Here is an 898,539-nt window from a genome sequence, read left to right on the forward strand (position 1 = left end):
CCGGCTACAATAGCTCTAGATAAATGGCCGGTTTTTGCTGGCCGGAGCCTCTGTCCCGGCAATGCTGCTCAACATTTCCTCGTTCAGCAGTTCGAACTGGCGGCCCTGCCAGCGGATTGCCTTGGTCGCAATCAGGCGCTTGAGCGTCTTGTTGGTGTGGACCAGCGACAGGCCGAGTGCGTCGGCGAGATGCTGCTGCGTCAAGGGAAACGCGACGATATTGTCACGCGCCAGACCAAGCTCCCTCGCGCGGCCATAGATATGCAAAAGCACAAAGGCCACGCGTTCAAGCGCGCTGCGGCGACCGATGCTGACCAGATGCTGTTCAAGCATCTGCTCCTCGCGCGCCGCCAGCCAGGTGATGTCAAAGGCCAGGGTTGGGTACTGAGAGTAGAGTTCGTACAGCCGGCGGCGGGGCAGGACGCACAAGGTCAGCGGTGTTAGCGCCTCGACCGAATGCTCCATCTCCTCCATCACCGCGCCCTGCAGGCCGACCATGTCGGCAGGCAAGGCAAAATTGAGAATCTGACGGCGGCCGTCGTCGAGCGTTTTGTAGCGGAATGCCCAGCCCTCCAGCACGGTATAAAGATGCTCGCTGCGCGAACCCTCATGCAGGAAGCTCGCCCCGGGCTCGACCCGCAGCTCATCGATCTTGAATCGTTTGATGAATTCAAGCTCTTGCGGGGTAAACTCGCGCAAGCAGGGCAGGCGCCGCAGCGGGCATTGCTCGCATGGCGTGATGTGGCCGTTCGGCCTCGCGTTTCCGAGAATCATACGGGCCCCCGCCGACGCCCACTTCGCCTAAAGTCAGCCATGATGGGCCGGTAGATCGCACGGAAATTCAAGAGAGACTGTGTCTTATTTAAATGCACCCTACCGACAACAGATGGGACAAGCCTTGGGTTCCATTCAGGAACCGAGAAAGGTTGTCATCGTGTCAAGTTCGGAACGCCCACTGGCCGGCAAACGCGGTCTTGTGGTCGACGATGAGTTTCTGATCGCGCTCGACCTTGAGGCGTTGCTTCAGGACTCGGGCGCAGACGTCGTCTGCGAGGGCAGTCCCGAAAAGGCACGCGAAGCCCTCGACGCGGCGGGCTCGTTCGATTTCGCCATTGTCGATCTGCACATCGGCGGCGGCATCGACAGCGGGCTCTCGGTCGCCGCGCTGTTGCGCGAGCGTGGCATCCCCTTCGTCTTCCTGAGCGGCATGTCGAACAATGATCCGCAGGTCACCCGCTTCAATGTACCGCTGGTGGAAAAGCCCTACCGGCCGGAGGTGCTGGTGCGGACAGTCGCCAAGGTGTTGGCGGCCGGGGGCTAGTTCACGACCGGTCGCCCGGTCCGTCGGACAGCGGGACGTCCTGCATTCCCGGTCGCCGGCCCCAGCCTCCCCGTTGACCCCCGGGCCCGTTCCATGCGACCACCCCGGCTTCTGAAAAGAGCCGGAAATGACCGCCGATTCGAGCAAAACCGAGCGTTACAACGCCCGCGCCGCCGAGCCCAAGTGGCAAAAAGCCTGGGACGCGGCTGGCATCTACGCCACCAAAAACGACGACCCCCGCCCGAAATACTACGTGCTGGAAATGTTCCCCTATCCTTCGGGGCGCATCCACATGGGGCACGTCCGCAACTACACCATGGGCGATGTGGTGGCCCGGTTCAAACGGGCCATGAACATGAACGTCCTGCACCCGATGGGGTGGGACGCCTTCGGCATGCCGGCCGAAAACGCGGCGATCGACCGCAAGGTCCACCCCAAGGAATGGACCTACGCCAATATCGCGACCATGAAGAAGCAGCTCCAGTCGATGGGGCTGTCGCTCGACTGGGCGCGCGAGGTCGCAACCTGCGATCCGTCTTACTACAGACACCAGCAGCGCATGTTCCTCGACTTCCTCAAGGCGGGGCTGGTCGCGCGCGAATATCGCAAGGTGAACTGGGACCCGGTGGATCAGACCGTGCTCGCCAACGAGCAGGTGATCGATGGCCGCGGCTGGCGCTCCGGCGCGCTGGTCGAGCAGCGCGATCTGTACCAGTGGGTATTCAAGATCTCCGACTATTCGCAGGAGCTTCTTGAAGCCCTCGACACGCTTGATCGCTGGCCGGACAAGGTCCGGCTAATGCAGAAGAACTGGATCGGCCGCTCCGAAGGCCTGCTGGTCCGCTTCATGCTCGACGCGGCGACAACGCCGTCGGGCGAGACCGAACTCGAAATCTTCACGACGCGGCCGGATACGCTGTTCGGCGCCAAGTTCATGGCGATCGCGCCGGATCATCCGCTGGCGCAGGCCGCGGCGGCGAAGAATCCGAAACTCGCGGCCTTCATCACCGAGGCCAAGCATCTCGGCACCTCGCAAGAGGCGATCGACACGGCCGAGAAGATGGGCTTCGACACCGGCATTCGCGCCGTGCATCCGCTCGATCCGAACTGGACGCTGCCGGTCTATGTCGCCAACTTCATCCTGATGGATTACGGCACCGGCGCTATCTTCGGTTGCCCGGCGCATGATCAGCGCGACCTCGACTTCGTCAACAAATACGGGCTCGGCAATACGCCGGTGGTGCTGCCGCCAGGTCAGGACCCGAACACTTTCGTCGTCACCGACACCGCCTATGACGGCGACGGCACGATGTTCAATTCAAAGAACAATGTCATCGACCTCAACGGCATGACGCCGGACAAGGCATTCGATGCGGTCGCGAATCTGCTCGCCGCAACGACGCGCGGCAACCGCCCCGTTGCCCAGCGCCAGGTCAATTATCGCCTGCGGGACTGGGGTATTTCGCGCCAGCGCTACTGGGGTTGTCCGATCCCGGTCATCCACTGCGACAAATGCGGCGTGGTGCCGGCGCCGGTCGACACTCTGCCGGTCAAGCTGCCGGACGACGTGACCTTCGACAAACCGGGCAATCCGCTCGACCGTCATCCGACGTGGAAGAACGTGAAGTGTCCGAGCTGCGGCGGCGATGCGCGCCGCGAGACCGACACGATGGACACCTTCGTCGACTCCTCGTGGTACTTCGCGCGCTTTACCGATCCGTGGAACGAGACCGCGCCGACGACGCCGGCCGTTGCCAATGCCTGGATGCCGGTCGATCAATATATCGGCGGCATCGAGCACGCGATTCTGCATCTTCTCTATTCGCGCTTCTTTACCCGCGCGATGAAGAAAACCGGCCATATCGGCATGGACGAGCCCTTTGCCGGCCTGTTCACGCAAGGCATGGTCGTGCACGAGACCTATCGCGACAAAGCGGGCCAATGGGTCGAGCCGGCCAATGTCACCATCGAGGGCATGGGTGACACGCGTATTGCCAAACTCACGGCGACCGGCGAAGCGATCGAGATCGGTTCGATCGAGAAAATGTCGAAGTCGAAGAAGAACGTCGTCGATCCCGACGACATCATCGAGTCTTACGGCGCCGACACCGCACGCTGGTTCATGCTGTCGGATTCGCCGCCGGAGCGCGATGTCATCTGGACCGAAGAGGGCGTGCAGGGCGCCTGGCGTTTTGTGCAGCGCCTGTGGCGCCTCATCGGCGAAGTCGCCGACGTTACCGCGCCCGAGGCCAAGCCGGCGTCGTTCGGCGAGGACTCACTCAAGCTGCGCAAGGCGGCGCATCGGGCGCTCAACAATGTCAGCGACGACATTTCCAAGCTGCGCTTCAATCGCTGCGTCGCCCACATCTACGAATTCGCCAACGCGCTGTCGGATTCCATCGGCTCGGCCGAAACGGCCCCATCGCCGGATTTTGCCTGGAGCCTGCGCGAGGCCGGCGACATCCTGGTCCGGCTGTTCCAGCCCATGATGCCGCATCTGGCCGAGGAGTGCTGGGCGGCCCTCGGCCACAAGACCCTGGTCGCGACGCAACTGTGGCCGGAGGTCGAGACCGCCCTGCTGATCGAGAGCTCGATCACCCTGCCGGTCCAGGTCAACGGCAAGAAGCGCGCCGACGTCACCGTCCCGCGCGAGGCCGGCAAGGACGAGATTGAGGCTGCCGTTCTGGCCCTCGATGAGGTAAAGAGGGCATTGGACGGCAAAAGCCCGAAAAAGGTCATCGTCGTCCCGCAGAGGATCGTGAATGTCGTCGTCTAGCGCCCCACGCCTCGTCCGCACTTTCGCCCGGGTGGCCCTCGTCATGGCCCTCGCCGGCCTCACCGCGGGCTGCTTTCAGCCGATGTACGGCTCGGGCTCGAACAGCCCGGCCGCTGGCTCGTCCAACCTTGCCGACAAACTCTCTTCGGTCGAAGTGCTGCAGATCGAGGCTCCGAACGCCACGCCGCTCGCTCGCCTCGCGGTCGAGGTGCGCAACGACCTGATCTTCGATCTGACCGGCGGCGGCCCGGCAGCCTCGAGCGCCTACAAGCTCAAGATCCAGCTCGCCAGCAGCACGCGTCAGGTCATCGTCGACGTCAACAGCGCGCGGCCTGAAATCCAGAACTACGGCATCAACGCCACCTATTCGCTGATCGACGACGGCACCGGCAAGACGGTGTTCACCAGCACCACCTTCGCCCGCGTGTCCTACAACATCCCCGGCCAGCAGCAGCGCTTCGCCGGCGACCGCGGTTTGCGCGACGCCGAGAACCGCGCCGCCAAGGTGATCTCGGAAAACATCCGCACCCGGCTGGCGTCGTATTTCGTCGCGGGGACGTGAAACATACTCTGTCATGGCCGATTAGGCGGGCAGGGTATTGCCAATATTATCGGGATCACCGGGTCACGCCGCTTCGCGGCGGCCCGGTGATGACAACGCAATGACCGCCATCAAGGCCACCGATGTCGATCGCTTTGTCGGCAAGCCCGATCCGCGCATGCCGGTCGTGCTGGTCTACGGTCCCGATTCCGGCCTGGTGCGCGAGCGCGTCAACGCGCTGGTCAAGGCCTCGGTCGATGACGTCAACGATCCGTTTTCCTTCGTCCGCCTCGAAGGCGAAGACCTCACCGCCAATCCGTCCCGTCTGGTCGAGGAAGCGCACACCGTGCCGCTGTTCGGCGGCCGCCGCGCCGTGCTGGTGCGGCCGGGCTCACGCAACATCGCCGGCGCCGTCGAGCAGGTCATCGCCGCGCCATCGGACGAGTGCCGCATCATCATCGAAGCCGGCGACCTGAAGAAATCATCGCCGCTGCGGGCAATGGTGGAGAAGGCCAAGGCCGCCGCGGCGCTGCCCTGCTATGTCGATAACGCCGCCGCGCTCGGCCGCCTGATCGATGACGAAATGACCGAAGCGGGGCTGGCCATCAGCCTCGACGCCCGCAATGCGCTTATCGGCCTCATCGGCGGCGATCGCGCCGCCTCGCGCAATGAGGTGCGCAAGCTCGCCCTTTATGCCCGCGGCAAGGAGCGCGTCGAGATCGACGACGTGCTGGCGGTGGTGGCGGATGCCTCGGCGCTGGCGCTCGATGGTGTGCTTGACGCCACCTTCGCCGGCCGCACCGCCGAGGTCGAGACCGAATTCGGCAAGGCCCGTTCCGGCGGCTCCTCGCCGGCGGCGATCATATCCGCCGCCATCCGTCACGTCGCCAACCTGCACAAGATGCGCCTCGCCATCGACGACGGCGATTCGGCCGACTTCGCCATGAAGCGCGGCGCGCCGCCGATCCACTTCTCGCGCGAGCGCAAGGTCGGTGAGGCGCTGCGCCTGTGGTCGGCGACGGGATTGCTGCGGGCCATGAACCAGCTCGCCGAAGCCTCGCTCGAGGCCCGGCGCAATGCGGCGCTGGCCGAGGCCATTGCGCAACGTGCGCTGTTGTCGCTCGCTGTCAGCGCCCGGCGGCGCGAGGGTTAACGCACCTTCGCCGGCGCGGCGCGCGTGGCCTTCCTCCAACCTCCTCAAACCTATGCATTTTCTGCCCTAGGCAAGCGGCATCCGAGCGGCTAGTTTTGGTCGTTCGTCAAGGCCGCCATCATGCACCGCCTGTCCAATGTCATGAATGCGATGGTGCGCCGCGGGCCCCGTCCGGGCTCGTTCGAGGCCTATGGCATCGCGATTGCCTGCGTCCTCGCCGCCACTTTGGTGCGGCAGGTCGCCGATCTGCTGGCGCCGAATACCATCTACTTCGCCACCTTTATCCCGGCGCTGCTGTTCGCCGCGCTGATCGGCGGGCTGGCCGCAGGCGCGACCGCGACGCTGCTCGGCGGCTTCATTACCTGGTGGATGTTCTTCGAGCCGCGCTTCAGCTTCGAATTGGCAACGAAGAATCATCTGGTCGCCGTGACGCTGTATCTGTTCGCCGGCGCGCTGATCGTCTGGACCGCCAATCAGTATCGCGAACTTCTGGCGAAGATCGACGAAGAGGAAAAGTATCGCCGCATTGTCGTCGATGAGCTGAGCCACCGGGTCCGGAACAAACTCGCCACCATTTACGCCATTCTTCGCCACGAACTGCGCGACCAGCCGAATATTTGGGATACCGTCTCCGGGCGACTGCAAGCCTTGTCCGCAGCCGACGATTTTCTCAACCGTGATGAAAAGGCCGGTGTCGAGCTGACCGCGTTGCTCGGCATGGAGGTTGAACCGTTTGGGGTCGATCGTTTCACCTGCTCGGGCCCGCCGGTTCAGCTGTTCGGCAAGCTGCCGATGGTTCTGGCGCTCGTCTTTCATGAGTTGACGACCAACGCCGCCAAATACGGCGCGCTGGTCAACCCCGGCGGACACATTCACATCGTCTGGCAGATGAACGGCGACAGGTTTGAAATCGTCTGGACGGAAACCGGCGGGCCGACCGTCCGCCTCCCGTCGCGCCGCAGTTTCGGCAGCCATTTGGTCGAACGGAGCCTCGACAGTTTCGGCGGCGAGGCCCGGCTGGATTTCGTACAGCAGGGTGTGGTGTGCCGGATCAAGCTGCCCGGCACGCTGGTTCAGCTCGGCGACCGGCCCGCCGCCGGCTAGGCGCGCCCGCCCCGCGACAACGCGCCGTTGGGGACAGGCGGGGTCCCCGCCTTCGTCGCCCCTCCCGTCCGCATGACGGATTTGTTATCGATTCGGGACCGGGCACTCGCCGCGACGAAAGCGTCCCATGCTGCTGGTCAAGACCTATCTCGACAAGAGCGCGATCCACGGCCTCGGCGTTTTCGCTGCGGAGCGCATTCCCAAGGGCACGAAGATCTGGCGGTTCGTCGAGGGTTTCGACCGCTGCTACACGCCAAAGCAGTTTGCGAAACTGCCGAAGGCGGCGCGCGATTTCCTGTCGAACTACGCGTACCGGGTCGATGGCGAAATCCTGTTCACCGTCGATAACGACCATCACATGAACCACGCCGAAAAGCCGAACACGATTCTGCGCGGCGGTTATGTGATCGCGGCACGCACCATTCCCAAGGGTGCCGAAATCACGAACGACTACCGCGAGTTCGACCCTGAACTGTGCGCCGCGTTTCTCAAGACGCCGGCGAAGGCTTTGAATGGGAAGGCGATGAACGGCAAGAGCCATCCGAAAGTGAATGGCAAGTCGCACCCGAAGGCCAACGGCAAGCCGAGGCGGTAGCGATTGTCATGGCCGGGCTTGACCCGGCCATCCCGCTTAGGGACGCATCACTAGCAAACAACAAACTCCGTTCGCCCCCGCGAAAGCGGGGGCCAGTTCTTCATTGCTGAAACTTTAACAAGGTTTGGGTCCCCGCTTTCGCGGGGACGAACGGAGTGTGTGGCCAACGCGCTGTGCGAAACAAAACGGCCGGGCGCTCGCCCGGCCGTGATGACAAATCAAGACGTGACTGGCGCTAGCCGACCCCCAGCTTCCTCAGCACCGCGTCGAGCTGGTCGAGGTCCTTGTACTTGATCTGCAGCGTGCCCTTCTCGCCCTTGGCGTCGATCGACACATCGAGACCGAGCGCATCCGTCAGGCGCCGTTCCAGCGCGCGGATATCCGGGTCCTTCTGTTTGGCAACGCCCGCAGCGATCTTCTTCATCTGAAGATCCATCGTCGCATCGCCGGGCTTGGCGTTATCCTCGCGCACCCACTCCTCGAGCTGACGCACGCTCATGTTCTCGTCCACCGCCATTTCGGCGAGGACCTGCGCATTGGCATGGCCGACGAGGAGACGCGCGTGACCGGCCGACAGCTTGCCTTCACGCACCATGCGCTTGACCGGATCGGGCAGCTTCAGGAGGCGCACCAGATTGGCGACATAAGGCCGGCTCTTGCCGACGATCTGCGCCACCTGCTCCTGGGTGTGATTGCACTGCTCCATCAGCGCGACATAGCCGGCCGCTTCCTCGATGGCATTGAGGTCGGCGCGCTGCACGTTTTCGATGATCGCGAATTCGAGCGACTGCACATCGGTCGCATCGACAATGGCGATCGGCACTTCGTGCAGGTTGGCGCGCTGCGCCGCGCGCCAGCGGCGCTCGCCGGCGATGATCTCGAATTCGTTGTTCGGCAATTGGCGAACGACGATCGGCTGGATGATGCCGCGCTCCTTGATGGAGTCGGCAAGCTCAATGAGCTGCGCTTCGGTAAAGTCGCGGCGCGGATTGCGCGGGTTCGGATGCAGCTTTTCGACCGGCGCCTTGCGCGGACGGCGCGGTGAATTATCGGCGGCCGGCGAATCCTGCGCCGCTTCACCCATCAGCGAGGCAAGCCCTCGACCCAACCGCGAATGATCTGCCATCGCCGCCGCTCCTGATGCCATCGACTCACGCCTTTTCTTGTTGTTGTCGTTCGACTCGTTATCGTTATGTGCCGGCTCGCCGCCCTGCCCGCGGATGCGGGCATCGAGACGCTCCATTCGTTCGGTAACGCTCATGCCGTCATGCGGCGGGACGCTTCCGGTCCGGTTTCGCAAGGGCGGCTTGAGCGACACCTAGCCCGCTTTCAGCTCGCGTTCGCGCTGGATGATTTCGGTGGCGAGCCGCAGATAGGCTTCGCTGCCGACGCATTTGAGATCGTAGACCAGCACGGGCTTGCCGTAGGACGGCGCTTCCGAAATACGCACGTTGCGCGGGATCACGGTGTCGTAGACCTGCTTGCCCATGAACTGGCGCACATCGGCCACCACCTGGTTCGCCAGGTTGTTGCGCGAGTCGTACATCGTCATGACGATGCCGTGGATCGACAGAGTCGGATTGAGGTTCTTCTTCACTTCCTCGACGGTCTTGAGAAGCTGCGACAAACCTTCGAGCGCGAAGAACTCGCACTGCATCGGCACCAGGATCGAATTCGCCGCCGCCATGGCGTTGACGGTGATCAGGTTCAGCGACGGCGGGCAGTCCACCAGCACGTAAGTGAAGTTGAAGGCCGGCGAACCGTTGTTGATGTTGTTGAGCGCCGTGCGCAGCCGGAAGGCGCGGTCGCGCTGCTGGCCGATCTCGAGCTCGAGGCCGGACAGGTCCATGGTCGACGGCGCCAGATGAAGCTGCGGCACTGCGGTCGGGATGACCGCATCGCGCATCGGCGCCTGGCCGGTCATCACGTCATAGGTCGAGGTGCGGCGGGACTGATGCTCGATGCCGAGGCCCGTCGAGGCGTTGCCCTGCGGGTCGAGGTCGACGATCAGCACGTGTTCGCCGATCGCGGCCAGGGCCGTGCCGAGATTGATGGCGGTCGTGGTTTTGCCGACGCCGCCCTTCTGGTTGGCGATGGCGATAACGCGCGGGCCGGCGCCCGGCGTGGCGTTGGCCGAAATACCGGAAGCATTGGGTCGCTCGAACGGCACCACCTGCGGGCCGTTCGGGGGAAGGGTGTCGGGCGTGTCGGTCATTGGCCTGGTCCGATGCGGCTTTAAGTTGCAGGCTGCGTCTTTAAGTTGCGGACGATCACGACGCAGCCGTCGGGACTCGTTTTACTGGGCACTTTGCGAGCGTCCAGCTTCCAATATTTAGAGGCCTCGGTCAATTCAGTATCAACATCTAGTCCTTTGAGGAACAGGCCAGTGGCCCCCCGCTCAATGAGAGGAAACGCCTGATCGCACAGTGTTTTCAATGGGGCGAGCGCCCGCGCGCTCACCACATCCACACTGTTCACAGCACCGGCAACAAATTTTTCGATTCGTTCGGCGTGGACTTGCGCTGGCACGCCGGTTGCGCGAACGGCCTCGCGGAGGAAAGCAGCCTTCTTGCCGTTGCTCTCCACCAGGTGAACCATGGCGCCCGGCGTGTCGGCCAGCACGCAGGCCACCGGAATTGCGGGAAAGCCACCGCCAGAACCTAGATCGATCCAGGTCTTTGCGTCCGGCACCAGATCCATGAGCTGCAGCGAGTCCGCGATGTGCCGGGTCCAGATGTGCGGGATCGTGGAGGGCGAGATCAGGTTCGTCGTCTGCTGCCACCGCAGCAACAGTTCGACATAGATGGCGAGGCGCTGAAGTGTTTCACGTGAAACAGGCGTAAGGGCCAGCGCGCGCGCCTTGTCGCCGGCGAGATCGAGCCCGCCCTGCCCCGTTGCTTTGCTCACGCGCTTTGTGCGGCCGGCTTCTTGCCGCGGCCGCGCTTCACATGAGCAACGAGAAGAGTCAGCGCCGCCGGCGTGATGCCATCGATCTTGGCGGCGTGGCCGATGGTGCGCGGCTGATGCTTGATGAGCTTCTGCTTGGCTTCGTTCGACAGCCCGGGCAGCGACGCGTAATCGAAGTTCTCCGGCAATACGAAGCCTTCGTCGCGCCGATAGGCCTCGATATCGGCGTTCTGCCGGCTCAGATAGACGTCGTATTTGGCGTCGATCTCGATCTGCTCGGCAATCTTCGGCGCCAGACCGCCGAACTGCGGCCAGATGCGCGCCAGATCGCTGATCGCAATATGCGGATAGGACAACAATTCGAATGCTGTCCGCCGCTGGCCGTCCTGATTGAGGGTGAGGCCGTGCTTTTCAGCCTCGTTCGGCGTCAGCGACACCGAATGAGCGAAAGCGCGAGCGTCATCGAGGGCATCCTGCTTGCGGCGATGAGACTGCGCCCTCTTCGTACCCACACAGCCGATGGCAATGCCCTTGTCGGTCAGGCGCTGATCGGCGTTGTCAGCCCGGAGCCGGAGCCGATATTCGGCGCGTGAGGTGAACATGCGATAGGGCTCGTTGACGCCCCGGGTCGTGAGGTCGTCGACCATGACGCCGATATAGGATTCGGCTCGATCGAAGGTGATGGCTTCAGCGCCGGATGCCAGAGCCGCCGCGTTGAGACCGGCCAAAAGACCTTGTGCAGCGGCCTCTTCGTAGCCCGTGGTGCCGTTGATCTGGCCTGCCAGGAACAGCCCGGGCAGCTTTTTGGTCTCCAAGGTCAGCTTGAGCTGCCGCGGGTCGACGAAATCGTACTCGATGGCATAGCCAGGACGGACGATCCGGGTCTTTTCCAGCCCCGGGATCGAGGCGACGATGGCGGCCTGCACCTCCTCCGGCAGCGACGTCGAGATGCCATTGGGATAGACGGTCGTATCGTCCAGCCCTTCCGGCTCCAGAAAGATCTGGTGGCCGTCACGCTCGCCAAAACGGACGATCTTGTCCTCGATCGACGGGCAGTAACGCGGCCCGGTCGAAGCGATCTGTCCGGAGTACATCGGCGAGCGATGGACATTGGCGCGGATGACCTCATGGGTCGCCGGCGTGGTCCGGGTGATGCCACACTCGATCTGAGGAGTCGTGATCCGCTCGGTCAGCATGGAGAATGGCTCCGGCGGCGCGTCGCCGGGCTGCATCTCGAGCGCCTTCCAATCGATGGTGCTGCCGTCGAGCCGCGGTGGAGTGCCGGTCTTGAGACGGCCAAGCGTCAGACCGGCCCTTTCCAGGGTCTTAGACAGGCCCAAAGCCGGGGCCTCACCGACACGGCCGGCCGGAATCTGTTTCTCACCGATATGGATGAGGCCGCGCAGGAAGGTGCCGGTGGTCAGAACCACTGCGGCGCAGGCGATTTCCCGGCCGTCGGCCAGTCGAACACCGGCCACCCGGCCGGCCTTGACGATGAGATCGTCCGCCTCGCCCTGCACGAAGTCGAGGTTCGGCGTAGCCTTGATCGCGGCCTGCATGGCGGCGGCATAGAGCTTGCGGTCGGCCTGGGCGCGCGGTCCGCGGACGGCGGGCCCCTTGCGGCGGTTCAGAACCCTGAACTGGATGCCGCCCTGGTCCGCAACCCGACCCATCAGACCATCGAGGGCGTCGATCTCGCGCACCAGATGGCCCTTGCCGAGCCCGCCAATCGCGGGATTGCAGGACATGGCGCCGACGGTTTCGAACTTGTGCGAAATCAGCGCCGTACGCGCACCCATCCGCGCAGCCACGGCGGCGGCTTCACAGCCCGCGTGGCCGCCGCCGATTACGGCGACGTCGAATTGGATGCTCCTATCGGACATGCCCGTCCCTTTACCGGACGAGCCCAAAACGGTCAAAACCTTCGTCGCCCAATGTTTCACGTGAAACATTGGCGTCCTCATTTGCCGATGCAGAAATCCCGGAAAATGATGTCCAGGACGTCCTCGACGTCCACCCGCCCCGCAAGGCGTCCGAGTTCCATGGCGGCCTGCCGGAGCTGCTCGGCCAGAAGCTCTTCCTCCCCGCCGGTACTCCAAGACCGGTCAAGGGCGCCGTTCAAAATATGCTGCACTGCAGCAAGAATGTCGCGGTGCCTTGCGCGCGCCACCAACGACTGTTCGGCGCCGGCCAGCATCGTCGCCGCGAAGGATGAGAGACGGCTCATCAGCCGATCCAGCCCAAGACCTTCCGAGGCCGAAAGGATGAACTCATCTTCACTCGAAAACGAAACACCATATTCATTCTTATAAGCACTTGTTTTATCACTTAAAATACCCGTGGACAAAGACGGATTTCTTGATTCATTTATATTGACAGCGCTCGCCAAGGCTGCCCGAGAGCGGCCGGCCTGGGTGGCAGCCTGAGCGCCGCCTCTCCGACGCGGCGTGCTCTCGGCTGCGCTGGCGGCGCCGATCTTGGCTCCGCTCGCATTTCCCATTGTGCGCAGCATTTCCGCATCCATGCTGCGCACAAGATCGGCCTTGTTCCTGATCTGCCAAACCGGGACCGCGCGACCCGCCTCGGCCAAGTCCGGTGTCGGCGCGTCCGACTTTCCCGCACTCGCGTCGGTCACCCACAGCACCAGGTCGGCCGCGGCCGCCCGTTCGCGGGCCCGGCGTACTCCCTCCATCTCGACCGGATCGCCGGTCTCGCGAACGCCGGCCGTGTCGAGCAAAGTCAGCGGATAGCCCCCGAGGTCGAGATGCACCTCGATCACGTCGCGGGTGGTTCCGGCATAGGGAGACACGATCGCGACTTCGCGCCGCGCCAGGCGGTTGAGCAAGGTGGACTTCCCGGCGTTCGGCGGTCCCGCGATGGCGACGACCAGCCCGTCGCGCAGCCGCTCGCCGCGCCGACCATCGGCCAGCGCGGTGGCGATCTCGTCCCGCAATTCCTGCACGATCGCGAGTGCCGGCCCGACCAGATCCTCCGGCACATCGGCCTCGTCCGAAAAATCAATGCGGGCCTCAACCAGCGCCAGCGCGCGGACGAGCCGTTCGCGCCACGCTTCAGCGCGATCGCCGAGCTGACCTTTCATCTGTCGGAAGGCGAGCCGCCGCTGGGCTTCGGTCTCGGCAGACACCAGATCGGCCAGGCCTTCCACGGCCGTCAAATCGAGCTTGCCGTTTTCGAAGCCACGCCGCGTGAACTCGCCCGGCTCCGCCATCCGCAAACCGTCGATACGGCTGAGCGCATCGAGAATGCCGGCGATCACCGCCGGGCCGCCATGGCCCTGTAATTCGGCGACATCTTCGCCGGTCTCGCTGTTCGGCGCCGGAAACCAGAGCGCCAGCGCCTCATCGATGATTTCGCTGGATTCTGGATCGCGGATACGGGCGATCCGCGCCTGGCGCGGCGCCGGAATTTTCACGCCGAGCGCTTCCAGCGCGGCGCCAGCGCGCGGACCGGAAATGCGGATCACGGCAATGGCGGCAGGCGGCCGACCGGAGGAGAGGGCGAAAATCGTTGAGCGAGAAGAGTCCGGCATCATGCAGCAGGCAAACGCCCAACTGCGCCTCACGTCAAGACTGAGCGTCGCGACGAGGCATCAGCTCCGCTTGCCCACGTAAGCCATGCACTCAAGCTCCAGCTGCGCGCCGAGCGCGAGGCCGTTGCAGCCGAAGGCCGAGCGGGCGGGCAGCCGCCCCGGATCGAAATAAGTGACATAGACCTTGTTGAAGTCCGGCCACTTCGCCATGTCGGCCATCATCACCGTCACCTTGAAGACGTCGGCAAAGGAGAGGCCGTTTTCCTTCAAGACCGCGCCGATATTCTCCATGGTCTGACGCGCCTCGGCCTCCATGCCGCCCGGCACCAGCTCAAGCGTGCCCGGCCTGTTGCCGAGCTGACCCGACAAATAAAGCACATCACCAACCTGCACGGCCTGGCTGAAGGGGAGCTTGAGGGCCTGCGCCGCAGGTGAATTTATGAACTTCATGAACGTTCGTCCGCCCTTTGCATGCAAATCGACAATCTGCCGGAACATCGTATTCGTGCCAGCAGGCACTCTACGCAATTTCGCTTAATTGAACTTTGCCGAATGGCTGGTCTCATGAACCCAGCAAGCTCGGCCTGGACCGGCGGCAAAATATAAGCGGACAAACGATGACGAAATGCTTCTGGATGACGTCGGCGATAAGTCTCCTTCTGTTGGCCGGTTCGCCGGCTCTCGCGCAGAAGAACGATCCCGCCGTCGTGCGCACGACCACCGGTCCGCTGCGCGGCGTCATCCACGACGGCTTGCGCGAGTTCAAAGGCATTCCCTATGCGCAGCCGCCGGTCGGCGATCTGCGCTGGGCGCTGCCCAGGCCTGCCAAGCCATGGAAGGACGTCCGGGATGCAACGATGTATGGCGCGGCCTGCCCGCAGGTCTCGCGCTACGGCCTGACCGAAGCCAGCAACGATGAAGACTGCCTGACGCTCAACATTACCGCACCCTACGATGGCAAGCCTTCGCGCAAGAAGCCGGTGTTCGTGTGGATCCACGGCGGCGCCTTTGTGGGCGGCTCAAGCGCGCTCTACCCACTGGGCAATCTGGCCACGGCCGGTGATCTCGTCGTCGTGTCGCTCAACTACCGGCTCGGCGTGTTCGGCTTCATGGCGCATCCTGGTTTCGACAAATCCTATAACGGCGGCTACGGCCTCAAGGATCAGCGCCTGGCGCTGACCTGGGTGAAGAAGAACATCGCCGCTTTCGGCGGCGATCCGAACAACATCACTATCGCCGGCGAGTCGGCCGGCGGTGCCGGCGTGTGCATGCATGTTATTGCGCCGCAGGAAACGCGCGGCCTGTTCAACCGGGCCATAATGCAGAGCGCCGGCTGCGCCACGCCGATGCACACCGTGAAGGAAGCGGCCAAGATCGGCGAGGCCGTCGCCAAAGCGGTCGGCTGCACCGACGCCAAAACAGCCGTCGCCTGCATGCGCAAAAAGCCGGTGGCCGACCTGACCGCAGCGGCGAGCAAGGCCGGCGAAAGCGACCTCATGGCTTTTGAGCCAGCGGTCGGCGCCAGGACGGTACCGCTTCAGGCCGCGGAGGCGTTTCGCACCGGCCAGTTCGTGCGCGTGCCGGTGATCAACGGCGGTACGCGCGACGAAATGCGACTTTATCTCGCTTATGAAGTTCAGGCCGGCGCGAAGGTCACCGCCGACAATTACGCCGACAAGATCAAGGCAATCTACGGCGCCAATGCCGACGCCATCGTGAAAAAGTACCCGGCGGCGAACTATTCATCGCCGGCTGCCGCACTCGGCACCGTGATGTCTGACTTCCACCCCACGGTGGGACTGAACAACTGCATCTATCTCGAACAGGCCAAACTGATGCGCAAACGTGTGCCGGTCCATGAACTGGTGTTCGGCGATCGCGACGCGCCGCCAGTGACCACCGACCCCGGATTCGAAATGGGCGCCGTCCACTCGTCCGAGCTGCCCTATTTCTTTCCGCACTTCGACAACACCAGCAAGGTCGCGGGACCGGACCTGAAGCCGGCATCGCTGGCGATGGCGAAACAAATGACGGCCTACTGGACGAGCTTTGCCCGAAACGGCAAGCCGGTCGCAACGAACGGCCCGGCCTGGCGGCTGTTCAAGGCGGATGGCGACGTCATGCGCTTCGATCCGGGCAAGGTGGGGCCGTTCGATGCCGGCGCCGCGCACAATTGCGCCTTCTGGAAAACGCTGTATCCGGCCTATCTGACACAATAGGGTCGTTCGGCTTCACCGGCGAAGCGGCTGACGTCCCAAGCGCCGCTTCCCCTATCGCGATCGGTATTCATGCTCGATCTTCTCGCCTCCAGCATCATCGCGGTCTTCACCGGACTTCTGAGTGTCCCGACGCCAGCCGCGACGCCCATCGGTCTTTGGCAACACGCCGACGCGTCAATCGAGGCACGCTTCTATCCGTGCGGCGACAAGCTGTGCGCCCGCGTCACCGCGGCCAAGGCGAGCAATCGCTCGATCCGGAGCGGCACCATGCTGGTCCAGAACGCAGCCCTGACCTCTCACAATATGTGGGAGGGGCGGGTGCTGGATGTCGACAACGGCAATGTCGTTGCCGGCGTCATCACCTTGCACAGCCGCGATACACTCAACCTCAAAAGCTGCACGGCCTTGGTGTTCTGCCGCATCGACACCTGGAACCGCGTCAACTAATGGCTCATCGAAAACCGGCGGCCAGCGCCACAACTTTGCCGTCGAGCCCCAGGAAGCCGTGATGCGATTTGGCCTGGCAAGGATTGCCGACCGTCTGGCCGCCATCGAGCCAAGCCACGCGCGCCTTGCCGCCCGCCCATTTGATGAAAGGCTCAACGCCCGCCGGCTGTGTGAAGCGACAGCCATCCTGCCGATGATGAATGACGAGCGTGGGCGGTAGCCGTTCCGGTGACCCCAGAATACCCATGACGTGTCGATCCGGACCGGATTCGCGGCTGAGAAAGCCAGCGGTGAGCACAAGAGCGTCGGGCCTCGCGCCACGGGCGATGCCACCTGCCGCGCGCAAGGTGCCGCGGCTGGTCGCGATCACCGTCACCGGACTCTTGATCCCGCGCATGTAATTCACGGCCGCTGCGAGATCGACATTGGCGTCAACGACCAGCACGGCGAGCCCCTGCGCCTTGTAGGCCTCGCGCGTGCGCACCAGCTGATTGTTCTTGAGGTTGCCAATACTTCCGCCGGGACCCGCCTGCAGGTCGCCATCGCCGCCCGGCAACAGGATCACGCTGGCCTTCGGCGATGCCGGTTTCAGCAACACCGCCTTCGAACCGTCGATCGTCACGGTTTCATCTGCCCAAGCCGGGCTCGCCAAAGCGAGCGCCGCAGCAAAAGCCATAATGCACCTGATTGTCATATTCGCCCCCGCAATCTTTAACGCGTCATTCTCCCGAGCCTAGGCGAAGGCGCGTATGAAACAAACTGTGCCGCACTGCGCCGACGATTGTGCGCGGCACACGACAGGCATTGGCCGCCGTTCCTGCTAGACTCCGCGCAACGACAAAGGAGGAAACGATGGCCAGGACCATTTCAAAAGTTGCCTCGCGCATGGCTGCGGCTTCAATGCTTGTTGCCTTCTCCACGGCCGCTTTCGCCAATGACCCCACCGGGACGTGGGTGCGGCCTTCCACCGGTACGCAGGTGAACTTCTACAACTGCGGCAGCAAACTCTGCGCGCGCATCACGGCCGTCAAAGATCAATCCCGCAAGAATACGATCGGCACCGTCATCATGAAAGGCGCGGCGAAGTCGGGCGACAACACCTGGAAGGGCGACTTGCTCAATACCGAAAACGGCAAGACCTATTCCGGCGTCGTCACACTCGAGGGCGCCAATGCGCTGAACCTGAAAGGCTGCGTCGCAGTCGTCATGTGCAGTGGCGAGACGTGGCAGAGGGTGAAGTAGGTTTGTCCGTCATTCCGGGACGCCGCGGCGCCCTGGAATGACGATCACGGGGACATTTCCCGCCGTGACACGTTAGTGTGTCGCCATGACAGCGCCCTCGAATCCGCCCCACACCAACCGCCTTGCTGCGGCAACGTCGCCTTACTTGCTGCAGCATCAGCACAATCCGGTCGACTGGTGGCAGTGGGGCCCCGAAGCGCTCGCGGAGGCGAAAAAGTCGAACCGGCCCATCCTGCTGTCGGTGGGCTATGCCGCGTGCCACTGGTGCCATGTCATGGCGCATGAAAGCTTCGAGGACGAAGCCACCGCGGCGGTGATGAACGCGCTGTTCGTCAACATCAAGGTCGACCGCGAGGAGCGGCCGGACATCGACCAGATCTACATGAACGCGCTGCATCTGCTGGGCGAGCAGGGCGGCTGGCCGCTCACGATGTTCCTGACGCCGGCCGGCGAGCCGGTGTGGGGCGGCACCTATTTTCCGAAAGAGGCCAAGTTCGGCCGCGCGGCCTTCACCGACATTTTGCGCGAGGTGTCGCGGCTGTTTCGCGAGGAGCCGGACAAGATCGAGCAGAACCGCGCAGCCCTCATGGCGCGCCTCGCCGAGGCAGCACATCCGGCAGGCAAGGCCACCATCGGGCTCAAGGAGCTGGACGGGGCAGCACGGCAGCTCGGCAACGCCTTCGACAGCGTCCGGGGCGGGCTGCGCGGCGCGCCGAAATTCCCGCAGGCGGCGCTGTTCGAAATGCTGTGGCGTGCCGGCCAGCGCACCGGCGACGCGCGGTTCTTCGAGCTTTTCGACCTGACGCTGACCCATATTTGCGAGGGCGGCATCTATGACCACCTCGGCGGCGGCTTTGCCCGCTACTCCGTGGATGAGCGCTGGCTGGTGCCGCATTTCGAGAAGATGCTGTACGACAATGCCCAGCTTCTCGCCCTTCTTGCTGCAGCATGGACCCGCAGCAAAAACCCGCTCTACCGCGCCCGGGCGACCGAGACCGTCGGCTGGCTCAAGCGGGAAATGACCAACGCAAACAAGGCTTTCTGCTCATCCCTCGATGCCGATTCGGAAGGTGAGGAGGGCAAGTTCTATGTCTGGTCGCTGGCGGAAATCCGGGACATCCTGGGCGCGGACGCCGACTATTTCGCAGCGCAATATGATGTGACCGCCGAAGGCAACTTCGAAGGTCACAATATTCTCAACCAGCTCAAGCACTTACCGCGCACAATAGAGGACGGCGCGGCAGGGCGGCCTGGCGAGGCCCGGTTGGCCATGTTGCGCGGTAAGTTGGTGATCGAGCGTGAGAAACGTATCCGGCCTGGACTTGACGATAAGGTCCTGGCGGACTGGAATGGGTTGATGATCGCGGCGCTGGCCGAGGCTGCGACCGCGTTCGACGCGCCGGAGTGGCTCGTCATGGCGCGGCAGGCTTTCGACTTCGTTTCCGATCAAATGACGCACGACGACCGGCTCGGCCATTCCTGGCGCGCCGGGCAATTGCTGCTGCCGGGGCTGGCCTCCGACTACGCCTGCATGATCAAGGCGGCGCTGGCGCTCAACGAGGCGACCGGCCAGCGCGCCTATCTCGACCGCGCCGTGACCTGGCAGCAAGCGCTCGACCGGCACTACACCAATCCCGCCAATGGCGGCTACTTCCTCACCGCCGACGATGCCGAAGGGCTGATCGTGCGGCCGGCGAGTGCAAGCGACGACGCCACGCCGAACCCGAATGCCGTTGCCGCCGAGAATCTGGTGCGGCTTGCCGCGCTCACCGGCGACGATCAATGGCGCATACGGGCGGACGCATTGCTCGAGGGCATTCTGGCCGGCGCAACGCAGAACCTGTTCGGCCATGTGGCGCTGCTCAACGCGCTCGATTTCCGGCTGCGCGCCGCCGAAATCGTCTGCACGGGACCGGACGCCGAAACCTTCGCGCAAGAGGCTCTGAAGCTGCCGCACCTGTCCCGCATCGTGCTGCGCGCGCCGTCGGCCGACTCGCTTCCGCCATCGCATCCGGCACAGGACAAGGTGAAAGCGATATCGGGAAGTTCGGCCTTCATTTGCGTCGGCGAGCGTTGCTCGCTGCCGGTGACGGATCCGGGCAAGATCGCGGAGGCGGTTAAGGCGTTCTGATCAACCCGCCTTCTTGAGAACCTTAGCCGCGCCGAGCCACTGGCTCCACGGCTCCGGCGCGATGAGACCGCTGCTGATACGCACCGGCCAAATAACGTTGCTCGCATCCATACGGCCGATCACCGATGGTTTGTGCAGATGCTGGTTGTCCGGGTCGAGGCGAACGTCGAAGCCCGACGGCGCGCGGATCGTACGGCCGGCTAGCGCACGGCGCACCGCCTGTGTTTCCGTGGTACCGGCCGCGGTGACTGCCTGAACCCAGAGATTGAAACCAATCCATGTCGCTTCCATCGGATCGTTGGTCAGCGCCTTGTCGTCACCGGTGAAGCGGCGCCATTCGGCGATGAATGCGTGATTCTCCGGCGTGTCCAGGGTCTGCAGATAATTCCACGCCACCATGTGGCCGATGAGATTGCGTTCATGCAGCGCCGGCATTTCCGCTTCGCCCAATGACAGGCTCATCACCGGCAGAATGTCAGCATCAAGGCCCTGACGGGCGCGCTCACGGAAAAAATGGACATTGGAGTCACCCGACAGCGTGGCAATGATGGCACCGCCCTTGCCGCAGAACTTGCGGATGCGATGTACCGTGTCGCGCCAATCGGTTTCGTCGAATGGCGTATAAAGTTCGTCCACCGCATCGTCGCCGATATTATGCGCATCCTTGAGATAATTGCGGATGATGGCGTTGGTCGTGCGCGGATAGACGTAATCGGTGCCGACAAGGAAGAAGCGGCGGCGGCCAAGCTCGATCAGATGATCGACGGCGGGGAGGGCCTGTTGCTGCGGCGTCGCGCCGGTGTAGATGACATGCGCCGACTGCTCCTGACCTTCGTATTGGCTCGGATAGAACAGCAGGCCATTGTACTGCGCCAATACCGGCAATACCTGCTTGCGCGAAGCTGAGGTCCAGCAACCGAAAATGGCCGCCGCCTTGTGGTCGCGCAACAGCGCTTCGGCCTGGCCGGCATAGGCTTTGACGTCCGAGCGCGGATCGAGGATTGCCGCTTCGACCGGACGGCCGAGTAGGCCGCCTGCTTCATTGAGCTTCTCGATCAGCATTACCAGCATCTGCTGCAGCGGCCGCTCGCTGGCGGTCAGCGTGCCGGACAGCGAATGCAGGATGCCCACTTTGATCGAGCCGTGGTCAAGATCAGCAAAGTAGCGGCTGACCGACGCGGTCAGCGATTGCGCGCGGGCGATCAGATCATCGGCCGTGGACAGCACCGCATCGCCGGCCCCGGCGACATCGGAGACGACGGCGCGAATGCTCGGCAAGGTCTCGCTGACGGTGACGGCGACTTTGCGGGCATCAGTGCCGATGTGGTCCAGCTTGGCAATCTGCTGCTCCATCAGCCGGGTGACGTTTTCGTTGACCTGGCTCATCGCCGCAACACTCTGGTCAACGGCCACAATGGCTTCGGCTGCTTCGTTCACCGCGGCCTGAATATCATGGACCTGGGTCGAGACTTCCTTGGTCGCCATCTCGGTGCGGCGCGACAACTCCTTGACCTCGGCGGCGACGACCGAGAAGCCGCGGCCGGATTCGCCGGCCCGCGCCGCTTCGATCGTCGCATTGAGCGCCAGCAGCGAGGTCTGCTTCGCGATCGCCTGGATCAGCTTGATGACCTGTTCGATCCGCGCGGCGGCGAGCCCGAGGTTGCGCATGGTCTCGTCGGCGCGCGCCAGCTCGGTGACCGTGCGCGTGGTTGCAGCGCGGGCCTCATCCACCTGGCGTGACGAAGTGACCGCCAGCGCCTGCACGTCGCGCGCCGCAGCCGCAACGCCAGCGACTTCCTCCGCGGCCTGGGCGGCAGCGTCGGATGAATACATTACCTGCTGCGCCATCAGGCGATTGGTCTGCGCCAATTCATCGGCCGTGCCGCGGATACGTTCGCCGGCCATGGTGAAAGCATTGACGACGTCGTCGATGGCACGGCGGAAATTGCCAGTGAAAAAATGGCGGCCGGCATGATGCAGCCGCGCTTCTGTTTCGCGGCGGCTCTGATCGACCGACAAGGTATCGGCCTCGATCAAGGCGGCACGGATCTGGCTCGCAGTGTCGCCGAAGTTACGAATCGCGCCGTCGCCAAGGCGCTCCGGCAGGCTGGTATAGCGATCGCCGCCGGCAATGGCGCCGATCGAGGCAATGATCGCAGCCAGCCGGCTTTCGGCAAATGAACCGACAGCCAGCGCCCCGCCAAGACCGACAGCAAGCGCGATCCAGATCGAACCCGACAAATAGAACGCCGCAACGACGGCGTTGCAGACAACAAACACCGGCACCGCGATCCACAGGGCGGGCCGCGGAATTCGATTTCGGGCGGACATTCCAAACTCGATTTTCGGAAAGTTTCGCCTATCAAAGTCGCCCGAATATGGTTTCCAAATTCTTGTCGCAGGTGCGCAAACACCGCATCAATTGTCGGCAAACGCGCTCAAGTTTTAGGCGCGATTCCGATCACCGCTTCTTTGTATTCGTGTCGTGCGCCGCACCGTGCCTGATCGAGCGCCAATCGAGCGCCGCGATTTCGTCCTTGATCCAATCGCGGAATGCATCCGCGGCCGGCGGCCGTTTCCGGTTCTTGGGGCCCACCAGATAAAATGCGCGATTGGATCCCAGAGCCAGCGGAAACGGCATGACAAGATGGCCGCTGCGCAGATCGTCATAGGCCAGGATGTCGTAAGTCAGCAGCACGCCAGCGCCTTCGCAGGCGGCGTCGAGTGCATGATCGGCGCTATTGAAACGCAGGCCGCGCCGCAGATCCACCGCGCCTGAGCCCGCGGTTTTAAACCAGACGCTCCAATCCGGCCGCGCAACCGGTGCCGGAAGCGACTCGTCATGGATGAGGCGGAAACGCGCGAGATCGTCCGGCGAATGGATCGGTCCGTGCTTTTCCAGAAGCCGCGGGCTGCAAACCGGCACGAAGTACACGTCGGTCAGCAGGTCAAATTCGAGCGTGGCGTCAGGCTTCGGCGGCACCGCCATATTGCGCAACGCCATGTCGATGCCGTCATTGACGAAGTTGGCATTCGTGGCGGTCGCTGAAATACGAATATCGATGTCAGGATGGGCAGCCGCGAACCGATAAAGCCGCGGCACCAGCCATTTCGCTGTCAGGCCCGGCGAGGTGCTGAGCACAAGCACGCGCCCGCTCTTCGCGGCATCGAAAGAAGCCACCGCATCGCGGATATGGGCAAAGCCGGTTTGCAGGCCTGGATAGAGCTGCCGGCCGGCGGCCGTGAGCGCAATGGCGCGCACGCGACGCTCGAACAGCTTGACGCCCAGCATCTCCTCAAGAGCGCGGATCTGGTGGCTGAGCGCCCCGGGGGTGACGTTCAGCTCGCCCGCCGCCTGGGTCAGGCTCAAGTGGCGTGCCGCCGCCTCGAAAGCACGCAGCGCGGATAGCGGGGGCATGGCCATGGGCACCTCACACCTATGATTGAGGTTAGCTCAACTATCGCCTGAGACCTTATCCTTTGCCGAAAGGCCTTAATAGAGCGATTCTGGCACCATAGAGTTGAGCTTTACTCAACAGCCAGAGTCACGGAGGTTTGCCATGGCCATTGCTCGCCCGCTGGGATTTCAAGTGATCGCCTTGCCGTCGGTCCAAGAACCCAAGCCCGGTCTGCTGCGTCGCCTGTTCGACTCGCTGCTCGAATCACGAGAGCAACACGCCCAGAAGACAGTGGACGCTTATGTCGCCCGCAACGGCTCACGCCTCACCGACAGTCTGGAGCGGGAGATTGGCGAGCGTCTTCTGGACGGCGGCGTGAAATTTCGTCCGTAGGCAAATCCCCATCGCCTGTGCGGACCCCTCTCAACCGCACGCGCGCGAGGCCGCCCGTAGTTCCCCTCCGGGCGGCCTCACTTGTTTGCCGGAGACGCGTTCCGACCGCGACCGATAAGGTCGTGCGCAGTGCGCTCGAGCTCGCCGCGCAGAAACACGTGTGCTGGGTCGCTCTGGAAGCGCTGGTGCCAGACCATGTACATCGGCAGATCGGTGATACCGTCTTTGAGCGGAATGGCGGCCTGCGCGAAGGGCTTCATCATGCCGCCGCGCAACAGGCTCGGCATCGAGACCAGCAGATCGGTGCCCTGAAGGAAGGCCGGCACGCCATAGAAGTTCGGCACCTCGATCGCGATATCGCGCGCGATCTTTTTCGCCGCCAGCCGCCGGTCGAATTCCAGCCGTTCATTGTCCGGATAGACCACCGTGATGTGGCGCGCTTTGAAATAGGCATTGAGGTTGCGCGGCGCCGCGCGGCTCGCGGCGTCGTAGAAGCAGACATAGCGGTCGCGGAATAACAGGCGCTGGAATACATCGGTGGCAACCGGCGGCCGCGGCGTGATCAACAGATCGCAGCGTCCCTCACGCAGCATCTCGCCGCTCGGCAACCCGGAGGGAATGACGCGCAGGTCGATGCGCTCGGTCTGCATCGACAACCGCGCCAAGAGCGGCGGCAGCAACAGATCGCGCTGGAAATCATTGGCTGCGACGGTGAGCGACAGCCGCGCCGTCTTCGGGTCGAAGGCAGCGCCCTGGGCAAACGCCTTCATACCGTCGAGCAGGTCGCGCGCACGGGCTGCCAGCGAATGGGCGTGCGCGGTAGCGACAATGCCGCGGCCCGATTTGACGAACAGCGGATCGGCGACGATCGAGCGCAACTTATCGAGGCCGTGGCTGACCGCCGATTGCGTGACGCCAAGCCGGGACGCCGCGGCGGTGACCGAGCCCTCCTCGAGCACGGCCAGGAAAAGCCGCAGGTTCTGGCCATCGAGGGCCGAATAATCGATTTTGCTCATGTATTACATGATAATCATTCTATTTATCGGCGCTATCGAAATCGCTCATCCTGTCCCGAAGTCGGCGGCTCCTTATCCAGCCGCCATTTTTTATGGGAGCAGCTCAAGGAAACCCGATGAACATCCAGGGACAGCCATTCGTCGCCGACGAGCCGGGATCCGTGCATCCGCAGCACAATCCGCTCGAATTCTTCTCGCGCGACCGCGCGATGCAGCCGCCGGCCTATCAACCGATCTACAAGACTTCGGTGGCGCGTTCCCCGCGCCGCGCGCTTTTATCGCTCGACCAGTCGCTCGGCGACATCACTGGCCCGGTGTTCGGCCACAACGACATCGGCTTGCTCGATAACGACCTGATCCGCAACTACGCCAAGACCGGCGATCCAATCGGCGAGCGCATCATCGTGCACGGCCGCGTGCTCGACGAATGTGGACGACCGGTGCCGCGCACGCTGGTTGAATTCTGGCAGGCCAACGCCTCGGGTCGCTACCGGCACAAGAAGGATACGTATCTCGCGCCGATCGATCCGAACTTCGGCGGCTGTGGCCGCACGCTCACCGACGAGAACGGCTACTACTATTTCCGGACCGTCAAACCCGGCCCGTATCCGTGGCGCAACTACGTCAACTCATGGCGCCCCGCCCATATCCACTTCTCGATCTTCGGCACCGGCTTCATCCAGCGCCTGATCACCCAGATGTATTTCGAGGGCGATCCGCTCATCAAGATCTGCCCGATCGTCAATGTCGTGCCGGACAGGGACGCCATCGATCGTCTGATCGCACCCCTCGATGTCAACGCGGCGGTGCCCGACGACTGTCTCACCTATCGTTTCGACATCGTTCTGCGGGGCCGCCGCTCCACCTTGTTCGAGAACCGGCTGGAGGGAAACTGACCCATGGCGCAGCAACTTGCATACCTCAAAGAAACCGCGTCGCAGACGGCGGGTCCCTATGTCCACATCGGCCTCATTCCGCATATGGCCGGCTTCGACATCTTCCAGAACAATTTCGGCGGCGTGCTCGCCGGCGCCGATACGCCCGGTGAACCGATCGCCATCGAAGGCCGCGTCATTGACGGCACCGGCGCGCTGGTGCGCGATGCGCTCGTCGAAATCTGGCAGGCCGACGCCAATGGTCACTACGCCCATCCGGCGGACAAGCGGCAAGCCGCCGCCGGCTTCCGCGGCTGGGGCCGTACCGGCACCGATTTCGACACCGGCGTGTACCGCTTCGACACCATCAAGCCGGGCCGCACGCCCTGGCGCAACGGCAAGATCTCGGCGCCGCATATCAATGTCTGGATCGTCGCCCGGGGCATCAATATCGGTCTGCAGACGCGGATGTACTTCTCGGACGAAGAAGCCGCCAATGCCGACGACCCGGTGCTGAATGCGATCGAACACAAGAGCCGCGTGCCGACCTTGATCGCCAAGCGACAGGACAAGCCGGGCAAGGCGACCTATCTGTTCGACATCGTGCTGCAGGGCGACAACGAGACGGTGTTCTTCGACATCTGACGCGGCCGTACCGCAACAACAAAAAAGGCCGGGCGCAATGCCCGGCCTTTTCATTTCAGCGCTTAATCGGCGCGTTACGTGTTCATGCTCTCGAAGAACTCGGCATTGCTCTTGGTGTTGCGCAGCTTGTCGAGCAGGAAGTCGATCGCGTCCATCGTGCCCATCGGGTTGAGAATACGGCGCAGGACGTACATCTTCTTGAGCGTGTCCTTTTCCGTGAGCAGCTCTTCCTTGCGGGTGCCCGATCGCGTGATGTCGATCGCCGGGAAGGTGCGCTTGTCCGCGACCTTGCGGTCGAGGATGAGTTCGGAGTTGCCGGTGCCCTTGAATTCTTCGAAGATGACTTCGTCCATGCGGCTGCCGGTGTCGATCAGCGCGGTGGCAATAATGGTGAGCGAGCCACCTTCTTCGATGTTACGCGCGGCACCGAAGAAGCGCTTCGGCCGCTGCAAGGCGTTGGCGTCGACACCGCCGGTCAGCACCTTGCCGGAGGACGGCACCACGGTGTTGTAGGCGCGACCGAGACGGGTGATCGAATCGAGCAGGATCACGACGTCGCGGCCATGCTCGACCAGGCGCTTGGCCTTCTCGATGACCATTTCGGCAACCGCGACGTGGCGGGTCGCCGGTTCGTCGAAGGTCGAGGAGATGACCTCGCCCTTCACCGAGCGCTGCATGTCGGTGACTTCTTCCGGGCGCTCGTCGATCAGAAGAACGATCAGATAGCACTCGGGATGGTTCGCCGTGATGGCGTGCGCGATGTTCTGCAGCAGCACGGTCTTGCCGGTGCGGGGCGGCGCCACGACCAGCGCGCGCTGGCCCTTGCCGATCGGTGCGACGATGTCGATGACGCGGGCCGACAGATCCTTCTTGGTCGGATCGTCGTGCTCCATCTTCAGCCGCTCGTCCGGATAGAGCGGTGTCAGGTTGTCGAAGTTGATCTTGTGGCGCGCCTTCTCCGGGTCCTCGAAATTGATCGTATTGACCTTGAGCAGCGCGAAGTAACGTTCGCCTTCCTTGGGCGAGCGAATCTGGCCTTCGACGGTATCGCCGGTGCGCAGGCCGAAACGGCGGATCTGCGAGGGCGAGACGTAGATGTCGTCCGGGCCGGACAGGTAGTTCGATTCCGGCGAGCGCAAAAAGCCGAAACCGTCGGAGAGAACCTCGACCACACCTTCGCCGATGATTTCGATCTCCTGCGCCGCGAGCTGCTTCAGGATCGCAAACATCAATTCCTGCTTGCGCAGGGTTGAGGCGTTCTCGACCTGGTGCTCTTCGGCGAAAGCCAAAAGTTCGGCGGGGGTTTTGGACTTGAGGTCCTGGAGTTTCATTTCCCGCATGGGGGGTAGGATCCTTGAAAGGCAAACCGGGCTTGGTCCGAGAACCTTGGCCTTGAAAAATTCGGGGCCAGCGCCGAGTAAACAGTGGGAGTGAGTTCGCAGGTCTGGGGAGGCGCGGGGCTTTTCAGGAGAAGGTCCTGGAGCCTGCGACGGTTCCGAACGGCTCGGTTCCGGTACGCGACTTCATCCGCCTGCGTTCGGTGGGATGGTGCCAAGATAAGTGAGGCCGGGATTTCGCGCAAGGGGCGCAAGAAGGGCGAGGGGGCCGGCTCCCATCGCGGCTTCCCGTCAAGCCGGCCTAGAATGGTTTGACCACCACCATGATCACAATGAAGATCATGAGAAGCGTTGGTATTTCGTTGATAATACGAAAGAATTTCGCACTTTTGACGTTGCGGCCGGCGGCGAAATCCTTCGCCCAGCGGCCAAGAAACCCGTGAACTGCGCTCATGGCGACAACCGCCGTCAGCTTGGCATGCAGCCAGCCGGCGCTCAGCCAGCCGCCCTCCAGCATCAGCACCAAGCCGGCGATCCAGGTCACCGCCATGGCCGGCGTCATGATGAAATGCAGCAGACGATGCTCCATGACCTCGAAGGTCCTGGCCTGCTGCGAGCCCGGTTCGGCGCTGACGTGATAGACGAACAACCGCGGCAGATAGAGCATTCCCGCCATCCACGAGATGACGGCGACGATGTGCAGCGCTTTGATCCAGAGATACATAGTCGCTTTCTCGGCACGCCATTCTTCGAGGCGCGGGCTTTGCCCTCGCATCTCAGGACGACCTGATCTCACATCGGCGCAAGTCCGTCATCCAGAGCTGTGCCTCGAAGGATCACAGTCCCCGTTATCCCCGCACTCGCTTCAGCATCTGCTCGACATGGGCGATCGGGGTTTCTGGCAGAATGCCGTGACCAAGATTGAAGATCAGCGGCCGGTCAGCCATCGTCAGCACATCATCGACCTCACGATCGAGCGCCGTACCGCCAGCCAGCAGCGCAAGCGGATCGACATTGCCCTGAATCGGCACCCGTGGCTGCAGGATGTCATGCGCCAGGCTACGCGGAAACATCCAGTCAAGACCGATGGCATCGACGCCGGTCACTTCGACGTAAGGCAACGCCATTGCGCCGGCGCCACGCGGAAAACCGATGATCTTGGCGCCCGGAACTTGTGCGCGTACGCCGGCAACAATCTTTTCGGTCGGCTCCATGCACCAGCGATCGAACTGTTCTGGCGGCAGAATGCCAGCCCAAGTATCGAAAATCTGCACGCAATCAGCACCGGCCTTAAGCTGGCCGACGAGATACTCGATTGAACCGTGCACCAGACGATCGATGATGCGCTTGAAATTCTCCGGATCGCGATAGGCGAACAATCTTGCCGGCGCCTGATCGGAGGTCCCTTCACCGGCCACCATGTAGGTTGCCACGGTCCAGGGCGCCCCGCAGAAGCCGATCAAGGTCGTATTGTCAGGCAGCCCTGCCTTGACGCGCCGAACCGTCTCATAGACCGGCGCAAGCACATCGTGATCGACGCGATCCCGCAAGTCAGACAGCGCTGCCGCGTCCTTCATTGGCTCGAGCTTCGGCCCTTCGCCGGCAAGGAACTCGACCTTGCGTCCCAGAGCGAGCGGCATGACGAGGATATCGGAGAACAAAATCGCAGCGTCGAAGTTGAAACGCCGGATCGGCTGCAAGGTCACTTCAGCCGCAAGTTCCGGATTGAAACAGAGATCGAGAAAACCACCCGCCTTGGCACGTACCTCGCGGTACTCCGGCAGATAGCGGCCTGCTTGCCGCATCATCCAGACCGGCGGAATGTCCTGCGCATGACCTTCAAGGACACGCAGCAGGGGCTTTGTCCCCACGTGGTTCGCTTGCACGATGCTCTTCCTAAAGAATCCTTAAAATCTATTTGTAGTAGTAGTTGGTCGGTTGATTTGACTCATGACTCGCAGTCAACAATCTGTCCACTGCCTTGCCGGTCATGATTCAGAATCCCATCCTTTTCGCGGCGACGACATCCACGCCGAAAAGCGCTCCATTGCGCCATTTAAGCGACTTATCCAACTCTGTCCCCAGAGCACTGTCCACATTGGGACCCGCCCTGTCGTCCGATCTGCTTTCGTTCGTCCCCGAGGACGGCGGTGTGGACAAAAATTGACCTATCCCGCCGCGCCCGCTTACATGCCGGTCCCGGGGTCCAAACCATCCCCGGCAATCCACACTTTGCCCGGCCGCCATACAGATGTCCGATACAGGCTACTTTCATTTGCATCTGGTGTCCGACGCGACCGGCGAAACGCTGATCACGGTCGCGCGCGCCGCGGCCGCGCAATATGCCAATGTATCGCCGGTCGAGCATCTTTATCCGATGGTGCGCTCGAAGAAGCAGCTCGACCATTGTCTCGCCGAAATCACCGAGTCGCCGGGTCTCGTCCTCTATACCTTGCTCGAAGAGGATCTGATTCAGCTTCTCGAGGACAAATGCCGCGACCTTGGTCTGCCCTGCATGTCGGTACTGGGGCCGATCCTGCGCCTGTTCCAGTCCTATCTCGGTACCGAAACCATCCACCGCGCCGGTGCGCAGCACGTTCTTAATGCGGAATATTTCAATCGTATCGACGCCCTTAATTACACGATGATGCATGACGACGGCCAGCATGTCGCCGGCCTAGACGACGCCGACGTGGTCCTGATCGGCGTGTCGCGCACCTCGAAGACACCGACCTCCATCTATCTCGCCAATCGCGGTATCAAGACCGGCAACGTGCCGTTGGTGCCCGGCGTGATGCTGGCGCCGGAAGTCGAAAAGCTGACGCGCCCCCTGGTCGTCGGGCTCTATGCCAGCCCTGAGCGTATTGTGCAGATTCGCGAAAACCGCCTGCTCGGTTTGAAGGCGCACCGCGACGACGATCGCTATATCGACAAGGCCGCCGTTGCGGAAGAGGTCGCCTATTCTCGCCGGCTTTGCGCCAAGCACAACTGGCCGTTGATCGACGTGACGCGGCGCTCGATCGAGGAGACCGCGGCCGCCATTGTCAAACTGCTCGGCGAACGGCGGCGACAGCCGGCCTCGATGTAAATTGTCTGGTGTCACTCCGGTACGCAGGCGCTAGCGTCCCGGCCGACTCCCGAATGACGAAAGAAAAATCATGCCTCTCTGGTTAGGCCAGCAGCCATTGGTTCTTGCATCGAAGAGCGACATCCGCGGCAAGATTCTCGCCGCCGCGGGGCTGCGTTTCGGTATTCGGCCGGCCCAGATCGACGAACGCGCCGTCGAGGCGGACGCGAAAGTGAGCGACGCTCTGGCCGCCGCGCGGCTGCTGGCGCGGGCGAAAGCCATGGCGGTGGCCGCGCAAATGCCCGGTCATGTCGTGCTCGGTGCTGACCAGACTTTGGCGCACGGCTCGGCGCGCCTGACCAAGCCGGCCAGTCGCGAGGAGGCGTCGTCGCAACTGCGGATCTTGCGCGGCCGCACGCACGAACTGCATTCCGGCCTCGCAGTGGTGCGCGATGGCGAGGTGCTGTTCGAACTCGTCGATACCGCGCGGTTGACCATGCGCGACTTTTCCGATCGTTTTCTCGACGATTATCTCGATATGACAGGAGACGTTGCGCTGACCAGCGTCGGTGCCTATCAGCTCGAAGGTATCGGTATTCATCTGTTCGACCGCGTCGATGGCGATTACTTCACCATTCTCGGGCTGCCGCTGTTGCCGCTGTTGAAGTTCTTTCGCGACAGCAACATGGTCGATGGCTGAGAGACAAAAGCAATGTTTGTGCTTGGCCTGACCGGCTCGATCGGCATGGGAAAAACGGCGACGGCGAAGATGTTCGCCGACGAAGGCATACCAGTGCAGGACGCCGACGCCGCGGTCCATGCGCTCTACGAAGGCAAGGCGACGGCGCTGATCGAAGCGGCCTTTCCCGGGACGACAGCGGACGGAAAGGTCGACCGCGCCAAACTCGGCGCGATGGTCATCGGCAAGCCGGATGCGATGGCGAAGCTGGAAAAGATCGTGCATCCGCTGGTCGCGCGGGAACGCGACGATTTCCTGACCGGCGCCGAAAAGGCCGGCGCCGACATTGTGGTTCTCGATATACCGTTGCTCTACGAGACCGGCAGCGATCTGAACTGCGACGCCGTGGTGGTGGTCTCAGCGCCCGCCGAACTGCAGCGCGAGCGCGTCCTGGCGCGCCCCGGCATGACCGAAGAGCGTTTTGCCGCCATTCTGGCCAAGCAGATGCCGGATGAGCAAAAGCGGGCCCGGGCCGATTTCATCGTGGATACGTCGCGCGGTTTCGACGCGGCGCGCGATCAAGTGCGTGAGATTTTGCGCCAGGTGCGTAAGATGGCGAATCAGCAGTAAGACTCCACGCCCATGCGCGAAATCGTCCTCGACACCGAAACCACCGGCCTCGATCCCAATCAGGGGCATCGTCTGGTCGAGCTCGGCTGTGTCGAATTGCTCAATCGCATTCCGACCGGGCAGACGTTCCACGTCTATGTCAATCCGGAACGCGACATGCCGCTGGAGGCCTTCAATGTCCACGGCCTGTCGGCGGAGTTCCTGAGCGGGCACCGCAGGTTTGCGGAGATCGTCGACGACTTTCTCGCCTTCATCGGCGACGACGCGCCGCTGGTGATCCACAATGCCGAATTCGATCACAAATTCCTGTGCGCCGAGCTCAAGCTCGTCAAACGTACGCTGATCGCGCGCGAGCGGCTCGTCGATACGCTGGCGCTGGCGCGGCGCAAGCATTCTGCCGGACCTTACAACCTCGATGCGCTGTGCGGCCGCTATGGCATCGATAATTCACGCCGCACCAAGCACGGCGCGCTGCTCGATGCCGAGATCCTGGCCGAGGTCTATCTGGAGTTGCTCGGCGGTCGTCAGGCTTCGCTCGGCCTTGCCGAAAGCGTTGCGCCGAGTGTTTTCGCGGTCGGTGGCGCGACAACGGTACGCGCCCGCCCGGCGCCGCTCAAGCCGCGGCTGACCGACGCAGAGCTCGCTGCGCATCGCGAGTTCGTCGGCACGCTCGGCGAAGAAGCCGTATGGCGGAAGTATCTGTGAGCGGTCAGTTGCCGGCGGGCGGCTGCTGCGCGGCGACTTGTTCCATCTTCTGACGATACAGCGCGACGAAATCGACCGGATCGAGCAGCAGCGGCGGGAAGCCGCCATTGCGCACGGTGGTCGCGATGATCTCGCGCGCGAAGGGGAACAGCAGGCGCGGGCATTCAATCAGCACCACGGCGTTCAGGCTCTCCTGCGGCACGTTGCGAATGCGGAACACGCCGCCGAAAGCAAGATCGAAGCTGAACAGAAGGCTGCCGGCGTTCTCCGCCTTGCCGGACAGGTGCAGCACGACCTCGATGTCGGTGTCCGAGAGCGGCGCGGCGTTGACGTTGATCTGGATGCCGATCTGCGGCTGCTCGCCGGTGACAAGCGACTTCGGCGCGTTCGGATTCTCGAACGAGAAATCCTTGATGTACTGCGCCACGACATTGAGCTGCGGCACCTGCTCCGGGTTGCCGTTCTGAGCCTGGCCGCCATTCGTGGTCGTCATGGAAGTTCCCTCTGTTTTCGCGGCGGTTGGCTAACACGGCCCCCCGGACCGAACAAGGATGCCGGTCCATGTTGTCGCAGCCTCTGCGGAGACTTTCCCGGCATCGTAAATGCGGCGGATCAGCGCCCGGCGCCGTCGCGATTCTGGCCGGGCAGCCGCGGGTCGTCGACCCGGCGCCACTGCTCGGGCTCGAGATCGACCACGCCATCAGGCGACGCGACGGGCGGCCTGCGGCCAAGCGCCCCACCGAGGGCGTGCCAAAGCGGCACGAGCAGAACCAATAGCCCGATCGCGCCGGTGATCAATCCGGGGATCGCCAGCAGCAATCCGCCCAGCAGTGTCAGACCGCCGGGGCCGTCAGCGCTAAAAGCGGTGAAATCCTGCCGCGCAAAGCCATCGCGCATCGCCACGCGCACCCGCTGGACGTGGTGGCCGCCGGCCCAGCGCAAAATCACACCGCCGGCGAGCGAAAGGCCGATCAGCAGCGCCAAAGCAGGGACGAAGCCCCAAGCCGCGGCAAGGGCGACGAAGGCGGCCAACTCGGCCAGCGGCAGCGCCAGGAAGGCCAGCAACAGCCATTTTGCCACATTCATGGGTCTTCCTCTGATTGGCCGGCGATGTTGGCGTCTGCGCCATGATCGTCTAAGGTCCGGCACATCCAAAATGCGCCGCGAAATCGGCGCGAAACCTCTGGATCGGCGTGTCCGCGGCCTTAGATAAGGCGGGTACGCCCAATCGCCATTCGTCGGGCGGCCTTAATTCAAGAACCCGGAAGGCCGGACGTAGAGCTGCTTCCGGTACGGTAGCCGAAAGAATGCAAGACGTGTTCGATATCTACACCATCATCTTTCTGGCGCTCGCGGTGTTCATTTTCCTGCGGCTGCGCAGCGTGCTCGGTCAGCGCACCGGCCGTGAACGGCCGCCTTACGATCCTTATGCCGCACGCGAGCCGGTCCGTCCGGCGGGCGACAACGTGGTTCAGATTCCCAACCGGCCGACGGAAGCCACGCGTAAGCCCGATGACGCGGCCGCGGAATCGGCGCCGGTCGAGCGCTGGAAGGGCATTGCCGAAGCCGGCTCTGCCGTGGCCAACGGCCTCGATGCGGTGGCGGTGGCCGACCGCAGCTTCGACGTCAATCACTTCCTCACTGGCGCGCGCGCCGCTTACGAGATGATCGTCACGGCCTATGCCGAGGGCGACCGCCGTACCTTGCGCAATCTGTTGTCGCGCGAAGTCGCCGAGGGCTTTGAGGCGGCGATCACCGAGCGTGAAAAGCGCGGCGAAACCGTCGAGAGCCGTTTCGTCTCGATCGACAAATCTGTCATCACCAATGCGGAGGTGCGCGGTCGCAGCGTGCAGCTCACCGTACGCTTCCAGTCGAAGCTGGTAACGGCCACCCGCAACAAGGCGGGCGAGGTGATCGAAGGCAATGCCGAGAGCGTCACAGACGTCACCGACGTCTGGACCTTTGCGCGCGACGCCTCTTCGCGCGACCCGAACTGGAAGCTGGTCGCGACCGAAGCCGGGCAGTGACCATATGCCGGGGGGCGGGCTCAGCAATTCGGCAAGTGTTCTCGCCGCCGCCTGCTTCATCGCGGCCATTGCTTCACCGGCCAATGCCGTGACCTTGCCCAAAGCCGCTGTCGAGCCGGTCGAATTTGCCGCGCTCACAGGGTGGGACGATGACGACCACGCCGCCGCCTATGCGGCCTTCCTGAAGAGCTGTGGCGCCATTCGTCACGGCACGCCAAAGATGCGCAAGGCCAAGCCGATTTATGGCGGCCTCTACACCGCCTGTACAAAGGCCATCGCACTCGGCAAGCTCGACCGCGACCGGGCGCGTGATTTCTTCGAGCAGGAATTCCGCGCCTATCGCGTTGCCGCCAGCGGGCAGAGCGAAGGTTTCTTCACCGGCTATTACGAGCCGGAAGTGCAGGGCTCGCGAACGCGCACCGAAGAGTACAAGGTGCCGGTCTATACGGCGCCACTTGCCACCATCAAAGGCAAGGTGAGCAAGGTCTTCGGCCATCTCGATCGCACCCAGATCGAGGAGGGCGCGCTCGCCGGCAAGGGTCTGGAAATCTGCTGGGTGAAGAATCCGGTCGATGTTTTCTTCGCGCAGATCCAGGGGTCGACGCGCGTGCGCCTCGACGATGGCAAGACCATGCGGCTCAATTACATTGCCAGCAACGGTCATCCCTACACGCCGGTCGGGCGCTTCCTGATCGACCGCGGCATCATCGCCAAGGAAGACATGTCGATGGATCGCATCCGCGACTGGATGGAAGCCAACCCGGAAGAAGGCAAGGAGCTGCGGCGCAAGAACCGCTCCTTCGTGTTTTTCCAGGAACAGCCGCTCGCCGAGCATGAGGAGTGCATCGGCGCGCAGGGCGTACCGCTGACGCCGCTGCGTTCGGTTGCGGTCGACAAATCGCTGCATGTCTATGGCACGCCGATCTGGATCGACGCCGAATTGCCGATCGCCAGCGAAAGGCCGGAAACGCCGCTGCGTCGGCTCATGATCGCTCAGGATACCGGCTCGGCCATTGTCGGCCCGGCGCGGGCCGATATTTATTTCGGCTACGGCAACGACGTCGGCAGCATTGCCGGGCGCGTCAAGCAGTTCGGCCGCTTTGTCATGCTGGTGCCGCGCGAAGTGACGCTGTCGGGCTCCGGTGCGCTGGCCCGGGACGTTCCGCTACCCAAGCCGCGGCCAGGTGCGATTGTCGCCGGCATCGCGTCGCGACCCTGACAGGCCAGGCCCATGAGTCGCGATGGCAGGCGACGCGTTCTGACCTACGACGAACGGGTGTTGTGGTCGACGGTGACGCAGAGCATGAAGCCGTTGCGACCCGACGCAGCGCCGGCTGGTCCTGAGCCGGCGGCATCGGATGCGCGGCAACCTGTGCCCAAAGCCAAGTCGGAAGTGAAACCGCAGCCTCCCGAGACGCTGATCGCGCCGTCACCGCCGAAGCCTGCGCCGATCGCGCCACCTTTGTCACGCCGCGCCAAACGCAATGTCGCGCGCGGCAAGCATGAGATCGATGCGCGGCTCGATTTGCATGGCCTGACACAAAGCGAGGCGCATCATGCGTTGCTGCGTTTCTTGCGGACGGCGAGCGCGCGCGATGCCCGTCTGGTTCTGGTGATCACCGGCAAAGGCAAAGCCGGTAGCCATGACGAAGGCCGCGAACGCGGCGTGCTGCGTCGGCAGGTACCGCAGTGGCTGTCGCTGCCCGAGTTTCGCGATTATGTTGTTGGCTTCGAGGATGCGCATATCGCGCATGGCGGCGAAGGCGCACTGTATGTAAGGGTGCGGCGCGCGCGGGATTGACCGCAACAAGGTCAAGGAAACCGAACATGGCGAAGAAACGCACGAAGAAGCTGAAGACCAAAACCAGAGCCAAAAAGAAAACCAGGACAACAGCTGCACGGTCGGTGAAACGGCCGCTGTCGAAGAAAACAAAAAAGTCCGCGAAGAAGAAAACGGTCAGAAAACTCAAGAAGAAGGCCGCAAGCCGGAAGCCGTCGCCGCGGCAAGCGCTGATCGAGCGCGAACTGGAAGAAGGACTGATCGAGACCTTCCCGGCGTCCGATCCGGTGGCGCTGACCGATCCGACAACGACCATCAAGGACTAAGACGCGGCATTCTCAGGCCGTTGCTCGCCCGGCCCGTGACGGCGCCGCCGCGCCGGCCGCCGGCTTGCCTTGAACGGCGTATAAGGCTCGCGCAGCCGCGACATCAGGCGCGACACGCCGATCCAGATCTCGAAAACATCAGCTTCGATCTCGTCGTGCAGCCGACGGTCGCTGGCGACGGCCTGAGACGATCTTTGCTTGCGCGTCCTCATCTTCGCGATACCCCCTTGTCACCGCCAAGCCTTTCAACCGCAAGTATAGGTCGCGGGCAAATGCATGTGTCAAGAGTATTTTATATGCGACTTGACACAACCGTTCCGTCAGCTCGCTTCGGGCGCGGCGGCGAGCCGCATGATTTCCAGGGCGGCGATGGGCTCGCCGGCGCGCAATGGGATGATATCGGAACCCGCATTGAACAGGGCGAAACGCAGCACGCCCCTGAACCCCGGCGCAATCTGCAACGGTGCATTCAAAACGAGGCCGGCGGCGGACAGAGAGGTCAATCCGCCGAGTCGTCCAAGATGGTCGAGCGGCAGTTCGACGTGTTCGGCAGTGGTGGCACTGAGCAAGCCGCCCGGGCGCAGCGCGAAGACCCGTTTGAGTGACAGCGCCACTTTTCTGCCCTCGCTCACCGCCTGAGTGCCGAGGGTCAGATCAATCGAGGCGGGCCGCAAATGCCCTGAAATAAAGGGCTCGATGGCGATAATGCCATCGTGGACCGCCCGCGCGATCTGGTGATTGACGAGAATGCCCGAGATGGCCGCCCGCACCGGCGCGCCGTTTTCCGAGAACCACTCGCTTAGCCAATAGTCCGAACCGTGCCCGGTCAGACGGCCGAGCTTGCCGGCCATGGCCCGTGAAATCGCCTGCCGTCCGTTGATGATGTTGTTGACCGACTGCCGCGAAACGCCAGTCGCTTTGCTGACGGCCACCTGGTCGAGGCCGAGCCGCCGCAGTTCGGCGCGAAGATGCGCGCCCGGCGAGGCGCGCATGATCGTCGATTCGGGATCGGTCTTGCCCCGGCTGCTTGCGGCCATGCCCTAGCTCCCCGGCCAAGTTTTATTCCTACCCCGGCCGTTGTAAATGCGGGGTCAAAATTCAACCGATAATTGTAGCCGTAAACCCGGCGCGCCGCACAGCTCCCCCTGTGCGGGAGCCGCGGCCGCTTCGGGACGTCTGACAGAATTCGGCAGGCTTACAGGATGAACCGGGAGAGGTCGGCGTTCTTGGCGAGGTCGCCGATGTGTTTTTCCACATAGGCGGCGTCGATACGCACCGTCTCGCCGGCGCGGTCGGTGGCGGCAAAAGAGATCTCGTCGAGAATGCGTTCCATGACCGTTTGCAGACGCCGTGCGCCGATGTTCTCAATCGCACTGTTCACCGACACGGCGATATTGGCGATGGCGTCGATGGCGTCCTCGGAGAAATCCAGGGTGACACCTTCGGTGCCGAGCAGCGCGACATACTGCTTGATCAACGAGGCTTCCGGCTCGGTAAGGATGCGGCGGAAGTCATCGCGCGACAGCGCCTTGAGCTCGACGCGGATCGGCAGGCGGCCCTGCAGTTCCGGCAGCAGGTCCGATGGCTTGGAAATGTGAAAAGCGCCGGAGGCGATGAACAGGATGTGGTCGGTCTTGACCGGGCCATGCTTAGTGTTGACGGTGGTGCCTTCGATCAGGGGCAACAGATCGCGCTGCACGCCCTCGCGCGACACGTCGGCGCCGCCGCGGCGTTCGCTGCCGGCGATCTTGTCGATCTCGTCGAGGAAGACGATGCCGTTCTGCTCCACGGCGCGGACCGCCTCCTGCACAAGCTGGTCGTTGTCGAGCAGTTTGTCGCTTTCTTCATTGAGCAGAATCGAATGCGATTCTTCCACGGTGACGCGCCGCGTCTTGGTGCGGCCGCCGCCCATCTTGCCGAAGATGTCGCCGATATTGATGGCACCCATCTGCGCGCCCGGCATGCCGGGAATTTCGAACATCGGCATGCCCTGAGCGCCGGCCTGCAGTTCTATTTCGATTTCCTTGTCGTTGAGTTCGCCGGCGCGCAGCTTGCGGCGGAAGCTTTCACGCGTCGACGGGCCCGAACCCGGGCCGACCAGAGCATCGATCACGCGCTCTTCGGCGGCCTGTTCGGCGCGAACCTGAACGTCCTTGCGCTTCTTGTCGCGCGTCAACGAAATCGCGATTTCGACAAGGTCGCGCACGATCTGCTCGACGTCGCGGCCGACATAGCCGACCTCGGTGAACTTGGTGGCTTCCACCTTGAGGAACGGCGCGCCGGCCAGCTTCGCCAAACGCCGCGAAATCTCGGTCTTGCCGACGCCGGTCGGTCCGATCATCAGAATGTTCTTCGGCAGCACTTCCTCACGCAGCTTCTCGTCGAGCTGCTGTCGGCGCCAGCGATTGCGCAGCGCGATCGCCACCGCGCGCTTGGCGTCGTGCTGGCCGACAATGAAGCGGTCGAGTTCGGAAACGATTTCACGCGGGGAGAAGTCGGTCATGCGTCACGTACCATCAAAAGAGCGCGGCCGTCGGGCGTATCAATTTCACCGGTGCGCCTAAAACCGGCTTTCTCATAGGCGCGGATCGCGCGAGCGTTGGTGGGCTGGGGGTCTAGCACGATGCGCGGCGCCCCGGACTTCAGGAGGCTCTCACTGAAGGCGCGAATGAACGCCGAGCCATGGCCGCGCCCAACCATCTCTTCATCGGCGATGAACTGATCGAGCCCGCGCGTTCCGTCCGGCTGCGGACCGAAGCCCTTATGCCAGTCACCGATGCGGTAGCACTGCAGGTAAGCGAAAGGGCGATCGGCACAGGAGACGATGAACTGGCCCATGTCGTGATGATCGAGATCGCCGCTGACAAACTCAAAGGCGTTGGCATCGTGCCACCACGCGGCGACATGCGGCACGGTCAGCCAGTCGCGCACCAGCGGAAGATCGCCGGCATGCATCGGACGAAACTGGTAGGTGGACGGAGTCATCAGGCCGTCTTCAGCGACTCGATTGTGACATTGCGGTTCGTGTAGACGCAGATGTCGGCGGCGATATCGAGCGACTTGCGTACGATCGTTTCGGCGCTGGCATCGGTGTCGAGCAAGGCGCGGGCCGAGGCCAGCGCATAGTTGCCGCCGGAGCCGATGCCCGCGACGCCCGATTCCGGTTCCAGCACGTCGCCATTGCCGGTCAGCACCAGCGAAACCTGGGCGTCGGCCACGATCATCATGGCCTCGAGTCGCCGCAAATAGCGGTCGGTGCGCCAATCCTTGGCCAGTTCGACTGCGGCCCGCAGGAGTTGCCCAGGATATTGCTCGAGCTTCGATTCCAGCCGCTCGAACAACGTGAACGCATCCGCCGTGGCACCGGCAAAGCCGCCGATGACATCACCTTTGCCGAGCTTGCGCACTTTTTTGGCGTTGGCCTTGACGATGGTCTGGCCGATCGAGACTTGGCCGTCGCCGCCGATCACCACGGTGCCGCCTTTGCGAACCGTCAGGATCGTCGTGCCGTGCCAGGAAGGAATGTCGCTGGATGCCATGGATAAAACCCGTGATTTGCCAACATGTAGGCGTCCGTCATGGCGTATGCAAACCGCCCGATGGGTCGCAATGACGCACGCCGCGCCGCGCATTGACAACCCTGTCCGACTACCTAGATTTGGGGCATGATCACGCAAGCGCGTCACGCAGCACGCCGTTTTTCCCGCGCGGGTCACCTGCACGCAGGCAGGTAACCCGGGCGACGTCTGTCGTCCCGGGTCATTGCTGACATTCGTCATCTTCCATTGGCGCTTATCTTTGCTCTCACGCGAGGGCGCCACGCCAGCCTGCGAACGCTTTCATGAAATACGTGCCGTTACCTCCGGTGAGCATTCCGGAATCCGACCAACCTCGCCTCGACGAGGTTGTGCGCCAGGCCTCTGCGGATCGTCATCCGGTCGCGGCGTTTCTGGCGTGTGAGTTGTCGCGCGCCAGCGTGTTGTCCGCCCGCGACTTTCCCACCGACGCGGTGACACTCGACCGCTGGGTGGCGTTCCGCTCCGATCGCGGCTGGCGGCCGGAACGGCGCCTGCTGGTCTGTCCGCAGGACTACCGTCTCCCGGAGCTGCATCTGTCGGTACTGTCGCCGCTTGGTGCGGCGCTGCTCGGCCTGCGGGTGGGCAGCGAGATCGCCTACCAGAGCATCGAAGGCGTCAGGCACGTCGCCTGTGTCGAAAGCCTGGGCGGTCCGTCCCGGTCGCCGGTCGCCACGAGCCTCCATTCAATCTGAAGAAAGCGCAGCATCATGAACCGCAAGGAACTGCCCCCTATCACCTTGAGCCGGTCGGATTGCGACCGGCTGGATCGCCTCGCGAGCGCGGCTGCGTCGTCGCCGACGAGCGATTTCCTGGCGCGCGAAGTCGCCCGCGCCACCGTCGTGCCATCGGAAACGGCGCCGTGTGGCGTGGTGGCCATGGGATCGACGGTGACGTTCCGGGACGACACCACCGCCCAGGCCCGGACCATCACGCTTGTCTATCCGGACGAGGCCGACCTGGCGCACGGCCGGATTTCGGTCCTGACGCCGGTCGGTGCGGCCCTGATCGGCCTTCCGGTCGGCGAGTCGATCGAATGGCAGACGCCCGACGGTGGCTGGCGTTTGTTAACGGTGCTGCGGGTCGAATGACCCCTCGGGGGCGGCGGAACGGCCTCGCTGTGGCATAACCACGCAACCCCTGATAAAAGGCCGCCGAAACGAGGATTTAGCCCCGATGCGCACCGCCACCATCAAGCGCAAGACCAAGGAAACCGATATCGAGGTCACGGTCGATCTCGATGGCAAGGGCCGTTCGCAGATTGCGACCGGAATCGGCTTCCTCGACCATATGCTCGATCTTCTGGCGCGGCATTCGCGCATCGACATAACGGTGAAGGCGGTTGGCGATCTGCATATCGATTTCCACCACACCGCCGAGGATACCGGCATCGCGCTCGGCCAGGCGGTGAAGCAGGCGCTCGGCGACATGAAGGGCATCGGCCGCTATGCCGACGTCCACATGCCGATGGACGAGACGCTGACCCGCGTCGCCCTCGACATTTCCGGACGGCCGTTCCTGATCTTCAAGGCCGAGTTCGGCCGCGACAAGGTCGGGCAGTTCGACACCGAACTGGTGCAGGAATGGTTCCAGGCTTTCGCCATGAATGCCGGCGTGACGCTGCATGTCGAATGCCTGTATGGCACCAACGACCATCATATCGCCGAATCCTGCTTCAAGGGTCTGGCGCGTTGTCTGCGCAGCGCTGTCGCCATTGACGAGCGCACCAAGGACGAAGTGCCCTCGACCAAGGGCACGCTGGGTAACTGATGACGTCATCGTCCGCGAAAGCGGACGATCCAGCCTTTGCTTCGCGTATGACGGCTGGATGCTCCGCCTTCGCGGGGCATGACCGGGAATGTAACGAGTAGCCAATGCCCACTTACACCGTACACGAGCCGCGACCGCGCAAGAGCGAGAGCGTTGCCAATCCGGAACGTTTCGTCTTCGTGCGCGATGGCTTTCATTTCTGGGCCTTTGTGCTGCCGCCGCTGTGGTTCGTCGCCAAGCGGTTATGGCTGGCGCTGATTGTTTATGTCGTGATCTCGGTGGCGATCGAATTCGGCATGGCCTTCGCCAAGGTGCCGGGCGGCTGGCGCCTTGTGGTCGAGCTGATGCTCAGCATTGTCATCGGATTTGAAGCGGCAACCATCCAGCGCTGGACCTTGCAGCGGCGCCAATGGAAGACACTCGGTTTCGTCGTCGCCGAAAACGAGGAGCTCGCCGAGCGCCGCTTCTTCGCGGCCTGGGGCCAAACTGCGCCGGCAACTCCGGCCGCGCCCGCGCCGGTCTATGCGGCGCCGGTGCGGCGTGGTCCGCCAACATCTTCCGATGTCATCGGCCTGTTCCCCGAGCCGGGAGCGTCGCGATGAGCGTCGCTATTGTTGACTACGGCTCGGGCAATCTGCACTCGGCGGCCAAGGCGTTTGAACGCGCAGCGCGCGAGAGCGGGCATGACCAGCCGATCCTCGTGACCTCCAAGCCGGACGACGTGGCGAAAGCGGATCGCGTTGTGCTGCCCGGAGTCGGCGCCTATGCCGATTGCAAACGCGGGCTCGAAAGCGTGCCGGGCATGATCGACGCTCTGGAAGACACCGTGCGCAAGAAGGGTCGGCCGTTCTTCGGCATTTGCGTCGGCATGCAGTTGATGGCCGACCGCGGCCTTGAGTATCAGGTGACGCCGGGGCTTGGCTGGATTGCGGGCGAGGTCGACAAGATCACGCCGTCCGATCAGAGCTTGAAGATCCCGCACATGGGCTGGAACACGCTCGACCTAAAAACGATGCATCCGCTGCTCGACGAAATTCCGCTCGGGCCGGACGGCCTGCACGCCTATTTTGTCCACTCCTACGCGTTCAAACCCGCGCGCAAGGAAGACTTGGTCGCGCAGGCCGATTACGGCGGACCACTTACGGCCATCGTTGGCCGTGACAACATCGTCGGCACGCAGTTTCATCCCGAGAAGAGCCAGAAGCTCGGCCTGCGGTTGATTGCGAACTTTTTGAAATGGATGCCATGATTCTTTTTCCCGCCATTGACCTGAAGGAAGGCCTCGCCGTGCGTCTGGAGCAGGGCGACATGGCGCGCGCCACCGTGTTCCATCGCGATCCGGCAGCGCAGGCACGCGCCTTCGAGATGCAGGGCTTCCGCTATTTGCACATCGTCGATCTCGACGGCGCCTTTGCCGGCAAGCCGGTGAACGCCGATGCGGTCGATCGCATTCTCGAAACCATCGGTATTCCGGTGCAGCTCGGTGGCGGCGTGCGCGACATGGCGACTGTTGAAGGTTGGCTCGGCAAGGGCGTCGATCGCGTCATCATCGGCACTGCTGCGGTGCGCGACCCCGATTTCGTCAAGGAGGCGGCGAAGAAATATCACGGCCGCGTTGCGGTCGGTCTCGACGCGCGCGACGGCAAGGTCGCGGTCGAGGGTTGGGCCGAAGCTTCCGAATTGACCGTGCTCGACATCGCGCGCCGCTTCGAGGATGCCGGCGTGTCGGCGATCATCTACACCGACATTGCGCGCGACGGTATGCTCAAGGGCATCAACTGGGACGCGACCATCGCCCTGGCCGAAGCGATTTCAATTCCGGTCATCGCATCCGGTGGGCTTGCCTCGATGGACGATGTCCGTACGCTGCTGGAGCCCCGCGCGCGCAAGCTGGAAGGGGCCATTGCCGGCCGCGCCATTTATGACGGCCGGCTCGACGTGCCGGAAGCGCTGCGCATGATCCGCGATGCCGAGGCAGCCCACTGATGTTCAAGGTCCGCGTCATACCCTGCCTCGACGTCAAGGATGGTCGAGTCGTCAAGGGCGTCAATTTCGTCGACCTGCGTGACGCCGGCGATCCGGTGGAAGCGGCGGTGGCCTATGACGCCGCCGGCGCCGACGAGCTTTGCTTTCTCGACATCACCGCCAGCCACGAAAACCGCGACACCATCTTCGACGTGGTAACGCGCACGGCTGAAGCCTGCTTCATGCCGCTTACCGTTGGCGGCGGCGTGCGCACCGTCGATGACATTCGCAAGCTGCTTACCTGCGGCGCCGACAAGGTGTCGATCAACACCGCGGCGGTGACGCGGCGTGCTTTCGTCAAGGAAGCCGCCGAGAAATTCGGCGATCAGTGCATCGTCGTCGCCATCGACGCCAAGAAGGTGTCGAAGGATGATGAAGCGCCGCGTTGGGAAATTTTTACCCACGGCGGCCGCAATCCGACCGGGCTCGATGCCATCGCCTATGCGCGTGAGGTGGTGTCGCTCGGCGCCGGCGAAATCCTGCTTACGTCGATGGACCGCGACGGCACCAAGTCCGGCTTCGACATCGCGCTGACGCGCGCGGTGGCCGATGCGGTGCCGGTCCCCGTGATCGCGTCCGGCGGCGTCGGCAATCTCGATCACATGGTGGCCGGTATCCGCGACGGCCATGCCACGGCGGTTCTGGCGGCCTCTATCTTCCATTTCGGCGAATACTCGGTGCGTCAGGCCAAGGAATTCATGGCCAAGGCCGGTCTGCCGATGCGGCTGGATCCGTAGATCGTGTCATTTCGGGCTCGCGGACATCGTCCAGCCCCGGAATGACGGCCAATGCGAGAAATGCTAAGGACGCGTCCATGACCCGCTTCACTCTCGCCGACCTGGAAAAGCGTATCGAGGAGCGCGCGCGCGCCAGCGCCGAACAGTCCTATACGCGCGCGCTGATCGATAAAGGCGCAGCGCACTGCGCCAAGAAAATGGGCGAAGAGGCCTTCGAAACGGCCATAGCCGCTGTGCAGGAAGACAAGGGCCGGCTCGTGTCGGAAGCCGCGGATCTCATCTACCATCTCATGGTCCTGATGAAGGTGCGCGGCGTAACCTTGGCTGATATTGAAGCCGAGCTTGATCGGCGCACTGCGCAGTCGGGCCACGCTGAAAAGGCTTCGCGTCCGGGCGCATGACCCTGAAATGTGCGAACCGGTTTTCGGACAAGATCATGCGCGGCAATAAAGAAGCGACGTGATGGAACAGCGCACCGACAACAACCTTTCTCCCTATCGCAGCTTCTCGCGCGCAGAATGGGCGGCGCTGCGCGAAGATGCGCCGATGACGCTGACTTCCGACGAGGTGACGCGGCTGCGCTCGCTGCACGATCGTCTCGACATGAAGGAAGTCGAGGACATCTATCTGCCTTTGTCACGGCTCCTGTCGCTTTACGTCACGGCAACCCAGCGGTTGTTCCGCGCGCAGGAACGTTTCCTGGGCGTCGAAGACGAGAAGATGCCATTCATCATCGGCGTGGCCGGTTCGGTGGCGGTCGGAAAATCGACCACCGCGCGCGTGCTGCAGGCCTTGCTGGCGCGCTGGCCGGCTTCGCCGCAGGTCGATCTCGTCACCACGGACGGCTTTCTGTTTCCCAATGCCGTGCTCGAGCGCGAAGGCCTGATGGAGAAGAAAGGGTTCCCGGAAAGCTACGATCTGGCGACCTTGTTGCACTTCCTCTCCGACGTGAAGGCGGGCCGGCGGCCGGCGCGCGCGCCGATCTATTCGCACTTGATCTACGATGTGGTGCCCAACCAGTGGATCGAAGTGAATCGGCCCGACATTCTCATCGTCGAAGGCCTCAATGTCTTGCAGACCGGCCGTTTGCCGAAAGATGGCAAGGCCATTCCTTTCGTGTCCGATTTCTTCGATTTCTCGGTTTATATCGACGCCGATGAAGACGTGCTCAAAGGCTGGTACGTCGACCGATTCCTCACGCTGCGCGGCACGGCGTTCCGCGATCCGAAATCATACTTCCATCGCTATTCGGATCTGTCGGATGACGAGGCGGTGAAGACCGCGGTGTCGATCTGGGAGCGCATCAACCTCGTGAACCTGCACGAGAATATCCTGCCGACGCGCCAGCGCGCAGATCTCATCCTGAAAAAGGCCGGCTCGCATCAGATCGATCAGGTGTCGCTGCGAAGGCTGTAAGCCTTCGCGGCCGTCGGCCCCGCGCAACAGCTTGCGGTCAGTTAAGCCGCCCTGCGGCCGAGATCGAAGTGCTCGATATAGCGCTGCTTGATCACCGACACGGGCAGCACGATCAGCACGTCGGTGGTGCCGAATTCGTGATCCACCACGGCACCGTCTCCGATATAGGCGCCGAGCCGCAGATAGCCCTTCACCAGGGGCGGCAACTGACGCAGCGCTTCCTTCGGGTCGATCGATTCCTTGGAGATGCGATTCATCTCGACATAGCGCTCGGGCAGAGCCTGCGCGCGCCACTCTTCCGGCGCGCGGGCATAGTGATGCAGAAACGACAGCGGCAGCGCCAGACGCTTCGGCTCGGTGCCGTCGAGGCTGGCGCAGCCGATCATCACATCGCAGCGGTTCTGCGTGATGTAGGCATGGATACCGTGCCAAAGCAGTTCGACGGTCCGCTTGTTGCGGTACGGCGCCAGCACGCAGGAGCGGCCGAGCTCGAGGAATTGCAGGTTTCGGTGGCGCTCGATGAGGCCGCTGATGTCGAACTCGCCGGCGGTGTAGAAGCCGCCATGATCTTCGGCGAGCGCCTGTCGCAGGAGACGATAAGTGCCGACGACGGCCGGGCGGTTGCCTGGCGTTCCCTCGCGGGCGGCGTGGTCGAGCACCAGCAGGTGGTCGCAGATCGCGTCATAGCCATCGACGTCGCGGCGCGCAAACAAGCGACCCGGGTTCGGGATCGCCGTGCCTTCCTGGTAGAATACCCGGTAGCGCAGCTTCTGGGCCTGGCGTACTTCGGCGGCCGTCTGGGCAAGGCGGACTTCCAGCGAGCCGATCCGGCCGAGCGATTGCAGCGGGCGATGCGCCCGCGCCGCCCAGGCCTGCAGCCCGCCATAGGCCTGCAACGACGAGATCAGCCCGGGCGCCGCAGGAGCCGCGCGACGGCGGCTGAACGGATTACGCGTCGGAGTGGCGCTGTCGCGCATCATGGCTGGGTCCCTTTGGGAGCTCGTCATCATTGGCGTGTAAATGGGGTCCGATCCACCCCGATTTAAGACCGGCGAATCGCAACCTGACGCCACTGTTGCAGCGATACACCATGCCTCGAATACGGAATTATGACGATTTGGGGAAGCCTGATTGACACACTTCAGGCCGCAATCGAGCCCCGCCCGGCGAGCCGGTTGAGTTCGTCGCAGAGGCGTTGCCGGTCCAAGGGCTTGGTGAGAATGGCGTCCATGCCGGCAGCGAGGCAGGCGGCCCGGTCTTCGGCGTAGGCATTGGCGGTCAGCGCAAGGACGGGCACCGGGCGAAAGGTCTCAGGCGCAATGTCCTTCAGCTCGGCTTCGCGGGCGCGGAGGCGGCGGGTCGCCTCAAGGCCGTCCATGCCCGGCATCTGAATGTCCATCATGATGAGGTCGAAGGGCTGGCCGTTTTCCAGCGCGGTGCTCCAGGCGAGTACGGCGCCGCCGCCTTCGCCGACCGTGGTCACGCGATGGCCAAAACGCGTGAGAAGCGCGCGCGTCAGCATGACATTGATTGGATTGTCCTCAGCCAGCAACACGTTGAGCCCGCCGCCGGGCGGCGCAGCTGTCGCAGGAGCGGGCTCAGCCGTTTTGACCGGCTCGAAGCTATCCGGTCCGGCAAAGCGCGCGGCGAGCGAGGCGGCGCGCACCGGCTTGACCAGATAGCCGGTGAAACCCGCGGCCTTCAGGGCCGGCAATTCGGACCGCTCGCCGGGATTGATCAGCACGATGCGCCGCGTCGCGTTGCCGGCAATGTCGCCATGAGCACTCATCATCTTGGCGATCGGGCAATCGACGATCAGCGCGTCAAAGCTCTCGTCGGCGAAATGCTGCGCGACATCGGCGAGATCGCCGCTGTCGATCTGCGTTGCCATGCCCCAGGCATCGAGGCGGCGCGCCAGCACTTCAGCTTCGACATGCGCCTGCGCCAGGATCAGCGCGCTCTGGCCGCTAAGGTCGGGCGCCTTGAAGGCCGCGGCAGGATCGCTTTCCGCGGGCGGCAGATCGATCGAGAACGAGAAGGTCGCGCCCTGTCCCGGCGCGCTGTCAACGTGAAGCGTTCCGTTCATGCGCTCGACGATGCGTTTCGAGATCGCCAGTCCCAATCCCGTGCCGCCGAACCGGCGCGACGATGATGTATCGGCCTGCTCGAAATCGCGGAAGATGCGCTCCTGGTCTTCGGGTGCGAGTCCGATGCCGGTGTCGCGGACGGAAAAGCGCACAGCGCCTTCGTTGGCGCCGGGTTCGACAATGACGGTGACGCCGCCGGTCTCGGTGAACTTCACGGCATTGCCAGCAAGGTTGAGCAGAACCTGTCGCAGGCGTGCGGCGTCGCCGATGACGGCCGCCGGCAAGCGTTCGTCGATGAAGGAACAGATAGCGATGCCCTTATCCTGCGCGCGGGGTGCCAGCAGTTCGATGGTCTCCTCCACCAGCGGCAACAGCGTAAAGGCCGCGGGCGCAAGATCGAGCCGGCCGGCTTCGATCCGGGAGAAGTCGAGGACTTCCTCGATCAATGTCAGCAGCGTTTCGCCGGAGGCCTTTGCGGCTCTGGCGTAATTGAGCTGCTCTGGCGTAAGCGGCGTGTCGAGCAACAGATCGGTCATACCAAGGAGGCCGTTAAGCGGCGTGCGGATCTCATGGCTGACGGTGGCGAGGAAGCGCGACTTGGCGTGGCTCGCCGCTTCGGCCAGATCGCGCGCCTCGACGCGATCGGTGACGTCGCGGCCGACGCTCTGCGTTTCGGTGCCGGCCTCGCTGCGTACAGTAACGTCGCGCCAGGCGACCCAGCGTGGGCCTTGCGGCGTGTCGATCTTCTGGTCATGGGCGCGGGTGCCGTCGGCCAGCACGATGATCTCGCCCTGGTCGACAATGGACAGTGTGTCCGGCCGGCCGAGCACGTCGGCGCGGCTCTGCCCGGCGAACTGGCACCAGGCGTCGTTGGCGTAAGTGAGCAACCCCTGCGTATCGCGGCGCACGATCAGATCGCCCTGCGCCTCGAGCAGGCTGCGGGCGCGGACCTCGGCCTCACGAGCTTCCCAGAGCTGATCGGACAATTCCTCGACGCGGATTTCGAGATCGCGCTGCCGGTTTTTGCCGACGCGGCGGCGATAAAGAAGAAAGGCGATAGCGCAACAGGCGACCGCAAACAGCGCGCCGGTGCCGATGGCATAACTGTGCGGGTCGTAATCCGGGCTCGCCAGGCGGATGCCGGCAAGAAAGCCAAGCCCGCCGGAAACAACCGACAAGGTGATGACGGCCGACCGGCCGAATAGGATGAGCGCGGCGGTATTACGTGAGTGCGGCGTCGCGGCTCTGCGGGTTTTGTGTTGCGCCATGGTGGGGGTTATTTCACCCCGCAATCCTTGCCTTTCGATGGGCGCGAGGCCCGGCTTGCTGCTGGCGTCAAGTTGTGGTGAAGGTTGCGTTAATTCGGCAAACCTTACGGGCTCGAAAACGCGGATCAATGAATTGAGAGTGACTCAACGAGATTTATTCGTCATCAAAGAAGGTTGATTGTTTTGGTGTGGGCGCCGCCGCCACAAACCTCACAACTTCCAGCACTTTGTACGACGGTTCGCTTTTCTTACCGTTTGCGTCTACCTCTGTCGTGATTTGTAGGCTGACCTGATAAGCATCCTCGACCATGGCTCCTCCACGCTGCAGAGCTTCATGTGCAATACTTGTCTCGGAGATATCCGCATAAATAATTTCTTTTCCGAGCCGGAATCGCCAACTCGGAGCTCTCTCATCATAAACTGGAGAGTAAACACTGAGCCACGCAGGAGTTACCTCAATCTCGGGCTCGATTTCTTTAGCTTCTTCTAAGCCTATGTTGCAGGAAGCGACGATGTGCTCGACGTCATCTTCCTTAATTTCGTCTATTACCGTCTCACCTTCCTTGAGTTGCACCGTGTCAAAGCCATCATGTCCTAAGGGTAAGAAGGCGTCACGAGTCGCTCTCAAAGCCTTCGGGTTTTCCGAAAGTTTGTGAATGTGCTGATGAATGTGAACGGCATTACCATCACCTTGGATTCTGACTTCGACCATTCCGGTCTTGTCAGTGTCGATGAGCGGTTTGACCGATTCTATCTTTCGCCCACGCCGCCACTTCAAATAGCCGAGATAGGTCCCAGTAACCGCTACAGGCGGTCCGGCTACTATGCCGACCCACTCCAATACATTCTTGGCGGATTGCATTTGCTCGGTAGCGAGCAACTGCTTGACCTGTTCATATAGGCCGACAACGAGTTCGAAGTTAATGTTGAAACATTTGTGTTCAAAGTCAGAAACCACCAGAACTTTGGCAGTAGATTTCTTGCCGTTAAACTCAGAATTCGCCTCTCTAAGCAATCGTCCGAAAGCTAAAAGCGCGGGAGCTAACGATTGTACGTCGATAGAGTGATCATCAACGCGGTCTTTGCCCAGATAGGCGACAGAAAATTCATGCCTGCTCATGGCAGGCCCCGTATCATCATCACCCACGCGTTGTCCTCCCCCCAGAGCACAAGGGTGATGGTTGCACAACTTATGAGGGTTTGGAACTCCTGATACATAGATGTCTCAAGCGTATGATAAATAGCGTTAACGGCGGCTACGCCGCCCGCCGCAGATCGTCGGCGAGCGCGCGGTACGACAGGGCCTCGGCCAGATGGATGCGGCCAACGGTTGCGACACCGTCGAGATCGGCCAGCGTGCGGGCGACGCGCAACACCCGATGATAGCCGCGCGCGGAAAGCTGCATGCGGTCGGCGGCATCACGCAGCAGTTTGGCGCCGGCGGTGTCGGCGCGGGCGACGTCCTCGAGCAACGGGCCGCTCGCCTGCGCATTGCAGCGGACATGCGGCACGCCCCGCGCAGCATAACGTTCGACCTGGATGTCGCGGGCCCGCGCAACGCGCGTAGCGACGTCCCGGCTGCCTTCGGACGGCGGCGGCAGAATGAGATTGGCGGCGGTGACAGCCGGCACCTCGATGTGCAGATCGATGCGGTCGATCAACGGACCGGACAGCCGACCCTGATAGTCGGCGGCGCAGCGCACATTGGGTGCGCGGTTGCAGGCAAAGCCGGGGTCGTTGGCACGGCCGCAGCGGCACGGATTCATGGCGCCAACCAGCATGAAGCGCGCCGGATAAGTGACGCGATGATTGGCGCGCGCGATCGCGACCTCGCCGATCTCGAGCGGCTGGCGCAGCGAGTCGAGCACCTGAGCGGAAAACTCCGGCATTTCGTCGAGAAACAGAACGCCGTTATGGGCCAGTGAAATTTCACCGGGCCGCGCCCGCAAGCCACCACCGACCAGCGCCGGCATCGAGGCCGAATGATGCGGCGCGCGGAACGGCCGGCGGTTGGTCAGCGCGCCGCCTTCAATCTCGCCGGCCACCGAGGCGATCATCGAGACTTCCAGCAGTTCGGTGGGCGACAAAGGTGGCAGGATCGACGGCAGCCGCGCCGCCAGCATCGACTTGCCGGCGCCGGGCGGGCCGACCATCAGCAAATTATGGCCACCGGCGGCGGCAACCTCGAGCGCGCGCTTGGCGCTTTCCTGGCCTTTGATGTCGGCGAGGTCGAGCGGGGTGCCTTCGAATTCGCGGATCTTGGGCGACGGGCGTGTCAGCACCTGCGTGCCGCGGAAATGATTGGCGAGCTGGATCAGGGATTGTGCGGCGATGATCTCGATTTCGGGGCTGGCCCAGGCGGCTTCCGCGCCGCAGGTCTGCGGACAGATCAGGCCCTGACCGCGCGCATTGGCGCCAATCGCCGCCGGCAGCACGCCGGCGACGGGCGCAATCGAGCCGTCGAGGCCCAGTTCGCCGAGCACGGTGAAGCCCGACAGCGCATCGGGCGGAATAGCGCCGATCGCCGCCATCAGGCCGAGCGCGATCGGCAGATCGAAATGGCTGCCCTCTTTGGGCATGTCGGCGGGGGCAAGATTGACGGTGATGCGGCGGGCCGGGAGCGCGAGACCCGATGCGATCAGTGCGGCACGCACACGCTCTTTCGCCTCGGAAACGGCCTTGTCGGGCAGGCCGACGATGCTGAATGCGGGCAGCCCCGGCGCGACCTGCACCTGAACGTCCACGGCGCGGGCCTCAATGCCCTCGAACGCCACGGTTGCCACTCTTTGGACCATTTGCCCCTCGTCGCTACTTTGGAGTGTAGCGGAAACTGTGGAGAGAGACAAGAACATTTGCAGAACAAAACGACTCGATTAGGATATGCCCATCTCCTACCTCAACCGGAGTGAGTGCCATGATCGATCGCACCAGAATGCAAAACGATCTTCTCGAAGCCCGGCGCGCGCGCCTCGACGCCGAAGCCGCCCATCACGATGTCGAGGAATTGATCTGGGAGCTGCAGCATGTGCAGCTCGGCCGCCAGCGCGTTGTGTTTTCGATTGCCGGCTTCGAACAGGAAGCGGCTTAGCCGGCATCCGTGCGCAGACTGCGGTGCTGAGATATGGACATCAGCCCGCAGCGCGCGCTGTACGGCGAGACGAAGGTAGCATCGTGCGCCGCGTGGTGAATGGGCAGTAAAAAAAGAACATGTGTTGGCTATCTTAACTTAAACAAACGTCCGCGTTTTCGTAGAATTAATATCAGGCGTGTTTATTCGCTATCGTGCATAGGTAGACGAGTAGACCGTGACCAGTCCCGACAGTATTTCGCTTCACGCGCTGCAGTCCGAAATTCTCGAGGCCATGGTCAGGGGCGAGGGCTTTGAAGCCATCGCCAATCGTTTGTGTCTGCGCGCCGAAGAACTCGCACCGGGCGCGATCTGTACAATTGTCGGTGTCAATGGCGAAGGTCGACTCAAGGCCGTAGCGTCGCCAAGTCTGCCGACCAGTTATGGTGAGGCAATCACCGGCCTCGAAATTGGGCCCTCTGTCGGCTCCTGCGGAACGGCGGCCTATCTCGGTGAGCCGGTCGAAGTCGACGATATCTCCACAAGCCCGCTGTGGGCGCCATACAAAGACCTGGTTCTGCCACTCGGACTGCAGGCCTGCTGGTCATTCCCGATCAAGACCAGCGATGGCCGTGTCGCTGCGGCCTTCGGTTTCTATTTCAAGGACAAGCGCGGGCCGACCGTCTTCGAACGTTCGATCGTCAACACCTGCGTTCACCTGTGCTCCATCGCCATCGAGCATGCGCTAACGCAGAAGCGCAATCATGCGCTGGCCTATTACGACCAACTCACCGGACTGCCGAACCGGCGCAGCTTCGACGACATGATGTTCGACCGCATCGTGTCGATGGATCCCGCTTTCGGTCTGCTGGTCGTCGATATCGACAATCTCAAAATCGCCAATGACACGATGGGTCATGTCGTTGGCGATAGCCTGATTCAGGAAGTCGCGGCGCGGCTCTCGCAAATCGTTCCGAACGGTGCGAGCCGGATTGGCGGTGACGAATTTGCCGTACTCATCGACGGTTGCCGCAGCCATGCCGAGCTCGCCGCCGCGGCCGATCGGATCGTCGAAGCGATGAAAACGACGTTCGATTGCGCCGGCTATACCCTCACGCCGCAGATCACCATGGGCGGCGTCGTCTATGAAATCGACGGTGTCGATCCCGACCTGCTGCGGCAGAATGCCGACTTCGCGATCTACCACGCCAAGAGCGTCAACCGCGGCGGCTACGCGCTGTTCAAGCGCGACATGCGTACGTCGATCGCGACGCGCATGTCGACCATCCGCACCGTCGGCGAGGCGCTTAACGAAGAGCGCGTGGTGCCGTTCTATCAGCCGCTGATTACACTTTCCGACGGCACGATCCACGGCTTCGAGGCGCTGGCGCGCATCAAAATGGACAATGGCGCGATCGTTTCCGCGGGCCAGTTTCAGGCGGCGTTGTCGGATCCGAGCATTGCATTCCGTCTGACCGACCAGATGCTCCGCCACATCGCGCGCGACATGCGCGGCTGGATGGAGGGGGGCTTCAACGTCGGTCATGTCGGCATCAACCTGTCCACGGCCGATTTCCACCGCGGCGATGTCGAACAGCGGCTGCTCGCGGCCTTCGAGCCCGCCGGCGTGCCGCTCGACCGTATTGTGGTGGAGGTCACCGAAGGCGTGTTCATGGACAGCACCGACGACAAGGTCGTCCATGTCATCGAAAGCCTGCGCCGCAAGGGCATTACCGTTGCGCTTGACGATTTCGGCACCGGCTTTGCGTCACTGACGCATCTGATCCGGTTTCCGGTCGATTGCATCAAGGTCGACAAATCGTTCGTCGATCGCATGCTGACCGATCATCCGAGCCAGCTCGTCGTCGAACTGCTGGTCGATCTGTCGCGCAAACTGCACATGCACACGGTCGCCGAAGGCATCGAGACCCAGGCGCAGGCCGGTTGGCTCAAGGCGCTCGGCTGCAACACCGGGCAGGGTTATTATTTCGGCCGGCCGGTGGATGTCGAGGCGACGACGAAGCTGATGCGCGAATGGCAGCCGGGTTTCCCGCAGGCGGCCAGTCTTGCGGCCAAGAAAAAGCGGGCCTGACGCTCAGGCGCCGCTCTTCCGCTTCTTTTCGATCACGTCCCAGGTCATCACCGCCGCGTCCGGCCCGCCGAGATTTTTCACGGCACGGATACCCGTCGGCGACGTCACGTTGATCTCGGTCAGCCAGTCGCCGATCACGTCGATGCCGACGAAGATCAGCCCGCGCGACACCAGGGCCGGTTTGAGCGTCTCGATAATTTCTCGTTCGCGCGGTGTGAGGTCGGTCGCTTTCGGCGAGCCACCGCGCACCATGTTCGAACGAAGATCGTCTTCGGCTGGTACGCGATTGACCGCGCCGGCGAATTCACCGTCGACCAGAAGGATGCGCTTGTCGCCTTGCTTTACCGCCGGCAGAAATTTCTGGATCACCCAGGGCTCGCGGAAGGTCGCCGCGAACATGTCGTAGAGCGAGCCGAAATTAAGGTCGTCGCGGGTTATACGAAACACCCCGCCGCCGCCATGGCCGTATAGCGGCTTCATGACGATGTCCTGATGCTCGGCACGGAATGCCTTGATCTCCTCCTTGTCCCGCGTGATCAGGGTCGGAGGCATCAACTGCGGAAAGGACGTGACGAGAATTTTCTCGGGCGCGTTCCGCACCTCGGCCGGGTTGTTCACCACCAAGGTGCGGGGGTGAATGCGCTCCAGCATATGAGTCGTGGTGATGTAGGACAGGTCGAAGGGCGGGTCCTGGCGCAGCAGGATCACGTCGAAGCTGTCCAGGGGGACCCGCTCGGCCGTGCCGAGCGTGAAATGGTCGCCGGCCTTGTCGCGGACGGCGAGCGGCTCGACACGGGCAAAAAGCCGGTCGCCGACCTGGGCCATTCGGTCCGGCGTGTAGTAGCTGAGGGAATGGCCCCTAGCCTGGGCCTCGAGCAGCAGGGCAAAGGTCGAATCGCCCTTGATGTTGATCCGTTCGATCGGATCCATCTGCACGGCAACTTTGAGCGTCATGGGGGGCTTATCCGGCAGCCTTTGGATGCGCTACCAAAGGTTAAGGAAAACAGAAAGTTAACACATTAAGGCGAGGATGCGGGAACCCACGATCTATGCCGCGTTGAATGGGGCCGCAAGTGACTTTGCCGAAGCTTTCGATCGCCGCCAAGCTCTATGCGATCTTCGCATTGATGGCCATCACCGCCCTGGCGCTGTCGGGGTCGGCCATCATCAATGCCCGCCATTATGCAGCGCTTTCCGACCGCTACGAATCCGCGATCTCCGGTACCCAGAATATCGAACGTATCAATGGCCTGATTTACGCCGTGGTCGCCGAGTCCCGCGGCATCTATATGCCGAACGACGACCAGGCCCGGCGCCAGTTCGTCGACGGGCTCGGGTCGTTCCTGACCCGCATTGAAAACCTCATGGTCGAGTGGAAGAAGACTGTGGGTGAAGACGACGCGGCCCTGTTCGACCGCTTCTCAAAGCGAGTCGCCGAGTTCGTCGCCTATCGTCGCGAACTGATACGTCTGGCCGTCGAGGTCAATGCACAGTCCGCGCGCGAGTGGGGCGAGGCAAGCCGCGACGCCCGCAAGGCGCTCAACGCCGATCTGAATGCCTTGTCCGAACACTACTCCGGCCGGGCCGATCACGTTTACGGTCAGATCAACGGCGATATCGATCAGGGCGTATGGTGGTTGGCGGTGTTTGCGGCGCTGGCGGCCTTTGCCACGATTGCCTTGCTCTTCATCGCTCGCGGCATCGTCAAGCCGCTGACCGCAATCACGCGCGTGACCGAAGCCGTGGCCGGCGGCGCGCAGATCACGTCGATTCCGTACAGCAACCGCGAGGATGAGATCGGCGCCATGGCGCGTTCGATCGAAATCTTTCATCGCGCAATGCTGCACAATCGCGAACTCAATCAGACCGTGCTGCAGGACGCCGAAAGCCGCGCCGTCCGCCAGCGCGAGATCAGTCAGGAAATCACCCGCTTCTCAAGCGACGTCGAAATGACCTTGTCGGAGCTGGGACAGATCTCCGACCAGATGCTTGCCGCCTCGACCCAGCTGGCCAAGGCTGCCGACGACGCCACCGCCAAGACCGCGCGCGCGGAAAGCGCGTCCTCGGAAGCGTCAGCCAATGTCCGGGACATTGCCTCCGCCGCGGATCAGCTCTCGGCTTCGGTCAATGAAATCGACCGTCAGGTCGCGCAGTCGAATGCGATCGCGTCGAAGGCGGTCAGCGAGGCCGGCCAGACCAATCACGCGGTCAAGGAGCTCGGCGAGGCCGCGGCGCGCATCGGCGATGTCGTGAAGCTGATCACCGATATCGCGGAGCAGACCAATCTGCTGGCGCTCAACGCCACGATCGAAGCGGCGCGCGCTGGCGAAGCCGGGCGTGGCTTTGCCGTGGTCGCCGGCGAGGTCAAGGCGCTGGCGGGTCAGACCAGCCGCGCCACGGAAGAAATCAGCGCCCAGATCGCCGGCATGCAGCGTGCGACCACAACATCGATCGCGGCGATCAGCGCCATCGAACAGACGATCCGTGAGATCGGCAACATTTCCAGTGCGATTGCCGCCGCGGTGACGGAGCAGGGTGCGGCGACCAGTGAAATCGCGCGCAGTGTCGAGACTGCCGCGCAGCGCACCATCGAGACGGCCAAGGAAGTCAATCTGGTCGGCACCGCCACCGCCGACACCCGCGCCAGCGCCGGTACGGTCAAGGCCGTCTCCGACGATCTCGGTCAGGTTGCGCACCGCATCCGCTCGCAGGTTGATCAGTTCTTCGAGCGGCTGAGCGCTTAACGCTCTCGTCATTCCGGGGCGCTTGCGCGCAAGCGAACCCGGAATCCAGCTACATACTCCGCCGCGCTGTGTCTGGATTCGGGTCCGGCACTTCGTGCCGTCCGAGAATGACGTATTACAGTTCGAAGGCGCCCTGGATGTGTTGCGGCAGCTTGCCGGGCGCGATCAGGATGGCGTCAAAGCGCAAATCCTTGAACACGACCTGCGGATTTTGCGCCAGCCAGATCTCGGCGGCGGCGGCAATGCGCGCACGCTGGCGCGGCGTCACCGACTCCGCTGCTTCATCGAGCGAGGCGCGGGCTTTCACTTCGACGAAAATGACCGTGTGTCGCCGCCCCGCCACGATGTCGATTTCGCCGGCGCCTGAGCGAAAGCGCCGCGACAGGATGCGATAGCCTTTGCCGATCAGCCATGCCGCGGCGAGACTCTCGGCTGAAATGCCGCGATTGAATGCGGCCTGACGTTCGGGATTGGCTTCCGGCTTCTGCGCTTTTGGTCGCAGGCCCGGTACGCGCGGATGGCGCGGCAACGGGGGCGATGGCGTGCCGCTCTTTGCCATGCTCAGTCGCCCTGGTCTTTGCTCAGCTCGAGCGCGCGCTGATAGACATCGCGCCGCGCGCGGCCCGTGGCCGAGGCCACTTCGCCGACGGCGTCCTTCACCGACACGCGCGCGAGCGCATCGCGCAACATTGTGTCGATGTCGCTGTCGGCGGTTTGCCGGTCCGGTGGCGGTGCGATGACGATGACGATCTCGCCGCGCGTCTCGGCATCGCCGGCGTAGTGTTCCGCCAGTATTGGCAGCGGCGCGCGGCGAACCTCCTCGTGCAGCTTGGTGAGCTCGCGGCACACGGCTGCCTCTCGCAAGTCCAGACCCGCCGCGAGATCGGCAAGCGAGGCGCCAAGCCTCGGCCCGGTTTCAAACACGATCAGCGTTGCCGGAATCGCTGCCAGCTCCCCGATGCGCTTCTGCCGCGCGGCTTGCTTCGGCGGCAGGAAGCCCTCGAAGAAAAACCGGTCGCTCGGCAGGCCGGACAGTGACAGCGCCGCGAGCGCCGACGATGCACCGGGCACGGTCGTCACGGTGTGACCGGCATCGATCGCCGCGCGCACCAGCCGATAACCTGGATCGGAGACCAGCGGCGTGCCGGCATCCGAAACCAGCGCCACCGTCTGGCCCTGGTCGAGCCGGGCCAGAATCTTCGGCAAGGCCTCGTCCGAATTGTGCTCGTGGTAGGCCGTCAGCGGTGTCGCAATGCCGTAGCGTTCGGCGAGCTTGCGGGTGACGCGGGTATCCTCGCAGGCGATCATGTCTGCCGCGGCGAGTGTCGCCAAGGCTCGGAGGCTGATGTCGCCGAGATTGCCGATGGGCGTTGCCACCAGATAAAGGCCGGACTCGAGCGCCGGTGCCTCGATGTCAGTGCCCAAAGGCGCATAGCGCCGCGATGTGGTCCGCTCGGACATGGTCTTGCCGGTCATGGCGGCACTTTAGCGTCTTGCCGGGGCGAGGCATGGTTTTGTGCAGCGTTTTTGCGCAGCATTTCGCGTGGAGTTTTGCCTCGGCAGAAAAAGACGTGGGCAAATTGCCGAATTCCCTCGTCTTTTCATGATCTTAACTTTTGCGGGACAAAATGGGCGTTAGGGGTTACGACTCGACGATGATCCGTCGCGGATGAGGGAACGGGGTTTTTGGGAACGCGAACTGACACTCCGGGGGCAACACGGCGCAGTTTTGGCGAGGCGGCAATGGCCGCCGCGCTCTCTCTTCTTCTGGCCGCCTGTACGGGCGGCGCGCTCGACCGTCTGGGCGGTGAACCGCCTCCGGCCGCAGAACCGGTGCAGCCCGCGCAGATCGGCGCTGGGCAGGTTCGCGTCGGCCTGATCCTGCCGCTGTCGGCGCAAGGCAATGCCGGCATTGCCGCGACCTCGATGAAGAACGCCGCCGAAATGGCGCTCGCCGAGTTCAAGGAACCCAACATCCAGCTTCTCGTAAAGGACGATGGCGGCACGCCGCAGGGCGCGCAGGCCGCGGCCCAGCAGGCGCTCGCCGAAGGCGCCGAGATCATTATCGGGCCGTTGTTCGCGCAGTCGGTCAGCGCGGTCGGCGGCGTTGCGCGCCAGCGCAACATCCCGGTCATCGCTTTCTCGACCGATGCCAGCGTCGCCGCGCGCGGCGTTTATCTCCTGAGCTTCCTGCCGGAGTCGGACGTCAAGCGCATCGTCGATTTCGCGATATCGCGCGGCAAGCGTTCGTTTGCTGCGTTGCTGCCGGACAATGCCTATGGCGCGGTGGTCGAAGCTGCATTCCAGCAGGAAGTGGCGCGCCGCGGCGGCCGTGTTATCGCGCTGGAGAAGTATCCGCTCGATCCCGCGCGCATGGGCGAAGCCGTGCGCCGCATCGCTCAAGCGTCGAGCCGCGCCGATGCGATCTTCATTCCGGACGGCGCTGACGCCGTGCCGCAGGTGGTGCAGCAACTCGCGGCCAACAATGTCAATCTCAAGCGTGTGCAGTTACTCGGCACCGGCCTGTGGGACGAGCCGCGCATTTTCGAGACGCAGGCTTTGGCCGGCGGCTGGTACGCGGCGCCGGACAATGCCGGGTTCCGCAGTTTCGCGCAGCGCTATCGCTCGCGTTACGGTCAGGACCCGGTGCGTACGGCGACGCTCGCCTATGACGCGGTGGCTCTGGTCGCGGCGCTGGTGAAGACGCAAGGCGCCCAGCGCTTCAGCGAGCAGATTCTCACCAACGGTTCGGGTTTTGCCGGCATCGACGGCGTGTTCCGCTTCAAGAGCGACGGCACCAACGAACGCGGCCTTGCCGTGCTGCGCGTTGCGCCGGGCGGCGGCCAGCCAGTCAGCCCGCCGCCGAAGGCGTTCTAGGAACGCGCTGACGCGCGTTCCGGAATGACGTTAAGCCGCCAGATCCGCGACCACTGCATCGAGCAGCGGGAAGCCCGATGGTGTGACGCGCAGGCGGCCATCGGCCATGGTCTCGACCGCGCCACCATCCATCAAAAACGCCAGCCGGCTGGGATCGAGCGTGCGGCCCGACAACGCCGCAAAGCGCTTGGGATCGATGCCTTCGACGAGACGAAGGCCCATCAGCAGAAATTCGTCGGCGACTTCACCGGGCTGCAATTTCTCATCGACGGTGAGGCCGACGCCATTTGTATCGACGAGATCGAGCCAGGCTTCCGGCTTGCGCTCGGTCTCGGTGGCGTAGCGGCGGCCATCGACATTGAGCCGGCCATGCGCACCGGGACCGACGCCGGCATATTCATGGCCGCGCCAGTAAACGAGATTGTGCCGGCATTCGCTGCCCGGCCGCGCGTGATTGGAAACTTCATAGGCCGGCAGACCGGCATCGGCGCAAAGCTGTTGTGTAAGGTCGAACAGATCACGCGCCAGGCCTTCTTCCGGCATCACGAGCTTGCCGGCCTTGTGCAGGCCGAAGAACGGCGTGCCGGGCTCGATGGTGAGCTGATAAAGCGACAGATGCTCGGCGGCTTCCGCGATGGCGCGGTTGAGTTCAAGCGCCCAGGCCTCGAGCGTCTGGCGTGGCCGCGTGTAGATGAGATCGAATGAGTAGCGATCGAAGATCGAGCGGGCGACGGCGATGGCGGCGAGCGCTTCCTCGGCGCTGTGCAAACGGCCAAGTTCCTTCAACGATTGATCGTCGAGCGCCTGCACGCCGAGCGACACGCGGTTGACGCCGGCGGCGCGATAGCCGCGGAAGCGCGTCGCCTCGACACTGGTCGGATTGGCTTCGAGCGAAATCTCGGCGTCACCGGCGAGCGTCCAGTGTTTGCCGATGGTGTTGATAATGCCTTCGACCGTCGTTGGCTGCATCAGCGATGGCGTGCCGCCGCCGAAGAACACGGAGGATACCGTGCGCGGTCCGATGCGCGCTGCGGTGCCAGCCAGTTCGGCCTGTATGGCGGCGAGATAGCGCGTCTCATCGTAACCGCCATGGCGGACATGGCTGTTGAAATCGCAGTACGGACACTTCGACAGGCAGAACGGCCAGTGGACGTAAACGGCGAAGTCCTGATCGGGCGCAACGGTATTGGTTAACGACATGTAAACAATATAGGCCCGGACGCGCGTCGCGGCCAGCTAAACCGCAATTCGGCTGCGGACAAGTATTTAAAATTTTAGCGAATTGTCTTTGCCGCCAATCCGGTTCCGGAATGACTTACGGCTTCAAACACGCCGTCGCCAGCATCACGAAAGCGCGGGCACGGTGCGAAAGTCCCATGCCTTTGGGCGGCAGACCGTGCTTTTCGTCGGCCGTCATCTCGCCGAAGGTGCGGTCATGACCGACGGGCAGGAATAGGGGGTCGTAGCCGAAGCCCGCGGTTCCCTTCGGCGGCCAGACGATGACACCGTCAACGCGGCCTTCGAATTCTTCAACATGGCCGTCGGGCCAGGCAACGCACAATGCGGCGATGAAATGCGCGCGGCGCTGTTCCGGCGAGGTCGCGCCTTTCTCGACCAGCAGAGTCTGGATCTGGTTCATGGCGCCGCGGAAGTTCTTGTCGGGCCCAGCCCAGCGCGCGGAGTAGATACCGGGATCGCCGCCGAGCGCATCGACGCACAAACCGGAGTCGTCAGCGAAGGCCGCTTGGCCCGTCACCTTTGCGGCTGCCGATGCCTTGATGCGGGCGTTTGCGGCGAAGGTCGTGCCGGTCTCGTCGGGTTCGGGAAGATTGAGCTCGGCCGCCGATGTCGCCGCGATGTTGTACGGCGCCAGCAGCTCGCGCATCTCGGCGAGCTTGCCGGGATTATGCGTGGCAATGACGACGGAGCCTGTAAGCTGGCGATGCGCCACTAACCGATCGCCATTTTCTGCAGTTCAATGAGCTTGCCTGTGCCCTTGCGCGCCAGCGCGAGCAGCGCGAGCAACTGCTCTTCGCTGAACGGCTCCTTCTCGGCAGTGCCCTGAACTTCGATGATGTTGCCTGAGCCGGTCATGACGAAATTGGCGTCGGTATCGGCTTCCGAATCCTCGGCGTAATCAAGGTCCAGCACTGCGGTGCCTCTGAACACACCGCACGACACCGCGGCGACGTGATCGCGCAGCACCTTGGCATCGGTCTTGAACATGTCGCGTGTCTTCATCCAGGCGAGGCAATCGGCCAGCGCCACCCAGGCGCCGGTGATCGAGGCGGTGCGGGTGCCGCCGTCGGCCTGGATGACGTCGCAGTCGATGGTGATCTGGCGTTCGCCGAGCGCCTGGAGATCGACGATGGTGCGCACCGAGCGGCCGATCAGGCGCTGGATTTCGACGGTACGGCCGCCCTGTTTGCCGGAGGCGGCCTCACGGCGGGTGCGGCTATGGGTGGCGCGGGGCAGCATGCCGTATTCGGCAGTGACCCAGCCCTTGCCCTGACCCTTGAGCCACGGCGGCAGACGTTCCTCGAGGCTCGCGGTCACCAGAACGTGGGTTTCGCCGAATTTCACGAAGCAGGAGCCTTCGGCGTATTTGACCACACCTCGTTCCAGAGACACGGCGCGCATTTCATCAGGCTGGCGCTGGCTCGGACGCATGGGCTTGCTCCTCGTGATCGCATGAAAATCGCCGCCGGGCCTTGTAAGTGCGCCCGGCGGCGGCGGCAAGCAGTCTTATTTGGCCTTCTCGATTTTCGTCACGGTGAACTGGCCGTTGACGTTCTCAGCGTCGAACTTGATCTTGTCGCCGCTTTTGGCCTTGTCGAGCAAGCTCTTGTCCTTGACGGCAAAAACCATCGTCATGCCGTCATCCATCTCGAACTTCTTGATCGGCCCGTGCCGGATCGTGATCTTGCTCGCCGATGCATCGACCTTGGTGACGGTGCCGTCGATCATCGCCGTCTGCGTCAGGGCGGGTGAGGCGCCGAGCAGCCCGGACAGAGCCATCGCCAGAACAAGTTTCTTCATGTCGGTCTCCTAGGGTTGGTGATGCTACTTGACGCTCGCCGTGCCGTGCATGCCGGCTTCGTAATGGCCGGGAATGAGACAGGCGAATTCGAACGTGCCTGATTTCGTGAACCGCCAGAAAATCTCCGCCTTCTGACCCGGTTCGAGACTCTTCGAGTTCGGTTCGTCGTGTTCCATATGAGGAAACTTCTTCATCATTTCGGCGTGCTTCTTGTTGTCCTCAACGCTTGCCAGAATGAACTCGTGCTTCACCTCGCCTTTGTTCTCCAGCACGAAACGTATCTGTTCGCCCTTTTTGACCGCCACGCTGTTCGGTTCGAACCTCATCTCGCCTTCCTTGTCGGTCATGACGACGGTGACCGTGCGCGACGGCTTTTTCGGACTACCGGGGGCACCGGCCGCGTATGTCTCGCCGTGGGCGCCGGCGCCGGAAATGCCCGCGGCGGTGATGGCCAGCGCGGCGGCGATCGAGAGTGCAAGAGATTTCATGTCGTTGCTCCTTCAATGATTGCTGTGGCTTTTCGGTCCCGGTTTCACGACCGAGAGTTCGACATTGCTGGGATTTGCCGGGACGCCGCTGCGGCGGGTGGCGTCGGGAACGGCACCCTTGAACTCATACGCGACGGTACCCGGCGGATGCTTGTAGGGACCGGGATCGTTGTAATCGTCGCGCGCAAGGCCTTCGCGCACCTTCACAACAGAGAACATGCCGCCCATTTCCAGCGGGCCGAACTGGCCGAAACCGGTCATCATCGGCAGCGTGTTGTCCGGCATCGGCATTTCCATCGAGCCCATTTCCGCCATGCCTTCCGTGCCCATCGGCATGTAGTCGGGAAACATCTTACGCACCGCTGCGGTGAGATCCTTCTGCGGCGTGCCGATGAAGGTCTTCACGTCGTGCCCCATGGCATTCATTGTGTGATGCGATTTGTGGCAATGGATCGCCCAGTCGCCGGGCTCATCAGCGACGAACTCGATCGCCCGCATGCCGCCGACGGGAATGTCCGTCGTCACTTCCGGCCAGCGCGCGCTTTCGCGCACCCAGCCGCCGTCGGTGCCCGTCACTTCGAAATGCGGGCCATGCAGATGGATCGGGTGGTTCGTCATCGTCAGGTTGCCGACGCGGATGCGCACGCGATCGCCCTTGCGGACCACTAACGAATCGATGCCGGGAAACACACGTGTGTTCCATGTCCATAAATTGAAGTCGGTCATGGTCATGACCTTCGGTAGCGAAGTGCCGGGATCGATGTCGAAGCTGCTTAGAAGAAAAACAAAATCACGGTCGACGCGCCGCTCCTGCGGATCGCGCGGATGCACGACGATAAAGCCCATCATGCCCATGGCCATCTGCACCATTTCGTCGGCGTGCGGGTGATACATGAACGTGCCGCTGCGCCTGACGGCGAATTCATAGACGAAGGTCTTGCCCGGCTTGATGTGCGGTTGAGTCAGGCCGCCAACGCCGTCCATTCCATTCGGCAGCACGAAACCGTGCCAATGAACCGTTGTATGCTCTGGCAATTTGTTGGTCACGAAGATGCGCACCTTGTCGCCTTCGACGAATTCGAGCGTCGGACCCGGTGATTGACCGTTATAGCCCCACAGTCTGGCGGTCATGCCCGGGGCCAGTTCGCGTTCGACAGGTTCGGCGACGAGGTGAAACTCCTTCCATTCGCCGTTCATGCGCCAGGGCAGGGACCAGCCGTTGAGCGTGACGACCGGCTGATAAGCCGGGCCGCTGGTCGGCGCGAGCGGCGGCTGCATGGCCGGTGACGTCGTTGTCACGGCCTCAGGAATCGAGGCGGCCTGCACGCGGCCGCTGATGGCGGCAGCGCCGGCAAGAACAGCCGATGTGCCGATGAGGTTGCGTCGTGTGATCATGGTGTTGCTCCGTTCAATGGCCGGCCGGCTCGCTGGTGCCGGCCATCGCGGTTGTGTTGGATGACGAGTCGCTCGACGCGCCCGCGCCGCCGATCACGGCTGCCTGCAGGTCGGCGCTGGCGAGCCAGAAGTCGCGCAGCGCTTCGATGGCATTGGCGTTGGCAGCGATCCTCTGCCGCGCCTCTGTGAGCAAGGCGAAAACGTCGATCTGCATCGCACCGTAGCGAAGCATCAGTTCTTCCGAGATCGTATTGCGCAGCGGCAGTACGTCACGCTGGTAACGCGCTGCGACATCGTAGCTGGTGCGATAGTTACGATAGGCCTCGCGCGCCTCGGAACGGGCATTGACGGCCTTCTGCGCGAGCCGATTGACGGCTTGCATGTAGGTCTGCTCGGCTTCGCGTGCGCGCGCCTCTCCAAAATCGAAGAGCGGCACCTGCAAGGTCAGTTCGAAGCCGCTGTCGTGCGAGTGCTCGCCCGTCGTCCGTTCTTCCTTTCGCTTGTCGATGAAATCACCCTCAAGCACGTTGATGAAGCGGGTGGCCTTGGTGAGTCCGTAGGATTTCGCGAGCGAGTCGAGTTCGCTACGGGCGATTTTGAGATCGACGCGGCCTTTGAGCGCTTCATCCTCCACTGTCTTTATCGACGGCGGCCGGTTGGGTAGTGACGGTAGCCGCGCCGGCAACTTGAATGCGAGGTCCTTGCCGGAGACGCCGAGTGCGCGGACCAGCCGTTCGCGTTCGGACGTGGCGCGCTGCCGCGCCCGCGCAAGTTCGGTCGTCAGTTCTGTATGCAGCAATTGCTGCCGCGATTGGTCGAGCTTGTTCATCGCGCCGCTAGCCGTCATGCGCCTGGCAAGCTCGGCGGTTGTGGAAGAAGCGGCGCTTGACTGCTCAAGCAAGCTGGCTGCCTGCCGCGCCGCCACGGCGCGGTAGAACGCTTTTCGCGCGTCCGAGGCGACACGCAGCGTTTCGAGCGCGGCCGCAAGTTGCGCGCGATGGAAGCGCTCGGTGGCGATTTCCGCCCGCGCCGGCAATGTCAAAAGCGCGAGAATATTGGCGGCGATCTTTCGTTCGATCTCGATTTCCGCCGCGCCGGTGAGCCGCGAGATTGAAATCGACGGATTGGGCGGCAGCGATTGCTGCACGCGTTGCGCTTCCGCGATGCCCAACTCGTTGTAGGCGGCCTGCAGGCCGCGATTGTTGAACAAGGCGATCTGCACGGCCGTATCCGCGTTCAAGGTTCGCTTGAGCAGATCGTCGACCTTGGCACGCGCGGCCTCGGCCTCTTCGTCGTTGCGGATGGCGACGACATCCTTGCGTAAATGCCGCGCCGCGATGTCGGCCGTTACGCTCATGCCGCCGTCGGGCGAGAAACTTGCGCAGGCCGGCAGGAGCAGCAGGACCGAAAGAGATAGCAATTGCGTCTTATGACGCCACAGCGTCGACCGCCGTCCGAAGACAGAGGCCCGCGCGCACGTAGAGGCGGACATTCGAATTCCTCATCCGTCGATTGATGAAGCATGCGCGCGGCGGCTCACGCCACGCGACGGCCATGGTCAAATCGCGGCGAGGTTCCGCGGAGGCCTGTCGATGCGGCCGGAGCCGTGGCCCAGCAAGCTCGTGGCTGTTGGCAACGCTACTTGCGACAGGGCAAAAAACTGCGCGTCGAGAACGCCGAATACCACCGGGGTGACGGCCGATACGCAGAAGAGGCCGCAGCAGTCGGCGGGTGCGGTCTGATCGTTCCCGTCGGAAGCCGGCGCGGCGTGATTCGCATCCTCATGCGCCATTGTCGCGTGATCGCGGCCATCATGATGATCATGGCTCTGGGACGCGGCAGAGCGGTGGTGATCGGTCATTACGGTCAAGCAATGGGCGGCCGCGGCACTGCTGCTGGCGGCAAAGGCAGCGGTCGGCGCCACCAAAGTGAGCGCATAGAGCGCGACCGCCAAGGTCGCGGCTCGCTTCCGCCACTGACTGGTTAACCGCGCGAACAAAGGTCGAAAGCGTCCTGTTGAAGCCGAACCGGCAGCTCGGTACGGGGACAAAATGGCATTGTTGTGCCCGATCCTGCAAGCCTAGCTTGAATAGGGCAGTGGTAATGGTCAATTCTAGGGTAAGGAGTCAGCCCAGTGGCATCCCACGACGTCCCGATCGGCGCTTCACATGTCAGCCTCGCCGCGCTGAATGAGCGCTCGCGCGAGATTTTCCGCTCGATCGTCGAGAGCTATCTGACCACCGGCGAGCCGGTCGGCTCGCGAAATCTGGCGCGCATTCTGCCCATCACGCTGTCGCCCGCCTCGGTGCGCAACGTGATGTCGGACCTTGAGCATCTCGGTCTGGTCTTTGCGCCGCACACCTCGGCGGGGCGGCTGCCGACCGAACTCGGCCTGCGCTTTTTCGTCGATGCGCTGATGCAGGTCGGCGATCTCACCGAAGAGAGCCGCCGCAACATCGAAGCGCAAGTTGTCGGCGCCGGCAGCGGCAAGTCGGTGGAGGCGGTGCTGACCGAAGCGTCGCAGATGCTGTCGGGGCTGACGCGCTCGGCCGGCGTCGTGCTCACCGCCAAGGCCAATACGCGGCTCAAGCATATCGAGTTCGTGCGGCTGGAGCCGGAGCGGGCGCTGGCCGTATTGGTCGGCGAGGACGGGCAGGTGGAAAACCGCGTGCTCAACGTGCCTGCCGGGCTGCCGACTTCAGCGCTGATCGAAGCGGCGAATTTTCTCAATGCGCATATTCGCGGCAAGACCTTGTCCGATCTTCGCACCGAGATCGAGGCGACATTGGCGCAAGGCCAGGCCGAACTCGATCAGCTCACGCAGAAGATCATCTCGGCGGGACTGGCGAGCTGGTCGGGCGGCGATACCGAAGATCGCCAGCTCATCGTACGCGGCCATGCCAATTTGCTCGAGGACCTGCATGCGCTCGAAGACCTCGAACGCGTGCGCTCGCTGTTCGATGCACTGGAGACGCAGCGCGGCGTCATCGATCTGCTCGGCCGCGCCGAGGGCGGCGACGGCGTGCGCATTTTCATCGGCTCGGAGAACAAGCTGTTTTCGCTGTCCGGTTCCTCGACCATCGTCGCGCCATACCGCGATAGTGCAGGGCGTATTGTCGGAGTCATCGGAGTCATCGGTCCGACCCGCCTCAACTACGCCCGGATCATCCCGATGGTCGATTATACGGCGCGGGTAGTGAGCCGGCTGCTGTCCGGCTCGGGCCACTAAAGATTGGCATTTTAAGGACTTTTCCCCGGTTCGGGGCCGAAAAGCTTGATTTTTGACGTGGCAACCCTGATATCCGGGGAAACCTCCCATTAGTACGAATTGGATTGATCACGATGACGGACCCGACCGCGCGTAAGGCCGAGAACGAGAAGCCAGACGCCACGGTTCAGCAGACGCCGAACCCTGCCAATCCGAAGCCCTATGTGATGCCGGACGATCCGCAGGACGAGCAGGCCGATCCGCTCGTAGCCGCGCAACGCGAAGCCGCTGAGTACAAGGACAAGCTGCTGCGCACGCTGGCGGAGATGGAAAATCTGCGCCGCCGCACCGAGCGTGAGGTCGCCGACGCGCGCACCTACGGCATTTCCGGTTTTGCCCGAGACGTCCTCAACGTGGCCGATAATATCAATCGCGCACTCTCGACGCTGACGGCGGAAGCGCGCGACGCTGCCGATGCAGCCGTGAAAAGCGTTCTCGAAGGCGTCGAGCTCACCGAGCGCGAGCTTATCAAGTCGCTGGAAAAGAATGGCGTGAAGCAGTTCACGCCGCAGGGTGAGAAGTTCGATCCGAACAAGCATCAGGCCATGTTCGAAGTGCCGACCGCAGACGTGCCCCCCGGTCATGTCGCCCAGGTGATCCAGTCCGGCTACACGATCGGCGAGCGCGTGCTGCGCCCGGCGCTGGTCGGCGTGTCAAAGGCCGCGCCGAAGCCGGCACCGGCGAGCGACAATTCGCAGCCGAGCGGCGCCGGCCAGTAAGGCCGGCCTCTTCCGACAGATGACATGAAGGCCATGATCGCGCGCCGGGCGATACCGGCGCGCGTAAGTCTTTGTTTTTTCAAAGCCCGGCCTGCGGCAAGTTGTCGCTAGATTAGAACGGTTATAACCTATTGATTTGTAACGATTTTTCCGTTGACGGCAGTCTCCCTGCAGAACACAGTGCAGCGCAATTCACTGCGACAGGAGTCTGCCCATGTCCATCTTCACTGGCGCGACCACGCGCCTCGCGCAATTCGGCTTCACTGCGCTGGCCGTTGCCGCGCTCGTCGCTCCGGCGACCGCTGCGACCATGCAGGACGGCGTCAAGGCCTATAAGCCCTACATCGTCGAACGCATCGGCTCTGCCATTGCCGGCGCCAAGGAATTGCAGACGGCCGTGAAGGCCGGCGACGTCAAGGCGGCGCAGGCAGCCTGGATCAAGTCGCGCAAGGGCTGGGAGGCCATGGAGCCGGTGACGGCGGCCTATTTCGGCGATCTCGACAAGCTCATCGACGCCTGGCCGGACGGCAAGACCGGCTACCACGCCATCGAAGTCGTACTGTTCTCGGCCAACAAAACCGACGGCCTCGACCAGCCGGTTACGGAACTCCTCGCCAACATGGACAAGTTCGAGAAGCGGGTGAAGGCCCCGAACTTCGCCTTCACGTCGCAAAAGCTGCTCGAGGGCACTGCCAACCTCGCCTACGAAGTTGGCGAGGAAAAATCCGGCGGCGGCGAATCGCCTTATGCCGCGACCTCGATCATCGACATGCAGGAGAATGTCGCCGGCATCGAATTCGCCTGGAATTCGGTGTTCGCCGACACGCTGAAGAAAAAGGACGCCAAGCTCGCCGGCATCATCGACGAGCGCACGCAGAACCTGAAGAAGCTGGTCGGCGTCGCCGACATCAAGAGCATGGATGCCAAGAAGGTGCATATCGCCGGCGAGGAACTGGCCGCGCTGATGTTGACCGCCGCGCCGAAGCTCGGCCTCAAACCGTTCAAGGTCGGTGACGAGGACGAAGAGAAAAAAGAGAAGAAGTAGGACCGAGCGGGCACACCGGCGCCGGAGCCAAAAGATGACGATGCAGAAAACGATCCTGCCGATGGCCGCTGCCTTTATGCTGGCGGCCGCCGCGCCGGTCCTGTCGACCGCGGCGAGGGCAACGCCGGTGATCAGCAAGGATGCGACCTTGCCGGTCGGCAGCGAATTGAACGCGGAATTGCTCAACCAGCCGACCGAACTTTTCTCGATGGAGATGGCGGGCGGCAAGCGTTCCTATCTGTTCAATCTCGGCGACATGCTGTTTTCGTCATCTGCCATCTTCGGCGGCAAAGCGCGCGACGCCGGCATGAGCTGCAATTCCTGTCATCAACAAGGTGCCAGCAATCCGAAGCTGTTCGTGCCCGGCATGTCGAAGAAGCCGGGCACGTTCGATACGTCCGGCCCGTTCTTCAATGCCAAGGCCGACAACGGCGTGTTCGATCCGGTGACGACGCCGAGCCTGCGCGGCGCCAAATATCTGGCGCCCTATGGACATGACGGCCGCATCGCCTCGCTGCGCGAATTCGTTCGCAACGTCATTGTCAACGAATTCGCCGGTGCCGAACCATCGGGTCAGGTACTCGACGCGCTTGTGACCTATGTTAACGAGATCAGCTTTCTGCCGAACGGCAAAATCACTTCCGACGGAAAGCTGACCGCCAAGGCCCCGGATGCCGCGCGCCGCGGCGAAGCGGTGTTCAACAAGCCGTTCCGTCACGACGCGACCATGAGCTGCGCCACCTGCCATGTGGCCAATGCGGCCTTCGTCGATCGCAAGGTTCACGACATCGGCTCCGGCGGCTTCTTCAAGACCAAGACGCTCCTCAACGCCAGATTCAACGCGCCGTACTTCCATGACGGTCGCTACGACACGCTCGACGAAGTGGTTGCGCATTTCGACAGCCATTTCGATCTCGGCCTCAGCCAGGCCGAACGCAGCGATCTGGTCGCCTATCTCGACAGCGTCGGCGATGCCGACCGGCCGTTCACCCCGAATACCGTGGCAGCGGAAATCGACGAACTGGCCGACTTTGCGAGCGTGCTCGATGTCGCCATTCCAGCGCGCGATGCCGAGGTGATCCGGCTCACCGTTGATTCGGTTGGTGCCGAATGGCGAGAGGTCGCCGAGAAATTCCCCGACCAGAAGAACACATCCATCGACGGCGGCCTTGCTGAACGGCTCAAGGCGCGCGCCGCGGTACGCGACATGGTGCTGGCGCTGCGGCGCATTGCCATGGCCGCGCAGGCGGGCGATTTTGCGGAAGCGACAAGTATTTACGCCGAATACAAGCAGACCGTTGCAGCGGTAACGCCGTATCTGAGAACCGCGGAGCCGTGGTCTCTGTACAATCCGGCGGTTCATGAGCGGCATTTCACGGCGCTGCGCCGGCTCGCCGAATTGGCGAAATAAGGACGATTCAGCTAACGTCGTACTAACGGGCCTGGGGGTTTTATGTCTGCCGATTCAAAATTGCGCCGCTTGATCGCGGCGCTTGCCGCCGCTACTGCGCTGACCACCGTTGCGACAGGCGGCGCGTTCGCCAAGGACAAGCCCAAGGCGGAGCCCTCGATCTGGGAACGAGAGACGCTGACCGGCGATTGGGGCGGTCGCCGCACCGCGCTGAAAGAGAATAACGGCATCGAAATCACGCTGATTTACATCAGCGAAGTGCTCGGCGTCATGTCGGGCGGCATCAACCGCACTAGGAGCTATGAAGGCCGTCTCGAATTCTCGGTCGATACCGACCTGCAGAAGCTGATCGGTCTCGCCGGCGCCAAGACCCATTTCAAGCTGTACCAGATTCACGATGGCGGACGGAACGCGGCCGCCAATGTCGGTTCGATCGCCGACCCCAGCAATATCGATGCGCTTTCGACGACGCGCCTATTTACCGCCTGGTATGAGCAGAGTTTCGCCGACCGCTTCTCGTTGCGAGTCGGTCAGCTCGCAGCCGACGACGAATTCATCACCAGCCCGACCGCCGGCGGCCTGATTAACGGCACCTTCGGTTGGGCCGGGTTGCTGGCCTCCGACATCACCAATGGCGGCCCGGCCTATCCGCTGGCGGCGCCGGGCGCGCGGCTGGCGACGACCATCAACGATAATCTCACGCTGCTGACGGCGGTGTTCGCCGGCAATCCGGCGGGCCGGAGCAACTGCACGGTCACGGCGCAGGAGTGCAACGAGCACGGCCTCAATTTCGGACTCGTTGGCGGTGCGCTGTGGATGAGCGAGCTGCAATACGCGGTGAACCAGGGCAAAGGCGCGGTCGGCCTGCCGGCTGTTTATAAAGTCGGCGGCTGGTATTCGACCAACGACAGGTTTGCCGACCAGCGCTTTGGAGTCGATGCCGCGGGTGGGCGCGTGCTGCTGAGCGATCCGGCCTCGACCGGCGCCTATAATCACAAAGGCAACTGGGGCCTTTATGGCGTCATCGACCAGACGGTGCTGCAGGCCAGCGAACGCGCGTTGAGCCTGTTCCTGCGCGGCGGTTTCTCGCCGTCGGATCGCAATGCAATTTCCTATTACGTCGATGGCGGCGTCGGTCTGAAAGGACCGTTCAGCAGCCGGCCGAACGACACGCTCACTTTCGGCGTTGCCTATGCCAAGGTCAGCAAGGACGCGGCGGCGGCCGATATCGACGCCGGCAATGCCGTCGTGCGCAGCGAGGAAGTGGTGTTCGAGCTGAGTTATGCGGCGCAGCTGGCGCCGTGGTGGACGCTGCAGCCGGACCTGCAATACATCGTGCATCCCGGCGGCAATGTCGCGAACGCGAACGATCCCAACGGCGCGGCCATCAAGAACGCGTTCATTGCGGGATTGCGTAGCACGATCAAGTTTTAGTGCTTGTCATTCCGGGGCGCTGGCTTAAGCCCGCGCCCCGGGCTGACCGGATCAGCCTCGCGGCTCAATGCCGTCGCGGATGGCGCGGAAGCGGTTGAACATTCCGTCCCACTGCTGCTCCGGCGCAACGCCGACGATGCGCAGGAAGCCTGAACCGCCAAAACGTACCCACTGCACCAGCTTGACCGGCTTGCCGTTGACGCTTTCCGCCTGGGCGCGGATTTCATGGCCGGCGCCGTTCGAGATGCGCAGCGGTTCGGAGCTTTGCAGGCGCAGGTTCCGCAGCGGCGATTGCGCCAGCAGATCGGCGGCGAATTGCCCGCGATTGGCGGCATCCGGCGCGCCCTGGCCGATGGCGATGATCATGTAGGGATAGCTGGTGATGTCGTCTTCGACGCTGTCGATCAGGATCAAGCCGCCCGGCAACACCGACATCACGCGGAAGCCGGCCAGGTCATTGATCTTGAAGGGCATCATCGCGAGCTGCTCCTGCACCGGAGCCGGGCGGAAGGTGACGCTGCGCAGCGCGTCGCGCACCACCTTGTCGCTGTAGACGTCCATCGCCTTGTCGGGCACCTGCACGCTGACCAAAGTCGCAAGATCGCGCACCGGCCCGGTGGCCGACGACGCAATCAAAAACCATTTGTGAACCTTCTCGCCGTTCTCGGTGGCGGTGCCGGTCACCAGAACGCCCATGCCGGTCTCGAACGGGAAAGCCTCGCGTTTGAGGTTCTGCACCTCGGTCTGGCTTTGGGCGAAGGCCGAGCGTTCGAGGCCCTCCATCGCCGCCAGCGGCATGTCGAGGATGGTGATCGCGGCCTTGCGGTCGGCATCTTCAAAGCCGGGGAAACGGGTCGCCGGCGTCATCGTGGCGGGCGCGGTGAGGCCCACCCGAAGGCCGGGCGGGTACTGGGTCTGGGCCGCCGCGGGCAGGACGACGGCCACCAGCACGGCACAGAACGCCAGCAAGACAGCGAAAGACCGACGCGCCAATCGATGTGCCATGAGTTTCCGAAGTCCTGTCCGAATGTCCGATGGGTCGTTTGCCTAGCCGGGTCCGGCCCGAACGGCAACGGATAGGCTCCGGCCAAGGCTTTTTCGCGGTCCGTTGAGACAGTTAACCGGGGCGGCCGCTCGCATTTTCGTGATCGGCCCGCTTGCGGCCCCTAGGGCCCCTCCTATATGAGCTTCGAGCCGCTGAAATGGCGGTTATCGCTTATCCAGGGGGCTGGATCAGGGGTTCGCGGACGAGCCGCGGACACACCTTCGGGCGCCAAACAACCCAAGGGCAAATCCATGGGTTTCAGAGGCCCGTCCGGTCTGCCGCAATTGAGAGGTGTTTAACATGGGCAAGGTCATCGGAATCGACCTCGGCACCACCAACTCCTGCGTTGCCGTGATGGAGGGCAAAGCGCCCAAGGTCATCGAGAACGCCGAGGGCATGCGTACCACGCCATCGATCGTCGCCTTCACGGACGACGGCGAGCGGCTCGTCGGCCAGCCGGCCAAGCGCCAGGCGGTCACCAATCCGGAAAAGACGATCTTCGCGGTCAAGCGCCTCGTCGGCCGCCGCTACGATGACCCGATCATCGAGAAGGACAAGAAGCTCGTCCCCTACAAGATTACAAAGGCCAGCAACGGCGACGCCTGGGTTGAAGCCGACGGCAAGCAGTATTCGCCGTCGCAGATCTCCGCCTTCACCCTTCAGAAGATGAAGGAAACCGCCGAGGCTCACCTCGGTCAGAAGGTCGATCAGGCCGTCATCACCGTTCCCGCCTATTTCAACGACGCGCAGCGCCAGGCGACCAAGGACGCGGGCAAGATTGCGGGTCTTGAAGTTCTCCGCATCATCAACGAGCCGACCGCGGCCGCGCTCGCTTACGGCCTCGACAAGGCCAAGCAGGGCATCATCGCCGTCTACGACCTCGGCGGTGGCACCTTCGATATCTCGGTGCTCGAGATCGGCGACGGCGTGTTCGAAGTGAAGTCCACGAACGGCGACACGTTCCTGGGCGGCGAAGACTTCGACATGGTCCTCGTCAATTATCTCGCGGCCGAGTTCCAGAAGGAGCAGGGCATCGATCTGCGCAAGGACAAGCTTGCGTTGCAGCGCCTCAAGGAAGCCGCGGAAAAGGCCAAGATCGAGCTGTCGTCGACCACGCAGACCGAAGTCAACCTGCCGTTCATCACGGCGGATGCTTCCGGTCCGAAGCATCTGACGATTAAGCTGACGCGTGCCAAGCTCGAAGCGCTGGTCGACGACCTCATCCAGCGTACGATCGAGCCGTGCCGCAAGGCGCTCAAGGATGCGGGCGTTACCGCCGGCGAAATCAATGAAGTGGTCCTGGTCGGCGGCATGACACGCATGCCGAAGGTGCAGGAAGTCGTGAAGCAGTTCTTCGGCAAAGAGCCGCACAAGGGCGTCAACCCGGATGAAGTCGTCGCCATTGGCGCCGCCATCCAGGCCGGCGTTCTCCAGGGCGACGTCAAGGACGTGCTGCTGCTCGACGTGACCCCGCTCTCGCTCGGCATCGAAACGCTGGGCGGTGTGTTCACCCGCATCATTGACCGCAACACCACGATCCCGACCAAGAAGTCGCAGACCTTCTCGACCGCCGAGGACAATCAGAACGCGGTGACCATCCGCGTCTTCCAGGGCGAGCGGGAGATGGCGGCCGACAACAAGATGCTCGGCCAGTTCGATCTCGTCGGCATTCCGCCGTCGCCGCGCGGCATGCCGCAGATCGAAGTGACCTTCGACATCGACGCCAACGGCATCGTCAACGTGTCCGCCAAGGACAAGGCGACGAACAAGGAGCAGCAGATCCGCATCCAGGCTTCGGGCGGTCTGTCCGAGGCCGACATCGAGAAGATGGTCAAGGACGCGGAAAGCCACGCCGAGGAAGACAAGAAGCGCAAGGCCGCGGTTGAAGCCAAAAACCACGGCGAGGCGCTGGTCCACTCGACCGAGAAGGCGCTTTCCGAGCACGGCACCAAGCTCGCCGATGCCGAACGCGGCGCCATCGAGAACGCGATCGCCGACCTCAAGGAAGCCTTGAAGGGCGACGACTCCGACGCGATCCAGCAGAAGACCAATGCGCTGGCGCAGGCCTCGATGAAGCTCGGCGAAGCCATCTACCAGCAGGCGCAGGCCGGCAACGCGCCTGGCGGCGAAGCCGGTCCGAAGGACGACGTGGTCGACGCCGAGTTTACGGAAGTCGACGACGACAAGGGCGGCAAGAAGTCGGCCTGACGCAGCAGCTGAGACGCAACAAGAAACCTCGTTCCGAGAAACGCATCACGCGAATCGAAGAACGAGGTTTTCACTGTCCGGTGGGGATGATCTGAAGTGTCCAAGCGCGACTATTACGAGGTGCTCGGCGTTACGCGCACCTGCACGGAAGTCGAGCTGAAGGCCGCATTCCGCAAGCTCGCCATGCAGCATCACCCGGATCGCAATCCGGGCGACAAGGACTGCGAGCACAAGTTCAAGGAACTCAACGAGGCCTATGACGTGCTCAAGGACGGCGACAAGCGCGCCGCCTATGATCGCTTCGGCCATGCCGCTTTCGAGCAGGGCGGTGGTGGCGGGCAGCACGGCTTCGGCGCCGATTTCGCCTCGACCTTCTCCGATATCTTCGAAGATCTGTTCGGCATGGCCGGCCGGCGGGGCGGCGGCGGTTCGGGCCGTGAGCGCGGCTCCGACCTGCGCTACAACATGGAGATCACGCTCGAGGAAGCCTTCGCCGGCAAGAACGCGCAGATCAGGATTCCGACCTCGGTCACTTGCGAGGTCTGCTCCGGCACCGGCGCCAAGGCCGGCACCAAGCCGAAGACCTGTTACACCTGCGGCGGCGCCGGCAAGGTGCGCCATGCCCAGGGCTTCTTCACCCTGGAGCGTACGTGCCCAACATGCCACGGCCGCGGTCAGGTGATCGACGATCCGTGCTCGGCCTGCTCCGGCGCCGGCCGCGTGATGCGCGAGCGCACGCTGTCGGTGAACATTCCGGCCGGCGTCGAGGACGGCACCCGCATCCGCCTGTCCGGCGAGGGCGAGGCCGGCACGCGCGGCGGCCCGGCCGGCGACCTCTATATCTTCCTCTCGCTCGAGCCCCATGAGCTCTACCAGCGCGACGGCGCCGACCTGCATTGCCGGGTGCCGATCTCGATGGTGACGGCCGCGCTCGGTAGCGAGATCGATGTTCCCGCCATCGACGGCAGCGAAGCCAAGGTCAAAATTCCGGCCGGGACCCAGTCCGGATCGCGCTTCCGCGTGACCGGCAAGGGCATGCCGGTATTGAGGTCGAAACAAACTGGCGACTTATACGTTCAAGTCGCGGTGGAAACGCCCCAGAAGCTGACCAAGCGGCAGAAGGAACTGCTGGCGGAGTTCGAAAAGCTGTCTTCCGAGCATACCCAGCCTGAATCGTCCGGCTTTCTCAGCCGGGTACGAACTTTTCTGGACGGGCTCGGAAATCGGGGCAGCTATTCGGCCTGACCGGCTTGAGGCCTGACCACGGGTGCCCTATACCCCGTGACTGTTACGTGACATTATCGGGCAGTTCCTCGCCCGGCCCGGGTGCCCAGTCGCAAATGCAACCCCATCCAGTCGCCCGTGTCGTGAAGAAGCCGCTTCGTCTCGATGACGAGGTGCAATTCCTTCGGACCTGGTTTGAAAAGCCGCTACGCACCGGCGCGGTGATGCCGTCAGGCAAGCCGCTCGCGCGCCGCATGGCCCAGTGCGTCGATCCGGAATCGAGTGGTCCGGTAATCGAGCTTGGACCCGGCACTGGTCCGGTGACCGAGGCTCTTGTACAGCGCGGCATCGAACCAAAGCGACTGATCTTGGTCGAGTTCGATCCCGATTTCTGCCGCCTGTTGCGGACGCGCTATCCGGAAGCGACCGTGGTGCAGGGCGATGCCTACCGTCTGCGCCGTCTGCTCGAAGGCATCGTCCGCGAACCGGCGGCCGCGGTCGTGTCGGGCCTGCCGCTCATGACCAAGCCGCTGCGCACCCGCCTGCGCCTCATCTCCGACGCCCTGGCGCTGCTCAAGCCCAACGCGCCCTTCGTCCAGTTCACTTATGCGGTTGGCTCGCCAATTCCGAAGGACCTGCACGGCGTCTCCGGCAAACCGTCCGAGCTGATCTGGCTCAACGTCCCGCCGGCGCGCGTCTGGACCTATCGCGGCGTTTGAGATCGCCGCGTCGTCGTTCCTGTGACGACCAAGACAAGCGCGGCCACGATGGGTAAATTACCCGCTATGCCTGCGCCGAAAATTCTCACCTTCGCGGGATCGACCCGCATCGGCTCGCACAACGCCAAGCTTGCGGCTTTGGCGGCGAAGGAATTGACGCTGCTCGATATTGAGGTGACGCGTATCTCGCTGCAGGATTACGTGCTGCCGCTCTACGACGCCGATCTCGATGCGCGCAGCGGCCAGCCGGATGCCGCTTACAAGCTCAAGCACATGATCATGGCGCATCAGGGCGTGTTCATCGCCAGCCCCGATTATTCCGCCTCGGTGACGCCGCTTCTCAAGAACGCCATCGACTGGGTCTCGCACGTGCGTGAGCGCGGCGATCCACTCTATGCCGCGTTCAGGAACCGCGTTTTTGCCATTGCTTCGGTATCGCCCGAGCCGTCCGGCGGCCTGCATTCGCTGCAGGCGCTGCGGCAGATTCTCGAGATCGGCTGCGGCGCGCTGGTGATCCCCGAACAGCTCGCCATTCCGTCAGCCGACGAGGCCTTTGACGAGATGGGCAACATCGCCGATACCCACCTCGCCAACAAGTTTCATGCCCAGTTGTCGCGCCTCGTGGAGATGGCGCGGCTGGCGGGCTAGCGCGCGACATGGAGAATCCGTTGCCGATCGACCCGAAAGACCGCCTGATTGTCGCGCTCGATGTGCCGACGGTGAGTGATGCCGAGGCGATGGTGTCGCGCATTGGCCCGGCGGCGACGTTCTACAAGATCGGCTATCAGCTCGGCCTTGCCGGCGGCTTGCCCTTTGCCGCCGGCCTCATCGCGGCGGGCAAGCAGGTGTTTCTCGATTTCAAGCTGCACGATATCGGTAACACCATCACGCATGGCGTCGCCAGCGTCGCCAATATGGGTGCGACCTTCCTCACCGTGCATGCGTATCCGCAAACCATGAAGGCGGCGGCCGAAGGCGCGCGCGGCTCGAAACTGAAAATTCTCGCGGTTACCGTGCTCACCTCCTATGACGACAAGGATCTCGTCGAGGCCGGCTATGCGCTCAGCGTCGGGCCGTTGGTTGCCAAACGTGCGGCGCAGGCACGCGCGATCGGCATCGATGGTCTCGTGTGCTCGCCGGAAGAAGCGGCCAATCTGCGCGGCATTGTCGGCAATGACATGTCGCTGGTGACGCCGGGCATTCGTCCGGCTGGCAGCGCTGCCGGCGACCAGAAGCGCATCATGACGCCCGCGCGCGCGATTGCCGCTGGCGCCGATTATCTGGTTGTCGGCCGGCCGATCGTTGAGGCTGCCGATCCGAAGGCGGCCGCGGCAGCGATCGTCGATGAAATTGCGCAGGCAAAGGCACAACAGCAACAGCAACAGCAATAGCGGCGGAACGAGGAAACGACATGGCCAAGGCCTATTGGATCGCGCGCGTCGATGTTCACGATGAGGACGGCTACAAACCGTATTCGCTGGCCAACGCCGCGATTTTCAAGAAATACGGCGGGCGTTTCATTGTGCGCGGCGGCCCGTTCGAGGCGGTCGAAGGCCAGGCCCGCAACCGCAATGTTGTGATCGAGTTCGCCGACCTGGCCACCGCCAAGGCCTGCTACAACTCGCCGGAATACCAGGCCAACCTGAAAATCCGGCTGGCGCACTCCACCGGAGAACTGGTGATCGTCGAGGGCTATGACGGCCCGCAGCCCTGAGACGTGACAGGGGCCATCCTGCCCCGCTATACCCCTGCCGTCAGGTCCGGGAGCGTAACCGATGGCTGAAATGCGTTTGATCGTGACGGGAGCCGGCGGCCGCATGGGCCGTACGCTGGTCAAGGCCATTGCCGAGAGCAAGGATTTCACGCTTGCCGGCGCGCTGGAAGACGCGCGTTCGCCGCTGATCGGCTGGGACGCCGGTCACCTTGCCGGTATCGGCGAAAACGGGGTCAAGCTGTCGGGCGACATTGCCCCGCTTCTGGCCAACGCTGATGGCATTGTCGATTTCACCGCACCGGCTGCATCGCTGGAGTATGCGGCGCGGGCCGCTGCCACCGGCAAGGTTCACGTCATCGGCACCACCGGCATGAGCGCCGGCGATGATGGCAAGGTCGCCGAGGCGGCCAAGGGCGCGGTTATCGTCAAGTCGGGCAACATGAGTCTCGGTGTCAATCTCCTGGCGGCGCTGACCAAGCGTGTGGCCAAGACGCTCGACCAGATCTACGACATCGAAATTCTCGAAATGCATCACAATCAGAAGGTCGATGCGCCGTCGGGGACCGCGTTGCTGCTCGGCCGTGCCGCGGCGGAAGGCCGGCAGATCGATCTCAACCAACGTTCGGTACGTTCGCGCGACGGCCACACCGGCGCGCGCGAGCCGGGCGACATCGGCTTTGCCACTTTGCGCGGCGGCAGCGTTGTCGGTGAGCACACGGTGATGTTCGCCGGTCCCGCCGAGCGCATCGAGCTCACGCACAAGGCCGAGGACCGGATGATCTTCGCCCGCGGCGCGCTGCACGCGGCGCTGTGGGCGAAGAAGCAGAAGCCCGGTCTTTATTCGATGATGGATGTACTTGGGCTAAAGGATTTTTGAGGAAAGACGACCTTAACCCTGCATCAATGACGTGCCCGTCATCTCGGCCGGCTTGGGCAATCCCATCAATTCGAGCAAAGTCGGCGCGATGTCGGCGAGGCGGCCTTCTTTGACGACGATGCGGTTGCCGGCGCCCATCAGAATCAGCGGCACCGGATTGAGCGTGTGCGCCGTATGCGGGCCGCCGGTGTCCGGATCGACCATCATCTCGGCGTTGCCGTGATCGGCCGTGACGAGCAGTGCCCCGCCCATCTGTTCGATAGCCTTGGCGATTTTTCCTAATCCGGTATCGACCGTCTCCACAGCCTTGACCGCCGCCGGAATGCTGCCGGTATGACCAACCATGTCGGCATTGGCGAAGTTCAGCACGATCAGGTCGTATTTGCCTGACGTGATTGCTTCCACCGCCTTGTCGGTCAGTTCGGGCGCCGACATTTCCGGTTGCAGGTCGTAGGTCGCGACTTTCGGCGAAGGCACCATGATGCGGTCTTCGCCGTTAAAGGGCTCTTCGCGCCCCCCGTTGAGGAAATACGTGACATGCGGATACTTTTCGGTTTCCGCCATGCGCAACTGTGTGCGGTGCGCGGCGGCGACGACCTCGCCGAGGATGTTGGGAAAGCTCTGCGGCGGAAAGATCGTCGCCATCAGTTTGTCGAGGCCTTCGCTGTACTGCGCCATGCCGACAGCGGCGGCGACCTTCATCGTGCGGTTGCGCGCGAAGCCGTCGAAGGCTGGATCGAGGATCGCGTCGAGGATCTCGCGCACACGGTCGGCGCGGAAGTTGAAGCAAAGGACGCCGTCGCCGTCCTTCATGCCGCTGTAGTCGCCGATGGCGGCCGGGAGGATGAATTCGTCGGTGATCTTGTTAGCGTAGGCGTCGGCGATGGCAGCCTGCGCATCGGCAAAGCGTGCGCCTTCGCCCGACACGATGGCGTCATAGGCCTTCGACACGCGCTCCCACCTTTTGTCGCGGTCCATGGCGTAATAGCGACCGATCACCGTCGCGATCTTTGCCGTCGCCGGCAGCGCGGCGGTGAAGGTCTTGAGATAACCGGCGGCCGCTTGCGGCGGCGTATCGCGGCCGTCGGTAAGCGCATGCACGGCCACGGGGATGCCGGCGTCCGTCAGAATTTTTGCGAGCGCAACAGCGTGGTTCTGGTGCGAATGCACGCCGCCGGGCGAGACGAGGCCGACAAGATGGCAGGTGCCGCCGCTGGCCTTCAGCTTAGCAATCAGAGCGGTGACAGCCGGCGCCCTGGCGATCTCGCCCGAGGTGATCGCGTCGTCGATGCGCGGCAGGTCCTGCATCACCACACGGCCGGCGCCGATGTTGAGGTGCCCGACTTCGGAATTGCCCATCTGCCCGGTTGGCAGGCCGACGTCATTGCCGGACGTGCGCAGGAAACCGTGCGGACAAGTCGCCCAGAGCCGGTCGAAGGTCGGGGTCTTCGCCTCGCGAACGGCATTGGCGGTGGCGTCCTCGCGCCAGCCCCAGCCGTCGAGCACAACAAGCATGACAGGACGGCGCTTCTGCATTGGAAAATCCCGGTTTTAGTCAATTTCGGGGTTTTTGAAGGATCGCGGTTCTATCGTCAACTAAACCCGGAATAAGCTGGCGCAAGAGTACCGCCCCACTTAAAGGCCTTCGCAATGATCGATCCGCGCAATGTGCTCAGAACGGTCTGGACCGGGCTCGGTCACGACCCGACGGCGCTGGATCGTGTCGATCTTACCGGCGCCGAGCCGGTATTGCCGTCATCCTTCGCGGTCGGCACGGCGATGCAGGCGAGCGTCGCCGCCTCGGCGCTGGCCGCCGCCGAAGTGTGGAAAGCGCGCATGGGCAAGGCGCAGCGTGTCGGGGTCGACATGCGCGCGGCGGCGATCGCGGCGCGCAGCGAACGTTATCTGCAGATTGAAGGCCAGCCTGCGCCGGAGCTGTGGGACAAGATCGCCGGCGCCTATCAATGCAGCGATGGCCGTTACGTGCGGCTACACACGAACTTTCCGCATCATCGCGACGGCGTGCTGAAGCTACTCGGCTGCGCCTATGAAAAGGCTGCCGTGACCGAGGCGCTGAAGGGCTGGAAGGCATTCGACTTCGAGCAGGCTGCCGCCGACGCGAATCTGGTTGTCGCCGCGATGCGCAGCTTCGATGAATGGGACGCGCATCCGCAAGGCCAGGCGATCGCGCGGCTGCCGTTGATGTCGGTCGAACGCATTGGTGAAGCCGCGCCGCGCGGATGGCCGGAAGGTGCCCGTCCGCTTGCCGGCATCAAGGTGCTCGATCTCACCCGTATCATTGCTGGCCCGGTCGGCACGTTGACCCTCGCCGCGCATGGCGCCAATGTCATGCTGGTGACGTCACCTAACCTGCCATCGGTGGCGCCGCTGGTCATCGACACTGGTCGCGGCAAGCTCTCGACGCATATCGACCTGCACGACGCCCAGGGCCGCGACGCCTTCGCGGCCTTGCTGCGCGAGGCCGACATCGTGGTGCAGGGCTATCGTCCGGGCGGGCTTGCAGCGCTCGGTTTTGCTCCTGATGCTGCCGCACGCGTCAATCCCGGCATCGTCTATGTGTCGCTATGCGCCTATTCGCATGAAGGCCCGTGGGCCGGGCGGCGGGGCTTCGACTCGCTGGTGCAGACGGCAAGCGGCTTCAACGATGCCGAGGCGAAGGCCGCCGGCATCGAAGGGCCGAAGCCGCTGCCCGCGCAGATTCTCGATCATGCCTCCGGCTATCTGCTGGCCTTCGCCGCGATGACCGCGCTGCGCCGCCAGCGCGCCGAAGGCGGGTCATGGCATGTGCGCCTGTCGCTTGCGCAGACCGGCCGCTGGCTGCGATCGCTCGGCCGTGTCGATGGCGTCAACGCGCATGATCCGGCGCGAGGCGACGTGCTCGATTGTCTGGAAGAAAGCGATTCGGGTTTCGGCCGGCTGTCGGCGGTGCGTCATCCGGCACTGATGAGCGAAACGCCGCCGTATTGGTCGCGACCGTCGGTGCCGCTCGGCACGCACCCGCCAGCCTGGCCGTAAGCCTCAGCCGCTGCCGGCCATGCCGGCTTCCCAGCCGAGCATAGCGCGCTTGCGCGTGATGCCCCAGTGATAGCCGGTCAGTTCGCCGCTCTTGCCGATGACGCGGTGGCACGGCACCACGAATGAAATTGGATTCTTGCCGACGGCGGCGCCGACCGCGCGTGGCGCTTTCGGCACGCCGGCGCGCGTGGCAAGATCGGAATAAGTGGTGAGCTTGCCGAGCGGGATGGTGAGCAGCTTTTCCCAGACGCGCACTTCGAAATCGGTGCCGATCAATACGACGCGCAGCGGCTGGTCTTCCTTCCATTGCGCCGAATCGAAGATCCGTCGCGCGGTCGGCGCAGTGGCGGCATAGTCCTCGACATAGGTCGCGCGCGGCCAGCGCCGTTTCATGTCGTCGAGCGCGGCGCGCTCTTCGCCGGGATCGGCGAATGCAAGCCCGGCAAGTCCGCGCGGCGCCAGCATGACCAGCGCCATGCCGAAAGGCGAGGGATGATAGCCATAAGTCATTGTCAGGCCATCGCCGCCGGCCTTCCATTCGCCGGGCGACATCGACTCGTGGGTGACGAATAAATCATGCAACCGTCCGGGGCCGGACAGGCCAACTTCGTAAGCGGTGTCGAGTACGCTCACCGAGGCGCGCAGCAGCGCGCGGGCGCTGTCGAGCGTCAGCGCCTGCAGAAAAGCCTTGGGCGGCAGGCCGCACCAGCGGCGGAATAAATGATGCAGTTCGGTCGGCGTAACGCCGGCGGCGTCGGCAATCGCTTCGACTTCGGGCTGCGCGCGCCAGTTGCCGCGGATATGGGCGATGGCGCGGCGCACGATGTTGTAATCAGCCGCCGCGGTGGTGAGTTCGGCGAAATCGCCGAAGCGGCTCCTGATGGCCGGCTTTGTAGATGCAGTGGCGGTGCCTGTGTTCATACTGGTTATCTAAGGCGGTGACCGGAGGCGGGCCACCCGGTTTCTGACGTCAGGGTAGGGCCGTGCGCACCGGGCCGCGTTTGGCGTCGCCCAGCGCGCGCGTGAGGGCCTCGGCAAAACCGGCCTTTTCGTCGGGGCCGAGGAAACTGGCGATGGTGAGTTGCTTGCCATGGCTGACCAGAAACAGCCGGGCGATGCCGTATTCTTCGTACTCGTCTTTTTCGAGCCGCGCCCACAGCGGGTTGAGCGACCATTCGCGTGCCCGCCCGTTGTGACTGACTTTGCGCACCGTCAGCGCCGACGGCGTCACGGTGACTTCCTCGAAGGCGGCGGCGCGGCGATAGTTGATGCGGAAGGCGATGAACAGCAGCAGCACGTCGAGGCCGAAGAAGCCGAACACCGGCCAGGCACCCATGGCCAGGAAGGCAACGCCGGCAAGGAAGCTCGCCACCCCGAACGCCATCATCAGCACCAGGAAGCCGAGATTGCCCAGCGACCGGTGCGGTGTGATCACCGCATAAAACAGGGTTGGTTCGAGCGTGTCGCGATTGTCCGCCGTCATGGGGGCGATTATACCGGAAATCATGGCGAAAAAATCGGCCCGCAAAAAGGTTTCAGGCTCGGCTAAGCCCTCGGTGCAGAAGGCGCTGGCAAAGGCAAAAAAAGGCAGCGCGGCCAAGGTAAAACCGGCGCCGAAGCGTCAGCAGGCCGACCTCAAGGCGTCGCACGGCGTCTCGAAGCCGATGACGGCGGCGCAGATCCAAGAGGCCTTCCGCCGCTGGGAGGCCGCCAATCCCGAGCCGACCACGGAATTGACCTATACCAACCCGTTCACGCTGCTGGTCGCGGTGGTGCTGTCGGCGCAGGCGACCGATGCCGGGGTCAACAAGGCGACGCCGGCTCTGTTTGCGCTCGCCGATACGCCGGCGAAGATGGCGGCGCTGGGCGAAGACCGCATCCGCGATCTGATCAAGACCATCGGCCTGTTCCGCACCAAGGCGAAGAACGTGGCGATGCTGGCGCACATCCTCGTGTCGCAGCATGGCGGGCAGGTGCCGAGAACGCGTGAGGCGCTGGAAGCGTTACCGGGCGTCGGCCGCAAGACGGCGAATGTCGTGCTCAACACCGCGTTCGGCGAACACACCATCGCCGTCGATACGCACATCTTTCGCGTCGGCAACCGCACCGGCATGGCACCGGGCAAGACGGTGAATGATGTCGAAATGAAGCTCGAGCAGGTGATCCCGCCCGAGTACAAGCGCCATGCGCATCACTGGCTGATCCTGCATGGCCGCTACACCTGCATCGCGCGCAAACCCTTATGCGAGCGCTGCGTGATCGCCGACCTGTGCCAGTGGCCAGGGAAGACGGTGATGTAGGCTACCGTACTGGCTCGATCAGTTCGACACGTCGCCCGGCCAGCTTCTTTTGAATGTGGACCATGAAGGCCATGGCGAAAATCGGCGTCGCGAAATTCAGCAGCGGGATCGACACGAAGGCGGCGATCACCATGCCGGCCATGAAGACATAACCGGAATTGGCCTTGCGCATGGCCGTCGCCTCGGCGGGCGGCCGGAAGCGCATGGCGGCGAGATCGAAATATTCGCGGCTGAGCAGATAGGCGTTGGCGAAGAACAGAATAAGGAAGCCGAAGCCGGCAAACAGCATAAAGGGCAGCGCGATAAAATAAACGAGTAGCGACAGCAGCGCGATCTTGATGCCTTCGATGATGCCCGTCATCAGCGGCAGCGCGGTGCCGACTGGATCGACCGGGTAGTGCTCGCGCTCGACGGCGTCCGCCACCTCATCGACGAAGAAGCTGCCGACCAGCGCCGATACCGGCGGCATCAGGAAGACCGCGCCGGTGATGATGCCGAGACTCGCCATGATCGACAAAATCCAGGCCAGCGCCGCCCATACCGAATGCGACGCCCAACCGGAGGTCTGCTCGGCCCAGGTGGCGCCTGAATCGGCCAGGCCCGCCAGCAGGCGTTGTAGGGCAATGCCGATGATCACGATGATCAGCAGGGCAAGCCCCACAGCTTTGATCAGCACCCCGCGCAGCGGCGGCGTGAACATCTGGGCGAAGGCTTTGCTGGCGGCGTCGAGCATGGGGAAACAGTTAGGAACAAGCAGGCCGCGTGGCAAGTCCTTGCCCGTCAGGCCGCCGATTTCTCGGGCAGCTCATCCGCCGGCGCCAGCGCCACGGCGTCGGCGACCGGCAGATCAGCCCAGGCCACCGCTTTGTAGTCGAAGCCGCGCTCGATGGTCGGCTTCACCACCTGGAAGTAAGGCGAGATATCGAAGTCGCGCGGGGCGTAGAGGGAGGAGTGGCGGATTTCGAGGATTTCCGCGCGTTCGGCGTCAGATTCGGCACATGTGACTTTCGGCAGGATCGGATAGCGCACATATTCGAAGGCCTGCGCGATCAGCGCCGAGCAGATGATGCGCGTCGGATGGCCGGAGCCGAGTGCCAGCATGTGACGGCGGAAACGGCGCGGCACCGGCAGCGGAAATAGATAGCGCGCCAGATCGAGGATGTTCTTGACGTCGTAATCGAAGCCGATGCGCTCGCAGGCAAAGTTGCAGACACGGATGCGGTCGTCGTCGGACAGGCCCACCGGCCGGCAGATGCGCGTATGCGCGTTGCCGTATTTCGACAGCGGCACGGCGACGACGCCCTTGCCAAGCTCGGCTTCGACCAAGCTGAGGGCCTCACCCGACGGGGAGACGCGATCTCCGATCGGTCCGGTATAGAGCGCGGCGTGTGACCAGGTCGATTGCGTAAGATACTTGATGACGCCGGCGATGTGGCTGTTGCCTTCGATCAGCAGCACGTCACCGGGCCGAAGCGTCGCGGCCAGGGCGTCGGCGCGGCCGGGCGTAAACTCGTGATAGCCCGCTTCGGGCTTGCCGAGATAGCGGGCAATCAGATGCCCGATGCCGTTGCTAACCCACCCCATGACGTCTGTGCGCGTCCCCGCGCCCTCGCTGACACGTTCCCAATTCGACGATCGCGCTTTTCGCGTCTGGTTGTTGCATGAGCCTAGGCAAGACAGATTGCGAAACAGTTCCTGGTCTGCCGATCGGGGCAAGGATTCGTTAGGCACAAAAATGCCCGTTTTATCGGAATTTTTGTACTTTCTGGACGTTAGCCGGTAAGCTTTCACACACCATGTTGCTGCGTGGCGGCCGCCACCGTGCTAGCTCTTCGTCATGAACAAACCAAAAGCTCTCATCGCCTGGTCGAGCGGCAAGGACTGTGCCTGGGCGCTGCATGAGGCGCGCCAGAGCGGCGACTATGACATTGTCGGCGCGCTGACGACGGTGACGGACAGCTTCCGGCGCGTGTCCATGCACGGCGTGCGCGAAGAATTGTTGGCGGCGCAGCTTGCGGCCGCCGAACTGCCGTCGGTCACGGTACGCATCCCCTATCCCTGCCCGAATGACATTTATGAGCGCGAGATGGCCAAAGCGCTGGAGCGTGCGCGGGCCGATGGCGTGACCCATGTCATTTTCGGCGATCTGTTTCTCGCCGACCTGCGCGCCTATCGCGAGGAGAAGATGAAGTCCGTCGGCATGGCATGCGTGTTTCCGCTGTGGCAGCGGCCGACCCACGCTCTGGCGCGTGCCATGATCGCCGGTGGCGTCGAAGCACATCTCGCGGTGGTCGATGTGAGCAAGCTCGATGCGTCGTTCGCGGGCCGTCGCTTCGACGATGCGCTGCTCGCCGCCTTGCCTCCCGACATCGATCCGTGTGGTGAGAACGGCGAGTTTCACTCTTTCGTTGCCGCCGGGCCGATGCTCAGGCGGCGTATCGCCGTGAGCAAAGGCGAGACGGTGGAGCGGGACGGCTTCGCTTTTGCGGATCTGCTGCCGGCTGCTTAGCCGCGCAGCACGCCGCCGGTGCGCTTGGACACGTCCGCGACGATCTTCTGGCCGAGCGCGTCGATCTCGGCGTCCGTCATGGTTTTGTCGCTGGGCTGAATGGTGACGGCGATCGCCACCGACTTCTTGCCCGGCTCGATCCCCTTGCCTTCATAGACGTCGAACACGGCGACGCCAGCGATCAGCTTCTTGTCGGCATTCTGCGCGGCGCGCACGATGTCGCCGGCCTTGACCTGGGCATCAACGACAAACGCAAAATCGCGCTCGACCGGCTGGAACGGCGATAGTTCGAGCAGCGGCTTGGCGCGCGTCGGCTTGGCCTTGGTCGGCGGAATGTTGTCGAGGATGACCTCGTAGCCGACCAGCGGGCCGTCGATCTTCAGCGCGGTGAGAATCCGCGGATGAATTTCGCCGAAGTGACCGATGACATTTTGCGGGCCTATCTGGATGGTGCCAGAGCGACCCGGATGAAACCACGCCGGTCCGCCGGGCGCGATCTGCAGCGCCTGCATCGGCGCGCCGGCCGCGGCCAGCGCGGCGAAGGCGTCGGCCTTGGCGTCGAACACATCGATCGGCTCGGTCTTGCCCGACCAATGACGGCCGGCGCCCGCGGGTTTCGCCAGCGCACGGCGCACGCCGCTCGCGGCGATGAACTGGTTTTCCGGCTTGTCGCCCTTGAAGATCTGTCCGACCTCGAACAGCGCGACATCGGGATAGCCGCGGTCAGCGTTCTTCTGGGCCGAGGCGATCAGGCCCGGCAGCAGGCTCGGCCGCATATCGGAGAGTTCGGCCGCAATGGGGTTGGCGAGCGCCAGTTCGGGCTGACCGCCGCCGAACAACTCGGCTTCGCGCTTGGGCACGAAGGACCACGTCACAGCTTCGACGAGACCACGCGCCGCCAGGGCGCGCTTGGCCTTGCGGGTGCGCAACTGGATCGGCGTGAGAACGGGCTTGCGCGCATTATCGTCACGCGGGAACGGCGTCGAGGGTACGGCATCAACGCCGGTGATGCGTAGCAACTCCTCAACAATATCGGCACGGTCATGCACATCCGGTCGCCATGACGGCACTGCGACCTTGAAGCGGTCGCTTGGTCCGGCCACGAAGAAGCCGAGACGCTCCAGCGTGCGCCTGGCTTCGACCACCGGCAGCTTGATGCCGACCAGGCGCTCCAGTTCGCTTACCGGGTAATCGATGACGACTTCCTTGGGCTTCGGATTGCCGGCAACGACGATCTCGGACGGCTCACCGCCGCACAGATCCATGACCATCTTGGTCGCCAGTTCGAGACCGGGCACCATGAAATTCGGATCGACGCCGCGCTCGAAGCGATACCGCGCGTCGGTGTTGATGCCGAGCTTGCGGCCTGTCTGCGCGATGTTGAGTTCGTCCCACAGCGCCGATTCGATCAGCACGTCTGTGGTCGACTCGTCGCAGCCCGATTCCTCGCCACCCATGATGCCGGCGAGAGATTCGACGGCACGTTCGTCGGCAATCACGCACATGGCGGCGTCGAGTTCATAGGTGCGGCCGTCGAGCGCCAGCAGGGTCTCGCCATTCTTCGCGCGGCGAACCGTAAGATTGCCCGTCACCTTCCTGGCGTCGAACACATGCAGCGGGCGGCCGCGGTCGAACGTGATGTAGTTGGTGATGTCGACGAGCGCATTGATCGGACGCAGGCCGATTGCGGTGAGCCGCTTCTGCAGCCATTCCGGTGACGGTCCGTTCTTGACGCCGCGCACCAGACGCAGACCGAAGCCCGGGCACAGGATCGGGTCTTCGATGGTCACCTTCACTGGGCAGGGAAACTTGCCTTCGACGCGTGCCGGCGTGTTCTCGATGTACTCGCCGATCAAGGTGGCGCCGAGATCGCGCGCGATGCCGTTGACCGAGGTGCAGTCGGAGCGGTTCGGTGTCAGGTTGATTTCGATCACCGGCTCGGTGAGGCCGAGCACCTCGGCAAACGGCTTGCCGATCGGTGCGTCGGCCGGCATTTCGATGATGCCGTCGCTGTCGGCGTTGAAGCCGATTTCCGCGCCGGAGATCATCATGCCTTGCGATTCAACGCCGCGAATTTTGCCAACGGAAAGCGTAATGTCCTTCGCCGGGATGTAGGTGCCGGGCAGGCCGAGTACGGTCTTGAGACCCGCGCGCGCATTCGGCGCGCCGCAGACGATCTGCAGCGGCGTGCCGCTGCCGTTATCGACCTTGCAGACGCGCAAGCGGTCGGCGTTCGGATGTTGCACGGCTTCGAGGATCTGTACGACCTTGAACGGCTCGTATTCCTTGGTCTTGTCTTCGACATGCTCGACCTCGAGCCCGATCATGGTGAGCTTGTCGACGATCTCGTCGAGCGAGGCCGTGGTGGTGAAGTGATCCTTCAGCCAGGAGAGGGTGAATTTCACGACGAAAGCCCTCCCGCGAGCGTCGGGAAGTCGAGCGGGCGAAAGCCGTAGTGATTGAGCCAGCGCACGTCGGCCTCGAAGAAGGCGCGCAGATCATTGATGCCGTATTTCAGCATGGCGATGCGATCGATGCCCATGCCCCAGGCGAAGCCCTGGTACTCGTCGGGATCGAGGCCGCAATTGCGCAGCACATTCGGGTGCACCATGCCGCAGCCGAGAATCTCCAGCCAGTCATTGCCTTCGCCGAAGCGAATTTCGCCTTTGTCGCGGCGGCACTGGATATCGACTTCCATCGACGGTTCGGTGAATGGAAAGAATGACGGCCGGAAGCGCATCTTGACGTTGTCGACTTCGAAGAACGCCTTGCAAAATTCCTCGAGAATCCACTTGAGGTGACCGAGATGCGAGCCCTTGTCGATGACGAGGCCCTCGACCTGGTGGAACATCGGCGTATGCGTCTGGTCCGAATCGGAGCGATAGGTGCGCCCCGGGCAGATGACGCGGATCGGCGGCTTGTTGGCCAGCATTGTACGCACCTGCACCGGCGACGTATGCGTGCGCAGCAGCAGCCGCGAACCGTCGGGCTTCGGCGGGAAATAGAACGTGTCGTGCATTTCCCGGGCCGGGTGGCCTTCGGGAAAATTCAGTTTGGTGAAGTTGTAGTCGTCGGTCTCGATATCCGGACCTTCGGCGACGGCGAACCCCATATCGGCGAAAATCGCGGTGAGTTCGTCGATCACCTGGCTGATCGGATGCACGCGGCCGGCTTCGGCCTGCGCTTCGCGGACCGGCAGCGTGACGTCGACGGTCTCGGAGGCGAGACGCGCGTCGAGCGCGGCGGCGGCGAGGCTTTCCCTGGCGGCTGCGATCGCGGCGCCGACCTTGTCCTTGAGCCCGTTGATAGCCGGGCCCTTCTCCTTACGCTCGTCCGGCGTCATGGCGCCGAGCGTTTTCAGGAGCGCCGACACCGAGCCGCTTTTGCCGAGCGCGGCGACGCGGACGGCTTCGAGCGCCGCTTCATCCTTGGCAGCGCCGATGGCGGTGAGAAGTTCGGATTCAAGCTTGGCGATGTCGGACATGAAAACCCCATGCACCGTCATCATCCGCGAAAGCGGACGATCCAGTAACCCCCGCGCACGCGATTGATTGAAAGCCGGTGGTTACTGAGTCCCCCGCTGTCGCGGGGGACGACACCTTGTGGCTATTTAAGCGGTCGCCGCTTCGGCCTGCGCCGGCAGCGCGGCCTTCACCTTCTCGACGATGGCCGCAAAGGCCGCCGGCTCGTTGATCGCGAGATCAGACAGAACCTTGCGGTCGAGATTGAGGCCGGACTTGGTGAGACCGTCGATGAAGCGCGAATAGTTCAGGCCGAACGGACGCACAGCGGCGTTGAGGCGCTGGATCCAGAGCGCGCGGAACGTACGCTTCTTGCGCTTGCGATCGCGGAACGCGTACTGGCCGGCCTTCTCCACCGCCTGCTTGGCGATGCGGATGGTGTTCTTGCGGCGGCCGTAAAAGCCTTTCGCGGCCTTGTAGACTTTCTTGTGCTTGGCGTGAGCGGTGACGCCACGTTTAACGCGGGCCATGGGGAAACTCCTTCAGCTAATCTGGCAAACGGTTGGGTCAGGCGATCGGGAAATACGGTTCAGCCGTTGGGCAGAAAGTATTTCTTGATGTTGTCGCCGTCGGTCTTGAACAGCACAGCGGTGCCGCGATGCTCGCGGATCTGCTTGGTGGTGCGCTTGATCATGCCGTGACGTTTGCCGGACTGCTGGAATTTCACCTTGCCGGTCGCGGTGATTTTGAAGCGCTTTTTAGCGCCCGATTTGGTCTTCAGCTTGGGCATTTTGCTCTCCTGAAGGCCTGTGACTGGGTCACGGCCAAAATTCAGCCGAAGGCGAAAAGCCTCTGGCCGGTGCTCGGAATTGAGCGGGTATCGCCGCCACGGCAGCCCTTGTCGGCCGGTCGGCGAGAGCGCGGTGTATGCCAGAGCCGGGAAGAATTATCAACAGCCGCCGCCACGACGCGGTTCCGAGCGGTTAAATGCGACAAAAGTGCCAAAAATACAAGTAAATCAGAAGCTTATGGAGCCCAGCTGGCCTCGGCAACCGCTGGCACCCCGGCGCGTTACCGCCGGGGCGCGAAAGCTCCGTGCCATTGTCAGTTTCGGTGGGCGAAAGGCCCCTTTTTGGGAGATATGGCGTGACCCACTCAAAAATGGCGGCTTCGTTCGGCCCGGCCGGTTTCCCGGCTGCCGCGGCACTCGTCTGCGGCTGGTTGCTGGCGGCGCCGGCCCACGCTGCGCCGCATGACGGGCGCTGGAGCGTGGTCGTGATCACCGAGAAGGGCAGTTGCGACCAGGCGTATCGCTATGAGGTCGCTGTCAATGACGGCAAGGTGGAATATGTCGGTCGTGAGCAGGTGAATTTTTCCGGCACCGTCGGGGCCGGCGGTGCGGTCAAAGTGAATATCCGTCTAGGCGAGCAGGGCGCGACCGGCTCCGGCAAATTGTCCGGCAGCAATGGCGCCGGCACCTGGCAAGGCACCGGCAACAGCGGCAGTTGCGCCGGCCGCTGGGAAGCCGAACGTCGCTAGTCCGCAGACGGCCTGAAACGCAAAACGCGCCGGTTTCCCGGCGCGTTTGTCATTTGAGGTCGAGAACCAAAATCAGCGCGGCGCCAGCAGCATGACCATCTGGCGGCCTTCGAAGCGCGGTTCCGACTCGACCTTGGAAATCTTGTCGGTGTCTTCCTTCACCCGCTGCAGCAGCTTGTAGCCGAGTTCCTGGTGCGCCATTTCGCGGCCGCGGAAACGCAAGGTGATCTTGACCTTGTCGCCTTCCTCGAAGAACCGCTGCATCGAGCGCATCTTCACCTGGTAATCGTGATCGTCGATCATCGGGCGGAGCTTGATCTCCTTGATCTCGACGACCTTCTGCTTCTTGCGGGCTTCCGCGGCCTTTTTCTGCGCCTGGAATTTGTACTTGCCGTAATCCAGGATCTTGGCGACGGGAGGCGTGGAATTCGGGGCGATCTCGACGAGGTCAAGACCGGCCGCCTGGGCGAGCCCGATGGCGGTTTCAGTGGCGACGACACCCTTGTTGTCGCCAGTGGCATCGATCAACTGAACCTCGCGGGAGCGGATCTCTTCGTTGACGCGCGGACCATCCTTTGGGGCGGGCATCGCGGCTTTCATCGGACGACGAATGGCACTTCTCTCCTCTGTTGTTGAAACGGTAGGCGACTATAGCATCGGGCGCTTTTCGAGTCCAAAAGGCCGAGCCGCCGCTATTTGAAGATCGGTATAAAGTCGCGATAAGTCAACGCGGTTCCCGCCGGCTTTTTGGCTGCCCGCCGGCCAGTCCCCGGTAGAGCGCGAGCATGCGCCCGGCGGCCATCGACGCATCGAAATGGTCGATTACCCAGGCGCGGCCGCGCCGGCCCATGGCTGCACGGGCCTGCTCCGGCGTGGACATCAGCCGGAACACGGCGGCGGCCAGTGCCTCGGGGTCGCCAGCGGGGCAGCGGATACCGGTCGCCCGGTTGTCCGGCACCGCCGGCGCGGTCAGGACGACATCGGGGCCGGCGGCGAGATCGGATACGATCACCGGGCGGGCCATGGCCTGGGCCTCGAGCAGGGCGCGCTGCACGCCCTCGAGCTGGACTGCCGCCGAGATGACCACCGACGCGGCAGCATAGGCGGCCGGCATGTCGCGCACCGGCGCCGCCATGCGGACGAAATCCATCAGGCCGTGGGCCACGACCAGATCCCAGAGTTCGCCGGTGTAGGCGGTATTGCCGCGATCCTCGCCGACGAAGACGCAGACGAAATCGGTGAGGCCGCGGTCCTTCAGCGCCTTGATCGCCTCGACCACAACGTGATGGCCTTTGCGGCGGACGAGGCGGCCTGTCACCATGAATACCTTCGTCTCCGGTTCAACCCCGAAGGCACGGCGGATCGCGCTCACGCGCTCCCACGTCACCGCGGCGGGATCGAACGCCGCAAAGTCGATGCTGATCGGCACCACGGCGAGGCGCTGCCATGGCGTGCCGTAACGCTCGTGCACCAGCTCGGCGATGTCGTCGCAAGTGGCGATGACGCGGTCGCCGCGCGCCATCACGCCGTTATAGAAACGCTTGAGCGGATTGTTTTCGCTGAAGCCCTTGGTCCAGCCGGTGACGAAGGCAATGCCGCGGCGCCGGGCGGCCAGCGCCGCGCTCCACGCCCCGGCACGGCCCAGCGCATGAATGACGTCGCAGTCGCGGCGGCGCGCGATGCGCATCAGCGTCACCGCGTTGCGCAGCATCACGAATGGATTCTTGCTGGCGACATCGAGGGCGACGAACTCACCGCCGAGTTTGATGACGTCGCCGATCAAGCGACCCGAACGCGCCGCGACGATGGCATGATGGCCGGCGGATTTAAGAATACGCACCAGCTCGACCGCGCCGTATTCGGCGGAGCCTTCGTCGAGGGTTGGCACCACGATCAGGACGGTGATCGGCTTGGCGGCAGTCTGGTTTGAATTGGCCGGCGCCGGCGGATCGAGCGCGTCCGGCAACTGCGGCGCAGGGGACGCTGGAATTCTCGATGGTCCGGTGGAAGCCATGAAGCCTTTGCCGAAGCGAGAGGGAATGGATCGTCAGCGGTCGCGCGCCAGCAGCGATGTGTAGACACCGCGTATGGCCTCGGCGACGCTGGAGGGAGAGAACATGAATTCGGCGAACTGCCGCGCGCGGGCGCCGAGCGCCTCGGCGGTGGTGGCATCCAGCGCCAGCGCCGCGATCGTCGCGCGCGCCAATTCGTTGGCATTGCCGGGCCGCACGATCCAGCCGGTGCGCAAGTCCTCGCGCATGCGCGGCGGCGCCAGCACGTTTTCCGGCAGCGCTCCCACGGTGGTGGTGACGACGGGGCGGCCCATGGCCTGCGCTTCGGCAGCGGCGCGGCCGGTGAGCGGCGCCTCCAGTGACGGCACCACAACGACATCAGCGGCGGCCAGTGCCGTGCGCATGTCCATGCAGTGACCGACGATGCGCACCAGCGTATCGATGCCGTGCTCGCGCGCGCGCGTGGCCAGCGCGTGGCGATAGGCGGGATTGCTGCGGTCGTCGCCGACGAAGACGAAGCCGACGTTGCGGCTGCCGTTCGCCACCATCAGCCGCGCCGCGTCGATCATCACCATCTGGCCGTTCCACGGCGCGACGCGACCGGACACCAGCACGACCCGCATGTGCGGCAGCAAACCCCAGGTGCGGCGCATCGCGGCAATGCGATCGCTATTGACGAGAGTCGGCGACAAAGCCTCGGTGTCGACCGCGCGCGGGATGACGGTGATGCGGTCGGCTGGAATACGGTAGCGCTCGATCATCGCACGCGACACGTAGCTGGACGGCGCGATGACGCGATCGCCCAGCGCCAGCGGCCGCTGCAGGAAAGTTTGCAGCGAGGAGTTGGCGGGCAGCCGGTCGGGAAAGGACGTCACGGTATAAACCGGCTGCCGCGCGGTGGCGGCCAGCGCGCTGCGCGCGGCGGCGGCGCAATGCGCGTGCATGATGTCGATGCGTTCGCCGGCGATGAGGTGCTGCAGATGGCGCGTATTGCTGGTTACGCGCAGCGGATTGATCGTATCGGTGGTCATCGGCAGCCATTCGCCGCCGAAGGCGCGCAATTCACCGACCAGCGGGCCATCGCCGCCGGCCACGATGGCGCGGGCGCCGGCCTTGAGCAGCGTCAGTGCAATCTCGACGGCGGCCTGGCCAACGGCGTCGTCGCCGAGCGACGGGACCATTTGCAGGATGGTGGCGCCAGCAAGCGAGCGCGGGCGATCCTGCCGCGGCTGCGGAACGGGCTGCGGCCCCTTGCGTTGCGGGGCCAGTTGCGGCGAAAACTGAATGGCCAAGCGGTCTCTCACCCTCAACCGGTCTGTTCGCCCTCAAAGAGAATCATGAGCGAAATCCCAGTCACGAATCTGGCGGTCGAATCGCCTCACAGGACCATTGCCGTGCGCGCGCGCGAGAGCAAGGGGCAAGGCCATGAGAGGCCGGGCCTGGTCTGGCTCGGCGGTTTCAAATCGGACATGAAAGGCACCAAGGCGGTCGCGCTGGACGCCTGGGCGGAGGCCGAGGGCCGCGCCTGCCTGCGCTTCGACTATTCGGGCCATGGCGAATCGGGCGGCCGGTTCGAGGACGGCACCATCGGCCAGTGGCTCGAGGAGAGCCTTGCGGTGGTGACCCGTTACGCCAAGGGCCCGCAGGTGCTGATCGGCTCGTCGATGGGCGGCTGGATCGCGCTTTTGTTGGCGGCGAAGCTGCGCAAGTTAGCCGACGCGCCGCAGCTTGCCGGCATGGTGTTGATCGCGCCGGCGGTGGACTTCACCGAAGCGCTGATGTGGCAGGCCTTCAGCGACGACATCAAACGCGAGATCGAGACCAAAGGTTTCTGGACGCGGCCGTCGGAATACGACCCGGTCGGCTATCCGATTACCAGGGCGCTGATCGAGGACGGTCGCAAGCATCTGATGATGGGCGGCATGATCGAACCCGGTTGTCCGGTTCACATCCTGCAGGGCGTACAGGACCCGGACGTGCCGTGGCGTCACGCCGTCGAGCTGGTGTCGCGCATCGCGCGCGAGGACGTGGTGCTGACATTGATCAAGGACGGCGACCATCGCCTGTCGCGGCCGGAAGATCTGGAGCGGCTGATGAATGCGGTGGCGGAGTTCTAGAAATCTTGCCCCGGATGCGGCGCCGCACGAAGTGATGCGACGCAGATCCGGGGTCGCCAAAAAACACGGTGCTTGCAAGCATTAAGAAAGCGCGGCGCTCCACTCTTCCTGAACGCCCGCATCCTCATCATCGCGCTTCAACGCCTTCAATTCCTCGCGTCCCTTCAACCGGCTCAGCGCCCACACCGCCGCGCCGCGCACCAGCGGCGAGGCATCGCCGAGCAGACATTCGGCCTCGATCGCCAACGTTGCGTCGCCGGAATTGCCGATCGCATAGAGCACATTGCGCACGAAGCGGTCGCGGCCGGTGCGTTTGATTGAGGTCTTTGAGAACAGCACGCGGAATTGCGCGTCGTCGAGGCGGGCGAGGTCGGCAAGTTTCGGCGCGCGTAATGTCTCGCGCGCGGCAAGCTTGGCCTCGCGGCCGGCCTGCGCAAACTTGTTCCACGGGCACACGGCCAGACAATCGTCGCAGCCATAAATGCGGTTGCCCATCAGCGCGCGCAGGTCGCGCGGGATCGGGCCTTTGTGCTCGATGGTGAGATAGGACACGCAGCGCCGCGCATCGAGTCGATAAGGCTCGGGAAATGCCGCGGTCGGGCAGGCGTCGAGACAGGCGCGGCACGAGCCGCAACTGTCGTTCACGGCATCGTCGGCCGGCAATTCAAGCGTAGTGAAGATCGCGCCAAGAAACAGCCACGAGCCATAATCGCGCGACACCAGATTGGTGTGCTTGCCCTGCCAGCCGAGGCCGGCTTTGGCGGCGAGCGGTTTTTCCATTACCGCCGCGGTGTCGACGAACACTTTCACATCGCCGCCGGCATTCGCCACCAGCCAGCGCGCGATCTCTTTCAATCGCGCCTTGATCAGTTCGTGATAGTCGTCGCCTTTGGCATAGACCGAGATGCCGGCGCGGTCGCGCTGCTGCAAAATCCCGAGCGGGTTTTCGTCGGGGCCGTAGTTCATGCCCAGCATGATGACCGAGCGTACGTCCGGCCACAGCGCGAGCGGCGAGCCGCGGCGCTCGGCGGTTGTCTCCAGCCACACCATATCGCCATGAGCGCCGTCGGCGAGGAAGCGTTCGAGTCGCGCCTTGGCCTCAGGCACGGCATCGGGCCGCGTGATGCCGGCGATGTCGAAGCCGCGTTCTTTCGCGCGCGCGATCAGCGCGGCCTTGATCTCGGCAGGGCGTGTCAGAAGTCCAGGTCGGCGTAATGCTTGGCCGGTGGAATTCCGGCCAGCGTCTCGTTCAGCAGCGGACGGAAGGACGGGCGCGATTTCACCCGCGCGTACCAGACCCTCGCTGCCTCGTCTTCGTTCCACGGTACGTCGCCCAGATAATCGACGGATGACAGATGCGCCGCCGCCGCCAGATCGGCGAGGCTCAAGCGGTCGCCGGCCAGCCAATTCCGCGACCGCGCCAGCCAGCCGATATAGGCCAGATGATAGCGGATATTGTGCCGCGCGGCGCGCAAGCTCGCGGTGTCCGGCGGACCGCCGCCTTGCTCCAGCGTCATGTGGCGCTTGAAGACGCGTTCGGTCACCAGCGGACCGGACACCTCGGCATGGAATTTGTCGTTGAACCAGGATGCCAGCCGCCGGACCTCGACCCGTCCGCCGGATTCCATGGGTAACAAACCGTTAACGCCCTCGTCCACGGGGCGCGTTTCCTCGATGAATTCGGCGATGATCGCGGCGCCTGGCACCGGCGGGATGCCATCGGCGATCAGCACCGGAATCGTGCCGGCCGGATTGAGGATGAGGAACTCCTCGCGCCGCTCCCAGAACCGCTCCTCCACCAGGCGCGCGTCGATGTCATATTCGGCGAGGATCAGGCGGACAAAACGGGATAGCGGGCAGAGCGGTTGTTGCAGCAGGGTCAGCATGAAAGAGACCGGGGCGGGCAAATCGGGTGAGGCAGGGTCAGCGTGGCCCGACAAATCGGACCTCTGCTCTATATAACGAAACTCCTCCGCGCAAATTGGGCGTAAAGAATGGCGCCTGCCATCTTTTTCCAATTGCCATTGCGCCGGCTTCTAAGCCAAAAGCGCGGGCGTTCGTTCGCCGACCTCTCCCCGAACTGCCCATCCTTCGGAGTTATGCCTCATGTCTCTCGACGCCGCGAGCGGCTTGTTGTCGGGCCCCACTGTCGATCTGATCAAGGCCGCCATCCTTGGCATTGTCGAGGGCTTCACCGAATTCCTGCCCGTGTCGTCGACCGGCCATCTGCTCCTGATGGAAAAATTCATCGGCTGGGACGATGACGCCTTCGGCAAGTCTTTCGTCATCCTCATCCAGCTCGGCGCCATTCTGGCGCTGCTGACGATCTATTTCGGCCGCATCTGGTCGCTGGCAACCAACATGTTCACGCGCTGGGAGGCGACGCGCTTCGTCATCGGCATCCTGCTTGCCTTTCTGCCGGCGGCGGTGATCGGCGCGCTGGCCGGCAGCTATATCAAGGCCTATCTGTTCGATGTGCGTGTCGTCTGTATCACGCTGATCCTCGGCGGCTTCGTGCTGCTGATCGTCGACCGCATGAACCTCAAGCCGCGCCATCACGAGGCGACCGAGTTCTCGCTGCCGATGTATTTCGGCATCGGCGTCTGCCAGTGCCTCGCCATGATCCCCGGCGTGTCGCGCTCGGGCTCGACCATCGTCGCCGCCATGCTGTTCGGCGCCGATCGCCGCGCCGCCGCCGAATTCTCGTTCTGGCTGGCAATGCCGACCATGGTCGGCGCTTTCGCCTACGAAGCCTACAAGAGCCGCGCCGATCTCACCACCGATCACGTCACCGCCATCGCCGTCGGCTTCATCTTCGCGTTCATCTTCGGCATAATCGCGGTGAAGGCTTTGCTGCGCTATGTGCAGCGTCACACCTTCGCGCTGTTCGCGTGGTGGCGCATTCTGCTCGGCACCGCCGGCATCTTCGCGATGTATCTGGTTTAAAGGGTCGTCATTCCGGGTCCGCGCCTTTCAGGCGCGTTCCGGAAAGATCGGCTCAAACATTCCGCCGCTTGTCGCCGTAATCATCGTACAGAATATCGCGGCTGATCTCGCCGATGTTCTTCACGCCGGTAAGCGACATGGCGACACGAAGTTCCTCACCCATCAGGCTCAGCGTCTTGGCGACGCCGGCTTCGCCCATCGCGGCGAGTCCGTAGAGATAGGCACGGCCGATCAGGCAGCCTTTGGCGCCGAGCGCCAGCGCCTTCAGCACGTCCTGGCCCGAACGAATGCCGCCATCCATCAACACCTCAAGGCGATCGCCGACGGCCTCGGCGATGCGCGGTAGCACCGTCACCGTGCCCGGCGTGCCATCGAGTTGCCGGCCGCCGTGGTTCGACACAACGATGCCGTCGGCGCCTTCACTCGCCGCGATCTTGGCGTCCTCGGGGTCGAGAATGCCCTTGATGACGAGCTTGCCGGGCCAGCGCTTGCGGATCCACACCAGATCCTTCCACGACAGCGAGCGGTCGAAATTGTCGCCGCCCCAGCGACCGGCGGCCCAGATGTTGCCTTTCTGGCCGAGATAGTAATCGACATTGCCGAACGACTTGCGCTTGCCCAGCAGGACGCCGGCAAGCCAGGCCGGTTTGGTCATCATGTCAAACGCGTTGCGCGGCGTAAGTCGCGGCGGCACGGTAAGACCGTTCTTGATGTCGCAATGGCGCTGTCCCCGCATCGGCAAATCGACGGTGACGAACAGCGCCGTGCAGCCCGCATCTCTGGCGCGCTCGATGACCTGCTCGTTGAAGCCGGGATCCTTGAAGACATAAAGCTGGAACCAGAACGGGCCCTTGATCGCCGAGCGGACGTCCTCGATCGAGCAGATCGACATGGTGGACAGCGTCATGCGGATGCCGGCGGCTTCGGCCGCGCGCGCGGCCAGCATCTCGCCATCACGATGCATCAACCCGGTGAGGCCGGTCGGGGCGATGGCGATCGGCATCGCCACATCCTCGCCCAGCATCTTGGTCGTGAGATCGCGCGTCTCGGCGTCGATCATCACGCGCTGGCGAAAGCGAATGGCGTTGAGATCGTTGCGGTTGTTGGCGAGCGAGAGCTGGTCGTAGGAGCCGTGGTCGATATATTCGAAGATCGCCTTCGGCACCTTGCGCCTGGCAAGCTGGCGCAAGTCTTCAACGTTCGTAATGACCGGCATTTCACTCCCCGTTTATCGTCGTCGCGGCCCCGCCGGCTCTGCGGCCGGCTTTTGAACGGGGCGCGTCGTTCAGGCTGTCGCGCGATTCTTGAACTGGCCGGTCTTGCGGAAGCGCCACAGATAAGACGGCACGATCGCCTCGATCGGCTCCGGCGTGATGCCGATGCCGGGCAGCGTGCGCTTCTCCGCGATCGCGGCATCGGACACGACGTTGTCGGTACGCAGCATGTCGACCTGCCCCGGCGTCAGCGTCAGCGGCGACGGCGCGAACTGCAGGAGCTGCGCGTTGATCTTCGCCGCGAAGAACGGCAGCGGCACCAGCAGACGACGGCGCTCGATGGTGGCGAGGATGTACTGCATCAGTTCCTTGAAGGTCTTGACGTTCGGTCCGCCGAGTTCATAGGTCGCGCCCGCGGCGAGCCGGCCATCGACGGCATCGGCGATCGCGGTGGCAACGTCGCCGACGAACACCGGCTGGAACCGCGTCTTGCCGCCGCCGATCAGCGGCAGCACCGGCGACATGCGCGCCAGCGCGGCAAAGCGGTTGAAGAAATCGTCCTCCGGCCCGAACAGGATCGACGGCCGCATGATGACGGCGTCGGGCTGTGCCGCGAGCACCAGGCGCTCCGCCGCACCCTTGGAGCGGGCATAGCCCACGGCTGAATTTTCATCGGCGCCGATCGCCGAAACATGGATCATGCGCGCGCCATTGGCCGTGGCGGTGCGCGCCACCTGCTCGGCGCCCCGGGCGTGAACCGCATCGAAGCGCTGGCGGCTGCCTTCCTGCAGGATGCCGACCAGATTGATCAGCACCGACGCGTCGCGCGCGGCGGCCTCGATCGAGCCGGCGTCGCGAATATTGGCCTGGACGGCGTGGATCTGGCCGACCTTGCCGAGCGGCTGAAGATGGAAAGCGAGTTCGGGGCGGCGCACCGCAACCCGGATTCGGTAATCGCGCTTGGCCAGCGCCCGCACCAGATGCCGCCCGAGAAATCCCGAGCCGCCGTAAACCGTGACAAGGGTGTCGTTGTTGCTTCTGACGGTCATGTCCGCGCTCGCGTCGGTATTAAGAGGAAATCGGCCTTGCTTTGAGCCTTTATAGGCTGGTTGGGGGCCGCTTCAAGCCTGGCTTGAGCGCGCCTTGGCAGAGGAGCTGCGCGAGCGCGGCAGGCGCCACCGAAACCCTCAATTGACAAGCCGGATCATGGTCCTTACTAGACCCCGGCCCCTGCCCAGGTGGCGGAATTGGTAGACGCGCTGGCTTCAGGTGCCAGTGACCGAAAGGTCGTGAAGGTTCGAGTCCTTTCCTGGGCACCACGCCGCAGCGTTTTTTGATCGTTCGGCGCCGGATTTGGCGCTTGAAAATGCGGCCCTTTCGTCGTTTCTCCGGCGTAGGATAGCGATTCGGCGGGCGGCCCCTTGCGCGCGCCGCGCCTGAACAACCGGATTTGCGAATGACCGTCCGACTGCATCGCGGCGACCTGCCCAACCTCGACGCCTACAAAGGTGCCGTGGCCATCGATACCGAGACGCTCGGGCTCGATGTCAACCGCGACCGGCTCTGCGTCGTGCAGTTGTCGCCCGGCGACGGCTCGGCCGACGTGGTGCAGATCGCGGCCGGACAGAAGAACGCACCGAACATTCAGAAGCTGCTCGCCGATCCGGCGATCCTCAAGATCTTCCACTATGGCCGCTTCGACGTCGGCGTGATGTTCAACGCCTTCGGCGTCATGGCGGAGCCGGTCTATTGCACCAAGATCGCGTCGCGGCTGGTGCGGACCTACACCGACCGGCACGGTTTGAAGGATCTGACGCGCGAACTGCTCGGCGTCGATCTGTCGAAGCAGCAGCAATCCTCCGACTGGGGTGCGTCGGAACTCTCCGATGCCCAGGTGACCTACGCGGCAAGCGACGTGCTGTATCTGCATGCGCTGCGCGACAAGCTCGACGTCATGCTGGCGCGTGAGGGACGCACCGCTCTGGCGCAGGCCTGCTTCGGCTTCCTGCCCGAGCGAGTGAAGCTCGATCTCGCCGGTTGGGAAGACGAAGATATCTTCTCGCATTCGGTCAAGCCGGGCTGAACGCCGGCTTTTGAAGCATGGCGCGCCCGGATTTGCTTTTTTCCGCCGCGCAGGGGCCATATTCTCCCGGCAGCGTGCGGCGCGATCGGACAATATCCCTCTACGGGATGAAACAAGGAGCGCGGACGGCTTCCCAGCATGAACCGGGTCATCGCAGCCAAAGTCGATAACGAGACGGCGCGTGCGCACTGGGTCATGAGCCGCGCGCAAAGCGATCGTGCGTTCCGTGCTGCGCGGGGTCACAGCCGGCTGGTGCGGCTGCTGCGCGTCACCATTCCGGTTGCGATCGTCGTCATGCTTGTCGGCGCGTTTCTTGTCTCTTATTTCAACCCGGCGCGCATGTTGAAGGCGCTGCCGGTCAATCTCGACAATCTGGTCGTGTCGGGCACCAAGGTCACGATGGAAAAGCCGCGGCTGTCCGGTTTCACCAAGGATCAGCGCGCCTATGAATTCGTTGCCGAGGCGGCGGCGCAGGATCTGACCAAGCCGGACTTCGTCGAGCTGCGCAACATCGACGCCAAGGTGCAGATGGAAGACAACACGACGATGAAGATGACGGCGGCCACCGGCCTTTACGACACCAAGAAGGAAACGCTCAAACTTGAGCAGCAGATCTTCTTGTCGTCGGACTCAGGCTACAAAGGCCGTCTGACCGAAGCTCTCGTCGATGTGCGCACCGGCAATGTCGTGTCGGAGAAGCCGGTCGAGCTGGAAATGTTGCAGGGCATCCTCAACGCCAAGCGACTGGAAATCACCAATTCGGGTGACATCATCCGCTTCGAGAACGGCGTCAACCTGACCGTGATGCTCAACGGCCAGCCTTTGCCCAAAGAAAAGATCCCCGCGCGATGATGTTGCTTCGCAGTTTCAGTATCGCTGTTGTCATGCTGCCTGTTCTGGCCTTTGCGGCCGGCACGGCGCATGCGCAGACGCAGGCGCAACAGAACAAGGGGCCGCCCAACGCGTTGCAGGGCTTCTCGCAGAATCGCGACGAGCCGGTGCATATCGAATCCGCCACGCTCGAAGTCCGTGACAAAGACAAGGTCGCGACCTTCTCGGGCGATGTGCGCGTAAAGCAGGGCGACACCGCGATGCGCAGCCAGTCGCTGGTCGTGTTTTACGATCAGGAGGGCGGCGCTCAATCCGGCGGCAAACCTATGCAGGCCGCGACGGCCGGTCCCGGTGGCAATCAGAAGATCAAGCGGCTCGAAGCGCGTGGCGACGTTGTCGTTACGCAGAAGGAGCAAACCGCGACTGGCGAGACCGGAATCTTCGACATGAAGACCAACACCGTGACGCTCACGGGCAATGTCATCATGACCCAGGGCAAGAACGTGCTGCGCGGCGACAGGCTGGTGGTCGATCTGACCAGCGGTGTCTCGCGTGTCGAATCCGGCAAGAACAGCCGCGGGCGGGTGCAGGGCCTGTTTCTGCCGAGCGGCGGCGAGGCCGCGCCTTCGCCGGCGGGCCCTCGTGAGGCGCCGCAAGCGCCCAAACCGTCCCAAGGACCGCTGCAGCTGCGGCCGCCTAATTGAGCCGGCCGCATTTGCCCCCGCTTTCCGCAACCGGTAGACCGCCAGTCATGAGTCCGGCAGGACGATCCGAGCCTTTCGAGGCCGGGAATCAGCTAGGATTCTGCCGACAGTCTTTGTTATCGGCCGCGGCTTCCTGCTCCGGCCTTGTCACGCACCGCGGGGTCACCGGGTGAACATCATTTCGCTGTTTCGCCGCCGGCAGCCGGCGCGCCGTGTTGCGCCGCCCGCGAACGCGCCCATGGTGCGGCAGCCGCAGCAGCCCGGCCAGCAGGCGCCCCAGCAGGCCCGGCAACAACCGCAGCAACAGCAGCCTCAGCAGCCTCAGCAGCAGGCGCAGCGCAGCGGTGCGCGCCAGGCTGCACGCCATTACCTCGCCGCGCACAGCGTCGAGAAAAGTTTCGGTAGCCGCATGGTGGTCAAGGGCGTCACGCTCTATGTCCGCCGCGGTGAAGCCGTCGGCCTGCTCGGCCCCAACGGCGCCGGCAAGACCACTGTGTTTTATATGATCACCGGCCTGATCAAGGCGGATCGCGGCCGCATCGAACTCGACGGCTACGATGTGACGCCGCTGCCGATGTATCAGCGCGCCCGCCTCGGCGTCGGTTATCTGCCGCAGGAAGCCTCGATTTTCCGCGGCCTCAATGTCGAAGAGAACATTCGCGCCGTGCTCGAGGTGGTCGAGCCGGACCGCCGCCGCCGCGATGCCGATCTCAAGGCGCTGCTCGAAGAGTTCAACATCACCCGGCTTCGCAAGACGCCGACCATCGCGCTGTCGGGCGGTGAGCGCCGCCGCGTCGAGATCGCGCGGGCGCTGGCCACAAGGCCAAGCTACATGCTGCTTGACGAACCGTTCGCCGGTATCGATCCGATCGCCGTGGGCGACATTCAGCAGCTGGTCCGCCACCTGACCAATCGCGGGATTGGCGTGCTGATTACCGACCACAATGTTCGCGAGACCCTCGGCCTCACCGACCGCACCTACATCATCTATTCGGGCGAAGTGCTGATGGAGGGCCGGCCTGAGGATATCGTGAACAACCCCGACGTCCGCCGGCTCTATCTCGGCGAAGAGTTCAGAATGTAGCGGGCCGGCCGGCCTCGGCCGGGTACCGCCCAGAAAACGGGCAATACCGCACTGCGGAATCCCAGCTTCCCTGCCGGAGCAAACTGGTATAGCGTTCGCTGACGATTCAGAAGCAAGAATCGGACCAGTTTCCGCCGGGAAACCCTGAATGGCGTTGTCGCAACGACTCGAGTTTCGCCAGTCGCAAGCGCTGGTGATGACGCCGCAGCTGATGCAGGCCATCAAGCTGCTGCAGCTTTCGAGTCTCGATCTCCAGGCCTATGTCGACAACGAGCTCGAAAAGAACCCGCTGCTCGAACGTGGCAACGCTGAGGACGGCCCAGCCGAGGCGCCTGAGCATGGCGGCGACGCTGACAGCTTCAGCGACACCACAGGCGAGGGCGGGCGCGATGACGGCGCTCAGGAATCCGGACTAGAGGGCGCTCAGGACTGGATCGGAGCCGATCTGGAAACCAGCCGCTCCTCGATGGAACAAGGTCTCGGCACCGAACTCGAGAATGTGTTTCCCGACGATGGCGGCGAAAAGTCGGCGCCCGTGGAGGCGCCGCCGCCGGCTTATTCCGAATGGTCCGGCTCGGGTGGCGGGGGCGCCGACGACAGCGACTACAATCTGGAAGCCTTCGTCTCGGCCGAGGTGACGCTCGGCGATCATCTGGCAGCGCAGATGGCGCTGGCCATTGGCGACTATCGTCAGCGCATGATCGGCCAGTACCTGATCGATATGGTGGACGAGACCGGTTATCTCACCGGCGATCTGGAATCCGTGGCCGAGAAACTGGGCTGCTCGGTTGCCGAGGTTGAAGCGGTGCTGTCGGTGTTGCAAACGCTCGACCCGCCCGGCATTTGCGCCCGCAGTCTCACCGAATGTCTGTCGCTGCAACTGAAAGAGCGCGACCGTTTCGATCCGGCGATGCAGAAGCTGGTCGAAAACCTTCCGCTGCTGGCCAAGCGTGACCTTGCGGCTTTGCGCCGGCTCTGCGGCGTCGACGACGAAGATCTCGCCGACATGATCGCCGAGATACGAAGCCTCAATCCCAAACCGGGCCTCGCCTTCGGTACAACGCTGGTACAGCCGATCGTGCCGGACGTCTTCGTGCGTGCGGCGTCCGATGGAACATGGCAGGTGGAACTCAATTCGGACACGCTGCCGAAAGTTCTCATCAGCCAGAAATATCACACGCAGGTGTCGAAGACCGCGCGCAATGACAAGGACAAGGCCTATCTTGCCGATTGTCTGCAGACCGCGACATGGCTGGTGCGCGCGCTCGATCAGCGCGCCAAGACGATCCTGAAAGTGTCGAGCGAGATCGTGCGGCAACAGGACGGCTTCTTCGTCAAGGGCGTGCAGCATCTGCGGCCGCTCAATCTCAAGACCGTCGCCGATGCGATTGGCATGCATGAATCCACGGTGTCGCGCGTCACCGCCAACAAATACATGGCGACAAGCCGCGGCATTTTCGAACTGAAATATTTCTTCACGTCGTCGATTGCATCCGCCGATGGCGGCGAAGCGCATTCGGCAGAAGCGGTGCGTCATCGCATCCGCACATTGATTGACGCAGAGTGTCCCAGCGACGTTTTGTCTGATGACACGATTGTCGAGAAGTTGCGTGGCGCCGGCATTGACATCGCGCGTCGCACGGTTGCCAAGTACCGAGAAGCGATGCGCATTCCGTCATCGGTGCAACGCCGCCGCGAGAAGCAGGCAGCCAATGCGTGAGATGCACCGTTTGTCGCGCGCCGTCGTGTCGCGGGTGACGCCGTCAAGTCCGCGCTGCTGCAAAAGGTTGTCCGTCAGGGCCATTGACCTGGGGAACGATTCCAAGATGATATGATTGAGGCTGCTGGGAGTTACGACCGGCACCGCCCGGCGCCGGTCTGAGATAACGACAAGGAGGCCAAGCCTATGCCTTTACGCGTCTCGGGAAAGAACATCAGCATCGGCTCGTCGCTGCAGCAGCGCATCACCGACAGGGTCGAGGAAGCGACGGCCAAATATTTCCGCGGCGGCTATTCCGGGCACGCCACCGTCGGCCGCGACGGTTTCGGTTTCCGAACGGAATGCGTCTTGCATCTGGACTCCGGCGCCCTGCTCGAAGCGCAGGGCATTGCCGTCGATGCCTATGGAAGTGCCGATGAAGCTGCCACCAATATCGAGAAAAGACTGCGCCGTTATAAGCGGCGCCGGAAGGACAATCAGGCCCGCCGCGGCGGATGACGTGTCATACAATTCGGTAATTTGCAGCGATTCCAATCGCTTGCGCCCCATTGACGACGCCCGATGTCGCTCTTATGGTCCGCGGCCTTCATCCCTCAAACAACGCGACCCATCGCTCGCCGCCATTTCCGTTATCCGGACATGTCCATGACGCTTACCGACATCGTAGCGCCGGCCGCCATCATTCCGGCGCTCAAGGTCAATGGCAAGAAGCAGGCGCTGCAGGAGCTTGCTGCGCGCGCGGCCGAGCTGACCGGGCAGAGCGAGCGCGCGATCCTCGAGATTCTGCTGCAGCGTGAGAAGCTCGGCTCGACCGCGGTCGGCAACGGCATTGCCATTCCTCACGGCAAGCTGCCGAAGCTCGGGCGGCTGTTCGGGTTGTTCGCGCGGCTGGAGCGGCCGATCGATTTCGAAGCGCTCGATTCGCAGCCGGTCGACCTGATTTTCCTGCTGCTGGCGCCGGAAGCGGCGGGCGCCGATCACCTCAAGGCGCTGGCGCGTGTGGCGCGTCTGCTGCGCGATCCCGAAATCGCCCGCAAGCTGCGTGAATCCAGCGATACGGATGCGCTATACGCTGTTCTGGCAATGCCGCAGAGCAGCGCGGCCTGAACGGCATCGTCCCCGCGATGGGCGGGGACGACAGATCACCAAAGCCTGCCGCGCAAGATCAATGCACGCTGACGGCTTCGAGCTCGTTGCTCCAGGCGCTGGCGAGAGCGGATTCGCGCGTGTCGGTCAGCATGATCGGCGTGCCGTCCGCGGCATGCAGCGCGAACAGCGTCAGGCCGGGCGCGATCTGCGGCGCCTGCGGGAACATATTGGCGACGTCTTCCGAGCGGATCGGCCTCACATAAGCCAGCCGCCCGTCGCCCAGATGCGCCAGCGCATCCTGGGTGATTGCCGCCTCGTTGGTCGTGTCAGTGTCAGCCAGCTTGTACTCAGTCATGGCCCTCGATCCTTTCCAATGAACGCTTAACGCGGTCGAGTCCTTTTTCGTTGCTTCAAGGTTCCGTCATTCACAATCGCCCTGTTCCAGGGCGACATCACTCCAAGTCGTTGATCGCGATCGATCGGACGACCCGCTCCGGCTGCGGCCGGACCAGATCGACCGACAGCAACCCGTGCTTCAGGTCGGCACCCATCACCTCCATGCCGTCGGCCAGCACGAAGGTGCGCTGGAACTGACGCGCGGCGATGCCGCGGTGGAGATACTGACGGGTCTTGTCGTCCTGCTGCCGCCCGCGGATGACCAGTTGGCTTTCCTCGACGGAGACGTCGAGCTGGTCGCGGGTGAAGCCTGCAACGGCCAGCGTGATGCGCAGGCGCTCTGGATTGTTGTCCTCGCGCGGCAGACGCTCGATGTTGTAGGGCGGGTAGCCATCGGCCCCTTTGGCGACGCGGTCGAGCACACGCTCGATTTCATCGAAGCCAAGCAGGAACGGGCTGGAGAGTGACGGCACTCGAGACATGGTATCCAAAGTCCTCGCTTTGAAGCGACTTTGCGGTGAGGCCCCTTACGGGCACCCCGGGTCCGGACCCGGGATCCGCCCGGATTCGGCATTTCCGTCGGGGCGGCAACCGCCGCCCTGAATGCAGCTAATATGGGCAGACCCGGTTAAAGGTTCAAGAACAAGGAAAATCCGCCGGCAACGGGGATTTTTGCGGCCGCAACCGCCGGTTTTCCCCCGGATTAGCCCGTTCGGCCTGACCGGCCAGCCAAGGGCCTCCGCCCGTAACTCATCCCGCGCCACGAGGCTGGCGACCGCTTCTCATCGCTCGCGCGCGCGACATTGTCGTCCGCACACAGTGCGCTTGCGCGATCGACATGTTTAATAATCGCCGGCGATGCGATGTGATTTATAAACCGTCGCGCAAGGCGTCGTTCGATGACAGCGCAATAACAAACGGATTTCGATTTAACGAATTTCGGTTAAATCGCCCGCCGTATCGTGGTTAAATTAATCACGCCTGTTTGCCGTATTTGGCTAAAATTTTCCTAACAACCGCGCCAGTTCGTTTTTGTCTCGATAAGATCGCTTCGTCGCCGGATGTTTTCGTTCGGCCAGTCAGCGGAGCGTAACCGTGTTAGCGCGCAGCATTGATGACGATGCCCTGGGCCCCACCTTCGAAGAACGGCTGTTCAGCCGGGGCAAGACCCTCAGTATCGTTCTGGCCGTCGCCGCGATCGGCATCGCCGCTCTCGACCTCATGAATGCGAATGCGCTGACGAATGTCGCGGCGCTCATTCGCGACAGTCGTCTGCATTACGACGAACTGCCGGATCGCGTGCTCGCCGGCATTCGTCAGATCTCGATCTACAACGATCGCTCGTCGGTGGTCGTCGCCATTCCGCGCGATGTGCCGACGCCGAAGCCGGTCGCGCAGCTGCGTCCCGCACCGACGCTCAACGATCCGGTGAAGCTCACGCCCGTTGCCGCCGAGCGGCAGCGCCTCGCGCTCAACAAACCGGAGCCGGTGAAAACGGAAGCCGCCAAGGCGGCGCCAACGCGCACGCCGCGCACCGCCGCGCCGACGGCCGACAATGCGGCCGTCGCCGCGCTGGCCGACGTGAAGCACGCCGACGCCGTCGAACTCGCCATGCTGCAGCCGGCCGGCGACATGCGCCCCGGCATGGTCACGCTGGCCTCGCTGACGTCGGCGAGCCCGGCTGCCCCGACACCCGCTGTCGCGATCAAGCCGGACTACAGCCATGTCCCCGCGTCGCAGACCCAGGCCATGCTGCCGGCTGCCGACTATGACGACGCGCCGCCGGTGCGCCTTGCCAGCCTCAATGCCGGCGCGCTGCCGGTGAACTCTATGACGCCGGAGGCAATGCCGATTTCGCTGCCGCCGCTCAGCATGGTGCCGCTGCCGGTTCCGGCGCCGGGTGTGCCGCCGCCGTCGCCGGCGCAGCGCCTCAACCTGGACGACAAGGAATACGCCAAGGCGCAGCGCTGCCTCGCCAACGCCATCTATTGGGAAGCGCGCAGCGAGCCGGTGCGCGGCCAGATGGCCGTCGCGCAGGTGGTGATGAACCGCGTGTTCTCACCGTTCTATCCCAACGATGTCTGCGGCGTGGTCTATCAGAACGCCCACCGCCATCTGTCGTGCCAGTTCACCTTCGCCTGCGACGGCAAGCGCAAGACCATCACCGAACGCGGCCACTGGGCGCGGGCCAACCGCATCGCCAAGCAAACGCTTGACGGCCAGATCTATGTGCCCGAGGTCGCCAAGTCGACGCACTACCACGCTTCTTATGTGAACCCGATCTGGAACCGCGAGATGAAGAAGCTCGTGAAGTTCGGTCTGCACTCGTTCTACCGGCCCTATGCCTGGGGCACGGGCGAGGACATGCCGACCTGGGGCAAGCCTTCGTTGATCAAGACCGCGATGGCCAGGCACGAGACCGGCAAGAAGAAGTAGGGTCAGAATTGCAGGCGGGGATATGGAGTCCGGCTCTCGCTTCGCTCGGCCGGAATGACTCCGAAGGCTTCGCAACAGCCTGCTAAATCTTCAGCTTCAACAGCCTGACCGCATTGTCGCGGCCGATCTGCGCGCGCTGCGTCTCGGAGAGTGGTGCGCTGTCGAGCCATTGGCTGCCCTGGCGGATATCCTCGAACGGCCAGTCCACCGAGAACAGCACATGGTCGAGGCCGACCTCGGCCATGACATTCTGCAGCGCCGGTGTATGGAAGTTGCCGGCGGTCGTAATGTAGAAGTGCCTGCGGAAATAATCGCCGACGCCCTGTTTCGCGGCGTAGCGGTGCGGCAGTTTCATCCAGCCATTGCGGTTGTCGATGCGCCACAGCAGCGCCGGGATGCCCTCGCCGAGATGGCCGAGAATGATCTTCAGCCCGGGATGTGCATCGAACAGACCGGAGCCGATCAGCCGCAAGGCATGGATCGCGGTCTCGGCGCCGAAAGCCCAGTTCGGCCCCAGCATCCAGGGGTGGCCCTGATATTGCGGCGCGTGGGCCGGCAGCGGATTGCGGGGGTGCAGGTAGAAGGGCACATCGAGCGCTTCGACCGTCTCCCAGAACGAACGGTATTCAGGACCGTCGTAATAAGTGGCGTTGTCGGCGCTGCCAATTTGCGAGAAGCCATTGACGAGCGCGCCGACGAAACCGAGTTCCTTGACGCAGCGCGTCAACTCGGCCGCGGCGGCTTCCGGGCTTTGCATCGGCAGCGCGGCGAAGCCGGCAAAGCGCCCGGGATGTCTGACGATGACCTCGGCGAGCCGATCATTGGCCTTGCGGGCGACGGCGATCGCCGTTGCAGCGTCCGGGATGCCTTGCACCGCCGGCGCATTGAGCGACATCACCATCATGTCGATGCCGTTGGCGTCCATGTCGGCCAGACAACTGTCGGCATTGAGCAGGCGGCGCGACAGTTCGGGCCAGACCGGCGCAAAGGCGTGCGGCTCTCCCAGCGTCTCATCAATGGCGAAATGTTCTTCGAGTGCGATCTTGCCGTGCATGTCCGTCCGTCAGCCGTTCAGAAATTGCTCGGCATAGTGACAGGCCACAAGCCGCTGCGCCACCGGTCGCAGCGGCGGGCGCTCGGCGCGGCACAGATCGGTGACGTGCGGACAGCGCGCGGCGAATACGCAGCCTTTGGGCGTATCGAGCGGCGAGGGCACTTCGCCCTTGACGACATGACGCTCCGGCCTTTTGCCGCCCAGTGACGGCGTCGCCGCGATCAGCGCCCGCGTATAGGGATGCAAGGGCTTGTCGAAGATCGCATCCTTGGGTCCGTGCTCGACGGCGATGCCGAGATACATCACCAGCACATCATGGGCGATGAACTGCACCACCGCGAGGTCGTGCGAGATGAACATGTAAGCGAGGCCGAACTGATTCTGCAGGTCGGTCATCAGGTTGAGCACTTGCGCCTGCACCGACACGTCGAGCGCCGACACCGGCTCGTCGGCGACCACGATCTTCGGGTTGAGCATCAGCGCGCGGGCAATGGCGATGCGCTGGCGCTGGCCGCCGGAGAACATGTGCGGATAGCGCCGCGCATGATCGGGCCCGAGGCCGACGCGCCGCAGCATGTCGATGACCTTGTCGCTGCGATCTTTCGCGCTCAGCTTGGTATTGATGATCAGCGGGTCTTCGAGAATGGTGCCGATCTTGCGGCGCGGATTGAGCGAGCCGTAGGGGTTCTGAAACACGAACTGGACGGCGCGGCGTAAATGATGCCGCTCCTCGGTCGGGGCATTCAGCGCGTTGCTGCCGTCGATGGTGAGATCGCCGGATGTCGGCTTCTCGATCATTGTCACCATGCGTGCCAGCGTCGATTTTCCGCAGCCGGACTCGCCGACCACCGCCAGCGTCCTGCCGGACTGGATTTCAAACGAAATGCCGCCGACGGCGCGCAGCTCCTGCGGCGGCTCGAAATAGCCGGTCCGATTCTTGTAGACCTGCACCAGGTCTCTGGCGACGACCAGCGCGCTCATGCCGCTGCTCCCGCCGGTTTTGAAATGCTGGCGCGGTCGGCGGCGATCTTGGCGTCACGCTCGGCATCGCCCAGCGGATAGTGGCAGCGCACGGCGCCGCCGCTCCAGGCCCGCAGGTCGGGCCGGTCGGCAAAGCAATGCGGCGTGGCATATTGGCAGCGTGGTGCGAAGAGACAGCCGGACGGTCGCTCATACAGGCTCGGCACCGTGCCGGGAATGGTCGCAAGCTTGTCGCCGATGCGGTTTTCCGGGCGCGCGGCCATGAGCGCCGCGGTGTAGGGGTGCTGCGGATCGGCGAACAGCCGATCGGTCGCGTTCTGCTCCATCACCTGGCCGGAATACATCACGGCGACGCGTTGTGCCGTCTCCGACACCACGCCCATATTGTGGGTGATCAGGATGAGCGCCATGCCGCGCTCGCGCTGCAGGCTCATCAGCAGATCGAGAATCTGCGCCTGGATGGTGACATCGAGCGCCGTGGTCGGCTCGTCGGCGATCAGTAGCTTCGGATTGCAGGCAATCGCCATGGCGATCATGACGCGCTGGTTCATGCCGCCGGAAAGCTGATGCGGGTAAGCCTCGAGCCGCGTTTCTGGCGCCGGAATGCCGACCTGCTCGAGCAGTTCGACGGAACGTTTGCGCGCCGCCTTGCGGTCCATTTTTTCATGCAGCCGCAAGGCCTCCATGATCTGGAAGCCAACGGTGTAGCAGGGGTTCAGGCTGGTCGCTGGTTCCTGGAAGATCATCGCCATGTCTTTGCCGACGATCTTGCGGCGCTGCGCATCGCTCAAGGTGAGAATATTCCGGCCTTCGACGTCCAACCTGTCGGCGCGCACGATGCCGGGGTAGGGCACCAGCCCCATCGCGGCCAGCATGGCGACGCTCTTGCCGGAGCCGGATTCGCCGACAATGCCCAGCACTTCACCCTGCTCGACCTTGAACGAGACGCCGTCGACTGCGCGCAGCAGACCCTGCGACGAGGGAAATTCGACCACCAGATTTTCGATCTCGATTGCGGCCATCACGTCACCGCTTCAGCTTGGGATCGAGGGCATCGCGCAGGCCGTCGCCGAGCAGGTTGAAGGCGAGCACGGTGATCAGGATCATGATGCCGGGGAAGGTGACCACCCACCAGGCGCGCAGCACGAATTCGCGGGCGTCGGCAAGCATGGTGCCCCATTCCGGCGTCGGCGGCTGCGCGCCGAGGCCGATGAAGCCAAGCGCGGCGGCGTCGAGAATGGCGGTGGAGATACCGAGCGTCGCCTGCACGATCAAAGGCGCGGCGCAGTTCGGCAGGATTTCCTTGACGATGATCCGCAGGTTGCTGGCGCCGGTCAGCCGTGCGGCCGTGACATAGTCTTTGGCAGTTTCCGAGATCACGGTGGCGCGCACAATGCGCACGTAGTGCGGCAGCAGCACAATGGCGACCGCGATCAACGCGTTGACGATACCCGGACCCAGAATGGCGACGATGATGATGGCGAGCAGCAAAGTCGGCAACGTCAGCAGGATGTCCATCGCACGCATGATGACGATCTCGACGATGCCGCGGAAAAAGCCGGCGATCAGACCGAGAATGGTGCCGACAGTCACCGACAGCGCCACCACGGCGAAGCCGATCAATAGCGACAGACGCGCGCCATAGATGAGCCGCGAGAGCATATCGCGGCCGATGGCGTCGGTGCCGAGCCAGTAGCCCGGCACACCGCCGGCCTGCCACACCGGCGGCTTGAGGAAGACCTGGGTATTGGTCTGGATCGGCGAGAACGGCGCGATGAACTCGGCGAACAGTCCGAGTATCGCCAGCACGACGATAACGCCGAGTCCAATCACCGCGCCGCGATTGGCGCTGAAATAGGAGACGAACTCCACAAAGGGGTGCGGCGGGCCGGCATGGGCGGTGTGCGTCTTCGGCGCGGTGGTGGCGTTCGTCATCGCTGGTGCCTGATGCGCGGGTTGATCAGGCCATAGGTCATGTCGACCAGAAGGTTGATCGACATGATGATCGAGCCGATGAGCAGCGTGCCGCCCTGCAGCACCGGATAGTCGCGCCGGGCAATGCCGTTGATCAGCCACGAGCCGACGCCGGGCCAGGAGAAGATGGTCTCGGTGAGGATCGCGCCGGTGAACAGCACGCCGACCTGCAGACCGATCACGGTGACGATCGGAATCAGCGCGTTGCGAAAGGCATGGACCGTGACGACACGGAAGTTCGACAGGCCCTTGGCGCGGGCGGTGCGGATGTAGTCTTCACCCAGCACTTCGAGCATGGCCGAGCGCGTCATGCGCGCGATGACGGCGAGCGGCACGGTGCCGAGCACGATGGCCGGCAGGATCAAATGCGACACCGCCGAGCGGAAGGCGTCGACATCGCCGGCCAGCAACGTGTCGATGAGCAGAAAGCCGGTTCTGGTCTCGACGAAATAGAGCACTGCGATGCGGCCCGACACCGGCGTCCAGCCGAGTTGCACCGAGAACAACAGGATCAGCAGCAGACCCCACCAGAAGATCGGCATCGAATAGCCGGTCAATGACAGGCCCATGATGCCCTGATCGAAGATCGAATTGCGCTTCACGGCAGCAAGGATACCGGCGGGAATTCCGATCAGCAGGGCGAAGGCGATGGCGCACAACGACAATTCGACCGTCGCCGGAAACAAAGCGAGGAATTCCTCGATCACCGGCTTGTGCGAGACGATGGAGCGGCCGAGATCGCCCTGCGCCAGGCGCAGGAGATAATAGCCGTATTGCACGATGACCGGCCGGTCGAGGCCGTATTCATGACGAAGGCGGGCGTGCTCTGCGGCGTCGATGCCGCGTTCGCCGGCCATCGTCTCAATGGGGTCGCCGGGAATCAGGCGGACGAGGACAAAGACCAGCAAGGTGATGCCGATGAAGGTCGGGATCACCAGACTGACGCGCGTGAATAAAAAACGGAGCATGGCGGGAAGGCGGAGCGGCCGGTCGGGCCGCTCCGCCCTTGAGCCGTTTACTTCAGATCAACGCCGTAGAAGGTGTGACGCCCGAAGGGCGACAGCTTGAAGTCCACCACCTCTTTGCGCACCGGCTTGAGCTGCACCGAGTGCGCAATGGTGAACCACGGCGCCTGCTGCTTGAAGATCACCTGCGCCTGCTCGTAGAGCTTGGTGCGTTCGCCCTGATCGCTGACCGACTTCGCCTTGATCACGAGGTCTTCGAAGGGCTGGTAGCAGAACTTGGCGATGTTCGAGCCGTTGCCCTTGGCCGACGAGCAGCCGAGCAAGGTGTTGAGGAAGTTGTCCGGATCGCCGTTGTCGCCGGTCCAGCCGAGCTGCGCCATCTGGTGCTCGCCCGCCTGCGCGCGCTTGCGGTACTCGCCCCATTCGAAGCTCTTGATCTCGGCCTTGACGCCGATCTTGGCGAGGTCGGCCTGCATCAGCTCGGCGATACGCTTGGCGTTCGGGTTATACGGACGCTGCACCGGCATCGCCCACAGATCGGTCTCGAACCCGTTCGGGAAGCCGGCCTCCGCGAGCAGCTTCTTGGCGGCTTCCGGATCGTAGGGATCGTCCTTGATCGACGTGTTGTAGGACCACATCGTCGGCGGGATCGGGTTGATGGCCGGCACGCCGCTCGACAGGAACACCGCGTCGACGATGGCCTTCTTGTTCATCGCCATGTTCAGGGCTTTGCGCACGCGCACGTCGTCGAACGGCTTCTTGGTGGTGTTGTAGGCGAGATAGCCGATGTTCAGACCAGGCTGCTCGAGGATGGTGACGTTCGCATCCTTGCGAATGGCGTCGAGGTCGGCCGGATTCGGATAGGGCATGACATGGCATTCGCCCTTCTGCAGCTTGGCCCAGCGCACCGACGCATCCGGCGTGATCGAGAAGATCAGATCGTCGATCTTGGCCTTGCCGCCCCAAAACTGCGGGAACGCCTTGTAACGGATGATGGCGTCCTTCTGGTACTGCACCAGATAGAAAGGACCCGAGCCGATCGGCTCCTGGTCAACCTTCTCCGGCGTGCCGGCCTTCAGCATCGCATCGGCATATTCCTTCGACTGCACGCCGGCATATTCCATGGCGAGGTCGGACAGGAACGGTGCTTCCGGCGCATTCAGCGTCACCTTGACGGTGTAGTCGTCGACCTTCTCCACGGACTTGAGCAGCTTCGGCATGCCCATGTCGTTGAAGTAGGAGTGGTTGGAGCTGGTCACCTTGAAATACGGGTTCGACTCCTTCCACTGCCGTTCGAACATGAACAGGATATCGTCGGCGTTCATGTCGCGCGTCGGTTTGTAATTGGCGTTGGAGTGCCACTTCACACCCTTGCGCAGATGGAAGGTGTAGACGGTGCCGTCAGCGGAGATATCCCACTTTTCGGCGAGGCCCGGGATGACCTTGGTGGTGCCGCGCTCGAAATCGACCACGCGGCTGTAGATCTGGCTGTTGGCATCGAACGATGTGCCGGTGGTGTTGATGCCGGGATAGAAATTCTCCGGGCTGCCCTCCGAGCAGAAGACGAGCGTCTTGGCTGACAGCGGCGTAGCAAACAGCGTCGCTGTGATAGCAAGCGCAGACAGTGTGCGAATGTGTGGCATGGATCCCTCTCAAGGGCCGGGGAGGCGCCCCTCTGCGTCTCTAATCCCAGCCCACTGAAGGGAAATGCTAGCCCAAGGTTTCAGTGCCGTCACGTTAAGGCGTAGAAAACAACCTTGGCCTATTGGCCAATAGCCTGCGGCCGCGGAATACCTTGAAGCGATTGGTTCCCGGATCGCCTGTGGCGGCGGGGTGCGCCCGGCGGGGTTCAGAAGTCCAGCGGCGCGTTGTCGACGACTTCTTTCATCACGAAAAAGGTCCGGGTCTGCCGGACGCCCGGCATGGCGATCAGTCTTTCGCCATGCAGCTTGTTGAAGTCGGCGATGTCACGGATGCGAATTTTCAGAAAATAATCGAAATCACCGGCAACGAGGTGACAGTCGAGGATGAACGGCATCTTCCGCGCCGCCGCCTCGAAGGCGCCGAAGCTTTCCGGCGTCGAGCGATCAAGCACCACGCCGACAATGACAAGGGTTCCGCGCTCCACCTTGGACGGCGCGACCTGACCCCGGAAGTTCAGCAGATAGCCGTCGGCGATCAGCCGTTGCACCCGGCGGTGGCAGGTGGCCGCGCTGGTATGGGTGCGCGCGGCCAGTTCGGCATTGGAGATGCGACCGTCGGTCTGCAGCAGCTTGAGGATGCGGCGATCGACGCGGTCGAGATCGTCGGTCGTGGTGGCAGGGTCCTTCATCGCCATATCCAGGGTCTCGCGCGTGCTTGACGCTCGTCTCGGCGGCGCACCGGCCCTCAGCCGCTGCAATTACACCTATCGCAATGGCTGAACCGCGACAACGCGCCGGCGGCCGAGCCGGCCCGCGCGTGAAACATCTACTGGATAAGGGGAAATTGGTGGAGCCAGGCGGGATCGAACCGCCGACCTCCTGCATGCCATGCAGGCGCTCTCCCAGCTGAGCTATGGCCCCGTAACGGGAGGAGATGACTAGTCGGAAACGGGAGAAAAAGCAAAGGGTCCGATTAGTCCAGGCAACAGACCGGTCTTGCCGGTCTTATTGTTCCTCTTCCTTCTCGATGCCGTCGCCGATGATATCGGTGACGTCGTCATCGCCTTCTTCCTCTTCCTGGATGAAGGCATCGTCGTCAAGACCCTCGTCGTCGGCCTCGATTTCGTCTTCCTCGGCGACGATTTCGCCCTTCTTCTTGGGCTTACCCTTCTGCTCGTTGTCGGCGTCCTCGAGCGAGACGAATTCGGCGTCTGCGGTCTCCGGAACGATCGACTCGACCTCCTGCGCCTGAGCGGGGCGAGCGGCCTCGGGGCGTCCGCGCGACTGCGGCGGCGCGACGATGGGAACGATCTTGCCCGTGTAGGGCGAAATCACCGGCGACTTGCCCATGTCGTAAAATTTACGACCGGTATCCGGGCAGATGCGCTTGGTGCCGAGTTCGGTTTTGGCCACGTTCGAGCGTCCTAAGAAATGCCGTTGAAAATCATGGGTCGGATTGGCGCTTCACTTGGCTAGTTGCGAGGCCACTGTCAATAGCGGGAAACGGGCCGGAATTGGGCGGATGCCCCTGCAGGGTGACGCCAGGTTCGCCTGCATGGTAGACGGCGCCACGATTGCCCTTTTCGACGCGCGTTAAAGGATACCCAGCCTTGAGCGAGGCCTCCCTCACCCCCCTTTCCGCCCGTTCCGGTGGGCCCCTGACCGGCCGCCTCCGGGTGCCAGGCGACAAGTCGATTTCCCACCGGGCATTGATTCTCGGCGCGATGACGGTCGGCGAAACCACCATTTCCGGGCTTCTGGAGGGCGAGGACGTCCTGAACACCGCCGGTGCCATGCGGGCGCTGGGCGCCAAGGTCGAGAACCTCGGCGGTGGTACCTGGCGTATCCACGGCGTCGGCGTCGGCGGTTTTGCGGCACCAGCCGCGCCGCTCGATTTCGGCAATTCCGGCACCGGCTGCCGGCTGGTGATGGGCGCGGTGGCCGGCTGCCCGGTTACGGCGATCTTCGACGGCGATGCCTCCTTGCGAAAACGGCCGATGCGGCGAATCCTCGATCCGCTTGAGAAAATGGGTGCTCGCGTCCTGGATCAGGCCGAAGGCGGCCGTCTGCCGATGACACTTCGCGGCGCGACCGACCCGCTGCCGATCGAATACGAGACCCCGGTGGCCTCGGCGCAGATCAAGTCGGCCGTGCTGCTCGCCGGGCTGGCGGCGCCGGGCGAAACGATCGTCATCGAGCAGGAGGCCTCGCGCGACCATACCGAAAAGATGCTCAAGCATTTCGGCGCGAAGATCGTCAGCAAGCCGCATGGCGACCACGGCCGCCGCATCGTGCTGCAGGGTCAGCCCGAGCTTGAGCCCGCAAATGTCGCGGTGCCGGCCGATCCGTCCTCGGCGGCGTTTCCGCTGGTCGGGGCGCTGATCGTGCCGGACTCGGAGATCATCCTCGACGGTGTGATGCTCAACCCGTTGCGCACCGGACTGTTTACCACGTTGCGCGAAATGGGCGCCAAGATCGCCGAAGAGAACAAGCGCGACGACGGCGGCGAGGATGTCGCCGATCTGCGCGTGAGCTTTTCCGCGCTCAAGGGCGTCGATGTGCCGGCGGCCCGCGCGCCGTCGATGATCGACGAATATCTCATTCTCGCGGTGGCCGCGGCTTTCGCCGAGGGCGTAACGCGCATGCGCGGGCTCAAGGAATTGCGCGTCAAGGAAAGCGATCGCCTGGAAGCGACCGCCGACATGCTGCGCGTCAATGGCGTCAAGATCGAGATCGAGGACGACGATCTGATCGTGCATGGCATGGGCACGAACGGTGTGCCGGGCGGCGGCGAGGTGAAGACGCATATGGACCACCGCATCGCCATGTCGGCGCTGATGATGGGCCTGGCGTCAAAAGAGCCCGTCCGTATTGACGATTCGGCCTTTATCGCCACCAGCTTCCCGGGCTTCGTCGATCTGATGAAGGGCCTGGGAGCGGAGTTGTCGTGATCATCGCCATCGACGGGCCGGCCGCGTCCGGCAAGGGCACGATCGGCAAGCGCCTTGCCGCGCATTACGGCCTGCGTCATCTCGACACCGGTCTGCTCTATCGCGCCGTCGGCAAGTCCGTGCTCGATGCCGGCAAGACGCCGGACGACAGAAAAGCGGCCATCGCCGCCGCGCAATCGCTCGACCTCACGCGTTTCGATGAAGCGACGCTGAAAGGTGCGGAAGCCGGCGAAGCCGCTTCGCATGTTTCGGCAATTCCAGAAGTGCGCGCGGCGCTGGTCAATTATCAGCGCGCGTTTGCTGCGGAAAAGCCCGGCGCCGTGCTCGATGGTCGCGACATCGGCACCGTGATCTGTCCCGATGCTGACGTGAAGATCTTTGTCACCGCGGCGCCGGAAGTGCGCGCGACGAGGCGCGGCAATGAATATCGCGCCGCCGGCAAGGCGGTCGACGACGCCACGGTGCTTGCCGACATCCGCAAGCGCGACGAGCGCGACTCCTCGCGGGCCGCATCGCCGCTGCGCCAGGCCGACGATGCCGTGCTGCTCGACACCACGGCGATGGGCGTCGAGGAGGCGGTGGCCGCGGCGATTCGGATCGTGGAAGCGCGCCGGCGCGGCTAAGCTGCTGAAATCGCGATGCTATCCTGGAATCCGGTCCGCCCGGCGCGGCGCCGCCGAGTCGATTTCTCAAGCTTTAGAAACACTTATGACTTGCCGGCCCGGCCTGCCTTCGCTATATCCGCGCGCATCCGGGCCGCTTCAATTCAGGCGTTGAAGCAACCCGAGCGGGCCGAGGAGCGACACCAAACCGCCCCTCGCTGTTGGAGGACAAAAGCCCCGCTCGTGTTTCGGCGTTAAGCGTGCCCCGAACATCGATCCATCGTTCCGACCGTACGGCATGAGCGCCGGCTGTCCGTCTTCGCGCGGATAGTCGCCGAACGTCGTGCACAGACATTCGGCCCGTGCGGGCGGAACGCCATTTTCAAACACCGGCGCAGGCAAACAGGAGACTACATGGCTACAGCTGCTGCACCCACGCGTGAAGATTTCGCCGCGATGCTCGAAGAGTCCTTCAACCAGGGCAGCCCCCAGGAAGGGACCGTCGTTACCGGCAAGATCGTCGGTATCGAAAAGGACATGGCCGTCATCGACGTCGGCGCCAAGACCGAAGGCCGCGTTGCGCTGCGCGAGTTCGCCGCGCCGGGCCGCCAGGCCGAACTGAAGGTCGGCGACGAGGTCGAGGTTTATCTTGAGCGCGTGGAAAATGCGCTGGGTGAAGCCGTGCTGTCGCGCGACAAAGCGCGCCGCGAGGAAAGCTGGGGCAAGCTCGAGAAGAGCTTCAACAACAACGAGAAGGTGTCGGGCGTCATCTTCAATCAGGTCAAGGGCGGCTTCACCGTCGACCTCGACGGCGCTGTGGCCTTCCTGCCGCGCAGCCAGGTGGACATCCGTCCGATCCGCGACGTCACCCCGCTGATGAACAACGCGCAGCAGTTCCAGATCCTCAAGATGGATCGCCGCCGCGGCAACATCGTCGTGTCGCGCCGTACCGTTCTCGAAGAGACCCGCGCCGAACAGCGTCAGGAACTGGTGCAGAACCTCGAAGAGGGTCAGGTCATCGACGGCGTGGTCAAGAACATCACCGATTACGGTGCGTTCGTTGATCTCGGCGGCATCGACGGCCTGCTGCACGTCACCGATATCGCGTGGCGCCGCGTCAATCACCCGACCGAAGTGCTCAACATCGGCCAGCAGGTGAAGGTCAAGATCATCAAGATCAACCACGAGACGCACCGCATCTCGCTCGGCATGAAGCAGCTGCTGGACGATCCGTGGCAGGGCATCGAGGCCAAGTACCCGATCCAGGCCAAGTTCAAGGGCCGCGTCACCAACATCACCGACTACGGCGCGTTCGTCGAACTGGAGCCGGGCATCGAAGGCCTGATCCACGTCTCGGAAATGTCCTGGACGAAGAAGAACGTTCACCCCGGCAAGATCGTCTCGACCTCGCAGGAAGTCGAAGTTCAGATTCTCGAAGTCGATCCGGTCAAGCGCCGCATTTCGCTCGGTCTCAAGCAGACCATGCGCAATCCGTGGGAAGTGTTCGTCGAAACGCACCCGCCGGGCTCGATCGTCGAAGGCGAAGTCAAGAACAAGACCGAGTTCGGTCTGTTCCTCGGCCTCGACGGCGATGTCGACGGCATGGTCCATCTCTCGGATCTGGACTGGAAGCGTCCGGGCGAGCAGGTGATCGACGAGTACAACAAGGGCGACATGGTCAAGGCGCAGGTTCTCGACGTCGATGTCGAGAAGGAGCGTATCTCGCTCGGTATCAAGCAACTGGCCGGCGATCCGATGGCTTCGGGCACCGCGGGCGAGCTCAAGAAGGGCTCGGTCGTGACCTGCGAAGTCACCGCGATCAACGAGGGCGGCATCGAGGTGAAGATCGTCGATACCGATCTCACCGCCTTCATCCGTCGTGCCGATCTCGCGCGCGAGCGCGGCGATCAGCGTCCGGAGCGCTTCTCGGTCGGTCAGAAGGTTGACGCCCGCGTCACCCAGTTCGACCGCAAGACCCACAAGCTGGGTATCTCCATCAAGGCGCTGGAAGTCGCCGAGGAGAAGGAAGCCATGGCGCAGTATGGCTCGGCCGACTCGGGTGCCTCGCTCGGCGACATTCTCGGCGCCGCGCTCAAGCAGCGCGCTGCCGGCGAAGAAGAAAAGGCCTGATTACGGTTTCCGAGCCGTTACCGGCATGCAACGAACCCCGGAGCGAAAGCTCCGGGGTTTTTCTTTTCGACATTGTCGTGCCAAGAATGCGCGCAATTGCTAGTACCGGGTCACACAGGAGATTGCCGATATGTCGCTCGATGCCGATGCCATCGTCGATCGCCGCCGGCTGCGGCGCAAACTGACCTTCTGGCGCGTTGCTGCGCTGCTGATCGTGCTGGTCGCGGTCGGTATCGGCACGGCCATGATGATTCCCGGCAGCGGCATCAAGCCGGGTGATGACTCGATCGCCCGTATCAAGATTCAGGGCCTGATCCGCGGCAACCAGGACCGCGTCGATGCGCTGGAGCGGCTCGGCAAGTCGAACGCCAAGGCGGTCATCGTTCACCTCGACAGCCCCGGCGGCACCACGGCCGGCTCCGAACAGCTTTACGACGCGCTGCGCACCTTGCAGTCGAAGAAGCCGATGGTCGTGGTGGTCGATGGGCTGGCGGCTTCCGGCGCCTATATCGCGGCGCTCGCCGCGGACCACATCATCGCCCACGACACCTCATTGGTCGGCTCCATCGGTGTTTTGTTCCAGTATCCGAATTTTACCGAGGTGCTGAAGACGATCGGCATCAAGGTTGAGGAGGTAAAATCGTCGCCCCTCAAGGCTGCGCCTAACGGCTTCGAACCGACCAGCCCGGAGGCGCGTGCCGCCATCGAGGCCATCGTGCTCGACTCCTATGCCTGGTTCAAAGGGCTGGTGAAGGACCGCCGCAAGCTCGACGATGCCCAACTGACCAAGGTCGCCGACGGCCGCGTCTTCACGGGCCGGCAGGGCGTGCCGCTCAAGCTGGTCGACCAGCTTGGCAACGAAAAGACGGCATTGGCCTGGCTGGAGAAGGAAAAGAAGATTCCGGCCTCGACTCCGGTGAAGGATTTCTCGCTGGAGCCGCGCTTCCGCGAGCTGTCTTTCCTGCACGTCGCCGCCCTCGGCTTCGAGGCTGCCGGCCTGTCCGCGCTCGCTCAGCGGGTCGGGACCTGGAGCGGCGTGGCCGCGGTCGAAAGACTCAATCTTGACGGGCTCTTAGCGCTTTGGCACCCTTCGGCCTCCAATTGACCGAGCCAAAGGTAGAGGCGGCGTCCATGATCAAATCTGAGCTGGTGCAACGCATCGCGGCCCAGAATCCCCATCTCTACCAGCGTGACGTCGAGAACATCGTCAACGCCATCCTCAACGAGATCACCGGCGCCATGGCGCAGGGCGATCGCGTTGAACTGCGGGGTTTCGGCGCTTTCTCGGTCAAGCACAGGCCGGCTCGTACCGGACGCAACCCGCGCACGGGCGCGCATGTGTCGGTCGAGCAGAAGTCGGTTCCGTTCTTCAAGACCGGCAAGGAAATGCGCGAACGTCTCAACAAGCTCGACGGCGTTGCCATTCCTGACGACGACGTGGACTGAGCATCGGCCTCATCGCCCGTAAAAGCGGGTGATCCAGCGTCTGTCGCTTCTCAAGCCTGCATTGCAAAAGCCGGATACCGCGCTGTCGCGGGATATGACATTGCGGGTGTGTCCGCGCTATAAGCGTGCATGCTCCGCAAGATTGTCACCCTCATTGTCGTTGTACCGCTGGCGGCGGTGATCATCGCCTTCGCCGTGGCGAATCGCCATGCGGTGACCGTTTCATTCGATCCCTTCTCGGCCGCCAGTCCGGCCTACGCGGCCACCGTGCCGCTGTTCGTCCTGATCTTCATTCTGGTCATTCTCGGCGTCGTCGTCGGCGGTGCCGCCGCCTGGCTGCGCCAGTCGCAATGGCGGCGGGTGGCGCGCCGGCTCGATGGCGAGAATCGCCGCTTGCTGCACGAACTCTCCGTCGCTCGCGAGCAGCTGGTCACCGAGACGCAGCGCGCGGCGGCCGCCGAGAGCGCCGCCCGCGAGGTCGCCAAAGGTCTGGAAAACCGGCGTACCGAGGCCCCGGCCCTCGCCCCGCCGGGGCGCGCATGAACCCTCGCTAAGCCCTTGGCGACGGCGGGGATAAAACGTAGAACCCGCTGGCACCCATGGCACTGACGATCAAAATCTGCGGCCTGCGCACCCCCGAAACCCTTGATGTGGCGATCGAATCCGGCGCCGATCAGGTTGGCTTCGTGTTTTTTCCGCCGAGCCCGCGCTCGCTCGGCCTCGAGGCGGCGCGCCTGCTCGGCGCCCGCGCGCAAGGCCGTGCCCAGAAGGTGGCCCTGACCGTCGACGCCTCGAACGACGCCATCGCCGCGATCGTCGCCGCGCTCAAACCCGACATGCTGCAGCTTCACGGTAACGAAACGCCGGAACGCGTCGCCGTGGTGCGCTCGCGCTTCGGCCTGCCGGTGATGAAGGCGCTGCCGATCGCGACGCGCGCCGACCTGTCGCCGATCCGTGAATTCGACAAGGTTGCCGACCGCTTGCTGTTCGACGCCCGCGCGCCGCAGGATGCGACGCGGCCCGGCGGCCTGGGCAAGACCTTCGACTGGACCTTGCTGGCCGGGCTCAAGACCGGCGTTCCTTATATGTTGTCCGGTGGTCTCGATGCCGGCAACGTCGCCGAGGCGTTGCGCATTACGCGCGCGCCGGGCGTCGATGTGTCGTCCGGCGTCGAGCGCGCGCCCGGCGAGAAAGACCCCGACAGGATTCGCGCCTTCATTCGTGCGGCGCGCGCGGCCGATGCCGCGCTCGATGAAAAGGTGAGTGCAAAAGTAGGCCCATGACCGTACAGCAGCAGCCCAACTCCTTCCGCACCGGGCCCGATGAGCGCGGCCACTTCGGCATCTATGGCGGCCGCTTCGTCGCCGAAACCTTGATGCCGCTGATCCTCGATCTCGAGAAGGCCTATAACCAGGCCAAGGCGGATCCGGCGTTCCAGAAGGAGATGGACTCCTATCTGTCGCACTATGTCGGCCGTCCGTCGCCTTTGTATTTCGCCGAACGCCTGACGAAAAAATTCGGCGGCGCGAAAATCTATTTCAAGCGCGAAGATCTCAACCATACCGGCGCACACAAGGTGAACAACGTCACCGGCCAGATCATGCTGGCGCAGCGCATGGGCAAGAAGCGCATCATCGCCGAGACCGGCGCCGGCATGCACGGTGTCGCCACCGCCACTTTGTGCGCCAAATTCGGCCTGCCCTGCATCGTCTATATGGGCGCCGTGGACGTCGAGCGGCAGCAGCCCAACGTGCTGCGCATGAAGATGCTGGGCGCTGAAGTGCGCGCTGTCACTTCCGGTTCAAGCACCCTCAAGGACGCGATGAACGAGGCGCTGCGCGACTGGGTGACGAATGTCAGCGACACATTCTATTGCATCGGCACGGTGGCGGGGCCGCATCCTTATCCGGCGATGGTGCGCGACTTCCAGTGCATCATTGGCAATGAAACGCGCGCGCAGATGCAGCAGCTTGAGGGCCGCCTGCCGGATTCGCTCATCGCCTGCATCGGCGGCGGCTCCAATGCCATGGGGCTTTTTCATCCCTTCCTGGACGATCGCTCGGTCGAGATTTATGGCGTTGAAGCGGCCGGTCACGGCATCCCGTCGGGCCAGCATGCAGCTTCCGTCACCGGTGGCCGCCCCGGCGTGCTGCATGGCAACCGCACTTATCTGCTGATGGATGACGACGGCCAGATCACCGAGGCGCATTCGATTTCCGCCGGCCTCGATTATCCCGGCATCGGCCCCGAGCATTCCTGGCTCAACGACATGGGCCGCGTGAAGTTCTTGTCGGCGACCGACGATGAAGCGGTCGCTGCCTTCCAGTTGTGCAGCCAGCTCGAGGGCATCATTCCCGCGCTGGAGCCGGCGCACGCGCTGGCCCGGGTGTTCGACCTCGCGCCGAAGCTGCCGAAGGATCACCTGATGGTGGTCAACATGTCCGGCCGCGGCGACAAGGATCTCGCCAGCGTGCAGGCCTGGCTGGAGACCCATAAGAAATGACCACCCGTATCGAAAAGCGTTTTGCCGATCTCAAGAGCGAAGGCCGCGCCGCGCTCGTGACCTTCGTCATGTCCGGCGATCCGGATTACGAAACCTCGATGGCCATCATCAAGGCGTTGCCGAAGGCCGGCGCCGACGTGATCGAGCTCGGCATGCCGTTCACCGATCCGATGGCCGATGGTCCGTCGATCCAGGCCGCCGGCGTGCGCGCGCTGAAAGCCGGCCAGACGCTGAAGAAGACGCTGCAGATGGTGCGCGACTTCCGCAAGGACGAGGCCGCGACGCCCATCGTGTTGATGGGTTACTACAATCCGATTTACATCTATGGCGTCGACAAGTTTCTCGTCGATGCGAAAGAAGCCGGCGTCGATGGCCTCATCGTGGTGGACCTGCCGCCGGAAGAGGACGAAGAACTGTGCCTGCCTGCGCTGAAGGCGGGTCTCAATTTCATTCGCCTGGCGACGCCGACCACCGACGACAAGCGCCTGCCGGCGGTGCTGAACAACACCTCGGGCTTTGTCTATTACGTTTCGATCACCGGCATCACCGGTTCGGCGGCGCCGGACGCCACCAAGGTGTCGGCGGCGGTTCAACGCATCAAGAAGCACACCAAGCTGCCGGTGGCGGTCGGCTTTGGGGTCAAGAATGCCGAAAGCGCGCGCGCTATTGCGGCTGGTGCCGACGGCGTCGTGGTCGGCTCGGCATTGATCGACGCGCTGCGCAAGACGCTTGAGGCCGACGGAAAAGGCGGGCCGGCCACGGTCAAGGCGGTGACCGACCTCGTTGCCGACATCGCCAGGGGCGTGCGCGCGGCGGGGACAGTGGCGGCGGAATGATTGGGCAATCGTCTTCGCGAAAGCGAGGACCCGGTAACCACAATTCGTTCACAGTGGCGCAGTAGACAAAGACGGCTTACATCCGGCGGATACGGATCATCCGTTGATGATGACGCCCGAGCAAAACGCGAGCTTTTCGATGAACTGGATCAACAACGTTGTACGGCCGAAGATCCGCAGCATCCTGCGTCGCGACACGCCGGAAAACCTCTGGATCAAGTGCCCCGAGACCGGCCAGCTCGTGTTCTACAAGGACGTCGAGCAGAACCAGTTCGTCATCCCTTCGTCCGGCTATCACATGCGGATCTCGGCGCCGAAGCGACTGGCGACGATGTTCGATGGCGGCGAATTTGAAGACATCGCGCTGCCGGAAGTTCAGATTGATCCGCTGAAATTCCGCGATGAGCGCCGCTATGCCGACCGCCTCAAGGATGCCCGCACCAAGACGGGTTATCAGGACGCCGTAAAGCTCGGCATCGGCCGGCTCGAAGGCCAGATGGTGACGATCGGCGTGCAGGACTTCGATTTCATGGGCGGTTCGCTCGGCATGGCCGCCGGTGAGGCGATCATCGCCGGCTTGGAGACCGCGCTGCGCCGCGAGACGCCCTTCATCATGTTCGCGGCGTCCGGTGGCGCGCGCATGCAGGAAGGCATCCTGTCGCTGATGCAATTGCCCCGCACCACGGTAGCGGTGCAGTTGCTGCGCGAGGCCAAGAAGCCCTACATCGTCGTGCTGACCAATCCGACCACCGGCGGCGTCACGGCGTCTTATGCGATGCTGGGCGATGTTCACATCGCTGAACCGGGCGCGTTGATCGGTTTTGCCGGCCCGCGCGTCATCGAGCAGACCATTCGTGAGAAACTGCCGGCGGGGTTCCAGCGCTCGGAATATCTGGCCGAACACGGCATGGTCGATATGGTCGTGCATCGTCACCAGTTGCGTGCGACGCTCGGCCAGCTCTGCCGCCTGCTGATGAAGCAGCCGGCGCTCGTTCCGGGCAAGCAATTGCCGGCGGCGTAAGCTGCTAACTCAATTTGGACTGTCATCGTCCGCGAAAGCGGACGATCCTGTAAACTCGGTGCTTTCCTTCGAAAGCTGGTGTTTACTGGATGCCTGCTTTCGCGGGCATGACAGATAGAAACATGAACCCCGTCGACTCCATCCTCGCGCGGCTGACCGCGCTGCATCCCAAGCGTATTGACCTGTCGCTCGAGCGGCTGGAACGCTTGCTTGCGGCGCTGGGTCATCCGGAGCGCAAGCTGCCGCCGGTCATTCATGTCGCCGGGACCAACGGCAAGGGTTCGACCATCGCCTTTCTGCGCGCCATTCTCGAGGCTGCGGGCCTGTCTGTTCACGTCTATACATCGCCGCATCTGGTGCATTTCAACGAGCGTTTCCGCCTCGGACGACGTGGCGGCGAGGGCGTTCTCGTTTCCGATGTCGAACTGTCGGCGGCGCTGGAGGAATGCGAGCAGGCGAACGGCGGTGCGCCGATCACCGTGTTTGAAATGACGACCGCGGCCGGCATGTTGCTGTTCTCGCGCAAGCCCGCCGATGTGCTCCTGCTCGAGGTCGGTCTCGGCGGACGTCTCGACGCCACCAACGTCATCGACAAGCCGCTGGTCAGCATCGTCACGCCGGTGTCGCTGGATCATCTTGATTTCCTCGGCGACACGCTGGCCAAGATTGCCTTCGAAAAGGCTGGCATCATCAAGCAGGGCGTGCCGGTGGTGGTGGCGGCGCAGCCGCGCGAAGCGCTCGATGTGATAGAGCGCCAAGCCGCGCGCATGAAAGCGCCGATCCGCATCGCCGGCGAAAACTGGACCGCGACTGAAGAACGCGGCCGTCTGGTCTATCAGGACGACAATGGCTTGCTCGATCTGCCGGCGCCGAAACTGTTCGGCCGTCATCAGTTCGAGAATGCGGGGCTGGCGATTGCGGCGCTGCGCGCTGTGCCGACACTCAAGTTGGCGCCTGCGGCCTTCGAAACCGGCATTGCCAAGGCCGACTGGCCGGCGCGGCTGCAGCGCCTGAGCGCCGGACATCTGGTCGATCTTATCCCGCCGGGCGCCGAACTGTGGCTCGACGGCGGGCATAATCCCGATGGCGGCCGCACGGTCGCCGCGGCGCTCGCCGATATCGAAGAGCGCGTGTCGCGGCCGCTGGTGATGATCGTCGGCATGCTGGCGACCAAGGATGCGGCCGGCTTCCTGCGCAATTTCACCGGGCTCGCGCGCCACATGATCACGGTGCCGGTGCCGGGCGCCGATAAAGGCTTGAGTGCGGCGGATGTCGCCGAAGCGGCCAAGAGCGTCGGCCTGCCGGCGCTGGCACGCGGCAGTGTCGGGGAAGCGCTGGAGACGGTGCGCAAGCTGGATTTCGACGCGCCGCCGCGCATTCTCATTACCGGCTCGCTGTATCTTGCCGGCGAGGTGTTGCGCGAGAACGGCACCGAGCCGGTCTAGGCAAAATAAAACGGCCGGGCGAGCCCGGCCGTTTGCAACATCAATCGCATCGCGCGGAAATCAGACCGCGCCGTTGATCCACTGCTGCAGCTTCTGCTTCGGCGCGGCGCCGACCTGACGATCCTTGATCTCGCCATCCTTGAACAGGAGCAGCGTCGGGATCGACATGATGCCGTATTTGGCGGCGACGTTCGGGTTCTCGTCGACGTTCAGCTTGACGATCTTCACCTTGTCGCCGAGTGCGCCGGAAATCTCCTCGAGCGCGGGCGCGATCATGCGGCACGGGCCGCACCATTCAGCCCAGAAATCCACGACCACCGGCTCGGACGACTTCAGAACGTCCGCGTCGAAGCTTGCATCCGTAGTCTTGCCGACGGCCATGACGAGCCCCTTTTACTGTTGCAGGCGTCGACCGAAATCGCGCCGGAAATATTGCGAGGCCCGGAACGTATGGACGGGCTCCCGGAGCGTCAAGGCGCTATCGCGCGGACGTGACCGCCGTCAGGGCATGGGTCAGCGCGTCCTCCGAAAGCTCCATCAAATCAGCGACTTCGGTCCAGATCAGGGCGCAGCGGACGGCTTTTCCTGGGTACAATTTCGTCAGCACGGCGCGGTACAGCGCCAGTTGCCGGACATATTGGGGCGGCACCTCGGCCAGGGCGCGCGGCGCGGGGCGATTCGTCTTGTAGTCGGCGATCAGCACCCAGTCGGCGGTGACGATGAGGCGATCGACCTGGCCGTTGACCCGCCGGGTCTCGCCGTCGATGTCGACCAGGCCGACAATCGGGACTTCGGCGCGGCTGCCGGGCCCGAACAGGGCGCCGAAGCGGGCATCGTCGAGCACCCGCAGGACATCGGCGATCAGCGCGGCACGATCCGCCTCGGCAAGCTTGTCCCCCTCGCGGGCGACGTAATCCTGCGCCGCCTTGAGCCGCCGATCCGCCGGAATGCCCGGCAGCGACTGCAACAGCCGATGCGTGAGCGAGCCGCGCAGCATGGCCATGTTCTGCGCCTTGTTCTGTCCGTTCGTCGGCAGCGGTCGTGGCGCGCTTTCGTCGAAGCCCGACGGCGTGATGATGCGGGTTATTGTGTCGCGCGGCGCCTCGCGCTGGAGCCAGTCCGGCAAGACGATGGCAGGTGATGGTGGCTGGCCGGGCGTGGTGAGCTTTTCCTCTTGCGACGCCGACGACGCCAAGAGGTCGGCCTTGCGATAGCGCCGCACGGTGCCTTCGCCATCGCCGATCTTGTCGTCGGCCGTCTCGCGCACAGCAATCTCGCCCAAGGCGTTTTCGACGAGCTGATACCAGCAGCCGTCGGGAATCTTGCGGTCGCCCTTGATGCCGCAGACCACGAGGCGTTCGGCGGCGCGCGTCATCGCCACATAAAGGAGGCGGCGATATTCGTCGGTCGCTTCGCGCAATTTCGCTTCGCGCGCTGCCGCCATGGCGGCGCTGTCATTGGCCTTGCGACCCGACCACACCATCGGCGATGCCGCATCCGGCACCGCCTTGTCCGGTGTCAGGGTCAGCAGCTTTGGCGGGATGGCGCCTTCCGGCTTCGTCGTCGTATCGGCGAGGATGACGAAGCGGGCTTCGAGGCCCTTGGCGCCATGCACGGTCATGACGCGCACTTCGTCGCGCTCCATTTCCATATCGCGCTTCACTTCCGCTTCGGCGGCGCGCAGCCAGGCGACGAAGCCCTGCAAGGTCGGCGTCTCGCGCGATTCGTAATCGAGCGCAAGATTGAGGAATTCGTCGAGCGCGTCGGAAGCCTCGTGCCCGAGTCGCGACAGGAATTGTTTGCGGCCATCATGGGCGCCGAGCAGCCAGGCGTAGAAGGCAAAAGGCGAGAGTTCGCGCGCCTTGCCGCGCAGGACATCGAAACGCGCCGCGAGCTCGGGCCGCTGCGCGTGCAACGAAGCATAAAGACTCTTGCCCTTGCGATCCCAGGCAAGCTGTTCCAGCACGGCGTCGGTCAAACCGAACAACGGACTCTTGAGAATGGTGGCGAGCGCGAGATCGTCGTCCGGCAACAGCAGCGCATCTGCCAGCACCATCAGGTCCATCACCGCGATGTGCTGGGCGAGGACGAGGCGGTCGGCGCCGGCGACCGGGATGTTCGCCTGCTTCAGCGCGCGAATGACCGCCTCGAACAACGGCCCGCGCTGGCGCACCAGGATGAGCACGTCCTTCGGCGCCACGCCGTGCCGGCGCCACGCCGCAATGGTGTTGGCAATGCGCTCGGCAAGCTTGGCCGGCGCGCTGCGCGCGGTTTGCAGATCGAACGGTGCCTGCCAGGCCGGCTTCTTCTCAATGAGGTCGGCTTCGGTGAGATTCCACAATTCGACCAGGCCGGGCGCCTTGTCGGGCAAGGCTTCGTGGATGGGCGCGACATTGTCATCGCTCAGGCCGGCAAAGGCCGCGGCGCTGGCGAACACCGTATCAACCGCGCCCAGCACATTGGCGCCGGAGCGGAACGAGCGCTTGAACTCGATACCGGTAAAAGCCAGTTCGGCGCGCTCGTGCATTTGTGCGAATTGCCGGCGGTTGGCGGCGAACTCGCGCGGCGCGGCGCCTTGAAACGAGAAAATCGACTGCTTCTCGTCGCCGACGGCAAAGATGGTGCGCATGCGATCATGCGCGCCTTTGCCGGCGAAGAATTCGGACACGAGCGCCTTCACGATGGCCCATTGCTTGGGGCTGGTGTCCTGCGCCTCGTCGATCAGGACGTGATGAATGCCGCTGTCGAGCTTGTAATGCACCCAGGCGGCGCTTTCTTCGGTCAGCAGTTCCAGCGTCTTGTCGATCAGGTCGTCGTAGTCCAGCAGGCCGCGCCGGCTTTTTTCTTTCTGGAAACTGCCGATGACGGCATAGGCGATGGCAAACAGCGCCATGCTGCGGTCGCGCGCCTCGACGGCGCGCTTCCTCGTCAGCAGGGCCCAGACCCGGTCGCGCTCGCGCGTCAGGCGCTCGCAAATGTCGGGATGTGTTTTCTGCACGCCGCTGGTGGCGATGCGTTCGCGGGTCTTCTCCCGCGTGCCGGTGCAGAAGATGTCGAGATAGGTCTCGATGCGGGCAACGGCGTCGAGCGTGGCCAGCGAACGGAAGCGGCCACCCTGGTCCTTGTCGGTCTTGGTGCCGGTCTCCAGCACGGCGGCAACGGAGGGCCATTCGGACTGGATGAACAGGCTTTCCGCGAACAGCGCTGCGTCCACGGCCTCGGCGGTGTCGTCCGGCTTGAGGCCCAAAGCCTGCGACAACTGCGCTGTCGCGCCGTCTATGCCGCCTGCGGCTTCGATCCAGCGCGTGAGGCCGTCGCGCGCCCGGATGGCGTTGCGCACCATGTCCTGAAAGGTCTGGTCGGCGGCGGCGAGCACGGCCTTCCTGAGCGCGCGGCCGAGCGGCGTGTCCGGCTTCTGCGCCGCCTCCAGCAGCACATCCATCGTCAGCTTGTGCAGCAGCTGATGCTCGGTCGCCTCGTCCAGCACTTCGAAGCGCGCCGGCACGTTGGCTTCGAACGGAAACAGGTGCAGCAACTGGGTGCAGAAGGCGTGGATGGTTTGCACCTTCAGGCCGCCCGGCGTATCGAGCGCCAGCGCGAACAGCTGCCGCGCGCGCAGGCGCAAGGCCGGCGTGATTGTCCTGACGCCGGTCCTGGAGATCGCAGCGTCCAGCGCCGTGTCGTCGAGCACGGTCCAGCCGCGCAGCACGTCGAACACGCGATTCGCCATGTTGGCCGCGGCGGCCTTGGTGAAGGTGATGCAGAGAATGCGCGCCGGATCCGTGCCGTTCAGCAGCAGACGAATGACGCGTTGCGCCAGCACATGGGTCTTGCCGGAGCCGGCATTGGCCGACACCCAGGCCGATTGCGCGGGATCGGACGCAGACGTCTGCAGCGCGATGACGTCGGACGGAATGGCAAGCGGCTTGCTCATTCGCCGGCCTCCTCATCGAGACCGCCGGTGAGCGACCATTCCTTGATACGCGCGAGGTGATCGTAGGTGCCGTAGTGGTTCTTCCACATCGGATGGCGCAGCGACAGATAGGGGTTGTTCGGGTCGGCGAACTGCGCCAGCACCTTGGTCAGCTCGGCCAGCGCCTCATCGGCCTTCACGTCCGGCGCGCTGTCCTTGAATTTCACGGATCGTTCTTCGCCGGCTTCGACGCCGCCGCTCAATCGCACATACAGCAGTTCACTCACCGAGCCGCCGGCCGGGATATCCTTGAAGCCGCCGTCTCTCAGGATCGCGGCTTCGAGCGTGAGTTGCGGCGACAGGCCGGCGCTTACCTGATTGTCGGACGGCGGCGCGCCAGTCTTGTAGTCGATGATAGCGTAGCGGCCATCGGCGAGGCATTCGATGCGGTCGGCGCGCACGGTCAGCGTGAAGGTCTCGTTGCCGAACGGGATCGGGATGCTGCCGCCAACTTCAATCGAGAGCGCTTGCGCACCTGAGCGACGTTTGGCGTCGAACATCACGAACCATGCCGCGATGCGCTCGAAGCGCGGCCACCAGAAAGCCTTCGCTTCCGGAAAATTCTCCAGCGGCTTGAAGTGCCGTTGACCAATGTCGAGCAAGGAAGCCAGCGCATTGTCCGGCAGCTTGTCTTTATAGGTTTGGTCCAGTTCGGCGAGTGAGTCGTGAATGAAGGTGCCGCGCGCGGCGGCATCGATCGGCGCGTCGATATCGTCGAGCGGCTGCAGCTTCAGAACATGCCGCGCATAGATGGTATAGGGGTCGCGCAGCAGATCCTCGACTTCGGTGACGCTGAGGCGGCGCGGCCGCGCTTCGAAGGGCGGCTTCGGCGCCGGGCGCTGCGCCGGCGTGACGGTTTCCGCCTCATCGAGCCGGCGCGCCAGCGCGACATAATGCGCGCCGGTCTGCTGCGCGGCTTTCCAGCGGACGTCGCCCAGCACGGCGGCGAGGCGCTGCACGAAGCGCGAGGCGACGGTCGGCTCGCCGCCGAGTTTGGCGGGCCGCGACAGGATGACCTCGCGCGCGCCAAGCGCCTGCGCGAAATCGTGCGCCGACAGACCGATGCGCCGCTCGGGCAGATCGAGACCGAGCTGCCGCCGCATCGGCCGCGACAGCCACGCATCGGCCTGCGCTTCCGGCGGCCAGACGGCTTCGACCAGGCCGCCGAGCACCAGCCGGTCGACATGCTGCAAGCGGGCTTCGAGCAAGCCGAAGATGCGGACGCGCGCGTCGGCCGGGGCGCGATGGATGGTGCGGTCGGCGATGGCGAGATGAAACAGCTCGGCGTAGTCGGAGGCAGTGACATCGAGCGCTTCGGCCGTGGTCAGCTCGTCGAATGTGGTTTGCAGTTCGCGGGTCATGCCGCCGAGCGCGGTCAGCGCTTCGGCATGTTTGGCGGCGAAAACCCCGATCGGCTGCGCATCGGTCAACTGTTCAAGCGGCGCCATATGATGCTGGAGCGCCACCATCAATGCGCTGGCGGCATCGAGATCGGCATCGCTCAGCGCAAGACGTGGATCGGAGCGATGCAGGCCGCACGCCTTGCCGGCGCGGCCAAGTTCGATCTGGGCGCGGATATCGTCGAGCGCGCCGATGAGCCCCTTGCTGCCTTCCGTCGGACGGGTGCCGCGCAGGACGGCGCGCTCCAGCACGCTAACCGCATGGGGATCGAACGGACTTTCTGATTTATTTGCCGGATGCTTGAGCAGCGACAGCAGCGGGATCGGCGCGAATTTGTGGCGCGCGACATCCGCCACCAGGCGCGCGAACACGCCTTCGGGCAGATCGGCGAGCGACTGGCCGCGCGAGTCATCGACCGCCACATTCCAGCGCGCCAGCAGGGCCGCGACACGGCGGCCCAGCGCGACGTCCGGCGTCACCAAGGCGGCGGTCTTGCCCGGGGTCTCGACCGCCTCGCGCAACGTCACGGCAATGGCGAGCGCTTCTTCCTCGGCATTGGCGGCTTCGATGACGGCGATATCCTTGATCGCGGCATCGGCGCGCGTGCCGAAAGCCGTATCGTTCGGCAGCGCCTGCCAGAGCTGGCTGGCCAGCGCCGGACGCAAGGCTTCCGACGTGACGCGCTCGCGGCCATGCGGTGCCGGTTTTGCCAGCGTAACGATATCGGCGCGCATGATGCCGATGCGCTTGATCAGCGAGGCCAGCGCAAATTGCGGGTGACCATGGGAGGCATCGGTCTCGCTGAGGATCGCGTCCCAGCTCGTGTCATCGAGATCGGTGTCGAGGCCCGGCAGCACCACCGCGCCATGCGGCAGTTTCGCGATCGTGTCGAGCAAGGTCGCGGTCGCCGGAATCGAGCCGGTAGAGCCGGCGGCGATGATCGGATCGCTGGCTTTGGCGAGCCGTTCGGTCTCGGCCTTGATGAGGAGATCGCGGCGCTCTGCCGGTTCGATGCGGTTGCCACCGGCCAGGATCGCCGGCCATTGTTCGCGGATGAATTTGAGGAAGCCGAGCGTGAGGTCCCAGTAGCGGTCATGCTCGTCCGGCACCAGATCGTCGAGGGCACCCCACGGCACCTGTCGCGTCGTCATGTCGTCCATCAGCCGCGCCAGATCCTGCGCCAGACGAAACGCCGTGACCGGATTGCTGGCGACCAGCGGCACATGCCCGCGCTGCTTCGGCGCGATGGTGGTCGCCCATTTCAGGATCAGCGCCGACAGCGGCATCAGCCGCGACAGACCGCTCATGGCTTCGGGAATGGTGAGCGCCTGTTCGGGGAGTTCCGCCTTGGCGGCTTCGGCGAAAGCGATGTCGTCTTCGTCGATACCGCCGAGCGGCACGATGCGCGGCAGGATCGCGGCGTCGGTGCCGAGTTGCTTGAGAAAAACATCGCGGGCGACGCGGCAGGCGCGCTGGGTCGGCAGATAGAGCGTGGCGCGTGCGATTTCCAGGGGCTCGCGCGAGGCCGGATAACCCTTCACCAGCCGCCCGTCGAGCAGCGCGTCGACCAGCACCTCGAGGAACGGCGCCGACGCGGAGATGGTGAAGAGGTTGGGCTTCATGCGATGCAGTTTACACGAAAGCAACGGCCGGACCGTACGTCATTCCGGGGCGCGACGAAGTCGCGAACCCGGAATCCAGAGACAGATTCGGAAAACGTGCTTGGATTCCGGGTCCGCGCGTTGCACGCGCGTCCCGGAATGACAGGCCGAAATCCCTACCCCGTACTCTCCGCGATCGCCTGCTCGGCCAGCGCGATGGCGTCGGGCGTGCCGACATGCATCCACAGGCCTTCGAGGCGCAGGCCATAGAGCCGGCCGGCGTCGATAGCCTTGTCAAACAGGCGGGTCAGCGAGAAAGCGCCCTGCGGCGCGCCGTCGAACAGCCGCGGCGACAGAATAGCGGCGCCGGCAAAGACGAAGGGCGCGACCGCGCGTTCTTCCGGCCAGGCGAGTTGGCCGTCCGGCGCCATCGTGAAATCGCCGCGGCCGTCATAGCCGATGCTGCCGGCGGTGGGGGCAAGCAACAGCAGCGCGTCCATCGCCGCGGCGTCGAAGTGTTCGGCGAGCCGCGTCAGGTTCGGCTGTACGCCGTCGATCCAGATGGTGTCGGAATTGATGTGGAAGAATGGCTCGTCGCCGAGCAGAGGCAGCGCCTTGACCACGCCGCCGCCGGTGTCGAGCAAAGCATCGCGCTCGTCGGAGATGACAACCTTCGGCGCGGCGCGGGAGGCGACATGGCTCACAATCTGGTCGCCGAGATAATGGACATTGACGATCGCCCGCGTGACGCCGGCGGCCGCGAGCCGGTCGAGCACGTGATCGAGCAGCGCCTTGCCGGCGACCTTGACCAGCGGCTTCGGCATGGTCGCGGTCAGCGGCCGCATGCGCTGGCCGAAGCCGGCGGCGAGCACCATGGCGCTGTGCGGCGTGTCGATGCTCATGAGTCTTTCATGTCCGGTGCGGGAATGTGGGCGCCGTACCAATCGGCGAGCGGCGCCAGCGCCGGATGCGCCAGCGCGCGCTGCAGATAGGTCCATACGCGCGGCAGATGACGCAAATATTGCGGCTTGCCGTCGCGTTTGTCGAGGCGGGCGAAGATGCCGAGGATCTTGGAGGCGCGCTGCGCCGCCATCAGCGCATAGAGATGAACGAAGCGGTCGCGCACAAAGTCGTCCTCGGCCTCGCGGCCGCGCAGGTAGCGCACCAGCAACTGCACTTCGAGTTCTTCCGGTACATCGACGCGCGCGTCCTGCAGCAGCGAGGCGACGTCGTAAGCCGCCGGGCCCATCACCGCGTCCTGGAAATCGAGCAGGCCGATGCGCTGGATGCCGTCGCGCTGCGGCAGCCAGATCAGGTTGGGCGAATGATAATCGCGCAGCACCCAGGTCGGCGGTTCGATGAGCGCGGGCTCAAGTGCCTCGGTCCACAGCGTGCGATAGGCGGCGCGCAAATCCGGGCCGGGCTCGATGCCTCGGTGCGGCAGATACCAGTCGATCAGCAGCGACACTTCGATCAGCATGGCGGGAAGATCGAAGCGCGGCACGCGATGGCTGACGCCGGGTTCGACCGGCAGGTCATTCGGTCGCGGTTTGCGGTGCAGTTCGGCGAGCAGGTCGGTGGCGATGCCGTAGCGTTCGGCAATCGGCGCCGGCGGCTCGCCTTCGACCACGGTTTCCAGACCGAGGTCTTCGAGAACGATGAGGCCGGCGGCGCGGTCGGCGGCGATAATCGTCGGCGCCGACAGGCCATCGTCGCTGAGCGCGCGTGCTATGGCGATGAACGGCGTTACGTCTTCCGCAAGATGAGCAATGGCGCTGTAGGGTTTGCCGTTCTCGACCGGCGGACCGTCCGGGCGGCGTGGCGAATTCATCAGGATGAAGGTCTCGTCGCCGCGCGTCAGCCGCTCATACATGCGGCTCGAGGCATCGCCCTGCATGCGCGTGCGTGCCGCGTCGGCGAAGCCATGGGCGTCGAGAAAGCGGCGGATCGTGTCGATACGCTCGACGCGCGCGGCCAGCCTGCCGAGGCCGGTCACCTTGCAATGACGGAACGTATCGCCCTGGCTCGCATCGAGCATCAGCGCGACATTGATGCGATCCTCCGGCAAATGGCCGCGCGCGCGCTCCGGCCATTCGATCAGCATCACCGTGTTGTCGGCTTCATCGTCGAAGCCGAGTTCGGTCAATTCGTCCGGCCCGGACAGCCGGTAGAGATCGGCATGCACCAGCGCAAAGCGCGGCAGGTCGTAGCTCTGCATCAGCGTGAAGGTCGGGCTCGGCACCTCGGCATTTTCGTCGCCGGCCAGATGCCGGATGAAGGCGCGCGCGAAAGCCGATTTGCCGGCACCGAGATCGCCAAGCAGCGTGAGGACGTCGCCGGGCTCGACGAGATTGGCGATGTCGGCGGCGAGGCGCCGCGTTGCCTGCTCGTCATGAAGCGCTACGGAAAAGCTGTACGCGGCGGGCGAAGGGGCCATCGAATCATCCAAAAGTCGTGGTCTTTATAAGCGTAGCGCGGCGCCGGCCGCTAGGCAGCAGTGTCCGCCACCCTCACGCCTCGATTTGACCGCGCTTCGTCTTGATGCCGCCACGCATAAGGAATCGTTGCGGTATTCCTGCGAAGGGGCGTGCGTGACAGGAACGCGTGCCTAAATAACACGTTATCGATGCACGAGGGGTTTCGAACGAACAATTGGAGAATTCGCATGCGTAAATTCATCACTGGTCTTTCTGTCGCCGCGCTCATGGCTGCTGCCGCTGTCGCGTTGCCGACGGGGGCCAACGCGGAGGCTAGCCCCGGCACCGCAAATTACCCGCTGGCCGTTCCCGCCGTCGGCGTCGCGACCGGCGCGGTTGTCGGCTTCGGCCTTTATAACGGCTGGTTCGGTGCCGCCCCGGCGATCGCCGGCAGCGCGCTCCCCACCACCGCGGCCGGTGCGGCCACGATGGGCGGCGTCGCCGGCATCGGTGCTGTGGCGCTGATCGACGGTGTGTTGCAGCCGTGCCGCGGCTTCCACGCGCTGTTCGGCGCGAACAAGGATGCCTGCGTCAATGGTGAGTATGTCGGCTATCAGCCGCGTCCCGCCCGTTACGTTCGCTAATTACCCTCCCGGGTAAGCGTCGCGTTCGCGTAGCGTGAATGCGTAGGAAGACCCCTGTGGCTTGCCACAGGGGTTTTTCTTTTTACGCCGCGCTGCGTTTTGCTGCCGCGACCCTGGCGGCCGGCCGCTCTATGGGGCGGCTCTGCTGCTCGGCAGGGAAGACACAGGTGACTGTGGTGCCCTCACCAACAGTGGATTCGATCGTGACCGTGCCGCCGTGCAGCTCGACGAAGGAGCGCACCAGCGACAGCCCCAAACCGGTGCCGCGATGCTCGGAGCCGTTGGAGTCGGTTTCGAACAAGTCGAACACCTTGTCCTGACGCTCCGGCTCAATGCCCGGCCCGTGATCGCTCACGGCAAAGGTTACGGTGTCGCCGCTCCGGCTTGCGGTCAGCGTCACGGTGGTGTTCGGCGGCGAGAAGCCGACCGCGTTCGACAGCAGATTGAACAGGATCTGCTTGAGCCTCTTGGCGTCGGCGGTGAAGCTGCCGATGCCGGTGGCGGCCTTGATGTCGAGGACGATATTGTCCTGGATCAGGCGATCCTGAATGCCTTCGGCGGCTTCGAACATGCTGGCGCGGATATCGACCTGCGCCAGATTGAGCGTCATGGCGCCGGCGTCGATGGTGGCGAGATCCAGAATATTGTTGATGATCGCCAGCAGCGCGTTGGTCGAGGTGGTAATGTAACCGAGATATTCGCGTTGCTTCACCGTCAGCGGCCCGAATGCCGCGTCGCCGAGCAGGTTGGCGAAGCCGATGATGTTGGTCAGCGGTGAGCGCAGCTCGTAGGAGACGTGGTGGACGAACTCGATCTTGATCGAGTCCGCGGCTACCAGCGCTTCGTTGCGCTCGCGTAGCGCGCGTTCGACATTCACCGTGTCGGTGACGTCCTGGAAGGTAACGAGCGTGGCGCCGTCCGGCAGCGGCATGGTCGCCATGTCGATCATCATGCCGTCGCGGCGCTCGATGGTGGCGGCGACCGCCTCGCGATTGTCGATGCCCGTGACGGCGTTGCGCAAGGCGCGCCATACGGCGCCGTCGTCATGCAGCGCCTGCGTCCATGCGGTGACGGATTCGACATGCGGATGGGTATCGAGCGCCTCCGGCGTCAGCTTCCACATGCTCTGGAACGCCGGATTGTGCAGGCGCACGCGGCCGTCGGAACCGAACACGGCGACGGCTTCGCCGAGGTGGTCGAGAGTCTCGCTCTGCACCTTGATGAGCGCCTCATAGCGCCGGCGCATGTCCAGGCGTTCGGTGACGTCGTCATAGAGATAAGTGACGCCGCCTTCCGGATTGGGCGTCGTGACAACGCGCAAGGTGCGGTTGTCGGGCAGATGCCACATATGCTCCTTCGGCTCGACGGCGCGATAGGCCTCGTAGAGCTGCTGCTTCCACTGCTTGAAGTCCTGTTCTTCGGGCAGCTTGCGGGCACTGCGCAAGGTATCGAGCACCGCGGTGTCGGTCGGCGCCTGCTCCAGCATCGCCGGATCGAGGTCGAACAGGACACGAAATGCGGCATTATAAAAGGCAAGCTTGCGGTCGGCGTTGAAGATAGCGACGCCGGTGGCGAGCTGGTCGAGCACACGGCGATGGGCGTCCGTCATGCGCGTAAGCTCGGTGCGCATGGTTTCGGCTTCGGTGCGGTCAATCGCGATGCCGGCCGAACCGGAGGCTGTGGGCGCATCGATGACGTCGAAGATGCGCCGCTCGCCGGCGACGACGGCTGGCATACGCTTTGAGAAGGCCGCACCGTCGGCGCGCATGCGCGCGATTTCACCGCGCGCGGTGCGCTCCAGTAATTCCAGTTCGCGCTCGACGGCCTCGGCGGCGCTACGCGCCTCGACGGCGCGAGCGTAGGCACTGTTGGCAAAGGTCAGTCGGCCGGTGGCGTCGCGTGCCCAGACCGGCGCGGGCAGCGCTTCGAGCATCGCGTGCAAGGTCTGCAAATCCCCGGAGAGGCGATCGTGGCGGGTGGAGACCTGCACCAATTCGCTTTCGATGCCGCTGACATCGCGCAGCCGGAGAATGGCACGGCCGCCCAAGGCGCGCCCTTCGGCCTCGAGCGGACGGCCCGCATGCGTCGTCAGCGTCATGGTGAAACCGCGACCATCGCCGCGCAAGCGCGTGACGGCATCGTCAAGACGCTGTGCCGCCGCAGGCTCCAGCCAGGTTCCGAATGCCAGTACGCGCGGCGTGCTCGATCCGACGATAGAGACGTCGCCGATGATTTCCGGTTCGTCGGATGCCGCCGGCCAGGTGACGAGCACTTGCGGCTCCGACAGCAGCATTTGCCTGAGCCGGTCGATCTCGGCCTGCATCGTCATCGCTTCGTCGCGCGACACGGTGTTGCGGCGATGGCCGTAACGGCTGCGCGCGAGTGCGATAGTGGCGAGCACCGAGAAGCCGACGAGGCCGCCGATGATGGTCAATGTCGCGAAGTCATGGCGGGCGAACGAACCGCCGGCCTGTTCGATGACCGGTTGGGCGACGGCGACCTTACCGAATGCAGCCCAGGCGGCGACAATGAGCGCCGCGCGCGACACGGATGCCAGGAATCCGCTTCGCTTCGGACGAGAGCGTAACGCCCCGTTCGTCGTCCGGTGTGCTGCCGGCATTCCGATTTGCCCCAAGAAACCTATCGAGCGACGTATCGAACGACGCATCTAACCGCGCATGCCGGAGAATGCGGATGCGATCGACGCTATCGCTCGCGAATCATTGGACTTTACCCCTCAGGCGAGTCACGCCGAAAGAGTCCATAAGGGGAACGTGTCGGGGAGGGCGACGATTTAGCAGCGCGGCGCGGTCAGGCCTTGTGACGCGCCCGCCGGGTCATGTCGTCGACATTGATGCGGGCGAGCGCCAGCGAGAAGCTGCGCTCGGCTTCGGCCAGCGCCGGTTGGACGATATCGTTCACCAGACCCGAGGGCGGCACCGGCATATCGTCGCCTTCGTCGGTGCTGGAGGCGGCGCGGAGAATGTCCTCGGCGGTGATGTGCTTGTGTTCGCGGGCCAGTTCGTAACCGCCATGAGGCCCGCGAATTCCGCGGAGGATACCGTCCCGCACCAGTGCCTGCAGGACCGGCTCAAGATGGCGGGGCGGCAGTTTGTGGCGTGCGGCGAGCGCCTTGGCCGAAACCGGCCTGTCCTGGGCGTTCATAGCCACGTCGATAACGGCGGCAATGGCAAGAACGCCTTTGCGGGACACGAGCGGCATTATAGGCACCAACTGAAACTAATACCCGCGGTAATAGATTACAGTCAGTAATTCGTCCAGCACAAAGCTACAATTTTTATCTTCAACTCCCGGTCGAGCCGAATCCGCCGGAACCGCGAGCCGTATGATCAAGTGACATCACGGCAGCGAAGGTTGCGCGCGTCACGGTTGCAACCACGCACTGGGCGATGCGCATGCCACGGATGATCGTCACCGAATCAGTCCCGAGATTGATGAGCAGCACCTGCACCTCGCCGCGGTAATCGGCGTCGATGGTGCCGGGCGAGTTGAGTACGGTGAGTCCCTGTTTCATCGCCAGGCCCGAGCGCGGCCGCACCTGGGCTTCGAAGCCTTCGGGCAGCGCGAAGGCGAGTCCGGTCGGCACCAGGGCGCGCGCGCCCGGCGCAATGGTGATCGGTTGGTCTTCCGGCACGGCGGCGGTGAGATCGAAGCCGGCGGCGAGCGCGCTCTGATAGGCGGGCAGCGGCAGTCCTTCGCCGTGTGGCAACTGCATGATGCGGAGTTCGACGTTCAAGGTCTGTCCTTTCCGATGGCAGCCGCGATCTTCGCGATCAGCATCGCGGCGGCGTCTTCCTTGCTTTGCGACGGCCAGTCGTCAATGCCGTCGGCGCTGACCAGATGAATGGTGTTGCTGTCGCCGCCCATGATGCCGGTCGCGGGCGACACGTCGTTGGCGAGGATCCAGTCGCAGCCTTTCTTGGCGAGCTTGGCCTTGGCATTGGCGATGACGTTTTCAGTCTCGGCGGCAAAGCCGATCACCAGTGGCGGGCGACCTTGCGTGCGATGCGCGATGGTCGAGAGGATGTCGGGATTTTCGGTGAGCGCCAGTTGCGGCACTGCCGCGCCGGCCTGCTTCTTGATTTTCTGCTCGCCGGCATTGGCGACGCGCCAGTCGGCGACCGCGGCGGCGAAGATGGCGACATCGGCAGGAAGGGCCTTTTCGACGGCAGCCAGCATATCGCGGGCGCTTTCGACGTCGATGACATCGACATGGTCCGGCTTGCGCAGGGTGACCGGGCCGCTGATGAGCGTCACGGCGGCGCCGGCTTCGGCCGCGGCTGCGGCGATGGCGTAGCCCTGTTTGCCGGAGGAGCGGTTGGCGATGTAGCGCACCGGATCGATCGGCTCATGCGTCGGACCGGCGGTGATGAGGACGTGTTTGCCCTTGAGCGGCTGCGCCGCCGCATCCGTTTTGAGCAGCCGGTCGACCGCACCGGCAATCTCCAGCGGCTCGGCCATGCGGCCGAACCCGCGCTCGCCGCGCTCGGCCATCTCGCCGGCATTGGGGCCGATCAGCGCGACGCCGTCGGCTTTCAGTTGCGCCAGATTGCGCTGCGTCGCCTTGTGCGACCACATGGCCGGGTTCATCGCCGGCGCCAGCAGGATCTTCGCGCGCGTTGCCAGCAGCACGGCGGTGGCGAGGTCGGAGGCGAGGCCCTGCGCCATCTTCGCCATCAGGTCGGCGGTCGCCGGCGCGACGACGATAAGATCGGCCTCGCGCGCCAGGCGAATATGACCGACGTCGAATTCATGCTCGGCATTGAACAGATCGGTGTGGACACGCGAACCGACCAGCGCGCCGGCCGCGAGCGGCGTGACGAACTGGGTCGCCGCTTCGGTGAGAATGCAGCGCACCGCATAGCCGCGCTCCTTGAGCCGGCGGATGAGGTCGAGCGATTTGTAGGCGGCGATGCCGCCGCCGATGATCAGCAGCACGCGCAACGGGGTGGTTGCAGTCGCGGCGGCGCTGGCCGGAGGCGCTGCCGGTTGCGCCGGCGTCTCGGTCTCGCCCGCCGCCTCGCGCAAAATGCTGCGCACCTCGTCCTCGACCGAACGGCCGTTGCGGGCGGCGCGCAGGCGGAGCTGCTGCTTGAGGGCCTCGTCGAGTTGCCGGACGGTGAGCGATGCCATCGAATAACTCCAACAAATCAAAGGAATAAAGAAAAGTGATAGCATTGATGCCAATGCAATCACTTCGCCATCATAATCCGGCGCGTTGACAACCGCCATCCATCCTGTATTTAACAGCTAGGTTATTTAACTGATCGGCTAAATTCGATGCCCGAGACCGACCGCCTCAATGCCACTTTCGCTGCGCTGGCCGATCCGACGCGCCGCGCCATTCTCGCGCGTCTCGCCCTCGGCGAAACGTCGGTGCAGAAACTGGCCGAGCCGTTCGATATCAGCCTTCCCGCCATCTCGCGGCATCTCAAGGTGCTCGAGCATGCCGGCCTCATCAGCCGTGGCCGCGATGCGCAAATGCGCCCGTGCAAGATCGACACGGCCGGCTTCATCGGCGTCGATCACTGGCTCGAGGAATACCGCAAGCTCTGGAGCCAGAGCATGGACAAGCTCGAGAGTTATCTCGAGGTCATGAAGGCGCAGCAGGCGACGAGCCCGGCGCCGACCAGGAAATCCCGTTCGGTAAAGCGTCAAGGAGAAGGCCATGGCCGCAAAGACTGATCTCGATCTCAGCGATCCCGTATCCATCAAGGGCACGCGCGAGTTCGACGCGCCGGTCGCGCTGGTGTTCGCCGCTTTCACCGATGCGAAACATCTGTCGCAATGGTGGGGCCCGAACGGCTTCACCACCACGACCTCGCATTTCGATTTCCGGCCCGGCGGCACCTGGCGCTTCGTTATGCACGGGCCGGACGGCCGCGATTATGAGAACCGCGTCACCTTCGACGAGATCGAGGTGAACAAGCGCATTGCCTATCGCCATGGCGGCGGTGACGATGTCGAGCCGGTCACCTTCGCGCAGACGGTGACGTTCGAAGACATTGGAGGCGGCCGCACGCGTATCGTCTGGCACGGCGTGTTCCCGAACGCGCAGATGCGCGACTTCGTCATCAAGGAATACGGCGCCGACAAGGGGTTGCAGGAAACCACGGCGCGGTTGGCGGGCTATGTCGCCGCCATGGCGCGGAGCTAACGTCGTGACGCTGAAGCTCTATTATCACCCGCTATAGTCCTACTGCCACAAGGCGCTGATCGCGTTGTACGAAAACGAGGTGCCGTTCGAGCCCATTGTGGTCGATCTTGGCAACGAGGCATCGGCTGCGCCGATGCGCGCCTTGTGGCCGGTCGGAAAATTTCCGGTGCTCAGGGACGAACAGCGAGGACACGTCATCGCCGAATCGAGCGTGATCATTGACTATCTCGACATCCACTATGCGCGGAGGCGGATGATCCCCGCGGATGCCGATGCAGCATGGCAAGCCCGGATGTGGGATCGCTTTTTCGATCTCTACGTCATGGAGAAACAGGGCAAGATCGTCGAAGACAATCTGCGGCCCGTCGAGGCCCGTGATCCCTACGGAGTCGCAAAGGCAAAAGAAGCGATCGCAAAATCCTACGCGATCTTCGAGGCGAAGCTCGGCAACACTAGCTGGGCTTTGGGCGACGACTACTCGATCGTCGATTGCGCCGCATCGCCGGCGCTGTTCTATGCCAACTGCGCCGTGCCGATCGGCAAAACGACACCGAAGCTGGAGGCCTATTACCAGCGGCTGGTACGGCGCCCGTCATATTTTCGCGCCCTCAAGGAAGCCGAACCGTTCTTCCACTGGGTGCCGATGGATGTGAAGCCGCGTCTGCCGGTGGGTTAAAGCAGCGACATCAGCGCTTTGCGCAAGCTGTCGGCGCTGCCATGCGCGATCTTGAATTCAAGCGCGGTGTGGGTCTCGCGCCAGATCGGATAGGCCTGCGCCAGCAGCGCGCGGCCGGCCGGCGTGATGCCGAGCCGGCGGCTGCGCTTGTCCTGCTTGTCGACCGCGATCGTCACCAGTCCGCGCCGCTCCAGCGGCTTGAGGTTTGCGGTCAGGGTTGTGCGGTCCATCGCCAGAAGTTCGGCGACGCTGCCGATGGTCGGCGGCTCGGGGCGGTTGAGCGACATCAGCAGCGAGAACTGGCCGCTGGTCAGGTCGAGCGGGCGCAGCACGTCGTCGAAGCGCCGGGCCAGGGCGCGCGCGGTGCGCTGCACATGCAGGCACAAACAGGCGTCGCGGACCTCGATCGTCTTGTCGAACGGCAAAGCCGGCCGTGCGTCGACCTCGCGCGCCAGCGCAATGTCCGGCTTTTTGCCTTGTCGTATTGACATACCGGACATTATGTTGATATCAACGTATTTGTCAAGGCAAGTTCCGTCGTTGGAGCCGCCAATACACAGCGACAAACAGGTCGTCGCACCGGGAAGGAGATGACATGCAAGTTCTGCCCTATCTGAGTTTTGAAGGCCGCTGCGAGGAGGCGCTGGAGTTCTACAAGAAGGCCATCGGCGCCCGGGTCGAGATGCTGATGCACTTCAAGGATGCGCCGGCCGACGCGGGTGAGCCGCCCGAAGGCTGCGCCGGCCCGATGCCGCCGGCCGACAAGGTCATGCATTCAAGCTTCAGGGTCGGCGCCAGCGTTGTCATGGCGACCGATGGCATGGCGAGCGGCAAGGCGGATTTCAAAGGCATCTCGCTGTCGCTCAATGCCGACAATGAGGCGCATGCCGACAAGTTGTTCGCGGCGCTCAGCGAAGGCGGTCAAGTGCAGATGCCGATGGCGAAGACCTTTTTCGCCAAGAAGTTCGGCATGGTCGCCGACAAGTTCGGCGTCTGCTGGATGATCATTGCCGAATAACGACAGCAAACGGGGTGGGGCACAACAGGAGCAAACTCTGATGCTTGACATCAATAAGACGCTGCCGTCGGCCCGCACCCTGGCCGAGAACTGCGAGGTCCGCATCGAGGGCGAGAGCGCCGATTATCGCGCGGCGCGTACGGCGTTGCTCGTCGAGGAAATCGAGCTGCGCCGTCATATCGAGCGCGTCGCCGCAATGCGCCGCGCGCTGCCGCCCGGCGCCGAGGTGAAGAACTATCGCTTTGTCGGCGAAGGCGGCCCGACCGATCTCGACGGCATGTTCGGCGACAAGCAGACGCTCGTTGTCTACACCTACATGTACGGCCCGCAGCGCGCGCGGCCGTGCCCGATGTGTACCTCGCTGCTGTCGTCATGGGACGGCGAGGCGCTGGATATCATGCAGAACGTGGCGCTTGCCGTCACGGCACGCTCGCCGATCGACCGGCTGGTGCTCTTCAAGAAAGAGCGCGGCTGGCGCGATCTTCCTCTGTACAGCGACCCGTCCGGCGAATTCAGCCGCGACTTCCACGCTGTCGATGAAAATGGCGGCGATAACGCCGGCCTCCATGTCTTCACACGCCGCGACGGCACGCTGCGCCATTTCTGGAGCGGCGAGATGGACGGCACCACGGCCGATCCGGGCCAGGACCCGCGCGGCGCGCCGGACCTGATGCCGCTCTGGACGGTGCTCGATTGCACACCGGAAGGCCGCAGGCCGGACTGGTATCCGAAGCTCGACTACGGGCGCTGAGCGCGCGTCCCGGAAGAAACGAACAAGGAGAAAATAGATGGCTCTCGCCAAACAAAAGCTCTCGACCTGTCTCTGGTTCGACAAGCAGGCCGAAGAGGCGGCGACGTTCTACTGCTCGGTGTTCAAGAACTCGAAGATCGGCCGTACCGCCTATTATCCGGACACGGGTCAGGACATTCACGGCAAGCCGGCGAACTCGGTATTGACCGTCGAGTTCGAACTCGAAGGCATGCCGTTCATGGCGCTCAATGCCGGGCCGACATTCAAGTTCAACGAAGCGATCTCGCTCCAGATTCCCTGCAAGACGCAGGAGGAGATTGACTATTATTGGGACGCACTCACCGCCGATGGCGGTCAGGAAAGCCAGTGCGGCTGGCTCAAGGACAAGTTCGGCCTGTCCTGGCAGGTGTTCCCCGATTTCATGGGCGACATTCTGGCCGGGCCGGATCGTGCTGCGGCAAAGCGCACTATGGACGCCCTCATGAAAATGAAGAAGTTCGATATCGCAGCGGTTCAAAAAGCGTTCAAAGGTCAATAAGGGAGAAACACAGTGACTTATGTAGACGGATTTATCGTTCCGGTGCCGAAGAAGAAGGTGGCGGCCTACAAGAAGATCGCCGCGCTCGCAGGCAAGATCTGGATGGAGCACGGCGCGCTGTCCTACGTCGAGGCCGTTGCCGACGACGTCAAGCCCGGCAAATGGACGTCGTTTCCGCAGAGCGTAAAGCTCAAGAAAGACGAAGTCGTCATTTTCTCGTACATCACCTACAAGTCGCGCAAATCGCGCGACGCCGTCATGAAGAAGGTGATGTCCGACAAGCGATTGAAGATGGACATGTCGGCGATGCCGTTCGACGGCAAGCGCATGATCTTCGGCGGCTTCAAGTCGATTGTGGAGAAGTAGCGCCGACGAAATGCGGAGCGCTGCTTTACGCCGTTCGTCCCCGCGCGAGCGGGGACTCAGAATCTGGCGTTGAAGCTGGAACTGGATTCCCGCTGGCGCGGGAATGAACGGAGTTGGCCGCTATCGCACCAGCATCCACAAAATTATCCCGAGCAGCGCAACGATGGCCCACAGCGCCGCAGCGCTCGCGCGGTTGCGGCGGGCTTCAGCCTTGCCGATGGCTTCGACCGTTTCCGGCGCCAGTACCAGGCCGTTGCGCGTGATGTCGTCGACCTGATCGAGCAGCGTCCCCGCGCGTAGCAGCAGCGATGGCACCTGCGCGGCGAAGCTGCCGAGCTTGCCGGCGCCGGCCACCGCGTCTTCCAGCTTGCCGATGGGACCGAGATTGCGCGTGATCCATTCGCGCACCACCGGGTCGGCGGTCTTCCACATATCGAGCTTCGGATCGAATGTCCGCGCCACGCCCTCGACCACCACCATGGTCTTCTGCAGCAGGATCAGTTCCGGCCGCGTGCGCATGTCGAAAATGCCGGTGACCTCGAACAGCAGCGTCAGCAGCTTCGCCATCGAAATGTCTTCGGCGGTGCGGTTATGGATCGGTTCGCCAATGGCGCGGATCGCCTGCGCGAAAGCTTCGACCGAATGATGCCGCGGCACATAGCCGGCATCGAAATGCACCTGCGCGACGCGCATGTAATCGCGGGTGATGAAGCCGAACAGGATCTCGGCGAGGAAGCGGCGTTCCTTTGGTCCGAGGCGGCCCATGATGCCGAAATCGACCGCAACCAGCCGGCCGTCGTCATCGACGAACAGATTGCCCGGATGCATGTCGGCATGGAAGAAGCCATCACGCAGCGCATGGCGCAGGAAACTCTGAATGACAATGCGGCCGAGCGCCGGCAGGTCGAAGCCCTTGGCCTCCAGCGTGGCGCGGTCGTTGAGCTTGGTGCCGCCGATCCATTCCATGGTCAGCACTTCGCGTGCCGTCCGGTTCCAGTCGATCGACGGCACGCGGAAGTCGGGATCGTCCTTGGTGTTCTCCGCCATCTCCGACAGCGCAGCCGCCTCGAGACGGAAATCCATTTCCAGCCGCACCGAGCGGTCGAGCGTGTTGACCACTTCGACGAAACGCAGGCGCTGCGCTTCGGGAGACAACGCTTCGGCGTTGCGCGCGGCGAAGTAGAAGGCGTCGAGATCGACGCGGAAACGCCGCTCGACGCCGGGGCGCAGGATTTTCACCGCGACCGCTTTGCGCTCGCCGTTGTCGTCGATCTCGGCGCGATGCACTTGCGCGATCGAGGCCGCCGCCACCGACGGACCGAAGCTGGCGTAAGCACTGGAGACGGGCCGCTCCAGCGCCGCGGCGACCACGGCCTCCGCTTCGGCCTGCGGAAACGCCGGCATCTTGTCCTGCAGCGATTCCAGATCGCGCGCGATCACGGTGCCGACGACATCCGGGCGCGTTGCCAGGAACTGGCCGAGTTTGACGTAAGTGGGGCCGAGGCGGCGCAGCGCGGCGGCAAGCCGGCTCTGGCCATTGCGCGAGGATCGCCGTTCGATCAGCCGCGCCAGCGCGATGCCGGTGCGCGCCGGCATCGGCAGCTGCCTTGTATCGACCAGGCCGAACACGCCTTCGCGCGCGAACACATAGCCCGCGCGTGTGAGGCGGAAGAGGTGGGGAATGCCCGAGATCACAACTTCCAGCCCGAATGCATCGCCACGACGCCGCCGGTCATCGGCGTGAACGACACGCGGCGGAAGCCGGCATCGGTGATCATCTGCGCGAAGACCTTGGGCTTGGGGAATTTGCGAATCGATTCGACGAGATACTGATAGGCCTCGCGGTCGCCGGTGACGCGCTCGCCGACGCGCGGAATGACCTTGAACGAGTACAGCTCATAGAGCTTGTCGAGGCCCGGCACGTCGACCGATGAGAATTCCAGGCACAGGAAGCGGCCGCCGAATTTCAGGACGCGATGCGCTTCGCGCAACGCCTTGTCGATGCGCGGCACATTGCGGATGCCGAAGGCGATGGTGACGCAGTCGAAGCTCTTGTCCGCATAGGGCAGCTCCTCGGCATTGCCCTGCTCGAACGTGACCTGGCCGTCGAGGCCGCGCTTTTCGGCGCGCTCGCGACCCACCGCCAGCATTTCGGCGTTGATGTCGCAAACCGTGACGCGGGTGCTGGAGCCGCCGGCCTCGGCCACGCGGAAGGCAACGTCGCCGGTGCCGCCGGCCAGATCGAGGAGGGCAAAATCGCGGTCGCCTTTCGGCGGATTGACCGCCGTGACCAGTGCGTCCTTCCACGGCCGGTGCAGGCCGCCGGACATCAGATCGTTCATCAGGTCGTAGCGTTTGGCTACCGAATGGAACACGTCGTCGACCAGCCCCTGTTTTTCGTTCAGGGGCACGTCGCGGTAACCGAAATGGGTCTCTTCAGCCTTGGTCATCAGCCAATAATCCTTTGCGGGCAGGACCATAGCGCGCCGGCGCGCGGCACGCTATCTATCACGCCCGGAGCGGTAAACCATGCCCGAATTGCCTGAAGTCGAGACGGTACGCCGCGGGCTCGCCCCCGCCATGGAAGGCGCGCGCATCGACAAGGTCGAGGTGCGGCACCGCGGCCTGCGCTGGCCGATCGCCAAGGATTTCGAGAAGCGCATCGAGGGCCAGACCGTCGAGGGCCTCGGCCGGCGCGCCAAATATCTTACCGCCGATCTGTCCTCAGGCGACGTGCTGGTCATGCATCTGGGGATGTCGGGCTCGTTCCGCGTTGGCCACGAGTCCCGGCCGGGCGTCTATTATCACGAGAAGTCCAAGAGCGCCGCGCACGACCATGTTGTGTTTCACCTGTCGAATGGCGAGATCGTGACCTTCAACGATCCGCGCCGCTTCGGCTCCATGAAGCTGGTGGCGCGGGCCAAGTTCGATCAGGAGCCGTTGCTGAAAGACATCGGCCCCGAGCCGCTCGGCAATGAATTCGATGCGGCCATGCTGGCCGCGGCCTGTCAGGCCAAGAAGACGTCGCTGAAAGCCGCGCTGCTCGATCAGCGCGTCGTCGCCGGGCTCGGCAATATCTATGTCTGCGAGGCGCTGTATCGTGCGCATTTGTCGCCGAAGCGAATGGCCTCAACGATTGCCGACCGTAACGGCAAGCCGAACGACCGCGCGGTGGCGCTGGTCGTCGCCATAAAGGCGGTATTGAATGACGCCATCAAGGCCGGCGGTTCGTCCCTGCGCGATCACCGCCGGGCCGACGGCTCGCTCGGCGATTTCCAGCACAATTTTCTGGTCTATGACCGCGAAGGGCAGAAGTGCCCGGATGGCAAGGGCACGGTCAAGCGCATCGTGCAGAACGGCCGCTCGACGTTCTATTGCCCGACGTGCCAGAAGTAACTTGAATAGAGCAATAAACCGCCGGGAGAGTGCAATGGCTTACGAGAATATCATCGTCGAGATCAAAGGCCGCGTCGGCGTCGTCACGCTGAACCGCCCCAACGCGCTCAATGCGCTCAACCGCGCGCTGATCGGCGAACTCAGCCAGGCCGTTGTCGAATTGCAGAATAACGACGCCGTCGGCTGTCTGCTCATCACCGGCAGCGACAAGGCTTTTGCCGCCGGCGCCGACATCAAGGAGATGGCCGACAAGTCGTTCATCGACGCCTATCTCGGCAACTTCGCCGCCGACTGGCACGCGCCGACCAAGACGCGCAAGCCGGTGGTCGCCGCGGTGGCCGGCTTCGCGCTCGGCGGCGGCTGCGAGCTGGCGATGATGTGCGATCTCATCATCGCTGCCGACACGGCCAAATTCGGCCAGCCCGAGATCAAGCTCGGCGTCATTCCCGGCATTGGCGGCACGCAGCGCCTCACGCGCGCGGTCGGCAAGGCCAAGGCGATGGATCTCGTCCTCACCGGCCGCATGATGGATGCGGCGGAGGCCGAACGTTCGAACCTCGTCGCCCGCGTCGTGCCGGCGGCGCAGTTGATGGACGAGGCGATGAAAGTTGCCGACACCATCGCCAACATGTCGCTGCCGTCGGTGCTGGCGGCCAAGGAAGCGGTCGATGCTGCGTTCGAATCGTCGCTGGCCGAAGGCGTGCGCTTCGAGCGCCGTATCTTCCACGCGCTGTTCGCCACCGAAGATCAGAAGGAAGGCATGAAAGCCTTCGTCGAGAAGCGCAAGCCGCAGTGGAAGAACAAGTAGATCCGCCTCATCCTGAGGAGCATCGCGTAAGCGATGCGTCTCGAAGGATGGGCGGCCCATGGTTCGAGACGCGCTGCTGCGCAGCGCTCCTCACCATGAGGGCCGGTCTAAGGTTTTGCGGGGACGAGCTGGTTAGTGTCCGTTCATTTGCGGACACAAATAATCCGCACCACGGCATCGCGCGGGTTGGAGGCGGAAGCCGAAGGCTGCGCCACCTTGTGGGCATCGAGGAAGCTGCGGATCTGGTCGGCACGGACGAGGCGCACCGGCGGCACCGCCGGCTGAATGCTGGCGAGCACGGCGTTGCGCATTTCGGTGAGGCCGATGAAGCGCCCACCCGCATCGATCGCCGCGGCGCCTGAAAAGCCGGCCATCGGCACGGAGTCGCGCAGCTCAAGCGCGTTGCCGCCGGCCAGCTTCGCCTTGATTTCGGTGAGCCTGGTGTGGCCGCCATTCTCCTTCGGATCGGGAATGCCGGCGATGGTCACATCGCCTTTGGCCGCAGCCCCCTGACGCGGCAGCGCCAGCGGCGTGACGTCGCGCGCGCCATAGATGCGCAGCAGCGCCAGCCCTTTGTCCTTGTCTTCGGCAATACGCTCGGCATCGCCGAAGCCGCCGGCGACCAGCACCCGACAGCCTTGCGTCAGCCTTGCATCGGTAACGATGTGGCCCTGCGCACTGACGACAAGGCCGTTGCCGTAATCGACCGACTTGGCCAGCGTGGCGAAAGGTGCGCTGCGCGCCGGGAACGGCGAGAACGCCGCCGCCATCGCCACCATCACCGGAGCGACGATGCCTTCCATGGCCTGGTCGTAAAGCATGGTGAAGCCGCGCACCTCGCCATTGCGGATTTGCGCGCGCACCGAAAATTTCTTGAGGCCCTGCAGCCCGCTGATGAAGAAACTGTCGTCACGCAGGATGCTGTATTCGACCTTGCGCGTCGCGGGCTCCTGCTTCTCGCGTTCGAACAGCACCGATAGCTTGAGCGCGGGATCGGCGACGCGGAAAGTCTCGACCTGAACGTCGCCATAGCGCGACGACCAGTGCGTGCCGCGCGCCGCCTCCTTCGCCAGCGGTACCATCTTGGTCGGCAGTCCGATGCGAATGCCGGTTGCCGGATCGACCACGACATTCCAGCCGAACTCGTCCTGATAGGTCTTCGCCGCGCCGATGAGCTCGCTGCGTTCGCGATCGCTCAGCGTGCCGGTGACCTTGTAGTTCTTGCGCTTCTGGAAATTCTTGATGGCGACGGCGAGCGGATCGTCGCCGTTTTCGGCGGTGCCGGTGAAGTCGCCGGCCCAGAGCAGCGCCGCCTGAATCAGCAGGCGCTCATCGGCGGCGTTGCCATACAGCGTGTCGCCTTCCTTGACCTCATTCTTGAGGGCGTCCTTCAGCGTCGTGCCGTCTTTATCCGGCTCTTTGGGTGTCGCCTGGACGGATGCTTGCTTGACTGGCTCTTTCGCCGGCTCCGTGGCCTGCTCTTTCACTACATCCTTGGGTGAGGCCGGCGGGGACGCTGCGAGCGCCTTGAGCGCATCGGGCTTCGCCGGCGGCAGCACGACGGCCGGAGCGGGTTTGGTTTCAGTCGTCTTGGTTTCGGTTGGCTTGGTTTCGGCGGGTTTGGCCGGCTTGTCGGCAGCGACTTTCGGCTTGGCGGGCGCCGTCTCCGGACGGTGCGCAGGCGCTGCGTCTTCGATCGGGTAGGGCGCGGCGTCGGGCCCACCGGACTGCGCCAGCGCCACGCCGGCACTCAGGGCCAGCGCCGTTGCCGCAAAAAGAGGTCCGAAACGCATCGCCATTTACCCAACGCTAACCATTCGGGTCACCTTAGCCGAACAGCGAAGGGGTGCAACCTGAGCCGGTAAATTGCATTAACCGGCTCGTTTTGGCGCGTTTGAGTGTTAAATTGACGGCAAATGGCAAACCTTCCCCCGCTCAGTCGCGACGAACTCGAACGCTATGCCCGCCACATCGTGATGCGCGAGGTGGGCGGGCCCGGTCAGGCCCGGCTAAAAGCCGCCCGCGTGCTGGTGGTCGGCGCCGGCGGGCTCGGCGCGCCGCTGCTGCTGTATCTCGCCGCCGCCGGCGTCGGCACAATCGGCATTGTCGACGACGACGAGGTGGCGCTGTCCAATTTGCAGCGACAGGTCATTTTCACGACCGCCGATGTCGGTACGTCCAAGGCCGAGCGCGCGCGTGACGCCGTCGCCCGCCTCAATCCGCATGTGGCGATCGAAGTGCATAACGAACGTCTCAACGCCGGCAATGCGCTGCCGCTGATCGCCAGCTACGACATCGTCGCAGACGGTTCGGACAATTTCGAAACGCGCTATCTCGTCTCCGACACCTGTTTCGCCGCGAAGAAGCCGCTCGTCACCGCCGCGCTCGGTGTATTCGACGGTTCGCTCACCACCATCCGCGCGCACGAGCGGCGTGGCGACGGTATCCCCAATCCGACCTATCGCTGTCTGTTTCCGGAGCCGCCGCCGGCCGGCACAATTCCAACATGCTCGGAAGCCGGCATTCTCGGCGCGCTGCCCGGCATTCTCGGTTCGATGATGGCGCTCGAAGTCATCCGCGAAATCGTCGGCTTCGGCGAAGGCCTCGTCGGCCGGTTGCTGATGATCGACGCGCGCTCGATGCGTTTCGAAACGCTCGATTACGCCTGGGACAAGGACAATCCGCTCAGCGGTCATGATACGGCGGCAGCAAACTCGACCAGCGAATGGTGAATGGCATTAACCCGGCTGGCGGGTGCCGGCTGAGTCAATTTTATAGATAACATCCATTAACGCGTCCGTTGCCATCCGCTTAACGGCGGCCCAGCATTTTTCGGTCAAACTGAACTCAAATCCGGTCGAGCTTTTAGGTATCGGGAACCGGTGAGATAGAGTTCGGTGTCATGTCTCAACTGCAGTTCAGTCAGAGCCAGCCGCGCGATCGTGGTGTTGTCGATTGCGCCAAGTGCCATTCGCCGATTTACGTCGACAAGCCCGGCAGCGTCGCGATCGAATTTTCCGTGCCCTGTCCGAAATGCGGCCATCGCGGCATGTATTTCAAGCGCATGATGCGTGGGGAAAACGAACAGCCCGAGCGTCGCCGCACGCCGCGGGAGTGAAGATGCGGCCCGCGCGTCGCCCGCATGGAGCGAAGCGCAATGCGGGGCGGCCGCTCCCGGATTTCGCTGCGCTACATCCGGGCTACAAGCCGCGCTTCCTCACTTACAACATGCTCGGCAGGACGCGATCCGGCGGCCGGTGGCCGTCCATGAAGGTCTTGATGTTGATGATGACCTTCTCGCCCATGTCGACACGGCCTTCGACCGTGGCCGATCCCATGTGCGGCAACAGCACGACTTTGCCGGCCTTGGCCAGCTTCACCAGCTTCGGGTTGACCGCCGGCTCGTGCTCGAACACGTCGAGGCCTGCGCCGGCGATCTCGTCGGCTTCAAGCATCCGCGCCAGCGCGTTTTCGTCGATGACTTCGCCGCGCGCGGTGTTGACGATGTAGGATTCGGGCCGCAGCATCTTCAGGCGTCGCGCCGAGAGCAGATGAAACGTTGCCGGTGTGTGCGGGCAGTTCACCGAGACGATGTCCATGCGGGCCAGCATCTGGTCGAGGCTTTCCCAATAGGTCGCGTCGAGTTCTTCCTCGATCTTCGGCGCCACCTTGCGGCGGTTGTGATAATGGACCTGCAGGCCGAAGGCGCGGGCGCGGCGCGCCACCGCCTGGCCGATGCGGCCCATGCCGATGATACCGAGACGCTTGCCCCAGATGCGGTGGCCGAGCATCCAGGTCGGCGACCAGCCGTTCCAGTCCTTGTCCGACGTGAGCACCTGCGCGCCTTCGGCGAGGCGCCGCGGCACGGCGAGGATGAGCGCCATGGTCATGTCGGCCGTATCTTCGGTCAGCACGCCCGGCGTGTTGGTCACGGTGATGCCACGCTGAACCGCGGTCGCGACGTCGATATTGTCGACGCCGTTGCCGAAGTTCGCGATCAGCCGCAATTGCTCGCCGGCCTTGGACAGCAGTGCCGCATCGATCTTGTCGGTGACGGTCGGGACCAGCACGTCGGCGGTCTTCACGGCCTCGCCGAGTTCCCCTGCCGTCATCGGCTTGTCGTCGGCGTTAAGGCGGACGTCGAACAGCTCCCGCATCCTGAGCTCGATGGCTTCGGGCAGCTTGCGGGTGACGACGACGACGGGCTTCTTCTGTTTCACCATTGGCTTCGGAACTTCGATGGATTGGGTCGAAAAGCTCGGCGTTCAGGGCTCATTAACCGCACTGTCACAGACTGCCGCTCCGTGACCGCGAGGCTTCAAATTCCTTCCGTTTCCTATCAGATGGCCGAGACAACACAAAGTGTCCGAAGGCGCGTGGCCTTGAAGGTTGGCCGCGGCCTGGCGGGCGCCCTTCTGGCAGCCCTGTGCCTCGTTGGCGGTAATGCGGGGGCGGCGACCGACCTGCCGGCCGGCCCGGTCAGCGGCCTGCCGGTGCCGCGCTTCGTCAGCCTAAAGTCTGACAGGACCAATGTCCGCGCCGGCCCCAACAAGGACCAGGACGTGCGGTGGGTCTATACCCGTGCCGGTATGCCGGTCGAGGTCACGGCCGAATTCGAGAACTGGCGGCGTATCCGCGACTGGGAAGGCTCCGAAGGCTGGGTCTACCACTCGCTGCTGTCCGGCCGCCGCAGCGGCGTCATCGTGCCGTCGAAGAACGAGGAACTGGTGCCGCTTTATCAGGAGCCGGATGCCAAGTCGGGCGTCATGGCCCGCCTGCAGCCCGGCGTGCTGGCCCAGATCAAGTCCTGCGACGGCAACTGGTGCCAGATCGTCGGCAAGAGCTTCTCCGGCTACATCGTGCAGGAGCGCCTCTGGGGCGCCTATCCGCACGAGAAGATCGATTAGACCTCGACGTCGAAATGCTTGCGGAACGCCTGGCGGCCTTTCGTTGTCACGCTGACGGCGCGCGAGCCGTCGACGCGCCTGATCCAGCCGGACGTCAGGCAATGGGCGCACAGCGCCGCGCCCAGCGCGCCGCCGATATGCGGCCGTCTTTCGCTCCAGTCGAGACACGGCCGGCACAAGATGCGACTGCTCTTCAAGGGCTTGCTGCTGGACGGGCTACGCGTCTCGAGGGTGATGCCGAGTCGTTCGAACAAGGTCGCGCCGTCGGCCGTGACGATTCCGGCATCGGCGGTCAGTTCGATCTGACGGTTGGCGATCATCGAATCGGCAAGGGCGACGCCGAGATGTCCGGCGAGATGGTCGTAACAAGTGCGCGCGGCGCGCAGCGCCTGGTCGCGCGGCCCGGTGACCACGGGCTTGCGTCGCGCCGCGCCGGCCGCGACCTGCATGATGCTTTCCAGCATGCGCGCCACCGCCGGCGAAGCCAGCCGGTGATAGCGATGGCGGCCCTGCTTCTCGACGGCGATCAATCCGCCGGCGGCGAGTTTGGTCAGATGACCTGACGCGGTTTGCGGCGTGACATGCGCGACCTGCGCCAGTTCGCCGGCGGTCAGCGCGCGGCCGTCCATCAGCGCATGCAGCATGCCGGCGCGCGCCGGATCGCCCGCCAGACTGGCTATTTCCGTGAACGCGCCCTGGCTCGCCATTGGCTGTCTCCGTCGCGATGCGATGGCCGATACTCTAGCCGCTTTGCGCGCGCGATACTTCGGCCGCGGCCGTAACTTCGGGTTACGCGCGGCGCGCATGGTCGGCGCCATGACACGGCCATCGATCCTGACACGCCTGAAACTCTGGAACCGGCGCACCCGCACGCGCGGGCACTTGCGCGATTTACCGGACCATCTGTTGCGCGACATCGGCATTGACGATGCGGCGCGCGCTCGCGAATGCGCCCGGTGGTTCTGGCAGGGCGTTCCGACGGGAACGAGGCGCCAAAAGAAAACGGGCGCTGCTTGCGCGCGCCCGTCTGCAATCTCGCGATGAACGATCGCGCTTAGACCTTGCGCCGCAGCCGCACGACGACGTCGACGCGGGCGATCTCGTAGCCCGCCGGCGCGTCCGGCGTTTTGCCGACGATGACGTCGCTCGCCGGGATGTCGAGGAGCTCGTCCTCGCCTTCGACGAAGAAGTGATGATGCGCGGAAGCGTTGGTGTCGAAATAAGCCTTGGTGCCGTCCACCGGCACCTGACGCAGCAGGCCGACTTCGGTGAACTGGTGCAGCGTGTTGTAGACGGTGGCGAGCGACACCGGCACCTTGGCGCGGGTCGCTTCCTCGTACAGCGCTTCGGCAGTCAGGTGGCGGTCACCCTTGCCGAACAGGATCCAGCCGAGCGCCATGCGCTGGCGGGTCGGGCGCAGGCCGACGTCACGCAGCATCGATTTGACGTCGTGCCATGGGCAGCCCGTGAGCGAGGCGCGGTCGTGCGGCTCGGCGGTATCTGCCTTTGTGATGGGCAACATCATGGTCCGGGTTTCGGTCATCGTCTGCCAAGCTCTTCCACTGATTACGCTTCTGACAATCATTCGCAGGCGAGGGGGATGCTTGGCCGGAATATAATGATCCGAAGGCCTGGCGCCACGCTGCGGGAAACAGGAATACTCTCGTCTGGCGAGCGGTAAAACCCGTTGCACTTGCAACATACCGGAGGGGGTGGCGGGGCGCAACTCCGGAAGATACCGGAGAACGCCATTTTGCCGCGCCCATTAAGGGTTTAGGCGATAGTTTCGTCCTTAAGGCCGCCTTTGCCCCCTCAGGTCCGGTGTGTTACCCATTCGCCATTGAATTTGCGGTCCTCATCGCTGCGCCTCGACGGGAGGCCTCTGACGGCCGCCAGAGCGGGATTTTTGGACGATGACCGAGCGCCGTAGCAGTTTTGCCTATGAGGATTTGCTGGCCTGTGGCCGCGGCGAACTGTTTGGTCCCGGCAACGCCCAGCTGCCTCTGCCGCCAATGCTGATGTTCGACCGCATCACCGAAATCTCGGAAACCGGTGGCGAATTCGGCAAGGGCCTGGTGCGGGCGGAACTCGACGTGAAGCCGGACCTCTGGTTTTTCCTCTGTCATTTCAAAGGCGATCCCGTGATGCCGGGCTGCCTTGGCCTCGATGCGCTGTGGCAGATGGTCGGCTTCTTCCTCGGCTGGCTCGGCTCCCCGGGTCGCGGTCGCGCGCTGGGCACCGGCGAAATCAAGTTCAGCGACCAGGTTCTGCCAACCGTGAAAAAAGTCGTCTACGGCGTCGATTTCAAGCGCGTGATGCGCTCCAAGCTGGTGCTGGGCATTGCTGATGGCTGGTTGGCGGCCGACGGCAAGGTGATCTACAAGGCGAGCGATCTGAAGGTCGGACTGTTCCAGCAGGACGGTGCCTTGCAGCCGAGCGGCGCCTGAGCCGGTCCATTGCTGGGACTGCGGCGGCCGGGCACATCCGCTCTTGCGGTTTTGCCTCCAGCGGCCAATCTGTGTGCCAATCGCCGATATTTCGTGAAGGGAAATGACGATGCGACGTGTAGTCGTCACTGGGATGGGGATCGTCTCGTCCATTGGCAACAATACGCAGGAAGTTCTCGCCAGCCTGCGTGAAGCCAAATCCGGCATCACATTCGCCACCGAATTCGCCGAGCATGGTTTCAAGTGCCAGGTCTACGGCAAACCGACGCTCGATCCGTCGGGCATGGTCGATCGTCGCGCCATGCGCTTCCTGAGCCAGGCGTCGGCCTGGAACCACGTCGCCATGGATCAGGCGATCCGCGATAGCGGCGTCGAAGAAAAAGACATCGTCAATCCACGCACCGGCATCATCATGGGCGCGGGCGGACCGTCGACCGAAACGATCGTCGAGGCCGCCGACATCACGCGCAAGAACGGCTCGCCCAAGCGCATCGGCCCCTTCGCGGTGCCGAAGGCGATGTCGTCGAGCCCGTCGGCGACGCTCGCCACCTGGTTCAAGATCAAGGGCGTGAACTATTCGATCTCGTCGGCTTGCGCGACCTCCACGCATTGCATCGGCAATGCCGCCGAGATGATCCAGTGGGGCAAGCAGGACATGATGTTTGCCGGCGGCTCGGAGGATCTGAGCTGGACCATGTCGAACCTGTTCGACGCCATGGGCGCGATGTCCTCGAAGTACAACGAGACGCCGCAGACCGCCTCGCGCGCCTACGATGTGAGCCGCGACGGTTTCGTCATCGCCGGCGGCGCCGGCGTTCTGGTGCTCGAGGAGCTGGAGCACGCCCGCGCGCGAGGTGCGAAAATTTACGCCGAGCTCGCCGGTTATGGCGCGACCTCGGACGGCTACGACATGGTGGCGCCGTCGGGCGAAGGCGCGCAGCGCTGCATGCGGCTCGCGCTCGAGACCTGCAAGGTGCCGATCGACTACATCAACCCGCACGCCACCGCGACGCCGGTCGGCGACGCCAAGGAGATCGAAGGCATCCGCGCCGTGTTCGGCGACAAGTGTCCGCCGATCTCGGCGACCAAGTCGCTGTCGGGCCACTCGCTCGGCGCCGCCGGTGTGCAGGAGGCGATCTACACGTTGCTGATGATGCAGAACGGCTTCATGTGCGAGAGCGCCAATATCAAGGATCTTGATCCCGATTTCGCCGACATGCCGATCCTGCGCGAGCGCAAGGACAATGTCCAAATCGGCGCTGCGATGTCGAACTCGTTCGGCTTCGGCGGCACCAACGGCACCTTGGTGTTCAAGCACGTGGATGCGTAACAAACACTCCTTGTCATTCCGGGACGGCGCGAAGCGCCGGACCCGGAATCCAGAGGCAATCGCCTGTGTCTGGATTCCGGGTTCGCTCGCTTTGCTCGCACCCCGGAGTGACGTCAACGGTTAGAGGCTGAAGACGATGCCGGGTTTGATGGAAGGTAAGCGCGGGTTGATCATGGGGGTGGCGAACGACCACTCGATCGCCTGGGGTATTGCAAAAACGCTGCATCAGCACGGTGCGCAGATCGCCTACACCTATCAGGGCGACGCGCTCCTGAAGCGCATCAAGCCGCTCGCCGAGCAAACCAACTCCGACATTATCCTGCCCTGCGACGTCGAGGACATCGCCTCGGTCGACAAGGTGTGGGCGACGCTCAAGGAGAAGTGGGGCACCATCGACTTCTTTGTCCATGCCGTCGGCTTCTCGGACAAGAACGAACTGAAGGGCCGCTTCGCCGACAACACGCGCGAGAATTTCGTGCGCACCATGGTGATCTCGTGTTTCTCCTTCGCCGAGAGCGCCAAGCGTGCGGCGGAGTTGATGCCCAATGGCGGCTCGATGGTGACGCTGACCTATAACGGCGGCGATCGCGCCATGCCGAATTACAATGTCATGGGTCTCGCCAAGGCGGCGCTCGAGTCCTCGGTACGCTATCTCGCCGTTGACTTCGGTCATCAGAAAATCCGCGTCAACGCCATCTCGGCGGGTCCGATCCGCACGCTCGCCGGTGCCGGCATTGGCGATGCGCGTTACATGTTCGCCTTCCAGCAGAAATATTCGCCGCTCGGCCGCGGCGTGACGCTGGAAGATCTCGGCGGTTCGGGTCTGTATCTGTGCTCGGATTTGTCGACCGGTGTGACCGGCGAAATCCATTTCGTCGACAGCGGCTACAATGTCATCGCCATGCCGCAGCCGGCAGCGCTGCGCGAAGCCGGCGGTTCGGTCGAGAACGGCGGCTGACGCTCAGGCGGGCTTTCGCGTCCGCCGTCCCAGCGCCATCAGCACGATTTGCGTCGCGCCCATCGGCGCGAGGCTGCACGTCATGACTACGGTCCACATGGCCATTGTCGGCGGGGTGAGGCCGAGAATGCCGGCGGGCACGGGCGTATAGACCGGCACCAGCAGCAATCCGATGCACAGCGCCAGCGCGCCCCAGATCCACGGGTTGCGCAGGATGTCGTTCGACAAGAGCCGCGACGATGGATGGCGCATATCAAAGACATGCCAGAGCTGGGCGAAGGCGAGCGTCATGAAAGTCACGGTCACGACCGCCTCGTTGTCGAGGCCGAGCCAGAACCGGGCTGTGGCGAGCGCGGCGAATGTTGCGGCGGCGAGCCCGACGCTTTGCAGGCCGAGCGCCATCCAGTGCGCGCGCGATAACAGGGGCTGCTTCGGGTCGCGCGGCGGCCGCTTGAGAATGTCGCGGTCGCCTTCGCCGAGCGCCAGCGCAAATGCGGGAAACACGTCTGTGATCAGGTTCAGGTAAAGAATCTGCAGCGGCAGGATCGGCAGTGGCAAAGCGAACAGGACCGCAAGGCCGACCACCAGCACCTCGCTCAGATTGCACGACATCAGGTAAGCGACGAAACGGCGGATATTGCCGAAGATGATGCGGCCTTCACGGATGGCGCGGACGATACTCGGAAACGCGTCGTCGAGCAGGATCATGGCGGCGGCCTCGCGCGCCACATCGGTGCCGCGCAGGCCCATGGCGACGCCGATATCGGCCTGCCGCAAGGCCGGCGCGTCGTTGACGCCATCGCCGGTCATGGCGACGACCTCGCCGCGTTTCTGGAATGCGCGCACCAGACTCAGCTTTTCGCCCGGGCTGACCCGCGCGAAAATGCCGGCTTCGTAGAGCGCCGGGTCGCCGCTCTCGATCAGCCGCGCCACATGCCGGCCTTCGATCACATGTTGTGCGGCATCGCCCAAACCCACCGCGCGGCCGATGCTGCGGGCCGTCACGGCGTGGTCGCCGGTCACCATGACGACGCGGATGCCGGCCCGCCGGCAGTCTTCGATCGCGTCCGGCACATTGGCGCGCGCCGGGTCTTCCAATGCGATCAGCCCGGCAAAAGTGAGCGCCTGATAAGGCGCTTCATCGGCGCCGGTCGCCATCTTCATGGCGCAAGCGATGACGCGCAGGCCGTGGTGACCGAGATGATCGATGTGCTCGGTCCAGCCGCGGCGCGCGGCATCGGTGAGCGGCACGATGCGGCCTTCGTCATAGGCCGTGTCGCATGAGTTGAGCACGGCTTCCGGCGCGCCCTTGATGGCGAACAGATAGCCGTCGCCACTCTTGTGAACGGTGGCCATCTTCTTGGTCGCGGTGTCGAAGGCCTCTTTGCGAAGTTGCGGGGTCCGGTGCGTCAGGCGTTCACGGGAGAGGCCGCCCCGCAGGCCGGCGCGCAGCAGCGCCAATTCCATGGGATCGCCGCTGCCTTTGTCATTCTCGCCCTCAAGCACCGCGTCGTTGCACAGCACGGCGAGCCGCAGCAGCAGTGTCGCTTCCTCGTCGTCGGCGAGTTCTTTCTTCGGTTCATTGAGATCGATCTCGCCGTCCGGCACCCAGAGCCGGCGCACCGTCATGCGGTTTTCGGTCAGCGTGCCGGTCTTGTCGGTGAGAATGACGGTGGTTGCGCCCAATGTTTCGACCGCGGCGAGACGCTCGATCAGCGCATTATGTTGCGCCATACGCCACATGCCGCGCGCCAGTGCCAGGGTTGCGATAATCGGCAGGCCTTCGGGAATGGCGGCGACCGCCAGCGCAATCGACATCTCGATGATGAGGAACGGCTCCTTGCCGTTCCATAGCCCGATGCCGATCAGAACGGCGGCCAGCGCCAGCGTGCCCCAGACCAGTTGCAACGTCAGTCGCGCCAGCTTGCGCTCCAGCGGCGAGGCGCCGGGTTCGGATTCCTCGACCAGCCGCGACACTCGGCCGAGTTCGGTGGCGAGCCCGGTCGCCGTCACCACCGCGACGCCGCTGCCGCGCGTCACGGCGGTGCCCTTGAACAGCATCGAATGCCGCTCCGGCACACGCGCGTCGGCGGCAACGGCCTTGATCGATTTCTCGACGGCCACCGACTCGCCGGTCACGGTCGATTCATCCGCGGCCAGGCTGGAGGTGTCGACCAGCCGCATGTCGGCGGCCACGGCGTCGCCGGCCTCGATCAGCACGATGTCGCCGGGCACCAGATCCTCGGCGGCGATGGTGCGGACATGACCATCGCGCCGGACGCGCGCCGCATGGCTGCCCAGTTTGCGCAGCGCTTCGATCGAGCGCGCGGCTTTCAGTTCGGTGACGAAGCCGATCAGCGCATTGACGGCGAGCACGGCGAAAATGGCCAGGCCCTCCTCGATTTCCTGGAACCAGAAAGCGAGAAGCGCCGCGCCGCCGAGCAGATAGACCACGGGGCTGGTGAACTGGTGCAGCAGCAACAGGAGTGCGCTGGCCTCGCGCGTCGCCTCGATGGTGTTGGCGCCGGCCATGGCACGCCGCCGCGTTACCTCGTCTTCGCCTAGGCCGTGCTCGACGACCGCGCCCAGGCCGGCGAGCACGTCGCGGGCCGTCCGCGCGTGCGGGTTGTCGATGGCAAGCGGTCGCAGCGATGCGGCCATGAGGCTCGTCCTTTCCGCAGCAACCGGCAGGCGGGAAGAAGCATAGTGGCGAGCCAGCCGTACTCCTCCCTTGATGTCCGTCAACCGGATACCGCGCGGATTGTCGCAGCAATTCGTATCGCAAGTCGCTCTTGACATCATTCCTATATAGGACTATATACACCATCGTCCTGTTCCGGCCGGGGGCGCTGTCATGAGGCGTCGTTGCAGTGGGAAGAGGACGCGGTGCCCGCGGGCCTGGGACAACGCATCCCAGGCGCTCGGGCGGCGCCGGGGTTCCGCCCGGGGGCACTAGGACCCCCCGCGAGGAGCTCGCTGACGGTGTGTGCTACCCGCCCACAAAGGCGGATCAGCCGCCGAAAGCGCGGCCCGATGCGCCGTAACGACACCGCGATGGAGCGCCGCGGGGCGCAGCGTCCTTGCGATCAAGGGCGCGACGCACCGCAAGGTGCGAAATCAAATGGGCGCCTCGCGGCGCTCCATCCCCTCGGCATGTCCGAGGGAGAGAAAGAGGAAGGCGGCCCACCCCGGGCCTCAAACAACAGGGGCGATAAATCACGCGTCATTCCGGGCGCGCGTCCCGCACACGCGACCTCACTCAAGGCCGCAAGATGACCTTGCCCATCACCTTGCGCTCGGCGATTGCCTTGAGCGCCACGGCAGCCTCGCTCAGCGGGTAGACCGCATGCACATGCGACGACAATCGGCCTTCTGCGGCCCATGTGAGCAACTGCGCGGTGTTGGCGCGATGGCCGTCGGGATCGCGCTCGGTCCACGCGCCCCAGAACACGCCGAGCACATTGGCGCTTTTCAACAGGTACAGATTGAGCGGCACTTTGGGAATCTCGCCGGAGGCAAAGCCGATGACGAGAAAACGGCCCTCCCACGCGATCGCGCGCAACGCCGCTTCGGCATAAGCGCCGCCGACGGGATCGTAAATCACGTCAACGCCTTTGCCACCCGTTATGCGGCGCAGTCCTTCTTTCAGATCTTCCGCCGCGTAGTCGATGCCTTCGTCAGCGCCGTGCTGGCGCGCGAAGGCGAGCTTGTCGGGCGACGAGGCGCAGGCAATCACCCGCGCGCCCATCAGCTTGCCGATCTCGATCGCGGCAAGGCCAACGCCGCCCGAAGCGCCGAGCACGGCCAGCGTTTCGCCGGGCTCGATATGCGCGCGGTTCTTCAAGGCATAGAGCGTCGTGCCATAGGTGACGCACAGGCCGGCGGCGCGGTCGAAATCGAGCTCATCGGGGATCGGCGTCAGCAGTTTGGCGGGTACGGCGATTTTTTCGCGCGCCGCACCGTAGCCGGTGAACCCCAGGACGCGGTCGCCCGGCTTGAAGTCGGTGACGTCTGCGCCAACGCTTTCGACCGTGCCGGCGAACTCCGCCGATGGCGAGAACGGGAAGGCCGGCTTCGTCTGGTACTTGCCCTGGATGATCAGCGTATCGAAGAAATTCAGCGCCGCCGCTTCGATGCGGACCACGGCTTCGCCGGGCTGCGGTGCCGGATCGGGCAGGTCGGCGAGCTGAAGTTCGTCGGGAGTTCCATAGTGGGTGCAGAGCAGAGCTTTCATGGATATCCGCATGGCCAGGAGAGATCGGGCCTATGTAGCACAGGCCGCGCCGATGCCACGCCGGCAGGTAACCGAGGAGGCATGGCCCCATTAACCTTTGGCCGGTAAGGTGGCCAAAGAAGGCGATTTGGTGCCTTCACTATGCCGATATTGGCCCGTAGGCGGTCGGTATCTCCCCAAACCCAAAGGCGGCGTGCCTCGCGTCGTTCATTCAAACGGTAGGGCCCGAAGAGAATGAAACACCCCAGCCCCGCGATTGTTCTGACCACCGCTACCGCGGTGCTTGTGGCAATCTCCCTCAACCCCGCATTCGCTCAGAAGAAGGACCCGACGGAACAGGCCGTGCTGCTTGGCCAGTTCGGTGACTGGGGCGCCTATACGGCGACCCCCGGCGGCAAGAAGGTTTGCTTCGTCCTGTCGAAGCCCTCCTCGGCCACCACCGAACCTGCCGGCCGCAACCGCGACGCCTCCTATGCCTTCGTTTCGACCCGCCCGGCCGAGAATGTGAAGAACGAAGTGTCGCTCATCGTCGGCTATCCGCAGAAGCCCAATCACGATGCCAGCGCCACGGTCGATGCCAAATCCTATGTGCTGTACACGCAGAACGACGGCGCCTGGGTCAAGAATGCCGGCGAAGAAGCGCAAATGGTCGATGCCATGCGCAAGGGTTCGAGCCTGGTGGTGAAGAGCGAATCCGGGCGCGGCACCAAGACCACCGACACCTATTCGCTGCGCGGCGTCGCCGAAGCGCTCGACAAGGTCGCGGCGGAGTGTAAATAAGCGCCGCGCTCCCTATATAGGCGGCTGATCCCTGACCCTCTTCCCCAAGAAGAGGGTCAAGTTTTTGCCGGTTCCATATGTTAGATTGATGCCATGACACTCGCCGCCGAACAGCAGAAGGCCCCCGCCGGCTTCGTCGAAAAGGCGCCGCTCGAGGCCTACGTCGCGCCGGAAAAGCCGTCGCTGGTCGGCCTGTCGCGCGCGCAGCTCGCCGACGTATTCGGCGAGCTCGGCGTGCCTCCGGCGCAGCGCAAGATGCGCGCTCAGCAGTTCTGGCACTGGACCTATTTCCGCGGCGTCACCTCCTTCGACGACATGACCTCGATGTCGAAGGAGCTGCGGGCGCAACTCGCGGAGCGCTACACGGTCGATCGCCCCGAGGTGATCGCCGAGCAGGTCTCGGTCGATGGCACGCGCAAATGGCTGTTGCGGCTGCCGGGCGACAAGGATTCCAAGTTGCCGCACGATGTCGAGTGCGTCTACATACCCGACACCGAGCGCGGCACGCTCTGCGTTTCGAGCCAGGTCGGCTGCACGCTGACCTGCGCCTTCTGCCACACCGGCACCCAGCGGCTGGTGCGCAATCTCACCGCTGGCGAAATCGCCGGCCAGGTGCTCGCCGCCCGCGATCGTCTCGGCGATTGGCCGGGCGGCACCCGCCCCACCGATGGCGTCATTCCTTCGGGCGAGCGCTGCGTCACAAACATCGTCATGATGGGCATGGGCGAGCCGCTCTATAATTTCGATGCCGTGCGCGACGCGCTGCTCATCATGTCGGACGGCGACGGCATCGGCATTTCCAAGCGCCGCATTACGCTATCGACCTCCGGCGTGGTGCCGAACATCGTCAAGACCGGCGCCGAGATTGGTTGCATGCTTGCGATCTCGCTGCATGCCGTGCGCGACGATTTGCGCAACGAACTCGTGCCGCTCAATCGCAAGTATCCGATCGCCGAATTGATGGAAGCGTGCCGCAATTATCCCGGCGCCTCGAACGCCAAGCGCATCACGTTCGAATACGTGATGCTCAAGGGCGTCAACGATTCGATCGCTGACGCCAAGGCGCTGATCAAGCTGCTCAAGGGCATTCCGGCCAAGATCAATCTCATCCCGTTCAATCCCTGGCCCGGCACGAAATACGAGTGCTCGGATTGGGAGCAGATCGAGAAGTTCTCGCAGGTCGTGTTCGACGCCGGTTACGCGTCGCCGGTGCGTACGCCGCGCGGCCGCGACATTCTCGCCGCCTGCGGCCAGCTCAAGAGTGCGACCGAAAAGCTCTCCGCCCGCGAACGCATGGCCCTGCGCGCCATGGCCATGACGGATGAGTGATTCCTTCCCCGGGCGGGTGCATTACTTCGTGCCGCGCCCGGGACAAGTAAGAGTGTCCATGTCCCTCATCGGCCGCATCTTCATCATCTTCTTCGCCGTGCTTCTCGCCAGCATGGCTGCGGGTATTGCGATCGCCTTCGGCATTCTCGGCACGCAGTGGCATAGCGTGTCTGGCGATCCGGTCGAGCGCGTGTTCTTCTGGGGTACGGCCTTCATTGGTGCGACCGGCACCGGCGCGGTGAGCTTCCTACCAATGCTGATCCTGATCGCACTCGCCGAGACATTCAACATCCGCTCGCTCGCACTCAACATGCTCGGCGGCGCGGCGATGCTGCTGCTCGGATATTACGGCGCCGGCTTTGCGCCGCCGTCCTACGAGGAATCGATCGACCGTCCGCCGCCGGTCGTGTCGCACGATCTGGAAATCGCCGCCGCGGCCGGCGCGGTGTTCGGCTTGGTTTACTGGCTGCTGGCCGGACGCAATGCGGGCCGCTGGCGCGAGCGCCTCTAACGCGCGCGCGCCCAATCGAGCGCGTCGTCCAGGCGGTCATTGCCCCAGAACAGTTCGCCGTCCGCGGTGACGAAACTGGGCGCGCCGAAAATGCCGTGGGCGATGGCTTCGTCCGTTTGCTGCCGCAGTCGAAGTTTATTGTCATCCGCCTGCGCGCGGCCCATGACGTCGTCTGCATCACGGCCGAGCGCGCGGATGACTGAGGCGACGGTCTCTTGATCGCCGATGTTCTTTTTGTCGCCGAACTGCGCGCGATAGATTGCGTTGGTGAACGTCTCGCCCCAGCCTTCGTCGAAAGCGATGAGCGCAACGCGCGCCGGCAGGATGGTGTTCTGCGGAAATTGTGGCGGCTCGGCGAAGGGCAGGTCGAGCGCCCCGCAGATGCGCTCGAGGTCGCGCCACATGTAGCGGCCTTTGACCGGATAAAGGTTGAAGGGTGAGGTGGTCCAGCCGTTCTGCTTGAACACCGGGCCGAGCAGGAAAGGTCGCCAGCGCAGGGCCACGCCGCGCGCTTGCGCCAGGCGGCCGATCCGCGCTGCGGCGGGATAGGAATAGGTCGAGGCGAATTCGAACCAGAAATCGACCAATGGCTGCTGCGTCATGATGGCTCATTGTAGCCCGGCCGCTGGCGACTTTCCATTTCCGATGGCCTCGGCTAGACGGGCCGCGGACTTTCTGGTTTGCGCATGGTCCGGTCCGAAAACCGGTCCCCGCTTTTTCGGGATCATGCGCGAGAGGACTTCATGGGCCGCACCGGACTATATATCGCGCTTGGGATCGGTGTCGTGACGGGGCTGGTGTTTGGCCTGTTCCCCGAGCTCGATATCGCCATCTCCCGCGTGTTCTACGAGCATGTGATCGGTGGCAATCATTTCGGCTGGCGCATCTATCCGCCGCTGATGACGGCGCGCGATGCCGGGCTTTGGGTTGGCACCGTCATTATTTTCGGCGTGCTGGCCGCGCTGGCATTCAAGCTGGTGTTTCCGCAACGCCGCTCGCTCATATCCGGCCGCTCCGTTTTGTTCCTGTGCGCGACCATGGCGCTCGGCCCTGGCCTTCTCGTCAATGTCATCCTCAAGGACAACTGGCATCGCTCGCGGCCGATCGACGTTCCGCAGCTTGGCGGCACCGAGATTTTCACGCCGTGGTGGGACCCGCGCGGCGGCTGCGACAGCAATTGCGCCTTCGTGTCGGGCGATGTGTCCGGCGCGGTGTGGACCATTGCGCCGGCTGTGCTGGTGCCGCCGCCTTATCGCATCATTGCGGTCGGCGCGGCGCTGGCGCTCGGCACCGGCATGGCGGTTGTGCGCGTCATGGCCGGCGGTCACTTCACCAGCGATGTGCTCTTCGCCGCGGTCTTCACGTTTCTGGTCATCTGGCTTGTCTATGCGTTGATCTTTCGCTGGCCGTCGACGCGGCTCAGCGAAGACGAGTCCGAACGACGCCTTGAACGCTTCTCTGCGCGCTGCCGGCGCATGACCGGTTGGCTCAGTCATCGGGTCGCCACGGAGATCGCGGGACCACCGGGTGAGGCCGGCGACGATCCCAAGATCAAGCGCCGATCCGGCTGGTGGTAGGTTGCGCCGCGCGCACTGGTATTGCGTCCCGATTGGACTACAGTGCCAGTAGCGGCAAGACGGGCCGCTGATCGTCGGAGGCGCTGATGGCTGACGAGCAGGAGACCCTGCATCGCGTTCTGCAAATGAAGATCAGGGCGCTCGGCGATCCAGCGCAGGTGCTGTCGCTGGTGAAGAGCACCGCCCCGTTCTACCGGGCGCTCGGCGGCACCCAGGTCCGCTTCCTGCAGAATGTCGATGACCCGGCGCAGTTCGTGATCGAGGTCGAGTACGAAGCCAACGCCGCAATCGAACTTAACCGGCAGAAGATTTCGAGCGACCCGATGCTGCGCAGCTTCCTGCAGGGCTGGAGAACGTTGCTGGCCGGCTCGGCCGAAATGGACGTCTTTCAGGACGTCACCGACTAAAAAAATATGTTGTATATCAAAGCGTTATAGAGGCTTTGCGGGACCTGTCGCGCAGCCCTGTGGCGCACGCTGATCGCTTGCGCCGTGCCACAAGCGCCCTATAGTCCGCGCCAATCTTTCTCCCAGAACAGCAGGCAACGCGTATGGCGACGGACGGCAAGAAGCGGGACATCAAGAAGGTCGTTCTGGCCTATTCCGGCGGTCTCGACACCTCGATCATCCTCAAGTGGCTGCAGACCACCTACGGCGCCGAGGTCGTGACCTTCACCGCCGATCTCGGCCAAGGCGAGGAGCTTGGTCCCGCCCGCGAGAAGGCGCTACGCGCCGGTATCAAGCCCGAGAACATCTTCATCGACGATCTGCGCGAGGAATTCGTCCGCGACTTCGTCTATCCGATGTTCCGCGCCAACACCGTCTATGAAGGGCAATATCTGCTCGGCACGTCGATCGCACGGCCGCTGATCGCCAAGCGCCAGATCGAGATCGCGCACCAGGTCGGCGCCGACGCCGTCTGCCATGGTGCGACCGGCAAGGGCAACGACCAGGTCCGTTTCGAACTCGGCTATTACGCGCTCGATCCCTCGATCAAGATCATCGCGCCGTGGCGGGAATGGACCTTCAAGGGCCGCGACGAACTCCTGAATTTCGCCCGCGACAACCAGATCACCATCACCAAGGACAAGGAAGGCGAGGCGCCGTTCTCGGTCGATGCCAACCTTCTGCACTCGTCGTCCGAAGGCAAGGTGCTGGAAGATCCGGCCAAGGAAGCGCCGCCGATCGTCTATCAGCGCACCATTTCGCCGATGGAAGCCCCCGACAAGCCAACCGAAATCTCGATCGGCTTCAAGCGCGGCGATGCCGTGAGCCTTAACGGCAAGGCGATGTCGCCGGCCACCTTGCTCGCCGAGCTCAACAAATACGGCCATGACAATGGCATCGGCCGGCTCGATCTGGTCGAGAACCGTTTCGTCGGCATGAAGTCGCGCGGCGTTTATGAGACGCCCGGCGGCACCATTCTGTTGCAGGCGCATCGCGCCATTGAATCGATCACGCTCGATCGCGGTGCCGCGCATCTCAAGGATGAGTTGATGCCGCGTTATGCCGAACTGATCTACAACGGCTTCTGGTTCTCGCCGGAGCGCGAGATGCTGCAGGCCCTGATCGACAAGTCGCAGGAGATGGTCGAAGGCACCGTGCGGCTCAAGCTCTACAAGGGCAATGTCATCGTGACCGGGCGCGAGAGCCCGGCCTCGCTGTATTCCTCGACGCTCGTCACTTTCGAGGACGACAAGGGCGCCTACGACCAGAAGGACGCTGAAGGCTTCATCAAGCTCAATGCGCTGCGGCTGCGTACGCTCGGCCAGCGCAAGCGCACGCTCAAGGACTGACGATGAAAGGCGCGGTTTCTAAACTCGCATCGATCGGGCTGATTGCGGCGGCGCTCGCTGCCTGTTCGGGCGATGGTAAGAAGAATGCCGAGCCCGATCCGAACATCTTTCCCAAGGACTACAAGACCGAGGTCCTCTACACGCTGCAGCGCGACCTCGACGATCCCACCAATATTCGCGATGCTTTCATCACCGAGCCGTTCCTCACGCAAGGCAGCCGCGAACAACGCTACGCCGTTTGCGTACGCAGCAACTCGCGTAATATGAATCGCGAATATACCGGTATCAAGGACCGCATCGGCTATTTCTACGGCGGTCACCTCAACCAGTTGATCGAGGCGACGCCGGAGCAATGCGGCAAGGCGGCCTACAAGCCGTGGCCGGAATTGCAGACCATCTGCTTAAGCGACAAGGCCTGCAAGTAAGCGCCTTCAGTGCCGCGCGGCGGCTTCGACGGCCGGCGCCGGATCGGCGTCGGCGGACTTGAGTTCGGGCTCGAGCGGCCGGCCGCGGCGCTTCTTGTCCTCGATCTCGGCCGTGGTCTTCTGAATTTGCACGAAACGCACGGCCATGATCGGGTGCGTCCTGCCGCTGAGGATGCTTTGCGGTTGGACGAAGGCCATGCGCCGCCAGATTTCCTCGGTGCCTTTGGTGTCGTAGCCGGCGCGCGCCGCATAGTAGGCGCCAACATAATCGGCCTCGCGCTCGAAGCCGACGCTGTAGGCCATTGCTCCCAGCCCGCCAAATTGTTTGCGAAAGGCGCCACCTGTCGAGACGCCGCCGGCGAGAATGCCGACGTCGATCGCCGCGCCGGCCGCCGCGCCGACAATTGTGTTCCAGCGCTGCTTATCGAGATGGCCGAGTGTGGAGTGCGCCAATTCATGACCGATGACCAGGGCCAGTTCGGCGTCGGATTGGGTCAGTGCCAGAATGCCGGAGGTGATGAGGATCTTGAGATCGGATGCCGATGCATTGACCGTTTCATCAATGTGGTACTCGACCGGAATCGAGCAGCCCATGACGGGCGTCACCGTGACGGTGCGATCGACGCCGTCGCGGCGGACATCGAGTCGAACCGGGTCGGTGCCGTTCTCGGCGATCTTGCGCCACATCCAGTTGGCGGTTCCCCATAGCGGAATGAGGTCGCCGTTCAGCGCGGTGAGTTCATCGCCGGCAACAAGTCCGGCCTGCGCCGCAGGCGAACCCTCGACCACGGAAATCGCGGTCGGCCGGCTCCAGCCGATGCTCAGCGCTTCGCTGGCGTAGGACTGATACCGGCGCGGCAGGCTGCGCGGTGTCGCGGCGGTCAGCCCGATCTGCGCGGCGATACGATCCTTGCAGGCGGCGACATTGGCGGTGCGGATGCGGAAAGCGACCGCGTCCATACGATGCCGCTCGCTGTAATACCTGCGCAGTTGTGCGATCTGCTGCGCGCGCTGCTCGGCCGCAACGACGTCCTTGGCCATGTCCGGCAATTGCGCGACCGGTGCGGCGCAGGACGTCAGAAAACCAGACGCCCACACCGTCATCACCGCCACGCTGACCGGACGAGCCTGACGCAAAACGCTACCCCTGACTTTGTGGCCAAGGGTAGCGTCGCCCATTTTCTTGAATCAAGTATAAGTTGTAATAAGGTTGTATTTGGTTGTGGCGCTACGCCGAAGTCATTGAAACCTTGCGATTATCGCCAAGGTCCGGACGGGTGCCTGTGGCTGCCGCCACCATCATTTTGACCATGCTGACAATAGTGCCCGGTCCATCCCAGTATTCTGCTTCGGTCGGAGTAACTTTGAGAACGCGGATGTCGGGGTTATCTGCCGAATCCCACCAAGCCTTCGCGGTCGGCTCCCACAATTCCTTAATCAGCGCACGGTCGTTCGAAACTGTCGCCGTGCCCGACACCGATGCGTATTTCTGACTTCCGGTATCGGCGAAGGCGAGCGCGAGCTTAGGATAGCGTTCGATCTCGTCGTCCTTGTGATGTCGCACATCGGTCAGGAAGTAGACCATATTTTCAGCCCGACGCGATCTCGCATCCATCGGCCGGCTATGCAGGTTATTGCCGTCCCAGGTTGTGAGCATGCAGATGGAGATTTTCTCCATCATATCCCACACGCGTTCCAATTCGTTTTCCGCCATGAATAGTTCTCCTTTGCAGGATCAACGGGGAAGCGCCGCGTCCGTTCCGAGAACAACAAAAAGGGCGCCGTCTCGGCGCCCTTTTGTAGATGTGGCTGCAACCAGGGTCAGACCTGCCGATCGACCAGCGCCTTCTTGAGCTGCGCGATCTGCTTGGCCGGATTCAGGCCTTTCGGGCAGGCTTTCGAGCAGTTCAGGATGGTGTGGCAGCGATAAAGGCGGAACGGGTCCTCGAGATTGTCGAGACGTTCGCCGGTCGCCTCGTCGCGCGAATCCTGCACCCAGCGGTTGGCCTGCAGCAGCGCGGCAGGACCGAGATAGCGATCCGAATTCCACCAGTAGCTCGGGCACGAGGTCGAGCAGCAGGCGCACAGAATGCACTCATACATGCCGTCGAGCTTGTTGCGCTCTTCGTGGCTCTGCTTCCATTCCTTCTCCGGCGCCGGCGTTACGGTGTGCAGCCAGGGCTCGATCGAAGCGTACTGGGCGTAGAAGTTCTTGAGGTCCGGCACCAGGTCCTTGACCACCGGCTGATGCGGCAGCGGATAAATCTTGATCGGCGCCTTGGCGTCGTCCATCGCCTTGGTGCAGGCCAAGGTGTTGGTACCGTCAATGTTCATCGCGCAGGAACCGCAGACGCCTTCGCGGCACGAGCGGCGAAAGGTCAGCGTCGGGTCGATGTTGTTCTTGATCCAGATGAGGGCGTCGAGAACCATCGGGCCGCAATTATCGCGATCAACGTAATAGGTGTCGACGTGCGGATTGGCGCCGTCATCCGGGTTCCAGCGATAGATCTTGAACTCGGTCAGGTGCGTGGCGTGCGCGGTGCGCGGCCAGGACTTGCCTTCTTCGACCTTGGAGTTCTTCGGCAGTGTGATTTCGACCATGTCAGTAAACTCGCGCCTTTGGTTCGATGTACGCGATTTCGTTCGTCAGCGTGTAAGTGTGCACCGGGCGGTAGTCGATAGAGACACTGCCCTTCGCGTCGATCCACGCGAGCGTGTGCTTCATCCAGTTCTGGTCGTCGCGATCCGGGAAATCCTCGCGCGCATGGGCGCCGCGGCTTTCGGTGCGGTTCTTGGCCGAGTCCATGGTGACGCAGGCCTGCGAGATCAGGTTGTCGAGTTCTAGCGTCTCGACGAGGTCCGAGTTCCAGACCAGCGAGCGGTCCGTTACGCCGATGTCGGTCATGCCGCCATAGACTTGGTGGATCAGGTTATGACCTTCTTCGAGCACTTCGCCGGTGCGGAACACGGCGCAGTTGGTCTGCATGACCTTCTGCATCTTGAGGCGAAGCTCCGCAGTCGGCGTGCCGCCCGAGGCGTATCGGAAGTGATCGAGGCGGGCGAGCGCCTTGTCGGCCGAATCCTTCGGCAGGTCCGGCTGCTTCTCGCCCGGCGTCAGCGTTTCGGCGCAGCGCTGTGCGGCGGCGCGGCCGAACACGACGAGGTCGATCAGCGAGTTGGAACCGAGGCGGTTGGCGCCATGCACCGACACGCAGGCGGCTTCGCCGATCGCCATCAGGCCGGGAATAACGAAGTCGTTGTTGCCGTCCTTCTTGGTCAGCGCCTCGCCGTGATAGTTCGTGGCAATGCCGCCCATGTTGTAGTGAACGGTCGGCAGAACCGGGATCGGCTCACGGGTTACATCGACACCGGCGAAGATGCGCGCAGTCTCGGAGATGCCGGGCAGGCGCTCGGCGAGCACGGCCGGATCGAGATGGTCGAGGTGAAGGTAGATGTGGTCCTTCTCCTTGCCGACGCCGCGGCCTTCGCGGATTTCGATGGTCATGGCGCGCGAGACGACGTCGCGCGAAGCCAGATCCTTCGCCGACGGCGCATAGCGCTCCATGAAGCGCTCGCCTTCGGAGTTGACGAGATAACCGCCTTCGCCGCGCGAACCTTCGGTGATGAGGCAGCCCGCTGGATAGATGCCGGTCGGATGGAACTGCACGAACTCCATGTCCTGCAGCGGCAAGCCGGCGCGCAGCACCATGGCATTGCCGTCACCGGTGCAGATATGCGCAGAGGTGCAGGAGAAGTAGGCGCGGCCATAGCCGCCTGTCGCCAGAATGGTCTGGTTGGCGATGAATCGGTGCAGCGTGCCGTCGTCCATGTTCAGGGCAATGACGCCGCGGCAGCGGCCTTCGTCGTCCATGATCAGGTCGAGGGCGAAATACTCGATGTAGAACTCGGCCGCGTGCTTGAGCGACTGGCCGTACATCGTGTGCAGCATGGCATGGCCGGTGCGGTCGGCGGCGGCGCAGGTGCGTTGCGCGGTGCCCTTGCCGAAATGCGTGGTCATGCCGCCAAACGGGCGCTGATAGATCTTGCCATCTTCCTCGCGGCGCGAGAACGGCATGCCCCAGTGCTCGAGTTCGTAGACCGCGGCGGGCGCGTTCTTGCACATGTATTCGATGGTGTCCTGGTCGCCGAGCCAGTCGGCGCCCTTCACCGTGTCGTACATGTGCCAGCGCCAGTCGTCTTCGCTCATGTTGCCGAGCGAGGCGGCGATACCGCCCTGCGCCGCGACGGTGTGTGAGCGCGTCGGGAACACCTTGGAGATACAGGCGGTGCGCAGGCCGGCTTCCGAGCAGCCGACGACGGCGCGCAGACCGGCGCCGCCGGCGCCGACGACGACCACGTCGTAGCGATGATCTTCGATCGGATAGGCGCGGCCATTGATGGCGGGACCGCCGTTCATCTTACCGTTGCTGTCGGCCATCATCAGACTCCGAAGGACAATTTGAGGATGGCGAACGCCGAGGCGAGGCCGATGGCCACGCAGAAGAAGGTATTCAGCATCAAACTCAAGAATTTGTATTTATCGTCGTGGACGTAATCGAGGATGATCTCCTGCATCCCGATCCACATGTGATAGACGCCGGTCAGGATGAACAGCAGCATCACAATGGCGACGACCGGCGAGCCAAGGATCTGCACTGCGGCGGCGTGACTGCGGCCGAGCAGCGAAATCACAATGACGATCAGCGCGATCGACAGGAAGATGCCGGCAAAGCCGGTCAGGCGTTGATGCCAGAAATCGGCAGTGCCGGAGCGGGCGGGGCCGAGGCCGCGCACGCGGCGGGCCGGCGTGCGCATGTCGTGGGGAGCGTTCATCGCGGGCCTCCAACGGCGAGATAGCCGATGACCCAGACCACCAGCGTCAGAACGATCGAGCCGACGAGGGTCGCGACGGTGAGCCATTCGCGCTCGGCCGGCTCGAAGCCGTGCAGCGTGTCCCAGATCAGGTGGCGAATGCCGCCCAGCATGTGGTGCAGCAGCGCCCATGTGTAGCCGAACAGGATGACCCGGCCGATGAACGAGCCGATGAAGGCTTCAAACGTGGCGTAGGCGTTCGGGCCGGCGGCGGCGGAAATCAGCCACCAGGCCAGCAGCAGCGTGCCGAAATACAGCGCGCCGCCGGTGATGCGATGGACGATGGACATCGTCATAGTCAGCATCGGCCGGTAGATCTGCAGGTGTGGGGAAAGCGGTCGGGAACGTCGCGGCGCCGTTGCAGCGCCAGCCTTGAGATCGGCCATTGTCTTGTCTCCTCGCCCCGCCGTAGCCCTGTCGGCGGTCGCGGACGGTTGGTTACCCAAACTACAGATTTACCGCAACGCACTCGGGCGCGCGGTCCCCGCAGATTGGAGCTGGACCAAGTTAAACTTCTTCAATCGCGAAACTAAACCGGCTAAATTGCCCGGATCAATCCGTGTTTTACGTAGTTAGCCTTCGCATAATAAGAAGGATCGGCGGGCCTAGCCTATGCGCTACGACTTTACCGACTTGAGCCTTTTTCGGCACATTGTCGAGGCCGGCAGCATCACGCACGGCGCCGAACGCATGAATCTGGCGCTGGCGGCGGCCTCGACGCGCATCCGCAAGCTCGAAGAAGCTTTCGGCGCCGAACTTCTCACCCGCGGCCGGCAGGGCGTGGCGCCGACCCAGGCGGGGCGGACCCTGCTGCAGCATGCCCGTACCATCCTCGAGCAGTCCGAGCGGCTGCAGGAAGACCTTGGCGTCTATGCCGGCGGCCATGCCGGTCAGATCAGGGTGCTGTCGAACACCAATTCGCTCACCGAGTTCCTGCCCGAGGCGCTCGGCAGCTTTCTCGCCGCCCATCCCAATATCAGCGTCGACATCGAGGAGCGGCTTTCGGACGAGATCGTCGGGCTGATCGCCGAAGGTGTCGGCGACATCGGCATTGTCGCCGGCACCGTGGACGCCGGGGGGCTGACGACCTTCCCGTTCCGCAGCGACCGCTTCGTCCTGGTGGTGGCGCGCGGCCACGATCTGGCCAAGCGCAGCAAGATCAGTTTCGCCGAAACACTGGACTACAATTTCGTCGGCATCGATCGTGCCAGCGCCATCCAGCGCTTCCTCGCCAACAAGGCAAGCCAGTCCGGCCGCACTTTGCGGCTGCGCGTGCAGCTGCGTTCCTTCGATGCGGTGTGCCGCATGGTGGAAAATCACGTCGGCGTCGGTGTGGTGCCTCTCACCACGGCGCGCTGGGCGGCCAAGACCATGGCGATTCAGGTGGTCGAACTCACCGATCCATGGGCGCTGCGCAACCTCTCGATCTGCCTGCGCGATTACAAGGCACTGCCGCCTTACGCGCGGCAACTCGTCGATCATCTAAGAGAAGCGCGGCGGGAGAGTACGTGAGGCCGGCCGACTATCGCGGCATCAGCACCCAGTAATCCAAATCCAAGATCACCGCAGGATCGTACTCGTTGCCGATCTTGTAGGGGAAGTCGTCGCACGGCTTGTCCTTGGTGGCGACGGTGCGCAAGCGCAATGCGCCGACGTCGCTGCGGCCCGGTACATCGGCTGCGTCCAGCACCTCGCTCCAGGCAAACACCGTGAGGCCCGCCGTCAGTGGCGCGACATGGCGGCCACCATTGATTGCGGCGATATGAAAGGCATTACCGAGGCCGTTGAACGACAGCGCGCGTGCCAGCGAGATGGCGTGGCCGCCATAGATCAGGCGACCGCCGAACCGGCCTTTGCTCTCGGTGAAATGATCGAAGTGGACGCGCGCGGTGTTTTGATAGAGCCGCGTCGCAATCATGTGCTCGGCGTCTTCCACGGTCATGCCGACGACGTGATCGATCTTGTCGCCCTTGGCGTAATTGCCAAAACGATGCGGACTGCCGGCAAGTTCGGTGTCGTAGGTCTTGGCGTCCAGCGACGGGCAGGCGGCGCCGAGCTGTGCCGGATCGACAACCTTCGGCAGTTCTGGAACGTGTTCGCCCGGCGCAGGCGCCTTCTCGTCGCGTTTGCGCACCATGACCCAGCGCGCATAGTCCAGCACCGTGGCGCCGGTCTGATCGAAGCCGCGCGAGCGCACATAGACGATGCCGGTCTTGCCGTTGGAATTCTCCTTCAACCCGATCACTTCCGAGGCGGCGTTGAGCGTATCGCCGGGATAGACGGCCTTGAGAAAGCGGAAATCGGCATAGCCGAGATTGGCCACGGCGTTCAGCGAAATGTCCGGCACTGTCTTGCCGAAGACCATATGGAAGACGAGCAGGTCGTCGATCGGCGAACGCGGATAGCCGATGCGCTGCGCGAAGGTGTCGGCCGACTGCACCGCAAAGCGCGAGCCGAACAGGCCATTGTACAGCGCGACGTCACCGAGCGTCACTGTACGGGGTGTCGCGTGCTGGATTTTCTGGCCGAGCTTGAAGTCTTCGAAGAAGTTGCCGGAATTTGTCTTGCCGCTCACAAGTGACTCCTCTGGTCCCGTCGCGTCGGGACAGTACCAACAATCTTCCGGCGCGCCCATTGTTGCAAAGACCAAGGGCTATGGCCACCGGCAGGCGTCACGTCGGCTCATCAGGCGCGCGAGTGATCAGTCGCGCGCCGCGTTGAAAAGTGAGGTAGCTCCACAGCCAGCTGAAAGCGACGATGAAGCGGTTGCGGGTGCCGATCAGAAAATAGACGTGGGCGATGCCCCAGAACCACCAGCCGAAGTAGCCGCGCAGCCGAAAACGGCCGAGCTGCACCACCGCCGCGCGGCGGCCGATGGTGGCAAGATCGCCGAGATGCCGATAGCGAAACGGTTTGCCGGTATCGCGGCCGGCGATACGCGCGGCGATCACTGCGCCGACATATTGTCCCATCTGCTTGGCGGCCGGCGCGATGCCAGGCACCGGCCGGCCCGTGTTGTTGTTGGTCACAGCGGCGGCGTCGCCGATAACGAAGATGTCGGGATGGCCGGGTACCGACAGGTCGGCATTGACCCGGGTGCGGCCGGCGCGGTCGGCCTCGGCGCCAAGCCATTTGGCGGCGGGTGAGGCCATAACACCGGCAGCCCAGATGACGGTCGCGGCTTGCAAGCGCTGCGGACCGAGCTCGACGCCGCCGGCATCGCACGTCGTCACCATGGTATCGGTCATCACCGTCACGCCGGCTTTTGACAGCGTGACGCGCACATAGTCCGATTGCTCCGGCGGAAAGGCCGGCAGGAGGCGCGAGCCGGCCTCCACTAGCACAATGCGGGCATTGCGCGGGTCGATGCGGCGGAAGTCCATCGCCAGCGTTTGGCGGGCGATTTCGGCGATAGCGCCCGCCATCTCGACGCCGGTGGCGCCGCCGCCGACGATCACGAAAGTGAGCAGGCGGCGCTGCACCTCAGGGTCCTGCGCGATCTCGGCCTTCTCGAAGGCTATGAGAATCTGGCGGCGGATGCGGGTGGCATCGTCAATGCGCTTGAGACCAGGGGCGAACGGCGCCCAGTCGTCATGGCCGAAGTAGGAGTGCATCGCGCCGGTCGCCAGCACGAGATAATCAAACGGCATCTCGCCGAAATTGGTGATCAGCACCTTGCGCGCGGGATCGACCCCGAGCACCTCCTCCATCAGGACGGTGGCGTTTTTCTGCGCCCGCAGGATATGCCGGATCGGCCAGGCGATCTCGGCCGGCGACAAAGCCGCGGTCGCAACCTGATAGAGCAGCGGCTGGAAGCAGTGGTGGTTCTGCCGGTCGACGACCGTGACGTCCGCGGCTGCGTGGCGCAACGCCCGGACGGTTTCCAGCCCGCCGAAGCCGGCACCGACAACGATGACCCGGGGGATTTTCACGCTCATCACGATCTCCGTTCTGCGCCCGCGGAGAGGCTGAACCGCTCCCTCGCGGTTGCCAAGGGGCGGGGGAGGCATTAGCAATCCGCCAGTTTTGGCAGCGCGGGCGGGCCCGCTTGGCTGCAAGGAAACGCGCGAAACGCAAAAAGCGGCGTCCAAAGAAAGGCGAACAATGGCGACCCACAATCTGCTCCTGCTGCCGGGCGACGGCATCGGTCCCGAAGTTATGGCCGAGGTGAAGCGGCTGATCGAGTTCTTCAACAAAAAGGGCCCGAATCGCTTCGTCTACGAGGAAGGCCTGGTGGGCGGCGCCTCATATGACGCCGACAAGACTTCGATCAGCGACGTCACCATGGAAAAGGCCAAAGCCGCGGACGCCATCATCTTCGGCTCCGTGGGCGGTCCGAAATGGGCCGACGTGCCCTACGAGGCGCGGCCCGAAGCCGGCCTGCTCCGCCTGCGCAAGGACCTCGACCTCTACGCCAATTTGCGCCCTGCCGTGACCTATCCGGCGCTGGCCGATGCCTCCTCGCTCAAGCGCGAGCTGGTCGAAGGCCTCGACATCATGATCCTGCGCGAACTCACCGGCGGCGTGTACTTCGGCGAGCCGAAGACCATCACCGATCTCGGCAACGGCCAGAAGCGCGCGGTCGATACGCAGGTTTACGACACCTACGAGATCGAGCGCATTTCGCGCGTCGCCTTCGAACTGGCGCGCAAGCGCAACAACAAGGTGACGTCGATGGAAAAGCACAACGTCATGAAGAGCGGCGTGCTCTGGAAGGAAGTTGTGCAGCAGACGCACGACCGCGAATTCAAGGACGTGAAGCTCGAGCACCAGCTTGCCGATTCCGGCGGCATGCAGCTCGTCAAGAACCCCAAGCAGTTCGACGTCATCGTCTGCGACAATCTGTTCGGCGATATGCTGTCGGATATCGCGGCCATGCTCACCGGCTCGCTCGGCATGCTGGCCTCGGCGTCGCTCGGCGAAGTGGATCCCAAGACCAAGCGTCGCAAGGCGATGTACGAGCCGGTGCACGGTTCGGCGCCGGATATCGCCGGCAAGGGACTCGCCAACCCGATCGCGATGATCGCGTCCTTCGGTATGGCCCTGCGCTACTCGTTCGACATGGGCGCGGAAGCTGACCTGATCGACAAGGCGATCGCGGCCACGCTCGACAAGGGCATCCGCACCGCGGATATCGCCACCGCGGGCGAGAAGACGGTGAGCACCACTGAAATGGGCTCGGCCATTCTCGCCGAGATGGAAGCCCTGTCGGCTTAAGCCCGTTTGTCATTCCGGACGCCGCGTAAGCGGCGATCCGGAATCCAGAGCAGCAACGGACATCTATGTGTCTGGATTCCGGGTTCGCGCCTGCGGCGCGCCCCGGAATGACGACGAAGAGTTGTCCCGCAGTTCGCGGTGGGGGCTCGGCATGCCGAATTGCAGCTTGACGAATCGTGGGACCGTGACGCCATATATGGGCGTCACGGTCTTTTCGTTTCTACATATTGTAGGAACGGGAAGCTAAGAGGGAATCCGGTGCGCCGTCCGCGGCCAAGCCGGAGCTGCCCCCGCAACTGTAAGCGGCGAGTTGTCATCTTGAAGACCACGGTGCGATCCGGCGTTCACGCCGCCGCACCGTAGCAACGCCACTGATGCCAGTCGGTATCGGGAAGGCTGATGACAACAGCGACCCGCAAGCCAGGAGACCTGCCGTGACCGCTGAAAACGTCCACGGGCGGGGTGCCCCGGCGGGTCGCTTGTGCTCGTCCGCTTGAGGGGACGAGGCTCTCAGGCATCCCTCGGTCTCCTGCCCCAACATCACGGGGTTGCTGATGGCCTTCGCCTTTGACTTCGACCAAAACGGTCAGCTTGTTCCGCCCACGATCAATGCTCCCAGGCCGGTGCCGGTTCGCAGCGCCGAACGCGCGCCTGAACTTGCGCTGGTGCAAAAGCCGCATCCTGCGCCATTGCCGCAGCCACTCGCCCCGGCGCCGAAGCCGTCCGATCTTGAGCTCGACCGCTCGCGCGACGATCTGCTGACGACCTTCGGCAAACTCACGCTCAATGATCGCTATCTGCTCGCCGGCGAGAGCTATCAGGACATGTTCGCGCGGGTGTCCTGCGCCTTTGCCGACGACATCGCGCATGCGCAGCGGCTCTACGATGCGATGTCGCGGCTCTGGTTCATGCCGGCGACGCCGGTGCTGTCGAACGGCGGCACGACGCGCGGCCTGCCGATCTCGTGCTTCCTCAATGCCGTGCCGGATTCGCTCGACGGCATCGTTACCACCTGGAACGAGAATGTCTGGCTCGCCTCCAATGGCGGGGGCATCGGCACCTATTGGGGCAAGGTCCGCTCGATCGGCGAGAAGGTCAAAGGCGGCGTCACATCCGGCATCATCCCGTTCATCCATGTCATGGACGGCCTGACGCTGGCGATCAGCCAGGGTTCGCTGCGCCGCGGCTCGGCCGCGGTCTATCTCGACATCCATCATCCCGAGATCGAGGAATTCCTCGAAATTCGCAAGGCTTCGGGCGACTTCAACCGCAAGGGCCTGAACCTGCATCACGGCATCAATGTCACCGACGCCTTCATGCAGGCGGTGAAGGACAATGCCCTGTTCGCGCTGCGCAGCCCGAAATCGGGCGAGACGGTGCGCGAGGTTAATGCCCGCCAGCTCTGGCAGCGCATTCTGGAAACGCGGCTGCAGACCGGCGAGCCGTATCTGCTGTTCATCGATGCGGTGAACCGCGCCTTGCCTAAGCATCAGCGCGAACTGGGGCTGAAAGTCTCGACGTCCAACCTGTGCAGCGAAATCACGCTGCCGACCGGCGTCGATCATCGCGATGAGGAACGCACCGCGGTGTGCTGCCTGTCGTCGCTCAATGTCGAGACCTGGGATCAGTGGTGCGATGAGCCGTATTTCATCGACGACGTGTTGCGCTTCCTCGACAACGTGCTGACGCATTTCATCAATGTCGCGCCGGACGGCATGAAACGGGCGCGCTACGCGGCGCTGCGCGAACGGTCGGTTGGACTCGGCATCATGGGCTTCCACTCCTTCCTGCAATCGAAAGGCGTGCCGTTTGAAAGCGCGATGGCAAAGTCGTGGAATTTCAAGATGTTTCGTAAAATTCGCCGCGACGCTGATGCCGCGTCGGTGGCGCTGGCGAAAGAGCGGGGGCCTTGCCCCGACGCTATGGAGCGCGGCGTGATGGCGCGCTTCTCGCACAAGCTGGCCATTGCGCCGACTGCCTCGATCAGCATCATTTGCGGCGGCACGAGCGCCTGCGTTGAGCCGATCCCGGCCAACATCTACACGCACAAGACCTTGTCGGGCGCGATCTCGGTGCGCAATCCGCACCTGGCCAAGCTGCTGCGCGCCAAGGACGCCGACACGCCGGAGGTGTGGCAGTCGATCATCGAGCACGAAGGCTCGGTGGCGCATCTCGACATGCTGAGCGAGCAGGACAAGCTGGTGTTCCGCACCGCTTTCGAAATCGACCAGCGCTGGGTCATCGAGCTCGCCGCCGATCGCACCCCGTTCATCTGCCAGAGCCAGTCGATCAACGTCTATTTGCCGGCCGACATCGATAAATGGGATCTGCACATGCTGCACTGGACGGCGTGGAAGAAGGGGCTGAAGAGCCTCTATTACTGCCGCTCCAAGTCAATCTCGCGCGCGGCCTTCGTCGGCCAGCAGGGCGAGAAGGCATCGCCGGCTGAAGCGCTCACTACTCCCGTCCGCGCCGATTACGAGGAGTGCCTCGCATGTCAGTAAGCGGCGAAGGATTGGGCAAATTCAACCCCCGCACTCTGATCGGCACCGGCAAAATAGGGCTTCTGGAAACGACCGGCACCTACGATGTCGATCGTTATGCCTGGGCCTATGAATGCTGGAAGCGCCAGCAGCAGACGCACTGGATGGGCGAGGAGGTGCCGCTCGGCGGCGACCTCAAGGATTGGGCGTCGGATCGCGTAACGCCAAACGAGCGGGCGCTGCTGACGCAGATCTTCCGCTTCTTCACCCAGTCGGACATCGAGGTCGGCGACAATTATCTCAAGCGCTACATACCGATCTTCCAGCCGCTCGCAGTGCAGATGATGATGGCCGCCTTCACCAATATGGAGACGGTCCACATCGACGCCTATGCGTTGCTGTTGAAAACGCTCGGCATGCCGAAGACCGAATTCGAGGCGTTCCGCGATTATGCTGAGATGCGGGCCAAGGCCGATTACATGCACGAGTTCGGCGTCGAAACCGTGGCCGACGTGTCGCGCACGCTCGCCATGTTCGGCGCCTTCACCGAGGGCATGGCGCTGTTCGCCAGCTTCGCCATGCTGCTCAACTTCCCGCGCCACAACAAGATGAGTGGCATGGGACAGATCGTCACTTGGTCGGTGCGCGACGAGAGTCTGCATTGCGAAGGCATTATCAGGCTGTTCCATGAATGGAATCACGAGACCGGCGCGCTGACCAAATCGGTGGGCGATGACATTGTCGATGTCGCCAAGACCATGGTCGGGCTTGAGGAGCGTTTCGTCGATCTGGCTTTCGGGCTGGGTGGCATCGAAGGCATGACGCCGCAGGACATTCACGCCTACGTGCGTTACGTCGCCGACTGGCGGCTCACTCAGCTCAGGCTGCCGACGACGTTCGGTTATTTTGAGCAGACCGAGGGCGGCTACAACCAGCTCAAGCCACATCCTTTGCCGTGGCTCGTCGAAATCCTCAACGGTGTCGAGCACGCCAACTTCTTCGAGCAACGCGCCACGGAATATTCGAAGGGGGCGAGCCGCGGCAGCTGGGATGGCGATGAAGGCGTTTGGTCGCAATTCGACAGCGCCGGACAAGGACGGTCCTGACAACAAAAAACGCGGCCCGGTGGGCCGCGTTTTTCAATGCCGAAATGGGAGCTGGATCAGAACTTCAGCCAGGGGCCGTTGCGGCCTGAATCCCACGGACCCGGCAGCGGGAGCTGGCTCGTGCCGGCCGAGGTATTGTCGAGGATGCCGGTGGCCCGATGGTTCGGGTTCTGCGCGTAATCGAGGTCGTGGCGGCTGCCCGGCAGCACTTCGGTGCCCGGATCGAGATAAGAGCGCTTCTCGATGATGATGCGGGTGCGGGTCTTGCCGTCCTCGCCGCGCGTCACGACGACCGTATTATTGCGGTTCGAATAGGTCCGCTTCTGCGTGGTCTGCGCGTCGGCTGGCGCTGAGAGAAGCGCCAAAGCGCCAATTGCGGCGGCGCAGCTCACGGCAACGAACTTCAGGTGCATTTTCGACGTTCCTCAACCGATTCCTAGGTGGCACACTGTAGCCGTGTTCGGTTCGGCTTGATAGGGGGCCAAACGGCGGCGCGCGGCTTTGGCGCCGGCCGTTGCCAAAATGCGGCGGTTGCCAAGTCCGCTGTCCGTCTCGATAGTTTGCCCGATACCGTGTAACCGGCGAGCCCATCGGAAGCCCCATGGCCTTCGATATCCGTTCCGCACTGCCTGAACTGCTACCCCGGCTGGTCGCTTTCGCGCGCACCATTGTCGGCGATTCCGACGTGGCCCGCGATCTGGTCCAAGAGGCGGTGGTGCGCGCGCTGGCGGCCGGCCGGGCGCCGTCCGATAGGCTGGCCTTCCGCGCCTGGATGTTTGCCATCGTGCGCAACGCCGCAATCGACGAACTGCGCCGCCGGCGAGCCTCAAAAATCGAGTATGAGCCCGGCGTCGATCTCTGGCGCTACGACAATGCCAGTATTGCGAAGATTACCGTCGAGCGGGGGCTGCTGACGCTCAATCCAGAGCATCGGGAAATTATCGCCTTGATTGATATTGCCGGTTTCAGCTACGCCGAAGCGGCCGGAATACTGGAGATTCCAACCGGGACAGTGATGAGCCGTATCGCGCGCGCCCGCTCTGCATTGCTGGCCGCCATCGAGGCGAGTTCGCTGAGGCCGCTGAAGTCGAAACATGGCCACTAACGGATCCACACCTGACGCGACCGAGCGTCTGAATGCCTTGATCGACGGCGAATTGCCGGCCGACGAGCAGGCTGCCTTGGCCGATTGCATTGCCGCCGCGCCCGACCTCGCTCAGGCCTATGCGACGCTGGCGCGGCTGAAGGCCTGCGTTATTCAATCCGCTACCGAAGCCGACGTGTCCGGCATCGATGTGCCGCGCAAACCGTCGCGGCTGCTACCGATCGGCGCCGCAGCCGCGGCCGCAACGGCGTTGTCGATCGCGATCTTCCTGGCGATGCCGGCACGCGAGAAAACGGCGGCGCCGGCAGCCGATATCGCGTCGCTCGTCACCCTTGCCTCGTTGCCGGCGATGCCGGTCATTCCTGATCTCGCCAATGCCGGGTTGAGCCTGGTTGGTGGCGAAATCGAGCGAATCGGCGCAACGCCGGTGATGGTCGCGGCCTATCGTGGCCCGCGGGGCTGCCGGCTTGAATTGCGCGTCCATCCGGCGGCGATTGTCCTGCCGCCGACCGCCGGCACGATCCGCGCCGCCTGGACCGCGGGCGAGCTGGCCTACGAACTGGTAGCCTTCGGCATGCCGGATAGCCGCTTCGCGGCCGTCGTTGTTGCGGCGCAAGCGGCTACGCGCGCGGGACAGGTTCCGCGTGACGCCAGTACGCGTTTGCGCGAAGCGAGCCTGAAAGCCCCGCCCTGCCTCGGCTGACCGCTTCGCCCGCCATCGCGCGAGACCGGCACAAAGATGTTGGCCGGCATGGAATAAATTTCCAGCCTCATTCGTTTCTTCTTCAACGTGTCGTGGCGAGGGCCATGGCGCGACAAAAGCCGCCGCGAGCGGTGAGGGAGAGAAACAAATGTCGGAGAAAATCGAGCGTTCAATTGAGGAACTCTACCGCGACGATCCGGAGCGTGCCGATGCGCTGGCCTTCGGGCGCAAGAGCGGGCCAAACCGCCGCGGCTTTCTGGGAGGCGCGGGGCTGGCCGCCATGAGTGCCGCGGTCGGCGGAGCCATCCCCTTTGCCGCCAACATGCCGGGCGGCCTGATCCCGGCGGCCATGGCCCAGGGGGCCGCCCCGCCGGCGCCGCCGAAAGGTCCGATCTATCTCAATTTTCCAGGCAAGAACGACAAACTTGTCGTGATCGGCGAGCGGCCTCTGGTCGCCGAGACGCCGGAGCATCTGCTCGACGACGACACCACGCCCTACGAAAAGTTCTTCATTCGCAACAACGGCCAAATTCCGGACGAAGCCAAGGAGCCGGACAAGTGGAAGTTCACCGTCGAAGGCGAGGTGAACAACAAGCTCGAACTCACGCTCGGTGAGCTCAAGTCGAAGTACAAGGCTCAGACTCGCCGCATGGTGCTGGAATGCGGCGGCAATGGTCGCTCGTTCTACTCGCCGAAAGCAAGCGGCAACCAGTGGACCAATGGCGGCGCCGGTTGCGCCGAGTGGACCGGCGTGCGTCTCGGCGATGTGCTGAAGGCGGCGGGCGTGAAGCCGTCGGGCATCTACACGGCGCACTACTCAGCGGATCTGCATCTGTCAGGTGATGCCACGAAGCCAACCTTGTCGCGCGGCGTGCGCCTCGCCAAGGCGATGGATCCGGACTCGATGATCGTGTGGGCTATGAACGGCAAGCCACTGCCGAACATCCACGGCGGTCCGGTTCGTTTGCTGATTCCCGGCTGGCCTGGATCGGCATCGCAGAAGTGGCTGACCAAGATCGTCATCCGTGACAAGGAGCATGACGGTCCCGGCATGACCGGCACGTCCTATCGCCTCACCATCAATCCGATGGTGCCGGGCGACAAGGCCGATCCGAAGAACTTCAAGATTCTCGAATCGATGCCGGTGCGATCCATCATCACCAGTCCCGCCAACGGCACCAAGCTGCCGGCTGGCACGCGCGAGGTGAAGCTGCGCGGCGCCTCATGGGCCGGCGACTTCACCGTAAAGCGTGTCGATGTCTCGACCGACTACGGCGTGACCTGGCAACCTACCAAGCTGGAGAAGGGCAAGAACCGTTTCGACTGGCAGCGCTGGACCACGGCGGTGAAACTGCCGCGCGACGGCTATTATGAAATCTGGGCGCGCGCGATGGATAGCCGCGGCCTCATGCAGCCGCATGTGGCGCCGAACTGGAATCCGAGCGGCTATGGCGGCAATCCGATGCATCGAGTGGCGGTGCTGATCGCCTGAACGGTCTGGCGAACGCACCCACATGCGCCGGGACGGCAAGGCCGACCGGCGCGTGCTTTCCTGAGATGACCGAAAGGCCGACATCAATATGCGTGCGATCGTTTCTCTTTTATCCGCCGGCGCCCTGCTGGTGGCCCTTGCTGTCTCCGTCGTGGCGCAGCCCAAAACGTTTACGCCACGCGATGAAAGTCCGGAGGAGTTCGTCGCGGCGCCTGGGCGCGACGAGACCTTCTACGCCTGCACGGCCTGTCATAACTTCAAACTGGTTGCGCAACAGGGCATGAACCGGCGGCAGTGGGAGGACATCCTCGTCGTCATGCGCGACAGGCACGGCATGCCGGAACTCGACGCGAAGGATCGCGAGATCGTGCTGAGCTATCTCGAAGCCGCTTATCCGCAGCGCGAGCAGGAGCGCGGCGGCTGGCAGAACCCCTTTCTCAACCGCTGATCGAAGTCTAGCGATCGGTGCGGTGCACCGGCGGCGGGCCCATTTCCAGCGCCTTCCAGAGCGCCCGGTATTTGGGCGTCGGCGTCATGAGCGGGTCGCGCTGGCCACAATAGCTCCGGTTGAGCTCGGCATGCGCGAACAGCGCGCCGATCTTTGGTTCGCTGCCGGCGTAGAGCAGAGTCAGCCGGTCCAAAGCGCAGGACAGGGTGCTGTCCTGGACGAAACTGTCGCCCTGGCAGAAGCGGCCCGAGATCTGGAGCATCGGATCGTCATAGCTGCGCACGAAGCCGAGGCAGAAACGCTTGGCGCCTTGCGATGTCTCAAAGCGGGCCATGGCCAACGGGCCGAATTTCGTCGCCAGTGGCTCGGTTGCCGGCTTGATGTTGACCGGGCCGAGCGCCGCCGCGTCGCTGACGATGGCCTCGATTGGCGGTGCGAAGCGGGCGATCTCGCTGCCGGCGCGATAGATGGCGACCTCGAAGTAGGGCGTGAGGCCGTCCGGGTCCCCCAAGCCGAGAATGTCCTTGCGGCCGTCGCCGGCGGCGTGGCGGCGAATGGCATAGCGCTCGGGCTGACCGGCAGCCTCCGGAATGGACAGGGTGAAGGCCGGGAAGGGTTTGTCGATCTCGATCCAGTCCGATCGATCAACGGGAGCGATGGCAGTCTTCACCGGCGTCGATTGATAGAATTCGGCAGCAACGATGGACAACAGCACCAGACCACCCACATAAGCCATGAGCCTGACGGCATGGCCGGGCAGTTCGTCGCGCCAGGAATGCAGGGCCGGGTGCATGGTCGAGCCTCGCCTCGCGGGCCTCGGAAATAGCGCTTTCGCCTCTGTAACCGTTGTCAGAAACGCTATTCTCGCCTAGAAGCGCTGCCATCCGGTTGTTTCAATTCAAGCCAGACCGGGGAATTTTTTCGGAGAGTAAACAATGGGTTACAAGGTCGCCGTGGTCGGCGCCACCGGCAATGTGGGGCGCGAAATGCTCAACATTCTGGATGAGCGCAAATTTCCCGCCGACGAAGTCGTCGCGCTCGCCTCGCGCAAGAGCGTGGGGCAGGAATGTTCCTATGGCGACAAGACCCTGAAAGTGAAAGCGCTCGATCACTACGATTTCTCCGACGTCGATATTTGTTTGATGTCGGCTGGCGGCACCGTATCGAAGGAATGGTCGCCGAAGATCGCCGCACAGGGCGCGGTGGTGATCGACAATTCGTCGGCCTGGCGCATGGATCCGGACGTGCCGCTGATCGTTCCGGAAGTGAACGCGCATGCGCTCGAGGGCTTTGCGAAGAAGAACATCATCGCCAACCCGAACTGCTCGACGGCGCAACTCGTCGTCGCGCTGAAGCCGCTGCACGACAAGGCGAAGATCAAGCGCGTGGTCGTCGCGACCTATCAGTCGGTGTCCGGCGCCGGCAAGGAGGCGATGGATGAATTGTTCTCGCAAACCAAGTCAGTGTTCACGCTCGACGAAGTGACGACCAAGAAATTCCCGAAGCGCATCGCCTTCAACGTCATTCCGCAGATCGATGTCTTCATGGAAGACGGCTACACCAAGGAAGAGTGGAAGATGATGATGGAGACCAAGAAGATTCTTGATCCCAAAATCAAGCTGACCGCTACCTGCGTGCGCGTGCCGGTGTTCGTCGGCCACTCGGAAGCCGTGAACATCGAGTTCGAGAATCCGATCTCGGATGAGGAAGCACGCGAGATCCTGCGCAGCGCGCCGGGTTGTCTTGTCATCGACAAGCGCGAGCCGGGCGGCTACGCGACGCCGTATGAAGCGGCGGGCGAAGACGCGACCTATATCAGCCGCATCCGCACCGACCCCACGGTCGAGCACGGCATCGAGATGTGGGTGGTGTCCGATAATCTGCGCAAGGGCGCGGCGCTCAACACGATCCAGATCGCCGAGAGCCTGATCAACCGCAAGCTGTTGCAGGCGAAGAAAAAGGCGGCGTAATCTTCTCGCCCTTTACGAAAGGCAAATGGCCGGCATTGCGCCGGCCATTTTCTTTTGCGGGTTCCCGGATCAGAACGCCGGGTTCTTGAACGGCGCGTCGCTGGGATTGATCCGCACGAACTTCTTCTGCGCCGGGTCGTAGATGGACAGGTCGCCGGTGGCGACGCCGAAATAGGCGGCGTGGAGCTGCAGCTTGCCGCGCTCGACCAGGATGTTGATGCAGGGGAACGTCATCAGGTTGTTCAGGGTCGACACTGCAGTCTGCTGCTCCAGCGCCGTGAGATACTCGGTGAAACTGCGGTCGCCGCGCGGGCCGACGGCCTTGGCGGCCGGGGCAATCAGCTCGATCCATCGGCCGATGAAATCGCCGGGCGACAGTGGCGCCGCTTCCTCGGCATAGGCGCGGATTCCGCCGCACTGGGCGTGGGCGAGCACCACGATGTGCTTGACGCGCAGCGCCTGCACGGCGAATTCGAGTGCCGCCGAAACGGCGCGCTGCGCCCCGTCCGGCGTATAGGGCGGCACCAGGTTGGCGATGTTACGGGCGACGAACAGTTCGCCCGGCCCGGCGTCGAAGATGGCCTCCGGCGCAACCCGCGAATCGCAGCAGCCGATGACCATGATTTCCGGGCTTTGACCGCTCTCGGCGAGCTGGCGGAAGCGGTCCTGCTCGGATTTTAGCCGGCCGCCGGCAAAGGCGCTGTAACCCTCGATCAGGCGCTGCGGGAAGCTCATGGGTATCACTCCTGAAACCGGCGTTGCCTCCCATATCGAGGCGGGCGAGGCAAGCGGCGCTAATTATCCGGCGGTTGTGGCTTCAACCGGCATTGGCCGGTGCTTTTTTGCGAGTTCCGTCAGACCTTTGTAACCAGTTTCAGGCAAGCTTCGCCATTCATCGCGTGTTCAGGTCGAATGGACGACTGATAGGCTTCCATCAGGCTCATTTTTTATGCTGTCACCGACCAGGCCGGATCACGCCGAGCCGACTATTGCGCGTCCCCGCTCGCACGGATTTTCCGGCGGGCAGATCGCCGTGCTGTTCGCGGCCTTCACGCTGCTGATCTCGATTCCGATCTGGACCCATCCGCTGCCGCCGCTGTCGGATTACGTCAATCATCTGGCGCGCATGCAGGTGCTGGCGACCCTCGACAAGAATCCGCGGCTGGCCGAGTTCTACATGATCAACTGGCAGGTCATTCCGAACCTGACCATGGATTTCATTGTGCCGTGGCTGGCGCGCGCGGGTCTGAACATCTACGTCGCCGGTCAGATCTACATGGTGGCGATGTTCGCGCTGATCATGTCGGGCGCGCTTGCGCTGAACCGCACACTGATCGGTCGCTGGTCAACGACGCCACTGTTCGCCTTCCCGATCCTGTACAACTACGTCTTTCTCGTCGGACTGATGAACTATTTGTTCGGCATCGGCATCGCGCTGTGGGCGATGGCCGGCTGGGTGGCGCTACGCGATCGCGTCTGGCCGTGGCGCTATCTGTTGTCGGCGGCGAGCGTGCCGCTGCTGTTCTTCTGTCATCTGTCGGCGCTCGGCGTTTATGGCGTCGGAATTCTGTCTTACGAAGCGCTCAGGTTGTGGGAACGGCGTGGCGAGCCGTGGCCGGCGCGCATCGCCGAATTTGTCTGCGGCGGTTTGCCGTTCCTCGCCGCGGCGCCACTGCTTTGGGCGAGCCCGACTTTGGGCCTGGCCGGCAATCTCTACTGGGAGCAGCGCGGCAAGATCGACGGCCTGATGTATGTCATCGCCGATTATTCGGACATTACGGCCTTCCTGATCGTCAGCGTGCTCGGCGCCTCCATCGTCTGGGCGGTGCGCCACCGCGTGCTGCGCTTCCATCCGCTGGTCTATGTGCTGCTGCTGGTGGGCGGCATCATTTACCTCGCGCTGCCGCGTGTGATGTTCGACACCTACATGACCGATCAGCGCGTGCCGGTCGGCATCGCCTTCATGATCTTCGCCTGTGGCGATCTCGAATTGCGCCGGCGCCTGGTGCGCCGCGGCTTCATGGTTGTGCTGATCGTGTTGATGGCCGCGCGCCTGATCGAGATCGATTATAACTGGACGCAGCTGTCCGATACGACGAGCCAGCTCCGCGCGTCGGTGAAGCGCATCGCGCCGGGCTCCAAGGTGTTTGTTGCTTACTCCGATCGGTCGATGGGCGACGATGTCCGCGATCTCGGCCTCGTTCATGCCGCCTGCATGGCCACGATCGAACGTTCGGCCTTGGTGACGACTTTATTCACGGTGCCGGGCAAGCAGATCGTTCACGTCAAGCCGGCCTACGAGGACTTTGCCGATATTCATGACGGCACGCCGCCTTCGGTGGCGCAACTCATCGTCGCTGCCGAACAGCCGCAACCGGGCACGCCCGCATTCTGGCTGAACTGGACCAAGTTCGATTACCTCTATGTGCTCTTCACGGAGGACGACGCGCCCAATCCCTATCCGTCGCACCTCAAGCTCGTCGCCGACGGCGATCGCTTCCAGCTTTACAAGATCATCAAGCCGGGCGAGACGACGGATCGCCAACCGCAATATCCTGGCCGCTATACGGTGGGACAGCGGTAGATATCTCACCCCAAAGCGAAGAGGGCGCGCGCCGAGTTTGACGCGCGTCTTTTGCGCTCACGCCCAGATCGCCATCGGCAATCCGAACGTGTCCTGCGGTGGGTCTTGCGGATAAGACCGCGCCTCGCCGCGAAACAGGCGCTGCGCGGTGACGAGGCAGGCGAGTGCGTCGATCAGGTCGTCATCGCCGGCGCCCTTCGGCGCTTTCATCGTGGCGATGCCGGCGTCGATACCGGCCCCAACCAGTAGATTGCGGCGCAGATCGAGGCCCGGCGGATAGACGCGGCTCTTAACTTTTTTGGGCTGATCGAGTGCCCTCCCGCCGTTCATCATCACGAATGCAAGTTCGGGATGCGTCTCGAAGATGCGGCCCGCGTGCTCCTTGTGCCCGCGCAGGAAGGTATCGACCTCGGCGACCTTGTCGAGAATGTAGAAGCCTTGCTTGGCGAAGCCCTTGCGGTCGTCGGACGTTTCGCGGGCGATGGCGCAGGCGGCAAAGAAGCGCTCACGCGCGTCGGCCGGTTCCGGGGCCACGCTGGCCTCGACGGCAGGGCGCGACGGAATGCGGAATACGCTCGACCTGCGATCGCCGAGTAGCGCCCGCGCCTCGCGTTCGGCGAGACGCCCGCCGGCCGGGCTTCGTTCCGGCAGGCCGATCGGCATATCCACAGCGATGATCGCCGGCCGCTGGTCGCCCAAGGCAATATCGGCAAAACGCTTCACCACGCGCGGCGGCAGGATCGCGCCATCCGGCCGGGCGAAAACCGCCAACCATGCGCCCGGGCAGCCATCGACGCCGGCAAGCCAGATATCGTCGCTTGTCTTCGTGGTCACTGTCATGCCGCCTGCAGCCTAGCCGCTGCTTCGCATTGATCAAACTCAGACTGACGCTTGCGGAAATTCGGCTAAGATTGCTCCCGACAGTCAATGCCAATCGGGGAGCAACCATGACCATCCGTCCGCGCCGCAGCGTGCTCTATATGCCAGGCTCCAATGCTCGCGCGCTGGAAAAGGCGAAAACCCTGCCGGCCGACGGCGTGATCCTCGACCTCGAGGACTCGGTGGCACCCGACGCCAAGGAAGGCGCGCGCAAGCAGGTTGTCGAGACGGTGAAGGCCGGCGGCTTTGGCGCCCGCGAAGTCATCATCCGCGTCAACGCCGTCGACACGCCGTGGCACGCCGACGATCTCACTGCAGCGGCGCAGGCGGGGGCGGACGCCATTCTCATTCCCAAGGTGCAATCGGCCGAGACGCTGGAGATGATCGGCCGCCGGCTGCTCGATATGCATACGCCGGTTAAAACGCGCGTCTGGGCCATGATCGAATCGCCGCTTGCCATTTTCAACATCCTCTCGATCGCCGCTGAAGCGAGAGACTCCGAAGCGCGACTGTCTTGTTTCGTGCTCGGCACCAATGATCTGGCCAAGGACACGCGCGCGCGCCTGGTGCCGGGCCGGGCGCCCATGCTGCCGTGGCTCACCACGGTCATCGCCGCCGCGCGCATCCACGGCATTGAGGTGCTGGATGGCGTTTATAATGATCTGGGCAATGCCGAAGGTTTCGCCGCGGAATGCCAGCAGGGCGTCGAACTCGGCATGGACGGCAAGACGCTCATTCACCCGAACCAGATCGAGCCATGCAACACGGCGTTCTCGCCGACTGCGGCCGAAGTCGAGTGGGCGCGCAAGATGATTGCGGCTTTCGACCTGCCCGAAAACAAGTCCAAGGGCGTTGTGTCGATTGACGGCCGCATGGTGGAGCGGCTGCACGCTGAAATGGCACGGCGCACGGTGGCGATCGCCGAAGCCATTGCCGCGCGGGGGTAAGCATTCGGCCTCTGAAATAAGGAAGGCGCGGGATCGCTCCCGCGCCTTTTGAACTCAACAGCGCCGAAAAGGCCGAATTTAGTAGCTCGGCGTCTGACCGGTCGGCAGTTCGCTATTGGCGTTGCCGGCCTCTCGGTTCGCATAACCATTACCATTGGCGTAGCTGCCGCTGGCGTAGGCATAAGCGCTGGCCGCCGGCTGCTCCGGCACCAGAGCCGGCGTCGCCGGCTTCACCACGATCTGGTCTTCCAGCGGCGCTTCAACCGGCTGGGTCAGGCGGCGAGCGACGCCTTCGAAATTGGCGTTCTGGTCGATCGCCAGTGAGCGGTTATAAATCTCGCCATCGACCATGGCAGTCGATTGCAGCTTCACGACATTGCCGTGAATGGTGCCCTTGAAGGTGCCGTCGATGACGACGTCCTGAGCGCGGACATTGCCTTCAATATTGGCGCCCTTGCCGACCACCAGATGTGCGGCATGGATATCGCCGACGACGCGGCCGAACACTTGCACGCCACCGGTGGACACGATGTTGCCGGTGATCAGCAGCCCGGCGCCCAGCGTGGATACGATTTCACGCTCAGCCGTGCGCACGGGAGCGGCTGGCTTGACGTCGGGCGCGACGGCCTCTGCCGCCTTCACAGGGCGGTCGCCTTTGGTCGGGGAAAAATAACTCAACTCACTCTCCTGTCGTCTTGTCAGGTGGCAGCGTCGATGGGGATGGTGTTCTTTGCGAAACGAATAGGTCCGGCGCACCGGCATTTGCCTCGGTGGTGCGGCAGGACAATATTAACCAGATAGGCCGGGCCGTACAGGACAAGATGAATCTATCGCTAACGGCGGCGCCGTGACTGTCATACCGGCGTTAACTAGCGGCCTAAAATAGCGACCGCGGTGGCTGTCTCGCCGCAATGATCATGGCTAATATAGGCGTAGCGTAACCCGCGCCGGCGCATGCTGTTGACTGCGCGCGCCAGACAATGATCCGGCGAAGAAACATGATCGGCGACAAAGCCATGCAGGTCGCGATCGACCGTTACATCAAATTGGTTCGCCCGCAGGCGCAGGCCGAGCTGACGAAGGTCATTCGCGAGGCGATGGATCGTGGCGACTTGCGCGGCGGCACTATCGACACTGCGGTTCAACTGACCTGCGAGAAGATCGGCCTCAACGTCACGCTGTACGGCAAGGTCGAGCTTTAGCGCGATTCGGCTCTTCGGGCCGCCTCGAAATGACGGGTTGGTAGTCTGCAACGAAAAAGCCGCGCCCTTCGGCGCGGCTTTTGTTTGTAACCAGTCAGTGGCGATTTACGCCCACGGACGCGCCGTGGCTGCCTTTTGCTCGAAGCTCGAAATCTTGTCGGCCTTCTGCTTGGTCAGGCCGATGTCATCGAGACCATTGAGCAGGCAGTGCTTGCGGAAGGCATCGACGTCGAACTTGATGACGCCGCCATCCGGTCCACGGATTTCCTGCTTCTCCAGATCGACGGAGAGCGTCGCATTGGCGCCGCGGTCGGCGTCGTCGAACAGCTTTTCGAGATCTTCCGGCGAGACACGGATCGGCAGAATGCCGTTCTTGAAGCAGTTGTTATAAAAAATGTCGCCGAACGAGGTCGAGATCACGCAACGGATGCCGAAATCCATCAGTGCCCAGGGCGCGTGCTCGCGCGACGAGCCGCAGCCAAAATTGTCGCCGGCGACCAGAATCTTGGCGTTGCGATAGGCTGGCTTGTTGAGCACGAAGTCGGGGTTCTCGGCGCCGTCGTCGAGATAGCGCTGCTCCGAGAACAGGCCTTTGCCCAGGCCGGTGCGCTTGATCGTCTTCAGGTACTGCTTCGGAATGATCATGTCGGTATCGACATTGATGATCCGCAGCGGCGCGGCAACGCCTTCGAGGTGATTGAATTTTTCCATTGAATCGGCTCCCGGCCCCCATTTCAGGGCTGTTTGACCAGTTTTAAGGCCTTCAACGGGCCGGTCAACCGCAACTGGCGCGCCGGCGGCATGCGGCTGGCGAGGGCCTGCCGCCGACGCTAGAAATCATTAACCATCGCGGTTCCATACCACCGTTGGCGACGGAAACCGCCGATTCGGGGCTCAAGATCAGGTGGGGCAGGCATGAAATCGCGCGCACAGGGCTGTGCGGTTGCGTTTCTTGTGGTGGCGTTCGGGGTTAGCGGGGCAGATGCCCAATCCGTTTCCAGAAAGAATTCGGCCAGCCGGACCATCGGGGACACGGCTTCGCTGGAGGTCTACGCCGGTTATATGTCCGGCGAGTCCCGTGAACTGGTCATCGATGCCGGCACTGGCTTCGTCAACAGCGAACTGTTCTGGAAAATCAACAAGGCGTCGGTGATCGGCGGTGCCTTCACCTACAGTCCGCGGCCCTGGATGACGTTCAAGGTCAGCGGCTGGGTGCCGGCCAGCGCCGTCAACACTATGGACGATTACGATTATCTGGCGGCACCGAGCAACGCTTGGACCGACTTGTCGCATCACGACGACACCAGCCTCGATCATGCCTGGATGATCGACGCGCGCGTCGGTGTGCGGGTGCTGTCGCTGCCGCCGATGGCGCTTGCCGATCGGGGTGGCATCGAGGCCATTGCCGGATTCAGGCGCTTCAACATCGCCTGGACGGCAAAGGGCGGCAGCTTCATCTATTCGAGCGGTGGTGGCTTCCGCAACGACACGGGCAATTTCGCGCCCGGGCAGACGGTCATCAAATACGAGCAGTGGATGTACACGCCGTTTCTCGGCATCGGCGGCTCAGTCGGTTTCGGCCGCTGGTCGCTCGACGGCTCGTTCATCGGCAGCCTGTGGGGCGAGGGCCGCGACCGCGACGATCATGTTCTGCGCAGCACCCTGTTCACCGATGAGTTCTCCAAGGTGAAGATGATCGGCATCGACACCGCGCTGAACTATGCTGTGAACGATCGCATTTCGGTGTTCGGCCGCTACGAGTATCAGAAATACTACGAGGCGCGCGGCGCGAGCACGGCCAATGACTATGGTGCCGGCACAGTGACGGTGTCGCCCGGCGATGCCGCGGGCATGTCGCACTACTCGATGGTGGTGTCGTTCGGCATCAAGGGCCGGCTGTAGCCGCCGCGCTACTCGACGCTGGCCTCGATCGCTTCCATGTCCTCGTCCGACAGGCCGAAATGGTGGCCGATCTCGTGGACCAGGACATGGGTGACGATGGCGCCCAGAGTCTCCTCGTGCTCGGCCCAATAGTCGAGAATCGGCCTCCGGTACAACCAAACCATATTAGGCATCTGACCGGACACCTGACCCGCGGTCATGAATGGCAGGCCGATGCCCTGGAACAGGCCGAGCAGGTCGAATTCGCTCTCGGCGCCCATGTGCTCGAGCACTTCCTCGGTCGGGAAATCGTCGACCTGGATCACCAGCCCCTCGCACAGCGCCCGGAAGGTCTCCGGCAGGCGTGCATAGGCTGCCTGGGCCAGCGTTTCGATATCGTCGAGTGACGGGGCTCCCGCGCCGTACCAGCCTTCCGGATCGTCGATTTCGCGTGCCATCAACCCTATCTAGGCGACGCGGCGGGGGGAACCAAGTGTCTCATTCCAAGCCATTGACCGGGTTGCGGAATAGCCTGCCGTTAACTATTATGGCGGCTTCGGGAAAGGACACATCATGGCTCTGAAGTCGATCGGAACCGCCATCTTGGCCGCTGCGCTCATCGGCGCCGCCGCGACGCCGGCCGCGGCCGAGTTCTTCGGCTGCAAGGAGCCGCGCAGCAAGGTCAGCTATTCCTCGTCCGCCGACCGGCACGCCTTCGAGGCCTACAATCGCTCGCATCATTCGAGCCGGGTGACTTACGACAGCGCCCCGCGCCGCGAACGCAGCGCCGGGCTGTTCGCACCCTATAGCGCCCGCAATCAGCGCTGGTAATTATCAATGCGCCGCGTTCTCGCTCTCGCTTTGGTCGTCGGAACGGCCGCCGTCGCGGCGCTGCCTGCGTCCGCCCAGACGCAGCGCGGCACCGAAGTCGCGCAGGCGTCGCGCCAGCGCATCATCGTCACGCCGGGACGCACCACGCCCGGCCCGAACGCCAAACGCGAATGCCGCGCCCGCCTCGTCGAACAGTATCGCCCGAGCGGCACGGTGATCGTGCCCGTCATGCATTGCTGGTGGCAGTAACGAGTGCTTCTATAGTCCGCATGTAGCGAAGCGAAATACGGAAAGCAGATCCCGGATTGCGCTCCGCTCCATCCAGGCTACGAGAAAAACAAAAATGCCGCCTAAATCTCACTCCGCCAACTGAAAGAGCGCGAAGCGGTCGAGCTCTTCCTCGATCCGCCGCTTCAACTCCTTGCGCGGTGCAGTCTTCGGCCCGAGCCAGGTCCATTTCTGCATCAGCAATTTGCGCTGCTTGCGGTCGGTCTTGAGATCGAGTGCGGCAACGATCTTGTCGTCGACCAGCACCGGCAGCGCGAAATAGCCGAGCTTGCGTTTCTCCTTCGGCACATAGGCCTCGAAGCGGTGGTCGTAGCCGAAGAACAGATTGGTTCGCTTGCGCTGGATGATTAGCGGATCGAACGGCGACAGGATGTGCACCAGCCCAGACTCGCCTTCACGCTTGCCTTCAAGCGTCGCAGGCGCCGCCCAATGCTCCTGCTTTCCGGCACCGTCGAGCGCCACCGGCACCAGTTTGCCGCGCCGCATGTGCGCTTCGATCAGCTTGCGCATGGCAGGCTTGGCGGACGCATAGAGATGGCAAATTGAATCGAGACTGACGATGCCCTGCGAGCGTAGGGCGCGGTCGAGCAGGTAGGCCATAGTCTCGGTTGCTGTCGCCGCCTTCGGCAATTTGTCCCAGCCAAAATGCCGCAGCAGCAGATCATAGGTCTTGAGCATGCCGGTGCGCGCGGACACCGTCAGCCGGCCTTCATAGAAGCCGAGTTGCAGCGCCCGCTTGGACGGCTTGCGGCTCGCCCATTCGTGATCCTTCTCGCGCAACACATCGTCGTCGATGTCGCGGATCGACAGCGGCCCCTTTCTGATCAGCCGCATGACTTTGCGGGTGTCTTCCGGCTTCACGGATTCGAACCAGGCGCCGCGCTCGCGCCGATGACGTTTCATATCCGGTACGAAGAAGCCGATATCGCGCGTTGGCACATAGGCCAGGGCATGCGTCCAGTACTCGAACACGCTCTTGTCGATGCTTTGCGCGGTGCGCAGGTCATCACGCCGGTAGGCGGGGATGCGCGAAAACAGAATGTGGTGATGGCTGCGCTCGATGACGTTGATGGTGTCGATCTGCACATAGCCGAGCTGCGCAACCGCTTCGGCGACGGCGGCGGGTCCTCCGCCAAATGGTGCGCGCACATCCAGCCGCTGCGCCCGCAGCCAGACGCGGCGGGCGAGGGTGTTGCTGACGGTGATGGGTGTTGCTGACTTCTTCATCGATCGCGAGGATAACAAAAAGGTCTGCAAAATTTGAGGGCCTTTGACTTTCAGTCGTGGATGGCCGGGTCAAGCCCGGCGCAATTCGACCCGTGAATGCCAGGCGCGGCTGGTCGGGCAGTATCGGCCGAGCGGTTGCGCTTCGCTCCAGGTGGGCTACGGCCTACGAGAAAAACAAAAACGCCGCCCGATGAGGGCGGCGTTTTCAGTTTCAGTGTTTGATTGCGCTCAGCGCCACTCGCGCACGTCGACGAAGTGGCCCGCGATAGCAGCGGCCGCGGCCATCGCCGGCGAGACAAGGTGCGTGCGGCCCTTGTAGCCCTGACGGCCTTCGAAGTTGCGGTTCGAGGTCGAGGCGCAGCGCTCGCCCGGCGCCAGCTTGTCCGGGTTCATGGCGAGGCACATCGAGCAGCCCGGCTCGCGCCAGTCGAAGCCCGCTTCCTTGAAGATCTTGTCGAGGCCTTCGGCTTCCGCCTGCAGCTTCACCAGACCCGAGCCCGGCACGATCATGGCCGAGACATTGGCGTTGACCTTCTTGCCCTGCGCGATGCGCGCGACATCGCGCAAATCCTCGATGCGGCCATTGGTGCAGGAGCCGATGAAAACGCGGTCGAGCTTGATGTCGGTGATTTTCTCGCCGCCCTTGAGGCCCATGTAGCCAAGCGAACGTTCGGCCGCGACGCGCTTCTTCTCGTCGGCGATTTCCGACGGTACCGGCACCGTGCCGGCGATCGAGACGACCTGCTCGGGGCTGGTGCCCCAGGTCACGATCGGTGGCAGCTTGGCGGCGTCGAGCCTGATCTCCCAGTCGAAATGCGCGTTGTCGTCCGAGCGCAAGGTTTCCCAGTAGCGCATGGCCTGATCCCAGGCTTCGCCCTTCGGCGCCATGGGCCGGCCTTTCAGATAGTCGAACACCTTCTGGTCCGGCGCGATGAAGCCGGCCTTGGCGCCGCCTTCGACCGACATGTTGCAGATGGTCATGCGGCCTTCGATCGAGATGTCGTCGATCGCTTCGCCGGCATATTCCAGCGCATAGCCGGTGCCGCCGGCGGTGCCGATCTCGCCGATGATGGCGAGGATGATGTCTTTCGCCGTCACGCCCGGCGGCAGCTTGCCGTCGACGATGGCGCGCATGTTCTTCGACTTGCGCTGCAGCAGCGTCTGCGTCGCCAGCACATGCTCGACTTCCGACGTGCCGATGCCGTAAGCGAGCGCGCCGAAAGCGCCGTGCGTCGCGGTGTGGCTGTCGCCGCACACAATGGTCGTGCCGGGCAGCGTGAAGCCCTGCTCGGGGCCGATGATGTGAACGACGCCCTGACGCTTGTCGAATTCATTGAAGTAGGTGATGCCGAAGTCCTTGGCGTTCTGCGCCAGCGCGGCGATCTGCTCGGCGCTTTCCGGATCGGGATTGGGCTTGGAGCGGTCCGAGGTCGGCACGTTGTGATCGACCACGGCGAGCGTCTTCTCCGGCGCGTGGACCGGGCGGCCGGCGGTGCGCAGACCTTCGAAGGCCTGCGGGCTGGTCACTTCGTGAACCAGATGACGGTCGATATAGAGCAGCGCGGTGCCGTCTTCCTGGACATCGACGACGTGGTCGTCCCAGATCTTGTCATACAGGGTGCGCGGTTGCATGGCGGTGTACCTTTTCTGAAAGGAGCGGTTCTCGGGCTTTCGATGGCAGCAGATGCGCGCCAAAGCGCGCCGCGCCGATCAAAGGCCGGCTTGGACGGCAGCGGTCAGCCGACCGAAGAACCGCCAGGGCAGGCGGGTGTGGTCGGCGAGAATGATGCGCTGAGCCTTTAGAACCATGACAGGTTATATAGCGGCTCGGCGGGGCGGCGACAACGCGCCTCGGCAGGCTGAGAGCCATGCGCGTTTCTCCCGGTCCCGACGCCGGCGGCGGGCCGCCAAAAGAAAAAGGGCCGCACAAGGCGACCCTTTTCCGGCTATCCCCGAACAGCCGTCAATCTTACGAGGCCGCAGCTTCCGAGCCAGTGTTGCCGGTCGCTTCGACGATGCGGGCCTTCTTGCCGCGCAGCGCGCGCAGGTAATAGAGCTTGGCGCGGCGTACTTTGCCGCGGCGCACAACCTTGAGCGAGTCGATCGCCGGCGCGTAAAGCGGGAACACGCGCTCGACACCTTCGCCGTACGAAATCTTGCGCACGGTGAAGCTCTCGTGCAGGCCGCGGCCCGAACGCGCGATGCAGACGCCTTCGTAGGCCTGCACGCGGGTCTTGTCGCCTTCGGTCACCTTGACGTTGACCTGCAGGGTGTCGCCCGGGGCGAATTCCGGAATGGTCTTGTTGGCGGAAAGCTTCTCGAGCTGCTCTTTCTCGAGTTCCTGGATGATGTTCATGGCTCAAATCTCCGTCGGCAGCGCCAGCAACCGGCGCGCGGTTCAAGGCTCAAACTGAATGGGTTGCCGGGCTTTTAGACGAAAGAAATGGCGTTGTCATCACCCTATCCGTCATTCCGGGGCGCGGCCGGAAGGCCGTGAACCCGGAATCCATACCCCCGGCGCTGCGGACTACGGATTCCGGGCCTGCCCCTTGGGGCCGTCCCGGAATGACACCAATTAGGGCTTCTTGCGCGCCAGAAAGGCCGCCCAGAGGTCCGGGCGGCGCTCCCGGGTCAGCCGCTCGGCCTCGGCACGGCGCCAGGCGGCGACCTTGGCGTGGTCGCCGGAGGTCAGGATGTCCGGGATCGGCCGGCCCTCGAACACTGCCGGCCGGGTGTACTGGGGGTACTCCAGGAGGCCGTCGGAGAAGCTTTCCTCCACCCCGGAGGCTTCCTTGCCCATGACGCCCGGGATCAGCCGTACGCAGGCGTCCAGCAGGGTCAGGGCGGCCATCTCGCCGCCGGACAGCACGAAATCGCCGAGGCAGACCTCCTCCAGGCCGCGGGCCTCGATCAGGCGCTCATCGACCCCCTCGAAGCGGCCGCACAGGATCACCGCGCCAGGGCCGGCCGCCAGTTCGCGGACACGGGCTTGGGTCAGGGGCTTGCCGCGCGCGCTCATGAGCAGGCGCGGGCGCAAAGAACCTTCATTGTCGGCCGAAACGGCGTCCAAAGCGCGGGCCAGCACATCTGCCTTCATCACCATGCCGGGGCCGCCGCCAGCCGGTGTGTCATCGACGGTGCCGTGCTTGTCGGTGGCGTGGTCGCGGATTTGTCTGGCTTCCAGCGACCACAGGCCATTCGCCAGGCCCTTGCCGGCGAGGCTGATGCCGAGCGGCCCGGGAAACATCTCCGGATAGAGCGTAAGGACAGTGGCGCGCCACATGGTCATCACTCAATGATCGTCGGCAGCACGATCACGACCTTGCCGCCCTTGATGTCTACTTCGGGGACCACCGCATTGCTGAACGGCAGGAGCAGCGGCTCGCCACCTTGTGTCGTCGCGATTTCGATCAGGTCGCCGGCGCCGAAATTGTAGAGCGCCGTCACCTTGCCGAGCGCGACGCCTTCGGGCGACACGGCGGCAAGGCCGATGAGATCGGCGTGATAATAAGTGCCGTCTTCGTCGATCGCGGGCAGGCGCTCGCGCGGCACATAGAGATCGGTGTTGGTGAGCTTTTCGGCTGCGGTGCGGTCAGGCACGCCCGAGAGACGGGCGACGAAGTGATCCTTCGCCGCGCGCATCGTCTCGATGTCGAAGGTGCGCTTGCCGTCCAGCGTCTCGAACGGGCCGTAATCGGCGATCGCCGCCGGGTCCTCGGTGAAGGACCACAGCTTCACCTCGCCGCGCACGCCATGCGCCGCGCCAATGCGCGCGACGCATACGCGTCCGGACTTGTCGCTTTTCTCGGACCTCATGGTGAGGAGCGGCGCGCAGCGCCGCGTCTCGAACCATGAGCGGAGGAACTTCGGCGGGTCCGCGCCAGAAGCCCAAGCCTTGCGAAATCGCCGGCCATCAACGCTTCTTTCTTCGCCCGCGACCAGCCTTTGATCTGTCGTTCGGCTGCTATCGCGTTAGTAATCCGATCGAAGTATTCGCTATAGGCCAATACAACGGGTGTTCGCGTTTGGGTGTAGCCCGCGAAATGCCCGGCTTGCTGTTCTGCCACGCGGCGTTCGAGATCCGCTCGCGTCGTGCCGGTGTAGTAGCTGCCGTCGCTGCACCGAAGAATGTAGAGCCACGCACCCATTGGGCCTCGTCCTTCGAGACGGCCGGCTAACGCCGGCCTCCTCAGGACGAGGGTAACACAATGGCGAGCGATTGACCTCAGGCCGCCGGGGCCTTGGCGGCTTCTTCGGCCTTGGCCTTGCGTTCCTTGCGCGGCACGGCCTTTTCCGGATTGTTGCGCGGCGCGCGCTTGGCGACACCGGCCTTGTCGAGGAAGCGCATTACGCGGTCGGACGGCTGCGCGCCCTTCTTCATCCACTCCTTGACCTTGTCGAGGTCGAGCTTGAGGCGCTCTTCCTTGTCCTTCGGCAGCAGCGGATTGAAATAGCCAAGACGTTCGATGAAGCGGCCGTCGCGCGGCGAACGCGAGTCGGCGAGGACGATGTGATAGAACGGGCGCTTCTTGGTGCCGGCGCGGGCCATGCGGATAACGAGCATTTTCGGTTTTCCTTTCAGGTATCTCGATCGTTGATGTGTTGAAGTCGGTTATTTCTTTTTCCCGAAGCCCGGCAATCCGCCGGGGCCGGGGAATTTCCCGCCGAGACCGGGAAGGCCCGGCATGTTCGGCGGCAATTTCGGCATTGTCGGTGGCAAACCTCCGCCACCTGGCAAGCCCGGGGGCAACTGGCCGCCCGGCATGTTCTTGGCGATCTCGGCAAGTTGCTCCGGCGACGGCGCGGCGCCGCCGCCAAGGCCGAGCATCTGGCCGAGGCCGGCCATCGGGCCGCGCTTGTTGCCTTTGCCCATGGCCTTCATCATGTCGGCCATGCCGCGGTGCATTTTCAGCAGCTTGTTGATCTGCTCCGGCGAGGTGCCCGAGCCCGCGGCGATGCGCTTCTTGCGGCTGTTCTTGAGCAAATCCGGATTGCGCCGCTCCTGCGGCGTCATCGATTCGATGATCGCGACCTGGCGCTTGAGCAACTTGTCGTCCATGCCGGCGGCGGCGATCTGGCTCTTCATCTTGGCGATGCCGGGCATCATGCCCATCAGGCCGCCGAGGCCGCCCATCGACATCATCTGCTGAAGCTGGTCGCGCATGTCGTTGAGGTCGAACTGACCCTTGCGCATTTTCTCGGCGGTGCGCGCCGCCTTTTCGGCGTCGATATTCGCCGCGGCTTTTTCAACGAGCGAGACGATGTCGCCCATGCCGAGAATGCGGCCGGCGATGCGCGCGGGATCGAACTCCTCCAGCGCATCCATCTTTTCGCCGGTGCCGATCAGCTTGATCGGCTTCTGCGTCACCGCGCGCATGGAGAGTGCGGCGCCGCCGCGGCCGTCGCCGTCGACGCGGGTCAGCACGATGCCGGTGAGGCCGACGCGCTCGTTGAACGACCGCGCGAGATTGACGGCGTCCTGGCCGGTCAGCGAGTCGGCAACGAGCAGTACTTCATGCGGATTGGCCGAGCGCTTCACCTCGGCCGCCTCGTTCATCATCTCGTCGTCGAGCGTGGTGCGGCCGGCGGTATCGAGCAGCACGACGTCGTAGCCGCCGAGACGGCCGGCATCGAGCGCGCGCCGGGCAATCTGTGGCGGCTGCTGGCCGGCGACCACGGGCAACGTGTCGATGCCGGTTTCGCGGCCGAGTACGGCCAATTGCTCCATCGCGGCCGGACGGCGCACGTCGAGCGAGGCCATCAGAACTTTTTTCTTCTGACGCTCGGTGAGGCGCTTCGCCAGCTTGGCGGTGGTCGTGGTTTTGCCCGAGCCCTGCAGGCCGACCATCATGATCGCGACCGGCGGCGCGGCGTGCAGATCGATGGCATTACCAGAATTTTGCGCGTCGCCGCCCAGCGTGGCGACCAGTTGGTCGTGGACGATCTTGACGACCATCTGGCCGGGCGTGACGGATTTTACGACCGTGGCGCCGATCGCCTGCTTGCGCACATTGTCGACGAACTCGCGCGCGACATCGAGCGCCACGTCGGCCTCGAGCAGCGCCCGGCGCACCTCACGCATCGCGGCGTCGACGTCGGCTTCCGACAGCGCGCCACGGCGGGTGAGGCGGTCGAGAATGCCGCCAAGTTTTTCCGACAGTGAGTCGAACATTGCTCAACCTCGTCCGGAGGAGCGTCGCGCGAGCGACGCGTCTCGAAGGGCGAGGTCCCTCCGTTGTGGCTCATCCTTCGAGACGCCCGCCTTCGGCGGGCTCCTCAGGATGAGGCCGAAAAAACAAAACGACGCCCGAGGGCGCATCGCGCTGTCGGGCGGTGGCCTCCGGCCTCACGGGACCGGGCGGCGGGTCGAAAAGTCAGTCTCTTAGCGAGAACGGCCGGAAACTAGGGACCGGAGGGGGGCAAGTCAAGGCAAGTCTGGGGCCTGCGGGGTCCCGAAGGCAGGCCGCGACTCCTCTTTAAGTCGTTGTTTCAATTAATAAAAATTAAGGCGCCAGTTCAAAGGTCACGGAAATGGCGGCGCGCAGCATCTGCTCGCCGGGCGCCACCGGCACGGCGGAGGCGCGCATGGCCTGCACCACCGGCCGCGGCGGGTTGGAGCCTTCCTCGGCGATCGACGTGACGGCGCCGAGTTTGACGCCCGCGGCCTTGGCGTAAAGCTCGGCCTTGCGGCGCGCATCGGCGACGGCGTCGTCGCGCGCCTGATCGAGCAATTTCGACTGTTCGGACACGACGAATTCGATGCCGGACATCTCGTTGGCGCCGGCGGCGATGGCGCGGTCGAGAATGCCGGGGAATTTGTCGATCTCGCGGATGCGGATGGCGATCTGGTTGGTGACCTGGAAGCCGAGCAGCCGGGCCGGGCCGGCCTTGCCCTGTTCGTATTGCGGCTGCAACGACAGGCGCGAGGTCTGCACGTCGCGGTCGGCGACGCCGGCCTCCTTGATGGCCGCCAGCACATTGGTCATCTGCCGGGCATTGGCCTCGCTCGCTTCCCGCGCATTCTTGCCCTGGCTGGTGACGCCGAGGCGGATATTGGCGTTGTCGGGCGCGACGGCGACGGTGGCCTCGCCGGTGACAGTGATCGTGCGATCGGCGGCGCGGGCCGCCATCGGCGCCAGCAGCGGCACCATCATGGCGCCAGCGGCGATCGCGAGGCTCAGGGGAAGGCGGAACAGCGGTTTCATTATTTCACCGGCACGTAGACATTGATGATCAGAGAATTCGGATCGCTCTTGGCCGGATCCGATGTGAATTCCTCGATGAACAGATCCTGCGCTTCGAGGTTACGGTCATCGAGGTAGTTGGTGATCGCCTCATAGGTCGTGTCCATCGAATCGTAGGAGCCGCGATGGACGAATTTCAGCGCCTTGCCGGCCGGCGCCTTGCCCGAGGCGATATCGCCCTTCGGCGGATTGGCGAGCGGCTGCGCGATGATGACGCCGGCCTGGAACGAGAAGCCGGTGTCGTCGGTCTCGGTATAGATCGTGAGATACGGCCCGGCCGGCTTGATGTTCTGCTTGGTGAGGTAATCGTTCAGCGATTTGAAGGCGTCGATCAGCGTGTCGAAGGCCGTGTCCCAGTTGGTGTGGCCCTTGATGTAAACAAAGTTGCGGTCTGGAAGCTGCACCTCCTCGCCGAAGGCGTCGCCCGGCTGGGCCGGCAGCGGCGCGTGCGGCTTGATATCCGGCATCGGCGCCGCCGGGGTCGGTCCGGACTTGGGCGCGGAGGTGCCTTGCGCCAGCGCAAGTGGGCCCGTTGCTAGCCAGACTGCCGCTACCAGGGCAAGGCGCAGGCTCCGCGCTCCAGACATCGTGCGGTCTCCGTCCTTGTCGGCGATTCGCTTTGACAAAGCGATCCTATCACGGCCCCTAGCCAATGGGGCGATCTTTGGCCATATAAACCGGGCGAAACCCGGGCAGGGCCCCGGGTTTTCCAAAACCGCTGGCGGATCATGGGCGCACTTTCCAACAAGGCCTTCGTGAAGATGAACGGCATCGGCAACGAGATCGTCGTTGTCGATCTGCGCGCCGACACGCCGCGTGCCGCGCCCATCGCCGCGGATGAGGCGCGTGCTGCCGCGTCGCCTGCGGGTGCACCTTATGACCAATTAATGGCGCTCTATCCGCCGCGCACGCCCGGTACCGACGCCTTCATCCGCATCTACAACAATGACGGCTCCGAAGCCGGTGCCTGCGGCAATGGCATGCGCTGTGTCGCCACGCTTGTCTCGGATGCGAATGGCAAGTCCAAGCTGGTCTTCGAAACCGGTGCCGGCATTCTCAATGCCTGGAAGAACGACAACGGCCAGTTCACCATCGACATGGGCAAGCCGCGCTTTGCCTGGAACGAGATTCCGCTGGCCGAGGAATTCCGCGACACGCGGATCATCGAACTGCAGATCGGTCCGATTGATGCGCCGATCCTGCATTCGCCGTCGGTCGTCAACATGGGTAATCCGCACGCGATCTTCTGGGTCGACGATCCCTACGCCTACGATCTTGGGAAGTTTGGGCCGCTGCTGGAGAACCATCCGATCTTTCCCGACCGCGCCAATATCACGCTGGCGCATATCGTCGATCGCGAGCACATCGTCATGCGTACCTGGGAGCGCGGCGCCGGCCTGACACGCGCCTGCGGCTCGGCCGCCTGCGCCACCGCGGTGGCGGCGGCGCGTCTCAAGCGCACCGAGCGCAAGGTGCATATGACCTTGCCGGGCGGCGAGCTTGTCATCGAATGGCGCACCAGCGACGATCATGTGCTGATGACCGGGCCGGTGGCATTCGAATTCGAGGGCAGATTCGATCCGAAGCTGTTCGAGAAGGCGTCGTGAGCGTCGACGTCCTTACCTTCGGTTGCCGGCTGAACATCGCCGAATCCGAAGTCATCAGGCGCGAGGCCGCAGCCGCCGGTGTCACCGACGCCGTTGTATTCAACACCTGCGCCGTGACATCGGAAGCGGTACGTCAGGCGCGGCAGAGCATCCGCCGCGTCAGACGCGAGAAGCCCGACGCAAAGATCATCGTCACCGGTTGCGCGGCGCAAGCTGATGCCGCGCCGTTTGCTGCCATGCCCGAAGTCTATCGTGTGCTTGGCAACGAGGAAAAGTTGAGTGCCGATGCCTGGCGCGGCAATTCGCGTGTGGCGGTCGGCGATATCATGGTGGCGCAAGGCATCAAGGCGCATGGTGTCGATCACATCGACGGCCACACCCGTGCTTTCGTGCAGGTGCAGAATGGCTGCGATCATCGCTGCACTTTCTGCATCATCCCGTTCGGGCGCGGCAATTCGCGCTCGCTGTCCATCAATGATGCGATCGCCCAGGCGCGGCGGCTCGTCGCCAACGGCTATCGCGAGATCGTGCTGACCGGCGTCGACATCACCAGCTATCGCGATGGTGAACTCAAGCTCGGCGCGCTGGTAAAGCGGCTGCTGCGCGACGTGCCGGAGATTGCCCGGTTGCGCCTCTCTTCGATTGATTCGGTTGAGGCCGACGCCGATCTGCTCGATGCGCTCGCCAATGAACGGCGGCTGATGCCGCATCTGCATCTGTCGCTGCAGGCCGGCGACGACATGATCCTCAAGCGCATGAAGCGCCGGCACTTGCGCGCCGATGCCATCGCGTTCTGTAACGAGGTGCGCCGGCTGCGGCCCGATGTCGTGTTCGGCGCCGACGTCATCGCCGGTTTCCCGACCGAGAGCGAAGAGATGTTTCAGCGTTCGCTCGATCTGGTCGAGGAGTGCGGCCTGACGCAGCTTCATGTATTTCCGTTCTCGCCGCGGCCCGGCACGCCGGCAGCGCGCATGCCTCAACTCGACCGCACGCTGATCAAGGAACGCGCGCAGCGTCTGCGCAACAAAGGCGAAGCGGCCTTGCGCACGCATCTCGATGCGCAGGTCGGTGCCACGCATCGCGTACTGACCGAGCGTGGCGGCATCGGCCGCACCGAGCAGTTCACCGCTATGCGCCTCAATGCGCCGCTCGCGCCGGGGCTGTTCCTCGATCTCACCGTCGCCGGCCATGACGGCCGGCAATTGCTGGCGGCGTGATGATGAAACGGGTGGCGGTCGCTGCATGGATGGTGGCCGCTGCCGCAGGCGGCGCGATGGGGCAGGCCGCGCCGCCTTATGTCGGGCAATGGGCAGTCGAAGGCCCGGACGCCTGTCGCGACGGCAGCAATGACGATCTCAAGGCCAGCTTCAGCACCAGGCAATTGGAGTATTACGCCAGCACCTGTCGCGTGGTGTCGTCACGCCGGCTATCCCGCTCCGGCAATGCTGCGCATCGGCTCAAGCTGACTTGCGAGGGCGAGGGCATTCTGATCGTGCTCGACAAGACTGAACAGCGGCCGGATTTGCTGATGCATATCGACGCGGCGAGCTGGGAAACTTTGAGCTATCAGCGCTGCGCCGGCTGATCGTGTCCGCCGGGTGTACGGGCCGGCAATTTGCCGACGGCTTTCGGAGCGAAGAACAATGAGCGCGACTGAACATCTCATCACGACCATCGAACAACTCGAGGCCATTTACGGAAAGCCCCACGGCGCTTCCGTCGTCAAGGAAATCGACAGGATCGCTCCAGCCTATCGCAGGATGATTGAAGTCTCGCCTTTCGTGGCCATCGCCACTGGCGGCGAACTGGGGTTCGATTGTTCGCCCAAAGGCGACGCGCCGGGCTTTGTCCGCATTCTTGACGACAAGACCTTGGCGATCCCCGACCGTCCCGGCAACAACCGGATCGACGGGTACCGCAACATCATCCGTAATTCGCATGTCGCGTTGCTTTTCATGATCCCAGGGGTCGGCGAGACCTTGCGCGTCAATGGACGGGCTTCAATTTCGATTGAGCCGGACTTGATGCAGGGCTTCGCCGTCGACGGCAAGCTGCCGCGCAGCGTCATGGTCGTTCATGTCGATACGGTTTTCTTCCATTGCTCGCGCGCCATCGTGCGCTCGAAACTGTGGGATGAGGCGAGCAAGGTGGATCGCAAGAGCCTGCCGTCAACCGGCAGCATGATTGCAGAAGTGAGCGCCGGACAACACGGCGGCGAAGCCTATGACCTCGCGCTGCCCGCGCGCGTCAAGGCGTCTCTGTACTGAGCAAAAACACCTTTGAACTATTCCGCTTGCGCGGCCGGTGCCTCTGGCGTTCCGCCTTCGCGGGAAGGAACGAATTTGGCCGCGGTTTCGCCGCTCCAGCCGCACGCCGCCAGCAGCTCGCGCATATGCTCCGGCACCGGCGCTTCGACGGTGACCGCCGGCTTGTTCTTCGAGATCGGTACGGTGATGGCGCGCGAATGCAGATGCAGCGGCGTGCCGCCGGTGCGCGGCGCTGTGCCGTATATGGGGTCGCCGACAATCGGAAAGCCCATCTCGGCGGAATGCACGCGCAGTTGATGCGTGCGGCCGGTCAGCGGCTCCAGCGCCAGCCAGGTCATCGCGACACCGTCCTTGCCTTGGCCGCGCCCCATCACCTTCCACGTCGATGACGCCGGCTTGCCGGCCGCGTCGGGCTTCATCCACCAGCCCCGGCCTTTGTCGATTTCGGACAGCGCCATGTCGATACGGCCTTCGTCTTCGGCCGGGCCGCCTTCGACCACGGCCCAGTAGGTCTTGCCGACCTTGCCCTGTTTGAACAGCTTGCCGAGCAGGGCGAGCGCCTTGCGATGGCGCCCCAGCACCAGGCAGCCCGAGGTATCCTTATCGAGGCGGTGCGCCAGCGCCGGATCGCGCGGCAGGCCGAAACGCAGCACGCCGAAATAGTCTTCGAGGCTGTTGCCGCCCTTCGGCCCACGATGCACGGACAGGCCGGCCGGTTTGTCGACAACCAGCATCATGCCGTCGCGGTAGAGCAGGCGGGCGAGCATCTCGTCAGGGGACATAATTTCTTACCAATGGCCGCCGAAACGGGTATCAGGGGCGCGGCTCCCTGGGAACTGGCAATGAACGAGACGACGGAAAAGCAGAGCTGGTGGAAGCGCCTGAGCGGCGGGCTCAAGCGCACGTCGGCGTCGCTGGGAACCGCGATCGGCGATCTCGTCACCAAGCGCAAGCTCGATGCCGCCACGCTCGACGATCTGGAGAATGAGCTGATCCGTGCCGATCTCGGCATCGGCTTTGCGGCGCGCATTACCGAGACGCTCGGCGGCGGTCGCTATGAGAAAGGCATTGCTCCGGAGGAACTGCGTGCGCTGCTCGCCGGCGAGATCGAAAAGGTCATGGCGCCGGTGGCGAAGCCGATCGAGGTCACGGTGCAGCCTTTCGTGATCCTCGTCTCCGGGGTCAACGGCTCCGGCAAGACCACCACCATCGGCAAGATGTCCGCGCGCTTCCGCGCCCAGGGCAAGAAGGTGATGCTGGTCGCGGCCGACACGTTCCGCGCCGCCGCCATCGATCAATTGAAGATCTGGGCCGAGCGCACCGGCGCCAGCGTGATGGCCCGCACGCCCGGCTCCGATCCGGCGAGCCTCGCCTTCGAAGCCGTGACGGCCGCGAAGGCCGACGGCACCGACGTCGTGCTCATCGACACCGCGGGGCGTCTGCAGAATCGCGCCGAGCTGATGAGCGAACTGGAAAAGATCGTGCGCGTGATCCGCAAGGTCGAGCCCGCCGCACCGCATGCCGTGCTGCTGGTGCTCGACGCCACCGTCGGGCAAAACGCATTGAGTCAGGTCGAAATCTTCGGCAAGACCGCGGGCGTCACCGGCCTTGTGATGACCAAGCTCGACGGCACTGCGCGCGGCGGCATCCTTGTGGCGATCGCCGAGAAGTTCAAGCTGCCCGTGCATTTCATCGGTGTCGGCGAAGGTGTCGATGATCTAAGTGAATTCACTGCGCGCGATTTTGCCCGTGCGGTGGTGGGGATCGAGGATTGACAGAATCCTCATGGTGAGGAGCGCCCATTGGCAGGCGCAGCCTGCGTAAACTTGGCTGCGATGGGCTCGCGAACCATGAGGCTCATTCTTCGAGAATCGCTCCTTTGGAGCGCTCCTCGGGATGAGGGTTTAACGACAAGCGCTTGGAACGAAAAGATGGCCGACAAGAAACAACTCAACCCCATGCTCAAGCTGGCGCTCGATATCGGGCCGCTGATCCTGTTCTTCTTCATGAACTCGCGGCTTGGCATTTACTATGCCACCGGCAGCTTCATGGTCGCGGTGCTGATCGCGCTTGTCGTGTCCTATGTGCTGACCAGGCATATCGCGGTGATGCCGGTCGTCACGGCCGTGGTGGTATTGGTGTTCGGCGGGCTGACCTTGGTGCTGCACGACGATGTGTTCATCAAGCTCAAGCCGACCATCATCTATCTGCTGTTCGCCGGCGCCTTGCTGTTCGGCATCGTTTTCAACAAGCCGTTGCTCAACATGGTCTTCGACTCGGTGTTCCACATTACCGACGAAGGCTGGCGCAAGCTGACCTGGCGCTGGATGCTGTTCTTCGTCTTTCTTGCTGTGCTCAACGAGGCGGTGTGGCGCACGCAGACGACGGACTTCTGGGTCAATTTCAAGCTGTTCGGCTTCGTGCCGCTGACGCTGCTGTTCGGCATTGCGCAGGTGCCGCTGCTGAACAAATACGCCGCGCCGGAACGCAAGCCGTAACGCCGGCTCAGGCGGTCACGGCGGCGCGGTCGCGCAAATAGGGTTTGCGGAAGGCAAGAAAGCGCTTCTCGAGCAAGGTGTAGGACATCGCCGCCACCGGCAGGAAGGCGATGAAGGCCAGTGTCGCGATGAGCCAGGCGACATAGAAGTCGTCGGCGCTGCCGCTGCGGCCCCAGAATGTGTGGCGCAGGGCGACAATCGGGAAGAAGTGCAGCAAATAGATCGAGTACGACCACTCGCCGATTCGCGTCAGTACGCGATCGAGGGCGGCGGGAATGCGGAAGGTCGCGCCGTCATACCAGGCGATCAAGGCGCCGAAGGTGATGGCCTCGATCGTCGGGATGACAATCCAGATCGGATGCGGTGAGGGCGCGCCGGTGCGGTTATGGAAGCCGCCCATGGCGTCGAATTGCGTCCAGATGATCAGGAACGACAGCATCGAGATCGCGGCGATGGCGTTGAGCGCCGGCCGGCGCAAGGTGCCGGATAGGGTCGCAAACGCGAAGATCATGCCGAACACGAACTGGTCGATACGGCCGAAGATGGTCCAGTACGCGATGTGCTGCGCTTCGCCGAAGGTGATCCACCAGTTGATGCACAGCGCCAGTGCGCCGGCGACCACCAGCATCAGCGCGCCGGGGCCCTGGCGGCGCGTCAGCAACAGCAGCAGTGGAAACATGAGGTAGAAGTGCAGCTCGATCGCGACCGACCAGGCGCCATAGGGCCAGGTCGGCAGCAGGAAGCCGTAGACGAGATCGCTTGTCGGGATCGGCTTGCCGGTCAGCTGGCCGATGACGGTCCAGGCGGTGAGGCACACGATCAGCAGTGGCGCCAGCCGCATCGCGCGGTTCCACAGGAAGCGCGGAAAGTCGATGTCGTGCGGGCCGACCAGCTTGGCGAACAGATAGCCGGACAACGTCATGAACAAGGCGACGCCGGTGTGGCCCTCGTCGAACAGCGCCAGCGGGAAGATCGGCTGACTGGCATAGGGCACCGGAAATTCCGGCGTCATGTGCAGGAAATGCCAGACGAAGACCAGATAGGCGGCGAGGGCGCGCAAGTGGTCGAGCCGGGAGAAGTGCTGGCCGCTGGTCGAGCGCAAAAGGTTAATCCTTCCTGCCCACGGGACTGGCGTGGCGCAGGGGTATCACCGCCGGCTCTAACGTTTGGTTACGGCGCAGCGTGAATGGCGCTGCGGTTACGGCTGCTGCAGCGCTTTCTCGATCTGCGGTTTCAGCACGGCCTCGATATTCTGCGGCGTGATCGGTCCGACCAGCTTGTAGGCGATGCGGCCGTCGCGGCCGATCAGGAAGGTTTCCGGCACGCCATAGACGCCCCAGTCGATCGAGGCGCGGCCCTTCTCGTCCACGCCGACCGCGGTGAAGGGATTGCCGTAGCGGTTGAGGAAGCGCCGCGCATTGTCGGCGACGTCCTTGTAGTTGATGCCGACAATGTTGAAGCGCTTGTCCTTGGCGAGCGCGTCGAGCAGCGGCGCCTCGTCGTGGCACGGCACGCACCACGACGCCCAGACATTCACCAAAGTCACGTGGCCCTTGAGCATGTCGTCTTTGAGACCCGGCACCGGCTTGCCGTTGATGGCCAGCGCCTCGAGCGGCGGCAGGTCGGTCGGCGGCACTTGTTTGCCGATCAGCGCCGATGGCAGCTTCGACGGATCGCCGGCGATCAGCCCGAAATAGAACAGGGCCGCGATGGCGGCGAAAATGATCAGCGGCAGCGCCAGCACCAGGCTGCGCCGGCGCGGCGTGGTCTCAGTCGTGTGTTCGGCGGGGCTCATGCCTGATCCTCGCGTTGCGAGCGACGCTTGATGCCGCGGCTTTCCAGATCGCCGAGAATGCGCCGTTGCACGGCGTAGTCGCGCGCGATCCACCCGATCAGCCCGACGATCACGATCGCCGTCGCGATGTAAGCGACGAGGATGAAACCGGCATGAGGTCCGAGAGTCGCCATCACGCGCTTTTTCCTTTGCGCATGACCTTGTCGGACAATCGCTTCACACTTTCCCGGGTCATGCGCTTGCCGCCTGCATCATGCGCATGCTGCGGACGCGGCGGCGCAGGATCTCGTTGCGCATCGCGGCTATATGCAGCGTGAAGAACAGCAGCGTGAAGGCCAGCGCCATCGTCAGCAGCGGCACCAGGATCGACGGATCGATGGCCGGGCCGTCCATGCGCACGACCGAGGCCGGCTGATGCAGTGTGTTCCACCAGTCGACCGAGAATTTGATGATCGGAATATTCACGGCGCCGACCAGCGCGAGAATGGCAGCCGCGCGTGAGGCGCGGTTCGGATCGTCGGCTGTCCAGTACAAGGCCAGCATGCCGAGATACAGAAGGAACAGCACCAGCACCGAGGTCAGCCGCGCGTCCCAAACCCAGTAGGTGCCCCACATCGGCCGGCCCCACAGCGAACCGGTCACCAGGCAGATGAAGGTGAAGGCCGCGCCGACCGGCGCCGCCGCTTTCACGGCGACATCGGCGAGCGGATGCCGCCACACCAGCGTGCCCAGCGCGGCAACCGTCATCAGGCCCCAGCCCATCATGGCGAGCCAGGCCGACGGCACATGCAGGAACATGATCTTGACGGTCGCGCCTTGTTGGTAGTCGTCCGGCGCATAGGCGACGCGGTAGAGCCCGTAGGCGAACACGGCCACGGTCACGAGCGCCAGCCACGGCAGCACGCGGTTTGCCAGGGCGAGGAAGCGGGTCGGATTGGCGAGGTCGATCAGGGCCATGGGCGGATATCTAGCCAGCGCGGGACGGGCGGGCAATGAGGTGGGTCAACGCTGCGGTCAGGTCTTCGTTACTCATCGTCACTCCTGCCCCTGTCGCAGCGCCGCAGCGGCCGCCAGCGGGCCGAGCACCAGCGTGGCCAAAGACAGCGCGCACAAAATGGTGAAAGGAGGCCCGAAGGGGGCCGGCCCGACGATGGCAGCATTGGCGGCGGCGACGCCGAAAATCAGCACCGGCACCGTGAGTGGCAGCACCAGGATCGCCATCAGCAGGCCGCCGCGCCGCAAGGTCACGGACAATGCCGCGCCAATGAGGCCGATGAAGGTGAGCGACGGCGTGCCGGCGAGCAAGGTCAGCGCCACATAGCCCATTGCGGTGAATTCGACATTGAGCATCAGGCCGAGCACCGGCGTGATGACGACCAGCGGCAAGGCGGTGGTCAGCCAGTGCGCGATGGCCTTGGCGGCGACAGTCAGCTCCAGCGGCAAGCCGCTCATGGTCAGAAGATCGAGCGAGCCGTCGTCGTGATCGGCGGCAAACAACCGGTCGAGCGCCAGCAGGGTCGAGAGCAACGCGCCGATCCACAGCACCGCCGGGCCGATCCGCGCCAGCAGATTGAGGTCGGGGCCGATGGCGAAGGGGATCATCGAGACGACGACAAAGTAGAACAGGGCGCCCATCAGCGCGCCGCCGCCCACGCGTACGGACAGCCGCATGTCGCGGAGGATGATGGCGGTGAAGGCGGTCATGCCGTCACCCCCATCTTCAGTTCGCGCGGGGCGTCTAACCCGATCGGGCCATGGGTCGCGGCGACGATCATGCCGCCGCCGGCCAGATGCTCGCGCATGAACTGGGCGAGGCGGCCCTGTGACGGCGCATCAAGGGCCGAGGTCGGCTCGTCGAGCAGCCACAGCGGCCGCTTTACGGCGAGCAGACGCGCGATCGATAGCCGCCGCTTCTGCCCGGCGGACAGATAGGCGGCCGGCAGGTCGGCGAGGCTGCCGAGCTCGACGGCATCGAGCGCGGCGTCGGTCGCAGCCTCGTCCGGCGCGCCGAGGAAGTTCGTCCAGAATGTCAGGTTCTCGCGGACCGTCAGCGAAGGCTTGGCCGCGTCGAGATGACCCAGGTAATGCGCCTGCTCGGGCAGGCTGGATTCCTCTATGCCGCCGGTCAGCTCGATCTTGCCCTCCGCCGCGCGCAGTAAGCCGGCGATCACCCGCAGCAGAGACGATTTGCCAGCGCCGTTGCGCCCGGTCACGACCAGGGCCTCGCCGGCCGATACCGTGAAATTCATGTCGGCGAAAACCCGCCGTCCGCCGCGCTCACAGGCCAGGCTCTCGCAGAGGAGCTGCATCCGGTCGCTGTTCATCGAACCTCGCGCGTGCGGTTGCTTGTGACGGTCCGGAACAACAGCCTCAGCAAAATTGCTACCTTCTTACTCTGGAATGATCCCAGCCATTATGGCATCTGGCGTGAAAAGACCTTATAAGCCAGCCGATACGGCGCTGCGCTATCGTAAAAGTGCGTAGCCGAGTTCAAGCTGGGTGAATACTTCTTTCAGGCCAATGGCTTAGTGCCAAGGGCGCCCCGTCCGGATCGTCGTCCCCTCGCCGGGAATGGAAACACAATCATGACCTCTCTCGACAGCTTCAAATGCGCCAAGACCCTCAAGGTCGGCAGCAAGACTTACGCCTATTACAGCCTCCCGGTGGCGGAGAAGAACGGCCTGAAAGGCATCTCGCGGCTGCCCTTCTCAATGAAGGTGCTGCTCGAGAATCTGCTGCGCAACGAGGACGGCACGACCGTCACCAAGGAAGACATCAAGGCCGTCGCCGAGTGGATGAAGACCAAGACATCCACGCATGAATTCGCCTTCCGCCCGGCGCGCGTGCTGATGCAGGACTTCACCGGCGTCCCCGCGGTGGTCGATCTCGCCGCCATGCGCGACGCCATGGTGAACTTCGGCGGCGACCCGAAGAAGATCAACCCGCTGATCCCCGTCGATCTCGTCATCGACCACTCGGTCAACGTCAACTTCTTCGGCGACAGCAAGGCCTTCAAGAAGAACGTCGATGAAGAGTATCGCCAGAATCAGGAGCGCTACACCTTCCTGAAGTGGGCGCAGCGTTCGTTCGACAATTTCCGCGTCGTGCCGCCCGGCACCGGCATCTGCCACCAGGTCAATCTCGAATATCTGTCGCGTGTCGTCTGGACCAAGAAAGACAAGGTTACGATCGGCAAGAAGACCGCCGAGATGAACGTCGCCTATCCGGACACGTTGGTCGGCACCGACTCGCATACCACCATGGTCAACGGCGTTGCCGTGCTCGGCTGGGGCGTTGGCGGCATCGAGGCGGAAGCAGCGATGCTCGGCCAGCCCTTGTCGATGACGCTGCCGGAAGTGATCGGCTTCAAGCTGGTCGGCAAGCTGAAAGAGGGCCTCACCGCTACCGACCTCGTGCTCACCGTGACGCAGATGCTGCGCAAGCGCGGCGTCGTCGGCAAGTTCGTCGAGTTCTTCGGCCCGGGCCTGCAGCATCTGCCGGTCGCCGATCGCGCGACGCTCGCCAACATGGCGCCGGAATATGGCGCGACCTGCGGCTACTCGCCGGTCGATGACGACGCCATCCAGTTCCTCAAGGACACCGGCCGTCCGGCCGACGTGGTCAAGCTCGCCGCCGCTTACGCCAAGGCGCAGGGCATGTATCGCACCGCGCGCACGCCGGATCCGGTGTTCACCGACATCCTCACGCTCGACCTTGCCACCGTGCAGCCGTCGCTGTCGGGCCCGAAGCGCCCGCAGGATCGCATTGCGCTGCCTGACGTCGTCGCCGGTTTCACCACGGCAATGGAGAAGGAATACAACAAGGCCGCCGAGCTGAAGAAGCGCGCGCCGGTCGAAGGCCGCAAGCATGATCTCGGTCATGGTGACGTCGTCATCGCCGCCATCACCTCCTGCACCAACACCTCGAACCCGAGCGTCATGATCGGCGCCGGTCTGCTCGCCCGCAAGGCGGCGGCTTTGGGCCTCAAGTCCAAGCCCTGGGTGAAGACGTCGCTGGCGCCGGGCTCGCAGGTCGTCGCCGAATATCTCGCCAAATCGGGGCTGCAGAAGGATCTCGACAAGGTCGGCTTCAACCTTGTCGGCTTCGGCTGCACCACCTGCATCGGCAATTCGGGCCCGCTGCCGGAAGAAATTTCCGAGTCGATCAACAAGAACGATCTGGTCTCGGCCGCGGTGCTCTCGGGTAACCGTAACTTCGAAGGCCGCGTTAATCCGGATGTGCGCGCCAACTATCTGGCGTCGCCGCCGCTGGTCGTTGCCTATGCGCTGGCGGGCTCGATGTATGTCGATCTCACCAAGGATCCGCTCGGCACGGACAAGAAGGGCAAGCCGATCTATCTCAAGGACATCTGGCCGACCAACAAGGAGATCGCCAAGTTCGTCTCCAAGTACGTGACGAAGAAGATCTTCTCGGCGAAATACGCCGACGTGTTCAAGGGCGATGCCAACTGGCGCAAGATCGCGGTCAAGGGCGGTCTCACGTATGGCTGGGACGATCGCTCGACCTATGTGCAGAACCCGCCTTACTTCGAAGGTATGCAGCGCAAGGAAGTGCCGATCGACGACATCGTCGGTGCGCGTGTGCTTGGCCTGTTCCTCGACTCCATCACTACCGACCACATTTCGCCGGCCGGTTCGATCAAGGAGTCGAGCCCGGCGGGCACCTATCTGCGCGATCATCAGGTGCGCCCGATCGACTTCAATCAGTACGGCACGCGGCGCGGCAATCATCAGGTGATGATGCGCGGCACTTTCGGCAACATTCGCATCAAGAACCAGATGGTGCCGGGCGTCGAAGGCGGCGTGACGGTTCACTATCCCGACAAGGAAAAGATGACGATTTACGACGCGGCCATGAAGTACAAGGCCGAGAAGGTTCCGCTCGTCGTCTTCGCCGGCAAGGAATACGGCACCGGCTCGTCGCGCGACTGGGCTGCCAAGGGTTCGGTGCTGCTCGGCATCCGCGCCGTGATCACGCAATCGTTTGAGCGCATCCATCGCTCGAACCTCGTCGGCATGGGCGTGATGCCGCTCAACTTCGAGGAAGGCACCTCGTGGCAGTCGCTCGGTCTCAAGGGCGACGAACTGGTCACGATCCGCGGCCTCGAGGGCGACCTCAAGCCCCGGCAGAAGCTCACCGCCGAGATCACGATGGCCGACGGCACCGTGAAGAAGGTGCCGCTGATCTGCCGCATCGATACCCTCGACGAACTGGAATACTTCCGCAGCGGCGGCATTCTGCAATACGTGCTGCGTCAGCTCGCCGCCTGACGCTTCGCCGGTTCCGGACCGGAGTCTCACCCGCCCTCACTGCGAAGTGAGTGGCGGGTGATTTACTTTTGTCCCTATATGATGCGCGTCGCGTCGACCGGGGAATGCCGCCGAAATGAGATTGAACCGCCTGACCTTTGCTGCCGCCTTTGCTGCGGCGCTGGCTGTCGTGAACCCCGCCGCCGGTGGGGAGCCGAAAGCCGTGGTCGAGCTGTTTACCAGCCAGGGCTGCTCCTCCTGTCCGCCGGCCGACCGGCTGCTTGGCAATCTGGCGCATGATCCTGCCGTGATCGCGCTTAGCCTGCCGGTCGATTACTGGGATTACCTCGGCTGGCAGGACACGCTGGCGCTGAAGGGCCACGGCAAGCGCCAGCGCGCCTATTCGATCGCGCGCGGCGATGGCGCTGTCTATACGCCGCAAGCCGTGGTGAACGGCGTCGCCCACGCACTTGGCAGCGACAAGGCAGCGATCGAGGACGCCGTTATCAAATCGCGCGCCGGCAAGCAGGCGCTGACACTGGCAGTCAAAGCTTCGATCGAGGACGGCAAGATCGTCGTGAATGTGCCGGGCATGGATGGCGAGCCGCTGATCGCCGATGTCTGGCTGTGCCCGGTGACCGACAAGATCGAGGTCACGATCCAGCGCGGCGAAAATCGCGGGCAGTCGCTCAACTATTACAACGTGGTGCGGCGCTGGGTGAAGCTCGGCACCTGGAGCGGCAAGGCCGAAACCTTCACCATTCCGATGGCCGACATTCCGAATGCGAATTTCACGCTGTCGGACATCAATCACTTCGTCGTGCTGGTGCAGAATAGCACCAACGGCAAGCCGGCGCTGATGGTGGGCGCCGCGACCGTGGCGATGAAGTAATTCCACAGCGTCAATGTTGGTTGGTCAGGCGCGTCCCGAGAGGCGCGCCTTTTTTCGTGGCGCGCACATTTCAACTCTACGCGACAAAAAAATAGGACCGGCGGTTAAGCCGGCCCTGAGGCATAGGGGATTGAATCGAACGCTACTCAACTTGAACTCAATCGGCCCGGTCCGAAGACCCCCGGGGGGCTGGGGGGCTGAGGAATCCGGAGGTCGAACCGGACCGGGCCTTGAGGCAACGATGCATTTATCCCAAGCGGTCATGTCCGGCGATTGACCGAAATTGGGCGTTATTGTGGGAGGTCCTGACGAGTTCGTGATGGCGCGAGCGGGCTTTTTGGGCTGTTTTTGGCAGGCTTTTTCCGATTGGCGCGCTTGGCCGAAAACTGAAAGGTGCGATGCTGCCATTGAAATCAGGGGCTTGCGGCGCAGGGGCGGTGGCGCGATCATTGGACTGTCATATGAAGGGAGACCGCATGACGATCGGGTCCGGCGATAGCGAGCCCAGCCAGTTTTCGGGCGGCGGTGCCGCGGCACGCGGCCCCTCCGCCCCCAACCTGCTGGGTCAGGTCACCTTCAACCGCCGCGAACTCAATCGCATCCTCGATCTCTACGGCCGCATGGTCGCCGCCGGCGAATGGCGCGATTACGCCATCGACTTCCTGAAAGATCGCGCGGTGTTCTCGGTGTTTCGCCGCACGTCGGAAGTGCCGCTCTATCGCATCGAGAAAAATCCGAAGCTGGCGCAGCGGCAGGGCGCCTACAGCGTCATCTCGGCAACGGGTTTGATCCTGCGCCGCGGCCCCGAACTCGACCGCGTGCTGCGTGTGCTGGAGAAGCCGCTGCTGGCGCTGGCGAACTAGACATTACGCCGGTTCGCGGTCGCCTTTGCCGAGCGGCAGCTGCATCTGCACGGTGTCCAGCCAGCGGCCGAACTTGAAGCCGACCGACTTGAACACGCCGGCGGGCTGGAAACCGCATGCCTTATGCAGAGCGATTGAACCGGCCTGGTTCGAGTCGCCGATTACCGCCAGCATCTGCCGGAAGCCGGCATCGGTGGAGAGCTTGATCAGCTCCGCCATCAGCGCCTTGCCGATGCCGCGCTTCTGCATCTCCGGCGCGATGTAGATGGAATCCTCGACGGTGAAGCGATAGGCCGGCCGTTCCCGGAACGGTCCGGCATAGGCGTAACCGGCAACCTGCCCGTCGATTTCGGCGACGATGTAGGGGAATTTCCCGGCGCGCAGTTTCTCGTAGCGGCGCATCATCTCCGTTTCGTCCGGCGGTTCTAGCTCGAAGGTGGCAGTGCCAGTGCGCACGGCGTGGGCGTAGATGGCCGTAATCGACGGGATATCGGCGGGGCTGGTGGGGCGGATGTTCATGGAGGCACCACAAAAGAAAACGCCCCGGCTTTAGACCGGGGCGTTCCATCTCGCAACTGGCTCTGTCCGTTCGTTAGCGGCGATCGCCGAGGAAGCGCAGCATGAACAGGAACAGGTTGATGAAGTCGAGGTAGAGCGTCAGCGCGCCCATCACCGCCTTGCGGCCCGCGATGGTGCCGTCGTCGTTGACGTCGTACATCTCCTTGATCTTCTGGGTATCCCAGGCGGTCAGGCCGGCGAAGATCAGGACGCCGACGATCGAGATGACGAAGCCCAGGCCCGAAGAGCCGAGGAAGATGTTGACGATCGACGCCAGGATCAGACCGAACAAGCCCATGATCAGGAACGAGCCGATCGGCGACAGATCACGCTGCGTCGTGTAGCCGTACAGGCTCAGCGCGCCGAACGATGCCGCGGAGATGAAGAAGGTGCGGGCGATCGACGAGCCGGTGTAGACCACCAGGATCGACATCAGCGCCAGGCCGAGCAGGCCGGCGTACAGCATGAACAGGCCGAAGGCGGTGCTGGGCTGCAGCGTATGCACGCGGAAGCTCAGGAAGAACACCAAGCCAAGTGTTGCCAGCATGAGCACGATGGGCGTGAAGCCGCCGAGGATCATCTGGCCGAACGCGGTCGCGCCGACGATACCCGCCGGGGTGATGCGGATCGCATCGCCACCCGCGAGCTGGAAGGCAAAAAAGGCGACGACGCCGGTCAGAGCGACGCCGGCGGCCATGTAGTTGTAAACGCGGAGCATGTAGGCGCGCAGGCCCGCATCGATCTCCACGGAGCGCGCGGCAGTGCCAAAGCCGCGGGCAGCTACGTTACGGTCGAAGTCCGACATCGAAAGTTTCCTCTTCTCAGTGCCGGCGTTTGTCAGGTGACGGTGCCGGCTCGCGTCAGGCGCGGGTTTGAACTCGCGCTCGTGTTGTCGAATGTAATGGTTGGTGAGGTTCTACGCCAGATATGGCGGGGTGATGTCGGCCTCACCTTGCGGAATATTAACCTTTGCCGCCGGGGTGAATTCCCTCGACAAAACAAGGCCCGAGGGCCCCGTTTGACCCGGCGCGGCTGAATGTCGCTGGCAATCCAAGGCGTTAAGCGCGATTGGGTCAAAGATTGCGCAGCACCGGGGCCGGTTTCTGGCCAAGCGCCGAGAACGTGCCGGCCAGCCCCAGCACGACCGTGACCAGCACCGCGGCGAAGGTGGCGGCGAGCGCCGTCCCCAGCTGCCATGAAAACGGCAGGCGCATCAGCTCGGTCACAATCAGCCAGCTGGCGGCGGTGCCGCTGAGCACGCCGAACAGCGCGGTGGCGGCGGCGATCAGCAGATATTCGATGGTGTAGGCGCCGATCAGCCGCAGCCGGGTCGCCCCCAAAGTCTTGAGGATGACGGCGTCGTAGACGCGGTGACGGTGGCCGGCGGCAAGCGCGCCGCCCAGCACCAGCGCGGCAACCAGCAGCGTCAATGCCGAGGCGCCGCGGATCGCCAGCACCAGATTGCCGATCAGCGCGCCGATGGCGTCGAGGGCGTCCTTGACGCGCACGGTGGTGATCATCGGGAAATCCTGCGCCACGGCGCGGATAATCTTGTTTTCCTGCTCCGCGGTCGAACCGCCATTCGGATAGGTCAGTGTCGCCAGCCGCGTATGCGGCGCGCCGTCGAAGACATGCGGTGAGAACACCAGCACGAAGTTGATGCTCAGGCTCTGCCAGTCGACCGTGCGCAGATTGGCGATCTTCGCCGTGATATTGCGGCCGAGCACATTGACGGTGACGCTGTCGCCGACCTTGAGGCCGAGGCCGTCGGCGATCTTCTTCTCGAACGACACCAGGGGTTCGCCGCGATAATCGGCGGTCCACCACTGGCCGTCGGTCAGGCGCGAGCCGTTCGGTACCGTCGCCGAATAGGTGATGCCGCGGTCGCTCTGCAGCACCCACGCGGCTTCTTCCGACGGCTGGAGATCCTGCGCGTCGATGCCCTTGGCCGCCACGATGCGGCCGCGCAGCATCGGCACTTCGTCGAGGTCGGCGCCGGGGGCTTGTTTGGCGACGAAGGCGTCGAAGTCCGGCGCGCGCTCCGAGGGGATGTCGAGGAAATAGAACGCCGGCGCCCGCGCCGGCAGTTCCTTGGCGAACTGGCTGCGCAGATTGCCATCGATTTCGATGACGGTGACGAGCAACGCGATGCCGAGACCGAGCGACAATACGATGGTCGGCGTCAGTGCGCCGGGACGATGAATATTGGCGATGGCCATGCGCAGGCTGGTCGAGCGCGCGCGCGGCGCGCGGCGGGCAACCGCCATCACCAGCATGCCGACAAGCTGCAATAGCACGAAAACCGCGGCGGCAACGCCGACATAGATCAGCGCCACGCGCCGGTCATAGGCCAGCAGCACCGCGAGCGTGCCGAGCGCGGCAATCGCCAGCGCCGTTAGCGCCATATAGCTGCGACGCGGCCAGGACGGCTGCGCGGCGACGACGTCGCGAAACAGCGCACCGACCGGCACGTCATGGGCCCGGCCGAGCGGCCACATTGCGAAAGCGAGCGCGGTAAGCAGGCCGTAGACCAGCGACAGCACCAGCTCCGGCGCTTGAATCGCCGGCACGATCGGCAGTGGGATGATGGAGCCAAAAACGCCGACAACGATGAAGGGCAGCGCTGCGCCCAAAGCCGCGCCAATGGCGCCGCCGATCAGCGCCAGCAGGATTACCTGTGTGAGGTAGATCGCGAAAACGCGGCGACCGCTGGCGCCCAGGGCTTTCAGCGTGGCGATGGTGGCGCGCTTGCGGTCGAGATGGCTCTTCACTGCATTGCCGACACCGACACCGCCGACCAGCAGCGCGGTGAGGCCGACAATGGTCAGGAATTGCGTGAAGCGGTTGACGTTGCGCTCCAATTGCGGCGAGGCATTGGTGCGGTTGCGGATTTCCCAGCCAGCATTGGGCTGTTTGGCGCGAGCGTCATCGGTGACGGTCTTGACCTCGGTTTCGGTGCCGGCGCCGGGCAGCTTCACCTGATATTTCCAGCGCACGAGGCTTCCGGGCTGCAGCAGGCCGGTGGCCCGCAGCGCCTCTTCGTTGACCATCAGGCGCGGGCCGAAGCCGATGCCGACTGAAAGTTTATCCGGTTCGCTGGTGAGCGCGGCGCGGATGATGAAGTCGATATTGCCGACGGTGATGCGCGCACCCGGCTCGATGGCAAGCCGCGCCAGCAGTGTTTGGTCGGCGACCGCGCCATAGGCGCCGTCGCGTCGCGCCATCGCTTCATCGAGCGACATGTCGGGCGTGAGCGTGACCTTGCCGAACAGCGGATAAGCTTTGTCGACGGCTTTGAGTTCGACCAGCGTGGCATCGCCGCTGGCGACGCGCGACATCGCGCGCAGGCTGGCGGTGGTCGAGACCGCGCCGTGGCTTTTCAGGAAAGCCAGCTCTTCGGGTTTGGCTTCGCGCTGGATCAGGCTGAACGACAAATCGCCGCCGAGAATGACGCGGCCCTCGCGCGCCAGCCCGTCATTCAGGCTGGCCGCCAGCGAACCGACGCCGGCGATCGACATCGCGCCCAGTGCGATGCAGGCGATGAACACATAGAAGCCCGACAGGCCGCCGCGCATCTCGCGCAGCGCGTAACGAAGCGGCAGCCATCGCGCCAGGCGGCTCATGCGTGGCCGTCCACGATATGCCCCGAGCGCAGCCGCACGACGCGGCCGCATTTCTGCGCCAGCGCCGGATCGTGCGTCACCAGCACGAGCGTGGCGCCGTGCTTCTCGTAGCCAGCAAATAACAGCTCGACGATCTGCCTGCCGGTATCCTCGTCGAGATTGCCGGTCGGCTCATCGGCGACCAGGATCGACGGGTTCGGCGCCAGCGCGCGGGCGACCGCGACGCGTTGCTGCTCGCCGCCCGACATCTGCGCCGGATAGTGATGCAGGCGATGACTCAGGCCGACGAGATCGAGTTCGGCGCGGGCGCGGTCCAGCGCATCGTCGATGCCGGCGAGCTCGAGCGGCACCGCGACATTCTCGAGCGCCGTCATAGTCGGAATGAGGTGGAAAGACTGGAAGACGATACCGATGTTGCGGCCGCGGAAGCGGGCAAGTTCATCTTCGCTGAGCTCGCGCAGGTTCTCGTCGGCGACCTTCACGGTGCCGGTGTCGGCACGTTCCAGCCCGGCCATCACCATGAGCAGGGTCGATTTGCCCGAGCCTGAAGGGCCGACGAGGCCAATTGCCTCGCCCCTGCCTATATTCAGGTTGATGTCCTTGAGGATATGAACGCGGGCGGCATCGCTGCCGAGCGAAAGATTGAGGCCGGAGAGGGCAATGGCCGGTGCCGGCTCAGAAGGTGCTTTCATGAATCTCATTCCGATGCGGTGGCCGACATATGGGGAAGTTCTAGGCCCCGTCCAGCGGGCTGCGGCGCTATTACTCACGATAGTTTGCGTTTTAGGGCCGAATTGGGCCGCCGCGGCTGACAAACCCGTGAAGATCGTGGTCCTCGGCGATTCCCTGACCGCCGGCTATGGCCTCAATGTCCAGGATGCCTTCCCGACCAAGCTTGGGGTGGCGCTGAAGGCCAAGGGTCATGCCATCGAATTGATCAATGCTGGTGTCTCGGGCGACACCGCGACCGGCGGGCTGGACCGCTTTGACTGGTCGGTGCCGGCGGACGCCGACGCGCTGATCCTTGAACTCGGCGCCAACGATGCGCTGCGTGGAGTCAGTCCGGATGTCACGCGCGCGGCGCTCGACAAGATTCTGAGCAAGGCCGCCGAACGAAAGATTCCGGTGCTGATCGCCGGCATGAAGTCGCCGCCCAATATGGGCGCCGATTATGTGGCAAAGTTCGACGCCATCTTTCCCGAACTCGCCAGAACACATAATGCGCTGCTCTATCCGTTCTTCCTCGAGGGCGTCGCCGCCGACGAAAAGCTCAACCAGCGCGATGGCATGCATCCAAACTCGGACGGCGTGGACGTGATCGTGAAGAATATTCTGCCCAAGGTCGAAGAATTGATTGCGAAGGCGAAGGCCAGCTAACGCCCATCATGCCTCGTTTATTCACCGGCATCGAAATTCCATCGGGCATTGCCGAAGCGTTGAACATGTTGCGCGGCGGACTTCCGGGTGCGCGATGGATCGATCGCGAGAATTATCACATCACCTTGCGGTTCCTCGGCGATATCGACGATCGCATGGCGAACGATGCGGCATCGATCCTCGCCGATATCAAAAAACCGGCATTCGACCTGCATTTCGACGGGCTTGCGTCGTTCGGCGGCCGCAAGCCGCGATCGGTCTATGCCCAGGTCGCGGCGGCGCCGCCGCTGGTGGACTTGCAGGATGAGCATGAGCGGCTGATGCGCCGCATCGGCCTTGTGCCGGAAACGCGCAAATTCACACCGCATGTGACGCTGGCGCGCCTGCGCGGCACGTCGAGCCTCGATGTCGCGGATTATCTGTCGGCGCGCGGGTTTTTCCGCACTGCGCCGTTTCCGGTCACGCGCTTCGTGCTGTTCTCGTCACGCGCCTCAACCGGTGGCGGGCCCTATGTGGTGGAAGAGAGTTATTCGCTTGGCCCTGTCTCATCCTGAGGAGCGGCGGCAGACCGCGCCTCGAAGGATGGGCGGCCACCCGGTCTACGCCACCTTGAACAGCCGCATCTGGGCTTCGAGCATCGAACTGGCGATGCCGTGGGCATCTTCCATGGCTTCGAGCGCGATCGACATGGGCGTGTAGCGCGCGGCCTTCACCTCGCCGACAATGCTGCCGAAATCGAAGGTGAAGTCGGCTTCGAACTTGCGGGCGAGTTGCTGCATGCGGCGGTTGCCGGCGAGACAATCCATGCGCAGTAAACGAATGCCGCGGTTGCGCGACGACAACAGGATGCGTTCGAGCAGCGCGGTGCCGACGCCGTGGCTCTGCCAGTCCTTTTCGATCGAGAAGGCGGCTTCGGCCTCGTGGCTGAACAGCGGGCCGACCGGGCGCAGTTCGCCGGCGCCGCGCAAGGTGCCGTCGACGAAGAAGCCGAACACGATCACGCCGAAGTCGCGGATGCTGTGGGCGTGCTTGTCGATGAATTCGTCGGAGACCGCGCCGGAGAAGCGGGTGTTGCGGCTCTCGCGGTCGAGGCGCAGCAGGTGGTCGCGATAGGCGGCGGCCTCGGTTGGCCACAGCTTGCGGACAACGCCATCGAGGGGCAGGGGCTCGCTCATGTCGGTATTCCTCAGGTCAAAGTGTCGGCTTTGCCCCCCGACTCAATTTTTGTTTGCACGCATGTATATGGTGCATTGCAGCAAAAATACGATCCCTGCTTAGGGCGTAGACGGCCTCCATTGCGAAAAATGCATGGCTTACAACGTGTTAATAAAGGTTAACCGGCCGGTATTCACAGTGCTCAGGACGGAATGCTGCGGCTTTGCCGCGCAACATGCGGGCTTTTGCTGTGCGAGCAGCCAGCCTCAATGGGTGAGGCGATTTACAGCCGCGGCGGTACGCCTTAGCAGTTGCGGCATCGTCCCGCCGCCCCGAAACCTGCCCCTCGGTCATGAATCAGTCCTTTGCCAGCCGCTATGCCGCGTTGGTCGCCTCCGGAAAGATCGAGGCCGACCCGGCGCAGGCCGAACTCGCCCGGCACTATGTCGCGCTCGACCAGCGGCTGACCGAGCGGCTTCTGGCGCGCAAGTCGTCGTCGCTCGGCTGGCTGTTCGCCAAGAAGGCCAAGGCCGCCGTGGTGAAGGGCCTTTACGTCCATGGCGAAGTCGGCCGCGGCAAGACCATGCTGATGGACCTGTTTTACGAATCCACGCCGGTCGAGAAGAAGCGCCGCGCGCACTTCCACGAATTCATGGCGGACGTGCATGAGCGCGTGCATCGTTTCCGTCAGGCCATCAAGGACGGCAAGGTGCCGGATCAGGATCCGATCCTGCATGCGGCCAACGACATTGCCGACGAAACGCAGCTCATCTGCTTTGACGAGTTTCATGTGACCGATATCGCCGACGCCATGATCCTGGGCCGGCTGTTCACCAAACTGTTCGAGCGCGGCGTGGTCATGGTTGCGACGTCGAATCTGGCGCCGCGCGATCTCTATAAGGACGGGCTCAACCGCGCGCTGTTCGTGCCCTTCCTCAAGTTGCTGGAGCAGCAATGCGAAGTGGTGAGGCTCGATGCCCGCACCGACTTCAGGCTTGAGAAGCTCACCGGCGTCAATGCCTGGTACGTGCCGGCGGATGCCAAAGCGGAAGCGGCTCTCGACAAGGCCTGGCGCGATCTGGTCGGCCATGCCGAAGGCGCGGCGCATGAACTGGTGGTGAAGGGTCACATCGTTAATGTGCCGAAGGCGGCGATGGGCGTCGCCCGTTTCGATTTCGCCGATCTATGCTCGAAGCCGCTCGCAGCCTCGGACTTCCACAAGATCGCGCTGGAATTCCACACCCTCATCATCGACCGCATCCCGATCATGAATGAGTCGCGGCGCAACGAGGCCAAGCGTTTTATCATTCTGGTCGATACGCTGTACGATCACGCCGTGAAGCTGCTGGCGTCGGCCGAAGCTTCGCCGGAAAATCTCTACACCGGCACGGATGGCTATGAGGCCAACGAATTCAAGCGCACGGCGTCGCGCCTCTTCGAAATGCGCTCGCAGTCCTATCTGGGACTGCCGCACGGTCCGCGCACGGCGGAGAATGTCGATCTGGCGAAAATCGTCGATACCTAAAGGCTCGTCCAGATCAGCAGGGCGACGACGACAGCCATCAGCGCTGCGGCGCACCAGCCTAATGCGACCAACCAGCGCGGCAGCGCCAGGCCGGTTTCGCGCTTGCTCGATACAACGATCATCGTCGCCACCATGATGGGCACCGCGACGATGCCGTTGACGACGGCGGTCCAGAAAAGCATCGCAATCGGATCGATATTGGTGACGGCGAGCGCGGCGCCGCCCAATGTCGCAGCGGCGACGATCGCATAAAAGCCGATGGCGCGGTTGACGGGCAGTTCGAGGCTGCCGTGAATCCTGAAGATATCTGCGACGGCATAAGCGGCCGAGCCGGCGAGCACCGGCACCGCCAGCAGTCCGGTGCCGATAATGCCAAGCGCGAACAACGCAAAGGCAAACGAGCCGCCGACCGGGCGCAAGGCCTCCGCCGCCTGTGCCGCGGTATTGATATGGGTGATGCCGTTGGCATGCAGCGTCGCCGCCGTGGTTACGATGATGAAAAAGGCAATCAAGTTCGAAAAGAACATGCCGACCCAGGTATCGATCGAAATCGCGCGGAACGCGTTCGTTTCAACGCGTCGTTCGGACAGACTGCGGCGATGACTGAGGCGCGACTCTTCGGCTTCCTGCGACGCCTGCCAGAAAAAAAGATAGGGGCTGATCGTCGTGCCGAACACTGCGACGATCATCAGCATCGTGTCGCGATCGAACGAAATTGCCGGGACAAATGTTGCGCGGACGACCTCGCCCCACGGCACCTTCACGCTGAAGGCCGCCGCGACGTAGAACAGCAGCACCATGGTCATGAGCTTCAGGATGCCGGCGTAGCGGTGGTAAGGAATGAGGACTTCGGCGACGAGACAGATCACGCCGAACATCACGGCAAAGATCAGCGCGGAGCCGCCGGTCACCAGTCGCAGGGCTTCTCCCATGGCGGCGAGATCGGCGGCGATGTTGAGCGTGTTGGCGACGACCAGCGCGCCGATCAGCGGATAAAGTACGGCGCGTGGCAGAACGCGCGCGATGTTCGTCGCGAGGCCGCGGCGGGTTTGCCAACCGATCATGGCGCTCACAACCTGAATCGCGGTCATGAATGGCAGCGTCAGGAAAAGCGTCCACAGCAGCCCGAAGCCGAACTGGGCGCCGGCCTGGGAATAGGTGGCGATGCCGCTGGGATCGTCGTCGGCCGCGCCGGTGACGAGACCAGGCCCGAGCGCCCGCCAGACGGTTCTGGTCGAAAATCGGATCAGCGACATCGGAACAGGTCCTTCCCGACCCCTCTCGCCAGCTTATGGCACGGCCTTACGGCGCCAGGGGCACTGGATCAAAAACGGACTGGACTTTGGTCGAAAGCTTTGCTGGTATAATGTATACACGATAAGAAAACAGGGCGGGAATGTTGCTGCATTACAGCAAAATGGCTAAGCCATCGGCGGCCGCGCTCCGCGGCAGCAGCAAAGAGTTTTCCCATCATGGCGCGTAATAAAATCGCATTGATCGGCGCTGGCCAGATCGGCGGCACGCTGGCCCATCTGGTCGGCCTGAAGCAGTTGGGCGACGTCGTTATGTTCGACGTCATGGAAGGCATTCCGCAGGGCAAGGCCCTCGACATCGCCCAGTCCTCCCCGGTCAACAAATTCGACGCCAAATTCACCGGCGCCAACTCCTACGAAGCCATCGAAGGCGCCGATGTCTGCATCGTCACCGCCGGCGTGCCGCGCAAGCCGGGCATGAGCCGCGACGACCTGCTCGACATCAATCTCAAGGTCATGAGCCAGGTCGGCGCCGGCATTGCGAAATACGCGCCAAACGCCTTCGTCATCTGCATCACCAACCCGCTCGACGCGATGGTTTGGGCGCTGCAGAAGTCCTGCGGCCTGCCGCAGCAGAAGGTCGTGGGCATGGCCGGCGTGCTCGACTCGGCGCGCTTCCGCTACTTCCTGGCCGACGAATTCAATGTCTCGGTCGAGGATGTCACCGCCTTCGTGCTCGGCGGCCACGGCGATACCATGGTGCCGCTCACCCGCTACTCGACGGTCGCCGGCATTCCGGTGCCGGATCTCGTCAAGATGGGCTGGACCACGCAGGCCCGCGTCGATGAGATCGTCAAGCGCACCGCCAATGGCGGCGCCGAAATCGTCAACCTGCTCAAGACCGGCTCGGCCTTCTACGCACCGGCGGCGTCCGCCATCGCGATGGCGGAGAGCTACCTGCTCGACAAGAAGCGCGTTCTGCCCTGCGCCGCCTATCTCAACGGCGAGTACGGTATGAAGGACATCTATGTCGGCGTGCCGGTGGTGATCGGTGCCAAGGGTGTCGAGCGTATCGTCGAAGTCGATCTCAACGGCGGCGAAAAGACGGCGTTCGAGAAGTCGGCTGCCTCCGTGCAGGGTCTCATCGAGGCCTGCAAGAAGATCGCGCCGACGCTGGCGTAAATGATCGCCGTTGTCGCCCGCGCAAGCGGGCGATTCAGTCACCGCCTGCGTCGATAGAGATGCGAGAACCGGGAATACTGGATGCCCCGCTTTCGCGGGGCATCACAGCCTAGGGAGTTGGGGAGAGCCGGATGAATATCCACGAGTATCAAGCTAAAGCAGTTTTGAAGGAATTCGGCGTTCCGGTGCCGCGCGGCATCCCCGCCTTTACTGTCGACGAAGCCGTCAAGGCCGCCAATGAACTCGGCGGCCCGGTCTGGGTGGTGAAAGCCCAGATCCACGCCGGCGGCCGCGGCAAGGCCGGCGGCGTCAAGGTCGTCAAGTCGATCGACGACGTGAAGAAGGAATCGACCCGTATCCTTGGCTCGACCCTGGTCACGCACCAGACCGGCCCGAAGGGCAAGGTCGTCAACCGCCTCTACATCGAAGAAGGCTCGCTGATCGACAAGGAGTTCTATCTCTCCGCGCTGGTCGACCGCGAGACCTCGCGTGTCGCTTTCGTCGTCTCGACCGAAGGCGGCATGGATATCGAGGCCGTCGCGCATGACACGCCTGAGAAGATCATTTCCTTCTCGGTCGATCCGGCGACCGGCTTCATGCCGCACCACGCGCGCCGCGCCGCGCAGGCCTTGAACCTTACCGGCGATCTCGCCAAGCAGCTCGGCGACATCCTGCCGAAGCTCTACAATGCGTTCGTTTCCAAGGACATGGCGCTGCTCGAGATCAACCCGCTGGTGGTCACCAAGGACGCCAAGATCATCTGCCTCGACGCCAAGGTCGGCTTCGACACCAACTCGCTGTATCGCCACGCCGATGTGATGGCGCTGCGCGACATCACCGAGGAAGACGAGAAGGAAGTCGAAGCCTCGAAGTTCGACCTCAACTACATCGCACTCGACGGCCAGATCGGCTGCATGGTCAACGGCGCCGGCCTCGCGATGGCGTCGATGGACATCATCAAGCTCTACGGCATGGAGCCGGCAAACTTCCTCGATGTCGGCGGCTCGGCCACCAAGGAAAAGGTGACTGCCGCGTTCAAGATCATCACCTCCGATCCGAACGTGAAAGGCATCCTGGTCAACATTTTCGGCGGCATCATGAAGTGCGACGTCATCGCGGAAGGCGTCGTCGCCGCGGTGAAGGAAGTGGGCCTGAAGGTTCCGCTGGTCGTGCGTCTCGAAGGCACGAACGTCGAACTGGGCAAGAAAATCATCAAGGAATCGGGCCTCAACGTCACCTCCGGTGACGACCTGGACGATGCCGCGCAGAAGATCGTCAAGGCCGTGAAGGAGGCTGCGTAATGTCCGTCCTCATCGACAAGAATACCAAGGTCATCTGCCAGGGCTTCACCGGCAAGAACGGCACCTTCCACTCGCAGCAGGCGATCGCCTACGGCACCAAGATGGTCGGCGGCACCTCGCCCGGCAAAGGCGGCGGTACGCATCTCGATCTGCCGATCTTCGACACCGTCGCCGAAGCCAAGGACAAAACGGGAGCCGACGCTTCCGTCATCTACGTGCCGCCGCCGGGCGCGGCCGACGCGATCTGCGAAGCCATCCAGGCCGAGATCCCGCTGATCGTCTGCATCACCGAAGGCATTCCGGTGCTGGACATGGTGAAGGTGAAGCGCGCGCTGTCGGGCTCGAAGTCGCGTCTCATCGGGCCGAACTGCCCGGGCGTGATGACCGCGGGCGAATGCAAGATCGGCATCATGCCGGGCAACATCTTCAAGTCGGGTTCGGTCGGCATCGTGTCGCGCTCCGGCACGCTGACCTATGAAGCCGTATTCCAGACGTCGCGCGAAGGCCTTGGTCAGACCACGGCGGTCGGCATCGGCGGCGATCCGGTCAAAGGCACCGAGTTCATCGATGTGCTCGAGATGTTCCTAGCCGATCCGAAGACCACCTCGATCGTCATGATCGGCGAAATCGGCGGTTCGGCCGAAGAAGACGCCGCGCAGTTCCTCATCGACGAGGCGAAGCGCGGCCGCAAGAAGCCGATGGTCGGCTTCATCGCCGGTGTCACCGCGCCTCCGGGCCGCCGCATGGGTCATGCCGGCGCGATCATTTCCGGCGGCAAGGGCGATGCGAAGTCCAAGACCGCGGCGATGGAAGCGGCCGGCATTCGCGTGTCGCCGTCGCCGGCGCGCATCGGCAAGACGCTGGTGGAAGTGCTCAAGGGCTAAAGCGGCTCTTCAACCGGTCAGATCACACGAAGCGAGCGCCGCCAGGCTGATGCCGGCGGCGCTTGTCGTTTGGAGCCACACGCCCGTCGGCTTGGCCGCGAGCCCTTAGGGGCGCCCTCACAAAACATGACGGGGACGTAAACCGGTGGGTGATCCGGGCTCTCGAGCCCTTCGCCGGAACACAACCGCAAGATTAAGGGTTGGATCTTTGACACGCGGCGATTGGCCGGCGAACAGGCTGGCAAAGAGTCAGGCGGAGGTCCTGGTAATCAAATGAACTGATATTCAGTCTTATGCTTTTTTGGACTTAACTACGTCATAAATAGGTTTAAGAGTGAGGATCGCCGACGCAGGGGCGTAAAGCCCCGGAGCGGCCCGTCCGACAGAGCAGCTTCCGGTCCGGCAGGGGGATCGCGGGGCCGTTTACCGGATTGTCCCACGCAGGAAACGCATATTGCGCGGCAATTGCGCCGCGCCAGGATCAACCGACATGTCTCGCCAAGACGCCAACGCCGCCTTTGCCCACACTTCGTTCCTCTACGGCGGCAACGCCGCCTACATCGAAGACCTGCAGGCCCGTTTCGAAAAAGATCCGAGCTCCGTCGATGCCGAGTGGCGGACCTTCTTCGAGGCGCTGAAGGATAACGGCACCGATGTCGTCAAGCAGGCGCAAGGTGCGTCCTGGAAGAAGCCGAACTGGCCGGCGCGGCCGAGCGGCGATCTGGTCGCCGCGCTCGACGGACAATGGGCCGAGACCGAAAAGAAGCTCGGCGAGAAGATCGCGGCGAAGGCTCAGGCCACGGGCGTCAATCTGTCGAATGCCGACGTCATGCAGGCGACGCGCGATTCGATCCATGCGCTGATGTTGATCCGCGCCTACCGCATGCGCGGCCACTTCCACGCCAACCTCGATCCGCTCGGCATCCAGGCGGAGCCGAACGAAGAAGAACTGATGCCGGCGTCCTACGGCTTTTCCGAAGCCGACCTGGACCGCAAGATCTTCCTCGACAAGGTGCTTGGTCTGGAATTCGCGTCGATGCGCGAGATCATCGCCATTCTGCGCCGCACCTACTGCCAGACGCTCGGCGTCGAGTTCATGCACATCTCGAACGCCGCGCAGAAGGCGTGGATTCAGGAGCGCATCGAAGGTCGCGACAAGGAAATCCAGTTCACCCGCGAGGGCAAGCGCGCCATCCTCAACAAGCTTGTCGAGGCCGAAGGCTTCGAGAAGTTTCTCGACGTCAAGTTCACCGGCACCAAGCGCTTCGGTCTGGATGGCGGCGAGTCGCTGATCCCGGCGCTGGAGCAGATCATCAAGCGCGGCGGCAATCTCGGCGTGAAGGAAATCGTGCTGGGCATGCCGCATCGCGGCCGCCTCAACGTTCTCACGCAGGTGATGAGCAAGCCGCACCGCGTGCTGTTCCACGAATTCAAGGGCGGCTCGGCGACGCCGGACGACATCGAAGGCTCCGGCGATGTGAAGTACCACCTCGGCGCTTCGTCGGACCGCGAGTTCGACGGCAACAAGGTGCATCTGTCGCTGACGCCGAACCCGTCGCATCTGGAAATCGTCGATCCGGTGACGCTCGGCAAGGTGCGCGCCAAGCAGGAGCAGCACGGCGCGACGCCGGCCGACCGCACCATGGTCATGCCGCTGCTGATCCACGGTGACGCGGCCTTCGCCGGCCAGGGCGTGGTGGCGGAATGTTTCGGCCTGTCGGGCCTGAAGGGCTACCGCACCGGCGGCAGCATCCATTTCATCGTCAACAACCAGATCGGCTTCACGACCTATCCGCGCTACTCGCGTTCGTCGCCTTATCCGTCCGACGTCGCCAAGATGATCGACGCGCTGATCCTGCATGTGAACGGCGACGACCCGGAAGCGGTGGTGTTCGCCGCCAAGGTCGCGACCGAGTACAGGATGCAGTTTCAGCACCCGGTCGTCATCGACATGTGGTGCTATCGCCGCTTCGGTCATAACGAAGGCGACGAGCCGGCCTTCACCCAGCCGGTGATGTACAAGAACATCCGCTCGCGCCGCTCGACGCTGGAGATCTACTCCGAGAAGCTGATCGCCGAAGGCGTTGTCACCGAAGGCGAGATCGACAAGATGCGCGCCGACTGGCGCTCGCGCCTCGACGCCGAGTTCGAAGCGGGCCAGGCCTACAAGCCGAACAAGGCGGACTGGCTCGACGGCCGCTGGTCGGGCCTCAAGCCGGCGCAGGATGCCGACGATCCGCGCCGCGGCAATACCGGCGTCCCGCTCGCCGATCTGCGCGCCATCGGCAAGGCGATCACGACGGTGCCGAAGGACTTCAACGTCCACAAGACGGTGCAGCGCTTCCTCGACAACCGCGGCAAGGCGATCGAGACCGGCGAAGGCATCGACTGGGCGACCGCCGAAGCGCTCGCCTTCTGTACGCTGCTCAAGGACGGCCATTCGGTTCGCCTGTCCGGTCAGGACTCCGAGCGCGGCACCTTCTCGCAGCGTCATTCGGTGCTGTTCGATCAGGAAACCGAAAAGCGCTACGTGCCGTTCAACACGCTCGGCACCAGCCCGGCCAAGTACGATGTGATGAACTCGATGCTGTCGGAGGAGGCGGTGCTCGGCTTCGAGTACGGCTATTCGACCGCCGAGCCGAATACGCTGACCTTGTGGGAAGCGCAGTTCGGCGACTTCGCCAACGGCGCGCAGGTGGTGTTCGACCAGTTCATCTCCTCGGCCGAACGCAAGTGGCTGCGCATGTCGGGTCTCGTCTGTCTTCTGCCGCATGGCTACGAAGGCCAGGGGCCTGAGCACTCGTCGGCGCGCCTTGAGCGCTTCCTGCAGATGTGCGCCGAAGACAACATGCAGGTCGCCAACTGCACCACGCCGGCCAATTACTTCCACATCCTGCGCCGCCAGCTCAAGCGCGAGATCCGCAAGCCGCTGATCCTGATGACGCCGAAGAGCCTGCTGCGCCACAAGCGCGCGATCTCGAGCCTCGCCGAAATGGACGCCGGCACCTCGTTCCATCGCCTGCTGTGGGACGATGCGCAGTTCCTGTCCGGCGAGAAGATCAAGCTCGTCACCGACGACAAGATCCGGCGCGTCGTGCTGTGCTCGGGCAAGGTCTATTACGATCTTTACGAGGAACGCGAAAAGCGCGGCATCGACGACATCTATCTGCTGCGCGTCGAGCAGCTCTATCCGTTCCCGACCAAGGCGCTGATCACGGAGCTGTCGCGCTTCAAGCAGGCCGAGATCATCTGGTGCCAGGAAGAGCCGCGCAACCAGGGCCCCTGGTTCTTCGTCGACGTCTATCTCGAATGGGTGCTCAACCAGATCAACGCCAAGCATCGCCGCGCCCGTTATGCGGGCCGTCCGGCTTCGGCGTCGACCGCGGTCGGCCAGATGTCGAAGCATCTCGCGCAGCTCAAGCAGTTCCTCGATGAGGCGCTGGGCTGATCATCATCTGTCGTCTCCCACGAAAGCGGGGGACCCAGTAGTCACCGGCTGCGCCTGACGGCACCGACCGTGATTACTGGATCATTCGCTGACGCGGATGAGGACGGCAACCAGTTTGAACGCTAACGGACAAAGACACATGACTGACATCAAGGTGCCTACGCTCGGTGAATCGGTGACCGAGGCCACCGTCGGCAAATGGTTCAAGAAGCCCGGCGACGCCGTTGCAGTCGATGAACCGCTCGTCGAACTCGAAACCGACAAGGTGACGCTGGAAGTGCCGGCGCCGGCCGCGGGCGTGCTTGGCGACATTGCGGCCAAGGACGGCGACACTGTCGGCGTCGGCGCGATCCTCGGCACCATCAAGGACGGCGCGGCTGGCGCCAAGGCGGCCCCGGCCGCCGCTCCGGCCAAACCTGCCGCAGCCCCTGCTCCAGCTGCTCCGGCCGCCACGCCCGCTCCGGCTTCCGGCGCGACCAATACCGCGCAGGCTCCCTCGGTGCGCAAACTCGCCGCCGAATCGGGCGTCGATCCGTCGAACGTGGCCGGCACCGGCCTCAAGAACCAGGTGACCAAGGGCGACATGCTCGCCGCCATCGAAAAGGCTGCGTCGGCGCCGACCCCGGTCGCCGCCCCGGTGCAGATGCGGGCGCCGTCCGCGCCGGACGATGCCTCGCGCGAAGAGCGCGTGCGCATGACAAAGCTGCGTCAGACCATCGCGCGCCGTCTCAAGGACGCGCAGAACACCGCCGCCATGCTCACGACCTTCAACGAGGTCGACATGACCACGGTGATGGCGATGCGCAATCAGTACAAGGAGCTGTTCGAGAAGAAGCACGGTGTGAAGCTCGGCTTCATGGGCTTCTTCGTGAAGGCCTGCATCGCCGCGCTCAAGGACATCCCGGCGGTCAACGCCGAAATCGACGGCACCGATCTCGTCTACAAGAACTATTATCACATCGGCATTGCCGTCGGCACCGACAAGGGCCTTGTCGTGCCGGTGGTGCGCGACGCCGACATGCTGTCGCTCGCCGGCGTCGAGAAGAAGATCAACGATTTCGGCAAGCGCGCCCGCGACGGCCAGCTCAAGATCGACGAAATGCAAGGCGGCACCTTCACCATCACCAATGGCGGCATTTACGGATCGCTGATGTCGACGCCGATCCTCAACGCGCCGCAGTCCGGCATTCTTGGCATGCACAAGATCCAGGAGCGGCCGATGGCGATCGGCGGCAAGATCGAAGTGCGGCCGATGATGTATCTGGCGCTGTCCTACGATCACCGCATCGTCGACGGTCGCGAGGCGGTCACGTTCCTCGTGCGCGTCAAGGAGAACCTCGAGGATCCGGCAAGGCTGGTGCTGGATCTCTGATCCGCCTCATCCGGAGGAGCGCCGCAACGCGGCGCGTCTCGAAGGATGGGCGGCCACATGGTTCGAGACGCCACGCTTCGCGCGGCTCCTCACCATGAGGCCGATTTGGCGGCGCGATAAATAGGTTTGGAGCATTCATTCATGTCCTACGATCTCATCGTCATCGGTTCCGGACCCGGCGGCTATGTCTGCGCCATTCGCGCGGCGCAGCTCGGCCTCAAGACCGCGGTGGTCGAAAAGACCGCACTCGGCGGCACTTGCCTGAACATCGGCTGCATCCCGTCGAAGGCGTTGCTCCATGCCTCCGAACTGTTCGAGGAAGCCGGGCATTCCTTCGCCAAGATGGGCATCGGCGTCTCCGCGCCGAAGCTCGATCTCAAGACCATGCTCCAGTTCAAGCAGGACGCCATCGACGGCAACGTCAAGGGCGTGGACTTCCTGTTCAAGAAGAACAAGATCGAGACGCATTACGGCTTCGGCCGCATCGCCGCGCCGGGCAAGGTTGAGGTGAAGGCGGCTGACGGCAAGACGACGATGCTGGAGAGCAAGTCGATCGTGATTGCCACCGGTTCGGACGTCGCCAGGCTGCGCGGCATCGACATCGATGAGAAACGCATTGTGTCCTCGACCGGCGCGCTGTCGCTGCCGGAAGTGCCGAAGCATCTTCTGGTCATTGGCGCCGGCGTCATCGGCCTTGAACTTGGCTCGGTGTGGCGCCGCCTCGGCGCCAAGGTCACGGTGGTGGAGTTCCTCGACGGCATTTTGCCGGGCATGGACGGCGAAGTGCGCAAGCAGTCGCAACGCCTGCTTGAAAAGCAGGGCATCACTTTCAAGCTGTCGTCCAAGGTCACCGGCGTCGATTCATCCGGCAAGACGCTGAAGGCGACCATCGAGCCGGCGAAGGGCGAGGGCAAGGCGGAGATCATCGAAGCCGATATCGTGCTCGTGTCGACCGGCCGCGTGCCTTACACCGACGGCCTCGGCCTGAAAGAACTTGGCGTGAAAATGGATGAGCGCGGCCGCATCGTCACCGATCATTATTATGCGACCAGCGTGCCGGGTATCTGGGCCATTGGCGACGTGATCACGGGTCCGATGCTGGCGCACAAGGCCGAAGACGAAGGCGTCGCGGTTGCCGAAATGCTGGTCGGCCAGGCTGGCCATGTGAACTACGACGTCATTCCGGCGGTGGTGTACACGATGCCGGAGATCGCCTCGGTCGGCAAAAGCGAGGAAGACCTCAAGGCCGCCGGCGTTGCCTACAATGTCGGCAAGTTTCCGTTCACCGCGAACGGCCGCGCCAAGGCGAACCAGCAGACCGACGGCTTCGTTAAAGTCATCGCCGACGCCAAGACCGACCGCGTGCTCGGCGTGCACATTGTCGGTTCGGACGCCGGCAACATGATCGCTGAAGCCGCCATCGTCATGGAATTCGGCGGCGCCGCGGAAGATATCGCCCGCACCTGCCACGCCCATCCGACGCTGCCCGAGGCGGTGAAGGAAGCGGCCATGGCGGTCGCCAAGCGCGCGATTCATATGTGAGGTGATCGGCCTCATGGTGAGGAGCCGGGCGCATACCGGCGTCTCGAACCATGCCGCCGCCCATCCTTCGAGACGCGCCGCTTTGCGGCGCTCCTCAGGATGACGCGGAATAGACGCCTTATATCCGGCCACTCGGCGGCCTATATCGCTTGGATGCGCCGCTGGCTCCGCCCGCTCTGGGTCTTCCTCGCTCTGCTGTTCCTGTTGGAAGCATGGCTGTGGGATCATCTGTCGCCGGTGGTCGCCCGGATCGTCGGCTTCATTCCGTGGGCGGCGCTCAAACAACGGCTGGCGCAGGCGATCGAGCGGCTGTCGCCCTGGGCGACGCTGATTGTCTTCGTCCTGCCGCTTGTCGTGCTGCTGCTGCCGCTGAAGTTTATCGAAGTTTATTTTCTGGCCACTGGTCAGTGGCTCGGCGCCATCGCCGTCATCGTCGTGGCCAAGCTTGTCGGCGTCGGCGTCACCGCATTCATCTTTGATGCAACGCGCGACAAGCTGCTGCAGATGGCGTGGTTTCGCGCGCTCTATGAATGGATGCTGCGCGTGCGCGCCTGGGCGCACGCCGTTACCGAGCCGGTGCGTGTCCGCATGAGGGACATTGCCGCGATGATCCGCAGCGCGCGTGGCGGCCGCTTCCTGCGTTGGCTGTCGCGGCTGCGGCGCGCGGCGTTCCGGCGCGCCGCCTGACGAGGCTCAGTGCGCCGCGCTGGCGTGCAGCAGGAAATCGAGCGCGTGCGGTGCCCAGATGCCGAAGCACGTAAAGGCGAAGCCGATCAAGCCCGCAAGGCCTGACAGCCAGCCGAGCACCACCATGCCGGTGATGACCTCGGCCGAAGCCAGCACGATGCCGATCTGGAAGGCGGCCGAGCCAAATTCGAACTGGTGATAGCGCGCGAGCTGATAATCGCGCGTATGTTCGTACTTCTCGGCCTGCTCGCGCAGCTCCTTGCGGCCATCCTTCTCCTTGGGATCGGACTCGTAACGGGCCGCCGTTGCCCGCCAGGTCTCGACCTGCTTCTCCATCGCGGCCCTGATCTCCGGCTTGTCGATCGACGTCGCGATCGCCGAAAGATTGTCGGCGGCGGTGCGGATATTGGTCTGGCGAATGGTCTTGGCCTGAAAGAAATTCCAGGTGTCGGACGCCTTGATGTTGAGACTGATGCTTTCGGTCTGCGCGCTCTTGCCGAGCGTTTCGGAGAAGGCGAGAAACAGCGCCAGCACCGAAATCAGCAGCGCGATCTTTTTGTTGCCGCCGTGAGACGCGTGTTCGGCGTGTTCGGCATGTTCGAGGTTTTCGTGCGGTCCCGCCATGGTCGTCCCCTGTTTGGCCGGGACCATGATCGCAGTCCGCCGGGCGCGCAAGGGCGCGGCGGCGTTGTCGACGATGATATTATGATGACGCCCGCGGATGGGCGCTGGCATAAACTTCGAGTAAACGCGCGGTGTCGACCGCCGTATAGATCTGCGTCGTCGACAGTGAGGCGTGACCGAGCAGTTCCTGGATCGAACGCAGGTCGCCGCCGCGCGCCAGCAAATGTGTAGCGAAGGAATGGCGCAGCGCATGCGGTGTCGCCGTCTCCGGCAGCCCCAGCGCGCCGCGCAAGGTCGCCATCGCCAGTTGCACAATGCGTGGCGAGAGCGGGCCGCCGCGGGCGCCGAGAAACAGCGGGCCATCCGGCGGCAGGTCGTAGGGACACAGCGCAATGTAGTCGGCGATCGTTTTGGTCACCTGCGGCAACACCGGCACCATGCGGGTCTTGTTGCCTTTGCCGAGGACCGTCAGCGCATCCTTGCCATTGGCGTCGCTGCGCTTGAGGCCGAGCGCCTCGGAGATGCGCAGGCCGCAGCCATAGAGCAGCGCCAGCACGGCCGCGTCGCGCGCCAGCACCCAGGTCTCACGGTCCTCGCCACCGCGCAGGTCGATGTCGGTCATCTGCTTCGCCGCGGTCGCCGCCAGCGGCTTCGGCAAACTGCGGGCAAGCTTCGGTGCGCGGATGGCGGCGAGCGCGCCGACTTTGCCCTTGCCATTGCGCTCGAGGAAGCGGGCGAAGGAGCGCGCGCCGGCCAGAGAGCGCATCAAGGTACGGTTGCCGGCGCCGCCGGCCCGCCGCGCTGCCATGAAGGCGCGCACATCGGCCGGGGTGATTTTGGCGAGCACTTTGAGTGACGGCGGCCCGCCAAGGTGTTCGGCGAGAAAGCCGAGAAACTGGCCGACATCGCGCTCATAGGCTTCCAGCGTTTTTGGCGACATGCGCCGTTCCGCGCCGAGATAGGCGCGCCAACGGCCGATTTCGGCGGCCGTGTCGGGGGCGATGGCAAGCGGCAGTCCCATATAGGGCAGACTAGGAGCCCTTCCTTACCCTTCCTTAAAGACCCGGAATCGGCCAGACCCTTCCCATGGCTACACGCGTTGTCGATGTCCTGGTGCCGGTGGCGCTCGACCAGGCCTATTCCTACCGGGTTCCGGCAGGAATGGAGGTCGGTGTCGGCGACGTCGTGGCCGTGCCGCTCGGCGCGCGTGGCGAGACCGCGGGCGTGGTCTGGGCCGAAAACCCCAATCCGGCGCCCGGCCTGCACAATCGTCTCAAAGACATCGCGGCGAAGATCGACGTGCCGTCGCTCAGGCAAGAACTGCGCACCTTTATCGACTGGGTCGCCGGCTACACTTTAGCGTCGCGCGGCATGGTGCTGCGCATGGCCTTGCGCATGGGCGACAATCTCGGGCCAGCGCGCGAGCGCGTCGGCGTGCGTCTTGTCGGCCCGCCGCCGCAGCGCATGACCGTAGCGCGCCAGCGCGTGCTGCGCGCGCTCGAGGATGGCATGGTGCGCGCCAAGGGCGATGCCGCGCGCGAGGCTGGTGTTTCGACCGGCGTCATCGATGGCCTGGTCGATGAAGGCACGCTGGAAACGGTTGTGCTGCCGCCGGAGAAGGTGGCGCGCCCGCCCGACCCGGATTTCCGCAAGCCCGACTTCGCGCTTGGCCAGCTCGCCGCCGCGGATGCGCTGCGCACCACCGTCGATCAAGGCGGCTACACCGTGTCGCTGGTCGATGGCGTCACCGGCTCGGGCAAGACCGAAGTCTATTTCGAGGCGGTGGCGGAGAACATCCGCAAGGGCCGGCAGACGCTGATCCTGATGCCGGAAATCGCGCTCACCGGCCAATCGCTCGATCGCTTCACCGCGCGCTTCGGCACCAAGCCGGCGGAGTGGCATTCGCAACTGGCGCCGCGCTTGCGCGCGCGCACCTGGGCCGCGGTGGCGGAAGGCGACGTGTCGGTCGTGGTCGGCGCGCGCTCGGCGCTGTTTCTTCCCTATGCCGATCTCGGCCTCATCGTTGTCGATGAAGAACACGAGCAGGCCTACAAGCAGGAAGACGGCGCGCGCTACAATGCCCGCGACATGGCGGTGGTGCGCGGCTCCATCGCGAAGATTCCCGTGGTGCTCGCCTCGGCGACGCCCTCGGTCGAATCCGAAGTCAATGCGCGCAAGGGCCGCTATCGCCGCTTGCATCTGCCGGAGCGTTTCGGCGGCGCCAGCCTGCCGCATGTCGAGGCCATTGATCTGACGCGCGAAGGTCCGCCGCGCGGCCGCTTCATCGCGCCTCGCCTGGCCGAAGCCGTCCACAACACGCTGGAGCGCGGCGACCAGGCGCTGCTGTTTCTCAATCGCCGCGGTTTTGCGCCGCTTACATTATGCCGCGCCTGCGGCTTCCGCCTGCAGTGCCCGAACTGCGATGCCTGGCTGGTCGATCATCGCTTCCGCAAGAGACTGATCTGCCATCACTGCGGCTACAACATGCCGCCGCCGGATGCCTGTCCGAACTGCCACGCCACCGAAAGCTTCACGGCGGTCGGCCCCGGCGTCGAACGGCTGGAGCAGGAGGCGGCCGACCTGTTTCCCGACAAACGCATTCTCATTCTTTCGAGCGACGTCGTCGAATCGATGGAGCGACTTCGTCAAGAGCTTGACGATGTCGCCGACGGCAAGTTCGACATCATCGTCGGCACGCAGCTGGTGGCGAAGGGGCATCATTTCCCGAAGCTCAATCTGGTCGGTATCGTCGATGCGGATCTCGGCCTCGGCAATGGCGATCCGCGCGCGTCGGAGCGGACATTCCAGTTGCTGCATCAGGTGGTCGGCCGCGCCGGCCGCGAGGACAATCGCGGGGTCGGCTTTCTGCAGACGCACCAGCCGGAGCATCCGGTGATGAAGGCGCTCATCCTCGGCGACCGCGAGAAATTCTACGAAACCGAAATCGCGCTGCGCGAGGCGTCGGGCTATCCGCCGTTCGGACGGCTTGCCGGCATTGTCGTCTCCGCCGACAACAAGCACGACGCCGAAGGCTACGCCAAGGCTGTCGCAAAAGCCGCGCCCTATAACGAAACGGTGCGCGTGCTTGGCCCCGCCGAAGCGCCGGTTGCCGTGGTGCGCGGCCGCCATCGTTACCGGCTGCTGATCAAGGCGCCGCGCGAGTTCAACCTGTCGGCCTATTTGCGCGACTGGCTGGCCGTTGCGCCGAAGACGCGCGGCGGCATCAAGATGGACGTCGATGTCGATCCGATGAGCTTTTACTGATCCGTCATGCTGCCGCGCGCGCCGTGCGCTTGCCGGCCCACTGATTGATGATCAGGCTGCCGAGCACGATCGCAGCACCGAGCGATTGCACCAAGGTCGGCACGAAGCCGCGGATAACGGCATCGAGCGCGAAAGCGACCATCGGGATCAGCAGGAAGAACGGCGCCACGGCCGGCGCGCCGGCTTCTTCGACGCCGTGAAACCAGAGTGCGTAAGCAATCGAGGTGCCGATCAGCGCCACATAGGCGTAGGCGGCAATGCTCGCGATATCGAGCGAGGCCGGCACGTCGCCGATGAACGCCGCCAGCGCCGCCAGTTCGACGCCGCCGATCACGAGCTGCCAGGCGGTGAATTCGAGCAACGGAATGGGGCGGCCCCAGCGGTTGAGCAGAACGCCGCCCAGTGCCAGCGACATCGCGGCGATCAAGCCCGCGACCGCGCCGACGAAGTCGAGCACGATCTTGCCGCCGGTGAGCAGGATCATCACGCCGATGGCGCCGAGCACGACGCTGGTCAGCCGCAGCCAGGTCGGCCGCTCGCCGAGCAGTGGCCAGGCGATCAGGACGGTGATGATGGGCCCGAGCGATTGCAACGTGCCGGCGACGCCGCCCGGCAGCCGCTCGGCGGCGATGAACAGGAACGCGAACACGATCCCGCAATTGAGCGTGCCAAGCAGCACGACCTTGCCCCACCATTCGCGCGGCGGCAGTTCGTTGTAGAACAGAAGCAGTGGCAGGCCGCCACCGAGCGCGCGAATGGCGCCCGTGAAGATCGGATTGTGCGGCAAGACCATGCTGACGAAAATATAGGTCGTGCCCCAGATGGCAGCGGCGAGGGCGGCGGACAACTTGGGGTTCAGGGCTGAAAGCATCGGTCGAAAATACACCGCGGCCTGAGCCAAGCGGCGCGGGCGAGCGGATGTTTCCTTTTGAGATGATTATGCGGCCGCGGACGCGGCTTGATGACAGATCCCGGAGATAAGGCGGGCCGGCGCTCGGTGAAAGCCGCGGGCCTCGCGTCTGGCGCAGGGCAGCCCGTTGTTTTCGCCGGTTCGACTAAGGGCGGACGCAGCCGCCATCGTCATTCCGGGGACCGGGCTAAGCCAGGGAGCCCGGAATCCATACTCCGCAGCACCGGGGATCCGGAATGACGACGTGGCTTTCTACGTCTCGTGCAGCTTGCGTGCGCTGGCGACGCTGGCGGCGTAGCGCATGAGCGGCGGCTTGAGGCCGGTGGCGACGAGTTCATGCCGCACATTCGGCCGGGCGGCGGCGAAATAGACCTCGGTGCCGCCTCTGGCGAGCTTCTTGACGAAGGCATGCAGCGAGCGCGCCGCCGTGGTGTCGATCAGCGGCACGTCGGTGAAGTCGAGAATGAGCAGCCGCGGCGTGTGGCCGATGCGCTCCAGCGCGGTCAGCACATGCGCGGTGGCGCCGAAGAAGAAGGCGCCGCTGATGCGGTAGACCACCACGTCGCGCTCGCTGGCGGCATCGGCATCGTATTTGGTGCTGTCCGCCGTATCGGCGACGTCCTCGATGCCGCCGGCCTGGATATCGACCGACTCCGCCATGCGATGCAGGAACATGAACGAGGCCAGCACCACGCCGACCGCGATGCCGGTGAGGAGATCGACGAAAATGGTGAGCAGGAACGTGGCGAGCAGCACCACCGCATCGCCGCGCGAGGTGCGCATCAACGACCAGAATTCTTCCTTCTCCGCCATGTTCCACGACACGATGAGCAGCACGGCGCCGAGTGCGGCCAGCGGGATGTAGCCGACCAGCGGCGCCGCCACGGCCAGGAACAACAGCAGATAGCCGCAGTGGAAAATGCCGGAGAGCGGTCCGCGCGCGCCGGAGCGAATATTGGTCGCGGTGCGGGCGATGGTGCCGGTGACGCACATGCCGCCGAACACGACCGAGGCGATATTGGCGACGCCCTGCGCGCCGAGCTCCGCATTGGAGCGATGGCGGCGTCCGCTCATGCCGTCGGCGACCACCGCCGACAGCAATGATTCGATGGCCCCTAACAGCGCGATGGCGAAAGCATCCGGCAGCACGGCCTGCAGCTTGGCCATGCTGAAGGTCGGCAGCGACGGCGCCGGCAGCGTGCGCGGCACTTCGCCGAAGCGCGACGTTACGGTCGCGACATCGAGATGGAGGGCAAAGCAGATCAGCGCCGTCACCGCGATCGCGATCAGGAAGCCCGGCCAGGCCGGCCGGAAGCGGCGCAGGACGATAATGATCGCCAGCGCCAGCGCCGCAATGCCGACGGTCTGCCAGCTGATCGTCGAGATCGCAGCGGCAATCGCTTCGAGCTTGGGCAGCAAAGCGGACGGCTCATGCGCAATGTTGAGGCCGAGCACGTCGCGGAACTGGCTCGCGGCAATGATGACAGCGATGCCCGCGGTGAAGCCGACCGTCACCGGCATGGGAATGTATTTGACGTAGGTGCCGAGGCGGAGAAGAGCGACCGCCAGCAGGATCAGCCCGGCCAGGATCGTCGCCAGCGCCAGCCCGTCATAACCGTGACGCTCGACGATGGAGGCGACCAGGCCGATGAAGGCGCCCGCGGGGCCACCGATCTGGAAGCGGCTGCCGCCGATCAGCGACACGAAGAAGCCGCCGGCAATGGCGGTGTAGAGGCCGCGCTCGGGCGACACGCCGGAGGCAATCGCGATTGCCATCGACAATGGCAGCGCTACGACGGCGACCGTGAGTCCGGCTATGGCGTCGGCGCGCAGGTCGCGTACGCCATAGCCTTCACGGAAAACCGTGATCAGCTTGGGCATGAAGAGCTGCGCGAAGGTCGGCGGCGGAGCGACAGGCGAATGGCCGGACATGGCGAACCTTTTTTGGGAAAGTTCCATCAGCATCGCTCCCGAGGCGGCTGCTGCGCAACTCCGAAATACCCCTTAACGCCAGATAGGAATTAAGGCGTCAGCGTTGCTTTATGCCGCGGCTTTGTCGGCGGCATCGCCCGCCGGCAGCAGCACGCAGGCAGCAGCGGCGAAAATCAGAACGAAACCCACGATATCGGCCCCGGTCGGCCGTTCGCCGAGAATGACGATCGAGGCAGTGACGCCAACCACCGGCACCAAAAGCACGCCGATCGAGGCTGTCAGTGGCGACAACCGGCCAATGATCGACCACCACAGGAAATGGGCAAGGCCGACACCAATGACGCCGAGATAGACAATGGCGATGACCGCGTTGGTGCTGATCGGCCACAGCCGCGGCAGGCCTTCGAAGGCGAGGGCGCCTGCGAGCAGGAAGAAGAAGCCGAACAGCAATTGCCAGGCCGCATTGGCGAGTGCCGGCACCGAAGACCGCCGCCATTTCATGTAGACGGTGCCGAAGGCCCAGCCGATCGCTGCGGTGAGCGAATAGACGATAAAGACAGGAATGCCGTGCGCGAGCAGCGGCCAGATCAGGATGCCGATGCCGGCCACGCCGAGCGTCAGAGCAATCAGCCGCAGGCGGCCGAGTTTGTCGTGCAGCAGCAGCATGCTCAGGACGGCGGCCCAGATTGGCATCGTATAGATGACGATAATCGTGCGTGAGGTCGCGCCATTGAGCTGCGCGAAGGCCGAGAGGATGTGAAACGTCCCGACATTGAAGAAACCGGCGATCAGGACGTGGATGCGGTCGCGCGGCGGCACATAAAGATCGAAACCGGCGACTCGGGCGGCCAGGAACAGCGTCGCCGCGCCCCCGCCGACCCCGACCATGCGCAAGGTCCAGGGCTCGACCTCGCGGAGCGCGACTGCCGTGGCGATCCACACCAGACCCCAACAAAAGGCGAGCAGGACGACGGACAGGCGGGCGGTGCCGGAATCCGGGCCTCGCGGCGATCCGTCGGACATGATTCCTTCCCCAAAACCCGGTTTCGTCCGGGTTTCTTGCGCCGCGCCAAAATGCACGGGTTCAGTGTCTGTCCCGCCATATACGGATTCGGACTTTGGTGCTGCCGGCAAATCCGAAGGTCTGCCCTGCGACGGGATTGCCGTTCCGCCCGTGGCCGGCGGCACACGCGCTTTGCCGCAGCTTTTCTGGCCACCTCCGTGACGGCCCCTTGTTGCACCGCCCCCCGTCGCTGTGTTAGCTACCCCTCGATTTTAGAGGCCCGCCCGCGGGGGTTTGCCGGGCGGCCGAAAGATCGGAATTCCCTCTTGAATTCCAAAAGCTTGCGCCGCCCCTTCAGGCGACGGTGTCGGGCTTGTTTAAAGTCCTAAGAAAGAGCGTGACAGTGGCGGGCGAAGATCACCCAGTTTCAGGAATGGCGGGCCGCTATGCCGGGGCCCTGTTCGAGTTGGCGCTCGAGGAAAAGGCGACCGATGCGGTCAGGAAAGAGCTCGACCAGTTCGATGCTCTGATCGCCGAATCCGCCGACCTCAATCGCCTCGTCCGCAGCCCGGTGTTCGGCGCCGACGAGCAGCTCCGGGCGCTCAGCGCCATCCTCGCCAAGGCCGGCATCTCCGGCATCACCGCGAATTTCCTCCGCGTCATCACCACGAACCGCCGCCTGTTCGCTGTCCGCGACATGATCCGCGCCTATCGCGCGCTGGTCGCGAAGAACAGGGGCGACGTGGTCGCGAAGGTCACCGTTGCCGAGCCGCTCAACGACCAGAACAAGGAAGCGCTCAAGGGCGCTCTCAAGTCGGTCACGGGCGGCAAGGACATCGACATGGACGTCACGATTGACCCGGCGATCATCGGCGGGCTGATCGTCAAGGTCGGCAGCCGTATGGTCGACACGTCTCTCCGCACCAAACTCAATTCGATCAAAATTGCGATGAAAGAGGCACGCTGATGGATATCCGCGCCGCAGAAATCTCCAACATTCTCAAAGAGCAGATCAAGAACTTCGGCCAGGAAGCCGAAGTCTCCGAAGTCGGCCAGGTGCTGTCCGTCGGTGACGGTATTGCCCGCGTCTACGGCCTCGACAACGTCCAGGCGGGCGAAATGGTCGAGTTCGAGAACGGTACGCGCGGCATGGCGCTGAACCTCGAAAGCGACAACGTCGGTATCGTTATTTTCGGCGCCGACCGCGAGATCAAGGAAGGCCAAACCGTCAAGCGCACCGGCGCCATCGTGGACGTGCCGGTCGGCAAGGGTCTGCTCGGCCGCGTCGTCGACGCGCTCGGCAATCCGATCGACGGCAAGGGCCCGATCAAGGCCGATGTCCGCAAGCAGGTGGACGTCAAGGCGCCGGGCATCATCCCGCGCAAGTCGGTGCATGAACCGATGGCGACCGGCCTCAAGGCCATCGACGCGCTGATCCCGATCGGCCGCGGCCAGCGCGAGCTGATCATCGGCGACCGTCAGACCGGCAAGACCGCGATCGCGCTCGACACCATTCTCAACCAGAAGCCGCTCAACGCGCAGCCGGACGAGAAGATCAAGCTGTACTGCGTCTATGTCGCGGTCGGCCAGAAGCGCTCCACCGTCGCCCAGTTCGTGAAGGTGCTCGAAGAGCAGGGCGCGCTGGAATATTCGATCGTCGTCGCCGCCACCGCGTCCGACCCGGCCCCGATGCAGTTCCTGGCGCCGTTCGCCGGTTGCGCCATGGGCGAGTACTTCCGCGACAACGGCATGCACGCCGTCATCATCTATGACGATCTGTCGAAGCAGGCCGTCGCCTACCGCCAGATGTCGCTGCTGCTGCGCCGCCCGCCGGGCCGCGAAGCCTATCCGGGCGACGTGTTCTATCTCCACTCGCGCCTGCTTGAGCGCGCCGCCAAGATGAACGACGAAAAGGGCGCCGGTTCGCTGACCGCTCTGCCGGTCATCGAAACCCAGGCCAACGACGTGTCGGCCTACATCCCGACCAACGTGATTTCGATCACCGACGGCCAGATCTTCCTCGAAACCGACCTGTTCTATCAGGGCATCCGTCCGGCCGTGAACGTCGGTCTGTCGGTGTCGCGCGTCGGTTCGGCCGCGCAGACCAAGGCGATGAAGAAGGTCGCCGGCAAGATCAAGGGTGAGCTGGCGCAGTACCGCGAAATGGCGGCCTTCGCGCAGTTCGGCTCCGATCTCGACGCCACCACGCAGCGCTTGCTCGCCCGCGGTTCGCGCCTCACCGAGCTCCTCAAGCAGGCGCAGTTCTCGCCGCTGAAGATGGAAGAGCAGGTCGTGGTGATTTACGCCGGCGTCAACGGCTATCTCGACAAGTTCCCGGTCGCGTCGATCCGCAAGTTCGAGAACGGGTTGCTGTCGCTGCTGCGTAACGAGAAGACCATTCTGGACGACATCCGCAAGACCAACGATTTGTCTTCGGACACCGAAAAGAAGCTCAAGGAGCAGGTCGACAAGTTCGCCGCCTCGTTCGCCTAAGTTGGATCGTCGGGGCCCGGCATAAGGCCGGGCCACAGCGCGAAGCGCGTCTTCGCGCTTAAGCCGGTAGAAATAAGAGAGCCGAGAGAGCCGAAGAGAAATGGCGTCACTCAAGGACATGCGCGTTCGCATCGCCGCGACGAAGGCGACGCAGAAGATCACCAAGGCCATGCAGATGGTCGCAGCGTCAAAGCTGCGCCGTGCGCAGGCGGCGGCCGAAGCCGCGCGTCCCTACGCCGAGCGTATGGACCTGGCGCTCGGTAACATCGCCTCCGGCATGGCCGGTGCCGAAGGTGCGCCGAAGCTTCTGGCCGGCACCGGCTCCGACAAGGTTCACCTGCTGATCGTCGCCACCGGCGAGCGCGGTCTGGCCGGCGCGTTCAACTCGTCGATCGTGCGTCTGGCCCGCGAGCACATCAACCGGCTCCAGTCCGAAGGCAAGGAAGTCAAGATCCTCACCGTCGGCAAGAAGGGCAACGAGCAGCTCCGCCGCAACTACGAGAAGCTGATCGTCGATCGCATGGAGCTGCGCGGCGTGCGCACGCTCGGTTACGTCAATGCCTCGCAGATCGCCGACAAGGTTCTGGCGATGTTCGAGAAGGGCGAGTTCGACATCGCGACCTTGTTCTACGCCCAGTTCAAGTCGGTGATCTCGCAGGTCCCGACCGCGCAGCAGATCATTCCGCCGAAATTCGATACGTCGAAGCCGGCGACGGCGCTGGCGCCTTACGAATACGAGCCCGAGGAAGAAGAAATCCTCGGCGACCTGTTGCCGCGCTACGTGGCGACCCAGATTTTCCGCGCGCTGCTCGAGAACAACGCTTCGTTCTACGGCGCGCAGATGTCGGCGATGGACAACGCGACCCGCAACGCCGGCGACATGATCCGCAAGCAGACCATTACCTACAACCGTACGCGTCAGGCCATGATCACGAAAGAACTCATCGAGATCATCTCCGGCGCCGAAGCGCTCTAAGCGCACACGAATAGAGAGTAAGAGGACCGAACATGGCGACACAGGCTGGTTCCAACAAGTCGGGCAAGATCACGCAGGTCATCGGCGCGGTCGTCGACGTGCAGTTCGAGGGCCATCTGCCCGCGATTCTGAACTCGCTCGAAACCAACAACGGCGGCAACCGCCTGGTGCTCGAAGTGGCGCAGCATCTCGGTGAATCGACGGTGCGCACCATCGCGATGGACGTGACCGAAGGTCTGGTCCGCGGTCAGGAAGTCACCGACACCGGCCTGCCGATCGCCGTGCCGGTCGGCCCGGGCCTGCTCGGCCGCATCATCAACGTCATCGGCGAGCCGATCGACGAAGCCGGTCCGGTGAAGTCGGACGACCGCCGTCCGATTCACGCCGAAGCGCCGAAGTACACCGACCAGTCGACCGAAGCGCAGATTCTCGTCACCGGCATCAAGGTCGTCGATCTGCTCGCGCCTTACGCCAAGGGCGGCAAGATCGGCCTGTTCGGCGGCGCCGGCGTCGGCAAGACCGTGCTCATTCAGGAACTGATCAACAACGTCGCCAAGGCCCACGGCGGTTACTCGGTGTTCGCCGGCGTCGGCGAGCGTACCCGCGAAGGCAACGACCTCTATCACGAGTTCATCGAATCGGGCGTCAACAAGAAGGGCGGCGGCGAAGGCTCCAAGTGCGCCCTCGTGTTCGGCCAGATGAACGAGCCGCCGGGCGCCCGCGCCCGCGTCGGCCTCACCGGTCTCACGCTCTCGGAGTACTTCCGCGATCAGGGCCAGGACGTGCTGTTCTTCGTCGACAACATCTTTCGCTTCACGCAGGCGGGTTCGGAAGTGTCGGCGCTGCTCGGCCGTATTCCTTCGGCGGTGGGTTATCAGCCGACGCTCGCGACCGACATGGGCGCGCTGCAGGAGCGCATCACCACCACCACCAAGGGTTCGATCACCTCGGTGCAGGCGATTTACGTCCCGGCCGACGACTTGACCGACCCGGCGCCGGCGACCTCGTTCGCGCATCTTGACGCCACCACGGTGCTGTCGCGCGACATCGCCGCCAAGGGCATCTATCCGGCGGTGGACCCGCTCGACTCGACCTCGCGCATGCTGTCGCCGCTCGTCGTCGGCGAAGAGCACTATGCGGTCGCCCGTTCGGTGCAGCAGGTGCTGCAGCGCTACAAGGCGCTGCAGGACATCATCGCCATTCTCGGCATGGACGAACTGTCGGAAGAGGACAAGCTGACGGTGGCCCGCGCCCGCAAGATCGAGCGCTTCCTGTCGCAGCCGTTCCACGTCGCCGAAGTGTTCACCGGCGCGCCGGGCAAGCTGGTCGACCTCGCCGACACCATCAAGGGCTTCAAGGGCCTGGTGGAAGGCAAGTACGACCACCTGCCGGAAGCCGCCTTCTACATGGTGGGCAACATCGAAGAGGCGGTCGAAAAGGGCAAGAAACTCGCGGCCGAGGCCGCCTAAGTCTGGCTCTGGATGTTGCGCCGTCACCCTGAGGTGCAGGCGCAGCGAGGATGACGGATTGAGGTTTGCAAATGGCTTTGCACTTTGAATTGGTCTCGCCTGAAAAACTCGTCTTCTCGGGCGAGGTGACGCAGGTTGACCTTCCCGGCGCTGAAGGCGACTTCGGCGTGATGGAAGGGCACGCGCCCCTAGTGACCACGCTGCGTCCCGGCATCATGACCGTGTATGCCGGCGGCAGCGCGCAGACGATCGTCGTGCTTGGCGGCTTTGCCGAAGTGTCCGACAAAGGCCTTACCGTGCTCGCCGACACCGCCGACGCGGTGAAGGACTTCGATCGCGCCGTCATCGCCGCGCGCATCGCCGAGCTCGAGCAGCAGGCCACCAAGATGGAATCGGGCAACGAGCTCGACAAGATCATCACGCGGCTCGACCACTTCAAGGAAGTCGATCGCCATCTGACCGGCACCGCCGCGCACTAAGACGCGCGCATCGCCTGAATTCAAAACGCCGCCGGAGAATTCCGGCGGCGTTTTTCGTCAGGATGCGGCGAGGGCTTACGCCACTGTCTGTTTCACCGGCTCCATCGCGCCTTCGACGGTCGCATGCAGATGCGCGACCAGTTTGTCATCGAGCCGCAGGCGCGCCGCCAGCAGCGCGAGATAGGCGCGCTCCGATGGATTATCGACGTCGATGGCGAGCAGCGACACGGTGTAAAGCTCCGCGGCTTCTTCCGGCGTACGCGCGCAGCGCGCTACTGCATCGACATCGAGCGGGGCACGCAATTCGTCCATGACGAAGACCTTGTCTTCGGCGCCGACATTCATCTTGTCCATTTGCGCGAAGATGTTGGCCTGCTCGGCGGCGTCGATATGGCCGTCGGCCTTGGCGGCCGCGATCATGGCGCGCAGCAGGTTGCGCGCCAGCGATTGCTGGTCGGCCTCTTGTACCGGATTGAAGGGCGTATTGGCCGGCGGTGGCAGCAAAGGCGTCTCCGCCGCGGCCGTGGGCGAGGCCTGTTTGCCGGCCTTGTAGTTCTGATAGGCGCGATAGGCGAGCGCGCCGGCGACCGCCATGCCGCCATAGGTCAACGCGTTGCCGGCGAGCTTGCGGCCGCCCTTGGAGCCGAGCAGCAGACCGGCGAGGCCGCCGGTCAGCGCGCCGCCGCCAAAGCCGCCCAGCATGTTGCCGGCCTGTTGCAGCAGATCGCCGCCGCCACTTTGACCAAACGGGCCGCGGCCGCCGCCGAAACCTTGCTGATTGGGTCCGCCCTGATTCTGGCCGCCCATAAACTGGTCGAGCAGGCTTTTCGCGTCGAACATCGGATCTCCCTCATTGAAATCAGAGGGGGAGTTAGGAACCGATCGAGGCATTCAAAGGACGGTGCCATGCGGCGTAATGCCCCGCAGTGGCCATGAAACCTTCAGGCGAGCCGCGAAAACGATGCCACCACCTGCTCGTAGATCGGCCGCTTGAACGGGACGACGAGGTCGGGCAGCGATTTCATTTCCACCCAGCGCCAGTCGATAAATTCCGGCTTATGATGGCCGCCGCCGGGCGCGGTGATGTTGATTTCGCTGTCATTGCCGGTGAAGCGCAGCGCGTACCATTTCTGCTTCTGGCCGCGATACTGGCCTTTCCAGGCTTCGCCGACGATGTCGCGCGGGATGTCGTAGGCAAGCCAGTCGGCGATCTCGTCGAGCTTCTCGACGGACCTGATACTGGTCTCTTCGTAGAGTTCGCGCAGCGCGCCGGCGTATGGATCCTCGCCCTCGTCGATGCCGCCTTGGGGCATCTGCCAGACATGCGTGGCGTCGACATGTTCGGGCCCGCCTTTACGGCGGCCGACAAACACGAGCCCGTTGCGGTTGAGCACCATGATGCCGGCGCAGGGTCGGTAGGGCAGGGTGTCGTAGATCGTCTGCGAGATGTCTGTCATGCCGGGCTATATGCCGCCGATGGCGCGACGGTTCAAGGCGACTTGATCAAGTCGATTTGGACTTCGCCACAATCATCGAGATCGGCACCAGCACGAAGCCGCGGCTCTCGACCTTCGCCATCCATTCCGCGACGCGGGTGATGGTGCCCGGTTGCGCGTTGGCAATGCCGACAGCGGTGCCGCCTTCGCGGGCGACGATTTCCAGCCGCGCCAGCGCGCGCTCGATCTCGACCGGCGTCGGCACCGCGTCGATGACGATGTCGGCCTTGGCAAAAGCCATGTTGCGCGCTGCGGCGAGCTGTCCGGCGACACTGCGCTGCGAGGCGCCGCCATCAACGAAGATCAGTCCGCGCTTGGCGGTTTCGCTCAGCACCGGAGCCAGCGCGGATTCGGCGGTGAGGAAGCGTGCACCCATGAAACTCACGACACCGACATAACCTTGCATGCGGCTCATCAGCCAGTGCAGGCGGTCGATGTTCTGATCCGGCGTCAGCGATGTCAGCAGCGTCTGCGGGCCGGGATCGTTGTCAGGATACTCGAACGGCTCCATCGGCGTTTGCAGCAGCAGTTCATGGCCTTCGTCGCGGGCGCGCTCGGCCAGCCGCGCAACATCGACGGCGTAAGGCGCCAGCGCGAAAGTCGCGGAGGCCGGCAGCGAGAAAGCGTCGGCAGTGCCCGAGGCGCTGATGCCCATGCCGGTGAGGATGATGGCGATGCGCGGCCGGTCCTTGAGCGCGGGCGGCAGCGTGCGCGCCTGCGCAAAAGCGGCGAAAGGCTTGGCGCCATCGGGCCCGATCTTCGGGATCGCGCCGTAACGGATCTTCTCGGACAGCTTGGCGGGGTCGAAGTCGGCCTTGATGTCGGGTTTCGCATCGGGCCTGGCGTCCGGCTTGGCAGGCGTTGCCGCCGGCTTGCCGTCCGGACCTTTGACGGCGATGGCCTTGGCCATCGCCTTGTCGGCGCTGTCGGGTGTGCCGGTGCCGGGAATGACGACTTCCTGGCGCTTGCCGCTGGAGCCGTCGATGATGGTGACGGTCTTGGCGCCGTCCGGGGTTTTACCGGCGTCGGGGATTTTGGCGACCGCGCCACTGCCGGGGCCGTCGCGGTGGGCCTTCTCACGGCCGTCGCCCGGGTTGCCAGCGGTGTCGCCGGAGCCTTCCAGCCGGGTTGACACCACCGCCATCGGCTCGCCGCCGAGCGGGTCGTTGGCGACCATGGCCCAGCCGGCGACGATGACGCCGCCCAGCGCCAGAACGGCAGCCAGCATTTGCGGCATCCGTGCGGGCAGCTTCGGCAGGCGGCTTTTGGGTTTGTCCTGGCCGAGCGGGGCGTTCAGATCATCCGATTCCACGGCCCGTATCCTCGCCAGTGGTGGCCTTCGCGAATCATCGGCGCAGTCTATCACGCGGGCAAAACGGCAATTCTTAACGGTCCGCGCCACCCCGGTCCGGCGGGCCAACGAAAAAGGGCGGCCCGTCGGGGCCGCCCTTTCCGCGATCCGGTTGCCGGACCTTTAGTTCGGGATGCTGGCCTTGGCGCTCGGCGGGAACGCCGAGTTGACCTGAACGCCGCGCAGCAGATCCATTGCCATGTGCAGCGCCTTGTCGTCCTTCTCATCCTTCGGGATGTAGGACTGCGAGCCGGTCTGTTCCTTGCCCGGGTCGCCGGTGAGGTGGCCGCGCAGCGAGGCTTCGCCCTTGGTGTCGGTGCGGCTCTTCTGATCTTCCGGCACGTCCTGCAGCACTTCGACGTCCGGCGTGATGCCCTTGGCCTGGATCGAGCGGCCCGACGGCGTGTAGTAGCGCGCCGTGGTCAGCCGCAGCGCGCCGTTGCCGGAGCCGAGCGGGATGATGGTCTGCACCGAACCCTTGCCGAAGGAACGCGAGCCGAGCACGGTGGCGCGCTTGTGATCCTGCAGCGCGCCGGCGACGATTTCCGACGCCGAGGCCGAACCGCCATTGATCAGCACGATGACCGGCTTGTGGCCGGTGAGATCGCCGCCGCGCGCATTGAAGCGCTGGGTCTCTTCGGCATTGCGGCCGCGGGTCGAAACGATCTCGCCCTTGTCGAGGAACGCCGCCGACACCGAGATGGCCTGATCGAGCAGGCCGCCCGGATTGTTGCGCAGATCGAGCACGTAGCCCTTGAGCTTGTCGCCCGCGAGCTTCGACTTGATCTCGGCAATGCCCTTCTTCAGGCCTTCCGTGGTCTGCTCGTTGAACTGTGTCATGCGGATGTAGCCGATGTCGTCGCCCTTGACCTCGGTCTTGACCGGACGCACGCGGATGATGTCGCGGGTCAGCGTCAATTCGAGCGGCTTGTCGGCGCCCTTGCGCATGATGGTGAGGCGGATCTTGGTATTCACCGGCCCGCGCATCTTCTCGACCGCCTGGTTGAGGGTGAGACCCTGCACCTGATCATCGTCGAGCTTGGTGATGAGATCGTTGGCGAGGACGCCGGCCTTGGAAGCGGGCGTGTCGTCGATCGGCGACACCACCTTGATGAGGCCGTCTTCCATCGTGACTTCGATGCCGAGGCCGCCGAACTCGCCGCGCGTCTGCACCTGCATGTCGCGGAAGCTCTTGGGATCCATGTAGCTGGAATGCGGATCGAGATTGGTGAGCATGCCATTGATGGCATTCTCGATCAGCTTGGTATCGTCCGGCTTCTCGACATAGTCGGCGCGGACGCGTTCGAACACGTCGCCAAACAGATTGAGCTGCTTGTACGTGTCGGCCACCGCCGCCCGGGCGCTGGACCCGAACAGAATCGTTCGCGGCTGCACCGCGACCAGCGTCAGCGCGGCGCCAACTGCGGCACCAACCAGAATCAAGGAAGTCTTGCGCATCATCCGCGAACCTTTTCGCCTTCGCCAGCCGCCCACCATGGGCCTGGATCAACGGGGGTCCCGTTCTTACGAAACTCGATGTAGAGCACAGGTTGGCTGGAGCCTGACGCCAGAATTGCGGCGATATGAGAGCCAGATCCCATGACCGCGACAGGTTCTCCGGCCAGCACGAACTGCCCTAAGTCGACTGATATCCGATCCATCCCGGCAAGCAATATATGATATCCGCCGCCGGCATTCAGTATCAAGAGTTGTCCGTAGGACCGGAACGGCCCGGCATAGACCACCCAGCCGTCGGCGGGGGCCGTCACCTGCGCTCCGGCGCGGGTTGCCACGGTTAAGCCTCTTTCCGTTCCCCCGTTACCGTCGGGAGCACCGAAATTGCGCAATTTGACGCCATTAACCGGCATTGGAACCTGGCCGCGCAGCGACGCAAAGGCAATCGCCGGCGCCAGACGGCCCGGATCGCGGTAGGCGGACAGCGCAGGTCTGCTATCGCTGCGCGCGGCCTCTCGGGCCTCGCGGACAGCCGGGTCGAGGCTGGCCTCCAGCTTCGCGATCAATTCCTTGAGATCGCCGGTCTGGCGGGCCAGTTCGGCGGCCTTGGCGCGTTCGGCGGCCAGCGCCTGCTCGCGCTCGCCCTGCTGTTTCTGGCGCTCCTCGGTGAGCGCCGCGATTCGGACGCGGTCCTTGTCGAGGGAGGCGATCTCGGCCTTGAGCTTTTCACCCTCGGCGGTGATCGACTTGCGCAGGTTCAGCAGCTCGGAGAGGTCGGCGGCCAGCGCATCGACCTTGCCGCGCATGTCCGGCAATACCGCCCCCAGCACCATCGCGGTGCGGACCGCCTGCAGGGCGTCTTCGGGGCTGGCGATCAGCGCCGGCGGCGGCCGCCGGCCGATGCGTTGCAGAGCCGCCAGCACCTCGCCAATCACGGCGCGGCGGTCGTCGATCGATTTGCGCACGATGGCCTCGCGGGCCGCCAGCGGTTCCAGCCGCTGCTGCGTCGCTTCGATCTTGGCTTCGTTGGCGCGCGTGCGTGCCGCGGTGTCGATCAGATCCTGGGCCAGCTTGCGGCGGTCGGCGCTGAGTTCCTCGATCTCGCGTTTGAGCGAGGCTTCGGCTTCCGCCGACTGGCGTTGCTTTTCGCGCGCCGCCTCAAGTTCCTGGTCGCGCGCCTTGAGCTGATCGAGCGCCTGCGACTTGTCGATGGCCGGCACCGCAGTCTGCGCCAGCACGGCGTTCGGCAGCATCAGCGAGAGCGCGCAGCCGAGTGCCGCCCGTCGAAAACGGCGCGAATCAGGGGCGCTGCAAAAAGCGATCATCGCAACCACGTTACGCCGCGAAGGTTTACCGGCAAGTTCATTTTGTCTCGACCCGCCTCATCCTGAGGAGCGGCCGGAGGCCGCGTCTCGAAGGATGGGGCGGCTACATGGTTCGAGACGCTGCGCTACGCGCAGCTCGTCACCATGAGGCCGATCACACCCGGTGATAGGGATGCCCCGAGAGAATCGTCGTCGCGCGATAAAGCTGTTCCAGCACCATCGCCCGCACAAGCTGATGCGGCCAGGTCGCCTTGCCGAATGACAGGCGCAGGTCTGCCTTGTCGCGCAGGCTGGCGGCCAGCCCATCGGCGCCGCCGATCATGAACACGACGGCCGGCTTGTTGTTCTCGCGCCAGGTCGCAAGCTCGGTGGCAAAGGCCTGGCTGCCCAGCGCATCGCCTTTCTCGTCGAGCAGCACCACGGCAGCGCCCTGGGGGATGACATTGGCGAGCGCGATGGATTCTTCCATCATGCGCTTCATCGCTTCGTCGGCGCGGCTCTCACGAATTTCGACGACCTCGACCGACTTCCAGCCCAGCGAGCGGCCGCTTTGCGTCGCGCGCTTGGCATACCGTTCGGCGAGTTCGGATTCCGGGCCTTTAAGACGACCGATGGCGGCGACGATGATGCGCATCAGCAGACCTCAGGATGACGGATCCTCTACGCGCTCCACATGCTCTCGATGCCGTAGAAGGAGCGCACCTCGGGCCGGAAGACGTGAACCAGCACGCTGCCGGTGTCGATAACGACCCAGTCGCCCTGGCGCAGACCTTCGACGGCGATGCCGGTCATGCCCGAAGCCTTGAGATCCTTCACCACGCGATCGGCGATCGAAGCGAGATGAACGTTGGAGCGACCCGTGGTCACCACCATCGTCTCGCCGATCGAGGACTTGTCGGACAGGTCGATCACCACCGTGTCCTCGGCCTTCATCTCATTGAGGCTGTGAAGGATGGTCTTGAGCCATTTGCTTTCGGCCGCTTTCGGCTTCGCTGCAGTCGGCTTCGACTTGGCGGCAGACGCCTTGCTCGCCGGGGCCTTGGCTTTGACGGTCGCCTTGGCCAGCGCGCGCGGGCTTTGCTTGTTGCCGGCTTTTGCCGACTTCGAACTCTTTGCGCCGGCGCTCTTCTTAGCCCCGCCGGCCTTGGCGCCTGTGCGCTTGGCGGCGGATGAACGCGATGACGTTCGGGTGGTCTTCGACTTTGCCAGGGGAGATTGGTCCTTTTGCCGTGCTGAAAGGCGCGCGTTGAGGGGTTTGCGTGTCGCTAGATTAGCTTATCTGGCGCGGTTGCGGGAGGTCTTGCGGCGCGAAGCGGCCGGCTTGCCGCGCTTCGCCGCTGCGGCCGTCTTGAGTGTTCCTTTGCGAGCCACCTTGCGCGTGCTCTTGCGTGCCTTGGCACGGGCGGGAGCGCCGGCCTTGGCGGCGGTATTCTTGCTCGCTGCGGCTTTTTTCTTGTTCTTGCCGGCGACAGTTGTGCTCTGGGCACGCGATTTCTTCTTGCCGGCGGCTTTCCGGGTGGAGGTTTTCGGTGCTGCCTTGGTATCGCCCGCCGGTTCATTTTTGGCCGGTTCCACCGCAGCCGGCTTGTCGCGGATTGCGCGCAAGGCGGTCGAGGACAAGGTCGATTTCAGGCCGTGCAGATAGGTCCAGACCGGCGGCATGCGCTCGGGCAGCGAATTTGCCGCGGCTTCGGGAATGCGGAAGCGCGACAGCGCCTGAGCGGCGGTGCTGTTCGAGGCATAAAGACTTGGCCCGGGACGATCGACCACGACGATGGGAATGAGCTGGGCGATGGCGCGCCATTTCTGCCAGCGGTGAAAATGGCGCAGGTTGTCGGCGCCCATGATCCAGACGAAGCGCACGCGCGGGCAGCGCGCGATCAGCCACCCGATGGTGTCGAAGGTATAGCGCGTATTGATCACCGCTTCGATGCCGGTGACGTCGATGCGCGGATGGTTCGCCAGCTTGCGCGCGGCATTCATGCGGTCGGCGAGCGGCGATAGCCCCGACGTGTTTTTCAGCGGGTTGCCGGGCGTCACCAGCCACCAGACGCGGTCAAGCTGCAGCCGCTTCATCGCCAGCAGGCAGGCGTCGAGATGGGCGCGGTGCGGCGGATCGAACGTGCCGCCGAACAGGCCGATGCGCATGCCGGGGGCATGTGGCGGAATGATGCGCTCGATGGAGGGCAGGCGCTGCAACGCGGGCGGCGGCAAATTCACGATGTCACGGACGCGTCTGGCCGGTGCCGCGGATGCGGTACTTGAACGTGGTGAGCTGCTCGGCGCCGACCGGCCCGCGCGCATGCAGGCGTCCGGTGGCGATGCCGATTTCGGCGCCGAAGCCGAATTCGCCGCCATCGGCGAATTGCGTCGAAGCGTTGTGCAGCACAATGGCGGAATCGACCTGCGCCAGGAATTTCTCGGCCGCCGCCTGATCGGCGGTGACGATGGCGTCGGTGTGATGCGAGCCGTAACGCTCGATGTGATCGATGGCGTCGTCGACGCCGTTGACCACGCCTGCGGTAATGATGGCGTCGAGATATTCCGTCTTCCAGTCGTCGTCGCTCGCGGCCTTGACGCGCTTGTCCGCCGCCTGCACGGCATCGTCGCCGCGGATTTCGCAGCCGGCATCGATCAGCATGTCGATGAGCGGCTTGAGATGCGTCGAAGCCGCGGCGCGATCGACGAGCAGCGTTTCGGCTGCGCCGCAGACGCCGGTGCGCCGCATCTTGGCATTGAGCACGATTGCCTTGGCCATCGCGAGATCGGCGGCCTTGTCGACATAGACGTGATTGACGCCTTCCAGATGTGCGAACACGGGCACGCGCGCTTCAAGCTGCACGCGGGCGACGAGGCCTTTGCCGCCGCGCGGCACGATCACGTCGATATTGCCGTCAAGGCCGGTGAGCATCAGTCCGACCGCGTCGCGGTCGCGCGTCGGCACGAGTTGAATGGCGGCTTCGGGCAGATTGGCGTCGCGCAGGCCCTGCACCAGACAGGCATGGATGGCGCGGCTGGAATGCGTCGAGTCGGAGCCGCCGCGCAGGATCGCGGCATTGCCGGCCTTGAGGCACAGCGCGCCGGCATCCGCGGTGACGTTGGGGCGGCTCTCGTAAATGATGCCGACGACGCCGAGCGGCTCGCGCACGCGCTCGATGGTCAGGCCGTTCGGCCGGGTCCATGAATCCATCACGGCGCCGACCGGGTCGGTGAGATCGCGCACCACCTCGATGCCGGCGGCGATGCCCTCGATGTTCTTCTCGGTAAGGGCCAGGCGGTCGAGCATCGCGCCCGTCATGCCGCTGTTACGCGCCTGCGCGATATCCTCGGCATTGGCGGCCAGGATCGCGGCTTTCGAGGCGCGGATGGCTTTGGCCATGGCAGAAAGCGCGCGGTTTTTCTGCTCGGCCGGGGCGCGCGCGAGCGCACGGGCGGCCGCCCGGGCGTTCCGGCCGACAGCGGCCATCAGCTCCGTCAGGACGGCCGAATCGCCAGTCCCGTCAATGGCTTTCATGCCTTCAAAGGCTCTCGCAGGCGCGGTCATCGGCAGCAAAACCCGGCAAAATTCTAAAACGATCTCGATACCCGGGGGCCGGGCGCGGGAGGCATTCCTACCACGTCAAGTCCGATACGGCGAGATGGCCTGGAATCGCGGTTAGCCCTGGGGATGCCGGGGATAGCGAGGATAACTGCCCGCCCGCGGAAACCCATCAAGGGGCCTACATATTGTTCCGGCAACGTTCCTGACCAACAGCGCAGGCCTGCATTGCGTTTCTCAGGCCCGCCGCATGGAGGATGCGATGCCGACCCAATCCCAACGCCTGCCGGAGCGCTTTCCGGTCGGCACCAAATACGTGATCGAGGGCCGTCCCGGCCAGGTGCCGACGCGCTTCATCGAATTCCCGGACGGCACCAGGCTCAAGCTGCCGAAACGTCCGGCGCCGCAGAAGTCGGCTCCGGCCGGCCGCCGCACCCGCATCAAGGGCAAGCGCGGCCACTGAGCGCGTGCCATATGCGGGAAGGGGCTGCGCTAAATTCCGCCGCCCATGACGAGGTCGTCGCGGTGGACCATCACGGTGCGGCCGGTGAATCCGAGGATCGATTGCACGTCGGCCGATGAGCGGCCGATGATCTTGTCGGCGTCGGTGAAGTCGTAGGCCACCAGCCCGCGCCCGACTTCGGCGCCATCGGGCCCGCGCAGCACCACGGCGTCGCCGCGGCCGAAATCGCCTTCGATCCTCTTTACGCCCGCCGGCAGCAGGCTCTTGCCGCTGCGCAGCGCTTTGACCGCACCATCGTCGATATGCAGCGCGCCGCGCGGCTCCAGCGAGCCGGCGATCCATTTCTTGCGCGACGTCACCGGATTGGCCGGCGTCAGAAACCAGGTGCACGGCCCGCCTTCGGCAATGGCTTTCAGCGGGTTCATGACGCGGCCCGAGGCGATGACCATGTGGACGCCGGCGGTCGTGGCAATCTTGCCGGCCTCGATCTTGGTCACCATGCCGCCGCGCGACAGTTCGGAGCCCGATCCACCGGCCACGTTTTCGATCTCGGCGGTGATGCGCGGCACCACCGGGATGAGTTTGGCGTCGTTGCCCGGCTGCGGTGGCTTGTCATAAAGGCCGTCAATATCCGACAGCAGCACCAGCAAGTCGGCGCTCACCATGGTGGCGACGCGTGCGGCAAGGCGATCGTTGTCGCCATAGCGGATTTCGCTGGTGGCGACGGTGTCGTTCTCGTTGATCACCGGCACCGCGCGCCATTCGAGCAGCTTGTCGATGGTCTCGCGGGCATTGAGATAGCGGCGGCGCTCTTCCGTGTCGGTGAGCGTCAGCAGGATTTGCCCCGCGGTGATGCCATGGGCGCTGAGAGTCTCCGACCATGATCGCGCCAGCGCGATCTGGCCGACCGCGGCGGCGGCCTGCGCCTCCTCAAGCCGCAGCGGGCCGCGCGGCAGTTTCAGCGTCGCGCGCGCCGAGGCAATGGCGCCGGACGACACCACCAGCACGTCACGCTTCTCGCCGTGCAGTTTCGCGATGTCGTCGACCAGCGATGCCAGCCATGCGCGCTTGAGCTCGCCGGCTGCGGAATCGACCAGCAGCGACGAGCCGACCTTGATCACGATGCGGCGGAAGGAATGAAGTGAAGGCGTTTTCGGCATGGGTCTGTAGGACGAAGGGGAAGGGGAGCGTCAAGCGCCGGTTGGACCGGCTGTCTAGCACGGCCCGCCGCCTTTCGTCATACGACCCAATTGCCCGATCGACCCCTAAGAACCGCCTTCTTTCAGGGCCTTGCGCAGCGTGCCGACCGTGCCGGCCGCCACCGGCGGCGCGGCGTTGCCCCACACATTGCGCACATAGGTCAGGACGTCGGCGACCTGCTGGTCGGTAAGACGCCAGCCGAGCGACGGCATGGCCGGCGTCGTCGGCGCCGCGTGCGTAAAGGCGCCCTGGCTCCCGGCCAGCACGACACGGATCAGCGAGGTCGGATCGCCTTGCTGCACCACCGCGTTTCCGGCGAGGCGAGGGAAGAGCTGTGCCTGACCTGCACCGTTGCCGCCGTGGCAGGCCGAGCAGGTGTCGGCGTAAATCGTGGCGCCGGCCCGCATGCCGGGGGCATCGGCGGCAATCGGCGCCGGTGCCTGGCCCGGGGAGGACAGGTCCTTGAGATAGGTGGCAATGGCGCGCAGATCCGCGTCGGTCATCTTCGAGGTGGAGGCCTCGATCACTTCGGCCATCGGGCCCGAAGCGATGGTGCCGTGACCCGCGCCTGTCTTCAGGTAGGTCGCGATGTCGGCGGCGCTCCAGGAGCCGACGCCTTCATGTGCGTTGCCGGTAATGTTCGGCGCCAGCCAGCCCTGCAGGACAGTACCGCTCATGCCGCCTTTGTCGGCGCCGAGCAGCGTCTTCGGCGCGTGACAGACCCCGCAATGGCCTGCGCCTGCGACGATATAGGCGCCGCGATTCCACTCCGCGGATTTCGTCGGATCGGGCTTGAATTCGCCCGGCTTGAAATTGAGCCAGTTCCAGCCGGCGAGCAGCAGGCGGATGTTGAACGGAAACGGCAGCTGGTTCGACTCAACGAGGTTCGTCGCCGGCTGCAGTGTGCGCAAATAGGCCCAAAGATCGGCGATGTCGCGATCGCTCATCTTGGCGTAGGCGGGATAAGGCATCGCCGGATAAAGCCGCTTGCCGTTATGGCCGATGCCGCGCTTCATGGCGTTGCGGAAATCATCTTCGTTCCACGTGCCGATCCCGGTGGCGCGATCGGGTGTGATGTTCGGTGACACCAGCCGGCCGAACGGCGTATCGAGCGCGACGCCGCCGGCGAAAGGCTTGCCACCGGGCGCGGTGTGGCAGCCGGTGCAATCGCCCAGCACCGCCTGATAACGGCCGGCTTCGATCTGATCGTAAGGTTGTTCGACGGCGTGTGCGGCGCCGGCGGCGACGGCAAGCGCGGCGAGCGCAACGACCAGTGACCGTTTCATGTGCGTGCTCATGCCTGCACCAGCGCGCCGGGATTGCGCAGATATTTGTCGCGGATGGCATCGGCGGCCCAATAGGCCAGTGCGCCAACGGTGCCGGTCGGGTTCTTGCCGGCATTCTGCTGGAAGGCGGAGGCGCCGATGACGAAGACGTTCGGCACATCCCAGCTCTGCAGATACTTATTGACCGCGCTGGTCTTCGGATTGGCGCCCATCGTCGCGCCGCCGGTGTTGTGCGTGCTCTGATAGGGTACCGAATTCCACGACTTGGTGCGCCGCGCCTGGACGTATTGCTTCGGCTTTAGTGCCTTGGCGATTTCTTCCATGCGGTCGGAAACCCAGTTCGACATGCGGATGTCGTTGTCGGGGAAATCGAACGTCATGCGCATCAGCGGACGGCCGAAGCGATCCTTGTAGGTCGGGTCGAGGTCGAGGTAGTTGCCGCGCATGGCGTAGCTCGAGCCTTGCGAGGAGAAGCCGAAGGCGCGCTGGTAGTTGTCCTTGGTTGCTTTCTTCCAGGCGCTGCCCCAGCGCGGGGTGCCGGGCGGCGTCGGGCGGAAGCCGATCGGGCGGCCGTTGGTGGGGATGCAGTTGATGCCGGCGCCGCCGACGAAATTGAGCGCCCCATGATCGAAGACATCGCCATTGAAATCGTCCATGGTCTGGCCGAGCGCGCCGGCGGCGATGAACGGATTGAAGGTCTTGTCTTCGAAGAACATTTGTACGCCGGCATTGGTCTGGTAGCAGTAATTGCGGCCGACCGTGCCTTCGCCGGTTTGCGGATCGTAGATCTTGCCGATCTTCGACAGCATCATCAGTCGCGCATTGTGCAGGCCATAGGCGCACAGCAGCACGAGATCGGCGGGCTGTTCCCACTCGACGCCGGATGAATCGACATAGGTGACGCCCTTGGCCATCGTGCCGGAAGCATCGAGATTGACGTGCAGCACTTCGCTGTTGCAGCGCGCCTCGAAATTCGGCTTGCGCATCAGGACCGGCAGCACCGTGGTCTGCGCGCTCGATTTCGAATAGTTGGCGCAGCCGAAACGTTCGCAGAAGCCGCACATGGTGCACTGACCCATGGCGATGCCGAGCGGGTTGACATAACCCTGTGACAGGTTGGCCGATGGCGTCGGGAATGGATGATAGCCGAGCGACTTCGCGCCTTCAGCAAACAAGGTCGGCGCATAGGTCATCTGCATCGGCGGCAGCGGATAGTCGCGCTTGCGCGGGCCTTCGAACGGATTGCCGCCGGCCTGGATGCTGCCGTTGATATTGCCGGCCTTGCCGGAAATGCCGCAGAGATATTCGAAGCGGTCGTAGGCGCTTTCCAGCTCGTCATAGGTGACGCCCCAGTCTTCGATCTGGAGATCGGCGATGCGGGCGGCGCCGTAGCGTTCGGTCAGGTGGCTCTTGAGCGTGAAGTCGCTCGGATGAAAGCGCCAGGTGTGACCGTTCCAGTGCACGCCGGCGCCGCCGACGCCGGTGCCCGGCAGGAACGAGCCATAATCGCGCATCGGCAGTGCCGTCTGCGCTGTGGTGTTGCGCATGGTCATGGTTTCCTGCGCCGGCTGCAGGAACAGATCGCGGCGCACGGCATAGCGCAGTTCGTCCGGCGTATAGCCGATGTTGAAGTCGGTGGCGGTGTCGCGCCACGGGCCGCGCTCGATGGCGACGACGTCGAGACCTTGCTCGGTCAGTTCATGGGCGAGGATGGCGCCGGTCCATCCGAGGCCGACGATCACCACATCCTTGGCGGGGAGTTTGCGTGCCATTGTCGATACCTTTGGGCCTTAACTCTTGCGCGACCACGTCGGCGCGCCGGTGATCGACACCGGGCCGTGCGGATAGGGCAGGTTGTGCTTGCTGACATGGTCGCGATAATCGTACCGCGCGCCCGGGAAGCCGATCATCTTCCACGACACCATGTCGCGATTGCCGCCATAGATAGGATCGGCGAAGAAGCCTTCCATGGTGTTCTGCAGGAGCAGATTGAACAGGCCGGCGCCATTGATCTTGCCGAGATCGACCTTGCCGCCTTCGAGGTTCTTGAGAAACTCGTCCTGCTCCTGCGCGGAGAGTTCGGCAAAGCCGCGGTTGTTTTGAGTCTTGCGCAGGAAAGCGTCGATCGCCGCAAGGCCCGTGCGATAGCGCATCGCCGGTGTGGCTTCGCCCTGATAGCCCTGTGTCGGCAGGCCCGGTAGGAACGGGCCTTGCGTATAGAGGCGACTCGAATCGCCATATGAGCCGGCGAGTTGACGATCGATGAAGGCGGCGCAGCCGGCATCCTTGCCGCCCATGCTGAGATCGTCGGCCGGAATCAATCGATCGACGATGGCTTCAATGGCGCGCGCTTCTTCGGGCTTGAAGAAGTACCAGCCCGAAATCGATGGCTGCGGCGGCTCGCCGGCGAAGGGATGCCAGGGCAATTTGCCGGATATCGATTGCGCGTAAACGTGCGAGGCATATGTCGTGAAGGACAAGGCGGCGACGGAGGAGAGGAAGTAACGGCGAGTCGCTTTGAAGACCTTGTCATGCGACATTTTCATTACACACATTCAAATGAAGGATGCGCCGTTGATAGGAGCGCCAACTGCAACGCGTCAATTCGCGATGATGCATGGCTGCCATCTCGCCTTCTTCACCGAATTGAATAGTTTTGTTCATATCTGCATGAGCGAACGCGCGACGACAGAATGCGTTGCATGATCGTTATCGACGATGCCGACATGACACTTCAGTCATCGACCTTGGTCGTATGTTTCTACCGAACCCTCATCGCTGATGTCCGGTTCGTCACATGCATCACCTTAGGTTATGGCTTGGCGCGCGACGTGGCCGCGTTCATCTGAGCGGGCTCGTGTGATGCGGTTGTCACGCCGAGCCCGTGTCGCGCAGCGGCCTGGGATGGTATCGAGCGGCCATTTCGGGCGGGAAACACCCTTAAGTCATCTTGTTTTCTATGAAATCCGGCCTTTCGCCGGGTCGGAGCCGCGCCTATATTTCGCCAACAAGCATCCATCCGGACCGCGTAATGCCGTATCTGGTCTACTTGATTGTCCTGGTGATCTCGGCGGGCAGCGTGCTGTTCGGCGTCGAGTGGATGCAGGCGCCCATGTCGCCAATGCCGGCCTCGCCCTATGAGCTGCGCGCCGCCAAACTGCCGGCGCCGCCGGCTGTGCAGCAGGCCGCAACGAAGTCCGCGCCGGCCGAAACAGCCGGCAAGGCCGATGCGGTTCCGCCAGTCGCAGCCGCGACGGCGCAAGTTGCGCCTGTTGCCGCCGCGCCTCTGGCTGAGCCTGCGCCGCTGGTGGTGCCCGAGCCGCCGCCTGCCATTGTTGCCGCTGCGCCGCCGCCGGTCTGCGATGTGCAAGCCTGCGAGCGCGCCTATCGTTCGTTCACTGCGTCCGATTGTACCTATCAGCCGAGCGATGGCCCGCGGCGGCTCTGTACCAGGGGTACGCCGCCCGCGGCGCTCAGTACGCCGAAGCCGGACATCCGCGCCCAGGCGACCTGCAACATTGCGGCGTGTACGGCGGCCTATATTTCCTTCAACGCCGCCGATTGCACCTATCAGCCGAGCGACGGTCCGCGGCGTTACTGCGAGAAGTGATCGCCAGACGGAAAGATTCTAACGCTGCGCGACGCGCTCGCGTTTGACCGGCTCTTTCTTCACGGCGGGCTTGGCCTCCGCTTCCGCTTTGTCAGCGGCCGTTTTCTCGGTTGCCTTCTTGTCCGCAGCCTTCTTCTCCACAGACTTCATCTCGCCGCTGTCTTTATCGGCGGCTCTCTTGTCGGCGGCCTTCTTCTCGGCAACTTGTGCGTTCGCACGCAGCGGCGAGGCGACAGGCAATGGCAATTCGTCAGGTCCATTCCATGCCAGAAGGCCGGCGGCTTGCTGGCAGGGTGCGTCTTCCTGCAGTTTCTGCCCGGGATGACGCACGCTGGCCGTGCTCCAGTGCTCGACCGGTTTGCCGGTGATGGTCTTGACGTAGCCTTGCGTCTCGTCCGGCAGCTTCGATTTGCCTTTGGCGGCCAGCCAGTCGGCGACTCGCTTCGGTCCCGCATTGTAGGCCGCGGCGGCGAGGCCGAGATTGCCGAACTGCCGCACCAGCTTGCCAAGCAGACGCGCCGACGCCGGAATCGCCTGCACCGGATCGTAGGGATTATCGAGACCCATCAGGCTCGCGGTATCCGGCATGAACTGCGCAATGCCTTGCGCGCCGGCGGAACTGACGACCTCGGGCCTGAAGCGGCTTTCCTGAAACAGCAGCCGGATGAAGAACGGCGCCGGCACGTCGTTCTGCTGCGCGGCCGCGGTCAACGCATGGCAGATTTCATCTTCACTGCGCTCGACAACCGGCTTCGGGCGCGGCGGCAGCGGAATGCCGGCCGGTTCGCCGTTGTTGATGACGACGCCGGACGGCACCGGATACTCGGCGGCGAGATCGGGAACCAGCGTGGCAACTTCAGCGACGCCAGGTATATGCGTTTCGCTCTCGGCGGCGACGGCATCTGTCGGAATGGCGATGACGGCGCTGGCTGTTTCATGGTGTCGGATGGCTTCGCCAGCCGATGACGCGCGCGAAGCGCGCGAATATTCGTCCAGTGTCAGGCCCGGATTGGAACCGGTCGCGCTCGACCAGGTCACCAGGCAAAGGCAGACGGGCAGGAACAGCTGCCGCATGTCGGCACGTCTCCAGACTTCATGACGCGCGGCTTGCGCGACGCCAGCTGTCGAAGTGAAGGAACGGGTTTGCCCCTCTTCACGTCGTTCATGCGTGGCGATCGCGACGATAGTTGGATGCGCGCAAGTTTGAAATATGGCGACGGCTGCCGCGGCTTTGCCGCAGTTCCATCGAAAGGGTTTAGCGCTGTAAAGGTTTGGACGTTAACGCGCGGCCACACCAGGGCCGCGCGTGTCGTCAGGTCTCAAAACGTCAATAAACAACGACGCTTCTGATCGACTTGCCTTCGTGCATCAGGTCGAAGGCGTCGTTGATCTTGTCGAGCGGCATGGTGTGGGTGATCAAATCGTCGATATTGATTTTACCTTCCATGTACCAGTCGACGATTTTGGGGACATCGGTGCGGCCGCGGGCGCCGCCGAAGGCCGTGCCTTTCCAGACGCGGCCGGTGACGAGCTGGAATGGCCGCGTCGAAATTTCCTGGCCGGCGCCGGCGACGCCGATGATGATCGACTCGCCCCAGCCGCGATGGCAGCACTCGAGAGCCTGCCGCATCACCTGCGTATTGCCGATGCATTCGAAGGAGAAGTCGGCGCCGCCGCCGGTCAGATCGACGATGGCCTGCACCACCTTGTCGCGGCCGACCTCATCGGGATTGATGAAATGCGTCATGCCGAATTTCTTCGCCATGGCGACGCGCTCGGGGTTGAGGTCGATGCCGATGATCTTGTCGGCGCCGACCATGCGCGCGCCCTGCAAGACATTCAGGCCGATACCGCCGAGGCCGAACACCGCGACATTGGCGCCGGGCCAGACTTTCGCGGTGTTGATGACGGCGCCAATACCGGTGGTGACGCCGCAGCCGATGTAGCAGATCTTGTCGAAGGGCGCGTCCTCACGGACTTTCGCGAGCGCGATTTCCGGCAGCACGGTGAAGTTGGCGAAGGTCGAGCAGCCCATATAGTGAAACACCGGATCGGCGTCGCAGTGGAAGCGCGAGGTGCCGTCCGGCATCAGGCCCTTGCCCTGCGTGGCGCGGATCGCGGTGCACAGATTCGAGCGCTGCGACAGGCAGGTTTTGCACTGCCGGCATTCCGGCGTGTAAAGCGGGATGACGTGATCGCCCGGCTTCAGCGAGGTCACGCCGGCGCCGACCTCGCGCACGATGCCCGCGCCTTCATGGCCGAGAATGGCGGGGAAAATGCCTTCCGGGTCCGCACCCGACAGCGTGTAATAATCGGTGTGGCAAACACCGGTTGCCTTCACTTCGACCAACACTTCGCCGGCCTTCGGGCCTTCGATGTCGATGGTCTCGATGGTGAGAGGCGCACCTGCTTTCCAGGCAACTGCGGCGCGGGTTTTCATGGGGTGTTCTCCGGCTTCGTCCACAATTTGATGTGCCATCTATAAGGACGTGGTTGGCATACGCAACTCGCGTCCGCATTGTCAGTGGTCGATGCGGGAGTGCACCTTGCCACGGGGAAACAGCCCGGCAACCCAGTCGATGAAGACGCGCACGCGCGGCGACAGGCCGCGCGATTGCGGATAGAGCACAGACAGCGGCGTTGGTGACGGTGGATATTTCGGCAGCACTTCGACCAGGCGGCCGGCTTTCAGATCGTGGGTGACGTGATAGCGCGGCGTCTGGATGAGGCCGAGGCCGAGCCGGCAGAGTGCGATGCTCGTTTCGCCGCCGGTGACGTCGATCGTCGATGGCAGGTTGATCAGTTCACGCTGTCCCTTGACCATGAATTCGAGCGGCAGAATATTGCCCGTGGCCGAAGAGGCAAAGCCGATCATGCGGTGGCCCTCAAGCTCGGCCAGATTACGCGGCGTGCCGTATTGGCGCAGATAGGCCGGGCTGGCGATCGTGACTTCTTCCATCATCGCGATCTGCCGCGCCACCATGGTCGAATCGCGCAAGGTGCCGGCGCGGATCACGCAGTCGACGCCTTCGCGGACAAGATCCACCAGGCGGTCGCCTTCGCCGATGTGCAGGCGCAGGTCTGGATAGGCCTTGAGGAAGTGCGGCAGCTCCGGCACCACGACCCGGCGCAGCATGGAGCCGTGAACGTCGATGCGCAGTTCGCCACGCGGCGTGATCCCGCCAAAGGCGCTTTCGGCATCCTCGACCTCGGCGATGATCGACAGGCAGCGCCGGTAATAGGCTTCGCCTTCGGGCGTTGGGCTCACATGGCGCGTGGTACGGGCGAGCAGGCGGACGCCGAGCCGGGCCTCGATCTCCTTGATCGCGTCGGTGACGGTGGAGCGCGGTAGGCCGGTGTCCTGCGCGGCGCGCGTGAAACTGCGCCGTTCGACGATGCGCGTGTAAAGCCGCATGGCATCCAGTCGGTCCATGATTATCCGTATATTCCGGATAGTCATGCCGGTACAAGACGGATTATCCGGATAATCGGAAGAGCTATCTCCAGCGGCATCGGCGCGAGGCGCCTTTCACAGGAGACAGCCATGAGTGAAAACAACATCCAATCCGCCATCGTCACCGGCGGTTCGCGCGGCATCGGTGCGGCGATAGCGCATCGGCTTGCGGCCGATGGCTTCGCGGTCACGATCAACTATGCCGGCAATGTCAAAGCGGCCGACGAGGCCGTCCGCACGATCGAAAAAGCCGGCGGCCGCGCCATTGCGGTGCAGGGCGACGTCAGCGAACCGGCGGCGATACGCGCGCTGTTCGACGCGGCGGAGAAAGCCTTCGGCGGTGTCGACGTGCTGGTCAATAATGCCGGCATCATGACGAAGGCGCCGCTGGGCGAGGCCACCGATGAGGCCTTCGACCGTATTATGGCGGTCAATCTGAAAGGCACGTTCAACGGCCTGCGCGAAGCGGCAAAGCGCCTGCGCAGCGGCGGCCGCATCATCAACTTCTCGACCAGCGTGGTCGGCACCAAGCTGGAGACCTATGGCCTCTACACCGCGACCAAGGCGGCGGTGGAAGCGCTCACCGGTATTCTCGCCAAGGAACTGCGCGGCCGAAACATCACGGTGAATGCCGTCGCGCCGGGGCCGGTGGCCACCGAATTGCTGGCGGGTCTGACTCCGGAAACGCTCGCTTTGTTTGCCAAGGCTGCGCCGCTGGAGCGGCTGGGGCAGCCGGACGATATCGCGGGCCTCGTCTCGTTCCTCGCCGGGCCGGAAGGCGGCTGGGTGAACGCGCAGGTGATCCGGGCCAATGGCGGGCTGGTGTAAAAGTGGGTGCCATTCCGGGGCGGCCCGCAAGGCCGCACCCGGAATCCCGGCTTGTTGTTATGGATTTCGCGTTCGCGGCTTTCAGCCGCGCCGCGGAATGACGATCACGGCTGCCAGGTCGCCGGCTGCTTGGTCTTCGCCGTTTCCGTCTTGGTGGCCTTGCCGACGATCTTGAACAGCTCTCGCAACACGTCGGTGACGCCGGCGCCGGTCGCGGATGACAACGTGAATGGTGTCTTGCCGCAGGCCTTCTTCAGCTTGGCGAGCTGTTTCTTGATCTGCTCCGGCGTCATGGAATCGGTTTTCGACAACGCGACGATCTCGGGTTTGTCTTCAAGGCCGTTGCCATAAGCTTCCAGTTCGCCGCGCACGGTCTTGTAGGCGGCGGCGGCGTCGTCCTGCGTGCCATCGACGAGATGCAGCAGCACGCGGCAGCGCTCGGTGTGGCCGAGGAAGCGATCGCCCAAGCCGACACCCTCATGCGCGCCTTCGATCAAGCCGGGCAGGTCGGCGAGCACGAATTCGCGGTCGTCGACGCGCACGACGCCGAGCTGCGGGTGCAGCGTGGTGAACGGATAATCGGCGATCTTCGGCTTGGCCGCGGTGACGCGGGCGAGGAAGGTGGACTTGCCGGCATTCGGCAGGCCGACGAGGCCGGCATCGGCGATGAGTTTGAGACGCAGGCGGATGGTGAGTTCGATGCCGGGCTGGCCGGGGTTGGCATGGCGCGGCGCCTGGTTCGTCGAGGATTTGAAATAGGCGTTGCCGAAGCCGCCATTGCCGCCTTTGGCCAAGGTGATGCGGTCGCCGACCGCGAGCAGGTCGGCGATCAGCGTCTCGCCATCCTCCTCATAGATCTGCGTACCAGCCGGCACCTTGAGCACGATATCATTGCCGTTGGCGCCGTGGCGATCCTTGCCCATGCCGTTGACGCCGCGCTCGGCCTTGAAGTGCTGCTGGAAGCGGTAGTCGATCAGCGTGTTGAGGCCGTCAACGGCTTCGACGATCACGTCGCCGCCCTTGCCGCCGTCGCCGCCATTGGGGCCGCCGAATTCGATGAACTTCTCGCGCCGGAACGAGATGCAGCCGTTGCCGCCGGCGCCGGACGCGACATAGACCTTGGCTTCGTCGAGGAATTTCATGCCCCCGATATAGGTCATGGCGGGCGCGAAAGCACCTGTTACGGTAGTGAAATCGAGGAATTCCGCCGAGGGCTTCGCAAAACCGGCCGCTCCCGTATATACCGGGCGGGCCGGAGACCTTGTGAAATGACCGCCCCGACCTCGGACGCGCCCGCGCGTCCAACCCAGCTCGCCAAAGACCACACCCTCGCCGGCATCGCCCTGATGCTGGTCGGCATCTTCTTCTTCGCCGTCAACGACACCATGGGCAAATATCTGGTCGGCACGTATGCGGTCGGCCAGATCCTGCTGATGCGCAGCGCCGCCGCGCTGGTGTTCCTGACGCCGTTCATCCGCCGCGAGGGCCTCTCCGCTTTCACGAATGCGCCGCGGCCGTGGCTGCAGGTCTTGCGCGCCGTGTTCGCCACGTTCGAGGTCGGCTGCTTCTACTGGGCGCTGACCGGCATGTCGCTGGCCGACACCATGACCTTCTATCTCGCCGGCCCCATCTACGTGACGGCGATGTCGCCCTTCCTGCTCGGTGAGCATGTCGGCTGGCGGCGCTGGCTGGCGGTGCTGGCCGGCTTCGTCGGCGTCATGGTCGCGCTCGGCCCCAGCGGCGGCGCGTTCTCGCCGCATGCTCTGGTGGCGATCGCCGGCAGCCTGATGTTCTCGATCTTCATGGTCTGCACCCGTTTGGTGCGCGGCACCTCCGACGTGGTGCTGGTGACGACGCAGGTGGTGGCCGCGCTGGTGTTCGGCGCGGTGACGGCGCCGTTCACCTGGGTCGCGGTCACGTTGTTCGACGGCGCGATGCTGGCGCTGCTCGGCGTCGTGGCGATGATCGCGTTTCTCTGCATCAACCGCTCGATCAGCATCGCGCCGGCCTCGGTGGTGGTGCCTTATCAGTACACCACCATCGTCTGGGCCGTGATCCTCGGCTTCATCTTCTTCGGCGACATTCCCTCGACGCAGATGCTGATCGGCGCCGGCATCATCATCGCCGCCGGCATTTACATCTTCATCCGCGAGCAGCGGCTGGCCAAGCCGGCTGCCTTCACCGAACCGCCGCCGGCGTAACGCCCGTCAGGTAACAATCGCGTCGGCCTCGATCTCGACCAGCCAGCCGGGATCGATCGCCTGCACGATCTGGATCATGGTCGAAGCCGGGCGGATGCCGCGGAAGAACTCGCCATGGGCGCGGCCGGCGTCTTCCCAGTTCGACATCTCCTTGAGAAAGATGCGGGTGCGGATGACGTGCTCGCGCTTGCCGCCGGCGTCATTGATGGCTTTCTCGATGATCGCGAGACAGCGCAAGGTCTGGCCGTAGAGATCGCCGGGGCAGGCGACACCGCCGCCCGGCGCAATCGGCGCCGTGCCGGACACCGCGATATGCGGGCCGACGCGCACGGCGCGGGAGAAGCCGATCTTCTCCTCGAAAATGGCGCCGGATGAAACGAGTGTGCGTTGCATGGAAGACTCCTGCTTAATTTCTGTCCAACGAACTCGAATCCATACGCCGCAGCGGGATTATGGATTCCGGGCTCGCGGCCTAAAGGCCGCGCCCCGGAATGACGACGGAAATTAGTGCGCCTTCCCGCGCGCGGCCACTTCGTTGGCCAGCATGTCCGCCTCACTACCGAGGCCGCGCAGCCCCGCCGCGACTCCTTGCTGATCGGCGGCCGTGCGGTTCTGGCTGACCTTCCATTTGCCTTCGATGCGCGCGATCGGAATTTCGACGCCGACAATGCCCTTGATCTGCGCGGCAATGAAAGTGTCCGGCGCATCCGACACATTCCACGGCGCACGCTGGCCGCGCTCGTTATGCCGCGTCAGGTCGTCGATTTGTTGCCGCAGCCAAGCCGCATTGTCCATGACGCGCGGCGTGCCCCACGCGTGGACTGTGATGTAATTCCATGTCGGCACGACTTTGCCCGTCTCCTGTTTGGTCGGATAGAGCGACGGGCTGATGTAATGCTGCGGCCCCTGAAACACGACCAGACATTCGGAAACCGCGGCCAGTTCGGCGAGCTGCGGATTGGCGCGCGCCAGATGCGCGCGCAACGTGCCGCGCTCCGACGCGCCGGCGTCGATCAGGAACGGCGCCGGATTCGCCTGCAATCCGCCCGGTCCCGATGTGATCAGGAGGCCGAGCGGATGCGCCGCGATCAGCGCATGCTGAACGTCGATCCGGTCTTCACGAAAGTGGGGAGGTTGATACATGGCATCACCTGTCCCACCCTCACGAGACGCGCTTGATCGGCGCCCAGCCCTTGAGCGCGGACCAGATGCCGTGATCGAGCCGGAAGCGGTCGATCGGCGCCGACGACTTGATCGAGTGGATGCGGTACAGGCCGACGCCGGTCCACTGAAAGCCGCACTTCTCCAGCACCCGCCGCGACGCCGGGTTGGTCACGCGCGCGCCGGCATGCAGCGCGTCATAGCCAAGATCGGTGAAGGCGTAATCGACCAGCGCATGCACCGCCTCGGTGGCGTAGCCCTTGCCCCAGTGCTCGATGCCGAGCCAATAGCCGATCTCCGCGGCGCCATCCTGCTGCGCAATGCTGCAGGCGCCGACCACCGACTTGTCGCGCGTGATGAGATAGACACATTCGCCGCCCGGCTTGTTGGCGGTGGCAATGAAATTCTCTGCATCCGTCAAACGGTACGGATGGGGAATACGCGCTGTATTTTCGGCAATACGACGGTCGGCTGCGAGCATCGATACTGCTTTAGCGTCCGCGAGACGCGGCGCGCGCATAACAAGCCGCTCGGTCTCGAGGACGGGGATACTCGCTTCGCGAAAGCTGTCGCTTGGTATTTCTTCCAGCAGGGTCATGGCTCAGGCTCCAGTTTCGAACCCAGGCCAGCCCCGGGCTCTGAAATGCGATGAGGGGGAGCCGGTCACCCGTCTCCCCCTCTCAGAGCCTTGATGAGCCCTGCCGGTTCGACTTGATGACCGGCAGACCTCGATATTTGGTCTACCGTTTATTCGGCCGCAGCTGCCATCGTCGGGACGACGGAGATGTACGTGCGGCCTTTGGCTTTGGTAGCGAACTGAACTTTTCCATCGACGAGTGCGAACAACGTATGATCCTTGCCCATGCCTACATTACGGCCGGCATGCCACACGGTACCGCGCTGACGTGCAATGATGTTGCCGGCGATCGCGAGCTGACCACCGGACTTCTTCAGACCAAGGCGGCGACCATCAGAGTCGCGGCCGTTGCGGGATGAACCGCCTGCTTTTTTGTGCGCCATAGCTGGGCTCTCTCGAATTCCGTTACTTGCTACACCGATTCCTTGTCGGAATCACGTCACTATTTCTTACCTAAGGCGTCAGTCCGCCGCTTACGCGGCGGATTTGGCGGCCTTCTTGCGAGCGGCCGGCTTTTTGGCCGCTTTCTTTTCGCCTTCAGCGCCTTCGGCCGCTGCGGGCTTCGGCTTGGCGACGCGCTTCGGCTTTTCCGGCGGCGTCTTCGACGGCTTCTTGCCGTCGGTCAGGATTTCGGTGATGCGGATCACCGAGAATTCGTGACGGAAGCCGCGCTTGCGGCGCGAATTCTTGCGGCGGCGCTTCTTGAACGCGATGACCTTGTCGCCGCGCTCGTGGTTCAGCACCACGCCGGCCACGGTGGCGCCCGACACGGTCGGCGCGCCGACCTGCGGATTATCACCGCCGACCAGCAAAACTTCACCAAATTCAATCACATCGCCCGGTTCGCCCGCCTGGCGGTCGATCCGGATCACATCTTCAGCCACAACGCGGTACTGCTTACCGCCGGCTTTGATGACTGCGAACATCGTTTTTTTCCTTCGTGTTCAAATCCGCGTCTCAGCGCCCGGAGGCCCTGGACCGGCTTCTTGTCAGTCGGTTTGTTGTTTGTAATCAAGGGCTTGTGCCCTCGAACAAAGATGCGAGCCCAAAGGCCCGCATTCCGGCGGCTTTATGCCGGGGAAAACCGGCAAATGTCAAGGAAACAAGCGGGTTTGGGGGCCCGGTCGGCTTGCTGCCGGCACGGTAAAATGCCGGGCGTAGGCGGATGGCGTCGTCACCCCACCGTCGCCGTCACCGCGGCGCCGTTCTCCGCGTCGGCGGTATGGGCCAGCCGGTAGCCGACGCCCAGTTCGGTCACCAGGATTTTCGGCGAATCCGGCGCCGGCTCGATCTTCTGCCGCAGCTTGCGCACGAAGATACGCAGGTAGTGGGTGTCCTGCATGTGGATCGAGCCCCACACCTCCTTCAGGAGGTGCTGATGCGTGACGACATTGCCGGCGTGCTGCGCCAGCACCTGCAACAGGCGATATTCCTTCGGCGTCAGCGTCAGGCGCTGGCCATTGAGCGTCACGGTGCGCGAGGCCAGGTCGATGGTCAGCGGGCCGACCGTCACCGACGGCTCGCCCGAGGCAGCGCGCGACTGTCGGCGCAACGCCACGCGCACGCGGGCGAGCAGTTCGGCGATGCCGAACGGCTTCACGACATAATCGTCGGCCCCCATTTCGAGCAGCCGCACCTTCTGCGCTTCCGCCGAGCGGACCGACAGCACGATGATCGGCACGGTAGACCACGACCGGATGCGTTCGACCACATCGGAGCCATCCATGTCCGGCAATCCGAGATCGACAATGACGATGTCGATGGGCCGCAAGGTTGCGGCGCGGATTCCTTCGGTGCCGGTGCCGGCTTCATGCACAACAAAGCCGTTGAGCTCGAAGCCGGTCCGCAGGAAGCGGCGGATCTGAATCTCGTCGTCGACGATCAGCACGATGGGAGAGGGCTCACTCATCTTGGTCGCTTTCCATGGGGTGAACAGTTGCTTGTGCCACGGGCAATTCGATGGCGATCGTCGTGCCCCGGCCGGGACCGTCGCTGATGGCGTCCATTTTGCCGCCATTGGCGGCGATAAAAGCATTCGCGATCCAAAGGCCGAGGCCCGAACCGCTGGTGAGCGAGGCCGTGCGTTCGCCGCGCGCGAAGCGGTCCCAGATGTGCGGCAGCTCGGATTCGCTCAGTCCGGCCCCCTGGTCGCTGACATTCAGCACGATGCGGCCGTCACGGGCGCGCGCCGCCACCATGATCGTAGAACCCGGTGGCGAATATTTGGCGGCATTGTCGAAGACCTGGACCAGCGCCTGCTTGACCAGGACCGGATCGACATGGACCAGCGGCAGGTCCTTGGGCAGGTTGAGGCTCAAGGTGTGCCGCGACAGCTTCTTGCGGCAACGGTCCAGCGCCGAATCGAGAATGTCGCTGGGATCGGCCCATTCCATGCGCGGCTTCACGCCGTCGCTGGAAATGCGCGTGGCATCGATGAGGTTCTCAATGTCGTTGTTCAGGCGCTCGGCCTCGGAGCGAACGTCCTGCACCAGCGCCTGCAACTTGGGCTCGCCCGCCAGCGCCGGCGCGGTGCTGAGCACCGTGGCGGCGCCCATGATCGAGGCGAGCGGGGTGCGCAATTCGTGGCTGACCGAGCCGATCAGCGCTTCGCGCAACTGATCGGTTTCGGCGCGCATGCGGGCTTCGTTGATCGCCTGGGCGATTCCCAGCCGGTCGAGGGTGGCGGTTGCGTCGGCCAATACGGCATCAACGCGGACGCGCAGATCGTCGGCGTCGGAGTGGCCGTGCGACGGCCGGCCCAGATTGACGGCGACGAAGCCGAATTCGGGGTTTTTCGGCGAGACGGCGCGCACCAGCCAGGCTTCGCCATCATCGGCGACAACAGGATCGCCGGTCGAGGGCCGTCGGTCATCGGCTTTTTCGAGCTTCTCGATCTCGGCCAGCACCTGCGGCGGCACCGCGGCGTCGGCGCGCCGGCGCGCATTGCCGGCGGCATCGCGCGCGGTCGCGAACAGCACGACCTTGCGCTGGATGACCGCGGTGAGATGGTCTTCGATCGCGGACTGAATATCGGATACGTCGAAGGCGACGGCGATACGCCGCGAGAAGGCGTAGAGATCGCGCAGGTCGATTTCCCGTTTGTGCGACTTCTCAAGCTCGTTCTTGAGCCGGCTCGCCAGTTGGCTGACGACGACCGCCACAACGATATAGAGCAGGAGATTGATGACTTCCTGCGGGTCGCGGATTTCGAGCGAATAGAGTGGCGGGAAGAAGAAGAACGCGGAGGCCAGAACGCCGCAGGCCGATGCAAACAGCGCGGCGATGAGGCCCCAGCGCATCGCCGCGATCAGGACCGGGACCAGGTAGACCACGGTTCCGCGGGTCAGGCCGACAGACCAGACGAAGGTGAAAATCCCGGCCGTCACAATGCCGACCAGGCACAGCGTCAGCAGCAGGCCGCGCATTTCCTGGCGTAGACGGTGCAGCGATATGGTGAACGGCATGGCGGTCAGGGTACGGACGGCTTTTGGGCCCCCGCCGCCTATATACGCCCCTGACCCTTGTTTGTCCCGGCCATGTTGGGTAGATAGCCCCCGTCCCGGGCGCCGGTTCAGACGATTCATGACCGAGGGTCAGGGTTCCGGAGAGGTGGCTGAGCGGTTGAAAGCACCGCACTCGAAATGCGGCATACGGGCAACCGTATCGGGGGTTCGAATCCCTCCCTCTCCGCCAACTACTCGCTAAGTCATTGTTCCTGTATAAGCCTTTGTTATCAAATGTTTTCCGGCCGCCTAGTGGTACACACGGGTGGTATACATGGCTTTGCCGATGACGCGTCCCTGGAAGCATCCCAAGACCGGAATGTGCTGGCTACGCAAGCGCGTGCCGGACGATCTGCGTCTCCTGATAGGCAAGCGCGAGGAAAAGCGCAGTCTAGGCACGCGCGATTTTGCCGAGGCCAAAGTCCGTCTCGCGCAAGCCATGACGGAAGTCGATGCTAGGTAGCGCAATCTCCGAGCTGGCCCAAAAAAGCTGACCGAGATGGTGGCGCATGAAATTGCTGCGCCGATGTCCGATCAGGCTGTGGCTCAATTTCGCGATAACCCGTCTGATCAAAAGTTCTGGGACGTCCAGATTGGTGCAAAGCTCCGGGAGGTCGATCCTGAGCCGGATCTTCCAACTGATCGCGACGCGAGGGTGCTTGGGCTCCTCCTGCAGCGCGACACAATCCACAAAAAGCGCGAGATGCAGAACTTCTGCTTCAATCTTGCCGAACAAGCTCTTCTCAATCGCGGCCTTAGCGTGGATGACAACCGCGATAAGCTGGCGAGAGCTGTGGCGCATGCTCTTCAGTAGGCCAGTATTGAGCTTGCAAATCTCGCTGCCGGAAATTTGTCTTTTACCGGCGTCTCCCTGCACGACCACGGCCGCTCAGGCAATCAGGGTATGAAGAGCGCTGGCGCCAAGCCTGTCAAATTCCAGGCCCTCTATGATGGCTGGGCTGCTGAAAAAGCATCGGCCACGAGGACCAAATATTCCTGGAAGCGCGACGTTGACCGACTGACAGCATACCTAAAGCATGACGATGCCTCTCGCGTCATCCTCACTCAGTAGGATGAAATTGAAGGCTCGGCTAACGGCCTGTAAGCGTTTTTGAAGTCCAGTGGGTCATTGCTTTGAACCGTACGGAATTTCGCGCGCCGTACTCCCGGATTGACTTAGCGCAGCAGTTTATCTAGTAGTCTAGAATATAAGGTGGAGTGAACCGGCCGCAAGTATCTGAGGATGATTATCGAGTTGCCGTAGTAACTACAGCGCGGGGCTCTTCAGCGGGATGGAATGGCTCTCTCGCGGCGGGCCGGTTGCGGTCCCGTGGAAGAACCGGCGCGCTCCCACTTTATGGATCTATCCGGTGATGTTGAAGTCGTTGCTTTGGAATCTGCGGCCGCCAAATCGCACACTCGGCTTTCATTGTTGCGATCCTAGTGGGCCGGCACCTAGGAGCGGATCTCAGATATGAACCTCGATATTGCCCTGCTCCTCGTGCGCGAGGGAATCGCAGGGGGCGCGATTTATGCGCTGCTGGCGCTGGGGACGGTGTTGGTCTTCAATATCACTCGAATTGCGCTCGTCTCTTATGGCGATCTCATCGCATACTCGGCGCTCACCCTGGCGTCGATCCAGTCGAACAAACTCCCCGGGACGGTCTGGCTAGTCCTGATCCTGGCGGGGCTCGCGTTGCTGCTGGAAGGCATCGATCTTTATCGTCGCAAGCGATTGAGGGCGTCGTGGAGATCCCTCTTTAGGTATGGCGTGCTTCCATCGGCGCCTGTTGTCGTTGCCCTTCTGCTGCCAAGCTATGATGTGCCGATGGCGTTTCAGATCGTTCTTACGATCGCTTTGATCCTGCCGCTCGGTCCGCTCCTGTATCGCGTGGTGTTCCAGCCAATGCGCAACGCTTCGGTGCTGACCTTGCTGATGGCGGCGGCTGTCGTTCATTTCCCGATGGCCGGTCTTGCACTCTTGTTCTTTGGTGCCGAGGGATACAAGACGAAGGAATATATCTCAGGCAACATCAATCTCGGCGTCATAGATATTTCCGCCGAGAGCATCGTGGTCGTGACGGCGCTCGTATTCATTAGCGTTGCCCTATACGGCTTCTTCGAGAGAACCCTCTGGGGCAAGGCGCTCCGGGCAACTGCCGTCAATGCCATCGGCGCGCGGATTGTCGGCATTCGCGTTGCTTCGGCAGGTACGACGGCCTTCTTGATCGCTGCTGGACTGGCGGCGGTGACCGGAGTTCTGATTGGGCCGAGCCTCACCGTCTATTCCGATACGGGTTTTTTGATCGGTCTGAAAGGCTTCGTTGGCGCCGCGATCGGAGGCATTGCCAGCTATCCGCTCGCACTTTTCGGCGCGCTTCTGGTTGGCATTATGGATTCCTTTGCCTCTTTCTACTCCAGCGCGTTGAAGGACATCGCCGTTTTTGCGCTGCTCATCCCGATTGTTCTGTTCCGCGGATTTTGGATACGGTCCGAGGTTGAGGAAGAGGAGGACCTTTGATGCCGAACCGAACGGTGTTTTTGGTCATGGCGCTTGTGATCGCCGTCGGCGGCGCGCCATTTGTTCTGGGCAGCTTCTACATTGCACTGCTGAATTTCATCGGAATCTACGCCATCGTCGCCATCGGACTTGTCATTTTGACTGGCTCAGGCGGGCTGACGTCTTTCGGACAATCGGCCTTTGTTGGCCTTGGAGCCTATGCGACCGCCGTGCTGAGCGCGAAAATGGGCTTCTCGCCTTGGATTGGTTTGCCGGTTGCACTTTTGCTTTCCGCGCTCGTTGCCCTGATTTTGGGCCTGGTGACGTTACATCTGTCGGGACACTATCTGGCGCTCGTTACGCTCGCTTGGGGGATGGTGATTACCCTTCTGTTCGGCAACATCGAAGCGCTAGGCGCTCACACCGGTATCAATGACATCCCGCCATTGTTCTTTGCGGGGATCTCGCTCGCTCCCCAAGAACGGTTCTTCTATCTCGTTGCCATCTGCTTGGCCTTCGTCGTCGTGACGATGACATTCCTACTGCGATCGAGACAGGGGCGTGCGATTCGCGCGCTGCGGGGCGGCAAGACGCTTGTCACCAGCCTTGGCATCAATGAGTTCCGGATTCGCCTCGGAATCTTCATCGTAGCGGCGCTGCTGGCCGGGCTTTCCGGCTGGCTTTATGCTCACTCACAGCGATATGTGGGGCCCGATCCCTTCAGTATTCAAACCAGCATTGAATTCCTGCTCATGGCGGCCATCGGAGGCGCCGGCCATATCGCCGGTGCGCTTATCGGGGCCACGTTGTTCACGTCGCTTCATGCCGTGCTGCAGGATATCCTGCCCCTCTTCACCTCACGCGCCGGGAACATTGAAAAAATTGTTTACGGCTGCTTGTTCATTCTGGTGTTGCAGTATGCACGCTCCGGAATTGTCGGCATGTTCCCGCGCATCAAGCTGCACAAAACCCAACCCGCTAGGTCGGCCACCGATACGCTGCCACGGCGCGTTCTTCCGGCGCGCGGCGAGCCGCTACTTCAGGTGACGGACCTGACCAAACGATTTGGCGGTCTGACGGCCGTCGATAAGGTCAGCTTCGATGTCCGAGCCGGAGAGATCGTGGGCATGATTGGCCCGAACGGCGCAGGAAAGAGCACGACGTTCAATCTGATTTCAGGCGCGCTGCATCCCTCGCAGGGAGCCGTTACCTTTGCAGGGCACAATCTCACGAAGGAGCGGTCCGTCAACCTCGTCAATCTTGGGGTTGCGCGGACATTTCAACACGTCAAGTTACGTCCGAACATGTCGCTGCTTGAGAATGTAATGCTCGGCGCTTATGCGCGAACCAACACAGGCTTCCTCGCTGGCGCTTTTCGCTACGATCAGGCGGACGAAAGCAAAGTTCGGGCGGAGGCGTTCCGTCAGCTTCAACGGATCGGGCTCAGCGGGCGGGCGGAAGATCTCGTTAGCAGCTTGCCGCTCGGTCAGCAGCGCGCGGTGGAGATTGCGAGAGCGCTTGCATCCGATCCGATCATTCTGTTGCTGGACGAACCCGCCGCAGGCTTGCGGCGTTTGGAAAAGGATCAACTGAGCCAGCTCCTCAAGGACGTCTCGGCCGCGGGCGTGACCCTGCTTCTTGTCGAGCATGACATGGAGTTCGTCATGGGGCTCGTCGACCGCATTATCATGCTCGATTTCGGGCGCCAGCGCGCCATGGGTACGCCGGCCGAAATTCGATCCAATCCCGTCGTGCGGGAAGCTTATCTGGGAGCGGCCCAGTGAACCCGATCCTCAAGGTCCGCGACGCCCAGGTGAGTTACGGCCGGATCGCCGCGGTCCAAAGCGCCAATCTGGATGTCTGGCCCGGCACTATGGCGACCATCATTGGTGCGAATGGTGCGGGCAAGACCACATTACTTAATGCGACGGTCGGCCTCATTCCCGCGCTTGGATATTTCGAGTTCGACGGATATCCGCTCGATGTTCTTGACGTTGAGGATCGTGCAGAACTCGGCCTTTGCATCGTGCCGGAGCGGCGCGAGCTTTTCGGCTCCATGTCGGTCGAAGACAATCTGCTGCTTGGATATTATGTCCATCGTCGCGAACGCAGTGGATTGCGCGGCCGCCTGGCCGACGTCTTCGATTATTTTCCGAAGCTGGCAGAGCGACGGCATCAGCAGGCGGTGACTCTCTCGGGCGGCGAGCGTCAGATGCTCGCGCTCGGACGGGCGCTAATGGGACGACCCAAGCTGCTGTTGCTTGACGAACCCAGCCTCGGCCTCGCTCCTCTGATCGTTCAGGAGATATTCCGAATTATCCAGAATTTGAAAGCCGCGGGCGTGTCGATCTTGCTTGTCGAACAGAATGCGCGCGCGGCGCTGGAATGCGCCGACTATGGGTATCTCATGGAGACCGGCGAGATCACGCTTCACAGCGCGGCTGCCGACCTCCTGAATGATCCCCGCGTGACGCAGGCTTATCTGGGCGGGGCCTAGGCCGACCGCACTTTCGCTTGCTAACCGACTGGCTGGCCGCTTCGCTTTTGGCGGACGCTTGCCGGCTGGGCGTTTCTTTCAGCCATCGCCACTCGCAAAAAGAAAAGCGCCGTGGGAGTTGCAGGCGGCAACTCCCACGGCACGATCTTGCCGAGATGTCGGTGAAACAGGCGTCAGTCCACGGCGGCTTTGCCGTGCTCAATCACCAATATATTTCCATTTGCCGTCCTGGACGGTCACAAACACAACACTGTTGCTCCCGACGCCGTAAGGCTCGTTTGGCTCGAAGTTATAGACGCCGATGCTGCCCACGAGCCCACGGATTGTATGGAGCCGATCGCGAATAGCCAGACGAAAGCCCTCGGTTCCGGGTTTGGCCACCTTGAGAGCCTCGGCCGCAACCATTTTCAGGACGATGCCTGAGTCATAGGCGGTCGGGTTCTGTGTATCCGGCGCCGTCGTCGGGTACAGCTTCGCGAACTGGTCTGCGAGTTCAACCACAGCCTTTTTCGATGGGTTAGAGTCGGGGATCTGGTAGGGCACCGGAATGAGGTTGGACGCCGCGATAATGCCTTCCACCTTGGCGCCGCCGAGGCGAAGGAAGTCCTGCCCGACAGCCACGGGAGCATTGTACAGCGGTTTTGTGTACCCACGATCGCGCAACGCGACGTTCGGCAGCACGGCGGGGCTCCCCGAGGCGGCGATAAAAACGGCATCCGGCTGCGCGGCGACGATGCGCAGCGCCTGGCCGACAAAGCTGGTGTCGGCACGCGCAAAGCGTTCGTTGGAGATGATCTCGATGCCAAGCTGGTCGCACGATTTCTTGAAGTTCGCGAAGGCCGTGTCACCGTAGACATCGTTATAGCCGACATAGGCGACCCTCTTCATCCCGGTCTCTTTCATCCGCTTGGCGATACGGTCCACCCACATGCTGATCGGAGTTGAGACATTGATGAACCAGTAGCTTTTCTCGCCGAACAGATCGATGGCCGTGCCGGAAATGAGCGGCACCTTGAACTCGGCCAGCAACGGAGCAACCGCGTAACCTGTCGCCGCATTGGTGGGACCGATGAGTACATCGACGCGGTCTTCATTGATCAGCTTACGGACATTCCGGACTGCGTTGGACGGATCAGAGCCATCGTCAACGATGACGTAGCGCACCGGTTCGCCCGCGATCTCTTTGGGAAGAAGAGGCATCGTGCGCTGGAATGACGTTCCTAGCGCGGCCGCAGGACCAGTGAGCGAAAAAGTTCCGCCGACCACGATCTCGGCGCGGGCTTCAAACGCTGCCGCAGCAGTCGCGATTACACTCAAACAGGCAGCAAAAACAAGCCTCGTATGCTTCCTCATCAACGACCTCCCTTGATGTGGTTGTTATTTTCGAAACGCCCGCAGAAACCTTGCGCGGCCTCGCAATCCCACAAAATGGAACGTATTCTATTTTTTTCATGTCCTCAATAGCTTCGTAGCAGCCCGGGCAGAAGCGATTGCGGCCAGGGCAGCCGACAGACTTGAACGCGCTTTCAGGCGATGAAGTCCAATGCGGGTCGCCGGCTCAGCCGCGGTTGCGCGCTGACGGGTGCAACGGCCTTATCGGCACTAGGCGGCTATTGGTGAACATCGTAAGGTGCAACGATCCGAAACTCTTGCAACGATTGAATAATGAGCGGTTCATCATTTCGACGTAGGAATGGCTTTCAATCGGCTAGAAAAGCCGAGTCTGCCGGTACGAACAGGGCAAGGCGCCAGCAGGGAGTCGACAAAGTTGAGATCGGCCTGAAGATCGCTTTCATCCTGGCCAATGGGCCGGATGCCATGCATTTGGGCGATATAGCAAAAGCCGCCAACCTCGCCCCGAGTAAGGCGCACCGTTTTCTGGTCAGCCTCTGCCGCTCCGACATCGTTGAGCAGGATTCGATCGATGGCAAATATCGCCTCGGTGGCGGGGCGATTTCACTCGGTCTCGCGGCGCAGAACAGGCTCGACGAATTCAGGCTCGGCGAGCAGGCTCTTCGCGAACTCCATGAAAAAACGGGGAAAAACTCGGCGATTGTTGCATGGGGAGATCTCGGTCCGACAGTCGTGCGGCGCATCGAGCCCTTTGAACCCGTCACCGTTTCCTCACGGATCGGCAGCGCTATCCCAGTGTTGAATTCAGCGTCAGGCAGGGTCTTTGCGGCTTTTCTACCAGAAGCGGTGACTCGGCCCGTGATCGAGCGGGAGCTAAAAAATCGGATGCGGCCAACGTCCCGTGGCAAGCCCATCACAATGGCGCGTTTTGAGAAAGTTCTGGATGAAGTGCGGACCCGGAAAACGGCCGAAGTCTATGGCGATTTTTTCTCGGGCTTCGATGCTTTGAGCGCGCCTGTCTTTGACAGCAGCGGGCACGTACCAATGGTGTTGTCGATGCTTGCGACGGCGGGCGAGTTCTCCAGCGACCGCGCAGGAAAACATTGCCGTGACACGCTGGTGTCGGTGGCTTCGCGCTTGACCGCGAAGCTCGGCGGTACGTGGCCGCCATAGCGCAGCCGTCTCCGGCGCCGGCCGTCGCTTTCTGGTCGGCGCTGAAACCGACATCTCGCAGTTGCGAAATCCCGCGTCGGAGGATGGAACCGCTTTGCCGCGGTCACGACCGCCTCTTGCGCGCATGCTAAAACACTAGTATGTAACAGATACAAAAAATGGGAGGTGACGTATGAAGGGCTTTCGTTTGCTCCTGGCTTGGCTTGCGCTGACTGTCACGCCTGTGGTGGCGCTCGCTCAGGACAGTGCTCTCCCGGATTATTCGCCAGTGCTGCCTGCAACGAAGGCGCGTTTCTGGCCGATCGACCCCAATAAGGGATATGTCGTCCGTGAACTGAAGCCCTCGATCTTCATGATCACCGATGGGCGCTATCAGTCGCTCTTTGCGACCAGCGATCGTGGCGTCGTCCTCTTTGACGCACCGCCGTCCTTGGCGCGATATATCCTGCCGGCCGTCACGGAAGTGACCAAGCAGCCCATCGTGTCGATCGTCTATTCGCACGCGCACGTCGATCATATCGGCGGCGCTGGTCTGATAATGAAGCAAAATCCGCAGCTCGAAATCGTCGCTGAGGAAGGCGTGGCCCGTTTTCTCGGCGGCCAAAAAGATCCCAATCGTCCGGTTCCGACCAAGGTCTTCAAGGACCATACAACGCTCAATCTCGGCACCAGCACCGCGGAAATTAAGGTTGGTTACTGGCATTCTGCCCCGGGTGACCTGATGGTCTATTTTAAGGAGCAGAAGGTCTTAATGGCGATCGATACAATGACCGCCGGGCAGACCGTTTATATGAACTACAACCTGACCGAAAACATGGATGCTTACATGAAAGTTTTCGATCAGATGCTCGCTTACGACTTCGACGTTCTAGTCTCGGGGCACCGCAGCAATCCGGCCACACGTGACGATGTCGCTGTTATGAAGGGCTTCGTCACCGACGTCTACGAAACCGTGAAACGGGTCAATGCTGTCGACCGAAAGGCTTTGGTCGGGCAGGCCATCGCAAAGTATGGTCGCGACAACGGCTATCCAGTCGCCCGCGTTGTCGTGGATGCCGTGGTTGCCGATTGCGAGAAGGAAATCAACTCTCGTTGGCTGGACAAGATTTCCAACATCGACGTGTTCGCGGCGAGCCAGTGCCTCTCGGCGTTGAACTATTTTACATTCGACGTCGGCCCGCGCTAACGAAGTTCGCTCCCGCGCCCCGCGACCGAGAAAGCCGGCGCGGGGAAGCCGGACTAGCACCAAATAACGAAGAATAAAGGAGGCCGCCGAGAACGCGTCTCGAAAGAGAGGCTGCTGTCGCCGGTTTTGAGGAAGGGCAACTATTGAAAATGCGGAATTTCTTCGCGGCCTTCGCGCTGATCGCTCTCGCCATTGTGCAACAAAGCAACGTTGCGAATGCGCAGGATTGGCCGGATCGCCCAATCCGGATGATCGTCGGCTTCCCGCCTGGCGGTAGTCCAGATGTGGTGGGGCGCATTGTCGGCGAAAAGCTCTCGCAGCGGCTCGGACAGCCGGTCATCGTTGAAAACGCCGTTGGAGCGGCTGGCGTAACGGCAAGCGAACGCGTGTCGCGGTCCGCTCCGGATGGCTACACCATGATCATGCTGACCGGAGCGCATTCGGGCACCGCAGCGATGCGCAAGAAACTACCCTACGACGCGATTAATGCGTTCTCCATGATATCGATGGTGACGGCTTATCCATTGGTTCTCATGGTGGCGCCCGATTCGCCAATCAAGTCGTTTCCCGATTTGCTGGCGCGCGCGAAGGCGGCGCCCGATACGATCAAATATGCGTCCAATGCGCCGGGCAGCGCCCACCATTTGCTGGGGGAGTGGATTAACATCGAGGCCCACACGACGATGGTGCCGGTGCCTTATAGGGGAGCCGCGCAGGCTCTTGTTGATCTCCTGGGTGGCCGCGTCGACTTCATGGTGGACACTGCGACTACGGCAATCGAGCCCATTCGCAGCGGCCAGGTGAGAGGGCTCGCGGTTGCCTCGCCACAACGTTTTCCATTGCTCCCGGACGTGCCGACCGTGGCTGAGGTGTTGCCCGGCGTGGAAACCATGTCGTGGCTCGGTCTCGCCATGCCGGCAGGAGCTCCATCGCCAATCATCGATCGTCTGAGCAAGGAGTTGAAGGCGATTCTGGATGAGCCCGACATGAAGCAACGCTTGTCTCAACTGGGTGGCGTACCAAGTTGGACCACGCCCGACCAAATGCGCGATCGAATTGCCGGTGAGATTGCACGGTGGAACCGTGTGATTGATGAAAAGAAGATCGAGCGTCAGTAGCCCTTTGCCGCAGGCTAGCGCCAGAGCAGGCGACGGCTGCGACAAACGCAATTGACACTACAAAGATGCTAGAATATTAGCAAGCTTCGCACGGTAGGCATGCGCATTGTGGGGGCGCTCCAAACCGCGAAACTTTTGGTGTCGGTGATAGGCATACAATGACACCCATCAAGATGCTCTATCGTGGACTGAGGCTCAATCCGCAAGGCGTAGCGATCGCGGACGGCGCCCATCGTTTGGCATATAGCCAGCTGGTCGAGCGAATGGAGGCTTTTGCGGTCTTCCTGCAGAAGAATCTCTCTCGGAAACAATCGCGCGTGGGGATTTGTGCGCACAACAACTGGCAGCACGTCGTTGCGATGTTGGGCGTCTTTGCCTCAGGGCACATTTGGGTGCCGCTGAACCCGCGAAATTCGCGCGACGAACTCGCCGGCATTGCTGCCGCTGCAGAGCTGTCGCTGATCGTGACAGATGCTGACTTCCTGTCGCTCTTCGCGGACCTGAAATGCCCCCTCGTCGTAGCCGCAGGGGGGGCAACAGGCAATGACACGGTCGTTGCCATTTGTGAGCGCCATGCGGGCTGTCAACCAGCCGATATCACCGATCCGCACGATGGAATCATGGCCATCAAGTTTACCGGTGGAACGACAGGCAGCCCGAAGGGAGTTATGCAGCCTTATCGCGCCTTCATGAGCTGCATTGCGAGCATGCTCACGGTCTTCGGCTTCACCGAAAGTGAGCGAATGCTTGGTATTGCGCCGCTGACCCATGGCGCTGGCACATTTCTTCTACCGGTTCTGGCGGTGGGCGGCTGCACCGTCCTCCTGGACGGAGCCAAGGCGCCGAAGATCTCGGACGTGATGCTTCAGGAGGGCATTACGGCGAGTTTCATGCCTCCAACCCTGATCTACGCTCTGTTGGATTATGCGAGCGCGAATGGCATCCGCTATCCGGAGTTGCGTCATCTAATCTACGGGGCGGCGCCCATGTCGGCAGCCAGGATCATGCAAGCTCAGAAAGTGCTGGGGCCATGCCTCGCCACGATTTATGGCCAGACCGAAGCGCCAACCATGATTGCTGCGATGACGGCGCGCGAGCTATCGGACGAGAAGAACATCGGATCCGTTGGCCGGCCATGCCCCTACAACGAGGTCCAGATTATGGGCCCGGATGGCGCACTTCTGCCGACGGGTGAAACGGGCGAAGTGGTGGTGCGCGGCGATCTTGTCATGCGGGGTTATCTCAATCGTGACGACCTGACCGAATCCACGATCGTCGATGGATGGCTGCACACTGGAGATCTTGGCGCCTTCGATGAGCGCGGTTACCTGACGCTGAAGGGGCGGCTCCGTGACGTCATTATCTCCGGCGGCTTTAATGTCTACCCGACGGATGTAGAGGCGGCTTTATCAAAGCACCCCGCGGTGCGGAATGTTGTGGTGATTGCGCGCGCCGACGATTACTGGGGCGAACGTGTTGAAGCGGCCATCGTCAGTTCCGAAAAGGCCGCCGTGACCTCGGACGAGCTCATTGCCTTTGCCAGATCCCAAGTTGGACCGGTTCGTGCTCCAAAGGCCATTCATTTCTTGAAAGAGATGCCGACGAATCCGGTGGGTAAAATCACCCGTCGGGATGTTCTTTCGGTCGTCGAATCCCTTGAGAAGGGGTGCGTTTGATGTCGTCTGCCACGCAGGTTTTCATTGTCGGTTCGGGTATGACCGGGCTCGGCAAACAACCAGAAAAATCGGTACGCGAATTGGCAGCCATCGCTGTTTCAAAGGCGCTTGCCGATGCAGGGCTCGCCGATGCGACAGCGATTGAGGCGGCCTGGTTCTCCAACACGCGACAGGCATTGCTGGAAGGCCAGAATGGCATTCGGGGCGAAGTTGCGTTGCGCGGCATCGGCATTGCCGGCGTGCCGGTAACCAACGTCGAGAATGCCTGCGCCAGCGGTAGCACGGCACTGTTGAATGCCATGGCCTATCTCAAAGGCGGCTTTGGCGAGGTGGCGCTGGTTGTCGGCGCGGAGAAAATGTTCTTTCCGGAGAACCGCCAAGGGATGTTCGCCGCCTTCAAAGGCAGCACCGACATCGTTCATTTCGACGAGCAGCTCGAACAGATTCTGGCCTTGGCGAACGGAATGCCTATTCCGGCTGGCGTGCAGCCTGCAGCCGAGCGCAGTGTGTTCATGGACATCTACGCGGCCTTCGCGCGCTATCACATGGCGCGGTTTGGCACGACCCAGCGTCAGATTGCGGCGGTGGCATCGAAGAACCATCACCATTCAGCCCTGAACCCAGACGCTCAGTATCGTTTCGATATGACGATCGACGAGGTTCTCGCAGACAAACCTGTGTCATGGCCTTTCACTCGTGCGATGTGCGCGCCGATCAGCGACGGTGCTGGCGCGCTAGTCCTGTGTACGGGCAGCGCGCTTCAACGTTTCAACACCAAGCGGGCGGTGCCGGTGGCGGCGTGTGCGCTGACGTCGTCGACCACGCGCCAGGCGGATGATCTGGATAACCACCTTGGTCGCCGGTCGGCCCTGAAGGCTTACGAGCAAGCCTCAGTCGGGCCGCAAGACATGTCATTGGCCGAAGTGCATGACGCGACTGCTTTTGCGGAAATCCTCCAGGTCGAAAATTTGGGATTCTGCGCGCGCGGCGACGGTGGGGTTTTGACCGAGTCCGGCCAAACCCGTCTTGGCGGGCGCATCCCGGTCAACCCGTCTGGCGGTCTTTTGTCCAAAGGTCATCCGATTGGCGCCACCGGCATCATGCAGGTCCATGAGCTCGTCACTCAGCTGCGCGGCGAAGCTGGCGCCCGGCAGGTGCCCAATGCGCGCTGGGCGATCGCCGAGAACGGCGGTGGCTTCCTCGGCTTCGAAGAAGCCGCGACAGCGGTCACTATTCTCGGCGGCAAATGATCGAAGACGCAATCGTTAGACAGGATCGGAAGCTCTCATGAAACTAACTAGCTTTGTCACCCAGGATGGCCGTGAAAGCTGCGGTATCGTGCTCGGGGACGCCGCGAAACCCGAAGGTATTGTCGATCTTGGCGATCGGTATTCAAGCTTGCGGCAATTGCTCGCTGACGAGCAGGGAGTTGGCTATGCCCGCAGTCGCCAGGCGGATAAGCCGACGATCGCGTGGGGAAGCGTCCGATTGCTGCCCGTGATTACGAATCCCGACAAGATCCTCTGCGTGGGCGTTAATTACGCGAGCCACGTGAAGGAGACCGGGCGGGAAATGCCGCCGAAGCCCATGATCTTTACGCGATTTGCCGAGACGCAGGTGGGCGCCAATGAGGATATGGTTTGCCCGAAGGTCTCCGAGCAGTTCGATTACGAAGGCGAACTGGCTGTCGTCATCGGCAAGCGCAGTCGTTATGTGTCCCGCGAGCGTGCAATGGAACGGGTCGCCGGCTTTTCCTGCTATAACGACGGAAGTCTCCGGGACTGGCAGCGCCACTCCCAGCAATTCGCGCCTGGCAAGAATTTCCCGAAAACGGGCGCCTTCGGTCCATGGCTGGTGACGACCGACGCGATGCCGGAGCTGTCGAAGCAGAGCTTGAAAACGCGGCTGAATGGACGAGAGGTTCAGAGCGCGACCCTCGATGATCTGATCTTCGATGTGCCGGAACTGGTGTCCTACTGCTCGTCCTTCATCACCCTCGAGCCGGGCGATGTCATCATCACCGGCACGACCGGCGGGGTCGGTGCCTTCCACAAGCCGCCGTTGTGGATGAAGGCTGGCGACCAGGTCGAGGTCGAGATTTCCGGCATCGGCATCTTGCGGAACGGAATCGTCAAAGAGGCGGCAGACTTCGCCATCTAGCTCACTTCTGTGCCGTGAATCGGGGGAATTCCATGAGCTATCTCATTCGTCAGATGGGCCACATTGCATTGGCAACGCCCGATCCTGAAGGATCCGCGCAGGATCTTGCCGAGATTTCGGGCCCGCGTATCATCGACCGCGCCGGTCATATGGTGACGCTGTCGTGCAACAGCCGCCGCCATGAGGTTGGTTATTTCAAGAGCAGCAGGAAAGCCGTCCTCGCGGTCGGTCTTGAAGCGTTGAATAAGGACGCGGTTGATGAAGTGCGCCGGCGCGCGTCGGCCCATGGATGCGATATTCTGTCGGACCGTTCGTACTTTCCGAATATCGAAAGCGTCGTGCGTTTTCGGACGCCGCACGGCATCATCTTTGAGGTGCACACGCCCGTGCCGCGGGATCAGAGTGCGCGGTACAGTGGACACTGTGCGCACCCTGTTCGCCTCGAACACGTCAATGTCCGTGTCGAGGATACGAAGAGCTTCGGCGCCTTTTGCGAAACCGTGCTGGGCATGAAGCTGTCGGACCGCACGACCAACGATGAATTGCTTTGGTACAGGGCGGCCGATGGCTTTCATCACACGCTTGCGGTCGGCACGGGGGAAGCAAAACTGCATCACTACGGCTTCGATGCGAACTGTTTCGAGGATATTGCCAGTATCGCTGACATGCTTGTTCTCAAGAATCGCAAGATGCTGTGGGGACCGGGACGGCACGGCGCGGGCGACAACATCTTCAGCTACTATTCGGATCCGAACGGCTGCGTTGTCGAAAACTCCATCGAGATGGAGCGCATCGACTGCGACACGCTGTATGTGCCTCGCACGTGGTCACTTGGGCCGGAAAGCAAAGTCCGAAATCTCTGGGGGCCTCTAGAGGGGCCGGACTACAGGGCCGGGGGCGTTCCTTTCGCGTCTGAGCCGTAATCCGGCGAAGCGGCCTCAGCATGCGAAACGGAAAGCAGTTTCTGGATCATCTGGCGGCCAAGCCACGCGAAATCTGGGTTTTGGGGGAAAGGGTTGAGGACGTTACGACTCATCCCGCTCTGGTCCACCCGGCGGCGCAGATCGCAAAGCTGTACGATCTGCAATGCGATCCCGCCACTCCGGAACTGAGCTTCGAAGGTCCACGCGGTCGTGCCGGTACAGCTTTCATTCGGCCTGCGTCTTCCTTTGATCTGGCCAAGCGGCGCGAGGCTTTCGCGGCGTATGCCCGCTCAACCTTCGGCTTGATGGGCAGGTCCCCGGATTTTCTCAACTGCTCGGTCATGGCGCTGGCGGAAGCAGCCGATTTCTTTGCCCAGGGGCGGCGTGAGTTCGGTGACAATATCGTTCGCTTCTATGAGGAGGTCCGGGACAAGGACCTGTTTCTCACACACGCCCTGACGACCCCACAGGGGGATCGCTCCAAGACATCATCGCAACAGAGCGACGCTTTCTTCCATCTAGGCGTGGTGCGCGAGACGTCCGCTGGAATTATCGTCAGTGGCGCGAGGACACTCACGACGCTTGCTCCTCTGGCTGACGAAGTTCTGATTTACAACATTCCGGGTTTGCGACCGGGCGACGAAAAGCATGCGCTCGCATTTGCGCTGCCCATCGATACGCCCGGCATTACCCAGATCATGCGTGAGCCGTATGACACCGGAAAAAGATACGGGCCGGATCATCCGCTCGCCTCCAATTTCGAGGAGGCGGACTCGCTGTTGGTATTCAAGGATGTCCTGGTGCCCTGGGAGCGCGTGTTTCTCCTGGGGGACGTTGGACTTTCTAACCGTCTCTACAGCGAGACTCAGATCCGTAATCACACCGCGCATCAGACGTCCGTGCGTGGCTTGATCAAGATGCAGTTCGCCATCGGGCTCGCCGTTGCGGTGGCGCGGAGTTCAAAGTCCGACAGCTTCCTCCATGTCCAGGAGATGCTCGGGGAGTGCGTCGTTTATCTGGAGACGATCCGGGCCTGCATTCACGCCGCCGAGGCAGAGGCGAAGAGGGCGCCTTCCGGTGTGCTGATGCCGGCGCTGGCGCCCCTTCAGACAACGAGATTGCTGATGTCCAGGGCCTATCCGCGCGTTATCGAAATCCTTCAGATCGTCGGCGCGGGCGGGATCATGATGACGCCGTCTATGGCCGACTTCGCGAGCCCGATCGGTGCCGACGTGGTCAGGTTCAATGGTGGCGCTGACGGAGCATCCGGCTTTGATCGCACGCGTCTTCTCAAGGTCGCCTGGGATCTCGCCGGCGACGCCTTCGGTTCGCGCCAGGTTCAATACGAACGCTATTATGCAGGCGATCCCGTGCGCGCCCATGCCATGACATACGGGGAATATGACTGGCGCGCCTGCATGGGCCTCGTTGAAAAGGCCATGGATCTGGCTAAGCCGTGAACCATACGCCGCGATGCAATGGATCGCGCCGGCTGAATTCAGCCTCCGTCGTAGATTTTACTAACCGCGACGGGAGACCTTCCGTCCAGTCCCTTCCGCATCGTCGGCCGTGACGCGTAGCTTTCCCACTTTCGCAATACGCTCGGAGATGGCGCGAACGTGCTGTCTCATGACGGAAACCGCGGTGGTGGCGTCCCGCGTTTCGATGGCGGCGATCAGTGCCTGGTGCTCCTTGTGCGCGACCTTGAGGCGCTCAAGGAAGATCGGCGCTTCAGCCGTCGCGACCATAAAGTCACTGAGGTCGCCCATGACTTCGGTGGCCTCAGCAAGAGCGGCCGATTGGATAAGACTGTGAATTTCAGAGTGAAATCTCTGGTTCAGGCGCCGGTATTCTCGAGCGAGTTCGACCTTGCCGAGCCGGCTGGTCGCGAGCTGTCCGATTTCCGCGGATATCGCTTTGAGCTGCCGAATGTGGCCCGCATCGGCGCGTTCGCAAGCGAGCTGGACGCATACGCATTCCGCTTCGGCAAACAGCTTGTAGAAATCCACCATTTCTTGAACGCTATAGCGGCGCGGAAAGCTGCCAACCTGCGGCGTAATAGTTACAAAGCCTTCCAGCGCGAGCCGACGAACCGCATCCATGACCGGTTGCCGGCTGACCCCCAGATCCTCCGCGATGGCATCAATCGGCATCGCGGCGTCCACATGCAGTGCGCCATCGAGCAGGAGTTGCCGCACGTGTTGGTATACCTGGACACCAAGGCCAGTCTTTTGGCGCAGAAGCATGATTTCCCTTAGAATCTCGTCTCTAAAACACTAGCATAAAGCGGGTGAGGTTGGCGTAGCAATTCGCGCTCGGCGTTTTCGCCATACCGAAATTGTCCCGATCAATTCATAGCATAAAACCGCTCGTGAGAACATATTCACATAGCGGGGTGCCGGGGCGCCGCCTACCGCGCCGTCAGGGTCGGGATTGCTATAGCGAACGCCGGTCACGCATCGGCATGGGTTCGCAGAGGCTGTGACGACAAATACCGTCCCCCGCCAAAAATCAGCGGCGGGCGTCCTGTTGTCTCGATGCGCTCGACGCGCCCCACGAAGATGACATGGTCGCCCCCGGGGTAACTCGTCTCATGGGAGCACTGCAGGTAGGCCGAGCAGCCAGGGAGTATGGGCACGTCCCCGAGGCCTTTCTTTACGTCAAAGCCCGCGAATTTGTCGGGGTGGCTGCTGGCGAAGACGCGCGACGTTTCGACCTGATCCTCGGCCAGAATATTGATCGCAAAATATCGTGCGGCGCTGAAGATAGGAAAAGTCGACGACTGGCGCCGCTGGCTCCACAGGATCAAAGGGGGAGAGAGCGAAAGCGAACTGAACGAATTGATGGTGGCTCCGAAAAGCCGGCCATCAGTGCCGACCGTCGTGACCACGGCGACGCCGGTATAAAAAGCCCCGAAGCAGTCCCTGAGTTCGCGCGTCCCGAAGGGCTCGATCCCGTCAGAGGAAACAGGGTTGGTTTCGGGAGCGGACATCAATGACCGTCTGTTTGAAGCTATCTTAAATACTAGTATTTATCACGGAGCCTGTCAACGGGCTGGTCGTCGATGGGTGAGGCTTCACCGCCATGCCAGTGGAACCGAGTGCGTTACGCGCCGGCCGCACGGACCTCCGGACAGAACATTGACAACTGAAAGACTAGAATATAAGACCCGGGTTGGCACTATGGCCGCACCGGGCGTGGGATGAATCAGAAGCATCACGACAAAGTAGCGATTATCACCGGTGGTGCGGCTGGGATTGGACGCGCCTTCGCGCTGCGTCTTGCCGCGGAGGGCGCTACCGTTCTCATCGTGGATCGGGCTCCCGGCGATGATGTGGTGAGCGAGATCAAGGCGGCGCATGGGCATGCCGCGTCATACCAGTGCGATGTCAGCAATCCGGCGGATGTGAAAAGCCTCGCTGCGAACATCCTCAGTGCCTTCGGCCGCTGCGACGTGCTCGTCAACAATGCCGGGATTTTTCCGAGTTGCCCCTTTGAAGATCTGACCTTCGAGCAGTGGCGCGAAATGATCGCCGTCAACCTCGACTCCGTCTTCCTGATGTCGAAGCAATTCGTCCCTGGCATGCGGCTGCGTAAGTGGGGACGGGTGATTAATCTGACCTCGAACTCTTACGCGCAGGTGGCGCCGGGGCTGACGCACTACATCGCCAGCAAGGCGGGCGTTATCGGCTTCACGCGCGCTTTGGCCAGTGAAGTGGGGGCGGACGGCGTGACCGTCAATGCGATCGCGCCCGGCTTCACCAGAACGCCAGGGACATTGGCGCGAAAGCCCAATTTCAGCGGACTGACTTCCGAGCAATTGTTCGAGGTCCAGGCGAGTCGCCAAGCGATTCCGCGCCCGTCGAAGCCGGACGACCTCGCAGGCGCGCTGTCGTTCCTGGCAAGTGATGATGCGGCGTTCTTTACGGCCCAGACGCTCTACGTCGATGGCGGTCAAGTGCGTTCTGGCTGAGTTTTGAATTTCGGACAGGGTGGCCGCATGGCGTCTCTACGTCGTGAGGCGCGAAGTGAGCATAAGCATGACGGCGTCCGACCATAGCCAACAGCCCATCCATGGCGTTCTGCCGTTGAACGACATGTTCAGCCTCAAGGGCAAGAGCGCCTTCGTCACCGGCGCGGGCAGCGGACTGGGTCGCGTGATTGCCGAAGGCTATGCCCAAGCCGGCGCCCGGGTTATCTGCGCGGATATATTCGAGGACCGCATCGCGGAGGTCGTGCAGGCGATCGTGTCGAATGGCGGTGCGGCTGAACCTTGCAAGATCGATGTCGCCAGTGAGGCGTCAGTTGAGGCGGCCTTTGCCGGTCTCAATCATCCCCATCTGCATGTGCTCGTGAACAGCGCGGGCGTGGCCGCCGTTCCAGCCCGCACGCATGAGACGCGGACCGAGGACTGGCGTCGCGTCATCGATATCAATCTGACCGGGACTTTCTTCGTCACGCGGGCCGCGCTTCCAAAAATGTTCGACGAGGGCGGCTCAATTATCAATCTGTCGTCGATCATGGGCCTGGGTGGATATTATCCCGGCTTTACATCGTCCGGCGTGGATTATGCGGCGTCCAAGTCGGCGATCGTCGGCTTCACAAAGCAAGTCGCCGTTGAATATGCCGAATACAACATTCGCGCCAATACCATTGCTCCTGGATGGCATGGCGGCACCAGACTGGGGCAAGCGCGCCGGAAGCAGGCAGCGGCTGCCGAAGAGGAACGTTTCTACGCGGCGATCCATAGCCGAATTCCCATGAAGCGGAGAGGCGATGCCTCCGAGATTCTCGGTGTTGCGCTTTACCTTGCCAGTCCGGCATCGGGATACATGACAGGTCAATTGCTGGTTCAGGATGGCGGATGGACGGCAACGTAAGCCTTCTTAAGCCAAAGGATGGCGCAGGTTCGAGCCGTCTTTTGCGGAACACTCTCTTTGCCGTGAACATCCCCGAAGATTGCTGACCGAGGAGAGCGATATGCTGAAAGCAAGCGCCGAAAAGTCGATCGGCAAAGCGCGGACAAACTGGGTCGATCTGGCCCGCGAGGTTGCGCCGCGCTTGCGCAATTTTGCCGCAGAAAATGAAGCGTCCGGCCAGCTGACGCCTCCGAGCCTGGACCTGTTACGCGAGTGCGGCTTCTTCGGCTTGCTCGCGGCCCGTCCGCTGGGCGGGGCCGAGGCCAAGCCTGATGAGGCGCTCGAGGTTTACGAAACTCTCTGCGAGGCCGACGCCGCCGCCGGTTGGGTGGTGATGGCGTGTAACGTCGCCACCGGTTCCGCGTCCGGATACTTGCCGGATGCAGGTGCTGAAAAGGTGTTCGGCGCAGGCATTCCAATCATCGCCGGAAATGGCGGGCCTTTTGGGCGCGCCGATGTGGACGGCAAGGGGTATCGGGTGTCGGGACGGTGGAGCTACGGCAGCGGCGTGCTGCACTCGACATGGATTCATACCGGTGCGCGTGTGTTTGAAAATGGAAAACCGCGCATCAATCCGGCGACGGGCCAGCCGGAGGTGCGGACCTTTATTCTTCCGACCCAGCAAGCCAGGTTGTTGGGAAATTGGGATGTGCTTGGGCTGCGCGCGACGGGAAGCGTCGACTATGAATTGGACAATGTCGCGGTTCCGCAAGAATTCACCCATTCCCCAGATGCTAACATTGCACTCCGCGGCGGAAATCTTTTCCGTCTCGGTGTCGTCGGTATGTCGCCGCTCGGCCATACCGGCGCTGCGCTCGGCATTGCGCGAAGAGCTTTATCGGAGCTTGCTGAGCTTGCCGACTCTTCCGGCGGGCGTCCATCTCGGTTGGCGATTCAGGGCGGCGACTCGCAATTTCAGGAGAGTTTTGGTCTTGCCGAAGCCCAACTGAGATCGGCGCGCGCATTCTGCTACGAGACATGGCGGGATGTTGCGAAGACGCTTGACGATGGCCAGCCGGTGCAGACCCGACAATATACGCTGATGCGGCTGGCTCTTATCCACGTCACCAATGTCGCCGCGGATATCTGTTCGTTTGCGTACAAGACCGCAGGCGGTGTCTCGCTGCGAAGCACGGCATTGCAGCGTTGCTTCCGGGACATGTTCTCGGCGTCCCAGCACCGTCTGGTTTCCAATTCATTCGCACGGGATTGCGCGCAGGACTTGCTGGGTCTGGCCGGCAACAAGGTTTGGGCGATCCGCGGTCTGGTCGATCCTCCCGCGGAAGCCCGATCGCTCGGAGGAGCCTGACAGCCGGTATCGGGAGCGGAACGTGGCCAGGAAACTTCGTGTAGCCATTGTCGGAGGTGGACTGGGCGGTCTCGCGGTTGCGCAAGCGCTTCGCGGCAAGGCCGAGGTCGTCATTATCGAGCAGAGCGCGCAGTTCGGAGAAGTCGGCGCCGGCATCAACGTCTCGCCGAACTGCGTCAAGGTGTTACGAGAATTCGGCCTCGAAAGCCGGCTCCGGCAAAGTGCCTTCGAGCCCGCCTTTCATGTCTTCCGCGACTGGAAGTCGGGGCGTTGTTTGTTCCGCGCCGACATCAAAGGCGAGTACGAGAAGCGCTTCAACGCGCCTCATCTCAGCGTTCACCGCGCTGATCTGCACAACATCCTTTCAACCGGGCTGCCCGACGCCAGCTTACGCTTTGGTGTGCGGTGTATCGCCGTAGCACAAAGCGAGAATTCTGCCGTCGCGATCCTCGAAAGTGGCGAGGAAGTCGAGGCCGACGTGGTCGTCGGCGCAGATGGTATCAAGTCTGCCGTGCGCGGAAGCCTTTTCGGCGAGGATGAGCCCGAATTCACGGGAAACGTGGCCTGGCGTTTCACCGTTCCGGAAGAGAGTCTGGTGGAACCCATCGAGCCTGCCGTGACCAACTGGCTCGGACCGGGAGGTCATGTTGTTCACTATTATGTCCGCAGCGGACGATTGGTGAATGTGATCGCTGTCTATGAAACACAGCAGTGGACAGCCGAGTCCTGGACGCAGTCTGGCGACCGAGATGAGTTGCTCGGCATTTTCGATCGCTGGAATCCGAAACTCATCACCCTGTTTAAACGCGCCGGAAGCTATTATAAATGGGGTCTCTTTGATCGGCCGCCGCTTGGGGCGTGGTCTGTCGGACGCATTACGCTTCTAGGCGATGCGGCGCATCCCATGCTGCCCTTTTTGGGACAGGGCGCCGCGATGGCGCTGGAAGACGGCTTGGCCCTCGGGCTTTTGTTGTCGCAGGGACGCCCGGTCGCCGAAAGTCTCCATTTATATGAAAGGCTTCGGCTGCCTCGGACATCGCGCGCCCAGCTCGGCTCGCGCGGCCGTGCGGCGGAAAATCATCTGCGTTCGCCGCTCGCGCGGCTGAAGCGGAATTTGAAGTTCAAGCTGCGGAAGTTCATCAATCCGCATTCCACCTTACACAACGGCGAGTGGCTCTACAGTTACGACGTCCGGAACGCGGTCGGCGGGCTGGGATGAGGTCTTGCGCTGTCGGCATCGAACGCAAAGCCCGGTCGACGCGTAGCGTTCTATCGAAGCGCAGGGAGTGGGACGCTGCCGACCCGCTTTATTCGACAATGAGCTGCCGCGGCGCGGCTGTCACTTCGGAAGAGCTTGACAGTCAGCAGCCGCCTTGCAAACCTAATCGGAACAACGTTCCGCACAGGAATATGATTTTGTCTGATCGCGCCTCCGTATCCAAAACTCTCGAAGTCCTTGAACAGCTTGCGGAATCCCCTGCAGGCCTGTCCGTTGCAGAGGTCAGCGATGTGCATGGCCTGCCCAAGAGCGTCGCGCATCGGCTGCTCGCACGGCTCGTCGAGAGAAACTACGTCCACCAGGATCCCGACACGGCCCGATACAAGCTGTCGCTTTGGCTACCGATGCTTGGCTTCAAATACCTGGCGGCGCGCGGCATCAGCGAGGTTTGGCAGCCAATTCTGGACGAGCTTGCCGCGAAGTCCGGCGAGTATGTTGCTCTCGCGGTGGCTGAGAATTCCAACCTGATTTGGGTGGCGAATGCCCGCGGCGCCCGAGCCGCGCTGCGCTTCGAACCGTTCCTCGGTCCGGTCGTGAGGCTCAACAATACGGCATCGGGTTTGGCATGGCTTGCGACCCTGCCGGAAAACGAAGCCGTTGAGATCATGGTCAGGCACGGGTTCGAGCAACCGACCGTCCCTGAGAATTATGGAAAGAATGCCGCGCGCTCCGTCTCCGAGATGCTGGAGCGCATCGCGGAGGTGCATGAGCAGGGCTACGCGCTCGCGCTCGAATCCGGCGAGCCGGGCCTTCATGTCATCGCCGTCAGTATTCCTGCCCGTGCCGAAGGCGCGTGTGGCGTGGGGACGCTGAGCATTGCCGGTCCCGCCTTCCGGCTCCCGGTCGAACGTCTTCAGAAGCTTTATCCACTGCTGAAGGATGCGGCTCAAACGCTCAGCGAGATCTGGCCTCTTCGCCCGACAGGTCACATCCGCTCTCGCGTTCTGGAAGCAACGCGAATGGGCAAAATCGAAGGTTTGCGATGAGCGAGTTCGCGGTAACGAGCGGGACGTGGCGCGTGCCAAATTGGCTGTCCAGCGCCTGGCAGCGCATCGGTGGGTTCGTTGTCGCGATTTGCGCGATCCTCGTCATTTGGCAAGCTGCGGTCACGCTGCTCTCGATTCCAGAGTATATCCTGCCGGGGCCGCGATTGGTCCTGGAACAGTGGGCGGCGAACCTGCCGACGCTGATAGCCAACGGCTCGGCGACAGCCTCTGTCATCTTTCTCGGTTATTGCGCAGCCATCGCCGTTGCAATTCCCCTGGCGCTGTCGATCGCCTTCTTCCCGGTTGTCGCGCGGACGATCTATCCGGGCATCGTGATGCTGCAGAACGTCCCCAAAATTGCGATCGCGCCACTGTTCATCATCTGGTTTGGCTTCGGACTGCTGCCGAAGCTCCTGGTGGTCTTCCTGCTCGCCTTCTTCCCAATCGTGGTCAGCAGCATTGCTGGCTTCAGCTCTATCAATCTCGAGATCGTCGATTTCGCACGGACGACGGGGGCGAGTGCTTTTCGGATTTTCCGGAAGGTGCGGCTCCCGGCCGCCTTGCCTCACGTTTTCGTCGGCTTGCGCATCGCGGCAACGGTTGCACCGACCGCAGCGGTCGTTGCCGAGTTCGTGGCGTCCGATAAGGGGCTTGGATATTTGCTGCTCCGATACAACGGCGACCTGAACACCGCCATGAGTTTCGCGACCATCATTACGCTCGCGATCATGGGGGTCTCCTTGTACTTCATCATCGAGCTTGCGGAGCGCCTAATTGTGCCCAGCCGAGGTACAGCATCGGGAAGCGCTACCGGCACATAAAAATCTAAAAAACTAATCAAAAAAATGAGGGAAGAAATGACCAGTAGAAGAGGAAGAATAAGCAAGATATTTGCGCTCGCGATGGCGCTTGTCTTGCTATCAGCCGGATCGCACGCGGCGCAGGCCGCGGACAACGTGTCGTTGCGACTCCATTGGCTTGTGAACGGCTCGACCGTCGCGTTCTACCTCGGCCTCGAGCGCGGCTATTTCAAAGACGCCGGCATCAACCTCACGATCAATGAAGGCAAGGGGTCGATGATCGCCGCGCAAGTCGTGGGTTCCGGATCGGAACAGTTCGGAACGGCTGACGCGGTCTCGATCATCCAGTCCGAAGCCAAGGGAATGCCGATCAAGGCCATCATGACCATTCAGGATGTCGGCGCGCTTGGTGTTCTGTGGTCGAAGACTTCCGACATCAAGGCGATGAAGGATCTGAAGGGCAAGCGGATGGGGGTCACGGCGGGCGATGCGCTGACCCAGCAATGGCCTGTCGTCGCGGAAAGCAACGGCTTGACGAAGGACAGCGTCAACCTCGCCTATATGGACGGTGCCGCGAAGCCCGTGTCGCTGTTGAACGGCCAGGTCGATGCCATCCTTGGTGCCTGCATTGACCATGTGGTGCTTCTTGAAAGCAAAGGCTTTCCCGTTCAATGCCAGCGCTTCGCCGACTACGGGGTGCCGACCGTTGGTGTCAGTCTGCTAACGAATGAAAACCTGATTAAAAACAACCCCGATCTTGTTAAACGCTTCGTTGCGGCGTCCGTCAAATCGTACAAAGCCTTCTATGAAGACCCGCAGGCTGCGCTGGACGCTGCGGTGCGCGCCAGGCCCGATATCGACCGCAAGGTCGTTGGGGGGCAGGCCGAACTGATCAAGGCTTACTACAGCGCGGCAGCGTCGGGGCGGATTGACCGGGCCAAGTGGCAGAGCACCGTCGAGGTCATGAAGAAGACCGGAGTGCTGAGCAGCGACCGGCCGTTCGACAGCTATTTTGTCGCAGACTTTGTTCAGCCATGACGGGGGAAGCTCAAGCGATAACGCTTCCGGGCGATGCTCGGCCGGCGAACGAGGATCAGCCACATGTGGCCCTTGACCGCGTTGCCATGACCTACAACCGCGGCGCCAAAAGCACGCAGGCCCTGCAGGAAACGTCCCTGACGATCCGGAAGGGGGAGTTTGTCTCGATTGTCGGCCCGTCTGGTTGCGGCAAGAGCACCTTGCTCAAGATGGTGTCGGGGCTGCTGCGGCCGACCTCTGGCACGATTACGGTCGATCAGAAGGTTGTCCAAGCCCCCGTGACCGATCTTGGCATCGTGTTTCAGTCTCCCGTGCTGCTGGAGTGGCGGACGGTTCTGCAAAACGTCTTGATGCAGGTCGAACTGCGCGGCTATCCCAAGAGCGCATATCACGATCGGGCGGTAGAACTGCTCACCGCGGTGGGACTGCGCGACTTCAAGGATCAGTATCCGCACGAATTGTCGGGCGGTATGCGCCAGCGTGCTTCGATCGTGCGCGCCCTGATTCACGATCCTCCGCTCCTGCTGATGGATGAGCCATTTGGCGCACTCGACGCGCTTACACGCGAGCAGATGCGCATTGACCTCGAGAATCTCTGGATGAGCCGGCCGATGACGGTGGTTTTCGTGACGCACAGTTTGGACGAGGCTGTCCTGTTATCGGATCGTGTGGTGGTGATGTCACCGCGGCCCGGGCGGGTAGAGCAGATCATCAATGTGGATATGGAGCGGCCTCGCGGACTGGGGGCGCGCGCGAACCCTGTTTTCGAGGCGGCGACGCGAACGATTACCGAAATATTCCTCAGTCGAGGTGTCCTTCAGGGCGGAGGCTTTGCCCGCCACTGAAGCGGTGGCCGTTGACTTTGGTAATGAAACAGTACCGCGGCTTCGTCGCGGAGCAATGAAGCGTTGGAAATCATGAAACTGGCTACTCGTATCGCCGCCGACATTGGCGGAACCTTCACTGACGTCGCTGTGTTCGACGAGCAAACAGGGCAAATAAAGCTAGGCAAGTGTCTATCGACGCCCGACCGTCTGATCGATGGCATTCAGACGGGCGTTGATGAAGCGCAGGGCGAATGGAAATCCGCAAATCTGTTCCTGCATGGTTCGACCGTTGCCATCAATACAATGCTCGAACGGACAGGGGCTCGCGTGGCCCTGTTCACGACAGAGGGTTTCCGCGACATCTATGAGATCGGCCGGATCAATCGGCCGGATTCATTTAATCTCTTCTTCCGGAAACACGTGCCGCTAATCGAACGGGCGCTGCGCTTTGAGGTTCCCGAGCGGCTGATGGCAGATGGATCCGTCCATAAGCCGCTTGACATGTCCGCCGTCGCTGCTCTCGCGGACCGTTGCGAGGAATTGGGCGTCGAAGCGATCGCCATTCTGTTCCTGCATTCGTATCGAAATCCGGATCACGAGATCAAGGTGCGCGATTATCTCGCCGCGCGCTTCCCGAACATGTTCATTTCCGCGTCGCACGAACTGTCGCAGGAGTATCGGGAGTTCGAGCGAACATCGACCGTGGCCGCCAATGCCTATGTCGGCCCGCGCGTACGCAATTACCTTGGTAAGATCGACGACGTTCTCAAGGAGCAGTCGTTTTCGGGGCGCTTTATGGTGGTGCAGTCCACCGGCGGTCTCTACACCGCCGCCGACGCACGGCGTGACTGCGTACGCATGATGGAATCGGGCCCTGCCGCCGGCATTGTCGGCACCCAGGCGCTTTGTGAACAGATTGGCCTCTCCCACGCGATCTCTTTCGATATGGGCGGCACGACGGCCAAGTCCGGTGTCGTTCGCGACGGCCGGGTGTTGACGTCGGGCGGAGCGATGATCGGCGGCTATGCGCAAGGTCTGCCGCTGCTGACCGAGATGGTGGACATTCACGAGGTCGGGACGGGTGGTGGCAGCATTGCCCGCGTCGTCGCCGGCGGGGCTCTCCGACTTGGCCCCCAAAGCGCCGGCGCGGTTCCGGGACCCGCTTGTTACGGGCGCGGCGGAACGCAGCCGACAGTGACCGACGCCAATCTTCTGTTGGGACGTCTGTCGGCTGAGCGCTTCCTCGGCGGCACCATGCCGCTTGATCAGCAGCGCGCCGAGGCCGTGATGAACGACAACGTCGCCAAGCCGCTCGGAATAGATGCCGTTCAGGCCTCGATGGGCATTATCGAAATCGCCACGGCCAACATGTCGCATGCGGTGCGGGGCGTCACCACGGAGCGCGGGCTCGATCCTGCTTCGTTTCCGGCTCTCGTTGCTTATGGCGGGGCAGGGCCTCTTCATGCCGTGATGGTGGCGCGCGAACTGCGCATTCCGAAGGTGATCGTACCGCGTTCACCGGGCCATTTCTCCGCCTTCGGCATGTTGCTCAGCGACTTGCGCTACGACTTCGTGCGCACCACCTTCGTCGAGCTTGAGCACGTCACCTTCGATGAACTCGAAGCAAGCTACGCGGAGATGGAGCAGCAGGGCGAGGCCCTGATCGCCCGCTCGGGCGTCGCCGCGCAGCGCATCGTCACGTCACGCGCCATGGACATGCGCTATGTCGGCCAGGAACACGCCGTCACTGTGGACATTCCGGACGCGATTTTTGCCGCCAAGGATACGAAAGGCCTGAAAGAGCATTTCGATCGGCAACACGAGCAACGTTATGGCCGCGGCGCGGTCGACGAAAAGGCGGAAATCATCAGCCTGCGTTGCACGGTAACCGGCGCGGTTGCGAAGCCATCGCTGCAAGGCCTCAGCGCGGGCGACAAGACGCCCCCATCCGGCGCCACAAGACCGCCGCGGCCCGTTTATTTTGCGAGCACAGGCTGGGTCAACCGTTGCCCAGTCTATGACCGCGATCTCATGCTGGCGGGCAATGTCGTCGCGGGGCCGGCGCTCATCGAAGAGCATGCATCAACCACCGTTCTGCAACCCGGCGACACCCTGACCGTCGACCAGCTCGGCAATCTCGTCATCGAGATCGGGAGATAATGATGAACATCCACAAACCTAAGGCGGAAGCCTTCCACAAGGCGTCAGGCGTGGCCGGTACTGAACCAGACGCAGTGACCGTCGAGTTGGTCCGCAACGGTTTGATTGCGGCCACCGAAGAAATGAAGACGGTCTTGATGCGGACCGCCTACAACATGATCATCTATGAAGCACTCGACTTCACGGTCGGGCTGTTCGATGCCGACGGCGAGACGATCTCGATCGGCCTCGGTCTGCCGATGTTCATGCGCGGCATGAGTGACACCGTTAAAGCGCAGCTCGCGCATTTCGGCCACGATGGAATCGAGCCGGGTGACATTCTGGTGACCAATGATGCCTACATCACGGGCTCTCACCTTAACCATCCCACCTTTTCGATGCCCATCTTCGATGGCGATACGATTGTGGCCTTCGCGACCTGTATGGCGCACTGGCTGGACATCGGCGGCGTCCTCAACGGCATAACGACGGACATCTATTCCGAAGGATTGCAAATCCCGATCGTGAAGTACCACAAGCGCGGCGTCCTGAACGACGATGTCTATCAGTTCATCCGCCTCAATGTGCGTAGGCCGGAACGGGCGATTGGAGATCTTGAGGCACAATTGTCGGCCGTTCGCGCCGGTGCGCGTCATTTCCAGGCGATGCTTCAAAGGTACGGCAGAGATCTGCTTCTCAAGAGCATCGAAAAGATCAAGGGCCACAGCGAGGCACTGGCGCGCGCTGCGATCCGCGAGATCCCGGATGGCGTTTACGAGGCGGAGTCGTTCATGGACGACGATGGTATAGACCTCGATCGCCCCGTTCCGATCCGCGTCAAAGTCGAAGTGCGTGGCGAAGAGATGACGATCGATCTCAGCGGCGTCAGTCCGCAGGTCAAGGGCTTTTACAATTCCGGTGCTGGCGAGGCGAGCGCCCAGGTGGCCTTTAAATGCCTGACGCTGTCGCAGGACTTTCCCATCAATGACGGCGCCTATCGGCCTCTCAAGGTGATCATGCCGCCGGGCACCGTCATCAGCGCGACGCGGCCCGCGCCCATGCGGGTGTGGATGTGTTATCCGATGACCGTCATCGACACCATCTTCAAGGCGCTTTCGGACGCGATTCCGTCAAAGATCATTGCTGCGCATCACGCGGACCTGATGACGGCAAATGTCAACGGAATCCATCCAAAAGACAACCAGATGTTCCTGTATCTCGGTGGTCTTATCGGCGGAGGCTGGGGCGCCAAGCACGATGAAGACGGTATGTCGGGAACCGTCTGCATCAACGACGGCGACACTCATAATGGCCCGACCGAGCAGGTCGAGAATAAGTATCCGGTGCTTGTCGAGCGTTACGCCTTGCGCCAGGACTCCGGAGGCGCCGGCAAGCAGCGTGGCGGCCTTGGGACGGAACAGATTGTCGTCGCGCTGGCGCCCATCAATGTGAACACGCGGTGCGATCATGTGAAGAACCCGCCCGCGGGTCTGCAAGGTGGCTTGCCCGGTGCGGGTAATCAGGTAGGCAAACGCGGCAAAGACGGAAAACAGAGCATCTTCCCGAACGGCAAAGTCACGATGCGATTGGATGTAAATGAAGCCTATATTGTCCGTTCAGGCGGCGGCGGCGGCTTTGGCGATCCGCTCAAGCGAGATCGCGAGCGTGTCAAAAACGACCTTTATCAGGGCTACATTTCTCCTGCCGGCGCGGCACGTGACTATGGGCTAGACACTGGTTACGCCCAAACTGGGCCGTCAGGTCATTCAAATTGATCCCTGCGACAGATAAAAGCGACGCCACGAGCGCGGTTGCCGGGCATCCCTGGGACCAACGGACAGCCCCGGTCACATTTCGCCGCGGACCCGCGGAAACACCGCGGGCGAATGTAAAAGACTTGGTCGACGCGACGATGACTATCGGCGATTCGCTGAATCGCTGCCAGGCAAGGTCGCTTATATCGCTTCGAGCGCAGTTGTTTTGCCCGTAAGCCATCACAAGACGAAGATGAGCAGGAGATGACTTTCAGCGACGGCGGAAAGTCCGCGGGGTAGGTCTTAGACCCTAAATATTGCGACACCTGACGGCATCATCCGATCTCATCGGCGCCCAGCGGGTGCAGGGAGAAGCGTGACCTCAATGAAATCTAGCACTGCGCTGTTGAGATGGGGCCAAAATAGTGGTACACACCATGTCGTAAGGCGGTCGGTAAGGCATTGATTTTACAGACGATATAGCGAAAGACGGGCAATCCCTCCCTCTCCGCCAATTTTTTCTTTGCTCCGCCTTTTTTGGCAGTTGAGCTAACCCTTTGAGAAATCACGACGCCGGCTTTCGCGATCGAGTCATGGCGAAGCGTGCAACACGCGATGTAGCCCATCATCTATTCGGCCGCGGGCTCGCGGCCCCAACCGACCTTGTGAACCGGCGGCAGGTGTTCCGACTGGGCCAGCAACCGCATTATGCGGATTGATTGAGGCGGGCACTGATCGACTCGGTCTTCTGTCCGCTGTTTGGGGCGTTGGCCTGCGGCATTCAACTCAGAGCGTAGCCGGCCAGTCCGTAGACCCAAGGCTCGTTGCTTTGCCGGTCCAGAAAACTGCGACCTTTGGACCGTGTCGTAACGGTCTCGGCAATGCCAAGGTCGCTCTGCGTGACATTGTAGGATAGCGCTCTCAATGTCCTTCCGGAGCTGCCATAAAGAACTGACGCATCGTTTTACGACATCGTCAAAAGCTTTGTGGGTCGGATGACTCATCTTAAATGCGTAGACTCGCGGGGGTTGGCTTGATGGGCGTTTTTTTACCCGGAGACTGCCGTGCGCAGCGCGATGGCTGTGCGGATCGATAAGTCGATCAAGTCGTCGATATTCGGAAGCTTGGTTGAGAACGAGGACCTCACGATGATCGGGGGCACGGGGCGCGGAGAGAGCGCCAAAGAACAATCGGACCTGCGGCGCCGATTCTTCAAAGCGGCGGGCATCAAGGCGAACTAGCGGAAGATGCAAGCGCGCTGCTTCGAGTACAAATGGCAAGATTCCGTAAGATTCCGAGACCCAGGGTCTTGTGTTGCACGTCTGGTCCTGAGGTGTGTGCTCCGGTCGGGGCAATCAGTTTTTGGTACCTGAACTGCCCCATGCGTTGTAAAATCGATCGTACGCTGCCTCAAAGAGCTGCAGGGCTATCACGTTGAATGCAGCGGATGATCATCAATGAATCTACTCTACTTCGCGGCCTTCCGAGCTGTGATGCTGACAGGTACGGTGAGTGCAGCGGCGGAACTGCTGGGCCGCAGCCAACCCGCCGTAAGCCGGTTGTTGGATAAGCTGGAGGCCGAACTCGGCGTCCCGCTTTTTGAGCGTCGGCGCGGTTTAGTGACGCCGACCTCGGTCGCGCGGCTTCTCCTCGACGAGATCGAGCGAGCCTATGTCTCGCTCGATTCATTGAAGAGCTTCGCCGCCCGCGTTGCCGAGGGCGAAAGCAGCCGTATCGATACGGCGATCATGCCGGCTCTTGCTCTGGGTTTCCTGCCGCGATTGCTGGCGGAATTCCAGAAGGACTGGCCAAAGACCAAGATCCTCATGCACGTCACTGTATCGGCGCGCATCGAGGAATGGGCGGCTTCGCAGCAGATCGATTTTGGTTTGGCCGAGACACCTTTCCGGCGTTCCGGCTTCCGCATCGAGCATTTCAGTGACACGCCATATGTCGCTGCTGTTCCGTCTGATCACCCGCTCGCCGACAAATCGCGGATCGAGCCGGCCGACCTTGTCGGTGTGCCGTTCATTTCCTGGGCATCCGTAACTTCGGGCGGACAATTGGTGGCCCAGGCATTCCGCACCTGTGGCGTGAAGTACGAACCGGCCTTTGAGACCACTGTCTCCTTCGTGGTTCATCAAATGGTCCGAAATGGTGCGGGGGTCGGGCTGATCGATCCTTATACGGCCATCAGCGAAAGCGACGCGCGCGTCCGCATCATACCGTTCACGCCGACGATTCCTTTCAACGTCGCACTGCTGCGCCCCGAGTCTAGGCCCGCCAGCCGTGCCGTCGATGCGCTGCTCGATCTGCTCGCAAGCCAGCGCGACGCCGCCTTGTACAGTTTGCCGCGGTAGTGTCGTCCCGGGGCTGGCGCAGTCGGTGACGTATCGGGCGATCGAGGCCAAACCTTCCAACTGCTCGCCATATCGGAACTTTCCAACTTTCAGCGACACAAGACTGGTGCTGGCTTCAGGCTCGGCCAGTCTCGCCGTCAGTATGCATTTCTAACATAACGATCGCCAATCATTCTATTTTGAGTATTTCGGATTTGACGCTTACGTTTCAGGGCCGATTTCTCGAACCGCCGTGTTGTACAGGTCATGACGACCCACACCGACGATGTGAAAGGCTTTGACGTCGTCGTCATCGGCGGCGGCATCAACGGAACGAGCGCAGCGCGGGAACTGACGGCTGCAGGCTATAGTGTCCTGCTTGCTGAGCAGGCCGACTTGGCCAACGGCGCGTCAAGTCGCTCGTCGCGTATCCTGCATTGCGGCCTGCGCTATTTCGAAACGCAACATCCGGTGCGGACTTTTGCGCGCTCGCCCACGCGTTTTCTCGCAGCGGTCCGGATGGCGAAGGCGGCCATGGAATCTCGGGAAGAGCTTGTCCGTCTTCAGCCCGAGCGGTGCAAGCCGTTCACCATGTGCTTCCCACTCTGGCGCGGCGATGACATCCGCAGTTGGCATCTCGACATCGGCTTTGCCCTGCTCGGACGTCTGGGGCCGCCGAGCCCGCCGCTCGACTATCGCCGTGTGGTCGATCTCGAACGGGACATTCCTTTCGTGGCCGATCTGCGCGATCGCAGCCGGCTGACATCGGTCGCGACGTATCGCGAATACATGATCGACTGGCCGGATCGTATCTGCGTCGACAATGCGCTCGAAGCGGAGCGGAACGGCGCCATCTTGCGCCTGTTCACGCGTGCGGCCCTTCGCGAGCGGACAAGTGACGGAGATTGGATCGTCGATCTCTCGGCCCGGTCGGGAGCTAGTGAAATCGTCCGCGCCAAGGTCATCCTCAATCTGGCGGGCAGCTGGATCGACAACGTGCGGCCGGTCGGACAGATGGCGAACCGCCCACTCGTGCAGGGTACGAAGGGGGCCCACATCGTCGTGCGGCTTCCCGATCGATACCAAGGCTACGGCGTCGCGACCCTCCACCGCGGCGGCATGCCCTTCTATTGCCTCCCGCTCGAAGGCGACCGCTTCTATTTCGGACCGACCGAGACGTTGTTCGACGATGATGCGGACAAGGCACGGCCGACCGTTGAAGATGTCGATTTCCTCCTCGGCGAGGCCAATCACTTGCTTCCCGGGCTGTCGCTGCAGCGCAAGGATGTGGAATTCACCTGGGCTGGCGTGCGCCCACTGACGTTTGATCCCGACCAGCCGATGGGTCGGCGCACGCGCGAGATCCACGATCTGACCGCAAGAGGAATGCCCCACGTGCTCGCCATGACGGCCGGGCCGGTGCAGAGCCACATGAGCGCAGGGCGGGAGTTGCACAATGCGGTCGCGCGGCTGCTGCCAGCGTCGGGTCGGCGAGTTGTCGTAAGCCAGGCCCCTTCGCGCCGCGTCGCCGCGCCGGGCGACTGTCGTGCGGCGTTGGCCGAAACATACAAAACCGCGGTCCTCCACGAACACGCGCGCGATCTATGCGGCATTCTTCGCACGCGCACGGGTCACGCCTGGGGACGGCATGTCGATCGCGATGTTGTCGACCACGCGGCACAGTCCGTGGCCAACCTCTTGGGGTGGTCCCCGGAACAGACGTCGAAGGAAGTCGATGACTTCCTTCGACACCAGAGTCGACATTTCCCGAAGGGACATGCGGCCTGAAAGGTTCAATAGCGAAAGTGAAAACGAAGGGGAGAAAGTTATGATATCATCAAGCAGGAAGAAGCATCTTGTCGCACTGACCGCCGCGTTCTTGGGTTCGATCGCGGTCCTGTCCGCCGGACCCGCGCAGGCCGACCGCCTCAAGGAGATCCTCGATCGGGGTACGGTGAGGGTCGGCGTTCAGGGCGCGTTTAAGCCCTGGTCGTTTCCGGCGCCGGACGGCACGCTGCAGGGCATCGAAGTCGATCTCGCCAAGAGCGTTGCAGAAGCGCTTGGCGTGAAATTCGAACCGGTCGTTATCACCTCCGCCAACCGCATGCAGATGCTGCAGCAGAGCAAGATCGATCTGATCATCGGCGGCATGTACGACACTGCCGAGCGCCGCAAGATCGTCGGCATCATTGAGCCGTCCTATTGGACCTCCGGGCCAACCCTGCTCGCCAAGAAGGGCGTCATCAAGGACTGGAAGGACATCGCGGATAAGCCGGTCTGCGGCAAGCAGGGCAACGCTTACAACAAGATGATCGAGACCGATCTGAAGGCGAAGCTGACCGCATTCGCCGGCAACACCGAAGGCAAGGAAGCACTGCGTAGCGGCAAATGCATTGCCTGGGCCTACGATGACGTCAGTATCATGGCCGATCTCGAGGTGCCGGAATGGAAAGATTACGAGATGCCGGTTTCGACGCTCTACAACAACCCCTGGGCTGCGGCCGTCCCGATTGAGGAAGTGAACAAGGGATGGGGCGTGTTCATGGCCGGCATGGCCTATCGCTGGCAGGCTGAAGGCAAGCTCATCGAGCTTGCCAAGAAGTGGAACGTCAAGCCGAGCGCCTGGTTCGCAGAACAGGAGAAGAAGCATAGCTGGGATCGCGCCTACCTGACGCCGAAGAACTGACCCGACAGTGTTCAGACCCGTCGCATTCATGATGGCCAGCCGTGCTTGATATCATCGGACCATTCTTCCGGCGGCTTCATGAGACGACGGGTCTGAACTTCAACGTTTTCTACGATCGCTACGAATACGATCGCTTTCTGACGGGAGCGTCCAATTCGCTGCAGCTTATCTTCTGGACGCTGCTGCTCTCTCTCGTGATCGGTGTACTTGGCGCTTGGGCCCAGAACGCCAGAAGCCGGGTCGTGCGTGTGGTGATGGGCGCCTATATCCAGGCTTTTCGCAATACCCCGCCCATGATCCAGCTGCTGTTCTTCTTCTTCGGATTGGGAACGCTTACGCCGACTGTCGATATGGGTGGTTATTCGCAGCCACTGATCTCGTCTTATGCCTGGGCAATCATCTCGCTGGGGATATTTGGCGGCGCATTCAACGTTGAGATATTCCGATCGGGTCTCGAGGCTGTGCCTGAATCCACCTTGGACGCCGCTGAAAGCCTCTGCTTCTCGCGCTGGCAGACTTATCTCTACGTGACATTGCCTTTGGCGGTCAGGATCAGCTTGCCGGCCCTGACCAACAACCTCGTGAGTCTAGCCAAGACAACTTCGCTGGCTTACGTGATCGCCGTTCCGGAGATGACTTACGTCCTCAATCAGGTCTGGTCGGACAATGTCAACGTCCCGGAAATGATGCTTTTGCTGTTCCTGTTTTATATCGTTGTGGTGACAGCGTTGGCCAGTGTTCTGCACTTCATTGAGCGCAGAGCCGCCCTGCCGGGGTATGGTCAATGAAACCACGCGCATTTTCCCTTGACCCGAGCCGCCTGACGCCCACGAGGCCGCTGTCCTATATCAGCTGGCGATACGGTGTGTGTCTGGTCGGAGCCCTTGCTCTTTCGCTGGTGTCGGCCTGGGCGCAAACAACCGTCGCTGGACGCCCCTCCGCAATCGAGACGCTGGGCATCTGGTTGCCCTTCATTCTTCGGGGTTTCGTTCTCAATCTGTTAATGAGCTTTGCGGCGATGGCGCTGGCGACTGTACTCGGGATTGGGCTGGGACTGATGCAGATCAGCCTGTTGCGGCCGATCCGAGCGCCGTCTCGCTTTATCACGCATCTCCTGCGCAACTCGCCCTGGCTCGTTATCCTGTTTGCCATCATGTATCTGCTTCCCGCGGAAGTGAGGTTGCCGGGAGGCGTCAAGATACTGCTTCCTGACTGGGCCAAGGCGACGGTCGCTTTTGCGCTGCCGGTGATGGGCAACATCAGTGAGATCGTTCGTGGGGCCGTGCTGTCCATTCCGACGGGCCAGTGGGAGTCGGCCGAAGGGCTTGCCTTCACCCGGTCGCAGACGCTGCGTTGGATTATCCTGCCGCAATGTATTCGTCGCGCCATCCCGCCTTGGATGAATTGGTACGCGCTGCTTACGCTTTCGACGCCGATGGCCTCGATCTTCAGTGTTCATGAGGCCGTTGCGAACGCGCAGGCTGGCATGGAGGCGGCGGGGGCCAGGCCCGACCTCCTCTTTCCGTTCTACCTGTTCCTGCTGTGCCTCTTCTTCGCCTACATCTATCCCATTGCCCTTTGGACGCGAAAGCTTGAGCGCCAGTATGCCGTCTGATCAGCAGAAACCCGACAGTTCTGCCCCGCCGTTACGGGGTGCGCCAATTGTCTCCTTGAAGGACGTCCACAAGGCATTCGGCGCCTTCGAGGTGATCAAGGGCATTAGCTTCGACGTCAGCAAAGGCGAGGTCGTTTGCATTATCGGGCCGTCGGGTTCGGGCAAGTCGACTCTGATCCGTTGCATCAACGGGTTGAGCCCGATCCAGCGCGGCTCGATTACGGTCCAAGGTCAAGAAGTCAACGACCCGAAGCTGGACAAGCTCGCCCTACGCAAGAAGGTCGGCATCGTCTTCCAGCAATACAATCTATTCCCGCACAAAACCGCGCTTGAGAACGTCATGATGGCGCCGCTGAAGGTTCTGCGGGAGCCGAAGGCGGAGGTGGAAGCGCGTGCCCGAGCCCTGATCGCTAAGGTGCGCCTCACCGGAAAAGAGGACGCCTATCCGGGGCAATTGTCCGGCGGTCAGCAACAGCGCGTGGCGATCGCACGAAGTCTCGCCATGCGGCCGGATGTGATGCTGTTCGATGAGGTTACAGCAGCGCTCGATCCGGAGACAGTCAAGGAAGTTTTGGTGACAATCAAGGAACTCGCGGCTGACGGTATGACCTGCATTCTCGTCACGCACGAAATGGGATTCGCGCGGGAGGTCGCCGACCACATCTACTTCACCGACAAGGGCGTCATCGTCGAGCACGGGCCGCCCCAGGAGTTCTTCAACCAAGCAAAGGATCCACGGACGCGGCAGTTTTTGAGCCAAGTCCTGTCCTGAGCCAAGTTTGTAACGATGTGCCGCGCAAATGCCTTCGTGTGCGCGAACGTACCGACTCGGCTCGGAGTCCGGAGACGCCAATGTATCAGCCTGACCCCGTGATCGTCGCCAAGGACCCGCTCCTGCAGCCGCTGACGATCAAGCATCTGACGATCCGCAACCGGATCATGAGCACCAGCCATGCCTGCGGGCTGGAGCAGAACGGCATGCCGGACGACGCCTATCAAAGTTATCACGAAGAGAAGGCAAAGGGTGGCATCGGCCTTTCGATGTTCGGCGGATCGTCCAATGTCGATATCGATTCGCCCAACATCTTCCGTCAGTTGAACGTCGGCACTGACGCCATTATCCCGTATTTGCAACGTTTCACCGACCGCATGCATGCCCATGGTGCGGCCTTGATGTGCCAGATTTCGCACCTGGGGCGCCGGGGCGATCCCTATGGTGGCGATCGGCTGCCTACGATCGCGCCTTCGCCAGTGCGGGAGACTGCGCATCGCAGCATTCCCAAGGAAATGGACGAGCACGACATTGATCGTGTCGTGAAGGCCTATGCCATGGCTGCGGTCCGCTGCAAGGAAGGCGGCCTCGACGGCATCGAGACCATGTCGGGCGGCCATCTGATCGGGCAGTTCTTCTCGCCCGATACCAACCGGCGCACCGACCGGTTCGGCGGTTCGGTGGAGAACCGCTGCCGGTTTGCCTTGATGGTGCATGAGGCGATCCGCAAGGCTTGTGGAGACAGGTTTCTCGTCGGGATGCGCTTCACAATTGACGAGGGCCCTGACGCCGCACTGCGCTTCGACGAGTGTATTCGCATCGCGCAAATTCTGAAGGAGGCCGGCGCTGTCGACTTCTTCAACGCGATCTATGGAGCAATGGACACCGTTCCGGCCCTGACCGAATACAACATGCCCGGCATGGGAACGCCGCTGGCGCCATGGGTTGAGCCGGTCGGCACATTTCGGCACGAGATCGGCCTGCCGGTTTTCCACGCGGCCCGCATCGCGGACCTGGCCTCCGCGCGATACGCGGTGCGTGAACGAAAGGTCGATATGGCGGGGATGACGCGCGCCCAAATCGCCGATCCCTACATCGTTGCGAAGCTGGCGAGCGGGCGCGAGCGCGAAATCCGGCCATGCGTCGGCGCCACGCACTGCCAGTCTCCCCATCGTCCGTCTTGTCTGCACAATCCCGTGACGGGTCGCGAACTGACGCTGAAACATCAGATCCCCAGGGCGGACGGACCGTCCAAGAAGGTTGTGGTGATTGGCGGCGGCCCGGCGGGGCTGGAAGCAGCGAGGGTCAGCGCAGAGCGCGGTCATGCCGTTTCGCTGTACGAGGCCGCAGCGGAGTTCGGCGGGCAGATCCTGGTGGGGGCGACCGGATCCTGGCGGCGCGACCTGAAAGGCATTGTCGAATGGCGGGTGTCCGAACTCGAGCGTCTGGGAGCGAGCCTGCATGCCAACACTTATATGGAAGAGGACGACATCGCCGCGCTGGAGCCTGACGTCGTCATCATGGCGACTGGCGGATTGCCGATGATCGACATCGGCGTGGGCGCCGAACTGTGCGTCAACACCTGGGATGTACTGACCGGTCAGTTTGCGCTCTCGGGAGAGGTACTGATCTTCGACGGAACCGGTCGCCATCCTGCACCCCTGGCGGCAGAACGGGCGGTCGAGATGGGCGCCCGGGTCAATTACGTGTCGATCGACGCGATGCTGGCAGAGGAGTTGACCTATGCCGAGCGCGTCCGCTGGAAGCAACTGTTCTTGAAGTATGCCATCCAGCCGATCACGGAAACGCGTCTCGTGTCGGTTAAGCGCTGCGACAATCGTCTTGAGGCAGCGTTGGTCAGTGATCTCACGCGTCAGATTACAACGGTCCTCGTCGACCACGTCGTCGTCGAGCAGGGCAGCATTCCGATGGCGGAAGTTTTCGAGCGACTGCGTATCCGCGCCAGCAATGAGGGTGTCACGGATCTCGGCGCTATCGTGGCGGCAAGGCCCCAGCCGCGGGGGCCGTCGCAGGGCTTCGAGTTGCATCGCATCGGCGACGCCGTCGCCAGCCGCAACATTAACGCGGCGATGTTGGACGCAGTACGGATCTGCAGCGCGCTATGATGCCTTGTCGACAGATATCGTTAGCGGCCTATATGGTCGAGGAACTGATACCAGCCCGCCACCGTGCGGACGGCTGGCTCGCGCAGGGAATAGAACGGGATCGCTTCCGGCCGTGCCCGACGCATCAGAGCGAGATCAATCTGATCGCCGAAGGCGAGATCGATCGCGCATCGGCCAAGGAGGCTCGCCATGGCGATGCCTGTGCCGTTGTAGCCCACCGCAAAGGCGGTTCGGCTATCCGCGAGGCCGATCTGCGGCAGGCTGTCCATCGTCATCGCAACGAGTCCCGACCAGCGATGGGTCACCGTGACGCCCGCGAGTTGCGGGAAGAGATCTTTCATTGCCGATTCAAGAGCCGCAAACGCCGGACCGGAATCAGCTTTCCCGAACGCCCCTCGCCCGCCGAAAAGCAGACGGTCGTCGATCCGGCGAAACCACCGCATCATCCGGCGGGTCTCGCTGTAACTGCGGCCGTTGCGCACGAGCGTCTGGAGAACCTGGGCCGAAAGCGGCTCCGTCGCGACCATCGCGCTTCGGAACGGGATTACGGATTTTCTGACGATGGCGGTCGCCGGGGCGAGGTCGGAGTAGCCGTTGGTTGCTATGACCAACCGTTCGGCGCGCACCGAGCCGAGCTCGGTGAAAACTTCAATGCCGTCAGGCGTGTTGTCTATCCGCTGCGCAATCGAATGTTCGAAGATGTGCCCGCCTCTGTCGCGAACGGCGCGAGCCAGCCCACGGGCGTAGTTGAGTGGGTGGATGACGCCCGCATGCTTGTTCAGAACTCCGCCGACAAAGGCCGCGCTCCCGGTCTCGTATTGTGTTTCTTCGCGGTCGAGGATCTGCAGACTTGTGTCGCCGAATGTCTCCGTGACGATTCTGGCCTCCTCGCGAAGGCTGGCGAGGGCATTCGCATTGTGGGCGCAACGCAGATTGCCGGTCTTTGCAAAGCCGGCGCTGCGGATCTCGTAGCGGTCGACATATTGCTCGACGCAATCCATGGCGTCGTGCGCGAGCCGGTTCATGCGCTTTGCGACGTCCACCCCGTGGTGCTTGGCCATGTCGCTTAGGGATACACGATACTTGGTCGAGACGACCCCGCCGTTGCGTCCGGAGGCGCCGAAGCCGACTTCGCTCGCCTCGATTACTACCGGTTTGAGGCCTCTCTCGATGGCTCGCAACGCCGCGGAGAGGCCTGTGTATCCGCCTCCGATGATGGCGACATTCGCTGTAGTCACGCCCGAGAGACGTGTCGGCACGGGCACCGCTGTCGCGGTGTCGCGCCAAAGCGACGATGGAGGCGTAAGGTCGGACATTGCCGGCATTCCCGCGGGTGAAAAAGCCCCAAAATCACCCGCGCTCTACTGCGTCGGCGAGTTCGCCGAGCGATGTGAAATGGAAGTCGGGCTTGGTGACCACCTTCGGAACGGGCGTGCCTCCAAATCCCTTCAAACCGTGGCGGCGCTCGATCCAGCAGACCTTGTATCCGAGTTCTCGCGCGACGCCGATGTCATGATACTGGCTCTGCGCGACATGGAGGATTTCTTCCTGCTTGAAGCCGTGAGCGGATTGCCGGCCAAGATTATAGAAGAAGAAGCGTGGGTCGGGCTTCGCATGGCCGACCTCGTCGAGCGTGACGCTGTCGTGGAAGGGGCGGCCCAGCTTGTTGGCGCAATTGGTAAAGGCGACCCGATCATAATTCGTCATGGCGACGAGGCGGAACCGGCGCCGCAGGCGCCTGAGCGCATCGGCGGAGTCGACAAATGCGGGCGCGCTGAAGAACATCCGGAAGTACAGATCGCCGGCAGCATCGTCGGCGGGCAGCCCCATTTGCTTGGCGGCCGTGAGGTAGACATCGCGCATGACGGTGCTCGCCGGACCCGGGAATTTCTCACGCGCCGCGAGATACCCCGCGAAGATCTGATCCTCCGTCAGTTGGGCCGCTGCTGCGCCTCCCGCCGCGCGAAACCCGTCGAGAATACCCTTCTCGAAATCGATGCATGTTCCGACGATGTCGAAAGTCAGCACCTTGAAGTCAGCGAACGACATAGCTCGGGCCTTTCAATCTTTATACCGGGCGCGCCATCGACACGGCGCTATCTGAAGAATGTCAAGCATCGGTGCGTTTTCGGCAAGCCGACAAATAATCACCGAGGAGGTTACATTTTGTAATGTCCCATATCAGACGTTTGCTTCCTTCTCTCAATGCACTGGTTGCCTTTGAAGCCGCCGTGCGGTGTGGCACCTTCGCCAAGGCCGCCAGTGAACTTGGCGTGACAGGCCCTGCCGTCAGCCGAACCATCGGCCGGCTGGAGTTGCATCTCGGCATCCCTCTGTTCCGCAGGACGCCAAGAGGCGCCGTCCTGACCAAGGAGGGTACCAACCTGTTCTCCGGGATTTCGCGAAGCTTTGGCGAGATCGAGAGAACCGTCGCCGATCTTGTCGATCGCAACAGGCCGGTACGCCGGCCGATCATGTTGTCGGTTTCGGCTGCCTTCGCCACCCATTGGTTTATGCCCAGGCTGGCCCGCTTTCAGGCCCGCTTCCCGGGGGAAGAGATTCAATTCCAGCTTATCAATGGTCCGTTGGAAGGACCTGTCGACGGCGTCGACATTGCAATGCGGTTCGATCCCCAGGCGGATTCGAATAAACGCGTGTATCCTCTGATGCGCGAACTCCTCTTGCCGGTTTGTGCGGACCGTTATCCGGGTGCGCGCAACGATGCCGATGATCTGCTGCCCGCAGCGGCACGGATGATCTCGCTCAGCGGCTCACAGTTTCAATGGCACCAACTGTTCGCGCCGGACGCCGCGGGAAGCCGGGAGAATGAGATTCTGTTGACTGAATACACATTGGTTGTACAGGCGGCGTTGGCCGGCCAGGGCATGGCGGTTGGCTGGTTAAATGTGGTGTCCGGTCTGCTTGCATCCGGCGCACTCGTGCCGGCTCTGCCTCAGGTCATAGCTACCGGACGCCGGTGTGATCTGATTTTGACCGAACGCCCTCATTCGGATGTCGTGACAGACATCTGCGATTGGATGGTTCAGGAATTCCAGAGTGACATTGCGCGCATCCGCTTGCGCTATCCGGACGTTGGGAGAAGTCTGACGGACTTCAACTGCTAGCGTGTTTCGTTTTGTGTGGTTTCGAAGCCGGCGCAGTAAGTCGGCCGACTTCATCGTGAGGCCGCTGGATCTTCCCGGTTGGTTAGCTCCTCCCCCGCTGAAAGAATATTTCATTGTATTTCTTAAATATGAAAATAGTAACTGAAATAATTAGAATATTAGGTACTTTAGGCGAATAATTGGCCAATTTTTGAGAGCACGTTTCGCTGAGTTCCGGCTACCTTACGGCATCATTCAGACGCCCGGAGGATCGGTGTGCTCAGACTCGACAAGTTCGAACGTTACCCGCTGACCTTCGGCCCAACGCCGATCGAGTTCCTGCCGCGCATGACCGAAGCGCTCGGCGGCAAGGTGCAGATCTACGCCAAGCGCGACGATTGCAACTCCGGCCTTGCCTTTGGCGGCAACAAGCTGCGCAAGCTCGAATATATCGTGCCGGACGCGATCGCTTCGAATGCGGATACGTTGGTGTCGATCGGCGGTGTACAGTCGAACCACACCCGTATGGTGGCGGCAACCGCCGCCAAGATCGGCATGAAATGCGTTGTGGTGCAGGAAAGCTGGGTGCCGCACGAAGACGCTGTCTATGATCGCGTCGGCAATATCCTGCTCACGCGTCTGATGGGCGCCGACAGCCGCATCGTGCCAGACGGTTTCGACATCGGTATCCGCAAGAGCTGGGAAGATGCCATCCAGTCCGTCAAGGATGCTGGTGGCAAGCCTTATGGGATTCCGGCCGGCGCCTCGGTGCACAAGTATGGCGGGCTCGGTTACGTCGGTTTCGCCGAGGAAGTGCGTGCCCAGGAAGCGCAGATGGGTATCAAGTTCGACTATGTCATCGTCTGCGTCGTGACCGGTTCGACACAAGCTGGCATGATTGTCGGCTTTGCCGCTGACAATCGCGCCGGCCGTGTGGTCGGCATCGATGCTTCGGGTACGCTGCAGCAAACCCGCGCCCAGGTACGCGAGATTGTCGATAACACCGCGGAACTGGTCGAGCTTGGTCGCGCGGTGCGTGACGATGAGATCGTTATTCTTGAGGACTACGCCTATCCCGCCTATGGCGTACCGAGCCATGAGACGAACGAGGCAATCCGTTTTGCCGCGCGTACTGAAGCGATGATTACCGATCCGGTATACGAGGGCAAATCGATGCAGGGCATGATCGATCTCGTGAAGAAAGGCTTCTTCCCCGACGGATCAAAAGTTCTCTACGCGCATCTTGGTGGTGCGCCGGCATTGAACGGCTACAGCTACACCTATCGCAACGGCTGATCGTCATGCCGGCCGCAACGATCTATGTCTTGGCGCAAGCGGCACGCGCGGCCCAGTTAGGCGACGCGGCGGCCGGCACTCCAGACGCTGCGCACCGCCGCGCCTTCCGGCGCCACGTGCACGCGAATGACGTCGGCGCGCTTGCCGGTGGCGATCTCGCCGCGGTCATCGAGACCGACCGCTTCTGCCGGTGTTTTCGACACCGTACGGATGGCGGCGGGCAGGTCGTAGTTCGACGCCTGCTGCGGCAGCATGAGCGCAGCGAGCAGCAGGCTCGACGGTACATAGTCCGATGACATCAGATCGAGCAGACCAGCGCGCGCGAGCTCGGCGGTTGCGACATTGCCGGAATGCGACCCGCCGCGAACGAGGTTCGGGGCGCCCATCATCACCTTGATGCCGTTGGCATGCAGGCCTTGCGCCGACGGCACGTTGGTCGGGAATTCGGCGATGGCGACGCGGTCCTTGATTGCCTGATCGACATGCGCGGCCGTCGTGTCGTCATGGCTTGCTATCGGCGTGTCATGACGGTGAGCCAATTCGACCAGACCTTTGTAGTTGTCCGGGGCATATTTCTCGGAATGGGCGATGCGGCGGGCGAACATTTCGTCCAGCTCGGCTTCGCTCATGCCGCCGCTTTTGCCGCGATAATACTCACGCAGCTTTTGAGGATCCTGAAACTGGCGCTGGCCCGGCGTGTGGTCCATCAGCGAGATGAGTCGCACATCGGGACGGCCGATCAGTTCGGCGGTATCGATGACGACCTGCGGCATCGGTACTTCACAGCGCAGGTGCAGATAGTGATCGACGCGCAACAGCCCGGCTGCGCGTGCCGTGTCGATAGCACGGGACAGCAGGGCAGCCTGGCCATCGACGCCTTCGGCGTTGCCTTCCTCGCGCCATACGCGCAGCGAATCGAGCACGGTGGTGATGCCGCTGGTTGCGATCTGAGCGTCGTAGGAGACGACGGCCGATACGGCATTCCATTGCACCTTCGGTCGCGGCTGCACATGCGCCTCGAGATGGTCGGTGTGCAGTTCGACGAGACCGGGCAGCAGCAGGTCGCCTTCGGCGTCAATTCCGCGTTCAGGCGCCTTGCCGTCGCCGATCTCGGCAATCTGGCCGTTGTCGAATGCGACATAGCCGCGTTCGATCACTTTGTCGGCGAGGACAATGCGGGCATTTTCGATGATCGTCGTGTCGGGCATGTTTCTCTAGGCGGCAGTGGCGAAACGGGTGACGTCGACAGCGACGTCGGCGATGTCGTCCCGGACCTGCTCGTCATGAACGATAGCGACGATCGCTGTGCCGCGCGCTTTACGCTCGCGCACAATGTCGACAACCACGGCGCGGTTTTTGGCATCGAGCGAGGCGGTCGGCTCGTCCAATAGCAGGATCGGATGCTCAGGCAAGAGCCCGCGCGCGAGATTGATGCGCTGCTGCTCGCCACCGGAGAAGGTGGCCGGTGGCAGGCTCCACAGCCGCTCCGGCACATTGAAGCGCTTGAGCATGGCGGCGGCGCGCGCCGTGGCGTCGTCTCGGGCGACGCCACGGGCGATCAGGGGCTCGGCGACAATGTCGAGCGCTGAAACGCGCGGGACCGCGCGCAGAAACTGAGTGACGTAACCAAGCGCCCGCTGGCGTACCGCGAGGATGCGCCGTGGCGCCGCGGTGGCGAGGTCGACCTGGGTTTCACCGTCGCGCACCAGGATGGCGCCCTCATCGCAGCGATAATTGCCGTAGATCAGCTTCAGGATCGACGATTTGCCGGTGCCGGACGGTCCGGTGAGCACGACGCACTGACCAGCCTCGGCCTTGAAGCTGACGTCGTTCAGCACCGGCAGCTTGAGACTGCCCTGCAGGTGCATGACGAAGGTCTTAGTGACGTCTTTGAGTTCAAGCGCGGGCATGGTTCACACCGGCAGGATCGAGGACACGAGAAGCTGCGTGTAGGGCTGGTGCGGGTCGTCGAGCACCTGATCAGTGAGCCCGGCTTCGATCACTTCGCCGCCTTTCATGACCATGATGCGGTTCGACAAGAGCCGCGCCACAGCGAGATCGTGGGTAACGATGATGGCGGCAATGCGCATCTCCGAAACGATACGGCGCAAGAGATCGAGCAGGCGCGCCTGCACCGACACGTCGAGGCCGCCGGTCGGTTCGTCCATAAAGATCAGGCGCGGCGCGGTGACGAGGTTGCGCGCGATCTGCAGGCGCTGGCGCATGCCGCCCGAATAGGTGCGCGGCGTGTCGTCAATGCGGTTCTCCGGGATTTCGACGCGGCCGAGCCAGTCGGCGGCGGTGGCGCGGATGCCGGCATAATTGCGCTGGCCGATCGCCATCAGCCGCTCGCCGACATTGCCGCCGGCGGAGACGCCCATACGCAGGCCGTGCTGCGGGTCCTGGTGCACATAGCCCCAGTCGGTGCGCAGCAGGAACCGGCGCTCGGGCTCACTCATCTCCCACAGGTTCTTCATGCCGCCATCGCGCATGCGATAGAGGATTCGTCCGGATGTCGGCTCGATTTGCGTCGACAGCATCTGCAGCAACGTCGATTTGCCGGAGCCGGATTCGCCGACCACCGCCATGACCTCGCCCTCGTAGAGTTCGAAAGAGGCGTCGCGGCAGCCAAGCTGACGGCCGTAATATTTTGTCAGTCCCTCGGCGATCAGCAGCGGTTTGTCGTCGTCAAACGGGGTCATGCCGTCACCTCGTTGAACACGACGCGGAAGCTGTAGCCGTGACGTTCGAAGCCGATGTTCTCGTAGAAGGCGTGAGCCCGCTCGCGCTTGGCATTCGACGATAGCACAATCTTGTAGCAGTGCTTCTCCTTGGCGCGTTCCATGGCGAAGGCCATCATGGCGCGGCCAACGCCGCGGCTATGCACGGCCGGTCCGACCGCGACATCCTCGACCACAGCCGAGGGTGTGCCGAGATGCCCGAGATTGTCCATGATCAGTAGCGCGAAGGTGCCGACGATGCGGCCGTCCAGTTCAGCGACATAGAGCGTGTAGTCCGGGTAGCGGGCGAAGCGATCGAAGATGCGCTCGGCATCGATTGTCGACAGCACCTTACCGTCATCGAGATCGGGCTGGGCGTAGAGTGCCAGCACGCCAGGCAGGTCGCGCTTTTCCGCCTCGCGGATGGTGACAGCGTCGATCTCAGCCATGGGTAGCCTCCTTTCCGGCCATCGTGGCCGGTCCGTGGCCCTCATTTCGCCGCTGTTCGCAGAAATCGGTGTCAGAGCAAACGAACATTCGGCTGCCCTTGTCGTCGGTGATCACTTCGTCGAGATAGGAATTCATCGCGCCGCAAAGTTCGCAGCAAGCGTCGTGCCTATACGGTTCGAATGGATGATCTTCGAAGTCGAGCGACTTCACATGCGTGTAGGGTGGGATGGCATAAATGCGCTTTTCGCGACCAGCGCCGAACAGTTGCAGCGCCGCGCTGTCCGACAGCTTCGGATTGTCGAACTTCGGAATTGGTGATGGGTCCATCACATAGCGGCCGCCGACCTCGACCGGATAGGCGTAAGTCGTGGCGATGTGGCCGTGGCGGGCAATGTCCTCGTATAGTTTTACGTGCATCAGGCCGTACTCGGACAGCGCATGCATGCGGCGCGTCTCGGTCTCCCGGGGTTCGAGAAAGCGCAAGGGTTCGGGGATCGGCACCTGATAGACCAGCACCTGGTTTTCGGTGAGCGCGGTTTCCGGAATACGGTGTCGCGTTTGAATCACGGTCGCTTCTTCGGTCCGCGTCGTCGTTTCGATGCCCGCGGTCTTGACGAAGAACTTACGGATCGAAACGGCGTTGGTGGTGTCGTCCGACCCCTGGTCGATCACCTTTAGCGTATCGTCGGGCCCAAGAATCGAGGCCGTGACCTGCACGCCGCCTGTGCCCCAGCCGTAAGGCATCGGCATTTCCCTCGACGCAAATGGCACCTGATAGCCAGGAATCGCGATCGCCTTCAGGATCGCGCGGCGGATCATGCGCTTGGTCTGCTCATCCAGATAAGCGAAGTTGTAAACTGGCGCGCTCATTCGGCGGCATCCTGCATCGGGGCATCGGACGGCAGATTGGCAGCATGGAATTCGGCTTGCAGTTTGCGCAGCAGGCCGAGTTCGGACTGGAAATCGACATAGTGCGGCAGCTTCAGATGCTCGACAAAGCCGGTCGCCTGCACGTTGTCGGAGTGGCTGAGCACGAACTCTTCGTCTTGTGCGGGTGAGCCGGTCTCTTCACCGAGTTCGCGGGCGCGTAACGCGCGATCGACCAGTGCCATCGACATGGCCTTGCGCTCGCTCTGGCCGAACACCAGGCCGTAGCCGCGCGTGAAGCGCGGTGCCTGCGTGCCGTTGCCGGTGAACTGGTTGACCATCTGGCATTCGGTGACGGCAATGATGCCGAGTGGCACGGCGAAGCCGGCATCTTCAGCGAAGAATTCGACCTCGACCTCGCCGTAGCGGATTTCGCCGGCAAACGGATGCGTCCGGCCGAAGCCGCGTTGAGTCGAATAGCCGAGCGCAAGCAGGAAGCCTTCGTCGCCGCGTGCCAAATTCTGCAGGCGAAGGTCACGGTTCGCCGGAAAAGATAGCGGTTCGCGAGTCAGATCGCCGACCTCATCAGCCGGTGGATCGTCGCCTTCGATCAACCCGCCACCGGCGAGTAACTCGGCAACTGACTTGAAATGTGCGCCGTCGGCCGGCGCGGTGGCGGGTTCTTCGACTTGGCTTTGTTCGGCAAGCGTGTGGTCGAGCAGGCGATGGGTGTAATCGAAGGTCGGCCCCAGCACCTGCCCGCCGGGCAAATCCTTGAACGTCGCCGAAATGCGGCGGCGGATTTCCATCTCGCCCGTTTCTAGAGGCTCCGATGCACCGAAGCGCGGCAACGTCGTGCGATAGGCACGCAGCAGGAAGATGGCCTCGATCAGGTCGCCGCGCGCCTGCTTGATGGCGAGCGCGGCCAGTTCGCGGTCGTAGAGCGAGCCCTCGCTCATCACGCGGTCGACTGCCAGAGCAAGCTGGTTGTCGATCTGATCGAGCGACAGTTCCGGGACATTGGGGTCGCCGCGCCGCGCATCGGCGAGGAGCTTGTGGGCATTGTCGATGGCGCGTTCGCCGCCTTTGACTGCGACATACATGGCTCAGCGCTCCCCCACCGTGACCGAGCGCGGCAGGGCCGCGATGTCGGTGCCGGCCACCAGCACCAGATCGATGCCGCGCGGAAACAGCGCGCGGTTCTCCTTCATGCGGGCGGCAAAGCCGGCGGGCAGAGGCGACGCAGCGAAGTCGCGCGTCGTCTTGATGCCGGGGCCGCGCAACGTGAAGCCGCCGCCACTGAAGCGCGTGATCTGCATAATGAGCGTGGTCGAGCGATCGGGATATTCGGCCGTGCCTTGAGCAAATTGCGCGAACGACGGCGCCGCATCGGCATCTGCAATCAAGGCGAAAGCTGCATCGCCCGGTTCGCGCACGATCGGCGCGCCGGTGTGGAAGCGAATCCAGTCGGTAATGTTTCTGTCGACCGCAAATTTGGCATCGAGCCACAGCGGGGTTTCGTAATCGGCAAGGCTCTTGATCAGCGCGGCGGTAGCGGGTGCGAAGGGTGCAGGCGCATCGACGCCCTTGAGCTTTCGGATGTCGCCCGGCCGCGCCGTGCATTCCATCAGCGCACGGAACGCAGCCTGGCTGGCGTAGGCCGGATCGAACTCGGGTGTATTGGCGGTGATGTCGAGCATCTCAATCCTCCCCGCGTACCAGCGTGAAGAAGTCGACTCGGGTCGCCGCCGTGCGGGCGCGAGCGAGGTCTTGCTGTTCTTTCTGCTTCTGTCGCAGGGGCGCGAGTATCTGAGTTTCGACGGCCTCGCGCCGGTCTTCGACTTGCCAGAGCGCGTCGCACAGCGCGACCAGCCGTGCCTTCTCCCGGTCGCGGCCGAACACGTAACCGAAACCGGTTTCGCCGGAGGCAAGCTGCACGGCGGCGCGCGTTACGGTGGCTTCGCCGGCATTGAAAGGCGCGCCGCGCGAACCGATACGGCCGCGGAGCATGACGAGGCCGATCTCGGGGGCGCGCGGCTCGGAATATGACACTCGGTCATGAATCTGATGCAAGCCGCGGGCAATATCTTTCGAATCAGCGCGCGCCAGAACGGCGAGGGCTTCCCGCCGTTTCGCGAGATCGGGCAATGCGTTGCCTGAATCGGGGTCGGTGTCGGGAATCATCCGCGATATCTCGGCTGGCCGGGGTTCCGAAGTTGTCTAGTGGGCTAGACAAGTCGCATTTATAACTTGTCTAGCCGAGTAGACAAGTTATAAATGCGCAGCCGTGACGCTGTGATGACAGGGCCGCCATGCTCACTCGCACACCCCGGGGTGTTTCCAGAGGGTCTTCGGACCGCGACGATCTGCTCGCCCGCGGCGTCATGCTGTGGCGCTGCATTGCCGACGATTTCGAGCAGGCGATTCTGGTCGGCAAGCACGACAACGGTTCGAAACTGCCGGCGGAAAGCGAAGTCGCCGCGCGTTACGGCGTCAATCGGCACACCGTGCGCCGTGCCATGGCGGAACTGGCGACGCGCGGGCTGGTGCGCACCGAGCGCGGCAGCGGAACATTCGTCAAAACCGACAAGCTCAATTATCCCATCAGCCAGCGCATGAAGTTTTCCGAAATCGTGGCCGCCGCCGGTCACGAAGCGGAAGGCCGGCTTCAGGGGCATCGCCACGAAGCGGCGAGCGAGGACATTGCCCGCGATCTCGGCATCAAGCCGGGCGACGAGGTGGTGCGGCTGGAAATTCTGCGCGCCGCCGACCGGGTGCCGATTTCGGTATCAACCTCGTGGCTGCCGGCGGACCGTTTCGGTGACGCCGCCAAAGTGTTCCGCCGCGCCCGTTCAATCACGCGCACGCTCGAGCATTTCGGCGTCAAGAGCTACCGGCGCAAATGGACGCGCATCAGCGCCGGTTTCACCGATGCCGTGGATGCCGGCCGGCTGCGGCTGTCGGTACATCGGCCCATTCTCATAGCCGAGGGCCTCAATGTTACCGATGAGGACGTCCCGATCATGCTGGCGCGGGCGCGTTTCTCCGCCGACCGTGTGGCGCTCATCGTGGAAAGTTGAGTGATGCATTGCGCGTCACGTAAGTGTCACTAATCGGGCGTTTTAAAGCACTATGGCAAGCCAACTCTCCACCACACCCGTCGTCGATCCGACCGCCGAGGTGAAGCGTTCGACGCTCGGCACCTATACCGAGGTCGGCCCCCGCACCAAGCTCCTCGAAGTCGAGCTCGGCGATTACTCTTATGTCGTCAACGACAGCGATATTGCCTATGCGACCATCGGCAAGTTTACCTCGATCGCGGCGATGACCCGGATCAATCCCGGCAATCATCCGATGCATCGCGCCACGCAGTCGCACTTTACCTACCGCGCCAGCGCCTATTTCGATGGCGCGGCCGATGAGGCCGAGTTCTTCGACTGGCGGCGCTCGTTCCACGTCACCATCGGCCATGACGTCTGGATCGGCCATGGCGTTATTGTCTTGCCGGGCCGCTCCATCGGCACCGGCGCGGTGGTTGGCGCCGGCGCGGTCGTGACCAAGGATGTTCCGCCTTACATGATCGCCGTCGGCAATCCGGCGCGGGTGCTGCGGCCGCGTTTTTCGGCCACCGTCGCCGAACGCATGGTCAAACTCGCGTGGTGGGACTGGCCGCATGAACAGGTCGGCCAAGCGCTCGCGGATTTCCGTGCACTCAGCGCCGAAGCGTTTCTCGACAAGTATGAAGGCGCGGCGCTGCCAGCGCGGCAGGCAGCGGGCTAAGGACACTCATGCGTATTCAGGGCGGACAGGTTCTGGCCGGTGGCGACTTTGTCGAGGCCGATATCCAGATCGACGACAAGGATGGCGCCATTGCAGCGCTCGGCGCCGGTGGCGGCAATGGCCGCAGCTTCGATGCGCGCGGGCTTTATGTGCTGCCTGGCATTGTCGATATCCATGGTGATGCCTTCGAGCGGCAGTTGATGCCGCGGCCTGGCGTCGGCTTCCCCATCGATATCGCCTTGCAGGACAGTGACCGTCAGGCGGTCGCCAACGGCATCACCACCATGTTTCACGGCCTCACCTGGTCGTGGGAGCCGGGCCTGCGCGGCGCCGAGAATGCGCGCGCCGTGCTCGGCGCCATCGAAGCTCTGCGGCCCGCGCTCGGCGCGGACACGCATTGCCATCTGCGCTACGAGACTTTCAACCTCGACGCCGAAAAGGAAGTGACCGACTGGCTCGGCGCGCGCCGCGTCGGCATGCTTGGCTTTAACGATCACATGCCGAGCGCCGATTCGCCGCCGCGCACACGAAAAATTTCCGAGATGGCGGCCCGTGCCGGTCTTACCGTCGATGATTTCAACACGCTGGTTGAACGTCTGCGCGGTCGCGCGGCCGAAGTACCGGGCTCAATCGAACGTCTCGCCAAAGCCGCGAATGCCGGCGCTGTCGCGATGCTATCGCATGACGACATGTCGCCGCAGCAACGGCAATGGTTCCGCGCCCTCAATTGCCGGGTTGCCGAATTTCCGGTGAATGTCGAAACCGCCGAAGATGCGACCAGGGCTGGCGATCATGTCGTCATGGGCGCGCCCAATGTCGTACGCGGTGGCAGTCATATCGGCTGGGTCGCCGCCGCAGATATGATCGCGCGCGGTCTCTGCACCGTGCTGGCGTCGGACTATTACTATCCGGCGCTGCTGCTCGCCGCATTCCGCCTGGAGCAGGACAAGGTGCTTCCGCTGCATCAGGCCTGGGCCTATGTGTCGGAGCATCCGGCCCGCGCAGCGGGGCTCGCCGATCGCGGCACCATCGCGGCCGGTAAGCGCGCCGATCTCGTTCTCGTTGATGCCGCCGATCCGTCGCGGCCAAAGGCGGTGGCGACGATGGCGAATGGCCGTTTCGTCCATCTTGCCGACTCCGGCCGTCTGCACTGAGGCCGGGGGCCGGACCATGTCGGCGCGCTATGCCATCTATTATGTGCCGGCCGCTGCAAGCGCCCTCTATCGCTTTGGTGCGTCGGTGCTCGGCTACGACGCCTTTACAGGCAATGACGTGCCTTATCCGGATGGTGTTGACGCGGCCAAGTGGCCGGCCCTGACACGGGAGCCGCGGGTCTACGGTTTTCACGCGACGATGAAGCCGCCGATGCGGCTCAAGGACGGTGCCACTGAGCGCGACCTGACGGTGTCATTCCTGACCTTTGCGAATGAGCAGGCGCCGGTTCATGCCGGCACGCTGGTGGTCCGGGAGCTCGGCTCCTTCATTGCGCTGGTGCCGGCCGAACCCTGTGCGCCGCTCCACCGCCTCGCCGATGCCTGCGTTAGTGCCTTCGATGATTTTCGTGCTCTGCCGACGGAGCAGGAACTGGCGAAGCGGCTGAAGCCGGGCCTCACCGAACGCCACATCGAGCACCTCTATCGCTGGGGCTATCCTTACGTGTTCGAGGATTTCCGCTTTCACATGACTCTGACCGGCGCGCTGCCTGTGCAGAAGCGGATGGCTGCCTACAATTTCCTGGGCCGGCAGTTCGACCAATTGCCGGATGCGGCGGCCCTGAACGTTGATCGCCTGGTCATTTCAAGGCAGGCGACCGCCGGTGCGCCCTTCGTCGTGCTCAATGAAGTGGCACTGGGTGGCATCACCTGAGGTTGACTGGTCATGCCCCGCGACAGCGGAGGCATCCAGTAATCCATTGAAGACGTTGCGCTAACTGGATCGCTTGTTGCTCGAGCGATGACGGCGCCTTGTCTTTGCCGCGACTCCGGCCCCCTCATGTGCGCATCGGAAGAAACCCCGGCCGCATTCATCCGACTGTCACATGCCGTTGTTAGCGATTGTGACAACGAGGTCAGGAGGGCGCGGCGTGACAACGGAAGCTGTCATCGACGCTATCGGTATTTCCAAATCCTATCAGCGCGGCAAGCCCGTGTTGAACGACGTGTCCATTTCGCTCAAGCGCGGCGAGATGGTGGCGTTGATCGGCGCCTCGGGTTCCGGCAAGTCGACTTTGATCCGCTCGCTGGCGGGTCTGATCCCGATCGACGGAGCGCGCGACGGCAAGGCCAGCGGTCAGATCACCGTACTCGGCCAGGCAATCCAGCGCGGCGGTCGCATCAGCTGCAGCCGCACGCTGCGTGCCCGCATCGGCGTGATATTCCAGCAGTTCAACCTGGTGCCGCGGCTGTCGCTGCTCACCAATGTCTGCTTCGGCCTGCTCGGTCGCCTGCCGACGGCGCGCGGTACGCTTGGCCGTTTCAGCGATGACGACAAGCGCGTGGCCATGCAGGCCCTGGCGCGCGTCGGCATTGCCGAACATGCGCTGCGGCGCGCCAACGATCTGTCCGGCGGGCAGCAGCAACGCGCCGCCATTGCACGCTCGCTGGTGCAGGGCGCCGAACTGCTGATCGCCGACGAACCGATCGCCTCGCTCGATCCGGCCTCGTCGCGCCGCGTCATGGATCTGGTCGCCGACATGAACCGTCAGGACGGCCTCACCGTGCTGGTGTCGCTTCATCAGGTCGAATACGCGATGAAATACTGCCCGCGCACCATTGCGCTCAAGGACGGCAAGGTTGCCTATGACGGCCCTTCGAGCGCGCTGACGCCGGCCTTTCTCAACAACATCTACGGCGCCGAATCCGAAGAGCTGTTCCTGCCGAACTTCGGGGCCGTACCGGAACCGGATGGCGGCCTGCACTGGTCGGATCCGCAGGCTGCTGTGAACGGCAACGGCCATTGGTCCGATCCGCCGACGGTTGTCATGCCGCCTGCATCCACTGTGGCTATGACGAGGCCGCACGCGAAAGCCGGGCGCCTGACCGCCTGAGTGCGGGAATCGCTCGACCCGATTGACAAGAAACGACTGCAACAGGAGAAGCATCATGCGCAAGCTAGCCATGCTTGGTACCGCTCTGGCGATCGCCGCCAGCCTTTCGGCGACCGCGGTTCAGGCCCAGACCAAGGAAATCAACTTCGGCATCATCGCGACCGAAGCGAGCAGCAACCTGAAGACCATCTGGGAACCCTTCCTCGCCGATATGGCGAAGGGCACCGGTTTCAAGGTCAACGGCTTCTATGCCTCCGACTATGCCGGCGTGATCGAAGCGATGCGCTTCAAGAAAGTGCAGATCGCCTGGTACGGCAACAAGTCGGCGATGGAAGCCGTCAACCGTGCCGACGGTCAGATCTTCGTGCAGTCGGTCGATTCCGATGGCAATCCTGGCTACTGGTCGCATCTGATCGTGCAGAAGGATTCGCCAATCAAGACCCTCGAGGACGTGCTCAAGTGCGATAAGACCGTCACCTTCGGCATTGGCGACCCGAACTCGACGTCAGGTTTCCTGGTGCCGACCTCGTACATCTTCGCCGCCAAGAACATCGAGCCGAAGGACTGCTTCAAGACCGTCCGCAACGCCTCGCATGAGGCGAACGCGATGGCGGTGGCCAACAAGCAGATCGACGTCGGCACCAACAACAGCGAAAACCTGCGCCGGCTCGAAAAGACCGCGCCGGACGCCGCCAAGAACATCCGCGTGATCTGGACCTCGCCGCTGATCCCGAGCGACCCGATCGTCTGGCGCAAGGATATGTCGACCGAAGACAAGACCAAGCTCTACACCTGGATCCTGAGCTATGGCCGTATCGGCACGCCGGATGAGATCGCCGCCGCGAAGAAGATCCTTGCGGGCCTGCAATGGGCGCCGTTCAGCCCGTCGGCTGACGATCAGTTGCTTCCGATCCGTATTCTGGAAAACAACAAGACGATCATGAAGATCAAGGGCGACGCCAAGCTGTCGGCCGAAGACAAGGCGACTCAGATCAAGTCGCTCGAAGCTGAGGTCAAGACCTGGCAGGCTGCGGCCGACAAGGCCAATGCCAGCCCCTTCCGCAAGAAGGTCGCCGAATTCCAGGAAGCCGACAAGGCCGGCGATCAGGCCAAGCTGAAGAAGATCATCGCCGAACTCGCGACGTCCATGACATCGACGCCGATGAACTAACCTACCATCCGGGCGCCGGACCACGATTGGTTCGGCGCCCTTTTCCTGTCTAACGCCAGCCCGTGGACGCCATGACCGACGCCACCGCTCATATGACCGGCAAACTCGCGCCGGAGATCGTCGTGCCTCGGCACACATGGTCGCACCGCCTGAAGAGCTGGGCGATCTGGGTCATCATATTCGGCTTGCTGGTGTGGAGCTGGTCGCCGGCTGAGATGTTCCGCGCCTCGTCCCTGGTGACCGACTGGCGCAACATGGCCGAGTTCGGCAAGGCCTTCCTGACGCCGAATTTCCACCATTGGGAAAGCTACCTTATCGACATGGTGGTGACGATCCAGATCGCGATCTGGGGCACGGCGCTCGCCGTCATCTTCGGCATTCCGGTGTCGATCCTCTGCTCGTCCAACGTCGCGCCGCAATGGATCGTTCAGCCGGTGCGGCGCTTGATGGACGCCTGCCGGGCCATCAACGAAATCGTATTCGCGCTGCTGTTCGTCGTCGCCGTCGGTCTCGGCCCGTTCGCCGGCGTGATGGCGCTGTTCGTTCACAATCTCGGCATCTTCGCCAAGCTGTTCTCGGAAGCGGTCGAAGCCGTCGATCCGCGCCCGGTGGAGGGCATCCGCGTCACCGGTGCGATCAAGGTGCAGGAAGTGGTTTTCGGTGTCATTCCACAGGTGATGCCGATGTGGTCGTCGCTGACGCTGTATCGCCTGGAGACCAATGTGCGTTCGGCCACCACGCTCGGCATTGTCGGCGCCGGCGGTATCGGCCAGACCTTGTACGAGAGCATCCGCAGCTTTCACTACGGCGAGACCGCGGCGCAGATCATCATCGTCGTGCTGACGGTCATGGTGCTCGACATGGTCAGCTCGCGCATCCGCGCCACGCTGGTCTGAGACGCTCCCGGGACAATCAGTGCTGCTTTGCTGACGGCCGGACGACGCGCGGCTTGATGCGTGGCTTGCTGCGCGCCTGACGGCGCGCGCTCAACACCGCGCGGGCATTGTGCGGATCGATCTCGCCCGACAGCACGCCTTTGGCGATCTTGAGCCAGTACAGTGCTTCGCTGTCGTCGTCGCGCGCTTGGGTCGGTTTCGTCATCGCCCGCACTCTCATTGGCATTCCAATGCTAGCGCGGCGGCAAAGGCTGTAAACGATAGCGTGCATCATTTTGTGGGATAACGCGGACTGAAATGCGTTTGTCATAAATCTGTCATGGAAATTGCCGGATTGCGTGCCCTGGAACCCGAAAAAATACGCAGTTATCTCAGCGCGTTACTCGTTCGTTCGGTGGCGTCATTGACCCTCCGGCGGTTCCCGTTACGCTGACCGCAATCAAACGTGGCCCCCAGTACAGACGGCGAGTGCGACATGTCGAAAAAAGACGACACCATCAAAGCGCTGAAGAAAAAGCTGAAGAAGCTCAAGGCCGAAATCGCGGCGCTGACGGGCGGCAAACCAGCCAAGGCCGACAAGAAGAGCGCCAAACCGGCAAAGACCAAATCCGCAAAGACCAAATCCGCAAAGGCCAAGCCTGCAAAAGCCAAGGTCGCGAAGACCAAGTCTGCAAAGACCAAACCGGCGAGCAGCAAAGTGAAGAATGCCGAACCGGCGAAGACGCTCACCCCGCCATCGGCGAAGCCCGAGCCGATGAAGATCGTCGCCAAGGAACCGGCGCCGCTGACGCCGCCAGCCCGCGTCGCCGCGGGCTGATCCGTCACGATTGACCGCTTGTCAGCGCGCCGTGGCGGGCTCAAGCGCGTCCTGGCGCCGCCGTTGCAGCAGCACGATGCCGGCAAGCACGACCAGCGCCGGAATATAGAGCCAGAAGCGGCTCGGCCGCTCCGCCGGCAGCAGCACCGACAGAATCTGATCGCCATTGCCGAGGCCATACTTCGTGGCCTGGCTGCCGAAGCGCACATTGCCGATCTGCGTGCGGTCACCGACCGTCATCACGTCGAGTCCGGCCGCGCGCAGGCGTTCCGGTCCCGTCGCGCCTTCGCGCAAGGTGAGGCGGATGACCTTGTCGACCTCGTCGCCGGCCCGCGTCTGGCTCTTGACGCGGAAGCGGATGGTCGTGCCAGGTGGCGCATCGTTCGCGACGCGGACGAGATCGGCCGCCGGGCGCGTTACGTAAGGGTCGATGATCTGGTCGAGCCAGAAGCCCGGCCGGAACAAGGTGAAGCAGATCAGGAACAGCGCCACCGTTTCGTACCAGCGGCTTTTCGTCAGCATCCAGCCCTGCGTTGCCGCAACGAAGCAACCCATGGCAATCGTCGCAGAGAGGACCACCAGAACGAGCTCAGACCAGCTTCCGATGTCGATCAGCAGAAGCTGCGTGTTGAAGATGAAGATGAAGGGTAGCAGCGCGGTGCGGATCTCATAGCGAAACGCCTGCACACCGGTCTTCACCGGATCGGCGCCGGATATGGCCGCCGCTGCGTAGGCGGCGAGCCCGACCGGCGGCGTCACGTCGGCCATCAGGCCGAAGTAGAAGACGAACATATGCACGGCGACGAGCGGCACCGCGAGATCGTTCTGCGACGCCAGTTCGACCAGCACCGGCGCCATCAACGTGGCGACGACGACGTAGCTCGCGGTGGTCGGCATACCCATGCCGAGGATGAGGCAGATCACCGCCGTCATTACCAGCATGACGAAAAGATTGCCGCCGGAGACCGCCTCGACGATTTCCGTCATCACCAGGCCGATGCCGGTAAGTGATACGGTGCCGACGATGATGCCGGCCGCCGCAGTGGCGATGCCGACCGACGTCATGTTGCGCGACGCGCCCTGGAATGCGGCGATGAGATCGTCAGCGCCGTCGCGCAGGCGCGCAACATAGTTATGCTCGTTGCGGAAGAAGGCGAGCAGCGGGCGTTGCGTCAGCATGACGAAGATCAGCAGCGCCGTGCCCCAGAACGCCGACAGGCCGGGCGAAAGCTCTTCCACCATCAGGCACCAGATCAGCACGATGACCGGCAGCAGATAATGCAGCCCCGTGTTGGCGGTCGTGTAGAAGTCGGGGACCTTGACGATGGCCTTGGTCAGATCGTCGGCCGGCAGGTCGGGATGTTTTGCCTTGTAGCGGATCAGGCCCACATAGGCCGCGATCAAAGCAATGCCGAGCACCCAGGTCGCGGCGTTGCCGAATGCTGTCTTGGTCCAGCCAATGCCGTAATAAATGAGTCCGCTGAGCACGACGATGCCGCAGACGGTCATCAGTGCGCGCAGTAGCACGTGATGGACGGGCGCGGTCGAGGCGCGCGGCAGGCCGCGCATATGCGCCTTTGCCGCTTCGATATCGACGATGTAAAACAGCGCACCGTAGGTGAGGATGGCCGGCAGGAAGGCGTGCTTCACCACTTCGGCATAGGTGATGCCGACATACTCGGCGATGAGAAACGCGGCGGCGCCCATCACCGGCGGCATGATCTGGCCATTGACGCCCGCCGCGCTTTCGATAGCACCGGCCTTCACCGCCGAATAGCCGACGCGCTTCATCAGTGGAATCGTGAAGGTGCCGGTCGTCACGGTGTTGGCGATCGATGAGCCCGAGATCATGCCGGTCAAGCCCGAGGCGACGACGCCGGCTTTGGCCGGTCCACCGCGATAAGTGCCGAGCATGGCGAAGGCGAGCTGAATGAAGTAGTTGCCGGCGCCGGCGCGTTCCAGAAGGCTGCCGAACAGCACGAACAGGAACACGACGCTGGTCGAAACACCGAGCGCGACGCCGAAAATGCCTTCCGAGGTCAGCCACATCTGCGACGCGGCGCGAGACAGCGAGGCACCTTTGTGCGCGAGCAGACCGGGCAGCCACGGTCCGGTAAAGATGTAGATCAGCATGATCACTGCGATGGCCGCCAGCGCCGGGCCGACAGCGCGGCGAGCCGCTTCCAGCAGGCAGAGCACGCCGACGATCGAAACGACGATATCGATGGTCGTCGGCAGGCCGGGTCGCAGTGCAATGGCATCGTAGAACGCCATGAGATAAAGCGTCGCGCCGACGGACAGCAGCGCCAGAATCCAGTCGCCGATCGGAATGGTGTTGCGCGATGACGCCTTGAAGGCCGGGAACGTCGCGAATACCAGCATGAAGGCGAAGGCGAGATGAATGATGCGCGCCTTGCCGTCGTTGATAATGCCGAAGTTGAAGGCGTAGGGCAGGGGCGAGGCATACCAGAGCTGGAACAGCGCCCAGGCCAGGGCGACACCGAAGATGAACTTCTTGTTGAAGCCCGTCGTCTTGCGGCCGCCGGTGTCGGCTTCCGCGACCATGGTTTCGAGCTGTTCGCGGGTGGCCGCGGATTGAGTGGTGTCGGACATCGCGGTTCCCCTCTGGACGCGAAACAGAAAATGCCGAAGCGTCATGGCTTCGGTGGGCGGCGCGATCTAGTTTTTTTTGAATGATATGCGGCGCGCCGCGACGGAACGATCTCAAAGAAACGGAGGCGGCCCTGGGGCCGCCTCCGACCGGCCTGGACTTACATCCAGCCCTTTTCCTTATAGTACTTCGCGGCGCCCGGATGCAGCGGGGCCGACAGGCCATCCTTGATCATCTTCTTCGGATCGAGGTTGGCGAAGGCCGGGTGCAATTTCTTGAACTCTTCAAAGTTGTCGAACACGGCCTTGGTCATCGCATAGACGGTGGCTTCCGGCACCTTGGCCGAGGTCACCACAGTCGCCAGCACGCCGTAGGTCTCGGTCGGGTTCGGATTGTTGGCATACATGCCGCCCGGGATGGTCGCCTTGGCGTAGTACGGATACTCCTTGACCAGCGCATCGATGGCCGCGCCGCTGAGCGAGATCAGCTTGGCGCCGCACGCGGTGGTCGGGTCCTGAATCGCCGCCGACGGATGGCCGACACCGTAGTAGAAGCCGTCGATCTTGTTGTCGCAGAGCGCGGTGCCCTGCTCGTCGGCCTTCAACTCAGCCGCCAGCGAGAAGTCAGACAGCTTCCAGCCCATCTTGGTCAGCAGTTCTTCCATCGAGGCGCGGGTGCCTGAGCCGGGATTGCCGACATTGAAGCGCTTGCCTTTGAAATCCTCGAACTTCGAAACGCCGGATTCCTTGCGCGCCAGAACCGTGAACGGCTCCGGATGCACCGAGAACACGGCGCGAAGATCGGCGTCGGCCTTGTCCTTGAACTGGGCCTGACCCTTAGCAGCGTTGAACTGGACGTCGGACTGCGTCAGGCCGAATTCGAGTTCGCCCGACTTGATGGCGTTGACGTTGAACACCGAACCACCGGTCGATTCCACCGAGCAGCGAATGCCGGTGGTGGCGCGATCCTTGTTCATCAGACGGCATACCGCGCCGCCGACCGCGTAGTAAACGCCGGTCACGCCGCCGGTGCCAACGGTGACGAATTTCTGCTGCGCCAAGGCCGGCGAACCGGTGAGCACCGCGATCAGGCCGGCTGCGGCAACGCCGCCGGTCAATGTCATTTTGTTCATTTAAAATCCCTCCAACCTGGTTGTGAGTTATGCGTCGTTCGGTGTCGTGGACCTTGTTGTGCGGTCCATCATCACGCATTCCGGCACGTCGCCGCAATGCGTATTTCTTCGCCCGGTCCTATGAACCGATGGCGGTATCGATCGCTTCGCCCAGTCTTTCGACGATTTGATCGATCGTATCATTATCGCTGATGAATGGCGGGGCCATCAGCACATGATCGCCGCTCTTGCCGTCCTTGGTTCCCCCCATCGGGTAAACCATGAGGCCCCGCGCCATGGCTTCCTGTTTGATCCGCGCGTGCAATTTGCGCGCCGGATCGAAAGGTTCCTTGGTGCCGCGATCGGCGACGATTTCGACGCCTTGAAACAATCCGCGGCCGCGCACATCCCCGACAAAAGGATGATTGCCAAAGCGCTCCTGCAGACGGCGGGACAGCCGCGCGCCCTGCGTGCGCACATTAGCGAGCAGGTTGTCGCGGCGAATGATGCGTTGCACGGCAAGCGCTGCGGCACAGGCGAGCGGATGGCCGGTATAAGTGTGGCTGTGCTGGAAAGCGCCTGAGCCCTTGGCGATGATGTTGAAGATCTTCGCCGACAGCATCAGCGCGCCGATCGGCATGAAGCCGCCGCCGAGGCCCTTGGCAATCGCCATCAGGTCCGGCGCGACGCCGTCCTGTTCGCAGGCGTGCAAGGTGCCGGTGCGGCCCATGCCGCACATCACTTCGTCGAGGATGAGCAGCACGCCGTATTGATCGCAGATCTGCCGCACGCGCTTGAAATAGCCGGGCACCGGAGGCGCGGCGCCGAGTGTGGCGCCGACCACGGTTTCGGCGATGAAGGCGAGCACATTGTCGCCGCCGAGTTCGTTGATCTTGGCTTCGAGTTCCTGCGCCAGCCGTTCGCCATAGGCCTCCGGCGTCTCGCCGGCATGGCGGTCGCGGTACTCGTAGACCGGCGAAACATGATGGGTCTCGATCAGCAGCGGCGAGAAATCGCGCTTGGCCGAAGGGCGGCCGCCAATCGCCAGCGCACCGAAGGTAATGCCGTGATAGCTCTGCCGTCGCGCGATCAGATGGCGGCGCTGCGGCTGGCCGCTCTCCACCGCGCTCTGCCGCGCCAATTTGATTGCCGCTTCGATGGCTTCGGAACCGCCGCTGACGAAGAAAGTGTGATCGAGGCCGGCTGGCGCATGGGCGGCGAGTTCGTCGGCCAGTTCCTCGAGCGCAGGCGTGGTGAAGAAACTGGTGTGCGCGAACTCAATCTTGTCGAGCTGCGCCTTCATGGCGTCGATCACCTCGCGATGGCCGTGACCGAGGCAGGACACTGCGGCGCCGCCGGAGGCGTCGATATATTGCTTGCCGGTTGCATCATAGATGTGAACGCCTTCGCCGCATACCGCGAAGGGATAATCCTTGCCGATCTGGCGATGCAGTACGTGAGTCATCAACGGTTTCCTGAAGCGAGTGCCGCGGGTTTGTCGGCAAAGAGAGCGATCGGCGATTTGCGCAAATGCGCCATCAGACGCTGCACGGCAGGGCCCGAGCGTGCGCGGTCGCAGAACGCATAAATGGTGAAGGGTGCCGACCAGCGATTGTCGCCGGCCGCCTTGATCTTGCCGTCCGCGACCGCGTCGGCGGCGGCGGATTCCGGCAGCCAGCCAATGCCGTGGCCGGCGACGATCATGTTATGAAGAGCGCTGGCAAGATCGGACTCGAAGGCCTTGTAGGAATGCACCGGCGCGGGCGCCGACTGCATGATGAGATCGGCCATGCGGCCCATGAAGGTGCTGGTCGAATAGTTGAGCAGAGGGAAGGGCGATTTGGCGGTGCCGGGCAGCTTGTAGGCCGGCTGGCCGTTCTTCATCGCGACATAGGGCCGAAACCACTCGCTGGCGATGGCGACGCGCTCGTAATGATCGGGATCGAGGAAGATCGGCTGCTGCGCATGATGGAAAACGAGCAGCACGTCGGCGAGTCCGGCGACATGCGCGGTCACCGCGTCATGCACATTGCTGGCGAGCAGGCGGCAACCCGATGCGCCGGTGATTTCCTGCCAAACGCTCCACCACGCCGGAAAACGCGAGATGGCGAGCGTGTGCGGCAACGCGAAGGTGATGACCTCCTGGCCGATTTCCGATTCGCCATTGATGCCGGCGCGGGCATCGACCATTTGTTGAATGATGTCGGCGGCGGTGCGGCGGAAGCGCTCGCCGGCCGGGGTCAGCTTGGTCGGATAGCAGGAGCGGTCGATCAGTTCGACGCCGAGCCAGGACTCGAGCTGCTGGATGCGGCGGCTGAACGCCGGCTGCGAGGAGTGACGCGTCGCCGCGGCTTCGGTGAAATTGCTCACCTCCGCCAGACTCAAGAAGTCCTGCAGCCAACGAAAATCCATACGCACCCCTGGACGCCGATCGAACGATAATCGGCCGCAGCCCATCTTATCATGCAAATTTTGCATAAGAGGCTTTCGCCGGCCGGCGTAAGGTGCGCCGCAACAGAAAACAGCGGCGAAACCGATGAAAATTAGCGTTCTGGGTGCCGGCGTGGTCGGCCTGACCACTGCCTGGTGGCTCACCGAGGCGGGGCACGAGATCGTGCTGATCGATGGCGCCGGCCGGCCGGCGGCCGGGGCCAGCGGTGCCAATGGTGCCCAGCTCTCCTATCGCTACGTCGCGCCCATGGCCTCGCCGAAGATGCTGCGGCAACTGCCCGGGCTTCTGTTACCGGGCGAGGATGCGATCAAGGTCTCGCTCGACACCGAGCTGATCGGCTGGGGCCTGCGGTTTCTCAAGGCCTGCACCGGCGCCGAAGTGGCGCGCACCACCGCGGCGCAACTGGCGCTGGCGGAACTGAGCCGCGCGGAGCTTGAGCGCCTGCTCGGCAAGGTGCCCCTCGACTTCGGCCTGCGCACGGCCGGCAAGCTGGTGATCTTCCGCAAGGCGGCGGATTTCGTGGCGGCGACGCCGGACGCGGACGATCCCGCCGTTGCCCTGACGCCGCGCCAGTGTCTTGAGCTGGAGCCGAATCTTGCCCTCGACGTCAGCGAATTCGCCGGCGGTCTCTATACGTCGTCGGAACAGGTCGGCGATTGCGGCTCGTTCTGCGAGCAGCTCTTCGCCAAATTGAAAGAGAGCAACCGCGTCGACATGCGCATGGACACCGCCATCGGTCGCCCGGTTGTGAGGAACCGCCGCATGACCGCCATCGAAACCGATCGGGGCGTGATCGAGGCCGATCAGTTCGTGTTGTCGCTCGGCTCCGGTGCGCGTGCTTTCGCGAAATCCTGCGGCTTCAATTTGCCGATCTATCCGGTAAAGGGCCACTCGATCACGGTGCCCGACGAAGGCAAGCCGCCATTAACGCACAGCGTCACCGATTACAGCCGCAAGATCGTCTATGCGCCGCTGCCGGGCGCGACGCGCATTGCCGGTTTTGCCGATTTCCAGGGCTACGACACGACGCCGGTGCCATCGCGCATTGCGCAATTGAAGGCGGCGGCAGCCGATACGTTCGACATCGATACGCTGGGCGATGTTGCGGCTTCTGATGTGGCGCCCTGGGCCGGCCTGCGGCCGATGACACCCGACAGCCGGCCGGTGATCGGCCCGTCGCCGCTCGAAGGGCTTTTCCTCAACACCGGGCAGGGCATGCTCGGCTGGACACTCGCCTGCGGCAGCGCGCGGCTGACGGCCGATCTCATCGACGGCAAACCGCCGTCGTGCCCGGTCGCGCCGTTTGATGTCGCGCGCTTTAGCTGACGCTCACTCTCCCGCCAATTCCTCGCGCATCATTTCAAGCTCAAGCCACTCTTCTTCGGCGGCGGCCAGTTTGCGGTGCGTTTCACCGAGGTCCTTGGTGATCTTGTCGAATGCGGCGCGGTCGCGAACGTAAAGCTGCGGATCGTTGAGCTTGTCCTGCAGTTCATCCGCCTTGGCCTGCAGGCCCTCGATGGTCTTCGGCAGCGTTTCCAGGGCGTGTTTGTGCTTGAAGCTGAGCTTCTGCTTTTGCGGTTTGCCCGGCGCGGGCTTGTCGGCAACGGCTTTGGCCGCTTTCGGCTCTTCCTTCGGCGCCGCGCGCGAAAGATCGTCGCCGCGCTGCTTGAGCATATCGGAATAACCGCCGGCATATTCGGTCCAGCGGCCGTCGCCTTCCGGCACGATGACGCCGGAGACCAGCCGATCGAGGAAATCGCGGTCGTGGCTGATCAGCAGCACGGTGCCGGGATAATCGCTGATTGTCTCTTCGAGCACGTCGAGCGTTTCCATGTCGAGATCGTTGGTCGGCTCGTCGAGCACCAGAAGATTCGATGGTTGCGCCAGCGCCTGCGCCAGCATCAGGCGGCCGCGCTCGCCGCCGGAGAGTTTGCCGAGCGGCGTGCGCGCCTGCTCCGGCGAAAACAGAAAGTCCTTCATATAGCCGATGACATGCTTCGGCGTGCCGTTGACCATTACGGTTTCGCCGGCGCCGCCGGTCAGCGCCTCGGCGACGGTGGTGTCGGGGTTGAGGCTGTCGCGATGCTGGTTGAGCGTGGCGATGGCGAGATTGGCGCCGAGCTTGACGCTGCCTGAATCGGGCGTGTCGGCGCCGGTCAACAGATTGATCAACGTCGTCTTGCCGGTGCCGTTCGGTCCGACAATGCCGATGCGGTCGCCGCGTGCCACGCGCAACGAGAAATCGGTAACGATGGCGCGGTCGCCATAGCTCTTCGAAATGCTTTTGGCTTCGATCACCAAAGCGCCGGACTGCTGCGCGCTGCCGGCGGTGATCGCCGCGGCGCCTGCCGTGCCGCGATAGCTGCGGCGCTGTTCGCGCAGGGCCGCGAGTTCGCCGACGCGGCGCATGTTGCGCTTGCGCCTCGCGGTGACGCCGTAGCGCATCCAGTGCTCTTCGGCGGCGATCTTGCGGTCGAGCTTGTGCTGGTCGCGCTCTTCTTCCGCCAGCACCTGATCGCGCCACTCCTCGAAGAAGGCAAAACCCTTGTCGAGTCGCCGCGTGACACCGCGGTCGAGCCAGACCGTGGTACGCGTGAGGTTGGATAGAAAGCGTCGGTCGTGGCTGATGACGACCAGCGCCGTGCGCCGCGCGCCCAGATCGCGCTCCAGCCATTCGATGGTCGGCAGATCGAGATGGTTGGTCGGCTCGTCGAGCATCAGGATGTCGGGGTCGGACGCCAGCGCATAAGCCAGTGACACGCGCCGCGCCTCGCCCCCGGACAGGTGCGAGGGGGCTTCGCTGCCGGTGAGCCCGAGCTCTTCCAGCAGCTGCCGGGCGATATAGTGATCGTCGGTCGGCTTCAGCCCGCTTTCGACATAAGACAAAGCCGTAGCGTGGCTGCCGAAATCCGGCTCCTGCGACAGATAGCGCACCAGCGCGCCGGGCTGCACGAACACGGTGCCGCCGTCCGGCTCGACCAAGCCGGCGGCGATCTTGAGCAGGGTCGATTTGCCCGAACCGTTGCGGCCGACCAGCGACACGCGTTCGCCGGTCGACACCGACAGGTCGGCGCCGCTTAAAAGCGGCGTGCCGCCGAAGGTGAGCTTGATGCCGGTGAGTTGCAGAAGGGGAGGAGGCGCCATGGCCACTCGCTACAGGCCGGGCGCGCCAACGTCAAAGCAAAGTCGGCAACGCCCGTAAATGAAAATAATGATGATAATACAGATGCTTGACGGGTATTCCGCCGGTTGACGCCGCGACAGGCGCTTACTTCTTGCGGATGCGGAAGGTCAGCAGGTCCTGGCCCTCTTCCTGGCCGGCGACCTTGGCTTCCAGCGTATCGCCGGTCTGGCGTATCAGATTGGGAATATCAATGGCCGCCATGGGATCGGTGCATTCGGCAACCACGACATCGCCAGACTGCAGCGTTGACAGCATTTTGCGCACACGCAGCGCCGGCAACGGACATTTGAGACCGCGCAGGTTCATGATCTTTTCGGCCAAGGTTCTGCTCCTGTTGCCGTCGCCGCTGCGGTAGACTTAAGTCCCTCATCGCACAAGATAACGGCCAGGAAAACATGGCGGCGGCTTCCGAGACCCTGCAGACGATTTCGAAGCTGACGCCGTTGTCCGAGGTCACGGCGATGGTCGATCTTCGCGTCAAGCCGGTAACGCCGCGCACCCTCGATGTTGCCACCGCCGCCGGCCGCGCCCTCGCCGTCGATGTTACGGGCGCCGCGCGGCCGTCTTCGGCTCTGGCGTTGCTGGATGGCTGGGCGCTGGCCGCCGACACCACCCTCGGCGCCGGACCCTATGCGCCGATCCCGCTGCTCCATCCCCCACAGCGCATCGAGGCCGGTCAGGTGCTACCGCCGGACATGGACAGCGTCGCGCCGTTCGATGCGGTGAAGATCAGGAATGGATTTGCCGAAGCGCTTGCCACCGTCAACCCCGGCGACGGCGTGCTGGCGGCCGGCGGTGACAACGATCCCGATATTCCGCTGCGCCGTGCCGGAGAGCGTCTGCGCATGACGGATCTCGCCGCTTTTGCCGCAGTAGGGCTGTCGCGTATCGCCGTGCGCGAGCCGCGCATTCGCGTGCTGCCATTGCGCGGTACAGCGATTGTGATCGCTGCGGCGCGGCTGTTGGCGGGCGACATTGAGCGCCGCGGCGGCGCCGCAAAACTCGACGATCCGGGCCGCGACCTCGGCACTGTGCTCGCATCCGAATCGGCCGATGCCATCATCGTCATTGGTGGCACCGGTTCGGGCCGCAACGACACCTGCGTTCACACGATGGCGCGCGACTGCGAACTCGCGGTGCATGGCATGGCCATCACGCCGGGCGAGACGACCGCACTTGGTTTCGCCGGGCCGCGGCCGCTGTTGCTATTGCCGGGCCGCCTCGACGCGGCGCTAAGCGTGTGGCTCGCAATCGGGCGGCGCATCCAGGACCGGCTGGCCGGTGTGCCGGGCGGCGAACGCCAGCCGTATAAAATTCTCACCTTGTCGCGCAAGGTATCGTCCACCGTCGGCCTCGCCGAAATCGTGCCGGTACGCCGCGTGCAGGACACGGTCGAGCCGCTGGCCTCCAAATATCTGCCGCTCTCGGCACTGACGCGATCGGATGGCTGGATCATGGTGCCGGCAGAAAGTGAGGGCTATGCCCTGGGCACCACGGTGCAGGTGAGGCCGTGGCCATGAGCGATGCCGAAAGCCGCAAGCAGGGCGACAGCGACTTGATCGCGCGCGTGCGCGCGGCGGCGCGTCAGGAGCAGTTCCTCGAAGTCGTTTCAGCCGAGGCGGCACGGGCGCGGTTTGAGGCGCATATCGAGCTCAAGCCGCTCAGCGCCGAGCGCGTCGCGCTGGCCGAGGCGCTGACGCGCGTTCTGGCGCACGACGTCGTTGCCGCGGTCGATGCGCCGCCGTTCGATCGGGCCAATGTCGATGGTTTCGCACTGCAAGCTGCCGACACTGTCGGCGCTAGCGACGCTGCGCCGAAGCTCTTCACGTTGAATGCCGAAGTGATTGCCTGCGGCGACAGCCCGGCGCTCGAGGTGAAGCCGGGCACTGCTACGACAATCGCGACTGGCGGCGTGGTGCCGCGCGGTGCCGATGCCGTGGTCATGATCGAGCACACCGAGCTGATCGGTGAGGGCGCGCCACGCATCGAACTCACCCGCGCGGCGACGCCGGGGCAGTTCATCTCCTATGCCGGTTCCGACATCGCGCGCGGCGAGACGTTGTTGCGCAAAGGCGTGCGCATCGGCTCGCGCGAGATCGGTATGCTGGCGGCGAGCGGGCTTGCCGCTGTCGATGTCGTGCGCCGGCCGCGCGTCGCGGTGATCTCGACCGGTGACGAACTGGTGCCGCCCGGCGAAGCGCTGAAGCCTGCGGGCATCTATGACTCCAACGGCGCTATCATCGGCGCGGCTGTGGTTGAGGCGGGTGGCGAGGCGGTGCCCTTCGGGGCCATACCGGATGACAGGGCTGCGCTCGACAAGGCCGTGCGCTCGGCGCTCGGGTCATGTGACATGGTGGTGCTGTCGGCCGGCACGTCGAAAGGTGCGGGCGATCTGTCGCATGCTGTCGTGGCCGGGCTCGGCGCGCCGGGAATCCTGGTGCATGGTGTGGCGCTCAAGCCGGGAAAGCCTTTGTGCCTCGGCGCCGTGGGCAAGCTTCCATTCGCTGTGCTGCCGGGTTTTCCGACCTCGGCGATCTTTACGTTCCATGCTTTTGTTGCGCCTGTGATCCGGGTGCTTGCCGGCCTGCCCCCGGAAGCGGCGCAGACCATCGAAGCGCGTGTGCCGGTGCGCGTTGCGTCCGAACTCGGCCGCAAGGAATTCGTGCTGGTGTCGCTGGTCGATGGCGACGACGGCCCGGTCGCATTCCCGACCGGCAAGGGCTCCGGCGCGGTAACCAGCTTTTCCCAGGCCGATGGCTTCATTGAAATTGACGCGCTGGCGAGTGCGCTCGAGGCCGATGCGCGCGCGCAGGTGACGCTGATCGGGGCCGGCGCCGCTGCGCCCGACGTGACCATCATGGGCAGCCATGACGTGGCACTCGATGTCGTGGTTGGCGCGCTGGCGGAGCGTGGTTTCGCTGCGCGCACGCTCGCAGTCGGCAGCCTTGGCGGCGTCGCGGCCGCAACGCGCGGCCAATGCGATATCGCGCCGGTTCATCTCGTTGATCCGCGGAGCGGCGACTACAACAAACATCTGGTGACATCGGAATTGTCGCTGGTGCCGGGGTGGAAGCGCATGCAGGGCCTTGTGTTTCGGGCCGGTGATGCGCGCTTCGAGGGCAAGAACGCCGCCGAAGCCATCAAGATGGCGCTGACCGGATCCGACATCCTGATGGTCAACCGTAACGCGGGAGCCGGCACGCGCGTTCTCATCGACCGGCTGCTCAATGGCGCGCGCCCCGCCGGCTATGCCAATCAGCCGAAATCCCACAACGCTGTCGCGGCGGCGATCGCGCAAGGTCGCGCCGACTGGGGTGTCGCCATCGAGCCGGTGGCGAAGATGTATGGTCTTGGCTTCATCCCGGTTGCGCCGGAATATTATGATTTCCTCGTCGTGGAGAGCCGAAAGGCCCGTCCAGCGGTGCAAGCCTTCCTTGCTGCGCTCCGCGATGAAGTGACGCGGGCGCGAATCCGCGCCATTGGCATGGAGCCGGCCGGATGAACGGCCTGTCCCACTTTCTGAATTGTGGCGGAACACCCGCGGCCGCAGGGCAGTTACAGGTTTGTACCCACGGACATGCGCTATTGACCCTCCGGTAAGCCGCACGGTATTTTTGTATATTCACGGGAAATCGTGACAACGTCGGATTGCCCGACGCTTGCAACAGGCGCCCGAGCGCAATTCGCAACATGCCGGAACGCGGACTTCTTGAGGCCATTCGCGCCGTCGGTGGCGTCACGGAACTGGCGCGCCGTATCGGAATTACGCAGCCATCGGTGTCAAACTGGACGCGCGTTCCCGTCAGCCGCGTCATCTCCGTGGAGTCGGCAACCGGCGTCGATCGGACCATCCTGCGCCCGGATCTCTATGCCGCCGCCGACGGATCGGACGATATCGACGTCATGCGCGATCGCGAGAACGCCATCATCGGGGCACGCTTGAAGTCGACGATGCGGATCATTGGCCTCGCCGGCTGGAGCGGATCGGGCAAGACCACGCTCGTCACCAAGCTCATTCCGGTGTTCAAGGCGCGAGGCATCAGCGTCTCGACGCTCAAGCATGCACATCACGGCTTTGATCTCGACAAACCGGGCAAAGATAGCTTCATGCACCGCGAAGCGGGCGCGACCGAGGTGATCATCGCCTCGGCGAACCGCTGGGCGATGCTGCACGAGCTGCGCCAGGAAGAAGAATGGGACATGCTCGATCTGGTGGCCAAGCTGTCGCCGGTCGATCTGGTGCTGGTCGAAGGCTTCAAGCGCGATGCCTTTCCCAAGATCGAGGTCCACCGCGCCGCCAACGAAAAGCCGTTGTTGTATCCGAACGACTCGTACATTGCCGCCATCGCGGCGGATATGGACTTGCCGCAGGTCAAGCTGCCGGTGGTCGATCTCAATGACATCGAAGCGATCGCCGACCTGCTGCTCAAATACGCCGTCACGGTCGGTGACGTCGAGCGGACGATGGCTGACTAGCAAGGCAGCCGCCACGGGGCGCCGCTTGCGCATGCGGGAGAAGACATGGCGCAACTGACCGACGACTGCTTCGCATTCTCCGGCGCGCTGCTGCCACTTGCCGAGATGGAACGGCTCATTTCGGAACGTGTCACGCCGGTGTCCGAGACCGAGCGCGTGCCGCTGCGCAGCGCGCGTGGCCGCATTACCGCGAGCGATATCAAGGCGCCGGTCGATCTGCCGCCCTTCGATAATTCGGCTGTCGATGGTTACGCCGTGCGTCACGCCGATCTTGCTGCCGATGGCGACACGACACTGATTGTGAGCGGCCGTCTCACCGCTGGCGCGCGCGCCGATCTCCCGCTGGGGCCGCAACAGGCGATCCGCATTTTCACAGGCGCGGCGATGCCGTTGGGCGCCGATACGGTTTATATGCAGGAAGATGTAACAGTCGATGGCGACCGGGTGACGGTGCCGAAGGGTCTGGCGCTGGGCGCCAACCGGCGGCTCGCCGGCGAGGATGTCGCGGCCGGTCGCATCGTGCTGCCGGCCGGTACGGTGCTCGAAGCGCAGCATATCGCGCTGCTGGCGGCGCTCGGCATTGTCGATGTCGAGGTGCGGCGGCGAATCAAGGTCGCGATCTTTTCAACCGGCGACGAAGTCGTCGAGCCGGGTGCCAATCGCGGCGGCGCCGCGATCTTCGATTCCAATCGCTATCTGATCAGCGCGCTGCTTGAACAGCTCGGCGCCGTGGTCACCGATCTCGGCATCCTGCGCGACGATCCGGCTGAGCTGTCTCGCGCACTGGCGAAGGCTGCGGCGTGGCACGATCTTATCATCACCTCGGGCGGTGTTTCGACCGGCGATGCCGACTACGTGCGTGCCGCCGTGGAGAAGATCGGCAGCCTGGTGTTCTGGCGCGTTGCTATCAAGCCGGGCCGGCCGGTGGCGATGGGCGTGATCCGTGCCGCGCCGCGCAAGGATTACGCCGCGAATGCCGGCGCCGCCTTCTGCGGACTGCCCGGCAATCCGGTGGCGGTGTTCGTGACCTTCGTGCGGGTGGTCAAGCCGCTGCTGCTGAGGCTGTCCGGCGCGCGGCCGCAAGTGTTGCTGCCGCTGCCTGTGCGTGTCGCCTTTGCCTATAAAAAGAAGAAGGATCGCCGCGAATATGTGCGCGTGGCGTTGCGCCGCGCCGCCGATGGCGAAATCGAAGCCGTGAAGCATCCGCAGGATGGCGCCGGCATTCTCACGTCGCTGACCGAAACCGACGGACTTCTGGAGTTTCCCGAGGCCGTAACGTCGATCGCGCCCGGCGATCGCATCGGCTTTCTCTCGTTCGCGACGTTGATGGGCTAGAGCGAGATCCGGAAGAGTGCCAGTTTTCGGAAAAGATCATGCTCAAAAAATTAGCCGTAACGCTCCGCTAGCGCGTTGGCGCGCGCGACATCTTCCGGCGTGTTGACGTTGAAGAAGGGATCGACCGGCTCGGTAGGCCATTCGGCAATGGCGATGCCGTGGCGCGCGGTCCATACCTCGATCTTGCGCAGGTCCTCGTCGACCAGCGCTTTGCGCAGATTTTCGCGCAGCGCCAGCGGCCAAAGGCCGACGACCGGATGACGCCATTCGCCCGAGCGCGCGCAGGCGAGCGGCACACCGGCCCCCATCTTGCGTCGTGCATCATGCAGGCGCTCGACCAGATCTTCGGGCAGGAAGGGGCAGTCCCCTGGTACGCTGAGCAGCCATTCGATGCCGCGGCCCTGCGCCGCCAGCCAGTCGAGTCCAGCAAGAATGCCGGCGAGCGGGCCGGGATGATCCGGCACCGTGTCGGCGATCACCTCGCAGCCGGTGTCGGCAAAGCGCGCCGGATCGCCATTGGCGTTGATGACGACGCCGGCGCACTGGCCCGACAAGGTGGCGAGCACGCGGTCGAGAATGGTCGAGCCGCCGATCTTGATATGCGCCTTGTCGCCGCCGCCCATGCGGCGGGCGAGCCCGCCGGCGAGAACAAGACCGAAGGTGGGGGGAGGGGGAACGTCGTGCATAACCGTCAGTCGTCAACCGCCGCCTTGCGGCGATGTTTCGAGCCTTCGTCCTGAACCGTGCTCAAATCCTGATCGAACACGATGCGCTCTTCGCCGGCGAGAGCGACGAAGCGCTGGCCACGGGCGCGGCCGATCAGCGTGAGATTGGCCTTGCGCGCAAGCTCGACGCCCCAGGCCGTGAAGCCCGAGCGCGAGATGAGAATCGGGATGCCCATGCGCACCGTCTTGATCACCATTTCCGAGGTGAGACGGCCGGTGGTGTAGAAGATCTTGTCGTGCGCCGCGACCTTTTCCTTGAACATCCAGCCGGCGATCTTGTCGACGGCGTTGTGGCGGCCGACGTCTTCCATATAGACCAGTGGCTTGTCCTCATGCGCCAGCACGCAGCCGTGAATGGCGCCGGCCTCGAGATAAAGCGATGGCGTGGTGTTGATCTTGTGCGTCAGCGCATAGAGCCATGAGGTGCGCAGCGGCGTCGCCGGCAGCGTCACGTTCTCGAGCGCTTCCATCAGATCGCCGAACACGGTGCCTTGGGCGCAGCCCGAGGTCTGCACCTTCTTCTTGAGCTTCTTCTCGTAATTCGTTTTGCGTTTGGTGCGTACGACGACGATCGACAGTTCCTCGTCGTAATCGACGCCGGTGACGATGTCGTCCGGCAGCAGCATATTCTGGTTGAGCAGATAGCCGATCGCCAGATAGTCCGGATAGTCGGAGATCGTCATCGCCGTGACGATCTCCTGGCTGTTGAGGAAGATCGTCAGCGGCCGCTCCACGGTCACCGACGTCTCGATGCGCGCGCCGGTCTGGTCGATGCCGGTGACGCGTTCGGTCAGCCGCGGATCGTGCGGATCCGGGCGAACGATATAGGTGTCGGCGCTGTCCGGCTTCGGGCTCATGACCGCAATCTAGTCATTGATGGACCCGGGGGGAAGGTTGCCGGATCAGGCATTTTGGTCTTCCGCGTTCGGGAAGAACAGGCTCTGACCGTCGATCTTGTAGCCGGAGATGTCCTTCTGGCCCTGTGGCGACACCAGAAAGTCGATGAAGGCTTGGCCGAGGTCTTTCTTCACGCTCGGGCACTTGGCCGGGTTCACCAGCATCACGCCATACTGGTTGAACAGGCGCTTGTCGCCTTCGACAGCGATGACAAGGTCTTGCTTGTTCTTGAAGTTGATCCAGGTGGCGCGATCGGTCAGCGTGTAGCCGTTGCCGGCCGCAGCGGTGTTGAGCGTCGCGCCCATGCCCTGGCCAAGCGATTTGTACCAGGTGCCTTTATCCTTTTCGATATCGACGCCGGAGGACTTCCAAAGCGCCAGTTCGGCAGAATGCGTGCCGGAACGGTCTCCGCGCGAGAAGAACGCCGCGTCCTTGTTCTTGATGGTGACCAACGCCGCGGCCACATCCTTGGCGCCTTTGATGCCGGCCGGATCGCTCTTGGGTCCGACGATGACGAAGTCATTGTACATCACCGGAAAGCGCTTCACGCCGGCGCCATCGGCGATGAATTTCTCTTCCTGTGCCTTGGCATGGACCAATACGACGTCGGCATCGCAGCGTTTGCCGGTGTCGAGCGCCTGCCCGGTGCCCTGCGCCACCACTTTCACCGTGATGCCGGATTTGTCCTTGAACTTCGGCAGCAGATATTCGAACAGGCCGGAGTCCTGTGTCGAGGTGGTGGACGCCACCACGATTGACCTGTCCTGGGCGAGGCTCGGCTGCGTGACGATGAGGGCGAAGGCAAAGGCGGCCGCCGTTGTCGCTATGCGAAGGTTGATCATCTTGTTCTCCAGATGGTTGTCGTTGGTATCGTGGCGCCTCACACCAGCAATTCGCCGGCGATGAATTTCCGTGCCTGTTCGGTTTTTGGTTGGGTAAAGAATGCGTCTGTTGGTTCGTGTTCGATGATGCCGCCGCGATGCATCAGCATGACGTCGCCGCCGATGCGGCGGGCTTGGCCGAGATCGTGCGTCGAGAGGATGACCTTGACGCCGCGCCGCGCCACGGCGCGGATAATGTCCTCGATGGATTTGGTTGCGGCCGGATCGAGACTGGCGGTCGGCTCATCGAGCAGCAGCACGGCCGGATCGCGCGCCAGCGCACGCGCCAGAGCGAGGCGTTGCTGTTCGCCGCCGGACAATTTGCGCGCCGGACGCGCACCGCGATCGGCGAGCCCGACCAGCGCGAGCAGTTCGGCAATGCGTTGCGGATGCTGCGAACGTGGCACGCCGGCCGCGTTGAGAGCATAAGCGAGATTGGAGTTAGCCTGGCGGCGTAGCATCACCGGTCGCTGGAACACGATGGCGCGGCGCACTTGCGACGCATCATTGTGGCTGCCCCAGGTCACGCTGCCGGCGTCCGGTTGGGCCAGACCCATGATAACGCGCAGCAGAGTCGTCTTGCCGGCGCCGTTCGGACCGATCAGCACCGTCGGCGCACCGGCGGCAATCACTTGCGTGACGCGATCGAGAATGGTCACGCGCCCGGCTTTGATCGTGATGCCGGATAGAATAATCGGGAGATCGGCGTCGGGCGCGCGCATGGTCATCCCGCGTAACGTTCGCCGGCGCGCCGGGCGGCCCAGGCCAGCGCATTGACGATGACGACGATGGCGATCAGCACCAGGCCGAGGCCGATCGCGAGCGGCAGGTCGCCCTTGGAGGTCTCGAGCGCGATGGCCGTGGTCATGGTGCGGGTGAAGCCGTCGATGTTACCGCCGACGACAATGATGGCGCCGACTTCGGCGGCGGCGCGGCCGAAGCCGGCGAGCAGCGCCGTCATCAGCGAGAAGCGCGCGTCCCATATCAGTGTGCCGATGCGTGCGGCGGGGCCGACGTCCATTGCCGCCAGTTCCTCGCGATACTCGACCCAGAGGTCCTCGAGCGTCTGCCGGGCCAGGGCGGCGATGATCGGTGTCACCAGAATCGTCTGCGCGATGACCATTGCCTGCGGTGTGAACAGAATGCCGAGGCTGCCGAGTGGGCCGGACCGCGACAGCGCCAGATAGACGGCAAGGCCGACCACGACAGGCGGAAGGCCCATCAGGGCGTTGAGGACGACGATCGTGCCGTCGCGGCCGCGAAAGCGGGTCAGAGCGATCAGGGCGCCGAGCGGGATACCGATGATCGCGGCGCAGAATACGGCGCTTAGGCTGACGATAAGCGACAGACCGATAATGCGATAAAGCCCCGGGTCGCCGGACAGAATCAGGGTCAAGGCTGAGGTGTCGCCGGCCACGCCGCCGCTCCCTGTTGTTATTGATGTTTAGCCCTGACCATAGGGACCTAGGGGGGCGGAAACAAAAGGCTCCTCCCGATGGATTGATAGAAAAATCAAATCAAGAATCTTCAGTCACGCGGATTTTCATAGCCAAAGGTTATACCCGCCGCGGCCGTTCGTTTGTCCCAATTGCGGAAAGACTGCGGAATTCGTCCGGGCGCCTTTACGAAAGGCGCCGGCACCTTTAGGTGAGGCAGGTCCGGAGAGGTGGCCGAGTGGCTGAAGGCGCTCGCTTGGAAAGCGTGTATACGGGAAACCGTATCGAGGGTTCGAATCCCTCTCTCTCCGCCAGCCCCGCTCAATTCAGATAACATCAGTTAGAGAGGGATATCGAACCCTCGATCTTTCGCGCGCTGCGGCGAAATAAAATCGCCCGCCGCGCGGCGTTAGCGTGTCCGGCCGAGATCGATGCCCTTAACGGCCAAGATGCAGGCCGCACTCCTTCTTCGTCTCGTCTTCCCACCACCAGCGCCCGGCGCGCTCCGGCTCGCCGGGACGCAACGCGCGGGTGCAGGGCGCGCAGCCGATCGAGGCAAAGCCCTTGTCGTGCAGCGCGTTCACCGGGATGCCGTTCGCCGACGTGAAGGCGGCGACCTGCTCGCGCGACCAGTCGAACAGCGGGCTCAGCTTGATGAGGCCATGCGCCTTGTCGGCCGAGATCAGCGCCATGTCCTGCCGGTTGGTCGACTGATCGGCGCGCAGTCCGGCGATCCACGCCGCTGAATTTGCCAGCGCGCGATCGAGCGGTTCGACCTTGCGTGCGAAGCAACAGGCCTGCCGCGCCTCCCGGTTTTCGTAAAAGCCGTTGATGCCCTGACGCTCGACAAGCGTTTCGAGCTCATCGTGACGCGGGTAAAATGCCTTGATGCGGATGCCGAAGTGACGTTCCGTTTCGGCCCAGAGATCGTGGGTCTGCGGGAACAAGCGTCCGGTGTCGAGGGTGACGATGTCGATATCGAGACTGCCTTTGGCGATCATGTGCAGGATGGCCTGATCCTCGATGCCGAAGCTGGTCGTGAAAACGATCCGGCCGTCGATGGCGTCGCGCAAGCTGGCCAGCCGCTCGGCGGCGGTTTGTGCCTGGAGGCGGGGCAGCAGGGCAGCGACACGGTTTTGCAGGTTTTCTGTGTTGCGATGGCCTGCCCCGACGCGCTTCACATCGACGGCGATGCCGCCGCCGGCAATGCGGCCATCGATTTCGATGGCAAAGCGACCGGTCAATGGATTATTTGTGAAGGTGTCGAGCGCGGCCGGTGTCGCGAGGGCGATATCGACCTCGCCGATGCGGTTCTGCGAGATGATGTCGATGCCGGCCGATTGCAGGTCGGCAGGATCGAGCGAATTGACGATGGCCGAAACACGGCCGCGGATTTCCGCTGTGCCCGACCGCACCACAATCGGCGTGCCCGCCGCCAGCGGTAGCGAATGCAACCAGAATATCCGCGCACGAATGCCGTTGACGACAGGAGCCGGCGCGCTGGCGAGCGCCAGGATGTGGCCGCGCTCGATGAAAAGTTCACGATCAAGCGTCACACCGACTGAGCGGCCGGCTTCGAGACTCGATGTCGTATGCGCGTCATTGGCCACGGGCCAGCCTTCGATGGATTTAACGCGCGCGGATTTGTTGCCCGGAAGAACGACGATCTCGTCGCCAACCGCGATGCGGCCGCTTTCGATGCGGCCGGCAATGATGCGCCGGTCGTCGAATTTGTAGACGGCCTGGACGGGGAGGCGCAGGTCGAGGTCCTGAAGCGGTGGCGCCACGGTGAGTTGGTCGAGTGCTTCGGTGACGGTCGGGCCGTCGTGCCAGGCGATGGCCGGCGTTTTGACCGTAATGCCGTCGCCCTCGCGGGCCGAGATCGGCACGACGGCGACCGGCTCAATATCGAGCGCGCCAAGATAGGTGCCGATTTCATCAGCAATCTCGCGAAAACGTTCGGCGCTGTAACCGACGCGATCCATCTTGTTGACGATGACCGCCGCCTGCCGGATGCCTAAAAGATGCAGGAGATAGCCGTGGCGCCGGGTCTGCTCGCGAACGCCTTCGACAGCATCGATGAGCAGGAGAGCGGCGTCGGCCTGGGCCGCGCCGGTGATCATGTTGCGCAGGAACTCGATGTGGCCGGGCGCGTCGATCAGCACGAAATCGCGCAGTGCAGTGCGAAAGCGGATCTGGCTGGTGTCGATGGTGATGCCTTGGTCGCGTTCGGTCTGCAGGGCATCGAGCAGAAACGACCATTCGAAGGGCATACCGCGCCGTGCGCTCATGGCCTTGAGGCTTTCGAACTTGCCGTCCGGCAGGCTGCCAGTTTCGTAGAGCAGCCGGCCGATCAGCGTCGACTTGCCATGATCGACGTCGCCGACGATGACGATGCGGGTTGCCTGATCCGTCTTGAGGCTGGCGACGGATTGCGGGGAGACCAGAACGTTCATGGAGGGGGTGACCTTAGAGATATCCGGCGGTGCGCAGGCGTTCGAACGCGTCTTCGGATTCATGATCCATGGCGCGGCCGGAGCGTTCGGGCACTTTGGTGGAATCGAGTTCAGCGATGATCTCGTCGATCGAACTCGCATCGGATGCGACAGGCGAGGTGATGTCCATATCGCCGAGCGAACGGTAGCGCTGGCCGTTCTTGCTCAGATAGAGCGGGATGATCGGGATGCTCTCGCGCCGCGTATAGGCCCAGATATCGGCCTCGGTCCAATGCAGGATCGGGTGGATGCGCAGATGTGCGCCCGGTGGCGGCGAGGCGTTGAAGTGGTTCCAGAATTCCGGTGGCTGGTCACGCACATCCCAGATGCCTTCGGCGCCGCGCGGCGAGAACACGCGTTCCTTGGCGCGGGTCGGCTCTTCGTCGCGGCGGATGCCGGCGATCACGCCGTCGAAGCCGTGCTTGGCCAAGGCCAGCTTGAGGCCTTCCGTCTTGCGCGCTGCGGACCGCGCCGCGGGCGGCAATGAGGGGTCGATGGCGTCGATCGGCGGGCACTCTTCGGCGATGAAGTCGAGACCCCATTCCTTCGCATAGCGATCGCGAAAGGCATACATCTCGGGAAATTTCTTGCCGGTGTCGACATGCATGGCCGGGAAAGGCACGCGGCCGAAAAAGGCCTTGCGCGCCAGCCAGATCATTACATTCGAATCCTTGCCGAGCGACCAGAGCAGCGCGATCTTGTTCAGGCGTGCAAAGGCCTCACGCAGAATGAAGATGCTTTGCGCTTCGAGTTCATCGAGTCGTTCCATCGGACACCGATCCATACCCCGAACGGCGTCGTGCGAACTGGAAACGAGGAAAACGTCTCTGGCGGGCGCGGCGTGACATCGGAGAAAGCAAGAACGTGGGAAGCGGCGAATGCGCGCGTTCCATATGGATTGTTTTATACGTGAATCCGCATTGGTCAATGAACTGCCTGATATAATTGAATATTTGGAAGTATGTTCCGGAACCCGTGATGAACGGAGAAGCGTCATGCTTCGGCGCGTCGCCGGATAGCCGAAAAATTCCGCTCATTTTCACCGGTCCTTGCACGACACGTGGCGACAAGCGCCAGTGATCGAGAGCATGCAGTGCCCGATATGGTTATCGCTCTGCAAACGGGCGGAGAGGCGTAGGCGAGGTTGATCGCTTTTGTGGAGGCGATGAAAAATTCCTGTCGAGATGCCGGCAGAGACAATGGTTTCCTTCTTATTTCAGCGGTTCTATTGCCTGTTTCCGTGCGAGCCTTCTATCTAACGACTTCAAGCAAGTGCGGGCGCAGGACGATCGCGCTGCCTCGCCCAGACGCAGTGAGTTGTTCGATGGCTGTGGTGCAGATTCCGAAAACGGCGCCATTTGACGATGGTGACATCGCACTTCTCAATCAGGTCGTCGGCGGCGCTACCCCAACACAGCGAGCCTGGCTGGCGGGCTTCCTCGCGGGGGTCGAATCCGTGTCCGGCGATGTCGCGGAAATAGCGTCTCCGGTCACCATTGCCGCCGAGCCGCTGACCATCGTGTTCGCGACCGAATCCGGCAACTCCGAGCGCCTAGCCAACGACATTGCGCGCACCGCTCGCAAGGGCGGTCTCAAGCCGTCGGTTATCGATCTTGCCGATCTTGACATGACTTCCCTGAAATCCGTCAGGCGACTGGTCTTCGTGGCGGCGACATGGGGCGAGGGCGAGCCGCCGTCGCGCGTTGCCGCCAAGTACAATGAATTGATGACCGCCGATTTCGGGCGGCTCGACGGCGTGGAGTATGCGGTGCTGGCGCTGGGCGATACCTCCTATGCCGAATTCTGCGCGATCGGCCGCAAGATCGACGAGCGCCTCGCCGCCTTGGGCGGCAAGCGCGTGGTCGATCGCGCCGACTGTGATCTCGATTTCGAAAAGCCGGCAGCAGCCTGGACCGACAAGGTCGTCAAGGCATTGGCACCGCCGGAGGCCGCCCGCGGCAAGATCATTCCCGTCGAGTTCGGCAAGGCCGCCGCGGTCAAGCCTGACATTGTCGAGGCGGAGATCGTCGAACTGACCAATCTCAATTCGTCGCGCTCGGACAAGGAGACGGTTCACCTGGCGCTGCGCTTCACCGACGCGGTGCTGCCTTACGAGCCGGGGGACTCGCTCGATCTCTATGTCGAGAACGATCCGGCCGAGGTCGATGCGCTGCTGAAGGCCGCCGGGCTGTCGGACGACAAGGCGCTGCGCGACGAATTGATCTCGCAGCGTGACATTCATACGCTATCGCTCAAGAGCCTTGAGACCTACGCCACGGCGACGAACCATCAATACGTCAAGGGCCTGATCGAACAGGGCGAAGCCCGCGACTGGATTCCGGGCCGTCAGCTTATCGACCTCGTTTCGAACTTTCCGATCGCGCTGAAGGCGGAACATCTGCGTGCGGTGACGCGGACGCTTGCGCCCCGTGCTTATTCGGTCGCGTCGTCCCGCCGCGAAAACGAGGAGGAAGCCCATCTCCTGATCTCCGCCGTGCGCTACGAAACGCATGGCCACAGCCGCAAGGGCGTGGCGTCGACCTACGTTGCCGAGCGGCGCAAGCGCGGTGACAAGGTTCGCGTCAAGCTGCGCTCCAACAAGCATTTCCGCCTGCCGGCGGATGGCCGCGACATCATCATGGTCGGGCCCGGCACCGGCATCGCGCCATTCCGCGCCTTTGTGCAGGAACGCCGCGCGGCCGGCGCCAAAGGCCGCAGTTGGCTGTTCTTCGGCGATCGCCACTTCACGCACGACTTCCTGTACCAGCTTGAATGGCAGGAGGCGCTGAAGGACGGCGGCCTGACGCGCATGGATGTCGCCTTCTCGCGCGACCAGCCCGAAAAGGTTTACGTGCAGGACCGCATCTGGGAGCGCCGGCGTGATATCGTCGAATGGCTCGACGGCGGCGCCAATTTCTATGTGTGCGGCGACGCCAAGGCGATGGCCAAGGATGTGCGCGCCTCGCTGGTGCGTGCCTATCAGGACGTCAAATCGCTGAGCGCCGAAGCGGCCGAAGCGGCCGTCGCAGAAGTCGAGCGCGACAAACGCTATCTCACCGACACCTACTGAGATCGCCCGCGGCGCCAAGCGCGCCCCGATGTGGCTGGAAAATCCTGATATGACCAAAGAACTGGCTCGTAACGAATACATCAAGGAAGCCAGCGAATATCTGCGCGGCACCCTGACCGAAGGCCTCGAGGACGCCATCACCGGCGCGATCGTCGAGGATGACCAGCAACTCGTTAAATTCCACGGCATGTACCTCCAGGACGATCGCGACCTGCGCGCCGAACGCGGCCGCAAGCGTATGGAGAAGGCGTTCTCGTTCATGCTGCGTGTGCGCATTTCCGGCGGCGTGGTCACGCCGGAACAATGGCTGGCACTCGATCATGTCGCGCGGACTTATGCCAACGGCACCATGCGCCTGACGACGCGGCAGACGGTGCAGCTCCACGGCGTCATCAAGTCTAATCTGCGGGCAACGCTGAAGGAGATCGACAAGCAACTGCTCAATACGATTGCGGCCTGCGGCGACGTCAACCGCAACGTCATGAGCAATCCCAATCCGTATCAGTCGCGCGCCCACGGCGTGGCGCTCAAATTGGCGCAGGCCATCTCCGACCACCTGACACCGAAGACGGCAGCCTATCGCGAGATCTGGCTAGAAGGTGAGAAGATCGCTGGCGGCGAACCGAAAGAAGATGTCGAGCCGATCTACGGCAAGACCTATCTGCCGCGGAAATTCAAAACGGTCGTCGCCGTGCCGCCTTCGAACGATGTCGATGTCTACGCCCACGATCTTGGTTTCATCGCCATCGTCGATGCCGCCGCCAACGTGACCGGCTGGAACGTCACCATCGGTGGCGGCATGGGCATGACCCATGGCGAAACCGATACTTACCCCCGCACGGCCGATCTGCTCGGCTACTGCAAGCCGGAAGACGCGCTCCGCGTCGCCGAAGCGGTCGTGACGGTGCAGCGCGACTGGGGCGATCGCACCAGCCGCAAGCATGCGCGCCTGAAATACACCGTCGAGGATCGCGGCATCGACGTGTTCCGCGCCGAGGTTGAGGCCCGCGCCGGGATCAAGTTTGAAGCTCCAAAGCCGTTTGCCTTCACCTCGATGGGTGATCGCTATGGCTGGACACAAGGCGACGACGGCAAGGCGCATTTGACCTTGTTTGTGCAGAACGGCCGCCTGCGCGATGCCGGGCCTGGCGCGCAGCAAATGTCGGCCTTGCGGCAGATCGCGCGGCTCGGCATTGGCGATATCCGCATTACGCCGAACCAGAACCTCATCATTGCCAATGTGCCAGTCGAAAAGCAGGCGCAGATCGATGAGATCGCCAAGGCTAACGGTCTTCTGGCGCCTTGGTCGGGCCTGCGCCGCAATTCGATGGCCTGCGTCGCACTGCCGACCTGCGGTCTCGCACTGGCGGAAAGCGAGCGCTATCTGCCGCAGTTGATGGATGCCCTCGACGAGAGTCTGTCGCGTCACGGCCTGTCGGCGGACGAGATCGTCATTCGCATGACCGGTTGCCCGAACGGCTGCGCGCGGCCCTATCTCGCCGAGATCGGTCTCGTCGGCAAAGGCCCCGGTCGCTACAATCTTTATCTCGGCGCGGCTTTCGACGGTTCGCGCTTGTCGAAGCTGTACGCTGAGAGCCTGGACCATGACGGTATCGTCACCGCGCTCGATCCGGTGTTTGCGGCTTATGCGCGCGAACGGCAGGCGGGCGAGCATTTCGGCGATTACACCGTGCGCGCGGGTTTCGTGGCGCAGACGTCGAACGGCCGCGACTTCCACGCCAACACCAGGGCAAGGCGCAGCGCATGACGATCGTGCCGCGCCAGCCGGTAGAGCAACGCAGCGAGCGCATGGGCGCACTGGCGCGTCTGCCGGTGTTCTTCGCGCTGAGCGGACGGCGCGCTTTGGTTGCCGGCGGCACGGCCGGCGCGGCCTGGAAGGTCGAGCTTCTGCTGGCGGCGGGAGCCCATGTCGCCGTCTATGCCGCGGAGCTGAGCGAGGAGATGCAGGCCGTCATCGGCGTCGCGTCGCCCGATACGGTGGCATGGCACGCGCGTGCCTGGCAGGCCGGCGACTTTGCCGGGACTACGCTGGCCGTCGGCGCCTGCAACAACGATGACGATGCCGCACGTTTTGCCGCGGCAGCGCGGGCTACGGGCACGCCAGTGAACGTCATCGACAAGCCGGACTATTGCGATTTCTCCTTCGGCTCAATCGTGAACCGCTCGCCGCTGGTGGTCGGCATTTCGACCGACGGCGCCGCGCCGGTTTTCGCGCAGGCTGTCCGCGCCAAGATCGAGGCGGCGCTGCCGCATGGCTTTGCGGCTTGGGCCGCCGCGGCGCGCGCATGGCGCGCGCGCGTCAAAGAGAGCGGTCTGTCATTCGCGGGGCGCCGCAAGTTCTGGCAGTTGTTTGCCGGACTGGCGATTGGCAATCCAGGCCGCACACCAACGGACGACGACCTGACATCACTCATCCACAATGTCGGCAGGCTTGGTCCGGCGGCGGATGCCGGATCGGTGACGCTGGTCGGCGCCGGCCCCGGCGATCCGGAACTGCTGACACTGCGCGCCGTGCGTGCGCTGCAGACCGCGGACGTGATTTTGTTCGACGATCTTGTCTCCGGCGAGGTGCTCGATTTTGCTCGTCGTGAAGCGCGGAAGATCCTGGTCGGCAAACAGGGCCACGGTCCGTCCTGCAAGCAGAGCGACGTCAACGACATCATGGTTTCGCTCGCCCGCCAGGGCCGCCATGTGGTGCGCCTCAAGGGCGGCGATCCTTTGATCTTCGGCAGGGCCGGTGAAGAGATCGCAGCTTGTCACCAGGCCGGGATCTCCGTTGACATCGTCCCCGGCGTCTCGGCCGTTCAGGGCGCGGCCAGCCGCTTGGGCGTATCACTCACCGGGCGCGGACAGGTTCGCCGCCTGCAGCTCGTCACCGGTCATGCTGCCAACGGCGAACTGCCGGACGACATCGACTGGCGGAGTATTGCCGACGGCGCGGCAACGACGGCGATCTACATGCCGGTTAAGACGCTGGCGGCCTTCGTTTCCCGCGCCATCGCGGCAGGTCTCGACGCGGGAATGCCCGCGGTGGCGATCGCGAACGCAACGCGCCCATCGGAGCGGCGCGTCATGTCGGCCATCGGCGCGCTTCATGACGATATCGTCAAGGCGCAACTGACAGGTCCGGTGCTCGTCATTGTCGGTAGAGTCCTCGAACCTGCCGTGGCTTCGCAGGTCGATGTCGGCGAAGCCCTTGTTCGCGCCGCGCTTCGCTGAAGGCGCCCGTTGTGAGCCTTCCGGCCGCCTCTTCAGGCGGTGCCCTAGCGGGCGGGTTGTGGAACCGCTAACGGCCGCACACGATTAGCATATAAGCTTTGTCGATTATCGCTTGAGGAGTGGTCTATACTGGCCACCGGGGTGATACGCCGATCATGCGATCGGCGCGACACGTAGAAGTTGGTCGAGTACTTCCTTAGCGAAAGTGCAAGCCGTGAGTATTGGATTGATTGCGCTGCTGGACGACGTTGCAGCGCTGGCCAAGGTGGCGGCGGCCTCGCTCGATGATGTCGTGGGGCAGGCCGCGAAGGCCGGCGCCAAGGCCGCCGGCGTGGTCATCGACGATACGGCGGTGACGCCGGGCTATGTGATCGGCTTTGCCGCCAAGCGCGAGCTGCCGATCGTCGGCAAGATCGCGATCGGATCGCTCCGCAACAAACTCCTCATCCTGCTGCCGGCCGCTTTGCTACTCAGCTATTTCGTGCCGTGGATCATCACGCCGATCCTGATGCTCGGCGGCGCCTATCTCTGCTATGAGGGTACGGAGAAAGTCGTCGAGGCGGTGCTACCGCATCATGCGCACGCCCATGAGGCGAAGCTCGAGACGGTCGCCCTCAATCCCCAGTCATTCGAGGATGAAAAGGTCGCTAGCGCGATCAAGACCGACTTCATCCTGTCGGCGGAAATCATGGCGATCACGCTGGCCGCCCTTCCGGCCGGCAACATCGTGACCCAGGCTCTGGTGCTGGCGGTGGTGGGAGCTGGCATTACGGTCGCGGTCTACGGCACGGTTGCGCTGATCGTAAAAGCCGACGATGTTGGCGTCGCGCTGGCACGCAACGAAATGCCGTCGATGGCGGGCCAATTCAGCCGGGCCGTTGGACGCGCGCTCGTGCTGGGGATGCCGGTCTTCCTGAATATTCTCATTGTCGTCGGCACCGCCGCCATGATCTGGGTCGGCGGCGGCATCATTCTGCACGGCCTGGAAGTCTACGGACCGCCGCAGATTCATCTTGGCGTCGAAGCCGCGTCGCATACGGTGGCGAATATGGCGCCGGCGCTCGGCTCTGTCCTGGAATGGGTGACGGTCGCGGCGATGTCCGGCGTTATCGGCGTTCTGGTGGGCGGCACGCTATTGCCGATCGTCGAATTCGCCATTTCGCCCGCGTGGAGGCGGACGAAGGCGATCTTTCGCTAGGCGCTATTCTTTCACCGCCCCGGTCATCGCGGACACATAGTGTTCGACGAAGAAGGCATAGAGAATGACCAGCGGTAGCGAGCCGATCATCGCGCCGGCCATCAGCGAGCCCCAGCGATAGACATCGCCGTCGACCAGCGCCGTGACGATGGCGACCGGTACGGTTTTATATTGCGTCGACGATATGAAGGTCAGCGCGTAGATGAACTCGTTCCAGCACAAGGTGAAACAGAAGATGAAGGCCGAGATCAGGCCCGGCACGGCCAGCGGCAGCACGATCTTGACCAGAATCTGCCAGCGGCTGGCGCCGTCGATCAGCGCGCATTCCTCGAGCTCGAACGGGATGGTCTTGAAGTAGCCCATCAGCAGCCAGGTCGAGAACGGAATAAGGATCGTCGGATAGGTCAGAATCAGGGCGAAGGGCGTGTCGAACAAGCCGTACTGGAACACGACCGTCGACAGCGGGATGAAAAGGATCGACGGCGGCACGAGATAGGCGAGGAAGATCGCGCCGCCGACCCACTGCGCGCCGCGATAGCGCAGCCGCACGATGGCGTAGGCCGCGAGCACGCTGGCGAAGATCGACAATGCCGTCGCGCAGGTCGCGATCAGCATCGTGTTCCACAGCCACACCGGATATTGCGTGTCGAACAGCAGCTTGTGGATATGCTTGAAGGTCGGGTTCCAGGTCCAGAACGGATTGTAGATGTCGAAGTCGAGCAGTTGCTCGTCCGGCTTCACGGATGTCAGCGCCATCCAGTAGAACGGGAACAGCAGCACGACCATGATGATGCCCAGCGGCAGATAGAGCGTCACCAGCCGGCGCGGCAGGCTGTTGAGATAGCTCATGCCCTCGCTGTGGTCGGCAGCGGGGCTGGCGGTCAGAACGCGCTGCGGGCGCGCCGCTTTTTCCGCGAGTACGTCAGTCATTGTCGCCACCCTGTTGCCATTTGCGACGCTGCAAGCCGAACCAGGACACCATGATCGCGGCGAGCAGGAATGGGATCATCGCTGTCGAGATCGCCGCGCCTTCACCGAGCGAGCCGCCGATGATCGCGCGCTGATAGGACAAGGTCGCCATCAGATGCGTGGCGTTCACCGGGCCGCCGCGGGTCATCACCCAGATGAGCTGAAAGTCGGTGAAGGTGAACAGCACCGAGAAGGTCATCACCACGGCGATGATCGGCGTCAGCAGCGGATAAGTGATGAACCGGAAGCGCTGCCACGGCGTGGCGCCGTCGATCGTGGCGGCCTCGTACAGCGACGGCGACACCGTCTGCAGGCCGGCCAGCAGCGTGATCGCGACGAAGGGCACGCCGCGCCAGATATTGGCGAAGATCGTCGACCAGCGGGCGTTCCAGACGTCGCCGAGGAAGTCGATATTCGTGGTGATCAGCCCCATCTGCTTCAGCGACCAGGAGATGATCGAGAATTGCGCATCGTATATCCACCAGAAGGCGATAGCCGACAGCACCGTCGGAACGATGAAGGGGATCAGCACGACCGCGCGCAGAATGGCCTTGAAGGGCAGGCGTTCGTTAAGCAGCAGCGCCAAATAGAGGCCGACCGCAAACTTGATGATGCTGGCGACGGTGGTGTAGAGCAGGGTGTTGAATACCGACAGGAGGAACGTCGAATCCTCCCGCAGCCATTCATAATTTTCCAGCCCGACGAATTCACCAGCGCGGCCAATCTTGGCGTCGGTAAACGACAGCCAGACGCCCAGGCCCAGCGGATAGGCCAGAAACAAAATCAGAATCGCGCCGGCCGGCAACATGAACCAGAGGCCGAGCCAGTTCTTGTTGGTCTTCAGCCGGTCCCAGGAGGTGGGCTCCTGGATCGGCCGCTTGTCCAGGCGTGATTTCAAAGCGACATCGGTCATCAGGTTCAAGCCCTGCATCCCGTCACGTGGGACGCTTGCCATGCCAATAAAAAGAGACGTCCCGGGCCCGCGCGGCGGACCCGGGACGTAACGCCTTAGCGATAGATGCGCTTGAGCTGCCGCTCCGCGATCGCGATTGCGCCCTTGGCGTCTTCGCGGCCGGTGGCGTAGTTCGCGAACATGTCGACGACGATGAAGTCGGCGATGGCTGTCGCCGCCTTTTCGCCGACCGAGCCGAGGCCGCCGGCCGTGAGCGAGCGTTTGGCGACGTCACGATACGGCGTGTTCTTCGGATCGGCGGTCCAGATCGGGTTGTTGTCATAGGCGTTCAGGCAGTGCGTCAGATAGCCCCTTGCCGACTGAATCCACGGATTGAAGTTGTCCGCTTCGAGCATGAAGGCGATCAGCGCCTTACAGGCCTGCGGGTTCTTGGTGTAGTTCATGGCCAGTGCCGGATACATCAGATGCAGCTCGGTGGTCTTGCCGACCGGGCCGATCGGGAAGTAGGCGTGGTTCATGTCCGCGGCAACATCCTTGGCGCTATTCTGCGCCGCGACGTAGATCGAGATGCCGTTATTGGTCCAATGGATTTCCTTGGCGAGGAAGGCTTTGTTGTTCGAGCCGTCGTTCCATGACGCGGTGCCGGGAATCATGTTGCCATAGAGCGCCTTGGCGAACTCCAGTGCCTTCATCGTTTCCGGCGAATTGATGATGACCTTGTCGTTGGCGTCGACGGTTTGTCCGCCGTGGGACCACAAGGCCCAGTGCAGCCAGGTGTTGCCGTCGCCCGATGCATGGCCAAAGGCAAAGCCGCCGGGCGTACCCTGCGCCTTCATCGCTTTGGCGTATTCCAGGAATTCGTCGTTCTTGGTTGGGAATGCGGACCATCCGGCCTTCTTCGACGCTTCCACGCGCCAGTTGATCAGCGCGCCCGAATAGCAGATCGGGATCGCGATCCACTTGTTGCCGTTCTTGCCGTACTTCACGGCGCTATCGACCCAGCCGCCGTACTTCTTGCCGAGGTAATCCGCGACGTCGGTCATGTCGACGCACTTCTGCGGGAACAGATGCGGCAACGAATACAGACCCCAGAAGATATCCGGTCCGGTACCCGTATTGGCGGCGACCGAGGCTTTCGGCTGCACGTCTTCGTAGGATTCGCGGGCGATCTGGACCGGCACGCCAGTCGCTTTCGTGAAGGCGTCGATCATCTTGACGAAAGCGTCGTCTTCCGACTGCACGAAGTACTTCCAGCGCAGCATGGATAGCTTGGCGCCCTTCTCGGGCTTCCACGGTGAGGCTTGGGCCCAGGCTTTCGCCCAGTCGAGCAATGCGGGGCCGGTCAATGCAGCCGCCGCGCCAAGCGCGGTGCCGCCCTTGACCAAGCTGCGGCGTGTCAGGTCAGTCATCGTTTCTCTCCCTTTGAGTCGTTTCTGGTTAGTCGAGCCTTCAGGAATTCAGGCGCTTGCCTGTCGACGCGTCGAACAGATGCACATATTGCGGATCTGGTCGTAGCCGGATCTTCTCGCCCGGTTGAAATTGGTGACGTTCGCGGAACACCGCGACGACTTCCTCGCCGCCGAGGTTGGCAAAGACCTGCGTCTCCGAGCCAGTCGGCTCGATAACGATGATCTCGGCTTCGGCGCCGTCGCTGGAACCGTCCTCGGCCAGCGTGAAGTGCTCGGGCCGGATTCCGTAGATGACGTCGATTCCGTTGGCGCTGTCCGGCGCGTTGACCAGCGGCAGCTTGACGCCCTGCGGGCCCTCGAACATGCCGGTGCCGTTCATGCGCACCTTGCCCTTGAGAAAGTTCATCGCCGGCGAGCCGATGAATCCGGCGACGAAGACATTGGCCGGCTTGTCGTAGAGATCGAGCGGCGCGCCGATCTGCTCGACGATGCCGTCGTGCATGACGACAATCTTGTCGGCCATGGTCATGGCTTCGATCTGGTCATGCGTGACGTAGACCGTGGTGGTCTTGAGGCGCTGATGCAGCTCCTTGATCTCGGTGCGCATCTGCACGCGCAGCTTGGCGTCGAGGTTCGACAATGGCTCGTCGAACAAGAACACTTGCGGATCGCGCACAATGGCGCGGCCCATGGCGACGCGCTGGCGCTGGCCGCCGGAGAGCTGGCGCGGAAAGCGATCGAGCAGCGCATTGAGACCGAGAATTTCCGCGGCGCGCTTGACGCGCGTGTCGATCTCCGCTTGCGGCGCCCCGCGCAGCTTCATGGAGAATGCCATGTTGTCGGCGACCGTCATGTGCGGATACAGCGCGTAGTTCTGAAACACCATCGCGATGTCGCGCTCTTTCGGCGGCACGTTATTGACGACGCGGTCGCCAATTGCGATCTCACCGCCGGTAATATTTTCCAGGCCCGCGATCATACGGAGCAGCGTGGATTTGCCGCAGCCGGACGGGCCGACCAGCACGACAAACTCGCCATCAAGAATGGAAATATCGACGCCGTGAATGACGGCGGTCGTGCCGAATGCTTTTCGGACGTCGCGGATCGCGACAGAAGCCATTTCATTCCCTCCCTACCGACGCTCAATCAATTGATTTGATAGGCGTCACCGCGTGCAGGATTATTCCCGTCTTCACGGCCGGCCATTTTCGGCCCATTATTATCGAGCGTTTAACCGCAACTCGCAGGTGATATCATCATATGATGTCGCCTGCGGCAAGGGCGACCCTGCCCACCGGCGGCCCGCGCCGCCGGCGTGTTGATTAGCCTTTCGTCGCAGTTCAGGTCGTCATGCCGCCATCGATTTGCATGGTTTGGCCCGTGTAGTAGCTGGACTCGTCGGAAGCGAGCCACACCGCACCGGCCGCTATCTCTTCCGGCGTGCCGAGACGGCCGATCGGCTGACGATCGATAAAATCCTGCCGCACGTCCTTCGCCGATTTGGCAAGTTTCTTGGCGTTCGTTGCGATGCGCTCGTTGAGCGACGGCGACTGAATGGTGCCGGGGCAGATTGCGTTGACGCGCAGACCCTGGCGAACGAAATCGGCCGCCATGGCTTTAGTCAGCCCGATCACGGCCGCCTTCGTTGTGCCGTACACATAACGATTGGGCAGGCCGCGCAGGGAACCGGCAACGGAGGCGATGTTGATAACCGAGCCCCCGCCGTTCTTGAGCATCGCCGGCACGAAGGCACGCAAGGTGCGGTGCATCGATTTGACGTTGAGGTCGAAAGAGAAGTCCCAGTCATCTTCGCTGCATTCAAGGATGCTGCCCTGGTGAACGTAGCCGGCGCAATTGGCCAGGATGTCCGGTGCGCCGAACTCTTTGATCACTTTGGCCGCAAGCGCGTTGACGGCCTCGGTCGAGCGCGCGTCGAGCGCATATATCTTGGCTTTTTTCAGATCCTTCAGTTTGGCCAGGTCCAGATCGGTGGCGATTACCTTGGCACCTTCGTTGACAAAAGCCTGCGCGATCGCCCGGCCGATTCCCTGTCCGGCCGCTGTCACGAACGCGACCTTGCCCTTCAAACGTCCAGCCACGTGCTTGCCCTCTTATAAAGTTCGTTGTTTTGCTTGAGATCGCGCCGGCTTCAGGCGCGGCGCTGTCCGGGATTGCTTTGCAATCCGACCTCTCTCCGACGGGGAGAGGCGAAAGCGTGGTTGGTTCTGGTGCCTGCGATCAATGATTATCGCGCGGAATGTATTTCTGCGCGACGCGCTGATATTTCACCGCCGGTTTGAGCACCATGCCTTCGCCGAGCTGATCGACCATGCCGCGCTGGATTTCCTGCCACGGCGTTTGGCTCGGCGGATATTTGAAACCACCTTGCTTCTCCAGCGTCGCCTTGCGTTCGGCAAACTCCGCCTTGGATATGAGAATATCGGCCGTGCCCTTGTTCAGGTCGATGCGCACGCGATCGCCGGTCTTGAGGATAGCGAGACCGCCGCCGGCCGCCGCTTCCGGCGAGGCGTTGAGGATCGAGGGCGACGCCGACGTGCCCGATTGGCGACCGTCGCCGATGCAAGGCAGCGACAGGATGCCTTTCTTGATGAGGTAATCCGGCGGCTGCATATTCACGACTTCCGCAGCGCCCGGATAGCCGATCGGTCCGGTGCCGCGGATGAACAGCATGGTGTTCTCGTCGATCTTGAGCTTCGGATCGTCGATGCGGTGGTGATAGTCCTCCGGACCCTCGAAGACAACGGCGCGGCCTTCAAAGGCCATCGGATCCTTCGGATTGCTCAAATAGCGGTCCCGGAATTCGTCGGAGATGACGCTGAGCTTCATGACGGCGGAATCGAACAGGTTGCCGTGCAGCACCTTGAAGCCGGCCCTTTCCTTCATCGGTTTCTTGTAAGGGCGGATCACGTCTTCATTGACGATCTTGGCGCGTTTGACGTTCTCGCCCATCGTCTTGCCATTCACGGTGATGGCGTCGGCGTGAATCTTCTTCGCCTTGAGCAGTTCGTTCATGACAGCAGGCAGGCCGCCGGCGCGATAATACTCTTCGGCGAGATAGAAGCCGGCTGGCTGCATGTTGACCAGCAGCGGGATATCGAGGCCGACCTTTTCCCAATCGGTGATGTCGAGTTTGACGCCGATATGCTTGGCGATGGCGTTGATGTGAATCGGCGCGTTGGTCGAGCCGCCGATCGCCGAATTGGCGATGATCGTATTTTCGAACGCCTTGCGGGTAAGAATGTCGGAGGGCTTGAGGTCCTCATGCACGATCTCAACGGCGCGCACGCCGGTGTCGTAGGCAATCTGCCCGCGCTCGCGGTACGGCGCCGGAATGGCGGCGCAGCCCGGCAGCGACATGCCGAGCGCTTCGGCCAGCGCGTTCATGGTGGAGGCGGTGCCCATGGTGTTGCAATGTCCGATCGACGGCGCCGAGTTGGCAACAAGATCGATGAACTGCTGATAGCTGATCTTGCCGGCGGCGTGATCTTCGCGCGCCTGCCACACCACCATGCCGGAGCCGATGCGGCGCTCGCCATCCCAGCCGTTGAGCATCGGTCCGCCGGACAGAACGATCGCGGGAATGTTCACGGTCGCGGCCGCCATGATGCAGGCCGGCGTGGTCTTGTCGCAGCCGGTCATCAGGACGACGCCGTCGAGCGGATAGCCGTACAGGATTTCGACCAGGCCGAGATAAGCGAGGTTGCGATCGAGCGCGGCGCCGGGACGCTTGCCGGTTTCCTGAATCGGATGCACCGGAAATTCAAAGGCGATACCGCCGGCCGCACGAATACCTTCGCGCACGCGCGAGGCCAGTTCGAGGTGATGGCGGTTGCACGGCGACAGGTCGGAGCCGGTCTGGGCGATGCCGATGATCGGTTTGCCGGAGGTGAGTTCCTCGCGGGTGAGGCCCCAGTTCAAATAGCGCTCAAGGTAAAGCGCAGTCATGCCGGGATTGTCCGGATTGTCGAACCAGAGCTGCGAGCGCAGGCTCTTGCCTTTGGGCTTCTTTTCGGACGAGCCGGGTTTCCGCTGCTTCATGAATGTCACTCCCTGGCGCCGGGCGGCGCGTCATTGCTTGGTGGCTGGCTTGTCGTCGCAGCCTTGTTGGGTCGTCTGGAAAGGCCCTCCCTATCTAGCATGTTAGGTAGGGGCAGGGCGGGAAAGGTCGTCAGAACCTCCGGGCGGCCTCGCACCGCTTTTTGTTGCGGCTCTAAGTTGAGCGTAAATCCTGAATCTCGGCAACGGGACGTTTGTGTGCAGTGCGCAAACGCCATATTGTATGCAATTATGATACAGTCGCCCGCAATTAGCCACAGGTCGAATTGATGCCTAAAAATTGTTCAATTTTATCTCGCGGCTTCCTGTCACCGTGTCATTCACTCCGTCATGGCTGAGACCGTCCTCGACATCCTCGCCGCGCATCGGGCCGGGACAGCGACGCCGGCCGAAACCGTCGCGCGCACCTATGCTCGCATCCGTGCGCATGCCGACCCGGCGCTGTTCATCACCTTGCGCGACGAAGCTGACGTGCTGGTCGAGGCGAAGGCGCTGGAAGCATCCGGCCGGACCGATCTGCCGCTCTACGGGGTGCCCTTCGTGGTGAAGGACAATATCGATGTCGCCGGCCTGCCGACGACAGCGGCATGTCCAGCCTTTGCCTATCGGCCGACACATGACGCGACTGCGGTGGCAAAGCTCCGCGCTGCCGGAGCGCTCGTTATTGGGAAAACCAATCTCGATCAGTTCGCCACCGGGCTCGTCGGCGTGCGCTCGCCTTATGGAATCCCGCGCAACGCTCTCGATCCCGAACTGATACCGGGCGGATCCTCGTCGGGTTCGGCGACGGCCGTGGCGGCGGGCATCGTGCCGTTCTCGCTTGGCACCGATACCGCGGGATCTGGCCGCGTGCCGGCCGGCTTCAACAATATTGTCGGCCTGAAGCCGAGCCTCGGCCTGATATCGACCAACGGCCTGGTGCCGGCCTGCCGGACGCTCGACTGCATTTCGATCTTCGCGCTCACCGTCGACGATGCGTGGCATGCACTCAGCGTGGCCGCCGGTCCCGACGCGGCCGACAGCTTTTCGCGAACTCGACCACTCGGCCGTTCGGGCGCGATGCCGCCGCATTTGAAGCTCGGTGTGCCGATTCCTGGCCAGCGATTGTTCTTTGGCAACAAGGATTACGAGGCCGGTTACGACGAGGCATTGGCGCGGCTCGCCAAACTCGGCTGCGAGATTGTCGAGATCGATATCGAGCCGTTCTACGAGACGGCGCGACTGCTCTATGAGGGGCCCTGGGTCGCCGAGCGCGCCCTCACGGCGAAAGATCTGCTGGCCTCCAACCCCGGCGCCATTCATCCGGTGACACGCGAGATCACCATCGGCGGTCTGCGCCCGACGGCGATGGACGCCTTCGCCGCCTTCTACAAGCTCGAGCGCCTGCGCCGCGTGTCCGATTACATTTTCGCGCATCAGGTCGACATGCTGGCGCTGCCCACCGCGCCCACCCACTACACGGTGGCGCAGGTCCTGGCCGATCCGATCACGCTCAACAGCCGGCTTGGCACCTACACCAACTTCGTCAACCTGCTCGATCTCTGCGGCCTGGCGTTGCCCGCCTCGTTCACGGACAAAGGCTTGTCGTTCGGCATTACTTTGCTCGCGCCCGGCGGCGAGGACGCACGGCTTGCCGAAATCGGCCGCGTCTTTCATGGCGATACGCAGTTGCCGCTCGGCGCGCTCAACGCTCCGCAGCCGCCGCTCGAGCCCGTTGCCAACGCCGCTGCCGACGGCGAAATCGCCGTCGCTGTGGTCGGCGCACATCTATCCGGCCTGCCGCTCAATGGCGAACTGACCACGCTTGGCGCCTGCCTGCTTGAAGCGACGCATACCGCGCCGGACTACAAACTCTATGCGTTGAACGGCACCGTGCCGCCGAAGCCCGGTCTGCTGCGCGTCGAAGCAAATAAAGGCGCCGCCATCGATGTTGAAGTGTGGGCATTGCCGATAGACGCCTTCGGTGCGTTCATGAACGGCATTGCCGCGCCTTTGTCGATCGGTACGGTGACTTTGGCCGATGGCCGCGGCGTCAAGGGCTTCCTGGTCGAAGCGGCCGCCGTGCCTGGCGCGCGGGATATTACGTCGTTCGGCGGCTGGAGGGCGTTTCTGGCGCAGGGGAAAGAGGCGCTTTAGCTTTCCCCGGACGCGGCGCAACACGGAGCGAAGCGAAGTGGTGCGACGCAGATCCGGGGCCGTTCCAATTTCCGAATATTAGGCGGTCCCGGTTCTGCAGCGCACCGCGAAGGCGCGCTGCGCTGCGCCCGGGACAGGACTACACCGTCTCTGAATAATGCTCGTATTCCTCGCGCACATGGATGATGTGTTCGTTCATTGCCGCAGCGGCAATGGCCTTCTCCCCACGCATGATCGCTTCGACGACGCGGTCGTGCTCGATATGCGATTTGGCCAGACGCCCGAGATTGCGGAACTGGGCTCTGCGGAACGGTTGCACGCGCGCCCGCGTCGATAGCGCCAGATCGGCGAGATAGGCGTTATGCGCGCCATCATAGATGGCGTTGTGAAACGCCTCGTTCACTTCGTGATATTGTTGCGGATCGCCGCTCTGGATCAGCACGCGCAGCCGTTCGTGAATGTCCTCAAGCGCGCGTCGCTCCTGCGTCGTCATGCGCTCGGCGGCAAAGCCGGCGCATAAGGCTTCCAGCCCGGCCATCGCTTCGAACATATTGGCAAGCTGATTGGCATCGGGCCGCGCCACCACGGCGGCGCGGTGGGGGCGCACCTCAACAAGCCCGCTCGCCGCCAGCAAACGGATCGCCTCGCGCACCGGGGTACGCGACACGTTGAATCGGTTGGCGATGCGGGTTTCATCAAGCGGCGCGCCGGGTGCATAAACGCCGCGCACGATTTCGTCGGCGAGTTGCAGGCGCAATTCCTCGGCGCGCGTCTTGCGCGACCCGGATCCGTCTTTCGTCGCGTTCCTTGCGGCGTCGCGCGTCTCGGCGTCCGTTTCTGTCAAACTCATCCGGCCTCAAGGTCTCGTCTTCAAAGCGGCGGATGCGGGATCGCCGCCAATAGATCGCGCGTATACTCGGCTTGCGGCTTATCCATGACGCGCTCGGTCGGGCCCTGTTCGACGATCTGCCCGGTCTTCATCACGATAACCCGGTCGCACAGCAGCCGGACCACATTCAGGTCGTGCGAGACGAAAAGATAGCTCATGCCGAGCCGGTCTTTAAGGTCCTGCAACAGATTAAGGACCACGGCCTGGACCGAGACGTCAAGCGCGGCGGTCGGCTCGTCGAGCACGACGAGGTCGGGCTTCAGCGCAATGGCGCGGGCGATACCGACGCGAGCCTTCTGGCCGCCGGACAGCTGGTGCGGAAAGCGGTCGAGCAGGTCGAGCGGCAGGCCGACCTGCGTTGCCAGTTCCTCGCAACGCGCGCGCAGGTCCTTGCGCGCGATGTTGCCGAGCCGCAGCAGCGGATCGGCGATGGCGCGCGCCGCGGTATAGCGCGGATTGAGGCTTTCCGTCGGGTCTTGAAATACCATCTGGATGCGCTTGCGCTGCGGCAGCGTGGCGAAGGTCTTTGCCGGGATCGCGCCGATGTCCTCGCCGTCAAAGGTGATGGTGCCCGAGGTCTTGTCGATCAGCCGCATCAGCATCATCGACGTCGTCGATTTGCCGCAACCTGATTCGCCGACCATGCCGACGCTTTCGCCACGCGCCACGGTGAAGCTGATGCTATCGACGGCGCGAAACGGCGCCGGCGCCGGCCCGTTCGGTTTGAACAGTTTGAAGCTCGAGGCATCCTGGCGCGGATATTCTTTCACCAGATTCTCGACCACGAGCAGCGGCGTTGCGTCGGCGGCGACGGCCGGGCGCGGTTTCGCCTCCGGCAGTGCCTCGCCATCGGGCAACAGCCCACGCAAGGTGCCGCCCGGCCGCGGCGTGGCGCGCATCAGCTTGCGGGTATAGGCGTGCGCCGGGCGCTTGAAGATGGCCTCGGCCGCGGCCGCCTCGACAACGTGGCCTTTCTCCATCACGACGACCCGGTCGCAATAGGCGGCGGCGAGGCCAAGATCGTGCGTGATCAGGATGGTGGACATGCCGCGCTCGCGCGTCAGTTCCATCACCAGGTCCATGACCGCCTTCTGTGTCGTGACATCGAGGCCGGTGGTTGGTTCGTCGGCGATCAACAGTTGCGGACGGCAGGCCAGCGCCAGTGCGATGACGATGCGCTGGCACATGCCGCCCGACAGTTCGAAGGGATAGGCGTGATAGCGCTCCCGCGGCCGCGCGATACGCACCTGCTCGAGAATCTCGACTGCTTTCTCGGCAACACGGTCCTTGTCGGCCTGTGCGTGCTCCAGCAACACATCCTCGATCTGGTGGCCGACCTTGCGGATCGGGTTGAGCGCGGCGCGCGGGTTCTGGAAGATCATCGACATTTCACGACCACGCAGATCGCGCATCTGGCTCTCGCCAGCGGTGCGCAAATCGACGCCCGAGAACGTCACCGAGCCGTCGGCGATGCGGCCGGCGCGGTCGAGAATGCGCATCACCGCATAGGAGGTGACCGACTTGCCGGAGCCGGATTCGCCGACGATGGCCAACGTCTCGCCCTTGGCCACCGAGATATCGATGTGCTCGACGGCGCGCACGATGCCGCGCCGGGTCTGGAATTCGACGGTGAGGTCGCGCACGTCGAGCAGCGGCTGGCCGGTCTCGACGGTCAGCTTGGTGCCCGGATAGGTCTGCGTGTCCATCGGTCGCCTCCCGTTACGTCCGTCGCTGCGGATCGACGAGGTCGCGCAGGCCGTCGCCGAGCAGGTTGAAGGTGAACACCGCGATCATCAGCGCTAGGCCGGGGAAGAAGGCGATCCACCATTCGCCGGAGATGATGTTGCCGGCGCCTTCGGCGACCATGATGCCCCATTCCGGCGTCGGCGGCCGCACGCCAAGGCCGATGAAAGACAGGCCGGCGGCGTTGAGGATGGCGTAGCCCATGGTCAGCGAGATCTGCACCATCATGATCGGCATGATGTTCGGCAGGATATGCATCAACAGGATGCGGAATTCGCCATTGCCGGACAGCCGCGCCGCCTGCACGAAGCCGGCGTCGCGGCGGATGTTGGCTTCGGCGCGGGCGACGCGCACGTAAAGCGGGAAGTTGATAATCGCGGTGGCGATCACGATGTTGGTCACGGTGTTGCCGAGCGCGGCGACGATGCCCATGGCCAGAACGAACAACGGAAAGGCCATGATGGTGTCGGAGATGCGGCCGACGATGCGATCCGTCCAGCCGCCGAAGAAGCCGGAGGCGATGCCGGCCAGCCCGCCAAGGGCGAACACCAGCGCCACCGAGGTGATGGCAATGATGAAGTCGAGGCGGGTGGCGACGATGACGCGGCTGAAGATGTCGCGGCCAAGCTGGTCGGTGCCGAACCAGTGCTTCCACGACGGTGCTTGCAAAGTGGCGGCCGTGTCGCTCGCCAGCGGATCGTAAGGCACGATGTACGGCCCGATCAGTGCGCACAGCGCAATAAGGGCGAACAGCATGAAGGAAAGCCCGGTGACCGGATTTTCCGTCATCACATAGCGGGCGTGGCTGAACAGGGAGTTGCTCGGCGTCTTCGGCGCGGCGGGCAGGGCGGTATCGGTCATCCTTCAAGCCTCACACGGGGATCGATGACGCCGTAGAGAATGTCGATGAGCAGGTTGAGCGCGACATAGAGGATGGCCATGGTCAGCACGAAGCCCTGCACCGGCGCAAAGTCAGACGAGATCAGCGCCTCGATGGCGTAGGAGCCGATCCCGGGCCAGGCGAACACCTTCTCGACCAGCACGTTGGCCCCTAACAGGAAAGAGAACACCATGCCGAGCGTGGTGACGACCGGCAGCATGGCGTTGCGGAAGGCGTAGGTGATGATCACCGTGCGGCTGTCGAGGCCGGAGGCGCGCGCCGTGCGCACGAATTCGGAGGCGAGCACGGCGAGCATCGAGGCACGCGTCATGCGCGCGATCGGCGCCAGCGAGAAGATGCACAAGGTCATGCCGGGCAGCAGAAGCTGGCTTAATGCCGCGCGGAAGGTCTCGAACTGGCCGGTGAGCAACGAGTCGATCAGATAGAAGCCGGTGATGGAAGGCGGCGCCGAGCTGAAGACGTCGAGGCGGCCGAGCGGCGCCGGCGACCAGCCGAGTTTGAAGTAGAAAAAATAGACCAGCAGCAGGCCGGTGAAGAACACCGGCAGCGACACCCCCGCGGTGGCGACGACGCGGCAGGTGTGGTCGATCCAGGAACCCTGTTTCACCGCGGCGAGAATGCCAAGCGGGATGGCGATCGCCATCGACAGCAGCAGGCCGAACAGGGTGAGCTCGGCGGAGGCGGGCAGGCGGTTGCGCAGTTCTGTCAGCACCGGCTGGCCGGTGGTGAGCGAGGTGCCGAGATTGCCTTTGGCGAGATCGCCGACATAGTCACCGAACTGCAGCACCAGCGGCTTGTCGAGGCCGAGCTGCTTGCGGACCTGCTCGATGGCGTCCTTGGTTGCGGCCGGTCCGGCGAAATAGGCGGCCGGATCGCCGGGCAGTGCGCGCGTCAGCAGAAACGTGACGATAATGACTCCGATCAGGTTCGGGATCACCAGCAACATGCGCCTGGAAATCATGCTCAGCATGGCGTTTTTCTCCGGTCCCTCCGGGGCGCGAGCTTTTGCTCGCGAACCCGGAATCCAGGGCTGGATTCCGGATCGCCGCTATCGCGGCGTCCGGAATGACGAGGCTCAGCTCTTGGCGAAGGTGCGGTAGTCGAGACGGCGGTGGAACCAATAGGCGTAGCCGGTGACGTTCTTCTGCATCGCCACGTTCGAATAAGGCTGGAACAGCGGGATGCGCGGCATGTCGGTGAAGGCGAGATCGACGAAGCCCTTCACGTCCTTCTCGTAGGTCGCCTTGTCGCCGATGGCGGCGGCATTGACGGCGCCGTCGATGAACGCGTCCATGTCCTTGGACTGGTAGCTCATCGTGTTGAAGATCGAATTCTTGCCGTGATAGCACCAGATGAAGAAGTACTCCGGGTAATCGAGCCAGCCGGAGAAGACGTTGAGATAAAGCGGCAGGATCTTCTTGTTCAGCTCGGTGCGGAAGTTGGCGCCGGGGATCTTGTTGATCGTCGTTTTGATGCCGATCTGGGCGAGGCTTTCCTGGATGAGCACGGCGACCGGCTCGTTCACCGTAGCAAAGCCGAGGTCGAACGACAGCGTGGTCTCGAAGCCGTTGGGATAGCCGGCTTCGGCGAGCAGCGCCTTGGCCTTGGCGATGTCGCTGTTGAATTTGGTCGGCTGCGGCCAGGCGACCTGCGTCGGTGCATTGGCGGCCGCGCCGAACAACGGCGTGCCGAGGCCGAACAGCACCGCGTCCATGATCTTCTGGTAGGGCACCGCGTAGGCGACGGCCTGGCGCACCTTCGGATTGTCGAAGGGCGCGGTCTTCACGTTCATGCCGAGATACTGGCAGCCGTTCGAGAAGGGCGTCGACACGATGTTGAGCTTGCCGGAGTCCTTCAGCTCGACGAAGTCCTTGTTCGGCAGTTCATACGAAATGTCGGCGTCGCCGCGCTCGAGCAGCGCGCGGCGGTTGCCGGCGGACGGCACCATGCGCCAGATCACGCGCTTGATCTTCGGCAGCGGGCCGCCGGTCCATTTGTCGTTGCGCTCCATGATGACTTCGGAGCCGGCGGTCCAGCCGACCACCTTGAAAGCACCGGAGCCGGCGGTGTTGAGCTTGGTGTATTCGAGGCCCCACGGGTCCTTCTCGGTGGCATTCTTCTTGACTAGCTCGGAGTTGAAAATCGCCGGCACCACCACGGCGAGGTCGGGGATGGTGAGGCGGTCCTTTTTTAGGAAGTCAACGCGCACCGTGGTGTCGTCGACGACGACGAACTGCTCGGGCTTGGTCAGCGAGCCGGCGCCCATCTGGAAGGTCGGGAAGCCGCCGACCGACACGGCGCGGTCGAGCGACCACTTCACGTCCTTGGCCTTGACCGGCGTGCCGTCCTGAAAGACGGCATTCTTCTTCAGCTTAAAGGTGACCGACATGTCGTCGATCTTCATGTCGTCGGCGAGTTCGCCCTTGAACTTGTCCTTGTCGTAGTAAGGCTGGCCGTTCGGGCCGGTCTTCATCTCATGGGTGATGAGGCGGTCGTAGCAGTTCCACGACACCTCATAGCCGGGCACGTTGGTGCCGACGCCGTGGATGTCGAGATTGTTCGGCCCGCTCTCGGAAACGATGAGCAGGGTCTCGTTGCGCGCCTGCGCCTTGGCCGGCGAAAAAACCGCGGGGCCGGTAACGGCTGTTGTTGCTGCTGCGGCAGTGGCGGACTTGAGGAAATCGCGACGCTTCATGACAAACCTCCCGAATGAAACCCGAGGTCTATCTCCGCAAACGGCGTGCCAGAATCCGCCTTACTGCATACAATTCGATAAGCGATTGATATAATTAACTAAAATTTCGGCCGGCCGATCAGAGGGGGCCTGATCGATGTGTATGCATTGCATACAATAGGTGAGTTTTAGCCTAAAAAATAGGCTATTCTGCTCCTGGCTACACCGCGAGCAGGGCGCAAACGGTGCGTCAGCTCTTGCGAGACTCGCCCAGAATGCCGGCCAGCATGGCCATGCGCACGAGATCGGACAGGCTGTTCGCCGCCATCTTGGTCATGAGATTGGCCCGGTAGATTTCGACCGTGCGGGGGCTGATGCCGAGATCGAATGCGATTGTCTTGTTGGGCTGCCCGGCAACCAGACCCTCAAGCACCTGACGCTCGCGGTTCGACAGCGCCGCAAGCTTCTCCTTGATGTCGCCGAGTTCGGCGTTGCGTTTGCCGGTGTCGGCGACGTTGTTCAGCGCCGATTTGACCGCATTGATCAGAGTGTCGTCCTCGAATGGCTTTTCCAGGAAATCGATGGCGCCGATTTTCATCGCCTCGACTGCGAGGGCTATATCGCCGTGGCCGGTGATCACGATCACCGGCAATTCGGGCTTGTGCTGGCGCACATGTTTGAGAAGCTCGATGCCAGTGACCTCCGGCATGCGCACATCGGTGATGACGCAGCCCGAATTGATCTGCGGCAGCGCATCGAGAAACGCCTTTCCCGATTCGAAACCGCGCGACTTGATCCCCGCGGTCGAAAGCAGGAATTCGAGCGACTGCCGGACAGCGTCGTCGTCATCAACTACGTAAATTACAGGGTCAGTCATCGTCGACATCGCCCTCCTCTACCGCCGTAATCGTGAAATGGAAAGTTGTGCCGCCATTCGCATTCGGCTCGGCCCATATGCGTCCGTTATGGGCCTCGATAATGGTCCGCGATATCGAAAGGCCGACACCCATGCCCTGCGCTTTGGTGGTGATGAACGGCTGGAACAAATGCTCGGCGACTTCCGGGGCAATGCCGGGCCCGGTGTCGGCGACGCTGACGCGCACCTGCCCGGTGCCCTCCATCGCGACCGAAACGGACAGATCGCGCACCTGCGAGTCTTCCATGGCGTCCATGGCGTTGCGGATGAGATTGAGCAGAACCTGCTGGATCTGTACGCGGTCGGCGAGCACCAGGTCGACCTTCGGATCGAACTTGAACTGCACCCGGATGCCGCGATCCTTGACGCCGACCAGCGCCAGGGCGCTGGCCTCCTCGACCAGCTTGGTGATGCCTTCGACACGCCGCTCGCTTTCGCCGCGGGCGACAAAATCGCGCAGCCGGCGGATGATCTGCCCCGCGCGTAGCGCCTGCTCCGAGGCTTTGCCGAGCGCGTCGCGCAGCAGCGGAAGCTGCTCGGTGCTGTCGCTTTCCAGAATGCGCTGCGAGCCCTTCAGGTAATTGGAAATGGCGGCGAGCGGCTGGTTGAGTTCATGCGCCAGGGTCGAGGCCATCTCACCCATGGCCGTGAGACGGGAGATATGCACGAGTTCGGATTGCAGTTCCTGCAGCCGCTGCTCGGTCTGCTGCCGTTCGGTGAGGTCGCGGATGAAGCCCGTGAAGAAGCGGCGGTCTCCCGATCGCATTTCGCCGACGGCCAGTTCCATGGGAAAGGTCGAACCGTCCATGCGCTGGCCGACGACCACGCGGCCGATCCCGATGATGCGCCGCTCGCCGGTGTGCCGGTAACGGTTGATGTAGCCGTCATGCCCCGTCCGGTAAGGCTCCGGCATCAGGATCTTGACATTCTTGCCGATGACTTCGGCCGCCTTGCAGCCGAATAGCCGCTCGGCAGCGCTCGAGAATGACTGCATGTTGCCGAACTCGTCGATCACGATCATCGCTTCGGGAACGGTATCGAGGATCGACTGCAAATGGGCTTCGCGCGCCAGCGCATCGCGCGTCATAATGTTGGCGCGCTCGCGACTCGAACGCAGCAACTCGCCACCCCAGGCGGTCGCGGTACCGATGAGCGCGAAAGCAACGCTGCTGACAATGACCGTCTGCGACGGCGGCCCCTGGGTTTCCAGAAGCAGCACCGCGCAGAACAGGCTGAGTGCGGTGGCCAGGAGGCCGGGTCCGAAACCGCCGAATCCCGCTGCCAGCAGGATCGGCGGCACGAAATACATGAAAACGGCGTCGTTATAGAGGTCTGGCGTCAGCAACTCCCGCGCCGCCAGCGCCAGGACGACGACGATTGGTGCCACTCCGTAGCGCCAAATTCCGCCCCGCGGCCTCGTGGAAAAAGATCCAATCTTTTCAAATACTTCCGACATCAGGCCTCGGCGGTCTGCGACATTTCGATGGCCGGTCCGTTCGGGTCCCGGCGCCTCCGGGAAAGCCCCTATGGAGATTATCTGAATTTTGCCCGGTGCGCGCCACGCTTACCAATACCGCATCCAATCAAGCGCCATTTGGCGCCTTAGCGAGGATGGGTGACATGCCGAGCCAGATGATCGCGCGCAATTCGCAAGCTCACGTCGTTGCCACGATGGCGCGTCCAGCGCCGCAGGCCATGGGTGAAACCGTCGAACTGATGGGCGCGGTCATGCCATTCGCCCGCAACGCGGAAATCTACGGCGAGAACGAGCCGGCCGAATATCTCTACAAGGTCGTCAGCGGCGCCGTGCGGACCTACCGGGTCCTGAACGACGGCCGCCGCCAGATCGGCGCGTTCTATCTGCCCGGCGACGTTTTCGGCATTGAGGTCGGCGAGCAGCACACTTTCTCGGCCGAATCGATCGTCGACAGCAAAGTCATGCTGATCAAGCGTTCGTCCCTGCTCGCGCTTGCGTCACGCAGCGCCGATGTCGCCCGTCAGCTCTGGACGATGGCGGCGACCGAGCTGCAGCGCGCCCAGGACCACACGATGCTCCTGATCAAGACGGCACAAGAGCGTGTCGCCGGCTTCCTGCTGGAAATGGCAAAGCGGACGCCGCGCGCCAATGCGGTGGAGCTGCCGATGTCGCGTCAGGACATCGCCGATTATCTCGGTCTTACCATCGAGACCGTGTCGCGCACGCTCACGCAGCTTGAAAATTCTGCGGCCATCGAAGTGCCGACCTCGCGCCGCATCGTGCTGCGCAACCAGGCGGTTCTGAGCCGCCTGAACGGCTGATTTCCGAAAGTTTGAACTTCCTCCCCCGTACTGCCCCGGCTGTTCCGCCGGGGCTTTTCTTTGCGCGCCACGATTGACTTCGATCAACATGGCACCGCTGCGGCGGTGTTGGAATGCGGCAGCAACCTCAAGGAGGCAGCGATGAACGCCAGCGATGTCATGACTCGTGAAGTCGTCACGATCGGACCGGACGCCACGGTTCTGCAGGCCGCACGGCTGATGTTACAGCACCGGATCAGCGGTTTGCCGGTCGTCGACGGCGAGGGCAATCTGGTCGGTGTCGTCTCGGAAGGCGATTTTCTGCGTCGGCGCGAGACCAGGACCGAAAAGCGCCGGTCGCGCTGGCTCGAGTTTCTGATGGGGCCGGGCAAGATCGCGGAAGAATACACGCGTACGCATGGTAGCCGCGTCGACGAGGTCATGACGCGCGATGTGCAGGTTGTCGATGAAAACGCGGCGCTCGAAGACATCATCGAATTGATGGAGAAGTATCGGATCAAGCGCGTGCCGGTGATGTCCGGTGCGACCCTGGTCGGCATCGTGACGCGCTCCAATCTCATGCGGGCCATGGTGAGCATCGCCCGCGTAACGCCGGCGCAACAGTCGCCGAAGGATGACGGCGCCATTCGCGACCAGATTCTGGCCGAATTGGAAAAGCAGAGCTGGGCCCCCGGCTCGTCGGTCGACGTCGTGGTCCGCGACGGCGTGGTCGAGTTGTTTGGCGTCATTACCGACGAGCGTCAGCGCGACGCCCTCAAAGTCGCCTGTGAAAACGTCACCGGGGTGCAATCGGTGAAGGATCATCTGTGCTGGATCGATCCGACTTCCGGCGTTGCGCTTGAAGCCTCCGATATTGCCGAGACGCCGCGCCATTGAAAGCAGGCGCGGCTCTTTGATGTCCGTTAACGTGGCAACGCTCAGTCGTCGTGCCGCCGAAGTCGGCATGCGCGTGGCTGCGTTCGCGTTTGCCGCATTGCATTTCGTAATCTCCGATAGGGCGTCATTGAAACAATCCGGTATCGTTTGACTTGGCTCAATAGCATGCGCACGTAGCTGGTCATGATCTCTTTCTGTGACGGTATTGTCCGGGGGAGAAACCAATGTCGACCGAGTCAGCACAACAAGTGTCGGTGGCGCCTGCCGCCAGCGGCGTGAAGACCAGCGGCAATTGGTTCATTGCGAACTGGGGGTTGATCGCCGCGGTTCTGGCGATGATTGCCGTGCTCTTGTTGCCGACGCCGGCGGGGCTGCCGGTGGCCGGTCATCGCATGCTCGCCATCCTGCTCTTCGCTGTCATTGTCTGGATGACAGAAGCGATCGATTACGCGGTGTCGGCCATCGTCATCGCGGCGCTGATGGCGTTTCTGCTCGGCCTGGCGCCCAGTGTCGCCAATCCGAAAGTGCTGCTCGGCACCAGTGGCGCCTTGACGATGGCGTTTTCCGGCTTCACCTCCACCGGGCTGGTGCTGGTCGCGGCAGCGCTCTTCCTCGCGGCAGCGATGACCCAGACCGGACTCGACAAGCGCATCGCCCTTAACATTCTTTCGCGGGTCGGCACCGAAACGCGCAATGTCGTCATCGGCACCATTCTCGTCGGCATCGTGATCGCCTTCATGGTGCCGTCGACCACCGCGCGCGTGGCCTGTCTCGTTCCGATCACACTCGGCATGATCGCAGCCTTCGGCGTCAGCCGGACCAGCACCTTCGCAGCCATGCTGATGATCGTGACGGTGCAGACCGCCAGCATCTGGAACGTCGGCATCAAGACCGCCGCGGCGCAGAACATGATCGCCATCGGCTTCATCGAGAAAGCCTTCAACCAGACGATTACCTGGCTCGAATGGCTGATCGCCGCCGCGCCGTTCGGCATCGCCATGTCGATTGCGCTGTATTTCGTCATGACGTTCATGATGAAACCTGAGGTCGCCTCGGTGCCCGGCGGCGCCGAGGGCATCAAGAAGTCGCTCGCCGAACTGGGGCCCATGAAGGCGTCGGAAAAGAAGCTGCTCGCCATCTCGCTCACCTTGATCGCCTTCTGGGCGACCGAAGGCGTTCTGCACAAATTCGATACCAGCACCACGACGATTACCGCGGTGGCGCTGATGTTCATGCCGGGCATCGGCATCATGACCTGGAAGGAGGCGCAGCCGAAAATCCCGTGGGGCACCGTGATCCTGTTCGGCATCGGCATCAGCCTCGGCACGGCGCTGCTGCAGACCAAGGCGGCGACGTGGCTCGCCGACATTGTCGTCCTCGAGTTCGGTCTGAAGAACGCCACGGCACTCTTCATCCTCGGCACCATGAGTCTGTTTCTGGTCGTGATCCATCTCGGCTTTGCCAGCGCCACGGCGCTTGCATCTGCGATGATCCCGATCATCATCGCCGTGCTCAAGAGCGTGGCGACGCCCGGCATCAATGTCATCGGCATGACCATGCTGCTGCAGTTCGTGGTGTCGTTCGGCTTCATCCTGGTGGTGAACGCGCCGCAAAACATGGTGGCCTACGGCACCGATACGTTCAGCGCGCGCGACTTCGTACGCACGGGCCTGGTGCTGACTGTCATTGCGCTCGCTCTGGTGATGCTGCTCGGCGCCACGTACTGGCGCTGGCTTGGTTATGCCTGACGCGGGGGCGGCACGATGACCCGTCAATCGATTGCGGTCGTCTTTGCCGGGAGCGGCGGCTCCGGCGCCATGAGCGCCGGGGCCGTCTTTCTCCGGGCGGCCGCCAGGGCCGGCTACTACGGCATGATGACGCAACTGTTCGGCGCCCAGGTGCGCGGCGGCGAATCGGCCTCATTGGTGCAGATCGGCGTTGCGCCGGTCGATGCGCCGCCGGATCGCTACGATGTCTTCGTCGCGCTCGACTGGGACAAGGTCGAGCAGTTCGCCGCCGAAATCCCGCTCGACGAGACGACGCTGATCATGGCTGATCCCGCGGCTGGTGCGGTGCCGCCGGGCATTGCCCGGTCGAAGGGCAAGGTCGTCGCGCTGCCGATGACCGATTCCTCTGAAACCAAGAGCGATCGCGCGCTGCACGGCAAACGCGTCAACATGTTCGCAACCGGCTGTCTCGCCGCCTTGTGCGGTATTGCGCCCGACAACGTCGCCGGCGCGATCGAGGCGATCTTCGGCGACAAGGGCAAGGACGTGACGGCTGCCAATGCCGCGCGCGCTGCGGCGGGTGCGCAGGCCGCAAAGGGGCTCGGCCTCGATCTTGCGCTGGCGGCGCCGACCAAAGCGGCGCGCTGGCTCATCAACGGCAATCAGGCGGCGGCGCTCGGCGCTTTGCGCGGCGGCGTGCGGTTTGTCGGTTGCTATCCGATTACGCCGGCGACCGATCTTGTCGAATGGCTGGCGCCGCATCTGATCAAGCTCGGTGGGCGGCTCGTGCTCGGCGAGGACGAACTGGCCTCGATCAACCTGGTGCTCGGCGCCTCGTTCGGCGGCGTGCCGGCGATGACGGTGACGTCGGGACCCGGATTGTCGTTGATGGTCGAGAGTCTCGGCCTGGCGATCGCCGCGGAAATCCCGATGGTGCTGATCGATGTGATGCGCGCCGGGCCGTCGACCGGCATCGCCTCCAAGACCGAGCAGAGCGATCTCAACATCGCGATTTACGGCACGCATGGCGATGCGCCGCACATCGTCATGGCGCCGCTGTCGGTCGCCGATTGTGCGGCGACGACGGAATACGCGGTCTATGTCTCGGAGTCGCTGCAGGTGCCGGCGATCGTTCTCTCGGACCAGATGCTGGGGCAGGCGACCGCCGTGATCGATCCGGTATCGGACCGTCCGGCGCCGATGGTGCGCAAGACCAATGGTGTCGCACCGGGCCAGCCGTTCAAGCGCTATGCGACCGGAGGCGATGCGGTGACGCCGATGCCGTCACCCGGCACGCCGGGCCGCGAATGGGTCGCCGAAGGCCTGACGCATAACGAGGCCGGCTTGCCGGCGAGCGGCGCGGCGATGCATGTGGCGCAGATTCACAAGCGCGCACGGAAGATCCGCGAGTTCGATCCGGGCGCGCATTGGGGCGAGGTTACCGGCGCCGGCGACACCGCCATTCTCGCTTTCGGGTCGACGGTCGGCGCGGCCCGTGAAGCGGCGCGGCGTCTGGCCGAAACGGGGCATCCTGTGCGCGTCATCGCGCTGCGGATGCTGTCGCCATTGCCCATGCACGCACTCGCGCAGGCGCTCGACGGCGTCAAACGCCTTATCGTCATCGAGCAGAACGACAGCGGCCAGCTCTACCGTCATTTGCTCGGCCACAAGGCGGTGCCGGTGGAGACCGAAAGCGTGGCGCGGCCCGGACCGCTGCCGTTCCGGCCATCCGAAATCGTCAACTATGTGGCGTGAAAGAGGGAACGCCAACCATGTCCGACACGCTTGCCGCAACCACGACGGAACCGCATTGCGCCTATTCTGCCAAGGATTTTGCGTCCGGCGCCCATCCGGTGTGGTGCCCGGGTTGCGGCGATTTCGGCGTGCTGGCCGCGCTCGAGCGCGCGCTGGCCAAACATTGTCGGCCGCCCCATGAGGTGGCGCTTATTTCCGGCATCGGCTGCTCGTCGCGGCTGCCGGGTTATATGAGTACGTACGGTTTTCACGGTGTGCATGGCCGCGCCCTCGCCGCCGGCAGCGGGTTGAAGCTGGCGCGGCCCGATCTTGAGGTCATCGTTGTCGGCGGCGATGGCGACGGCTATTCCATCGGCGGCAATCATTTCATTCATGCCTGCCGGCGCAATGTCGACATGCTCTATGTCGTCATGGACAACCGCGTCTATGGCATGACCAAGGGCCAACCGTCGCCGACCACGGAGGCCGACTGGGACAGCGACATCGCGCCCGGCGGCATTGGTTTGCGGCCCTTTAATCCGCTCGCGGTGGCGATTGCCGCCGGCGCCAATTATGTGGCGCGCGGCTTCTCCGGCGACCCGAACGCACTCGCTGATCTTATCGTGGACGGCATCCGCTGGCCGGGCTTTGCCTTCATCGAAGTGCTGAGCCCCTGCGTCACATTCCGCCCTGAGCAGCGCGAGTGGAAGAAGATGGTGCGGCCTTCGACGTTGTCGATCGAGCAGGATCGTGCCGCGGCGACAGCACTGGTCCTTGCCGACGACGGCTTCAGCCTCGGGGTGCTCTATCGCGGCGACCGCGCTTCGATCGCGCCGGCGCAGAAGCCGGACATCGCCGTCGCCGATGTCGAGCGGGAATTCGCGCCGTAGGGTCACGAGATGCAGGTTGTGCGGCGCAGAGCGCGCCGCACCTACATGGAGGAAAGTGTCATGAGAGCAGGTATCGCAATCTCGACTGCCTTGCTGATCGGAGGACTCGTGGCCGGATCTGCGCTCGCGCAGCCTGCCGGTTCTGCCGGCTCGGGTAACGGTTGGGGGCCGAACATGATGATGGGTCCCGGCATGATGGGCCCCGGCGGCGGCCGTGGCATGAGCTGGATGTGTAGCCCGCAGGCGGCGGGTCTTGCCGAATGGCGCAAACAGCGAATTGAGCAGTTGCTGAAGCCGACCGAAGCTCAGCGCAAGGCGCTCGACGACCTGCAGGTCGCGTCGACCAAGGCCGCCGAAGCCGTTTCTGCCGCTTGCCCGCGCGAGTTTCCGGCCAGCGCCCAGGCGCGGCTGGAGCTGATGGAGAAGCGGATGGAAGTCATGCTCACCGCGATCAAGACGGTGCGTCCGGCCTTTGACGCCTTCTACGCCACCCTGTCCGACGAACAAAAAGCGCGGCTCAATTCAGCCGGCCCGCGCCGTTGGGGCTGGCACGGCTGGCGCAACTAATCGCAGTCGCAACACAGAAAAAAGCCCCGGCCGAGGCCGGGGCTTGTCAGTCAACATCGGGTGGGGAGGACGCCCCGCTCGATTTCTTGGCGTTGGCGGATCTTTAGAACTTGTAGGTCACGCCGGCGCCGATCAGCCACGGATCGAGATTGACCTTGCCGGTGAGCGCACCGACGTTGCTGTCGCCGTCCCAGTTCGGACGCAGCCAGAGCTTCTTGACGTCGACGTTGATGCCCCAGTGCTTGTCGATCATGTAGTCGAAGCCGATCTGCAGCGCCGGCGACCACGAGTTATGCAGGTGGCTGCGGGTGATAATGACGCCGGCGCCGTTGGCGGTGTTGCCGGCCGTCTGGCTGAAGAACATGGTGTAGTTCACGCCGGCGCCGATATAGGGCTTGAAGGCGCCGAAGTTGGTGAAGTGATACTGCAGGGTCAGAGTCGGCGGCAGCAGCCAGGCCTTGCCAACATCGAGATTGTTGGTCGCGGCGGCGCCGGTGCCGGTGACGTGATGCTTGGTGACGCCGAGGATGAGTTCGGCCGCGATGTTCTTCGTGAAGAAGTAGGTGATATCGAGCTCCGGAACGACCGTATCGCTGGTGCTGAGGCCCGAGCCGGCCACCTGATCGACCACGCCTGAGTTGCGCGTCACCACGCCCAGCGCGCGTAGACGAATCATCCACGGATTGAAGGCGTCGGCCATCGGTGCGGCCTTGTAGACCGGCTTCGCTGGCATATCGGCAGCGATAGCCGGCGCAATGGTGTATCCGACAAACGCCGCGACAAGCGCCGGCGCGATTTTATGTAGCATCATGTTAGACCCCTAACCCCGATAATGGCGGCGCGATGCCGCGATCAACACTGATCGGCTAACATTCAACAGGGGGCCGATCCCGGTAAAATTGACCCACATCAAACAAAAAACCGAACTGTGTTCATTGTGCATCGCCGTTGCACATTCTGTCGCGCGATACCGTCAAAACCGGCGCAATGATATTCGGCGTGCGCAAGGAATACCGCGCGGCTTGGTGAGGACCGGCTTTCCCATTGCGCTGCTGTGAATGCTCCGGGAATCGACGATCACAAGAGTCGTTGCAGTCGCCGTCCGCTGACGGAGACCCGCACTCCCGCAGTTTGACATTCATCAAGGCTACCGCCCCGCCGCCCGTTGATAGTCCATCAAGGCCAGTATTCCCTCCGGCCGGCCATTCAACGGAAACTCCATCATGGCGAACGCGCTCGCTCCCCAGAAAAACATGACGATTGGTGAAGGCGGCCTGGCGCTGGCCTTTACGGCCCTGGCGTTGGTCTCCCTCGTAATCGCGGCGAAGGCCTATACGCCCGAATATGCATTCCACGCTTATCTCTTCACCGCCGCGAGCATTGCCGCGGTCTTTGCCATCGCTAACCGCTACTTCGACCGCCCCGCCGGCAAGGCCCCGCTGCTGACCGCCGACGGGCGCCCGAACTACAATATGGGCCCGGTGAAATTCGCGACCATCGCCGCCGTCTTCTGGGGCGTCGCCGGTTTCCTGGTCGGCGTTATCATCGCCCTGCAACTTGCATTCCCGGCATTGAACCTCGATCTGCCGTGGACCAGCTTCGGCCGCCTGCGTCCGCTGCATACGTCGGCGGTGATCTTTGCCTTCGGCGGAAACGTCCTGCTCGCCACGTCATTCTATGTCGTGCAACGCACCTGCCGCGCGCGGCTCGCCGGCGATCTGGCGCCGTGGTTCGTCGTGCTGGGCTACAATTTCTTCATTCTGATTGCCGGCACCGGCTATCTGCTCGGCATCACGCAGTCGAAGGAATACGCCGAACCCGAATGGTACTCCGACCTCTGGCTGACGGTTGTCTGGGTCGTCTATCTGCTCGTGTTCCTGGGCACGATCTGGCGGCGCTCCGAGCCGCATATCTATGTGGCCAACTGGTTCTATCTCGCCTTCATCGTCACCATCGCGGTGCTGCACCTCGGTAACAACGCCACCGTTCCGGTGTCGCTGTTCTCGCCGAAGTCTTACATCGTCTGGTCCGGCGTGCAGGATGCGATGGTGCAGTGGTGGTACGGGCACAACGCGGTCGGTTTCTTCCTGACCGCCGGCTTCCTCGCCATCATGTACTACTTCATCCCGAAGCGGGCTGACCGTCCGGTCTACTCGTACCGGCTGTCGATCATCCACTTCTGGGCGCTGATCTTCCTCTACATCTGGGCCGGTCCGCACCATCTGCACTACACGGCGCTGCCGGACTGGGCGCAGACGCTCGGCATGACGTTCTCGATCATGCTGTGGATGCCCTCCTGGGGCGGCATGATCAACGGCATCATGACGCTGTCGGGTGCCTGGGACAAACTGCGCACCGACCCGGTGCTGCGCATGATGGTGGTGTCGGTCGCCTTCTACGGCATGTCGACCTTCGAAGGTCCGATGATGTCGGTGAAGGTCGTCAACTCGCTGTCGCATTACACCGACTGGACCATCGGTCACGTCCACTCCGGCGCGCTCGGCTGGGTCGCCTACATCTCCTTCGGCGCCATCTACTGCCTGGTGCCGTGGCTGTGGAACCGCAGGCTCTACTCGCTCAAGCTCGTCAACTGGCACTTCTGGATCTCGACCATCGGCATCGTGCTCTACATCACCGCGATGTGGGTGTCGGGCATCCTGCAGGGTCTGATGTGGCGCGCCTATACCTCGCTCGGCTTCCTCGAATACTCCTTCGTCGAAACGGTCGAGGCCATGCACCCCTTCTATGTGATCCGTGCACTCGGCGGAATTCTGTTCCTCTGCGGCGCGCTGATCATGGTGTTCAACCTCTGGATGACGGTGAAATCGGAAGCCGTCGCCGGAGAAGCCGAAATCCGACTTCAGCCTGCCGAATAAACGGGGACGACAATGTCACTCTGGCAAAAACACGCCATCTTCGAGAAGAACTCCATCGTCCTCCTGCTCGGCATTCTCGTGGTGATCGCAGTCGGCGGCTTGGTGGAGATCGTGCCGCTGTTCTATCTCAAGAACACCATCGAAAAGGTCGAGGGCGTGCGGCCCTATACGCCGCTCGAACTCGCCGGCCGCAACATCTATGTCCGCGAGGGCTGCTATCTCTGCCACTCGCAGATGATCCGTCCGCTCCGTGACGAGGTCGAACGCTACGGCCACTACTCGCTCGCGGCCGAGAGCATGTACGACCGCCCGTTCCAGTGGGGTTCGAAGCGCACCGGTCCCGATCTCGCACGCGTCGGCGGCAAGTACTCCGACGACTGGCATCGCGACCATCTGGCCGATCCGCGCGCGGTGGTGCCGGGCTCGGTGATGCCGGCCTACAGCTTCCTGGCCAAGACCGATCTCGACTACAGGCACGTCGCTGAGGACATGAAGGTGCAGGCACTGCTCGGCGTTCCCTATACGCCGGAGATGATCGAGGGCGCTGTCAAGGATGTCGAAGTGCAGGCATCCGTCGATAACCCGGACGCCGGTGATCTGGTCAAGCGCTATCCCAAGGCGGTTGCGCGAGACTTCGACGGCAATCCGGGCCGCGTTTCCGAGGCCGATGCGCTGATCGCGTATCTGCAAATGCTCGGCACGTCGGTCGACTTCAAGATGTACGACGACAAAGCCAACATCCGGTGATTGCCATGGATCCGACCTACAAAGCTGCCGCCGAGTTCGCCCAGACCTGGGGACTCATCTACTTCACCGCGATCTTTCTCGCCGTGGTCGCCTACGCCTTCTGGCCATCGCGAAAGAAGCAATTCGACGAAGCAGCGCGCATTCCGCTGCGGGAGGACTGAGCCGTGGCTGAGGAACACAAACAGATCGACGCGCTGACCGGAACCGCAACCACCGGTCATGAATGGGACGGGCTGCGCGAGCTCAATACGCCGCTGCCGCGGTGGTGGCTGTGGACCTTCTACCTCACCATCATCTGGTCGATCGGCTACTGGGTCGTCTATCCGGCCTGGCCGCTGGTCACCAACGCGACCCAGGGGCTGTTCGGTTACCACTCGCGCGCCGCGGTGGTCGAGGACATCAATGCGCTGCATGCAATGCGCGGGCCGATGATGCAACAGCTGGCCACGGCCTCGACCGCCGAGATCGCCGCCAGCCCGCAACTGATCGACTTCGCGCGGGCGCAAGGCCGCGTGGCTTTCGCCGACAACTGCGCGCCGTGTCACGGCGCCGGTGGCGGCGGCGCCAAGGGTTATCCCAACCTCAACGATGATGACTGGTTGTGGGGCGGCAAGCTTGCCGACATCGAGCAGACCATCCGTTACGGCGTGCGCTCCGGCAACGACAAGGGTCACCAGGGCAACATGCCGCCCTTCAAGGACGTGCTGAAGCCCGCAGAAATGTCGTCGGTTGCCGACTATGTCCGCTCGCTGTCGGGTCTGTCGACCGAGGCGGGTGTCGATCTCAAGGCCGGGCAAAAGGTCTTTGCCGATAACTGCGCCGTCTGTCACGGCGACGCCGGCAAGGGCAACCGCGAGGTCGGCGCCCCGAATCTGACCGACAAGATCTGGCTCTATGGCTCCGACAAGGCGACCATCGTCCAGGGCCTGCAGCAGGGTCGCGGCGGCGTCATGCCGGTCTGGGAAGGCCGTTTGTCCGAGCCGGCCATCAAGGCGCTGGCCGTCTATGTCTACGGTTTCGGCGGCGGCGAGAAATAGCCGCGGCAATAGCCTTTAAGCTATTGGTAAATAATGAAAATCCCGGTCGAAAGGCCGGGATTTTTGCTTGAGGCAGATCAAGGTGCGGGTTTACGCCCGGGCCTAGATTTCGACCTGCAATTTGCGGCGGGCCACGTGATGACACAACTCGAAGAACTGGTACGGCAATCCGAGGTCAAGGCCGCGCCGCCCCCTGCACCGCCGGGCGGTGACGACATCGACGAAATCCCGCTCTACGCGGCGCGCCGCAAGATCTATCCGCAGAGCGTGCAGGGCACCTTCCGCCGCATCAAATGGATCGTGCTGCTCGTTACCCTCGGTATCTATTACATCCTGCCTTTCGTGCGCTGGGACCGCGGGCCGAATGCGCCGTCTCAGGCGGTGCTGATCGACTTCCCCAACCGCCGCTTCTATTTCTTCTTCATCGAGCTGTGGCCGCAGGAGGTCTATTACCTCACGGGCCTGCTGATCCTTGCCGCCATCGGCCTGTTCCTGATGAACGCGCTCGCCGGCCGTGTCTGGTGCGGCTATCTGTGCCCGCAGACGGTGTGGACCGATCTCTATATGGCGATCGAGCGCTTCACCGAAGGCGATCGCCGCGAGCACATGAAGCGCGAATCGCAACCCTGGACGGTTGAGACCTACGCGCGCAAAGGCGCCAAGCATTTCCTTTGGCTGATGGTCGCGTGGTGGACCGGCGGCGCGTGGGTTCTGTATTTCGCCGACGCGCCGACTTTGGTGAAGGATCTCGCGACCGGCAATGCGCCGTTCGTCGCCTATGCCTGGATCGGCATCCTCACCGTCACGACCTATACGCTCGCCGGCCACATGCGCGAGCAGGTTTGCCTGTACATGTGCCCGTGGCCGCGCATCCAGGCGGCGCTGACCGACGAATATGCGCTGAACGTTACGTATCGCTACGATCGCGGCGAGCCGCGCATGTCCGCGAAGAAGGCCGAACAGCTCAAGGCGCAAGGCGAGCGCGTCGGTGACTGCGTCGACTGCCTGCAATGCGTTCATGTCTGCCCGACCGGTATCGATATCCGCCAGGGCTCGCAGCTCGGCTGCATTCAGTGCGGGCTGTGCATCGATGCCTGTAACACCATCATGGCCAAGCTCGGCCGGCCGCGTAACCTTATCGCCTACGATACGGATCTGAACATCAAGGAGCGCCTCGAAGGGCGCCCGTCAACCTACAAGCCCATCCGCTGGCGCACGGCGCTTTACGCCGCGATCATCGCCGTCGCCGGCGGCATCATGATCTACACGCTGGCGACGCGAGGCTCCGAGGGCATCAGTGTCATCCATGACCGCAATCCGATGTTCGTGCGGCTGTCAGACGGCTCGTTGCGCAACGGCTACACCATCCGTATCGTCAACAAGCAATTGAAGTCGCGTGACTTCGTCATCGCGGTGGACGGGCTGCCGTCGACACTGATCGATTTCGTCGGTCTGCCGCCGCGCGCCGATGGCCGGCAACTGGTCGCCGTTGGACCGGACCAGACAAAAGAAGTGCGCATCCTGGTGACCGACTACAGCAACACGCCGCCGGCAGCTTCGACCTCTGTTCTGTTTAGCCTGATTGATGTGAATTCCGGCGAGGTGGCGCAGGTTCGCGATCACTTCTTCGGACCCGAGGGGAAATAGCATGACCGATACGCCACACACCAAACCGCGCGAAGTGACCGGCCGGACCGTCCTGTTCTGGCTGGTAGGCTTTTTCGCCCTGGTCATCGGCGTCAACGCCGTGATGGTCAAGGCGGCGACGTCGACCTTTGGCGGCGTGCAGACCTCGAGTTCGTACAAGGCCGGCCTGAAGTTCAAGCAGGAGATTGCCGCTGCCGAACAGCAAACGGCACTGAATTGGCGGGTCGACGGCAAGCTCGTCCACGACAAGGCCGGCGAAGCCGTTCTCGACATTGCGGTGCGCGATGCCAAAGGCGAGCCTGTCACCGGACTGGTCGCAGTGGCGCATCTCGAACACCCGGCCGATGCGCGGCGCGATCACGATGTGCCGCTGAGCCTCATCGGTGCCGGACAGTTTCACGGTGTCGCGACCGCTCCGGCCGGGCAGTGGGAATTGATCATCGATCTCGATCGCGACGGTGAGCGCGTGTTCCGTTCGCGCAGTCGGGTGACGTTGAAGTGAATCGAGTCGTGTAGGCCCTCGCCGCCGTACGATATGAGAGCGCAATGACCGTTACCGACACCCTCGACGTTTCGCCTTACATCAAGCCTGAAACCGACGGCACCAACGGCATGGATGTAGCCGTGGAAGGTATCACATGCGGTGCGTGCATTGCGCGCATCGAACATGCGGTGAAAAGCCTGCCCGGCGTCACCGAGGCGCGCGTCAACTACACCAACCGTCGTCTGCATGTCGCATGGTCCGATGCACTGGATGAGCCGGCGCGTATCTTCGATACCTTGCGCGCCAATGGCTATCGCGGCCATCCCTTCGTGCCGCTGCGCGCCGAGGAAGAAGAAGCCGCCGAGACGCGCCGGCTGACGCGCTGCCTCGCGGTTGCCGGCTTTGCGGCAATGAACGTGATGCTGCTCTCGGTGTCGGTGTGGTCCGGCAATGTCACCGACATCACGCCGGAGACGCGCGATTTCTTCCACTGGGCGTCGGCGCTCATTGCGTTGCCGGCCGGCGCCTATGCCGGCCAGCCGTTCTTCACCAGCGCCTGGGCTGCGCTGCGCGCCGGCACGCTCAACATGAACGTGCCGATCTCGCTCGGCGTCATCCTGGCGCTCGGCATGTCGGTGGTCGAGACCGCCAACCACGCCGAACACGCCTATTTCGATTCGGCCTTGATGCTGCTGTTCTTCCTGCTGGTGGGGCGGGCGCTGGAGCATGCCATGCGCCGCAAGACGCGCGCCACCGCCGGCAATCTCGCCGCGCTGCGCGCCGATACGGCGCACCGCTTTACAGGCGACGAACTTGTCAATGTCCTGGCGGCTGCGCTCAAGGCCGGCGATCGCATTCTGGTGAAGCCCGGCGAGCGCGTGCCCGCCGACGGCGAAGTCATCAACGGCACCTCGGAGATCGACGACAGCCTCATCACTGGCGAAACCGCGCGTCGCGCCATCAAGGCGGGCGCCAAAGTCTATGCCGGCAGCCTGAATTTCTCCGGCACGCTGACGCTGCGTGTCACCGCCGCAGGCGGCAACTCCCTGATCGACGAGATCGAGAAGCTGCTGGAGAAGGCCGCCAGCGCAAAATCGCGTACGCGGCGGCTGGCCGACGAAGCGGCGCGCATTTATGCGCCGGTGGTGCATGTCACCGCGGCGCTGACCTTCGCCGGCTGGTGGCTGGCCGGACTATCGCTGCACGATTCGATCATCATCGCCATTGCGGTGCTGATCATCACTTGTCCTTGCGCGCTCGCGCTCGCCATTCCGGCGGTGCAGGTGGTCGCCTCCGGCGCCCTGTTCAAGCGCGGTATCATCCTCAATGCCGGCGACGCCATCGAACGCCTGGCCGAGGCCGACACCATTGTATTCGACAAGACCGGCACCCTGACACTGCCCGAGCCGCGGGTGGTCAACGCCGCGGAGATCGACGCCGATCTGTTGACAGCCGCGTCGCGGCTGGCGCAATCGAGCCGGCATCCGCTGGCGATGGCGCTGGCGAAGGAGGCCGTGAGCACCGCGCCCTTCGACGGTGCGACGGAAGAGCCGGGGCAGGGCGTGCGCGCGGTGGTCGATGGCGCCGAGATGCGGCTCGGTAGTGCGGCGTTCTGTCGTGTTCCTTCGGGAGTGAGCGGAGAGGGCACGTCCCACATCTATTTCCGCCACGGCGAGCGCACCGCCAATTTCGCGATTGCGCAGAGCCTGCGGCCCGACGCGGTGGCGACCGTACAGGCGCTGCGCGATCTCGGTTTCGATCTACGTATTTTGTCCGGCGATCGCCGGGAAGCGGTGGCGCCGGTGGCCGAAACGCTGGGCATTCAGCAATGGCGTGCCGGCGTCAATCCGGCGGAGAAAATCGCCGTCATCGACACGCTCAAGAACGAGGGCCGGCGCGTGCTGATGGTGGGTGACGGGCTCAACGATGCGCCCTCGCTCGCGGCCGCGCATGTTTCGCTGTCGCCGATCTCGGCCGCCGATGTGACGCAAGCGCACGCCGATGCCGTGTTCCTCGGCGAACGGTTGGTGGGCGTGCTCGACGCGGTGACCATCTCGCGGCGCGCGCGTCGCCTGATGGTCGAGAATCTATGGCTCGCGGTGATTTACAACTTTATCGCCGTGCCGGTTGCGATTGCCGGCCTGGTGACGCCGCTGATTGCCGCTGCGGCAATGTCCGGCTCATCGCTGCTGGTAACGCTGAATGCTCTGCGCGCCAATGTTAAAGACGCGGGCGCCGATCAAAGCGCCGTTTCACCTCTCGCAAGCGAGAATCCAGCTGCCGGCGTCGCGCCGTCGCGGGGACGAACGGAGAATGTCGGGTTGCCTGCAGAAACGAGGATGACATGAACATCATCGTCTACTTGCTGCCGCTGGCGCTGGGCCTCGGTCTGCTCGGGCTGTTCGCCTTTCTCTGGGCGTTGCGCAGCGGGCAATACAACGACATGGAAGGCGCGGCCTATCGCGTTCTGTCGGATGATGATGTGGAGAAGTAGGTAAAGCTCGCCCAGCCAAGACAGAAGCGAAGGCTAGTTCAGGCGAGCATCACTTTCCCAGCATCACCGTTTCGAACTCCGCCGGCAGTACGATCTCCAACAGTTCGCAGTCGTCGGAATAGCCGAGCACGGTGTGCTTGATCTTCGGCGGCTGAATCCAGCAGGCGCCGGCCTCGAAGGTGTGAACGCCTTCGCCTTCGAACTCGGTTTTGTACCAGCCCTTGAGCACGTAGATCATCTGCAGATCGACGTCGTGGAAATGCGGCTTGGCGACATCCTCCGCCTTGAACGGCGGGATGAAGCGGATGACATGCGCCTGCACCATGCCGGAGGTGGCGAGGGCGAGGCCCAGGTCGCGATACTTGGCGTAAGTGCGCAGGCCCTGGTCGAAATCGGCTTCGTTGTGATGGCTGACGTGAAACTTTTGCGTCGGCTTCTTGACGCGCGTTTTCGCCGAGACGGCGCGGCGTGCGTTCGGCTTGGCCGGTTTGCGCGGCTGAACGGGCTTCGGCAGCTTTTTCCTTGTTTTGGAGCGCTTTTTGGCCATTGATGCCTCCCTCGGCACCGGCAATTGGATCATGACCGCTGATTTCATGGAAGACCCGTCAACGCCCCTTATCCGGATTTTCGTCGATGCGGATGCCTGCCCGGTCAAGAACGAGGTTTACCGGGTCGCCGAGCGCTACGGGCTGAAGGTCTTTATCGTCGCCAACTCGTTCATGAACGTGCCGCGCAGCGACCTGATCGAGCGCGTCATCGTGCCCGAAGGCCCGGACGTCGCCGATGGCTGGATCGCCGAACGCGCGGGCGCTCATGACATCGTCATTACCGCCGACATTCCGCTGGCGGCACGCTGCGTCAAGAACGGCGCGAGCGTGCTGTCGCCGTCGGGCAAGGTATTTGACGACGACGCCATCGGCATGGCGCTCGCGAGCCGCAACCTGATGGCCGACCTGCGCAGCGCCGGCGCGGTGACGCGCGGCCCGCCGCCTTTGTCGCGGCAGGATGTGTCGCGGTTCCTGTCGGCGCTGGATCTGGCGGTGGTGAAGGTGAAGAGGAAGGCGGGGGTGTAGCGCCTCTTTGCTTTACCCTCCCCTGAAGGGGGAGGGTCGCGAGCGATAGCGAGCGGGGGGTGAGCTTCGTAGTCGCGCTGCGCGCGATCACCCCCACCCGATTGCGCTTGCGCGCAATCGACCTCCCCCCTCCAGGGGGAGGTGAAGGAAGATCACTCCGCCGCCGCGGTGCTCACGCCGCCATGGGCCTTCGACCAGCCGGCCGGATCGTTGATGAAGTTCTCGACCTCGGCCAGCATCTTCGGCTCGAACCGATCCATCTTCTTGGCGACGCGCAGCACGTCGCGCCAGGTCGTCAGGTAATGCAGCTTGACGCCGAGATCGCCGAGGACTTTCTCGCCCTCTTTGTAGATGTTGTAGAAGAAGATCACCGTGCAGTGGTCGCAGTGGCCGTCGGCGTCGCGGATCGCCTTGACGAAATTGACCTTGCTGCGGCCGTCGGTGGCGAGGTCCTCGACCAGCAGCACGCGCTGGCCGGCTTTCAGTTCGCCCTCGATCTGCGAGCCGCGGCCGAAGCCCTTGGGCTTCTTGCGCACATATTGCATCGGCAGGTGCATGCGGTCGGCGACCCAGGCGGCAAACGGAATGCCGGCGGTCTCGCCGCCGGCCACGGCGTCGAGCTTGTCGCGGCCGATGTCGCGATCGATGGCGTTGACCATGTAACCCATGATCGCCGTACGCACGTCCGGGAAGGAGATCAGCCAGCGCGAGTCGTTATAGACCGGGCTCGCCCAGCCGGAGGTGAAGATAAAGGGCTTGTCGCCCATGAACCGCACCGCGCCGGTGTCGAGATACATGCGCGCGGTCAGTTCGGCGATGGTGTCGCGGTCGAGGAAATGGGCGTCTGTGGTCATGGGGCGGGGCTCTCTCCTGTCATGCCCGGGCTTGTCCCGGGCATCCCGCTTAGGCTGGCTCAGTGCTTAACTAAGCGGGATGGCCGGGACAAGCCCGGCCATGACAAGGAGTGTGGACGCCGCCTCGCGGGGGAGGGGAGAAGAAAGGCAGCGCGCCTAATGCTCCGCCGCGACCCGCAGGCCGACATAGCGCTCCAGGGTTTCGGTGTCCTTTTGCAGCTCGGCGGACGGCGCCCGGTGCATCACCGCGCCGCGCTCCAGCACGATGGCGTTGGCGGTCAGTTCCAGCGCCACGTCGGTATGCTGCTCGACCAGAACGATGGCGAGCTTCTGCCCGGCCAGCATCTGCTTCACGGCGCGGATCAGCTCCTCGACGATGACGGGGGCGAGGCCCTCGAACGGCTCGTCGAGCAGCAGCAGCGACGGGTTGGTCATCAGGGCGCGGGCGATGGCCAGCATTTGCTGCTCGCCGCCGGAAAGCTGGTTGCCCATGTTGCGCTTGCGCTCGGACAGGCGCGGAAACATCTGGTAGATCGTCTCGAGCGTCCAGGCGCCGCGTTGCGCTGCGACCGTGAGGTTTTCCTCGACCGACAGCGACGGGAAAATCTCGCGCTCCTGCGCCACCCAGGCGATGCCGTTATTGGCGCGCCAATGCGGCGGCTGCCGCGAAATGTCCTGACCGCGCCAGAACACGCGCCCGGCGCGCATCTGGGTAAAGCCCATGATGGTGAGCATCAGCGTCGATTTACCGACGCCGTTGCGGCCGAGCACGGCCAGCGCGCCGCTTTCGGCAATGTCGAGCGAGACGTCGTTGAGCACCACGGCGTCGCCGTAGCCCGCCGTCACATTCTGAAGCCGGAGGAGGGGCTCACCCATGTTTGCGCGTCCCCAGATAAACTTCGCGCACGCCGGGGTCGGACGAGATTTCGGCCGGCGAGCCTTGCGTGAAGATGGCGCCGCCGACCAGCACGATGATGTGGGTGGCGAAGCGGAACACGACATGCATGTCGTGCTCGATAAACAGCAGGGTCAATTCGTCCGACAGACCGGCGACGACCTCGAAGATCTCACCGGACTCCTCGTGCGGCACGCCGGCGGCCGGCTCGTCGAGCAGCAGCACCTTCGGCTTGGTCGCGAGCGCCAGCGCAATTTCCAGCAGTCGCTGGCGGCCATAAGGCAGTTCGCGCGTCGTCTGATAGCAGGCGTCGCCGAGCTTGAGTTTGGCGAGGATTTCGTAGGCCTCCTCGATCGCGTCCTTGTTGCCGGCGATGTTCTGCCAGAAACGGCCGGCAATGCCGCGGCGCTCGCAGACCGCGAGCGTCACGGCTTCGAGCGGGTTCAAGCCGGCAAACAAGGTGTTGATCTGGAAGGTGCGCGCGAGCCCGCGCTTGACGCGGTCCTGCGGCTTCATCGCCGTGACGTCCTCGCCGCCAAGGGTGATCTGACCGGCATTCGGCACCAGCATGCCGGTCATCAGATTGATGAGCGTGGTCTTGCCGGCGCCGTTCGGGCCGATCAGCGCGTAGCGGGCACCGACCGGCAGGTCGATGTCGATGTCGCGCGCCACCACCAGCGAGCCGAAGCTCTTCTGCACGCCGCGGGTGGAAAGAGCGATCGTGCCTTTGGCGATGGCGCCTTTATGGGACGGCGCGACGGTTCCCGTTTGCGCGGTCATTTGCGACTCCAACGCGAGAACAGTTTCGACAAGCCGCCGAGAATGCCGTTCGGCAACAGCATCACCACCACCACGAGAAGAATACCGATCCAGAAATACCAGTACTGCGGCGCGATGCCGGAGAACTGGTCGCGTGCGATCATGAACACCGCGGCGCCGATCAGGCCGCCATACAGGCGTCCCGCGCCGCCCAGCACCAGCATCACCAGCACGTCGGCCGAACGTTCGAAACTCAGCACTTCGAGCGATACGGTTTCGGTCGTCTGCGCGAGGATGGCGCCGGCGATCCCAGCGATGATTGCCGAAATCGTATAGACCTTGCGGATGTGGGCCCGACTGTCGGCGCCGATCGCCGGCATGCGCACGATGTTTTCGCGGATGCCGCGCAGCGCCAGCCCGAACGGCGAATTGATCAGCCGGCGCGTGAGTAGGAAGCAGACGAACAGGATGGCAAGCGCATAGCCGTAGGCCGTGTAGCCGTAGAGGTCGAACTTGAAAACGCCGAACACCGGCTTGATCGCCACGCCCTGCAGGCCGTCCGAACCGCCGGTGAGCCAGCTGGCGCTGTTGGCGGCCTCGTGCAGCAGCAGGCCGAGGCCGAGCGTGATCATGATCAGCGTCAGATGCCGGAAGCGCGACACGATGAAGCTCGACAGATAGCCCACGAGCCCGGCGACGACCGCGGCCACGAGCAGGCCGCTGAACGGCTCGCCCCAGAAAAATTTGCTGAAGATGCCGGCGGTGTAGGCCCCGAGACCGAAGAACGCGGCATGGCCGAGCGAGACGACGCCGGCATAGCCAAGGATCAAATCGAGCGACAGCGCGAACAGCGCCGTAATGGCGATCTGGCTGGCCAGCGACAGATAGGTCGGAAACAGCCAGAACGGCAGCAGCGTCGCCAGCCAGAAGGCGATCTCGATCGCCCGCCAGCGGCTCAATTGCTGCATGTAGGTTTGCGGGGTCATGGCGCGGGTCACATCAAGCGTTGTCATGCGCTCACCGTTTCCCGAACAGGCCAGCCGGCTTCCACATCAGCACCGCCACCATCACCAGATAAATGAGGAAGGCGCCGAGCTCGGGCACGTAATACTTGCCGGCGATATCGCTGATGCCGATCAGGCAGGCGGCGGCGAACGAACCGGCGATGGAGCCGAGGCCGCCGACCGAGACGATGATCAGCACATAGACGAGATAGACGAAGGCGAAATGCGGATCGAGGCCGACGATCTCGATCGCGAGCGCGCCGCCGAGGCCCGCCAGACCCGAGCCGAGCGCGAAGGTGACGGCGAAGGTGCGGTCGACATCGATGCCGAGGCCGCGCGCCATGCGCTGGTTATCGACCGCAGCCCGGACCTGCGCGCCGAAGCGCGTGTGCTCGAGCGTCATCACCAGGAGGATGGTCACGACGATGCCGACCGCGACCAGGAACAGGCGGTATATGCCGATATTCAGCCCGAGCACGTTGATCGAGCCGCGCATGTAGCCCGGCACGGAAATCGGCTGTTGCGTGGTGCCGAAGAACCAGGCGGCGACGGCGACCGAAATGAAGGCGAGGCCGATGGTCAGCAGCACCTGATCGAGGTCGGTGGCGCGATAGAGCCGGCGGTACAAGGTGCGTTCGATGACGACGCTCACCAGCGCGGTGACCAGGAAGGAGACCGGCAGCGTGGCGAAGAAATTCCAGTGGAAGTCCTTCATCAGCATGACGGTGACGTAGGCGCCGAGCATGGCGAAGGCGCAATGCGCCAGATTGACGAAGTTCATCAGGCCAAGCGTCACCGACATGCCGACCGACAGCAGGAACAGAAGCATGCCGTAGGCAATGCCGTCGAACAGGACGCCGAAAACGGGAGGGAGCATGGGTGTCGCGCTGCGCCTTTGAACTGTTTCTTCGTCTGCGGCTTTCCGGTACCGGTGCCCCTATCGCGTGGGGACCAGTGGCCCATAGCAAAACTTCTTTGCCGTTGGCACTGAAATCTGTGCTGTCGCTGCAGCGCAACGGCGTCAGGATGTGTCCGGCTTGCCCAACATGGCCCGCCGGGCCGCCCCATCCCATCGTGAAACGGGGCGGCTTAAGCCGCCCCGTTTTTCGCCTCGGCTGGGGGCCGGCTTTACTTCATGGCCGCCTTGACCGGGTCCTTGACGTTCTCGACCTTGTCGAACTCGACATTGACGAGCTTGCCGCCGACTTTCTCGACCTTGCGGATGTAGATGGTCTGAACGATGTCGCGCGTTTCAGGATCGATCATCATCGGGCCGCGCGGGGCTTCCCACTTGAGGCCCTTGGCGGCGTTGACGAGCGCCTCGCCGTCGGTCTTGCCGCCGGTCTTCTTCAGCGCTTCGTAGATGACGTGCATGCCGTCATAGCCGCCGGCGACGAAGAAGTTCGGGTTCTCGCCGTTGTTGTCCTTGCGGTACTCGGCGACAAACTTCTCGTTGAGCGCGGACTTGTGATTGTGATCGTAGGTCCAGGCGGTGATGACGCCGAGCGCGGTGTCGCCCATGTTGGCGAGCGCGGAATCGTCGGTCAGTTCGCCGGTGCCGAGGATCTTGGTCTTGCTGCTGTCGATGCCGCGTTCGGCGAAAGCCTTGCCGATGGCCGCCGGCTGCGCACCGCCGGGGATGAAGACGAAGATCGATTCCGGACCGAGATCCTTGGCGCGCTGGACATAAGCCGAGAAGTCCGGATTGGCGACCGCCATGCGCACGGAGCCGACCGTTTCGCCGCCGGCCGCCTTGAGTGCCGCCTGGAAGCTGGTTTCGGCGTCATGGCCGGGACCGTAGTCCGAGACCATGGTGTAGGACTTCTTGACGCCGTTCTTGGCGGCCCAGGTGCCCATTGTCGCCGACACCTGCGGCAGCGTGTGCGAGGTGCGCACCGAGTAGTTCGACTTGGTGGTGATGATCGATGTCGCCGCGTTCATGATCACCATGAACTTCTTGGCTTCGGCCGACACGTCGGACGCCGCCATGGCGTTCGGCGTCAGCAGGAAGCCGGCGAGGATGTCGACATTGTCGCGCACGATCAGTTCTTGCGCCAGTCGCTTGGCGACCGGCGGCTGCGGGCCGGCCACGTCCTTGCGAATGATCTCGATCTTCTTGCCGGCGACGGTGTCGCCATTCATCTTCATATAGAGCTTGATGCCGGCATCCATCTGCTTGGCGCCGTCGGCGAACTGGCCGGAATAGGGCAGGATCACGCCGATCTTGACGGTGTCCTGGGCATGAGCCGGCGCCATCAGCGCCACGGCGATCGTGGCCGCGCTGGCATAGAGCATGGTCTTCATCGGTATCTCCTCCAATTCGATGCTTGTTCGGAATCGCCGTTCGACGGAAAGGCGCATCGTTTCACGGACGATCATGCCTGACGGTCCGCGTGATGGAAAGACGGGCGCATCGCTCCTCGCTTGGAGGAATCGAACATCGGCATGCAAAAATCGAACGATGCGCGATTTGCCGCAGCCGCCGTGCCGCGAAGGACCTCAAGGCCCCAGTCCCGTCATGCCGGGGCGCGCGTGCAACGCGCGAACCCGGAATCCAGATGCCGCAGCACCTCATCGGCCTCATCCTGAGGAGCCCGAGCGCAGCGAGGGCGTCTCGAAGGATTGAGGCCGCCCCATGGTTCGAGACGGGCCTTCGGCCCTCCTCACCATGAGGGCGGAATTTAATCAAAATGACGCTTGACTGTATTTAAGCCTAGGCCTATATTCCCCTGCATCCCGCCCCTTCGACGAGGGGTGTCTGATCAGCGTCTCCAGATGCTGGGGCGGGGAGCGGTGGCCGGGTTCGGGGCGTCGGAGATGCGGCGCAAATTCCCCGCCCGGCGGTCCAAGCCGCTCGCTCCCGGCGCGCCTTGCCGCGCGCCACTGGGGCGGAACTGCGCGTGCCAAGGGAGCAGAAGTCTTCGGCGGCGGGGCGATCGACACCAGGTCGCGCCCAAACCGGAGGCGAGGAAGCCACCCCGCCCGCGCAGGGAAGTCCCGCAGCGGTGGATAGCAATGGTCCGTCCACCGGGGGTCGAGCGGAGCAAGCCACAAAACACCGCGTGCGGAACGCCGGAGGTCCGGCAATTCCGTGGTGACGATGCTCGCGTGAATCTAACTCACACATCACGCGAGGCTGCGGGGCTGTTCGGGCCCGGCGTTCCGCGCGCCCTCGTTATCGAAGGGCGATGGAATGAAGGTTTGGGACTGCGGCCTGCCCGGGGCCGACCAAACAATGCGGGCGATGACGCATGTCTGCTTCTTATCCCTCCCCGTCTTCGGGGAGGGATAAGGAAGCCTCACGCTACCTTCTTGCCCCACAGCCGCGTCGAAGCGAGGTCGGCGCCCTCGCGCAGCGCCTGGAGCTTTAGCCACACTGCCGGCTCGATCACCCATTCGCGGTTGGTGAAGGTGCCGAAGCCGCAATCGGTCGAGGCGACGACACGTTCGCGGTCGCCCACCGCCGCCACCGCGTCCTCGATGCGGCGCGCGACGACCTCGGAATGCTCGACGAAATTCGACGTCGTCTCGATCACGCCCGGCAGCAGGATCATGTGCTTGGGCAGCGGCGCCTTCTTGAACGCGGCATATTCGTGGGCATGACGCGGATTGGCGAACTCGATGGTCAGCGCGCCGACCTTGGCCTGATACAGCGCCGGCAGAATCTTCTCGAGCGGGATGTCGTAGATATGCGGACCTTCCCAGTTGCCGTAGCAGACATGCAGCCGCACGCGGTCGGCCGGAATACCGTCGATGCCGGCATTGATGGCGGCGACATGCGCCTCGACGCGCTTGATGAAGGCGGCGTCGTCGAGATCGCGATAGAGCATGGTGCGGTCCATGGCGAGATCGGGCGCGTCGATCTGCAGCACAAGCCCGGCTTTGTGAATCGCCATGTATTCATGCCGCATCTCGCGGGCCAGCGCGGCGAGATAGGCGTCGTGCGTGTCGTAATGCGCGTTCAGCATGGTCGAGGAAATGATGCCGGGCGACGGCGCCGTCATGAAGGTCTCGGCGAACTTGCCGGATGCAATGCGGTTGAAGCGCGCCAGCTCGTCATTAATCGGCTTGACGTCGAGATACTTTAATTCGCCTTGGCACTCCGGCGCGTTCTGCTGCTTCGAGGTGTGCGGAAAGCGCCGCACCAGGCTCGCCACCAGTTCGGGAAAAGCCTCGAATTCCTTGCCGCGCCGCCGGTTCGACACGCCGGCAAAACCGCTCATGCGCTGCGGCACATAGGTCTGGAAGCCGACGCGCTGCTGTTCCCCATCATTGCCGATATCGATGCCGGCCTTGGCCTGCTTGTCGACGACATGGGCGACGGCCTTGTCCAATTCGGATGCCATTTCGGTCGCGTCGAAAGGCTGGCCCTGTTCCTGGCGCACCAGAAGGTCGGAAAGCTTGTCGTTACGCGGCAGCGAGCCGACATGGGTGGTCAGAATACGGTCGCGGCTGAGGATCATTGCGGCTTCACTCCCAAGGTTACGTTTTTTGGGCGCGTTTTTGCTTTGGAAATATGCTGCGCTAGGCAGCCCGCGCCGGTCTATTGCATAATACCCGAATACTTCGGGAGGAAAACAAAATGACGGTCGCGGAAAAAATCGCGGCGGACACCGGCGCGGTGGGCCTGAGCCCCGTATTGGGGGCCGGCGCCTACAACTTCGCCGCCGATGTCCTCAAGCGCAATCTCGATGCGGGCCGTGCGGGCAAGCCGGCCTATATCGATGGGCGCGGCACCTGGACCTACGGACAGTTGGCCGATCGCGTAAACCGCTTCGGCGCGGCGTTGCGCGGTCTCGGCGTTCGCCGCGAGGAACGCGTGCTCATGGCCGTGCTCGACACTGTCGACTGGCCGACGGCATTTCTCGGCTGTCTCAAGGCCGGCATCATCGCCGTGCCGGTGAACACGCTGCTCACCGAAGATGACTACCGTTTCATGCTGGCCGACAGCCGCGCCAAGGCGCTGGTGGTATCGGAGGCGCTGTTTCCGCGGTTCGAAAAGATCATCGCGGAAAGCCCCGACCTCGAGCATGTCATTGTGTCGGGAGCCAATCCTCATGGCTATCGCCTGTTCGAGGATCTGATCGGCGCCGATGAGCCGGAAGACGTCACCGCGGCGACGGTCGCCGACGACATGGCGTTCTGGCTCTACACCTCGGGCTCGACCGGCAAGCCGAAAGGCGCCGTCCATGTCCATGGCAGCCTCAAGATCACGGCCGATCTCTACGGCACGCCGGTGGTCGGGCTGAAAGAAAGCGACGTCGTGCATTCGGTGGCGAAATTGTTCTTCGCCTATGGTCTTGGCAACGCCATGACCTTCCCGCTCAGCGTCGGCGCTACCGTGGTGCTCAACGCCGAGCGGCCGACGCCGGACGGTGTGGCCGCGCTGCTCAAGAAGCATCCGATCACGGTGTTCTTCGCGGTGCCGACTTTCTACGCCAGCTTTCTCAATTCGCCGGGCGCGCCGCAGAAGTCCGAGGTAAAGCTGCGTCATTGCATCTCGGCCGGCGAGGCTTTGCCGGAAGGCATCGCGCGCAAATGGGAAGAGCGCTACGGCGTGTCGATCTATGACGGCCTCGGCACCACCGAGATGCTGCACATCTTCCTGTCCAACCGTCCCGGCGCCACCAAATACGGCACGACCGGCAAGCCGGTGCCGGGCTACGAAATCAAGCTGCTCGGCGAGGACGGCAAGCCCGTCAAGAAGGGCGAGATGGGCGAGATGTATTCGCGCGGGCCGACCTCGGCGGTCATGTACTGGAACAACCGCGAGAAGTCGCGCTCGACCTTCCAGGGCGAGTGGACGCGCTCCGGCGACAAATACATCGAGGACGAGGACGGCTATTTCATCTGCTGCGGCCGCGCCGACGACATGCTGAAAGTGTCGGGCATTTACGTCTCGCCCTTCGAGGTGGAGGCGGCTCTGGCCTCGCACCCGGACGTTCTGGAAGCCGCGGTGGTCGGCTGGCAGGACGAAGAGAAGCTGGTCAAGCCGCGCGCTTTCGTCGTGCTCAAGCAACATGACAAGGCGAGCGATGCGCTGGTCGTCCTGCTGCAGGAGCATGTGAAGCAGGTTCTGGCGCCGTACAAATATCCACGCTGGATCGAATTCCGCGTCGATCTGCCGAAGACGGCGACGGGGAAGATCCAAAGGTTCATGTTGCGGGCGGAGCAGCAGGGCTGATGAAATGCAGCTAGCGGATTCTGGTTTTCTGTCGATTGACGGCCATTCCCTCGAATACCGCATGGTCGGACCGCGTCCTGACGCGGCGCCGACGATTGTCATGCTGCATGAGGGCCTCGGCTGCGTCGGTCTGTGGGGCGATTTTCCCGACAAGGTAAGTGAGGCCACGGGCTGCGGCGTATTTGTCTATTCGCGCGCCGGCTACGGGCAGTCCTCACCGGTGAAGCTGCCCCGACCACTGACCTACATGCACATCGAGGCGCGCGAAGTGCTGCCGAAGCTGCTCGATATGATCGGCGCCAGGCGGCACATCCTGTTCGGTCACAGTGACGGCGCCTCGATCGCGGCGCTCTATGCCGGTTCGCATCAGGATCATCGTCTCGGAGGCCTGATCCTGATGGCACCGCATTTCTTCACCGAAGACGTCGGCATTGCTGCCATCGCCGAGGCCCGGCAGGCCTACGAAACCGGAGATCTGCGCGCGAAGCTGGCGCGCTGGCACAAGGACCCCGACAACGCCTTCCGCGGCTGGAACGACGCCTGGCTCGATCCCGATTTCCGCAAGTGGGATATCACCGAGCAGCTCGCCTATATTCGCGTGCCGGTCCTGATCGTGCAGGGCGAGGGCGATCAGTACGGCACCGTGGCGCAGATCGAAGTCGCCGAGCGTGAGTGCTACTGCCCGGTCGATGTGGCGTTGCTGTCTGGCGCGAAACATTCGCCGCAGCGCGAGGCGCCGGAGGCGACGCTCGCCGCGGTCGCCGACTTCACCGCCCATGTGCTGGCAAACAACGGATGGGAGCGCGCGGCGTAGATCCGAAACAAAACGGCCGGGCTTTGGGCCCGGCCGTTTCAAATCGTCTGCGGTGAAACCTACTCCGCCGCCTGCTTCTTCGCCGCGCCGTGCTGCGAGAGCAAATAGTCCATCGCCGCCTGCGCGCCGCCCTTCTTGATCGGCACGCCGAACAACTGCAGGGCGACCTCGGTGGTGGCAAGGCATCCCATCATGGTCGCGTCATTGACGTCGCCGAGATGGCCGATGCGGAAATACTTGCCGGCGAAGGGTCCGAAGCTGGCGCCATAGGAGATGTTGAAGGTCTCCAGCGCCATAGCGCGGAACTGGTCGGCGTTATGGCCTTCCGGCAGCAGGATCGCGGTGACCGTCGGCGAGTAGTACTTCGAATCCTTGCACAGAATCTCGAGGCCCCAGTGCTTGGCCGCGATGCGCGTCGCCTCGGCGAGGCGGTCGTGGCGGGCGAACACATTGTCGAGGCCTTCCTCGTGCAGCATGGTGATGCCGACATCGAGGCCGAACAGCATGAGCGTGGCCGGCGTATAGGGGAAGAAGCCGGATTTGTTCAGGTTCAGCATATCCTGCCAGTCGAAGAACGACTTCGGCAGCTTCGAGGTCTTGTTGGCTTCCAGCGCCTTGTTGCTGATGGCGTTGAACGACATGCCCGGCGGCAGCATCAGGCCCTTCTGCGCGCCGCCGACGGTAACGTCGACGCCCCATTCGTCATGGCGGTAATCGGTCGAGGCCAGCGACGAGATGGTGTCGACCATGAACAAAGCCGGATGGCCGGCGGCGTCGATGGCCTTGCGGATCTCGGCGATCGGCGACAGCGCGCCGGTCGAGGTCTCGTTGTGCAGCACGCACACGGCCTTGATCTCGTGCTTCTTGTCTTCGCTCAGGCGCTTCTCGATGACTTTCGGATCGACGCCGGTGCGCCAGTCGGTGGCGAGCAGCTCGGTCTGGAGCCCGAGCTTGTCGGCCATCTTTTTCCAGAGCGCGCCGAATTGGCCGGTCTCGACCATCAGCACCTTGTCGCCGGACGACAGCGTGTTCGTCAGCGCGCCTTCCCAGGCGCCGGTGCCGGTCGCGGTGTAGATGATCACCGGATTGGTGGTCTTGAAGATGGTCTTGATACCGTCGAGGCACCGCTTCGCCAGTTTGGCGAATTCCGGGCCGCGATGGTCGATCATCGGGGTATCCATCGCCCGCAGGATGCGATCCGGAACCGGCGTCGGGCCGGGGATATGAAGGAAATGGCGCCCGACCTGGCGCGATGAATTCTGAGCCATAGGAAACTCGCTCCTCAAGCAGCCAATGCTGTAGCGTGATCTTGTGGCCTTGAACTATGAATGTCACATTCCGGTCAAGCGGATTTCCGCAATCGGCTCATTCAATAATTGGCGTAAACCATCAAGGACGGGCGTTTTGGCGGTGGTCCTCCCTGGCCTGGAAAGGCGTTTGAAATCCGAACTGGCCGGCGAGGTCCATTTCGACCAGTTTACCTGCGGGCGTTACGCCACCGATGCCTCGCATTATCAGATAACGCCGATCGGCGTCGTTGTGCCCCGCACCATCGACGAAGCCGAAAGGGCGATCGGAATCGCGCGGGCGGAAGGCGTTACCGTGCTGGCCCGCGGCGGCGGGACGTCGCAATGCGGGCAGACGGTGGGCGAAAGCCTCGTCGTCGACTGCTCGAAATACCTCAATCGCGTCATCGATCTCGATGTGTCGCGGCAGCGCTGCGCGGTCGAGCCGGGCATCGTGCTCGACGACCTCAACCGTCAGCTCAAACCCCACGGTCTGTGGTTTCCGGTCGATATTTCGACCGCCTCGCGCGCCACCATTGGCGGCATGGCCGGCAACAATTCCTGCGGTGGCCGTTCGCTGCGCTACGGCACCATGCGCGACAACGTCATCGGCATCGACGCGGTGCTGGCCGACGGCACGCGCGCGCATTTCGGTCCGATAGGCAGCCCCGATGACGCGCCGCCGCCGCTCAAATCGCTGGCGCAGGACCTCATGACCATTGGCGTGCGTGAAGCCGATGAAATCGCCGCGCGTTTTCCCAAAGTGCAGCGCCGCGTTGGCGGCTACAATCTCGATGCGCTGGTGCCGGGCTCCTACAAAGATGGCAACGGCATCAACCTCGCGCATATTCTCGTCGGTTCGGAAGGCACGCTCGGCTTCTCGACGCGCGTCGAGCTGAAGCTCTCGCCGCTGCTCGGCCGCCGCGCGGTCGGCGCCGTGCATTTCGGCAGCTTCTACGAGGCGATGAACTGCGCTCAGCACATCGTCGGCCTTAAGCCGATTGCGGTCGAACTGGTCGATCGCACCATGATCGAGCTCGCCGGCGCCATCCCGATCTACAAGCCGACCTTGGATCGCTTCGTGCGCGATCTGCCGGAAGCCATCCTGCTGGTCGAATTCGGCGAGAACGATCACGAAGAGAACCTGCGCCGGCTGCGCAGGCTCAAGGAGTTGATCGGCGATCTCGGTTTCCATTGGGACAACAGCGGCACCAAATGGGGCGGCGTGGTCGAGGTGCTCAATCCCGAGCTGCAGGCGGCGATTACCGAGGTGCGTACCTCGGGCCTTAACATCATGATGTCGATGAAGGAGCAGGGTAAGCCCGTGTCTTTCGTCGAAGATTGCGCAGTGCCGCTCGAGCATCTCGCCGATTACACGTCGCGGCTGACCGCGATTTTCGAAAGGCACGGCACGCGCGGCACCTGGTATGCGCATGCCGGCTCGGGCTGCCTGCATGTGCGGCCGGTCCTCAATCTGCGGCTGGAGAAGGATGTCCACGCCATGCGCGCGATTGCCGAAGAGGCTTTCGCCATGGTGCGCGAATACAAGGGCTCGCATTCCGGCGAACACGGCGACGGGCTGGTTCGTTCCGAATTCAACGAGCCGATGTTCGGGTCAAAGCTGGCGCGCGCCTTCGAGGAGGTGAAAGACCGCTTCGATCCGAACGCTCTCTACAATCCCGGCAAGGTAGTGCGGCCGTCGAAGTTCGATGACCGTTCCCTGCTGCGCTACAAGCCGGATTATAGTGGCCTCGATATCAAGACCGAACTCGACTGGTCGGTTTTTCCCGGTGCCGGCGGCGGCTTTCAGGGCGCCGTCGAGATGTGCAACAACAACGGCGCCTGCCGCAAGCTGGCCGGCGGCGCCATGTGTCCGTCCTATCGCGTCACCCGCGATGAGCGCGACGTTACCCGCGGCCGCGCCAATACGCTGCGCCTTGCGGTGACGGGGCAGCTCGGGCCCGATGCGCTCTCATCCGATGAGATGGCGGAGACGCTGGCCCTCTGTGTGTCGTGCAAGGCCTGCCGCCGCGAATGTCCGACCGGTATCGACATGGCGCGGATGAAGATCGAGGTTCTGGCAGCGCGCGCCAAGAAGAACGGCCTGTCGCTGCACGATCGCCTTGTCGGCTATCTGCCGCGATATGCGCCTTATGCCGCGCGGTTGCCTTGGCTGTTCAATCTGCGCGACCGTTGGCCGTTGCTGCAACGCGTCTCGGAAAGTCTCGCCAATTTCTCGGCGCGGCGCAGCCTGCCGAAATGGCGCGCCGACATCTATCGCGACCGCAGCGACTGGCCGCATCGCGCCGCGCCGGCGGAAGGCGGCTCCACGCCGCCACGCGAAGTCGTTTTGTTTGCCGACACCTTCAATCGTTATTTCGAGCGCGAGAATCTTGATGCGGCGATGCGCGTGCTGTCGGCGGGCGGCTATCGCATTCATGCCGCCAAGCCAAAGGATGGCGGCCGGCCTCTGTGCTGCGGCCGCACCTTCCTGTCGGTCGGCAAGGTGGACGAAGCGCGCCGCGAGATGCGGCGCACGCTGGAGGCGCTGGCGCCTTTCGCCAAACGCGGCGTGCCGATCGTCGGGCTGGAGCCGAGCTGCCTCTTGACCTTCCGCGACGAAATGCCGGCGCTGATGACGGGCGAGGGCGTCGCCGAGGTTGCGGCGCAGGCCCTGCTGTTCGAGGAATTTCTGGCGCGCGAGATCAAGGCCGGCATCTCGCTTCCGCTCAAGCCTTTGCCGCGCCCCGCGCTGTTGCACGGCCATTGCCACCAGAAAGCCTTTGCCGCCATGGGCGCGGTTGAAAGCGTGCTGCGTGCGGTGCCGGATCTGAAAGTCGAGACCGTCGAGTCGAGCTGCTGCGGCATGGCCGGTTCGTTCGGCTACAAGGCCGACACCATCGATGTGTCGTTGAAGATGGGGGAACTGTCGCTGCTCCCGGCGGTGCGCAAGGCGCCCGATGACGCCATCATCGTCGCCGATGGCACATCCTGCCGACATCAGATCCACGACGGCGCCGGGCGCGAGGCGCTGCACGTGGCGCGCGTGCTGGAAATGAGTTTGCAAAACGAGCAGCGATAGGGGCCTTTTTCAGGGCGTGATCGGTCTTACAGCCGATCGGACATGCTTCATGAATGCCGAATTTTATCTTCAGCGTGGACTCCGGCAGGGGCATGGAAAGGCCCGCTGGCAAATTTATCCTCCTGCACGCATGACGACACTGGAATCACAGTGCCATGGAAGAACTCGGACAGGAACAGAATTGGCGAGAAGGTCGAACTGAAGCCACCCGAGACTCCCAAGGAGATGCGAGAATAGCTTTATTGTCAGGCCTTACGTTGTCTGCAGCCGCACGCTATCCTGTGGCGCCGGACACCGAAGCACCGAATCAGCCTACCGCGAACGAGCAGAGAGCCCCGCCATGCGCCGCGCCCTTACGATATTGTCTGTGTTGTCCGTTGCCGCGTTGGCCGCCATCGCCCCTGCCGTGGCCTCGTCGCCCGCCGCGCCGGCCAAGAAGGAAGGCCCTGAGCTGCGCAAAGTGCGCTTTGGCACCAACTGGGTCGCGCAGGCCGAACACGGCGGTTTCTACCAGGCCGTGGCCGACGGCACCTACAAGAAGTACGGCCTCGACGTCGAGATTGTGCCGGGCGGGCCCAACGTCAACAACCGCATCCTGCTGCCGGTCGGCAAGATCGACTTCTTCATGAGCGCGAACTCGCTGCAGAGCTTCGACGCCGTCGAGCAGAAGGTCCCGACCATCGCGGTCGCGGCCTCGTTTCAGAAGGACCCGCAAGTGCTGATCACGCACCCGGGCATGGCCAATACGCTCGACGATCTCAAGAACCTGACGCTTTTCATTTCCAAGGAAGGCATGGCGAGCTATTATCAGTGGCTCAAGGCCGACTACGGTTTCACCGAGCGCAGCGTGAAGCCCTACACCTTCAATCCGCAGCCCTTTCTCGCCGACGAGAAAAGCGCGATGCAGGGCTACGTGACGTCGGAACCTTACGCCATTGAGCAGCAGGCCAAATTCAAGCCCAAGATCTTCCTGCTCGCCGATTACGGCTTCAACAGCTACTCGACCTTGATCGAGACGCGGACGGATCTGGTCGCGAAGGAGCCGGACATGGTGCAGAAGTTCGTCGATGCCTCGGCGATCGGCTGGTACAACTATCTTTATCACGACAACAAAGCGGCGAACGACCTGATCAAGCAGCACAATCCCGAGATGACCGATGCGTTGCTGGCCAACTCGGTCGCCCGGATGAAGGAATATGGCATCGTCGATTCCGGCGACACGCTGAAGTTCGGCATTGGCGCCATGACAGATGCGCGCATGCATGCTTTCTACGACAAGATGGTGCGCACCGGCGTCGTCAAGGCCGGCCTCGATTACAAGAAGGCCTTCACGCTGCAATTCGTGAACAAGGGCGTCGGCCTCAATCTGCGACCGAAGTAGGCCCGCACCAAGCGCGCCATCATGGCAAACTCAATCGTCTCGCTCCGCGACGTCGGCAAGATCTACGACAGCGGCACGGCGGCGTTGGCCGGCCTCGATCTCGACATCCGCGAAGGCGAGTTCGTGTCGCTGCTCGGCCCCTCGGGCTGCGGCAAATCAACGGCCTTGCGGATCGTCGCCGGCCTGAGTGAGCCGACGAGCGGCGCGGTCGAATGGCCGGCGGGCCGTGCGGCCAAAACGGCTGTGGGTGACATTGGCTTCGTGTTTCAGGAGCCGACCTTGATGCCGTGGGCGACGGTGGCCGGCAATGTCGAACTGCCATTGTCGCTCGCCCACGCCGACGCCGAGGCAGCCGGGCGCGCCGTGTCGAGCATTCTCGACCATGTCGGTCTTGCCGACTTCGCAGCGTCCTATCCGCGCGAGCTGTCCGGCGGCATGAAAATGCGCGTATCGATTGCGCGGGCGCTGGTCACCGAGCCGTCGCTGTTGCTGATGGACGAACCTTTCGCCGCGCTCGACGAGATCTCGCGCTTCAAGCTCAACAACGAACTGCTGTCGCTGTGGCAGACCTTGCGCCGGACCGTGGTTTTCGTCACGCACTCGGTCTTCGAATCGGTGTTTCTGTCGCAACGCATCGTCGTGATGACGTCGCGGCCGGGCCGCATCTTCGCCGAGGTGCCGATCGATGCGCCTTATCCGCGCGACGAATGCTTCCGAACCTCGGCGGCCTATGCCGGCTATTGTCGCAAGGTTGCGGACGTGCTCGCGGCCGCCATGGGGGCGCAGCCATGAAGGAGAGCGGCCTTGTCCGGACGGTGCTGCCGGTGCTGCTGCTGGCCGGCGCCATCGCGGCATGGGACATGGCGGTGCGCGTGTTCGCCATTCCGCCTTACGTGCTGCCCGGACCGGGACTCGTCGCAGGTGCGCTGATCGGCGATCGCGGCCTGCTGTTCGATTCGCTTGTGGTGACCCTCACGCTTGCAATCGAGGGTTTTGCGCTCGCTGCCATCGGCGGCATTTTCTGGGCGGTCGTCTTCAATCAGTGGCGCGTCGTCGAATATTCTTTCTATCCCTACGCCGTCGTGCTGCAGGTGACGCCGGTGGTCGCGATCGCGCCGCTGCTCCTGATCTATCTGCCGCAGCATCTGGCGGTGCTGGCCTGTGCCTGGATCGTCGCCTTCTTTCCAGTGCTGGCCAATACGACGCTCGGCCTGCGCTCGGTCGATCGCAATCTTGTGGCGCTGTTCGCGCTGTACAAGGCATCGCGCTGGCAAGTTCTGGTGCGGCTGATGCTGCCGGCGGCGCTGCCGCAGATTCTTGCTGGCCTGCGCATTGCCGGCGGTCTATCCCTGATCGGCGCCGTAGTCGCCGAAATTGCTGCGGGTTCGGCCGGCGCCGGGTCGGGTCTTGCTTATCGCATTGCCGAGTCCGGCTACCGGCTCAACATTCCCCGCATGTTCGCGGCGTTGCTGCTGTTGTCGCTCGCCGGCGTCGCCATCTTTGCCGTGTTGTCGGCTCTGTCGCATCTGGTGCTGCGGCGCTGGCACGAGAGTGAAGTGAAGGAGGAGCGCTGATCACGTCATCCGGGCGATCATGCCGAGGAGCGCCATCACGCCGATCACTTCGATCAGACTGCGGTGGAAACGGAATGTGAGGATCGCCGCTGTCACCGCCAGAAGGGCGATGCGCTGATCGAGCGCCGCTGGATCGAAGGCGTACCATCGCACGATTCCGGTGTGCATCTCCGTCACGTCGCCAAACAGAACATGCAGCGCAAACCAGACCGACAGGTTGAGGATGACGCCGACCACCGCGGCGGTGATGGCGGAGAGCGCGCCGGCGAGCCTCTTGTTGGCGCGCAGCTCCTCGATGAAGGGGGCGCCGGCCAGAATCCACATGATCGATGGCACGAAAGTCACCCATAGTGTCAGCGCCGCTCCGAGAATGCCGGCGATCAGCGGCGTGAACGGTGCAGCATCGCGGAAGCTCGCGAGAAAGCCGACGAATTGCGTCACCAGGATCAGCGGCCCTGGCGTCGTTTCGGCGAGGCCGAGCGCATCGACCATCTCCGGCGCGCTGAGCCAGCCATGGGCTTCGACCGCCTGCTGCGCCATGTAGGCGAGCACGGCATAGGCGCCGCCGAAGGTGACGACAGCGAGCTTCGAGAAGAACAGGCCGACCGTGACCAGGACATGCTGCGGCCCCAAAGCCAGCGCCGCGAACAGCACCGGCAGCCACCATAATGACAGGCCAATGGCCACAGCCCATGCGGCCTGCCGCCATCGTCCCTGCCGGCGCGGCGCGGCGTTGTCATTGTCGGCCGCCTTCGTCTCGACCTGTCGCGTGGCGACAAAGCCGATCATGGCCGCACCACCGACGATCAAGGGAAACGGCAGCGCCAGAAAGAAGATGCCGATGAAGGCCGCCGCGGCGACGGCGGCCAGCCACGCCGACTTCAGCGCGCGTTTGCCGATGCGAAGCAGCGCCTCGACGACGATCACCAGCACCGCAGCCTTGATGCCGTACAACGCGCCATCGACGATGCCGATGCCACGGCCATATACGTAGAGCAGGCTCAGGCCCAGCATCACCAGCGCGCCGGGCAATACGAACAGAATGCCGGCGACCAGTCCGCCGCGTACGCCGTGCATCAGCCAGCCGATATAGGTCGCGAGCTGTTGCGCCTCCGGCCCAGGCAACAGCATGCAGAAGTTCAGCGCGTGCAGGAAGCGCGGCTCATCGAGCCATTTTTTCTCGTCGACGACGGTGCGGTGCATCAGCGCAATCTGCCCGGCCGGTCCGCCGAATGACAGGCAGCCGATCTTGAACCACATTCTGAGTGCTTCACTGAAGGTCGGTTTGATCGAAGGTTGTCCGGTCGCTTCCATCGTCATGCTACCTTGCTTGGCCAATTGTGTTTTTCGTCGGCGGCAAAGCGCAGCCATGCGAACAGGCTATCGTAAATCGTAAAGCCCATATCCAGAAGCCCATGGTCGTCGTCGCGGGCGAGCGTCGAGAGTCCGAGCGAAATCGCGTGCAATCCGCTCGCTTCCGGCGCGAGATCGTGACGCGCGGTGTCGGCGCCGCGCACGATCAGGGCAAGGCGGGCCAGCGACGGCTCGTTGGCGAGTCCGAATATGTCGAGAAGCGTGCCGAAGCTGCAGCGGTCGTTCCGGTGCGATATTTCGACGCCATCGATGTCGAACGGAATGGCGTCGAAGTTCGCCGCGGCGTCGGCAACGTATGGCGGATCGACAAAGACAAATCGCGCCGCGGGATCGATGAAGCGCCGGATCAGCCAAGGGCAGGCGATGCGATCGATCTTGGGATGCCGCCGTGTCACCCACAATGATGGTCGTCGCGGCATCAGCCGATCGGTGCTCGAGCGATTGATCAGGGGCAAGCCAGCGTCGGCCCAGGCGCCCTGGCCGCCAGCGAGCATGGCCGCATCATAGCCCTGGCCCCGCAGCTCGCTGACGATAACCTGGCTCAGTTCCTTGCCGAGCTTGCAGGTGACGACGACGGGACGCATGCGGTCAAGCGTGCCGATCCAATCGGCATAGGCGGTCGGCTCGCGCCAGACCGAGCCCGGTATGAAGCCGGATACGCTTTCGTAAACGTCGCGCCGCCGCACGTCGACGATCTGCGGCGCAAGCGGCGTCGCCAGTAAATTCCAGAGTTTTTGGGGATGGATCGAAAAATCAGACGCCAGCATCATCTTCCTCCGATAGCGAAGGAAGCGGTGCTTGGGCTGTGATGCCTGAAGCGCGGGGCGACCGCTGCAGGCCCCACATCACAACAGTAGTCATAAATTTGCGTTGCTTCAAGCCGGATCAGCCGAATACCAGAACGAGCCCCGACAGCATCAGCAGGATGAGAATTACCTTGCGGAAAGTATGCTCGTCGAGATGACCGTATAATTTCAGTCCAAGCCACAGGCCGGCGCCGAGCGCCGGCAGGCCGTAAAGATAGACGAGCATCAGGTCCTTTGTGACCGTGCCGTTGACGGTCAACGAAAGCGCCGTCAACACGAACGAGGCAAGGATCACCGGCTGAAACACGGCGCGCTGCTCGTCCCGGCGAAAGCCGCGCAACTGGCACCAGATGGTGATGATCGGTCCGGCCAGTCCGGTCATGCCGCCGAGAATGCCGTTGACGAATCCGACCGTGATATCCGCCGGCAAGGATGGCCTGACGCTGTGGACATGCGGCCGGATCAGGAAATAGCTCGAGTAGCCGATCAGCAGCACGCCGACGCCATCCCGCACAAAGTCCGGCCTGATATAGCCGAGCAGCGCCGCACCGAGAGGAACTCCAAACAGGCCTCCGCCAATGAATGGCGCCAACGTGGATAGGCTGAGCGCGCCGCGCAGCTTCCAGATGCTGTAGCTCTGCACCAGAATGCCGTAACCGACGATCAGCGCCGCCGTCTGGGCGGGGGTCAGGATGTGCAGCCAGACGCCGGACACGACCAGTCCCATGGCGAAGCCGGCCAGCCCGCTGACAATGCCCCCGACGAAAGTCGAGAGGACGAAAAGTGCGAGAATCGGGCCATCCATGGTCGCGAGCCCAAGCCGTCTTGAACGGCGCTTGCCAAGGTGCAGTCTTGGATGCCGTCCCGGGTGGATGGCAGCTATCTCACGGGGAGGCTGCATTTCCCCCGTCAAACCGATTATACCATCTGACAAGTCAAAACAAATCAGTCCCGGGGGAAGCACATCATGTCCAACACCATCGATCTCAAGGGCCGCTTCGCGGTCGTCACGGGCGGCGCGCAGGGCATCGGCCGGGCCATCGTCGAGCGCTTTCTGGCGTCGGGCGCGGCGGTGGCGATCTGGGATCGCGACGAGCCGCTGGCGAAGAAGACGGCGGGCGAGCTCAAGGGCCGCGTCGAAGTTATTGCCGTTGACGTCACCGATTTTGCCAGCGTCGAGCGCGCACGCGATGCGACGACAAAGGCCTTCGGTCGCATCGACGTCCTGGTCAACAATGCCGGCATCGCCGGCATGAATACGACCGTGGCGGAATACCCGATCGATGAATGGAAGCGGGTAATGACCATCAATCTCGACAGCCAGTTCTATTGCTGCAAGGCGGTGGTGCCGGGCATGGTTGCGCAGAACTATGGCCGCATCGTCAATATAGCCTCGATCGCCGGCAAGGAAGGCAACCCGAACGCCTCGGCCTATTCGGCGTCGAAGGCCGGCGTCATCGCGCTGACGAAGTCGCTGGCCAAGGAAACGGCCGGCAAGGATATTTCGGTCAACGCCATCACACCGGCGGCGGCGCGCACTGCGATCTTCGATCAGATGACGCAGCAGCATATCGATTTCATGCTGTCCAAGATCCCGCGCGCCCGTTTCGTCAACGTCGATGAAGTTGCGGCGCTGGCGGCGTTCTGCGCTTCGCAGGATTGCTCCTTCACGACCGGCGCGGTGTTCGACATTTCGGGTGGGCGGGCGACCTATTGATCGACGAGGCAACCCTTCGCCGTCAACGTCTTACCGGCATCGCACTCATGTGCGGTGCCGTGGCGACATTCTCGTGTCTTGATACGACGGCGAAATACCTCGTTCAGTCCATGGACCCATTGCAGATCACGTGGGCGCGCTACACCGGCGCGTTCGTGCTGGTGCTGATCTTTCTCAACCCGTTCAAGCGGCCCGGCATGATGGTGACGCAGCGCCCGTTGCTGCAGATCGGCCGGTCAATACTGCTGCTCGGTTCGTCCGCGCTGAACTTCTTCGCCGTGCGTTATCTTCAACTCGACGAAGCGTTGGCGATTTTGTTTGCAACGCCGTTCCTGGTCGCGGTGCTTGGCAGCCAGGTCCTCGGTGAACGTGTCGGCTCGCATCGCTGGATTGCCATCGGCATCGGCTTTGTCGGCGTCCTTATTGTGACGCGGCCCGGAATCGGCGGCATGCATCCTGCGGCGTTGCTCTCGGTCGCAGGCGCCATCTGTTACACGCTGTATTCGGTTTCGACGCGGCTTCTGGCGCGAACGGACTCAACCGAGACGACGACGTTTTACACCAACATGGTCGGCGCGGTTGTGCTGACGCCGGTGGTCTACTTCGTCTGGTCAACGCCGCAGAGCATCTTCCTCGCCTTCCTGATGGGCATGACCGGTTTCTTTGGCGGCTTCGGTCACTATCTTCTGGTGCGCGGCCACCGCCTCGCCCCGGCCTCGACGCTGTCTCCGTTCATCTACACGCAGATGGTCTGGACCTCGTCGCTCGGCTTTCTGGTCTTCGGCGACGTGCCCCACTTCTGGACCATTGTGGGCAGCGTTGTCGTTATTGGCTCGGGCCTCTACCTGCTGCATTACGAGCGAAAGGTGGGCAAGACCATGATCCAGGCCGAAGAAAACCAATAGGCGGCCTGCCGGAACGGCAGTTGCGGGTCCGCGGCCATCGAGGCTAAGTTTCGTCCCGACAAAAAATAACAAGCCTTCCGGAATGCGAGGAAATCCCATGGCGACAGCGCAGGATCGCGCGTCCGTGCCCCCCGGCGCGGGGCTGAACGACGATATCGGCGAGGACAAGCGGCTGGCGATTTATCGCTCGCAGCTCCGCATCCGCGAGGCCGAGCAGCGCGCTTACGATCTGTTCCTGCAGAACCTGGTCAAGGGCACCAGCCATTTGTCGCTGGGGCAGGAGGCGGTCGCCACCGGCTTTGCCGAGGCGATGCAGAAGGGCGACCTATCGTTCTGCACGTATCGTGGGCACGCCCACACGCTGGCGCGCGGGGTCTCGGTCGAGAAAGTGCTCGGCGAGCTGATGCAGCGTGACAATGGCCTGATGCGCGGCAAAGGCGGCTCGATGCATTTGACGTCGGAAGAGCACGGCGTCATGGGCTCCTACGCGATCATCGGCGCGCATCTTCCGATCGCCTGCGGTGCTGCCTGGCGCGCGCAATACAAAGGCGACAAGGACGTGTCGGTCTGCTTCTTCGGCGACGGCACCACCAATATCGGCGCCTTCCACGAGGCGCTGAACTTTGCGGCGGTGTGGAAGCTGCCGGTGGTCTTCGTCTGCGAAAACAATCTTTACATGGAATACACGCCGATTGGCGACGTCACGGCGGTGCCGCATCCGGCCGCCGACCGCGCCGCGTCCTACGGCCTCGAGCGCATCATCATCGACGGCAACGACGCAGACGTCGTCTATCGCACCGCGCAGAAAGCCTATGCGAATGCCCGGGCGGGCGAGGGGCCGTCGCTGATCGAGGCGCTGACCTATCGCCACAGCGGCCATTCGCGCGCCGACCCGGCCAAGTATCGCCCTGAGGGCGAGCTGGAAAAGTGGAAGGAGCGCGATCCCATCAAGATCTATCGCGAGCGGCTCAAGCAGTTCGGCGTCGGCGACAAGGTCATCGCCGATATCGACGCGAGCGTTCGCAAGGAAGTCGACGACGCGACCGAAGCCTGCAAGGCCGCACCAATGCCGCCGCTCGATATCCTCACCACCGATGTCTACGCCGACGGCGGCTGGGCATGGCGCAATTGAGAATGAGAAACTGACATGGCGGAAATCACCTATCGTGACGCGGTGATCCGCGGCATTGCGCAGGAAATGGCGCGCGACAACGATGTCGTCTTCCTGGGCGAAGATGTGGCCAAGGCCGGCGGCGTATTCAAGGCGACGGTCGGACTCTACGAGCAGTTCGGTCCGTTGCGCGTACGCGATACGCCGATCTCGGAGCAGGCTATTCTTGGCGCCGCCATGGGCGCGGCGATGACGGGCCTGAAGCCGATCGCCGAAATCATGTTCTCGGACTTCTTCGCGGTGTGTTTCGACTACATCGCCAATGAGTTTCCGAAGAGCCGCTATATGTCGAACGGCCAGACCAAGTGCCCGCTGGTGGTGCGTACCGGTAACGGCGCCGGCTCGCGCTTCGGGGCCCAGCACTCTCAAAGTGTCGAGAACTGGTGCATGATGATCCCCGGCCTCAAGGTCGTGGCACCGTCGTCGCCGATCGATGTCATCGGCCTGCTCGCTGCCGCTGTGCGCGATCCTGATCCGGTGATCTTCCTCGAGCACAAGTCGCTGTACCCGACCAAGGGCGAGGTACCGGACGGGGAGATCGTGGACAGGCTCGGTACCGCCAAGATCGTGCGCCCGGGCCGCGACGCGACCATTCTCGCGCTGGCCCTGATGGTGCCGCGCGCGGTTGAGGCGGCCAACCGCCTCCAGTCGGAACACGGCATCGACTGCGAGGTTGTCGATGTGCGCTCCCTGGTGCCGCTCGACACCCAGACCATTCTCGGTTCGGTGGCGAAGACGCACCGGCTGTTCACGGTCGAGGAAAATCCGCGGCTGTGCGGCTGGGGCGCGGAAATCGTGTCCATCGTCGCCGACGAGGCCTTCTACGACCTGGACGGCCCGCCGGTGCGCATTACCACCCCGCATATTCCGCTGCCGGCCGCCGACATTCTTGAAGATATCGTGTTGCCGACACCGGAACGCATCATGGATACCGTGCGGCGCAGTTTGCAGAGCTGACCGGCAATATCGCGGAGTGAAAATCTGCTATTTCCTGCGGCGACGGTGACGCCGGATTTTGGAACGATAGAATCGGCGTTCGCGGCTCGCGAACAACGAAGCAGATTAAAAAGGATGGGCTATGTACGAAAACCTTCTCGCTGGTGTTCCGACCGATCTGTGGATCGGCGGCAAATGGAAAAAGGCTTCAGATGGCGGTCGCTTCGACGTCATCGATCCGGCGACGGAGAAGACCATTGCGTCGGTTGCTAGCGCCACCGTCGACGATGCCATCGCCGCGATCGACGCGGCCGACGCCGCGTTCCCGGCCTGGGCTGCGAAGAAGCCACGCGAGCGCGCCGAAATCCTGCGCAAGGCCTTCGAGATCATCATGCGCGACGCCGAACGCTTCGCCAAGCTGATCACGCTGGAGAACGGCAAGGCGCTCACCGACTCGCGCGGCGAGGTCGCCTATTCGGCGGAGTTCTTCCGCTGGTACGCCGAGGAAGCCGTGCGCAATCTCGGCCAGCTGTCGACGGCGCCGGCCTCCGGCGCTCGCATTCTCGCCCAGCACAAGCCGGCCGGCATTGCCGTTCTGGTGACGCCGTGGAATTTCCCGGCGGCGATGGCAACCCGCAAGATCGGTCCGGCGCTCGCCGCCGGCTGCCCGGTGGTGCTCAAGCCCGCCTCCGATACGCCGCTGACCATGCTGGCACTGATGCCGGCCCTGGAAGAAGCCGGCGTGCCGCCCGGCGTCGTCAACGTCATCCCGTCGCGTTCGTCGGGCAAGGTCGTTTCGGCGATGCTGCATGATCCGCGCGTGCGGGTCGTGTCCTTCACCGGCTCGACCGAAGTCGGCCGCAAGCTGCTGCACGAGGCCGCCGACCAGGTCCTCAAGCCGGCGATGGAACTCGGCGGCAACGCGCCGTTCCTCGTGTTCGAGGATGCCGATATCGACGCCGCCATCGAGGGCGCCATGATCGCCAAGATGCGCAACATGGGCGAGGCCTGCACGGCGGCGAACCGTTTCTACGTACATGAGAAGGTGCACGACGAGTTCGCCAAGAAGCTTTCGGCCAAAATGAGCGCGCTCAAGATGGGCAACGGTCTCGACGATGGCGTTGCCGTTGGCCCGCTGGTCAACAAGGAAGGCCGCGACAAGGTCATCGAGCTGGTGGACGATGCGGTGTCGAAGGGCGCCAAGGTGCTAACCGGCGGCAAGGTGCCGGATGGTCCGGGCTTCTTCTATCCGGCGACCGTCGTCACCAATGTGCCGGATGGCGCCATGATGCTGAACGAGGAAATATTCGGGCCGGTTGCGTCGATCCAGACCTTCAAGACCGAGGACGAAGCAATCAAGCGGGCCAACAACACCGAGTATGGTCTCGTCGCCTATCTCTTCACCAAGGACTTGTCGCGCGGCCTGCGCGTTTCCGAGAAACTCGAGTTCGGCATGATCGGCCTCAACCGCGGTCTCGTCTCCGATCCGGCGGCGCCATTCGGCGGCGTCAAGCAGTCGGGCCTCGGCCGCGAAGGCGCCCAAGAGGGCATGAAGGAGTTCCTTGAGACGCAGTATATCTCGGTGGCGTGGTAACGCGTTTCCCGGGCGTTGCGAATTCTGATGATGGAAAAATCCCGGACGCGGTGCATCGTTTGACGCTGCGCCGCGTCTGGAACAAGAGGGTGCGTATGGACGTCCTGATGCCACAACTCGGCGAGACCGTTGCCGAGGGCAAGATCGTGAAGTGGTTCAAGCAGGCCGGCGACGCCGTCAAGCCGGGCGAGAACCTTTTCGAGATCGAGACTGACAAGACGTCCATGGAAGTGCCGGCGATTGCCGCTGGTACTCTGTCCGATATCCGCTTCGGTGTCGGCGAAGTCGCCAAGGTCGGCGCGGTGGTGGCGATTATTGCGGGCGGAGGTGGAGAGGCGCAGGCAAAGCCTGTTGAGGTGAAGCAGGCTGATGCGCCAAAGGCGGCACCTCAACCTCCGTTCGCCCCCGCGAAAGCGGGGGTCCAGAAGTCCCAGACTCAGAAAGAACTGGGTCCCCGCTTTCGCGGGGACGAACGGACTTCCGATCGAGACTTCGCTTACACCGACATGTCGCCGTGGCGTGAAGTGCGCACGCCGGAACGCAATTACGGTCCTGCGAAGCTTGCGACCGGGAGCTATGTCACGCCGCTGGCGCGGCGCCTGGCATCCGAGCGGGGCATCGATCTGACGCGCTTGTCGGGCTCCGGTCCGCACGGCCGCATTGTCGCCGCCGACATCGACAAGGCGCCGGCAGCAACCGCAGCCGCGCAGGCCGCGGCACAATTCTATTTGGTTGCCGACGTTGAGATCGGCCGGCTTCTGATCATGCAGAGCGAGGCCCGATCTGCCGGCGCGGAATTCTCCCTCGGCGATTTTGCCGTCAAGGCGTGGGCGGTGGCACTCCAGCGCGTCATGCCGGCGGCCGGCGGCGGTGTCGGCCTGATCACGCGCGCTGATGGCCACGGTGTGACGAAGATAATCCGTGACGCCGCGGCGAAGACGCTGACGGCGATTGCCCGTGAGGCCGCAGAGCCGCAGGGCGCGGCGTTGGCGGGAGCGAGCAGCGCCGTTGCCCTGGCAGGCGCCTCTGGCATTCGCGAGTTCACCGCTGTCGTGACGCCGCCCTTTACCTCGGTGATTGCCGTCGGCCAGCCGCGCCGCGCGCCAATCGAGACTGACGATGGCGGCATCAAATTCATTGGCTTGATGACGGTCACATTGTCATGTGACCATCGTGCGGTCGACATGGACTTGGCCGCCGATCTCATGACGACGTTCAAATCATTGGTAGAAAATCCAGTCGCCGCGCTGGTGTAGAGAAATTCATTCGGAGAAAAATAATGGCGAACGAGAAGCGCGATGTTCTTTTGATCGGTTCCCGCAAGCCGGTGCTGGTTGGCGGCCTCGAAAGCAAGGTCAACCTGCATCATTATCTCGAGGCCAAGGACAAAAGCGCCTTCATCAAGGAAGTGGGCCCAAAGATCGGCGCCATCGCGCTCGCCTACACGCATGACAAGGTCGACGGGCCGTTCCTGTCGCAATTCCCGAATCTGAAGCAGGTGTCGAGCTTTGGCGTCGGCTACGATCACGTTGACGCCAAATGGGCCGGCGAGCACGGCATTGTCGTCACGAACACACCGGATGTGCTGAACGAGGAGGTCGCGGACACCGCCCTCGGTCTTCTGCTTTGTACGTTGCGCGAATTCCCGCAGGCCGACCGCTATGTACGCGCCGGCCAATGGCCGAAGGCGCCGTATCCGTTGACCAAGGCGACGTTGCAGGGCCGCACCGTCGGCGTTGTTGGCATGGGCCGTATCGGCAAGGCGATCGCCAAGCGTTTGGAAGCGTTCAACGCCAAGGTCGTCTATCACAGCCGCAACCCGCAGGCCGGCGTCGAGTACAAGTATTATCCCAAGCTGGTCGACATGGCGCGCGATGTCGACACGCTGATGATCATCGTGCCGGGCGGCGCCTCGACCAAGAACCTGATCAATGCCGAAGTGCTCAAGGCGCTGGGCCCGCAGGGTGTCGTCATCAACATGGCCCGCGGCAGCGTTATCGACGAGCCGGCGCTGATCGAGGCCCTGAAGAATCGAACCATCTATTCGGCCGGCCTCGACGTGTTCGTCAACGAGCCGGAGGTGCCGCAGGAACTGATCGACATGGAGCATGTCGTGCTGTTCCCGCATGTCGGTTCGGCCAGCGAAGCGACCCGCACGGCGATGGATCAATTGGTGGTCGACAACATTCTGGCCTGGGCGGCCGGCAAACCGCCGCTGACGCCGGTGCCCGAGACCCCGTATCCGCCGAAATGTTGACAGGCCATGCGCGCCGCTCTTTGCCTTGTGACTTTGCTATTTCTACCGGGAACAGCGGCGTATGCCTTTGATTTTCCGCCGCTCAAGCCGATGGATGAAAAGGGGGTCGAGCCGGCTATACTTGCCGACGTGTTCGGCACCTGGGAGCTTCGCGATGCCAAAGGCAAGAAGCGCTGCCGGGTGAACTTGCTGAAAGAGATGGCCATTGGCGGCCGTCAGATCGAGGTTGCGCCCGGCTGCAGCAAAGTCTTCCCTGTAATGGGTGATATTGCAGCGTGGCGGTTGCAGGAAAGCTGGACGATCGATTTAATCGATCCTTTACGCAAAACGCGAATACGCTTTGAGACGCCGGATGAACGCTATATCGCCATCGGTGACGATAAGGATGTCGCCGACATCGATACTTTTGCTAAAGTTGAAACCAGAACGCCGAAAAAGAAATGACCGCTCAACGGATCGTCCTCCTTCTCCTTGCGTGCCTGGCTTTGTCGCCGGTTCAGGCGCAGCCGGCGGGAATGGGTGATGCCGCCAAGGCGCTGATCGGTTCGTGGGAGTTCTCCAACGCCGACCGCGATCGGCGCTGCACCGCGACCTTCACGAATGCTCCGGTCGTCGGCGGCTACAAGGTCGAATTTGACGCCAATTGCGCCGCGCTGTTTCCGTTTGTGGCTAACGTCAGCGGCTGGCGCTATCCGGACAATGACAACCTGTTCCTGTTCGACGCCGCCGGCAAGACGCTCGCCGAATTCAGCGAGGTCGAGGCCGGCATGTTCGAAGCGCCGACGCCGGGTGTGGGCGTGCTGTTCCTGCAGAACGCGGCCGCCGCTGCACCGCCGCCGAAGCGGCCGGAGGAGGTTGCCGGCGATTGGATCATCGCTGGGCAAGCGACGCTCTGTGAGCTTTCGCTGTCCGTCACCGCAGCGTCTGGTGGCGCCCTGCGGCTGACCGTCAAGCCAGGCTGCCGCGAGGATATTGCGAAGCTGAACTTCACGCGCTGGCGTATCGAAGGCGGCGAGCTGCAGCTGCTGCCGGCGCAGGGCACGACGCCGTGGCGTTTCGTCGAAAACGACAGCGACAACTGGCGGCGTATTCCGGAGACGAACGAACCGGTCAATTTGATCAGGCGATAGCCGCCCACGTTTGGCCTGCGTTGTGCCTTCCTTGCAACGAGCGGGCATCCTGACTATTTATTGATCATGGCTACGCCAAAAATCCAGCTCACGGACAAGCAATTCGCGCGCATCGCCCGGGCGCTGGCCGAGCCGCGCCGTTATGAAATCCTGAAGCAAATCGGCGCCGCCAAGCAGCCTTGCGTTGCATGCAGCGCGTTGCAAGAGACGCAGGACGTGACGGCTGCGACCTTGTCGCACCACATCAAGGAACTGGAAACCGCCGGCCTTGTCGAGATCGTGCGCGACGGAAGATTCATGAGCCTTGTGTTTCAGCGCGACGTGATGCGCGCCTATCTCGATCGCCTCGCCGAGATCTGACACCCCCCACTGACGTTCCTTCAGGCCCTTCGGTGGAAGAGGCTCCTTGAATTCGATATTTAGACAATTATCTAATTATCGAAGCGATGTCGCTTTGTCAAGTTTTGGAGCAGAAATATGAGCGATTTGAAGGGGAAAGTGGCGGTCGTCACCGGTGCGTCGAAGGGGATCGGCGCCGGCATTGCCAGGAAGTTCGCCGCCGCTGGTGCGTCGGTGGTGGTCAATTATGCATCGAGCAAGGAAGGCGCGGAGCGCGTCGTCAACGAGATTACGGCCAGCGGTGGCAGGGCCATCGCGGTACAGGGTGACATGTCGAAGGCCGCCGACGTCAAGCGGCTGTTTGCAGAATCGACCAAGGCATTCGGCAAACTCGACGTTCTGGTGAACAATGCCGGCGTTTATGCCTTTGCTACGCTCGAGGACATCAACGAGCAGGAATTCTATCGCCACTTCAATATCAACGTGCTCGGGCCGATCCTCGCGACGCAAGAGGCGCTGAAGCACTTTGGCAATTCCGGCGGAAGCGTCATCAACATCAGTTCGCTGGCAAGCACGCTCAGCCTGCCCGCTACGGCGGTTTATTCCGCGACCAAGAGCGCGTTGGATTCGGTGACGCGCGTACTCTCGACCGAACTCGCGGGCCGCAACATTCGTGTCAACACCATTGCCCCCGGCGGTGTCGAGACAGAAGGTACGCATGCCGCCGGTGTCATCGGCAGCGACATGGAAAAGCAGATGATCGCGAGCACGCCCCTCGGCCGTCTCGGAACGCCCGACGACATCGCACAAGTGGCGGTTTTTCTCGCTTCCGAAGATTCCGGCTGGGTCACCGGCGAACGCATTACCGCCGCGGGCGGGTATCGGTAGACGTTTTGTGCCACCGGACGGAGCACAGCCTGTCGTGCTGCGTCCGGTGCGCGCGACGCTCAAATCAGCTTCATCCCCTTCAGGCTCGTGTGGCCGTCCTTGCCGACGATGATGTGGTCATGCACGGCAATGCCGAGTGGTTTTGCCACCTCGATGATCGACTGCGTCATCTGGATGTCCGCCCGTGATGGCGTCGGATCGCCGGATGGATGGTTGTGAACCAGGATCAGAGCGGTGGCCGACAGTTCCAGCGCGCGCTTGACCACCTCGCGCGGATAAACCGGCGTGTGGTCTACCGTGCCTTGCTGTTGCACCTCATCGGCAATCAATTGGTTGCGCTTGTCGAGAAACAGCAGCCGGAACTGTTCCTTGTCCTCATAGGCCATGGCGGTGCGACAATAGTCGATGACGCTGGCCCATGACGACAACACCGTGCGCTTGGTCGCTTCGCCGCGCGTGATGCGCTTGGCCGAGGCATGAATGATTTTGAGCTCATCGATGACGGCGTCGCCGATGCCCTTGATCTCCTTCAGGCGGGCGCGCGGCGCAGCCATTACCTCGGCGAAGGAGCCGAAACGCGCCACGAGGTCCTTGGCCAGCGGCTTGACGTCGCGCTGCGGAATGGCGCGGAACAGCACCAATTCCAGCAATTCGTAGTCGCTGACAGCGTCCTCGCCAGCCTTACGGAAGCGCGCGCGCAGCCGCTCGCGGTGACCGTGATAATGCGGCGCGGCCTCGGCGAGGCCGTTCGCGCTGTCGAATGTCTGCTGCTCGTCCGCCATGCCCGCGCCTGATGCAACCAAGGCGGGTATCGTAGAGATATAAGCGGAAACGGGGAAGGGCCTCTCGCGGCCTCGTGCCGAGGAGCGGGAATCAGACCTTATAAGGCGGCTTGTCGAGCCCGGCGGGCGAGAAGGTGAAAACTTCGACGCCGTCGGCGGTGACGCCAACCGTGTGCTCGAACTGGGCCGATAGCGAGCGGTCGCGGGTCACGGCGGTCCAGCCGTCGGAGAGGACTTTCACATGCGGGCGGCCGAGATTGATCATCGGCTCGACCGTGAAGAACATGCCGGGCTTGAGCACAACGCCTTCGCCCGGACGACCGACATGGACGATGTTCGGCTCGTCGTGGAACAGCCGGCCGAGGCCGTGGCCGCAAAAGTCGCGCACCACGCTCATGTGCTGTGCCTCGACATAGCTCTGGATGGCGTGGCCGATGTCGCCGGTGGTGGCGCCGGGGCGGATCACCGCGATGCCGCGCATCATCGATTCATGGGTCACTTCGATCAGCCGCTCGGCGCGGCGCGGAATGTCGCCGACCGTATACATGCGGCTCGAGTCGCCATGCCAGCCGTCGACGATCAAGGTCACGTCGATATTGACGATGTCGCCGTCCTTGAGCGGCTTCTCGTTGGGAATGCCGTGGCAGACGACATGGTTGATCGAGGTGCAGGTCGATTTCCGGTAGCCGCGGTACATCAGCGTCGCCGGCAGCGCGGCGTTGTCCATGGCGAACTCGTAGACCAACTGGTCGATCTTGTCGGTCGGCACGCCCGGTTTGACATGGGGCGTCAGCATGTCGAGGCAGCGCGCGGTGAGCTGCCCGGCCTTGCGCATGCCTTCGAAGGCAGCGGGGCCGTGAAGCTTGATCTGCCCGGTCTTGCGCTGGGGGGAGACGGCGGCGTCAATATAGGTCATGGGCCCAATGTAAGGTTTTAGGCCTTTTCGGGCAAGTTACCCCGCCCCATCCTTCGCGATGCCCCGTTTTTGGGGGTCCCTCAGGATGAGGCGGATTTGACGCGATGCCCGGCGGAACGATCACGCAATCTTACCGCCCAGTTCGTCCTCGATATGGGCCTTGACGATCTCGTCGAAGTTCTTCTCCGCCTTGAAGCCGAGTTCCGCGGCGCGTCTGGCGTCAATGCGCTCGGACCATCCCGAGACGATGCGCATGATCAGTTCGTCGGGCTGCCGCTTGATGCGGGCCGCGACCTGCGGCCCGGCGATCCGTGTCAGCGAGTCGATCTGTTCGGCGACCGTGCAGCACACGCCCGGCATGGCGAGGTTGATGCGCGGCCCAAGCTGCTCGCGGGTCAGCGTCGCCGCATGCAGCAGGAAGCCGACGGCGGCACGCGGTGAGGCATGAGTGTGCCGCACCGTATCTGCGACGGGCAGGATGGCCTCATGGCCTGCCAGCGGCTCGCGGATGATACCGGAGAAGAAGCCGGAGGCCGCCTTGTTCGGCTTGCCGGGCCGGACGCAAATGGTCGGCAGGCGAATGCCGACTCCGTCGAGGAAACCCCGACGATTATAGTCGGCCAGCAGCAGTTCGCTGATCGCCTTCTGGGTGCCGTAGGAGGTGAGCGGCGTCAGATGGAAATCATCCGGGATCGCGTGAGGAAACGGCGCGCCGTAGACTGCGATCGACGACGTGAAGATGAACTTCGGATGATAGCCTTCGGCGTGGCGGATCGCTTCGAGCAGCGCCCGGGTGCCATCGAGATTGACGTGATAGCCCTTGTCGAAGTCGATCTCGGCCTCGCCCGAGACGACGCCGGCAAGATGAAAAATCACATCGGGCCGTTCGGCGATCAGTTTCTCGGCGGCGCCGGGCGCCGCCATGTCGCCGGTGACGATGTCGACCTTGCCGCCGAACCCGGCCGGCTTTTCCGCCGCCACCACATCGGTCAGGGTGAATTTATCGATCGGCTTGCCGTTCAGACCGCCGTCCTTGACCAGGCGGGCGGTCAGCTTGCGTCCGATCATGCCGGCCGCGCCGGTCACCACAACATGCATAGGCATTTCCCCTTCTTCGACTTTTGTTCTCTATCGTTACGCCTTTGCGGCGTTCTGTTCTTTTCGGCTCTCGACCGGCTGAAACCGGTCGAGGTGCCGCAGGTCCGGAAACAGCATCATCCACAAACCGGCGACGATCAATGAGCCGCCGCCGCCGATCAGTACCGAGGGCACGGCGCCGAACCAGCCGGCAAGGACGCCGGACTCGAACTCACCCAGCGTATTCGACGAGCCGACAAAAAGGTAGTTGATGGCCGCGACCCTGCCGCGCATCTCGTCCGGCGTCTCGACCTGCACCAGGGTGAAGCGGATGACGACGCTGACCGCATCCGCCGCGCCCAGCACGGCGAGCGCGCCGATCGACAGCGGCAGCGACGAGGAGAGCGCGAACACAACGGTGGCGGCGCCGAACACCGCGACCGAGATGAACATCTTGCGGCCGATGTGGCGTTCGACCGGGAAGCGCGACAGCACCAGCGCGGTCAGCAGGGCGCCGATTGCGGGCGCCGAGCGCAACAGGCCAAGGCCAATCGGGCCGGCCGCGAGAATGTCCTTGGCAAAGATCGGTAGCAGCGCGGTTGCGCCGCCGAGCAGCACCACGAACAGATCGAGTGAGATGACACCGAGCAGCCGGCTGCGGCTGCGCACGAAATCGAAGCCGGCCAGTGCCGACCGCAAGGTCGGCGGCTCGCGGCTTGGCGTATGGCGCGTGACGCGCATGAGGCTGACACAAATGATGGCGGCCGCAAAAAAGAGAGCGCACATCGCACTCACCGCACGCGGCTCGAAGGCGTAGATGAAGCCGCCGAGCGCGGGGCCGCAGATCACCGCGGTCTGATTGGCTGTCGTCCACGCTGCGACGGCGCGCGGCATCAGCTTTACCGGCACGGTCGCCGCGACCAGCGACTGGTTGGTGGGCAGTTCAAAGGCTCGGGCACAGCCGATGGCGAAGACGAGAACGAACAGCAATTCGCGCGACAGCCAGCCGGTCAGCATGGCGACAGTCATGACAATGGCGCAAAGGGCGTAAACCGACTGCGCTAAGCGCACGATCACCCGGCGGTCATAGCGGTCGGCGACATGGCCGATCAGCAATGTAAGCACGACCGCAGGAATGAACTGCAGCAGCCCAACATAGCCGAGATCGAAGGCGCTGCCGGTAATGGCATAGATCGACCAGCCGATAACGACCGCGAGCGCTTGATAGCCGATGGTCGCGAACAGCCGCGCGAACCAGAGAAAGACAAAGGCCTGATGCTGCAGCAGCCCGGCCGTCTCCGAAGATTTCGACATGCTCATCCGGCAAAGCCGTTCAGTTCGCTCAAGGATATTCTCTGTTTGCCGGCCGCGTCGAAATTGTCCGGCGCCAACCAACGCTCGAACGCCGTCTTGCGCGCGGGCCATTCGCTATCGAGCATGGAGAACCAGGCGTTGTCGCGGTTCCGACCCTTGGCGATGATGTGCTGACGGAACGTGCCTTCGTAGGTGAAGCCGTAGCGCAAGGCTGCGCGGCGCGAGGCGGCGTTCAGCGCATTGCATTTCCATTCATAGCGGCGATAGCCCAGTGTCTCGAAGGCATAGCGCGCCAGCAGGTATTGGGCTTCGGTACCGATCTTCGTGCGCTTGAGCGCCGGCGAATAAAGGACGTGGCCGACTTCGATTGTGCGCATCTCCGGCCTGATCTCCATCAGCGTGAAGTAGCCGACGGCGCGGCCGTTATCGTCGAGGATGGCGTAGGCATAGGGATCGGTGAGGCCGGCGCGCTTGGTGATGAATTCGGCGAAGATTTCGGGATCGGTGAAGGGGCCATCGGTGCTGATATAGGTCCAGATGTCCGGGTGTCCCTCGAATGCCGACCACAGGTTCTCTGTGTGGTGATCCTGCAGCTTCTCGATGCGGCCAAAGCGGCCCTCGAGCGTCACCGGGCCGGGGCGCTGCGCCGGTGTTGCATCGACCTTGAGACCGACCGGCTGTCCGGTTTCCGGGAGCGGTTCCCATTGCAGGTCGAAATCAGGCATGGCGGCCTACTGTTCCGATGGGGCATTTCGAGCGAAAAATGCGTCCAGTTCGGTACCGGATATTATACCACCCAGACGGTCGAACTTGCCCTCGTCGGCAATCAAAGTCGCGGCCTTGATGAAGGCGTCCATCGCGACGCGGGCGAGCGCGCCGCCGACGCTGATGCGGCGCACGCCCATTCCGGCGACATCGGCGACGGTGAAGCCGCTGGGCGACGACATCAGCAGGTTGACTGGCTTCGGCGCCACGGCTTTCACGACCGCTTCGATCTGTTCGCGGGTCTTGATGCCGGGGACGTAAACGCAGTCGGCGCCGGCGTCGGCAAAAGCGGTGAGGCGGCGGATGGCATCGTCGAGATCCAGACGGCCGTGCAGGAAGCCTTCGGCGCGTCCCGTCAGCAGAACGTTGCTGCCGGATTTGTCGATGGCCTGCCGCGCTGCGCGCACGCGCGCCACCGCCTTGTCGAAGTCATAGAGCGGCGCGCTTTCGTCGCCGGTAAAATCCTCGATCGACAGTCCGGCGACGCCGGTGTCGATGCAGAGCCGCACATTATCGGCGAGCGCGTCGGGCTCGTGCGCATAGCCATTCTCGAAATCGGCATTCAACGGGATAGTGGTTGCCGCCGCGAGTTCGGCGTAGTGGGCAAGCACCACATCGCGGCCCAATTGTCCGTCGTCCGGATAACCGAGCGAATAGGCGTGGCCCGAACTCGTGCTCGCCAGCGCCGGAAAGCCGAGGCTTTGCAGATAGAGCGCGCTGCCGACATTCCAGGGATTGGGAATGACGAAGCAGCCGGACTGGTGGAGCTCTTTGAAAATCCGGCGTTTGTCGGCGGCGTTCGGCATGGTGGTTTCGATCCCGAGCGAATGCGCGGGACGGTGCCACGATCAGGGCAGAAAGGACAATGGCATTCATTGATGGTTTGATGAATGCCGCGCATAACAGAACCGCGGCGCACGCCCAAGACGTCCGGTGGAGCTGCGGTTGCAGCGCCTTAAACCTGGCGGTGTCTTTGGCCCGACGGGCTGGCAGCCTGCTCCGAAACTATTCGCCCGAGCACCAGGCGGCCCTGCTGATCGAAGGAGCTTGAGACAGACTGCGGCTTTCCATTGAGCAGGAACGTGCTGAGGTTGCGTTGGGCGCGCTCCGGCATATCGAGATAAGCGCGGATCATTTCGACAATGCCCGGCTCGCGGGTCCAGTAGTAAAGCTCAAGCAGACGGCTGGTGTCGGCGCCATCGCGTATCAACGTGTTGATCAGTTCGGTCGCATTGTCGTTGCGCTGGGCGTCGGCGGTGCTTTGTCGGCGTTTGACCTTACGCCCCATGATTGACCTGCAGTATCTGGAAGGCGCCCGCGAGCGCGCCGCACGGCGTGTTGAAGGCCAAGGCGCCCCGCGAGTGATCAAATTTCGCCAGTTTCATGGGCAGCCGTGCGCTCCGGATTTCACGGGCCATCGCTGTGAGAAGGGCATCTATCGTCTAGGTTGCAAACTATCGTACAGCACAACGAACTTTACGTCATCCGAAACCATCGACGTTCTGTCTGTTCGACTACAATCTATTATATTAAACTATAATAATACAACTAATGAGTGTTAATGCGCTGCTCGGCTGTGGGGTTTGCTTTTGCTCGGCAGTTCATGTGAACTGCCGCGAAAATTTGCTGCAGTCCGGGAGACTTACACGATGTTCAAGACGATTGCGGCGTTCGACCGCATTGGTGAGGAAAACGCCTTCGCGGTGCTCGCGCGTGCCAATGCGCTGATTGCCCAGGGCCGGGATATCATCAACCTCGGCATCGGCCAGCCCGACTTCCGCACCCCGGATTTTATCGTCGAGGCGGCGGTCAAAGCGCTGCGCGACGGCCATCACGGCTACACGGCTGCGAACGGAATTCCGCCGCTGCGGGAAGCCGTCGCCGCCGACTTGCACAAGCGATTCAAGGTGGACGTCTCGCCCGACAGCGTCATGATCATGCCCGGCGGCAAGCCGACCATGTTCATGTCGATCCTGATGTTCGGCGAACCTGGCGCCGAGATCATGTATCCCGATCCCGGCTTCCCGATCTATCGCTCGATGATCGAGTTCACCGGCGCGACGCCTGTCCCGGTGCCGATCCGCGAGGAGAACGGCTTTGCCTTCTCAGCGGAAGAGACGCTCAAGCTGATCACGCCGAAAACGCGGCTCATCATCGTCAACTCACCGGCCAATCCGACCGGCGGCGTCACACCCAAGGTCGAAGTCGACAAGCTGGTCGCCGGCCTCGCCAACTGGCCTGATGTCGCCATCATGTCCGACGAGATCTACGACCACATGACCTATGACGGGGAGCAGCATGTTTGTCTGCTGTCCTATCCGGAAATCCGCGATCGCTTGATTCTGCTGAATGGCTGGTCGAAGACCTATGCCATGACCGGCTGGCGTCTCGGCTACGCGATCTTCCCCGGAAAACTCTACGACTATGCGCGCAAGCTCGCCGTGAACCTGCACTCCTGCGTCAATGCCTCGGCGCAGTATGCCGGCTTGGCCGCGCTCACCGGCCCGCAGGACGAAGTGACGAAGATGATCGCCGAGTTCGATCGCCGCCGCAAAGTCGTGGTCGAAGGGCTGAACAAGTTGCCCGGCGTATCGTGCCGGACGCCGAAGGGCGCGTTCTATGCCTTCCCGAACATCAAGGCGACCGGATGGAAGGCCAAGGCGCTGGCTTCGTCGCTGCTGGAAGATGCCGGCGTTGCCATCATCGGTGGGCCGGACTTCGGCATTCTCGGCGAAGGCTATGTGCGCTTGTCTTACGCCAACTCGACCGAGAACATCCTCAAGGCGCTCGACCGCATGGGCGATTTCCTGTCGAAGAAGAAAGCGGCGTAACGCGCTTTATCCCGGAAACGGCGATTTCGGCGCCGCTGTGTCGTCCTGATCCTTCGGCGGATCGGGTTCGTCTTCGCGCGCGAGTTCGTAGATCACCCGTGCCGGCCCTGGCTTCGGTATGGTCACGCCTTGATGCGCCAGCGTGTCCCACAGCGCGAGCAGCACGTCGCTCCGCACATTGATGATGCCGGCGGCCGGATCGCGTATCCAGAACCACATTTCGTATTCGATCGAGGTTGAACCGAACGCCGTGAGCATGCATTGCGGCGTCGGCTTCTGCACCACGCGATCGACGCGTTGCGCCGCTTCGACCGCAGCAGCCTGCGCCTTGCGAGGATCGCTGTCGTAGGTCGTATTAAACTTGACCGACAGGCGGACAAGGTCGCTCGAGTAGCTCCAGTTGGCGACGCGCTGGGTAATGAAGTCCTCGTTCGGGATGAGATATTCGCGGCCGTCGCGGGTGTCGACCGAGGTATAGCGCGCGCCCATGATCCCGACGCGGCCGAAATGCTCGCCGACCGAGATAACGTCGCCCGGTTTGATGGATTTGTCGGCGAGCAGGATGATGCCGCTGACGAAGTTCGACACGATCTTCTGCAGGCCGAAGCCGAGGCCGACGCCGATCGCGCCGGAGAAGAAGGCGAGCGCCGACAGATCGATGCCGACGCTCGACAACACGGTGATAATCGCGAAGGCGATCAGCAGGATGCGGATCATCTTGCTGATCAGCACCTGGACGGATGGTGTCAGATCTTTCTCCGATTTGATACGCCGATCCATGAAGTCGCTCAGCGCATTGGCAATCCACAATGCGATCAGCAGGAGCACTGTGCCCTTGATCACCAGCAGCGCCGATATGCGGAGGCCGCCGAACATCACGGCATAGGCGTCAAGCTCGGCGCGCACCGCCGAACGCAGCCCGACGATGTCGAGCGCAGCGAAGGTCCAAGCCGCAATCGACACCACGCGATGGATGAACTGGTTGCGGATGAGTGAGGTGACCAGCGCGATGACGACCCACGCGGTCGCAAGACTGACGGCAACGCCGACCAGGTAGGAGCGGCTGGGCCATGTCATCGACAGCATCGCCTCGCGGGCGATGAATGCAATCGCGATAAAGAGGATGGTGCCGATACAATCGAGGAGCGCTTTGGCGAGCAGCTTGATGAGCGGTGGCCAGCTGGCACCGAGCTTGTCGAGGTCGACGCGGCGGCGGATCGTGGCGCCCGCCAGTGCGCCGGCGAAGCCGGCCACCAGGAGTATGCCGAATTGAACGAGCAGCCAGAACGAGGACAGTTCGGCGACGAGGTTATGCAGCGTGCCGCTCAGATTGGCGACGACGCCCTGGACGTTGTCCATGTTTCTGCACTCCGGTTCCCTGCGCGCTGGTCGGCAGGGCCTTTATCACTGCAATTCCTATCAAATTGCGCTTTGAACCGCGGCGCCGCGGGCCCGGTTATGCACATCTACCCGATGCAAAATGGCCTCAGCGCATGGCGAAGCGGAAACCGACGAGGACGATGGCAAGGCCGATCAGCTGCGGGATGCTCGGTACGATGCCCAGTGCGAGAAAGCCCAGGATCAGCGAAAAGCCCGGTACCAGCGCCGGAAATGTCGAGGCGCGCCCCGCGCCGAGCAGCGCCACCGACCGCGCAAACAGGAAGATCGGCAGCACGCCGGCAACGAGCCCCTGCACGACGATCTGCAGCAGGTTTTCGCCCCAGCCGAAACGCAGCATGTTCTCGGTGCCGACGAACAGAAAATAGACGGGGCCGTAAATCAGCACGGACATCAGGCCGACCGCGGCGACGACGCGGATTCCGGACACCTGCCACTGCCGTAACAGGATGCCGAACAGCGCCCAGAAGGCGCCGGCTGTCGCAAACAGCAAATCGCCGCCGATGCCATGCGTGCCGATGGTGGCGAGCGATTCGACGCCGAACACAACAAGCCCAATGGTGATGGTGATGGCGCCGACGATCCGGGCCGCGGACAAGCGCTCCCTGAGCAGCAGAGCGGCGAGTACGATGCCGGCCAGCGTGGCCGTCGCCGGCTGGATCGTGGTGCCGTGGCCGAACGGAACGAGGATGAAACCGGTGTAGGCGAGGAGCGCCTGGGTCGGACCGGACAGCACCGCCAGAATGAAACCGCGCCGCCAGCCGATGCCGCCGAGATCGGCGATCCCGTCCCGCATGACCACGGGAAGAAGCAGAAGTCCGGTCCAGATATAGCGGTGAGCCGCAAGATCGGCCGGCGAAAAGCCGATCGAGATGCCGTGTTTCGCCACTGCGAACCCGGCGGCCCAGGCCAGCGCCGCGCCGACGCCGCACAGGATGCCTATAATTGCGGCCGACGGTTTTCCGCCTGGCGAAACTCCGGATGGCGGTGAGGTGGCCGGCATGGCTGCATCCAGTTTTTTGTGGCGAAAGGCCATGCGTCATGCGAGGTGACGTGCGCCCGGCAGATAATCTAGGATTGCCGCTCAAGTCCAACGATCAAAACACACAGCAACTACCCCAAGGACGGATACCTCATGGCGAAGTCGCGCAAAGTCATCATTACCTGCGCCGTTACCGGTGGCATTCACACGCCTTCAATGTCGCCCCATCTCCCGGTTACCGCGCAGGAAATCGCGGACGCGGCCATTGGCGCGGCCGAGGCCGGCGCCGCGGTTGTCCACCTGCATGCACGAAACCCGCAGGATGGCCGTCCGGATCAGTCGCCCGAACTTTTTTCTCCGTTCCTCAAGGTTATCAAGCAGCGCTCGGACGTCGTGCTGAACCTGACCACCGGCGGCGCTCCCACCATGACCGTCGAAGAACGCTTGCGCCCGGCGGCGACGTTCAAGCCGGAAGTCGCATCGCTCAACATGGGTACGATGAACTTCGGTCTCTATCCCATGATCGAGCGCTTCAAGGGCAAGTTCAAATATGATTGGGAAGAGCCCTATCTCGAAGGCACCCGCAAGGGCATGTTCAAGAACACGCTCGCCGACATCGAGATGATCCTGACGACCTGCGCCGAGAATAACACGCGCTTCGAAGTCGAGTGCTACGACATCAGTCATCTTTATACACTGAAGCACTTCCTTGATCGCGGCGTCATCAAGGCGCCGCTGTTCATCCAGTCGGTGTTCGGCATTCTCGGCGGCATCGGAACCCATCCTGAAGACGTCATCATGATGAAGCGCACGGCCGACCGTTTGTTCGGTGACCAATACCACTGGTCCGTTCTCGGCGCCGGCGCATCGCAGATGCGCATCGCGGCGATGGCGGCGTCGATGGGCGGCAATGTCCGCGTCGGCCTTGAGGACTCGCTGTGGATCGGCCCCGGCAAGCTCGCCGAATCCAACGCACAGCAGGTCAAGAAGGTGCGGCAGATTCTCGAAGGCCTCGGCCTCGAAATTGCGACGCCCGACGATGCGCGGGAAATCCTGTCGCTCAAGGGCGGCGACAAGGTCGCGTTCTGATGCCGCGGCGCTTGTCGCCACACCATGCAGGATCTTGGCAGCCGGTCGCTATCGCCGACCGGCTGTCGCGTTTCACGATGGTCGTAGCGGCAGCCCTGACCTTTGCAGTGGCCATCGTGCTGCTCGCCGACGTCGTGAGCCGCGCTGTCGCCGGCCGTCCGATGGGCGGTGTCAAAGATATCGTCGGCAACGTCATCGTCATGATCGTGTTTCTGCAGGCTGGTTACGCGGTACGTTGCCGGTCGATGCAGCGCACCGATTTCTTGCTTGGCCTGATGCCGTGGCCGGCGCGCCGCATCGCACTCGCGGTGGGCTATGCGCTCGGCGCGATGTTGTTCGCCGCGATTGCCGCCGCCAATTGGCCGCCCGCGCTCGCGGCATTCGGCGGCAGCGCCGGCGTTGCGGCCTGGATCGCCCGTTTCGCCATCGTCGCCGGCGCAGCGCTGGCTTGCGTCAACTACGGACTTCTTGCAATCCTCGATCTGACCGGCGCCGAGCCGACGCTCGATAGCGAGCTTGCCGATCTACGGAGGCTGGAGCCATGAAGCTGGCTTGCTGGCGGGCGACAGCGTGATCGGAGCAGGCGTGGCCACCGTGATGCTCGTTGTCCTGGTGATGCTGATCGCTTTCGGCGTCCAGGTCGCTACAGCGCTCGGCCTTGTCAGCATGGCCGCAATCTATGCAGCAACCGGCGACTGGCAGGTGGTGTCTCGCCTCATCGTAGCGACCGCCTACGATGGGCTACGGGTCGATGCCATCATCGCCATTCCCCTCTTCATGCTGATGGGCGAATTCATCGCGCGATCCGGCGCCGTGACCGACGTTTTTCGGGCCGCGACTTGCGCGTTGCACCGGGTGCCAAGTGGTGCGGCGCTGGCCGCTGTGGCCGGGAATGCCCTTCATGCTTTTGTGGCCGGTGGCTCAGCCGCTGGTACGGCCGGCTATTCCCATATCACCTATGGTGAACTGCGCCGCCGCGCCGCCGATCGCGCTGCATCGCTCGGCATGCTCGCTGGCGCCTCCGCGCTGGGTATGTTGTTGCCGCCGAGCGTGTTGATGGTGACCTGGGGCATTCTCACGCGTCAGCCGGTCGGCGCCATCTTTCTCGCCATGCTGATACCGGCCATGCTTGCCTTGGCCGGCTTCGTCGTCTCGGTGCTGGTCGCCGCTCCGGCGCCGGGATCCCGCGAGAATTCGCGCAAGGATTTGCCAACGGACGCGCCGCCGCCGCGGGCGGTGGCGAGCTTGATTGGCATTCTGCTGGTCGTGGTCACCGTTCTGCTCTGCGTTGGTTTGCGGCTCCTCAGTGTCGCCGAGACAGCCAGTCTCGGCGTTGGGCTCGCTCTCATCATGGCGATCGGCAAAGGCATGCGGGCCGGCGCCATCGTCGAGGCGATTCTGGTCGTGGGGCGGGCATCCGCACCAATCCTGCTGCTCATCTTCGCCGCGCTCCTCTATGGCCAGGCCCTTGCTGTTACCGGAGCGGGCGCCGCTATTCAGGCGGCGCTCGGCAGCCTCGGAGCGGCGGGGGCGCTCGCCGTGATGGTGGCGATATGGCTGGTGCTGGTGACGGTCCTCGATGCGCTGTCGGCGGTCGCGCTCACCGCGGCGCTGTTTGTCCCCGCTGCCTCGACATTAGGCATCGATCCGCTGGCTCTGGCTGTGATCGGCGTCCTGGTTCTGGAGGGCGCGCCGCTGGTGCCGCCCTTCGGCCTCCTCGTCTTCACCGCGCGGGCCGCCGGCGAGGACGGCGTCCCGGTGTTCGACATCTTCAGACATGTCCTGCCGGTGCTGACGATTCTGATGGCGGCGATACTTCTTGTTGCGGCCTTCCCCAAAGTTGCCATCTGGCTGCCCTATCTGGTCCGGTAGCCGTTCGGTGGCAGCGACAAATTGCGCGCCGGGTTGACGCGCGACCATTGGCGCGCTTGGTGGATTCGCCAACAAGGACACGCCGATGCATCACCACATGCCGCTGATCTCGACACTCGTCCTGGGCCTTGTGGTCGCGTTTGCGCTGGGGGCTCTGGCACAGCGCCTGCGGATCTCGCCTTTGGTCGGTTATTTGCTGGCCGGTGTGGTGATCGGTCCGGCGACGCCGGGTTTTGTGGCGGATATCGGCCTCGCCAACCAGCTCGCCGAAATCGGCGTCATCCTGCTGATGTTCGGCGTCGGCCTGCATTTCTCGCTCAAGGATCTGTTGTCGGTCAGGGCCATCGCCGTGCCCGGCGCGGTGGCGCAGATCACGGTGGCGACCCTGCTCGGCATGGGGCTCGCCGCGGCCATGGGCTGGAATATCGCCGCCGGGCTGGTGTTCGGCTTTGCGCTGTCGGTCGCCTCGACGGTGGTGCTGCTGCGCGCGTTGCAGGAGCGCCGTCTCGTCGAAACCGAGCGCGGACGCATCGCGGTCGGCTGGCTGATCGTCGAGGATCTCGCCACGGTGATAGCGCTGGTGATGCTGCCGGCGCTCGCGCCCGTGCTCAAGGGCGGGCTGCAGAGCGGCCCCGACCTGGCATCGCTGCTGATGCCGATCGGTCTGACGATCGCGAAGGTCGTGGCCTTCCTGGTCGTGATGCTGCTGATTGGTCGCCGCGTCATCCCGTGGATCCTGCACTACATCGCCCACACCGGCTCGCGCGAGCTGTTCCGTCTCTCGGTGCTCGCGATTGCGCTGGGCTGTGCCTTCGCCGCGGCGACGTTGTTCGACGTGTCCTTTGCGCTCGGCGCTTTCTTCGCCGGCATGATGATGGCGGAGTCGGAGCTCAGCCAGCGTGCCGCGCAGGAAACCCTGCCGTTGCGCGATGCCTTCGCCGTGCTGTTCTTCGTCTCGGTCGGCATGCTGTTCGACCCGATGATCCTGGTGACGCAGCCGCTGCCGGTGCTCGCCACCGTGCTCATCATCATGATCGGCAAATCATTCGCCTCTTTCGCCATCGTGCGGTTGTTCAAATACTCGACCAACACGGCGGTGACGATTTCGGCGAGCCTGGCGCAGATCGGCGAATTCTCCTTCATCCTCGCCGGCCTCGGCGTCTCGCTCGGTCTGCTGCCGGAGGAAGGCCGCGCCCTCATTCTCGCCGGCGCGATCCTGTCGATCCTGCTCAACCCGATGTGCTTTGCCGCGCTCGACTGGTGGCTGGCGCGTAAGGCGGTGCCGGCGCCGTCGGCCGATGCCGCCCAGGCCGAGCCCGAGCCGGTCGAGCCGGCGCGCGAACCCTTGCCGGCGACGAAGCTCGCCGGTCACGTCGTGCTGGTCGGCTGCGGCCGGGTCGGCCGGTACTTCATTCTGAACGCCGGCGACAGGGCGGCTCCGCTGCTGGTCGTGGAAGAGAACGTCGATATCGTCGAGCGCCTGCGCCAGGAAGGGCGCGAGGTCATCGTCGGCAACGCCGCCGCCAAGGAGGTGCTGGAAGCCTGCAATCTGGCGGAGGCGCGCTGTCTCCTCGTGGCCGTGCCGAACGCCTTCGAGGGCGGGCAGGTCATCGCCCAGGCCCGTATCATCAAACCGGGTTTGCCGATCATGGCGCGCGCGCATTCCGAGGAAGAGGTCGAATACCTCCGCAAGCACGGCGCCACGTCGGTCATTATGGGTGAACACGAGATCGCCCGGGCCATGATCGACCTGGTACCGCAGCCGGCGACCTGAAATTCACGAATTCTTGCAACGATTGGCGTTTATCTTCCGCAAGCGAATATGTTTCCCTGAGGTCAGGTGATTTGCGGCCGAAGCGCCGCCGGATCGCCGCTCGCTCAAGTCCGGAGAACCTTGCGGTCAGATGGCAGCGCTCGATACGGTCAGCATTGCGATCCTGCTTGGCAGCCTGCTGATCCTGGCGGGTATTCTGTCGAGCCTGCTGGCGATGCGCTTCGGCGCGCCCTTGCTGCTCGTGTTCTTGGCCGTCGGCATGCTGGCGGGCGAGGGCGGGCCGGGTGGCCTCCGTTTCGACGACGTCGGTATTGCCTATACCGTGGGCTCGATCGCGCTGGCGCTGATCCTGTTCGACGGCGGCCTGCGCACCCGCTTCGCCAGTATCCGCAGCGTGCTGGCGCCGTCGATGATGCTGGCCACCGTCGGGGTGCTGGTGACGGCGTTGCTGACCACGCCGGTCGCCAAGTTCGCCCTCGGCATCGGCTGGATCGAAGCGCTGCTGCTCGGCGCCGTGGTCGCCTCGACCGACGCGGCGGCCGTTTTCTTCCTGCTCAGCGCCGGCGGCCTGCGACTGCGGCCCCGCGTGCGCGCCACGCTCGAGGTCGAGTCGGGCACCAACGATCCCTTTGCCATCTTCCTGGCGCTGCTGCTCGTCGAAGTGCTGTCGGTCGGCGGCCAGAGCTGGTCGCAGGCGATTTTCAGCCTGTTCCGCGATGCCGCGCTCGGCATGGCCATCGGTTATGGCGGGGGTCGTATCATCGCCTGGGTGCTCAATCGCGTGACGCTGGCGCAGGGCCTGCACGCGCCCTTCGTTGCCGTCAGCGCGCTGGTCGTGTTCGGCTTCGGCAACGCCGTCCACGCGTCCGGCTTTCTCGCGGTTTACCTGGCCGGCCTCGTGGTCGGCAACCGTCAGATCCGCGCTCACAACTCGGTCGTCGTCTTCCTCGATGCCATCACCTGGTTGATGCAGATCGTGATGTTCGTGCTGCTCGGTCTTCTGGTCTGGCCTGCGCGGCTTGCCGACAATCTCGTCGGCGCCGTCGTGGTGGCGCTGACCCTGATGCTGGTCGCGCGGCCGGTGGCGGTGTTTCTCTGCCTGTGGCCGTTCAAATTCCAGTGGCGCGAAAAGCTCTTCATCTCGTGGGTCGGCCTGCGCGGCGCGGTGGCGATCTTCCTGGCCTCGATCCCGCTGCTGGTCAAACTGCCGGGTGCGACGATGTATTTCGATGTCGCCTTCGTCGTGGTGCTGTTCTCGCTCCTGATCCAGGGCTGGACCGTGGCGATGTCGGCGCGGCGGCTCGACATGTCATTTTCGCGCGCGGATCCGGCGCCGCAGCGTGTCGAGCTTGACTTGCCCGGGCAGCTGACGCGCGAGTTGGTGGGCTATCCGGTGTCGCCCAAAAGCCCGTTTCTCAAGCGCGGGCTGATCCCGAACTGGGCGCGGCCGACTTTGGTCATCCGCGACGAGGAGATCCTGACGCCGCCGGAAGCCGCACCCGTGCGCCAGGGCGACTACGTCTATCTGCTGGCGCCGCCGGAAAAAGCGCAGGCCCTCGACCGCTTCTTCATGGAAAGCCCGGCGCCGCGCGTGCCGGCGGCGGAAGCGCTTGGCGATTTCGTCGTATCCGGCAGTGCCACGCTTGGCGCGCTCGCTGATATCTACGGGCTGCAGGTCGCGGCCGACCATGCCGAGATCAGCCTCGCCGACTTTTTCACCGAGCAGCTTGGCCGCCCGGCGAGAGCGGGTGACATCGTCGCGCTCGGCACCATCGCTTTGCTGGCGCAGAAGGTCGAAGGCGGCAAGGTGACGAATGTGGGGCTGCGGCTCGACGAGCCGGAGGCGGCCGCCACGGTGAGCGGCGGCGCCAAGGCGCTTTACGGCAAGGTGCGGAAAAAGCTGTTTGGCTGATCAGCCGTTCAGGCGCGACAGCAGCGGCGTGCGCTGGATCATGTAGGCGCCGCCGAACAGCACTGCGGTCCAGAACAGATCGCCGGCGAGGCTGTTCTGGAAGAAGGGCAACGCCAGCACGTAGCACTGCGTCAGGCCGGCCAGAGTGTGGCTGTACATGCCGCTGAACGCCCAGACGGCGAAGTTCGACAGCACGAAGAACGCGACCGAACAGGCCACCATGGTGCCTGCTGTGCCGACAATGCCGCGCCAGTTGCGCGTCGCCATGCCGGCAAATGCAGGCAGGGTGAGTGCGGCGTAGGTGATGAGTGAGATGCGCCAGTCGTCGCCCGACAAGGCCAGCCCCGACACCGCCATGGCGGCGAGCGGCACGATCGGCGCCAGTACCGGATTGCGCAGCATCCGGCCCGCGAACAGCGCGCTCGCCGCGATCGGCATGAAGCCCCAGGCATGCGGCAGGAGCCGCGCCAGCACGTCAAAAGCGACGAGGAAGGCGATCAGCGCCAGATCGGCGAGCAGGGCGGAGCGGTTGGCGGTCGTGTGCATCGCAGGTATCCTGATTGTGCTTGGCAAACGTCTTAGCACGGCAGGGCGGGCCAAATCCATCGGCCAAAAGCCCGTCAATTGGCCTTTTCTGGCCCTTGCGAGGCCCATTCCGCCATGATCGCCGCGAGCGCATCGAGGCCGTCGGTCAGCGCGGCCGGGCCGGGCTGCAGGATCACGGTCGATTTGACCTCGCGCAGCCAGCCGGTGGCGACGGCCGGCACGTTGTCGAAGCCGGGGCGGGCCACGACCTTCGCCGGTGCGAACTTCTTGCCGCACCACGAGCCGATGATGATGTCCGGCTTTGCCGCGATCACCGCCTCCGGTGCGACGATGCGATCCTTGGCATTCTTGCGCTTCGACAGGTCGGGGAAAATGTCGATGCCGCCCGCGGCCTCGACCAGTTCGGACACCCAGCCGAGTCCGGAGATCATCGGCTCGTCCCATTCCTCGAAATAGACGCGTGGACGGCGGGGCAATTTTGCAGATTGCGTCCGCACCTGGTGCAGCCGTGTCTCCAGCCTGCGCGCCAGCGTCTCGGCCTTGGCCGGCTGGCCGGTGAGCGCACCCAGGGTACGGATCATGTCGAAGATGCCGGCGAGGTCGCGCTGGTTGAAGGCGTGAACCGCGACATTGTTGCGGATCAGTTCGGCGACGATGTCGGCCTGCAGATCGGAGAATGTCAGGACGAGATCGGGTTCGAGCGCCAGGATCTTCGGCACGTCGGCCGAGATGAAGGCGGCGACGCGGGGCTTTTCCTTGCGCACCTGCGGCGGACGCACCGCATAGCCGGACACGCCGACAATGCGCGCGTCCTCGCCGAGCAGATAGAGCGTCTCGACGGTTTCTTCGGTGAGGCAAACGATGCGGGAGGGTGGGAACATGCCCGTGACTATAGCAGCAATGCTGCCGTCGCTGCTAAGGCGAACGCCAAATCGGCCTCATAGTGAGGAGCGCCGCTTCAGCGGCGCGTCTCGAACTATGGGCCGCCCCATCCTTCGAGACGCGCACTTCGTACGCTCCTCAGGATGAGGCGGATCGAAGCAACTCCACGCCGCCACTGTTCACCACGCGGCCGCCATCGAGCAGCACGACGCGGCTCGCGAGCAGCTTCACTTCACCCGCGTCGTGGCTGACATAGATCATCGGCAGCTTCGTGTCGTCGCGCAGGCGGACCAAGTAGGGCAGGATTTCGTTTTTGCGCCCGGCATCGAGCGAAGCCAGTGGCTCGTCGAGCAGCATCAGACGCGGCTTCATCAGCAGCGCGCGGCCAAGGGCGACGCGCTGACGCTCGCCGCCTGACAGCGCGCCGGGGCGCCGGTCGACGAGTGGCGCGATGTCGAGCAGTTCGGTCACGTGCCGGTACTGTGCTTCGTCGCGTGGCAGGCCTGTCATCCAGCGGCCGTAATCGAGGTTGCGCGCCACCGACAAATGCGGAAACAGCCGGCCGTCCTGGAACACAGTGCCGATGCGGCGGCGGTGCGCCGGCACATGGATGCCGCGCGCGCTGTCGAACACAGTCTCGCCGTCCACGACGATGCGGCCGCGGTCGGGCTTGATCAGGCCGGCGATCATGCCGACGACTGAGGTCTTGCCCGACCCCGAAGGGCCGAACAGCGCGGTAACGCCGCCGTCGCCCTGGAAGGTGACGCTGAGGGCGAAGTCGCCGAGTTGCTTGTCGATGTCGACCGAGATCATGTCAGACGCCATGCACGCGGGCGCCGGCCCTGCGTCCGAACCATTCCGACATGATCAGCGCCAGCAGCGAGATTGCCACCGCAATGACGACGAGTTTGAGCGCCTGCGCATCGCCGCCGGGCACCTGGGTCAGCGTGTAGATCGCCGCCGAGATGGTCTGCGTCTCACCCGGGATGTTGGAGACGAAGGTGATGGTGGCGCCGAATTCACCGAGAGCGCGGGCGAAGGCCAGGACAGCACCGGCGATGATGCCGGGCAACGCCAGCGGCAATGTCACCGTGACGAGGGTCCAGAGCCGGTTGGCGCCGAGAGTCGCGGCGGCGTCTTCCAGTTTGCGGTCGACGGCCTCGATGGACAGGCGGATGGCGCCGACCAGCAGCGGAAACGACATCACCGCGCAGGCCAGGGCCGCGCCGGTCCAGCGGAACGAGAACACGATGCCGATGCTCTCCAACCAGGCGCCGAAAATGCCGCGACGGCCGAAGGCAATAAGCAGCAGATATCCGGTCACGACCGGCGGCAGCACCAGCGGCAGATAGATGACGGCATTGAGCAGCGTCTTGCCGGGGAAATTCTTGCGCGCCAGGAGCCACGCCATGGCGATGCCGAACGGCAAGGATGCCGCGGTGGCCACCGCCGCGACCCTCATGGAGAGAGCAACGGCGGTCCATTCTTCGGGAGAGAGAGAGAGCATCAGGAATTCTTGGCTACCAAGTTAACTGGCTTTGGCTGTGGCGAGAACGCTGAAGCCGTATTTCCCGAAGATCGCCTTGGCTTCATTGCCGCGCAGGAAGCTGAGGTACTTGACGGTATCGGCCTTGGCGTTCGTCGTCGCTGCCACGGGATAAGTTATCGGCGGATAGGAGCCGTCGGGGAAAGTGGCGACGATTTTGACATTCGGTTCGACCTTGGCGTCGGTCTCGTAGACGATGCCGATCGGCGTTTCGCCGCGGGCGACGAAAGCGAGCGTGGCCCGCACATTCTCGGCCATCGCGAGCTTCGGCTCGGCCGCGGCCCACGCACCCAGTTTCTCCAGCGCCGCCTTGGCGTAGAGCCCGGCGGGCACGGCCTTGACGTCGGCGACCGCGATGCGGCCGTCGCCGACGAGCTTGGCGATGTCGAAGCCCTGCTCGATCTTCACATTGCCGATCTTGGAGTCCTTGCCGGCGATCAGCACCAGTTTATTGCCGAGAAGGTTATAGCGGCTGTCGGCCTTGATCAGCTTCTTCTCGTTGACATAGTCCATCCACTTGAGATCGGCCGAGATGAACACATCGGCCGGCGCGCCATTTTCCATCTGCTTGGCGAGCGCGGAGGAGGCGGCGTAGCTCGCGGTCACCTTGACCCCGGTCGCCTTGGTGAACGCGGCGTTGGCGTCGTCGAGCGCGTTCTTCATGGAGGCGGCGGCGAAGACGGTGAGCGTGTCCTGCGCTTGCGCCGGCGGCGAGGCCGTGGCGGCAAAAGCGAGAAAGGCCAGGATGGTGGAAAAAGTCTTCAGCATGGCGGTACTCCTCGCGCGCGGAATGCGCGCCGGGTGGCGTCAAATCGGTGATAACTGTCGACCCGTCGCCGGAACCGCCGTTCCGGTTTTCGCGTGACGGCATGCGCAATGCGCCACGGACAGGCCATACCTAGCAAGTTTATGGCCGCTTGTCACCGGTTCGGCGCTCACGCACACTTGCCGCGAGAGGGAACGTCAATGGTTACTGTTGTGCCTGTTGAAGGCGACTTCGACTATATCATCGTCGGTGCGGGTTCGGCCGGCTGCGTGCTTGCCAACCGTCTGTCGGCCGATCCGACCAAGCGCGTGCTGATCCTGGAAGCCGGCGGCAAGGACAACTGGATCTGGTTTCACATTCCGGTGGGCTATCTTTTTGCCATCGGCAATCCGCGTGCCGACTGGATGTTCAAGACCGAGGCCGAGCCGGGTCTGAACGGCCGCGCGCTCAACTATCCCCGCGGCAAGGTGATCGGCGGCTGTTCGGCCATCAACGGCATGATCTACATGCTCGGCCAGGCCACTGATTACGACCAGTGGCGCCAGCTCGGGCTGCCTGGCTGGTCGTGGGACGACGTGCGGCCGTATTTCCGCAAGCATGTCGATCATTTCCTTGTTGGCGAGCAACACGCGCAGGGAGGAGAGTGGAGAGTCGAACAACAGCGTTTGTCGTGGGAGATATTGGAGGCGTTCCGGCGTGCCGCGATCGAATATGGCATCCCCGAGAGCATCGATTTCAACAGGGGCGATAACGAAGGCATCGGATATTTCCATGTCAACCAGCGCAGGGGCCGGCGCTGGTCGGCGGCCCGCGGCTTTTTGAAGCCGGCGCTCAAGCGGCCGAACCTGAAGCTCGAAACCAGCTGTCAGGCGGAATCGATTTTGTTCGATGGAAAGCGCGCCGGCGGCATTCGCTTCCGGCAGAACGGCGTATTGCGCGATGTGAAGTGTCGCGGCGAAGTCATCCTCGCTGCCGGCGCCATCGGTTCGCCGCATCTGCTGATGCTGTCGGGCATCGGCCCGGCGGCCCATCTCGGCGGCCACGGTATCGACGTCCGTCTCGACAAGCCCGGCGTTGGGCAAAACCTGCAGGATCATTTGCAGCTGCGCACGATCTATAAGGTCGCTGGCGTCAAGACGCTCAATGCCATCAACGCCACGCTTCACGGCAAGCTCGGCATGGGGCTCGATTACGTCTTGCGCCGCCGCGGGCCGATGACCATGGCGCCGTCACAGCTCGGGGCGTTCACCAAATCCGATCCGTCGCAGGACCGCGCCAACATCCAGTATCACGTGCAGCCTCTGTCGCTGGAGAAGTTCGGCGACGCGCTGCATCCGTTCCCGGCGTTCACCGCCAGCGTTGCCAATTTAAGGCCGACGTCGCGCGGCGCCGTGACGCTGAAATCGGCCGAGCCTTCGCAGGCGCCGGCGATTGCGCCGCATTACCTGTCGACCGACGAGGACAGGCGTGTTGCCGCCGATTCGATCCGCGTGACCCGCGCCATCGTTTCGCAGCCGTCGCTGAGGACATATTTGCCGGTCGAATATCTGCCCGGCGAGAGTGTTCGCAGCGACGACGAGGCGGCGCTGGCGAAGGCGGCGGGCAATATCGGCACCACGATCTTCCACCCGGTCGGCACGGCGAAGATGGGCCGTGACGACGATCCGCGCGCCGTGGTGGATGCGCGCCTGCGCGTCATCGGCATTGACGGCCTGCGCGTCATCGATGCTTCGGTCATGCCGTCGATCACCTCGGGCAACACCAACTCGCCGACCATGATGATCGCCGAGAAGGGCGCGGCGATGGTGCAGGAGGATGCTCGTTAAAAGAAAAACGCCCCCTCCCGTTTCCGGAAGGAGGCGTTCTCGAAGCTGCGATCTATCGATCAGTCCTTGATGTCGGCCGGCACCTTGCCGCCATTGGCGGCGAGCTTTTCCATGATCTGCTTGTGCAGCCAGATATTCATCTTGGCCGAGTCGTTCATGTCGCCGGTGTATTTCAGTTCTTTGGCCAGTTCCTTGCGCGCCGTGAGGCTCGAATCGAGATCGAGCGCCTTCATCAGGTCGACGATCGAGGTGCGCCAGGCGAGCTTTTCGCCCTTGGACGCGGCCGCCTTGTCGACGACGGCGGCGACATCAACCGGCTCCATCGGAGCCGGCGCCGGCGTTGACGGCGAAGCTTGCGCCTGCGCCGAGCCGGTGCCGAAAATAGCACCCATAATTTTACCGAAGATACTCATGGTGTTCCCCTTCAGGGTTGGTGGTCGTCGAACGTTGGTAAGAACGAAAGTTCAGAGCGGCCGGTTGCCGGGATCGGAAATCACGTGCGACGCGACCAGCCTGTTCCAGATGAACAGCACGAGGATGGCGCCGACCGTTGCGCCGATAAAGCCCGCGCCTTGATCAGGACGATACCAGCCGACTGCCTGTCCGATCCAGGTCGCCGCGAATGCGCCGGCAATGCCGAGCACCGTCGTGAGCAAGAAGCCCCGGGGATCGTTCGGTCCCGGCGAAATCCAGCGCGCGATCATGCCCGCGACGAAGCCGATGAGGATGATCCAGACGATGCCCATGATGTAATACCCCTTAGCGCGCGTCGGTTAGAGAAGTTTCGAAATTTCGTGTTCGTCCGGCACGCGGCCCTGCGGCGTCATGGTGTCGACAACCTGCGGCAGATACTGGCTCAGCCCGTCGAGCAGTTCATTGCGCGACATGCCGGTCTGCTGGGTGAGGGCATCGAGCTGGTCGGCGCCGAGCGCCTTGGCGAGGTCTGAAGGATCAACCGGTTCGTTCGGACCGGTGCCGACCCACGAGTTCGCGGCATTGCCGAGACCGTTTTGCTGAAGCTGTTTCACCAGATCGCCGAGGCCACCGCTGAGAATGCTGCCCGCGGCGCCGCCGCTCAGCAGGCCGCCGAGGCCGCCGGCGAGAATGCCACCGAGACCACCACCATTCAGAAGACCGCCAAGTCCGCCGGACGATGGCTGTGTCGGCGCCGGCGCAGAGGGAGTTGACGGCGCCGTCTGTCCGCCGCTCATGCCCTTGAAAGCCTTGTAAGCAAGGAGGCCGAGGATCGCCATCGTGATCGGCGACATGCCGCCTTTGCCCGGCTGCGTCTGTCCGCGCGGACCGTTCTGCATTCCGTTGAGGACATCCATAAGCCCCATGGCTTCAACTCCTTCTCTTGATAGCGTTAGTAGCGCTCATGCTTGTGTCAGCGCTGTGACCGCAATCACAAACTCCGATGGGAGGTTTCGCCGTCAACAAGCACCCGCCGCGGTTTCTGTTCCCTGCACGCAGGTTGCCTGGTGGTATGGGAGGAAGGTGCGGCAAAGAGGTGAGCTGAGCCAAATTCAATCCGTCCTTCCGTTCAGGTGATCTCCGCTCGCGCGGAGGCTGCCTCGGGATGGCGGATATGAGTCTGTTGATGCGCTAGAGCGCCTTCAAATACCGCATCGGCCGGCCGGGCGCGATCGCTTCGGCCGCGGCGATGATCGAATTGGTGTCGATGCCGTAGTGTTTATACAAGTCGGCCAGCGTGCCGGTCTGGCCGAAATGCTCAACGCCGAGTGCGCGTGTACGATGGCCGAGCACGGCGCCGAGCCAGGCGAGCGTCGCCGGATGGCCGTCGATCACGCTGACGATGCCGCAATGCGGCGGCAGGTCACCGAGCAGGCGTTCGATATGCGAGCGCGCATGAACGAGACCACGCTCGCGCGCGCGCTGCGCGGCGGTCCAGCCGGCATTGAGTCGATCCGCCGAGGTGACGGCCAGCAGGCCGATGTCGCGGCGGTCTTCCGCCATCAGGCCGACGGCGGCGATGGCTTCCGGGGCGATGGCGCCCGTGTAGGCGACGATCACCTGACAGTTCGGCCCCGGTTCGCGCAGCCAGTAGGCGCCATCGATGATCTGCTGCTTCAGCTCCGGCGTCATGTCGCGCTTGATCTGGTCGATCGGGCGCGTGGACAGGCGCAGGTAAACCGAGCCGCCGGTCTCATCGCGTAGCCAGTTGTGCTCGGATTGTTCGCCGCCCGACTTCTGCATGTAGTCGAACGACCAGCGCATGATCGCCGCAAGCTCATCGACGAAAGCGGGTTCGAAAGAAGCAAGCCCGTCCTGCGCCATGCCGATCAGCGGTTGCGCGATGGACTGATGCGCGCCGCCTTCGCCGGCCAGCGTGATGCCGGACGGCGTCGCCACCACCATGAAGCGCGAGTCCTGGTAGCAGCCGTAGTTGAGTTGATCGAGTCCGCGGGCGATGAACGGGTCGTATAGGGTGCCGATTGGCAGCAGCCGCACGCCGTTGATGGAATGCGACAGGCCGAGCGCTGAAAGATTGATGAACAGGTTCGACTCGGCGATGCCCAACTCGATGTGCTGGCCCTTCGGCGAGAATTCCCAGTTGAAGGTCGAGGGAATCTGCTCGCTCTTGAAGGTGTCGGCCATTGCCTCGCGCGCGAACAGGCCGCGCCGGTTCACCCACGGGCCGAGATTGGTCGAAACCGTGACGTCCGGCGACGTCGTCACAATCCGCTGCGCAAATTCGTCGTTGCCGCGGCCGATTTCGTTGAGGATAGCGCCGAAGCCGGTTTGCGTCGCCATCACCGGCTGGATCGCGACGTTGAGCGTGTCCGGCACCGGGATGGCTGGCGCGGTGAGGCGGCGCTCGCCACCGGATGTGAACGGCACCTTATCGAGGAAAACCTGCAACGCTTCGGTGTTGTCGAGACCTTCGAACTTGTCCCACTCGTGGCCCGGCCGCACCTTCATCTTGGCGCGGAAGGTTTCCATTTGCGTCGGCGTCATCAGCCCGGCGTGGTTGTCCTTGTGGCCGGCCATCGGCAGGCCGAAGCCCTTCACCGTGTAGCAGATGAAGCAGGTCGGCTTTTCCGGGTCGGCGCCGTGGAAGGCCTCCAGCAGCGCCGGGAGGTCGTGGCCGCCGAGATTGTTCATCAGCGCGGCGAGTTCATCGTCGCTCCGGCTTGCGATCAGCTTCGACACCGCGCCCTGATCGCCGATCTCGTCATTGAGACGCTTGCGCCATGCCGCGCCCCCGGCGAACACCAGCGCCGAGTAGAGCGGGTTGGGGCAGTTGTCGATCCAGGTCTTGAGCTTGTCGCCGCCCGGCTCCTTGAACGCCGCCTGTTGCAGCGAGCCGTATTTCACGATGGCGACGTTCCAGCCGAAATTCTTGAACAGCTGCTCATAGCGCTCCCACAAGCCTTCGCGCACGACGGCGTCGAGGCTCTGGCGATTGTAGTCGATGACCCACCAGCAATTGCGCAGGCCCTGCTTCCAGCCGTCGAGCAGCGCCTCGAAGATATTGCCTTCGTCGAGCTCGGCGTCGCCGACCAGCGCGACCATGCGGCCTTCGGGCCGATCCTTGGCCCAGCCATGGGCCTTCACGTAATCCTGCGTCAACGACGAGAATAAGGTTTGGGCGACGCCGAGGCCGACCGAGCCGGTCGAGAAGTCGACGTCGTCGGTGTCCTTGGTGCGAGAGGGGTAGCTTTGCGCGCCTTTGTAGCCGCGGAAATTTTCGAGCTTGTCGCGCGTCTGCTTGCCGAACAGATACTGAATGGCGTGGAAGTTGGGTGAGGCATGCGGCTTCACTGCGACGCGATCCTGCGGGCGCAGCACGTCGAAATAAAGCGCGGTCATGATGGTGGCGAGCGAGGCGCTGGACGCCTGGTGGCCGCCGACCTTGAGCCCGTCGGCATTGTCGCGGATGTGGTTGGCGTTGTGAATGGTCCAGCTCGCCAGCCACAGCACCTTGCGCTCAAGAGCGCTCAAGGATGTCAGACGATCTGCGGTGATGGTCATGGCGCGTTCCCGAGGCGGCTTTTGGTGTCTTGATATAATGCGCCGCGCATGATGGCGGAGGCAGCCAAAATAGACTATCCTGTCGTCTTAAATTGACGCTATTTGCCAATATTTACGCTAAAAGAGGCAGAATATGCCAGCCGCTAAACTGGACCCGATCGACCGCAAGATTTTGAATCTGCTGCAGTCGGACGGCCGCATGAGCATCAACGATCTGGCGTCGCAGGTGGGGCTGTCGCCGTCACCCTGCCTGCGCCGCGTGCGGCTGCTGGAGAAAGCCGGAGTCATCAACCGCTACGTCGCGGTGTTGGATCAGCGCGCGGTCGGGCTGCCGGTGTCCGTGTTCATCTCCATCAAGCTCGACAAACAGCGGGAGGAAATGCTCGACCGCTTCGGCAAGACCATTTCGCGCTGGCCTGAAGTGCTGGAGTGCTACCTGATGACCGGTCAGCGCGACTATCTGTTGCGCGTCGTTGTGCCGGACCTGCCGAGCTACGAACGCTTCCTCAAGACCAAGCTGACGCGGCTCGATGGCATTGCCTCGATCGAGTCGAGCTTCGCGCTTGAGCAGGTGAAGTACACCAATGTGCTGCCGGTTGAGTGAAGGCTAGCGCACCTTCACCTGCATCGCGCCGATCTTGTCGATGCGCGCATTGATGACGTCGCCCGGCACGATGGGGCCGACGCCTTCGGGGGTGCCGGTCATCAGAAGATCGCCCGGCATCAGCGTGTAATAGGACGTGGCGAAGACGATCAGATCGGCAATGCCGATGATGAGATCCCGGGTATTGGCCTTCTGCCGCGTCTCGCCGTTCACCGTCAGTTCGAAGTCAAGGCTGTTGGGATCGGTCAGTTCGTCGGCGGTCACCATATGAGGACCCATCGCCGAATAACCGTCGATCGATTTGCGCAAGGAGCGCTCCTCGGGCCCGCGCACTGTGATGTCGAGGCCGATGCAGTAGCCCGCGACATATTTCATCGCGTCTTCACGCTTCACCTTGTTCGCCTTCGCGCCGATGATCGCGACCAGTTCGATCTCGTGATCGGTGCGGCGGTCGGGGTGGCGGATGTCGATGCCGGCCGAGGCGCCCTGCATCGAACTCGTCGCCTTCAGGAACAGGCCAACGCGTTGAATTTCCGCCACCTGGTTTTGGTGGTGTATCTGCGGATCGGTCTGCGCTTCCTCAAGGTGCTTCTTGTAGTTCACCGGCGCTGCGACGATCTTGCCCGGATTGGCAACCGGCGAAAGCAGAGTGCACTCGCTCAGCGCCAGCGTCTTTGCCGTTTTCGCAAGCTTGTCCGCTTCGGCCCGCACCGCTGGCAGGTTGGCTATCATCAGATCGTGCGTGGGGAAGGGATAACGCGCCGCCGGCAGAACATCGAGGGCGGCGGTGACATCCTTGACACGATCGCCTTCGACGACGCCGAGGCGGTTATCGTTGAAACGGCAGAGCTTCATGGGGCGTTTCCGGTCTGGCTTTCAGAATTTGCGCCAGCCGGATGACATGTTTCGCGCGCGAAGACCATAGCGTTCTCCAGCGACGTGGATGCCGGCTCGCGTGAAGTAACGCGTCAGGAAAGCTCAGCCGTGGGCAAGGCTTATTCGGTGGGCGACTTGGCCGGTGCGGCGAGCACGGTTTTGCAGGCCGGCGGCAGATCGGCGAGCGTGATAGGCCGCGGCGGCTTGCCGCCCGGCGGTCGCGGCTTGGGCTTGAGAACCTTGTCGGAGAACCAGTAATCGAGCGCGGCGCCGCAGCCATCGCTGTCCGGCACTGAGGGCTGTGGGCGGCAGTTGGGCGAATCCGCCGGGCATTCGAGCCGCACATGGATGTGATCATGGTGCGCATACCAGGGCCGCACCTTTTCCATCCAGTCCGGATGCTTGGCGCCCTGCATCCGGCACATTTCCTTCTTGATCGCGGCATTGACCAGCACGCGCTCGACACCGGGCTGCTGCGCGGCGACGCGGATGAAGTCGTAATGCTGCGGCGTCCAGGTCTTGGGATTGATACTCTTCCAGTCGGTGCCAACGAGATTGATCGCCGACACCTTCTCGCGCTCGTCGCTCGACAAGGTGTGGCCCGGCATCGGCATGAACCAGACATCGACGTCGAGGCCGGTCTGGTGGCTCATATGACCGAACGGGGTTGGGCCGCCGCGCGGCTGCGCCATGTCGCCGACGAGAATGCCTTTCCAGCCGGTTGCCTTGGCGGCGGCGGGCGCGAAGCGTTCGAGAAACTGTACGAGGCTTGGATGGCCCCAGTTGCGGTTGCGCGACAGCCTCATGACCTGCCAGGTCGGGCCGTTGACTGGTAATGCGACGCCGCCTTGCAGACAGCCGCGCGGGTAATAGCCGATGGCCATGGCCTTGCCGAGGCTCGGCAGCTTCTCCGCGGAGAAGAGTTGCTTGGCCGGTACCGGTTCGTCTTTCCTGTCCGCCTTGTCGGCGATGCTCGGCTTTTCCGGCGGCAGCGGCGTCGGCGACGCAACGGCGGGTGCGGGCGTGTCGGTTGCCGGAGCTGTCGTCACCGGCGCCGGTGCGGGCTCTGGCGCTGCGGGCTTGACCACATCGATCGGCGGCGCGGCCGGCGGCGTTGTGGTCGCAGGCGGCGCCGTCCATGGCGCGATCACGGCGGGCCGTGTCGCCGACGGCTGATCGGCAGGCGCGGAGACTGAAGCATCGGGCGCGCCATCAAGCGTCTGCCCGACGGCGAATGCGCCGGCAACGAGCAGCGTGAAGCAGGCACCGATGATGGCAGCGCGATAGGTCATAGCAGTCGATTTAAGCGATTTCGGTCCGGACTGTCAGGTTAATTGCGCGGCATGGTTTAAGTCGGCGGTGGCCGGGTTCCATGTCGGGGCAGTACGGAAATCCGAACAACATCAGTCACTTTTATGGTTAACGAAAGCTTTACAACCCCGGCCATGATCGGCGATCCTTGGCGGGTCGCGATTTCTTGGAAGGTGCTGCCATGCGTTGTGTAGGTGTTGCTGTCGCCGTCGCGTTCCTGGGACTCGCGCCGTCCGTCGCGCAGGCGGAAATCGTCATCACCATCAGCAAGGCGCAGCAGCGCGTCGCCGTCGCGGTCGATGGCGCGGAACGTTTCCGCTGGCCGGTGTCGACCGGCCGTCGCGGCTTCGACACGCCGGTCGGCAAGTTCCGTCCGGTGCGGCTCGAGAAGAATTGGTATTCGCGCAAATACGACTGGGCGCCAATGCCGAATTCGATCTTCTTCTACCGGGGCTATGCGATGCATGGCACGACGGAAGAGCGCAATCTCGGGCGCCGCGCCTCGCATGGCTGCGTACGGCTGAGCCGCGAGCACGCCGCGACATTGTTCGCCATGGTACGCGAGCGCGGCCGCGCCAATGCGCGCATTGTCGTCGTTAACGGGCCGCTGCCGAAACAGGACTATCCAGCCGAGACGCCAATGGCGGCGGTCGAGCAGCCGGCCGATGCCGCAGCGGCGCTCGCCCGCGCCACCGACGACGACGTTATTCAGGTGACGGTAACGCCCGACGCGCTGCCGCTGGCGAAGCCCGCCGTGCTGACGATGGCGCCGCCGCGTGACGATGCACCGGCCGCGATGCCGCTTGCACGGCCGGTGGCGCGACAGGCGCGGCCGGCCCGCGCCGAGAAGTTCACCTCGGTCGGGAGCGAGGCTGCGGTGCTGCGCGGGCGCGAAGCCTGGCTGCGCAGCCTCGACCGCAAATACGGGATCGTGCGCTAACCACATTTTGCGAAGGCCGCCCGGAGCCGGCTTCGGTCACGGTAAACAGAAGGCCGGGAGTTTTGTATGCGTCGTCTGGCCGTCGCTCTTTTCGTGCTCGCGTTGTCGCTCGCCGCTCATGCGGCGCAGGCGGGCATTGTCGTTACCGTGAACAAATCGGCGCAGGAGCTGACCGTCGAAGTCGACGGCGTCACGCAATATCGCTGGCCGGTCTCAACCGCGCGCTGGGGCTACAATACCCCCAACGGCACCTATCGGCCGCAGCGCCTCGAGCGGCAGTGGTACTCGCGCAAATACGACTGGTCGCCGATGCCCTATTCGATCTTCTTTGCCGGCGGCTACGCCATTCACGGCAGCAATGAGATTTCGCGCCTCGGCCGCCCGGCCTCGCACGGCTGCATCCGCCTGCATCCGAAGAACGCCGCAGTGCTGTTCGATCTCGTCAAGCGCAACCCCGGCGCAACCCGCATCGACATCGTCGGCGGGCGGCCGGACGCGGCGCCGGAAAAATCACCGCGCCGCACCGGCCCGCAGGTCGAGTTCCGCCCGCGCAAGCGCGTGATGCATGAAGAGCGGATCGTGCGCCGCCGCGCCGTCCCTGCCGAGGAAAGCTTCGAGGAAATCTTTCTCGAGCCGCCGCGCTATCGTTCCCGTCGCGCCGTGCAATGGGATGATTTTTAAAAGCTAGCTTGCCCGCCGCTTGCGCGTGGCCGCCGCCTTCTTGGCCGAGCGTGAGCGCGCCGCCTTGGAGCGTGAGGCCGAAGCGCGGCCGCCGATCTTGCCGCCTTTGCGCGATGAAGCGTGGCTCTCTTTCTTGCCGCGGCCCGAGCCGGACTTCTTGCCGCCGCCGGATTCCTTGTTAACCGTGGCCCAGGCGCGCCGCTCGGCTTCCTCGTGCGCGACGCCGCGCTTTTCGTAGCCCTCTTCGATGTGTTCGGCCTTGCGCTTCTGTTTGCCGGTATAGGCCGCCTTGCTGCCGCGGGGCATGGTGCTTCTCCTGCGTTCGGTCCGACCGCTGAACGCGCGGCAAAGCGCACCGGTTCCGCTTCGCTAGAACAAGGCGACGCCGAGTTCGACCTCCTGTTGCGGCGTGACATAGATCGTCGCGCCGTCCGCGCCCGGCACGCCGAGCGTCAGCACCTCGGAGACCTCGGGCCCCATCTTGCGCGGCGCAAAGTTGACGACCGCGAGCACCTGCCGGCCCAGCAGCGCGTCCTTCGGATAATTGCGATAGGCGCCGCACGACACCTTGGTGCCGATATCGCCGCCGAAGTCGATGGTCAAACGCCAGGTCGGCTTCTTCGTCTGCGCCTCCTCGACCTTGACGATGCGGCCGACGCGGATATCGAGCGCATCGAAATGCGAGAAATCGGCGATGGGTTTGACGCTCATGGTTTGCCTTTCGTCCTTCACTGCCACACCATTGGCGGCAAACATGGCACCGGGAGATTCAGGATGAAAGTAGCGATCGTGACGGCGGGCGGCAGCGGCATGGGCGCGGCCTGCGCGAGGAAACTGGCCGCCGACGGCTACAAGGTCGCGATCCTGTCGTCATCGGGCAAAGGCGAAGCGCTCGCCAAGGAACTCGGCGGCATCGGCGTCACCGGCACCAACCAATCGAACGACGATCTCAAGCGCCTTGTCAACGAGACGATGGCGACCTGGGGCCGCGTCGATGCGCTGGTGAACAGCGCCGGCCACGGGCCGCGCGACGAGATTCTGAAAATCACCGACGAGCAGTGGCACACCGGCATGGATGTGTACCTGCTCAGCGCGATCCGTCCGGCGCGGCTGGTGGCGCCGATCATGGCGGCGCAGAAGTCGGGTTCGATCGTCAACATCTCGACCGCCTGGGCGTTCGAGCCGAGCCCGCTGTTTCCGACCTCGGGCGTGTTCCGCGCCGGGCTCGCGGCCTTCACCAAATTATTCGCCGACAAATACGCCGCCGACAATGTGCGCATGAACAATGTGCTGCCGGGCTGGATCGATTCACTGCCGGAGAAGGACGAGCGCCGCGAACAGGTCCCGATGGGCCGCTACGGCACCGCCGACGAAATCGCCGCGACCGTGGCGTTCCTGGTCTCCGACGGCGCGGGCTACATCACCGGGCAGAATCTGAAGGTCGATGGCGGCCTGATGCGGGGGATTTGATCTCTCTCCGCCTCGTCCTTCGAGGCTCGCTGCGCTCGCACCTCAGGATGAGGCCGGGAGAGTTGCGCCTCACAGAATCCCGTACTTCGCATAAACATCCGCCAGCAGCCGGCCCTGGAGCAGTTCGTCGCGGGAGCGGTTCTCGCCGTCGACCTTCCTGAAGGCCGCCTCGAAAACCTTCTCCTCGATCTCGCGCGGGATGACGACCACGCCGTCGACATCGCCGAACACGATATCGCCGGAGCGCACCTTGACGCCGCCGCATGCCATCGGCCGGTCGATCTCAAGCATCTTGCCGCGGCCGCGCGAATCCAGCGGGCCGATGCCACCGCAGAACACCGGAAATTTCAGTTCGCGGATGAAGCGCACGTCGCGGCACAGCCCGTCGGTGACGCAGCCGACGCCGCCGCGCATGCGGGTCGCCGTGGTGAGCAATTCGCCCCACGGCGCGATGGTGAGATTGCCGGCGCAGCCGAGCACCGGAATTTCGCCGGGCTTGATGTCGTCGATCAGCCTGATCTCGAGTTCGTACGGGTTCTCGCCCTCGGGCCCGGCATCGCAGACCGCCATATAGGCGCCGGTCCGCGCGCGGCCGATAAGCACGACGGTGTCGTCGAGCGGCCGGATGTTGGGCGTCATGGCCTGCGATGTGTGGCCGAGGCTGTCGAGCACGTCGGAGAGAACGGGCGTGTAGAGCTTCTCCTTCGCCCGCGCCAAGTCATCAACGCCCAGCATGCTGACCCTCCCGAACCGTTTTGACTTTCGTGGAGTGTGGCCGAGAGGCCGCAGCAGCGTCAATCGTGCGGTGCGGCGCGAGCGCGTGCGGTCTTTATGGCGCCCTTATTTCGTCGGCTGACAATTCCTCTCGCGACTTTACGCGAAGGCGGCCATCTGTCCGTCAGTGGAAGATGGAGGCGACCATGTCGCGCTACGAGGAACTTCAGGATCGGTTCGACGCGCCGGATCGCGGAGCGGACGTTTTCTGGACGCTCGTTATCATCGGCTTTGCTTTGCTACTCGGCGCTCTCGCGGTGACCAGCAACGGCAAGACCGATTGCTTGAACGTCGCCAACGATCAGGCCCGGCTGGCGTGTTTCGACGCCGCCGCTTCGCCGCAGCCCGCCAAGGGCGCGGTCATCCAGTACAAGTAATGGAGAATGTTATGACCCTCTCGGTTCACTGGAGCCAGACGCCGCGGGGCGCGGCCGCCGATAGCCCGGCGCGCAGGCTGGCATGGCAATGCGTCAAGGGCGCCGGCGTTGCCATTCTGCTGGCTTCGATGCTGGTGGCCATCATCGGCGTCCGCATCTACGCCTTCGTGCCGGCGCTGCATTGATTGGGCTGTGACGCGAGGCGGGTGGCGCCTCGCGTTAGGTATCCACCTTCAGCGCCGCGATGAACGCCTCTTGCGGGATGTCGACCTTCCCGTACTGGCGCATCTTCTTCTTGCCCTTCTTCTGCTTGTCCAGAAGCTTGCGCTTGCGGGTGGCGTCGCCGCCTTAGCGCTTGGCCGTCACGTCCAAAGTAACTCCAAAGCGCATGGCGCGCACGGTTTCACGGGCGATGGCTCGATGCTAAGCCGCCTCGGTGAGAAGCGCGGGCGAAAGGTGCGTCCTTGCATCGAGAACTTCGATACCGACGATCCGCCCTTCGGCGTCGTAATCAAATACGATGTCGGGAGAGACTTCGGCGCTCTCAATGATGTTTTCCTGCGACAAGCGGATATAGGCCGCATTATCCTCAGGCCGATATTTGATCGTCGGCGTCATGACGGCCTCCGTGCATCCCGGTCGAAAAACACCGTCAGAATACGGATTTCGGCAGCCGTTTCAATGCACGCGATTCGAAGGACGCGACCTCCAAATTCCGGGATTGCCCGAAACCGGCGCTCCACACCGGCACGATGCGGGTCGGGATACGATCATTCCGGCTTCCTCGCGGTCATATCGATCCAATCAGGATGCAGCTTGCGCTCTGCGATGGCGTCCTCGGCGTGCCTTGTAAATCGCAAGGGCTTTCGATCCGGCATCAGGGCGTCCCCCATCCCGAGGGAAGCATATCACATCAGGCGGCCCTTGGTCCGACGTTTCCCGTCAGGTATCCACCTTGAGTGCCGCGATGAACGCCTCTTGCGGAATGTCCACCTTGCCGTACTGGCGCATCTTCTTCTTGCCCTTCTTCTGCTTGTCCAGAAGCTTGCGCTTGCGGGTGGCGTCGCCGCCGTAGCACTTGGCGGTCACGTCCTTGCGCATGGCACGCACGGTTTCGCGGGCGATGATCTTGCCGCCGATGGCGGCCTGGATCGGCACCTGGAACATGTGCGGCGGGATCAGTTCTTTCAGCTTCTCCACCATGCCGCGGCCGCGCGATTCGGCGCGGCTGCGATGCACCAGCATCGACAGCGCGTCGACCGGCTCGTCATTGACGAGGATCGACATCTTCACGAGATCGGCCTCGCGATAGTCGGTGAGCGCGTAGTCGAACGAGGCATAGCCCTTCGACACCGATTTCAGGCGGTCGTAGAAATCGAACACCACTTCGTTCAGCGGCAGTTCGTATTTCACCATGGCGCGCGAGCCGACATAGGTCAGCTCCTTCTGCGTGCCGCGGCGGTCCTGACACAGCTTGAGCACCGCGCCGAGATATTCGTCCGGCGTCAGGATCGTCGCTTCGATCCACGGTTCCTCGATGGTGAGAATCTTCATCACATCCGGCATGTCGACCGGATTGTGCAATTCGATCTGCGTGCCGTCGCGCAGGTTCATCTTGTAGATGACCGACGGCGCTGTCGCGATCAGATCAAGATTGAATTCGCGTTCCAGCCGCTCCTGGATGATTTCGAGATGCAGCAGGCCGAGAAAACCGCAGCGGAAGCCGAAGCCGAGAGCGGCCGAGGTTTCCATTTCAAAGCTGAACGAGGCGTCGTTGAGCCGCAGCTTGCCCATCGCCGCGCGCAAGTCCTCGAACTGCGCCGCATCGACCGGGAACAGACCGCAGAACACCACCGGGATCGACGGCTTGAAGCCGGGCAGGGGCTCGTCGACCGGATTGCGCTCGTCGGTGATGGTGTCGCCGACGCGCGTATCGGCCACTTCCTTGATCGAGGCGGTCAACATGCCGATCTCGCCGGGGCCGAGCTCATCGACGATGGTCAGTTTCGGCTTGAACACGCCGGTGCGGTCGACTTCATAAGACGCATCGATGCCGATCATGCGGATGCGCTGGCCCTTCTTCAACACGCCATCGACAATGCGCACGAGAACGACCACGCCGAGATAGGGGTCGTACCAGCTGTCGACCAGCAGCGCTTTCAGCGGCGCATCGCGGTCGCCCTTCGGTGGCGGCAGGCGGGTGACAATGGCCTCAAGCACATCGGGGACGCCGAGGCCGGTCTTGGCCGAGATCATCACCGCGTTCGAGGCGTCGAGACCGATGACGTCCTCGATCTGTTTCTTGATCTTTTCCGGTTCGGCGGCGGGCAGATCGACCTTGTTCAGCACCGGCACGATTTCGTGGCCGGCATCGAGCGCGTGATAAACGTTGGCGAGCGTCTGCGCCTCGACGCCCTGTGAGGCATCGACCACCAGCAGCGAGCCTTCGCAGGCGGCCAGCGAGCGGTTCACCTCATAGGCAAAGTCGACATGGCCGGGGGTGTCGATCAGGTTGAGGATGTAATCTTTGCCGTCACGGGCCTTGTAGTTCAGGCGCACGGTCTGCGCCTTGATGGTAATGCCGCGCTCCTTCTCGATATCCATATTATCGAGAACCTGCTCCTTGCCGGCCATTTCGCGCGCGTCGAGGCCGCCCGTGAGCTGGATCAGCCGATCGGCGAGGGTCGATTTGCCATGGTCGATATGGGCGACGATGGAGAAATTGCGGATGTTTTGAATGGGCACGGCCGTCATGGCCGCGAGATAACACCCGAATCCGGGGCCATCAAGGCAATCCGGCCTCTAAACCCTGTCATTCCGGGGCTGCCCGAAGGGCAGAACCCGGAATCCAGAGGCGGGCGCTGAATTCCGCGTCCGGTCCTTCGGACCGTCCCAGAATGACGTCGATTACTGCGCCTTCCAGACCACCGCGGCGGAGACGGCGTAATTCCACACCGCACCCATCACCGCGCCACCCAGGCCTGCGATCCACCAGCTCGGCCCTCCGGAATAGAGCAGGCTGGCGATGCCGATATTGGAAATCGCGCCGACCGAGCAGATCAGTTCAAACTCGACCAGGCCCCGGAAAAAGGCCCAGCCGGTCAGCCGCTGGTCGCGGTAGGTGAAGGCGTTGTTGAAGACGTAGTTCCAGGCGATGGCGACCACGGTGGCGATGGTCTGCTGCAGACCGAAGCCGGGCACGCCGAGCGCGTGGAGCGCGGTGAGCATTGCCATGTGTGCGCCGATGCCGGTCGCTCCGACCAGGCAGAACAGCACGAAACGGTAGGAGATCGTGTCGTTGCTGAGCTTGGCCAGCAGCAGTTGCCCGAAATCGAGGGCGACGCGGGCATCGAGCTTGCTCTCGCCGGCGAGCCGCGCGCCGAACACGTAAGGCAGTTCTGTCACGCGCAGGACATCGCGGCCGGTGGCGGCGATGTCGAGCAGGATCTTGAAGCCCTGCGTCGACAGCTTCGGTGCCATGTCGTCGATCACGTCGCGGCGGAGCATGAAAAAGCCGCTCATCGGATCGGTCAGTTCGACCTTGAGCAGCTTGCGCGCCAGCGCCGTGGACCACTGGCTCGCCTTGGCACGGCCGGCAGAAAAGCCGGTATCCGTGGTGCCGTCGATGTAGCGCGAGGCGACGACCAGGTCGGTGTTGCCGTCGCGCAAGGTCGCGACCATCCGCGCCAGTACGGTCTCGTCATGCTGGCCGTCGGCATCCATCACCGCGACGAATTTCGCCTGCGAGGCCAGCATGCCCTCGATACAGGCTCCGGCGAGGCCGCGGCGGCCGACCCGGCGGATGCAGCGCACGCGGCGGTCCTGCGCGCCGATGGCGCGGGCCACGGCGCTGGTGCCGTCCGGCGAATTGTCGTCGACGATGATGACTTCCCAGTCGATGCCGGCGAGCGCCCGCGACAGGCGTTCGACCACCACCGGCACATTCCGGTGCTCGTTGAAGGTCGGCAGAATGACCGTGAGTTCAGGCGCGGCTTCAATCGCGGGCACCAGCGCCGGCGCATCGACTTGCGGCATGCGGGCGTGCTGAGCCGCCGTGTTTTCCAGAGTGTCCTGAGCCATCGGAGCCTTAAGCCTTTGCCGGTCGGCAGTGTGGTGGAGCGGCGTTAACAGCCGGTTCGCGCAAGGCTTGATTCCAATATAATAGAATTATAGGATCTGATCATGGAACAGGTCGACGACCGGACTGGTGAACTGGACCGTGCCATCGGCGCCCAGGTGCGGGCGTTGCGCTCGGCGCGCGGCCTGACTTTGGAGGCGCTGGCGGACAAGGCGGGAGTCAGCCGCGCCATGCTGTCGCGCATCGAGCGCGGCGAGTCGAACCCCACCGCGCAACTGCTCGGCCGTGTCTGCGCCGGGCTCGACGTCACTTTGTCGGCGCTCTTTGCGGAGACCGAGCGCGCGGCTTCGCCACTGTCACGCCGCGCCGATCAGTCGGTGTGGCGCGATCCCGGCAGCGGCTATGTGCGGCGCGTGGTCACGCCGCCGAATTGCGGTTCAGCCGCCGACATTGTCGATGTCGAGTTTCCGCCTGGTGCTTCGGTGACGATGGAATCATCGCGCAACCCTGCGATGGATCAGCAGATCGTGCTGCTCTCGGGCCGCATGGACATCACGGCCGGTGACACGACGCACCGCCTCGAGGCAGGCGACGGCCTGTACACGCCCCTTGGCCAGCCTGTTTCATTTCACAATCCGGGGACAAAGGCCGCGCATTACCTGGTCGTCGTCGCGCCTGGTGGGCCGCGTTATTGAAAGGCGAGGGCAGGGTGAGGACATGAGCGCGATCGTCATTCGTGAAATCGGTGCGGCGGAAGCGGAGCGGCGCATCGCCGAACTCGGAGCCATCCTGCGCGACGCGGTCGACGGCGGCGCCTCGGTGAATTTTCTCGCCGGCCTCACGCAAGCTGAAGCGGAAGCATTCTGGCGCGGGCAGCTGGCCGGCCTGGCCGACGGCAGCCGCCATCTCCTCGTTGCCGATGACGGCGAGAAACTGGTCGGCACCGTGGTGCTGACCCTGGCGCCGCAGCCGAACCAGCCGCACCGCGCCGATGTCGGCAAGATGCTGGTGCTGTCGTCGTTGCGGCGGCAGGGGCTGGGCTGCAGGTTGCTCGAGGCGGTCGAGGCGCTGGCGCGGGCCAAGGGTCGCACCCTGCTGATGCTCGACACGACGACCGGTTCGTCCGGCGATAGGTTATATCGGTGCCGTGGGTGGGTAGAGTACGGCATCGTCCCCGCCCACGCCCTGTCAACTCTCGGCATCCCGACCGCGACGTCGTTTTTCTATAAGCAGATGTGAAGGCTGTGGGCGCTGCGGGGCGTGACGCCCGCTGCGGGGCGTGGCATAGGCAGGCCTATGCTCCGACTGATCCATCTCTTCAAGAACCTGCGCGCTTCGGTCGCCGATCCGGCCAATGCCAATGTGACGGTGTTCTTTGCACTGATCGCCTATGCCGCGGTGTGGACTGCCTATGGCGTCATCACCAAAGGGCCGGCCGGCTTCCACCCCGACATGACTGAGATTATCGCGTGGTCACGCGATTTCGACTTCGGCACTGTCAAGCATCCACCACTGGCGGCCTGGCTGGTGCGCGGCTGGTTCGAGGTCTTCCCGGTCGCCAACTGGTCCTATTATCTGCTGGCGATGTTGATGCCGGCTATTACGCTGTGGGTCATCTGGCTCATCTCGGCCGAATATCTGCCGTTGGAGAAGCGCGTCGCCGGCGTCGCGATCATGACGCTGATCCCGTTCTTTTCCTTTCACGCGCTGAAGTTCAATGTGAACACGGTGCTGATGCCGCTGTGGGCACTCACCACATTTTTCTTCCTGCGTTCCTACACGACGCGCAGCCCGCGCGCTGCGGCCTTTGCCGGCATTTTTGCCGCCGCCGCCATGCTGGGCAAATACTGGTCGATCTTCCTCATCGCCGGCCTGATCATCGCCGCGCTCGCCAGCCGGCGGCGTAGCGTTTATTTCCGCTCGGCGGCGCCGTGGGTCACCGTGATGGTCGGCGCGGCGCTGATCGCGCCACACTTCATCTGGCTCGTCGAGCACGACTTCATCACGTTCAAATACGCCTCTGCCGTGCATGAAGCGAAATCGTTCTCTGCGACGATCATCGCCGCGATCGGCTATCTCGCCGGCTCGTTCGGCTATGTCGCGCTGCCGGCGATCATTGTGTTCGTGGTGGCGCGTGTGAAGGTCACAACTTTGCGCGACATGGCCTGGCCGCAGGACGATGACCGTCGGCTGGTGGCGCTGGCGTTCTGGGGACCGCTTCTGCTGCCGGTTGTGGGTGCGTTGCTGGCGCGGATGGAAATCACGTCGCTGTGGTCGATGTCGGCCTGGACCTTGCTGCCGATCCTGCTGCTGTCGTCGAAAGACGTCACCTGGCGTTCGGTCGATAGCGAACGCGTTGCCGCATTTGCGGCTGGGCTGCCGCTCCTTCTCCTGCTGGCCGCACCGTTCATCGCAGCGCAGAGCCTGCCTAAAGGTCCGCCGACCGCCGCGGTGCAGGCACCGCTGCTGGCCCGCGAGGTCGAGCGGCTGTGGCACCAGATGGTGCCGTTTCCGCTGCGCTATGTCGGTGGCGATGGCGACATCGTGCTGCCGGTAACGGCTTATGCTGCCGATCGCCCGCGCGCGCTCGTTCCGGGCTTCATTCTGCCGCCAGATCCGATGGCGTTGCGGCATGCCGGCATGGTGCAACTGTGCTTCTCCGGGGACGAAGCTTGTCTGGCCCGCGCCAAGGCCGAGATCGGCGGTGCGCCGTTCCAGACCAACCAGACCACCATCGTACAGACGCCGGGCCGGCCTGGCGCCGAGCCGCGACGTTATACGATCATGGTGGTACCGCCGCGGTCGTGATATGCGCTTGCGCTGAAGAGAGGGCAGGGCCTTGGACAGCAAGAGCAGGACCGCGAGCTTTTTTAGCTATGAGAATCTGTTGCGCATCGAGGATCGCATTGCTGCGACCTTCTTGCGCTATCCGTGGATCGGTTGGGGCCTCTGGATCGCCTTCCTGATCGCGACGCTGCTGCGCACGCATCCGCGCCGCTTCGGCTCGACCTTCCAGGCTTATCTGAACGCGGCGCACAGCTTCTGGAGCGGCGGGCCGGTCTACGATATGTCGACGCTCGGCGAGTATCTGTACTGGCCGGTGTCGCTATTGGTGCTCGGCCCCTTGCCGATGTTCTCGCCTGTGGTCGCTGCGGCGATTGCGGCCGCTGTTTCGGCCGCGCTGCTGACCTGGGCGGCGGTGGCGATGATGCGGTTGCTGCTGCCGGAGCAGAGCCGCGGCGACGTCATCAATCTCGCCGGCATCCTGCTCACACTCAATATTCCGAACGCCTGGTTTAACCTGAAATATGTGCAGGCGCAGGTCGGCATGACCGCTTTCATGATGCTGGCGGCGGTCGCGATCGCCAAACGTCAGTGGATTATGGCCTCGCTGTGGCTGTTCTTCAGCGTCGTCATCAAGCCTTTGTCGCTGGTGATGCTGCTGCTGTGCGGCGCGACCCAGCCGAAAATGCGGCTGTGGCTGATACTGGCGCTGGCCGCGGCACTGGCATTGCCGTTCGCCTTCGGCCATCCGGCCTATGTGGCCGAGCAATATCGCCTCTGGATCGTCAAGCTGCAGCAGCTCACCACGGTGGAGCCGGGGCAGTGGCTCTATCAAGCCGACTTCGCCACCATGCTAGATACATTCGGCATCGTGCTGCCGCATGGCGTGCAGACTGTGATCCGGCTTGCCGCTGCGCTCGGCTTCCTGGCGCTGGTGTGGCGCATCGCGCGTTATGGCAACATCGTCGTCTTCGCCGTGGCGGTGACGCTTTACGCCGCCTGCTACATCAACCTGTTCGGACCGCGCAACGAGTTCCTGTCGTTCCTGGTGCTGACACCGACGCTCGCCGGCCTCGCGCTGATGCTACTGAAGCGCAACGCACACGACCAGCGCGCCTGGTTGCTCATCGTGGCGGTGCTCGTCATCGCCTTCCACGGCGCGCTCGAGGTCGATCGCGTGGTCAAGCCGTTCCTTGCCTTCATCGTGCTTGGCTGGATGATCTGGATGACCGTCGACATGCGGCGCTGGGTGGATCTGCTGGGGCCGACGGCGGTTGGCAAGTAGGAAGGCTAAAAACTTGTCCCGGGAACAGTGCATCATGAAATGATGCGCTGCTGACCCGGGACTGTAGCGAAGCTCGGACTATTTAGTGGTTCCGGATCTACGGTGCATCGCAAAGCGCGCTGCACCGTGTCCGGGTTAGGCCATCATCAGTAGCGATAGTGCTCGGCCTTGTACGGGCCTTCCGGTTTGACGCCGATATAATCCGCCTGATCCTTCTTCAGCTCCGTGAGCTTGACGCCGATCTTGGCGAGATGCAGGCGCGCCACCTTCTCGTCGAGCGACTTTGGCAGCACGTAAACTTCCTTCTTGTACTTGCCGTCCTTGTTGTTGGCGTAGAGTTCGATCTGCGCCAAAGTCTGGTTGGTGAACGAAGCCGACATCACGAAGCTCGGGTGACCCATGGCGTTGCCGAGGTTCACCAGGCGGCCTTCCGACAGCATGATGATGCGGTGGCCGTCGGGGAAGGTGATTTCGTCGACCTGCGGCTTGATGTTGTTCCACTTCAGGTTCTTGAGCGCGCCGACCTGAATCTCGTTATCGAAGTGGCCGATGTTACAGACGATGGCACGGTCCTTCATCGCCCGCATGTGGTCGAGCGTGATAATGTCCTTGTTGCCGGTTGCGGTGACGAAAATGTCAGCGATCGGGGCGGCGTCTTCCATGGTCACGACCTGATAGCCTTCCATCGCCGCCTGCAGCGCGCAGATCGGGTCGATTTCCGAGACCATGACGCGGCAGCCGGCCTGGCGCAGCGAAGCGGCCGAACCCTTGCCGACGTCGCCGAAGCCGGCGACCATCGCCACCTTGCCCGACATCATCACGTCGGTGCCGCGGCGGATGCCGTCGACCAGCGATTCACGGCAGCCATAGAGGTTGTCGAATTTCGACTTGGTCACCGAGTCGTTGACGTTGATGGCGGGCCACAGCAGCGTGCCGGCCTTCTGCATCTCGTAAAGACGATGCACACCGGTGGTGGTCTCTTCCGAGACACCCTTGATGCTCTTGGCCATCTCGGCGAAGTAGCCCTTCGGCTTTTCCTTGAGCTGCTTCTTGAGCAGCTTGAAGAAGATCACTTCTTCGTCGGAGCCCGGCTTGTCGAGGAAGGCGGTGTCGCCATTTTCGGCGCGCAGGCCGAGATGGACGTACATGGTGGCGTCGCCGCCGTCATCGAGGATCATGTTCGGGAAGCCGCCGCCGTGCCAGTCGAACATGCGGGCGGTGTAGTCCCAGTATTCCTCGAGGCTTTCGCCCTTGACGGCGAACACCGGCACGCCGGCTGCGGCGATCGCGGCGGCGGCGTGATCCTGAGTCGAATAGATGTTGCACGACACCCAGCGCACGTCGGCGCCGAGCGCGACCAACGTCTCGATCAGCACGCCGGTCTGAATCGTCATGTGTAGCGAGCCGGCGATGCGGGCTCCTTTAAGCGGCTGCTTTGGGCCGTATTCCTCGCGGGTCGCCATCAGGCCGGGCATTTCGGTTTCGGCGAGCGAGAGCTCCTTGCGGCCGAAGTCGGCGAGACCGATGTCTTTAACGACGTATTCCTTGGCGACGGGCATGCACGATCCTTTTTGCGGCGTTTTTCAAGGTGTGGAGAATGGTGTGCCTATAACAGGCTAAGTTGGCGGCCGCAACGCAGATATAAAGATTTCTTTATGTCTGCGGTTGATGGGAAATAAAGTAGGTATCCATTTGCCGCGCAAAATCTGTATTTTGAGAGAATTCCACTGACAAATCGCAGTGTATGGTTTGTGCCTGTTAACGGAGAATGTTCCCCGACGATAAAGGGGGCCTTTCCCGCACCGATCGATTAGCTGCCGCGACCGTCCCGCAGGCCTTCCGCACTAGCTTCGGTCAATTCCATGTGTCGGTGTTAAACCTGCACTGCGACGGCAACTCGCTGATGATCTGAAGCGTGTCGGGCAGAGGCGGGCACTTGCTGCAGAAGAGGCGCCGGAAATCGGGGCCTACTCTTCTTCGCCGAAGCGGTCGGACACCAGGGCGCTGAGGTCGTCGATTGCAGCCTTGGCTTCCTTGCCGGTGGCCTTGATCGTGATGACCGAGCCGGGGCCGGCGGCGAGCATCATCAAACCCATGATCGAGGTGGCGCCGACGGTTTCGCCGCGGCAGGTGACGATGATGGCTGCGTCAAATTTTTCGGCATGCTGCACGAATTTGGCGGATGCCCTCGCGTGCAGACCCTTCTTGTTGACGATCTCGACATCGCGGCTGACGCCGGCGCCGTGCGGATCGGGGGCGTCGCTGCGCGGCAGCGTCATTTGCCGTTAAGCACGCGGCTGGCGATGGTGCAGTACTTGCGGCCGGCTTCTTGGGCGGCGGCCACCGCGTCTTCCAGCGGACAGGTCTCGCGGACCTTGGCCAGCTTGATCAGCATCGGCAGATTGATACCGGCCAGCACCTCGACCTTGGGCTGGCTCATGACCGATATGGCGAGGTTCGACGGGGTGCCGCCGAACATATCGGTCAAAATGGCGACGCCTTCGCCGGAATCGACGCGTTTGACCGCATCGAGAATGTTCATGCGACATTGCTCGGCGTCATCGTCGGGGCCGATGGTGACAGCCTCGATCTGGGTTTGCGGACCCACGACATGCTCAAGCGCAGAGCGAAACTCAGTGGCGAGCCGCCCGTGGGTCACTAATACGAGGCCGATCATTCCGAACTCCTCGCGGGCGCCTTGTTGTTGTTGCGCCGCACGAATGGGGGCGCATTGAGGCGCATCCGAAGCCCCGTTGCAAGGGCTTGACTTGGTATATAGGCGTTCTGCTGCAACGCGGGAAGGCGATGTCAAAACACGCTCTATCTGGGGTTTCGGCCGCCGGAAACTACGCCCCGTACGGTTAATTTTCCTTAACGAAACGAGGGGCGACGAGGTACTCCAGCCCCCATTCCACGTCAATTCCCCCCTCCGGCTATCCCCGGAGGATCGGTTCTGACGTCATATAGGCAACGACGAGGGGTATTGGGTCGGTTTCCGGTGCGACGGCAAGCCGCGGCAAATCCACACCAGAAACGACAGTTTGAGCGGATTCCCGGGGTGGCAGCCGCTCGGCGTCGGCCGCACCGAGGTCGACGACCAGCCCAACGGCCGCCACGGGCTCATAGGGGAGCCGGCGGATGCCGAGGCCGCGCACTTCGATCAGGCCCGCCAGCGCCGGCGCCGGTCGTACCAGCAGACGGCCATTGCGGGGCTCCAGGACGAGGCGGTCGTCGCCGACCAGGCGGGAGAACCGGACGAAACTCTGTGCCTGCGCCTGGATCAGCGCGAAGGCCAGCCGCGACTTGCCGGCACCAGAGGCCCCGCGGATCAGTACCGCGCGGGCCCCGATCAGGACTGCGGAAGCATGGGTGGTGGTCCCGCTCACGCTTCTCTCCAGCCTCGGCTCATCCCCGCAAAGGCGGGGGTCCAATCTGACCTGGCTAGCGGCGCGCCCCGGAATGACAAGTCCTACTTCCCCGGCAACCGCACAACGAAGCGTGCGCCAAGGATACGCGGTTCGTCCTCGCCGGTGTCGCGGTTTTTTTGCGTGCCGGAGCCGATGCGGTTCTCGGCGCGGATCGAGCCGCCGTGGGCTTCGACGATCTGTTTGGAGATCGACAGACCGAGCCCCGAATTCTGGCCAAAGCCCTGAGCCGGCCGGTCGGTGTAGAAGCGCTCGAATACCTTGTGCAGCGCGTCGGTCCGGATGCCGGGGCCGTCGTCATCGACGATGATCTCGATCTCGTTCTTCACCTTGCGGCAGGTCACGCGCACGGTGCCGCCTTCGGGCGAGAACGAGCGCGCATTGTCGATGAGGTTCGACACGACCTGGCCAAGACGCGAGTCATGGCCTGGAATTTTGAACTGAGACGGCTGACCGCCTTCGAAGGTGAGCGTCACTTTCACGTTGCCCGACCGGACCTCGTTGGAGGTCGAGACCAGGGCATCGAGCAGTTTGGCCATATCGACGGCAGCAACTTCCTGACGCTGCAGTTCGGCGTCGAGCCGGCTTGCGTCCGAGATGTCGGTGATCAGGCGGTTGAGCCGCTTGACGTCATGCTGGATGACTTCCAGCAGCCGCGCACGGTTGGCGTCGGTCTTTGCCATCGGCAAAGTTTCGACGGCGGACCGCAGCGACGTCAGTGGGTTTTTGAGTTCGTGCGACACATCGGCGGCGAAGCTTTCGATCGCCTCGATGCGGCTGTAGAGCGCGTTGGTCATATCGCGCAGCGCGCCGGACAGTTCCCCAATCTCGTCGCGGCGGCCGGTAAAATCAGGAATCTCGACGCGCGTCTTGATGCGCCGGCGCACGCGTTCGGCCGCATCGGCAAGGCGGCGCACCGGGCCGGCAATGGTGCCGGCGAGCAAGATCGACAGCACCACCATGACGGCGGCAGCGACCAGGAACACCTTGACGATGGCGAGGCGCTCGGCCTCGACCATATCGTCGATGTCGGCGCCTTGCGTCGACAGCATCAGTGCGCCGCGCACGGCGCGGAAGCGCTGCACCGGCACGGCGACCGAGACGATCACCTCGCCACGGTCGTTGACCCGCACTTCGCTGGCATGAAGGCCCGCAAGCGCCTGGCGCACTTCGTCATAACCTTTGCCGTTTTCGGGTCCGAGCTCGCGATACATCGGCAGATCGCCGCGGCCGAGCCAGCGGCGGATGGCGATGTAGCCACGCTCCATCAGGCCCGGCTCGACGGCCGTCGGCGAGGGCAGGTCGAAGCGCAAAACGTCGCCGCGGCCATAAAGATTGCGGCTGTCGAGGATGAGCACGCCGTCGCGGTCGTAAATGCGGGCGCGCGTTTTGGTCGGCGAGACGAGGCGGCGCAGCACCGGTGCGACGCGCTCGGGATTGATCGGGAACTCGATGCCCGACAGCGAATCTTCTGACGGGCCGTAGCTTTCGCCGGCCTGCAGTTCGAGCAGACGGTCGGGGTCGATGGTAACGGCGTCGCTTTCGACCGTGGCCGAGGCGGCGATGGCGCCGGCGATGATCTCGCTCTGCACGAGGAGACTTTGTACGCGCGCGTCGATCAGGCCAGCGCGGAATTGAGAGAGGTACATCACGCCGAACAACAGCGCGAACAGGCCGGCGAGGTTGAGGAAGACGATTCGGCGCGTGAGGCTGGAGAAGCTCAGCGTGACGAAGAATGCCCAGGCCGAATTCAGGAGACGGCGCGGGCTCCAGTCGCGTCGCGCCGATGCGGCCGGCATGTCGCCTTCGGTCGCTGCTTCAGCCTCGCGTGCCTGCTGCTCTGCGGTTCGATCGAGCACGTTGTTTGATCCAGGATCGTCGGCGCGCCCTGTCCCCGTTCGTCCCCTGCGAAAGCGGAGGACCCAGCTCTTCAATGTCGGCCCGGCTGGAGTCCCGCTTGCGCTGGAATGAACGGAAAATGTGGCGACCCGCGCAGTCTAGCGCAGGTCCGGTGCCGGATCATTCCTTGAAACGATAGCCGACGCCATACAGCGTTTCGATCATCTCGAAGTCGTCGTCGACGGACTTGAACTTCTTGCGCAGGCGCTTGATGTGGCTGTCGATGGTGCGGTCGTCGACATAGACTTGGTCGTCGTAAGCGGCGTCCATCAGCGCGTTGCGGCTCTTGACCACGCCGGGGCGGGTGGCGAGCGCCTGCAGGATGAGGAATTCGGTGACGGTGAGCGTCACCGGCTCGCCCTTCCAGGTGCAGGTGTGACGCTCCGGGTCCATGCGCAGCAGGCCGCGCTCAAGAACCTTGGTGGTGTCGATTTCCTTCGGCGCGGTGCCGTCCTTGGGCGTGGCGCGGCGCAGCACGGCCTTGACGCGCTCGACCAGCAGGCGCTGCGAAAACGGTTTGCGGATGAAGTCGTCCGCGCCCATCTTCAGGCCGAACAGCTCGTCGATTTCCTCGTCCTTGGAGGTGAGGAAGATGACGGGCACATCGGACTTCTGGCGCAGGCGGCGCAATGTCTCCATGCCATCCATCCGCGGCATCTTGATGTCGAGGATGGCGAGGTCCGGTGGCGAGGTCTTGAACCCGTCGATGGCGGAAGCGCCATCGGTATAGGTCATGATCCGATAGCCTTCGGCCTCGAGTGCCATGGACACCGAGGTCAGGATATTGCGGTCATCGTCCACGAGCGCGATGGTTGGCATGAATGCCCCTTCTGACGTGTCGTCCCGCGCGATTTGAAGCCTGCAAACGGGGTTCGAATTGTGGCCTCTTTGCAACAACTATGTGATTCTGGGCCGAATTCAAGGGTAATGGGCCGGAAAATGGCCCTGTTTTCAATGTGAGAGACAATACAGTCATGACCGAACGATTCGGCGTCCTTCCCGGTTCCATGCCCGACCGCTTGCCGGAGAACGCCGCCCCGCCGGCCGACTTCACGCCAGGACCGGCCGCGCGCGATCTCCTGCGCCGCATTCGGGCCGGCACGCTGGCGACTTTGGACCGCAACACCGGGCACCCTTTCGCCTCGCTGGTGAACATCGGAACCGACGCCGACGGCTCGCCGATTATCCTGATCTCCCGGCTCTCCACCCATACCGCCAACCTTGAGGCCGATGGCCGTGCTTCGATCATGCTGGCCGAGACCGGCAAGGGCGACGCGCTGGCTCACCCGCGGCTGACCGTGCTGGGACAATTTATCCTGGTACCGCGAGAGGCAGCGGACGAGGGGCGGCTGCGCCGGCGTTTTCTCGCGCATCATCCCAAATCACAACTATACGCCGGCTTTGCCGATTTCGCGTTCTGGCGCATGCAGGTGGTGTCGGCGCATCTCAATGGTGGCTTCGCCCGCGCTGCCGATCTGACAGCGTCCGATATTCTTACCGACATTGTGGAGGCCCAGGCGCTCATCGACGCCGAGGAAGGCGCGGTCGCACACATGAACGAGGATCACGGCGCGGCGCTCAATCTCTATGCCGTCAAATTCCTCGGCGCGCCGGACGGCGTCTGGCGCTGCACCGGCATCGACCCCGATGGCCTCGATCTGCAGAACGGCCCGCTGGCGTTGCGCTTGCCATTTCCACAACGCGTGGCCGACGCCGGCGCCCTGCGCATGATGCTCAAGCAACTCGCCGAGCAGGCGCGTGCCATGTGAGCGTTTTGCCGCTGTGCGTCATTGATCAGTCATCATATGACTCATCAAGGTTTTTGAAACCGGCGGCCCACCCGTGGCGTTAAGTCATTGATGCAGTGCAACGCCGGCCCTTTAATATGCATGGCATTTGATCTTGGCATTCACAGCGCTGATGACTATGGTCTCGCGCCTTACAAGGTCACTAGACGAAAGTCTTAAAGGGAATTCGGCCACAGCGGCCGCGGCGGCGTTTTCGGTTGCCGGATCGGGAGAGCAAGCGTGCAGGAAACGGGTGTACGGAACGCCGCATATGGCGCCGACAAATTCGGTTTCACCGGCCTCAAAGGCGTCAACTGGAACCTGACCGAACCCAAGCTCTACGAACACGCCCTCATGAATGGCGAAGCGCAGATCGTTGCCGGCGGTGCGCTGTGCGCCGAGACCGGCCACCACACCGGCCGCTCGCCCAAGGACAAGCACACCGTCGAGGACGATCTCACGCGCGACGTTTTGTGGTGGGACGGCAATCGCAAAATGTCGAAGGAAAACTTCGATAACTTGCTTGCTGATTTCCAGGCGCACTGCAAAGGCAAGACTCTGTTCGCGCAGGATCTGATCGGCGGCGCCGACCCGGCGCATTGCATCAAGGCGCGCGTATTCACCGAGCTGGCTTGGCACTCGCTGTTCATCCGCCAGCTTTTGATCCGCCCCGAGCGTTCGGCTCTTGCCAGCTACGTGCCGGAAATGACCATTGTCGATCTGCCGTCGTTCAAGCCGGACGCCAAACGTCACGGCGGCCGCGAAGGCTCCGACACCATGGTGGCGATCGACTTCACCCGGAAGATCGTGCTGATCGCCGGCAGTTCCTACGCTGGCGAAATGAAAAAGTCGGTGTTCACCACGCTCAATTTCTATCTGCCGGCCAAGAACGTGATGCCGATGCATTGCTCGGCCAATGTCTCGCACGACGGCAAAGAGAGCGCGCTGTTCTTCGGACTGTCCGGCACCGGCAAGACCACTTTGTCGGCGGACCCGAACCGCACCTTGATCGGCGACGATGAGACCGGCTGGAGCGAGAACGGCATCTTCAATTTCGAAGGCGGCTGCTACGCCAAGACCATCAAGCTCAGCCAGGAAGCCGAGCCGATGATCTGGGATGCCACCAACCGTTTCGGCTCGGTGCTCGAGAACGTCGTGTTCGATCCGGAGACGCGCGTGCCGGATTACGACGACGGCTCCAAGACCGAGAATACCCGTTCGGCCTATCCGCTCGATTTCATTCCGAACGCGTCGCGCACCGGCCGCGCCTCGCACCCGAAGAACATCATCTTCCTGACCGCGGACGCTTACGGCGTGATGCCGCCGGTCGCCAAGCTGACGCCCGAGCAGGCGATGTATCACTTCCTGTCCGGCTACACCGCCAAGGTCGCCGGCACCGAGAAGGGCCTCGTCGGCGTGCAGCCGGAATTCTCGACCTGCTTCGGCTCGCCGTTCCTGCCGCGTCACCCGTCGGTCTATGCCGACCTGCTCAAGGAATACATCAACAAGCACAAGGTCGATGTCTGGCTGGTGAATTCAGGATGGACCGGCGGCATTTACGGCGTCGGTCGCCGGATGCCGATCAAGGCGACGCGCACCTTGGTGACCGCGGCGCTCAACGGCTCGCTCAAAAACGCCGACTTTCGCACCGATCCGTATTTCGGCTTCTCGGTGCCGACCTCGGTGCCGGGTGTCGAGCCGCATCTGCTCAATCCGTTCAAGACCTGGAAGGACAAGTCCGCGTTCGATAAGACTGCGCGGGAGCTGGTCGGCATGTTCCAGAAGAACTTCGAGAAGTACGAGAAGCATGTCTCGCCGGACATCCGCGCCGCGGCGCCGGAAGTGAAGATTGCGGCGGAGTGAGTGCCTTCAATTGGTGAATTGGAAAGGGCGGCCGATAAGACCGCCCTTTTTCATGTATTCTCGCGCATGCTTGGACTTTAAAGCGCGGCCTGGCTGACTGCGCGGCGGTACACATGCGTTGTCCGCTGGTGGCGAACCAATGACAGGGTCCGCGCCGTTTCCTGGCGTAGCGCCTGGAGTGATTCATCGAGAGCGATCCGCAAGGCATGGTCGCGGGCGGCGACGCCTGCCGCGCTTTCGACGCGTTCCATGAGGATGTCCCGGCGGGCCAGGTTCGGCGCAGAACTGCGGGGCTGGGAAGCGGGCATGGATGCTCTCTGACCGTGGTCGGAAAGCAAATGTGGAATCGGTATGGTTAATAAACTCTATAGAGGTCGGCCGCCCTCTTGTTTATCTGCCTCATGGTGAGGAGCGCGCCGAAAGGCGCGCGTCTCGAACCATGTGGCAGCCTCATCCGTCAAGGCACCCTTGGTTTGCTCGGGCTTCTCAGGATGATGGTCGAAGACGTTACTGCGCCGCCTGTCCCACAGTGAGGTCGCGGCCCATACGATTGAAGCGCGCTTTCTGTTCCGCAGTCAGCCCGGCGTAGAAATCGCCGAGCGGCTGCTTCACCGTGTTGGCGGCCTCGACCATCGCTTTCAGTCGCGTCTCGATCGCTTCGAGACGGCCGGGAGGCGTTAGCGGCGTTTCGCTCGGGCAGGCGGCCTGCAAGATGCCGACCGCCTTCACCGTCGCCTCGCTGAGACGATCAAGCGAAGCCTGCTGCTGTTCGGTCGGCTTCACCGCATCCTCGATCTGCTCGATTGGCAAATTGGTGAGGCCGGCTTTGTTCTCGCCGCATTTCTTCGCATCGGCCGGCAATGCCTCCTGCGCCTCGGCATTGCTGACGACATTCTTGCCGGGGCCGATGGCGTTGAAGCGTTCCTTCTGCTCGTCGTTGAGCGCTTCATAGAACGTTGTCAGAGGCGGACGCACGGTTTCGACGGCCTGCAAGGTGGCGTCGAGCCGCGCCGTCATCGAGGCGAGGCGGCCGGGCGGTGTCAGCGGATAGGCGTTCTCCGATGGACATGTCTGCTTGAACACATCGGCAGCCCGTTTGCCGGCATTCTGCACGTCATTGAGCAAAGCCTTCTGATCGCCGTTGAGACCGACCTTGGTTTCGATCTCGGCGATCGGCCAGGCAGTGATGCCATTGCCCGGCTGCTGGCAGAGAGTCTGCACGGACTTGTAAGTCAGCGGCTGCGTTGTACGCGGCGCGCTTTCGAATGCGCCGACATAGTCGGCCGGCGGACCGTATTCGCCGTAATAGACGCCATCGAAGAAGTCGTCATAGGCGTAGTACCAGTAACCCTCGTCATAGCCGGACGGGAAGAACGTGTACTCGAAGATGTCCGAATAGGCGTAAGGCCAGAACACGGGGCCGAACCAGGCGACGAAATTGGCGCGGTGGCCGCTGCGCCAGGCCTGACGGGCGCCGATACGTTGCCAGCGAGTCGCGTTTGCGCGGACATTCACGTTCACATTCATATTTGCGGCTGCATTGGCCCGGCTTGCAGCGAAGGCGCCGGCGAAGCGGCCCTGACGCGAGGCCTGAGGCGTGATGCGCGGTTGACCGTTGCGGCGCAGTTGCGGTTGCGCTGTCGCCGCCGCGGCGTTGACACGCGCATTCGGCTGCGCCGCCTGTTGCGGCGTCAACCCCTGCTGACGCTGGAGGGCGCGCTGCTGTCGCGCCTGCTCGAACTGCTGACGTCGCTCCACCCGTTGCGCCGGAGGCAGATTACGCAGCACGCGTTGTTCGCGGCGTCGCTCGAACTGCTCCTGACGCGCGGTCGCACGCTGTTGCGCGGCGGTCGGCGGCACGGCGCGCTGAACGGCAATATTGGGCGGCGTTTGATTGCGCTGAGCCTGGTTCGGCTGTGGCGGGAGAGTGGGTCGTTGCGGACGCGCCGACTGTTGCGGAATCCCGCGCAGCTGCGGCCGGACGGCGCGTTCCGGCGCGACGCGAGCGGGCGCCTGCGGTCTGACGATGTTCGGAGCCGGACGATGTGCGGGCGGCTGTGGCCGGGAGATCTGCGGTGGCGCTTGACGGATGACGGGCGGGTGTGGCCGCGCCATGGGCGGCGGTGCAGCGGGACGGATTGCTGCTGGCGGCGGGGCGGGACGAGCAGCCGGTGGCGGCGCCGGACGCACGGCGGGTGGTGGCGGTGCCGGGCGTGCGGCGGGCGCTGCGCCTGGTGGCTTCTTGCGGTTGTCGGTATCGGGTTGTTGGGCGAGGGCGGCCAGTGGCAAGGCGGCGATCACCAGCGCCAGCGCGGCTTTCGACAAAGTGCGGTGCGTCGTGGACATGAGCTGTACACTCCATCACGGGCAAAAGGTTCCGTGCTGGCGATTCAACGAATGAACTTGTTATTTCCCTTCGCGCGTACGCAAGAATATCGCGAATGTGATCGGCGATGAACCGTTATTCATTTTCGCGCCGCCCAAACGCGGGTCAGAGACCATGCGTACGCGGGTAGGCATTGCGCGGCGGCGATTGCCAGCCAAGCAGCGCGCTATTGGCGGGTTTGAAGACCTCAACCTTGAGCGGATAGCATCTGGCGACATCGCTCGAATGCTCAGCGCCGCAATCGCCGCCGGGGCAAGCGGACAGCGCAGCGAGCAAATCGATTTCGGCAAAGAACTCGATGAAGTCGCCGGGCCGCACCGGGCTCGCCTTCATGAAGTATTGGTGCGTGTCCCTGGTGAAGCCGGTACACATGAAGACATTGAGCACGTCGTGGACATGAATCTCGGCCTCGCGTACATCCATGCTGCGTGCTGACGCCAGCGCCCGCGTCAGGTTGGAATGGCAGCAATGGTGATAATCGCCGCCGGACAGTAGCCGGTGGGTATAGGGGTCACAACGCGTGCCGATGACATCGTGAACGCCGCCGCCGTCGGCATCAAAACCGTACCAGCCAAGCGTATCATGCGTGATGGTAGCGAGCGGACGCAGGTTCGGCAGCGTGCTCCATAACTGGTTGCCGGTGGTGACATGGGTGGCGTGCAGCGCACGCGTCTTGCCGCTGAAGAAGCGCTCCGACAGGTCGTGGGCGTTCCACAAATTAAGATCGCCCACCTGCGGGCCTTCGATCGAGGCGATGCGGAAGAAGTGCCCGGCCGGCACCTCGAAAGCTCGGGCATCGCGCGGCGGCACGATAGTTTCGGAGATCTTCATCAGACCATTGCGCGCCCGCGTCAGCATCGCCATGTCGGGCGACGGCAGCGTCTCGACCGGATAGCAGACGACCGCGGGCCGGGCGCGGCGTTGGGCGGCGTCGGCGGGTTCGGTCAAGCCACCCTCCTCAGGAATGCGCTGCCATGAAGGCGGTGATGTCGGCGATGGCGTCGAGCGACTTTGGCAACAGCTTCGGCCGCGAGACGAAACCGTGCATCTGGCCAGGGAAGTGCTTCACCGTGACGGCGACGCCCTCGGCTTTCAACCGCGTGGCATAGGCTTCGCCCTCATCATAAAGCGGGTCAAAGCCGGCGAGGATGACGAGCGCCGGGGGCAGGCCTTTCAGGCTTGGCGCCAACAATGGCGAGCAACGCCAGTCTCGGCGCTGCGCAATGCCTGGCACGTAGTGGTCGATGAAGTCACGCATCCCGCCATTGGTCAGAGCCACGCCTTTCTCGAAACGCTGATCATACGTAAAGGTCAGATCGGTTATCGGATAAGTCAGAATCTGCGCGCGTAACTTGACCTTCGCGTCGTCGCGTAAAGCAAGGGCAACAGTGGCGGCGAGATTGCCGCCGGCGCTGTCGCCGCCGACTGAGATGCGCGAGGGATCGACATTCAGCATCGTAGCATGGGCCGCAACCCATTGCGTTGCCGTGACCGCGTCGTCGAAGGCCGCGGGAAAGCGATGCTCGGGCGCAAGACGATAATCGACGCTGACCACGGCGCAGTTGGCGGCATTGGCCACCGCACGGCACAGCCAGTCATGGCTGTCGAGGTCGCCGATCACCCAGCCGCCGCCGTGAAAATAAACCTGCACCGGCAGGGCTTCGTCGGGGAAGGTGCGGACACCGCGATAGTAGCGCACCTGGAAGGTGCCGCCTTTGCCCGGCACGGCATACTCGCGCGTCATCGCCACATGCGGCAGGTCGGGCTGGTTGAATGGCCGCGCCCGGCGCATGCCTTCGCGCGCCATTTCCGGCGTCGGCGGCGTGGCCGGTGGCGGCGGCTGCAAGGCCATGTAGGCGCTGGATTCCGGATCCATGTCGCCAAGCGAAGCGCGGAACGTAAAGGTGGAAGCGGCAGTCATAAGAAATTCCCGATTGGTGTGATGCGGCGCCGAAGATGCGGCTTCGTCACGCGATTTGGTCAGGCGACCTGGAAGCCATGGGCGAGCGGATCGCGATCATCGACGAAAATGGTGTTGTGGCCGATGACCTGGGCCCAGCCGGCGATGCTGGGGCGGATGGCGCGATGATTGCCCACGGTGGCCTCGGATTCGACGCGGCAATCGAACATCGTGCCGATGATGCTTTCGTGGATGAAGTCCTGGCCGGGCTTCAGTTTCCCTTTGCCGGCGAGTTGCGCCATGCGCGCCGACGAGCCGGTGCCGCAGGGCGAGCGATCAATGGCTTTGTCGCCGTAGAACACGGCGTTGCGCGCATGGGCGCGGCCGTGGCGCGGCTTGTCGGTCCATTGCACATGGGTGACGTCGCGGATGCGCGCGTCTTCTGGGTGCACCGGCGCGACCTTGTCCTGTGCCGCCTTGCGCACCAAGGGCGAAAGACGCTGGATTTCGGTGACCGGCATGGTGTCGAGGCCGGGCCAGTTTTTTTGCGGCTCGATGATGGCGTAGTAGTTGCCGCCATAGGCGACGTCGAGCCTGATCGGGCCCAGTGTCGGCACGTCGATCTCGACATCGGTGGCGTGCAGATAGCTGGCGATGTTGAACAGCCGCACCTGATCGACGAAGCGGCCGTTTTGCGTGTACTCGATGGCGACCCGGCCGGCCGGCGCTTCGATGGCGAGCTTGCCCGGTTCGCGCGGCGTCACGAGGCCTTCTTCGATCGCGACCGTTACCGTGCCAATAGTGCCGTGGCCGCACATCGGCAGACAGCCGCTGACCTCGATGTACAGGACGCCTACATCGCAGTCGTCGCGCGTCGATGGGTACAGGATCGAGCCCGACATCACATCATGGCCGCGCGGCTCGAACATCAGCGCGCGTCGCACCCAGTCGTGATCGCGCAGGAAGATCTCGCGCTTCTCGATCATGGGCACATGAGGCAGCAGCGGTCCGCCGCCGGCGACGACGCGCACCGGATTGCCGCAGGTATGGGCGTCGATGCAAAAGAAGGTATTACGCGCCATCTGGAACTCCGGTCTGGCGCCGTCAGTCTATGCGCTGCGGCGCCCGGCTGTCTCGGCCGAAAAGCGCGTCTCGGGGGAGCGTTGCGTTATCAGCAACGGCGATATTCTCGGGCCTTTTCCGGCGACATGCGCAGGGTCAAGCAACCCTGCACGGTCCAGACGCGCACGGTAATCTTGTCGCGCAGCGGCGGGGCCACAGCGGTCGGCTGAGGGGCCGTGGTGGCGGCTCGACTCGGCTTGGTCCTCGGCGTCTCGGCTTCGGGCTGAACCGGCGGCGGCGCGACAGGAGCGGTAGACACCGGCGTCGGTGCGGCGGAGCGTGGCGTTGCAGCCTTGGTCTCGGTCCCGGGCTGCCGGGCGAGCGGGGCGACGGCGACCGGGTTTTTCTCACTCTGCAGACGCGCGATCAGTTCGTCGGTCGGCCAGGAGTCGGCCGGCATTCCGTACTGCACCTGCATGGTGCGCACCGCCTTGCGCGTACCGGCGCCGAGACGGCCATCGACCTCGCCGACGTCGAAGCCTCGCTTCTGCAACTGGCGCTGCAATTCCATCATCTGCTCGGTGGTGATCGGCCGGATGTCCTTGGCGCCGGCTTCGTTCACTGGTGGTGCGCCGCCGAGGCGCGTGGCGAAGTAGGCGACCGTGGTGGCGTAGACGAAGGATGAATTCCAGTCGGTGAAGACGTGGAAGTTCTGGTAGGCGAGAAAAGCCGGGCCCTTGCGGCCCATCGGCAGGATCAGCGAGGCCGGCGCATTGTCACGCGGCAGCGCGGCGCCGTGCGCGGCCCTCACGCCCCAGGCGATCCATTGCGAGCGCGGATGCTGGGTGTCGAGATCAGCCTCCTGCCACGGCATTTCGTCCGGCAGGGAGACTTCCTGCAGCCACGGCTCGCCGCGGCGCCAGCCGATCGCGTGCAGATAGTTTGCGGCGGAGGCCAGCGTATCGGCCGTGCTGTTGACCAGATCGCGGTGGCCGTCGCCGTCGAAGTCGACGCCGTATTTGATGTAGTTCGAGGGCGTGAACTGCATGCCACCGAATTCGCCGGCCCAGTTGCCGGTCATCTGATCGACGGTCTTGTCGCCGCGCTGGATGATCTTGAGCGCGTCGATCAGTTCTTCGCGGAATTTGTCGCCACGCCGGCAGTCATAAGCGAGTGTGGTCAGGGCGGGCAGAATCTTGAACTTGCCGAACAGCGCGCCGTAGTCGCTCTCAAGGCCCCATACCGCGGTGATGACTTCCGGGGGCACGCCATAGGTCTTCTCGATGCGGCTGAACAGGGCGCGATGCTCCTGGATCTTCGCCAAGCCGTTCGGGATTCGCTTGCCTCCGAGCAGGCGGTTGGAAAACTGGATGAAGGTGAGCTGAAACACGCCCTGTCCGGAATCGCGCTTGATCACGGATTCATCGTAAGTGAGCTCAGGCGAGGCGGCGTTGAGCGTCTGCTGCGTAATGCCGTGGGCGAGCGCATCCTTCTTGAACTGCGCCAGCCATTTGCTGAAGTCGTGGGTGTTGACGCAGCGCGGTGCGGCCTGCGCCGTTCCGGTTGCGCCAAGGCCCGCCAGAGCAAAGCCGGCTACCAGTGCCAGCGCCGTTCGCCGCATCATTGCTCGTCCGCCGTCGTTGATCGCCATCAGGCCCCGAATCTTCCCATATGGCGGCCGAGGTCAAGGCCGCTCGGCAAACGGCGTTAAGGGCGATTCTTGTGCAAAAGATGGTGTGCGCCCGGTCAGAACGGGGTCAAATCGTTAATTCAGCAGCGTTGGACAGAAGGCCGCAGGCCGGCGTAGCGGCCGTTAGCGTCGCAGCGCGGGCGCTTCAGCCCGAGCATCGAGGGCGGCCTTCGGGATCGACGAGGTGATGTCGCCGGGTCTCGGTCTGGGCGAGGCGATTTTGGTGTCGCTCAACGTGTCGCGCATCGCCTTGGACAGGCCGTTGTAGTCCTGCACCGGGGTGAAGTTGGCCGCAACATTGCTGCGGTCAGCGCCTTTGCCCGTATAGGCGAGCAGGCCGGCTTCGGTGGCGACGATGTCGCCCGGCCGCAAGGTCGGATCGGTCCTGGCATCGATATGGGCAAGGCCGAACGGTGTGCGGCCGTTGCAGGTGCAGTTCGACGCCAGTTGCTTGCGATAGGCATAGGCGTTTGGCATGTCGGCGTAGCGGCTGCCGTCATTGGCGGTCGCATAATCGATGTCGCTGCCGACGAAGAGTTTGGTCTGGGTGGCCGGACAGAAGGAGTGGCAGGCTTCCGCCGCGCTCAGGCCGTTGTGCGACAGAACCGGGAAATAATGTCCGTCGCAGGAGCGCACGCAGAACGCCTTGGCCGGGCCGGCGTTTTCGCTGCGGATGCGCGTATCAGGGCTGGCGCCCAGGTGATCGATCAGGCTGGTGAAAGGATCGGACACGGCGGCGGCACCTGGGCCTTCGATGGCGCGGCTGATGCTGCCGAACAGCCGGTCGAAAAAGCCGGCGGACGCCGGTTGCGGCAGCGCCAACATGACAAGGGCCAGAATTCCGGCCGCAGCAACCGCCCGAAATGTCTGCTTTTTGCCGGCAAACGCCATAACGGACCCGCCTTCACCATGGTTCGAACGCCGCAACAACGCTTGATCGAGGCGAAAGTTGCGCGGCCCGGGTGGCTCCAGCCCGCTCCGCCACATAAGCGCGCCGTGGTAAAGGCACGGTTATCGGCCTGTTGAACCCGGGCCATGTGCGCTTTGGGTCCTATGCGCTATGGTATGTGGTTCAATGACAATGTCGGGCAAATCGGTGTCGAGTTCATTGCAGCGCAACGCCTCGTTTGCGATCGCCTGTGTGTTGGCGTCGTTGCTCGGCGGCTGCGCCAGCGTCCATAACCTGCCGCTGAACACGCCGACGTCGAGTCCAATGCCGGGCTTCATTCGCCCGGCCGGCGCCGCCGAAGCCATACCGGCGCGCAGGATCAGCGGCGATACCGTGGTCGGTCTAGCGTTCTCCGGTGGCGGCACGCGCGCTGCGGCCTTTGCCTATGGCGTGCTCGACCGCATGGCTAAATACCAGATTCCGCGAGAAGGGCCGCTGCTCGACCATATCGGGCTGGTGTCGGGTGTGTCGGGCGGCGCGATCATGGCGGCGTACTACGGCCTCAAGGGGCCGGCGGCGCTACACGACTTCCGTGCGCGCTATCTGACGCAGGATCTGATGGCGCAGCTCGATACCAGCTTCAGCCTCGGCAATATCGCGCGCGCGGTTGGCGGCGGCGTTAACACCGACAACAAGATGCGCGACTGGTTCAACACCAATCTCTTTCACGGCGCGACCTTCGCCGATCTTGCCGGACGCAGACCCGTGGCGCTCATCAACGCCACCGACATCTATAACCGCACGCCATTTCTGTTCTCGCCGCAGACTTTCGCCGCGGCCTGCAGTGACTTTGCGCAGTATCCGCTCGCTGCGGCAGTGGCGGCGTCTGCGGCGGTGCCGGGCGCCTTCGCACCGGTGGTGATCGAGGCCTATCCCGACCAATGCCAAACGCCATTGCCGGGCTGGGTCACGGCGGCCGCGGCCAATCCGCATGCCTCGCCGCTGCTGCAGGCCTATGCGCGCGGCCTGACCGACATCCGCAGCGGCCGGGTGAAATACGTCAAATTGTTCGATGGCGGCCTGATCGATAATTACGGCCTGTCTGGGATCACCATCATCCGCGCCGGGCAGCGCACGCCTTATGGTCCGTTGTCTCCGGAAGAGGCCATCAATATGCGGCGGATGATGTTTCTCGTCGTCGATGCGGGGCAGGGGCCGAAAGGCAACTGGTCGTCGACGTTGGAGGGGCCGGCGGGCAGGGAATTGGTTGGTGCCGTGGTTGACGTGCTGGTCGATGCCAATGCCAGGACCAGCTACACCGCCTTCGAAGAGACGATGAAGGCGTGGCGCGAGTCGATTGTGAAATGGCGCTGCGGGCTGAAAGCGAGCGAGGTCGCGCAATTGCGCGGCAGGAGCGGGCCCTGGAACTGCCGCGACCTCAAGTTCACCATTGCACGCGTTTCCTTCGATCAGCTTGGCGCTGAGCGCGCCCGGGTGCTGAATGCTGTGCCAACCAGCTTCACGCTGCCGGCCGACACCATCGACACGCTGACGCAGGCCGGCGGCGACGCGCTCGACGCCAACGCGGCGTTTCAGGGCTTCATACGGGATATGTAAGCGGAGATTATTTCCGCCCGTCGAGCGCCATGCGCAGAGCGAGGCCGCCAAGCATGGTGCCCATGATCCAGCGTTGCGCCAGCAGCCACTTCGGCCGCGCCATCAGGAAGGTCGCAATCGAGCCGGCGGCACAGGCGATCATCGAGTTGATGGTGATGCTGATGGCGATATGCACCGAGCCGAGCACCAGAGATTGCGTCAGAACGTTGCGCTCGGGGTCAATGAAGTTCGGCAGTAGTGCGAGATAAAAGATCGCCATCTTCGGATTGAGCAGGCTGGTTACCAGCCCGGTGAGAAACAGGCGGCGCGGCCGCGCCGGCGGCAACGAGCGTACCTGGAATGGCGACTTGCCGCCGGGGCGCAACGCCTCGAAGGCAAGCCAGCCGATATAGGCGGCGCCCGCGAGGCGCAGCACGTCATAGGCATAAGGCACGGCAAAGACGATCGCCGTCAGGCCGAAGGCCGCGCACAAGAGGAAGATGACGAACCCGACGGCAACGCCCGAGAAAGCGATCAGGCCGGCGAGGCGACCTTGCGTGATCGCGCGCGAGATCATGTAAATCATGTTCGGCCCCGGCGTCAGCACAACGGCGAAGGCGAGTGAGGCAAAGGCAATCAGGCTGGTGGTGGTCGGCATGGCTATTGACGCTTAATGCGCCTCGTCCCAGTTATCGGCGGCGCGGGCTTCGACCTGCAACGGCACGTTCATGGCCACGGCCGGGTGTGGCGCGCTTTCCATGACGTCCTTGATGATCGGGATGGTGTCCTTCACTTCGTTCTCCGGCACCTCGAAGATCAGTTCGTCATGAACCTGCAGCAGCATCTGCGCATTGAGTTTGGCGGATGCGAGCTCGCCTTCCATGCGCATCATGGCGCGGCGGATGATGTCGGCGGCCGAGCCCTGCAGGCGCGCATTGATGGCGGCGCGTTCATTGAAGGCTCGGATCGAGGGGTTCGATGCTTTGATGTCCGGATAATGGCACTTGCGGCCGAACAAGGTGAGCACATAGCCGTGAATGCGGCAGAAGTCGCGGGTCTCGTCCATGTAGTCGCGGATGCCGGGGAAGCGCTCGAAGTACTTCTTGATATACTCGCCGGCTTCGCTGCGCTCGATACCGAGCTGATTGGCGAGGCCGAAAGCCGAGATGCCGTAGATAATGCCGAAGTTGATCGCCTTGGCGCGCCGGCGCACTTCACCGGGCATGTCCTTTACCGGCACGCCGAACATTTCCGACGCTGTCATGGCGTGAATGTCGATGCCGTCCTTGAAAGCCTGTCGTAGCGTCGGCACATTGGCGACCTCTGCAAGCAGGCGCAGTTCGATCTGGGAATAGTCGGCCGACACCAGCTTCATGCCGGGCGCTGCGACGAAGGCCTTGCGGATCTTGCGGCCTTCCTCGGTGCGTATCGGGATGTTCTGCAGGTTCGGCTCGGACGACGACAGCCGGCCCGTCGAGGTGGCGGCGAGCGAGTACGATGTGTGAACACGCTGCGTTACCTGATTGACGTAATTCGGCAGCGCCTCGGTGTAGGTCGAGCGCAGCTTGGATACCTGGCGCCAGTCGAGGATCTTGCGCGGTAGTTCGTGCTGCTCCGCCAGTTCCTCCAGCGTGCGGGCGTCGGTCGACCATTGCCCGGTCTTCGTCTTGGTGCCGCCGGGCAGAGCGAATTTGCCGAACAGGATGTCGCCGACCTGTTTCGGCGAACCGGGGTTGAGCGGCTCGCCCGCCATTTCCTTGATCTCGTCTTCAAGGCGGGCTTGGGTCTGGGCGAAATCTCCGGACAGGCGCGACAGCACATGCTTGTCGATGGAAATGCCGCGCCGCTCCATGCGCGCCAGCACATCCGGCATCCGGCGTTCGAGCGCTTCATAGACAGAAGCAACGCCCTCGGCGGCAAGCCGCGCTTTCAGCGCGTACCAGAGACGGAGCGTGACGTCGGCGTCTTCGGCGGCATATTCGCTGGCCTTGTCGATCGGCACGCAGTCGAACGTCACCGCGGTTTTGCCGGAACCGGCGACGTGATGGTAGTGGATAGTGTCGTGGTTCAGCCAACGCTTGGCCAAATCGTCCATGCCGTGCCCGCCTTTGCCGGCGTCGAGCACGTAGGAGATCAGCATGGTGTCGTCGTAGCTTTCTGTGAGGATGCCGCGCTGGGCGAAGATCAGCCAGTCGTATTTCATGTTTTGGGCGATCTTCAGCACGCTCCTGCTTTCAAGAAGTGGCTTGAGAGCGGCGAGCGCTTCCGCTTCCGGAATCTGGTCGGGTAAGAGCTTGGCTTCCGGCGCAAACAGGTCGCCGCTCGCGGTGCCCTCTTTGTGACCGATGGGTACGTAGCAGGCTTCGTTCGGCGCGACGGCCAGCGAGAACCCACACAGATGCGCCTGCATCGGATCGAGGCTGGTGGTTTCGGTATCCACCGCAACAAGGCCGAGATCGAAAGCCTTGGCGATCCACTCTTTCAGTCGCGGCAGGGCGCGCACAGTCTCGTATTTCGTGCGATCGATCGGTGAGGTGCGGGCTTTTTCCGCGCGTGCCGCAGCAAGCGAGAGAGGCGTCAGGGCGCCGGTAGGTGCCGGTGCTGCCGGGGCGTCAGGCGTGGATGCCGGCGGCGCGCCGAACAAATCACCTCCGGACATGGCGAGTTTCGCCGCGGCAGAACCTGTGGTTGCCTTGCCGTCCGGCTCGATCTTGCCCGCATCGATCCCGGTCTTCTCGGCGATGCGGCGGGTGATGGTCGAGAACTCCATCGCCTTGAGGAAGGCGATAAGGTTCTTGTAGTCCGGCTCGTGTACGGCCAGCTCGGCGACATCGACATCGAGCGGCACGTTCTGGTCGAGCGTGACCAGGCGCTTGGAGATGCGCGCCTGTTCAGCGAACTGAATGATGTTTTCGCGACGCTTGGCCTGTTTGATCTCCGAAGCTCGTGCGAGCAGCGTTTCGAGGTCGCCAAACTGGCCGATCAGTTCGGCGGCGGTCTTCGGGCCGATACCCGGCACGCCCGGCACATTGTCGGACGTGTCGCCGATCAGTGCCTGCGCTTCGATTACCTTCTCCGGCGGCACGCCGAATTTTTCGATCACCTCGGCGCGGCCGATGCGCTTGTCCTTCATCGTGTCGTACATGACGACAGTATCGCCGACGAGTTGCATCAGGTCCTTGTCGGACGACACGATGGTGGTGGTGGCGCCGGCCTCACAGGCGAGTCGCGCATAAGTGGCGATCAGGTCGTCGGCCTCGTAGCCGGCCTGTTCGAGGCAGGGAATTTCGAAGGCGCGCACGGCGTCCCGGATCAGCGGAAATTGCGGGCGCAGGTCTTTCGGTGCTTCCGGGCGGTGCGCCTTGTATTCGGGATAGAAGTCGGTGCGGAATGTTTTCTCGCTCTTGTCGAAAATGACGGCGAGATGGGTCGGCTTGTTGTCTGCCGGCATTTCGCTGAGCAGCTTCCACAACATGTTGCAGAAGCCGAGCACGGCATTGACCTGCAGGCCATCGGACTTGCGCGTGAGCGGCGGCAGGGCGTGATAGGCGCGGAAGATGTAGCCCGAACCGTCGACCAGGAAGACGTGGTCGCCCTTTTTCAGCGCCCGTGCGGCGGGGTTGGCAGGCGCAGCGTCGACATTGGCCGCCGCCTTCGGTTTGGCGGCGGATTTCGGGGCGGATTTTGATGTCTTGGATGTCGGCATGGCCGGAATGTGGGCCGCCGGAGCGCGATTATCAATCGCTGTTGTCATCGCCCGCGTACGCGGGCGACCCAGTATCCACAAGCCTTGCGGAAGAAAACGTGCGCCGGCGATTACTGGATGCTCGGCTTTAGCGGGGCATGACGATAGTGGCTACTCGGCAGGCTGCATCGCCAGCCGCGGTTCCGCCTTCTTCTTCCCCTCCGGGACCAGCCAGAACACTGCCGGACGCTCGAACAGGACCTTAAGCGGAGTCCAGCGCACGGCCCAGTAGATCGCCAGCGCGCCGATGACGCCGGTGGCCGTGACCAGGACCGAAATGGTGCCGATGTCGGTGATGATACCGGTTTTCAGCAACACCGCGCGGCTTGCAGCCATCGGCAGGAAGAAGGCGAGGTAAATCACGATCGAGTTGCGGCCGCAGTAGCGCAGTGGCTTGAACACGTCGTGCTGCGCCAGCAGCGCCGAGATGGTGACGACGGCCACCGCGCCAACGAGACCGAGCGCCAGCGAATAGAAGGGGAGTGCAGCGACGCCGGCCTTGACCAGCACGCCGTTGCCGATGCCCCAGATCACGAGGCCGGCCATGGCCAGCGCCGGGGTTGCCTGCGCCCGCGCGGCAATCGCGAAGATGTAGCGCGCGGCGATATAGCCGGTGTAGAAATAGACGAAGCGGGACGCGAATTCGTCCGGCACCATCCAGCCGGTCTGGACTTGCGAGATTTCGAGCGCTGCGCCCATCAGCCAGATCACGGGCCACGGCACGCGCTTCGTCAGTTTCACGAAGATGAAGAAGATCGGCAGCAGATAGATGAACCACAACGTGCCGAACGGCTCGATGAACGACATGAGATAGGCATGAGCAACGCCCATGATGCCCTGTTCGGCGATGAAGCCCGGCGCTTTGAAGGCGAACTGGATCGCGGTCCACAGCAGATAGAAATAGAAGAAGTGGACGACCTTGCGGTCGATATAGGTGCGCCAGTCACGGTTGATGACGTTGGCGAGAAACAGGCCCGAGATCATGAAGAAGTCGGGCATACGGAACGGACGGGCGAATTCGACCAGATGGTGCAGCCAGCCTTCCTTGCCGGCTGCCGCCTCGACGCCGAGCGTCGAATGCATCATCACGACGAAGACGATGCAAAATCCCTTGGCGTAGTCGACCCAGTCGATGCGCCCGTCGTGAATACCGCTCTGTAATTCGCGATGCATTTTATCCGTCCCGTTCATGATGGCCTTATGACAGACCATCGTTTCATTCCCCTTTACGCAGTTGAAGAAAATGAGGCCGCTCCGGTGACGGCTCGCAAGGAGCGGGCGGCTCTGCTAAAGAGCGGGCGCGGCCCAAAATCTTAGGTTAACCATGCGGCCGGCGGATATGGTTAAGACATGCGCGTTGCGATGATCGGCTCCGGCTATGTGGGTCTCGTGTCAGGGGCCTGTTTTGCCGATTTCGGCCACGAAGTGACCTGTGTCGACAAGGACAAGTCCAAGATCGACGCGTTGAATAATGGCCAAGTGCCGATTTACGAGCCGGGACTGACCGAACTGGTGGCCGCCAATGCGAAGGCGGGCCGGCTCAAGTTCACGCTCGATCTCGCGGCTGCGGTCAAGCAGGCCGACGCGGTGTTCATCGCCGTCGGCACGCCGTCGCGACGCGGCGACGGTCATGCCGATTTAAGTTTCGTTTACGACGCCGCCAAGGAGATAGCCGTCGCGGTCGACGGTTTCACCGTGGTGGTCACCAAATCCACCGTGCCGGTCGGCACCGGCGACGAAGTCGAACGGATTATCCGCGAGGCGCGGCCGGATGCGGCTTTCGCCGTCGTATCCAATCCGGAATTCCTGCGCGAAGGCGCGGCGATCCAGGACTTCAAACATCCCGACCGCATCGTCGTTGGATCCGATGACGACAAGGCGCGCGAGGTAATGACGGAGTTGTATCGGCCACTTTATCTCAACCGCTCGCCGATCATGTTCACCGGCCGGCGCACGGCTGAGTTGATCAAGTATGCGGCCAATGCGTTCCTGGCGACCAAGATCACCTTCATCAACGAGATCGCCGATCTTGCGGAGAAGGCCGGCGCCGACGTGCAGGAGATTGCGCGCGGCATTGGGCTGGACAACCGCATCGGCTCGAAATTCTTGCACGCCGGCCCGGGCTATGGCGGCTCGTGCTTCCCTAAGGACACTTTGGCGCTTCTGAAGACCGGGCAGGATCACGAAACCCCGCTGCGCATCGTCGAGGCGGTGGTAGCGGTGAACGATGCGCGCAAGCGGGCGATGGCGCGCAAGGTCTCGCATGCGCTCAATGGCGACATCCGCGGCAAGACCGTTGCCGTGCTCGGCCTGACGTTCAAGCCGAACACCGACGACATGCGTGAGGCGCCGTCGATCCCGCTGATCGCGGCCCTGCAGGATATGGGTGCGCAGGTGCGCGCCTACGATCCGGTCGGCATGGAGCAGTCGCGCGAATTTCTCAAGAACGTGACCTACTGCAAGGACGCCTATGAGTGCGCGCAAGGGGCTTCCGCCCTGGTGATCGTTACCGAGTGGGAGCAGTTCCGGGCGCTCGATTTCGCGCGCCTTAAAGGGGCGATGGTGAAACCGGTCCTTGTCGACCTACGCAACATCTACCGGCCCGACGAACTCGCCCGGCATGGCTTTGCCTATGAGGGCGTCGGGCGGGGATGAAGTGATTATGGGTCTTGTCAGATTCACAAGCCGCCTTCCCCCGCGAAAGCGGGGGACCCAGTAGCCCCGGTTTCGCCGTATAATTGACGACCGTGCTTACTGGATCATCCGCTTTCGCGGATGATGACGACCGAGGCCCATGCGAACCTTCGATTCTCCACTCCCAATCGACGACGCTTTGCCGCGCCTCACTGAGGCGTTGCGCCGGCAAGAGGCCGCCGTGCTGGTGGCGCCGCCCGGCGCCGGCAAGACCACGCGCGTGCCGCTGGTGCTGATCGATGAAGCCTGGGCGAAGGATAAGAAGATTCTGCTGCTCGAGCCGCGCCGCCTGGCGGCCCGCGCCGCCGCCGCCCGCATGGCGGCGACGTTGGGCGAGCAGGTGGGTGAGACGGTCGGCCTGCGCGTGCGCTTCGGCTCGAAGATTTCGAAGAAGACGCGGATCGAGGTCGTCACCGAAGGCGTGTTTACGCGACTGGTGCTCGATGACCCGTCGCTCGACGGCATAGCCGCCGTGCTGTTCGACGAGTTCCATGAACGATCATTGGACGCCGACCTCGGGCTCGCCCTGGCGCGTGACGTGCAGCAGGGCCTGCGCGACGACCTCAAGGTGCTGGTGATGTCCGCGACGCTCGACGGCGCGCGCGTGGCGGCGCTGATTGGCGATGCGCCCATTGTCGAGAGCGAAGGCCGCGCCTTTGCTGTCGAAACGCGCTATCTCGGCCGCGATCCGCGCGAGCGCATCGAGCGGCAAGTGGCCGACGCGGTGAAGCGCGCGTTGCGCGCCGACACGGGATCGCTGCTGGTGTTCTTGCCGGGCGCCGGCGAAATCCGCCGCACCGAGACGATGCTCAAGGACGACGTGCGTGATGCGGATGTCGATATCGTCGCGCTCTATGGCGCGCTCGAAGCGCGCGATCAGGACCGCGCGATTTCCCCGGCGCCGAAGGGCAAGCGCAAGGTGGTGCTCGCGACGTCGATTGCGGAGACGTCGTTGACCATCGAAGGCGTGCGTGTGGTGATCGATAGCGGCCTGGCCCGCGTGCCGCGCTACGAGCCGGATGTGGGCCTGACACGGCTTGAAACCGTGCGGGTGTCGCGCGCCGCAGCGGACCAGCGGCGCGGTCGCGCCGGCCGTACCGAGCCCGGTGTCTGCTACCGGTTGTGGGATGAGCCGCAGACCGGGTCGTTCGATGCCTATACGCGGCCAGAGATCCTCTCGGCCGACCTGTCGAGCTTCGTTCTTGACCTAGCCCAGTGGGGTGCGAGCGATGCCGCCGGGCTCGCTTTCCTCGATGCGCCGCCATCCGCGGCCATGAAAGAGGCGCGGACGTTGCTCACCGAGCTTGGAGCCCTCGATCCGCAGGGCCGCATCACCGAGGAAGGCCGCAAGTTGCGCGCGCTGCCTTTGCCGCCGCGGCTGGCGCGCATGGTGGTCGATGCCGGCGAGGAGGGCGCCGGCGATGTCGCTGCGAATATCGCCGCGATCCTCACCGAGCGCGGCCTTGGCGGCGACGATGTTGATCTCACCCACCGGATCGATCAATTTCGCCGCGATCGCTCGCCGCGGGCGCAGGACGCGCGGGCGATGGCGAAGCGGTGGGCGCCGAACGGCGAAGGTGGCGACTTGTCTGTTGGCGCCATCCTGTCGCTGGCTTATCCCGAGCGTGTCGCGAAAAGCCGTGGAAGTGGCGGAGCGTTTCTGCTGGCGAACGGCCGCGGCGGCAATGTCGATGCGGCCTCGGCATTGGCGCGTCAGCCCTTCATCGTCGTCGCCGAGCTCACGGGCGCCGCTAACAACAGCCGTATTGTGCTCGCCGCGCCGATCACACTTGCCGAAGTCGAACAGCGTTTCGCGGACAAGATCGAGGATCACGACGCGGTGACTTTCGATAGTGCATCGGCATCGTTGCGCGCACGGCGCACGCGGCGGCTCGGATCGATCGTGCTCGCCGAACAGGTCAAGCAGGTGTCGCCTGACGCCGAAACCGCCCGCATCTTTGCACAGGGATTGATTGCGCAAGGTATAAAAAAACTGGACTGGAGCAAGGCTGCGTTGCAGTTGCGCACGCGCGTTGAATTTCTGCGCAAGGCTGAAGGCGACGAATGGCCGGATTTGTCCGACGAAGGGCTGGCGGCATCAGCATCCGAATGGCTCGAGCCGTTGCTCATGGATAAAACGTCGCGCGGTCAGATCGGCTCAGGCGATTTGTTCGACGCAGTCAGTAATCTCGTGCCCTGGAATCTGCGCCGCCGTCTCGACGAAGAAGCCCCGACGCACTTCACTGCGCCGACCGGCACCAATGCCGCCGTCGACTACGAAGCCGAGCAGGGCCCGACCATCTCCATCCGCCTGCAGGAACTGTTCGGCCTGTCGCAGCATCCGTCGATTGCCGGCGGTCGCATTCCTCTGGTCATCGAATTGTTGTCCCCAGGGCATAAACCCGTGCAGATTACGCGCGACCTGCCGGGGTTCTGGCGCGGCTCCTATGCTGACGTGCGTACCGAGATGCGCGGTCGCTACCCGCGCCATCCCTGGCCGGACGATCCGGCCTCGGCGCTACCGACCCGGCGGGCCAAGCCGCGCGGGACTTGAAATGGGCGGTCTGCCTTTATTCGGACTGCTTTTGCGGAGCTATTTGGCCGGAACGGGCGTTAGAGTAAGTAACTGGCAATTTCATCGCCTTATTGTCCTGCCGATTTTCCAGCTATCCCCTTCGAGGAATTGATGTATCCGACCCCCAAGCCTTCGCTGAAGCCGAACACCTATGCTTACGAATCCACGCCGCTGGTCAAGCCGACAGGCTTCCGCGAATACGACGCGCGCTGGCTGCTGGAAAAGGAAATTAATCTGATGGGTGTGCAGGCCCTCGGCCTGGGCCTCGGCACGCTGATCAAGGAGATGGGCGTCAAGCCGGAAATCGTCACCGGCCACGACTTCCGCGGTTATTCTGCCTCGGTGAAGATGGCGCTGGTCTCGGGCCTGCTGGCCGCCGGTTGCAAGGTGCATGACATCGGCCTCTGCATCACGCCGATGGCCTATTTCGCGCAGTTCGATCTCGACGTGCCCTGCGTCGCGATGGTCACGGCCTCGCACAACGACAACGGCTGGACCGGCGTCAAGATGGGTGCCAACCGGCCGCTGACCTTCGGCCCGAAGGAAATGACGCGACTGAAGGAGATTGTGCTGGCGGCGAAATTCGATCTGTCCGGTGGCGGCTCTTATGTCTTCGTGGAAAATTTCCCTGAGCGTTACATCGCCGATCTCACCAAGCGGCCGAAGATCAAACGCAAACTTAAGGTCGTCGCCGCCTGCGGTAACGGCACGGCAGGTGCCTTTGCGCCGCGTATTCTCGAAGCCATTGGCTGCGAGGTGGTACCGCTCGATTGCGAGCTCGACCATACCTTCCCGCGCTACAATCCGAACACCGAAGACATGAAGATGTTGCACGCCATGCGCGACGCGGTGCTCATGCACAAGGCTGACGTCGCGCTCGGCTTTGACGGCGATGGCGATCGCTGCGGTGTCGTTGACAACGAGGGCGAGGAAATCTTCGCCGACAAGGTGGGCGTCATGCTGGCGCGAGATATGTCGGCGCTGCACAAGAATTCGACTTTCGTGGTCGATGTGAAATCGACGGGTCTCTTCCTCACCGATCCGGTGTTGAAGGCGAATGGTGTCAAGGTCGATTACTGGAAAACCGGCCATTCCTACATCAAGCGCCGTGTCAATGAGCTCGGCGCCGTGGCGGGCTTCGAGAAGTCCGGTCATTTCTTTTTTAACAAGCCGTTCGGCCGCGGCTATGACGACGGCATGATCTTTGGCCTTGCGGTCTGCGATATGCTCGACCGTAGCCCGGACAAGACCATGGCCGACCTGCGCAAGGCGCTGCCCAAGACCTGGGGCTCGCCGACCATGGCGCCGCACTGCGACGACGAGAAGAAGTACGGCATCGTCGATGCCGTGGTGAAGCACTTCGAGGAATTGAAGAAGGACGGCATGCGCTTTGCCAGCCAGCCGATCCGTGATCTCGTGACTGTCAACGGCGTGCGTGTCACGGTCGAAGACGGCACCTGGGGTCTGGTGCGCGCTTCCTCGAACAAGCCGGAGCTGGTGGTCGTGGTCGAAAGCCCGGTCTCGGAAGCCCGCATGCGCGAGATGTTCAAGGCCGTCGACGACGTCCTGCGCAAGTACCCGGATGTCGGCGAGTACAACCAGACGATTTGATTGCGTGCCGTCCCGGGCGACCGAAGGGAGACCCGGGACCCGTACGCTGTTTCCTCTCAAACGGCACGGCGTACGGGTCCCCGCTTTTGCGGGATGACGAACCGAAATATCTTTCGCTGCCGCACGCCCGCGCGCTGTGACACAATCGCGGCATGCGCATCGCCATTCTCGGCGCCGGCCCGGCCGGCCTTTATCTGTCGTTCCTCATCAAACGCCGCGTGCCGAACGCGGACGTCACCGTGATCGAGCAGAATCCGGCCGACGCCACGTTCGGCTTCGGCGTGGTGTTCTCCGACCGCGCACTTGAATTCCTGCGCGAGGATGACGAGGAAACCTATGCCGCCATTGTGCCGGCGATGGTGTCCTGGCGCGATATGACGCTCAACCATCCCGCCGAGCGCATCGTCATCGACGGCATCGGATTTGCCGCCATCGAGCGGCTCAAGCTGCTGCAATTGCTGCAGGCGCGCGCGGCGTCGGTGAACGTTACGGCGATCTACGGCTGTACGGCGAAATCGCTCGACGAACTGGACGAGTTCGATGTCGTCGTCGGCGCCGACGGCGTCAATTCGCTGGTGCGGCGGGCTTTCGCCAATGAGCTTGGCGCTACCGTGGGTGCTCTCACCAACCGTTTCGCCTGGTTCGGAACAAGCCAGGTCTTCGACACGCTGACGCAGACCTTTGTCGACACCGAATGGGGGGCATTCAACGCCCATCATTATCGCTATGCGCCGGATCGCTCGACTTTCATCGTCGAGACCTGCACCGATACGTTTGCGCGGGCGGGCCTTGCAGCGATGGGCCCTGCAGAATCACAGGTCTTTTGCGAGAAGGTCTTCGCCGCGACGCTCGATGGCGAGCCGCTGATCGCCAACAATTCGATCTGGCGGCAATTCCCGCTGGTGCACAATGCGCGCTGGTCATACGGCAAATACGTGCTGATGGGTGATGCGCTCCACACCGCGCATTTTTCCATCGGCTCCGGCACGCGCCTGGCGCTGGAAGACGCCATCGCGCTAGACAAGGCGCTGGCGGCGCATCCGAAGGATGTGCCGTCAGCGTTTGCCGCCTATGAAGCAGCGCGTCGACCGGTGCTGGAAAAACTGGTTGGCGGCGCCAATGACAGCGCCACCTGGTACGAGCATTTCGGCGAGCACATGAAGCTCAAGCCCGCCGATTTCGCCATGAGCTACATCACCCGTTCCGGCCGCATCGATATCGAGCGGCTGCGAAAGCTGTCGCCGCGTTTTGTCGATTGGTACGAGGCGGCGAAGCTCTAGCTATTCCGCATCGCCTTGCGCAACGTCGGAAGTCCGATGCCGGTCGAATCGAAGCCACCATCGACGCACAATATCTGCCCGGTGATGTAGCTCGCCCGCTCGCTGCACAGGAAGAAGATGGCTTCCGCCAATTCTTCCTCGAGACCGTAACGGTTGAGCGGCATGTGGTCGTGATAGTCGGCGCGGATTTCTGGCGTATGCACGGCTTTCGCCATCGCCGTATCCACCGGTCCAGGCGCCACCGCATTGACGCGGATGTTGTACTGCGCGAGCTCAGCCGCCTGCTGCTTGGTGAGATGCGCGAGCCCGGCTTTGCTCGTGCCGTAGGCGGTGCGTAACGTCGAGGCGCGGAGGCCGGAGATCGACGTAATGTTGACGACGGCGCCGCCGCCGCCGTCGCGCATCATCGGCGCGGCCGCCTGCGTGCAAAGGAACGGCCCGGTGAGGTTGACGGCCAAGACCCGAGACCAGTCTTCATAGGTGACGTCGAGGATCGGCTTGAAAATGGCGATTCCGGCATTGTTGACCAGCGCGTCGAGCCGGCCGAACTGGCGGCCCACGGCGTCGAAGGCCAACGTCACCGCGTCCGGCTGCGATACGTCACATTCGATGGCAATGATGTCGTGCTCCTGAGCCAGTGCGGCATGGGCCGCATGCAGGGTCTCGGAATTGATGTCGAGCAGCGCGACTTTGTAACCCTCGGCCAGGAAACGCTTGGCCGTGGCCAGCCCGATGCCGCGTGCGGCGCCGGTCACCAGAGCCACCTTGTCAGACGTCGTCATGATCCCTCCCGCAGGCCGGCGTTCCGCGCTCGGGCCTATTGGCTCACTTCAACCGGTTGCGTGGTCGCGATCAAGGGCGGGGCGGCGCGGCGTCGCCACAATCATGCGCTAGATCAAAAACCTCTGGTCCGATCCGCGGCATAGTCCGCCACGAATAAAGGCCCCCGGTGGGCCGCTATCTGTACCCAAGGGGTTTGCGCCATGAGCCATTTTCACGCCGTCGTCTGGATCGATCACCGCGAGGCGCGGATTTTCCATTTCAACCCGACCGATGCTGACAAGCAGGTCATCCACCCGGACAAGCCGGCCAAACACCTGCATCACAAGGCCGGCGAACTCGGCTCGGGCCACGCCGGCGCGGACCACGAATTCCTGCACGCGGTGGCGCGGGCCTTTGCCGATGCCGGCGCCGTGCTGATCGCGGGACCGGGCAATGCCAAAAATGAACTGGTGCGTCACATCGAGTCGCACGACGCGCCGCTGAAAAAGCTGATCGCCGGTGTCGAGACGATCGATCACCCGAGCGACGGCCAACTCGTCGCCCATGCGCGCAAGTACTTCAAGGCCGAAGACCGCATGACGCGGTGATCAGTCCTCGTCGTCTTCCTTGAATGTGTTGCGATAGGGGTGCGCCGGATAGACACCGAGGATGCGCAATTCCTTGGAGAAGAAGGCGAGTTCTTCCAGCGCATGGACCAGTGCGGTGTCGTCGGGGTGGCCCTCGACGTCGGCATAAAACTGCGTGGCGAAGAAATTGCCGCCGACCATGTAGCTCTCGAGCTTGGTCATGTTGACGCCGTTGGTGGCGAATCCGCCCATCGCCTTGTAGAGCGCGGCCGGTAGGTTCCGCACTCGGAAGACGAAGGTCGTGATGACCTTGCCATTGCCGGGCTTGGCCCACTTCTTCTCGGGCGACAGCACGACGAAACGCGTCGTCGAATTCGACTCGTCCTCGACATTCTCTTTCAGGATGTTGAGGCCGTAAATCTCCGCGGCGAGCCGCGAGCCGATGGCGGCGCGGGTAATGTCATTGGCTTCGGCGATCTCGCGTGCCGAGCCGGCCGTATCGGCGCCGATCACCGGCGCGAGCTTGAGGTCGCGGATGACCTTGCGGCACTGGCCGAGCGCCATCACATGGCTTTGCACCGTTTTGATCGTCTCAAGCGTTGCGCCTTTCGGCGCCATCAGTTGGTTGCGGATCGGCAGAAACCATTCGCCGATGATATGCAGCTTCGAGGTCGGCATCAGGTGGTGGATATCGGCGACGCGGCCGGCCACTGAATTCTCGATCGGAATCATGCCGAGATCGACATCGCCGTTTTCCAGCGCGGTGAAGCAGTCCTCGAACGTGGCGGCGGGCACCGGCTCGCAATCCGGATAGGCTTCGCGGCAGGCGAGGTCGGAATTCGCGCCGCGCTCGCCCTGGAAGATGATTTTCTTGGTGGCCATGTCATTGCTGCCTTGTGTGGCGGAGGGCGTACGCGGTGCCGGCGCGCTGAGTCAACCGGCCAGCATCTTGCGGGCTTTTTCCAGGTCCTCGGGCGTATCGACGCCGAGCGGCACGCTGCCGACCACGGCGACGTCAATACGCATGCCCGCGTCCATGGCGCGGAGCTGCTCCAGCCGCTCGCGCTGCTCGTTGGCGGACGGCGGCAGTTTCACGAAGCGCTCCAGCGCCGCGCGTTTATAGGCGTAGAGCCCGATGTGGTGATAATGCGGGCCGGGGCCTTCGGCGTTGGCACGGGTGAAGGTCTTGGCGCGCATGAGGCCCGGGCTGATGGTGACGCCCTTGGCTTTGACCACGTTGGGATTGGTGAGCTCGGCCGGATCATGGATCACGGCGGCGAGGGTGGCGAGATCGACGGCGGGATCGGCCAGAGGGGCCAAAGCGGCCCGAATGTCCTCGGGCGTGACGGTCGGCAGGTCGCCCTGGACATTGACGATGTGGGCCACCCGGTGCTCAGGATCGAGCGCTTCGAGGGCCTCGAAGATGCGGTCGGAGCCGGACATATGGTCCGTGCGGGTCATCACCGCGCGGCCGCCGGCTTTTTCAACCGCCGCCTGAACCGCCTCGGAATCGGTCGCCACGACGGCTTCGCCGATGCCGGCGGCTTCGGCCCGGCGCAAAACCTGAACGATCATCGGCAGGCCATTGATGTCCGCCAGCGGCTTGCCCGGCAGGCGGGTCGAGGCCATGCGGGCCGGTATGAGGATGAGGGTCGGGGCCATGAAAATTGCGCACTGAATAGCAATGGATCGAGGGGCTTATACGGGTTGCCAGAGCCCCGGCAAACCGGCTATCTGTCCGCCGGAATTACCCCGCATCCCCTCCTCGGGAGCCGTTCTCGATGAACTCCTTCGAACTCAACAAGATTCTCGGCGCTGTCCTGGCGACCTGCTTGATCCTGCTGGGGCTGAATATCGGCGCTTCGGCGCTATTTGCCCCGGTCAAGCCAGCCAAGCCCGGCTACAACATCGCCGTGAAGGAAGACACCAAGGGTGGTCCGGCGGCGCCGGCCGAGCCGGAAAAGCCGATCGCTGTGCTGCTCGCCAGCGCCTCGGTGGAAAAGGGCGCGGCCGCTGCCAAGCAGTGCGCCTCCTGCCACACCTTCGAAAAGGGCGGCCCGAACCGCGTCGGCCCGAACCTCTACGACATCGTCGGCCACGAGCGCGGCACCGGCCGCGGCGGCTTCAACTTCTCGGCGGCGATGAAGGCCAAGGGCGGCGAGTGGTCCTTCGACGAGCTCAACGAGTTCCTGAAGAACCCGCGTGGCGCCATCCCGGGCACCAACATGACCTTCGCCGGCATTTCGCGCGATACGGTCCGCGCCGACGTGATCGCCTATCTGCGTTCGCTGTCCGACAGCCCGAAGCCGCTGCCTGCTGCAGCGGCCAAGTAAACGGCACGCAACTTCCGATTTCGACGGCCGGGCCCAAAGCCCGGCCGTTTTCGTTACAGGCCGGTTATTGCGGCGATTGGCCACGGAGATTTGAGGACATTCGGCTCTCCGAATGGCCGCGATGCTGGCAGGGGACCGAAAAACCGACATAATCGGAACCGAACTCGTCCGGGTCGGCTTGAGCCGGCGGAACTCACCCTGATACTGAATTTCGACAACGGCCCGCCTCATGAAAATTTCCCGACGCAGCCTCCTTCAATCGACTGCCGCAGCGGTGGCGGCACCCGCCCTCGGAGGCATCGGTGCGCTTTCGTTCGGAGGCGTGGCCGTCGCACAGGACAAGCCGTGGAAACACGGCCTTTCCCTGTTCGGCGATGTGAAATATCCGGCGGGCTTCAAGAACTTCGACTACGTCAATCCGGCGGCGCCGCAGGGCGGCATCGTGCGGCTCGGCGCCTTCGGCACCTTCGACAACTTCAATGAAGTGGTCGCCATGGTGAAGGGCAACCTTGCCGGCGGCATTGGCCTCCTCAGCGAATCGCTGATGACGCAAGCCTTCGACGAGGTTTCCACCGAATATGGCCTGCTTGCCGACGGCGTACGCTATGCCGACGATTATTCGTGGGTGACCTATCGCATCAACGCCAAGGCGCGCTGGCACGACGGCAAGCCGGTGACGGTCGATGACGTGATTTTCTCCTTCACGACATTGAAGGAGAATCGTCCGGACCTCGCCGCCTACTACAATCACGTCGTCAAGGCGGAGAAGACCGGCGAACGCGAAATCACCTTCACCTTCGATGCGCCGGGCAATCGCGAACTGCCGCATATTGTCGGCCAGCTCACCATTCTGCCGAAGCACTGGTGGGAAGGCACGGACAAGTCGGGCAACAAACGCGACGTCACCGCGACCACGCTGGAGCCGCCGCTCGGCTCAGGTCCGTACCGCGTCAAGGAGTTCGTGCCCGGCCGCACGATCGTCTTCGAAAAGGTCGCCGACTATTGGGGCAAGGACCTCAATGTCAGTATCGGAACCAACAACTTCGTGCAGATCCGCTACGAGTATTTCCGCGACCTCACGGTGTCACTCGAGGGCTTCAAGGGCGATCAGATCGACTGGCGCACCGAAAATAGCGCCAAGGATTGGGCGACGGCCTACGATTTTCCTGCCGTGCGCGACAAGAAGGTGGTGCGCGAAGAATTCCCGATGACCAGCGTCGGCGTGATGCAGGCTTTCGCCTTCAATATTCGCCGCGACAAGTTCAAGGATGCGCGGTTGCGCCGGGCCTTCAACTTCGTCTTCGACTTCGACGAGATGAACCGGCAGTTGTTCTACGGCCAGTACAAGCGCATCGACAGTTATTTCTATGGCACCGAACTGGCGTGCTCGGGCGTGCCGCAGGGTCTTGAACTCGACATCCTGAACGATGTGCGTGCCGAAGTGCCGGCGGAGTTGTTCACGCAACCCTACGCCAATCCGCCGGGCGGCGGGCCTGAAGTGCTGCGCAACAATCTGCGCTCGGCGCTGATGCTGATGCGCGAAGCCGGTTACGAGATCAAGGACACCAAACTGGTCCATACCAAGACCGGCGAACGCCTCAAGGTCGAATTCCTGCTGCAACAGCCGACGTTCGAACGCGTCGTGCTGGCCTACAAGGCGTCCCTGGAGCGCCTCGGCATCGAGGTGTCGCTGCGCACTGTCGATACCTCGCAATACGAAAATCGCCTGCGCCAGTGGGACTATGACATCATCGTCTCGAGCTGGGGGCAGTCGCTGTCGCCGGGCAATGAACAGCGCGAGTTCTGGGGTTCGAAGGCGGCGGACCGGCCCGGTTCGCGCAACACCATCGGCATCAAGAACCCGGCGGTCGACAAGCTGATCGAGCGTGTCATCTATGCCAAGACCCGCGAGGAGCTGGTTGCGGCCACCCACGCGCTCGACCGCGTGCTGCTCTGGAACAACTACGTGGTGCCGCAGTGGAGCTATCCATTCCAGCGCACGGCGCGCTGGGATCGCTTCGGGCGCCCCGAGACGCTGCCGAAATACGCGGCCTCGGCGTTCCCGACCATCTGGTGGTGGGATGAAGCGAAAGCGGCCAAGGCCAAACGATGATGATTACACGGCGGCACGCGCTTCTCCTGTCTGCCGGCGCCGTCGCCGCCGTTCATTGGCCGCCGCGCGCCCACGCGCAAAGCCAGCCTATCGATCTCGACACCGAGCGTCATGGCATGTCGGCCTTTGGCGATCTGGCGCTGCCGGCGGACTTCAAGCACTTTCCTTACGTCAATCCCGACGCGCCGAAAGGCGGGGCTTTTTCGGAATCGATCGGGCGGCGCACGTATAACGGTTCGTTCCTCACCTTCAATTCCCTCAACACTTACATCCTGAAGGGCGACGGCGCCTACGGGATGGACTGGACCTTCGCCACTTTGATGGTGAAGGCCGGCGACGAGCTGGACGCCATGTACGGCCTCGCTGCCAGGAGCGTGCGCATCTCCGATAATGGTCTGACCTATCGCTTCACCTTGCGCGATAACCTGACATTTCACGACGGTTCGCCGCTGACGGTGCATGATGTGGTCTGGTCGCTAAATACGCTGAAGGAAAAAGGCCATCCGATCATCACGCAATTGCTGAACGATCTCGACAAGGCGGAAGCCGAGGGCGACCGGGTCGTCGTCGCGCGCTTCAAGCCCGGCCGCGGGCGCGAGGTGCCGCTGTTCGTTGCGGGTTTGCCGATCCTGTCGAAGGCCTATTACGCCAAGAAATCGTTCGACGAATCGACGCTCGATATTCCGCTCGGCAGCGGTCCTTACAAAGTCGGCCGTTTCGAGGTTGGGCGCTATATCGAATATGAGCGTGTGAAGGGCTGGTGGGGCGCCAAGCTGCCGGTCGAGATCGGGCAAAACAACTTCGACACCATCCGGTACGAATATTACCGCGACCGCGACGTGGCCTTCGTCGGCTTCACGGCGAAGAACTATCTGTTCCGGGAGGAGTTCACCGCGCGCACCTGGGCGACACGCTACGATTTTCCCGCCATCAAGGACGGCAAGGTCAAGCGCGATACCATCCCGGACGACACGCCGTCCGGCGCGCAGGGCTGGTTCATGAATACGCGGCGCGACAAGTTCAAGGATCGCCGGGTGCGTGAGGCGCTGATCGACGCCTTCGACTTCGAATACACCAACAAGAATATCATGTACGACGCCTACCTGCGGACGCATTCGGTCTTCCAGAATTCGCCGATGATGGCGCGGGGCAGGCCCGATGAGGCGGAGCTGAAGTTGCTCGAGCCGTTCCGCGGCAAGATACCCGACGAGGTGTTCGGCGAGCCCTATGTACCGCCGGTGACCGACGCTTCGGGTCAGGATCGCCGCGTGTTGCGTATCGCAGCGGGCAAGCTCAACGACGCCGGCATTGTGTTGAAAGACGGCAAGCGCGTGCTGCCGAATGGCCAGCCCTTCACCATCGAGTTTCTCAGCGAAGAGCCGAGCTTCAACCCGCATCACCTCGCTTATATCAAGAATCTCGAATTGCTCGGCATTCCGGCCAGTCTGCGCGTGGTCGACCCGGTGCAGTACCGCGCCCGCGTCGATACTTTCGATTTCGACCTCACCGTCGAGCGCATGGGCTTTTCATCGACGCCGGGCGATTCGTTGCGTAGCTATTTCATGGCCCAGGCGGCGAAGATCAACGGATCGAAGAATCTCGCTGGTATCGCCGATCCGGCGGTCGACGCACTGGTCGAGAAGATTGTCGCTGCGGCGACCCGCGAGGATCTGATCGCGGCCTGCAAGGCACTGGATCGGCTGATCCGCGCCGGACGGTACTGGATTCCGCAGTGGTACCTGGCTTCGCACCGCATCGCCTATTGGGACGTGTTCGGCCGTCCGGCGCGCCAGCCGCGCTACGACCGGGGCATTCCCGACATCTGGTGGGCGGCGGAGAAAAAGGGGTGAGGGGAGATTGCGTGACGGACCGGCCATACTGCGCTAACAGGATCACATGACCGCCTACATCCTCCGTCGCATCCTGTTCATGATCCCGACCATGATCGGCATCATGCTGGTGTCTTTCGTCGTGGTGCAGTTCGCGCCCGGCGGTCCGGTCGAGCAGGTCATCGCCAAACTGCAAGGCTCGGATACCAGCGCGACCTCGCGCATTTCCGGCTCGGCCGGCGGCGACTTTGGCAGCCGCGGCATGGCGCAAGGCGGCTCCGGCGTCGATGCGACGACGTCCAAATATCGCGGCGCCCAAGGCATGGACCCGGCGTTCATCAAGAAGCTGGAGCAGCAGTTCGGCTTCGACAAGCCGGCCCATGAGCGCTTCCTGCTCATGATGTGGAACTACATCCGCTTCGATTTCGGTTCGAGCTATTTCCGCGACGTTACCGTGCTGCAGCTGATCAAGGAGAAGCTGCCGGTGTCGATGTCGCTCGGCATTTGGATGACGCTGCTGACCTATCTCATCTCGATTCCGCTCGGCATCAAGAAGGCCGTCGATTCCGGTTCGCAGTTCGACATGTGGACCTCGACCGTCATCATCATCGGCTATGCCATCCCCGGATTTCTGTTTGCCATCCTTCTGATCATCCTGTTTGCCGGCGGCTCGTTCTTCAACTGGTTTCCGTTACGCGGGCTGGTGTCCGACAATTTCTGGGCCATGCCGTGGTACCAGCAGATCATCGATTATTTCTGGCACCTGACGTTGCCGATTATCGCGATGGCGCTGTCGGCCTTCGCCACCATGACCCTGCTGACCAAGAATTCGTTCCTCGACGAAATCCGCAAGCAATATGTGTTGACCGCGCGCGCCAAGGGCTGTTCCAGGAACCAGGTGCTGTACGGCCATGTGTTCCGCAACGCCATGCTGATCGTGGTGGCGGGGTTCCCGTCGGCTTTCGTGAGCTCCTTCTTCGCCGGCTCGCTGCTGATCGAAACGATTTTCTCGCTCGACGGTCTCGGTCTGCTCGGCTTCGAAAGCGTGCTCAACCGCGATTATCCCGTGGTGTTTGCCACGCTCTACATCTTCTCGCTGGTCGGTGTGGTGGTGAACCTTGTCTCCGATCTCACTTACACCTGGATCGATCCGCGCATCGATTTCGAGTCGCGGGAGGTGTGAGCCGTGGACGCCCGCACCGCAAACGCCGCGACCGTCGCGCCGCGACCGTGGATCAAGGTGTCGCCGCTGAACAGGCGGCGCTGGCAGAACTTCAAGGCCAACCGGCGCGGCTACTGGTCGTTGTGGGTCTTCATGATCCTGTTCGTGATCTCGCTGTTCGCCGAGTTCGTCGCCAACGACAAGCCGATCTACATCCACGTCAACGGCAAGTCCTATTTCCCAGCGGTGGTGACTTATCCGGACACGGCCTTCGCCAAGGAGAAGGATCCGCTGCTGTTCGGCACCGCGGCCGATTATCGCGACGACTACCTGATGGAGCTCATCAGAAAGGAAGGCGGCTTCGTGGTCTGGCCGCCGATTCCATTCTCCTATTCGACGCAAGTGTCGAAGCCGCCATCGCCGTTTCCGTCGAAGCCGACCTGGGCCCTGACGCAGGCCGATTGCGACTTCGCTGCCAAGAACAATTTCGCCAAATGCGGCACGCTGGAAACCAACTGGCTCGGCACCGACGACGGCGGACGCGACGTGATGGCGCGGCTGATTTACGGCTTCCGCATTTCGGTGCTGTTCGGCCTGTGCCTGACCATCGCCTCGTCGATCATCGGCATCGCGGCCGGCGCGGTGCAGGGTTATTTCGGCGGCTGGACCGATTTGTTGTTTCAGCGTGTCATGGAAATCTGGACCTCAGTGCCTGAGCTGTATCTGCTGCTCATCATCTCGTCGATCCTGGTGCCGGGCTTCTTCGTGCTTCTCGGCATCCTGCTGCTGTTCTCATGGGTGCGGCTGGTCGGGCTGGTGCGTGCGGAATTCCTGCGTGGCCGCAATTTCGAATACATCCAGGCGGCTCGCGCGCTCGGCGTCACCAACATGACCATCATCTTCCGCCATTTGCTGCCGAACGCGATGGTGGCGACCTTGACCTTCCTGCCGTTCATTTTGTCGTCGTCGGTGATGACGCTGACGGCGCTCGATTTCCTCGGATTCGGCCTGCCGCCGGGTTCGCCATCGCTCGGCGAACTCCTGAGCCAGGGCAAGGCCAACATCCAGGCGCCGTGGCTCGGCCTCACCGGCTTCTTCGCCATCGCCGTCATGCTGTCGCTGCTGATCTTCATCGGCGAGGCGGTGCGCGATGCCTTCGATCCGCGGAAGACGTTTGCATGACCGATCCGCTCCTCAAGGTCGAAAATCTGTCGGTGGCCTTCGGCGTCGGTGCGCATGAAGTGCACGCGGTCCGCGGCGTGTCGTTCGCGATCGGCAAGGGCGAGACGGTGGCGCTGGTCGGCGAGTCCGGTTCGGGCAAGTCGGTGACGGCCCTGAGCGTGATGAAGCTGCTGCCTTATCCGCCGGCGCGGCATCCGTCGGGCTCGATTCTGTTCAAGGGCCAGGAGCTGCTGTCCATGCCCGAGGACGAGATCCGCAAGGTTCGCGGCAACGACATCACCATCATCTTCCAGGAGCCGATGACGTCGCTGAACCCGCTGCACACGATCGAGAAGCAGATCGGAGAGGTGCTGCTCCTGCACAAGGGGATGACCGGGCAGGCGGCGCGCACGCGCATAATCGAACTGCTGACACAGGTCGGCATTCCCGATCCCGAGGGCCGTCTGCAGAGCTATCCGCATCAGATGTCCGGCGGCCAGCGCCAGCGCGTCATGATCGCCATGGCGCTGGCGAACGAGCCCGACCTGCTGATTGCCGACGAGCCGACCACCGCGCTCGACGTCACGGTGCAGGCGCAGATCTTGAAGTTGCTGAAGGACATCCAGACGCGGCTCGGCATGTCGATGCTGTTCATCACCCACGACCTTGGCATCGTGCGCAAGCTCGCCGACCGGGTCTGCGTCATGCAGCGCGGCGAGATCGTCGAGCAGGGGCCGGTGGAAGAGGTGTTCACCAAGCCGCAACATGCCTACACCCAGGCGCTGCTCGCCGCCGAACCGAAGCCGGACCCGGCGCCGCCGAAGCCTGATGCGCCGCTGGTGGTCAGGACCGACGATCTCAAGGTGTGGTTTCCGATCAAGCGCGGCGTGCTGCGCAAGGTGGTGGGCCATATCAAGGCGGTCGATGGCGTCTCGGTCGAACTGCGCAAGGGCGAGACGCTGGGCGTCGTTGGCGAGTCTGGGTCCGGCAAGACCACGCTGGGTCTTGCCATCCTGCGCCTGATATCGTCGGACGGGCCGATCGTCTTCATGGGCGAGCAACTGCAGGGCCTGAAGTTCAAGGAGATGCGGCCGCACCGCCGCCAGATGCAGATCGTGTTCCAGGACCCTTACGGGTCGCTCAGCCCGCGCATGTCGGTGTCCGACATCATCGAGGAGGGGCTATGGGTCCATCACGCGAAGATGGACGACGCCGAACGCGAACGCCGCGTCGTCGCGGCGCTGGAAGACGTCGGCCTCGATCCGGCAACGCGCCACCGCTATCCGCACGAGTTCTCCGGCGGTCAGCGCCAGCGCATAGCCATTGCCCGCGCGCTGGTGCTGGAGCCGACCTTCATTGTGCTCGACGAACCGACATCGGCGCTCGACATGCTGATCCAGGCGCAGATGGTCGATCTGTTGCGCGACCTGCAGAAGAAGCGCGATCTCACCTACATGTTCATCTCGCATGATCTGCGCGTGGTCGCGGCGCTGGCGTCGCGGCTGCTGGTCATGCGCAACGGCAAGATGGTGGAAGAGGGCGCCGCCGCCGAATTGTTCAAGAACCCGAAGAGCGATTATACCCGCGCGCTGTTTGCTGCCGCCTTCCGCATCGAGACGGCGGCCGAAGCCGCCGTGGCGCCCTAATTGGGTCACGCTTTCTTGATTCGGACTTGAGGGTGCGGATCGTGCAAGAGCGTTACGTCCCTCCCGGAGTTGGAATCGTGATCCTATCGCGCCTTGCTATCGCCGCCGCCGTGCTGATGACATTGACCGCGCCGCCACCGGCGCGCGCCGATGATGCCGCCCAGTTTCCCATCATCGCCGACGACGGCAATGTCATCGCCAATCACAGCGTTTCGAATGAGCTGATCGCGCGTATTGAGAAGCTCAAGAACATCGTGGTCGTCGGCAATCCGGCCGGCAAGGTGACGTTGTACGAGTTCTACGATCTCAATTGTCCCTATTGCCGCCGCGCCTCGGAAGACATCGATGAGCTGCTGCAGGCCAATCCGAGCCTGCGTCTGGTGCTGGTGCCGTTCCCGGTGCTCGGCATTCCGTCGATCCTGGCGGCGCGGGTGGAGTATGCGGTGAACCGCATGGCGTCGCCGGAGAACGCCTACAAGTTCCACCGCACGGTCTATCAGGGCCGCGGCACCGTCGACGACAAGCGCGCCTTCGCGGCGGCGCAGTCGATCGGCCTGGAAAGCGTCGAGCTGCGCCAGATCGCCAACGAGGATACTTTCGGCACCGTGATGAAGGAGCATCTGCGCGTCGGCGATGCACTTGGCATCCAGGCGACGCCGGGGCTGGTCCTCGGCGGTGTCGCCATCATCGGCTATCCAGGCAAGAAGGCGCTTGCCGAGGCGATCGGCGCGGTTGGCAAATGCGGCACGGTGATGTGCCCGTAAGCGTCGATTCAATCTCCGTTCATTCCCGCGAAAGCGGGAATCCAGATCGTACGCGCGGTTTGACAAGGCTGGGTCCCCGCTTTCGCGGGGACGAACAGTCTGATGTCACCGCGCTCACAACCGCTTGACCGACGTGATCTCGCTGTCGGTTGACTTGATGCGCGCAATTGCTTCAGCGATGGGCTCGGCCTCGACCATCATGTGATGGGCGTTGGCATGGATGAGCGTCTGCGCATCGCGCGCGATGGCGACGTGTCCCTTCCAGAACAGGAGGTCGCCGCGCCGGATGTCGGCCAGCGAAACGGGCGTGCCAAGCACGCGCTCCTGCATATAGGAATCGCGTGGGCAGGGCTGTCCGGTGGCATTCAGTGCCACTTGCACGAGGCCGGAACAGTCGATGCCAAGCGACGACTTGCCGCCCCACAGATAAGGAGCGCCTCGAAACATTTCGGCGAGGGCGACGAAATCACCGCGTGCTTCGCCAAGAGCGGCCACATGACCGAGCGGATAGTGCCAGCCATAGCCGTCGATGGCGAATGTATCGGTCGTGCGGGTCACGGCAAGACGGGCGCCCATCGGCAGCGCAATCATCGGCGGCAACTTGATGTCGGCGGCGGGAAAGCCAAAAGTACGCGGCACGCTGACGCGATGCGTCGGTTCAGGGCTGAGCGGCCCGAGCGCATTGGCCGACAGGTAGCCGACATAGCCGTCAGCCTTCAGCTGGCCCCAGGCCCAGCCTTCCTCGCTCACTTCGTACACCGTGACGCGCTCGCCCTTCAGCGCCTCGGTGTCGAGCGCGGCCTCGTGCGCCGGGTCGCGCCGCAAATCGGCAATCGGTTCGATGATTTCGTAAAGCGTACCGTTGACGAAATGCGCAGCCTCGACTTGTCCACGCAGGTGAGCGGCGGCGATGTCGCGGCGATAGGGATTGAGGCGGGGATCGAGAGCCATTGGCGCCCTAGCCATACCGCTCACACAAAACCGCATACAGTGCCCGTGCCGCCATCAGTTCGGCACCCTCGGGACGGCCGGGCCGCGCCGATGGCGTCCAGGCGAAGATGTCGAGGTGCATCCATGACGGTGAGTCGACGAACTTCTTGAGGAACAGCGCCGCGGTGATGGCGCCGGCCATACCATCGCTGCCGACATTGTTGATGTCGGCGGCCTTGGAATCGAGTTGCGATTCGTAGGGCTGCCACAAGGGCAGCCGCCATACCGGGTCGTTCTCGGTAAGGCCCGCTTTGCCCATGTCGGCGGCCAGCCTGTCGTCATTGCTGAACAGCGCCGGCAGTTGCGCGCCAAGCGCAACGCGGGCCGCGCCGGTGAGCGTGGCGAAATCGACGAGCAGCGCCGGCTTGTCCTCGCTCGCCAGCGTCAGCGCGTCGGCCAGGATGAGGCGGCCTTCGGCATCGGTATTGCCAATCTCGACTGTGAAGCCCTTGCGCGAAGTGAAGATGTCGCGCGGCCTGAAGCTCTTGCCCGACACCGAGTTCTCGACCGCCGGAATGAGCACGCGCAGGCGCAGCTTCATCTTGCCGGCCATGATCATGTGAGCAAGGCCGAGCACGGTGGCGGCGCCGCCCATGTCCTTCTTCATGTTGAGCATGCCGCTCGATGGCTTGATGTCGAGGCCGCCGGTGTCGAAGCACACGCCTTTGCCGACCAAAGTCACCTTCGGGTCTTTTTCTTTGCCCCAGGTGATGTCAATCAGACGCGGCGCGCGCGGCGAGCCCATGCCGACCGCGTGGATCAGCGGGAATTCCTTGGCGAGCTTGTCGCCGCCAGTGACCTGGATCTTGGCTCCGTGTGCGGCCGCGAGCTTGCGCGCCGCAGCCTCGAGTTCCTCCGGTCCAAGATCGTTGGCCGGCGTATTGATCAGGTCGCGCGCCAGCGCCACGCCTTCGGCGATGCGGCTCACCTCGCTGCCGTCGACGCCCTTGGGCAGAACCAGTTTGACCTTGCGGGCATCGGCCTTGCGGTAGCGCGTGAACTGGTAGGCGCCGGTGGCGAAGGCCAGGGCCGCCAGCCGCGCGTCATGCGGCGCGTTGGCGAAGCGATAGGTGCCGGCTGGCAGCAGATTGACCAGGGCGCCGGGCCGGAAGGTGTCGATCGTGTCGCCCGGCTTTTCCAATCCGAACAGCACACCGGCAAGCTTGCCGTCCTGCGCCGGAATGAGCAGCAGCCGTCCCGGCTTGGCCTCGAAACCGGCGGCTGCGGCGAAGGTTCGCTCGCGTTCGCCGAAGCCGGCCATAACCGCCTCCGCGTTGCCGGCATGAACAAACCAGATCGGGGTGCCGCGCGATTCCGCGCCTGCAAACACGGGGTGCATGGGTGTCTTACTCCAGGATGCCGGGAACAGTCGGGCGCCCGGCGGCCGGTCATAGCGCCGGACGAGGGTACGAGCCAGACTAGGCTGACCGGGGCCGGTTAACCACTCGTTAGGGTTAACGTTTTATTGCTCGATTATGCCGCCGGTACCTTCCCCTCGCACAGCTGGGATGTCCATGCGCCACTCCTTGCGTGATGCTTCCCCCCGCCGGACCCGGTTGCTGGCCGCGGCTGCCGTCGCCGCCGTGCTGGCGCTCGGCCTCGGTGGCTGCAAGACCACCAACGACATCACCGGATCAATCGGTGGACGCTCCACGGCCGAGCCGGTCACCGAACGGGACTGGCGCGATGCGCTGGACACGTGGGGCGAGCGCTACAAGGCCGATCCGTCCAATGCCGAGGCGGCGATCAATTATGCGCGGGCGCTGCGCGCCACCGATCAGCGGGCCCAAGCCGTCGCGGTGCTGGAGCAGGCGGCGATCCGCAATCCGAATAATATGGCGCTGCTCGGCGCCTATGGCCGCGCTTTGGCGGTGGTTGGAAACTATCAGCAGGCGCTGGATGCGCTCGGCCGTGCCCACACGCCCGACAATCCGGACTGGAGCATCCTCAATGCCCAGGGTGCGGTGCTCGATCAGATGGGCCGCAATGCCGAAGCGCAGCGGCATTATTCCGCGGCGCTCAAGATTGTCCCGGATGAGCCGTCGGTGCTGTCGAATCTCGGCCTGTCTTACGTTCTGACCAAGGACCTCAAGCGGGCCGAGATCACCTTGCGCCGCGCACTGGCGCAGCCCAATGCCGATCCCAAGGTGCGGCAGAACCTCGCCCTCGTCATGGGCTTGCGTGGCAAATACGCCGAAGCCGAGCGGATCGCCGGCGAAGGTCTGCCGCCGGATCAGGCCGCGGCCAATGTCGCCAATCTCCGGCAGGTGCTGGCGCAGCAGCAAAAGGGCGGCCGGCCTTACGTGCCGGCGCCGAATGCCGGCGGCTAGTTGACGGCCATCACCTTGATGATAGCGGGTCCCAGGATCACGACGAACAGCACCGGCAGGAAGAACAGGATCATCGGCACGGTGAGCTTGGGCGGCAGGCCGGCGGCCTTCTTTTCGGCTTCCGACATACGCATATCGCGGTTTTCCTGCGCCATCACGCGCAGCATGTTGGCGAGCGGTGTGCCGTACTTCTCGGCCTGCGTCAGCGCCATACAGACCGACTTGACGCCTTCGAGGTCGGTACGCTTGGCGAGGTTGTCGTAAGCCTGGCGGCGGTCCGGCAGGTAGGACAGTTCCGCGGTCGTCAGCGTCAGTTCTTCGGCCAGCGGCACCGATTGCGAGCCGATTTCCTCGCCGACCTTTTTCAGCGCCGCTTCGATCGACATGCCGGACTCAACGCAGATCAGCAGCAGGTCGAGCGTGTCGGGGAAGGCGCGCTTGATCGAAATCTGGCGCTTCTGGATCTTGTTCTTGAGCAGCATCAGCGGCAAGTGCATGCCGAGATAGGCGGCGGCGATACAGAGACCGAGCTTGACGGTCGCCGGCTGATCGAATTCGAGGACGACGAACAGGTAGAACGCCGTCAGCACAAATGCCGCGATCGGCGTCACCATGCGGAAGAACAGGAAGGTGACGTAGGGCGCCTGGCCGCGATAGCCGGCCTGCACCAGCTTGAGCCGGGCCTCTTCCTGGCCGAACCACTTGTTCAGGTTGAAGCCGTCGACAATCCGCTGGATGTACTGCTTCGGCGATTGCCGCAGCGACACCCTTTCTTTTTCCTTGGCCATGCGCTCGCGCTCGCGGGCGCGGATTTTCTCACGCTCGATCGCCACCGCTTTCATGCGCTTGTCGAGCGGATTGGCGAAGACCATCGGCATGGTAATCGTCAGCACAGTCGCCATGGCGGCGATCGCGGCAAAGATCACCGTCAGGGACTGAGTATTGAGCGCGCTGGCGATCAGGTCGATCATCGTCAGAAGTCGAAGTTGATCATTTTCTTCATGACCAGCACGCCCATCATCATCCAGACCGCCGAGGCGGCGAGCATGATGTGGCCGAGCTGTTCGGTGAAGAGCAGATTGATGTATGACGGGCTGGTGATCCAGACGAGGGTCATCACCGCCACCGGCAACGCGCCGATGATGCCCGCGGAAGCCTTGGCTTCCTGGGACATCGCCTGGATCTTGGCTTTCATCTTCTTGCGGTCGCGCAAGACGCGCGACAGGTTGCCGAGCGTCTCCGACAGGTTGCCGCCAGCCTTCTGCTGGATGGTGATGACGATGCCGAAGAAGTTGGCTTCCGGCACCGGCATGCGCTCATAGAGCTTGGCGCAGGATTCTCCGAGCGGAATGCCGATGGCCTGGGTCTCGAGAATGGCGCGGAACTCCGAACGCACCGGCTCCGGCGCGTCGATGGTAATCATCTTGATGCAGTCGAGCAGCGGCAGACCGGCCTTGATGCCGCGCACGATCACGTCGACCGCGTCGGGAAAGCCGTTGAGGAACTTCTGCTCGCGGCGCTTCTTCAAATAGCCCAGCAGCCAGCGCGGCAGACCGAAAGCGCCGGCGAAGGCGAGACCGACAGCCGGCAGCAGCCCGGCATTGGACATCATACCGACAAGAAACATGCCGATGCCGATGAGCCCGGAAATGATGAAGAAGGTCTGCTTGGACCAGCCGAGGCCCGCCTGTGTAATGCGGACCGCCAGCGGCGGCGAATTCTGCTTGCGGTTGCGTTCTTCGACTTCCTTGAGTGTATTCTCGATGGTGTCGCGCCGGCTCTTTTGCGGCCCGCGCGTCTTCCGCGCCATCGGCTCGGCGCGCGCCACGTTGGCGACGCGTTGCTCGGTCTTCTTCTCGCCCGAAAGGATCGGATAGAGAAAAACATAGGCAACGCCGCCGATGGCGACGGCGGCGAGAAAGAAGATGGCGAGTGCGTTGATCTCCGGCACGGCTACCCTCGCATCGCCTGGCTGGTTTCCTCGGCGGCATCGAGCGCCTGGGCGAGGCGCTTTTCCTCACCGTAGTAGCGCGCGCGGTCCCAGAAGCGCGGCCGGCCGATGCCGGTCGAGCGGTGGCGGCCGATGATGTTGCCGTCGGCGTCTTCGCCCGTCATCTCGTAGAGGAACAGGTCCTGGGTGATGATGACATCGCCTTCGAGCCCCATTACCTCGGTAATGTGGGTGATGCGGCGTGAGCCGTCGCGCAGACGCGCGGCCTGAACTACGACGTCCACCGAGGCGACGATCATCTCGCGGATGGTCCTGGACGGCAGCGAGAAGCCGCCCATGGTGATCATCGATTCGAGACGCGACAGGGCTTCACGCGGATTGTTGGCGTGCAGGGTACCCATCGAGCCGTCATGGCCGGTGTTCATGGCCTGCAGCAGGTCGAATGCTTCCGGACCGCGGACTTCGCCGACGATGATGCGTTCCGGGCGCATACGCAGACAGTTGCGCACCAGTTCGCGCATGGTCACCTGACCTTCGCCTTCGAGATTGGCCGGGCGGGTTTCCAGGCGCACCACGTGCGGCTGCTGCAGCTGAAGTTCGGCGGCATCTTCGCAGGTGATGATCCGTTCATCGGCGTCGATAAACTGCGTCAGACAGTTGAGCAGTGTGGTTTTGCCGGAGCCGGTGCCACCCGACACCAGCGTGTTGACGCGGGCGCGACCGATAATGCGCAGGATTTCCGCGCCCTGTTCGGTGATCGAGCCGAACTTGACGAGCTGATCGAGCGTCAGCTTGTCCTTCTTGAACTTACGGATGGTGAGCGCAGGACCGTCGATGGAGAGCGGCGGCACGATGGCGTTGACGCGCGAGCCGTCCGGCAAGCGCGCGTCGCAGATTGGCGAGGCTTCGTCGACGCGGCGGCCGACCTGGCTGACGATGCGCTGACAGATATTGAGAAGCTGCTGGTTGTCGCGGAAGCGGATGCCGGTGCGCTGAATCTTACCTTTGACTTCGATGTAGACCGTGCCGGAGCCGTTCACCATGATGTCGGCGATGTCATCGCGCGCGAGCAGAGGCTCAAGCGGGCCGAAGCCCAGCACGTCGTTGCAGATGTCGTCGAGCAGTTCTTCCTGCTCCGAGATCGACATCACGATGTTCTTGATCGAGATGATCTCGTTGACGATGTCGCGGATTTCTTCTCGCGCGGATTCGGCGTCGAGGCGCGCGAGCTGCGCCAGATCGATGGCCTCGATCAGCGCGCCGAAGATCGTACCCTTGGTGACGTAATAGGCCTCCGAGCGGCGGGAATCGACCGCCGGCATATTGACGGCGGCTTGTCGCCGCTCCGGCGTCGGCGCCGGCACCAGCGGTGCGCCAAGGCCGTCGGAAGGAAACGGTGTGCGGCCGCTCTCGATGGGCGCCGTCGGCGGTGATGCAATAGGAGCGGGCGCCGAGGCGACGGCCGGCGCAGGCGCATGCGGCGCCGGCTGCATGGCCGGGGCTGGGCTGCGAATATCGGTGGTGGCGCCACGCTTACCGAACACGTCGACTTACTCCGGACACTTCAAAGCCATTCAGCAACGCGCGGGTCTATCCCGCGCGCTTGAGCAATTTACCGAGCAGGCTCTGGCGGCCGCGCTTGGCTTCGGCACGGCCGGTAAGGACCTGCGCCATCTGGCGGAACAGGTCCGCCGTTTTGTGATTGGCCGCTACTTCCGCGATCATCTGGCCGTTATTGGCGGCCGTACCGAAGAGTTGCGGCTCGAAGGGAATGACGGTCAGCGGCTGGTCTTCCAGCGCCTTGGCAAAATCGGCCGGCGCGATCTCTGGCCGTTTCGGCACGCCGATCTGGTTCAGGCAATAGTGCGGCGGATGGTCGTTCGGCCGCGCCGCGCGCAGCAGATCGACCATGTTCTTGGCATTGCGTAGATTGGCAAGATCAGGCCCAGCGACGATGAGGATCTCGTCGGCGCTGATCAGCAGCCGTCGCGTCCAGCCCGACCAGATATGCGGCACGTCAAGCACGACGCAGGGGATCGACGCGCGCATGGAGTCGAGAATGGCGTCGAAGGCCTCGGCGCCGAAGTCGTAGACCCGATCGAGCGTCGCCGGCGCCGCCAGCAGGCTCAAATGATCGGTGCATTTCGACAGCAGGCGATCGACGAAGGCGGTATCGATACGGTCCGGCGAGAACACCGCATCGGCGATGCCCTGCGGCGGGTCCTGATTGTAGTCGAGGCCGGCGGTACCGAAAGCGAGGTCGAGATCGGTAACCACGCTGTCTAGATTGAGATCGCGTGCGATTGCCCAGGCGATGTTGTGGGCCACGGTGGAGGCGCCGACGCCGCCTTTGGCGCCGACGACGGCGATGATGCGACCGACCGGCTTGGCCTCCGGCGAATGGAACAGACCGCACACCGAGCGCACCACGTCCAGCGTCGAGACCGGGGCGATCAGATAGTCGCTGACGCCGCGCCGCGTCAGCTCGCGATACAGCGTCACGTCATTGATGCGGCCAATGACGATCACGCGCGTGCCGGCGTCGCACACTTCGGCAAGTTGATCGAGGCGGCCGATAATGGCATCGCCCCGGCCGTCGGCTTCGATGATGATGACGTTCGGCGTCGGCGACATGCGATAGGCTTCGACCGCCGCCGCGGCGCCGCCCATCTGGATTTTGACATGGGCCTTGGCGAGGCGCCGGTCTTCGCCCGCCGACTGCACGGCGGCCGCGGTCTCCACGGTGTCGCAAAAGGCCTGCACCGACACGCGCGGCGCCGGCGCGATATGCTCGTCAGACGGCAAAGCCGTGGGAGCCGCCGTCTGGCTGCCGTCCTGAGGCTGGCCGAGCAGATGCGCGTTCTTGATCATTTTCCGATATCGCTGATTTTGCCGCTGTCGAAGCCACTGGAGGAGTTCTGGTAGGAGCCGCTCGGATTTTCACCCTTGCGATACTTGTCCAGTGCGACCGAGCGGCGCGCCGCATAAGCCGGCTGCTCGCCGCGCGGCTGCACGAGGTCAGCCGGGTTGTCGACCATCGACGCCAGATTGCGTTGTGCGGCGCAGCCGAAATTCCAGAACGGCCGGTTCTGCATGTAGTGCTTGTCACTTGCACCGAGGTCTTCGGGCCACTGACCGCAGGGGCCGGCTTCGGCGACCATCTTGGTGTATTCGATCTTGATCGAGACCAGCGATGCCGGCTCCGGCCGATACGTCCGGACATAGACGGCTTTCCCCGGCACGCCCGACGCCGCGAAGATCGAATGAATTTCGCGCAGGGAATCGGCGGCGGCGCGGTCGGCCTGGCTGCCGCGCGGCACCTGCACGACGATGCCGCTATTGGCCTCGCGCTTCCACCACTGGGCGAAGGCCAGCACGTCGGCGCGTTGCGCCGGCGTCAGGCCGCCGCGGTTGCGGCCGAGAAACACGTCGACCTGCCGCGCGCCTTCGCGCACCGTGATCGGGTGGCGATCGCGATAGTCGAATGGGTAATCGTTCTTCGCCGTCTGGGTCTGGTAACAGCCCCCAAGCACGCTGGTGAGCGCCGCCGCGGCGAGCAGACGCAACGCCACCTGGCGGCGCCGGCTTGTATGGTTTCGCGAACTCGTCATGGCATCGTCTCCGCCGCTCAATCGAGAATGAACCCGTATTTGCTCTGGGTCGCGCCGACCGGCGCCGGGCCTGCCTGGGGTGCGTTACCGTAAATCCGGTTCAGCCGGCCCAGCAGCACGGACGAGGGATCGCTTGGATCGGCAAATCCGTCATCGGGCCGGGACAACTGTTTCTGCGCCACCGCGCGGACCACGTAAGGCGTCACGATGACGACCAGTTCGGTCTGGTTGTTGACGTAGTCACGGCTCTTGAACAGCGCGCCGAGGATCGGCAGTTGCATCAGGCCGGGAACGCCGTTGATCTGCTGCTTGGTTTTTTCCTGGATCATGCCGGCCAGCGCCAGCGAGCCGCCCGACGGAATTTCCACGGTGGTCTCGGCGCGGCGGGTCGAAATCGACGGTACGGTCAGCGTTGACTGCGATCCGGCCACCGTCAGCGTCATCGCATTGTCGGTTGACAGATCGGACACTTCCGTCATCACCTTCAGGCTGATGCGGCCTTCCGACAACACGATTGGCGTAAAGACGAGGCCGACGCCGAACTTCTTGAATTCGATCTGCGGCTGACAGGTCGGCGGCGACTTGGTCGTATCGCAGGACAAGCCGGACGGAATGGGGAATTCGCCGCCGGCGACGAAGCTGGCGGTTTCACCGGAAATGGCGGTCAGGTTCGGTTCGGCAAGCGTGCGCAGCACGCCGGCGCGATCCATCGCACGCAAGGTCGCGGTGACGTTCTTGGCGCTGCCGCCGAAGGCCGTGTTACTGAGAGCCTGTCCGCTGGCCGAGAACGGGTTCTGCGTGTTCAGGTTAACGACGGCACTGCCGTAATTGAAAGTGCCCGACAAATCGATGCCGAGCTGCTTGATGACGTCGCGGCGGACTTCGGCGACTGTGACCTTGAGCATGACCTGGTCGCGGCCGCGCACGGTGATGCCATTGACGACCTTGGTGCCGTCGCCAACGAGCCGCGAGGCAAGATCGTAGGCCTGCTGCGATTCCGCGGTGCTCGAAGCCGAACCCGACAGCATGATGCCTTCGCCGACGCCCTCGATGCGGATATCGGCTTCCGGAATGCTCTGTTTGAGCGCGGCGCGCAGACCATTGAGATCGCGGGTCACGGCGATGTCGAAGCCGGCAATCTGCTTGCCGGCGGCGTCGAAGAAGAAAATGTTGGTCTGGCCGATCTTGACGCCGATCATGTAGACGCGGCGCGATGTCCGCACCACCGCATTGGCGATGGTCGGGTCGGCAACGAGCACATCCTTGATGTCGGCCGGCAGGTCGATGGCCACCGACTTGCCGATGCCGAGCGGGATGAAGCGCGACGTTGCCTCGCTGGCGGCCACCTGGATCACCGGCACGCCGATGCCGGCATCGGCCGCGCGCAGCGGCGTCGGGCCGGTCAATGCCGCGGTCGCGAGCAGCATGGCCAGAAGGCCGGACCGGATCGGCTTTTGTCTCAGCATGCTGAGGTCTCCGAGACTGTTCGCGGCAAGGCTTTTTGCGTCGAGACCGATCATCGCGGCGTGCTCACGGTTGAAACGCCAAAGCGGACGATGTTGATGCCGTTGCCACGGGGCGTTTCGATCGGGGCGTCCTGCTTCTCGGCGTCAGTGATGCTGCGCAGCGCCAGAGACAGCGTGCCGCGCTTCTGCGACAGCGCCAGAACCTCCGCCTGGGCCGGCGCAAGCTCAAGCGTTGCGGTCTTGCCCATGACGACCTTCTGGCCGCCCTTCTCTTCGACATTCTGGTCGATGGCCAGAACGCGGACATTGCTGAGCACGACCTCGCTGACATGTGCTTCAACGCCGGTGGCCTTTTCGGCCTCCAGATCGCGGCGCGTCAGCAGCACGTCGACCCGGTCGTTCGGCAGGATGAAGCCGCCAGCGGAGGTTTCCGGCGAAATCTGCGTTGAAACCGCGCGCATGCCCGGCGGCAGAATCGCGGCCATGAAGCCGGATCCCTTTGCATTTACCAGCTTGGCCTCGCGGATCGGCTCGCCGGCAACGAAGGGGTAGCGTGCAATCTGTCCCGACAGGTCTTCAAGCGCGTTCGGCCGGTCGCTTTTGCGGATGAAGTTGCCCGTGGAGGCTTCCTTGGGCCAGGTCTGCCAAGCCATTTCACCGGCGTTGAGGGTTTGCCCCATGCCGATATTGTTCTTGGCGACGAGAATATCGACGGTTTCCGCCTTGGCGACGACGGGAGCGGGTGCTTCCGGCGGCTTTTCGCTGCGGCCGGCGAGCATAGCCGCGACGCCGCCGGCGGCGATCGCGACCGTCAAGACAACAAGGCGCGCGGCTTTCATACGCTCACTCTCACCGATACCGACGGCAACAATGCCGTCAAAACCCACATGGCGGCCGAAGCGGTCGCCTGCATGGATTTGACCAGCTAAAGGTCAAGGCATGGTTAAGGAGAGGTGAGTAAGTCGAGTTAATAAACACTTTCCGCGCGGGTTCCGCCGTTGAAAATCACTCACCCGCGCCGGAGCCGGCGCGCCTGGCGTTCCAAACGACGATGAGTTGTTAGTTAAAAGCGCCTGGCATCCAGCCGGTCTTCGGATAGACGATGAGCGCGGCCGCGGCGAGTGCGATGCCGTAAGGCACGCCGCCACCAGTTTCATGCAGGCGCATGATCCAGCTCTGGCGCGCCAGCGGCGCGGGCAAAGGCAGCTTGCGGAACTGGATCAGGAAGAGCGTGAGCGCGCCACCGAAGATCGAGGCATAGACCACGTAGTCGAGCAGGTGATCGAAGCCGAACCACAAGGCGGTTGCCGCCACCAGTTTGGCGTCGCCGCCGCCGATCCAGCCCTGCGCGAAAAAGATGAAGCCAACGGTGAGGACGATCGCCGCCGCGGCTGCATGCATGCCGATTGTCTGCAGCGGCATGCCCGTGACAATCGCCAGTGCGAAGAAGCCGGCGCCCAGCGCCAGCGACAGCCGGTTGGAGATGGTCATGGTCAAGAGGTCGCTGGAGGCGGCGAAGGCCATCAGCGCGGGAAACAAAACGAGCCTGACCACATCGAGCGCCGTCATCGGGCATTCCTTTGGCTTGTCTGTGGCAGGACCGCGCGCTTTGCGTTCCGCCGACGCGGTGCGACGTTACGGCCGAGATGTTTGAGGTTCGGTTAGCGCCATGCGCGCAATTTGCGCCTCGCCAAAACAAAAGGCTCCGGCCATGTGCCGGAGCCCTTCGTCATATCGCGTCGAGACCCGATTACTTGAGCTGGGTCGAGATGCTGTTGAACGAGGTGTTCAGCTTGGTGCCGAGGCCGTTCACGACCGCGATGATCGCGACCGAAATGCCCGCGGCGATGAGGCCGTACTCGATGGCGGTGGCGCCCGAGTCGTCCTTCATGAAACGCACGAACAGGTTTTTCATCGAAAGCTCCATAAGAGATCCACGTGGCTGTCTGAGCAGACCGGCCTGCCGGTTTGGCGTACGGCTGTTCCGGTCAAGCGCAAGACTACGAGGGAGGTCTTGCGGCAGTCTTAATCTGGTTGAAGAAAATCCGGGGCATTTCATGCAATTATACTGTGGTTAACAGGTAGTAACCAAATGAATAGCATGGTTAATTGATTATAACTAAAGTATTTATAGAAGATCGACGTTTGTATTTTTCTTGAATACGGTTTTAGCCGCAGAGTTTCGCCTATTATTGGCTAAATAACGCGATAAATTCTGTCGCTACTGAAGTATATCAATACTGCGGTCGATACCGGCGCGCGTCGCATGATTACCGCGCAGGGCCAGGCTCTTCCATTCAGCGCAGCAATTTCACCGGGCGTTAACTCCGCGCGCCGGGTGGCAAATGCGGGGCACTCGTTGGTGCGCCGAGAGCATGGTGAATGGATATTATTCTGTCGCTCTCGCCAGCATCATCCGGCCGCTGATCGTGGCGGCTCGTCGAACTTCGCCGGCGGCCAGATGGTCTGACCGGCGACTGGGGGCTGCACGTCGGCCACCAGCCAGCCTTTGCACTTCGTTCACCAATTTGCAGTCAACTGAAGCCGTTGCCGCGGGCGTGTATGGCCGCGCGGCCTTGTGTGTTGCGTAGCGTTGGAGAGTGCGATGTCGGCCGCGTCCCCCCGTCCCAGACGGCTGCCTGTGGTTTTGGCCGGCCTGATGATCGCAATGTCTCTCCAGGCGGCTCATGCCGAAACGATTTCGGTCTCGGTCGACGAGGCCCGCATCATGAAGCTGCCGGACAGCGTCGCCACCATCGTTATCGGTAACCCGCTGATCGCCGACGCCACATTGCAGGCCGGCGGCGTGCTCGTTCTCACCGGCAAGGGCTTCGGTTCCACCAACATGCTGGCGCTCAACCGCGCCGGAAAGACGGTGCTGGATACCACGGTACAGGTCGTCGGTCCGACTAAATCCGATCTCGTCGTCGTCTATAAGGGTGTCGAACGCGAGTCCTACAGCTGCGCGCCGGAATGTGAGAAGCGCCTGACGCTTGGCGACTCCACGAGCTACTTCACCAATATCATGGCGCAGTCCGGCGCCCGCATCGGCGGCGCGGGTGGCGGCGGCGGCGGCGGCGCCCCGGCCGGACGCTGATCGCGGGCGACCCGGCGCAACAGGGTTAGTGTCGGCCTAACGTGATCTCCGGCTATTTCGCCAACGCCCGCAAGAAATCAAAAACACCATTTCGCTATAAGAGAGATGGTTGGGTGATGCGGGCTGGAACCCGAACATGTTGAACAGGATCAAGAATGTCATTGGGGAACGCTGCGGCGCGTTAAAGCGCAGCAGGCTCGGTCGGCGTTTCATCAAGCAGCAGGATGGCGCCGCGGCGGTCGAGTTCGCGCTGGTTGCAACGCCGTTTCTGGCGCTCATCTTCGCCATTATCGAATCTGCGATGGTGTTCTTCGCCGGTCAGAGTCTCGAAGCCGCCACCGCCGCCGCGGCGCGACTGATCCTGACCGGCCAGGCGCAGACAACCGGCTACAGCGCCAATGATTTCAAAACCCAGGTCTGCAATCGTGTCGCCAGCCTGTTCGACTGCAGCGGCGGCGTGTATGTCGACGTAAAGACCTACAGTAACTTCACCTCGGTCAGCAGCACGCCGCCGGTCACCAATGGCAAGCTCGATACGTCGAATATGACCTACACGCCGGGCGGTCCGGGCTGCATCGTCAAGGTCGCGATCTACTACCAGTGGCCGATCTACGTCTCCCTGCTCGGTAACAACCTGTCGAACCTCAACGGCAATAAAAGGCTTCTGGTGGCGACATCGGTGTTCCGAAACGAGCCCTATGGCGGGACGGGCGGATGTTGACCTTGTCGTCTTTCGCCACGGTGCACCGCCGCAAGCTGCGTTTCGCGCGCGATCAACGCGGCGTTTCCGCCGTCGAGTTCGCGCTGCTGGCGCCGATCATGATCGGCCTCTATTTCGGTTGTGTTGAAATTTCCGACGCCGTGAGCGTCGACCGCAAAGTGAGTCTGACGGCGGCCGCGCTCGCCAACCTGTCGTCGCAGGTGACGACGATTTCGTCGGGTGACATGAGCAATATATTCGATGCCTCTGGTGCGATTGTCGCTCCTTACGACGTCACCAAGATGAAGATGACCGTCACCTGCATCAGCATCGACGCCAACAAGAATGCCACGGTGAAATGGAGCGCAACGCGTAACGGTACCGTCAATTCAGGTACGGCGAATTTGCCGACGGCGCTGCAAGTCGCCAACTCGCAGATTATTCTTGCCGAAGCCAGCTACGCCTATCAGCCGACCGTCGGCTACACCATTACCGGCACGCTCAACCTGGCGGACAAGATGTACATGACGCCGCGGCAGGCCTCGCCGACCTACGACAGCAAGTCTTGCACGTGAGCGGCACGCAAGGCTAGCGCGCCACCTTCAGGTCGGCGATCGGCAGCGACGTCGTCGATTTGATACGCTCCATGGCGAAGCGCGACGTGACGTTCTTCAGCGGCACGGTGGCGATCAGCTTCTTGTAAAAGGCGTCGTAGCTCTGCATGTCCTGCACCACGACGCGCAGGACGTAGTCGACATCTCCGGCCATGCGATAGAACTCCATCACCTCCGGCATGGCATTGACGACGTCGGCGAAGCGGCCGAGCCACTCCTGCGAATGGTCGCCGGTCTCCACCGAGACGAACACGGTGATGCCAAGCCCGATCTTTTCCGGATCGATCAGCGCCACGCGCTTGGTGATGACGCCGTCGGCCTCGAGCCGCTGCAGGCGCTTCCAGCAGGGCGTCGATGACAGCCCGACGCGCTGCCCAATTTCGGCGACCGATAGGGAGGCGTCCTCCTGCACCACGGCGAGGATCTTGCGGTCGATGGCATCCATTCTCTATTTCCTTGCAAAAAGAGAAGTTTCTGACTTTCTGTAAGACGCAAATTAGAAGGATTTTCTTTTTTATGCCTCAGTACTGTCTTTACATAGAAAAATATTCTATTTCAAGTGCCATGAAACGGCGCCCGCCGGCGCCCTGTCCCGGATGAACCGTCCCATGAGAAAATTCTTCGCCCCCTTCGTGGCTGCAGGCCTGAGCGCCCTGGTGTCGCTCGGCGCGACCTTCTCTGCCTCCGCAGCCGAGCCGCAGCCACTGGTCAGCGTCTCCTGGCTCCAGCAGCATCTCGACGACAAGAACCTGCTCGTCCTCGACATCCGCTCCGCCATCGATGGCGGCGGCGCCAAGGCTTATGAAGAGGCCCACATTCCCGGCGCCGTGCACAGCGACTACGACAAGGCCGGCTGGCGCGTGACCCGTAACGACGTGCCCTTCATGCTGCCGACCGTCGCCGAACTCGAAAAGCTGATCGGCGAGATCGGCATCGACGAGAACACGCACGTTGTCGTGGTCCCAGCTGGCGTGAACTTCACCGATTTCGGTTCCGCTGCGCGCACCTACTGGACGCTCAAGGTCGTCGGCGTGAACAATGTCTCGATCCTCGACGGCGGGGTGGCCGGCTGGAAGGCGGCAGGCCTGGCGCTTGAGAAGGGTGTCAAAAAGCCTGTGCCAACAATTTTCACCGCCACGCTCAACGAGAAACTGCTGTCGCGCATTGACGACGTCACCAAGGTCGAGACCGCGAAGAATGCGACGCTGCTGGACGCGCGTCCGGCCTCGTTCTTCACTGGCAAGGAAAAGGCACCGGCCGCCAAGGCCTATGGCCACATTCCGGGCGCCGTCAATCTCGACAGCGCCAGCTTCTACGATGCCGCCACCAACCGTCTGAAGCCGCGTGCCGAACTGGCCGCGCTGGCTGCGCAACTGCCGGCCCAGCAGCCGGTGATCGCCTATTGCAACACCGGCCACTGGGCCGCGACCGATTGGTTCGTGTTGCACGAACTGCTCGGTCGCCAGGATGTCAGCCTTTATGACGGCTCGATGGTCGAATGGACCGCCAATGCGTCGCGCCCGATCGACTCCGCGCGCACCAAGTGGGACGATGTCAAGAAGGTGCTCGGTCTCGGTTCGTGATAGAATTACGTTTCTGATCCTCGACAAATGCAGAGGCGCGCCCTAAAGCGCGCCTCTCGCAAGGAGAAGGCAAGGCATGTCTACCGCAACGATCTCCGCTCCTTCGGCCGCGCCGCGCGCCGATTATCTCTTTGTCTCTATCGCCGTCCTCGCCACCGCGATCCTGATCGCGCTGGTGTTGCTCGACGGCCAGCCGGCTTCCGCGGCCCTGGTTCTCGGCGGCTTCGGCCTCGGCATTGCCTTTCTCAAGGCTGAGTTCAGCTATGCCGCATCGTGGCGGCGCTTTCTCACGCGGGGTGAGGCGGGTGGTCTGATCGGCGGCCTGATCGTCATCGCCATCGCCGCTTTGGCAGTGGTGCCGGTTGCGGCGCTGGTCAAAGGCTATGGCGGTGCTATCGCGCCGCTCGGGCCGTCGCTGATCGTCGGCGCCTTCGTCTTCGGCGTCGGCATGCAGCTCGGCAATGGCTGCGGTTCGGGCACGCTTTACACCGTTGGTGGCGGCTCTGGCCGCATGCTGGTGACGTTGGCCTTCTTCGTCATCGGCAGCGTGTTTGGCTCGCTGTCGCTGCCCCGGTTTCTCGCGATGGGCGGTATCGATCCGGTTCTGGCGTCCGACTATCTAGGCCCATGGGGCGGTCTTGCCGCGACATTGGCGAGCCTCGCGGTCGCGGCGGCGATCCTGGCTTTCATCGCCAAAAGGCGTGGCGCCAATTTCAAGCCGTCGCGCAACTACATCGTTGGCGGCATTGTCATCGGCCTGCTGTGCATTGGCGTGTTCTTCGCCGGCGGTCATCCCTGGAGCGTCACGTTTGGCTACACGGTGTGGGGCGCCAAGATCTTCCAGGCGGTGGGTTTCGACTTCTCGAATGCCGCATTCTGGCAGTGGCCGGGCCCCAAGCATGCACTCGAACAATCGGTGCTGTCCGACACGTCGAGTCTCACCGATTTCGGCATGATCTTCGGCGCCATGGCCGCTGCCGCAGCGACCAAGCGTTTCGCCAACACGCCATGGCCGCCGCTCGGTTCGCTGCTCGCCGCCGCGGTCGGCGGCCTGCTGATGGGCTGGGGCGCGCGCCTTGGCTTCGGCTGCAACATCGGCGCCTTCGTCGGCGGTGTGGCCTCGGGCTCGTTGCATGGCTGGGTGTGGTTCGCGATGGCGCTGCTCGGCAGCCTTGTCGGCATTCGCCTGCGGCCGGTCTTCGGCCTGTCGCGGGAGTAGACCTATGCGCACCGTCTATATCGTCGTGACGCTGGTCGCGCTCTTCACCATCGTCGGCAATCACCTGATGAGCCCGTCGACGGGCCGCGCCGTTTCGCCGGAAGATTTCGCCGGCGCCTGCGCGCCCTGCGGCGCCCCCTGTCCGTCGGTGAAGTAAAGCGCTTAATCCCGCTCTTTCAAAAACGCATCGACTTCATCGCGCGTTGCGGCGCCCGTCAGGCCGCCGAAGCGCGTGCATTTGATCGCGGCGGCCGCGGCGGCAAACCGCATCGACGCGACGGCATCGCCGGTCTCAACGAAGCGCACGGCAAAGCCGCCGTGAAACGTGTCGCCCGCGCCGAGCGTATCGACGGCCTTCACCTTGAACGCATCCATGTGGCGCACGTCACCACTGTCGAGCCAGTAGACGCCTTCCGGTCCGTTGGTCACGGCGAGGAACCCCGTGAAGCTTTCGCCGAGCTTCTTGAGCGCACCGGGCAGGTCCTTGACGCCGGTGGCCTCGCGGATGGCGTCGGCCGAGCAGATGACATGCGAACTCGCCTGGAACAGCGGGTCGTCCGGCGGCGTCGGCTTGTCGAAATCGAGCACGCGCGGAATGCCGCGCTTTTTGGCGGCAAGACAGATCGGCAGGCTGATATTGCTGTAACGGTTGTCGAGCATGGCGGCGTCGGCATTCGCGACGACGCCATCCGGGTCGGCGGGCACCGCCGCATTCAGCCCCTTGGGCCGCAACGTGGAGATCATCTTCTCGCCTTCGGCGTCGAGCATGATCAGCGAGGCCGCCGAGCGTGCCCCTTGCACGCGAATCGCGTGCGACACGTCGATGTTCTCTTTGGCGAAGGTCTTGAGGATGGAGTTGGCGACGTCGTCGGTCTCGTCGCCGACCGCGCCGATATAGGTGACGTGGGCGCCGAGCCGCGCCATAGCCACCGCCGCATTGCCGGCCTGGCCGCCGCTGGTAACGACGAAATCGGTGGCCGACACCTTGCCGCCGGGCGCCGGAAATTTCTCGACCCGCATCACATTGTCCTGCACGGCGCCGCCGGCGCAGACGATACGGACAGGGTGGCTTGCCTCAGTCAAAACTTACTTCGTCCTCTGCCCAGGCGCGGATGATGTGATGCGCAATCGCCACCGGCGGCGGCGTGGTCAGGCCGTCGCGGTGGGTCCGCGTCAGCATGGCGACAATCTCATCCTTGGTAAACCACCGGGCGGCTTCGAGTTCCGTCGCGTCGATGACGATATCGCGGCTTTTCGCCTCGGCATGGGCGCCGATCATCAGCGACGACGGGAAGGGCCAGGGCTGCGAGCGGAAATACTTGATACGACCGCACAGGATGCCGGCTTCCTCGCGTGTCTCGCGCCGCACCGCGTCCTCGATCGCCTCGCCGGGCTCGATGAAGCCGGCAAGACAGGACCACATGGTCGGCACGAAACGTGGCGAGCGGCCGAGCAGACACTGATCGCCATCGACGATGAGCATGATGACGACGGGATCGGTGCGCGGGAAATGCTCGGCCTTGCAGGCCGGGCACAGCCGCTTCCAGCCGGCGTCGACCGCATCGGTGGCGTGGCCGCAATTGGAACAGAAGCGATGGCGCTGATGCCAATGCAGCACGGCCTTGGCTTCGGCAATTGGCGGCAGGTGTTCGGCGGCGACCAGTCCCTGCACCGCGATCGAGCGCAGATCAGTAACCAGAAGATCGTCGCGCGCCTTGAGCGCTTCGGCGGCGGCCTGCGGCATGCCGCAGCCGTAGCGTGGTGCGCCGTCGAGATGGCCGAGAAACACCATCTCCTCAGTCGCGCCCAGCGACAGCGCCTGTTCGAGTGTGAATAGCGGGTTGTTGGGCTCGCCCTTGCGGACCACGATCATCTCGCCGCCCATCACATAGGTGGCGGTGCGCGTGTCGGCGGTCATCCGCTCCTGCACCGCGCGATCGATACGTAATTCGGCGGCGCGCTCAAGGCGGCTGTCGGTGTAACCGAGGAGGGGCCTAGGCCCGAGGGCGGCGAAGGGGGCAGGACGGTCGGACATCGGCGCGGAAGCTCGCATGACGGAGAGGCAAGCGCAACGTGGGCGCCGCTACTTCGACAGACCCAGCGCGCGGCGCAGGGCGGTCACGAAGCCGTCGCGCAAGGCGGGCTCGTAAGGGAGGGCCGGCGCCGCGCCCCAGACCGGTTTCGGCCAGGCCGCATCGGAATGCCGCCGCCCTATGACATGGACATGAAGCTGCGGCACGACATTGCCCAACGCCGCGACGTTGAGCTTCTCGCACTCGGTGATCGCCTTGAGCGCGCGGGAGACCATGTCGATCTCGGCACTGAGCGTGGCGCGGTCGGCGGGGTCAAGGTCGATCAGTTCGACGATGTCCGGCCGCCGCGGCACCAGAACCAGCCAGGAATAATTGGCGTCCTTCGACAGCAGCACGCGGCAGAGCGGCAGATCGCCCACCGGAACTGTGTCGGAGGCGAGCTGGGGATGCAGGGTGAAGGCGGTGTCCGGCATGGGGTTCCTCGGCTTGCTTTCTCTGCCTTTTGGCCCGATATAGGCCCCGGGAGGTTGGCGGTGGACGAACCACTCGCCAACCGGGTCAGGTCCGGAAGGAAGCAGCCCTAACGAGCACGGATCGGGTCGCTCGTCAGCCTCCCACCGATTTTTCCACGATTCCCTTGGACGTGCCGCCTTGGTTGAGCCCGGGCGGGTGGCCCCCGCGTCCCGGGCTTGCCAGAATAGGCGCATGAGCGAACCCGACAGCCCGACAGGTGCCGGTTCCGCCCCGGCCGAACAGGCCGGCGGCTACCGCGTTCTGGCGCGCAAATATCGCCCGGCGAGTTTTGACGACCTGATCGGCCAGGAGGCTATGGTCCGCACGGTCTCGAATGCCTTCGAGACCGGTCGTATTCCGCAGGCCTGGATTCTCACCGGTGTCCGCGGCGTCGGCAAGACCACGACCGCGCGCATTCTCGCCCGTGCCCTGAACTACGAATTGCCCGACGGCTCGGTCAAGGGCCCGACCATCCACATGCCGGTGATGGGCATTCACGACCAGGCCATCATCGACAGCCGCCACATCGATGTCCTCGAAATGGACGCCGCCTCGCACAACGGCGTCGACGACGTGCGCCAGATCAACGACGCCGCGCGCTACGCGCCGGTGTCGGCGCGCTACAAGGTCTACATCCTCGACGAAGTTCACATGCTCTCGACCGCGGCCTTCAACGCTTTGTTGAAGACGCTCGAGGAGCCGCCGCCGCACGTCAAATTCATCTTCGCCACCACCGAAATCCGCAAAGTCCCGGTGACGGTATTGTCGCGCTGTCAGCGTTTCGATCTGCGCCGCGTCGATGCCGACGCACTGGTGCAGCACCTTGCCGGCATCGCGGCCAAGGAGACTATCGAAGCCGAACCCGGTGCGCTGGCATTGATCGCGCGCGCCGCCGAAGGCTCGGTGCGCGATTCACTGTCGCTGTTCGATCAGGCCATCGCCCACGCTGCGGGTCCGGTGCGCGCCGAAGACGTGCGGCAGATGCTCGGCCTTGCCGACCGCGTCCGTATCGTCGATCTGTTCGAAGCCCTGATGAAGGGCGACATCGCCGCTGCGCTGACCGAATTGCGTGCGCAGTACGATATCGGCGCCGATCCGGCCGTGGTGCTCGGCGACCTCGCCGAGTTCACCCATTTCGTCACCCGCATGAAGGTGGTGCCGAGCGTTGGCGAGGATGCCTCGCTGTCGGAAGCCGAGCGTGTGCGCGGCCGCGATTTCGCCAAGCAATTGTCGCTGCGCGTGCTGTCGCGCACCTGGCAGATGTTACTCAAGGGCGTCGGCGAGGTGCAGGCTTCGGGCCGGCCGCTCGCCGCCGCGGAAATGGTGCTTGTGCGCATTGCCTATGCGGCCGATCTGCCGACGCCGGACGAAGTCGTGCGCTCGCTGAGTGACAACGGCGGCGGCGCCGCGCCGGTGCGCGGTCCGAGCGGTGGCGGCGGCGGCGGCGGTGGTGGCGCTTCGGCTACTGCGCAAAGTTTCGCGCCACGGTTCGACGCGCCGCGCGGGGCGCCGCGGGCGCAGGCGCTGGCCTCGACGATGCCCTCTGACGAGGCAGTCGCCCGTCGCGACATGCCAGAGGCGCAGCCTGCCGTCGTCATCAAGTCGTTCCCCGATCTGATCGCCTTCGTTGCCGACAAACGCGACATCAGTGCCAAGATGGCGCTGGAACGCGATGTGCGGCTCGTTCGTTTCGAAGATGGCCGGCTCGAAATCGCGCTGCTGCCCAGCGCGCCGAAGGGCCTGGTCAACGAGTTGCAGCGCAAGCTGTCGGCGTGGACCGGCCGCATCTGGATGGTCGCGTTGTCGCGAGAGCAGGGCGCGCCGACCTTGCGCGACCAAGCCAATGACCGTCAGGCTGAGCTGCGCAACGAAGTGATGCAGGACCCGCTGGTGCAGGCGGTGCTGAAGAAGTTTCCCGGCGCCAAGGTTGGCGAGATTACGCAGCAGGGCGAGGAACCGCCACTCGACGAGGGCGGCCTTGCTCCGCCGGACATGGAAGATGAGGACTAGCGCCTGATCGCGAAAATCGGTTACCGGTTTTTCGGATCGGATGTGCGCAAAGGAGAGTAAATCATGCGGGATTTCATGGGCATGATGAAGCAGGCCGCGCAGCTGCAGTCGAAAATGCAGGAAATGCAGGCTGAGCTCGACACTATCGAAGTCGAAGGCACTGCCGGCGGCGGCATGGTCAAGGTGACGCTCACTGCCAAGGGCGCGCTCAAGGGCGTCAAGATCGACGACTCGCTGTTGCAGCCCTCCGAGAAGGACATTGTCGAGGACCTGCTCGTCACGGCGCATGCCGACGCGCGTCGCAAGGCTGAGACCGTGCTCGCCGAGAAGATGAAGGCGGTAACTGGCGGCCTGCCGCTGCCGCCCGGGCTGTTGGGGTAATATGCCCGCCGCCGTTGCCGGCCCCGAAATCGAAAAGCTGATCCAGTTGCTGGCGCGGCTGCCGGGCCTTGGCCCGCGCTCGGCGCGCCGCGCGGCGCTGTTCCTGATCAAGAAGCGCGAGCAGGTGATGACGCCACTCACCACTGCGCTGCAGACCGCGCTTGAGAAGATCGTCGTCTGCAAGATCTGCGGTAACATCGACACGCAGGATCCGTGTACGGTCTGCACCGATACGCGCCGCGATCAATCGATACTCGTCGTTGTCGCCGATGTTGCCGATCTGTGGGCGCTGGAGCGTGCGCACGCAGTCAACGGCCGTTATCATGTGCTGGGCGGCACCTTGTCGCCGCTCGACGGCGTCGGTCCGCAGGACCTGTCGATCGAAGCCCTGGTCAAGCGTGCCCATGAGCCGGAGGTCAAAGAAGTCATCCTCGCGCTCAACGCCACTGTCGATGGCCAGACCACGGCGCATTACATCACCGAGCTGCTCACGGACGCCAATGTGAAGGTCACGCGCCTTGCGCACGGCGTGCCGGTCGGCGGCGAACTCGATTATCTCGACGAAGGCACGCTGTCGGCGGCGATGAAGCAGCGGACTTTGTTTTAACTCATCCTGTTATTCCAGGCTCGCGGCCTGCTGTCGCGCCATGGAATGACGGCTACTTCCCCTTATGCACCCGTTCACGAAATTCGCTCGGCGATAGCCCCGTTGCGACCGTGAAGGTGCGCGTGAAATAAGCTGGATCGTTGAAGCCGAGAGCGTAGGCCACCTTCGACACCGGCATGTTGGTATAGACCAGTTGCCGCCGCGCCTCGCGTACCAACCGGTCGCGGATCAGGTGCGAAGCCGGACAGCCGAATGCCCCGCGCGTGAGTCGCGACAGATGCGTCGGCGTTACTTTCAGCGCCGCGGCATAGCGCGCAACCTCCCAATGTTCGCGATAATGATTGTCGATCAAGACCTCGAAGCGATCGACCAGCCGATCGCCGGCGCTCGTTGCGCCGCGCGCGTTTTGCGTCGCGAGCTGGCGCGCGACGAGGCCGAGCAGCGCCGCCGACAGCGATTTGAGTACATGGGCGCGCGCGAAGTTGCGGCCGTCATATTCTGTGAAGATGTCCTGCATCAGCCGGCGCATGGCCGGCGTGGCGCGCAACAGCGCCGCATTCGACAGCACGCGCGACAGGCCCTCAGACGGCGCGACCGCCTCGTCGAGAATCTCGGTGGCGATGGTCACCACCCAGCCCTGCGTGCCCCGGGTAAACTGGTAGCCGTGAACGTGGCCGGCCGGCATGTTGACCGCGACCATCGGCCGGAGCCGGAACTCACGGCCCTCGATATTGGCGCGGGCGCCGCCCTTGGCGATCAGCAGCACCTGATGCAGCCGGCCGTGGCGGTGCGGCGGAAACTGCCAGTCGTGCAGCACCGAACGCGCGGCGATGGTCTCGCAATGCACCACGTCGGGGAGGTCGCGGTCCTCGCCGAACAGATTGTAGGTCAGGATCGCGGGTTTCAGCGGGCTGCGCGGCATGTTCGATTTGTACAAGATATCGTCGGCTCGATCCATTCCCCGCCGCGCCCCCGCCGGGCGATACTGCGCCTCAAACAGAAGCCGCACGGGGAGGACGCGTCCATGAAAACCCAGATTTGCATCATTGGCGGCGGCCCGTCCGGCCTGTTGCTGTCGCAGCTCCTGCATCTCAAGGGCATCGACAACGTCCTCCTCGAAAAGCACACTCGCGACTACGTCCTGGCGCGCATTCGCGCCGGCGTGCTCGAGCACGGGTTTGCCCGACTGATGCGCGAGGCCGGCTGCGGCGAGCGCATGGACCGCGAAGGCGAAGTTCACGACGGCGTGTTCATTTCCCATGACGGGCGGCTCGACCGAATCGACCTGCACAAATATTCCGGCGGCTCCTCCGTCATCGTCTATGGCCAGACCGAAGTGACGCGCGACCTCTACGATGCGCGCGACCGCATGAACGGCAAGGTCATTCACGAGGCCGATGACGTGGCGCCGCATGATCTCGGCAGCGACAAGCCCTATGTGACTTACAACAAGGGCGGCGCCAGCCACCGTGTCGATTGCGAGTACATCATCGGCGCCGACGGTTTCCATGGCGTCAGCCGCAAGTCGATTCCCGCCGGCGTGCTGCGTGAATATGAGCGGGTCTATCCGTTCGGCTGGCTCGGCGTGCTGTCGCAGACCAAACCGGTGTCGCCGGAACTGATCTACGCCAAGCACAAGAACGGTTTCGCGCTCTGCTCCCTGCGCTCACAAGTGCTGAGCCGCTATTACATCCAGGTGCCGCTCACCGATACGGTCGAGAACTGGTCGGATGATGCGTTCTGGGCCGAACTGAAGAATCGTTTGCCGGCGGATGTGGCGGCGCGGCTGCAAACCGGGCCGTCGATCGAAAAGAGCATTGCGCCGCTGCGTAGCTATGTCGCCGAACCGATGCGCTACGGCCGGCTGTTCCTGGCCGGCGATGCCGCACACATCTTCCCGCCGACCGGCGCGCGTGGCCTCAACAGCGCGGCGTCCGATATCTACTATCTCTACCACGCCATGGTCGATCACTATCACAAGCGCGACGACGCCGGCCTTGACGGCTATTCGGAGAAAGCGCTGGCGCGGGTTTGGAAGGCGCAGCGCTTCTCCTGGTGGATGACCACCATGCTGCATCGCTTCCCCGACAATTCGCCCTATGAGGACCGGCTGCAGGACACCGAACTGGCTTATCTGCTGTCGTCCGACGCGGCGAAAAGCGCGATGGCGGAAAACTACGTCGGCCTGCCGTTCTAATTGCTCATCGCGACAGGCCCGCGCGGCTTGTCGAGCGCGGCGAAGTGGCCGCGGGCCTGCAGCCACCACAGCAGCACGACGCTGGGCAGGCCGACCGCGGCGCTGATGGTGAAGAAGATCGGCCAGCCGACGCTTTCGGCGAGATAGCCGGCGCTTGCCGACAGATAGGTGCGGCCGAAAGCGGCCAGCGCGGTGAGCAGCGCATATTGCGTCGCCGTGTGCAGCGGCGACTGGCACAGCGACGACAGGTAAGCCACGAAGATCACCGTGCCGATGGCGCCGGTGAAGCTCTCGACCGTGATCGAGGCTGCCAGGGCCCAGTGATTGAGGCCGATATAGGCCTGCCAGACGAACACGAAGTTCGACGCCATTTGCAGAGCCGCGCCGATCCACAGCGCAGTGGCAAGCGGCAGCGTGCGCGCCACCAGGCCACCGGCGAAGCCGCCGAGCAAGGTGGCGGCAAGGCCAAGACCCTTGACGATGTTGGCGTAGTCGGTGCGCGTGAAGCCGAGGTCGATGACGAAAGGCGCGGTCATCGTGCCGGCGAAGGCGTCGCACAGCTTGTACAGGATGACGAAGACGAGCACGGCGATGGCGGCGTCGCGGCTGAGAAACTCGGCGAACGCCGCATAGGCCGCGCCGAATACGCGTTTGATAGGGCTCTCGCCGGCATGGCTGGCTTTTTCGACAGCGGCGGCTTGCGACCGCGCCGGCTCTTTGGCGAACAGCGTGGCAACCATGCCGATGCCGACCATCGCCGCCATGACGGCATAGCCGAACGACCACGCCGCATCCTTGCTGCTGCCCATCACTTCGAAGCCGCTGACGATGTAGAGCGCGCCCGCGGTCGAAACCAGCATGCCGACGCGATAGGCCGCGACATAGGCCGCCATGCCGGCGGCCTGTTCGTCGGTGTCGAGGCTTTCGACGCGAAAGGCGTCGATGACGATGTCCTGCGTTGCGGAGGCGAGCGCGACCAGCAGGGCGGCGCCGGCGACAACAATCAGGGCCGAGAATTTCGGATTGCTGGCGGCGAGAATGAGGATCGCCGCCATCAGCAGAATCTGCGACAGCATCAGCCAGCCGCGGCGGCGCCCGAGCAGGCGCGACAGCACGGGCACGTCGAGCGCATCGACCACCGGCGCCCACAGGAACTTGATGGTGTAGGGCGTGCCGACCAGCGCGAACAAGCCGATGGTGCCGAGATCGACGCCGACCTCGCGCATCCACACCAGCAGCGTCGTGCCCGACAGCGCCAGCGGCAGGCCCGAGGAGAAGCCGAGCACCAGCACGATCAGCACGCGCGGCTTCAGATAGACCGCGAGCGCCTCGGTGAAGGAGCGGCGGGCGGCGGTGTCTATTTCGGGCGTGGTGGTCATGCGCTGCTTTCTACGTCATTCCGGGGCGCGCCGACAGGCGCGAACCCGGAATCCAGGGACGAGCGTACAACGAGAATCTGGATTCCGGCTCACGCGCTCCGCGCGTGCCCCGGAATGACGACAGCGCTCACTCTGCCACCCCGATCTTTCGGATCGGCGCGGCAATGACCTCGGCGCTGGCCGGCGTGTCGGAGTCGAAATCAAGCCCCTCGATCTTGCCGGCGCGCTTTTCGATCTTGCCGGTCGAAATCAGGATGCTGTCGATGTCGGCATTGGCCTGGTTGAAATGCGATTGCAGCTTGCGCACCCGCTCGGACAGCAACGTCACGTCCTTGAGCATCATGCCGACCTCGGTGCGGATCTGGTCGGCGGCCTCGCGCATCTCGGCATCCTTGCGCACCTGCTTGATGACCTGGATCGCCATGACCATGAGTGTCGGTGACACGATCATGACGCGGGCGCGCTGCGCCTTCTGCACCAGATCGTCGAATTGCTCGTGCAAATCGGCATAGACCGACTCCGACGGGATGAACATCAGCGCGATGTCCTGCGTCTCGCCGGGGATCAGATACTTCGCGGCGATGTCGGAGACATGTTTGGCGATGTCGGTGCGCACGCGCGCAGCGGCGAATTTGCGTTCCTCGTCGCTTTCGGCGGCGCGCAGCGCGGTCAGCGCTTCGAGCGGAAATTTGGCATCGATCACCAGCGGGCCGGAATCCGGCATGAAAACCACGCAGTCCGGCTTGGTGCGGTTCGACAAGCTGTACTGGAATTCGTAGGCGCCTTTCGGCAGCACATCCATGATGATGGCTTCGAGCTGCCCTTGCCCGAAGGCGCCGCGCGATTGCTTGTTGCTCAGCACGTTCTGCAGCGACGTCACGGTGGACGACAATTCGGTGATGTTCTTCTGCGCCGAGTCGATCACCGCGAGCCGCGAATGCAGGGCCTGCAGGTGATCGGAGGTGTGCTTGGCGGTCGTCTTCATCGACTCGCCGAGGTTCTGGCTCACGGCGTCGAGCCGGGTGTTGACCGTGTTGGCGAGTTGCCCGTGCGCGTTCTGCAGCCACGAGCCCATGGCATCTAACCGGGCATTGAGCTCGCGCAGGCGCGCATCCTGCTCCGGGTCGGCCATCGGCTTTTTCGGCCGCAGCAGGATGATGAGGATCGCGATTACACAGATCACGAGCAACGCTGCGACGCCCAGGGCGATGGGCAGGGCGGCCGGCGATTGCAGGAAGTCGCGCAGCGGGTCAGTCAGGGCGGGGTTCATGGTGCGGGTTTTACTCCGATTCGCGCCGGGAGGGAACGAACGGCGAACGGGCCGGCCGGTGCCCGAAAACGGCGTGTTTTGAGCCGGTTCCGTTGACCTTCCGGCTTGCACCCCTTACATCGCCGCCCATGGCGATCCGCGACATTCTCATCCTCCCCGAAAAGAAGCTCAGGCTCGTTTCCGAGCCAATCAAGGCTTTTGACAAGCCGCTACGCACATTGGTCGACGACATGTTCGAGACCATGTACGAGGCGCCGGGCATTGGCCTCGCCGCAATCCAGATCGGCGAGCCGGTCCGCGTCATCACCATCGATGTTGCCGGAAAGGACGACCCGAAGGCGCCGCAGGTTTTCATCAATCCGGAGATCGTGTGGTCCTCGGAGGAGCACTCGGCCTACGAGGAAGGCTGCCTGTCGATCCCGGAATACTATGAAGAGGTCGAGCGTCCGGCCAAGGTGCGGGTGAAATATCTCGATGCCGATGGCAATGCGCAGGAGATCGAGGCCGAAGGCTTGCTTGCAACCTGCCTGCAGCATGAGATCGACCATCTCAACGGTGTGCTGTTTATCGATCACATTTCCAAGCTGAAGCGCGATCGCGTGATCAAGAAATTTACCAAGGCCGCCAAGCACGGCGTCTCGCCGGCGCTCGCCAAGGACAAAGAGCCGTCGCATCATATTGGGTAGCTTCCTTTTCACTCTCCCTTGGGGGGCAGGGTTAGGGAGCGAGGTGACTGCGGGAGCTGCAGTCATCTCGCATTGACCCCCACCCCCAACCTCTCCCCACAAGGGGGAGGGGAGTTACAGGGTTCGCCTCATGCCGCTTCGCCTCATCTTCATGGGCACGCCGGATTTCGCGGTGCCGACTTTGCTGGCGCTGCATGCGGCTGGGCATGAGATCGTTGCGGTCTATACGCGCGCGGCCAAACCCGGCGGACGGCGCGGGCTCGATTTCGTGCCGACGCCGGTCGAACGCGAGGCCACCAGGCTCGGCCTCAAGGTGTTGACGCCGAAGTCTTTGCGCAATGACGAGGCGCAGGCCGAATTCGCAGCCTTCAACGCCGATGCCGCGGTGGTCGTCGCTTACGGCCTCATCCTGCCGAAGGCCGTGTTGGATGCTCCGCGCCTCGGTTGCTTCAATGTCCATGCCTCGCTGCTGCCGCGCTGGCGCGGCGCGGCGCCGATCCACCGCGCCATCATGGCCGGCGACGTCGACAGCGGCATTACCATCATGCAGATGGACGAGGGGCTCGACACCGGCGCGATGATGATGCGCGAGGCCATGCCGATCGCGCCGGACATGACGACTGGCGAACTGCACGACGCACTGGCCGCGCTCGGGGCGCGGCTGATGCCGGTGGCGTTGGCGGCGGCGAACCGCGGCACGCTTAACGCCACACCGCAGCCGGCCGAGGGTGTCACTTACGCCGAGAAGATTTCCAAGGCCGAGTCGCGTATCGACTGGGGCAGGCCGGCGCGCGACGTCCACAATCACATCCGCGGTCTGTCGCCCTTTCCCGGCGCCTGGTTCGAGTTCGATGGCGCGCGCGTCAAGGTACTGCGCTCGACGCTCGGCTCGGGCTCCGGCGCGCCTGGCACGGCGCTTGACGATGCGCTCACCATTGCTTGTGGTGACGGTGCGGTGCGGCTCGTGCAGGTGCAGCGCGAGGGCAAGAAGGCGATGAGCGCTGAGGAATTCCTGCGCGGTACGGCAGTCAAGGCCGGAGCACTGTTCGTATGACTGCAAGCGCATCATTCGCGATTCGTCACGAACGTGCCGATGATGCTGTGGCCATTCGCCGTGTCCTTGATGATGCCTTCGGCGGTCCGGCGGAGGGCAATCTGGTCGAACGGCTGCGCGTCGGCGGCGATCTGGTGCTGGCGCTGGTTGCCTACGAAAACGAGGCGATCATCGGCTATGTCGCCTGGCCGCGTCTCTGGATCGCGACGCCACGCGATCAATACAAGGCGATTGCGCTGGCGCCCCTCGCTGTGGCGCCGGCGATGCAGCGTCGCGGCATCGGATCGGCATTGACGCGCGAGGGGCTCGCGCAGTTGCGCGCCTCTGGCGAAAGCATCGTCTTCGTGCTCGGCGATCCGATCTATTATGGGCGGTTCGGCTTCTCGGTTGAGGCCGCGGGTGCGTACGAATCGATGTATGCCGGTACGCATTTGATGGCCTTGCGGCTCACCGATACAGCACCGGACGGCGGTCGCCTGTCTTATCCGGCGGCGTTCGACGAGATTGATTGATGGTGCGATGCTGTCCGGTGATCATGCAGATTGAGGTTGATTGAGCAGTGCCCCGCTACAAACTCCTCATCGAATATGACGGCGCGCCGTTCTGCGGCTGGCAGACCCAGGCCGATCAGGTGACGGTGCAGGGCGTGCTGACAAATGCGGTCAAGGCGCTGTCCGGCGAGGATGTGCTGGTGCAGGGTGCCGGCCGCACCGATGCCGGCGTTCATGCGCGCGGGCAGGTGGCGCATGTCGACATGACGCGCGAGTGGCGGCTCGACACCGTGCGGGATGCGCTCAATGCACATCTGCGGCCGCATCCGGTGGCGGTGCTCAGCGCGGAGCGCGTGGGCGACGATTTCAACGCCCGCACCTCGGCGATCAGGCGCCATTACTTCTACCGCATCGTCAACCGCCGGCCCGATCTGACATTTGATGTGAAATATGCCTGGCGCGTCGCGCGGCCGCTCGATGCCGAGGCGATGCACACGGCGGCTCAGCGCCTGGTCGGCAAGCACGACTTCACGACGTTCCGCTCCACCGAATGCCAGGCCAAATCGCCCGACAAGACGCTCGACCGGCTCGATGTCACGCGCATCGGCGACGAGGTGCATGTTTTCGCCTCGGCGCGCTCGTTTCTGCACAATCAGGTGCGCTCGATGGTCGGCACCTTGATGAGCACCGGTCTCACCGGGCCCGGCGCCTGGACCGCCGATGACCTCACGCACGCGCTCGAAGCGCGCGACCGCACCGCCTGCGGCCAGGTCGCGCCGCCGGACGGGCTGTATCTGATGAAGGTGGATTACTGAATTCTCTTCTCCTCCCGCAAGCGGGGAGGGAGAAGAAGGCTAGCCAAAATACCGGTCGACAATTTTCCGATAGATCGCCGTCAGCGCGACGAGTTCGGCGACCGGCACACGCTCGTCGATCGCATGCATGGTCTGGCCGACCAGGCCGAATTCGACCACCGGGCAGTAATGCGTGATGAAGCGCGCATCCGAGGTGCCGCCGGTGGTCGATAGAGTCGGCGTGCGGCCGGTCTCATCCTTGATCGCGGTGGACACCAGTTCGGTGAATGGCCCCGGCTTGGTCACGAACACGCCGGCATTCGACGGCTGGAACTTGAACTCGAATTTGATCTTGCCGCCGGACGCCTTCTCGGCGCGCTTCTGCAACAAGGCCTTCAGCGATTCCAGCGTGTGGCAATCGTTGAAGCGGATGTTGAACATCGCGCGCGCTTCGCCGGGAATGAGGTTGACGGTCTTGTTGCCGACATCCACCGAGACGAATTCGAGGTTCGACGGCTGGAAGTTGGCGCTGCCGGCGTCGAGCGGCTCCGCCGTCAAAGCGGCGATCAGTTTGACAATGCCGTGCACCGGATTGTCGGCGCGATCGGGATAGGCGACATGGCCCTGCTTGCCGGTGACGATGAGATGGCCGTTGAGCGAGCCGCGCCGGCCGATCTTGATGGTGTCGCCCAGTGTTTCCTGGTTGCTCGGCTCGCCGAGAATGCAATGGTCGAACTTCTCGCCCATGCCCTCGACCCATTGCAGAAGCTTCGGCGTGCCGTTGATCGCCACGCTTTCTTCATCGCCGGTGATCAGGAACGAGATCGAGCCCTTCGGCTTACCGCCATGCGCGGCGAGATGGTCGAGCACGGCGGCGACGGCGCAGCCAATGCCGCCCTTCATGTCTACGGCGCCGCGGCCGTAGAGTTCGCCATTGGCGATCGCGCCGCTGAAGGGCGGATGCGTCCAGGCCTTTTCATCGCCGGTCGGCACCACATCGGTGTGGCCGGCGAAGGTGAGATGTGGGCCTTGCGTGCCGATGCGCGCGTAGAAATTCTCGACGTCGTCGGTGCCGGCTTCCGAAAACACCTTGCGATGCACGGTGAAGCCGGCGGCCTTCAAGGTGTTTTCGAGATACGTTAGGGCGCCGCCTTCGGCCGGCGTCACTGACGGACAGCGCAGCAATTCGCGGGTGATGGCGACCGGATCGGCGGGCATCGTCAAATCAATCCCTCAGCAGCTCATTGATGCTGGTCTTGCTGCGCGTCTTCTCGTCGACGCGCTTGACGATGACGGCGCAATAGAGACTCGGGCCTATGTTGCTGCCCGGCATCGCGTTGCCCGGCATGGTGCCGGAGACGACGACTGAATAAGGCGGCACTTCGCCGTAATAGATCTTGCCGGTCGAGCGATCGACGATCTTGGTCGACTGGCCAAGATAGACGCCCATGCCGAGCACCGCGCCCTCGCGCACGATCACGCCCTCGACCACTTCCGACCGCGCGCCGATGAAGCAGTTGTCCTCGATGATCACCGGCCCGGCCTGCAGCGGCTCAAGCACGCCGCCGATGCCGACGCCGCCCGACAGATGCACGTTCTTACCAATCTGTGCGCAGGAGCCGACGGCGGCCCAGGTGTCAACCATCGTGCCCGACCCGACATGGGCGCCGAGATTGACGAAGGATGGCATCAGGATAACGCCCGGCGCGATATAGGCCGACTTGCGCACCACCGAGCCCGGCACGGCGCGGAAGCCTTCCTTCTTGAAGCGTGCGGCGCTCCAGCCCTTGAACTTCGAATCGACCTTGTCCCACCACTTGGCGTCGCCGGGACCGCCGGGAATGGCGCTCATGTCGTTGAGGCGGAACGACAGCAGCACGGCTTTCTTGAGCCACTGGTTCACCTGCCACGAGCCGTCGTCCTGCTTTTCGGCCGCGCGCACCGTGCCGGAATCGAGCAGCTCCAGCGCCGTATCGACCGCCTTGCGCACCGCGCCCTTGGTCTTGGGCGTGATCTTGTCGCGGCCCTCGAAGGCTTCGTTGATGGTCTTTTCCAGGCTCTGGAGATTGATTTTGGCTGCCATGCGGGACTCCGGCTTCTAACTGACGGCCCGGTTTGTCGGGGGCGGGGCGGGGGATGTCAAGCCGCGCCCAAGCCGCTAGTCTGCCGGCCTCGAACAGGAGCCTCCCGTGAGCCGTAAAGCCCTCAGCCTCAGCGCCATCCTCGCCGCCTCGATCCTCGCCCAGCCGGCTTTCGCCCATCACGTCATGGACGGCGGCATGCCGGTGACCCTGACGCAGGGCCTGTTGTCCGGCCTCGGCCATCCGATTATCGGCCTCGATCATTTCGCCGCCGTGGTCGCGGTCGGCGGCATCGCTTCGCTGCATGTTGCGGGTGTTCGGCTGGTCATCGGCTATGTGCTGGCGATGATGGCCGGCGTTGCCGTGCATCTGATGGGCGCCAGCCTGCCCGGCGCCGAATTGTGGGTTGCCGCTTCGGTGATCGCGCTCGGTCTCGTGCTCGCCACCCGCCGCGCTCTCGGCGTGGGCGCCGCGCTCGCGATATTCGCGGCGGTCGGTCTGCTGCACGGCTATGCGCTCGGTGAATCGATCTACGGCGCCGAGCCGACGCCGCTCATCGCTTATCTCGCCGGCCTTGCCATCATCCAGAGCGCCATCGCGCTCGCCGCGATGAGTATCGCGCGCCTCGTCACGCGCCGCGTTGCGGAGCCGTCGCCGCTGCGCCTGATTGGCGCGGGTATTGCAGGTGTCGGCCTGGCGATATTCGTGCAGCAGGTCGTGCCGGCGGTGTGAGGGAATGCAGAGCGGTGAACTGATCGAAATCCCGGCGCGCCACGGCAAGGCGCTTAAACTGAAAAAGGGCCAGGCGGTCCGCCTCATCAACACCCACGGTACACAGGTGGTCGATTGCTGGGCGTGGAACGCCGCCGACCTCGCCGATCATATGAGTATGGAGGCGACGCGGGTCTGGCTACAGCGCCTCAATCCGTTGGTCGGTGACACCTTCGTCACCATGAAGCGCAATCCGATTTTGACCTTGGTCGAGGATACCTCGCCCGGCGTCCACGATACCTTCATGGCGGCCTGCGATCGCCATCGCTACGAGCGGCTCGGCGTCAAGGATTACCACCGCAACTGTCTCGACAACATGTTCGAGGGCATGCGCGATCTGGGCGTCGAACCACCGATGCCGATTCTGGCTTCGTTCAATGTCTTTATGAACATCGCCGTCGAAGGCGATGGCCGCAGCCTGAACACCGGGCCGGTGGTGACCAAAGCCGGCGATTACATCACCTTGCGCGCCGACATGGATTGTTACGTCGCCTTTTCCGCCTGCCCGCAGGACATCGTGAAAATCCAGGGCGAGGCCGGCACGCCGCGATCGGCGCATTTCATGGTGCTGGATCAGGGCTTTCCGTCGCCGCCGCCGCGCCCGGCCTGGGTCCCTTAGCAACGCATGGCACACCGCTTGCTTCAAGTTTGGGCAGCTTCGGTTGTCTCAAGCGAGGAGTGGGTTTCATGTCGTTTTTTCGTGCAGTGGCTGCCGGTTTGTTGGGCGTCGCTTTGGTGTCGGGTGCCGCGCGCGCCGATGCGCTCAGTGACATCCTGAAAGCCAAGGTTCTCAAGGTCGCGGTGCCGCAGGATTTCGCGCCGTTCGGCTCGGCCGGTCCCGATCTCAAGCCGCAGGGTTTCGACGTCGACATGGCCAACTACATCGCCGAGCAGCTCGGCGTGAAAGCCGAGATCATTCCGGTGACGTCGGCCAACCGCATTCCTTACCTGCAGACCAAGAAGGCCGATCTGGTCATTTCCTCGCTCGGCAAGAATCCGGAACGCGAAAAGGTCATCGACTTCTCGACCGCCTATGCGCCGTTCTTCTCCGGCGTGTTCGGCACCAAGGCCATTGCCGTCGCCAAGATCGAGGACCTCGCCGGTAAGACCATCGGCGCGACGCGCGGTGCCATCGAGGAACAGGAGATCACCAAGGACGCGCCGAAGGACACCACCATCAAGCGCTTCGAAGACAACAACGCGACCATCGCCGCTTTCGTCTCCGGGCAGGTCGATCTGATCGCCACCGGCAATGTCGTCGCCGCCGCAATCACCGAGAAGAACCCGGCGCGTCCGGCCGTAACCAAGTTCATCATGAAGGACTCGCCCTGCTATGTCGGCCTCAACAAGGACGAGCCGGCGCTGAAGGCCAAGGTCGACGAAATCATCGCCAAGGCGAAGGCCGATGGCACGCTCAACAAGTTCTCGGAGAAGTGGCTCAAGAACCCGCTGCCGGCGGGGTTCTGAGCATCTTTTGTCTTATGGAGCACGTCAAACTCCGTTCGTTCCCGCTTTCGCGGGGCGAACGGAGTGAGTGGCGTCACGCGTGAGTGAAATCAACGCATGACCTACAAACTCGAATTCTCCGCGCTGCTGCCCTACTGGGAGGACCTGGCCTGGGGGCTGTGGTTCACCATTTTACTGACCGTGGTGTCGACGATCGCCGGCATCGCGGTCGGCACCTTGGGGGCGTCGGCGCGGACTTTCGGGCCCAAATGGCTCGGCGGCCTCGTGCGCGTCTATGTCGAGCTGATCCGCAACACGCCGTTCATCGTCCAGTTGTTCTTCATCTTCTTCGGCCTGCCGGCGCTGGGCCTCAAGCTGTCGGAAACCACCGCGGCCTTCCTCGCCATGGTCATCAATCTCGGTGCCTATTCGACCGAGATCATCCGCGCCGGCATCGAGGCGATTCCGAAAGGCCATATCGAGGCCGGCGTCTCGCTGGCCATGAGCCGGCTTGAAGTGCTGCGCTACATCGTACTGCGCCAGGCCTTTGCCAAGATCTACCCCGCGCTGTCGTCGCAGATCATTATCGTCATGCTCGGCTCGGCGGTGGTGTCGCAGATTTCCGCGCCCGATCTGACTTATGCGGCGAACTTCATTCAGTCGCGCAATTTCCGTGCCTTCGAGGTCTATCTCGTCGTCGCGCTCATCTACCTCGTGCTCGCCATCGTGCTGCGCTACGTGCTGCGCGTCATCGGCGACCGCTTCGTGAAGGTGGGCTGACAATGTCGGATTTCAGTGTCTGGATCATCGTCAAGAACCTCATCTGGGCGACGCAGTGGACCATCCTGCTGTCGCTGATTGCCTTTGTCGGCGGCGGCATTGTCGGTCTCATCCTGCTGTTCCTGCGCACGTCGCAGATCAAGTGGCTGGAAGTGCCCACCAAGATTTACATCGAGTTTTTCCAGGGAACGCCGCTGTTGATGCAGCTCTTCCTGTTTTTCTTCGGCGTTGCATTGTTCGGCCTCGAAGTGTCGCCCTGGATGGCGGCGGGCCTGGCGCTGACCTTGTGGACCAGCGCTTTCCTTACCGAGATCTGGCGCGGCTGCGTTGAGGCGATCCCGAAAGGCCAGTGGGAGGCCTCCGCCAGCGTCGCCCTGAATTATATCGAGCAGATGCGCTACGTCATCCTGCCGCAGGCCATGCGCATCGCCATCGCGCCGACCGTCGGCTTCTCGGTGCAGGTCATCAAGGGCACAGCGCTCGCCTCGATCATCGGCTTCGTCGAACTGACCAAGGCCGGCACCATGATCAACAACGCCACCTTCCGACCCTTCCTGGTCTATGCGCTGGTGGCGCTGATCTATTTCTGCCTGTGCTTCCCGCTGTCCTGGTACGCCAAACGCCTCGAAGGGAAACTCAATGTCGCTCGTTAGTATTCGCGACGTCCGGAAGAGCTATGGCACCGTCGAGGTCCTCAAGGGTGTGTCGCTCGAGGTTGCCAAAGGCGATGTCGTGGCCATCATCGGCCGTTCCGGTTCCGGCAAGTCGACGCTGCTCCGCTGCATCAACGGGCTGGAGACCTATCAGTCCGGCGTCATTCTCGCCGATGGCATCGAGGTCGGCGGCATCCACGCCAATTTGCGCGAGTTGCGGCGCCATGTCGGCATGGTGTTTCAGCAATTCAATCTGTTTCCGCATCTGACCGCCGCCGAGAACGTGATGCTGGCGCCGACGGTCGTGAACAAGACGCCGAAGAAGGAAGCGCGTGCCATCGCCGCCGAGGTGCTGGCCAAGGTCGGGCTGTCGGAAAAGATGGACGCCTATCCGAGCCAGCTCTCCGGCGGCCAGCAGCAGCGCGTCGCCATTGCTCGCTCGCTCGCCATGCGGCCGAAGGTGCTGTTGTGCGACGAAATCACCTCGGCGCTCGATCCCGAGCTGGTCAACGAAGTGCTGCGCGTCGTCGAACAACTGGCGAAGGAGGGCATGACCCTCATCCTGGTCACGCACGAAATGCGCTTTGCCCGCGATGTCGGTACGCATCTCGTTTTCATGCATCACGGCAAGGTGCACGAAACCGGCAAGCCGAAGGATGTCTTCGCCGCGCCGCAGACGCCGGAGCTGCAGCAATTCGTCGTCGGGATTGGGTAAGGCTGGGCAGAGCAGGCCAAATCAGAGCCGGACGCACTCTCCGTTCGTCCCCGCGAAAGCGGGGACCCAGTGCCGCAAGCGCGGCCCGCTTTCGGCGAGCACTTCAGGATGACGGGTTACGCTTTGAGCGCGTCTTCCAAAAACGCTGCCAGGTCGTCGGTCACATGATCGACATGCGGCGCGCCGCGGCCTTCGAGCTCCCAGTCCTCGCGGAACACCTCACGCTGGCCCGACGGCACCACCAGCACCGTGGTCATGCCGAGCGTATGCGGCACTTCGAGATTGCGCGACAGGTCCTCGAACATCGCCGCCTTCGTCGGCACGACATCATGGCGCTTGAGGAAGCGCTCATAGGTGATGGCCTGGGGCTTGGGCTCGAGATCGGCGGCGACGATGTCGAATACGTCCTCGAAATGCCGGTCGATCTCCAGCCGTTTCAGCACAGCGCTGGCATGGGCGACGGTGCCGTTGGTGAGGATCAGCTTGCGCCCGGGCAGTTTCTCCAGCGCATCGCCCAGCGCCGGATTGGGCTCCAGCGGCGAGTGATCGATATGGTGGACGAAGTCGAGATAGTGATCGGGATCGACGCCGTGCTCGGTCATCAGCCCGCGCATCGTCGTACCGTAGCGCTTGTAATAATCCTTCTGCACGCGGAAGGCTTCATCCGCCGTGACTTTCAGGAATTCGGCAACGTAAGCGCGGATGCGGTCGTCGACCTGTTGCCACAGCAGGTGATGCGGATACAGCGTGTTGTCGAGGTCGAATACCCAGGTTTCGACCTGGTCGAATGCGCGCGGCGCGGACTTCTTTGTGGCCATTAGTTCAGACGCGATTCCGCCATAACAACTGTTTCACTGCGCATATATGGCACAGCCGGCGGGCTTTTGCACGCGGCTTCGGCCGCGATGCGCCGGTCGATCTCGCCGATCACCTGGCGCGAGAAGGGTCCAAGATGCGCGTACATCGCCATCAGTGCGACGATAGCTTGCAGGGCGGCCGGATTTGTCCGCGCGCATGTGATGAAAGTGTCCCAGAACCTGCTGCGTTCGCCGGGCATCGCATCGAGAATGCGGTTGAGGGTTTGCAGGGAGGCCAGGCGGCGGCGCCGATCGTCCTTGTCCATTTCCGGGCGCCCGCTTCGATCCAGCAATGTGGCGAGGCGGTCGAGACGGCGCGCATAGGCGGCAGGCTCGAATACGCGCTCGAGAATTCTCTTGTAGTCCGACAGGACGTCGCGCAGCGGCCGCATCGGCTCGAAATTGATGCCGAGTGAACATTGGTCGCCGGTGCGGTCTACGTCCATGACGTCATGGCCATCTTTCAGCCGGCCTTCCTTGGCGAGGCGGCGGGTCAGCTGCGTGTTCGGCAATGCGTAAAGCAGGCCGACCATGCTGACCGGGATCGCGCACTCCTCGATGAAGTCCGCCATGGCGTCTGCAATTGAACCTTTTTCGTTGTCGAAGCCGACGATGAAACCGGCGGTGACGAACAGGCCATAGCTGTAAAGCTTGTGGACATTCTCCGCCATGTTGCGGCGGGTGTTCTGCTTCTTGCTGGTCTGCCGCAGCGTCTCGGGATCGGGGCTCTCGATGCCGATGAACACGGCGAAGAAATTCGCCTGTTTCATCATGTCGAGCAGATCGTCGTCATCCGCCAGATTCATCGATGCTTCGGTCGAGAATTCGAACGGATAATTGTGTGCCTGCTGCCAGGCCTTCAGCTCCGGCAGGAAACCCTTGATCGCCTTCTTGTTGCCGATCAGATTGTCGTCGACAAAGTCGACATGGCCGCGGTAGCCGAGCGCGTAAAGCTGACTGAGCTCCGCCAGCATCTGCTCGTTGGCTTTGGTGCGCGGTTTGCGCCCGTACAGTTCAATGATGTCGCAGAATTCGCAGGTGAACGGACAGCCGCGCGAATACTGCACGCAGATATAGAGATAGTGGTTGAAATTGAGCAGATCGAAGCGCGGGATCGGCGTCCTGGTCACGTCCGCCGTGAACTTCTCCGCCTCGAAGATGCCGGCGCGCTCGCCGCGCTCCCAGGCCGCGACGAAGTCGTCGATGACGGTTTCCGCTTCGCCCAGAATCTGGAAGTCGGCCGTTTTGTAAAGATGCGGACTGGAGGTGACATCCGGGCCGCCGACGGCCACCGGTTTGCCGCTGGCTTGCGCGAATTTGATCAGATGCATGCAGTCCGGCTGCTGATTGAGCATGCCGCCGGTCATGACCAGATCGGCCCAAGCGATGTCGTCGGGGCTCAGGTCCTCTGTGTTCCGGTTGATGAGCCTGAATTGCCAGTGCTGAGGCAGCAATGCGGCGACGGTGATCAGACCGAGCGGCGCGGCCGGATAGCGGGCGTCAAGAAGCTCGCAAGTGTCGGTATAGTTCCAAAATGAATTTGGAACAAATTTGGGATAAACAAGCAGGACCTTGCACGAACGGATCGGGATTCGTTGCATCTCCATAGTGCCATATCGCACGAATGTTCGCGCTGGCTCAAGGAAAATGGGCGCAAGGCGATATAACGATCAGCGTGATCGGCAGTATTGTTTGTTATTTCGGAACGAATTCCCGTGGAACTAGGGTTCCTTGAAGCGGACCGTCGCCGCCGGCTCTTTTGTCAGATCCACTTCGGCGTAATTGGCTGAATTGAGCCCGCGCGCGGCGCAATCCTTGTTATCGGCGAGTTCAAAGCGGCCGTCGCGGGTACACAGCGCCACGTCGCCGCCCCAGGCCAGCGGCACGCCGTTCTTCTTCAAGGCCGCGCCTTTGTCGTCCACCGCCTCGGCATAGCTGTAGAGTTTCTTCTGGTCGCCGCGCATCTCCGGCCGCACGCACTGGCCGGATTCGACGCGGTACCAGCCGCGCGTGACGATCGCGCCGGCCTCAAGGGTGCCGATCGCCGCCATCACCGGATAGGTCGTGTCATTGCACCAGGTGAAGCCGTGGCCTTCCGGGTTTTGCGCGGCGGCGAGCAGCGTCGCGAAGAAGTCGGCGCCGTTCGCGGCGTCCGCCGGCAGTTTGCGGTCGGCCAGGAACTTGGCGATTGCGGCTTGCGTCTTGCCGCCCTGGATGCCGTCGATCGGGTTGGCGTCATAGCCGGCGATCACCAGCAGCCGCTGGATGCCGGCCAGGCGCGCCTGGGCGTCGTCGTAATCGGCTTCCTCGGCGAGGTTGATCACCGGACCTTTGGGCGAGTCGGACGGCCGCGACGCGGTGAAGCGCACCTGCTGGCTGATCGGACAGCCGCGGCCGTCGGCGATCTGGAACGTGCTCTCGCGCACGCAGAAATCGGCATTGCCGCTGCGCGGCAGCGGCGAGGAGCCGTATACCGCCGGCGTGCGCGCGTGGATGTAGCTCATGTCGGCGTCATAGGCGCCGTCGAGCACCTGCTTGCACTGGCCGGGGTCGATGGCGAACCAGCCGCGCGTTTCCACCATGGCGCGGCGCTCGAGTCCGAGCGCGACGTCCATGCGGTAGCTGGTGCGGTTGCACAATGTGAGTTCGGCGCGCGCCGCGGTCACGGTGAAAACCGCGGCGGCGGCGAGGAACCCGGCGATGAGGCGGCGAATCATGGGCGCATGCTAATGCGCCCGCCGCGCCGCCCCAATCTACTTGTGCATCAGCGTGCCGATGCCGTGGTCGGTCATCAGTTCCAGAAGCACCGCGTGCGGCACCTTGCCGTCCATGATGACGACACCCTCGACGCCCTTTTCGAGCGCGTAGATGCAGGTCTCGACCTTGGGGATCATGCCGCCGGAAATGGTGCCGTCGGCGATCAGCTTGCGTGCATCGGCGATCGACAGCTCCGGGATCAGCTTCTTCGACTTGTCGAGCACGCCCGGCACGTCGGTCAGCAGCAAGAGGCGCTTGGCCTTGAGCGCGCCGGCAATGGCGCCAGCGAAGGTGTCGGCATTGACGTTGAAAGTGCCGCCATTGGCCGAGGTGGCGACCGGCGCCAGCACCGGGATCATCTCCTTGCCGAGAATGGCGTTGAGCACGAACAGGTCGACTGTGTCGGGCTCGCCGACGAAGCCGAGGTCCACGATCTTCTCGATATTGGAATCCGGATCGACCACGGTGCGCGTGACCTTCCGCGCCTTCACCATGTTGCCGTCCTTGCCGGACAGACCGACGGCCTTGCCGCCGGCGTCGTTGATGTAGCCGACGATCTCCTTGTTGATCGAGCCGGCCAGCACCATTTCGACGATCTCGATGGTGGCGGCGTCGGTGATGCGCAGGCCGGCGGCGAATTCGGATTTGATGCCGAGCTTCTTCAGCATGGCCGCGATCTGCGGCCCGCCGCCATGCACGACCACCGGATTGATGGCGGCCTGCTCCAGCAGCACGATGTCGCGGGCGAAGTCGCGCGCATTCTGTTCGTCGCCCATGGCGTGGCCGCCATATTTCACGACGATGATTTCCTCGTCGTAGCGCTGCATGTGCGGCAGCGCCTCGGAGAGAATGCGGGCTTGTTCCTGCGGATCGATTTTCGGGGTTTGGCTCATCGCCGAGACCTTGCTGCGTAGGAGCGCTTCCAGGCGAAGTGGGATACCGGTTCGCCGTCCGGAAGCGCGGCCAGATGAAGAGTGAGGCCGTTTTAGCGGCGGGCAAGCAGCGCGGCAATGGCCCAAGCGCGGTTGAGCGCAGCGAAACAGCCATCTAGCGGCGCAACAGCGCCGCAACAGCAAGTGCGAGCCACGCGACAATCATGATCGTGCCGCCGGTCGGCGCGGCAAAGGGAAACAGCCGGTGCCCGGCGAAGGCGCGCAGCGCCAGATCGCCGGCGAACAGCGCGGCGCCGATGACGAAGCCGGCGGTCGCCGCCTGTCCGAGCGGGCGCAATGTCAGCCCGTTCCGTGTCGCCACCGTGACGGCGATCACCGCGCAGGCGTGGATCAGCAGCAGATAGGCGGCGCTGTCGAGTCCCATGCCGGTTTTGGCGCCATGCGCCCCGGCCGCGGCCAGCACGACGCCGGCGGCGCCCATCAGGCCGGCCAGGATGATGAAAAGGGTGTCCATGGTTTTCCTGTCTCCGGTGGTTGCCCCACTCTCCGTTCATCCCCGCTTTCGCGGGGACGAGCGGAGTGTAAATTCCAGCCCTGCGACTACCCTTTCCGCTCCGCCAGCAATCTTGCCACCGCCGCGCGCATTTCGGTGATGCCGGTGTTGGTCTCGCTCGAGGTGGCCAGCACGGTCGGGAAGGCGGAGGGATATTTCGCCATGCCGGCCTCTACCTCGGCAATGCGCCCCGGCAGGTCGGCGGCCTTGACCGCGTCGGTCTTGGTCAGCACCACCTGATAGCTCACCGCGGCGTTGCCCAGCACCTTGAAGGTCGGCACGTCGGTGTCCTTGAGGCCGTGGCGCGCGTCGATCAGCACATAGACGCGGGCGAGGTTGGCGCGGCCGAGCAGATAGCGCTCGATCAGGTTGGTCCACTGCGCGATCTTGGATTTCGCCGCCGCGGCATAGCCATAGCCCGGCATGTCGACCAGGGTCAGTTCGCCGCCGCCGTTGAAGAAAATCAGCTCCTGCGTGCGCCCCGGCGTGCGCGAGGTGCGCGCCAGCGCCTTGCGGTTGGCGAGCGCGTTGATCAGGCTCGATTTGCCGACATTGGAGCGCCCGGCAAAGGCGATCTCGATGCCGCGCATCTTCGGCAGAGACTCGACCGTCGAGGCCGCGGCGGCAAATTGCCAGTCCACGTTGAACAGCTTGCGGCCGGTGTCGATCTCGTTGCGGGTGAAGTCTGAAGCGGTCATGGTTTCTTTCTCGGTCATTCCGGGGCACGCGCCACAAGCACGTTTACGCGCGCCCTTGACGCGTTATGGCGCGTGAATCCGGAATCCGGATGCGCATGAGGATCTGTCTTGATTCCGGGTTGGGCCTGACGGCCACCCCGGAATGACGGCTTTACCTCATGGGCCGCGCCTCTACCACGTTTCCGCGGGCTTGGCTTGCTTCGTGCCCCGCACCTTGGACCTCGCCCAGCACCGCGATCTCCCGGGCCCGTCCGCTACGGGAGAGGGCCGTATCCTGCCCATGGCGCGATCAAGGAAAATAATCTCCACTCTGCCCGCAGTGCCTTTTCGTGTTATCCTTTTTGCCATGCACAGGCTTGGACCATCCGCCGCCGTCGTGCTGGTCGCAGCGCTTGATGCGTTATGGGCGACCGCTGCCGCCGACTGCACCTGTCGCGCGCAAGGCCGCCAATTCGAGCAAGGTCAGACCGCCTGCCTGGCGACACCGAAGGGCCTGCGCTTGGCGACCTGCGGCATGGTGCTCAACAATTCCTCCTGGGCATTTTCGGAAGCGCCCTGCACGGTGTCGGACCTCTCGAAGCCGGGCCCGGCGCCGGCGCGGCAAGCAGTCGTCCTCATCTCTCCCCACTGATGGATTGGCGAGCTTCATCGTCTCGCGCGATCCTCCGCACCGCATCCCCAAAACAAAAAGGCCGGGCTTTCGCCCGGCCTTTCGTTTCTTCCAGCGCTAGCTTCGCTTTTCGCGCCGCTACGCTTCCTTTTTCTTCTTCGCGAACGTGCCCTTGATGTTGTCGAACAGTTCGATCTTGGCGCCGTTCTTTTTCATGATGTAGGCCTGCTGCGCCACCGACAGCGTGTTGTTCCAGGCCCAGTAGATCACGAGGCCGGCCGGGAAGCTCGCCAGCATGAAGGTGAAGATCAGCGGCATCCAGTTGAAGATCATCGCCTGCGTCGGGTCCGGTGGCGTCGGGTTCAGCTTCATCTGCACCCACATCGTGATGCCCATGATGATCGCCCAGATGCCGAGATGCAGGAACGGCCCCAGCACCGGAATATGCGTCGGGTCGTAAGGGATCAGCCCGAACAGCGTGAACAGGTTGGTCGGGTCCGGCGCCGAGAGGTCCTTGATCCAGCCGAAGAACGGCGCGTGCCGCATTTCGATGGTGACGAACAGCACCTTGTACAGCGAGAAGAACACCGGGATCTGGATGAGGATCGGCAGACAGCCGGCCAGCGGGTTGATCTTCTCTTTCTTGTACAGCTCCATCAGCTCTTGCTGCTGCTTGGCCTTGTCGTCCTTGTAGCGCTCGCGCAGCTGCGTCATCTGCGGCTGCACCGCTTTCATCTTCGCCATCGAGGCATAGGACTTCGAGGCCAGCGGGAAGAAGATGCCCTTGATCAGCAGCGTCACGATGAGAATGGCGACGCCGAAATTGCCGACGAGGTGGAACAGCCAGTCGATGACGAGGAACAGCGGCTTGGTGATGAAGTAGAACCAGCCCCAGTCGATGAGGCGGTCGAAGCGGTCGAGCTTGAGGCTTTCCTCATAGGCATTGACGACGCGCACTTCCTTGGCGCCGGCGAACAGGCGGGCCTGCGCCGTGCCGGTGGCGCCGGGCGCGATGGTCTGCGCGTCCAGCACGTAGTCGGACTGATAGGTCTTGATGTTGCCCAGCATGCCGCCGGAGAAGCGCGCCTTCAGAAGGTTCGTGCTCGGGTCAGGCACCAGCGCCGCGGCGAAGTACTTGTCGGTGAAGCCGAGCCAGCCTTTGGTGCCGGCGTAGGAAAATTCCTTCTTCTCCTCGAGATCCTTGTAGCTCTTCTCGATGAGGCCATTGTCGCCGAGCACGCCGACCGGGCCTTCGTGCAGGATGTAGAAGCCGGCGGTGTGCGGCGTGTTGTGGCGCGAGATCAGCGCATAGGGGAAGAGGGTGACCGGCTTGTCGGTCTTGTTGATCACTTCGTCCTTGGCGGTGAACAGATACTTGTTGTCGACCGAGAAGGTGCGGCGGAATTCGAGGCCGGCGCCGTTGTCGTAAGTGAGCGTGACCGGCGTGCCGACGTCGAGCTTGCCGGAGCCGGCCTGCGTCCACACCGTGTTGCCGTCCGGCACCTTGATGTCGGGCGTCGAGGGGCTCCAGCCGAATTCGGCGTAGAACGGCTCGGGCGCGCCCGACGGCGACAGCAGGATGACCGGCGGCGATTTCGGGTCGACGGTCTCGCGGAATTTCAGCAGCGCCAGGTCGTCGATGCGGCCGCCCTTGAGCGAGATCGAGCCCTGGAGGTCGGCGGTGGCGATGGCGACGCGCGGGTTGGCGGCAATCGCGGCGGCGCGGTTGGCGGCGATGGTGGCCGGGGCCGCCGGCTGCGCGCCGGGCACCGGCGGGGCGCCGGGGGTGGTGGGGGCGGCGGCGCCAGGCGCCGGGGTGACGCCCGGTTGCGCGGGCGCCGGGGCGGGCTGGCTCTGCTGCTGGGCCTGCAAGGCGGCCTTCTGCTTCTCGGCCTGCGGCACGGCATAGAAATACTGCCACGCAATCAGCACCAGGGCCGACAGCACGATGGCGATGATGGTGTTCTTGTTATCGGTCATCCGGATTCCGTCTCAGGCTTTTGTGCCGCTGTTGTCTCGCGCGCCCCGCGATTCTCGCGTTCCGTCTTGTCGTGTGCCGTCTTGTCGTAGGCCGTCATGGGCACGCCGCAGGGCTCGTTCGAAGTCCTGCGTCATGCGATCGAAGGGCTGGCTGAGGGCCGCTTGCCGTCCGACTAGCACATAATCGTAGCCGCCGTGCATGCGGCCCTCGCCGAAAAGCCGGACTATTTCGCGCAGGCGGCGGCGCACCCGGTTGCGCTCGACGGCATTGCCGACCTTGCGGGATACGGTGAAGCCGACCCGGGCCGGGCCGGGCGCGGCGGGCGCTTGGTCAGTGCCGGGTTTGGGGTGTGCGCCGGGCTTTGGGTCCGCGTCCGGGGTGCGCTTACGGAACTGCAGCACAAAACCGGCGGCCGGAACCCGGGTCCCGGTCGCCGTTTTCAGAAAGTCCGCCCGTTGCTTCAATCTTTCCATTCAAAGCAGCGTTGCGGCGATAAAAACCGCTGTTTTAGGCGCTGAGCCGCTTGCGTCCGCGGGCGCGGCGCGCCTGGACCACCTTGCGTCCGCCGGTGGTTGCCATGCGCGCGCGGAAACCGTGACGGCGCTTGCGCACAAGCTTGCTCGGTTGGTAGGTCCGCTTCACGATCAAATCTCCGCTGATGGCGCCGTGGGGACGGGGCCAAAACCCCGAAATCCGCCACTTCCCGGGTCATTCGATGGCCGGGTCCCGGTTCATCCTGACCCGGTCCCGGTGCAATTCATGACCGAGGGGCATATGTTGGGCCGGCTTATAAGGGACCCATCCCCCCCCGTCAATCCGAGCGATGGACGTCCAGTCGGGGTTTTTCGGTGGTCTGGAGAGTAGGATGTGGGGGCGGTATCGACTGGCCCATAGATTTGCCACCCTCAGTCGCCAAGGTGACCAATAGCAAGCCGAAAAGAGGAATAGCCGGCCGCGGCGGGTGTTTGATCTCCTCGTGGCAGCTTCCGCCCGCTAGAGTGATTGCCGTGACCGAGATGCAAGTGACTACCGGCTCTGAACGGTCGGCTGAAGAGGCAGACAAGTCCGCGCGGTGGTGGAAGCGGCTTCGCGTTGGGCTGTCCGGCAAGCTGCTGATGCTCACCATCGTCTTTGTGCTGGTAGCCGAAGTCCTCATCTACGTGCCGCTCATCGCCAACTTCCGGATCAACTGGCTCAATGACCGGCTGGCGGCGGCGCACACGGCGGCGCTTGTGCTCGATGCGGCGCCGAGCGGCATGGTGCCGGAAACTCTGGCCAAGCAGATCCTGGATTCGATCGGCGCCCGCGCAGTGGCAGCCAAGATGGGCAACCAGAGGCGGCTGCTTGCCTCTGCCGATCTGCCGTCGTCGGTTACTGTCGATATCGACATGCGCAACGTGACGTGGTGGCGATCGATCAAGGAGGCTTTCGATGTCCTCCTGTTCTGCCGTGCCAGCGACGTTATGCGCGTCATCGGGCCAGCGCCAATGGCCAAAGGCCAATTCATCGAAATCGTTCTCGATGAGGCACCACTCTACAAGGCGATGCTGAGCTTCTCGGCCACTATCCTCGTCGTGTCGTTGGCGATTTCGGCGTTTACCGCAATGCTGGTGTTCCTGGCACTGCATTATCTTCTGGTGCGGCCGATGGGCCGGCTCACCGCCAATATGGTGGCCTTCCGCGCGGATCCCGAAAACCCGACACGCATCATCCGCCGCTCCCGCCGCAATGACGAGATCGGCACCGCCGAGGAAGAACTGGCGGAGATGCAAACCGAACTCGCCTCGATGCTGCATCAGAAGAGCCGGCTGGCTTCGCTCGGGCTCGCGGTCGCCAAGATCAACCACGACCTGCGCAATCTACTGGCCTCGGCGCAATTGTTTTCCGATCAACTTACCAGTCTGCCCGATCCGAAGGTGCAGCGCTTCGCGCCGAAATTGATGCAAGCGTTGCAGCGTGCGATCGCGCTGTGCCAATCGACACTTTCTTACGGCCGCGCCCAGGAGGCAGCGCCTGACCGGCGAACGATTGCCGTCGAACCGCTGTTGGAAGATGTGCGCGAAGCGCTCGGCCTCACCATTGAAGTGCCGATCCGCTGGATCGTCTCGGTCGAGCGCGGCCTGACCATGGACGTCGATGCCGATCAGATGTTTCGTGTTGTCGTCAATCTGGCGCGTAACGCTGTGCAGGCGCTCGAAGCCCACGGCGCCCGCGATCCGGCGCGCGACCAGATCCGCATCACCGGCCGCCGCGAGGGCGGCGTCGTCGCCATCGAGATTTCAGACACCGGACCTGGCATCCCGGAGAAGGCCCGCAAGAATCTCTATCAGGCCTTCCAGGGCTCGACCCGGCCTGGCGGTTCCGGGCTCGGGCTCGCCATCGCGGCCGAACTTGTGCGGGCCCATGGCGGCGACATCATGCTTGTCGAAGGGACCATGGGGGCGACCTTCCGCGTTACCATCCCGGATGGGGACGTCGAGATGCCGAACCGCCGGGCCGCCCGCGCCTGAACCGAATTTTCCCCATGGCGCTCGGCTTGCGGGGGGGCTCACCATGGTTAACGCGGCGATGCTGGTCTAATGAATCCGCCTGGAAAATGAGGCCTTAGCCTGAACGGCAGTGCCGCGCGCGAGCCGGGGGCAATTGTCGCCGCGACACTTGCCAAGGGGAGGCCAAGGCGATAGCTAGAGCCCGCCGCCGCATGGCTTCGGCCCCGACGGCATCAGCGCCCGTAGCTCAGCTGGATAGAGCACCAGACTACGAATCTGGGGGTCAGAGGTTCGAATCCTTTCGGGCGCGCCAACGTTTTCAATGACTTAGCTGAATTCTTCAGTTCGGCAAATTCCAAAAAGCTACCAAGTAGCTACTACGCGCGCGCGCGTAAGGCATCGGGCTGTCTCACGGCAGCCAGCCGACTGCCGCTCAAATTGGCGTCGGCGTTCGTGCCGCCAATTTCCCTGCGCAATCCGCCCAATCCCAGAGAACCGACGAAGCCGCGCCAAGCAACGGGCGCTGCCCTGAAACACGCGTGCAGCCCGTGCACGCTTTGCACGCCGAAAGCAGAGGGAAGATATGAGGAAGAGACCGATCCCGCGCCCGATACGGAAAGTAGCGCGCATCAGAGACAAAAGTACTGGATCGTATCTTGAGACAATCGAGTTTCCAGTCTCCTCGGAGGAAATGGCGACAATCGAACTTCCGCCCAGCGTCATCGCAGACCCGAGCACCTTCGAACGGCGATTGCGTGATGCGGGTGCAATTCTACCGAAACGCGACTTGCGTGAGCATCTCAGGGCTATTGGGGCACGCAAAGCGCCTAAGGATTTGGCCTATGAGGCACAGACGGGCTGGAGCGAGGATAGAAGAACATTCGTGTTTCCGGAGGGAGCCATCGGTCAATCGGCGTCGAGAGTTCTGGGCGTCAACACTGGATCAACTGCGGCGAACGGTAAACTGACCAAAGCCGGGACGTGGCAAAGCTGGCGTTCTTCAATCGGCCAAGCGGTTCGCTCATCGTCGATTCTTATGTGCGGAGCGTGTGCTGCATTCGCGGCACCTCTACTGTCAGTGGGCGGGCTTCAATCCTTTACGATCTGTTTGGTCGGCCCAAGTCGGTCGGGAAAGAGCGTAACGTCATTGGTCGCAGGTTCTGTGATTGGCATCGGGCGAGCGTCAGATTTCATAACCTGGAACATCACAGACGCTCACCTTGAGCAGCGACTTCCCAGCTTCAACGATTCCGTTTGTCCGATTGACGACTTGATGGCGCTACGCGACCAGCGAGATCGGGACCGCTATCTGAGGATCCAAGGTATTGCATACAAGCTCGCCCAGGGTTGGGCCACGGGCCGTTACGGCAGCGTCGGAGTTGGGCGAGGCGGGGGTGAAACGAGCTGGCGCACCATTGTACTCACATCGAATGAGGTATCGATCCGCGACTTGGCCGAAAATGCAGGAATGGAGCGTCAACGAGGTGAGGCCATCCGTCTGATCGATCTGCCAGCCCTACACGAGGGATTGGATCATATCTTTGACCGGCTTCCGAAGTCCCTGTCACCACATGAACTGATCGATTGGCGACGCGAAAAGTTTCGAGCAATCTCGCGGTCCGCAGCTGAAAATCACGGTGCAGCTTTCCACCGGTACGTACGATTTCTTGTGGCTCGGCGTTCTAGATTGAGCTCTGAGGTGCCGCGAGCAATCGAAAAATTCTGTCGCAAAGTTCGCGACAGTAAAGACACGGACTTGTCGCGTGATCTGGCTAAGCGTTTCGGGCTTCTCTATGCTGGTGGCGTGCTCGCGAAGCGAGGTGCTTTGTTGCCCTGGGGTGAAGAAGAAACGTTCGCCGCGATAAAGACCTGCTACTTGCGTGCGCGAGCGTTTCTTCCCGATGATGGAGAAACCCTGCGGGATGGTCTTTCACTTCTTGCAAAGCAGCTGGCCGCACTCCCGCTGAGTGAGAACGGTGTCTTAAGGCGAGGGTTGGACTACGAAGCGGTGCCAGGAGTGCGTATACCGGAGGGTCGTCATCTTATAAAGCGCAACGCATTTGATGCGATCTTCAAGTCCCGGCATCAGTTGCGACTGGTTGAAGAATGGCTTTTAGTGACCAGGCGGATGACGAAAGCGGCTCCGAAAGCAAAGCAAAGCCGCGATGTTGCGAAAGAGCAGTTCATTTGGCCTGATGGGCAACGCAGGCGATCTTTGGAGCTGAGCTAATTACTTTCTTTCGGAACTATCTCCGCCTCAGATTGCATTCGGATGCAGCGCCAGTCGAAGCTAGTTGAGGAATGACTGTCGGGTAGTCGGGCCGCAAACGCTCAGGTTCGAGCGTGAAGCGGGAATTGCGGCAAGTTGAACCATCTGGCTGCAAGATCCATCCCTATCCCTCATTTCAGGTGGTTATGGCAGGTATCTGGCCTTTGCCCGGTATCGGGCCAATAATGGCCAACGGGGGGACATCCAATGACAGAAGAGCCGAAGCCGGAGGAAGGGTCGAATTTTGCCGTAGCGATGATGGCAGAAGGCGACGACAAGAAGGAGAAACTGAAAAAGGCGGCGACTGAACTCCGGCAAGAAATGGAGGCCAGCGGCGCGAAAATTCAGGAGCTTGTGCTCGCTCAGCCGCCAACGGAGCTGCTTGGCTATCTCTGGTCAAAGATATTCTTGGGCTTCATGAAGCGCGCCCGAGAGAACGGCGACGATGCGTCGCTCGACTCCGACCTCATCCAAGAATTTCAGTTCGTTCTCGAATATGTCCACGCAGTTTGGAGCGGACATAAGGGTGAGTTTGCCAAAACGAAGCTCGATGAAGCGAAGGTTGCCGAGCTTATGGAGACGTGTGGCAAGCTCAAAACTAAATCGATGTTCTACGCTATGGCTAGCAGTCAGATCGGCGAATTAGACGAGTTCGGCGACGCCACCCCCGATGTCGAATTTCAGGCAAAAAGCACTTGGGTGCTAATACGCGGTCATCGCTATCAAGTCCTTGAGAAGGAATTCTTCAATTTTGCTCTCGCTCCGCATGAAGAGGCTTTGAAGAAGGCTTACGACGTTGGCGCGGCCGAGATTGCGGATGGCATCCAGTCCGTCGCGGACTCAATCCGTACTGGATACACCGACGCGGCAATGAAGCTGCACGGTAAGTTCGACGAGTGCCAAAAGCGGGCTGAAGCTGAAGGCATCTCAATCGAAGAAGCCGCAGCGAAATTCAAATCGGAGGACGCCGACTATACGACAGCCGTTGGCGCTGCGATGAAGGACATGCTTTTTGGCGACATCTGCAATCTCTCGAAACATACGAAGCTGCCAGAGTCCGTATTGGAAGACATGGCTTTTGCCCCGGGAACAGATGAAACGTTCTTCGCTGATGGAGATTACAAGGGCACTCCTTTTCGCACGCTCCCGGCAAGGATTAAACCGCTCGTGAAGTTGGAAGGTGGCTATTACGCCACGGATGGCCAATTCGTGCGGGACACTGCTTACCGGGCAATTCAGAGGGGACTTATCGCGCGGCTACCTGATTACAAAGAGGGCTGGAACAAGAACCAGAAGGCTATGACCGAGACGGCCTTCACTACGATATTGGAGAAGCAGCTTAAAGGCGCGCGCGTCTTTGAAGAGGTTTACTTTAAAGACCCCTCCACAGGCGCTTGGGCCGAAACCGATCTTGTTGGCGCAATTGACGACGTGCTTTTTGTCGCTGAGGCAAAGGCCGGGGTCATGGCCATGCAATCACCTGCAACGAACTTCGCAAGCCACATCAGGACTATTCGTGAACTTGTTCTGAAGGCCTATCGGCAGTGCAAACGCTTCCTCGACTATTTAGCGGGCGGCACCGATATGCCCATCTATCGCCTCAAAGACGGGAACTACGACGAAGTCGCTAAACTGAATCTGCGCGATTTCCGGCTTGTCCTGCCATTGGGGTTGACGGTCGAAGCTTTCACGCCGTTCTCGTCCATGTGTAAGGAGATTCCGGAGATCGTTCCGATTCTGGGCAGGCATCCGTTTGTTTCAATGTCAGTGGACGATCTGCTGGTTCTAAATCGCTTCCTGCCTTCGGCGGGTTCTCTCTTCCACTACTTGGAAGTGAGGCAAGCGATTGCCGGGATTCCGCAAGCGATGATTTTCGATGAGCTAGATCATATCGGCGCTTATATCGTCAGGAATCGCTTCGATCAGGATATTCGCGAACAGCTCAAGGAAGCGGATCGCGTTACGTGGGACAGCTTCAGTCACGTCGTTGATAAGCATTTTCAGCTAGTGGATTGGGAGGCGCAGCCGGTCCCAAGCCAGCAGCTTCCCGGACGGATCGCCGCGATTTTGGAGGTGTTAGACACCGCGCGTCCTAAAGGGTGGCTGCTCATCGATTCGGAGATACGCAATTACTCTGACGAAGGGCGCAATGACGTGAATGGCTTCATCGACACACTCTCGAAAAGCCTTCCGGAATATCCCGTACGTCGAATGTTAATCGGTAACATGCATGGAATCCAGATATGGCTCACTACGAGTATTGGGGAGCCGTCGCCGGATGAAATGCGCTATCAGGCTGAAGTGGCTTGCTTAGCCTTTGGGAAACCCAGCGTGATTACACTGCGCCTTCAATGTTCGCCGGAGGGCAAACCGCTCGTGCCGAGCACCTCCAAATATGCCGCGCCTTCGATCTTAAGGCAGGACTACGCACAGCTTAAGGCGGAAGCGGATCGCCAAATGAGCCGCAACAAAGGAAAGCGTAAGAAGTAGCAGAGGAAAGTGCGATGACCTCAGCCAAGCAACACGAAAAGATGGATGCCAAGGCACGCGCATTCATCGATAAGAAATTCGCTCACGCACCGCTACTTAAGGCGGAAATGACCGAGCTGTGGCAAGAATTCCTCTCATTAAAGTTGCCTAGTACGGACTTTATGGCCGAGTTCATCAACGGGAAGCAGGCCAGCCTTACGCAGCGCACTTGGGAGATGATGTTGGCACGCCATCTTTCCCGGTTGAGATATGTCATCGCGTGTCCAGATGGCGGCCCGGACTTTTCGTTTGAATTGAACGGCACAAAGGTCTGGGTTGAAGCCGTGGCGCCGTTACCCAAGGGCCTATCAGCGGATTGGCTCGATCCAAATTTTCAAGGCGTTCAACATTTCCCGCATGAGGCCATTTTATTGCGTTGGATGACGGCATTTAATGCGAAGTGGAAAAAGCTACTGGGGTATCAGCAAAAAGGTATCGTTCGACCGAACGACGCATACGTGATTGCAATTAATGGACGGATGCTCGGTGCTTTTCCAGAAACGAGCGGCATCACGCGAATGCCCTTTGGCTTGGAAACTACCTTTCCGGTAGGTCCGCTCGCTCACCGTATGAATCCTGAGACGGCTTTGCTTGGTCCTGCCTTCATTTCGGAACGCTACGCAATCCCGAATGCTAACGAAGCGGAGGTGCCAACAACGCCATTTTTGGACTTAGCGTACGAAGGTGTAAGCGCGCTGATAGGGTCGTCTTCTGACCGTACGAATGGAAAGCCACTTGATTTGCATGTCGTTCACAACCCGCTGGCGCGCGTGAGGTTACCGCTTGGCTCACTTGGTGGTCAGGAGAACGAGTGGTTTGCCAGTCCGGTCGCTGATACGGGCGAATTTGACCTTCAACAAGCGGGGCATGCGGGCGAACAACTCTGACGTTAGATCCAGCCGATGACGAACTCTCCAAGGCGCGCATGAAAGCCATCGACGGCCTGACGGCGCGGTTTGGCCGCGAAATCGTCAGCTTCGGTTCCACGGATCGCTCGCGAGCGTGGAAAATGCGGCGTGAAAACCTTTCACCGCTTTACACCACGAGTTGGGAAGAATTGCTAAGGGTTTGACGCTAACGTTTCCATTTATCGCGAAACGTTTCCATAGTCATCGGCATGCTTAGGCCGCCCGCCGTATCTCGCTCAGCCCGGCTGCGCTCTTCTCTCTCCATTCCCAAGGCAAGATAGATGAGAGCCGCGCGCGATAACTTCAGTACACGCAAAGTTCGACGTTCAAAGTCGTCGTAACCAAGCGAATGCGCCATTCTGTCATGGAAAAGATCGCCGGGTTTGTTCCCGGAGCCTATGTCGTGAAGTTTAAGGTAGCTATGCTCTAGTCTATTTCTGAGTGTGTAGAGTTCTTGCGCATCCGGGTCGGCTGTTGAGTTCAGTGTTTCGTCGAATAAATCCTTTGCAAGCCAATACAGGCCGCGCCACGGAAGATTTTTCAGTTGCGTGAATTCATCACGCAAAACTTTTGTATCGCGTTTGAACCAGATTGTTCTGAAATAAACCCGCTTCTCAGGAATTCGCAAATTCATGTAGTCGTTAAGGAAAATGCCGATCTTATCCAGAAGGGAATATGACATTCGGAACGCCATCCTCACGCGTTCTGCGCCAACTCCGTAAACCGGATAATCCAGTGTGTTATAGAGGGTGACGTAGCGGTCGGAGAAATGTGCGTTCTTAGCTTGTGTGCCTTCGAATAGGGTCCAACGCGCCGAAACGTATTCTTGCTTTAGTTGGTTGAAGAATCCGAGCCAAGTCGGCGGCTCGGATAACTTGGTGACAAAAGTTGGCAGGACGAACGTGTCGGCGGCTGCTGCCGGAAACGCCCCTAGGTCGTTCAAAGGATTCAAAAACAGCCCCTCGGAGAGAGCCCACTTCCTATACTTCTGTTCGGCTTTTGACCTTCCTAGGGAGAAGTCCGTCAGATTGTAGGATTGCTCAATGTCGTTGATGTCCCCGAATGAGGCTATCGCATCTTTTGTTTTCTTGAAGGCGTTCTTGGCGTGTTCAGCTCCATAGCCTTCGTAGCTGGCTTCGGAAGAAAGGGCGAATTCGAGGTCGCGATACGCCGCAACGTAAAAAGGCGCCCTGTGATGCGGGTCAAACAAAAGATTTGCGTAGATGTAAAGTCCTGTGCCCCGATTTCCTCTGGCCATCCCGAATGCTGGCTTGACAGCTAAGGCCGCATTCCAGTGAGCAAGAGCTTCAACAAATCGGCCTAGCGTATCGAACTGGTTGCCTAGATTTGTGAGTACTTGAGCTTGCCTTACGCGGTCCCATTTCTCGAAGTGAGGGTGGCGGCGGGCGCTGCGAAGGTGCTGGATTTGATTTAAAGTCTCGGGCTGGTCCCACTGCCATGCCGCGTCAGCGTTCCGATGACGGAGGTTCTGCTTATCGCCCCACGCGTTAGCAGTGTAGTACGACAGTAGAATTTGATCGGATTCACTAAGCTTGCGCTTATCGAGTTCGGATGCCCATGCCAGCGCCTTGTCAGTGCTTTCGGGGTCTTCGTACCGGACTGCCAAATCCACAAGGCACGCGAGGTAATGCAGGGCTTTTCCGTCTTGGAGGCCATCAAGGCTATCCAATGACTTCAACATCTGGAAAGTCCGCAGATATTCTTGCTCATCTGTCATGAGGGTAATTTAGCGCTAATTTGCCGGTGGCCACAGGCCAAAGAGAGGTAAAATTGGTTCAACCGAGTTGTGTTTAGGCGGGGGCGGAGAATTCGCGGACGCCTAGGCTGGTGGAGTGGCGATGATGTTCAAAGAAGAGAGATTACTCGTCGAGCCCGATCCTCGCTTCGAGGGGCAGGCTATGCACATGAATGATCTGCATCGTCTCGTTCGGTCAATCGAATTGAGCGTCAGTGTACCGAAGCAGATTAGGGAGCAGTTCGACACGGCGTGAAACGCCTTTGTGTATTCTTGGTTTGTTTATGAGTTCGCGACGCTGGCCGAGCAGCAGGGTTATGCTGTTCTTGAAATGGGATTGCGCCACCGCCTTGATCCTGAAGCCGCAGCCAATTCCACCAGAAGCCCGGGCCTTCGCAAGTTGATTGATCGAGCGATAATAAAAGGACTTCTTACACGTTCAGATTTCGATAGGTCATCGGGCGGCATGAACGTGAATCTCCTCGATTTTCTGTTGATGTCCCGCAATCACGTTATGCATGGAAATGTACATTTGTTGCCTCAGGCAACACCGGATATGCTGGCGATGTGCGCGGATGTGTTGAATAGAATTTTCGCAACTACGGACACCCCTATCTGAGAGTGCCATGAAGGCAGGTTACATATACGTATTAGTTCATCCATCCGATCCCAACTTATACAAGATCGGGCAGACGGTCCGCGCCCCACAGGAGAGGCTGGCTGAGCATAATGGTGACTACGCAAAGCACGCGGGCCAGATTGTAAAAGAGACTGGCCAGAAGTGGGTTCTAAAAACCTTCATTCCCGTACCTGATACAGATTTTGCTGAGGCCGTATTCTGGCGAGCTACAGGTTTTACAGAAATCCCCGGTCGAGGCGGCGTCGAAATTGAAAGGATGGAATGGAAGCTCGTGGAGGCTTGCTTAAAAGCAGCAGAGGAAGCCGGTGTGAAGCCGCCGCCAAAGCCGCTGCCGGACTATGTCTATGCCAACAACGCATGGATGAAAAAGCGTCTCGAAGGTCGTGGAATTGCTTTATTGGGCAACGTCAAAAGCAAGGCTTCCGGAAGGAACGACTTTCAATGCAGTAACGGGCACGTTTGGCGCACAATCCCGAATAACGTCGCGGAAGGTGAAGGCTGCCCTCAGTGCGGAATAGGCAAAAGAAGCCCGGATGAAATCAGGAAAGCTGCAAATTCCGGCGTTTTGTGTCTGTTGATCCATCCCGACAAGCCGGGCCTCGTGAAAATCGGGCTCACATACAAGACGCTCCAACAGAGTCAGGCAGAGAATGACTGGGGGGACTGGATAGTTCATCGCTACCGAAGTGTTGAGGAACCTACTTTGGCGGAATCGCTAGTCTGGCAAATGCTTAGCCATCCAATGCCTAATGAACGGGAGGCAGTGAAAATTGACCTTCACGCCGTAGAACAGGCGTTCCGCGAATTGCACTACAGGCTGGTACGTGAGATAGCTTTGGCCGAAGTAACGGTCACGTCGTGCGGGATCGGGTGCGCCAGCGCCAAAAGTCCTTAAGCCGAGTTTGCGTGAAGTCTGCGTAGCGGAGCGTGTCTGAGTAGTCCTGTGGCCAAGGCAGCCCTACAAAGGGCGCGTATCAACGAGGCAATGTTGCTGTCGAGTCGGGTCGTCAATCTACATGGTCCAATTTAAGGCCGACGTAAGCGGCGGCATCCGACTTATCTAAGTTAAAGAGCTCATCAAAAAATTGCTGAGGTAGTTGTCTTCCAGGTTTTTTGGAGCCGGGAATCGCTGGCTGGAATCCAAAATTTCTGAGATATACCGTAAGTTTCCTCTGTCGCGTATCGCGATCACTTCCCCACAACGAGTCAAAACGTTGCCGCGCGTTTGCCGTGTCTTTGAAAGTCTGTCGAAGAGCGCTCTGTGCATAAGCTGTCAAATCAAGTGTTTCTACTATACGCTCATCAATGCCGCCGATTACTCTTTGCAAAACAGACACCAATGTCGAAACGTCCTTGATCGTTGGCCCTTTTTTCCTGTCTTCATAGTGTTGCAATGTAAGGGAGATGTCGGTTCCAGAGTGATCTGTCTGAAAAATTCCAGAATATTGCAAAAGAGCTGAGCGGTCAGTTTCGCTGATAACCTCGTCAGACTGATGCACGTGGCGATTCCGCCACGAGACCAGCAGCCGCACTGCGGCAAGGTAATAATCGGGGCTGCCTCGAAAAGACGCCGCGAGCGAGTTGAGCCGGGTTCTAATATGCGCCGGTCGTCTCTTCTCTCCATGTTCGCTATGAATCTTGCTGATCGAGGCGAGGATCTGATTCGGGGCACCATTGCTGATCGCCGTTGTTAATTCGGCCAATTCATCGGCAGGCAAAAACGTGGAAGCAGAAGCAGTAGGCTGCGGTACTCCGAGGAGTAAGTCGCGAAGAAGTTGATCAGAAATTGGGCTGGGGAACAGTGCGATAGTCTCAGTGTATTTGTCGAGACTATCGACTGCGTAAACCAGTAGCGCTTTGGTTGCAAAATGTCGCGCCTCCATAGCGAGGTATTCTGGCTTGTTTCCGGACCATCCCACCGCGAGATCGTCGGGCTTATTCGCAGTGCCCGCTTTAACGGCGGATAGGCCTACAATTATGGTGTTGAAATTTGAAACCGCGTATCCGATCTGCGACTTAAAGTTTCGGAGCGCAACTGTCCGATAGAAAATATCAGTTTTTGTCATGTTGTGCGCCGGACTGGAATCGAACCAGTTTCCCCGTTAGTGAATGACCGGGTTCGTTCGGTCCCGTAAAAAACAGGTGCCCAGCCAATGTGACCACCGACGCAGCTGAAATTTACGTCAAGGGCGTGCGAAAAATCAATCTTTAACATACCCTTTTCGCGCATCGGCCAAATTTCAACGCCAAAAATTCTTGAAGCGGGTTTGAGTCAATTCCGTATAGCGAACCGTATGTTGAATATTCTTGTGTCCCAGGTAACCCTGCAGAGCACGAGTGTCGTGTCCCTTATTTGCTAGAGCAAAACCGCAGGCATGGCGTAGCATGTGCGGGTGCGCTTTGAACGGCAAGCCAGCCACCTCGCCAGCTCTCTCCAGCATTCGAGCAACTCCGGCGGCCGTGAACGGTCCGCCGCGCTCCGTGGTAAACATGAAGGGCGACTTTGGGTCCTGTTCCCTTTGAAGGCGACGAAGCGCCCTGAGTTCGTCGCCGAGAATTGGATGCGTGCTCGGTGTGCCTCTTTTGATTCTTCGAACTGCCAGGGCTGCTGTCGCAAAATCGACCTGCTCCCAGCGGAGATCAGTAAGTTCGGACACGCGGAGTCCGTGCCTGTAGGCGACTAGGATCATCGTGGCATCGCGATGGACATAGCGATTTCCCTTCACGGCAGCCATGAGCATCTCAAGTTCAGTTTCGGTTAGATACTCGCGTGAGCGCACATCGGCGTTCTTCGGGCGACGTGGCGTCTTAACTGTTCGTTTTTCGGCTAACGAAGCTTTCGGGCGCAGCTGCGATTTCGCCATGAAAAGCGGCCTTCTGTTGTTGAAACTGTTCGTATAATAATCAAAAAACGAACAGTTGTACATCGCTTTTCCTGCGCGTAACGTTTCAATCGCCGCTTAGGCTTGGGTGCGGCCTAAACCCACATCATTGTAAACGTCAGCCGTACGGCATCGTCTGGTTATCGGCCGAGCTCAACCAGTATCCAGTCGGCGAATGCGCGAACGGCTCTTCGCTGCTGACTGACTTTGGGGAACGTCAGTTGATGAGCCATATAGCGCACATCCACCGACCGCCCTGCAAGCACTGGCACGAGCTGACCGGAAAGGAGTTCACGTTCGGCCAGCCTTGTTGATTCCAGCGCCACACCCAAACCGCTGGCGGCCATCGCGATGGCGAGAAAGCTTCGATCGAAACGCATGCCGTAAAAGGCCGGCGCATCGATGTCATTAGCTGCAAACCATTGATGCCATTGGACCTGCTTCTGGTCGGAGCGGATAAGAACCTGCTTGAGCAGGTCTTCCGGCTTGTTGATCTTCTTCGCCAGCGCGGGCGAGCAGAGTGGCGTGACTGTCTCTTCGCCAAGCGAAATGACCTCGACACCGTCGACGCGTGGCGGGCCGTAGACGATGTCGAGATCGAAATCGTCGTTTGTGAAGCGGGCGTAGTCGGTACTCGCCGCCAGCCGCACCCCCACGCCGGATTCAGCGTTCAGAAAATTGGCCAGACGGGGCGCTAACCATTGCGCCGCGAAACTCGGTGCGGAATGAACGCGTAGCAATCGGGGGCCGCGGCCAGCGACATCTTCCAGTCCCCGGCGAAGTTCGTCGAACGCGGTACTCGCGTGCCGCATGAGGTTTTCGCCGGCCGGGGTCAGGCGGATGGAGCGCGTCGTGCGTTCGAACAGAACGGTACTCAGCATGACCTCAAGCTTCCGGATGGCGTGGCTCACGGCGCTCGGCGTCAGGTGAAGTTCATTCGCCGCGTCCCGGAACGAACCCGTACGCGCCGCCGCTTCAAATGCACGAATGGCCGACATTGGTACATTGGCTAGCATTTCATAAGTGAACCAGATTCATCAATTCAAGACAACTGCGCGTTTGTCTCGATACCTCCCGCGCCGCACTTTCCGAAAAACCGCCGCAGCGGCGGCAGAAACGGCAAAGGGAGGCTCTCAGTGTTGCTTTCGGGCAAAACCGCAATCATTTCCGGCGGCGCCGGCCCGCGCGGCATAGGCTTTGCGACCGCTAAGACGTTCGCGGCGCAAGGCGCGCGTGTCGCCATTCTTGACCTTGACGAGGCCGGCGCGAAAAACGCTGCCGCGCAACTCGGAAGTCAGCACATCGGCATCGGTTGTGATGTCACGAAAAAGGACGCGTGCGACGCCGCCGTCGCTTCCGTGCTCAAGTCGTTCGGCCAGATCGACGTTCTGGTGAACAACGCCGGCATCACACAGGCGATCAAGGTCTGGGATATCGATGAGAAGAGCTGGGACCGCATCCAAGAAGTCAATCTGAAGGGCGTCCTCTTCCTCTCTCAGGCCGTCATCCCGCATATGCGCAGCCGCAAGTCGGGTTCGATTGCGTGCATTTCCTCCGTTTCGGCGCAGCGCGGCGGCGGCATCCTCGGTGGTGCGCACTATTCGGCCGCGAAGGCCGGGGTTCTCGGTCTGGCGAAGGCGATGGCGCGCGAACTCGGCAATGACGGCGTGCGCGTTAACAGCGTGACGCCTGGACTGATCCAGACCGACATCAACGCCGGAAAAATCTCCGATGAGAAGAAGGTCGAGATCCTTGCAGGCATTCCCTTGAACCGGCTTGGCGTACCGCAGGATGTCGCAAATATTTTCCTGTTTCTCGCATCCGATCTCTCCAGCTACGTCACCGGCGCCGTGATCGACGTTAACGGCGGCATGCTGATCCACTGAGGCTGAACGTGGAAACCCTGTCGAACACACCAGGTCTGGAAGAGCGGGCGTATCGCATCCGGCGCAATGCCGTGCGTATGGGTGAAGTGCAAGGGCAGGGCTACATCGCGCAAGCGCTCGATATCGCCGACGTTCTCGCGGTCGCCTATTTCCATGCAATGCGCTATCGGGCCGACGATCCGACGTGGGAAGAACGCGACCGCTTCCTGCTGTCGAACGGTCACTACGCGATCGCGCTCTACGCGGCCCTGATCGAGGCCGGCGTGATACCGGAAGCGGAACTCGAGCTCTATGGCAGCGACGACAGCCGCCTGCCGATGTCTGGCATGGCCTCGTATACGCCGGGCATGGAAATGTCCGGCGGATCGCTGGGCCTGGGATTGAGCATCGCCGTCGGAATGGCGATGGGCCTGAAGCGCAAAAAGTCGGATTCCCGCGTCTACACCCTGTTCTCCGATGGCGAACTGGGCGAAGGCTCGGTGTGGGAGGCCATGATGTCGGCGGCGCAATACAAGCTCGACAACATGATCGCCATTGTCGATGTCAACAATCAGCAGGCGGACGGGCCGGCCACCGAAGTCACGCATTTCGAGCCGCTGGTCGCCAAGCTCGAAGCGTTCGGATGGTATGTCCAGCGCATCGACGGCAATGACATGGCGGCGGTTACGGCTGCGTTCGACGCCGCCAAGGCGTATCCCGTTCCGCAACCCCGCATCATCGTCGCCGATACATTGATGGGGAAGGGCGTGCCGTTCCTCGAAGATCGCGAGAAGAACCACTTTATTCGCGTCGAAGCCCACGAATGGCAGTTGGCGCTCAAGGCGCTCGACGCCGGGAGGCCGGCATGACGCGAGGCGCCCCTGTGATGAACAAGCCGCGGCTCACAACGTCTGCAATGATCGCGTCGATCGCCGACGCCGATCAGCCGACCAAAGCCGCGCCGTTCGGCAATGCGCTGGTGGAAGTCGCGCGCAAGCGATCCGACATCGTCGGCATGACGGCAGATCTCGGCAAATACACCGACCTGCACATTTTCGGAAAAGCGTTTCCGGATCGCTACTACCAGATGGGCATGGCCGAGCAATTGATGTTCGGCGCCGCTTCCGGTCTGGCGGCCGAAGGCTTTGTGCCTTTCGCCACGACCTATGCGGTGTTCGCTACCCGCCGCGCCTACGACTTTATTCACCAGACGATCGCGGAGGAAAACCGCAACGTAAAGATCGTCTGCGCGCTGCCGGGGCTCACGTCCGGCTACGGGCCCAGCCATCAGGCGACTGAAGATCTCGCCGTGATGCGCGCGATGCCGAACATGACGGTCATCGATCCGTGCGACGCGCTGGAAATCGAACAGGCCGTGCCAGCCATCGCCGAGCATCAGGGGCCGGTTTATATGCGGCTGCTGCGCGGTCAGGTCCCGCTCGTGCTCGACAAGTACGACTACCGTTTCGAGATCGGGAAAGCGAAGCTGCTTTGTGACGGCAGCGACGTGCTGTTCATATCGACGGGCCTGATGACCATGCGGACGCTTGAGGCCGCGCAAAAGCTGGCTGCCGACAAGATCGCGGCGGCGGTGCTGCATGTCTCGACAATCAAGCCGCTGGATGCGGATACGATCCTCGCCCAGGTACGCAAGCCCGGCAGGCTCGTGGTGGTCGTCGAAAATCACACCGTCATTGGCGGCCTTGGCGAAGCGGTGGCCGGCGTCGTTCTGCGCGACGGCATCGCACCAAAATTCAGGCACATCGGGCTGCCCGACGAGTTTCTCGATGCGGGTGCGCTGCCGACGCTGCACGACAGGTACGGAATTTCGACTGACGCTATCACGAAGCAGACAAAGCAATGGCTTGAGTAGACCGACTCGTTGATCTGTGTTGTTCAAAGAAAACAAAGTGGAGGGAAGGAAATGACTGACAATTGGAAGCTGTCTCGTCGTTCGCTGCTGCAAGGCACCGCTATGGGGATTGGACTGGTGGCCGCGCCGTCGATCCTGGGTGCTCAGAGCCCGACAAAGATTTCGTTCGGCCACGGTGCCGCGCCCGGCAATCCGCGCACGATCGCGGCCGAAAAGTTTGCCGAAATCGTAAAGGCAAAGAGCGGCGGTGCTATCGAAGTGACCGTGGCGGGCTCTGCGCAACTCGGCGACGATGTCGCCATGCTGACCAGCCTGCGCACCGGTGTGCTCGGCATCTCCGCCAATAGCCAGGGTCCGGCTTCGGCCGTGGTACCGGAGCTCGCCGCTTTCGGCTTACCGTTCCTGTTTGCCGATGCGAGCAGCGCCATCAAGATCGTCGGCGGCAAGCTCGGCGATCAGCTCAAGCCGAAGTTCGATGCGGTCGGCCTTGTCCCGCTCGGCTTCTGGGATAACGGCATTCGCCACATCACGAATTCAAAGCGGGCCATCAACAGCCCCGAGGATCTGAAGGGTCTGAAGATCCGTACGCCCGCCGACCCGGCCACGATCGACATCTTCCAGGCGCTCGGTGCGGGCACGGCCCAGATCGCATTCTCGGAGCTTTACATCGCTCTGCAGCAGGGCGTCGTCGACGGTCAGGAAAATCCGCTGACCAACATCGCTTCGGCCAAGCTGTTCGAAGTGAACAAGTACATCAGCATGTCTGCCCACAAGTGGGAATCGACGCCTGTTCTCATGTCGAAAGCGGTGTGGAGCCGCCTCGATAAGAAAGGTCAGGACATTGTGATGGCGGCCGCGGCGGAAGCCGGCAGCCTGCAGGTCAAGCTGTCCGAGGACGCCAACGCGAAGCTGGTCAACGACTTCAAGGCGAACGCAAACGTCGCGGTCAACTCGGTAGATCGTGACGCATTCCGCAAGGCGACTGCGTCGGTCTTCGACAAGTGGCAGGAAAAGCCGTTCGGCGCCTTCGTGAAGGACCTGCGCGCGTCTGTTGGGGCCTAAGTAGTGCAAGCAATGCAAGCATCGGATCGGGGGCCGCTACTCGCGGCCCTCGATACCGCCGACAAAATCGTCAGGCTTGCCTGTAAGTGGGCGGTCTTTTCAACAGGCACCGTCCTGCTGGTCGCCATCACAATCGGCGTCATTTCCCGGTACGTCATCACCGTCGGCGGCGTCGATTGGGCGGAAGAACTGCCCAAGCAATTGTTTGCCTGGTTCATCATGTTCGGCGTCGTACTCGCCGTTCAGACCGGCAATCATATTGCAGTCGATCTGGCGCTCCATGCACTGCCGGAGCGCGGCAAGCGCCTCGTCATGGTCCTGACCAGCGCAATTGTTGTCTTCGCCTACGCCTATCTGGCGCTCACCGCCCTTGAAGTCGCAGACATCGCGAAGTTCGAAATCAATCCCGTGCTCGGCACGCCGGGTAGCTTGCCTTACTTCGCGTTGGCGCTCGGCGCGATTCTGACCGCGCTCACGACAATGACCATTGCCATCAGGATCGGGCTCCTGGGCTCCGCGGCTGCTCCCCAAGCTAGGCCGGAGGATAGCGTTCAATGATCACCGTTCTGATTGCTCTCTTCTTCGGTCTTCTGGTGCTCGCGATTCCGGTAGCGCATGTGCTGGTGATCGCGTCTGGCGCCGCGATCCTTTACGGCAACGAATTCCCCGTCCTGCTGGTTGTCCAGCAGATGGTGAACCAGACCCAATCGTTTCCGCTGCTGGCGCTGCCGTTCTTCATCCTGTCGGGCAGCCTGATGATGAGCGGAAGGCTCGGCGAAAACCTGATCGGATTTGCGACTGAGCTGGTGCAACGTTATCGCGGCGGGCTCGGCTCCGTCACCGTTGTCGGGTCGTGTGTGTTCGGCGGCGTTTCCGGCTCGGCGGTCGCCGATGCTACGGCGCTTGGCGGAATGCTCATTCCCTGGCAGCGCCGGCAGGGCTATCCAGCGGCCTACACCGCGGCCAATAACGCCTCCGCCGCGACGATCGCGATTCTGATCCCGCCTTCGATTCCCTTTATTCTCTATTCGCTGGTGTCGAACGTCTCTGTTTCGAGCCTGTTTCTTGCCGGTGTGCTTCCAGGGCTGCTGCTGACCGCCGGATTCATCGCAGTCAACAATATCTCTGCGCGCTTGCGGGGCTTCCCGCTCAACACACAGCCTTTCGACAAGCAACGCTGCCTGCGCCTTTTTGTGGATGCGCTGCCGGCGCTTGCGATGCCCATCCTCATTCTCGTGCTGCTTCGCTTCGGCATTGCGACGCCCACCGAAGTTTCGGTGTTGGCCGTTCTGTACGCGCTGTTCGCCGGCGTCGTCATTTACCGCGACATGACTCTGCCGCGCTTCATCGACGCCATGGTATCGGCGGGCGTGGCGACGGGCGTTGTCATGCTTGTCATTATGGGTTCATCCGTCGTCGGTTGGCTGATGACCTATGCCCAGATGCCGCAGATCTTTGCGCAATGGTGCCTTACGACACTGAAAGAGCCATGGCTTGTTATCGTGGCCATGAACGTCATCATGCTGATCGCCGGCATGTTCATCGATCTTCCGGCCGCGATCCTGCTGCTCGGCCCGATCTTCGTGCCGTTGGCGCAGACGATCGGTCTCGATCTGACGCAGCTTGGCCTCATGATGGTGCTGAATCTGGCCATCGGCCTCTACACGCCGCCGGTCGGCACGACGCTGTTCATATCGTCGTCCATCGCAGGGGTGTCGATCATCAAGACCGCATCGGAACTGTGGCCCTTCTACCTTGTGGCGCTCCTCACGCTGCTGGCCTTCAGCTACATCCCTGCGTTGACGTTATAGGACAGTTGCGTGACCGCTCCCTTCATCGACCTTTCGCGAATGGCGAATGCGATCCGGTTTTTATCGGTCGATGCCATATTGAAGGCGGGCGAGGGGCACCAGGGCGTACCGCTCGGAATGGCGGAGCTCGCCACCGTCCTGTTCGCCGGTCACCTGAAGTTCGACCCGACGAACCCGCTCTGGCCGGATCGAGACCGCTTCGTGCTTTCGAACGGCCACGGTTCGATGCTGCTCTATTCGTTGCTTCATCTGAGCGGATACGAGAAGATTTCGATAGATCAGGTCATGTCTTTTCGTGAGCTCGGCTCGCATTGCGCCGGCCATCCCGAATACGACCCGGCCGCAGGCATCGAAACGACCACCGGACCGCTCGGGCAGGGCATTGCCAACGCGCTGGGAATGGCGATTGCGGAAGCCAATCTTCGCGCCCGCTACGGCAGCGACATTGTCGATCATATGACTTACGCCTTCGTCGGAGACGGCTGTCTCCAGGAAGGCGTCGGTCAGGAGGTCATCTCGCTGGCCGGCCATCTTGGCCTCGGCCATCTGGTGTTCGTCTGGGACGACAATCAGATTACCGACGACGGCTCGACCGAACTGTCGATTTCAGAAAATGTCGCCGAGCGCTTCCGCGTTGCGAACTGGCACGTCGTGGAAATCGACGGTCACGACACGGTTGCGATTTCGAAGGCCTTTGCGGCCGCGAAAGCCGACCCGCGTCCGTCGCTGATCGCGGCGAGGACGACCATCGCCAAAGGCGTTGCGCGGCTTGAAGGACAGCGCGGCGGCCATAGCGGAAAACTGTTTGCTGCCGACCGGGCCGAAATGGCGGGGAAGCTGAAGTGGGAAGCCGAACCGTTCCATATCCCGGCCGATGTCGCGGCAGGCTGGCGAGCCGCCGGAGAGCGATCAAATCCGATCCGGCTGGATTGGGAGAAACGCCTGTCGCAACTCAATGAAGCGCGGGGACCCGAATTCGCGCGGCAGGCCGATGGTCGGTTGCCGGCGGCGTGGCGCAAGACGGTTCTCGATTGCAAGGCGTCATTCGCCGCGGCTGCCGAAGCCGTGCACTCGATACAGGCGTCGAGCGATGTCGCATCCCGTCTCTATGATGTCGTTCCAGATATTGTCGTCGGTTGTGCGGACCTCGAGGCGCCGACCAATCACAAGCGGCAGCTTTCAGCTTTCACCGCGAAGGACAACTCGGGGCGTTATATCCATTGCGGCGTGCGCGAACATGCCATGGGCGCGCTGGCGAACGGTATGGCCGCTCATGGCGGTGTCGTGCCGGTCGCCGTGACCTATCTGCCGTTTTCGGACTATGAGCGCCCCGCCATGCGAATGGCGGCTCTTATGGGGCTGCCGACCAAGTTCGTCTTCAGTCACGACTCAATCGGCATTGGCAAGAACGGGCCGACGCATCAGCCGGTGGAGATCATCGCATCGCTGCGCGCGATGCCGAACATGCTGGTGTTGCGGCCGGCCGATGCCGTTGAATTGGCGGAGTGCTGGGAAATCTTGATGGAGCACACCACGGGCCCGGCTTCGCTCATTTGCGCGCGTCAGCAGTTGCCCACCGTGAGAACAGACGCAGGCGCGGCCAATCAAAGCGCGCGCGGCGCCTATGTGCTCCGCGAGCCGGGTGGCCGCCGTGCCGTGACGCTGCTGGCGACAGGGTCTGAAGTCGCGATTGCAGTGTCGGCGCAGGAACTGCTCCAGCAGCATGGCATCGCTTCGGCGGTTGTGTCGATGCCGAGTTGGGAGCTGTTCGAAGCCCAGGACAAAGATTATCGCGACGCTGTCCTCGGCGACGCTCCGCGCGTTGCCGTCGAGGCCGCGATGAAGTTCGGTTGGGAACGCTGGATTGGTGACCGCGGTGTCTTCGTGGGCATGAAGGGCTTTGGCGCCTCGGGGCCTGCCGAGCAGCTTTATCGCCATTTCGGCATTACTTCTGAAGCGGTCGCGGCCGCTGCCAAGTCGTTGTTGTAGAAGCATGACGGATGCCGAGCCGAGAAGAGATTCGTTTATTAGTCTTCGTGGGCGGCAGGGTCAAAGCGCAATTGGATGATCGCTCGAAAATTGCGTTCATGTAGGAAGCAGTCAAGTGTTGACGCATGCCGACGCTTCAATTGGTGAAAGAATCTAGATTCAATCGCATTGCCAGTTGATGCTGTAGTTCTTTGGCATGTCGAGCGGACGGGATATTTTGAACTGCACCGTGCCGCTACACAGACGCGTGCCAAGCAGCGGGAACACTGAGGCATGAGCCTCGCGGTAACTGGCGTAGGTCACGTTACCTTCACAGGACCGCACCCGATTGTCTTTATCGAAGCCCGTCTGTGTGATGGCCGAAACCGTAGCGGTGATAGACTTGATCTCGTTCAGAATGTTCGGAGCACCCACCGCGGCGAACATTCGGGCTTCGGGCCGTTTGCTCAAGGCGTCGGCACCTGACGCCATCTTTTCCGTTAGACCGTTCTGTAGGGTCTGAACGACCCCTGGATCGTTGCAAGCTTCCACCCCGCCAGATGGGCCACTCGCGAGGAACGAGAGAAGGCTCATTGTGGTGACGGCTAGCAAGGCTAGAAGCGGGTGGTCTTTCGGCCATTTGAGTATTTTGTTGGCGAGATCGAATTTCGACGGCTCTTGATTGGCGTTTTCCATCTTAATCCCCAGAAAGCGACTGTTGATCGGGAAGAGGCGGCAGTCGCTACGGCCGCCCCAAAAGGCATGGCGATTGTAGACAATAGTCTACAGCCTATCGAAATGAGACTCAAAGTCCGTGGATCGAAAAGTCTCGACAGTCTCTTTTCGAGGAGATGGAGAGACCGAAAGAAGACCAAGCGATCATCGACCTCGTGGCCGAGAACGTCGCCGAACTGCGTCGGGGGTTGAACCTTTCGCAGGAGGCGCTGGCGGACCGTGCCGAGGTCGATCGGACTTATGTAAGTCAGGTTGAGCGCGGGCTTAGGAACGTGACGATTTCTGTGCTCGCGAGGCTCGCGAAAGCCCTTGAGACGAGTCCCGACAGGCTGTTGGTACCGAAGGCCAGTCCCAAGAAAGGACAACGCGTCTAATAGTCTGAACTCAACATGAGCGTCAGAACGCGCTCCGTTACCGCAGGATCGCTTGGGTCCGGAGAGTGCATCTCCAGGGCGAGATCAAAGTAGTCGATCTTCCAATAGAAGACCTGCCCGCAAGCTTCGATAATCCCGAAATCGTGCGGATCATTCTCTGTCGGAAAGCTATCGTAGGCAGTAATCAGTTCAAGCAGTTGCCTTACGATGATCGATCCGAGGGCTTCCACGGCGTTTGTAATCAGCACGCGGCCTTTGCCGTCTCGGCACCTTAGATCGTCGTTTAGCTTCCGAATGTGGCATTCTCGATCCACTTCACGTCTCCTAGCCGCCTTATCTGCATTTAATTGGGCGATCATTGCTTGGGAGCACGGAGTTTGACTGACCGCTCGTCAGAAGGGTGAAGCAAAGCGAGGCTGCGCCGCGATCGTTCGACCGGCGGGACATCGGGATATCCCACCCACTCAATCGAAAGGCGTTCGCCGTCTAACTGTTCGATGATCTTGCCGGGCCAGAATTGACCGAGCGGACCGTCCTCGCCTGCGAGGATTTCATGGCCCACACCCAAAGCAGACCAACTGGTCGGGCCTTTGCCGCCCGCTTCGGCTTCGCCGCCCGAAGGCAGGTCCTGGCCCGGCCAGAACAAGGCTAAATCGGTAATGGCCTTCTTGAAGGGCCGTCGATCAAGCCGCTTCTGCCACTTTAGCGTCGCCACGTCGTTTTTGACGGCCTGCACGACGGCGGGCCAGAACCCGTCGGCGATGTCGTCCTCGAAACTCAGAACAAGGCAGCCCGCAGAGATATCCGACCAATGCACGGGCAGACGTGGCGTCTTGAGCGATTTTCCCTTTGAGACAGGTTTTTTGGACATGCAGATTTCCCATAAAAAAAGGCCCCAATTTGCGGGGCCTGCGAGTTCAGCTTTTCGATGAAACGGCAGTCGCCGAGCGACTCGCCATAATAGGAACATATACTCCTCAGCCAAAGCAGTCAAGATAGGCTAATAAGCCTAAAGTAAGCTGTCGGCGTTGCCGTTTTTTAAGCCGACGTTGCCCGACGGTTTTTGGAACGCAGATAGGCGCGGTCGATTTCCGTGGCTAGCCACTCAGTGCTTCTATTATTAGTGACGAAAGTGACGGCTTTTCATGAACTACTCTTCTCTCTCAACTGAGAGATAGAATATGAAGTGTAATATAGAAAAGAGTGTGTAAAAATCGTCACTTTGATCACTTGCTTACTGAAGCGCTCTCGAACAATACAAAAGACACTCGATAAGGGGGGGCTGGGTGCCGACCGCATGGCACCCAGCCAGTAGTCTTACTTTTTCAAGTCAAGGCCGCTGATCTTTTGCCCTTTATTTCCGCGCTGGGCTTTGTAGTTCAGATGTTCCAAGTTGCGTCGGAAGCTTTGTTGGTTCTGCTTCATCGTATAGCCAGCCTTTTCAGCCCATTCTTTGTATGTCTCGTACAAGTCCTTCATCCAGACGTACTTGTCGGCGTCCTTTATGCACATCTCCTCGACGAAGGCGGGAATTGGATTGGCTTGATTTAACCAGTTTGCGGTTGCCTTTCTAATTGGCTTTGGCGGCTTGAAGCCTTTCCGTTTGACTAGTCGTGCGTATCCCCGCAGTGAACGGTTTAGAATTCCTGACATTTCGCCTTCAGTGATCTTCATCAACAGTTGAGGATCGCGATCTTTTCCTTTAAAGCGCCGGTCGAACGGAATCACAACTAGTCGACGGAGCATTCCGTATGAAAGATCCGCAAGCGTCGGCACGTTGTTGCAGAGGAGCACGGGGACTGATCGGACAACAAATGAAAATGGTTTGCCGTATTTTGGCTCGCCGGTAACTGGCTTCTCCTCGCTGATCGTCTTCAAGACCCCGTCGGGGAGGCGTGCGCCCGCTTTAACGTCGTCGTCGATGAACAGAAGCTTTCCAAGTAAGTCGCCCATTGCAAATCGACTATCGGCAAGGCTTTCTACATCTCGGGTGAGCACCTGATTTTGTCCGAGCAGCGCCGTGAGCAGTCGGGTTAGCAAGGTTTTTCCGTTGGATCCCGATCCCAGAAGGATCGGAATCATCGGGTAGTCCCTACGTGGCTGCATCAGGTATCCGGCCAGTTCGTCCCAGTACTGGCGCATCCGCGCGGGATTCTCCGATTCCGAGAAAATTTCGAGCAAAGCCTTCTTGTAGAGTGGACACTTCGCCTTCGGATTATAGACTACGTCGATATACTGACGCAGGTACGACCGCGGATTGTGAGGCCGTAACCCTGGTTTCCCGGCGTCGTCGATCCAAAGCTCGCCGTTCGAGCAGTTAATAACGCAGGGCGGCGAGCTCTGGAACGCGAGCGGATCCTCTCGGAGTGCCAGCTTGGTCTTGAGCAACGTCTCCGTTTGGCTCACCAATGACGACGTTTGCTGCTTACCACGCGGGATGCTCGCGATGGTTTCGAGGATGCGACCCCTCACCCATTCCCTATCGGCCGGTTCCCAAAACTTGCCACCGTAATACCAGAAGCGTTGGTCCTTGCCGAACAGCAAATGCTCCCCGCCAGCAAAGTGCCGGTCGAGAACTAGGCGCATCATATTTTCGGCAGCATCACCGGCTGTGCTCCCGACTTGGTAGCGCTTTGCGATACCATAGGCGATCTTTTGAACATCCGCGTGGTCGAGTGGTGGCTCACATTGCTTGGCGTTGAACGCACTTAGGGCAGCTTCAAGAACCTCGGCTGTCGCCCCGTAGTGCCGGAGGCCTCCGCCCATAGCAGTGAGCGTGGTATTCCGTGCGCCGTCTTTGATTTTTACATTCTCTGTAGGTGGCTGGGGTAGGTCCATCTGAGCAGGCTTGGCGTTGACCATCTTTTCTATCCACGCGACCGGTAGCTCAGCGACGTTGATGTGGTCGAACGACTTGCCCGCTGCCCACTCGTACCGCCTCCCGGAAGCATGACGACTAGGCGGAGCGACCATGATCTTCCCGTCTGAGAGAATATCGACGCCTTTTCCAAGCACTTTACCGGCGCTATCGTTACGCACTGCGACGGAAGGATACTTGAAGACGAAATGGCGGCCGCCGCCGCCCGTATTGGCGGTGACAGTGTCGGGCAGTTTGCCGAGGGCTTTCTCCAACTCTAACAAGGTAGCATCGCCATCATTTCGCGGGTCGATATCGAGCACGACGATGCCGGAGGCTTTACCCGTTGCGATGCCGACGTTCGCCCGGCGATTTGTTCGCCAAGCACACTTCACCAATTCGGTGTCCGAAGTGGCATCCTTCACACCGTTCGAGCTAGCAGGGTGTTTGCCTGCTTGAGGGCACTTTTCGGCGAGATGGCACGCGCAGCGGCCGCTCACCAATCCGTGCATCGGGACCACCGCTAGCGAATGTGAAGCGGCGTATTGTCGCGCAACAGTTCTGAGACGCTTGGAGACTCTATTTCGTCGCCGCGTCACTCCGGCAGATGCGGCATTCTCGGTGAATTGTATCTTGGATGACATGATCAGACCTTAACCTTTGATTGAGAGGTTGAGGTTCGGACATGGTCGAAGACGTATTCTTCGAGATCGGACTCGCGGTAACGGACAAGCCTTCCGATACGAATGAACCGCGGGCCAGTGCCGGTGAGGCGATAGCGCTCGAGGGTGCGAACCGAGACGCCCCAGCGTTCCGAGACTTGGTTTTGATCTAAAAGCTTTGCCACTTGATCCTCCTGCGTAAGTGAGCGGCGCAGGAGTACGGCCGACGAAATTTGCGGCCAAGATTCGCGAAATTCGCGAGAAAAATTATTTTGGCGAATTATTTGAGGTCTTCCGCTGGCCGCGGCTCCAGCGTTTCGCGGAGAATTCCGGTTTCCTCAGAACGGAGCGAACTAGTTCGCGGTCAATCTTACCAACGGTAGAGCCCGGCTTTTTGGCCGCCTTAGCGATTAACCTCGCTGCCTCGTCGGAATTAGGCGGCTTGCCTTCGGCATTGGAATAAACTTCTCTTGCCAAACGATAGATGACCTCGACAGTTGCGGTTTTCGCTCTTCTCGGCGTAGGAGGCTTAGCGACGGACGAGATAAGGCTTGTATTAAGGGGCCAAAACTCGAGAATTTTCTGTTTCAGAAGAAATAAACGTCTTCGAGGCAACGTTGGTTTATAGTCGGCCTGACCTCGCCATTCATCAGAGTCAAAAAGCAGCCCGTCAAAAGGCGGCTTGGAACCGTATGCATGCCAGTACCTGGGGTTCGTCGTAACAGGGTCTTCCGAGAAAAGAGGCTTGGGTTCGTAGATAAGAGGAAATACTCGTGCGGCATCAAATCCCCAGCGCGCGGGTATTTCGCCATCGATCAAAGCTTGGCGTAACTCAAGCCAGCCGGTCGCTTCGCCACATGTCGCTTCTATATGAGCGAGCGCGGCAGGCAGCTGCATCCAAAGTTTTGTTTCTCTGATATCTTTTGGGATATAAACCAAAGCCGTTGCTTTCCAAAATGGCAGGTAAGATTAAAGAGCGGCCTTTTCAGGAGCAACCGTCTGTCGGAGATACTCGGCCCAAAGGGACAAAGCATCGCGCGCGGTCGTGATATATTTTGCACGATTGTACACTCCAGCCACCCCGGCTTTGTGCCCGCTGACGTGGTTCAAAATTGCCTCGATCACATGTGGCAAAATGCCTAAGCGATCCGCCATTACAGTCGCGCAGGTGCGCCTAAGATCATGCAGCCTCCATTCCAAGGGCACCGCGCGCGGGTCGCAAATGCGCCGTTTCTCTAAAATTCTATCGTCAAGCAATCGCTTGGCTTTTGACCATCCGGAAAATCCGCGCAGCGTATCGCCTGCACGTCTCGGACCTTCTCCAAAGCAAAATTCACCATTGCCACCTTGAGCCGGGACGATGTCTCTCGCGCCTGCTGAGAGCGGAACCAAGTGTTCACGTCGATTCTTTGTCCGGGATGAAGGGATTGTCCAGGTGGTCCGGGAGCTATCTAGCTCGCTAAAACGCATGCCCCCAACCTCTTCACGCCGTTGGCCGGTCAAAATTAATAGTTTGACGATCCTGCCGTAGTCATCCTCAGAGCAAGATGTCCAAATTTCACGTAGCTCATTGCCGCTAAGCACCCGTTCTCGCGCGGGCGGCTCGGCAGGTTTGTTCGTGCCGAAGACGGGATTAACCTCAATTTCCCAACCTTCGCGTATTGCCCAGTTGAACATCGCTGATAAGGCCGCACGAGCACGAGCCGCAGCAACAGGGCCGCGCTCGGACTGCAATTGCGTCAATCGCGCTGCCACCTGACGACGGCTGATATCGAATACAGACACCGTATGTAATGGCTTCCAATTTTGATGCAGATGGCGCTCTGTCTCAAGATAACTGCGCGGCTTCTGGGTAGCCTTTGCAACCGTCAGATACTTTTTGGCGATTTCTACCAGCGTGTCTGCAGCTCGCTCGCGGGCGGTCGCCTTCTCGGTTTGCGGGTCTTTTCCGCTCGCGACTTCGCCCAGAAGCCGCCTAGCCTCTCTGCGTGCCTGCTCAGGGGTCCAGGGCGAGCCGTGTCGGCCGATGGTGAGAAAGCGTTGTCGGCCCAAGATGCGAAATTTCAGGACGTAAACCGGCACTCCTTTCTGCCGTCGTGCGCCAAATCCTTTGACCGCTTCATTGTGTCCACCGTCCCATATTGTGTGGCCCGGCTTGAGTGCTGCAACCGACCGGAGAGTGATGCTGCCGGATGCCATATGCGCGCCGCCTGTAGCTACCAATAAGCTACCACAATAGCGAGAAATTCAGGCGGCACAAGGCGGGCTCTTTCGTTCTTAATAACTGTTTTTACTTGACAATTTCGGTTTCTGTCGGCTATTGTCAGGCTATGGCGGGATTGAGCTTCTGACTACGAATCTGGGGGTCAGAGGTTCGAATCCTTTCGGGCGCGCCATTTCTTCAAGGGTCTAGTACTTACCAAACCGCTGTGGCTAACGGCCTGCTGCTTGAAACTGAGTGACGTTCGCGGGGCGAGAGCGGATACGGGGCTGCTGCCGGTCGCCGATATAGCTTGCCGCGTTGGCGCCGCATCTCTCTCATGAAACGAAATATGACAGTGCAGGCATTGCAGCCTGACGGTCATTCGTCGGCGGTAGTGTGGGACCGCCAAGTCGGGCAGCGATACAGGGATGCATCCGCAATCAATGGATCACGTTCTAGAATGAAATCGTATTCATCAGCGTGGTGCGATCTTGCTCATTGGCGGAATCGCCGCTTTGCACGATACGGCCGCGCTCGATAACGATAAAGCGGTCGCACGCTTTCAGCGCCTGGCGAACATTCTGTTCAACCAGCAGGATTGTGCAACCTTCCGCTTTCATCTCACTGATGATCGCAAACAGATCGGCAACGATCATCGGCGCCAAACCTTCGGTGGGCTCGTCGATGAGCAACAGCTTGGGCCTGCCGATCATGACGCGAGCCATGGCCAAGATTTGCTGCTCACCGCCCGATAACGTCGTCCCGTTCTGATTACGCCGCTCCAAAAGGCGCGGAAAGCGCCGATAAATACGCTGAAGCGCGGCATTGTTGTCGGCGCCAGACCGGTGCGGCACTTGCAGGTAGCCGAGCGTGAGATTCTCTTCAACTGTGAGGCTCGGAAAGATGCGCCGGTCTTCCGGCACAAAACCGATGCCCAGGCGAGCGATACGGTCAGCGGTCTGGCCGTCGATGCGCTCACCGTTGAAGACGACTTCACCTTTCGATGGCCGAACCCACCCGGCAATAGTCTTCAGAAATGTCGATTTTCCGACGCCGTTGCGGCCGAATACGCCAATGACGGCGCCGCGATCAATGTTGAGATCGATGCCCTGAATGATGTGGCTGGTGCCGTAGTGCGTGTTGAGATTATGGATGTCTAACATAGGTCACGCGTGCCCGAAGTAGGCTGACTGTACCGCCGTGTTACCGCGCACTTCGGTAGGCGTGCCCTCGGCAAGCTTCTGCCCCTGATGCATAACGATAACGTGGTCGGAGAGAGACATCACCAGCCCGATATCATGTTCGATCAGCAGCACGCTGACATCGTCGGCAAGCGATTTGATTAGTTTGGCGGTGTCTTCGGTGTCGCCATGGCTCATGCCTTGGGTGGGCTCGTCGAGCAGTAGGACCTTGGGCCTGCAAGCGAGCGCGACAGCGACTTCCAGGCGTCGCTGCTCGCCATGCGACAGCTTGCCGACGGGATAACTTGCCTTGCCATCAAGGCGGAACCGCACCAGTAATTCGTCAACGCGCGTCATCGCCGCACGGCTGGCACTGACCGGCCGCCAGGCCATTCGCGTCGGCTCGAGGATCTGCGCGGCGAGACGAAGGTTCTCAGCGACCGACAGTTCAAAGAACAGGTTGGTGATCTGAAACGAGCGCGCCAGGCCGGCGGCCTGCAGACGGTTCGGCGGCTCGCCGGTGTGGTCTACCCCGTCAATAAGCACCTGACCGGCGCGCGGCCGCACTGCACCCGAAATCAGGTTGAACAAGGTCGATTTGCCGGCGCCGTTCGGTCCGATAACGGTCGTGATCCGGTTGCGTGCAATGGCAAAGCTTACATTATCGACAGCGCGCAGGCCGCCGAAATTCACGGAAAGGTCGCGCACTTCAAGAACGGGGGGCGTCATGGCTTTGCCCTCGGTTCCAGCATTCGTTCGATCGCTGGCCGGACGATACCCATGAGGCCGCGCGGCAGGAAGATGACCGCAATCATGAACAACAGTCCAATCACGATGAGGTGGTGTTCGGTGTAGCTGCCGACAACCGACTTCAGGACCGTGAGCAGGATGCCGCCATAGAGCGCGCCGACCAGCGTGCCGACGCCGCCAGTCACTACCGTGATGACGGCGTTGCCGGAGGTTGTGAAGAACAACAATTCCGGTGACACGAAGCCACGCAGCATTGGGTAGAGCGCTCCGGAAAGCGCGGCGATGACGGCAGCAATGACATAAGCCGTGAGTCGCGGCGTCACCGTGCTGAAGCCGAGAAAGGGTACGCGCCGCTCATTGGCCTTCAGCGCGATCACGAGCCGTCCGAACGGCGTATCGAGTAGATAGGCGCTCAGCGCGTATAGGACAAAAATGAATGCCAGTGTGAGCACGAAGAAGCCAGCCGGCGAGGCGCTCGAAACTGAGGCGAAGCCGAAATTGACGTTGATGATGGGGACGCCGATCAGCCCATCGGAGGCGCCAAGCGCGCGCGTATTGTAAACCACCTTGGCAGCGACCTGGGCCATGCCGAAAGTGATGAGCGCGAAAAACACGCCGCGCACGCGATTCGCGATGAAACCGCCGACGAGACCGATGACAATGGCGACGGCGAGAGTGGCCCCCATCGCGGCCCAGAAGGACGGCGTCACCATCAGCACAAGCGCCGAGACATAGGCCCCCAGCCCGAAGTAGAGCGCTTGGCCGAGGGAAAGCAGGCCGGTGTAGCCGAGCAGGATGTCGACCGACAAAGCGAGGCCGGCGAAGATCAACGCCTCGGTGCCGAGCCGCAAATAGAACGTGTCGCCGAGCGCGGCGCCGACGACGGCGAAGATCAGCGATGCGATGACGAGTATCGCCACGAGGACGTGGCTTGCCCGCATCGAGCGTGTGAGTGCATCAGCCATGACCAAGTCGTCCGAATAGGCCCTGCGGGCGAACCATCAGCATGATCACCATGATCCCGAACACAATCGGGTCGGACCACACGGGCGAGATATAGAGCGAAGAGATGGCCTGCACTTGCGTCAGCAGGACGCCGGCGACAACGACTCCCGCGATCGAGCCCATGCCGCCCACGATGACGACGGTGAAGGCCATCAGGATGAAGTCGCGACCCATGGTGGGAAAAACGGTGTAGATTGGTGCGAGGAGCACGCCCGCAAGGCCGGCAAGGGCGACGCCGAATGCAAAGGCGCCGGCGTAGACGTGCTGTACCGGCACACCGAGTGAAGCGGCCATGTGTTTGTCGAACGCGGCGGCGCGTACCATCGCCCCGAGTCGCGTACGGTAGACGACGAGCGCGACCAGCGTGACGACGACCGCGCCGCCGACGATGAGAAACAGCCGATAGAGCGGCAGGAAGACACCGAGAATGTCGATAGCACCGGAGATTGGCGTTTCCGGCTTGTGTGGATTGGGTCCGAAGACGAGACGGAAAGCATCTTCCATCACCAGGCCGAGGCCGAAGGTGAGGAGGAGGGTTGTGACGTGCCGTTCGCCGCTATGGAAGACGCGCTGGATCAGTCCCCGCTCGACGATGTAGCCGACCGGCAGCATCGCCAGCGGCACAAGGATAAGAAGTAGCCAGAATGGCAGGCCGATTGAGGCGAGAGCCAGCGCGATGAAGGCGCCGAGTGCGTAGAATTCGCCGTGCGACATGTTGATGACGTCGAGCAGGCCGAAGATGATGGTCAAGCCCAACGCCACCAGGATCACAGCCACGCCGAGCACGAGGCCGATAAGCATCTGCGGCGCCAGAACGTACTGGAAGTATTCGATTGCCGCGGACATTATCGATCCTCGTGCGCGTGGTTCATGCTTCGCTTAGAAGCGGGGGCAAGTGTCGGGGCCGATGGCGTCGGCGCCGGACACCTGACCTACGGTCATGAATTTGCCGCCGGTGACCCGGACGACGTACATGGTCTGGACCGCCTGATGGTCGCCGGCGCGCAGGGTCTTTTCGCCCTGCGGCGTCTGCCATTTCAGGTCCTCGAGCGCCTTGCGGACCTTGTCGGTGTCGGTCGACTGGGCCTTTTCCACGGCCGCCTTGTAGGCATAGATCAGGCCGTAGCTGTCGGCGCCGTAGAGATCCGGGGCGGCCTTGTTCGCGGCCTTGAAGGCCTCGACGAACTTCTTGTTTTCCGGCGTGTCGATTTCGTCCGAATAGCCGACGCCGGTGGCAAAGCCTTCCGCAGCCTTGCCGATCGCCGGCAGGTTCTGCGCCGTCACGGTGCCGGATGCGCCGAGCACCAGAAGGTCCTTCATCAGCCCGAATTCCTGCATCTGCGAGAACAGACGCACGGTGTCGTTGCCGGCGACCGAGGTGTAGAGCACCTGCGGACGCGCCGCGCGCATCTGGCCGAAATACTGCGTGTAGTCCTTGCTATCGAGCGGCGCGAACACTTCGCCGAGGCTCGAGGCGCCGGACTTTTCCGCAGCGTCCTTGAAGGCGGCGACGGTGGAGCGGCCCATCAGATAATCGGGACCGAGGAAAAACACCTTGGCCTTCGGCTTGTCCTTGGCGAGCCAGGCGGCGAGCGCCGCCGATTGCTGTCCCGCCCGCGCATTGACGCGGAACACGTTCGGCGAGCACTTTGCGCCAGTGATGTCGTCGGCGAACGACACCGTGGTGGCGATCAGCTTGTTGGCGCGTTCGGCGACCTGGCCGACGGCGACGGTCGAAGCGGAGTTCACGGTGCCGGTGAGGAAGTCGACCTTGTTCACCTGGAACAGCTTGTCGGCCTTCTGCACGGCGACCGATGGGTTGGCTTCTTCGTCTTCGTAGATCAGTTCGATTTGCCGGCCCATGATGCCGCCGGCGGCATTCACTTCCTTGGTGGCGAGGTCGAGACCCCATCTCACCTGCTGACCGATGCCGGCATAGGTGCCGGACAGCGGCGTGACGACGCCGATCTTGATCGGATCGGCGGCATTGGCCGCCGTCAGCATCGTCGCGGAGAGCAGCACCGTCAGTAATGTCGTTTTCTTCATTGTATCCTCCCTGTGCTTTGGACTTTTCGAGGTCGTGGTGGTTAGACGCCCTGGAACTTGGCTGGGCGTTTGGCGTGGAAGGCTTCGACGCCTTCCTTGAAGTCGTGGGATTGGCGCAGGCGGCTGTAGCAGTGACCCTCCAGCTCGATGGCGATGGCGAGCGTGGAGTCTTCGGTGTCGTTGAGCAGCTTCTTGGCGGTGCGCTGGGCGATCGGCGAGAAGGTGAGCAGCTCATCGACGAGCGAGTCGGTCGCGGCCTCGAGCTTGTCGTCGGCGACGCACTCGGTGGCGACACCCCAGTCATAGGCCTGCTTGCCGGGAATGCGCTTCGACCGCATTACGATGTCCTTGGTGCGGGTGATGCCAACCATCTTCTGCAGGCGTGCGGAGCCGCCGGAGCCGGGGATCTGGCCGAGCTTCTGTTCCGGCAAGGCGTACTGGCAGGTCTCGGACACGATGCGGAAGTCGCAGGCGAGCGAGATTTCGAAGCCGACACCGAAGCAATAGCCGCGATTGGCGGCGATCACTGGCTTGGAGCATCGCGCGGGCGCGGCAATGTTCCAGGCAAGTTTCGAAACATGTTCGGGCGTGGCTTCCATGAAGCCCTTGATGTTGCCGCCGGACGAGAAATGTTCGCCCACCGCGCGCAGCACGATCACCCGCACGCGTTCATCTTCGTCCAGCGTCTCGAACACCAGGCGAAGCTGGTCGCGCTGCGCCATTTCGATGACGTTGAGCGGCGGCCGGTTGAGGACGATGTCCGCGCGCTGCTTCGCCTCATTCAGTTCGACCGAGAAGCCGTTGAGCTTCGCCAGACGCGGATCGGTAAAAGTCATCACGCTCATGCTGCAGTTCCTTGTTGACCCTCGGCCTCGAACTCGCCTGCGACCAGCTTGCGGCGCAGGAGTTTTCCGACCGGCGATTTCGGGATGTCGTTGACGAAAACGTACTGGCGCGGGCGTTTGAAGTTGGCGAGCCCGGAGGTGCGGCAGAACTGGTCGAGTTCCTGATCGGTGACGGCGCTGCGGCGCTTGATGAAGGCGGCAACGATCTTGCCCCAGCGCTCATGCGGCAGGCCGACCACGGCCACTTCCGACACGGCGGGATGCAGCGACAGGCAGCTCTCGATCTCGACCGGAGACACGTTCTCGCCGCCGGTAATGATCATGTCGTCGACGCGGCCGGTGACAAACAGATCGCCGTCGTCATCGACGTAGCCGGTATCGCCGGTGAAGTACCAGCCTTGCCGCAACGACTTGGCGTTGGCATCCGGCCGGCGCCAATAGCCCTCAAAGGCCTCGTCGCTGCCCAGATGGGCGATGATCTCGCCTTCCTCATTCGTCGCAGCAAAGTCTTCCGGTCCAACTGCATTCAGCTTCACCACGCGGATGCGCTGATTGATGCCGGCGCGGCCGGCCGAGCCGGGCTTCGCCGGCGCTTTCTGGTCGATGGTGAAGGTGTAGATTTCGGACGAGCCGTAGTGATTGACGAACAGCTCCGGCTTGAAGGCGGCATCGAGCTCCTTCAGCAGGCCGTCGGTCATCGAGGCGCCGGCGAAGCCGAGCTTGCGCACCGAGGAAATGTCGGTCCTGGCGAAGACATCGTTATGGATGAGATCGTGATAGAGCGTCGGCACCAGGTAGAGATTGGTGATCTTCTCGGCCTCGATCAGCTGCAGCGCTTTGGCGACGTCGAAGCGTGGGAGGCAGATGAAAGCGCCGCCAATCAACGACATGGCCAGCAACGAGCGGACACCCATCGTGTGATAAAGCGGCATCACGCCGAGCGTACGTTCGCCGTTGGCGTACTGGTTCTGGGCGACATGCGCGATCGCTGCGGCGCGCTCGGCGCGCTGGCGGCGCGGCACGCCCTTTGGCTTGGCGGTGGTACCTGAGGTGTAGAGCATCACCGACCAGGCTTCGGCGCCGACACGCGGCTCGGCGCTGCGCGCCGCACGCTCGGTCATCGTCGCGAAGGTGACCTCGTCGCCCCGAGGGTCTTCAAGCGCGATCCGGATGCGGGATTTCGCTTCCTGAGAGTCGCGTGCGGCCTCCGCGGAGACATGTTCGAAGACGATGGCCTTGGCTTCGGAATTTTCGACACAGTAATCGATCTCATCGGCTTTCGAGCGCCAGTTGATCGGCGTGATGACGATGCCGGCGAACTGGCAGGCCCAGTGGATGGTGGCCGCTTCCCAGCGGTTCTGCAGCACGGTGATGAGATGATCGCCTGGCACCAGACCGAGTTCGTCGAACGCGGTAACGACGGACGAGATGCGTGCGTACCACTGCGCATAGGTGAAGCGCACTTCGCCGTCGACGATGGCGAGGGCGTGAGGATTGCGCTCGACGCTGCCAATGAAGCTGTTGCCGAGATCAAACATCGGAAGAGTTCTCCCGCAGTCTTTTTGCCGCATCCATGGCCGCAGCCACGATGGGGACGTAACCGGTGCAGCGGCAGATATGGCCGCCGAGGAATTCACGCAGGGCCTCTTCGCTCGGAGCCGGCTGCCGCTTGAGATAGTTGTCGAGCGACATCAGGATGCCGGCGGTGCAGAAGCCGCACTGCAAGGCGTGATGGCGCCGGAACGCATCCTGCAGCACCGAGAGCCGGCCCGGCTCCGGCTCCAGGCCTTCGACGGTGCGGATGGTGGCGCCGTCGGCCTGCACTGCGAGCGTGAGACATGACCGCGCCGGGACGCCGTCGATCTCGACAGTGCAGGCGCCGCAGACGCCGTGTTCGCAGCCGACATGCGTTCCGGTGGCGCCCAGTTCGTGGCGCAGAAAGTCGGTGAGCAGCATGCGCGGTTCGGCTTCGGCCTCGACGGCACGGCCGTTGAGCATGAAGCGCACGGTATGACGGCGATCGGCGCTCAAGCGCGACATGCGCGGGCCTCCTCGATGGCCGCGCGGCCCATCTGCCGCACCAGTTCGCGCCGATAGCGCGCCGTGGCATGCAGGTCTTCGCGTGCGTCGAGCGTCCAGGCAAAGGCATCGAGCGCCTCATTGAGCGCTTTGCCGTCGAGCGCGGCAAAGTCGTGCCGCGCCGGTGTGTCGGCGACGCCGCCGATCACGAGACGTACATTCTTGTCGGTGATGATCGCTGCGCAAGCGACGATGGCGAAATCGCCATGGCGGCGGCCGAACTCCTGGAAGGCGTAACCGGTACCCGTGCGCTTCTTCGGGATATGAACCGCTTCGATCAGTTCGTTGTCGGTGCGCGCCGTCGTCATCATGCCGGTGAAGAACTCGGCCGCTTTGACGCGGCGGCGGCCACCGCGTGAGGAGAGTTCGATGGTCGCATCGAGCGCCAGCAGGCAGAGCGGAATTTCGGCGCTGGGGTCGGCGTGAGCGACCGAGCCGCAGACCGTGCCACGGCTGCGCGTCTGCGCATGGCCGACCCAGGGGAGGGCAGCACTGAGCAGCGGCAGATGCTCGGCAAGACCGGGCCACGACAGCAGCTCGGCCTGGCGAACGCCGGCGCCGACGCGGATGTCATTGCCGCTGGCTTCGATGCCGCGCAGCGCCGGCAGGTGCATGATGTCGACAACGATCTTCGGCCGCACCAGTCGCATCGACAGCATCGGCAGCAAGGTCTGGCCGCCGGCAATCACGCGCGCGTCGTTGCCGAATTCCGCGAGCGCCGCGTGGGTTTCCGCGACATCGGCCGCGCGAATGTAATCGAAGCGGGCGGGCTTCATGCGCCCCTCCCGAACAGACGGGCGAAGAAGCCGGGCTTCGTGCCGCCGGTGTGACGCACCAGCGCGGTGAAGAATTGCCGGATCACGACCTTGGCGGCGCCGTCGAGCAAGCGGCCGCCGATGGAGGCGACCTTGCCGCCGATTTCGGCATCGTAGTCGTAAGTGACCTGGGTGCCGCCCTCGACCGGCGTCAGCGTGATGCGGCCGGCGCCGCGCGCGTCGCCAAGGGCCCCGTTTACGACGCCCGCAAGCGTGACCGCACGCGGTTCATCGAGGTCGGAGAGCTTGATGTCGGCCTTGTAACGGCCGGTGACCGGGCCGACTCCGAGCGTGACTTCGGCGCGGAAATGCGTGTCGGATATCTTCTCGACGCCGTGCGCGCCGGGAATGATCGCCGCCAGCGTCGCCGGATCGAGCAGCATGCGCCACACCGTCTCCGGCGGCACGTCGACGCGCGCATCACCCGAACCATGCAGCGCGCGGCCTTTGCCGGTGACGGGCGAGACGGCTTGTGTCTTCGGCGGCGCGCTTTCGGGGCCGTGGATATGCGCGGCGAGCTTGGCTGGCGTCAGTGGCAGGTCGATGGCGTCGAGACTGAGCGCATCGGCCACCGCATTGGCGAGGCACACCGGCGTCGACATGCAATTGCCTTCGCCGACGCCCTTGGCGCCGAGCGGCGTGAACGGCGATGGAGATTCGTAGTGCAGGATCAGCGGCGCCGGCACTTCCATGGCCGTCGGCACGAGATAGTCGGCGAAAGTACCGGTGAGGAAGCTGCCGTCGTCGCCGTACGCGTATTCTTCGTAGAGCGCGGCGCCGACCGCATGGGCGAAACCGCCCGTCACTTGGCCGGCGACCATGCCGGGATGCAGGATGGTGCCGCAGTCATGCATCGTCACATATTTGTCGATGCGGACAGCGCCGGTGATCCGGTCGATCTCGACGCCGCAGAAGTCGAAGATGAAACCGTGGCAGAGCGAGGAGTTGATCTCGTCGGCTTCGGTCGGCGGCGTCAGTTGCGGCGGCGACCAGAACGCGGTCTCGCGCAAAGCCTGATTTTCTTCAGGCACGAGCCCCGGTGACCAGTGGCTGGTGGCGGCGAGCCGTGCGAACGGCACGGCATTGTCCGGATTGCTGCGCGCCCGCACCTTGCCCGCGGCGAAGTCGATCTCGTCGGCGGCAACGTTGAGCTGCGCCGCGGCCATGCGCGCGAGCCTGGCCTTGATCCTGTCGGCGGCGAGCTTGGTGGCGCCGCCGACCGCCGCGGCGAAGCGGCTGGAATAATTGCCCGAGGCGATCGACCAGGCATCGCGCGCCGAGTCGAAATCGGTGACGACGCGGATGTCGGCTGGTCTGAGGCCCAGCGCATCGGCGACGATCTGCGACAACACGGTGCGGTGGCCCTGGCCTTGCGGCACCGAGGACACATGCACCGTCACGCCGCCCAGCGGATCGAGCGCGATGGTCGCGGTTGCCTGGGCGCCGTTCTTCGGCCCGGCCTTGCGGCGCTCCTCTGGCGTCAGCACGGTGGTGATGTAGCCCATGTTGGACACGCTGGGCTCGACCGCGGCGGTGAGGCCGATGCCGTAAAGGCGGCCTTCGGCGCGCGCCTGTTGCTGGCGCTCGCGCAATGCGGCGAAGGCGCCGTCCTGCAGCGCGATATCGAAGGCTTTGACGTAGTCGCCGGAGTCGAGCAGGGCGCCGGTCGCGGTGCGATACGGGAAGGCGCCGGACGGGATGAGATTGCGGCGGATCACCTCGGCCGGATCGAGCTTCAGTTCGACGGCGATACGCTGCATCAGCCGTTCGAGCGCGTAATAAACCTGCGGCCCGCCGAAGCCGCGGTTGAGACCGGTCGGCGCCTTGTTGGTGAGCGCGACTCGGTTGCGCACCGACACATGGCGGATGTCGTAAGCGCCGGTGAGATTGCCGTGCATGCGATAGAGCGTGGCCGGCTCCGGCGCGCGGATGTGGGCGCCAACGTCTTCGAGTTGATCCCAGGCGAGCGCGCGGACACGGCCGTCGGCATCGACGGCGGCTTCGAGCGTGGTGACGCGGTTGGTGGCGGAGACAGAGGCGGCCAGATGCTCGAGCCGGTCTTCGATCCATTTGACAGGCCGGCCGGTGACGCGCGCGGCAACGCCCATCAGAACGATATAGGGAAAGACGCCCTGCTTGACGCCGAAGCTGCCGCCGGAATCGGGCGGCGTGCGCAAGCGGAAGCGGTTGCCCGGCACTTTCAGCGCGCGCGCCATCACCGCATGCAGGCTGAACGGGCCCATGAAATTGGCGAGGACATCGTAGGCGTCTTCGCCGGGGTCGTATTCGGCGACGAGACCATAGGTCTCCATCGGCGTGCAGGAATTGCGCGGATAGCGGATCGTTACGGAAGTCCGGTGCGCGGCGTCGGCGAAGGCCTGTTCGGGATCGCCGTAACGGAACGTGCGCTCGCTGGCGAGATTGGATTTGAGGCCGTCATGCAGCACCGGCTGCGCCGGGTCGAGTGCGACAACAGGATCGACGATGGCGGGCAAAGGATCGTAATCGACCTCGATCAGATCGATCGCGTCCTCGGCGACATAGCGGCTCGTCGCCACCACCACGGCCACCGGCTCGCCGACATAGCGCACGCGATCGACCGCGATTGGCCAACATTCGATCGGGGCTTTGACGCCGACGACAAGGCTCGCCGACAAGCGGGTGACGTCCGCGCCGGTCAGTACAGCGGCGACGCCCGGCAGCTGGCGCGCCGCGTCGGTGCGGATCGCAGCGACGCGGGCATGGGCATGCGGCGAGCGCAGGATGGCGGCGTGCAGCGTGCCGGCCTTTGTGCCGAGATCGTCGATGAATCGCCCACGTCCCGTCAGGAGCGCGGCATCTTCGACGCGTTCGACTGACTGGCCGCACCATGGGGTGCTGCTGTTGGCGGCGGACATTCCCGGACGATCCCTCTGACGCGCTCTTGAGATGGCGCGCCGGGGGAAGCTTTCACGGGCCTCCGGGCGTGACGATGCCCTGTCGTCTCACGACTTACCGAGGAATCTCATTCGACGGGAGTCAGGCGCTGACCGGCGCGCCCATGCGCGCAACCTGGCGGAACTCGCTGGGCGTTACGCCTGCGTGATCGCGGAAGAAGCGGGTGAAGTGTCCCGGTGCGCTGAAGCCGAGCTTGTCGCTCAGCACGGCGAAGCTGTGGTTGCCGTGCACGACCGATTTCACGGCCAATTCCATCCGCAGCAAATTCAGATAGACATGCGGGGTCATGCGCGTGGAGCGCTCGAACAACCGGTAGAAATGGGCGCGGGAGAGGCCGGCTTCCTTGGCCAGCGCGTCCACGTCGCAGGCAATCTGCGGCTCGGCGCGCATCAACATCACGGCGCGCCGAATCCGCCAATCGAAACGGTCGCGATTGCGGTCGATATCGGCAAGGCTGCGGGACAGCGTTCGCCAGGGCGTGAAACGCTCGATGACCGAAATCATCAGGTCCGACAACAACTGTTCCTGTTCGGGACCGGCTCCCGGGTTTGCGAGCATCATCGCCGCCAGATCCATCGACAGGCGCCGGATGCGAGGCGACAATTCACCGGCCGGTTTTTCGAAGAAACCCGGCGCGCCGCTCGCCGCCCAATTCGGGCGGAAGATCTTCAGCCATTCGGGCTCGATATAGAGGGCGAGAATGATGGTGCGCGGCCGGTCATGATAATGAACGTAGGCGTGCGGCTCCCAGGTATTAACGAGAACGGCCTGAGAGTCGGTGAGCTGCACGAGATTGTCGCCGACCGCGAACTGGGTGTCAGCGCCCTCCGCCTTGATCAGAACATGGCAGTGCGGGTGGGCGTGACGCACGAGCGGACGGTCCATGTCGAGCAATGCGACACGTCCGAAAGTCCCATGAATAATGCGCAACGCTGACGACATCCCGGCCTGCGATGTAACGAGCGAAATTGATTGATGTTACATAAGAATTTGCTCAAAGAACAGTCAAGACGTCTCATGTGAGCGACAATGGACGCGGTGACGCAGTGCAAAGTGTTGAGCTGGGAAGACAATTGTGGCGCCGAACTGGCGTTTCCGCCGGAACCGCCCGCCATGGCCAACGGGCGCGGGAACGTCGACAAGATCTTCGTCGAGGGCGGCAAGGGATGCTGCCGCTGATCGTCGGCGCCCGCATGACCCTGGCCATGATCCCATGATCATCATGATCAGCAGCGGCGTGACGGCGGGCGTCGTCACGTCGACGGAAATTTCGGCCTGCGCCGTGGTCTAAGCCTTCGTGATCGGCGGCCTGGCCTTCCGCGAACTCACTTGGAAATCCATCGTCTTATTGTTTGTGCGGTCGGCGGTCATGACCGGCACCAAGGTCGAGAACATCAGCCGGCCGATGATGAAGTATCTTCTCCTGCCGATCGTCGCGCTGGTGGCGCTGGTCATTTTCCCGGCCTTGTCGCTGTGGCTTCCGCGCCATCTTGGCGTAGCTGTCTGGCCAGCGACCTTGGTGCCGCGCCACGTTGGGCGCGGTCGTCCCCGATGCCTCTATTCGATGGCCTTGACGACAGTTTCGGCCAGCGACAACGAACTGGTCAGTCCGGGCGACTCGATGCCGAACATCTGCACCAGATGCGGCAGGCCGTGTCGATCCGGCGTATCGATGAGGAAGTCTGCGGCGGGCTCGCCGGGGCCGGTGAGCTTGGGCCGGATGCCGGAATAGTCCGGCGCCAGCGCATTGTCCTTCAACGCCGGCCAGTAGGTGCGGATGCGCTCGTAGAAGGAGTCGGCGCGCCGCGGATCGACCGGATAGTACTCTTCTTCGATCCACTCGACATCGGGGCCGAAACGCATGCGGCCCGCGAGATCGAGCGTCACGTGAACGCCCAGTCCGCCATTGACCGGCGTTGGGTAGATCAGGTGGCTGAAGGCTGGCTTGCCGGCATAGGTGAAGTAATTGCCCTTCGCGAGAACACGCTTGGGCACGCGGTCCGACGGATAGTCGGGCATGGTGCGCGCGATCATCTGAGCAGAAAGGCCGCCGCAATTGATGACGGCATCGAAGGCGACTTCGCCGGCATCGTCGCCGCCGAATGCCACGAGCCATTGCCCGTCCTTGCGCACCGCACCGGTGACCGGCGTGTTGAAAGCAATCGCGCCGCCGGCATCTTCGATGTCGCCCACCAGCGCCAGCATGTAGCTGTGGACGTCGACGATGCCGGTTTGCGGCGACAGAAGAGCCGCGGTGCAGGACAGTTGCGGTTCCAGCGCCCTGGCTTCGGCCGCCGTCAGCATTGTCAGATCTTCGACGTCGTTGATGCGTCCCTGCGCGGCGATCTGCTCGACTTTCGCGGTTTCAGCCTCGCTTGTCGCAACGATAAGCTTGCCGCACTTGCGGTGCGGCACGCCGTGCGACTCGCAGAACGCATAGAGCATCCGCCGGCCCTGGACGCTGTGGCGGGCCCGGAGGGAACCGGTCGGATAGTACATGCCGGCGTGGATGACCTCGGAGTTACGCGACGACACGCCGGTGCCAATGGCATTTTCGGCTTCGGCGACAATCACGTCGTGGCCGTTTTTCGCGGCGGCGCGTGCGACGGCCAGGCCGACCACCCCCGCCCCAATGACCAACACCTGCAAGCGCTTGCTCCATACTGAAGGGGGACGGCCCCCGGTCGGTTTAGTTACTCACAAACCTTAGTTTAGACAACTATATAGGTTCCGGCCGGGCGCCCATATATATCTAAAAGATAGCTATGTTGACTTACCAAAGAGATGGTGTCAGCCTTGCGGTATCTTAGTGGTTTCAAGCGAGGTCCTCGTGCTGGCTCTTTCCATCGCGCAGCAGAAAACTTCTCCCGAGGAACTGCAATGCCGGGTCGAACTGGCAGCTTGCCACCGGCTGCTGGCTCATTTTGGTATTGAGGACCTCACTTATAACCACATTTCGGCACGTATCCCGGATCAGCCGGACCATCTCCTGATCAAGCCGGACGATTTTCTGTTTCGCGAAACCACCGCGTCAAGCATGTGGAAATACAAGCTCGACGGCACGCCGGTAGGGCCCGATACCGGCCCGATGATGGAAACCGTCAAGACGATCCACGCGGCGGTCCTCGAGGCGCGGCCGGAAATCGGTTGCGTGATGCACACGCATACCCCGGCGAATATCGCCGTTGCTTCGCAAAAATGCGGATTGCTGCCGATCAGCCAGCACTCGGTCATCTTTCATAACCGCGTCGCATATCATGACTTCAAGGGCTTCGAACTCGAGAAGGGCATGCGCAATGCGCTTCTGGATGATTTGGGCGACAAGAATGTCGTGATCATGCGTAATCACGGAGCATTGGTGATCGCACCAACGATCGCCGAAGCGTTTCTGAAGCATCATTTTCTCGAATTCGCCTGTCGCGCACAGGTTGCGGCCTTGGCCGGCGGCACCGAACTCATCATCCCCGACGAAGACACGGCCGAATTCGCCGCGGCGCAGATGGAAAAGTACAAGCTCACGGAAAATGGCGGCAAAGACTGGGCGGCGTGCTTGCGGCTCGCTGACAAGCTCGACGCGTCCTACCGGCTCTAGCAATGCCTGCTCGACCACGCGCGAGCGTCCTGGCCTGCCATCAGCGATCCGATAACGTGCGGCCTGTGTTCACAGAGGCCCTATCGGATATCGCCGATGTCCGCTTTCTGAGCGATGCCGGAGCGAACCGGCTGCAATGGTTGACGGAGGCCGACGTACTCCTGAGCTTCCTGCCGCATTCGGAAATTAATACCGAAGAGTGGGGGTCCATTCGCGCCAAATTGCTGCAAGTTGCTACTGCCGGCGTCAACCACCTGCATTTCGAAATGATTCCCGCGGCAACGGCCGTGGCGCCGACCATTGGCGTGCAGTCCCCCGCAATCGCCGAGCATGTCCTGGCCTTTGCCCTCGCAGCGGCGAAGGGTCTGTTTCTGCATCGCAGTGAGCTGGCGCGCGGCGAGTTCAATTTCATGGCCGAAACGCGCATGCTTTCCGGCGCGACGTGCTGTGTGATCGGGCTGGGGCAGGTCGGGCGCGCAACCGCGCGACTGTTCCAAGCCATCGGCATGAAAGTGAACGCGATCAATTCGTCCGGCGTAACGGACGACAGATCGCTGTCGGCTGTGGGGACACTTCAAGATTTTAACGAGATGGTCACGGACGCTCAGGTCGTCGTGATCACGCTGCCGCTGACGGAGCGGACCCGCGATCTGGTGGGGGCCACGCAGCTTGCCGCCATGCGCCGCGACGCGATTCTGATCAATGTCGGCCGCGGCCGAATTATCAATCAAAAGGCACTGTACGACCATCTGGTCGCCAATCCGGCCTTCATCGCTTGTCTCGACGCATGGTGGGAAGAGCCTTTCAACGAAGGCCGATTTCACCTCAATCATCCATTCTTCGATTTGCCGAACCTTGCCGGCACGCCGCACAACGCATCGCGGGTGCCGGGGATGGCGGCTGCGATTGCACAACAGGCTGCCGCGAATGTTCGTCACTTCCTGCTAACCGGCGAAGTACGTCATCGCGTCCCCGAGGAAGAGCGGCGCTGGGTTTGATTTCGAGGTGGCGTTTTTTGCGCGACGGAAAAACTGACCGGCGTGCGACTGTAAGCAACCGTCGTGGCGTGATGACGCAGTTCGCCGCGATGCCTCCGCATTGGGCAATACGCTGCGCGCGAGGGCAGCCAATGTGCCTAAAACGCGCAATTAAGGCCTGTCTGGTTTGTTGACAGTGTTAGTTAGGTAGATAAGATAACTGCCATATATGGGTTATCAGCATAGGTTCGCGCGTGGGGGCGGTTTGTGCAGGTCGGCGTCGAGGCATCGAGTGAAAGCGGGCGCGGGTCCCTCGCCGATGCTTTGCTTGTCGGTGCTTACGATATCCACCGCCACGGCTATCCGGAAATGAGCCTCGACTGCCGGACGCGTTATTCCGATGTCGATAATCTTATCAGTTCGCGCGATGCCGGTTTCAAAGCGGTGGTGTTGAAGTCACACTTCTGGCCGACCGTCGGACGCGCATACCATTTGCGCAATCTCGTGCCGGGAATCGATATTATCCCGTCCATCACGCTCAATCGGGTTGTCGGCGGCTTCGACCCGATTGCGGTGGAGTCGGCTGCGCTGCAGGGCGCGCGAGTCATGTGGTTTCCGACGTGGAGCGCTGCGAATGATATCGAGCGCGGCGGCATCAGCAGGCAAATCATGCCGGCTTATCTCAAGCGCACGAAGGATCTGCCGTCTGACTACGGCCTTCGCGTGACCGATGCCGGCGGCAAAGTCGGCAGTGATGTGCGTGAATGCCTTGCGGTTGCGGCCGAGCACGACATGCTGGTTTGTACCGGGCATATCTCGGCGCAGGAAAGCATAGCGCTTGCCGGCGCGATCAAAGACGCCGGCATCGAGCGCTTTGTGTTCACGCATCCCGACAGCGGTACCGTGGGCGCGACGCTTGAGCAGATTGACGAGATGGTCAGTCTCGGCGCTGTTTGCGAAGTCTGCGCCATCGGTTTCATGCCGCTCTACATGCGCATGCGTATCGCTGAGTTTGTCGCGCTCATCGAGCGCCTCGGCTCGGCAAAGATCGTTCTGACGTCTGACTATTTTTTCGACTGGTTCCCTCCCGCGAGCGAGGCCGTCAGGCTCGTGGTCGGCACACTGCTTCAGTGCAATGTTTCGATCGATGCCATCAAGGACATGATCTGCCGAAATCCCGCGCGTCTCATTGGCGCGACGGGTTCTTGAAAGTTGCTGGTAACGAGGGCGCTGGTGCCCAAGATAAAGAGGATTGAACATGAATAAGAGACATGGAAGCCGCAATGCGCTCTTGATTGCGGCCTGTATGGTTCCCCTGATCGGGGCCGCGCCGGCTCACGCCTTGGAGAAGGTGAAGGTCGCAGCGTCCTTCGTTGGCCTGTGGGACACCAGCCAGCCGACGTTCTGCAAGGAACGCGGCGAATTCGAAAAGGCCGGTCTCGACGTCGAAATCGTGTCGACGCGTGGCGGTTCGGAAACCGTGCAGGCTGTGCTGGTTGGCGGAATGGACGTTGCTTACTCGCCGGGCGTTAACTCCGTGCTTGCCGCCACGAAGCAGGGCGCCAAGTTCAAGATCATCAGCTCGGAATTCGTTGGGCAGAACGACACGCTTTACTACGTCGACGCCAACAGCCCGCTCAAGACCGCCAAGGATCTCGCCGGCAAGACGGTCGGCTTCCCGCGTCCAGGCTCAGCTTCGGAAATCGTTTTGTTCGATCTGAAGAAGCAGGCCGGCATCGACTTCAAAATGGTGGTCAGCGGCGGTCTCGATGCCACGCGCACGATGCTGAAAACCGGGCAGATCGACGCGGCCTACACGTTCCCTCCCTACGGCATGGACGCGATCGCGAAAAAGGAAATTCGCGTGCTCTTTGCCGGCGACGAAGTGCCTGGCCTCGCCGACGTCACCAATCGCGTCAACATCGCCAGCATCGACTTCGTTACGAAGCGTCGCCCGGTGGCCGTCAAGTTCATGGAAACGCTCGATAAGTGCATCGACTGGGCCTATGCCAACCCGGCCGAGAGCGTGAAGATGTACGCGAAGATCAACAAGATCGACGAGAACATCGCAAAGATCGCCATGGGCTACTACAAGCGCGATGCTCTGGCCTGGGAGATGAAGAAATTCGATGTCGCCGTGCAGCGCGCCGTCGAGAACAAGTACATCGACAAGGCGCCGACGGCTGAGGAGCTCAAGGAGCTGATCGACGTCGTTTATCAGCCGAAGAAGTAAGTCGCGGAAAGCCCACTGCCTCAATCAGTTCCGAGTAACACTCAAGTGCTTCTTGAAGCCGATGTTCTGGTTGTAGGTGGCGGTTCCGCCGGATGTGTTCTGGCGGCCCGGTTGAGTGAAGATGTGGGCCGCAAGGTCATCCTGATCGAAGCAGGCAGGGACGTCAGTTCAACTGACGTCCCTGCCGACATTGCGAGTGGTTATCCGGGCAAGGCGTTTCTGAACCCGGTTTATAAGTGGGCCGGCCTGAAGGCCCGCCTCGGCATGACCCGCGCCAACGCTGCGGAAGCCCGAGCGCCCCGGATCTACGAGCAGGCGAAAGTGCTTGGCGGCGGCTCTTGTATTAACGCCATGGTCGCCAACCGCGGCGCGCCTGACGATTACGACGAGTGGCACGATCTCGGCGCCACTGGCTGGGGCTGGCAGAATGTGCTGCCGTATTTCCGCAAGCTCGAGACCGATCGCGATCTGAACGGTGACTTCCACGGCCAGAGCGGGCCGATTCTCATCCGTCGTCATCGCGACGACAGTATTTCACCCTTCGTCAAACAGGTTCGCGCTGCTCTCGTGCGCCGCGGGCATCAGTTGCGGCATGACCAGAATGGCGTCTGGGAAGACGGCGTCTTCGCCGTCACCGTGGCCTCCTCCGACGAGGGCGGACGCCTGCCGACCTCGCTCGCCTATCTCACAGACGAGACCCGCAAACGGCCGAACCTCCGTATTATGACCGGCATCGAGGTCACACGCATTTTGTTCGATGGCCGCCAGGCCATCGGCGTCGAAGTGCTGACATCCGAAGGCCCGATGGTCATCAGGGCTACCGAAACCATCGTTTCTTGTGGCGGTATACATTCGCCCGCGCTGTTGATGCGCAGCGGCATCGGGCCGGCGGCGCATTTGCGCGAAGTTGGCGTCGACGTCATCGCCGATCGTGCCGGTGTGGGCCAGAACCTGATGGAGCATCCGTCGCTGTCGCTGTCGTCCTATCTCGCGCCAGAGGACCGCATCACGGATGACACCACGCACCAGGCGCAGGCCTGCCTTCGGCTGTCGTCCGGACTCGAGGGCGCCGGTGTCGGCGATCTGCATTTTCAGATTCTTGCCAAATCGGCGTGGCACGCGATCGGACGGCGCCTCGGCACGATGTTCTTCTGGATCAACAAGCCTTATTCTCGCGGCGAGGTGCGGTTGCGATCGATGGATCATCGCGCGCGGCCGGATGTCGATTTTCGCCTGTTGTCGGATGCGCGCGACCGCGAACGCATGAAGCAGTGCGTTCGAATCGCAGCTTCGGTGCTGAACGATCTCTATCGCGGACAGGTGACCGGAGAGCCGTTCCCGGCGGTATTCTCCGATCGGATCAAGAAGGTGTCCGCGATCAATTCCTACAATGCTTTTCGGCTCGCGGCGTTCGGCATGCTGCTCGACTCGGTCGGCGCCACATTGCGTGCCACACTCATCCGCACGGTTGTCACCGAAGGATTGACGTTGAAGCATCTGCTGGCCGACGACGCCGCGCTGGAAGAATTCGTGCTGAAATCGACCGGCGGGACTTGGCACCCAACCGGGACGTGCCGTATGGGAGCGACCGACGACAAGAAAGCTGTTACGGATGCGAACGGGCGCGTCATGGGCGTGACCGGATTGCGGGTGTGCGACGGCTCGATCATGCCTAGCATTCCGCGCGCCAATACTAATGTCCCCATCATCATGATGGCGGAACGGATTGCGGATCTCGTCAAGGCCGACGCCCACTAGCGCCGTCCTCAAGTCGGCGCCGTGGGCGCCATGCGGGGCAATATGTCGAACGGTGGACGACGGACCAGACAGCCAGACGGGCCGGGCCGGGGGCGGGGTTCGAACAAACAACACGATTATTTCGTCGCCGTCGCTCATGCTCGCTACATTTTGCGCAAGCTGTTCCGTATCGTCGAAGACAAGGCCAAGGAACTGGGCATTGACCCGCTGGCCCATCAGGCACTGCTGCAGGTCTATGGCAGCGCGGGGCAGGCATTGCGTGTCAGCCAGCTCGGCGAACGTCTCGACATCACGACGGCTTTCACCTCGAACCTTGTCAAAGGTCTTGTCCGCAGGGGTTTTCTGGTCCGCGAGTCACTGGCTTCCGACGCGCGCGTCACGATCCTTCGCATAACGGATGCGGGCCGCGATCTATGCAACCGGGTGGATGCAGATGTCCGCCCGCATGTCGATTATTTCGCGAGCCAGTTGTCGCCCAACGAGCGCCGGATCGCGTTGTCGACGGTGATGTTCTACATCGGCACTGACACGACCATCGAATGATCAAAATGAATGCGCTCTGCCCGGCATTTCAGCTTGTCGTTGCGCAATTTTTGGTGCGCTACAGGGTGCGGCAAAGCAGCCCAGACAGTTGACAAAAGAAACTGAGTTGACTTATCATAAATAAAATGATGCACCGTCATTGCCTTGGCCGCTGGGCCGGGCATGATGGTCATTACGCCATCACGTAGCATCCGGGATGATCAGGTGTCAGTGACTGCGGTATCGGTGAACGGTGGCAGCGCGTTTACGCAGCTCCTTTTCAGGGTGATCCGCTCACCCCTGCTCAGCGCTCTTGCGCTGCTCGTGGCGATGCTGCTGGCCCTGGAGTGGCTAGTGGCATCTGGCGTGGTTTCGCCGGCCGTGGTGGCCCGGCCGAGCGTGGCGATCGCTGGCATCGCCAAGCTTCAGCGGGACTACGATCTGTTTGGCGCCTTCCGGTTGACGATGACGACGACCATCGTCGCGATCCTGCTGGAATTGATTGTCGCCATTCCGTTCGGCTACTTTCTCTACAGGCGGCGCGCTTATTCCATCGCCTATACCGGCTGGCTGGCCGCATTGTCGGCCGCGCCGATATTCCTGCTGTTTCCGCTCTTCCTCGTGATTTTCGGCCGGAACGTTGTCACCCTCATCGTCATGGGGTTCTTGCCGGGCGTGATCCCGCTGATCCTGCATGTCCAGGACGGGTTTCGCAGCGTCAAGAAGACCTATCTGAATGTCGGCGAGAGCTTCGGACTGAGCAGAAGCACGATCTTCTGGAAGATCATGGTGCCGGCTGCCGCGCCGACCATATTCACCGGGTTCCGGCTGGCGTTGATGTACACCCTCATCAATATTGTGGCGATCGAGTATCTGGTCGATCTCGGCGGTCTCGGTCGTTTGGTGGCGGATCGTTATTTCCACTTCGACATTCCTGCAACCTATGGCGCCATCGGCGCAGTGACGCTGGTCAGCGTTCTTCTGAACTGGACGATCGGCGTGAGTGAAAAGCTGGTGAGGTCCCGATGAGCGACGCCGATCTCTCGCCGGCCGCGCTGCGTCAGCGCGTTCTTTGGATCCGGGTGCTCACTATTGTCGGCTTTATCGCCGCTTGGGAGTTTGCCGGCCGTTCGGGCTTCTTTTTCGACGGCGTGATTCCTTCGACCTGGACCGTTGCGAGCGCGTTCGTTACGGAACTGATGACGGCGGGCTTCTACAAGGACCTCTGGTTGACTTTGTTCGCATCGGTCGTCGGGTTCTTCTTTGGCTCGATAATTGCCGTGTTCATGGGCATATTGCTGGGGCTGCAGCCGTTCCTGCGCAGTGTAATAGAACCCTTCATCAACGCTATCGGCGGCACGCCGAAAATCATCTTCCTGCCGATCATGTTTCTCATCTTCGGCCTCGGCATCGAGTCGAAAATCGCGAAAGCGGGGCTGTCGGCGTTTTTCCCGGTGGTGCTCAGCACCGCGAGCAGCTTCGTGCAGATCCCCAAGATCTATTTGCTCACCGGCCGCAGCTTCAACTTGTCGCCTTGGCAGATGATCAGCAAACTGTACCTGCCGGCGATGGCCGATCCCGTGTTGACCAGCCTGCGCTTTGCCATGTCGATGGCGATCATTGGCGTGCTGGCGGCGGAGATCTCATATTCCAACGGCGGCCTTGGTTATCGCCTGATGCGGTACTCCGACCAGTATCAGATGGGCTTTGTCTACGCCGACGCCATCTTGATCTTCCTCGTCACGGCACTCGTGAACTACCTCTTCACGATCGGCGAGGACATTGGCGCCATGTGGAAGCGCAGTCGGGCCATGTTGGCCGGCAGGCAACCCAAGGTCGCGACGGTATCGGGCGCCTAGCGTCAGCCGTGTTGTCGTCTGAGTTGACTCGCCCGATCGTCCGCTCCGGCGGCGGTCGGGTGCGAGGTCGCTAGGACACCGCGCCGGCATTCGATCAATCAATACTACCAGTTGCCAATTTGCCGGTCGTCAGCCTGCGTACGCTTTGCGCTGGGCGCGGAACTCGTGTGTGGGCTAGGCAAAAATATGTATGGTATATACATATGTTTTGTAACATAATGCGCTATAGAGAATTCACGGCGTGAGACCTAAGGGGAGAGAGCCCGTGCTTGTCGGCGTTCCGAAGGAAATCAAGACCCACGAGTACCGTGTCGGCCTGACGCCGGCAGCGGTGCGCGAGTATGTTCAGCGCGGCCACAAAGTGCTGGTCCAGAGTGGCGCAGGTGCCGGTATCGGCGCCAGCGACGACATTTATCGCCAGGCGGGCGCCGATATCGCGAAAACGGCCCAGGACGTGTTCAAGTCCGCCGACATGGTCGTGAAGGTCAAGGAGCCGCAGCTTGAGGAATGCGCGCAGCTCCGCGAGGGCCAGATTCTCTTCACTTACTTGCACCTTGCGCCCGATCCGCAACAGACTGCGGCATTGATCAAGTCCGGTTGCACCGCTGTTGCTTACGAGACGGTGACCGATGAGCGAGGCGGTCTGCCGCTGCTGGCGCCGATGAGCGAAGTTGCCGGTCGTCTTGCGATCGAAGCGGCAGGCGTTGCCTTGAAGCGGCCGGCTGGTGGCCGGGGACTTCTTATTGGCGGTGTCCCGGGGGTGCCGGCGGGTCGTGTTGTTGTTGTTGGCGGCGGCGTCGTCGGCCTGCATGCAGCACGGATGGCGGTCGGGCTTGGTGCCGAGGTGACAATCCTTGACCGCTCGCTGCCCCGCCTGCGTGAGCTGGACGAAATGTTCGCGGGCCGGGTTCGCACGCTGTATTCGACCTTCGAGGCGCTCGACAACGAGGTTGCGGCGGCCGATGTGGTCATCGGCGCGGTACTGGTGCCCGGCGCCAGCGCGCCGAAGCTGGTGAGCCGCGACAAGCTCAAGACGATGAAGCCCGGGGCGGTGATCGTCGATGTCGCGATTGATCAGGGCGGCTGCTTCGAGACTTCGCATGCGACGACGCATGCTGAGCCGACCTATGTGGTCGATGGCGTCATTCATTACTGCGTTGCCAACATGCCGGGTGCTGTCCCGGTAACCTCGAGCCACGCGCTCAATAACGCGACACTGCCGTTCGGGCTTGCTCTGGCCACGTCAGGCTTGAACGCGCTGCTGGCCAATCCGCACCTGCGCAATGGCCTCAATGTTCATAAGGGCAAGGTGACTTACAAGGCCGTCGCTGACAGCCTCAACCTGCCATACGTTTCGGCCGAAAACGCCATTGCGGCGTAACAAGGCCGGATCCACCGGATCCCCTCCCGGTGACTGGGCCGCCCGCAAGGGCGGCCCTTTTTCTATGGCCGCTCAGGATTGGGTCAGATCGACGCCGCCGAAGCGCTTCTTCCAGAGCGCGATGGCGTCCTTGTTATAGACATTGTCGGGGACGCGGCCGGTGAGGGCGCAATGCACCGACCTGCCGGCCCATTCAGCGCCGGCACGCAATTCCGCCGTGTCGGTCTTGGCCGTCGCGTGCGGCGACAGGATCAGAGTGTCGCCGATGCCACGCAATGGCGAGTTCATCGGCAGCGGTTCTTCCTCGAAAGCGTCGATTGCAGCGCCGCCCAGGTCACCGTTGCGTAGGGCGGCGGCGACGGCGGTCTCGTCGACGATCCGGCCGCGAGCGGTATTGATGAGGATGGCGCCGGGTTTCATGAGCCCGATCTCACGCGCACCGAACATCATGCGCGTTTCGTCGGTCAGCGTGACGTGGAATGACAGGACATCGGCACGGGCCAGCAAGGTTTCATAATCGACGCGCTCGACGCCGGCGAGCATGAACGTCAAAGGGGACACATAAGGGTCGTAGGCGATAATGCGCAGCCGCCAGGGCGCCAGAAGCTGGGCGACGCGTGTGCCGATACGGCCCAGACCGACGAGCCCGACCGTGATGCCCGGATAACCGTCCGACACGCGAGCGCCGAGATAGGTCGCGGCGTGCTGTTCTTCGCGCCATTTGCCGGCCCGCACATCGGCGTCGCGCCGATGGATTTTCTTGAGCAGCGCCAGCATCAGCGCCACCGCGTTCTCCGCGACCGCGAAACAGTTGTCCTCGGTCGGTCCGTGGCACACCAATATGCCGAGCTCGGTCGCCGCGTTGACGTCGACATCGTCGACGCCGACCGAATACTTGGTCACCGTCCGCAGCTTCGGCGATGCCTCGAGCACTTCGCGTGTGATCGGCGTGGCGCGGATCGAGGTGCCCATTAGCGCCACGGCGTCACGCGCGGCAGCGGCGATCTCCGAAGGATGCCCCTGGCCCGGCTGCTGCCAGCGGGGCTCGCCGAGCACCATGTCGTACCCGTGTGCCGCCAGCTGATCCATCATGGACTCGCTACCCGCGAGCGGCGCGAACACAAGAATTTTGGGCTTCGGCATGGAAGGCTCTGTCAGGGGTTGGCCGTCGGGCGCAGACTGGCCATCCACTTGTCCTCGATGACGCGCGTTTCGGCAATCGAGAGCGCGGACGTCTTCGAGTATTTGTGCCGCCAGCCGATGGGACGGCAGGCGTCGATGATCATCTTAGAGTTCTGCGTCAAACCCTGATCGCGCGCTTCCGGAGTCAGGCGAGGATCAAGACCGGAGCTCCAGCCGCCGCGCACGATGTCCACCGATTCCGACGGCTCCGAGCGAGTCGTCACTGCCCACATCACGTCCGCGAGATTGGACGGGTCCACGTCTTCATCAACGACCACGACAAGACGGCCCATATAACTGTTCGCTGCCGCAATCAGGCCGGCGCGCTTGGCGTGTCCCGGATAGCGCTGTTCGAGCGCGATCACGGTCATCAATTGGGAGACATGCTGCCAGACGCCGACGACGTCAGTGACGCCACAGGCAATCAGATTTTGCCAGATGCCCGCGCCGCGGAACGGCAGGCCGAAGTGAAAGCGTGGCGGCTTCATCGGCGGCGACCCGAGCAGGATCGGATTGGTGCGGTGATGGATCGCCTTGACGTTCATCACCGGCGCCGGCCGCTTGTCGGCGGCATAGTAGCCGGTGAACTCGCCAAACGGCCCTTCGAGCAGGCTGAATTCAGGCATCGGCAGCAGTTCGCCTTCAAGAACGCTTTCGGCATAGGCCGGGATCGGCAGACCCGTGAAGGGACCGGGATGCACTTCGATGGGCGAACCCTTGATCGCACCGGCAAAGGCGTATTCCGACTGGCCGGCCGGCAGATATTCGAAGCCGGCAATGAACAGGGCGGGGTCTTCGCCATTGACGACAACCACGGGGCAGGGCTTGCCGCGCTCCCAGTACTTTTTGGATAGCATCGCACCATGGCGGCCCTGATGATCGAACTGGATCGTCACCTGGTTTCGGCCGTGTACCTGAACGCGATAGATCGAGGCGTTCACCCAGCCATCGTCGGCATCGCCCATGATCACCAGGCTGCCAGATCCGATATAGGGGCCGCCATCGTCAGGGTGCCAGTGCGGCGCAGGCAGGCGCGCCAGATCGACGTCGTCGCCTGTCACCGAGTTCTCGAGATAGGGCGCGTCCTTGACGACGACCGGGTCGAGCGTCTTCAGCGTCTGACGCTTGGCCATCCAGGCCTTGAGCGCCTCGAGCGGCCGCAGATGCGGGTCAAGTCCGAGTGCCAAAGCGGCGCGCTGCGCGCTGACTGTGGCATTGGTGAAAATCCGAAAGCCCTTCGGATAGCCTTTGATGTTGTCGAACAGGATGGCCGGACATTCCGGCATGCCGGCGGCGACTTCGGTGATGCCGCCGATCTCAAGCATGGGATCGGCATTATCAATCCGCCGCAGCGCACCCAGCCCATCCACGAGATCGATGAATTCACGCAAGTCGCGGTACATTTCCGGCATTCCCTTTGAACGTTACGATTCGCCAATAGCGGGGACTTGCTCACCCCAGCGCTTGATGGCTCCGGTATCGATATCGAACTGGTCGAGCACGCGTCCGACCGTATGATTGACGATGTCGTCGATGGTTTGCGGCCGCGTGTAGAACGCAGGCATGAATGGCGCGATCACAGCTCCGATTTCGGCTGCCCGCTCCATGGTTTTGAGGTGGCCAAGATGCAACGGTGTCTCGCGCACCACGAGCACAAGCTTGCGCCGCTCCTTGAGGACAACGTCGGCCGCGCGCGTCAGCAGCGTCGTCGTATTGCCATAGGCGATCTCGGACAGCGAGCGGATGGAGCACGGGATGACAATCATCCCCAAGGTTCGGAATGAGCCGCTGGCGATCGCGGCGCCGATGTTTTCAGACTTGTAGGTGACGTCGGCGAGGTCGCGCACTTGCGCGGCCGTGTAATCGGTCTCGCTCGAAATCGTCAACAGCGCAGACTTGCTGACGACAAGGTGCGTTTCGAGGCCGGCCGCGCGCAGTGCCTCGAGCGTCCGGATCCCGAGAATGGCGCCGGAGGCGCCGCTGATACCGACAATGATACGCTTGGTCACGCGAGAGCCTTGCCTGTTGCCGGGGCCGCCAACAGCCCGCCGTCAAGCCGCGGACCTTCTCAGATATAGATTATAGAACTAAGGTTGTAAACATACCTAACTGCGATCAGCGGCCCGCTCGGTATCGGGTGTGGATGGTGTGCTGGAGGCCTGTCGAAAAAGAGCTGGCGTTTGCCGAAATATATGTTAACTAACTAATCCGAGTCAGCCAAACTGAGTCGCGATCTCCGGACTATACAACCTTTGAATGCCGAGAAAACCGTCATGACCGTTCTCAATTTCGCGAAAATCGAGAAGAGATCGGCCGCCGCCGCCCGCTCGCGCAACGGCGCCGACAAGCACGAGTATTTCGTCGCGGTGGCGCATGTTCGCTATATCCTGCGCAAGGTTTTTCGTCTCATCGAGGACAAGGCCAAGGAATTGGGTCTTGAATCCCTGGCGCACCAGGCGCTGCTGCAGGTTTACGGCAGTCCGACGCAGGAGCTTCGCGTCAGCGAGCTGGCCGAGCGGCTCGACATCGCTCCCGCCTTCGCCTCGAACCTCATCAAGGGGTTGGTGAAGGCGAAGTACCTCAAGCGCGAATCCGACGCGAGCGATGCCCGTGTGACGATCCTGCGGATTACCCCGGTGGGCCGCGCGATCTGCGACCAGATCGACACGGAGGTTCGGCCGCATGTCGACTACTTCACCAGCCAGCTCACCTCCGATGAGCGGGAAACGGCGCTGTCCACCCTGATGTTCTACGTCGGGCCGGGCGCGATCGACGGAAAATAAGCTGCGGGTCAAGAAGGAAGTTAGCGTGGTGCGTAAGAAGTCAGGCGAGTCGCAGGGCAATTCCGGCATCCCGGAAGTTCCGACATTGCCGAATGCCGTAGAAGACGGGTGGGGCAGCGATCGCGTTGCTCGTATCGTTCGCGAACTCGGCGTTCCGTTCATCTGTTTTAATCCCGGCGCCAGCTTCCGCGGTTTGCACGACAGTCTCGTCAATTTGCTCGGTAACGAGCGGCCGCAGATGCTGCTCTGCCTGCACGAAGAAGCGGCGGTCGCTATCGCGCATGGCTATGCAAAGGTAACCGGCAAGCCGCTTGCCGTGGCGCTGCACAGCAATGTCGGCCTGATGCACGCGACCATGTCGATCTTCAACGCGTGGTGCGACCGCGTGCCGATGATGATCCTTGGCGCGACCGGCCCGGTCGATGCCCATAAGCGGCGTCCTTTCATCGACTGGATTCACACGTCGCGCGATCAGGCTGCGATCACGCGCCACTACACCAAGTGGGACGACCAGCCTGCGTCCGTCGAAGCGACGGAAGAGGCATTGTTGCGCGGCATGCAGATCTCGACCACGGCGCCCTGCGGTCCTGTGTACATTGTGCTCGACTCCGCCATGCAGGAAGCCAAGCATGCCGGCGGCGCGCCGATGCCGGACATGGCGCGCTACGCGGCGATCCCGTCGCCGTCGCCGGATTCGACGAGCCTCGATGCGGCCGTGAAATTGCTGGCGGGTGCCAAGTCGCCGGTGATCCTGTCCGGCCGCGTCTCGCGCGACCCGAAGGCCTGGGCCGATCGTGTGAAGCTCGCCGAGCAGCTCGGCGCGACCGTGTTTACGGACTTGAAGGTCGGCGCCAGTTTCCCGAGCGAGCACGAATTGCACGCCATGCCGCGCGGCATGTTCATCAGCAAGGAATCGCTCGGCAAACTGCAGAGCAGCGATGTCGTGCTAAGCCTCGATTGGGTCGATCTCGCCGGCACGCTGAAGCAGGCCTGGCCGGAAGGCTGCCCGGCCAAGGTGATTCATGTCTCGGTCGATCACCACGTCCACAACGGATGGGACATGGGCTACATGGCGCTGCCGCCGGTCGACGTGCGGCTCGCCGTGACACCGGAAGCGGCAGTGCCGGCTTTGGTCAAGGCACTGCCGGCACCGAAGCGCACTTACGGCAAGACCAATGCTGCGCCGGCCAAGGCTGGCAACAGCGGCCCGATCACACTGAAGGATATTGCGGTCACGTTGCGCGATGTCGTGAAGGATGATGCGGTTTGCCTCAGTCGTTTGCCGCTGGGCTGGGACGGCTCGTATTGGCCGTTCACGCATCCGCTCGACCAAATCGGACACTCGGGTGGTGGCGGTGTCGGTTCCGGCCCGGGCATGGCGGTCGGTGCGGCGCTCGCGCTCAAGGGGACGGACCGCCTGCCGGTCGCGATCCTCGGCGATGGCGATTATCTGATGGGCGTGACCGCGCTGTGGAGTGCCGTGCATTACAAGATTCCAATGCTCACGGTGGTCGCCAACAACCATTCGTATTTCAACGATGAAGTCCATCAGGAGCGTGTCGCTACCATGCGTGGTCGCCCGGTGGAAAACCGCTGGATCGGCCAGCGCATCGCCGATCCCGAGCCGGACATTGTGATGTTCGCGCGCGCTCAGGGGGCGACGGCTTACGGCCCGGTCGAGACCCACGCCGACCTTGCGAAGGTCCTGGCCGAAGCGATCGAGGCGGTGAAGGCCGGCGAGACCGTGGTGGTCGATGTTCATGTTGCGCCCGGCTATGCGCCGAGCACCGTCGCCGCGCTGACTGAAACCAAGGAAGTTGGCACGCCTTAAGGGCGGGCTCAGTGTCACAAGTCGAGTGAGGCCGTGATGGCTACTTCGTCGAATAAAGCCGCCGCGTTTGTCCTTCCCGCGGTAAAGCGCGAGCTCTACTACGGCGGCGCCTGGCACAAGGCGCGCTCCGGACTGACTCAGGAAACGCACAATCCGGCAACGGGCGAGAGCCTCGGCTCGGTCTCTCTGGCGGAGGCGCAGGATGTCGATGCGGCCGTCAAGGCAGCTTATGCGGGCTTCAAGATCTGGCGCCGCGTCAAGCCGGTCGAGCGCGCTGCCATTCTGCGCAAAGCGGCCGATGTGATCCGCGAGCACGCCGATGAACTGGCGCTGATCGACGCTGCCGATTGCGGCGGCCCTTACAAGCGTATGGTCAAAGACAGCGAGGGCGGGGCGCTCGCCTTCGAATACTTCGCCGGCCTCGTCACCGAAATCAAAGGTGACACAATCCCGACCGGCGACGATGTTCTTAGCTTCACCGTACGCGAACCACTCGGCGTTGTGGTGCGCATCAACGCCTATAATCATCCGGTGCTGTTTGCGGCGACGCATGCTGCCCCGGCGCTGGCCGCCGGCAACGCTGTCATTATGAAGCCGCCGGAGCAGGCGCCGCTCTCGACCTTGCGTCTCGTTGAACTGCTCGGACCGCTGTTTCCGCCGGGCGTCATCTCTGCACTGCCTGGCGGCCGCGCCTGCGGCGAGGCTCTGGTCGCTCACCCGCAAGTGGCGAAAGTCGGTTTGATCGGCGCCATTCCGACTGGCAAGGCGATCCTCAAGGGCGCCGCCGACTCGATGAAGAAGGTTACGCTGGAGCTCGGCGGCAAAAACGCGCTGATCGGGTATGGCGATGCCGATCCCGACAAGCTTGCGGCCGGCATTATCCAGGGCATGAATTTCGTGTGGCTCGGCCAGTCTTGCGGTTCGACGTCGCGCGTCTTCCTGCATGAAAGCATTCACGACGCCGTGCTTGAGCGGGTCGTCAAGAAAGTGAAGACGCTGCGCTTCGGCATCCCGACCGATCCGAACACCGAGATGGGCTGTCTCGTCAGCAAGGCTCAGCTCGACAAGGTCAAGTACTACGTACAGGCCGGCAAGGACGACGGTGCGCGTCTTGTCGTGGGCGGTCGTCAGCCGGACGACGCCCAGCTCGCCAATGGCTTTTACTACGAGCCGACGATCTTCGCGGACGTCAAGCCGACCATGCGTATTGCGCAGGAGGAAGTTTTCGGCCCCATTCTCAGCGTCTTCAAGTGGAGCGATGAGGATGCGATGTTCGAGGCCGTCAATGAACTCAATTACGGCCTGACTGCGTCAATTTGGACCAGCAATCTTTCGGTTGCGCATCGTGCTGCGGCGCGCGTCGAGGCCGGTTATGTCTGGGTGAACGGCGCGAGCACGCACTACTTTGGCGTGCCTTTCGGCGGATACAAGCAATCGGGAATGGGACGGGAAGAGTCCATCGAAGAACTGCTGGACAACACCCAGCTCAAGAGTATCAATATCGCGTTAGACGGCGCCGGGACGTAGCCAGAGCGGTCGAGGGATAATAAACAATGTCGCACGGACACGCGCTTCAGATTAAGAACGTCACCAAGCGTTTCGGCGGCGGCATTGTCGCCGTGCGGGACATGTCGTTCGATGTGAAACCAGGCGAATTCATTTCTGTCATCGGCCCGAGCGGCTGCGGCAAGTCGACGCTGTTCAACATCATCGGCGGCTTCATCAAGGATTACGACGGCGAGGTCGTGCTCGACGGTCAGGGTAAGCCGGGCGACCGCACAATCGGCACCGTGTTCCAGGAAGAGTCGACGTTCCCGTGGCGGACGACCCTGCAGAACGTGATGTTCCCGCTGGAAGCGATTGGGATGCCGAAGAAGGAACGCATCGAGCGCGCCGAGCACTTCATCAGACTGGTCGGGCTTGAAGGCTTCGAGAACAACTACCCGAGCGAACTGTCCGGCGGCATGCGCCAGCGCACGGCGATTGCGCGTACGCTTGCTTTCGATCCGAAGATTCTCCTGATGGACGAGCCCTTCGCGGCGCTCGACGAACAGACCCGCCTTCTGCTTGGCGACAAAGTGCTGCAGATCCAGCAGGAGCTCGAGCAGACCACGCTGCTGATTACCCATAACATTACCGAGGCCGTGCAGCTTTCCGACCGTGTCGTAGTGATGAGCTATCGCCCGGGAACGCTGAAGCGTATCATCCCGATCGATTTGCCGCGTCCGCGCTCGTCGGAAATCATGAGCAGCGAGCGTTTCGGCCAACTTGTCGGCATGATCTGGAGCGATCTCCGTGAGGAGGCCTCGCGCGGCATGCAGGAAACCGAACGCAAGCGCGCTTCCTAACTCAGGCTCCAGCGCGCTTGGAGCGCGAGGCTTTGGCCGGCGTTGCCTTTGCCGGCGGCCTTGCATCGGCACCGCGGCCGGCCGTTTCGAGATTGGTGGCAATCACCGACATAATGCGGAAAAACTCCGCGACATCCGCTTTGGTCAGGCCTTGCCGGGCCATGGCGTTGATGCCGGCAGCGCATTCGAGCAGCATGGCTTCAAGCTCCGCCCCGGCGGGCTCAAGAAACACGCGCACATTGCGGCGGTCGCGTTCGTCGCGTTCACGGCGAATATAGCGGCGTTTTTCCAGTGCATTTAATACGGCCGTCGAAGATGCCGTTTCGACACCGACGCGACGCGACAACTCGGTCTGGTTGAGGCCGTCGTCGTACCACAATCGCTCAAGGTGAACGAATTCGCTGAAGCTGACGTCGTGCTCCTTGAGGCGGTCGCGAAGAATCTTGCTGAAGGCGAGATGGGAGCGCCGTAGCAGTTTGCCGATGCCAATGGGCGGCGGTTGCGATGCGTCTTCGATCAGACGGCGCGTTGCGTCAGCCAATGATTTCTCCATCCGACAATTGACATAAGAAACTTAGTTGACTTATATTATTGCTAAGGTATCTTACTAATAGGCACCTTAGCAATTATCTTCCGCTGCTCGCAAGGAGTACGACACAGATGAGCGAACAGGTTCTGGTGTGTCCAAGCGATGAACTCAAAGAAGGAACCGTTCGCGTCGTCGCGATCGGCGACGTCGAGATCGGCATCATCCGGCACAAAGGTGCCTGTCACGCTTACCGCAATGTTTGTCCGCATCAGGGCGGGCCGGTGTGCGATGGCAAGATGATGCCTCAGGTCGAAGACGTGATCGATGCCAACGGTCTGTTCGTCTGTCAGAACTTCAAGGAAGACGATATGCACATCGTCTGTCCCTGGCACGGATACGAATTCAAGATCTCCACCGGCGAGCACGCTGTCGATCCGAACGTTCGCCTGAAGAGGTACGACATCACGGAGCGCGGGGGTAATATCTATGTCACGCTCTAATCCCGACGCCCAAACCTTTGCCGATCTCGCCAGCGATGTGTCGGCGCGCTGCCTTGAGGCTGTCGAAAGCGGCCGGTTCGACGATGTGCCTTCCGAGGCGCTTGGTCAGGTCTTCGCATCCGTCGTTCAGCTTTTTGCCGCCAAGGCGCAGGCAGGCGAGTCGGTCTTACCCTTCGGGCGCAACAGTGGCGTGACGACGACCGATGTCGCCATTGGCTGCACGGCGATGCTCGACGCCGTCAACCTTGCTTTGTTTGAATTGGGCGCATGGCAGGCGATGTCGAGTGTCGGCCGCATCCGCCACGAAGAACCTCAATTGGAGCGCTTCTGATGTCGAAACCGGTTGCTCGCAACGTCACCAACGAAGGCTTCGATACTTCATCGCATCTCCGCAACGCCGCCGTGCAGGCGGCCAAGCGTGGCTACGACGATTTCATGATCGTCGATGTCGATGCTCACCACTATGAGACCGAAGCGTTCAGCGAAATTGCCGACTATATCGACGACCCGGTGCTGCGCCGCGAGGCCAAGTTCCAGGGCATGTCGCGCGGCGGCATCGCCTCGATGGACGGTTCCTATCAGGAAATGACCGGGCGGGTGATCCGCTATCCGGAGCGCAAGAACGAGAAGGTGCCGGCGCAGCCCCACCGCGACATCACGCTGATGTATCGCTGGATGGACGCGATGGGTGTCGACGTTGCCTGCATGTTCCCGACGCCGATGCTGAACATCGTCACCTGTCCGCGCATTGAGGTCGAGGTGGCGCTGGCCCGGGCCTATAATCGCTGGCTCTGCGACAACATTCTCAAGACCGAGAACCGCCTGAAGTCGATGCTGTATCTGCCGTTCAACGATCCGGCGGCCTGTATCGACATGGTCGAGAAGTTCGGCGACAAGCCGGGCGTGATCGGCTTCATGGTCGTCGCCACGCACTATCGTTCGGTTCACGACAACGCTTACATGAAGCTCTATGCGATGCTGCAGGAGCGTAACCTGCCGCTGGCGTTCCATGCCGCTTACACCTGGAGCGACAAGCAGCTCTCGCTGACTAACCGTTTCATGGCGGTCCACGCGCTGGGCTTCACCTGGCACAACATGCTTCACATGACCAACTGGCTGGTCAATGGCATGCCGGAGCGGTTCCCCAAGCTCAAGCTGATCTGGATTGAAAGCGGCCTCGCCTGGGTACCGTTCCTGATGCAGCGCCTCGACAATGAGTTCATGATGCGCACGTCGGACGCGCCGCTGCTCAAGCGCCTGCCCAGCGATTACATGCGCGACATGTTCTATACGTCGCAGCCGATGGAGATGGTCAACAATCCCAAGGCGCTCGAAGTGACGTTCGACATGATCAACGCCAAGTCGCAGCTCCTGTACTCCTCGGATTATCCGCACTGGGATATGGACCTGCCGATGACGATCTACGACCTGCCGTTCCTGGATGAGCAGGCCAAGCGCGATATTCTCGGCGGCAATGCCCAGCGACTCTTTAACCTTGAAACCACGCTGGCGCCGGGCAAACTTGAACGTCGCGCCAAGGCCGGCAAAGCTGCTCTGGTGTAACTGGCAAGAGTTGCTGCATTATCCCGTCTAACCTGCCCGCGATTTCAACCCGACCATCTTTCGTCTGAGGCGCGACCTATGATCTCCGAACAGGAATTGGCGAAGCTGTCTTATCCGGAGATGCCGAAGATCGTCTCCAACGAACTGCCGGGGCCCAAATCGCGGCAGGTCATTGCCGATGCGCTGCAGGTGCAAACGCCGACGCGGCCTTCGGTGCGCGGCACGCTGGTGATCGAGGAAGGTTTCGGGTCCGGCATCAAGGACCCCGACGACAACATCTATATCGACCTGTCCGCTGGTGTTGCGGTGTCGAGCGTCGGCCGCAACCACCCGAAGGTGGTCGAAGCGGTGCGCGAACAAGCCACCAAGCTGATGCACTCGGCCGGTCTGGTATCGTCGACCACGGTGAAGCTCGCCAAGAAGCTTTCGGAGATCATGCCCGAAGGTCTGCGGGATGAGTGCTTCACGGTGTTCGGCATGAGCGGTTCGGCGGCCGTCGAAACCGCAATCAAGTTCGCCAAGGCGATCACTGGTAAGCACCAGATCGTCGCCTTCGAAGGCGCCTATCATGGGGTATTCCACGGCTCGCTGGCGTTGACCACGCGCGAAAACTTCCGCGTGCCGTACATGCCGCTGATGCCGGGCGCGATCCATATGCCCTATGCCTACTGCTATCGCTGCTTCGCCGGCTTCGACAGCAAGTCCTGCGCCCAGGCCTGCGGCAAGTATCTCGATTTCAAACTCAACACGCCCAACACCGGCGCCGACGACGTCGCCGCCGTGATCGTCGAGTCCATGCAGGCCGATGGCGGCTATATCGATCCTCCGATCGAGTTCATGAAGGCCTTGCGCGAGGCCTGCGACAAGCGCGGCATCATTCTTATCATCGACGAAGTGCAGGCCGGCGCCGGCCGTACCGGCAAGATGTGGGCGGTCGAGCACTACGGCATCAAGCCGGATATGCTCGTCTGGGCGAAGGCCGTCGGCGGCGACATGCCGTTGTCCGGCGTCACCGTGCACAAGCGCTTCTATGAGAAGCTGCCGCAGAGCTCGCAGGTCATCACCAGCGCCGAGAACGCCGTAGTCAACGCCGTCGGCCTCGCCAATCTCGAGATTCTCAGCGATCCGAAGGACGATCTGATCGGCCGCGCCGCAAAGCTTGGCGGCGAGCTCAAGCAGCGTTTGCTGGATTTCCAAAAGACCTGCCGGCTCGTCGGCGAAGTGCGTGGCCGCGGTCTGTTCATCGGCGTGGAGCTGGTCAGTGACAAGGACAAGCGCACGCCGCTCGATGCCAAATATATGGGCCAGATTGCCAAGACCTGCGAGCAGCGGGGCGTGCGCGTGATGGCCTGCGGACGCTATGGCAATACGTTCCGCTTGATGCCGCCGCTGGTGATCACCGAGGCTCACTTGCGCAAGGGGATCGACATCTTCCTTGAAGCGATCAAGGAAGTGGAAGCCGCGACGGCAAACTGATCGACGCACAAAAGAGTAACGGAGCTCTAGGATGGCCGCGGAATTCACCTGCAACCAGGAAATCATCGAGGTTGCCCGCCGCAATCTGACGCAGGATGTGTGGGACTATCTGACCGGCGCCGCCGAGTCCGAAACGACCCTGCGGCGAAATCGTTATGCGCTCGACAAGCTGGCGTTTTTGCCGCGTGTCTGTCGCGACGTCTCGAAGGTCGATCCTTCGAGCACATTCCTTGGCCACAAGCTGCGCATCCCCGTGATGCTGGCGCCGATCGGTTCGCTGCAGGCGATCCATGAAGGCGGCGGCGCAGCCTCCTGCACCGCTGCATCCAAGTTCGGCACCATTCCGATGATCTCGTCGATCACGCTGCCGAGCCTCGAAGACTGCGCCAAGTCGGCCGAGGGTCCGAAGATCTTCCAGCTCTACGTCCGCGGCGACAAAGCGTGGATTCGCGACATTCTGGGCCGCGCCAAGGCGGCGGGCTATACCGCGCTGGCGCTGACCGTCGACTCGGCGGTTTATGGCATTCGCGAACGACAGCTCATGAACGCCTATCAGCCGCCAAGCGTGAAGGCTCAGACCAATCGCCATTTGCAGTCCGCCATCACCTGGGAATTAATGGACTGGATCAAGGCGGAGTGGGGCGGTCCTTTCATTCTCAAGGGCGTCGCTACCGCGGTTGACACCAAGATGGCGATCGAGCGCGGCGTCGATATCATCTACGTGTCCAACCACGGCGGTCGCCAGCTCGATCACTGCCTGGGTGCGATGGAGACGCTTCCGACCGTCGTTGCCGCCGCTGCGGGCAAAGCCAAGATTCTCATCGACGGCGGTTTCGTGCGTGGCAGCGACGTCATCAAGGCCGTGGCGCTCGGTGCCGACGCCGTGCTCATCGGCCGTCTGCAAGGCTGGGCCCTGGCCGCCGGCGGCGCCGATGGACTGTTGCGTTGCCTCGAACTGCTCGAGCGCGAGATCACCAATACGCTGGCGCTGCTCGGCCTGGTGTCGTTCAAGGAACTGACCAAGGATTACGTTTGCCAGGTCGATCCGCTCGGGCCCTGCCATGAAATGAGCGCTTTCGCGCATTTGCCGAATGGCAGGCTGGTCTGACATGCACGACCGGTTGGCGTTCTTCATCGACGGCGCGTGGAGCCAGGGCGACGGCCAGCGCAGCGGTCCGGTGCTCAATCCGGCGACCGGCGAGGAGATCGGTCGCGTTCCCTTTGCGTCGCTGGACGACATTGACCGCGCGCTGGCCGCGGCCGAGCGCGGTTTCGAAGTCTGGAAAAAGGTGCTGCCGCAAGAGCGCGCCAAGGTCATTCGCAAGATCGCAACGCTGCTGCGCGAGCAAACCGACACGATCGCCGCCATCATGACCGCGGAGCAGGGCAAGCCGATCGGCGAGGCCCGCATCGAGGTCGGCGCCACCGCCGAACTGTTCGAGTGGCTCGCCGAAGAATCGCGCCGCATCTACGGCCGCCTCGTGCCGAGCCGCTTCGCCAACACCCGCACCATGGTGGTGCACGAGCCGATCGGCCCTGTGGCCGCGTTCTCGCCGTGGAACTTCCCGTGCATGATGCCGGGCCGCAAGATCGCCCATGCACTCGCGGCTGGCTGTTCGATCGTGCTCAAGCCGGCAGAAGAAACGCCCGGCACCGCCGTGGCTCTCGGCAAGGTCTGCGAGCAGGCCGGCGTGCCGAAGGGCGTCGTCAACATCCTGTTCGGCGAACCCGCACAGGTGTCCGAGCGCCTGATCAAATCGCCGGTCATCCGCAAGATCTCGCTCACCGGCTCCACCAATGTCGGCCGGCATATCGCGACCCTCGCAGCCCGAGACTTCAAGAAAGTTACGCTTGAACTCGGCGGCCACGCACCGGTCATCGTGTTCGAGGATGCCGACCTTGATCGCGCTATCTCGCTGTCGGTTGGCAGCCGGTTCCGTAACGCCGGGCAGGTGTGTACAGCTGGGTCGCGCTTTTTTGTTCAGGAAGCCCTGTACGACAAGTTCGTGGCCGGCTTCACGGCTGCAGCATCCGCGCTTCAAGTCGGCAACGGCCTCGATCCCAAGTCACAGATGGGACCGCTTGCCAATGTGCGGCGCATCGACGCCATGGAGAAGCTGGTGGCCGATGCCGAGAGCCGCGGTGGTCAGGTTCGCACCGGCGGTCGGCGCAAGGGCAACACCGGTTTCTTCTTCGAACCGACCGTTATCACCGGACTGACGAACGAAGCCGACCTGATGAATGTCGAGCCGTTCGGGCCGCTGGCGCCTATCGTTCCGTTCCAGACTTTTGATCAGGTCGTCACTGAGGCGAACCGGGTGCCCTATGGCCTTGCCGCTTATGCCTTTACGCGCTCGCAGTCTTATGCGGCGCGGGTCGGCGAGCAGCTGCAGGCTGGCATTATCGCCATCAACGGCGTCACCGTGACGGCGCCGGAAGGTCCGTTTGGCGGCATGAAGGACAGTGGCACCGGACGCGAGTCCGGCATCGAAGGCCTGCTGGAACACATGAACGTCAAGACCATCACCGAAACCTACAACTGAGTGCGGCGATGAAAGCAGACAAGACGGAAAAAGACGCCAAGCCGGTCCTCGGCTGGGGCAGCGATATCGTCGCCGAATTGATGCGGCGTCTCGGCATCAAATATGTCTGCGTCAATCCCGGATCGAGCTTTCGCGGCCTGCACGACAGCCTGATCAACTATCTCGGCAACGAAAAGCCGCAAATGCTGCTGTCGTTGCACGAGCAGTCCGTCGTTGCCATTGCGCACGGCTATTACAAGGCGTCCGGCGAGCCGATGGCGGTCGTCGTTCACAGCAATGTCGGTCTGATGGCCGGCACCATGTCGATTTTCAACGCATGGTGCGATCGCGTGCCGATGCTCATTCTCGGCGCAACGGGTGCGGTGGACTCGGCTGTTCGCCGCAACTGGATCGACTGGAACCATACGTTCCGAGACCAGGGCGCGCTGGTCCGTCACTACGTCAAGTGGGACGAGCAGCCGACGACAGCGCGTGCGCAGGTCGACAGCATTCTGCGCGCCTGGCAGGCCGCCAACACCGCGCCCTGCGGCCCGTCTTACGTCATCCTCGACCGCCGCCTGCAGGAAGACGCGCTGAATGGCGAGATCGTGTTGCCGGATGTCGCGCGCTACAAGCCGAAGGCTCCCGCCGCGCCGTCGGAAGACGCACTGAACAGTGCGGTGGCGATGCTGTCCGAAGCCAAGAACATCGTCATGCTGATCGGTCGCGTGTCGCTCGACCCCAAGCAGTGGGACGATCGGGTCAAGCTGGCCGAGCGTCTGAACGCGCGCGTCGTCACCGATCTGCGCATGGGCGCCTCGTTCCCGACGGAACATCCGCTGCATGGCGGACCGCAGGACCTGTTCTTGTCACCGAACGACAAGGCGGCCGTCGGCAAGGCCGATCTGGTGCTCAGCCTGGACTGGTACGACCTCGCCGACACGATGCAGCAGGCCGGCGGCAAGGCCAAGGTGATCAGCGTTACGGTCGATCATCACGCCCACAATGCCTATAGCGGCGACCATCAGCGCCTGGCGCCCGTCGATCTCGATATTGCCGTCGAGCCGCATATGGCGGTCGAGGCATTGCTGACGCGTCTTAAGCCGCCGGCGAAGCCGATGGCGGTCCAGCAGAAAAGCGCGCCGGATTTTACCGGCGATCCGGCTCTGACGCCGACGCTCACGGATTTGGGCCAGGCTATGGCCAAGCTGCGCGAAGGCCGCAAGGTCACGCTGGCGCGTGCGCCGTTGAACTGGCCATCCGCCAGCTATCCATTCCGCGAGCCGCTCGACTATCTCGGCTATGACGGCGGCGGCGGCGTCGGCTCCGGTCCCGGCATGACCGTGGGTGCGGCGCTGGCGCTTGCCGGCTCCGGCCGCGTTGTCGTCGGCATCATGGGTGACGGCGAGTTCCTCGGCGCCGCGTCGGCGCTGTGGACCGCGGCGCATTACAACATTCCCCTGCTGATGATTGCCGCCAACAATCGCTCATACTTCACGGACGAAATCCAGCAGGAGACCGTGGCGCGGGAACGCAAACGCCCGGTGGCGAACCGCTGGATCGGCCAGCGGATCGACGAGCCGGCCGTCAACCTTGCGGGTCTCGCCCGCGATTTTGGCGTCGAGGCCGAAGGCCCGATCGAGAAAGCCGGAGACCTCTTCGCCGCGCTCGAACGTGGCATCAAGGCGGTCGAGGCCGGCAAGCCCTATTTCATCGACGTGTTGATTGATCCGTCGCGCGGAGCTAGCTTCGACTGGCTGGATGATGCGTAAGCTCCACGGCGCGCTTTTCGCCGAACAAGTACGCCGGTGTGAGTCTCATGCGTGAACTCGATTGGGGCATCGGAAAATCCGTCCGTCGGTCGGAAGACGCGCGGCTGATTTCCGGCCTGGGCCGTTACACCGACGACGTGGATTTGGGTCCGGCAGCCGCAATGTATATCGTGCGGTCACCGCACGCCGCGGCCCGCATCGTGTCCGTCGACCTGTCGCAAGCCAAAGCGGCCCCCGGCGTGCTCGCCGTCCTCAGTGGCGCGGACGTAGCGGCTGAGAACTTCGCGCCGTTGCCGTCGCGTGTGCAGCGCCACAAAGCCAATGGCGAGCCCAATTTCGTGCCACCGTACTATCCGCTCGCGGTCGATGTAGCGCCGCATAGCGGCGTAGCTGTCGTTGCGGTGGTGGCCGAGACGCTGGCCCAGGCCAAGGACGCCGCCGAGCTGGTTGAGATCGAATACGATGTCGTCGATGCGGTGACAGACACTGCGCGGTGTCTCGATGAAGGTGCCCCGGTGGTGTGGGAAGGGCAGCGGGACAATCGCTGCTTCGTCCTTCGCCTTGGCAACAAGGCCGCCGCTGAGGCCGCCTTTACGCGCGCCGATCACGTTGTGCGCGACCGGCTGATCATCACGCGCATGACCACCAACTCGATCGAGCCGCGCAATGCGCTTGGTCACTACACCGCCAAAGACGGCCGTTACGCGCTCTATTCGAGCCTGCAGTCGCCGCATACGATTCAGCGCGAGATCGCCGGCATTTTCCGACAGCCTGCCAACCGTTTCCGCGTCGTCGCTCACGACGTTGGTGGTTCCTTCGGCATGAAGGGCAGCGTTTACCCCGAGCAAGTATTGGTGTTGTGGGCATCGCGACTTGTCGGCCAACCGGTCAAGTGGGTTGCCGAACGCAGCGAAGGCTTTCTGTCCGACCATCAGGCGCGCGACAATATCTCGGACGTCGAGCTGGCGCTCGATAAGGAGGGGCGTTTCCTGGCTCTTCGCGTCAATACAGTTGCCAATATCGGTGCCTACATCGCCCTCAATGGCCTGCACTCGCCGACCAATAATCTCGGGGGTCTCGCCGGCGTCTATACGATCCCGGCCTTCGATGTCGAAGTCACCGGCGTGTTCAGCCATACACCGCCGACCTGCCCCTTCCGCGGCGCCGGGCGCCCGGAAGCATCCTACTGCATCGAACGCATCATCGATCTTGCCGCGCGCAAGCTGAAGCTCGACCCGGCGGAATTGCGTCGCCGCAATCTCATTCCGGAGTCTGCCATCCCGTACAAGACCGGGCTCGTCTACACCTATGATTCCGGCGAGTTCGAAACGGTAATGGACCGCTGCCTGGAGGCAGCCGACTGGAAAGGTTTCGATCGGCGCCGAGCAGAGGCAGAAAAGCGCGGCAAGCTGCGGGGTATCGGTATTGCCTGCGTGATTGAAATTGCCGGCGGTCCTCAGGGCATGCCGATGGAAGAGGCCGTTGAGATCCGCTTCGATTCCGGTGGCAGTTGCACCATCGTGTCCGGCAGCCATTCGCACGGCCAGGGGCACGAGACTGTCCTTAAACAGTTCGCCGCCCAGTATCTCGGACTGGCGCCCGATCAGGTGCGCATTGTCAGCGGCGATACCGACGAGGTGGCGCATGGCCGCGGCTCATTCGGCTCGCGCACCATGATGGCGGCGGGCACTGCTTTCGTGACGGCGGCCGAGCGGGTGATCGATCGCGGCAAGAAGCTGGCTGCTCATCTTCTTGAAGCCGGGGAGAACGATATCGAATTCGCCGACGGCGCCTTTGCTGTGTCGGGTACCGATCTCAAGATCGGGCTGTCTGACGTTGCGCGCGCTTCCTATCTGCCGGCCCGAATGCCACGCGGCATGGAGTTTGGCCTCGACGGCAAGGCCGTGGTGACGCCGCGCGATGCGACCTTTCCGAACGGCTGCCATATCTGCGAGGTGGAGATCGATCCCGAAACTGGCGTTCCGCGGATCGTTGCCTATACCGTGGTCGACGACGTCGGCAACGTCATGAACCCCTTGCTGCTGAAGGGGCAGATTCACGGGGGCGTCGCTCAGGGCGTCGGCCAGGCGCTGATGGAACGCATCGCCTATGCCGATGGACAACTCGTAACCGGCTCGTTCATGGACTACGGCATGCCGCGCGCCCACGACCTGCCGAAATTCGAAGTCATCAGCCATGAAGTGCCGACCGAGACCAATCCGCTCGGCGCCAAGGGCGCCGGGGAGGCGGGTACCGTCGGCGCACTCCCGGCTGTCATGAATGCGGTCAACGATGCTCTTTATCGCGAGGGCGTGCCCCGCATCGATATGCCGGCAACGCCGGGGAATGTCTGGGCCGCCCTGCAGGCCGCGAAGGACGCGGTGACATGAGTCATCAATGTCCCGGACATCGACTGGGCAATTGACGGCTTCCTGGAACAAGTAATATACTAAAGAACATAACATAGATAAGCTATAGGATATTCATATGAAGGCTTGGCTCAGCTACGGCTTCAACGATATGCGCCTCGAAGAGGTGCCCATGCCGCACGCCGAGCCCGGCTGGGTGGTCTGCAAGGTCCGCAACCTCGAGCTCTCGGTGACCGAGATTGCCGAATTCCGCGGCCTGCCCGTTCCCTCGCATGAAAACATCAAGCGCATGCTCGCCGAGCGCGCGCCGATGCCGCTGTGGGGGCATGAATTCTGCGGCGAGGTGGTTGAAGTCGGCGCCGGCGTCACCAACGTCAAGCTGGGAGATCGCGTGTTCTATCATCGCGGCGTTCCCTGCGGGACCTGCAAGTACTGCAGTGCGGGTCTGCCGGATCTCTGCCGTTCGGTTATCAATGTGTCGGAAGATACGCCGGGCTGCTTGGCCGAGTACTTCCCGATTCCGGCGAGCACGATCGCCGCCATCCCAGCCGAAATCAGCGATATCGAAGCCTGCGGCATGCAGCCGCTGGTGTCGGTGATGGGCCGTATCGAGGGCGTCGGCATCGAGATGGGCGACACCGTCGTGGTTATGGGTCAGGGGCCGATGGGCCTGTTCTGCACCCAGATCGCCGCCGTCGCTGGCGCCGCCAAGGTCGTAGCCGTCGCGCGCCGCGATCCGGTTCTCGAGCTGTCGAAGAAGCTCGGCGCTACCCACACGATCAATGTCACCCGGACCGATCCGGTCGAAGCCGTCATGGAGATCACCAAGGGCCTCGGCTGCGACGTCGTTCTCGAATGTGCGGGTGGTAGCAAGGAGCAGGGCCACGCCGGCATCGACACGTTCGTTCAGGGACTGGCGATGTTGCGCAACGAGGGCCGCATTTCAGAATTCGGCCATCTGCCGGTCGGTTCGACGGTTCCGATCGGACCGATCGACAAGAAGGGCCTGCATGTGATCGGCACACGCAGTCCGTCGCCGCGCATCATCAACTATGCCATCGATCTGGTCGCCTCGAAGCGCGTGCAGATCGAACCCACCGTGACCCATGTTCTCAAGGGTATCGAGAAGGTGCCGGAAGCGATCGAGATCACCGGCAACAAGGCGAAGTTTGGCGCGATCGGACCGGCGCAAGTCGTTCTCGTCTGACCGGCCGAGTGAAGCCAGCTCAACCGCGAAACGTCTTAGAGCGCAGGTGTAACGTGTACGTCGCTATTTTAAAGAGCAAGCCAAACACCGGATCTCTTCGTGAAGAGTACCGTTCACGTCACGATGCTTATTGGGACGAGCACATGGACCGCCTTCGTTTGGCTGGCCCGATCCTGTCGGACGACGGCCAGACCCGCACCGGTCAGATCCTCCTGATCAATGCCGATGACAAGGCGACGGCGGAGAAGATACTGACCGGCGATCCCTTCGTGCAGGCCGGTTTGTTCGAGTCCTGGACGATCCAACGGTTCCGCGTTTCGGTGGAGGCTGGCCGCCTCGCTTAGGCCTGACAAAGCCATGATGTCGTTCTGGGATTTCTCGAACGCCGTATACATGGCCCCTGGCGTCGCCAACGAATGCCTGCAGCTTCAGGACGAATTCGATGTCGACGTCAATGTTCTCCTGTTTTGTGCCTACGCGGCTGTGATCGCCGGGGTTCGCCTCAGCGAGCAGAATCTCCATGACGCTGACAGCCATATCGCGGACTTGCGGCGGGGCGTCATCGCTCCCTTGCGCGCGTGCCGACGCGCCATGAAGGTGGGCATTGCGGCGCTCAGCAGCGGCGATCGTGACCGCGCCGAGCAGCTGCGCTCGCAAGTGAAAGCCATCGAAATCGCCGCCGAACAGATCGAACAAGAGCGGCTCGCGGCCTGGCTGGCGGCCAATACCCACATGGAACGCGGGGAATTGCCGGGCGCTCTTGACGACAATTTGGCGGCGCTTTTTGCTCCGCTCGAGCGCAAGAACCGCGTCGTTCCGGTGCCGGCTGCCCTTGTTCGCGCGGCTTTGGCTCAGGCCAAGTGACCGCACGCGACGCGCCGGTCGATGCTGCATAGTTGAGCGCGCCTGCCTTATTCATGCGCTTGCAGACGGCAACAAAGCTAATATAAATAGCTTATAGAACTAATGTAAAAAAGCGGCCGCTCGACCGGTCCGCGGACGGGAAGGGCGTGCAACTATGCTGCGATCATCAGGCGCAAAAGGGCTGATCGGTTTCTTCTTCACTGTCCTCCTGTGCCTCGCGCAGGGTCAGAGTGCGGCACGGGCCGAGGACGTTGCGGATTTTCCTAGCCACAACATCCGCATCGTGTGCGCTTTCGGCGCCGGCGGTCCGCCCGATGTTGTTGCCCGCGTTGTGGCGCAAGGACTGTCGGTAAAGCTGGGCAAGCCCGTCATCGTTGAAAACATCTCCGGCGCCAGCGGCATGCTTGCGGCGCGCACAGCCGCGCGAAGCGCCCCGGACGGCTATACGCTCATGGTTGTCGACATGTCGTTCATCGTGGCCCGTCACGCCGTCGCGTCGTTCGACATCAATCCGCTGGAAGCGTTCAAGTCCGTCGGTCTTGCTGCCCGTTCACCCTTCACCCTGATCGTCGACAGAAAATTGCCGGTCGCAACCGCTGCCGAGTTTGTCGCGCTGACGAAGAGCAAGCCCGAGGCGGCTATTGTTGGCCATACCGGCATCGGCACGACTCCGCACCTCGGTTATTTGGCCTTCGCGACGGCGACCGGAACAAAGTCGCGTCTTATTCCCTACCGCAACATCGGCGATGCGCTTAACAACATCATGAGCGGCGACATCCATGCGGCCTTTTCGGCTGCCAGCACGGCGGCGAGTGTGCAGGGTTCGGACAAGTTGAAGGTTCTTGCCGTCACAGGGGATAAACGTATTCCGCAGCTCCCGAACATCCCGACCTTCGCTGAAGGCGGCATCGTCATGAAAGGTTTCGAAGAGGGCGCGTGGTATGGCTTTGTCGCACCGGCCGGTACGCCCGATGCCATCGTCAATAAGCTCAATGCGGCGCTCAATGAGGTCGTCAAGGATCAGTCGCTGCGAGAGCGTCTGGTCGCGTCGGGTGTCGAATTGACCAGCGGTACGCCCGCCGATTTTGCCAAGTTTATGGCGAGTCAGGATCAGTTCTGGGGCAAGACTCTGAAGGATGCCGGCATTACACCGAACTGAACGACACCCGGATTACGCAATCGCCGCGCCGCCGAAAGCTATACCGACTTCCTGTCGCGTTTGAAGCTCTTGGCGAGACGGATCGAGTTGGGCGTTTCGTCCGCAATGTGATGGAGGAAACTGGCGACGGCCTCGATGCCGTTGGCCGTGACTCCAGAGAACAGCCGATCGTTGATGCGCCGCAACAACGGCGTCAGTTCGCTGAGGATTGCGTTGCCCTTTGCCGTCAGCTGAATGAGCACAGCCCGGGTATCACGGGGGTGGGGTTGTTTGTCGAGAATTCCCTTTTTGACCAGTTTGCCGACCTCGGCGGTGACATTGGCGGCGGCCACATGCAACTGTCCGGCCAGCGTATTGATGCCCACGGGGCCCTTCATCTGAAGGTGCCAGGTCGCTAGCAGAATCGCATATTCGGCGGCGCTGAGACCGACGGACGTCGCCAATGCACGCCGCAGCGCCAGCATTCCGGCGGCGGCGGCAAAAAGGTCGGCAATCAGTTCGCGGAATTTGAGGTCGGACCCGTCGAATATCAGCCCAGGCAGACTCACGGTGAGGTTCTTCGCCGATGCGCGCGGCGTGTCCGAAGGCGCAGATGATTTCCTGGACGAGACGGGGCGCTTTTTCGGCATCAATGCCTCATTGCCGTTGGCCGGAGACATCCCATCAATTACATGATCAAACATGATTGCGGAATACCGGTGCGCTCTCACCAGCCGTGCAGCCACAGATTATCCTCCGGCGCCCGAGGACCATCGTCGTGGGCCAATTTTCGGTAGCGTCCTGAAAAGAACAGAAGCGGCGGCCGGCCCGTGTGGTGGATGGTATAGCCGGTGACCTCACAGACGAATATTTCATGGTCTCCGCCGTCGTAAACCGCGTAGGGCCGGCATTCGAAGTGCATCAGAACGTCCGGCGGCAGCGGGCTGCCATTGCCGGCGCGTCGGTCGGCGAGACCTTCCCATTTGCTGCCGGCAGCCCGAGCGAAGCGGTTGGACAGCTCGATCTGGTTTTCTCCCAGGATCGAAATGGCCAGAGCCTTGGCGGCCTTCCACTGCGCCAGACCGAGGGCGCTGCGCGCCACGCTAAACAGCACGAGCGCCGGTTCGAGCGACACCGAGTTGAACGAGCTGACCGTAGCGCCGAGCTTATTGCCGTCGACCTCGGCCGAAATGATGGCAACGCCGGTTCCGAACAGCCCCAGGGCGTTGCGGAAATCGCGAACGTTGAATGTGGCGGCGGTCGTATCGCTCATGTCAGGCCGCGGACCAGAGGGGGCTGAACTGAGTGGCGACAACATCTTCATAGCGCGGGTGGCCCTTGAGGATGCCGATATCGCGAGCGAAGGCGTTCATGCCTTCGACGAAGGATGGCGATATCGCCGCATCGTAATAGGGCAGGTCGCGCCGGATGAGTTCGGCGATCAGTTCGGCTTCAGTCGGCGGAAACAGCTTGCGACCAACGGTGGTCGCCAGGGACGGATCGGCGCGCAGCGCGGCCTGCGTCTTGACGATGGCACGCACCGCGGCCGCCGCCTTGTCCGGAGACTTCTCGATCAGCCGATCCGACGTGGCGATCGAAGCCATGGTGTAGTCGAAGCAGCCCTTCGGCCCGTCGCCGCGACGGATATCAAGGACGACCTTGCCGACGCCGCGTGTGACGGCGACTTCGGTGCCCATACCATTGGCCCAGAAGCCGTCGATCTTGCCGTCTTCCAGAGCCTTCGCCGCGGTGAGGCCAAAGTTCACGGTCGCACCGACGGCGCCGGGGACCGGCGCGATCGACACCTGATCGCGTTCGAGGTCGATGCCGCCAGCCTTGAGCAGCCGCCGCAATCCCATCTCGACCCAGGGCGCAGCGCCAATACGCTTGCCCTTGACGATGCTGAGATCGTTGCGCGCGGGATTGAGATCCGCGCGCATGACCAGGAACCAGTACATGCCCTGGCCCTGGGCACATAGCAGCTTGACGCCTTTCCACTCGGGAAAGGCCGCCAGCGCCGAGTGTGCCGAGCCACCGACCAGATCGATGGCTCCGTCGCGCAGGGCCGCGTAGCATTTGTCGACCGGGAAGATCAGTTCGAGCGACGCATCGAGCCCTTCTGCCTTGAAGAAGCCGAGTTCAACGGCGGCCGCCGCCGGAAAGTAGGAATTGGAGATGAGGTCGGGGACCGCAATTTTCATGGCAGGTTCTACTTCTTGCTTTCGTCGTAGTAGTGAATTTCGAAGAGGATGCAGCCCTTCTCCGATTTGAACGGGCCGTGATAGACGCCCGGCGGCCGGCAGGCATAGGTCAGCGGCGCGAAGGGCTCGCCGCCCTTGCCGTCCTTGTCGTTTCCGACGGTCAGGTCGCCGGTGAACAGGAAAACTTCCTCCCAGTGATCGTGCACGAAAGGCACGGTGCTGAAGGCGCCGGGGTCGAAGCGCAGGAGGCGCGAACGGCTGCCGGTCTTCTTGGTCTCGTCAATGTCGCTCGCGAGAATCTTCTGCTTGATGCCCGAGGGATAGCCGGGAGGCGTTTCCCAGCCGGAATTCATGTCGAGTGGAAAGAATTCGAGATGAGGTTTGTTGAACGGCATAGTGTCCTCGTGCTTATCCGGCGATGGGAAGGATGTGGGTGACGTATTGATGCGTGATCTTGCGCTTGGCGACCGGGTCCTCGATCTCCAGTTCGAACAGGTCGGCGCCCGTTAGCTCGCCATGAACGGCCAAGGTGCCGCAGAACATCACGGTGCCAACGGGCAGGGTAGCGCCGGCGCCGAGATAGCGCGAAATCAGATCGTCCGGATGCCGCATCTTGGCGAGCGGGCCTTCCTGATAGAGTGTTCGCTTGCCGTTCCGGGTGGCGAATGAACGGACCAGCAACTGATCCCAGCGTCCGGAGACGTCGCTGAAGCGCCACAGCCGCTTCGAAACCGGCTTGGCGCACATCTGCTTGGAAATGGTGATGCCGACGGTTTCGACCTGCCGGTCGGTATGATCCGAGCCGACGCCGAGCCAGAGCCCGTCGGGCAGGCTGACGATCACGGGTTCCACTTCGCCGCTCGACCGATCACCGACGACTTCGATTTCCGCAGCTTGCGTCAGCAGCGATGCCGCACCGCGGTAGAAAATCGGGGTCGAGGCCGGGCGCTTCACGCCGAGCTTTTCCAGCTCGACAATATGTGCCTCCATTGCCGCCGGGTCGCGTCCGGTCCAGCCAGCAATGACGAGGGAGGTGACGGCCGCGCTGATGTCGCCGCCCTTGTCCTCGGAGGAAAAGGTCAACCGTACTCCGGACTTCAATGCGCTCATGGCGGCCTTTCTCACTGTATGACGAACGGGGTCCGTTCGTCAGGTTTGGGATTGTTCTCCGCCGCTTGCGGAATTTAATTGCTAATATAACATACCTATGTTTTATAGCAAAAGGCAAGCGCCTTGGACGGGCGATGTTCCCCCGATCCAACGCCAGATTCACCGGATTTTGCGGAGGTTGAGGATCGTCATGAACGTCGCCGGAAACGTCAAGAAAGAGAATTCCACAAAGGTGGCAGGCGCCGGCCTGCGGACCGGGGCTGAGTATCTCGAATCGCTGCGCGACGGACGACAGGTGTTCGTCGATGGCGAAAAGGTGAAGGATATCGCCAGCCACAAGGCCTTCGCCGGCAGCGCAAGGTCGCTGGCGCGTCTGTTCGACATCGCGGCCGCGCCGGAAATGCGCGAGCGTATGACCTTCACGTCGCCGAAGACCGGCAACCCGGTCTGGCGCGCTTACCAGATTCCGAAGACCCACGCCGATCTCAAGGCCAAGCGTCTTGCGGCCGAGACCTGGGCGGAAGCCACCTACGGCCTGATGGGCCGCACCCCGGACCACGTTGCCGGCTTCTTCGCTGGCTATGCGGCGGTGCCCAGCGTGTTCGCCGCCGGCGGCCAGCAGTTCGCCGACAACGTCGTGAACTTCTACGAGAAAATTCGCGATACCCATCAGTATCTGAGCTACGCGATCGTCCCGCCACAGATCGATCGCAGCAAGCCGGCGCATCAGCAGAGCGATCCGACGCTCTATGCCGGCGTCGTCAAGGAAACGGATGGCGGCATCATCCTGTCGGGCGCCCAGCAGCTCGCCACCGCGGGCCTGTTCTCTGACTACATCTATCTGAGCTGCATCCACCCGCTGCAGGCAGGCGACGAGAACTACGCCAACGGCGTCGCAATTCCGGCCAATGCGCCGGGCCTCAAACTCTATCCGCGCCGCGCTTACGCCAACGTCGCTAACAACTCCTATGACTATCCGTTGTCGTCGCGGTTCGACGAGGTCGATTGCTTCGTCGTGCTCGATAACGTGTTCGTGCCATGGGAGAACGTGTTCATCTATCGCAACACGCAGGTGTGCCGCGATCAGTGGTGGCAGACGCCGTCGCATCTTTACGGCAACTACCAGGCCCAGTCCCGCTACACGACCAAACTGCGCTTCATGACCGGTCTTGCCAAACGCATGAACGAAATGACCGGCAACGACTCCAATCCGGCCGTGCAGGTGCAGATGGGCGAACTGGCATCGCTCGTGTCCATCGTCGAGAACATGCTGTTGTCGCAGGAGACGACGGCGACCATCGACAAGAATGGCGTGCTGTGGCCATCCAAGACGGCGCTCTACTCGATCATGGCGCTGCAGTCCGAACTGAACTCGCGTATGCTCGAGATCATCCGCGAACTCAGCGGTGCCGCCATGATTACCGTTCCTTCGGCTTATGCCGACTTCCAGAACGATGACATGCGCACCGACATCGAACGCTTCATGCAGTCCGGCGTTGCCGATGCCAAGAGCCGCGTTGCGGTGATGCGCATGGCCTGGGACTTCATCGGCTCGGAGTTCGGCAGCCGTCACCAGCAATACGAGAAGTTCTACGGTGGCGCCTCCTTCCTCGTGAAGATGAATGTCTACCGCAACTTTGATTTTGCCCGCGCGACCGGCATGGTGGAGAGCGCGCTCGCGCTGCCGCCGATCGGTCTCGACAAGTAGGGCGAAGACAGGAGAGGGCGGGAAGCAGATCCGTCCTCCCACCCGCCCAATCGATAGGGCCGCTGAACCGTCGTAGGCTCAGCGGCCAACCGCTTTCCAGCAACTTGCGCCCGCCGCTCTTTCCCTCGAGCCCGGCCGATCGAACCTCGTGAGCTGAAATGACCCGCCCCACTGATCGTCTGGAGGCCGCGCTGGCCTCGATCGAAGCTCGCGGCAGCCAGGGAAGGCTGGCGTTTACCGAAGTTTTCACCGAGAGTGCGAAACGCGAAGCCTTCGCCGCCGACCGGCGCGTCGCCAGCGGCATGACCAAGAGCGCTCTCGACGGCCGTATCGTTTCGGTGAAGGCGCTCTTCGACGTTGCCGGCACCGTGACTCATGCCGGCTCGGCGCGCCTGCGTAAACTCGCGCCGGCCGCCCGGGATGCGGATGCTGTCGAGCGCCTTCGCGCTGCCGGCGCGATCATCATTGGCAAAACCCAGATGACTGAATTCGCCTTTTCGGCGCTGGGCACCAATCCGCACGACGGAATGCCGGCCAATCCTCGCGACCCGGCCCGCGTTCCAGGCGGATCGTCATCCGGCGCCGTGGTGTCCGTGCTTGAGGGCATGGCCGACGTCGCCATTGGCAGCGATACCGGTGGCTCGATCCGCATTCCCGCCGCGTTGTCGGGTGCCGTTGGCTTCAAGCCGACCAGCGGGCGCGTTCCAACAACCGGCGCCTTCTCGCTATCGTCGACACTCGATACCGTTGGCCCCATCGCCAAAAGTGTGGCCGACTGCGCCGCCGCTGATCAGATTCTGGCCGCCGAAACCGGAGCCATACCGTTCAAAGCCGCAGCGCCGGGGAATTTCCGATTGATTATCGGGCGAGGCCGTCTGTTCACCCGTTGCGAAGACAAGGTTCTCGAAGCTGTCGATCGCGCCATCGCAATATGCCGTGCCGCCGGAATTGTCGTCGAAGAAGGCTCGCTTGACCCGGTGCTGGAACATACCGACCGCATCGACAAGCTCGGCACATTTCCCTCCATCGAAGTCGGCGCCACTTTGTCCCAGCTCGGCATTTCGTCACTCGATGGCATTGATCCCCTGACGCGGGCGCGCATAGAAGCCAACAAGGCTGTGTCTGCCGTGGACTATGTCCTGATGACGCGGCATCGCCAGGCAGCGATCGGTGCATTCGACAGATTGCTCGGCGACAATGAGATCGTCATCGTCCCAACGACGCCCATCGTTGCTCCTCTGACATCCTCCGTCCAGGAAGCTGCGGGTTTTCATGAAGCCAATGGTTTGGTGCTGCGGAACCCGCGAGTGGCAAACCTTCTCGATTGTCCATCGGTGTCGATCCCCATTCCGGGCCCCGGTTTGCCGGTAGGCCTGATGCTGCTTGGGCAGCGGCATTCGGACCGGCGGCTGCTGTCGGCTGCCGCGTGCCTGGAATCATTACTGCACTAGCGCGGCTCGATAATGCGGCCGGTTCCGCAGTGGCGGAATTGGTTGTTCCTGCAGACAGTTATTTTTCCGGCAGACCCGCCGCAATCATGAATTGAATTTGATGGTCGGAGGCCGCCCGAAATGCCGGGCTGGCGTTCTTCATCGGCGGCGCCACATTGAGTGCTGTGGTGCCGGGCCGCAGTTTGAGCCCCTCGCGCATGGCCGCTTTGGCCTCTTCGGTTCGCCCCAACTGTTGGTAAGCCGCGGCTAGCAGCATGTGGGTACGCCCGGTGGCCGGCGTAATGGCGATCGAGCGCTGCAGCCAGGGCAGCGCGGCCTCCGCATTGCCCAGAACGAGCGTTGCCCAACCGGCGCCGACCAGCCAGGTCCAGCGTGAAATCGGCGGGGTATCGAAACGATCGGCTTGCTGGAATGTCGCAAGCGCATCGTCGAAGCGACCGAGATGCAACTGGCCGAGTCCGACCAGAAAGAGTGCGAGCCCGTTCCACGGATCGAAACTCAGTGTCCGCGCGCAGGTGACGAGACTTTCAGCAAAATGATTGGTCGCGCTGAGAAAGCGGCAATAAGTTTCGAGCACGGCGATCGAGTTGGGTTTCGCCCGCAGCGCTCGCTCAATCGTTGCGGTGGCCTTCTCTTCGGCAGCGACTACCTCGTCAGGCGTGTACCAGACCATCTGGATGCCGCGCATCTGAAGCGCAACAAGCGCGACGGCGACGTCAACGTTGTTGGGGTCGTCATTGAGCGCGTTTTGTAGAAGGGTCTGCGCCAGCCCAAAGCGTTCACGGCTGGTCTGGTAGATCGACGCTGCGGCCTGCTCGATGACGACCTTGGTGCCGCCAGCCGTGCGGCCCATGTCGGAAGATGTCGCCTCCAGTATCTCGTTCAGACGGCGCGCCAGCGGTTGACCGACGCCCGCGGCCAGACGCGATTGCTGCAGTTCCGTCTTGAGCCCATCGCTTGCGACAGATACGGCGGCAACAGACTGGACCTCGCCGGTGTCCGTCTTGATGAGCCGCGCCCGCAACGTCCAGGATTTCTCACTGCGGTGCAGCTCGCCGGCAATTTCATAGTCTGACGAGACTGTCGAACCGGATGCCTGCGTCGGGCGCGGCCCGATCACGCTGATATTGGCGATCTTCGCAAAACCATCGGTGAGTCGGGCCGTAACCTCCGCTGCCATTGCGGTGCCACGAGGCTCGTCGCTGGAGTCGACAATCGAAGTCAGAGCGACAACAGGCCGCGGTGACGAGAAAACCAATGTGGGCCTGAAAGCCTGCGCCGCCGTCCAGAGCGCAACGACGGCGCAGAGACCGAAAAGTCCAGCAGCCACGGCGACCTGCCTGCGTGAACCGAGCCATCTGCCGTTTACTTGAGTCGCATCGGCCGGCGTCTGCGGTGGATTCGTAACAGCCGGAACGACCCCGGCTGCGTCGGGACGATGCGGCTGGCCTGCCGGCAGGTTCGAAACCTCGGGCGTGAAGAGGTAGCCGCCGCCGGTCGCCAGTTTGATGACCTGCCGGCGTTCGTCGCCCAGTACGCCACGGATCTCGCGTATGCATTGGAACAGGCTGTCTTCGCCGACAAAGACCTTCGGCCAGATCGCCTCCATCAGTTCCTGTTTTGTCAGGACCCGGCCGGCATTGCTAACGAAGAATTGCAGCATCTCAAACGACTTAGGCCGGAGCTTGAGCACTCCGCCGTCGGGACCGCGCAACTCTGCCCGTTGCTGATCCAGTTCGAACTCGCCAAAACGAAAAACCATATCCCCCGTCCGCGGGCACCGTCTGCGCCGCCACCAATAACGGAAATATCCCAGACGACAGCGTTAAATGGAGAATATCAGAAAACTTCAGCGCATTTTCATGCCGACATCAAAATGTCCGTGCCTGACGCGGACGAGATGGCCCTGGTCCGTCGATCGGCGCGCGATTGTCCGCAGTGCTGTCGGGAGCGCCAGTCCGAGACGGGGAACCATTCGCCGTGCGCTCGGGCAAAACGGACCGCCGATTCGAGTGGCTAACCGCCCCGTGTGGCATTCAGGACAAGTCGGGCCCATCCCGATCTGAGGCGGGGGCGAGCCTTACGTCAGCCAGGCCACAACTGGCCGCCGCCGTCGATCCTCAAGACCTGTCCCGAGACGAATGCGCCCATGGGGCCGGCGAAGAATTCGACGACGCGGGCCACTTCGTCCACGGTAGCGATGCGGTCAAGTGTGCCGCCTTCCGCCATCCGTGCCGGATCGACCGTGCGGGTGGCGACGAAGCGTTCGGTTCGTGTGTCGCCCGGCGCGATGGTGTTGACCGTGATGTCGTAGGGCCGCAGCTGGTCGGCTAGGCAGCGGGTGAAGTGCAGGGCGCCAGCCTTGGCCGTAGCGTAGATCGAGGCATTGGTTCGGCCCTTGAAAGCGGCGACAGATCCGACGGTGACGATGCGGCCACTGCGACGCTCCATCATTCCTTTCGCCACCGCCTGGCAAACGAAAATCGTGCTCATCAAATTGCGGTCGATCACTGCACGCACGTCCTCGGCCTTGATGTGGATGACATCGTTGGGGTCCGGCTTGCCGCCTTTGGCAGCGATGTCGCCGCCGGCATTGTGAACGAGAATGTCAATGGTGCCGAGTTCGGCTTCGGCCGTGGCAATCACGCGCGCGATCTCATCTGGTGCCGTCAGGTCGCCGAGTATCTTCACCGTACGAACGCCATGCGTCGAGGCGATAGCGTTCGCTACATCGGTCAGCGTTTGTGCACCGCCGAATTCAGAGGGCCCATGTTCGCGCATGCCATGAACGGCGACATGGCATCCCAAGGCTGCCAGTCGTTCCGCAAAGGCGCGTCCCAGTCCGCGGCCCGCGCCGGTCACCAGTGCGACTTTGCCGTCGAGAAGTCGTGTGCTCATGGGCCCCTTCTTCGGTCAGAATGCACCATACTTGATGAAAGGCGCGCGCCTTGCCAGATCGACATCATGCGGGAAGTGTGCAAACAAACAGTCTTCGACGCCGAAGGCGTGTTGATCGACCTGTTTGCTGACGTCACTTTTATTTTGCATCGCAGCGAGAGTGAAACATGACGACGCCGCAGTATCTTTCCAAGCTCGACCATTACATCAACGGCGCCTGGGTGCAGCCGACCTCCGGCAAAGGCCAGGACGTGGTCAATCCGGCCACCAATCAACCAATCGGCAAGCTCGGTTTTGCGTCGAAGGCCGATCTCGACGCCGCGGTGAAGGCCGCGGATGCGGGCTTCAAGACCTGGCGTAAGGTCTCGGCCTTCGAGCGTGCCAAGATCCTGCGCAAGGCCGCCGATCTGGTGCGTGCCCGCGCCGACCAGATCGCCACCGCGCTCACTTTTGAGCAAGGCAAGATTCTCGGTGAAGCCAAGCTCGAGGTGATGGGCTCCGCCGACGTCATCGACTGGTTCGCCGACGAGGGCCGCCGCGCCTATGGTCGCATCATCCCGGCGCGCGCCGACGGCGTGCGCAACATGGTGATCATGGAGCCGGTTGGCCCGGTCGCTGGCTTCTCGCCGTGGAATTTCCCGGTGCTGCAGGCGACGCGCAAAATCAGCGCTGCGCTCGCGGCCGGCTGTTCGATCATCGTCAAGTGCCCGGAAGAGACGCCCGGCTCGCCGATCGAGTTCGTCAAATGCTTCGAGGAAGCCGGTGTTCCCGATGGCGTCATCAATTTGCTGTACGGCGTGCCGGCGGAGATTTCCGAATATCTGATCGCCCATCCGTCGATCCGCAAGATTTCGTTCACCGGCTCGGTGCCGGTCGGCAAGCAGCTCGCCTCGCTTGCCGGTTTGCACATGAAGCGCGCCACCATGGAGCTCGGGGGGCATGCGCCGGTAATGGTGTTCGACGATGCCGACACCGACAGCGCAGCGAACCTGATGGCATTCCTGAAATATCGCAATGCCGGTCAGGTCTGCGTGTCGCCGACGCGTTTCTTCGTGCAAGAGAAAGCCTATGACAAGTTTGTCGCGAAGTTCGTTGACCTCGCCAAGGCTGTGAAGGTCGGCGATGGCTTCGATCCGGCGAGCAAGATGGGTCCGCTTGCCAATCCACGCCGTGTCAATGCGATGGAAAGCATCATCCTCGACGCCAAGGAAAAGGGCGCCAGGATTGAGACCGGCGGCAGTCGCATCGGCAATGCCGGCAATTTCTTCGAGCCGACGGTGCTGACCGGGGTGCCGCAGAACGCGCGCATCATGAGTGAGGAGCCTTTCGGTCCGGTTGCGGTGATGATGCCGTTCAAGGATACAGACGCAATGCTGGAGCAGGCCAACAGCTTGCCGTTCGGGCTGGCCAGCTATGCCTTTACCAAGGACGCCAAGACAGCGGCAAAACTGACTGATTCCATCGATGCCGGCATGCTGACCATCAACCATTTCGGCATCGCCCTGCCGGAGACACCGTTCGGTGGCATCAAGGACTCGGGCTATGGCCACGAAGGCGGTATCGAGGGCCTGAACGCTTACCTGCAGACCAAATTCGTCAGCCATCTGGCCTGACAAGCGAGGGCGGCGCCTCACGGGCGATTGGCCCGCGATGAGGCGGCGTGCCCGTTTTGACAAGCCGTGACGAACGCCGTCAGCGGCCTTTCCACTGCGGCGGGCGCTTCTCCACGAAGGCTTTGACGCCTTCGCGGAAATCCTCGCTGCCATAGGCGGCGCGCACCAGATCGTCGCCATCCGGCAGCCCGGCATGTTGCAGGCGGCGGATCGCCTCCTTGGTCACGCGCATCGTGACGGGGGCGTTGCCGGCAAGCTGCGTACAAATCGCGGCGATGCGGGCGTCCAGCGCGGCCGGCTCAACCACGTCCATCAGGAAGCCCGCGGCCAGCGCGTCCTCGGCGGCGATGTTCTCAGCCATCAGCATCATGCGCTTGGTGCGCGCCGCGCCGATGCCGGCCACCAGCCGGGCGTAATTGGCTACCGACAGACAGTTGCCGAGCGTGCGCGCGATCGGCACGCCGAATTTCGAGCCGGGTGTCGCAATGCGCAAATCGCAGCAGGCGGCAATCGCCAGCCCGCCGCCGATGGCCCAGCCTTCGACCACCGCCAGCGTCGGCATCGGCAGCGCTTCGAGTGCTGACAGATAGCGCTCCATTTTCTCCTCGTAGTCCGAACCCTGTTCGGGCTTCGAGAAGGCGAGGAACTGTGCGATGTCGGTGCCGGCGATGAAAGCCTTGCCGCCGGCGCCGCGCAGCACGGTAACGCGGATGCTGTCATCCTTGGCCAACGCGGCGCAGGCGTCGGCCAGCGCCTCATACATGCCCCAGGTCATGGCGTTACGGGCCTGCGGCCGGTCGAACAGGATGGTCGCCACGTTGCCGTCCCGGGTCAGGTGGACTTGGCCGTCGGACATTTCAATAACTCCACATTGCGTGCGGCGGTCACGGTTGCTCCCTCCTCATGAAGGGAAGCGAAAGATAAGGTCTGCCGTACTTTACACCTGGAGATAGCGTTGCCGCACGCTCGTATCGGCCGCGAGCTCGGCCGACGTGCCGCTCCAGACGGTGCGGCCCTTCTCAATGACGACATGGCGGTCGGCGATTTTCATCAGCGCGCTGATATGCTTGTCGACGACGAGAATGGCCTGGCCCTGCTTCTTCAGCAGCATCAGGCAGTTCCAGATCTCGGTGCGGATCTTCGGCGCCAGGCCTTCGGTGGCCTCATCGAGGATCAACAGCTTCGGATTGGTCATCAGTGCGCGGCCGATCGCCAGCATCTGCTGCTCGCCGCCGGAGAGCTGGTTGCCCATGTTGTTCTTGCGCGAAGCCAGCGACGGGAACAGTTCGTAAACGCGGGGAAGCGTCCATTGCGGCGCGCCGAAACGTGACGCATTGGTCGCGATCAGGTTCTCTTCGACCGAAAGCGACGGAAACACCTGGCGGCCTTCCGGCACCAGGCCGATGCCGGTCTGCGCAATCGAATAAGGCGGCAGGCCGATCAGCGGCTTGCCGTCGAAGCTCGCCGTGCCGGACTGCGGCGGCACCAGCCCCATCAGCGAGAAGATCGTGGTGGTCTTGCCCATGCCGTTGCGGCCGATCAGCGTGACCACCTCGCCGTCATTGACCGAGAACGAGATGTCGAACAGCACCTGGGCGGGGCCGTAGGAGGCGGCGAGGTTCTCGACGTGAAGCATTACTCAAGCTCCTCGCCGAGATAGGCTTCGGTTACCGCCGGATCGTTACGCACAGCATGCGGCGTGCCGCTCGCCAGCACGCGGCCATAGACCAGCACCGAAATCTTGTCCGCCAGCGCGAACACCGCGTCCATGTCGTGCTCGACCAGCAGCATGGCGAAGCGGCCCTTGAGCTTCTTGAGCACCGTGACGATGCGCTCGGATTCTTCCGGCCCGGTGCCGGCCATCGGTTCGTCGAGCAGCAACAGTTTGGGCTCGAGCGCCAGCGCGATTGCCAGTTCCAGCGCCCGCTTTTCGCCATGCGACAGATGCGCGGCGAGAATATCGGCGCGGTGGTCGAGGCTCACTTCGGTAAGCGCCGCCATGGCCTGGTCGTTGAGTTCGGCTTCGCCGGCGGCAGGCCGCAAGAAACGATAGCTCGAACCGGAGCGCGCCTGCACCGCGAGCGCCACGTTCTCCAGCGCCGAGAAGCGCGGCAGCACCGACGTGATCTGGAAGGAGCGCGCGAGGCCAAGCTTGGCGCGCTCGTCCGGCGGCAGATGCATGATGTCGGTGCCGTTGAGCAGAATGCGGCCGTCGTCCGGGCTCAAGGTGCCGGAGACCTGATGGATCAAGGTGGTCTTGCCGGCGCCGTTGGGGCCGATCACGGCATGAAGTTCGCCGGGGCCGATCTCCAGAGTCACGCCGTCGGTGACGACGAGGCCGCCGAAGCGCTTGCGCAGGTTTTCGATCAGCAGCACGGCGTCAGCCACGGGCGAGCCTCGTCTTGATCGAGATGACGAGGCCGGAAATGCCGCCGCGCGCGAACAGCACGATCAGCACCAGCAGCGGGCCGAAGATCAGCTTCCAGTTCTCGGTGAAGCCGGCCAGCGCTTCCTCCAGCAGCAGGAACGAGGCGGCGCCGACGATGGCGCCATAAAGAGTGCCGAGGCCGCCGAAGATCACCATGATGATAAGTTCGCCGGAGCGCTGCCATGACATATAAGCCGGGCTGACGAACTCGGTCGCGTTGGCAAGCAGGAAGCCGGCGAGGCCGCCGAGGGCGCCGGCGATGACGTAGCCGATACGCTGATAGCGGAAGACGTCGAAGCCGATGGTCGCCATGCGTGTCGGGTTCTCGCGCGCGCCGCGGAACACGCGGCCGAAGCGCGAATAGACCACGGCGCGCAGCATGAAATAGGCGCCGGCGAGGAAGGCAAGGGTCACGTAGTACAGCGCCCGGTCGTCCTTGAACACGGCAAGGCCGAACAAGGTCGAGCGCGCCGGCAGGGTGATACCGTCGTCGCCGCCATAGGGCGCCAGCGAGCCGGCAATGAAATAGGCCATCTGTCCGAAAGCCAGCGTGATCATGATGAAGTAGACGCCGCTCGTGCGCAGGCAGATCGTTCCGGTGACATAGGCGAACAACGCACTCACGAGAATCGCCAGCGGCAGCGTGATCGCCATGTCGGTGACGCCGTGGGCGCCGGCGATCGCCACCGTATAGGCCCCCAAGCCGATGAAGGCGGCGTGGCCGAAGGTGACGAGTCCGCCGAAGCCGCACAGGAAATCGACCGCCAGCGCGGCAATGGCAAACACCATCACGCGGATGATCAGGTTGAGGATGTATCCCTGCGGGCCGAAGGCCGCGGCGAAGGGCACCACCGCCAGCAGGGCGAAGATGGCCACCACGGCGATTTCGATGCGGGCGGATTTGTGCGCCGGCAATGCGGGAGCGAGCATGCTCATCAGGAGCGTCCCTTGGCCGGAAACAGTCCGGACGGCCGGAAATACAGCACCAGTGCCATCAGAACGTAGATCAGCATCGAGGCGAGGGCAGGCCCGACAGTGCGCGCCGGCGAGGGCGGCATGACGAGGCGCAGAATGTCGATCATGAACGAGCGGCCGAGCGTGTCGACAAGGCCGATCAGCAGCGCCGCCATGAAGGCGCCGCGCATCGAGCCGATGCCGCCGATGACGATGACCACGAAAGCGAGGATCAGCACGCTGTCGCCCATGCCGGGCTCGACCGACAGGATCGGCGCGATCATGACGCCAGCGAAGGCGGCGAGCATGGTGCCGAAGCCGAACACGATCATGAACAGGCGGCGGATATCGACGCCGAGCGCCGAAACGATGCGGGCATGGGTGGCGCCGGCGCGCACCAGCATGCCGACGCGCGTGCGTGCCACCAGAAAATAGAGCATCAGCGCAACGATCAATCCGGAAGCGATGATGACCAGCCGCCACACCGGATAAACAAGCCCCGGCATGATCTGCACGGTGCCGGCCAGCGCCTCGGGGATCGGCAGGTTGAGCGGCGCCGCGCCCCACACCACCTTCACGCCCTGGTTCAGGAAGATGATGATGCCGAAGGTCGCGATCACCTGCTCGAGATGGTCGCGGTCGTAAAGCTGACGGAAAATAGTGAATTCGAGCAGCAGGCCGAAGGCCAGCGCTGCGGCGAGCGCGAGGATCAGCGCCAGCACGAAGGAGCCGGTCAGCGCATAGAACATCACCGCCAGATAGGCGCCCAGCATGTACTGGACGCCATGCGCGAGGTTGATGAAGTCCATGACGCCGAACACGAGCGTCAGCCCGGCTGCGATCAGGAACAGCAGCACGCCGAGCTGCAGGCCGTTGAGGGTCTGGACGATGAAGAGGGTGAAGGACATAGCTTATGTGATCCTAGGCACCGATCGGGTCGCACACTCGGTGTCGTCAGCGGGCTTGTCCCGGTGATCCCGCTTAGGCTGGCACAGTTCCTAATAATCGGGATGGCCGGGTCAAGCCCGGCCATGACACCGAATTTGAGCAGAGCGGGCGCGTCAGCATCGCACGCAGACGCGCCCTGTCTCTTACTTCATCGCGCAATCTTTGGCGTGCGGATCCTGGTAATCCGTGAACACCTTCTTGTCGATCGAGGTGGCGAACTTGTCGCCGACCTGCACCACCTTCACCTGGTAGAAGTCCTGGATCGGGTAGTTGTTGTTGCCGAATTTGAAGTTGCCGCGCAGCGAGGTGAACGGCGCCTTCTTCATGGCCGCGCGCAGCGCATCCTTGTTGTCGGTCTTGCCGCCGGTCGCCTTCAGCGCGCCATCGATCAGGAGGCCAGCATCGTAGGACTGGAAGGCGTAGGACGCCGGGATCGCGCCGCCGTATTCCTTTTCGTAAGCCGCGACGAACTTCTTGTTCTGCGGCGTATTGAGGTCGGGAGCCCAGTTGGCGCCGCCGAAGAAGCCGAGCGCGGCTTCCTTCTGCGCCGGCAGCGTCGATTCATCGACGGTGAAGGCGGAGAGGAATTTCACCTTGTCGGCGAGGCCGGCCTGGCGGAACTGCTTGACGAAATTCACACCCATGCCGCCGGGCAGGAACACGAACACCGCGTCCGCGCCGGAGGCGGCGATCTTCGACAGTTCGGCCGAATAGTCGAGCTGGTTGAGCGGCACATAGACTTCGTCGGCGAGTTCGCCCTTGTAGAAGCGCTTGAAACCCGCGAGCGAATCCTTACCCGCCGGATAGTTCGGCGCCATGATGAACGGCTTCTTGATGCCGGCATCCTGCGCGTATTTGCCCATCACCTCGTGGTTCTGGTCGTTCTGGTAAGAGGTGACGAAGAAGTTCGGGTTGCAGTCCTTGCCGGCGAAGTTCGAGGTGCCGGCGTTCGGCGAGATCAGGATGGTGCCGCTTTCGGTCACCGGCTTCATGATCGCGACGAGAATGTTGGAGAAGATCGGTCCGACGACAAAATCGACCTTGTCGCGGTCGACCAGCGCCTTGGCCTTGCTGACGGCGACGTCCGGCTTGAGTTCGTCGTCCTGCACGATCAGTTCGACCTCGCGGCCGCCCAGCTTGCCGCCATTTTCCTTAATCGCGAGCTGCAGACCGTTGCGGAGCTGCTGGCCGAGCACCGCAGCGGGGCCGGACAGCGTGGTGACGACACCGATTTTCAGCTTTTCCTGCGCAAAGGCCGGACCCTGCGCGCCGCTGGCGACCATGATCGCAGCCACGGCAACCGACATCAGCAATTTGTTGATCATTGCTCTACCCCTTCCCGAATTGACGGAGGCAAGGCGTGCTTGCCCGCTGCCGAACTATGCCCGGCCATCATTGACCTGGCTACTCCACGGGAGATATTTTAGATTTAAAATATCTCCCGTGTGAAGCACTATCTTTAAGCACGGACGAGCTGAGAGTGGCACTATTTACTGCAATGCACGGTTTGTCGTTGGCGCGAAAAACCGCGTGCTAGATTGGAGGAGAGGCCTCCTCTGGAAGGACTTGCGCTGAAGGGATCTGCGCTGAAAGGATTAACGCGTTGCCGTATGGCATTCTCCCCGCGACACTGAAGGCCTGGCTGGATCACCGCACTGCGGCATCGGCCAAGCCCGTCGCTGCCCCGGCGCCGCCATCGACCACGAACCATCGGAGTGAAGACATGCAGACGCTGACCGCTGGCATCACCAAGGCCGGCACCGGGATCGAAGGTATCTCTTGGAGCATTCTCGGCCAGACCTATGTGCCGAAAACGTTGTGCGAGAGCTCATTCTCCTGGCATGCGACTTTTCCGCCGGGCACTTTCGTGCCGCCGCACATCCACCCCACCCAGGACGAGTTCATCTACCTGTTCGAGGGCCGTCTCGACCTGATGCTCGATGGCAAGGACTTCGTGGCGCAACCGGGCGACGTCATCCGCCTGCCGATGGGGCTGCCGCACGGCATCTTTAACAAGCAGGACCAGACGGTGAAGTGCTTCTTCTGGGTGTCGCCGACGCGCAAGCTCTACGACCTGTTCTGGGCGATTCACTCAATGAAGGAACAGAAGCCGGACGAGGTCGTCGCGCTTTCCGCCCGTCACGAGGTCATGTTCCTGCCGCCGCCGGCGCAGTGACACGGATCGCGATCGGCCTCATCCTGAGGAGTGCACGAAGTGCGCGTCTCGAAGGATCGAGGCCGCCCCATGGTTCGAGACGGGCCTTCGGCCCTCCGCACCATGAGGGCGGAATTTATTCAAAATGCCGCTTGACTGTATTTAAGCCTAGGTCTATATTCCCCTGCGTCCCGCCCTCGTTACGAGGGGTGTCTGATCAGCGTCTCCAGATGCTGGGGCGGGGAGCGGTGGCCGGGTTCGGGGCGTCGGAGATGCGGCGCAAATTCCCCGCCCGGCGGTCCAAGCCGCTCGCTCCCGGCGCGCCTTGCCGCGCGCCACTGGGGCGGAACTGCGCGTGCCAAGGGAGCAGAAGTCTTCGGCGGCGGGGCGATCGACACCAGGTCGCGCCCAAACCGGAGGCGAGGAAGCCACCCCGCCCGCGCAGGGAAGTCCCGCAGCGGTGGATAGCAATGGTCCGTCCACCGGGGGTCGAGCGGAGCAAGCCACAAAACACCGCGTGCGGAACGCCGGAGGTCCGGCAATTCCGTGGTGACGATGCTCGCGTGAATCTAACTCACACATCACGCGAGGCTGCGGGGCTGTTCGGGCCCGGCGTTCCGCGCGCCCTCGTTATCGAAGGGCGATGGAATGAAGGTTTGGGACTGCGGCCTGCCCGGGGCCGACCAAACAATGCGGGCGATGACGCGTGTCTGTAATGTGACATTCGACATGGAACTTCACGCCGCACCAATGCGGCGCCGACCATGCACGTTCCACCTGCGAACAAATTGAATGTCTGCCGAGTGAGACGGTTCACTATCGCTGTGATGGACGCGAACCGGATGTTGTTCGTCGGCATTGTCTGCCGCATACGGGGTGGCCGTGAAAATCGTATTCTTTCTGGAAATCGCGCTGTTCGCCGCGGCGTTTATCGCATTGCATCGCGCGCTTCGTGTGCGCGAAGCTGCCGCCGCGTCGCTGGTTGGCCAAGCGCTGACGGTGACGGCGAAGCGTGCCCTGCGTGACGCGCCGGCCGGGCAAGGCGACGCCGCCGCGCGGAGTTAGGCCGCTTTGTTGACCTGCGTCTTCGCAAAACCTGCGGTCGAGGCATAACCGCGCACGATCGCCTTGCGGTCTTCGTAGGACAGAACGTCGTCGATATTGCTGAAGCCATCCGGCGCACGAGCCTCAATGGCGTCGATGACGCCTTCCGGCCCGCCCTTGCGGTTCATCAGCACGATCTGTGTCGTCATCGGCAGGCGCTCCTGATCGTATTGCCACAGCGCATGCATGGCATTGTCCGCCGTGACCAGCCTGTCTGCGAGGCAGCGCGCGTCGAGGATCGCCTGCGAGGCGCCGTTGGAACCGACCGGATACATCGGGTGTGCGGCGTCGCCGAGCAAGGTGACGCGGCCATGCGACCAACGTGGCAGCGGCTCGCGGTCGCACAATGGATATTCCCAGAACTCGCCGCTGGCTTCGATCAGGTGCGATACGTCGATGAACGGCAGGTTGAATTTCTGAACATAGGGACGCAGGTCATCCCAGCGGCCGAGGCGCGACCAGTCTTCCTTGCGCGGCGTGGTGCCGCCTGCCGCCACCTTGGCCATGATCGCCCAGTTGGTGAGGCGGCGGTCCGGTGCCGATCCTTCGGCGATCGGATAGAGCACGAATTTGGCCTCCATGCCGCCGGCGATGATCATCGAGCGGCCGGTCATGAATTGCGGCCAGTCGACCGCGCCGCGCCACAGGATCGTGCCGTTCCAGATGGCGGGGCTCTCTTGCGGGAACAGTTTGGCGCGCACGAAAGAATGGATGCCGTCGGCGCCGATCAGTACATCGCCGCGTGCGGTTTTGATGTGGCGGCCCTGGCGGTCGAAGAAATAGGCGGAGACGCCGGACTCGTCCTGCATGAAATGGCCGAGACGGTGGCCGGTGTTGACCTTGCCTTCGCCGAGACGGGCGCGGACGGCCTGGTAGATGACGCCTTGCAGGCGGCCGCGATGGATCGAGAATTGCGGAACTTCGAAGCCGGCATCAGTGCCACGCAGTTCGTGCCAGACGGTCTGGCCGAAGCGATTGGCATAGAACAGCTCGTAAGTGCGGATTGCTACGGCGTCGAGACGCTCGAGCAGGCCGAGCTCCTTCAACTCCTTGATGGCGTGGGGCAGGGTGTTGATACCGACACCGAGCTCGCGGATCGTGTCCGCCTGTTCGTAAACCTCGCAGTCGATGCCGCGGGCATGGCACATTAAAGCTGTGGTCAGTCCGCCCACCCCGCCGCCGATAATGATCGCCTTCATCACGCACACTCTTGCCTGTTACGCGGCTTCCCGTCGTTAATTCATTGCATCCAAGGGCTTAAGCGGCAACCCCGGTTTGCAAACAGGGTAACCGGCCCGCAGGGTACAGCATCGGGATACTTTAAGCCTAAAATATTTAGGTTGCTAATATCTCGCGGTAGTCGCAGACTGTGCCGGCAAACGAGCGATGGAGCGTGCCGATGCGTGCGGCGATGCGGACGGTCATTCTGGGCGGTGGTCCCGGCGGTCTCTATTTTGCGATCTCGCTGAAATTGCGCAATCCCGCCCATGAAGTCGTGGTGATCGAGCGCAACCGGCCCAACGACACGTTCGGCTGGGGTGTGGTGCTCTCGGCCGACACGCTCGACAATCTCGACGTCAACGACGCCAAGAGCGCAAAAGCGATCCGCGACAGCTTCGTCTACTGGGATGACATCGCCGTGCACTATCGCGGCGCGACGATGCGCTCGGGCGGCCACGGTTTCTCCGGCGTTGGCCGCATGCGGCTCCTCAATATCCTGCAGGAGCGGGCCACCGAACTCGGCGTCGACATCCGCTTCGAAACCGAGGCGCAGCCCCTCGAGGCCTACAAGGACTATGACCTCATCGTCGGTGCGGACGGCGTGAATTCCCGCGTGCGCGAGGCTTACGCCGACGTATTCAAGCCGAACATCGACGTGCGCGCCTGCAAATATATCTGGCTCGGCACGCACCAGAAGTTCGACGACGCCTTCACCTTTATCTTCGAAGAGACGGAGCACGGCTGGATCTGGGTGCATGCCTACCAGTTCAATGCCGATACCGCGACCTTCATCGTCGAATGTTCGGAGGAGACCTGGAAGAAATCCGGCTTCGACACAATGTCGACCGACGAGACCATTGCCCGCTGCGAAAAGATCTTCGCCAAATATCTCAACGGCAATGCACTGATGTCCAATGCGCGCCACCTGCGCGGCTCGGCCTGGCTTAACTTCAACCGCGTTCTGTGCGAGCGCTGGTCGGCCGGCAATGTCGTGCTGCTCGGCGATTCCGCGGCGACCGCGCATTTCTCGATCGGCTCCGGCTCCAAGCTCGCCATGGAGAGCGCGATCGCGCTTGCCAATTACATCGACAGCGAGCCGGACATGGCCGCCGCCTTTGCGCGCTACGAGGTCGAGCGCCGCACCGAAGTGCTGCGGCTGCAGAGTGCCGCCCGCAACTCGATCGAATGGTTCGAGGAGGTCGAGCGCTATCTGCATCTCGACCCGGTGCAGTTCAATTATTCGCTGCTCACCCGCTCGCAGCGTATCAGCCACGAGAACCTGCGCGCGCGCGATGGCGCCTGGCTGGCCGGCGCCGAAAAGTGGTTCGAGCGGCAGGCGACTGGCGCCGAGCCGAAATCGGCCCGCCGGCCGATGTTCGTTCCGTTCAAGGTGCGCGGCGTCGAACTGACGAATCGCGTCGTCGTGTCGCCGATGGCGCAGTATCGCGCGGAAGGCGGCATGCCGAGCGACTGGCATCTGGTGCATTACGGCGAGCGCGCCAAAGGCGGCGCCGGCCTGGTGTTCACCGAGATGACCTGCGTATCGCCGGAAGGCCGCATCACGCCCGGTTGCGCCGGCATGTATGCGCCAGAGCACGAAGCAGCATGGAAGCGCATCGTCGATTTCGTTCACGGCGAAACCGATGCGAAAATCGCGCTGCAAATCGGCCATGCCGGCCCGAAGGCCTCGACCCAGCTCGGCTGGGAAGAAAACGAAGAGCCGCTGAAATCCGGCAACTGGCCGATCCTGTCCGCCTCGGCCGTGCCGTGGAGCCCGAACCATCAGACGCCGCGCGCGGTGACGCGCACCGACATGGACCGGATCCGCGACGACTTCGTCCGCGCCGCCGAGATGGGTGAGCGTGCCGGTTTCGACTGGCTGGAACTGCATTACGCCCACGGCTATCTGATGTCGGCCTTCATCACGCCGCTCACCAATACGCGCACCGACGACTACGGCGGCAGCCTGGACAACCGCCTGCGCTTCCCGCTCGAGGTGTTCCGTGCCGTGCGCAAAGTGTGGCCGGATCACAAGCCGATTTCGGTGCGCATTTCGGCCAATGACTGGGTCGGGCCCAAAGGCATCACGCCGCAGGACGCGGTCGAGATTTCGCGGATCCTGCATGAGGCCGGCGTCGACATGGTTGATGTCTCCGCGGGCCAGACCTCGCCAGAGTCGAAACCGGTCTATGGCCGCATGTTTCAAACGCCGTTCTCCGACCGCATCCGCAACGAGGCCGGCGTCGCCACGCTCGCGGTCGGCAATATCTACGAGCCGGATCACGTCAACTCGATCCTGATGGCCGGCCGCGCCGATCTCGTCTGTCTGGCGCGCCCGCATCTCGCCAATCCATACTGGACCTTGCACGCCGCGGCCGACGCCAATGACCACGGCGTCACTTGGCCGAAGCCGTACTGGGGCGGTCGCGACCAGATGTATCGCCTGAAGTCGCGCCCGGACGTGATGACAGGGAAAGTGTAATGGCCGCTCTTGCCGGCAAGCACGCTTTGGTGACAGGCGGCGGCTCCGGCATCGGCGCCGCCATCGCCCGTGCGCTTGCCGCCGAAGGCGCGGCGCTATCACTCGTCGGTCGCCGCAAGGAGCCGCTCGAAGCGATGGTGAAACAGTTGCCGAAAGCGAGCGCGATCGTTGCCGACATTACCAGCGGTACCGAATGCAAGGCGATGGCCGAGGCCGCACGCGCTGCGCATGGCGCCATCGATATTGTCGTTGCCAATGCCGGCATGGCGGCGAGCGCGCCTGCGTCACGGATTGACGCCGCGCACTGGCAGCAGATGATCGGCGTCAACCTCACCGGCGCCTTTAACACTGCGCAGGCCGCGCTCGCCGACGTCACGCGTCAGCCGGGCGGGCGCATTGTCTTCGTTGCGTCGACCGCCGGCCTCAAGGGCTATTCCTATGTTGCCGCCTATGTCGCCGCCAAGCACGGCGTCATCGGCCTGATGCGTGCGCTCAGCGTCGAACTGGCGGCCAAGGGTACGACGGTAAACGCCGTATGCCCTGGCTTCACCGACACGCCGCTGCTCGCCGGCGCCGTCGATACCATCATATCCAAGACCGGCCGCAGCGCCGATGCCTCGCGCGCCGAATTGGCCAAAGACAATCTGCATGGGCGCCTGATCACGCCCGAGGAAGTGGCGCAGACCGTGCTTTATCTGTGCGTACCGTCCTCCGGCTCAGTGAACGGCCAGGCCATCGCGGTGACGGGAGGCCCGGTATGAACGGTCCGAAGCTGAAGGCGGCCACGCGCCCGCTCAGCAAGCAGCACCTGCGTTTGTGGCTGCGCCTGCTGCGCGCCGCGCGCCGTATTGAGTCGGAATTGCGCGAGCGCCTCCGCAAGGAATTTGCGATCACGTTGCCGCAGTTCGACGTCATGGCGGCGCTGGCGCGCAAGGAAGACGGCATGACGATGACCGAGCTGTCGCGCATGCTGATGGTCTCGAACGGCAATGTCACGGGCATCATCGACCGGCTGACCACCGACAAAGTAGTGCTGCGCCAGGCGCCGGCGAATGATCGCCGCTCTTTCATCGTGCGCTTGACGCCGAAGGGTGCGGCGCAATTCGCCGTGATCGCACGCGCCCATGAGGAGTGGGTCGATGAGCTGCTCGCCGATTTCGATGCGGCGCAGACCGAAGACCTTATTGAAATGCTCGGCGGCCTGTCGGCGGACCGCCACGGAGGAACGCAGCAATGAAAATGGCTGATTACAAGCCGCGGCACTTCAACTGGCGCGTCGAGGGCACGGTCGCCGTGATGTCGCTTGACCGTCCGGAGCGCAAGAACCCGATGACGTTCGAGTCCTACGCGGAAATGCGCGACACCTTCCGCCAACTCAGCTACGCCGACGACATCAAGGCGGTGGTGATCGCCTCGAACGGCGGCAATTTCTGCTCGGGTGGCGACGTTCACGACATCATCGGCCCGCTGCTCGACAAGGACATGAAGGGCCTGCTCGAATTCACGCGCATGACCGGCGATCTGGTCAAGGCGATGAACGCCGCGCCGCAGCCGATCATTTCGGCGGTGGACGGTGTCTGCGTCGGTGCCGGCGCGATGATCGCGCTGTTCTCCGACATGCGCATCGGCACGCCGGCGGCGAAGACCGCGTTCCTGTTCACGCGTGTGGGCCTCGCCGGCTGCGACATGGGCGCATGCGCCATGTTGCCGCGTGTCATCGGCCAGGGCCGGGCCGCGGAATTGCTCTACACCGGCCGGGTCATGTCGGCGGACGAAGCCGAGCGCTGGGGCTTCTTCAACAGGCTCACCGACGGCGCGCAGCTTGAGGCCGAAGCCCTCAAGTTGGCGCAGCAACTCGTTGCCGGCCCGACTTTCGCGCACATGATGACCAAGACCATGCTGGCGCAGGAATGGTCGATGTCGCTGCCGATGGCGATCGAATCTGAGGCGCAGGCGCAGGCGATCTGCATGCAGACACGCGATTTTCGCCGCGCCTACGATGCCTTCGTCGCCAAGGGCAAGCCGGTATTCGCGGGGGATTGATATGAACTCCGTTCATTTCCGCGAAAGTGGGAATCCAGCTTTGATCCAATCTGGGTCCCCGTTTTCGCGGGGGCGAACGGGAGGATGTGACCATGCCCGATAAATCCTTCCTCACCTGGCCGTTCTTCACTGACGCGCACCGCACCTATGCGGCGACCATCGACGGCTGGGCTCAGGACAAGTTGCAAGCGGTCGATCATCACGACGTCGATACTGCCTGCCGCAAGCTGGTGAAGGCGTTGGGGCAGGGCGGCTTCCTCAAGCACACCGCGCCGGCAACCGAGCATGACAAGCTCGATGTGCGCACTCTGGCGTTGTCGCGTGAGACTTTGGGGCGCTATTCAGGCCTTGCCGATTTCGCCTTCGCCATGCAGGGCCTCGGCGCCGGGCCGATCTCGCTGTTCGGTTCGGCGGATCAGCGCGCAGCGTGGCTACCGAAAACACGGGCCGGCGAAGCCATCGCCGCCTTTGCGCTGTCGGAAGCGGCGTCGGGCTCCGACGTCGCCAACATCACCACCAGCGCGAAACGTGACGGTGACTCCTACGTCATCGATGGCGAGAAAACTTGGATCTCCAATGGCGGCATTGCCGACATGTATGTCGTCTTCGCTCGTACCGGTGAAGCGCCCGGCGCCAAGGGTCTGTCGGCTTTCATCGTCGAAGGCTTCAATCCCGGTCTGTCGATCGCCGAACGGCTCGAGGTTATCGCGCCGCATCCTCTCGCGCGCATTGCTTTCAAGGACTGCCGTGTGCCGGTCTCGGCGCTGATCGGCAAACCGGGCGATGGCTTCAAGATCGCGATGGCGACGCTCGACGTGTTCCGCACCACGGTCGGCGCCGCCGCGCTCGGCTTTGCCCGCCGCGCACTCGACGAGACGGTGAAGCGGGCGGGTACACGGCATCTGTTCGGTGCGCCGCTCGGCGAGTTGCAGATGGTGCAGGGACACATCGCCGACATGGCGCTCGATATCGACGCTGCGGCGCTGCTGGTTTATCGCGCGGCATGGACCAAGGACATGGGGGCCGCCCGGGTGTCGCGCGAGGCGGCGATGGCCAAGCTGTATGCCACCGAGGCTGCGCAGCGCGTGATTGACGCCGCCGTGCAGATTCACGGTGGTGACGGCGTTCGTTCCGGCCATCCGGTCGAGACGCTATATCGCGAGATCCGCGCGCTGCGCATCTATGAAGGCGCGTCGGATGTTCAGAAGATCATCATCAGCCGGGCAGTCACGACAGTAGCGGAGCGCTAAGAATGCCCCAGATCAAACTCGGCCCCACCGCGCACGTGGATACGTTCACGCGCGATAACCTTCCGCCGTTCGAACTGTGGCCCGAGATCCTGCTCGATCGTCCGGAATTCCAGTATCCGGAGTATCTCAACGCCGCGGTCGAATTGACCGACCGTATGGTCGAGCGTGGCCTCGGCGACAATATCGCGCTCATCGGCAATGGCCGCCGCCGCACGTATAAGGAACTGACCGACTGGTCGAACCGCCTAGCCCATGCGCTGGTCGAGAATTACGGCGTCAAGCCGGGCAACCGGGTGTTGATCCGCTCCGGCAACAATCCGGCGCTGGTCGCGGCGTGGCTGGCGGCGACCAAGGCCGGCGCCGTGGTCGTCAATACCATGCCTATGCTGCGCGCGGGCGAACTCGCCAAGATCGTCGATAAGGCCGAAATCAGCCTGGCCCTATGCGACAGCCGTATCGCCGACGAACTGATCGCCTGTGCCAAGACCAGCAAGTTTCTCAAGCAGGTGGTTTCCTTCGACGGCACGCAGAATCACGACGCCGAACTCGACCGCATCGCGCTCGGCAAGTCGGTGAAGTTCGACGCCGTGAAAACCGGCCGCGACGATGTCGCGCTGCTCGGTTTCACCTCGGGCACGACCGGCGAGCCCAAGGCGACCATGCATTTCCACCGCGACATTCTGATGATCGCCGATGGCTATGCCCGGGAAGTTCTTAAAGTGACGCCGGAAGACGTGTTCGTCGGCTCGCCGCCGCTCGCCTTCACCTTCGGTCTCGGCGGTCTGGCGATCTTCCCGCTGCGCTTCGGCGCGGCCGCGACGTTGCTGGAGAATGCCTCGCCGCCGAACATGATCCAGATCATTGAAACCTACAAGGCGACCATCTGCTTCACGGCGCCAACGGCCTATCGCGCCATGATGGCGGCGATGGACAAGGGCGCTGATCTGTCGTCGCTGCGCATTGCGGTGTCGGCGGGCGAGACCTTGCCGGCGCCGGTGTTCGAGCAGTGGACGACCAAAACTGGCAAGCCGATCCTCGACGGTATCGGTTCCACCGAGATGCTGCACATCTTCATTACCAATCGCATGGGCGAGGCGCGGCCAGGCGCGACCGGCAAGCCGGTCACCGGTTATGTCGCCAAGGTGGTCGACGAAAAGATGAATGAGGTACCACGCGGTGAGATCGGGCGTCTCGCTGTGCGCGGGCCGACCGGCTGCCGCTATCTCGCCGACAAGCGTCAGACAGCCTATGTGCGTGACGGCTGGAATCTCACCGGCGATACGTTCGTGCAGGACGAGGATGGCTATTTCCACTTCGTCGCCCGCGCCGACGACATGATCGTCTCGGCTGGCTACAACATCGCCGGCCCGGAGGTCGAGGCGGCGCTGCTGTCGCATCCCGATGTCGCGGAATGCGCCGTGATCGGCAAGCGCGACGAGGAGCGCGGCGAAGTCGTTGCCGCCTATATTGTGCTGAAAGCCAATGTTGTTGCTGACGATGTGTGCCGCAAGCGTTTGCAGGACCACGTCAAGGCGACCATCGCACCGTACAAGTATCCGCGTGCGGTCAATTTCGTCGAAGCCTTGCCGAAGACACAGACCGGCAAGATCCAGCGTTTCAGATTGCGGGAGCAGGTATGACCATCGAGATTCTTCACCCGCAGGGCTGGGCGCCGGCCAGGGGCTACGCCAACGGTGTGGCTGCTGAAGGCCGTCAGATCTTCATCGCCGGCCAGATCGGTTGGAATGAAAAGTGCGAATTCGTCAGTGACGATTTCATCGACCAGGTCGAGCAGGCACTGAAAAACATTGTCGCCGTGTTGAAGGAAGCCGGCGGCGGGCCGGAGCACTTGGTGCGGCTCACCTGGTATCTCACCGACAAGCGCGAATACGTGTCACGGCTGAGGGAGCTCGGGCAGGCCTATCGCCGCGTCCTCGGGAAGAATTTTCCGGCCATGTCGGCAATTGTCGTTATGGCGCTGATCGAGGATCGCGCCAAGGTCGAGATCGAGGCGACGGCGGTCATCCCGGCGCGCTGAGTATAGACTTGTTGAGTCAGACGGGCCGCTGTTCCGGCAGATCGGAACTCAGCGCACTCGCAAAGCGGACCTCGGATTCGCCGTCATTGACGAGCATACGTCGGTAGAGCTGTTCGAGCCGCAGATAGCGTTCGCGGCTTTCGTCGTCGTAAGTCGCCGCCGCAAGCTGTGCGCAAGTATCAGCCTGGCGCTGCAGGCGTTTTGCGATCGCCATTGTCGATCCCCTCCGCCTCGTGAACTGGTGCATTGCAACATCAAAATCGGTGCATTGCAACAGGAATTCATCAAGCCGTCATATAGGGGCTAACGCGCTACCGGGGCTTGGGTTCAGGGGGGGGCAGCCGGCTGGCATACTCCTTGCTCATTTTTGCGCCGTAGCGTGCGAAATCGCCGCCTGGGCGAGTAAGTCGGGGCTGGCACGGCATGGAACAGGTCTTGCATGACTGCAATGCGCAAACGTGGAGCTTTGGACCTAAGGGCCGAGAGGTCGGGCGTCACGGTGGAGAGCGCGTCTGTGGCTGAAATGCAGAAAGGCTCGGATACAGGCTCGCAGCCGCAGGGCGGTTCGCGCGACGCATCGCTCAAGATCGTCATCGTTGACGAGAGCCCGATCCGTGCTGCGATCCTCGAAGACGGATTGCGCGAGGCCGGCTTTACGCAGGTCCAGCGTATCGAGGAGACGCGCAATCTCCTGTCCCGTATCTATGCGCTCGATCCCGACGTCATCCTGATCGATCTGGAAAATCCCAGCCGCGACGAACTCGAGCAGATGTTCCAGATGAGCCGCATCGTGAAGCGGCCGATCGCGATGTTCGTCGATCAGAGCGATTCCGCTTCGATCCAGGCGTCGGTCGATGCCGGCGTCTCGGCCTATATCGTCGGCAATCTGCAGAAGGACCGCATCAAGACCATCCTCGACCTTTGCATCTCGCGCTTCAATGCGTTCTCGCGCCTGCAGAGCGAACTCGAGGAAGCCAAGGATGCGTTGCAGGAACGCAAGATCATTGATCGCGCCAAGGGCGTGCTGATGAAGGCCAAGGGACTCACTGAGGAGCAGGCCTATTCGCTCATGCGCAAGACGGCGATGAACGAGAACAAGAAGATCGCCGAAATCGCCCAGTCGGTGCTGACCGCCGCGGAGCTTTTCAAATGAAGAGAAACCTGCGGATCGGCTACATTCCGCTGATCGACGCCACGCCCATTTTGGTCGCGGCGGACCACGGCTTCGCCGAGGCGGAAGGGCTCAATATCGAGCTCGTGCGCGAAGTGTCGTGGTCGAATGTGCGCGACAAGCTCAATCTCGGCCTGTTTGACGCGACCCATATGCTGGCGCCGCTGCCGATCGCGTCGAGCCTCGGTATTGGTCATGTGAAAGTGCCGCTGATCGTGCCGTTTACGCTGGCGCTCAACGGCAACGCCATCACCGTTTCGCCGGCGTTGTTCGCCGAGTTGGCCGCCGTGGCCGATGGCGATATCAACGATCCGCGCGTCTCCGCGCGCGCTTTGCATCGCGCGGTGGCCGACCGCCGGACGCGCGGCGCGCCGATGCTGACCTTCGGCATGACGTTCCCGTTCTCCAATCACAACTACCAGCTTCGCTTCTGGATGTCGGCGGGCGGCGTCGATCCGGACGAAGATGTGAGACTGGTGGTGCTGCCGCCGCCTTACATGGTGGAGAGCCTGACCAGCGGCCATGTCGATTGCTTCTGCGTCGGCGCACCTTGGAATTCGGTCGCGGTCGACAACGGGGTCGGTCACATCCTGCATTTCGGCCGCGATATCCTGCGCCGCATGTCGGAAAAGGTGCTGGCGGTTCATGAGAACTGGGCCGGCGACAATCCGGAAACCTTGTCGGCGCTGATCCGCGCTCTGGCGAAGGCGGCGGCCTTTGCCGAAGATCCCGCTAGTCTTGGCCCGGTTTGCGAGACCATCGGCATGCGCATCGGCGCCACGTCCGAAGTCGTCTCGCGTACCCTTAAGGGTGTGCTCAAGGTCTCGGCCGACGGTCTCACCCGCGCCAGCGACGAATACATCCTGCTCGATCGTCTTCAGGCCAATCGTCCCGACAAGGCGCATGCCGCCTGGATGTATGCGGACATGGTGCGCTGGCAGCAGGCGCCGCTCACCGAGGAACTGCACCGGATCGCCGAGAGCGTCTTCCGTCCCGACCTTTACGATCTCGCGCTCGGCCATCCGCCGGCACAGGACGTCACCGATCCGCCGGACCGCATCGGCGCGTTTTACGGTCCGGATTTCGTGCCGTCCGACATTGCCGGACACCTGGACGCCTGGCGCCTTCGGCACAATGGCAAGCCGCGCCTGACGCTTGTCCGTTAATACCGCATTGCACAAAAATATTGCAGTGGTTGCCTTGGGGCGGGCAATTCCCCAACGCTGCCATTTGCACGCCATCGGCCCAACCGATTGATCCAACATCGAAATCAGTCGTTGCCGAGTCTGGCACGCGTTTTGAATAAGAATAGCTGACAAGCGCACCGCGCATACGGTGCGCTTAGGTCCAATGAAGGGCCAACGGGCAATGCCGCTGTCTTCGGTTCGCGCTTAGCGCGGCCGCGAGACTGCGGCTTTTTTATTGCCTTGACGCTGACGACTTCGAGCGACCGCGGCCGGGGAACCCGCAACAGCAACAGGATGACGAGGACAATGACGAAGCACATCAAGACCGGCCAAAACCTGAGCCGCCGCACTTTCCTCAAGGCCAGCGCGAGCACAGCGGCGCTCATGAGCGCGATCGGCACGCAGTTTCCCTTCGGCGTTCATGTCGCCGAGGCCGCGGGCCCCGAAGTGACCAAGGCGGTGCTCGGCTACATCGCGCTGATGGATGCGTCCGCGCTGGTGATCGCCAAGGAGAAGGGCCTTTTCGCCAAGCACGGCATGCCCGATGTCGAGGTGGCCAAGCAGGCGTCGTGGGGCGCGACGCGCGACAACCTCGTGCTCGGCTCGGAGAGCAACGGCATCGATGGGGCGCACATCCTGACGCCGATGCCGTATCTGATCTCGACCGGCAAGGTGACGCAGAACAACGTGCCGACGCCGATGTACTTGATGGCGCGGCTCAACCTCGACGCCCAGGCGATCTCCGTCGCCAACGAATACAAGGACCTCAAGGTCACGGCCGATGCCTCGCCGCTCAAGGCGGCATTCGCCGCCAAGCGCGCCGCCGGCAAGGAAGTGAAGGTCGCAATGACCTTCCCGGGCGGCACGCACGATCTCTGGATCCGCTACTGGCTCGCCGCCGGTGGTATCGACCCGGACAAGGACGTCTCGACCATCGTCGTGCCGCCGCCCCAGATGGTGGCGAACATGAAGGTCGGCAACATGGACGCCTTCTGCGTCGGCGAGCCGTGGAACGAACAGCTCGTCAATCAGGGCATCGGCTTCACCGCCTGCTCGACCGGCGAAGTCTGGGCCAAGCATCCGGAAAAGGCGCTCGGCATGCGCGCCGCCTGGGTCGACAAATATCCCAACGCCGCGCGCGCCGTGATGATGGCGGTGATGGAAGCGCAGCAGTGGTGCGACAAGCCGGAGAACCGCGAGGAGATGTCGGCCATCGTCGGCAAGCGTCAATGGTTCAACGTGCCCGTGGTCGACATCATCGGCCGCGCCAAAGGCGACATCAATTACGGTAATGGCCGCGTCGAGAAGGGCACCAAGCAATTCATGAAGTTCTGGCAGGACCACGCGTCCTATCCGTTCAAGAGCCACGATGCCTGGTTCGTCACCGAGGATATCCGCTGGGGCAAGTTCGAGCCCACGACGGACGTCAAGGCGCTGGTCGACAAGGTCAACCGCGAAGACCTGTGGCGTGACGCCGCCAAGGCGCTTGGCGTCGCCGCCGCCGATATTCCGGCCTCTGCCTCGCGCGGCAAGGAAACCTTCTTCGACGGCAAGATTTTCGATCCCGAAAATCCGGCCGCCTATCTCAAGAGCCTGAGCATCAAGCGCATCGAAGTCTGACGGAAAAGGCCGCCCGTTCGCGGGCGGCCCGTTTTCCCCGTTTAACCGGAGCAATCACGCGATGAACATGCCAGTGGCCAAACAGGACATTTCGGCCAGCATACCCTCGATTCCGACCAAGCCCGTCGCCGCGAAAGTCGTGGCGTTGCCGCTCAGGAAAACGGCGATGAACACGCGCCTCGTCGCGGGGCTCGGCAGGTTCGCTGCCGCGGTGATCCCGCCGGCGGTGATGATCGCGCTGCTGCTGGTGGCGTGGCAGATCCTGTGTACGCGGCCGGGCGCGACGCTGCCGCCGCCGTCGAAGATCTGGACCGAAGCCTACGACCTGATCGTCGATCCGTTCTTCGTCGCCGGCCCGCAGGATATCGGCCTCGGCTGGCGCGTGCTGACGTCGCTGCAGCGCGTCGCCATCGGTTACGGCTTTGCCGCGCTGTTTGGCATCGCGCTCGGCACGCTGGTCGGCCAGTCGGTCTGGGCAATGCGCGGTCTCGATCCGATCTTCCAGGTGCTGCGCACGATCTCGCCACTGGCCTGGCTGCCGATTTCGCTGGCCGCATTCCGTGACAGCCAGCCCTCGGCGATCTTCGTCATTTTCATCACGTCGGTGTGGCCGATCATCATCAATACCGCGGTCGGCATCCGCAACATTCCGCAGGACTATCGAAACGTCGCCGCGGTGCTGCAGCTCAATCATCTTGAGTTCTTCTGGAAGATCATGATCCCGTCGGCAGCGCCTTACATCTTTACTGGGCTGCGTATCGGCATTGGCCTGTCGTGGCTCGCTATCGTCGCCGCGGAGATGCTCACCGGCGGTGTTGGCATCGGCTTCTTCATCTGGGACGCCTGGAATTCGTCGCGGTTGCCCGACATTTTCATCGCACTCGCATACATCGGCATCGTCGGCTTCCTGCTCGACCGGGTCGTCGCAGGCGTTGCTTCCATCGTCACCCGTGGCACCGCGGCAAACTAAGGAACCTCCCCATGGTCCCCTATTGCAAGATCGATCACGTCGACAAGGTTTTTACCCGCGGCAGCGCTTCGACCTGTGTGCTTAAGGAAATCACGCTCGATATCGAGAAGGGAGAGTACGTCTCGATCATCGGTCATTCCGGCTGCGGCAAGTCGACATTGCTCAACATCGTTGCCGGCCTGACGCCGGCGACCGCCGGCGGCATCATCCTCGAAGGTCATGAGGTCAACGAGCCCGGTCCGGACCGCGCCGTCGTGTTCCAGAACCACAGTTTGCTGCCTTGGCTGACGGTTTATGACAACGTGAGACTCGCTGTCGACAAGGTGTTCGGCAGGACCAAGTCGCGCGCGGAGCGCTCGGAATGGGTGATGCACAATCTCAATCTGGTGCAGATGGCCCACGCCAAGGACAAGCGGCCTTCGGAAATCTCCGGCGGCATGAAGCAGCGCGTCGGTATCGCCCGCGCGCTGGCGATGGAGCCGAAGATTTTGCTTCTCGACGAGCCGTTTGGCGCGCTCGACGCGCTCACCCGCACGCATCTGCAGGACACGGTGATGGGGCTGCACGAGAAGCTCGGCAACACGGTGATGATGATTACCCATGACGTCGATGAGGCCGTTTTGTTGTCCGACCGCATCATCATGATGACCAATGGGCCGGCGGCGCAGATCGGTGAAATCCTTACCGTGCCGATCACGCGCCCGCGTAAGCGTCTTGAGCTGGTCAGCGATCCGAGCTTCCTCAAGTGCCGCCAGCGCGTGCTGGAATTCCTCTATGAGCGTCACCGCTACGTCGAAGCGGCGTGATCGTGGCGCCGGGTCGGGAACCATGAGCGAGCCTCTCGTCATCATCGGCAACGGCATGGCCGCGGCTAAGCTGGTCGAGGAGCTTAATGCGCGTGCGCTCGGCCGCTATGCGGTGTGCGTGATCGGCGACGAGCCGCGGCTGGCCTACAACCGCGTGCTGCTGTCGTCGGTGCTGGCGCGCGAGGTGTCGCGCGGCGACATCGAGCTCAAGGCCGCGGGCTGGTGGCGCGCCCATGGGGTGACGCTGCTCTACGGTCACCGCGCGGTGTCGATCGACGCCGATATTCGGCGCGTCAAGCTCGCCAATGGCGCGACCCTGCCGTTTGGCAAGCTGGTGCTGGCGACAGGCTCCAAGGCCATCCGCCTCAACGTGCCGGGCATGGACATGCCGGGCGTGATCACCTTCCGCGATCTCGCAGACGTCGCGTCGATGGAGCAGGCGGCGAAGACACACAGGCGGGCGGCCGTGATCGGCGGCGGCCTGCTCGGCCTTGAGGCGGCTTACGGCCTCGCCAAGGCCGGCATGCAGGTCTCGGTCATTCATCTGATGGACCGGCTGATGGAGCGCCAGCTCGACGCGCGCGCGTCCGCGATGCTGAAAAGCGCGGTCGAAGCCAAGGGCATCGAGGTTCATCTCAACGCGGAGACGGCGGCCATCAAGGGGCCGCATCGCGCCGAGAAAGTGCTGCTCAAGGGCGGCGGCGAGATTGCCGCCGATCTTGTTGTGGTCGCCGCCGGCATCCGCGCCAACAGCGATCTGGCTGCGACGGCGGGCCTCACCATCAATCGCGGCATCGCCGTCGATGACCACATGCAGTCGAGCAAGGCGGATATCTACGCCATCGGCGAATGCGCCGAGCATCGTGGCACCTGCTACGGTCTTGTCGAACCGGCATACGAACAGGCACGCGTGCTGGCGGGGCATCTTGCCGGGCAGAACGCCGCCTATCAGGGCAGCGTGCTAGCGACCAACCTCAAGGTCTCCGGCGTCAATGTCTATTCCGCCGGCGACTTCATCGGAGCGCCGGGCACCGAAAATATCGTGCTTAGCGATCCCGGCCTCGGCAGCTACAAGAAACTTGTTCTCAAGGACGGCAAGCTCGCCGGCGCAGTGCTGTTCGGCGATACGGCGGATGGCCTCTGGTATTCAGAATTGATCCGCCTGGGCACACCCGTCGCCGCGATGCGCGGCGACCTCATCTTCGGCCGCGCGCTGGCCGAACGTTCGCTGCCAAAGGCCGAGTCGCCGAAGCCGCTGCCTCCCAAAGACATGGCAGCGTGAGGCATCATGTCCAGCGACTTCTCACCCGACCAGAAACGTTATCTCGAAGGCTTCGCTTCCGGCCTCACCGCGGCGCGCGCCGCGCGCGGCACCTTGCCCAAAGGCGCGGCCGAACCGACCGGCCCTGACGCCGTTCACATCAAGGCGCAGGACGCGACGGTCGCCAAGGGTGGCAAGCTCGCCGATCAGGAGAAGATCAAGCGCGAGCAGCATCCGTTCGATGCCTATGACAGGCTCAAGAGCCAGGCGCGCAACAACGAAGCGCCGAAGCCGGCGGACAATTTCCGGTGGCGGTATTACGGCCTGTTCTATGTCGCGCCGGCGCAGTCGTCTTATATGTGCCGGCTGCGCATTCCGAACGGCATTCTCAAGCACTGGCAGCTTTCGGGGCTCGCCGATCTCACTGACCGCTGCGGCGGGCCTTACTCTCACGTCACCACGCGCGCCAATCTGCAGATCCGCGAGATCGAGCCGAAGAACGCGATCGAGGTGGTCGAAGGCGTGATGGACCTTGGCCTGTGCACGCGCGGCACCGGCGCCGACAACATCCGCAACGTCACCGGCACGCCGACCGCGGGCATCGACCCACAGGAGCTGCTCGACACGCGGCCCTATGCGCGCGAGTGGCACCACCACATTCTCAACGAGCGCGCGCTCTACGGCCTGCCGCGCAAGTTCAATGTCGGCTTTGACGGCGCGGGCCGCATTCCCGTGCTCGAGGACACCAACGACATCGGCTTCCAGGCGGTCGAGGTGAAGGGCGGTTTCGGCGTTGAGCCCGGCATCTACTTCCGCCTTGCGCTCGGTGGCATCACCGGGCATCGCGATTTCGCCCGCGACACCGGCGTTATCCTCAAGCCCGAGGAGGCGACGCCGATCGCCGACGCCATCGTGCGCGTTTATATCGAGCATGGCGATCGCACCGACCGCAACAAGGCGCGGCTCAAATATGTGCTCGATGCCTGGGGTTTCGAGAAGTTTCTCGCCCATGTGGAGGAGAAACTGGGCCGAAAGCTGGTGCATGTGCCGGCCGAAGCCATCGCGCCGCGTCCGGCTTTCGACCGCACCGCGCATATCGGCGTGCATCCGCAGAAGCAGGTCGGGCTCAACTGGATCGGCGTCGTCTTCCCGGTGGCGAAGATCACCACCGACCAGATGCGCGGCCTTGCGAAGGTCGCGCAGGATTTTGGCGACGGCGATATCCGCCTCACGGTGTGGCAGAACCTGTTGATCTCCGGCGTCGCCGACGCGCGCGTGAAGGATGCGGTTGCCGCCATTGAGGCGCTGGGCTTGAAGACCGAGGCGACGCCGATCCGCGCCGGGCTGATTTCATGCACCGGCGCGACCGGCTGCCGCTTCGCCGCCGCGCACACCAAGGAAGATGCCGAAGCCATCGCGCAATATTGCGAGCCGCGCGTCAGGCTCGACAGTCCGGTGAACATCCATCTCACCGGCTGCCATCATTCCTGCGCCCAGCATTACATCGGCGATATCGGCCTCATCGCCTGCAAGGTCGATATGGGCGAGGAGGCCGATCCGGTCGAGGGCTATCACATCCTGGTTGGCGGCGGTTTCGGCCCTGATGCCGCGCTGGCGCGCGATCTCTACCGCGACGTCAAAGCCGTCGATGCGCCGCGCACCATCGAGTGCATGCTCAAGGGTTATCTCGCACACCGCGACGGCGACGAGACCTTCCTGGCTTTCTCGCGCCGCCACGACGTTGAAGCCCTCAAGGTCATGTTCAAGGCGGAGGCGGGGAAATGACTCAGAACGTCCCATCTCCATTGCCGTCGCTGGTGCCGGAGACCGCGCCGTTTTCCGAGGAGCAGCGCTTCTGGCTCAATGGCTTCTTTGCTGGCCTCATTGCGCTCGACAACAGCGGCGTCACACCGTTGTCGGCCGATCAGGCGGCGGGCCTGCTCGGGGGTGGGCCGGGCGCGGCGAATGCGGAAGACGATGACGGCGGCGCGCCGTGGCATGACCAGACGCTGTCGATCGCTGAGCGCATGAAGCTCGCCGACGGCAAGCCGCTGCGCTGGAAGATGATGGCGGCGATGGCGCAGCAGGACTGCGGCCAGTGCGGCTATGACTGCAAGAACTACTCGGGTGCCATTGTCTCGGGCGCCGAGACGCGGCTGAACCTGTGCGCGCCGGGCGGCAAGGAAACCGCCCGCATGGTCAAGGCGCTGTATGAGGAACTACAAAGCGCGCCGAAAGCAATTGTGGCTCCTGCACCCTCCGTGCAGTCGCCGGAGGCGCTGGCATCGAAGCCCGGTACCTCACGTGATAACCCCTCCACCGCGAAAGTGCTGTCACGCACGCTGCTCAACAAACCGGGCTCCGAGAAGGAAACCTGGCACGTCGAGATCGATCTCACCGGCTCAGGGATCGAGTACCAGGTCGGTGACGCCTTCGGTCTATTTCCGCACAACGATCCGACTTTGGTCGAGCAGGTCATGAAGGCGCTCGGTGCCCCACCCGATTTCGATATCGGCGGGCGGACATTGCGGCAGGTGCTGACCGACAGCGTGTCGCTGTCGCCGGCGCCGGACATGCTGTTCCAGCTCTTCTCCTACATCACCGGCGGCGAGCGGCGGAAGAAAGCCCGCGCGCTGGCGACGGGCGACGACCCGGACAAGGATGTTGCGACCCTCGATGTGCTGGCCGCACTCGAGAAATTCGCCGGCACCGCGCCCGATCCGGAAGCTTTCGTCGAGTCGCTCGACCAGTTGCAGCCGCGGCTCTACTCCATCTCATCTTCGCCGAAGACCGATCCGAATAGTGTCACGCTCACGGTCGATACCGTGCGCTATACGATCAGGAATCGCCAGCGCCTCGGCGTCTGCTCGACCTTGCTCGCCGAACGCATCGACCCCGGCACCGTGCTGAAAGCCTATGTGCAGAAGGCGCACGCTTTCGCGCTGCCGGCGGATGGCAATGTCCCGATCATCATGATCGGTCCGGGCACCGGCGTCGCGCCATTCCGCGCCTTCCTGTACGATCGTCTTGCCGACAAGGCGCCGGGCCGCAACTGGCTATTCTTCGGCCATCAGCGCTCAAGCTGCGACTTCTTCTATGAGGAAGAACTGAAGGCGATGCGTGCTTCGGGCCATCTCACGCGGCTGTCGCTGGCATGGTCGCGTGACGGTGACGAGAAGATCTATGTGCAGGACCGCATGCGCGAGACCGGTCGTGACATCTGGGCGTGGCTCAGCGACGGCGCACATGTTTATGTCTGCGGCGACGCCAAGCGTATGGCGAAAGATGTCGAGCTGGCGCTGGTCGATATTGTTGCGCAGCACGGCGGCAAGTCGGGCGAGGAGGCGGTGCTGTTCGTCTCCGACCTCAAGAAAAAAGGTCGCTACCAGCAGGATGTCTATTGATGAACGCTCCGGCGCAGCATCCGCCCGCCGTGCGCACGACGTGCCCGTATTGCGGTGTCGGCTGCGGGGTGCTGGCGAAGCCCGACAGTCACGGCGGCGCCGTGATTGCCGGCGATCCTGAGCATCCTGCCAATTTCGGCCGGCTGTGCTCGAAAGGCTCGGCGCTCGGTGAGACGCTTGGTCCTGAGACGCGTCTCCTTCATCCCATGGTCCAAAGCGGTGGCGCATTGGTGCGCACAAGCTGGGATCACGCGCTCGATCGGGTGGCAAATGGTTTTGCACGGACCGCCAGGGAGCATGGTCCCGACTCCGTCGCCTTTTATTTGTCGGGGCAGTTGCTCTCAGAGGACTATTACGTCGCCAACAAGCTGATGAAGGGCTTTATTGGCACCGCAAATGTCGACACTAATTCGCGGCTTTGCATGGCGTCGTCGGTCGCCGGTCATCGCCGCGCCTTCGGCGCCGATACGGTGCCGGGCTGCTATGCCGACCTCGACAGGGCCGATCTCATCGTGCTTGTCGGCTCCAACGCGGCGTGGTGCCATCCCGTTCTGTATCAACGCATGATGGCGAACAAGCGGGAACGTGGCGCAAAGCTGATCGTTATCGATCCGCGTCGCACCGCGACGGCGGAAGAGGCCGATCTATTCCTCGCTGTCGCGCCGGGCATGGACACCGCGTTGTTCTGCGGGCTTCTCGTTCATCTGTCTGAAACGCAAGCGTTCGACTTCGCCTATATTGATGTTCACACGACCGGTTTTGCCGAGGCGCTGACGCGCGCGCAGGACATTGCACCTGATGTGAAGAAGACGGCGACGCTGACCGGCCTCGCGACAGCCGACGTGGCGCGCTTCTTCGAGATGTTCACGTCAACGCCCAAGGTCGTCACTTGTTACTCGCAAGGCGTCAATCAGTCGGCGCAGGGCACCGACAAAGTGACTTCGATCATCAACTGCCATCTCGCCACCGGCCGCATCGGCCGGGCGGGCATGGGACCGTTTTCGCTTACTGGGCAACCTAACGCGATGGGTGGAAGGGAAGTAGGAGGTTTGGCCAATCAGCTTGCCGCACATATGACCTTCGGTCATGAATCGGTCGACCGCGTCGGCCGGTTCTGGAACGCCAAGGCGATGGCGCGGCGCGAGGGGCTCAAGGCGGTCGATATGTTCGACGCCATTTCGCGCGGCGAAATCAAGGCCTTGTGGGTCATGGCGACCAACCCGGCGGTGTCGTTGCCGCGCGCCGGCCACGTCCGCGCCGCGCTGGAAAAGCTCGACCTGCTGGTGATTTCCGACAACGTCGCTGGCAACGACACCGTGCGCGCCAACGCCCACGTCCTGCTGCCGGCGGCGGCCTGGGGCGAAAAGGACGGCACGGTGACCAATTCGGAACGTCGCATTTCGCGCCAGCGCGCCTTCCTGCCGCTTCCCGGCGAGGCGAAGCCGGATTGGTGGATCGTCACCCAGGTGGCGCGGCGGATGGGCTTTGCCGAGGCCTTTGCCTACCAAAGCGCCGCCGACGTATTCCGCGAACATGCCGCGCTGTCGGCCTTCGAAAACCATGGCACGCGCGCCTTCGACATCGGCGGCCTCGCTTCGCTCAGCGACGACGAATTCGATGGATTGAAGCCGGTGCAATGGCCGGCGCGCACCGCCACGCCGCACGAGGACTCACGCTTTTTCGCCGAGGGTGGCTTTTTCACGCCCGACGGCAAGGCGCGCATGATCGCGCCGGAGATGCCGCGGCCGCATGCGGCGCTTTCACCTGAGTTTCCGTTCCGCCTCAACACCGGCCGCATCCGCGACCAGTGGCATACCATGACGCGCACCGGGTTGAGCCCGAAGCTCGGCGGGCATCTGCCGGAACCGTTTGTCGAAGTCCATCCAGATGACGCCATGCAGGCGGGCTTGGTAGCCGGCGGCTTTGCGCGCGTCACATCGCCCTATGGTTCGTGCGTACTGAAAGTGATCATCAGCGAGGGACAGCGGTGCGGCTCGCTGTTTGCACCGATCCACTGGAGCGGCGAGACCGCGTCGTCGGCGCGTATTGGCGAATTGGTGACGCCTGCGACCGATCCTTACTCCGGCCAGCCGGAAGCCAAGGCAACACCGGCAACGATTGAACCGGTCGCGTTCAAATATCGCGGCTTTGCCTTGTCACGTGGACGCCTCTCGCTGCCCGAACCCACCTGGTGGGCGCGCGCTGCCGTCGCGCGCGGGCAGGGCCTGCTGCTCGCCTCCAACGATACGCCGGAAGCGTGGCGTGCAATCTCCGCTTCGATGTTCGCCGGTACTGAGATTGCCGAATTTGTCGACGCAATCGGTGACATCTATCGTATGGCGGCCTTTGCCGATGGCCGTCTGGTCGGCTGTCTGTTTGTCGGCCCCTCCGGAAATGCGCCGCAATGGGATGTTGTGAAGTCGCTGTTCGAGGCTGAAGCTGTCGGCGAAACGCAGCGCCGCGGCATGCTTTCCGGCAAATCCACCGATGGTATCGCCGATCCTGGCCCGGTGGTGTGCGCCTGTTTTGGCGTTGGCCTCAACACCATCTGCAACGCGCTGGCGGACGGCACTGCGGCGAATGTCGAGAGCATCGGCAAGGCGCTGCGCGCCGGCACCAATTGCGGCTCGTGTTTACCAGAACTCAAGAAGCTTGTGAGCCAGAGGAGTGTCGATCATGTCCGCGCCGCGCAAGCCGTCTGAATCGAAGCCGGATAGAATGACGAAGCTGTCTCGCCTGCCGGTGTTCTTCGCATTGTCCGGCAAACGGGTTGTTCTCGTGGGCGGTTCGCATGCTGCGGCCTGGAAGGCGGAATTGATGTCGGCCGCCGGCGCGCGTGTTGAGGTCTTTGCTGAAGCGTTCTCCGACGAGATGCGCGCGGTGGCGCTCGATCCGCCGGATGGCGAGATCGTGCTGATCGAGAGGGCGTGGACGCCCGATGATGTGTACGGTGCTGCCATCGCGATTGGTGCCTTCGAGGTCGATGAAGGCGCGGCGGTTTTCGCTCAAGCCGCGCGCGCGCATGGCATTCCGGTCAATGTCATCGACAAGCCGGCCTTCTGCGATTTTTCTTTTGGGGCCATCGTCAACCGCTCGCCGCTGGTCATCGGCATTTCGACGGATGGTGCCGCGCCGGTATTTGCGCAGGCGATCCGGGCCAAGCTCGAGGCGCTGCTACCAAACGGCTTCACGGACTGGGCGGCCGCAGCGTCGCGCTGGCGCGACAAGGTGAAGGCCTCGGGCCTGTCGTTCACCGGCCGCCGCAAGTTCTGGCAGGTGTTCACGGCCCATGCGGTGACCCATGCCGAAACTTTGCCATCGGAATCGGACTTCGACCGCTTTGTCGCCGAGGTGAAGGGCCTGGGCGCCGCGGTCGAAAGCGGTACCGTCACGCTTGTCGGGGCAGGACCAGGCGATCCCGAGCTGCTGACCTTGCGCGCCGTGCGGGCGCTGCAATCCGCCGACGTCATTCTCTTCGACGATCTGGTGTCGCGCGGCGTGCTGGACTTCGCGCGACGCGAGGCGCGGAAGCTGCTGGTCGGCAAGACTGGTTTCGGCCCGTCCTGCAAACAGGACGACATCAATACGCTGATGCTGTCGCTGGCGAAGCAAGGCAAGCGCGTGGTGCGCCTGAAGGGCGGCGATCCGCTCATCTTCGGTCGTGCGGGCGAGGAACTCGATGCCTGCAATGCGGCCGGCATCAGGGCCGAGATCGTGCCAGGCATCACGGCGGCGCAAGGCGCGGCGGCCTCGCTCGGTCTGTCCCTGACTGACCGAAAGCATGCGCGACGTTTGCAATACATCACCGGCCACGCGCAAAGCGGCCAACTGCCCGACGACATCGACTGGCAAGCACTCGCCGATCCGGTAACGACGACTGCGATCTATATGCCGGTACGCACGCTTGATTCACTGGTCTCGCGTGCGCTCGCCGCCGGCCTCGATCCGCAAACACCCGCCGTCGCCATCGCGCGCGCGACTCGGCCGGATCAGCAGGTGATCCGCAGCGGGATTTCAGATCTTCCCGCGCTTATTGCCGCCGCCAAACTTCCTGGGCCCGTCATCGTTATGCTTGGTCGGGCCTTTGCGCGACAAGCTGCACCCGCGTCGCGCATCGCCGCGCAGGCCTGACGCCGGGCGCGCTCATAGGCGACCTGCCAGCGCCATTCTGAAGCTGACCGCTCAAAAGCCATGACTCGCCGCCGCAGGTGCAAGGCCGTCGGCTATAAGGGGTTGACGGAGATCGAGATATTCTGGCGCAAAACTGGCGGATGAAGCCGCACGATGAAGGGATAAAAACATGAATTGCGCGCTACAACATCATGTTCAAGTGCGCTATATGGGCCTCCTGCGCGCCCGTAGCTCAGCTGGATAGAGCATCAGACTTCGAATCTGAGGGTCGGGAGTTCGAATCTCTCCGGGCGCGCCAGCACTTCAGGGCCTGTTCCGCGCGGCGGCCAACGTCGCCATCAACCGTTGTCGCCGGTATCACAACTAACGGAAGCTTTTCGATATTGGCGTTGCATTACACGAACGTCCTCAACAATCTTGTCCAGGAGTACGTGGCGCGCACGCCAGGCCCCTCGCTTGGTCGGCGTTACCTCATCAATGGAACGCCGACGCAACTGTGCCGGCAGCTTAAACGCATAGGGTCCGTTCGGCGTCGCGCCCAGTTCAATCCAATAGCGATCGTAGTCCGCGACCCATTTCCGCGCACGATAAACTCTGCTGCTGGCATGCCCAAGGTTTGATGCTGTCATGATTTCAGCGGCGTCGAAGCTCTCCTTGAGGGCGTATATGACGTGCATCAGAAGGTCTTTTGGTCTCAGTCCGAAAAGGTCCTTGGTCACGTGAACTGTCAATGTCTTTCCATAGTGCTTGGCACTTCCTTGCAGACCGCCGATCCAGAGGCATCGATGCCCATCTTTTTGATCGGGGCCGATCGCGAAGGTCGTGGTCGCAACCGTGACTTGGTCGTTCTGGACAAGCAGTCTACACGTCAGTTCCCCTTCCCGCGACCACAGGGGACTTCGTTCCAGCCTCAGCTCGTAGTGGTTGCCGCTTCGGCCCACGAAGTCAGCAAGGGTCAGGTGACTTCCGGCAATAAGATCGCGCACATGCTGGCCGCCCATGACATTTAGAAGCGCGTCGTAATGGTAAGCGAGAATGTGTGATCGCTGCGCCGGCCGCAAATTGTTGCACAGGAAATGCCGTGCCGGTTTGTTGGCCAGATCGAAGGGAATCGTATCGACGCGTGAGCGGCTGCAGATGTCGTGAAGGTCGATGAACCAGGCGCGCATGCTGTGCGGAGCACGAAGAAACCTGAAAATCATGCGGCGCTTTTCTTTTGCGCTGGCGTGCCCCAACCGCGCCAGTACTGAGAAGAAGATCCAAAACCTTGTCCGAGGTATTGAACCAATCGGCCGCGATGCGGCGCTCGCCGTACTTCGGCGACCGAAAGAGAATTCCATTTTCCTGCCCGTAAGACGTTGCGTTGAGCCCAGCAAATCAACGCAAGCGGCTTATAGGTTGAGGTGTCCGAGATTCTATCGAGATGATATGGAGGTTCGATGGAGGCGTGATGGATGCGCGTCTATCCTCAAGGCGCCCGCCGATGCAGCCAGTCGCGCTCTTCAGTTCTGCCGATTGGCAAGCGTAGCTATGGTCGCTGGGCTGTTCTGAGGAGATCGTTTGCCTTCGTCATATGTGGGCCGGTGTTTGTGTCGACGATCTCCGGTTTCAGAGTATCGATGTATCCGTCCCATCCCCCGCCAAGTGCTTTGTTGAGCGCAATGTAGCTGGTTGCGATCAGAATTCGGCTTTGGAGGAGGGTGTCCTCGGCGCCATAGAGTGAGCGTTCGGCGGTCAGTACATCGAGAAAGCTCGACGATCCGGCTCGGTAGAGAGATTGCGACAAGCTTGCAGCCTGCCGATAAGCCGTCGCGGCTTCGCTGAGCGTGCGGCCGCGGGAGCGTTCCTGGGCAAGCGACACCAGGGCATCTTCGACCTCCCTGAGGGCGATGAAGACGGAGGACCGGTAGGCCACGAAGTGCTGGTCGCGTTGCGCTTGCGCAACTTCGACGGCAGCCCGCAACTTGCCGCCGTTGAAAATCGGGACGCTCACGGTCGGGCCGAACGACCAGCTGATCGACGAGTTCTTGCCGAGATCGCCTAGTTTGGTTCCTGCTGTCGCGATGTTTCCGGTCAGACTTACGCTGGGGTACAGTGCGGCCTCTGCCTGCCCAATCCTGGCGGTGTATTGCGCATATTGACGTTCCGCGGAGCGGACGTCGGGACGCGCGAGCAGGATGTTGGCCGGGACGCCGGCCGGGACCGGTAGTTTCGGCGTCGGAATCGGCCTGGCTTTCGCCAAGCGGCTGTCGAGGGCCGCTGGTGGCCGGCCGGTCAGTACGGACAGTCGATGCACAGCCTCTGCATAAGATATCTCAAGCGTTGGAATCAGCGCACGCGTGGTTGCTGCCTGTCCTGTTGCGTTTGCCACATCGGCGGCCGTCGCGGTGCCCGCCGCCAGTCGATTGCGTGTGATTTGGGTCGTTTCGTCCTGGGACAACGCGGTCCGTCGGGCCAGGGCGATCCGCGCCTGATATCCGCGCACCTGGACGTAATTGGACGCAACGTCGCCGACGAGGGTTAACAGTACGCTCCGGAGATTCTCGTCGGCGGCATCGACGCCATAGGCAGCCGCTTCGACCGACCGCCGGTTCGCGCCAAACAGATCGAGTTCCCAGCTTGCGTCGAAGCCCGCTTGATACAGACTACCGGTGCTGGCGGACGCGGGTTGAGATGGCGCCGACATATTGCCATTAGCGGAAGAGTTGGCGGTTGCCTGAGATGGGGCACTCGCGCCTTTTGAATGCCTGACCGAATCGCTGTTCGCGATTGTCGGAAACAGGGCGCCGACGGCTTGCCGATAGCCTGCTCGTGCCTCCCGAATGCGCGCCTTGGCCGTGGCCACATCGAGATTGCCATTGACGGCTTCGTCGACGAGTTGATCCAGCAGCGGATCGCGAAGCCGCGTCCACCATTGCGCCAATTCAGGCGGCCGTGAAGATTTCGTGGCCTCTGCCTGGCTCCATTGTGCTGGAGTTGCAAGCTGCGGCATTTGATAGTCCGGCCCCACCGCGCATCCACTCAGCGTTGTCGCGACAAGGACAAGCAGGGTCGCGGCAAAACTCGAGCCGCCTGTCGACTTTGACGGGGCCGGTGGCGGCTGAGCCGGCGGTGCTGCCTTTGGCGCATCCAACGGAATCTCGATGGCGCATCCCGTCAGCATGGTGCTCCCCAACAAGGCGGCTGCAACCGACAAGGTGAAGACGGGCCTCAAAGAGACAAACCGCCGCCGAGGGCGCATTGGCGCTCCTGGTGTCATCCTGAATCCCTCGCTGTTACCTGTCGCGCGAATCTTGTGCGTCTATCGTGCTCGGGCCGGCCTCTGTGGGGGGCACACTGGGCCGAGGCGTGCGCGTGAACACGCGACGAACGGAGACGAACAGCAGAGGCACGAAGAAAACGCCGAGCACGGTTGCGGCAATCATGCCGCCCATGACGCCAATTCCGATCGAATTCTGCGCACCTGAACCGGCGCCGTTGGCGACGACCAAAGGTGCGACGCCGAGAATGAAGGCGAAGGAGGTCATGAGAATGGGGCGCAACCGCTGTTTTGAAGCAAGCAGCGTGGCTTCGATAAGTCCCAATCCCGCTTCCTGCCGTGCGATCGCGAATTCTATGATCAGGATCGCGTTCTTGGCGGCGAGCCCGATTGTCGTGAGCAAGCCGACTTTGAAGTAGACGTCGTTGGTCTGGCCGAGCAGGAGGGCGGCGGCCAGCGCGCCCAGAACGCCAATCGGGACCGACAGCATGACCGCGAAAGGAATCGACCAGCTCTCGTAGAGCGCGGCGAGGCAGAGAAAGACAACCAGGACCGAGATCGCAAAGAGCGACGTCGCCTGATTGCCGGACAGTTGCTCTTGCCGGGACAGCGCGGTCCATTCATAGCCGAAGCCGGCGGGCAGGGCGGAGACGAGACGGCCTATCTCGGTCATGGCGTTGCCGGAACTGACCCCAGGTGCCGCGTCACCCTGTATCTCGACCGCCTGTGAACCGTTATAGCGCTCCAGACGCGGCGAGCCGAAAGTCCAACGGCCGGAAGCGAAGGCCGAAAACGGCACCATCGTGCCGTAGGCGTTGCGCACATGCCAGCGATCGAGGTCCTCGGGCTGCATCCGGAAATCCGGTCCAGCCTGCACATAGACTCTCTTGACGCGGCCGCGGTCGATGAAGTCGTTCACGTAGCTGCCGGCCCAGGCCATCGACAGTGTGGTGTTGATGTCGCCGAGACTGACGCCGAGCGCGCTTGCCTTCTCCTGATCGATATCGATCGAGAATTGCGGCGTATCGTCCTGGCCGTTCGGCCGGGTGGCTCTCAGCAGCTTGCTCTGCGCGGCAGCGCCGAGCAATTGATCGCGCACTGCCATGAGTCTGTCGTGACCGGCGCCCGCGACATCCTTGAGATAGAAATCGAAGCCATTGCTGGTGCCCAATCCCTCAATGGCTGGCGGCGCCAACGCAAAGACCTTCGCGTCCCTGATGCCGCTAAACACCGCCATCGCCCGGCCGACAACTGCGTTGGCGGAGAGATCCTGACCTTTGCGCTCGGCAAAGTCCTTCAGACGCACAAAGGCCATGCCGACATTCTGGCCGGAACCTGAGAAGGAAAAGCCCGTCACGGTCATGATGCCGTCGACGGCCTTCGCCTCGTGGTCGAGAAAATGACGGGTAACCCGGTCGAGAACACGCTGTGTCCGGTCAGCCGTGGCGCCGACCGGCAACTGCGTGACCACCATGAGTATGCCCTGATCCTCCTCCGGCAGAAACGAGCTCGGCAGGCGGGTGAACATCACGCCGGCGACGGCGACAATGACGGCGAATGCAATCAGCCCGCGCCAGGGCCGCCGCAGAACGGCGCCCGTGCCGTCGTGGTAAGCATCCGTACTTCGTTCAAGTGCGCGGTTGAACCAGCCGAATATCCCTTTCTTTTCTTCGTGCGGTCTCGGCGGGCGCAGAATGGTGGCGCAAAGCGCCGGCGTCAGGATGAGTGCGACAAGCAGCGACAGGACCATCGCTGACACGATGGTTACGGAAAACTGACGATAGATGACGCCAACCGAGCCGCCGAAAAATGCCATCGGCACGAACACCGCCGACAGCACGGTTGTAATGCCGATAAGCGCGCCGGTGATTTCCCTCATCGATTTGGCTGTCGCCTCGCGCGGCGACAAACCCTCGTCGTGCATGACGCGCTCGACATTCTCGACCACAACAATGGCATCATCGACCAGAAGGCCGATCGCCAGCACCATGGCGAACATCGTGAGCGTGTTGATCGAATAGCCGGCGAGCGAAAGGACGCCGAATGTGCCCAAAAGAACGACCGGGACCGCCAACGTCGGGATGATCGTGGCACGGAAGTTCTGCAGGAAAACCAGCATGACGAGGAAGACGAGTGCAACTGCTTCGATGAGTGTCCGGGTCACTTCCGTGATCGAGATTTGAACAAAGGGCGTGGTGTCGTACGGATAGACGACCTTCACGCCTTGGGGAAATGTCGGGGCAAGCCGGTCAATTGCGTTCGTGACGGCGGCGGCGGTGCGGATGGCATTGGCGCCGGTTGCGAGGTTGATGGCGAGCCCCGTTGCCGGCTGGCCGTTATAGGTGGATGAACTGGTATAGTCTTCGGCGCCGAACGCGACGGTTGCGACATCATTGATGCGGACGAGTGAGCCGTCCGCGGCGCTCTTCAGAATGATGTTCCGGAACTGCTCCGGCGTCTGCAGACGGCTTTGCGCGGTGACAGTGGCGTTGAGCTGCTGCCCCTTGCGTGCCGGCAGGCCGCCCAGTTGGCCGGCCGAGACCTGGGTGTTCTGAGCCTGGATCGCGGCGGCGATATCGGGCGGGGTCAAGGCATATTTGACGAGCTTGTCCGGGTCGAGCCAGATCCGCATGGCATAGCCCGCGCCGAAGAGCTGCGTATTGCCGACGCCGTCGACGCGCTTGAGCGTGTCGTTAAGCGAATTCTTGACGTAATCGGAGAGGTCGGTCTCGCTCATCCTGCCGTCAGTCGAGACGAAGCCCACGACCATCAGGAACGCGCTGGACGATTTGGTGACGGCGAGGCCAGTGGTCTGGACCGCGGACGGCAGGAGCGCGGTAACAAGCTGCAGCTTGTTCTGCACCTGCATCTGCGCAACGTCCGGGTTGGCCTTGTTGGTGAAGGTCAGCGTGATCTCAGCCTGACCGCTCGATGTCGACGAGGCCGTCATGTAATCAAGATTGTCGAGCCCGGTCATGCCTTGCTCGATGATCTTTGTCACCGAATTCTCGACCGTCTGTGCATCGGCGCCGGGATAGCTCGCGCTGATCTGAATGGATGGAGGCGCGATCTCCGGGTATTGCGAGACCGACAGCGTGTTGAGCGCCAGGAGCCCGCCGAGCATGATGACAATGGCGATGACCCAGGCGAAGATCGGCCTCTTGATGAAGAATGCGGAAATCATTCTTCAGCCCTTCGTCGCGTGGTCAGGCGGAATGGCCGCGCGGCGTTCCCGGATCTCGCCGGTCGTCTCGTCGATAACAACCTCTACGCCTTTGGCCTGCTGGCCGACGCGCACGAACTGAATGCCTTCAACGATTACGCGGTCGCCGTTGGCGATCCCCGACCCGACGAGCCAGTTGTTGCCGACGCTGCGGCCGATGGACAGCACGCGCTCCTCGACATTGCCGTTCCGGTCGAGAAACATGGCGGTGGCCTCACCTTTGGTGTTGCGGGTGACGGCGCGCTGCGGGACGAGAAAGCTGTTCGGCGCCACGCCTTCTTCGACGATGGCGCGGGCATACATGCCTGGAAGGAGCAGCCGTTGCGGATTGGGAAAGACGGCTCTCACCGTGAACGTGCCGGTGGACGTGCTGACATTCGCCTCTGAGAATTCGAGCTTGCCCGTCAGCGGATAGATCGTTCCATTTTCAAGTTTTAGCTTCACGGCGACGTTTGAGCCGGCAATATTTACGCGGCCCGCGTCGATTGATTGTCTCAGGTTGAGTAGGTTCGTACTCGATTGGGTGACGTCGACGAAAATCGGGTCGAGCGTGCGGATCGTGGTCAGCACGCTTGTCTGACCGGCTGTGACGAGAGCGCCGGGCGTCAAGGACGACTTATCGGTCCGCCCGCCGATCGGAGCTTTTATCGTTGTATAATCGAGATTGATCCTTGCGGTCTCAACGTTTGCCTTGGCGGTTGCGACGTCCGCTCTGGCCTGGGCGAGCGTAGCAACGGCATCATCCAGTTCCTGTTTGCTGATGGCGTTCTGCTTGACGAGGCCCTGGTACCGCTCAACTTTGGCCTGTGCGCTCGGCACCGAAGCGTCGGCCTTCTGCAAGGCCGCGCTCGCGCTGTTATAGGCGGCTTGGTAGGGCGCAGAATCGATCTGATAGAGCGGCGCTCCCTCGGCCACCTCGTTCCCTTCGATGAACAAACGCCTTTGGATGATGCCGGAAATCTGGGGTCTGACTTCGGCCGTCAGGGATGCAACGACGCGCCCAGGAAGTTCCGCGGTAATTGCCACCGCCTGTGGGTACAGGGTGACGACGCCGACCTCGGGACGGTCCGCTCCCGCGGAAGCGGTCGCTTTGTCATTGGATGCGGGCTTGCAGCCAGCAAGCGCCGCAAGGATTGCGAGGGTTACGATCTTCGCAATCACTGAACGAGTCTTCACAGACGCTCACTTTCGTAGGGAACGGTTGATAGCGCCGGGCCCGGGCGCCCATGGGCGCATACAAGAGGTGCCACTTATCCGGAGAGCATGCGTCGCCTATGGAGGTTTGATGCAGATTTGATGGAGAGTGCCGGGCGAAGCGAGATAATGCTGGGTCGAATCTCGGCAATTCTCCTTTGAATCAGTATCTTGTTCGAAAGCTGACAGCTTCCTTCTCAGCCCTTGGGGAGACGCATCGGGAGGAATTCGGCCACGATGTTTGATGACGTTTCTGGTCGCGAACTGCGACGATGACAGGAGCTATGTTGGTCAAATGAGAAAGATGCTGTTGCATTCGGCTCTCCTTGCGGGGGCGTTGTTGAACATTGCTAGCGGCGCAATGGCCATGCCGCGGGAGAGCATTTTTCACGAGAAGCTCGCGATAAGGGCCGACTTGGAATGTGGGCCGGGTTGGCACATCACGCCCTGGGGCGGTTGCCGTCCCAATCGCCCGACCGTCTACTATGGGAGCGGCCTATGGCCGTATCGCTATGATGGATACGGAGACTATAGCCGGCCGTCTACCGATGGCTGGCATTACGGATATGGATGGTATGGCGACGATTACGGTCAACATGACGATAACGATAACGACGACAACGAGGACTAGGCAGATTGAATTGCGCGCCCCTCACATTTTCCCTATTGGGTCATTTGGCCGCCTCCGGCTTATTGGACACAGAGGCGACCAACCGGATGGCCTGATATGAATGAACTCATCCTAATTGCTGAAGACGAGCCGGAAATCGCCAGAATCCTCGATGCCTATCTGGTACGGGAAGGATTTCGGACCGTGAGTGCGGCCGATGGTCAGACCGCGCTCGATCAGCATTCTATTCTGAAGCCAGATCTCGTTCTTCTGGATGTCAAAATGCCGAGAGTTGACGGCTGGGAGGTGTTGGCCGAACTGCGCCGTCGCGGAGAGACGCCGGTCATCGTGATTACCGCGCTCGACCAGGATATCGACCGTCTGCAAGGCTTGCGTCTGGGGGCGGACGACTATGTGGTCAAACCATTTAATCCCGCCGAGGTGGCCGCCCGCGCCAAGGCGGTCTTGCGACGATCAAGTTCTGCAGGCAGCAAGAGTGTTCTCAGGATTGGCAAGCTCGAAATCGATCTTGAAAGTCATCTCGCTAAGGTCCGCGAGGACAATGTTTCGGTGTTGCTGCAGTTGACTCTCACAGAATTCAGACTTCTCGCTCATATGGCAAAAGCGCCCATGCGGGCTTTCGGCCGCAGCGAGTTGATTGATGCTTGCCTTCCGGGTGGCGACGCCTTGGAGCGGACAGTCGACAGCCATGTCAGTAATCTCCGCCGCAAGCTGGAAGAGGCTGGCGCAACCGGTATGATGTCGGTTGTTCGCGGAGTCGGCTACCGATTGTCGGCCATATGAAACGGTATCGCCTAAGTCGACAAATTGCGCTGTCGATGGGCATGGTCGTGGTTATCGCGATCCTGATGGTCTTCGTCGGGTCGTTCATCTTCTACACTTTTTATCTGACTTGGTTCCCGCCCCCGCCGGGACCGCCTCCGGTTCTCCCGGAGGGTCCGGATTTCGCGCTGATCGCCGTCTTTCTTCTTGTCGGCCTCGCCATCGCGATCCGCGTCGCCCTTGGCCTGGCTCGCCGTATCCTCGCGCCTCTGAACTCCTTGGCGGAGAGCGCGCGCAAGATTGCGGCTGGCGATCTGACCGCGCGTGCCGCCGCCGGTGATCGCTCCCTCGGCGAGACCGCTCAATTGGTCGATGACTTCAATGCGATGGCTCAGAGACTGCAGGACGTGGCGGAGGCCATGGCTTCGTGGAATGCCGCGACTGCGCACGAACTGCGAACGCCACTCACAATCTTGCGTGGCCGCCTGCAGGGCCTCACCGAGGGTGTGTTCGCGCCGAGCGACGATTTGCTCAGGAATCTATTATCCCAGGTCGAGGGTCTTTCGCGCCTTGTCGATGATCTACGAATCGTCACGCTCTCGGACAGCCGGCGCCTCGAAGTGCGGCTCGAGCCGACCGACCTCGCGATGGAAGTCTCCCAGGCGGTCGATGCCATGCGTCCCGCTCTGACCGAGGCAGGATTTTCAATTGAAATGATTGTGCAACCGGCGACGCTGTCTTGCGACGGGACCAGACTCCGGCAGGCGCTGCTCGCGCTTCTGGAAAACGCGCGCCGCTACGCAATGCCAGGACGAATCAAAGTTCTGTTGCGTCCTGAGAAGTCCGGTATCACTTTGTCCGTTGAGGATGAGGGGCCTGGTCTGAGTTCTGAATTTGCGCCGCTTGCCTTCGATGCCTTTACGCGGGCGGAGCCTTCCCGTTCCCGCCAGTTTGGCGGTTCCGGGCTTGGCCTGTCTGTCGTCCGTGCGATTGCGGAAGCGCATGGCGGGCGGGCGCAATATCGAACATCCTTGGCGGGCGGCTCGATTTTCGAGATCGTTCTTCCTATCGGAAGCGCACGACCAGCCGAGACATGAATTCCGGATTACGCGCGATCGGCCATCTTGTCCCGATCCGGGTCTTCGATCTGATCCAGTGCCAAGAGGAGAGATGCCACGCGGTTCGCGGAAGAGGTCCATTCCGCCAGCCGGCCATAACTGTCCGTGATCCAGTTAAATGCGCCTTGGACAATAGCGAACGCCGCCGCTGCCTGGACGGTTTCGCCGAGAGTCATGGCTCCCACCAGATACTTCGGTGTGCAGAGAAGCAGTCCAATGACCGGCGTCAGCAAGGTGTTCGAGTGGGACACCATCGTCATCCGCATGAGCTGCCAACAATAGGCCCGCCACTGAGCGATTACCTCGGTCAATGCGGCGCCAATCGTGAGCCGCCCGCCTGACGCGCCATCCGGCACCGCGATGCCTTCTCCACTCTCGCGAAGGTGTGCGCCAACCGCGCGCAATTCGGCCTCGGCGCGTTTGTTGTCTTCAATGACTCGCGTTAGGCGGTGGGGGATGAGCATCATCGCCGCGGTTATCAGGAGTGAGTAAACAACAACGGCGATGACCAGATAGCCGGGAATCTCAAGCCCTACGCCAAAGCTGTCGATGACAAGGCGACCGCCTACACTCCAGAGTACGCCGATAAAGATAATGGCGGTGAGCACGGACGAGATCAATCCGAGCGTGAGATCGATGGGCAGGTCGGTTGCAACTCTTGCGTCTTCGGCGATCCGATACTCGGGGGTCTGGTGCTCGCCCTGCATGAATCTCAGGTGCCGGAAGCGGCCATTCTGAAGCCAGTAGTCATAGAGATGGGCGCTTAGCCATGCACGCCACTGGCGTTGCATCGTCATGCGGGCCCACACAGAGGTAACGGCGAGAATAAGACTCGCGCCAGCCAGCGGGATGAAATGCCGCGCCTGCACCCACAGCGCTGCTCCGTCCTTTCGCTCGATAGCGTCGAAGAAGTCGCGGTTCCAGAAGTTCAGCCAATATTGCGTCAGCAGCTGCAGAAGGACCGTAGCAATCAACAGCCCGACCAGAAGCCACGCCCGCCAGCGCGTTGGTCCACGCCAGAACCCGGACGCACTCTGCCAGAAACGCGCGATCAAACGTCTTGCATCCGGGGCAATGTAGATGCGCGGCCTAAATTTTGTTTTGGAGGATGCCGTCGTCAATGACCCACTTCTCGATTCAGACCACAGTGCCGAACAATTTGCCGATACCGGCCGTAATGGCCAATGCCAAAGCGCCCCAGAATGTCACGCGGACCGTGGCGCGAAGTATGTTGGCGCCGCCCGCGCGGGCGCCGATCGCACCAAGCAGCGCGAGAAAGCCCAGGGAGGCTCCCGCTACGACGGGCACCAGCGCGTACGAGGGAGCGACGATTACCATAAGCAACGGCATAGCCGCGCCAACGGCAAATGTCGCTGCAGATGTCAGCGCGGCCTGCACTGGACGCGCTGTGGTAATTTCCGAGATTCCGAGCTCGTCGCGGGCGTGGGCGGTCAAAGCGTCGTTTGCCATTAGTTGTTGAGCCACTTGCCGAGCCAATTCCCGATCGAGTCCGCGTTTGACGTAGATATCTGCCAACTCATCAAGTTCAAAGGCCGGATTATCACTCAATTCCTTGCGTTCGCGGGCGAGGTCTGCGCGCTCCGTATCGGACTGTGAACTGACCGAAACATATTCGCCGGCGGCCATCGACATGGCTCCTGCCACCAGGCCAGCAACCCCGGCGATCAAGACGTCATGTTGTGTGGTCGCTGCCGCCGCTACTCCAACGATCAGACTTGCGGTTGATATGATACCGTCATTGGCCCCGAGCACTGCCGCGCGCAACCAGCCGATGCGGCTGACGAGATGGTTTTCGGGGTGAAGACGGGCCACTGTTCTTATGCCCGCCTGTCATATCCGTCCGAGCAGCATCAGAATCAGGACAATGATCAGAATCGTACCAATGATTCCCACGCCGCCGTGACCGAAACCGTAGCCATAGCCGCCGAAACGGCCGCTGAACCCGCCCAGCAAAAAGATAATCAGGATGATAACGAGAATGGTGCCAAGTGACATGTTTGATCTTCCCTTGTTGCGACAAGCGACGAGTACGATTCAGTTAGCAGCCTCCCGTAAGGTCGGGACTACTATTTCTTCTCGATGGAAATTCCGCTTTTCCCGATGTTAATATCGATGCCGGTCGTTTTCTGTCGTTCCTGGTAGAGTTGATAACTGACGACCCCGGCGACGACGATCAGCGCGGCGATGGCGATATAAAGAGTATTACGGTTCATGAGTGCATGTCCTGAGGTTTGAATGTTACAGAGAACCGAGGCCCGTGATCGCGGTCGCCTTTGGCGAAATGGAAGTCACCGCCAATCTGCCTGGTGAGTGCGGTAATGATCTTCATGCCCAATCCGGGCGTCGCCATGGGGTCGAACGGTGCAGGTGATGCCGGGCCGTCGTCACTGACAGAAAGGACGCAGTTCCCCTCCGGTGTTGATTTGAGGTCAACCGTGACATTGCCCTTTGCGTACTTGATTGAGTTTGTGATCAATTCGTTGGCGATGAATCCAAGAGGAATTGCCGTGACGCTTGGGATCCTCAGGGCATCTCCCTCGACACGTATGGATCGGCGTGGAATTTCGTTGGCGGTCATATCCGCAATGTCGTGACATAGTTCTTCAAGGTAAGGCTTGAATTGAACGCTCTCGGTCTTGTCGAGGGCGTGGAGGTGCCGATGAACACGCGCGAGCGTCGCGACACGGTTGGCCGCGATCATCAGTTGGGCCGCAGCTTCGGGATCGGTGGTTCCGCGGCTCTGGGCTGTAAGAAGGCTGGTGATCAATTGCAGGCCGTTCAGAAAACGATGTTCTGACTCCTTGCCCAGAACATCCATCTGTTGGATCATTGCGTCTTTCTGGTGCAACAAAGCCCTTTCGCGAATGACGGCTTCGCGCAACTTTGATTCGGTCGCTTTGTGCCAGCGTAACTCTTTCTCATACATCGAAATCACGTGGCACCTCGTGACGGGCCAACTTGCCGCTATTGAAATTGCGTTGCAGGCTTCGGTGAGGTCTTCCGACAGGTGACCCGTGAGAGACCGGACGTAGGCATGGGAAACCTCCCCGAGCCTATAAGTACGATGAACTACCGAAACCGGAGTAATTCCAAGTTGCCGTGCCGCATCTGCAGTCAGCATAGACCATTCCACGCCAAAAGTGCAGAAAGTCCTTGATACAAGTCAATCATGTTGGGTCTCAAACAATTGGAGATAAAGTCTCGGAAACGCTGGAAAGGCATGCCTTTTCAGCCGCATACGGATACAGGGTGTTCGACGTTGCCGCGCTGAAGCCGTCCGTTGGTATCCGGGGAGCGTGAAGCGCCGCCGGAGGGCTATTCTCCCGCGATCGAAATGAAGGGAAACTACAGGCCCCGATCTGTCGAGCAGCCGATCGCAAGCAGGCAGGCGAGGGCGACGACGTCTGGATCGCTCGTGCCTGTTCCGTACACGTCGCCGAAAGCGCGTTCGACGATTGTCTCGACGGCATTCCGCTCGAACTTTGTCGTCTCGACATTCTATCTCGTCACGCGTGGTGTGACGTTGCCGGGTCGCTGACCTGCGCATCAAACGGCGCTCTTCCCGGCGGCGGGATTTTGGCTACACTCCCCGACAAATAACAAAATGCCCCGGGGAGAATGTCTTTTGCAGGATGCAGGCTCATTCGATTACATCGTTGTCGGCGCCGGCAGTGCCGGATGCGTCCTGGCGGAGCGCCTGTCCGCATCGGGAAAATGCCGGGTCCTTCTCCTCGAGGCCGGCGGCCGCGACCGCAATATCTGGATTCACATCCCGCTCGGCTACGGCAAGCTGTTCACGGATGCGCGAGTCAACTGGCTGTATCAGACCGAGCCGGAACCCGAACTCAACAGCCGCCGCATTATCCAGCCGCGCGGCAAGGTGCTTGGCGGGTCAAGCTCGATCAACGGCCTGCTGTATGTCCGCGGGCAGCATGAAGATTTCGACCAGTGGCGGCAGCTCGGCAACACCGGCTGGGGCTTCGATGATGTGCTGCCGTATTTTCGGAAATCCGAAGATCAGACGCGCGGCGCCGACGATCTGCACGGGACGGGCGGACCGCTATGCGTTTCGGACGTCGAAACGCATCCGCTGTGCGAAGCCTTCATCAAAGCATCGGAGCAGGCAGGCCACCCGCGCAATGACGACTTCAACGGACCGTCGCAGGAAGGCGCCGGCTACTACCAACTCACCGCACGTAACGGCCGGCGCTGCTCGACCGCCAAGGGTTATCTCAAGCCGGCTCTGAAGCGCCCCAACCTCAAAGTCGAGTCGCGGGCCTTGGCGACACGCATTCTGTTCGAGGGCAAGCGTGCTGTTGGTGTCGAGTATCGCCAGCACGGCCAGCTCTTTCAGGCGCGGGCCGCGGGCGAGATCGTGCTGTCCGGCGGTGCGTTCAATTCGCCGCAGCTCCTCCAGCTTTCAGGCGTTGGGCCCGGCGACTTGCTGCGCTCGCACGGCATTGAGGTGCGGCACGAGATGCGCGGCGTCGGGGCCGATCTGCAGGATCACTTCCAGGCGCGTTTTCAGTATCGCTGCACCGAAAAGATTACCGTGAACGATACGATGGCGAGCTTTTCCCGCCGCGTTGGTGCGGCGCTCGACTATGCCCTCTATCGCAAGGGGCCGCTCACCATCGGCGCCGGCTATGCCGGCGGTTTCTTCAAGACCGATCCATCGCTGGCGTCACCGGATGTGCAGATCCACTTCATTCTGTTCAGCGCCGACGGCGTTGGCCAGAAACTGCACTCGCATTCCGGTTTTCTCGCCTCGGTGTGTCAGCTCAGGCCGCACAGCCGCGGCACGGTGCATATCAAGTCCGCCGATCCGGCCGAGGCGCCGGCGATAAAGGCCAACTATCTGTCGGCGGCCTTCGACCGCGACGTCATGATTGCCGGCATGAAGCTGACCCGGAACATCATGAGCCAGCCCGCCATCACGCGATATGTGGCGGAGGAGATCAACCCAGGCCCGAGGGCGCAAAGCGACGACGCGCTGCTCGATTTCGCGCGCGACAAGGGCACGACGGTGTTTCACCCGGTCAGCACCTGCCGTATGGGGCCGGACGCCGGCGCGGTAGTCGATGAACGGCTGCGTGTGCGCGGCCTTGACGGCCTGCGGGTTGCCGACGGCTCGATTATGCCGACTTTGGTGTCGGGCAATACCAATGCCGCCATCGTCATGATCGGCGAGAAATGTGCGGACATGATGCTGCAGGACGCTATGCGACCCGCTGCGGCGGCGTGACGCGTTGGAGCGGCGTTCTGGACGTCAGACCTGCTCGGCGTTGAGATAAGCGAGCCGCGCGCCGCAGAAGGCGCAGATGACGCCAAGTCCCAATGCGGCCAGCCCGGCAATTACGTCGATGGTGCCGCCGAGATTGCCGCTCTTGCTCATGACGCCGCCGGCCGTTGCCATCGCGAACACGACGGCAATGAGGAAGCGCTGCGCGAGCCGGGCGATGAATTCGCGGCCGCGCGCCGCGGCGATGAGATACGCGCCGGTACTCCAGCCGCCGATAAAGCCGGCCCCGGCAATCGCCCACCAGGCAATCGCGGACGCCATCTGTTTGGCATTGCCGGCGTTGGCCTCACGCAGCACGGTATCGAGACCGGCCCCGAACACGGTCAGCAGAATATGCACCACCAGCGCTGCGAAAACGCCGCAGCCGATGGCCGCGGCATAGTGCAGTCTGCGCAGGATCTCGGTGTCCATGGTCCCTGACTTCAGGCGCTATCTCCGGCACCAGCACCGGCCGGACCGATTTAGGCCGTCATTCAGCCTAACGCAACGGAGCCCCGGCGCGCGCTGGATCAGTGTCCGGCGGTTTTCAGAATGCCCCGAATCAGCAGTTCGTGAAATTCGCGCTCCAGCGCATCGAGCGCGGCGCGCCGTGCCGGCGTCATCAGGGCCGGAGGGCTTTCGGTTGTGACGTCCGAATATTGGGAAGGTTGCAGAGAAGGCGAGTCATGAAGAGCAAGGAGCATGAAATTTCCCGATGACAGCTCGTTCCACGACAGGGCTAGCTGAGTCGGCCGCCTGTGGATAAGCCCTCCGGCGAAAAATATCGATTTGCGGAGTGCCGTGGATATTTAAGCTTTGTCAATATTTTGCGGCTTGTTCACTGCGTCGCGGGAAGGGAAAAGCTTGTCTTCCACCCAGCCGAGGCCGGCCAGCACAACGAGCGTCAGCACGACCCCGATGATGACGAGATGCCATGCCGCCAGCGCGCAGGCGATGCCGATTGCGGCCGTGACCCACACGGAGGCCGCCGTGGTCAGTCCCTCGACCGTTCCGGCATCTTTGTTACGCAACACGACGCCAGCGCCGATGAAGCCGATGCCGGTGAGCACGCCCTGCAATACGCCCTGCACAACGCGGCTGAGCGCATCAGGATTGTGGTCAAGACCGCGATAATCGACGGCCGTTAGGGCGGCAATGGCCGAACCCAAAGCGACGAGGGCCAGTGTCCGCATGCCGAGAGGCTTGCCCTGCATTTCGCGATTGAGGCCGATGGCGATGCCGGCTCCGGCCGCGGCAAGAAGGCGGAATATTTCGTCCCAGGCGTTGCTGTCCATGGCGCATAAACCGGGGCGGGCCGCCGAAGTTCCATCGCTCCCGGCTAGCGCTTCTTGCGGGGCCGCCTGTGTGCCGGTTTGCCGGTGGCCTGCCTGGCGCTCATTTTGAGCGCTTCGCGGAAGTCGGCGGTGCGGCCATATTTCTTCAGCAGGTCGCGAAACGCCTCCTCAGTGATGTCGTCGAGGTCCTTCATCTGCTCGCGTGCCGTCAGCGAGATTGCGTCCCAGGTGGCACGTTCAATCCTGATGCGTTTGCCAACGAAATCGTCGTCAGTCGCCGCCTTCGCGGCTTTGCTTGACGTGGCGGTGGGCGTTCGGGACTTCTTTTTGGCCATTGGGCCAGCATAACGCGCCGGCCTCCGAATGGCTCCCGGCTGGCGGGCATCGGCCGGGGCGGTTAGAAATGTCGCTCTGACCCAACCGGAAACCCTGCATGAGCCTCTTTGCCGCCCGCACCAGCCAAACGCGCCTCCGTACCGGTCATGAGGGCAGCCGCGTCACCTATGTTGAACTGTTCTTCGACTTGGTTTTCGTATTCGCGGTCACACAGCTGTCGCACGGGCTGCTGGCGCATCTCAGCCCGATCGGACTTGCTCAGGCAGCGGTGCTGCTTGTTGCGATGTGGTGGGCCTGGATCGACGCCGCCTGGGTGACGAACTGGCTCGACCCGGCGCGGCCGGTAGTCCGCATCATGCTGTTTGCGCTGATGTTGGCCGGCCTGGTGTTCTCCGCTGCTTTGCCGAAGGCGTTTGATGACCGCGGTGGAGCCGTGGCGGCAGGTTATGTCGCCATGCATGTGATCCGCGACAGCGTGATGTTGTGGGCACTCTATCGCCACGACAGAAATAACTTTCGCAACTTCGTGCGCATTTCGATCTGGCACCTGGCGGCATCGCCCTTCTGGCTGGCGGGATGTTACGGCGATGCGGCGTGGCGTCTTCAGTTCTGGGCACTCGCCGTGGCGATCGAGACGGCCGCGCCAATCCTCGGCTACTGGGTGCCGCGCCTTGGCCGTTCGGTCAGCACCGACTGGGCCGTGGCCGGCGCCCATATGGCGGAGCGCTGCGGCCTGTTCATCATCATTGCGCTCGGCGAGTCGATCCTGATCACCGGTGCGACTTTCGCCACGCTTGACTGGACGGTCACCAACATTGTGGCCTTCCTCGTGGCCTTCACGGGCAGTGTCGCGTTATGGGCGGTGTATTTCAATATCGGCGCAGAGCGTGCGAGCCGGCAGATCGAAACGTCGGACGATCCAGGCCGGCTGGCGCGCGCCGGCTACACATTCATGCATATGCCGATCGTGGCTGGCATCATCGTCGTCGCGGTTGGCGACGAACTGGTGCTGCATCACCCTGGCGGGCACGTCGAGCTGCCGGCCTTGGGCGCGCTCGTGGGCGGCCCCGCGCTGTATCTGATCGGCAATGCGTTGTTTAAACGGTTGTCGGCGCCAAACCTGCCGCTCTCGCATCTGGTCGGGCTGGGTCTGCTGGCGCTCGCGGTGCCAGCGTCGTTTTTCGTGTCGCCGCTGCAACTCTCGGCAATTACGACGGGGATCCTGATCGTCGTCGCAACCTGGGAGTGGTTGTCGCTGCGTCAGCGCGCCGAGGCGTGACCCGCTTCAGCCCTCGCCGATCTCTTTGAGGATTTCTGCGGTGTGCTCGCCGAGCTTGGGCGAAGGGTTTTCGCTGGCGGCACGCCAGCCGTCGATGACGATGGGCGTGCGCACGCCGGGAATGGTACCGCCTTTGGCTTCGGCACGCGGCAGATTGAGCTTCATGCCGCGGTATTTCACCTGCGGATCGTCGAAGACTTGCTGAAGATTGTTGATCGGGCCGGCCGGCACCTTCTGCGCCTCCAGCTTGGCGAGCAAGTCGTCGCGGGTCATGCGCTTGGTCGCTGCGGCCAGTTGCGGCACCAGCTCGTTGCGGTGTGTCAGTCGGCCAGTGTTGTTGGCGTATTTCGGATCCTGCGCCAGCTCCGGAAGGCCGATGACATTGCAGAACTTCACATACTGATTGTCATTGCCGGTGGCGACGATGATATGGCCGTCGGCGACGGGGAATTCCTGATACGGCACGATATTCGGGTGCGTGTTGCCGATGCGCTCCGGCATCTTGCCGGACACGAGGAAGTTCAGCGCCTGATTGGCGAGGACCCCGACGGTCGAATCCACCAGCGCTGTATCGACATAGGCACCCTTGCCGGTGCGCTCGCGTTGCTGCAGGGCAGCAAGAATGCCGATCGTGGCGTAGCAGCCGGTGAAGATGTCGGAGATGGCGACGCCGACGCGCGTCGGCGGATTGCCCGGCATGCCGGTCAGATCCATCATGCCGCCCATACCCTGCGCCATCAGATCGTAGCCGGCGCGCTGCGCATAGGGGCCGTCCTGACCAAAGCCGGTCACCGAACAATAAATCAACCGCGGGAATTCGTCCTTGAGGTTCGCATAGTCGAGCTTGAACTTGGCCAGCCCGCCGACCTTGAAGTTCTCGATCAGCACGTCGGACTTGGCCGCCAGTTTGCGGACGATGCGCTGGCCTTCCGGATCGTCGAAATCCAGTTCGATTGAGCGCTTACCGCGGTTTGCGGCATGGAAATAAGCGGCGCCGAGATGGCTGCCATCGGTGCTCTCGACGAAGGGTGGGCCCCACTGGCGCGTATCGTCCCCGGCGCCTTTGCGCTCGACCTTGATCACGTCGGCGCCAAGATCGGCCAGCATCTGACCCGACCAGGGGCCGGCGAGAATGCGGGCGAGCTCGAGGACGCGGATTCCGGCGAGTGGCTTCGACATGAGATTTCCTTGCGGCTTTCGTTCGGCAATATTCGCGGGTCGGGCTTTGGCGATCCTTGATGCACCGCAAAAAGGACGCCCGACCGGGCGCTGTTATACCTTGAAGCGCGGATCGAGGAAGTCCCGAAGGCTGTCGCCGACCAGGTTGAAGGCAAATACCGCAAGGCTGATGGCCAATCCGGGAAACAGGATCATCCACGGCGCCTGCTTGTAGAAGTCGGCGGCATTGCCGGACAGCATCAGGCCCCAGGCGGCGGTCGGCTCGGTGACGCCGAGGCCGAGGAACGACAGAGAGGCCTCGGCCAGGATTGCCTGAGCGATGAAAGCCGTCAGCATGATGAGGTAGGGCGCGACCACGTTGGGCGCCATATGACGGAAGATGATGCGGCTGTGCGAATAGCCCGCCGCTCGGGCGGCATCGACATAGGGCATCACCCGCACCGACAGCGCTGCCGAGCGCACCACGCGCGCAACGCGTGGGATGATCGGGATGGCAATTGCGACGATCAAGTTGATGTCGACGCCGGCCACCGTGAATTTGCGGAACGCGGCCACCACAACCAGCGCCAGCACGATGAGCGGGAAGGCCAACAGGATGTCGACAATTCGTTGAATCCAATTGTCGATCCGGCCGCCGAAATATGCCGAAGCGACGCCGAGGATAGCGCCCAGCGACGAGCCGACGAATGACGAGGTAAAACCGATCACCAGTGCGGTGCGTGAACCGTAGATCAGGCGCGAGCAGATGTCGCGGCCATAGGCATCGGTGCCGCACCAGTGATCCGCCGACGGCGGCGCCAGAAGGGAGGCAAAATCGATGCTGAGCGGATCGTAGGGCGCGACCCACGGCGAAAACAGGCCGGCGAACATCATCGCGAAGATAATCACAAAACTCACGGCGCCGAGCGGCTGTTGCCGGCAGAAGTCGACTACGACGTTTGAACGGCGGGGTTTGGCTGCCGCCGTTTCGGCGGGCAGGCTGGGGGATGCGAGCGTCATTTGCCGTACCTGATGCGCGGATCGAACACCGCGTAAAGCAGGTCGATCGCAAGATTGACGAAAACGTAGAAGGCGGCGATCAGCATCACCATTCCCTGGATCAGCGTGAAGTCGTTGCGCGACACGCTCTGCACGAAGAGCTGACCGATGCCGTTGAGGTTAAAGACCTGCTCGGTGACGACAAGGCCGCCGATCAGAAAGGTGAATTCGAGGCCGATCACGGTGATTGCCGGCAGCAGCGCGTTGCGCAGGGCGTGCCGCGATATCACCAGCCGCTCGTAAACGCCCTTGGCGCGCGCCGTACGGATGTAATCTTCATTGAGTACTTCGAGCAGTGACGACCGGATCATGCGCGCCACCACGGCGCAATAGCGGTAACCGACCGCGAGCGCCGGCCAGATAAGCTGCTTCAGGTTGGCGACCGGATCGACATATATCGGTGTGAAGGTGATCGGCGGCAGCCAGTTGAAGAACGACAGCAGCGCCAGCATGATCAGCATGCCGAACCAGAATGACGGGATGGAGAGGCCGCCGATCGTCAATACGCGGACCAGATAGTCTATCCACGTGTCTCTGAACAGCGCCGCCAGCGTGCCCATCGGGATTGCGAGCAGCACTGCGATGATCGTCGCCATGATGGCGACCTGCAGCGACAATTCGAGCCGGATGGCGATTTCGGTCACGACCGGACGCTCGGTCCACATCGACGTGCCGAAATCGAACTTCGCCATGTTGACCATCCACTCGCCGAATTGCACGACCAGCGGCCGGTCAAGGCCGAGCCGCTTGCGCTCGAGCTCGATGGTTTCCTGCGTCACGCTGCCGCCGTCGCCGCGCAGCTTGATCTCGACGATGTCGCCAGGCACCACGCGCAGCAGGAAGAACACCAGCACGGCCACGCCGATCAGGGTCGGAATGGCGAGCAGAACGCGGTTGATCGTGTAGCGGAGCATGAGCGGTTCTCGTGATTGCCGCGACCTCACCCTTCGAGACGCGGCCTGAAGGCCGCTCCTCAGGATGAGGTCGCTCATTTGTGGCCCTCATCCTGAGGAGCCGTGCACAGCACGGCGTCTCGAAGGATGAGGGGTAAAAGTATTACGTATTGATCCAGACATCTTCGAGCTGTTGACCGAGGTTGTGGCTCGGCGACATCTTCCAGCCCATCAGTGCCTTGTGCGTCGGCACGATGCGGTGCCACCACAGGATCGGCTGCTGATAGCCCTGTTCGAACACCCGCTTCTCGAAAGCGCGGATCAGCGCCTTGCGCTTCTCCGGATCGCGCTCGCGGATGTGGTCGTCATAGAGCTTGTCGAGTTCCGGATCGGTCGACCGCGAGCGGTTTTCCGGGGCGCGCGACAACGAAAGATACTTTGATAGCGCGAGGCTCGAGTCATCCATGAACAGGTTGGAGAAGTCGATGGCGACGTCGTGGTTGCCGGCGTTCATGGTCGCCAGATATGGGCCGGTGTCGGACTGCTTGTGCTCGACCTCGACGCCGATCTGTCGCCACTGGTCGACAAGGAAAACGCCGGCCGGGGTGTAGGGCATCGCGAGGTTGCGATTCCACAGCACGAATTTCAGGTTTTCCTGTCCGGCTTCCTTGAGCAGCTTCTTGGCTTCCTCGCGGGATTTCTTGATGTCCTTGGAGAAGCCTGGCAGCTTGACGAGCTCCGCTTCTGGCGTCGCGTAAGGCGAGCCGGGGCGCAGCACGCCGCCGACGGCACGGAGAGTTGAGATCTTCGACAGGCCGACGCTGCCGCCCCAGCGATCGATCGCCATCAGAAGCGCCTTGCGCACGCGCACGTCGTCGAATGGCTTCTTGGTGACGTTGAAGCAGACCAGCAGGTTGAGCGTCCAGCTGTCTTCCTCGATGCGGATCTTGTCGCCCATGGCTTGGACGAGACGGTCGCGCTCCGCTGGCGAGATGCCGCGGAATTCACCGAGCACCTGGCCGCCTTGTACGGCGTTGAGCATCGCCGCCGCCTGCAACGTGAAGATGCCTTTGAAGCCATCAAGATAGGGCATGCCCTTCTTGAAGTAGTTGTCGTTCTTTTTGCCGGCGACGTGGCTGCCCTTGACGTGCTCGACGAAGACAAACGGTCCAGTACCGTTGATCTTGGTGCGTGGCCCGGCCGGGTTCTCCGCCAGATCCTTGGCGGAATAAATCACGTTCCACGGCGAGGCGAAGTGCTCCAGCATCGCCGCGTTCACCGCCTTCATCTTGAAGATAATGGTAAGCGGGTCCGGCGTCTCGATGCTGCCGATGTCGGCGAAGGTCGGCTTGCGCGTCGACACCACGCCCTGCGGCGGGTCGCGCAGTCGATCGTAGGTCGCCTTCACGTCCGCAGAGGTGAAAGCCGTGCCGTCGGCGAACTTGACGTTCGGATGGAGCTTGAAGGTATAGGTCATCAGGTCGGGCGCCACCGTCCACGATTGCGCCAGATCGCCTTCGACCGACGGGAACTTGGACAGGTTGAAGCGCAGCAGCGTCGAATAGAACGGTGCGGCGAAATGCAGCGTCGCATAGGTGTCGCTGGCATGCGGGTCATAGTGCGGCGCTTCGGCGCTGATCGCGAAATTGAGCGTGCCGCCGCGCTTCACGTTCGGAGCCTGGGCTTCGGCTTTGGTAAAGTCGAAGTTGAAGCCGCTAAGGCCGAGGGCGAATGCGCCGGCCGTTCCCTGCAGAGCCGTTCGTCTCGTGATCTTCATCGTTTCCTCCTATGTAATCGTGTTTTTATAAGTTTCGCTGTTTGTCAGATATTGATACACGCAGCGAAATGCCCGGGTCTTTTCTCCTCGAGGGGCGGGACGGTCTCCCGGCATTCCTGGCTTGCCATCGGACAACGGGTATTAAAGACGCATCCGGTTGGTGGTGCCATATGGCTCGGCAACTCGCCTTTGATCAGGCGAGGTTCGCGCTGTTTCTCGATTGTCGGGTCCGGCACCGGTGCGGCATCCAGCAACACCTTGGTGTAGGGATGCAGTGGCTGCTGATAGATCGCATCGCGATCCGCAATTTCCATGATGCGGCCAAAGTACATCACCACCACGCGCGCCGAGATGTGCCGCACCACCGCGAGATCGTGCGCGATGAACAGGAAGGCCAGCTTGAATTTGCGCTGAAGATCTTCCAGCAGGTTGATGATCTGCCCCTGGATCGAGACGTCGAGGGCGGATACGGCTTCATCGCAGACAATGAAGGAGGGCTCCATCGCCAAGGCGCGCGCAATGCCGACGCGCTGACGCTGACCGCCGGAAAGCTGATGCGGGTAACGCTCGGCCATCTCGGGCCGCAGGCCGACATTCTCGAGGAGTTCGGCGACGCGTGCTTCGATCTTCTGCCGACCATCGACGATCTGGTACACATGAAGCGGTTCGCCGATGATCTGCCCCACGGTCATGCGCGGATTGAGCGAGGAGTAGGGATCCTGGAAGATTACCTGCATCTTCCGGCGCATGGCTTTGAGCTGTGCCGATGACGCGCCTTCGAGATTGAGCCCCTCGAATGTGATGGATCCTGACGTCGGCTTTTCGAGATCAAGGATCAGACGCCCGACCGTGGTCTTGCCACAGCCGGATTCTCCCACGAGCCCCAATGTCTCGCCGGGGTAAATGTCGAATGAGACGTCTTGGACCGCTCGTACCGTGCCGCGGGCGCTGCGAAGTCCGCCGGACACGGAAAAGTGCTTAGTTAGGTTCTTCACCGCCAGAACGGGCGCTTCCGTATTGGCGGCGAAATTCAGACCAGCCCCGCCAAGGCTTTCCCAGGTGATCTTGCCCTCAGCGATATCGGTATGGCGGTGGCATCGCGACAGGCTGCCGGTGTCAGTCGAAAACAGCGGCGGTTCCTGATCGCAGACAGCGATACGGAAGGGACAACGCGGCGCAAATCGGCAAGCGGTGCTGACATTGGCGAGGTTCGGCGGCAGGCCTTCGATGGTTTCGAGTTTGGCGCCGCGCGGCCGGTCAAGCCTTGGCACCGAGCGCAGCAGCCCCATGCTGTAAGGATGGCGCGGCTTATGAAACACGGCCTCGGCCGAGCCCTGCTCGGCGACGCGGGCGGCATACATGACGATGACGCGATCGGCATAGCGCGCGACGACACCGAGATTGTGGGTGATGACAATCAGCGCAATGTTCAGCTTGCGCGACAGATTCTTCATCAGTTCGAGAATCTGCGCCTGGATCGTGACGTCGAGCGCGGTGGTCGGTTCGTCGGCTATGATGAGCTTGGGATTGCAGGCCAGCCCGATCGCGATCATCACGCGCTGGCGCATGCCGCCAGAGAATTGATGCGGATATTGATCCAGCCGGCCGGCCGGATCGGGAATGCCCACCAGAGTCAGGAGCTCGACAGCGCGCGCCTGGGCCTCGCTATCGCTCATGCCGAGGTGAATCTGCAGCGGCTCCTTGATCTGCAGGCCGATCGTGAGGAGCGGATTGAGCGACGTCATCGGCTCCTGGAAGATCATCGAAATTTCCCGGCCGCGGATCTTACGCATCTCCTCGTCGCTGAGGTCGAGCAGCGAGCGGCCGTCGAACGTAATTTTGCCTTTCGGAATTTTGCCGGTGAGCCGGGGCAGCAGCCGCATGATCGAGAGGGCGGTCACCGATTTGCCGGAGCCCGACTCTCCGACGATGGCGACGACTTCTCCCGCATTGACTGTGAAACTGACGCCCTCCACCGCGCGCACAATGCCGCGCGACGTGTTGAATTGCGTGTGAAGGTCCTCGACTGCCAGCAACGGCGCGCCCAAATCGCGCCGCGCGTCGACCTTCTCGCGCAGGTCTTCGCCCACTTCGACGATGCTCAAAACGACCCCTCTTGAACGTCTAGACTTTAGTCTTGTTTTTGTTCGGGGTGCGTGGCGTCGCATGACGCCCCGGTCCCTCCCTTGGGGAGCACAATGCTTGCCGGAGCGCGATGGTGCAAGCCCGTTATAAAGGCGGGCTCCAGTGTAGGATGCGATTCCGCAGCGCGGGACGCAGCGCAAATAGGCATCACCCTTTGGTCATACTTGCCCGCAATTTTCGGGTTGAGCCGACATTAATGATGGTAATGTTTGGTATCGTTTCGCGAAATTGCCACAGGTCGGGTGAACGATATTTCGCTAGGTGAATTAGGTCTGATTTGAAGGGGCAAGGCTCGACAGCTCATGAACACCTCGTTTTTCGGCGAACTCCTGCAAACCATATCGGATCGCGGCCGGGCCTTGCTCGACCGTGGGCGGCGCAGCGACACAGCGGCGCAGTCGGAAAATCTTGTCGAGCTCTGCGAGGATTTACTGTCCGGGCGTGGCGAGGCCTCCGGGGTGGCGCGGGCTCGTGACATTTTGTCTCGCTACTCGGAACTCACCACCGGACCCCGTATCGCCTTCTTCGAGGCGCTGGCGGGCCGCTTCGGCGTGCAGCCCGAGCGGGTTAGCGAGGCGATCACCGCCTGGCAGGCGACACCGAACGACGGCACAGCGGCCAGGCTGCACGTTGCGTCCGAGCCGCGCCGGCAGGAGCTGTTCCGCCGGCTCAATCTGGCGCCCGGCGGCACAGCGGCCTTGGTGCGGATGCGCGAACAGCTCATGGACGTGCTGCCGAACCGGCCCGATTTGCAGCCGGTCGACGAGGACTTCGTCCATCTGTTCACGTCGTGGTTCAACCGCGGCTTCCTGGTTTTGCGTCACATCGATTGGTCGACGCCAGCGAACATTCTGGAAAAGATCATCCGCTACGAAGCGGTGCACGAAATCAGCGACTGGGACGATCTGCGCCGCCGCATCGATCCGCAGGACCGGCGTTGCTATGCCTTCTTCCATCCGGCACTGGTCGACGATCCGCTGATCTTCGTCGAGGTTGCGCTGACGCGAGACATTCCGGAGGCCATCGCGCCGATCCTCGCCACCGAACGGGAGCCGGTCGAGCCGGAGAAGGCGCGTACCGCGGTGTTCTATTCGATCTCGAACTGCCAGCGCGGACTCGCCGGCGTGTCGTTCGGCAATTTCCTCATCAAGCAGGTGGTCGAGGAAATCTGCCGCGAACTGCCGAAGCTTTCGACTCTGGTCACGCTGTCGCCGGCGCCGACATTTGCCAAATGGCTCAAGCGCGAGCGCGCGCAGGAGACGTCACCTGCCATCAATGAGGCCGACAGACAGGCTTTTGCGGTGCTCGACGAACCCGGCTGGTGGCAGGATGTCGACAAGCTCGAGGAGTTGCGCGAGCCGATGATGCGGGCGGCGGCCTATTATTATCTCAGGGCCAAGACACCACGCGGGATGCCTGTTGACCCGGTGGCACGCTTCCATCTTGGCAACGGCGCGCGGCTCGAACGCCTCGACTGGCTCGCCGATGCGTCTGACAAGGGCATCGCGCAGTCCTACGGCTTGATGGTCAACTATCTTTATAACGTCGAGCACATTGAGAAGAACCACGAAGCCTTCGCCGAGCAGCGCACTGTGGTCGCGGCCTCCGGCGTGCAGCGCTATCTCCGTCCGACGCTCGAACTTGTACCCATCGCGGGCTAGGATCGGCCGTATACCGGCACGATGCCGCCACGGGTGACGACGTTATCGGGCGAGGCGAGGAACACGATCGTCGCTGCGACTTCCTCGACCTTCGGCCACTTGTCGAAAGCCGCCTTCGGCATCGCCTTGCGGTTGGCCGGCGTATCAATGATCGACGGCGCCACGGCGTTCACCAGGATACCCTCTTTCGCCACTTCCTCGGCCAATGAGATCGACAAGGTGGCAACGCCGGATTTGGCGATGGTGTAGGCGGTCATGCCAGCGCCAGCGCGGGGCTCCAGGGCGGGGCGGGCGGCGACATTGACGATGCGGCCACCGTTGCCCGTGGCTTTGATCGCTTTCACCGCCGCGCGACAGCACAGGAAGCAGGAAACGAGGTTGCCGTCGATCTGCTTCATCAGTGCGGCCTTGTCGGTATCCTCGACCGAGCCCGAAGCAAAGCCGCCGGCAATATGAACTGAGGCCCAGAGCTTGAGACCGTCGTAGAGCCCTTCGACCACGCTTTCGTTGGCGAGATCGCCGGCCGCGATCAGTCTGACGTTCTTGTTGTCACGAAACGCGAAGCGCTGCGCTTCCGCCTCGTCGCGGTAGGGCACGATACATTGCGCGCCCTGACCGAGTAGCGCGCCCGCCACCGCAACGCCGAGCGCGCCTGCGCCGCCGGTGACGAGGACGAGTTTATCGGTGAAGGTCATGGCGCAGCCTCTCTCCGCCCTGTCGGGCCTCGCGGCGACTACCCGCGTCCGCGCTTCACGCGCATCGGCAGTACCTGATATTCGAGCCAGTTCGCGATCTCGCTGACGCGCCGTTTCTTGTCGAGCACGTTCAGGCTGATGCCGTGCCGCCAGGCCAGCCGTTTGCACGCGGGATCGAGGTCGAGTGCTTCGAGATCATGAGCGAATTCGCTGAGATCAGCTTCGCCGGCAAAGAATCCTTCGCCGATCAGCCGCGTGCCAATGCGGCGCACGATGATAGCCAATTCCTTGAGCGGATATTCGGGATGATACTGCACGCCCCACGCGGTTGAACCCGGCGTGCGGATTTCCACGGCCTGCACCTTGGAGACGGCGTTGCTGGCGAGGAGGACGGCGCCGTCGGGCAAGGTGACGACTTCGTCCAGGTGAACCGTGGGCGCGTTGAAGACATCCATCTTGCCCGCATACATCGGGTGCTTGCGGCCTTCCTCGGTGAGACGAATGCCGCGGCCGAAACCGATCTCACGGCCGTTCGGGTTCTTGCGGACGACGCCGCCCGCTGCGGTGGTGATGATCTGAAGGCCCCAGCACGAACCGAACACCGGAGTTCCGGTTTTCAACGCCTCGCGAACCAGGTCGATCTGCCGGGTGACCTCGTCGCCGCCGCCATAGACGTGCAGCCCGGAGCCCGTGATGGCGATGCCGTCATATCCCTCCAGAGACTGCCCGGATGGCAGTCCGGCCGTCACGTCGGCCGGATAGCAAATGTCCACCTCGGCGACCGGCAGCAACTCGCGCAGCAGGTTGGCGTAGCCCCGGCTGGCTTCGGTGCCGCCGAACGACACATGTTCGGCCATGGTGGCGGGGTTATTGCCTTCGATAACGAGCAGGCGGGGGGTGGGCATGGAAACCTTGGAAGGGCGAAAGTGACGTCAAACAGTAACAACAGAAGAGATATGTCGAAGCGAAGGCAGAGGCAAAGGCATTTGGCGTCCAGTGGCCGGTTTTTGTGGTTTTAAGTCACGTTAACGCGGCTTGCCTAGATTGGTGTCGGGCGAACAGCCCCTGATCGCCGTCTCCCAGGATCGGCGGACGAACCGGAAGAAAGCAATGGCCAAGACCTCCCAGGCCGGGCCGGAAACGGCCGATTTCGACCTCGCCATCATCGGCGGTGGTATCAATGGCGCGGGCCTTGCCCGCGACGCCGCCGGCCGGGGTTTGAAGGTGCTGCTGGTCGAAATGAACGATCTGGCCGCCGGCACGTCGTCGGCCTCCTCCAAGCTCATCCACGGCGGCCTGCGTTATCTGGAGCACCGCGCCTTCCGGCTGGTGCGCGAGGCGCTGTCCGAACGCGAGGTGTTGCTCGGCATCGCGCCCCACGTCGTCCGGCCGATGCGTTTCGTGCTGCCGCCGGCGCTGGGCCAGCGTTCGCCGCTGCTGCTGCGTTTCGGTCTTTGGCTTTACGACGTGCTCGGCGCGCGCAAGCTGTTGCCGCCGTCACGGACAATCGACCTCACGCACAACGTCGTCGGCCAGCCGCTCAAGCGGGCGTTCCGCTACGCCTTCGAATATTCCGACTGCTGGGTCGATGACAGCCGGCTGGTTGTGCTCAACGCGCTCGACGCTGCCGCGCGCGGCGCCACGATCCGCACCCGAACGCGCTGCGTGCGCGCCGACCGTCGCGGCGGCCTGTGGGAGTTGGTGTTGCACGATCACGGCCGTCGCGACACCGCGACCGCGAAGGTGTTGGTCAATGCCGCTGGCCCGTGGATCGGCGAGGTCGCCGAGAACGTGCTGCGCAAGAAACTCACGGCGCGCCTGCGCCTGATCAAGGGCAGCCACATCGTGGTGCGCAAGCTGTTCGACCACGACAGCGGCTACATCTTTCAGGCGCCGGACAAGCGAGTCGTCTTCGCCTTACCGTTCGCCGGTGAATTTACGCTGATTGGCACCACCGATGAGAATTTCGTTGGTGACCTCAATTCGCCCGCGCCGAGTGCCGACGAAATTCTTTATCTCTGCGACGTCGTCAATCGCTACTTCCGCCATCCGGTGACACCCGATGAACTTGCCTGGTCGTTCTCAGGCGTGCGCGCGCTTTACGACGACGGCAAGGGCAGGCCCGAAGACGTCACGCGCGACTATCATCTCGAATTGGAGGCACCGCGCAACGAAGCGCCGTTGCTCACCATTTACGGTGGCAAAATCACGACCTATCGCCGTCTGGCCGAAGCGGCGATGGTGAAGCTCGGCCGCATTTTCCCAGGCCATGCACCATGGACGGCCCGCGCAAAGCTCCCCGGCGGCGAATTCGAGCAGGCGAATTGGAAAGAGGTGCTCGCCGAGATGCAAACCCGGTGGCCGTTCCTGCCGGAGGCGATGGCGCGGCGTATCCTGCGTGCCTACGGCCTGCGCGCCGAACGTTTCCTCGGCGACGCCGAAAGCCTCGAAGCGCTGGGTCCCATCCTGACCGGAGATCTGACCGCCGCCGAAATTCGCTATCTGGTCGAGAACGAATGGGCCGAGTCCGCCGAGGACATCCTCTGGCGCCGCGGCAAGTTGGGGCTGACTGCCACGGCCGATGAGCGCGAGGCTATCGATCGGCTGATCGGCGTGCTGCGCCAAGCGGCAGATCAGGGTTAGCAGACCGTTACCGGTGTCGATGCAATTGGGTTGACGAAATTCACCTCATATCGACGGGCCCATGATCTAATGCGCTGGTGACGACGCCGTTATCGGGGCCGCCAAATGCAATATGATTCACGGGAACTGGAACGCCGCCTTGAGAAGCTGAAGGTGCTGGTCGTGGACGACGAGCCCTTCATGCGCAAAGTCGTGCGGACGCTGCTGACCGGCATGGGCGTGCGCACCATCATGGAGGCGCACGATGGCCTGCATGGTCTTGATGCCATTCGTCGAGAACAGCCCGACGTCGTAATCCTTGACTGGAACATGCCCGGCCTCGATGGTCCGGCTTTCGTGCGCATGGTGCGTTCGCCGCAGACCTTCCCGATGCCGGATATTCCGATCATCATGCTGACCGGGCACGGTGAGCGCGCGAAGGTGATCGAGGCGGTCGAGATCGGCGTCAACGAATTCCTGCTCAAGCCGGTTTCGACCAAGGCGCTGCGCGACCGCATGGCCGCCGTGCTGCTCAACCCGCGCCCGAACATCCGCTCCGGCCAGTATTACGGCCCGGCACCGCGCAGGCTGGTCGATATTTATCGCGACGAAGACGACAGCAAGACGCTGATTTATCTGAACTGATCCAGGCTTTTCATTTCGCCTGCGAAGCCTTAGCCTCACTGTATGGGTGCGGCCGGGGCGCAACTGTCATATCTCGTTGCCATCGATCAGGGCACAACGTCGACGCGCGCCATCGTGTTCGATGCGGCGCTGAAGCCGCTTGCGCTGGCGCAGCGGGAGCTACCGCAGATCTTCCCGGCGCCGGGCTGGGTCGAGCACGACCCCGAAGAGATCTGGTCCGCCACGGTCGCGGTGGTGCGCGACGCGATCGCCAAGGCCGGCCTGGCACCGCAACACATCGCCGGCATCGGCATCACCAATCAACGCGAAACGACGGTCGTCTGGGATCGTGCGACCGGCAGGCCGATCCACAATGCCATCGTTTGGCAGGATCGCCGCACCGCATCGTTTTGTGACGGCCTGCGCGCCGGCGGTCACGAGCAGGAGATTGCGGCCAAGACCGGTCTGATCGTCGACCCCTACTTTTCCGCCAGCAAGATCGGCTGGCTGCTCGATCACATCGACGGTGCGCGCACCAAAGCGGAGAACGGCGCGCTCGCTTTCGGCACCATTGACAGCTTTCTGTTGTGGCGCCTGACCGGCGGCAAAGTTCACGCGACGGATGCCAGCAACGCGGCCCGCACCAGCCTGCTCAACATTGCGAGCGGTGAGTGGGACGGTGATCTTTGCCGTCTGTTCGGCGTGCCGATGGCAATGTTGCCGCAAGTGCGCGATTGCGCCGGCTCATTCGGCGTCACCATGCCCGATCTGTTCGGCGCAGCGATTCCGATTCTCGGCATGGCGGGCGATCAGCAGGCAGCAACGGTGGGGCAGGGCTGCTTCAAGCCCGGCATGATGAAATCGACTTACGGCACAGGCTGCTTCATGCTGCTAAACACCGGCGCCGAACGCGTCATTTCACGCAACCGTTTGCTCTCGACCATCGCCTACCAACTCGATGGTAAGCGCACTTACGCACTTGAAGGCGCCATCTTCATTGCTGGCGCTGCGGTGCAGTGGCTACGCGACGGCCTCAAGATTATCGCCAAATCGTCCGATGTCGGTGCGCTCGCGGCCAAGGCCGACCCGGCGGAAGAGGTCTATCTGGTGCCGGCTTTTGTGGGACTGGGCGCGCCCTATTGGGACGCGCAGGCGCGCGGCGCCGTCTACGGGCTGACGCGCAGTTCCGGTGGCGCCGAGATCGCGCGCGCTGCGCTCGATGCAGTGGGCTATCAGACGCGCGATCTGATCGAAGCCATGCATGCCGACTGGCCGGCGTCTCGCGACACCACAACGGTGCTGCGCGTCGATGGCGGCATGACGGCGAGCGACCCCTGCATGCAGTTTCTGGCTGACATTCTTGCCGCGCCGGTCGATCGGCCGGTGGTCATGGAAACCACGGCACTGGGCGCGGCCTATCTTGCCGGCCGTGCCGCCGGACTATGCCCCGATCTCGACGGTTTCGCGGCACAATGGCGGCTCGATAAGCGCTTCACGCCGCACATGGATGTGGCCACGCGCGAGATGAAATATGCCGGCTGGAAGGACGCTATCCGCCGGACGTTGACGCTGCGTTGAACGTCGGATCAGGGTTTCGGTTCGGCGGGAGCATTTTCGGCCGCGGGCTGGACGCCGCCTCCGGTTAACCGCTCGATGGCAGAGCGTACGGTATCGCGGGCGTTGCGTTCGCGCACAGCATTAAGCAGCGGCGCCGCCGCGCCCGAGCGGCGGATAAGCGCCTCGGCGTCGGGCAGCATGATCGGATCGTCCCACGAGCCCTGCACCACGAAGGGCAGGCCGAAGGGTTGCGAGCCTGCGCGGCTCGCCACCGCCAATGCGGCGGTGCCCTTAAGGTCGAGTTCTCGATCCGGGATCGACGCGGTACCGGCGAGTATGAGCCGCACCGCCGCGCTTTCGACTTTCATATCCTGCACGTCGACCGTGCCCTGCGCGATGCGCAGCATGATGTCGATCCTGTCATAGGGCGTGCGGCCGGTGCGGAATTCGCCACCGCCTGACAGAGGCCGTCGCTCGAGACGCTTGAGCAACTGCTCGACATTGATGCCGGCGATGGCGCCGTCTCGGCCCGTGAGTGTCGCCGTGCCGGCGAGTGTGCGCGTCATCGCCAGGACGCTTTCGCCGGCGCCGTCAAGCGCCATGGACATGGTGCCTTTGCCTTCGAGACGCTTCAGGCCGAAGAGTTGGCCGAGGCAGGACTCCAGATCGACATCGGCGAATTGCAGTTGCGATTTGAAGTCGACGCCGGTGCTGGAATTGTTCAGCGCCAGCGATCCTTTGATAACGCCACCGTAAGCCAGAGCCTCGCCGATCGAAACCGTGAGCTTGCCGGAGCGCAGATTGGCGCCGATCGCGGTGCGGCCGATTTTGGCGCTGCCCATGATAACGTTTGCGGCCGAGAGCCGAAGATCGAAATCGAGGCCGTTGAGTCCGTCCGGCGTCAACTGCGCATCGTTCCAGGCGCGCTGGTTCGCGGTCGAGAGGCGGATCGTGGAAATGTAAGGCGTCAGATCGAGCGTGTCGGCGGCGAGGGTGCCTTGCAGCGATTGCCGGCCTTCACTGGAGAAGGAAAGCACGCCTTCGGCGCTGTTGCCGTCGAGTTCGACGTTGACGCTGGACAGGCTGACGGAGTCGGCCAGGACCGTGGTCTGGGCCTTGATGGCGAAGCGGCCGAAGCCGCCGCCCGGCAGAGGCTCATGTCCGGCCCAGGTCATGGCGCGCCGAAACGAAGCGGCATCGGCGGCGAGCGTACCCTCGACCTTGATCGTCGGTTTGACGCTGAATGCGCCTTCGAATGCGACCTTCATCGGCGCGCCACTCAGGCGCAGCTTGATGCCGCTGCGGTTGCCGGCCAGTGCCGCGGCGAAATCGGCCAGCGCTATGCTCGCGTCGATCTTCTCGCCGTGCCAGACGAAGTGGCCGGTGGCGCCAAAACTTTTGGAGATCGACGGCCAGGCGAGCGAAAGATCGACTGCGTAAAGTGTCTCGACCGAACGGCCTTCGTCCTTGCGCAGCAAGACGGTGCCGTCGTCGATGCGCATTTCGGAAAAGCCGGCGACGCTGTGATTGGCACGAGGCTTCTGCGCCTTGACCAGCGCATCGATCAATGCCGACCAGTTCGATCCGCCGTCGCGCTCGAAGTCGATGGCGATGGTCGGCTTCTCCAGCGAAACATCGGCGATCTCGACCTTGCCGATCAGCAAGGGGAAAAAGCGCAGCCGCGCGGTCAGCCGTTCGGCGGTGAGCGCCGGGCGCTTCGGGTCGCCCAGGACTACATCGGAAAAACTGACGCTGCCCTTTGGGAACAGGCTGACGCTGACCTTGCCGCCAAGCTGCGGGTCTAGTCCGGTCGCGGCACGGATGCGGTTGAGAACTTCGGTGCGGACGGTGTCGGGGGAAATCAGGTAGCCCGCGGTCGTCAACACGCCAGCCGTTATCGCGCCGACGGCGATCAGCACGAATCCCAAGCGTCGAATGCCAGCAAAAGCCGTCAAAGTGAGTTGTTCCGAATGGGTCGAGCCAGTGGGGCCGGTGGTGGCCGGAGGAATATACCATTGGCCCAGTCAGCGCCAACCTGAGCGGTCCGTGTGACGCTTTCATGGCCGGCAAAGCCTGGCGGCCCGCCCTCGATCAGCCACCCGGGCCGCTACCGCCGCGTCTCGCGGGCGTCCGGCAGCCGCATGAGCAGGATGACCGGGGGAATGCCGGCCAGCACGATGAGCAGGGCGGCCAGCGCACCGTCCTCGAAATTGCCGCGGGTGGCGTACTGGTAGATCGAGGTCGCCAGCGTCTCGACATTGAGCGGCCGCATCAGGAGCGTCATCGGCAGTTCCTTGAGGCAATCGACGAAAACAAGGAGCGCCGCGCCGGTCAGCGCCGGTGTCAGCAGCGGCAGGTGGATATGACGTAGCAGCGGACCAATGCCGGCGCCTTCGAGCCGCGCGCTTTCGTCGAACTCGTGCGGCATTTGGGCGAGGCCCGCCTGGACGACGCCGATGGCGATCGAGGCAAAGCGCGCCGTGTAGGCGACGATCAGCGCAAAGCTGGAACCGGCCAGCACCAGGCCGACATGGGTGCCGGAGAGCTTTCCGCTCAGCCAGTTGAGCATCTCGTCGCCCGCGACCAGCGGCGACATCAGGCCGAGTGCGAGCACTGTGCCCGGCACCGCGTAGCCCATGCTGGCGAGCGCCAGCAGAGGCCGTGCCGCTCTGACCGGCGCCAGCCGCAGCGGGATAGCGGCGGCGATGCCGACAGCGAGCACGACCGCGGTTGCGACGGCGGCCAGCGCCACGGTCGTCATGAGCGCGGTGAACAGCGACGGATCGATGCCGAGGATCAGGCCGCGCATGATCGCTTCGCGCAACAGATAGCCGCCGGGAATAACGAAGCCGAACAGGACCGGGATGACGCAGACGCAGGCCGCGATCCAACCCGCGCGCCCCGTCAGTGGCAGCCGGCGCGTTACGGCGCCATCCTGCACGTCGCTCTCCACCGACTGTCCGCGCCGGCCGGTGCGTTCCAGCACGATCAGCAGCGTCACCACCGCAAGGAGTGCCAGCGCGATCTGGGCCGCGCCGCCCAAACTGCCGCGGTTGAGCCAGGTGGTGAAGATCGACAAGGTCAGCGTCTGCACGCCGAGATATTCAGCGGCGCCGATGTCGTTAAGCGCCTCGAGCAAGGCCAGCGCCAGACCCACCGCGATCGCGGGCCGCGCCAGCGGCAGCGAGACGTAACGGAAGGTCTGCCATAAGGTGGCGCCCATCGTACGGGCCGCGTCGGCAAAGCTGGCGCTCTGCGTTTTGAACAGCGCGCGTGCGGTCAGATAGACGTAAGGGTAGACGACGATGCCGACGATCAGGATGGCGCCGGGCAGTGAACGCACCGGCGGAAACCAGTACTCGGCGCCGGTCTTGAATCCGAATATCGCGCGCAGCGCACTCTGCACCGGGCCGGCGGCGTCGAGGAGATCGGCGTACACATAAGCCGCGATGTAGGTCGGAATGGCGAGCGGCAGCGGCAGCAGCCATTCCAGCACTTTGCGGCCGGGAAACTCGAAACCGGCAACCAGGAAGGCGGGCGCGATGCCGGTCAGGGCGGTCACGGCAGCGACGCCGGCCAGCAGCAGCGCAGTCTGCACGACGGCGTGCGGCAGGACATAGGCGATCAGGTGGGGCCAAAGCTCGGCGTCGCCGGCCACGGCCAGACGCATCAGGCTTGCCAGCGGCAGCGCGATCAGCGCGGCGGCGGCGAGCGCAATGGTCAGGCTCGCAATTCGGTCTGCCGGTAAACGGCCAGCGGCCCCGCGCAAGGCGGGGCCGCCGGTGACGGAGTACATAATGGTCGAGGGCCTCGAAACTGACTCAGTTATCGAAGCCGACCTTATCAACTAATGCGGCCGCTGCCTTCTTTTGATCGGCAATCTTGGACAAGGGCAGTGCGTCCGGCTTGAGCGTGCCGTAGCCGGCGATGATCGGGTTTACCGCGATACCGGCGCGCAGCGGGTACTCGAAATTGACGTCGGCATACATGTGCTGCGCCTTCTCCCCGGCGAGCCATTCGATCAGCTTGAGCGCCTGCGCCTTGTGCGGCGCGTGCTTGGCGAGCACGACGCCGGAGACGTTCACATGGGTTCCGCCGCCGGCGAAGGTTGGCAGGATCACCTTGGTGGCGTCGGCCCACGGCTTCTGCTGCGGGTTCTGCGTCATCAGCGCCCAGTAGTAGGTGTTGCCGATGCCGAGATCGCACTTGCCGGCAGCAACGTCGCGCGCGGTCTCGCGGTCGCCGCCCGACGGTTTCTGCGCCAGATTGGCCTTGAGGCCCTTGAGCCATTCCTCGGCCTTGGCCTCGCCGTGCTTGGCGATATAGGCCGCGATCAGCGCGTTGTTGTACATGTGCTGGCCGGAGCGGATGCAGATCTTGCCCTTCCACTTCGGGTCGGCGAGCTCTTCGTAAGTGATCGCGGTCTGCTTCACGCGATCGACCGAGGCGTAGACGACGCGGGCGCGCATCGAGATCGCATACCAGTGGCCTTCCGGATCGCGGAACTGCGCCGGCACCACCTTGTCGAGTGCGGGCGAGACGATGGGCTGGCTGATGCCTGCCTTCACCGCTTCCTCAAGACGGCCGATATCGACGGTGAGCAGCACGTCGGCCGGGCTGTTCTCGCCTTCGGTCTTGATACGCTGCTCGAGGCCGGAGCTGGCCGAGATGACATTGACCTTGATGCCGGTGTCGCTGGTGAAAGCGTCGAACAGCGGCTGGATCAGTTTGGTTTCGCGATAGCTGTAAACATTGACCTCGCCCTGCGCGAACGCGGGCGATACGGCGCCGGCGACCAGCGCGGCGGCAAGAGAGACGGCATGAATGGGCTTCAACATCGATTGACCTCCAAAGGACCCCTGCAGCGCCAACAGAGCGGCGGGTCACAGTCGGGCCTATGTGGCGGTCCGAGGGGACAGCGGTCAACAGAAGTTCTTAAGATAAAACAATAGTTTAGAACAATTATAGGGTAGCTTCGGCTTTGCTGCCGATGCGAAGGACTTGCACGGCCAGCAGGAACCCCTTCCGTTAGAACGATTAAAAACAGGGCTACTCAGGTTGCGACAATCTGCCCTAGGTCCGGCGATTTCTCAGCGCGCGATCGGTGCACCAAGCTCCCGCGATGCATCGGCAATTTCGGCGATCATCTTCTTCAGAATGGCGTCGCCGAACGACTCAAAGTCTCTGGCTTCCATCACGAAACTGCCCGGTCCGCCGGTGACGTTGTCGCGGTAATACTTGGCAAGTCCGCCGGGCGGATGGGTGTGCTCGGGATTCCACGGCATCGGCTGGTCGCTGAGAATGACGAGGCCGTTGATGACGATGCCCTTGGCGATCGCCTCGTCGCGGACCTGCCGGACGTCGCGGCCGGAATTGTTGGTGCCGTCGCCGGAGACGTCGATGGTCTGCCGCTCCGAAAAATACGGCGCCTTGGCGAGTTCGGCCATGGCGACATCGATACCCCCGCTGATCGAGGTGCGGTCGGCGAAAGCGCGCGGCTCTTCGAGCAGCCGGGTGCCGAAAGCGTGCGCCGTCTGCGGGCCGTCGATCACGGTCCAGCCGATCACGACCTTCTGGTTGGCGGCGCCGGACCATTCGATGAACATGACGGCGATGCGGCCGTTGCGTCCGCCCTTGATCGCCTCGAGCACTTTCGGATTGGCGATCGCCGCCGCATAGCCGTCGCGTTGCAGCTTGAATTTGTCGCCGGTGACGCTGCGCGACACGTCGGAGGCCAGCACCAGCAGCAGGTCGACTTTCTCGGCGGCGCGAGCGGGGACAATGAGGTTTGAAATTGCGAACGCCGCAACAAGCAGAAGCGCGCAACGGAACAGGCGACTCATGAGCACCTTTCCCCGCCGTCTGGGGCGACGGACCGAAAGGCAAGTCTATCAGTCTATTTCTATTCCGCCAGCACGCGGGTCGCGGGGAAGGCGACCTCGACGAGGGTTCCGTCCTCGGGACGGCTGGTGATGCGGAAGCGGGCATGGTTGGCCTCGGCCAGGGCCTTGGTGATGGGCAGGCCGAGTCCGGTGCCGCTCGCCCCCCACCGCGACGTTGTGGCGAGCTGGCGGAACGGTTCCAGCGCCATCTGCAGTTCCTGCTCGCTCATGCCGGCGCCGGTGTCGCGCACGCGGAGCATTGCCTCGTTGTCGTCGTTGACCGCCGTGGACACGATCACCTGGCCGCCAGCGCCGGTAAACTTGATCGAGTTCGACAGGATGTTGAGCGCGATCTGGCGGACCGAACGCGCGTCCGCCACGATCGGCGGCAGGTTCGGCGATAGCGACGTGCGGATGATGACGCGCTGGCGGTTGGCCTCCTGCTGCAGCATCGCCACGCATTCCTGGACGATGTCGTTGAGGCTGACGCTGACGAAAGTGAGGTCGAGCTTGCCCGCCTCGATCTTCGACAGATCGAGCAGATCGTTGAGCAGCGAAATGACGTGGCCGCCGGCAGCGTGAATATCCTTGAGATATTCCTTGTAGCGCTCGTTGCCGATGGCGCCGAAACGCTCGTCCATCATCACTTCGGAGAAGCCGAGGATGGCGCTGAGCGGCGTGCGGATCTCGTGGCTGATCTTGGCGAGGAATTCGGATTTTGCGGTGGACGCGCGTTCGGCCTCGCGCCGCGCATTGATGAGGTCTTCCTCAGTACGTTTCCAGGCGGTGAGGTCGCGCAGCAGCGCGCAATATTTGTCGCCGCCCTCGATGCGCCCCATGGTGACATAAAGCGGCACCAGCCCGCCGCGCTTGAAGCGGCCGATTGCCTCGCGGCCTGCATCGGGCATGACGCCACGATCGCCTGAAACGCGGTCGAGATAGTCGATCATCGCGCGGCGGCTTTCCGGCGCGAAAAGATCATCGAGGGAAAGTTCGGTGAAGTCGGCGGCGTCGTAGCCGAACAGCGCCTGCGCGCTGCGGTTGGCGGTGAGCACACGGCCGGCACGGTCGAGCAGCAGCACGCCGTCGGTCGCGGTATCGAGCACGGCACGCAGTTCGTTGGCTTCGGATTCGAGACGGCGCATTGCCGCTTCGTTCGGTTTGGCTTCCGCCGCGCCGCCGCCGGTCTGGATCATCAGCACCAGCGCCGACTCCTGACCCCACGGCACGCTGAACAGGCGCCCCTTCACCGGCTTCTGCTGGCCGTTGACGGTGGCGATGTTGAGCGACTTTGCGCCATGGCCACCGCCACTTTCGTCGCCATTGGCTGGCTCGATGAACAGGCTGTCGAGGCCGCCGGCTTCATTGAGTGTGGCAAGGCTGTCGTAACCGGTCCAGTCGAGGAAGGCGCGGTTGGCATAGAGCAGGTTGTTGAGGCGATAGACCAGAATGCCGAGCGGCAGCCGCTCGAGAATGGCGCGGCCGTCGTCGGTTGCCGACACGCGCGACGGCGCGGTCGGTGCCGGCTGCGGCACGATGAGCGGCTCCTCGCCGAAATCCGGCGCTTCGTCCGTGGGCAGCGGAGGTTTTGCGCCGCCGCCTTTGAGCCGGGCGTTCAGTTCGCGGGCCAGTTCTTCGAAATTGCTGTGCTCGCTGGCCGTGAGCGCCGGCTTGTCTGCGGTGGTTGGCGGCTCGGCGACCGGCACAATCGGCGGCGCGGGCGGCTGCGGTTCGGCGGCCGGACGGAAGGCGAGCACATTAGCTGACGGTGGCTCTGCCGGCTTCGGTGCGGGCACGGCGGCAATGGTGTCGATGTCGCGCAAGCCGGCGCGGCAGATGCCAAAGCCGCGAAAGCCGGTGAAGCGACGATCGCGGTCGAAGGTTGGCAGGCCGGACATCTCGATGGCGACACGTTCGTGCGAACCGTCCATCGGCCATTCGACGACAATGCCGCTCCAGGTCTCGCGGGCCGCCAGCGCCCGCGCGATGCGGCTATCGGTGTCGATGTTCAAGGCCTGCGCGATTTCCGGCCACGAGCGCAGCAGCACAGAAGCCGTTTCCGGGCCGAGCAGGCGGGCGAAGTTTTCCATCCCCTGCGTGAAATGCGTTGCCGCATCCATCTGCCAGACAAAGCGATAAGGCTGCGGCCGTGGCGTCTCGGCGACAAGCTTCGGCGCCACCGGGGCTGGCATCGCCACGACATCGTTTGTCGGCGGCGGCTGCAGCACGGGCTTGGGTTCGGTGAATTGCAGCAGCAGCGCGATCGTCTGTCCGGCGCCGAGCTTGCGCATGACGGCGTAGCCGAGCGGGAAGTCACCTTCGGCGCGGCCGTTGCGGCTGGCGTCGCGTGCCAGCCGGTCGAGGCCGAGCGCCGCGATGTCGCGCTTGTCGGCGATGCGCTGGCGCGCCGGCATATTGGCGTCGATGAGTTCACCGTCGGCTGAGAACACCGCGGCCGGCCGCTCGACATCGGCAATCAGGCGATGCGCGCGCTCCGGCAGGCTCAAGTCGCGGGCCACGCGTTCGGTCGAGACGACGAGGACGGCCGTGGTCCGATCGGGCAGGGTGAAGCGCGAGCAGAAGCAGGTCAGGGCACTGCCCAGCGGCGCGCCGAAACCACGCAGCCGCTCGAGGCGCTTGGTGCCGCCGCCCGGCAACGTACCGGCGAGGCGCTTGATCTGCGTCGCGGCGGGATGGTCGGCGTCGAAGGCGCGCTGCGCGAGCGCTGAGGAACTTGCCCCGTCGAAAATCGCTGCGGCGGGCCCGTTGGCCCAGAGCACGCGAGTACCGTCCTCACGCCACAGCCACACCGGCACAGGAGCGAGCGCGTAATCGGCCAGACGAGGATCGTCGAGCCAGAGGTGTTGGTCGTTCGTCCCGCTCATTGCATTTCGCAGAAAAGCCGCAACCGTTACGGCTAACAAAGCATTAATAAGCCTGCGGCCATCCGCCGTCCACGATCCGCGCCCTACCGCCCCCGCTCATAGAGGGGTAACCTTAATTGCTGCATTTGGCGGCGCCGAGCGGGGGGCGGCCGTCACACATCCGCTCGCACAAGCGGGCTATAAAAGGGCCGGCCGGTTCAGGTTCGGCAATTTCGGAAGGAGCTGACTATGGCGCAGGATCCAAAATTCGAAATCCCCGCAGAGATGCGAGAATTCGCGGAAAAGAGCGTCGAGCAGGCGAAGGTCGCCTTCGACAGTTTCATCGCGGCCAGCAAACATGCGGTCGGCACCGCGGAAACCCAGGCCAAGACCTTGCAGAGTGGCGTGCGTGAAGCCGGCCAGCTCGCCATGGGCTTTGCCGAGCGCAACCTCACGGCGTCCTTCGATTTCGCCCAGCGCCTGCTGCGCGCCAAGGACCCGAAGGAAGTCACCGAGCTGCAGATCGACTACGTCAAAGCGCAGATCGCGGCCCTGTCGGAACAGGCCAAAGCCCTATCCGAGCACGCCGGCAAGATGACGCCGAAGTAGCATCGGCCGGCGCCGCCAGCAGCTCACGCGGCCTAGCCCCAGCGCTTGGCCGGATACGCGGTTTGCTGCCGGCGATAAAATTGAAATGATTGCAGTGGCTTACGCTGGCCGCGACGGCGCTTTGCGGCGTTATGTTGCATTGCAATATTTTTGTTGCAATGCACGCGACATGGTTTATACTTTTGGCCAGTGACCTCCAGCGCCCTTGGGCGCGGATGGAAGAGAGGCGCGGGCCGCATCGAGCCAGGGGACGGCTGCTCCGCGCCGCCGGAAAAACGTCCTCGCCAAAGGATGACGACCATGACCGAAGAAACCTACACGCCGAAAGTCGTCGCGATGAACACGGACGCGATGTTCCAGATGCCGAAATTCGAAGTGCCGACGATGGAAGTGCCGCCGGCATTCCGTGAATTCGCCGAGAAGGGCATTGCCCAGGCGAAAGACGGCTACGACAAGATGAAGGCCAACGCCGAGAAGGCGACCGAAACGCTCGAGACGACCTATTCGATCGCCTCGAAAGGCTGCGCCGATTACGGCCTCAAGCTGATCGAAACCGCCCGCGCCAACAGCAATGCCGCCTACGATCTGATGGCGGAACTGATGGGCGCGAAGTCCTACTCCGATTTCGTCGGGCTTTCGACCGCCTACATGCGAAACCGCTTTGATGCGTTCAATGCCCAGGCCAAGGAGCTCTCCGAGCACGCTCAGAAGGTCGCGACCGAGACCGCCGAGCCGATCAAGGAAAGCTTCGCCAAGTTCAGCAAGGCCGCCTGATCGGCCTGACGCGAACCTCACCATCGAGTTCTGAGGCCCGGGCCGAATGCCCGGGCCTTTTTTTGGCGTCCAGGCTTTGCCGGCGCCTAGCGGCCGGCAAATCGGCGCCGGCCGGGGCGGCCAAACCGCTTGCCAAAGACGGGTGCGGCTCTTAGGTTCGCGCCGCGCGCGGGGCCCTTTGCGGCCCCGCAGCCCGTGAGGCCCAAGGGCGGTCGTTGCCCGGTCGTCACGTCATCCTTATGCAGGCGTAGCTCAGTTGGTTAGAGCGCCGGTCTGTGGAACCGGAGGTCGGTGGTTCAAGTCCACCCGCCTGTACCACCCTGCGAAGAGCATGCAGACCATCTGACTGCCAAGAGGAAGTCTGCGCCGGTGTTCTTCACGCTCCTGTTTCCCTATTTCCTCGGCAATTTCTATCGGCCGTTCCTGGCCGTAGTGGCGGGCGACCTGTCGCGCGATCTCGGCCTCGATTCCGCTGGCCTCGCCAGTCTGCAGGCCACCTTCCTGCTCGCCTTTGCCTTGACCCAGGTGCCGGTCGCGCTGTCGCTCGATCGCTTCGGCCCGCGCCGAATCCTGATTCTGGGCTTGTGCGCGGCCGTGGCCGGCAGTGTTCTGCTCAGTGCTGCGGGCCAGCCGTGGCACGCGTTGACGGCGATGGCGCTGCTTGGCGCCGGCTTCTCGCCGGTGATGATGGCCGGATTTTATGTCATCGGCCGCGTCTATGCGCCCGAACGGTTTGCAACCTTGTCGTCCTTGCTGTTCGGGTTGGGCACGCTCGGCGACCCGGTCAGCGGCGCACCTTTGGCGCTGGCGGTTGGCGTCTTCGGCTGGCGCGTCACGATGCTCGGCATGGCGGGCATCACGGTCCTGAGTCTGGTGCTGATCGCTATCGTGCTGCGCGATCCGCCGCGTGTTGAAGCGCCGGGCGGAAAAATTTCGGCGCTGGCGGCGACACGGCAGATCTTCGCCATCCGGGCGTTGTGGCCGATCATCCCGCTCGCCTTTGTCAGTTACGCGGTGGTGGCCGCGGTGCGCGGACTATGGATCGCGCCCTATCTCGCCCAGGTTCACCACTTCGGCCCCTATGCCGTCGGCCTCAGCGCCACCGCGATGGGGCTGGCGTTGGCGCTCGGCGGAATTTTCTACGCACCGATGAATCGCTATCTGGGCGACGCCAAGATCACGGTGGCGGCCGGCATTGCCGTTACGGTGGTGGCGTGGCTGGTGCTGGGCCAGTTCGGCGCGGGATCTGACGGTCTCGCGCTCGGACTTCTGTTCGTCGCAGCCGGTTTCGGCGCGAGCTTCGCGATCCTGCTTGCTCATTCGCGCGCCTTTCTGCCGACGCATGTGCTGGGGCAGGGCGTGACGATGATGAACCTCTTGTTCTTCGGCGGCGCCGGTCTGGGACAATGGCTGTCCGGCCGTTACGTGAAAGCGGCTGAGATCGCGGCCGTCGCTCCCGATTTGCTGTACGGCCGGCTGTTCACGGCATTCGGTGTGGTGCTGGCCGTCGCGCTCGGCATTTATCTGTTATCGCCGCGCGAGCGCTCGGCGTCACCGGCGCAATAAAAAACGCCGGCGATGTTTCGCCGGCGTTTTCATTCTCGTCATTTGATCGGTCGTTAGCGGACCACGACGCGCCCGTCGCGGCCGTAGCGCGGACCGCCAACGTCGCGGCTCGGCCGCGGCTCGGGCCGGCCGAAACCGCCGAACAGCGCTTCGAAGAAGTTGGGGCCGCTGCTGTAGCTGCCACCGCCGAATGAACCGACCGGCACGCGCACCGGCTTCGACGAAGTATTCGGCGGACGCGCGATTGCGATATCGGCGACCTTGCGATCGCTGCCCTTGAGGATCGCGATCATGCGCTGGTCGCGTCCGTACACGTCCTCGCGGAACTGCAGCTTGCCTTCATCGTCGACGAACGCGGTCTGATAGGTCAGGTGAACCCAGAGATGGTTCGGGAAGTTGATGTTGATCTCCGAACCGCCGAACATGCTCTCGAGCTTCGCAGCGGTGTACTTCTGGTCGGGCAGCGCCAGCGACAGCAGCTTCTCGCCATACATCAGCGGGTTTTCGACGCGCATGCAGCCGTGGCTGTAGGCGCGCTTCTCGTGCTTGAACAAGTTCTTGTCCGGCGTGTCGTGCTGATAGACCAGGAACTTGTTCGGGAAGTTGAAGCGGATGCGGCCGAGCGCGTTGGCGGCACCCGGCGGCTGATAGATGCGCACGGTGCCGTCGGCGGCCTGCTCGACCTTGAGGCCGATGCGGTCGAGCGCTTGCGGATCTTCCTGCAGAGCCGGCAGGTATTCCTTCTCGATGATCGACGGCGGCACGTTCCAGGTCGGGTTGACCGTGATGAACTTCATCTCTGCCGAGATCATCGGCGTGGCGTGGCTGCCCGGCTTGCCGGCAACGATCTTGGTGCTCCAGTAAACCTTGCCGTTGTTCCACAGCGCCAGGCGATAGTCCGGCACGTTGACGATGACATGCGGATTGCCGAGATCGCGCGCCAGCCAGCGCCAGCGCTCCATGTTCACAATGATGGTGTCGATCGGATCGTTGGAGGCGCGGTTGATCGATTTGGTTTCCGGCTTGGTGCCGTTGAGCGCACGCAGCGTGGAGGGGCCGACATTGCCGTCGGTGTCGAGATCCGCGGTGGTCTGGAAGGTCTTCACGGCCTCCTGGACGGCGGCGTCATAGAGGGTGTTGTCCTTGTCGCCCGGAACGTCGAGGCGCTTGCGCAGGTCGGCGACGCGCTTGTCCTTCATGCCCGGACGCAGGATCGGGCCCGAGGCGATCTGGACCGCCGGCGCGGGCTTGGCGTCTTCCGTCTTGGTATCGACAACGGGTTTGCCGGCGCGCAGGTCGGCGAGCTTGGCGCGCAGCGCCTTGAACTGCGGATGCGGCGGGTTGTAGTCCTCGAGCGCGGCGGCGGCGTTGCTCGCCTTCGCCAGATTGTCGAGAACCGACGCCGGATCGGGCGCCGTCTGGCTGAATTCGATATCCGCGGCGACGCGGGAGAAGTGAATGCGGCCGACCTGCGCCTGACGGGCATAGGTCAGAACGGCCGAGGTCAGTTTGAGTTCGGCGTCGGCCAGTTCGTCGGCGGTTTTGGCCGCGGCGAAGTCCGGCGTCGGATAGTCGGCGGCATCGAGGCCAACTTCATCGGCCTTGTTCAACGTTGACATCGCGGCCTTGGCGCGGTCGGTAACGGCGCCATCATTGACCCAGAGCGGGGCGTAGTCGCGGGCCTTGTAGAAAGCCTCGACGCCAAGATGCTCGGCCTTGCGGGAAACGATGCGGTCGAGCGCCTTGCCGGTCACCATCTCGCGCAGTTTGTCGGTGACGGCGGCGTTGGCGGTCGGGTTGGCGACGGCCGGAGCCGCTTTCGCGGTATCGGCCTTGGCGGCTTCGGGCGCTGCCGGGGCCGGCGTTGCAACCGGGGTGGGGGTCGAAGCGGCCTGAGTCGGCGTTTCGGCGGCTTGCGGCGCCAGATCCTTCAGGGAAGGCGGCGCGATCGGCGCCGCCAGCGGCGCGGCGGTATTGAGTTGCTCTTCCAGCGATTGGGCATGGCCCGGCTGCGTGGCCAGCATCAGCACCAGCCCGAGGGCGGACGACGCCAACAGACGGTCAATTGCAACGATCTTCACCGCTAATCTCCCAAAGGCTGTCAGGAAGCGCCCTTCTAAGGCCGCTTCATAATAAATGATAGATCGCTCACAGTTACGGCTTTTCAAACGCTGCCCCGGCATTCGGACTGTGACTGTGACTATTTTACACCGCTGTATTTGTGGCTCCGGACGGACGGTTGGCCTGCAACCACAACGGCACGGCCGGATGGGGGTTCCCCCATCAGCGTGCCGCGCCTTCGAGGGTACTTAACCGGTCGTAACGCCGCGCGGCTGTGATGCCGGTCACAAGGATGAGACTGAGAAAAGCGGGTGCGACTCGCCGCGCGCGAATGGTCGCAGGCCGCGTTTGTCGCAGGGTGTTCAGGCAAAAAAAACCGGGCCCCGTAAACGGGGCCCGGTTGGAGAATGCCGGCGTGGGGTCCGGCAAATCTCAGAGGGGAACTTGTTGCGGTATCGGCGACTCTGGGAGGATATTCGTCCGTCCCGCAACGACCGCGACTATGGTCGGCCCGCTCGTTGCCAGCAATGCCATCGGGCGAATGTCAGCCATGCACGCGAAGGCTGCGCGAAAACAGCGCAGGTGCGCGTTTCGTTTCGGATCGCGATACGATCAGAAATTCCAGCGCTGCGCGTTGGCGACGAGGAAGTCGCGGAACACCTGAATGCGCGCGACCGACTTGAGTTCTTCGGGGTAAACGAAGAATGCGTCGAGCGCGAGCGTGTCCTGCTCGCCGAACAGCTGCACCAGCCCGCCGTTCTCTTCGACGAGATAGTCCGGCAGCATGGCCACGCCGAGGCCGCGCTGGCAGGCGCGCAGCAGACCGAGCACGTTGTTGATGGAAAGATGCGGCACGCGCGGATTCTTCGCTTCGCGGCCGACTTCGACGAGCCAGCGGCGATTGGCGAAATGCGCCGGCACGCTGCCGCCAAGCAACAGCACGCGGTGATGATCGAGGTCGTCGTGGGTGCGCGGCGTGCCGAAACGCTTGATGTAATCCGGCGACGCATAGGCGTGGAAATGCACCGAGAATAGCTTGCGCTGAATGAGGTCCGGCTGCGTCGGCTGGCGCATGCGAATGGCGACGTCTGCTTCGCGCATGGCCAGATCGAGCTCTTCATCGGTCGTGATCAGCGTGATCTGGATATCGGGATAAAGATCGAGGAATTCGCCGAGGCGTGGCGTCAGCCAATGGATTCCGATGCCGGCCGAAGTTGCGACCTTGAGTTCGCCGTTCGGCCGCTCGCGGCTATCGGTGAGTTTGGTGCGCGCCGCTTCCAGCTTCATGAACACTTCATGCGCCGTGCGATACAGCATGTCGCCTTGTTCGGTCAGGATCAGACCGCGGGCATGGCGGTGAAACAGCGAAACGTTGAGATCGGTTTCCAACGCCGAGACCTGACGCGACACCGCCGATTGCGACAGGCCGAGACGTTCGCCGGCGTGGGTGAACGATCCGGCTTCCGCTGCGGCGTGAAAGACCTTCAGCTTGTCCCAGTCCATCGAGTTGTTTGGGTGAGGCATCGTCATTCCGCCGCCGCCTGTTGGTTTTCACGCGCCGCAAGGAAGCGCTCGGTTTCGAGCGCGGCCATGCAGCCCTGGCCCGCCGCGGTTACGGCCTGCCGATAGATGTCGTCAGTGACGTCGCCGGCGGCAAAAACGCCCGGCACCGAAGTCGCGGTCGAATGCGCCGCGGTGACGATGTAGTTCGAAGGCTTCATCTCGAGCTGGCCGATGAACAGCTCGGACGCCGGCTGGTGGCCGATCGCGATGAACACGCCATCGGCGGCGTGCTCGGAAACGACGCCGGTCTTGAGATTCTTCAGCGCGATGCGGCGCACCTTGAGCGGATTTTCGTCGCCCATGACGTCATGCAGCACCGTGTCCCACACCACCTCGATTTTGGGATGCTTGAACAGGCGATCCTGCAGGATGCGCTCGGCGCGGAAATGGTCACGCCGATGAACGACCGTCACCTTCGAGGCGAAATTGGTGAGGAAGAGTGCTTCCTCGACCGCGGTATTGCCGCCGCCAATGACGAACACTTCCTTGTTCTTGTAGAAGAAGCCGTCGCAGGTGGCGCAGGCTGAGACGCCGTAACCCTTGAACTTCTGCTCCGAGGGCAGATCGAGCCAGCGCGCCTGGGCGCCGGTGGCGACGATCAGGGCGTCGGCGATGTAGACGTCGCCCGAATCGCAGGTCAGCCGGAACGGCCGCGCGCCGAGTTCGACCTTGTTGACGTGGTCGTACACGATGTTGGTGCCGACATGCTGGGCCTGGGCCTGCATCTGCTCCATGAGCCAGGGGCCCTGGATGACGTCGGCAAAGCCCGGATAGTTCTCAACATCGGTCGTGATGGTGAGCTGCCCACCGGGTTGGATACCCTGGATCAGGGTCGGCTTCAGCATCGCGCGCGAGGCATAGATCGCGGCGGTATAGCCGGCCGGTCCCGAGCCGATGATCACGACTTTGGAATGAATCGTCTTGGACATCTTATTCGCCCCCTGAAAGCGGTCGAGGAGTGGGGGCCCCGGCGTTGGTGCTGACCCATAGGGGAACCGCTTCCTGGCCCGGCTCAATCTATGGCTTTCTAGGAGCTATGCAAGATACGCAACCCGGACGGTGCACAGGCTTGCGTAACGCGTGAATAGATGGCGCAACAATCTTTCGCGAAAGATTATTTCACTATATGGATATTCCGCCGGATCGCGCCGGAGACTGCCAGGAGAAGCCCGTGCCAGCCACCCTCGATGCCATCGACCGCAAAATCCTGAAAGAATTGCAGGACGACGGCCGCATGACGAACGTCGAACTGGCGCGCCGCGTCGGTATCTCGGCACCGCCGTGCCTCCGCCGCGTCCGAGCGCTCGAGGAGGCCGGCTATATCAAGGGCTACCGCGCGCTGCTCGACGAAAAGATGCTCGGCTACGAGGTGGTGGTGTTCGCCTTCGTTCACCTGTCGAGCCAAGCCGAAAGCGATCTCAATGCGTTCGAGGCTTTTGTGCGGGCGCAGCCATTGGTGCGCGAGTGCTGGATGCTGTCGGGCGAGATCGACTTCGTCCTTAAATGCGTCGCGCCCGACCTCAAGACCTTTCAGGCTTTTGTCGAGAAACTCACCGCCGGTCCGAACGTGCGCAACGTCAAGACCTCGCTGACGCTGCGGCAGTCCAAGGACGCCGCGATGGTGCCGATGTAATCCGGCTTCGCGGAATATTAAACATCGTGATGGTGCTGCCGTGCGTTGTAATGACGGCTTGTCGCAGAGCATTGCTGAGTATTGCAATTTGCTTTGCCGTTTTGGCATCCAGCGTAAATAGACAATTTATTCAATAAGCGCCTGTAGCCTTTTACCAGTCGCACGACGGCCGAGTTCGGGCCGGTGCTCTTTTTGGAATAAACGCGGAGGTGTCCGGGCGCTCAAAGCGCGCGGGTGTAACTGCGCCGTCAGTTCACTCTTATTTCTTCAGGATAAAGTCATGCCCAGATTTGACATTCGCGCACGGCTCTACAGCTTGGTTGGCCTTTCCGCCGTCGGCCTGGTCGTCATCGTTGCCGTCCTGATCAACATGATGACCGACAGCACCCGGACACGGCGGCAGCAGGAGCTCAAGGGTCTGACCGATTCGGTGATGTCCGTGGTGGCCGGCGAGCATGCGCTCGCCAAGGCGGGCAAGATCAGCGACGCCGATGCCAGGCAGCGCGCGCTCGAACTGGTCTCGAGGATACGCTACGACGGCAACAACTATTTCTGGATCAACGATCTGCAGCCGAAGATGCTGATGCATCCGATCGCGAAGGATCTCAACGGCAAGGATCTCACCAATAACAAGGACCCGAATGGGCTGGCTCTCTTCGTCGAGTTCGTCAAGGTCGCCAAGGCAAACGGGGCCGGCTTCGTCGAATATATGTGGCCGAAGCCGGGCCACACGCAGCCGATCGAAAAGATCTCCTACGTCGCGCTGTTCGAGCCGTGGGGTTGGATCGTCGGTACCGGCGTCTATAACGACGATCTGAGGGCCGAGCGCAATCGCGCCCTGATGGTCGGCGGCATTGCCGGACTTGTCATTCTGCTGATCGTGGTTGGCATATCGACCTATTTCATCCGCGATATCGTCAGGCGGACGGCGCAACTGCGCGAAGCGATGCGTGAGATGTCAAACGGTAATTTCGACGTGGTGTTGCCGGATGTCAGGCGCGCCGACGAGCTCGGACAGATCTCTGAAGCCGCTAACTTGATCGTCGATCGCTTCGGCGAAACCATCAACACCATCAAGGCGGCGACGAGCGAGATCAGCAACGCCTCGGCCGAGATATCCACCAGCACCACCGATCTGTCGCAGCGCACCGAAGAGCAGGCCGCCAGCCTGGAAGAAACTTCGGCGTCGATGGAAGAAATGACCGCCACGGTGCGGAAGAACGCCGAGAATGCCAAACAGGCCAGTGATCTTGCCGCCACGGCCTGTGGCGTCGCCGATCGCGGCGGCGAGGTCGCCGCCAGAACGGTCGCGGCCATGGCCAAGATCGAGGATTCCTCGCGTAAGATCGCCGACATCATTGGCGTCATCGACGAGATCGCGCGGCAGACCAATCTGCTTGCGCTCAACGCCGCGGTGGAAGCCGCGCGCTGGCGAGGCCGGTCGGGGCTTTGCCGTGGTGGCGACCGAAGTGCGCAGTCTGGCCCAGCGCTCGTCGCAGGCCGCCAAGGACATCAAGGAACTCATCAACAGTTCAAGCGATCAGGTCAAGGACGGTGTCGAACTGGTCAAGCTCGCGGGTGGATCGCTCACCGAAATTCTGACCTCGATCAAGAGTGTTGCCGTCATCGTCTCCGAGATTGCCAATGCCAGCAACGAGCAGGCGATCGGCATCGAGGAAATCAACAAGGCGTTGACGCAGATGGACGAGGTCACCCAGCAGAACTCGGCGCTGGTGGAGGAAAATGCGGCAACGGCCAAGACCCTCGAGCATCAGGCGAAGGCAATCGCGGCCGACGAGCGCATCGCTTACTTCCGGCCGCGCTCGGCCACGCACGCCGCGGCGGATGCTGTATCAGACCGCGCCAGCGATGTAGCCATGAAGTCAGAGCCCGCGCCGGCGAAAAAGCCCGCAGCGTCCAAATTCCGCGGTGGCCCGGTCCGGCAGATGCAAGGCAATCTCGCCGTCGCCTTCAAGCGCGAGGAAGAGTTCTAGAATCTGGCCGAAGCAGGCGCGAGAGCCGATTGCTTCCATTCCACCTTCCCGGTCTCGTCAGGCTTCACGAACAGCTTTCTTCAGATGTACCTGTATCGTCTGCTTCAGCGCTGACGCAAAGGGTGGCAAGGTGCGGCTCGTCCGGGTGACGAAGCCGACGTGGCGCCGCATCACCGGATCGCCGAGAGGCCGAACGACGAGCGAACGCCCCTTGAACATCGCGAAGGTCAGTGAGGGCAGCGCGGTGACGCCGAGCCCGGCTTCGACCAGCGCGACCGCCGATGGCACCTGCTCCACGTCGTAACGCGGCGTCAACACAATGTCGTCGTGCATGAACGCCGCGTCGGTCAGCCGCCGCACCGACGAAATTCGCGTCAGGCCGATGAAGGCGTGTCCGGCGAGATCGCGCCAGCCGACCTTGCGCCGGCGCGCCAGCGGATGGTCGCGGCGGCATACGAGATGGGCCGTGTCGAAGGTGACGCCTTCGAAGCTGAGATCGCTCGATGGTGCTGGCTTGAGCGTCACCGCGATGTCCACTTCACCATCCTGCAACATGGTCATGGCGCGTTCGTGCTGCACGTCATGCAGTGAAACGACGACGTCGGGATAGGTGCGGCTGAATTCCGCGAGGGCCGCGGGCAGCGCACTGCAGGCGATCGATGGGAGCGCCGCAATGGCGACACGTCCCTTGAGGGCATTTTCCGCGATGCGTTGCATCGCGCGTTCAACGTCCTGCATCACGTCGCGCGCGATTCCGGCGATGCGGCGTCCCTCGTCGGTGATGCGCAGGGAGCGTGTGGTGCGCTCGAACAAGGTCACACCGAGCTCGCGCTCGAGCCGCCGGATCGCTTCGGACAGCGCCGGCTGCGTGATGCCGAGCTTGGCGGCGGCCGCGCTGAACGTGGCCGCCTCGGCGGCCGCCGCCACGATTTGAAACTGTCGCAGGGTATTCATCGTGCGGTCCTATGAAATCATCAGACTGCATTATTTTACACGATAAATTGCCGCCGCTAACCTCCCCGGTGGAGGAAACGACAACAATGACAGACCCCGTTCTGATCGGGTCGGGTGCCGGCTTCGCCGGGGATCGCAGCGATGCCGCCGGGCCGGTGGTGGCCGCGCTTGCCGCGCGTCGCGGTCCGCGTTTTCTCATGTACGAAACCCTGGCCGAGCGGACTTTGGCGCTGGCGCAGCTTGAGCGCCGGCAAAATCCGCAGCGCGGCTTTAGCCCGGCGCTGGATCGTCTGCTGCGTCCGGTGCTGGCGCGCTGCGTTGAAAACGGCATTCGGATCGTTGGCAATTTCGGCGCCGCCAATCCCGCGGCGGCGGCGCGGCACATTGCCGTCATCGCCCGCGAGCTCGGCATTGCTCCGCCGCGCATCGCGATCGTCGAAGGCGACGATCTCACGGGCCGTCTCAGCGATGCCGAACTCGCGGCGCGGGAGACCGGCGGCGCGATGCTGTCGCGCGGGCGGCCCGTTCTGTCGGCCAATCTTTACCTCGGTGCGCAGCCCATCGCGGAAGCCCTCGATCGCGGCGCCGATATTGTCGTGACCGGCCGTGTGGCGGATTCCGCGCTCGCCTTGGGGCCGCTGCTGCATGTCTATCGCTGGGCCGCCGACGATTGGGATCGTCTGGCCGCCGGCACGCTGGCCGGTCATCTGCTCGAATGCGGTGCTCAGATCACCGGCGGCTACTTTGCCGATCCGGGCGTGAAGGACGTGCCGGATCTCGCCCATGTCGGCTATCCGATCGCGGAGATCGCGGCGAGCGGCGACATGATCATCGGCAAGCCGCCGGGCACGGGCGGCCGGATCGATCGCCTCACGGTCATCGAACAGACGCTGTACGAGATTCACGATCCGTGCGCCTATCTCGCTCCCGATGTCGTGCTCGATCTCGGCGAGGTCGAGGTCGAGCAGATCGGCCCCGATCGTGTGCGCGTGAGCGGCGCGCGCGGCCATCCCGCGCCGCCAACGCTCAAGGCGACCGTTTGCATCGACAGCGGCTATCTCGGCGAAGCCGAAATCTCTTATGCCGGTGCGGGCGCCGCCGCACGCGCACGGCTCGCCGCCGATGTCGTGCTGACCCGCCTGCGCGAGCGGGCCCCGGGCCTTGCCGTTCGCGTCGATGCGATCGGGTCTGTCAGCATTCTCGGTGCGAGCGGCGTGGTGCCGTCGTTCGGCAATGCCGATACGCGTGATGTCCGGTTACGCTTTGCCGCCCAGTCCGACGATGCCGCGACGCTTGAGTTGCTGCTCGATGAAGTCGAGGCCCTTTATTGCGCCGGTCCCGCCGGCGGTGCCGGCGTGCGGCGCCGGCTGACACCGCGGCTGGCCAGCGCGTCGTGCTTGATCGAACGTATCCATGCTGTGCCGCGCGTCACGATGATGGAGAACGCCTGATGCGGCGGCACGTTCTCCTGCGCGACATCGCCAATGCCCGCTCCGGCGACAAAGGCGATCGGCTCAACATCGCGCTGGTCTGCCACGACCAGGCGCATTTCGCCGCCGTCGCCGCACAGGTAACGGCGGAGCGCGTCGCCGACGTCTTTGCGCATCGCCGGCCATCGCGGGTCGTGCGTTACGACCTGCCGAAGCTCGCCGCTTTCAATTTCGTACTCGACGCCGTGCTCGAGGGCGGCGTCAACGACAGCATCGGCCTCGATGGCCATGGCAAGTCGCTGTCGTTCCTGCTGCTCGATCTGCCGGTCGACATCGAGACGGATTAAGCGTCGCTGAAGGTCAACGATCAATAACAAGGAGGAGACACATGAGGATGAAGACAACAACGGGCGTGCTCGCATTGCTCGCCACGCTTGTCGCTGGGCCGTCGCTGGCCCAGGACAGTTACCCCTCGCAGAACATTCGTTTTGTCGTGCCGTTCACCGCCGGCAGCGCCACCGATACTTTGGCGCGCGTCCTGGCCAACAAGATGTCGACGACGCTGGGCCGTACCATCACGGTGGAGAACATTGCCGGCGGCAACGGCATCCCGGCGTCGCAGAACGTCGTGAGGGCTGAGCCGAACGGTTACACCGTCATGGTCACGTCCAATACGACGCACGCGTCGAACCAGGCGCTGCTCAAGAAGGTGCCGTATGACGCGGTGAAGGACTTCGAGCCGATCACCAAGCTCGGCACCATCACGCTGGCGCTGGTCGGGCATCCGTCGGTGCCGGCCAATAACGTGTCCGAACTCATTGCCTACGCCAAGGCCAATCCGAGCAAGCTCACCTTCGGCAGCGGGTCGACGTCGTCGCGTATTGCCGGCGAGCTGCTCAAGACGATGGCCGGCATCGACATGTTGCACGTGCCTTACAAGAGCAACCCGCAGGTCGTTATCGATCTGCTCGGCGGTCAGATCTCGCTGTTCTTCGGCGATATCTCGACATCGCTGCCGCCGGTGCGTGTCGGCCAGTTGAAGGGCTTTGCGGTGTCGGCGCTGAAACGTTCGCCGCTGGCGGCCGACCTGCCGACCATCGATGAATCCGGACTGAAGGGATATGAATTGACGGCCTGGTTCGGCGCCTATGCGCCGGCCAACACCCCGAAGCCGATCATCGACAAGCTGAATGCGGCCTTCCGCGAGGCGATTGCCGACAAGGAAGTCGCCGAACGCCTGCTCAAGGCCGGGATCGAGCTGGAGGCCAGTTCGCCCGCCGAACTCGCTGCGTTCCAGGCCGTCGAAACCAGGAAATGGGTCAAGATCGCATCGGACGCCAAGATCGAGCCGGAATGAGGGCGCGGCATCTTAAAAAGAACAATGCGCGGGTGAGAGCCCGCGCATTGTCATATGTACGGTAAGGTCTGAGTGCGGAGCGGGAAGGCTTACTTCCACTCCACCTTCTTGATCTCATAGCCCTTGGCGCCACCGGGCGCGTTGACCTCGATGGTCGCACCCTTGGACTTGCCGATCAGCGCCTTGGCGAGCGGCGAGGTGACGGAAATCTTGCCTGCCTTGGCGTTGGCTTCCGGCTCGCCGACGATCTGCCACACCTTCTTTTCCTCGGTGTCCTCGTCGATCAGCGTCACCGTCGCGCCGAACGTGATGGTGTCGCCCGACAGCTTCGACACGTCGATCACGTCGGCGCGCGCCAGCTTGTCCTGAAGTTCGTCGATGGCGCCTTCATTGAGCGATTGCTGCTCCTTGGCGGCATGATATTCGGCATTCTCCGACAGGTCGCCATGCGAGCGCGCCTCGGTGATCTGCTGAATGATGCGCGGCCGTTCGACGGACTGGCGGTGCTTGAGTTCCTGCTCCAGCACGGAGTAGCCCGCGGCGGTCATCGGAATCTTTTCCATCGTGTCTTCTCCTCCTGGCGGCTGCCTGCGTCATTGGACTGACGCGCGCGCCAAGCCTTTCCATCCGTGAGGCCGCCCCGGGGAGGGGCAGGCCAGTCATGATTGGACTCCGGTCACGGTAATCCGTTCCGGAGCCCTGCGAAATTTCAAAACCGGTCAAAACCTTGCCCAGCCGCGGCGAGTTTTATCGCCCGCGACCGCTCTTCGTTCTGCCCGGCCTCACTCGCCGTCCGCCGGGTGGCCGTCAGGCCTTCCCGGTGAAATAGCTCTGCAGCGCGCGGACCTCGAGGTCGCCCCCGAGATAGGCTTTTATGCCTTGCGCCGCCGCGACGGCTCCTGAAAGAGTGGTGTAGTACGGCACTTTATGCAAGAGGGCGGCATGGCGCAGGGACCGGCTGTCCGCCAGCGCCGCGGTGCCCTCGGTGGTATTGAAAACGAGCTGAACGCCGCCATTCTTGATCGCATCGACGATATGGGGCCGGCCTTCCAGCACCTTGTTGATCTTGGCGGCCTCGACGCCGTGCTCGGCCAGATAGCGCTGGGTTCCCGAGGTGGCGATGCATTTGAAGCCGAGCGACATCAGAAGTTTTATCGACGGCAGGATGCGCGCCTTGTCGTTGTCGCGGACCGAGACGAAGACCGTCCCTGAGCGCGGCAGGTTGGTACCGCCGCCGATCTGGCTCTTGGCGAAGGCGGTCTCGAACGTCATGTCGAGGCCCATCACTTCGCCGGTCGATTTCATTTCCGGGCCGAGCACCGTATCGACGCCGGGGAAGCGCGCGAACGGAAACACCGATTCCTTCACCGCCTTGTGCCGGTAGACCGGCTGCTTCAGCTTGAAGCTCGCCAGGCTCTCGCCGGCCATGATGCGCGAGGCGATCTTGGCAACCGGCAGGCCGATCACCTTGGCGACGAAGGGCACGGTGCGCGAGGCGCGCGGGTTCACTTCCAGCACATAGATGTCGCCGTCCTTGATGGCGTATTGCACGTTCATCAGGCCGCCGACATTCAGCGCCAGCGCCAGTTCGCGCGTCTGCCGTTCGAGTTCGGCGATGATGTCCTTCGATAGCGAGTGCGGCGGCAGTGCGCAGGCGCTGTCGCCCGAGTGAATGCCGGCTTCCTCGATGTGTTCCATGATGCCGGCGATGAACGTGTCCTTGCCGTCGGCGATGCAGTCCACGTCCACTTCGGTGGCATCGGTCAGGTAGCTGTCGATCAGCAGCGGGCTCTTGGCCGACACGATCAGCTCGGATGGCTTGTCGAGCGTCGCAGCAAGGCGCTGGACGTAGCGATCGGCATGTGCGCCGTCGCGCACGATCTCCATGCCGCGGCCGCCGAGCACGTTGGACGGGCGGATGACGACCGGATAGCCGATCTTGTCGGCGATCTCGCGCACTTGCGCCGGTGAGGTGGCAATGCCGTTGGCCGGCTGGCGGATCTTGAGCTTGTCGATCAGCTTCTTGAAGCGGTCGCGGTCTTCCGCGAGGTCGATGGCGTCCGGCGAAGTGCCGAGGATCGGCACATTGGCCGCCTCCAGCGCGGCGGCGAGCTTGAGCGGCGTCTGGCCGCCGAACTGCACGATCACGCCGTGCAAAGTCCCCTTCGAGCGCTCGATGTCGATGATCTCGATGACGTCTTCCGGCGTCAGCGGCTCGAAATACAGCCGGTCCGAGGTGTCGTAGTCGGTCGACACCGTCTCCGGATTGCAGTTGACCATGATGGTCTCGTAGCCGGCATCGCGGAGGGCGAAGCAGGCATGGCAGCAGCAATAATCGAACTCGATGCCCTGGCCGATACGGTTCGGGCCGCCGCCGAGAATGACGACTTTCTTCCGGTCCGACGGCCGCGCTTCATTGGCCATGGCGCCGGCGAAGGCGGTCTCGTAGCTCGAATACATATAGGCGGTGGGCGAGGCGAATTCGGCGGCGCAGGTGTCGATGCGCTTGTAGACCGGTCGCACGCCGAGTTGGCGGCGCGCCGCGCTGACATCGTCGTCGGTCTTGCCGGTCAGCTTGCCGAGCCGCTTGTCGGAGAAGCCCATTGCCTTGAGGCGGCGGAACGCGCCGGCGGTCGGCGGCAGGCCCTTGGCCGCGACTTCTTCTTCGGCTTCGACGATACCACGCAGCTCGCGCAGGAACCACGGGTCGATGCGGCAGGCGGTGTAGATGAGATCGTCGGAAGCGCCGAGGCGCATCGCTTGCGCCACCTTCAGCAGGCGGTCCGGCGTCGGCGTACCGAGGGCGGCGCGGATGGCCGCCTTGTTGTCGGCGTCGTCGAGGCCCTTTTCCTTGTCGTAGCCGTCGATCCAGATTTCATCGAGGCCGGTGAGGCCGGTCTCCAGCGAGCGCAGCGCCTTCTGCAAACTCTCCTGGAACGTGCGGCCAATGGCCATGGCTTCGCCGACCGACTTCATCGAGGTGGTCAGCACGTTCGAAGCGCCGGGGAATTTCTCGAAGGCGAAGCGCGGGATCTTGGTGACGACGTAATCGATGGTGGGCTCGAACGAGGCCGGCGTCGCGCCGCCGGTAATGTCGTTGGAGATTTCGTCCAGCGTGTAGCCGACCGCGAGCTTGGCCGCGACCTTGGCGATCGGAAAGCCGGTGGCCTTCGACGCCAGCGCCGACGAGCGCGACACGCGCGGGTTCATTTCGATGACGATGAGCCGGCCATCTTCCGGGTTGACGGCGAATTGCACGTTCGAGCCGCCGGTCTCGACGCCGATCTCGCGCAGCACCGCCAGCGAGGCGTCGCGCATGATCTGATATTCCTTGTCGGTGAGCGTCAGCGCCGGCGCGATGGTGATGGAGTCGCCGGTGTGCACGCCCATCGGATCGACGTTCTCGATCGAGCAGATGATGATGCAGTTGTCTTTTTTGTCGCGCACCACCTCCATCTCGTACTCTTTCCAGCCGAGTACGGACTCTTCGATGAGCACCTCGTCGGTCGGGGAGGCGTCGATGCCGCCTTCGACGATGTCGATGAATTCCTGCTTGTTGTAGGCAATGCCGCCGCCGGTGCCGCCCATGGTGAAGGACGGGCGAATGATGGCGGGCAGGCCGATATCGTCCAGCGCTTTCAGCGCATCGCCGAGCGTCTTGACGTGATGCGAGCGTGGCGTCGACAGGCCGATCTTGGTCATCGCGTTGCGGAACAGCTCGCGGTCTTCGGCCTTGTCGATGGCCTCGGCGGTGGCGCCGATCATCTGCACGTCGAACTTCTCGAGCGTGCCCATCTTCTTGAGCGACAGCGCGCAGTTCAGCGCGGTCTGGCCGCCCATGGTCGGCAGCAGCGCGAAGCCGCCGGGCAGGACGTTGCGCTCCTTCTCGATGATCTTGCTGACGATTTCGGGGGTGATCGGCTCGATATAGGTGGCGTCGGCGAGATCGGGATCGGTCATGATCGTCGCCGGGTTCGAGTTCACCAGGACGACGCGGTAGCCTTCTTCCTTGAGCGCCTTGCAGGCCTGCGTACCGGAGTAATCGAACTCACAGGCCTGGCCGATCACGATTGGACCGGCGCCGATGATCATCACGGTTTGGATGTCGGTGCGTTTGGGCATACGGAAGGATCGGCTCCCGAAACTGGGCACAAAAAAAGGGCGCGCTTTCGCGCGCTTTCAGGCTGAAAGAACCCGGTCAGCCGGCCGGAAAGCGCCATTCTGCGAAGAGGGCGGCTTGGAGCCGCGAGGGGTGCTTAGACCAGAATCGGCGGGGTGGGAAGCCTTTAGGACCCTTTCGGCCACAACTACTTAGCAGCCTTTTAGGGCGCTTTCGGCTGTGATCGCCCCAGAAATGCCGAAACCTTGCGACGTTTGTGCCCTTGTTCCCCATGGGCATCCCGGACCGCATTGTCAGCCCGATCCGGCACCGGCCGGCACTGCTCAGGGTCGGCGCGGTTTTTCCCGTCGTCGCCTGGCTGGGCGGCTCGGCCTTGTTGTCATGGTATCTGGCAAGTTTCGCGCAATACGAGGCGACCTACGGATCGCTTTGCGCCGGTATCGGCCTGATGATGTGGCTCTGGATGACCGTGACCGTGGTGCTGGTCGGCGCCGAACTGAATTCCGAGATCGACAACGAAATGTGGTCTGTGCCGGAGCCGGAAGAGGGCGGCATCGGCAAGCGGAGTGACGGGTTCGGCCGCGCTTCATGACGCATCGCGCTGCTGTTCGAACGACGCGTCGAGCAGGTAGTCCGGGTAATACTTGTCTAGATAGTCAATGGCCTCGGAGATTGCCTTCTGCGTCTCGGATGTCGCTTCGACCAAAGGCAGTCGTACCGCCGGCGAGACGTGTCCCAGCAACGTGCCGATGGCATATTTCACCGGCGCCGGATTGGTCTCACGATACAGCGCATCAGTGAGCCGGGCGAACGCTAGGCTCAACTGCTTCAAGCGGGTCATGCGGCCCTGACGGAACGCCAGAAACATTTCGCGCGCCAGTCCCGGCGCGACATTCGAACTCACCGAAATGCAGCCATCGCCGCCGCTGGCGATGTAGCCCATGGCGGTGGCGTCATCGCCGGACAGCAGGCGGAATTCGTCGCCGACATGGCGGCGCAACCGCACCGCGCGGCCGGCATCGCCGGCCGAATCCTTGAGGCCGATAATGCCGGGCATGGCGGCAAGTGCGATCACGGTCTCGTCAGTCAGGGCGCTGCCGGTGCGCGACGGCACGTCATACACGATGACAGGTATGCCGCAGGCCCGCCGGATGGCGTCGAAGTGGAAGATCATCCCGCGTTGTGTCGGCTTGTTGTAGTAGGGAACGACCGAAAGTACGGCGTTGGCACCGGCGGTGTGCGCCTGGCGCGTCAGCTCGATCGCGCGCTCGGTGGCGTTCGAGCCGGCGCCGGCAATCACCGGAATGTGCCCACCTGCGATATTCACCGCGGTCGCGATGAGCAGTTTCCGCTCATCCAAGGTGAGTGTGGGCGCTTCGCCCGTCGTGCCGCACACGACCAGGGCCGTCGCGCCTGCGCGAAGCTGCAACTGGCACAGATGCGCGAACGCTTCGAGGTCGATCCGGTCGTCTTCGGTGAACGGCGTCGGCAGCGCCGGCGCAAAGCCGGTCAGCTTGGTCACGATACGCATGGCTGGACGCCTCAGGCCGCACGCGGTTGCTGTTGTGTGGTGCCTTGTGTGTCGAGTTCGAGCACGCCGGCGACCATGATGATGTCTTCAGGGTGGCGGCCGTTCTCGGCCATGGCGAAGCGAATGGCTTCGCCGCGGTCGGCGAATAGGCCGCCGCTCTTGCCGTCCTGCTGTTGCGCGACCCAGCAGCCGTGGCTGTCGCGGCCGATCAGGAAGGGAGCAGGGGAGCGTGAAGGACGCCCGCTACAGGAAGGCTCCGAACGGTTCATGACGACATCTCCTGATTCCAGCGCCGGTCAACGTCCGGCACGTCAGGAAGATGAGCGCAGACCCATAGGCTTTCGATGAGGAAATGGCCGCCGCCTCATAAGGGCGGCATAAAGAGAGGCGGGAGGTCCGGCGACAGCGTTTTCAAGCGAAGCCGGCACCGGTTCGCGTGAAGAAAACGACTCAAAACAACAGCGCGATCACATCGCCCGCTGTTCGTGGCCGCAGTCCTTGCACTTGTACATGACGCGGGTCTCGCCGGCCTTGGCCTCGACCTTGTTGACGGCGCCGCACTTGCCGCACTTGGTCTCGATGCGGGTGTCGCCGTGCTTGACGGCAAGTCCCTTGCGCTCCATCGCCTCGCGCATCAGGCGCTCGGCCTCCGCGCGCTGTTCCTGCTTTGACATTCAGCCTGCCTGCCGCCGTTCGAACCGGCAGCGTCATACTATTCGCACCGGCCGCTGTCCATGACGGAACGGGTATCCGCCGGCGCGGCGAGGGGGCTGAAAGATGGAGGCCCAGCCTGGATTTGAACCAGGGTGAAGGACCTTGCAGGGTCCTTTGCGTACACGCTCCGCCACCGGGCCATGACGCGATACTAGCGCAGGCCGTTCACAAGGGTGTTAAGCGCCTGCGACATTTTGGTTTGCGGTTAACGCAGCGTCAAAGGCCGCGCGCCGCTCACGCCGGCTTCGACAGGAACGTCATGCGGTGCTGGTTGTGGCCGATATTGTGCGCGGCGCGCCGCGGCACGAAGCCTGCGGCCTTCAGCTTCGCCAGCGCCTCGGCCTCGGTATAGTGCGAAAGGCCGTGCGTTTTCTTCAGCGTGAAATAATCCGATACTAGGATGCGGATCAGGCCGCCGACCGCGGCCCAGAAGAAGCCGTTGGCCGCGCCGAATTTGAGCAGCGACAGCGCCGCCCAGACCGAAGCCATTTGCGGTGGCACGATGTCGCCGAGCACGAAGGTACCGGTGGGTTTGAGCAGCCTTCGAAACGTTGCCATCATGGCGTCGAGTTCGGCGCCGGTGAGATACTGCGCCACCGAGTGCAGCACGATCATGTCCACCGAACCGTCCGCCGTCTGCGCCGCCTCGTCCGGGCTCATCACCGACATTTTCGGATGGGATGCAAAGCGCTCGCGCAAGGCTGCGCGCACGTTCGGCGCCGCCTCGACCAGCGTGAGATGGCCGCAGGCTTCCGCCACCAGCGCCGCGCTGGTCGCTTCGCCGCAGCCGTAATCCATGACGATGGCGTCCGGCGCCGGCACCAGCGCGCGAATGTCCTGCGCAATGGTCTGGTAATGGACGTCGCGGTGACGCCCATTCACATAGATCACTGAGTGCTTGAAGTCGTAGAAGCTGATCCAGTCCATGCGCTGTGCGCTCCAGCGGCCGCCCGGCGGACAGATGGCACACCGGACCGCGCGCGACAATGACGTCGCAGGCCCATCGTTCCCTGCCAGCGGGTGCGTGTGTCGCGGCCCGGCCGCCTCCCATCGCCGATTGAGGCGGCAGCAGCCTTCCCGCAACGCGACAGTCCACCCTGCGGCCAAATACGCTTTGACTTGGAAGCCGGCTACAATATCATTCAAATTACTTAGTTATGTTAACATATTCGCCGGTTTCGCGCGGCGGTTTATTCAACAAGAGGGGAGTGTTTGTCATGGGTGCCAAGCTTGTTATCGCATCGGCGCTGTGTCTGGCGGCCTTCGGTCAGGCCGCGTCGGCTCAGCCGATGGAAAAAGTGAAAGTCGCGACCACCTTCGTCGGCCTCTGGGATACGACGCAGCCGACCTTCTGCAAGGAGCGCAGCGAATTCGCCAAGGCCGGGCTGGATGTCGAAATCACGTCGACGCGCGGCGGTTCGGAAAACGTGCAGTCGGTGCTCGTCGGCGGCATGGACATCGGCTATTCGCCGGGCACGAACTCGGTGCTCGCCGCTTACCGCCAGGGCGGCAAGTTCAAGATCATCAGCTCGGAATTCATCGGCCAGAACGACTCGTATTTCTATGTGCCGGCCGACAGCCCGCTCAAGACCATCGACGACATCAAGGGCAAGACCGTGGCCTTCTCGCGCCCCGGCGGCGCCAGCGAGGCGATCCTGCTGGCGCTGAAGGCCGAACGTAATATGGAGTTCAAGGCGATTTCGACCGGCGCGCTCGATGCCACCTTCACGATGGCAATGACCAAGCAGATCGACGTCGGCTTCTCGGTGCCGCCGTCGGGCCTCGATGCGGTCGAGAAAGGTCAGATCCGCGTTCTGTTCTCCGGCGACGATGTGAAGTCGCAGGCGCAGCTGACCGGCCGCGTCATCATCGGCAGCAACGAGTTCGTGACGAAGCGCCGTGCGGTGGCGCAGAAGTTCATGGAGGTGCTCGATAAGTGCATCGACTGGGCTTACGCCAACATCGGCGAATCGTCGAAGAGCTATGCCGCACTGAACAAGGTGACACCGGAAATCGCGGCCAAGGGTCTTGCCTTCTACAAGCGCGACGCGCTCGCCTTCGGCCCGGTGCGCGGCTTCGACACGCTGGTGGCGCAGGCCGTCGCCGCCAAATTCATCGACAAGCCGCTGACGGCCGATGAAACCAAGGATCTGCTCGACATTCTCTACACGACGAAGAAGTAATCGCGTCCGCGATCCTGCGGCGCCTCAAGCACCCGCTCTCTCATCGAGGGCGGGTGTCTTTTTGCGCGGGCGATTATGCCGGCAGCGGCTCGAAATACTTCTTGTGCATCATGCAATGGATGCCCTTGTCGCCGTTCGCCACCTGCGTGACGCGCAGGTCGGCGGCAAGATTCATCATCGCATAGGCCTGGTAGCGGTCGAGCGAGGTGCGCGCGACCATGAGGTCGAGCATCAGCCGCAACGCAATGACCACGCAATCGTCGAGGTCGGGGTCGAAGGCCATGGTGATGTAATGCGTCGGCGTCTCCGCCATCGGCCATTGCAACGGCATGTCGTCGCGCACGGTGAGGCGGAACGTGCCGATCAGCCCGGCCTCGCAGGCCATGCCGATCTCGCCGTCGCTCTGCGCGCCGTGGCCGTCGCCGGTTGAAAACAGTGCGCCGTCGGTGAAGATCGGCAGATACAAGGTCGAGCCGGCGCCGAGTTCGCAATTGTCGATATTGCCGCCGTTCTGCCGCGGCGGCAGCGAAGAGATCTTGCCCCAGTTGGCCGGCGGCGCGACCGCCATGATGCCGAAGAACGGCTTGTACGGCACCTGCTGGCCCCAGGGCAGCCGCCACGCGGTGCGCTGCTCGTCAACGGTCAGGTGAATGACGCGGGTCTCGTCGAAATCGTGGGGCAGGGCGCCGACCAGCGGCCGGATCGAATGATAGGCCCAGCCGCACAGCGGCTCGATGTGCTCGATGTCGACCTGCAGCGTCTGGCCTTTCTTGGCGCCGCGCACTTCGACCGGCCCGGTGAGGATCGCGCCCGGCATCTTGTCGGTGACCTTGGCGTGGATGTCGCGCTGCGCCTGCGGCACGACGAGCGGCGGCGGCGGCAGGATGTCCGGTCCGCCGGACACGGCGGAGATGGTGACGCGGTCGCCGCTGTCGATGGTCAGCCGCGGCGGCAGCGCCGCGCTGAAATAGCCCCAGTGAACCGTGTCGGGCGCTGCGTCGAGCCGGTGATGGATGGGATCGCGCATCGGGTTCGACTCACTGCTGGCGCGCCGCAGGGCGCGCGGCAAATAGCTTCGTTATGTAGCTATGTTATCTGGCCAAAGGGGGCTGTCAACGCGCCGCGCCGGCGATGATCTGCACCATCGCGTCGAAAGCCTCGAAGGCGAAGTCCGGGCCGGCCGCTTTCATCGCCGCGCCGTGGGTATAGCCCCAGGTCACGGCACCGAAGGCGATGCCGGCCTCGCGGGCTGCGTCGATGTCGCGGAGTTCGTCGCCGATCGCGATGGCCTCATGCGTGGCGAAGCCGCTTTTGCGCAGCACTTTGCGGAAGCGCTTGGCCTTGCCGTGCAGCGACGAGCCGCACTCGTAATACGCGATCAGGCGCGCCGTGTCCGGGCCGAACATCTTGCGAATGTTCGCCTCCGAGTTGGAACTGACGATGGCGAGCGTGACGCCAGCCTCGTGCAGCCGCCCGAGTGCCGACGACGCCTCGGCGAACAGCGGAATGCCGGCGAGGTCCTGTGCTTTTCGTTTGCGAATGTAACGGGCGATGAAGGGCAGCTTCCACGCCGACACGCCGAGAATCTGCATCATCTCGCGCGAGGACTTGCCGCGCAGGCCGTCGATCTCGTCGGGCTCAACGCGGCGGAAGCGGAATTTGTCGGCGGTGTCGTTGATGACGCCGGTAAACCATGGAAACGAATCCGCCAGCGTGCCGTCGAAGTCGAAGATGGCGAGGCGATAAGACATGGTTCTATCAGCCGTCATTCCGGGGCCGCGCATTTTATGCGCGTCTCGGAATGACGAAGGCTACACCTTCGCCTTCTTCTTCTCGCGCATCAGTTCGACGAAGCGCTGGAACAGATAGTGCGAATCCCGCGGGCCGGGCGAGGCTTCGGGGTGGTACTGCACCGAGAACACCGGTTTGTCCTTGAGCGCGATGCCGGCGTTCGATCCATCAAAGAGTGAAAAGTGCGTCTGCTCGACGCTCGCTGGCAGCGAGTCCTTGTCGAGCGCGAAGCCATGGTTCATCGACGTGATCTCGACCTTGCCGGTCGTCACGTCCTTCACCGGATGATTGGCGCCGTGATGGCCCTGATGCATTTTCAGCGTGGTGCCGCCGAGCGCGAGGCCGAGCATCTGGTGGCCGAGACAGATGCCGAAGGTCGGCGTGCCCGACTTCACCACCTGCTGAATGACCGGCACGGCGTATTTTCCGGTCTCGGCCGGATCGCCGGGGCCGTTCGACAGGAACACGCCGTCGGGCTTCAAGGCGACGATGTCGTCATAGCTGGTGGTCGCCGGCACCACGGTGACCTTGCAGCCGGCGCTGGCGAGCAGACGCAGGATGTTGCGCTTGATGCCGTAATCGAGCGCGACGACATGGAATTCAGGTGCGGTCTGCTTGCCGTAGCCCTTGCCCCATTGCCACTCGGTCTCGTCCCAGGTGAAGCGCTGCGCGCTGGTCACCATCGGCACAAGGTCCATGCCGACGAGGCCCGGCCATGCCGCCGCTTCCTTCTTGAGCGCGGGCAGGTCGAATTTGCCATCCGGCGCATGCGCGATCACGGCGTTCGGCATGCCCTTCTCGCGGATCAGAGCGGTCAGCGCGCGGGTGTCGACGCCGGCGAGGCCGATAATGCCGCGCGCCTTGAGCCAGTCGTTGAGCGGGCGGGTGGCGCGGTAGTTCGAGGCCAGAGTGATGTCGGTGCGCAGGATGACGCCGCAGGCGCCCGGACGGGCCGCCATGTTCAGCGACTCGATGTCTTCCTCGTTGGTGCCGACATTGCCGATATGGGGGAAGGTGAAGGTGACGATCTGCCCGGCATAGGACGGGTCGGTGAGGATTTCCTGGTAGCCCGTCATGGCGGTGTTGAAGCAGACCTCGCCGACGGCATGGCCTGCGGCGCCGATGCCAAAACCTTCGAGGACGGTTCCATCGGCGAGCACGATGAGCGCGGTGGCCTTGGGCTCTGCCCAGGCTCCGCTGGTGGCGGCTTTGTCCTGTGTCATAAGCCTCTTAGTTGCGTATTATGCCGGGCGAGGCAAGGGGGCCGTTTGGCCCGTCCCCGCGCAATTTGAGGCTGTATCCGGGATTGTGCCACAAGGGCGCCGCGGCGCTCGGCCCAGATCACGAGACCTGGCTGGGGGGCGGCCGAAGTCTGGTTGCCGGGCCAATCTGTCAGGGCACGCCCCCGCCCGTTGGGTCGGTTTTAAGGATTCGCCGGGCATGCAGGCGCGAAGCGGTCTTCGGCCCCGGAGTCACCGGCCGACGATCTGATTAAGAAGGGAAAAGACCATGATCCGCGACGACATCAACAAGGCCCTGACCGAAGCGATGAAGGCCAAGAACGAGCGCGCGGTCTCGACCTTGCGCATGGTCAACTCGACATTGAAGAACGCCGATATCGAGGCGCGCACCACCGGCAAGCCGCTCGGCGACGCCGAAGTGCTCGGCATCCTGCAGAAGATGATCAAGCAGCGGCAAGAATCCGTCGAGATGTACAAGAAGGGCGGCCGCGACGACCTCGTGAAGCAGGAAGAGGAAGAGATCGCCGTGATCACGGCCTACCTGCCCAAGCAGATGTCGGATGCGGAAGTCGCCGCTGCGATCGACGCCGCCATCAAGGAAACCGGCGCCGCCGGCATGAAGGACATGGGCAAGGTCATTGCCGTGCTGCGCGGCAAATACGCCGGCCAGATGGACTTCGGCAAGGCGAGCGGCGCGGTGAAGGCGAAGCTGTCGTAATGCGCGTCAGCGGGCTGAAACCTTCACCGGTCCGATGATGGCGGTGTTGCCCCCGTCGTTACGGCGCACGAACAGTGCGCCGTTTTGCCGGTAGTACTGAAAACATCCGGAGGTGCCACGGCTGTTCTTCCAGCACAGGCGACCGTCCGGTTCGACCCGGTAGGTGCCGCTGGTGCCGAGGCGGCCGTCGCCGCCGTCGAATTTCCCGTCAGCGCCGTAGGTGAGATCGAGCTGACCGTTGTGATTGACGGTCTTGGTGGGACCGACGATCTGCGCGCGCACTTCGGCGGCGGTCAGCGCGCTGTTGGCGCGAATGGTGGCGGCGTCGGCCGGCGTTGGCGTTGACGAGGGAGCCATCGCCGTTTGCGGCTGCGCCGGCGCAGGGAGCGATGCGGGTGCCTGCTGCGCTGCCGGAGCTTGCTGCTGCGTTACTGGCGGTGCAGGCAGTGAACTTGCGGCTTGCTGAATTCGTGGCGGTTCGCTGCGGCGTGGCTGCGGATAGAGGCGCGGATACTCCGCTTTCAGGCGCTCGGCGCCGCATATCTCCTCGATGAAGGCTTTTTTCTCCGGTTTTTCGAAGCCGGCGCGCAGCCATTCGATGGCTGGCACGTTGAGCCGCATCATTGGATTCACGTAATTTTCGGTGAGACAGATATCCGGACCAATGGCGACGAAATCATCCTTGAATTCGCGGATGCATTCGATGTCCGGCGCATTGGTGAGAAACTCGATCGCCTTGTAACGCGGAATTTTCATTCCAGCCTGTTTGTAGAGCGACAGTGCGCGCTTGTCGCACATGAAGTAGGCCTTCATGAAATCGGCCTCGTCGTACTTCATTCCGAGATTGAAAAGCTCCTTGCGTGGATCGGCGCTGACCTCGCGCTTGCCGCTGCGCGCCGCGTCCTCGATGCGGTCGAGCGAAGCGAACAGTCGGTCCTGAATGGTGCTGAGGCCCGGGACGACTGCGGCTATGGCCCCTTCCGTCTTTGCTCCCGGGACGATGATCTGCAATCCCCAGAAGCCGGCGCTGCAGGCGAACATCACGCCGCAAACCGCCGCAAAGCTGCGCAGGCGGGAGCGCGCTTCGACGGAGCGCGTCGAAAGTGCGCCGAGCGTAACCGTGGCTATTCCGGCTACGATGGTCGTGATCGGGGTGAGCTCGAGTACCGGCTTGAGGAAGTCTGCGAATGCGGACACGACGCTACCGATCGCGATCAGGCTCGGACTGGTGTATGCCCACAGCTCGGTGACTTTCGAGAACAGGCTGTCGACGAGGGTGCCTTTCCCGCCCTGGGACTTTTCGATGCTCTCGATTGCAGCATCGGCGACGTCGAGCGCACGTTTCTTGTCCGCGATCGAATAGTTCTTCTCGGCATAGAATTTTTCCAGCGTCGCGCGCAGCTCGGCATAGGCCGCCTTTCGCTCCGCCTTGCTGAAGTCGCTGATATCGCCGAGGCGATTCCGGGCCCATTCGGCACACTTCTGCACCTGGATCGGATCGAGATCGGGTCGCTTGGCCACGGACATCCCCCCACACCAGGTCTGATTATAGATCGGGCGCTTTCCTCCGCGAGAGGAAACTGGCCGGCTGTGCGCCGGCGGTGGAGTTTTCGGCGGCATCGGTCGAGGCTGCGGTGAAAGCCGTTCAGTGGGGCTAGATTGATTACAAGACCTTCTGCGAACGCGTCCTCGACGCCGGCTGCGCCGGCTATCACGTCCACATCGCCGGCAAGCGCGTCGTCTATTACGGCCGAAGCGGCGACAGCCCTATCGAGTATTTCCCCGGATCGCGGTAAGGAGCCGGCGGCCTTTGGGCCGCAGTCCGGCCGGCGGCTGGCGTTTTTTCCCGTGCAGCCCCTGTGCATAACTAGGAAAAGCCTCGCAAACCCGGCCGTTTCGGTCGCGAGGCCGAGGTTTCGGAAATCGGGACCCGGACTCCCTATATTAAGGGAGGTTCGAATCGGACTTTCCGCCTTATGCGCTTTACGCCCCAGTTCCTTGAAGAGCTGAAATCCCGGCTTCCGGTTTCGGAAGTCGTGGGCCGCCGCGTCAAGCTCATCCGCTCGGGCCGCGAATACAAAGGCCTGTCGCCGTTCAACAAGGAAAAGACGCCGTCCTTCTTCGTCAATGACCAGAAGGAGGCCTGGTTCGATTTCTCCTCCGGCAAGAATGGCTCGATCTTCGACTTCGTGATGATGACCGAAGGCGTGACCTTCCCCGAGGCCGTCGAGCAACTGGCGCAGATGGCCGGTATGCCGCTGCCCAAGGTGTCGGAAGACGACCAGCGCCGTGACGCCAAGCGCAAGACGCTGCACGACGTCATGGAGATTGCGGCGAAGTTCTTCGAAACCACGTTGTCGTCGCGCGCCGGCGCCAAAGCGCGGGGGTATCTCGCCGACCGTGGGCTGGACGCCGCAACGCAGGTCAAATTCCGCATCGGCTATGCGCCGGGCGATCGCTACGCGCTGAAGGAGCATCTCGGCTCGCACGGCATCAGCACGGCCGACATGGTCGAGGCCGGGCTGCTCATTGCCGGCGACGATATTCCGGTGCCGTTCGACCGCTTCCGCGATCGCGTGATGTTTCCGATCACCGATGTCCGCGGCCGTATCATCGCTTTCGGTGGCCGCGCGCTGGAGAAGGATGTCGCGGCGAAGTATCTCAATTCGCCGGAAACGCCGCTCTTTCACAAGGGCCACACGCTCTACAACATCGCCGCGGCGCGGCAGGCCGCGCATGACGGCGCGCCGGTGGTCGTCGTCGAAGGTTATGTCGATGTCATTGCCATGGTGACGGCGGGCTATCCCGGCGCGGTGGCGCCGCTTGGCACTGCGCTGACCGAAGAGCAACTCGGCCTGATCTGGAAGATGACCAACGAGCCGGTACTGTGCTTCGACGGCGACGGCGCCGGTTTGCGCGCGGCGCGCCGGGCCGTCGATTTGGCGATGCCGCATTTGAAGCCGGGCAAGAGCCTGAAGGTCGCGCTGCTGCCGCAGGGGCAGGATCCGGACGATCTGTTGCGGTCGGCCGGTCCCGACGCCATCCGCGACGTCATCAACGCCGCCCAGCCGATGGCGCAGATGCTGTGGCAATTCATGACCGAAGGTCATGATTTCGGCACGCCGGAACGCCGCGCCGCCCTCGACACCCGCATCACCGAGGTGACGACGGCAATCGCCGACGAGTCCGTGCGCAAATACTACCGGCAGGAATTCAACGAGCGTCTGCGCTCTTTCTTTCAGCCAGCGCAGAACCAGGGTTTTGCCGGACGCGGCCAGTTCGGCGGTCAGCGCGGACAATTTGGTGGGAACGGCGTTCGCCAAAGCAACGGCAATTGGCAGCCACGCTTTTCCGGCCAGCGCGGCGGGCCCATGCGAGGTGCCGCTGGTCCCTATGTCGTCGCCAGTCAGCAGATGGCGGCGAGCCCGGTCCACCGGGGCCACCGCACCGCGGTCCCGACTCGCGAGGCGCTGATCCTGCAGGCCGCCTTGAATTACCCGTGGCTGCTGCACGATCACCTTGAGGAATTGAGCCAGATCGAGTTCCGCCACCCCGACGCTGAGCGGGTGAAGGGGGCGCTCATCGACATCGCGGCCCAGGCCGAAGACCTGACCTCCGGTCATGAATCCGAGACGCTGCGCGCCAAACTCGCCGCCCGGGGCCTGTCCGACGCGCTGGAGCGCGTTTTTGCCTCGGTGACCACCGCCTCGGTCTGGGGCGTGCGCCCGGACGCCGCGCCGGACGATGTTTTGGTGACCTGGCAACAGCTTGTCGCCTTGCATCGGCAGTGGCATTCCCTAACTAGGGAGCTGAGGGAAGCCGAACTGGCCCTGGGCCAGGACATGAACGAGGCCAATAATCTGCGCCTCGTCGACATCAAGGAACGGCTCGCCCGCATGGACGGAACCGAGGCGCTGATCGAAGGCTTCGGCGCCTCCTCCGGGCGGGGCGCCCGGACGCTCTGACGGACGCCGGAACGAGCGATTTTGCTTAGCTTTTGGCTTGACCGAGACGGCCGCCCGAGTCACGCACTAGGGGTGGGGCAGGGGCGCCAGGACGATCGCGACGGCGGGGAATAAGGCCGTTTTCCGCCGGGTTTATAGGGTTAATCGGGGCTTAAGTGGCTCGCGACGACACTCATGGCCTGATTCGGGCCCTGCCATTGCCGGCGGCGGCCCTTTTTTGGCATCCGCGCCAAGTCTGCGGCGCTGTTGGGATGCCCGCGTTGACGCGTTAAGGAACGAGGCGGAGTACGATATGGCTGGGAAGGTCCAGGAGAAGCAGATGGCGGCAAAGGCGAAGGCCACCCAGGCCAAGGGCGAGGAGGCTCCCGAGAAGGAAGCCGAAGGCGCGCCCGATACGCCGCTGCCGTTGCTCGATCTTTCCGATGCCGCCGTCAAGAAGATGATCAAGGCCGCCAAGAAGCGCGGCTATGTCACTTATGAGCAGCTCAATGCCGTGATGCCCTCGGAGGAAGTGAACTCCGAGCAGATCGAGGACACGCTGGCGATGCTGTCCGAAATGGGCATCAACGTCATCGAGCAGGAAGACGCCGACGGCGACGAGGAAGGCGAGAAGGCCACCGACGAAGCCGACGACGACGATGACGACGATTCCGGCCGCGAGCTGGTCGAGACCAAGAGCAAGGCTCTGGCCACCGTCGAAAAGAAAGAGCCGTCCGAACGCACCGACGATCCGGTGCGCATGTATCTGCGCGAGATGGGTTCGGTCGAGCTGTTGTCGCGCGAAGGCGAAATCGCCATCGCCAAGCGCATCGAGGCCGGCCGCGAGGCCATGATCTCCGGCCTGTGCGAAAGCCCGTTGACCTTCCAGGCCATCATCATCTGGCGCGACGAACTCAACGAAGGAAAAGTGTTCCTGCGCGACATCATCGACCTGGAAGCGACCTATGCCGGTCCCGAGGCCAAGCAGATGCAGACGCCGGTCGGTCCCGACGGCAAGCCGATGAACAACGGCGCGCCGGGCGCGCCGCATCTGCAGGTCGTGCAGCCCACCGCGGCGCCGACCGCGCCGGCCGCCGCCACGCCCTTCAAGGAAGCGGGCGACGAGGAGAAGGACCCGGCCGAGAGCGCCGCCGAAGGCGATTACGATGAAGACGACATGGAAGGCTCCATGTCGCTCGCCGCCATCGAGGCCGAGCTGAAGCCGAAAGTCGTCGAGACCTTCGACAACATCGCCGATGCCTTCAAGCGGCTGCGCCGCCTGCAGGAGCAGGACATCGAATTCCGGCTCAAGAACACCTCGCTGTCGCCGGCGCAGGAGCGCAAGTACAAGAAGCTCAAGGACGAGATCATCACCGAGGTGAAGTCGCTGCGCCTCAACCAGGCGCGTATCGATTCACTCGTCGAGCAGCTTTACGCGATCAACAAGAGCCTCGTCTCCAGCGAAGGCCGCCTGATGCGGCTGTCGGAGAGCTATGGCGTCGCGCGCGACGATTTCCTGAAGAACTATATCGGCTCGGAGCTCGATCCGCGCTGGCTCAACCGCATCTCCAAGCTGTCGGCGAAGGGCTGGAAGAATTTCGTCGCCAAGGAGAAGGACAAGATCAAGGACATCCGCGGCATGGTCCATGATCTCGCGGCGCAGACCGGCGTCGAGATCGGCGAATTCCGCAAGATCGTGCAGATGGTGCAGAAGGGCGAGCGCGAAGCCCGTCAGGCCAAGAAGGAAATGGTCGAGGCCAATTTGCGCCTCGTCATCTCCATCGCCAAGAAATACACCAACCGCGGCCTGCAGTTCCTCGACCTCATCCAGGAAGGCAATATCGGCCTGATGAAGGCGGTCGATAAGTTCGAATACCGCCGCGGCTACAAGTTCTCGACCTATGCGACGTGGTGGATCCGCCAGGCGATCACGCGCAGCATTGCGGATCAGGCGCGCACCATCCGCATCCCGGTGCACATGATCGAGACGATCAACAAGATCGTGCGCACGTCCCGCCAGATGCTCAACGAAATCGGCCGCGAGCCGACGCCGGAGGAACTCGCCGAAAAGCTCGGCATGCCGCTGGAGAAGGTGCGCAAGGTTCTGAAAATCGCCAAGGAGCCGCTGTCGCTCGAGACGCCGATCGGCGACGAGGAAGACAGCCACCTCGGCGACTTCATCGAGGACAAGAACGCGGTGCTGCCGATCGACGCCGCGATCCAGTCGAATCTGCGCGAGACCACGACGCGCGTGCTGGCCTCGCTGACGCCGCGCGAGGAGCGCGTGCTGCGCATGCGCTTCGGTATCGGCATGAACACCGACCACACGCTGGAAGAAGTCGGCCAGCAGTTCTCGGTGACGCGCGAACGTATCCGCCAGATCGAGGCGAAGGCGCTGCGCAAGCTCAAGCACCCGAGCCGCAGCCGCAAGCTGCGCTCGTTCCTGGATAACTGATCAACACCGTCATTCCGGGACACGCACGCCGTGCGTGGACCCGGAATCCATACGCCGCAGCGCTGCGGGTTATGGATTCCGGGCTCGCGGCCTTGAGGGCCGCGCCCCGGAATGACGAGCGATAAACGCCCTTCCTTTTCCTGACTTGTTTCCTGACTTGCCTCCTTCGCGCCGCCGCGCTTTTCTCGGCCGCCGGAACTTTCCCGGATTCGAGGACGAGACATGAGCGATCAGGAAATCCCGCGCGGCAATCTCACGGTGCGCATCAGCGCCATGCCGGGCGACACCAACGCCAATGGCGACATTTTCGGCGGCTGGGTGCTGTCGCGCATGGACCAGGCCGGCGGCATCGCCGCCATCGAGCGCAGCCACGGCCGCGCCGTCACCATCGCGCTGGACGCCATGACGTTCATCAGGCCCGTGAAAGTCGGCGACGTGCTCGAGGTCTATACGCTGGTCGAGAGCATCGGCCGCACCTCGATGAAGATCCATGTCGAGGCCTGGGCGCGGCGCTTCATGACGCGGCACCACGAGAAGGTGACGGACGCCAATTTCACCTTCGTCGCCATTGACGACAACGGCCGGCCACGGCCGATCCCGGCGGGGTGAACCTTCCGCGCCGCTGCGTCGTTGTCTCCCCAAGGACCACCATCCAACAGGAGATCAACCATGGCCGCAGAACTGAACGGCAAACGCATTCTCATTCTCGCCACGAACGGCTTCGAACAGTCGGAACTCGAAGTGCCGCGCGACCGGCTCAAGGCTGCCGGCGCCGAGGTTCACGTCGTCTCGCCGGAACAGGGCGAGATCAAGGGCTGGGACAAGAAGGACTGGGGCCGCGCCGTGAAGGTGGACAAGGCGCTCAGCGACGCGAAGGCCGCCGACTACGACGCCATCGTGCTCCCCGGCGGGCAGATGAACCCGGACCTGCTGCGCGCCGACAAGGACGCGGTGGCGCTGATCAAGGCCTTCTACGACGCCGGCAAGACGGTGGCCGCCATCTGCCACGCGCCGTGGCTGCTGATCGAGGCCGGCATCGCCAAGGGCAAGAAGATGACGTCCTATTCCTCGATCAAGACCGACGTGATCAATGCCGGCGCGCTGTGGGAGGATTCCGAGGTCGTCACCGACAACGGCCTGATCACCTCGCGCAAGCCCGGCGATCTCGAGGCCTTCTCGAAGAAGATCATCGAGGAAGTGCGCGAGGGCAAGCACGAGCGCCAGGCGGCGTAAGCGCCCTCATCCTGAGGCGCATCGCGAAGCGATGCGTCTCGAAGGATGGGGCGCGCACTCAGCGACTTGTCATGGCCGGGCCGCCCGCAGGGCGCGTCCCGGCCATCACCATTTGGGCTCTGGCGCCGACCGCCCCCCAAGTCACCCGGTGTCCCTCTCTTGCAATCTTAAATTGAAGGGAGCTATTTTATTGCCGGGGGAGAGTGGCTAATGTATAAGTATATTATCCTATTGGCAGCGCTGTTCGCGTTTGTTGAGGGCGCAGTTGCTCAAGTAGTTCGTGACAAATGCGAACCAGTGGCGCCGTTGCTGGCTTCCTCAGGCGGGCCCGAAAGTCGTCTTTTTCTAAAATCTAGGGATGGATGGACCGAAATAGCAAAAAGCAGCGCGTTCTCATTGGCACCCAACTCTCTCCCAATCGAACTGCAAAATCAGAACCTCAGGTTTATTTATGCGGCCCCCAAGGTTGGGGCGCTTTCACGCCAGTACCTTGCAATACGAACTAGTGCTGTAGGTAACGGCGGGAGTAATTTTGTCAGTTTAAGAAAGCAGCGCGCGCCTTTCGCGAAAGAAGTACATTTTGGTACTTATCAAGAATACCACGACGCTCGAACGGATAACTCCCGAGTGTTGCGGCATTATCATAACTGGGGAGCAGATCGGTCAGACAATCCAGTTGGGACACGGCACTCATTTAAGTTTGGAAATTCCGACTTCTTTTCGGCGCTTTTTGCAAGATATAAGACCGCAACGCGACGTCTATTGACGATTACATATTTGGCGTCATCCGAACACCGTACATGTGTTAATTTTGTATTAAAGCCGCCCGCACTTACCGCCGCCTTGCCTGATGAAGATGAAGACGACGCCGATGAAGTTTCTTTACTGACGTCGTTCACAATCGACATCACAGAAGCGCGGACTTTCAGCGGTGATCGAGGCGCCACCTTCACAATTCAATGGGATCGGTAAGTCGATGGAAAAGCTTGTCGACCTTCTGTTCAAAGACGATTTGGTGAAAAGTTATCATTCGCTTATCGGCGCTGCTCGTGAGCCCGAAGCGAAGGACAATTTGATACCCCTTAGTTTGTCTATGTTGATTGTTCTTGCTGTGCTTCTGGCTGTTTCAAAAACACTCTTTGGCGATGCTGAATTTAGCCTGGTGCAACACTTTACAGGGACCGCAGCGCTTCTTCTTTCGGTTTATTTGATTGCTGGATTTCTCTTCGCCCCATTTATTGCCTTGGAGACGATCAATCGTTACGCCGTAACATTTTTTGTGTGCCTGTTAACGGCGTCGGTTCTTTTCATAACTTTGTCTGTCCTATTTGGATTTTTCACGACCGGGATGCTCGATGCTTTAGGTTACCGGTTGCCCGCATCGACCCGGGCCAGTTGGATGGTTTTGACGATCGAAGAGTGGATTCCCGCATTAATTTATTCGTTTCTGGCGTGTGCGGCTGTTTTTGCGCCACGAGTTTGGCGAAATCGTAGATCGTTAAGTCACCTTACAAGGTATTTTTTATGCTTCATCGCAACGACGCTTCTTTTCCATTTTTTTGTATTTGATCGAGGCGGTTTTTTCGACAACGCCATGAGTTTGATGAGTAAAATTAAAGTCTAGGTGTTCTGTGCGTGTGGCGGGGCGGGACAATGGCGCTGCCATTGTGTGCCACGTTGTCCGCCCTTTTTCGCAGAAAAGGGTTAGGGCGCTGCTGATAAATCCCATCAACAATCGTGATCCCTGACCCCGCCAAATCATGCTAATGAGCCGCCTTTAAATAGAAGGCTTGCCTCCCGCCGATGCCCCAGTCCGTCTCCTCGCTCGCTTCCGGCCGTGAATTCCTCGCCATTCCGGGCCCCACCAACGTTCCCGACGCCGTGCTGCAGGCCATGCACCGCCCGGCGCTCGACATCTATACCGGGCCGCTGGTCGAGCTGACCGACAGCCTGCTGCGCGATCTCAAGCGCGTCTTCGCCACGCAGGCCGGCCGCTGTTACATCTACGCCGCCAACGGCCATGGCGCCTGGGAGGCCGCGCTCACCAATGTGCTGTCGCGCGGCGACAAGGTGCTGGTGCTGGAGAGCGGCCGGTTCGCCATCGGCTGGGGCGAGGCCGCCAGGATGCTGGGCGCCGAGGTCGAGATCCTGCCCGGCGATTTCCGCCGCGCGGTGCGGCCGGACGAGGTCGAGGCGCGGCTCAAGGCCGATGCCAAAGGCGAGATCAAGGCCGTGCTGGTGGCGCAGATCGACACCGCCTCCGGCGTCATCAACGACATTCCCGCCATCAGCGAGGCGATGCGCGCCGCCGGCCACGAGGCGCTGCTCTGCGTCGATACGGTCGCCTCGCTCGGCTGCGTGCCCTTCGAGATGGACAAGTGGGGCGTCGACCTGTCGATGTCGGCGTCGCAGAAAGGCCTGATGACGCCGCCGGGGCTCGGCTTCACCGCCGCCGGCCCGCGTGCGCTCGAGGCGCACAAAAAAGCGAACATGCGCACGCCCTATTGGGACTGGACGTTCCGCGACGGGCCGGTGCATTACCACAAATATTGCGGCACGCCGCCGGAGCAATTGCTGTTCGGCCTGCGCGCCGCGCTCGATCTCATGTTCACCGAAGGCGAGGCCAATGTGTTCGCGCGGCACCGCGTGCTCGCCGAAGGCGTGCGCCGCGCGGTGGCGGTGTGGAGCGAAGGGCAGACATTCGATTTCAACATTGCCGCGCCGTCCGAGCGCTGCGACACGGTGACGACGGTGATCACGCGCGGCGGCGACAGCGCCCAGCCGCTGGTCGATTACTGCAACTTCAAATGCGGCGTCGTGCTTGGCCGTGCGCTGGGCAAGACGGAGGGCCGGGGCTTCCGCATCGCCCATATGGGGCATGTCAATGCGCCGATGGTGCTGGGAATCCTTGGCGCCATCGAGATGGGCCTGGCGGCGCTCAAGCTGCCGCACGGTTCCGGCGGCACGGCTGCGGCGATCGCGTATCTGGCGGGCGAATTGAAGGCGTGAGACAATCGGTCATGAACAAACACATCGCTGCATTCATTCTTCTCGCCGCGTCCGTTTTTGCGGTTCCCGCGCAGGCCGCCAAATGCGGCGGCGACTTCAACGTTTTCGTCGCGCAGATGGGGCGTGAGGCGCAAGCCGCCGGCGTCTCGTCCGCGGTGGTGAACGAGGCCTTGTCCGGCGTCACCATCGACCAGGAGGTGCTCGCCTTCGACAAGCGCCAGCGCTACACCTTCAAGAAGAGCTTCGAGGACTACGCCAGGACCCGCGTCATCCCGGCGCGCCTCAAGCGCGCGACCCAGCTCCTGCAGCGCCACGCCCAGTTGCTGGCGCGCGTCGAACGGCAGTTCGGCGTGCCCAAGGAACTGGTCATGGCGATCTGGACGCTGGAGACCGACAATGGCGGCGGCGACATGGGCAAGCGCCCGGTCGTGCGCACGTTGGCGACGCTGGCGCATGACTGCCGCCGCACCGAACTCTTCCAGGGTGAACTGATCGCCGCGCTCAAGATCGTCAATCGCGGCGACCTGCCGCTCAGGGATCTGGTCGGCGCCTATGCCGGCGAGCTCGGGCAGACGCAGTTCCTGCCGTCGTCCTACATCAAGTACGGCGTCGATTACGACGGCAACGGCCATGTCGATCTGCGCCACTCGGTGCCGGACGTGCTGGCCTCGACGGCGAATTTGCTGAAGGTGAATGGCTGGCGCGCCGGCCAGCCCTACGGCGAGGGCACCGAGAATTTCCAGGTCATGCGCGAGTGGAATCGCTCGGAGATCTACCGCAAGACCATGGTGCTGTTCGCCGAGAAGCTCGGCGGCAATACCAACTAACAAGAATTAGCGGGCGCGGGCCGGGATGGTCGCGGGCAGGGCAATCGGCTTGCCGCCGCGCGGTTCGGAGTCTTTGGGCCGGCCGAGCGCCATGATGGCCGTGCCCATGGCGACGCTGCCGAAGGTCACGACCAATCCAAACAACAAAAGCCCGAAGGCCGCGCCCCCGGCCCGGTCTGCGAGGATCAGATCGCGCAGGTGGTGCGGGTTCAGCCACATCAGCCCGCCGATCATGACGACGGCCGCAGTGATGCCGATCGCCAGATTGATGGCGAGCAGCCGCAGCAAAGGCAGGCGGAGCAGCGTCTTCATTCAGTCAGGCTACGCCCGAACGCGGCACGCAACAATGCCGCGGCAATGCAAACTCATCATGGCAAGCTTGCCGGCCGCTACGGCTGTACCAGTTCCACGCGGCGGTTCAGCGCGCGGCCTTCATCCGTGGCGTTCGAGCCGACCGGCGCCAGGAAACCGAGGCCGGCGGTTTTCATCCGGCCGCGCGGAATCTTGTAAGTCGTGGCCAGCGCCGCGGCGACGGCCTCGGCCCGCTGCTGCGACAAGGTCATGTTGCGTTCGAAGCTGCCCTGGCTGTCGGTGTGGCCGACGATGAACACGGTAAGCGAGGGCTGGCCGCCGAGCAGTTTGGCGATTTCGGCGAGCGTCGGCGCGCTTTCCGGTTTGACGATCGCCTTGTCGGTGTCGAAATAGATGCCATAGATGGCGACATGACCTTTGTCGCCGAGGCCTTTGGCCATTGCGGCGGCGTCGATCATCTTGTTTTCCATGGCGCCGACGACGGTGACGACAAGCTGGACGTAGATGTTGTCGTTGTTCTTGCTGGTCAGGACAGCGGCGTAGACGTCGGCTGCGCCCTGCTTTTTATGGCCGGCAAAGTAACGGAAGTCGAAGCCGTCGACCCACATCGCGGGGATCGGCAGGGCGTCGATCTTCTCGCTGAAGGGAATGCCTCCGCAATCGTCGGTGTTGCAGGCCAGAAGCGTGTCGAACCCGGCCTTGGCGAGCTGGTTCTCGAAATTGCGCGACACTTCGAGGATCGAAGGACCAGGCCCGGTGCGATAGGCAATGCGTGTCACCCGACCTTCGAGGGTCCGCGCGTCGGTCGGCTGGCCATCCTTGAAGGCGGCGGCCTGGAGCCGCACGGCGTCGAAATCCCTGGTCTGGTAGCCGGTGATAACGCTGCCGCCGAAGCGGCCAATGCCGGGATAATCGCGGGCGCCGGCAATATCGCGGTTCTGGGCGAACGCATTATGTGCCGGCAAGGCTGCGACAAAAGCGGCAGCACAGGCGGCGAGCAGTCGGGCGACGCAGCGGTGCATGGCGGGCTCCGGGGTTCAGATCGAAGGTGATCGATCGAACCACGAAACCGCGGCCTAGACTGTGATGGCCATCATCTGGCGCCCATCGCCTTCTTCGGCTTGGCGCCGGTGCGGTTGATCGACTTGATCGCCAGCGGGGCACGGCCGGACTTTTCGGCGATGTCGCGGTCCTGCTCGATGATGAAGCCGAGCGCCGGCTCATCTTTCTGGAGACCGCCGAGCAGTTCGGCGGGTACGCGGCGGTTCGAGCGTTGCGACCCGTCCTCATAGACGACGTCGAACATCACGAATTCGCCCTTGGGATTGCTTCCCGGTTTCTTGGCCATAGTCAGGTTCCTCGGAACGGTCGCACCCGGGCCCTCGGCCGGCCGCGCAATGCGCGTATCCGATGGTGGCCACTGAGTCGACGGAAATGACGGTATTGCGGGCCCTGGAGACAGGGCCCTGCTGCGATCAGTTATGCACTTATGGCCGATATCCAAGGACTGGCAAAGGGCTGATTCGTTAAGAAACGGCCGCTGAATGGCTTTCTTATGGAGGGAGACGACCTTGGACGGGCCATTTCTGACGGTTTTGAACAAAACAAACAAAACCGGCGAGACAGCAGCAATAAACGACATGCGTAAATTGCAAAGCTTTCATGTTGCGATGCACCTAGTCGATTCCGCAATGCGATATATATTGCATTGCAACAAGTCCTTGCAGCCACGCGAATGGCGAGGCTCGGGCTTAACCAGGAGCGAATTCCATGTCCTACACCCCGTCCACCGTCGAAGCAGCCTTCTCCACGACCTATGCGCCCGCCAAGGCGGCGCCGAAGCGTGGCTTTTTCGCCCGCATGCTCGACGGCCTGATGGCCGCCCGTATGCGCCAGGCCGAGCGTGAAGTTGCCCGCTACATCGTCGAAACCGGCGGCAAGTTCACCGACGATGCGGAGCGCGAAATCGAGCGCCGCTTCCTGTCGCCGAACAGCCGCTTCTGATCCGGAGTTGAATAGATGACTACTGCCAAGGCGCATATCGCGAGCCACGGCGTCAACTGGACGCCGGTCGCCAAGACCGGCGGCTTTCTGAACTATGTGCGGATTTTTTGCGAGGCTTTTTCGGAAGGCTTGCAGCAAGCCAGCGACGCCCGGCGCAAATATCCGTTCGCCGACGTTTGATCCAGCCTGCCAAGGTTGTTGACGAAAAGCCGGAAGCTTCAAGCTTCCGGCTTTTGTTTTTTTACGCACTGCAGCTTCTCGGTCAGCGGCGGTCCGGCGTCTCGTCCGGTCCGTAATCGTCCGGCATCACAACCGACGGGTCGCGCAGGTCCGGTACCTCCGGGGTCAGCATCGAACCTGCCGGGGCGCTGGCCGTCATTCCGAAATCCGTTTTCTCGGCGACCGACAGCGATGCCTGCACCTTGGTGCGGTAGAAGACATAAGCCGCGAGCAGGGCCTGTGTGCCCGCGATGAACAGGAACAAGGCGCGCGGTTCGAGCCCGCGCATCACGGCGGAGGCCAGCAGCGGGCCGATCACAGCACCCAACGCGTTGGCCAGCAACACCGTAGCGGCCGTCGGCACGGTTTCGCTCGCCGGCGTCTTGTCATAGGCGTGGGCTGCGGCGAGTGAATAAGACGGCAGCGTCAGCGCGCCGAAGGCGAGACCGAACAAAATCAGCATCGTGCCGGACGCCGCCGACAGCCACAGCGCCAAGCCGGTGGCCGAGGCGCCACACAGAATTCCGAACAGGACCAGGCGCCGATCCATCCGATCCGACAGCCGGCCGACCGGCCATTGCGACAGCGCGCCGGCCAAGGTGGCCGCGCTCATGAACATGGCGACATGCGTAACGTCGAGACCGCTGCCCGCCGCTGAGATCGGGCCGAGACTCCAGAACGCGCCATTGGCAATGCCGACCATGAAGGCTGCGACCAGACCGACCGGCGCGGCGCGATACAGCCGGACAGGATGAAAGCGCACGATGGTGATGGGCGCCGGCTGCGCCGACCGCGTCAGCGCCACCGGGATGATACCGAGCGAGGCGAGGATGGCGGCGATCATGAAGCCGCCGGCCTGTTCGATCGGATAGAGCGTGACCAGAACCTGGCCGACCGTGAAGGCGCCGAAGTTCACCATCACATAGGCCGACATCACCAGGCCGCGCGTGTCGTTACTGGTGCGGCTGTTGAGCCAGCTTTCGATGACGAGATAGATGCCGGCGAGACAGAAGCCGTTCATCAGCCGCAGGCCGGCCCAGGCATAGACGTTGGGGGCAAGGCCGTAAGCGAGCGCCACCGTGACCGCGAGCGCCACGAGGGCTGCGAAAGCGCGGATGTGGCCGGCATTCAGGATCGCGTAAGGCGCCAGCACGCAGCCGGCGACAAAGCCCACGTAATAAAACGATCCGATAAAGCCGAGGCCAACCGCGCCGAAACTTTCAGCGGCGCCTCGCAGCGGCAGAAGCGTGAACAAGAGACCATTGCCGGCCAGCAAGAAGCCGATGCCGAGCAGCAGCGATGCGATCGGACCGAGACTCTTTCCCATGCGGCGCGACCAATCCCGGCGGCGTCGTGCGCGGTGCTTCTATCGCGGTCCGCACGACCCGTTGCCGGGATTAACCGGATTTGGCCGCTCCGCCAACCCTGTCGGCGGGGAGGTGTCTGAAGAGGCGTATCAGGACTGGTTGGTGCGGCGGTCGGCCCAGGCCAGGACAACAGCGAAGATGGTGAAGGCGGCGATGACGCCGGAAATGACGATGACCGATTCGGTCGGCATGGGCAGTTCCCCCCGTTTTCTCGGGGCAAATTAGGCATCGGAACCGCGCGATCTCGTTGATTTAAGTCAAATAGGGAACTTTCCGCGCCCGTGTCGCGTCACAAAGTTGCCTGACTTGGCTTCCAGAAGCGGGCCATCCCCACATCGGAGTTCACCTGATGCGCAGTGTCTGCCACGGATTGTCGTTTGCCCTTGTTCTCGGTGCCATGATCGCCGCCACGCCGGCGCTGGCGCAGAAAGCCGGCAAGGTGATGGACGGCAATGGCAGTCCGCTCGACAGCCTGATCGCGAAGCACGCCGCCGTGCATGACGTGCCCGAAGCGCTGGTGCGCCGGGTCATCAAGCGCGAGAGCGGCGGCAATCCGCGCGCCATCTCCAAGGGCAATTACGGTTTGATGCAGATCCGCCTCGGCACCGCGCGCGCCATGGGATATCGCGGCGACGTGTCCGGGCTGCTCGATGCCGACACTAACATGACCTACGCGGTCAAGTATCTGGCCGGCGCCTACAGGGTCGCCAACGGCAATGCCGATCGCGCCGTGCGCTACTACGCGGCGGGTTACTACTATGTCGCCAAGCGCAAGGGCATGACCCTGCCGGCGGCCGACAACGCCGCAACGGCTGTCGCGACGGCGATGGCCGATGCATCATCGTCTGCGGCCGCTGAAGCAACTGACGATGCGGCGGACGACATGACGCCGACCGAAGCGGCCCGGGCCGCTGACGCGGCTGCCCTCAATTCGCGCTGAGAAAGCAATGCGCGGCACGGCGCCGCGCATGAATTTCCCGAGACAATAAGGTGGCCGCCGCCTATTGCGTGACGGCGCGCGCCCTGGACGCCTGACGGCTGGCCGGCGATGTTGTGGCGGCGCGGCCCGATGACGCCGATGTTTGAGCCGGGGCCTCGGCCTTTGCAAAGCTGCCAAAGAATGCCGCGAGTATATTGAACGGCGGCGGAATCGACGGCGGCTCCGGCGCGGGGGGCTTGCGGCGCGCGCGCTGATGAACCACGCGGCGCGACACTTCGGGCTTTTTCGAGATTTCTTTCGCGGCCGACGGCGCAGGCGGGGTAGCCGGCGTATCCTGATCGTTCATCGGCATCTGCAGCGCCGGCATGCGAATGACCGGCGGCGTTTCCTCGATGCCGATAACCGGCAACTCGGTCGAGGAGGTTTCGCCGATCTCGATCGGAATGGTGGCGCCGCCATGGCCGCCGATCGAACCGGTCGGGTCCTCCGGCTGGTCATCGTCGAGCGCGCCGGGCCGGATGACCACGCGCGGCGCGGCCGCGGTCACCGTCATCTCGTCGGCCGCCCCGGCTTCGGGCGCAGCTGGCGGGCGAACGACGGTGTCGCGCAGTTCGCGCAGGCGCTCGATCTCGCCGGCGCGGCGCAAAGCCGACTGAATGAGAAATTGCCGCCATTCCGGGTGCTGCCCCGGGTCCATCAGCGGGCCGCGCGCGGTGATGTCTTGCTGCGCTACGACCAAACGCGTGCTGCCCGGCGGGACGAGCGCCAGGGCCAGAATCGCTATGGCGAGGAATACGCCGCCCACTGAGATAATGCGGAAGATCGGCAGCATGAACTGTGAATAACTGAGTCGGGGCAAACGCCAAAGGCTTGCTATCGCGCCTATTTGTCCCGCGCGAGACCTGTAAATTACACGCAATGCGAGTCGCGCGCGGCCGCCGGCCCCGCGCGGTTCAAAGCCTGAGGCTCACCCCCCTTCGCCGATTTGCCTGAAGGGCCTGCGCTTTGTTAGATGATGCCGTCCGCCGTGACCTGCTCCGGCGGCGCCGGGCCCGTAGCTCAATGGTTAGAGCCGACCGCTCATAACGGTCTGGTTGCAGGTTCGAGTCCTGCCGGGCCCACCAGATTTTTCAGACGGCCTAACTGTTGCTCGCCCCAGCCGGCATGCTCCGCGCGCCAAATCGCTTCGGAATGGTAGTTGGCTGAAATGATCGGGGAGTGCCGGATGACCAGGCTTCCCGGTTCGGCAATCATCTTTTGAAGAGCCGGACGAGACTAATTCTGCCCAGCCTCACCGCGCATCTTGTAGTGCGTGTCCAAAATGGCCGAGGTTCGCTCGGATTGGTGTGTAAGCTTCGACGACAGTGTTACCAGTTGTTGAACTTCCTCACTTGTCAGTCCGCCGAATAGCAGATCGTTCATCTTGCACACGAAAGACGAATTTGTGCGCAGCAGTTTACGCCCTTGATCGCTGGTTTGCAGCCGGTGCATTCGCCGATCTCGACCGTCGATCGATTTGGTGAGCAATCCTAGACTAACGAGAGACTTAATTTCAGTCGCAATAAAGCCGGGGCTAACCTGCAGCAGTTTTGAGAGGTCGCGGGCATTGATGCCCTCTTGACCTTCAAAGCGCGCGATTGCCATGAAAATTGTATATTGAGGGCCGCTCAGCTCGAAGTGCTTGGCGAGCGAATTCCGAGCAGCCTCCATATGTTGATTGAAGGCCCAAAGATTGTAGATCATCGTCAAGAAGCAGCCATCGGTCCCGTCGATTAAAAGCGTATCGGCAGACACGCTGGCCGGACGACACCAATCGACCACGGACTCTTCCGCCTTTTGTGCCCGTTTGTCAGGCTCCTGACAGTTTAGATTGTTCGAGCGCATCGCCTTGCCTTCGTCTTGATCAAGAAGCCTCGGTTTAACGAATCAGCCGGACAACGTTCTCGCAAAGTCCATGCCAGGATACGGCATTGTCGCTGACGTATCGAAGATAAGGATTTGCAGCGGCGATCCGTAATCCTTGCGGTGAGGTCGTTCTGGACCGACAGAACATGGTTATCCAACCGAACTAAATGTTCCTTGACGGCCTGTGAAGAGCATTCGCGCCTCAGCGCTCTCCTTGAAAAAAATGCCGTTTTACGGCTTTTTTGAAGAGGAGCACATCTTCTTACACGCCGAGGTGCGAACGACAGAGCCTGCCTTCCGCGCAGCGGGAATTATTGACGTAAAAGACATAGTTATCTTAGCTTTTAAGCGCGATGCCTTCAAGCGGGCAAACTGCATTGCTGACGGCGTCCTCGTAGACATTAAATCCTGCGCAGTAATTTCGCCATGAAAGCGGACGTTCTTAAAGTTGAAGCCCAACCCGTGTTGGGTTGGGGAAGCGACGTTATTGCCGAACTTCTTCGTCGCCTCGGCATCGAGTACGTATGCGTCAATCCCGGCTCGAGCTTTCGCGGCTTGCACGATAGTCTTGTGAACTATCTCGGCAACGAGAAGCCGCAGATGCTATTGGCGCTGCACGAGCAGTCCGTGGTTGCCATCGCGCACGGCTATTACAAGGCCTGCGGCAAGCCGATGGCGGTCGTGCTGCATTCTAACGTCGGCCTCATGGCCGGCATGATGTCGATTTTCAACGCCTGGTGTGATCGCGTCCCGATCCTAATCTTCGGCGCGACCGGTGCCGTTGATTCTGCGGTGCGCAGAAGCTGGATCGACTGGAATCATACGTTCCGCGACCAAGGCGCGATGGTTCGCAACTTCGTCAAATGGGATGACCAGCCTGCATCGCCGGCGGCAGCCGTGGAGGGTGTGCTCCGCGCTTATAAGGCGGCTCTTACGGCACCGCGCGGGCCAAGTTATGTCATCCTCGATCGGCGGCTACAGGAAGACAAGCTTGAAGCCGATGTGAGAATTCCCGATATCGAACGGTTTCGTCCGCCGTTGCCTGCCGAGGCACCGCTTCGAATAGTCGAGCGCGTACACGCTATGCTTACAAGGGCACAACGCCCGGTGTTTCTGTTCGGACGCGTATCTCCCGAAAAGCGAGACTGGGACAAGCGGATCAAACTTGCAGAACATCTGAACGCGCGCGTAGTGACCGATCTGAGGATGGGTGCCAGCTTTCCGACAGATCATCCGCTTCATGGTGGCCCCGCCGATCTTTTCTTGTCCCCCCAAGACCGGGACTTGCTGGCCAAAGCCGATATTGTGTTGAGCCTTGATTGGTACGACCTTGCCGACACAATGGCGCAGGCGGGTGGGAGTGCAAAAGTAATTCATGCATCGATCGATTCCCATATCCACAACGGGTACAACGGCGATCATCAACGCTTGCCGGCAATCGATGTCGAAGTACCGACCCAGCCCGACGTTCTTGTCGCCGCCCTCCTGGATCGGTTCGGGGAGGTGTCGGGCCGGAATGCGGGTAGCGCGGCCAAGTCTCCAGCGAAGGTTACTTTAGGCGAGGCCGTTCCCACGCTCGCTGATATTGGCCATGTTATGTCTCGTCTGCGTGAAGGCCGCGCCATAACCTTGGCTCGCGTTCCGCTCAATTGGCCGGCGGCGAGTTACGACTTCCACGAGCCCTTAGACTACCTTGGTTACGACGGCGGAGGCGGCGTCGGCTCAGGCCCCGGCATGGCAGTTGGAGCGGCTCTCGCGCTGGCGGGATCGGGCCGTATCGTCGTCGGTATCATGGGCGATGGCGAATTCCTTGGCGCCTCATCGGCACTGTGGACGGCAGCCCATTACGACATCCCCGTCCTGATCATTGTTGCGAACAATCGCTCCTACTTCACCGATGAAATCCAGCAGGAGACGGTTGCGAAAGAGAGGCAACGGCCCGCGGAGAATAAGTGGATCGGCCAGCGTATCGACGATCCGGCGGTGGACATCGTCAGTTTGGCCAAGGGCGTCGGCGTCGAGGCGGAAGGACCGGTCCATCGCGCTTGCGACCTCGAGAAAGCCATTGCGCGAGGACTTGAGATGGTTTCGGCGGGCAAGCCCTACGTCATTGACGTCACTCTCGACTCAACGCGTGGCGCCAGTTTCGATTGGCTAGAAGGCCACGCCTGATCGAAAGACCGCGATCACCGCCACGATCCCGGTCTCCATTGACCTCGCCTTACTACCGTCTCGAACTTTAGAATATGGAGTCCTTCTTGCCCCAAAAAGTTCCATCCAGCGCCAAAATCGTCGTTGTTGGCGGTGGCATTATCGGCTGCTCGATCGCATATCACCTCGCCAAGCTCGGCTTCGAGGACGTCGTGCTGTTGGAGCGCAAGACGTTGACCAGCGGTACGACCTGGCATGCCGCCGGACTCCTGGCTCAGGTTCGTCCGTCCGAGAACCAGACGCGGCTCCTTGAGTACGCGGCGCAACTTTATAAGAACATCGAGGCCGAAACCGGACAGTCAGCAGGCTTCGTCGGGAAAGGCACGATCTACCTTGCGCTCAATGAGGCGCGGTTGCACTTCTTGAAGCAGACCATTGGCTATGCGCACTACCTCGGTGTCTCAGGGGCCAAGATGCTAACGCCACCGGAGATCGCCGAGCGGTGGCCGCTCCTCAATCTAGATGGAGTTATTGGAGGCAGCTTCCTGCCTTCCACAGGCCAGTTGAACCCGGTCGACGCGACCCAGGCGTTTTCGAAAGGCGCCCGCATGAGCGGCGCCAGCATCATTGAACATGCGAATGTACAAGATATCATCATCCGCAATGGGGCCGTCGCCGGTGTCGAAACAGAACACGGGGCGATAGAAGCTCCGATTGTCGTTCTTGCCGGCGGTATGTGGACGCGCGATCTTGTGGCAAAGTACGGAATTAATATTCCGCTCCATGCCGCCGAGCACTTCTATATTGTTTCGGACCCGATACCGGGTCTTTCGCAAGCCACGCCGACTCTTTTCTGCACCGACGAGCGGGCCTACTACAAAGAAGATGCAGGCAAGCTTTTAATCGGTACCTTCGAGAAGCACGCCGTTCCGTGGGCGACCGAAGGCATCCCGCCAAACTCCGAGTATGAGACCCTACCCAACGATCTCGATCGCTACGCCGAATTCTTGGAAATGGCATCGTGCCGTGTGCCGACGTTGGATAAGGTCGGAATTCGCACCTTCTTTACCGGCCCGGAAAGTTTCACGCCCGATGGGCGCGAACTGATGGGTGAAACGCCCGAAGTCCGCAATCTCTATGTTTGCGCGGGTTTCAACTCGCATGGCATCATGGCGGCACCCGGATCTGGCAAGGTCATGGCCGAATGGATTCGGGACCGCAGCCCGCCAATGGCGCTGTCCGGTTACGACGTGACGCGCGTGATGCCATTCCAGCGTGCCCGGCGGTATCTATTCGAGCGGACCAAGGAGAGCATGGGCTATGTCATGGATATTCCGTGGCCCGGTAAGCTCATGCAAAGCGGGCGCGGTGTTCGCCGTTTCCCGATGCATCGGGAGCTCATCGCCGCCGGGGCGGTAGTCGGCGAGCGTTACGGTTGGGAGGCTCCCCTCTGGTACGCTCCAAAAGGCGGACAATTCAGCTACAAGCTCGGCCGGCAGGATTGGCACGCGCAGGTCCAGGAGGAGTGCCTTGCGACGCGGGATTCGGTCGTGCTCTATGACCAGTCCAACTACTCCCGATTTCTCGTGCAAGGCAGAGACGCGTGTCGCGCGCTCAACTATCTTTGTGCCAATGACGTCGACGTCGAGCCGGGTAGAGTCGTCTACTCCCAATGGCTTAACGAGCGGGGAGGGATTGAGGCCGATATAACGGCGACCCGACTTGCTGCTGATAGATATATCCTGACCTCGGCGCCACCGTCGATGGTCCGCGATGTCTACTGGTTCCGAAAGCATGTTCCATCCGAATGGAACGTGACCATCGCGGATGTAACGGCTGGCTATGCCATGTTCGGTATCATGGGGCCGAAGAGCCGGGAGATGCTGCAGCAACTGACAGATGCCGATCTGTCGAACGAGGCGTTCCCATTCGCCACCAGCCGCGAGATCGATCTTGGCTTCGCCATCGTTCGTGCGACACGCCTCACTTATGTTGGCGAGTTGGGCTACGAACTGTTGGTCAGCGCGGACATGGCTGCTTACGTGTACGAGACCTTGGTCCAGGCGGGTGCCGCTTACGACATGCGCCACGCAGGCTCATACGCGTTGGGTGCCTGCCGTCTCGAGCGTGCATATCGGCACTTTGGCCATGATATCACAGAAGACTATTCGCCGATCGAGGCGGGCCTGTCTTTTGCAGTCGCCTGGCAAAAGCCCGGTGATTTCCTGGGACGGAAGTCTCTTGAGATGCGGCGCGGTCGCGGGGCGCCTCAACGGCGGCTGGTAACGGTGCAGATTGAGGATAAATCGGAAGATGCGCCGATCCTGGCTCATAATGAGGTGATCTGGCGTAACGGCGAGCGGGTTGGTTACATTACGTCAGGCGGTTGGGGCTTTCGCGTCAGCGCGTCGCTTGGAATGGGCTACGTCAAGAACCCTTCGGGTGTTAGTCTCGCCTGGATCGAGAGCGGCAAGTATGAAATCGAGGCCGCGTTGCGCAAGTATCCGGCAAAAGTCCAGCTCAAGCCATTTTACGATCCGAATGGCGACCGTATCAAAATGTAGCTTCGAAATATAAAGAAAGGGGCGATGGTCTCGCCCCTTTCTTTTCTTGACGGTCTTTATTTCTTGGTCGTGTAGACGATATCGATTGCGTTCTTGATTTCATCGGGCGTGAACGGCTTCGCGATGAATTTTCCGTCCACCGCCAGCTTCATGACCTCATCCAGCTTGCTGATTTCTCCGAACGCCAGAGCATCGCGCTTGTAGAATTCGAGCGCCTTTTGGGCAATGCCGGCATCAATCTTGTTAAGTGCGGCATACATCTTCGCCGATTCCGCCTTATTCGCGTAGGCCCAGTCGATGCAACGGTCGAGAACCTGCATGAATTTAACAGCCGTCGCGCGGCGGTTCTTCACGAACTCATCGCTAGCGATGACAACTCGCCCGGTGAGCGCCTTTAGTGATTGGACATCGTCTCCTGCGAAAACAACGCGCACAATCCCTTTCTGAACCTGGTCGAGGACTGACGGTGGGACCGAATAGCCGACGTCAATCTGCTTGGTCATCGTCATCGTAAAAGTGGCATCCATGCCGCCCGTGGCCACAGGCTTGAAGTCGATTTTGCGTTCGGCCTTCAGGGCCAGCAGGATCGCTTCTCCGGCGCCGCCGGGACGAGGAAAGGCGACGCTCTTGCCGGCGAGATCGGCGATCGACTTGATCGGGCTGTCAGCTGGAACATAGAAGAATGTATCATTCTGCCCCAAGAACTCGGAACTGATAATCTTGATTTTTGTGCCTTGAGCGATTGCAGCGAGCACAGCGTTTGTTCCAGGGGAAAAACCGATGTCCATTCCGCCCGCGACGACGGCCTGTACATTCTCCGACCCGCCACGGGTTGAGAGTACCTCAACGTCCAGCCCCGCTTTGGCGAATTCTCCCCGATCCTTGCAGAACGTCGGCTGGGAAGTATCCCAGAGGCCGAGAAAGGTCGTCGCAACCTTGACCTTCTCCATAGGCTGAGCGGTGGCAACGACTGGGCAGACAACTAGAGCGCCCAGTAACACTGTTCGAGCATACTGCATATTCAGTCGCATCTGCGAACCCTCCGTATGAGTTAGACGACGTCTTTCTCTTTCAGTCTCTCGTCAGAGCATCACTTGGGCCGGGCCTATTGATCCGTATTTGGCCTTGTTGCCGGTGATTTCGATAGCGTCAGGCACCTTGTCGAGCCCGTGAAGAATGTGGGTTACGGTTGGCTCGATTTGAACGCGTTTGGTGGCGACCAGATCGATCGCGTACTCAATCATGCGTGGCGATGGGCTGCGCTGGCCGATCACATGTAAGCCCTTCTTATCGATCGGACCGATCGGTATCGTGGAACCGACAGGCAAGTGGCCGAATTCTGCTATACGCCCTTCGTTGCGGAGCATGTGAAGCCCCTGAACAAAAGCATCGGTACCTGCGTGACCCTGATCTTTACTGCCGCCGGCGCATTCGAGCACGACGTCGCAACCCAATCCCTTGGTAATATCCATCACGGCCTCCACGACGTCGGTTTTTGTCGTGTTGATGGTATGGGTTGCGCCAAGGTGCTTTGACATTTCCAGCACGGGATCACGGCGCGCGATGGCGATGACTTTACCGGCGCCCGTGACGGCGGCAATCTGAGTACAGAAGATTCCCATCGGTCCTTGGCCGATCACGACCACCGTGTCGCCCATCTCGATGCCGACGGCTTCCATACGACCCGCCACCGACACAAGGGGCTGGAGTGCACAAGCCTCCTTATCTGTAATCTCAGATGGCAGCGGCGCGATGGTGCTCGCAGGGATTGGAAAGTACTCTGCGAGGCAGCCCGGCGTGTCTTCGGACACATTGATGACTGACCGGCAAAGATGCGACATTCCTGCCTTACAGTACTTGCAGGTGCCACAGGGTACACCGCGGTGATAGAAGACGCGGTCGCCAAGCTTTACGTTGGTCACGCCAGCCCCAACTTCGACGACCTCTGCGCAGAACTCATGTCCCCAGAGCTGAATGGGCGCGCGCTTCGCAAGCATATTCTTGAGATTTTCGTGCGATGGTACCGGTAGCCCGCGAAACTCAGCAATTTCCGTTACCGACAATTCGAGATTACGTACCTTACAGACCACCCAGCCGGGTTCGGCATGGGGCATGGGCACGTCTTCGAGGCGCATATCGTTGAAGCCGTAAGTAAGCCAAGCCTTCATGAATGCACCCGCAGTCTACTGTGACGCGGATCATTGTATTCAGCATCCGAAATGGCCGTCGATGTCGAACAACCAAATGTATCTCGGGTTCGTCCAAGAACTTGTTTAGCTACTAAACTAAGTTGGACATCGCTAAACTAGAGAGCGAAGCGAGACACAACGAGGGCGTCAGGGTCGGGCTGGCGCGGCGAAGCGGTTCGGGGGCACCAAGCATCAGACACGATGCTTTGGACCCGCCTGCCGTCAACTTGCTAATCAGCCGGAGACAAGGCCTTTTTCGCTGGCTGTCCGGCTAGGCCGCGCCCCCAGGATAACCACAGCCGTGAACGAACGCGAACAAATGTGGTCGGACGCGACGATAACTAGCAGATTTGATTGAGTCTCCCGGGGAGATAGCCGCTCATATGGTCTGGTTGCAGGTTCGAGTCCTGCCGGGCCCACCAGAACTTTCAAAGTCTCGGCGTGGGTGTGGCCGGGGAGCGCGAAGTGGGCCCCGATATCAATGGATCGAAGCTGCGGCCCCTTGGAATGCGCTCCGATCTTCAACCGATGTGCGCCACGGCGCATCAAGCATTCTCCGCTGCGCCCTCTCGCAGAGAGAAGGCGCAGCGAAGACGTGACGGCAAATAAAATCAGTACGATTTCGACTGGGTGGCGGGGGCCGCCTCCGTCGTGTGTTTGAGGTCCTTGAGATACGCGTTGCCCGCCATCGCCATAAAGCGGAATTCGCTCAGAAAGGCGAAGAACTGATAGCCGAGCGCTTCCATCTCGCGGGTGTATTCGACCGATCCCGTGTGGATGCCCGGCACGACATTGTATTTTTTGGCGGTCTCCGCGATTTTCTTGATGGCGTCATAGACCTTCGGAAACTTCGGATCGAAGCCCGGCGAATGGCCCATCGACACCGACAGATCGGAGGGGCCGACGAAAATGGCGTCCAGGCCCGGCGTCGACATGATTTCGTCGAGATTGCGAACGGCTTCCTCCGTTTCGATCATCGCCATCGCGATAACGGTGTCATTGGCGTGAGTGGCGTAGTCGGGGCCGCCATACATGGTGGCGCGGACCGGGCCCATGCTGCGCTGACCGACCGGCGCGTAGCGGCAGCTGCGCACGAACAGTTCGCACTGCTCACGCGTGTTCACCATCGGACAAATGATGCCATAGGCGCCCGCGTCGAGCATCTTGCCGATGATGCCGGATTCCAGCGAGGGGACGCGAACGAACGGCACGGAATCGCTGACGGAGATGGCCTGCAACATCGGCACCGCGTCGGTGTAATCGACCAGACCGTGCTGCATGTCGATCGTGACCGAGTCCCAGCCCTGGCGCGCGATAAGCTCCGCCGAAATGGAGGAAGGGATCATCAGCCAGCCATTATAGACATTCTTGCCTTGCTTCCACATGGACCGGACGTTGTTCGGGCGCATTGTTTGGTTCTCCTGACTTTGACGATGGGATGTCGCGATGGACGATCCAGAAAAGGGGTGGTGTCGGGGCGCGGCTGGCGCCCGTACGGTTCACATGAAGATTTCGGAAATCGATTTGACGCGCTGGAAGGCCTCGAGTCCCTCAATGCCACTTTCGGAGCCGTAGCCGGATTCGTTGACGCCGCCGAAGGGCGTCTCCGGAGTGGAAATCGACGTGTTGTTGACGCCGACGAGGCCGGCGTCGAGTGCGAGTTCGGTCTTCTGGGCCAGCGCGCCGCTCTGCGTGAAGACGAATGAGGCGAGACCATAGGGCGTCGAATTGGCACGCGCGATCACGTCATCGAAGTCTTCAAAGGACTGGAAAGATGCGATCGGTCCAAATGGCTCCTCGGTGAGGATGCGGGCCGTGTCCGGCACGTCGGCAAGCACGGTCGGCGCGTAGAAATATCCTTTGCCTTCGATGCGCTTGCCGCCGAGCAGCAGGCGCGCGCCCTTGCCGACTGCGTCGTCGACCAGGCCCTGCATGGCGTCGAGCCGGCGCGGCGCGATCATCGGGCCCATCTGGGTATCGGCGGCAAGGCCGTTACCGATCGTCAGTTTGCCTGCCACGTCACTGAAGCGCTTCACGAAGGTTTCGTAGATCGAGACGTGTACGTAGAAGCGCGTCGGCGACGTGCAGACCTGTCCGGCATTGCGGAATTTCGCCGCCACCAGCGTGGCGACCGATTTCTCGATGTCGGCGTCGGCGTGAACGATGACCGGCGCGTGGCCGCCCAATTCCATTGTGCAGCGCTTCAGCGTCTGCGCGGCGCGCACCTGCAGCAGCTTGCCGACTGCGGTCGAACCCGTCAGCGATACTTTCTTCGGGATCGGCGAGGCGAGCAGGTGCAACGACACCTCATCCGGCACGCCGAACACGAGATTGATCACGCCGGCCGGCGTGCCGGCTTTTTCGAAACAGCGCGCGAAAGCGACAGCCGTGCCGGGCGTTTCTTCGGCGGTCTTCAGGATGATCGAGCAGCCGGCGCCGAGTGCGCCCGCCATCTTGCGGATGACATTGGACGCGGGGAAATTCCACGCGGCGAAGGCGGCGACGACGCCCACCGGCTCCTTGAGCACGATCTGGCGCTGATTGGGAAGACGGCCGGGAACGACGCGGCCATAGGCGCGCTTGCCTTCCTCGGCATACCAGCGCGTTGCCTCGACGGAAAACAGGATTTCGCCCCGCGCCTCGGCCAGCGGTTTGCCGTTCTCCATCGTCAGGATGCGGGCAATGCGCTCGACATCGGCCTCGATCAGGTCGGCCGCCTTCATGATGATCTTGTAACGCTCGTGTGGCGTCATCGCTTTCCAGACCTTGAAGCCTCGGTCGGCAGCGGCCAGTGCGCGGTCAAGGTCAGCCTTGCTGGCGTGCGGCACGCGGCCGATTTCTTCGCCGGTGGCCGGGTTGAGTAGGGCTTCGGACTTGCCTTCACTTCCATCGCACCACTGGCCGTCGATCAGCAGTGCAATCTTCTCGTCGTACATTCCAGAACTCTCCAGTCGCAAATGATTCCCGCGCACGTTCAGAACCGTGTTGAGCGGTAGGGTGAAAGATCAATCGTTGTCGGTCGATCGGCCGCGATCTCGGCGACCAGCTTGCCGGTAACCGATGCGCCGATCAGGCCCTGATGGCCGTGACCGAAAGCGAAAATGACGTTGTTGTGGCGCGGCGCCCGCTCGATGACGGGAATGCTATCGGGCGTGCCCGGACGGTTGCCCATCCAGCGCTTCACCGAGGAGACATCGAGCCCGGGAAACATATGTTGTCCCTGCCGGACGAGCAGATCGGCGCGCTTCCAGAACGGCCCGGTGCCCGGCCGGGCGAATTCGACCGTGCCGGACAGGCGCAGGCCGTCTTCCATCGGCGCCGCGACGAATTTGCGCGAGGCGGAATTGGTCTGCACGCGCAAACCAGTCCGCGCACTTTCGACCATCACATGGTAGCCGCGCTCGGAAATCAGCGGCACCGTCGTGCCAACCTGCCGCGCCAGCGGGCCTGAGAAGGCGCCGGCCGCGATGACGAACTGGTCGGCCTGCACGGCCCCGTTCTCGGTAATGACCGCGGTCGGGCCGTTGGGCCCGAAGACGAAACCCTTGGCACGGGTGCGGTTGAGTTTGGCGCCTTTGCTGGCGGCCAGTCGCCACAGGTTGGCGACCAGCCGCCCGGGGTTTGGACATTGCCCCTGTTCGGGCAGGAAGACGCCGGCCTTGTAGGCAGGCCCCAGCGCCGGCTCGAGTTCGTGGATCTGACGGTCGTCGAGAATTTCAACTTTCACACCGCGGGCTCGGCGCATGGCGATCGACAGCTTGGACTTGGATGGTCCGGTGGGGTCTTCGTAGACGATGAGCTGCCCGTGGTAGCGGATGAGGTCTTCGCAGCCGGCCTGCTTGATGAGGGGGTTGTAGAAATCAAAGGTATGTCGGTTGAGCGCAATCATCGCGTCGGAAATGCGTTCGACACGGCGGTGGCGGCTCGACCAAAGAAAGCGGATCAGCCACGGCAACGCATGCGGCAGGTCGAGGATGCGCAGGCTCACCGGGCCTTCGGGGTCGAGCAAGATGCCGGGGAGTTCAGCGATGAGACCCGGCATGGCGTTCGGAATGCACGAACCGGGGGAGAGGCCGCCGGCATTGCCGTAGGAACACTGATCGGGGCCGCCCGGCTCGACGGTGTCGATGACTTCGACCTCGAAGCCGGCATCGAGCAGATAGTTGGCGCAGCAGGTGCCAACGGCACCGGCGCCGATGATGGCGACGCGCCGTCCCCTGGCCGGCGATGCAACATCCGAGATGGAAACGGCCTCGCTCATTCTCGTTTACTCCTCAGCGCGTTTCGAGGAATGGCCGCAGCATGTCGGCGGTTTCGTGGAAGCGATTGACGAAGCTTTTGAGCCGCGGATGTTCTGGCTTGAGCAGCACATCATGCGGCGAGCCATCGGCGGCGACGGTGCCTTCGTCGAGGAAGACCACGCGGTTGGCGATTTCGAAAGCGAAGCCGAGTTCGTGGGTGACGATGACCATGGTCATGCCCGAGCGCGCCAGCGCGCTCATGGCCTTGAGGACCTCGCCGACCAGCTCGGGATCGAGCGCCGACGTCGGCTCGTCGAACAGCATGAGCTTGGGATGCATGGCCAGCGCCCGTGCGATCGCCACGCGCTGCTGCTGTCCCCCTGACAACTGCGCCGGGCGCTTGTGCTCGTGACCTTCGAGACCCATCTGCGCCAGCAGCTCGCGGGCGCGGACCTCGACCTCCTTGCGAGTCTCTCGCTTCACGATGACCGGACCTTCGGTCACGTTGTCGAGGACCGACATATGCGGGAACAGGTTGAACTGCTGGAACACCATGCCGGTCTTCGACCGGATGCGGTTCACCTCGGCGATGGGGATGCGCGAGACACCGCTGTCCGCAGTGGCGTCGAAGATGATCTCGCCGTCGATATCGATACGGCCGCTGTTCGGCGTATTCAGCAGGTTGATGCAGCGCAGGAGCGAGGTCTTGCCGGAGCCGGAGGCGCCGATCAACACGACGACCTCGCCTTCATTGACCGTCAGGTCGACTCCGCGAAGAACCTCGCGTGAGCCAAATCGCAGGCACAGGTTTTGGATACGGAGAAGCGGCTTTGATGACTTTTCTGTCACGGCTAGCCCTCAGCGATGCGACGCCTGCCGGCGCTCGATCATGCGCGACAGGGTGGTCAACGGGACAAGGAACAAAAGGAAGATGACGCCGACGGCCGTGTAGACTTCCATGGGTTTGAAGGTCTGGCTCGAGATGTAGCCGGCCTGATAGAGCAGGTCGGGCACGGTGATCGTCGACAGCAGGCTCGTATTCTTCATCTGCATGATCGACTGGCTTACCAGCGGCGGAATCATGCGCTTGAAGGCCTGTGGCAGGATGATGCGCCGCATCTTCTGACCGTAGGACATGCCGAGGGCCGTTGCTGCGTCGGTTTGTCCGGGATCGATCGACTGCACGCCGGCGCGAAAAATTTCGGCATAGAAGGCTGCCGAATAGCAGGTCAGCGCCAGGAAGCCCGCCCATCCCTTGCTGATTTCAATATTGAGGAAGATCGGCAGCGCGTAATACGTCCACAGCAGGATGACGAGAAGCGGGATGTTGCGAAAAAATTCGACGAACAACCAGCCCAGCCAAACCAGCGGCCTGATAGGAGCAAACTGGATCAGGCCGATAGTGAGCCCGAGTATCATGCCGCCGGCGATCGTGATCGCTGTGTAGTAAAGCGTGATGAGAATGCCGAACCAGAGCAGGTCGGCGTGGCTGGTAACGACTGAAAAATCCATGTTCGATCCTTACCGCGAATTCTGGACGACGCTGTCGCGTTGGCCGCGTTCGACGATCAGTGCTTCCTTAAGCTGTCATTTGCACAAGAACCCCTGTCGAAGGGGGTCGGAGTCTTCCAGCAGAATGGTGGAATGGGCGACGAGGTGGGCCATGCCTTCGATTTCCGCGACGACCGCATCGTCCCGTCGTTCGGCGACACGGGCGATGAACGGAACGCCCAGAATGTTTTTCGCGACATAAGTGCCGTCAGGCTTCAGCTTTCCCTGGCGATCGAGCATGGCCAGACGCGCGGCCGTGCCCGTACCGCACGGCGAGCGGTCGAACTTGTTCGATTCTAGAACGAGGAAATGCGTTGCCTCGCCGGGCGCTGTGTCTGAGTAGAAGAGGACGCTGGGCGGCACGGCGCTGGCAAACATAGGCCTGTCGGCGATGCAGGCCTTGATCGCCTGTTTGAGTTCGCTGCCAAGCCTCATCAGCCGGGATGCGTGCTCGGGCGCCAGTGAAAGGCTGAGCGCTCCGGCGTCGACCAGCGCGTACCACATGCCGCCATAGACGATATCTGCCGAAACGGTACCGAATGGTTCGAACGGAATTTTCAGCCCTTCGATGCCGATGAAGCTCGGAACGTTTTTGATGCGGACGGCCGACAGGCGCCCGTCATCGCTCCAGACGAGACCAACCGTCACGACGCCCGCTGGCGTCTCGAGCGTAAAGCTGTCGCCCTGTTCGCGCGTGATCTGGCCGGTCGAGGCCAGGGTTTTGGCCAGTCCGATCGTGCCATGGCCGCACATGTCGAGATAGACGTAGGACGAAATGAAGAAGGCTCCATAGTCGGCGATCGTCGAGGGCACCGGCACGAGGCCGACCATGGCCGCATGGCCCCGAGGCTCGTGCAGCAGCAGGCCGCGCAGACCGTCGAAGCGCCGCCGAAAGTCGTCGCGTTTGTCGAGAACCGAGGCGCCTTCGAGCTTCGGAATGCCGCTGAGAATGACCCGGGTCGGGTGCCCTGCGGTATGGGTATCGATCACCGAGAACGAAGCATCGAGGCGGATCATGCAGCGGTTCCTCTGCCGGCAGGATAGCGGCGCCAGCTCGGCTCGCCGCGATGATGGAAAACAACCGCGAGAGGCAAGGGGGCGTCCCTGAGAGGCGGGTCTTTATCCTGCTGCCGAGGCGGCAGAATAATGAACTATTGTAGCGCGACAATTTTAAAGTGCTGTACTACACTGCGGCGATATGTGTAGCATGTCAATGCCCCGGCTGAGGGCGGCCTCGGCATCGTCGGTTCGCGATGCAGTTCATTTTTGACAGGGAAACCGAACATGAGACTGAAGGTTTTTGCTTTTTTGGCAGCGCTTCTCGTTGGCACCATGAATCTGGTGTCACTCGCTTCCGCTGCGGATCCGTCCGCGGTCATCAACGCAATCAAGCAGCGTGGTGCGCTGAATTATCCGGTGATGTCCGGCGAAGAGCCTGACTTTATCAAGGATCCCAAGACTGGCGACTGGACCGGCATCTATCCCGACTGGGGTCGCCAGATTGCCGACCTGCTTGGGGTCAAGATCAACTTCGTCGAAACCACCTGGGGCAACCTCGCCGCCGACTTCCAGGCCGGTCGGCTCGATATGGCTTTCGGCGTCAACCCAAACCCGAAGCGCGGCCTCGTCGTCGACTACGTCATGGAGCCGATCGTGGAAGGCGTCTGGACGATTACCGCGCGTGAAGGCTTCGAGCCGAAAACCTGGCGTGATTTGAACAAACCTGAAGTCCGCATCGCGGCCCAGAGCGGCAGCACCATGCAGGTCATTGCCGAGACGATGGCGCCGAAAGCCAAGATTATTCTGGTGAAGAACCGCGATCAGGCCGTTCTTGAAATGCAGTCCAAGCGGGTCGATGCGATCTTGCTGGCGGATCAGAACTCGGCGCAGCTGCACAAGGCGGGCCTTGGCAAGGCGATCGTTCCGACGCCCGTTCTGCGCAATCCGATGATGACCGCGGTGCCCCGAAAAGAAGGCAATGAGGGTTTCATGAACCTGCTGGCCAATTGGTCGATGCAGCAGCGGACGCTCGGCCTATCTTGCGCGCACATCACCAAGTACATGCAAGAGCGCGGCATCGATCTCTCGGTCGTGCCGCAGTCGGGCAAATACTGCTAGCTTTCGCGGTTACGGGCGCGGGGGAGGAGAGTGTGGATTTCCTCCCCCGTCACTTGAAACGACGACTGATTATTGTACTGTGACAATCTCGCGTCTGGATTGCTGAGCGACTTTTGGTTGTCGCCGCCAGCACTCCACGGACATGCATTTTGGACTGAACCGCGGGGCTCCATGGGTTCGCGTAAGACATCTCTCATGCGGCCGCCGGCTCCGTCCAAGACTGTTATGGAAGCTGCGTCGCCAAAGCACGCCGCCAACGATGCCGAACCCGGTTCGTCGCTGAGCTGGATTCCCAGCAATCTAAATCTGACACTACCGCCCTATCTTGCGCTGATCGCCGCGCTCGAGGAAGACGTGCGCAAGGGCATACTGCCGCATGGCACGCAGCTGCCGCCGCACCGCGCGCTGGCGCTTCAGCTCGGTTTGAGCCTGTCTACCGTGTCCAAGGCTTATCGTGAGGCCAATGCCCGCGGCATCGTGACCGGGCGTGTAGGACAGGGGACATTTGTCGCACGTCGCGCAGCATCCGATATGGAAAGCCGCGCGGGTCGAACGGCCAACTTTAGTGTCAACCTTGCCCCCGACGTCGGGCAAATGGAAAAACTGCGGATGGCGATGGCCGAGATCATGCGGTCCGGCGATATTGATCGTTTGTTCGCCTATGATGCCGGGCAGGGCCTTCGTGAGCATTGCGCCGTGCTGGCCGAGTGGATCGCGACCCCCGGGTTCCGGCCGTCGCCGGATCTCCTTCTCGCCACGAATGGGGCGCAACACGGCCTCGATCTGGCGCTGAGCATTCTATGCAAGCCGAACGATACGATCCTGGTCGAGCAACTGACCTATGTCGGGTTCAAGGCGCTGGCGAGCCTGCATCGATACAGTCTCACGCCGGTCGAGATGGATGCTGAAGGTATGGTGCCTGAGGCGTTGGACCAAAAACTGCAGCAATCCGGCGCGCGTGTCGTTTACGCCATGCCGACCCTGCACACGCCCACCAGCAGGACGATGGACGCCCAGCGTCGGCAGAGAATAGCGGACGTTCTCGTCAAGCATGACGCGATGCTGATCGAGGATGATGTCTATGCCTTTCTCATCAATCCGAAACCGGATCCAATTGCGGGTCTGATACCGGATCGGACGATCTATCTTGCGAGTCTGTCCAAGGTTTTCGAACTCGGCTTCCGGGCCGGTATAGCCGTTGTGCCGGCCGCTCTGCTCGAGCGGGCAAGGCTGGCCATGCGCGCGAGCGCCTGGAGCGCGACGCCGCTACTTTTCGAATTGAGCCGCAAACTCATTCTGTCGGGAGAGCTTGAGGACGTCGTCGTCTCCCTCCGCAAGGAGACGCGCCGGCGCGCAGACCTGTTTCGGAATTTCTTTCCCGAGCAGGAGTTGCCCCAAGAGCGCACGCTGGCAGGCTACCACGTCTGGATGGACATTCCTGACGGCTGGACGGCCGACGAATTATTCTTTGTCGCACGCAACCACGGGATACTGCTAACACCGCCCGGATCGGCGGCGGTCGATCAGAACGGCGAACGCGGCGTACGTGTTTGTCTCGGCGCGTGCGCAGCGCGCGAACTCGACGCCGGCCTTGGGGCATTGCGCCAGATTTTGAGCCGGCCTCCGCGTTCCGCTTTTTCGGTAGCATAGCTAGGCACGTTGCCTCGCAAAGCCATAACGGGAACGCCTTCGTTCTTTGGAAGCTGGGAAGAGGCAACTGCATTTGGGCGCAAGTTGCGCCCGAACATTTTCGATGCAGCGCTTCAGCCGCGTGTCCTCCACTCGCTCAAGCAGGGCGAAAGTGGCCGAATCGTCTGGCGTTATGATGCCGATGGCATCGCGCAGGCGCGACTATCGACTACGTCAGAGCAGTCCGTTGACTTGTGGCCGCATGTCGAAGCCTTAAGCATGCCGACGCTTCTGCGGTCCGGGCTCCGTAAACACCACTTCACGGCAGTCCAATCCCGGCCGACATCACAGCGGGATAGAGTTCATACGCGTGATCTTCATTTGGCTGAGCGCCCGTATTCCTAAAGCGTTGTCTGCCGTCCGACCGTCAGTACAATTTTTCCGACGTGCTTGCTGGCTTCCATGAAGTGATGCGCCGCGGCAGCATCTTCAAGAGGATAAATCTTGGCGAGGTAAGGTCTGATCGACTTTCCCACATGACGCAGGACAGTTTCATGGAGATGGCGTGCGATCTTGATCTTCTCGTCGACCGGCGTTGCTCTCAGGAAGGCGCCGGTGATGCGCACGCGTTTGGCCATTAATGCACGCAGTGGCACCGGCAGCACCTTTCCGCCGCCGGCAGACAAATGGGCGATGCGTCCGTCGTTGGCGATCATAGCAAGGTCCGCCTCAAGGTGGGCGCCGGCCGACATATCGAGGATCGTGTCGACGCCGTGGCCGCTTGTTTTCTGCCTCACCTGGTCCGCCAGATCGGGGTCGTTATAATCAAATACCGCGGTACACCCGAAGTGAAACGCTGCGTCTCGCTTCTCTGCCGTTCCGGCCGTGCCGTAGACACTGTAACCCATCGCCTTGAGCATCTGTGTGGCTATCGAACCAACACCGCTGGTCGCGCCGTGAATGAGCGCGATCTCGCCGGGTTTCAACTGCATGAGCCCGAAGAAGTTGAACCAGGCCGTGAACAGGGCTTCGGGCAGGGCGGCTGCTGATTCCCAATCGAGACTGTCCGGCATTGGTAGTGCCAACTCTGCCGGTGTCGCGACAAACTGTGCGTAAGAGCCACCGTCGGTTAGTGCCACGACCTTTTCGCCAACGCGTCGCGTCGGAACGTTTTTACCGCAAGCAACAATGCGCCCCGCGGCCTCTAGCCCAGGAACGGGATTTGGTTCATGAGTGGGCCCAGCCTTGCGCTGATTACAGTCGTGGCGGTTGATGCCCGCCGCCATGACTTCGATGAGAACGTCGTCGTCGCCCGGCGTGGGGACCGGCCAATCATTCTTCATGACCAGGACGTCGGGTCCGCCCGGGGCGGAAACCACAATGGCTTGTTGAATGCGCGGCATAGGGTCCAGTAAGAGGCGTGTTGGGCGCGCGCAGTCTCAGCCGGCCTTGCGGATCGTATCCCACCAAATGCAATGACCTGGCGCAACCGCGTAGTTGCCTTCGATCACGTTAACCGGTGCCCGCAGTCCGTCCTCGGCGGCCTTGAGTTTGAGCGCGCGCGCTGCGGCCGTTTGCTCTGGTCCCAGCCAGTCGCGGTCATGACCCCATAGGCTGGCACCGTAAGTGATCTCTTCGGGTTGCCACGTGGTCGGGTCGATATGCCGTCCGCCCCAGCCATATTCTATGAAGAAGTCCGATGGCGTGCGGGAATAGAAAGAAACCATCTGATCATTGATATGGCGGCCGAGCGTCGTCGCGACCCGGCCTTTCTCGCCCAATGCGAGGTCGTAACCTTGGCCGACGTCGTCGAGCATCGTCAATTCCATCATCAGATGGTGGATACCGTTGCGGCCGGTTTCGATCATCGCGAAGCTATGATGTCGCGGGTTTACGTGGAAGAAGTAAGCGTTGTAGGGCACGGTGAAGTAATCGCTGATGCGCAGGCCAAGGACCTTGGTGTAGAACGCCAGCGCCTCGCTGATCCGTTCGACATGCAAGACAGCGTGACCCATGCCAAGCGGTCCGGTACGAAAGCCTGAGATCGAGCGTCCCGGAATGAAGGGGTCTGACGCAATCTCGGCGCCATAAAAGACTTCAAGCCTGTTGCCGACCGGATCCTTGAATGTGATCGCTTCCTTCACTCGGCGCTGGCTGGCAAGTGCGCTTGGTATCCGCGCAACAGCAACCCCGGCGGCTTCGACACGTGCAGCCATTGCATTCAAGGCGAAAGCGTCGGCGACCTCCCAGCCGAAGAATCCGGATCGATCGGCGCTGTCATTACTGACGACCAGTCGCTGGCGGCGGTCGTCCATGCGGAAGGTCAGATAGTTCCTGGCGCGATCGACAAGCTGCATACCGAGAAATTTGGTGCCGTAATCGGCCCAGTCTTCGATTGCGGCGGTTGGCAGGCCGACATAACCCAGCGCTTGAACTTCCATTGCCAGTTTCCTTCCCGCAGTTTTCGCCGGTCAGCCCGGTCGGTGAGGTTAGGCTGCCTCGTTGTCTATTCCTTAAGCGTGCGTGCACTGCATCAGCAACCGTTTCGGCGGAAACGTTCACTGCATGGACGCAGCTACCGTTCACAGCGCGGACAGTCGTTCAAATACGGTTGCTTGACGGCGGAAGGAGCGGCATTCGACGAGAGCATAAGAAATTCGACGGCCCAGAAGCCGCGAGTCAGGGAGGATCCTCAATGCTCAAACGACTACTTTCCGCTGCCGTTTTCGCTTCGCTCGCGCTGGCCAACGTGACCGGGGCGGAAGCCGCTGACCCGGTCACGCTTCGATTTTCGAGTTTCGAGCCCCCTCAGGCCTTCATCACCAGCAAAATTCTCACGCCCTGGGCCCAAAAAGTTACGACCGAATCGCAAGGTACGCTCAAGATTGAGATGTATCCTGGCGGTACGCTCGGCCGCGACCCCGCGGCACAGCTGAAGCTCGTGCTCGACGGCGTTGCCGATATTGCGTGGATCGTTCCGGGCTATACGCCCGGTCGTTTCGATGCGGCGACGGTCGTCGAACTGCCCTTCGTCGTGCCGGACGCCTACACCGGTTCGCTCGCACTCACACGCGTTTTCGAGAAAGGCCTCCTGAAAGGTGGCGGTTTCAATGACGTCAAATTTCTCTGCGTCTGCGCCAACAATCCGATCTTCGTGAATACGACGTTCCCCGCAACAAAGCTGGAAGACCTCAAGGGGCACAATTTCCGTGCAGCCGGCCCGGTTTCGCTCAATGTCGTCAAGTCACTCGGTGGCGTTCCGATCGGGGGCATAACCGGCCCGGCGCTGGCGGAGAACCTGACGCGCGGCGTCATAGACGCCACGCTCAACGAATGGAACGCACTGCAGACCTTCCGCGTGCTCGAGGTTGCTAAGCACCAGATCATCCTGCCGCTGGGCTCGACATCGCTGATGGTCATCATGAACAAGGCAAAATATGAAAGTTTGCCGCCGTCGGCCAGAGCTGCGCTCGACAAGAACTCGGGCGAGGTTTTCGCAAAGTTCTTCGGCGCCAAGTTCGATGAGAACAACAGCGCTGTCTTCGAAACGGCCAAGGGTGACAAGAAGCGCACCATCACGGTGCTTAACGCTCAGCAGCAGGCGCCATGGAAGGCCGCAGTGCAGCCCGCGATCGAGGAATGGAAAAAGTCCACGCCCGACGGCGACAAGCTGCTGAAGGCCTTCAGCGACGAGGTCGCCGCCATTCAGGCCGTGAAGAAGTAGATTTTTCCGCATTGGCCCGCCGCCGATCGTAACGATCTGCGGCGGGCGTCGGCAACGAGTGACATCATGACGACATCCGACCGCCTGGACTGCATGGATCTGATCCAGGCCTGGGCTCTTTATCGTGATCAGGGGCGCTGGGCCGAACTGCTCGACACCTTCCACCCTGACGGAATAATTTCTGTCACCTGGTTCAAGGGCGCTTTTCCCGATTTCGTCGAAGCGTCGAAGCGCGCTGCCGTCCGATCAACATCGCTATCCAAGCACCAGATTGGCTGGCCGCTCGTCACGCTGCGGGGCGACCGCGCCACGGCTGAAACCAGCGTCACCATTCACGGACGCGCGGCGCTCGACGGCATCCTCGTCGACAACGTGTCCTACGGGCGCTTTCTCGATCGCCTGGAACGTCGGGCAGGTCGCTGGCGCCTCGCCGAACGCGTCGCAATCTACGAGAAGGACCGGCTCGATCCGGTCGTGCCGAGCGAGGCGTTCAACCGCCTCATGACGCAGACTGATTTCTCGATCTATCCGGAAGCCTATCGCTTCATTGCGCACCGTCTTGTGAGCACCGGCCGCAAGCTGGTGTCTCCGATCATCGTCAATGCCAGCCCCGAGGCCGAGGCGCTCTATCGACGCTATGGCGAATGGTTGACGCAGGCGTAGCGCTGTCCGCCGAATGAACAGTTGCCAGATAGCTATGGTTATCACAGCCAGTAATCGCAATCATTCAGAACAAACCTGAATCCGGAGTCTCTCGACCGATGACCGAGATCATGCATGTGCCCGTTGTCGTCGTCGGAGCAGGACCGGTCGGTCTGACGGTTGCGAATCTGCTCGGTCAGGACGGCATTGATGTTGTCGTGCTCGAACGCAACGCGACTACGGTCGATCATCCGCGTGCCATCGTCCTAGATGACGAAGGCGCACGCACGCTGCAAGCCTTCGGCGCGGCTGACGAATTTTTGCCTCATACGATCGAAGGCGACGGCGCGCGCTATTTCGACGATAGTGGCCATTGCTTTGGCACGGTTGGCGCCGGACCACGGACTTACGGGTTCGCCAAGCGCCATTTCATGTATCAGCCGGAACTGGAGGCGGAACTCGTCAAGAGCCTTGAGCGATTTCCGAGCGTCGACTTGCGTTTTGGCTGGAATGTAACCGGCATTAACCAGGACGTCTCCGGTGTAACGATTGCCTGCATGACGCCGGAGGGCGAAAGGACCATTCGTTGTGACTGGTTGCTAGCCTGCGATGGCGGCCGCAGTCCCATCCGCCAGTGGCTCGGGATCGAGTTCGTCGGTTCGACCTATGAGCAGGACTGGATCGTTCTCGATCTGAAGGCGGACCCCGATCTCGTCAATTACTCGCGCTTCTATTGCAGTTCGACCCGCCCTGCGGTCAGCGTGCCGGCGCCCCGAGGCGGTCGGCGTTACGAGTTCATGCTGCTCGACGGCGAAGTCGGCGCCGAGATGCTGACTGACGCATCGATCGGACGCCTGATTGCGCCCTATCGTGAGTTTCGCAAGGAAGATATCATCCGCCGAGCCATTTATACCTTTCACGCGCGTATTGCCTCACGCATGCGGCAGGGCCGCGCGCTACTGCTCGGCGATGCGGCTCATTTAACGCCGCCTTTCGCCGGCCAAGGTATGAATGCTGGCCTTCGTGACGCGCATAATGTCGCCTGGAAACTGAGCATGCTGGTAAGGGGGTTAGCCGATGCCTCCGTGCTCGACAGTTACGACGAAGAACGCCGTAAGCCGGCCTGGGCGATGATTCAACTTGCGGTCGCGATGGGACAACTCGTGATGCCGAAAGGCGCTGACCAGATCGCATTACGCGGGATGCTGCTGAGGATGCTCGAAGCGTTCCCGGGCGCCCAGGACTATTTCCTGCAGATGAAGTTCAAGCCAGCGCCGCGCTACGACAGCGGCCTGTTTGTCGATATTGACCGACAACCTTACGAAGCTTCGCTGGTGGGGCAGATGATGCCGCAGCCGGTGGTAAAGACGGCCGCCGGAAAGACAGTACGCTTTGATGAGATCCTGGGCCCGGGCTTTGCACTCATCGCCCAGAACGAGAAAGATGCCGCCGCGATCGCCCGATTGACGCATCCGCTTTGGCAGCAGCTCAAGCCGGCCCTCATTTATCTGGCCGGTGCGGACAAGGAAATATCCGGCGTCGGGCCGATCATCCCCGTCGTGACATCGGACGGTTTTTCCCGCCCGCTACGTACGCACCGCGACCAGATCGTCCTGGTCAGGCCGGACCGCTACGTCGCAGGCGCATTCTTCGCAGATGATGAATTCAATTTTGCCGACCGCTTCCAGCAGCTTCTGCAAAACAGAGTGATGGAACGCATGTCGGCCTAAGGCCGGCGGTGTTTAGGCGTCCAGCAGAGACTTTATTCGAGAAACGGCGCGCTTGATCGCGTCGAGATTGCGCGCGACTGCCTCCTCGAAGCTTAAAGCAGATGCGATCCAAATCATGGTGATACAGGCCAGAACTCGGCCTTCAACCAGGACCGGTAAAGATATGCTGGCTGTATGCGGGTTGAAGCCCTCGGTTCTGAAGCCGTAACCAAGTTGACGCGTCTCACTCAAGATTCGCTGTACTAACCGCTCATCGTGAGCCATCGCATCGCTTGGTTGTCCGGATTGGCGCAGCCGCGCCAGGATGAGTTCCCGATCGCGATCCGGACAGAATGCGAGGTAAGCGCGGCCGCCCGAGGTTTGCAGGACGGGCAAGTGCGTTCCGGCCATGCCGCGGTCGATCGAAAACGGACTTTCCGCGTGAGTTGTCTCGCGGATAATCATCGCATCGTTCTCAAACGTCACGAGATCGATGGGCCAGAGAACTTCACGGCCGAGTTCATGCAGGATAGGCGAGGCCACTCGTGTGACCCAGACATCGTCATGAAATCCTGCACTGAGCGACTTGACCTGCGCGGTCAGGGTCCAGGCGTCCTCGCTACGTGTGACATAACCGAGATGCTCCATCGTCTCGAGCAAGCGATAGACTGTCGGTCGCGGCAACTCGACAAAACGCGCGATCTGCTGGGCTCTGGCGCCGTGAAAGCGGTTGAGAGCTTCCAGAACCTTGAGACCCCGCTCAAGCGAGCGGACATTGCCGAATGAGCTCATGCCGCCCCGTCCACCTAGTGAACACTTCGCTAGATCATTTTGCATCGATACCGCCAATGTCAATAATTATTCGCAACTGGCGACAAGCAGCGCCGGGGTACAGTCTAGGGAGTGAAAAGGAATGAAGCTTGCTAGCTTCAGCCATGGCGGTCGCGCGTCTTATGGCATCGTCAAAGATGGCGGCATTGTCGACCTCGGCAAGCTGATTGGTGCGCAGTATCCGGATTTGAAAGCGTTACTGACGGCGGGGCCTGCCTTGCTTAACCAGTTGCGGGCGCAAACGTCGACGATTCCGATTGACGAGGTGACGTTTCTGCCGGTCATCCCGAACCCCGACAAGATTTTCTGCGCCGGCCTTAACTATCGCTCGCATGTCGAAGAGACCGGTCGGACCGCTTCGGAGAAGCCGGTGATTTTTCTGCGTCTCGCGGCGAGCCAGGTTGGGCACGGCCAGCCGATGATCTGCCCGGCCATTTCCGACCAGTTCGACTATGAAGGCGAACTTGCCATCGTCATTGGCAAACCTGGCCGACACATTTCGCGCGACAACGCGCTCGACCACATTGCCGGCTATTCATGCTACAATGACGGTTCGTTGCGCGACTGGCAACGGCACACGTCGCAATGGACGCCGGGCAAAAACTTTGCAGCAACAGGCGCTTTCGGGCCGTGGTTGGTGACAGCGGACGAGATCCCCGACCCAACCGTCCTGTCGCTCGCAACGCGTCTCAACGGTCAAACCGTGCAGAGCGCCACCGTCGATCTTCTGATCTTCTCGATACCTGAACTCATCGAATATGTGTCGGTCTGGAGCGAGCTGATACCCGGCGATGTGATCGTCACCGGCACGCCCGGTGGCGTGGGCTTCAAACGCAATCCGCCTTTGCTGATGAAGGCCGGCGATACAGTCGAGGTCGAGATTTCGAACATCGGGACACTCAGTAATCCTATCGAGCTTGAACGAAACTGACGTCCGAATCCAACCTGTCCCCCTGACGAGGATGGGCTGATAACAAAGCAACGGGGAGCTCTGAGGAAATTGTCGAGGCCTGTCATACTTACCTGCGCCTTGACCGGGGGCGCCGCGCTTTCCGGTAAGAATCCGGCGGTGCCGGTGACGCCTGCCGAGATCGCGCAGCAAGCCGTTGACGCGGCAAAGGCTGGCGCGACCATCGCGCATATCCACGTGCGCGAGCCGGGCACAGGCGCGCCGAGCATGCGCATCGATCTCTACAGCGAAGTGGTCGACCGCATCCGGCAAGCGGATTGCGGCATTTTGATCAACCTGACGACCGGGCCCGGCGCGCGATTTATTCCCGGGAACGACGATCCGCGTATCGGCGATCCAGCTTCGACGCTAGCCGTTTGGCAGAAGCGTGTTGAACACATCGAGGCGTTGAGACCCGACATCTGCAGCCTTGACGTCGGTAGCATGAACTTCGGGCAGCATGTTTTCATTAATACCCCGGCCGACTTGAAGAAGATGGCCGAGGCTATCCGAAAGGTGAACGTTAAACCGGAAATGGAAACCTTCGAGCTTGGCCACATTCGCCTTGCGAAACACCTGATTGAGCAGGGGCTGATCGAAGCGCCGCCGCTGTTTCAGATCTGCCTCGGCATTCCGTGGGGCGCTCCGGCGACGCCGGAAGTCATGATGGCAATGCGCAACGAATTGCCGGGCGGCGCCGAATGGGCAGCGTTCGGGATCGGTGCAATGCAGTTTCCCATGGTCGCGCAGGCCGTCCTCCTCGGCGGGCACGTACGCGTCGGCCTGGAAGATAACCTATATCTGCGCCGCGGCATGCCGGCGCCGCACAATGCCGCGCTGGTTGAACGGGCCGTCACAATCATCGAACAGCTTGATCGCAATGTCGCTTCGCCCGGAGAAGCGCGAGCCATACTCAAGCTCGGCCAACCCGAAGATGTCCGCTTCATGCCAACGGCCGGAGCCTGAAGATGAACGAGGACAACATCTATTGGCAGAGAATGCTCAAGGTTAGCGGCGCCATGGCGCTGATCGGCTTCTTCGGTCTCCTGATTCTTGCGGTGATGACGACGCTCGACATTGGCTCCCGATGGCTATTCGGAGCTCCGATCCATGGCGTCAACGACGTCAGCGCCATCGTGCTGGCCGTCGTCATCGCGGCTTGCGTTCCGGCCAATCTTGCGGCCAAGCAGAACATCACGGTTGAGTTTCTCGGTAATGCCTTAGGGCCGCGCAGTAAGGCATTTCTCGACGGTTTCGGGGGGCTGTTTACGCTGGCCTTCGTTGCCGTGATGGCCTGGCAGTTCGTCCCCTACGCCATCGAAGTCACGAACTCCGGGCAGACCACCTGGGTTCTGAAATTACCGATCTCGCCCGGCTGGTGGATCGCGACAGCGCTGCTGCTCATTAGCGTCCCGGTTCAGTTCGTGATCGTTCTGTTCGATTTCTCGCGCGCTTTCTGCTCGAGAAGCGACGTCTAGTCCTCAATCCTGAAGATTGCGAGAATGCGCATGTCGGATCCACTTGTATTGGCGGGCTTGGGCTTCGTCGCCATGTTCGTTCTGATGGCGGTGCACGTGCCGATTGGCATTGCTATGGGAATCGTCGGTGCGGGCGGCTTTGCCATATTGGTCGGCGTCAAACCGGCTCTGTCTCTCCTGGCCAGCGAGCCAGCGAGCGTCTTTACGAATCTCGACCTCGCCGTCATTCCGATGTTCCTGCTGATGGGCAGTCTCGCGGCAGCGGCAGGTCTGGCTTCCGATGTCTATAAACTTGCCTATGCGTTTATCGGTCATCGTCGCGGCGGACTGGCTCTGGCTACGATCGGTGGTTGCGGCGGTTTCGGAGCGGTGTGTGGTTCGGCAATTGCCACAACGGCGACTTTCGGTCGCGTTGCTTTGCCAGAGATGTTGGAACGGGGTTATTCGCCAGCTTTGGCGACCGGGGTGGTGGCGGCCGGCGGTACACTCGGCATCATCGTGCCGCCGTCGTCGATCATGGTCATCTACGCCATCCTCAGCGAGCAGTTCATCGTCGATCTGTTCGTTGCGGCGATCATCCCCGCGATCATGGCGATCTCGTTCTATATGTTTGCCGTCATGGCCTATGTGTATTTCATCAATCCGAACGGTGGCCCGCCCGGACCGCGCGTGCCTTGGCCTGAGCGATGGCAGGTGATCAAGGCCAACTGGGGCGTGCTGCTGCTCGGAACGGTCGTTCTTGGCGGCATCTACAGCGGTATCTTTACCGTCAACGAGGCCGCAGCCGTGGGTGTCACGATCGCGCTTTTGTTCGCTATCGGCCGCAAGAGACTGACCTGGCGGTCTTTTCTGAGTGTCCTGGCAGAGGCCAGCGCGACGACTCTGATGATCTATATCATGATCGTCGGTGCCTCCATCTTTTCATATTTCATGTCCGTAACGCATGCACCGCAACGGTTGATCGAAGCCGTCGGCGCGCTGCAGCTGTCAGGGGTGCTGGTTGTCTCCATCCTGCTGCTCCTCTATCTCATCCTCGGGGCCATTTTCGACGAGGTTGCTGCGATGGTTGTGACCTTGCCGTTCGTGCTGCCGCTCATAAAGCATTTTAATTACGATCTTGTTTGGTGGGGCATCATCAACGTGACGGTCGTTGAGATCGGGCTCCTCGCGCCGCCGATCGGCCTCAGCGTCTTTGTCGTTCACGGAATGCGGAAGGACATCCCCTTGGGGACCATTTATGCCGGTATCACGCCGTTCTTGATTGCCGACGTGTTGCGTCTGGCGCTGCTGGTCATGTTTCCAGCACTCGCGCTCTACACTGTTCAGTTGTTGAAGTAGAGGCAGGGGGCCCAGGCATGTATCTGGGATTGAAGCTCGGATCCTCGAGGGCGCGCCATCTTGACCGATTTAGCGGCGTAAGTGGACGCGGTGGGCCGTTGAAGTTACCCGCAGCAGGGGCCCAATCTACGACGCCTTCTCGCTCAGTTTCTGTTCGGCTTCGCGAGACAGCTTTTCGATTCCGGCTTTTGCCGCCGCCTGGATGTGCTGCATCGAGGCCTTGAAGGCGGCGTCTTCATCACGGCGCTTGATGGCGTCCATGATCTCATGGATCTCGTGGATGCTTGCCTTCATTCGCTCCTTGGACGAGAGCGAATAGCGGCGAAGCTGAATGATGCGGGCATTGATGAGCCGCAAGAAGTTTGGAATGAGCGGATTTTGCGCGCCTTCCAGCAGCACGGCGTAGAACGCGGCCTTGGTGCTGATGATGGCGTCGATATCGCCGGCCTTGTAGGCAGCCTCGACGCGCTTGGCTTGGACCTGCAATTCGCCGATCTGGGCATCAGTGGCATTCTGGCAGAACAGTTTCGCTGCGAGGGCCTCGAGCACCCCCCGGATCTGGTAAATGCCGATGGCCTCCTGCACCTCAAGCTTGGCGACGACCGGTCCGCGATTCGGCACGGTTCGGATCAACCCCTCGGCCTCAAGTTCGCGCAAAGCTTCGCGCACAGAGGGCCTGCTCACGCCCAGCATTTCGCAAAGGTCTTTTTCGACCAGGCGCTGATTGGGCTCGAAACGCTGCGAGATAATGGCGTTACGCAGCATCTCCGCAACCTGCGTGCGAATGGGAGCGGCGACGGCGGCGACGCGCATTGAGGTTCTGTCTAACGGATCACGCACCGTGTTTGGTCCTATCCAGGTATTTGGCCTCAAGCCTATCCGCATTGGTCACGTCTGAACAATCTAGACTGGTATTTGGTGTGGATTGTCGGCGCGGGTGCCCACCGCTTCGTCTCTTCACAATAAGGCGCGCCGATGCTACATGCGATTTCGTTCATATTGTCAGGCAAGCCGACAGACATGTCAACGGACTGCAATATGAGCATATAAAGCATATGGAAGAGTTCAGCGGGAGATACGCTCACCATGGCCACTACGTCTGAATCCGCCTTCGATTACGTAATCGTCGGAGGCGGGGCCGCTGGCTGCGTCTTGGCGGCACGGTTGACGGAGAACTCTAACGTCACGGTCTGCGTTCTTGAGGCGGGTCCGCCGGACACCAATCCGCTCATCCGCATTCCGGCCGGCGTCATCAAGCTGCTCTTCAATCCGAAGGTTGCGTGGCAGTTCAGAACCGAAGGAAGTCCGGGCACAAACGGCCGGCCTGTGTTCGCGCCGCAGGGCAAGACGCTGGGAGGGTCATCCTCCATCAATGGCATGATCTACAATCGCGGCTTGCCATCGGACTACAACGCGTGGGCTCAGGCCGGTAACAAAGGCTGGGGGTATGACGACGTTCTGCCCTACTTCAAGAAATCCGAGCGGCGTGTCGGAAAGGGCGACGATAATATCCGCGGGCGTAGCGGGCCAATTCCGGTCACAGACAATGAATGGTTCACGCCGCTGACCGAAGCGTTTGTCGCGGGCGTGACCGGGACAGGCGTGCCGCGCAATGTTGACTACAACGACGGCAATCAGGCCGGCGTCGGTTACATGCAGCGGGCGATCGAGCATGGACGGCGGGTCAGCGCCGCTCGCGGCTATTTAGGGCAGGCCCGTGGTCGAGTGAATCTCGAAGTCATTTGCCGTGCCCAGGCCGAACGAATTTTATTCGAGGGCAAGAGGGCGGTTGGTGTCGCCTTCCGCCAATCCACCGGTGGCGCGCGGCGGACGATCCGAGCGAGAAAAGAGGTCATTATCTCGGCGGGCTCGCTGAACACGCCGAAGCTGATGCAGCTTTCGGGCATCGGTCCCGCGAACGTCTTGCAGCGTCTCGGCGTCGATCCGGTCCACGTCCTGCCGGGGGTGGGACGAAATCTGTCTGATCATTTCGGCGTCCGCACAGTCGTCGAGATCAAGGGTGCCGCGACGGCCAATGAGCTGTCGCGCGGCCCGCGGCTTGGCTGGGAGGTCGCCAAATGGCTCATGGGGCGGCCGAGCATTCTCGGTCTGAGTTCCTCGCTGGCCTACGTGTTCGGTCAGTCGCAGGCTGGTCTCGATCAGCCGGACCTTCAATTCGTCTTTACCCCGATCAGCTTCAAGGCCGGATTGTTCGGTGTTCTTGACGATTTCCCGGGCATCTCGCTCGGCGTCTGGCCCCATCGTCCGCACAGCCGCGGTTACGTCGAGGCGCGGTCGACTAATGCCTTCGAAGACCCCATCATTCAGCCGAACTATCTTGCAGATTCCTACGATCAACGGACGATCGTTGCGGGCATTCGCCAGACACGCAAATTTCTCGGCACGCCTGAATTCTCGAAGTATGTGGTTCGCGAAAGCGTACCGGGGCCCGCGCTTGAAGGCGACGATGAGCTTCTGGACTTCGCGCGGCAGACGGGTTCGACGATCTATCATTTCTGCGGCACGAGCCGGATGGGTCCCGCGACTGACGTCAATGCGGTCGTCGACGACCATCTCCGTGTCCACGGCGTGGAACGCCTCCGTATTGTTGATGCATCGATCATGCCGGACGTGCCGTCGGGCAACACGTACGCGCCTACGCTGATGCTCAGCGAGAAGGGCGCCGATCTCATCAGGCAGGACGCCGCCAAACTCTAACGCCAGCCAGATTGACAGTCTCGTTTGCAGATTGTATGACGCGATTATCGGCCGACATACTTATGGTCAGCCTGTCCGTTGCGGGGAATCCGCAGCCAAAAAATGCGATTGGGGAGTGCAGCAGATGCCTGAGGAATTCAGAACGACCCGCCGCGCCTTCGTGGGCGCCTTGGCCGCAACAACCGCTCTGGTGAGCTCGCCGTTCGTCCGGACAGCGGCTGCCAACGAAACCTTCAAGATCGGCATTCTTACCGATCTGACCGGTTCTTTCTCGGATCTGGGTGGTCCCGGCACCGGCGTTGCCGCTGAAATCGCGATGCAGGAAATTGGCGGCCAGGTTCTCGGCCGCAAGGTCGAGCTTCTGATCGCCGATCACCAGCACAAAGCGAATGTCGGTCTGGCTCTGGCGCGCGAATGGATCGAGCGGCGCGATCTGAAGGCATTCGTCGACGTGATGAATTCCGGCATTGCCATCGGCGTGAACAAGCTCGTGGGCGACTATAAGCGCCTTGCCTTCTATTCGGCCGCCGCCACGGACAAGATCTCCGAAGATGCCTGCAACGAGTACGGCATTCACTGGAACACCGACACTTACGCGCAGACGAACGCTGTTGCCGCGAGCATGATCGGCCAGGGCCTCGATTCCTGGTTCTTCATCGTCGCTGACTACGAATTCGGCCACGCGATGCAGGCGTCGATGGACCAGGCTGTGAAAAAGGCCGGCGGCAAAGTTGTTGGCGCCGTTCGCCATCCGCTGCAGACGCTCGACTTCTCGTCCTACGTCCTGCAGGCGCAAGCCTCCGGCGCCAAGGTGATCGCCATCGCTTCCGGCGGCAATGACACCGTCAATACAATCAAGCAGGCGCAGGAATTCGGCGTCACGCGCCGTGGTCAGAAGGTTGTGGCTCTTCTGCCCTACCTTTCCGATATTCATGCCGTCGGCCTTAAGACGATGCAGGGCCTGCGGTTCATCGACGCCTGGTACTGGGGCATGGACGACAAGTCCAAGGAGTTCGCCGATCGCTTCTACGCGCGCTTCAAGAAGCGTCCGACCGCGGTTCAGGCGAGCGTCTATTCGTCGACGCTGCAGTATCTCAAAGCTGTCGAGAAGCTCGGCACTGACGATCCGGGCAAGATCCGCCAATACTTCCTGAACACCACGCTTAACGACGCCTTCCTTCGCAACGGCAGGCTGCTTCCGAACGGCCGCATGACTCACGACGTCTATCTGGTCGAGGTGAAGACACCAGAAGAGTCGAAGGGGGAGTGGGATTACGAGAAGGTGATTGCAACCGTCCCGGCGGACAAGGCTTTCCGCCCGCTCTCGGAAAGCGCCTGCAAGCTTCGTGCGTAGCACCTAAGGCAGTCATCAAATAATGAATCGCGAAAGCGACATCATCCTCGCGACGAAGGCGCTGAGCAAATCGTTCGGCGGCTTCGTCGCGGTCAACAGTGTCAGCATCAATGTGCGGCGTGGTTCGATCCACGCCATCATTGGACCGAACGGCGCCGGCAAGACAACGCTGTTCAATCTGCTGACAAAAGTTCATCAGCCGACGAGCGGAACGATCGAGTTCAACGGTCGCGATATCACGCCGTTGTCCTCGCCCGAGATCGCGCGGCTCGGTCTGGTGCGATCCTTCCAGATTTCCGCCATTTTCCCGGCTTTAACCGTTCTGCAGAACGTCCGTATCGCCATCCAGAATCGGGGAGGGCGCTCGTTCGATTTCTGGCGATCCAAGACGTCCTTGAACCGTTTGAACGACGAGGCGGAAAAGTACATTGCCTCCGTTGGCTTGGAGGATGTCCTTCATGCAACGGCGGCCGATCTGCCGTACGGGCGGCGCCGCGCGCTCGAAATTGCTACGACGATTGCGCGTGAACCCGAGCTCCTCCTGCTCGATGAGCCGACGGCCGGCATGGGCAGCGAAGATGTCGATCGTACCACCGATCTCATCAAGAAATGCGCCGCCGACCGCACCGTAATCATGGTCGAGCACAATCTTGGTGTGGTTGCGCGCCTTGCCGACACAATCACCGTTCAGGTGCGCGGTCAGGTCGTTGCCGAAGGATCTTACGACGTCGTCTCGAACAGTCCGATTGTTAAGCAGGCTTACCTGGGGACCGATAGTGAATAACACAGGCTCCGGAACGAAACTCATCGACGTTTCCGGGCTGCAGGCCTGGTACGGCGATTCCCACGTTCTTCATGGTGTCAATCTGAACGTCTCGAAGGGCGAACTCGTCACTATTCTCGGCCGCAATGGCGCCGGCAAGACCACAACGCTTCGTTCGCTGATCGGCCTGATGTCGAAGAAGCGCGGCTCGATCAAGATTCGGGGTGAGGAAGCGATCGGCTATTCGCCGACCGCGATCGCACGGCTCGGGCTCGCTTACTGTCCTGAGGAGCGCGGTATATACAAGTCGCTCAGCGTAGAAGAGAACCTCTATCTGCCGCCGAAGCTGCGCGACGGAGGGTTCTCGGCCGAAGAGATCTTCGATCTATTCCCGAATATTCGCGAGCGGCTGGCCAGCCGTGGCACCAATCTTTCCGGCGGCGAACAGCAGATGTTGGCCATCGCGCGCATCCTTCGCACCGGTGCCGAAGTTCTTTTGCTCGACGAGCCGACCGAAGGACTTGCTCCGGTCATTGTCAAACAGATCGAACGTGCCATTGCGTTGTTGAAGCAGCGCGGCTTTACGATCGTTCTGGTGGAACAGAATCATCGCTTTGCGCAACGCGTGGCTGACCGCCATTACGTGATGGAATCAGGTGTCGTGGTCGACGAGTTCGATAGCGAGCGCATCAAGCGCGACTGGGACCAGGTCACCCGGTATTTGAGCGTTTAGGTCGGAGGTCGATCGTGGATCATTTCTCTATGGTGGCGTTATCCGGCCAGCTTATCCTTGGCCTGATCAATGGCTCGTTCTATGCGCTGCTGAGCCTCGGGCTTGCCATCATCTTCGGCCTGCTGCGGGTAGCCAACTTCGCCCACGGCGCTCAGTTCATGCTCGGCGCGTTCACCGCGCTGCTGCTGCTGCGCTACCTGAATCTCGGTTACTGGCCGTCGCTTGTCTTGTCGCCGCTGATCGTGGCCGGGATTGCTATCGTCTTTGAGCGCCTGATGCTGAGCCGTCTTTATCATCTGCACCACCTCTACGGCATGCTGCTGACCTTCGGCTTCGCTCTCCTGGCGCAGGGCCTCCTTCTCGATCGTTACGGCTCGTCGGGCGCGCCTTATCCGCCGCCGGAGTTGCTCAGTGGCGGCATCGATGTGGGATTCATGTACATCCCGATCTACCGGCTCTGGGTGATCGTTGCCGCCATCGTCGCCTGCGCGGCAACGTGGCTGGTGATTGAGAAAACCAAACTCGGATCTTATCTGCGCGCTGCGACGGAGAACCCCGATCTGCTTAAGACGTTCGGCGTGCGTGTTCCGTTGTTGCTGACGGCGACTTACGGCGCGGGTGCCGGTCTGGCCGCGTTTGCCGGCGTCATGGCGGCACCGATCTATCAGGTCAGCCCGATGATGGGCGCGGACATTATCATCGTGGTGTTCGCCGTTATCGTTGTCGGTGGCATGGGTTCGCTCTCCGGTGCCATTTTCACCGGGTTCGGCCTCGGCGTGCTCGAAGGCCTGACCAAGGTCTTCTACCCGCAGGGTGCGAACAGCGTGATCTTCGCGGTAATGGCCCTGGTTCTGCTCTTCCGGCCGGCAGGCCTCTTCGGCAAGGACGCCTAGCGATGAACAAGCAAGCCGAAACGATGCAAACGGCCGCCACGATGCCACGACGTCTCAATCTCGAAATCGTCGGCATTGTCCTTGTTGCAGTCTTTTTCCTGCTCACTCCGATCTACGTGTACCCGGTCTTCCTGATGAAGGCGATGTGCTACGCCATTCTCGGCATGAGCGTGAATTTGCTGCTGGGTTATGCGGGTATGTTGTCCTTCGGGCATGCCGCTTTCTTTGCCATATCCGCGTACATTTTCGGTTACGTGGCCAAGGAGTTCCATTTCGGGGTCCTGCCGTCGCTTTTCATCGGGGTGGCCGCGGGCACGACGCTCGGCGTCGTCTTTGCCGCGATCGCGGTGCGCCGCATCGAGTTCTATTTCGCGATGACCACGCTGGCGCTCGCGCAGCTTGTCTATTTCTTCTGCGTCCAGGCGCCGTTTACCGGCGGCGACGACGGACTGCAGGGCATCCCGCGCGGCGAAATCTTCGGCTTCAGTCTGCGCGACAATACCAACCTTTATGTCTTCGTTCTCGCGATCTTCATGCTGTGCCTGCTTTTCACCTATCGGGTCGTGAACTCTCCGTTCGGCGAAATTCTGATGGCGATCCGGGAGAACTCCGATCGGGTCCGTTCGCTGGGTGAAAACCCGATGTCGTACAAGTTCATCGCTTTCGTGCTGTCGGCATTTCTCGCCTCCATCGGCGGTGCGTTGAAGGCGCTGGTGTTCCAGATCGCCGCGCTACCCGACGCCCACTGGCTGATGTCGGGCGACGGCGTGCTGATGGCACTGGTCGGTGGCATCGGCACTCTGATCGGGCCGATCGTCGGTGCACTGTTCATCGTGGCTGCGCAGGATGGCCTCGCCCAGATTGGCATTTCGGTCGTCGTGCTGCAGGGCGTCCTGTTCATCGCCACCGTGCTGATGTTCCGAAAGGGCATCATCGGCGAACTGGCTCGTTTCAAGAAATGGTTCGAGTGAAGCGGCGCGCGGCTCGGCACTGGGGCCGCGGCGTCGCAAGGTACGCGTAGCTGAAGCATGGATCTCCAACTCGCTGGTCGCAAAGTTCTGATCACCGGCGCCACCAAGGGCATTGGTGAGGCGTTGGCTGTTGCCTTCGCGGCGGAAGGGGCGTTGCTGCATCTGGTTGCCCGGTCCGCGGATTTGCTGGACGCATTGGCTGACAAGCTGCGCTCGCACCATCGTGTCGAAATCACGGTCCAGGCCGCCGATCTCGGCGATCCGGCTGTGCCACCGAGAATCGCCAAAGCAGCGGGCGAGATTGATATCCTGATCAACAATGCCGGCGCCGTGCCTGGCGGCACCCTCTGGCAGGTGGATGATGCCCGATGGCGCGAAGCCTGGGGCCTCAAGGTGTTCGGTTATGTGGCGCTGGCGCGCGCGGTCTACCCGTTGATGAAGCAACGGGGCGGCGGGGTGATCATCAACAACATCGGCGCCGCCGGCGAAATCTTTGACGCCAAATACATCTGCGGGTCGTCAGCCAATGCCAGTCTCATGGCTTTCACCCGGGCTCTTGGCGGGCGCAGTCTGGATGACGGCATTCGCGTCGTCGGCGTGAATCCAGGGCCCGTGGACTCGCCGCGCTTCAGGAAACTGCAGGCGGATCGTGGCGACAGCGGCGCGCCCAGCCATTTGCCGCAAGGCCGACCAGCCAGCATTGCCGAAATCGTCAACGCCATTCTGTTCTTGGCATCGCCGCTGTCCGGCTACACCTCGGGCACGGTTCTGACCATTGACGGCGGCTTGTCGTCCCGAGACTCGCTTTGATCCCGGCTGCATGCCGATCCAAGTCCATTCCGAATTGAAGGGTGATCGCGATGACCGCTGACTACGAACGTCTTCAGATGTTGATCGATGGTGAGTGGACCTCGGGTTCGGCGAATGCCGCGATCGCCGTCGAGAATCCGGCAACGGAGGAGAAGCTCGGCGATCTGCCGCTGGCCTCCATCGCCGATCTCGACCGCGCGCTCGAGGCAAGCGCGAAAGGATTTGAAGTCTGGAAAAAGACGCCGGCCTTCGAACGTCAGGTGGTGATGGAACGCGCGGCGCGTCTGCTCGAGTCGCGCCGCGAGCAAATCGCGCGGACCTGTACACTCGAAATAGGCAAGCCGATGCGTGAGTCGCTGCAGGAAATTGATTTTGTTGTCGGCATCCTTCGTTGGTACGCCGAAGAGGGCAAGCGGGGGTACGGGCGGATTGTGCCGTCGCGCACGCCCAACACCAGAACCTCGGTCATGAAAGAGCCGGTCGGCCCCGTCCTGGCTTTCGCGGCGTGGAACTTCCCCGGCGTCAATGTGATCCGCAAGGTCGCCGGTGCCCTGGGCGCAGGGTGCTCGATCATCGTCAAACCGAGCGAGGAAACCCCGGGCACGGCGATCGCCATCGCGCGCTGCTTCCAAGAGGCCGGGTTGCCGGCTGGTGTGCTCAATGTCGTGTTCGGCGACCCGGCCAAGGTGTCGAGCCATCTTATGGCGTCGAAAATCCCCAAGAAGGTGACCTTCACCGGCAGCGTGCCGGTCGGTATCATTCTCCAGAAGCAAGCCGCCGACACCTTGAAGCGCTGCACCATGGAGCTGGGTGGCCACGCCCCGTTCATTGTATTCGACGACGCCGACGTGGAAGCCGCCGCCCAACTCGGGGTCGCCTTCAAGTACCGCAACTCCGGGCAGGTCTGCACTTCGGCGAGCCGTTTCTTCGTGCATTCGCGCGTTCACGACCAGTTTGTCGATGCCTTCAAGAAGAACATCGACAAGATCGTCGTCGGCGACGGCCTGGCGGCGGACACCACAATGGGCCCGCTCGCGGCCAAACGGCGCATCGACGTGATGGAGCGCATGGTATCGGACGCAACGCAGCGCGGCGCCTCCGTCGTGGCCGGCGGCAGCCGCGTCGGCAATCGCGGCTGGTTCTATGCCCCGACCTTGCTGGACGGTGTGTCGGACGAGGCGACCATTATGCGCGAGGAACAGTTCGGTCCGGTGGCGCCGGTCGCGACCTTCGACGACCTCGATGAGGTGGTGGCGCGTGCCAACAGCGTCGACGTCGGCCTCGCGGCTTATGTGTTCACCAAGAACGGCGGCCGCGCCGAGCAGATGTCGCAACGGCTGGAGACCGGGCTCGTCGGCATCAACGGCATGATGGTGTCGCTGCCGGAGACGCCCTTCGGCGGCGTCAACCACAGCGGTTACGGCTCGGAAGGCGGCATCGAAGGTCTCGAAGCCTTCATGCGTACCAAGCTCGTTGCTGAAACCCGCTCGCTGTAGAGGCGGACATGCCACGCGCCCGCACGCAGGACGGCTACGAGCTGCACTTCGAGATCGCCGGCGCCGGCCGGCCGATCGTCTTCGTGCATGAGTTCGCCGGCGATCATACGAGCTGGGAGGCGCAGCTTCGTCACTTCGGCAAGACCCATCGGTGCATCAGCTTTGCCGCGCGGGGGTTTGCGCCGTCCGATGTACCGACAGATCCAGCGGCCTACGAGCAGGGCCGCGCCGTTGATGACATTGCCGCCGTGCTCGATGCCGCCGGCATCGACAAGGCGCACATTGTCGGCTTGTCGATGGGCGCCATCGCAACGCTGCATTTCGGCGTCCGTTACACCGATCGCGCGCTGTCGCTGTGCCTTGGCGGTTGCGGCTATGGCGCCGACCTCGACCGGCTCGACGCCTTCCGGCAACGCAGCGAGCAGACCGGCCGCGCCATCGAGACCATGGGCATGCCGGCCTTCGGGCGGCTCTATGCGACGGGCCTTGGCCGCGTGCAATTCGCGAACAAGGACCCGCGCGGCTACGAAGAGTTCCTGACGAAACTCGGCGGCCACGACGCCACCGGCTCGGCGATGACGCAGCGTCATCTGCAAGGACGCCGGCCATCGATCTACACGCTGGAGCCGGCGCTAAAGACGCTCGAGGTGCCGACGCTGATCATGGTCGGCGATGAGGACTTTCCCTGCATTCAGCCCGGTATATTCCTCAAGCGCACGATCCGCAGTGCTGCCTTGTCGGTCATTCCGAATGCCGGTCACTCCATCAACCTCGAGGAGCCGGACGAATACAACCGCATCCTCGAACGGTTTCTCTGCCAGGTCGATGCGGGACGCTGGCCGCTGCGCGACCCGCGCGTTGAAGCTCTGCCTGACTTCGGACTGCACCAGAGCTGAGTGCAAAGGAGACGACGCCGTGACCGACCCTGGAGCACCGGAGAGCAAGATCGTCGCCCTCGATTGCTTTCCAATCAAACTGCCGCTGAAGAAGCCGATGAAGCTTGCCGGCAGCTTGGTGCACGACGCGAGTATCCTTTATCTTCGGCTGCGGTCGGCGAGCGGTGTCGAAGGCTGGGGTGAGGCTATCGCGGACCCCGGCAATGCCGGCGAGACCGTCCGCGGTATGCAGGCCATGATCGAGGCGCGTCTGAAGCCGCTGGTGATCGGCCAGTCGGCGTTCGACCGTATTTCCATCGTCAGAGCGATGGCCGCGTCGGTGTTCGCCAATGGTGGCGCGATCGGCGCTATCGATATGGCGCTCCTTGACCTGGTTGGAAAGCTCAAAGGCATTGCCGCGGTCGACGTGCTGGGCGGCGCATACCGGACATCGGTGAAAACCTTGTCCATTGTCGGCGGATACGATCAGGCTTCCGTTTTGAAAGACGTGGCCGAACTGCTCGACGCCGGTGTCGACTGTTTCAAATTGAAGGTCGGCTCAGGTCTGGTGCGCGACGATGTCGCCATGGTGAAGGCCGTTCGGGGCGCCATTGGCGACGACCGCTTCCTCTGCGTCGATGCCAATATGGCCTGGGATATTCCCGCTGCTCTGCAGTTTGCTTGTGGCGCAGCGGATTATGGCCTTGCCTATCTGGAGCAGCCGATCGCTGCGGACAACTACCGCATGGCGCTCTTGGCGGCTCAGACGCCCGTACCGATCTCGGCAGATGAGTCGATTCACGGCCTCAACGACGTTACGGCCCTGCGCGATCTGAAGGCCGTAGCCGGCATGAGCCTGAAATCGATCAAGCTCGGTGGGCCAACCGAGCTCACGCGTGTAGCAACGATCTGCGACGGTTTCGGCCTGTCGGTCGGGGTCGCTATGATGATGGAAACGTCGCTGTCGACAGCGGCGATGATCCATACATCGTGTGCGTTACCGCAGATCGACTGGCTGCTCAATGTCGGCGTTGCGTTTCTCGCTGAGGACCCGATCGGCCCCGGGGGACCGTCGATGCTTGGCACGGTAACCTGTCCGCAAGGGCCGGGCCTTGGCATCACCGTGGACGAGGGCGAGCTTCAACGCTTCATGTTACGATGAGCACATCGTGCGCTCAATTCTAGATTTGCGTCAGACATTCGCCGAGGGATTTTATCAGTAGATCAACTGCCTCCCTGGTAAACGGTAGCGGCGGTCGGATTTTAAGCGTGCTGCCGTAGGGGCCCATCGTGCTGATGAGAATACGCTTGTCCCGAAGCGCGTTGACGCAGGCGAGGGCGGCGGCGGCATTCGGCTGGCGGGTGCTTTGGTCTTTGACGAATTCGACGCCGGCAAAAAGCCCGGCACCGCGAACATCGCCTATCTGCGGATAAGGGCGGGCAAGGTCTGCCAGTGCCGTTCGAAGATAATTGCCAACGGCGACCGAATTCGCCATCAATTGCTCGCTCTCAATAACCTCAAGAACAGCAAGAGCCGCCGCACAGCAGACCGGGTTGCCGGCAAACGTGTTGAAGTAGCGGTTGCTCTTGCCGAATTTGTCGAACAAGTGAGACTTTCCGACCACGCCGCCAATGGGCATGCCGTTGCCCATGGCTTTGCCCATGACGACCAGATCCGGAACGATACCGTGGCGTGCAAAGCCCCACATATGGCTGCCGGTGCGGCCAAAGCCGCCCTGAACTTCATCCGCAATCAGCAGGCCGCCCGCGGCGCGGACGACATCGGTCACGTCTCGCAAAAAGCCGGCCGGTTCGACGCACAGGCCATCGCTACTGAAGACGGTGTCGAGCACCAGTCCGGCAAACCCTGCTCCATCCTTTTTCAACGAATCGATCGCCCGCGCGACCTCCTCGGCAAGCTGGGCACCGACATTGCCATCCGGCGAGCGATAAAAATCAGGCGCGCCTACGGTGCGAATCCTTGGCGATGTGGCTCCGCGTGAAGGAGATACCTCTGCGGCGGCGGCCGTCGTGCCATGATAGGCATGGCGCGTGACTATGATGCCTTCGGCTTGAGTAAAATCCCGAGCGACGCGTAGTGCCAAATCTGTGGCTTCGCTGCCCGAGCAGGTAAACATGACGTTGTCCAGGTCGGGCGGGAATGTTGCGAGAAGGGTCTCGGCATAGTCGATGACGACGTCGAAGAGGTATCGCGTATGCGTGTTCAGCTTCGCCGCTTGCTTGGCGATGGCCTCCACAACGCGTGGATGACAATGGCCGACCGAAGGAACGTTGTTATAGGCGTCGAGATACCGTTCGCCGTCCTTTCCATATAACCATATGCCCTCGGCACGTTCGGCATAAACCGGCCGCTCGTAAAAGAGCCTGTAGCCGGCGCCTAGAGCACGTTGACGGCGCGCTATCAGTGCCTTGGTCGGGGCATCAAGCTCGTTCGCGTTGCCTGGATTGAAAGAGTTAAGAAGCGGTTTCTGTGTCATGGCACCCGGGGCCTCTCGCACGCATGGAGAAATATCGACGTCGCCGTTGTGCGCGGCATACCGAGCAGAAGGTGAAGCCGCTGCCGGTTCGATTCGGTATTGCGCAGGATGTGGGTTCGGTTGTCGGGGAAGCGCCTGGCGCGCCACTCCGTAATAATCACGCTCATGGCCAGCCGAACGGCAATTAAGTCCGGCAGCATACCGAGTTCCTCCGGGGACAGCGGCGTGATCGTATGATACCCGCCAACGAAATCGGCGGCGGGCGCCAGAAGATCGGGCGTGTCGCCCAGTTGATTGGCAGCGCCTATCGCGACATCGTTGATCAGCGCTGTGTGGACCATATCGCCAAAGTCGAGGATTGCGACAATCCGGCTATGGTCTTCGGCGTCGACGATGACATTATTGCGATTGAGGTCGTTGTGGACAATTTGCGCGCGAAGGTTTGGCAGTCGAGGGGCCAGACGCTGGTCAAAGACATCGAGCGTTTTCACGATTATTTCCTGGTCCGCCTGTTCGCCAAGCGACGGCGACATCAGCTCCCGCAGCCTGCCGGCATTCTTGATGTCCCAGGCAATGAGATGACGGGCCCCCGGATGATCGTAGTCTTGCAATGACACGGCCAGTTCGGCGGCGACGCGGCCGAGATTGTGTCGCTGCTGTGCGGTGCGGTTGGAGAACCGCAAGACTTCGCCAGGCACATATGTGAGCAGGCGGGCGATCGCGGAACCGGAAGGTGTTAGGCGCAGCTCCGGCTCGAAATTACCGTCGACGGTCGGCAAGACGCGCGGCACGGGGATCGCAGGGGTCTTCAATTCGAGGTGCCGCAGGGCGCTAGTCTGAAAGTTGACGAAAACTCGGTCTTCCTTCGGATTGGTGACCTTCAGTACGTATCGATCGCCGGCTTCGGTCTGAATCACAAAGTTGCAGTCACGTTCCGCCGTCAGCCGCGTTGCAGATCCGATAATTCCATAGCGCGCGGCCACGAACGCTTCCGCCGTCGACGGGTCGATCGATAAAATGTCCGCAACGAGGCTCTGGCCCAGTATCTCGCCTGCCATCATCGAAGTGCTGCCCATGACCGCGGTATATGGCGGGTCATTACGTGCTGCGCATCGGCGACAGAAGTGGCGCCGAGTTGAGCGAGGGTGGCGCGTGTTTCCTCCTGGAGTATGCGTATGGCATGAGCAGGTCCTTCGGCTCCAAGTGCCGAAAGGCTCCACAGAAACGCTTTGCCAGCGAACGTGGCATTCGCACCAAGAGCCAGAGCGCGGACGATGTCCGAACCGCTGCGGATGCCGGAATCCAGAAAGACGGTCGTCCGCCCTGCTACGGCTTTAACGATGTCCGGCAGACAATCGATACTGGCAGGCAGGGCGTCGACCTGTCGCCCGCCATGATTGGAGACGATAATGCCGTCTGCACCGAGGGCGACCGCCTTCTCGGCGTCCTGCGGGTGGAGAATGCCCTTGATGACGAGCGGCCGTTTCCAAAAATCCCGATAGCGCGCAACTTCCTCCCATGAAAAGGCTCCGCCAATCTCCCGTTGCGTGAATGCAATCACATCGTTGATGCTCGCGCTCGGCGGCATGTATTTTTTCAGATTTGCGAAGCGGGGAATCCCATTGGCCAGCAGCGCTGCGAACCAAGCAGGTGACGTGGCGATATCCCACATCATTCGTGCGTTCGGGCTGAACCTGCTGCCCCCCAATCCGGCTAGCGTTGCCCGCGGGCGCGTCGTGTAAACGGGAACGTCCATGGTCAACACAAGGGCACGTACGCCGCAAGCATCGGCACGGCGCATGAGATCAAAGGCAATCTTGTGGTCGCTCAGCGAGCATCGCAGCATCTGGAACCAGAGCACATCGGGCGCCAGCGCCGCCATCTCTTCAACCGTTGCACCGCCAATCATGCCGAGCGTGTAGGGAACCCGTGCCGCCTGCGCCGCCTGGGCAAGAAACCTGTCGGCTCCCGGCAACACAATGCCTGGCGTACCCATCGGCGATATTGCAATCGGCGCGGCGTAACGCTGGTCGAAAAGAGAAATCTCTGTCGACCCTGCTTCAGCGAGGGCGCCGTAGCGCGGAAGTAACTCGATAGCATCGAGTGCAGTGCGATTGCGCGTCGTTCCCGCATCGCAACCAGCTCCGCCGTCCGCGTATTCAAACGCGAAATGCGGCGCGTGGGTGCGCGCGTAATCGCGCATGGTGTCCACTGTTGGAAAACGCATCCGAAGCTCGTCGTAGCTTGCGGTTTTCGCTGTTCCCATGCCGCACCTTTTCGATCGGGATACGCCCAGGATAAAGATCGGCGCATGTGATCGCTATAGACGATAGGTAATATATATTGCATTCATAAATAAGGCAGTTATATTTGGTTATTATAGCAGCTTCGGACGGAAGTTAGTTTACGGTCTCTGGCAAATTTCTGTGCAGAAGGGGGCACGCAAATGCGGTGTATTCGGACGTCCACGATCATTGCGCTCATCTTTGCGGCGGCCGTTTGCCTAATCGGTGAGCCTTACGCTGCAGCGCACGCTCAAGAATCCACCTTGCAGACGGTTATCAAGCGCGGTCGCGTGCTGGTTGGGGTGCGCGATACGTCACCGGGCTTTTCGTTCAGGGACGACAAGAACGAACTGGTTGGCTTTGAAATCGACCTCGCACGCGAACTGGCGCGCGGGCTTTTCAACGATCCGAACAAGATTGAATTCGTGCTGCTGACCGGCGGCGCCGATCGGGCGCCGGCCATCGTCAGCGGGCGTGTCGATGCTGTCATTTCGACGATGAGCGTTTTCCTCGAACGGGCTCAGGTTGTCGGATTTTCGATCCCCTACAGCATCTCGAAGAGCGTCTTTATCGTTCGGAGCGACTCGCCTTTCCGCAACAATTCGGATCTGGACGGCAAGAAGATCACCGGGCGTCAGGGCGCCGATCTCGAGAAAATCGTCCTGACCGCTATCAAGAATCCTGTTTTCCAGATGTATCCGAGCAATTCGGATGCATTTTTGGCCATGCGTCAAAAGCGAGCGGACGCCTTCTTCTTCGAGGGCGGTGCGGCGCTCTACTTGGCGCGCGAGTTCGGCGATGCCGTACGGGAGGTCTCCGACGGCGGCAAGCCGATTGCACCGAGCTATCTCTCCGTTGCGACGCGCCAGAACGATCAGGTGTGGATCAATTACATCAACACGGCACTTACTGACTTGAAGTTGTCGGGAAAGCTTACCGCGATCCACGAGAAGTGGTTCGGTACCACCAGCCTGATGCCGTCCTGGTCACGTCAGCCGATGTAGAAGCCCTGGGCTGTCCAAATGCCATTAGCGGGGCGGGGTTATGTATTACATCGATTGGCGGGTCGTTTGGGACAATCTGCCTCGCTTGGCGGATGGAATCGTCACCGCGCTTGAACTCGTCGTCGTTGCCGGCTTTATCGCATTCTTCGTTGGAATACTCGGAGCCCTGGCGCGCCGCTCCAAGTTTCGTTCGGTGCGCGTTGCAGCGATTGTCTACCTTGAGGCGGTCAGGAACAGCCCTGTTCTGGTGAAGATGTACTTCATCTACTTCGGGCTGCCGACGTTCGATATTTCACTTAGCCCCTTTGTGTCGGGGGCGGTGGCTCTTGGTTTGCATCACGGGGCCTATCTCATGGAGATATTCAGGGCCGCTTTCGATGGTGTGCCTCGCGGGCAGTTCGATGGCGCGGCAAGTCTGGGGCTCCCGCGATGGCTGACCTTCTGGAAAATCGAACTTCCCCAGGCTTTGCGGGCGGCGTTACCGCCGGTCGGCAATGTGGGTTCCGAACTTATCAAGGACACATCCCTGACGAGTTCGATTTCGCTCGCCGAAGCCTATTTCGTGTTTGTCTCGATTATCGCCCTGACAATGCGAACCGTTGAGATTTTCGTCGTCGCGGCCGGCTTCTATCTGGCGGTAACGTGGATTTTCTCCTTGGGGGTGTCGGCTTTGGAACGCCGCCTTAACAGGCCCTACGGTCCGCGGCGCACCGCCAAGGCGGTCAGCTTATGAATATGGGGCTGCTCGCCATGGTGTGGCTCCTGCTGAAAGGCTTCATGGTGAGTCTGCAGCTGGCCGCCGGCGTTCTCATCCTCGGCACGGTGTTTGGCTTCCTTCTGGGCATAGCCGGCGCACGGGGCTCACGCGTTACCCGGTCAATCATTCATGGTCTCGTCGTTATCGTGCGAGGCGTTCCTTTGCTCATCCAGGTTTTTGCCGTCTTCTATTTCCTGCCGCTGGTCGGCCCGACGCTGTCGCCGTTCCTCACCGCAACCGTTGCGCTCTCGCTCTTTGCCGCGGTTACAATCGGCGAGATCGTGCGCGGGAGTATCGTGACGGTTCCGGCGGGCCAATGGGAGGCGGCGCGTGCTTTGGGGCTCGGGCGGCTGCATACACTCGTCCTTGTCGTTCTGCCTGAGGCGTTGCCGACCATCATTCCGTCGCTCGTTGGCCAGTTCGTCTGGCTGATCAAGGGCACGTCGATCATCTCGCTGCTGGGCGTTCCGGAACTGATGTACGCCGGCCATCAGATCATCGAGCGGACACTTCGCGGTTTTGAGGTAATGGCGCTCATCTGGATCATATATACGGCGGTCTGTTATCCGTTATCGGTGCTCGGCCGTTATCTCGAAGCGCGCCTGAAGTTTCCCGATCAGGGCTCGGCATTGGCCGCGCCCAAGATGGCCTTGGCGGGTGATCGGGTATGATTTCCGCCCTCGCCAGGCCTGATACGGCACCGCTTTCGATCGGCATTATTGGTGCGGGTATCGTCGGTGTGAGCTGTGGTTTGCATCTGCAGCGCGCGGGGCATCAGGTCGAGGTGATCGACTGGCAGGGAGCAGGCGAGGGCGCGTCGAGCGGCAACGCCGGGATCATCGCCGTTTCCGAACTGATCCCCTTCAGCACATTTGCCACTTTGCGCAAAGTTCCAGCGATGTTGCGCGATCCGAACGGGCCGCTGCGTTTGAGACGGGACTATCTGTTTCCGATCCTGCCATGGCTGGTTCGCTTTACGTTGGCGTGCCGCCCCGCCAAGCAGAAAACGATCGTTAACGCGCTCTTTGAGTTGCTGTCGCGAAGTTGGGATGCCTGGGCTTCATTCACGACTGATCCCGCAGTCGCGGCTTTGATCCAACGCTCGGGTTGGCTTCAGGTCTTCGAAGATTCCGAGAGCGTCCGCAAAAAGGCGGCAACGGTCGCCCTGCAGAGGGCCAGAGGCATTGCCGTTCAGGAAGTCTCGTCAAACGAGATTCGGGATCTGGAGCCGGCGCTGGCGCCGGTTTTCGGGGCCGGCTTGTACTATCCCGATAACGGCTTCGTATCGAGTCCGCTCAAAATGTTGCGCGCACTCTCGGAGATGCTGTTTCGCAATGGTGCGACGTATCACCGCGAACGCGCGGTGGCGATAGCGACGTTGCCCGGTGGTGAGATCGAAGTTCGCACAACTGGCGAAACCCGTTGCTACGATCGGGTTATCCTCGCCGCAGGCGCCCATTCGCGGTCCTTGTTGCGAACGTTGAAACTGGACGTGCCGCTCGACACCGAGCGCGGCTATCACCTGATGCTGCCGCGGCCGGCACATTCTCTGAGACGTTCGGTGTCTTTTTCGGACTACGGCTTTTCACTTGGCCCGATCGACGATGCCATACGGCTGACCTCCGGCGTGGAGTTCGCCGGTCTTGAAGCGGCGCCCGATTGGTCTCCGATCAGTCATATAGTGACGCATGCGCAACGCTTTTTGCCGGGACTGAGCTCCGACATTTCGGACCAGTGGCTTGGCTTCCGGCCGTCGCTCCCGGACTCGCTTCCCGTCATCGGTTCGCCGCGGGAGCATCCCGGCGTAATCCTCGCATTTGGACACGGTCATTTAGGCCTGACGACAGGCCCGCTCACCGGGAGTCTCGTCGCGGCAACCATAGCACGCGCGCCGTTACCCTTCGATATCGAACCGCTCAGTCCAAGCAGATGGGGTATCTGATGACCCATGCGAATGTGAAGAAGTTCGTCGATCACCCGACTGCGTGGCACGCTTTTCGCTTTGACAAACTCATTCCAAACCTTGGTTGGGACCAGAGTTCACGCAGCAAGTTCTTCCAAAGTTCAATCTTGTAGTCTGTCATGGAGGGTTCAATGACCTGGAATTGCAACAATATATCTCGGCGTTACTTCATGGGTGGCGTCGCCTCATTGGTGACGGTTGGAGCAACCGGAACGGCACGTGCCGCTGCTTCGCAATTCAAGACGATTACGCCCGGTGTGCTGACCGTGGCGGCCTTCGGCGAAATGCCCGCGTCGGGCATCGAGGACGGCAAGCTCGTCGGTCTTGACGGCGACATGATCATGGCCATTGCCCCAAAGCTCGGCCTTACGGTGAAGCCGCTCGTCATGGACAACGCGGCCACGATCGAATCCGTCGTCTCCGGCCGCGCCGATATCATGATCGGCAATATGCGGTGGACCTCGAGGCGTGCAGCGGTCATGGCGCTTAGCGACGCCGCATATTACGTGACCTATGGTTCCGTAACCCGGAAGGACAGCAAGCTTCCCAATGTTGTGGCGATTTCCGATCTGAAAGGACAGCGTCTGGCCACGCTGACCGGGGCGGCGTCGTCTACCGACCTCAAGAAGGTGCCGGACAGCGGTGGTGTCCGTTTCTATGACAACAGCGATGCGGTGATCCGTGACATCATTGCGGGCCGCGTGGACTTCGCCAGCCTTGACCCGACGATGATTGCCTATTTGGGTAGCAAAAATCCGGGTCTCAATCTCAAGCACATCACCTACAAGCCGGACCCCGAATATCCAACCTTGACTGGCAGCAGCCAGGCCGTGTTCGGCATGCCACTGGCCAACCCGGACCTCGTCGATGCTGTCAACGCCGGTCTGGCCTGGCTCAAGCGCAACAAGCAGGACCGGGCGATCTTCGCCAAATATGGCCTGACAGACGAGCTCTACTTTACGCCGCTCGCGGAAAATCCCCGCATCGGCGTGGACCGTGACACCAGCGGAAATGTCACCGGGCCCGCTGCTCACAAGCCCAAGGATTTCAGCGCGTTGTTCTCCTGACGCGGATGAGTGAGAGCGACGTGACAGAAATCGATGCCGCGCGGGTCCCGTTGGTCCGCATTATGGAACTGACGAAGCACTTCGGCGACAGGCTGATCCTCGACAGGGTCAGCCTGGACGTCGAGGCTAAACAGCGTCTTGTTCTGATCGGCCCGAGCGGATCGGGAAAGACGACATTGCTTCGCTGCATCAATCATCTCGAGAAGCCCACATCGGGACATGTGTTCATCGACGGACGTCTCTGCTGGCGGAAAGCGCCGGGCGAGCCTCATATAGATCTTCCGGACGCTGAGATCGCACGTCAGAGGCGCGAGATAGGTATGGTGTTTCAGCGCTTCAATCTATTCCCTCATATGACTGCGTTGCAAAACGTGATGTGCGGACCGCTCAAGGTTTTGAAACGCCCGCGCAATGAAGCGCACGATTTGGCAATGGCGCTCCTTGAAAAGGTAGGTATGGCGGAGCACCGTGATGCCTATCCGGAGCGACTTTCCGGTGGCCAGCAACAACGTGTTGCGATCAGCCGCGCGCTGGCGATGCAGCCCAAGCTGATGCTGTTTGATGAAGCAACGTCCGCGCTCGATCCGGAACTCGTGGGTGAAGTCCTCGGCGTCATGCGGAAGTTGGCCGAAGACGGCATGACCATGATCATCGTCACCCATGAAATGCACTTCGCTGCCAGCATTGCCGACCGGGTTATCGTCATGGATGCCGGGCGGATCATCGATGAAGGTTCGCCGATTGAAATTCTAAAATCCCCAAAACACCCGAGAACAGCGGCCTTCCTTTCTCGTATGCTGAATGAGAATACATCGCCAATCCAGACGAGTGCCTAGCCATGGGCCTTGGCTTCGGAGTCTTCTTTCAGCAGCTGCCAGGATTTATCGACGTGCTGCTGCATGCGGCCGTCATGACGATAGTCGTCACTTTGTGTGCGTCACTGATGGCGACATTCTTCGGCATCGTTTTCCTGTTTCCTCGGCTTTCGGCATCGCGCCCCCTTCGCGCGGTGGCAATTGCCTATGTTGAGTTGGCGCGGGCGGTGCCCATGTTGACGCTGCTCTTTATCATCTATTTCGGGATGCCTCAGGTTGGGCTCCGGCTTGATCCGCTGTCGGCTGCCGTGATTGCGTTCGGCATTCACGGTGGCGGATACCTCGTGGAGATCTTCCGCTCGGCAATCGAGGCCATCAATAAGGGGCAGCTTGAGGCGGGCCTGGCTATTGGCATGACCCGCTTTCAGGCGCTTCGTATCATCGTACTGCCTCAGGCGGCCCGGATCGGCCTGCCGCCGTACTGCAATTATGCGATTCAACTTCTTAAGGACAGCTCGCTCGCGTCCACGATATCCGTTCCTGAACTGATGATGCAGACGCGGCTGATCGCCAACGCAACCTATCTGACCATCGAGCTCTACGTGTTCGTGGCGCTCATCTACCTCGTCATGAGCCTGCCGCTGAGTTATGGCGCGCTGTGGCTGCAGACAAAGCTCAGCGCTCAGCATCGAACGCCATGATTAGCCAGTTTTATTCCTCCATTGCGAAAAGTGTCGTCTGGGAGTGGATGCCGCAGCTCCTCGAAGGTGTTCGTCATACACTGGAGATGGCGTTGCTTTCGTTTGCCCTGTCGGTCATCCTCGGCCTGATTGTCGCGCTGATGCGCATGTCCGAAAAGCGGGTCATTTCGTGGACTGCAATCGTCTTCATCGAAGTGTTTCGCGGAACGCCGCTGCTCGTTCAGCTTTTCATCATTTACTACGCTTTGCCCGCGGTCGGATTGATCTTTAGTCCGTTCGTGGCGGGCGTAATCGGTCTCACGCTGAACAGCGCCGCCTATATTTCGGAGATTTATAGATCGGGCTTCCTGTCGATCGATGCGGGACAAAAGGAGGCGGGAAAGGCCATCGGCATGACCGGTCTCCAGATTCAGCTGCAGGTTCTTATTCCGCAGGCGGTCCTAGTCTCCATCCCTAACCTGGCTGGTTATGGTGTGACCATCCTTAAGTCGACGTCGCTGGCTTCTATTGTGTCGGCGCCGGACCTCATGATGTACGCTCACGACCTCAGCAGCGAGTATTTCATGCCGATGAAGGTCTATTTGATCACGGCGCTGCTTTACATCATCATGGCCTATCCGTTATCCCGGGGTGCGCAGCACCTGGAGAAGGTCATGGGACGCGGCCGCCGCTAGCGCACCGAGCGCTGTCTGCGGAAAATGAATTCTAAGATGAACGATGACTAGAATGCCGTGATACGGGCGTTCGCCTTAACTGCTTGTCGTCAATCAGCGACGGTTGCGCAAACTGGACCTATTACCAGATAGGTTGAGAACCGGCTTTCCACGCGCGCCGACATTAATTTCCAAATTTTATTGATTGGCAGATGCGGCACCAGCCGACCTGCGGGCGTTTCTCGTCGTGGCAGCTGTACCTGTCGTTTTGCCGCTGCGCGGCTTCTTGGCCGAACGGCTTGAGATATCCCGAAGATACGCGAGAGCCTCACCCGAGTTGTCGACGAGCTTCTTTGCCGCGATGTGTGCCCTGACCAGGCCATGCAGGCTCACATTCTGGAACAGCATGTCGTTGACAGTGCGCACATACGGCGTCACGCGCTCAATGTGTTGTTCGCCTTTGCGACTAAGCTGGACCAGAACGCTGCGCTGGTCGTTCAAGTTGCTCTTCTTGAGCACAAGACCTTTTGCCTTGAGCCGGCCCACCTCTGTCGTCACATGGGTGGAGGCGAGCGCGACGTGTTCGGCAAGGTCCTTGATGGTTACGCCCTGTGAACCCTGCTGGGATGCGACGCCCATCAATACGGCAAATTGCGACGACGTCAGGCCCGAGATTTTGGCGAAGGCGCTGCGGCATTTCAGGAGCTGCTCGACGCTCCGAACCCAAGTGTATATGGCCTCCCGAAAGAGCTGATCAGATCCGTCCTTCAGGAAGTCTTCACGTGAGGTCGTAAGGGGCGGTCTGCTGTCCAGCATTCCAACTCTCGATCGCTGTATTGTGCTTTAGGCGGTCCGTGGTCGGCCATTCGGGGCGCAACCGGAGCGATCTGTTATCACCAAGAGGTTGTCGCGGCAAGGGAAAGGGGAAAGCGGCGCCCGGATAAGTATATACATTTTGTACCTAGAAGATCCGGGCGAGATATTGTAGCTTTGGCCGCCGGACGTTTGATCTGTGCAGTCGTCGGTGTTGTCGACGTATGAGGCGGGATTTCTGTTTCGCTCTCCTGCAGCAGAGGACGGAAGGTACGCGATCTGGCAACATTCCCCCGGGGGTAACATGACTGTCGACAAGTATATGTTCGAGCTGTTCCGCAAGGAGCTGCAACTCTGCAAGGTGAAGCCGGGAGAGACGATCGGCATCCTTTCGGAAGACACCATTCGAAGAGACTATGCGGTGGCTTTTGCGGCGGCGGCAGAGGATCTCGGGGCCGATACGCTCCACGTCAATATTCGCAAGCGCCCCGGCAGCTTCTTCGGACCCGGCAACTCCTTGCGCGGGCAGCAGGCCGCCATCGAGGCGCTCAAGAGAACCGACATGGTCATCGACCTGATCGGCCTGCTCTGGTCCAAGGAGCAGGATGCGATCACCGCCGGCGGACCACGCATGCTTTTGGTGCTGGAGCCCATGGAGGTTTTGTCGCGGCTGTTGACGTCGCCGGACTCGCGGCGGCGTGTTGGCGAGGCGCACAAGCTGATCGCCGGTGCGCGCGAGTTGCGCATCACCTCGCCGGGCGGAACAGACGTGACCTATAAGATCGGCAAACTGAAGACCGTGAGCCAATACGGCTATACGGACGAGCCAGGTCGTTGGGATGCATGGGCTGGCGCTTTCGTCTGGACCGGGGGCGACGAAGACGGCGTCGATGGAACGGTTGTCGTCGATGCTGGCGACCTGCTGCTCGATCCGATCCTTCGCTATGTGTCGGAGCCGATCGTGCTCACGATCAAGAAGGGTTACATTACGAAGATCGCCGGCGGCGGCGCCGAAGGCGCGCTGATGCGCGATTTCATGGCGAGCTTCCGCGACCCCAAGGCTTATGCCGTCTCGCATATCGGCTGGGGTCTTGATGAGAATGCGCAATGGACGTTCCTGGCCACCAATCCGGCCGCGCGCGACAGCCTCGGCGTCGATGGCCGCTGTTTCTACGGCAATGTCCTGTTCTCCACTGGTCCGAATACCGAGCTTGGCGGGACCAACGACACCATGTGCCATCTGGACATTCCGTTGAAGAATTGCTCGCTGTTCCTGGACGGTCGCCAAATTCTCAAGGATGGCGAAATTCTTCCCGAGGAGATGCGGGTGCCCGGCCGGTAATCGACCAGTTGCCCCAGTAATCAAGGAGCGTCTTATGCCATTCGTTCAAGTTCAGCATCTGGCCGGGGCCTTCAGCCGCGAGCAGCAAACGGCTCTTATTCGGGACATTACCGAGGCCTTCGTTCGCGTGTCGGGGGAACGTATCCGTCCCAATGTTCTGATCACAGTCAGCGAAATCGAAAGCGGGCTGTGGGCGACTGGCGGCGTGCCTCTCACCATCGAAGAGGTTAAAAAGAGGCAGGCGGAACGTCAGGCTTCGCAAGCCTGACGCCGCACCGCGCGCCGAAGCAGGCGATCGCTCCGGCGGGGCGGACTAATCGCTGTTGACAGGGAAACTTCTGTCAAAGAATATACAAGATGTACTAAAATCCGCCGGCAGCTGGCAGCAGCTTCGGAACGTAGTCTCCGGTTTGCGCTCAACAGGACCCGCTCCCATGTCGCATGATCCCGCTTCTTTTCCGACGCTCGAAGGCTTCGATCCTTTCAGCCAGGAGTTCCTCAGCAATCCGGTTCCGATCATCAAGGACGCGCAGGCAAAGCAGCCGATCTTCTACTATCCTCCGCTGCGGCTTTGGGTGGTCACGAAGTACGACGACATCTGCAAGGCGGCGCGCGACTGGGAGACTTTCTCCTCGAAGGCGACGGCCTTTGTGCCGCCGCCGGCCGATCTGAAGCCCAAGATCCCCGACAACTACATCGCGGACCATTTCATCTCGCTCGATCCACCGGAGCATACGGCAGACCGCACCGCGGTGGCCCGTCAGTTCCTGCCGCGCGAACTGCAAAAGCAGGAAGCCAATATCCGGCAGATCGCCAACATGTTGATCGATCGGTTCATCGCCAAGGGTTCCTGCGACTTCATGCAGGAGTTCTGCTATCCGCTGTCGCTCAACGTCATCATGGGCCTGCTCGGCGTTCCCAAGGAACGGGAGCACGACTACCGGATCTGGACGGAAGACCTCTTTTCGGTGCTGACGCCGAAAACGAAGGACGCCGTTACCAAGCCGATGACCGAAGAAGAAAAGAGGGAGCGCTGGACCCGGCTCGCCGAGAGCCAGGAGTTCTTCGAGAATTTCGTCGCGGATCGCGTTCGGTGTCCCATGGACGATCTCACGAGCCAGATCGTCAAAGTGAAGGATGCATCCGGCAACCAGGCCATGCCCACGCCACGGATCGTGCGCAAGATTCATGAATTGGTCGCCGCTGGTAATGACACGACGGCCAATCTTATGGGCCTGATGCTGATTCACATGGCCGAAAATCCCGCGCAAGACGCCGAGATCCGCGCCAACCCCGCTTTGCTGCCGAACGTGGTGGAGGAAACCCTGCGGTTGCGCGGCACCTCACCGGGCCTGTTCCGGGTCACCACGAAGGACACTGAACTGGGCGGCACGAAGATTCCGGAGGGGGCGCTGGTGTGGCTCCTCTTTATCGGCGGTGGCGTCGACGAGAGCCATTTCCCTCAGTCGGAAAAGTGGGACATCCATCGTCCGAACAGCGACAAGCATCTCGCCTTCGGTCACGGCCGTCATTCATGTCTCGGCAATCCGCTCGCGCGGCTTGAAGCCAAGGTGGCGTTCGAAGAACTCCTCAAGCGCATTCCCGACATTCGCGTTACGCCGGGGCAGCATGTCGAGTATCTGCCGGTGATGACGGTGACGACCATCAATCACCTTCAGGCGGAATGGACCCCGCCGAAAAGCCCTTGATTGCTGATGCGCCGGGCCCAGCCGTTCTTCTCAAGCTGGTCCGTGGATGTGGCCCGGCAAGCTTGATTGAAGGAAGCGATAGTGACGGCCGCGGAAAGCAATGAGCTGGAGCTTGTTCTTGACTCGGTCGTCGGTGAGACCGCCGACGTCCTGGTTCTGGAACTCAAGCGCCCGGACGCAACGGCGTTGCCTGCATGGGCGCCCGGCGCGCATGTCGACCTCGTTTTGCCATCGGGCAAAATCCGGCAATATTCGCTCTGCGGTGACATCGCAGACACCTCGCGCTACCGCGTTGCGGTGCTGCGTGAGACAGCCGGCCGTGGCGGATCGGAAGAGATACATGCCATCGCCAAATCGGGCCTGACCGTGCGCGTGCGCGGCCCGCGCAATCACTTCGCGCTGGTCGAAGCTCCGCGTTACCTGTTCGTTGCCGGCGGCATTGGCGTTACGCCGATCCTGCCGATGATCCGCCAAGCCGAACTTGCGGGGCGGCCCTGGCGCCTGGTCTATGGCGGCCGTACCCGCGCTTCGATGGGTTTCGTCAAGGAAATTGCGGCTCGGACCGGCGGCACCGTTACGTTGTTGCCGCAAGACGAGGTTGGGCTTCCGGATCTTAACGCGCTGCTCTCCGAAGTGGAGCTCGATGCCGCAATCTACGGCTGCGGCCCCGCCGGTATGCTAAAGGCCCTAAAGGATGCCGCCGCGCAGCACGGCCGTGCAAGCGCATTGCATATCGAGAGCTTTTCAGCGTCCGAAGATGCCGTGCCGCCCGCAGGCGGCGCCGGAGATGCGGCCTTCGAAGTCGAGTTGCGCAAATCGGGTGTGGTTCTCCAGGTCCCAGCTGATCGCAGCCTTGGTACAGTCCTTCAGGATGCCGGCATCGAAGTGCCTTTCTCCTGTCAGGAGGGCTACTGCGGAAGTTGCGAGACGCGCGTCCTCGAAGGTGTACCGGATCATCGCGACACGATCCTCACGGAAGAGGAGAGGGCCGTGGGAAACATCATGATGGTTTGCTGCGGTCGCTCACGCACCCCCCGCCTTGTGCTGGATCTATAGGGGAAAGCCAGCACCTCGACGAAATGTCCGCATCTGGACGATTGCAACAAAAAATCAACGAGCGTGTCGTCGGCAAAAGCCGCGAAGAAGGGGGTAAGCCATGAAGCAGTTCCGTCAGTTTTACATCGATGGACAATGGGTCGACCCTCTGGAGGCGACGGCCTTCGACGTCATCAATCCAGCGACTGAGGAGGTATTCGCACAAATCAGCCTCGGCAGCGCAAAGGATGTCGATCGCGCCGTTAAAGCGGCGCGCAAGGCGTTCGATAGCTTTTCCAACTGGACCGTCGGCCAGCGCGTGGCGCTGCTTGAGCGGATTATCGAGGAGTACGAGCGCAGGTTCGACGACGTCGCCTGGGCGATTACAACAGAGATGGGCTCGCCGATCGGCTTCTCCCGCGGCCTTCAAACGCCCGCGACCTTGGGCCATCTGCGTGAAGCGATTGCCGTCCTGAAGAGCTACAAATTCGAATCCATGTTGGGGAAGACGCGTATCCTGCGCGAGCCGATCGGCGTCTGCGGGTTCATCACCCCTTGGAACTGGCCGATCAATCAGATCACGGCGAAACTGGGCAGCGCCATTGCCGCCGGTTGCACCATGGTGGTCAAGCCGAGCGAGTTTGCGCCCGTCAGCCCCATCATTCTTACCGAAATTCTCGACAAGGCCGGCGTCCCGCCCGGGGTCTTCAACCTGGTCAATGGCGATGGACCGACGGTCGGTAGCGCCATCTCGCGTCATCCTGACATCGACATGGTTTCATTCACCGGCTCGACGGCCGCCGGCATTGCCGTTGCGCGCGACGCGGCCGCTACCGTCAAGCGGGTTCATCAGGAACTTGGCGGGAAATCGGCCAACATCCTTCTTCCCGGCAAGCACATCGATATCTCGGCGCCATACGGCATGTTGCGCGCTTTCACCAACAGCGGTCAGTCCTGCATTGCCCCGGCGAGAATGCTGGTGCCGGAGAGCGAGGTGGAGCGTGTCGTCGGCCTCCTTAAAGCGGCTGCCGAGAATCTCGTTGTCGGCGATCCGAGTTCGGAAACCACCACGCACGGACCGTTGGTCAACCGGCGGCAATTCGACCGTGTCCAGGAACTCATCAAATCCGGCGTCGACGAGGGCGCGCGTGTCGTGGTCGGCGGCGAGGGGCGCCCATCCGGCATGAACCGCGGCAATTTCGTCAAGCCGACCGTGTTTGCGGATGTGACGCCGGATATGCGTATCGCCAGGGAAGAGATCTTCGGCCCTGTGCTTGCGGTTATGGCCTACCGCGATGTCGATCATGCGATCGAGATCGCCAACGACTCCATTTACGGCCTCGCGGGCTTCGTATCCGCCGACGATCTCAGCGAAGCGGATCGCGTAGGCCGGCGCATTCGCGCCGGCCGCGTTTATCTCAACGACAAGCCGCAGGATGAGACGCCAAATTACGAGTTCGAGGCTCCGTTCGGCGGCTACAAGCAATCCGGCAATGGTCGCGAAGTGGGGCTTTTCGGCTTCGAGGAGTTTCACGAGGTCAAGGCCGTCATCGCCTGATACAGGCCGGCCGCTATTTATCCGAACAAAACGCGCTTAATCGTTCATTCCGCTAAAGAGACATTCGCATGTTCTATGAGCCTTCCAAGAACGATCACGGGCTTCCCTACAATCCCTTCAAATCATGCGTTGTGCCGCGACCAATCGGCTGGATATCGACAATCAGCCGTGATGGGATCGTCAATCTGGCGCCGTTCAGCCAGAGCAATATCCTCGGCTGGGATCCACCCTATGTCATGTTTTCGGCGCAGAACCGCGTCAATGGCAACCGCAACGATAGCGTGAACAATGCCGAATACACCGGCGAGTTCGTTTACAATATGGCGACCTATGCACTGCGCGATGCGGTCGTTGAAAGCAGCATGATCGAAGATCCGGCCATCGATGAGCTGGCTACGACCGGTCTGACGCCGGCCGAGTGTCGTCTGGTGAAGCCACCCAGGGTCAAAGAGAGTCCCATCAGCCTCGAGTGCAAACATCATCAGACGATCGTGCTGGCGAACAACAAGCCCGAACTTTTCAATTCTGTCGTTATCGGCCGGGTTGTTGGCGTTCACATCAACGACGATTTCATCGACAAAAGCGGAAAGCTGGACATCCTTAAGATGCGGCCACTGGCCCGTATGGGTTACCTCGATTACACCTCCGTTACCGACGTTTTTGAACTGCGTCCGAAGAACATCTCGGAGGACATGATTCGCGGAATGGCCGGCGGTAGCGCTTCAACGTCCACAAAGCCGTAATCCCGACAATCGCTATCAAGGTGGAAGCATAACCATGGATCTTACGGGCAAAGTTGCAATCGTAACCGGCGCCGCGCGTGGCATCGGTTTGGCCGTCGCAACCCGCTTCTGTCGAGCGGGCGCGCGCGTGGTCATCGCCGATCTCAATGCGAATGATACCGATAACGCAATCAAAACGGTTCAGCGCGATCTGCCCGGAGCCCAATGTCTGGGCGTGACTGTCGATGTCGGCGATCGTCCGTCCGTCGAGGCAATGGTCGAGAAGACGGTGGCCGCATTCGGCCGGGTTGACATTCTCGTCAGCAATGCCGGCGTCTGGAAAAATCTGAGCCGTGGGCCATTCTGGCAACTCAGCAATGCCGAGTGGCAGAACACCTTTCGAGTCAATACCGAGGGCGCGTTTAATTGCGCCTCCGCGGTCGCGCCCCACCTAGTACGCCAGAAATCGGGCCGCATCATTTTCATCGGTTCCGCGGCCATCGGTGAGGCGCTGGCGCACATCACTCAGTACAGCGCCTCGAAATCGGCGCTTATCGGCCTGATGCGTTGTGCGGCCAAGGAGCTTGGCAAGGACGGGATCACCGTCAATATGGTCAACCCCGGTCAGGTCGACACTGGCGCCTTCACGCGCGAGCAGTTGGAGTCGCGGGCGCAAAGCAAATTCATACATCGCGTCGGCGTTCCGCAGGATCTGGAGGGCATCATCACCCTATTGGCCAGCGACGAAGCGGCCTTGATCACGGCGCAGCAGATATTCGTCGATGGCGGCGGCGTCATGAACTGACGCCGCGCCTGCGCGCGGCGGGTGAATCCGGCTTGACAGCTACGATATGTAGCAATCTAATTGAAACAGGTAGCCTCCGAATTCAATGTCGGGGCTGGCGTTAGGCAGAGTCGAATGACCGGCGCAGGCGCACAAAGCGACGTACGTTCTGGCAGCCTGACCGTTGACGTGCGCGGTCTGCATTGCCTGACAAATGGCATTCGTCAGCACTATCTCGACTTCAACCACGCGGCGCCTGGCATACCGGTTTTGCTGTTGCCCGGGATCACCAGCCCGGCCGCGACCTGGGCTTTCGTCGCGCAGCGGCTTGCCACGTCGCGTCGGGTGATCGTCCCCGATATCCGAGGACGCGGGCTTTCGGACAGCGGGCCGGGTCTCGGCTATTCGCTCGATGACTATGCGCGTGATGCGCTCGGTCTCATTGACGCACTTGGGCTGAAGAAACCGATCGTTGTCGGCCACTCGATGGGCGCGCGCATTGCCGCGCGAATGGAGACGACGGCGCCCGGGGCAGCATCGCGGCTTGTTCTGGCCGATCCGCCACTTTCGGGGCCGGGTCGCGAGCCTTATCCGACGCCGCTTGTTTCATATATTTCGGCGCGTGAGGCGGCATCGAAGGGTGCGACCGTCGAGCAATTCCGTAGTTTCACGCCGACTTGGACGGATGAGCAGATCGCTTTGCGCATCGAGTGGCTCCCCACCTGCAGCATCGACGCGATTACCAAATCGCACCAGAATTTCCAGGATGAGGATATCTTCCCGGATTTTCCGAAGCTGAACTGTCCGACGCTGCTGATCTACGCGATGCGCGCGAAGGTGGTCACGCCTGAAAACGCTGCGGAAATCGGGCGGTTGCTGCCGAACGGAGAAGTGGTCGGCGTGCAAGCCGGACACATGATTCCCTGGGATAATCTGGAAGACTTTATCTCCGTGACGGAGCGGTTCATCGCAGCCGCATGACCCTATCCGGCGCGTAAAGGATTGATCGTAACGGTTCTGCCACTGAAAGGGACTCGGCGAGTTGACTCGAAAGCGCACTTGCGTCCATATAGCTACAAGTTTAACATATTTCCGATAAGTGCAGCACGCCACAAGTGCTGACATGATGAGAGGGACGAATGGCTTTCTACAGCAACTACAAGAACGTGCTCGTCGATAAGAAGGACGGCATCACCACCGTCACTTTGAATCGTCCGGAGAAGCGCAACGCGATGAGCCCGGACCTGGACGAGGAGATGCTGGACTGCATCCTCAATCTCGAGGCGGATGCGGAAACGCTCGTTGTGGTGCTCACCGGCGCGGGCCCGGCGTGGTGCGCCGGCATGGATCTCAAGCTTTACTTCCGCGAACTGGAAGGCGATCCGGCGAATGCCGCCAAGCACGTCCGCACCGAGTGGGCCACCCATCAGTGGCGCTGGCATCGCCTCTATAACTTCCCGAAGCCGACCATTGCGATGGTCAACGGCTTCTGCTTCGGCGGCGCTTTCACCCAGCTCGTTGCTTGCGACTTCGCTATCGCCGCCAACAGCGCGACGTTCGGCCTGTCGGAAGTGAACTGGGGCGTCATTCCCGGCGGCCTGGTCAGCAAGGCCTTCAACGCCGCCGTGAACTATCGCGACGCGCTCTATTACTCCATCACGGGCAAGCCGTTCCAGGGTCCGGAAGCCGTCCGCATGGGTCTCATCAACGAGTCCGTTCCGGACGAGAGGCTCCACGACGAGGTGATGATTCTTGCTCGGCAGCTCGCTTCGCTCAACCCCGAAGCGGTCCGCGCCACCAAGCAGGCCATCAAGGCAACCCGCGAAATGACCATCGAGCAGGCGCACGAATATCTGATCGCCAAGAACGGTCAGCTCTCCCATCGCGACCGGGAAGGCGGCTACTACCAGGGCATCTCGAAATTCATCGATGCCAAGGCATACCGCCCGGGGCTCGAGCCTTATCCACGCGACAAGGCGGATAACGTCTGATGCCAAACGCCGCGCCGACGCTGGGTGATATCAAGGTCGTGGAGATCGGCACTATGGTGACCGCTCCGCTGGCCGCGATGCTGCTGGCCCAACTCGGCGCGGATGTAATCAAGATCGAGAATCCTGCGGGAGGCGACCCCTTCCGCAGGTCTACGGGCGGCACCTACAGCCCGAACTTTATCGCCTACAATCAGAACAAGCGGAGCCTTCAGCTTGACCTTGCAACGCCCGGAGGGAAGGCGCGGGCGCTCGAGCTGATCGCAGAGGCCGATGTACTGATCGAGAATTTCCGCCCCGGCGTCATGGACCGGCTGGGCTTCACGGCTGACGTCCTCGCCAAAACAAATCCTCGCCTCGTCTATTGCTCAATTACCGGTTTCGGCGCGGATGGCCCGTATTCGGCGCGCCCGGCCTACGACACCGTAGGCATCGCGCTGTCCGGCATTCTGCACATGTATCTCGACCGCGCCCGGCCGCAGGTTTATGGGCCGACGCTTGCCGACAACGCGACCGGTCTCTATGCCTTCGGCGGCATCCTCGCGGCGTTGCACGCGCGGCAGGCGACCGGAAAGTCGCAGCGCGTCGAGATCAATATGCTCGACAGCGCGATTGCCTTCGTGCCCGATGCTTTCGCCTACGCCACGCAGCTCGGCCAGTCTTACGGGCCCTTGTCCCGCGTCGCGTCGTCGCAAGGTTTTGTCTGGACCTGCGCCGACGGTCAGGCCATTGCCGTTCACCTGTCGGTGCCGGAAAAATTCTGGCTGGCGCTGGTCGCGGCGATGAATATCGGCGACACGATTGCGGCGGATCCGCGTTTCAGGACGCCGGGCGATCGCATACGCAACTACGAACCGCTTGCCGCCGCGCTGAGTGAAGTCGCGAAGACGCAGCCGCGCGACCATTGGATCGCCGCCTTCGCCAAGAACGACATTCCGTTTGCGCCCGTTCATTCGATTGCGGAAGTGATCGCCGATCCGCAGGTGGTGCATCTCGGCACCTTCGCGGAGTCGCAACACCCCGCCGAGGGGAGGGTCGTCGGCATTCGCAATCCGCTTCGCATCAATGGAGAGCGCGCTCCGGTGGTGGCGCCGCCATCCCTTGGCGAACACGCGACCGCGCGGTTCGTCAGGCCGCAAGGAGAAAGCTGAAGATAAAAGGCAAAGAAGAGCCGCGTTCACTCGTCAGCGGCCGCTAACAGGTGCCGGAACTAGAATACAGAGCGTCAAAGCAAAAAAGGGGAGCTCAGATGTTTCGCAGAATCTTGTCTTCGGTAGCCGTACTTGCCGCCAGCCTGTTGGCGCATGGGTCCGCGAATGCGCAGGAGAACTGGAGAATCGGCACGGTCGTCGCGCCGCCGTCGGTTCTCGGCATTATGGTCGACGAGATGGCCGCTTCCATCACCAAGACCACGAATGGTGCTATCAAGGCCGAACGCTTCCAGCAGCCGAACGAGCAGGAAATCGCCCAGAACGTCATTCGCGGCCGATACGAAATGGCCTTCATTTCCGCGACGGGATTGGCGCCGGCTATTCCAGCGATGGGCGTGCTCAACCTAGCCTATCTGTGGTCGAGCCCCGAGGAGCGGGACTACGTATACGACAAATACGTCGTGCCGCTGGTCACGGATCTTCTCGCAAAGAACGGGCTGACGCTGGTACGCACGGGCGACGGCGGCTGGATGAACCTGTTCTGCAAGGCTGCTTGCGTTTCGCCCGAGCAGATGTCCGGCATGAAGGTGCGTATTTCGCCGACGGCGAGCGATCGCATGATGTTCTCGCGTCTCGGTGCCAACTACGTGACAATGACGCTGGCCGACTTCTTCCCGTCGCTTCAACAGGGTGTGGTCGATGCCGGTTCGCTGACATTCGGCTTCTATGTGGCGACCCCCGCCGCCGCGGCTGCGCCGAACTACGTGTTTACTCGGCACGGTCATCAGCCGATGTTTCTGGTGGTCCACACCAAGTACTGGGAAAAGCTGACGGCCGATCAGCGTAAAGCCATCGAAGCGTCGATTCTGCCGACATCCGAGATCCGCCGCCGCGTCGGTGAGGAGGACGTTCCGACCGAGGCTAGGCTGAAGACGATGGGTGGTCATGCTTATCATCTGACTGCGGAGCAGCGGGCGAAGTGGGCCGCTGTTGTCGTCCCGGGACAGCCGGAAGTGGTGCAGAGCTTCGGACCCGTGGCCAAAGACATCTATGATGCGGTGCTGAAGGGCAAGGAAGAGTTCCGTACCAAGGCCAAGTAAGGTGCCTCGCAACGGGCCGACATCGTCATGAACACCTCCTCTAGCAACTCTCTCGAGCAGTCGGCGCGAACCTTTCTTGTCTGGCTTCGTTGGCTCGAGGCATCTGTGGCAGTGGTCTGCATATCGGCCTGTGGCGCGCTGCTGATCGCGGATGTCGTGTTCCGCGAGCTTCTCGGGCATGGCCTTCCCTGGGCTCAGCGCGTGGCGGTCTACTGTGCGACCACGGCGGCCATGCTCGGGTTCGGCCTCGCCATACAAAGCGGCGAGCATCTCAGGCCGACGCTGTTCGATAACGTGTTTCCGCCGGGCGCGCGCCCGGCGGTCGCGCGTCTCGGTTCGCTTCTATCCGCCGCGATCTGCCTTTGGCTCGCCTATTACTCGTGGTTCTTCGTCTACACCTCCTATTTGAGCGGCTATCGGGGTGTCGCTCTCGATACCGCGGTTTGGCCGATGCAGACGGTACTGCCCTATGCCTTTGCCTCGGCCGCACTACGTTACTTCATCTATGCGCTTCTGCCGGTACTGACACCTGTTGAGAGCTCTCAAGGGGGCGTCGAATGACCGTGTTTCTGCTTATTGTGCTGGTCGTCGTGCTGCTTGCGCTGCGCCAGAACGTCGTTCTGATTTTGGCCGTGGTCGCTGCTGCCGTCCATACGTTCTTCGTCAGCCGGTCCGCGATTGAGTTCCTGATTCAGGACATCTGGTTCTCCGTCGATCGCGAAACGCTTCTTGCCATTCCGATGTTCATCCTTGCCGGCGCGGTGATGACGCGAGGATCGATCGCACGCCGCATCATCGATCTGGTGATCGCGCTGACGCGGCCGGTACGTGGCGGCCTGGGGCTAGCCGGAATTCTCTCCTGCGGTGCGTTTGCCGCAATTTCCGGGTCGTCTGTCGTGACCATGCTGGCGGTTGGCGCGATCATGTATCCTGCGCTTCTCAGCGAAGGCTACGACAAAAAGGTCGCCCTCGGATCGATGACGGCGGGTGGTACGCTCGGTATCATCATCCCGCCTTCGATCCCGTTGCTGCTCTATGGCATGAGTACCGACACCTCGGTGGTCGATTTATTTGTTGCGGGTGTCGGTCCGGGTCTGCTGCTGATCGTTGTAATGGCAGCCTACGTCCTCTGGAAAAGTCGGCACCTGTCGCCCAGACAACTGGATCTGGCTGAAGTTCGCGGCGCGCTAAGGCGCGGCGGCTGGGCCATCATGATGCCGGTCATCCTGTTGGGCGGCATTTACTCCGGCCGCTTCACGCCGACCGAGGCTGCTGCCGTGTCATTGCTATATGCTCTGATTGTCGAGCTGTTCATCCATCGTGAGATGAATGTGCGGGACTATGGAACGGTCGCTCTGGCAACCGTCATCATGTCGGGAATCATCACGCCGATTTTTGCCTTCGCCTCCAGCCTCAATAACGTCATTGCCATTGAGGGATATCCGCAGGCGCTGACGGCCTTCGTCAAGCAGTACATTCACAGCGGATGGGGCATGATGCTGACGATCAACATTATCCTGTTGTTCGTCGGCTGCATCATGGAGTCGTTCTCAGCGATCGTCATCTTTGCCCCGCTTTTTCTGCCGCTTGTCACGGGGTATGGCTTCGATCCGGTGCATTTCGGTATCGTCATGATCGTCAATCTCGAGATCGGCTATCTGACGCCACCTGTCGGCCTGAATATTATCGTGGGCTCCGTTGCTTTCAAGGAACCATTCCGGCTCATGGTGAGCGCCGTTATTCCGTATATTGCGCTCATGATGGGGGCGTTGGCAGTCATTTCTGCAGTGCCGCAGATTTCTCTCTGGCTTGTCCGTGTCCTGCATTAGGATCGCTGATGAGCGACATGACCATCGCGAATCGTCCGGAGTCCGGTAATGGCTGCACAAGATAAAACCAAGCAAGAGTTTTCGGTGGTCGAGGCCAGCATTGATGACATTCATGCTGCGTATAAGGCAGGCCGTTTAACGGCACGGGCCGTGGTCCAGGCTTATCTGGACCGCATTGAGGCCTATGACAGGAACGGGCCCAAGCTGAACTCCGTCATCTCCCTTAATCCGCAAGCGTTGGCGGAGGCCGACCGCCTCGACGCCTTGACAAAGCAAGGTCAGTTGAGTGGTCCGTTGCACGGCATTCCACTGCTGCTGAAAGATCAGATCGATGTCAAAGGTATGCCGACAACGATGGGATCGATTCTATTCAAGGACTTCCGGCCGGAGCGCGATGGTTTTGTCGTGCGCAAGCTCAAGAGCGCCGGCGCGATCATTCTCGGCAAGGTAACTCTGGGCGAGCTTGGTGGCGGCGATACTCACGGTTCTTTGTTCGGCTCAACCCGCAATGTCTACGATCCGGAGCGCACGGCCGGCGGTTCATCCGGTGGTTGTGGCGTGGCCGTATCGGCGAATTTCTGCACGGCAGCGCTGGGGCAGGAGGGTTTTTCCTCCATCCGCCGTCCGTCGATCTGGAACGGCATTGTCGGCATGCGGCCCTCGATCGGCCTCGTCAGCCGCTCGGGCGTATTCAATGGCTGGCCAACGCTTAACGGCTCGGTCGGTCCCATGGCCAAATCGGTCGCCGATCTGGCGCGGCTCATGGATTGCATTGTGGGCTTCGACCAGGACGACCCAAGTACTGCGCATGGCTATGGCCGCACGCCGGAGAGCTATCATGCTTTGCTGAACAAGAACGGGCTCGCGGGCGCGCGCCTCGGCATTCTGCGCGAGGTGGTAGGCTATGACAGCGAGCCTGAATCGGCCGACTTCAAGAAGGTGGATGAGGTATTCAATCGCGCTGTCGTCGAGTTGCGGCAGGCCGGCGCCGAAATTATCGATCCAATCGTTATCCCGGATCTGAAAGCGCTGCTGGCGAAGCGGGCGCGAAGCGCCGAAGATGACGAAACGATGTATCAGCTCTACACGGCGGGAACCAACCCCCCGTTCAAGACGCGCGCCGATGTCGCGGCGTCACCGTTGTTCAAACAGGTCGTGCCGGGTTCGCAGAAGCGCTGGCTCGACGCGCCGTCGCCGGAGCGCCAGCTTGGCGATCATCGCGCGCGGTCGATGCTGATGACGAACTTGTTGAAGGTCATGGCCGAGCACAGACTGGACGCCATCATCCACAAGGCGGTCGAGCATCAGCCGACCCTGATCAAGGATGGCGTCAACCCGCCGTTCGTGGATCAGAAAGGCGCGCCGCACATCAACACGTTTCTGATGTCGGTTCCTTCGATCGTGGTGCCAGCCGGCTATACGTCGGACGACTTGCCGGCCGGCATTACATTCCTCGGCCGGCCCTATTCGGACGACAAGATGATTCAGCTCGCCTTCGCCTACGAGCAGGCGACGAAGCATCGCCGCCCGCCCGCCACGACACCCTGAGACTGTGACGCCGGCTATCACTGGCTTGGCGTCGCCCCCTTATCGGTCCACTCCGGCGGCATGCCGAGCTTGCCGGCGACAAAACCGGCCACGCCGGGAGAACGTCCGAAATTTTCGCAGGCCTTATGCTTGGGCGCGAGGCCCACGCCCGAGCTTATTTTCTGCCAGGACGGCAGCTTGATGCCGACCCCCTTGAAGGGACTTTCGCCCTTGACCAGCAAGTAAGCAAAGTCGTCGCCGAACTCCGCGGCCAGGTCGTATGCATCGCTCGCCTTCGAGACCTTTGGAGAACTGAAGAACACGGTTGCGCCCCGGCCCCACAGCATGGCCGCCTGCTGCTGCCCGGCCGGATCGACCGCTTCGGCTTCGATCGAGAGATTACCCAGGCCGATCGGGACCCGCGGTATCGGAATGGGAACATTGGTGCCCATATCCACGAATTTGGTGCCGATCGAAGTCGCCGCGGAAACGCCGGCCGCGAGTTCATCGGTTGGTGTCGCCTGGGTAATCGACGCCCGCACCGACAGGTCCGCCGACCCGTCCGCTCGCACAACCTGAAAGCGATCACTGAGGCTGATGCACAAGGCTCGATCCACGGCGTTGGCGACAAGTGCGCGCTGCGCATTGGACAGTTTCGGCGCCGCCGATGCCGGGAAGAATGTCGGCGATATGTTGACCGTTTTCGCCGCCATCACTTTCTCCTTCCGCACAAGAAGACGAGACTTCGTGACCTTGCCGTCCGATTGTGTGAGGCCGTCGTATGATGACAGGCCGCCGCCGCTGACAATGGGCGACGCCGCGCAGCCTGACAGGAGGATGGCCATTGTTACCACAGCCAGCACCTCGCGATGCTTTGCCGAACGATGGCGCTGCGGCCAGGACGCCGTGGCCTGGTTAGATCCGGCAATGAAGCGCATCCATATCCCCTGAATGTTAAAGCTGGGCTTTGATAGCGGGGGTACATGGCGCTGAACCGACCGGGATACGTCCGAACGTTTCCGGAGACGCTGATTTTATGTCGAAAGATGTCTGGTTGGCCTGTGGAGAGGCTTCGTTACAAAATTGAGTGCGCATCGGCTGGCGAAGCCGCCGGGCCATAGAAGTATCGCGTGGATTTGCTAAGCAGATTCGGGGCCTGGTGCGACCGGTAGCCTGACGATTTGAACCAGGCCGCGCAGCGCGCCGTTCTCGATGATAAGGCTGCCGCCGGAGCGCTGAACGATCTCATGAGCGATCGTCAGTCCAAGCCCGGCGCCATCGATTTCCTTCGTGCGTGCGGGGTGAACACGGAAGAACGGTTCGAATACCCGACCGAGCAACTCCGGTGGAATGCCGGGGCCATCATCGTCGATCGTGACCGTCGCGTCCGTAGGCGTAACCTTGATGGCGATGCGGGCCCGCTTGCCGTGCGTGGCTGCATTGATGATCAGATTGCGAAACGCACGGTTGAGGCCGACGCGATCGGCGCGAACGACCGCGGCGGCGTTGCAAGTCAATGTAACGTCGTATGACATGGCGCTCAGATCGCTCGCAAGCTCGGCAATAAGCCTGTCGAGCTCCACATACTCCGGTTTCGATCTTCCGGACTCTTCCCGCACAAGCTGAATGGCGCTGTCTGCGATTCTTGCCAGTTCGTCGATATCATTCAGCCACATTGCGCGGTCGTCTGTGTTCTCGACGAATTCGGCGCGGAGACGCATGCGGGTAATGGGTGTCCGCAGGTCGTGTCCGGCGGCCGCGACGAGACGCATTCGGCTTTCCATCGCCGTTTTGAGGCGTGAGCTCAGAGAATTGAGGGCCCTTGCGGCGACGCGAACCTCGGCGGGGCCCGACACCGGGAGTTCCGGTAGCAAGGCGTCAGGTCCGACCGACTCGATCGCCTTCTCAAGAAGAACGAGAGGTTTAACCATCCGGTTGGCGACGAATATCGCGACTGCTGTTGCGCCGAATGTGAAGATCGACAGCCACACCAGAAGCAGATTGAAGACGCCGCCTTGGGGCGGCAGGTCGGGAATCTGCATGATAATCCAGCCCTGATCGGCAGGGATGGAAAGGAGCGGCGCATCGCCTTCGCGTGAGACCACGACATTGCGCGGCGTGCCCCGTGCCTTCAATGCTTCGCGCAGTCGCGAGGTCAGATCATCGTCGATGGCACCTGTTGCGGGGACATTGGCAATCGGAACGAGGGCAGGGGCGACCTTGGCGACCTGACTCAGCAACTCGATCTGTTCGACCAGTGGCTTGACCGCTTGCTGCCCGTCCGGCGGATTGAATACATAGATAAGAACGGCCGTCAGAATGCAGGTGACCGAGACGATTGACGCAGCGATGAGTATCGCCAGCTTGACCCGCAACGTGTTCACGACGGAAAATCCTGGACCACGACCTTGACCACCAGCTGATAGCCGCCATTACGCACCGTCTTGAACAGCCGGGCCGTCCCGGTTGCGTCCAGCTTGCGCCTCAGGCGGCTGATCAACACGTCGATGGAGCGATCGAACACATCACCGTCGCGGCCATGCGTCAGATCGATGAGCTGGTCGCGTGAAAGTACCCGACCCGGCCGGTCGAGAAATATTTGCAGCAGGTCGAACTCGGCACCGGTCAGTTCGATCGCGTTACCCTCGGCGTTCAAAACGATGCGCGTTTGCGGATCTACGGTAAAGCCTTCGACCTGGTAGGTCCGTAAGTTTTGCGTCTTTTCCGACGTCTCGGAACGACGTCGGAGTACGGCCCGTATGCGCGCGACCAGTTCGCGGGGATTGAATGGCTTGCCGAGATAATCGTCGGCTCCCATCTCCAGGCCGATAATCCGGTCGACATCCTCCTTCAGGGCGGTGAGCAGAATGATCGGGATCGGATTCTTCTCGGACCTCAGGTCGCGGCATGTGTCCAGGCCGGAGCCGTCAGGAAGCATGACATCGAGGACCACAAGATCGATCTTGTGGCTCGCGATGCGTTCCCGAAGTTCACTGCAGCTTGAGGCGAGCAGGACGCGAAACGACTGGCTCTCAATGTAACGGCCGAGCAGCTTGCGGATTTCCGGATCGTCGTCTGCCACCAGAATTTGCGGCGTATAGGCACTCATGGGGTTGGTTTTGGGCTCTCGGATTGACTTGAGTCTATAGCGTAATTTTTACCGCGGAACGTCATGATTAGAAGCTGTAAATCGCGACAAAATAAGGCGATTTTTCCCGGAGCAATGTTGAGACACAAATTAGGCACCGTCGGACGGCTCTCAGAAATGAACTGTCCTACGCGAGCAAAGGGAGGCGTTTAGGCCGGTATCCGCGCGTCTTCGTGTGGATCAGTAACGAGGTATCTCAGTGTCGAACCAAAGCGTCGGAAGGCTGATGAAGTTGGCGGTCTCAAATCGCCCGCTTCGGTGGACGGCTTTCGTACCCGTTCTATTGCTACTGGTTCACACCGCCGAGGCCAAAGGCCCCTCTGCCGCAATGACTGTGGCAGTGACGTCAGTCGAACGCACACCGGTCTCACAAAACGTCGTTGCGACCGGAAACGTAGTGGCGTGGCGCGAGATACCCGTCAGCACCGAGGCGAGCGGTCTCGCCGTAACGCAGGTGGTGGCAGACGAGGGCACTTTGGTCGTTGAAGGCCAGGTGCTCGCTCGTCTGAATGACGCGCGAATAAGGGCCGAACTAATCAAGCAGCAGGCCGTCATCTTGGAATTGGAGGCGAACCTCACAAGCGCAAAGTCGGATCTGAACCGGGCCAAGTCGGTTGCGACCGGCGTCATTACAGAACAGACGATCGAGCAACGTGACACGCTGGTCAAGACGACCGAAGCGCGGCTCGAGGCTGCGCGCGCTCAATTGTTCGACATTCAAGTGCGACAGCGGCAGGCCGTCATTCTCGCTCCGGCCGCAGGCATGGTTTCCTCTCGCGCGGTGACGATCGGACAGGTCGTGCAAGTTGGCACTGAAATATTTCGTATCATTCAGGACGGGCGCATTGAGGTCGACGCCCGGGTGCTGGAATCCGATCTGCCAGCGGCTTCCGTCGGGCAGACGGTAAAAATCGTCGGTCCGACCGGCCGGACCGAACAAGGCGTTGTCCGTGTCGTATCGCCGATTGTCGACCCTAAGACCCGCCTTGGTACAGTGCGCATCGCGCTGGACAGGGACACGCAGCTCAAGCCCGGCATGTTCGCGCGCGTCGAAGTTGCCGTTGATACGAAGCTGGCGCTGACCGTTCCATTCAAAGCCTTGGTGTGGCGAGATGCCAAGGCGTATGTGTTTCGCGTAAGCGCCGACAGCATGGTGTCGCTGATCGAGGTGAAGGTTGGCCGTGGCACTGCAGCGCGGGTCGAAGTCCTGGACGGTTTGAGCCGTGGGGACCGTGTGGTCAGTCAGGGAGCGGGTCTTCTGAACAACGGTGATGCCGTCTTTGTCGAAACCGTATCGTTCGGAAGCCGGACGGTTCGATGAACCGAATTTCTTCCTGGGCGATCCGCAATCCGGTCGCAATTTCCATTCTGTTTCTGCTTCTGGCTTTGTCCGGTCTGGTCGCATTCACAAAGCTGCGACTCAACAGCATGCCGGACATTGCTATCCCGACCGTGACGGTCAGTGTCGCATGGACCGGTGCTGCGCCGACGGAAGTCGAAACGCAAATCGCGCGCCCCGTCGAAGACAGCGTTGCCGGCCTGGGCGGCGTTGACCGCGTTCGGTCCACCGTAAATGAAGGCGTATCGTTGAGCACCGTTGAATTCGCTATCGGTACGGATATCGACCGGGCCACCAACGATGTCCGCAATGCGGTCATGTCCATTCGGTCCAAGCTGCCACAGGACGCGCTCGACCCTGTTATTCAACGCGTCGAATCGTCAGGACAGCCCATCCTCACATTCGTGGTCGACGCTTCGTCGATGGCCGCAGATGATCTGAGCTGGTTTGTCGACAACGACATCGCCCGGGCGGTGCTCGAAGTGCCTGGGGCATCCCGGATATCCAGGTCGGGCGGCGTCGATGCCGAGATCAAAGTCAAGCTCGACCCCGATAGGCTGATGAGCCTCGGGCTGACTGCTGCGGAGGTCTCTGACCAGATCAAGGCGCGGATCGTCAATCTGACCGGTGGCCGGGCAACCCTGGGATCTGCTGAGCAAACTGTCCGCGCCGTTGGCAGCGCGCCTAACCTCGATCATCTGAGCGACACGCGCCTGGCCTTCAGTGACGGCCGCAGTGTGAGACTGGCCGAACTGGGTGTGGTCGAGCGGTCCTGGGCCGAGCCAAGACAACGGGCCCGGTACAATGAACGCGAAGTTGTCGGGTTCAGCGTCTTCCGGGCCGTTGAGTCCGGCGAATTCGCGGTGACGCGCGACGTGCGCAAACGGATCGTTGAGTTCGCAGCGGCGCATCCCGGCATCAGAATTGTCGAAGTGACCTCGTCGACCAACGCGGTCGTCGAGGGCTATTACGCGGCCATTGAAGCGCTCTTGCTTGGCGGCCTCCTGGCTATCGGCGTCGTCTGGATGTTTCTGCGCGACATTCGTGCGACGCTGATTTCAAGCTTGGCGCTGCCGCTGTCGCTGATCCCGACATTCGGCATCATGTATCTGTTCAATCAGTCGCTGAACAACATCTCGCAGCTCGGCATTGCGCTGGTCGTGGGTGTCCTTGTCGATGACGCGATTGTCGAGATCGAAAATATCGTGCGACATGTGCGTCAGTCCGGAAAGAGCGTATACGAGGCCGCCATCGATGCCGCCGACGAGATCGGGCTGGCCGTTGTCGCCACGACGTTTTCGATTATTGCAGTCTTCTTGCCGGTGGCATTGATGCCCGGGATCCCCGGCCAGTTCTTCAAGGCTTTTTCCATCGCCGTTTGCTGTGCCGTTTTCTTTTCGCTCGTGGTTGCGCGTTTATTGACGCCGTTGATGGCAGCCTACCTGCTCAAGCCTAGCGATCGGGAGCGCCGCGAGGCGACCTGGTTGCGGTACTATACCGTCGTGCTCGGTTGGACGTTACGCCACCGCTGGATCACCATCGTATCTGGCGTTGTCTTCTTTTTTGCCTCGCTTTCGCTTGCGACCTTGCTCCCAACTGATTTCATGCCGACGTCTGACCGCGGTCGCACACTTCTCAATGTGGAATTGGCGCCTGGTTCGACGTTGCAGGAGACCGATTCGGCCGTGCGGCGGGTTGTGTCCGTTTTAAGGGCCCGTCCGGAAGTTCAGTCGGTCTATGCCGCTATTGGCACCCCTGTGTCGATCCTATCGGGCCCTGGCGACGTATCCATGTCGGCCGGGGAGGTGCGTAAGGCGAGTATCACAGTCAACCTCGTGCCACGCAGCCAAAGGAGCTTGTCGCAACAGGCATTTGAGGCGGCCGTGGCGCCGGAACTGTCGAGAACGCGCGGTGCTCGCATCAGTCTCGGCGACGATGGTTCGTCCGGTGCTAAGATCGAGATTTCGCTGCTCAGTGACGATCCGGTGGAGCTTTCTAACGCCGCGCGTCGCCTGGTGCAGGATATGCGCACCGTGTCAGGATTCAATCGGGCGCGAGCAACCAGCGACCTGGCCGGACCGGAAATCCGAATCGTCCCCAAACCCGACAAAGCCGCCATACTCGGCGTTTCAACGGCAAGCCTGGCGCGCACGGTCAACATCGCCACCGCTGGAGACGTCGACCATAACCTGGCCAAATTCAGTCTCGGCGTTCGCCAAGTTCCCATCCGAGTCCTGTTGAACGACGAGGCACGTAACGATCTGTCGCGGCTGTCCCTTCTGCAGGTGCCGGGTTTCGAGCAGCCGCATTCTCTGGCCTCGGTTGCCGACATTGTCTTCGGGTCGGGACCGATTCAGATCGACCGCATCGACCGGACCCGCAGCCAGACCGTCGAAGCCGAACTGGCCGGCCTTACTGTAGGAGAGGCCGAGGCACTGGTCGCCGAACTGCCGGCGATGAAGCAACTGCCGGCGTCGGTCATGCGCAAGTCCGGTGGTGACTCCGAGCGGATGGAAGAATTGTTCGCCGGTTTCACACTCGCCATTGGCTCGGGGATCGTTCTGCTCTTTGTTGTCCTGGCTCTGCTTTTCAACGGCTTCGTTCAGCCCGTTACGATTTTGACGGCGCTGCCGTTGTCGTTGGGCGGCGCGGTTTGCTTCCTGTTGGTCACTGGCACGGCGCTTTCGCTGCCGGTTCTGATCGGTATTTTGATGTTGATGGGCATCGCGGCCAAGAATTCCATTCTCCTGGTGGAATACGCCATCGTTGCGCAACGCAATGGCGGGCTCGACCGGGCTACGGCGCTGTTTGACGCGGCGCGTAAACGTGCCCGGCCGATCGTGATGACCACCGTCGCCATGGCGGCCGGCATGTTGCCGATCGCGCTGGGCATCGGCGCCGATGCCGAGCGGCGCGCGCCTATGGCGATCGCCGTCATTGGTGGGTTGGCGAGTTCAACGCTGCTAAGCCTGATCTACGTGCCTGCCGTTTTCACGGTCATGGACGACCTGGAGCGATGGATTCGTGGCGCAGTCGCACGCCGTCACGGCCGTTGGACGAACCGCGCATAGAGATCCGGTTCCAAATCGCTGCATCTACCGGGCGGATTGGACGTCGATCATGACTCGACAATCACGTATGGATGCGGCGTGTCGGCTAGGTCTGCATCTCTGGCAGATCGACCCTGCGTCGCATCGAAGCGATTTTACTGGTGAGTGATCCACCATACGGCTGTTTGTTGAAACGCTCGCGGGCGATCCAAGTATTCGGACCGCCTGCGCGAGCAAAATCGCGAAGACTGGTCCCAATACCAAGGGGGCGAATGCAACGCCGGTCAGGCTGGCAAGGCTCGCGCCAAAGAGTGGCAATAAGAGTACGCCGGCAATGGCCATCGAAGTGAATTTCGGCTGCTCGACTGGGGCTTCATGGATCCACGCAGCGACAAAGGCGCCCACAACCAGATCGTAGTCCTGCAGATAGGGTGTTGCTAAGCAAGTGCCGATAACCAGCACGGCATATTTGAGAGAAGCGGGGCAGTCGCGCCGGCGCCACAGCAAGGCGACGATCACAGCAACTGTCAGTGCCGACACGATCTGCATGGCATATGCTTCGGAAACGCCGGCGCCCAGGCGCCGTGCGGCGACGAAGACCGACATCATGCGGTGCCAAACGCCGGTGCCGTCCTCAAGAACGAGCTGGCGCAGCACTGCGGTATTCGCCAGGTAGTCGGCCCACAGATCCATGCCGAACCACCACATGCTGGTCACGGCAAGAACTGCGACCGTCGCCCCAGCCGTTGCAATCGTTCGCCAGTACCGGCCAGCGACAAGTGCAATCGGCAACAGGACGCCCAGTTGCGGTTTGCAGGCTAGAGCTCCGAACAGGACGCCGGCCAGCAAAGGCCTGCGCTCCATGAGCGTCAGGCCGCCACCCAGCAATGCGGCGGTAAAGGTCCCATTCTGACCGCCTACCGCATTGACGAAAACTGCGGGCGTCGCCAGGGCCAGCCACAGCCCGTATTTTGGCGACGCCACGCGCAGCGCCGCGTAGAACGCGCCCCATCCCGACGCGAGCCATACGAAAAGACCCGGCATATAGGGGATGAGAGCAAGCGGCGCCGTGAGGACGAGCAGGATCGGCGGATAGCTGTAGTGATAGAAATCGATCGGCGCGCCCGCGACGCCGACCTCAAAAGCATGAAATGCGTTCCAATCGTAGATCTCGGCGGCTCGGCCGTTGAAGGCGAGCCATGCAGCCGACCAGTAATTGATGAAGTCGTCGCCGAAGGGCCGGCCGTCACGCAGACGCAATACCAGCAGATCGATCACGTAGACGACCGGCGCAATCACCAACCAGCAGACTGCGATCGCGCGCAATCGAGACGACATGTCTCACCCACCAGAATAATCGTGGCCTTGCCCCTTCGTGCAAGGCCGACCGAAACCAGAGGATGTACTTGTGCCAGATACGACCTACGATAATGTGACTATTCTGGGTTGTATTTTAGTTTAGGTTCCATTTAACGGGTCGCGGCTGCAATTTGAACGTGTTGACGTTCAACCGAAGCGACGGGCCACAAATGCAGTGGCGTCACAGGCAGGCTGCCGGCCGGCGATCAGTGCCGCGACCAGTCTGCCCGTCGCCGGTGCCTGGATCATGCCGACATGGCCATGGCCGAATGCATGGAAGATGTCGGGCGAGCGGGAAGCGGGGCCGATGCAGGGCAGGCCGTCCGGCGTCGAGGGACGATGACCCATCCAGTAGTTTTGTGAGCCGACGTCTTCTTCAACGGCGTCGGCTTTGGCGGCGAGCGCAGGAAACATGCGGCGTCCGTAATTGAGCAGGATGAGGGCGCGCCGCCAGTTCGGTGCTGCCGAGACCGAGGCAAGCTCGACCTGTCCGGCCAGGCGCAGACCTTGCGGTGTCATGACCACGCCCATCTTACCATCCGATGGCATTAGTCCGGCAGGAAGGTCGAAGCCCGGGTTGGGGATGACGACGTGATAACCGCGTTCCGAAATCAGCGGCACCTTGTCGCCGGCTTGGCGCGCGAGGTCGCGCGAACCGACGCCGGCGGCGATCACAGCGCGGTCGCAAGGAATGGCGCCAGCGTCGGTCATAACGGCGGTGAGCCGGTTGCCGTTAAAGCTGAAGCCGGTGGCGCGCGCCGTTTTATGCGTCGCACCACGGCGGATTGCGAGTTGATAGAGCGCGTTGCAATAGGCGCCAGGATCGACGACCTGCCCCCCATCCTCCATCTGCATGCCGAGGCTGTAGGCCGTGCTGAGTTCGGGCACGCGTTTGTGCAACTCTGCGGTCTCGATTTTGCGGAAGCGAATGCCGAGGTTCTGGCGCAATTGCCAACTCTGCCGTTCGGCATCGATGGCGGCCTGATCGGGATAGACGAACATCAGGCCGTTGCAGCGGATGAGGTCCGGGCGGCCGGCTTCGGTGGCGAGTGCGGCGTGATCCTGCGCGGTGTTCCGGTTCAATTCGTAACGCCGTGTGGCGCAGATTTCGACTTGTTGCCAGGTGCGGCCGGCCAGCACGAAACGCATGAGCCAGCCGGCGAGCGCGGGCAGGTAGCGCCAGCGGATGATGAAAGGGCCATCGGGATCGAGCAGGAAACCGGGCACCTGCTTCCACAGCCCGGGCGTCGACATCGGCAGGACAGAGCCGGGGTTGAGCCAGGTGCCGTTGCCGTAGGACGCGGCCTGGCGGACGCCTGGTTCATCGGGGTCGACAATGATGACGGCGTGGCCATCACGTTGCAATTCGAGCGCAGTGCAGAGGCCGACAATGCCGGCGCCGAGCACCGCAATGGTCAGCTTGTTGTCGCCGCTCACGACCGTTCCGGTTCTGCCAGCGACATCCGCCGCTCGGCCGAGGCGATGGTGTTGGCCAGCAGCATGGTGATGGTCATCGGCCCGACGCCGCCGGGCACCGGCGTAATGAGCGAGGCCTTCTGCGACACACCCGCGAAATCGACATCACCAACGAGACGACCGTCGGGCAGACGATTGATGCCGACGTCGATGACGACGGCGCCGGTCTTCACCATTTGCGGCACGATCAGGTTCGGTTTGCCGGCGGCGACAACCAGGATGTCGGCGAGGATGGTGAACTGGGCGAGGTCGCGCGTCTTGGCGTGACAGATGCACACCGTTGCCTCGCGCTGCATCAACATCAACGCCATCGGCTTGCCGACGATGTTGCTGGCGCCGACCACGACGACATTCTTGCCTTCGATCTCGACGCCTTCGTGCTCAAGCAGCTTGACCACGCCATAGGGCGTGCAGGGCGGAAACACCGTGCTGCCGACGACCAAGCCGCCGACATTGTAAAGATGAAAGCCGTCCACGTCCTTCTCGGCAGAGATGGCCTCGAGGATATCAGGCACCGAGAAATGCTTCGGCAGCGGCAATTGAACAAGAATGCCGTGAACAGTCGGATCGGCGTTCAGCGAGCGGATGCAAGCCAGCACCTCGGCTGGATCGGCATCGGAGGGAAAATCGAAGCGCGACGAATGGATGCCAACCTCGTGGCAAGCACGGATCTTGTTGCGGACGTAAACGGCGGATGCCGGATCGTTGCCGACCATGATGACGGCGAGCCCCGGGACGCAGCCGGCTGTGGCGAGGCGGCCGGTGCGTTCTTTCAGCTCGGTGCGAATCTTGGCGGCGACGGCGATACCGTCGACGAGTCTGGCGGTCATTTTCGGCAGGCCCTTCGGTTGGCGGCTGCTTTCGCTATCGCGCGCCGCGGCCGAACTCAAGCGACTTCGGCGCGGAGCAGGCCGGACAGGTAAGATGGGCCGTGGTGGGCCGGCCGGGATCAGCCATGAGCGCCGCGCGGGTATCGGTGGCCCACCAGATCGTTTAAGACGCGCGCCTCGCGAAGGCACGATGACAGACCACAGGAGAGATGCATGACCCGTCTGGGCGTGACGGTTGGCAGGACCGCGCTGAAGAACCCGGTGATCGCCGGTTCGGCCGAACACATGATCGAGGCCGATGGGGTTCGCCGCGCCTTGCGCGCCGGCGTCGGCGCCGTAGTCGTCAAATCCATCAACGAAATGGAGCGCGGCAAGGATCAGTTGCAGCGCGCCGAGTACATGCTGCTCGACGACGCCTGGCGGGAAGTTCCATGGACGCCGCAGGCGCCGCAGACGGCGTTCATCGCCTGTCGGTCAGGTCTGACGCCGCAGAGTTTCGAAGCCTGGCTCGAACAGACGGCCATGCTCGATCGCGAAGCCAAAGCGTTGGACGCCTACGCGATCGCTAGTCTGATCGTCGCCGACCTCGAGCGGACGGTTGCTATGGCCAAGCAGATCGAGCAGGCGGGCCTGCGCATGCTCGAGCTGAATATCGGCACACCCTACGCGAGCCAGGCCAAGGGCGTGGTTGCGACCGAGCTCGACCCGGCGCGGGTGACGATGATCGTTTCGGCCGTGCGAAACGCGGTCGGGATTCCGCTGTGGGTGAAGATCACCGGCCAGAGCGAACGGGTGCCCGACCTCGCCGCCGCTGCTTTCGCTGCTGGCGGCGAAGCCGTGGTGATGGCCGGCCGGCTCCTCGGTTTCATTCCCGATGTCGAGACCATGCAACCTTTCCTCGGCACCACGCTCGGTGTCGGCGGATACTGGAATCTGCCGCTGACCTGTCACTGGCTTTCGGTGTCGCGTCAGCAGCTTGGCGCCGGCAAGCCGCTGATCGGCACCAATGGCGCCCGCAATGGGCTTGACGTCGCGCGCATGATGCTCGCCGGTGCGAGCGCGGTGGAGATGTCGTCCGAAGTGATGCTGCGCGGCACGGCGGTTCTGTCGAACGCCGTGGACGAGTTCCGTGCCTATCTGCAGCGAAAGAACGTGGCCGCCGCCGCGCTGATCGGCATGGCCGCCGATCAGCGCAAGACTTTTGCCGATATGCCCTTGCGCACGAACAACTGGAGAAAATATGTTGCGGACTTAGAAAAGTAAGGGAGCGAAGCGATGCACATCATCAATCGCCGTTTGGCGGCACTGACTTTGATCGGCGCAGCGTGTGGATTGACGCAGATTACGCCGGCTTTTGCGGACAATTGGCCCTCGCGGCCGATTACCATGGTCGTGCCGTTTACCGCAGGCACCACATCGGATGTGATCGCCCGCAGCCTGGCGCAGGAACTGCACCAGAAGCTCGGCCAGCCTTTCATCGTTGAGAACAAAGGCGGCGCCGGCGGCAACATCGGCGCGATGGTCGTCGCCCGCGCGAATGCCGATGGCTACACCATCCTGTTCGCGACGACGGGACAGGCCGCAACCAACCAACTGATGTACAAGAAGATGGAGTTCGATCCGCAGCGCGATTTCGCGCCGGTCGTGCTCGTCGCCAAGGCTCCGGTGATCATTACCGCGCGGCCCGATGCGCCTTATTCCTCGCTCAAGGACTTCATCGCTTTTGCCAAGGCCAATCCCGGCAAGGCGACCGGCGGCTTTCCGGGCAATGGCACGCTCGGCCACATCACTGGGGAGCTGCTGGCGCGCAGTGCCGGCGTCGATTTCGCCAAATCGCAGTACCGCGGCAGCGCGCAGATCCTGACCGACCTGATCGGCAATCACATCGATGTCGGTATGGATTCGCTTGCCGGCTATGTGCCGTCGGTGCGCGAAGGCAAGATCAAGGCGCTGGCGATCGCTTCGTCGCAGCGCTGGTCGAGACTGCCTGACGTGCCGACGGTTGCGGAATCGTTGCCGGGCTTCGAAGCCGGTGTCTGGTACGCGGTTCTGGTGCCAGCCAAGACGCCGGACGATGTGATCGCCAAGATCAACGCCGCTACCAATGCCTGGCTAAAGGAGCCGAAGACGCAGGAATTCCTCGCCAATCTCGGCATTCAGCCGGCTGGCGGCACGCCCGCCGAACTCAGGGCCTTCACGCAGTCTGAGATCGACAAATGGGGCCCGATCATCAAGGACGCGAAGATCGAGTTTTGAGGCGCAATGTTCGCCTGAAGCAAAGCCCGGGAGGCGAGAGCCTTCCGGGCTTTTTGATTTTAGTTGGCTACGCGCGCCGGCGCGGGCGAACCGGACGCACGCCGCGACCGGCGGCCGCAACCTGCTCGGTGCCAAGACCATGCCCGAGCTTGCGGGAAATCTGCCGCGCCGTTTCGGTCAGCAGCGCGACGTCATGCGCGCGCGCTTTCTCCGGCAGGCCGTGGATAGAGCCAACGATCGCAATGGCGGCGATGCAGGCATCTTGGGCGTTGAAGATCGGTGCGGCTACGGCGTTGAGGCCGAGCGCAACTTCCTCTGGCGACGAAGCGAAGCCAAGCCGCGCCACCTCCAGTAACTCTTGTTCGAGCTTGCGTGGCGATATGATGGTTTTCTCGGTGAAACGCTGCAGCGGCCGCGCCAGCACGCGCTCGCGGAACGGCTGCGGCGCAAAGGCCAGCATCACCTTGCCTTGCGCCGAGGCATGAAACGTCAATTCACTGCCCGAGCGCACACCGATCTCGACCGGTGATGAACCGGCGAGTTTGTGCAGCACCAGTGCGCCGCGCGGCGTCATTTCCGACAGAACGATGGGTTGATCGAGGGCATCGCGGAGCTGCCGCATCGGGCCCTCGGCGACATGCACAAGATCGTCGTCCGGCGCATGCCGCGCTAGCAGCCGACTCTTGGGCCCGATCATGTAACGCGATGTCGACGGGTTCTGCGCCAGATAGCCGCGCTCGACCAAAGTTTGGAGATGCCGGTGTACCGATCCCTTGGTCACGTTCAGGCGCTCGGCGATCTGTGTCACGCCAAGTTCACCGTCGGCAAAAGCGACGGCTTCCAAAACATCAATGGCCAATTGGACGGAACGGACGCCGCCGAATTCAGGTTCGCTCATGGGCGATGATTATCACGGTTCGCGACTACAAAACAACGTTCCGAAATGCTGAATCGCAAACTGCTTATGTTGCGCTGCAAACGAGTAACCGCAGGACACGATGTCGTTTCGTTTGACATCCCGTTACGCCGTCCGGTACCTTGCATTGAAACAGTGTTCCGCTCTCGCGAACAAGAACGGAAACGGCTCGCGACATCAGGCGTTTGGTGAGGAAATGTCAGGACAAGGCAATACAGAGCAGCGCATCGATGCACTGCTGAAGGGTGCAATCGACCCGCATGTGCACACCGGGCCATCGATTGCGCCGCGCGCTCTCGATCATGTTGAAATGCTGCAACAGGCGTCGCGGGCCGGCTATGCCGCCGTGGTGACGAAGGATCACGACTACAGCAGCGTCATGACCGCAGCCTTGATCCGCAAGCATTTCCCCGATCTCAAGACCAAGATCTACCCGAGCATCGTGCTCAACAATGTGGTCGGCGGCCTTAACCCTTATGCTGTCGAGCACACTGCCGCGCTGGGCGGCAAGATCGTGTGGATGCCCACGCTGGCTGCGGAAAATCACCTGCGTTGGCAGGCGCAGGCGCAGTGGACGCATCCGGCTTCGACCGATCGCATGCGCCCTGTAACACCGGTCAAGGTGCTCGAGGACGACAAGAAGACCTTGCGTGACGACGCCAAGGAAATCCTCGATATTGTCGCTGCCAGCGACATGGTGCTTGCGAGCGGCCACCTTCATGTCAGCGAGACCTGGGTCGTGTTCGAAGAGGCCAAGCGCCGTGGCGTCAAGCGTCTCGTCTTCACCCATCCGGAAGACATCGTTGATGCCTCTCTTAACGATGTGAAGGGCATTGCCGCGATGGGCGCTTTCGTCGAGCACTCGCTCTGCATGTTCCTCGACGGCTGCAAGTTTAAGAGCCGCGAAGCAGAAGATCTGCGCAATCAGATCGAAGCTGGCGGCGTTGGCCAGACAATCCTCGCCTCCGATCTCGGACAGGTTGGCACCTTCGATCCGATCGACGGCATGCGCCGTGGCATCAAGATGTGCATGGACCTCGGCTTCAGCGACGACGACATCCGCCAGATGGTATCCACCAACACCGCACGTGCGCTCGGCATCGAGGCCGATGTCGAGGCTGTCCGCAAGGCATAGAAACGACGGCGGTTCCGCCGCTGCCGACTGAAAAAAGTCAGGGAGTTCGACGATGTATGATGCCAGCGATCCGCGCGCCAAGCTCGCGCCGGTAGCCCCCTCGGCCAAGGCCCCGGTCACGGGACCGTTCGGTCCGGCGGAATATCTGCGTTTCTACCAGGAGCCTCCGCAGGAAGAGGGACCAGAGGGCAAAACCTGGTATGGCCGCGGCCAGAATTTCGTCATGGCCTACACCGAGGGCAAGGTTGGCGGCGTACTCAAGCGCGACAATCAGCCGGATGAATATGCCGTGCTGCTGTCGGACGCCGACGTGGCGGTGGAGATCACCACCAAGGATGGTACGCAACGCATGGACGGCCGGCATCTGGCCTTCGTGCCGCCCGGTGCGTCGAGCATCAAGATCGTCAAGCCAGGCCGCATCTATCGCATCTTCACGTCGCGCTCGGCGGATCTCGCCGCCAAATGCGCCAACGCGGCATCTTACGCCACGGCGAAGCCTTACGTCGCATCGCTTGAGAATTGGCCTGCGCCAAAAGATGGATTCAAGCTTCGGATCTACAGCCTCGACGTGGCGCCGGAGCCGGGCCGTTTCGGCCGCATCTGGCGCTGCACCACCATCATGGTGAATTACCTCGACGGCTTCCAGGGTCGCCGCGACCCGACCAAACTGTCGCCGCATCATCACGATGACTTCGAGCAGTGCTCGCTGGCGGTGGAGGGCGAGTTCATCCATCACCTGCGCTGGCCGTGGGTCGTCAACAAGAACAACTGGCGCGCCGACGATCATGAAGTCTGCGGCACGCCGTCGATCGCCGTGATCCCGCCGCCGTCGATTCATACAACGGAAGCGTCGGGCCCGAACTTCAACCAACTCGTCGATATCTTCGTGCCGCCGCGGATCGACTTCTCGCAGAAGCCCGGCTGGATTCTGAACGCCGACGATTATCCGATGCCCGAGCAGCACTAGGACGCGACGGACCGCCTCATGAAAAACACTTCCACCTTCCGTCAGCGCATGCTGGCCGGCGACAAGCTTGTCGGCTCATTCTTGAAGACGCCGACGAGTCATGGCACCGAAATTCTCGCTGGTGCCGGGTTCGATTTCGTCGTGATCGACCAGGAGCACGCGCCGTTCGACCGCACCACGACCGATATCGCCCTGTTGGCGGCGCGTGGTCACGACATTCCGGCGCTGGTTCGCGTGCCGGGACCCGAAGGCATTCTCTCGGTGCTCGATTGCGGCGCCACCGGCGTGCTGCTGCCGCACGTCAAGAGCGCGGCCTATGCGCGCGAGGCGGCGGCCCTGTTCCGCTATAGCAACGGTGCCCGCGGCTTTGCCACCAGCACCCGCGCAGGCGCCTACACCGGCGTCCCGATGTGGAAACATATCGGCGAACAGGACGCGCAGATGACGTTCGTGGCGCAGATCGAGGATCCGATCGCGCTCGACGAAATTGAAGAGATTGCCGCCGTTGACGGTGTCGACTCGCTGTTCATCGGCCGTGGTGACTTGACGGCCGCCTTCGGAGACGAGTCGAAGGAACCGCCGGCGGTGATCCGTGCGACCGAGCGCATCGCCGAGGCGGCGCGCAAGGCGAAAAAGACGATCAGCGTGTTCGTTGGCAATGGTGCCGAAGCCGCATGGCTGGCCACGCTCGGCGCCAGCGTCTTCGTGCTGTCGTCGGATCAGGGTTTTCTGCGTCAGGCCGCGGTGCAGGGCCTGCGCGACGTCCGCGAGAAGGTTTGAGGAGTTGCGCGAACGCGCAACGCAACGTTCAAGTCTAATCCGAAGAACCATAACCTAAGTGAGGGAGGATACGATGAAATACCAGAAGACATTGTTGCTTGCGGCGGCGGTCGCGTTGACCGCGGCATTGCCGGCGAACGCCCAGGATACGATCAAGATCGGCTCGTCGCTCGGCCTGACCGGCTACGGCTCGCTGACCGACGCGCACTGGCGCGACGGTCTCGTTGCGGCGATCGAACGGCTTAACAGCCAGGGCGGTGTGCTTGGCAAGAAGTTCGAGCTCGTCACCGAAGACAACAAGTCGACGCCGCAACAGGCGGTCGTCGTCTACCGCAAGATGATGTCCGAGGATAAGGTCGTTGCCTTCAACTCCGGCTGCATCTCGGCCGGCAACTTCGCCGCCGCGAGCTTTGTCACCAAGGCGAAGCTGCCGATGTTCCTCTGCTCGATCCTGCCGCGTCAGCCGGAAGAGGTGAAGTGGGCGTTCCAGTTCCTGCCGCCGCCGAAGTACGAAGTGGACACCCGCTACAAGTACCTCAAGGAGAAGACCCAGGTCCGCAAGATCGGCCTGCTCGCCGATCCGAGCCCGTACGTCACGCTGATGAAGGGCATCGCCGAGAAGACCGCCGCTGAATTCGGCCTCGAAGTCGTTGCCAGCGAGACCTATCAGCAGGACGACTCGGACTTCAGCGTTCAGATCGGCCGTATCAACGCCGCCGGCGCCGGCGCCGTCATCATGCTGGGTCAGGGCAACGCGGTCGTCACCGCCGCCAACAACATCCGCAGCCTCGGCCTCAAGAACATGCTGATGCTCGGCTCGATCCAGGAGCTCGACATCCATCTCGCCGCCGGCAAGGTGCTCGGCGACCAGTACATGGCGCCGACTCCGATGATCCAGCTCGCGTCGGATGACATCAGCGTTCTCACCGATCCGAAGGCCCGTGCGATCGCGGAGCCGTTCATCAAGGCGATGCGTGACAAGTACGGCCGTGGCGACAATGCTCAGGCCTCGCGCGCCTGGGATTCGATGATGATGATGGCCGAAGCCATGAAGAAGGCCGGCACCACGGACGGCGAGAAGGTGCGCGACACGTTCGAGAAGCTCGGCCAGTATGTCGGCGCCGGCGCGACGTACAACTTCAGCACCGAGAACCACATCGGCATCACCGAGAATCCCTATGTCCTGATCTCGGTCAAGGACGACAAGCTGGTGCGGAAGTAAGATGTCGGCTGACACGACCCATCTGATCGCGGTTCGCGATCTGGCGGCCAGCTACGGCCACATCGAGGCTCTTCGTCCGACGAGTCTCCATGTGGCGCCGGGCGAGTTCGTCACGATCCTCGGGCCGAACGGGGCGGGCAAGACCACCTTGCTCCGCGCTATCACCCGGCTGATCCCCAGCAAGGGGCAGGTCATGTTCAAGGGGCGGGATGTCACCGGCCTCAAGACGCATGACCTGGCCGAGCTTGGCATCATCATGGTGATGGAGGGTCGTGGCCTGTTCGGCGATATGAGCGTGCGGGAGAACCTGCAGCTCGGCGCCTACAAACTGTCGGGCTCGCCGGCCGATATGGACCGGCGGCTCGACAAGGTCTTCACGCTGTTTCCGCGCCTGAAGGAGCGGATCGATCAGACAGCCTCCTCGATGTCCGGCGGCGAGCAGCAGATGCTCGCTGTCGGCCGGGCGCTGATGGCCGAACCGAAGTTGCTTATTCTCGATGAGCCCTCGCTCGGCCTCGCGCCGCGCGTGGCCACCGAAATTCTGTCGACGCTGGGCGCCCTCAACAAGGAGGGACTCGGCATCCTGCTCGTCGAGCAGAAGGCGCCGCTGGCGCTGAAGCTCGCCCAGCGCGTCTATATCCTGTCCTCTGGCAGCGTTCGCGCCGAATTGCCGACGCACGAGATCAAATCGCATCATGACCTCGCCCGCTATTACTTCAGCTAAGCCGCCCGCCGGCCCAGTGAAATTCGCCTCGCGGTTCGACCGCTTCCAGGTCGGGCTCCTTGTCGTGGCCGCGCTGCTGACCTGCGGCGCGCTCGCCTACGGCGGCTTCCTGCTGACCGTCATGCAGCTCGCGATGATCTACGCGATCTTCTGTATCGGCCTGAATTTCTTCATGGGCTATACGGGTCAGGCCTCGTTCGGCCAGAACGCCTTCGCCTGCATCGGCGGTTACGGCAGCGCCATCTTCACAGTGCAGTATGGCTGGGATCCCTTGCCGGCCTTGATTGCGTCGATGGTGATCGCCGGCTTCTTTGCCCTGATCATCGGCTATCCGACGCTGCGCCTGCGCGGCCACTATCTCGCGATGGCGACGTTCTCACTCGGTCTCATCACCTATGACATCTCGATCCACTGGACGAGCGTGACTCAGGGTTACATGGGCTATGCCGGCATTCCGCCGATGGGGATTGGCAGCTTCACGATCGAAAACGAGCGCTGGAAGCTGGTGACGCTGGCCGTGCTCGTGGCCTTCGGCTTTTGGCTGTCGCTACGCATGCGCGATTCGCGGTTCGGCCGCGGCTTGCGCGCGATCTCCGGCAGCGAAAACGGCGCCGCCGCGCTGGGCGTGCGCGTGCCGCGCTTCAAGCTGATCGCCTTTGTCATCGCCGCGCTCTACGCCTCGGCCGCAGGCTCGCTGTTCGCGCATACGATCGGCTTCATCAGCCCCGAAGTCTACGGTCCGCAAATGAGCATCATGACATTCACGATGCTCTTCGTCGGCGGCGTCGGCACCATCGTCGGCCCGATCATCGGTGCGATCGTGACCTCGCTGCTTCAGGAAGTCGTTCGCGGCAGCGGGCACTTTCAGGACATCGCTTACGCCGTCGTTCTGCTGGTCACGCTGATCTACGCGCCCAAGGGCCTGTCGGCGCTTGGCAGCCTGTTCCGGCGCAAGAAGAAGGAGGCGTGACCATGGCACTCCTTAAAGTCAAAGGCCTGACCAAGCGTTTCGGCGGCCTTGCTGCCAACAACGACATCAGCCTGGACGTGCCGCAAGGCAGCCTGTTTGCGGTCATCGGCCCGAACGGCGCTGGCAAGACCACATTCTTCAACATGATCTCAGGCTTCCTCGGCTCGACCGCCGGCAGCATCGAGTTCGACGGGCGCGACGTCACCAAGGCGCCGCAGCACGAGATCGCGGCGATGGGCCTCGTGCGCACGTTCCAGCTCGTGCAGCTCTTCAAGGGCATGTCGGTTGCCGAGAACGTCGAGGTTGGTTGCCATCTTGCGACACGCGGCGGCGTTGCTGCGTCGCTGTTCCGGCCGGCCTGGTTTCGCAAGCAGGAAATCGAGGTGCGCGAGCGCGCCTACGAACTTCTCGAATTCGTCGGCCTGTCCGCCCAGGCCGATATCGATTCCGAACTGTTGCCCTATGGCCAGCAGCGTCTGCTGGAGGTGGCCCGCGCCTTGGCGGCCAAGCCGAAGTTGCTGCTGCTCGATGAGCCGGCCGCCGGCCTGAACACACAGGAAACCGAGGGCCTCGCCCATATCATCCAGAAGATCAACGCACAAGGCACGACCGTCCTGCTCATCGAGCACGACGTCGCGCTGGTCACGCGCATCGCTCATCGCATCGCGGTGCTGGATTTCGGCAAGAAGATCGCCGAAGGCACGCCCGACGAAATCAAGGCCCACCCGGAAGTCATCGCCGCCTATCTGGGCGTGGAAGAGGTTGAAAATGCCTAGCGCCGTCGAACTGATCCAGAGTCTCGTCAACGGTGTCGGCATCGGTCTGATTTACGGCCTGATCGCCATCGGCTTTTCCGTCATCTACAACGCCAGCGGCATCGTCAACTTCGCCCAGGGCGTTTTCGTCATGCTCGGCGGCATGTTCGCGCACACCTTGCTGGTGCGTTACGGCCTGCCGATCTGGCTGTCGGCGATTGTGTCCACCATTCTGGTCGCCGGCGCGGGCGTGCTGGTGCAGATTTTCGTCATCAATCCGATGTGGCGCCGCAATGCGCCGCTGTTTGCCATCATCCTGGCGACGCTCGCCGTGCAGCTGCTGATCGAACAGATCATCATCCTGACCCTTGGCGATCAGCCGCGCACCTATCCGGAGTTCACCGCCGGTGGTCCGCTCAAGGTTGGCCCGATTGCGATCGCCTATCAGCAATTCTGGGTTCTCGGTTGCGGCGCGCTGCTGGTGTTCGCGCTGACGCAGTTCTTCAACCGGACTCGCATGGGTCGCGCCTTGCGTGCCTGTGCGCAGAATCGCGAAGCGGCGGCGCTGCTGGGCATTCCGGTCGAGCGCATGCTCATCGTCGCTTTCGCGCTCAGCGCCGGTCTGGGCGCCATCGCCGGCATCCTGATCACGCCGACGCAGTACACGGCCTATCTCGTCGGCACGCCTTACGGCATCAACGGCTTCATCGCCGCCATCATTGGCGGTTTCGGCAGCCCTGTGGCCGGTCTGGTGGGCGGCGTCCTGCTCGGAGTCATCCAGTCGGAAGCCATTGTCTTCTTCGGGGCCGGCTTCAGGAACATCATCTCGCTATCGGTGCTTCTGATCGTGCTGATGTACTTCCCGAAGGGGCTGTTCGGCGGGCTCGAGAAGAAAGCCTGAGAAGGCGCTTCCGGCAAGTTTCGTCATCAAGAGTGCAAGTAATGAATGTTCTGCTGGTCTACGCGCATCCGGAGCCAACCTCGTTCACCGGAGCGCTGAAGGATATCGCGCGTGATACGCTAACCGCCGCCGGCCACCACGTCGAGGTGTCGGATCTCTACGCTGAAAACTTCAATCCTGTGGCCGGCCGCCACGACTTCACCACCGTGCACGACGCCAAGCGGTTTCACTATCAGAACGAACAGGGCCACGCCCACGCCAATGCCGGCTTCGCGCCCGATCTGGCGCGTGAGCAGCAGCGCATCCTCAAGGCTGACATGATCGTCTGGCTGTTCCCGATCTGGTGGGGCGGCGTGCCCGCGATCATGAAGGGTTGGTTCGACCGCGTCATGGCCTTCGGCTTCGCCTATGCCGATGGAAAGCGTTTCGACAGCGGCTTCTTCAGGCGCAAGATCGGTATGCTGTGCCTGACGACAGGCGGCACGGTGGAGCGGTTCTCGGCTGGTAATGTCTACGGTCCGGTCGAGCAGGTGCTCTATCCGACGCAGCACCTGATGGTCGAATACATGGGCATGAAGACCTATCCGCCCTTCGTCGCCTATGCTTCGCCACGCATCGACGAGGCCGGCCGCAAGGCCTACCTGAAGCAGTGGAGCGAGAAGCTGCTCGAGATCGCGGCCGAGAACGCGCCCCGTGAGGCAGCGCAAGCCTAGGAATTGAAAGCAGGCACCATGAGCGACGCTCAGACGATTTACCCGCTGGCCGGCAAGGTCGTCATTGTCACCGGTGGCTCGCGTGGCATCGGCGCCCAGGTGGCGCGCCGTTTCGGGGCTGCCGGCTGCAAGGTGGCGGTGTTCTATCGCAGCGGTGCCGACGCTGCCGCCAAGGTCGTTGGCGACATCAACGCCGCGGGCGGGCAGGGCCTGGCCATTGCCGCCGATATTGCTGACCCCGAATCGGCCAAAGCGGCGGTCGATAGCGTGGCCGCGAAGTTCGGACGCATCGACGTCGTCGTGAATGGCGCGGGCATTGCCGAGTACCGGCCGTTCGAGAAATCCGACGCCGCGCTGTTCCATTCGACCTTCAACACCAATGTGCTCGGCACCATCGCGGTGATCCAGGCGGCGCTGCCGCATCTGCCATCGCCCGGCGGCCGCATCATCAATTTCTCATCGGCGCTGGCGACGCGGCCGATTCCGAATTCGGCGATTTATTCGGCCTCCAAGGGCGCGATCACCACGTTGTCGCATGCGCTGGCGCGGGAGTTCGGTCCGCGCGGCATCACTGTCAACACCATTGCGCCCGGCGTCATCGAGACCGAGATGACCACCAAGATTCTCGCGGAGCGCGGCGACGCCATCAAGGCGATGACGCCGCTCGGCCGCATCGGCCAGCCGGACGATATCGCCGGGGTCGCGCTGTTTCTGGCATCGCCCGATGCCGACTGGATGACGGGTCGTACATTCATCATCGACGGCGGCGTGAGCACGATCTGAGGGGCGGCGTTCCGGGAGGAACTGCCATGCAGGACGGCAAGCAAGAGCAGACTGAAAAGGGCGCGAATCGGCCGCGCCGGGACGACGTTGAGAAGCTGCTGGTTGGCGCGATTGATTTACATTGCCACAGCGGCCCCGCGGCCATGCCGCGAATCCTCGACCACCATGAAGCGATGCGGGACTGCGCCGAAGCCGGTTTCCGCGCTTTGGTCTACAAGGACCACTTCTATCTCGGGACGCCGCACGCGATCATGCTCGAGAAGCTGGTGCCCAACACCGGCGTCAGATTGTTTTCGGGCATCGCGCTGAACAACGCCGTCGGCGGCATCAATCCGCATGCCGTGAACCATGCGACGATGATCGGCGCCAAGATCGTCTGGATGCCGACTTTGTCGGCCGAGAACCACATCGCGCAGACCTCGGGGCAGGCCAAGACCTTCCCGAAGACGACGCAGAAGATGCTCGAGCCGATTCCGCTCAGCGCGTTGGATGCGAGCGGCAAACTGTCCGACGACACCAGGAAGGTGCTCGACCTCATCGCAGAAGCGGACATTATCCTCGCTGGCGGCCATTTGCCGGCGTTCGAACTGCATCTGGTCTTCGATGAGGCAAAGAAGCGCGGCGTCAAGAAGATGATGGTCAATCATCCGACTTATGTCGTCGGCTGCACCGACGAGGACATCAGGCAGATGGTCTCGAACGGAGTGTTTATGGAGCACTCGATCTGCATGTTCGTCGAGGGGCGCTCGAAGAAATATGGGCCGGACAAGCTCAAGCATCTGATCGACATCGCCGGCGTTGACCGCACCGTGCTGTGCTCCGATCTGGGGTTGGTCGGGTCGCCGCGGCCGGTGGACGGCTATCGCGAAATCGTCGCCACGCTGCTCGACCTGCAGGTGCCCGAAGCCGATATCCGCAAGCTCATCGGCGGGAATGCCGCCTCGCTTCTTAATCTGGATGCCTGACGGTCGGGAGCACAAGGCCGCGGCAGTTGCCGACTCGCGATCCGATCCGATAAACGAGGGGCATGACAGGCACGCTTTTTCTGGTCGTGGGTCCGAGCGGCGTCGGCAAGGACACGTTGCTCGACGGCGCGCGTAGCCGGTTGTCCGGCGATCCGCGCTTTGTGTTTGCCCGCCGGGTCATCACCCGCGCCGCCGATGCCGGAGGTGAGGACCACGAGGCCGTGACGACCGAGGAGTTTGCGCGGCGCAAGGCGACCGGCGGTTTTCTGCTCACCTGGGCGGCGCATGGCCTGAACTATGGATTGCCTGCGGCGCTGTTGGACGCGCTGGCTGCGGGGCGCACCGTGGTTGCCAATGGTTCGCGCGCGACTATCGCCGAACTGGGCCAGATCGTGCCGCGTCTCACCATTGTCGAGATCACGGCGCCGCCGGAAGCGGTGGCCGCCCGATTGCGCGCGCGCGGTCGCGAAGACGAGGCCCAGGTTGCCGAGCGCATTGCGCGCGCCGTGCCGGCCCTGCCGGCCGGCGTCGATGTCGTCCGCGTTGTCAATGATGCTGATGTCGCGAGCGGCGTTGCCAAGCTGGTGGCCGTCTTGTCGGCGCCGAGGCCGTGACGCCCCGCTTGGACATGTGCCGGGGGATGCGCGGTTAGGCTTTCGGCGGTTTGGCGGCGAGCTTCTTGGCGATGCGCGCGATGTCGACCACCATGCGCTCATGCGTGCCTTTGCCGATCTCCTCGACTTCGTCACGTGCCGTAACGTCAAATTCGAGGCGGCGGCCGTCCACTTTGGTCACCACGGCTTCGGCCGTCACAGTGTGGCCGGCGGGTGTTGCGGCGAGATGCCTGATATTGACCACGGTACCGACCACGCTCTCGCCCGGTTCGAGATAATCGCGCACGGCGTTGAGCGCGGCGTTTTCCATGATCGTCACCATCATCGGCGTGGCGAAGACCGGTGGCAGCACGGCATCCTTGAACTGGCTGGCCAGATGGGCCGGCGTCACGCGCAGCGTAAAGGTGCCTTTGGCTCCGACCGGGACGGGACGCATGTCTGCTCCTTCAACCGTGCTGGCGCGGAATGTGGCTGATCGCCGGCGCCAGCAACGCCAGCAGCATACCGCATATGGCAATCGGCAAGAAGGCCATTGCCGCAATGTGCGTGAGGTCCCACAACGCGCCACTGATCACCGGCACAATCACGGCGCAGGTGTAACTGATGGTGAACATCGCCGCGGTAACGCGATGGACGTCGTCCGGCGGGCTGAGCAGAGGCGGCAGCGCGAGCACCAGAATGAGGATCGCCGCTGCGGCAAAACCCTGCAACGTCGCCGCCGCGACCAGCCAGATGCCGGTGCCGAAAACGATTCCGGCGGTCGCGCCAATGCACAGCACACCGCACACGACATAGGGCCAGATTTTCCGTTCGAGTCTTCCGGCGACCGCGAGCAGCAGCGCCGACGCCGGCAACTGGCCGATGTTCAGCCCCGACAGCGCCGCGCTGATCCAGGCGTCCTGACCGGTGCTGCGCAGATAATCCGGGATAAAAGCATTGGTGGCGAAGTAGATGGCGTTGATGGTGCCGAGCATGATGCCGAGGCGCCAGATCAGCAGATTGCGCCAGTCCGGCCACCATTTGCGTTTGACCACCGCCGCGCCGGCGAAGGTCGCCGGCCGCGGCGCCATGATCAGCACCAGCACTGCAATGATGGCGACCGGGACGCTCCAGAACACAAAGCCCATCTGCCAACTGCCGACCAGAGGCAGCACGACAACAAGCATCAACGCCACAGGAAGAATTTCACCGACGATGAGGCCATTGGTATAGACCGCGGTGGCAAAGCCGATGCGGCTCGGCACCCAGGCCCGCACCGCAGTCGGCATGGTCACCTGCATGATGGCGACACCGGCGCCCATCGCGACGGTCATGGCATAAAGCCACCACACATCGGCAACGGTGCCGCGCAGGGCTCCACCCACCGCCGTGATCATGAGGCCCGCGACCAGCGCGGCACGGACTCCGAAACGGGCGATCAATAGCGAGCCCGGCACCGCGGCGATGGCCAGCAGCATGGAGGGCAGGCCGGTGAGAATACCGACCTGCGTTGCGCTCAGCGCCAGGTCGTCGTGGATCAGCGGGATGACCGGTGGAACGGCAAGAATGGTCAGGCGCAGCGCATTGCCGGCGAGCCACAATAAAGCGAGCGCGGTGATGAGGCGGGCCGGCGCAGAACCGTCCGCGGTCGATGAAGAAGATCCCGGCATTTCCCAGCAGCACATAAGGCCGGGTCTTATTGCTTGATATCGCCCGGCGCGCTGCGTGCCATAACACAGGCTTCCGCGTCATGCACGCAGCACAGGCAGGTGCGCACCGCATGGGTCGACGCCGCCGAAAAATCGCTCAGTCTGCGGTGATCATGCGCCGCACCAGATCGGGCAGCTTGTCGGTTGTCGCATTGAATTGGGCGCCGCGGATACCGAAGGCGGTTGCCGCCGCGATGTCGATATCCTTGTCGCCGATCATGAAGCTGCGCGCGCGGTCGATAGGCCAATCGCGCGCGGCCTGCTCGAACATGCCGGTGCCGGGCTTGCGGCAATCGCAGCGCATTGTATAGGCCGCAACCTTGCCGTCGGGGTGATGCGGGCAGTAATAGAAAGCATCGATATGCGCGCCGCGCGCGGCGAGATAGCCCCGCATATGCGCGTGCAAGGCGGCGACAGCAGCCTCGTCGTAGAAGCCGCGGGCGACGCCCGACTGATTGGTCACGACGATGACGAGAAAACCGGCGTCATTAAGCAGCCGGATCGCCTCCGGCACGCCGTCGATCCACGTCAACTGATCGGCGCGGTGGACATATTCGCGATCGACGTTGAGCACGCCGTCGCGGTCGAGAAAGGCGGCCGGCCTTGACGTTTCCGGCGCCGGCATCAGGTCGTCCCGTTCGGTGCCGGATGGACCGCGATGTCGGCGGGTTTCGTCCGCCGCGCGCCGCTGGCCACCCAGACGATGCCGCCGATCGCGCCGATGGCGAAGAACGTGATGCCGATCAGCACCGATACGACCAGACCGTCGCTCTGCGGCAAGCCGGCGTAGGAAAACGCCACGATCATGCTGCCTTCGCGGACGCCCCAGCCGGCGATCGAAATCGGCACGGTGGCGATCAGGAGCACGGGCGGCACCATGAACAGCAGCAATTCGATATTCACCGACGCCGATACCGACTGCACCATGCACCAGGTGGCGAGCACGGTCATGAAGTGAACCACGAAGGACAGCGCAAGGATGATCGAAAGCGTGCGCCACGAGCCGCAGATGCGCCAGGCCGTGCGCGACACTTCCACCAGATGCCGCGTTGGCGCCCAGTGCATCAGAGGCTTCCAGTGGATACGGCCGATGGCGAGAAAGACGAAGGCGCCGGCAAAGGCGCCGAAGCCGATCAGGATCAGCACGATGCGCGCCACCGGATCTTGCACCAGCGCGAGAGTCCAGGGCAGGCAGATAAACACCAACAGGGTCAGCGCGAAGATGCCGGCGACGCGATCGATCAGCACCGAATAGGTCGCGCCGGCCCAGCCCCCTTGTTCGCGTGCCAGCATGTAGATGCGCGCGGCATCGCCGCCGACCGTGGACGGCAGCACTTGATTGAAAAACAATCCCACAAAGCTCATGCGCAGAACCGCGTCATAGCGCGGCGCCAGTCCGCAGCCTTGCGCGATCATCCGCCAGCGCGCGGCGAGGATGAACAGCTGCGCCGCGAGAATGGCGAGCGAAGCGGCGATCCACCCGGCATGCAGACGGCTCAGGCGTTCGCCGAGCGCGGCGAGGTTCACCGAACGCAGCGAAATATAGAGCAGGAGAATGGAGATGGCCGCTTTGGCGAGCAGCATCAGCGAGCGCCGCATGGGCGGGTGACCTTGTTGGCGCGCCCCTCAGGCGACAGGCGGCCGTGAGACGATCATTTCGCCTTCGCTTGGCATGCCGGTCCGGCCGGCGCAAGACGTATGCCGCGCCTCGCCGGTGGCACCGGCATTTGAATGCCGGCGCACCGTGTCAGGAAAGGATAGTCCCAATCGCGTTGTAAAGAATCTTGAGTTCGGCAAGGATCGAATCGGCTTCGGAACCGCTGGTGCTGAGGGGCTCGCCAAGGGCGATACTCAGGCGGGCTTCCCGGCCGTCATAGTTCAACACAAGTCCAATCGAGGACGGCGCGATCCGGCGGGCGACGGGACTCTGGTGTACAATCCTCCAAACCGGCATAGCGGAATCCATTACCTGTCTCGCTCCATTTGGCGAATCAGCGATGCATACACGTTATAGTTGTAATCAAATCTGAGATCAACACCTGAGGCTCCCATTGCGACCCTCGCCGGGACGGCCTATGCCCTTCCGGCCGCAGGATATTATGCGCCTTCGGCAGGCGGCGAAAATTCGCTATATTGGTCCGGCCTCTAGAGCACAGGTGACTTGTGAACTACGCGTCGAGCACACCCGAGGTTTCGGCCCGGCAGGGCGACACCGCGCCCGACATTACCGTGGTGGGCGGCGCCGGCCATGTCGGCATCCCGCTGGTGCTGGCCTTTGCCGAAGCCGGGCTGACCGTCAACGTCAACGACCTGAACGAGAAAACCCTGGCGACCTTGCGTGCCGGCAAGCTGCCTTTCATCGAATATGGCGCCGCCCCGCTGCTGGCCAAGGCGCTGGCCGAGAACCGCCTGGTCTTCACCTCGACCCCGGGCGCCATCCGCGGCAACGGCCCGGTGGTGGTCACGATCGGTACGCCGGTCGACGAATTCCTCAATCCCGTCACCGCCGCGGTACAGAAGTGCATCGACGACCTGCTGCCGCATATCAATGACGAGCAACTCATTGTCCTGCGCTCGACGGTATTTCCCGGCACCACCGACTGGCTGCACGACTATCTCCAGCGCCTTGGCCGCAAGAACCGCATCGCCTTTTGTCCGGAGCGCGTCGTGCAAGGCTACGGCATCAAGGAACTGGCGGAGATGCCGCAGATCGTCAGCGGCACGACACCGGAAGCCGAAGCCGAGGCCGAGGCCTTGTTCGCCCGCATCGCGCCCGAGGTGGTGAAGGTCAAGCCGATCGAGGCTGAGCTCGCCAAGCTCTATGCCAATGCCTATCGCTACATCGAGTTTGCCGCGACCAACCAGTTCTACATGATCGCCAAGTCGGCCGGCGCCGACTACACGGCGATCATGAAGGCGATGAAGCACAACTATCCGCGCGCCCGCACGCTGCCCGGTCCTGGCTTTGCCGCTGGCCCGTGTCTGTTCAAGGACACGATGCAGCTCGCCGCTTTCGCGCGCAATCAATTCAACATCGGCCACGCCGCGATGCAGATCAACGAAGGGCTCGCCCTTCACATGATCGAGGATCTCAAGCGGCAGTTCGACCTGTCCAGCATGACCGTCGGTCTGCTGGGCATGGCGTTCAAGGCCGAGATCGACGACGTCCGCGCTTCGCTGAGCTACAAGATCAAGCGCACGTTGCTGACCAATGCCCGCGACGTGCTGACCACCGATCCCTTCGTCACCACCGATCCGTCGCTGCTTCCGCTCGACGAGGTCGTCAAGCGCAGCGATCTGCTCATTCTGTGTACGCCGCATTCGGCCTACAAGGAACATGACTTCGCCGGCAAGCCGGTGGCCGACATCTGGGGCTGCCTCAAGAATGCCAACGTGGTCTATTGAGCCACGGCGCCCCCATGAGCGTCGAAAGCGACATGACCGCGCGGCTCGATATCGTCATTCCGGTCTACAACGAAGGCCCGAATATTCTTTCGACGCTAGGTTCGCTGCGCGATAACGTGCGCACGCCGTTTCGCGTGCTCATCTGTTACGACCGACCCGACGACGATACCCTGACCACGATCGACGCGCATCGCGACCGTCTCGGCGGCATGGCCATCGACTATGTCCGCAATCCCGGCCGCGGCGCCCATGGCGCGGTGATGGCCGGTTTTGCCGTGAGCACTGCGCCTTTCGTGATTGTGCTGCCGGCCGATGACGATTTCAACGGCGGCATTCTCGATGGCATGGTGGCAAAGGCCGCGGCGGGCGCCGATCTGGTTTGCGCCAGCCGTTTCATTCCGGGCGGCAGTATGGTCGGCTGCCCCTGGCTCAAGGCCACCTTGGTGCGCACGGCCGCCTTTACGCTGCACCATGTTGCGCGGCTGCCGACGCACGATCCGACCAGCGGGTTCCGCCTGTTCTCGCGCCGCGTCATCGACGCGATTGCCGTCGAATCCGACAGCGGCTTCTGCTATTCCATCGAATTGCTGGTGAAATGCCATCGCCTCGGCTGGCCGGTTGCCGAAGTGCCGGCGCAGTGGATCGAGCGCACCAAGGGTGCCAGCCGCTTCCGGGTGCTGCACTGGTTGCCGGCCTATCTTCGCTGGTATCGTTACGCCTTCGCCACGACCTTCCTGCGCCGTCCGGCCAACTCCGTCACCTTGCGTCAGACCTGGAAGCCCGCGACATGAAAACCCTGACGCCGCGCCAGTATCTGATTGTGCTCCACGATGTCGTCGCGGCCATCGCGGCGATTCTTGTTACCTTTGTCATGCGCTTCGACGTGGTGCAGCTCGCCGCGAAGATGGAAGGTCTCAAGCTCTTTCTGCCGATCTTCGCGGTTTTTGCCGCCGCCGTCTTCTTTCTATTCAGGCTGCACACCAGCAAGTGGCGCTTCACTTCGGTGCCCGATCTGTTCAACATTGTGCGCGCCTCTTCGGTGCTCGCGGTGTCGCTGGTTGCGCTCGACTATGTGCTGTTGTCGCCGAACGTCTATGGCGAGTTCTTCTTCGGCAAGATCACCATCCTGCTTTACTGGGTCCTCCAGATGTTTTTCCTGGGGGGCGGGCGCATCGCCTATCGCTATCTGCATTATATGCGGACCTTGCAGCGCGTCCGCGTGGCGGATGCTGCGCCGACCCTGATCCTCGGCCGCACGGCAGATGCCGAAGTGCTGATCCGCGCCATCGAAAGCGGGGCCGTGAAAAAGATCTGGCCGGTTGGCATTTTGTCGCCGTCATCGTCCGACCGCGGCCAGTCAATCCGCTCGATCCCGGTGCTCGGCGATCTCAGCGACCTCGAGCGCGCGGTCTCCGACCTCGCTGATCGCGGCACTCAGGTCACGCGCATCGTCATGGTGCCGTCGGCCATGATCCCGGAGGTGAAACCGGAATCGCTGTTGGTCCGTGCGCGCCGGCTCAATCTCACGCTGAGCCAGTTGCCGTCGCTCGACGGCGACGCGGCCGTACAACTGCTGCCGGTATCGGTTGAGGACCTGTTGCTTCGCCCGACTGCCAAAATCGATTACCAGCGGCTCGAGCACTATATCAAAGGCAAGTCGGTCGTTGTGACCGGCGGTGGTGGTTCGATCGGTTCGGAGATCTGCGAGCGTGTCATCGCCTTTGGCGCGGCGCGGCTGCTCATTCTGGAGAATTCCGAGCCGGCGTTGCATGCGATCACCGAGAAGCTGAAGACAGTGCAGAGCAGCGCCGAATTGCTCGACCGCATCGCCGACATACGCGACCGTGCGCGCATCGCGCGGCTGATCGCCGAATTCAAGCCGGATATCGTTTTCCACGCCGCGGCTCTCAAGCATGTGCCGCTTCTGGAGCGTGACTGGGACGAAGGTGTGAAAACCAATGTGCTCGGTTCGGTGAACGTCGCCGATGCGGCGGCCGCGGCTGGTGCGTCTGCCATGGTGATGATCTCGACTGACAAGGCCATTGAGCCGGTGTCCATGCTCGGCGCGACCAAGCGCATGGCGGAAATGTATTGCGACGCGCTCGATGCCGATCTGAGGCGCCGTGCCGTGCCCGGCGAGACGCCGATGCGGCTCATCTCGGTGCGCTTCGGCAATGTGCTCGCCTCCAATGGCTCGGTGGTGCCGAAGTTCAAGGCGCAGATCGAAGCCGGCGGCCCGGTCACGGTGACGCATCCGGACATGGTGCGTTATTTCATGACCATCCGCGAAGCCTGCGATCTCGTTGTCACTGCAGCCAGCCACGCCCAGGGCGACGGTGAGAACCGCGCGTCGGTCTATGTGCTCAACATGGGCCAGCCGGTGAAGATCGTCGATCTGGCCGAGCGCATTATCCGCCTGTCGGGCCTCGAACCAGGCCGCGACATCCAGATTGCTTTCACCGGCGTCCGCCCCGGCGAACGTCTGCACGAAATCCTGTTTTCCAGCGAAGAAGAGATGGCCGAGATCGGTTTGGCAGGCATCGTGGCGGCTAAGCCGGTGCAGGCCTCGCTCGATGCGGTTCGGGTCTGGCTCGCGACCGTGGAGCAGGCGATCGAGCGCAATGAGCGTGAAACGATCTACGACGTGCTGCGCGCCGCGGTGCCTGAGTTCCGCGGCGAGGCGGCCTGAGTTTTCGGCGTTTTTCGTCGAACGTCCAAACGGGAACCTGGCACGGCCTTTGGCCGTTGTCTGTGAGCCGCCTCATGGGCAGAGCGGCCATGGAGGACGCTGTGACCGAAAAGCCAAGACAACACGCCGAAAAAGAACGCGAGCGCATCAAGAACGAAGAGGATGAGGTCGTCTCCAGTTCCGATCAAAGCTTCCCTGCCAGCGATCCGCCGTCATTCAATCCCGGCATCACCGGCCCGACCGATGTCGAGCCGCTGGAGAAGGAAGCTGAAAAGAAGCAGAAGAAGTAACGCGTCGACCGCGCATTCATCTTCGATAGATCAGAAGCCTGCGCCGAAACCGGCGCGGGCTTTTTTGATCAGTTGATTCTGACTGGCTCGCGCAATGTGTGGCGCGCGAATTTGCGCGGCGGCATCGGCTTTCCAAAAAAGAAGCCTTGGATCACATCGAAGCCGAGTTCGCGCGCCATGACGAAATCGGCGCGGGTTTCGACGCCCTCCGCCACGGTACGGGCGCCGAGCTGATCGGCCAGTTCGACGATGCTGCGGCATGTGGTTTGCTTGAGTCGGTCGTTGGCTACGCCATCGACGAATTCCCGGTCCACCTTGATCTCGACGAAGGGACAGTCGCCGATTTCCAGGAGAAATGGCCAGTCGGCGCCGAGATCGTCGATCGACAGGCCGATATTGAAGTATCGCAACTGGCGTGCCGCACTGCGGGCGAGTTCGATATTGCTGGCCAATTCGTTGCTGTTAACTTCGACGATTAGACCTTCGAAGGCCGGATGCTGCGGCAACCGCATGATCAGCGACTCGATCGCCAGGGGATCGCTGAAATAAGTCAGCGGCAGGTTGACCGCGAGTTCGATGTGGCCATGGTCGGCGGCGAAGTCCTGCCAGTCAGCGGCGGCGCGGGACAAGACGAAGAACGACAGTTCGGCAAAATTCGGATCGTCCGGGTCGGGCAGGAAGTTCGCCGGCGGCACGATGCCCCATGTCGGATGCCGCATGCGGATCAGGGCTTCGGCGCCGTCGATGGTCAGCGAGCGCGCATTGATCTTGGGCTGATACCAGAGCTCCAGCCAGCCGGCCCGCAGGGCCTGCGCGGCGTCGAGCGTCGGCAATATGACCGGCTCCTGCGGGGCGAGCCTGCTGACCGCCTGGCGCAAGGTTTCGTCGCTGAATGGCGTCGGCAGCAACGGCAGCATGTTGAGTGAAAGGCTTTCGCCGAGTTCGTACAGGGCTTCGACCATCGGCAGTTCGGCCGGCGCAAAGATCATGATCTGCCCGTCGAAACCGGTCGCGGCCAATGTTTCGAGGGCGCGGCTGGCGGTCAGTCCGCCGGCCGAGAGGCCGAGCATGACGAGATCCATCTTGCGGCCGGCGGTGAGGTTGACGAGCCTGTCGCTGCCGCCGTCTTCGACGATGAAGCCCATGTCTTCGAGCGCGTCGCGCACGAAGTTGCGGATATGCGGCTTGTCGTCGGCGATGACAACGCTTGGTCTGACGCGGCGACGTCCGAATTCATTGAGTGAAACGGCGTTTGTCGGTGGCTGCTGGTTCATCATGGCGCGACCCTGGGTTTCGATCGGGCCAATTTAGCGTCGCCGCCGGGGCAGATCTTACCTCCGCAGAGTCATGCACCGCTATAGGTCGCTTTAGGATTAATCGAGCGAATGCAATTCAACTCTGCATTCAATTGTCTTTGTGGCGCGCCGCTAGGTGATAACGCGCACCGGCTTGCCGTCGAGAAAGGCGCGGATGTCTTCGACGATGTCCGGATAGAACTTGCGATAGGTCTGTTCGCTGACATAGCCGAGATGCGGCGTCAGCACGACATTGTCGAGCTTGCGATAGGGATGATCGACCGGCAGCGGTTCGATCTCGAACACGTCGAGGCCGGCGCCGGCGATGCGCTTGTCGTCGAGCGCCTTCAAGAGCGCCGTCTGGTCGACGATCGGCGCGCGCGCCGTGTTGATGAGGTAGGCGTCCTTCTTCATGCGGCCGATATCGTCGGCGGTGATCAGGCCGCGCGAGCGGTCGCTCAGCACCAGATGAATGGTGACGATGTCAGCCTGCGCGAACAGCTCCTCGCGGGTCGCGTAGGTCGCGCCGCCTTCCTTGGCCTTGTCTGGCTTCAGGTTCTGGCTCCAGGCGATGACGTTCATGCCGAAGGCCTTGCCGACCGCGGCGACCCGGCTGCCGAGCTTGCCGAGGCCGACAATGCCCAGCGTCAGGCCTTCGAGATCGCGGCCGATGGTGACCTGCCACGGCTCGCCCGCTTTCATCCGCGCATTCTCGTGGCCGATATGGCGGGTCAGTTCGAGCATCAGCCCGAAGGCGATGCCGACCGTGGGATTGCCGAAGGTGCCGGTGCCGCACACGGTGACGCCGCGCTCGGCGGCGGCGGCAAGGTCGAACGAATTGTTGCGGGCGCCGGTGGTGATCAGCAGTTTCAGGTCCGGCAGCGCCTCGATCACGGCGCGCGGGAAGGGCGTGCGCTCGCGCATGCCGGCGACGATCTGGAAGCCCTGGAGCTGCGCGATGGTCTCGGCCTGATCCTTGAACGGCTTGTCGAACACCGTGATCTCGACCTCGCCCGCCACCGGCGACCAGTCGGCGAATTTGAGGGCCACGCCCTGGTAGTCGTCGAGAATGGCGGCCCGGAGCATGGTTGTTTCCTTCCCAAAGTGTGCTTGTCGCAACGCCCGGATTGAACCGGGCGGCGCCACCTTACGGACGGAGCCGGGAAAGGAAAGGGTAGCGGCGGCGGATCAGTTCTGCGTCTGGCCGCGCTTCTTGGCGCAGGCCGGGCCGGGGCCGCGCATGTAATGCCGTTCCGGCCGGTAGGGATGGAACATCAGGCGGGAGAGGTCGCGCCAGAAGCGGGCGGCCGAGTGGCCGAGGCTGACGACGGGGCGGTGCAGGAAGCCCGCCGCGGAACCGGAAATGGCCGAGATCGCCCGACCCATGACACCAGAGTCCTTCTTGAGGACGGGACACCCCGCCCGGCCACGACGGCCGTTCTGGCGCGCCATGGTCTTGTTGCAGCCGATGATGCCGGTCAGCTCTTAAGGCGGGTTTTAAATCCCGCCGCGCAAAGGGAATTTCCGCGACAGCCTTTCCAGACCCTTTACCGGCGCGCCGGCCGAAAGCGCCGGTGACGGCCGGGCGATGGCTTGCCCTTCGGGGTTCCGCTCGCTACATCCAGCGCAGATTTTCCCGACATTGGGGCGTGGCCAGCGTCTTTCGCGCGCCGGCCATCGTTTGCGCGCTGCCAGAGGCGGCCGGATTTGAGGGGTTTTGAGAGGCCATGAACGGTCGTCAGTTCATCTATCACATGCAGGGCCTGACCAAGGCCTATCCGGCCGGCAAGAAGGTGCTGGATAACGTCCACCTGTCCTTCTACCCGGACGCCAAGATCGGCGTGCTCGGCGTCAACGGTTCCGGTAAATCGACACTGCTGCGCATCATGGCCGGCATCGACACCGAGTTTTCCGGTGACGGCTGGGTCGCCGACGGCGCCCGCGTCGGCTATCTCGAGCAGGAACCGCAGCTCGATCCGAACAAGACCGTCCGCGAAAACGTCATGGAGGGCGTCGCCGCCAAGAAGGCGATCCTCGACCGTTACAACGAGCTCGCCGTCAATTACTCGGACGAGACCGCCGACGAGATGGCGAAGCTCCAGGACGAGATCGACTCCAAGAATCTCTGGGACCTCGACAGCCAGGTCGATCAGGCAATGGACGCGCTGCGCTGCCCGCCGGATGACGCCGAGGTGACCAAGCTCTCGGGCGGTGAAAAGCGCCGCGTCGCGTTGTGCAAGCTGCTGCTCGATGCGCCGGACCTGCTGCTGCTCGACGAACCGACCAACCATCTCGATGCGGAAAGCGTGAACTGGCTCGAAGGCCATCTGCGCAATTATCCCGGCGCGATCCTGATCGTAACCCACGATCGCTACTTCCTCGACAACGTCACCGGCTGGATTCTCGAGCTCGATCACGGCCGCGGCATTCCCTACGAGGGCAACTACACCTCGTGGCTGGCGCAGAAGCAGAAGCGCATGGAGCAGGAAGGCCGCGAGGACGAAGCGCGCCGCCGCACGCTGGAGCGCGAAAGCGAGTGGGTGCAGTCCTCGCCCAAGGCGCGTCAGACCAAATCCAAGGCGCGTTACGAGCGCTACGAGGAACTGCTCAAGATCGCCAATGCCAAGACCAACACCGTGGCGCAGATCACCATTCCGGTGTCGGAGCGTCTCGGCCAGAACGTCGTCGATTTCGAGGGCCTGTCGAAGGGCTTCGGCGATCGTTTGCTGATCGACAATCTCACCTTCAAGCTGCCGCCCGGCGGCATTGTCGGCGTCATCGGCCCGAACGGCGCCGGCAAGACCACCTTGTTCCGCATGATCACCGGCCAGGACAAGCCGGATGCCGGCACCATCAAGATCGGCGAGAGCGTGCAGCTCGGCTATGTCGACCAGTCGCGCGACGCGCTCGATCCGAAGAAGACCATCTGGGAGGAAATCTCGGACGGTCTCGACCAGATCATGGTCGGCAAGAAGGAAGTGCCGAGCCGCGCTTACGTCTCGCTGTTCAACTTCAAGGGCGCCGACCAGCAGAAGAAGGTCGGCTCATTGTCGGGCGGTGAGCGCAACCGCGTTCACCTCGCCAAGATGCTGCGCACCGGTGCCAACCTGCTGCTGCTCGACGAACCGACCAACGATCTCGACGTCGATACGCTGCGCGCGCTCGAAGAGGCGCTGGAGGATTTCGCCGGCTGCGCCGTGATCATCAGCCATGACCGCTGGTTCCTCGATCGTATCGCGACGCACATTCTGGCCTTCGAGGGCGACAGCCATGTCGAATGGTTCGAAGGCAACTTCCAGGATTACGAGAAGGACAAGATGCGCCGTCTCGGCACCGACAGCATCATCCCGCACCGGCTGAAGTACAAGAAGTTCACGCGCTGAGCCGTCATCTGAGGCGCGCCTTGTGGCGCGCGCCGCGGTGTGACGGGTCGAGTTCCGCAATATAATATTTGTACGGGCAGCGTCTCGGTCTGGTCGACGCTTGGCGCTACCCCTTCGTCCCCTTGCCGTAGTCCTCGTCGCTCACCTTCTCCATCCAGGTCGCGACGCTGCCATTGAGCGCCTCCTGAATGGCGATATGGCTCATCGCCGTCGTCGCCGCGGCGCCGTGCCAGTGTTTCTCGCCGGGCGGAAACCACACCACATCGCCGGGGCGGATCTCCTCGACCGGGCCGCCGTCGCGCTGCGCCCAGCCGAGGCCGGAGGTGACGATCAAGGTCTGGCCGAGCGGATGCGTGTGCCAGGCGGTGCGGGCGCCGGGCTCGAAGGTGACGAGCACGGCGCGTACGCGCGCCGGCTCCGGCGCTTCGTTGAGCGGGTCCTGCCGCACGGCACCCGTAAAATAATCGGGCGATGGCTTGGTCGACGGCCGCGAGCCGCTGCGCTTGATGTCCATGTCGTTCTCCTTGAGCTTTCCCGTTCGGGCCTATTCTTTATTCTCTTGATTGCCGGCGGCTTTGGCGCGCGTCGTTTTGGCGGTCTTGACGCTCTTGCCTTTGGCCTTCGCCGCGTCCTTGTCGTCTTTCTTGTCGTCGAACATGCGCGACAGGCCGCAGGTCATCGCTTCCTTTTGCGTCAGTTCGCGCTTCTCGGTCGCGGCCACGTAGATGGCGGCGCCGAAAATACCGAGGACGCACACCTGCGCCGATGCAACCGCCGTGCTGGCGATCAGGCCGATCGCGGCGACGGCTGTCGCCCAGACCATCTTTTTCATTGTCTCACATTCCCCCAATCCCGATCCGGAAATCCCCGGGCCCGCCGGACGATCCCACTGTTCGGTGCCGCTTGGAAGGCCTGGCCGGAAACGCGGCGGCCGGCCGGTCGTTCGGCAAATTTGTGACGGGACAGCGCGGCCTCTTGGCGCAGACGACCGCCGGCCGGCCATCTTGTCGCAGGGCGAATCGCCTATAAATCCTGCGCTCGCGACCGGCGTCCCGCCGGGCGCGCAACCCGTTTTCCTTGAAGGTAGCCCACGCCATGTCGATGTCGGCCGACGTTCCGACCCCGCCCCCCGAACTTGCCGGCAAGCTCCGTCCGCTGCCGCAGCTCATCTTCTCCTCGCGCTGGCTGCAACTGCCGCTCTATCTTGGCCTTATCGTCGCGCAGTGTGTCTATGTCTTCCTGTTCCTGAAGGAACTGGTCCACCTCGTCGGCGGCGCCATGCGGTTCACCGAGCAGGAAATCATGCTCGTGGTGCTGGGCCTCATCGATGTGGTGATGATCTCGAACCTGCTCATCATGGTCATCGTCGGCGGCTACGAAACCTTCGTTTCGCGCCTCGAGCTTGAGCGGCATCCGGACCAGCCGGAGTGGCTGTCCCACGTCAATGCCAGCGTGCTCAAGATCAAGCTGGCGATGGCGATCATCGGCATCTCGTCGATCCATCTGCTGCGGACCTTCATCTACGCCGGGCAGCTTGGCCAATCGGGCTCGCAATACACCGAGACCGGTGTGATGTGGCAGGCGATCATCCATTTCCTGTTCGTGATCTCGGCGATCGGCATCGCTTATGTCGAGAAGATCAGCCAGGACTCTTACGTGAAGCCGCATCACTGACGCGGATCCCCTGGAAATGAAAAAGGCCGCCCGTTGAACGACGGGCGGCCTTTTTGTTGGGCAGAAGAGATTACTTGCCCTGCAGCGGCGCCAGCGCGCCGGACCACTTCGCCAGTTCGTCCAGCATGGTCTTGACGCTGGCGTCGATCAGTTCGTTGGACTTGAACGCGTCGTCTTCGATCTGTTTGCCGGCGAACGGGATCGGCACGCCTTCGGGTAGCGGCACCATTTTCATGGTGCTCAGCATCAGCTTTACGGCTTGCGCGGCGCGAAGCCCGCCCGATACGCCGCCATAGGTCACCAGTCCGGCCGCCTTGTAATTCCACTCCTTGAACACATAGGTCAGGGCGTTGATGAGGGCCGCCGGCGGGAAGTAGTTGTACTCCGGCATAACGAAGGCGTAGGCGTCGGCCGATTTCACGGTCTCCGACCAGGCCTTGGTGTGCGCGTGTTCGTACTGCTGCATAGCCGGATGGCGCGGCTCGTCGTAGATCGGCAGATTGATCTCTGCGAGATCGACCAGCGTCGGCGCGAAGCGGCTGTCCTTCTTGACGGCGGATTCAAACCAGCGGGCAATGGGCAGGCCGATGCGGCCTGGACGTGTGCTGCAGACGATGATGTTCAGCTTGATGGCCATGGATGAACCTTGTGACGGCGTGAGGACTGCATGCTTCCTAGACGCTGCCGCTCATCGCGTTCAAGGCACATCGGGTATACCGACCGCTAACCATGCTGCAGGCCGCGCATATTTGGACGCGCTGGGCTCATCGCATTAAGGTTGGATTTACCGGACACTATCCGTTCTCTGATTCGCGGATGTTCCCCGAACGTTCGAGAGGATCGCCGATGCTGTGTTGGCTCGCGTCACGCAAACTACATGTGGCGTCATTCGTCCTCATCGTTGCGCTGATGAGTGCGAATCACGCGCGCGCCGATGCGGGCTTCGATCGTTTTCTCGAATCGATGTGGCCGCGCGCGCAACAGGAAGGCGTCACGCGGCCGGTGTTCGACGCGGCGATCAAGGGGCTGACGCCGGATTTTTCGCTGCCCGATCTCGAAATTCCCGGCCAGCCGGAGAAGCCGCAGCCGGGGCAGCCGGAATTCGTGCAGACGCCATCGCAATATCTGCGCGAGTCGAGCTTCGACCGCCTCGCCAGGCGCGGCCAGGAACTTTCCGTGCAGTATCGCTCGACGCTCCGGCGCATCGAGCAGGAGATCGGCGTGCCGGGCGATGTCGTGCTCGCCATCTGGGCGCGCGAGACCGATTACGGCGCCTACAAGCTGCCGCATGACGGCATCCGCGTGCTGGCGACACAGGCCTATGTCGGCCGGCGCAAGGCGATGTATCAGGGCGAGTTCGTCCAGGCGCTGAAGATGCTGCAGGACGGCGTGCCGCGCGCGTCGTTGCGCTCATCATGGGGCGGTGCGCTCGGTCTGACGCAGTTCCTGCCGTCCGACTATTATCGCTACGCCGTCGATTTCGATGGCGACGGCCGCGTCGATATCTTCCGCTCGGTGCCGGATGCGCTCGCGTCGGCGGCGCGCCAGCTGACCGGCCGCGGCTGGGCGCGCGGCGAGCGCTGGGCCTACGAAGTGCGCGCGCCGGAGAACGGCGATTGCTCGATCGGCACCCCGGAAACGAAGATGCCGATCGGCGAATGGGTCAAGCGCGGCTATCTGCTGACACCGCCGCGCAAGCTCACCGCGCAGGAGCTGGCATTGCCGGCGTCGCTGTTGCAGCCGGAAGGCATTTACGGCCCGTCATTCCTGACGCCGAAGAATTACTTCGTCATCAAGGACTACAATTTCTCGGATCTCTATGTGCTGTTCGTCGGCCATCTCGCCGACCGCATTGCCGGCGCGAAAGCCTTCATGACGCCGTGGAGCAAGAGCGATCAGCTCAAGACCAAGGACGTCGAGGCGATGCAGAAGCGCCTGACCGACCTCGGGCTCTACCGGGACAAGATCGACGGCAAGGCCGGCATGCTGACGCGGGCTGCGCTCGGGCAGTACCAGAAGGCCAATGGCTTGAAGGTCGATTGCTGGCCGACGGCGGCAGTCCTCGCCCATATGCGGCGGTAAAACAAAAAAGCGCTTCGGCAGGCCAAAAAAATCCCCGAAGGTGACGGCCGGAGGTTCAGGCGGCCGTCAGGTCCTTCGGGGGTGTTCGCGTCTTCGCCCGGGATGGTGATACCGGGCGAGGGCGGTTGTCAGATCAGTCGCAGACTTCGATGCGGCGCGAGCGCCAGCCATAGCCGTCCCAGAAGCGCTGCCGCTCGATGTGGCAGACCGGGCCTTCGACATAGGCCGGGCCGCCGTAATAGGCGCGGCGCGGCGGGGCGTAATAGGCCGGCGGCTCTTCGTAATAGCGCGGGCCGGCGTTGGCGGAGCCGGCAATGATGGCGCCCAGCGCCAGGCCGCCGACGACACCGGCGGCGACACCGCAGCCGCGGCAGCGCGCGTCCGCCGTCGTGGGCAGCGCAGCGACCGAGAGAACCGCCGCGGCGAGGGCGAGAACCTTGACGTTCATGGCATCTTCCTTTCGGGCGTAGCGCCCGGGTTGAACGGGGTTGGCTTGGAGATTGCGCCGAACCCGTTACGCGAAGCTTAAGGCAGTGAGGCAGGAACCGCCGCAGACCCCGCGTCTGTTATGCTTTGGTACCGCGGCGGGGGCAGGGCGGCTGTGACGGGGGTCACAAAAAGCCCGGATCCAGGAGAACCCGGGCCTTTTCATGACGGAAGGTGGGGGACGACGGCGGGGCCGATTCATGACCGAAGGTCATATGTCTAGTCGCACACCCGGACGCGCTGCAGCCGCCACCCATAACCGTCCCATACGCGCTCGCGCTGCCACCAGCAGCGGGGGCCGTAGTACACGGGCGCCGGGGCGTAATAGGGACGCGGTCCATAATAGTAGCCGGGACCATAACCGTAGCCATACCCGCCACTGGCCATGCCGCCAATGATTGCACCGACCGCCAAGCCGCCGATGATTCCGGCGGCGACACGGCCGCCACGCGCTTCAGCGGGCTGCGGCGCCGCGACCGCGGCAATGGTGATGATGGCGGCGGCGCCGAGCGCCGTCAGGGATTTGCGGAAACTGGTCATAGCGCACCTCCTGGGTTCGCCGATTGCTATTAACGGGACTAGCCCAACGTACGTGCCGAAGGGATTTGCCGAGTACTTGCCAATTGAACGGGCCGGTTGCGGCATTCCTGCGGCACATCGACGCTAATTTTAACGTCGTTCACAGCCACGAGGTTCCTGCTTTCCACGTGAACGCAGACTGAACGCCGACGCACAAAATTCCTAATGAAATGGCGCTTTCGCTCGTCCGATTGCGGAGAAATCGTGGCGGCGGCGGTGCTCAGCCGGCGAGTCGGCCGAGCACCCGTTGCAGGATGGTCTTGCGCGGATGCGGGCTGCGTTCAACAGCTTGAGGCTGCGCCGCAGGCCGGGCTGGCGGCGCCGCGACGAGGGCGGTCTTCGCGGTGTTCGGTGGCGCCATCGGCGCGGCGGCCTTGTTGCGATCTTTCTTCGGCTTGCGGTTCTTGCCTTCGCTTTTGTTTTTCTTTTTGTCCTTGGCCTTACGCTTGCCGCGGTCTTTGGCGCGATCCTTGGTCTTGCCGGCGCGCCGCGCATCCTTGGCCTGCCGCTTGAGCTTGGGGTGCTGCCGCGCCGCCGCCTTGCTCGCGGATTTTTTTTGCGCAGACTTTTTGAGCTTACGCTTGTGACTCCGTTTGCCGGCCTTTGCCGGCTTCACCTTGCCCGTTTTCGTGTTGTCGGTTTTGCCGGCTTTCGCCTTGGCGACAACGGTCTTCACTTTCGCGTTCTTGACCCGCTGCTTCTTGAGCGCCCGCGCGATGGCGTGCCGCAGGAACAGCTTCTCCAGCGGATAGCTCAGGCGCCGAATGGCGGCCTTCAGAGGCAGCCAGTCAACAGCAACGATGTCCGGCATCAACTCGTGGCTGGGTTCCGGGTCGGCTTCCATGCGCCAGAACTGGACCACCTTCGGCCGGCCGCCGGCGCGGTAGGTGATGGCGCCGAGATACTCGTGAACCTCGACGCGATGCCCGGTTTCCTCGACCACCTCGCGGCGCGCCGCCGCAGCGGGATTCTCGTCGCGCTTCAGCTTGCCGCGCGGCAGAACCCAAGCATCGTCTTTCGATCGCTGCACGACGGCAACGAGCTTGCCCGCGCCTTTGCGCAGGACAATGCCGCCCGCCGCCTCGATCGTCTTGCCTGCCACGCCGCTCGCTCCCGCCCCGTAGTGCGACCGATGTTGGTCGTCGGGGGCCGATTCGGTTTAGCAAAAACGCGCCGCGCCATCAGCGAATAAATGCGCGGCGCAAGGAGCTGGGGGCAATTCCGCACAGTTCGTTGTGTGACAAAGGCTTGTCACAAACCACGGGATGTCTTTGACGGTCGCCAGCGCATCCGGCTCACGGCGATACCTGACACCGGGTTCTTGTCCTCGCCGTCATAAACAAAGCCGTGTTTCTTATAGAAAGCGATGGCGCGGGCATTGTCCTTGTTGACCAGCAGGTAAAGCCCCGTGGGCGAGCGCCGCTTGGCCTCGTCGAGCAAAGCGTGGGCAAGCCCCGACCCCCACTGCTCGGGTGCGACCACGATCTGGTCGAGATACTGCGTCTTTGGATCGACGGTGACGAAGCCGCAGAGCTTGCCGTCCGTTTCCGCCAACACGATCTCGCAGGCCGGCACCAGTTCGCTGCGCCAGCGTTCACGCCACCAGCCGACGCGGGCGTCGAAATCGATATGCGGATAATGCTGCGTCCAGGTGCGCCGCCACAACTCGATGGCGGCGTCTTCGTCGGCCGCCGCGAAGGGGCGAAGCATCATCACGCCGCCCGTCTGAGCTGCGCCTGCAATTGCCGCAGGACGACGATGATGCCGGTGCGGTCGCAGCGGATCGCGCCGTAGCGCAAGGCGCGCTCGCGCTCCACTGCAGTCAGGTCGTAATGCGGCTTGGTCGTCTTCGGCGGACCTTGATAGGACGAACGATGCAGGCCGAGTTCCCGCGCGAAGCGGTGCAGCTCGTCGATGTCGTCAGCCAGAAGGTGGCACCATTTGCGGCCCCAGCGGCTCCAGATCGGATCATCGACGTAGACGGACATTTGCGCCTACCGCTCCGTCAGCTTGAACTCGATGCGGCGGTTGCGGCGATAGGCTTCATCGCTGGTCCCGGTGTCGATCGGCTGGAATTCGCCGAAGCCGGCGGCGAGCAAGTGCTGCGGCGCGATACCTTTGGTGGCGAGGTATTTGACGACGGCGATGGCGCGCGCCGCCGACAGGTCCCAGTTCGATTTGAACTGGCCGGCGCCGCTGATCGGGCGGATATCGGTGTGGCCATCGACACGCAGCACCCAGGGAATATCGGCCGGGATCTTGGCGCCGATCTCCGACATGGCCGCCGCGATCTTGTCGATTTCCGGCAGCGCCTCCGGTTTGAGGTCGGCCTTGCCGACGTCGAACAGAAGTTCGGATTGCAGCACGAAGCGGTCGCCGACGATGCGGATGTCGGGACGATTGCCGATGATCTGGCGCAGACGGCCGAAGAAGTCGGAACGGTAGTTCTTCAGCTCTTCGACGCGCTGGGCGAGCGCAAGGTTGAGACGCTGGCCGAGATTGGCAATCTGCGCCTGCGCTTCCTTGTCCTTCTTCTCGGAGGCGTCGAGCGCGCTCTCGAGGGCGGCGAGTTGCCGGCGGAAGGCGGCGATCTGCTGGTTGAGGATTTCGACCTGCGCCAAAGCGCGCGCCGAGATTTTCTTCTCGCCTTCGAGCTCGGTGGCAAGATCGGACGCCTTGCCTTGGGCCGCGGCCAGTCCGGCGCCCGAGCCCTCGGCGATGCCCTTGTACTTGTCGCGGTCGCTTTCGGCGGTGGCGAGCGAGGCGCGCAGCTGCGCCATCTGCTGTTCGAGATCTCCCTTGTTCGATGTTTCCATCGACAGGAGTTCGGTCAGTTGTGCAATCTGGGCATTGAGACGCTGCAGCGCCGTATCCTTGCCGGAGATTTCCTGCTGCAGGACGAACTGCACGACAACGAAGACGGTGAGGATGAAGATGATGCTCAGGATCAACGTCGACAGCGCGTCGACGAAGCCCGGCCAGTAGTTCATTCCTTCGCCGCCGCGCCGGTTTTTAGCAAGGGCCATCTTGGTGGGCCTCCAAACCTGTCTCCGTCATCCTGAGCGCGAGCGAAGCGAGCCTCGAAGGATGGCGGGCATTGAGTAAAACGGAGCTAGTTCGACGCGCGCTCGCGCACCATGACTTCCAGCAGCCGCTTGATCTCGCGCTGCTGTTCGGCCTGGCCGTCCACCCAGTCGCGGATCATCTGTTGTTCGGTCCGCATGTGATGAACGAGCCCCTGGATCGCTTCGGCGAGATTGGCCATGGCGACGGAGGCCTGCTTGCCGGAGCCGGTCTGCTCGACGGCGTCGCGCAGCTTCTCGATGGCGCCGCGCATCTCCATTGGCATTGCGGTCACCGCGCCGGATGGCTCGGCGGCCTGATCATAGACAGTGGTAGAGAGCCAATCCTCAAGCTCGGTGTAGAAACGGTTCTGTGCCTGGCTCGATTGCAGGTCGAGGAAACCGAGAACCAGCGAACCGGCCAGACCAAACAGCGACGACGAAAACGAAATGCCCATGCCGGATAGCGGGGCAGCGAGGCCGTCACGCAAGGTGTCGAACGTCGCGGCGGCGTCGCCGCCGGGCTTGAGGCTCTGAATGACATTGCCGACCGATCCGACGGTTTCGATCAGGCCCCAGAAGGTGCCGAGCAGGCCGAGGAAGACCAGCAGGCCGGTCATGTAGCGCAGGATATCGCGCGCCTCGTCGAGACGCGTGGCGATTGAATCGAGGAGCGAGCGCATCAGCTGCGGTGACATCGCCATGCGGCCGACGCGGCTGCCGAGGATCGCGGCCATCGGCGCCAGCAGAACGGGCGGGCGCTCGACGGCGAGGCCGGGGTCGGCGAGGCGGAAATTGTTGACCCAGGCTATTTCAGGATAAAGCCGCGCCACCTGGCGGATCGCCAGAACGATGCCGATCAGCAGCACCGCGATGATCACGCCGTTGAGGCCCGGATTGGCCATGAAGGCGGTCTGGATCTGCTTGAAGAGCAGGAAGGCGATCAGTCCGCCCAGGATGATGAACACCATCATCCGGAACAGGAAGATGCGGGGCGAGGACAATTTGAGCGGATCGACGTCTTTTGCCATGAGTGTCCTGGGCTTGAGCGTCCTGGGCTTGTCCTTGGACCGCGTCCTGGAGGGCGGGGTCCGCCGGCCGAATCCGGCGCAGGAAATTACCGGCCAATATGGCACAGACCGGTGACAAGCGAAAATTGTCCGGCGACGCGCCGGAACTCATAAAGCTCCAGATTGGGTTGGAATTGGGGTGATGCCAGCACCGACCCGGATCCGTCATACTGAAGTATCAGCCGCTATTGCGGCGAGCCTCGACGGGGCGGATCAGCCTCTCTGAAGACGGGTCAGGCGCTCTTGATCACCCGTATGATTTCCTTGCGGATGGTCTCGTTACCGGCCGCCACTGAGCCCTTCGCCAGCATTTCGTCCGCACCTTCGCAATCGGAGACGTAGCCGCCAGCCTCGCGCACCAGGATGATGCCGGCGGCGACATCCCAGGGGCTCAGGCTGCGTTCCCAATAGCCGTCGAAGCGACCGGCCGCGACCCAGGCGAGATCGAGTGCGGCGGCCCCGAGGCGGCGCAAGCCCGCGACTTCGCCGAGCATGGCGCCGGTTTCGCGCTTCACCACCGCGTGGTCGCCATGGCCGATATGGGCCAGGCCGCAGGCAAGCACCGCTTCGCGCAACTGCTTGCGGCCGCCGACGCGGATACGGCGGTCGTTGAGGAATGCGCCCTTGCCCTTCTCGGCGATAAACAGCTCCTCGGTCGCCGGGTTGTAGACAAGGCCGGCAACGATGGCGCCTTCGCGCTCCAGCGCGATCGAAATCGCGAATTGCGGAATGCCGTGGAGGAAGTTGGTGGTGCCGTCGAGCGGATCGACAATCCAGCGATGCGTTTTGTCGTCACCTTCACGCACGCCGCCTTCCTCGCCGAGAAAGCCATAGCCCGGACGCGCCTTGCTCAGTTCGGCATAGAGCGTTTCTTCGGCGCGTCGGTCGGCGGCGGTGACGAAATTGGCCGGTCCCTTGAGCGAAACCTGCAGGTTTTCAACCTCGCCGAAATCGCGCTTGAGCGAGCGGGCGGCTTTGCGCGCCGCGGCGATCATGACGTTCAACAGGGCGGAATGGTGCATGGCGGTGGGTCTGCCCGGCCGGATGCGTGCCGTCAAGCGCCGGGCGGGGGGAGAGGTTAAGGGGCTACCGCGGCAACGGTAGACATCCATTTCTTGACTGCCTTGTCGGCGGCTTCGCGGACCTGCGGCGTCTGCTTGGCCATGAAGACGTCAAGTTCGGGATCGCCAGCACCGGCCGCCTTGGCGATCATGTGCCATTTGATGGCCTCGACCGGATCGGCAGGCAGGCCGCGGCCGGCCATCAGGATACGGGCGAGACGGTTCTGCGCGATCGGCGAGCCGCGTCGGGCGGCGCGCAGAAAGGTTTCGGCGGCGGCCGGCTCGCTCTTCTCGGTGCCTTCGCCGTTGAACTGCATAATGGCGAATTCGACCATGGCATCGACATTGCCGGCGATCGAGGCCCGCGCCATCAGGAGCGCGGCCTGCTTGGCATCCTTCGGCACGCCGCGGCCTTCCTTGTACATCGTGCCAAGCGCGTATTGGGCTTCGGAATTGCCGGCATTGGCGGCGACCTTGAACAGCTCGGCGGCGCGGCCGAAATCCTGGGCGAACTGCTGGCCCTGCAGATAGAGCAGGCCAAGATTGTAGTTGGCGGCCGGATGGCCGAGCTTGGCGGCTTCGCCGAGCAGTCGCGCCCCTTCGGTCGGGTTGTTGGTGCCGGCACGGCCTTCGAAGGCGAACATGGCGAGCGCGAACAGCGCGTCGCGGTTGTTCTGCGCGGCGGCCATCTTGTACCACTGCGCCGCCTTGATGTCGTCGCGGCCAACGCCGAGGCCATTGGCGTAGAGTTCGCCAAGTAGCGTCATCGCCGCGGCATCGTTCTGCTGGGCGCGCTTGGAGGCTTCGTTGAAAGCAGTGATGAAGAAACCGCGCTGATAGGCGCCGAAGGCGAGATCGGCGTTCGGGTCTGCCGCGGGCGCCTTGGGCGCGGGTGGAGGCAGCGGCGGCGAGGCCGGCGGCTTGCTTTGCGCCAGCGCCGCGGTGGTCAGAAGCATGAGCGACAGCGCCAGCGCGGCGCGTGGGCATCTCATAGCGCCGCCTCGGGCAGCTTCAGAAGCGGCGTGAGGGCGGCCAGCGCGCTGGGCGGATTGCGCCAGATCCAGTCATCGGCTTGGTCGCCAACAGCCACAAAGTCCGCACCGGCTCCGATCAGCGGTGTGATTTCCTCAATGGTCGCGGCGTAAGCGATGCAGGGAATTTCGAACACCTCGGCCCACCAGGACAAAAGCTCGATGACCAGTTCGAATGGGGGGCGCTGCCCGCGCGCGTCGGACTCACCGAACATGACGTAGTCGCAGCCGGCCTCGGCCGCCGTCATGGCGTCGTGACGGCTCGACACGCCGCCCACGCCGACCACCCAATCTGGCTTGAGAACCTCTAGCGCGTCGGCGACATCGGAGGCCGCGACATGCGCGCCATCCGCGCCGGAACGCGCCACCAGCCCGGCATGACCATCGAGCAGCAGCGCAGCGCCAGCGCCTTGTGCGATCGGCGCGAGCGCCTTGACGCGGTTGATCTGCGTGCGGTCGTCGCCTTCCGCCAGGCGCAACAGCACGGCCGCAACATCGCCGGCGGCCAGCGCCGCCTTGAGCACCGGCGCGAAAGCGGCGGCGTCAGCGATCGGCGGCGTGATGAGATACAGACGCGGCTGCGGGCGCGGCTCGGCGATTTTCGGGCGTTGGGCCATGGTGGCGGAATGCTAGCTCAATCTGGCGGAAAAGGGGCGTCTTTTTGGAACAGATGGGCTGCGGCGGCAAGGGCTGCGGCTTCACGAATGTCGCGAATCGCAGGGTTTGCCCGCGCGTCGCGTTGAATGATCAGTGGCATCCGCGACTGAACATTCGCCGGGTTAAGACGTTGCCATCATCCCGACAATAAGTGAGGAACCCTATGAGAGCCGTATATTTTGCCGCCGCCTTGTTGATCTCCGGCTTCGCCATGTCGGCGGCGTCCGCGGCTCCTGCCGCACCGGTAACGGGTGTCAGCCAGCAGCACGTGCCGGTGATCGACGTGCAGTATCGCCAAGACTATCAGTATCGCCACGATGACCGCCGACACTATCGGCGGCATGTGGCGCCGCCGCCGCGTTATCGTGCTGGTCACCGCTACGGGTCTGCGCCCCGCGGCTGGCATCGCTACGATCGCCGCCCCGGCGACTGGAGCCGTCGTGGATGTGTGATGGTCGGGCCGGTTTGGTTCTGCCCGTAACGGCAGAACGATACTTAAATTGAAAAGCCCCGGCGCGAGCCGGGGCTTTTTTTGTCTGACGCAGCCCGGTGACTACTTGGGCATCGGGATCGGGCCCATATCCTTGGGCACCTGATAACCCTTCTGCACCGCCGGACGGCCGGCGATCGCCACGTACCAGCGTTTGACGTTCGGATACTCGTTCAAGTCGATGGTCTGCCACTCGAAGCGCGAAATCCATGGCCACAGCGCGATGTCGGCGATGGAATAATCGCCGGCGACATACTCGCTCTGTTCCAGCTGCGTATTGAGCACCTTGTAGAGCCGGTGTGCTTCCTTCAGGTAGCGCTCCTCGGCATAAGGCGCCTTGCCGGGATTATACTTCACGAAGTGATGCACTTGGCCGAGCATCGGCCCCGGACCGCCCATCTGCCACATCAGCCATTCGATGACCTTGTAGCGGCCTTCGCCGGACTTCGGCATCAGCTTGCCGGTCTTGTCGGCGAGATAAATCAGGATGGCGCCCGACTCCATCAGCGACAGGCCGTTGTCGCGATCGACGATCACCGGGATGCGGTTGTTCGGGCCGATCTTGAGAAACTCCGGCTTGAACTGTTCGTCCTTGCCGATGTCGATGGCGTGGACGGTGTAGGGCAGGCCGGTTTCCTCGAGCATGATCGAGGCCTTGCGGCCGTTCGGCGTGGTCCAGGTGTACAAGTCGATCACGGGCGTTTCCTCAAATCATTCGTTGCTTGGAACGGCACGCACGGTACGGCGTTGACGGCCTCTGTTCAATGCGGCCCGGAACACGCGGTCGCCGCCCCGGCCTGCATTTCAGGAACCGCGGGCGAGCCTGCACGTTAGGGCGGTGACACACCCAGAGGAGGCGACTCATGACATTCAAGCTGACCGCTATCGTTCTCGCGACCGCTCTCGGCGCCGTTGCCGCGAACGCCCAGACCACCGTCATCACCACCGAAACGCCGGCCGTTATCGTCCAGCCGGAGAGCTCGACCACCGTGACCACCAAGGAACGCACCGGTCCGCTCGGCCTCGACAGCAAGACCACGACGCGCACCACGACCGGCTCGGGCTTCTCGACCGAATGTTCGTCGAAGACTGTCCACAAGGAGCGCGCGCTGGGTCCCGACACCACCGTGACCAAGACCGACTGCCCGTAAAGTCAGCGCGGCGTTGCTCGGCAACTGCGAGGAGCGCTGGCGTGTAGAAGAAAGGCCGCCCGATGAGGGCGGCCTTTTATTTACGTCCTGTCCGGGACGCGCTGCAGCGTGAACCGCCGCTACCCGGGAAAAGAATTACGCCGCCTTCTTCTCCAGGTCCGCCGCCCACTTACCGAGCGCGGCGAGCGAGTTCATCTTGGCGCGGTGCGTGAACGCGGCCTGCGCGGCGGCAACGTTCGCTGCCTTGCCGGACCAGGCCTTCTGCGGCGCGGCCTGCAGCGCGCGACCATACGAGAAGGTCAGGTTCCAGGGCAGGTTGCCGATCTTGTTCATGGCATCGAGGTGTGCCGTGGCTTCCTCGTCCGACTGGCCGCCCGACAGGAAGGCGATGCCCGGCACCGCGCCGGGCACGCAATCCTTCAGCAGGCGCACGGTCTTCTCGGCGACTTCCTCGACCGAAGCTTTCTTCGCGCTCTTCTTGCCCGGCACGGCCATGTTCGGCTTCAGCACGATGCCTTCCAGTTCGACGCGCTGGAAATAAAGCTGCTGGAAGGTTTCCTTCAACACCCATTGGGTGACTTCGTAGCAGCGGTCGATGTCGTGGGCGCCGTCCATCAGCACTTCCGGCTCGACGATCGGCACGATCTGCGCCTGCTGGCAGAGCGCGGCATAGCGGGCGAGCGCATGGGCGTTGGTCATGATCGCAGTGTGGCTCGGAATGCCGGCGCCAATATCGATCACCGCGCGCCACTTCGCGAAGCGTGCGCCGGCTTCGTAGTACTTCGGCAGACGGTCGGCGAGTTTGTCGAGGCCGACGGTGATGAGTTCGCCCGGGCAGTTCGGCAGAGGCTTGGTGCCTTCGTCGACCTTGATGCCGGGAATGGAGCCGGCCTGCTCGATCAGTTTGACGAGCGGCGTGCCGTCCTTCGCCTTCTGCCAGATGGTCTCGTCGTACAGAATCACGCCCGAGACGTAGTTCTTCATCGCCTCGGTGGTGCGGAACATCATCTCGCGATAGTCGCGGCGATTGTCTTCCGTGTTCTCGGTGTTGATCGCGTCGAAACGCTTCTTGATGGTGCCGGTCGATTCATCGGCGGCCAGGATGCCCTTGCCGGCGGCGGTCATGGCGACCGCGATTTTGTTCAGGTCAGCGAGATTCATGATTGTCTCCCCTCTCTCATTCGTCGTTCCGGGGCGGCTGCAGGCCGAACCCGGAATCCAGATACAAACTATGCCGCTGGCTTCCTGATCGCCGCTGCGCGGCGTCCGGAATGACCGTTGGCTATTTGGCGCGCAAAACCTCAACCCCCGGCAGAGCCTTGCCCTCGAGCCATTCGAGGAAGGCGCCGCCGGCGGCGGAAACGTAGGTGAAGCGGTCGGTGGTGCCCGCGACGTTGAGCGCCGCAACGGTGTCGCCGCCGCCCGCCACGGTGACCAGCTTGCCGGCCTGCGTCAGTTCGGCCGCCGCTTCCGCAACGGAAACGGTGCCCTTGTCGAAGGGTTCCATTTCGAACGCGCCGAACGGGCCGTTCCAGACGAGCGTCTTGGCGCGCGCCAGCACCGACACCGCCTGCTCGACGCTGCGCGGGCCGATATCGAGCACCATGTCATTGTCGCCAACTGCGTCGATGTCGACGACACGAGACGGTGCATTGGCCTCGAACTTTTGCGCCACGACGACATCGACCGGCAGCACGATATCGCGCTTGGCGGCTTTTGCCAGCGCCATGATCTTCTGCGCGGTCGCGACCAGATCGGCTTCGACGAGCGACTTGCCCATCTTCTTGCCTTGCGCCAGCAGGAACGTGTTGGCCATGGCGCCGCCGATGATCAGCGCGTCGACTTTCTCCAGAAGATTGCCGAGCAGTTCGAGCTTGGTCGAAATCTTGGCTCCGCCGACGATGGCGGCGAGGGGACGCTCGGGCTTCTCCAGCGCACGGGTCAGTGCCACGAGTTCTTCCTGCATGGCGCGGCCGGCATAAGCGGGCAGTTTATGGCCGAGGCCTTCGGTGGAGGCGTGGGCGCGGTGCGCGGCGGAGAAGGCGTCGTTGACCCAGATGTCGCCGAGTTTGGCGAGCTGCGCCACGAAGGCGGGATCGTTCTTTTCCTCGCCGGCATGGAAGCGCGTGTTCTCGAGGCAGAGAATGTCGCCCGAGTGCATGGCGGCGACGGCCTTTTCGGCGACCTCGCCGATGCAGTCGGCGGCGAAGGCGACCTTGCGCTTGATGATGCGCGCGACTTCGGCGGCGACCGGCTTCAGCGACTGCTTGGGATCGACGCCCTTGGGGCGGCCGAAATGCGACAGCAGGATCACCTTGGCGCCCTTGTCGGCGAGTTCGGTGATGGCGGGGCCGATGCGTTCGATACGCGTTGAGTCGGTGACGACGCCGTTTTCGACCGGAACGTTGAGATCGACGCGCACAAGGACGCGTTTGCCTTTGACGTCGACGTGATCGAGGGTGTGGAAGTTACTCATTCTCTATCTCTTGTCCCGGGCCCAGCGCGGCATGACATGCTGCGCTGCTGAACCGGGACCGTTACAGACTTTGAATTTGGAAGGGTCCCGGATCTGCGATGCACCGCTCACACGCTGCATCGCGTCCGGGACAAGTGTAGTTACAGCAGCTTGCCCATCGCAACGGCCGTGTCCGACATGCGGTTGGAGAAGCCCCACTCGTTGTCGTACCAGGCCAGCACGCGGACGAAGTTGCCGTTCTGCACCTTGGTCTGGTCGTAGGCGACGGTCGACGAGTGCGCATCGTGGTTGAAGTCGATCGACACGTTCGGGTGCGCCGTGGTGCCGAGAATGCCCTTGAGCTTGCCCGCAGCGGCCGCCTTGAACGCGGCGTTGATCTCTTCAACGGTGGTGTTCTTCTTGGCCAGGAACTTGAAATCGACGACCGAGACGTTCGGCGTCGGCACGCGGATCGAGACGCCGTCAAGCTTGCCCTTCAGCTCGGGCAGCACCAGGCCGATCGCCTTGGCGGCGCCGGTCGAGGTCGGGATCATCGACAGCGCCGCGGCACGGGCGCGATAGAGATCCTTGTGCATGGTGTCGAGGGTCGGCTGGTCGCCGGTATAGGCGTGGATCGTGGTCATGAAGCCGGTTTCGATGCCGACCAGTTCGTTCAGCACCATGACGGCCGGCGCAAGACAGTTGGTCGTGCACGAGGCGTTCGAAACGACGAGGTGATCCTTGGTGAGCTTGTCGTGGTTGACGCCGTAAACGACCGTGAGGTCGGCGTTGTCGGCCGGGGCCGACACCAGGACGCGCTTGGCGCCGGCGGTCAGATGCGCCGAAGCCTTGTCCTTGGCGGTGAAGATGCCGGTGCATTCCAGCGCGATGTCGACGCCGAGGTCCTTCCACGGCAGCTTCGAGGGGTCACGCTCGGCGGCGACCTTGATCGGCTTGCCGCCGGCGATGGTGATGCTGTCGCCATTGACGGTCACTTCTTTCGGGAAGCGGCCATGGACGCTGTCGAAGCGCAGCAGATGCGCGTTGGTCTCGACCGGGCCGAGATCGTTGATGCCGACCACTTCGATATCGGTGCGGCCGCTTTCGGAAATGGCGCGGAGAACATTGCGGCCGATGCGGCCAAAACCGTTAATGGCAACGCGGATAGTCATTTTTTAGTCGCTCCCGGTCGTTATGGTGACGCCGCCATGCCCCGCGAAAACGGGGCAACCGGCGCGTGACGGGTATATAGTCAACGAAAGCCAGACCGCCCGCTTTCGCGGGCGATGATAGCAGGTGAACTACTTACCCAATTTCTGCATCGCCGCTGCGGCCACGGCCTCTGCGGTAATGCCGAATTTCTTATAGAGTTCCTTGTAGGGCGCGCTCGAGCCGAAGCCGCTCATGCCCACAAAGGCGCCATCATTGCCGATGATGGCGTCCCAACCCTGACGCACAGCCGCTTCGACGCCGATCTTCACCGGCGCATCGCCGATGATGGCGCGGCGCTTGGCCTCAGGCTGCGCGGCGAACAGTTCAAAGCTCGGCACCGAGACGACGCGGGCGGCGATGCCCTTTTCGGCCAGCAACTTGGCACCATCGACGGCGATCGACACTTCCGAGCCGGTGGCGAAAATCGACACCTGCGCCTGGCCGTCAGCGGCATGGATTTCGTAGGCGCCGGCGGCGCAGCGGTTGGTTGTGACGAAGTCCTTCGACAGCTGCGGTAGGTTTTGGCGCGTCAGCGCCAGCACGCTCGGGCCAGTCGCGTTTTCCAGCGCGAGCTGCCAGCATTCGACGGTCTCGACCGCGTCGCAGGGGCGGAACACCAGCATGTTCGGGATGGCGCGCAGCGCGGCGAGATGTTCGACCGGCTGATGGGTCGGGCCGTCTTCGCCGAGGCCGATGGAGTCGTGCGTCATGATGTGGATGGCGCGCGTGCCCATCAACGCCGCAAGGCGCATCGCCGGGCGGGCGTAGTCGGAGAACACAAGGAACGTGCCGGAGTAGGGGATGACGCCGCCATGCAGCGTCATGCCGTTCATCGCAGCGGCCATGCCGTGTTCGCGAATGCCGTAGTGAATGAAGCGGCCGGAGAAGTCAGCGGCCGAGATCGCCTTCATCGACTTGGTGCGGGTGTTGTTCGAGCCGGTGAGATCGGCCGAGCCGCCGATCATGTCCGGCACCGCCGGGATCAGTGTTTCGAGCGCGAACTCGCAAGCGGTGCGCGTCGCGATTTCCTTAGGCGAGGCCTGCAGGGATTCCTTCACTGCCTTCACGGCGGCGTCCAGCGCGGCCTTTGGCAGTTCGCCGTTCATGCGGCGGGTGAATTCGCTGCGCTGACCAGCTTCGAGCGCGGCGAAGCGCTTGTCCCAGTCGGCATGCGCGGCTTTCGAGCGCTCGCCGGCCTTGCGCCAGTCTTTCAGGATATCGGCGGGGATTTCGAACGGCGGCGAGGTCCACTTGAGCGCCTCGCGCGTGCCCTTGATATCGTCGGCGCCGAGCGGCGAGCCGTGCGACGACGACTTGCCGGCCTTGCTCGGCGAGCCGAAGCCGATGGTGGTGCGGCAGGCGATCATCACCGGTTTGTCGGAGGACTGCGCCTTGGTCAGCGCTTCGGCGATGGCCTTGTGGTCGTGGCCGTCGATGCGCCAGGCATTCCAGCCGCACGCTTCGAAGCGCTTCACCTGATCGACCGAGTCGGCCAGCGTCAGCGGGCCGTCGATGGAAATGCCGTTGTCGTCGAACAGCACGATCAGCTTGTTGAGCTTGAGATGGCCAGCCAGCGCGATGGCTTCGTGGCTGATGCCTTCCATGAGGTCGCCGTCGGAGGCGAGCACGTAGGTCTTGTGATCGACGATGGTGTCGCCGTAGTTGGCGGCCATGATCTTCTCGGCCATCGCCATGCCGACGGCGGTGGCGATGCCCTGGCCGAGCGGGCCGGTGGTGGTTTCGACGCCCTCGGTGATGAAGTTTTCCGGGTGGCCCGGCGTTTTGGAGCCGAGCTGGCGGAAGCGCTTGATCTCGTCGATCGTCACCGACGAATAGCCGGTGAGATAGAGCAGGGCATACATCAGCATCGAGCCGTGGCCGGCCGACAGGACGAAGCGATCGCGGTCGGGCCATTTCGGCGCCGCCGGGTCGAATTTCAGGAACTGGGTGAACAGCACCGTCGCAATGTCCGCGGCGCCCATCGGCAGCCCCGGATGGCCGGAATTGGCCTGCTGGACGGCGTCCATCGCCAGCGCGCGGATCGCGTTAGCCATCGGCGAGGTGACGCCGACCGGATGCACGGCACGATCTGGATGAGTCGCGGCGGCGGAAGCAGTGGGTGCTGACATGGAAAAACGGCCTGTTTTGCGGGTTCGCATAGCACGCACGGCCCTTGAGTCAATGTGACGGGCCGCAACGCCCCGGGCCATGCACAGGGGCGCCAATTCTCCGGGGCATATGTGGCGCGCGGCGTTGACGCGGGCTTCGTCCAGCCCGTAAGGTTCTTGTCCTAAGCAATTGCCCCGCAAGCATTTTTGGGCAGTAAACAAGATGGCCGCGCAGGCAGGATGGCGTGACGTCGCAAGTTATGGCGAGAGAGGCGCACAGGCGGCGGCCCCGCAAGGGCCGCGCGCGGGATATGCCATGACCGGCGAGGGTGGGCTCGATACCGCCGTCCGGCGGCTGGCGCTGGCGCTCGACGCGCTCGATGCCGCGGTCGAACGCCGCCGCGAAGCCGACCGCAACGAAGACACGCTCGCCGCGCAGGTGCAGCTGCTGGGCGCCGATCGGGCCCGGCTGGCCGACAAGCTCGACGCCGAGGCGGCGCTGGCGCGCGAACTGCGCGAGGCCAATCGCGACGTCGCCGAACGGCTCGATCGCGCCATTGTCGAAGTTCAGGCCGTGCTCGGGGAGGGTGAGTGATGGGCACGGTGAACGCCACCATCGCCGGCCGCCAGTTCCGCCTCGCCTGCGAGGACGGGCAGGAGGAGCATCTGCAGGCGCTGGCGAAAGACATCGACCAGCGCATCATCGATCTGCGCGCGCGCTTCGGCGAGATCGGCGATACGCGGCTCACGGTGATGGCGGCGCTGATGGTGTCGGATGAAAATTCCGAACTGGCGCGCAAGGTTCGCCGGCTTGAAGAGGATGTGGCGGCCTTGCAGGACGCCCGCGTGGTGGCGGCCGACCGGGCGAGGGCCGCTTCCGACGCCGTGGTCGGCGCCTTCAATTCCGCGGCCGAGCGGCTGGAAAGCATTACCCGCAAGCTCAACCATTCGCTGCCCGCCGGCACTGGCGTCGGCATCGGCTAGAGCGTTTTTACGCGAAGTGGGCTCGGGCCAACGGGGCCGGCCGCGCCGTTCCCATAAAATTTCATAAGCTGTTTTTTAAGGCCTCATTAGGTACAGAGGCTCGCTGTTATATTTATTGAGCCTGAAAGTTGCCGCGATGGATTGCACGCGCATTCTGGTTCGCCCCGGTCCCCGCGAGGGCTGGATGATCGATGGCGCCAGCCGCGAAATGGGTCCTTATCATTGCCGGGAGATGGCGCTGCGCGTCGCCATCTCGGAAGCGCTGACGGTCCGGCGCGGCGGCCGCCCGGCCCGCGTTGCCCTCGAAAGCAGCGGCGTCATCGTCGCCAAGCGCTGTCTGTGCGTGGATTTCGGGCGCTAGACGCCGTTCGCGTGCCGCTGGCGCCGGACAGGCCAAGACACTACATTGGAACGGCGGGGCTGCGAGGTGCGTGGGGGACACATTCCCCGGGGCCTTACGATCCTCAAGGGAGCTGTCCCTGGCCAGGCCCGTGGGCTTGGTCACATGGCGCCCACCTACTTATGTAGGTTCCCGGGATCACACTCCCACGGCCGTTGCGGCTCCGCACTTGTTTAACTTGTCCCGGGCGCATCGCAGAGCGTAGCGATGTGATGCAGAACCGGGACCGTTCCAGATCGTGGCGGTCCCGGATCAGCGGCGCACCGCTGCGCGCTGCACCGCATCCGGGACAAGATTGTGCCACCGCTTTCCGCTTCCCCGCGTCCTGACGACAAATCATCCCTCCGCGACGCCACGCTCGCCAGGCGCGACGCTATGCCCGCGGCCGAGCGGCAGGCGGCGGCGGAGACACTGGCCGCGCGCGGTCTGCCGATCGCGGTGAAACCGGACGCGATCGTCTCCGGCTTCATGCCAATGAAGACCGAGATCAATCCGCTGCCGCTGATGCGCAAACTGGCGGGCGAGGGCGCCGCACTGGCGCTGCCCTGCATCGACGGGCGCGGCAAGCCGCTGATCATGCGCGCCTACCGTTTTGGTGACGCTTTCAAGTCCGGCCAATGGGGCATTCGCGAGCCGATGCCCGAGGCGGCCGAAGTGAAGCCCGATATCCTTCTGGTGCCGCTGGTCTGTTTCGACCGCAGCGGCCAGCGCATCGGCTATGGCGCCGGCTATTACGACCGCACCATCGCCGGCTTGCGTGCCATCAAGCCCGTCACCACGATCGGCATTGCCTTCGCGATGCAGGAAATACCGCAGGTGCCCGCCACCGACCGCGACGAGCGGCTCGACTTCGTGCTAACGGAAAAAGAAATCATCGCGATTTGAAAGCTGACGGATGCGACTGTTATTTATTGGCGACATTGTCGGGCGCGCGGGCCGTGCCATCGTTCAGAACAAACTTCCGGGTCTGGTGCGTGACTGGAAACTCGATCTGGTCGTCATCAATGGCGAAAACGCCGCCGGCGGCTTCGGCATCACCGAGGCCATCTATCACGAGCTGATCGACGCCGGCGCCGACGCCATAACGCTCGGCAACCACTCCTGGGATCAGCGCGAGGCGCTGGTCTTTATCGAGCGCGCGCCGCGCCTCATTCGCCCGGTGAATTATCCGAAGGGTGCGCCGGGCCGTGGTGCGGCCCTGGTTGAGGCCAAGAACGGCAAGCGCGCACTGGTCATCAACGTCATGGGCCGCATCTTCATGGACCCGCTCGACGATCCCTTCGCAGCGGTCGAGCGCGAAATCGCAGCCTGTCCGTTGCGCGAGGCGGCGGACGCCATCGTCGTCGACATTCATTGCGAGGCGTCGAGCGAAAAGCAGGCGATGGGTTATTTCTGCGACGGCCGCGCCTCGCTCGTCGTCGGCACGCATACCCATGTGCCGACCGCCGATCATCGCATCATGCCGGGCGGCACGGCCTTCATGACCGATGCCGGCATGACCGGCGACTATGACAGTGTCATCGGCATGGTGAAGGACGAGCCGCTGTCGCGCTTCCTGCGCAAGATTCCCGGCTCCAAGTTCGAACCT

Annotated in this window: 855 protein-coding genes, 9 tRNA genes, 2 other RNA genes, 7 pseudogenes and 1 riboswitch (1 of these 874 only partly in view); of the genes and pseudogenes, 456 read left to right on the top strand and 417 right to left on the bottom strand. The window is 62.8% G+C overall.

Annotation, left to right across the window (positions count from 1 at the left end):
• Positions 1-15: 15 nt before the first annotated feature.
• The gene (locus DXH78_RS05165; RefSeq protein ID WP_115516054.1) at positions 16-774 is read right to left on the bottom strand and encodes a Crp/Fnr family transcriptional regulator; all 759 of its coding nucleotides are present in this window, start codon (positions 772-774) and stop codon (positions 16-18) included.
• A 160-nt stretch (positions 775-934) separates the two neighbouring features.
• Here DXH78_RS05165 and DXH78_RS05170 point away from each other — a divergent pair, with 160 nt between their 5' ends.
• The 6 genes from DXH78_RS05170 to DXH78_RS05195 all read left to right on the top strand — a co-directional run bounded on the left by DXH78_RS05170 (position 935) and on the right by DXH78_RS05195 (position 7,490).
• A complete protein-coding gene (locus DXH78_RS05170; protein ID WP_168192709.1) occupies positions 935-1,321 on the top strand; it encodes a response regulator in 387 nt (128 codons plus the stop codon).
• 127 nt (positions 1,322-1,448) lie between these two features.
• The gene (gene leuS, locus DXH78_RS05175; protein WP_115516056.1) at positions 1,449-4,097 is read left to right on the top strand and encodes a leucine--tRNA ligase; all 2,649 of its coding nucleotides are present in this window, start codon (positions 1,449-1,451) and stop codon (positions 4,095-4,097) included.
• On the top strand, positions 4,084-4,659 hold the full coding sequence (locus DXH78_RS05180) for an LPS assembly lipoprotein LptE (protein ID WP_115516057.1): 576 nt from the start codon (positions 4,084-4,086) through the stop codon (positions 4,657-4,659). Before leuS ends, DXH78_RS05180 begins: the two co-directional genes overlap by 14 nt.
• Positions 4,660-4,759: 100 nt before the next feature.
• Positions 4,760-5,791, top strand: a complete 1,032-nt coding sequence (holA, locus tag DXH78_RS05185; RefSeq protein WP_115516058.1) for a DNA polymerase III subunit delta — start codon at positions 4,760-4,762, stop codon at positions 5,789-5,791.
• Positions 5,792-5,911: 120 nt separating this feature from the next.
• Positions 5,912-6,895, top strand: a complete 984-nt coding sequence (locus DXH78_RS05190; RefSeq protein ID WP_115516059.1) for a sensor histidine kinase — start codon at positions 5,912-5,914, stop codon at positions 6,893-6,895.
• 127 nt (positions 6,896-7,022) lie between these two features.
• Positions 7,023-7,490 (top strand): SET domain-containing protein, encoded by a 468-nt coding sequence (locus tag DXH78_RS05195; protein ID WP_210209508.1) that lies wholly within the window; start codon positions 7,023-7,025, stop codon positions 7,488-7,490.
• 235 nt (positions 7,491-7,725) lie between these two features.
• Here DXH78_RS05195 and DXH78_RS05200 read toward each other — a convergent pair whose 3' ends face one another.
• From DXH78_RS05200 to DXH78_RS05225, 6 genes are all read right to left on the bottom strand, one after another.
• Positions 7,726-8,751, bottom strand: a complete 1,026-nt coding sequence (locus tag DXH78_RS05200) for a ParB/RepB/Spo0J family partition protein (protein WP_347337758.1) — start codon at positions 8,749-8,751, stop codon at positions 7,726-7,728.
• 57 nt (positions 8,752-8,808) lie between these two features.
• Positions 8,809-9,705, bottom strand: coding sequence for a ParA family protein (locus tag DXH78_RS05205; RefSeq protein ID WP_115516060.1), 897 nt, complete (start codon positions 9,703-9,705; stop codon positions 8,809-8,811).
• 20 nt (positions 9,706-9,725) lie between these two features.
• The gene (gene rsmG, locus DXH78_RS05210; protein WP_115516061.1) at positions 9,726-10,397 is read right to left on the bottom strand and encodes a 16S rRNA (guanine(527)-N(7))-methyltransferase RsmG; all 672 of its coding nucleotides are present in this window, start codon (positions 10,395-10,397) and stop codon (positions 9,726-9,728) included.
• Positions 10,394-12,280, bottom strand: coding sequence for a tRNA uridine-5-carboxymethylaminomethyl(34) synthesis enzyme MnmG (mnmG, locus tag DXH78_RS05215; protein WP_115517729.1), 1,887 nt, complete (start codon positions 12,278-12,280; stop codon positions 10,394-10,396). The genes rsmG and mnmG overlap by 4 nt, the downstream gene beginning before the upstream one ends.
• A 77-nt stretch (positions 12,281-12,357) precedes the next feature.
• Positions 12,358-13,950 (bottom strand): tRNA uridine-5-carboxymethylaminomethyl(34) synthesis GTPase MnmE, encoded by a 1,593-nt coding sequence (gene mnmE / locus DXH78_RS05220; protein ID WP_115516062.1) that lies wholly within the window; start codon positions 13,948-13,950, stop codon positions 12,358-12,360.
• A gap of 57 nt (positions 13,951-14,007) precedes the next feature.
• Complete coding sequence (locus tag DXH78_RS05225; RefSeq protein ID WP_115517730.1) at positions 14,008-14,397, bottom strand: RidA family protein; 390 nt, start codon at positions 14,395-14,397, stop codon at positions 14,008-14,010.
• A 167-nt stretch (positions 14,398-14,564) separates the two neighbouring features.
• Here DXH78_RS05225 and DXH78_RS05230 point away from each other — a divergent pair, with 167 nt between their 5' ends.
• On the top strand, positions 14,565-16,166 hold the full coding sequence (locus tag DXH78_RS05230) for a carboxylesterase/lipase family protein (protein ID WP_115516063.1): 1,602 nt from the start codon (positions 14,565-14,567) through the stop codon (positions 16,164-16,166).
• Between the two features lie 69 nt (positions 16,167-16,235).
• On the top strand, positions 16,236-16,613 hold the full coding sequence (locus tag DXH78_RS05235) for a DUF2147 domain-containing protein (RefSeq protein ID WP_115516064.1): 378 nt from the start codon (positions 16,236-16,238) through the stop codon (positions 16,611-16,613).
• Between the two features lie 4 nt (positions 16,614-16,617).
• Here the strand turns inward: DXH78_RS05235 and DXH78_RS05240 are convergent, their stop codons facing one another.
• Complete coding sequence (locus tag DXH78_RS05240) at positions 16,618-17,289, bottom strand: alpha/beta hydrolase (RefSeq protein WP_115516065.1); 672 nt, start codon at positions 17,287-17,289, stop codon at positions 16,618-16,620.
• 176 nt (positions 17,290-17,465) lie between these two features.
• On the opposite strand from DXH78_RS05240, the gene DXH78_RS05245 reads away from it, so the two are divergent.
• Complete coding sequence (locus DXH78_RS05245) at positions 17,466-17,855, top strand: DUF2147 domain-containing protein (RefSeq protein ID WP_115516066.1); 390 nt, start codon at positions 17,466-17,468, stop codon at positions 17,853-17,855.
• A gap of 85 nt (positions 17,856-17,940) precedes the next feature.
• Positions 17,941-19,986: a thioredoxin domain-containing protein gene (locus tag DXH78_RS05250; RefSeq protein ID WP_115516067.1), complete on the top strand. Its 2,046-nt coding sequence runs from the start codon at positions 17,941-17,943 to the stop codon at positions 19,984-19,986.
• Here DXH78_RS05250 and DXH78_RS05255 read toward each other — a convergent pair whose 3' ends face one another.
• Positions 19,987-22,317, bottom strand: coding sequence for a transporter substrate-binding protein (locus DXH78_RS05255; RefSeq protein ID WP_115516068.1), 2,331 nt, complete (start codon positions 22,315-22,317; stop codon positions 19,987-19,989).
• A 130-nt stretch (positions 22,318-22,447) separates the two neighbouring features.
• Positions 22,448-23,410 (bottom strand): transcriptional regulator GcvA, encoded by a 963-nt coding sequence (gene gcvA / locus DXH78_RS05260; RefSeq protein ID WP_115516069.1) that lies wholly within the window; start codon positions 23,408-23,410, stop codon positions 22,448-22,450.
• 136 nt (positions 23,411-23,546) lie between these two features.
• Here gcvA and DXH78_RS05265 point away from each other — a divergent pair, with 136 nt between their 5' ends.
• The gene (locus DXH78_RS05265) at positions 23,547-23,777 is read left to right on the top strand and encodes a hypothetical protein (protein ID WP_115516070.1); all 231 of its coding nucleotides are present in this window, start codon (positions 23,547-23,549) and stop codon (positions 23,775-23,777) included.
• A 77-nt stretch (positions 23,778-23,854) separates the two neighbouring features.
• Here the strand turns inward: DXH78_RS05265 and DXH78_RS05270 are convergent, their stop codons facing one another.
• Positions 23,855-24,793 (bottom strand): LysR family transcriptional regulator, encoded by a 939-nt coding sequence (locus DXH78_RS05270; RefSeq protein WP_115516071.1) that lies wholly within the window; start codon positions 24,791-24,793, stop codon positions 23,855-23,857.
• 116 nt (positions 24,794-24,909) lie between these two features.
• Between DXH78_RS05270 and pcaH the strand changes: the two genes are divergently transcribed.
• Both pcaH and pcaG read left to right on the top strand, forming a co-directional pair.
• The gene (gene pcaH, locus DXH78_RS05275) at positions 24,910-25,689 is read left to right on the top strand and encodes a protocatechuate 3,4-dioxygenase subunit beta (RefSeq protein ID WP_115516072.1); all 780 of its coding nucleotides are present in this window, start codon (positions 24,910-24,912) and stop codon (positions 25,687-25,689) included.
• 3 nt (positions 25,690-25,692) lie between these two features.
• The gene (gene pcaG, locus DXH78_RS05280) at positions 25,693-26,313 is read left to right on the top strand and encodes a protocatechuate 3,4-dioxygenase subunit alpha (protein ID WP_115516073.1); all 621 of its coding nucleotides are present in this window, start codon (positions 25,693-25,695) and stop codon (positions 26,311-26,313) included.
• A gap of 74 nt (positions 26,314-26,387) precedes the next feature.
• On the opposite strand, the gene rho is transcribed toward pcaG, so the two are convergent.
• The 3 genes from rho to hemE form a co-directional block, all read right to left on the bottom strand.
• Positions 26,388-27,653, bottom strand: coding sequence for a transcription termination factor Rho (rho, locus tag DXH78_RS05285; RefSeq protein ID WP_115516074.1), 1,266 nt, complete (start codon positions 27,651-27,653; stop codon positions 26,388-26,390).
• Positions 27,654-27,951: 298 nt separating this feature from the next.
• Complete coding sequence (gene hemJ / locus DXH78_RS05290; RefSeq protein WP_115516075.1) at positions 27,952-28,374, bottom strand: protoporphyrinogen oxidase HemJ; 423 nt, start codon at positions 28,372-28,374, stop codon at positions 27,952-27,954.
• A 124-nt stretch (positions 28,375-28,498) separates the two neighbouring features.
• Positions 28,499-29,539 (bottom strand): uroporphyrinogen decarboxylase, encoded by a 1,041-nt coding sequence (hemE, locus tag DXH78_RS05295; protein WP_430727490.1) that lies wholly within the window; start codon positions 29,537-29,539, stop codon positions 28,499-28,501.
• A 362-nt stretch (positions 29,540-29,901) separates the two neighbouring features.
• On the opposite strand from hemE, the gene DXH78_RS05300 reads away from it, so the two are divergent.
• From DXH78_RS05300 to dnaQ, 4 genes are all read left to right on the top strand, one after another.
• Entirely contained in the window at positions 29,902-30,738 is an 837-nt protein-coding gene (locus DXH78_RS05300) for a pyruvate, water dikinase regulatory protein (protein ID WP_115516076.1), read from the top strand.
• Between the two features lie 70 nt (positions 30,739-30,808).
• The gene (locus DXH78_RS05305) at positions 30,809-31,417 is read left to right on the top strand and encodes a Maf family protein (RefSeq protein WP_115516077.1); all 609 of its coding nucleotides are present in this window, start codon (positions 30,809-30,811) and stop codon (positions 31,415-31,417) included.
• Positions 31,418-31,429: 12 nt separating this feature from the next.
• On the top strand, positions 31,430-32,026 hold the full coding sequence (gene coaE, locus DXH78_RS05310; protein WP_115516078.1) for a dephospho-CoA kinase: 597 nt from the start codon (positions 31,430-31,432) through the stop codon (positions 32,024-32,026).
• 12 nt (positions 32,027-32,038) lie between these two features.
• On the top strand, positions 32,039-32,731 hold the full coding sequence (gene dnaQ, locus DXH78_RS05315; protein ID WP_115516079.1) for a DNA polymerase III subunit epsilon: 693 nt from the start codon (positions 32,039-32,041) through the stop codon (positions 32,729-32,731).
• Between the two features lie 4 nt (positions 32,732-32,735).
• Here dnaQ and secB read toward each other — a convergent pair whose 3' ends face one another.
• Both secB and DXH78_RS05325 read right to left on the bottom strand, forming a co-directional pair.
• The gene (gene secB / locus DXH78_RS05320) at positions 32,736-33,224 is read right to left on the bottom strand and encodes a protein-export chaperone SecB (protein WP_115516080.1); all 489 of its coding nucleotides are present in this window, start codon (positions 33,222-33,224) and stop codon (positions 32,736-32,738) included.
• Positions 33,225-33,343: 119 nt separating this feature from the next.
• The gene (locus DXH78_RS05325) at positions 33,344-33,817 is read right to left on the bottom strand and encodes an FxsA family protein (RefSeq protein ID WP_115516081.1); all 474 of its coding nucleotides are present in this window, start codon (positions 33,815-33,817) and stop codon (positions 33,344-33,346) included.
• Positions 33,818-34,038: 221 nt separating this feature from the next.
• On the opposite strand from DXH78_RS05325, the gene DXH78_RS05330 reads away from it, so the two are divergent.
• From DXH78_RS05330 to DXH78_RS05345, 4 genes are read left to right on the top strand one after another with little or no spacing between them, the layout of a single operon-like run.
• A complete protein-coding gene (locus tag DXH78_RS05330; protein WP_115516082.1) occupies positions 34,039-34,758 on the top strand; it encodes a Tim44/TimA family putative adaptor protein in 720 nt (239 codons plus the stop codon).
• 4 nt (positions 34,759-34,762) lie between these two features.
• Positions 34,763-35,977, top strand: coding sequence for a murein transglycosylase A (gene mltA / locus DXH78_RS05335; protein ID WP_115516083.1), 1,215 nt, complete (start codon positions 34,763-34,765; stop codon positions 35,975-35,977).
• 12 nt (positions 35,978-35,989) lie between these two features.
• Positions 35,990-36,559 (top strand): Smr/MutS family protein, encoded by a 570-nt coding sequence (locus tag DXH78_RS05340; RefSeq protein WP_115516084.1) that lies wholly within the window; start codon positions 35,990-35,992, stop codon positions 36,557-36,559.
• Between the two features lie 26 nt (positions 36,560-36,585).
• The gene (locus DXH78_RS05345) at positions 36,586-36,864 is read left to right on the top strand and encodes a hypothetical protein (RefSeq protein WP_115516085.1); all 279 of its coding nucleotides are present in this window, start codon (positions 36,586-36,588) and stop codon (positions 36,862-36,864) included.
• On the opposite strand, the gene DXH78_RS05350 is transcribed toward DXH78_RS05345, so the two are convergent.
• The 5 genes from DXH78_RS05350 to hslV all read right to left on the bottom strand — a co-directional run bounded on the left by DXH78_RS05350 (position 36,861) and on the right by hslV (position 40,403).
• Positions 36,861-37,076, bottom strand: a complete 216-nt coding sequence (locus DXH78_RS05350) for a hypothetical protein (protein WP_115516086.1) — start codon at positions 37,074-37,076, stop codon at positions 36,861-36,863. The two genes, DXH78_RS05345 and DXH78_RS05350, sit on opposite strands and share 4 nt — an antisense overlap.
• A 108-nt stretch (positions 37,077-37,184) precedes the next feature.
• Entirely contained in the window at positions 37,185-37,901 is a 717-nt protein-coding gene (locus DXH78_RS05355; RefSeq protein WP_115516087.1) for a dCTP deaminase domain-containing protein, read from the bottom strand.
• A gap of 158 nt (positions 37,902-38,059) precedes the next feature.
• A complete protein-coding gene (gene hslU, locus DXH78_RS05360; RefSeq protein ID WP_115516088.1) occupies positions 38,060-39,367 on the bottom strand; it encodes an ATP-dependent protease ATPase subunit HslU in 1,308 nt (435 codons plus the stop codon).
• Complete coding sequence (locus tag DXH78_RS05365) at positions 39,364-39,819, bottom strand: GNAT family N-acetyltransferase (RefSeq protein WP_430727468.1); 456 nt, start codon at positions 39,817-39,819, stop codon at positions 39,364-39,366. Before DXH78_RS05365 ends, hslU begins: the two co-directional genes overlap by 4 nt.
• A 29-nt stretch (positions 39,820-39,848) precedes the next feature.
• Positions 39,849-40,403, bottom strand: a complete 555-nt coding sequence (hslV, locus tag DXH78_RS05370) for an ATP-dependent protease subunit HslV (RefSeq protein ID WP_115516090.1) — start codon at positions 40,401-40,403, stop codon at positions 39,849-39,851.
• 302 nt (positions 40,404-40,705) lie between these two features.
• Between hslV and DXH78_RS05375 the strand changes: the two genes are divergently transcribed.
• From DXH78_RS05375 to coaA, 9 genes are all read left to right on the top strand, one after another.
• Positions 40,706-41,134 carry a GreA/GreB family elongation factor gene (locus DXH78_RS05375; RefSeq protein WP_115516091.1) on the top strand — a complete coding sequence of 143 codons (429 nt, stop codon included), beginning with the start codon at positions 40,706-40,708 and terminating at the stop codon, positions 41,132-41,134.
• 15 nt (positions 41,135-41,149) lie between these two features.
• On the top strand, positions 41,150-41,530 hold the full coding sequence (gene rnk, locus DXH78_RS05380) for a nucleoside diphosphate kinase regulator (protein WP_115516092.1): 381 nt from the start codon (positions 41,150-41,152) through the stop codon (positions 41,528-41,530).
• An 85-nt stretch (positions 41,531-41,615) separates the two neighbouring features.
• A complete protein-coding gene (gene hisB, locus DXH78_RS05385; protein WP_115516093.1) occupies positions 41,616-42,209 on the top strand; it encodes an imidazoleglycerol-phosphate dehydratase HisB in 594 nt (197 codons plus the stop codon).
• A 104-nt stretch (positions 42,210-42,313) separates the two neighbouring features.
• Positions 42,314-42,811, top strand: coding sequence for a DUF2628 domain-containing protein (locus DXH78_RS05390; RefSeq protein ID WP_115516094.1), 498 nt, complete (start codon positions 42,314-42,316; stop codon positions 42,809-42,811).
• Complete coding sequence (gene hisH, locus DXH78_RS05395; RefSeq protein ID WP_115516095.1) at positions 42,808-43,458, top strand: imidazole glycerol phosphate synthase subunit HisH; 651 nt, start codon at positions 42,808-42,810, stop codon at positions 43,456-43,458. Before DXH78_RS05390 ends, hisH begins: the two co-directional genes overlap by 4 nt.
• On the top strand, positions 43,446-44,195 hold the full coding sequence (gene hisA / locus DXH78_RS05400; RefSeq protein WP_210209509.1) for a 1-(5-phosphoribosyl)-5-[(5-phosphoribosylamino)methylideneamino]imidazole-4-carboxamide isomerase: 750 nt from the start codon (positions 43,446-43,448) through the stop codon (positions 44,193-44,195). The genes hisH and hisA overlap by 13 nt, the downstream gene beginning before the upstream one ends.
• Entirely contained in the window at positions 44,195-44,971 is a 777-nt protein-coding gene (hisF, locus tag DXH78_RS05405) for an imidazole glycerol phosphate synthase subunit HisF (protein ID WP_115516096.1), read from the top strand. The genes hisA and hisF overlap by 1 nt, the downstream gene beginning before the upstream one ends.
• 77 nt (positions 44,972-45,048) lie before the next feature.
• On the top strand, positions 45,049-45,372 hold the full coding sequence (locus DXH78_RS05410; protein WP_115516097.1) for a phosphoribosyl-ATP diphosphatase: 324 nt from the start codon (positions 45,049-45,051) through the stop codon (positions 45,370-45,372).
• Between the two features lie 61 nt (positions 45,373-45,433).
• Positions 45,434-46,387, top strand: a complete 954-nt coding sequence (gene coaA, locus DXH78_RS05415; RefSeq protein ID WP_115516098.1) for a type I pantothenate kinase — start codon at positions 45,434-45,436, stop codon at positions 46,385-46,387.
• 41 nt (positions 46,388-46,428) lie between these two features.
• On the opposite strand, the gene olsB is transcribed toward coaA, so the two are convergent.
• The 4 genes from olsB to DXH78_RS05435 all read right to left on the bottom strand — a co-directional run bounded on the left by olsB (position 46,429) and on the right by DXH78_RS05435 (position 52,537).
• The gene (gene olsB, locus DXH78_RS05420; RefSeq protein WP_210209510.1) at positions 46,429-47,367 is read right to left on the bottom strand and encodes a l-ornithine N(alpha)-acyltransferase; all 939 of its coding nucleotides are present in this window, start codon (positions 47,365-47,367) and stop codon (positions 46,429-46,431) included.
• 161 nt (positions 47,368-47,528) lie between these two features.
• Positions 47,529-49,742 (bottom strand): ATP-binding protein, encoded by a 2,214-nt coding sequence (locus tag DXH78_RS05425; RefSeq protein WP_115516100.1) that lies wholly within the window; start codon positions 49,740-49,742, stop codon positions 47,529-47,531.
• Between the two features lie 154 nt (positions 49,743-49,896).
• Complete coding sequence (locus DXH78_RS05430; RefSeq protein WP_147292576.1) at positions 49,897-50,889, bottom strand: LAPAL motif-containing putative phage structural protein; 993 nt, start codon at positions 50,887-50,889, stop codon at positions 49,897-49,899.
• Positions 50,890-50,998: 109 nt separating this feature from the next.
• The gene (locus DXH78_RS05435) at positions 50,999-52,537 is read right to left on the bottom strand and encodes a YifB family Mg chelatase-like AAA ATPase (RefSeq protein WP_115516102.1); all 1,539 of its coding nucleotides are present in this window, start codon (positions 52,535-52,537) and stop codon (positions 50,999-51,001) included.
• 119 nt (positions 52,538-52,656) lie between these two features.
• Here DXH78_RS05435 and DXH78_RS19770 point away from each other — a divergent pair, with 119 nt between their 5' ends.
• A complete protein-coding gene (locus DXH78_RS19770; protein WP_168192711.1) occupies positions 52,657-52,830 on the top strand; it encodes a hypothetical protein in 174 nt (57 codons plus the stop codon).
• A gap of 217 nt (positions 52,831-53,047) precedes the next feature.
• A complete protein-coding gene (locus DXH78_RS05440; protein ID WP_115516103.1) occupies positions 53,048-54,901 on the top strand; it encodes a bifunctional diguanylate cyclase/phosphodiesterase in 1,854 nt (617 codons plus the stop codon).
• Positions 54,902-54,904: 3 nt separating this feature from the next.
• Here DXH78_RS05440 and gshB read toward each other — a convergent pair whose 3' ends face one another.
• Positions 54,905-55,855: a glutathione synthase gene (gshB, locus tag DXH78_RS05445; protein WP_115516104.1), complete on the bottom strand. Its 951-nt coding sequence runs from the start codon at positions 55,853-55,855 to the stop codon at positions 54,905-54,907.
• 119 nt (positions 55,856-55,974) lie between these two features.
• Here gshB and DXH78_RS05450 point away from each other — a divergent pair, with 119 nt between their 5' ends.
• Positions 55,975-57,645 carry a methyl-accepting chemotaxis protein gene (locus tag DXH78_RS05450; protein WP_210209511.1) on the top strand — a complete coding sequence of 557 codons (1,671 nt, stop codon included), beginning with the start codon at positions 55,975-55,977 and terminating at the stop codon, positions 57,643-57,645.
• A 115-nt stretch (positions 57,646-57,760) separates the two neighbouring features.
• Here DXH78_RS05450 and DXH78_RS05455 read toward each other — a convergent pair whose 3' ends face one another.
• Together DXH78_RS05455 and rsmI are read right to left on the bottom strand one after the other, a co-directional pair.
• Positions 57,761-58,204, bottom strand: coding sequence for a YraN family protein (locus tag DXH78_RS05455; RefSeq protein WP_115516106.1), 444 nt, complete (start codon positions 58,202-58,204; stop codon positions 57,761-57,763).
• 2 nt (positions 58,205-58,206) lie between these two features.
• Entirely contained in the window at positions 58,207-59,121 is a 915-nt protein-coding gene (gene rsmI / locus DXH78_RS05460) for a 16S rRNA (cytidine(1402)-2'-O)-methyltransferase (protein ID WP_115516107.1), read from the bottom strand.
• Positions 59,122-59,388: 267 nt separating this feature from the next.
• Here rsmI and DXH78_RS05465 point away from each other — a divergent pair, with 267 nt between their 5' ends.
• Positions 59,389-60,522: a penicillin-binding protein activator gene (locus DXH78_RS05465; RefSeq protein WP_115516108.1), complete on the top strand. Its 1,134-nt coding sequence runs from the start codon at positions 59,389-59,391 to the stop codon at positions 60,520-60,522.
• A gap of 30 nt (positions 60,523-60,552) precedes the next feature.
• Here DXH78_RS05465 and hemW read toward each other — a convergent pair whose 3' ends face one another.
• The 8 genes from hemW to DXH78_RS05505 form a co-directional block, all read right to left on the bottom strand.
• Positions 60,553-61,722, bottom strand: coding sequence for a radical SAM family heme chaperone HemW (hemW, locus tag DXH78_RS05470; protein ID WP_115516109.1), 1,170 nt, complete (start codon positions 61,720-61,722; stop codon positions 60,553-60,555).
• 115 nt (positions 61,723-61,837) lie between these two features.
• Positions 61,838-62,473 (bottom strand): RdgB/HAM1 family non-canonical purine NTP pyrophosphatase, encoded by a 636-nt coding sequence (rdgB, locus tag DXH78_RS05475; RefSeq protein ID WP_245416740.1) that lies wholly within the window; start codon positions 62,471-62,473, stop codon positions 61,838-61,840.
• Positions 62,473-63,192, bottom strand: a complete 720-nt coding sequence (gene rph, locus DXH78_RS05480; protein ID WP_115516110.1) for a ribonuclease PH — start codon at positions 63,190-63,192, stop codon at positions 62,473-62,475. Before rph ends, rdgB begins: the two co-directional genes overlap by 1 nt.
• Positions 63,193-63,267: 75 nt before the next feature.
• Complete coding sequence (locus DXH78_RS05485) at positions 63,268-63,561, bottom strand: copper-binding protein (RefSeq protein WP_115516111.1); 294 nt, start codon at positions 63,559-63,561, stop codon at positions 63,268-63,270.
• Between the two features lie 24 nt (positions 63,562-63,585).
• The gene (locus tag DXH78_RS05490) at positions 63,586-64,050 is read right to left on the bottom strand and encodes a cupredoxin domain-containing protein (protein ID WP_115516112.1); all 465 of its coding nucleotides are present in this window, start codon (positions 64,048-64,050) and stop codon (positions 63,586-63,588) included.
• Between the two features lie 12 nt (positions 64,051-64,062).
• A complete protein-coding gene (locus DXH78_RS05495; RefSeq protein ID WP_115516113.1) occupies positions 64,063-65,445 on the bottom strand; it encodes a multicopper oxidase family protein in 1,383 nt (460 codons plus the stop codon).
• A 13-nt stretch (positions 65,446-65,458) separates the two neighbouring features.
• Positions 65,459-66,865 carry a TolC family protein gene (locus DXH78_RS05500; protein WP_245416741.1) on the bottom strand — a complete coding sequence of 469 codons (1,407 nt, stop codon included), beginning with the start codon at positions 66,863-66,865 and terminating at the stop codon, positions 65,459-65,461.
• A gap of 138 nt (positions 66,866-67,003) precedes the next feature.
• A complete protein-coding gene (locus DXH78_RS05505; protein WP_115516115.1) occupies positions 67,004-67,399 on the bottom strand; it encodes a hypothetical protein in 396 nt (131 codons plus the stop codon).
• Between the two features lie 180 nt (positions 67,400-67,579).
• Between DXH78_RS05505 and hrcA the strand changes: the two genes are divergently transcribed.
• The 5 genes from hrcA (at position 67,580) to DXH78_RS05530 (ending at position 73,322) form a co-directional block, all read left to right on the top strand.
• Complete coding sequence (gene hrcA, locus DXH78_RS05510; protein ID WP_115516116.1) at positions 67,580-68,674, top strand: heat-inducible transcriptional repressor HrcA; 1,095 nt, start codon at positions 67,580-67,582, stop codon at positions 68,672-68,674.
• 113 nt (positions 68,675-68,787) lie between these two features.
• Complete coding sequence (gene grpE / locus DXH78_RS05515) at positions 68,788-69,432, top strand: nucleotide exchange factor GrpE (protein ID WP_115517734.1); 645 nt, start codon at positions 68,788-68,790, stop codon at positions 69,430-69,432.
• 214 nt (positions 69,433-69,646) lie between these two features.
• Positions 69,647-70,477: an EfeM/EfeO family lipoprotein gene (locus tag DXH78_RS05520; RefSeq protein ID WP_115516117.1), complete on the top strand. Its 831-nt coding sequence runs from the start codon at positions 69,647-69,649 to the stop codon at positions 70,475-70,477.
• A gap of 34 nt (positions 70,478-70,511) precedes the next feature.
• The gene (locus tag DXH78_RS05525; protein WP_115516118.1) at positions 70,512-71,888 is read left to right on the top strand and encodes a cytochrome c peroxidase; all 1,377 of its coding nucleotides are present in this window, start codon (positions 70,512-70,514) and stop codon (positions 71,886-71,888) included.
• Positions 71,889-71,930: 42 nt separating this feature from the next.
• Positions 71,931-73,322, top strand: a complete 1,392-nt coding sequence (locus DXH78_RS05530; RefSeq protein ID WP_115516119.1) for a carbohydrate porin — start codon at positions 71,931-71,933, stop codon at positions 73,320-73,322.
• Positions 73,323-73,373: 51 nt separating this feature from the next.
• Here DXH78_RS05530 and DXH78_RS05535 read toward each other — a convergent pair whose 3' ends face one another.
• Positions 73,374-74,327, bottom strand: coding sequence for a hypothetical protein (locus DXH78_RS05535; protein ID WP_147292577.1), 954 nt, complete (start codon positions 74,325-74,327; stop codon positions 73,374-73,376).
• A gap of 340 nt (positions 74,328-74,667) precedes the next feature.
• Between DXH78_RS05535 and dnaK the strand changes: the two genes are divergently transcribed.
• From dnaK to dapB, 7 genes are all read left to right on the top strand, one after another.
• The gene (dnaK, locus tag DXH78_RS05540) at positions 74,668-76,575 is read left to right on the top strand and encodes a molecular chaperone DnaK (RefSeq protein WP_115516121.1); all 1,908 of its coding nucleotides are present in this window, start codon (positions 74,668-74,670) and stop codon (positions 76,573-76,575) included.
• A 96-nt stretch (positions 76,576-76,671) separates the two neighbouring features.
• Positions 76,672-77,820, top strand: a complete 1,149-nt coding sequence (dnaJ, locus tag DXH78_RS05545) for a molecular chaperone DnaJ (protein ID WP_115516122.1) — start codon at positions 76,672-76,674, stop codon at positions 77,818-77,820.
• A 95-nt stretch (positions 77,821-77,915) separates the two neighbouring features.
• Positions 77,916-78,518, top strand: coding sequence for a class I SAM-dependent methyltransferase (locus tag DXH78_RS05550; RefSeq protein WP_115516123.1), 603 nt, complete (start codon positions 77,916-77,918; stop codon positions 78,516-78,518).
• Between the two features lie 66 nt (positions 78,519-78,584).
• On the top strand, positions 78,585-79,166 hold the full coding sequence (locus tag DXH78_RS05555; protein ID WP_115516124.1) for an NADPH-dependent FMN reductase: 582 nt from the start codon (positions 78,585-78,587) through the stop codon (positions 79,164-79,166).
• An 8-nt stretch (positions 79,167-79,174) separates the two neighbouring features.
• Positions 79,175-79,909: an orotidine-5'-phosphate decarboxylase gene (pyrF, locus tag DXH78_RS05560; RefSeq protein ID WP_115516125.1), complete on the top strand. Its 735-nt coding sequence runs from the start codon at positions 79,175-79,177 to the stop codon at positions 79,907-79,909.
• A gap of 20 nt (positions 79,910-79,929) precedes the next feature.
• Positions 79,930-80,232: a DUF1330 domain-containing protein gene (locus DXH78_RS05565; protein WP_115516126.1), complete on the top strand. Its 303-nt coding sequence runs from the start codon at positions 79,930-79,932 to the stop codon at positions 80,230-80,232.
• Positions 80,233-80,293: 61 nt separating this feature from the next.
• Entirely contained in the window at positions 80,294-81,109 is an 816-nt protein-coding gene (dapB, locus tag DXH78_RS05570) for a 4-hydroxy-tetrahydrodipicolinate reductase (protein WP_115516127.1), read from the top strand.
• Positions 81,110-81,121: 12 nt separating this feature from the next.
• Here dapB and gpmI read toward each other — a convergent pair whose 3' ends face one another.
• Entirely contained in the window at positions 81,122-82,645 is a 1,524-nt protein-coding gene (gene gpmI, locus DXH78_RS05575; protein ID WP_115516128.1) for a 2,3-bisphosphoglycerate-independent phosphoglycerate mutase, read from the bottom strand.
• Positions 82,646-82,759: 114 nt separating this feature from the next.
• Between gpmI and DXH78_RS05580 the strand changes: the two genes are divergently transcribed.
• Positions 82,760-84,145 carry a CoA transferase gene (locus DXH78_RS05580; protein ID WP_115516129.1) on the top strand — a complete coding sequence of 462 codons (1,386 nt, stop codon included), beginning with the start codon at positions 82,760-82,762 and terminating at the stop codon, positions 84,143-84,145.
• A 3-nt stretch (positions 84,146-84,148) separates the two neighbouring features.
• Here the strand turns inward: DXH78_RS05580 and DXH78_RS05585 are convergent, their stop codons facing one another.
• Together DXH78_RS05585 and DXH78_RS05590 are read right to left on the bottom strand one after the other, a co-directional pair.
• On the bottom strand, positions 84,149-85,066 hold the full coding sequence (locus DXH78_RS05585) for a methylated-DNA--[protein]-cysteine S-methyltransferase (protein WP_115516130.1): 918 nt from the start codon (positions 85,064-85,066) through the stop codon (positions 84,149-84,151).
• A 49-nt stretch (positions 85,067-85,115) separates the two neighbouring features.
• Positions 85,116-85,628, bottom strand: a complete 513-nt coding sequence (locus DXH78_RS05590; RefSeq protein WP_115516131.1) for a DUF2244 domain-containing protein — start codon at positions 85,626-85,628, stop codon at positions 85,116-85,118.
• A 22-nt stretch (positions 85,629-85,650) separates the two neighbouring features.
• Here DXH78_RS05590 and nth point away from each other — a divergent pair, with 22 nt between their 5' ends.
• Positions 85,651-86,445: an endonuclease III gene (nth, locus tag DXH78_RS05595; protein ID WP_115516132.1), complete on the top strand. Its 795-nt coding sequence runs from the start codon at positions 85,651-85,653 to the stop codon at positions 86,443-86,445.
• A gap of 1 nt (position 86,446) precedes the next feature.
• Here the strand turns inward: nth and DXH78_RS05600 are convergent, their stop codons facing one another.
• Both DXH78_RS05600 and DXH78_RS05605 read right to left on the bottom strand, forming a co-directional pair.
• Positions 86,447-87,178, bottom strand: coding sequence for a sulfate transporter family protein (locus tag DXH78_RS05600; protein WP_115516133.1), 732 nt, complete (start codon positions 87,176-87,178; stop codon positions 86,447-86,449).
• 47 nt (positions 87,179-87,225) lie between these two features.
• Positions 87,226-88,029, bottom strand: coding sequence for a YiiX/YebB-like N1pC/P60 family cysteine hydrolase (locus DXH78_RS05605; protein WP_115516134.1), 804 nt, complete (start codon positions 88,027-88,029; stop codon positions 87,226-87,228).
• Positions 88,030-88,282: 253 nt separating this feature from the next.
• Here DXH78_RS05605 and DXH78_RS05610 point away from each other — a divergent pair, with 253 nt between their 5' ends.
• Complete coding sequence (locus DXH78_RS05610; RefSeq protein ID WP_115516135.1) at positions 88,283-88,954, top strand: Dph6-related ATP pyrophosphatase; 672 nt, start codon at positions 88,283-88,285, stop codon at positions 88,952-88,954.
• On the opposite strand, the gene pheT is transcribed toward DXH78_RS05610, so the two are convergent.
• From pheT to rpmI, 4 genes are all read right to left on the bottom strand, one after another.
• On the bottom strand, positions 88,951-91,359 hold the full coding sequence (gene pheT, locus DXH78_RS05615; protein ID WP_115516136.1) for a phenylalanine--tRNA ligase subunit beta: 2,409 nt from the start codon (positions 91,357-91,359) through the stop codon (positions 88,951-88,953). The two genes, DXH78_RS05610 and pheT, sit on opposite strands and share 4 nt — an antisense overlap.
• Positions 91,356-92,438 carry a phenylalanine--tRNA ligase subunit alpha gene (gene pheS, locus DXH78_RS05620; RefSeq protein WP_115517735.1) on the bottom strand — a complete coding sequence of 361 codons (1,083 nt, stop codon included), beginning with the start codon at positions 92,436-92,438 and terminating at the stop codon, positions 91,356-91,358. Before pheS ends, pheT begins: the two co-directional genes overlap by 4 nt.
• 126 nt (positions 92,439-92,564) lie before the next feature.
• Positions 92,565-92,945: a 50S ribosomal protein L20 gene (rplT, locus tag DXH78_RS05625; protein WP_115516137.1), complete on the bottom strand. Its 381-nt coding sequence runs from the start codon at positions 92,943-92,945 to the stop codon at positions 92,565-92,567.
• 59 nt (positions 92,946-93,004) lie between these two features.
• Positions 93,005-93,205 (bottom strand): 50S ribosomal protein L35, encoded by a 201-nt coding sequence (rpmI, locus tag DXH78_RS05630; RefSeq protein ID WP_115516138.1) that lies wholly within the window; start codon positions 93,203-93,205, stop codon positions 93,005-93,007.
• Positions 93,206-93,561: 356 nt separating this feature from the next.
• Here rpmI and DXH78_RS05635 point away from each other — a divergent pair, with 356 nt between their 5' ends.
• Entirely contained in the window at positions 93,562-93,954 is a 393-nt protein-coding gene (locus DXH78_RS05635; protein ID WP_245416742.1) for a hypothetical protein, read from the top strand.
• Between the two features lie 72 nt (positions 93,955-94,026).
• Here DXH78_RS05635 and infC read toward each other — a convergent pair whose 3' ends face one another.
• The 3 genes from infC to DXH78_RS05650 form a co-directional block, all read right to left on the bottom strand.
• Positions 94,027-94,566, bottom strand: a complete 540-nt coding sequence (infC, locus tag DXH78_RS05640; protein ID WP_210209564.1) for a translation initiation factor IF-3 — start codon at positions 94,564-94,566, stop codon at positions 94,027-94,029.
• Between the two features lie 112 nt (positions 94,567-94,678).
• Entirely contained in the window at positions 94,679-95,968 is a 1,290-nt protein-coding gene (locus DXH78_RS05645) for a glycosyltransferase (RefSeq protein ID WP_115516140.1), read from the bottom strand.
• A 33-nt stretch (positions 95,969-96,001) separates the two neighbouring features.
• Complete coding sequence (locus DXH78_RS05650) at positions 96,002-97,258, bottom strand: glycosyltransferase (protein ID WP_115516141.1); 1,257 nt, start codon at positions 97,256-97,258, stop codon at positions 96,002-96,004.
• A gap of 45 nt (positions 97,259-97,303) precedes the next feature.
• Here DXH78_RS05650 and DXH78_RS05655 point away from each other — a divergent pair, with 45 nt between their 5' ends.
• Positions 97,304-98,083 carry an alpha/beta hydrolase gene (locus DXH78_RS05655; protein ID WP_115516142.1) on the top strand — a complete coding sequence of 260 codons (780 nt, stop codon included), beginning with the start codon at positions 97,304-97,306 and terminating at the stop codon, positions 98,081-98,083.
• Positions 98,084-98,164: 81 nt separating this feature from the next.
• On the opposite strand, the gene queG is transcribed toward DXH78_RS05655, so the two are convergent.
• Positions 98,165-99,280, bottom strand: coding sequence for a tRNA epoxyqueuosine(34) reductase QueG (queG, locus tag DXH78_RS05660; protein WP_245416850.1), 1,116 nt, complete (start codon positions 99,278-99,280; stop codon positions 98,165-98,167).
• The gene (locus DXH78_RS05665) at positions 99,277-99,969 is read right to left on the bottom strand and encodes a glutathione S-transferase family protein (protein ID WP_115516143.1); all 693 of its coding nucleotides are present in this window, start codon (positions 99,967-99,969) and stop codon (positions 99,277-99,279) included. Before DXH78_RS05665 ends, queG begins: the two co-directional genes overlap by 4 nt.
• Before the next feature lie 220 nt (positions 99,970-100,189).
• On the opposite strand from DXH78_RS05665, the gene DXH78_RS05670 reads away from it, so the two are divergent.
• A complete protein-coding gene (locus DXH78_RS05670; RefSeq protein ID WP_115516144.1) occupies positions 100,190-101,029 on the top strand; it encodes an undecaprenyl-diphosphate phosphatase in 840 nt (279 codons plus the stop codon).
• A gap of 52 nt (positions 101,030-101,081) precedes the next feature.
• On the opposite strand, the gene DXH78_RS05675 is transcribed toward DXH78_RS05670, so the two are convergent.
• Positions 101,082-102,245 carry an alpha-hydroxy acid oxidase gene (locus tag DXH78_RS05675; RefSeq protein ID WP_115516145.1) on the bottom strand — a complete coding sequence of 388 codons (1,164 nt, stop codon included), beginning with the start codon at positions 102,243-102,245 and terminating at the stop codon, positions 101,082-101,084.
• Between the two features lie 69 nt (positions 102,246-102,314).
• Positions 102,315-103,292, bottom strand: a complete 978-nt coding sequence (locus DXH78_RS05680) for a complex I NDUFA9 subunit family protein (protein ID WP_115516146.1) — start codon at positions 103,290-103,292, stop codon at positions 102,315-102,317.
• Positions 103,293-103,475: 183 nt separating this feature from the next.
• Between DXH78_RS05680 and DXH78_RS05685 the strand changes: the two genes are divergently transcribed.
• The 8 genes and pseudogenes from DXH78_RS05685 (at position 103,476) to ptsN (ending at position 109,772) form a co-directional block, all read left to right on the top strand.
• Positions 103,476-103,562 (top strand) — tRNA-Leu (locus DXH78_RS05685).
• A 137-nt stretch (positions 103,563-103,699) separates the two neighbouring features.
• Complete coding sequence (locus DXH78_RS05690) at positions 103,700-104,326, top strand: ribonuclease D (RefSeq protein ID WP_115516147.1); 627 nt, start codon at positions 103,700-103,702, stop codon at positions 104,324-104,326.
• A gap of 138 nt (positions 104,327-104,464) precedes the next feature.
• Positions 104,465-105,178 (top strand): LPS export ABC transporter periplasmic protein LptC, encoded by a 714-nt coding sequence (lptC, locus tag DXH78_RS05695; protein ID WP_115516148.1) that lies wholly within the window; start codon positions 104,465-104,467, stop codon positions 105,176-105,178.
• 32 nt (positions 105,179-105,210) lie between these two features.
• Complete coding sequence (locus DXH78_RS05700) at positions 105,211-105,861, top strand: LptA/OstA family protein (protein WP_245416743.1); 651 nt, start codon at positions 105,211-105,213, stop codon at positions 105,859-105,861.
• A gap of 169 nt (positions 105,862-106,030) precedes the next feature.
• Positions 106,031-106,945: an LPS export ABC transporter ATP-binding protein gene (lptB, locus tag DXH78_RS05705; protein WP_115516150.1), complete on the top strand. Its 915-nt coding sequence runs from the start codon at positions 106,031-106,033 to the stop codon at positions 106,943-106,945.
• A gap of 148 nt (positions 106,946-107,093) precedes the next feature.
• Positions 107,094-108,665, top strand: a complete 1,572-nt coding sequence (gene rpoN, locus DXH78_RS05710) for an RNA polymerase factor sigma-54 (RefSeq protein ID WP_115516151.1) — start codon at positions 107,094-107,096, stop codon at positions 108,663-108,665.
• 186 nt (positions 108,666-108,851) lie between these two features.
• Positions 108,852-109,154, top strand: a pseudogene (gene hpf / locus DXH78_RS05715) (ribosome hibernation-promoting factor, HPF/YfiA family); the annotation flags it as partial.
• Positions 109,155-109,310: 156 nt separating this feature from the next.
• Positions 109,311-109,772, top strand: coding sequence for a PTS IIA-like nitrogen regulatory protein PtsN (gene ptsN, locus DXH78_RS05720; protein WP_115517738.1), 462 nt, complete (start codon positions 109,311-109,313; stop codon positions 109,770-109,772).
• 58 nt (positions 109,773-109,830) lie between these two features.
• Here ptsN and DXH78_RS05725 read toward each other — a convergent pair whose 3' ends face one another.
• Together DXH78_RS05725 and DXH78_RS05730 are read right to left on the bottom strand one after the other, a co-directional pair.
• A complete protein-coding gene (locus DXH78_RS05725; protein ID WP_115516153.1) occupies positions 109,831-110,109 on the bottom strand; it encodes a BQ00720 family protein in 279 nt (92 codons plus the stop codon).
• A gap of 97 nt (positions 110,110-110,206) precedes the next feature.
• Positions 110,207-110,632, bottom strand: a complete 426-nt coding sequence (locus DXH78_RS05730; RefSeq protein WP_115516154.1) for an Hsp20 family protein — start codon at positions 110,630-110,632, stop codon at positions 110,207-110,209.
• A gap of 613 nt (positions 110,633-111,245) precedes the next feature.
• On the opposite strand from DXH78_RS05730, the gene DXH78_RS05735 reads away from it, so the two are divergent.
• Complete coding sequence (locus DXH78_RS05735; RefSeq protein ID WP_245416744.1) at positions 111,246-112,586, top strand: cell wall hydrolase; 1,341 nt, start codon at positions 111,246-111,248, stop codon at positions 112,584-112,586.
• Positions 112,587-112,668: 82 nt separating this feature from the next.
• Here the strand turns inward: DXH78_RS05735 and DXH78_RS05740 are convergent, their stop codons facing one another.
• The 9 genes from DXH78_RS05740 to DXH78_RS05780 form a co-directional block, all read right to left on the bottom strand.
• Entirely contained in the window at positions 112,669-113,640 is a 972-nt protein-coding gene (locus tag DXH78_RS05740) for an amidohydrolase family protein (RefSeq protein WP_115516155.1), read from the bottom strand.
• 9 nt (positions 113,641-113,649) lie between these two features.
• Positions 113,650-114,621: a dipeptide ABC transporter ATP-binding protein gene (locus DXH78_RS05745; protein WP_115516156.1), complete on the bottom strand. Its 972-nt coding sequence runs from the start codon at positions 114,619-114,621 to the stop codon at positions 113,650-113,652.
• Positions 114,618-115,643, bottom strand: a complete 1,026-nt coding sequence (locus DXH78_RS05750) for an ABC transporter ATP-binding protein (RefSeq protein WP_115516157.1) — start codon at positions 115,641-115,643, stop codon at positions 114,618-114,620. The genes DXH78_RS05745 and DXH78_RS05750 overlap by 4 nt, the downstream gene beginning before the upstream one ends.
• A 4-nt stretch (positions 115,644-115,647) precedes the next feature.
• The gene (locus DXH78_RS05755; protein WP_115516158.1) at positions 115,648-116,556 is read right to left on the bottom strand and encodes an ABC transporter permease subunit; all 909 of its coding nucleotides are present in this window, start codon (positions 116,554-116,556) and stop codon (positions 115,648-115,650) included.
• Positions 116,553-117,563: an ABC transporter permease subunit gene (locus tag DXH78_RS05760; protein ID WP_115516159.1), complete on the bottom strand. Its 1,011-nt coding sequence runs from the start codon at positions 117,561-117,563 to the stop codon at positions 116,553-116,555. Before DXH78_RS05760 ends, DXH78_RS05755 begins: the two co-directional genes overlap by 4 nt.
• A gap of 47 nt (positions 117,564-117,610) precedes the next feature.
• Positions 117,611-119,203 (bottom strand): ABC transporter substrate-binding protein, encoded by a 1,593-nt coding sequence (locus tag DXH78_RS05765; protein WP_115516160.1) that lies wholly within the window; start codon positions 119,201-119,203, stop codon positions 117,611-117,613.
• A gap of 206 nt (positions 119,204-119,409) precedes the next feature.
• The gene (locus tag DXH78_RS05770; protein ID WP_115516161.1) at positions 119,410-119,892 is read right to left on the bottom strand and encodes an Lrp/AsnC family transcriptional regulator; all 483 of its coding nucleotides are present in this window, start codon (positions 119,890-119,892) and stop codon (positions 119,410-119,412) included.
• Between the two features lie 156 nt (positions 119,893-120,048).
• A tRNA-Ala gene (locus DXH78_RS05775) sits at positions 120,049-120,124 on the bottom strand.
• An 84-nt stretch (positions 120,125-120,208) separates the two neighbouring features.
• Positions 120,209-120,616, bottom strand: coding sequence for a TIGR02300 family protein (locus tag DXH78_RS05780; RefSeq protein WP_115516162.1), 408 nt, complete (start codon positions 120,614-120,616; stop codon positions 120,209-120,211).
• A 197-nt stretch (positions 120,617-120,813) separates the two neighbouring features.
• Here DXH78_RS05780 and aroA point away from each other — a divergent pair, with 197 nt between their 5' ends.
• From aroA to DXH78_RS05835, 11 genes are all read left to right on the top strand, one after another.
• Positions 120,814-122,154 (top strand): 3-phosphoshikimate 1-carboxyvinyltransferase, encoded by a 1,341-nt coding sequence (gene aroA / locus DXH78_RS05785; protein ID WP_115516163.1) that lies wholly within the window; start codon positions 120,814-120,816, stop codon positions 122,152-122,154.
• Positions 122,151-122,777, top strand: a complete 627-nt coding sequence (cmk, locus tag DXH78_RS05790) for a (d)CMP kinase (RefSeq protein ID WP_115516164.1) — start codon at positions 122,151-122,153, stop codon at positions 122,775-122,777. Before aroA ends, cmk begins: the two co-directional genes overlap by 4 nt.
• 393 nt (positions 122,778-123,170) lie before the next feature.
• Positions 123,171-124,886 carry a 30S ribosomal protein S1 gene (gene rpsA / locus DXH78_RS05795; protein ID WP_115516165.1) on the top strand — a complete coding sequence of 572 codons (1,716 nt, stop codon included), beginning with the start codon at positions 123,171-123,173 and terminating at the stop codon, positions 124,884-124,886.
• Positions 124,887-125,016: 130 nt separating this feature from the next.
• Positions 125,017-125,991 (top strand): signal peptide peptidase SppA, encoded by a 975-nt coding sequence (sppA, locus tag DXH78_RS05800; RefSeq protein WP_115516166.1) that lies wholly within the window; start codon positions 125,017-125,019, stop codon positions 125,989-125,991.
• Positions 125,992-126,017: 26 nt separating this feature from the next.
• Positions 126,018-126,332 (top strand): integration host factor subunit beta, encoded by a 315-nt coding sequence (locus tag DXH78_RS05805; protein ID WP_115516167.1) that lies wholly within the window; start codon positions 126,018-126,020, stop codon positions 126,330-126,332.
• A 129-nt stretch (positions 126,333-126,461) separates the two neighbouring features.
• On the top strand, positions 126,462-126,875 hold the full coding sequence (locus DXH78_RS05810) for a lipopolysaccharide assembly protein LapA domain-containing protein (protein WP_115516168.1): 414 nt from the start codon (positions 126,462-126,464) through the stop codon (positions 126,873-126,875).
• A 56-nt stretch (positions 126,876-126,931) separates the two neighbouring features.
• The gene (locus DXH78_RS05815; protein WP_115516169.1) at positions 126,932-127,615 is read left to right on the top strand and encodes a phosphoribosylanthranilate isomerase; all 684 of its coding nucleotides are present in this window, start codon (positions 126,932-126,934) and stop codon (positions 127,613-127,615) included.
• Entirely contained in the window at positions 127,612-128,835 is a 1,224-nt protein-coding gene (trpB, locus tag DXH78_RS05820; protein ID WP_115516170.1) for a tryptophan synthase subunit beta, read from the top strand. Before DXH78_RS05815 ends, trpB begins: the two co-directional genes overlap by 4 nt.
• Positions 128,832-129,671: a tryptophan synthase subunit alpha gene (gene trpA / locus DXH78_RS05825; protein WP_115516171.1), complete on the top strand. Its 840-nt coding sequence runs from the start codon at positions 128,832-128,834 to the stop codon at positions 129,669-129,671. Before trpB ends, trpA begins: the two co-directional genes overlap by 4 nt.
• 139 nt (positions 129,672-129,810) lie before the next feature.
• Positions 129,811-130,692 carry an acetyl-CoA carboxylase, carboxyltransferase subunit beta gene (gene accD, locus DXH78_RS05830; protein ID WP_115517740.1) on the top strand — a complete coding sequence of 294 codons (882 nt, stop codon included), beginning with the start codon at positions 129,811-129,813 and terminating at the stop codon, positions 130,690-130,692.
• 122 nt (positions 130,693-130,814) lie between these two features.
• A complete protein-coding gene (locus tag DXH78_RS05835) occupies positions 130,815-132,137 on the top strand; it encodes a bifunctional folylpolyglutamate synthase/dihydrofolate synthase (protein ID WP_245416745.1) in 1,323 nt (440 codons plus the stop codon).
• A gap of 60 nt (positions 132,138-132,197) precedes the next feature.
• Here DXH78_RS05835 and trxA read toward each other — a convergent pair whose 3' ends face one another.
• The 5 genes from trxA to tsaE form a co-directional block, all read right to left on the bottom strand.
• On the bottom strand, positions 132,198-132,518 hold the full coding sequence (gene trxA / locus DXH78_RS05840) for a thioredoxin (RefSeq protein ID WP_115516172.1): 321 nt from the start codon (positions 132,516-132,518) through the stop codon (positions 132,198-132,200).
• A 97-nt stretch (positions 132,519-132,615) separates the two neighbouring features.
• Complete coding sequence (gene addA, locus DXH78_RS05845; protein WP_115516173.1) at positions 132,616-136,071, bottom strand: double-strand break repair helicase AddA; 3,456 nt, start codon at positions 136,069-136,071, stop codon at positions 132,616-132,618.
• Entirely contained in the window at positions 136,068-139,133 is a 3,066-nt protein-coding gene (gene addB, locus DXH78_RS05850) for a double-strand break repair protein AddB (RefSeq protein ID WP_115516174.1), read from the bottom strand. The genes addA and addB overlap by 4 nt, the downstream gene beginning before the upstream one ends.
• A 155-nt stretch (positions 139,134-139,288) precedes the next feature.
• Positions 139,289-140,014: a nucleotidyltransferase family protein gene (locus tag DXH78_RS05855; protein WP_115516175.1), complete on the bottom strand. Its 726-nt coding sequence runs from the start codon at positions 140,012-140,014 to the stop codon at positions 139,289-139,291.
• Complete coding sequence (gene tsaE / locus DXH78_RS05860; RefSeq protein ID WP_115516176.1) at positions 140,011-141,549, bottom strand: tRNA (adenosine(37)-N6)-threonylcarbamoyltransferase complex ATPase subunit type 1 TsaE; 1,539 nt, start codon at positions 141,547-141,549, stop codon at positions 140,011-140,013. Before tsaE ends, DXH78_RS05855 begins: the two co-directional genes overlap by 4 nt.
• 228 nt (positions 141,550-141,777) lie before the next feature.
• Here tsaE and DXH78_RS05865 point away from each other — a divergent pair, with 228 nt between their 5' ends.
• On the top strand, positions 141,778-142,173 hold the full coding sequence (locus DXH78_RS05865; protein WP_115516177.1) for a hypothetical protein: 396 nt from the start codon (positions 141,778-141,780) through the stop codon (positions 142,171-142,173).
• Positions 142,174-142,255: 82 nt separating this feature from the next.
• Here DXH78_RS05865 and DXH78_RS05870 read toward each other — a convergent pair whose 3' ends face one another.
• The 4 genes from DXH78_RS05870 to coaBC form a co-directional block, all read right to left on the bottom strand.
• Positions 142,256-144,793 carry a sensor histidine kinase gene (locus tag DXH78_RS05870; protein ID WP_210209512.1) on the bottom strand — a complete coding sequence of 846 codons (2,538 nt, stop codon included), beginning with the start codon at positions 144,791-144,793 and terminating at the stop codon, positions 142,256-142,258.
• Between the two features lie 191 nt (positions 144,794-144,984).
• Positions 144,985-145,395, bottom strand: coding sequence for an RrF2 family transcriptional regulator (locus DXH78_RS05875; RefSeq protein ID WP_115516179.1), 411 nt, complete (start codon positions 145,393-145,395; stop codon positions 144,985-144,987).
• An 82-nt stretch (positions 145,396-145,477) separates the two neighbouring features.
• Positions 145,478-145,930, bottom strand: coding sequence for a dUTP diphosphatase (gene dut / locus DXH78_RS05880; protein ID WP_283805607.1), 453 nt, complete (start codon positions 145,928-145,930; stop codon positions 145,478-145,480).
• Positions 145,927-147,327 (bottom strand): bifunctional phosphopantothenoylcysteine decarboxylase/phosphopantothenate--cysteine ligase CoaBC, encoded by a 1,401-nt coding sequence (gene coaBC / locus DXH78_RS05885; RefSeq protein ID WP_115516180.1) that lies wholly within the window; start codon positions 147,325-147,327, stop codon positions 145,927-145,929. The genes dut and coaBC overlap by 4 nt, the downstream gene beginning before the upstream one ends.
• Before the next feature lie 147 nt (positions 147,328-147,474).
• On the opposite strand from coaBC, the gene DXH78_RS05890 reads away from it, so the two are divergent.
• From DXH78_RS05890 to DXH78_RS20210, 4 genes and pseudogenes are all read left to right on the top strand, one after another.
• Positions 147,475-147,879 carry an ArsR/SmtB family transcription factor gene (locus DXH78_RS05890; protein WP_115516181.1) on the top strand — a complete coding sequence of 135 codons (405 nt, stop codon included), beginning with the start codon at positions 147,475-147,477 and terminating at the stop codon, positions 147,877-147,879.
• A complete protein-coding gene (locus DXH78_RS05895) occupies positions 147,863-148,351 on the top strand; it encodes an SRPBCC family protein (protein WP_115516182.1) in 489 nt (162 codons plus the stop codon). Before DXH78_RS05890 ends, DXH78_RS05895 begins: the two co-directional genes overlap by 17 nt.
• Before the next feature lie 49 nt (positions 148,352-148,400).
• A pseudogene (locus tag DXH78_RS20205) lies at positions 148,401-148,586 on the top strand (glutathione S-transferase family protein); the annotation flags it as partial.
• Positions 148,563-149,027 (top strand): glutathione S-transferase family protein, encoded by a 465-nt coding sequence (locus DXH78_RS20210; RefSeq protein WP_347337770.1) that lies wholly within the window; start codon positions 148,563-148,565, stop codon positions 149,025-149,027. The pseudogene DXH78_RS20205 and the gene DXH78_RS20210, both read left to right, overlap by 24 nt.
• Here DXH78_RS20210 and DXH78_RS05905 read toward each other — a convergent pair.
• Positions 149,024-149,518, bottom strand: coding sequence for a MarR family winged helix-turn-helix transcriptional regulator (locus DXH78_RS05905; protein WP_115517743.1), 495 nt, complete (start codon positions 149,516-149,518; stop codon positions 149,024-149,026). The two genes, DXH78_RS20210 and DXH78_RS05905, sit on opposite strands and share 4 nt — an antisense overlap.
• A gap of 104 nt (positions 149,519-149,622) precedes the next feature.
• On the opposite strand from DXH78_RS05905, the gene DXH78_RS05910 reads away from it, so the two are divergent.
• Genes DXH78_RS05910 through DXH78_RS05925 form a run of 4 tightly spaced genes read left to right on the top strand, consistent with a single transcriptional unit; the run spans position 149,623 to position 151,700 of the window.
• Positions 149,623-150,045, top strand: coding sequence for a VOC family protein (locus DXH78_RS05910; RefSeq protein ID WP_115516183.1), 423 nt, complete (start codon positions 149,623-149,625; stop codon positions 150,043-150,045).
• 40 nt (positions 150,046-150,085) lie between these two features.
• On the top strand, positions 150,086-150,796 hold the full coding sequence (locus DXH78_RS05915; RefSeq protein ID WP_115516184.1) for a DUF899 family protein: 711 nt from the start codon (positions 150,086-150,088) through the stop codon (positions 150,794-150,796).
• A 37-nt stretch (positions 150,797-150,833) separates the two neighbouring features.
• The gene (locus DXH78_RS05920; RefSeq protein WP_115516185.1) at positions 150,834-151,334 is read left to right on the top strand and encodes a VOC family protein; all 501 of its coding nucleotides are present in this window, start codon (positions 150,834-150,836) and stop codon (positions 151,332-151,334) included.
• 12 nt (positions 151,335-151,346) lie between these two features.
• Positions 151,347-151,700, top strand: a complete 354-nt coding sequence (locus DXH78_RS05925) for a DUF1428 domain-containing protein (protein ID WP_115516186.1) — start codon at positions 151,347-151,349, stop codon at positions 151,698-151,700.
• Between the two features lie 120 nt (positions 151,701-151,820).
• Here the strand turns inward: DXH78_RS05925 and ubiB are convergent, their stop codons facing one another.
• Positions 151,821-153,395, bottom strand: coding sequence for a 2-polyprenylphenol 6-hydroxylase (gene ubiB / locus DXH78_RS05930; protein ID WP_115516187.1), 1,575 nt, complete (start codon positions 153,393-153,395; stop codon positions 151,821-151,823).
• A complete protein-coding gene (gene ubiE / locus DXH78_RS05935) occupies positions 153,392-154,150 on the bottom strand; it encodes a bifunctional demethylmenaquinone methyltransferase/2-methoxy-6-polyprenyl-1,4-benzoquinol methylase UbiE (RefSeq protein WP_115517744.1) in 759 nt (252 codons plus the stop codon). Before ubiE ends, ubiB begins: the two co-directional genes overlap by 4 nt.
• 79 nt (positions 154,151-154,229) lie before the next feature.
• Here ubiE and mutM point away from each other — a divergent pair, with 79 nt between their 5' ends.
• Together mutM and DXH78_RS05945 are read left to right on the top strand one after the other, a co-directional pair.
• Positions 154,230-155,096 (top strand): bifunctional DNA-formamidopyrimidine glycosylase/DNA-(apurinic or apyrimidinic site) lyase, encoded by an 867-nt coding sequence (mutM, locus tag DXH78_RS05940; protein ID WP_115516188.1) that lies wholly within the window; start codon positions 154,230-154,232, stop codon positions 155,094-155,096.
• A gap of 34 nt (positions 155,097-155,130) precedes the next feature.
• On the top strand, positions 155,131-155,904 hold the full coding sequence (locus DXH78_RS05945; protein WP_115516189.1) for an enoyl-CoA hydratase: 774 nt from the start codon (positions 155,131-155,133) through the stop codon (positions 155,902-155,904).
• Between the two features lie 143 nt (positions 155,905-156,047).
• Here the strand turns inward: DXH78_RS05945 and DXH78_RS05950 are convergent, their stop codons facing one another.
• On the bottom strand, positions 156,048-157,697 hold the full coding sequence (locus tag DXH78_RS05950) for a S1 family peptidase (RefSeq protein ID WP_168192714.1): 1,650 nt from the start codon (positions 157,695-157,697) through the stop codon (positions 156,048-156,050).
• A gap of 123 nt (positions 157,698-157,820) precedes the next feature.
• Between DXH78_RS05950 and DXH78_RS05955 the strand changes: the two genes are divergently transcribed.
• Together DXH78_RS05955 and DXH78_RS05960 are read left to right on the top strand one after the other, a co-directional pair.
• The gene (locus tag DXH78_RS05955; RefSeq protein ID WP_115516191.1) at positions 157,821-158,636 is read left to right on the top strand and encodes a HesA/MoeB/ThiF family protein; all 816 of its coding nucleotides are present in this window, start codon (positions 157,821-157,823) and stop codon (positions 158,634-158,636) included.
• Positions 158,637-158,806: 170 nt separating this feature from the next.
• Entirely contained in the window at positions 158,807-159,022 is a 216-nt protein-coding gene (locus tag DXH78_RS05960) for a zinc ribbon-containing protein (protein ID WP_115516192.1), read from the top strand.
• Positions 159,023-159,125: 103 nt separating this feature from the next.
• Here the strand turns inward: DXH78_RS05960 and DXH78_RS05965 are convergent, their stop codons facing one another.
• A complete protein-coding gene (locus DXH78_RS05965; RefSeq protein WP_115516193.1) occupies positions 159,126-160,127 on the bottom strand; it encodes a 2-hydroxyacid dehydrogenase in 1,002 nt (333 codons plus the stop codon).
• A 159-nt stretch (positions 160,128-160,286) separates the two neighbouring features.
• Between DXH78_RS05965 and DXH78_RS05970 the strand changes: the two genes are divergently transcribed.
• Complete coding sequence (locus DXH78_RS05970; RefSeq protein ID WP_245416747.1) at positions 160,287-160,811, top strand: SH3 domain-containing protein; 525 nt, start codon at positions 160,287-160,289, stop codon at positions 160,809-160,811.
• Here the strand turns inward: DXH78_RS05970 and DXH78_RS05975 are convergent.
• Entirely contained in the window at positions 160,808-161,518 is a 711-nt protein-coding gene (locus tag DXH78_RS05975; RefSeq protein WP_115516195.1) for an ArsR/SmtB family transcription factor, read from the bottom strand. The two genes, DXH78_RS05970 and DXH78_RS05975, sit on opposite strands and share 4 nt — an antisense overlap.
• 109 nt (positions 161,519-161,627) lie before the next feature.
• On the opposite strand from DXH78_RS05975, the gene DXH78_RS05980 reads away from it, so the two are divergent.
• Entirely contained in the window at positions 161,628-161,855 is a 228-nt protein-coding gene (locus DXH78_RS05980) for a DUF1127 domain-containing protein (RefSeq protein WP_245416852.1), read from the top strand.
• Positions 161,856-161,865: 10 nt separating this feature from the next.
• On the opposite strand, the gene irrA is transcribed toward DXH78_RS05980, so the two are convergent.
• On the bottom strand, positions 161,866-162,336 hold the full coding sequence (gene irrA, locus DXH78_RS05985; RefSeq protein ID WP_115517746.1) for an iron response transcriptional regulator IrrA: 471 nt from the start codon (positions 162,334-162,336) through the stop codon (positions 161,866-161,868).
• 388 nt (positions 162,337-162,724) lie between these two features.
• Here irrA and fabA point away from each other — a divergent pair, with 388 nt between their 5' ends.
• From fabA to fabI, 3 genes are all read left to right on the top strand, one after another.
• Positions 162,725-163,258 (top strand): 3-hydroxyacyl-[acyl-carrier-protein] dehydratase FabA, encoded by a 534-nt coding sequence (fabA, locus tag DXH78_RS05990; RefSeq protein WP_115516196.1) that lies wholly within the window; start codon positions 162,725-162,727, stop codon positions 163,256-163,258.
• A 109-nt stretch (positions 163,259-163,367) separates the two neighbouring features.
• Positions 163,368-164,588 carry a beta-ketoacyl-ACP synthase I gene (gene fabB / locus DXH78_RS05995; RefSeq protein ID WP_115517747.1) on the top strand — a complete coding sequence of 407 codons (1,221 nt, stop codon included), beginning with the start codon at positions 163,368-163,370 and terminating at the stop codon, positions 164,586-164,588.
• A 136-nt stretch (positions 164,589-164,724) separates the two neighbouring features.
• The gene (gene fabI, locus DXH78_RS06000) at positions 164,725-165,546 is read left to right on the top strand and encodes an enoyl-ACP reductase FabI (RefSeq protein ID WP_115516197.1); all 822 of its coding nucleotides are present in this window, start codon (positions 164,725-164,727) and stop codon (positions 165,544-165,546) included.
• 3 nt (positions 165,547-165,549) lie between these two features.
• Here fabI and DXH78_RS06005 read toward each other — a convergent pair whose 3' ends face one another.
• Together DXH78_RS06005 and DXH78_RS06010 are read right to left on the bottom strand one after the other, a co-directional pair.
• Positions 165,550-168,207, bottom strand: a complete 2,658-nt coding sequence (locus tag DXH78_RS06005; RefSeq protein ID WP_115516198.1) for a cation-translocating P-type ATPase — start codon at positions 168,205-168,207, stop codon at positions 165,550-165,552.
• 598 nt (positions 168,208-168,805) lie between these two features.
• Positions 168,806-169,780 carry an NADPH:quinone oxidoreductase family protein gene (locus tag DXH78_RS06010; RefSeq protein WP_115516199.1) on the bottom strand — a complete coding sequence of 325 codons (975 nt, stop codon included), beginning with the start codon at positions 169,778-169,780 and terminating at the stop codon, positions 168,806-168,808.
• Between the two features lie 234 nt (positions 169,781-170,014).
• On the opposite strand from DXH78_RS06010, the gene DXH78_RS06015 reads away from it, so the two are divergent.
• The 3 genes from DXH78_RS06015 to DXH78_RS06025 all read left to right on the top strand — a co-directional run bounded on the left by DXH78_RS06015 (position 170,015) and on the right by DXH78_RS06025 (position 172,400).
• A complete protein-coding gene (locus tag DXH78_RS06015; RefSeq protein WP_115516200.1) occupies positions 170,015-170,560 on the top strand; it encodes an invasion associated locus B family protein in 546 nt (181 codons plus the stop codon).
• A gap of 93 nt (positions 170,561-170,653) precedes the next feature.
• Complete coding sequence (gene rlmN / locus DXH78_RS06020) at positions 170,654-171,889, top strand: dual-specificity RNA methyltransferase RlmN (RefSeq protein WP_115516201.1); 1,236 nt, start codon at positions 170,654-170,656, stop codon at positions 171,887-171,889.
• Between the two features lie 52 nt (positions 171,890-171,941).
• Entirely contained in the window at positions 171,942-172,400 is a 459-nt protein-coding gene (locus tag DXH78_RS06025) for a hypothetical protein (RefSeq protein ID WP_147292578.1), read from the top strand.
• Here the strand turns inward: DXH78_RS06025 and DXH78_RS06030 are convergent.
• Entirely contained in the window at positions 172,397-173,002 is a 606-nt protein-coding gene (locus DXH78_RS06030) for a 2-hydroxychromene-2-carboxylate isomerase (RefSeq protein ID WP_115516203.1), read from the bottom strand. The two genes, DXH78_RS06025 and DXH78_RS06030, sit on opposite strands and share 4 nt — an antisense overlap.
• Before the next feature lie 141 nt (positions 173,003-173,143).
• On the opposite strand from DXH78_RS06030, the gene DXH78_RS06035 reads away from it, so the two are divergent.
• The 4 genes from DXH78_RS06035 (at position 173,144) to DXH78_RS06050 (ending at position 176,197) form a co-directional block, all read left to right on the top strand.
• Positions 173,144-173,977, top strand: coding sequence for a phosphatase PAP2 family protein (locus tag DXH78_RS06035; RefSeq protein ID WP_168192715.1), 834 nt, complete (start codon positions 173,144-173,146; stop codon positions 173,975-173,977).
• A gap of 86 nt (positions 173,978-174,063) precedes the next feature.
• Entirely contained in the window at positions 174,064-174,384 is a 321-nt protein-coding gene (locus DXH78_RS06040; RefSeq protein WP_115516205.1) for a hypothetical protein, read from the top strand.
• A gap of 143 nt (positions 174,385-174,527) precedes the next feature.
• Positions 174,528-175,772, top strand: coding sequence for an argininosuccinate synthase (locus DXH78_RS06045; protein ID WP_115516206.1), 1,245 nt, complete (start codon positions 174,528-174,530; stop codon positions 175,770-175,772).
• Between the two features lie 2 nt (positions 175,773-175,774).
• The gene (locus DXH78_RS06050) at positions 175,775-176,197 is read left to right on the top strand and encodes a hypothetical protein (RefSeq protein WP_115516207.1); all 423 of its coding nucleotides are present in this window, start codon (positions 175,775-175,777) and stop codon (positions 176,195-176,197) included.
• Positions 176,198-176,203: 6 nt separating this feature from the next.
• On the opposite strand, the gene DXH78_RS06055 is transcribed toward DXH78_RS06050, so the two are convergent.
• From DXH78_RS06055 to sdhC, 6 genes are all read right to left on the bottom strand, one after another.
• A complete protein-coding gene (locus DXH78_RS06055) occupies positions 176,204-177,334 on the bottom strand; it encodes a M48 family metallopeptidase (RefSeq protein ID WP_168192716.1) in 1,131 nt (376 codons plus the stop codon).
• 91 nt (positions 177,335-177,425) lie between these two features.
• Positions 177,426-177,911, bottom strand: a complete 486-nt coding sequence (locus DXH78_RS06060) for a pyridoxamine 5'-phosphate oxidase family protein (RefSeq protein ID WP_115516209.1) — start codon at positions 177,909-177,911, stop codon at positions 177,426-177,428.
• 107 nt (positions 177,912-178,018) lie between these two features.
• Positions 178,019-178,798, bottom strand: coding sequence for a succinate dehydrogenase iron-sulfur subunit (locus DXH78_RS06065; protein WP_115516210.1), 780 nt, complete (start codon positions 178,796-178,798; stop codon positions 178,019-178,021).
• Position 178,799: 1 nt separating this feature from the next.
• The gene (sdhA, locus tag DXH78_RS06070; RefSeq protein WP_115516211.1) at positions 178,800-180,638 is read right to left on the bottom strand and encodes a succinate dehydrogenase flavoprotein subunit; all 1,839 of its coding nucleotides are present in this window, start codon (positions 180,636-180,638) and stop codon (positions 178,800-178,802) included.
• The gene (gene sdhD / locus DXH78_RS06075) at positions 180,638-181,030 is read right to left on the bottom strand and encodes a succinate dehydrogenase, hydrophobic membrane anchor protein (protein WP_115516212.1); all 393 of its coding nucleotides are present in this window, start codon (positions 181,028-181,030) and stop codon (positions 180,638-180,640) included. The genes sdhA and sdhD overlap by 1 nt, the downstream gene beginning before the upstream one ends.
• Positions 181,027-181,455 carry a succinate dehydrogenase, cytochrome b556 subunit gene (gene sdhC, locus DXH78_RS06080; RefSeq protein ID WP_115516213.1) on the bottom strand — a complete coding sequence of 143 codons (429 nt, stop codon included), beginning with the start codon at positions 181,453-181,455 and terminating at the stop codon, positions 181,027-181,029. Before sdhC ends, sdhD begins: the two co-directional genes overlap by 4 nt.
• A gap of 226 nt (positions 181,456-181,681) precedes the next feature.
• Between sdhC and DXH78_RS06085 the strand changes: the two genes are divergently transcribed.
• Positions 181,682-182,581, top strand: a complete 900-nt coding sequence (locus tag DXH78_RS06085; RefSeq protein WP_115516214.1) for a LysR substrate-binding domain-containing protein — start codon at positions 181,682-181,684, stop codon at positions 182,579-182,581.
• A gap of 10 nt (positions 182,582-182,591) precedes the next feature.
• Here the strand turns inward: DXH78_RS06085 and DXH78_RS06090 are convergent, their stop codons facing one another.
• Both DXH78_RS06090 and DXH78_RS06095 read right to left on the bottom strand, forming a co-directional pair.
• A complete protein-coding gene (locus DXH78_RS06090) occupies positions 182,592-183,644 on the bottom strand; it encodes a MaoC family dehydratase (protein WP_245416748.1) in 1,053 nt (350 codons plus the stop codon).
• A gap of 97 nt (positions 183,645-183,741) precedes the next feature.
• Positions 183,742-185,007, bottom strand: coding sequence for an NAD(P)/FAD-dependent oxidoreductase (locus DXH78_RS06095; protein ID WP_115516216.1), 1,266 nt, complete (start codon positions 185,005-185,007; stop codon positions 183,742-183,744).
• A gap of 166 nt (positions 185,008-185,173) precedes the next feature.
• Here DXH78_RS06095 and leuB point away from each other — a divergent pair, with 166 nt between their 5' ends.
• From leuB to DXH78_RS06110, 3 genes are all read left to right on the top strand, one after another.
• Positions 185,174-186,286 (top strand): 3-isopropylmalate dehydrogenase, encoded by a 1,113-nt coding sequence (leuB, locus tag DXH78_RS06100; protein ID WP_115516217.1) that lies wholly within the window; start codon positions 185,174-185,176, stop codon positions 186,284-186,286.
• Between the two features lie 189 nt (positions 186,287-186,475).
• Positions 186,476-186,737, top strand: a riboswitch (cobalamin riboswitch).
• Between the two features lie 172 nt (positions 186,738-186,909).
• Positions 186,910-188,790: a ribonucleoside-diphosphate reductase subunit alpha gene (locus DXH78_RS06105; protein WP_245416749.1), complete on the top strand. Its 1,881-nt coding sequence runs from the start codon at positions 186,910-186,912 to the stop codon at positions 188,788-188,790.
• Positions 188,781-189,875, top strand: a complete 1,095-nt coding sequence (locus DXH78_RS06110; protein WP_168192717.1) for a ribonucleotide-diphosphate reductase subunit beta — start codon at positions 188,781-188,783, stop codon at positions 189,873-189,875. The genes DXH78_RS06105 and DXH78_RS06110 overlap by 10 nt, the downstream gene beginning before the upstream one ends.
• 56 nt (positions 189,876-189,931) lie before the next feature.
• Here DXH78_RS06110 and DXH78_RS06115 read toward each other — a convergent pair whose 3' ends face one another.
• Entirely contained in the window at positions 189,932-190,288 is a 357-nt protein-coding gene (locus DXH78_RS06115) for a hypothetical protein (protein WP_115516219.1), read from the bottom strand.
• Positions 190,289-190,476: 188 nt separating this feature from the next.
• Between DXH78_RS06115 and DXH78_RS06120 the strand changes: the two genes are divergently transcribed.
• From DXH78_RS06120 to DXH78_RS06135, 4 genes are all read left to right on the top strand, one after another.
• Positions 190,477-190,980: an RNA polymerase sigma factor gene (locus tag DXH78_RS06120; RefSeq protein WP_115516220.1), complete on the top strand. Its 504-nt coding sequence runs from the start codon at positions 190,477-190,479 to the stop codon at positions 190,978-190,980.
• Positions 190,970-191,683, top strand: a complete 714-nt coding sequence (locus DXH78_RS06125; RefSeq protein ID WP_115516221.1) for a hypothetical protein — start codon at positions 190,970-190,972, stop codon at positions 191,681-191,683. The genes DXH78_RS06120 and DXH78_RS06125 overlap by 11 nt, the downstream gene beginning before the upstream one ends.
• A 148-nt stretch (positions 191,684-191,831) precedes the next feature.
• Entirely contained in the window at positions 191,832-193,175 is a 1,344-nt protein-coding gene (locus DXH78_RS06130; RefSeq protein ID WP_115516222.1) for a sulfite oxidase, read from the top strand.
• Positions 193,176-193,263: 88 nt separating this feature from the next.
• Positions 193,264-193,623, top strand: coding sequence for a hypothetical protein (locus DXH78_RS06135; protein WP_115516223.1), 360 nt, complete (start codon positions 193,264-193,266; stop codon positions 193,621-193,623).
• A 7-nt stretch (positions 193,624-193,630) separates the two neighbouring features.
• Here DXH78_RS06135 and DXH78_RS06140 read toward each other — a convergent pair whose 3' ends face one another.
• Entirely contained in the window at positions 193,631-194,416 is a 786-nt protein-coding gene (locus DXH78_RS06140) for a hypothetical protein (protein ID WP_115516224.1), read from the bottom strand.
• 142 nt (positions 194,417-194,558) lie between these two features.
• Between DXH78_RS06140 and DXH78_RS06145 the strand changes: the two genes are divergently transcribed.
• A complete protein-coding gene (locus DXH78_RS06145) occupies positions 194,559-195,593 on the top strand; it encodes an aspartate-semialdehyde dehydrogenase (protein WP_115516225.1) in 1,035 nt (344 codons plus the stop codon).
• 69 nt (positions 195,594-195,662) lie between these two features.
• Here DXH78_RS06145 and DXH78_RS06150 read toward each other — a convergent pair whose 3' ends face one another.
• Positions 195,663-196,328 (bottom strand): carbonic anhydrase, encoded by a 666-nt coding sequence (locus DXH78_RS06150; RefSeq protein ID WP_210209513.1) that lies wholly within the window; start codon positions 196,326-196,328, stop codon positions 195,663-195,665.
• Positions 196,329-196,542: 214 nt separating this feature from the next.
• On the opposite strand from DXH78_RS06150, the gene DXH78_RS06155 reads away from it, so the two are divergent.
• On the top strand, positions 196,543-198,177 hold the full coding sequence (locus DXH78_RS06155) for a hypothetical protein (RefSeq protein ID WP_115516226.1): 1,635 nt from the start codon (positions 196,543-196,545) through the stop codon (positions 198,175-198,177).
• 57 nt (positions 198,178-198,234) lie between these two features.
• On the opposite strand, the gene DXH78_RS06160 is transcribed toward DXH78_RS06155, so the two are convergent.
• A complete protein-coding gene (locus DXH78_RS06160; RefSeq protein WP_245416750.1) occupies positions 198,235-199,011 on the bottom strand; it encodes a DUF429 domain-containing protein in 777 nt (258 codons plus the stop codon).
• Between the two features lie 113 nt (positions 199,012-199,124).
• On the opposite strand from DXH78_RS06160, the gene DXH78_RS06165 reads away from it, so the two are divergent.
• Complete coding sequence (locus DXH78_RS06165; protein WP_115516228.1) at positions 199,125-200,003, top strand: HpcH/HpaI aldolase/citrate lyase family protein; 879 nt, start codon at positions 199,125-199,127, stop codon at positions 200,001-200,003.
• Positions 200,004-200,081: 78 nt separating this feature from the next.
• Here DXH78_RS06165 and DXH78_RS06170 read toward each other — a convergent pair whose 3' ends face one another.
• Positions 200,082-200,681, bottom strand: coding sequence for a bactofilin family protein (locus DXH78_RS06170; RefSeq protein WP_168192718.1), 600 nt, complete (start codon positions 200,679-200,681; stop codon positions 200,082-200,084).
• Between the two features lie 320 nt (positions 200,682-201,001).
• Here DXH78_RS06170 and DXH78_RS06175 point away from each other — a divergent pair, with 320 nt between their 5' ends.
• Complete coding sequence (locus DXH78_RS06175) at positions 201,002-201,205, top strand: DUF6494 family protein (protein WP_115516230.1); 204 nt, start codon at positions 201,002-201,004, stop codon at positions 201,203-201,205.
• 105 nt (positions 201,206-201,310) lie between these two features.
• Here DXH78_RS06175 and leuD read toward each other — a convergent pair whose 3' ends face one another.
• A complete protein-coding gene (gene leuD, locus DXH78_RS06180) occupies positions 201,311-201,916 on the bottom strand; it encodes a 3-isopropylmalate dehydratase small subunit (RefSeq protein ID WP_115516231.1) in 606 nt (201 codons plus the stop codon).
• Between the two features lie 204 nt (positions 201,917-202,120).
• Here leuD and DXH78_RS06185 point away from each other — a divergent pair, with 204 nt between their 5' ends.
• A complete protein-coding gene (locus DXH78_RS06185; protein WP_115516232.1) occupies positions 202,121-203,107 on the top strand; it encodes an omptin family outer membrane protease in 987 nt (328 codons plus the stop codon).
• Positions 203,108-203,115: 8 nt separating this feature from the next.
• Here the strand turns inward: DXH78_RS06185 and DXH78_RS06190 are convergent, their stop codons facing one another.
• Entirely contained in the window at positions 203,116-203,544 is a 429-nt protein-coding gene (locus tag DXH78_RS06190; RefSeq protein ID WP_115516233.1) for a metallopeptidase family protein, read from the bottom strand.
• Positions 203,545-203,659: 115 nt separating this feature from the next.
• On the opposite strand from DXH78_RS06190, the gene DXH78_RS06195 reads away from it, so the two are divergent.
• Positions 203,660-203,917: a hypothetical protein gene (locus DXH78_RS06195; RefSeq protein ID WP_115516234.1), complete on the top strand. Its 258-nt coding sequence runs from the start codon at positions 203,660-203,662 to the stop codon at positions 203,915-203,917.
• A gap of 6 nt (positions 203,918-203,923) precedes the next feature.
• Positions 203,924-204,166: a hypothetical protein gene (locus tag DXH78_RS06200; protein WP_115516235.1), complete on the top strand. Its 243-nt coding sequence runs from the start codon at positions 203,924-203,926 to the stop codon at positions 204,164-204,166.
• A 108-nt stretch (positions 204,167-204,274) separates the two neighbouring features.
• Here the strand turns inward: DXH78_RS06200 and DXH78_RS06205 are convergent, their stop codons facing one another.
• From DXH78_RS06205 to DXH78_RS06250, 10 genes are all read right to left on the bottom strand, one after another.
• Positions 204,275-205,432, bottom strand: coding sequence for a winged helix-turn-helix domain-containing protein (locus DXH78_RS06205; RefSeq protein ID WP_115516236.1), 1,158 nt, complete (start codon positions 205,430-205,432; stop codon positions 204,275-204,277).
• Positions 205,433-205,660: 228 nt separating this feature from the next.
• A complete protein-coding gene (gene leuC, locus DXH78_RS06210; RefSeq protein ID WP_115516237.1) occupies positions 205,661-207,064 on the bottom strand; it encodes a 3-isopropylmalate dehydratase large subunit in 1,404 nt (467 codons plus the stop codon).
• Between the two features lie 337 nt (positions 207,065-207,401).
• Positions 207,402-207,788: a 50S ribosomal protein L19 gene (rplS, locus tag DXH78_RS06215; protein WP_115516238.1), complete on the bottom strand. Its 387-nt coding sequence runs from the start codon at positions 207,786-207,788 to the stop codon at positions 207,402-207,404.
• Positions 207,789-208,007: 219 nt separating this feature from the next.
• A complete protein-coding gene (gene trmD / locus DXH78_RS06220; protein ID WP_430727469.1) occupies positions 208,008-208,715 on the bottom strand; it encodes a tRNA (guanosine(37)-N1)-methyltransferase TrmD in 708 nt (235 codons plus the stop codon).
• A gap of 5 nt (positions 208,716-208,720) precedes the next feature.
• Complete coding sequence (rimM, locus tag DXH78_RS06225; protein ID WP_115516240.1) at positions 208,721-209,248, bottom strand: ribosome maturation factor RimM; 528 nt, start codon at positions 209,246-209,248, stop codon at positions 208,721-208,723.
• Positions 209,245-209,580 carry a GIY-YIG nuclease family protein gene (locus DXH78_RS06230; protein ID WP_115516241.1) on the bottom strand — a complete coding sequence of 112 codons (336 nt, stop codon included), beginning with the start codon at positions 209,578-209,580 and terminating at the stop codon, positions 209,245-209,247. The genes rimM and DXH78_RS06230 overlap by 4 nt, the downstream gene beginning before the upstream one ends.
• A 77-nt stretch (positions 209,581-209,657) precedes the next feature.
• Complete coding sequence (gene rpsP, locus DXH78_RS06235) at positions 209,658-209,996, bottom strand: 30S ribosomal protein S16 (protein ID WP_115516242.1); 339 nt, start codon at positions 209,994-209,996, stop codon at positions 209,658-209,660.
• 48 nt (positions 209,997-210,044) lie between these two features.
• Positions 210,045-211,604, bottom strand: a complete 1,560-nt coding sequence (ffh, locus tag DXH78_RS06240; protein WP_115516243.1) for a signal recognition particle protein — start codon at positions 211,602-211,604, stop codon at positions 210,045-210,047.
• 331 nt (positions 211,605-211,935) lie between these two features.
• A complete protein-coding gene (locus DXH78_RS06245) occupies positions 211,936-212,637 on the bottom strand; it encodes an SIMPL domain-containing protein (RefSeq protein ID WP_115516244.1) in 702 nt (233 codons plus the stop codon).
• Positions 212,637-213,263 (bottom strand): GyrI-like domain-containing protein, encoded by a 627-nt coding sequence (locus DXH78_RS06250; RefSeq protein ID WP_115516245.1) that lies wholly within the window; start codon positions 213,261-213,263, stop codon positions 212,637-212,639. The genes DXH78_RS06245 and DXH78_RS06250 overlap by 1 nt, the downstream gene beginning before the upstream one ends.
• Positions 213,264-213,404: 141 nt before the next feature.
• On the opposite strand from DXH78_RS06250, the gene dapF reads away from it, so the two are divergent.
• The 4 genes from dapF to DXH78_RS06270 are packed head-to-tail and all read left to right on the top strand — an operon-like array spanning position 213,405 to position 216,550.
• Complete coding sequence (dapF, locus tag DXH78_RS06255) at positions 213,405-214,283, top strand: diaminopimelate epimerase (protein ID WP_115516246.1); 879 nt, start codon at positions 213,405-213,407, stop codon at positions 214,281-214,283.
• Positions 214,280-215,500 (top strand): tRNA (N(6)-L-threonylcarbamoyladenosine(37)-C(2))-methylthiotransferase MtaB, encoded by a 1,221-nt coding sequence (gene mtaB / locus DXH78_RS06260; protein WP_115516247.1) that lies wholly within the window; start codon positions 214,280-214,282, stop codon positions 215,498-215,500. Before dapF ends, mtaB begins: the two co-directional genes overlap by 4 nt.
• Positions 215,501-215,511: 11 nt before the next feature.
• Positions 215,512-215,868 (top strand): hypothetical protein, encoded by a 357-nt coding sequence (locus DXH78_RS06265; RefSeq protein ID WP_147292579.1) that lies wholly within the window; start codon positions 215,512-215,514, stop codon positions 215,866-215,868.
• A 58-nt stretch (positions 215,869-215,926) separates the two neighbouring features.
• Positions 215,927-216,550, top strand: coding sequence for a pyridoxamine 5'-phosphate oxidase family protein (locus DXH78_RS06270; RefSeq protein WP_115516249.1), 624 nt, complete (start codon positions 215,927-215,929; stop codon positions 216,548-216,550).
• Positions 216,551-216,567: 17 nt separating this feature from the next.
• Here DXH78_RS06270 and DXH78_RS06275 read toward each other — a convergent pair whose 3' ends face one another.
• A complete protein-coding gene (locus tag DXH78_RS06275) occupies positions 216,568-217,332 on the bottom strand; it encodes an RluA family pseudouridine synthase (RefSeq protein WP_210209514.1) in 765 nt (254 codons plus the stop codon).
• 60 nt (positions 217,333-217,392) lie between these two features.
• Here DXH78_RS06275 and ftsY point away from each other — a divergent pair, with 60 nt between their 5' ends.
• Positions 217,393-218,325 (top strand): signal recognition particle-docking protein FtsY, encoded by a 933-nt coding sequence (gene ftsY / locus DXH78_RS06280; protein ID WP_210209515.1) that lies wholly within the window; start codon positions 217,393-217,395, stop codon positions 218,323-218,325.
• A gap of 156 nt (positions 218,326-218,481) precedes the next feature.
• Complete coding sequence (locus DXH78_RS06285) at positions 218,482-219,048, top strand: septation protein A (protein WP_115516252.1); 567 nt, start codon at positions 218,482-218,484, stop codon at positions 219,046-219,048.
• A 7-nt stretch (positions 219,049-219,055) separates the two neighbouring features.
• Here the strand turns inward: DXH78_RS06285 and DXH78_RS06290 are convergent, their stop codons facing one another.
• The 6 genes from DXH78_RS06290 to ccmA all read right to left on the bottom strand — a co-directional run bounded on the left by DXH78_RS06290 (position 219,056) and on the right by ccmA (position 223,152).
• The gene (locus tag DXH78_RS06290; protein WP_168192720.1) at positions 219,056-220,150 is read right to left on the bottom strand and encodes an acyltransferase family protein; all 1,095 of its coding nucleotides are present in this window, start codon (positions 220,148-220,150) and stop codon (positions 219,056-219,058) included.
• Positions 220,151-220,246: 96 nt separating this feature from the next.
• The gene (locus tag DXH78_RS06295) at positions 220,247-220,843 is read right to left on the bottom strand and encodes a DsbE family thiol:disulfide interchange protein (RefSeq protein WP_115516254.1); all 597 of its coding nucleotides are present in this window, start codon (positions 220,841-220,843) and stop codon (positions 220,247-220,249) included.
• Positions 220,840-221,016 (bottom strand): heme exporter protein CcmD, encoded by a 177-nt coding sequence (ccmD, locus tag DXH78_RS06300; RefSeq protein WP_347337759.1) that lies wholly within the window; start codon positions 221,014-221,016, stop codon positions 220,840-220,842. The genes DXH78_RS06295 and ccmD overlap by 4 nt, the downstream gene beginning before the upstream one ends.
• Positions 221,017-221,074: 58 nt before the next feature.
• A complete protein-coding gene (locus DXH78_RS06305) occupies positions 221,075-221,800 on the bottom strand; it encodes a heme ABC transporter permease (protein WP_115516256.1) in 726 nt (241 codons plus the stop codon).
• A 78-nt stretch (positions 221,801-221,878) separates the two neighbouring features.
• A complete protein-coding gene (gene ccmB, locus DXH78_RS06310) occupies positions 221,879-222,547 on the bottom strand; it encodes a heme exporter protein CcmB (RefSeq protein WP_115516257.1) in 669 nt (222 codons plus the stop codon).
• Complete coding sequence (gene ccmA / locus DXH78_RS06315; RefSeq protein WP_115517750.1) at positions 222,544-223,152, bottom strand: heme ABC exporter ATP-binding protein CcmA; 609 nt, start codon at positions 223,150-223,152, stop codon at positions 222,544-222,546. Before ccmA ends, ccmB begins: the two co-directional genes overlap by 4 nt.
• 276 nt (positions 223,153-223,428) lie before the next feature.
• Here ccmA and acnA point away from each other — a divergent pair, with 276 nt between their 5' ends.
• From acnA to DXH78_RS06330, 3 genes are all read left to right on the top strand, one after another.
• Positions 223,429-226,134 (top strand): aconitate hydratase AcnA, encoded by a 2,706-nt coding sequence (gene acnA / locus DXH78_RS06320; protein WP_115516258.1) that lies wholly within the window; start codon positions 223,429-223,431, stop codon positions 226,132-226,134.
• 115 nt (positions 226,135-226,249) lie between these two features.
• Entirely contained in the window at positions 226,250-227,005 is a 756-nt protein-coding gene (locus DXH78_RS06325) for a DUF1223 domain-containing protein (protein WP_115516259.1), read from the top strand.
• Between the two features lie 476 nt (positions 227,006-227,481).
• Positions 227,482-227,868 carry a DUF2794 domain-containing protein gene (locus DXH78_RS06330; protein WP_115516260.1) on the top strand — a complete coding sequence of 129 codons (387 nt, stop codon included), beginning with the start codon at positions 227,482-227,484 and terminating at the stop codon, positions 227,866-227,868.
• 3 nt (positions 227,869-227,871) lie between these two features.
• Here the strand turns inward: DXH78_RS06330 and DXH78_RS06335 are convergent, their stop codons facing one another.
• The 4 genes from DXH78_RS06335 to DXH78_RS06350 all read right to left on the bottom strand — a co-directional run bounded on the left by DXH78_RS06335 (position 227,872) and on the right by DXH78_RS06350 (position 232,741).
• Entirely contained in the window at positions 227,872-228,387 is a 516-nt protein-coding gene (locus DXH78_RS06335) for a GNAT family N-acetyltransferase (RefSeq protein ID WP_115516261.1), read from the bottom strand.
• Between the two features lie 73 nt (positions 228,388-228,460).
• Positions 228,461-229,231: a Bax inhibitor-1/YccA family protein gene (locus DXH78_RS06340; protein WP_115516262.1), complete on the bottom strand. Its 771-nt coding sequence runs from the start codon at positions 229,229-229,231 to the stop codon at positions 228,461-228,463.
• A gap of 268 nt (positions 229,232-229,499) precedes the next feature.
• Positions 229,500-232,049, bottom strand: a complete 2,550-nt coding sequence (locus DXH78_RS06345; protein WP_115516263.1) for an ABC transporter permease — start codon at positions 232,047-232,049, stop codon at positions 229,500-229,502.
• Complete coding sequence (locus DXH78_RS06350; RefSeq protein WP_115516264.1) at positions 232,046-232,741, bottom strand: ABC transporter ATP-binding protein; 696 nt, start codon at positions 232,739-232,741, stop codon at positions 232,046-232,048. Before DXH78_RS06350 ends, DXH78_RS06345 begins: the two co-directional genes overlap by 4 nt.
• Positions 232,742-232,754: 13 nt before the next feature.
• Here DXH78_RS06350 and DXH78_RS06355 point away from each other — a divergent pair, with 13 nt between their 5' ends.
• Together DXH78_RS06355 and thpR are read left to right on the top strand one after the other, a co-directional pair.
• Positions 232,755-233,426: an arylesterase gene (locus DXH78_RS06355; protein WP_115517751.1), complete on the top strand. Its 672-nt coding sequence runs from the start codon at positions 232,755-232,757 to the stop codon at positions 233,424-233,426.
• An 8-nt stretch (positions 233,427-233,434) separates the two neighbouring features.
• The gene (gene thpR / locus DXH78_RS06360; RefSeq protein WP_115516265.1) at positions 233,435-233,980 is read left to right on the top strand and encodes an RNA 2',3'-cyclic phosphodiesterase; all 546 of its coding nucleotides are present in this window, start codon (positions 233,435-233,437) and stop codon (positions 233,978-233,980) included.
• Between the two features lie 45 nt (positions 233,981-234,025).
• Here the strand turns inward: thpR and DXH78_RS06365 are convergent, their stop codons facing one another.
• Positions 234,026-234,601: a GNAT family N-acetyltransferase gene (locus tag DXH78_RS06365; protein WP_115516266.1), complete on the bottom strand. Its 576-nt coding sequence runs from the start codon at positions 234,599-234,601 to the stop codon at positions 234,026-234,028.
• Positions 234,602-234,933: 332 nt separating this feature from the next.
• On the opposite strand from DXH78_RS06365, the gene zapE reads away from it, so the two are divergent.
• Positions 234,934-236,106 carry a cell division protein ZapE gene (zapE, locus tag DXH78_RS06370; protein WP_115516267.1) on the top strand — a complete coding sequence of 391 codons (1,173 nt, stop codon included), beginning with the start codon at positions 234,934-234,936 and terminating at the stop codon, positions 236,104-236,106.
• Here zapE and DXH78_RS06375 read toward each other — a convergent pair.
• Complete coding sequence (locus DXH78_RS06375) at positions 236,103-237,362, bottom strand: NRAMP family divalent metal transporter (RefSeq protein ID WP_115516268.1); 1,260 nt, start codon at positions 237,360-237,362, stop codon at positions 236,103-236,105. The two genes, zapE and DXH78_RS06375, sit on opposite strands and share 4 nt — an antisense overlap.
• A 216-nt stretch (positions 237,363-237,578) precedes the next feature.
• Here DXH78_RS06375 and mdh point away from each other — a divergent pair, with 216 nt between their 5' ends.
• The 7 genes from mdh to DXH78_RS06410 all read left to right on the top strand — a co-directional run bounded on the left by mdh (position 237,579) and on the right by DXH78_RS06410 (position 247,775).
• On the top strand, positions 237,579-238,541 hold the full coding sequence (gene mdh, locus DXH78_RS06380; protein WP_115516269.1) for a malate dehydrogenase: 963 nt from the start codon (positions 237,579-237,581) through the stop codon (positions 238,539-238,541).
• Between the two features lie 131 nt (positions 238,542-238,672).
• Positions 238,673-239,842, top strand: coding sequence for an ADP-forming succinate--CoA ligase subunit beta (gene sucC, locus DXH78_RS06385; protein WP_115516270.1), 1,170 nt, complete (start codon positions 238,673-238,675; stop codon positions 239,840-239,842).
• Positions 239,842-240,726 (top strand): succinate--CoA ligase subunit alpha, encoded by an 885-nt coding sequence (gene sucD / locus DXH78_RS06390; protein ID WP_115516271.1) that lies wholly within the window; start codon positions 239,842-239,844, stop codon positions 240,724-240,726. The genes sucC and sucD overlap by 1 nt, the downstream gene beginning before the upstream one ends.
• Before the next feature lie 490 nt (positions 240,727-241,216).
• Positions 241,217-244,174, top strand: a complete 2,958-nt coding sequence (locus DXH78_RS06395; RefSeq protein WP_115516272.1) for a 2-oxoglutarate dehydrogenase E1 component — start codon at positions 241,217-241,219, stop codon at positions 244,172-244,174.
• A 139-nt stretch (positions 244,175-244,313) separates the two neighbouring features.
• Positions 244,314-245,546 carry a 2-oxoglutarate dehydrogenase complex dihydrolipoyllysine-residue succinyltransferase gene (odhB, locus tag DXH78_RS06400; RefSeq protein WP_115516273.1) on the top strand — a complete coding sequence of 411 codons (1,233 nt, stop codon included), beginning with the start codon at positions 244,314-244,316 and terminating at the stop codon, positions 245,544-245,546.
• Between the two features lie 141 nt (positions 245,547-245,687).
• The gene (lpdA, locus tag DXH78_RS06405) at positions 245,688-247,088 is read left to right on the top strand and encodes a dihydrolipoyl dehydrogenase (RefSeq protein WP_115516274.1); all 1,401 of its coding nucleotides are present in this window, start codon (positions 245,688-245,690) and stop codon (positions 247,086-247,088) included.
• Positions 247,089-247,241: 153 nt separating this feature from the next.
• Positions 247,242-247,775 (top strand): hypothetical protein, encoded by a 534-nt coding sequence (locus DXH78_RS06410; protein WP_115516275.1) that lies wholly within the window; start codon positions 247,242-247,244, stop codon positions 247,773-247,775.
• Between the two features lie 6 nt (positions 247,776-247,781).
• Here DXH78_RS06410 and DXH78_RS06415 read toward each other — a convergent pair whose 3' ends face one another.
• Together DXH78_RS06415 and DXH78_RS06420 are read right to left on the bottom strand one after the other, a co-directional pair.
• Entirely contained in the window at positions 247,782-248,399 is a 618-nt protein-coding gene (locus DXH78_RS06415) for a DUF4337 domain-containing protein (RefSeq protein ID WP_115517752.1), read from the bottom strand.
• 79 nt (positions 248,400-248,478) lie between these two features.
• Positions 248,479-249,420: a tyrosine recombinase XerC gene (locus DXH78_RS06420; protein WP_115516276.1), complete on the bottom strand. Its 942-nt coding sequence runs from the start codon at positions 249,418-249,420 to the stop codon at positions 248,479-248,481.
• Positions 249,421-249,485: 65 nt separating this feature from the next.
• On the opposite strand from DXH78_RS06420, the gene DXH78_RS06425 reads away from it, so the two are divergent.
• The gene (locus tag DXH78_RS06425) at positions 249,486-251,663 is read left to right on the top strand and encodes a primosomal protein N' (RefSeq protein WP_115516277.1); all 2,178 of its coding nucleotides are present in this window, start codon (positions 249,486-249,488) and stop codon (positions 251,661-251,663) included.
• A 4-nt stretch (positions 251,664-251,667) separates the two neighbouring features.
• Here the strand turns inward: DXH78_RS06425 and DXH78_RS06430 are convergent, their stop codons facing one another.
• From DXH78_RS06430 to DXH78_RS06440, 3 genes are all read right to left on the bottom strand, one after another.
• Positions 251,668-252,534 carry a DMT family transporter gene (locus tag DXH78_RS06430; RefSeq protein ID WP_115516278.1) on the bottom strand — a complete coding sequence of 289 codons (867 nt, stop codon included), beginning with the start codon at positions 252,532-252,534 and terminating at the stop codon, positions 251,668-251,670.
• Between the two features lie 291 nt (positions 252,535-252,825).
• On the bottom strand, positions 252,826-254,505 hold the full coding sequence (locus tag DXH78_RS06435) for a SulP family inorganic anion transporter (protein ID WP_115517753.1): 1,680 nt from the start codon (positions 254,503-254,505) through the stop codon (positions 252,826-252,828).
• A 108-nt stretch (positions 254,506-254,613) separates the two neighbouring features.
• Entirely contained in the window at positions 254,614-255,528 is a 915-nt protein-coding gene (locus tag DXH78_RS06440; RefSeq protein WP_115516279.1) for a DMT family transporter, read from the bottom strand.
• Between the two features lie 383 nt (positions 255,529-255,911).
• On the opposite strand from DXH78_RS06440, the gene DXH78_RS06445 reads away from it, so the two are divergent.
• From DXH78_RS06445 to DXH78_RS06465, 5 genes are all read left to right on the top strand, one after another.
• Positions 255,912-256,475, top strand: coding sequence for a F0F1 ATP synthase subunit delta (locus DXH78_RS06445; protein WP_115516280.1), 564 nt, complete (start codon positions 255,912-255,914; stop codon positions 256,473-256,475).
• A complete protein-coding gene (gene atpA, locus DXH78_RS06450) occupies positions 256,475-258,001 on the top strand; it encodes a F0F1 ATP synthase subunit alpha (RefSeq protein WP_115516281.1) in 1,527 nt (508 codons plus the stop codon). Before DXH78_RS06445 ends, atpA begins: the two co-directional genes overlap by 1 nt.
• Before the next feature lie 100 nt (positions 258,002-258,101).
• On the top strand, positions 258,102-258,977 hold the full coding sequence (locus tag DXH78_RS06455) for a F0F1 ATP synthase subunit gamma (protein ID WP_115516282.1): 876 nt from the start codon (positions 258,102-258,104) through the stop codon (positions 258,975-258,977).
• Positions 258,978-259,009: 32 nt separating this feature from the next.
• The gene (gene atpD / locus DXH78_RS06460; RefSeq protein WP_115516283.1) at positions 259,010-260,446 is read left to right on the top strand and encodes a F0F1 ATP synthase subunit beta; all 1,437 of its coding nucleotides are present in this window, start codon (positions 259,010-259,012) and stop codon (positions 260,444-260,446) included.
• 71 nt (positions 260,447-260,517) lie between these two features.
• Positions 260,518-260,925 (top strand): F0F1 ATP synthase subunit epsilon, encoded by a 408-nt coding sequence (locus tag DXH78_RS06465; protein ID WP_115516284.1) that lies wholly within the window; start codon positions 260,518-260,520, stop codon positions 260,923-260,925.
• A gap of 75 nt (positions 260,926-261,000) precedes the next feature.
• Here the strand turns inward: DXH78_RS06465 and DXH78_RS06470 are convergent, their stop codons facing one another.
• From DXH78_RS06470 to DXH78_RS06510, 9 genes are all read right to left on the bottom strand, one after another.
• A complete protein-coding gene (locus DXH78_RS06470) occupies positions 261,001-261,765 on the bottom strand; it encodes a tellurite resistance TerB family protein (RefSeq protein ID WP_115516285.1) in 765 nt (254 codons plus the stop codon).
• A gap of 101 nt (positions 261,766-261,866) precedes the next feature.
• The gene (locus DXH78_RS06475; protein ID WP_115516286.1) at positions 261,867-262,382 is read right to left on the bottom strand and encodes an RNA pyrophosphohydrolase; all 516 of its coding nucleotides are present in this window, start codon (positions 262,380-262,382) and stop codon (positions 261,867-261,869) included.
• Between the two features lie 46 nt (positions 262,383-262,428).
• Complete coding sequence (locus tag DXH78_RS06480; RefSeq protein WP_245416751.1) at positions 262,429-263,733, bottom strand: divergent polysaccharide deacetylase family protein; 1,305 nt, start codon at positions 263,731-263,733, stop codon at positions 262,429-262,431.
• A gap of 162 nt (positions 263,734-263,895) precedes the next feature.
• Complete coding sequence (locus DXH78_RS06485; protein ID WP_115516287.1) at positions 263,896-265,233, bottom strand: S41 family peptidase; 1,338 nt, start codon at positions 265,231-265,233, stop codon at positions 263,896-263,898.
• Entirely contained in the window at positions 265,230-266,552 is a 1,323-nt protein-coding gene (locus DXH78_RS06490; RefSeq protein WP_115517755.1) for a murein hydrolase activator EnvC family protein, read from the bottom strand. The genes DXH78_RS06485 and DXH78_RS06490 overlap by 4 nt, the downstream gene beginning before the upstream one ends.
• A gap of 154 nt (positions 266,553-266,706) precedes the next feature.
• Positions 266,707-267,186 (bottom strand): 23S rRNA (pseudouridine(1915)-N(3))-methyltransferase RlmH, encoded by a 480-nt coding sequence (rlmH, locus tag DXH78_RS06495; RefSeq protein ID WP_115516288.1) that lies wholly within the window; start codon positions 267,184-267,186, stop codon positions 266,707-266,709.
• Positions 267,187-267,212: 26 nt separating this feature from the next.
• Entirely contained in the window at positions 267,213-267,761 is a 549-nt protein-coding gene (rsfS, locus tag DXH78_RS20315) for a ribosome silencing factor (RefSeq protein WP_347337771.1), read from the bottom strand.
• A gap of 66 nt (positions 267,762-267,827) precedes the next feature.
• A complete protein-coding gene (locus tag DXH78_RS20215; protein ID WP_347337760.1) occupies positions 267,828-268,772 on the bottom strand; it encodes a nicotinate-nucleotide adenylyltransferase in 945 nt (314 codons plus the stop codon).
• Between the two features lie 4 nt (positions 268,773-268,776).
• Positions 268,777-270,096, bottom strand: coding sequence for a glutamate-5-semialdehyde dehydrogenase (locus tag DXH78_RS06510; RefSeq protein ID WP_115517756.1), 1,320 nt, complete (start codon positions 270,094-270,096; stop codon positions 268,777-268,779).
• A gap of 256 nt (positions 270,097-270,352) precedes the next feature.
• On the opposite strand from DXH78_RS06510, the gene DXH78_RS06515 reads away from it, so the two are divergent.
• Complete coding sequence (locus tag DXH78_RS06515; protein WP_147292580.1) at positions 270,353-270,553, top strand: hypothetical protein; 201 nt, start codon at positions 270,353-270,355, stop codon at positions 270,551-270,553.
• Between the two features lie 29 nt (positions 270,554-270,582).
• On the opposite strand, the gene proB is transcribed toward DXH78_RS06515, so the two are convergent.
• The 4 genes from proB to DXH78_RS06535 all read right to left on the bottom strand — a co-directional run bounded on the left by proB (position 270,583) and on the right by DXH78_RS06535 (position 275,585).
• Entirely contained in the window at positions 270,583-271,713 is a 1,131-nt protein-coding gene (proB, locus tag DXH78_RS06520; protein ID WP_115516292.1) for a glutamate 5-kinase, read from the bottom strand.
• A gap of 105 nt (positions 271,714-271,818) precedes the next feature.
• Positions 271,819-273,039, bottom strand: a complete 1,221-nt coding sequence (locus DXH78_RS06525; protein WP_115517757.1) for a cytochrome c — start codon at positions 273,037-273,039, stop codon at positions 271,819-271,821.
• Between the two features lie 8 nt (positions 273,040-273,047).
• The gene (locus DXH78_RS06530; protein WP_115516293.1) at positions 273,048-274,811 is read right to left on the bottom strand and encodes a GMC family oxidoreductase; all 1,764 of its coding nucleotides are present in this window, start codon (positions 274,809-274,811) and stop codon (positions 273,048-273,050) included.
• A gap of 18 nt (positions 274,812-274,829) precedes the next feature.
• A complete protein-coding gene (locus DXH78_RS06535) occupies positions 274,830-275,585 on the bottom strand; it encodes a gluconate 2-dehydrogenase subunit 3 family protein (protein ID WP_347337761.1) in 756 nt (251 codons plus the stop codon).
• A 156-nt stretch (positions 275,586-275,741) separates the two neighbouring features.
• Between DXH78_RS06535 and DXH78_RS19775 the strand changes: the two genes are divergently transcribed.
• Complete coding sequence (locus DXH78_RS19775) at positions 275,742-275,888, top strand: hypothetical protein (protein ID WP_168192721.1); 147 nt, start codon at positions 275,742-275,744, stop codon at positions 275,886-275,888.
• 182 nt (positions 275,889-276,070) lie between these two features.
• Complete coding sequence (locus DXH78_RS20345; protein WP_430727470.1) at positions 276,071-276,649, top strand: BA14K family protein; 579 nt, start codon at positions 276,071-276,073, stop codon at positions 276,647-276,649.
• A gap of 18 nt (positions 276,650-276,667) precedes the next feature.
• On the opposite strand, the gene DXH78_RS06545 is transcribed toward DXH78_RS20345, so the two are convergent.
• The 3 genes from DXH78_RS06545 to DXH78_RS06555 form a co-directional block, all read right to left on the bottom strand.
• Entirely contained in the window at positions 276,668-277,723 is a 1,056-nt protein-coding gene (locus DXH78_RS06545; RefSeq protein WP_115516295.1) for a lytic transglycosylase domain-containing protein, read from the bottom strand.
• Between the two features lie 253 nt (positions 277,724-277,976).
• Positions 277,977-279,089, bottom strand: coding sequence for an S-(hydroxymethyl)glutathione dehydrogenase/class III alcohol dehydrogenase (locus tag DXH78_RS06550; protein WP_115516296.1), 1,113 nt, complete (start codon positions 279,087-279,089; stop codon positions 277,977-277,979).
• Between the two features lie 81 nt (positions 279,090-279,170).
• The gene (locus DXH78_RS06555; RefSeq protein ID WP_115516297.1) at positions 279,171-280,082 is read right to left on the bottom strand and encodes a LysR family transcriptional regulator; all 912 of its coding nucleotides are present in this window, start codon (positions 280,080-280,082) and stop codon (positions 279,171-279,173) included.
• Between the two features lie 111 nt (positions 280,083-280,193).
• On the opposite strand from DXH78_RS06555, the gene DXH78_RS06560 reads away from it, so the two are divergent.
• On the top strand, positions 280,194-280,931 hold the full coding sequence (locus DXH78_RS06560; RefSeq protein ID WP_115516298.1) for an SDR family oxidoreductase: 738 nt from the start codon (positions 280,194-280,196) through the stop codon (positions 280,929-280,931).
• 104 nt (positions 280,932-281,035) lie between these two features.
• On the opposite strand, the gene obgE is transcribed toward DXH78_RS06560, so the two are convergent.
• Entirely contained in the window at positions 281,036-282,073 is a 1,038-nt protein-coding gene (obgE, locus tag DXH78_RS06565) for a GTPase ObgE (protein ID WP_115517759.1), read from the bottom strand.
• A 126-nt stretch (positions 282,074-282,199) separates the two neighbouring features.
• On the opposite strand from obgE, the gene DXH78_RS06570 reads away from it, so the two are divergent.
• Positions 282,200-283,132, top strand: coding sequence for a DMT family transporter (locus DXH78_RS06570; protein WP_245416753.1), 933 nt, complete (start codon positions 282,200-282,202; stop codon positions 283,130-283,132).
• A 6-nt stretch (positions 283,133-283,138) separates the two neighbouring features.
• Here DXH78_RS06570 and DXH78_RS06575 read toward each other — a convergent pair whose 3' ends face one another.
• The 7 genes from DXH78_RS06575 to DXH78_RS06605 all read right to left on the bottom strand — a co-directional run bounded on the left by DXH78_RS06575 (position 283,139) and on the right by DXH78_RS06605 (position 288,394).
• The gene (locus DXH78_RS06575) at positions 283,139-283,525 is read right to left on the bottom strand and encodes a RidA family protein (protein WP_115516299.1); all 387 of its coding nucleotides are present in this window, start codon (positions 283,523-283,525) and stop codon (positions 283,139-283,141) included.
• A 111-nt stretch (positions 283,526-283,636) separates the two neighbouring features.
• Positions 283,637-284,275, bottom strand: coding sequence for an FMN-binding negative transcriptional regulator (locus tag DXH78_RS06580; RefSeq protein ID WP_115516300.1), 639 nt, complete (start codon positions 284,273-284,275; stop codon positions 283,637-283,639).
• Between the two features lie 19 nt (positions 284,276-284,294).
• Positions 284,295-284,891, bottom strand: a complete 597-nt coding sequence (locus DXH78_RS06585; protein WP_115516301.1) for a GNAT family N-acetyltransferase — start codon at positions 284,889-284,891, stop codon at positions 284,295-284,297.
• A gap of 149 nt (positions 284,892-285,040) precedes the next feature.
• Positions 285,041-285,313 (bottom strand): 50S ribosomal protein L27, encoded by a 273-nt coding sequence (gene rpmA / locus DXH78_RS06590; RefSeq protein WP_115516302.1) that lies wholly within the window; start codon positions 285,311-285,313, stop codon positions 285,041-285,043.
• 90 nt (positions 285,314-285,403) lie between these two features.
• Positions 285,404-285,856, bottom strand: a complete 453-nt coding sequence (rplU, locus tag DXH78_RS06595; protein WP_115516303.1) for a 50S ribosomal protein L21 — start codon at positions 285,854-285,856, stop codon at positions 285,404-285,406.
• Between the two features lie 248 nt (positions 285,857-286,104).
• The gene (locus tag DXH78_RS06600) at positions 286,105-286,839 is read right to left on the bottom strand and encodes a response regulator (RefSeq protein ID WP_115516304.1); all 735 of its coding nucleotides are present in this window, start codon (positions 286,837-286,839) and stop codon (positions 286,105-286,107) included.
• Positions 286,832-288,394 carry a DUF4118 domain-containing protein gene (locus tag DXH78_RS06605; protein ID WP_168192722.1) on the bottom strand — a complete coding sequence of 521 codons (1,563 nt, stop codon included), beginning with the start codon at positions 288,392-288,394 and terminating at the stop codon, positions 286,832-286,834. Before DXH78_RS06605 ends, DXH78_RS06600 begins: the two co-directional genes overlap by 8 nt.
• Positions 288,395-288,533: 139 nt before the next feature.
• Between DXH78_RS06605 and DXH78_RS06610 the strand changes: the two genes are divergently transcribed.
• Together DXH78_RS06610 and DXH78_RS20350 are read left to right on the top strand one after the other, a co-directional pair.
• Positions 288,534-288,623 (top strand) — tRNA-Ser (locus DXH78_RS06610).
• Between the two features lie 96 nt (positions 288,624-288,719).
• The gene (locus DXH78_RS20350; RefSeq protein WP_430727491.1) at positions 288,720-288,896 is read left to right on the top strand and encodes a DUF6538 domain-containing protein; all 177 of its coding nucleotides are present in this window, start codon (positions 288,720-288,722) and stop codon (positions 288,894-288,896) included.
• Here the strand turns inward: DXH78_RS20350 and DXH78_RS06615 are convergent.
• Positions 288,825-289,316 carry a hypothetical protein gene (locus DXH78_RS06615; RefSeq protein WP_147292581.1) on the bottom strand — a complete coding sequence of 164 codons (492 nt, stop codon included), beginning with the start codon at positions 289,314-289,316 and terminating at the stop codon, positions 288,825-288,827. The genes DXH78_RS20350 and DXH78_RS06615 overlap by 72 nt on opposite strands.
• Positions 289,317-289,907: 591 nt before the next feature.
• Between DXH78_RS06615 and DXH78_RS06620 the strand changes: the two genes are divergently transcribed.
• From DXH78_RS06620 to DXH78_RS06630, 3 genes are read left to right on the top strand one after another with little or no spacing between them, the layout of a single operon-like run.
• Positions 289,908-290,954: a branched-chain amino acid ABC transporter permease gene (locus DXH78_RS06620; RefSeq protein WP_115516307.1), complete on the top strand. Its 1,047-nt coding sequence runs from the start codon at positions 289,908-289,910 to the stop codon at positions 290,952-290,954.
• A complete protein-coding gene (locus DXH78_RS06625) occupies positions 290,954-292,717 on the top strand; it encodes a branched-chain amino acid ABC transporter ATP-binding protein/permease (RefSeq protein ID WP_115516308.1) in 1,764 nt (587 codons plus the stop codon). The genes DXH78_RS06620 and DXH78_RS06625 overlap by 1 nt, the downstream gene beginning before the upstream one ends.
• The gene (locus DXH78_RS06630; protein WP_115516309.1) at positions 292,714-293,430 is read left to right on the top strand and encodes an ABC transporter ATP-binding protein; all 717 of its coding nucleotides are present in this window, start codon (positions 292,714-292,716) and stop codon (positions 293,428-293,430) included. The genes DXH78_RS06625 and DXH78_RS06630 overlap by 4 nt, the downstream gene beginning before the upstream one ends.
• 198 nt (positions 293,431-293,628) lie before the next feature.
• Here DXH78_RS06630 and DXH78_RS06635 read toward each other — a convergent pair whose 3' ends face one another.
• Positions 293,629-294,783 carry an ABC transporter substrate-binding protein gene (locus DXH78_RS06635; RefSeq protein ID WP_115516310.1) on the bottom strand — a complete coding sequence of 385 codons (1,155 nt, stop codon included), beginning with the start codon at positions 294,781-294,783 and terminating at the stop codon, positions 293,629-293,631.
• A 312-nt stretch (positions 294,784-295,095) separates the two neighbouring features.
• Between DXH78_RS06635 and DXH78_RS06640 the strand changes: the two genes are divergently transcribed.
• The 8 genes from DXH78_RS06640 to DXH78_RS06675 all read left to right on the top strand — a co-directional run bounded on the left by DXH78_RS06640 (position 295,096) and on the right by DXH78_RS06675 (position 304,479).
• On the top strand, positions 295,096-295,956 hold the full coding sequence (locus DXH78_RS06640; protein WP_115516311.1) for an IclR family transcriptional regulator: 861 nt from the start codon (positions 295,096-295,098) through the stop codon (positions 295,954-295,956).
• Between the two features lie 172 nt (positions 295,957-296,128).
• A complete protein-coding gene (locus DXH78_RS06645) occupies positions 296,129-297,142 on the top strand; it encodes an MBL fold metallo-hydrolase (protein ID WP_115516312.1) in 1,014 nt (337 codons plus the stop codon).
• Positions 297,143-297,291: 149 nt separating this feature from the next.
• Positions 297,292-298,260: a Bug family tripartite tricarboxylate transporter substrate binding protein gene (locus DXH78_RS06650; protein WP_115516313.1), complete on the top strand. Its 969-nt coding sequence runs from the start codon at positions 297,292-297,294 to the stop codon at positions 298,258-298,260.
• Between the two features lie 158 nt (positions 298,261-298,418).
• Entirely contained in the window at positions 298,419-299,936 is a 1,518-nt protein-coding gene (locus DXH78_RS06655) for a class I adenylate-forming enzyme family protein (RefSeq protein ID WP_115516314.1), read from the top strand.
• Positions 299,936-301,186 carry a thiolase family protein gene (locus DXH78_RS06660; protein ID WP_115516315.1) on the top strand — a complete coding sequence of 417 codons (1,251 nt, stop codon included), beginning with the start codon at positions 299,936-299,938 and terminating at the stop codon, positions 301,184-301,186. Before DXH78_RS06655 ends, DXH78_RS06660 begins: the two co-directional genes overlap by 1 nt.
• An 88-nt stretch (positions 301,187-301,274) precedes the next feature.
• On the top strand, positions 301,275-302,096 hold the full coding sequence (locus tag DXH78_RS06665) for a fumarylacetoacetate hydrolase family protein (protein ID WP_347337762.1): 822 nt from the start codon (positions 301,275-301,277) through the stop codon (positions 302,094-302,096).
• Positions 302,097-302,128: 32 nt separating this feature from the next.
• A complete protein-coding gene (locus DXH78_RS06670; RefSeq protein ID WP_115516317.1) occupies positions 302,129-303,019 on the top strand; it encodes a VOC family protein in 891 nt (296 codons plus the stop codon).
• A 20-nt stretch (positions 303,020-303,039) separates the two neighbouring features.
• Entirely contained in the window at positions 303,040-304,479 is a 1,440-nt protein-coding gene (locus tag DXH78_RS06675; protein WP_115516318.1) for a 4-hydroxyphenylacetate 3-hydroxylase family protein, read from the top strand.
• A gap of 60 nt (positions 304,480-304,539) precedes the next feature.
• Here the strand turns inward: DXH78_RS06675 and DXH78_RS06680 are convergent, their stop codons facing one another.
• Together DXH78_RS06680 and DXH78_RS06685 are read right to left on the bottom strand one after the other, a co-directional pair.
• The gene (locus tag DXH78_RS06680; RefSeq protein WP_115516319.1) at positions 304,540-305,265 is read right to left on the bottom strand and encodes a GntR family transcriptional regulator; all 726 of its coding nucleotides are present in this window, start codon (positions 305,263-305,265) and stop codon (positions 304,540-304,542) included.
• Between the two features lie 206 nt (positions 305,266-305,471).
• Positions 305,472-306,011, bottom strand: a complete 540-nt coding sequence (locus DXH78_RS06685; protein WP_115516320.1) for a flavin reductase family protein — start codon at positions 306,009-306,011, stop codon at positions 305,472-305,474.
• Between the two features lie 210 nt (positions 306,012-306,221).
• On the opposite strand from DXH78_RS06685, the gene DXH78_RS06690 reads away from it, so the two are divergent.
• The 10 genes from DXH78_RS06690 to DXH78_RS06735 all read left to right on the top strand — a co-directional run bounded on the left by DXH78_RS06690 (position 306,222) and on the right by DXH78_RS06735 (position 318,091).
• Entirely contained in the window at positions 306,222-306,992 is a 771-nt protein-coding gene (locus DXH78_RS06690) for an SDR family NAD(P)-dependent oxidoreductase (RefSeq protein ID WP_115516321.1), read from the top strand.
• A 67-nt stretch (positions 306,993-307,059) separates the two neighbouring features.
• Complete coding sequence (locus tag DXH78_RS06695; RefSeq protein WP_115516322.1) at positions 307,060-307,899, top strand: SDR family NAD(P)-dependent oxidoreductase; 840 nt, start codon at positions 307,060-307,062, stop codon at positions 307,897-307,899.
• Positions 307,900-307,999: 100 nt separating this feature from the next.
• Positions 308,000-309,247 (top strand): acyl-CoA dehydrogenase family protein, encoded by a 1,248-nt coding sequence (locus DXH78_RS06700; RefSeq protein WP_115516323.1) that lies wholly within the window; start codon positions 308,000-308,002, stop codon positions 309,245-309,247.
• A gap of 22 nt (positions 309,248-309,269) precedes the next feature.
• Entirely contained in the window at positions 309,270-310,466 is a 1,197-nt protein-coding gene (locus DXH78_RS06705) for an FAD-dependent monooxygenase (RefSeq protein WP_115516324.1), read from the top strand.
• Positions 310,467-310,657: 191 nt separating this feature from the next.
• Positions 310,658-311,512 (top strand): IclR family transcriptional regulator, encoded by an 855-nt coding sequence (locus tag DXH78_RS06710; protein ID WP_210209516.1) that lies wholly within the window; start codon positions 310,658-310,660, stop codon positions 311,510-311,512.
• Positions 311,509-312,333: an ABC transporter permease gene (locus DXH78_RS06715; protein WP_115516326.1), complete on the top strand. Its 825-nt coding sequence runs from the start codon at positions 311,509-311,511 to the stop codon at positions 312,331-312,333. Before DXH78_RS06710 ends, DXH78_RS06715 begins: the two co-directional genes overlap by 4 nt.
• Positions 312,334-312,369: 36 nt before the next feature.
• Positions 312,370-313,350: an ABC transporter substrate-binding protein gene (locus tag DXH78_RS06720; RefSeq protein ID WP_168192724.1), complete on the top strand. Its 981-nt coding sequence runs from the start codon at positions 312,370-312,372 to the stop codon at positions 313,348-313,350.
• Positions 313,351-313,436: 86 nt separating this feature from the next.
• Positions 313,437-314,195 (top strand): ABC transporter ATP-binding protein, encoded by a 759-nt coding sequence (locus tag DXH78_RS06725; RefSeq protein ID WP_115517761.1) that lies wholly within the window; start codon positions 313,437-313,439, stop codon positions 314,193-314,195.
• Between the two features lie 72 nt (positions 314,196-314,267).
• Complete coding sequence (locus DXH78_RS06730; protein WP_115516328.1) at positions 314,268-316,337, top strand: hydantoinase/oxoprolinase family protein; 2,070 nt, start codon at positions 314,268-314,270, stop codon at positions 316,335-316,337.
• A gap of 2 nt (positions 316,338-316,339) precedes the next feature.
• A complete protein-coding gene (locus DXH78_RS06735) occupies positions 316,340-318,091 on the top strand; it encodes a hydantoinase B/oxoprolinase family protein (protein WP_115517762.1) in 1,752 nt (583 codons plus the stop codon).
• A 760-nt stretch (positions 318,092-318,851) separates the two neighbouring features.
• Here the strand turns inward: DXH78_RS06735 and DXH78_RS20060 are convergent.
• A pseudogene (locus tag DXH78_RS20060) lies at positions 318,852-318,950 on the bottom strand (GNAT family N-acetyltransferase); the annotation flags it as partial.
• A gap of 184 nt (positions 318,951-319,134) precedes the next feature.
• On the opposite strand from DXH78_RS20060, the gene DXH78_RS19780 reads away from it, so the two are divergent.
• From DXH78_RS19780 to DXH78_RS06775, 8 genes are all read left to right on the top strand, one after another.
• The gene (locus tag DXH78_RS19780) at positions 319,135-319,311 is read left to right on the top strand and encodes a hypothetical protein (RefSeq protein WP_168192725.1); all 177 of its coding nucleotides are present in this window, start codon (positions 319,135-319,137) and stop codon (positions 319,309-319,311) included.
• Between the two features lie 216 nt (positions 319,312-319,527).
• The gene (locus DXH78_RS06745; RefSeq protein WP_115516329.1) at positions 319,528-320,430 is read left to right on the top strand and encodes a LysR substrate-binding domain-containing protein; all 903 of its coding nucleotides are present in this window, start codon (positions 319,528-319,530) and stop codon (positions 320,428-320,430) included.
• Positions 320,431-320,676: 246 nt separating this feature from the next.
• Positions 320,677-322,197, top strand: a complete 1,521-nt coding sequence (locus DXH78_RS06750) for an FAD-dependent oxidoreductase (protein ID WP_115516330.1) — start codon at positions 320,677-320,679, stop codon at positions 322,195-322,197.
• Between the two features lie 40 nt (positions 322,198-322,237).
• Positions 322,238-323,095: a transporter substrate-binding domain-containing protein gene (locus DXH78_RS06755; protein ID WP_115516331.1), complete on the top strand. Its 858-nt coding sequence runs from the start codon at positions 322,238-322,240 to the stop codon at positions 323,093-323,095.
• 41 nt (positions 323,096-323,136) lie between these two features.
• A complete protein-coding gene (locus tag DXH78_RS06760; protein ID WP_115516332.1) occupies positions 323,137-323,883 on the top strand; it encodes an amino acid ABC transporter permease in 747 nt (248 codons plus the stop codon).
• Positions 323,880-324,710, top strand: a complete 831-nt coding sequence (locus DXH78_RS06765) for an amino acid ABC transporter permease (RefSeq protein ID WP_115516333.1) — start codon at positions 323,880-323,882, stop codon at positions 324,708-324,710. Before DXH78_RS06760 ends, DXH78_RS06765 begins: the two co-directional genes overlap by 4 nt.
• On the top strand, positions 324,700-325,482 hold the full coding sequence (locus tag DXH78_RS06770; protein WP_115516334.1) for an amino acid ABC transporter ATP-binding protein: 783 nt from the start codon (positions 324,700-324,702) through the stop codon (positions 325,480-325,482). The genes DXH78_RS06765 and DXH78_RS06770 overlap by 11 nt, the downstream gene beginning before the upstream one ends.
• 80 nt (positions 325,483-325,562) lie before the next feature.
• The gene (locus DXH78_RS06775; RefSeq protein ID WP_115516335.1) at positions 325,563-327,608 is read left to right on the top strand and encodes an NADH:flavin oxidoreductase; all 2,046 of its coding nucleotides are present in this window, start codon (positions 325,563-325,565) and stop codon (positions 327,606-327,608) included.
• Between the two features lie 20 nt (positions 327,609-327,628).
• On the opposite strand, the gene DXH78_RS06780 is transcribed toward DXH78_RS06775, so the two are convergent.
• A complete protein-coding gene (locus DXH78_RS06780) occupies positions 327,629-328,924 on the bottom strand; it encodes an NAD(P)/FAD-dependent oxidoreductase (RefSeq protein ID WP_115517763.1) in 1,296 nt (431 codons plus the stop codon).
• Between the two features lie 34 nt (positions 328,925-328,958).
• On the bottom strand, positions 328,959-329,657 hold the full coding sequence (locus DXH78_RS06785; protein ID WP_115516336.1) for an HAD-IA family hydrolase: 699 nt from the start codon (positions 329,655-329,657) through the stop codon (positions 328,959-328,961).
• Positions 329,658-329,779: 122 nt separating this feature from the next.
• On the opposite strand from DXH78_RS06785, the gene DXH78_RS06790 reads away from it, so the two are divergent.
• Complete coding sequence (locus tag DXH78_RS06790; protein WP_115516337.1) at positions 329,780-330,733, top strand: LysR family transcriptional regulator; 954 nt, start codon at positions 329,780-329,782, stop codon at positions 330,731-330,733.
• Between the two features lie 255 nt (positions 330,734-330,988).
• The gene (locus DXH78_RS06795; protein ID WP_115516338.1) at positions 330,989-332,008 is read left to right on the top strand and encodes a 1-aminocyclopropane-1-carboxylate deaminase; all 1,020 of its coding nucleotides are present in this window, start codon (positions 330,989-330,991) and stop codon (positions 332,006-332,008) included.
• 56 nt (positions 332,009-332,064) lie between these two features.
• Here the strand turns inward: DXH78_RS06795 and DXH78_RS06800 are convergent, their stop codons facing one another.
• Genes DXH78_RS06800 through phnG form a run of 8 tightly spaced genes read right to left on the bottom strand, consistent with a single transcriptional unit; the run spans position 332,065 to position 338,229 of the window.
• Positions 332,065-333,216, bottom strand: a complete 1,152-nt coding sequence (locus DXH78_RS06800) for an alpha-D-ribose 1-methylphosphonate 5-triphosphate diphosphatase (RefSeq protein ID WP_115516339.1) — start codon at positions 333,214-333,216, stop codon at positions 332,065-332,067.
• 6 nt (positions 333,217-333,222) lie between these two features.
• Entirely contained in the window at positions 333,223-333,918 is a 696-nt protein-coding gene (gene phnL / locus DXH78_RS06805) for a phosphonate C-P lyase system protein PhnL (protein ID WP_115516340.1), read from the bottom strand.
• Between the two features lie 3 nt (positions 333,919-333,921).
• Positions 333,922-334,710, bottom strand: a complete 789-nt coding sequence (gene phnK, locus DXH78_RS06810; RefSeq protein ID WP_115516341.1) for a phosphonate C-P lyase system protein PhnK — start codon at positions 334,708-334,710, stop codon at positions 333,922-333,924.
• Entirely contained in the window at positions 334,707-335,177 is a 471-nt protein-coding gene (locus DXH78_RS06815) for a GNAT family N-acetyltransferase (protein WP_115516342.1), read from the bottom strand. Before DXH78_RS06815 ends, phnK begins: the two co-directional genes overlap by 4 nt.
• Positions 335,170-336,048 carry an alpha-D-ribose 1-methylphosphonate 5-phosphate C-P-lyase PhnJ gene (locus tag DXH78_RS06820; RefSeq protein WP_115516343.1) on the bottom strand — a complete coding sequence of 293 codons (879 nt, stop codon included), beginning with the start codon at positions 336,046-336,048 and terminating at the stop codon, positions 335,170-335,172. The genes DXH78_RS06815 and DXH78_RS06820 overlap by 8 nt, the downstream gene beginning before the upstream one ends.
• A complete protein-coding gene (locus tag DXH78_RS06825; protein ID WP_115516344.1) occupies positions 336,045-337,148 on the bottom strand; it encodes a carbon-phosphorus lyase complex subunit in 1,104 nt (367 codons plus the stop codon). Before DXH78_RS06825 ends, DXH78_RS06820 begins: the two co-directional genes overlap by 4 nt.
• 3 nt (positions 337,149-337,151) lie before the next feature.
• The gene (phnH, locus tag DXH78_RS06830) at positions 337,152-337,745 is read right to left on the bottom strand and encodes a phosphonate C-P lyase system protein PhnH (RefSeq protein ID WP_115516345.1); all 594 of its coding nucleotides are present in this window, start codon (positions 337,743-337,745) and stop codon (positions 337,152-337,154) included.
• Position 337,746: 1 nt separating this feature from the next.
• Positions 337,747-338,229, bottom strand: a complete 483-nt coding sequence (gene phnG, locus DXH78_RS06835) for a phosphonate C-P lyase system protein PhnG (RefSeq protein ID WP_115516346.1) — start codon at positions 338,227-338,229, stop codon at positions 337,747-337,749.
• 128 nt (positions 338,230-338,357) lie between these two features.
• On the opposite strand from phnG, the gene phnF reads away from it, so the two are divergent.
• From phnF to phnE, 7 genes are all read left to right on the top strand, one after another.
• Complete coding sequence (phnF, locus tag DXH78_RS06840) at positions 338,358-339,125, top strand: phosphonate metabolism transcriptional regulator PhnF (RefSeq protein WP_115516347.1); 768 nt, start codon at positions 338,358-338,360, stop codon at positions 339,123-339,125.
• Between the two features lie 52 nt (positions 339,126-339,177).
• Entirely contained in the window at positions 339,178-339,825 is a 648-nt protein-coding gene (locus tag DXH78_RS06845; protein WP_115516348.1) for an LbetaH domain-containing protein, read from the top strand.
• 8 nt (positions 339,826-339,833) lie between these two features.
• The gene (locus tag DXH78_RS06850; RefSeq protein ID WP_115516349.1) at positions 339,834-340,979 is read left to right on the top strand and encodes an alpha-D-ribose 1-methylphosphonate 5-triphosphate diphosphatase; all 1,146 of its coding nucleotides are present in this window, start codon (positions 339,834-339,836) and stop codon (positions 340,977-340,979) included.
• 16 nt (positions 340,980-340,995) lie between these two features.
• A complete protein-coding gene (locus tag DXH78_RS06855) occupies positions 340,996-341,691 on the top strand; it encodes a DUF1045 domain-containing protein (RefSeq protein WP_168192726.1) in 696 nt (231 codons plus the stop codon).
• 217 nt (positions 341,692-341,908) lie between these two features.
• Complete coding sequence (gene phnC / locus DXH78_RS06860; RefSeq protein ID WP_245416754.1) at positions 341,909-342,871, top strand: phosphonate ABC transporter ATP-binding protein; 963 nt, start codon at positions 341,909-341,911, stop codon at positions 342,869-342,871.
• A gap of 55 nt (positions 342,872-342,926) precedes the next feature.
• Complete coding sequence (gene phnD / locus DXH78_RS06865) at positions 342,927-344,042, top strand: phosphonate ABC transporter substrate-binding protein (protein WP_115516352.1); 1,116 nt, start codon at positions 342,927-342,929, stop codon at positions 344,040-344,042.
• A 71-nt stretch (positions 344,043-344,113) separates the two neighbouring features.
• A complete protein-coding gene (phnE, locus tag DXH78_RS06870) occupies positions 344,114-344,938 on the top strand; it encodes a phosphonate ABC transporter, permease protein PhnE (protein ID WP_115517764.1) in 825 nt (274 codons plus the stop codon).
• 16 nt (positions 344,939-344,954) lie between these two features.
• Here the strand turns inward: phnE and DXH78_RS06875 are convergent, their stop codons facing one another.
• On the bottom strand, positions 344,955-345,143 hold the full coding sequence (locus DXH78_RS06875; protein ID WP_115516353.1) for a hypothetical protein: 189 nt from the start codon (positions 345,141-345,143) through the stop codon (positions 344,955-344,957).
• Between the two features lie 270 nt (positions 345,144-345,413).
• On the opposite strand from DXH78_RS06875, the gene DXH78_RS06880 reads away from it, so the two are divergent.
• The gene (locus DXH78_RS06880) at positions 345,414-345,755 is read left to right on the top strand and encodes a hypothetical protein (RefSeq protein ID WP_115516354.1); all 342 of its coding nucleotides are present in this window, start codon (positions 345,414-345,416) and stop codon (positions 345,753-345,755) included.
• A 21-nt stretch (positions 345,756-345,776) separates the two neighbouring features.
• Here the strand turns inward: DXH78_RS06880 and DXH78_RS06885 are convergent, their stop codons facing one another.
• The 4 genes from DXH78_RS06885 to DXH78_RS06900 form a co-directional block, all read right to left on the bottom strand.
• Positions 345,777-348,368, bottom strand: coding sequence for a TRAP transporter permease (locus DXH78_RS06885; protein ID WP_115516355.1), 2,592 nt, complete (start codon positions 348,366-348,368; stop codon positions 345,777-345,779).
• Positions 348,369-348,526: 158 nt separating this feature from the next.
• Positions 348,527-349,498, bottom strand: a complete 972-nt coding sequence (locus tag DXH78_RS06890) for a TAXI family TRAP transporter solute-binding subunit (protein ID WP_115516356.1) — start codon at positions 349,496-349,498, stop codon at positions 348,527-348,529.
• A gap of 118 nt (positions 349,499-349,616) precedes the next feature.
• On the bottom strand, positions 349,617-350,942 hold the full coding sequence (locus tag DXH78_RS06895; protein ID WP_115516357.1) for an aspartate aminotransferase family protein: 1,326 nt from the start codon (positions 350,940-350,942) through the stop codon (positions 349,617-349,619).
• The gene (locus DXH78_RS06900) at positions 350,942-351,889 is read right to left on the bottom strand and encodes a LysR family transcriptional regulator (RefSeq protein WP_115516358.1); all 948 of its coding nucleotides are present in this window, start codon (positions 351,887-351,889) and stop codon (positions 350,942-350,944) included. The genes DXH78_RS06895 and DXH78_RS06900 overlap by 1 nt, the downstream gene beginning before the upstream one ends.
• Positions 351,890-352,013: 124 nt before the next feature.
• On the opposite strand from DXH78_RS06900, the gene DXH78_RS06905 reads away from it, so the two are divergent.
• Complete coding sequence (locus DXH78_RS06905) at positions 352,014-353,255, top strand: FAD-dependent oxidoreductase (RefSeq protein WP_115516359.1); 1,242 nt, start codon at positions 352,014-352,016, stop codon at positions 353,253-353,255.
• 3 nt (positions 353,256-353,258) lie between these two features.
• Here DXH78_RS06905 and DXH78_RS06910 read toward each other — a convergent pair whose 3' ends face one another.
• Positions 353,259-355,073, bottom strand: coding sequence for an ABC-F family ATP-binding cassette domain-containing protein (locus tag DXH78_RS06910; protein WP_115516360.1), 1,815 nt, complete (start codon positions 355,071-355,073; stop codon positions 353,259-353,261).
• A gap of 124 nt (positions 355,074-355,197) precedes the next feature.
• On the bottom strand, positions 355,198-355,434 hold the full coding sequence (locus DXH78_RS06915; RefSeq protein ID WP_347337763.1) for a sulfurtransferase TusA family protein: 237 nt from the start codon (positions 355,432-355,434) through the stop codon (positions 355,198-355,200).
• Positions 355,435-355,508: 74 nt separating this feature from the next.
• On the opposite strand from DXH78_RS06915, the gene DXH78_RS06920 reads away from it, so the two are divergent.
• The 5 genes and pseudogenes from DXH78_RS06920 (at position 355,509) to DXH78_RS06935 (ending at position 360,924) form a co-directional block, all read left to right on the top strand.
• The gene (locus tag DXH78_RS06920; protein WP_115516361.1) at positions 355,509-356,633 is read left to right on the top strand and encodes a molybdopterin-binding protein; all 1,125 of its coding nucleotides are present in this window, start codon (positions 355,509-355,511) and stop codon (positions 356,631-356,633) included.
• Positions 356,630-358,615: a molybdopterin biosynthesis protein gene (locus DXH78_RS06925; RefSeq protein WP_115517766.1), complete on the top strand. Its 1,986-nt coding sequence runs from the start codon at positions 356,630-356,632 to the stop codon at positions 358,613-358,615. Before DXH78_RS06920 ends, DXH78_RS06925 begins: the two co-directional genes overlap by 4 nt.
• A 188-nt stretch (positions 358,616-358,803) precedes the next feature.
• Positions 358,804-358,974, top strand: a pseudogene (locus tag DXH78_RS20355) (Cro/CI family transcriptional regulator); the annotation flags it as partial.
• A gap of 90 nt (positions 358,975-359,064) precedes the next feature.
• The gene (gene mobB / locus DXH78_RS06930) at positions 359,065-359,589 is read left to right on the top strand and encodes a molybdopterin-guanine dinucleotide biosynthesis protein B (protein WP_245416856.1); all 525 of its coding nucleotides are present in this window, start codon (positions 359,065-359,067) and stop codon (positions 359,587-359,589) included.
• Between the two features lie 45 nt (positions 359,590-359,634).
• On the top strand, positions 359,635-360,924 hold the full coding sequence (locus DXH78_RS06935; protein ID WP_115516363.1) for a molybdopterin molybdotransferase MoeA: 1,290 nt from the start codon (positions 359,635-359,637) through the stop codon (positions 360,922-360,924).
• Between the two features lie 50 nt (positions 360,925-360,974).
• Here DXH78_RS06935 and mobA read toward each other — a convergent pair whose 3' ends face one another.
• Genes mobA through DXH78_RS06960 form a run of 5 tightly spaced genes read right to left on the bottom strand, consistent with a single transcriptional unit; the run spans position 360,975 to position 364,844 of the window.
• Positions 360,975-361,610 carry a molybdenum cofactor guanylyltransferase MobA gene (gene mobA / locus DXH78_RS06940; RefSeq protein ID WP_115516364.1) on the bottom strand — a complete coding sequence of 212 codons (636 nt, stop codon included), beginning with the start codon at positions 361,608-361,610 and terminating at the stop codon, positions 360,975-360,977.
• A 5-nt stretch (positions 361,611-361,615) separates the two neighbouring features.
• Positions 361,616-362,506, bottom strand: a complete 891-nt coding sequence (locus DXH78_RS06945; protein WP_115516365.1) for a formate dehydrogenase accessory sulfurtransferase FdhD — start codon at positions 362,504-362,506, stop codon at positions 361,616-361,618.
• Positions 362,507-362,551: 45 nt separating this feature from the next.
• A complete protein-coding gene (locus tag DXH78_RS06950) occupies positions 362,552-363,388 on the bottom strand; it encodes an ABC transporter substrate-binding protein (RefSeq protein ID WP_115517767.1) in 837 nt (278 codons plus the stop codon).
• A gap of 38 nt (positions 363,389-363,426) precedes the next feature.
• Entirely contained in the window at positions 363,427-364,149 is a 723-nt protein-coding gene (locus DXH78_RS06955; RefSeq protein ID WP_115517768.1) for an ATP-binding cassette domain-containing protein, read from the bottom strand.
• A gap of 2 nt (positions 364,150-364,151) precedes the next feature.
• Positions 364,152-364,844 (bottom strand): ABC transporter permease, encoded by a 693-nt coding sequence (locus tag DXH78_RS06960; protein WP_115516366.1) that lies wholly within the window; start codon positions 364,842-364,844, stop codon positions 364,152-364,154.
• Between the two features lie 243 nt (positions 364,845-365,087).
• Between DXH78_RS06960 and DXH78_RS06965 the strand changes: the two genes are divergently transcribed.
• Positions 365,088-365,177 (top strand) — tRNA-Ser (locus DXH78_RS06965).
• A 123-nt stretch (positions 365,178-365,300) separates the two neighbouring features.
• Here the strand turns inward: DXH78_RS06965 and DXH78_RS20070 are convergent.
• Together DXH78_RS20070 and cysD are read right to left on the bottom strand one after the other, a co-directional pair.
• The gene (locus DXH78_RS20070) at positions 365,301-367,319 is read right to left on the bottom strand and encodes a phosphoadenylyl-sulfate reductase (RefSeq protein ID WP_115516367.1); all 2,019 of its coding nucleotides are present in this window, start codon (positions 367,317-367,319) and stop codon (positions 365,301-365,303) included.
• Between the two features lie 13 nt (positions 367,320-367,332).
• A complete protein-coding gene (gene cysD, locus DXH78_RS06975) occupies positions 367,333-368,142 on the bottom strand; it encodes a sulfate adenylyltransferase subunit CysD (RefSeq protein WP_115516368.1) in 810 nt (269 codons plus the stop codon).
• 540 nt (positions 368,143-368,682) lie between these two features.
• Between cysD and DXH78_RS06980 the strand changes: the two genes are divergently transcribed.
• From DXH78_RS06980 to DXH78_RS06995, 4 genes are all read left to right on the top strand, one after another.
• Positions 368,683-370,428 carry a diflavin oxidoreductase gene (locus DXH78_RS06980; RefSeq protein WP_115516369.1) on the top strand — a complete coding sequence of 582 codons (1,746 nt, stop codon included), beginning with the start codon at positions 368,683-368,685 and terminating at the stop codon, positions 370,426-370,428.
• A 28-nt stretch (positions 370,429-370,456) separates the two neighbouring features.
• A complete protein-coding gene (locus tag DXH78_RS06985; RefSeq protein WP_210209517.1) occupies positions 370,457-372,196 on the top strand; it encodes an NADPH-dependent assimilatory sulfite reductase hemoprotein subunit in 1,740 nt (579 codons plus the stop codon).
• Positions 372,193-373,668 carry a siroheme synthase CysG gene (gene cysG, locus DXH78_RS06990; protein WP_245416756.1) on the top strand — a complete coding sequence of 492 codons (1,476 nt, stop codon included), beginning with the start codon at positions 372,193-372,195 and terminating at the stop codon, positions 373,666-373,668. The genes DXH78_RS06985 and cysG (DXH78_RS06990) overlap by 4 nt, the downstream gene beginning before the upstream one ends.
• A 214-nt stretch (positions 373,669-373,882) precedes the next feature.
• A complete protein-coding gene (locus DXH78_RS06995) occupies positions 373,883-374,866 on the top strand; it encodes a DUF808 domain-containing protein (protein ID WP_115517770.1) in 984 nt (327 codons plus the stop codon).
• A 3-nt stretch (positions 374,867-374,869) separates the two neighbouring features.
• Here the strand turns inward: DXH78_RS06995 and DXH78_RS07000 are convergent, their stop codons facing one another.
• The 6 genes from DXH78_RS07000 to DXH78_RS07025 all read right to left on the bottom strand — a co-directional run bounded on the left by DXH78_RS07000 (position 374,870) and on the right by DXH78_RS07025 (position 382,216).
• Entirely contained in the window at positions 374,870-375,796 is a 927-nt protein-coding gene (locus DXH78_RS07000) for a carbohydrate ABC transporter permease (protein WP_115516371.1), read from the bottom strand.
• Complete coding sequence (locus DXH78_RS07005) at positions 375,789-376,748, bottom strand: carbohydrate ABC transporter permease (RefSeq protein ID WP_168192728.1); 960 nt, start codon at positions 376,746-376,748, stop codon at positions 375,789-375,791. Before DXH78_RS07005 ends, DXH78_RS07000 begins: the two co-directional genes overlap by 8 nt.
• A gap of 95 nt (positions 376,749-376,843) precedes the next feature.
• Positions 376,844-378,157 carry an ABC transporter substrate-binding protein gene (locus tag DXH78_RS07010; RefSeq protein ID WP_115516373.1) on the bottom strand — a complete coding sequence of 438 codons (1,314 nt, stop codon included), beginning with the start codon at positions 378,155-378,157 and terminating at the stop codon, positions 376,844-376,846.
• 40 nt (positions 378,158-378,197) lie between these two features.
• On the bottom strand, positions 378,198-379,277 hold the full coding sequence (locus tag DXH78_RS07015; protein ID WP_115516374.1) for an ABC transporter ATP-binding protein: 1,080 nt from the start codon (positions 379,275-379,277) through the stop codon (positions 378,198-378,200).
• Between the two features lie 220 nt (positions 379,278-379,497).
• Positions 379,498-380,256 carry an SDR family oxidoreductase gene (locus DXH78_RS07020; RefSeq protein WP_115516375.1) on the bottom strand — a complete coding sequence of 253 codons (759 nt, stop codon included), beginning with the start codon at positions 380,254-380,256 and terminating at the stop codon, positions 379,498-379,500.
• Between the two features lie 139 nt (positions 380,257-380,395).
• Positions 380,396-382,216 (bottom strand): IlvD/Edd family dehydratase, encoded by a 1,821-nt coding sequence (locus DXH78_RS07025; protein ID WP_115516376.1) that lies wholly within the window; start codon positions 382,214-382,216, stop codon positions 380,396-380,398.
• Between the two features lie 348 nt (positions 382,217-382,564).
• On the opposite strand from DXH78_RS07025, the gene atzF reads away from it, so the two are divergent.
• Complete coding sequence (gene atzF, locus DXH78_RS07030; RefSeq protein WP_115516377.1) at positions 382,565-384,370, top strand: allophanate hydrolase; 1,806 nt, start codon at positions 382,565-382,567, stop codon at positions 384,368-384,370.
• A gap of 139 nt (positions 384,371-384,509) precedes the next feature.
• Here atzF and DXH78_RS07035 read toward each other — a convergent pair whose 3' ends face one another.
• From DXH78_RS07035 to DXH78_RS07065, 7 genes are all read right to left on the bottom strand, one after another.
• On the bottom strand, positions 384,510-385,220 hold the full coding sequence (locus tag DXH78_RS07035) for a GntR family transcriptional regulator (RefSeq protein ID WP_115516378.1): 711 nt from the start codon (positions 385,218-385,220) through the stop codon (positions 384,510-384,512).
• 20 nt (positions 385,221-385,240) lie between these two features.
• Positions 385,241-386,965, bottom strand: coding sequence for a dipeptide ABC transporter ATP-binding protein (locus DXH78_RS07040; RefSeq protein WP_115516379.1), 1,725 nt, complete (start codon positions 386,963-386,965; stop codon positions 385,241-385,243).
• A gap of 13 nt (positions 386,966-386,978) precedes the next feature.
• The gene (locus tag DXH78_RS07045; protein WP_115516380.1) at positions 386,979-387,863 is read right to left on the bottom strand and encodes an ABC transporter permease; all 885 of its coding nucleotides are present in this window, start codon (positions 387,861-387,863) and stop codon (positions 386,979-386,981) included.
• Positions 387,860-388,873, bottom strand: coding sequence for an ABC transporter permease (locus DXH78_RS07050; protein WP_115516381.1), 1,014 nt, complete (start codon positions 388,871-388,873; stop codon positions 387,860-387,862). Before DXH78_RS07050 ends, DXH78_RS07045 begins: the two co-directional genes overlap by 4 nt.
• Before the next feature lie 105 nt (positions 388,874-388,978).
• Positions 388,979-390,598, bottom strand: a complete 1,620-nt coding sequence (locus DXH78_RS07055; RefSeq protein ID WP_115516382.1) for an ABC transporter substrate-binding protein — start codon at positions 390,596-390,598, stop codon at positions 388,979-388,981.
• A gap of 229 nt (positions 390,599-390,827) precedes the next feature.
• Entirely contained in the window at positions 390,828-391,454 is a 627-nt protein-coding gene (fixJ, locus tag DXH78_RS07060) for a response regulator FixJ (protein ID WP_115517771.1), read from the bottom strand.
• Entirely contained in the window at positions 391,447-392,949 is a 1,503-nt protein-coding gene (locus DXH78_RS07065) for a PAS domain-containing sensor histidine kinase (protein ID WP_115516383.1), read from the bottom strand. Before DXH78_RS07065 ends, fixJ begins: the two co-directional genes overlap by 8 nt.
• A gap of 164 nt (positions 392,950-393,113) precedes the next feature.
• Between DXH78_RS07065 and DXH78_RS07070 the strand changes: the two genes are divergently transcribed.
• From DXH78_RS07070 to DXH78_RS07095, 6 genes are all read left to right on the top strand, one after another.
• Positions 393,114-393,791 carry a helix-turn-helix domain-containing protein gene (locus DXH78_RS07070; RefSeq protein WP_115517772.1) on the top strand — a complete coding sequence of 226 codons (678 nt, stop codon included), beginning with the start codon at positions 393,114-393,116 and terminating at the stop codon, positions 393,789-393,791.
• Positions 393,792-393,932: 141 nt separating this feature from the next.
• Positions 393,933-394,667, top strand: a complete 735-nt coding sequence (locus DXH78_RS07075; protein WP_115517773.1) for a CBS domain-containing protein — start codon at positions 393,933-393,935, stop codon at positions 394,665-394,667.
• A gap of 224 nt (positions 394,668-394,891) precedes the next feature.
• Positions 394,892-396,415: a DASS family sodium-coupled anion symporter gene (locus tag DXH78_RS07080; RefSeq protein WP_115516384.1), complete on the top strand. Its 1,524-nt coding sequence runs from the start codon at positions 394,892-394,894 to the stop codon at positions 396,413-396,415.
• A gap of 15 nt (positions 396,416-396,430) precedes the next feature.
• Entirely contained in the window at positions 396,431-398,149 is a 1,719-nt protein-coding gene (locus DXH78_RS07085; protein WP_115516385.1) for a 2-oxoacid:acceptor oxidoreductase subunit alpha, read from the top strand.
• 17 nt (positions 398,150-398,166) lie between these two features.
• The gene (locus tag DXH78_RS07090) at positions 398,167-399,018 is read left to right on the top strand and encodes a 2-oxoacid:ferredoxin oxidoreductase subunit beta (protein ID WP_115517774.1); all 852 of its coding nucleotides are present in this window, start codon (positions 398,167-398,169) and stop codon (positions 399,016-399,018) included.
• A gap of 60 nt (positions 399,019-399,078) precedes the next feature.
• Complete coding sequence (locus DXH78_RS07095; protein WP_115517775.1) at positions 399,079-399,585, top strand: Spy/CpxP family protein refolding chaperone; 507 nt, start codon at positions 399,079-399,081, stop codon at positions 399,583-399,585.
• Positions 399,586-399,688: 103 nt separating this feature from the next.
• On the opposite strand, the gene DXH78_RS07100 is transcribed toward DXH78_RS07095, so the two are convergent.
• Positions 399,689-400,396 (bottom strand): OmpW/AlkL family protein, encoded by a 708-nt coding sequence (locus DXH78_RS07100; RefSeq protein ID WP_115516386.1) that lies wholly within the window; start codon positions 400,394-400,396, stop codon positions 399,689-399,691.
• A gap of 442 nt (positions 400,397-400,838) precedes the next feature.
• Between DXH78_RS07100 and ccoN the strand changes: the two genes are divergently transcribed.
• The 8 genes from ccoN (at position 400,839) to ccoS (ending at position 408,870) form a co-directional block, all read left to right on the top strand.
• Positions 400,839-402,461: a cytochrome-c oxidase, cbb3-type subunit I gene (ccoN, locus tag DXH78_RS07105; protein WP_115517776.1), complete on the top strand. Its 1,623-nt coding sequence runs from the start codon at positions 400,839-400,841 to the stop codon at positions 402,459-402,461.
• Between the two features lie 12 nt (positions 402,462-402,473).
• Complete coding sequence (ccoO, locus tag DXH78_RS07110; RefSeq protein WP_115516387.1) at positions 402,474-403,208, top strand: cytochrome-c oxidase, cbb3-type subunit II; 735 nt, start codon at positions 402,474-402,476, stop codon at positions 403,206-403,208.
• Between the two features lie 5 nt (positions 403,209-403,213).
• Positions 403,214-403,369, top strand: a complete 156-nt coding sequence (locus DXH78_RS07115; RefSeq protein ID WP_115516388.1) for a cbb3-type cytochrome c oxidase subunit 3 — start codon at positions 403,214-403,216, stop codon at positions 403,367-403,369.
• 3 nt (positions 403,370-403,372) lie between these two features.
• On the top strand, positions 403,373-404,245 hold the full coding sequence (ccoP, locus tag DXH78_RS07120) for a cytochrome-c oxidase, cbb3-type subunit III (RefSeq protein WP_115516389.1): 873 nt from the start codon (positions 403,373-403,375) through the stop codon (positions 404,243-404,245).
• A 138-nt stretch (positions 404,246-404,383) separates the two neighbouring features.
• On the top strand, positions 404,384-405,892 hold the full coding sequence (gene ccoG / locus DXH78_RS07125) for a cytochrome c oxidase accessory protein CcoG (protein ID WP_115516390.1): 1,509 nt from the start codon (positions 404,384-404,386) through the stop codon (positions 405,890-405,892).
• 1 nt (position 405,893) lies between these two features.
• A complete protein-coding gene (locus DXH78_RS07130; protein WP_115516391.1) occupies positions 405,894-406,394 on the top strand; it encodes a FixH family protein in 501 nt (166 codons plus the stop codon).
• A 44-nt stretch (positions 406,395-406,438) separates the two neighbouring features.
• Positions 406,439-408,724, top strand: a complete 2,286-nt coding sequence (locus DXH78_RS07135) for a heavy metal translocating P-type ATPase (protein WP_115516392.1) — start codon at positions 406,439-406,441, stop codon at positions 408,722-408,724.
• On the top strand, positions 408,721-408,870 hold the full coding sequence (gene ccoS / locus DXH78_RS07140) for a cbb3-type cytochrome oxidase assembly protein CcoS (RefSeq protein WP_115516393.1): 150 nt from the start codon (positions 408,721-408,723) through the stop codon (positions 408,868-408,870). The genes DXH78_RS07135 and ccoS overlap by 4 nt, the downstream gene beginning before the upstream one ends.
• A 49-nt stretch (positions 408,871-408,919) precedes the next feature.
• Here the strand turns inward: ccoS and DXH78_RS07145 are convergent, their stop codons facing one another.
• On the bottom strand, positions 408,920-409,417 hold the full coding sequence (locus DXH78_RS07145; protein WP_115516394.1) for a cupin domain-containing protein: 498 nt from the start codon (positions 409,415-409,417) through the stop codon (positions 408,920-408,922).
• Between the two features lie 46 nt (positions 409,418-409,463).
• On the opposite strand from DXH78_RS07145, the gene DXH78_RS07150 reads away from it, so the two are divergent.
• On the top strand, positions 409,464-409,943 hold the full coding sequence (locus DXH78_RS07150; RefSeq protein ID WP_115517777.1) for a YaiI/YqxD family protein: 480 nt from the start codon (positions 409,464-409,466) through the stop codon (positions 409,941-409,943).
• A 152-nt stretch (positions 409,944-410,095) separates the two neighbouring features.
• Here the strand turns inward: DXH78_RS07150 and DXH78_RS07155 are convergent, their stop codons facing one another.
• The 7 genes from DXH78_RS07155 to DXH78_RS07185 all read right to left on the bottom strand — a co-directional run bounded on the left by DXH78_RS07155 (position 410,096) and on the right by DXH78_RS07185 (position 417,918).
• On the bottom strand, positions 410,096-410,797 hold the full coding sequence (locus tag DXH78_RS07155; protein WP_115516395.1) for an orotate phosphoribosyltransferase: 702 nt from the start codon (positions 410,795-410,797) through the stop codon (positions 410,096-410,098).
• 156 nt (positions 410,798-410,953) lie between these two features.
• Positions 410,954-411,673, bottom strand: a complete 720-nt coding sequence (locus DXH78_RS07160) for an ABC transporter ATP-binding protein (RefSeq protein WP_115516396.1) — start codon at positions 411,671-411,673, stop codon at positions 410,954-410,956.
• Positions 411,666-412,472 carry an ABC transporter ATP-binding protein gene (locus tag DXH78_RS07165; protein ID WP_115516397.1) on the bottom strand — a complete coding sequence of 269 codons (807 nt, stop codon included), beginning with the start codon at positions 412,470-412,472 and terminating at the stop codon, positions 411,666-411,668. The genes DXH78_RS07160 and DXH78_RS07165 overlap by 8 nt, the downstream gene beginning before the upstream one ends.
• Positions 412,469-413,464 carry a branched-chain amino acid ABC transporter permease gene (locus DXH78_RS07170; RefSeq protein WP_115516398.1) on the bottom strand — a complete coding sequence of 332 codons (996 nt, stop codon included), beginning with the start codon at positions 413,462-413,464 and terminating at the stop codon, positions 412,469-412,471. The genes DXH78_RS07165 and DXH78_RS07170 overlap by 4 nt, the downstream gene beginning before the upstream one ends.
• A 4-nt stretch (positions 413,465-413,468) precedes the next feature.
• On the bottom strand, positions 413,469-414,332 hold the full coding sequence (locus DXH78_RS07175) for a branched-chain amino acid ABC transporter permease (protein ID WP_115516399.1): 864 nt from the start codon (positions 414,330-414,332) through the stop codon (positions 413,469-413,471).
• A 251-nt stretch (positions 414,333-414,583) separates the two neighbouring features.
• Positions 414,584-415,759: an ABC transporter substrate-binding protein gene (locus tag DXH78_RS07180; protein ID WP_115516400.1), complete on the bottom strand. Its 1,176-nt coding sequence runs from the start codon at positions 415,757-415,759 to the stop codon at positions 414,584-414,586.
• A gap of 995 nt (positions 415,760-416,754) precedes the next feature.
• Positions 416,755-417,918: a cobalamin-independent methionine synthase II family protein gene (locus tag DXH78_RS07185; protein ID WP_115516401.1), complete on the bottom strand. Its 1,164-nt coding sequence runs from the start codon at positions 417,916-417,918 to the stop codon at positions 416,755-416,757.
• Between the two features lie 119 nt (positions 417,919-418,037).
• Here DXH78_RS07185 and DXH78_RS07190 point away from each other — a divergent pair, with 119 nt between their 5' ends.
• Complete coding sequence (locus DXH78_RS07190) at positions 418,038-419,639, top strand: benzoate-CoA ligase family protein (RefSeq protein WP_115516402.1); 1,602 nt, start codon at positions 418,038-418,040, stop codon at positions 419,637-419,639.
• 4 nt (positions 419,640-419,643) lie between these two features.
• Entirely contained in the window at positions 419,644-420,453 is an 810-nt protein-coding gene (locus tag DXH78_RS07195) for an alpha/beta fold hydrolase (RefSeq protein ID WP_115516403.1), read from the top strand.
• Positions 420,454-420,512: 59 nt separating this feature from the next.
• Here the strand turns inward: DXH78_RS07195 and DXH78_RS07200 are convergent, their stop codons facing one another.
• Positions 420,513-421,721 (bottom strand): pyridoxal-phosphate-dependent aminotransferase family protein, encoded by a 1,209-nt coding sequence (locus DXH78_RS07200; RefSeq protein ID WP_115516404.1) that lies wholly within the window; start codon positions 421,719-421,721, stop codon positions 420,513-420,515.
• A gap of 169 nt (positions 421,722-421,890) precedes the next feature.
• On the opposite strand from DXH78_RS07200, the gene DXH78_RS07205 reads away from it, so the two are divergent.
• From DXH78_RS07205 to DXH78_RS07220, 4 genes are all read left to right on the top strand, one after another.
• Complete coding sequence (locus DXH78_RS07205; protein ID WP_245416757.1) at positions 421,891-424,821, top strand: FAD-binding and (Fe-S)-binding domain-containing protein; 2,931 nt, start codon at positions 421,891-421,893, stop codon at positions 424,819-424,821.
• A 340-nt stretch (positions 424,822-425,161) separates the two neighbouring features.
• Complete coding sequence (locus DXH78_RS07210) at positions 425,162-426,202, top strand: ABC transporter substrate-binding protein (RefSeq protein ID WP_115516405.1); 1,041 nt, start codon at positions 425,162-425,164, stop codon at positions 426,200-426,202.
• Between the two features lie 21 nt (positions 426,203-426,223).
• Positions 426,224-426,994, top strand: coding sequence for an ABC transporter ATP-binding protein (locus DXH78_RS07215; RefSeq protein WP_115516406.1), 771 nt, complete (start codon positions 426,224-426,226; stop codon positions 426,992-426,994).
• Positions 426,991-427,776, top strand: a complete 786-nt coding sequence (locus DXH78_RS07220) for an ABC transporter permease (RefSeq protein WP_115516407.1) — start codon at positions 426,991-426,993, stop codon at positions 427,774-427,776. The genes DXH78_RS07215 and DXH78_RS07220 overlap by 4 nt, the downstream gene beginning before the upstream one ends.
• Here the strand turns inward: DXH78_RS07220 and chrA are convergent, their stop codons facing one another.
• The 3 genes from chrA to DXH78_RS07235 all read right to left on the bottom strand — a co-directional run bounded on the left by chrA (position 427,777) and on the right by DXH78_RS07235 (position 430,761).
• A complete protein-coding gene (gene chrA / locus DXH78_RS07225) occupies positions 427,777-429,114 on the bottom strand; it encodes a chromate efflux transporter (protein WP_245416758.1) in 1,338 nt (445 codons plus the stop codon).
• Positions 429,093-429,917: a chromate resistance protein ChrB domain-containing protein gene (locus DXH78_RS07230; protein ID WP_115517779.1), complete on the bottom strand. Its 825-nt coding sequence runs from the start codon at positions 429,915-429,917 to the stop codon at positions 429,093-429,095. The genes chrA and DXH78_RS07230 overlap by 22 nt, the downstream gene beginning before the upstream one ends.
• A gap of 118 nt (positions 429,918-430,035) precedes the next feature.
• Positions 430,036-430,761, bottom strand: a complete 726-nt coding sequence (locus tag DXH78_RS07235; protein ID WP_115516409.1) for a sulfite exporter TauE/SafE family protein — start codon at positions 430,759-430,761, stop codon at positions 430,036-430,038.
• 162 nt (positions 430,762-430,923) lie between these two features.
• On the opposite strand from DXH78_RS07235, the gene DXH78_RS07240 reads away from it, so the two are divergent.
• The 11 genes from DXH78_RS07240 to DXH78_RS07290 all read left to right on the top strand — a co-directional run bounded on the left by DXH78_RS07240 (position 430,924) and on the right by DXH78_RS07290 (position 440,893).
• The gene (locus tag DXH78_RS07240; RefSeq protein ID WP_115516410.1) at positions 430,924-431,673 is read left to right on the top strand and encodes an SDR family NAD(P)-dependent oxidoreductase; all 750 of its coding nucleotides are present in this window, start codon (positions 430,924-430,926) and stop codon (positions 431,671-431,673) included.
• Positions 431,670-432,578 carry a DMT family transporter gene (locus DXH78_RS07245; RefSeq protein ID WP_245416759.1) on the top strand — a complete coding sequence of 303 codons (909 nt, stop codon included), beginning with the start codon at positions 431,670-431,672 and terminating at the stop codon, positions 432,576-432,578. The genes DXH78_RS07240 and DXH78_RS07245 overlap by 4 nt, the downstream gene beginning before the upstream one ends.
• 97 nt (positions 432,579-432,675) lie before the next feature.
• Complete coding sequence (locus tag DXH78_RS07250; RefSeq protein WP_115516411.1) at positions 432,676-433,710, top strand: thiamine pyrophosphate-dependent dehydrogenase E1 component subunit alpha; 1,035 nt, start codon at positions 432,676-432,678, stop codon at positions 433,708-433,710.
• A gap of 15 nt (positions 433,711-433,725) precedes the next feature.
• Entirely contained in the window at positions 433,726-434,706 is a 981-nt protein-coding gene (locus DXH78_RS07255) for an alpha-ketoacid dehydrogenase subunit beta (protein WP_115516412.1), read from the top strand.
• A 121-nt stretch (positions 434,707-434,827) separates the two neighbouring features.
• Positions 434,828-436,279, top strand: a complete 1,452-nt coding sequence (locus DXH78_RS07260) for an NAD-dependent succinate-semialdehyde dehydrogenase (RefSeq protein WP_115516413.1) — start codon at positions 434,828-434,830, stop codon at positions 436,277-436,279.
• A gap of 95 nt (positions 436,280-436,374) precedes the next feature.
• Positions 436,375-437,535: a 2-oxo acid dehydrogenase subunit E2 gene (locus DXH78_RS07265; protein ID WP_147292582.1), complete on the top strand. Its 1,161-nt coding sequence runs from the start codon at positions 436,375-436,377 to the stop codon at positions 437,533-437,535.
• A 23-nt stretch (positions 437,536-437,558) separates the two neighbouring features.
• A complete protein-coding gene (locus tag DXH78_RS07270; RefSeq protein WP_115516415.1) occupies positions 437,559-438,536 on the top strand; it encodes a 2-hydroxyacid dehydrogenase in 978 nt (325 codons plus the stop codon).
• A 6-nt stretch (positions 438,537-438,542) separates the two neighbouring features.
• Entirely contained in the window at positions 438,543-438,980 is a 438-nt protein-coding gene (locus DXH78_RS07275) for an AprI/Inh family metalloprotease inhibitor (protein WP_115516416.1), read from the top strand.
• Positions 438,977-439,666 (top strand): AprI/Inh family metalloprotease inhibitor, encoded by a 690-nt coding sequence (locus DXH78_RS07280; RefSeq protein WP_115516417.1) that lies wholly within the window; start codon positions 438,977-438,979, stop codon positions 439,664-439,666. Before DXH78_RS07275 ends, DXH78_RS07280 begins: the two co-directional genes overlap by 4 nt.
• Positions 439,667-439,732: 66 nt before the next feature.
• Complete coding sequence (locus DXH78_RS07285) at positions 439,733-440,026, top strand: ArsR/SmtB family transcription factor (RefSeq protein WP_115516418.1); 294 nt, start codon at positions 439,733-439,735, stop codon at positions 440,024-440,026.
• A 117-nt stretch (positions 440,027-440,143) separates the two neighbouring features.
• On the top strand, positions 440,144-440,893 hold the full coding sequence (locus DXH78_RS07290) for an SDR family NAD(P)-dependent oxidoreductase (protein WP_115516419.1): 750 nt from the start codon (positions 440,144-440,146) through the stop codon (positions 440,891-440,893).
• Between the two features lie 59 nt (positions 440,894-440,952).
• On the opposite strand, the gene radC is transcribed toward DXH78_RS07290, so the two are convergent.
• The 7 genes from radC to DXH78_RS07325 all read right to left on the bottom strand — a co-directional run bounded on the left by radC (position 440,953) and on the right by DXH78_RS07325 (position 447,035).
• Positions 440,953-441,843, bottom strand: a complete 891-nt coding sequence (gene radC, locus DXH78_RS07295) for a RadC family protein (RefSeq protein ID WP_430727471.1) — start codon at positions 441,841-441,843, stop codon at positions 440,953-440,955.
• Positions 441,767-442,591, bottom strand: coding sequence for a type I methionyl aminopeptidase (map, locus tag DXH78_RS07300; protein ID WP_115516421.1), 825 nt, complete (start codon positions 442,589-442,591; stop codon positions 441,767-441,769). The genes radC and map overlap by 77 nt, the downstream gene beginning before the upstream one ends.
• 120 nt (positions 442,592-442,711) lie before the next feature.
• Positions 442,712-443,689, bottom strand: coding sequence for a D-erythronate dehydrogenase (gene denD, locus DXH78_RS07305; RefSeq protein ID WP_115516422.1), 978 nt, complete (start codon positions 443,687-443,689; stop codon positions 442,712-442,714).
• 36 nt (positions 443,690-443,725) lie between these two features.
• Positions 443,726-444,982, bottom strand: a complete 1,257-nt coding sequence (locus tag DXH78_RS07310) for an MFS transporter (protein WP_115517781.1) — start codon at positions 444,980-444,982, stop codon at positions 443,726-443,728.
• A 2-nt stretch (positions 444,983-444,984) separates the two neighbouring features.
• The gene (locus DXH78_RS07315) at positions 444,985-445,707 is read right to left on the bottom strand and encodes a GNAT family N-acetyltransferase (RefSeq protein ID WP_115516423.1); all 723 of its coding nucleotides are present in this window, start codon (positions 445,705-445,707) and stop codon (positions 444,985-444,987) included.
• A 6-nt stretch (positions 445,708-445,713) separates the two neighbouring features.
• Positions 445,714-446,553, bottom strand: a complete 840-nt coding sequence (locus DXH78_RS07320) for an isocitrate lyase/PEP mutase family protein (RefSeq protein WP_115516424.1) — start codon at positions 446,551-446,553, stop codon at positions 445,714-445,716.
• A 149-nt stretch (positions 446,554-446,702) separates the two neighbouring features.
• Positions 446,703-447,035: a hypothetical protein gene (locus DXH78_RS07325; protein ID WP_115516425.1), complete on the bottom strand. Its 333-nt coding sequence runs from the start codon at positions 447,033-447,035 to the stop codon at positions 446,703-446,705.
• A gap of 361 nt (positions 447,036-447,396) precedes the next feature.
• Between DXH78_RS07325 and DXH78_RS07330 the strand changes: the two genes are divergently transcribed.
• Positions 447,397-448,578 (top strand): pyridoxal phosphate-dependent aminotransferase, encoded by a 1,182-nt coding sequence (locus DXH78_RS07330; protein ID WP_115516426.1) that lies wholly within the window; start codon positions 447,397-447,399, stop codon positions 448,576-448,578.
• 6 nt (positions 448,579-448,584) lie between these two features.
• Here DXH78_RS07330 and DXH78_RS07335 read toward each other — a convergent pair whose 3' ends face one another.
• Positions 448,585-449,937: a mechanosensitive ion channel family protein gene (locus DXH78_RS07335; RefSeq protein WP_115516427.1), complete on the bottom strand. Its 1,353-nt coding sequence runs from the start codon at positions 449,935-449,937 to the stop codon at positions 448,585-448,587.
• 127 nt (positions 449,938-450,064) lie between these two features.
• The gene (locus tag DXH78_RS07340; RefSeq protein WP_168192729.1) at positions 450,065-450,979 is read right to left on the bottom strand and encodes a DMT family transporter; all 915 of its coding nucleotides are present in this window, start codon (positions 450,977-450,979) and stop codon (positions 450,065-450,067) included.
• Positions 450,980-451,111: 132 nt separating this feature from the next.
• Between DXH78_RS07340 and kce the strand changes: the two genes are divergently transcribed.
• The 5 genes from kce to DXH78_RS07365 all read left to right on the top strand — a co-directional run bounded on the left by kce (position 451,112) and on the right by DXH78_RS07365 (position 457,605).
• Entirely contained in the window at positions 451,112-452,047 is a 936-nt protein-coding gene (gene kce / locus DXH78_RS07345; RefSeq protein WP_115516429.1) for a 3,5-dioxohexanoate:acetyl-CoA acetone transferase, read from the top strand.
• Positions 452,047-452,592 (top strand): TRAP transporter small permease subunit, encoded by a 546-nt coding sequence (locus tag DXH78_RS07350; protein WP_115516430.1) that lies wholly within the window; start codon positions 452,047-452,049, stop codon positions 452,590-452,592. The genes kce and DXH78_RS07350 overlap by 1 nt, the downstream gene beginning before the upstream one ends.
• Positions 452,564-453,919, top strand: coding sequence for a TRAP transporter large permease subunit (locus DXH78_RS07355; protein ID WP_147292583.1), 1,356 nt, complete (start codon positions 452,564-452,566; stop codon positions 453,917-453,919). The genes DXH78_RS07350 and DXH78_RS07355 overlap by 29 nt, the downstream gene beginning before the upstream one ends.
• An 85-nt stretch (positions 453,920-454,004) precedes the next feature.
• Entirely contained in the window at positions 454,005-455,693 is a 1,689-nt protein-coding gene (ybaL, locus tag DXH78_RS07360; RefSeq protein ID WP_115516432.1) for a YbaL family putative K(+) efflux transporter, read from the top strand.
• Positions 455,694-455,823: 130 nt separating this feature from the next.
• Positions 455,824-457,605 (top strand): potassium/proton antiporter, encoded by a 1,782-nt coding sequence (locus DXH78_RS07365; RefSeq protein WP_115516433.1) that lies wholly within the window; start codon positions 455,824-455,826, stop codon positions 457,603-457,605.
• On the opposite strand, the gene DXH78_RS07370 is transcribed toward DXH78_RS07365, so the two are convergent.
• The 5 genes from DXH78_RS07370 to modA form a co-directional block, all read right to left on the bottom strand.
• Complete coding sequence (locus tag DXH78_RS07370; RefSeq protein ID WP_115516434.1) at positions 457,606-458,151, bottom strand: DUF6580 family putative transport protein; 546 nt, start codon at positions 458,149-458,151, stop codon at positions 457,606-457,608.
• Positions 458,152-458,225: 74 nt separating this feature from the next.
• Complete coding sequence (locus DXH78_RS07375) at positions 458,226-459,032, bottom strand: cobalamin-binding protein (protein WP_115516435.1); 807 nt, start codon at positions 459,030-459,032, stop codon at positions 458,226-458,228.
• A 139-nt stretch (positions 459,033-459,171) separates the two neighbouring features.
• On the bottom strand, positions 459,172-459,846 hold the full coding sequence (modC, locus tag DXH78_RS07380; protein WP_115517782.1) for a molybdenum ABC transporter ATP-binding protein: 675 nt from the start codon (positions 459,844-459,846) through the stop codon (positions 459,172-459,174).
• Position 459,847: 1 nt separating this feature from the next.
• Positions 459,848-460,540 (bottom strand): molybdate ABC transporter permease subunit, encoded by a 693-nt coding sequence (gene modB, locus DXH78_RS07385; RefSeq protein ID WP_115516436.1) that lies wholly within the window; start codon positions 460,538-460,540, stop codon positions 459,848-459,850.
• Positions 460,541-460,561: 21 nt separating this feature from the next.
• Positions 460,562-461,347, bottom strand: a complete 786-nt coding sequence (gene modA / locus DXH78_RS07390) for a molybdate ABC transporter substrate-binding protein (RefSeq protein ID WP_115516437.1) — start codon at positions 461,345-461,347, stop codon at positions 460,562-460,564.
• 198 nt (positions 461,348-461,545) lie between these two features.
• On the opposite strand from modA, the gene DXH78_RS07395 reads away from it, so the two are divergent.
• Entirely contained in the window at positions 461,546-463,171 is a 1,626-nt protein-coding gene (locus DXH78_RS07395; RefSeq protein ID WP_115516438.1) for a GMC family oxidoreductase, read from the top strand.
• 59 nt (positions 463,172-463,230) lie between these two features.
• Here the strand turns inward: DXH78_RS07395 and DXH78_RS07400 are convergent, their stop codons facing one another.
• The 4 genes from DXH78_RS07400 to DXH78_RS07415 all read right to left on the bottom strand — a co-directional run bounded on the left by DXH78_RS07400 (position 463,231) and on the right by DXH78_RS07415 (position 467,167).
• A complete protein-coding gene (locus DXH78_RS07400; protein WP_115516439.1) occupies positions 463,231-463,584 on the bottom strand; it encodes a DUF3597 domain-containing protein in 354 nt (117 codons plus the stop codon).
• A gap of 51 nt (positions 463,585-463,635) precedes the next feature.
• Positions 463,636-463,917 (bottom strand): GlsB/YeaQ/YmgE family stress response membrane protein, encoded by a 282-nt coding sequence (locus tag DXH78_RS07405; protein ID WP_115516440.1) that lies wholly within the window; start codon positions 463,915-463,917, stop codon positions 463,636-463,638.
• 27 nt (positions 463,918-463,944) lie between these two features.
• The gene (locus DXH78_RS07410) at positions 463,945-464,511 is read right to left on the bottom strand and encodes a YidB family protein (RefSeq protein ID WP_115516441.1); all 567 of its coding nucleotides are present in this window, start codon (positions 464,509-464,511) and stop codon (positions 463,945-463,947) included.
• 265 nt (positions 464,512-464,776) lie between these two features.
• On the bottom strand, positions 464,777-467,167 hold the full coding sequence (locus DXH78_RS07415; protein WP_115516442.1) for a transketolase: 2,391 nt from the start codon (positions 467,165-467,167) through the stop codon (positions 464,777-464,779).
• Between the two features lie 133 nt (positions 467,168-467,300).
• Between DXH78_RS07415 and DXH78_RS07420 the strand changes: the two genes are divergently transcribed.
• A complete protein-coding gene (locus DXH78_RS07420) occupies positions 467,301-467,771 on the top strand; it encodes an Lrp/AsnC family transcriptional regulator (protein WP_115516443.1) in 471 nt (156 codons plus the stop codon).
• A 3-nt stretch (positions 467,772-467,774) separates the two neighbouring features.
• Here the strand turns inward: DXH78_RS07420 and DXH78_RS07425 are convergent, their stop codons facing one another.
• Positions 467,775-468,626, bottom strand: coding sequence for a fumarylacetoacetate hydrolase family protein (locus tag DXH78_RS07425; protein WP_115516444.1), 852 nt, complete (start codon positions 468,624-468,626; stop codon positions 467,775-467,777).
• Between the two features lie 140 nt (positions 468,627-468,766).
• Positions 468,767-469,939 (bottom strand): penicillin-insensitive murein endopeptidase, encoded by a 1,173-nt coding sequence (gene mepA, locus DXH78_RS07430; RefSeq protein WP_115516445.1) that lies wholly within the window; start codon positions 469,937-469,939, stop codon positions 468,767-468,769.
• A gap of 200 nt (positions 469,940-470,139) precedes the next feature.
• On the opposite strand from mepA, the gene DXH78_RS07435 reads away from it, so the two are divergent.
• Complete coding sequence (locus DXH78_RS07435) at positions 470,140-470,898, top strand: L,D-transpeptidase (protein WP_115516446.1); 759 nt, start codon at positions 470,140-470,142, stop codon at positions 470,896-470,898.
• A gap of 66 nt (positions 470,899-470,964) precedes the next feature.
• Positions 470,965-471,579, top strand: coding sequence for a L,D-transpeptidase (locus DXH78_RS07440; protein WP_115516447.1), 615 nt, complete (start codon positions 470,965-470,967; stop codon positions 471,577-471,579).
• A gap of 3 nt (positions 471,580-471,582) precedes the next feature.
• Here DXH78_RS07440 and DXH78_RS07445 read toward each other — a convergent pair whose 3' ends face one another.
• The gene (locus tag DXH78_RS07445; RefSeq protein ID WP_115516448.1) at positions 471,583-471,885 is read right to left on the bottom strand and encodes a plasmid stabilization protein; all 303 of its coding nucleotides are present in this window, start codon (positions 471,883-471,885) and stop codon (positions 471,583-471,585) included.
• A 63-nt stretch (positions 471,886-471,948) separates the two neighbouring features.
• Positions 471,949-472,290, bottom strand: a complete 342-nt coding sequence (locus DXH78_RS07450; RefSeq protein ID WP_115517783.1) for a protein secretion chaperonin CsaA — start codon at positions 472,288-472,290, stop codon at positions 471,949-471,951.
• Positions 472,291-472,353: 63 nt separating this feature from the next.
• On the opposite strand from DXH78_RS07450, the gene DXH78_RS07455 reads away from it, so the two are divergent.
• Positions 472,354-473,049: an SDR family oxidoreductase gene (locus DXH78_RS07455; protein ID WP_115516449.1), complete on the top strand. Its 696-nt coding sequence runs from the start codon at positions 472,354-472,356 to the stop codon at positions 473,047-473,049.
• A gap of 69 nt (positions 473,050-473,118) precedes the next feature.
• Here the strand turns inward: DXH78_RS07455 and DXH78_RS07460 are convergent, their stop codons facing one another.
• Positions 473,119-473,784: an RraA family protein gene (locus DXH78_RS07460; RefSeq protein ID WP_115516450.1), complete on the bottom strand. Its 666-nt coding sequence runs from the start codon at positions 473,782-473,784 to the stop codon at positions 473,119-473,121.
• Positions 473,785-473,969: 185 nt separating this feature from the next.
• Here DXH78_RS07460 and DXH78_RS07465 point away from each other — a divergent pair, with 185 nt between their 5' ends.
• Together DXH78_RS07465 and DXH78_RS19795 are read left to right on the top strand one after the other, a co-directional pair.
• Complete coding sequence (locus tag DXH78_RS07465; RefSeq protein ID WP_147292584.1) at positions 473,970-474,200, top strand: hypothetical protein; 231 nt, start codon at positions 473,970-473,972, stop codon at positions 474,198-474,200.
• Between the two features lie 11 nt (positions 474,201-474,211).
• Positions 474,212-474,385 (top strand): hypothetical protein, encoded by a 174-nt coding sequence (locus DXH78_RS19795; protein WP_168192730.1) that lies wholly within the window; start codon positions 474,212-474,214, stop codon positions 474,383-474,385.
• A 34-nt stretch (positions 474,386-474,419) separates the two neighbouring features.
• Here the strand turns inward: DXH78_RS19795 and DXH78_RS07470 are convergent.
• The 4 genes and pseudogenes from DXH78_RS07470 to DXH78_RS07485 form a co-directional block, all read right to left on the bottom strand.
• Positions 474,420-474,620, bottom strand: a pseudogene (locus tag DXH78_RS07470) (elongation factor 4); the annotation flags it as partial.
• Positions 474,621-474,623: 3 nt separating this feature from the next.
• The gene (locus DXH78_RS07475; protein WP_115516452.1) at positions 474,624-474,818 is read right to left on the bottom strand and encodes a DUF2283 domain-containing protein; all 195 of its coding nucleotides are present in this window, start codon (positions 474,816-474,818) and stop codon (positions 474,624-474,626) included.
• Between the two features lie 324 nt (positions 474,819-475,142).
• Positions 475,143-476,954, bottom strand: a complete 1,812-nt coding sequence (lepA, locus tag DXH78_RS07480) for a translation elongation factor 4 (RefSeq protein WP_115516453.1) — start codon at positions 476,952-476,954, stop codon at positions 475,143-475,145.
• Positions 476,955-477,107: 153 nt separating this feature from the next.
• Positions 477,108-478,280 carry a glycosyltransferase gene (locus tag DXH78_RS07485; RefSeq protein WP_245416760.1) on the bottom strand — a complete coding sequence of 391 codons (1,173 nt, stop codon included), beginning with the start codon at positions 478,278-478,280 and terminating at the stop codon, positions 477,108-477,110.
• A 102-nt stretch (positions 478,281-478,382) separates the two neighbouring features.
• Between DXH78_RS07485 and DXH78_RS07490 the strand changes: the two genes are divergently transcribed.
• Genes DXH78_RS07490 through DXH78_RS07505 form a run of 4 tightly spaced genes read left to right on the top strand, consistent with a single transcriptional unit; the run spans position 478,383 to position 482,347 of the window.
• Complete coding sequence (locus DXH78_RS07490; RefSeq protein WP_115516455.1) at positions 478,383-478,973, top strand: helix-turn-helix domain-containing protein; 591 nt, start codon at positions 478,383-478,385, stop codon at positions 478,971-478,973.
• Positions 478,974-478,995: 22 nt separating this feature from the next.
• Positions 478,996-479,517 carry a GNAT family N-acetyltransferase gene (locus tag DXH78_RS07495; protein ID WP_115516456.1) on the top strand — a complete coding sequence of 174 codons (522 nt, stop codon included), beginning with the start codon at positions 478,996-478,998 and terminating at the stop codon, positions 479,515-479,517.
• A 57-nt stretch (positions 479,518-479,574) separates the two neighbouring features.
• Entirely contained in the window at positions 479,575-481,086 is a 1,512-nt protein-coding gene (locus tag DXH78_RS07500) for a glycosyltransferase family 39 protein (protein ID WP_115516457.1), read from the top strand.
• Between the two features lie 31 nt (positions 481,087-481,117).
• Positions 481,118-482,347: a glycosyltransferase 87 family protein gene (locus tag DXH78_RS07505; RefSeq protein WP_115516458.1), complete on the top strand. Its 1,230-nt coding sequence runs from the start codon at positions 481,118-481,120 to the stop codon at positions 482,345-482,347.
• A gap of 146 nt (positions 482,348-482,493) precedes the next feature.
• Here the strand turns inward: DXH78_RS07505 and ahcY are convergent, their stop codons facing one another.
• The 6 genes from ahcY to DXH78_RS07535 all read right to left on the bottom strand — a co-directional run bounded on the left by ahcY (position 482,494) and on the right by DXH78_RS07535 (position 488,490).
• A complete protein-coding gene (gene ahcY / locus DXH78_RS07510; RefSeq protein WP_115516459.1) occupies positions 482,494-483,906 on the bottom strand; it encodes an adenosylhomocysteinase in 1,413 nt (470 codons plus the stop codon).
• Positions 483,907-484,314: 408 nt separating this feature from the next.
• A complete protein-coding gene (locus DXH78_RS07515; protein WP_115516460.1) occupies positions 484,315-484,626 on the bottom strand; it encodes an HPr family phosphocarrier protein in 312 nt (103 codons plus the stop codon).
• Entirely contained in the window at positions 484,623-485,024 is a 402-nt protein-coding gene (locus DXH78_RS07520; RefSeq protein WP_115516461.1) for a PTS sugar transporter subunit IIA, read from the bottom strand. The genes DXH78_RS07515 and DXH78_RS07520 overlap by 4 nt, the downstream gene beginning before the upstream one ends.
• Positions 485,025-485,280: 256 nt before the next feature.
• Positions 485,281-485,733 carry an HPr kinase/phosphorylase gene (locus DXH78_RS07525; protein WP_168192731.1) on the bottom strand — a complete coding sequence of 151 codons (453 nt, stop codon included), beginning with the start codon at positions 485,731-485,733 and terminating at the stop codon, positions 485,281-485,283.
• An 83-nt stretch (positions 485,734-485,816) separates the two neighbouring features.
• Positions 485,817-487,631 (bottom strand): sensor histidine kinase, encoded by a 1,815-nt coding sequence (locus DXH78_RS07530; RefSeq protein ID WP_245416761.1) that lies wholly within the window; start codon positions 487,629-487,631, stop codon positions 485,817-485,819.
• Positions 487,632-487,791: 160 nt separating this feature from the next.
• Positions 487,792-488,490: a response regulator transcription factor gene (locus tag DXH78_RS07535; protein ID WP_115516462.1), complete on the bottom strand. Its 699-nt coding sequence runs from the start codon at positions 488,488-488,490 to the stop codon at positions 487,792-487,794.
• A gap of 155 nt (positions 488,491-488,645) precedes the next feature.
• On the opposite strand from DXH78_RS07535, the gene DXH78_RS07540 reads away from it, so the two are divergent.
• On the top strand, positions 488,646-489,440 hold the full coding sequence (locus DXH78_RS07540) for a HugZ family pyridoxamine 5'-phosphate oxidase (RefSeq protein ID WP_210209518.1): 795 nt from the start codon (positions 488,646-488,648) through the stop codon (positions 489,438-489,440).
• A gap of 258 nt (positions 489,441-489,698) precedes the next feature.
• On the top strand, positions 489,699-491,321 hold the full coding sequence (locus DXH78_RS07545) for a phosphoenolpyruvate carboxykinase (protein WP_115516463.1): 1,623 nt from the start codon (positions 489,699-489,701) through the stop codon (positions 491,319-491,321).
• Between the two features lie 77 nt (positions 491,322-491,398).
• Here the strand turns inward: DXH78_RS07545 and DXH78_RS19800 are convergent, their stop codons facing one another.
• The 7 genes from DXH78_RS19800 to DXH78_RS07585 form a co-directional block, all read right to left on the bottom strand.
• Positions 491,399-491,572 (bottom strand): hypothetical protein, encoded by a 174-nt coding sequence (locus tag DXH78_RS19800; protein ID WP_210209519.1) that lies wholly within the window; start codon positions 491,570-491,572, stop codon positions 491,399-491,401.
• 256 nt (positions 491,573-491,828) lie between these two features.
• Positions 491,829-493,667, bottom strand: a complete 1,839-nt coding sequence (locus tag DXH78_RS07555; protein ID WP_147292585.1) for a Spy/CpxP family protein refolding chaperone — start codon at positions 493,665-493,667, stop codon at positions 491,829-491,831.
• Positions 493,668-493,812: 145 nt separating this feature from the next.
• Positions 493,813-494,655: an urea carboxylase-associated family protein gene (locus DXH78_RS07565; protein ID WP_245416762.1), complete on the bottom strand. Its 843-nt coding sequence runs from the start codon at positions 494,653-494,655 to the stop codon at positions 493,813-493,815.
• Positions 494,656-494,665: 10 nt separating this feature from the next.
• Positions 494,666-495,628: an alpha/beta hydrolase gene (locus tag DXH78_RS07570; protein WP_115516466.1), complete on the bottom strand. Its 963-nt coding sequence runs from the start codon at positions 495,626-495,628 to the stop codon at positions 494,666-494,668.
• A gap of 59 nt (positions 495,629-495,687) precedes the next feature.
• The gene (locus DXH78_RS07575; protein WP_115516467.1) at positions 495,688-496,689 is read right to left on the bottom strand and encodes a 4-hydroxyproline epimerase; all 1,002 of its coding nucleotides are present in this window, start codon (positions 496,687-496,689) and stop codon (positions 495,688-495,690) included.
• Between the two features lie 89 nt (positions 496,690-496,778).
• Positions 496,779-498,320 (bottom strand): lytic murein transglycosylase, encoded by a 1,542-nt coding sequence (locus DXH78_RS07580; protein ID WP_245416763.1) that lies wholly within the window; start codon positions 498,318-498,320, stop codon positions 496,779-496,781.
• A 162-nt stretch (positions 498,321-498,482) separates the two neighbouring features.
• Positions 498,483-499,250, bottom strand: coding sequence for a DUF2865 domain-containing protein (locus tag DXH78_RS07585; protein WP_168192732.1), 768 nt, complete (start codon positions 499,248-499,250; stop codon positions 498,483-498,485).
• A 184-nt stretch (positions 499,251-499,434) separates the two neighbouring features.
• Here DXH78_RS07585 and DXH78_RS07590 point away from each other — a divergent pair, with 184 nt between their 5' ends.
• Positions 499,435-500,865, top strand: a complete 1,431-nt coding sequence (locus tag DXH78_RS07590) for a patatin-like phospholipase family protein (RefSeq protein ID WP_245416764.1) — start codon at positions 499,435-499,437, stop codon at positions 500,863-500,865.
• A gap of 7 nt (positions 500,866-500,872) precedes the next feature.
• On the opposite strand, the gene DXH78_RS07595 is transcribed toward DXH78_RS07590, so the two are convergent.
• The 3 genes from DXH78_RS07595 to DXH78_RS07605 all read right to left on the bottom strand — a co-directional run bounded on the left by DXH78_RS07595 (position 500,873) and on the right by DXH78_RS07605 (position 505,762).
• Positions 500,873-501,502 (bottom strand): LysE family translocator, encoded by a 630-nt coding sequence (locus DXH78_RS07595; protein ID WP_115516469.1) that lies wholly within the window; start codon positions 501,500-501,502, stop codon positions 500,873-500,875.
• Between the two features lie 12 nt (positions 501,503-501,514).
• Positions 501,515-504,550 carry a DNA polymerase I gene (polA, locus tag DXH78_RS07600; RefSeq protein ID WP_115517790.1) on the bottom strand — a complete coding sequence of 1,012 codons (3,036 nt, stop codon included), beginning with the start codon at positions 504,548-504,550 and terminating at the stop codon, positions 501,515-501,517.
• Positions 504,551-504,700: 150 nt separating this feature from the next.
• The gene (locus tag DXH78_RS07605; protein ID WP_115517791.1) at positions 504,701-505,762 is read right to left on the bottom strand and encodes an acyltransferase family protein; all 1,062 of its coding nucleotides are present in this window, start codon (positions 505,760-505,762) and stop codon (positions 504,701-504,703) included.
• A 177-nt stretch (positions 505,763-505,939) separates the two neighbouring features.
• Between DXH78_RS07605 and DXH78_RS07610 the strand changes: the two genes are divergently transcribed.
• The 4 genes from DXH78_RS07610 (at position 505,940) to DXH78_RS07625 (ending at position 512,749) form a co-directional block, all read left to right on the top strand.
• The gene (locus tag DXH78_RS07610; protein ID WP_115516470.1) at positions 505,940-507,244 is read left to right on the top strand and encodes a UDP-glucose dehydrogenase family protein; all 1,305 of its coding nucleotides are present in this window, start codon (positions 505,940-505,942) and stop codon (positions 507,242-507,244) included.
• A 139-nt stretch (positions 507,245-507,383) separates the two neighbouring features.
• Positions 507,384-509,837: an ATP-dependent helicase HrpB gene (gene hrpB, locus DXH78_RS07615; RefSeq protein WP_115516471.1), complete on the top strand. Its 2,454-nt coding sequence runs from the start codon at positions 507,384-507,386 to the stop codon at positions 509,835-509,837.
• A 132-nt stretch (positions 509,838-509,969) separates the two neighbouring features.
• Positions 509,970-511,469 carry a phosphomannomutase/phosphoglucomutase gene (locus DXH78_RS07620; RefSeq protein WP_115516472.1) on the top strand — a complete coding sequence of 500 codons (1,500 nt, stop codon included), beginning with the start codon at positions 509,970-509,972 and terminating at the stop codon, positions 511,467-511,469.
• A 152-nt stretch (positions 511,470-511,621) separates the two neighbouring features.
• On the top strand, positions 511,622-512,749 hold the full coding sequence (locus DXH78_RS07625) for an FAD-dependent monooxygenase (RefSeq protein WP_115516473.1): 1,128 nt from the start codon (positions 511,622-511,624) through the stop codon (positions 512,747-512,749).
• Here DXH78_RS07625 and DXH78_RS07630 read toward each other — a convergent pair.
• Positions 512,746-513,531, bottom strand: coding sequence for an SDR family NAD(P)-dependent oxidoreductase (locus DXH78_RS07630; protein WP_115516474.1), 786 nt, complete (start codon positions 513,529-513,531; stop codon positions 512,746-512,748). The genes DXH78_RS07625 and DXH78_RS07630 overlap by 4 nt on opposite strands.
• 201 nt (positions 513,532-513,732) lie before the next feature.
• On the opposite strand from DXH78_RS07630, the gene DXH78_RS07635 reads away from it, so the two are divergent.
• Complete coding sequence (locus DXH78_RS07635; RefSeq protein ID WP_115516475.1) at positions 513,733-514,119, top strand: translational machinery protein; 387 nt, start codon at positions 513,733-513,735, stop codon at positions 514,117-514,119.
• On the opposite strand, the gene DXH78_RS07640 is transcribed toward DXH78_RS07635, so the two are convergent.
• Positions 514,120-514,980 (bottom strand): prephenate dehydratase, encoded by an 861-nt coding sequence (locus tag DXH78_RS07640; RefSeq protein ID WP_115516476.1) that lies wholly within the window; start codon positions 514,978-514,980, stop codon positions 514,120-514,122.
• A gap of 51 nt (positions 514,981-515,031) precedes the next feature.
• A complete protein-coding gene (locus tag DXH78_RS07645; RefSeq protein ID WP_115516477.1) occupies positions 515,032-515,760 on the bottom strand; it encodes a 3-deoxy-manno-octulosonate cytidylyltransferase in 729 nt (242 codons plus the stop codon).
• 119 nt (positions 515,761-515,879) lie between these two features.
• On the opposite strand from DXH78_RS07645, the gene DXH78_RS07650 reads away from it, so the two are divergent.
• From DXH78_RS07650 to DXH78_RS07680, 7 genes are all read left to right on the top strand, one after another.
• Positions 515,880-516,431, top strand: coding sequence for a c-type cytochrome (locus tag DXH78_RS07650; protein ID WP_115516478.1), 552 nt, complete (start codon positions 515,880-515,882; stop codon positions 516,429-516,431).
• Positions 516,432-516,660: 229 nt separating this feature from the next.
• Positions 516,661-518,544: an extracellular solute-binding protein gene (locus DXH78_RS07655; RefSeq protein WP_115516479.1), complete on the top strand. Its 1,884-nt coding sequence runs from the start codon at positions 516,661-516,663 to the stop codon at positions 518,542-518,544.
• Positions 518,541-520,394 carry an extracellular solute-binding protein gene (locus DXH78_RS07660; RefSeq protein WP_115516480.1) on the top strand — a complete coding sequence of 618 codons (1,854 nt, stop codon included), beginning with the start codon at positions 518,541-518,543 and terminating at the stop codon, positions 520,392-520,394. The genes DXH78_RS07655 and DXH78_RS07660 overlap by 4 nt, the downstream gene beginning before the upstream one ends.
• 46 nt (positions 520,395-520,440) lie before the next feature.
• Positions 520,441-521,556, top strand: coding sequence for a microcin C ABC transporter permease YejB (locus tag DXH78_RS07665; protein WP_115516481.1), 1,116 nt, complete (start codon positions 520,441-520,443; stop codon positions 521,554-521,556).
• Positions 521,557-521,559: 3 nt separating this feature from the next.
• Positions 521,560-522,717: an ABC transporter permease gene (locus tag DXH78_RS20075; RefSeq protein ID WP_245416765.1), complete on the top strand. Its 1,158-nt coding sequence runs from the start codon at positions 521,560-521,562 to the stop codon at positions 522,715-522,717.
• A complete protein-coding gene (locus tag DXH78_RS07675) occupies positions 522,714-524,342 on the top strand; it encodes an ABC transporter ATP-binding protein (RefSeq protein WP_115516482.1) in 1,629 nt (542 codons plus the stop codon). Before DXH78_RS20075 ends, DXH78_RS07675 begins: the two co-directional genes overlap by 4 nt.
• A 77-nt stretch (positions 524,343-524,419) precedes the next feature.
• Entirely contained in the window at positions 524,420-525,106 is a 687-nt protein-coding gene (locus tag DXH78_RS07680; RefSeq protein ID WP_115516483.1) for a thioredoxin domain-containing protein, read from the top strand.
• A 114-nt stretch (positions 525,107-525,220) separates the two neighbouring features.
• Here DXH78_RS07680 and DXH78_RS07685 read toward each other — a convergent pair whose 3' ends face one another.
• Positions 525,221-526,057, bottom strand: a complete 837-nt coding sequence (locus tag DXH78_RS07685; protein ID WP_115516484.1) for a C40 family peptidase — start codon at positions 526,055-526,057, stop codon at positions 525,221-525,223.
• Positions 526,058-526,064: 7 nt separating this feature from the next.
• The gene (locus tag DXH78_RS07690; RefSeq protein WP_115516485.1) at positions 526,065-527,435 is read right to left on the bottom strand and encodes a leucyl aminopeptidase family protein; all 1,371 of its coding nucleotides are present in this window, start codon (positions 527,433-527,435) and stop codon (positions 526,065-526,067) included.
• A 175-nt stretch (positions 527,436-527,610) separates the two neighbouring features.
• Between DXH78_RS07690 and DXH78_RS07695 the strand changes: the two genes are divergently transcribed.
• Positions 527,611-528,426 carry a tetratricopeptide repeat protein gene (locus DXH78_RS07695; RefSeq protein WP_115517792.1) on the top strand — a complete coding sequence of 272 codons (816 nt, stop codon included), beginning with the start codon at positions 527,611-527,613 and terminating at the stop codon, positions 528,424-528,426.
• Here DXH78_RS07695 and DXH78_RS07700 read toward each other — a convergent pair.
• From DXH78_RS07700 to DXH78_RS07740, 9 genes are all read right to left on the bottom strand, one after another.
• On the bottom strand, positions 528,423-529,397 hold the full coding sequence (locus tag DXH78_RS07700) for a type II secretion system F family protein (RefSeq protein WP_115516486.1): 975 nt from the start codon (positions 529,395-529,397) through the stop codon (positions 528,423-528,425). The two genes, DXH78_RS07695 and DXH78_RS07700, sit on opposite strands and share 4 nt — an antisense overlap.
• A 2-nt stretch (positions 529,398-529,399) precedes the next feature.
• Positions 529,400-530,377, bottom strand: a complete 978-nt coding sequence (locus DXH78_RS07705) for a type II secretion system F family protein (protein ID WP_115516487.1) — start codon at positions 530,375-530,377, stop codon at positions 529,400-529,402.
• Positions 530,378-530,379: 2 nt separating this feature from the next.
• On the bottom strand, positions 530,380-531,921 hold the full coding sequence (locus DXH78_RS07710; protein ID WP_115516488.1) for a TadA family conjugal transfer-associated ATPase: 1,542 nt from the start codon (positions 531,919-531,921) through the stop codon (positions 530,380-530,382).
• A gap of 46 nt (positions 531,922-531,967) precedes the next feature.
• Positions 531,968-533,248, bottom strand: a complete 1,281-nt coding sequence (locus tag DXH78_RS07715) for a CpaE/TadZ family protein (RefSeq protein ID WP_115516489.1) — start codon at positions 533,246-533,248, stop codon at positions 531,968-531,970.
• Complete coding sequence (locus DXH78_RS07720) at positions 533,245-533,988, bottom strand: CpaD family pilus assembly protein (protein WP_115516490.1); 744 nt, start codon at positions 533,986-533,988, stop codon at positions 533,245-533,247. Before DXH78_RS07720 ends, DXH78_RS07715 begins: the two co-directional genes overlap by 4 nt.
• Before the next feature lie 17 nt (positions 533,989-534,005).
• Positions 534,006-535,454 carry a type II and III secretion system protein family protein gene (locus DXH78_RS07725; RefSeq protein ID WP_115517793.1) on the bottom strand — a complete coding sequence of 483 codons (1,449 nt, stop codon included), beginning with the start codon at positions 535,452-535,454 and terminating at the stop codon, positions 534,006-534,008.
• Positions 535,455-535,504: 50 nt separating this feature from the next.
• Positions 535,505-536,293: a Flp pilus assembly protein CpaB gene (cpaB, locus tag DXH78_RS07730; RefSeq protein ID WP_115516491.1), complete on the bottom strand. Its 789-nt coding sequence runs from the start codon at positions 536,291-536,293 to the stop codon at positions 535,505-535,507.
• Positions 536,294-536,513: 220 nt separating this feature from the next.
• The gene (locus DXH78_RS07735) at positions 536,514-537,023 is read right to left on the bottom strand and encodes an A24 family peptidase (protein ID WP_115516492.1); all 510 of its coding nucleotides are present in this window, start codon (positions 537,021-537,023) and stop codon (positions 536,514-536,516) included.
• Positions 537,024-537,204: 181 nt separating this feature from the next.
• Positions 537,205-537,369: a Flp family type IVb pilin gene (locus DXH78_RS07740; RefSeq protein ID WP_115516493.1), complete on the bottom strand. Its 165-nt coding sequence runs from the start codon at positions 537,367-537,369 to the stop codon at positions 537,205-537,207.
• 744 nt (positions 537,370-538,113) lie between these two features.
• On the opposite strand from DXH78_RS07740, the gene DXH78_RS07745 reads away from it, so the two are divergent.
• From DXH78_RS07745 to DXH78_RS07755, 3 genes are all read left to right on the top strand, one after another.
• Entirely contained in the window at positions 538,114-538,551 is a 438-nt protein-coding gene (locus DXH78_RS07745) for a pilus assembly protein N-terminal domain-containing protein (protein WP_245416766.1), read from the top strand.
• A 136-nt stretch (positions 538,552-538,687) separates the two neighbouring features.
• Positions 538,688-539,272, top strand: coding sequence for a TadE/TadG family type IV pilus assembly protein (locus DXH78_RS07750; protein WP_115516495.1), 585 nt, complete (start codon positions 538,688-538,690; stop codon positions 539,270-539,272).
• A gap of 2 nt (positions 539,273-539,274) precedes the next feature.
• A complete protein-coding gene (locus DXH78_RS07755; protein WP_168192733.1) occupies positions 539,275-539,826 on the top strand; it encodes a TadE/TadG family type IV pilus assembly protein in 552 nt (183 codons plus the stop codon).
• A gap of 13 nt (positions 539,827-539,839) precedes the next feature.
• On the opposite strand, the gene DXH78_RS07760 is transcribed toward DXH78_RS07755, so the two are convergent.
• Complete coding sequence (locus tag DXH78_RS07760; protein WP_115516497.1) at positions 539,840-540,310, bottom strand: Lrp/AsnC family transcriptional regulator; 471 nt, start codon at positions 540,308-540,310, stop codon at positions 539,840-539,842.
• A gap of 163 nt (positions 540,311-540,473) precedes the next feature.
• Between DXH78_RS07760 and DXH78_RS07765 the strand changes: the two genes are divergently transcribed.
• The 3 genes from DXH78_RS07765 to DXH78_RS19805 all read left to right on the top strand — a co-directional run bounded on the left by DXH78_RS07765 (position 540,474) and on the right by DXH78_RS19805 (position 542,824).
• Positions 540,474-541,448 carry a sulfurtransferase gene (locus DXH78_RS07765; protein WP_115517794.1) on the top strand — a complete coding sequence of 325 codons (975 nt, stop codon included), beginning with the start codon at positions 540,474-540,476 and terminating at the stop codon, positions 541,446-541,448.
• Between the two features lie 76 nt (positions 541,449-541,524).
• Positions 541,525-542,667 carry a YeeE/YedE family protein gene (locus tag DXH78_RS07770; RefSeq protein ID WP_115516498.1) on the top strand — a complete coding sequence of 381 codons (1,143 nt, stop codon included), beginning with the start codon at positions 541,525-541,527 and terminating at the stop codon, positions 542,665-542,667.
• 4 nt (positions 542,668-542,671) lie between these two features.
• Positions 542,672-542,824 carry a hypothetical protein gene (locus DXH78_RS19805; protein ID WP_168192734.1) on the top strand — a complete coding sequence of 51 codons (153 nt, stop codon included), beginning with the start codon at positions 542,672-542,674 and terminating at the stop codon, positions 542,822-542,824.
• 5 nt (positions 542,825-542,829) lie between these two features.
• On the opposite strand, the gene DXH78_RS07775 is transcribed toward DXH78_RS19805, so the two are convergent.
• Genes DXH78_RS07775 through DXH78_RS07785 form a run of 3 tightly spaced genes read right to left on the bottom strand, consistent with a single transcriptional unit; the run spans position 542,830 to position 545,173 of the window.
• Entirely contained in the window at positions 542,830-543,750 is a 921-nt protein-coding gene (locus DXH78_RS07775; protein ID WP_147292586.1) for a PfkB family carbohydrate kinase, read from the bottom strand.
• Entirely contained in the window at positions 543,743-544,702 is a 960-nt protein-coding gene (gene nudC / locus DXH78_RS07780; RefSeq protein WP_210209522.1) for an NAD(+) diphosphatase, read from the bottom strand. The genes DXH78_RS07775 and nudC overlap by 8 nt, the downstream gene beginning before the upstream one ends.
• Before the next feature lie 48 nt (positions 544,703-544,750).
• Positions 544,751-545,173: an HIT domain-containing protein gene (locus tag DXH78_RS07785; protein WP_115516501.1), complete on the bottom strand. Its 423-nt coding sequence runs from the start codon at positions 545,171-545,173 to the stop codon at positions 544,751-544,753.
• A 49-nt stretch (positions 545,174-545,222) separates the two neighbouring features.
• Between DXH78_RS07785 and ffs the strand changes: the two genes are divergently transcribed.
• From ffs to recR, 4 genes are all read left to right on the top strand, one after another.
• Positions 545,223-545,318, top strand: an RNA gene (ffs, locus tag DXH78_RS07790) — signal recognition particle sRNA small type.
• Positions 545,319-545,405: 87 nt separating this feature from the next.
• Positions 545,406-547,223, top strand: coding sequence for a DNA polymerase III subunit gamma/tau (locus DXH78_RS07795; protein ID WP_115516502.1), 1,818 nt, complete (start codon positions 545,406-545,408; stop codon positions 547,221-547,223).
• 63 nt (positions 547,224-547,286) lie between these two features.
• The gene (locus DXH78_RS07800; RefSeq protein ID WP_115516503.1) at positions 547,287-547,604 is read left to right on the top strand and encodes a YbaB/EbfC family nucleoid-associated protein; all 318 of its coding nucleotides are present in this window, start codon (positions 547,287-547,289) and stop codon (positions 547,602-547,604) included.
• Position 547,605: 1 nt separating this feature from the next.
• Entirely contained in the window at positions 547,606-548,211 is a 606-nt protein-coding gene (gene recR, locus DXH78_RS07805) for a recombination mediator RecR (RefSeq protein WP_115516504.1), read from the top strand.
• Between the two features lie 52 nt (positions 548,212-548,263).
• On the opposite strand, the gene DXH78_RS07810 is transcribed toward recR, so the two are convergent.
• Positions 548,264-549,169 carry a helix-turn-helix domain-containing protein gene (locus DXH78_RS07810; protein WP_115516505.1) on the bottom strand — a complete coding sequence of 302 codons (906 nt, stop codon included), beginning with the start codon at positions 549,167-549,169 and terminating at the stop codon, positions 548,264-548,266.
• 66 nt (positions 549,170-549,235) lie between these two features.
• Between DXH78_RS07810 and pobA the strand changes: the two genes are divergently transcribed.
• Positions 549,236-550,408, top strand: a complete 1,173-nt coding sequence (pobA, locus tag DXH78_RS07815) for a 4-hydroxybenzoate 3-monooxygenase (RefSeq protein ID WP_115516506.1) — start codon at positions 549,236-549,238, stop codon at positions 550,406-550,408.
• Here the strand turns inward: pobA and DXH78_RS07820 are convergent.
• Positions 550,405-551,787: an AmpG family muropeptide MFS transporter gene (locus DXH78_RS07820; RefSeq protein ID WP_115516507.1), complete on the bottom strand. Its 1,383-nt coding sequence runs from the start codon at positions 551,785-551,787 to the stop codon at positions 550,405-550,407. The genes pobA and DXH78_RS07820 overlap by 4 nt on opposite strands.
• Before the next feature lie 127 nt (positions 551,788-551,914).
• The gene (locus tag DXH78_RS07825) at positions 551,915-553,057 is read right to left on the bottom strand and encodes a DNA recombination protein RmuC (RefSeq protein WP_115516508.1); all 1,143 of its coding nucleotides are present in this window, start codon (positions 553,055-553,057) and stop codon (positions 551,915-551,917) included.
• Between the two features lie 128 nt (positions 553,058-553,185).
• Between DXH78_RS07825 and def the strand changes: the two genes are divergently transcribed.
• From def to truA, 4 genes are all read left to right on the top strand, one after another.
• A complete protein-coding gene (def, locus tag DXH78_RS07830; protein ID WP_115516509.1) occupies positions 553,186-553,743 on the top strand; it encodes a peptide deformylase in 558 nt (185 codons plus the stop codon).
• 130 nt (positions 553,744-553,873) lie between these two features.
• Entirely contained in the window at positions 553,874-554,797 is a 924-nt protein-coding gene (fmt, locus tag DXH78_RS07835) for a methionyl-tRNA formyltransferase (RefSeq protein ID WP_115516510.1), read from the top strand.
• Entirely contained in the window at positions 554,794-555,309 is a 516-nt protein-coding gene (locus DXH78_RS07840; RefSeq protein WP_115516511.1) for a GNAT family N-acetyltransferase, read from the top strand. The genes fmt and DXH78_RS07840 overlap by 4 nt, the downstream gene beginning before the upstream one ends.
• A gap of 47 nt (positions 555,310-555,356) precedes the next feature.
• Entirely contained in the window at positions 555,357-556,103 is a 747-nt protein-coding gene (truA, locus tag DXH78_RS07845) for a tRNA pseudouridine(38-40) synthase TruA (RefSeq protein ID WP_115516512.1), read from the top strand.
• Positions 556,104-556,142: 39 nt separating this feature from the next.
• Here the strand turns inward: truA and dapE are convergent, their stop codons facing one another.
• Positions 556,143-557,300: a succinyl-diaminopimelate desuccinylase gene (gene dapE, locus DXH78_RS07850; RefSeq protein ID WP_115517795.1), complete on the bottom strand. Its 1,158-nt coding sequence runs from the start codon at positions 557,298-557,300 to the stop codon at positions 556,143-556,145.
• 7 nt (positions 557,301-557,307) lie between these two features.
• Positions 557,308-558,165: a 2,3,4,5-tetrahydropyridine-2,6-dicarboxylate N-succinyltransferase gene (gene dapD, locus DXH78_RS07855; protein WP_115516513.1), complete on the bottom strand. Its 858-nt coding sequence runs from the start codon at positions 558,163-558,165 to the stop codon at positions 557,308-557,310.
• Between the two features lie 106 nt (positions 558,166-558,271).
• Here dapD and DXH78_RS07860 point away from each other — a divergent pair, with 106 nt between their 5' ends.
• From DXH78_RS07860 to DXH78_RS07885, 6 genes are all read left to right on the top strand, one after another.
• Positions 558,272-558,895, top strand: a complete 624-nt coding sequence (locus DXH78_RS07860; RefSeq protein ID WP_245416767.1) for a HupE/UreJ family protein — start codon at positions 558,272-558,274, stop codon at positions 558,893-558,895.
• Between the two features lie 4 nt (positions 558,896-558,899).
• Positions 558,900-559,553, top strand: a complete 654-nt coding sequence (locus DXH78_RS07865) for a DUF1989 domain-containing protein (protein WP_115516514.1) — start codon at positions 558,900-558,902, stop codon at positions 559,551-559,553.
• A gap of 68 nt (positions 559,554-559,621) precedes the next feature.
• Positions 559,622-560,401: a transporter substrate-binding domain-containing protein gene (locus DXH78_RS07870; RefSeq protein ID WP_115517797.1), complete on the top strand. Its 780-nt coding sequence runs from the start codon at positions 559,622-559,624 to the stop codon at positions 560,399-560,401.
• A gap of 96 nt (positions 560,402-560,497) precedes the next feature.
• Positions 560,498-561,160 carry an amino acid ABC transporter permease gene (locus DXH78_RS07875; RefSeq protein ID WP_115516515.1) on the top strand — a complete coding sequence of 221 codons (663 nt, stop codon included), beginning with the start codon at positions 560,498-560,500 and terminating at the stop codon, positions 561,158-561,160.
• A 2-nt stretch (positions 561,161-561,162) separates the two neighbouring features.
• Positions 561,163-561,813, top strand: a complete 651-nt coding sequence (locus tag DXH78_RS07880; protein WP_115516516.1) for an amino acid ABC transporter permease — start codon at positions 561,163-561,165, stop codon at positions 561,811-561,813.
• Positions 561,800-562,528: an amino acid ABC transporter ATP-binding protein gene (locus tag DXH78_RS07885; protein WP_115516517.1), complete on the top strand. Its 729-nt coding sequence runs from the start codon at positions 561,800-561,802 to the stop codon at positions 562,526-562,528. The genes DXH78_RS07880 and DXH78_RS07885 overlap by 14 nt, the downstream gene beginning before the upstream one ends.
• A gap of 116 nt (positions 562,529-562,644) precedes the next feature.
• On the opposite strand, the gene DXH78_RS07890 is transcribed toward DXH78_RS07885, so the two are convergent.
• The 6 genes from DXH78_RS07890 to yihA all read right to left on the bottom strand — a co-directional run bounded on the left by DXH78_RS07890 (position 562,645) and on the right by yihA (position 568,286).
• Positions 562,645-563,346: a pyrimidine 5'-nucleotidase gene (locus DXH78_RS07890; RefSeq protein ID WP_115516518.1), complete on the bottom strand. Its 702-nt coding sequence runs from the start codon at positions 563,344-563,346 to the stop codon at positions 562,645-562,647.
• Positions 563,346-564,992 carry a B12-binding domain-containing radical SAM protein gene (locus DXH78_RS07895; protein WP_245416768.1) on the bottom strand — a complete coding sequence of 549 codons (1,647 nt, stop codon included), beginning with the start codon at positions 564,990-564,992 and terminating at the stop codon, positions 563,346-563,348. Before DXH78_RS07895 ends, DXH78_RS07890 begins: the two co-directional genes overlap by 1 nt.
• A 114-nt stretch (positions 564,993-565,106) precedes the next feature.
• Positions 565,107-566,102 (bottom strand): DUF1036 domain-containing protein, encoded by a 996-nt coding sequence (locus DXH78_RS07900; protein ID WP_115516519.1) that lies wholly within the window; start codon positions 566,100-566,102, stop codon positions 565,107-565,109.
• 36 nt (positions 566,103-566,138) lie between these two features.
• On the bottom strand, positions 566,139-567,035 hold the full coding sequence (gene argB / locus DXH78_RS07905) for an acetylglutamate kinase (protein ID WP_115516520.1): 897 nt from the start codon (positions 567,033-567,035) through the stop codon (positions 566,139-566,141).
• 154 nt (positions 567,036-567,189) lie between these two features.
• Positions 567,190-567,549, bottom strand: a complete 360-nt coding sequence (locus DXH78_RS07910) for a DUF423 domain-containing protein (RefSeq protein WP_115516521.1) — start codon at positions 567,547-567,549, stop codon at positions 567,190-567,192.
• 86 nt (positions 567,550-567,635) lie between these two features.
• Positions 567,636-568,286 carry a ribosome biogenesis GTP-binding protein YihA/YsxC gene (gene yihA / locus DXH78_RS07915; protein WP_115517799.1) on the bottom strand — a complete coding sequence of 217 codons (651 nt, stop codon included), beginning with the start codon at positions 568,284-568,286 and terminating at the stop codon, positions 567,636-567,638.
• Positions 568,287-568,632: 346 nt separating this feature from the next.
• On the opposite strand from yihA, the gene DXH78_RS19810 reads away from it, so the two are divergent.
• Complete coding sequence (locus tag DXH78_RS19810; RefSeq protein WP_168192736.1) at positions 568,633-568,917, top strand: hypothetical protein; 285 nt, start codon at positions 568,633-568,635, stop codon at positions 568,915-568,917.
• Between the two features lie 117 nt (positions 568,918-569,034).
• On the opposite strand, the gene yidC is transcribed toward DXH78_RS19810, so the two are convergent.
• Genes yidC through rpmH form a run of 3 tightly spaced genes read right to left on the bottom strand, consistent with a single transcriptional unit; the run spans position 569,035 to position 571,519 of the window.
• Positions 569,035-570,876 (bottom strand): membrane protein insertase YidC, encoded by a 1,842-nt coding sequence (gene yidC / locus DXH78_RS07920; protein ID WP_115516522.1) that lies wholly within the window; start codon positions 570,874-570,876, stop codon positions 569,035-569,037.
• A gap of 12 nt (positions 570,877-570,888) precedes the next feature.
• Positions 570,889-571,350, bottom strand: a complete 462-nt coding sequence (gene rnpA / locus DXH78_RS07925) for a ribonuclease P protein component (protein WP_115516523.1) — start codon at positions 571,348-571,350, stop codon at positions 570,889-570,891.
• Positions 571,351-571,384: 34 nt separating this feature from the next.
• Positions 571,385-571,519 carry a 50S ribosomal protein L34 gene (gene rpmH, locus DXH78_RS07930; RefSeq protein ID WP_115517800.1) on the bottom strand — a complete coding sequence of 45 codons (135 nt, stop codon included), beginning with the start codon at positions 571,517-571,519 and terminating at the stop codon, positions 571,385-571,387.
• Positions 571,520-571,893: 374 nt separating this feature from the next.
• Here rpmH and DXH78_RS07935 point away from each other — a divergent pair, with 374 nt between their 5' ends.
• The 6 genes and pseudogenes from DXH78_RS07935 (at position 571,894) to DXH78_RS07960 (ending at position 579,236) form a co-directional block, all read left to right on the top strand.
• Complete coding sequence (locus DXH78_RS07935; RefSeq protein WP_115517801.1) at positions 571,894-573,387, top strand: sensor histidine kinase; 1,494 nt, start codon at positions 571,894-571,896, stop codon at positions 573,385-573,387.
• Between the two features lie 215 nt (positions 573,388-573,602).
• Positions 573,603-573,679 (top strand) — tRNA-Arg (locus tag DXH78_RS07940).
• Positions 573,680-573,946: 267 nt separating this feature from the next.
• A pseudogene (locus DXH78_RS07945) lies at positions 573,947-575,596 on the top strand (DUF927 domain-containing protein); the annotation flags it as partial.
• A gap of 246 nt (positions 575,597-575,842) precedes the next feature.
• Positions 575,843-578,125, top strand: a complete 2,283-nt coding sequence (locus DXH78_RS07950; RefSeq protein WP_115516525.1) for a hypothetical protein — start codon at positions 575,843-575,845, stop codon at positions 578,123-578,125.
• A 14-nt stretch (positions 578,126-578,139) separates the two neighbouring features.
• Positions 578,140-579,051, top strand: a complete 912-nt coding sequence (locus DXH78_RS07955; RefSeq protein ID WP_115516526.1) for a hypothetical protein — start codon at positions 578,140-578,142, stop codon at positions 579,049-579,051.
• A 38-nt stretch (positions 579,052-579,089) separates the two neighbouring features.
• Entirely contained in the window at positions 579,090-579,236 is a 147-nt protein-coding gene (locus DXH78_RS07960; protein ID WP_115516527.1) for a DUF4113 domain-containing protein, read from the top strand.
• Between the two features lie 2 nt (positions 579,237-579,238).
• Here the strand turns inward: DXH78_RS07960 and DXH78_RS07965 are convergent, their stop codons facing one another.
• Entirely contained in the window at positions 579,239-580,810 is a 1,572-nt protein-coding gene (locus tag DXH78_RS07965) for an LA2681 family HEPN domain-containing protein (RefSeq protein WP_115516528.1), read from the bottom strand.
• 283 nt (positions 580,811-581,093) lie between these two features.
• On the opposite strand from DXH78_RS07965, the gene DXH78_RS19595 reads away from it, so the two are divergent.
• Both DXH78_RS19595 and DXH78_RS07970 read left to right on the top strand, forming a co-directional pair.
• Positions 581,094-581,447: a hypothetical protein gene (locus DXH78_RS19595; RefSeq protein ID WP_147292587.1), complete on the top strand. Its 354-nt coding sequence runs from the start codon at positions 581,094-581,096 to the stop codon at positions 581,445-581,447.
• A gap of 7 nt (positions 581,448-581,454) precedes the next feature.
• Positions 581,455-582,363 carry a GIY-YIG nuclease family protein gene (locus DXH78_RS07970; RefSeq protein ID WP_115516529.1) on the top strand — a complete coding sequence of 303 codons (909 nt, stop codon included), beginning with the start codon at positions 581,455-581,457 and terminating at the stop codon, positions 582,361-582,363.
• A gap of 112 nt (positions 582,364-582,475) precedes the next feature.
• On the opposite strand, the gene DXH78_RS07975 is transcribed toward DXH78_RS07970, so the two are convergent.
• The 3 genes from DXH78_RS07975 to DXH78_RS07985 all read right to left on the bottom strand — a co-directional run bounded on the left by DXH78_RS07975 (position 582,476) and on the right by DXH78_RS07985 (position 585,366).
• Positions 582,476-583,534, bottom strand: coding sequence for a hypothetical protein (locus DXH78_RS07975; RefSeq protein WP_115516530.1), 1,059 nt, complete (start codon positions 583,532-583,534; stop codon positions 582,476-582,478).
• A gap of 174 nt (positions 583,535-583,708) precedes the next feature.
• Positions 583,709-584,395, bottom strand: a complete 687-nt coding sequence (locus tag DXH78_RS07980) for a tyrosine-type recombinase/integrase (RefSeq protein ID WP_210209523.1) — start codon at positions 584,393-584,395, stop codon at positions 583,709-583,711.
• Between the two features lie 95 nt (positions 584,396-584,490).
• Positions 584,491-585,366 carry a LysR substrate-binding domain-containing protein gene (locus DXH78_RS07985; RefSeq protein WP_115516531.1) on the bottom strand — a complete coding sequence of 292 codons (876 nt, stop codon included), beginning with the start codon at positions 585,364-585,366 and terminating at the stop codon, positions 584,491-584,493.
• A gap of 120 nt (positions 585,367-585,486) precedes the next feature.
• On the opposite strand from DXH78_RS07985, the gene DXH78_RS07990 reads away from it, so the two are divergent.
• From DXH78_RS07990 to tkt (DXH78_RS08020), 7 genes are read left to right on the top strand one after another with little or no spacing between them, the layout of a single operon-like run.
• Positions 585,487-586,236, top strand: coding sequence for an SDR family NAD(P)-dependent oxidoreductase (locus DXH78_RS07990; RefSeq protein ID WP_115516532.1), 750 nt, complete (start codon positions 585,487-585,489; stop codon positions 586,234-586,236).
• Positions 586,237-586,244: 8 nt separating this feature from the next.
• Positions 586,245-587,084 carry a transketolase gene (locus DXH78_RS07995; RefSeq protein WP_430727472.1) on the top strand — a complete coding sequence of 280 codons (840 nt, stop codon included), beginning with the start codon at positions 586,245-586,247 and terminating at the stop codon, positions 587,082-587,084.
• The gene (locus DXH78_RS08000; protein ID WP_210209524.1) at positions 587,081-588,088 is read left to right on the top strand and encodes a transketolase family protein; all 1,008 of its coding nucleotides are present in this window, start codon (positions 587,081-587,083) and stop codon (positions 588,086-588,088) included. The genes DXH78_RS07995 and DXH78_RS08000 overlap by 4 nt, the downstream gene beginning before the upstream one ends.
• Positions 588,089-588,139: 51 nt before the next feature.
• On the top strand, positions 588,140-589,150 hold the full coding sequence (locus tag DXH78_RS08005; protein ID WP_115516535.1) for a TRAP transporter substrate-binding protein: 1,011 nt from the start codon (positions 588,140-588,142) through the stop codon (positions 589,148-589,150).
• Positions 589,151-589,162: 12 nt separating this feature from the next.
• The gene (locus tag DXH78_RS08010; protein ID WP_115516536.1) at positions 589,163-589,708 is read left to right on the top strand and encodes a TRAP transporter small permease; all 546 of its coding nucleotides are present in this window, start codon (positions 589,163-589,165) and stop codon (positions 589,706-589,708) included.
• Complete coding sequence (locus DXH78_RS08015) at positions 589,705-590,961, top strand: TRAP transporter large permease (RefSeq protein ID WP_115516537.1); 1,257 nt, start codon at positions 589,705-589,707, stop codon at positions 590,959-590,961. Before DXH78_RS08010 ends, DXH78_RS08015 begins: the two co-directional genes overlap by 4 nt.
• A 39-nt stretch (positions 590,962-591,000) precedes the next feature.
• Complete coding sequence (gene tkt / locus DXH78_RS08020; protein WP_115516538.1) at positions 591,001-592,950, top strand: transketolase; 1,950 nt, start codon at positions 591,001-591,003, stop codon at positions 592,948-592,950.
• 159 nt (positions 592,951-593,109) lie between these two features.
• Here tkt (DXH78_RS08020) and DXH78_RS08025 read toward each other — a convergent pair whose 3' ends face one another.
• Positions 593,110-593,625, bottom strand: coding sequence for a hypothetical protein (locus DXH78_RS08025; protein WP_115516539.1), 516 nt, complete (start codon positions 593,623-593,625; stop codon positions 593,110-593,112).
• Positions 593,626-593,780: 155 nt separating this feature from the next.
• Here DXH78_RS08025 and DXH78_RS08030 point away from each other — a divergent pair, with 155 nt between their 5' ends.
• Positions 593,781-594,038 (top strand): helix-turn-helix domain-containing protein, encoded by a 258-nt coding sequence (locus DXH78_RS08030; protein ID WP_115516540.1) that lies wholly within the window; start codon positions 593,781-593,783, stop codon positions 594,036-594,038.
• Here DXH78_RS08030 and DXH78_RS08035 read toward each other — a convergent pair.
• The 17 genes from DXH78_RS08035 to DXH78_RS08110 form a co-directional block, all read right to left on the bottom strand.
• On the bottom strand, positions 594,035-594,397 hold the full coding sequence (locus DXH78_RS08035; protein WP_115516541.1) for a DUF3768 domain-containing protein: 363 nt from the start codon (positions 594,395-594,397) through the stop codon (positions 594,035-594,037). The two genes, DXH78_RS08030 and DXH78_RS08035, sit on opposite strands and share 4 nt — an antisense overlap.
• Positions 594,394-594,909, bottom strand: a complete 516-nt coding sequence (locus DXH78_RS08040; RefSeq protein ID WP_115516542.1) for a hypothetical protein — start codon at positions 594,907-594,909, stop codon at positions 594,394-594,396. Before DXH78_RS08040 ends, DXH78_RS08035 begins: the two co-directional genes overlap by 4 nt.
• Before the next feature lie 446 nt (positions 594,910-595,355).
• Positions 595,356-597,539, bottom strand: a complete 2,184-nt coding sequence (locus tag DXH78_RS08045) for a phage/plasmid primase, P4 family (RefSeq protein ID WP_115516543.1) — start codon at positions 597,537-597,539, stop codon at positions 595,356-595,358.
• 2 nt (positions 597,540-597,541) lie between these two features.
• Positions 597,542-597,742, bottom strand: a complete 201-nt coding sequence (locus DXH78_RS08050; protein ID WP_115516544.1) for a helix-turn-helix transcriptional regulator — start codon at positions 597,740-597,742, stop codon at positions 597,542-597,544.
• 82 nt (positions 597,743-597,824) lie between these two features.
• Positions 597,825-598,496, bottom strand: coding sequence for a hypothetical protein (locus DXH78_RS19600; RefSeq protein ID WP_147292588.1), 672 nt, complete (start codon positions 598,494-598,496; stop codon positions 597,825-597,827).
• Between the two features lie 30 nt (positions 598,497-598,526).
• Positions 598,527-599,756: a tyrosine-type recombinase/integrase gene (locus DXH78_RS08055; protein WP_115516545.1), complete on the bottom strand. Its 1,230-nt coding sequence runs from the start codon at positions 599,754-599,756 to the stop codon at positions 598,527-598,529.
• Between the two features lie 459 nt (positions 599,757-600,215).
• Positions 600,216-600,923 carry an ABC transporter ATP-binding protein gene (locus DXH78_RS08060; RefSeq protein WP_115516546.1) on the bottom strand — a complete coding sequence of 236 codons (708 nt, stop codon included), beginning with the start codon at positions 600,921-600,923 and terminating at the stop codon, positions 600,216-600,218.
• A gap of 3 nt (positions 600,924-600,926) precedes the next feature.
• Entirely contained in the window at positions 600,927-601,670 is a 744-nt protein-coding gene (locus DXH78_RS08065; RefSeq protein ID WP_115516547.1) for an ABC transporter ATP-binding protein, read from the bottom strand.
• Positions 601,667-602,656 carry a branched-chain amino acid ABC transporter permease gene (locus tag DXH78_RS08070; protein WP_115516548.1) on the bottom strand — a complete coding sequence of 330 codons (990 nt, stop codon included), beginning with the start codon at positions 602,654-602,656 and terminating at the stop codon, positions 601,667-601,669. Before DXH78_RS08070 ends, DXH78_RS08065 begins: the two co-directional genes overlap by 4 nt.
• Positions 602,649-603,542, bottom strand: a complete 894-nt coding sequence (locus DXH78_RS08075; protein ID WP_115516549.1) for a branched-chain amino acid ABC transporter permease — start codon at positions 603,540-603,542, stop codon at positions 602,649-602,651. The genes DXH78_RS08070 and DXH78_RS08075 overlap by 8 nt, the downstream gene beginning before the upstream one ends.
• Positions 603,543-603,575: 33 nt before the next feature.
• Complete coding sequence (locus tag DXH78_RS08080; protein ID WP_115516550.1) at positions 603,576-604,742, bottom strand: ABC transporter substrate-binding protein; 1,167 nt, start codon at positions 604,740-604,742, stop codon at positions 603,576-603,578.
• Positions 604,743-604,783: 41 nt separating this feature from the next.
• On the bottom strand, positions 604,784-605,587 hold the full coding sequence (locus DXH78_RS08085) for an enoyl-CoA hydratase/isomerase family protein (protein ID WP_430727473.1): 804 nt from the start codon (positions 605,585-605,587) through the stop codon (positions 604,784-604,786).
• Positions 605,584-607,125, bottom strand: a complete 1,542-nt coding sequence (locus DXH78_RS08090) for an AMP-binding protein (protein WP_115516551.1) — start codon at positions 607,123-607,125, stop codon at positions 605,584-605,586. The genes DXH78_RS08085 and DXH78_RS08090 overlap by 4 nt, the downstream gene beginning before the upstream one ends.
• Positions 607,118-607,627 carry a (2Fe-2S)-binding protein gene (locus DXH78_RS08095; RefSeq protein WP_115516552.1) on the bottom strand — a complete coding sequence of 170 codons (510 nt, stop codon included), beginning with the start codon at positions 607,625-607,627 and terminating at the stop codon, positions 607,118-607,120. The genes DXH78_RS08090 and DXH78_RS08095 overlap by 8 nt, the downstream gene beginning before the upstream one ends.
• The gene (locus DXH78_RS08100) at positions 607,615-608,442 is read right to left on the bottom strand and encodes an FAD binding domain-containing protein (protein ID WP_115516553.1); all 828 of its coding nucleotides are present in this window, start codon (positions 608,440-608,442) and stop codon (positions 607,615-607,617) included. Before DXH78_RS08100 ends, DXH78_RS08095 begins: the two co-directional genes overlap by 13 nt.
• On the bottom strand, positions 608,439-611,378 hold the full coding sequence (locus DXH78_RS08105) for a xanthine dehydrogenase family protein molybdopterin-binding subunit (protein WP_115516554.1): 2,940 nt from the start codon (positions 611,376-611,378) through the stop codon (positions 608,439-608,441). The genes DXH78_RS08100 and DXH78_RS08105 overlap by 4 nt, the downstream gene beginning before the upstream one ends.
• Positions 611,379-611,499: 121 nt before the next feature.
• Positions 611,500-612,360, bottom strand: coding sequence for a helix-turn-helix transcriptional regulator (locus tag DXH78_RS08110; protein ID WP_115516555.1), 861 nt, complete (start codon positions 612,358-612,360; stop codon positions 611,500-611,502).
• Between the two features lie 87 nt (positions 612,361-612,447).
• Here DXH78_RS08110 and DXH78_RS19815 point away from each other — a divergent pair, with 87 nt between their 5' ends.
• On the top strand, positions 612,448-612,597 hold the full coding sequence (locus DXH78_RS19815) for a hypothetical protein (RefSeq protein WP_168192737.1): 150 nt from the start codon (positions 612,448-612,450) through the stop codon (positions 612,595-612,597).
• Positions 612,598-612,705: 108 nt separating this feature from the next.
• On the opposite strand, the gene DXH78_RS19820 is transcribed toward DXH78_RS19815, so the two are convergent.
• Together DXH78_RS19820 and DXH78_RS08115 are read right to left on the bottom strand one after the other, a co-directional pair.
• Positions 612,706-612,873 (bottom strand): hypothetical protein, encoded by a 168-nt coding sequence (locus DXH78_RS19820; RefSeq protein ID WP_168192738.1) that lies wholly within the window; start codon positions 612,871-612,873, stop codon positions 612,706-612,708.
• Between the two features lie 102 nt (positions 612,874-612,975).
• On the bottom strand, positions 612,976-614,067 hold the full coding sequence (locus tag DXH78_RS08115) for an NAD(P)/FAD-dependent oxidoreductase (protein WP_115516556.1): 1,092 nt from the start codon (positions 614,065-614,067) through the stop codon (positions 612,976-612,978).
• Between the two features lie 181 nt (positions 614,068-614,248).
• Between DXH78_RS08115 and DXH78_RS08120 the strand changes: the two genes are divergently transcribed.
• The 6 genes from DXH78_RS08120 to DXH78_RS08145 all read left to right on the top strand — a co-directional run bounded on the left by DXH78_RS08120 (position 614,249) and on the right by DXH78_RS08145 (position 620,521).
• Positions 614,249-615,010, top strand: coding sequence for a class II aldolase/adducin family protein (locus tag DXH78_RS08120; RefSeq protein WP_168192739.1), 762 nt, complete (start codon positions 614,249-614,251; stop codon positions 615,008-615,010).
• Positions 615,011-615,012: 2 nt separating this feature from the next.
• Complete coding sequence (locus DXH78_RS08125) at positions 615,013-616,008, top strand: NAD(P)-dependent oxidoreductase (protein WP_115516558.1); 996 nt, start codon at positions 615,013-615,015, stop codon at positions 616,006-616,008.
• Positions 616,009-616,254: 246 nt separating this feature from the next.
• Positions 616,255-617,196 carry a DUF6282 family protein gene (locus DXH78_RS08130; RefSeq protein WP_115516559.1) on the top strand — a complete coding sequence of 314 codons (942 nt, stop codon included), beginning with the start codon at positions 616,255-616,257 and terminating at the stop codon, positions 617,194-617,196.
• Positions 617,197-617,245: 49 nt separating this feature from the next.
• Positions 617,246-618,220 carry an ABC transporter substrate-binding protein gene (locus tag DXH78_RS08135; protein WP_115516560.1) on the top strand — a complete coding sequence of 325 codons (975 nt, stop codon included), beginning with the start codon at positions 617,246-617,248 and terminating at the stop codon, positions 618,218-618,220.
• A 45-nt stretch (positions 618,221-618,265) separates the two neighbouring features.
• Positions 618,266-619,978 (top strand): GMC family oxidoreductase, encoded by a 1,713-nt coding sequence (locus DXH78_RS08140; RefSeq protein WP_115516561.1) that lies wholly within the window; start codon positions 618,266-618,268, stop codon positions 619,976-619,978.
• 150 nt (positions 619,979-620,128) lie between these two features.
• Positions 620,129-620,521: a MarR family winged helix-turn-helix transcriptional regulator gene (locus DXH78_RS08145; RefSeq protein ID WP_168192740.1), complete on the top strand. Its 393-nt coding sequence runs from the start codon at positions 620,129-620,131 to the stop codon at positions 620,519-620,521.
• Here the strand turns inward: DXH78_RS08145 and DXH78_RS19605 are convergent.
• Positions 620,491-620,694, bottom strand: coding sequence for a hypothetical protein (locus DXH78_RS19605; RefSeq protein ID WP_147292590.1), 204 nt, complete (start codon positions 620,692-620,694; stop codon positions 620,491-620,493). The two genes, DXH78_RS08145 and DXH78_RS19605, sit on opposite strands and share 31 nt — an antisense overlap.
• 37 nt (positions 620,695-620,731) lie before the next feature.
• Between DXH78_RS19605 and DXH78_RS08150 the strand changes: the two genes are divergently transcribed.
• The 3 genes from DXH78_RS08150 to ald all read left to right on the top strand — a co-directional run bounded on the left by DXH78_RS08150 (position 620,732) and on the right by ald (position 623,740).
• Complete coding sequence (locus DXH78_RS08150; protein WP_168192741.1) at positions 620,732-621,529, top strand: ABC transporter permease; 798 nt, start codon at positions 620,732-620,734, stop codon at positions 621,527-621,529.
• Entirely contained in the window at positions 621,526-622,359 is an 834-nt protein-coding gene (locus DXH78_RS08155) for an ABC transporter permease (RefSeq protein ID WP_115516564.1), read from the top strand. The genes DXH78_RS08150 and DXH78_RS08155 overlap by 4 nt, the downstream gene beginning before the upstream one ends.
• A gap of 265 nt (positions 622,360-622,624) precedes the next feature.
• The gene (gene ald / locus DXH78_RS08160) at positions 622,625-623,740 is read left to right on the top strand and encodes an alanine dehydrogenase (RefSeq protein ID WP_115516565.1); all 1,116 of its coding nucleotides are present in this window, start codon (positions 622,625-622,627) and stop codon (positions 623,738-623,740) included.
• A 72-nt stretch (positions 623,741-623,812) separates the two neighbouring features.
• On the opposite strand, the gene DXH78_RS08165 is transcribed toward ald, so the two are convergent.
• Genes DXH78_RS08165 through DXH78_RS08175 form a run of 3 tightly spaced genes read right to left on the bottom strand, consistent with a single transcriptional unit; the run spans position 623,813 to position 626,931 of the window.
• Positions 623,813-624,883: an NAD(P)-dependent oxidoreductase gene (locus DXH78_RS08165; RefSeq protein ID WP_115516566.1), complete on the bottom strand. Its 1,071-nt coding sequence runs from the start codon at positions 624,881-624,883 to the stop codon at positions 623,813-623,815.
• A gap of 11 nt (positions 624,884-624,894) precedes the next feature.
• Entirely contained in the window at positions 624,895-626,325 is a 1,431-nt protein-coding gene (locus DXH78_RS08170) for a UbiD family decarboxylase (RefSeq protein ID WP_168192742.1), read from the bottom strand.
• Positions 626,326-626,346: 21 nt separating this feature from the next.
• Entirely contained in the window at positions 626,347-626,931 is a 585-nt protein-coding gene (locus DXH78_RS08175) for a UbiX family flavin prenyltransferase (RefSeq protein ID WP_115516568.1), read from the bottom strand.
• A 264-nt stretch (positions 626,932-627,195) separates the two neighbouring features.
• Here DXH78_RS08175 and DXH78_RS08180 point away from each other — a divergent pair, with 264 nt between their 5' ends.
• Genes DXH78_RS08180 through DXH78_RS08195 form a run of 4 tightly spaced genes read left to right on the top strand, consistent with a single transcriptional unit; the run spans position 627,196 to position 631,884 of the window.
• The gene (locus tag DXH78_RS08180) at positions 627,196-627,705 is read left to right on the top strand and encodes a MarR family winged helix-turn-helix transcriptional regulator (RefSeq protein WP_147292591.1); all 510 of its coding nucleotides are present in this window, start codon (positions 627,196-627,198) and stop codon (positions 627,703-627,705) included.
• Between the two features lie 28 nt (positions 627,706-627,733).
• Positions 627,734-629,536 carry a thiamine pyrophosphate-binding protein gene (locus DXH78_RS08185; RefSeq protein ID WP_245416769.1) on the top strand — a complete coding sequence of 601 codons (1,803 nt, stop codon included), beginning with the start codon at positions 627,734-627,736 and terminating at the stop codon, positions 629,534-629,536.
• Positions 629,537-629,572: 36 nt separating this feature from the next.
• Positions 629,573-631,063 carry an aldehyde dehydrogenase family protein gene (locus DXH78_RS08190; RefSeq protein ID WP_115516570.1) on the top strand — a complete coding sequence of 497 codons (1,491 nt, stop codon included), beginning with the start codon at positions 629,573-629,575 and terminating at the stop codon, positions 631,061-631,063.
• 26 nt (positions 631,064-631,089) lie between these two features.
• On the top strand, positions 631,090-631,884 hold the full coding sequence (locus DXH78_RS08195) for an ABC transporter ATP-binding protein (RefSeq protein ID WP_115516571.1): 795 nt from the start codon (positions 631,090-631,092) through the stop codon (positions 631,882-631,884).
• A 1-nt stretch (position 631,885) separates the two neighbouring features.
• Here the strand turns inward: DXH78_RS08195 and DXH78_RS08200 are convergent, their stop codons facing one another.
• Positions 631,886-632,425, bottom strand: coding sequence for a MarR family winged helix-turn-helix transcriptional regulator (locus tag DXH78_RS08200; RefSeq protein ID WP_168192743.1), 540 nt, complete (start codon positions 632,423-632,425; stop codon positions 631,886-631,888).
• 119 nt (positions 632,426-632,544) lie between these two features.
• Between DXH78_RS08200 and DXH78_RS08205 the strand changes: the two genes are divergently transcribed.
• The 12 genes from DXH78_RS08205 to DXH78_RS08260 all read left to right on the top strand — a co-directional run bounded on the left by DXH78_RS08205 (position 632,545) and on the right by DXH78_RS08260 (position 645,845).
• Positions 632,545-632,913 (top strand): Rieske (2Fe-2S) protein, encoded by a 369-nt coding sequence (locus tag DXH78_RS08205; RefSeq protein ID WP_115516573.1) that lies wholly within the window; start codon positions 632,545-632,547, stop codon positions 632,911-632,913.
• Positions 632,900-633,244, top strand: a complete 345-nt coding sequence (locus DXH78_RS08210; protein ID WP_115516574.1) for a hypothetical protein — start codon at positions 632,900-632,902, stop codon at positions 633,242-633,244. The genes DXH78_RS08205 and DXH78_RS08210 overlap by 14 nt, the downstream gene beginning before the upstream one ends.
• Positions 633,244-634,476, top strand: coding sequence for an amidohydrolase family protein (locus DXH78_RS08215; RefSeq protein ID WP_115516575.1), 1,233 nt, complete (start codon positions 633,244-633,246; stop codon positions 634,474-634,476). Before DXH78_RS08210 ends, DXH78_RS08215 begins: the two co-directional genes overlap by 1 nt.
• A 78-nt stretch (positions 634,477-634,554) precedes the next feature.
• A complete protein-coding gene (locus tag DXH78_RS08220; RefSeq protein WP_210209525.1) occupies positions 634,555-635,952 on the top strand; it encodes an aspartate aminotransferase family protein in 1,398 nt (465 codons plus the stop codon).
• 31 nt (positions 635,953-635,983) lie between these two features.
• Positions 635,984-637,060 (top strand): alpha-hydroxy acid oxidase, encoded by a 1,077-nt coding sequence (locus tag DXH78_RS08225; protein WP_115516576.1) that lies wholly within the window; start codon positions 635,984-635,986, stop codon positions 637,058-637,060.
• A gap of 1 nt (position 637,061) precedes the next feature.
• Complete coding sequence (locus DXH78_RS08230) at positions 637,062-638,495, top strand: NAD-dependent succinate-semialdehyde dehydrogenase (protein WP_115516577.1); 1,434 nt, start codon at positions 637,062-637,064, stop codon at positions 638,493-638,495.
• Positions 638,496-638,503: 8 nt separating this feature from the next.
• Positions 638,504-640,246, top strand: a complete 1,743-nt coding sequence (locus tag DXH78_RS08235) for a thiamine pyrophosphate-binding protein (RefSeq protein WP_115516578.1) — start codon at positions 638,504-638,506, stop codon at positions 640,244-640,246.
• 47 nt (positions 640,247-640,293) lie between these two features.
• The gene (locus tag DXH78_RS08240; RefSeq protein ID WP_115516579.1) at positions 640,294-642,636 is read left to right on the top strand and encodes a xanthine dehydrogenase family protein molybdopterin-binding subunit; all 2,343 of its coding nucleotides are present in this window, start codon (positions 640,294-640,296) and stop codon (positions 642,634-642,636) included.
• A gap of 97 nt (positions 642,637-642,733) precedes the next feature.
• Positions 642,734-643,822, top strand: a complete 1,089-nt coding sequence (locus DXH78_RS08245; RefSeq protein ID WP_115516580.1) for a zinc-dependent alcohol dehydrogenase — start codon at positions 642,734-642,736, stop codon at positions 643,820-643,822.
• A gap of 53 nt (positions 643,823-643,875) precedes the next feature.
• Positions 643,876-644,166 carry a YciI family protein gene (locus DXH78_RS08250; RefSeq protein WP_168192744.1) on the top strand — a complete coding sequence of 97 codons (291 nt, stop codon included), beginning with the start codon at positions 643,876-643,878 and terminating at the stop codon, positions 644,164-644,166.
• Positions 644,167-644,179: 13 nt separating this feature from the next.
• Entirely contained in the window at positions 644,180-644,686 is a 507-nt protein-coding gene (locus tag DXH78_RS08255; RefSeq protein WP_115516582.1) for a TIGR02444 family protein, read from the top strand.
• A gap of 154 nt (positions 644,687-644,840) precedes the next feature.
• Positions 644,841-645,845 (top strand): Bug family tripartite tricarboxylate transporter substrate binding protein, encoded by a 1,005-nt coding sequence (locus DXH78_RS08260; protein ID WP_115516583.1) that lies wholly within the window; start codon positions 644,841-644,843, stop codon positions 645,843-645,845.
• 38 nt (positions 645,846-645,883) lie between these two features.
• On the opposite strand, the gene DXH78_RS08265 is transcribed toward DXH78_RS08260, so the two are convergent.
• From DXH78_RS08265 to DXH78_RS08285, 5 genes are read right to left on the bottom strand one after another with little or no spacing between them, the layout of a single operon-like run.
• Positions 645,884-646,570 (bottom strand): MarR family winged helix-turn-helix transcriptional regulator, encoded by a 687-nt coding sequence (locus DXH78_RS08265; RefSeq protein WP_147292592.1) that lies wholly within the window; start codon positions 646,568-646,570, stop codon positions 645,884-645,886.
• Positions 646,552-647,097, bottom strand: a complete 546-nt coding sequence (locus DXH78_RS08270) for a flavin reductase family protein (RefSeq protein ID WP_115516585.1) — start codon at positions 647,095-647,097, stop codon at positions 646,552-646,554. The genes DXH78_RS08265 and DXH78_RS08270 overlap by 19 nt, the downstream gene beginning before the upstream one ends.
• A 1-nt stretch (position 647,098) precedes the next feature.
• On the bottom strand, positions 647,099-648,025 hold the full coding sequence (locus DXH78_RS08275) for an ABC transporter substrate-binding protein (protein ID WP_115516586.1): 927 nt from the start codon (positions 648,023-648,025) through the stop codon (positions 647,099-647,101).
• 8 nt (positions 648,026-648,033) lie between these two features.
• The gene (locus DXH78_RS08280; protein ID WP_115516587.1) at positions 648,034-648,420 is read right to left on the bottom strand and encodes a cupin domain-containing protein; all 387 of its coding nucleotides are present in this window, start codon (positions 648,418-648,420) and stop codon (positions 648,034-648,036) included.
• Positions 648,421-648,433: 13 nt separating this feature from the next.
• Positions 648,434-649,135 carry a DUF2848 domain-containing protein gene (locus DXH78_RS08285; protein WP_115516588.1) on the bottom strand — a complete coding sequence of 234 codons (702 nt, stop codon included), beginning with the start codon at positions 649,133-649,135 and terminating at the stop codon, positions 648,434-648,436.
• 190 nt (positions 649,136-649,325) lie between these two features.
• Between DXH78_RS08285 and DXH78_RS08290 the strand changes: the two genes are divergently transcribed.
• Positions 649,326-650,843 (top strand): 4-hydroxyphenylacetate 3-hydroxylase family protein, encoded by a 1,518-nt coding sequence (locus tag DXH78_RS08290; RefSeq protein ID WP_115516589.1) that lies wholly within the window; start codon positions 649,326-649,328, stop codon positions 650,841-650,843.
• 158 nt (positions 650,844-651,001) lie between these two features.
• The gene (locus tag DXH78_RS08295) at positions 651,002-652,294 is read left to right on the top strand and encodes an amidase family protein (protein WP_115516590.1); all 1,293 of its coding nucleotides are present in this window, start codon (positions 651,002-651,004) and stop codon (positions 652,292-652,294) included.
• A 58-nt stretch (positions 652,295-652,352) separates the two neighbouring features.
• Here DXH78_RS08295 and DXH78_RS08300 read toward each other — a convergent pair whose 3' ends face one another.
• Both DXH78_RS08300 and DXH78_RS08305 read right to left on the bottom strand, forming a co-directional pair.
• Positions 652,353-654,056 carry a winged helix-turn-helix domain-containing protein gene (locus DXH78_RS08300; RefSeq protein ID WP_115516591.1) on the bottom strand — a complete coding sequence of 568 codons (1,704 nt, stop codon included), beginning with the start codon at positions 654,054-654,056 and terminating at the stop codon, positions 652,353-652,355.
• Between the two features lie 323 nt (positions 654,057-654,379).
• The gene (locus DXH78_RS08305) at positions 654,380-655,192 is read right to left on the bottom strand and encodes an SDR family NAD(P)-dependent oxidoreductase (RefSeq protein ID WP_115516592.1); all 813 of its coding nucleotides are present in this window, start codon (positions 655,190-655,192) and stop codon (positions 654,380-654,382) included.
• A 167-nt stretch (positions 655,193-655,359) separates the two neighbouring features.
• Between DXH78_RS08305 and DXH78_RS08310 the strand changes: the two genes are divergently transcribed.
• Positions 655,360-656,805 carry an NAD-dependent succinate-semialdehyde dehydrogenase gene (locus DXH78_RS08310; protein ID WP_115516593.1) on the top strand — a complete coding sequence of 482 codons (1,446 nt, stop codon included), beginning with the start codon at positions 655,360-655,362 and terminating at the stop codon, positions 656,803-656,805.
• A 79-nt stretch (positions 656,806-656,884) separates the two neighbouring features.
• Here DXH78_RS08310 and DXH78_RS08315 read toward each other — a convergent pair whose 3' ends face one another.
• The 6 genes from DXH78_RS08315 to DXH78_RS08340 all read right to left on the bottom strand — a co-directional run bounded on the left by DXH78_RS08315 (position 656,885) and on the right by DXH78_RS08340 (position 662,460).
• Positions 656,885-657,661 (bottom strand): enoyl-CoA hydratase/isomerase family protein, encoded by a 777-nt coding sequence (locus DXH78_RS08315; protein WP_115516594.1) that lies wholly within the window; start codon positions 657,659-657,661, stop codon positions 656,885-656,887.
• Between the two features lie 81 nt (positions 657,662-657,742).
• Complete coding sequence (locus DXH78_RS08320) at positions 657,743-658,441, bottom strand: ABC transporter ATP-binding protein (RefSeq protein ID WP_115516595.1); 699 nt, start codon at positions 658,439-658,441, stop codon at positions 657,743-657,745.
• Positions 658,441-659,193, bottom strand: a complete 753-nt coding sequence (locus tag DXH78_RS08325; protein ID WP_115516596.1) for an ABC transporter ATP-binding protein — start codon at positions 659,191-659,193, stop codon at positions 658,441-658,443. The genes DXH78_RS08320 and DXH78_RS08325 overlap by 1 nt, the downstream gene beginning before the upstream one ends.
• Entirely contained in the window at positions 659,186-660,169 is a 984-nt protein-coding gene (locus DXH78_RS08330; RefSeq protein WP_115516597.1) for a branched-chain amino acid ABC transporter permease, read from the bottom strand. Before DXH78_RS08330 ends, DXH78_RS08325 begins: the two co-directional genes overlap by 8 nt.
• Positions 660,169-661,095 (bottom strand): branched-chain amino acid ABC transporter permease, encoded by a 927-nt coding sequence (locus tag DXH78_RS08335; RefSeq protein WP_115516598.1) that lies wholly within the window; start codon positions 661,093-661,095, stop codon positions 660,169-660,171. The genes DXH78_RS08330 and DXH78_RS08335 overlap by 1 nt, the downstream gene beginning before the upstream one ends.
• Positions 661,096-661,278: 183 nt before the next feature.
• Positions 661,279-662,460: an ABC transporter substrate-binding protein gene (locus DXH78_RS08340; protein WP_115516599.1), complete on the bottom strand. Its 1,182-nt coding sequence runs from the start codon at positions 662,458-662,460 to the stop codon at positions 661,279-661,281.
• 398 nt (positions 662,461-662,858) lie between these two features.
• Between DXH78_RS08340 and DXH78_RS08345 the strand changes: the two genes are divergently transcribed.
• Both DXH78_RS08345 and DXH78_RS08350 read left to right on the top strand, forming a co-directional pair.
• Positions 662,859-663,311 carry a cupin domain-containing protein gene (locus DXH78_RS08345; RefSeq protein ID WP_115517806.1) on the top strand — a complete coding sequence of 151 codons (453 nt, stop codon included), beginning with the start codon at positions 662,859-662,861 and terminating at the stop codon, positions 663,309-663,311.
• Positions 663,312-664,172: 861 nt separating this feature from the next.
• Positions 664,173-664,355 carry a hypothetical protein gene (locus DXH78_RS08350; RefSeq protein WP_147292593.1) on the top strand — a complete coding sequence of 61 codons (183 nt, stop codon included), beginning with the start codon at positions 664,173-664,175 and terminating at the stop codon, positions 664,353-664,355.
• Here the strand turns inward: DXH78_RS08350 and DXH78_RS08355 are convergent.
• Positions 664,352-665,593, bottom strand: coding sequence for a flavin-dependent oxidoreductase (locus DXH78_RS08355; protein ID WP_115516601.1), 1,242 nt, complete (start codon positions 665,591-665,593; stop codon positions 664,352-664,354). The two genes, DXH78_RS08350 and DXH78_RS08355, sit on opposite strands and share 4 nt — an antisense overlap.
• 212 nt (positions 665,594-665,805) lie before the next feature.
• Between DXH78_RS08355 and DXH78_RS08360 the strand changes: the two genes are divergently transcribed.
• The 7 genes from DXH78_RS08360 to DXH78_RS08390 all read left to right on the top strand — a co-directional run bounded on the left by DXH78_RS08360 (position 665,806) and on the right by DXH78_RS08390 (position 673,428).
• On the top strand, positions 665,806-668,097 hold the full coding sequence (locus DXH78_RS08360) for a bifunctional salicylyl-CoA 5-hydroxylase/oxidoreductase (protein ID WP_115517807.1): 2,292 nt from the start codon (positions 665,806-665,808) through the stop codon (positions 668,095-668,097).
• Entirely contained in the window at positions 668,097-668,858 is a 762-nt protein-coding gene (locus DXH78_RS08365) for an SDR family NAD(P)-dependent oxidoreductase (RefSeq protein WP_115516602.1), read from the top strand. The genes DXH78_RS08360 and DXH78_RS08365 overlap by 1 nt, the downstream gene beginning before the upstream one ends.
• Complete coding sequence (locus DXH78_RS08370) at positions 668,855-669,334, top strand: MarR family winged helix-turn-helix transcriptional regulator (RefSeq protein ID WP_115516603.1); 480 nt, start codon at positions 668,855-668,857, stop codon at positions 669,332-669,334. Before DXH78_RS08365 ends, DXH78_RS08370 begins: the two co-directional genes overlap by 4 nt.
• 2 nt (positions 669,335-669,336) lie before the next feature.
• Entirely contained in the window at positions 669,337-670,140 is an 804-nt protein-coding gene (locus DXH78_RS08375) for an enoyl-CoA hydratase family protein (protein ID WP_168192831.1), read from the top strand.
• 92 nt (positions 670,141-670,232) lie between these two features.
• Entirely contained in the window at positions 670,233-671,390 is a 1,158-nt protein-coding gene (locus DXH78_RS08380; RefSeq protein ID WP_115516605.1) for an acyl-CoA dehydrogenase family protein, read from the top strand.
• Between the two features lie 2 nt (positions 671,391-671,392).
• The gene (locus tag DXH78_RS08385) at positions 671,393-673,030 is read left to right on the top strand and encodes a benzoate-CoA ligase family protein (RefSeq protein ID WP_115516606.1); all 1,638 of its coding nucleotides are present in this window, start codon (positions 671,393-671,395) and stop codon (positions 673,028-673,030) included.
• Entirely contained in the window at positions 673,027-673,428 is a 402-nt protein-coding gene (locus DXH78_RS08390; RefSeq protein ID WP_115516607.1) for a RidA family protein, read from the top strand. The genes DXH78_RS08385 and DXH78_RS08390 overlap by 4 nt, the downstream gene beginning before the upstream one ends.
• 16 nt (positions 673,429-673,444) lie before the next feature.
• Here DXH78_RS08390 and DXH78_RS08395 read toward each other — a convergent pair whose 3' ends face one another.
• Positions 673,445-673,642: a hypothetical protein gene (locus DXH78_RS08395; protein WP_115516608.1), complete on the bottom strand. Its 198-nt coding sequence runs from the start codon at positions 673,640-673,642 to the stop codon at positions 673,445-673,447.
• A gap of 309 nt (positions 673,643-673,951) precedes the next feature.
• On the opposite strand from DXH78_RS08395, the gene DXH78_RS08400 reads away from it, so the two are divergent.
• The 11 genes from DXH78_RS08400 to DXH78_RS08450 all read left to right on the top strand — a co-directional run bounded on the left by DXH78_RS08400 (position 673,952) and on the right by DXH78_RS08450 (position 688,276).
• Complete coding sequence (locus DXH78_RS08400; protein ID WP_115516609.1) at positions 673,952-674,581, top strand: ANTAR domain-containing response regulator; 630 nt, start codon at positions 673,952-673,954, stop codon at positions 674,579-674,581.
• Positions 674,578-675,765 (top strand): CmpA/NrtA family ABC transporter substrate-binding protein, encoded by a 1,188-nt coding sequence (locus DXH78_RS08405; RefSeq protein ID WP_115516610.1) that lies wholly within the window; start codon positions 674,578-674,580, stop codon positions 675,763-675,765. Before DXH78_RS08400 ends, DXH78_RS08405 begins: the two co-directional genes overlap by 4 nt.
• Positions 675,766-676,092: 327 nt before the next feature.
• Positions 676,093-677,406, top strand: coding sequence for a CmpA/NrtA family ABC transporter substrate-binding protein (locus DXH78_RS08410; protein ID WP_430727474.1), 1,314 nt, complete (start codon positions 676,093-676,095; stop codon positions 677,404-677,406).
• 67 nt (positions 677,407-677,473) lie between these two features.
• Complete coding sequence (gene ntrB / locus DXH78_RS08415; RefSeq protein ID WP_430727492.1) at positions 677,474-678,376, top strand: nitrate ABC transporter permease; 903 nt, start codon at positions 677,474-677,476, stop codon at positions 678,374-678,376.
• An 11-nt stretch (positions 678,377-678,387) separates the two neighbouring features.
• Entirely contained in the window at positions 678,388-679,182 is a 795-nt protein-coding gene (locus DXH78_RS08420; RefSeq protein WP_115516612.1) for an ABC transporter ATP-binding protein, read from the top strand.
• A 22-nt stretch (positions 679,183-679,204) separates the two neighbouring features.
• Positions 679,205-680,464 (top strand): NAD(P)/FAD-dependent oxidoreductase, encoded by a 1,260-nt coding sequence (locus DXH78_RS08425; RefSeq protein ID WP_115517809.1) that lies wholly within the window; start codon positions 679,205-679,207, stop codon positions 680,462-680,464.
• A 6-nt stretch (positions 680,465-680,470) separates the two neighbouring features.
• Positions 680,471-682,228 carry a NirA family protein gene (locus DXH78_RS08430; protein WP_115516613.1) on the top strand — a complete coding sequence of 586 codons (1,758 nt, stop codon included), beginning with the start codon at positions 680,471-680,473 and terminating at the stop codon, positions 682,226-682,228.
• Positions 682,225-683,847, top strand: coding sequence for a sulfite reductase subunit alpha (locus tag DXH78_RS08435; protein ID WP_115516614.1), 1,623 nt, complete (start codon positions 682,225-682,227; stop codon positions 683,845-683,847). The genes DXH78_RS08430 and DXH78_RS08435 overlap by 4 nt, the downstream gene beginning before the upstream one ends.
• The gene (locus tag DXH78_RS08440; RefSeq protein WP_115516615.1) at positions 683,847-686,549 is read left to right on the top strand and encodes a nitrate reductase; all 2,703 of its coding nucleotides are present in this window, start codon (positions 683,847-683,849) and stop codon (positions 686,547-686,549) included. The genes DXH78_RS08435 and DXH78_RS08440 overlap by 1 nt, the downstream gene beginning before the upstream one ends.
• Positions 686,524-687,978 (top strand): siroheme synthase CysG, encoded by a 1,455-nt coding sequence (cysG, locus tag DXH78_RS08445; protein WP_245416770.1) that lies wholly within the window; start codon positions 686,524-686,526, stop codon positions 687,976-687,978. The genes DXH78_RS08440 and cysG (DXH78_RS08445) overlap by 26 nt, the downstream gene beginning before the upstream one ends.
• Before the next feature lie 221 nt (positions 687,979-688,199).
• Positions 688,200-688,276, top strand: a tRNA-Arg gene (locus DXH78_RS08450).
• 40 nt (positions 688,277-688,316) lie between these two features.
• Here DXH78_RS08450 and DXH78_RS08455 read toward each other — a convergent pair.
• From DXH78_RS08455 to DXH78_RS08470, 4 genes are all read right to left on the bottom strand, one after another.
• A complete protein-coding gene (locus tag DXH78_RS08455) occupies positions 688,317-689,318 on the bottom strand; it encodes a DUF535 family protein (protein ID WP_115516616.1) in 1,002 nt (333 codons plus the stop codon).
• A 188-nt stretch (positions 689,319-689,506) separates the two neighbouring features.
• The gene (locus DXH78_RS08460; RefSeq protein WP_115517811.1) at positions 689,507-691,141 is read right to left on the bottom strand and encodes an efflux transporter outer membrane subunit; all 1,635 of its coding nucleotides are present in this window, start codon (positions 691,139-691,141) and stop codon (positions 689,507-689,509) included.
• 112 nt (positions 691,142-691,253) lie between these two features.
• Positions 691,254-694,421, bottom strand: coding sequence for an efflux RND transporter permease subunit (locus DXH78_RS08465; protein ID WP_283805610.1), 3,168 nt, complete (start codon positions 694,419-694,421; stop codon positions 691,254-691,256).
• 3 nt (positions 694,422-694,424) lie between these two features.
• Complete coding sequence (locus DXH78_RS08470) at positions 694,425-695,621, bottom strand: efflux RND transporter periplasmic adaptor subunit (RefSeq protein ID WP_430727475.1); 1,197 nt, start codon at positions 695,619-695,621, stop codon at positions 694,425-694,427.
• 277 nt (positions 695,622-695,898) lie between these two features.
• Here DXH78_RS08470 and DXH78_RS08475 point away from each other — a divergent pair, with 277 nt between their 5' ends.
• The 3 genes from DXH78_RS08475 to DXH78_RS08485 all read left to right on the top strand — a co-directional run bounded on the left by DXH78_RS08475 (position 695,899) and on the right by DXH78_RS08485 (position 698,144).
• Positions 695,899-696,285, top strand: coding sequence for a GCG_CRPN prefix-to-repeats domain-containing protein (locus DXH78_RS08475; RefSeq protein WP_115516618.1), 387 nt, complete (start codon positions 695,899-695,901; stop codon positions 696,283-696,285).
• A 96-nt stretch (positions 696,286-696,381) separates the two neighbouring features.
• Entirely contained in the window at positions 696,382-697,068 is a 687-nt protein-coding gene (locus DXH78_RS08480) for a response regulator (RefSeq protein WP_115516619.1), read from the top strand.
• A 35-nt stretch (positions 697,069-697,103) separates the two neighbouring features.
• Positions 697,104-698,144 carry an ATP-binding protein gene (locus DXH78_RS08485; protein WP_488225866.1) on the top strand — a complete coding sequence of 347 codons (1,041 nt, stop codon included), beginning with the start codon at positions 697,104-697,106 and terminating at the stop codon, positions 698,142-698,144.
• Positions 698,145-698,152: 8 nt separating this feature from the next.
• Here DXH78_RS08485 and DXH78_RS08490 read toward each other — a convergent pair whose 3' ends face one another.
• The 5 genes from DXH78_RS08490 to DXH78_RS08505 all read right to left on the bottom strand — a co-directional run bounded on the left by DXH78_RS08490 (position 698,153) and on the right by DXH78_RS08505 (position 701,307).
• The gene (locus DXH78_RS08490) at positions 698,153-699,286 is read right to left on the bottom strand and encodes an SbmA/BacA-like family transporter (RefSeq protein ID WP_245416771.1); all 1,134 of its coding nucleotides are present in this window, start codon (positions 699,284-699,286) and stop codon (positions 698,153-698,155) included.
• Positions 699,287-699,302: 16 nt separating this feature from the next.
• Positions 699,303-699,998 carry a VIT1/CCC1 transporter family protein gene (locus DXH78_RS08495; RefSeq protein ID WP_115516621.1) on the bottom strand — a complete coding sequence of 232 codons (696 nt, stop codon included), beginning with the start codon at positions 699,996-699,998 and terminating at the stop codon, positions 699,303-699,305.
• An 18-nt stretch (positions 699,999-700,016) separates the two neighbouring features.
• The gene (locus DXH78_RS08500) at positions 700,017-700,181 is read right to left on the bottom strand and encodes a DUF3309 family protein (RefSeq protein ID WP_115516622.1); all 165 of its coding nucleotides are present in this window, start codon (positions 700,179-700,181) and stop codon (positions 700,017-700,019) included.
• Between the two features lie 71 nt (positions 700,182-700,252).
• Positions 700,253-700,399 (bottom strand): hypothetical protein, encoded by a 147-nt coding sequence (locus tag DXH78_RS19825; RefSeq protein ID WP_168192745.1) that lies wholly within the window; start codon positions 700,397-700,399, stop codon positions 700,253-700,255.
• Entirely contained in the window at positions 700,396-701,307 is a 912-nt protein-coding gene (locus DXH78_RS08505; RefSeq protein WP_115516623.1) for a sensor histidine kinase, read from the bottom strand. Before DXH78_RS08505 ends, DXH78_RS19825 begins: the two co-directional genes overlap by 4 nt.
• A gap of 287 nt (positions 701,308-701,594) precedes the next feature.
• Here DXH78_RS08505 and DXH78_RS20360 point away from each other — a divergent pair, with 287 nt between their 5' ends.
• Both DXH78_RS20360 and DXH78_RS08510 read left to right on the top strand, forming a co-directional pair.
• Complete coding sequence (locus tag DXH78_RS20360) at positions 701,595-701,786, top strand: hypothetical protein (RefSeq protein ID WP_430727493.1); 192 nt, start codon at positions 701,595-701,597, stop codon at positions 701,784-701,786.
• 4 nt (positions 701,787-701,790) lie between these two features.
• Positions 701,791-703,431 carry a GMC family oxidoreductase gene (locus tag DXH78_RS08510; RefSeq protein WP_115516624.1) on the top strand — a complete coding sequence of 547 codons (1,641 nt, stop codon included), beginning with the start codon at positions 701,791-701,793 and terminating at the stop codon, positions 703,429-703,431.
• A 24-nt stretch (positions 703,432-703,455) separates the two neighbouring features.
• Here DXH78_RS08510 and DXH78_RS08515 read toward each other — a convergent pair whose 3' ends face one another.
• The 3 genes from DXH78_RS08515 to DXH78_RS08525 all read right to left on the bottom strand — a co-directional run bounded on the left by DXH78_RS08515 (position 703,456) and on the right by DXH78_RS08525 (position 705,097).
• Positions 703,456-703,899, bottom strand: coding sequence for a hypothetical protein (locus DXH78_RS08515; RefSeq protein WP_115516625.1), 444 nt, complete (start codon positions 703,897-703,899; stop codon positions 703,456-703,458).
• A gap of 377 nt (positions 703,900-704,276) precedes the next feature.
• Positions 704,277-704,762: an MgtC/SapB family protein gene (locus DXH78_RS08520; RefSeq protein WP_115516626.1), complete on the bottom strand. Its 486-nt coding sequence runs from the start codon at positions 704,760-704,762 to the stop codon at positions 704,277-704,279.
• A 44-nt stretch (positions 704,763-704,806) separates the two neighbouring features.
• Positions 704,807-705,097 carry a hypothetical protein gene (locus tag DXH78_RS08525; RefSeq protein WP_245416772.1) on the bottom strand — a complete coding sequence of 97 codons (291 nt, stop codon included), beginning with the start codon at positions 705,095-705,097 and terminating at the stop codon, positions 704,807-704,809.
• Positions 705,098-705,195: 98 nt separating this feature from the next.
• Between DXH78_RS08525 and DXH78_RS08530 the strand changes: the two genes are divergently transcribed.
• Entirely contained in the window at positions 705,196-706,377 is a 1,182-nt protein-coding gene (locus tag DXH78_RS08530) for a low temperature requirement protein A (protein WP_115516627.1), read from the top strand.
• A gap of 6 nt (positions 706,378-706,383) precedes the next feature.
• On the opposite strand, the gene DXH78_RS08535 is transcribed toward DXH78_RS08530, so the two are convergent.
• The 5 genes from DXH78_RS08535 to DXH78_RS20225 form a co-directional block, all read right to left on the bottom strand.
• Positions 706,384-707,556 carry a CaiB/BaiF CoA transferase family protein gene (locus DXH78_RS08535; RefSeq protein WP_115516628.1) on the bottom strand — a complete coding sequence of 391 codons (1,173 nt, stop codon included), beginning with the start codon at positions 707,554-707,556 and terminating at the stop codon, positions 706,384-706,386.
• Positions 707,557-707,649: 93 nt separating this feature from the next.
• Positions 707,650-708,555: an ABC transporter permease gene (locus DXH78_RS08540; protein ID WP_115516629.1), complete on the bottom strand. Its 906-nt coding sequence runs from the start codon at positions 708,553-708,555 to the stop codon at positions 707,650-707,652.
• Entirely contained in the window at positions 708,552-709,508 is a 957-nt protein-coding gene (locus DXH78_RS08545) for an ABC transporter permease (RefSeq protein ID WP_115516630.1), read from the bottom strand. Before DXH78_RS08545 ends, DXH78_RS08540 begins: the two co-directional genes overlap by 4 nt.
• Before the next feature lie 142 nt (positions 709,509-709,650).
• Positions 709,651-711,264, bottom strand: a complete 1,614-nt coding sequence (locus tag DXH78_RS08550; RefSeq protein ID WP_115516631.1) for an ABC transporter substrate-binding protein — start codon at positions 711,262-711,264, stop codon at positions 709,651-709,653.
• Between the two features lie 44 nt (positions 711,265-711,308).
• On the bottom strand, positions 711,309-713,369 hold the full coding sequence (locus tag DXH78_RS20225; protein ID WP_283805612.1) for an ABC transporter ATP-binding protein: 2,061 nt from the start codon (positions 713,367-713,369) through the stop codon (positions 711,309-711,311).
• A gap of 342 nt (positions 713,370-713,711) precedes the next feature.
• Here DXH78_RS20225 and DXH78_RS08560 point away from each other — a divergent pair, with 342 nt between their 5' ends.
• Positions 713,712-715,070, top strand: coding sequence for a malonyl-CoA decarboxylase (locus DXH78_RS08560; protein ID WP_115516633.1), 1,359 nt, complete (start codon positions 713,712-713,714; stop codon positions 715,068-715,070).
• On the opposite strand, the gene DXH78_RS08565 is transcribed toward DXH78_RS08560, so the two are convergent.
• Complete coding sequence (locus DXH78_RS08565; RefSeq protein ID WP_115516634.1) at positions 715,067-715,765, bottom strand: SDR family NAD(P)-dependent oxidoreductase; 699 nt, start codon at positions 715,763-715,765, stop codon at positions 715,067-715,069. The two genes, DXH78_RS08560 and DXH78_RS08565, sit on opposite strands and share 4 nt — an antisense overlap.
• 38 nt (positions 715,766-715,803) lie before the next feature.
• Positions 715,804-716,670 carry a type 1 glutamine amidotransferase gene (locus DXH78_RS08570; RefSeq protein ID WP_115516635.1) on the bottom strand — a complete coding sequence of 289 codons (867 nt, stop codon included), beginning with the start codon at positions 716,668-716,670 and terminating at the stop codon, positions 715,804-715,806.
• Positions 716,671-716,875: 205 nt separating this feature from the next.
• On the opposite strand from DXH78_RS08570, the gene DXH78_RS08575 reads away from it, so the two are divergent.
• The 3 genes from DXH78_RS08575 (at position 716,876) to glpK (ending at position 720,589) form a co-directional block, all read left to right on the top strand.
• The gene (locus DXH78_RS08575; protein WP_115516636.1) at positions 716,876-718,408 is read left to right on the top strand and encodes a glycerol-3-phosphate dehydrogenase; all 1,533 of its coding nucleotides are present in this window, start codon (positions 716,876-716,878) and stop codon (positions 718,406-718,408) included.
• A 105-nt stretch (positions 718,409-718,513) separates the two neighbouring features.
• Positions 718,514-719,032 carry a response regulator gene (locus tag DXH78_RS08580; protein WP_115516637.1) on the top strand — a complete coding sequence of 173 codons (519 nt, stop codon included), beginning with the start codon at positions 718,514-718,516 and terminating at the stop codon, positions 719,030-719,032.
• A 42-nt stretch (positions 719,033-719,074) separates the two neighbouring features.
• Complete coding sequence (gene glpK / locus DXH78_RS08585) at positions 719,075-720,589, top strand: glycerol kinase GlpK (protein WP_115516638.1); 1,515 nt, start codon at positions 719,075-719,077, stop codon at positions 720,587-720,589.
• Positions 720,590-720,597: 8 nt separating this feature from the next.
• On the opposite strand, the gene DXH78_RS08590 is transcribed toward glpK, so the two are convergent.
• From DXH78_RS08590 to DXH78_RS08610, 5 genes are all read right to left on the bottom strand, one after another.
• Entirely contained in the window at positions 720,598-722,523 is a 1,926-nt protein-coding gene (locus DXH78_RS08590) for an AsmA family protein (RefSeq protein ID WP_115516639.1), read from the bottom strand.
• 152 nt (positions 722,524-722,675) lie between these two features.
• A complete protein-coding gene (locus tag DXH78_RS08595; protein WP_115516640.1) occupies positions 722,676-724,364 on the bottom strand; it encodes an ABC transporter permease in 1,689 nt (562 codons plus the stop codon).
• 25 nt (positions 724,365-724,389) lie between these two features.
• Complete coding sequence (locus DXH78_RS08600; RefSeq protein WP_115516641.1) at positions 724,390-725,406, bottom strand: Fe(3+) ABC transporter substrate-binding protein; 1,017 nt, start codon at positions 725,404-725,406, stop codon at positions 724,390-724,392.
• A 252-nt stretch (positions 725,407-725,658) separates the two neighbouring features.
• Positions 725,659-726,411: a DUF1194 domain-containing protein gene (locus tag DXH78_RS08605; protein ID WP_115516642.1), complete on the bottom strand. Its 753-nt coding sequence runs from the start codon at positions 726,409-726,411 to the stop codon at positions 725,659-725,661.
• A gap of 59 nt (positions 726,412-726,470) precedes the next feature.
• Positions 726,471-729,335, bottom strand: a complete 2,865-nt coding sequence (locus DXH78_RS08610; protein WP_115516643.1) for a PAS domain-containing sensor histidine kinase — start codon at positions 729,333-729,335, stop codon at positions 726,471-726,473.
• A gap of 228 nt (positions 729,336-729,563) precedes the next feature.
• On the opposite strand from DXH78_RS08610, the gene DXH78_RS08615 reads away from it, so the two are divergent.
• The 4 genes from DXH78_RS08615 to DXH78_RS08630 all read left to right on the top strand — a co-directional run bounded on the left by DXH78_RS08615 (position 729,564) and on the right by DXH78_RS08630 (position 732,263).
• Positions 729,564-729,923, top strand: a complete 360-nt coding sequence (locus DXH78_RS08615; RefSeq protein WP_115516644.1) for a phasin family protein — start codon at positions 729,564-729,566, stop codon at positions 729,921-729,923.
• Between the two features lie 300 nt (positions 729,924-730,223).
• Positions 730,224-730,697 carry a phasin gene (locus DXH78_RS08620; protein WP_245416773.1) on the top strand — a complete coding sequence of 158 codons (474 nt, stop codon included), beginning with the start codon at positions 730,224-730,226 and terminating at the stop codon, positions 730,695-730,697.
• A gap of 241 nt (positions 730,698-730,938) precedes the next feature.
• Positions 730,939-731,015 (top strand) — tRNA-His (locus tag DXH78_RS08625).
• Between the two features lie 51 nt (positions 731,016-731,066).
• Complete coding sequence (locus DXH78_RS08630) at positions 731,067-732,263, top strand: MFS transporter (RefSeq protein ID WP_168192747.1); 1,197 nt, start codon at positions 731,067-731,069, stop codon at positions 732,261-732,263.
• Between the two features lie 53 nt (positions 732,264-732,316).
• Here the strand turns inward: DXH78_RS08630 and DXH78_RS08635 are convergent, their stop codons facing one another.
• The 3 genes from DXH78_RS08635 to trxB form a co-directional block, all read right to left on the bottom strand.
• Positions 732,317-734,287 (bottom strand): L,D-transpeptidase family protein, encoded by a 1,971-nt coding sequence (locus DXH78_RS08635; protein WP_488225869.1) that lies wholly within the window; start codon positions 734,285-734,287, stop codon positions 732,317-732,319.
• 649 nt (positions 734,288-734,936) lie between these two features.
• The gene (locus tag DXH78_RS08640; RefSeq protein WP_115516648.1) at positions 734,937-735,827 is read right to left on the bottom strand and encodes a LysR family transcriptional regulator; all 891 of its coding nucleotides are present in this window, start codon (positions 735,825-735,827) and stop codon (positions 734,937-734,939) included.
• Between the two features lie 23 nt (positions 735,828-735,850).
• Complete coding sequence (trxB, locus tag DXH78_RS08645) at positions 735,851-736,816, bottom strand: thioredoxin-disulfide reductase (protein WP_115516649.1); 966 nt, start codon at positions 736,814-736,816, stop codon at positions 735,851-735,853.
• A gap of 197 nt (positions 736,817-737,013) precedes the next feature.
• Between trxB and DXH78_RS08650 the strand changes: the two genes are divergently transcribed.
• Both DXH78_RS08650 and DXH78_RS20365 read left to right on the top strand, forming a co-directional pair.
• Positions 737,014-737,520 (top strand): Lrp/AsnC family transcriptional regulator, encoded by a 507-nt coding sequence (locus DXH78_RS08650; RefSeq protein WP_430727476.1) that lies wholly within the window; start codon positions 737,014-737,016, stop codon positions 737,518-737,520.
• A 373-nt stretch (positions 737,521-737,893) separates the two neighbouring features.
• A pseudogene (locus tag DXH78_RS20365) lies at positions 737,894-739,514 on the top strand (methyl-accepting chemotaxis protein).
• Between the two features lie 57 nt (positions 739,515-739,571).
• Here the strand turns inward: DXH78_RS20365 and DXH78_RS08665 are convergent.
• A complete protein-coding gene (locus tag DXH78_RS08665) occupies positions 739,572-740,468 on the bottom strand; it encodes a LysR family transcriptional regulator (RefSeq protein WP_115516650.1) in 897 nt (298 codons plus the stop codon).
• A gap of 86 nt (positions 740,469-740,554) precedes the next feature.
• Between DXH78_RS08665 and DXH78_RS08670 the strand changes: the two genes are divergently transcribed.
• From DXH78_RS08670 to DXH78_RS08680, 3 genes are read left to right on the top strand one after another with little or no spacing between them, the layout of a single operon-like run.
• Entirely contained in the window at positions 740,555-741,919 is a 1,365-nt protein-coding gene (locus DXH78_RS08670) for an acyclic terpene utilization AtuA family protein (protein ID WP_115516651.1), read from the top strand.
• Entirely contained in the window at positions 741,919-742,245 is a 327-nt protein-coding gene (locus DXH78_RS08675; RefSeq protein ID WP_115516652.1) for an AtuA-related protein, read from the top strand. Before DXH78_RS08670 ends, DXH78_RS08675 begins: the two co-directional genes overlap by 1 nt.
• Before the next feature lie 41 nt (positions 742,246-742,286).
• Positions 742,287-743,255, top strand: coding sequence for a Bug family tripartite tricarboxylate transporter substrate binding protein (locus tag DXH78_RS08680; RefSeq protein WP_115516653.1), 969 nt, complete (start codon positions 742,287-742,289; stop codon positions 743,253-743,255).
• Between the two features lie 89 nt (positions 743,256-743,344).
• On the opposite strand, the gene greA is transcribed toward DXH78_RS08680, so the two are convergent.
• Positions 743,345-743,818 (bottom strand): transcription elongation factor GreA, encoded by a 474-nt coding sequence (gene greA / locus DXH78_RS08685; RefSeq protein ID WP_115516654.1) that lies wholly within the window; start codon positions 743,816-743,818, stop codon positions 743,345-743,347.
• Positions 743,819-744,062: 244 nt separating this feature from the next.
• The gene (carB, locus tag DXH78_RS08690; RefSeq protein ID WP_115516655.1) at positions 744,063-747,377 is read right to left on the bottom strand and encodes a carbamoyl-phosphate synthase large subunit; all 3,315 of its coding nucleotides are present in this window, start codon (positions 747,375-747,377) and stop codon (positions 744,063-744,065) included.
• A 269-nt stretch (positions 747,378-747,646) separates the two neighbouring features.
• Here carB and DXH78_RS20105 point away from each other — a divergent pair, with 269 nt between their 5' ends.
• The gene (locus DXH78_RS20105; RefSeq protein ID WP_115516656.1) at positions 747,647-747,967 is read left to right on the top strand and encodes a YihY/virulence factor BrkB family protein; all 321 of its coding nucleotides are present in this window, start codon (positions 747,647-747,649) and stop codon (positions 747,965-747,967) included.
• Here DXH78_RS20105 and dapA read toward each other — a convergent pair.
• The 5 genes from dapA to DXH78_RS08715 form a co-directional block, all read right to left on the bottom strand.
• Positions 747,962-748,906: a 4-hydroxy-tetrahydrodipicolinate synthase gene (gene dapA / locus DXH78_RS08700; RefSeq protein WP_115516657.1), complete on the bottom strand. Its 945-nt coding sequence runs from the start codon at positions 748,904-748,906 to the stop codon at positions 747,962-747,964. The genes DXH78_RS20105 and dapA overlap by 6 nt on opposite strands.
• Positions 748,907-748,917: 11 nt before the next feature.
• Positions 748,918-749,175 (bottom strand): hypothetical protein, encoded by a 258-nt coding sequence (locus DXH78_RS08705; RefSeq protein WP_115516658.1) that lies wholly within the window; start codon positions 749,173-749,175, stop codon positions 748,918-748,920.
• A 198-nt stretch (positions 749,176-749,373) separates the two neighbouring features.
• The gene (locus tag DXH78_RS08710; RefSeq protein ID WP_115516659.1) at positions 749,374-749,580 is read right to left on the bottom strand and encodes a hypothetical protein; all 207 of its coding nucleotides are present in this window, start codon (positions 749,578-749,580) and stop codon (positions 749,374-749,376) included.
• 104 nt (positions 749,581-749,684) lie between these two features.
• Positions 749,685-749,760, bottom strand: a tRNA-Ala gene (locus DXH78_RS19835).
• Between the two features lie 94 nt (positions 749,761-749,854).
• Positions 749,855-750,547, bottom strand: coding sequence for a class I SAM-dependent methyltransferase (locus DXH78_RS08715; protein ID WP_115516660.1), 693 nt, complete (start codon positions 750,545-750,547; stop codon positions 749,855-749,857).
• Between the two features lie 290 nt (positions 750,548-750,837).
• Between DXH78_RS08715 and DXH78_RS08720 the strand changes: the two genes are divergently transcribed.
• Positions 750,838-751,803, top strand: coding sequence for an ABC transporter substrate-binding protein (locus tag DXH78_RS08720; protein WP_168192748.1), 966 nt, complete (start codon positions 750,838-750,840; stop codon positions 751,801-751,803).
• 73 nt (positions 751,804-751,876) lie between these two features.
• Here DXH78_RS08720 and DXH78_RS08725 read toward each other — a convergent pair whose 3' ends face one another.
• The 3 genes from DXH78_RS08725 to carA form a co-directional block, all read right to left on the bottom strand.
• Positions 751,877-752,830, bottom strand: coding sequence for an acetamidase/formamidase family protein (locus DXH78_RS08725; protein ID WP_115517816.1), 954 nt, complete (start codon positions 752,828-752,830; stop codon positions 751,877-751,879).
• An 85-nt stretch (positions 752,831-752,915) separates the two neighbouring features.
• Complete coding sequence (locus DXH78_RS08730) at positions 752,916-753,554, bottom strand: HAD hydrolase-like protein (RefSeq protein WP_210209527.1); 639 nt, start codon at positions 753,552-753,554, stop codon at positions 752,916-752,918.
• Positions 753,555-753,614: 60 nt separating this feature from the next.
• Entirely contained in the window at positions 753,615-754,817 is a 1,203-nt protein-coding gene (carA, locus tag DXH78_RS08735; protein ID WP_115516663.1) for a glutamine-hydrolyzing carbamoyl-phosphate synthase small subunit, read from the bottom strand.
• A gap of 286 nt (positions 754,818-755,103) precedes the next feature.
• On the opposite strand from carA, the gene DXH78_RS08740 reads away from it, so the two are divergent.
• Positions 755,104-755,553: a GatB/YqeY domain-containing protein gene (locus tag DXH78_RS08740; RefSeq protein ID WP_115516664.1), complete on the top strand. Its 450-nt coding sequence runs from the start codon at positions 755,104-755,106 to the stop codon at positions 755,551-755,553.
• Positions 755,554-755,559: 6 nt separating this feature from the next.
• Here DXH78_RS08740 and DXH78_RS08745 read toward each other — a convergent pair whose 3' ends face one another.
• Positions 755,560-757,074 carry a hypothetical protein gene (locus tag DXH78_RS08745; RefSeq protein ID WP_147292594.1) on the bottom strand — a complete coding sequence of 505 codons (1,515 nt, stop codon included), beginning with the start codon at positions 757,072-757,074 and terminating at the stop codon, positions 755,560-755,562.
• A gap of 455 nt (positions 757,075-757,529) precedes the next feature.
• Here DXH78_RS08745 and dnaG point away from each other — a divergent pair, with 455 nt between their 5' ends.
• The 8 genes from dnaG (at position 757,530) to DXH78_RS08785 (ending at position 767,021) form a co-directional block, all read left to right on the top strand.
• Entirely contained in the window at positions 757,530-759,518 is a 1,989-nt protein-coding gene (gene dnaG, locus DXH78_RS08755; protein ID WP_115516666.1) for a DNA primase, read from the top strand.
• 319 nt (positions 759,519-759,837) lie between these two features.
• Positions 759,838-761,952, top strand: coding sequence for an RNA polymerase sigma factor RpoD (gene rpoD, locus DXH78_RS08760; protein WP_210209570.1), 2,115 nt, complete (start codon positions 759,838-759,840; stop codon positions 761,950-761,952).
• A gap of 222 nt (positions 761,953-762,174) precedes the next feature.
• Positions 762,175-762,561 carry an acyl-CoA thioesterase gene (locus DXH78_RS08765; RefSeq protein WP_115516668.1) on the top strand — a complete coding sequence of 129 codons (387 nt, stop codon included), beginning with the start codon at positions 762,175-762,177 and terminating at the stop codon, positions 762,559-762,561.
• Positions 762,562-762,621: 60 nt separating this feature from the next.
• Positions 762,622-763,185: a type 1 glutamine amidotransferase domain-containing protein gene (locus DXH78_RS08770; protein WP_115516669.1), complete on the top strand. Its 564-nt coding sequence runs from the start codon at positions 762,622-762,624 to the stop codon at positions 763,183-763,185.
• Positions 763,186-763,395: 210 nt separating this feature from the next.
• Positions 763,396-764,157 carry a hypothetical protein gene (locus tag DXH78_RS19610; protein ID WP_147292595.1) on the top strand — a complete coding sequence of 254 codons (762 nt, stop codon included), beginning with the start codon at positions 763,396-763,398 and terminating at the stop codon, positions 764,155-764,157.
• 4 nt (positions 764,158-764,161) lie between these two features.
• Complete coding sequence (locus tag DXH78_RS08775; RefSeq protein ID WP_115516670.1) at positions 764,162-764,809, top strand: hypothetical protein; 648 nt, start codon at positions 764,162-764,164, stop codon at positions 764,807-764,809.
• Between the two features lie 179 nt (positions 764,810-764,988).
• A complete protein-coding gene (locus DXH78_RS08780; protein WP_115516671.1) occupies positions 764,989-766,194 on the top strand; it encodes a pyridoxal-phosphate-dependent aminotransferase family protein in 1,206 nt (401 codons plus the stop codon).
• Positions 766,195-766,205: 11 nt separating this feature from the next.
• Positions 766,206-767,021, top strand: coding sequence for a lytic murein transglycosylase (locus DXH78_RS08785; protein ID WP_115516672.1), 816 nt, complete (start codon positions 766,206-766,208; stop codon positions 767,019-767,021).
• A gap of 6 nt (positions 767,022-767,027) precedes the next feature.
• On the opposite strand, the gene DXH78_RS08790 is transcribed toward DXH78_RS08785, so the two are convergent.
• The 3 genes from DXH78_RS08790 to DXH78_RS08800 form a co-directional block, all read right to left on the bottom strand.
• Positions 767,028-767,333 carry a hypothetical protein gene (locus DXH78_RS08790; RefSeq protein WP_115516673.1) on the bottom strand — a complete coding sequence of 102 codons (306 nt, stop codon included), beginning with the start codon at positions 767,331-767,333 and terminating at the stop codon, positions 767,028-767,030.
• Between the two features lie 77 nt (positions 767,334-767,410).
• Positions 767,411-768,355: an OmpA family protein gene (locus tag DXH78_RS08795; protein ID WP_115516674.1), complete on the bottom strand. Its 945-nt coding sequence runs from the start codon at positions 768,353-768,355 to the stop codon at positions 767,411-767,413.
• 71 nt (positions 768,356-768,426) lie between these two features.
• On the bottom strand, positions 768,427-768,681 hold the full coding sequence (locus DXH78_RS08800; protein WP_115516675.1) for a hypothetical protein: 255 nt from the start codon (positions 768,679-768,681) through the stop codon (positions 768,427-768,429).
• A gap of 422 nt (positions 768,682-769,103) precedes the next feature.
• On the opposite strand from DXH78_RS08800, the gene DXH78_RS08805 reads away from it, so the two are divergent.
• On the top strand, positions 769,104-769,337 hold the full coding sequence (locus DXH78_RS08805; RefSeq protein WP_115516676.1) for a hypothetical protein: 234 nt from the start codon (positions 769,104-769,106) through the stop codon (positions 769,335-769,337).
• A gap of 15 nt (positions 769,338-769,352) precedes the next feature.
• A complete protein-coding gene (locus DXH78_RS19840; protein WP_168192749.1) occupies positions 769,353-769,517 on the top strand; it encodes a hypothetical protein in 165 nt (54 codons plus the stop codon).
• Between the two features lie 82 nt (positions 769,518-769,599).
• On the opposite strand, the gene DXH78_RS08810 is transcribed toward DXH78_RS19840, so the two are convergent.
• Positions 769,600-770,883, bottom strand: coding sequence for an MFS transporter (locus DXH78_RS08810; RefSeq protein ID WP_115516677.1), 1,284 nt, complete (start codon positions 770,881-770,883; stop codon positions 769,600-769,602).
• Between the two features lie 389 nt (positions 770,884-771,272).
• Here DXH78_RS08810 and DXH78_RS08815 point away from each other — a divergent pair, with 389 nt between their 5' ends.
• Positions 771,273-771,863 (top strand): lytic transglycosylase domain-containing protein, encoded by a 591-nt coding sequence (locus DXH78_RS08815; RefSeq protein WP_430727477.1) that lies wholly within the window; start codon positions 771,273-771,275, stop codon positions 771,861-771,863.
• Positions 771,864-771,924: 61 nt separating this feature from the next.
• Here the strand turns inward: DXH78_RS08815 and DXH78_RS08820 are convergent, their stop codons facing one another.
• Complete coding sequence (locus tag DXH78_RS08820) at positions 771,925-772,722, bottom strand: hypothetical protein (protein WP_147292596.1); 798 nt, start codon at positions 772,720-772,722, stop codon at positions 771,925-771,927.
• Positions 772,723-772,911: 189 nt separating this feature from the next.
• Between DXH78_RS08820 and DXH78_RS08825 the strand changes: the two genes are divergently transcribed.
• Positions 772,912-772,987 (top strand) — tRNA-Ile (locus DXH78_RS08825).
• A gap of 151 nt (positions 772,988-773,138) precedes the next feature.
• Here DXH78_RS08825 and DXH78_RS08830 read toward each other — a convergent pair.
• Positions 773,139-773,747, bottom strand: coding sequence for a MarR family winged helix-turn-helix transcriptional regulator (locus tag DXH78_RS08830; RefSeq protein ID WP_115516680.1), 609 nt, complete (start codon positions 773,745-773,747; stop codon positions 773,139-773,141).
• A 205-nt stretch (positions 773,748-773,952) separates the two neighbouring features.
• On the opposite strand from DXH78_RS08830, the gene DXH78_RS08835 reads away from it, so the two are divergent.
• The 3 genes from DXH78_RS08835 to DXH78_RS08845 all read left to right on the top strand — a co-directional run bounded on the left by DXH78_RS08835 (position 773,953) and on the right by DXH78_RS08845 (position 778,483).
• Positions 773,953-774,198 carry a hypothetical protein gene (locus DXH78_RS08835; protein WP_147292597.1) on the top strand — a complete coding sequence of 82 codons (246 nt, stop codon included), beginning with the start codon at positions 773,953-773,955 and terminating at the stop codon, positions 774,196-774,198.
• Positions 774,195-775,940, top strand: a complete 1,746-nt coding sequence (locus DXH78_RS08840) for a thiamine pyrophosphate-binding protein (protein WP_115516682.1) — start codon at positions 774,195-774,197, stop codon at positions 775,938-775,940. Before DXH78_RS08835 ends, DXH78_RS08840 begins: the two co-directional genes overlap by 4 nt.
• Before the next feature lie 86 nt (positions 775,941-776,026).
• The gene (locus tag DXH78_RS08845) at positions 776,027-778,483 is read left to right on the top strand and encodes a GcvT family protein (protein ID WP_245416777.1); all 2,457 of its coding nucleotides are present in this window, start codon (positions 776,027-776,029) and stop codon (positions 778,481-778,483) included.
• A 56-nt stretch (positions 778,484-778,539) separates the two neighbouring features.
• On the opposite strand, the gene DXH78_RS08850 is transcribed toward DXH78_RS08845, so the two are convergent.
• The 8 genes from DXH78_RS08850 to DXH78_RS08885 all read right to left on the bottom strand — a co-directional run bounded on the left by DXH78_RS08850 (position 778,540) and on the right by DXH78_RS08885 (position 787,481).
• Positions 778,540-779,433: an ABC transporter substrate-binding protein gene (locus tag DXH78_RS08850; protein ID WP_168192750.1), complete on the bottom strand. Its 894-nt coding sequence runs from the start codon at positions 779,431-779,433 to the stop codon at positions 778,540-778,542.
• Between the two features lie 132 nt (positions 779,434-779,565).
• The gene (locus DXH78_RS08855) at positions 779,566-780,651 is read right to left on the bottom strand and encodes a zinc-dependent alcohol dehydrogenase (protein WP_115516685.1); all 1,086 of its coding nucleotides are present in this window, start codon (positions 780,649-780,651) and stop codon (positions 779,566-779,568) included.
• Between the two features lie 632 nt (positions 780,652-781,283).
• Positions 781,284-782,081, bottom strand: coding sequence for an HpcH/HpaI aldolase family protein (locus DXH78_RS08860; protein WP_115516686.1), 798 nt, complete (start codon positions 782,079-782,081; stop codon positions 781,284-781,286).
• Between the two features lie 90 nt (positions 782,082-782,171).
• Complete coding sequence (locus DXH78_RS08865) at positions 782,172-783,608, bottom strand: NAD-dependent succinate-semialdehyde dehydrogenase (protein ID WP_115516687.1); 1,437 nt, start codon at positions 783,606-783,608, stop codon at positions 782,172-782,174.
• A 38-nt stretch (positions 783,609-783,646) separates the two neighbouring features.
• The gene (locus DXH78_RS08870; RefSeq protein ID WP_115516688.1) at positions 783,647-784,933 is read right to left on the bottom strand and encodes an NAD(P)/FAD-dependent oxidoreductase; all 1,287 of its coding nucleotides are present in this window, start codon (positions 784,931-784,933) and stop codon (positions 783,647-783,649) included.
• Between the two features lie 13 nt (positions 784,934-784,946).
• Positions 784,947-785,762: an amino acid ABC transporter ATP-binding protein gene (locus tag DXH78_RS08875; protein WP_115516689.1), complete on the bottom strand. Its 816-nt coding sequence runs from the start codon at positions 785,760-785,762 to the stop codon at positions 784,947-784,949.
• A gap of 9 nt (positions 785,763-785,771) precedes the next feature.
• Positions 785,772-786,425, bottom strand: coding sequence for an amino acid ABC transporter permease (locus DXH78_RS08880; RefSeq protein ID WP_115516690.1), 654 nt, complete (start codon positions 786,423-786,425; stop codon positions 785,772-785,774).
• 75 nt (positions 786,426-786,500) lie between these two features.
• Positions 786,501-787,481, bottom strand: a complete 981-nt coding sequence (locus DXH78_RS08885) for a proline racemase family protein (protein WP_115516691.1) — start codon at positions 787,479-787,481, stop codon at positions 786,501-786,503.
• 267 nt (positions 787,482-787,748) lie between these two features.
• On the opposite strand from DXH78_RS08885, the gene DXH78_RS08890 reads away from it, so the two are divergent.
• Positions 787,749-788,582 (top strand): transporter substrate-binding domain-containing protein, encoded by an 834-nt coding sequence (locus DXH78_RS08890; protein ID WP_115516692.1) that lies wholly within the window; start codon positions 787,749-787,751, stop codon positions 788,580-788,582.
• A gap of 225 nt (positions 788,583-788,807) precedes the next feature.
• Positions 788,808-790,232, top strand: coding sequence for an aminotransferase-like domain-containing protein (locus tag DXH78_RS08895; protein WP_168192751.1), 1,425 nt, complete (start codon positions 788,808-788,810; stop codon positions 790,230-790,232).
• Between the two features lie 380 nt (positions 790,233-790,612).
• Here the strand turns inward: DXH78_RS08895 and DXH78_RS08900 are convergent, their stop codons facing one another.
• Both DXH78_RS08900 and DXH78_RS08905 read right to left on the bottom strand, forming a co-directional pair.
• Positions 790,613-791,614 carry an NAD(P)H-quinone oxidoreductase gene (locus tag DXH78_RS08900; protein WP_115516694.1) on the bottom strand — a complete coding sequence of 334 codons (1,002 nt, stop codon included), beginning with the start codon at positions 791,612-791,614 and terminating at the stop codon, positions 790,613-790,615.
• Between the two features lie 36 nt (positions 791,615-791,650).
• On the bottom strand, positions 791,651-792,652 hold the full coding sequence (locus DXH78_RS08905) for a VOC family protein (protein ID WP_115516695.1): 1,002 nt from the start codon (positions 792,650-792,652) through the stop codon (positions 791,651-791,653).
• Positions 792,653-792,906: 254 nt separating this feature from the next.
• Between DXH78_RS08905 and DXH78_RS08910 the strand changes: the two genes are divergently transcribed.
• The 3 genes from DXH78_RS08910 (at position 792,907) to DXH78_RS08920 (ending at position 796,307) form a co-directional block, all read left to right on the top strand.
• The gene (locus DXH78_RS08910) at positions 792,907-793,935 is read left to right on the top strand and encodes a TRAP transporter substrate-binding protein (RefSeq protein ID WP_115516696.1); all 1,029 of its coding nucleotides are present in this window, start codon (positions 792,907-792,909) and stop codon (positions 793,933-793,935) included.
• Between the two features lie 66 nt (positions 793,936-794,001).
• The gene (locus tag DXH78_RS08915) at positions 794,002-794,598 is read left to right on the top strand and encodes a nuclear transport factor 2 family protein (protein ID WP_115516697.1); all 597 of its coding nucleotides are present in this window, start codon (positions 794,002-794,004) and stop codon (positions 794,596-794,598) included.
• Positions 794,599-794,696: 98 nt separating this feature from the next.
• Positions 794,697-796,307: a bifunctional 3-(3-hydroxy-phenyl)propionate/3-hydroxycinnamic acid hydroxylase gene (locus tag DXH78_RS08920; protein WP_115516698.1), complete on the top strand. Its 1,611-nt coding sequence runs from the start codon at positions 794,697-794,699 to the stop codon at positions 796,305-796,307.
• A gap of 12 nt (positions 796,308-796,319) precedes the next feature.
• On the opposite strand, the gene DXH78_RS08925 is transcribed toward DXH78_RS08920, so the two are convergent.
• Positions 796,320-797,078: a helix-turn-helix domain-containing protein gene (locus DXH78_RS08925; protein WP_115516699.1), complete on the bottom strand. Its 759-nt coding sequence runs from the start codon at positions 797,076-797,078 to the stop codon at positions 796,320-796,322.
• Positions 797,079-797,199: 121 nt separating this feature from the next.
• Here DXH78_RS08925 and DXH78_RS08930 point away from each other — a divergent pair, with 121 nt between their 5' ends.
• The 4 genes from DXH78_RS08930 (at position 797,200) to DXH78_RS08945 (ending at position 800,882) form a co-directional block, all read left to right on the top strand.
• Complete coding sequence (locus DXH78_RS08930) at positions 797,200-798,048, top strand: fumarylacetoacetate hydrolase family protein (RefSeq protein ID WP_115516700.1); 849 nt, start codon at positions 797,200-797,202, stop codon at positions 798,046-798,048.
• Between the two features lie 69 nt (positions 798,049-798,117).
• Complete coding sequence (locus tag DXH78_RS08935) at positions 798,118-799,032, top strand: beta-keto acid cleavage family enzyme (RefSeq protein WP_115516701.1); 915 nt, start codon at positions 798,118-798,120, stop codon at positions 799,030-799,032.
• Positions 799,033-799,034: 2 nt separating this feature from the next.
• Positions 799,035-799,544 carry a TRAP transporter small permease gene (locus DXH78_RS08940; protein WP_115516702.1) on the top strand — a complete coding sequence of 170 codons (510 nt, stop codon included), beginning with the start codon at positions 799,035-799,037 and terminating at the stop codon, positions 799,542-799,544.
• Between the two features lie 24 nt (positions 799,545-799,568).
• Positions 799,569-800,882 (top strand): TRAP transporter large permease, encoded by a 1,314-nt coding sequence (locus DXH78_RS08945; protein ID WP_245416778.1) that lies wholly within the window; start codon positions 799,569-799,571, stop codon positions 800,880-800,882.
• 126 nt (positions 800,883-801,008) lie between these two features.
• Here DXH78_RS08945 and DXH78_RS08950 read toward each other — a convergent pair whose 3' ends face one another.
• Positions 801,009-801,767: a GntR family transcriptional regulator gene (locus tag DXH78_RS08950; RefSeq protein WP_115516703.1), complete on the bottom strand. Its 759-nt coding sequence runs from the start codon at positions 801,765-801,767 to the stop codon at positions 801,009-801,011.
• 201 nt (positions 801,768-801,968) lie between these two features.
• Here DXH78_RS08950 and DXH78_RS08960 point away from each other — a divergent pair, with 201 nt between their 5' ends.
• The 10 genes from DXH78_RS08960 to DXH78_RS09005 all read left to right on the top strand — a co-directional run bounded on the left by DXH78_RS08960 (position 801,969) and on the right by DXH78_RS09005 (position 812,657).
• A complete protein-coding gene (locus tag DXH78_RS08960; protein WP_115516705.1) occupies positions 801,969-803,600 on the top strand; it encodes a GMC family oxidoreductase in 1,632 nt (543 codons plus the stop codon).
• 124 nt (positions 803,601-803,724) lie between these two features.
• The gene (locus DXH78_RS08965; RefSeq protein ID WP_115516706.1) at positions 803,725-804,954 is read left to right on the top strand and encodes an ABC transporter substrate-binding protein; all 1,230 of its coding nucleotides are present in this window, start codon (positions 803,725-803,727) and stop codon (positions 804,952-804,954) included.
• Between the two features lie 22 nt (positions 804,955-804,976).
• Positions 804,977-805,738, top strand: coding sequence for an ABC transporter ATP-binding protein (locus DXH78_RS08970; RefSeq protein WP_115516707.1), 762 nt, complete (start codon positions 804,977-804,979; stop codon positions 805,736-805,738).
• Entirely contained in the window at positions 805,731-806,450 is a 720-nt protein-coding gene (locus DXH78_RS08975) for an ABC transporter ATP-binding protein (protein WP_168192752.1), read from the top strand. The genes DXH78_RS08970 and DXH78_RS08975 overlap by 8 nt, the downstream gene beginning before the upstream one ends.
• A gap of 29 nt (positions 806,451-806,479) precedes the next feature.
• Positions 806,480-807,343 (top strand): branched-chain amino acid ABC transporter permease, encoded by an 864-nt coding sequence (locus DXH78_RS08980; RefSeq protein WP_115516708.1) that lies wholly within the window; start codon positions 806,480-806,482, stop codon positions 807,341-807,343.
• 2 nt (positions 807,344-807,345) lie between these two features.
• Positions 807,346-808,314, top strand: a complete 969-nt coding sequence (locus DXH78_RS08985; protein ID WP_210209528.1) for a branched-chain amino acid ABC transporter permease — start codon at positions 807,346-807,348, stop codon at positions 808,312-808,314.
• Positions 808,315-808,371: 57 nt separating this feature from the next.
• The gene (locus DXH78_RS08990; RefSeq protein WP_115516709.1) at positions 808,372-809,124 is read left to right on the top strand and encodes a short-chain dehydrogenase/reductase; all 753 of its coding nucleotides are present in this window, start codon (positions 808,372-808,374) and stop codon (positions 809,122-809,124) included.
• 50 nt (positions 809,125-809,174) lie between these two features.
• Entirely contained in the window at positions 809,175-810,620 is a 1,446-nt protein-coding gene (locus DXH78_RS08995) for an NAD-dependent succinate-semialdehyde dehydrogenase (protein WP_115517820.1), read from the top strand.
• 8 nt (positions 810,621-810,628) lie between these two features.
• Positions 810,629-811,516 (top strand): alpha/beta fold hydrolase, encoded by an 888-nt coding sequence (locus tag DXH78_RS09000; protein ID WP_115516710.1) that lies wholly within the window; start codon positions 810,629-810,631, stop codon positions 811,514-811,516.
• Positions 811,517-811,535: 19 nt separating this feature from the next.
• Positions 811,536-812,657, top strand: a complete 1,122-nt coding sequence (locus DXH78_RS09005) for a mandelate racemase/muconate lactonizing enzyme family protein (RefSeq protein WP_168192753.1) — start codon at positions 811,536-811,538, stop codon at positions 812,655-812,657.
• A gap of 19 nt (positions 812,658-812,676) precedes the next feature.
• Here DXH78_RS09005 and DXH78_RS09010 read toward each other — a convergent pair whose 3' ends face one another.
• Genes DXH78_RS09010 through DXH78_RS09020 form a run of 3 tightly spaced genes read right to left on the bottom strand, consistent with a single transcriptional unit; the run spans position 812,677 to position 816,259 of the window.
• Positions 812,677-813,993, bottom strand: a complete 1,317-nt coding sequence (locus DXH78_RS09010; protein ID WP_115516712.1) for an aspartate aminotransferase family protein — start codon at positions 813,991-813,993, stop codon at positions 812,677-812,679.
• Entirely contained in the window at positions 813,990-815,069 is a 1,080-nt protein-coding gene (locus DXH78_RS09015) for a phosphotransferase (protein ID WP_115516713.1), read from the bottom strand. The genes DXH78_RS09010 and DXH78_RS09015 overlap by 4 nt, the downstream gene beginning before the upstream one ends.
• Positions 815,051-816,259, bottom strand: coding sequence for an alpha-hydroxy acid oxidase (locus DXH78_RS09020; RefSeq protein ID WP_115516714.1), 1,209 nt, complete (start codon positions 816,257-816,259; stop codon positions 815,051-815,053). Before DXH78_RS09020 ends, DXH78_RS09015 begins: the two co-directional genes overlap by 19 nt.
• Before the next feature lie 282 nt (positions 816,260-816,541).
• On the opposite strand from DXH78_RS09020, the gene DXH78_RS09025 reads away from it, so the two are divergent.
• From DXH78_RS09025 to DXH78_RS09060, 8 genes are all read left to right on the top strand, one after another.
• Positions 816,542-817,282, top strand: a complete 741-nt coding sequence (locus DXH78_RS09025; protein WP_168192755.1) for a transporter substrate-binding domain-containing protein — start codon at positions 816,542-816,544, stop codon at positions 817,280-817,282.
• A 40-nt stretch (positions 817,283-817,322) separates the two neighbouring features.
• Positions 817,323-818,015: an amino acid ABC transporter permease gene (locus DXH78_RS09030; protein WP_115516716.1), complete on the top strand. Its 693-nt coding sequence runs from the start codon at positions 817,323-817,325 to the stop codon at positions 818,013-818,015.
• The gene (locus DXH78_RS09035; protein WP_115516717.1) at positions 818,012-818,710 is read left to right on the top strand and encodes an amino acid ABC transporter permease; all 699 of its coding nucleotides are present in this window, start codon (positions 818,012-818,014) and stop codon (positions 818,708-818,710) included. The genes DXH78_RS09030 and DXH78_RS09035 overlap by 4 nt, the downstream gene beginning before the upstream one ends.
• Positions 818,707-819,981 (top strand): NAD(P)/FAD-dependent oxidoreductase, encoded by a 1,275-nt coding sequence (locus DXH78_RS09040; RefSeq protein ID WP_115516718.1) that lies wholly within the window; start codon positions 818,707-818,709, stop codon positions 819,979-819,981. The genes DXH78_RS09035 and DXH78_RS09040 overlap by 4 nt, the downstream gene beginning before the upstream one ends.
• A 191-nt stretch (positions 819,982-820,172) precedes the next feature.
• Positions 820,173-821,069 (top strand): substrate-binding periplasmic protein, encoded by an 897-nt coding sequence (locus tag DXH78_RS09045; protein WP_168192756.1) that lies wholly within the window; start codon positions 820,173-820,175, stop codon positions 821,067-821,069.
• A gap of 20 nt (positions 821,070-821,089) precedes the next feature.
• A complete protein-coding gene (locus DXH78_RS09050; protein WP_430727478.1) occupies positions 821,090-821,905 on the top strand; it encodes an amino acid ABC transporter ATP-binding protein in 816 nt (271 codons plus the stop codon).
• 2 nt (positions 821,906-821,907) lie between these two features.
• A complete protein-coding gene (locus DXH78_RS09055; protein WP_115516721.1) occupies positions 821,908-822,585 on the top strand; it encodes an amino acid ABC transporter permease in 678 nt (225 codons plus the stop codon).
• Positions 822,543-823,259: an amino acid ABC transporter permease gene (locus DXH78_RS09060; RefSeq protein ID WP_147292598.1), complete on the top strand. Its 717-nt coding sequence runs from the start codon at positions 822,543-822,545 to the stop codon at positions 823,257-823,259. The genes DXH78_RS09055 and DXH78_RS09060 overlap by 43 nt, the downstream gene beginning before the upstream one ends.
• Before the next feature lie 177 nt (positions 823,260-823,436).
• Here DXH78_RS09060 and DXH78_RS09065 read toward each other — a convergent pair whose 3' ends face one another.
• Positions 823,437-824,054, bottom strand: coding sequence for a MarR family winged helix-turn-helix transcriptional regulator (locus DXH78_RS09065; RefSeq protein WP_115516723.1), 618 nt, complete (start codon positions 824,052-824,054; stop codon positions 823,437-823,439).
• A gap of 301 nt (positions 824,055-824,355) precedes the next feature.
• Between DXH78_RS09065 and DXH78_RS09070 the strand changes: the two genes are divergently transcribed.
• From DXH78_RS09070 to DXH78_RS09135, 14 genes are all read left to right on the top strand, one after another.
• Positions 824,356-825,393, top strand: a complete 1,038-nt coding sequence (locus DXH78_RS09070; protein ID WP_115516724.1) for a 2,5-dihydroxypyridine 5,6-dioxygenase NicX family protein — start codon at positions 824,356-824,358, stop codon at positions 825,391-825,393.
• A gap of 34 nt (positions 825,394-825,427) precedes the next feature.
• Entirely contained in the window at positions 825,428-825,661 is a 234-nt protein-coding gene (locus DXH78_RS09075) for a tautomerase family protein (RefSeq protein WP_115516725.1), read from the top strand.
• 166 nt (positions 825,662-825,827) lie between these two features.
• Positions 825,828-827,102, top strand: a complete 1,275-nt coding sequence (locus tag DXH78_RS09080) for a cytochrome P450 (protein WP_115516726.1) — start codon at positions 825,828-825,830, stop codon at positions 827,100-827,102.
• An 81-nt stretch (positions 827,103-827,183) separates the two neighbouring features.
• Positions 827,184-828,158 carry a PDR/VanB family oxidoreductase gene (locus DXH78_RS09085; protein ID WP_115517821.1) on the top strand — a complete coding sequence of 325 codons (975 nt, stop codon included), beginning with the start codon at positions 827,184-827,186 and terminating at the stop codon, positions 828,156-828,158.
• A 100-nt stretch (positions 828,159-828,258) separates the two neighbouring features.
• Positions 828,259-829,695, top strand: coding sequence for an aldehyde dehydrogenase family protein (locus DXH78_RS09090; RefSeq protein ID WP_115516727.1), 1,437 nt, complete (start codon positions 828,259-828,261; stop codon positions 829,693-829,695).
• 68 nt (positions 829,696-829,763) lie between these two features.
• On the top strand, positions 829,764-830,438 hold the full coding sequence (locus tag DXH78_RS09095) for a flavin reductase family protein (RefSeq protein WP_115516728.1): 675 nt from the start codon (positions 829,764-829,766) through the stop codon (positions 830,436-830,438).
• 34 nt (positions 830,439-830,472) lie between these two features.
• Positions 830,473-831,222 (top strand): SDR family NAD(P)-dependent oxidoreductase, encoded by a 750-nt coding sequence (locus DXH78_RS09100; protein WP_115516729.1) that lies wholly within the window; start codon positions 830,473-830,475, stop codon positions 831,220-831,222.
• 114 nt (positions 831,223-831,336) lie between these two features.
• Positions 831,337-832,182: an alpha/beta fold hydrolase gene (locus DXH78_RS09105; protein WP_115516730.1), complete on the top strand. Its 846-nt coding sequence runs from the start codon at positions 831,337-831,339 to the stop codon at positions 832,180-832,182.
• A 158-nt stretch (positions 832,183-832,340) separates the two neighbouring features.
• Positions 832,341-833,192, top strand: a complete 852-nt coding sequence (locus DXH78_RS09110) for a p-hydroxycinnamoyl CoA hydratase/lyase (protein WP_115516731.1) — start codon at positions 832,341-832,343, stop codon at positions 833,190-833,192.
• Complete coding sequence (locus DXH78_RS09115; RefSeq protein WP_115516732.1) at positions 833,192-834,340, top strand: CaiB/BaiF CoA transferase family protein; 1,149 nt, start codon at positions 833,192-833,194, stop codon at positions 834,338-834,340. The genes DXH78_RS09110 and DXH78_RS09115 overlap by 1 nt, the downstream gene beginning before the upstream one ends.
• Before the next feature lie 98 nt (positions 834,341-834,438).
• A complete protein-coding gene (locus DXH78_RS09120; RefSeq protein ID WP_115516733.1) occupies positions 834,439-835,440 on the top strand; it encodes a TRAP transporter substrate-binding protein in 1,002 nt (333 codons plus the stop codon).
• A gap of 27 nt (positions 835,441-835,467) precedes the next feature.
• Positions 835,468-836,001, top strand: coding sequence for a TRAP transporter small permease (locus DXH78_RS09125; protein WP_115516734.1), 534 nt, complete (start codon positions 835,468-835,470; stop codon positions 835,999-836,001).
• Positions 835,998-837,269 (top strand): TRAP transporter large permease, encoded by a 1,272-nt coding sequence (locus DXH78_RS09130; protein WP_115516735.1) that lies wholly within the window; start codon positions 835,998-836,000, stop codon positions 837,267-837,269. Before DXH78_RS09125 ends, DXH78_RS09130 begins: the two co-directional genes overlap by 4 nt.
• A gap of 48 nt (positions 837,270-837,317) precedes the next feature.
• Entirely contained in the window at positions 837,318-838,817 is a 1,500-nt protein-coding gene (locus DXH78_RS09135; protein ID WP_115516736.1) for an amidase, read from the top strand.
• A gap of 17 nt (positions 838,818-838,834) precedes the next feature.
• Here DXH78_RS09135 and DXH78_RS09140 read toward each other — a convergent pair whose 3' ends face one another.
• The 3 genes from DXH78_RS09140 to DXH78_RS09150 all read right to left on the bottom strand — a co-directional run bounded on the left by DXH78_RS09140 (position 838,835) and on the right by DXH78_RS09150 (position 841,905).
• Positions 838,835-839,734, bottom strand: a complete 900-nt coding sequence (locus DXH78_RS09140) for a DUF3313 domain-containing protein (protein WP_115516737.1) — start codon at positions 839,732-839,734, stop codon at positions 838,835-838,837.
• 201 nt (positions 839,735-839,935) lie between these two features.
• Entirely contained in the window at positions 839,936-841,180 is a 1,245-nt protein-coding gene (locus tag DXH78_RS09145) for a sensor histidine kinase (protein ID WP_115516738.1), read from the bottom strand.
• A complete protein-coding gene (locus DXH78_RS09150; protein WP_115516739.1) occupies positions 841,177-841,905 on the bottom strand; it encodes a response regulator in 729 nt (242 codons plus the stop codon). Before DXH78_RS09150 ends, DXH78_RS09145 begins: the two co-directional genes overlap by 4 nt.
• A 367-nt stretch (positions 841,906-842,272) precedes the next feature.
• Between DXH78_RS09150 and DXH78_RS09155 the strand changes: the two genes are divergently transcribed.
• Positions 842,273-843,265, top strand: a complete 993-nt coding sequence (locus DXH78_RS09155; protein WP_245416779.1) for an efflux RND transporter periplasmic adaptor subunit — start codon at positions 842,273-842,275, stop codon at positions 843,263-843,265.
• Entirely contained in the window at positions 843,262-846,354 is a 3,093-nt protein-coding gene (locus DXH78_RS09160) for an efflux RND transporter permease subunit (protein ID WP_115516741.1), read from the top strand. The genes DXH78_RS09155 and DXH78_RS09160 overlap by 4 nt, the downstream gene beginning before the upstream one ends.
• 24 nt (positions 846,355-846,378) lie before the next feature.
• On the opposite strand, the gene DXH78_RS09165 is transcribed toward DXH78_RS09160, so the two are convergent.
• From DXH78_RS09165 to folD, 3 genes are all read right to left on the bottom strand, one after another.
• A complete protein-coding gene (locus DXH78_RS09165; RefSeq protein ID WP_115516742.1) occupies positions 846,379-847,671 on the bottom strand; it encodes a glycosyltransferase family 87 protein in 1,293 nt (430 codons plus the stop codon).
• Between the two features lie 168 nt (positions 847,672-847,839).
• Positions 847,840-849,129: an NAD(P)/FAD-dependent oxidoreductase gene (locus tag DXH78_RS09170; protein WP_245416780.1), complete on the bottom strand. Its 1,290-nt coding sequence runs from the start codon at positions 849,127-849,129 to the stop codon at positions 847,840-847,842.
• Positions 849,126-849,998 (bottom strand): bifunctional methylenetetrahydrofolate dehydrogenase/methenyltetrahydrofolate cyclohydrolase FolD, encoded by an 873-nt coding sequence (folD, locus tag DXH78_RS09175; protein WP_115517823.1) that lies wholly within the window; start codon positions 849,996-849,998, stop codon positions 849,126-849,128. Before folD ends, DXH78_RS09170 begins: the two co-directional genes overlap by 4 nt.
• 213 nt (positions 849,999-850,211) lie before the next feature.
• Between folD and DXH78_RS09180 the strand changes: the two genes are divergently transcribed.
• Positions 850,212-851,261: a tRNA-dihydrouridine synthase gene (locus DXH78_RS09180; RefSeq protein WP_115516743.1), complete on the top strand. Its 1,050-nt coding sequence runs from the start codon at positions 850,212-850,214 to the stop codon at positions 851,259-851,261.
• 12 nt (positions 851,262-851,273) lie between these two features.
• On the top strand, positions 851,274-852,254 hold the full coding sequence (locus DXH78_RS09185) for a Bug family tripartite tricarboxylate transporter substrate binding protein (RefSeq protein ID WP_115516744.1): 981 nt from the start codon (positions 851,274-851,276) through the stop codon (positions 852,252-852,254).
• A gap of 67 nt (positions 852,255-852,321) precedes the next feature.
• On the opposite strand, the gene DXH78_RS09190 is transcribed toward DXH78_RS09185, so the two are convergent.
• Entirely contained in the window at positions 852,322-853,152 is an 831-nt protein-coding gene (locus DXH78_RS09190) for an IclR family transcriptional regulator (RefSeq protein WP_115516745.1), read from the bottom strand.
• Between the two features lie 214 nt (positions 853,153-853,366).
• Between DXH78_RS09190 and DXH78_RS09195 the strand changes: the two genes are divergently transcribed.
• From DXH78_RS09195 to phnN, 12 genes are all read left to right on the top strand, one after another.
• The gene (locus DXH78_RS09195; protein ID WP_115516746.1) at positions 853,367-854,305 is read left to right on the top strand and encodes a DUF6282 family protein; all 939 of its coding nucleotides are present in this window, start codon (positions 853,367-853,369) and stop codon (positions 854,303-854,305) included.
• Between the two features lie 52 nt (positions 854,306-854,357).
• On the top strand, positions 854,358-855,272 hold the full coding sequence (locus DXH78_RS20110) for a cupin domain-containing protein (protein ID WP_115516747.1): 915 nt from the start codon (positions 854,358-854,360) through the stop codon (positions 855,270-855,272).
• Positions 855,273-855,290: 18 nt separating this feature from the next.
• On the top strand, positions 855,291-856,052 hold the full coding sequence (locus tag DXH78_RS09205) for an HpcH/HpaI aldolase family protein (RefSeq protein WP_115516748.1): 762 nt from the start codon (positions 855,291-855,293) through the stop codon (positions 856,050-856,052).
• Positions 856,053-856,125: 73 nt separating this feature from the next.
• Entirely contained in the window at positions 856,126-857,274 is a 1,149-nt protein-coding gene (locus DXH78_RS09210) for an ABC transporter substrate-binding protein (protein ID WP_115516749.1), read from the top strand.
• A 1-nt stretch (position 857,275) separates the two neighbouring features.
• A complete protein-coding gene (locus tag DXH78_RS09215; protein ID WP_115516750.1) occupies positions 857,276-857,998 on the top strand; it encodes an ABC transporter ATP-binding protein in 723 nt (240 codons plus the stop codon).
• The gene (locus tag DXH78_RS09220; protein ID WP_115516751.1) at positions 857,970-858,968 is read left to right on the top strand and encodes a branched-chain amino acid ABC transporter permease; all 999 of its coding nucleotides are present in this window, start codon (positions 857,970-857,972) and stop codon (positions 858,966-858,968) included. The genes DXH78_RS09215 and DXH78_RS09220 overlap by 29 nt, the downstream gene beginning before the upstream one ends.
• A gap of 2 nt (positions 858,969-858,970) precedes the next feature.
• Positions 858,971-859,744 carry an ABC transporter ATP-binding protein gene (locus DXH78_RS09225; protein ID WP_115516752.1) on the top strand — a complete coding sequence of 258 codons (774 nt, stop codon included), beginning with the start codon at positions 858,971-858,973 and terminating at the stop codon, positions 859,742-859,744.
• Positions 859,737-860,624, top strand: coding sequence for a branched-chain amino acid ABC transporter permease (locus DXH78_RS09230; RefSeq protein ID WP_115516753.1), 888 nt, complete (start codon positions 859,737-859,739; stop codon positions 860,622-860,624). Before DXH78_RS09225 ends, DXH78_RS09230 begins: the two co-directional genes overlap by 8 nt.
• Positions 860,625-860,665: 41 nt before the next feature.
• Entirely contained in the window at positions 860,666-861,337 is a 672-nt protein-coding gene (locus DXH78_RS09235; protein ID WP_115516754.1) for an NAD(P)H-dependent oxidoreductase, read from the top strand.
• 18 nt (positions 861,338-861,355) lie between these two features.
• Entirely contained in the window at positions 861,356-862,120 is a 765-nt protein-coding gene (locus DXH78_RS09240) for an SDR family NAD(P)-dependent oxidoreductase (protein WP_115516755.1), read from the top strand.
• A gap of 26 nt (positions 862,121-862,146) precedes the next feature.
• The gene (locus DXH78_RS09245; protein WP_115516756.1) at positions 862,147-863,085 is read left to right on the top strand and encodes a DUF6282 family protein; all 939 of its coding nucleotides are present in this window, start codon (positions 862,147-862,149) and stop codon (positions 863,083-863,085) included.
• A 62-nt stretch (positions 863,086-863,147) separates the two neighbouring features.
• Positions 863,148-863,699 carry a phosphonate metabolism protein/1,5-bisphosphokinase (PRPP-forming) PhnN gene (gene phnN, locus DXH78_RS09250; protein ID WP_115516757.1) on the top strand — a complete coding sequence of 184 codons (552 nt, stop codon included), beginning with the start codon at positions 863,148-863,150 and terminating at the stop codon, positions 863,697-863,699.
• A gap of 34 nt (positions 863,700-863,733) precedes the next feature.
• Here phnN and DXH78_RS09255 read toward each other — a convergent pair whose 3' ends face one another.
• The 4 genes from DXH78_RS09255 to DXH78_RS09270 form a co-directional block, all read right to left on the bottom strand.
• Positions 863,734-864,135 carry a thioesterase family protein gene (locus DXH78_RS09255; protein ID WP_115516758.1) on the bottom strand — a complete coding sequence of 134 codons (402 nt, stop codon included), beginning with the start codon at positions 864,133-864,135 and terminating at the stop codon, positions 863,734-863,736.
• 10 nt (positions 864,136-864,145) lie between these two features.
• Positions 864,146-865,348 (bottom strand): MFS transporter, encoded by a 1,203-nt coding sequence (locus DXH78_RS09260; protein ID WP_115516759.1) that lies wholly within the window; start codon positions 865,346-865,348, stop codon positions 864,146-864,148.
• Positions 865,349-865,484: 136 nt separating this feature from the next.
• Positions 865,485-866,012 carry a D-glycero-alpha-D-manno-heptose-1,7-bisphosphate 7-phosphatase gene (locus tag DXH78_RS09265; protein ID WP_115516760.1) on the bottom strand — a complete coding sequence of 176 codons (528 nt, stop codon included), beginning with the start codon at positions 866,010-866,012 and terminating at the stop codon, positions 865,485-865,487.
• Positions 866,012-866,986 (bottom strand): lysylphosphatidylglycerol synthase transmembrane domain-containing protein, encoded by a 975-nt coding sequence (locus DXH78_RS09270; RefSeq protein ID WP_115516761.1) that lies wholly within the window; start codon positions 866,984-866,986, stop codon positions 866,012-866,014. The genes DXH78_RS09265 and DXH78_RS09270 overlap by 1 nt, the downstream gene beginning before the upstream one ends.
• Positions 866,987-867,550: 564 nt before the next feature.
• On the opposite strand from DXH78_RS09270, the gene DXH78_RS09280 reads away from it, so the two are divergent.
• The 4 genes from DXH78_RS09280 to DXH78_RS09295 all read left to right on the top strand — a co-directional run bounded on the left by DXH78_RS09280 (position 867,551) and on the right by DXH78_RS09295 (position 871,771).
• Positions 867,551-868,792 carry a nucleotide sugar dehydrogenase gene (locus DXH78_RS09280; protein ID WP_210209529.1) on the top strand — a complete coding sequence of 414 codons (1,242 nt, stop codon included), beginning with the start codon at positions 867,551-867,553 and terminating at the stop codon, positions 868,790-868,792.
• Positions 868,793-868,806: 14 nt separating this feature from the next.
• Complete coding sequence (locus tag DXH78_RS09285) at positions 868,807-869,583, top strand: glycosyltransferase (RefSeq protein ID WP_115516763.1); 777 nt, start codon at positions 868,807-868,809, stop codon at positions 869,581-869,583.
• Positions 869,580-871,481, top strand: coding sequence for an SDR family NAD(P)-dependent oxidoreductase (locus DXH78_RS09290; RefSeq protein ID WP_115516764.1), 1,902 nt, complete (start codon positions 869,580-869,582; stop codon positions 871,479-871,481). The genes DXH78_RS09285 and DXH78_RS09290 overlap by 4 nt, the downstream gene beginning before the upstream one ends.
• A gap of 101 nt (positions 871,482-871,582) precedes the next feature.
• Entirely contained in the window at positions 871,583-871,771 is a 189-nt protein-coding gene (locus tag DXH78_RS09295; protein ID WP_147292599.1) for a hypothetical protein, read from the top strand.
• Positions 871,772-871,839: 68 nt separating this feature from the next.
• Here DXH78_RS09295 and DXH78_RS09300 read toward each other — a convergent pair whose 3' ends face one another.
• From DXH78_RS09300 to DXH78_RS09310, 3 genes are all read right to left on the bottom strand, one after another.
• Positions 871,840-873,048 (bottom strand): EAL domain-containing response regulator, encoded by a 1,209-nt coding sequence (locus tag DXH78_RS09300; RefSeq protein WP_245416781.1) that lies wholly within the window; start codon positions 873,046-873,048, stop codon positions 871,840-871,842.
• A gap of 150 nt (positions 873,049-873,198) precedes the next feature.
• Complete coding sequence (locus DXH78_RS09305; RefSeq protein WP_115516766.1) at positions 873,199-874,152, bottom strand: D-2-hydroxyacid dehydrogenase family protein; 954 nt, start codon at positions 874,150-874,152, stop codon at positions 873,199-873,201.
• Between the two features lie 102 nt (positions 874,153-874,254).
• Positions 874,255-874,518, bottom strand: coding sequence for a hypothetical protein (locus DXH78_RS09310; RefSeq protein WP_168192649.1), 264 nt, complete (start codon positions 874,516-874,518; stop codon positions 874,255-874,257).
• A 275-nt stretch (positions 874,519-874,793) separates the two neighbouring features.
• On the opposite strand from DXH78_RS09310, the gene ettA reads away from it, so the two are divergent.
• The gene (gene ettA, locus DXH78_RS09315; RefSeq protein ID WP_115516768.1) at positions 874,794-876,449 is read left to right on the top strand and encodes an energy-dependent translational throttle protein EttA; all 1,656 of its coding nucleotides are present in this window, start codon (positions 874,794-874,796) and stop codon (positions 876,447-876,449) included.
• 106 nt (positions 876,450-876,555) lie between these two features.
• Here the strand turns inward: ettA and DXH78_RS09320 are convergent, their stop codons facing one another.
• Positions 876,556-876,963 carry a (R)-mandelonitrile lyase gene (locus tag DXH78_RS09320; RefSeq protein ID WP_115516769.1) on the bottom strand — a complete coding sequence of 136 codons (408 nt, stop codon included), beginning with the start codon at positions 876,961-876,963 and terminating at the stop codon, positions 876,556-876,558.
• 30 nt (positions 876,964-876,993) lie between these two features.
• Positions 876,994-877,281, bottom strand: coding sequence for a hypothetical protein (locus DXH78_RS09325; RefSeq protein ID WP_115516770.1), 288 nt, complete (start codon positions 877,279-877,281; stop codon positions 876,994-876,996).
• 263 nt (positions 877,282-877,544) lie between these two features.
• Here DXH78_RS09325 and DXH78_RS09330 point away from each other — a divergent pair, with 263 nt between their 5' ends.
• Positions 877,545-878,123, top strand: coding sequence for a TIGR00645 family protein (locus DXH78_RS09330; RefSeq protein WP_115516771.1), 579 nt, complete (start codon positions 877,545-877,547; stop codon positions 878,121-878,123).
• 70 nt (positions 878,124-878,193) lie between these two features.
• Here DXH78_RS09330 and DXH78_RS09335 read toward each other — a convergent pair whose 3' ends face one another.
• The gene (locus DXH78_RS09335; protein WP_115516772.1) at positions 878,194-878,760 is read right to left on the bottom strand and encodes an NADPH-dependent FMN reductase; all 567 of its coding nucleotides are present in this window, start codon (positions 878,758-878,760) and stop codon (positions 878,194-878,196) included.
• A gap of 209 nt (positions 878,761-878,969) precedes the next feature.
• Between DXH78_RS09335 and DXH78_RS09340 the strand changes: the two genes are divergently transcribed.
• Positions 878,970-880,205 (top strand): lytic murein transglycosylase, encoded by a 1,236-nt coding sequence (locus tag DXH78_RS09340; protein WP_115517826.1) that lies wholly within the window; start codon positions 878,970-878,972, stop codon positions 880,203-880,205.
• A gap of 133 nt (positions 880,206-880,338) precedes the next feature.
• Here DXH78_RS09340 and DXH78_RS09345 read toward each other — a convergent pair whose 3' ends face one another.
• The 10 genes from DXH78_RS09345 to DXH78_RS09390 form a co-directional block, all read right to left on the bottom strand.
• Positions 880,339-880,653, bottom strand: a complete 315-nt coding sequence (locus DXH78_RS09345; RefSeq protein WP_115516773.1) for a hypothetical protein — start codon at positions 880,651-880,653, stop codon at positions 880,339-880,341.
• A gap of 257 nt (positions 880,654-880,910) precedes the next feature.
• Positions 880,911-881,231 (bottom strand): hypothetical protein, encoded by a 321-nt coding sequence (locus tag DXH78_RS09350; protein WP_115516774.1) that lies wholly within the window; start codon positions 881,229-881,231, stop codon positions 880,911-880,913.
• A gap of 259 nt (positions 881,232-881,490) precedes the next feature.
• Positions 881,491-882,372: an NUDIX hydrolase gene (locus DXH78_RS09355; protein ID WP_245416782.1), complete on the bottom strand. Its 882-nt coding sequence runs from the start codon at positions 882,370-882,372 to the stop codon at positions 881,491-881,493.
• A gap of 149 nt (positions 882,373-882,521) precedes the next feature.
• Complete coding sequence (locus DXH78_RS09360) at positions 882,522-882,983, bottom strand: GNAT family N-acetyltransferase (RefSeq protein ID WP_115516775.1); 462 nt, start codon at positions 882,981-882,983, stop codon at positions 882,522-882,524.
• Positions 882,983-883,258 carry a DUF4031 domain-containing protein gene (locus DXH78_RS09365; protein WP_115516776.1) on the bottom strand — a complete coding sequence of 92 codons (276 nt, stop codon included), beginning with the start codon at positions 883,256-883,258 and terminating at the stop codon, positions 882,983-882,985. The genes DXH78_RS09360 and DXH78_RS09365 overlap by 1 nt, the downstream gene beginning before the upstream one ends.
• 6 nt (positions 883,259-883,264) lie before the next feature.
• Positions 883,265-884,296, bottom strand: coding sequence for a peptidoglycan -binding protein (locus DXH78_RS09370; RefSeq protein ID WP_115516777.1), 1,032 nt, complete (start codon positions 884,294-884,296; stop codon positions 883,265-883,267).
• A gap of 86 nt (positions 884,297-884,382) precedes the next feature.
• Positions 884,383-885,363, bottom strand: a complete 981-nt coding sequence (locus DXH78_RS09375) for a MotA/TolQ/ExbB proton channel family protein (protein WP_115516778.1) — start codon at positions 885,361-885,363, stop codon at positions 884,383-884,385.
• Between the two features lie 272 nt (positions 885,364-885,635).
• Positions 885,636-886,424 carry an inositol monophosphatase family protein gene (locus DXH78_RS09380; protein ID WP_115516779.1) on the bottom strand — a complete coding sequence of 263 codons (789 nt, stop codon included), beginning with the start codon at positions 886,422-886,424 and terminating at the stop codon, positions 885,636-885,638.
• A gap of 56 nt (positions 886,425-886,480) precedes the next feature.
• Positions 886,481-887,455, bottom strand: a complete 975-nt coding sequence (locus tag DXH78_RS09385) for a tetratricopeptide repeat protein (protein WP_115516780.1) — start codon at positions 887,453-887,455, stop codon at positions 886,481-886,483.
• Positions 887,452-888,111 carry a thiamine phosphate synthase gene (locus tag DXH78_RS09390; RefSeq protein ID WP_115516781.1) on the bottom strand — a complete coding sequence of 220 codons (660 nt, stop codon included), beginning with the start codon at positions 888,109-888,111 and terminating at the stop codon, positions 887,452-887,454. The genes DXH78_RS09385 and DXH78_RS09390 overlap by 4 nt, the downstream gene beginning before the upstream one ends.
• Before the next feature lie 357 nt (positions 888,112-888,468).
• On the opposite strand from DXH78_RS09390, the gene DXH78_RS20230 reads away from it, so the two are divergent.
• Positions 888,469-888,603: a hypothetical protein gene (locus tag DXH78_RS20230; protein WP_283805614.1), complete on the top strand. Its 135-nt coding sequence runs from the start codon at positions 888,469-888,471 to the stop codon at positions 888,601-888,603.
• 101 nt (positions 888,604-888,704) lie between these two features.
• Here DXH78_RS20230 and DXH78_RS09400 read toward each other — a convergent pair whose 3' ends face one another.
• Positions 888,705-889,337, bottom strand: coding sequence for a glutathione S-transferase family protein (locus DXH78_RS09400; protein WP_115516783.1), 633 nt, complete (start codon positions 889,335-889,337; stop codon positions 888,705-888,707).
• Between the two features lie 167 nt (positions 889,338-889,504).
• Between DXH78_RS09400 and DXH78_RS09405 the strand changes: the two genes are divergently transcribed.
• Entirely contained in the window at positions 889,505-889,792 is a 288-nt protein-coding gene (locus DXH78_RS09405) for a hypothetical protein (protein ID WP_115516784.1), read from the top strand.
• Positions 889,793-889,927: 135 nt separating this feature from the next.
• Here DXH78_RS09405 and DXH78_RS09410 read toward each other — a convergent pair whose 3' ends face one another.
• From DXH78_RS09410 to tkt (DXH78_RS09425), 4 genes are all read right to left on the bottom strand, one after another.
• Positions 889,928-890,953 carry a class I fructose-bisphosphate aldolase gene (locus DXH78_RS09410; RefSeq protein WP_115516785.1) on the bottom strand — a complete coding sequence of 342 codons (1,026 nt, stop codon included), beginning with the start codon at positions 890,951-890,953 and terminating at the stop codon, positions 889,928-889,930.
• A 121-nt stretch (positions 890,954-891,074) separates the two neighbouring features.
• Positions 891,075-892,268 (bottom strand): phosphoglycerate kinase, encoded by a 1,194-nt coding sequence (locus tag DXH78_RS09415; RefSeq protein ID WP_115516786.1) that lies wholly within the window; start codon positions 892,266-892,268, stop codon positions 891,075-891,077.
• A 140-nt stretch (positions 892,269-892,408) separates the two neighbouring features.
• Complete coding sequence (gene gap, locus DXH78_RS09420; protein ID WP_115516787.1) at positions 892,409-893,419, bottom strand: type I glyceraldehyde-3-phosphate dehydrogenase; 1,011 nt, start codon at positions 893,417-893,419, stop codon at positions 892,409-892,411.
• A gap of 129 nt (positions 893,420-893,548) precedes the next feature.
• Positions 893,549-895,513 (bottom strand): transketolase, encoded by a 1,965-nt coding sequence (gene tkt / locus DXH78_RS09425; RefSeq protein WP_115517828.1) that lies wholly within the window; start codon positions 895,511-895,513, stop codon positions 893,549-893,551.
• 370 nt (positions 895,514-895,883) lie between these two features.
• Between tkt (DXH78_RS09425) and DXH78_RS09430 the strand changes: the two genes are divergently transcribed.
• From DXH78_RS09430 to DXH78_RS09450, 6 genes are all read left to right on the top strand, one after another.
• Complete coding sequence (locus DXH78_RS09430; protein ID WP_115516788.1) at positions 895,884-896,162, top strand: DUF4164 family protein; 279 nt, start codon at positions 895,884-895,886, stop codon at positions 896,160-896,162.
• Complete coding sequence (locus tag DXH78_RS09435) at positions 896,162-896,551, top strand: cell division protein ZapA (protein ID WP_115516789.1); 390 nt, start codon at positions 896,162-896,164, stop codon at positions 896,549-896,551. The genes DXH78_RS09430 and DXH78_RS09435 overlap by 1 nt, the downstream gene beginning before the upstream one ends.
• Positions 896,552-896,687: 136 nt before the next feature.
• Complete coding sequence (locus tag DXH78_RS19615; protein ID WP_168192757.1) at positions 896,688-896,912, top strand: hypothetical protein; 225 nt, start codon at positions 896,688-896,690, stop codon at positions 896,910-896,912.
• 53 nt (positions 896,913-896,965) lie between these two features.
• Positions 896,966-897,119: non-coding RNA, 6S RNA (gene ssrS, locus DXH78_RS09440), on the top strand.
• A 129-nt stretch (positions 897,120-897,248) separates the two neighbouring features.
• The gene (locus DXH78_RS09445; protein ID WP_283805615.1) at positions 897,249-897,836 is read left to right on the top strand and encodes a 5-formyltetrahydrofolate cyclo-ligase; all 588 of its coding nucleotides are present in this window, start codon (positions 897,249-897,251) and stop codon (positions 897,834-897,836) included.
• Positions 897,837-897,846: 10 nt separating this feature from the next.
• Positions 897,847-898,539 carry the 5' portion of a TIGR00282 family metallophosphoesterase gene (locus DXH78_RS09450; RefSeq protein WP_115516791.1) on the top strand. 126 nt of this gene lie beyond the right edge of the window, so 693 of the gene's 819 nt are visible here — the first part of the coding sequence; its start codon is at positions 897,847-897,849; its stop codon lies off the right edge, out of view.

This window comes from Undibacter mobilis (assembly GCF_003367195.1).
In the GTDB taxonomy this organism is placed as follows: Bacteria; Pseudomonadota; Alphaproteobacteria; order Rhizobiales; family Xanthobacteraceae; genus Pseudolabrys; species Pseudolabrys mobilis.

What these genes read in the sequence shown, in the direction of transcription:
- DXH78_RS05165 (WP_115516054.1), bottom strand. Translation starts at nt 774, where the DNA reads ATGATTCTCGGAAACGCGAGGCCGAACGGCCACATCACGCCATGCGAG.
- leuS (WP_115516056.1), top strand. Translation starts at nt 1,449, where the DNA reads ATGACCGCCGATTCGAGCAAAACCGAGCGTTACAACGCCCGCGCCGCC.
- DXH78_RS05180 (WP_115516057.1), top strand. Translation starts at nt 4,084, where the DNA reads ATGTCGTCGTCTAGCGCCCCACGCCTCGTCCGCACTTTCGCCCGGGTG.
- holA (WP_115516058.1), top strand. Translation starts at nt 4,760, where the DNA reads ATGACCGCCATCAAGGCCACCGATGTCGATCGCTTTGTCGGCAAGCCC.
- DXH78_RS05190 (WP_115516059.1), top strand. Translation starts at nt 5,912, where the DNA reads ATGCACCGCCTGTCCAATGTCATGAATGCGATGGTGCGCCGCGGGCCC.
- DXH78_RS05195 (WP_210209508.1), top strand. Translation starts at nt 7,023, where the DNA reads ATGCTGCTGGTCAAGACCTATCTCGACAAGAGCGCGATCCACGGCCTC.
- DXH78_RS05200 (WP_347337758.1), bottom strand. Translation starts at nt 8,751, where the DNA reads ATGAGCGTTACCGAACGAATGGAGCGTCTCGATGCCCGCATCCGCGGG.
- DXH78_RS05205 (WP_115516060.1), bottom strand. Translation starts at nt 9,705, where the DNA reads ATGACCGACACGCCCGACACCCTTCCCCCGAACGGCCCGCAGGTGGTG.
- mnmG (WP_115517729.1), bottom strand. Translation starts at nt 12,280, where the DNA reads ATGTCCGATAGGAGCATCCAATTCGACGTCGCCGTAATCGGCGGCGGC.
- mnmE (WP_115516062.1), bottom strand. Translation starts at nt 13,950, where the DNA reads ATGATGCCGGACTCTTCTCGCTCAACGATTTTCGCCCTCTCCTCCGGT.
- DXH78_RS05225 (WP_115517730.1), bottom strand. Translation starts at nt 14,397, where the DNA reads ATGAAGTTCATAAATTCACCTGCGGCGCAGGCCCTCAAGCTCCCCTTC.
- DXH78_RS05230 (WP_115516063.1), top strand. Translation starts at nt 14,565, where the DNA reads ATGACGAAATGCTTCTGGATGACGTCGGCGATAAGTCTCCTTCTGTTG.
- DXH78_RS05235 (WP_115516064.1), top strand. Translation starts at nt 16,236, where the DNA reads ATGCTCGATCTTCTCGCCTCCAGCATCATCGCGGTCTTCACCGGACTT.
- DXH78_RS05240 (WP_115516065.1), bottom strand. Translation starts at nt 17,289, where the DNA reads ATGGCTTTTGCTGCGGCGCTCGCTTTGGCGAGCCCGGCTTGGGCAGAT.
- DXH78_RS05245 (WP_115516066.1), top strand. Translation starts at nt 17,466, where the DNA reads ATGGCCAGGACCATTTCAAAAGTTGCCTCGCGCATGGCTGCGGCTTCA.
- DXH78_RS05250 (WP_115516067.1), top strand. Translation starts at nt 17,941, where the DNA reads ATGACAGCGCCCTCGAATCCGCCCCACACCAACCGCCTTGCTGCGGCA.
- DXH78_RS05255 (WP_115516068.1), bottom strand. Translation starts at nt 22,317, where the DNA reads ATGTCCGCCCGAAATCGAATTCCGCGGCCCGCCCTGTGGATCGCGGTG.
- gcvA (WP_115516069.1), bottom strand. Translation starts at nt 23,410, where the DNA reads ATGGCCATGCCCCCGCTATCCGCGCTGCGTGCTTTCGAGGCGGCGGCA.
- DXH78_RS05265 (WP_115516070.1), top strand. Translation starts at nt 23,547, where the DNA reads ATGGCCATTGCTCGCCCGCTGGGATTTCAAGTGATCGCCTTGCCGTCG.
- DXH78_RS05270 (WP_115516071.1), bottom strand. Translation starts at nt 24,793, where the DNA reads ATGAGCAAAATCGATTATTCGGCCCTCGATGGCCAGAACCTGCGGCTT.
- pcaH (WP_115516072.1), top strand. Translation starts at nt 24,910, where the DNA reads ATGAACATCCAGGGACAGCCATTCGTCGCCGACGAGCCGGGATCCGTG.
- pcaG (WP_115516073.1), top strand. Translation starts at nt 25,693, where the DNA reads ATGGCGCAGCAACTTGCATACCTCAAAGAAACCGCGTCGCAGACGGCG.
- rho (WP_115516074.1), bottom strand. Translation starts at nt 27,653, where the DNA reads ATGCGGGAAATGAAACTCCAGGACCTCAAGTCCAAAACCCCCGCCGAA.
- hemJ (WP_115516075.1), bottom strand. Translation starts at nt 28,374, where the DNA reads ATGTATCTCTGGATCAAAGCGCTGCACATCGTCGCCGTCATCTCGTGG.
- DXH78_RS05300 (WP_115516076.1), top strand. Translation starts at nt 29,902, where the DNA reads ATGTCCGATACAGGCTACTTTCATTTGCATCTGGTGTCCGACGCGACC.
- DXH78_RS05305 (WP_115516077.1), top strand. Translation starts at nt 30,809, where the DNA reads ATGCCTCTCTGGTTAGGCCAGCAGCCATTGGTTCTTGCATCGAAGAGC.
- coaE (WP_115516078.1), top strand. Translation starts at nt 31,430, where the DNA reads ATGTTTGTGCTTGGCCTGACCGGCTCGATCGGCATGGGAAAAACGGCG.
- dnaQ (WP_115516079.1), top strand. Translation starts at nt 32,039, where the DNA reads ATGCGCGAAATCGTCCTCGACACCGAAACCACCGGCCTCGATCCCAAT.
- secB (WP_115516080.1), bottom strand. Translation starts at nt 33,224, where the DNA reads ATGACGACCACGAATGGCGGCCAGGCTCAGAACGGCAACCCGGAGCAG.
- DXH78_RS05325 (WP_115516081.1), bottom strand. Translation starts at nt 33,817, where the DNA reads ATGAATGTGGCAAAATGGCTGTTGCTGGCCTTCCTGGCGCTGCCGCTG.
- DXH78_RS05330 (WP_115516082.1), top strand. Translation starts at nt 34,039, where the DNA reads ATGCAAGACGTGTTCGATATCTACACCATCATCTTTCTGGCGCTCGCG.
- mltA (WP_115516083.1), top strand. Translation starts at nt 34,763, where the DNA reads ATGCCGGGGGGCGGGCTCAGCAATTCGGCAAGTGTTCTCGCCGCCGCC.
- DXH78_RS05340 (WP_115516084.1), top strand. Translation starts at nt 35,990, where the DNA reads ATGAGTCGCGATGGCAGGCGACGCGTTCTGACCTACGACGAACGGGTG.
- DXH78_RS05345 (WP_115516085.1), top strand. Translation starts at nt 36,586, where the DNA reads ATGGCGAAGAAACGCACGAAGAAGCTGAAGACCAAAACCAGAGCCAAA.
- DXH78_RS05350 (WP_115516086.1), bottom strand. Translation starts at nt 37,076, where the DNA reads ATGAGGACGCGCAAGCAAAGATCGTCTCAGGCCGTCGCCAGCGACCGT.
- DXH78_RS05355 (WP_115516087.1), bottom strand. Translation starts at nt 37,901, where the DNA reads ATGGCCGCAAGCAGCCGGGGCAAGACCGATCCCGAATCGACGATCATG.
- hslU (WP_115516088.1), bottom strand. Translation starts at nt 39,367, where the DNA reads ATGACCGACTTCTCCCCGCGTGAAATCGTTTCCGAACTCGACCGCTTC.
- DXH78_RS05365 (WP_430727468.1), bottom strand. Translation starts at nt 39,819, where the DNA reads ATGCATGCCGGCGATCTTCCGCTGGTGCGCGACTGGCTGACCGTGCCG.
- hslV (WP_115516090.1), bottom strand. Translation starts at nt 40,403, where the DNA reads ATGGCATCCAGCGACATTCCTTCCTGGCACGGCACGACGATCCTGACG.
- DXH78_RS05375 (WP_115516091.1), top strand. Translation starts at nt 40,706, where the DNA reads ATGAAATACGTGCCGTTACCTCCGGTGAGCATTCCGGAATCCGACCAA.
- rnk (WP_115516092.1), top strand. Translation starts at nt 41,150, where the DNA reads ATGAACCGCAAGGAACTGCCCCCTATCACCTTGAGCCGGTCGGATTGC.
- hisB (WP_115516093.1), top strand. Translation starts at nt 41,616, where the DNA reads ATGCGCACCGCCACCATCAAGCGCAAGACCAAGGAAACCGATATCGAG.
- DXH78_RS05390 (WP_115516094.1), top strand. Translation starts at nt 42,314, where the DNA reads ATGCCCACTTACACCGTACACGAGCCGCGACCGCGCAAGAGCGAGAGC.
- hisH (WP_115516095.1), top strand. Translation starts at nt 42,808, where the DNA reads ATGAGCGTCGCTATTGTTGACTACGGCTCGGGCAATCTGCACTCGGCG.
- hisA (WP_210209509.1), top strand. Translation starts at nt 43,446, where the DNA reads ATGGATGCCATGATTCTTTTTCCCGCCATTGACCTGAAGGAAGGCCTC.
- hisF (WP_115516096.1), top strand. Translation starts at nt 44,195, where the DNA reads ATGTTCAAGGTCCGCGTCATACCCTGCCTCGACGTCAAGGATGGTCGA.
- DXH78_RS05410 (WP_115516097.1), top strand. Translation starts at nt 45,049, where the DNA reads ATGACCCGCTTCACTCTCGCCGACCTGGAAAAGCGTATCGAGGAGCGC.
- coaA (WP_115516098.1), top strand. Translation starts at nt 45,434, where the DNA reads ATGGAACAGCGCACCGACAACAACCTTTCTCCCTATCGCAGCTTCTCG.
- olsB (WP_210209510.1), bottom strand. Translation starts at nt 47,367, where the DNA reads ATGATGCGCGACAGCGCCACTCCGACGCGTAATCCGTTCAGCCGCCGT.
- DXH78_RS05425 (WP_115516100.1), bottom strand. Translation starts at nt 49,742, where the DNA reads ATGGCGCAACACAAAACCCGCAGAGCCGCGACGCCGCACTCACGTAAT.
- DXH78_RS05435 (WP_115516102.1), bottom strand. Translation starts at nt 52,537, where the DNA reads ATGGTCCAAAGAGTGGCAACCGTGGCGTTCGAGGGCATTGAGGCCCGC.
- DXH78_RS19770 (WP_168192711.1), top strand. Translation starts at nt 52,657, where the DNA reads ATGATCGATCGCACCAGAATGCAAAACGATCTTCTCGAAGCCCGGCGC.
- gshB (WP_115516104.1), bottom strand. Translation starts at nt 55,855, where the DNA reads ATGACGCTCAAAGTTGCCGTGCAGATGGATCCGATCGAACGGATCAAC.
- DXH78_RS05455 (WP_115516106.1), bottom strand. Translation starts at nt 58,204, where the DNA reads ATGGCAAAGAGCGGCACGCCATCGCCCCCGTTGCCGCGCCATCCGCGC.
- rsmI (WP_115516107.1), bottom strand. Translation starts at nt 59,121, where the DNA reads ATGACCGGCAAGACCATGTCCGAGCGGACCACATCGCGGCGCTATGCG.
- DXH78_RS05465 (WP_115516108.1), top strand. Translation starts at nt 59,389, where the DNA reads ATGGCCGCCGCGCTCTCTCTTCTTCTGGCCGCCTGTACGGGCGGCGCG.
- hemW (WP_115516109.1), bottom strand. Translation starts at nt 61,722, where the DNA reads ATGTCGTTAACCAATACCGTTGCGCCCGATCAGGACTTCGCCGTTTAC.
- rph (WP_115516110.1), bottom strand. Translation starts at nt 63,192, where the DNA reads ATGCGTCCGAGCCAGCGCCAGCCTGATGAAATGCGCGCCGTGTCTCTG.
- DXH78_RS05485 (WP_115516111.1), bottom strand. Translation starts at nt 63,561, where the DNA reads ATGAAGAAACTTGTTCTGGCGATGGCTCTGTCCGGGCTGCTCGGCGCC.
- DXH78_RS05490 (WP_115516112.1), bottom strand. Translation starts at nt 64,050, where the DNA reads ATGAAATCTCTTGCACTCTCGATCGCCGCCGCGCTGGCCATCACCGCC.
- DXH78_RS05495 (WP_115516113.1), bottom strand. Translation starts at nt 65,445, where the DNA reads ATGATCACACGACGCAACCTCATCGGCACATCGGCTGTTCTTGCCGGC.
- grpE (WP_115517734.1), top strand. Translation starts at nt 68,788, where the DNA reads ATGACGGACCCGACCGCGCGTAAGGCCGAGAACGAGAAGCCAGACGCC.
- DXH78_RS05520 (WP_115516117.1), top strand. Translation starts at nt 69,647, where the DNA reads ATGTCCATCTTCACTGGCGCGACCACGCGCCTCGCGCAATTCGGCTTC.
- DXH78_RS05525 (WP_115516118.1), top strand. Translation starts at nt 70,512, where the DNA reads ATGACGATGCAGAAAACGATCCTGCCGATGGCCGCTGCCTTTATGCTG.
- DXH78_RS05530 (WP_115516119.1), top strand. Translation starts at nt 71,931, where the DNA reads ATGTCTGCCGATTCAAAATTGCGCCGCTTGATCGCGGCGCTTGCCGCC.
- DXH78_RS05535 (WP_147292577.1), bottom strand. Translation starts at nt 74,327, where the DNA reads ATGGCACATCGATTGGCGCGTCGGTCTTTCGCTGTCTTGCTGGCGTTC.
- dnaK (WP_115516121.1), top strand. Translation starts at nt 74,668, where the DNA reads ATGGGCAAGGTCATCGGAATCGACCTCGGCACCACCAACTCCTGCGTT.
- DXH78_RS05550 (WP_115516123.1), top strand. Translation starts at nt 77,916, where the DNA reads ATGCAACCCCATCCAGTCGCCCGTGTCGTGAAGAAGCCGCTTCGTCTC.
- DXH78_RS05555 (WP_115516124.1), top strand. Translation starts at nt 78,585, where the DNA reads ATGCCTGCGCCGAAAATTCTCACCTTCGCGGGATCGACCCGCATCGGC.
- pyrF (WP_115516125.1), top strand. Translation starts at nt 79,175, where the DNA reads ATGGAGAATCCGTTGCCGATCGACCCGAAAGACCGCCTGATTGTCGCG.
- DXH78_RS05565 (WP_115516126.1), top strand. Translation starts at nt 79,930, where the DNA reads ATGGCCAAGGCCTATTGGATCGCGCGCGTCGATGTTCACGATGAGGAC.
- dapB (WP_115516127.1), top strand. Translation starts at nt 80,294, where the DNA reads ATGGCTGAAATGCGTTTGATCGTGACGGGAGCCGGCGGCCGCATGGGC.
- gpmI (WP_115516128.1), bottom strand. Translation starts at nt 82,645, where the DNA reads ATGCAGAAGCGCCGTCCTGTCATGCTTGTTGTGCTCGACGGCTGGGGC.
- DXH78_RS05580 (WP_115516129.1), top strand. Translation starts at nt 82,760, where the DNA reads ATGATCGATCCGCGCAATGTGCTCAGAACGGTCTGGACCGGGCTCGGT.
- DXH78_RS05585 (WP_115516130.1), bottom strand. Translation starts at nt 85,066, where the DNA reads ATGAACACAGGCACCGCCACTGCATCTACAAAGCCGGCCATCAGGAGC.
- DXH78_RS05590 (WP_115516131.1), bottom strand. Translation starts at nt 85,628, where the DNA reads ATGACGGCGGACAATCGCGACACGCTCGAACCAACCCTGTTTTATGCG.
- nth (WP_115516132.1), top strand. Translation starts at nt 85,651, where the DNA reads ATGGCGAAAAAATCGGCCCGCAAAAAGGTTTCAGGCTCGGCTAAGCCC.
- DXH78_RS05600 (WP_115516133.1), bottom strand. Translation starts at nt 87,178, where the DNA reads ATGCTCGACGCCGCCAGCAAAGCCTTCGCCCAGATGTTCACGCCGCCG.
- DXH78_RS05605 (WP_115516134.1), bottom strand. Translation starts at nt 88,029, where the DNA reads ATGGGGTGGGTTAGCAACGGCATCGGGCATCTGATTGCCCGCTATCTC.
- DXH78_RS05610 (WP_115516135.1), top strand. Translation starts at nt 88,283, where the DNA reads ATGAACAAACCAAAAGCTCTCATCGCCTGGTCGAGCGGCAAGGACTGT.
- pheS (WP_115517735.1), bottom strand. Translation starts at nt 92,438, where the DNA reads ATGTCCGACATCGCCAAGCTTGAATCCGAACTTCTCACCGCCATCGGC.
- rplT (WP_115516137.1), bottom strand. Translation starts at nt 92,945, where the DNA reads ATGGCCCGCGTTAAACGTGGCGTCACCGCTCACGCCAAGCACAAGAAA.
- rpmI (WP_115516138.1), bottom strand. Translation starts at nt 93,205, where the DNA reads ATGCCCAAGCTGAAGACCAAATCGGGCGCTAAAAAGCGCTTCAAAATC.
- DXH78_RS05645 (WP_115516140.1), bottom strand. Translation starts at nt 95,968, where the DNA reads ATGGCTTCCACCGGACCATCGAGAATTCCAGCGTCCCCTGCGCCGCAG.
- DXH78_RS05655 (WP_115516142.1), top strand. Translation starts at nt 97,304, where the DNA reads ATGAGCGAAATCCCAGTCACGAATCTGGCGGTCGAATCGCCTCACAGG.
- DXH78_RS05665 (WP_115516143.1), bottom strand. Translation starts at nt 99,969, where the DNA reads ATGCTGACCCTGCTGCAACAACCGCTCTGCCCGCTATCCCGTTTTGTC.
- DXH78_RS05670 (WP_115516144.1), top strand. Translation starts at nt 100,190, where the DNA reads ATGTCTCTCGACGCCGCGAGCGGCTTGTTGTCGGGCCCCACTGTCGAT.
- DXH78_RS05675 (WP_115516145.1), bottom strand. Translation starts at nt 102,245, where the DNA reads ATGCCGGTCATTACGAACGTTGAAGACTTGCGCCAGCTTGCCAGGCGC.
- DXH78_RS05680 (WP_115516146.1), bottom strand. Translation starts at nt 103,292, where the DNA reads ATGACCGTCAGAAGCAACAACGACACCCTTGTCACGGTTTACGGCGGC.
- DXH78_RS05690 (WP_115516147.1), top strand. Translation starts at nt 103,700, where the DNA reads ATGACCGTCCGACTGCATCGCGGCGACCTGCCCAACCTCGACGCCTAC.
- lptC (WP_115516148.1), top strand. Translation starts at nt 104,465, where the DNA reads ATGAACCGGGTCATCGCAGCCAAAGTCGATAACGAGACGGCGCGTGCG.
- DXH78_RS05700 (WP_245416743.1), top strand. Translation starts at nt 105,211, where the DNA reads ATGCTGCCTGTTCTGGCCTTTGCGGCCGGCACGGCGCATGCGCAGACG.
- rpoN (WP_115516151.1), top strand. Translation starts at nt 107,094, where the DNA reads ATGGCGTTGTCGCAACGACTCGAGTTTCGCCAGTCGCAAGCGCTGGTG.
- ptsN (WP_115517738.1), top strand. Translation starts at nt 109,311, where the DNA reads ATGACGCTTACCGACATCGTAGCGCCGGCCGCCATCATTCCGGCGCTC.
- DXH78_RS05725 (WP_115516153.1), bottom strand. Translation starts at nt 110,109, where the DNA reads ATGACTGAGTACAAGCTGGCTGACACTGACACGACCAACGAGGCGGCA.
- DXH78_RS05730 (WP_115516154.1), bottom strand. Translation starts at nt 110,632, where the DNA reads ATGTCTCGAGTGCCGTCACTCTCCAGCCCGTTCCTGCTTGGCTTCGAT.
- DXH78_RS05740 (WP_115516155.1), bottom strand. Translation starts at nt 113,640, where the DNA reads ATGCACGGCAAGATCGCACTCGAAGAACATTTCGCCATTGATGAGACG.
- DXH78_RS05745 (WP_115516156.1), bottom strand. Translation starts at nt 114,621, where the DNA reads ATGAGCGCGCTGGTCGTCGCCAGAGACCTGGTGCAGGTCTACAAGAAT.
- DXH78_RS05750 (WP_115516157.1), bottom strand. Translation starts at nt 115,643, where the DNA reads ATGGCCGCAATCGAGATCGAAAATCTGGTGGTCGAATTTCCCTCGTCG.
- DXH78_RS05755 (WP_115516158.1), bottom strand. Translation starts at nt 116,556, where the DNA reads ATGACGAACGCCACCACCGCGCCGAAGACGCACACCGCCCATGCCGGC.
- DXH78_RS05760 (WP_115516159.1), bottom strand. Translation starts at nt 117,563, where the DNA reads ATGCTCCGTTTTTTATTCACGCGCGTCAGTCTGGTGATCCCGACCTTC.
- DXH78_RS05765 (WP_115516160.1), bottom strand. Translation starts at nt 119,203, where the DNA reads ATGCCACACATTCGCACACTGTCTGCGCTTGCTATCACAGCGACGCTG.
- DXH78_RS05770 (WP_115516161.1), bottom strand. Translation starts at nt 119,892, where the DNA reads ATGAAGGACCCTGCCACCACGACCGACGATCTCGACCGCGTCGATCGC.
- rpsA (WP_115516165.1), top strand. Translation starts at nt 123,171, where the DNA reads ATGGCTACAGCTGCTGCACCCACGCGTGAAGATTTCGCCGCGATGCTC.
- sppA (WP_115516166.1), top strand. Translation starts at nt 125,017, where the DNA reads ATGTCGCTCGATGCCGATGCCATCGTCGATCGCCGCCGGCTGCGGCGC.
- DXH78_RS05805 (WP_115516167.1), top strand. Translation starts at nt 126,018, where the DNA reads ATGATCAAATCTGAGCTGGTGCAACGCATCGCGGCCCAGAATCCCCAT.
- DXH78_RS05810 (WP_115516168.1), top strand. Translation starts at nt 126,462, where the DNA reads ATGCTCCGCAAGATTGTCACCCTCATTGTCGTTGTACCGCTGGCGGCG.
- DXH78_RS05815 (WP_115516169.1), top strand. Translation starts at nt 126,932, where the DNA reads ATGGCACTGACGATCAAAATCTGCGGCCTGCGCACCCCCGAAACCCTT.
- trpB (WP_115516170.1), top strand. Translation starts at nt 127,612, where the DNA reads ATGACCGTACAGCAGCAGCCCAACTCCTTCCGCACCGGGCCCGATGAG.
- trpA (WP_115516171.1), top strand. Translation starts at nt 128,832, where the DNA reads ATGACCACCCGTATCGAAAAGCGTTTTGCCGATCTCAAGAGCGAAGGC.
- accD (WP_115517740.1), top strand. Translation starts at nt 129,811, where the DNA reads ATGAACTGGATCAACAACGTTGTACGGCCGAAGATCCGCAGCATCCTG.
- DXH78_RS05835 (WP_245416745.1), top strand. Translation starts at nt 130,815, where the DNA reads ATGAACCCCGTCGACTCCATCCTCGCGCGGCTGACCGCGCTGCATCCC.
- trxA (WP_115516172.1), bottom strand. Translation starts at nt 132,518, where the DNA reads ATGGCCGTCGGCAAGACTACGGATGCAAGCTTCGACGCGGACGTTCTG.
- addA (WP_115516173.1), bottom strand. Translation starts at nt 136,071, where the DNA reads ATGAGCAAGCCGCTTGCCATTCCGTCCGACGTCATCGCGCTGCAGACG.
- addB (WP_115516174.1), bottom strand. Translation starts at nt 139,133, where the DNA reads ATGAAGCCCAACCTCTTCACCATCTCCGCGTCGGCGCCGTTCCTCGAG.
- DXH78_RS05855 (WP_115516175.1), bottom strand. Translation starts at nt 140,014, where the DNA reads ATGAGCATCGACACGCCGCACAGCGCCATGGTGCTCGCCGCCGGCTTC.
- tsaE (WP_115516176.1), bottom strand. Translation starts at nt 141,549, where the DNA reads ATGGCCCCTTCGCCCGCCGCGTACAGCTTTTCCGTAGCGCTTCATGAC.
- DXH78_RS05865 (WP_115516177.1), top strand. Translation starts at nt 141,778, where the DNA reads ATGCGTAAATTCATCACTGGTCTTTCTGTCGCCGCGCTCATGGCTGCT.
- DXH78_RS05870 (WP_210209512.1), bottom strand. Translation starts at nt 144,793, where the DNA reads ATGCCGGCAGCACACCGGACGACGAACGGGGCGTTACGCTCTCGTCCG.
- DXH78_RS05875 (WP_115516179.1), bottom strand. Translation starts at nt 145,395, where the DNA reads ATGCCGCTCGTGTCCCGCAAAGGCGTTCTTGCCATTGCCGCCGTTATC.
- coaBC (WP_115516180.1), bottom strand. Translation starts at nt 147,327, where the DNA reads ATGGCATCGCTCACCGTCCGGCAACTCGACGAGGCCCTCAAGCAGCAG.
- DXH78_RS05890 (WP_115516181.1), top strand. Translation starts at nt 147,475, where the DNA reads ATGCCCGAGACCGACCGCCTCAATGCCACTTTCGCTGCGCTGGCCGAT.
- DXH78_RS05895 (WP_115516182.1), top strand. Translation starts at nt 147,863, where the DNA reads ATGGCCGCAAAGACTGATCTCGATCTCAGCGATCCCGTATCCATCAAG.
- DXH78_RS05905 (WP_115517743.1), bottom strand. Translation starts at nt 149,518, where the DNA reads ATGTCAATACGACAAGGCAAAAAGCCGGACATTGCGCTGGCGCGCGAG.
- DXH78_RS05910 (WP_115516183.1), top strand. Translation starts at nt 149,623, where the DNA reads ATGCAAGTTCTGCCCTATCTGAGTTTTGAAGGCCGCTGCGAGGAGGCG.
- DXH78_RS05915 (WP_115516184.1), top strand. Translation starts at nt 150,086, where the DNA reads ATGCTTGACATCAATAAGACGCTGCCGTCGGCCCGCACCCTGGCCGAG.
- DXH78_RS05920 (WP_115516185.1), top strand. Translation starts at nt 150,834, where the DNA reads ATGGCTCTCGCCAAACAAAAGCTCTCGACCTGTCTCTGGTTCGACAAG.
- ubiE (WP_115517744.1), bottom strand. Translation starts at nt 154,150, where the DNA reads ATGACCAAGGCTGAAGAGACCCATTTCGGTTACCGCGACGTGCCCCTG.
- mutM (WP_115516188.1), top strand. Translation starts at nt 154,230, where the DNA reads ATGCCCGAATTGCCTGAAGTCGAGACGGTACGCCGCGGGCTCGCCCCC.
- DXH78_RS05945 (WP_115516189.1), top strand. Translation starts at nt 155,131, where the DNA reads ATGGCTTACGAGAATATCATCGTCGAGATCAAAGGCCGCGTCGGCGTC.
- DXH78_RS05950 (WP_168192714.1), bottom strand. Translation starts at nt 157,697, where the DNA reads ATGCGTTTCGGACCTCTTTTTGCGGCAACGGCGCTGGCCCTGAGTGCC.
- DXH78_RS05955 (WP_115516191.1), top strand. Translation starts at nt 157,821, where the DNA reads ATGGCAAACCTTCCCCCGCTCAGTCGCGACGAACTCGAACGCTATGCC.
- DXH78_RS05960 (WP_115516192.1), top strand. Translation starts at nt 158,807, where the DNA reads ATGTCTCAACTGCAGTTCAGTCAGAGCCAGCCGCGCGATCGTGGTGTT.
- DXH78_RS05965 (WP_115516193.1), bottom strand. Translation starts at nt 160,127, where the DNA reads ATGGTGAAACAGAAGAAGCCCGTCGTCGTCGTCACCCGCAAGCTGCCC.
- DXH78_RS05975 (WP_115516195.1), bottom strand. Translation starts at nt 161,518, where the DNA reads ATGGCGAGCCAGGGCGCGTTCACGGAAATAGCCAGTCTGGCGGGCGAT.
- DXH78_RS05980 (WP_245416852.1), top strand. Translation starts at nt 161,628, where the DNA reads ATGACACGGCCATCGATCCTGACACGCCTGAAACTCTGGAACCGGCGC.
- irrA (WP_115517746.1), bottom strand. Translation starts at nt 162,336, where the DNA reads ATGATGTTGCCCATCACAAAGGCAGATACCGCCGAGCCGCACGACCGC.
- fabA (WP_115516196.1), top strand. Translation starts at nt 162,725, where the DNA reads ATGACCGAGCGCCGTAGCAGTTTTGCCTATGAGGATTTGCTGGCCTGT.
- fabB (WP_115517747.1), top strand. Translation starts at nt 163,368, where the DNA reads ATGCGACGTGTAGTCGTCACTGGGATGGGGATCGTCTCGTCCATTGGC.
- fabI (WP_115516197.1), top strand. Translation starts at nt 164,725, where the DNA reads ATGCCGGGTTTGATGGAAGGTAAGCGCGGGTTGATCATGGGGGTGGCG.
- DXH78_RS06005 (WP_115516198.1), bottom strand. Translation starts at nt 168,207, where the DNA reads ATGGCCGCATCGCTGCGACCGCTTGCCATCGACAACCCGCACGCGCGG.
- DXH78_RS06010 (WP_115516199.1), bottom strand. Translation starts at nt 169,780, where the DNA reads ATGAAAGCTCTGCTCTGCACCCACTATGGAACTCCCGACGAACTTCAG.
- DXH78_RS06015 (WP_115516200.1), top strand. Translation starts at nt 170,015, where the DNA reads ATGAAACACCCCAGCCCCGCGATTGTTCTGACCACCGCTACCGCGGTG.
- rlmN (WP_115516201.1), top strand. Translation starts at nt 170,654, where the DNA reads ATGACACTCGCCGCCGAACAGCAGAAGGCCCCCGCCGGCTTCGTCGAA.
- DXH78_RS06030 (WP_115516203.1), bottom strand. Translation starts at nt 173,002, where the DNA reads ATGACGCAGCAGCCATTGGTCGATTTCTGGTTCGAATTCGCCTCGACC.
- DXH78_RS06035 (WP_168192715.1), top strand. Translation starts at nt 173,144, where the DNA reads ATGGGCCGCACCGGACTATATATCGCGCTTGGGATCGGTGTCGTGACG.
- DXH78_RS06040 (WP_115516205.1), top strand. Translation starts at nt 174,064, where the DNA reads ATGGCTGACGAGCAGGAGACCCTGCATCGCGTTCTGCAAATGAAGATC.
- DXH78_RS06045 (WP_115516206.1), top strand. Translation starts at nt 174,528, where the DNA reads ATGGCGACGGACGGCAAGAAGCGGGACATCAAGAAGGTCGTTCTGGCC.
- DXH78_RS06050 (WP_115516207.1), top strand. Translation starts at nt 175,775, where the DNA reads ATGAAAGGCGCGGTTTCTAAACTCGCATCGATCGGGCTGATTGCGGCG.
- DXH78_RS06060 (WP_115516209.1), bottom strand. Translation starts at nt 177,911, where the DNA reads ATGGCGGAAAACGAATTGGAACGCGTGTGGGATATGATGGAGAAAATC.
- DXH78_RS06065 (WP_115516210.1), bottom strand. Translation starts at nt 178,798, where the DNA reads ATGGTCGAAATCACACTGCCGAAGAACTCCAAGGTCGAAGAAGGCAAG.
- sdhA (WP_115516211.1), bottom strand. Translation starts at nt 180,638, where the DNA reads ATGATGGCCGACAGCAACGGTAAGATGAACGGCGGTCCCGCCATCAAT.
- sdhD (WP_115516212.1), bottom strand. Translation starts at nt 181,030, where the DNA reads ATGAACGCTCCCCACGACATGCGCACGCCGGCCCGCCGCGTGCGCGGC.
- sdhC (WP_115516213.1), bottom strand. Translation starts at nt 181,455, where the DNA reads ATGGCCGATCTCAAGGCTGGCGCTGCAACGGCGCCGCGACGTTCCCGA.
- DXH78_RS06085 (WP_115516214.1), top strand. Translation starts at nt 181,682, where the DNA reads ATGCGCTACGACTTTACCGACTTGAGCCTTTTTCGGCACATTGTCGAG.
- DXH78_RS06095 (WP_115516216.1), bottom strand. Translation starts at nt 185,007, where the DNA reads ATGAGCGTGAAAATCCCCCGGGTCATCGTTGTCGGTGCCGGCTTCGGC.
- leuB (WP_115516217.1), top strand. Translation starts at nt 185,174, where the DNA reads ATGGCGACCCACAATCTGCTCCTGCTGCCGGGCGACGGCATCGGTCCC.
- DXH78_RS06110 (WP_168192717.1), top strand. Translation starts at nt 188,781, where the DNA reads ATGTCAGTAAGCGGCGAAGGATTGGGCAAATTCAACCCCCGCACTCTG.
- DXH78_RS06115 (WP_115516219.1), bottom strand. Translation starts at nt 190,288, where the DNA reads ATGCACCTGAAGTTCGTTGCCGTGAGCTGCGCCGCCGCAATTGGCGCT.
- DXH78_RS06120 (WP_115516220.1), top strand. Translation starts at nt 190,477, where the DNA reads ATGGCCTTCGATATCCGTTCCGCACTGCCTGAACTGCTACCCCGGCTG.
- DXH78_RS06125 (WP_115516221.1), top strand. Translation starts at nt 190,970, where the DNA reads ATGGCCACTAACGGATCCACACCTGACGCGACCGAGCGTCTGAATGCC.
- DXH78_RS06130 (WP_115516222.1), top strand. Translation starts at nt 191,832, where the DNA reads ATGTCGGAGAAAATCGAGCGTTCAATTGAGGAACTCTACCGCGACGAT.
- DXH78_RS06135 (WP_115516223.1), top strand. Translation starts at nt 193,264, where the DNA reads ATGCGTGCGATCGTTTCTCTTTTATCCGCCGGCGCCCTGCTGGTGGCC.
- DXH78_RS06140 (WP_115516224.1), bottom strand. Translation starts at nt 194,416, where the DNA reads ATGCACCCGGCCCTGCATTCCTGGCGCGACGAACTGCCCGGCCATGCC.
- DXH78_RS06145 (WP_115516225.1), top strand. Translation starts at nt 194,559, where the DNA reads ATGGGTTACAAGGTCGCCGTGGTCGGCGCCACCGGCAATGTGGGGCGC.
- DXH78_RS06150 (WP_210209513.1), bottom strand. Translation starts at nt 196,328, where the DNA reads ATGAGCTTCCCGCAGCGCCTGATCGAGGGTTACAGCGCCTTTGCCGGC.
- DXH78_RS06155 (WP_115516226.1), top strand. Translation starts at nt 196,543, where the DNA reads ATGCTGTCACCGACCAGGCCGGATCACGCCGAGCCGACTATTGCGCGT.
- DXH78_RS06165 (WP_115516228.1), top strand. Translation starts at nt 199,125, where the DNA reads ATGACCATCCGTCCGCGCCGCAGCGTGCTCTATATGCCAGGCTCCAAT.
- DXH78_RS06175 (WP_115516230.1), top strand. Translation starts at nt 201,002, where the DNA reads ATGATCGGCGACAAAGCCATGCAGGTCGCGATCGACCGTTACATCAAA.
- leuD (WP_115516231.1), bottom strand. Translation starts at nt 201,916, where the DNA reads ATGGAAAAATTCAATCACCTCGAAGGCGTTGCCGCGCCGCTGCGGATC.
- DXH78_RS06185 (WP_115516232.1), top strand. Translation starts at nt 202,121, where the DNA reads ATGAAATCGCGCGCACAGGGCTGTGCGGTTGCGTTTCTTGTGGTGGCG.
- DXH78_RS06190 (WP_115516233.1), bottom strand. Translation starts at nt 203,544, where the DNA reads ATGGCACGCGAAATCGACGATCCGGAAGGCTGGTACGGCGCGGGAGCC.
- DXH78_RS06195 (WP_115516234.1), top strand. Translation starts at nt 203,660, where the DNA reads ATGGCTCTGAAGTCGATCGGAACCGCCATCTTGGCCGCTGCGCTCATC.
- DXH78_RS06200 (WP_115516235.1), top strand. Translation starts at nt 203,924, where the DNA reads ATGCGCCGCGTTCTCGCTCTCGCTTTGGTCGTCGGAACGGCCGCCGTC.
- DXH78_RS06205 (WP_115516236.1), bottom strand. Translation starts at nt 205,432, where the DNA reads ATGAAGAAGTCAGCAACACCCATCACCGTCAGCAACACCCTCGCCCGC.
- leuC (WP_115516237.1), bottom strand. Translation starts at nt 207,064, where the DNA reads ATGCAACCGCGCACCCTGTATGACAAGATCTGGGACGACCACGTCGTC.
- rplS (WP_115516238.1), bottom strand. Translation starts at nt 207,788, where the DNA reads ATGAACATCATCCAGGAACTCGAGAAAGAGCAGCTCGAGAAGCTTTCC.
- trmD (WP_430727469.1), bottom strand. Translation starts at nt 208,715, where the DNA reads ATGTGGCGCGCCACTGTCCTTACGCTCTATCCGGAGATGTTTCCCGGG.
- rimM (WP_115516240.1), bottom strand. Translation starts at nt 209,248, where the DNA reads ATGAGGTCCGAGAAAAGCGACAAGTCCGGACGCGTATGCGTCGCGCGC.
- DXH78_RS06230 (WP_115516241.1), bottom strand. Translation starts at nt 209,580, where the DNA reads ATGGGTGCGTGGCTCTACATTCTTCGGTGCAGCGACGGCAGCTACTAC.
- rpsP (WP_115516242.1), bottom strand. Translation starts at nt 209,996, where the DNA reads ATGCTCGTTATCCGCATGGCCCGCGCCGGCACCAAGAAGCGCCCGTTC.
- ffh (WP_115516243.1), bottom strand. Translation starts at nt 211,604, where the DNA reads ATGTTCGACTCACTGTCGGAAAAACTTGGCGGCATTCTCGACCGCCTC.
- DXH78_RS06245 (WP_115516244.1), bottom strand. Translation starts at nt 212,637, where the DNA reads ATGAAACCGCTGTTCCGCCTTCCCCTGAGCCTCGCGATCGCCGCTGGC.
- DXH78_RS06250 (WP_115516245.1), bottom strand. Translation starts at nt 213,263, where the DNA reads ATGTCTGGAGCGCGGAGCCTGCGCCTTGCCCTGGTAGCGGCAGTCTGG.
- dapF (WP_115516246.1), top strand. Translation starts at nt 213,405, where the DNA reads ATGGGCGCACTTTCCAACAAGGCCTTCGTGAAGATGAACGGCATCGGC.
- DXH78_RS06270 (WP_115516249.1), top strand. Translation starts at nt 215,927, where the DNA reads ATGAGCGCGACTGAACATCTCATCACGACCATCGAACAACTCGAGGCC.
- DXH78_RS06275 (WP_210209514.1), bottom strand. Translation starts at nt 217,332, where the DNA reads ATGTCCCCTGACGAGATGCTCGCCCGCCTGCTCTACCGCGACGGCATG.
- ftsY (WP_210209515.1), top strand. Translation starts at nt 217,393, where the DNA reads ATGAACGAGACGACGGAAAAGCAGAGCTGGTGGAAGCGCCTGAGCGGC.
- DXH78_RS06285 (WP_115516252.1), top strand. Translation starts at nt 218,482, where the DNA reads ATGGCCGACAAGAAACAACTCAACCCCATGCTCAAGCTGGCGCTCGAT.
- DXH78_RS06295 (WP_115516254.1), bottom strand. Translation starts at nt 220,843, where the DNA reads ATGAGCCCCGCCGAACACACGACTGAGACCACGCCGCGCCGGCGCAGC.
- ccmD (WP_347337759.1), bottom strand. Translation starts at nt 221,016, where the DNA reads ATGGCGACTCTCGGACCTCATGCCGGTTTCATCCTCGTCGCTTACATC.
- DXH78_RS06305 (WP_115516256.1), bottom strand. Translation starts at nt 221,800, where the DNA reads ATGGCCCTGATCGACCTCGCCAATCCGACCCGCTTCCTCGCCCTGGCA.
- ccmB (WP_115516257.1), bottom strand. Translation starts at nt 222,547, where the DNA reads ATGACCGCCTTCACCGCCATCATCCTCCGCGACATGCGGCTGTCCGTA.
- ccmA (WP_115517750.1), bottom strand. Translation starts at nt 223,152, where the DNA reads ATGCAGCTCCTCTGCGAGAGCCTGGCCTGTGAGCGCGGCGGACGGCGG.
- acnA (WP_115516258.1), top strand. Translation starts at nt 223,429, where the DNA reads ATGACCTCTCTCGACAGCTTCAAATGCGCCAAGACCCTCAAGGTCGGC.
- DXH78_RS06325 (WP_115516259.1), top strand. Translation starts at nt 226,250, where the DNA reads ATGAGATTGAACCGCCTGACCTTTGCTGCCGCCTTTGCTGCGGCGCTG.
- DXH78_RS06330 (WP_115516260.1), top strand. Translation starts at nt 227,482, where the DNA reads ATGACGATCGGGTCCGGCGATAGCGAGCCCAGCCAGTTTTCGGGCGGC.
- DXH78_RS06335 (WP_115516261.1), bottom strand. Translation starts at nt 228,387, where the DNA reads ATGAACATCCGCCCCACCAGCCCCGCCGATATCCCGTCGATTACGGCC.
- DXH78_RS06340 (WP_115516262.1), bottom strand. Translation starts at nt 229,231, where the DNA reads ATGTCGGACTTCGACCGTAACGTAGCTGCCCGCGGCTTTGGCACTGCC.
- DXH78_RS06345 (WP_115516263.1), bottom strand. Translation starts at nt 232,049, where the DNA reads ATGAGCCGCCTGGCGCGATGGCTGCCGCTTCGTTACGCGCTGCGCGAG.
- DXH78_RS06350 (WP_115516264.1), bottom strand. Translation starts at nt 232,741, where the DNA reads ATGAAAGCACCTTCTGAGCCGGCACCGGCCATTGCCCTCTCCGGCCTC.
- DXH78_RS06355 (WP_115517751.1), top strand. Translation starts at nt 232,755, where the DNA reads ATGCGGTGGCCGACATATGGGGAAGTTCTAGGCCCCGTCCAGCGGGCT.
- thpR (WP_115516265.1), top strand. Translation starts at nt 233,435, where the DNA reads ATGCCTCGTTTATTCACCGGCATCGAAATTCCATCGGGCATTGCCGAA.
- DXH78_RS06365 (WP_115516266.1), bottom strand. Translation starts at nt 234,601, where the DNA reads ATGAGCGAGCCCCTGCCCCTCGATGGCGTTGTCCGCAAGCTGTGGCCA.
- zapE (WP_115516267.1), top strand. Translation starts at nt 234,934, where the DNA reads ATGAATCAGTCCTTTGCCAGCCGCTATGCCGCGTTGGTCGCCTCCGGA.
- DXH78_RS06375 (WP_115516268.1), bottom strand. Translation starts at nt 237,362, where the DNA reads ATGTCGCTGATCCGATTTTCGACCAGAACCGTCTGGCGGGCGCTCGGG.
- mdh (WP_115516269.1), top strand. Translation starts at nt 237,579, where the DNA reads ATGGCGCGTAATAAAATCGCATTGATCGGCGCTGGCCAGATCGGCGGC.
- sucC (WP_115516270.1), top strand. Translation starts at nt 238,673, where the DNA reads ATGAATATCCACGAGTATCAAGCTAAAGCAGTTTTGAAGGAATTCGGC.
- sucD (WP_115516271.1), top strand. Translation starts at nt 239,842, where the DNA reads ATGTCCGTCCTCATCGACAAGAATACCAAGGTCATCTGCCAGGGCTTC.
- DXH78_RS06395 (WP_115516272.1), top strand. Translation starts at nt 241,217, where the DNA reads ATGTCTCGCCAAGACGCCAACGCCGCCTTTGCCCACACTTCGTTCCTC.
- odhB (WP_115516273.1), top strand. Translation starts at nt 244,314, where the DNA reads ATGACTGACATCAAGGTGCCTACGCTCGGTGAATCGGTGACCGAGGCC.
- lpdA (WP_115516274.1), top strand. Translation starts at nt 245,688, where the DNA reads ATGTCCTACGATCTCATCGTCATCGGTTCCGGACCCGGCGGCTATGTC.
- DXH78_RS06410 (WP_115516275.1), top strand. Translation starts at nt 247,242, where the DNA reads ATGCGCCGCTGGCTCCGCCCGCTCTGGGTCTTCCTCGCTCTGCTGTTC.
- DXH78_RS06415 (WP_115517752.1), bottom strand. Translation starts at nt 248,399, where the DNA reads ATGGCGGGACCGCACGAAAACCTCGAACATGCCGAACACGCCGAACAC.
- DXH78_RS06420 (WP_115516276.1), bottom strand. Translation starts at nt 249,420, where the DNA reads ATGGGACTGCCGCTTGCCATCGCCCCCGACACGGCCGCCGAAATCGGC.
- DXH78_RS06425 (WP_115516277.1), top strand. Translation starts at nt 249,486, where the DNA reads ATGGCTACACGCGTTGTCGATGTCCTGGTGCCGGTGGCGCTCGACCAG.
- DXH78_RS06430 (WP_115516278.1), bottom strand. Translation starts at nt 252,534, where the DNA reads ATGCTTTCAGCCCTGAACCCCAAGTTGTCCGCCGCCCTCGCCGCTGCC.
- DXH78_RS06435 (WP_115517753.1), bottom strand. Translation starts at nt 254,505, where the DNA reads ATGTCCGGCCATTCGCCTGTCGCTCCGCCGCCGACCTTCGCGCAGCTC.
- DXH78_RS06440 (WP_115516279.1), bottom strand. Translation starts at nt 255,528, where the DNA reads ATGTCCGACGGATCGCCGCGAGGCCCGGATTCCGGCACCGCCCGCCTG.
- atpA (WP_115516281.1), top strand. Translation starts at nt 256,475, where the DNA reads ATGGATATCCGCGCCGCAGAAATCTCCAACATTCTCAAAGAGCAGATC.
- DXH78_RS06455 (WP_115516282.1), top strand. Translation starts at nt 258,102, where the DNA reads ATGGCGTCACTCAAGGACATGCGCGTTCGCATCGCCGCGACGAAGGCG.
- atpD (WP_115516283.1), top strand. Translation starts at nt 259,010, where the DNA reads ATGGCGACACAGGCTGGTTCCAACAAGTCGGGCAAGATCACGCAGGTC.
- DXH78_RS06465 (WP_115516284.1), top strand. Translation starts at nt 260,518, where the DNA reads ATGGCTTTGCACTTTGAATTGGTCTCGCCTGAAAAACTCGTCTTCTCG.
- DXH78_RS06470 (WP_115516285.1), bottom strand. Translation starts at nt 261,765, where the DNA reads ATGTTCGACGCGAAAAGCCTGCTCGACCAGTTTATGGGCGGCCAGAAT.
- DXH78_RS06475 (WP_115516286.1), bottom strand. Translation starts at nt 262,382, where the DNA reads ATGACAGACATCTCGCAGACGATCTACGACACCCTGCCCTACCGACCC.
- DXH78_RS06485 (WP_115516287.1), bottom strand. Translation starts at nt 265,233, where the DNA reads ATGATGCGCAAGACTTCCTTGATTCTGGTTGGTGCCGCAGTTGGCGCC.
- DXH78_RS06490 (WP_115517755.1), bottom strand. Translation starts at nt 266,552, where the DNA reads ATGATCGCTTTTTGCAGCGCCCCTGATTCGCGCCGTTTTCGACGGGCG.
- rlmH (WP_115516288.1), bottom strand. Translation starts at nt 267,186, where the DNA reads ATGCGCATCATCGTCGCCGCCATCGGTCGTCTTAAAGGCCCGGAATCC.
- DXH78_RS06510 (WP_115517756.1), bottom strand. Translation starts at nt 270,096, where the DNA reads ATGACCGCGCCTGCGAGAGCCTTTGAAGGCATGAAAGCCATTGACGGG.
- DXH78_RS06515 (WP_147292580.1), top strand. Translation starts at nt 270,353, where the DNA reads ATGCCGACCCAATCCCAACGCCTGCCGGAGCGCTTTCCGGTCGGCACC.
- proB (WP_115516292.1), bottom strand. Translation starts at nt 271,713, where the DNA reads ATGCCGAAAACGCCTTCACTTCATTCCTTCCGCCGCATCGTGATCAAG.
- DXH78_RS06525 (WP_115517757.1), bottom strand. Translation starts at nt 273,039, where the DNA reads ATGAAACGGTCACTGGTCGTTGCGCTCGCCGCGCTTGCCGTCGCCGCC.
- DXH78_RS06530 (WP_115516293.1), bottom strand. Translation starts at nt 274,811, where the DNA reads ATGGCACGCAAACTCCCCGCCAAGGATGTGGTGATCGTCGGCCTCGGA.
- DXH78_RS06535 (WP_347337761.1), bottom strand. Translation starts at nt 275,585, where the DNA reads ATGAAAATGTCGCATGACAAGGTCTTCAAAGCGACTCGCCGTTACTTC.
- DXH78_RS19775 (WP_168192721.1), top strand. Translation starts at nt 275,742, where the DNA reads ATGATCGTTATCGACGATGCCGACATGACACTTCAGTCATCGACCTTG.
- DXH78_RS20345 (WP_430727470.1), top strand. Translation starts at nt 276,071, where the DNA reads ATGCCGTATCTGGTCTACTTGATTGTCCTGGTGATCTCGGCGGGCAGC.
- DXH78_RS06545 (WP_115516295.1), bottom strand. Translation starts at nt 277,723, where the DNA reads ATGCGGCAGCTGTTCCTGCCCGTCTGCCTTTGCCTGGTGACCTGGTCG.
- DXH78_RS06550 (WP_115516296.1), bottom strand. Translation starts at nt 279,089, where the DNA reads ATGAAAACCCGCGCCGCAGTTGCCTGGAAAGCAGGTGCGCCTCTCACC.
- DXH78_RS06555 (WP_115516297.1), bottom strand. Translation starts at nt 280,082, where the DNA reads ATGGACCGACTGGATGCCATGCGGCTTTACACGCGCATCGTCGAACGG.
- DXH78_RS06560 (WP_115516298.1), top strand. Translation starts at nt 280,194, where the DNA reads ATGAGTGAAAACAACATCCAATCCGCCATCGTCACCGGCGGTTCGCGC.
- obgE (WP_115517759.1), bottom strand. Translation starts at nt 282,073, where the DNA reads ATGAAATTCCTCGACGAAGCCAAGGTCTATGTCGCGTCCGGCGCCGGC.
- DXH78_RS06570 (WP_245416753.1), top strand. Translation starts at nt 282,200, where the DNA reads ATGACCGCCCCGACCTCGGACGCGCCCGCGCGTCCAACCCAGCTCGCC.
- DXH78_RS06575 (WP_115516299.1), bottom strand. Translation starts at nt 283,525, where the DNA reads ATGCAACGCACACTCGTTTCATCCGGCGCCATTTTCGAGGAGAAGATC.
- DXH78_RS06580 (WP_115516300.1), bottom strand. Translation starts at nt 284,275, where the DNA reads ATGTATCAACCTCCCCACTTTCGTGAAGACCGGATCGACGTTCAGCAT.
- DXH78_RS06585 (WP_115516301.1), bottom strand. Translation starts at nt 284,891, where the DNA reads ATGACCCTGCTGGAAGAAATACCAAGCGACAGCTTTCGCGAAGCGAGT.
- rpmA (WP_115516302.1), bottom strand. Translation starts at nt 285,313, where the DNA reads ATGGCGCACAAAAAAGCAGGCGGTTCATCCCGCAACGGCCGCGACTCT.
- rplU (WP_115516303.1), bottom strand. Translation starts at nt 285,856, where the DNA reads ATGTTCGCAGTCATCAAAGCCGGCGGTAAGCAGTACCGCGTTGTGGCT.
- DXH78_RS06600 (WP_115516304.1), bottom strand. Translation starts at nt 286,839, where the DNA reads ATGAGTGAGCCCTCTCCCATCGTGCTGATCGTCGACGACGAGATTCAG.
- DXH78_RS06605 (WP_168192722.1), bottom strand. Translation starts at nt 288,394, where the DNA reads ATGCCGTTCACCATATCGCTGCACCGTCTACGCCAGGAAATGCGCGGC.
- DXH78_RS20350 (WP_430727491.1), top strand. Translation starts at nt 288,720, where the DNA reads ATGACGCGTCCCTGGAAGCATCCCAAGACCGGAATGTGCTGGCTACGC.
- DXH78_RS06620 (WP_115516307.1), top strand. Translation starts at nt 289,908, where the DNA reads ATGAACCTCGATATTGCCCTGCTCCTCGTGCGCGAGGGAATCGCAGGG.
- DXH78_RS06625 (WP_115516308.1), top strand. Translation starts at nt 290,954, where the DNA reads ATGCCGAACCGAACGGTGTTTTTGGTCATGGCGCTTGTGATCGCCGTC.
- DXH78_RS06635 (WP_115516310.1), bottom strand. Translation starts at nt 294,783, where the DNA reads ATGAGGAAGCATACGAGGCTTGTTTTTGCTGCCTGTTTGAGTGTAATC.
- DXH78_RS06640 (WP_115516311.1), top strand. Translation starts at nt 295,096, where the DNA reads ATGAGCGGTTCATCATTTCGACGTAGGAATGGCTTTCAATCGGCTAGA.
- DXH78_RS06645 (WP_115516312.1), top strand. Translation starts at nt 296,129, where the DNA reads ATGAAGGGCTTTCGTTTGCTCCTGGCTTGGCTTGCGCTGACTGTCACG.
- DXH78_RS06650 (WP_115516313.1), top strand. Translation starts at nt 297,292, where the DNA reads ATGCGGAATTTCTTCGCGGCCTTCGCGCTGATCGCTCTCGCCATTGTG.
- DXH78_RS06655 (WP_115516314.1), top strand. Translation starts at nt 298,419, where the DNA reads ATGACACCCATCAAGATGCTCTATCGTGGACTGAGGCTCAATCCGCAA.
- DXH78_RS06660 (WP_115516315.1), top strand. Translation starts at nt 299,936, where the DNA reads ATGTCGTCTGCCACGCAGGTTTTCATTGTCGGTTCGGGTATGACCGGG.
- DXH78_RS06670 (WP_115516317.1), top strand. Translation starts at nt 302,129, where the DNA reads ATGAGCTATCTCATTCGTCAGATGGGCCACATTGCATTGGCAACGCCC.
- DXH78_RS06675 (WP_115516318.1), top strand. Translation starts at nt 303,040, where the DNA reads ATGCGAAACGGAAAGCAGTTTCTGGATCATCTGGCGGCCAAGCCACGC.
- DXH78_RS06680 (WP_115516319.1), bottom strand. Translation starts at nt 305,265, where the DNA reads ATGCTTCTGCGCCAAAAGACTGGCCTTGGTGTCCAGGTATACCAACAC.
- DXH78_RS06685 (WP_115516320.1), bottom strand. Translation starts at nt 306,011, where the DNA reads ATGTCCGCTCCCGAAACCAACCCTGTTTCCTCTGACGGGATCGAGCCC.
- DXH78_RS06690 (WP_115516321.1), top strand. Translation starts at nt 306,222, where the DNA reads ATGAATCAGAAGCATCACGACAAAGTAGCGATTATCACCGGTGGTGCG.
- DXH78_RS06695 (WP_115516322.1), top strand. Translation starts at nt 307,060, where the DNA reads ATGACGGCGTCCGACCATAGCCAACAGCCCATCCATGGCGTTCTGCCG.
- DXH78_RS06700 (WP_115516323.1), top strand. Translation starts at nt 308,000, where the DNA reads ATGCTGAAAGCAAGCGCCGAAAAGTCGATCGGCAAAGCGCGGACAAAC.
- DXH78_RS06710 (WP_210209516.1), top strand. Translation starts at nt 310,658, where the DNA reads ATGATTTTGTCTGATCGCGCCTCCGTATCCAAAACTCTCGAAGTCCTT.
- DXH78_RS06715 (WP_115516326.1), top strand. Translation starts at nt 311,509, where the DNA reads ATGAGCGAGTTCGCGGTAACGAGCGGGACGTGGCGCGTGCCAAATTGG.
- DXH78_RS06720 (WP_168192724.1), top strand. Translation starts at nt 312,370, where the DNA reads ATGACCAGTAGAAGAGGAAGAATAAGCAAGATATTTGCGCTCGCGATG.
- DXH78_RS06725 (WP_115517761.1), top strand. Translation starts at nt 313,437, where the DNA reads ATGACCTACAACCGCGGCGCCAAAAGCACGCAGGCCCTGCAGGAAACG.
- DXH78_RS06730 (WP_115516328.1), top strand. Translation starts at nt 314,268, where the DNA reads ATGAAACTGGCTACTCGTATCGCCGCCGACATTGGCGGAACCTTCACT.
- DXH78_RS06735 (WP_115517762.1), top strand. Translation starts at nt 316,340, where the DNA reads ATGAACATCCACAAACCTAAGGCGGAAGCCTTCCACAAGGCGTCAGGC.
- DXH78_RS06745 (WP_115516329.1), top strand. Translation starts at nt 319,528, where the DNA reads ATGAATCTACTCTACTTCGCGGCCTTCCGAGCTGTGATGCTGACAGGT.
- DXH78_RS06750 (WP_115516330.1), top strand. Translation starts at nt 320,677, where the DNA reads ATGACGACCCACACCGACGATGTGAAAGGCTTTGACGTCGTCGTCATC.
- DXH78_RS06755 (WP_115516331.1), top strand. Translation starts at nt 322,238, where the DNA reads ATGATATCATCAAGCAGGAAGAAGCATCTTGTCGCACTGACCGCCGCG.
- DXH78_RS06765 (WP_115516333.1), top strand. Translation starts at nt 323,880, where the DNA reads ATGAAACCACGCGCATTTTCCCTTGACCCGAGCCGCCTGACGCCCACG.
- DXH78_RS06770 (WP_115516334.1), top strand. Translation starts at nt 324,700, where the DNA reads ATGCCGTCTGATCAGCAGAAACCCGACAGTTCTGCCCCGCCGTTACGG.
- DXH78_RS06775 (WP_115516335.1), top strand. Translation starts at nt 325,563, where the DNA reads ATGTATCAGCCTGACCCCGTGATCGTCGCCAAGGACCCGCTCCTGCAG.
- DXH78_RS06780 (WP_115517763.1), bottom strand. Translation starts at nt 328,924, where the DNA reads ATGTCCGACCTTACGCCTCCATCGTCGCTTTGGCGCGACACCGCGACA.
- DXH78_RS06785 (WP_115516336.1), bottom strand. Translation starts at nt 329,657, where the DNA reads ATGTCGTTCGCTGACTTCAAGGTGCTGACTTTCGACATCGTCGGAACA.
- DXH78_RS06790 (WP_115516337.1), top strand. Translation starts at nt 329,780, where the DNA reads ATGTCCCATATCAGACGTTTGCTTCCTTCTCTCAATGCACTGGTTGCC.
- DXH78_RS06800 (WP_115516339.1), bottom strand. Translation starts at nt 333,216, where the DNA reads ATGCCCGACACGACGATCATCGAAAATGCCCGCATTGTCCTCGCCGAC.
- phnL (WP_115516340.1), bottom strand. Translation starts at nt 333,918, where the DNA reads ATGCCCGCGCTTGAACTCAAAGACGTCACTAAGACCTTCGTCATGCAC.
- phnK (WP_115516341.1), bottom strand. Translation starts at nt 334,710, where the DNA reads ATGACCCCGTTTGACGACGACAAACCGCTGCTGATCGCCGAGGGACTG.
- DXH78_RS06815 (WP_115516342.1), bottom strand. Translation starts at nt 335,177, where the DNA reads ATGGCTGAGATCGACGCTGTCACCATCCGCGAGGCGGAAAAGCGCGAC.
- DXH78_RS06820 (WP_115516343.1), bottom strand. Translation starts at nt 336,048, where the DNA reads ATGAGCGCGCCAGTTTACAACTTCGCTTATCTGGATGAGCAGACCAAG.
- DXH78_RS06825 (WP_115516344.1), bottom strand. Translation starts at nt 337,148, where the DNA reads ATGTATGTCGCAGTCAAAGGCGGCGAACGCGCCATCGACAATGCCCAC.
- phnH (WP_115516345.1), bottom strand. Translation starts at nt 337,745, where the DNA reads ATGCTCGACATCACCGCCAATACACCCGAGTTCGATCCGGCCTACGCC.
- phnG (WP_115516346.1), bottom strand. Translation starts at nt 338,229, where the DNA reads ATGATTCCCGACACCGACCCCGATTCAGGCAACGCATTGCCCGATCTC.
- phnF (WP_115516347.1), top strand. Translation starts at nt 338,358, where the DNA reads ATGCTCACTCGCACACCCCGGGGTGTTTCCAGAGGGTCTTCGGACCGC.
- DXH78_RS06845 (WP_115516348.1), top strand. Translation starts at nt 339,178, where the DNA reads ATGGCAAGCCAACTCTCCACCACACCCGTCGTCGATCCGACCGCCGAG.
- DXH78_RS06850 (WP_115516349.1), top strand. Translation starts at nt 339,834, where the DNA reads ATGCGTATTCAGGGCGGACAGGTTCTGGCCGGTGGCGACTTTGTCGAG.
- DXH78_RS06855 (WP_168192726.1), top strand. Translation starts at nt 340,996, where the DNA reads ATGTCGGCGCGCTATGCCATCTATTATGTGCCGGCCGCTGCAAGCGCC.
- phnD (WP_115516352.1), top strand. Translation starts at nt 342,927, where the DNA reads ATGCGCAAGCTAGCCATGCTTGGTACCGCTCTGGCGATCGCCGCCAGC.
- phnE (WP_115517764.1), top strand. Translation starts at nt 344,114, where the DNA reads ATGACCGACGCCACCGCTCATATGACCGGCAAACTCGCGCCGGAGATC.
- DXH78_RS06875 (WP_115516353.1), bottom strand. Translation starts at nt 345,143, where the DNA reads ATGACGAAACCGACCCAAGCGCGCGACGACGACAGCGAAGCACTGTAC.
- DXH78_RS06880 (WP_115516354.1), top strand. Translation starts at nt 345,414, where the DNA reads ATGTCGAAAAAAGACGACACCATCAAAGCGCTGAAGAAAAAGCTGAAG.
- DXH78_RS06885 (WP_115516355.1), bottom strand. Translation starts at nt 348,368, where the DNA reads ATGTCCGACACCACTCAATCCGCGGCCACCCGCGAACAGCTCGAAACC.
- DXH78_RS06890 (WP_115516356.1), bottom strand. Translation starts at nt 349,498, where the DNA reads ATGAACAAAATGACATTGACCGGCGGCGTTGCCGCAGCCGGCCTGATC.
- DXH78_RS06895 (WP_115516357.1), bottom strand. Translation starts at nt 350,942, where the DNA reads ATGACTCACGTACTGCATCGCCAGATCGGCAAGGATTATCCCTTCGCG.
- DXH78_RS06900 (WP_115516358.1), bottom strand. Translation starts at nt 351,889, where the DNA reads ATGGATTTTCGTTGGCTGCAGGACTTCTTGAGTCTGGCGGAGGTGAGC.
- DXH78_RS06905 (WP_115516359.1), top strand. Translation starts at nt 352,014, where the DNA reads ATGAAAATTAGCGTTCTGGGTGCCGGCGTGGTCGGCCTGACCACTGCC.
- DXH78_RS06910 (WP_115516360.1), bottom strand. Translation starts at nt 355,073, where the DNA reads ATGGCGCCTCCTCCCCTTCTGCAACTCACCGGCATCAAGCTCACCTTC.
- DXH78_RS06920 (WP_115516361.1), top strand. Translation starts at nt 355,509, where the DNA reads ATGGCGGCGGCTTCCGAGACCCTGCAGACGATTTCGAAGCTGACGCCG.
- DXH78_RS06925 (WP_115517766.1), top strand. Translation starts at nt 356,630, where the DNA reads ATGAGCGATGCCGAAAGCCGCAAGCAGGGCGACAGCGACTTGATCGCG.
- mobB (WP_245416856.1), top strand. Translation starts at nt 359,065, where the DNA reads ATGCGGATCATTGGCCTCGCCGGCTGGAGCGGATCGGGCAAGACCACG.
- DXH78_RS06935 (WP_115516363.1), top strand. Translation starts at nt 359,635, where the DNA reads ATGGCGCAACTGACCGACGACTGCTTCGCATTCTCCGGCGCGCTGCTG.
- mobA (WP_115516364.1), bottom strand. Translation starts at nt 361,610, where the DNA reads ATGCACGACGTTCCCCCTCCCCCCACCTTCGGTCTTGTTCTCGCCGGC.
- DXH78_RS06945 (WP_115516365.1), bottom strand. Translation starts at nt 362,506, where the DNA reads ATGAGCCCGAAGCCGGACAGCGCCGACACCTATATCGTTCGCCCGGAT.
- DXH78_RS06950 (WP_115517767.1), bottom strand. Translation starts at nt 363,388, where the DNA reads ATGATCAACCTTCGCATAGCGACAACGGCGGCCGCCTTTGCCTTCGCC.
- DXH78_RS06955 (WP_115517768.1), bottom strand. Translation starts at nt 364,149, where the DNA reads ATGCGCGCGCCCGACGCCGATCTCCCGATTATTCTATCCGGCATCACG.
- DXH78_RS20070 (WP_115516367.1), bottom strand. Translation starts at nt 367,319, where the DNA reads ATGAACGTTCTGGTCTCCCCGCAATCCGTCGCCAGCCTCAAGACGGAT.
- cysD (WP_115516368.1), bottom strand. Translation starts at nt 368,142, where the DNA reads ATGGATCGGTGTCCGATGGAACGACTCGATGAACTCGAAGCGCAAAGC.
- DXH78_RS06980 (WP_115516369.1), top strand. Translation starts at nt 368,683, where the DNA reads ATGGCTGTGGTGCAGATTCCGAAAACGGCGCCATTTGACGATGGTGAC.
- DXH78_RS06985 (WP_210209517.1), top strand. Translation starts at nt 370,457, where the DNA reads ATGTGGCTGGAAAATCCTGATATGACCAAAGAACTGGCTCGTAACGAA.
- cysG (WP_245416756.1), top strand. Translation starts at nt 372,193, where the DNA reads ATGACGATCGTGCCGCGCCAGCCGGTAGAGCAACGCAGCGAGCGCATG.
- DXH78_RS07000 (WP_115516371.1), bottom strand. Translation starts at nt 375,796, where the DNA reads ATGACTGACGTACTCGCGGAAAAAGCGGCGCGCCCGCAGCGCGTTCTG.
- DXH78_RS07005 (WP_168192728.1), bottom strand. Translation starts at nt 376,748, where the DNA reads ATGACCGATGTCGCTTTGAAATCACGCCTGGACAAGCGGCCGATCCAG.
- DXH78_RS07010 (WP_115516373.1), bottom strand. Translation starts at nt 378,157, where the DNA reads ATGACTGACCTGACACGCCGCAGCTTGGTCAAGGGCGGCACCGCGCTT.
- DXH78_RS07015 (WP_115516374.1), bottom strand. Translation starts at nt 379,277, where the DNA reads ATGGCTTCTGTCGCGATCCGCGACGTCCGAAAAGCATTCGGCACGACC.
- DXH78_RS07025 (WP_115516376.1), bottom strand. Translation starts at nt 382,216, where the DNA reads ATGAAGCAGCGGAAACCCGGCTCGTCCGAAAAGAAGCCCAAAGGCAAG.
- atzF (WP_115516377.1), top strand. Translation starts at nt 382,565, where the DNA reads ATGGCTGAGACCGTCCTCGACATCCTCGCCGCGCATCGGGCCGGGACA.
- DXH78_RS07035 (WP_115516378.1), bottom strand. Translation starts at nt 385,220, where the DNA reads ATGAGTTTGACAGAAACGGACGCCGAGACGCGCGACGCCGCAAGGAAC.
- DXH78_RS07040 (WP_115516379.1), bottom strand. Translation starts at nt 386,965, where the DNA reads ATGGACACGCAGACCTATCCGGGCACCAAGCTGACCGTCGAGACCGGC.
- DXH78_RS07045 (WP_115516380.1), bottom strand. Translation starts at nt 387,863, where the DNA reads ATGACCGATACCGCCCTGCCCGCCGCGCCGAAGACGCCGAGCAACTCC.
- DXH78_RS07050 (WP_115516381.1), bottom strand. Translation starts at nt 388,873, where the DNA reads ATGCTGAGCATGATTTCCAGGCGCATGTTGCTGGTGATCCCGAACCTG.
- DXH78_RS07055 (WP_115516382.1), bottom strand. Translation starts at nt 390,598, where the DNA reads ATGAAGCGTCGCGATTTCCTCAAGTCCGCCACTGCCGCAGCAGCAACA.
- fixJ (WP_115517771.1), bottom strand. Translation starts at nt 391,454, where the DNA reads ATGACTGACCCTGTAATTTACGTAGTTGATGACGACGACGCTGTCCGG.
- DXH78_RS07065 (WP_115516383.1), bottom strand. Translation starts at nt 392,949, where the DNA reads ATGTCGGAAGTATTTGAAAAGATTGGATCTTTTTCCACGAGGCCGCGG.
- DXH78_RS07070 (WP_115517772.1), top strand. Translation starts at nt 393,114, where the DNA reads ATGCCGAGCCAGATGATCGCGCGCAATTCGCAAGCTCACGTCGTTGCC.
- DXH78_RS07075 (WP_115517773.1), top strand. Translation starts at nt 393,933, where the DNA reads ATGAACGCCAGCGATGTCATGACTCGTGAAGTCGTCACGATCGGACCG.
- DXH78_RS07080 (WP_115516384.1), top strand. Translation starts at nt 394,892, where the DNA reads ATGTCGACCGAGTCAGCACAACAAGTGTCGGTGGCGCCTGCCGCCAGC.
- DXH78_RS07085 (WP_115516385.1), top strand. Translation starts at nt 396,431, where the DNA reads ATGACCCGTCAATCGATTGCGGTCGTCTTTGCCGGGAGCGGCGGCTCC.
- DXH78_RS07090 (WP_115517774.1), top strand. Translation starts at nt 398,167, where the DNA reads ATGTCCGACACGCTTGCCGCAACCACGACGGAACCGCATTGCGCCTAT.
- DXH78_RS07095 (WP_115517775.1), top strand. Translation starts at nt 399,079, where the DNA reads ATGAGAGCAGGTATCGCAATCTCGACTGCCTTGCTGATCGGAGGACTC.
- DXH78_RS07100 (WP_115516386.1), bottom strand. Translation starts at nt 400,396, where the DNA reads ATGATGCTACATAAAATCGCGCCGGCGCTTGTCGCGGCGTTTGTCGGA.
- ccoN (WP_115517776.1), top strand. Translation starts at nt 400,839, where the DNA reads ATGACGATTGGTGAAGGCGGCCTGGCGCTGGCCTTTACGGCCCTGGCG.
- ccoO (WP_115516387.1), top strand. Translation starts at nt 402,474, where the DNA reads ATGTCACTCTGGCAAAAACACGCCATCTTCGAGAAGAACTCCATCGTC.
- DXH78_RS07115 (WP_115516388.1), top strand. Translation starts at nt 403,214, where the DNA reads ATGGATCCGACCTACAAAGCTGCCGCCGAGTTCGCCCAGACCTGGGGA.
- ccoG (WP_115516390.1), top strand. Translation starts at nt 404,384, where the DNA reads ATGACACAACTCGAAGAACTGGTACGGCAATCCGAGGTCAAGGCCGCG.
- DXH78_RS07130 (WP_115516391.1), top strand. Translation starts at nt 405,894, where the DNA reads ATGACCGATACGCCACACACCAAACCGCGCGAAGTGACCGGCCGGACC.
- DXH78_RS07135 (WP_115516392.1), top strand. Translation starts at nt 406,439, where the DNA reads ATGACCGTTACCGACACCCTCGACGTTTCGCCTTACATCAAGCCTGAA.
- ccoS (WP_115516393.1), top strand. Translation starts at nt 408,721, where the DNA reads ATGAACATCATCGTCTACTTGCTGCCGCTGGCGCTGGGCCTCGGTCTG.
- DXH78_RS07145 (WP_115516394.1), bottom strand. Translation starts at nt 409,417, where the DNA reads ATGGCCAAAAAGCGCTCCAAAACAAGGAAAAAGCTGCCGAAGCCCGTT.
- DXH78_RS07150 (WP_115517777.1), top strand. Translation starts at nt 409,464, where the DNA reads ATGGAAGACCCGTCAACGCCCCTTATCCGGATTTTCGTCGATGCGGAT.
- DXH78_RS07155 (WP_115516395.1), bottom strand. Translation starts at nt 410,797, where the DNA reads ATGACCACAGACGCCCATTTCCTCGACCGCGACACCATCGCCGAACTG.
- DXH78_RS07160 (WP_115516396.1), bottom strand. Translation starts at nt 411,673, where the DNA reads ATGGGTGAGCCCCTCCTCCGGCTTCAGAATGTGACGGCGGGCTACGGC.
- DXH78_RS07165 (WP_115516397.1), bottom strand. Translation starts at nt 412,472, where the DNA reads ATGACCGCGCAAACGGGAACCGTCGCGCCGTCCCATAAAGGCGCCATC.
- DXH78_RS07170 (WP_115516398.1), bottom strand. Translation starts at nt 413,464, where the DNA reads ATGACAACGCTTGATGTGACCCGCGCCATGACCCCGCAAACCTACATG.
- DXH78_RS07175 (WP_115516399.1), bottom strand. Translation starts at nt 414,332, where the DNA reads ATGCTCCCTCCCGTTTTCGGCGTCCTGTTCGACGGCATTGCCTACGGC.
- DXH78_RS07180 (WP_115516400.1), bottom strand. Translation starts at nt 415,759, where the DNA reads ATGAAGACCATGCTCTATGCCAGCGCGGCCACGATCGCCGTGGCGCTG.
- DXH78_RS07185 (WP_115516401.1), bottom strand. Translation starts at nt 417,918, where the DNA reads ATGATCCTCAGCCGCGACCGTATTCTGACCACCCATGTCGGCTCGCTG.
- DXH78_RS07190 (WP_115516402.1), top strand. Translation starts at nt 418,038, where the DNA reads ATGACGGTCGCGGAAAAAATCGCGGCGGACACCGGCGCGGTGGGCCTG.
- DXH78_RS07195 (WP_115516403.1), top strand. Translation starts at nt 419,644, where the DNA reads ATGCAGCTAGCGGATTCTGGTTTTCTGTCGATTGACGGCCATTCCCTC.
- DXH78_RS07200 (WP_115516404.1), bottom strand. Translation starts at nt 421,721, where the DNA reads ATGGCTCAGAATTCATCGCGCCAGGTCGGGCGCCATTTCCTTCATATC.
- DXH78_RS07210 (WP_115516405.1), top strand. Translation starts at nt 425,162, where the DNA reads ATGCGCCGCGCCCTTACGATATTGTCTGTGTTGTCCGTTGCCGCGTTG.
- DXH78_RS07215 (WP_115516406.1), top strand. Translation starts at nt 426,224, where the DNA reads ATGGCAAACTCAATCGTCTCGCTCCGCGACGTCGGCAAGATCTACGAC.
- DXH78_RS07220 (WP_115516407.1), top strand. Translation starts at nt 426,991, where the DNA reads ATGAAGGAGAGCGGCCTTGTCCGGACGGTGCTGCCGGTGCTGCTGCTG.
- DXH78_RS07230 (WP_115517779.1), bottom strand. Translation starts at nt 429,917, where the DNA reads ATGCTGGCGTCTGATTTTTCGATCCATCCCCAAAAACTCTGGAATTTA.
- DXH78_RS07235 (WP_115516409.1), bottom strand. Translation starts at nt 430,761, where the DNA reads ATGGATGGCCCGATTCTCGCACTTTTCGTCCTCTCGACTTTCGTCGGG.
- DXH78_RS07240 (WP_115516410.1), top strand. Translation starts at nt 430,924, where the DNA reads ATGTCCAACACCATCGATCTCAAGGGCCGCTTCGCGGTCGTCACGGGC.
- DXH78_RS07250 (WP_115516411.1), top strand. Translation starts at nt 432,676, where the DNA reads ATGGCGACAGCGCAGGATCGCGCGTCCGTGCCCCCCGGCGCGGGGCTG.
- DXH78_RS07255 (WP_115516412.1), top strand. Translation starts at nt 433,726, where the DNA reads ATGGCGGAAATCACCTATCGTGACGCGGTGATCCGCGGCATTGCGCAG.
- DXH78_RS07260 (WP_115516413.1), top strand. Translation starts at nt 434,828, where the DNA reads ATGTACGAAAACCTTCTCGCTGGTGTTCCGACCGATCTGTGGATCGGC.
- DXH78_RS07265 (WP_147292582.1), top strand. Translation starts at nt 436,375, where the DNA reads ATGGACGTCCTGATGCCACAACTCGGCGAGACCGTTGCCGAGGGCAAG.
- DXH78_RS07270 (WP_115516415.1), top strand. Translation starts at nt 437,559, where the DNA reads ATGGCGAACGAGAAGCGCGATGTTCTTTTGATCGGTTCCCGCAAGCCG.
- DXH78_RS07275 (WP_115516416.1), top strand. Translation starts at nt 438,543, where the DNA reads ATGCGCGCCGCTCTTTGCCTTGTGACTTTGCTATTTCTACCGGGAACA.
- DXH78_RS07280 (WP_115516417.1), top strand. Translation starts at nt 438,977, where the DNA reads ATGACCGCTCAACGGATCGTCCTCCTTCTCCTTGCGTGCCTGGCTTTG.
- DXH78_RS07285 (WP_115516418.1), top strand. Translation starts at nt 439,733, where the DNA reads ATGGCTACGCCAAAAATCCAGCTCACGGACAAGCAATTCGCGCGCATC.
- DXH78_RS07290 (WP_115516419.1), top strand. Translation starts at nt 440,144, where the DNA reads ATGAGCGATTTGAAGGGGAAAGTGGCGGTCGTCACCGGTGCGTCGAAG.
- map (WP_115516421.1), bottom strand. Translation starts at nt 442,591, where the DNA reads ATGACCTATATTGACGCCGCCGTCTCCCCCCAGCGCAAGACCGGGCAG.
- denD (WP_115516422.1), bottom strand. Translation starts at nt 443,689, where the DNA reads ATGCATGTTGTGGTGACCGGCGCGGCCGGCATGATCGGACGCAAGCTG.
- DXH78_RS07310 (WP_115517781.1), bottom strand. Translation starts at nt 444,982, where the DNA reads ATGTCGAAATCTTCGGAGACGGCCGGGCTGCTGCAGCATCAGGCCTTT.
- DXH78_RS07315 (WP_115516423.1), bottom strand. Translation starts at nt 445,707, where the DNA reads ATGCCTGATTTCGACCTGCAATGGGAACCGCTCCCGGAAACCGGACAG.
- DXH78_RS07320 (WP_115516424.1), bottom strand. Translation starts at nt 446,553, where the DNA reads ATGCCGAACGCCGCCGACAAACGCCGGATTTTCAAAGAGCTCCACCAG.
- DXH78_RS07325 (WP_115516425.1), bottom strand. Translation starts at nt 447,035, where the DNA reads ATGGGGCGTAAGGTCAAACGCCGACAAAGCACCGCCGACGCCCAGCGC.
- DXH78_RS07330 (WP_115516426.1), top strand. Translation starts at nt 447,397, where the DNA reads ATGTTCAAGACGATTGCGGCGTTCGACCGCATTGGTGAGGAAAACGCC.
- DXH78_RS07335 (WP_115516427.1), bottom strand. Translation starts at nt 449,937, where the DNA reads ATGGACAACGTCCAGGGCGTCGTCGCCAATCTGAGCGGCACGCTGCAT.
- DXH78_RS07340 (WP_168192729.1), bottom strand. Translation starts at nt 450,979, where the DNA reads ATGCCGGCCACCTCACCGCCATCCGGAGTTTCGCCAGGCGGAAAACCG.
- kce (WP_115516429.1), top strand. Translation starts at nt 451,112, where the DNA reads ATGGCGAAGTCGCGCAAAGTCATCATTACCTGCGCCGTTACCGGTGGC.
- DXH78_RS07350 (WP_115516430.1), top strand. Translation starts at nt 452,047, where the DNA reads ATGCCGCGGCGCTTGTCGCCACACCATGCAGGATCTTGGCAGCCGGTC.
- ybaL (WP_115516432.1), top strand. Translation starts at nt 454,005, where the DNA reads ATGCATCACCACATGCCGCTGATCTCGACACTCGTCCTGGGCCTTGTG.
- DXH78_RS07365 (WP_115516433.1), top strand. Translation starts at nt 455,824, where the DNA reads ATGGCAGCGCTCGATACGGTCAGCATTGCGATCCTGCTTGGCAGCCTG.
- DXH78_RS07370 (WP_115516434.1), bottom strand. Translation starts at nt 458,151, where the DNA reads ATGCACACGACCGCCAACCGCTCCGCCCTGCTCGCCGATCTGGCGCTG.
- DXH78_RS07375 (WP_115516435.1), bottom strand. Translation starts at nt 459,032, where the DNA reads ATGTTCCCACCCTCCCGCATCGTTTGCCTCACCGAAGAAACCGTCGAG.
- modC (WP_115517782.1), bottom strand. Translation starts at nt 459,846, where the DNA reads ATGATCTCGGTCGACATCGACAAGCAACTCGGCGACTTCGCCCTCAGC.
- modB (WP_115516436.1), bottom strand. Translation starts at nt 460,540, where the DNA reads ATGCTCTCTCTCTCTCCCGAAGAATGGACCGCCGTTGCTCTCTCCATG.
- modA (WP_115516437.1), bottom strand. Translation starts at nt 461,347, where the DNA reads ATGCTGAAGACTTTTTCCACCATCCTGGCCTTTCTCGCTTTTGCCGCC.
- DXH78_RS07395 (WP_115516438.1), top strand. Translation starts at nt 461,546, where the DNA reads ATGGTTACTGTTGTGCCTGTTGAAGGCGACTTCGACTATATCATCGTC.
- DXH78_RS07400 (WP_115516439.1), bottom strand. Translation starts at nt 463,584, where the DNA reads ATGAGTATCTTCGGTAAAATTATGGGTGCTATTTTCGGCACCGGCTCG.
- DXH78_RS07405 (WP_115516440.1), bottom strand. Translation starts at nt 463,917, where the DNA reads ATGGGCATCGTCTGGATCATCCTCATCGGCTTCGTCGCGGGCATGATC.
- DXH78_RS07410 (WP_115516441.1), bottom strand. Translation starts at nt 464,511, where the DNA reads ATGGGGCTTATGGATGTCCTCAACGGAATGCAGAACGGTCCGCGCGGA.
- DXH78_RS07415 (WP_115516442.1), bottom strand. Translation starts at nt 467,167, where the DNA reads ATGACCATCACCGCAGATCGTCTGACATCCTTGAGCGCTCTTGAGCGC.
- DXH78_RS07420 (WP_115516443.1), top strand. Translation starts at nt 467,301, where the DNA reads ATGCCAGCCGCTAAACTGGACCCGATCGACCGCAAGATTTTGAATCTG.
- DXH78_RS07425 (WP_115516444.1), bottom strand. Translation starts at nt 468,626, where the DNA reads ATGAAGCTCTGCCGTTTCAACGATAACCGCCTCGGCGTCGTCGAAGGC.
- mepA (WP_115516445.1), bottom strand. Translation starts at nt 469,939, where the DNA reads ATGACCTATCGCGCTGCCATCATCGGTGCCTGCTTCACGCTGCTCGTT.
- DXH78_RS07435 (WP_115516446.1), top strand. Translation starts at nt 470,140, where the DNA reads ATGCGTTGTGTAGGTGTTGCTGTCGCCGTCGCGTTCCTGGGACTCGCG.
- DXH78_RS07440 (WP_115516447.1), top strand. Translation starts at nt 470,965, where the DNA reads ATGCGTCGTCTGGCCGTCGCTCTTTTCGTGCTCGCGTTGTCGCTCGCC.
- DXH78_RS07445 (WP_115516448.1), bottom strand. Translation starts at nt 471,885, where the DNA reads ATGCCCCGCGGCAGCAAGGCGGCCTATACCGGCAAACAGAAGCGCAAG.
- DXH78_RS07450 (WP_115517783.1), bottom strand. Translation starts at nt 472,290, where the DNA reads ATGAGCGTCAAACCCATCGCCGATTTCTCGCATTTCGATGCGCTCGAT.
- DXH78_RS07455 (WP_115516449.1), top strand. Translation starts at nt 472,354, where the DNA reads ATGAAAGTAGCGATCGTGACGGCGGGCGGCAGCGGCATGGGCGCGGCC.
- DXH78_RS07460 (WP_115516450.1), bottom strand. Translation starts at nt 473,784, where the DNA reads ATGCTGGGCGTTGATGACTTGGCGCGGGCGAAGGAGAAGCTCTACACG.
- DXH78_RS07465 (WP_147292584.1), top strand. Translation starts at nt 473,970, where the DNA reads ATGTCGCGCTACGAGGAACTTCAGGATCGGTTCGACGCGCCGGATCGC.
- DXH78_RS19795 (WP_168192730.1), top strand. Translation starts at nt 474,212, where the DNA reads ATGACCCTCTCGGTTCACTGGAGCCAGACGCCGCGGGGCGCGGCCGCC.
- DXH78_RS07475 (WP_115516452.1), bottom strand. Translation starts at nt 474,818, where the DNA reads ATGACGCCGACGATCAAATATCGGCCTGAGGATAATGCGGCCTATATC.
- lepA (WP_115516453.1), bottom strand. Translation starts at nt 476,954, where the DNA reads ATGACGGCCGTGCCCATTCAAAACATCCGCAATTTCTCCATCGTCGCC.
- DXH78_RS07485 (WP_245416760.1), bottom strand. Translation starts at nt 478,280, where the DNA reads ATGGCTCAGGACACTCTGGAAAACACGGCGGCTCAGCACGCCCGCATG.
- DXH78_RS07490 (WP_115516455.1), top strand. Translation starts at nt 478,383, where the DNA reads ATGGAACAGGTCGACGACCGGACTGGTGAACTGGACCGTGCCATCGGC.
- DXH78_RS07495 (WP_115516456.1), top strand. Translation starts at nt 478,996, where the DNA reads ATGAGCGCGATCGTCATTCGTGAAATCGGTGCGGCGGAAGCGGAGCGG.
- DXH78_RS07500 (WP_115516457.1), top strand. Translation starts at nt 479,575, where the DNA reads ATGCTCCGACTGATCCATCTCTTCAAGAACCTGCGCGCTTCGGTCGCC.
- ahcY (WP_115516459.1), bottom strand. Translation starts at nt 483,906, where the DNA reads ATGCCCGTCGCCAAGGAATACGTCGTTAAAGACATCGGTCTCGCCGAC.
- DXH78_RS07515 (WP_115516460.1), bottom strand. Translation starts at nt 484,626, where the DNA reads ATGACGCTGCCGCGCAGCGACGCCCCCGATCCGCACGGCGCCGGCGTC.
- DXH78_RS07520 (WP_115516461.1), bottom strand. Translation starts at nt 485,024, where the DNA reads ATGATCGGCCTCGTATTAGTGACCCACGGGCGGCTCGCCACTGAGTTT.
- DXH78_RS07535 (WP_115516462.1), bottom strand. Translation starts at nt 488,490, where the DNA reads ATGCCAACCATCGCGCTCGTGGACGATGACCGCAATATCCTGACCTCG.
- DXH78_RS07540 (WP_210209518.1), top strand. Translation starts at nt 488,646, where the DNA reads ATGACCGAACGATTCGGCGTCCTTCCCGGTTCCATGCCCGACCGCTTG.
- DXH78_RS19800 (WP_210209519.1), bottom strand. Translation starts at nt 491,572, where the DNA reads ATGGAACGCGTCGAAAGCGCGGCAGGCGTCGCCGCCCGCGACCATGCC.
- DXH78_RS07555 (WP_147292585.1), bottom strand. Translation starts at nt 493,667, where the DNA reads ATGTCCACGACGCACCGCACTTTGTCGAAAGCCGCGCTGGCGCTGGTG.
- DXH78_RS07570 (WP_115516466.1), bottom strand. Translation starts at nt 495,628, where the DNA reads ATGACTGCCGCTTCCACCTTTACGTTCCGCGCTTCGCTTGGCGACATG.
- DXH78_RS07575 (WP_115516467.1), bottom strand. Translation starts at nt 496,689, where the DNA reads ATGGCGCGTAATACCTTCTTTTGCATCGACGCCCATACCTGCGGCAAT.
- DXH78_RS07580 (WP_245416763.1), bottom strand. Translation starts at nt 498,320, where the DNA reads ATGGCGATCAACGACGGCGGACGAGCAATGATGCGGCGAACGGCGCTG.
- DXH78_RS07585 (WP_168192732.1), bottom strand. Translation starts at nt 499,250, where the DNA reads ATGGCGTTTGCCGGCAAAAAGCAGACATTTCGGGCGGTTGCTGCGGCC.
- DXH78_RS07590 (WP_245416764.1), top strand. Translation starts at nt 499,435, where the DNA reads ATGACAATGTCGGGCAAATCGGTGTCGAGTTCATTGCAGCGCAACGCC.
- DXH78_RS07595 (WP_115516469.1), bottom strand. Translation starts at nt 501,502, where the DNA reads ATGCCGACCACCACCAGCCTGATTGCCTTTGCCTCACTCGCCTTCGCC.
- polA (WP_115517790.1), bottom strand. Translation starts at nt 504,550, where the DNA reads ATGCCGACATCCAAGACATCAAAATCCGCCCCGAAATCCGCCGCCAAA.
- DXH78_RS07605 (WP_115517791.1), bottom strand. Translation starts at nt 505,762, where the DNA reads ATGCATCGCGAATTACAGAGCGGTATTCACGACGGGCGCATCGACTGG.
- DXH78_RS07610 (WP_115516470.1), top strand. Translation starts at nt 505,940, where the DNA reads ATGCGCGTTGCGATGATCGGCTCCGGCTATGTGGGTCTCGTGTCAGGG.
- hrpB (WP_115516471.1), top strand. Translation starts at nt 507,384, where the DNA reads ATGCGAACCTTCGATTCTCCACTCCCAATCGACGACGCTTTGCCGCGC.
- DXH78_RS07620 (WP_115516472.1), top strand. Translation starts at nt 509,970, where the DNA reads ATGTATCCGACCCCCAAGCCTTCGCTGAAGCCGAACACCTATGCTTAC.
- DXH78_RS07625 (WP_115516473.1), top strand. Translation starts at nt 511,622, where the DNA reads ATGCGCATCGCCATTCTCGGCGCCGGCCCGGCCGGCCTTTATCTGTCG.
- DXH78_RS07630 (WP_115516474.1), bottom strand. Translation starts at nt 513,531, where the DNA reads ATGACGACGTCTGACAAGGTGGCTCTGGTGACCGGCGCCGCACGCGGC.
- DXH78_RS07635 (WP_115516475.1), top strand. Translation starts at nt 513,733, where the DNA reads ATGAGCCATTTTCACGCCGTCGTCTGGATCGATCACCGCGAGGCGCGG.
- DXH78_RS07640 (WP_115516476.1), bottom strand. Translation starts at nt 514,980, where the DNA reads ATGGCCACCAAGAAAATCATCTTCCAGGGCGAGCGCGGCGCGAATTCC.
- DXH78_RS07645 (WP_115516477.1), bottom strand. Translation starts at nt 515,760, where the DNA reads ATGGCCCCGACCCTCATCCTCATACCGGCCCGCATGGCCTCGACCCGC.
- DXH78_RS07650 (WP_115516478.1), top strand. Translation starts at nt 515,880, where the DNA reads ATGAACTCCTTCGAACTCAACAAGATTCTCGGCGCTGTCCTGGCGACC.
- DXH78_RS07655 (WP_115516479.1), top strand. Translation starts at nt 516,661, where the DNA reads ATGAAAATTTCCCGACGCAGCCTCCTTCAATCGACTGCCGCAGCGGTG.
- DXH78_RS07660 (WP_115516480.1), top strand. Translation starts at nt 518,541, where the DNA reads ATGATGATTACACGGCGGCACGCGCTTCTCCTGTCTGCCGGCGCCGTC.
- DXH78_RS07665 (WP_115516481.1), top strand. Translation starts at nt 520,441, where the DNA reads ATGACCGCCTACATCCTCCGTCGCATCCTGTTCATGATCCCGACCATG.
- DXH78_RS07675 (WP_115516482.1), top strand. Translation starts at nt 522,714, where the DNA reads ATGACCGATCCGCTCCTCAAGGTCGAAAATCTGTCGGTGGCCTTCGGC.
- DXH78_RS07685 (WP_115516484.1), bottom strand. Translation starts at nt 526,057, where the DNA reads ATGGCTCTCGATCCCCGCCTCAATCCCTATCGCCGCGACATCGCCGCC.
- DXH78_RS07690 (WP_115516485.1), bottom strand. Translation starts at nt 527,435, where the DNA reads ATGCACCCCGTGTTTGCAGGCGCGGAATCGCGCGGCACCCCGATCTGG.
- DXH78_RS07695 (WP_115517792.1), top strand. Translation starts at nt 527,611, where the DNA reads ATGCGCCACTCCTTGCGTGATGCTTCCCCCCGCCGGACCCGGTTGCTG.
- DXH78_RS07700 (WP_115516486.1), bottom strand. Translation starts at nt 529,397, where the DNA reads ATGATCGACCTGATCGCCAGCGCGCTCAATACTCAGTCCCTGACGGTG.
- DXH78_RS07715 (WP_115516489.1), bottom strand. Translation starts at nt 533,248, where the DNA reads ATGATCAAGAACGCGCATCTGCTCGGCCAGCCTCAGGACGGCAGCCAG.
- DXH78_RS07720 (WP_115516490.1), bottom strand. Translation starts at nt 533,988, where the DNA reads ATGACGAGTTCGCGAAACCATACAAGCCGGCGCCGCCAGGTGGCGTTG.
- DXH78_RS07725 (WP_115517793.1), bottom strand. Translation starts at nt 535,454, where the DNA reads ATGCTGAGACAAAAGCCGATCCGGTCCGGCCTTCTGGCCATGCTGCTC.
- cpaB (WP_115516491.1), bottom strand. Translation starts at nt 536,293, where the DNA reads ATGAAAGCCGCGCGCCTTGTTGTCTTGACGGTCGCGATCGCCGCCGGC.
- DXH78_RS07735 (WP_115516492.1), bottom strand. Translation starts at nt 537,023, where the DNA reads ATGACGGCGCTCGATGTGGTCAGGCTCGTTTTGTTTCCCGCGCTGATG.
- DXH78_RS07740 (WP_115516493.1), bottom strand. Translation starts at nt 537,369, where the DNA reads ATGAAAAACCTGTTCGTGCGTTTCATGAAGGACGACTCGGGCGCCACC.
- DXH78_RS07745 (WP_245416766.1), top strand. Translation starts at nt 538,114, where the DNA reads ATGATCGCAATGTCTCTCCAGGCGGCTCATGCCGAAACGATTTCGGTC.
- DXH78_RS07750 (WP_115516495.1), top strand. Translation starts at nt 538,688, where the DNA reads ATGTTGAACAGGATCAAGAATGTCATTGGGGAACGCTGCGGCGCGTTA.
- DXH78_RS07760 (WP_115516497.1), bottom strand. Translation starts at nt 540,310, where the DNA reads ATGGATGCCATCGACCGCAAGATCCTCGCCGTGGTGCAGGAGGACGCC.
- DXH78_RS07765 (WP_115517794.1), top strand. Translation starts at nt 540,474, where the DNA reads ATGAGAAAATTCTTCGCCCCCTTCGTGGCTGCAGGCCTGAGCGCCCTG.
- DXH78_RS07770 (WP_115516498.1), top strand. Translation starts at nt 541,525, where the DNA reads ATGTCTACCGCAACGATCTCCGCTCCTTCGGCCGCGCCGCGCGCCGAT.
- DXH78_RS19805 (WP_168192734.1), top strand. Translation starts at nt 542,672, where the DNA reads ATGCGCACCGTCTATATCGTCGTGACGCTGGTCGCGCTCTTCACCATC.
- nudC (WP_210209522.1), bottom strand. Translation starts at nt 544,702, where the DNA reads ATGTCCGACCGTCCTGCCCCCTTCGCCGCCCTCGGGCCTAGGCCCCTC.
- DXH78_RS07785 (WP_115516501.1), bottom strand. Translation starts at nt 545,173, where the DNA reads ATGCCGGACACCGCCTTCACCCTGCATCCCCAGCTCGCCTCCGACACA.
- DXH78_RS07795 (WP_115516502.1), top strand. Translation starts at nt 545,406, where the DNA reads ATGAGCGAACCCGACAGCCCGACAGGTGCCGGTTCCGCCCCGGCCGAA.
- DXH78_RS07800 (WP_115516503.1), top strand. Translation starts at nt 547,287, where the DNA reads ATGCGGGATTTCATGGGCATGATGAAGCAGGCCGCGCAGCTGCAGTCG.
- recR (WP_115516504.1), top strand. Translation starts at nt 547,606, where the DNA reads ATGCCCGCCGCCGTTGCCGGCCCCGAAATCGAAAAGCTGATCCAGTTG.
- DXH78_RS07810 (WP_115516505.1), bottom strand. Translation starts at nt 549,169, where the DNA reads ATGGATCGAGCCGACGATATCTTGTACAAATCGAACATGCCGCGCAGC.
- pobA (WP_115516506.1), top strand. Translation starts at nt 549,236, where the DNA reads ATGAAAACCCAGATTTGCATCATTGGCGGCGGCCCGTCCGGCCTGTTG.
- DXH78_RS07820 (WP_115516507.1), bottom strand. Translation starts at nt 551,787, where the DNA reads ATGACCACCACGCCCGAAATAGACACCGCCGCCCGCCGCTCCTTCACC.
- DXH78_RS07825 (WP_115516508.1), bottom strand. Translation starts at nt 553,057, where the DNA reads ATGAACCCCGCCCTGACTGACCCGCTGCGCGACTTCCTGCAATCGCCG.
- def (WP_115516509.1), top strand. Translation starts at nt 553,186, where the DNA reads ATGGCGATCCGCGACATTCTCATCCTCCCCGAAAAGAAGCTCAGGCTC.
- fmt (WP_115516510.1), top strand. Translation starts at nt 553,874, where the DNA reads ATGCCGCTTCGCCTCATCTTCATGGGCACGCCGGATTTCGCGGTGCCG.
- DXH78_RS07840 (WP_115516511.1), top strand. Translation starts at nt 554,794, where the DNA reads ATGACTGCAAGCGCATCATTCGCGATTCGTCACGAACGTGCCGATGAT.
- dapE (WP_115517795.1), bottom strand. Translation starts at nt 557,300, where the DNA reads ATGCCCGCCGATCCGGTCGCCATCACCCGCGAATTGCTGCGCTGTCCG.
- dapD (WP_115516513.1), bottom strand. Translation starts at nt 558,165, where the DNA reads ATGGCAGCCAAAATCAATCTCCAGAGCCTGGAAAAGACCATCAACGAA.
- DXH78_RS07865 (WP_115516514.1), top strand. Translation starts at nt 558,900, where the DNA reads ATGCAGAGCGGTGAACTGATCGAAATCCCGGCGCGCCACGGCAAGGCG.
- DXH78_RS07870 (WP_115517797.1), top strand. Translation starts at nt 559,622, where the DNA reads ATGTCGTTTTTTCGTGCAGTGGCTGCCGGTTTGTTGGGCGTCGCTTTG.
- DXH78_RS07875 (WP_115516515.1), top strand. Translation starts at nt 560,498, where the DNA reads ATGACCTACAAACTCGAATTCTCCGCGCTGCTGCCCTACTGGGAGGAC.
- DXH78_RS07880 (WP_115516516.1), top strand. Translation starts at nt 561,163, where the DNA reads ATGTCGGATTTCAGTGTCTGGATCATCGTCAAGAACCTCATCTGGGCG.
- DXH78_RS07885 (WP_115516517.1), top strand. Translation starts at nt 561,800, where the DNA reads ATGTCGCTCGTTAGTATTCGCGACGTCCGGAAGAGCTATGGCACCGTC.
- DXH78_RS07890 (WP_115516518.1), bottom strand. Translation starts at nt 563,346, where the DNA reads ATGGCCACAAAGAAGTCCGCGCCGCGCGCATTCGACCAGGTCGAAACC.
- DXH78_RS07895 (WP_245416768.1), bottom strand. Translation starts at nt 564,992, where the DNA reads ATGGAGATGCAACGAATCCCGATCCGTTCGTGCAAGGTCCTGCTTGTT.
- DXH78_RS07900 (WP_115516519.1), bottom strand. Translation starts at nt 566,102, where the DNA reads ATGATTCGCCGCCTCATCGCCGGGTTCCTCGCCGCCGCCGCGGTTTTC.
- argB (WP_115516520.1), bottom strand. Translation starts at nt 567,035, where the DNA reads ATGAGCCAAACCCCGAAAATCGATCCGCAGGAACAAGCCCGCATTCTC.
- DXH78_RS07910 (WP_115516521.1), bottom strand. Translation starts at nt 567,549, where the DNA reads ATGGACACCCTTTTCATCATCCTGGCCGGCCTGATGGGCGCCGCCGGC.
- yihA (WP_115517799.1), bottom strand. Translation starts at nt 568,286, where the DNA reads ATGACCGCTTCAGACTTCACCCGCAACGAGATCGACACCGGCCGCAAG.
- DXH78_RS19810 (WP_168192736.1), top strand. Translation starts at nt 568,633, where the DNA reads ATGCACAGGCTTGGACCATCCGCCGCCGTCGTGCTGGTCGCAGCGCTT.
- yidC (WP_115516522.1), bottom strand. Translation starts at nt 570,876, where the DNA reads ATGACCGATAACAAGAACACCATCATCGCCATCGTGCTGTCGGCCCTG.
- rnpA (WP_115516523.1), bottom strand. Translation starts at nt 571,350, where the DNA reads ATGGAAAGATTGAAGCAACGGGCGGACTTTCTGAAAACGGCGACCGGG.
- DXH78_RS07935 (WP_115517801.1), top strand. Translation starts at nt 571,894, where the DNA reads ATGCAAGTGACTACCGGCTCTGAACGGTCGGCTGAAGAGGCAGACAAG.
- DXH78_RS07950 (WP_115516525.1), top strand. Translation starts at nt 575,843, where the DNA reads ATGACAGAAGAGCCGAAGCCGGAGGAAGGGTCGAATTTTGCCGTAGCG.
- DXH78_RS07955 (WP_115516526.1), top strand. Translation starts at nt 578,140, where the DNA reads ATGACCTCAGCCAAGCAACACGAAAAGATGGATGCCAAGGCACGCGCA.
- DXH78_RS07960 (WP_115516527.1), top strand. Translation starts at nt 579,090, where the DNA reads ATGAAAGCCATCGACGGCCTGACGGCGCGGTTTGGCCGCGAAATCGTC.
- DXH78_RS07965 (WP_115516528.1), bottom strand. Translation starts at nt 580,810, where the DNA reads ATGACAGATGAGCAAGAATATCTGCGGACTTTCCAGATGTTGAAGTCA.
- DXH78_RS07970 (WP_115516529.1), top strand. Translation starts at nt 581,455, where the DNA reads ATGAAGGCAGGTTACATATACGTATTAGTTCATCCATCCGATCCCAAC.
- DXH78_RS07975 (WP_115516530.1), bottom strand. Translation starts at nt 583,534, where the DNA reads ATGACAAAAACTGATATTTTCTATCGGACAGTTGCGCTCCGAAACTTT.
- DXH78_RS07980 (WP_210209523.1), bottom strand. Translation starts at nt 584,395, where the DNA reads ATGTACAACTGTTCGTTTTTTGATTATTATACGAACAGTTTCAACAAC.
- DXH78_RS07985 (WP_115516531.1), bottom strand. Translation starts at nt 585,366, where the DNA reads ATGCTAGCCAATGTACCAATGTCGGCCATTCGTGCATTTGAAGCGGCG.
- DXH78_RS08000 (WP_210209524.1), top strand. Translation starts at nt 587,081, where the DNA reads ATGACGCGAGGCGCCCCTGTGATGAACAAGCCGCGGCTCACAACGTCT.
- DXH78_RS08005 (WP_115516535.1), top strand. Translation starts at nt 588,140, where the DNA reads ATGACTGACAATTGGAAGCTGTCTCGTCGTTCGCTGCTGCAAGGCACC.
- DXH78_RS08010 (WP_115516536.1), top strand. Translation starts at nt 589,163, where the DNA reads ATGCAAGCATCGGATCGGGGGCCGCTACTCGCGGCCCTCGATACCGCC.
- DXH78_RS08015 (WP_115516537.1), top strand. Translation starts at nt 589,705, where the DNA reads ATGATCACCGTTCTGATTGCTCTCTTCTTCGGTCTTCTGGTGCTCGCG.
- tkt (WP_115516538.1), top strand. Translation starts at nt 591,001, where the DNA reads ATGGCGAATGCGATCCGGTTTTTATCGGTCGATGCCATATTGAAGGCG.
- DXH78_RS08025 (WP_115516539.1), bottom strand. Translation starts at nt 593,625, where the DNA reads ATGGAAAACGCCAATCAAGAGCCGTCGAAATTCGATCTCGCCAACAAA.
- DXH78_RS08030 (WP_115516540.1), top strand. Translation starts at nt 593,781, where the DNA reads ATGGAGAGACCGAAAGAAGACCAAGCGATCATCGACCTCGTGGCCGAG.
- DXH78_RS08035 (WP_115516541.1), bottom strand. Translation starts at nt 594,397, where the DNA reads ATGATCGCCCAATTAAATGCAGATAAGGCGGCTAGGAGACGTGAAGTG.
- DXH78_RS08040 (WP_115516542.1), bottom strand. Translation starts at nt 594,909, where the DNA reads ATGTCCAAAAAACCTGTCTCAAAGGGAAAATCGCTCAAGACGCCACGT.
- DXH78_RS08045 (WP_115516543.1), bottom strand. Translation starts at nt 597,539, where the DNA reads ATGTCATCCAAGATACAATTCACCGAGAATGCCGCATCTGCCGGAGTG.
- DXH78_RS08055 (WP_115516545.1), bottom strand. Translation starts at nt 599,756, where the DNA reads ATGGCATCCGGCAGCATCACTCTCCGGTCGGTTGCAGCACTCAAGCCG.
- DXH78_RS08060 (WP_115516546.1), bottom strand. Translation starts at nt 600,923, where the DNA reads ATGTTAGACATCCATAATCTCAACACGCACTACGGCACCAGCCACATC.
- DXH78_RS08065 (WP_115516547.1), bottom strand. Translation starts at nt 601,670, where the DNA reads ATGACGCCCCCCGTTCTTGAAGTGCGCGACCTTTCCGTGAATTTCGGC.
- DXH78_RS08070 (WP_115516548.1), bottom strand. Translation starts at nt 602,656, where the DNA reads ATGGCTGATGCACTCACACGCTCGATGCGGGCAAGCCACGTCCTCGTG.
- DXH78_RS08075 (WP_115516549.1), bottom strand. Translation starts at nt 603,542, where the DNA reads ATGTCCGCGGCAATCGAATACTTCCAGTACGTTCTGGCGCCGCAGATG.
- DXH78_RS08080 (WP_115516550.1), bottom strand. Translation starts at nt 604,742, where the DNA reads ATGAAGAAAACGACATTACTGACGGTGCTGCTCTCCGCGACGATGCTG.
- DXH78_RS08085 (WP_430727473.1), bottom strand. Translation starts at nt 605,587, where the DNA reads ATGAGCGTGATGACTTTTACCGATCCGCGTCTGGCGAAGCTCAACGGC.
- DXH78_RS08090 (WP_115516551.1), bottom strand. Translation starts at nt 607,125, where the DNA reads ATGTTTGATCTCGGCAACAGCTTCATTGGCAGCGTCGAGCGCAATCCT.
- DXH78_RS08095 (WP_115516552.1), bottom strand. Translation starts at nt 607,627, where the DNA reads ATGTCGCGCTTGAGCGCCGATCGCCGTCATACCGTGCGCTTCATGCTC.
- DXH78_RS08100 (WP_115516553.1), bottom strand. Translation starts at nt 608,442, where the DNA reads ATGAAGCCCGCCCGCTTCGATTACATTCGCGCGGCCGATGTCGCGGAA.
- DXH78_RS08105 (WP_115516554.1), bottom strand. Translation starts at nt 611,378, where the DNA reads ATGTCCGCCGCCAACAGCAGCACCCCATGGTGCGGCCAGTCAGTCGAA.
- DXH78_RS08110 (WP_115516555.1), bottom strand. Translation starts at nt 612,360, where the DNA reads ATGTCGTCAGCGTTGCGCATTATTCATGGGACTTTCGGACGTGTCGCA.
- DXH78_RS19815 (WP_168192737.1), top strand. Translation starts at nt 612,448, where the DNA reads ATGGACGCGGTGACGCAGTGCAAAGTGTTGAGCTGGGAAGACAATTGT.
- DXH78_RS19820 (WP_168192738.1), bottom strand. Translation starts at nt 612,873, where the DNA reads ATGACCAGCGCCACCAGCGCGACGATCGGCAGGAGAAGATACTTCATC.
- DXH78_RS08125 (WP_115516558.1), top strand. Translation starts at nt 615,013, where the DNA reads ATGCCTGCTCGACCACGCGCGAGCGTCCTGGCCTGCCATCAGCGATCC.
- DXH78_RS08135 (WP_115516560.1), top strand. Translation starts at nt 617,246, where the DNA reads ATGAATAAGAGACATGGAAGCCGCAATGCGCTCTTGATTGCGGCCTGT.
- DXH78_RS19605 (WP_147292590.1), bottom strand. Translation starts at nt 620,694, where the DNA reads ATGACCATCATGCCCGGCCCAGCGGCCAAGGCAATGACGGTGCATCAT.
- DXH78_RS08155 (WP_115516564.1), top strand. Translation starts at nt 621,526, where the DNA reads ATGAGCGACGCCGATCTCTCGCCGGCCGCGCTGCGTCAGCGCGTTCTT.
- DXH78_RS08165 (WP_115516566.1), bottom strand. Translation starts at nt 624,883, where the DNA reads ATGCCGAAGCCCAAAATTCTTGTGTTCGCGCCGCTCGCGGGTAGCGAG.
- DXH78_RS08170 (WP_168192742.1), bottom strand. Translation starts at nt 626,325, where the DNA reads ATGTACCGCGACTTGCGTGAATTCATCGATCTCGTGGATGGGCTGGGT.
- DXH78_RS08180 (WP_147292591.1), top strand. Translation starts at nt 627,196, where the DNA reads ATGACCGTTCTCAATTTCGCGAAAATCGAGAAGAGATCGGCCGCCGCC.
- DXH78_RS08190 (WP_115516570.1), top strand. Translation starts at nt 629,573, where the DNA reads ATGGCTACTTCGTCGAATAAAGCCGCCGCGTTTGTCCTTCCCGCGGTA.
- DXH78_RS08195 (WP_115516571.1), top strand. Translation starts at nt 631,090, where the DNA reads ATGTCGCACGGACACGCGCTTCAGATTAAGAACGTCACCAAGCGTTTC.
- DXH78_RS08205 (WP_115516573.1), top strand. Translation starts at nt 632,545, where the DNA reads ATGAGCGAACAGGTTCTGGTGTGTCCAAGCGATGAACTCAAAGAAGGA.
- DXH78_RS08210 (WP_115516574.1), top strand. Translation starts at nt 632,900, where the DNA reads ATGTCACGCTCTAATCCCGACGCCCAAACCTTTGCCGATCTCGCCAGC.
- DXH78_RS08215 (WP_115516575.1), top strand. Translation starts at nt 633,244, where the DNA reads ATGTCGAAACCGGTTGCTCGCAACGTCACCAACGAAGGCTTCGATACT.
- DXH78_RS08220 (WP_210209525.1), top strand. Translation starts at nt 634,555, where the DNA reads ATGATCTCCGAACAGGAATTGGCGAAGCTGTCTTATCCGGAGATGCCG.
- DXH78_RS08225 (WP_115516576.1), top strand. Translation starts at nt 635,984, where the DNA reads ATGGCCGCGGAATTCACCTGCAACCAGGAAATCATCGAGGTTGCCCGC.
- DXH78_RS08230 (WP_115516577.1), top strand. Translation starts at nt 637,062, where the DNA reads ATGCACGACCGGTTGGCGTTCTTCATCGACGGCGCGTGGAGCCAGGGC.
- DXH78_RS08235 (WP_115516578.1), top strand. Translation starts at nt 638,504, where the DNA reads ATGAAAGCAGACAAGACGGAAAAAGACGCCAAGCCGGTCCTCGGCTGG.
- DXH78_RS08240 (WP_115516579.1), top strand. Translation starts at nt 640,294, where the DNA reads ATGCGTGAACTCGATTGGGGCATCGGAAAATCCGTCCGTCGGTCGGAA.
- DXH78_RS08245 (WP_115516580.1), top strand. Translation starts at nt 642,734, where the DNA reads ATGAAGGCTTGGCTCAGCTACGGCTTCAACGATATGCGCCTCGAAGAG.
- DXH78_RS08255 (WP_115516582.1), top strand. Translation starts at nt 644,180, where the DNA reads ATGATGTCGTTCTGGGATTTCTCGAACGCCGTATACATGGCCCCTGGC.
- DXH78_RS08260 (WP_115516583.1), top strand. Translation starts at nt 644,841, where the DNA reads ATGCTGCGATCATCAGGCGCAAAAGGGCTGATCGGTTTCTTCTTCACT.
- DXH78_RS08270 (WP_115516585.1), bottom strand. Translation starts at nt 647,097, where the DNA reads ATGAGCGATACGACCGCCGCCACATTCAACGTTCGCGATTTCCGCAAC.
- DXH78_RS08275 (WP_115516586.1), bottom strand. Translation starts at nt 648,025, where the DNA reads ATGAAAATTGCGGTCCCCGACCTCATCTCCAATTCCTACTTTCCGGCG.
- DXH78_RS08280 (WP_115516587.1), bottom strand. Translation starts at nt 648,420, where the DNA reads ATGCCGTTCAACAAACCTCATCTCGAATTCTTTCCACTCGACATGAAT.
- DXH78_RS08285 (WP_115516588.1), bottom strand. Translation starts at nt 649,135, where the DNA reads ATGAGCGCATTGAAGTCCGGAGTACGGTTGACCTTTTCCTCCGAGGAC.
- DXH78_RS08290 (WP_115516589.1), top strand. Translation starts at nt 649,326, where the DNA reads ATGAACGTCGCCGGAAACGTCAAGAAAGAGAATTCCACAAAGGTGGCA.
- DXH78_RS08295 (WP_115516590.1), top strand. Translation starts at nt 651,002, where the DNA reads ATGACCCGCCCCACTGATCGTCTGGAGGCCGCGCTGGCCTCGATCGAA.
- DXH78_RS08300 (WP_115516591.1), bottom strand. Translation starts at nt 654,056, where the DNA reads ATGGTTTTTCGTTTTGGCGAGTTCGAACTGGATCAGCAACGGGCAGAG.
- DXH78_RS08305 (WP_115516592.1), bottom strand. Translation starts at nt 655,192, where the DNA reads ATGAGCACACGACTTCTCGACGGCAAAGTCGCACTGGTGACCGGCGCG.
- DXH78_RS08310 (WP_115516593.1), top strand. Translation starts at nt 655,360, where the DNA reads ATGACGACGCCGCAGTATCTTTCCAAGCTCGACCATTACATCAACGGC.
- DXH78_RS08315 (WP_115516594.1), bottom strand. Translation starts at nt 657,661, where the DNA reads ATGTCCGACGGCCAAGTCCACCTGACCCGGGACGGCAACGTGGCGACC.
- DXH78_RS08320 (WP_115516595.1), bottom strand. Translation starts at nt 658,441, where the DNA reads ATGCTTCACGTCGAGAACCTCGCCGCCTCCTACGGCCCCGCCCAGGTG.
- DXH78_RS08330 (WP_115516597.1), bottom strand. Translation starts at nt 660,169, where the DNA reads ATGAGCATGCTCGCTCCCGCATTGCCGGCGCACAAATCCGCCCGCATC.
- DXH78_RS08335 (WP_115516598.1), bottom strand. Translation starts at nt 661,095, where the DNA reads ATGTCCTTCACCCTCTTCATCGTCCAGACCCTCAACGGCCTGCAGCTC.
- DXH78_RS08340 (WP_115516599.1), bottom strand. Translation starts at nt 662,460, where the DNA reads ATGATCAACAAATTGCTGATGTCGGTTGCCGTGGCTGCGATCATGGTC.
- DXH78_RS08345 (WP_115517806.1), top strand. Translation starts at nt 662,859, where the DNA reads ATGCAGACGCTGACCGCTGGCATCACCAAGGCCGGCACCGGGATCGAA.
- DXH78_RS08355 (WP_115516601.1), bottom strand. Translation starts at nt 665,593, where the DNA reads ATGAAGGCGATCATTATCGGCGGCGGGGTGGGCGGACTGACCACAGCT.
- DXH78_RS08360 (WP_115517807.1), top strand. Translation starts at nt 665,806, where the DNA reads ATGCGGACGGTCATTCTGGGCGGTGGTCCCGGCGGTCTCTATTTTGCG.
- DXH78_RS08365 (WP_115516602.1), top strand. Translation starts at nt 668,097, where the DNA reads ATGGCCGCTCTTGCCGGCAAGCACGCTTTGGTGACAGGCGGCGGCTCC.
- DXH78_RS08370 (WP_115516603.1), top strand. Translation starts at nt 668,855, where the DNA reads ATGAACGGTCCGAAGCTGAAGGCGGCCACGCGCCCGCTCAGCAAGCAG.
- DXH78_RS08375 (WP_168192831.1), top strand. Translation starts at nt 669,337, where the DNA reads ATGGCTGATTACAAGCCGCGGCACTTCAACTGGCGCGTCGAGGGCACG.
- DXH78_RS08380 (WP_115516605.1), top strand. Translation starts at nt 670,233, where the DNA reads ATGCCCGATAAATCCTTCCTCACCTGGCCGTTCTTCACTGACGCGCAC.
- DXH78_RS08385 (WP_115516606.1), top strand. Translation starts at nt 671,393, where the DNA reads ATGCCCCAGATCAAACTCGGCCCCACCGCGCACGTGGATACGTTCACG.
- DXH78_RS08390 (WP_115516607.1), top strand. Translation starts at nt 673,027, where the DNA reads ATGACCATCGAGATTCTTCACCCGCAGGGCTGGGCGCCGGCCAGGGGC.
- DXH78_RS08395 (WP_115516608.1), bottom strand. Translation starts at nt 673,642, where the DNA reads ATGGCGATCGCAAAACGCCTGCAGCGCCAGGCTGATACTTGCGCACAG.
- DXH78_RS08400 (WP_115516609.1), top strand. Translation starts at nt 673,952, where the DNA reads ATGCAGAAAGGCTCGGATACAGGCTCGCAGCCGCAGGGCGGTTCGCGC.
- DXH78_RS08405 (WP_115516610.1), top strand. Translation starts at nt 674,578, where the DNA reads ATGAAGAGAAACCTGCGGATCGGCTACATTCCGCTGATCGACGCCACG.
- DXH78_RS08410 (WP_430727474.1), top strand. Translation starts at nt 676,093, where the DNA reads ATGACGAAGCACATCAAGACCGGCCAAAACCTGAGCCGCCGCACTTTC.
- ntrB (WP_430727492.1), top strand. Translation starts at nt 677,474, where the DNA reads ATGCCAGTGGCCAAACAGGACATTTCGGCCAGCATACCCTCGATTCCG.
- DXH78_RS08420 (WP_115516612.1), top strand. Translation starts at nt 678,388, where the DNA reads ATGGTCCCCTATTGCAAGATCGATCACGTCGACAAGGTTTTTACCCGC.
- DXH78_RS08425 (WP_115517809.1), top strand. Translation starts at nt 679,205, where the DNA reads ATGAGCGAGCCTCTCGTCATCATCGGCAACGGCATGGCCGCGGCTAAG.
- DXH78_RS08430 (WP_115516613.1), top strand. Translation starts at nt 680,471, where the DNA reads ATGTCCAGCGACTTCTCACCCGACCAGAAACGTTATCTCGAAGGCTTC.
- DXH78_RS08435 (WP_115516614.1), top strand. Translation starts at nt 682,225, where the DNA reads ATGACTCAGAACGTCCCATCTCCATTGCCGTCGCTGGTGCCGGAGACC.
- DXH78_RS08440 (WP_115516615.1), top strand. Translation starts at nt 683,847, where the DNA reads ATGAACGCTCCGGCGCAGCATCCGCCCGCCGTGCGCACGACGTGCCCG.
- cysG (WP_245416770.1), top strand. Translation starts at nt 686,524, where the DNA reads ATGTCCGCGCCGCGCAAGCCGTCTGAATCGAAGCCGGATAGAATGACG.
- DXH78_RS08455 (WP_115516616.1), bottom strand. Translation starts at nt 689,318, where the DNA reads ATGGAATTCTCTTTCGGTCGCCGAAGTACGGCGAGCGCCGCATCGCGG.
- DXH78_RS08460 (WP_115517811.1), bottom strand. Translation starts at nt 691,141, where the DNA reads ATGCTGACGGGATGCGCCATCGAGATTCCGTTGGATGCGCCAAAGGCA.
- DXH78_RS08465 (WP_283805610.1), bottom strand. Translation starts at nt 694,421, where the DNA reads ATGATTTCCGCATTCTTCATCAAGAGGCCGATCTTCGCCTGGGTCATC.
- DXH78_RS08475 (WP_115516618.1), top strand. Translation starts at nt 695,899, where the DNA reads ATGACGTTTCTGGTCGCGAACTGCGACGATGACAGGAGCTATGTTGGT.
- DXH78_RS08480 (WP_115516619.1), top strand. Translation starts at nt 696,382, where the DNA reads ATGAATGAACTCATCCTAATTGCTGAAGACGAGCCGGAAATCGCCAGA.
- DXH78_RS08485 (WP_488225866.1), top strand. Translation starts at nt 697,104, where the DNA reads ATGGGCATGGTCGTGGTTATCGCGATCCTGATGGTCTTCGTCGGGTCG.
- DXH78_RS08500 (WP_115516622.1), bottom strand. Translation starts at nt 700,181, where the DNA reads ATGTCACTTGGCACCATTCTCGTTATCATCCTGATTATCTTTTTGCTG.
- DXH78_RS19825 (WP_168192745.1), bottom strand. Translation starts at nt 700,399, where the DNA reads ATGAACCGTAATACTCTTTATATCGCCATCGCCGCGCTGATCGTCGTC.
- DXH78_RS08505 (WP_115516623.1), bottom strand. Translation starts at nt 701,307, where the DNA reads ATGCTGACTGCAGATGCGGCACGGCAACTTGGAATTACTCCGGTTTCG.
- DXH78_RS08510 (WP_115516624.1), top strand. Translation starts at nt 701,791, where the DNA reads ATGCCCCGGGGAGAATGTCTTTTGCAGGATGCAGGCTCATTCGATTAC.
- DXH78_RS08515 (WP_115516625.1), bottom strand. Translation starts at nt 703,899, where the DNA reads ATGGACACCGAGATCCTGCGCAGACTGCACTATGCCGCGGCCATCGGC.
- DXH78_RS08520 (WP_115516626.1), bottom strand. Translation starts at nt 704,762, where the DNA reads ATGGACAGCAACGCCTGGGACGAAATATTCCGCCTTCTTGCCGCGGCC.
- DXH78_RS08525 (WP_245416772.1), bottom strand. Translation starts at nt 705,097, where the DNA reads ATGGCCAAAAAGAAGTCCCGAACGCCCACCGCCACGTCAAGCAAAGCC.
- DXH78_RS08530 (WP_115516627.1), top strand. Translation starts at nt 705,196, where the DNA reads ATGAGCCTCTTTGCCGCCCGCACCAGCCAAACGCGCCTCCGTACCGGT.
- DXH78_RS08535 (WP_115516628.1), bottom strand. Translation starts at nt 707,556, where the DNA reads ATGTCGAAGCCACTCGCCGGAATCCGCGTCCTCGAGCTCGCCCGCATT.
- DXH78_RS08540 (WP_115516629.1), bottom strand. Translation starts at nt 708,555, where the DNA reads ATGACGCTCGCATCCCCCAGCCTGCCCGCCGAAACGGCGGCAGCCAAA.
- DXH78_RS08545 (WP_115516630.1), bottom strand. Translation starts at nt 709,508, where the DNA reads ATGCTCCGCTACACGATCAACCGCGTTCTGCTCGCCATTCCGACCCTG.
- DXH78_RS08550 (WP_115516631.1), bottom strand. Translation starts at nt 711,264, where the DNA reads ATGAAGATCACGAGACGAACGGCTCTGCAGGGAACGGCCGGCGCATTC.
- DXH78_RS08560 (WP_115516633.1), top strand. Translation starts at nt 713,712, where the DNA reads ATGAACACCTCGTTTTTCGGCGAACTCCTGCAAACCATATCGGATCGC.
- DXH78_RS08565 (WP_115516634.1), bottom strand. Translation starts at nt 715,765, where the DNA reads ATGACCTTCACCGATAAACTCGTCCTCGTCACCGGCGGCGCAGGCGCG.
- DXH78_RS08570 (WP_115516635.1), bottom strand. Translation starts at nt 716,670, where the DNA reads ATGCCCACCCCCCGCCTGCTCGTTATCGAAGGCAATAACCCCGCCACC.
- DXH78_RS08575 (WP_115516636.1), top strand. Translation starts at nt 716,876, where the DNA reads ATGGCCAAGACCTCCCAGGCCGGGCCGGAAACGGCCGATTTCGACCTC.
- DXH78_RS08580 (WP_115516637.1), top strand. Translation starts at nt 718,514, where the DNA reads ATGCAATATGATTCACGGGAACTGGAACGCCGCCTTGAGAAGCTGAAG.
- glpK (WP_115516638.1), top strand. Translation starts at nt 719,075, where the DNA reads ATGGGTGCGGCCGGGGCGCAACTGTCATATCTCGTTGCCATCGATCAG.
- DXH78_RS08595 (WP_115516640.1), bottom strand. Translation starts at nt 724,364, where the DNA reads ATGTACTCCGTCACCGGCGGCCCCGCCTTGCGCGGGGCCGCTGGCCGT.
- DXH78_RS08600 (WP_115516641.1), bottom strand. Translation starts at nt 725,406, where the DNA reads ATGTTGAAGCCCATTCATGCCGTCTCTCTTGCCGCCGCGCTGGTCGCC.
- DXH78_RS08605 (WP_115516642.1), bottom strand. Translation starts at nt 726,411, where the DNA reads ATGAGTCGCCTGTTCCGTTGCGCGCTTCTGCTTGTTGCGGCGTTCGCA.
- DXH78_RS08610 (WP_115516643.1), bottom strand. Translation starts at nt 729,335, where the DNA reads ATGAGCGGGACGAACGACCAACACCTCTGGCTCGACGATCCTCGTCTG.
- DXH78_RS08615 (WP_115516644.1), top strand. Translation starts at nt 729,564, where the DNA reads ATGGCGCAGGATCCAAAATTCGAAATCCCCGCAGAGATGCGAGAATTC.
- DXH78_RS08620 (WP_245416773.1), top strand. Translation starts at nt 730,224, where the DNA reads ATGACCGAAGAAACCTACACGCCGAAAGTCGTCGCGATGAACACGGAC.
- DXH78_RS08635 (WP_488225869.1), bottom strand. Translation starts at nt 734,287, where the DNA reads ATGCTGGCCACGCAGCCGGGCCATGCCCAATCGCTGGAAGAGCAACTC.
- DXH78_RS08640 (WP_115516648.1), bottom strand. Translation starts at nt 735,827, where the DNA reads ATGGACTGGGACAAGCTGAAGGTCTTTCACGCCGCAGCGGAAGCCGGA.
- trxB (WP_115516649.1), bottom strand. Translation starts at nt 736,816, where the DNA reads ATGTCCAAGACGATTCATTCCAAAGTCGTGATCATCGGCTCGGGACCG.
- DXH78_RS08650 (WP_430727476.1), top strand. Translation starts at nt 737,014, where the DNA reads ATGGATATTCCGCCGGATCGCGCCGGAGACTGCCAGGAGAAGCCCGTG.
- DXH78_RS08665 (WP_115516650.1), bottom strand. Translation starts at nt 740,468, where the DNA reads ATGAATACCCTGCGACAGTTTCAAATCGTGGCGGCGGCCGCCGAGGCG.
- DXH78_RS08670 (WP_115516651.1), top strand. Translation starts at nt 740,555, where the DNA reads ATGACAGACCCCGTTCTGATCGGGTCGGGTGCCGGCTTCGCCGGGGAT.
- DXH78_RS08675 (WP_115516652.1), top strand. Translation starts at nt 741,919, where the DNA reads ATGCGGCGGCACGTTCTCCTGCGCGACATCGCCAATGCCCGCTCCGGC.
- DXH78_RS08680 (WP_115516653.1), top strand. Translation starts at nt 742,287, where the DNA reads ATGAGGATGAAGACAACAACGGGCGTGCTCGCATTGCTCGCCACGCTT.
- greA (WP_115516654.1), bottom strand. Translation starts at nt 743,818, where the DNA reads ATGGAAAAGATTCCGATGACCGCCGCGGGCTACTCCGTGCTGGAGCAG.
- carB (WP_115516655.1), bottom strand. Translation starts at nt 747,377, where the DNA reads ATGCCCAAACGCACCGACATCCAAACCGTGATGATCATCGGCGCCGGT.
- DXH78_RS20105 (WP_115516656.1), top strand. Translation starts at nt 747,647, where the DNA reads ATGGGCATCCCGGACCGCATTGTCAGCCCGATCCGGCACCGGCCGGCA.
- dapA (WP_115516657.1), bottom strand. Translation starts at nt 748,906, where the DNA reads ATGCGTATCGTGACCAAGCTGACCGGCTTTGCGCCGGCGCTGCCGACG.
- DXH78_RS08705 (WP_115516658.1), bottom strand. Translation starts at nt 749,175, where the DNA reads ATGAACCGTTCGGAGCCTTCCTGTAGCGGGCGTCCTTCACGCTCCCCT.
- DXH78_RS08710 (WP_115516659.1), bottom strand. Translation starts at nt 749,580, where the DNA reads ATGTCAAAGCAGGAACAGCGCGCGGAGGCCGAGCGCCTGATGCGCGAG.
- DXH78_RS08715 (WP_115516660.1), bottom strand. Translation starts at nt 750,547, where the DNA reads ATGGACTGGATCAGCTTCTACGACTTCAAGCACTCAGTGATCTATGTG.
- DXH78_RS08720 (WP_168192748.1), top strand. Translation starts at nt 750,838, where the DNA reads ATGGGTGCCAAGCTTGTTATCGCATCGGCGCTGTGTCTGGCGGCCTTC.
- DXH78_RS08725 (WP_115517816.1), bottom strand. Translation starts at nt 752,830, where the DNA reads ATGCGCGATCCCATCCATCACCGGCTCGACGCAGCGCCCGACACGGTT.
- DXH78_RS08730 (WP_210209527.1), bottom strand. Translation starts at nt 753,554, where the DNA reads ATGTCTTATCGCCTCGCCATCTTCGACTTCGACGGCACGCTGGCGGAT.
- carA (WP_115516663.1), bottom strand. Translation starts at nt 754,817, where the DNA reads ATGACACAGGACAAAGCCGCCACCAGCGGAGCCTGGGCAGAGCCCAAG.
- DXH78_RS08740 (WP_115516664.1), top strand. Translation starts at nt 755,104, where the DNA reads ATGATCCGCGACGACATCAACAAGGCCCTGACCGAAGCGATGAAGGCC.
- dnaG (WP_115516666.1), top strand. Translation starts at nt 757,530, where the DNA reads ATGCGCTTTACGCCCCAGTTCCTTGAAGAGCTGAAATCCCGGCTTCCG.
- rpoD (WP_210209570.1), top strand. Translation starts at nt 759,838, where the DNA reads ATGGCGGCAAAGGCGAAGGCCACCCAGGCCAAGGGCGAGGAGGCTCCC.
- DXH78_RS08765 (WP_115516668.1), top strand. Translation starts at nt 762,175, where the DNA reads ATGAGCGATCAGGAAATCCCGCGCGGCAATCTCACGGTGCGCATCAGC.
- DXH78_RS08770 (WP_115516669.1), top strand. Translation starts at nt 762,622, where the DNA reads ATGGCCGCAGAACTGAACGGCAAACGCATTCTCATTCTCGCCACGAAC.
- DXH78_RS19610 (WP_147292595.1), top strand. Translation starts at nt 763,396, where the DNA reads ATGTATAAGTATATTATCCTATTGGCAGCGCTGTTCGCGTTTGTTGAG.
- DXH78_RS08775 (WP_115516670.1), top strand. Translation starts at nt 764,162, where the DNA reads ATGGAAAAGCTTGTCGACCTTCTGTTCAAAGACGATTTGGTGAAAAGT.
- DXH78_RS08780 (WP_115516671.1), top strand. Translation starts at nt 764,989, where the DNA reads ATGCCCCAGTCCGTCTCCTCGCTCGCTTCCGGCCGTGAATTCCTCGCC.
- DXH78_RS08785 (WP_115516672.1), top strand. Translation starts at nt 766,206, where the DNA reads ATGAACAAACACATCGCTGCATTCATTCTTCTCGCCGCGTCCGTTTTT.
- DXH78_RS08790 (WP_115516673.1), bottom strand. Translation starts at nt 767,333, where the DNA reads ATGAAGACGCTGCTCCGCCTGCCTTTGCTGCGGCTGCTCGCCATCAAT.
- DXH78_RS08795 (WP_115516674.1), bottom strand. Translation starts at nt 768,355, where the DNA reads ATGCACCGCTGCGTCGCCCGACTGCTCGCCGCCTGTGCTGCCGCTTTT.
- DXH78_RS08800 (WP_115516675.1), bottom strand. Translation starts at nt 768,681, where the DNA reads ATGGCCAAGAAACCGGGAAGCAATCCCAAGGGCGAATTCGTGATGTTC.
- DXH78_RS08805 (WP_115516676.1), top strand. Translation starts at nt 769,104, where the DNA reads ATGTCCTACACCCCGTCCACCGTCGAAGCAGCCTTCTCCACGACCTAT.
- DXH78_RS19840 (WP_168192749.1), top strand. Translation starts at nt 769,353, where the DNA reads ATGACTACTGCCAAGGCGCATATCGCGAGCCACGGCGTCAACTGGACG.
- DXH78_RS08810 (WP_115516677.1), bottom strand. Translation starts at nt 770,883, where the DNA reads ATGGGAAAGAGTCTCGGTCCGATCGCATCGCTGCTGCTCGGCATCGGC.
- DXH78_RS08815 (WP_430727477.1), top strand. Translation starts at nt 771,273, where the DNA reads ATGCGCAGTGTCTGCCACGGATTGTCGTTTGCCCTTGTTCTCGGTGCC.
- DXH78_RS08830 (WP_115516680.1), bottom strand. Translation starts at nt 773,747, where the DNA reads ATGCGCTCGAACAATCTAAACTGTCAGGAGCCTGACAAACGGGCACAA.
- DXH78_RS08840 (WP_115516682.1), top strand. Translation starts at nt 774,195, where the DNA reads ATGAAAGCGGACGTTCTTAAAGTTGAAGCCCAACCCGTGTTGGGTTGG.
- DXH78_RS08850 (WP_168192750.1), bottom strand. Translation starts at nt 779,433, where the DNA reads ATGGAGAAGGTCAAGGTTGCGACGACCTTTCTCGGCCTCTGGGATACT.
- DXH78_RS08855 (WP_115516685.1), bottom strand. Translation starts at nt 780,651, where the DNA reads ATGAAGGCTTGGCTTACTTACGGCTTCAACGATATGCGCCTCGAAGAC.
- DXH78_RS08860 (WP_115516686.1), bottom strand. Translation starts at nt 782,081, where the DNA reads ATGCGCCCGAACAACGTCCGGTCCATGTGGAAGCAAGGCAAGAATGTC.
- DXH78_RS08865 (WP_115516687.1), bottom strand. Translation starts at nt 783,608, where the DNA reads ATGTACGACGAGAAGATTGCACTGCTGATCGACGGCCAGTGGTGCGAT.
- DXH78_RS08870 (WP_115516688.1), bottom strand. Translation starts at nt 784,933, where the DNA reads ATGAGCGAGGCCGTTTCCATCTCGGATGTTGCATCGCCGGCCAGGGGA.
- DXH78_RS08880 (WP_115516690.1), bottom strand. Translation starts at nt 786,425, where the DNA reads ATGGATTTTTCAGTCGTTACCAGCCACGCCGACCTGCTCTGGTTCGGC.
- DXH78_RS08885 (WP_115516691.1), bottom strand. Translation starts at nt 787,481, where the DNA reads ATGATCCGCCTCGATGCTTCGTTCTCGGTGATCGATACCCATACCGCA.
- DXH78_RS08890 (WP_115516692.1), top strand. Translation starts at nt 787,749, where the DNA reads ATGAGACTGAAGGTTTTTGCTTTTTTGGCAGCGCTTCTCGTTGGCACC.
- DXH78_RS08895 (WP_168192751.1), top strand. Translation starts at nt 788,808, where the DNA reads ATGGAAGCTGCGTCGCCAAAGCACGCCGCCAACGATGCCGAACCCGGT.
- DXH78_RS08900 (WP_115516694.1), bottom strand. Translation starts at nt 791,614, where the DNA reads ATGCCGCGCATTCAACAAGCCATTGTGGTTTCCGCCCCGGGCGGACCC.
- DXH78_RS08905 (WP_115516695.1), bottom strand. Translation starts at nt 792,652, where the DNA reads ATGGAAGTTCAAGCGCTGGGTTATGTCGGCCTGCCAACCGCCGCAATC.
- DXH78_RS08910 (WP_115516696.1), top strand. Translation starts at nt 792,907, where the DNA reads ATGCTCAAACGACTACTTTCCGCTGCCGTTTTCGCTTCGCTCGCGCTG.
- DXH78_RS08915 (WP_115516697.1), top strand. Translation starts at nt 794,002, where the DNA reads ATGACGACATCCGACCGCCTGGACTGCATGGATCTGATCCAGGCCTGG.
- DXH78_RS08920 (WP_115516698.1), top strand. Translation starts at nt 794,697, where the DNA reads ATGACCGAGATCATGCATGTGCCCGTTGTCGTCGTCGGAGCAGGACCG.
- DXH78_RS08925 (WP_115516699.1), bottom strand. Translation starts at nt 797,078, where the DNA reads ATGAGCTCATTCGGCAATGTCCGCTCGCTTGAGCGGGGTCTCAAGGTT.
- DXH78_RS08930 (WP_115516700.1), top strand. Translation starts at nt 797,200, where the DNA reads ATGAAGCTTGCTAGCTTCAGCCATGGCGGTCGCGCGTCTTATGGCATC.
- DXH78_RS08940 (WP_115516702.1), top strand. Translation starts at nt 799,035, where the DNA reads ATGAACGAGGACAACATCTATTGGCAGAGAATGCTCAAGGTTAGCGGC.
- DXH78_RS08945 (WP_245416778.1), top strand. Translation starts at nt 799,569, where the DNA reads ATGCGCATGTCGGATCCACTTGTATTGGCGGGCTTGGGCTTCGTCGCC.
- DXH78_RS08950 (WP_115516703.1), bottom strand. Translation starts at nt 801,767, where the DNA reads ATGCGGATAGGCTTGAGGCCAAATACCTGGATAGGACCAAACACGGTG.
- DXH78_RS08960 (WP_115516705.1), top strand. Translation starts at nt 801,969, where the DNA reads ATGGCCACTACGTCTGAATCCGCCTTCGATTACGTAATCGTCGGAGGC.
- DXH78_RS08965 (WP_115516706.1), top strand. Translation starts at nt 803,725, where the DNA reads ATGCCTGAGGAATTCAGAACGACCCGCCGCGCCTTCGTGGGCGCCTTG.
- DXH78_RS08970 (WP_115516707.1), top strand. Translation starts at nt 804,977, where the DNA reads ATGAATCGCGAAAGCGACATCATCCTCGCGACGAAGGCGCTGAGCAAA.
- DXH78_RS08980 (WP_115516708.1), top strand. Translation starts at nt 806,480, where the DNA reads ATGGTGGCGTTATCCGGCCAGCTTATCCTTGGCCTGATCAATGGCTCG.
- DXH78_RS08985 (WP_210209528.1), top strand. Translation starts at nt 807,346, where the DNA reads ATGAACAAGCAAGCCGAAACGATGCAAACGGCCGCCACGATGCCACGA.
- DXH78_RS08990 (WP_115516709.1), top strand. Translation starts at nt 808,372, where the DNA reads ATGGATCTCCAACTCGCTGGTCGCAAAGTTCTGATCACCGGCGCCACC.
- DXH78_RS08995 (WP_115517820.1), top strand. Translation starts at nt 809,175, where the DNA reads ATGACCGCTGACTACGAACGTCTTCAGATGTTGATCGATGGTGAGTGG.
- DXH78_RS09000 (WP_115516710.1), top strand. Translation starts at nt 810,629, where the DNA reads ATGCCACGCGCCCGCACGCAGGACGGCTACGAGCTGCACTTCGAGATC.
- DXH78_RS09010 (WP_115516712.1), bottom strand. Translation starts at nt 813,993, where the DNA reads ATGACACAGAAACCGCTTCTTAACTCTTTCAATCCAGGCAACGCGAAC.
- DXH78_RS09015 (WP_115516713.1), bottom strand. Translation starts at nt 815,069, where the DNA reads ATGGGCAGCACTTCGATGATGGCAGGCGAGATACTGGGCCAGAGCCTC.
- DXH78_RS09020 (WP_115516714.1), bottom strand. Translation starts at nt 816,259, where the DNA reads ATGGGAACAGCGAAAACCGCAAGCTACGACGAGCTTCGGATGCGTTTT.
- DXH78_RS09030 (WP_115516716.1), top strand. Translation starts at nt 817,323, where the DNA reads ATGTATTACATCGATTGGCGGGTCGTTTGGGACAATCTGCCTCGCTTG.
- DXH78_RS09035 (WP_115516717.1), top strand. Translation starts at nt 818,012, where the DNA reads ATGAATATGGGGCTGCTCGCCATGGTGTGGCTCCTGCTGAAAGGCTTC.
- DXH78_RS09040 (WP_115516718.1), top strand. Translation starts at nt 818,707, where the DNA reads ATGATTTCCGCCCTCGCCAGGCCTGATACGGCACCGCTTTCGATCGGC.
- DXH78_RS09045 (WP_168192756.1), top strand. Translation starts at nt 820,173, where the DNA reads ATGGGTGGCGTCGCCTCATTGGTGACGGTTGGAGCAACCGGAACGGCA.
- DXH78_RS09055 (WP_115516721.1), top strand. Translation starts at nt 821,908, where the DNA reads ATGGGCCTTGGCTTCGGAGTCTTCTTTCAGCAGCTGCCAGGATTTATC.
- DXH78_RS09065 (WP_115516723.1), bottom strand. Translation starts at nt 824,054, where the DNA reads ATGCTGGACAGCAGACCGCCCCTTACGACCTCACGTGAAGACTTCCTG.
- DXH78_RS09070 (WP_115516724.1), top strand. Translation starts at nt 824,356, where the DNA reads ATGACTGTCGACAAGTATATGTTCGAGCTGTTCCGCAAGGAGCTGCAA.
- DXH78_RS09075 (WP_115516725.1), top strand. Translation starts at nt 825,428, where the DNA reads ATGCCATTCGTTCAAGTTCAGCATCTGGCCGGGGCCTTCAGCCGCGAG.
- DXH78_RS09080 (WP_115516726.1), top strand. Translation starts at nt 825,828, where the DNA reads ATGTCGCATGATCCCGCTTCTTTTCCGACGCTCGAAGGCTTCGATCCT.
- DXH78_RS09090 (WP_115516727.1), top strand. Translation starts at nt 828,259, where the DNA reads ATGAAGCAGTTCCGTCAGTTTTACATCGATGGACAATGGGTCGACCCT.
- DXH78_RS09095 (WP_115516728.1), top strand. Translation starts at nt 829,764, where the DNA reads ATGTTCTATGAGCCTTCCAAGAACGATCACGGGCTTCCCTACAATCCC.
- DXH78_RS09100 (WP_115516729.1), top strand. Translation starts at nt 830,473, where the DNA reads ATGGATCTTACGGGCAAAGTTGCAATCGTAACCGGCGCCGCGCGTGGC.
- DXH78_RS09105 (WP_115516730.1), top strand. Translation starts at nt 831,337, where the DNA reads ATGACCGGCGCAGGCGCACAAAGCGACGTACGTTCTGGCAGCCTGACC.
- DXH78_RS09110 (WP_115516731.1), top strand. Translation starts at nt 832,341, where the DNA reads ATGGCTTTCTACAGCAACTACAAGAACGTGCTCGTCGATAAGAAGGAC.
- DXH78_RS09115 (WP_115516732.1), top strand. Translation starts at nt 833,192, where the DNA reads ATGCCAAACGCCGCGCCGACGCTGGGTGATATCAAGGTCGTGGAGATC.
- DXH78_RS09120 (WP_115516733.1), top strand. Translation starts at nt 834,439, where the DNA reads ATGTTTCGCAGAATCTTGTCTTCGGTAGCCGTACTTGCCGCCAGCCTG.
- DXH78_RS09125 (WP_115516734.1), top strand. Translation starts at nt 835,468, where the DNA reads ATGAACACCTCCTCTAGCAACTCTCTCGAGCAGTCGGCGCGAACCTTT.
- DXH78_RS09130 (WP_115516735.1), top strand. Translation starts at nt 835,998, where the DNA reads ATGACCGTGTTTCTGCTTATTGTGCTGGTCGTCGTGCTGCTTGCGCTG.
- DXH78_RS09135 (WP_115516736.1), top strand. Translation starts at nt 837,318, where the DNA reads ATGGCTGCACAAGATAAAACCAAGCAAGAGTTTTCGGTGGTCGAGGCC.
- DXH78_RS09140 (WP_115516737.1), bottom strand. Translation starts at nt 839,734, where the DNA reads ATGCGCTTCATTGCCGGATCTAACCAGGCCACGGCGTCCTGGCCGCAG.
- DXH78_RS09150 (WP_115516739.1), bottom strand. Translation starts at nt 841,905, where the DNA reads ATGAGTGCCTATACGCCGCAAATTCTGGTGGCAGACGACGATCCGGAA.
- DXH78_RS09155 (WP_245416779.1), top strand. Translation starts at nt 842,273, where the DNA reads ATGACTGTGGCAGTGACGTCAGTCGAACGCACACCGGTCTCACAAAAC.
- DXH78_RS09160 (WP_115516741.1), top strand. Translation starts at nt 843,262, where the DNA reads ATGAACCGAATTTCTTCCTGGGCGATCCGCAATCCGGTCGCAATTTCC.
- DXH78_RS09165 (WP_115516742.1), bottom strand. Translation starts at nt 847,671, where the DNA reads ATGTCGTCTCGATTGCGCGCGATCGCAGTCTGCTGGTTGGTGATTGCG.
- folD (WP_115517823.1), bottom strand. Translation starts at nt 849,998, where the DNA reads ATGACCGCCAGACTCGTCGACGGTATCGCCGTCGCCGCCAAGATTCGC.
- DXH78_RS09180 (WP_115516743.1), top strand. Translation starts at nt 850,212, where the DNA reads ATGACCCGTCTGGGCGTGACGGTTGGCAGGACCGCGCTGAAGAACCCG.
- DXH78_RS09185 (WP_115516744.1), top strand. Translation starts at nt 851,274, where the DNA reads ATGCACATCATCAATCGCCGTTTGGCGGCACTGACTTTGATCGGCGCA.
- DXH78_RS09190 (WP_115516745.1), bottom strand. Translation starts at nt 853,152, where the DNA reads ATGAGCGAACCTGAATTCGGCGGCGTCCGTTCCGTCCAATTGGCCATT.
- DXH78_RS09195 (WP_115516746.1), top strand. Translation starts at nt 853,367, where the DNA reads ATGTCAGGACAAGGCAATACAGAGCAGCGCATCGATGCACTGCTGAAG.
- DXH78_RS20110 (WP_115516747.1), top strand. Translation starts at nt 854,358, where the DNA reads ATGTATGATGCCAGCGATCCGCGCGCCAAGCTCGCGCCGGTAGCCCCC.
- DXH78_RS09205 (WP_115516748.1), top strand. Translation starts at nt 855,291, where the DNA reads ATGAAAAACACTTCCACCTTCCGTCAGCGCATGCTGGCCGGCGACAAG.
- DXH78_RS09210 (WP_115516749.1), top strand. Translation starts at nt 856,126, where the DNA reads ATGAAATACCAGAAGACATTGTTGCTTGCGGCGGCGGTCGCGTTGACC.
- DXH78_RS09215 (WP_115516750.1), top strand. Translation starts at nt 857,276, where the DNA reads ATGTCGGCTGACACGACCCATCTGATCGCGGTTCGCGATCTGGCGGCC.
- DXH78_RS09220 (WP_115516751.1), top strand. Translation starts at nt 857,970, where the DNA reads ATGACCTCGCCCGCTATTACTTCAGCTAAGCCGCCCGCCGGCCCAGTG.
- DXH78_RS09225 (WP_115516752.1), top strand. Translation starts at nt 858,971, where the DNA reads ATGGCACTCCTTAAAGTCAAAGGCCTGACCAAGCGTTTCGGCGGCCTT.
- DXH78_RS09230 (WP_115516753.1), top strand. Translation starts at nt 859,737, where the DNA reads ATGCCTAGCGCCGTCGAACTGATCCAGAGTCTCGTCAACGGTGTCGGC.
- DXH78_RS09235 (WP_115516754.1), top strand. Translation starts at nt 860,666, where the DNA reads ATGAATGTTCTGCTGGTCTACGCGCATCCGGAGCCAACCTCGTTCACC.
- DXH78_RS09240 (WP_115516755.1), top strand. Translation starts at nt 861,356, where the DNA reads ATGAGCGACGCTCAGACGATTTACCCGCTGGCCGGCAAGGTCGTCATT.
- DXH78_RS09245 (WP_115516756.1), top strand. Translation starts at nt 862,147, where the DNA reads ATGCAGGACGGCAAGCAAGAGCAGACTGAAAAGGGCGCGAATCGGCCG.
- phnN (WP_115516757.1), top strand. Translation starts at nt 863,148, where the DNA reads ATGACAGGCACGCTTTTTCTGGTCGTGGGTCCGAGCGGCGTCGGCAAG.
- DXH78_RS09255 (WP_115516758.1), bottom strand. Translation starts at nt 864,135, where the DNA reads ATGCGTCCCGTCCCGGTCGGAGCCAAAGGCACCTTTACGCTGCGCGTG.
- DXH78_RS09260 (WP_115516759.1), bottom strand. Translation starts at nt 865,348, where the DNA reads ATGCCGGGATCTTCTTCATCGACCGCGGACGGTTCTGCGCCGGCCCGC.
- DXH78_RS09265 (WP_115516760.1), bottom strand. Translation starts at nt 866,012, where the DNA reads ATGCCGGCGCCGGAAACGTCAAGGCCGGCCGCCTTTCTCGACCGCGAC.
- DXH78_RS09270 (WP_115516761.1), bottom strand. Translation starts at nt 866,986, where the DNA reads ATGCGGCGCTCGCTGATGCTGCTCGCCAAAGCGGCCATCTCCATTCTC.
- DXH78_RS09285 (WP_115516763.1), top strand. Translation starts at nt 868,807, where the DNA reads ATGAGCGTCGAAAGCGACATGACCGCGCGGCTCGATATCGTCATTCCG.
- DXH78_RS09290 (WP_115516764.1), top strand. Translation starts at nt 869,580, where the DNA reads ATGAAAACCCTGACGCCGCGCCAGTATCTGATTGTGCTCCACGATGTC.
- DXH78_RS09300 (WP_245416781.1), bottom strand. Translation starts at nt 873,048, where the DNA reads ATGATGAACCAGCAGCCACCGACAAACGCCGTTTCACTCAATGAATTC.
- DXH78_RS09305 (WP_115516766.1), bottom strand. Translation starts at nt 874,152, where the DNA reads ATGCTCCGGGCCGCCATTCTCGACGACTACCAGGGCGTGGCCCTCAAA.
- DXH78_RS09310 (WP_168192649.1), bottom strand. Translation starts at nt 874,518, where the DNA reads ATGGCGCGCCAGAACGGCCGTCGTGGCCGGGCGGGGTGTCCCGTCCTC.
- ettA (WP_115516768.1), top strand. Translation starts at nt 874,794, where the DNA reads ATGAACGGTCGTCAGTTCATCTATCACATGCAGGGCCTGACCAAGGCC.
- DXH78_RS09320 (WP_115516769.1), bottom strand. Translation starts at nt 876,963, where the DNA reads ATGGACATCAAGCGCAGCGGCTCGCGGCCGTCGACCAAGCCATCGCCC.
- DXH78_RS09325 (WP_115516770.1), bottom strand. Translation starts at nt 877,281, where the DNA reads ATGAAAAAGATGGTCTGGGCGACAGCCGTCGCCGCGATCGGCCTGATC.
- DXH78_RS09330 (WP_115516771.1), top strand. Translation starts at nt 877,545, where the DNA reads ATGTCGATGTCGGCCGACGTTCCGACCCCGCCCCCCGAACTTGCCGGC.
- DXH78_RS09335 (WP_115516772.1), bottom strand. Translation starts at nt 878,760, where the DNA reads ATGGCCATCAAGCTGAACATCATCGTCTGCAGCACACGTCCAGGCCGC.
- DXH78_RS09340 (WP_115517826.1), top strand. Translation starts at nt 878,970, where the DNA reads ATGCTGTGTTGGCTCGCGTCACGCAAACTACATGTGGCGTCATTCGTC.
- DXH78_RS09345 (WP_115516773.1), bottom strand. Translation starts at nt 880,653, where the DNA reads ATGAACGTCAAGGTTCTCGCCCTCGCCGCGGCGGTTCTCTCGGTCGCT.
- DXH78_RS09350 (WP_115516774.1), bottom strand. Translation starts at nt 881,231, where the DNA reads ATGACCAGTTTCCGCAAATCCCTGACGGCGCTCGGCGCCGCCGCCATC.
- DXH78_RS09360 (WP_115516775.1), bottom strand. Translation starts at nt 882,983, where the DNA reads ATGATGCTTCGCCCCTTCGCGGCGGCCGACGAAGACGCCGCCATCGAG.
- DXH78_RS09365 (WP_115516776.1), bottom strand. Translation starts at nt 883,258, where the DNA reads ATGTCCGTCTACGTCGATGATCCGATCTGGAGCCGCTGGGGCCGCAAA.
- DXH78_RS09370 (WP_115516777.1), bottom strand. Translation starts at nt 884,296, where the DNA reads ATGGCCCTTGCTAAAAACCGGCGCGGCGGCGAAGGAATGAACTACTGG.
- DXH78_RS09375 (WP_115516778.1), bottom strand. Translation starts at nt 885,363, where the DNA reads ATGGCAAAAGACGTCGATCCGCTCAAATTGTCCTCGCCCCGCATCTTC.
- DXH78_RS09380 (WP_115516779.1), bottom strand. Translation starts at nt 886,424, where the DNA reads ATGCACCATTCCGCCCTGTTGAACGTCATGATCGCCGCGGCGCGCAAA.
- DXH78_RS09385 (WP_115516780.1), bottom strand. Translation starts at nt 887,455, where the DNA reads ATGAGATGCCCACGCGCCGCGCTGGCGCTGTCGCTCATGCTTCTGACC.
- DXH78_RS09390 (WP_115516781.1), bottom strand. Translation starts at nt 888,111, where the DNA reads ATGGCCCAACGCCCGAAAATCGCCGAGCCGCGCCCGCAGCCGCGTCTG.
- DXH78_RS20230 (WP_283805614.1), top strand. Translation starts at nt 888,469, where the DNA reads ATGACCGCCGACACTATCGGCGGCATGTGGCGCCGCCGCCGCGTTATC.
- DXH78_RS09405 (WP_115516784.1), top strand. Translation starts at nt 889,505, where the DNA reads ATGACATTCAAGCTGACCGCTATCGTTCTCGCGACCGCTCTCGGCGCC.
- DXH78_RS09410 (WP_115516785.1), bottom strand. Translation starts at nt 890,953, where the DNA reads ATGAATCTCGCTGACCTGAACAAAATCGCGGTCGCCATGACCGCCGCC.
- DXH78_RS09415 (WP_115516786.1), bottom strand. Translation starts at nt 892,268, where the DNA reads ATGAGTAACTTCCACACCCTCGATCACGTCGACGTCAAAGGCAAACGC.
- gap (WP_115516787.1), bottom strand. Translation starts at nt 893,419, where the DNA reads ATGACTATCCGCGTTGCCATTAACGGTTTTGGCCGCATCGGCCGCAAT.
- tkt (WP_115517828.1), bottom strand. Translation starts at nt 895,513, where the DNA reads ATGGCTAACGCGATCCGCGCGCTGGCGATGGACGCCGTCCAGCAGGCC.
- DXH78_RS09430 (WP_115516788.1), top strand. Translation starts at nt 895,884, where the DNA reads ATGACCGGCGAGGGTGGGCTCGATACCGCCGTCCGGCGGCTGGCGCTG.
- DXH78_RS09435 (WP_115516789.1), top strand. Translation starts at nt 896,162, where the DNA reads ATGGGCACGGTGAACGCCACCATCGCCGGCCGCCAGTTCCGCCTCGCC.
- DXH78_RS19615 (WP_168192757.1), top strand. Translation starts at nt 896,688, where the DNA reads ATGGATTGCACGCGCATTCTGGTTCGCCCCGGTCCCCGCGAGGGCTGG.